The following is a 922,746-nucleotide window of genomic DNA, read 5'->3' as shown; positions in this document are numbered from 1 at the left end:
TTCCCCTACCCATCGGGTAGCCTACACATGGGCCACGTTCGTAATTATACAATTACTGATGTGATCGCCCGCCTCAAGCGAATGCAAGGTTATCGGGTACTGCACCCAATGGGTTGGGATGCCTTCGGCTTACCAGCAGAAAACGCCGCCATTGACCGTGGTGTACCACCAGCCAAGTGGACTTATCAAAATATTTCCCAGATGCGGCAGCAATTGCAGCGCTTGGGGTTATCTATTGATTGGGACTGTGAAGTTGCCACCTGTTCGCCAGACTATTACAAGTGGACACAATGGATTTTCTTGCAATTTTTGCAAGCGGGGTTAGCTTATCAAAAAGAAGCCGCAGTGAACTGGGATCCCATTGATCAAACTGTATTGGCTAACGAACAAGTTGATAATGAAGGGCGTTCCTGGCGCAGTGGGGCAAAAGTTGAGCGGAAATTATTACGGCAGTGGTTTTTTAAGATTACTGACTATGCCGAAGAATTACTCAATGACCTGGATAAATTAACAGGTTGGCCAGAACGCGTCAAGTTAATGCAGGCCAATTGGATTGGCAAATCCACAGGGGCCTACTTGGAATTTCCCATCGTCGGCTTAGATGAGAAAATTAGCGTCTACACTACACGCCCAGATACAGTTTATGGTGTGAGCTATTTGGTGTTAGCACCAGAGCATCCTTTAACCAAGCGCGTTACCAAAAAAGAGCAGCAAGCAGCTGTAGATGCTTTTGTGCAAGAAGTTGCCAATCAAAGCGAATTGGAACGGACTGCAGAAGACAAACCTAAGCGCGGTATCCCCACAGGCGGTAAGGCAATCAATCCCTTTACTGGGGAAGAACTGCCGATATGGATTGCTGACTATGTACTGTATGAGTATGGTACAGGTGCAGTCATGGGTGTACCTGCCCACGATGCCCGAGATTTTAAGTTTGCCAATAAATATAATTTGCCCATTGAGTTTGTGATTGTCGAACCGGAGGCAGTTGCAGATAAAGATTTTAGTTCCACAATTCCCGATGAAAATGGCGAAGTCTCTAATATTATTCAGGTTGAATATAACGAGGCCTATACCGAACCAGGAATTTTAATTAATTCTGGTCAATTTAGTGGCATGGCTTCTACAGATGCCAAGCAAGCAATCGTGGAATATGCCGAACAGCAAGGTTTTGGCAAAGCCCGGGTACAATATCGCCTACGTGATTGGCTAATTTCGCGGCAACGGTATTGGGGTGCGCCAATTCCTATGATTCACTGTCCCAACTGTGGGATAGTGCCAGTCCCAGAAAAAGATTTACCCGTCCAGTTACCAGAAGAAGTGGAATTTACTGGACGTGGTGGTTCGCCTTTGACTCAGTTAGAAAGCTGGGTAAATGTGCCTTGTCCCACTTGCGGCACTCCCGCAAGGCGAGAAACTGACACGATGGATACCTTTATTGATTCCTCGTGGTATTTCTTGCGGTTTACTGACGCAAAGAACGAACAACAGGTGTTTGATTCCAGTAAAACTAACGACTGGATGCCAGTGGATCAGTATGTGGGTGGAATTGAACATGCGATTTTACATTTGTTGTATTCGCGGTTCTTTACTAAAGTGCTGCGAGATAGAGGCTTGTTGAACTTTGATGAACCGTTCCAACGTCTGTTGACTCAAGGGATGGTGCAGGGTTTAACATACATGAATCCCAATAAGGGTGGCAAAGATAAATGGATTGCTTCTCATTTAGTAGATCCTGCTAACCCGCGAGATCCTCAGACAGGGGAACCTTTACAACGCCTGTATGCCACCATGTCTAAATCTAAAGGTAATGGTGTCGCACCAGAAGATGTGATTAACAAATATGGTATAGACACAGCGCGAATGTTCATCTTGTTCAAAGCGCCACCAGAAAAAGATTTGGAATGGGATGAAGCTGATGTTGAAGGGCAATTCCGCTTTTTGAATCGGGTTTGGCGGTTGGTAACAGATTATATTGCTGCTGGAGTATCGAAAAAGAAAGCTGATATCTCTAATTTGACGAAGCCGGAAAAAGAGCTGCGGCGAGCAATTCATACTGCTATCCAAGCAGTCACAGAAGATGTGGAGGACGAATATCAATTCAACACGGCTATTTCGGAATTGATGAAGTTGAGTAATGCCCTAACTGATAGCAGCAGCAAAACTTCACCAATATATGCTGAAGGAATTGAGACTTTAGTGGTATTGCTTGCTCCCTTTGCGCCACATATTGCTGATGAATTGTGGCATTTATTGGGTAACAGAGGTTCTGTCCATACTCAGGATTGGCCAGCTTTTGATGCAGCAGCTTTGGTAGCTGATGAGATTACTTTGGTCATTCAAATCATGGGCAAAACTCGCGGTGCAATTCAAGTGCCATCGCAAGCTGATAAAGCTGCTTTAGAGAAATATGCCAGAGAATCAGAAGTTGCCCAGCGTTACATTGAAGGCAAAGAAATTAAAAAGGTAATTGTTGTACCTGGAAAGTTGGTGAATTTTGTCATCGGCTAAGAATTACAACCATTCCAGCTATGAATTTTGTAGGGTGTGTTATGCCGTAGGCTAACGCACCTTATATTTTTGAAGGTATAAGGTAAAGCTGTAGTCGCCAAGATACCTACTCCTGGTGTGCGTTTAAGTTGCACATTCTCTGTTTAAGACTGTCATCTGTCCCAATACTGGTCGGTTAAGGGCAAAAGGGGAAGGGGAAAAGGAGTAAGAAAACACCTTCAACCCTTACCCTTTAACCTTATTCCCCAAACCAAATTCCGAGTTGAAAATCCTTAACCGAGCAGTATTGTCATCTGTCCTCTCTGACAAAGTTCTGAGCGGAGGAAACCTCGCAAGAGACTTTGCGCTTTGTCTCTTGTTCTTTGTAAAAACAAATGACAAAAGACTAATAACGAAGGTGTTTTAGCTTATCTGCAATTTGCTGTAAAACAGAATCTTTGATGTTGCATCGGTGCGTTGCGCTACACGACAACACACCCTACATTTATTGATACTTCTAGAGTGATATCTATCTGCAATTATCTACAAAAAAAGACCTTTAGGTCTGAGGTTGCCCGATTTTAGTGGATAGAAAGCTAAAACTATACTGCTAAATAACTAAATATAAATATTATTGTTGGTAATGGGATTGCATCTCAGCAAAAACCCTGAAATTGCGAATCTCCGTGAGAATTACTAGAGAGTTGTTTGCAATTGAAACGGACAGGAGGAATCTCTAGGAGTAGTTTTATAATTATGACTTTTGACGATTATGTGCTTTTAAAAACTTACTTATTCTGTATTAGAGGAAAATTTTGTTATTTATACACGAAAAAGCGCTTGAGATTTTTGCTAGCTCAAGCGCTTCCCCGTATAACTTTATACCAACCCACTTGTTTGATGCAACATTTGAAATCCGCAACAACCCCCAAAGGAGGGGCATTACGAGGATAACTAGTGACAAACATGTTGTGAAGTGGTATCACTCCTTGCACTAACTTAGAATATCTTTTCTCGGACAAAACCAGGAATGTGGTGAGTGACACTTTTTCAACTGACACTAGTTAAAAACGACTCACTTAGGAACGGTATCCACTCAGGCGCAGTCAGAAAGTTACTACTTTGGGTATGTAGTATAAAAACGTCGAGTAGCTTGGCGATCGCTTGGACATTGTTGCAAATACAGCACTTACATAAAATACACGGCTGTGTATCATAAGTTCTCTAACTATCTCAGCACCACCAAAAATCATCAGCTGATGGGAGTTTAGTTACCTGAAAAATGCCGTATTCAGCTAAGTTTGCTTGATATTTCCTAGAGCATAATCATGAAAGTTTTACCCACATTATTTAAGGGAGTTTGAGTTTATAAATACTTTGCATAAAGTTGAGCTTATGGTTTGATGGTAACTCTATAAATAAATATTTGGTTAGTATTCTAAATTAATGTCTACTTACAAATGAAAATTGGCTCAATATATTGTCGCTGCTGGCAATTGGCCGTTTAGAGAAAAGTTTAAGCTTGCGATCGCAAGCTGAAATTTCTGCCTCATAGAGGATTGCCATTATTGACAATTTGACTATTGGATAAATCATTCAGGAATGAACCTGAAGACTGGTAATTTTGCAAGGGTGTTTTTATCTGATTTTAGATGCTTTTAAAATAGATTTCTCTTCACATCAGGAGCAAAGTCATTTGCTTGATAAAGCATACATGAAGAAGTGCTCTTACAACATGAAATTATCTTTAAAGTATTGCTTTTGCTTTCAGGGAAAAGTATCCTAGCTAGTGTTTCTACTGAGTCCAAGCACCGGCAAACCGCAATTACAGCTGAAAATTTTAACAATGAAAGTACTTGTAACTGGAACTGAAGGTTATATCGGCTCGTTATTAGCACCTCTGTTAATACAACAAGGTTATGAAGTTATTGCCGTGGATACGGGCTTTTATAAGGTTGGTTGGTTGTACAATGGCACAGAACTAACTGCCAAAACCTTAAATAAAGACATCCGTAATATTACGGCTTCCGACCTGGAGGGAGTTGATGCGATCGTTCACATGGCAGAACTATCTAACGATCCTTTAGGTCAGTTAGCCCCGACCATCACTTACGATATCAACCACAAAGGTTCAGTACATTTAGCAAAGCTGGCTAAGGAAGCAGGGGTGCGACGTTTTGTCTACACTTCTTCATGTAGCGTTTATGGCTTTGCAACTGAAGATTATGTAGACGAAGAGTCTACTATTAATCCTCAAACCGCCTATGCCAAATGCAAGGGTTTGGTAGAACAAGATGTAAAGCATCTGGCTGATGACAGCTTTTCTCCGACATTTTTGCGGAATGCTACAGCCTATGGAGCTTCTCCGAGGATGCGTTTTGATATTGTCTTGAATAATCTTTCAGGTTGGGCATGGACAATTAAAGAAATTAAGATGAATAGCGATGGCACACCTTGGCGGCCGCTAGTGCATATATTGGATATCTGTAAAGCCATTATTTGTACCTTAGAAGCACCACGAGATGTGATTCACAACCAAATTTTTAATGTTGGGGATACAAATGGCAACTATCAAGTTAAACAAATTGCTGAGATAGTTGCAGATGTATTTACAGGTTGTCAATTAAGCTTTGGTAAACACGATCCTGACAACCGCAGTTATCGGGTTTCTTTCGATAAAATCAATAAAAATTTGCCGGGATTTAAGTGTGAGTGGGATGCCCGACGTGGTGCCCAACAACTCTATAATGTCTTCAAACAGATTGACATGACTAGAGAAGAGTTTGAGTCTAGAGGTTTTACTCGTCTCAAACAACTAGAATATCTGATTCGCACTCAGCAAATCGATCAAGATTTCTTCTGGCGGACTGTTTAAATTGGAAATCTGATTGCCAAAACAATATAAATCATGAATCTACCAAAAATAACCGATAATCAACTCATCACGGGTGAGTGTCTTTTTTGTGGAACGGGTTTGCGCCATACCTTCGTAGATTTAGGTATGTCTCCTCCCTGCGAAAGCTATCGCAGCCTCAAGCAGCTGAATGAAGTGGAGCCTTTTTATCCATTACACGCCTATGTCTGCGAGAATTGTCTTTTAGTTCAATTGCAAGAATACGTTAGTCCAGAAAATATTTTTAGTGACTACGCATATTTCTCTTCCTATTCTGATAGTTGGTTGAAACATGCCAAGAACTATGTTGATTTGGTAGTAGAGCGTTTCCAGTTAAATCAGCAAAGTCAGGTAATAGAAATTGCTAGTAATGATGGCTATTTACTGCAATACTTCGTTGAGAAAAATATTCCAGCATTGGGAATTGAACCAGCAGCTAATGTGGCTGAAGTAGCTATTAAAAAAGGCATTCCTACAGTTGTTAAATTTTTTGGGCAAGAAACAGCCAAAGAACAAGTTGCTAAAGGTGTCAAGGCAGATTTGTTACTGGGTAATAATGTTCTAGCTCATACACCCTATCTTAATGACTTTGTCAAAGGGATGAAAATCATCCTCAAACCGCAAGGTGTAATTACAATGGAATTCCCTCACCTGATGCGGCTAATTGATGAAAATCAGTTTGATACTATTTATCACGAGCATTTCTCTTATTTCTCTTTCCTCACAGTAGAAAAGATTTTTGCAACTCATGGGTTAACAATTTTTGATGTGCAAGAATTGAAGAGTCATGGCGGTTCTTTAAGAATTTACGCTCGCCATACTGAAGATGATTCTCAACCTGTGAGCGAGCAAGTAATAGAACTGAAAGCCAGAGAAGAAGCTGCTGGATTTCATAAGCTAGAGTACTATTTTTCTTTTGGCGAAAAAGTCAAAGAAACTAAACGCAAGTTATTGGATTTCTTAATTCAAGCGAAGCGAGAAGGTAAATCAATTGCAGGTTACGGTGCGCCAGGGAAGGGTAATACTCTGTTAAACTATTGTGGTATCCGTACAGATTTTCTGGATTATACAGTAGACCGTAGCCCTTACAAACAAGGTCAATTTTTACCGGGTACTCATATTCCCATTTTTCATCCTGACAAGATTCAAGAAACTAAACCAGATTATGTGCTGATTTTACCTTGGAATCTCAAGGATGAAATTATGTCACAAATTGCCTACATTCGGGATTGGGGCGGTAAATTTGTGGTGCCAATTCCAGAGGTGCAAATCTACTCTTAAATATTTAGTCAACCCTCTGAGACAGTCAGAGGGCTAAATAAGATTCAAAATAAATATACCAGCATTACTTGCAATTTTTTTAGTTAAAGAGCAGAAGATAGATGCAAACTTGCATAAAGCCAGCAAAAATTCATGACTTTTATGTAGTTCCATAATTCTGCAAAAAATTTAAATTTTTTCTGGCAAAGCGTAAACATTAGCCAAGACGAGGTGCATAATGAAAGTAGTTTTATTTTGTGGCGGTTTAGGGACAAGAATGAGAGATTATTCGGAAAGTATTCCTAAGCCAATGGTGAATATCGGATATAGACCGATATTATGGCATGTGATGAAATATTATGCCCATTATGGACATAAAGATTTTATTTTATGTCTAGGTTATAAAGCTGACTTAATTAAGAGCTATTTCTTAAACTATAATGAGTGGCTTTCTAATAACTTCACTTTATCTGGTGGTAGCAAAATTCAACTATTCAATCATGATATTCAAGATTGGAATATCACCTTTGTAGATACAGGTTTAACTGCGAATATTGGTCAAAGATTCAAGGCTGTGGAAGAATATTTAGAAGGCGAAGAAGTTTTCTTAGCCAACTACAGCGATGGTCTCACAGATTTGCATCTTCCTACATATATTGATAATTTTTATCGTCGCGATAAAATCGGTAGCTTTTTGTGTGTGAGACCTAGCCAAAGCTTCCATTTGGTTGACATTGGTGAGAACGATTTGGTGCAGGATCTTAAAGATGTCAAACAGCGGGAAATTTGGATTAATGGTGGATATTTTATCTTTAAGAAAGATATCTTCAAGTATATTAATTACGGTGAAGAGCTGGTGCTTGAGCCTTTCCAAAGGCTAATTGCTCAAGAACAGCTAATTGCTTACAAGTACACTGGCTTCTTTGGAGTAATGGATACTTTTAAAGAGAAGCAAGTGTTAGATGATATGTATACTCAAGGTCATCGTCCTTGGGAAGTTTGGAGAGATAAGCAATTGGAAGTTAGCAATGCCTAACATTACTAAATTTTTCGGCTAGCAGTTAAGAGTTCAGTATGAGTTTTGGGTGAGAAATTCTCACCCAAAATATCTAACAATCCAGGCAAGAATCATAATATGTTGGCAATGACTACCAAATATAAGTTTCCTAAGTTTTTACAAATTAGATAGGGTTAATATATGCTCAAAATTAGCTTTGATAAAACAGCCGAATCTGAGTATAAAATTCTCTGTCTGGGTGCTCATTGCGATGATATTGAAATTGGGTGTGGCGGCACAATTTTAAAGCTGATAGAAAATTACAAAAATGTGGTTATCTATTGGGTAGTATTTAGTTCTAATGAACAAAGAGCCACAGAAGCCAAGAAAAGTGCTAGTATATTTTTAAAAGAAGTACAGTCCCAGAAAATTATTATTAAAGAGTTCCGAGATGGGTTTTTGCCTTTTCACGGAATAGAAGTGAAAGAATGCTTTGAGCAGTTAAAGCAAGAATTTTCACCAGATTTAATTTTTACGCATTATAGAGACGATCGCCATCAAGATCATCGCTTAATTTCTGATTTAACTTGGAATACCTTTAGAAATCATTTGATTTTGGAATATGAAATCCCCAAGTATGATGGTGACTTGGGAATTCCTAATTTCTTTGTGCATTTAGATGAAGGTATCTGTCGGCGCAAAATTCAGTATCTTCAGGATGCATTTGCTACGCAGAATAATAAACAATGGTTTACCGATGAAACTTTCCGTTCCATCTTAAGAATCCGAGGAATTGAATCTAATTCACCGGGTAATTATGCTGAAGCTTTCTACTGTCGCAAAATATTTCTTTAATCTCACTTTTTATAAAAATATTTGTAACCAAATACATGATTTTCACTGAAACGAAGCTACAAGGGGCATTCATTATTGACTTAGAGTTAAAACAAGATAGTCGTGGTTTTTTTGCTCGGACTTTTTGCATCAATGAATTTGAGGCTCATGGTCTAAAAGCCACAATTGCTCAATGCAATGTATCTTTTAACCATAAGCAAGGGACACTGCGGGGAATGCATTATCAAACTCCTCCTTCCCAGGAAACCAAATTAGTCCGTTGTATCCACGGCGCTATCTATGATGTGATTATCGATTTACGCCCAGAATCTCCGACCTATTTATCGCATATTGGTGTGGAGTTAACTGCAGAAAATCGGCGTGGGTTATACATCCCAGATAGATTTGCTCACGGTTTTCAAACCTTAACTGATGATACAGAAGTGATGTATCAGATGGGCGATTTTTATGCGCCAGAATATTCCACAGGCTACCGCTACGATGACCCAGCTTTTGGAATTGTCTGGCCTTTACCGATTAGTGAAATTTCCGAAAAGGATCTTGCTTGGAATTTATTTGAGCAGAAAAATATCGGGACACTGGCGGGAAGATAAAGCTTTTCAGCTGCAATGCTGAGATGTGTGGCTATTTGCAACCAGCATTAGGTAGCAATAGTTACAAGATAAAAGCAGGGATACTTTACCCTGCAAAAATTCATCAATCAACGGGTGCAAGCTTGGGAGTATGCAAACATTTTTCACTGTTTGCATAGCTGGTGACGCTGACTACTTATCTGGATAGCAATTTAATGTAAGGCTGCATATTCATGGCCTCATACTGTTTCACTTGAAGCGTGAGACGAGTAGGTGGGTAGAGGGTTGAGCAATGCTCAACCCCTACCAACAATCTATCAGTCTCAGGATTTTTGTGAATGGGTATCAGATTGGCAAGCACTGGCGCTATCTATGATGCGTCTACTGTTTAGCCTACCTATCTAAGGGTCACGAGCTGCATCTTTATATCAAGTTCCCATAGGTAAGTAATTTTTTAGAGAACTTGGTGTGAACATAAGGAACATAAAATGAACACAATCTATTTCGATTCACATATCAATGATGATATTAGAAGGGCACATCTCTACAACGGACAAATCTTTGTCTATTCTCCTTCTAAAAGCGCGATCGCTCTTTGTGAGTTTGCGCGGGAAATGGCGGAAGCAGCCTTTGCACCTTTAGATCCAATCACAGCACAGCATAGTTTACCTGTGGAGAAGTACGTTGAGATTTTGGCAAAACTCAAACCCGCTTTTATCCATCACCCAAAATCCAAAGAACTCATCCAAGGGATTTTGGAGGAAAATGGCTGCGATTTGAGTAAAACCTATTTTGATGTACCACGCTTAAGGACAGCAACCAGCGATGGTTATCTAACTGCTGGAATTGCTTACGCTTTCCATCCCCATCGTGATACTTGGTACTCTGCACCGCAATCCCAAATCAACTGGTGGTTACCTGTATATGATGTGACAGCAGAAAATGTCATGGCATTTCATCCGCGCTACTGGAACGAGCCAGTGAAAAATAGTTCTCGAGACTATAACTACGCAAAGTGGAATCGAGAAAGCCGCAAAAATGCTGCCCAGCATATTAAAAAAGATACACGCAAGCAACCCCACGCCGAAGAACTTTTAGAAATAGAACCACAATTACGGGTGGTTACCAAAGTTGGCGGAATGATTCTCTTTTCTGGCGCGCAGATGCATTCAACTGTACCAAATACATCCGGTTACACCCGCTTTAGCATTGATTTTAGAACTGTGCATCTAGATGATGCGATCGCCAGAAGGGGTGCGCCAAATATCGATTCCGACTGTACAGGTACTTCTTTAGGAGACTTTTTAAGAGGTACTGACTTTTCGCGGATTTCTGAAGATTTAGTGGCTCGCTATGACACCCCAGTAAGAGAAGAGTGCTTGGTTTCGTAGTTTCGTGGTGCGATCGCCTATTCAAATTAAATCCCCATTAAGGAAAAACCGATGACCTTAGCTGATTTTAAACCCTCAACTACTCAGTCTTTTGCACAGTCCAAAGTTTTACAAAAAAAGAGCCACGCGTTAATTCCTGGTGGCGCTCATACTTACGCTAAAGGTGATGACCAATTTCCCGAAGATGCACCAGGCTTTATTGTAAAAGGTAATGGGTGTCATGTCTGGGATGTTGATGGTAATGAATTTATTGAATATGGCATGGGTTTGCGTGCCATTACTTTAGGACACGCTTATCCGGCTGTGGTAGAAGCAGCGTATCAGCAAATGCTGTTGGGTAATAACTTTACCCGTCCGGCAACCATTGAAGTAGAATGTGCTGAACAGCTTCTGAGTTGGGTTCCTGGCGCAGAAATGGTGAAATTTGCCAAGGATGGCTCAACGGTAACTACAGCCGCAATTACTCTGGCTAGAGCATATACAGGAAGGGATATGGTGGCTATTTGTGGCGATCATCCCTTCTTTTCCTATAATGACTGGTTTATTGGCAGCACTCCCATGTCTGCGGGGATTCCCCAAGTGGTTCAAGATTTGACAGTGAAATTCACTTTTAATGATATTGAAAGTGTCAAAACTCTGTTTGCAAATCATCCCGGAAAGATTGCTTGTGTCATTTTAGAACCCGCTAAATATGAACATCCAGCCAACGGTTTTCTTTATGAGTTACAAAAACTCTGTCAGGAAAATGGCGCAATTTTCATCTTAGATGAGATGATTACTGGCTTCCGTTGGGCTGGTGGGAATGCCCAAAACTGCTACAATATCGTTCCCGACTTATCGACATTTGGTAAAAGCATGGGTAATGGTTTTGCGGTTTCCGCACTGGCTGGGAAACGCGAAATCATGGAATTAGGCGGAATTTATCACGATAAAGAGCGCGTATTTCTGCTATCTACTACCCACGGAGCCGAAAACCACGCCTTAGCTGCAGCGATCGCGACTATGAACACTTTCCGGACAGAAGGTGTAATAGAGTATCTGTATCAGCAAGGAGAAAGATTATCTAAGGGGATTAAGCAAGCGATCGCAGCTTATGGAGTGGAAGATTACTTCCAAATTGCGGGGCTTCCTTGCAATTTAGTTTATGGCACTCGCGACCAAAATCAACAACCATCCCAAGCATTTAGAACTCTCTTTATGCAAGAAACTATTAAACGCGGGTTGATTTTACCTTCTTTGGTTGTGAGTTTCTCCCATAGTAATGAAGATATTGATTTCACAATTGATGCAATTGGCGAAGCTTTAAAGGTTTACCGCCAAGCTCTAGAATATGGAATTGATGAGTATCTAATTGGCCGTCCAGTTAAACCTGTGTTTAGAAAATATTGTTAGGGAGTTCCAAGGAAAAAATATTCCATTGATATTGTTGACTGTTGACTGTTGACTGTTGACTGTTGACTGTTGACTGTGAACCGTCAACGAATTGAACAGTTTAAACGCTAAATTATGTAAGGGCACAACATTGTTGTGCCTCTACTGTGTTGATTAAAAATGAGATTATCCCAGGGAAATTATCATGGTAAATCTTCAAGAACCTGTAGAAACCAAGCTAGAAACGGCTGTAAACAGCAGTGATATAGCTCAAGAAATATATCAATTAATTACTGAACTTTATCCTATCTGCCGCAGTATTACAGGTGATGGGTTTAGAAAAACTCTCAAGATTCTGCAACAGCATATTCCGCTATCGGTGCATGAAGTACCAACGGGAACTGAGGTTTTTGATTGGAAAGTGCCTAAAGAATGGAATATTAAAGATGCTTATATTAAAAACTCTCAAGGTGAAAAGATTGTAGATTTTGCAAATTTAAATTTACACGTTGTTAATTACAGTATTCCGGTACATCAAAAGATATCCCTTGATGAATTAAAATCACATTTATTTACACTTCCAGATTATCCGGATTGGGTTCCTTATCGGACTTCCTATTACAAAGAAAGTTGGGGATTTTGTCTCAGTCATAATCAGTTTTTACAACTGCAAGATGAAGAATATGAAGTATGTATTGATTCATCTTTAGAACCGGGACATCTTACCTATGGTGAGTATTTTATTCCCGGAGCCAGCAGCGAGGAAGTGTTAATTTCTTGTCACGCCTGTCATCCTTCGCTGTGCAATGATAATCTTTCGGGAATTGCGATCGCAATTTTTCTCGCTAAACAACTCAGCCAAACTAAAAATCACTATTCTTATCGGTTTGTTTTTATACCGGGAACTATTGGTTCAATTACTTGGCTGTCTGTAAATGAAGCAAATGTGCATCGCATCAAACATGGTTTAGTTTTAACTTGTTTGGGAGATGCGGGTAACTTTACTTACAAAAAAAGCCGTAGAGGTAATACCGAAATTGATGAGATTGTCGGTTATGTGCTGAAAAATTCTGGTCACGATTATAAAATTATTGACTTCTTTCCCTATGGTTATGATGAGCGACAATATTGCTCACCAGGCTTTAATTTAGCTGTAGGTTGCTTTATGCGATCGCCTCATGGTAGCTTCCCGGAATATCACACTTCAGCCGATAATTTGGACTTTGTGAAACCGCAATCTCTGGCTGATTCATTTGCTCAATGTGTTTCGATATTAAATATTCTTGATAGTAATCAAGTTTACGTTAATCAGAAACCCAAATGTGAGCCACAGTTAGGGAAAAGAGGTTTATATCGGTCAGTTGGTGGGCAAAAAGATAGCGGATTAAATGAAATGGCTATTTTGTGGGTTTTGAATTTAGCTGATGGCGAGCATACTCTGCTAGATATTGCTAAAAGGTCGGGAATGCCGTTTGATGATGTTAAAACTGCGGCGGATAGATTATCGCAAACTGATTTATTAAAACTCGCGGCTAGTGATTGATAGGATAGGGTGTCAAGGGTCAAAAGTCAAAAGTCAAAATATGGGCTTTTGATACATTAATTTTTTCACTTCTAATACAACTAATTAGAGGGCAAGGAAGTGCCCAGTTGTGTCAACTTTACGTGAAACCCGCTCTTGTTCAAGGTTTCGCCCTCACCCCCAGCCCCTCTCCCACGGGGAGAAGGGAGCAAGAGATTTAGTTCCCCTTCTCCTGCGGGAGAAGGGGTTAGGGGATGAGGGCGCGAGGTATTTGTACAACGCCTGCCCTATATAGCTTTTAGCTGAAGTTGACACCAATGGGCAGTGCCTTGCCCCTACAATTTGTCGCATGATTTTTTTTAAAATTGGTATTAAATTACGGCTGATTCTAACATTTGAATTGTGCCTAAATTGGCATCAATTTCTACTGACAAACCTACTGGCACGGTAAATTTATTTTTAATGTGACCAATCATTGAACCGTACCAAGCAGGAATATTTAACGGGCGGATGTGGTCTTGTAAGACTTGCATTAAAGTAAAATTTGGGGCATCACCAAGACTACAATCGGTGCATTGGGCAAAAATAAAACCAGCAATTTGATTAAGTATGCCAGCATTTTTTAATTGTGTAAGCATTCGGTCTACACGATAAATATCTTCGCTGATTTCTTCAATAAATAAAATGCTGTTGTGCCAAGCCGGAAGGTACATTGAACCGATCATTGCTGAGAGGACAGATAGGTTACCGCCGACAAGTTTACCTCTGGCTTTTCCTGGGGTAATTATTTCTATTTTCACTTCCCCAGGGGTGGGATTTTGCATGGTGACGGCTTCTTGATTAAAGAGAATGCGCCGAAAGTAATCTACAGTAAACTGATTCCAGGTAGAGGTGGCAACTGGGCCATGAAAAGTAATTAAGCGACTGCGGGCATTAATTGCTAATAATAAAGATGTAATATCACTGTATCCCAGCAAGATTTTGGGATGATTGCGAATATTAGTGTAATTCAGCCAAGGTAAGAGACGATTGCAACCCCAACCGCCACGCATAGCAATAATAGCTTTTACCGATGGATCGGCAAACATCGAGTTTAAATCAAAAGCGCGATCGCGATCCTTCCCGGCTAAGTAACCATAACGATCCAAAATATGCTTTCCTAACTTCACTTTCAGCCCTAAATCTGCAAGGTTACGCTGTGCAGTGGCTATATCTTCGCTGTCAACGGTACTGGCTGGGGCGATTAATCCCACAGTATCGCCAATTTGCAGATGAGGTGGTTTCAGGGTGCTATTGCGAGATAATTGACCTTGGGCTGTAAACAGTGGTACCTGGGTGGCTAAAGTGGCTAACCCAACGCTGGTAAGAAATTTTCGGCGGTTGATGTGCATAAATTAGGGATGGGAGAAAGTTGTGGCTAAAAAACGCTTTATTATTGAGATGGGCATGGGAGTTGACCAACATGGACAAGAACCCACAGTAGCAGCAGCCAGGGCGGTAAGAAATGCGATCGCACATAATGCGTTACCTGGTGTTTGGGAAGTTGCTGGTTTAAATGACCCCAATGAGATGATTGTGGAAGTTCAAGTAGCAGTACCATACCCAGAACAGGTAAGACAAGAGGAAGTATTAGCAGTATTACCATTTGGGCGTAAAACTCTCACCGTTGAAGCTGGGGGGATGGTAGTTCAAGGGCGCGCAATTGCTTCTCTCAACGATAAAAATGACGAGATGTTAATAGCTGTGGCGGCTGTTCATGTGTTGATTGAAACTGAATAATATTAAGTGTTGGGATTGCTGAAATTAGTCGCTGAGACAGGAAACAGGAAATAAGGGCTAAAGGTAGAACGAGTTTTTTCAAAAATCAATTCAAATAATGTTTGCAAGCAATGAAAAACTCCACCCACAAGGGGATGGAGTTTTTGGGCATGGGGAATCGGGCATGGGGCATGGCGAAGAAATTACCAATGCCCAATGACGGCAGTTGCTTTAAGCCGGGAAACCCGTCCAACGCACTGCCTCCCCAATGCCCCAAGCGGCGGGGCGGCTGTCCCTCTCCACCCACAAGGGGATGGAGTTTCCCGCCGCTTTCAATAAATTCCTTGTAGGGGCACGGCATCCACAATTTTGTGGTATATCAAATTATCTTACTGGTGCCGTGCCCTAGCCATCTGTCGCGTTCTTTTTTGAAAATGGTAGCTGCATAAATAATGTAAATTCTGATGAGAATTTATAAAATCACGCTCAATTTTAGGGTTTCATATCATGAATGCACAAGAGCGAAACTGGTCAACTTTGTTTGGTAATCATACTCAAGAAGGTATTAGCTGGTATGGAACATGGACTAGTTATTCTTTCAATAAAGAAGTGGTTAATTCTTTAAAATGTGTAAGAAGTTTTCGGGCTAACGAAGATAACACAATTATTTATCACACTAACAGTTACACCTATGCCGATGGCAGAGAAGAAGAAAAAACCTGGCAAATTGATCAGCAAACTTGTAATCAAGATGATGGCATTATTCATCCTGCATTACCTTCTATGAGAGTACTAGGAATTACTCCTGAAATTTATGGTTTTGTAGGCAAAAAATTTGAGCCAGGTACAAGATTTGGCATGGAGTTATTCTTTATAAATAAAGATTGGCGAACTAGTGTAGTAGTGATGTGTGGAGAAAATAGTGCTATAGAAAGATTTACTCAGATTCGTGAATATTTAGGTAGCTTCCCTGTAAAATTACCTGATGCAGAAGTAACTAACATCGATGGTAAATGGATAGGAGAAAAACAATATATCAATGCTGATTTAACTGTTTCAGATGTGGAATCTATTGAAAATCTAACTTTGGTTCCACTGAAAGACGAGAATATATATCAAAAAGTATTTTTACCTGATGGCATAGTGATTAATACACCTAAAATTTTGCAATCTGGTCAAGAATTTAGCATTATAGCTGGTAAGTTTGTCTCTCCAAGTGAATTTAAACGACTAACTGCACAATATGATAGTGCAGGTAATTTCCAGCGCTTAACTTCAGAAATATTTTATCGGCAATAATTCCAAATTCAAGACTTGTAGAGACGCGATTAATTGCGTCTTTATTCAACATTAATCGCGTCTGTATTCAAGACTCAACAATCAACAGCTAAAACCGATATTTTGCACAACTGAAATAGGACTTTTATATGTCAAATGCAACCATTGAAACCGTAGTTGCTGCTTACTTTGCTAATATGGCTAGTATGAACCCTGAAGGCTGGGTAGAAAACTTTGCTGAAGATGCATTAAGCTACGATCCAGTAGGAGAAGCACCAGCAAAAGTGCATGAAGGATTCCGTCAGTTTATTGGGCAATTGCAAGCCGTTTTTACCAAACTAGAAGCCACTACTGAGCATATTTTTGTAAGTGGGAATGAAGCAGCAGTAAAGTGGACAATGCAAGGAATTAGCAAAAGTGGTAAATCAGTAACTTTTGCCGGAATTACTATTATTGAAATTAACACCGCCGGTAAAATTCAAACTACTCGCGCTTACTGGAATCCAGCCGCAATGATAGCACAACTGCGTTCTTAAAAAGGACGGTGCGCTAAAATAGGAGAATTGGGATAAAAATCTCTGGCAGTAAATTCAATCAACAAATCATCTTTACCACTCCAGCGACAATGTCTCAAGAGCATAATCAATCACTACCAATTCAGCAAATAACCGGACTAAAAGCAAATCATTTTGCTGATTTAGTTAGGGCTGCACAATTAATTTTTGACCCCGCAGGTGGGCTTTCTGGAAGATATGTGAAAGTTGACTGGCGAGAGTTTGGTATTCCCGTTGATGTAGCGGAAAATCTGAAATTACTCGGTGAACAGTATCGCTATGCTTCTCCCCACATTCCTGTAGAAAATATTTGGAGTCAATTAACTCCAGAAACTCGGATTTGGTTCATGGAACATAAAGATGAGTTATGGCAATTTGAGGAAGCTTTCCCCGCACTTGATGAAGATTAAAGAGTGCTGAGTGCTGAGTGCTGAGTGCTGAGTAAAAAGTCCAGTAACACACTGAGTCAGGAGTTGCAGAGACGCGATTAATCGCGTCTGTACAAGAGTCCAGTAGTGGACTGACAAGACTAAAATGTGGCAATATAATTTTCTTGTGGGGTGGACATCTTGTCCGCCCAGGACGGGCAAGATGCCCATCCCACAAGAGTTTGAGTAATACACTATTTTAGTCTAGACACGCCAGTAGGGTGCGTTACTTCGTTAACGCACCTCTTTCAAAGCTTTTGGTGCTACATAGTGCGATCGCATGATCTGTTGTGCGTATTAAACTAAGAAAAAAGCGCACATCGATGAATCATAGCTTTAGTGTTGCTCCTATTGGTGAGGAATCAACTGCTGCAAATCCTATTGATGCTCAACAACATCTCTTTGTCAAGCAGTTAGCTGTCTTGATTTTAGAAATGCTGCTGGCGTTACCTTTAGGTTTCAGCCTCGCTAGGTTGAATATTGGGGGAATAGTTTGGATATTTGGGGGTATTGCGGCTGGCGCTATAGTTTTGCAGGTTTGTCGCATTTTTTTTCAATATTATCCCAAACCAAACCGGACTGCGAGAAAAGCTGGTATGGCGCTTGTGGGGCTAACAGTGGGTGCTTCTAGTAGTCATAGTGATTTAGCTGGTGTTGCGTCTGGGATGCCGATATTTATTTTATTAACAGTTTTTCTGTTAGTTTGTGGCATCTGTATTGGCTATATTTATTCACGCCTCAGTAAAACTAATTTGTTAACAGCAATGCTGGCGACAGTTCCCGGTGGGGTGGGAATTATGGCTGCGATCGCAGCCGATTATAATAAAAATGTCACCTTAGTGGCGCTAGTTCAAGCCTTGCGGGTAACAAGCGTAGTTTTTCTGATTCCTTTGATTGCGAGAACCACATTTAGCAGTTCTTGGAATCAACAAGCTATTTCCATGCAAAGCAATTTACTCAATTTTGAGCCATCTCAATTAGGATTACTTTTATTAGCGCTGGGGGTAACCGCCTTAGTAGTTTATCTGGCGATATTCTTGAAGATTCCCGCAGGTGATTTTTTTGGTGCTTTGCTGATGGGGATAGCCTTTAACCCATTGCTAAATTTACTACCTATCGCATCTGGTATGCATTTTACTGCACCACCACTAATTAATTTAGTTGGTCAAATGCTGTTAGGAATTACCATTGGGGAATATTGGGGAGATAAACCCAGCTTCAATCCCAAAACTATCGGCTATGCAGTCATGTCTGTAGCCATGACTTTAATTGCAGGTGCGATCGCTGCTATGCTGGCAATGCAATTAACTGCTTGGGATTGGTTAACTTGTCTATTGGTGACAGCCCCAGGAGGTTCCGCAGAAATGATTCTCGTTGCTTTGGTATTAAATCATAATGTGGAAGTGGTTACCGCAGGGCATTTAGTCAGGCTGATTGCCATCAACAGTTCCCTACCCCTTTGGTTATTTCTGTTTCGCCGTCTTAAAAGCCAATCATCGTAGGATGCGTTGTCGCGCATCCCCAGCCAAGCAGAGGAGGCGGAGGAAGCAGAGGAGGAAGAATACAATTATGGTCTTCTCTGCGAAAAATGGATAATGTAATTTCAAGAAGTCCCTAATACCATTTGACTTTCAGCATGATTCTTATACATAGGTAGGGGCACGGCACCAGTAAGATAATTGAATATACCAAAAGATTGTGGATGCCCAGTGGTGTCAACTTAACGTGAAACCCGCTCTTGTGCAAGGTTTTGCCCTCACCCCCAGCCCCTCTCCCACAGGGAGAAGGGAGCAAGAGATTTAGTTCCCCTTCTCCTGCGGGAGAAGGGGTTAGGGGATGAGGGCGTGAGGTATTTGTACAACGCCCGCCCTATATCGCTTTTAGCTTAAGTTGACACCAATGGTGGATGTTCCCTACATAGAATTTATCTGTCGCAAACATTCTTGAAATTGGTATAAGGGGAAGAAAGAAAAATATTCTTGGGGGAATATTAAGATTATCGCGAAACCCTGAAGCTTCTACCACTTGCGCGGAATACGGAAACGTTAAAGCGGAAGTTCCTACAACTTGCGCGTAACACGGAAACGTTAAAGCAGAAGTTGATTCTGGGAAAGCAGAAGTTGCTACAGCTTGCGCGTAACACGGAAACGTTAAAGCGGAAGTTGATTTTGGGAAAGCAGAAGTTGCTACAGCTTGCGCGTAACACGGAAACGTTAAAGCGGAAGTTGATTTTGGGAAAGCAAAAGTTAATTCCGGGAAAGCAGAAGTTGATTTTGGGAAAGCAGAAGTTAATTCTGAGAAAGCAAAAGTTAATTCTGAGAAAGCAAAAAGATAAGGTGCGTTAGCCTGCGGCGTAACACACCCTACCAAAATAATTACGAATTACGAATTACGAATTACGAATTACGAATTACCTATAGTCTTGACGTTGAACATCCCGTAAACGTGCAGCATCGCGCATATTGTAATCAGCACGGGTAAAGCGGTTTAACTGGGCTTCAAAAAATTCCCGGTTTGCTTGTAAATGCTTGGGATTGGTGTCATCTAAAGGATATAACAATGCCGTGCGTAATGCTTGAATTACCGCCGAAGTTACATTGTACATGGAACGTTGGAAACTAACTCCCAACTGAATCAACATATCTTCTTCGCCACGGCAATATTTTTGGTAATAGTCAACCAAATATTGCGGCAAGAAGTGTAGCATATCTTGCATTAATAATGTGGGTGGGATACCAGCAGTACCTACTGGAAACACATCAGCGTAGAGAATGCCATAGTGGAAGTCTTTTTGGTCATCAGGTACTTGCCCTGCTTGAGCATTATAAGATTTTGTCCCCCTAAAAGGTGCTGTACGGTAGAAAACTGCTTCTACGTAAGGTAATGCTGCTTCGTATAGCCAGGTGAAACCCTTAGATTTGGGAATGATTTCATAGCATTCGCCATCTATATATACATGATGGTAAATTGGACGACCTGCGATCGCAAAAATCCCATTTACTAAAAAGTTCATTGCATCGGGGACACCTTTAAACCCGCCTTCGTCGTAAATATCCGACATTTCAAAGAACACGGGTGCCATAACTTCCCAGAATAAACCCAGGTTAGAGTAATATGACATCTGGCGACACTGTTCAATGAACATATCAGGAAACATTTTGTGCAGCGCCAACATTACCGGGTTGCCTTTGAAGTAAGCTTTAATTGCCCGATCGGCGTTAGCTCTATATTCGTCTGAATCCAGGTAAGCGTCAAACTGGTTTACTGGCGCGTACATTTGACGATGCCAAAGCATAGCCCGCATACAAGCTTCAGCAAACTCCATGTTAATGCGATCGTGGAATAAATGGTGAAATAATTTTGGCATATTGCCAGTTTCACCTTTCTCGATAAATGCTAATAACTCAGGATGGGCTGTAGCTTGTCCCCGCCAAATTCTTAAATCGGCATCATCACCAGCATAATGATTATGACGGTCTAAATACTCTTTAGGTAAAAAGTATTTAAAGAAGGGAAAGGGGTTTAAAAATTCCCGTTCAGCAATATAAAGTAAATCCCGCCAGTAGAAATCCATCGGCACTGCATAAGCCTTATACAAACCGATAATTTGCATTAAGTTTTCTGGGGTATCTGGCAACATTGAACCGCCAGCTTCTAAGCGGTGAATTACTTCGGCAAATTCATGCTTAGAAGGAGGTAATTTAGTGGTTTTATCAACAGTTGCTGTCATATATAAATCTCGTGGGAGTTGTAAGGTTTTTTTATTTTGTAGAGACGCGATTCATCGCGTCTTGAAAATGTCATTTGTGATGACTATGATGCAATTTCGTCTTTTTGTATTAATAGTTGTTCGCGTAATTTTAGGGCGTGAAAAATGCTTAAAACATCATGTGTCCACACAGGCAGAATCATTGTCATGGCAATTTCTTCGATACTGTAGACTACCCCAGCAATACAAGTTAGCCAAAGAAAAATTCCTGCATAGTTAAAGCCGAATAAAGAAATAATGGCAATGGCTAGAGTGATACCCCAAAATTTAGCTGAGTAGGTGTGATAGCTAGCAGGCTTACCATATTTCACTAAATTCACTATCCACCATATCAACTGAGCAAATACAACTGTGAGTAAAGGCAATTGATAAGCAATTAAAACATCTTGATGTACTAGCCAAGCACTCACAAATATGCAACTAAAAAGGCACACATCAGCCCAGCTATCAGCTTGTCTTAATTCGGCAGTACTCACACCAAGTCTCCGGGCAATAATGCCATCAAAAATATCTGAGAGGAAGGCGGCGACAAAGCCAACGATGAACCAAATACTAGTTTTACCATCAAGGGCATCCCAGAGGAGCAAAGGTGCAATTAAAAAGCGAAATAACACTAGTCCACTGGGAATTAATTTCAGGTTCATCCTTCCTCCTAATCTTGGTGCATAGCTCCTTATAAAAATCCTAAATCAATATGAGAAAGCTTCTTCTTAGCTTTCTTCCTTTGTGTACTTCGCGCCTTCGCGGTTCGTTTATAAATTATTAATCTCACGCATTCGACGCAGTCGTTCCCGCAGGGTAGGCGCAAAGGCGCAAAGGAAGATTCATTATGGTTTTACAGCAATTTCCGAGTTAACGGTTTTTTCTATTGCAGGAATAGCAGCCACCATTGCGGTAGTTGTGGGTTCACTCCAACGTACTAACCAAGTTGGTTGCACTCCCAAAAAGATGATTAAAGCTGCCAAAATTAACGCAGGTGTTTTCTCAAACCATTCGACTTTGGGATAGTAAGCTGAATTATCGAGTCTACCAAAACAGGTACGGTTGAGAAGAATCACAAAATAAACCGCAGTTAAACCACTCGCAACTACACACAAGATTGTGGAGATGGGAAACGCTGAGAAACTTCCTTGGAATACAATAAATTCTGCAATAAATCCTGTTAAACCGGGAATACCAGCACTCGCCATTCCACTTAATACAAGCAAAGCACTAATTAAAGGTAAACCCCGAATCGGACTCATTAAACCATTGAGTTTATCTAACTCCCTTGTTCCTACTTTGGTTTCAACAACTCCCACCAAATGGAACAAAATAGCGAGAATTAAACCGTGGCTAAACATTTGGGCAACAGCACCAACTAGCGCTAGGGAAGTACTAGCAGCACCAGCTAGCAGAATGTAACCCATGTGACCAATAGAACTGTATGCTACCATGCGCTTGATATCTTTTTGCGCGATCGCTACTACAGCCCCGTATATTGCACTCACTGCACCCCAAATTGCCAATGTTGGTGCAAAGGTACTCCAAGCTTCGGGAAACATTCCCATTCCAAACCTTAACAGCCCGTAGGTTCCTAGCTTTGCTAACACACCACCCAACAAAATCGCAATTGGTGCAGAAGCTTCGACATAAGCATCAGGTAACCAAGTATGGAAAGGAACCAAGGGAATTTTGATGCCAAAACCTAAGATAATTCCGGCTAACAACAGGAATTGTAATACAGGCGCTAGAGTTTGCGTAGAAACCGCATCAAAGGCAAAGCTGGTAGAACCAGTTAGCCACACCATACCCAAGAAAGTTGCTAAGATTAATGCCCCAGAAACAGCAGTGTAAATCAGGAATTTAATCCCTGCATAACCGCGTTTTTCCCCTCCCCAAATGGAAATTAGTAGATAGAAGGGAATTAATTCTAGTTCGTAGAACAAGAAGAATAGCAGTAAATTCTCTGCTAAAAATGCACCTGCTACCCCACCACTCACTAATAAAATTAGCGAGTAAAATAACCTTGGTCTTTGAGTTTCTTTGCTGCTGCTGTAAATAGCAATCCAAGTAAGTAGGCTATTTAAAACCAGCATCAATATCGAAAGCCCATCAACACCTAATTGATAGCTCAAACCGAGAGTTTCATTCCAAGGTAGATTCTCTTGAAATTGCATCCCTGGGTTGCTGATATCAAATTTAAACAGAATAAAAATATTCCAAAGTAGAACTATAGCAGCGAAATATAAGGCGCTTAACCTTACAGTATTGGCAGGTAATTTTTTAGGTATGACTGCGATAATCGCCGCCGCCAAAATCGGGAGCCAAATCAGAACACTTAACATGGCAATTTGGGTAAATTAGTAAACAGGAGAAATTTCAATATTCAAAAGATATCAGGGGTATGGGAGCACAGGGGAGACAATAAAGCAGATAAGAAATAGCTATTGCCCAATGCCCCATGCCCCATGCCCCATGCCCAAAACCTAACTAACTAAACTAACTTTGCCAGTGTCTAAATCGTAATAACCACCGACTATTTTCAGTTTGTTTTCTTTGATTAAACCAGCAAGCACTGGAGATGATTTCAACTTCTCAACTTGCAATAAAATGTTAGCCTTGCAAGCATTTTCTAATTTATCCCCAGGTTTATCTTGAGATTGATCTACAGCGGGTTTAATAGCAGCTAATAAACTCCCAATTTCTCCTGGCACTGCGGCACCTTTAATCGTGGCAGCTACAGCCCCGCATCTTTCATGACCTACTACTAAAATTAGTTTGGCACCTAAAACTAAGCTACCAAATTCGAGGCTACCAGTTTCTTCTGGTGTAGCAATATTACCAGCTACACGACAAACAAATAAATCACCTAATCCCTGGTCAAAAACTATTTCTGAAGGTACTCGGGAATCTGCACAACCAAGAATTGATGCAAAGGGATTTTGCCCTTTTGCAACTTCCTGCAAGCGTTTCAAGTTTTGATGGGGATTACGTTTTTTGGCTTTGACAAACCGATCATTGCCATCTAGCAATTCTTTGAGTGCAGCATCAGGTGTAATATCTTTTTTATCTTGCGCCGAGACTCTTTCTGGTGCAGCCAAATTGGAACCTAATCCGGCTGCTAATACTCCGCTACCAACTGCACCTGCACCTATTTTCAGTAAATTTCTACGAGAAAAATTAGTTTGGTTATATTGCTTTTTCATGATCTTTCCTCCCAACACAACACAAGGTTTCAAAAATTAAATGGTCTTCAAAAATTGATTAGTATTAAATCTCCCTTCCCAGTCCCCAATCCCCAATCCCCAATCCCCAATCCCCAATCCCCAGTCCCCAATCCCTAAAACATTAAATCCAAAAACTGTACTCCCCAAAATGGCCAAGTTACCCACATACCAAATACACCAACGCCTAATAGCACAGTGAAGGCATAAAATTGGGTTTGACCAGATGTACTATATTTCAAACCTTCGCCAGTTAATAGCGAGAACAAACCAACCAAATTTACAATACCATCCACGACAAAACGGTCGAGCATATCGGCAAATTTAGAAAGTTGGGCGACGCTGAAAATAATCGTCATCCGATAGATTTTTGGGGTGTAAAAATCGTAAGCCAACAAGTCTTGTAAAGGTTTCCAAGGTAGGCGAATTGGTTTAGGAATATTCCCGAGATAAATTACGCCAGTTACACCACAGCCAAACACACTTGACCAAATTAATAACAGTGCAACATCCTTATTCAGAATTACCCAACTTGGTAGTAATGATAAGCTTTGCAACACTAATGGCAGATGCAAGACAAAGCCTAGTAAAATCACCATTGGCAACACCATAGGCCAATGTACTTCAGGCGATCGCTCACTCATCTGTTTGGGTTTACCAGCAAAAATCAAACCGAATTCTCTGGTTAAACTCACAGCCGTTAAAGCGTTGACAGTTATCACCACACCCACCAATAAAGGTTGAGTTCCCCACAGTCCATCGATTAATTCCATCAACGCCCAAAAGCCGCCTAGGGGTGGAAAGCCAATTAATCCCAATGTTCCCACAATAAAAGCGATCGCAGATATGGGACGACGTGACCATAACCCACCCAACTGGGTAACATTTTGGGTAATGCTGTTCCAGATAATGCCGCCAGTACTCATTACTAGTAGTGCAGATGATACCGCATTAGCTAGTACTAACAACAATGCTGCTTCATCTTGTCTTGTACCTACCGCGATAAACACCAAGCCCATGTAAGCGCTGACAGAATAGGATTGACAGCGTTTAATATCAATTTGGGCGATCGCAATTAAGGAAGCACCAATGGCTGTAACTGCACCAATTGCGACCAAAGCGGAGGAAACGAAAGGTGACAAAGTTAACACTGGTTGCAGTTTAATTAATACCCACGCACCACTTGCAACCACCACCGAGTTCCGCAAAATTGTACTGGGAACAGGGCCTTCCATCGCCTCATCCAACCACAAATGCAGGGGGAATTGGGCGCATTTACCCATTGGCCCGGCAATCAAGGCTAAACCTACTAATGTAATCACAGTGGGGTCAACATTTGCAGTTGTCGCCCATTCAGCTAATTCTGTGTAATTCCAAGTTCCAGCTAAAGGCCATAACCCCAGTACACCCATCAGGAGGAACAAGTCACCCACCCGTTTGGTCAGGAAAGCATCTCTAGCACCGCTAACTACCAACGGCTGACTAAACCATAACCCGACTAGCAAGTAAGTTCCTAAAGTCAGAACTTCCAGAATTACATAACTAAAGAACAGGCTATTACACAAAACCAGGGCGCACAATCCCGCTTCAAATAATCCTAAGAGAGAATAGAAGCGTCCCCAGCCCCAATCCATTTCCATGTAACCAATGGCATAAATTTGCGCTAAACAATTTAAGCCAGTGATGACAGTCAATGCTCCCACACTAATAGAAGAAATTTCTAAAGCGATGGTAAGATTTAATCCAGCAGTAGACAGCCAAGGAATAAATACCTCTACAGGTGGTTGATTCCAAGTAGCAATAAATGCGATCGCACTATGCAAAAACGCCAGAGATGTCATGACCAAATTGACATAACCAGCCGGTCTTGGGCCAGTACGGCGAATGATCCCCGGTGACCAAGGAACGGCTAAAAGCCCACCTATTAAGGCATAGCACGGAACTAGCCATACAGTCTCTAAGAGAAACTGAGCCATGAAATTACCTCTATAACTTGCAGCAAAAGTTCGGGGCTATGAATCAAAAGGCTTTGATTGCACCTAACCCGACCAACTCAAATAATTCGATTTTATTTTTGCTTAATTTTGTTAGAAATAGCTTACCTTTATCTATGGCAAAAAGGAAATACTTTAATTAAATAAATCATCGATACTTTGTCTAACTAATTCTTATATGATGGCAGTATTCAATTAATGGATACTAACCATCAAGTTATATCTATGAATAAATTATGGGGATCAACCAATATTTACCATAGATTTTTACTTATTGACATAAATCACAAGAGACGCAATGAATTGCGCCTCTACAAAATCGTTGCAAACTTAGATCCCCGACTTTTTTGAAAAGTCGGGGATCTGGATAACACGAATGGTCACAAATTATGATAAGTGGTGAACTTGACCTTGCCAAACAGTAGCGACAATTGCAGGTGGTTGGTTGATTTGGCTGATGGGGGCGGGTTTCATGTCGCGGTAGTCGAGAATTTGAACAATAATAAGGTAGGCGATCGCTAAAATAATCGATATCGCACCTGTAATAATGGCAATAATTTTCGAGCGTTCCATTAAGCTTTCCGGTAAATGAATGTTTATGTTGTGCCTATATCCACATTGCCACAGACCACTAATTTACTGATAGACATCACTGCGATGGGCTATAAGCAGAATAGTGATGAGTGACTGCGCCTCATCTACTTGATAAACAACCCGCCAATCACCTACTCTGTAGCGCAATAAGCCGGAGAATTTACCTTTGAGGCGTTTAATGTTGGGATGCTCATAAGGATTTTCTCGCAGTTGATCAAAGCAACGATTCAGACGTTCTACTAACGATATATCTACTTCCTCATAAAACTTCTGAGCTTTGCGAGTTAACGCTAGTTCATACATGACGACGAATACTGTCAAATGATACCACTTCCCCAGCTTCAACTTCCTGCATAGCTTCTTGTAAAGCTTGCTCAAAACTAGGGATGTTCAACAGTTCTGCGGTGGCTTCGTTTTCTTCTCGTTCTTCTAAATACGCGATAAAATCGCTGACAACTCGCAGCTTTTCTGGGGAAAGACGCAGCAGACGCTTTTGTGCTTCCTCAAGAAGAAGAATGTTATCTGGCGCTGATTCCATAGATATTTCCATACTCAATATTCTCTATATGCTATCTAAATTCAGTAGGGTGAGCACTGCCCACAAGCAGTAAATCGCAAGGGTTTGGGCTTTTCGCAATTGCAATTATATAAATATTTTTGCGTACCCACTTATCGTAAGGGCACGGCATCCAAAGACTTTCGGTAAAACAGACAATTTATCGGTGCCGTGCCCCTACAATTTGGGTAATTTTGAAATTGGCAATCTCTAAAATCTCAAATTTGCACCTATTATCTTCAACGATGAGCTTGTTATCCTCAACGTTGCACCTTTTACCCTCAACGATGAGCCTTTTATCCTCGAAGTTGCACCTTTTATCCTCGAAATTGCGACTTTGGCGAGTTTATCAAGCCAATTTTTGATACCCTCGACCTTTACCACAATCAAAGCGTAGACCCCCGCGCTATTGCAATTGCATTCAAAAACCTGGCAGAAAATCACCCAGAAGCTGAGTTAGAAATTGTGGCAATGGAGAAACGCGGCGATGATAAATTCTTACTCAGAGCCAAAACCGCACCAGGGAGTGATAAATCCCAACTGAGTGCGGAATATTTTGATGACTATAATCAACTCAAAGCTTTATCCCAAAGTCAGCAATTATTACTTATAGAAAAAGATAGTCGCATTCTGAGCTTAGAAAATATGCTCACAACTGCGCTTCAGCAATCGAAATACTATATACAAGGAGATAACAAAGTGTCTGATATTAGCGGCATCAATATTCAAAATAGTACCAATGTTAGCGGAATTGCTGGCGGTGGTTCTGTCGCCAACCTGGGAACCATTAGCGGTAATGTGAATATTGCCCTCAATCAGTTACCCGATTCCCCCGAAGCAGATAAACCCGGAATCAAAGAATTGTTGACGCAATTACAAGAATCAATTTCTCAGTCATCAGAGTTATCAGATGACGATAAAGCTGAGGCGTTAGAACAGGTGCAAAGTTTAGCAGAAGCCGCGAAAACTCCCCAAGAGAATGGAAGTAAAAAGACTGCAAAGACTGCAATCACTATGTTGAAGGGAATATTTACAGGCTTACCTGCTGTGGCTTCTCTGGTGGAAGCGGGGAATAAATTATTGCCGCTAATTGCTAAGTTATTCGGTTTGGGATAAAGACGTAATTTTGGATTTACTTATCATCAAAATCCGCGTTATATGATGTCGGGCAAATTATAATATGTCACTGCGGACACTTCATTCTATTCGCAATGACGGGTATTTGAATGGACATGATATCAAATAATGTTGGCGACACATCAATATATTCTAGAGGGCAAGGCACTGCCCATAGGTGTCAACTTAACGTGAAACCCGCTTCGTTGCAAGGTTTTGCCCTCACCCCCAGCCCCTCTCCCACGGGGAGAAGGGAGCAAGAGATTTATTTAGTTCCCCTTCTCCTGCGGGAGAAGGGGTTAGGGGATGAGGGCGCGAGGTATTTGTACAACGCCCACCCTATATCGCTTTTAGCTTAAGTTGACACCTATGTACCTTGCCCCTACAATCTGTCGCATTCTTTTTGTAAATTGGTACTACTTAATCAATAGCCTCTTACCCATTACCCATTACCCCTTCCCCCTTCCCCATTACCCATTACCCATTCCCACTAACAATCCCAGACCACTGCACTTTTTTCTGCTGTTCTCGGCGATAAGAGAAAAAGTGTTCTGGGGTTTGGTAAGTGCAATAAGGAGCGATCGCAATTTGTTCGCCGCTAATTCCTAAGCTTTCTATTTGTAAGGTATTTACCCGCCGTACATCTACCCGCACTTTCCCTGGATCGCGATCGGGAATTAATGGGGAATTGGGTAGTTCATGTAAAGCATCAACTATTTTTTGTTCGTCTTCATGGCTGATAATGCTAGATCCAATTTCCGCAGCCACTTCAACAGAGACTTGGTAAACTTCACCTGCGATCGCAGGCCCCATTGCTATTCGCAAATTTTCTAGCTTGCTACCTTGTGCTTTTAATCTTGCGATCGCTTGGGGAACAATTTTTTTCGCAGTCCCCCGCCAGCCTGCATGAATGGCTGCGACTTGTCCGGTTTTGATATCACCAATTAGCACTGGCGTACAATCAGCGCTGGCTACCCACACCGCTTGCAAAGGTTGTTCGCTAACTAAACCATCTGCTGATGCTAATGCTGAATCGCCTTCACCATCCACATCATCCCCGCCATTGCTTAACTTATGATCAATTTCTTGCGGAGTCAAAACGGTATTGCCATGAACCTGTTTTAAGCGATAAACTGATGCGTCAGGTTGCAGTACCTGTGTTAATTCTTGTGGTGAACGTGGCCAAAACGGCTGGGTAAAGAAGCCGTGTTGCCAAGGTTCTAGGATACTACAAGTCAGGTAAGGCATTCCTTCCCAATTGCGCCAGTGCCAAGTGTGCATCGTCAACCAAACCTAAACAGAAACATCAAAATTAGCCAGTCAATTAATGCTAACTTGTACAACGGGATTTGGGTTAACTGCGTGAAATTAGATCGGCAATATTTAGAAGCAGCCCTCAAAGCAGGGCGACAGTATTCCTATTTACCATTTTCTCTACACATTTTTGATAGTGTAGCTTCTACTAACCAAACTCTCTGGGGCTTACTAGCAGAGGGCGCTAAACCAGGATGTGTCGTTATCGCTACTCAGCAAACTGCTGGACGTGGACAATGGGGTCGCCAGTGGAGTTCTCCTTCTGGAGGATTATATCTTTCGGTAGCGATTCAGCCTAAACTAGATGCTGTTAATAGTTACCAATTAACTTTAGCAAGTGCTTGGGGAATAGCTTCACAATTACAAAAATCTGGTGTCACTGTGGGGATTAAATGGCCTAATGATTTAGTTTTAGACGGCCGCAAACTAGGCGGAATTTTAACGGAAACGAAAATCAATCAAGGACAAATTACCCAAGCTGTAATTGGTGTGGGCATTAACTGGGCAAACCCTGTACCGGAAACTGGAATTAACTTGGAATTATGGCAAGCCTCACAGCTTAACAAAGCAATTCCTTCTCTAGAAATGTTAACTTCTCAAGTTTTATTAGGGATAGAATCCGGTCTGAAGTGCTTATTTGAAGAAGGAGTAAACATACTCTTGTCTGACTATCTGAATTTACTGATCAATATGGGCGATCGCATACACGTCAATCAACTTGCGGGTACTGTAATTGGGGTAACCCCTCAAGGTAATTTACGTGTAAATCTCGAAACTTATAATACAAAGGAAGTTATCTCATCAGAAATTTACATTGAACCCGGTACAATCAGTCTGGGTTACAAAAAATCTTCTGTTTAACTTTTAGGTTTGTTTACAATTCAGCTCTTTGGGCAAGACAAACCACAGCATCATCTGTTTACTTTTATTTACAAAAAACCGAGACAACAAATGACGCAGCTCCATAACTCTGCCCATAAACGTTTGCCAAAAACAACCAAACGCTTTGCCGCAACGCTACCAGCACAGAGTCTCTGTTGGCTGAGTAGCGTTAGCCTTTTAGGTAACGGTTTAGTCTTGGCGCAAACGGAAACATCTATAGATAACATCGTTCCTACTATTGAAAATACTCAACCTAGCGCTGCCACAGTTCCTGTTAAAAAAGATACTGTAACTCCAGAAGCTACTCGCCCACAAGTAGAATTTTCTGAACGGCGAGTCAGGCTGAAAAAGAGATTAAATCGGGAAAATGTTTCTCAATCATCACAACCAGTCACACCTGCAAAACCAAAAGTAGAAGCGGCTGAACCTGTGATTATTAGACGCGCACAACCCCAAGTTGAAACCAGCGTTAGAGAAGAAAAACCCAAAACCACAATCGCCACACCTAAGCCTTTACGAACTGTACCGGAAAAACTACCAGAAGTTGCCACACCAGCTAACACTCCTAAAAGCCCAGTTGGTAGCACGGAAGTTGAACCAAAACAAGATTACAATAACGCCTACATTGACCCCACCGATTACAAAGTAGGCGGTTCTAACTACCAAGCACCCAATTCTGTAATCATCACAGAACGTTCTAGTGGTTGCCGTACTACTTTACCTACAGGACAAGCTATATCAGGTAGTTTTTGTGCGAAACCTAGCAATCAGCCTGTAGCTGATGGTAGTAGCAAAGCCGCACCTTCTTGGCTCAGAAGAAGTCAAAGCACTAAATTAGCCAACTCTCCTGTTGTCAGACCAATTGCCAATACAGCTACCAGCAGCAGATGGCGCAGTCCTCAAGTAGCAACAGAGAATACTGTCGCCAATCGCATTGCGGCTAGCGTCACCAAGACTGCTTATCGTCCCAATCGCTTTATTCCTAACCCCAGCGAATTTGCTCCCACCAAAGTGAGCGAAACTGCGATCGCACCCAGTGGCGGTACTTTACCACCGCCAATGGCAGATGGGAATATTGCACCCCGTCCTAGCATGGTGGCTTACGACTTTCCTTTAGCTTCCACACTACCGCAAGTTCCCTTCGCCCCCAGAGTCGCCTATAACGGTCAGGGAATGATGTTCCCCTTAACCATCCCCGCACCAATTACCTCATTATTTGGCTGGCGGATTCACCCCATCACAGGCGATCGCCGCTTCCACGCGGGTACAGACTTAGGTGCGCCTATGGGTACACCAGTGTTAGCCGCAGCCTCTGGTCAAGTAGAAAGCGCTGATTGGATGGGTGGCTACGGTTTAGCTGTCACCATCAACCACCCTTCTGCTCAACAAACTCTCTACGGTCACTTATCACAAATCTTTGTCCGACCCGGTCAAATGGTGGAACCAGGAACCGTAATTGGGCAAGTTGGTAGCACTGGTAACTCTACAGGCCCCCACCTGCACTTTGAAGTCCGCCACCTGACACAAAATGGTTGGGTAGCCACCGACCCCGGGGTATACTTAAACACAGCTTTAAGTCAAATGATTCAACCAGCGCAAACAGCCCAGCTGAACAAGGAACCGGGTAGTTAGGTTGGGGATTGGGGACTGGGGACTGGGGACTGGGGAACTCGGGGCCCCCTCTGGGGATAAGGGGTAATGGGGACTGGGGACTGGGGACTGGGGACTGGAGATGAGGAAGATGAGGGAGATGAGGGAGAAATCCCCATTACCAATTACCCATTACCAATTACCCAATGCCCTATGCCCTATGCCCTATGCCCCATGCCCCATGCCCAATGCCCAATGCCCCATGCCCTATTACAAATACCCATGTTCTGCTAGAAATGCGGGTGTAATCCCATCTGAATTGGAGTCTTCGACACTATTAGGGTTTGGTTTGCCGGAGTAAAGGAATTTTTCGACATATTTGCCGAGAATATCTCCCTCAAGATTCACTAAACTGCCAGGGACTAAATAGCGAAGATTGGTTTCGGCGTAGGTGAGAGGTATGACCGCCACGGTGAACTGAGAGAGTTCTGGTTCGTATGCGGCAACAGTGAGACTAATTCCATTCACGGCAATGCTACCTTTGGGCACAATGTACCGCGCGATCGCCTCAGATGCAATAAAGGTCATTTCCCAAGAAGTCGCTGTTTGTTCTGCTGTCACCAACCGACCTGTACCGTCTACATGACCCATGACAAAATGACCGCCTACTTTGCTTCCTACCCGCAACGACGCTTCTAGGTTGACATATTTCTGTGGCGTGTCTTCACTTCCTAAAGTCGTGCGGCGCAGGGTTTCTGGTGATGCAGTGGCGATAAAACCATCTTTTAAAATTTCTTCTACTGTCAAGCAAACGCCATCAACAGCTATACTGTCGCCGTAAGCTATATCCTGCATAATTAAATCAGATGACTGACTTACACAAGTAATTTGCCAAGAATCTCCCCCTAAGGGTTTCATCGTTCCCAATGCTTGAATTAATCCTGTAAACACGGCTTTTTTGTGAAACTAACTCTATTTATTGCCTAATCTTGCCGAAAATCCACTGGTAATTATCTGTATAAATGTAGCAAAATCTGAGTATATTTTCTGACGGTATTTAGGATAGGGATATTATCACATTAGCATCCAGAACAAGGCATACTTGGGTAAGAAGGATATTGTCGAAATAGACAACTTTGACTTACTCTGGTGTTCACATCAAGTTCGGAGTTTAATAGAAGCAATTATAAAAAACAAATGCCTATGTTTATTCCTGTCCTTAATTTAAACCCTCGAGGGTATTATTTGCTACTAATTAACCAAGTTGTTCAAGGAGTGTAGAGGCTGAGCCAATGATTGAAATGAGAGTCGCTGGCATAGCATTAGATGCCATAACCCGCAGCCCCATTGTACTTTTAAAAGATGCATCCGATCGCCGTGCTTTGCCAATTTATATTGGTCAAGAACAAGCTAGGGCAATTGCGGGAGCTATCGAGAGTCAAAAGCCGCCACGGCCTTTAACTCACGATTTAATGGTGAATATTCTAGAAACCTGGAACTTAACTCTAGATAAAGTTATTATTCACTCCTTGCAAAAAGATACATTTTATGCAGCGTTAGTGGTCAAGCAAGGTGAAACCACCAAAGAAATTGACGCGCGTCCTAGCGATGCGATCGCCATTGCTTTGCGGACAAATGCCCCCATTTGGGTAATGGAAGAAGTAATCGCTGATGCTTCTATCCCCGTTGACCGTGATGCTGATGAAGCAGAACAACAAGCCTTCCGGGAATTTATTTCTAATCTCCGTCCTGAAGATTTAATCAAGCGCTTTGGTAATAGCGAAAGTTAGCACAACTGAAGAGCTACAATTTCAAACAGTCACAAGCCTTGATGTATTAACCTTTTGACTTTTGACTTTTGACTGACTCGGCAAGCGGTACTAGGGGCTAGGGAGTAGATAAGAGAGATTTTTATGTTTAGGTGTGAGATGTGTTCGTCAAGAGTTCGCTGGAAAATAGGATTTGGTGTTTGGTATTTGGCGTTTGGGTTTTAGAAGACAAATGCCAAATGGCAAATAACAAATGACAAACGACAAATAAAAAATGCAATATAGACGCTTTGGCAAAACTAATTTGCGCTTGTCCGTGTTTTCTTTAGGAACAATGCGCTACCTAGCTGATGCAGAAACAGCTCGGCAAACTATTGAAAAAGCCCTAGCATTAGGCATTAATCATATAGAAACTGCTAGAGGTTATGGCAAAAGTGAGGAGTATTTAGGTAAAGCGCTCCAAGCTGGTTTGTCAGTCCCCCGTTCTCAACTTCACATCACTACTAAAATTCCGCCTACAGCTGATGCTGACACCATGCGTCGCTATATCGATGAATCTCTAGAAAAATTGCACCTAGATTATTTAGATTGCTTGGGGATTCATGGGTTAAATACTTGGGAACATCTAGAGATGGTGCAAGCTGGTTGTATACAAGCTGTGCAAGAAGCGATCGCAGATGGTAGGGTCAAGCACGTTGGTTTTTCTACCCACGGATCGTTAGATGTTATTTTAGCGGCAATTAATACAGATTTATTTGAATTTGTCAATCTGCACTATTACTATTTTTTCCAGCGTCATGCAGCAGCAATACAGCTAGCAGCCGCCAAGGATATGGGGATATTTATCATTTCTCCTGCGGATAAAGGAGGAAGACTTTACACACCACCCCCAAAATTAAAAGAATTGTGTGATCCATTTTCGCCCTTAGAGTTAAATTATCGATTTTTATTGAGCGACTCCCGCATTACTACCCTCAGTGTCGGGCCAGCAAATCCAGAGGAATTAATCGAACCTTTGCGAGTTGCTGATAGCATTAATGAACTTACACCAGCAGAAATTTCAGCTTTTCAAGCTTTAGAAAATCAAACCAAAATTGCCTTAGCAACTGATAAATGTAGCCAGTGTTTTGCTTGTTTACCTTGCCCAGAAAATATTAATATTCCAGAGGTATTACGGTTACGCAACCTGGCAGTAGCATACGATATGACAGACTATGGCAAATATCGTTATGGAATGTTTGAAAATGCCGGTCATTGGTTTCCGGGAATGAAAGCCAACCGTTGTACAGAATGCGGTGACTGTTTACCAAGATGTCCCGAAGAGTTAAATATTCCCGCTTTATTAACAGATACCCACGAAAGATTAAGCGGCAAAGCTGGTAGAAGATTGTGGGGGTGAGCGCGTTACACTATTCGTTGAGAGCGATCGCTATCCCCTAAAATTATGCAAGTTACACAACAGCGATACTACACCCCCGAGGAATATCTCGAACTAGAAGCAACTGCTGACTACAAAAGTGAATATATTGATGGGTATATCATTCCGATGGCTGGTGGTACAGTAAATCACAATCGAATTGCAGGTAACTTTTATGCTGTGTTGAACTTTGCCTTCAGACAACAAACATACGAAGTATTTAACAGCGATATGCGGTTATGGATACCGCAAAAACGGATATACACTTACCCAGATGTTACCGTAATCGCAGGTAAACCAGAATTTTTCAACAACCGCACAGATATAATCGTCAATCCACAGGTGATTGTAGAAGTTTTATCACAATCTACCAAAGCATACGATCGCGAAGCTAAATTCCAAGCATACCGCACAATTCCCAGCTTTCAAGAATATCTGTTAATTGACCAAACCCGGATTCATGTAGAACAATTTTCCAAAACGGGCAAGAAACAATGGACATTGCGCGAGTACGATGAAGAAGATGAAGCGATCGCACTTGTAACGGTACCTTTTACTATTTCCTTAAGCGATTTATATAACAAGGTAAATTTTGAGCTTGTGGAGTCGGAAGTTCAAGAACTTAATGTAGAAGAGTGACATAAAGTACGAGCAATACTTTTTATTTTAGATGTGTTTTTTCTCAGATAATCAAGCAACGAATTTAAATTTAATTGATATTATCGCATTTCCCAATTTAGTAAGGTATACCAATTTTAAAAAAGAATGCTACAGATTGTAGGGGCAAGGCAATGCCCACCTGTGTCAACTTAACGTGAAACCCGCTTGGTTGAAAGGTTTCCGCCCTCACCCCCAGCCCCTCTCCCACAGGGCTACGGTGTACACAGAAGTCTTGAAATCCTACCTGGAAGGGAGTTTTAAACTCAGATAAAAATCGCTCAAAACCTGTCATTGCGAGCGAAGCGTTCGCGTAGCGTCTCGCAGAGAAGCAATAAGAGCACCAAGCGATTGCTTCGTCGTTCCTCCTCGCAATGACAATTTAAGGGGGTTGAAATCCCTGAAACGTATGCGGAGAGTACTTGTGTGTACACCGTAGCTCCCACAGGGAGAAGGGAGCAAGAGATTTAGTTCCCCTTCTCCTGCGGGAGAAGGGGTTAGGGGATGAGGGCGCGAGGTATTTGTACCACGCCCGCCCTATATCGCTTTTAGCTTAAGTTGACACCACTGGGCATTGCCTTGCCCTGTAGAATATATTGATGTGTCGCAAACATTATTTGAATCGTTATAATTTTAGGGAATTGGTGGAACCCTAAATCTGTACATCCTGTTTGAATGATAAAAGTAGTGAAATCAATCAGAAATCTCTAACTTTTACAGGAGAAGGAGGCGCAGAAAATACGATGATATTTCTCACATTACTAACATAACGACCGCCTGCTTTATCTCCTGGAACAACTAACCGAGCGAATCCTTCATCTATTAAAGGTACGACTGTACCATCACTAGCTTTTTTTTCAAAGGCAACTAGCACTGTTTTGGCTTCAAAGTTAGGGTGAATTTCGCCAATAGCGACAACTGCACCATAGCAATCTGTAGCGTCAACTAAAACAGATTGTCTGAGAAAAGAGTTTTTAGAATTTACCCCAGGATTTCCAGATTTTAGACCACCTGCAGCTTGTGGATTATTAATTAATTCCCATAGGGGAACTCCATAGTATGTTTCTGTACGCGCGCCTGAACCAGTTTGAAAGCTGACAGTAACTTCTGTAACTAATGCAGGGTTTTGGGTTTTTAAATTATCTCGTAAAGTTCTCAGCTTGTGTAAGTTATAGGTATTAGGATTATTGATTTCTCCACCCAAGCGAAAATTCTGAGAAGTACCTCCAGCACACTTATTTTTATTCCAAATGGATGGTGTTTCTTCTCGATTCCAAGGAGCATCATTCCTAGAATCAGCTAAACTAGGTTGTGATAAAACTAGTACCGATAGTATTAAAGATGTAATAGGAAAATTGCGACTCAAATGCATAAAACATTTCTCCATTAACTATTGAATATTGAAGATTGAAAAAATTAGATGCATAACAACTCCTCTCCAGATTGTTGGTACTCGAATTGGAGTTGTTGCATATTGGTGAAGAATTTAAAACCTAAATGTAGTCCTCAGAACACCTGTATAGATGGTGTCGTTATTACTGTTATGTTCTGGATTAAATATCACAATTAATCCAGGTGTAATCGAAAGATTACTATTTACCTGATAACGATATAAAGCCTCTACATGGAAAGATGTACCAGTATCTATACGTCTATCGGGAACAAGATTAGTAGCGCTAACGCTATTGTTGCCAAAGTCGTTACCAGTTACTTTCGGTGGTTGTCCAAAGATAATACCTGCGAGATTACCCTTTTTACCAAAGTCAGGGAAAGCTAAAGTTACAGCCCAGTTCCAAATGTCTGCTTTATCGCCGCGATTGACATTCGCACCTGAACTATTTTCTGCGATCGCCTGAGTATATCCCACCCAACCGCCAAGGGTAAATTGGGGACTGAAACGATAATTAGCTTGCAAACCATAGTTGTTGGTTGTGGTGTTCACCGGAGTAGTAGCACTAGAGTTGAAGGGATTATTCGCAAATGCACTCCCATAGGAACCGGAAACTACCACATCACCATCATTATTAGAGCCTCTGAGGTAGGAATGTGCATAAGTTAAACCCAAAGTAAAGTCTTTGTTGGGCTGAAATGCTAATTGTGCTAAAGCGCCATAACTACCGTCAAATAAACCTTTACCGTCACTTGGTTCGCTACCTCTGCGCGCTAAATAACCGCCAGATAAGGTGATGGTGTCGCTTAACTTGAAAATTGCACTCACACCCGAACCTGTATTGCTGGCTGAGGAGGTATTACTAGTACGGTAAATTGGAGAGAAACGACCAAAGCGGGATAAGGAACCAACGGGAGTGGAAGACAACAAGGGGTTAAAGGTGTTGAAATTGTCGTAGAACTCGCCTCCAATCGCATCAACGATGATGTTGAGTTTTTCACCCACAGGAAAACGATAATACAACTTGCCCATCTGAACACTGTTATCAGCATTATTGGTGGTGTCCCAGGATGTGCGCGTCATGTTTGTACCTGTGACTGCACCACTAAAAGCTGTAGTGTTATTGGCTTCTAAACGAGTAAATAGTTGATCTTTACCTGTGAAGCTAGTAATTAAGTTGAGGCGGATGCGATCGCTAAATGTAGCTCTATCTTGTAATCTCCTTCCACCTGATGCTGCATATTGATTGTTGGCAAAAGTGTTTCTAGTTGCGCCTGCGGGTCTAGCATTGATTTCGTTCCACACATCCGAGTTCAACGCGCGATCGCCACCAAACACACTACCAAGACTGAAAATTACTTCTCCACTCAACTTGGTAGTAGCAGAAAACTGTTGACTTTCTAAGGTAGCTGTCCGTCCCTCCAAGCCATCTAACCTACCTCTGAGTTCTGTTAATCCATCAGCAAACTCTTGTTGCAATTTCTGCAAGGTTTCTAAATCTTGCTTTGTGACTAAATCTGCTGTACCAGTGGCTATCAGTTCATTAACTCGATTCAAACAAGCATTCAAACCTGCTGCAAATTCATAGCGAGTCATAGCCCGACTTCCGCGAAAGCTGCTATCTGGATATCCCGCAATGCAACCATAGCGCTCTACCAAAGACTGCAAAGCTTGAAAGGCCCAATCTGTTGGCTGTACATCAGACAGTTGCGATACTGATGTTACCTGCTCCATTGCAGCGTTTGGCTGTGCATTTTCATCTACAACCGACTGGCTTTGTGGCGATATTTCTGTTTGTGATTGATTGATTTGGCTATCAGCCTGTAATTGGTTGGTATTTTCTGCAACAGGAGTTGCTGATGCAGTTTTACCTAGCATCATACTAGCTAGCACTAGTAACAATGAAGACTTTATAAAAGTGGACATTACCCTCACACCTCAAATCTATATTAAACCGACATTGTCGGTATTAATCCAACTATGTTGGTATATATTAGCAAGAATAATGGAATTTTAGAACTAATTATTCTAGTGCTACAAAATCACTGAACTATACAGCTAACGCCAGCATCACACTACTTTTCTTGGAATATTAAACTTTTTCTGCAAACAAATAATTGCCAAAAATTCCTGATCAAAGCCGATTTGGTTGGTATATAATTTATACCAATTAAGTTGGAAAAATTGTAGCATTAGTTACAAATTTTCCAATACTAAGAACATAAAATACCAAACTAATCGGATAAATTACCAATTTGCTTGGTAATATTTTTGGTAATCTTAATAAGATTCAACCAAGCATCAATTTTAAAAAAATTCTTCGGCGTGCAGTTTTCCTATGAACAGAAGACAAATTCTTAAATTAGTTGGTACAGCAGTTGCTAGCTTTTTGGTAACCGCTAGTTTACCAGCAGTTGCGCCCTCACCTGTACTAGCACAGTCACAAAGCACCCTCCTTGTATCTGCCGCCGCCAGTTTAAAAGAAGCACTGGAAGAGATTAAGCCTCTTTACCAGCAAACTAATCCAAATACGAACATTAATTATAACTTTGGGGCTTCTGGTGCTTTGCAGCAACAGATTGAACAAGGTGCGCCCGCAGATATCTTTATTTCGGCTGGTAAAAAGCAAGTAGATGCTTTAGAGCAAAAAGGACTATTCCTATCAGGAACTCGTTCTGTTCTGGCAAAGAATCGTCTGGTTTTGATCGTACCTAAAAATGTTGTAGGAATTACCAGCTTTTACAATCTTAAAGATAGCAAAATTAAAAAAATCGCCATTGGTGAGCCTAGAAGCGTACCCGCAGGACAATATGCAGAGCAAGTCTTGCAGAAATTGAAAATTTTGCCGCAAGTCAAATCTAAACTGGTTTACGCTAACAATGTGCGTCAAGTACTAGCATCTGTAGAAAGCGGTAACGCTGATGCAGGTTTAGTTTACGTCACTGATGCCAAAATCTCTGATAAAGTCAAAATTGTGGTAGCGGCTGACGAAAAATATCATTCTCCGATTGTTTATCCATTTGCAGTCCTCAAAAGCAGTAAAAATGCTGATACTGCTAAGGAATTTGCCAAATTCTTAACTAGTAATCAAGCTAAAGCTGTACTGCAAAAATACGGCTTTATTCTGCCTTAATTTCTCATCAAGATTTGGAAATTTACATTGTTAAGAAACCCGACTTATTGAATAAGTCGGGTTTCTTAATTTTGACGAATGATTTATTGCTGCTACTGCTATTTAATCCGATACCAAAAATGCATTTTGGGCGTGAGATAAACAAGAGCGATCGCTAGCATAAATTCAAGTGGTATCAAAGAAAAAAACAGACTGGAACAAAACCAAAACATTGCAAATAATAGAGCTATTATTTGCAAATAATGATTGGTAGCTTTTGTGGTGATACTCAAACAAAGTAAAGCTAGACCAAGCGCAATCGATGAATAGAAAAACGTTAGCATTGTGCGTGAGTAATAATGTACAGAAACCCAGATGCTTGATGAAGCAGACCTAATCCATTAACGCCACAATTCCTCCAGAGCATTGTAGAATCAGACCATCAGTTCATCAAACCATTGGTTCACCCACTGATGGGATTTTTGACCTCACCAGAGTTAGACGAACATTAACCAACAGATTGTTCGTGGCTAACAATAGTGCTTACAACTGCAACTAATTTGATCACTTTTTTGTTGCGGTTTGGGTTGCTCACCTAGCCTCAGAATCATTGATTCCAAATCTCAATATTTATCAATATTTCCCTATCAGCTAAAGCTTCGTACACCAAGGGAAGATGATAATATCTCATTTTGGGTTGATACAGGGGCATCCCAATTATTGGTTACAAAATGCTACATTAAATTTAATTTGATTTGCTTACACAAAAGCAAAATTTTTCACTTTGGGTTCTACCTAATCCCTGTTGAAGAGTTCTTGCTTTTGCTGTTGTGATTCCCTATAGGTAAATCATAGCATACCATATTGCCAAATAATTTGCTTATAGACAGAATTCTTGCTGCAGAAGAGATAGATAGGAATACTCAAATTCCCATCGTTCTGGCTCTAAAAAAAGTTGGCTAATATTACATCAAAACTGGATGTTTGTTTTTAGCTAACTTTGGTGCGTATGCTATGAATTCAACAGCTATAAATGGAGATTCTTTGATGATAGATGGGAATGTTTAGACTTATAGAAAAGTTTATTATTTATTAAAGGTATATGTAGGTAGGCGTAATTATATATAACTGTCTAGGGCTGTCATTATTTATTGCTAAGGGTTTCAATTCTCTATAAGTTTCGTAGTCTGGTTTGGTTGATTTATACCCACTTACTGATAAATAAATCAGATTGTTCTGCATCTTTATTACTCTCTAGAATACCGTAATCAATCAACAAGGCTTCTAGCTTTTCCTATATTTTTTGTGAATGGGTATAACTCCGGCGATAGCAATGCAGACATCAAAACTGCAAATGCCTTGTGATGATATTGATATCCAGATAAGTAAAATTTACTTGTGAAGGCAATAATTACCAACAGGTTATGGATAAAAAGCCTCTAGTTATCAGCGATTTAGGCACTTTGGTGATGCAATTTAATGATTTTTTTACCAATAAAACTGGTAGAAGAGTACATATGATACAGTTTTCACTGCTGAACTTAGTCTTTGATAGATGATAGGCAATCCGTATCAGCTGTAGGAAATACCTAAAGCGATCGCACCAGACAGGTAGATGCCATGAACATGAATGAAATTGACTGCATAGGAAATTCATATCTTGCGAACACAGCTACGCATCCAGAGCACAGCTATCTCTCAGGTTAGTGGATGTTTGCCTGATATGTTCATCCAGCTGTGAATAAATAAACAAAATTGCATATATTCACCCCAGCCCAAGTAGTATTGGAGAAAATTGTGATTACCGAAGAAGCTCTAGCCTCTCAGTTTACGGCAATTGTCGAGCAAAATCACCCACAAGTATGGGAGTTGTTGCGTCACTGTTATATCCGAGTAATTAATCCTTACGTAACACGCGCAAGAATTCCCCATCCGCCATATATTGGCATTTATTGCCCCGATCAAATTATTACTGCTGTAGCTGCTGAGAAACATATCCTTAAAGATGTAGCTAGGTTGATCGGACTGGTTGATGTGGTTTGCTTAAATGCCACACATTTAATGAGCGATCCGCTATCAAAACTCAAAGAAAATCATCCTCAATTGTGGTTAGACTTGCTTTGGATTTCTACAAAATCAGAATAAAAAAAATCACCCCTAAATTTATAGGTATCAGCTAGTGCATCCTGATGATTTCCCTTCAGAACTGACAATAAAACTGAGTGTAATACTGCTCAGACAACTTGAAGCTAAAATCAAGCAGAGCTTTTATCAAAGCTGCATTCACATAACACAAATTGTTTTATCCAATTGTCATTGGTATTTCCGAATTAACTCTGGGATTTTGATGTTAATTTTGGTTTGCTATGACAGAGAAAGCTATCAGAATATTACTAGCATTATTCCCCAGCTTGCCGAGCAATTAAAACAATTTGCGAACAAAGCTATTATTAGCGTTAGTCCTCCCATTGCTAATGGTATTCCGTTGATAATTAACGTCGAGCATCTATTATCTGAAGAAGATTACCCTAGTAATTAACGGTGTTGCTGATTGATGGGATGATTTTGTCTTACGCATTCGACGTAGTCGTTCTCGCTTAAAAGGGAGTAGGATGAGCTTAAACCTTCGGTTTAATTTCACAAAACTTGCCTATACCAAATCAAATAATCTTTGCGACACATCAATAATGTTCTAGAAGGCACGGCAGTGCCGTACCCCTAAAATCTGGCGCATTCTTGTTTCAAATTGGTATTAGTTACAATGTGTTTTGCTCAACAATTTCTTCGGTGACACTGGTAAAAGTATCACCTTGCAACTTCACCCAGAGGAAGAAAGGAATAGCTAGTAGCTGTGTAGCACTAGAAAATACCACGAGTGAGGTCATAGAATTGTCGTAGAGAATCCCCATGACAGCGCTACCGATAAACCAGGATAAACCATAGCCTGTGCTAAAAATCCCATAAGCTGTGGCACGTTTGTGCTTAGGAACCATCCCAGCGATCGCAGCCTTGAGGATTGATTCTTGCGCTCCCATACCTATACCCCAAAATGCCATTCCTAAAAGTGCCAGATTGGTATCACCAAAAAAGACTAAGGGCGCAAAGAAAGCTGAAAATAAAGCTGCAATCATCAGCATAGAAATACCAATACGGTCAAATAAATAGCCAAAAATAAAAGCAGCGATCGCATCTACTCCCATTGCTACAGCATAAAATATAGGGATTGTCTGTCCGGAAGCAATTCCCACCTTTTGAAAGTGAAAAGCTATCAGGGGAAAATCAGCATAGCCAGCCGCAATAATCGCTACAGCACCGAGATAAATCCAAAAAATTCGGGGTAGTTTTTCTCCTTGATTTTCTACAGTTTCTACTTCCAAATCGCTGGGATTTGGGTAAATAATTTGCAAAATTACTAATACAAGTAATCCCAACACCGCAGGTACAACCAAAATAGCAAAGCTGTTGCGATACTCTCCCTGAAAATAAAGCATTGCGGCTACAGCCAAAGGCCCCATGACTGCACCTGTTTGATCCATTGCTTCATGCAGTCCGAAGCCAAAACCCCTACCGATTTGGCTTGCACCATGAGAAAGTAGCGCATCTCGTGGTGGAGTCCGAATAGCTTTACCTGTACGTTCTGCCATCATCAAACCTGCGGCGGCTTCCCATCTCCCAGTTAAGGCTAAAAGTGGTACAACTGCGGTGTTTAAAATGTAACCTAAAGTTGTGATTCCCCAGTATTTGCCTGTATGGTCGCTGATATAGCCAATAGCCAGACGCAAACCATAACCAATCAACTCACCAAAACCAGCTACAAGACCAACTACAGTGCCGCTAGCTCCCAAAACTTCTAAGTAAGCCCCTGTAATACTACGCGCACCTTCATAAGTGGCATCAGCACAGAGGCTAACCAATCCCAATAAAATCACAAACTTCAAAGCGCCTGTTTTCTGGGGCATCATCTGTCAATCTATAAATTTATGTTGTGCTATTAATACATAGATTTATAGAAAAAATCAGTAGGCTTTGAAATTGGAATTATAAAATCTCAGCAATTACAAACAGATTAAAACTCGCGAATCCTTGTAATATCTGGCTTTTATAATTTGGCAGTGGGATTACTCCATCAAAATTAAGCGCAATGGATCTAGACACAAATACCAAGGAAAAGGTTGGTCTTTCATGGTTGCCCATTTTTCTTTAAAAACTTCTGCTTGCAAATGGTAGTCTTGGGGATTATTGGCAGCAGAATGTAGTTTTAAAAATAAGGTCATGCGGTGAGGTGTTTCACTAGTTCTGGCTAACCAACAAGGAAAGGTATTTTCCTGGTTGGGGACGTTGGTAAAGCTGATTTGATGGGCACGAATACCAACATGGGTGATGTTGTCAGGAATTGCATCCATAACTTGGAGATGACAACCCCAATCACTAGCTTCAATCAAACCAGCTCCCGGCAGCTGCGCCACAGAAAAGTTCTTGCAACCAGTAATTCGAGCCACACCCACAGTTATAGGATGCTCAAAAATATCGTGTTTAGAACCATATTGAACAGCACTACCATGTTCTAAAACCAATAAATTTGGGCAAACTCGATAAGCTTCTTCCATATTATGGGTGACAAACAAAGATACACCGTTGTAATCAGCTAGAGTCTCAGTCATTTGCTGTTCTAGTTGACTCCGCAGGTGAGTATCGAGTGCAGAGAAAGGTTCATCTAAAAGTAAGGCTTCTGGTTGAGAGGCTAATGCTCTAGCTAAAGCTACTCGTTGTTGCTGTCCCCCAGAGAGTTGATGTGGATAGCGATCGCCTAATCCTTGCAACTGCATTGCTAATAATTGCTGTTCTACTTGTACCCGGATACTGCCTTTAGATAATCCTTTAGGTAAGCCAAACGCAATATTTTGTGCCACAGTCATGTGGGGGAACAAAGCATAATTTTGTACTAAAAAACCGATGCGGCGATCGCGGCTGGGTAAATTTATTCTTTGTTCAGAATCAAACAGTACTTTACCATTCAGGACAATGCGTCCTTGGGTTGGTGTTTCTATCCCAGCAATGCAGCGCAGAATCATGCTTTTACCTGCTCCCGAACCTCCCAACAATCCCAAGGTTTGCTCATCGCTATTGAAAGCAACTTTGAGATGAAAACTCGGCAGTTGTTTTTCAATATCTATAATTAGCCCCACGGTTGAGGATAGTTTAGGTAACACAGATGATTCTTCTGCTGGTATATTTTGTCCCCGTCCCCTTTTTTCTCGATTTCCTCGCCTCCCTTTCTCTCGTGATTCTTGCCAGAAATTCACAGCAATAATCCCTGATAGGGAAATTGCCATAATTACAATCGACCAAAACCAGGCTTCATCCATTGCTCCGGCTTCCACAGCAAAATAAATCGCCATTGGAATCGTTTGCGTTTGTCCAGGAATGTTACCAGCCAGCATCAAGGTTGCACCGAACTCACCCAAAGCCCGGGCAAAGGCTAGAGTAGTCGCCGCTAAAATTCCTGGTAGTGCTAAAGGTAAACTGATACGCCAAAAAATTGTAGACTCCGTTGCGCCTAGAGTTCTCGCTACCCGCAGCAGATTACTATCAATTTGCTCAAAAGCTCCTAGTGCAGTTTTATACATTAAAGGGAAAGACACCACTGTAGCTGCGATCGCTGCACCGTACCAAGTAAACACAATGCTGAAGTCAAATGGCTGCATGAGTTTTCCTACAGGCCCATTCTTCCCGAAAAATATTAATAACAAAAAGCCCACAACCGTAGGCGGTAAAATTAATGGTGCAACAAAGAGACCTTCAATCAGTGATTTTGCTTTACCCCGATATCCCAGCATCCAGTAGGCAGCAGCAATACCTAAAAAGAAGGTAATAAATGTAGCTAATAAGGAAGTTTTTAGCGATATCCAAAGGGGCGATAAATCCGGTGCCATAGTTTTTTGGTAAAAAAGTTACTGATACTGCGCGCAAGTCAAATTTTGTAGAGACGCGATTCATCGCGTCTTTAAGCTACCAGCTAATGTAAATCCTTGTTTTTCAAACACAGATTTAGCTTCATTGCTCGCTAAAAATTGCACAAAATCCTGAGCAGCAGCGACATTTTTACTACTTTTAAGTACCGCTATGGGATAGACAATCGGAGAATGGGTTTTTTCAGATGCAGTGGCGACAATTTTGACTTTTGGCGTACTTTTAGCATCGGAGAAATAGACTAGCCCCGCATCTGCGTTACCTGATTCTACGTAATTAAGAGCTTGACGAACATCTTTCGCGTAGACAGTCTTACCTTTAACTTGGTTAAGAAGATTTAATGAAGTTAAAACCTGTTGTGCATATTGTCCAGCCGGGACACTTTTGGGTTCACCAAGAGCGATTCTTTTAATGCTGGGTGAAGCTAAGTCTTTAAAATCAGTGACAACTTGAGAATTTTGGGGTGCAATCAACACTATTTGATTTTTCAGCAAATCCCTGCGAGTACCATCAACCAACAAACCTTTTTGCGCTAAAGCATCTATCTGTTTAGTTGCAGCCGAAATAAAAACGTCAACACCTGCACCTTGTTCAATCTGTTGTTGCAAAGCACCCGATGAACCAAAATTGTATGTCAAATTGACATTTGGCTTTTCTTTGCTGTACAAAGGCTTGATTTCATCCATTGCATCCTTGAGGCTAGCAGCAGCTGATATCGTCAACCTTGCTGTTGGCGCTTCTGGACTAGCAGTTATTGAAGCTGAGTTCTGTGTCTTCGTTGGGCTACAACCCACAATGAGTAAGAACGAAATAAATACCCAACTCCAAAAAGTCACAATGGGTTTATTAATCATTAGCACTCTCTCAAGCATTTTTGCGGAATTAATTCATAATTTACCAACCTATTCACCTAGAAACTAAAAAAAGTTGGTAAAAGAATCAAAGATTGTTAGAGTTCTATGACCAAATTAGGCAAAAGAATAATGGTCAGCAAGAGGAAAAGGGGCAAAGAGCAAGGGGGAAGACTGGAGTGGAGCTTGTATCTATGTTCCGCTATATTTCAGTAATTGCCGTAAAATAATTGACATTGTTAACCAAGGTTGTTAAACAAAATCGTTAGCTTGTTAAACAAACTCGTTACTTTGCCAGGGATTTCCAGAAAATCAGTGGATGGGAAAATTTATAACTATAGTCATTGCGTTGGCGGAACACCTTGCCACAGGTTACATAGCCAGGGAAACTGCGATCGCACACAACCTAATTCTGTCTGAAATCAAAAAAGGCGTAGAAGCTGTGCTTCTTGTCTCAGACATCGCTTCATCTATATCAAATTGACTAAACTGAGTTACTAGGATTTACCCCAGTTTTACCCCAGAAGTCTTTAATTGCTTGTAATTCTAAAGGCGGCACCCGGATTTGAACCGGGGAGTGGAGGTTTTGCAGACCTCTGCCTTACCACTTGGCTATGCCGCCGCAGTTGCGCTTATTTATATTAACACTTTTGCTTTCTTTAGACCAGTAGCCAAAGGAGTAGCTATCAAGCACTATTTTGGTTATGGTAGCACACTTTAGCACGACGTTCTGCAAACTTGTGAGTAAGCAGGGGCTAGCATTCTCCTCACCAGGGCTACTAACCATGCCCAATCTAGCTACCCATCTACCTCAGGCTCCATACTTCATAGTGAAAGGTGTGATACAGTTACTAGTTAAATTGACCACCCACATTCCTATAGGTATTATAATTATTCATACTAAAAGGCTGTAACCCTTATCGCATAAAGATTACAGCTTACTTATAAATTCGTAAGAATTTCATGCTCCTTCACAAGTTAGGAGAACCTCGTGCCTACAAAATTACTTCGTTTTAACGCATTAAAATTTTATTCTAGCATTAATAAATTAGCTGGGTAATTGAGTTTATTTAGAGCTATTTATAGAAGTTCAAAACAATAAAATAAAGACAAATAAACATAATGAGATAATTATATTTCCCTAAAATTAGGGACATGATTCCCGCAATAATCATGGCAGTTAGGAGAAGCTGTCTGAATTTCATAACCTCCTTTCTTTCTATACTTTCACGAATCATCGACATCATGTAAGTATATTCTTCTTTCGTAAAGTCATATCCCATTTGTGACGCTAATAATACTATCTCATCCCTCGACATTGGTTTGATTTTTTCAAGTAAACTGTTATCTTTACTTATCAGCTTAAGAAATTTCATTGCATTTTCCTCAGACATAAGAACCCACCTTAGTTATTACTTCTCTTTCCTAACCTATGTAGGAAAATTTTGATAACAGGGTAGCTATCTACTCAGTTTCTTTATTTATAGTCAGGGTCAGGTTGAGTTAGACCCACAGCAGTAAATATAAAGGATGATACATTAAGTAGGAAACTAACCCAGCCTTTGGTAGTACAGGTTTCAGAACTATAAGAACCGACAGCGAAAGTAGAGCAATCATAGAGAAAACTTTTCATGCCATCATTCCTATAGCTGAGAAGCACGACAAACACAAACCAGAATAGAAAGGCGATTATTACCCACATAAATAAGAAAAAGCAGCAGGAGTAGATAACTCTAAATACGGGATTATTTCTCAATTCTGCTGGTAAATTATCTAAAGCAGCTTCTAGTATACTTTTGGGTTGAGGAGGTTGCATGAAACACCCTATGGATTACCGTTATTTATAGAGTAATCTCCTCTAATAAAGGGCTTGTAGGGGGATAATACTGAAATTTAGCCCTTTATAGACCTAGAAGGCATAAATTTATGACTTTGTTATTCCAAGCTTGAATCTGGGTAATTTAAGGTTAGGTATCTCAGTAGGCTGATACAAATGAAACTCAGTAAAACAGTCTTAGCCCTAACCCTAGCTTGTTCAATGACCATTTCAGTATTGATAGAGAGCGCTGCATTAGCCCAAAAGAAAAAATTTATTGTCTGTGATACTCCTGAGGAAACTGCTTCTGAAATTAAGAAGACAGTAAGCTTACCTAATATGGGGATAAGGGTAGAAGTCCCAGCTAACTACAGAGCAGTAGGTAGAAAGGACGATTCTACATTGTTTGTAGATAATGGAACTTATAAATATCTGCAATGTGTAGCTAATAATCCAGGAGCAGGGGGAAGAGGAATATTTGGATTTATGGTAGAGAGATCCAAGGCTAATTACTTGTATAGTAATGTCCAAGATGAGGTTCCGGGAAAACCAAACTTCTTTATTGTTTGGGAAAAGCAGCCTTTAGGTGAAGAGACTTCGCATCTTCTGAGTCTTAGAATTAAGACTCAGAAGGGAATTATAGAAGTTACAGAAGTAGATGGTAACGGGCCTATAACTACTGAAACCGAAGCTATACAGCAAAGAAATAACCTGGTTGAATTAGCTAGCATTATAGAAATAATTTAGATTATTTAAATCTTGTTCTATCAAGTTTCTATTTCTTCTTCTATTACCTTCTGATTCTGGTGTCTTTTAATTATCTCTTCTATTATCTTAGAACGATTATCACGTTGAATGTTTTGACACTTCCTAGCTGAAGCTGTCGATATAAACGCAGGAATCTACTCTCTAGTTCCTCTATCTGCTCTATCTTCTGTGTCGATAGAGATGGGATCTCTATATCAACGTTTTGATATACCTCAACACATTTCATCCAAATATCAGATAATTCCACAACTATATTTAGGTCGCTTATCTGCTGACTATTTATCCTGTAGTTATTCTCATCTAGTGTGCCTCTCGTAAAGTCTTTGAAAATGTGAACTTCTAGAATCAATCTATACATCCTTGCCAGTTTTTTTACTTAGCGCGATCGCATGACTTCAGAGAAACCCTGCTAGGAGCGATCGCGTCTCACTATCAAATTTTTACTTCATCAGCGAAACTATTCCATCGCACAAAGTGAAATGGCCCAGCCACTGATCCCCAAAGATGCTCATCAGTTTCTAGATCTCTTCCTCTGTCAAGGCTCAGAAGTCTCTCTTCGTTAATGTCAAATTCATTATCAAGATAGGTTTTTTGCCCGTTGCGAACGACTATACAGCCTTTTCCGGGTTGTATCCTACCTTTAAAGCTGTTGCCAGTCCATTCTACAATCATGTCACACCCTGCCATCTTTTCTACGTCATCAGTAGTTAAGGTAGCGAGTTTTTCGAGATTGCGGGAAGCACCGTAAAATTTTTCTTCTTCTTTAACTGTGTAGTTTTCTAGTTGAATGCGATCGCCTTCAGTGACAAACTTCAATACTCGCAAACGATAAGGTTGATTAAGTGCATAGTCATAGGCTTGCTCTAAAAACAAACTCACCCCTGATAAAAGTTCTAAGGGTAAGGGACGCATACACACACGAATATGTGCATAAAAAGGCGGGTTTTCAAAAGCTTGTTCTTGATTGCTAAAATCAGCTGCCATCCAACGAGCTAAGGTAGCAATGTCTGTAGAGTGAGTCATTACAGATAAATAAAGTCCACTGGAAGTATTTTATGTTATTTGGGGAAGGGGGAAGGGGTAATGAGTAATGAGTAATGGGTAATGAGTAATGAGTAATGAGTAATGGCTCTTCTCCCCTGCACCACTGCTCTTCTGCACCCCTGCTTCCTCTGCTTCCTCATCCCCAGTCCCTAGTCCCCAGTCCCCAGTCCCCAGTCCCCAATCCCCAATCGGGAGAATTACGATCGCTTTATGCGTCCATCAAACTGGTAGTTTAGGTTAGGGGTTGGGAGATTAACAGTTGAAAATGAAAGAAGCTAACTATAGCAAGCATTTTGGTTGGGGTAAAAGCTTAATGACTCATTATGTAAATTACTCTAAGCCAAGTAAAGTATCTATGCTACGTCTCTTCAGTGTAATTGTGACTGCGGCTATAATTTGGCAGTTTAGCGGTTCGTTGACTTTGGCGCAGAACAAAAAGCCGAAACAGCCAGAGCAATTTCCGCCTAGTCCATTAGAAAATATTCTCCCCGATCCCTTACTATCACCTTTGGGCGATCCGAAAAATTTGACTCCTACACAACTACAACAGCTAGAACCGCAACTTGATCAATTAAATCAGGAAGCGGCGGCTAAGTTGCAAGCTGGAGATACGGTAGCGGCGTTTGAACTGTGGAACCGAGAATTACGTTTACGCCGCTTGTATGGTTCATTAACAGAAGTGCAAGCATTGTCACGGGTGGGAGCAATAGCGTTTAATCAAAATAATCGCGAAGAAGTGCAATTTATTACCCAACGCTTGCAAGCTATCCAACAGCAAGCCCTATCTCAGCCATTACTAGATTTACAATTATTGCGATCGCTTGGTGGTGCTTATGAACAAGTGCGATCGCCTAAACAAGCTCTAGAAGTTTACAATCGGCTTTTGGCTGTAGTTTTAGAACAAAAAAATACTACTGCGATTATTGATACGCTCAAAAATATTGGCGAAGTACATCTAGCTTGGTTCGATTATCCTCAAGCCGCAACTACTTACCAACAACTATTAAGTTTAGCGACGGCTCAAGGTGATAAATTAAACGAAGTTGCATACCTGCAACAGCTAGCTTATATATATGAACAGGGCAAAGACTTCCAAGAATCCATAAATACACTTAACAAGCTGGCACAAGTTTACACTGCAGAAAATAATACTGCTGCATTACCTAAATTAAAATTGGCGATCGCTTCTAATTATCAAGTATTAGCCAAGGATAATCCTGCCTTACTACCAGAAGCATTTAAAAACTATCAACAAGCATACTCTACGGCTTGGGAATTAGAGCAATATGTCGATGCTGGTGAAGCTTTGCAGCAATTAATTGCGTTATATCGTTCTCAAGGACAAATTAACGATGCTTTGCAAACTAGCCAAATTTTAGTAGAAGCCCAGACAAAAGCCAGTAACTTTTACGGCATGATGCAAGCATACGACCAAATAGGGCAAATGTATGTTGAAAGTAAACAGTATCCTCAAGCACTAGCCGCTTTTCAAAAAGGCTTAGAATTAGCCCAACAACTTAAGTATGATGAAACATACTTTACTCAGCAAATTGATAAGCTACCGAAGGCAAATTAAGTTTGTCATTTGTCATTTGTCATTGGTCATTGGTCATTGGTCATTTGTCATTGGTCATTGGTCATTGGTCATTGGTCATTTGTCATTTGTCAAAATAGATATTTCCCCATTACCCATTACCCATTACCCATTACCCATTACCCATTACCCATTACCCATTACCCATTACCCATTACCCATTACCCATTACCCATTACCCATTACCCATTACCCATTACCCATTACCCATTACCCATTACCCAGTCCCCAGTCCCCAATCCCCATTCCCTACTTCACCCGCAATTTCAATGTTGCGGTTGTATTCGCATCAACTTTTTGCTTTTCCCAAAGCATGGGGTGGTATTCAATTTTGCGCCAGGGGTCAATCATGTCTGTGTAGTGGGTGTGGAAGGCGTGGCCTGATTGACCGGGGGTGTGAATGGCTACGGAGTTGTCGAGATTTTTTAAGTCTACAACCATGCGGAGGGAGGGAATATCAGTTACCTCGAAGGATTTATTGGCTTTCCAGCGATTAGCATTGACGCTTTCCCCGTTCCCAGCAGTGGGAAATGCACCACGATTCAATAAAGCTTCAATGGGTGCTAACCCAGATTTGCCTAAGGTAGCATTCCGAAAAGTCACGGTATGTAAATCACCCCAGTTCCAGGATTTGGGGTCTTTACCTTGAAGGCGTTCGAGTTCATCTACAGCTTTGGTGAAGGACTGGCGGAGAATTTCGTCGCGGTTTTCCACTTTGCGAGTATTGCGGTTATCCCACCAGCTACTATTGGGCTTTTTGACGAGATTTTTCACCACAGCATACCAGCGATCGCCTCCATCAGGATAATATTCTGGGGGTAATTGATCGTGGAAGGTGTCGGCTAGTAAGTGTTTCCAGAATACTTCAAATAAAGCTGCTGCGGGCGATCGCATTTCTAGCTGTAAGTTCCAATCTAGTAGCAGCTGTTTGGCGGCTTCGTGTCGTGGGTTATCGAGGGCAATATTATTGAATAAAGGTACTAGGGTTTGGGCATTTAAATTCTGGTTGTCACCCTGAATCAACTCTACTTCTAGTAAGGAGAGAATTTGCTGTGATTTGGCAATCATCTCCACAATCCGTTGGGCGCGGTAGCCATAAACCCAGTCTGTAGTAATTAAATAAGGATAATTATTTTGTACTAAGTTATTGGCGGTAGCAATGTAACCTTGGGGAGGATTAAAACTTGTGGGTAGTTGCTCATAGTCAATATAACCTTGCCATTCATATTCATCAGTCCAGCCAGGAACCGGATAGCGCCCCTTACCTTTAGCTCTAATAGGGAATTTACCAGGCATTTGGTAGCCAATATTGCCATCAACATCAGCATAAACAAAGTTCTGGGCTGGAACATCAAAGTTCTCTACGGCTTGGCGAAACTCTTGCCAATTTTGGGCGCGATTAATTAGGGGAATGGCGTATCCTAAAGTGGAAGGCTCTAAAGCTGTCCACCGTAAGGCTACAGCATATTTTGGCGGAACTTCTACGCCGCCTTTTGCGGGAAACTGTTGGAGTTTAGCTGAAACATCCGAAAGAATGGGGCCATGTCTGGTGTAGCGTACTGTTTGGACAATTGGCTTACTTCCCGCAACTTGAATTGTCTCTTGTACGAGTTGCATATCTACCCATTTGCCATTTACCTCATATTGGTTGGGGTTTGCAGGGTTGATTTTCTCGATGTACAAATCCATCACATCTGGTTCCACATTGGTGACACCCCAAGCAATGCGATCGCTATGACCGATAATTACTCCTAGCATCCCCGCAAAAGAAAAACCAGTGACGTTGTAGGGACATTCACTATTTTTCGGTGTACAGTGCAAACCAACTTCATACCAAATCGAAGGCATTTGTACTGCTAAGTGGGGGTCATTTGCTAATATGGGCTTGCCTGTAGTGGTGCGAGAACCAGATATTACCCAATTATTAGAACCTATACCTATTGCTCTGGAGCCAATTAACTCTTCTAAAGCCTTCATGGGTTGGGTAATTGTGGCTAAGGCTTGGGTAATGGGTAATTGAGAGTCTGTAAGATGAGCAGCAATTAGTTGTGTTTCGTCAAAATCATCCTGTTCGCCTGTTTTGCGTTTTTGCGAATCGGGTAAGATGACTGGTAAATCTTGGGGGTATGGGGGAAATAGTTCTTCAACCTGAGCCAAATTTAAGTTTTTCAGCAGAATGGTACGTTCCATTTCGCGCTCAAAGTTTCGCCCCAAGTCGTAAGCCATGACTTTACCCCAAGTCAGGGAGTGGAGCAGTTGCCAAGGTTCTGGCTTATACCCAGGATTAAGCAATTTCAACATGGCATATTCTAAACTGATAGCACTGCCTTGATGCTCTGCTAAATAAGCGTTTACCCCTTGAGCATAAGCTTCCAGATATGCCTTCATCTCTGCATTCACTTGTTGGATTTCTTGCTGCGCTATCCTCGCCCAACCCATTGTCCGCAGATATTTGTCAGTAGCTATTTGAGAAGGGCCAAACATCTCTGCTAGCCGCCCGGAACCAATGTGTCGCCAAAAGTCCATTTGCCAAAAGCGATCTTGAGCGTGGATATACCCTTGCGCCATAAATAAATCGTGGGAGTTGGTAGCATAAATATGCGGTACACCCCATTGATCGCGTTGGACTGTCACCTCAGCCTTTAACCCGGCAAGTGCGATCGCTCCATTTTCTTGGGGAAAGGATTGCCTTACAGTATAGGTGGCAAATCCTACTATTAATAAACCCAATAATAATAGTAAGATAATTGTCTTTTTGAGTAACTTTTGCAACCAAATCTTCTTGGCTCTTCTCATTGCGCGGGCCGTGGCATATTTTATGAAACCATCGGACATTGTACTGCTTAGAGCGCTCTATTTATTCTCTCGACACAAGATTTAGATTTAATCGTTCAAAAGCGAGTATTTTCCAGCAGATTTTTCTATCTCATCCCTTTTAAAGCTGTCACCGATTCTTGCACCCTGAAAACGCAACCCCGAAACTCAATCCTGATTTGCTCACCTCGACTCATAATTTCTGGTGATATAGCGTTTACCAGACAATTTTTAGCTTTTTATGAGATTCCTATAAGTTGGAGTCGATGAGTAGCAAAATATCACTTCTACCATTAACCAATATCTTCTTGTAATCTCACCTTGGCATTCACTATGTTGAGATCAGCAATTGATGGTACTGGTTGGATAGCAGTGAGATGTGATGATATCTGTGCTCCTAATTTACGCAAACAAGTAAGTTTATCCATTGTGGTGAAATTGAGATTGTTGAAAATCTCTTTAGCGGCTCGCACAGAAATTAAGTTGATGGGGATAGATTTTTTGATGTTGGAGTCTAATTTTTGGACGAAACCATTAAATACAACCCAATCTAGGTGTTGACCTAAATCTGCGGCAAAAACTTCGCTAATTGTTCTTAAAGTGATAGACGCGATGATATTTTCATATAATTCCTCAATTTGTCGTAGCGTTCTGGGAATTCCGTAAATTTCATCTTTGCCGCCATCGTACCTCAACTCTGTAATTGTCGGAATAATTTTCCATACAGGGAGTTGATAATCAATTACTAATTGTTTCGCTTCGGATACATAAGCTACTTTAAATTGCTGTGGAAACGCCACCTTGTTTTCATCCGTATAGGATATGTATTGCAAATCTTCTAAGGTTGGATATTCTGAACGTTCTAATACCATTTCATTGTAAAGAACTACAGCCGCTTCAACTCTGGCGTAGTAAGCTTCTTCTAATTCATCTACTTCTGCATTGCGCTTTTTAGTTTCTAAAATTGCCGTGTGTTTATGCCATTCATAATTGGCTTTTAAGCGCTCTATTGATAATTGGCGACTAGTTTCTTTTTCTTCATATTCCTGCTTGGCAAGTTGATAATTTAATTCTGCATTTTGCAAAGCTTGCTGATATATTTGTTCTAAAAAAGGTAGCCTTTGCATTAACCAATGAGGTAACGCCATCGGTTTGCGAAATTTTGGTTTTGGTAATCCAATTGATAATTGCTTAGGAGTTTCCATTGCAGGAAATGTATCACGAATTCGCAATTTATCAAATGAAACTATATCTTCTACTGCCAGAGTATGCTCTAGGATAGTCCGCAACTCAATTATCCAATCTGCTATTTCTACATTAATCTCATCAACATCGCCCAATCTTTGTTCTAAATAATTTGGCTGATGCAGTTTTTTCTTTTGCTGTAATAATTTTTTCGCTTTATTGGCAGCTTGTTTTCTTTCTATCTCCTTCTGTCTATGAGAGCGGGCACACTCTCTGGCAGTATCTTTAACCAGACTAGATGGTATATTTTTTTTCATCTTTAACAGCTCCTAATGTCTGGGGTCATAAAAACTTTTATGGTAGCAAGATACATTTTATTTGCCCTCATAGTACCTAACTATTTATTTTGGCTGTGATTGTAAATAATCATGCTAGCGTGACGAAAAGAAACCAACAATCATATATTCAAGAATTCTTTTCAGTGAAAATACTGAAAATTTAACTATTGAACTACTGAGCAAAAAAATTGTAGAAGCTAGTCTATAGATCATAAACGCTGGTTGATATTGCTACCTGAATTTCACAATTTTTTTACTGTAAAAATCGCATAATTTTATGTAATATTTCTAACTTCATCAACATAAAAAAACCTCCTACAAAAATTTATCTGATGTCTAGCTCAATACAAGTTCATTACCAGTAAAGGATAAATCATGACCATAACCCTTCTGAAGCTTATACTATTGACTGACAGTGAGCTATTCAACTTATTCTATAAACATATAGCTATATACAGTTATAAAGAATAAACATCTTATTATTGCTGTAATATTTCTTTGAACTTAACTAAATATTTACTCAGATACTTGTTGAGACTCTGATTGGAAAATAGTTAAATTTCATACTAAATTTCCACCTTTGTGTGTCCGTGCTCATGCTTGAGCAAAAGAATTGATCAGTCATAGAGGATTTTTTGTCAAAAAAAATACTAATCTTACCAAGATGATGCGATCGCTATCCCAATAAAACACCTCCCAGTTTAGATGTAACTTTCTTAACGTTACTAATGCCAAAGATGGAACTTCGCTGTAGATAAAGCCTCCGAGAATATACTGCAACTTTCTCACTACTTTGCGTCTAAGCGGAACTGCGTAACGCTGTCCCTGACTTTTGATCGGTAGCCTATAGAACATGATATTAGACTGATATTAGATATTCACTACAAAAATTACGCCATCCGCCAAAATCGCGAAAATAATTTCTAGGAGAATCTTCCGCAAAAGGTAAAATAACGAGAATTACTTGATTTAGCTGGGATAGCGGGAGGCAAAAAATGGGATTAGCTGGGGTGAGAATTGTGTTGGTAGAACCAGCTGGCCCCATGAATGTCGGTTCAATCGCCAGGGTAATGAAAAATTTTGGCTTGCATCAGCTGGTAATCGTCAATCCTCAATGCGATCGCCTGTCGATGGAAGCTATGAAAATGGCAGTTCATGCCAAAGAAATTTTAGAATCTGCTGTGGTGGTAGAGACTCTACCAGCCGCCTTACAAGGATGTGTGCGGGTAATAGCCACAACGGGAAGAGTTAGCAGTTGGGAAACCCCTTTAGAAAATCCCCGTACTGCACTTCCTTGGTTACTTGAAGAAGTAGAAAAACCAGTGGCGCTGGTTTTTGGTCGGGAAGATAGGGGATTAAGTAATGAAGAATTAAATTATGCTCAAAGGTTCGTCACAATTCCCAGTAATAAAAATTATCAATCCTTGAACTTGGCAACGGCGGTAGCTATTTGTTGTTATGAGATGGCTCAATTTATCGAGCAACCAGAAGCTCAACCCACATTAGCCACACAAATTGCTCCCTGGGAGATGAGGGAAGCATATTACCAAGAATTAGAAGCTTTATTGCTGAAAATTGGTTATCTTTACCCCCATACCGCAGCCAGCCGTATGGAAAAATTTCGCCAATTATATAATCGTACACACCTGCAAACTACAGAAGTAGCTATGTTGCGGGGGATTTTACGGCAGGTAGAATGGGCACTAACCAATGCTCGCGATCGCGAAAACTGCGATTCGTAGATTAACATATACCCATTACTCCCCCCAAAATAGATAATATGGCCTAAACTAAACACAAAAATGCTACTTAGTGGCAAAAAGTGATGTCTGTATTTCAGTGCTTGAGAAGAAATTTTTGGTTTGGGAGTTGGCATAAACAAGTGCATTGGGTCGCAAGGAGTAGCCGTGTCAGAATCGATTGACAAACAAATACCTTTCTCGCGGCGTGAACCCAGAAACCGCCGCCAACGTCCACGCAAAGTCCAAAAGGTGGAACAAAAGAAGACGAAAGTACCCGCGCAGAAACGTGGAGGCGCAAAAGAAGCGCCACTGACGCGTGTAACAAATAGTAACAGTTATACACCAATGGTGGTTGGCGGCTCTAGATCCAAGGCAGGATTAGTCATGCCAGCAGCAGTCAAACCCATACCTCGAAACAAGGTAGCGACTCCACAAGTACAATCCAACACTGTGAAGTTAAAAACAGTGCGGGTAAATCAGCATGGGGTGGCAAAAACTGTGGTGCGATCGCGCAAGACGCGTTTAAAGCCAATGGCTAGAACCCTGCTATATACCTTACGGTTGTTAATCGTAGGTGTTGGGATTGGTGCCATTATGGGTACGGTGTTATCTATATTAGATCCAGCTTCGCGGATGACTCCCACATCTTCATCCTCATCTAATACCAACGCCGGACAAACCCAGCCTACCCCCAATGCTGCAACACCCTCCGGCTTATCTTTATCACAAGAAATTCCCTCATTAAAATCTGCCGTGCAAAACCTGGCGGCTGCAAACCCTAGTCTGACACCAGGGGTTTTATTAGTTGATTTAGATACAGGTTCTTATGTAGATATTAATAGTGCCGCCAGTTTTCCCGCCGCTAGTACAATTAAAGTTCCTATCTTAGTAGCCTTTTTCCAAGATTTAGATGCAGGAAAAATCCGGTTAGATGAAATGCTGACCATGCAGCAAAGTATGATTGCTGGTGGTTCCGGAAATATGCAATACAAGCCTGCGGGAACCCAGTATTCAGCTTTAGAAGTCGCCACAAAAATGATTACGATCAGCGACAATACAGCTACAAATATGCTGATTGCGCGCTTGGGAGGAATAGAAGCACTTAACCAAAGATTCCGCAGTTGGGGTTTGACAACCACAGCCATTCGTAATCAACTCCCCGATTTACAAGGAACAAATACCACCAGTCCCAAGGAATTAGCCACATTGATGGCGATGGTAAATCAGGGGAACTTGGTGAATATGCGATCGCGCGATCGCTTACTCGATATCATGCGCCAAACTGAAAGAGACAATTTGCTCCCATCCGGTTTAGGCACAGGCGCGACTATTGCCCATAAAACAGGCGATATTGGTACAATGCTGGCAGATGCAGGTTTAGTTGATATCCCCACAGGTAAGCGCTACATAGCCGCAGTCATGGTACAGCGTCCCAACAACGATGCGCGCGCCGAAAAACTGATTAGCGGTATTTCGCGTGCAGCTTACCAACAATTTAGCCAAAATGGTGCCATCCCCAATGTGACAAGTAGTCCTATACCAACCACTGGTTATCAGACTCCAGTCATGTCACCCTCTGTACCCAACAGTGGTGTTAATACTGTACCAGTAATGCCCAATAATGGGGTTAACAATGTACCCATGATGCCCAACAATGGGGGTAATGCATTACCAATGAATGGTTATCCTGCCCCAGTGATGGCTCCTTACCCAAATGGTATGGTAAATCCTATGCCGAATACTGGTTATCCATATCCAGTCATGAATCCCCAATATTACCCACCAAGGTAATATAGCGCTTCCCATGCTGGTGAGGTACAGCAATAAAAAATTAACCGCCGATGAAAAAGGATAAACGCAGATAAACGCCGATAAATTTGTACTTCACTAGACTAGGAAACGCTATACCATTTTGGATTTTGGATTTTGCGGAAAGTTGCGTGCGGGGGTTCCCCCCGTTGAGCAAACTTTCCAAGACAGGTTTTGGATTGTGAAAGATTGATTGACTAAGCTTTTCGGCAATTCATTTGTCCCAATCATTATTCAAATTGGTATAAACTAAGGAGCCATAAAAGTTTTCCTTGGACATTTGGTGTTTGTAAGTTTTTATACTAAAAATTGTGAATTCGGCAGAATATTTAAACCTGCAAACCCAGATAATACCTAACGTTCTTAATTACGAATTACGAATTACGAATTACTGAACACCTCTGAAGACTGAAAATAAATGAAGAATACTCATCAAAAGGATGAAGTGTGAAAGCTGATGCTTTCTAAGCTTCATCCTTTATCCTTCATACTTTTTAATTCTTCATTTAAATATGGAATCAACAACACCTTCTATCCAATTTTTTTCAGGACTTTTTGAAGAACTGAGTAATGTCAGCTTGCGGCGTGAAGTTCGCACTGGTAAACGTATAGTAGTAATGTTTTTTGAAAAACTCCAAGCTTTGGAAGGGTTTAATAGCTTTACTAAACCATCTTTAAATTCATTACGTTTAACTGATGAAGAAGGCGAAATTAATGTGACTCCTTCTTCTACTCGCTTCATTTTTGGTGGTGATGAAGGTGATGAATTACAGCGAGTTGAATGTAAATTTGAAATTGAGCAAGATGATCATTGGGAAAGATTTATGCGTTTTATGCACCGCTACGCTGAAGCAAATGGCATGGAATATGGCGAACGGTAAATAATCCAATAAAGTAAGTAGGGTGTGTTACGGCTGTGAAAGGATTTGGGACACAGAGACAATGAAATTTAGCCGTAACGCACCATCAATGCGACTTTATAAATAACCTCTTCGCTTACAAAATGACGCAACCCAACTTTGCGGATATGACGGATGCCGAATTACGAGTTTACGTGTTGCATAATCCTAACAATACTGAAGCTTTTTATGCATACGTTGACCGCTTACACGCAGCGAACCCCAACCCAAAGCTAATGTCAATTGAAGAGGCTGAAGCTGAATTGGAAAAGAGAGTTAATCAAGGACAAAGATAGCCGTTCACGTAGGATGCGTTACGCTATCGCTAACGCATCAGCGCGATCAAACTTTTTGATATCGCATTCCTGGGAGTTGCGATACTAAACCCATCAATTCTAACTGTAATAAAGCGCTGGAAACTGAACCAGCATCCATACCAGTTTTTTGAATAATAAAATCAAATGGTAAAGCATCAGAAGCGATCGCATTAATTACCTGTTGCAATTCTGGTGCTAAATCTGGCAAACTCAATTGCTGGGGTGCTGAAGAATCTTGTACTACGTCGATTTGTGGTATTGCTCCCAGGGTTTTTAATAGTTCGTCTAATTCTTTGAGAATTATGGAAGCGCCTTGACTAATTAATTTTAAACAACCTTGAGATGGATAATCGTCAATTCTCCCAGGTAAAGCGTATACATCTCTACCAAAATCATTAGCGTAGGTAGCTGTAATTAACGCACCCGATTTGATTGGTGCTTCGATAACTAAAATGGCGCGACTCAAACCTGCAATAATCCGATTGCGACGTGGGAAGTGATTGCGATCAGGTGGGGTTTTGGCGGGATACTCACTGACGACTAATCCCGCAGTCAAAATCTGCTTGTAGAGTTCCCGGTTTTTGGGTGGATAAATAATATCAACACCTGTACCTAAAACTGCGATCGTTCTCCCACCAGCTTTCATTGTAGCGGCATGGCTTTCGGTATCGATGCCCTCAGCCATTCCCGAAACTACTGTAAAGCCGTTTTTTGCTAAAGCTGTGCTAATTTGGCGAGTCCAACGGATGCCATAATCTGAAGGTTGACGAGTTCCAACAATTCCCACTAAAGGTTTATTTCCCAAATTTTCTTGTAGTTCAACTTCACCGCGATAGTACAAACAAGCAGGTGGACTGGGGGTTTCTAATAGCAAGCGGGGATAATCTACATCTGCTGGTGTCCAAAAATGGGGGTTTTCTTCCTGGTGCTTGATCAATAATTGTTCTGGATGCAAACGCGATCGCTGTTTGACTACTTTTTCTAAAGTCTGAAAACCAAAACCCTCTACCTGCGACAATTCCGCCTTTGTTGCTTTCCAAGCTATAGACAGCGTACCAAAATGCTGCTGCAAACGCCGCAGAAATACAGGGCCAATCCCAGAAATTTGCGACCAAGCTAACCAATACGCGCGTTCTTCTCCCACTTTCTCATCCTCACAGCCATTGGTTTGAGTATTCCCAATTTTGGCTTAGTTGTTAATGGGGATTGGGGATTGGGGATTGGGGATTGGGGACTGGGGATTGGGGACTGGGGAATGGGGAAAAGGGGACTGGGGAATGGGGACTGGGGAACTCGGGGCCCCCTCTGGGGATAAGGGGTAATGGGGACTGGGGAAAGGGGAAAGGAGAATAACAAACACCAAATGACAAATGACAAATGACAAATGACAAATGACAAACCCCAACTTAAGCCTTCCAATTAAAAAATTGTGCATAAATATATGCGATCACTTCATCTAAGACTGTTCGCACACCTTGGCTGTAACGCCACCATTGCTGGGGATTGTAGTCTCTGTTGGTAGATGCGATCGCGCCTACTTGAATATGAGAGGCTAATACTTTTTTAAATAGCAGCCAGCTTCTACGAGTATGAGCATCCCAAGAGAATAGATTGATGGATTCTCCGCTAAACTCTGAATTGGCTAACCAGCGACTAAATTCGTTAGCAGATGCATAGCTACGATCCTTAATTACATAAGGTGCTGGAACAGCTATCACTTTCTCTGGTGCTACACCTAGTTTTTTTAATGTGATTGCGGCTACGTCTGCAAAGCTTTTATATGCGCTTAAATAACTTCCTTGCTCTAATGTTCCGCCTGTGGTGATAATTTGGCGATAATTCCCGCGTTTAAATTCACTAATCGCCTCTTGGAGTGCATAATCTGGTACCCATCCTTCCACTACCAAGATTTTTGCTGATTTGATAGGAGTATTGACGGCTAGAAATGGATGTATATGAGTAATTGCGAAAAATAGTAAAGCCGCAACTAGCGTGATCGCAATTATCCATCCCTGAACCGTCAAAACCCACAATTCTTGGCGTTTAATTAATCGAATTTTGGGTAGTTTTAGCTGCTGGCGATTGTTTCTCTTCTGCATTAACCCTTATTTGAACGCTGCTGTTTCAAATAAGTAAACACAGACTTATCGCCAATATCCGCAGGAATTGCTTGCACTGTTTTTCGCAATGCAAAGACTAAAAACAAAATTGCCCAAATTCCTAGTAAAACCTGTTCTGCTGGAATTGGTAAAATTCCTACCAAATGCCCTAACAACAATATTGGTACTGTAAAAGTTAATATCTTAGTTTCCAAGCGATTAAAGCAAAAAGCTTCTTTGAAATAAATACCTGTCAGCGCTACAAAGGTAAATCCAACACCGAATAAGGTAAGAGGATGATTGTAAACGGTAACAGCTAAAGGTTCGCTGCTATAAAACGCCAATCCCACTGCTGCAATGCTACCAATTGCCCAAAAAGCCTGTAACAGTCGGTGCAATGCCAGCATATAAATATGGATGGTGAATAAACTTACACCAAGAGCCAGTGTAAAACAAGCATATAGCGGAGTTAGCGCTGCTAAAGTTGCTGGTTGATTGTTGAACACCACTAAAGCGCTAGCGATCGCCAAGCTAAGTGCAGCTACCATTAACCCAGCGCGATAGATAATTACCCCAGTGCGATCGCTTTGAGTAATTGTAAATTCCCCAAACTGACCTTGATAAACTTCTGGTGCTGATAATGTTTGTGTAGTCATAGATTAGTTATGAGTCTGGATTTGGTATCTCTACAATAAATCTTTCACCATCCAAAATCTAAAATTGTAGAACTTCTAGCCTCAATAGTTGTCAGTTCAGAGGGAAAGGATAAAGAAAAAACCTTTCACCCTTACCCTTTCCCCTTTTACCCTAACCACATTCAAAGGTGAAAATCTTTAACCGAGCCGTATTACCTCTAAACTATCTTGCCAGTTAATCTGCAATTGTGACTGTGCATTACCACTATTGATGGCAATTTCTACCCAGCCATGACTTCCTACTAATGCAATGGCTTCTCTAACTTTGACATCGCTGTAAGTTTCACACCCCGGTATTGTCAAGCTTCCCACTTGTACGCGCCAGGTTTTACCCTGCACATAACTCCCCGGAATGTTGCTCACTAGGTTACCAAAATGGTCAATATATTGAATACAACCTGTGATAACATTTCCTCTCTGTTGGCATTCTGTGATCTCTAGCTGTACCAAACTAGCGGGATCAATTTCTCGCCCCAGTTCTTGGATTGGTACACCGCTTGCTAAATTAGCTCCAACTGGTGCGAAAATATCTCTACCGTGAAAAGTGTGGCTAATTTCGGTGCTCCGCCAATAATTACGATTTGTTAACTCAACTGCTGCGATCGCCTGTTGTTGACTGAGTATGCCACTGAAAATGCCATTATCCGGCCCTACTAAAAATCCTTGGGCAAACTCTACTGCGATCGCCCTGCGTTTGCTACCCACTCCCGGATCTACCACAGCTATATGCACCGTCCCCTCTGGGAAGTAAGGATAAGCATCCATTAAGCAAAACCTAGCTGCTGCTAGATTTTGCGGTGTAATTTGGTGATTTAAGTCGATAACCCTTAGCTGAGGGTTGATTTGAGCAATTACGCCCTTCATTACAGCTACATAAACATCGCGATCGCCAAAATCGCTTAACAGCGTCACTACGCTGGCTTTGCCATCAAGGATTTGAGATTTATCCATTGGTAGATACGATGTTCATCTATAAATATATAATAAAGCAGAAAAATCTGTAACAAAGGCTACGAAATTTGTGCTATATTATGAATACAAAACAAAAAAGCCGAGAGATAACCAGGTAATCATATGAATAAAAATAGATTACAAGCCGCCAACCAAGCCAGAGAAGCCCACAGAGAAAATATTCAAAGAAATATCGAACGTCGCCTGCAAGTAGCGAGAGCCAACGGCGACGAGAGACTAGTTCGTCAATTAGAAGACGAAATGAATTATTGTCGTTAAATCAACAACTCCTTGTTTATAGTTTTGTGACATTTAACCCTGCTCACGCAGGGTTTTGTCTTTTGAGATGTTTTGTCCAGATGCTTTGGTCAAATTTGCTTAATTTTGAATTTTGAATTTTGGATTCCCCGCAGGGGTTGACGTTTCATCCACAAACCAAAACCGAGAGCAAGCAATGAGCCACCAATAGTCAATGGTTCGGGAACCTCTTGAAAAGCATGGTTAGGGACTTCCAACTAAAAAAATATCCCGTCGCTGAGTAGGTAGGGGGGGAAAGAAAAATATTAGTACAAACTTTTTTATTAAATAGCTACTTCATAGAAAATTGATAACATCAAGCTAAACTAACAAACTGGCGATTAAAAACTTGCCATTGCTTTGATTGCAAGATATTTGAGGAGCAAAGGTAGATGAATTGTCTCAAAATTTTTGTGCAATGATGTGCGTTATGTGTTTATCAAGTTGGATAATTAGTGACAGCTTTGACATAGCTAACTGCCAAAGGTGTAAGTAGGCTTTCTAGTTGCGTGACAAAAGCGCGATCGCTCTTTGACCAAATCCGCTTTTGACCAAACACACAAGGCTGCAAAATTCCCCATAATTGCTGATTTTGGCACAAATGAGCATGAATCAGCGCTCTATGTCCAAAATTCTGACGCTCAAATTCTTTATTTACTACTTCTGGACTTTCAGTCTCTATATCTTCAACATAAACAGAAGGCTGATTCTGTAATGCAGCCGCAAATAAAGGATCTTCTTGGGGTAACGACTCTGGATCTAATCTCCACTCAGAGTCAGTAATATCGGGTATTTCTGAATTTCGCCGCCAGCAATAGGCGACTTTAGCAAACTTAGTTTGAGGATTTCTCAGATAGAGAAAACAGCGATCGCACTGCAAAACTTCTCCAATGATAGGCAGTATTGCAGTAAAAATCTCATCCGGCTCGCTGTATTTGTCTAAAACACTTTGTATGGATGCTGGCAAAACTAGCTTACTCATCAAAATTTGGGTGATGTTCTTGGATATTTTCTCAATGCCTGACCATCCAAAACATCACCCTCTGGCAATACTTATGGGTGAAGGGGAAACAGGGGAATGGAAAAGAAAAAACCTTTAACCTTTAACCTTTCACCTTTTCCCCAAAACCAAAAACGAGCAGTATCGCATTCACCGATACAAATCACGACTTAATACCGACTTGCAGAAATTTTCAAACCTAGTCTCTAAACCACTGTCACCGCTTCCAAGCTGCTTTCCAGTCCAGAGACTATCAGAGATGTCATTTGTAAAATTGCAGCGCGATCGCCCATCTGACAACGATCAAACAAAACATCGCCATCTAATTCTGGATAGTTCGCTAAGGTCTGAAGTATATTCTCTCTAGCGTGAAGGTTATTGTTCGCACATGCGGTATACAGTACTAGTCCTGCCATCGTGTACAAATCTAACATTGGCTCATCGCTACCTTCCATTTGGACAATGTTAGGAAACTCAGACAAAGGATGGACGAATTGCTCAAAGGTTAATTGGGTCATAGTTATTGTTGATTCGATACCGTGAATGAGTTTAAACCCAGGTAATCAGGCATTACGGCAACTTGATGCTGTTAAAACCAAAAATGAGATTGACCTTTGTTACTCTGAAAAACATCATTTGTGCAGTGAATTTTATTTTTCGTAACAGAGTGTAGATGTCCATCCAAATTAGCCAAGTACAACATGAGAATTCAGTAGGCAAATTTAGGCTCTATTGTTGTACAATGGGCACAAGCATATATACTTAATAACAATGGGTCGTCAAAAACCCTCAATTTGCACATTAAGGTGAGAAGCTAGCTACAAAAAATCGCAGCTAGCCCCAGGTGTTGTCTACCGTTTCTTAGTCTTCAGCCGCTTACTGCTCCATGTAAACCATACTAGTCTTGTCATTTTTTTTTGTCAAGTTGTCATTTAAATGTGACACATGAAAATGTCTTGCATTTCCGACTTCATGAGAGAAAATAGGAACAAGTACTAAATTCACCATTTGAGATATATGACTGACAGAAGGCGTTCTGATGATTACAAGCAAATTAGCGGCTATATTCCCCGGGATTTAGCCTTAGAATTCAAGAGCATCTGTGCGCGCTTGGGCATTTCTCAAAGCGACGCAATAGAGGAAATGACTCAGGAGTGGATCACTAAAAAAATTGGTTCTCGCTCCGAAACCCCACAAAAGCCCGAAACAATTGCTGATGTAGTACAAGCCAACATGACAAAACTCAAGCGCTGTGGAGTTAAAAACCTACAAGCGCTGGCAAAAGGTGAAGTACTCCCAACACCAGGAGACTTCGCAATCATCACATCGGCTTTAGGTATTCCAGAGGAGGAAAGAAAAAAGATTTGGCAAGAAACATTTAAAGTTTCTGTATATCAGGATAAAGTTTCCGTGTATCGGGACATTAAGGGTGTAAAAGTATATAGAGATTCTGGAGGTGTCGAAAAAGATGAGTGTGAGTATTCTTAGAATCCTCAACTTACCGGGGTGGAATTATAAAATGTCTCATGAAGGGGTTTCAATTTTTGCCCCTACCAAGCGCGATGCCACGCATTTAGCGCAAAGCTACGGAGACGCTCTGAGCGAAACTGCATACAAAATAAATGGGAAAGTGCGGATACGCTGGCGAGGCTGTAAACAACCAATTGAATTTTTTGGCTGGATGGCGACTAAAGAACCGCCAACATTGCCAGAAACTGCGGAACGGATATTGCAATATCAGGGTGCTGTGTTTTGCAGCCAGTTACAAGTTCCATCGGAGTTGTTGTACCGCATGGTTGCTGCAGCAGAAAACGAGCGCCCAGTGAGCATCGTTAGACAAGATACTCGCAAGCAGATTATTGTGAATCAGCCAATGGCTGAAATGTTACAAACGCCGCCAGAAATTGCTACTCAACGGGTAATGACCCAATTTTGGCTACCCGAGGATTTGGCGGAACTAGAGCAAAAATTATATAACGATCGCCGATTTACCTGGACATATTCTGCTGGGTTAAATGAAAAAGCTTGGGCAATTCTCACGACTCAGTTCGAGGCTTTTGAGGTGGAAGGCATTTGGTACAGACAAGGAACTTGTTTGTCAACGCCTCAACTCGTGCCCATTCCACCTGGAGTGTTTGAACCGGCTTAAATACATCATTTAGCTTTTTCTGAAATTTAACCAACAGTTATCAGGTGCTTGCATTCCATTAAGGTGTGCTTTATTACAGGTTTCTACCACTAGTACAACAAGGTGCTTGCTATTACAATTCAATAATGAAATGAAACAAACCGATGTAATTAGCCTTTGCAGCATTTGTCATCGGTATTTTCCGCCCTTGTTGAATATTTTGATTTGGAATATTTTGATCCCGTAAACCGAAACATTAGATTCAAGCTGCAATAAATTACAGCAGATTGCAGTTTCATAACAGTAGAAAAATTAATCCCAATTCAAATAATCTTTGCAACACATCAATATATTCTGGAGGGCATAGCATTGTCGTGCCCTCTACCTACCTAAGTACCTAAACAAAAATATTTACAGTCATTGCGAGCGAAGCGAAGCAATCCCAGCCCTTGCGATTGCTTCATTTCGCTTCGCTACATTCGCAATGACATTGTGTAATTAATTTTGTGTAACTACTTATCTGTCGCATTCTTTTTCCAAAATGGTATGGTCTCTAGTTCCTGTTCCTGTTGAAAAACTTCTATTCTCAAAATAGATGGGGTTTATGTATTCAAATTTGCCAAAATCAGGGAAAAAACTATACCAAGTATGAGAATTTGTGGGATAAACTGATGCCATCATTTGAGGAGTGAATGATGGTTAATCAGAAGCTGAGACATTTATTCTCAGTAGGTTTTATCAGTTGTTGTTTTTGCCTAGGTATTGGTATAGGAATTTTCATTCGTTTTGGGCAGATGCAGCGTTCAGATGCAGCTACAACACCTACAGAACCCCTGCAACTTCCCTTTGTTGTCCCTGAAAATCAGGCAAATCCTTCAGACACGATTACGATTAAAGCTGTTGGTGATGTAATTCCTGGTACGAATTATCCTAACTACAGACTACCTCGCTTTCGCGATGAACTCTTGCCAAAGTCTGTGAGAGGTTATCTACAGGGAGCTGATATTTTATTTGGTAATTTTGAAAGTAGCTTAACTAACTATCCCTACAGTGCTAAAGATGTCAGTCAAGGGCAAACTTTTGCTTTTCGTTCTCCACCTGATTATGCTCAATTATTTGCTGATGTTGGTTTTGATGTGATGAATGTAGCCAACAATCATGCAATGGATTTTGGCCCTATAGGATTTCGTGATACAGTCAAAAACCTTGCTGCTGTAGGTATTGACACATTAGGTCATAAAAATCAGATTCTCTACTTACAAGCTAATAATATTCCGGTCGCAATGATCGGATTTACTACTTATGACTTGTATAATTCTGTTAACGATTTAGAAGCTGCTAAAGCCTTAGTTTTAGAAGCTAAAAATAATGCCAATATTGTAGTTGTTTCGATGCAAGTAGGAGCTGAAGGTACAGGGGCGCTACGAGTTAAAAATGAGACAGAATATTTCTATGGAGAAAATAGAGGCAATTCGCTAAAGTTTGCCCGCACAATGGTTGATATGGGCGCAGACTTAGTTATTGGGCATGGGCCTCATGTACCCAGAGCCATCGAAATTTATAAAGGTAAATTAATTGCCTATTCTTTGGGTAACTTTTTAGGTTATCGGACTTTATCAACAGCAGCCGAGACTGGTTACTCAATGATATTAGAAGCTAAACTCAACTCTAAAGGAGATTTATTGTTTAGTAAAATTATCCCTGTTCATCTAGATAAGCAGGGAATTCCTCGAATAGATCAGAGGTTTAGAACTGTAGGATTGCTGCGTTATTTGAACAAAAAAGATTTTCCCGATAATCAAGTAAAGATTAATAAAAGGGGTGAAATAGTGGTGATGAATACCCAATAGTCAGGGCTTGATTTTTGAATTTTGAAGCACTATCAACGCAGATTAACTTAACGCAGGTAGTGCTTTTTTAGAACCTGTCAAAATCATTGAAAAATAAGCAGTTCAAGTATAGATTTGAACTGCTTATTATATAAGCAAGCAGTTCAGTAAATTACTGAATCTGCGAATAATGGGATATTTTTGTTAGCTAAGGCTTGTTATAGTTTGCCTTCATGAATAGACTCAGGACTTAATAACCTCGTGAGTATCCACTAGCATTTCTTTCCCAATTGCCACCACCAGAGCGAGCACCTCTGTCCTCCCGTGGTTTAGCTTTATTAACTTTCATTACACGCCCCATCCATTCGGCACCATCTAGAGCTTCGATAGCTGCATCTTCTGCGGCTGATGATTCCATTTCCACGAAACCAAAGCCACGTAAGCGACCAGTTTCCCGATCTGTGGGTAATTGAACTCGCTTTACAGTACCGTACTCAGAAAATACCTTGCTGAGGTCATCTTGTGTGACGCTGTAGGATAGGTTCCCTACGTAAATAGACATGAAACTCTCCAGAATCCATTGATGCAGAGATGCTTATCCGGGGAGGCGCTTGCAATTATAACTAAAAACAAGATTTGTATCACCGAATCTAACTTCTCCAATTTTATGCTATCACAACTTTTAGCTAGCGCGGCTATAAATCTTATCCATTTATGGTAATGTGTGATACAATAAAAAACTTTCTTGATTTCGGCTAATTTATTGATTAGGTAAATATCAAATTTATAATTCAGGTTTGAACTGCAAATTCTTCGGGAGCAATTCCCCAATTTATCCAGCAAATAGCCTCATGTGCTGATTTCATATCTGGTGGAACTCGCAAGGCGTGGATAAACCCAGTGCTAGGACAAGTCATTTTTAATAAATAAACTGGCTCTTCATCAACATCAGCATCAATCTTTAAAAGCGTATATTCTGCCCATGTATCTAATTCAAGAGCTTGTAATTCTTGGCAAATTCGGGCATAACCAATACCTTGAATTAACACTCGCCGCAACTCGGCATTATTTTCTGTTAATAACCATTGCGCTTGCCATTGCTGCGGGTGAACTTTTCCGTATTTTTCAGGTAAAGTTACACCGTGATAAAAGTAGAGGCTAAATCCATCAGCGTACTCGATAGCTGGTTCGCCTTCTGCATGGAGACGATTTTGATGATCGAAACGAATATGAAGCGGGCGATCGCAGATAATTACAGCTTTATCAAAAGCAAAAATCCATCCGCACTCTTTAATTAAAGATTGATATATTAACAATTCTGGGAAAATTTCATAAACCCATACACAAGTAATAATAAAATCCCTGAAGCTGTTAATTTTACACTCTTCTTCTGGGTGAAAACATAGCCTAAAGAAATTATTGATGTAAGAGTATAAACTGGCTTGGAGAGAAGATGATAACCGACTTCCGAGTTGCAGGTTTATTTGTTGCCAATCTTCACTTTGTAGTTGTTCATTCAGATAGATTCTGATGTAATTTTCTAGTACAAAACTTAGCCGAAAACCTAAAATATCGGAGAAATTGTTATTTAATTTACTATAGACCAGTTTATCGAATAGGTCTTCATCGATTTTGATATCCTGAAAAACTTGAGGATATATTGAATAACTCAGATCGCTGAAGAACGAAGTTTGTCTTCCTAATGGCTCTAGTGGCTTTTCTAGCAAATCCCTTTGCAGCCTTTTTAGGTTACTAATTGATGAATTATTTAATTGGCTAACAACTTTGTTATTTAATTCCTGCTTCAAGTAATCAAGCTTGTCAAAGATAGTAGATTTGAGAGCTAGATAAGGACTTTCAGAAAAAATAATGTTAGGAGCATTCTTACCACTTGCTAAGTAGGCTGCTTTTACTGCTTCTGCAGCTTTTTCACGATCAATTCGTTCAGTGGAAAGCGCAATTTTTCGCCACTTATCCCGATAAACTGGAATTAAAGCTTCTTGCTCAGACGTTAACTTTTCAATCAGCGACATAGCGCCACCCTTCAGGCTCGTATTCTCGTTGAATTTTCACCATCCAATGACCTTGCGGAACTGCGATCGCCTGATGTTCTTCGTGAGCTAACAAAGCAGTCTGAGAATACACACGTAAGTACAAAGTATCATTTTTGAAAAATAATTTTGCCTCACCCTCAGTAATACGGTGCTTATGCCCAGTTACCTCGCCTTCTGCCAAGGTCAAGTGAGGTATCTTTTCTCCTTCAACTTGTGGCACAGGTAGTAGAATGACATCACCTTGACGGATTGGCTGCATAGTTCAAACTCCAAGATAGGTACAAACCCCACTTCGTTTTTGCTCTCAAGTTTGATTTAATTTTGGCACAACCTTTGTGGGAATAGGGATGGGAAAGATGAGGTCACAAGGTGAAAAGGTAAAACGGAAAAAGGGAACAAATAACGAACACCCATTACCCATTACCCATTACCCAGTCCCCAAACACACGACGTATCACTCTATTACACTTTGGGGGTATTTTGAAAACTGTAGTCGCCAATTTTGCTGATATAAGTTAAAGATTGAAATAGCTGGAAATTCTAAGCCAGTGTTTTCCTACCTTATTATCTGGAAAGGACAGTGCCCAAACTTTAGCGGATTTTCACCCTAATGGGCAGTTTGTGTGAAGATAAACTCACATCAATAAGCGCGACGTTCCATTTTGACATCACGCCCAATCGTCTAAATTTCTCTGTTTAGCTTCGCAGCTATTCTTTTTTTTGAAATTTCCATGTCAACTCTCGTCATTGTCGAATCTCCAACCAAAGCTCGTACCATTCGCAACTACCTCCCATCAGGCTATCGGGTGGAAGCGTCTATGGGTCATGTACGTGACCTACCCCAGTCGGCTAGCGAAATTCCCACCGCTGTCAAAGCAGAAAAATGGGCACAGCTTGGGGTGAATGTAGATGCCGACTTTGAGCCAGTGTATGTTGTCCCCAAGGATAAAAAGAAAGTTGTCACTCAGCTCAAAGATGCTCTCAAAGAGGCTGATGAGTTGATTCTGGCGACGGACGAAGACCGGGAAGGTGAAAGTATTAGTTGGCATTTATACCAGTTGCTCAAGCCAAAAGTGCCGACAAAGCGGATGGTGTTTCACGAGATTACCCAAGAGGCGATTAAAAAGGCTTTGAAAAACTGCCGCAATATTGATGAGCAGTTAGTTCGCGCCCAAGAAACGCGCCGGATTTTGGATCGGCTGGTGGGTTATACTCTGTCTCCTCTGCTTTGGAAAAAAATTGCCTGGGGGTTATCTGCTGGACGCGTACAATCTGTAGCGGTCAGGCTTTTGGTGACAAAGGAACGCCAACGCCGCGCTTTCCATGAAGGTACTTACTGGGATTTAAAGGCTTACCTGGAAAAGGAAAAAGCTCCATTTACAGCCCAGTTGGTGACGTTGGGAGGCACGAAAATAGCAAATGGCAGCGATTTTGACCCCACAACCGGACAAATATCGGCTGGTCGCAATGTAGTTTTGCTGACAGAAGCAGATGCATTAGCACTGCAAGAACGCCTGAGCGGTAAAACCTGGAATGTCAGAGAAGTAGAAGAACGTCCTGTAACGCGTAAACCAGCGCCTCCTTTTACTACCTCGACACTGCAACAGGAATCTAACCGAAAATTGCGCCTCTCAGCCAGAGACACAATGCGAATTGCCCAGAATTTGTACGAGCAAGGGTACATTACCTATATGCGGACAGATTCGGTGCATTTGTCAGACCAGGCGATCGCAGCTGCACGCAGTTGTGTAGAAAGTCTTTACGGCAAACAATATCTCAGCCCTCAACCCAGACAATACACCACTAAATCTAAAGGCGCACAAGAAGCACACGAAGCCATTCGTCCTGCGGGTAGTACTTTCCGCACTCCCCAAGAAACTGGTTTAAGCGGTCGAGAACTAGCTGTTTATGACTTAATTTGGAAGCGTACTGTCGCCAGCCAAATGGCTGACTCAAGACAAACCCAAGTTAGTATCCAGTTGCAAGTCGAAGATGCAGGGTTCCGTGCTTCTGGGAAGCGGATTGACTTCCCCGGCTATTTACGCGCTTACGTCGAAGGTTCCGACGATCCCGATGCTGCATTGGAAGACCAAGAAGTAATTTTGCCGAGTTTGCAAGTGGGAGATCATCCAGATTGCAAAAACTTGGAAGCGATCGCCCATGAAACTCAACCACCAGCTAGGTACACTGAAGCTACTCTGGTAAAAACCTTAGAAAGTGAAGGGATTGGTCGTCCCAGTACCTACGCCAGTATTATTGGCACGATTATTGATAAAGGTTATGCCCAATTAGTTAATAATGCTCTGATTCCCACCTTCACGGCGTTTGCTGTGACTGACCTATTGGAAAAACATTTCCCTGATGTAGTCGATCCCAGCTTTACCTCCAAGATGGAGCAAACCCTGGATGACATCGCTACAGGGGAAGCTAAGTGGTTACCCTACTTAAAGGAATTTTATCTGGGAGACAAAGGTTTAGAAACCTTAGTCAAAGAACGGGAAAATCAAATTGATGCTACTAAAGCCAGAACAGTAGAACTAGAAAATTTAGCGGCTAAAGTTCGTATAGGTAAATACGGCCCTTACATCGAAGTAGAAAACGGTGAAGGTGTAGTTACAGCTTCGATTCCTAAAGATTTAACCCCAGCAGACCTTGACCCCAAACAAGTTGAGGTATTGCTACGACAAAAAACCTCTGGCCCCGACCAACTCGGTCGCCATCCCGAAACTGGGGAACCAATTTATGTCAAAATTGGCGCTTACGGGCCTTATGTACAATTGGGCGATAAGTCTGATGAAAATCCCAAACCTAAACAAGCTTCCTTACCTAAAGGTGTAACACCAGAAACAGTTACCCTGGATATGGCTGTTGGTCTTTTAGCCTTACCCCGGACATTAGGAGTTCATCCCGAAACAGGTGGGAAAATTCAAGCGAGTTTAGGACGCTTTGGCCCTTACATTGTTCATGACCAAGGTAAAGAAGGCAAAGACTACCGTTCTTTAAAAGCGGCGGATAATGTCTTAACCGTTACTTTAGAACGTGCTTTAGATTTATTAGCCGAACCGAAAAAGGGACGTAGTTCCAGCAGTAGCAAATCCAAAGCTGCCTTACGTGAGTTGGGTACCCATCCCGATGATGATACACCAATCAACATCTATGATGGCCCCTATGGCCCTTACATTAAAAATGGCAAAACTAATGTCAGTCTTCCAGAAGGCCAATCTGTAGAAGATATGACTTTGGAGAAAGCATTAGAATTGTTGGCTAGCAAAGCATCCTCTGGAAAATCGACTCGCAAATCGAGTAAATCTACAACTGCTAAAACTAAGTCAACAACTACTAAAACTAAGTCAACCACTAAATCAACTTCTAAGGCTTCGGCTAGTAGTGCTAAAAAAAATGATGCTGAGGACTAGTAGTACGCCAAGGCAACTTGGCGGGGTAAAGGGGAAAGGGTAAAGGTGAAAGGTTTTTGTCCCTTACCCTTTTCCCTTTAACCTTTACCCAACCTCCACCTAACATTTTTGGGTTGGCAGACTACTAGTAGACAAAGGCTGAATTCCTCAAACTGCTAGTGTGAAATTAAAAAACCTATATAGTCTTGCTGGAGACGGGTTTTTTCTCGGTGCTTGATTTACCTGTGGCGTAATAGTAGTCTTCCCGATTAATTCTCAGGTGGGAATAAATTTAGTAGTCAGCGCTCAAGTTCTGGTAGCCAAGAATTTAGCCCTAGTTATCAGAACTTAAGTCCTGACTACATAACCAGCACATTAATTGCAGTGAACTACAATCAATAGACCAACAGCAAATTAAAAGTCTCTATAAGGATTAGTCAACCATCGCCAATACCTCATATCAAGCAAAGCGATAGTTTCATAGCCGTGGGATTCTTCAGAATGTGATAATCTAGTAGGTAAGGCAGATCACAACACAAAAATTTTATAATGTGGCTCTTTCTTTAAGTTGGAAAGTGCGATCGCCTAATCAAAGGCCAGAGGTGCAAGAGTACGCCAGTTCTGCGTAGCTGTAAGTCAACATTGAGGTAGTATCTCAGGAGCAGTCAGTTAAATGGACTATATAGAAAAGGTACTGGAAAAGCTGAAAGAATTGGCGCGGAAGCTAATTGAAGCTCTGCTCGGGCCAGAAGGTGAGCCGGAACCGGAACTGATTCCGATTCCTGTAAATGAGCGTTCGCGTCGTTAATAGCCTGAAAGTGCCAGACTTGACGTTGCAGCCTTTAAGTATTTTGGTGCTGCATGGGCCAAACCTGAATTTGCTAGGACAGCGAGAGCCGGGAATTTACGGTTCGTTGACACTGGCTGAAATTAACCGCTTGTTAGTAGAAGAGGGAAAGAAACTACAGGTGGAAGTTTTCCCCATGCAGTCTAATCATGAAGGAGTTTTAGTTGATACTATTCATCAAGCCCTAGGAAAACACCAGGGTATTTTAATTAATGCTGGAGCATACACCCATACTAGTGTGGCGTTGCGAGATGCGCTTGCGGGTGTAAATTTACCAACAGTAGAAGTACATTTGAGTAATATTTATCGTCGAGAAGAATTCCGTCATCATTCTTATATAGCACCTATAGCAATTGGGCAGATAAGTGGATTTGGTGTGCAAAGTTATTTATTAGGCTTACAAGCGTTAGTACATCATTTAAGAAAGGATAAAGGATGAAGTATGAAGGCTGAAGGCTGATGAAAATCTTGATACTCTTGTTAGCTTGCGAGAATGTCAAGGAAGAACGTCCTTCGTACTTAACACTTCTTATTTTATATTTGATGTATGCGCTACTCGGTTGTGAGTCGATTTCGCGGGACTTTACTTGGAGCATTAGTAGGAGGAAATGTAGCCTCTGCTAGTGACAAAAAACTGTCGGAACACTATGACATAGATAAAATAGCGGTTTTAGGGACTGAAAGTTTAATTAAACTGGGCAGATTAGATGTAGATGATTGGCGCTCAAAATCTTCACCAGCATCTGCTTATTTAAGTGTCAGTGATCATATTTCCGGCAGAGTGATACTAGCGACACTACCAGTATCACTTTTTTTTCATGAAAATACATTTAAATTGCGACAAAACTTGCTACGTGTGTTAGAAATCTGGGAGGATAACCCAGTGGTACGGGATGGAACACTCGCAGTTGGGTATGCGATCGCTCAAGCCTTGACTGAAAAACTCCATATCCGCACCCTCATTCCCGAAACAATCGCCTTTATTGGTGAAACGCCAACATCTCTACCACAACAATTATTAAAAGTTCAGGCTTTGTTAGATCGGGGTGCAGGATTAGCCAGGGCGCAAGCTGAGTTGAGTAAAGAAGACAAGCTAAGTAACGCGATCGCTATGGCATTTTATTGTTTTCTGACTACTTTAGAAGACTATCGCTTGGCAATTTTACGAGCTACTCAACATGCCGAGATTTGGCAGCAAGACTCTAAGCGTTTACACTTACCTACTGTAAGTGCAATTACTGGTGCTTTATCAGGAGCATACAATAGCACTGCTGGTATTCCTGTGCCTTGGCAAATATTATATTCACCAGCTAACTCCACAACTATGGGAGGGAGCAATTTTTCTTTGATGGTGGGATTAGCTGATGCACTTGTGGCTGTGTGGTCAGGATTGTATAATTTTGCCCTGGATTCTAGCCAATTAACAGCAGAGAGAGATACTATGTCTGAGGAAGCAGCATCGCTACCTTTACAGGTATGCGTCTACTGTGCGCCTCGCGTCATCCGATCGCGTTAATGTTATTTATACTGAATAACATTGTAGGCGTGGAACAAAAATCCCATCCTAGCAATCATCCAACAAAGACAAAATTTAGTAGTTGTTTATACTACAATTTCCAAAGAAACTCTTAACCTGACTCTGTAGGTAGGTATTGTGGCAAAACGGCCCTAGCACCCTCCTCCGAAGTTCCCTATTAATCAGGTTGGTGAATGTCAGCCTTTATCCTTAAAGGTGCGGCTACAAGAACCAAGCCTGCAAAATCAGACTGTGGGCTAATATGAACCAAATTCAGTTACAAGCAGCTGCGGTTGCTTTTGCGGGGACTTCCCCTAGGTTTGTCTTGTTTTGAGGTATCAAAGTAAGCAACTGTAGGCAGAGGTAATGAAACATCAGCGATTTTTGAAGTCCCTAACCCAGCAATTTACTCAATGGCGGCGACAGTACAAAGTATTACGTCGCAAAGGAAAATTGTTGAGATCTGTAAGCGAACTAAATAGCCAAAGCCGCTTGGGAAACATTCCCAAAACTTTGTTGAAGAACATACGTTTGTATGTATCAACAACCAGTGACGGCATTCAAAAACCAGTAATAGCACTCAGATTAATCACTAAATCGGTGCAAGAACACCGATTGGTAAATAACATCGGTGTCAAATGGGTGCATGAAAACCGTTCCTCGGTGATTTTAGCGATCGCAATTGTATCGTTGACGGGTGTGATTGGGTACAAATCTTATGATCAACCGAAGCTAAAAGTTGATACTGTGGCACCCGAAACCATTAAAGCCCCCTACACAGCCCAAATTGAAGACATCGAAAAAACCACAGAGCGACGCAATGCTGTGGTGAACACATCCCCGCCTATATTCAAGGTGGATCAGCAAATTACTGAACAAATTAACCGTAATTTGCAGCAAATTCTCGAGCAAGGTGATGACATTCGTGATGTGGTTGGTGATTTTCCTTTTGCTGAAACTTTACAGTTGTCTATTACTAGCCAAAGTTATCTACGCGCTTGTAGTGAGTCAGAGTGGAAAAATATCTTACTAACCTTAGAAAAAACTAAAAAACAGCCAGTTGGATTTTTGTTACCTAACCAAAACAGCAGTTCTGCGACTGCACAGGAAGCGAAAAAAACCAATGAAACAAACCAGTTACAATCTACATCCCCTCAAGCTGGTTCCCCCAAGCAAGAAGAATTAGCCCAGCCTGGGAAAGCATCTATTAGCCTCAGCCCTGAATATACAAAACTAGTTAATGTCTCTGCCAACGCCGATTTATTTAAAGCCGTGACGGATCTAGAAATTTTTCGAGTCACAAATTCGGCACAAAAATATTCTTTACTGATATCCCAAATTTCGCAAGTCAGGAAAAAATACCAGCTAGCCAAGGAACAGCTATTAAGTATCGAAGCTAGCAGATCCAAAAACATATATCAAGAAAATATTCTTCTAGAGTTATCAGATCAAGATTGGGTAACCACAAAAACATTAATCCGCGATATTTCTGAGCGAATTCTGGCTCAAGGTATTCCTGATGGGCTACCAGAAGATGCTTTAAAGAATACAGTCAACTTGCAAGTGGAGAAATCAGAACCGCCAGCAGCGCAACCTTTAGTTACGAAAGTATTGTTAACTGTGCTGCAACCGAATTTGAAGAAAGATGAAACAAAAACACAACTACAGGCACAACAGGCAGCAGAGAGTGTAGCACCAATCATGGTTGAGGTGCGAAAGGATGACGAAATTGTTAACAAAGGAAAAAAGATTACCCCGTGGCAATTGCACGTATTAGATCATTATCAATTAATTGATAGCGAGACTAACTGGGCAGAGTTAATCAAGGTGACAGGTATTGTCACTACAGCAATTGGCATTTTTGTAATTGTTGAACGTCGGTTAAAAATTAAATTGCGACAACGCGATCGCCTGTTGATTTTACTGCTTACCCTCAGTACTCCAGGGATGCTGACGTTTGGTATATTTACTACCTGGAGTGCGATTGGTTTATTGTTAGGTAGCTTTTATGGCCCATCTTTGGGTGTCACAATTGTAGGGCTATTGTTAGGAGTGCTACCAATTGGCATGGAAGTGAGTAAAATTGCTCTGGTTTCTGGTGCTGCTGGGGGAATAGTAGGCAGTTTAATGGCCAAAAGATTGCGATCGCGTGAGGAACTGGCATTATTAGGACTGGCTATTGCCTCAACCCAGGGAGGAATTTACTTAATTCTCTTAATTCTAGGAAGTCCAGCTTCTTGGTATCTCATCCTTAAAGATGCAGGTTTATTTGCTTTATCCGGTTTAGCATGGATTATTGTAGCTTTAGGCTTGAGTCCTTATTTAGAAAAACTGTTTGATTTAGTCACCCCGATCCGGTTAGCAGAATTAGCGAATCCTAACCGCCCCTTATTAAAGCGACTAGCAACAGAAGCGCCCGGAACCTTTCAACATACGTTATTTGTAGCCACATTAGCAGAAGCCGCTGCTAAACACCTCAAATGCGATGTGGAACTAGTGCGCGCCGGTACGCTTTACCACGACATCGGTAAAATGCACGACCCCTCTGGTTTTATCGAAAACCAAATGGGAGGGCCGAATAAACATGAAACAGAAATTAAAGACCCCTGGAAGAGTGCAGCGATTATTAAAAAGCACGTTAGTGAAGGGTTAGCGATGGCACAGGAACATCTTTTACCCACCGCAATTCAAGCTTTCATTCCAGAACATCAGGGAACCATGCTGATTGCTTATTTCCATCACCAAGCGCAGCAAATGGCAAAAGAAAATCCCAGTATTCAAGTAGACGACGCTGATTTTCGCTACGATGGACCAATTCCTCAATCGCGGGAAACAGCAATTGTCATGTTAGCCGATTCCTGTGAAGCCGCATTGCGATCGCTCAAAGATGCAACACCAGAACAAGCTTTAAATATGCTGAATAATATCTTGCGGGCGAGATGGCAAGACAATCAACTAATAGATTCTGGACTCACACGTGAAGAAGTGTCCGACATCGCCCAAATCTTCGTAGAAGTTTGGCAGCAATTCCATCACAAACGCATTGCTTATCCTAAATACAAAACCAATAACGAGAAAGTAGCTAAGGGGTAGGGAATGGGTGAATGGGGAATGGGTAATGGGGAAGGGGGAAGGGAGAATGGGGAATGGGTGTTTGTTATAAGTTTTGGAAAAGTATTTTGAATTTGTGATGAGTAAATTTGATGAGCAGTGAAATTCTATCCTAAGAATAGACGCGATCGCTTCACCGCATTTTGCAAATCTTCGGATAACCAATTATCAAACTGCGGATAAATTGGCAATCGCGGCACTAACTCCCACCCCGCAGGTTGTAAAATCTCTCTCAATCTCTGTTCCTGAACATGGGGATAATCGGGATTCACTTCGTCTTTTGGCCCAATTCCGCCTAAATCTCTCGCCCCAGCTTCTATACAAGCAAGTAACCACTGCTCATCTTTAACTAAGTTGGGCGGAATTTGAATTGTCATCTCTGATGGTAAAATTTGGCGTGCTTGGGCAATTACTTCTGGTAATTGATCAGGGTCAAAAGGTGGCGCATCAAAGCTTTGCTGATTTCCTGGACTGTGAGGTTGTAAAATCACTTCTTGAATGTGATGATATCGCTGATGTATTTGAGATATAGCAGCTAAAGTTTCTTCGCAATCGGCAATTGTTTCACCAATTCCTAATAATAATCCTGTAGTAAAGGGTATTTGTAATTCCCCTGCCCATGCTAATTGTTGTAACCGCACTTGGGGTAATTTACTCGGTGCGTGTTTATGAACTGTATTTAATAATTTTGGCGTTAATTGCTCTAACATTAGCCCCATTGAAACATTAACATTCTTCAGTTTTTGCATTTCTGCAAAACTCAATGGGCCAGCATTAGTGTGAGGTAAAAATCCCATTGCTAATGCTAAATTGCACAAATCATAAATCCGTTGTAACCATTCTTGGCGTTGTGGTGAATGCGGATGTACTTCACCGCTAAGAATTAAAATCTCATAAATATTTTGGTTTTGTAGTTGTTTTAAAATGCTTTCGGCAGTTGCTAAATTTAGCCAAGGACTTTTACCTGGGTCAGTACGAAAGTTACAGTATGTACATCGATTAAAGCATTCGTAAGTAGGAACAATTGTATAAGCTGGGCTATAGGTTACAGTCCGAGAATTATTGATTTTCATAAAGTTAACAAAAGAAAGCGCCGACACCCCAGAGGGTGTCAGCTATAAGCTAAACAGCATTGAACTTGGACAATCGGAGCAAGCTTTCCATCTCACCCCAAAAGATTTTGATGAATTTAAGTACAAATTGGATATTTTTTAGCTGATACCCATTAATTAAATTATCCAATTTGAACGCCAAGATTCTCTATTATTCTCTCCCTCTTTAATTCCATTTAAAATAATGTGAGGATGAATCTGCAAAGGTAATATGCTCCTTTTCTTGCTGTTTTGCATGAATATTCTTTATGTGCTTTTTGACTGTATTGATTGTAATGTATAGCTGATTGGCAATTTCCTTATAAGAAAGGTTCGCGCGACGTAACTGCCAAACTTGTCTTTCACGGTCTGTTAAGTTGTATTTTTTAGCGTCCGCAATTGCAATACTCTGACTATATAGATTGCAATCTTCTAAAGTCACTAATAAAAAATTGTGTTTGTTTACACATAACTGTAACCATCTAGCCCGCAGGCGTAATTTAATTGTGGGAGTGGGTTCAATTTCTGATTCGATGATAATTTTTTTGTCTGGAAAAAACTCTTGACTATCAATCAAAGATTGACAAATACGCCATATTTCCTCTGGAATTGGATGAACAACAGCTTCTTTGCGCGCTAATTGACGACAAATTGCACGCGCATACTCATTAGCGTGAACTAAATTACCTTCAGTGGTGGCGATTAAAATGCCATCCACAAAGCTTTCAATCATCGCTTGTAGTAAATCAACTTTAGAAACAGACTCTAAATTTTCATCTTTTAGTGATTTTTTAAATAAATTCTTCCCTAAGATAGATGCGAAATTTAGCTTACTATCTTCATCTTCACAAGGAAATAACATTGTCAATCTCCTCCAAAACTCAGCACGAAAGTCATACTTAATAGGTGTTGTACTGAATTTTGCGATTTGAGCTTCTATTTCTACAATGAGTGGGTTGTAAGCCTGACAATGCGGCTGAGGTAAAAACTTGTGAGATGAAGTTTGCGTAATTTACCTGAAGCAAGGTGAAGTTTTTATTAAGTTGATTAGTGCAGCAGTTAGCAGCAAACTATTTTGACTGACGTACACTCTGGCGAAGATAATTCGCGCGCCAGTTGCTACCCTAGAGGCGGCTACTAGTCTGGCGACCCGGCTATATAAATAAAGTCTGATGAAGACTAATGAATTTGAACTGCTTTGCTGCTGCACAAGCTGGGAAAAGTCAGGAGTCTAGCTATATGCAACCACATACTATTGAACAATGGTTTCCAATTGAGCAACAGCGTAAGTACGTTAATCTATTGCAAGGGCGGATTGGGATTACACGCCGTCGTGCAGAATATTTCGTGAAGCTATGGGCTTATTTACTGCTAAAACAACAGCAAGAATTAGGTAAACGCTTACAGCAACCTTTAACAGAACTAGATTTACCAGTTGGGTTTATTCCTTGTACCCATCGCGAAGCCCAAGAAGTTTTCTATGGCGAACAAGAGCGGGGAAGCGATCGCTCTGCGGGTATGATGCTTGATAAGCTAGTGGCTTTGGGGCTAATTGAAAAAGATTTTGATGGTAGTACTACTTGTATTCGCATTCGGTCTTTAATTTCCAATCAGCAAGACTCTACGTTACCTCCAGATGAGATCCAACTTATACCTGATTACTTCAACCCCCGAACTGATGCTATCCCCGTAGCAACCTTTTTAGCCCGTAACTACAATTGGATGAATAAAAAAGCTACAGCGCTTCCCCATAGAATAGCGAGAATTATTCGGGGTTGGGCAGAACAATATCCTAAAGGAATGCGGGTACTACGCCGCAGTGATACCCAAGATGCTGTAGGGTTTTATGTCTTATATCCTGTAGCGCCGGAATCGGAAGCAAATTTCTTTATCCCACCACGCCATAGCTTACACTTGAGTGCAACTTGGGAGCATGACCCATTTCAAATTGCCAATATAGGCGATCGCAATTGTACTTCGGTGTTTGTCCGTAGTTGGCAAATCGATCTACCTTACAAACAGCTAAATACCGCCAGTGAATTTTTACAAGATGTCCAAAAAGCATTTGTGCGGATGCAAGCTGATTTTCCTGAGCTATGCGATATATATTGTTTAGCAATTCATCCCAATGATGAAGAACTATTATCATCATTAGGCTTTCAAAAAACCAATTCAGACTCCCAAATTTATCTCCATTGGATGTATTTGCCATTAGATAAATATTTGAGTTTGGATATTGACCAAGCAATCTCAAAATTGAAATTTGATTAACATTTCCCAAAACAATAGGGACACAAACAATGTTGTGCCCCTATTATGTGTTTTATTTCAACAAAAAATGCGATCGCGCAGTAGCTTGTAAAATCAAGGCTATCTATCAACAGAACCCATAATTACGTCGATACTACCCAGAATGACCACAATATCTGCCACTTTCATACCTCGGAGTAAGTGAGGCAGAATTTGCAGGTTGTTGAAATCGGCGGCGCGAATTTTCCAACGTGCAGGGAACACGTTATCATCACCTACCATATAAATTCCCAGCTCACCTTTACCGCTTTCAACACGGGCATAAATTTCACCCTTGGGAATCTTAAAGGATGGAGAAACTTTTTTACCAATGTACTGATAATCAAAAGCATCCCATTCCGATTTTTTCCCAGCAGCTAAACGCTTGGCTTCCAAGTTTTCATAAGGGCCACCAGGAAGTCCTTTAATAGCTTGGCGAATAATCTTCACAGATTCGCGCATTTCCCGCATCCGCACGACGTAACGCGCAAAGCAATCGCCGGCGGTTTCCCACTGTACATCCCAATCAAAATCGTCATAGCATTCATAGTGGTCTACCTTCCGTAAATCCCACTTCACCCCAGAAGCACGTAACATAGGGCCAGAAAGTCCCCAGTTAATCGCTTCTTCACGGGTGATAGTACCAATTCCCTCAATCCGACGGCGGAAGATGGGGTTATTGGTAACTAACTTTTCGTATTCATCAACTTTGGGGATGAAGTAGTCACAGAATTCTAAGCACTTATCGACCCAACCATAAGGTAAGTCAACTGCTACGCCACCAACACGGAAATAATTGTTATTTACCATCCGGTAACCGGTGGCTGCTTCCCATAAATCATAAATCATCTCCCGTTCGCGGAATTGATAGAAGAAGGGAGTTTGAGCGCCTACGTCAGCTAGAAAGGGGCCAAACCACAGCAAATGGTTAGCAATGCGGTTCAATTCCAGCATAATGACGCGAATGTAGCTGGCGCGTTTGGGGACAGCTACACCTGCCAATTTTTCGGGGGCGTTAACGGTAACTGCTTCGTTAAACATCCCTGCTGCGTAGTCCCACCGACTAACGTAGGGGACATACATAATAGTGGTGCGGTTTTCCGCAATTTTTTCCATTCCCCGGTGCAGGTAGCCAATCACTGGTTCACAATCAATGACATCCTCGCCATCCAAGGTCACAATTAACCGCAAAACCCCGTGCATTGAGGGATGGTGCGGCCCCATATTCAGCACCATTGGTTCTGTGCGGGTTTCTATTCTTGCCATAGCTTACAGTGTTCTCCCGTTCATGAAAATTTAGAATTGGATCGCGTAGATGCCAACCAGACCCAAGTTATCGTGTCTGCCAAAAAAGGCTCTTCCGGGCAATACAAGAATTGCGCTTACAGGGTTAGGTTGGAGAGAAGATGGCAGCCGAGGGATTTTGGTTGATGTTTATTTTTGTTGCACTTCTTCAATTATTATATGGAGCTTGAGATGCATAGAATTGAAGTGCAAGAATTTTTTCACCAGACTCGACAGTCAAAAGAAGGCTGAAGGCTAAAATATCAAGGTTGTTTGCATAGCATCTTTGACAAGAGAAGTATAAAATTGTACAGCTTGCGGCAAGCTACTCTGTGTCTAAGACTTCAGTTGACTTTTTTCACACTTTACCACCATAGCGTTTTAGTAGTTGAATCATCGAACTATCACCCTTTGCTAAGGCTAGCTGTAGCGGTGTTTTACCTTCGCGGTCTCGCAGATTGACTTTAGCTTTTTTCGTCAGCAGAAATTCGATAAAATCCAGCGTATAGTAATTTTCTGCCATGACTGCAGTATGCAAAGGCGTTTTCCCAGAATTGTCTTTAGCGTTAATATTCGCACCTTGAGCTACCAAGAGTTTTCCTGATTCTTTCATGGCGTAATGTAGGGGTGTTCTGCCTAAATTATCTTTTGCTCTTACATTTGCCCCTTTCGCGAGCAGAATTTTCATCAACTCAGGATTAGTCACATGGTAATGCAATGGTGTTTTACCCTCGGCACTTTTTAAATTGACATTTACCCGCTTCGCCAATAGTAATTGTAATGTTTCTTTACTCAAATCTGAGTAATGGATAACTGCTAAACCTCTATTGTTGAGAATATCTAACTTAGCACCACGCTCGATGAGTAATTTAGCGAAATCCGGGCGAGCGATCGCATAATGTAGGGGTGTAAAATTTTGATTGCTTCTAGCGTTAATATCTGCACCCTTAGCTAGCAAAACTTGACCTACTTCTAACTTTCCGTGGTCTGCAGTCAGATGTAAAGCTGTGAGTAGTTCATTGTCTTTAGCGTTAACATTTGCACCTTTAGCAATGAATAATTCTGCAACTTCCTTCGTTAATTTACCATAGAGATTATGCAGGGGCGTGATATTAGAATTATTCTTAGTATTAACATTCACACCCCCATCAATTAATAGCTGTGCTAATTCCAGCGAACCACCTACATAATGTAATGCGGAATTTCCCTGAGAATCTTTTGCTTTAATATCTGCGCCTTTAGAGATTAATAATTTAACTAAATTAACATCACCTTGCTCAATTAAAGGATGTAGTAAAGGAATTACAGCATCGCCAAAATTACATGATTCATTGGGATTACTACCAGATTCTATAATTTTTTGAACTTCTGCCAATTGTCCTAACATTAATTGTTGGCATATTGGCGAAATATTTCTTGATTGCGATAAAGCAATTTTAGGTGTAGATAAAATAAAAACAGCCGAGAGCGATGATAGAACAACACCTGATAAAAATTGCCCCATAAAATTTCAACGGCAAAGCCATATAATATAAATTGATTTTTGAGTTATCAATTTATCATAAAATGAGCTGCGTCTTGCCTCAGCAAATACTTATGGTTGCTATAGGAATCTGCTTTGATTCGGAGAAATTATTTGCGTAGGGAGGGAACAGGGAACAGGGAACTCTTAACAGGGAAGAAGAAATAAAAGTGTACTTAGTTTTTTTCAAAAATCAAATATGAGTCCTATATAAAAATCCTTGCAGGAGTTGCAAAATTACTTGTTAAGGTAGGGAAAAGGGAACAGACCTCGCAAAATAACTATCCTAGCGCCTAATGCACCGCCGCATATATAGTGCCTTACTGACTCATCAAAATATCATTAAGCTGATACGCGCCTAGATTAAATATTCTGGCGTTAGGGCTGTCAAGGGTCAAGAGTCAAAAGTCCAAGCTAGCCTTTGACCCTGGACTCTTGACTTTTTGACCTCTTGAGCGCGAAATATACAATTTAAATGCGTAACAGCTTATTCACTGCGAAACTCTAACGCAAGGTGAAGCACTTTTAGAAGTATTATCAGGATAAATCGCTAAAGTATGATATTCAGGATTACTATCTCCATATAAAATGCGGAAAGTATATAACTTAGTGCCTTGACCCTCAGTAATCACCGTTAAAAGTGTATTACTAGCATTGGGTAAACCCGGAATTGCTAATTTTTTAATTCGTCTTAATTGAATTACATTTGCGGAAGAGTTTTGGCAATCTCCTGTACTAGCTTGTTCGCCAAACTGCATACACATCGGCCCATCAAAATCTACAGTTACCTGTGATGGGTCATTTAACCAAACTTTTTTAATCTTCTCTCCCGATGGAATAAAACTTAAGTTTGTACCTTGTTGATACCAAACTGTAATAGTAGGTACTACTCCACTTAAACCTTGTGCTTGACAAGAAAAAATTGAACGGAGAACAGCATTTTGCGCTACCGCACGTCCTGCTAATAATAAAACTACCGCAGCAAAACTTACAGAAGCCAGAGGTAAGAAATAGGGATTCTTGAGGAGGTTTGCTAATTTCATGGCTCTACTGGGGACTGGGGATTGGGATGAGGGAGAAAATGACCTTTAAATGTTGGCTCTTGTAGAGACGCGATTCATCGCGTCTCTACAAGTATTAACGAAGAATGAAGCATTTTCATACTTCATTCCCCACCACTAATATTTAAAACTCAATTGGTTGATTGACGTAAATTTCTACTTCTGTACCTGCTGGTAAAAACCAAACATTAGTGCGCTGCATCATTTCAGTAGCGGCTTGTTGATTGCGTTGAGCAATTTGGGGAACTACGGTGTTCATCCCACCTTCTAATATGCCTGCTAAGAGGTTGCTTTGAGGATTGGTACTGCTAACAACAGTACCGCCAGCATTGGTTGTCACTACTTGAGATTCACTCCGATTCATTAATTCGGCGGCTTTACCCAAACCACCTAAGACAAACATACCTAAATCCATACCAGCAATGGATGAGCCACGATTGGGGAATTGTTGCGCTAGCAAAGGTTTACCGTGGGCACCGCGAATAATCATGGCATTGGAAGGTAGACTATGTTCTGTAATTCCATCACCATCTTTTGCGATCGCTTTCACTACATCTAGTTGTAGTAAGCCTTGTTCGGAAAGAGAGCGAATTTCTGTTAATAACTCTGTACCCGCAGGTATGGCGACTTTACCATCTGCACTTTTTATGGGTTGTTGTAGCTGCACTACGAAGGTGTTTTTGGGTTTTTCAGCATCGCTGTTACCACCTGCATTCATGGTTTCTCCAAATACAGCCGTCGCTAAGACACCTTTGATACTACTCCCAACTGCGATCGCTTTGTCACTCTGCTTTCCTTCTTTGCTAGCAAGTAGGGTTGACTCTGCTGCTGGGTTTGTAGTGGTAGTTTCTGGTGTTGGCGTGGCTTCTGGCTGGGAATTATTTGCCTGTTGCGCCATCTCTGGAGTGTTGGTATTAGGAGTACTGGCTGTTTCGGAATTATTGCTACTAATTTGACCATAACTCCCTAACTTAGCTAAAGTTGTCCACATTTGATATGGGTCTAGCTTAGGTTTGGGAGTAGCATTAACGGCTGGCTTAATCTCTGGTTGAATCTCTGGTTGTCTAGCAACTATTTGGGGTGGTGGAAAAGGTTGGGAGTTGACGGGTGTTTGTGGCGGCTGGGGTACGTCAACAATACGTTCAACTGTCACTATCCGAGGCGCGTGGCTTTTAATTGCAGTCCTAGATGCGATTTGCTGTGGAGGTATTTTTATCCCTCTAAGTTGTTGTTGTGCTAGTTTCACAGCCTCGGCTTGTTCTGTCAGCGCTAATTTAGTTTTGAGAGACTCTATTTCTAATTCTGGCTGTGGAGATTCACTCACTACCGGCGATTTCACATCTGGAGAGAGATTCTTCTTTTTTGACTTTTGACTGCTACCACTCATCATCTGCGTTAAAAAGCCGCCAGCAACCAAAACTACAGCCAAGGTTGTCGTACCAACTAACCCTAACTTCGCAAAGGGATTAGAAGAGAGAGATTGCTCTGTTTTCACTGCTTCTGGTTGAGCAATTGGCGGTTCAAAGATGATTAATTCTTCTGCTTCTTCATCACTTGTTAAGGGGAAATCTTCATTTTCCAAGCCAACTAATTTGGCCATTCTTACTTCCCAATCTAGAGACTCTAGTTCTAGTGGGTAATTGTAATTTGTGGAACTTTTTGCTGAACTTGAATAGGGAGTCATAGGGAACCTTATGGTGATTTTTCAGAACAACTTTTATCCTGGAGATCACAGATTTTATAAATTTTCAGTTTCGCCTCACCAATGCGGTAAGCTGCCAATTGTAATGGTACTGGTGCATTAGGTAAGGAAGCGACTTCTTCATCTGTGGCTTGGACAAAAATTTGTTTATTAATTGGTTTTGATTCACCCAGTCTATCGGAGCCATTGAAAACTAATTGATTAGCCAACATTTCAACTTTCCATTTCCCGTCAGCTATTTGTGTAGGTTGGGAAATTCTTTGAATTACTAATATCTGCTCAGTTGCTCGATTAAAATTTTCTAATTGTTGATTAGCAGTTAAATTAGTAATTTCTGTTTGGAATTTAGGTTGAAATTCTGGCATTACTAATTCGGAACTAATATCCCACACTGTTTTTGGCGGTTGTTTTTCTGACCAAGTCAGCATCAAAGTCATGGCTTCACCCACGAAGCGCCGGATTGTTTCTGGATACCGTTCGATATTTTCTTGGGGGTCTACTGTAATCGCTTGACCATCAATTAGTTGCACTAGGCTTTGCAATGTAGTTTGCTTATTTAATTGTTGCAAAATTGACCAGTGAAACATCAATATCAGTAAAGTTAACAGATGCAAGCCCAATGTGGCAACTGCAAATAATGGTAAGATGCTATTTTTTTTATTTTCGGTTTTAAGTATTTGCATTGCTGCTGAATTTAAATTAAATAAAATTTCTTATCTAGTAAATGAGCCAGTATTTGGTGATTGTAGACATTGGTTAGATGTAGCACCATTGACGTTATCATAGGCATCTAGCAAACATAAATTCCGCATTTCATAGATTTCTAATCTATCTGTTCTGGTGCTGTATATTGCTTTTTGCATATCCGTCATTTTCTCAGTTTGGGGATAATCAAAATAATCAATAGCCCGCACTAATAAATCTTTATTAAAAGGTACAATTAATCTTTGATTTTCAGACTGTTTAGTTTGAATCAAATCCGCTACCATCCCCACTTCCCACTTCCCTGGTGCAATTTGTTTGGGGGGGTAAATTCTTTTAATGACTAATTTTCCCGAAATAATTTGATTGGAACTATTGGCGAATACCTCTGGTGGTGTCATATCCGCAATTTGACTCAAGAAACCTTTGCGGAAATCTTCAGAAAAGGCAAAACTCGCTATCCAACTACTAGTAGTGACTTTTTGGCTACCACCGGAGGGAGTTCTAATCAGAATTCCTCTGTCTATTTGCGGTTTACTAAATTCTTCAATACTTTGTGGCGGTAATGTTCCCGACCAGTTAAAGACTGCTATCATCGTTTTACTGACGAATTGCCGAATCGCTTCTGGATCCCTGGCTAAATCATCAGTAGCCGTAACAGCTTTACCATCAACCATTTGCACGAAATTTGGCTGTTTGCGGACACTGAGTTTTTGGATATTCAGCCCTTGCAAGATTAAGAATAGTAAAACAAACAGATGCAATCCAAAAGTTGCGATCGCAAATGTTGTCAAAATACTTCCTGTGCGTTGTTTTTTCTCTAATAGCCTGACCATCTATATCCTCTGCTTTACCCATGAAGTTGCATTACTAATGGCGTTAAAGACTGCAAAACCGCCAGCCGCAGCCACCAATAAAGATAAAATTGGTGCCAAAATTCCCAAAAAAATCATGAACCACATTAAATCTGGGTCAGCATTCGCATCTTGCGCCGGGCCGTTAACAATTACGGCAGCTGTTAAAACAGCAGTAATATTAAATGAAATCTTGGCAATTCCTACAGCAATAAACCCAGTCAGCCAAGCAAAAATTGGTTTACCTGCTACAGGTAGTAAGGAACCACCTACCGCTAATGGCCCTAAAGCTGCTATCAGCAACATGGTAGCCTCCATCAAATTTTGGAAGGCATATTGTAAGGAAACTAAAAAGTTCTTAATACTTGTTTGAACTGTAGAACCTAATAAAGCATTAAAGGAAGTTTCCGAAATATTCCCTGTACCATAAGCAATTTGATTGACTTTATTTTCTAACCGTTCAATCCAGGTTTTATTGCCATATAAATTTTTATATTCTTGCCAAAGATTATTAATTTTTTCTGTCGCTTTCGTAAAACATTGTGATTGTTGTTCGCCCTGTAGTGATTGACAAGGACGCAGTAAAGCACCAGCAACTTCTTCTGCAACACTCATATTCAGTGCTTGCTGATAAACAGAGTTAGCATCTGCGGTGGTGACTACTTGCTGGTTAACAGAATTAATAAAGTTGCGAACCCCTAAAGTTAAATTAGCGAGTATACTGCCATTCCCAGCATTATTTAAGAGAATCACCACCACAAACGGCCAAATCATTGATGAAATGGGACGAGAAAATTCGCTCTCCAATACATCCTTTAACCATTGCAATAGAAAAAACAATAAAGTTCCTACCGCAAAAAATATCCCTAAATTAGTTAAAGCCCCATATATATTTTCATTGGGATTACTCTGCAATAAATCTAGCCATTGCTTATCCCAACTTTCGGCAATACTTCTGGCAGTTGTTGCACCATTGCCGATAATATCATCAATCCCTGTTGACGCAGAGATTTGTAAAATATAAAACTGCATAGACCTATCAATCGGCGTTAATCGGCGTTAATCGGCGGTTAATTCTCTTCTTCATCTACATTTATTTTTGAGAAACTTACCCAAAAAAACGGTATTTACTTCTCTTTTCTGCCTAACAAATCTATTTGAGAAGTTGTGCGTAATAGCCGCGCTGCTTCCGCCGCCGAATCAACTCGGCGAGAGCGATTATTTTCATCCATTTGCTGCGAAATATTCGCTAAATTTAAATTAGAATATTGCAAGAAATGGTTGACCTGCATTGTCTGAGCCAGGTTTTCCCCGACTATTTTTGATTGCTCATTTTGAATTCTAATACTTTGCATCTGTAAATTAGATTGACCAGCACTTAAGAGGGCGCTTAAACCAGGGATACCCGCCGCAGCTATTTGGCTAGCCTTTTGCTGCAAATCGTTAATAAAAGTTTGGTTAGTTTCATCTGCTTGCTGGGCGATTTTGGCAATATTTTCGAGGGTATCTTCTGTATTTTGCAATTTGACTTTAGTTCTAATTTGCCCATTCTTACCCAAATTACTTGCTACCGAACTGCGAGTAATTAAGCGGTTGAGTTCATTATTCACTGCTTCAGATTTCAAGACTGGATTATTATCAAATCTATCGGATATCGAGTAGAGAACAATATCATCACCCACCTTTTCGCCTGCAGCAATGGGGTTGGGTAAATTCAGTTGTCCTGTAGAGTTAGTAATGGCATTTTGCGACTGAATTTCTACAGGCTTTAATGTGCCACTCAAGTTATTTTGGAGATATCTTTGTAAATCTCCTGAGTAGGACTGAAAATCAGTTAACACTTGGCCTAATTGCCCCATAGCTGGTAGGGTTACCAGCAATCCTAAACCCAAAGTCAATAAAAGAGTTTTTCGCATAGTTTTTTCCAAGAAATTTTTTAACTTCCACGTAATGAAGCTACTAATTGCCGTGCAAATGCCGAAATTGCTTCATATTTATCGTGGTATTGTTGCATCGCCTGTTGACGTGCAGTTTGTTCGTGGGGGTTGTTAGCCACAACTGCTAATTGTTCGTAACCGGGATAATAGCGACAGAAAGTATAAATGCCGTTATCATCTAGCAACCACTGGCTATAAATTCCTTCTTTACGGGGGAAAAAGCTTTCCGAAGCATTCCGCGCAATAATTTCGCGGGGATATTTCAAAATATTGACAAAACTATCCACTGCAACTGGCTGAATCCGACCAATTAATCTTGTAGTCAAGTTTTGCAAGATTTTAGATGCAGCTGGCGATTTAGCAATTGTATCGGGGTCTTGTGCCGATAAAATCACCCGAATCCCCGCTTTTGCACCGTTAGCGCAAATTCTGCCGACTAAGTTGGCAATTTGGTCAAATTCAAATAAAATTGGGGCTTCGTCAATAAAGAAAATCGAAGCCGGACTGCTGAGTGCGCGTCTTAAGGCGGCAGAATATGCACTTAAGGAAAGTACCGCCGCATCTTCGCTATCAGATAAATTTCGCAGTGCAAATACTAAGAGTTTGGCATCAGTGCGGAAGCTAGAGGGTGTAGAAATCGATTGTCCGACACGACTAGAAAGCCAAAACCGCAAGCGCAGTTGAATTTGACTTAATGCATCCTCAACCCTTCCACTGAGAGAATCAATTTCTAAATGTTCAGGAGAACAGAAAGTGAGAAAATCTTTGAGAGTTGGAGTTCTTTGCCAAGCTGGACTCCCAAACCCGCCAATCATGGCTTCCCGATAACGCTGTTGAATAGTGCGATCGCTAAAGAAGGCTGTTAGTGCTAAGTTAATCAGGGAACGGACAGTTTGTCCGAGTAGCTGGTTTTCTGTAGATGAACCCAACACCATCGTCATCAGGGCCGATTCCAAAAAGGCAGTATAATCGAGCATTCGGTCTCGCTGTTCTTCTGCACTCAAAAAACGCAAGTCTGGTTGCTCAAATAAATTATTTGATTGTTTAGAAATATCGAAATACGCACCATTTTCCTCCATAAACTGGGTGTAATCTGTGAAGGTAGATGTCCCATCTGGTTTAGGAAAGTCTAATGCCACAACGGGGATGTCATGGGCTAAAGCTTGGGTTAAAATCCCTGAGACTAACACTGATTTACCCGCCCGCGTGGTGGCAAATAAAGCTAAATTTTTATGTTGGGTAAATAAATCTAAATGTATAGGGGTACCGCCTTCGGCGGCAATTAATTCAAACCCTTGATTATCTCCTTGTCTTGTGAGTACCAAAGGCATTAATCCCGGTACTTCACTGGTTAAATATAATTGTCTGCGATTGAAGGGTTTAACTAATAACCCTTCCCAAACTATCGGTAAAGATTGCAGCCAAATCTTCCAAGCATATTCTGTTTCGCGAATTACCCTGGCGGGACGTTGAAAACAGTTTTCAATATATCTAGTAGCTTCATCCAACTGTTCGACAGTCGGACGATGCACAAAAATTGCAATCCCCGTATATATGGGGACAGCACCTTCATACAATTGTTCTTGGGCTGCTACAGATTTCTTTAATTTTAATTGGGCATTAACATCAATGGTTCTACTCTTTTCTTGAGCCATGAGTGCCGTCATATTTGACTGTTTCAAGACTCGTTGTAAGGTAGTTTTGACCAATGCCGGATTGGCTGCGGTTAACTGACAAAAAATCTCAGTATCAACTACTGTTTCTCGAGAAAGTAATTCCCATAAATAGCGTAACTGCGAAGTCTTATTTGCCCAGCCACCGGGTTTTTCTAAAAATGTCAGCGCTCCAATATATTTATTATTAACATTCACCCAACGACGGTCTGCACAAGGAACTCCAGACTCCATCAATAGAGTTGTGCTGTGAATATTATCGACTAAAAGTTTAGTGCTGGCTAAATCTGAATAAACTTGCTCATGTAGTCCATTTTCATCCAATATCAGCAATTGGGGAATATCTATCGGTGAAGTATCATTAAATCTCCGCCAAACTTCTCCCCAAAGTTGTTCAGCATTTAAAGGCTTAATATCCAAGCCCATTTTGTTAGATAAAATTTGTTCCCAACGCCCAAAACCTTGTTTATAAGCATTAGTAATTACAGTTTCTAGGCGTTGGTTTTGCACTTCCGCCATATCGCCTTTAAATTTCAACCACCAAGCTTCTGATCTCGCTAACAGTTTTTCAATTAAATCATCAGCTTCTGATGCATTTGGTTCTACAGTATAAGTGACATAAATCCGCAGAAACTTCGGCTTGCGAATCCCCGCATTATTTAATTCTTTGGTTCTGGCTCGTTCTGCCATCAATAAATATTTGATATCTTTTGATGGACTCTTTTTAGCTAAATTGGCTAATTCTTGTTGTCGCTGTTTGTCGTTAATAAATGACCCTAAATGCAGAGTCATTTTTTCACCATTAGGAATATCTTTTAACCCAGCTTCAATATTATCAAAAATCGTATCTATTTGTTCGGATCTTAAAGTCGTATGAATCCCACGACATTCAAACCCAAAAACAAAGCAAAACCTATCTTTTTGCGTTCCTTTAGTTAAAATATAAGCGCCAATATCACGTCGATTGAAACTGACGCGCAGCATAGTTGCTAAATGTAATGCATCTTCAAATGGTGTTAACCGAGTTGCGTTTTCGGCGATACCGATGCTTTGTTTTCCGATTTTTTGCTTCATGATTCACTTCTAACAAGCTTTGATAACGAGCAAAGCCTCTAGTCCAAGCCGGAACACCAACAAATTTACTTAAAAAACTCCAACTCCTCCCACCAGTTAATATCCACCAAGTAGCCATTCCCCAGCCAGCAATTAACACTGTCCATAACCATTTTTGAAATTCGTCTTGGAACAGTCCCCCAAAAATACCATTGATAATAAAGTAAGCAGCTAGTGCAATTACTGTCCAAGGAAAAATTTGGTCTGCGGGTAGCGGCCCTAATGATGGTTGGCTTCCTAAAATTTGATTAACTGGACGAAAGTCTTTATCTGGCTCTTGAGACATCACTAGGTAAAATTAAAGCTAATTTGTTATTTGGTATTTGGAGAGACGCGATGAATCGTGTCTGTACAAGAGTCAAGAGCTAAATATTAATTTGGTAATTTGAATTTTTAACCTCTTGTCTCTATGCTCTAGCTTTTAGCCTCTTTACTTATTAGTATTGCCAATAACAAAGCCTGTTAATACATCCGCAATTGTGACAGCAACTACCACTAACAAAGGAGTTCTAGCAATATTTTGCCAATCTTCGTCTTTACGGACGGCGTTCACTACACCAATCAAAGCAACAGCAATATACAGTAAGTAAAGTGCCCGTAAAACGTTAAATACTAAACTGACTGCGGTCTGAGTACCACTACCGTTACTAGAACCTTGGGTGAGGGTATTTTGAAAAAAGTCCTCAGCTTTCTTAAAAAATTGTGCTTGTGCTGGTGCAGCAAAATAGTCTAGCCAGAATAAACTCAACACAATGACCACAGCTAAGATTTGCAGTGGTATTAAAGATTTAACTGGTAAATCACAGTACTGTCCAATTTTGTGAGTAATGACGGCAATTAAACTTCCTACTAATAAACTAAAAAGTAATATAGGACTCTTCAGGCTAATCACACTTAAAAATACAGCGCAAGCTAGTAAAAAGGGTACTGATTCAACTAGGATCAACCACCAGTATCTAAGTGTCCCTCGGAATTTCGTTCCTACTGTTACTATGCTGCTTGTTAATCTTACAAATAATTCCCTTTGAGGAGCGCTTTGCTTAGACATTTGACTCTTTTCCCAATTGATTATTTACCTCAGATCTGTCTGTCATCCAGAACTTATCATCTCATATATGAGCGATCGCCAGATTTATCGTAAATTTACAGTTGTCAGTTTTGTCAGGCGTGCAAAGCAACACATCATCTGCGTGATAATTTTTGTTCACTATTATAAGTGTAGAAGTGCGATTTCTCATCGCCAGGTATTTTTTGCTGCAAATGTCCATGAAAACCTACATCTCCAAATAGCTGATGAATTTGGTCTCCGCTTCCACACTATTTTTTGTCATCGTTATTGACAAATTCAGTCATGCAAATCCGATCAACAGCAATTTGACTGAACTTAATAGTGAATTCACGGTGGTAAATGCCAAATATCAGGGGAAGTACTTGATAAAAATTAAACTTAAATCTCTTCCCGTACCCTGGAGCTTTAATTCAAGCCTAGTTTAATACCTGGTACTAGTATTTCAAATGAGTACTAATACTCACTAGTATATATGAACATATTGTAAACTGCTACTTATCAAGGCAAATAAAAATCCGCAAATCCCGTGATTGGCAATATGTTACCCCGCTACAGGAGTAATGAAAAAACTTTATCAAATCCTCAAAATTGCAATTTGTTAAGTTTTGTCATTTGTCATTGGTCATTTGTCATTGGTCATTTGTCATTGGTCATTTGTCATTGGTCATTTGTCATTGGTCATTTGTCATTGGTCATTTGCTATTGTCTACCTTATCCCTATAACCCATTACCTATTCCCCATTCCCCATTCCCCATTACCCCTTATCCCCAGAGGGGGCCCCGAGTTCCCCATTCCCCATTCCCCATTCCCCATTCCCCTTTTCCACCATGAACCTAGATTCACAGACACCGCAAGATGCAGAAGAACCGATGTTTTCACATATTCCCGTATTAAGCCGGGAAATTATTGAGGGTTTGGCGGTGCGTCCTGGTGGTCATTATTTAGATGCAACACTAGGCGGTGGTGGCCATAGCCGCTTAATTCTAGAAGCTGCTGAGAACGTACAACTAATAGCAATTGATCAAGATGCGGATGCTTTAGCCGCAGCACAGAAGTATTTAAATGAATATCAAGACCGTGTTAACTTTATTCGCAGCAACTTTGCGGCTTATGATTTTACACAAAGTACCTTTGATGGTATAATAGCCGACTTAGGCGTTAGCTCTTACCATTTAGATACACCAGAGCGCGGTTTTAGCTTTCGTCACGCTGCTAGCTTAGATATGCGAATGGATCAAAGACAGTCATTAACTGCAGCAGATGTAATTAATGATTGGGATGAAGCAGAATTAGCAGATATCTTTTTTAAATACGGTGAGGAAAGATTATCGCGGCGCATTGCCAGACGCATTATCGAAAGGCGACCGTTGCATAATACTGTGGAATTAGCCGATGCGATCGCATCTTGTGTGCCGGCTAAATATCGTTATGGCAGAATTCACCCAGCTACTCGTGTTTTTCAAGCGCTGCGAATTGTTGTCAACGACGAGCTGAAATCCCTAGAAACCTTCTTAGATAAAGCACCAAACGCCCTTGTTCCTGGTGGACGGATTGCAATCATCAGCTTTCATAGCCTAGAAGACCGTTTGGTGAAGCATAGCCTACGCAATTCACCATTATTGCGAGTTTTGACCAAAAAGCCCATCACCGCCCAAGAAGACGAACTCAATCAAAATCCGCGATCGCGATCAGCTAAATTGAGAATAGCGGAGCGGAGGGAGTGAGTGGGATTGGGGACTGGGGATTGGGGAACTCGGGGCCCCCACGACCGGAGGGAGTGGGGATAAGGGGTAATGGGGATTGGGGACTGGGGATGAGGGAGCAGAGGAAGCATGGGAAAAATTTCCATTTCCATGCCCTATGCCCTATGCCCCATGCCCCATGCCCTACTTTTTAAAATATCTCGGTAATTCGATGCGAAATGTGGAACCTTCACCGAGGGTGCTGGTGACGCTGATGGTACCTTGCATCATTTGCACTAATGATTTAGTGATGGCTAACCCTAAACCCATACCTTCATAAAGACGGGTATTACTTTGATCGACTTGTCGGAAACGCTCAAAAATATACTCAATGTCAGCAGGAGCGATTCCAATACCTGTATCTTCAACTGCGATCGCAATTTTATCAGCAGTGATTTCCCAGACTTTTAGTTTAATGCTACCTGCAGCAGTGAATTTAATAGCGTTTAACAACAGCTTGACTAAAACTTGTCTGAGGCGATCGCTGTCGTTGACGATTAAGGGAGAATTGAGATTAATCTCTACTTGCAGATTTAGTGACTTTTCCTCAGCTAGATAACTGTGTTCAGCTAGGGTAGTTAACACCAAAGTCTCTAAATTAAATTCTTCTGTATGAAACGATAGATTACCTGCTTCCGCATGAGCAAAGTAAAGCATATCATCAATAATGGACAATAAATGATTCCCATTATTGAAAATGCGTTGGATCATCTCCGTTTGTAACTCAGATAAGGTAGAGTTACGCTGACGTAACAACACCTGTGATAATCCCAAAATCACGTTCAGGGGTGTGCGGAGTTCATGGGAAGTGATAGCTAAAAATTGGGACTTTAACTCGCCTGTTTCTACAAGTTGTTGGTTTTTTAGCTGAATTTGCTGGTGAATTTTTTCCAGTTCGAGATTTTGCGCTAAGAGAATCTCGTTTTGTCTGGCTAAACGTTCTTCTCTTTCTTCTAAAACTTGGAGCATGATCGTATTATTGATTGCGATCGCTGCTACCTCAGCTATTACATCTAAAAGGTGTTGTGCAGCAGTATTAAATGCATAGGGATTTTTCCAGTTACCAATTGCCAGAACTCCCAATTTGCCAGCTTGTACCGACTTAATTGGTACAGCATACATTGATGCAGGTGTGACAGATGGTAAGACTGGGACGCAAGGAAAAAATGGACATGAGGAAAAGCCGTCAATTACACAGTCTTTATGTACCTGGCTTGCTTGATATATCTGGGATATACCTGTAGCAAATACTTGAGCTAGTAACCCTGACTTAGTATTGAAAGGTTGATCGTAGGAGATTGATTCTTGTTGCTCACCCCACAACTTATCACCAATATCTAAAGAGTTATTGAGTTTGAGAATATGTAGATTTTCTGCACTAATGCCTGTTGTGGTGATTAATTCTAATTGTTGCGATTGGGCATTATATAGGGCTATCAAACAAAATTGAGCAATATCAACGATATTACATGCTTCCCTAGCTATCACCTCTAAGAGGTCGGGTAAATGTGTGATTTGCTGGTTGGTGATATTAGTTAGCATCTGAAGTATCCCCAGTTGTTGAGGTAATTGGGGAGAGATGGGTTTATTCCCTATATCGGTGTGCTGTCCAGTTAAAATCATAATTGCCTAATGGCTATTTATTTCCATATATGTTGCATCTGGCTCTCTCTCAGCGATTTTTATTGAAAAATCTGCTTCCAAAATGACATTTTTTCCACCTAGGCTTTAATTAATTTTGGGTTGAGGATAATTTCAACAATATTCACTTCGCAGACGCATAAAGGCTCATCCTAAATATAGCTTTTCCCAACTTAAGGAGGTAGCTTTTTAAAGCTAGTAACTTTGTGAAACAAGATTTTATTAACCTCAGTATGCTTAAGAAAAACTACCAATTTTTTCTTGGAATTATCTGGGTATTGATGATCGCATTTTGCGCCAGCTTGCTTGCATTCGCAATCAGTTACTATCTCTTTATTGCATAAGCGTTCTCCAAGATGTTCTCTAATCGGCTCATTAATTTTTCGTAGATGCCGATTATTTTATCAATTTCTTGCGATTATTACCTTATCTTTTTATCAGTGGTTATACTGATTTTTTAATTTAATTTTCTTTATCTATTATTCCAAAAATATAGATTTTTATGTAAATCAACTAAAATTTATCTGATAATTTTTGCTGTTCAATATAGACAAAGCTTTAATTTTGAAATATATTGGAATAATTTTTATATAAAAACTGTATTTATTAATCAATAACTATTGTTATCTATTTCAAAACTATATAGTTATAGCAGCTATATATGATTTGTGAAAATAGAGATGCTTAGATACTCTAATTATTGAAAATTGTGGGTATCTTGTGATTCACAGATTATTAATTATTGCTGTTATTGATCAGCATTGACATGAAAAATTTGCTAATTAATTCGCTGTTCACAGATAGGAATCACATTTTATTTTTGCGGAGCGAGTCTGTTCTCTCTTACCTGTTAAGACTTTCTTGCCTATCGCACAGGCGCTGCGCGAAACGCACCATGTAAATAATTTCTCTCAATCAAATCAGAGCAGAAAGAATAACTAATGGCAGAGGATATAGGAACGTGGCTCTTTTGACATAGGCAGTAGCATCCATTAAACTACCCCTTGCAAATCAAAACAGAATTTCTGCTAATGCATTCCACTGAACAAACTGCTGTGCCCACTCGCGTTATTGGTCTAATCAGTGGCACGTCTGTAGATGGTATAGACGCTGCCTTGGTAGAGATTACTGGTAAGGATTTAGATCTCAAAGTCGAGTTATTAGCCGGAGAAACATATCCTTACCCCCCCAATCTCAGAGAAAAAATTTTAGCAGTTTGTGCTGGGGAAGCTATCTCAATGGCAGAATTGGCAGAAATAGATGATGCGATCGCCTTTGCTTTTGCTCAAGCTGCCCAAAATATTCAAATTGGTCATCAAAGCGCTACTTTAATCGGCTCTCATGGTCAAACAGTTTACCATCGGCCACCCGTGGATTGGGGACTGGGGACTGGGAAGACAAGGGGACAAGGAGACGAGACAGAAATCACAAATTACCAATTACCCATTACCCAATCCAAATCTCTAGGTTATACCTTACAAATTGGTCGTGGTGCTTTAATTGCTCATCTTACGGGAATTACTACTGTGAGTAATTTCCGTGTTGCGGATATTGCGATTGGTGGACATGGTGCGCCTCTGGTTCCTAGAGTTGACGCTTATTTACTCAGCCATCCCCAGGAGGCGCGTTGTGTTCAAAATATTGGTGGTATTGGTAATGTTGCTTATCTACCCCCTCGCCGTGATGATTGGCTGGAGAAAATTCGCGGCTGGGATACTGGCCCAGGAAATAGCCTGTTAGATTTGGCTGTACAGCATCTAACTAACGGTGCTAAAACATACGATGAAAACGGACAGTGGGCAGCAAGCGGTAATCCTTGTCAGCCCTTAATAGAACAATGGTTGACCCAAAATTACTTTCATCTCCCACCCCCAAAATCTACAGGTAGAGAGTTATTTGGTGTAGCTTATTTGCAACAGTGTTTACAAGATGCTGAAGCCTATCAACTTAGCCCAGCAGATTTACTAGCCACCCTTACAGAACTGACAGCCGCAACTATCGCTGAAAGTTACCGGAATTTTTTACCGCAATTACCCGATCGCATCCTATTATGTGGTGGTGGTAGTCACAATCTTTATTTAAAGCAGCGTTTACAGTCATTATTGCCATCTGTACCAGTCATGACTACCGATGAAGTTGGTTTAAATGCAGATTTTAAAGAAGCGATCGCCTTCGCAGTTTTAGCCTATTGGCGACAATTAGGTATTCCTGGTAACCTACCTAGCGCTACTGGCGCACCTCACGAAGTCCTTCTAGGAGAAATTTCCCCTACTTAATAATGTTTCAGTTTAAAGTTTATAAATTTAAGCAAGCTGGTAATTAAATAACTTATAGGTTAAAGGCAAAAGGTTAAAAGGAGAAAGGGAAACAAAAAAAACCTTTTCCCCGTTACCCAATTTTCCAAAGTTATACTTTAACTTATTTACCACCTGACATTTTGGCGTTTCAAATATATCTTTAAGTCTCGGTGGTATTCGAGCAAGACAAGGAACATCCAAAGTGGCTCATACTTTTTTAATGCAACCCGGGCGCTGGACATTACAAGGTAGTTGGCTAGAACGTAATAGTATGCCCATTAATGTCAAGGGTATGATCTTGGTGGCTTGGAATCGGGATAACTGGTTTACTATGGCGACAAAGCTGATATTTCCAGGTAGCGATCGCACAGAAATTGCGTTGCAATACAAAGGACGCTTAGATGATGGAGAACGCCAATATACTTTTTTGCTCCAACATAATCTTTTAGGACAGGTTGAAGGCGAAGGTTTGATTGGAGTATCAACAATTGTGCAACGTTACTGGGCATTAAACGATCGCCAACGTCGTAGTGGTTTTGAAACTTTACATCAATTATCAGAAGATAACTACTACTTAAGTAGCGCTGTTTTAACTGGACATTTTTTAAATAGCACTATAGAAGCCAACCTTGAACGTCAATCAAAATAATATTTGGTGTTTGGTAATTGGTAATTGGTAATTGGTAATAGTTATTTCCCCTTGTCCCCTTGTCCCCCCATCTCTCCCTCATCTCCCTCATCTCCCCAATCCCCAATCCCCAATCCCCATTACCCCTTATCCCCAGAGGGGGCCCCGAGTTCCCCAATCCCCAGTCCCCAATCCCTACCCCCTAACCAAAATCCGATTGAGATACTGCAAAATTCCTACCGTAATGAAAAGACTTAAAGCAAAACAGAGCCAGTAATTATTGACGATAATTCTTGATTGATCGAGCGCCCACCCACCTAGCAGAGAACCCATAAAATTGCCCATAGCCCAGCAAAGGGCGTTGATAGAGAAATACACCCCTCGTTGCGATTCAGGGGCTAAATCGGTCACTAGAGAGGCAGCAAAAGGGGTATAAGAAGTCATAGCTAGGGCAAATACTGCTAGGGCTAAAGTTACCCAAAGCAGATGATGAGATGTGGTGATAGTAGTTACCCAAATGAGGCTAAAGCCTATTGCCCAGAGAATAGCCGAAATTGTCAGTGCCAGGGTATGAGAGTAGTTCTTTAAGGCAGCTGCAATAGGAAATTGGCAGACAATAGCCAAGGCTAGATACCCAGAAAATAGCGTGCTGATGGTGGTTGCTGCAAATCCTGGAGTATCGCCACCGACGTTGACAAAATTTTTAAAGTAAATCGGTAGGGTGCTATTTATTTGAGACAGGTAGGTAGTGAAAATAATGTTGACAGCCACGTAGATCAGGAGACGGCGATCGCGTAATGCTGTCATCCAAGAGGTGAAATGTTGCTTTTTGGGATACTCATCCACCTGGGGTTGATAAGTTTCATTAATTGCCCCATAGACAATCATCAAAAACACCATGAACGAAATAGCATCAATGACAAATAGCCCCCGATAAAAGCCAGTCGTCGCCACCCACAATCCTGCTAGCGCACTACCAATCGCTAACCCCAGATGATCTGCTACTTTGGTGAGGGCAAAAGTTTCGCGGCGATTGCCAACTTCACTGGCATCAGCCACAATCGCTTCACTCGCAGGCCAATAGAAACCCATCCCTAAACCACAAATCAGCCGCCCAATTACCAAGGTGGCAAAGTTGTTGGTTGCAGCTAACACCAGAGAACCAATTACCGAAATTGCTGCTGCTAGCAGTAAGGTGCGACGACGGCCCCAATTAGGAGAATCTGCTAGAGAACCACCAACAATTTTTCCCACAATACCCAAAATTGAAGCGCTAGCCAAAGCAATACCAACAGAGGTTGCGGATAAGCCAACTTGATTGACGAAAAATATGGGGGCGTAAAACATGGTAAAGCCAGTCCCTACTTCCGATAGGAACCTCGCGATCGCAAAAATCCCTACTTGGGAATTAATTTGGGGTAACCACGAGAATAACTCCGATTCAAGCGCTGGCTGTCTGGATGGGAATTTCATTGAAAAATTATGTTTTTGTAATTCTTATTATTGGCGGGGATTTTCCTCACAGATTCCACAGGATTTCCACAGGCATTTTACATGTTTTCCACAGATGCTCTACGAGTTCATAGGCGGTTGCCACCTTATTGGGGATTGTTTGCTTTTTGGTTTCGGTAGTCTCAGTGACTGAGTTTTTGTTAACATTAGTAACAAAAAACAGGTTCAAACCCTGATTTTATCGTCGTAATTTACTTTTTATACCACCGTTTTTAACATTTCGCAGCATTGACAAACCTACCCCCTCTTAGCGCACAATGATTCGGCTTGCTGTTGTAGTTCGTTCAACCGTTAACATCTATATGGGTAAAATTACCTCAGGTGTTGACGTAGATTGTCGAGTAAGCAAAGGGTTGTGTTTTCGCCCTCAGCTGTCACTGCAAGCAACTAGTCCCTCTTGATTGACCTCAGAGGAGGAAATCTCATGAACGCAACAGTTAACATTTTTACAGAAATCCCAGAAGCACTTCACGAATCCCTAAAAACCTACTTAGAAACACATCCTGATTGGGATCAAAACCGAGTATTAACGGCGGCTTTGTCACTGTTTTTACTGCAAAATGGAGATAGTGATCGCCGTGCTGCTCGTGTTTATTTAGAAACCTTGTTTCATCACAGCTAACTATAAAAATAAATAGCCACAACGCTCTATGCTATCAAGCATACTCCGTTGTGGTGGTCATCACGGTGCTATTCTGGTTCATATTCAACTGTAAGCAAACTTAGTAATTTATCCTAGAGAAATAAGTGCGCTCTTGGGCTGCAAAGCATTCAATATTTGGCACTAATGATTAAATTTATCAGGTGCGATCGCAAAATTTGAGGATGGATGTTCTATTTTGTGACATCCATCCTCTATAATTTAGGACTTACGCCAGCAAAATTTGTCATTGCGGCCGGAACGTAGTTTAGGGAAGCAATCCCATAATTTTAGGCGATTACGTCGCTACGCTCGTAATGACGTAATTCCGTAACTTTCGCGTAAGTCCTATAATTTTTTATTTGATTTAATTTCTCACAATACACAATAATATTAAAAATCTCTTCTGAAAGGTAAATATTTTCTAACTAATATGCACCATCTTACATAACCAGCATTTTTATCTGAATGGTTTAACGATTCTCAAATAAATTACTGGTATGTATTGGTGCATCGTCCACATTCGTAGAATGACTTTGAGGACTATATAAACTTTGTTGTTAGTCACATTAAAGAAGTTCACCAATTCTGACAACTGAAGTCGTCATCATTAACTGCTGACACAGGATGGATAGACAAACTTCTCCAACCTCCTCAGTACTCAGCAATATTTTCAAGTTAGCTATCATAAGTCAGGATTTGGTACAAGCAAGGATGAAAATATCAATCCTTCCTTCTGCCTACTGCCTGATTTTCAATACAACATTCAGGCTAGGTTTTGGCACAAACCTTGCCCTGAAAATTTGTCTTTCCCATGCCCCATGCCCAATTCCCCATGCCCAGAACCGTTGCGAGTACGTCATTGCCAATGGAGCTGGGCTAAATTTAGACACACCAGCTTTGCAAAGAACAGAATCGCTAGTATTGTAGCGACTGTAGACTTCGTTGCATGTTTTAGATTGATTTGTGCTTACTGAAGTTACTTTCGTGACTTAAGTCAAAAGTCAAGAGTTAAAAACTCTGGACTATAGACTAAACATTTAGGAACTAACTTCTAATTGTGGGGAGTGAGTAGGACATTCAAATTTATATCCCACGCCACGTACTGTCTGAATTAACGCCGGCTGGCTGGCATCAATTTCAATTTTTTTGCGAATTTGACCAATATGTACATCTACAACCCGCTGGTCGCCTACATATTCATAGTCCCAGACCTCTTGAATGAGTTCTGCGCGCCGCCAAACTCTACCAGGATGGCTAGCTAAGAAATGTAACAAGTCAAATTCCAAAGCGGTTAAGGGTACTGGTTGGTTGTTCAGCGCTACTTCCCGCCGGACTGGATCGATCATCAACTTCTCAAAAACGAGGCGTTTTTGTTCAGCTGTGGTGACTACACGTTGCCGTCGCAAAATAGCTGCTACTCTGACTTCTAATTCTCCCAAACCGAAGGGTTTGGTGAGATAGTCATCAGCACCTTTAGCAAAGCCGCGAATTTTGTCAGCTTCGTCTGCGCGGCTCGTGAGCATCAATACAAAAACACCATTGCGACTTTGCATCTCTTGGCAGAGGTTAAACCCAATTACATCTGGTAAATTTACATCTAAAATCACCAAATCGGGGTTAAATTGCTCAAATAGCGCTAAGGCTGTCTTACCATCCTCAGCAGCTTCTACTTGATAACTCTGCTTAATTAAAAAGCGTTGGATTAAATTCCGAACCGCTGGGTCGTCATCAACTACAAGAATCTTGGCAGGAGCCATGACCATCACTTTGCACAAAAATTCATAGGATTAACAGGAGAATTGCGTATAAACGCTGTTTCCACTTAGGGAATTCGTTAAAAATCTACAAGGCTAAGAGATGCATTTCCTGACTATCTAAAATAATAGTGTAATCATGTTTTGGATAATTCAACCAGTTAACAGACAAGCATATCAGTGCAAATACTGTAATTTTGGCTAACTTTGTATCCATAAACTAGAAATTTCCCTCTCAGCCACAGCAGTTTAGTAACCTAGAAGACTTTCCGATCCCAAGTAAGTGGTAATTGAAATTGTTTCAATATTAAATCGATATGCGGATCGATACCACCTACAATGCTTAAACTGAGTGATTAAAACTCCAGATTGCAGGAGTCAGTGACTAAAAAGGAAATGGAAAGTTTAATTTTTTCATAAATATTGTATTTTAAGTATTCTGAGTTCAAATTCTAGAGTAGAGCGAGAACTATTCAACGACATGGGGGGATACACGGAGTTATGGCAATATGTTAAAGTGACTTATAGTTAAAATTCCCAAGTCGATCAAACTAACCCATGCTAGTATCCAAGTATGGCAACAATTTTGATGGGCATGAGGATTACAATCAAAATAAAAGCTAAATTTGTATTTCTGTCAACAAAAGACTGCCGCTGACCGAGGCTGAAATATAAACTCCCATGAGCGATCAAAATCCCTACGAAAAACTTGGGGTATCAGAAGATGCTAGCTTCGACGAAATTCAAGATGCTCGCAATCGCCTATTGGAGCAACACAGTGGCGATGCCAAGCATCTAGAAGTTATTGAAGTTGCCTACGACGCGATTTTAATGGAACGCTTGCGGATGCGCCAGGAAGGTAAAATTAAAGTTCCTGAGCGCATTCGGTTTCCTGAAGTTCGAGTGCAATCGCTTCCCAAAGAAAGCCCAACTAAGAATGAGCAGTCGCCAGCGTGGCTGCAACGTATGCTTGATCAGCCAACAAAAGCTGATGTGCTGTTACCTGGAGCTTGGTATGCGGGTTTGAGTGCCGCTAGCTTATTCTACCCAGCAGCAGGCGATCAGGTTTTGCAGCTAGTTTTAGTAGTTGGAGTGGGAATTAGTATTTACTTTCTCAATCGTAAAGAAGGTAAATTTGGTCGAGCAGTTTTATTCACGCTAGTTGGGCTAATTATTGGTTTAATCCTTGGAGGGTTAGTCGCTAACTGGCTTTTACCGCAAGTACCATTCATTAGTCTCACATCAAATCAGTTTTCTACGGTATTAACGTTTATTTTGTTATGGTTGGTTAGCAGCTTTTTACGTTAATTTCGGGACTATGTTGACTCGATTTTGTTTATGGCAAAGCTGCCCAAATAAATTTTCTGAATATTTCAGATTTTGGCTGACTAATGGGTAATAGACTATACAGTTTCAGGTCTATTACCCATTACTATTGCCAAGTCCTGCAATATTGTGCCATTACAAGCTACTAACCGATAGAAAGCGATCGCTGATTTTTAAGTCCAGTTTCTAAAATGAAATCAACTGCTGCACTTAAATTCGGCACAATAAACTCAGGGTGGTAAGGTTCTAATTGAGTGCGATCACGGATACCAGACTCCACAGCGATCGCCTTAATATTATGTTTTTTCGCCGCCGCAATATCAGCTTCCGTGTCTCCCACCATCCAGCTATCAGCCACAGCAGGGAGTTCCTCAATTGCCCTTGTCATCAGTAAAGGCTTATCTTCAATATCACGGGTTTTCACATAGTCGTTAGCTAGGCAATAACAGCGATTCTCTGGGAAAAATCTACCTAGCTGGAATTTTTGGAAAGCATAGTCTAATTCCCAAACTCGGCGCATTGTCATCACCGCCAAATCGATTCCCGCAGCTTGAATCTTGACGAGCGCTTCTACTGCACCAGGGACTAGAGTATCGTATTGAAAATAATTCTCAGTATGTACTGTTTGCCGCCGCAATTGTGCAAATTCTAATGCCTGTGTTTCATCTAGTCCCGAGTTGATCGCAATTTGTTTTTCTGGAACTCGCGATCGCTTCAGTTGCCAAAATTCTGCCTTGGAAAGTTCTCGTACAGATTGATCGGAACGTCGGGTTTTTTCTAAACAAAATTGATAAACACGGTAATATCTTTCAGAGACATCAACAATAGGGCCGTCGAAGTCAGTAATTAGTCTTAGCATCGGCGGAAAAGCAAATATTAATTTTTATTAAATTATCTCATATATTGTTACCTTTTGGGAGTTTGGGCTTAGGTGTTATCCCAATTACCAATTACCCATTACCAATTACCCATTACCCATTACCCATTCCCCACATCCGACTTCATTACTTCATACTCCCGACCACTGGGCTTTAAACTAAATTGGGGAGATGATTGCAAGAATTTGGTGAAATTAGCACCTAACTTGAGCTTTTTGACAATCGCATTCGGAGATTGTCCAGATATTTTCTGTAACTCTGTTCCTAGTTTGGATACAGTTAAGTTTACTTGAGGAGACTTAGCTTGCATATTGCTAAGAATTTCTCCTAGTAACTTTTCCAAGTCTTCCTTTGAGCCAATTTCCTTAACTTCTAATGTATTCGTCTGTGTGGCTAAATCCTCTTTGTCTGAAGATGGATTGGATTTGTCTTCTAAGTTTTGCGGGTTACTGTTAGAATCTAGTTCGCAACGCTCTTGAAATAGATTAGTGATCGCATTCAAATTGCTCAGTCTTGAATTAATAGATTCCTGTTCAGCTTTAATCAAATCCTGGATTTTATCTACAACCCCTTCTAAGGAGGGAATTTCGATTGCTTGTGATAGAGAATAAAAGATAAATTTTCCGGTAGTTTTATTCTCGATATGTAAAGTTTGAGATTTTCTCCGCACCCAATATACTGTTAAGCCTTGGTTTTGTAGTTCATTGCATAGGTGGGTTAAAATACCATCTCCTGAACAAACAAATATTGCTTTAACTGTGGGATAACAATTTAATAGACTAGCACCAACAGCAATCATTTTCGCATCAGCGCTGTCTTTACCTCCAGGGACATGAAAAAGTTGATAGCCACGTTCATATAATTCTGTATCTTGCTTTCCATTACTGGGAGTTTTCCAGTTAGCAAATGCAATTTTTACTTGTAGCGGATAATTGCAGATACTAGCTAAAAACTCTTCAGCCGCAATATCTATTTTTAAGTTTTCTGCATCTAATAGCAATAGAGAAATTCCTGTATCTTGCAGTGTTTGACTCTCAACTTGAGGTTTGATTTTTTGAATAAATTGGTCTAATGCAGGAGATTCTAAAAATTCTGGTGATAATAGAGTTTGCAACAGTTCTTGCGCTAAAGTTAAACCTCGAGCTTCAGAATTTTTCTCTTGTTCTATCTCTGTTGGCAAATTTTCTATTAAAGAAAGTTCTTTGACATCAACTAAAGGTATTTGAGAATGTCCATTGCTATCCCCAATCCACTCATTTTCTACAGAATGCAGTAATACAGGCTCAATGAATTGTTTACGGCAATTTTTGCACAAATAATACTGCTTACCATTCCTATGGCCGTTTTTACGATATGAAGTAGAGGCGCATCGGGGACATTTCATCTTGTTATTTAGCTTGTCTTGTGCTGATATTTACCTCTAATTTTGCAATCTGAAAAGTCAAGTTTACAAAGTTTAATAAATTTACTAGTCCCTGCTTGAGAATGTTTTCTAGCTCAGATTAGTCATGAACTTTGCATGATCAATGTAGGAAATGCTTTAGTTTATCCGTGGTAAAACATATTCGCGGGTGCGGTAATCGGAAGGATTAGTAAAGATTTTCGTAGTGGAGCCAAATTCAACTACGCTGCAAACCCGATTTTCGTTGGTTTGAAAGAAAGCAGTAAAATCTGATACACGAGTGACTTGCCGCATATTATGGCTGACAATCACAATCGTTAACTCAGAGCGTAAACTTTGGATTAATTCTTCAATTTTGCCGCTAGCGATGGGGTCTAGTCCAAAACAAGGCTCATCCATTAAAATAACTCTGGGCTTAACGGCTAAAGCACGAGCAATACAGAGCCGTTGTTGTTGACCTCCAGAAAGTTCCAAAGCAGATTTATGCAGCTTATTTTTCACTTCATCCCAGAGGTCAGCAGCTTTAATGGCAGATTCGATAATAGCGTCTAATTCTGATTTCGGATACCAGCCGACGAGTTTGACCCCATAGGCGACATTATCATAAACGCTCATGGGAAAGAGATTTGGTTTAGGTAAAACCATACTAATTTGGCGACGCACCCGATTTAAATTCACGCGCCGCTCATAGATATTTTGACCAAAAAATTCTACTCTCCCTTCAACTTTTATTTCTCCTTCTAATTCACTCATGCGATTGAGCGATTTGAGAAAAGTAGATTTACCACAACCGCTAGGGCCAATAATGGCAGTAACTTTGTCTTGGTAAAAATCTAATGATATATCTTCAAGGATCTTCTTATTTTCGTAATAAAAGCTAAAATTGCTGACTTTTATAGCCGTAACTAATTTACTCATGGTCGCAAAATATTTGATATCAAGACCGAGTTATCAGAACGCTGAAACTCCTATTCCGTAGTACGTTATTTCTCTAACCTGATTTATGAAGTATTTGTGAATTTTTACTATACCTAAAGGTTGGAGAAAAGTGATTATACAAGTAAAAATCTCCAAAAAACACCAATTAATATGCTTAATTAATGACATTTGATGACATTTGAGCTTTGCATCAAGCATGAAGAGCTTGACAAAAAGACATTACTTGCATGTGTTACAAATTAGCCTTCATATAACCAGGAGTTAACTTTTATATTACCTGAGCCAGTCAAATTTCAGGTAGTGAACAGTTAACTGATATGTTCACTAACTCTGAACTTCAGAAGAACAGTCTGTTTTTACACTGATTGGGCGACAATTGTACGCCCGACAAATTAGGAGTATCCTGGTGAACAAGATGAACTTTAAGCTTAACAGCTTGACGGTATTAGGTGTAACTTCATTTGTAGCTGCTACTTTTGGGTTAACAATGTCTGCGGTTCAGTCCCAAAGTGTCAGCACAATCACAGTAGATGGTTCTAGTACTGTATTTCCCATTACGGAAGCAGCAGCGGAGGATTTTCAAAAGGCTCAAGGCGGTAGAGTAAGAGTTACCGTAGGTGTTTCCGGTACTGGCGGCGGCTTTAAAAAGTTCTGTCGCGGTGAAACAGATATTTCTAATGCTTCCCGTCCGATTCTGCAAAAAGAAATCAGCGATTGTAAAGCTAATGGTGTTCGTTATGTAGAATTACCAATAGCTTATGATGCTTTAACAGTTGTAGTTAATCCACAAAATAACTGGGCAAAAAGCCTTACAGTAGCTGAACTCAAGAAAATTTGGGAACCAGGGGCGCAAGGTAAGGTTAGTAACTGGAGTCAAGTCCGTTCTGGGTTCCCCAATGCACCATTGAAGTTATTTGGCCCTGGGACTAATTCTGGAACCTTTGACTACTTTACCGAAGCTGTAGTTGGTAAAGCTAAATCTAGCCGGGGTGATTTTACCGCTAGTGAAGATGATAACGTTTTGGTACAGGGTATTTCCCGTGATAAAAATGCCTTGGGCTACTTTGGTTATGCTTATTATGCAGAAAATAGCAAAAAGCTGAAAGCTGTAGCAGTTAATGGGGTATCACCTTCAGAAGCTACTGTCAAAAATGGCAGTTATACTCCTCTATCTAGACCACTGTTTATTTATGTCAGTTCAAAATCAATTGATAAACCAGAAGTAAAGCAATTTGTGAAATTTTACTTGCAAAATGCTGCTAAATTCTCCAAAGAAGTCAGATATGTAGCGCTGCCAAGTTCAGCTTACACTACAGCTCAAAGCCACTTCAACAAAAAGAGATTTGGCAGTGTATTTGGTGGTCAAGAAGCAGTTGGTTTAAAGATTGACGAATTAATGCGCCGCGACGCTAAAGAATAAACTCATTTCTAAAGTTTGAATTGGGTTTAATTGAGTTTGCGAAACATCAATATATTCTAGAGGGCACGGCGTGTCGTGCCCCTACAATCTGTCGCCTTCTTTTTTCAAATTGGTATTAGATTCTAAGTTTTGGATTGTATTTGTCAATCTAAAATCTCAAATCAAAACTTATTTGATGATTTATCCAAGGGAGGTTTTTACCTCTCTTTATCTTAATTGAAGTAAATTTTTTCAAGAGCGATCGCTATTCAGTTAATATGATTGGTGCTAAACCAACTCGACTTTCTCCCAAACTATTGCGTAATCTGCGTGAACGGGCCATTGAGTTTGTCTTGTTTCTCGCAGCATTGTCTTCTGTGGCGACTACCATAGCGATTGTCGCCATTTTGGTCTATGAATCCATACTATTTTTTCAGAAAGTATCTATTTGGGAATTTCTCACAGATACCCAATGGACACCTTTATTTGACGACAAACACTATGGTATTTGGCCTTTGGTGTCAGGAACTTTAGTAACTACTGTAGTTGCTTTATTAGTAGCAATTCCACTCGGGACAATTATTGCTATTTACCTCAGTGAATTTGCACCACCGATAGTCCGAGAGGTAATCAAACCGATTTTAGAATTATTGGCAGGGATTCCTACAGTAGTTTACGGATATTTTGCCTTACTGTTTGTTACGCCTTTATTGCAGGTAATATTGCCAGAATTACCTGGTTTTAATATGTTGAGTGCGGGTTTAGTCATTGGAATTATGATTATTCCCTATGTAAGTTCCCTGAGTGAAGATGCAATGCGCGCCGTACCTGCACATCTGCGCGAAGGTTCTTATGCAACTGGTGCGACTCGCTTGCAAACAGCCTTACGAGTTGTAGTCCCAGCATCGATTTCTGGGATATCAGCCGCTTACATTTTGGGAATTTCCCGTGCAGTTGGTGAAACGATGATAGTCGCGATCGCAGCTGGCGGTCAACCTAACCTTACTTGGAACCCGATGGAACCAGCCGCAACTATGACAGCTTACATTGTTGCAGTCAGTCTTGGCGATTTACCACATGGCACTTTGGAATACGAAACTATCTTTGCTGTAGGGCTAACTCTAGTATTAATGACTTTGGTATTTAATATCATTGGTCATTTTCTAACTAAGCGCTATCGAGAGATTTATTAGTTTGGTATTGGTCATTTGTCAGTTAATTACGAATTAGAAATTACGAATTCCATGACCACCACTCGTAGTATGCGGCAAATCCGCGCTATTATTAACCGCAACAAGCTTTCTGAATATATTTTTAGTATTGTTGGTTTGTTGTCAATGTTGATTGGAATTGTGACTTTACTAGCACTAATATTTGACTTAGTTAGTGATGGTGCGCCACGTCTTTCTTGGGATTTTTTTACATCCTTTCCTAGCCGTAGAGCAGCAAATGCAGGTATTCTTTCGGCTTGGGTAGGTTCTCTTTTAGTCATGCTAGTAACGGCATCGGTTGCAATTCCGATTGGTATAGCATCAGGAATTTACTTAGAAGAATATGCCCAGAAAAATTGGCTAGCTGATTTGATTGAGATTAATGTCACTAATTTGGCTGGTGTTCCATCCATTATTTATGGACTGTTAGCCTTGGGTTTATTTGTCTATGGCTTCAATTTAGGCCCTAGCGTGGTAACAGCAGGATTGACATTAGCCCTATTAGTTTTACCTGTGGTAATTGTCACCACTCGGGAAGCTTTGCGCGCTATTCCTAATAGTATTCGCGAAGCTGCTTACGCTACTGGTGCGTCTAAATGGCAAATGATTTGGGATCATGTTTTACCTTATGCAACTGGTAGCATTCTCACAGGAATTATTGTGGCTTTAGCACGCGCTATTGGCGAAACTGCACCTTTAATTACCATAGGCGCGCTGACATTTATTGCCTTTCTTCCAGATTCTCCAATTAAAGGAGAATTTCCTTTTATATCCTTTTCCTGGCTATTAGCACCTTTCACAGTTATACCCATTCAAATGTTTGATTGGGTGTCTCGTCCTCAAGAAGCATTTCAAGTGAACGCCGCCGCCGCAGGTATTGTACTAATTGCCATGACTTTGGCTATGAATGCTATAGCTATTTATCTCCGTTATCGTTTACGTAAAACAATCAAATGGTAGAAAAAAAATCTTCAATTTTAGAAAGACCGATTAAAGCTGCGGTTAATTATCTCAATTTTTACTATGGTGGCAAAGTCCACGCTTTAAAAGATATTAATATGCCCATTGGTGATCAACAGGTAACAGCACTGATTGGGCCTTCTGGATGTGGCAAAACTACTCTCTTGCGTTGTTTCAACCGAATGCATGACCTTTATCCGGGGAATCGTTATCGCGGAGAAATTAGTTTAGAACCAGATGGAATTAATTTGTTGAGTAATAAGGTTGACCCCATTGAAGTCCGGATGCGGATTAGTATGGTGTTTCAAAGACCTAATCCTTTTCCTAAGTCTATTTACGAAAATGTAGCTTATGGTTTGAGAGTGCGAGGTGAAACAAAACGCGCAGTTATTGATGAGAAAGTAGAGAAAGCTTTGCGTGGTGCAGCATTGTGGGATGAAGTTAAAGATAGATTGCGTGATTTAGCTTCTAACCTTTCTGGTGGTCAACAACAACGGCTTTGTATTGCCCGTGCTTTAGCAACTGACCCAGAAATTGTACTATTTGATGAGCCGACATCTGCTTTAGATCCCATCGCTACTTCTAGTATTGAAGAGTTAATTACTCAACTCAAGGAAACAGTCACAATTTTGATTGTTACTCACAATATGCAGCAAGCAGCCCGTGTTTCTGACTATACGGCGTTTATGTATTTGGGTGAATTGGTGGAGTTTGACAAGACACAAACGATTTTTAATCATCCTGCGAATAAAAGAACGGCTGATTATGTAAGTGGGTTGTTTGGGTAATAGGGAATGGGGAACTCGGGGCCCCCTCTGGGGATAAGGGGCAATGGGGAAGGGGGAAGGGGTAATGGGGAATTGCTTGTGATTAAAAATTCCTGTCCTCAAAAATGAAGACAGGATGAGGGAATTCAATTATTAGGGAACTCTAAAAAATAAATTATTCCGTTCAAGTCATTGACTGTTGACCGTTAACTGTGAACCGTCAACAGTCAACAATAGCAATGGAATGTTTTTTACTTGGAAGTCCCTAATTGATTATTCGTCAATTTGCCAAGAATCTTTGGTGATTTCTTCATCAAGGATTTTCTTGGGACGCAGGATGATAATAATTTTTCCTAACAGGGGAATTTCTGGGTCATTCTCAAACCACTGGATGTCTAATTCACCGGAATTTTCTAATATAAAATAGCTGGAAGCATCCCATTGCCGTTGGGCACGATCTACTACTACTAAAACTTGTCCTGGTTGATTTTGGCTTTGGTTTGGCAGGCGATCGCTATTCGCTATAATCACTACTGGGTCTTCGGCACTCAATAGTACTTGCCAACCTGGTAATGGTACCCAAGCTTGTTCGCCAGTAAATTTAACCATACGAAATGGTTGAATTTCTGTCACTAATGGCACCGCTTTTAAGTCATTTGGTGTCAATGGCAACTCACCAGCTACAGGGATAATTCTCGGTAACTCTTCTTCAGACTCTAGGCGATAAAAGGGTAAAAGTGGAGCCGGACGTTTAGGAACGACAGTAAAATCTGTGAGTAATTGTTCAATTTGTTTCCTAGCCGATGCTGTGTGTGCAAACCGTAAGCCTTTAGCAATTAAACGCGATCGCTCTTGAAAATCGCTGTTTTGCCGTGCTAATTTCCAGGCAGTATAAGCTACAGCATCTCCGGGATGATTGGAAAATCCTTCTGGAAAGATGCGGAAGCGGCAAAACTCTTTATAGGCTTTGGCTACTTCCCTGGCTTCATCCATGTCGAGTTTGTGCTGGAAAGTCAATTCAGCAGCTGCGGCGCGTTCTTCATGGGTGAGTAAACGTAACTCATATAAAATATCACTACCACGTGAGGCGTAATGCGATCGCGTTGCCTCCGATGCACCGCCTTTTTCTAAAGAATTATAAACTTGAGAACCAACAACTACCTGATTTTGTTGAATTGGCTCAAATCCAGTAGCCTCAAAAATCTCTTGAGGATTGTAACCATTTTTTTGCAAATAAGCGATCGCTTGACCCCATTCCACCCAGTTACCTTGCTTTTGCCGTAACTTTATTAGCAACTCCTGGGCGGTATCTGAATCAGCGTTGTCAGGATTTTGAGGGTTGGGTGGTAGGTCAGTCATACGTTAATAATTAATACCGGCTCGGCAAATCTTATTCTATAGGAAAAAAGCCGGAAAACCCTGTACTCAAATGCAGGTGTAAAAGATGGGGATGAGGGAGATGAGGGAGATGAGGGGGATGAGGAGGATGAGGGGGATGAGGGGGATGAGGAAGATGAGGGAGAAATTTCCATTACTCATTACTCATTACTCATTACCCATTACTCATTACCCATTACCCATTACCCATTACCCATTACTCATTACTCATTACCCATTACCCATTACCCATTACCCATTACCCATTACTCATTACCCATTACCCATTACTCATTACTCATTACTCATTCCCCAATCCCCAATCCCCAATCCCTAGTTCCCTATTATTTAACGACATCCGCAATTCTTCGCAAGGCTGGGTAATGTATTATCAACTAGACTTGGTATGGAATATAACAAGATAGTAAATATTTTAAGGCATTTATGGATAATCTCAGTTTGGAAACTAATACAGATCGTCGTCAATTAAGAACTTTAGATAGGCCGAAAAAACTCAAAATCCTGGTGGTTGATGATGAACCAGATAATCTAGATCTGTTGTATCGCACCTTTCGCCGGGATTTTCAAGTTCTCAAGGCTGATAGCGGGATGAACGCCTTACAAATGCTGGCAGCAGAGGGAGAGGTGGCGGTAATTATCTCTGATCAACGAATGCCAGAAATGAAGGGAACTGAGTTTCTCAGTAAGACTGTACCTCAGTTTCCAGATACCGTGAGAATTATCCTTACAGGTTTTACTGATATTGAAGATTTGGTGGAAGCAATTAATGCTGGGCAAGTCTACAAATATATTACTAAGCCTTGGGACCCAGGGGAATTGAAGGCGGTAGTCCAACGGGCAGCCGAAACCTACGATTTACTGAAGCAACGTACAGAAGAATTACGCTGTGCTAATGCTCAAATGGCACTGTTAACTGTTTTAGTGGAAGTAACACAAGCAGCTAATAGTTTAGAAGAAATACTGAAACCAATTGCTACTGCATTTAGTCAAAGTTTTGGCTCAGATGCCTGCATTTTGCAACTGATTGAAGATCATAGTTTAATTGCAACTCAAGGGTCTTACTGTGAAGGCGGTACTGTAGAAAACTGGCTAACCCAAGACCCCTTAACCAGCGAGGCGATCGCTACTGGCAATATTCAAGTTTCACTAAATATACTTAAAGATCCAAAATTATCCAGTGTTGCTCATTACCAAAATTCTGGTGTACAAGCACACTTAATTATCCCCATTAACTACCGCAACAAAGTTATGGGGGTATTATCGCTACAGTGGAAACAACCACACACTTTGCGAGATGATGAGTTAAAGCTAATCAATTTATCAGCACAATTGGTGGCGATCGCTCTCACGAGCAGTTTTTATCACCAAACACAAATTTAGTCAAGTGTCAATAGTCTAGGGTCTAAACTTCAACTCGCGACTTTTGGCCCTTGACTACAGACGCGAGGAATCGCGTCTCTCCTACTCTTGACACTTTGACTAATGACTCAGGAAATTCGCGTTATTTTTGATCGTATTGCTCCTATTTATGACCAACTGAATAATTGGTTAAGTTTGGGACAACACCGAATTTGGAAGGAAATGACCATCAAATGGAGTAACCCGCAACCGGGAGATACTTGTTTAGATTTGTGTTGCGGGAGTGGGGATATCGCTTTTGGTTTAGCCAGGCGTGTAGGCGCTACAGGTCATGTATATGCAGTAGATTTTTCCCATAACCTGCTAGCAATGGCTCAAGAACGCTCGCAAAATCAGTATACCCAACCTCCAATTACCTGGGTTGAAGCGGATGTCCTAGATTTACCCTTTGAGGACAACAAATTTGATGCCGCCACAATGGGCTATGGTTTAAGAAATGTTAAAGATATTCCCCGCAGCCTTAAAGAGTTGTACCGCGTTCTCAAACCTGGTGCAAAAGCTGCCATATTAGATTTTCATCGCCCAGATAATCCGCAGCTGCGATCGTTCCAGCAATGGTATTTGGATAATCTTGTTGTCCCTATAGCGACCCAGTTAGGTGTTAAGGAAGAATACGCCTACATCAGTCCCAGCCTAGATCGCTTTCCTATTGGCAAAGAACAGGTAGAATTAGCTTATCAAGTTGGTTTTGCTGAAGTCACACACTACCCCATTGTGAACGGTATGATGGGAGTGCTGGTAGTCAGTAAACTTTAGATTTTGTATTGCATATTTTGCCTTAAGGTCTACTGGGAAAAACACAGAGACTCTTAAATGCAAAAGTCAATATTTAATCTAAAAACCAATATCTAATACCCAAAATTGCTAATTCCAAAATCCTGTGGATTGGTCTCATTTGTGGCTTTATGTATCACCACCGATATTAGGTGGAATTATCGGCTATTTCACGAATGATATAGCCATCAAAATGTTATTTCGCCCCTACCGAGCAATTTATATCGGTAAGCAAAGATTGCCATTCACACCTGGCTTAATTCCCCGTAACCAGGAAAGGCTAGCTCTGAAGATTTCTAATACAATCATGGGGTCACTTTTGACACCAGAGGAGTTGCAAAATCTCGCTCGCCGTCTGTTACAAACAGAAAGAGTAGAAGGAGCAATTCTGTGGTTGTTAAAACTAGCACTTGACCAAATCAATTCCGAGGATAAAAATCAAAAAAGTGCTAAAATTGTCGGCGGAATTTTGCGTGATTTATTAGGTGAATCTTTGCCACGTCTCCTCAAAGTTTTAGCGCGGCGAGAAGACTTCTTGGAAGTACAAATCAATCAGATTTTTGACCAAATACTCCTAGAATTTCAACTGAGTGAAGAACAGTCAACTAGGCTGGCTGATTGGCTTTTGCAAGTAGTTGTGCCGCCAGATGTGCTGCGACAAACAATAGTTGATTTTTTAACCGATCGCACAATTCAAACCATTGACGAAACCTTTCGGGAAAAGACCAGCGGTACCTATTGGGTAGTAGCGAATTTGTTTGGTTTACGCAATACTCTTACTAGACTGAGAGCTTTTTGCTTAGATGAAAAAGAGGCTACTAACGATCGGTTGAAAGAATTAATTCAAGAATTGCAAATCCGCGATCGCATCAGAAAACTCTTGCAAAATTTATCATTGCAAAACTTACCCATAGGGACAGTACGCCAACTGCGTAAAACTACCAGAGAAAGCGTCCGTCATTACTTGCAAACTAGCGGTAGCGATTTACTACAAGGTTTAACTGACTCCGTAGATTGGGAGAATATCGCTTCTTTGTTGCTCAATCGTCTGAGTACATCACCCGTAGTTAGTAGTTCTCTAGAAGTTGTCAGCCAAGAATTGGCTTTAATTTTGGAACGCTATTTAGAGAAAGATTTGGAAGCAATTGTCGCGCAAGTAATTCCAATTCTATCTATCGATCAGGTAATTGTTGACCGCGTCAAATCAACTTCTCCTGCTGATTTAGAAGCTGCAATTGAAGGAATTGTTAAAAGTGAATTGCAGGCAATTGTAACCTTGGGTGGTGTCTTAGGTGTAATTGTGGGTTTAGGTCAAACGGTGTTTTTACTGTTGAATCAACAATAATGGGTAATTGGTAATTGGTAATTGATGATTTTTCAGGGCTGCTTTGTGCTTTGGGAATACAACTAAAGCAAACATTAAAACTAGCGATTCAAGAAGCGTGACGCGCCAGCCCCTGTTTTCTAAACATGGGGATAAGCGTCTACGCTATTTTAATTGCCGTCATCCAATTTTGGATTATACCAATTTAAAAAAATAATGCGACAGATTGTAGGGGCAAGGCAGTGCCCATTGGTGTCAACTGAAGCTAAATGCTCTATAGGGCGGGCGTTGTACAAATACCTCGCGCCCTCATCCCCTAACCCCTTCTCCCGCAGGAGAAGGGGAACTAAATCTCTGGCTCCCTTCTCCCTGTGGGAGAGGGGCTGGGGGTGAGGGCAAAAACCTTGCTACAAAGCAGGTTTCACGTTAAGTTGACACAGGTGGGCAGTGCCTTGTCCTCTAGAGTATATTGATGTGTCGCAAACATTATTTGATTTGGTATGAGATTTTAGATTCTGGATGCGGAATAGCCTTTCTCAGTCGTGAATAAATTCTTGATCAGGCTTCACCTGAATTGTTTAGCACTTTAGTGCTGTCTATGAAGTTATAAAAATTTTGGTAATTCACCACTAGTACAAATCGACGCAAATAAACAGACTATCTGTAATTGCTAAAAGGCTTGTGGTATAAGTATTCTTTCTTTTGACTTTTGACTCCTGCGGAGTTCGCCAGTTGCTTTATGCCGACGGCACTTCCTTCAAGTCGGCAAAGCCGCCCAACTGAGTGCCTTGGGAACCCGTCCACCGCACTGGCTCACTTTTTACTTTTGCCGTGCTAGCCTATTCACTAACAGGAGAGTCGGATGAAAAAAGTAGCAGTATTTGGCAACGCTGGAGGTGGTAAATCTACTCTCAGCAAGAAATTATCCCAAATCACGGGTTTACCGCTTCATGTCTTGGACAAAATTAAATATCAATCAGGCGGTGTTGAGCTTTCAGATGAAGATTATAAACGCGCCCATGAGCAAATTTTAGTTAGTGAACAATGGATTATTGATGGGTTTGGTTCTATGGAAACCCTTTGGCCTAGACTAGATGAGGCAGATAGCTTAGTTTTTATCGATTTACCGCTATATGTACATTTCTGGTGGGTAACTAAACGACTAATCACAGGTTACTTTAACCCACCAGACGGCTGGCCAAAAAACAGTCCTATATTTAAAAGTTCGCTAAATAGCTACCGCGTGCTTTTTTTATGCGACAAATATTTGACTCCTAGATATCGTGAGTATATCAAGCAGGCAAAAAGCCAGAAAAATGTTTATCATCTTCAATCGACTCAAGATATTTCGCAATTTTGGGAATCAATTGAAAATAATGGGCATAGGGCATAGGGCATGGGGCAAATAAATAGGCACGGCAGTAGTAAGATAATTTGATATACAACAAGATTGTGGATGTTCCCTACCTACAATTTGTCGCCTTCTCTTTTCAAATTGGTATCAGCAATAAAGATGAGAAAAAAGGAGGTACGCTTGGTTGTACCTCCTTTATTATTAGGAGCTAATATCTGATTTAAGGTGCGTTGAAGTTAAACCAATTGTTTAGCAGGTTTCACCCTATCTTAATCTGCTGAAAATCAAAAAGTACTCAAGCTAGAGATAGATAACTTTATAAGTTCTTATCTATTTTATTTGTAGTATCTGATACGCTTATTCTTTACATTATCAAGTATTGATCAAAAAAGAGCATTCTTGAGATAAATGAAGTATAGAAAAATCAGTTTTAATTACTGAAATTATTGGCGTAGAGAGCGAACAGGTAACGGTGAAGAGTCAGAAGAAATAAAATTTGTATTTCTTAATCACTTTATGTAGGATGGAATGTCACTTACTTTAGCGATAGCGTAACGCATCAATGACCGACCATTAAAAATTTTAGGTGCGTTAGCCTCCGGCATAACACACCCTACTGGACTGACACGCCTAAAATAGTGCATAAAAAAACTCTTGTGGGATGGGTGTCTCACCCGTCCAGGGCGGACAAGATGTCCACCCCACAAGAAAAATTATTGCAACATTTTAGCCTTGCCACGCTACTACCTCAAAAATGCGATCGCAAATGATATCATGTCCGTTCAAATGCCCGTCATTGCGAACGAAGTGAAGCAATCGCAGAGTCCTTGTGATTGCTTCGCTCCACTTCGTTCTGCTCGCAATGACATATTAAGGGTAATTTGCCGGACATGATATGAATTAATAATTCGTAGTACCCTACGGGAAGCGTAAAGCGCTACGTAATTAAATCGAGGTTGGGATTAGCATTTATCTTCATTGCGATTTGGCAAAAAGGAAAAGTTTTAAATTTCCCCTTTCCCCTTTCACCTTTACCCTTTCTCCTTTCACCCAAGTTAAATATGAATTTGCGTTGCCTTGAGCATATGGTAAGTAATAATCAACTGAGTCAGCGCTAAGGGATAACTTTGTAGTACCTCGCCAGTTGTACCAGCGATTTTGCCAAGTTCTGGGTTACTTTCGCGATCGCAAATATTTTTTAAATGTGGCATATCCGAACAGATAATCTGCTCTAATTTATTCACTTGTTCTAAAGTTGCGTGACCATCAACTGCTAGCACATCTACAGGTTTACTCATATCCCTGTCTAATCCCAAACGAATTGCTGAATCGGAACTACTATCAGTTAAGTGCAGAAGTGAAGTAAAATCTGGATGCGGAATTGTGGGACGTAGTACCAACCTCACATTCAGATGTCCATTAGTTTCTTCTTTGGCATCTTCAGGTGGGTAGAAACTAACAACTATATCAGACCATTGTCGTTGCGGACGGATAAATTGCTCTGAATCTGGTTCGCGCTTTTCTAATTCTGATAGTACTTGTTCGGGAGTATAACCGCGTTTTTGAGTATCTCGTTTAACTTTCCACTGGGCGCGTATCTCTTCGGGAGGTGCAAGATAAACTTTCACATCATAAGCTTCACGGGCAGCGCGTGTAGAATAACCCAGTAATCCTTCAATAATGACGAATTTATTCGGTTTAATATACTGTGGTGGTTCAAAAGTCCCAGTTTTATGACTGTAAACTGGTTTGAGAATTGACTGTCCCGTGCGAAGCAGCGATAAATGCTGCTGCATAATATCTAGATAGTTGCAATCTGGGTGGAGGGCAGTGATCCCAATTTCTGCACGTTGTTTGCGATCATAACGGTGATAATCATCTGTGCAGATGATCGTGACATTTTCGGGCCCGAGTACCTGAGCAATCCCTCTAGTTAGTGTTGTTTTGCCAGCAGCACTGTCACCGACAATACCAAGAATAATTGGACGGCTCATCATACCCCCCCACAAAGAGTTTAGTAAGTCTGTTAATGATTAATTGAGAATATTCCTAATTTTAAAGGGGATTTTGTTCAGTAACTTAAGTTACTGCTTCTATGCAACATCTCTACACAATATAGCAATTCAATTTTTGATTTTTGAATTAATTTATGCAGAGAGGGTAATGGGTAATTGGTCATTGGTCATAAGTAAAGTTATTTCCCCTTGTCCCCTTGTCCCCTTCCAGTTCCTAACCTCTGGCTGCATCTATACCCAAACGCAAATACTCGATTTTGATACAAGCATCCATAATTACATTCAGCCCACCACTTAAAGCAGTTTGGGCGGCTGCTTGATTCCAGATACCTTGTTGTGCCCACACCGTTGGGGCTTTAATTGCGATCGCCTCTTCGATAATTTCTGGCAAATACTCAGCACGCCGAAAGATATTCACTATATCTACACTCGCAGGAATTTCTCTCAAGGAAGGATAACAAGGCTGCCCATCAATTTCTGTAACTAATGGGTTGACGGGATAGACTGTGTAACCTGCACGCTGCAAAAACTGAGCAATTTGATAACTGATACGATTGGGTTTATCCGAATGACCAACAACTGCGATCGCTTTTGCTTGAATTAACACATCACGCAGAGCGTTATCATCATCTTTCAGGTTTGGCATAGTCCGTGAATAGTTAACTACAAGGTAAATGGTAGAGGGGAATGGGTAATGGGGAATGGGTAATGGGGAATGGGTAATGGGGAATGGGTAATGGAAGGGGAGAAATCCCATTACCAAACACCAAATGACGAATGACCAATGACAAATCAAACACAGGGACTTGAACCAAATCTTTATAATTATTTACTCTCTGTTTCTTTGCGAGAACCAGAAATATTAGCTCAGTTACGGCAAGAAACAGCCCAGCATCCAATGGCGAGAATGCAAATTGCACCTGAACAAGGGCAATTTATGGCATTGTTGGTACAGCTAATAGGTGCTAAAAAAACTTTAGAATTAGGTGTATTTACGGGATACAGTACGTTAGTAGTAGCTTTAGCCTTACCAAGCGACGGAAAAATAGTAGCCTGTGATGTTAGTGAAGAGTTTACAGCGATCGCGCGTCATTATTGGCAGCAAGCTGGGGTGGCAGAGAAAATAGACCTGCACATTGCCCCAGCGTTAGAAACTTTAGATAAGTTGCTGCAAGCAGGGGAAGCCGAAACCTTTGATTTTGCGTTCATTGATGCTGATAAAAGCAACTATGATGCCTATTATGAGCGATCGCTACAATTAATCCGTCCAGGTGGCGTGATTGCGATCGATAATGTCCTGTGGTCAGGAAGAGTTGCAGATCCCCAAGTACAAGACAATAGAACCAAAAGAATTCGCGCTTTTAATCAAAAACTGCATCAAGATCAGCGCATAAATCTTAGTTTATTACCCATTGCGGATGGTTTAACCTTGGTGCGGAAGAATGGGGATTAGGGATTGGGGATTAGGGACTGGGGATTAGGGACTGGGGACTGGGAGATGAGGAAGCAGAGAAAGCAGAGGAAGCAGGGGTGCAGGGGAGAATAGCCATTACTCATTACTCATTACCCATTACTCATTACTCATTACCCATTACTCATTACTCATTACCCATTACCAAACACCAATGCCCAATGCCCAATGCCCCATGCCCCATTCCCTAAAAGTTGTCATTATTCATGATTTACAGTTACCCTTGAAAAGAAACTGTCGCCTTTTTTCTTGCTGACGTACTCTTTTTTCCTCGGTGAGGTCATCAAAACAGTAGGGGCAAGTAACACCTTCCTCGTACTTAGGTGAAGCCTTATCTGCTTCAGAAATTGGGCGACCACAACTTTGACACATATCATAAGTGCCTTCTTCCAGTCCATGACGGACGGCGATGCGTTCGTCAAAAACGAAGCATTCTCCTTGCCATAAGCTTTCTTCGGCGGGAACTTCTTCTAAATATTTGAGAATGCCACCTTTGAGATGATAGACTTCTGCAAAACCTTGGGACAGCATGAAGGATGAGGCTTTTTCACACCGAATCCCGCCAGTACAAAACAAAGCGACTTTTTTATGTTTTTCGGGGTCGAGGTTTTGGCGTACATACTCAGGAAACTCTCGGAATATATGAGTTTGAGGATTTTGCGCCCTTGTGAAAGTGCCAATATTCACCTCGTAATCGTTACGGGTATCAATCACGGTAACTTCCGGATCGGAAATTAGTTGATTCCATTCTTGAGGCTCGACATAAATTCCTACCTGTTGATTAGGATCGACTTCTGGCAATCCTAAAGTCACAATTTCGGACTTTAAACGCACCTTCATCCGCTCAAATGGTAGTGTACTAGCGTAGGATTCTTTGGATTCGATGTCTGCTAACCGCGAATCGGAACGCAGAAATTCTAAAACTGCGTCAATAGCTTGGCGTGAACCTGCGATGGTGCCGTTAATACCTTCTTGTGCTAACAGGATGGTTCCCTTGATACCTTGCTGCTGGCAGTAAGATAATAAAGGTTCTCGCTTCTCGGCAAAATCCGGCAAACTCACGAATTTATAAAGTGCTACAACAACTTGAAGATTTTCTTGCTTCATCCCTTTAGAAATGAACCGGTTTCAGGTACAATAACAAAGACAGCTTTAAATAAGCTACCTAATCTCATTCTATGGGGGTTTAGCTCAGTTGGTAGAGCGCCTGCTTTGCAAGCAGGATGTCAGCGGTTCGAGTCCGCTAACCTCCATTCAGTAGTTAAATCAATCAAAAATGGTAGCTTTTCTTTAATGGTGGCGTAGACGTGAAGCGGCTTGTCGTAGACATCGCTTGCAACAAGTCATTTCTATCTGATTGCTTGAGTGTGGCACTAATTGGGCTTGTGGACATGGAAATTAGTCTCCGGTATGTTTCGTACAGCAGTTTTCACCCCTTGGAACCACGCTGTCACGGCACAGTATTGCTGTGCGCTGTAGGCAAATTTGGTCTATTTCCCAGAAAATAGCTGTAATTTTAGATTGCCCACAGATACAATCAGAATTTCCATGCCATTTAAGGCCTTTTAAATAAAAAATATCCTTATTGTAAGGGCACGGCTGCCATAGACTTTCGCTCAAGCAGAGATTTGATCGGTGCCGTGTCCCTACTTGGTGGATAATTTATTTCTGAGACTCCGACAAACGACTTGAGAAAAATTGCACATCGCGCTAGTCTTCATTAGCGTAACCGCACGCTGTATAATCAGGCGATGACAAATCCGCTCTCTTCCGTAATTCCCTCCTACAGTTGGAATCGTCCCATTGGTCTTGGTTGGGATCAGCCCTACACTGTCCGCTACGCTAGCAACATTGATGATGGCCCTTGGCATGGTATGCCTTTAGGTGGCTTTGGTGCTGGTTGTATTGGTCGTTCTTCTCGGGGAGACTTTAATTTATGGCATATTGACGGGGGAGAGCATACATTTCAGAATATCCCCGCCTGTCAATTCAGTGTGTTTGAGTCTCACGGCTCATCTTCCCAAGCTTATGCTTTATGCACCCAAGCACCAGAGGATAAGAGTTTAGCTGCTTGGCGCTGGTATCCAGAAAGCAGGGGAGCAGGGGAGAAGTTTAACACGGGGAATTATCATGCGCTCTATCCCCGTAGTTGGTTTGTTTACGAAAATGTCTTTAAAGCACAGCTAAGTTGTGAGCAGTTTTCCCCCATTTGGGCAAATAACTACAAAGAAACTAGTTATCCGGTGGCGATATTCCTTTGGAAAGCCCATAATCCCACGAATGCACCTATTACTCTCAGCATTATGCTCACCTGGCAAAATATGGTGGGTTGGTTTACCAATGCTTTGAAGTCGCCGGAAGTGAAGATTCGGGATGATGGTAGCCCAGTTTATGAATATCAGCCGCGTTTGGGCGAGAGTCAAGGTAATTACAATCAATTAGTGGAAAATGAGCAGCACTTTGGTTGCTTTTTATCCCGGGTTGCTGGTAATGCACCTGTGCAAGAAGGTGATGGTAGCTGGTGTATTGCAACTGTGAAGCATCCCCAGGTGGAAATGTTTGATCACACGCGCTGGAATCCAAGCGGTACAGGTGATGAGTTGTGGCAAAGCTTTGCAATAGATGGTTCTTTGCCCAATCATGTTGATGATACGCCAGCAGCAGATAATACACAAATCGGGGCTGCGATCGCACTGCGTTTTACGCTGCAACCAGGACAATCTCTAGAACTCCCCTTTGTTTTAACTTGGGATTTCCCAGTAACAGAATTTGCTGCAGGAATTAACTATTACCGCAGATATACAGATTTTTTTGGCAGAGATGGTCAAAATGCTTGGGCGATCGCATCTACTGCCTTAACAGAATATCAGAATTGGCGATCGCAGATTCAAAGTTGGCAACAACCCATCCTTGACCGGGAAGATTTACCAGCTTGGTTGAAAATGGCTCTATTTAATGAGCTTTATGACCTTACTAGTGGTGGTACTCTCTGGAGTACAGCTTCAGAAAACGATCCTATCGGTCAGTTTGCGGTGCTGGAGTGCTTAGATTATCGCTGGTATGAAAGTTTAGATGTGCGCTTGTATGGTTCTTTCGCCCTATTAATATTATTCCCCGAACTGGAAAAGTCAGTAATGCGGGCTTTTGCCAGGGCGATTCCCCACAGTGACGACCACCAACGTATAATTGGCTATTACTATACAATTGGCGCAGACACGACAACTGCAACCCGCAAAATCGCAGGCGCAACACCCCACGATTTAGGCGCACCTAATGAGCACGTTTGGGAGAAAACTAACTACACCTGTTACCAAGACTGCAATTTATGGAAAGATTTAGGCAGTGATTTTGTGTTGCAAGTATACCGAGATTTTCTACTCACAGGTGCTGATGATGTGCAGTTCCTTGCAGATTGTTGGGATGCAATTGTGCAAACTCTCGACTATCTGAAAACTTTTGATTTAGATGGTGATGGCATTCCCGAGAACTCCAGTGCGCCAGATCAGACTTTTGATGATTGGCGACTGCAAGGTGTGAGTGCATATTGCGGGGGTTTATGGTTAGCGGCGTTAGAAGCTGCGATCGCCATTAGTGATATCTTATTAACGAACCGCAGAGGCGCAGAGAACACAGAGGAGTTAGCAGCGCAAAAATCTATCTATGAAACTTGGTTAAACCAATCTCGTCCCATCTACGAAGAAAAACTTTGGAATGGGCAATATTACCGCCTGGATAGCGAGAGTGGTTCGGAAGTAGTGATGGCGGATCAACTATGCGGACAATTCTACGCCCGATTGTTGAGATTACCGGATATTGTAGCGAGCGATCGCGCCTTATCTGCACTCAAAACTGTATATGATGCTTGCTTCCTCAAATTCCAAAATGGTCAATTCGGTGCTGCAAACGGTGTGCTCATTGATGGTTCCCCAGAAAATCCCAAAGCCACCCATCCTCTAGAAGTCTGGACAGGTATCAACTTTGGGCTAGCAGCTTTCCTCGTACAGATGGGAATGAAAGATGAAGCATTGCGCTTAACACAAGCCGTAGTCCAGCAAATTTACGACAACGGACTACAATTCCGCACACCCGAAGCCATCACCGCATCTGGTACCTTCCGCGCCAGCACCTACCTACGCGCAATGGCTATCTGGGCAATTTACTTAGTTTATTAGGGCATGGGGCATTGGGCATTGGGCATTGGGCATTGGTGTTTGGTAATGAGTAATGAGTAATGAGTAATGAGTAATGAGTAATGAGTAATGGGTAATGAGTAATGGGTAATGGCTATTCTCCCCTGCACCCCTGCTTCCTCTGCTTCCCCTGCTACCTCATCCCCCTCATCTCCCTCATCCTCCTAGTCCCCAGCCCCCAATCCCTAATCCCTAATCCCCAATCCCCAATGCCCCATGCCCCATGCCCAATCTTTATTTTTGATTAACTAATTTCAATTTTGCAATCAAATATACATACAGAAAAATATCTACGTTTTATTATTTACGTTTTCAAACCTACTTCGTTTGTAGCTGATTTCGTAAGTATTTTTATCTGTTGTTTTATTTTCCGGGTGTTTCTTAAACCAATAGAAAAGAGTAAGTAATAGTAACAGGGTTGTAACTTCTTGAAGACTCAGGAGTGTTGCTTTCAATGGATTCTAGATTTTCAGCTTAAATTATTGAGGATATTAATCTCTAAAAATTTATGTTCATGGTTAACATTTTTTACCGGAAAATAAATTTATTATTAATTATTTTTTGTAGCAAAAGCTACTATGAATTTAACTGCCTGTTGTAAAAAATCTCTACAGATAAGGTAAAATAAATTTTTTACATTCATTCTACGTATTCTTATATACAGTAATAAGGCAATTAAATCAATGAATATTGATTAAAGAGTAGTTAAAATTTTGATAAAGTAGGGAGTATATATTGGCGATCGCAGCCAAAACCTCAGAAGCAAACATTAGCCATTGATTTAGACTTGACTCAAAATCTCACAGTCATAAATCATTTGTAAATCTTTCCTATTCCCCGTTCTAAACCTCCAGAAGTAATTTCACAACTCCCAGAGGAATTACTATACATCAGTATTTGTAAGTACTTTTTGAAACTTTCTCTTAGGATAAGCCACTGAAAAATGATAGCTCTGCAATTGGTGATTGATAACACAAATAATTGCGTTTTCCAGAGGCTGTTGGAATGAAGCAATCCAAACAGTGAAAAATTTCACGTCTTTTTTTGTACTGAAGGTACTCGTCTATTTAAAGTTAACAAGCTTACCCAAAACCCAAAATTTAGCCATGAACTTCTATTTGTCGTTTAGAGTTCAGGGAGATGGAGAATTTCAAACTAACCAGCAGTCTCCCACTCCAAAAGCGTCTATTCTCAGTTTTTTGGGGGTAATTGTCAATTAATTAGAAACTGAGCAAGAGAGATTGGAGACTACTTAATTCTCTATCTTCTCTGATTTTCCCAAGCTTGCTGCATATATCTGTATCTTGCTTTGAAACAGAAGTATCATTTTGAGAAACCACACTGATGAAAAACTGATAGTAATTATAGGTTTTTATCGCTACTAGTAATAATTACATTTTCTCATGTAACCATACTTAACTACATCAGTTAGATATTAATTCTACAGTCAGGCTATTTAGAACTATTACTATCATCTGCTGTAGATAATATACCTATATACTGCTTATTTTACTAGCATTTTATAGGCTAATTCTGATACATTATAGTTGACTTAGATATGAATCGGTGGTGAATTTGCCAGAGTCATTTGACACTGGTTACCAAAGTTTATATATCATATCATATTCTAAAATTTTTTGCATATTATCTGCAGCAAAGTATGGTTTATCTTGATGCAATATTATCAACAAACATATTCTAATTGCTCAGGTATGAAAACGCTAAAATCTTTGTATAGCAAGAAATAGCAAAAAAATAAACAAAGATAAAAGTCAGATAAATTCTAAAAAACTTTTTCAATAATTATGGCTTTTTTAGATTTTTTTAAAATGTCTATATTCCTTGTTACTTGGCTGTTAAACCACATATCTAGTGCTAAAATTTCTTAGTAATGCGAGGTAAATAAAATTTCGATATGTATCTTATATGAGGGGTTTAACCCCTCAGTGTTTATAAAAAAGCTGACAAAATGCTAAGTTACACAATACATAGGTAGATATCATGTGAAAATCACTAAATTTAACTTATAAAGACATCAATTTAGGAGATGACATTAGCGCAAAAAAATAGTATAAATAGAAATGTTGTTCTTGAACTTCAAGAAAATAGAACTTTGAGTTCCCACCCTAAAACTTATGAAGTTTTACTGAGTAACTCCTAATCTCGTAGCAATATATAATACGCCAGCTATATCAGGGACAAGTAATTAAATTAGGAGTTGGGAAATTTAAAGAGGACGAAACTGCATCTACCAAGAGCCAAACCGAGACTTTTTTCTGCCATTCGTCTGAACATAACAAAAGGTAAATTTTTACCAAGTGTTAATTACTCAGCAAGAGCGATAGCCGAACACTAACTAACGGCCGAGTTCAGTTCTTCAGTACTTCTTACCACTAAGTAAAGGCTGTAGAACTTGGCAGAGGATGTAAATCATGACGATAAATCCACAGGCTTGATTTTAAACAGTCAAGTTTCCCAAACAGGTAAGCTCATGGAAAGAATCATCAAGTTAAATGCAGTGGAAACCGCAAGTCAAAGGAGTAGTTATAGGATGAAGGTTGATTATTTGCATCCTTACTACGATCCAACTCCTGAGAAAATATCGATTTATAACAGTGCGCTCAGTATAACTAGAGCGACTGTACCAGAAACATCTACCTGCGATCGCTACATAAAATGCCAAGAATGGAGCCAGCAGTCTCAATTCAGCGGCTTTGGTCTTCAGGAATAGCAAAATTAACTCAGAACTTTTGGTATTTCTGCTTGTACCTGTCAAGAGGGTAGTGTTCTACCTAAATAGTCGTTAATACCGCATTGCTGATTTTTGTTTTGGAAGCTAATTCAGCAAATGTAAATAGGCTAGAGCAGTTTGTTAACTTCAATTTAAATCCCAACAACCGCAGAACCAGACTGGTTTACTTAAATTAAGACAACTAACACTATGAACCACGATATTTCTGACATTAGTAGCAAGTTAAAGAACTCTATTCCTCCTGAACAGTTTGATCAAGTCGTGGAAGCGATTCTTTCTGGAAAATATTCCTGGGCCTGTGTATTAATGTTACGTTTTGCTGGTTACAATCCTTTACATTACATTCCTTATCGGACTTACAATCGATTGCTCAAAGAAAACTCCCTGATGAATCGGTCTAACAACCAGCAAAATCCCACTCTGAATATAGCCAAACCATCCTCTGAGAAAAGGTCTGATACAAATGTCTCACCAACTAACTTAAGCAAGATTAAGGAATTTCCTTATCTTGAGGTCGTTGGAAAGTAAAAAGTAGAAATTTGTGGTGCTAGTTAGGATATGTGGCTGACAGAGTAAGTTCGATAACATAAATCAAATACTAATTCAGGCCAGAAAGTACTCAAGATACTTCTGGAAAATTCTGTTGATTAATTAATGTATCCATCAATTAACTACAGATTTCCAGTCATTGAGTAACTATCTAATTGCCATGCAGATTAAAGATTTATAGCATGACTGCTTTGTAATGGTATTTGTTGCTTAAATAGACTGCTTGTAAAAATCCAGCCAACAAATTCGCTTTGTGATTGCGACCTCCAAAACTCTTACCTTATATAGTCCTCCTCCTTTAGGGGGACTACCCTTTATTTATGAGGTGATTGTTTTCCAGGCTAAACTTGCAATCTCTAGCAATCGAGTTTGATTGCTGAAATTGCTTGCCTAAAAAGGTAAGAATAATCAGACAGAATTAATCAGTATATACCAAGTTCGTTTTAATTAAAGAGGAGTTTTATATGTGTTGATTATCCTAGTAGTAGGACTAACAATAATAACGGATCGAAAAATATAATCAAACCGTATATAGTCTATCAAAAGCAATATAAAATGCGACATATTTGCATTAATTGCTGAGGAGATAATTCGGAAAATCCTCTTATAGTTAAGTTTTTTTAAAATCGACACAACATTATTGATACAATCTGCCAATTTGGCAAATATTAGCAGAAAAAATTTTATAAATTATAGATGCCAACTGAAACATCAAAGCTTGACTCGCAGATTTCATGGTGCGGTACGAAATCAATGATCAGTGCCAAACATGAAATGCATCAACTCGATTGGTGAAGTAGTCAACATCTTATAGAGTAGATAAATCCAAGACCAAAATAGACAATTCAACTGTTGCTACTGGTGGTTCTGTTTCCCAGGAAGTTGGAAACAATCAAATTGGGAGTGGTAAATTTTTCCATGCCAAATTTGAATTGTTCCCACCTAGTTTAGAGATGGTGGTAACAATAGTGAGATAACTTCCTTGACTGTGGTGAATGTGAATTTAGCCCAAAAAGTTCACATTTCATATTATTAACAGCAGTGGAAATAGAAAAAGCGACAGTTAAATTAAAGTCAAGGCTGGTGGAATACATAACTCTTACGCTTCTATAAACGACTATCGTAATCCTTGTCCTCCCAAACAGGATTATGGCTGTTTTAGAAATTAGCAATTTATACAGGAAATTTTGGAAGCTACAAACTTGAATAGCTTCCAATTTTTTATGTTTCCAAGAGAGGAAACAGGGAAGAGAAAATAAAAATGTAGGCGGTTTGATTCACAAATCCAAGAGGAATATTCTGCCCTAAAATGAACAATTTAATGGTAAATTTCGGAATCTGTATCAGTTGTCCTGGTCTTGCAGAGATTATCAGGGTCTGATTTTGTATATATGAGTAACTTTTCTTCTCAGGGACTTTTACGACAGAGAATATTTTTTCTCTCCTTGCTTGTAAAGACGCGATCAATCGCGTCTCTACCCTGCCCCCCTGCCAAGAAAGCGATAGTATATTTTTTAAGTTGAAAATTCCTAAAACTTAGTTGCTGACTGATAGTAGCGCTAGCCGAGAATGTATATTGGGCTTAATAGCCTATTATTTTTGAAACATGAAAATGCTAGCAAATGGATAAAGAAGACGTAAGCGACGAACAAAGCAATTATGACCAACGCCTAGATAACTGCTATGCAGAAAAACGCTATGGTGCGAACATAGAACTGATATCAGTATTTGGGCTATTTGTCAATCTAGCCGTAAATTCTCCTGTTAACTAGCAGCAAAGTACTGCATCTGCTGCTAAACTTCATTTTTTATGATTCTTTACATATTGCAACTGTCAACTCGATTTTAGAGTTCATTGTAATTTGTACAATGCAGCTGTGACGTGGATTTTTCCAGATTGGGCTTCCTTAACGATATTCATGAGCATTTCGACTTCCGTGCTGAGTGATCTGCTACAGTTCCTCCCCTACCTGCGCCCCCAGCTATATTTCAAGGCTTCACTAACGGCGCTCTCCCATGCGATGGAAGACCAGGTTTTGGCGGCGACTTTAGTTGAGCCTTTGGTAATTGCTAGCTTCCAACGCGAGCGGTTCTACCGCCAAGAAGCTCATCGCTACCAACGGCTATCCGAGCGTAGTAGTCATGTATACGTGCTATCTGCACCAGAAACTGATTTTACTAATAGCTCGCAATACTACGAAAAAATAGCTTTTGAACCAGATGACGCTTTAAGCCAAGAATGGCATTTAGTGGTAATTGCAGATAATTATGCTACTTGCTTGGTGTGCCGAGAAAACTTAGGCTCCATTGCCAAAAATAAGCAGGTTCCCGATCTAGTACCTAGTCTGGATATGGATACAGCACGTAGGTTTGAAGGCGTTTGGACATCAGAAAGGGGAGTCAGCCTAAAAGCAGCCCAATTGCTATTAGAAAGGATTGTAGTTTACAGACCAGATTTGCTAGATAAAGTCGAGGAAGCACGCCAGAGGTTTGGTATAGGGAAACCGCGCAGCGCCTCTGGAATAGCGCAGACTAACGAGTATGCTTGTGACATAGATACTGATCCTTTTGTGCAACGCTTAGTAACTTATCTCCAAGCAAGTCAGTATAAATTACATAAAGCCTATCGTTCGATTACAGCCCAAGCACGCAAAGAACGCTTAATTAACTCCATCAGCACCGCCATTAGGCGATCGCTCGACCCTCATGAAGTCCTGCAAATAGCTGCACAAGAATTAGGGCAACACATGGGTGCTGGTCGTTGTTTAATTTACCGCGTGCAAGCTACAGAAGCCAAAGCCATCATTGAACATGAATTTTTAACTCCAGGGGTGACATCTGTGAAGGGGCAAACCTGGGAGTTAGATAAAAATCCTCTATTTCGGGAAATTATTCAACGGGGTGAGGGAGTTTGTGTCAGCGACACCTTAACCGAACCTTGGGTGAATAGTTCCACCATGTTGTCTGCGATCGCCAAAAAGTTTGCTATCCGTTCTTGGCTGATGGAACCAGTGTTTTATCAAGGCCGATTGTTAGGTGTCGTAGAGTTACACTATTGCACCATGCCCGTTCATGAGTGCCAACCTGCAGAATTGGATTTAGTAAAAGCGATCGCTATCCAAGTAGGAGCCGCTTTAATTCAAGCAGAAGCCTACGCTAACCTCGAAGTTCTCAATCAGCAGTTAGAAGCCCTTGATCGCACCCGCAGCAACCTGATAGCCATTACTGGACACGAACTCCGCACGCCCCTATCTACCATCCAAGTTTGCCTGGAAAGTCTCGCCAGCGAACCAGATATGCCGCAAGATTTACAGCAAGTCATGCTAAGTACAGCGCTATCTGATTCCGAACGGATGCGGAAATTAGTGCAAGATTTCTTAACACTTTCTAACCTAGAAAGTGGGCGTGTAGAATGGCACCCAGAATCTTTAACTGTACAAGAGTGTGTCGATTTAGCCCTCAGCCGGATGCGGACACGCTCAGTCACTGAAAAACTTCCCCAAATTACCACTGAAATACCCCAACAACTGCCTTTAGTCAAAGCTGATGGTGATTGGCTAGTGGAGGTGATAGCAAAACTGGTAGATAACGCCTATAAATTTACCCCTGTACAAGGAGAAATCAGCATTAGTGCCACTAGTAATGGACAAAAGATGGTTGAGGTCACCGTGGCTGATACAGGCAGGGGTATCGAGCCAAATCGCCTAGAAATAGTTTTTGACAGGTTTTATCAAGAAGAAGGCGCACTACGACGCAGCGCCGGCGGCACAGGTCTGGGATTAGCAATTTGTCGTCTCATTGTCAATGGTTGGGGCGGTGAAATTTGGGCAGAATCCAAAGGAAAAGACCAGGGCAGTCAATTTCGTTTTACGATCCCTATTGTTCAGGTTATCCAAGAGGAGAAGCGGACGAGGAAGGGGAGGTGAGGGATTGGGGATTGGGGACTGGGGATTGGGGATTGGGGACTGGGGATGAGAGGGATGAGGGGGATGAGGGGATGAGGGGGAACAAACACCCAATGCCCAATGCCCAATGCCCCATGCCCAATGCCCAATGCCCCATTCCCAATTAAAAACTGTTACAGTCTATAACGCGATCGCAATATGATCCGGTCGGCGGTGTTAGGATGCCCTAAAAACGTTGAGAGACTACTTTATGGCAGAAACACTTTCTGGACAAACTCCACTGTTTGCTGGCAGCACTGGCGGCCTCCTCAAAAAAGCAGAAGTGGAAGAAAAGTACGCTATCACCTGGACTAGCCCTAAGGCGCAAGTTTTTGAACTACCAACAGGTGGTGCAGCCACTATGCAACAAGGTCAAAACCTGCTGTACTTGGCTCGGAAAGAATATGGTATAGCTTTGGGTGGTCAACTCCGGAAATTTAAAATCACAGACTACAAAATTTACCGGATTTTACCCGGCGGAGAAACCACTTTGATTCACCCAGCTGATGGCGTATTCCCTGAAAAGGTGAATGCAGGTCGTGAAAAAGTACGTTTTGTACCACGCAGAATTGGCGAAAATCCCAATCCATCAGCGATCAAGTTCAGTGGTAAATATACCTATGATGCATAGGTACTAGTAGTACGCCAAGGTAACTTGGCGGGGAAAAGGGGAAAGGAAAAAGGGGAAAGGTTTTTGTCCCTTACCCTTTTCCCTTTAACCTTTACCCAACCTCCACCTAACATTTTTGGGTTGGCAGACTACTAGGTACTAGGTATTGGGGACTGGGAATTAGGGAATAGGGATTAGGGACTAGGGACTAGGGAATGGAGAAGAGAAAAACTTTGATCCAATCTCAATACCTGATACCCTATGCCCTATGCTCTATAACCCAATCCCCAATACCCTATACCCAATCCCTTACTGTGTTTATGATTTTTCCCGATTTTTCTGATTTTTCTCAATTAGCTTCACAAGGTAACTTCGTTCCCGTTTATCAGGAATGGGTGGCAGATCTGGATACGCCTGTATCAGCTTGGTATAAGGTCTGTGCTGGTCAACCCTACAGCTTTTTGTTGGAATCTGTGGAAGGCGGGGAAAAGCTAGGTCGTTATAGTTTATTGGGTTGCGATCCTCTGTGGATATTAGAAGCTAGGGGTGATAGTACAACCCAAACACACCGTGATGGTTCGCAAGTGGTGTTTGCTGGTGACCCTTTTACGGCTTTAGCCAATTGTTTAGCACCTTATAAACCAGTTAAGTTACCACAACTGCCACCAGGAATCGGTGGGTTGTTTGGCTTTTGGGGCTATGAATTAATTAATTGGATAGAACCCCGGGTGCCAATTTATCCCCAGGATGAAAGAAATATTCCTGATGGGTTGTGGATGCAGGTAGACCACCTGTTAATTTTTGATCAAGTCAAGCGGAAAATTTGGGCGATCGCTTATGCTGATTTACGCGATCCAAATGTGGATTTACAAGGAGCTTATCAACAAGCCTGCGATCGCGTCTCCCAAATGGTCAGTAAGTTATCTTTGCCGTTGTCACCAGAGAAAACTATCTTTGAATGGACACCCCCAGCGAGTAGAAGTAAAGTTTCCTCTATAGAAGAATATACGAGTAACTTTACGCGCAAAGACTTCTGCGCCAGTGTCGAAAAAGCTAAACAATACATCAAAGCTGGAGATATTTTTCAAGTCGTTATTTCTCAGAGGTTATCAACAGAATATACAGGCGATCCTTTTGCCCTTTACCGTTCGCTGCGGCAAATTAATCCCTCGCCTTACATGGCGTATTTTAACTTTCAGGATTGGCAAATTATTGGCTCTAGCCCCGAAGTGATGGTGAAAGCAGAACGCGATCGCGATGGTGATATTATCGCCACAGTCCGTCCGATTGCGGGAACGCGCCCTAGGGGTAAAACTAGCAAGGAAGATGCAGCCTATGCCGAAGATTTGCTGCAAGACCCCAAAGAAATTGCCGAACACGTGATGTTGGTAGATTTGGGAAGAAATGATTTAGGACGCGTTTGTCAAAGCGGTAGCGTCAGAGTTGATGAATTAATGGTGGTGGAACGTTACTCTCATGTGATGCACATTGTGAGTAATGTTGTGGGTAAGTTAGCAGATGATAAAACCGCATGGGATTTACTCAAAGCTTGCTTCCCGGCTGGTACAGTTAGCGGCGCACCCAAAATTCGGGCGATGGAAATTATTCACGAATTAGAACCCAGTCGTCGCGGTGTTTATTCTGGTGTTTATGGTTATTACGATTTTGAAGGGCAATTAAATAGTGCGATCGCAATTCGCACTATGGTATTTAATAACCATCAAGTTACTGTGCAAGCTGGTGCTGGCTTAGTAGCTGATTCTGAACCAGAAAAAGAATATGAAGAAACACTGAATAAAGCCAGAGGTTTGTTAGAAGCAATTCGTTGTTTAAGATAAATCAATTAACACCAAGGCGCAAACTTCTAGTAGGATGCGTTAGCGGCGAGAGTACGGCATCAAATTTCAACTTCTTCAAAATGTTCAACGGTGGGAAAAGGCTCATAAAAATGATGTAGTAACTTTTTCCACTCTTGATAATCAGCAGAACTTCTAAATTCTACAGTATGAGATTCTAAGGTTTCCCATCTGACGAGTAAGAGATATTTACCCTTAACTTCAATGCAGCGATGGAGTTCATGAGATAAATATCCCTTAATGGAAGAGATAATCTTGGAAGCTGTTTTGAATGCAGATTCAAATTCTGATTCCATCCCTGGTTTGACATGAAGCATAACTGCCTCAAGAATCATAAAATATGACCTGAAAACTGAAGATGATGCCGTTTAGTATAATGCGATCGCATACATATAAAGCTAGATATTTTCAAATATATTACTGGAGTATATAAGTTATCGCAGCACAAAACTCTTCATTTTCTCCATTTTCATTGGGTTGACAGAAGCTTTGAAACAATATTTGTCTTTCGTTTTCAGTGAGATCTTCAAGACCTTCCAATATAGCTTCTATTGCTCCAATACGCATTTTTTGTAGCTTATCAATATTCAGACCTAGTTTATCAATTGTGGTGTCGGCAGCATACTTTTTATTTAGATCTGATGTTATTGATAGAATCTGTCCATCTTCTGTATATCTAAAAAAATCAGCACAGTTAATATTTAAAGGTGAAACCATTAGGTTATCATCATACCATTTATCTTTTTTCTTACCACAATGTAGAGGTTCATTTGGTACCGTATCTTTTTGGCATGATGCCAGTAAATTTGTGTATTCTAGTGCTAATTCAGGATAAGTTGTTCTTGGTTTTAAATGTTCAATATGACTGTTAGCAATAGTAATCCGACTTCCACAATAACAGCAAATAAAATATTGTTCTTGTAGCAATGAGTGATGTACATCAGTTTTCTGCGGCTTACTGAAGTTGCTCCAGCTTGGTGTCCAGTCATCATTTGCTAGTTCCTTCCAATTTGAAAAACTCTGTGGCTCCTCACTCTTTCTAATGTACTTCACCGCTTCAAAATCTCTTTTCGTCTAATAGATACACGTGCTTTTATTAATTCTGGATCATCTTCTCCGATATCATCGCTAATTTGTTGACACAATTGCCTTGCACTATCAAGATTACCTTCGTCAATGAGTTGAAACAAGTCGTGTAAACTCTTTTTAAACTCTTCTGGACGTTTTATATCATCCATAACATCTTCTAAAATTTGATTACTATCTCTACCATACGAACTTTGCGGACGATTAGCAACAATACCTTGATCTGTATTTTTTAAAATATAAATATTATCAGGTTTAACATAACTAATTACCTGAGGTGAATGAGTAGTAACAATAAATTGACAATTTGGAAAAGTTTTTATTAAAGATGTAATAATTCTCCTCTGCCAATTTGGGTGTAGATGCAGTTCAATTTCATCAATAAGAACTACACCGCTACCTTGAAGCGGATTTTGTAACCCAGGGTTAGCGATTGCTAAACGTCTTGCCAAATCTCCTACCATTGCCAACAGGCATTTTTCGCCATCAGATAGCTGATTCACAATGAGTTCTTCACCTTGTTTTTGTAACGTCATTTTTAAAGGAGAACGACGAACCCTTAAGTTAGAAAAACTGGGTATCAATGAAGATATAGCTTGCCTCACTGCTTGTAATTGCTTGTCCCGATAAGCGGCATTATCTTCTAGACGTAATTCATTCTCTAAATCTTCTTGCTTTCTAAACCATTCAAAAAATATCCTGAATTCACTACCTACTCCTGTAAGCGAATTTTCATAAGCATCTATTTGTTCAAATGAGTGCTTTGTGCGAATCTTCAAGGGAATATCCAATACAGCACGATTCGTAGAATAATAAACTGCTAGAGGAATATTGAATTGATGAGATGTATATAAATTTTGTTTGATATGTTCGACAATTTTTGACAGTGTAGATAAGTTACTGCTAGTATCTTTCTTGCGTCCTTTCTTAACTTTTGTTAAAGACCATATTGCTTCTTCATAATCAAATGAAATGACAATCTCGTTATGAGTCTCCTTTTTTCCATTAGAAATATCTTCTTCTGTAAATAGCCTTCCAGAAGGTGTCGAGTGTTGAATTGAGCTAGTAAAACGCGACAGAAGAATAGCGAGACAATCCAGAATACTCGATTTACCTACACCATTAATACCAATCAGTACTGTTGGCTCGGTTTCATCGAAATCTAGTGTCAAATCACCGATTCCACGGAATGATTGCATTATCAAGCGTTTGACTTTCATAGTTTTAAGTACGATGTATGTAATTCATTGGGTGAGAAACGCCCACCCAATATTTCTTATAAAGCCAGGTATTAGGCTGATTTTAACTTAATTACTCCTCTATCAAACACTTGGTTATCAGTACCAATACCACTGATTTCTATTCTATCGGCATAGACTTCATAGGCAGCAAAACTTAAATTGCTAGTCGAGTATTCTGTCCATTCATTTTTCCCGACAGGACGATTACCTGCACCTGCGCCACATATTAAATAAGTTGTGCCATTAATTGAGCGGGTACGTTCATAATGGTGTTCATGACCATTGATATAAAGTTGTACGCCGTATTTTTGAAATAGCGGAGTAAAAGTCTTAATAAAATCGGGATTACTTCCATAGGCTCCCGATGCATAAATAGGATGATGTCCAAATACTACTTTCCAAGTAGCTTTGCTGAGGCTTAATTCTTTTTCTAACCAAGTTAGCTGATTTTTCCAGTCAGCATTACCGTTAGTATCTAGCGCAAAAAATTGTACATTTCCTTGGCTAAATGTATAGTAGCGTCCCTTCATATTAAAGCCGGGATATTTAACTTGTGGATCGCCGTTAGCAGTGCGGATATCATGATTGCCTAAACAAGCTTGAAATTTCACACCTTGCTTGAGTAAATCTTTATAAGGACGCTCAAATACATCTGCAATCTTTTCAATTTCACCGTTGTTATAAATATTATCTCCGGCTAAAACGACTAAATTATAAGGATTTTTTTTGTGATAATTAGTCATTGCCCTAGCTACAGCATACTGTCCTTTTGCACCTGTACCTGTATCTGCAACTGAGACAAAACGGAGTAGCAAGTCTTTTGTGGGTGGATTAGCTGCGATCGCAGTATCTTTTTGAGCTAAATCAGCACTTTGACTATTTTGCCGAGTTAATATCCAAGTTAATCCTGTACCAACAAAACCAAGGCTACTTAAAAATAAAAATTGGCGGCGTTTTAGGTTCATAAATGATTCAATTCCACAACTAGTCAGTTTAGCCAGAGCAATGGACAATGAAGTGATACATTAAGGCAGAAGAAGCTGCATTGCTCAATAATGTATTTGATTTTTATTTGATTCGTTGCTCTTGGTGAAAGTTCCATGTCGCAAGACAATCCGAAATCACAACGTCCCCAAAGACCTTATCAGAGAAACCAGCCATTTTGGAAGTCTGCTATTATCCAATTTCTCAGGGGGACAATTAGGCTGTTAGAGTCGGCGGTGGTGAAGCTAGAAACAGCACCGCCACCGGGAACTGCGGAAACTCCTGGTTTTTGGGGTGGATTGCTGGCTAAAGTCCGCAATTTTTTACCAGCGAATTTGTCTGCAAAGTTGTCTGATACGGCTTTGAGCGGGATTATTGCTAGTATTGCTGTGGTTTTAGTGTGGACAACTAGTAGCTTGTTTACGAATAAACCTGCTGAAGTTGCGATCGCACCTCCTGCTGAAGAAGTTCCAACACCAACGCCAACGATAACTACTCCGCCTTCCCCAGAGTCTACCACCCCAGAAACTCCAGCACCGGAAGAAGTAACACCGTCGCCATCAGCAGAAGTTTCGCCACCGGAACTAGAAATAGAACCAACACCGACACCGGAAGCCACACCAACACCAGAAGTAACTCCAACACCGGAAGCAACATCAACACCGGAACCGACACCAACGCCAACGCCAGCTGTGCAATTAACACCAGAACAGATTTTAATTGCAGCTATCGAAAATCAAGTAGCCCAAATTAGCGATCGCGTTGCTTCTGGACTCATCAAATCAATTCAAGCCAATTTTCGGACTAGTAATTTAACTGTCAAAATTAGTGATGATTGGTATACTCTCAGCGAAACTCAACAGGATCAACTTGCAGCTGATATTTTACAACGCTCTCAAGAACTCGATTTCACTCATTTAGAGGTGGTTGATTTTCAAGATAGGCTGATAGCGCGGAATCCAGTGGTGGGAAATGAGATGATTATTTTTAAACGGCGTGTGAGCGAGCATAAAATCAGCGCAAAATAAAGCATTCGTCAGCTTTGATGGTTGATTCCCTATATTTCATTAATTTGCTGATTACCAATTTAAATAATGTTTGGGACAGATAAATGCTTTGTAGGGGCAAGGCATCCACAATCTTTTGGTATATTCAATTATCTTACTGGTGCCGTGCCCTACTTATCTGTCTACACAATTAACGAAAAACCCGGCTTTTTTAAACCGGGTTTGAGAGTCAACTATTAAGTTTCAAAGTGCTAATCAATGGGTGAATCTCTAAGCAACTTCCAAGTAAAAGAATATTCCATTGCTATTATTGACGATTGACTGTTAACTGTGAACCGTCAACCGTCAACGACTTGAACGGAATAATTTATTTTTTGGAATACCCTAAGCTACAGGAGTTGCAGATTTAGCTTCTAGAGTAGCCAGTCTGTCAGCTAACAGTTTTTCTAGGTCTTCTAAGGCTTTGGTGAAACCTTGAATACCTTCTGCTAGTTTGTCAGTAGCCATGCGATCGCTAGCGTGCATTTTGTCAAAGGTGGCTTTGTCGATGGAGATTTTTTCAATTTCCAAGCTGGCTGCATTAGCGGGGTCGAGTTTGCGTGGTAGTTCGCCAATGGTTGCTTGCAGTTCAGCTAGCAATGATGGGGAAATGGTGAGCAAATCGCTACCAGCTAATTCAGTGATTTCGCCAATGTTACGGAAGCTAGCTCCCATAACTTCAGTTTTGTAGCCGAATTTCTTGTAGTAGTTGTAAATCTTGGTTACTGATAATACACCTGGATCTTCTGCTGGTGCATAGCTATCCCGTCCAGAATCTTTCTTGTACCAGTCGAGGATGCGACCGACGAAGGGAGAAATGAGGGTAACGCCAGCTTCCGCACAGGCGATCGCTTGGTGCAATCCAAACAATAGTGTTAAGTTACAATGAATGCCTTCTTTTTCCAGGATTTCCGCAGCCCGGATACCTTCCCAGGTGGTAGCAATTTTAATCAATACGCGATCGCGAGAAACACCCGCAGCTTTGTATTGAGCAATTAATTCTCTGGCTTTGGTAAGAGTAGCTTCGGTATCGAAGGACAAGCGCGCATCTACTTCTGTAGACACCCGACCAGGGATAATTTGTAAAATCTTCAGCCCAAAAGCTACCGCCAAACGGTCAAAAGCAATGGTGACAATTTGCGCTTGGCTAGCATCAGCGCCCGCATCTTTCTTAGCTTGGAGTAGAGTTTGATCGACAATTTCCTGATACTCAGGCATTTTCGCCGCAGCAGTAATCAGCGAAGGATTGGTAGTTGCGTCTTGGGGTGTAAACTTTTCAATTGCTTGGATATCACCTGTATCCGCAACCACTACAGTCATAGTGCGTAACTGTTCGAGTAGGTTTTTAGACATAAATTGCTCCGTTTTGTTTGCTTGTTTAGGATTTACTGCATAAAGGCATCAAGTGCTGAGTTGTACAGACGCGATTAATCGCGTCTGTACAAGAGTGCTGAGTCAAAATACTAGTCCCTAATCCCCAGTCCCTAGTCCCCATTCCCCATTCCCTATTCCCTCGTTCATGCATAGTATCGGGATTACCTTTATTGATTACCCTCTTATTTACACTTGTTGCTGTTCCTTCTATTCTGATTCTGGCAACTTTTCTTAATTGTTGCCCAAGTATACTGATCACCTTCAGCTTCAGCCCCATTTTAGAGACCCTATGCCAAGATTGGCTGTCCAATAGAATGCACTTTAATTAAGCTAGTTGTTCCTGATTTACCAATTGGTACGCCGGAGGTAATCACGACTTTATCGCCATCTTTGGCTAAACCCATATCTACGACGCTGTTGACTACGTTCAAAAACATTTCTTCGGCGCTGTGGACTGGGGGAACTAGTAAAGCCTCTACACCCCAGGAAAGTGCTAACTGGCGGTAGGAGACTTCTTCAGAGGTGAGGGCAATAATTGGCGTTGATGGACGATATTTAGAAACTAGCTGTGCTGTACTCCCCGAAGAAGTATTACAAAGAATTGCCCTTGCGCCTGTTTCATAGGCAATTCGACATACTGCTTCAGCTACAGATTCGGTGACACTCAAAGTCCCGGCTTCACGACACCAAGAATGTTTGCTACCTTCTTGTAAAGACTGTTCTGTGCGAATGGCAATATTGTGCATCATTTCCACCGTGGCTATAGGATATTGACCTACAGCAGTTTCCCCAGAAAGCATGACAGCATCTGTACCATCCCAGATTGAGTTAGCAACGTCTGTGGCTTCGGCGCGGGTGGGATCGGGCGAACTAATCATCGATTCCAGCATTTGGGTGGCAGTAATCACAGGTTTACCTGCCTGATTACAACGGCGAATGATATCTTTTTGAATCAGGGGAACTTCGTGAATGGGCATTTCCACCCCTAAGTCACCACGGGCAATCATAATCCCGTCAGCAGCTTCGAGAATGCTGTCAAAATCTTTAACGGCTTCTGGGCGTTCAATTTTGGCAATTACCCGAATTTTGCCCCCAGCAGATTCAATCATTCGTTGTGCTGGTTCTAAATCGCGGGGTGATTGTACAAAAGAAACTGCTACCCAATCAACACCTAACTGGATGCCAAACCGTAAATCCTGCAAGTCCTTTTCGGTGATGGAACTCATTGGTAAACGAGTTTGTGGCAGGTTTACCCCTTTATGAGTAGAAATTAAACCGCCAATTTTCACATAAGCCCGAATGTGATCAGCATCGCGATCGCTCACCACTAATTTGACACGACCGTCATTAATCGAAATCGGTTCGCCTTGTCTTACCATTGCAAACAAAGTTGGCAACGGCAAAGGCAGTTCATCAACACTCTCGCCCTTTTCTTGTAAAACAAAAGTGACTTCGGTACCAGCTTCCACCATTAGCCCTTCTGGTGGTAAAGTCCCCAAGCGGATTTTCGGGCCACACAAGTCTTGCATAATTGCTATTGACTTGTGCTTTTTGCTACTAATTTGTCTAATGTAGTGGGCAGTTTGACCGTGGGCTTCATAAGCACCATGAGAGAAATTCAACCGCGCCACATTCATCCCCGCATCAATCAAAGCTTCTAGCCGTTCAGGAGAAGATGTAGCAGGCCCTACAGTACAGATAATTTTGGTTCGACGCATAAAAATTGGGTGTTTAGGAATATCCTGGGATGAAATCCCAGAACCTACAACATAGATAGCTAAACTATCCAAAATTGCAAGTGCTTCATATAACTTTTATGCCCGTAAAAGTACTTTTTATTTTCTTTTGTTGTCAAGGTATGGATGGGGGATTGGGGATTGGGGACTGGGGACTGGGGATGAGGGGGAAAAGGGGAAAGGGGAAAGGGGAAAAGGAAAAAAGGGAAATTATTATTACCCATTACTCATTACTCATTACCCATTACCCATTACCCAATGCCCCATGCCCCATGCCCCATGCCCCATGCCCTTATACAAGCGCCAATTGTTCTTTCTGCGCCATTGATAACATGAGGTCAACTACACGATTTGAGTAACCCCATTCGTTGTCATACCAAGCAACTATTTTAAAGAAGTTGGCGTTGAGTTCAATGCCAGCACCAGCATCGAAGATACTGGAGTGCATATCGCCCTGAAAATCGGTGGAAACTACTTCTTCGTCACTGTAGCCAAGGATTCCTTTGAGTTCTCCTTCAGAAGCAGCTTTCATGGCTGCACAAATTTCTTTGTAACTGGTGGCTTTGGCTGTCTTGAAAGTTAAATCAACTACAGAAACATCAGGAGTGGGAACTCGGAACGCCATTCCGGTTAACTTACCCTTCAATTCTGGTAAAACCAGTGCTACGGCTTTAGCTGCACCTGTGGAAGAAGGAATGATATTTTGGGCTGCACCTCTACCACCGCGCCAATCTTTTTTGCTAGGGCCATCTACAGTTGGTTGGGTAGCAGTCATGGCGTGAACTGTGGTCATCAAACCTTCGGTCAAGCCGAAATTATCATTGATTACCTTAGCTACGGGAGCTAAACAGTTGGTGGTACAGCTAGCATTAGAAACAATCGTATGCTTGCTGGGATCAAATAGCTGATGATTAACACCCATCAGCAAAGTAGGAACTAGGTCAGGATCTTTAGTAGGAGCAGAGATGACTACACGCTTGGCACCAGCTTTGAGGTGATTTGTGGCTCCCTCTTGTCCGGTAAATAGCCCTGTAGCTTCCACAACGTAATCTACACCTAATTTTCCCCAAGGTAACTCAGCTGGATTGCGAACTGATACGCAGGGAATAAAATGCCCATCAATAACGATGCCATCTTCCCTTGCTTCTACCTTACCTTTAAATTTACCGTGGGTGGAATCATATTTAAATAGATAAGCCAGGTTATCTGATGGTACTAGATCGTTGATCCCCACAAATTCAATATTGGGGTTATTAATGCCAGCGCGAAGCACAAGCCGCCCGATCCGACCAAATCCATTAATACCTACTTTTAACTTAGCCAAAATAAAACCTCCCGTTTCGACAATTGCCATTTAGGGCTATTACCCTATCTTCAACGCTGCATTCAGCTTGCATGATTTGGGTCTGACTTAGCTGATCGTTACAGTCAAAAGTTGTGAAGAGTGTATTTTCTTGGCATATTTTAAGGTTTTGGGCATGGGGCATGGGGCATGGGTAAGGGGGAATGGGGATTGGGGAAGGGGGAAGGGGGAAGGGAGAATGGGGAAGGGGGAATGGGAAGATAAAGGATTCTTGAGGCTTGTTATAACCAATGGGATGGTGTTGGTCACCAACGGGATGGTGTTGGTCACCAACGGGATGATGTTGGTCACCAAGGTGATGGTGTTGGTCACCAATGGGATGATGTTGGTCACCAACGGGATGGTGTTGGTCACCAATGGGATGGTGTTGGTCACCAACGGGATGATGTTGGTGACCAACGGGATGATGTTGGTCACCAACATCACGATTTTTGTTAAGGGACTTCCAAATAAAAAAATATACCAGTATTTATTGTGGGGTGGACATCTTGTCCGCCCAGTTTATGTGGCGGGCAAGATGCCCGCCCCACAAGATGGAATAATTTATTTCTTGGAAGTCCTTAAGTTATGGAATTTTCCTCCCCTCATCCCCCTGCCCCCTTGCCCCTTACCCCTTGCCCCTTACCCCTTCCCTTGCCCCTTGCCCCTTGCCCTTTGCCTATTAGAACTTTAGTAAGGCCATTGCCAATCGCGAATTTCTGGCATATCTTCGCCGTAGCGTCGAATGTAGTGTTTATGCTCAATCAGCTTATCTTGCACCATTTGCTTGACGTAAGCTGCTTTGTATCCTAATTGGGGTACGCGATCGCATACGTCCATGACTAAGTGGAAGCGATCGAGATCGTTGAGAACAACCATATCAAAGGGTGTGGTGGTGGTTCCTTCTTCTTTGTAGCCCCGGACGTGGATGTTGTTATGGTTTGTATGGCGATAGGTTAAGCGATGGATTAGCCAAGGATAGCCATGAAATGCAAAGATTACTGGTTTGTTAGTAGTGAAAATGGTGTCGAAATCTTTGGGGCTTAAACCGTGGGGATGTTCGCTGTTTGGCTGTAGTGTCATTAAATCGACTACGTTGACTACCCGGACTTTTAAGTCTGGGAAATGCTGACGCAAAATATCCACTGCCGCTAAGGTTTCTAAGGTGGGAATATCCCCAGCACAAGCCATAACTACATCAGGTTCGCTGTTTTGATCGTTGCTAGCCCATTCCCAAATGCCAATACCTTTGGTGCAGTGTTTGATAGCAGCATCCATATCTAGATATTGTAGGGCTGGTTGCTTACCAGCCACAATCACGTTGACATAGTTGCGGCTTCTCAAACAATGGTCTGTTACCGATAACAAAGTATTGGCATCGGGGGGAAGATAAACGCGGATGATTTCTGATTTTTTATTAACTACATGGTCGATAAAACCAGGGTCTTGGTGAGAGAAACCGTTATGGTCTTGTCGCCAAACGTGGGAGGTTAGCAGGTAGTTCAAGGATGCAACAGGTCTGCGCCAAGGGATGTGACGAGTAGTTTTCAGCCACTTGGCGTGTTGGTTGAACATGGAATCAATAATGTGGATGAACGCCTCATAGCAGGAGAAGAATCCATGACGACCTGTGAGTAGGTAGCCTTCTAACCATCCTTGGCAAGTAGTTTCACTGAGAATCTCCATCACCCGCCCATCAGGGGAGAGGTGTTCGTCTTCTGGGAGAGTTTTAGCAACCCATGTCCGGTCTGTAACTTCAAATACCGCATCTAAGCGATTTGATTGGGTTTCATCTGGGCCGACGATGCGGAAATTGCGGCTTTCCTGGTTCAGTTTGAGGACATCACGTAGAAACTGTCCGGAAACTTTGGTAGCTTCAGCAATTACCTTTCCTGGTTGGGGAACATTAACAGCATAGTTTTCAAAATCGGGTAGCTTCAGGTCACGCAATAAAATACCGCCGTTAGCGTGGGGATTATCACCCATGCGCCGATGTCCCTTTGGTGCGAGTTCTGCAAGTTCGGGAATTAAGCTACCGTTAGCGTCGAAGAGTTCTTCAGGTTTGTAACTCTTCATCCAGTCTTCGAGTAATCTCAAGTGTTCTGGCTTGTTGGCGATTTCTCCAAAGGGAACTTGATGCGATCGCCAAAAATCTTCAGTCTTTTTCCCGTCTACCTCTTTCGGCCCTGTCCAGCCTTTAGGCGTTCTTAAAATAATCATCGGCCACTGCGGACGGTCTTTAAAACCATGCACGCGGGCTTCTCGTTGAATACTTTGAATTTCCGTGACTATTGTATCCAGTGTAGCGGCAAATAACTGATGCACGGTTGCTGGGTCGGAACCTTCGACAAAGTAAGGCTTATAGCCATAGCCCAAAAACAGGTTCTCGATTTCTTCGTTGCTTAACCGTGATAGTAACGTGGGGTTAGCAATTTTATAACCATTGAGGTGCAGAATTGGTAATACAGCACCATCATTTACAGGATTAAGAAACTTATTTGAGTGCCAACTAGCGGCTAAGGCTGCGGTTTCCGCTTCCCCATCCCCAATTACACAAGCAACTAGCAAATCGGGGTTATCAAAAGCAGCACCATATGCGTGAGATAAAGCATAGCCTAATTCCCCGCCTTCGTGAATTGAACCTGGGGTTTCTGGTGCAACGTGGCTAGGAATCCCACCAGGAAAAGAGAATTGTTTAAACAGGCGCTTCATCCCCTCTGCATCTTGGGAGATGTTCGGGTAGAACTTGCTGTATGTGCCTTCTAGGTAAGTATTAGCCACCAATCCAGGGCCACCATGACCGGGGCCAGCAATGTAGATGGTGTTGAGGTCGTATTTTGCGATCGCGCGATTGAGATGAACGTAAATAAAGTTCAGTCCCGGCGTTGTTCCCCAGTGACCCAAAAGTCTGGGTTTGACATGTTCTAGCTTCAGTGGTTCTCGTAGCAGCGGATTGTCCAGAAGATATATTTGTCCTACTGAAAGATAATTAGCGGCGCGCCAGTAGGCGTTAATCTTCCGCAATTCTTCATCCGTTAAAGGCTTGGATTGAGTCGGACTTGCTAAAGTCATATCAAACTCCATTTCTATGAGGATTTTGACGAATTCATTCAGTCAGTATGCAAGTTTACTGATCTAGAGGCTGTGTGTCATCCTACCCATGACAAAGTTTTCCAGTATTTATCTGGAAATGTGGCAAGTAATCCTTGTCACATAAAGTTATTTGCTCAAATCTAAAATAAATCTGAAGAAATACAAACGAATAATCCTTTGTCAGAGTAACAAATTTAGCAGGTTATCTAAGCATTTTTAAGCTTAATTTAAAATTAAATTAATGTTTTATTTAAAAGCTTAAAACATCATGAATTAGTGTTTTCAGAGACATTTATTACTGTTTTGATGGTCTTAATAGATAAAAAAGCCAAATATTAACAGGGATCAAAAATATTACCTCTGTTCAATTGCCTAGCCGCAAATTTTGATGTTTATATAGGACTCATATTTGATTTCTGAGATACACGTAGGGGAGCCAGTGCGTTGCGGAGGTTCCCTCCGTTATAGCAACTGGCGTTGTGTTGTCGCCAAGCGCCGCACCAAAGCCCAGAATACGGTGCGTTACACTTCGTGATAACGCACCCTACACATACTTAGATTTTTTCAATAATCAAATCGGATTCCTATAGTGAAATACAGTTCAGTTAAGAAAATTAATTTATAACAAAACCAAAAAACTAGTTACTCAACAAAAAACCGAACAATCATTTTGGAGGGGGTTTGGGGGACGCAACCGTCCCCCAATCGGGGGTTTGGGGGAGAATCCCCCAATTGATGGCTTTTTTAATAAGTGACAAATCAATTACTAATGAGCTTAACCCAAGCCTATTGGTTTATAGTGCTGAAAAATGCGATATAAAGTCCTGAGTAAAAATTATTCTGCTTCAGAACTATGGCGTAATTTTTAAATAAAGTCTTCTGGGTTAACACCCATTTGTCGCAACCTTTCGGCTAAAATTTGCGATCGCCTTTTTTCTGCTTCTAATGCTGCTTCTGCTTGTTCAGCACGTTGTCGTTCTTGTTCAGTGCGTTGTTGTTCTTGTTCTAGTAATTGGCAAATTTCTATATAAGAGAAAAACTTTGTATCATCAGGACGATAAATCTGTAACTCATCGCCAGAAAAATCAAAGCGGATTCCTAACCTAGGACTCAGCCAATTTGCGATCGCAGGAATCACATCTAACCCAACTTCACCCCGCAGCCAACCCCTTAACTGATTTTTCTCAGGATTGTAAATGTAATACTCCTCAACACCGTAGCGATCGTAAAAGAGGAGTTTTCGATCCATCTCATCTTGGGAATTACTAGGAGAAAGAATTTCAAACACCACCTGTGGCGCAACTCCTGATTCATTCCATTGCTGATAAGAACCGCGTTTACCTTTTGGTCTACCAAACACCACCATCACATCTGGTGCGTTAACAATATTATTGCGTCCTTCAACGGGATACCAAAATAAATCTCCCGCCACAAATATATTTGCATCATCAGCGTATAACCAATCCAAATTTTGCTGGATCACCAAAATCCAGCGAAACTGTTCAGTATTATTTGCCATTGGCTGTCCGTCACTATCTGGGTAGATGACTTCTGTTGGGGTTAATGATTCGGCGTGAGAAACCATAAGCAGAAGGAAGCCATATCTAACGCTGCTTGGATTCTAGCACCGCACCGCTACGCGGAATTCAAAATTCAAAATTCAAAATTCAAAATTTTGAACAATTACGAATTACGAATTACGAATTACGAATTCACCATTAGATTTCCAATAGCCCAGGTGGTGGTGTCACTTCAATGCGACGGGCTGGTAAATCTACAACAGGTGCGATCGCTTCCACAAAGGGAATTAAAACAGTCTTTTGTTTTTTATCTGGTGCAAATGTGGGATCTAACTCCACTTCTAATAAATCATTACCAGCAGGAATAATATCTACAACTTTACCCACCAATTCACCCGATGCTTGCAAAAATACTTCCAAGCCCAGCAAATCGGGAACATAAAATTCATCTTCAGCCAATTGCGGGCGATCGCTTTCTGGCACCATAATCTTACAACCACGTAATTCCTCTACTTGGTTGCGATTTTCCACACCAGCTAATTTAATTACATACAAATTTTTGCCTTCGATGTAACGCCCAGCCACTAATTCTATTGGTTGCGGTTCCATATCACCAGGACGCAATAACCAGCGTTTCCCCGGTACCTCAAACCGTTCGGGAAAGTCGGTATTCGGATACACCCGCATCTCTCCCGCCAAACCTTGAGGTGCAACAATCTTCCCAATCTCTAGCCAATCATCCAATTTTGGATTTGGGATTTTGGATTTGGGATTATTCTCTTTTTTCCTTTCTGGCTTCGTGTTCTTTGCGCCTTCTCGGTTCATTCTCACTATTTAATTTAAAAAACCAAAAATCTTGGATGGTGCGTTAGCCTGCGGCATAAAACACCCTACCGGACTGACAAGGCTAAAATGTGGCAATATAATTTTCTTGTGGGGTGGACATCTTGTCCGCCCAGGACGGGCAAGATGCCCATCCCACAAGAGTTTGAATAATGCATATTTTAGTCTAGACACACCCTACCGAATATACTAAGCACTTACAACCGCGCCTTGATAGGCTTGTTCTGCAACCTTCGCCAGTCGCCGCATTCCGGTAACTAATTCCTCATCGCTACCGGTGAGGCTGATGCGGAGACATTGCTGCTTGTGAGGCCATTCTTCTTTTAAGCCGGGGAAGAAAGTACTACCAGGGACAACAATTACACCTACTTTCTTCAACTCTTGGTAGAATTCCCAATCGCTAATAGGTAAATCTTTTAACCACAACCAAGCAAAGATAGCACCTTCACCACGATGCAAGAACCAAGGTAAATCCTTGGGCATTGATGCATCTAATGTATTTTCTAATACGCTGAACTTGTTTTGATAGAACGGGCGGATCACTTGTTCGGCAATTTCAGCTAACGCACCTGAATTAATAGCACGGGCTGCGATCGCTTGTCCATAGCGCGAAGAATGCAGCAGCGCATTTGTTTGGAATGACTCTAAAACTTGAATAGTCCTTTCATTCCCAATTGCAATTCCAATTCTTTCCCCAGGTAAACCCGCCTTGGATAAGCTGGTGCAATGAATGATATTTTCCTCAAATATCAAGGACATATCCGTAAAATTCAGCGCTGGGAAAGGAGGCGCGTAAGCCGAGTCAATTAATACTGGCACATCATAAGGCGCAGCGAGGGCGGCAATTTTTCTCACTTCCTCATCGGTAAGCACATTCCCTGTCGGATTACAAGGACGAGAGAAAATCACGCAGCCCGTACTTTCAGAAATTGATAGCTGGCTAAAATCGGGACGATATTTAAATCTGTGGGCAGACTCATCAATATCTAAAGCTGGTTTATAAGCAATTAAAGCTTCTGGAACCAAGCAAATTCCACCGTAACCTGTGTAGTCGGGGCTGAGAGGTAAGACAATTTGCTTCAGTTCACCAGTAGTAGTGTAACCACCGAAAGCATTAGCAGCGTAAAAATAGAGAGTTTGGCTACCGGGAGTAATTAAAATATTGCGATCGCTTAACTTTAACCCATAGCGGCGATTAAAATCATTGGCGATCGCTTCAATTAATGGTGCATAACCTTGGCTGGAACCATATCGGCAAACCACCTCACCATATTCTGAACTAGCGAGTAAATCTGCTGTACAATCCCGCCATAATCGTTCTACTGCAGGCAAAATCAACGGATTACCCGCACTCAAATTAATTAATTCCTGCCCTGCATTAGCTTTTAACGTTTCCACAATATCTTTCATAATTGCGCGAACGCCAGTCAGGTTGGACATTTGAGCGCCAATTTTAGTAAGGGCAGGATTCATAGGCTGTAAAGAAAATAGATTTATTGAGAAAGTGACAAAATTCTTATGAGGGGATCGCTGCTAGCACAAATTTTACGCTGTTGCTCCAACAGCTATTTCCACCTTTAATTAATCTAACTAGAGAATGACATTTTAACAAAGTCACAATATTTTTATAATTTTTTTGTGTTTGTCATTGGTCATTAGTCATTTGTCATTCGTCATTTGTCATTCGTCATTAGTTATCCCCCTTATCTCCCTCATCCCCCTCATCCCCCTCATCCCCCTCATCTCCCAATCCCCATTCCCCATTCCCCCAAACTTTCTGTAAACTCAGATCAGCATACAGGAGGGCTGAAGTTTGGAAGTTAAAGCCGCAGTCGCTTACGGCGCGGGTAAGCCGTTAACTATTGAAACCGTTCAATTATCCGGGCCTCAAGCTGGGGAAGTATTGGTGGAGATTAAAGCTAGTGGTGTTTGTCATACCGATGCTTACACTCTTTCTGGTAAAGATCCAGAAGGCTTATTTCCCGCAATTTTGGGACATGAAGGCGCAGGAGTAGTCGTAGAAGTAGGCGCTGGGGTAACTAGCGTCAAGCCTGGAGATCATGTAATTCCCCTTTACACTCCAGAATGCCGCCAGTGTGAATATTGTCTCAGCCAGAAAACAAATCTCTGTCAAGCTATTCGCAGCACCCAAGGACGGGGTTTAATGCCGGATGGGACAAGTCGCTTTAGTATTGGTGGAGAAATGATTCACCATTACATGGGTACTTCTACTTTTGCGAACTATACAGTGTTACCAGAAATTGCTGTAGCCAAAATTCGCGAAGATGCCCCATTTGATAAAGTTTGTTATATCGGCTGTGGTGTCACCACAGGAATTGGCGCAGTTATTTATACAGCCAAAGTAGAAGCAGGTGCAAAAGTCATAGTTTTTGGCTTAGGTGGTATTGGCTTAAATGTCATCCAAGGGGCGAGCTTAGTAGGAGCCGATATGATTGTTGGGGTGGATTTAAATCCCAAAAAACGCGCTTTAGCCGAAAAATTTGGCATGACGCACTTTGTTAATCCCCAAGAAGTTGAGGGTGATTTAGTTCCTTATTTAGTTGACTTAACCAAAGGCGGCGCTGATTACACTTTTGAATGTATTGGCAATGTCAATGTCATGCGCCAAGCATTAGAGTGTTGCCATAAAGGTTGGGGTGTTAGCGTCATTATTGGTGTTGCTGGTGCAGGACAAGAAATTAGCACTCGTCCGTTTCAATTAGTAACTGGACGTGTTTGGAAAGGTTCCGCATTTGGTGGCGCTAGGGGACGTACAGATGTGCCGAAAATTGTTGATTGGTATATGGATGGCAAGATAAATATTGATGATTTAATTACTCATGTCATGCCAATTGAACAGATAAATCATGCTTTAGAATTAATGCATGAAGGTGAATCAATTCGTAGCGTTGTCACATTTTAATTGTTAGCTTTTAATTAAGGTGTGTATTGATTTTATATCAAGCATATTCGTAGGGTGTGTTATGCCGTAGGCTAACGCACCTTATACCAATTTCAAACAAGAACGCGACAGATACACATCCCCAAACCCTCGTCATATTTGGATTGTGAATGGTATGAGATTGTTGGCGGTGCGTTGCGCTACGCGACAACACACCCTACAAAAATATTATTTATGTAGAGATTAAGAACGATTTTCATAATTACCAATTACCACTCAAACCAAGTTAGGAGAGTTACATGGTTACTACCAATGAAGCGATAAACATTACTCCTAAAGAAAAACCACTTGCAGAAAAGCGTGTGACCTTGAATAATATCAGTTGGGATGCTTATGAGCAGATTCTTGAGGCTTTAGGTAATAATCGAGCCGCCAGACTTACATATTACCAGGGTATGTTGGAGATTATGACTCCTTTAGAAGAACATGAAAGTGCTAACAGTTTAATAGGGCAATTGATTGAATTATTAGCAGAAGAACTCTATTTGAATCTTAAGAGTATGGGTTCAACTACCCTCAAGATTCCCATTCTCAAATCTAGCCCAGAACCTGATAGATGTTATTACATTCAAAATGAACCTACTGTTAGAGGTAAAACAGTAGATTTAGCAGTAGATCCACCTCCCGATTTGATTTTAGAAGTTGATATAACTCATACAGATATCAATAAAAAGCAACTTTATCAGGAAATGAAGGTTCCTGAATTTTGGCGTTATAACGGTAGCAGATTAACTATTTATTTGTTGACGCAAGGTGAATATCAAGAATCAGCGACTAGCGCCACATTCCCGATATTAACTAAGTCAATGGTGTATGATTTCCTAGCACAATGCAAAACTCAGGGTGAAACCCAAACTAAGCGAGCTTTCCGTAAAATGTTGCGCGAACAAATCCAGCAGTAATTGTTTTTAAGTTTTCCAAAATAGCTTTAGACGAGTGCATAGACTTGTCAACAAAGCAATTGGTAGAGTGTAGACTACTCCTTTAATTACTCCCATCACAGGCGTTGTAGTATTGGCAATAATCCAATCTTCTATTCCTGTAAGTTGTAATATTGGCCAGAGAAGATTTGCAAAAGCTACATAAGCAATCATGGGATTTTGCCCATTATCAATTAAAAATTGCAGCCATTTCTTCTGCCCAAAGATATTAATTATTATAGTAAAAACTATCAATAAAAAAATTGCGATCGCACTGGTGACAAAATAATAGCTATAGGTAGAAGGATCTTTATGAATCCCTCCCTGGAAAGGCTCGAAAAATAAGCCTAGTAACAACCAGTAAACTCCCCATTGATAAAATTGCTTGAGTAAATAGTCTATCTCTGTTTCTGGCTGCTTAAATAATAGCCAGCTTGCGCCATAAATCGCAGCGCTTACTAGAGTGGTTTGCCAAATCCAACGCGCTTGCAAGCCTACCAATAATACTAAGCAAATCATCAGCATAGATACAATAATCAACCATAAACGCTGACTATAGCGAGAGCCTAAACTCTGCTGATTAGCTGATATTTCTTGAGATTGAGTATTTTTTTGTATCCAGTTTAATATCAAATCACCAACAATAGTTCCAGGAATGATGATGAACAAGTACTTCAAATAATAAAACTGAAAAATCCAAGAAAACTTTAAATCATTCCCTAGAATTGATATAGATGATGCTGTCCATAAGTTTTTTACCCAACCATCAGCACTAGCAGATAATTGCAAAGCAATCAAATATCCCAGTAATCCCAAACGTAAAAGCAAATTAGAGCTTGTAAATAACCAAGCTAGCGAACCAAAAACTGCCATATTTGCTAGTACCATTAATATTGGATCGCTACGTTCCAGTAAAAAGCCTTTACCACCATATTGTAATTGAGAAATAATAGCGATCGCAGCGATAAAGCCTGCTATATTTAGCCACAAACCATATTTACTCCACCTCCCTAAAATCGACCAACTCCCAAACATTAAAAACAGCAATACGAAACCCAGCATTGCTAAATACCATGTTTCATCAGTTGGGTTGTTATTGATGGTAAAGGGACGGAGATGTTGCAGAATAATTGCAAAGGCTCCTAGCATGAAGCCTCGCTTCAAAATATATAAAATAATTCTAGAAATACTCACTCCTTGAGCAATACGGCGAGATAGTGCTAAGGGGATGGCAGCACCCATTGCAAACAAAAATAAGGGGAAAACGACATCTACCCAAGTTAAGCCAGCAATCTGAGAATTAAAGGCATGAGTTGGGGGTGGCTCTTGAGCATGATACATCCAAGCTGGCAAAATTTTATATCGAATTGTGCCAGAAAAGACCATTGCTAAGATTGCCAATCCCCGCAGTGCATCTAACGCATCGGCGCGTTTTATATTTTTGGTAGTAATGTTACTTTCCTGAGTCAATGGGATTACCTGAATTCAGGAAATTTAGTATAGCAGTCTTAAATTATTTGTGAAAGTAATTTACCTGAAAAGTAAACTATATTTTGCTCTCATCAAAATGAATGCTTAAGGGTTGAGCAGTGCTAAACCCCTACAATAAATGTATATGTAAGAGTTTGCATAAATTTTGCTGGAGTCTAACATACTCTAATTTAAGCAAATAACAAATGACAAATGACAAATAACTATTTAGAGATAATAAAAGACCGAGTAGCCATTTGAATCAATCGTTCAGGTGATTTTGCTCGATTTACTGTGAGGCGCGAAATCCGATATTTATCCTGTAACCAACGGAAGCGTAAAATAGTGCTGTTATACAGATAGCCTGATTGATAATACTTCGCAGCGTAGGTTTCTACCTGGTGATTCATAGAACCATAAGGATATGCAATGTGCCTAGCAATCTCTTGCGGTGCTGCTAATCCAGTCAGACATTCTCTAAGTTCAATTTGAGCTTGAGCTAGTTCCTGATTTAAATCAGAAACAGTAATTTTAGCTAAATCTTTGTGGTTTTCTCCATGAGATTGAATATCATAAAATCCCTTAGCAAATCCTGTTCTCAAATCCTCACAACTCAGGTATGTGGTTGAGGGATGATGAATTTTAGCTAACGTACCAGGATTCACAAATAAAACTATTTTGATTTTTTGCTTAAATTCTTTTTCTAACCTTTCCAAAACTGGGACAATGTTAGTATATACAGTTTTATAACTATCATCAAAGCTTAACATTATGGGCTTTTTACCAACATATTCTTGCGGAATATCTCGGTTGCGATCAATAAAGTAATCATATAATTCTTGAGTTGATAAAAACCAATAATTATTATGAGCTAAGTATTCTAGAAACTTTTCTAAATCTTGCATTGCATAAGACATTTTTGCAGCTATTGGATTCTGAATAAGTCCGAAATTAGGATTATTCAGATCAACAATGCCGTGAAATCCCAAAAGAGGAATTCTGGGAGCGTTTATATAAGAAAGAAGTAGTGTAATTGTCAAAAAGAATACAATAATATATAAAGAAATAAACTGTAAATTAAATTTATTTTTTAGCTTGAATTTATGCCTTCTAGATATCAAAGCCATTGTTCTGTAATGTAAGTAATAATAGATTCGCTGTACTCAAGTAATGATGTGTAAACTGAGTAGTGGAATTGAGGGTATTACCCCTACCACTAGTAAGTGAGTTTTTAGATTATGCAAATAGAATGTCTTAGAGTTTACTTATCTGTCTGATTACCAATTTCTGTATATCTCATGGCATTCAGAACTCTTGGGTTTCCATCCAAGACCAAACTATTTAGACATTTTTTGCAGGTTATTTAGTCTGCTATCCAACTAAAGACTAAACTGGTGCAAATGGTATTTGGCAAACCTAGCAAGGATTCTGGCTCAAGAAATCCATTTTGTCAAATTCATAGGACTTACGCAAAAATGCTTTAGTGCATTACACTAGCCTAAGACATACTCAAAAGATAATTGAACAAGCTATTTTTACTATTAATACTAATTCAAATAATTTTGGCGACATATCAATATATTCTAGAGGGCAAGGCAATTCCCAACTGTGTCAACTTAATTTCTTACAACATTAAGCCTTAAACCTTGACCATTAAGGGTTAAACCTTGAGCATTAAGCCTTAAACCTTGAGCATTAAGCCTTAAACCTTGAGCATTAAGCCTTAAACCTTGAGCATTAAGCCTTAAACCTTGAGCATTAAGCCTTAAACCTTGAGCATTAAGCCTTAAACCTTGAGCATTAAGGGTTAAACCTTGACCATTAAGGGTTAAACCTTGAGCATTAAGGGTTAAACCTTGAGCATTAAGGGTTAAACCTTGAGCATTAAGGGTTAATTTTTAAGCGATCGCCTATGCAGGCAGTGTTATTGTATGCAGCAGATTGCAAGTTGGTACAGATAATTCTAAGGGCAAGGCAATGCCCATTGGTGTCAACGTAAGCTAAAAGCTATATAGGGTGGGCGTTGTACAAATACCTTGTGCCCTCATCCCCTAACCCCTTCTCCCGCAGGAGAAGGGGAACTAAATCTCTTGCTCCCCTCTCCCTGTGGGAGAGGGGCTGGGGGTGAGGGCAAAACCTTGCACAAGAGCGGGTTTCACGTTAAGTTGACACCAATACCTCTACAATCTGTCGCATTCTTTTTCAAATTGGTATAACTTATTGCGGGGAATGTATCTTTTATTAACTCTAAAAATGCAGACAACAAAGAGAAAGAAGTTCCATTTTAAAATTAGGTTTAATCTGTTTCTTTATTAAATACTTCTAAGATTTGACGACAAATTTGTTTGAGCTTGTCTTCAATGTGAGGGGAAGGGATAGAAGCACCTACAATACTCCATTTGTCTATTGTTGAAAGTCGCCATGCTTCTCCTCGATGATCGAATGCAGCAATTTCTACACCGATCGCACGCCGCAAATTACTTACTGGGTCTTGATAAAATCGGATTTGAATTAAGACGCTGCGACTGCGCCAAGATTTGCTGATTCCAGGAAAGTGAAAACCTATGTCTATAGAGTCTGGATCGACTAACTCCCGTGTCTCTGGATCGTTTTTCCAAGGTTTAAGATCCGATTTGGCATCAGGGAACTCAAATTTAAACAAATTGACTACTGTAGCAATCTTGCTGGCGAGTTCAAGGTTAGTTGCTTGTTCAGATGCGTTCACAAAAAAACACTCCTATATTGCATCGGCTTAAGGGAAATCTGAAGTTAAAAAAACCGCCAGAAGGTTTATGTTATTAGTGTTTCAGCTTATCAATGTCTTTTGGTATTTCGCAACTCTAAATTATGTTTTCCTAACAATCATTGTGAATAAAAGCTGTCAAAAAGTGCTGATTGAAGTTTAGAGCTAAATCAAGATACATTGGGTAATTATACTTAAGTTTCCCAAAAATTACCCAGTCAAACGGTGATTTTTAGAAAATAAAAGCTGGGATAAAAAATTTTGCCAAAATCCTTTTATGGTAAGAACTATAACTGACACTTGCGATCTAAAATTACACTGTTAGTCGGCAAACAAACAGCAAATTATTTCAGTATATGTCGCGTCAACGCTCTCTTTTGTCATTGGTTTTCGTATTATTGGCAACCCTACTGATCAGTTGTGGCAGTCCTACTGTCGCCAAAGCACCACCTACTTATACAACAGCACAACTGACGAAAATTCAGACATATGTGCCAGAGATTCAGGCTGTGCGCGATCGCTTAGACGAACTAAAAGACCTCATCCAACGCAAAGATTGGATATTTGTGGGTAATTTTATACATGGGCCTCTGGCAGAAGCTCGGTTAGACATGACTTATGTAATTCCTAACCTCTTACCCCAGGATGAAGCTGTAGCACGTCAAACAGCACGTGATTTGTTTAACCACTTGGTGAAAATCGACCAAGCTGCAACATCTGGCAATAGTATACTTGCTTTAAATAATACTCAAGCAGTGGTTGCAGATCTAGATAAATTCCTCAATCTGCTTCCCAAGACAAGCGCTGAAGCTGAGTCATAAGTAAGGAGTTGTGGGCAGTTCCAAATAAAAATATTCCCCTATGATTGTTGACGGTTGATGGTTGACTGTGAACCGTCAACAACCTTAAGGGGGATAATTGATTTTTTGGAGTTCCTTTAAGCTATGAGTTAGGAGTTAGGAACCAAAAATTTCTAACTCCTAACTTTTTGGATCAAGTCATGAGTCATGTAGTTATTATCGGTTGCGGTGTAGTTGGCGCAGCGATCGCCTATGAACTAAGTCAAGTTAAAGGTCTGAGTATCACTGTTTTAGATAGCCAGCCACCCGCACAAGCATCCACTGGCGCTGCACTTGGCGTTTTAATGGGTATCATTAGCCAAAAACTCAAAGGAAAAGCTTGGCAGTTACGACAAACTAGCGTCCAACGCTATGAAACTCTGATTCCCGAATTAGAAGCAATCACAGGGCGAAAAATCCCTTTTAACCGTCAGGGAATCGTCAGCCTTTGCTTAGAAGGGGAAGATTTAGCAGATAAACAAAAATTACTAGAAATTCGCCAATCCCAAGGCTGGAATTTAGAAATTTGGGACAAGGCGAAACTGCAAAATCTCTGTCCGCAGATAGTTAACGAACAAGTTACAGGTGCTGTCTATTCTCCGCAAGACCGCCAACTTGACCCCACAGCTTTAACATTAGCTTTAGTTGCAGCTGCTCAACACAACGGCGTTAGCTGTAAATTTGGCGTGACGGTGTTAAATGCCCAATCTTCACCGCAATTAACACCAAGCGAAAACTCTCCCCAAGTTTGTCACCAGCTAGAAACCACAGCTGGAACAATTACGGCTGACTGGGTTGTTGTTGCTGCTGGGTTGGGTTCCACACCCTTAACATCGCAACTCAATCAAAAAATTGATATTCGTCCTGTGCTAGGACAAGCAATACAAGTTAGTTTAGGGCATCCATTAGGAAATCCTGATTTCCAGCCAGCAATTACGGGGAATGATGTGCATATTGTTCCCGTTGGCGGTGGCGATTATTGGATTGGTGCAACTGTCGAATTTCCTAGCGATCGCAATGAAATTCCCCCCAATCAAGAACTACTCGAATCTGTCAGACAACAAGCGATCGCATTTTGTCCAGAATTAGCCAGCGCAACTATTGTCCGTACTTGGTCAGGTTTACGCCCCCGCCCCGAAGGTCGCCCAGCCCCAATTATCGGTAACTTACCAGGGTTTAGTAATGTCCTCTTAGCCACCGGACATTATCGCAACGGCGTTTTACTCGCACCTGCCACAGCTTATGCAATTCGTGAGATGATTATTCCTAGTAATTCTCAATAAAAACTGATTTTTTTATCATTTTGCTTTGGCATTTCATACCAAGGGTTTTTGCATCAAAAATTGATACTTAGGGATTTCCAAGAAATAAATTATTCCATCTTGTGGGGCGGGCATCTTGCCCGCCACATAAGCTGGGCGGACAAGATGTCCACCCCACAATAAATACTGGGATATTTTTTTATTTGGAAGTCCCTTAGTTATTAGTCATTAAACAACAAATGACTAATGACAAAGCGCAAAGTCTGAGCGGAGGAAACCTCCGCTCAGAACTTTGTAAGAATAACAAATGACAAATTGATTTAATAGGAACCTAGCGTGTCAATATCAGAAAATAAAATCACCGTAAATTCATTAGATTGGTTCTATCGCGAAGCTGCACCAATCGGTAGAACTGACTTAATACCTGTAGTATTACTACACGGTATAGTTTCACAAAGTTACAGTTGGCGCAATATTTTACCAGCTTTAGCCAGCCAAGGAACAAGAGCGATCGCCCCCGATTGGATCGGTTATGGCTTTTCCGCAACTCCCGAAAAAAGAGATTTTGCCTACACTCCAGAAGCTTTTATTACAGCTTTAGCAGGATTTATTCAAGCCTTAGAAATTGAAAAATTTTCTTTAGTTGTCCAGGGTTTTTTAGGTTCTGTGGGATTACAATATGCCTTGCGTCACCCAGAACAAATAGCTAACTTAGCTATTTTAAATGCCCCCATTTCCACTGCTGCCAAATTGCCTTGGAAAATTAAACAAATGGGCTTACCTTTAGCAGGTGAAATGATGACACAAGACCCCCTTTTAGTTGATAGAACCCTAGAAGGAGGGAGTCGTTATCGCATAGGAGATAAAGATTTAGATGTTTATCGCCGTCCATTTTTGAAAAGTTCTGCACCAGGGCGGAGTTTGCTTGCAACTATTCGTAATTCGCAACTAGATTCAGCCATGCAAGAAGTTGAATCTGGTTTTAAACAATGGCAACAACCAATTTTAATTCAATGGGGAATGATTGACCCTTGGTTACCTGTAGAAATAGCACAAAGTTTTGTCGATGCTGTACCCAATGCAGAATTAGTCAAACTAAATAACGTTGGTCATTACCCACAAGAACATTATCACGAAACGATTCTCGAAGACCTTTTGCCCTTCATGCGGCGTGCAGAATCAAAGTAATTGGGGTTTGGGGTTTGGTGTTTGGCGTTGAGTGCTTGGTATTTGTTCCGCTTACTTCTTCCCTCTGTGCTTTTCCCCACTACCCCTAATCCGCAATCCGTTACACTTCTTAATTGATTATGCTCATGAGCAATCAGCCTTCGCATAGGGTTTTACCGTAACCTGATAAAGGGAGTACTTGCGGCCATTCAGGCGATGGCTTTGCCAACACCTTTGGCGATCGCTACTCTACAACAACTTGAGAAAGGCAGGTTATAATTCATGGCTTATTCTTGGTTTAAAGCTTTTCATATTATTGGCTTCGTAGTTTGGTTTGCTGGGTTATTTTACCTAGTGCGTCTTTTTATCTATCACGTTGAAGCGAACCAAGAACCAGAACCAGCACGCACGATACTGAAAAATCAGTATCAAATTATGGAAAAACGCCTCTACAATATCATCACTACCCCAGGAATGTTAGTGACGGTAGCAATGGCAATTGGTTTAATCTCAACTGAACCAGATGTATTAAAAGAGGGTTGGTTACATATCAAACTGTTGTTTGTTACTCTCTTAATTGGCTATCATCATTACTGCTCTCGCCTCATGAAAAAATTAGCAGTAGATGAATGCCGTTGGAATAGTCAACAGTTACGTGCTTTAAATGAAGCGCCTACAGTGATGTTGATGGTGATTGTATTACTGGCTGTGTTCAAAAATAATCTGCCTACTGATATCACCGCTTGGGTTATTTTTGCATCGATTATTTTAATGGCAGTGACTATTCAGCTTTACGCTAAAAAACGCAAACGCGATAAAGAAAAGCTAGAAGCACAAATAGGCCAGGTTGTACAAGAACAAAGCTAATACCGCCCAGCATATAATCCCAATCCCTAATCCCCAATCCCTAATCCCCAATCCCCAATCCCCAATCCCTTTTATCATTGGCAGGTTTAGTTTGTTAGATAAAATAAACTAAACTTGCCAAAATTTATAGGAAGTAAACCCCCGATGAATTATCAGCAATTTTTTCATAATCGTGTGGCAATACTAGCAACCATGCATCAAAAAGAGCAAGCTATTGCCCCTATATTGGAAGAATTAAACATTCAAATTATCGTACCGCAGGATTTTAATACTGATATTTTTGGCACATTTACAAGAGAGATAGAACGCCCAGGAAACCAAATTGCAGCAGCTAGATTAAAAGCAGAAAAAGCACTAGAATTAACAGGTAAAAATTTAGCGATCGCTAGTGAAGGTAGCTTTGCACCTCATCCTTATATACCTTATCTTTACTCTAATCGGGAAATCGTCATTTTATTAGATCAAGAAAAAGACTTAGAAATTATTGGCGAAGAATTATCATTAGAAACTAATTTTAATCATCAGATAGCAGAGAATTTTACCGCAGCCTATGATTTTGCCTTAAAAGTTGGGTTTCCTGAACATGGTTTAGTTGTTAGTTATCAGGAATCACCCAAAGATAGCAATGAGATAATTAAAGGTATTACTACTAAAGAAAAACTTACTGAAGCGGTGAATTGGGCATTAAATAATTCTCCCGATGGAAAAGTGCATCTGGAAACCGATATGCGCGCACTTTATAACCCCACCCGCATGAAAAATATTGCCAAAGCCACCCAGAACTTATTAAACAAGATAAAAAGCCAATGTCCACAATGTTATACGCCTGGATTTGAGATTACAGAACGCATCCAAGGCTTACCCTGTGAAATGTGCGCTACACCCACAAATTTATTGCTTGCAGTTGTTTATCAATGCAAAAAATGTGGTTTCAGCCAAGAAAAATTGTTCCCTGAAGATAGAGAATTTGCCGATCCGGCGCAATGTATGTATTGCAACCCCTAGCTGAGATTTCACCTCATAATTTTACCAATGGAAAGATTAAAGGTCTTGTTCCCTTTCCCCCTTCCCCTTTTTCCCCTTAACCCACAAATATTGGTATATTTCTTCCCCACGATAACAAGAAAAAACCCCCTTGCCATTGACAAACAAGAGGGTAACGGTATGGTGTGAGGAGCAAACTCAATGTTTGCTTAAAACTAGTTTAACAACTATCTAGGGAAATTACATAAACATCGTATGAAAATCATGCGAACTATGTATGAAGATAGGTAAATTTCATGAGTTTTTACTTAATGTACTTTTACTAAATTTCATAGATAAGTAAGTAACAAAATTGGCAGTACTTTTTCTATATAATTCAGGTTTACTTACTTAAATCTAGGCAAAAATTGTGACGCACATCAGATTGTCACCCTCTTGGCAAACAGTACTAGCTGAAGAGTTTGATAAACCATATTTCAGTAAGCTACAAAATTTTTTATTAGCGGAACGCCAATCTTATACTATCTACCCACCAGAAGAGCAGATTTTTTCAGCTTTTGAATTGACACCTTATGAGAACGTGAATGTTTTTTTACTAGGTCAAGATCCTTACCATGACCAAAACCAGGCACATGGATTATGCTTTTCTGTACAACCTGGTATCAAGCCGCCACCATCACTAATTAATATATTTAAAGAACTCAAAGATGATGTAGGGTTTGAAATTCCCAATCATGGGTATTTAGTATCATGGGCGAAACAAGGTATTTTGATGCTAAATGCAGTACTAACAGTCAGGGCGCATACACCAAATTCTCATAAAAATCAGGGTTGGGAAACTTTCACAGATGCAGTAATTAGCAAAGTTAACCAAAAGCTAGATCCGGTTGTGTTTGTGTTGTGGGGAGGATACGCCCAAAAAAAGCTGAAATTAATAGATACAAAGCGACATACAGTGATTCAATCTGCCCACCCTTCACCTCTTTCTGCGCGTAATGGCTTTTTTGGTAGCAAACCTTTTTCAGCTATTAATTCAGCTTTGCGTTCCTTTGGTAAGCCAGAGATTGATTGGCAAATTCCAGATTTATAGATTAGGGTCTAGAGGCTAGAGACTTTTTTTAAGCCCAAACTATACTAATTCAAATAATGTTTGCAACAGATAAATTACCTATAAGGGCACGGCATACACAATCTTTTGGTATATTCAATTATCCTACTGGTGCCGTGCCCCTACTCATCTGTGGCATTCTTTTTTCAAAATGGTATTAGTTGGAAGTCCCTTAGCCGCCTTCGCTAAATTCACCAGTAACTAATAGCCAAATTCTTGAGGGAAAATAGCCCTGCACAGGATTTTTTTGCAATGATTTCGCCAAAATTGCACCTAATAATCCCCTGCGTACTTCTGAATCTGTTACCCCTGATATTGCTTGCGCCCTAGAAAAATTGATAAATGCTGTATCGAAATCATCTTTATTAGCCGCCGCTTTGATAGCGATACGCATTAACCGTGCATATTCTGTACCATAGCTGGGGTTGATCCAAAGTCCATTAGGTATGCATTCTCCTGAGAAGAGATTACCTGCTTTCCCGGTAATTTGGCTGATGCATTTGGGCTTATCCTGGGCAGATACACCTGGTATGTTGATTGCTGTAATAGTAGTCATAGCAATTACTACTCCCAGCAAACCCTGATTAACTACTTGTCTCACTGACGTTTATCGAAGATAGATTTACTATTTTTAATTTTTATTAGTCGTTTTACTGTTATTTTCTAGCTTTTAGAGCGTATTTTTTATTTTCAAGGCAATTTGTCACAAAAAGCAAGTGAATACTTGTCGGTTAAGGGCAAAAGGGGAAAGGAAAAAGGGCAAGAAAAACCTTTAACCCTTACCCTTTCACCTTTTCCCCAAACCAAATTCCGAGTTGAAAATCCTTAACTGAGCAGTATAGGGACAAATGACAGCCCTAACTAGTGAGTCGGTGCGTTGCGCTTGGCGACAACACACCCTAAATCTCAAATAATTAGTCACCTTTAGATACAGTAGGCGGTGAACCAGCTGTGACAATGACTACATTTTCTGGTTTAATTAGCTCCTGAATTACCTCCTGCACATCTGACATTTTGACTGACTCAATGCGCTGAGGATATTCGCGAATTTCTTTTGGTGAAAGTCCAAAGACGGAATTGCTCAAAATTGTAGATACTAAATCGCCGGGATTAGCTAACTCTACAGGGTAGCTGTTGGTAAGAGAACGTTTGGCGGTGTTAAATTCTGCTTCAGTTACGCCTTGTTCGCGTACCTGTTTAAGTAACGCCAAAGTGCTGGCGATCGCTTTGTCAGCATCTTGGGGCGCTGTCTGCATCTGGATAAAGAAGGGGCCCGGATTAATTCCCGCAGTGAAGTAGCTATAAATCCCGTAGGTGAAACCTTGGCGATCGCGCACTTCTGTACCCAAGCGGCTAGATAAGGTATCGCCACCTAAAATTTGATTCAGCACCATTGCTGCGTAAAAACGCGGGTCTTTGCGCGAGATGCTGTTGTAACCAATATAAGTAATGGCTTCGGCTTTGCCGGGAATTGCCTTGTTCAAGCGTGTCAAAGTCGTAGGTAAATCTACTTTGGGTAGATTGAGAGTTGGCGGCTTACCTTTGACTTGCCATTTGCCAAAAGTCTGATTGAGTAAAGCTTTTACTTGAGTGGGGTTAAAATCACCCACGAGTGCGATCGTGGTGGTGTCCGGTCGGTAATGTTCTTGGTAGAAGCGAACCAAATCATCACGAGTAATACTCTTGAAAGTATCAGCTGTGGGAAAGCTGTGGAAGGGATGATTTTTTGGGTAAATTGTTTGCTGGAATACTCTTCTAGCGAGAGTTTGAGGGTCATCAAGTTGCACTTTCAAACTCGTCAGCGCCCGTTGTCTTGTCAGTTCTAACTGGTCGGCGGGGAAGGTAGCATTTTGTACTACATCACCCAAAGTTTGAATTAATACGGGCAGATTTGTTGAGATTCCTTGACCGCTAATAATAACTCCTTCACGACTGGCACTAAAATCTAAATCGGCTCCTCTATCTTCTAAGGTTTTCGCCAAAGCCAGAGCATTTTGAGTTTTTGTGCCATTCATTAAGTTTCTAGCAGTTAAATTCGCTAGTCCAGATTTTTGATTACCATCAAATTCCGTACCAGCATCAATTTGTCCATTGAGATTAATTGTGGGGACACTATGGTCAGGTAACAGCAGCACCCGCAAGCCATTTGCCAAGGTAAACTGTTCTGGTAAAGCTTGTTTGCTGGAACTGGTAGCTGAGGTAGCAGGAGGTAAGTATTTCGCCAGTTCTGCTGGATCTACAGGTTTACCAGGGCTAAAGTTTTCCACAGTACGTCCAGAACCTCCACCAGCAGAGGCTTGTTGACCATCTGGTTGAGTTGGTTCAAAGAAACCAATAGTTTGTTTTGCCGGACTGAGGTAAGTTTTCGCCACTCGTTGCACATCTTGTGGCGTAACTTTAGCGATCGCAGCTAAATACTTTTCAACAAAATGGTAATCTCCGGCAATAGTTTGGTTATATCCCAGTTGGTTGGCTTGACTGGTGATGTCTTGGTTACTGAGAATAAATGAAGCTTGTAGTTGAGTTTTGGCGCGATTTAGTTCTTCAGTAGTAACTGGCTGTTGTTGCAGTTTTGCCAAAGATTGTTGCAATACTTGGTAAATTTTCGTTAACTCTTTACCAGGAGCCGCAGTAGCATTAATTTCATACCATCCCGGTTCGAGCAGTTCGGCGGCGCTACCATTAACTGAACTAGCAAGTCCAGATTCTACTAAAGCCTGATAAAGCCGAGAACTACGTCCACCTGTGAGGATAGCATCCATGACATCAATTGCTGGCACATCAGGATGCTTGATATCTGGTAAAGGATACACAACTTGTAGTAATGCTGTACTTCCAGGTTGTTTCAAAACAATCGGTGCTTTGTTCGCCACTGGAGTATTAGCAGGATTCGCTACCTGCTTTGGTTCTGGTAAACTTGTAGCTTGTTTTGGTCGTGGCGTAACCTTGCCAAAAGTTTCTTTTACAGCCTTAAGCGTCGGTTCTGTGGCAAAATCTCCTGTAATTACCAAGGTGGCATTTTCTGGGCTGTAATATCTTTGGTAATAATTTCGTACCTGATCTACAGTAAATTGCTCCACATCAGCTTTTGTTCCTCCCACAGATAAACCATAAGCACGATTGGGAAATGCAGCTTGCATCACTGCTTTACTCAAACGATAGCTGGGGGAATTTTCATATCCTTGCAACTCGGATATTACTACCCGCTTCTCACTCGTTAGTTGCTCAGGCCCAACTAACGAATTTTCCATGCGATCGGCTTCTAAAGTCAGCAGTGCTTCCAGCTTGTCTCGCTGCACCGTGCCAAAATACACTGTTTCGTCATAGCTAGTATAAGCATTAAACTGACTACCTAAAGCACTAAATAACCGCCCAAACTGCACAGGACGTTCTTTAGTACCTTTAAACATTAAATGCTCTAATTGGTGGGAGATACCATTTTCGCCTTTACCTTCATTGCGAGAGCCGACTTTATACCATACCTGCACGCTGACCACAGGTGCAGTATGCACTTCTTTAGTAAGTACTGTTAAACCATTGTCCAATACAGTTTTTTGCACACCCTGGGAAAGTGCAAGACTGGATACAGGCGTGACAGTTGTGGGTGTTGCTGCATTAGTCAGATTGCCAGAAATCGGCGCAGTACTAAGCAGCAAACTCAGTAATAAACCTATAAGCATGTATGAGCGTAGCTTCATAAACAAGTCAAAATGGAAATTCTTAATTTAACTGAGAGTAAAAATAAATGGTAGCAATCTTGAGATAGGAGTTTGGGGATTGGAGAAAAAAGGCGATCGCGAGAATAATGCTTTTTCTTCCTAGTGTAATGAGCGATCGCTTTTTTCGAGACCTCACCACTAAATCTATGACAGAATAATTTTGTTGTCCTACAAGTAATGCGATCGCCTACGACTTATGATTTCTACCGAGCGCCGCTACACTTTGGATGAATATCACGCCATCGAAGAAAAAGCAGAAGGACGCAGCGAATATCGAGATGGAGAAATTGTAGACATTCCCGGACGAACGCTCAAACACAGCCGCATTGGCCGGAATATCTTAGCTTATCTTACCTTTTTGCTACGAGATACTCAATTTGAGCCAATAAACAGCGATTTGCGGCTGTGGATTCCAGAATATAGACGTGGGGTATATCCAGACGTAATGGTTTTTGATGGTGAACCGCAATTAAATGATGGTCGCTTAAATGAAGTCTTGAATCCTTTGCTGATTGTTGAAGTACTCTCTCCTTCCACCGCAGATTACAACCACCAAAACAAATTCCGTATATATCGCTCAATTGTGAGTTTTAGCGAATATTTATTAGTCGAGCAAGATGAACCATTTGTTGAACTTTATAGTAAGCAAACTCAAGGTTGGTTGCTCAGTGAATTTAAAGGTTTAGAAGTAGCTATTTCCCTAGATTCAGTTGGTCTTAAATTACCAATGTCATAAATTTATCGTGGTGTTACTTTTGAATAAAATGGATTTGCTGGAAAAAGGCGATCGCTGCTAATTTAAAAAGTGGTAATCTCTCAATTCTCGGTTTATGAAAATACGATTATTTCAACAGCAAGATGCTGAACAAATAGCACAATTATTTCACGAAACAGTACGTGAAGTTAATATTGGTGACTATTCAGAAAATCAAGTTCAAGCTTGGGCACCAGATAATATTAATTTTAGAAACTGGGCAACAATCTGTGCAGAAAGATTCACTTACGTTGCTGATGACCGAGGTGTAATTGCAGGTTTTGGCGAATTAGAAACCAACGGACATATAGACTGCTTTTACTGCCATAAAAATTATCAGCGCATGGGTGTGGGTAGTAAAATTTATGCGGCAATTGAAGCCAAAACTTATGAATTAGGAATTAATCGCTTATACGTTGAAGCTAGTATTACTGCCAAACGTTTTTTCTTAAGTATGGGGTTTTCCACCATCGCTGAACAACAGGTAGAACGTCGGGGAGAAATTTTTGTAAATTATGCAATGCAGAAGTTTTTAATTTCTCGCTGATTGATTGGCAATGATATAACGCTAATAGGAGCCTGATGATTCTGTCTTGATAATAAGCAAATTGCTATCATCAAACTGAAGGTTGCTGCAATTTGGTGCTCACTTTATATAAAAATAAAAATATCTGCTGGAAGCGTAAGTTCTCAGTTTGCTAAAATAAAGATTCTGCTAGACTTATTTCATACATAACTTTGTCAAAGCTATAGGACTCATATTTGATTTTTGAAAAAACCTAAGTACACTTTTATTTCTTCTTCCCTGTTCCCCGTTCCCTGTTCCCTGTTCCCTCCCTACGCAAATAATTTCAGGAATCAAAGCGGATTCCTATAGTACAACTGTATATTATTAAATAATTGAACGAACTAGGAAGATTTACTAATGCAGTTAGTCAGTCGGGAGCATATTGAGATCGCTTCTGATGTGCGGAGTGGAAAGCCTCGTATTGTTGGTACCCGCATTGCTGTAGAAGATGTGGCAGTAATGCATTTAAAGTTAGGATATTCCTTAGTAGAGATTGCTGGTAAGTATGACTTGTCACTGGCATCTGTTTATGCAGCAATGGCTTATTACTTCGATCACCGCGAGGAAATTGATCGCCGCACAGACCAAGAAGATGAGTTAGTTGAGGTGATGAAGCAAAATCATCCCTCACGGCTTCAAGACAAACTCAGACAGTTACGAAATGAGTGAACGAATTCGCTTCCATCTTGATGAAAATGTCGATCCGGCTATTGCGCTTGGCTTGCGTCGTTATGGAATAGATGTCACAACAACTAATGATGTAAAATTACGCACTAAAAGCGATGAAGTTCAGTTAGCGTTTATTCAGGAAACACAGCGAGTATTGTTTACCCAAGATACTGATTTTTTAATTATTGCAAGTTCTAGACTCGATCATCCTGGTATTACCTACTGTAGGAAAGGAACTCGTTCAATTGGTGAAATTATTCAAACCTTGGTTTTGATTTATGAAGTAATGACACCTGAAGAGATGGTGGGACATGTCGAGTTTTTGTGAAATAAAAGCAGCACCAAAGTTTTGCGATCGCTGAAGTAAAGTTGTAAGCGATCGCTTATTTTTGGGGATTTAGGCAAGAAAAAAAGGTTTATCTTAACTGTATTACACAATAGATAAGACATTTCATCAAAAACCGGAAAGCAGAAACTTTCCGGTTCTTGAGTATTGATTATTCGTATAGCGTAGCAATTTCAAATAATTGCGATCGCTACTTTGTAACAGCAACTTTCATATCCAAAGTCCGTACCAAAAACGCCCACTTATCTGTTAGTTCGTCAATAGTTTTAGTTGTGGGTTTACCTGCACCATGTCCGGCTTTAGTCTCAATTCTAATGAGTACAGGCGCATTACCAGCTTGAGCAGCTTGCAAAGTCGCCGCAAATTTGAAACTATGAGCAGGAACCACGCGATCGTCATGATCGGCTGTAGTAATCAAGGTTGCTGGGTAAGCTGTCCCTGGTTTAATGTTGTGCAATGGTGAATAGGCATATAGTGCTTTAAATTCTTCTGGGTTATCTGGCGAACCATATTCCGAAGTCCAAGCCCAACCGATGGTAAATTTGTGGAATCGCAACATATCCATTACCCCAACTGCTGCTAAAGCTGCACCAAACAAATCGGGACGCTGAGTCATACAAGCACCCACCAATAAACCGCCATTACTACCACCTGCGATCGCTAGTTTTGCAGATTTGGTATAACCATTGGCGATTAGCCACTCAGCCGCAGCAATAAAGTCATCAAAGACATTTTGCTTTTTAAACTTCATTCCGGCTTCGTGCCATTCTTCACCATACTCCCCACCACCGCGGATATTAGGCATTGCATGGATACCACCCATTTCCATCCAAACCAAAAGGCTTACAGAAAAACTCGGTGTCATTGAGGCATTAAAACCACCATAACCATAAAGATATGTAGGATTATTCCCGTCTAACTTAATGCCTTTTTTATGAGTGATAAACATTGGCACTTTGGTGCCATCTTTGCTTTGATAAAATACTTGTTTAGTTTCGTAATTTTCGGGATTAAAATCTACCTTTGGTTCCCGAAAAACCTCACTTTTACCCGTCACCATATCATAGCGATAGATGGTGCCTGGTGTCGTAAAGCTCGTGAAACTATAAAAAGTTTCGGTATCATAGCGCTTGCCATAAAAGCCATCTACTGAGCCAATTCCTGGTAGTTCTACTTCCCGGACTAATGCACCTTTCAGGTCAAAAATTTTAATTTGGCTGCGCGCATCTTTAAGATAATCAGCAACAAACTGATTATTTAAAATACTGACACCTTCTAAAGTTTCTGCTGACTGGGAAATAATTTCTTGCCAGTTTTCCTTTGCTGGCTTTTCAATATCAATCGCAACAACTCTGCCCCGTGGAGCTTTTAAATTGGTACGAAAATAAAAAACACTATCATCATGCTCAATAAAACTGTAATCTGCCTCAAATTGGTTAATCAGTTCTACAACTGCCGATTTAGGATTAGTTAAATCTTTATAAAAAACTAAATTTTTAGAATCAGTTCCTAACCAAACTGATATGATTAAAAATTTGCCATCTTCTGTAACTCCACCATTAAAACCCCATTCTTTCTGGTCAAGACGTTGATAAATTAACAAATCATCTGATTGTGGAGTACCTAAGCGATGATAATAAAGCTTTTGATAATAGTTGGTATCTGCTAATTTAGTTTTATTATTTGGTTCGTCATAGCGGCTATAAAAAAATCCTTGATTATCATTTGTCCAAGAAACATCAGAAAATTTTATCCATTTCAGATGGTCTGGTAAATCTTTACCTGTTTCAATATCGCGAACTTTCCACTCTTGCCAATCAGAACCAGATGTAGATAAACTGTAAGCTAATAATTGAGCATTGTTACTAATAGATAATCCAGAAAGAGCCACTGTCCCATCTTCGGAAAGTTTGTTGGGGTCAAGTAAAACTTTTGGTTCAGAATCAAGAGTTTTTAGAGTGTAGAGAACGCTTTGATTTTGCAGCCCATCATTTTTGAAATAAAAATAACGTTCGGTAGAATTATCTCCCAGAGATTTGCCTTCTTTAAATGGAATACTGTATCTTTCGTAATTCCATAATTTAGTGAGGCGCTGTCTAATTTTTTCTTTATCAGGAACTTGATTTATATAGGCGGACGTAACTTGATTTTGCGCCTCAATCCAACTTCTGGTTTCTGCCGAGTCGGGATTTTCTAACCAACGGTAAGGATCTGCTACTACAGTACCGTGATAGTTATCAACTTGATTGCTTTTGCGGCTAGGTGGGTAAGTCAGCATTTTTTTTGATGGAACTCGTTGCTGTGCATATTGTTTGAGGAAGTAACTCCTCTGCAAATTTTCCCCATCTGTGAATTTCTCAACTAATACTTGTGGAGAGAACTTGCTGGAAATTTTAGCATTAGCGACAGCAGCAGGTAGCAACCATTGGCAAAATATCATTGTTGCCAAAAAGGTTGCTAAAAGCCGAGTCCATTTGGCTTTTAGCATTGTGAATGATGAATGATGAATATAAATTATTAATCTCAGCGCCAACTTGCCTACAACGCTGGCTCTCCTTGATTTTTGCCAGCCAGTTCACTTCACAAAGGCAACCTCTGCAAGTGACTGGCTCTTCTTGACTGTTGAATTTTGGCCTCCGTAACAGAATATTTGTGTGTCCTTTGCAGAAATACTGGAATCGTTTAGGCAGTAGTATTCAGAATCAGTTTTTCTCCTTTGAGCATCCGTACTGCAGCTTCTAGTAAAGCTTCTTCTAGGTAAGGCTTGGTAAAGTAACCGCTAGCACCTAGTTGGATTGCCATTTGTCTGTGCTTATCTGCACCGCGCGAGGTGAGCATAGCGATGGGGAGGTGGTTGAGGTTGTGATCTTTCTGAATACGAGAGAGCAACTCCAGCCCGTCACAGCGAGGCATTTCAATATCGCAGAATACGATATCACAAGGCAACCCAGAGCGGAGTTTATCCCAAGCTTCTTGACCATCTCTTGCTTGTTCTACGCGGTAACCTGCCTTATTAAAGGTGAGAGAAAGTAATTCTCTTACTGTAATTGAGTCATCAACAATCAGTACTGTTGGATCAATTTTCTCAATTGTGACTTCCGGTAGAGTCGGAGCAGATTTTTGCTGCCAAAGGCCACTACTTTGTTTAGACATCCGTCCTTGGAAGATGTCCATAATTTCTAGCACGTCAGCAATCGGCATAATCCGACCATCCCCTAAGACGGTAGCACCTGCTACACCTAAAGGTTTGGGTGCTGGCCCTTCAAATTGCTTAATTACAATTTCTTGCTCACTCAGTACTAAGTCTATTTGTAAGGCGAGTAGGTTATTTGCTGATCGCACTACGACCACAGAAACCATATCATCATCGCGAGTTCCACCGTAAACACTACCGCGACTGATTTGGCGATTGACGGCTAAAAGCTCTTTCAGTGGACGGAATGGCAATATTGTGTCTCGCCAAGCAATAAATGTTTGGCCATCGGCATTGTGCTGAATACTCTTGACAGGGATATCTAAAGTATCTTCTACTCCGTCCATTGGGAAGGCAATTCTGGCTTTATCAGAAACACAACAAAGGGCTTTACAAATACTCAAGGTAAGTGGTAGACGAATTGTAAAGGTAGTTCCTTTACTGATCACAGAATCAGTGCTAACTGTTCCGCGCACTTCGCTAATTTCCGAGCGTACGATGTCCATTCCCACGCCACGCCCAGAAATCTCATCAGCTTCGTCTTTAATACTAAAGCCAGAGTGAAACAGCAAGTTGTAGATTTCTATGCGCGTGATGGTTTTTGCTTCTTCTGCTGTCAGCATTCCCAACTTCAACGCTTTGGCTTTGATTTTTTCGGTATCTATACCTGCACCATCATCGCCCACAGAGATCACAGTTTGGTTACCTTGGTGGAAAGCGCGAATCTTGATTTCTCCCACAGGATTTTTACCTGCAGCTTGTCGCACCTCTGGGGTTTCAATACCGTGAGCGATCGCATTATTGAGCATATGAGTTAGTGGATCGGTCAGGTGATCCAAAATCATTTTGTCAATTAAGGTATCTCCACCCTCAATCATTAACTCCACTTGCTTACCATATTTAATGGCATTATCCCGTACTCCTCGCCGCAAGCGATCGATAGCTTGGGAGAAAGGCACCATTCGGGCGCGTGTTAATCCCTCTTGGAGTTGAGTTGTGGCTTGTCGAAACTGTCGCGCTACTCTCTCGGTTTCTTCCGTCACAAAGTCAATGTCACTCGCTGACTCACGTACCCTGACGATCATTTCAATCATTTCTTGGGACAGTGTATGGAAAGGCGTAAACCGATCCATTTCCAATTCACTGAAACCCCTGTCAGAATTGGAATCACTTGATGAGGCACCAGATTCTCTATGTTTGCGGGTAGCTAACAAAGAAGCTTCCAAAAGCGATCGCTCGTATAATTCTTGCATCCGCGCGCCAACATCAGATAGCTGTTGTACCTGAATCAACAAGTTATCTAGTGACTGTCGCAGACGTTCGTGATCCTGTTCCAAGGTATTGCGATTAACTACCAGTTCCCCAACTAGATTGCTCATATCATCTAGTTGCTTCACTGGAACTTTCATGGTTTCTTCAAATCTTGCACCCCTACGCGTAGCGGGACGTGCGGCTTTACCTGGGGTTGATTTGATTGATGGTGAATGAGATATTGTTTGATCTGCTTCCGCCAACAATTTTTCTAAGTCACCAAATTCATCTTCTAATTCTGGTGATGTAGCAGCAGTGCTGGCATTATTGTAAGCGGTAGGTGGTTGCGATTGTTGTGGGTAAACAGGTAAAGGTGCTGCTGATGGCTCCTCATTGAGATCCGTATCCAACAATGCTTCCAGAGCAGCAAAATCTTCTTCTGGTAAGGGTGACGCTAATTCCTCTTCTAGTAATGTTTCTAATTCAGCAAATTCATCTTCTGGAGTTGATGGTGGCACATCCAATTCGGCTTCTGCTGCTGTAATTGTTGCCACTTCATCGGTTTGGGTTATGTTCTCCAAAGATGCAGACAAATTATTTGCTGCATCTAATACATCTAATTCAACTATACTGTTTGCGTAGGCGTAGCCCGTCGTAGACATCGCAGCATCAGTGTCTTGGGTATTCGCTGTGTCCTCCAGCTTTGTTTCGGCTTGCAGTATAGTTTCTGTTGTTAATAAATCATCTAGTAAGTTTAATTCTGCGCTATCAGCAACAGTCGTTTCTGCAGTATCCAAAATCTCTGAATTTATTTCAGGCTGTGCTAATTCTGCTACTTCGCCGAAATTCAGTTCTAAATCTGCTGATGTTGCTAGTAAATCATCACCTAAATCTAATGTTGCAAATTCATCATTAGTTGTTTCTGCAGTTTCAACATTTGCCAATAAATCTAGATTATTTTCCGGCTGTGCTAATTCTGCTACTTCGCCAAAGTTCAGTTCTAAATCTGCTGATGTTGCCAGTAAATCATCACCTAAATCTAATGTTGCAAATTCATCATTAGTTGTTTCTGCAGTTTCAACATTTGCCAATAAATCTAGATTATTTTCCGGCTGTGCTAATTCTGCTACTTCGCCGAAGTTCAGTTCTAAATCTGCTGTTGCTAGTAAATCATCACCTAAATCTAATGTTTCAACACCATCATTAGTTGTTTCTGCGGTTTCAACATTTGTAAATAAATCTAGATTTGCTTCCGGCTGTGCTAATTCTGCCGCTTCATTAACATTCAGTTCTAAATCTGCTGATGTTGCCAGTAAATCATCACCTAAATCTAATGCTGCAACACCATCATTAGTTGTTTCTGCAGTTTCAACATTTGCCAATAAATCTAGATTATTTTCCGGCTGTGATAATTCTGCTACTTCGCCGAAGTTCAGTTCTAAATCTGCTGTTGCTAGTAAATCATCACCTAAATCTAATGTTTCAACACCATCATTAGTTGTTTCTGCGGTTTCAACATTTGTAAATAAATCTAGATTTGCTTCCGGCTGTGCTAATTCTGCCGCTTCATTAACATTCAGTTCTAAATCTGCTGATGTTGCCAGTAAATCATCACCTAAATCTAATGCTGCAACACCATCATTAGTTGTTTCTGCAGTTTCAACATTTGCCAATAAATCTAGATTATTTTCCGGCTGTGATAATTCTGCCGCTTCATTAAAATTCAGTTCTAAATCTGCTGTTGCTAGTAAATCATCACCTAAATCTAATGTTTCAACACCATCATTAGTTGTTTCTGCAGTTTCAACATTTGCCAATAAATCTAGATTATTTTCCGGCTGTGCTAATTCTGCTACTTCGCCAAAATTCAGTTCTAAATCTGCTGATGTTGCCAGTAAATCATCACCTAAATCTAATGCTGCAACACCATCATTAGTTGTTTCTGCAGTTTCAACATTTGCCAATAAATCTAGATTATTTTCCGGCTGTGCTAATTCTGCCGCTTCATTAAAATTCAGTTCTAAATCTGCTGTTGCTAGTAAATCATCACCTAAATCTAATGTTGCAAACTCATCATTAGTTGTTTCTGCAGTTTCAACATTTGCCAATAAATCTAGATTATTTTCCGGCTGTGCTAATTCTGCTACTTCGCCAAAATTCAGTTCTAAATCTGCTGATGTTGCCAGTAAATCATCACCTAAATCTAATGCTGCAACACCATCATTAGTTGTTTCTGCAGTTTCAACATTTGCCAATAAATCTAGATTTATTTCAGGCTGTGCTAATTCTGCTACTTCGCCAAAGTTCAGTTCTAAATCTGCTGATGTTGCTAGTAAATCATCACCTAAATCTAATGTTGCAAACTCATCATTAGTTGTTTCTGCAGTTTCAACATTTGCCAATAAATCTAGATTTGCTTCCGGTTGTGATAATTCTGCTACTTCGCCGAAGTTCAGTTCTAAATCTGCTGATGTTGCTAGTAACTCATCACCTAAATCTAATGTTGTAACAGCATCATTAGTTGTTTCTCCAATTTCAACATTTGCCAATAAATCTAGATTTGCTTCCGGTTGTGATAATTCTGCTACTTCGTCGAAGTTCAGTTCTAAATCTGCTGATGTTGCTAGTAACTCATCACCTAAATCTAAGTCTAACGCCGAAACATCTTCATTAGTGGTTTCTGCGATTTCGACATTTGATAATAAATCGAGGTTTTGTGGACGTTGTTGTACTTCTGTGGATTCGTTGAAATCCAAGCCTAAATTATCTGCTGTTGATAATAAATCGAGGTTGTGTGGACGCTGTTGTACCTCTGTGGATTCGTTGAAATCCAATTTTAAATCATCTGCTGTTGTTAGTAAGTCATCGCCTAAATCTAATTCGGGAGTCTCAGAAATCCTGATTGCTAAAGGATCAAGCTGAATATACGTTGATTGAGAGGTGTTGATATTCTCAAATAACAATTGTGGATTATCACTGCTATTGTCGTTGATGACATTAAACAAATCATTATCTGCAGAACTACTAAATGTATTATCTATTGATGGCTGATTGGTAAATTCTGGGGTGAAATCTAATTCGGGAGGTAATGTAGTTGATGGGAGTGAAGAGTGTAGGCTCAGTCCTTCATAGATATCGCTTTCCTCTGGTATCAAGCTGCGAATTTCTGTCACAGGTAATTCGTTAGCATCAGTAGAAGAAATAGCTGTGTTGTCTGATGTCAAATCTGCAAATAAATCATCTCCAGTATCAGCTTCAAACATCAGATCGATTTGCTCATCATCTGACTGAAAAGTCAGATTAAAATCTTCTACGTCAAAAAGAGGTACTGAGGATTGAGCTAACTGGCTATCATCCAAAAAGTCATGAGATGCTGTAAACAAACTCTCCTCTAATGCTTTGGCGACATCTTGCTCAACCCGAGAACCCAATTCTAGCTGCGGTTCTGCGCCAGATTCCTCATTCCAGAAGTTGCTTAAATCTTCTGCAGAAAGATCGTAATCTCTGGCTACTGTTGCTTGCGGATCGAATAAATCGTCAACTGTTGATTCGCTAGTAGAAAGTAGAGAGTTTTCTCCCAAGTCAGTAAATGGATTATCCAAAGATAAGCTTTCTGGCTGTGGGAAGTTAATTGGAGAAATTTCTTCTAGCAGACTTTCATTTGCAGTTTCTGAGAATAAGTCATCAAAACTCGCTTCTGGTTGATTTAATTCGCCTAGCGACAGTAGATTGTTATCATCTAGCTCTAGACCTAATAAATCTTGTACTACATCCTGTGGGGCAATATCGCCAGGATATTCTTGCAGAATTTTTGTAAATTCTCTGAGACTTTCATTAGTAGATGAGTTTAAATTGATATCGTTTTGAGAGCTATTGCTGATATCAGAGTTTCTCGCTGATGTTTGTGCAGGTTGCTGTGTAGGAGTTTCTTTGTCTAAGAAGTTTTCACCGAATAATAGACTGAAATCTTCTGTTTGAATAATAGTTTGTTTAGACTCATCAACACTCGTAGGTTCATCAAAAGACAGTAAGTCAGCTAAATCGCTATCAGCATCTTCAGTATTACTAGTACTGATCTCAATGCCCAATTTGTTGGCAGCATTAATGTCTAATATTTCTTCTTGTTGCCAAGTTTCATCTAGTTCGGGAGCTTCACCTTCAAATAAATCAGCAAGTGTATTTAACTCAGCAATTCCAACTTCTGGCCCTTTGGGGTCAAGATTATGATTGGTTAGTACTGTTTCATCTTCATTATTTGGCAACAAGTTAAATAACTCAGAAGTCTCAGGCTTATAATTTTCTTTATTGGTAAAAATATTTTTCTCTTGTTGAACTGCTGCTGTTAGATCAGGTAAGCTAGCTATATTGTTATTAGTTGTATTAACAAAATTATCCAGCCTTGGAGCAGCTAACTCATTAGCGATCGCTTCAGTATTAGCTTTAGCAAATGGAGTTGTCCCAGTTGCAGATTCATCTGGTAAATCGGTAGAGATTTCAAATAACTCAACTTCAGGGAAACTCAAGATAACTTCTAGTTGCTGGCTAATGACAATCTCAGATTCTTTACCTTTAAGAACTAATTCCTGAGCTTTTTTTATTTCTGTAATGACAATTTTTGCCAGAGTTAGATAACTATTATCTGGATTGGCGATCGCATTTTCTGCAGCTTCGCATAACTTACACCAGTTGGGCAAATTAAATGTTTCACCCAATATGACTAATTGGTGACAAGTTTGCTGGAGATTTTGCCGACTTTCCTGGGTTGTCCCTTGTTTAAATAGCTGCAACATTTCTCGTAGCGTTTGCAGCACTTGCGCTTGAAACTCACCCCAATTATCATTTGCTTTAGTAACAACTGGCGTAGGCTTTTGGAGTGGTGATTCTTCTTCCGGGACAGGGAAATCCCGTTGCATGAAAATTTCTGTCAGTGTGTGGGAGTTATCAGCAAAAGCTGGCTGCATTGCTGGTGCAACGCGACTGTCTACACCACCGCTTGCTTGTTGTACAAGTAGTTCCAAATGCTCGTTCAGCCATTGAAAGACTGGCTCAGTTTCTGACATCAATGTATTAGCTGTCTCTTCTGACAAACCAAATGGCCCGCTCAAATTCTCAAGCAGCGCTTTGAGTGTATCAGAAACCCCGAGAAATAAGGACTCTAACTTTTGGTCAACCTGAATCGGATTTTCTTTGAGAACCTTGAAACAATCTTCTAGGCGGTGAGATGTATGCTGGATGCTACTCAAACCAAGCATCGCCGCTCCTCCTTTAATGGAGTGAGCCGCCCGGAAGACTTCGTTGATCATTTCTGGATCGTTCAGGGTACTCTGAAGATTTAACAACCCCTGCTCAATGGTATTCAGGTGGTCTCTTGCTTCTTCAATAAAGTAACCTAAAATGCGCTGTTGTTGTTCCGGCAGCATAGGACATGATGAAGGATAAAGGATGAAAGAAAAAGATGAAAGATCAAGGTTAAAGGTTAAAGGGACTGAAGCATGAGTAATAGTTCATACTTAATAGTTCATACTTCATCCTTTATCTAGATTCGAGAGTATCTACCCGGAAACGTTCCACAGAAGCAATTAAATCTCTTGATACGCCCACTAAGTGTTGTAGCGCACCAGATACTCTTTGTGCTTCCTGGGAGGTTTCTTGTGCTGTTAGTTCTACGGATTGCATCACGTGAGCTACCGCACGGGAGGTTTCGGTCTGTTCTACAGTATCCGAGGTAATTGAGCGCACCAAGATATCAATACGATTTGCTACTTGAATAATATTTTCTAGCGATCGCTTGGCTTCTTCAGCTAATTTAGTACCTTTAATTACCTGTTGTGTCCCTTCCTCCATTGCAGTCATTACAGAGCCTGTTTCACTCTGGATTTGCATCACGATTTGTTCAATTTCTTTTAAAGACTTGGCAGATTTGTCTGCTAGCTGGCGGACTTCATCAGCTACTATTGCAAACCCACGTCCGGCTTCACCTGCCCTTGCTGCCTCAATACTAGCGTTGAGCGCTAATAAATTGGTGCGGGAGGCAATTTGTGAAATTAATGCCACAATCTTAGAAATTTCTTGCGAAGATTCAGCTAGCCGTTTCACTTTGCGAGTAGTTTCTGCCACAGTTTCTCTGATTTCTAAAATACCTGCCACGGTATTTTCCACGGCTTCACCACCTTTTAAGGCGATGGTGCTGGCATCACGGGCAACAGTTTCCGCTTCTCGCGCGGCTTCCGCTACCCGTTGAATGGAGTCAGTCATTACCTGTACAGAATTAAGTGTGACTGCTAACTCTTCTGCTTGCCTTAAAGCATCACTAGATAAGGCTCTAGCAAATGTTTCGGAGTTCGTTGCACCCTTGGTTACATCTCTTGCAGCTACTTTTACCTGTTGCACAATATCCCGCAAGTTTTGAATTGTCAGGTTAAAGGCATCAGCTACGGCTCCTAGTACGTCAGCTGTTACCTCAGCCTGTACTGTTAAATCGCCTCTGGCTGCTCCTTCTACATCATCCAACAGGCGAATTACTTGGCGTTGTAGATTTTCTTTGGCTTCTTCCTGTTCATCAGCTTTTCTTTGGGCTTCATTGGTAGTAGTAAAAATTACCCTTGCCATTTCATTAAAGCCAGTAGCCAGCAGTCCTAATTCATCTTCAGAATAGACTGTGGCTTGAACATTGAGATTACCCTGACGCACAGCATCAAACTGAGCTTGTAAGTTCTGCGTAGTGCGGCGAACTTGCTTAATGGTGAAATTACCCATAAAGGCTGCGGTAGCAAAACCAGCCAGTCCTGCTGCTAGTGACATGGCCCAGCCAGTGTTCCGCACTGATTCCCTCTGTTGTGGTGGTGAAAAGGTCGTAGCGCCAAAGCTGACTGTTGCTACCACTAGTGCCGATACTACACCTACAGTTCCCGCAATCAGCCATTGTTTCTTTTCTAGGGAAGCATTTTCTAAAGGCGCTAACCAACCTTGCTCAACGCTGACATTGGCTTCTAATTTAGCGACATCTACTTGGGTAAATACTGGAACTACTTCTTGTGAACCAGTGATTGAAAACAGTTCATCTTCGCGATCGCCTGTTTCATCAATAGCAGGTGGTTGTCCTGTTTGACTGTGAGGGAGATTACCTATTTCCAATGGGCCAGAATCCATACTTACATCTCGGAAGTTGGCTTCTGCATCTGTCAAATCAAATCCAGGAATGTTACCCAGGTCGTCAAATTCATCAAAGTCATCTAAAAAATCTATATTAGTTTTAGAAGTCTCGTGATGAATTTCTCCTCTACTGATATTGCTTGGTTGAATATTACTTGGTTCTTCATCGGGACTAAAATCATCTGTGCCAAAGGCAGATTCAAAAGCCTCAAAATCAAAACTATCATCAATATCAGAAAAGCTTTGTTCTATCTTGCTACTCTGGTTTTCCGGCTGTTCTTCTTGGTAAAAATTGTTGTCAGCAGCACTAACTACCTCTTTTAATGTATCTTCAGCTTCTATGGGCCCCAACCAATTTTTAGGTGTAGTTGGGGATAAATTCTCTTGAGGCTGTAATGGTAAATTGTTAGTCTGTGGGACACTTTCCTGGAGAAGTGTTTGGTTTTTGACTAAAGTTTCATTTTCCAGGCTATTACTCTTCCACTCGAAATCAGCTTCGCTAGGTTCTGGATAGGTTTCTGAGGTTAAGAATTCAGTAGGTATTTCCCAATTATTACTACTTGAAGCATCAATTTCTTCAACTTCTGTAAACGGTGAATCGCTATAATTTTCCGAATTAGTGAAACCTTTATTATTTGAATCTGTAGTAGCTTCTACAAAAGGATTATTTATCCCTGAATCTTCAATAAGATTTTGATTGTTGTCTTCTTGCCAGAAAGCAGGTAACTCTAATTCTCCTTGTTTTTCCCAAATGTTAGCATTGGCATCGCGATCGCTAGCTTGCTCTGTAGAACTAAAAGGATCGTTACTCAAAGGTGCTGAAGAATCTGGTAATCCATTAAATGCACTACTACTATATGCAGAGATATCAAATGAACTGTCTAAAGAACTATCCAAGGATAGCTCTTCTATTTCATCTCCAGATTCCTGGTATTCGCCAAAGGGATTGTCGCCAAAGCTGCTGCTAGCAAAATTATTATTCTGTGGCAAATTCTGTAATTCTTCTGTATCAGCGAACCGACCATTAGATATTTCTGATGAAGAAATAGCTTCATTATTTTCACTGATAGCAAACTCATCTGGTAGTAATTGTTGATATTGAGCAATACTTTCCAGACCATGCTGGGCAAAATCAATTAATTCTCGATCGTTGGTTAACTGTAAAACTTGTTGATATTCAGCTTTGGCTATATCGTACTGCTGTAAAACGTAGTATATGTGACCCCGTAACAAATGGGAGTTAGGGTCATTTGGCAAATTTTGTACCACTCGATCCACTAAAGTGGCGGCAACATCATAGTTCTGTTGCGCGTAAGCTGTACAAGCCTGCTTATATATTTCTAAGTAATCATCTATACTTGCTGCCATGTCCACCCTCCCAATATCATCCTGCCCACCTCGCACTCCGCAAAATTGCCATTTGATCCAGTAGTCTTAAAGACTTATTTGTTTTGGCATCTATTAACCACTCACCGCGCAGAAAGGGAGCCATCGTATCCGGTACATGAGTTGTTAGCATCAGATGCTGCACGTCAAGCCAGTCCATACCACCTATTTCTTCTACCGCTAAACCCACTATTGTGTCTTGTTCTTCGATAGCGATTACCGGAATTTCTGCTCTATCTGTATTTAATGCGGTTGCTTCTCCTAAAAATTGACCTAAATCAGCTACCCAAATGACTCGACCTCGTAAATTTAGAGTACCCAAAAGTAAAGGAGAAGCATTAGGAATCGGAGTGATTCTATCAGGACTCAATTCCATTACCTCTCGAATTCCAGTTGCTGGTAGTGCAAACTCTTGGCGCGAGGGGATGTAAAACCGCAAATGTAATTCACCTTCAGGGCTTTCTACTTGTAATTCAGGACGGAAGTGGTCTTGACTACCACCACTTAAAAAGTCCGGTTTACTGACCATTTTCTTTTCATCCTTATCCTCGCAGCAATTGTTTGACTGTTCCCACCAACTCAGTTGGTTGAAACGGTTTGGCTATATAAGCGTCTGCACCCTGTTTCATACCCCAGTAGCGATCAAATTCTTCACCTTTGGAAGAACACATCACAACGGGGACATTTTGGGTTTTCGGATCGGATTTTAACCGACGGCAAACTTCGTAGCCGTTCATCCGGGGCATGACAATATCCAAGACCACTAAATCCGGAGGTGTGCTTTGAATGGCCTCCAAAGCTTCAACTCCATCACTGGCATGGGTGACCGTTAAGCCACTTGCTTTCAGGAGGTCTGTAATCATCTCCCTTTGTGCGATACTGTCTTCCACAATCAGAACTGTACTCATAAATGCCTATCTACCTCCTGATGTAGACGTTCCTACTTGGAACATTCCCTGATTCCCCCGCAAGTATTTAGTGTATAAATTAAGTCTATTCCTTAACTGATTTACTAGATAATAACTTTATACTGGTTGTACTGGGGCTGGCTGATTCTGTGATAACATTTTTTACCTCATCTTTTATACAATCAACAACAGTTGTATCTCTTATGTATGTCAATGTAAGGCTGTTTATTGATATATTTTGCTACGAGCGTGAGTAACTCAGTTTCTTGCACAGGCTTAGTCAAATAATCGGTAGCCCCGACCATACTAGCCCTGACTCGATCGATAAACCTATCTTGGCTACTCAGCATAATAATCGGCACCAGCCGAAATGCTGTAGATTGGCGCAGCATGGCACAAATCTCATATCCATCTAATTCCGGCATGGTAATATTGCAAAAAATCATCTGCGGCTTGAGTTGAAAAACGAGACTGAGCGACTCTAAGGGATTAGTTAAAGTTAACACTTCATAACCTTGTTGCTGTAAAATTGCCTCTATAGTCTCACCAATCGTTGTTACTTCGTCAATACATAATATCCGTGGTTTGTAGTTGACCTCCACTACCATGTTCTCTGTATTAATACTGAATATATTAGTACTGGGATATACCAATTTCAGCCATCCCTGTTGGACGTACGGATATATTACCTTGGCAATTGTCAATATGTCTCGGTTGAGATAACGAGCAAGTTGCCGTAAAGATGTTTTGCCATCTGCCCAATGCTTAAGTTTATTGACTGTTTCTGCTGATAAAGATGAATTCAATTGAACCATCTCAGAAAGTATGGGCACTTGATCGGCAGACTGAATGTGAGGATATAACTGCTGCCAATTTTGCAGTTGCTTGGCAATTTTACTGACTAGGGGAGCTATCTCCCAAGTGGTTAGTTGTGGAGTTAGAGCCGGACTTTGATGGAAGATAAAACTACCTGTGTGCAAACCCAGTAAATCAAAGAGCGTTTCATACACCAGACTATGCATAATATTACGCGCTACTTTGGGGTTAATCATATTTTGCTCTAACAGTGCCCAAAGATAGCTATATTCTTTTATATTCAGTGGATCTATGGAGGCTAGCTGGATTTCGGTGAGCGGAGTCTCCACACGGTAATGTCTTAAGTAATCGTTAATCCTTGATGAAGTACCATCCCCTTCTTGGCAATAGAGAATCTGGCCATTTAAGAAAAAGACGAACCAGTACTGTTGTGGTTGGTAGCAAAAGGAATGGTGATGTCTGTTCACCTCTTCTCTAATTTGGTTGCTATTGCGAAAGTTATGAGTTTTCACCAACAGTTGGCCAGTTCGCTGGCCCAACTCAATCAATTGCAGGATACTACGAAGATCTATTTCATTTAAATTTCCCTGCATTTAGCTCAAAGGTGCTCCTTGCGATCCTGTTGATATTCTTTAATTAATTTTGCCCAGTAATTTTTTGATGTTTTAACTAGCACCATCGATCTACACTAAATTGATAATTTCTGCTTAATGTGAATTTGGTGTAAATTATCCCATCAGGGTTTCTAGCCTAGCCCAAAATTACAGTTTTGTGAGGATCTACGAAATTACAAGGGTTTTCCAGCTGGATTTACATTTTATGTAATTTGTTATATACAAATAAAATTACTGCCTATAAAAACATCTTTAGCAATAGAATACGTTCAGCAATATTCCTTAATTTTTTGTAATAAACTTTGATGAAGCTAGTAATCACACGGTAGCCATCATTATTACCATCAGCACACAATATAAAAGCGCGATCCAGAGTAAGCGCATCTAGATTTATATATATCAAGGCGTGATATGTCATGTCTATAAATAGTTTTGCCTGATTTGATTTTCCCTAACTGCGGTTAAATCAAACAGGTTAACAGAATTATCAATGGTATAAACCAAATCACGGACATCAAGTACACAAAAGGACTAACGGTGTGCTGTATTTAGCAGAAGTACAAAAGCAAAAAGGCGGCTTACTTAGTGGTAGTGCCAAAACTGAATTGAAACTGCTGGCTTGTCAGCGAACCGACCAGATTTGGAGTACTGTGTCGGAAGAAGTGATTGCGGCAGAGGAAGCAAGTAAATTAAATGATGGTGCATTAGTACTAGTAGAAGTGAATCCCAACCGCCAAGTGCAACGGATTCAAGAAGCTGGACGGCCACTGGTTAATATATTGCAGAATTTTTCTCGGCAGTTAGAAAAATTTAAACTCAAGGAAGACGAGATCGATCAGTGGAAACAATCACTGACATTTCAGGCGCAAGAATTAAATCGCCGTGAATTGGACATGGAAGTCCGTATGGAGCAGTTGCAACAAATGGAGGATGAGTTTCAACGACTGGAGGCGCAAAAGCAGGAATTTGAAGCCTCCCGTCAAGAAATTGAAAAGTTGCAACAACAAATTGAACGCGATCGCACAGAATTAGCTGGTGCTTGGGAGCATCTCCGAGGTGAGCAGCGTCGGCTGGAAGAATTTCAAGCAGATGCCACACAGAGTAAGGTTTTAGACGAAGAGCAAAGTCGAGTATTAAGTGAGTTACTCGATCGCTTGTCTAGTCGTGTAGCTCCGACAGAGACAGTCAGGGAACACCTGAATTTTGCTTTTGAATTAGTCGAAAAGCAGCAAGCTACTCTCAATGAACACTGGCAAAACCTAGAGCAGCAAAAAACTGTAGCGACTCAACAGCAACAAGAAGTAGATAGCTTGGCCCAAACCTTGAGCGATCGCCAAAATGGTGTGCAAGAAGCACAAGATTCGATACAGCAACAAACAGCAGAATTAAAAGTTAACAGCGCAATTCTGACAAGCAAGCAAGAATACGCGCAAATTTTGAAAGCACAATTGCAAAGCCAAGAAAATTTATATCAGCAGATTCAGTCCTTGGCTGCAAGTTCTAGCGATATGATTCTTTGCGAAGTAGATGTCAAAGCTTTAGAGAATATGCCTTTAGAAGAACTGCAAAGATTAGTGCAAGATTTGCAGGAGAAATTTGATATTGATTCTAGCTTTGTCCACGATCAGGAACAAGAACTGGAATATAAAGAAAAAGCTATAGAAGATTTGCAAAATAAGATTCACCAGGCATCCGATCAAGACGTAATCAACTTGGAAATGGAACTAGCAGATGAAAAAGACCTCTACCAAATGCTCAATGAAAGTTTGGTAGGGCAACGTCGTAATTTGCTACAACGCCAGAATTTACTCAAGCAACACAAAACTGTACTCTTACAAAAGCAAGGACAGACAGTTGTTAATGAACCAGAAGCAGCCAAAATTGATTTAGGGCCAATTCTATTGCAAACTGAAAACCTGCGACAAATACAAGCTCAAGATTTGCAAAACTTGGAACGTGAGATTGAGCAGATGCATTCTGGTATTGAGCTAACCCAAGGGATGATTGATAATCAAAGCCATAACTTGGAACAGCAGCAGCAAGAATTGAAAGCAATGGAGGAAAACTTACTCAAATTGAGAACTGCAACTAGTGAATGCTGGGGTAGGGTGAATCTTTATCAAGAAACACTACAACCAATTCAGGATAGTCTTGACGATTTACGACAGAAGTTGCAAGCAATGATGGAAGCTTTGTCTCAAATTCAAGAAACGGGCGATTATCAACTGCAAGCTATTGCCCAAATGCGCCATACTCTTCTGGATTTACTTTCTCAGCCAGAATTACTAGCATCCTGAAAGGGATAAAGTATGAAGTATCAAGAATAAAAAACTCCAACCACAAAGGGATGGAGTTTTTGGGCATATGAGAGGAATTATATTCAGCCTTCATTGTTGATATCTATCCAATCACCTGCGACTTGAGCGATCGCACCTCCCGGAAATGGATCGGTTTGGGAACGATTGGGTGCTGTAATTAAAGCAGTTAATTTTTCAATATGTTCAAAACTCGGAGCATCAGGAAGTATTTGCTGTAAGACTTGACGCATGACTCGACGCTGCAACGCTACTGGTGCTGTCTGCAACACCCGACGATTGAGCCGTAGGGGAAAATTATCTAGATTCTCTGCTGTTAGCGCTTCAGCTTTCAACTTTTGGGCGGCTGTTTCTAAATATTCCACTTCTGCTTGCAACAGTTCTGCAGTTTGGGCTAAAGCTGATTCGACTTTGGGATTGAAGTGCGCTTGTAAATAAGGTAGCAACTCATTGCGGATGCGATTGCGGGTGTATTTTAAATCTTGATTTGTGGAATCTTCCCAGACTGGGAGATGGAAATCATCACAAAATTGTTTGGTTTGTGTACGAGTAATTTCTAAGAGTGGGCGTACTAAAGTAATCTCTAGAGTTAAGGGACGTTGCCAAATTAAGGCTTGTAAACCATCTGCCCCCGTACCGCGCATTAAATTATAGAGAAGAGTTTCTGCGCGATCGCTGGCTGTATGTCCTGTGACAATATAGTGGTAATTATGCTCCTGGGCGATCGCACTTAAAGCCTGATATCGCCAATCGCGGGCAGCAGCTTCACTAGTTAAAGGCTCTTTTGCCGTTTCTAAATAAAATAATGTTTCCCAGTTTTTTGCTAGCTGTTCTACATGAAGGGCATTAGCTTGGGAGTCAGCACGCCAGCGATGATCGCAATGAGCAATACCTAAATGCCATCCCCATTTTGATTGTAAATCTAATAGTAATTTTATTAAGCATAAAGAATCTTGCCCGCCGGAAACTGCGATTAATAGGCGTTGATTGCGCTGAAATAGATGGCGCATTCGGATAGTTCGATGAATTTTTGCATGAAGGGGAGTCCATACCATTGTGAATTTTGCACGCCAAATGAACGCAGGACATTATATATTTTTTCTACATCATTCTGGGGTTCCCTAACCATCAAAACCAAAAAGCTGCGTCAATATATTTGGCGCAGCTTTTAATTTAGTATTTATTAAAAACCTAAAAAGTCGGGCTATGTTGCTCGTCCCAACACTTATTATCATGCCAACTCCTGTCAGTATATTGGCATTCTGAGGGATTATCAATCCAAGGAATAGATGTCTCGTGCGCTGAGGTGTTTTGCGAGGTAAATAATGATGAGACTGAAGAGTATGTGGATGAAGAGGACAAGAAACGGAAAGTTGCAAAACTAGCAATTGGTAGAATTATGAGACCTGCGACGCAAAATATAGTGTTGTTTAAAGTCCAAGTTTTTTTGCCGTTTCTTTGCTGAATATTTTTTTTGGTTTGTTTGGAATTTAATAACACGCTCTCAATCCTTAAAATATAAACTTGCTGGTATAGATTCATCGCCTTTCAAATTCATTCTATAGACGGATGTTGAAATCAACCATGAGGATATTACGGTTTTTGATTTTTTTGGTTGTAGATAGTTAGTAGGATTAACTAAAAAATATGCCTAGATAAATTAAGTTTTTCTGCCTAAAATATTTAAAATTTATATATGTATTTAATAAATATTTCATATATTTGGATATTGATTAACATCGGTCAAAATTGTTTGAACTTAGATGATTAGTACAGGCTTCCCGCCTTGATAAGAGAGGGATTTGATGAAATGGGTGAGCCATGATCAGCCAGATTTAGATGTAAATTTAAATCAAATCTAAATATTAAAAATAACCTTCTAATAGCTAATTTTCTGTGAAATAGCAATTTTTAAAATTAAATTTTCTACAGGTTGCTGACATCTCACTTCCGTGAAAATTACTAAGGTATTTTTACTGATATGGGGTGGATAACTTGGGTATGATATTTAGGATCTCAATAATTCAATAACTGCAAAGATGCTGAGGTCACAGAGGAATCCCAGATGTACCCATAGCGTTTTTAGGTGTACACAAAGCATTGTTTCAGGCTAGGCCAAGTTTCACTAAAAAAACCTCCCACAGGGGGAGGCTCATACAGGAAAGCGGAGACAATTTGTCAAACTACAGCCGAACGACAGCGATCGCGCCTCCTAATGCGGAGAAAATAGCAGAGACAACTGCTGTCGCAAATAACCACCAAGCTGCTGAAGCTGCGGCTTTGCGGGTTTCTTCGGCTTGGCGCTGTGCTTGATGCTTGACTTGTTCGAGGCGGCGTTGGGCTTCTTGCTGTAAGCGTTCTGCTCGTTGTAAAACTGTGTTGCGCGCCCCTTCAATTTGGTCGATAATCCGGTTGGCATCTTCTTCGGAGATATCCTCACGGGAACTGATGAGCGCTACTAGGGTATCGCGGTTAAAGGAAGATAGGCGATCGCGTAAAGCGTCAAATCCAGCTTGGGGATCGTCAAATAATTGGCGCACATCGCGCTTAATACTATCGTAGTTGAGTTCGGGGCGCTCCAAGGAGTTGAGGTAGTTGCGGATGCGGGCAAATACGCCATCAATCACATCTTGGATACGGCGTTGAATACCCCGTACTTGTTCTACAAATTGTTCTTGCAACGAGACGATATTATCTGCAATTTTCGCTGCTTCTTCATCGGAAATATCTTCGCGGATTTTCAGCAGGGCGATAATTGTGGAACGGTCAAAATGCGCCAGGCGATCGCTAAAGGTTTCAATCCCCACCCGTGGATCATGCAGTAACAGTTGTAAGTCGCGCTTGATACCTTCGGGGTTAAGTTCTTCTTTACCAGTCTGCCGTAAATACTCTTCTAAATAAGCTTGGAAGGTTTCTACTCTTTGCTGGGTTCTGCTAGCCAGGCGACGCGGCGCACGCACAAAATCGCGAATCGAATGTTGTACGGAATCAATGACTTCATTGACTTGCTGTTCGCTCAAGTCTTGACGCTGACTAAGTAATTTTACCAGGGTGTCTCTATCTAACTGAGACAAGCGCCTGCGGAGTGCTAAGGCTCCTTCTTTGGGGTTTTCAAACAGTCTATTTAAATCGCGTTGAATACCTTCGGGATTGAGTTCGCTTTTGCCGGTATTACGCAAGTAATCAGCGATGGTGGTGCTAACAGAGTCATATTGCTCTTTAGCTTTATCTGCTACCGCCTGGGGTGCGTGGCGGATACTATGCCAAGACTGTTCGACAGTATCAATGATTTGATTTGCTTGGTCTTGGCTAATATCTTGGCGCTGACTCAACAGTTGTACCAAGGTATCGCGGTCAAAACGAGATAAACGTGCCTGAATTGCAGCCACACCCGCTTGCGGATCTTCCAGCAATCTTTTGAGATCGGCTCGAATTGCATCGGGGTTGAGTTCGCCTTTGCCGGTATTACGCAGATATGATTCTAAATTCAGCCACAGGGTTTCTGCTTGATATTTTGCCTGATCTGCCAGATTTTTAGATTCGATTAACACGCGATCGCGTTGTTTTTCTAAATCCTCGAGAATTGCGTCTAGTTCGTATGGCTGAATGTCGTTGCGTTGATACAGAATTTGCTGCATTTGTTGGCGATCAATTGCCGCTAACCGCCGGGAGAGGGTTTCATAATCGGCATCTGGATCAGACAATAGAGGTCTAAAATCCCGTTCAATGCCTTCAGAAGTTAAATCAGACTTACTAGTAACGAGGAGGTAGCTGGAGACTCGACGCTGCAAATCTTCTACTATCTCTCTTTCTTCTGCAGCCGTTACAGTTATTAATACTTCTCGGCGGACAGCTTCTAATTGATCTGCAATCCGTTGAATTTGTCCTTGAGTAAGTAGTCCCCGCTGTTGCAAGATGTTGACGAAATCGTTGCGGGAAAGGCGATCTAATTCTCGCCGTACTACTCCAGGATCAGCGGCTGGATCGTGGATGACATCGCGGAATTCTTGGGCGATTCTTTCGCGGCTGAGTTGCCAAGCAAAGGTATTGGAAAGGTAATTTTCTACATCAGCCCGAATGGGACTATAGGGTTGGGAAGCTGCAGGTAAACCTAACTTATCGGCTTGTTCGCTGATTTTGTCTTTAGCGGTGGATAGGGATTCCCAAATTTTTTCTACATCTAAATCTGATAAGTCTGTTCTGCCCAAAACAATACCCGTCAAAGCCGAAAGTCCTTGCTGGAGTGTGTTCTGGATTGGCCCAGGGGTGGCTTTTTGGTCAGCTACTTTAGCGTCACGAGTTTCTGCAATTAATCTTTCTAATTTGGCATTGAGTTCATCTGTTTTGGTTTGCCCTGGTGGTAAGGATTTCAGATAATCAACTAACTCCCCGAGGCGGTCTTGGGCTGGTGCTTGCTGACTAACTACCTGCTGCCAGATTTTATATAATGTGTCAGCGATGCGTTTGACATCGCGTTTAGATAAGTCTGTGCGACTGCTGACTAAATCAATAAACTTTTGACGGTCGATGTTGCGGAGGTCAGGACTACCTGCGATCGCTTGAAATTGGGGGTCTTTGAGTAAGTTTTCAAACTCGCTGCGGATTTTGCCTAGATCCAACTCTGGCGGACGCAACCTGTCTAAGTAATCCTCTACATTTTCTCGAATGCTTGTGGGGTCGATCCCGCTTCCTAGTTCGCGGCGCATGGCGGCGGCGGCGGCTTCGGCTGTGGCTACAACTTGGTTATTGACAGCTTTGGCACCCAGTGCAGCTGTCGCTGTTCCCATAATTGCTTGAAAGCCAGAGGTTGCTGTGTTGACTACTGAACCAATTAAGGAACCGACGGTGGTAGAACTCACCCACATCAGTAATAAGAAGTAAGCACCCCAAATTACTAACCCCAGAATTGCGCCCAGGGCTGGATCTAAAACCAGGAGACTGAGTTTAACTGCTAAGTAACTAGCAATTAAAAGGGCCACTGTCACCGTGACTAAAGTCCAAATCCCTACAGCGGTACCAATTTTGCGAATTGTGCCGCCAAAACTTCCTGCTTCATTATCGGAATCTGAGTCAGATGAATGTCCCAGGTAGGAAATCCCAGCAGCCAGGGAGAGGTTTGTTAATACTAGTTGAAAAGCAAAGGCTAGAATTACACCGGAGATTAAAGCAATAAAAAAGCGCGGCCCAGAAGTGAGAACCGATGCTTGTGCTGGTGAAATGTCTGAAGTGGGGTTGACTGGAATCTGTGCCAACCTAAAAAGCGACTGGTAGAGTCCCAGGATAATTTCTGTACTTTGAAACATTGTATTTCCTTTCTCTAAGCTTAAATTTGGGGAATTTAGAATTACGTTTGCAGAAACTCTGTATTTATGGTGATACCTAACTCTTGTAAGTCTCAGAATCGTGGAAATTGGGTATGAAGAGCATCTCTCCACAGTTTGAACAACATATCTAGCGCTAGATAGAAATTTCACTAGCCAAAGGGAAAATCTTCATTAGATAGGTTGCAAAATTCGGATTTATTAGTTGTCAAGGCAGATAAATAGCGATATTCATGCATATTTTTTTATCTGCATTAATTTTGTAGAGAATTTGTTAATTGATGAGTAACATTTCTCTAGTAAATCTCGCAATATAAACTGATTTATGTTGTCTGCGTTACATTTATTTACAAATAGTTTTTTATCACCATCTGCAGGTGGATATCTTAGTTGCGATCGCGTTTTAAGCTTCATCCATAAGAAGTGGCTATTCTTTGTACCTCCAGACAGAAAGCAACTTGTTTGTAAATCGTTACATTTAAGGTACGAAACAAATTGTTAAGGCAAAAAATGGAAACTCGCTCTTCCACTGATTTACCAACAATTACTAAAGAATATAACGGCATAGATCGCAATGCTTTTGTATTCGGCTGGACTCCACAAGCTGAACTCTGGAATGGTCGTTTAGCCGCTATTGGATTTTTAGCTTATTTACTTTGGGATTTGGCAGGTTATAGCGTGCTACGCGACGTATTACACCTGGTTGGTTACTAAAAATTAAATACAAAAAAATGTAATTTGGGAGTAAAAAAATGACAAATCGTTCTTCTACTGATTTACCACCTGTTGCTACAGAATATAACGGCGTAGATCGTAATGCTTTTCTGTTTGGTTGGACACCACAAGCTGAACTTTGGAATGGTCGTTTAGCCGCTATTGGTTTCTTGGCTTATTTACTTTGGGATTTAGCAGGTTATAGCGTGCTGCGTGACGTATTACACCTGATTGGTTACTAAAGATTAAATACAAAAAACGCGTAATTTAGGAGTAAAAAAATGGAAACTCGTCCTTCTACTGATTTACCACCTGTTGCTACAGAATATAACGGCGTAGATCGTAATGCTTTTCTGTTTGGTTGGACACCACAAGCTGAATTGTGGAATGGTCGTTTAGCAGCGATTGGATTTTTGGCTTATTTACTTTGGGATTTAGCAGGTTATAGTGTTCTGCATGATGTATTACGGATCATTGGCTATTAGATTATAGACAGTTAGTAGAAAATTAAAATTCCCGATTTTTATTGCAAAAATCGGGAATTTTTTCATATTGAAATTGAATTAGCTACAAGTTAACGGCCGCCTAAAATTTCTGATATTGCCGATACAATATCAAGATAAAAATTGCCGCCTACTGCGCGAAATAATTCAAATTTAGAGCCAGGGGAACCAAAAAATGGTCGTAAAAACCAGCCTAACTGTACACCTACAAAACCATACAAGAAAAGCCAAGAACGTAAAATAGTAGTGCGTGTTTTTTTACCGACCTCATCTTGTTGAGAAAGTAACTGCATCCCTTCATAGAGGAATTTCACACCAAATATACCTGTGATGCCAAAAATTAACACATTCAACAGTTTAAAAAATTGGTAAGAATTAGGCGCAGTGATCATAAAAAATAGGGTCACTGGTGCCAAGCTGAATAACAGCACGCTGATTACAGATACAGCTGTAAGCAAAACCACAAAATGCTGTTGCAGAGTGCTACGGGAACCAAATAAAACATTAAAAAAGAATAGAGTTGGGAAACAAATAATCAGTGTGAGCAGATAAAATGCTGGGAGTTTGATAGCACCAGATAATGCTTGTCCCCAACTATGAGATGCACCGATAATTGCACCATAGATGGCGAAACAGATGGAACTGGAAACAAAGAGAGCGCTGATTTTACTTTGTAATCTTATTCCCTGGCTAATTTCTTCTAAAAAACCCTGGCGATCGCGTAGTAAACTGATGAGAATGTTAAACTGTTTATTTTTGTAAGAAGGCTTATCAAGCATAGTGGTGTAGTAAGTAAATTATGGGTAATTCGTAGTTCGTAATTCGTAATTCGTAATTCGTAATTGGGAACTAATTTGTGGATGTTTTATGAGGCTGCTGAATTGTAGGGAAATTGTAGAATTACAAAATCTATGGCTGTATTAACGCAATCCTAAAAGATAGCCGATGGCTTGCAGTACACTTAGATAAAAACTACCTTCTCTATCTCTAAATAGTTGGAATATAGAACCAGGGTTACCAAAAAATGGTCTGAGAGTCCAGCCAAGCTGACTACCTACAAAAGCATAGAGAAACAACCAAGATAAGATAATTTTGCGGCGTGTCTTACTACCTTCATTGTCTTGTTCTAACACTACACTTGTGGCTTGATAGAGAGAAGAAATACCAATAAATCCTGTAAAGCTAAATATGACAACATTGAGCAGGATTAAAAATTGATAATTATTGGTAGTAATTAAGAAAAATAGCGTAATGGGTGCAAAGCTAAATAATAATACACTAGTTACAGAAACTGCCGTTAGTACCAGTGCAAAATGTTGCCCAAAAGTCCGCTTGGAACCGAAAATAATATTAGAAAAGTACAATGTGGGTAGACAAATTATCAAGGTAATTAAATAGAGCGCTGGAAGCTTAATGGCAGAAGATAAAGCTTGCATCCAGCTATGATATGCGCCAATAATCCCGCCATAAATAGCCAGAAATAGAGAACTGCAAACTAACAGCGAAATAATTTTACTTGGTAGTCTAATACCTTGGGTAATTTCTTCTAAAAAAGCTTGGCGATCGCGCAGTAAGCCAATCAGTACTTTAAAATATTTTATTCCTGAAGATTGTCGTTCAATCATCCTCATCCTCACACAAATTTGAAAAAAATTACTAATTCGTAATTCGTAATTCGTAATTCGTAATTAAGAGCCTAGTGAAACCTAGTCGCTTGATTCGAGATTGCCAGAGTCAAAAGTCAAAATTTAAAAAGTTGAAAGAACAAGTTTTAACTCTTGACATTTGACTATGAAATCTTAGTAAGCATAATAATTTTTATTAAGTTACTCATCTAGATAATCGCTACCAGAACCAAACTTCCATGCATCAAACAAACGATGCCAATAATATTGTTGTTGGCTTGGTAAATACTTAACTAATGTTTCTAACATTGGACTTAGCCAAAATAAGGCGGTATAAATACTTAAATTTACATAATGCAATATCCAATCTAGTAAATTGATAAAACCTACTTGAGGAATTATTTTGGCAATTAATCCCGGATTTGCCAAACCTGTTTTTACAAGTGTTAGCGTTAATGCAGGAAACTTTACTATATCTTGTAAAAATGGCTTAAGTACTTTATTTCCTAACTTTTGCATTCCCTGAAAAACAACGGCAAGCAATTGATTAATTTGCTCTGATGAAATATTTTGATTTATGCCCACACTCATGGCTTTTTGAAACAACCAAGTAACAGCTAAACTTGGCTGATAAGGCTGTAGTAAAGCCAGTGCTGTTGTAGATAATTGTTCGGTTTGTAGTGCTTCTTGAATACCAAATGTTAACCGCTTGAGATGTCGTATCATTGCACCAAAACCGCCGAAACTTAAAGGCGATTGACTTCCGCTACTATCTCCGACTGGCAAAATGCGATTCCAAGGGGTTTTGAGGGGACTTTGGCGATAGGTAGGAAAGAAGCCAAAAAGTGCCCGTTGAAATTTTAGCTGGCTCAATTCCACACCCTGATATTGTGGTAGAAGGCGCAAATATTCCTCAAATAAAGCTTCTAAACCTAAGCGTTGGGGGTGTGCATCCATGTATGTAAATAAGTAGGTTGTTCTACCATCCCTAGCTGGGAAAGCTTCCCAAAAATACTGACATTGATTTTGCAAGGGTGTAAAAGATAATAACAAGTCCCCACTGTGATTTTCCGGAAATCCTTGGGCACAACTTCCCACTACTAAGCATAGTGCATCTGGCTTTTGTCCTTGGCGCGCTTGTTGAGCGATAGGAGAGAGGTGTCCCATTGCATCAATTAATAACCGTGTTTTTAGCTGGTTGTTTACCATCACCCCATCAGGATGAACTACAGCTTCACTTAGGGGTGTGTTTTCCCATAACACACCACCAGCAGATAAAAATCGGGTTTTTAATGTTTCTAAAAGATAGACTGGATCGATACCAATGTTGAGAACATCTTCTACCCATACCTCTGTACCGCCTTGAAAGCTAACACGAGCTGGGTTATATTCAGTGGCGATCGCTTGCTCTAATTCTGCATTGGTAAGTAAATTTAATTCCAAAAATACTTCTAACTCTTTGCGAGAAATATTCCATTCTTGTTCTCTACCACGCAAAATTCCCCGTTCAATCAAGCCAACCTTGAGACCTTGCACTGCTAGGGCGCAACCAATTAAAATCCCCAAGGTTCCACCGCAAATAATTACATCCCAGTCCACATTTTCTAACGGTTGTGGGTTTTCTTTCACTAGCATTGGGATTGGTGTACGATCTGCCCTCAGTGATGCTAAAGTGCGATCGGCATTACGTAAGCCTTCCATGACATTGCCTGGTAGTTGGGAGAGAATATCTTCGGTGATGCTCATAGCATTTTGGATTTTGGATTTTAGATTTTGGATTTTAGATTGGGAATTACTGTCTCTGTCGGGATTCTGTTAATCCATAATCATTGTGCTGACTCGGTTAGGAATTACGCAACTAGCGCTGACTATGCAAACAAGCGATCGCCTAAAATCAGCATGACTACCGTAAAATTATGTAACTGTTATTTGGTGTAACTTTGTATATCTTTGTACTCTTTTGAGAAAGTATAGGGTATAACGTATCTGGACGAATACTAACTAAGTATTTTCCTGCATATAGTTAGAAAAAATTAAACAGATACAACGCATGTTTAAACAAACCACCATACTTTCAGCAACGGCTGCGATCGCACTACTGTTTACTGGTTGTGGAGAGAGTAAGGTCGCTCAATGTAACAAAATAGTTAAGGTAGCAAATCAAGCAGTCACAATAGGTCAAGATTTTGGTAAAAATCCCAATAATGCCAAAACAGGTTCTAAAGCCTTAAATGAAATCGCTGGTAAGATAGACACAATTACTACAGAGATGAAAGCGCTGGAAATCAAGGATGAAAAGTTGCAAGGCTTTCAGCAGCGTTTTACCAGTCTTTATCAGAGTACGAGTCAGGGGTTGAAGGATGAAGCTAAAGCTTTAGATAAAAAAGATTTAGCTGGTGCAAAACGTTCTTTGGTATCTCTGAAAAAGAATAGTACTGAGGAAAGTACTTTAGTAAAAGAAATTAATACTTACTGTTCTGGACAATGAGGAATTAGTTATCAGAGTCACAATATTGTGTAGGGGAAGGGGGAAAGGGGAAAGGTTAAAGGGTAAGGTTTTTTCCTTTTCACTTTGCCCTGTTCCCTTTTTAGTATAGTTATGTTGATTTCTGCTGACCTATTTATTGCATTCAAATTAGAATTGGTATAGTTGAGTTCTGCGCTACGAGGACAACAAAAAATGGAACTCAAAGCAGTTGCAATGCAAATTCCTGAAGGTTGTAACCTGATATTGGGACAAAGCCACTTTATTAAAACAGTGGAAGACTTATATGAAATTATGGTCAATATATCTTCACAGGTAAAGTTTGGTATTGCTTTTTGTGAAGCTTCCGGGCCATGTTTACTCAGAACTACAGGCAACGATCGCACTTTAGAAGACACAGCAATTAAAAATGCTCTTGCTATTGGTGCAGGGCATAGTTTTATTATTTTACTTAAAGAAGCTTATCCAATTAATTTTTTAAATTCTATCAAGCAGTGTCCCGAAGTTTGCTCAATTTTCTGTGCAACCGCAAATCCTGTCGAGGTAATTGTAGCTGAAACCGAGCAAGGGAGAGGTATTCTTGGTGTTGTTGATGGCTTTTCACCTAAAGGCTTAGAAACGCCTGAAGATGTCAAAATACGTCAGGGATTTTTACGGCAAATTGGTTACAAGCTTTGAAGGGGGATGAGGGAGAAATAACTAATAACTTTTGACCTTTGACTAAAGACGCGATGAATCGCGTCTCTACAATTATTGGTTTTTTACCTAAGCCAAACTCGCTTTTTATTGAAATATTTTCAATATTAAAAAATAAGGGGGAAAAATGGCTATTAATTATCGAGAAAAAATTATCGCTTTGTGGACAGTATTTTTGTTAGGCACACTGTTTCATACCCAACTTGGGTTAATGCCTTTGTTCCACGGTTTATCGGTTGCGGAGTCACAAAAAGCCACAACAATGAATGAAATTTCAGGGATTATGTGGTTAATGTTGGGTTTTTTTGTGTTACCGATGTTAGCAATTATTGCTACGGCTTTTACTGATGCTAAACGCTATAGAGTCATTCATTTTAGCTTGACTATAGTTTACAGCGTGCTGAATTTGCTGCATCTGATTCTTGACTTAATGGTGACACCAGTTTTTTGGTATCAAATTGCTTTGATGGTGCTGTTATTTGGTGTTGGTTTACTATTAAATTTTGTAGCTTACCAATGGCTGCGATCGCCCCACGAAAAGGGTAGACAATGGACAGAACCATTGACACAATCACATTCGTAATTAAGTATTACGAACTGTTAATTTATCTTTGATATCTGCCCATTTAATGCGTGCTAAACTGGGTAGCACGACATGGGCAGCACCAACTCGTTCAACAGGGCCGAGTCCTACAGCCCACATTCCACCAGCTAAAGCGGCTTCCACACCTGCGGCTGCATCTTCGACAACTACACATTGTGCTGGCGGGAGTCCTAGCAGTTTGGCGGCGAAGAGAAATAAGTCCGGTGCTGGCTTGGGTTTTTCGACACTATAACCATCTGCGATCGCATCTACTTTATCAGCAATGCCCAATTTATCGACAACTGTTTGGGCATTTTTGCTAGCGGAACCAATGGCGATTTTAATCCCAGCTTGTCGTAGTTCATCAAGAAGTGCGATCGCACCTGGTAATAAATCGGCGGGTGAAATATTCTCAATAGATTCCACATAATAGCGATTCTTACGCGCCATCATCTCTTGAATTTGCTCTTCTGAATACTGTCTATCACCAATAATCAGCATCAGAGATTCACGCCGCGAGACACCGCGCAATGCTTCGTTAGCTTGGCGATTAAAAGGTATACCTTCTTCATCGGCTAACCTTTGCCAAGCCCGATAATGATATTCTGCGGTATCTGTAAGCACACCATCTAAATCAAAAATTACTCCCCGAATATCTGGAGAATTGGATTTTTCCATAGTCCCTATTCCTGGCTGTAAATCAAAATCGTGCCACTTACCACGCCAATGTAATTTAAATTTCAAACGCGTCCAACCTGGGGGTAAATGCGGCTGGGCTACGGGGCCATTTTCCCGCATTTGGATGCCACCAAAGCCAAAAATTACAGCTTGCCAAACGCCACCAGCACTTGCACCGTGGATTCCGTCGTTAGTATTGCCCCGCACATCTTGCAAATCTACCATTGCGGCTTGCATAAACCGTTCGTAAGCTATGTCTGATTTCCCTAAATCTGAGGCTAAGATGCCATGAATTGCCGGGCCAAGGGAAGAACCATAGGTAATATCTGTACGGGGTGCATAGTAGTCCCAGTTAATCTGCAATGTTTTTTGATTGTAGGGCGATTCCTCTGATTGCCGCATCAAATACAGCAGCATTAAAACATCTGGTTGCTTGAGTACTTGCCGCTTATTTGCACCATCAATACCTAAGATAGCTTGCATGGAACGGGTGCGGGGTTCATACTTACTCAAGTCGATATCTTCTAACTGGAAAAATCCCTCGTACTGTTCAATTAGCCCTGTGTCTGGATAACTGAGAATCCAGATATTAGCGATGATATCTTCCCAGCGCGATCGCTGTTTACTACCCAGATGCAATTTTTCTTCTAGTTCCTTGGCTTGTTCTGGGAAGTTGGCGCGCAGCCAATCATCAATGATGATTGCTTTTTCCAGATGCCATTGCACCATGCGGTTGGTGAAGGTATTATTATGGACAAATTCGTGATATTCGTCTGCACCAATTACACCGCGAATCTCATAACGTTCGTATTTGGGGTTAAATTCCACCCGGCTACCCCAGAATATCGCCGTATCTAATACAATCTCTGCCCCACAGTCTCGCATCCACTCATCATCACCAGTGGCTTGCCAGTAGTACCATACAGCATAAACGATATCTGCACTTATATGAATTTCGCGATCGCGGCACCAAATCCGCACGTCTTCGCCGTAAGGATCGTTAGGTAACGCCCAACGCGGTGTGACTTCATCGCCTGTATCTGCACTTTCCCAGGCAAACATTGCCCCTTTATAACCATCATGGGCGGCTTTGCGTCGTGCGCCTTTTAAAGTATGGTAGCGATAGCTGAGAAGGTTACGAGCGAGTTCTGGTTGAGTATATATAAAGAATGGCAGTATAAAAATTTCCGTGTCCCAGAAGACGTGACCGTGATAACCGAAGCCTGAAAGGGTTTTAGCGGGGATACTTACCTGATCATCATTTCGTCTGGCTGCAATTAATAGCTGAAATAGGTTGTAGCGGACAGCAAAAGCGGCTGTAATATCTCCTTCAATCGCAATATCGCTTTTTTCCCATAACTCATTCCAGGCTTGTTGTTGGGCTTGGAGGAGGGTTACATAGTTAGGAAGAACAGCGAGTTTTTCCCGTGCGGCTTTATAAGGTGATTCTATATCCCGTGATGTAAAAACTGTAACAATCTTTTCTGCCGTTACTGTCTGGTTTGCTGTCGCTGAGAATGACGCACTCAAAGTAGGATAACCAGGCGCACTGTTCACCTGTAAAGTTGTCTCAGCGCCAAAAATTTGCAACCGCGTCGCCATCCCAATATCAATACATGAGTTGCGAGTACGACGATGTAACCACACACCTTGATCAGTTTTACCTTGATCTAACCATTCCCAGTGATTAAAACCAGGGTTTTCAGGATAGCCGTTGATGCTAGCTTGAATTTCAATTAAGCCATCAAAATCGAGGGGAGTAATTTGGCAGCGTTGCCCTAAAATATGCTCATCTGCCATACTAGCGAAACGCTCAAATTGTAGGTCTACGGTACTTCCGGTAGGACTACGCCAACGCACAGAACGACTAATTAAACCCCGACGCACATCAAGCTGACGTTCGTATTGTAATATTTCTCCTTGATCCATACGGAAGCGATCGCCATTAATCGTGATCGCCAATGGTAACCAATCAGGACAGTTGACAAGTTCTGTATAGACAACCGGAACCTCATCATAAACACCGTGGATAAATGTCGCCGGTAATGCACGTATATACCCTTCTTCAAAGCTACCGCGTGTCCCCAAATAACCATTACCGATTGTGAAAATGGTTTCTCTGGCGTGTAATTGATCGGGGTTAAACTGGGTTTCAATTAAAATCCAGTCTTTATAAATAAAATCGTGATAATTACCTGTTATATCCATCGTAAATGTCTTGAATTAGTTCAATTTGGCATTTGTCATTTGTTATTTGTCATTTGTCATTTGTCATTTGTTATTGTCTACTTGATCTCCCTCATCATCCTCATCCCCCTAATCTTCCTAAACTATCGTCTTGTATGATTTTCTAAAATTTTATCGGCTCTTGGTTTATAAACTAGATGGAATAATGTTTCCATATAGCGAACTCTAGCTTCGGTGTTTTCTGGCGCGACAAAGTTCCAGAAACTATAAATTTTCGCTAGCAAAAGTAATTGATTGGTATGTATATTCCAGTTATATTTACTGCGAACTCTTCTGATCATCCAATTGGAAGTTTCCTCCCAATTTTCAGGATGAATATCACATTGATTGCAGAATTCTACAATTTTATTGGCTGACCCTTCTAAATCTGTAGGATTAAGCGTAAATTTATGTTCTCGTTCATCAATAATTTCTAAAGCACCGCCAAATTGTGTGGCGAAGGTTGGTAAACCAGAAATCATTGCTTCTAAAATGCTTCTACCAAAAGCTTCAAAGCTGGCAAAATGGACATAGATTCCCTTTTGATCAGCTATGACTCGATAAGCTTCGCTAATATCACGCCCAGGGAGACGCGTTCCCAACCAACGAATATGACTGTGCAGATTATATTGGTTGATAATCTCATAGAGTTTTTGGATTTCTTCGGCTTCTTCCGGGTTAGAAGCTTCTGATGGATGCAATTTGCCTGTTAAGATAAATAAGTTGCAATGGTCTTGCAAAGCCTGACTTTTACCAAAGCATTCAGCCAACCCCGCCAAATTTTTAATAGATATCATCGGCGCTAAAGTTAAAATTGGTCGCTTATCAGGGTTTTCTAAATGACCGAGAATTTGCTCACCTGCTTGATAAAAAAGTAATTCTTTGAGATGTTGACGGAGATTGTCATCTCTTTTCTCTACTTCGTTGTTGGGAAAGAAAATACTCTCGTTTACCCCTGGCGGAACAACGTTAAATTTAGCACTGAATAAATCAATACCATCAATTACATGGTAAAGTTCCGGCATGGTAAAACATTTGTATGACTCATACTGTCCCATGCTTTCTGGCGTACCGACAATTTCTTGATAAGAAGATGTGACGATAAAGTCGGACGCGTTCATGTTAATCAAATCAGCGCTATATTGCACTGAAAGATGGTATTGTTCTTCGAGATTTTGCCAATACAGATTACTGAAGAGACGTTTTGGCTTCTCTAAAGAATGAGCAATATGACAATGAGTAACTTTTAGCTTTTGGGATAGCAGAAAAGCCACTAAATTACCATCTGTATAGTTACCAATTAAAAGATGTGGTTTACTACCTTGAAATTCAGCTAATATTTCTTGTTCTGCATCTTGGGCAAATGTTTCTAAATAAGGCCAAATTTCATATTTAGAAATCCAATTATTCGTAACTTCGGGATTAAATTCTCGGAAAGGTACGCGCAAAATCCAAGCATTTTCTGTTTCTTCAATTTTTTCTCGGCGGAGGTTACAAAATGTACCTTCGCAGTTAGGAATTAGACGAGTAAGAATAATTACTTGCGGCTTAATTCCTACCACATCCAGACCAGCCAGTTGAATTTCTTCCCACAGTTTGTTTTCTATGCTACGTGCTTGTTCTAAAACATAGGCGACTTGACCGAGGGTTTCATCTCTACCTAAAGCACCTTCTTGACTCACCCAGCCATGTATAGAAATCAGAACCACACGAAATACCGCCGGAATCCTCGCCACAAATGCTTCTAAAATTGCAGGTTGTGGGTTTTCAATCAGTCTTTGGAATAGTTCTAGAGTTTCTCTAACTCGAGAGACAGTATTACCCCAGCCTGGTTCAAAACCCAGTTCTTGTAAATCAACGCGAAATTTCTCGTAAGGTGCGTCAGGGTGTTGCTGGCTGAGGAATTTCAGAACTTGCTGCATTTGTTGGGCTAGATGATTACCCGATTGAATGCGATCGTTAATTAGCAAGCCAATACCATCATAGTTGAGCCGATGGAGAACTTTAAATAGTACATCTAAACAGTATTGCGGGTCTGTTAATACTTGGCTGCACAAATAACGGTTGAGAAATGCTAGACCTTGACCAATATTTCTGGGATCGCTAATCGTGGGAGAATTTGCATAAAAAGGGTGCAAATCTATATTTAAAATGTGAGGTTGGTAGCGATTTACTAGACGGTCTCTTACGCCTAGCAAGTCCTGGGAAGTCATTAGCTCAAATTGAGCCAAATCAGCTGTTAATCGCCAAACTTCCTGACTAGCAATTCTCGGTCGGACAACAAACCAAATACTGTCATCTTCCAATATAATTTCATGACAATAATGAATTAATTGACCAATAGAGGAAGAATGATAAAAATATGTAGGCTTTTGGAATAGTTGGCAATAGTCAGCAAAAGCTTGTAAAATCTCGTTTCTAAGAAAGTAACGCTTATCTGTAGAACCCAGAGTCAGAATTAACTGATGCAGCGCACTTTTATCGTCACTATTTAAAGCAGCCTGAACTAGTTCATGCATAGATGAATCCCAGAACTCTAATTAGGTCACGACCTCATTTATTTCTCTCCTCAACAAAGATAGTTGTAACAACTGCTATTTAGAGGTACATTTCCTTTTTAATAATAGTTAGGGGCAATCCCTGGGGCTTCTAGCTGAGGGCAGAGATGTATAAATTTTTTGCAAGAATCCAGCTACGCTAATAGATAGTAATAAGATTTAATTCGCGGATATTACTTGCGTAGTTAGGTACAGGGCAATTGAAACAGAGAATATCAATTAGAGTATACCTAGCTTGGCAATAATCAAATATAGGAATCCGCTTTGATTATTGAAAAATCTAAGTATGTGTAGGGTGTGTTATCACGAAGTGTAACGCACCGTATTCTCAGCTTTGGTGCGTTGCGCTACGCGACAACACACCCTACATCTAGTTCAGAAATCAAATATGAATCCTATATAAGTTCTATACAAAATTTACGTCTGACTTTTCACGGGAAGTCCTCAAGCCTCCAAAAAGCGTGGCTTTTTCCACAGGTTGATTCTCAATAACTCTAAGTTAATGAAAATAGCTAACGGAGAAATCAGGGCTTGGGAAACCATCAAAATGACCTTTTCCACATGCCGTGAAAAGTCAGAATTTACGTAAGTGCGATTAAACGTAATTAAGTCAAATGTTGTAGTTCAAAAGCATAAAGGGTAAAGGTTTTGCTACTTACCCTTTACCCTTCTTTATGTATTTTTGTTTAGCTATGAAAGCTTTGGTGCTGATGCCGTACTCTCGCCGTTAACGCATCCTACTACTTGAACTTCAAAATTAAATAGTAGTCTTAATAATATGCAACCAATTTAAATCAATAATCCCAATAATATAAGACTTTCTTAACTACGAATTAGGAATTACGAATTGCCAATTACTTGGTAGACCCTGATAACAACACCCTTGAAGTCGTTTATCTTCTACACTTTAACTAGAATAATTTCTCATTGGTTGCCATTTTGGCAATTTATTAAACAATACCAATTTAAGTAATGTTGAGACAGATAAATAATTTAGACGTTACACAGCATTGCTGTGCCTCTACCCATCTGTCAAACTCTTTTTCAAATTGGTATCAACATAAAAATAAGGGCATGGTTACCCATACCCTTATTGACAAAATTGTAATTAAACTGATTTTTACGTAAAGAGATATTAATACTTGCGTAAAATGGTAGAGAGAGAACTTTGTTTACGAAGATCCAATAAATCCGCCAAAGACTCTTTGCTTTTCTCCATACCGTATTTGGGTTCTGGTGGTAAAACTGTCGCCAGAGGTTTTGTTTGAGATTTCATGGAAGCAAGAGGCGCAAGTGATGGGGGTGGGACAAATACTTGCGGACTTCGAGAAGGTTGTGGCTTTACTTGAGGTAACTGGCTGGGTACAGAACGAGTGGGATAGCGTTTAATTTGCTTTTGCCCTTTTTGCCCCTTCGCTGGACGGTTGAGGACGCGTAAAATGATTAAGCAACCGCTAGCACAGCTAAAAGCGATCGCCATTATCAGCCATAAAGGTGTAGGATTGCTAGTCTCAGAGGGCGTATCGATGGCTGCTTCCGCTACAGTGGCTACTTCTTGATTGTTCTCTGGTTCTGCTTGTGGCTGATTGAAATAGCCAACAGAACCGAGATTATATAAGGCCAGCACAGCACTGGCAAAAAATGTTGCTGTTAACCCAATCAATAACAGCCAAGGATGGCGCACCAGGATCTGTATCAGAACTTTTGAATTACTGATGACGTTCGATTTACTCTTTGTCAGCTCTGGAGTGGCCCCAGTAGATTGGGTTACCTCTTGCTGTACACTCTGACTATTTTCCATAGATTACTTTCAGATTTGTACCCCTCTCGATCCAAGATCATACTGGAGGATTCAGGTATCAGTAGCACAATTTTACAACAAAGTAACTTTTGCGAGTTGCTGAGGGGAATAAATCTGATGATTTCTGAAAAAAACTCTACTTTGGTAGGATTAACTCTGTCTTTCGGTCACAGTATCTCTTTCTAAAGCTAGTTGAATTAATCTATCTACTAGTTCTGGGAAAGGAACACCACTATACCCCCATAATTGGGGATACATACTAGTTGCGGTAAAACCTGGCAAGGTATTGATTTCATTGATCAAAACTTCCCCTGTAGCTTCTACATAGAAAAAGTCTACTCTTGCCAAACCAGCAGCATCAACAGCAGCAAAAGCTTGTAAAGCCATGTCTTGAATTTGACGCGCGATCGCATCTGGTAATTGGGCGGGGATAAATAAATCTGCTAAACCTGCGGTATACTTTGTTTCGTAATCGTAAAAATCGCTCTTGTAGGTAATTTCCCCAATTACCGAGGCTTGGGGTTGATCGTTGCCTAAAACAGCACATTCTACTTCTCTAGCGACCACTCCAGCTTCGATAATAATCCGGCGATCATAACTAGCAGCATTATCTAACGCCGCTTCTAATTCTTGGCGCGATCGCACTTTCGCTATCCCCACCGATGAACCCAAATTTGCAGGTTTGACAAAACTAGGATAGCCAAGCTCAGACTCAATTTCGTCACATAGTTTCGGAAATACGCAAGGATTTGACCAAACTTGCGCTCTGGTTACGGCTTTGTACTTAACTTGGGGTAATCCAGCTTGAGAAAAAGCCACTTTCATACCAATTTTATCCATCCCCGTTGCCGAACCTAACACCCCAGAACCCACAAATGGGACTTGCATCAAGCTGAGTAACCCTTGAATTGTGCCATCCTCACCATTAGGCCCGTGCAGAATTGGAAACCAAACATCTACCGTTTGTGCTGCGGGTGGGAATTGCCAAAGATTCGGACTAGCCGCAGGATTTGGGATAGCAGCGCCAGAAGCTAAAACTTGCTGTGCTACTTCCGCAGCCTGCCAAAAACCATCTTTTTGGATATAAAAAGGCAGAATTTCGTACTTACTACTATTTTGCTCTGCACTTAAAGCATTAGCGATCGCCCTTGCGGAACTAATCGAAACTTCATGTTCCCCAGAACGTCCCCCAAACAGCAACCCTACCCGCAGCTTAGTCATATTCAGTACCTAATAACGCTTTATCTCGCAGATAGCGTATCACAGGTTTGTTGTTTGTCATTTGTTATTTGTCATTTGTCATTGGTCATTGGTCATTTGTCATTTGGTGTTTTTCCCCATTACTCATTACTCATTACTCATTACTCATTACTCATTCCCCAGTCCCCAGTCCCCATTGCCCCTTATCCCCAGAGGGGGCCCCGAGTTCCCCAATCCCCAGTCCCCAGTCCCAAAAATTATCCTGAAATCAATACACTACTCATTGTCTGTACTTTATCAAGTTTGTTAATATGCCTGGATGTCAGAAACACAACATCACCTGCACAAAAAACTCGGATGGTCTTTGGATGAGCGCGATCCAGGATTCATCAAATCAATCATGCCAATCATGGGATGGTTCTATGACCACTATTTTCGAGTTCAAACTAGTGGTTGGGAGCATATACCGCCCCAAGAACAAGTTTTATTTGTTGGTTCTCACAATGGGGGACTAGCTGCTCCAGATATGCTGATGATGATGTATGACTGGTTCCGCAAATTTGGTGTAGAGCAGCCAGTCTATGGTTTAATGCATCCCAAAGTTTGGGAAGTTACTCCGCCAATAGCACAACTGGTAGCTAAGTGTGGTGCAATTATGGCTCATCCTAAAATGGCCTATGCAGCTTTGCGCTCTGGAGCGAGTGTACTTGTATATCCTGGTGGCGCAGAAGATGTGTTTCGACCTTATGCTTTACGGAACCAAATTTATTTTGCGGGAAGACAAGGGTTTATCAAGGTAGCACTGCGGGAACGAGTACCGATTGTACCTGTGATTTCTGCGGGTGCTCATGAAACGCTGATTGTATTGACTGAATGTTATGACATTATCGCCCAACTTCACAAATTGGGAATGCCTTGGTTATTTGGTATTGATCCGGTAGTTTTTCCCATTTATTTAGGCTTACCTTGGGGTTTATCACTCGGCCCATTGCCTAATATTCCCTTTCCTCTGACTATTCATACAAGGGTTTGCCCACCGATTAAATTTGAGCATTATGGTAGAGAAGCGGCGTGCGATCGCCAGTATGTTAATCAATGTTATGAATTAGTTCGCAGTCAAATGCAGCATGAATTAGACCAATTAGTCAAGCTCAGTGCCCAGTCTTAAATTTAATTGAGGTTAGGGACTTCTAGAAAATCAATTATTTAATGTCTCAGTTGCTTAGATATGGGGCAACAAGCTTTTATTTATACTTTAGCTGTTCTAAATGATAGAATTAGATACTTTTTTTTGTCAAAATGATAAAAAGAAGTAATTAAAATTTTGACATACATAATTAGGGACAGTTCACATGGCAGGGATGACGCTCGATCAGCTACGCATCTTTCTCGCTGTGGCGGAGCATCTACACTTTACTCGTGCAGCGGAAGAGCTATATATTACTCAACCGGCTGTTAGTGCTGCAATTCAAAGCTTAGAGCAGGAATACCGAGTCAAGCTGTTCCATCGCATTGGCCGTCACATTGAGATTGCGGAGGCGGGTAAATTACTCCAAGAGGAGGCGCGAAAAATTCTCGATCAGGTGAGTTTGACAGAACGAGGATTACGGGAACTCAATAATCTCCAACGGGGAGAATTAAAATTGGGATCGAGTTTGACAATCGGTAACTATTGGCTTCCGAGTAAGATTAGCGAGTTTAAAAGCCAGTATCCAGGAATTTCCGTTAACTGTACCCTGGCGAATGCAGAGACGATTTGTGCCGGAACAGTCATGGGACAATTTGATTTGGGTTTGGTGGAAGGAGATGTGAAGCCAGAACTGCAAACAACAATGGACTATGAAATTATCGGGAGCGATCGCTTACAAATTGTGGTCGGCCAAACGCACCCTTGGTTTGAACGTGGCGAAATTGTACTGACAGAACTGACTCAAACTCCTTGGGTGATGCGGGAACCAGGTTCAGGAACACAGCAGAGATTTGAGGAAGCTTTACAAAACTGGGGAATAAACCTTAGCCAACTTGATGTCATGTTAGTTTTTAATAGCGGCGAGATGGCAAAAGCCGCAGTAGAAAGCGGTGTTGGTGCTACAGGAATTTCTGAGTTAATGGTAAAAAAAGAAATCCAACTGGGGACTTTACGTGCCATCCAAGTTATCGATAATAGAAATAGCTCTAGCGTCAATGCAGAGATTATTCGACCTTTCTTTAAACTCAAACATCGACAGCGTTTCCAAACAGCTCTCTCGAAAGCCTTTGAAGAAATGCTAATAACATCACATTTGCATAATTCATCACGTAGTTCATCAATATTGGCGCTGGAAAGGCAAGTCTCTTAGCTGGCTCCCCTGTTTTACTTGGTGTTATTTGATATACGAGAATAGACAATATAGTTATTAAGCATAAAACCCTTGAGAGCTTATATTAAGAGGGTTTTGTGTATATTCTCGTATATCAATTAAGTGTAAAAAATTTAAATTTACACAATAAATAAATAAAATTGTCAATCAATAAGGTTCAGTTAATAAATTTCTGGATGCCGTAAGAATACAGGTAACAAACAACTAGGGATAGTGCGGAGGAAAAAACCAGCTAATCCCAACAGTATTGCATCATAAATTACATTTTTTCTGCTAATACATCGACGAAATCGTTAGCTAGCAAGATTAGAATATTTTCCGCAAGTATTGAGAATACCTGATGAGTTACATATATATAATCTGATTTTTATCACTTACCTTTCGGTAGATTATAGATAACTACAAAAGTAGTATATTTGAGAAGGATTGTCAGAAAACTTGCCAGCAATCCTCATGCTAAATCAGTAAATTTAAAATAGTTAATGGTAAAACTTCAGGAGTCAAGGGTTACGGGTTAAAAGTCCTCATTGAAAAATCTTGGACTAGTTGGCATTGCACCTTTATAGTCACTGCAACGAGGAGGTAAGGGAAAATTCTATGAGCTTAAATTCAAATTAATTTTTAGTTAACTTGTTTTGAGGTTCCTTATATACCATGACATCCCCTAATTCACCTACTGATTTTGAAGAAAGCCTTCCCGAATCATCATTTGAGCCACCACCAAAACAAAGGCGGTGGCTTCAGTTATTGTTAGCTGCACTATTATTACTAGGTGGTGGTGCTATAGTTTGGCGTTTATTAACACCGCAACAACAAACAGCACAGAACGCTCAACCTCCTGGCGTAAGAGTCAAGATAGCCCCCGTACAAACAGGCACAATTCAAGAAAGTTCAGATTTTATTGCCAACCTAGAGTCCCGGCGTTCAGTTAGCTTACAACCGAGAATCCAAGGACAAGTTACTCAGATATTTGTGCGATCGGGAGATCGGGTAGCTGAAGGTACGCCAATTATCCAGGTAGATCCCAGACAGCAACAAGCAGCAGTTAGCGGGTTAAATGCAGGTGCCCAAGGAGCGAGAGCACAATTACAAAATGCTTTGGCTACACTGAAATCCTTACAAGCCGATCGCCTATCGAACGTTGCTGATGTCCAATTAAACCAGCAAGATTACAACAGGTATGTCACCCTGGCTGCGGAAGGCGCTGTCTCCCGACAAGTCAGAGATCAGTACGCCAATCGCCTAGCGACATCTAAAGCCCAACTCAACGCCATAGATTCCAAAATCCAAGCACAGCAAGCTACTATATCCCAGGCAGAAAAAGCTTTGCAGCAAGCTGAGGCTAATACTAAGCAACAAGTAGTTGAGCTGCAATACTACAAAATTACTGCACCATTCGCAGGCACCGTTGGTAATATTCCCGTGAAAGTGGGAGATTTCGTGAATAATTCCACGCAATTAGCTACTATCACCCAAAATCAACCTCTAGAAGTCAATGTTTCCATCCCACTAGAGCGAGGGGCACAATTACGTCAAGGATTACCTGTGGAAGTCATGGATGCTCAAGGACAACCCATAGGTAAAAGCAAAATATTCTTTATTTCTCCCAGCGTGGGTAATGGCACACAAGCCATACAAGTTAAAGCCCTATTGAACAACTCGCAAGGTAAATTGCGAGCCGATCAATTAGTCAGAGCAAAAGTGATTTGGAATCAAAAGCCAGGAGTCTTGATTCCCACAACAGCAGTATCTCGTGTAGCTGGAGAAACCTTTGCTTATGTAGCGCAAACAGAAAACGATCCCCAAGGTAAACCGCAATTAATTGCGCGGCAAAAGCGGATCAAGCTAGGCAACATTCAAGGTAATAATTACCAAGTTCTCGAAGGATTGCAGCCAGAAGAACAAATTATCGTCTCTGGTTTGCTGAATTTGAGAGATGGCGTGCCTGTGATTGCAGAGTAGGGATGGGGGATGAGGGACTGGGTACTGGGGACTAGGGACTAGGAAGCAGACAGGGCATATAGATGATAAATGCCCCATGCCCCATGCCCCATGCCCAATACCCAATACCCCATTACCCATTACCCATTACCCATTACCCATTCCCCATTTCATGTTTGTCGATTTTTTTATCAGGCGACCTGTATTTACTAGTGTCTGCTCTATCATCATCCTTTTGGTAGGCGCAATCAGCATTCCCACGCTACCTACAGCACAGTATCCAGAAATTAGTCCGACTCAAATTACTGTGACTGCAAACTATGTTGGTGCTAGTGCAGAAGTTGTGGAAAATACCGTAACGACGGTATTAGAACGTCAAATTAATGGCGTTGAAGGCTTGAAGTACATGACTTCGAGCAGTAGTAACAATGGCAATAGTACGATTACAGTCACATTCGACCCATCCAGAAACAAAGATATTGCCGCAGTTGATGTGCAAAATCGCGTTTCGCTGGCGGAACCATTTTTACCAGAAGTGGTGCAGCAAACTGGAGTGACTGTCACCAAACAATCGAACAATATTCTGTTAGCGATCGGGTTGTACTCTGATAACCAAGAGTTCGACAATGTCTTTTTAAGTAATTACGCTGACTTGTATATTGTCGATGCCGTCAAAAGAATCAATGGTGTGGGCGAGGCACAGATTTTTGGGGAACGACGTTACGCAATGCGGTTGTGGCTTGACCCCAACCGCCTGGCTAGTCGCAACCTCACCGCCCAGGATGTGATTGATGCCCTCAATGAACAAAACGTGCAGGTGGGTGCAGGACAAATTGGTCAGCAGCCCACATTGCCCGATCAAATGTATCAAGTAGATTTGCAAGCTATCGGTAGATTAACGGATGTCACGGAATTTGACGATATCGTGATCAAGACTGCTACAGATGGGACGCTGATCAAACTTAAAGATGTGGGTCGGGCGGAATTGGGAGCAGAAAATTACAATTCTTTTCTGCGATTTAGAGGTAACGAAGGTGTAGGTATAGGGATATTTGCCACCCCTGGCAGTAATGCCCTAGATGTGGCTCATGCCGTCAAAACAGAAATTGTCCGACTGGCACAAAGCTTTCCCCCAGGGATGAAATATCAAGTAGCTTTTGATACAACATCATTTGTGGAAGCTTCCTTGGCAGAGGTGGTTAAGACGCTGATAGAAGCGATCGCGCTTGTGGTCTTGGTAATTTTCCTGTTCTTACAAGACTGGCGCACTACCTTGATTCCGGTGATTGTGATTCCTCTGACTTTGGTAGGGACATTTGCCTTTATCAAAGCCTTTGGATTTTCTATCAACACCCTGACCATGTTTGGTTTAACCCTCGCCACAGGTTTGGTGGTGGATGACGCAATTATCGTGGTAGAGAATATCTCTCGGTTAATCGAGGATGAGGGGATGTCACCTCGTCAGGCTGCGTCTGAATCCATGAGGGAGCTATTTGGGGCAGTAATTGCCACTTCTTTAGTACTCATGGCTGTATTTGTCCCCGTTGCCTTTTTCCCAGGCTCCACAGGACAGATATATAAACAATTTGCGCTGACGATCGCCTTTTCAATGGCGATTTCTACCTTTTTAGCCTTAACTCTGACTCCTGCACTTTCGGCTTTGTTGCTGCGTCGCGGACAAAGACCCCGTGGCTGGTTAGGTTGGATTTTTGAGCGGATTAACCGCTTGATTGATTGGATGCGCCGCGGCTATGAGCGATCGCTATTTCGGTTGAATAAGTTAAAAGCGATCGTCGTTCTGTTATTTGTTATTTCCTTGGGTTTGACAGCTTGGCTTTACACCCGCGTACCCACAGCATTTATCCCCGACGATGACCAAGGCTATTTCATCACCATCATTCAAGGGCCAGAAGGCGTTTCCCTGAACTACACAAGTAAAGTGATGGCTCAGGTAGAAAAAGAAATTCTCAAATTACCAGAAGTTACAGGTACGTTTGCGATCGGTGGTTTTGGTTTTAGCGGGAACTCTGCTAATAGTGGGGCGATTTTCACTACCCTTAAACCTTGGGAAGAACGTCACGAACCAGGACAGTCAGCAGAAGCAATCATTGGTAAGTTAGCAGGAGTTTTATCCGCCATTCCAGAAGCCCGAATCTTCCCTGTGAATCCCCCATCTATTCAAGGTTTAGGCAGTTTTGGGGGCTTCCAATTCCAGCTACAAGATAGAGCCGGGAACAGTGGTTTAAATACTCTGTTGGAAGTCATGGGTCAGTTACTTCAACGTGGTAATCAGACACCAGGATTACAAGCCGTATTTAGCACATTTAACGCGAATACGCCGCAAATGCTGATTGAAGTCAACCGCAACAAAGCTAAAGCTTTGCAAGTTCCCGTAGACGAGGTTTTTAATACCTTGCAAAGTTACTTGGGTTCGCGGTATGTCAATGACTTTAATTTGCTCCAACGAACTTATCGAGTCTATGTGCAAGCAGACGCGCAATTTCGCTCCAATCCTGAAGATATTGGCAAGTTGTATGTTCGCTCTGACAACAATCAGATGATTGCTTTGAGTAATTTAGTGAAGCTCACTTCTACTACTGGCGCGCAAACAATCAACCACTATAACTTGTTCCGTTCAATTGAAATTAACGGTTCAGCCGCCCCCGGTTATAGTTCTGGACAAGCAACCACAGCAATGGAACAACTAGCAAAGCAGGTTCTACCAGCGAGTATGGGCTACGAATGGTCAGGAATCGCGGCTGAAGAACAAGAATCTGGCGGTCAAGCACCGATCATCTTTATCTTGGGCTTGGTGTTTGTCTTCTTAGTATTGGCTGCTCAATACGAGAACTACGTTGATCCGTTGATTATTATGCTGGCAGTACCCCTAGCTATTTTAGGCGCACTGTTAGCACAGTCAATGCGTGGTCTACCCAACGATGTATTCTGCCAAGTTGGGTTAGTGATGCTGATTGGTTTAGCCAGTAAAAACGCGATTTTGATTGTAGAATTTGCCAACCAGCTACGAGAACAGGGTCTTTCGCTCACTAAAGCAGCTATTCAAGCATCACAAGAACGCTTACGACCAATTTTGATGACTTCCTTATCCTTTATTTTAGGGATTTGGCCGTTAGTCAACCCTGTAGGCGCAGGTGCAGCCAGCCGAAAATCACTCGGTACTGCGGTAGCTGGTGGAATGATTGTTTCTACTCTGTTGAGTTTGTTCGTGGTGCCAATTTTATACATCGTCATTGGCAAAATTCGCGATCGCTTCCGTCGCCATCCTGAGCACCCACAATTGCCAGACTCTACCCAGGATGACAAAGTAACTTACACAAGTCACCACTGAGGCTAAACAAGGGGAGCAGGGGGAGAAAGAGTTTCTCAATGTCATACCAATTCGCCAATAAAACCTAGATTTTGCCCAATACTACTCGGGTGAGCATTTTGAACTCAAAATAGCTTTTGGGAAAAAGGTTAAGGGTGAAGGGTTGTTTCTTTCCCTTTTCCCATTCCCCTTTTTCCCCTTAACCGAAAAGTAGCGATGAAGCCCGGTGGATTACAGGGCAAAATATTCGCGTCAATGGCGGAATTGCATAAGTAGGTAGGCGTTGAAATTTATCGTTAAGGCAAGGCAAGAGGCAAGAGGCAAAAGGCAAAAGGGAAGAGACTTTAAGGGATTTTACATTTTGTAACATACCTCGGTTTTTTCAAGCCGACTTACTTAATCTAACAATTATTTACTTAGCTAATGAGAAAAGAAAAAATCATTTTGCCTGAGACTCTTAACAAATAACTAATGCCAAACGCCAAACAGCAAACACCCAATATAATGTCTATGGCAGCTAACCAAATAGGTGATTGAATATGAGCTAAAAAACGTTGTATGAAAACGTTGACAACGCTTATGTATATCAGTTAATTCACTGACTTTTGGCTTCTGTTTTACCCACGAAATCTCATTCCGCAACATCCTACAATTATGGATTTATCCAACTTTACTACACTTCAAAACTTAGAAGCTGCCTTCGGTGGCGAATCGATGGCAAATAGAAAGTATCTGTTTTTTGCTGATGTGGCGCATAAACTTGGGTTTACAGACATAGCGAAACTTTTTAAAGAAACAGCACATCAAGAAACAGAACACGCTTTTGCACATTTTGTTTTGCTACATCCAGAACTAGTTGTTCAAGATCCGGCGGCTTTAACTGACGAACAAAAGCGAGAAATTATCTCTCGTTGTTTATCTTTAGCAATTGAAGGCGAAACCTATGAATACACTACAATGTATCCAGAATTCGCCTCCGCTGCTCAACGCGATCGCGACAATCCTGCAGCCGAAGAATTTCTGAAACAAGCAAAAGAATCTAGCGAACACGCTACCACATTTCGTGAAGCCGCTCATCGTTTTGGTTTGCTGAAATTCATCGAAAATTACCACGCAGATCGCTACGCTGAAGCTTTAGAAGTATTAAATGGTGGACAAGCCGCAACCAGAGTTGCAGGTGAAGATCCAAAAACTCGGAAATGGATTTGCAGACAATGCAGCATGATTTACGATCCTGTTGCTGGCGATCCTGATTCCGGAATTGCTCCTGGTACAGCTTTTGAAGATATCCCTGATGATTGGCGTTGTCCAATTTGTGGCGCAACCAAAAAGACCTTTAAACCACTTGAGGAAAAACTCGCTGCCTAAAATTGTAAGATAGCAGTTATCTTGGCGATACCAAACTTCGTAGGGCACAACAATGTTGTGCCCTTATTGCTATTAATAACAAGCAAGGTGCTGATACACAATATATGGTTATCAATCAAAGCCAGTTACAATCAATATTAGCTCAACATAGTATTAAATCAGATACTCTAGAATTACTCTGGAAGGTTGACTCACAGCAAATATATGGCTTGACAGTTGCTGGTGCTGAAGCGATAAAGTATTGGCAACAACTTCGTCAGCTTGTGGATGAGACAGAACATTATCCTTTATTGCTAGGAAATCGAGATGAAGTTGAATCTCATCTAGAAACACTTAAATTCAACAACCAAGATTCCTCAATCTATCAATCCTTAACTGTTACTGAAATCATCACCCAAGCAGATGCTTTTAATGTAGATGAATGGCTGAATAATAAAGCGCAACAGCAAAGAGAAGAAAGAGCAACTTTATGGGCAGATGATAGTAACACTATAGAAATGCAGAATACTTTAGATCCACTTACCCAAATAGAAATTGGTGAATGGGACGATCTAATTTCTGAACAGCCACAAAGATATACAATTCCCTATAATATTTTGACTCGTCTACCACATCCAAATATAGTATTAGCAATGATTCCCACTAAATTGAGTTGGCAAGTTCCAGCTTTTCTGAAATTTGGTAATTGGAATGATTGCCCTCTACCAACAATACACGTGGGACTGATGAGATACTGGCAGCAGAAATATGGTGCAGAAGTCGTTGGGATTACCCATGATGTAGTAGAAATGTGCGTTAATCATCCTCCTCAAAATCGCGAAGATGCATTCCACCTAGCTCAAGAACAGTATATGTATTGTGCTGATATTGTAGACCAAAGCGTAGAAACGCTAAATAATTTAGCAGCTATGTTACTTAACAGAAAAGTTTGGTATTTCTGGTGGGATTAAGCCAGTAGTAAAACAAAGTGCGATCGCAGCCAGAATATCGGTTGAAAAAATCTCAGCTAACTGATGCCGTACTCTCGCTGCCAATACATCCTACGTGAACTGCAAAAATCAAATATGAGTTCTATAGAGGAATCCGATTTGATTTTTGAAAAAATCTAAGTATGTGTAGGGTGCGTTATCACGAAGTGTAACGCACCGTATTCTGGACTTTGGTGCGTTGCGCTGCGCGACAACACACCCTACGTGTATTTCAGAAATCAAATATGAGTTCTATAGAGTCTCTCTATTTATTTAAGTATACAGATATCTTTTTTTACAAAAATTATTGATTTTATTAATGTAAATTACCAGTGCAGGAAGCGATATCAGCCTAAACAAGGCGTTATCGGGCGGTATATCTACAAAAATGCGCGCTAAAGTATATAATCTCCTTATTGTATAAAATAAATTCCAAATACCACAATACTGAAAATAATGAGCAACTGGAAAACCAAACTCCTGACTAGTGGTTCTTTGTGCCTATTTTTGTTGTCTGCAACACTTCCAGTATTAGCTAAACCAGCCACGCAAAAAAAACCTGCGCCCACATCCTCTTCCAACTACGAACAAGCTAGAAAGCAACTACCTGAAGATTTTTATGCTCTTTATCGAGTGATAGATAGAATTGCACGTGCCAATGAATTGGATAATCGACCTTGGCGAGTTGTGACTATTGCTAAATATGATGTGAATGCATTTGCAACGGATGTCAATCTCATTGCTATCTATGATGGTATTCTTGACCAATTAGCTGGTGATTCTTCAGCATTAGCTTGTGTAGTTGCTCACGAAATGGGTCACCATGCTAAACGTCACATTGCAGTTGGTGTAGCTCAAAAAAATGAGTTAATTGCCAAAATAGAAGAAGAAGCCAAAAGAGAAGTTTTAGGAGAACAAAAAGCAGCAAATGAAGAGTCCACAGCGGCTGTTGTGGGTGGTGCTGTAGTGAATCGTGTAGTAGGAGGAACGGTTGGTGGCCTCTTAGGTTCGGTATTGGGTAATCAAGGCGTGCAACGCCAAGCAGATTCACAAAAACGCATTAATGAAATTATTGAAAGAAAGAAAAAAGAACTAGAAGAACGTATAGCTGAACAAGACAGACAACAAGAATTTGAAGCGGATGAAATTGGCTATATAGCTTCTGCAAAAGCTGGCTTTGATCCAGAAGGATGTCTGCGAGTTATGCAAGTTCTATCTCAAATTCCTGGTTCTGAAGCTGATTCTGGGCATCCAGCAGTACCTAAAAGAATTGAGGCTATTAAAGCTTTAATGATTAAATATCCACCTCAAACTTTAGCCAAAGAAGGTGAAGCTAGAATCTCTAAAACTAAGCCTTTAACTTATAACCTTTCTAAAGATAAAGCTTCTTTAAGAATTAACTCTATTCGTGGTGGTTCTCAAGCAGATGATATAGACCATAGATTTGGTAAATAGCAGGGATGAGGGGGGATGAGTGGGGATGAGTGGGATGGGAGATGAGGGGGATGAGGGAGAAATAATCAATGCCCCATGCCCTATGCCCCATGCCCCATCCCCAATTTAATATTGACTACCAGATTTCCGATGTTGAATAGCAGTGAAGCCATCATTTTCTAACACTTCTCCGCTATTAACTACGGCATAAATTAAATATCTGTCGCCGCATTCCAGTTGATTTTGGACTGTACATTCTAAATAAGCTAAAGCTTCATTCAAAATTAAGCAGCCATTTTCAGCAGTTTGAGTAGGAATATTTGCAAAGGGATTTTCGCCTAAACTGCTATTACGAGAAAAATAGCGCCGGACATTTCTACCTTCTTTAAGGATGTTCAGCACAAATTTGTCACCAGGATGACGCATTAAATCAGCATTTTGCTCTTGGGCGATCGCAATCATAATTCCTGGTGGGTTAAAAGTTGCCTGGGATACCCAAGAAGTTAAGATACCTTTGTGATTTTCTCCATCGTGAGTGGTGACGACGCACAAAGAACCGATAATTCTGCCTACTGCTTGTTCGGTGCGGTCCACTTGTGCTTCTGTGGCTACGAGGCGAGAAGCCCGCAGTTTCTTAGTTTTCTTCAAGTTTTGGGCAAAGGTTGCACCTGCATCTTGACACTGCTGTAATACATAGGGAGTTGGACTGAAGCGGACGCGAATTGTCTCAAACCCTAAACCATAATTGGCATCTTTGAGCTTACTTTCGATTAAATCAATCGCCTCGCCACTCCAACCGTAGGAACCAAACACCCCAGCTAACTTAGTTTTCGCACCTGAAGCTAGGACTATCCCTAAAGCAGTTTGAATTTGCGTCGGTGCGTGACCGCCTAAAGTCGGCGAACCAATAATTAAGCCGTCGCAAGCTTCAACAACGCGGGTAATTTCCGCCGCATCTGCGAGTTCACAGTTGATGGATTCGACATTAATCCCATTTTCAATTAAACCTTGAGCGATCGCCTGAGCTAAAATCGCTGTATTCCCATAAGCAGAGGCGTAAAGTAAGGCAACGCTTAACTCCTGAGACTTTTGACCTTGACACCATTGCCGATAATCATAGGTAAAACGGCTGAGGCTGTAACGCACAACCGGGCCATGTGCAGGTGCGTAAGATTTGGCGCTGAAAATTGCCAGTTTATCTAAAGCAGCTTCTACTTGTTTAGCTTGGGGAGCATGAAGACAATCAAAATAGTAACGACGTTCTGCATCTAAAGCTTTCCAATCTTCATCAAATAAGGCATCCTCACAAATATGAGCGCCAAAAAACTTGTCAGTGTAGAGAATTTTGGTTGCAGCATCGTAAGTACAAAGCCCATCAACCCAGTGTGGAGTAGGAACACTAATAAATGAGAGAAGATGTCCCTGACCTAAATCGAGAGTATCTTCTGAGCGCACAGCTTGAATCCGGGATTCCCATTCCGGAAAAGCGGTTTTGAGCGCATTCGCAGCTGCACGAGAGCAAATTAATGTAACTTGCGGCGCTAGGGATAGTAAAACCTTTAAAGTGGCTCGGCGGTTAGGATTGACATGACCCAGAACAATGTAATCAAGGGTGGTCAAATCTAATTGTTGTGCTAGTTGTGCTAAAAAAATCTCCGTAAAAGACTCACCGGGAGGGTCAATTAAAACCTTTTTATCAGCTTGAATCAAATAAGAATTTGCCGTAGTTCCCTTTTGGCGAGAATACTCAACTTCAAATTTGAGACGTTCCCAAGTACGCGATCGCAATATCAGCGTATTGGTACCAATTTCAGCTAACTGAACATCTCGAGAACGGTTGGGGGTTAGGGTTGCGGTTGACATAGTTGGGATTGGGGATTGGGGAACTCGGGGCCCCCTCTGGGGATAAGGGGTAATGGGGATTAGGGATTGGGCATTGGGCATGGGGCATGGGGCATTGGGTAATTGGTGTTGAGTATTTCTCCCTCATCTACCTCATCACCCTCATCCCCCTCTGCTTGCTATCGTCCGTTACTGTTTGCTAATTCTGTTTTATGGAGGCGTTGATAGCGTTTAGATACTTCTTGTTCTGGATCTATGCCTTCAAATGTTGGGGGTAGCCAAACTCGTAAGAAAAGTAGTACTCCCAAAACGAGTAAGAATGCACAAGTGGCTAAAACTTGGCTGGAACTAATTTCTAGTACGCCTTTGACAATCACTTCTCTTAACGCTGAGACAATGGAAACTTCGACGGCTACACCAATCGAAATGCGTTGTTCTTGGAGGTAAATTATGAGGAGCCGAAATAACTCAACTAAGATCAGTAAAAACAGAATATCGGCTGTGACTACATGGAAATCTAATGGAGGGAGCAAGGAGAAAAACATATCTCTCACTTGAATCACCATGAAACTAAATAAACCCATGCACAAGGAAATCACAATCATGTCTTGGATAAATTCCAAGGTTCGCAGAATGCGCCCCCGATTGATTTCATAAGCGGGGATTGAGTTCTTTTCAACAGGCTGATACATATTGGGGGGATTGGGGATTGGGGACAAGATAAATTGAAGAAGGCAGAGGGCAGATGGCAGAAGAGAATTCTGCCTTCTTCCATATAAAAAGTCGAGCATTTATAAGTTTGAGTCGAATTTTTACATCTTTGTCTGCTTTTTTCTCGTGAAAAGTCGAGCATTTATAAGTTTGGGTCGAATTTTTACAGCTTTGTCTGCTTTTTTTCTCGTGAAAAGTCGAGCATTTATAAGTTTGAGTCGAATTTTTACAGCTTTGTCTGCTTTTTTCTCGTAAAAAATGGTGTCTTCACAAGTTTTGTGGCATTTTTTGCCATAAACTTCTGCAAAAATTTGCGAATAGGGAACAGGGAAAAATAAATCATGCCCTATGCCCCATGCCCCATGCCCAAATTTAGTAATGATTGCCAATTTTGCGGTGGTGGACGGCGGTGAGGGCGTTGACTTTGGCAACTCGTCCGGTTTGGACTGTGCTGTAAATAATCCAATGATCGCCACAATCTATGCGGCTGGTGATTTCGCATTCCATGTAGGCTAAGGCTTCGGCTAAAATGGGGGAGCCATTGTTGGCTGGATAGGTTTTGATTCCGGCAAAGCGATCGCCACCAGGGGGGAAGCGCTTGAGGAAATGTTTCATTAAGCCTTGGTAATTGCCTTCTTCTAAAACATTAAGAACAAAGCGATCGCCTACGTGCATTAATGATTCAATAGCGCGGTCTTTGGAGACTGCGATCGCTACTCCTAAAGGATTTAAGCTGGCTTGAGTTACCCAAGAAGCGAACATTGCGCTTTGAACTTCTCCTTTTTTGGCAGTAATAATGTAGAGTCCGTTGCTAATTCTGCCTAAGGCTTTTTCTAAATTGGTGTTGATGGATTTGATTTGTTTGATAGTGCGATCGCGGGTTAACCATTGACCCATATCTGTACCCGCTTCATCACACAATTGTTCTAGGGAAGCAGTGGGACTTTCTTTAACTAAAATTGGGGGGAAGGCTTCTGTTAATCCTAATTCCTGAAATTTGTTGCGTAGGGGATAAACTGGTTCATCTTCGCCACCACCAGATTCTAATAAACCAATGCTTTGTTTATTATGAGCCGCCGCTAAAATTGTGCTAATTGCCGCTTGAGCATTAACTGCATTTTGGGCAGGCATACTAATAATTAACCCAGCAGCTTGTCCTACTAATTCCCGGACTTCTTGTGGTTCGGCGCTGTTGATATCAACTAATTCTACTGCTACACCTGTTCTTGTACAGCCATGCGCGATGGTTCTTACTAAATGTTCGCTATAGCCGTAATCTTCGGCATAAAATAGCGCCACTAATTTCTCAGTTTTTGCTTGTTCTAAGCTCCAGTTTTGATACCGTCCCAGCCATTCGGGAATATAGTTTTTCAGTAAAGGCCCGTGTCCGGTAGCAACTGTACCAATCTCTAAATTTTCAATCCGCTTTAAAGCTGCTAATACAGAGCGGGCATTCGGCCCCATTAAACAATCATAGTAATATTTAAAATCATCTTCGATCACATTAAAATTCTCATCATAGGTGTGATCGTCGCAGTAGTGCATTCCAAATACATCGCAGGTGTAGAGAATGCCTGTTTTATGGTCGTAAGTCAAAATTGTGTCAGGCCAATGTAAGTTAGGCGCAGAGATAAATTCTAATTCGTGCCCATCTCCTAATGCTAAACGCTGTCCACTCTTCACCTGGATAGATTTAAATGGCTGGTGAATCATGTTTTCCAGAAATTGAATTGCCACCTTCGCTGCCACAATGGTGATATTGGGAGCTAATTGTAAGATGTCTTTAACTAAAGCACTATGATCGGGTTCGGTGTGGCTGACAATTAAGTAATCTATTTTTGTGGGGTCAATGATTCCTGTTAGCAATTCTAGATATAATTGCTCAAATTTGCGATGGGAAGTATCAACCAAAGCAATTTTTTCATCCTGAATTAAAAAAGAATTATAGGTTGTTCCATTACGTAAGCCAAATTCAATATCAAAGCGTTCTCTATCCCAGTCCAGACAACGAATAGCGGTTGTTTGTGGTGCAATTTCTACAGTTTCAATTGTCAATAGTCCGGGAGAAGCAAGCGTTTGTGGGGCTTTTGTAAGTAAGTTCATGTGATTTATCTAAAAATATTTTCTTTAGTTAATGTGCTTATTTCTATAATTGCTACAAAATAGTGAATTAGTAAAATGTTTATTTCTAAAGTAAGCCATCAGAAACATTTATTGTTGATGAGCGTGTAATTACCATTGATTAATATCAATGTTTATCATCAAGGCTTTAAATAATAAATTTAAGAGATGGAAGTGACAAATATTTTTAGATTTCATTTACTTGATTTAGATACCCGACTTCTTCAAGAAGTCGGGTATCTAGGCACTACAGTTTGATTCATCAATTAGAAACCTGACTGCCATCTTTCATAGTGAAAATACTGAGAAATAGTCAAACATCGCTAAATAAATAACTCTTGTAGAGCCTAATTGCATCTGCGATCGCCAACCTTTGATGCGCTTAAATGTAGCTCTAAATACAATTTTTGGGCATTTTTTGCTTTTTAATACAATAGACTGTTGCAAAAAACCTATATCTTTAGGTTGGAATTCCTATCTATCTAAAGAAGTAAATACTTGCTATCTCAGCAGTTTCATCTTATAAATGGATAACTCGTACAAAGTTAAAAAGACAAACTAGCTATTCTGCTTTTAAGTTGCACAATCCATCGTGAGGGCTGTTGACAGTTGACAGTTGACAGTTGACCGTTAACTGTTAACTGTTAACAGCCCTGATTAGTAGTTATGCAATTTTAGACGCGCATTAGCTTACTTTTCGGTTCGTGGAGTTGTTTTACTTTGGGACAAACAATAGTTTGTCTAATGATGGTGGATTTACATAGTGCGTAGTTGCAATTAGTTGGGAAGTATTGGCAAGGCTGACAGAAGACGCATAAATCCACATTTTTTCCTCAATATCAGAACCGCTTCAGCTGGAAAACTCAAGGATGAAATACTGGATTAGGAAATTAGTAATCTGTATCTTTTTTGTCTATCACTGGTTATTAGGAACTAATTACGCAGCCGCCAATCAACTTGCCAATATAGATGTGCCGCAATTCCATGCAGTGACAGCAGTGGAAAATATCGCCAGTGCGGACAATATTTTTATTGATAGTAGAAGAGAAGATTTGCGGCGATTTCGTGAGATAGTTAAAGCCACAGAGAAATTAGAGGGATTGTTTACCCTTTACCGCAGCCATGAAGAGGGCAGAACTTATTGGGAAATTAAGCCAGAACAACTCAATAAAAATTACTTAGCGACAGTCACATTAGAATCGGGATTAGGGGAAAGTGGGATTTATAGTGGATTACCCATAACTGATTTTCTCTTCTATTTCCGACGAGTCAATCACAATTTGCACTTTGTAGTGCGGAATGTGAAATTTCGTACAGAAGAAGGTGAACCAGAACAGCGATCGCTTGCTCGTTCTTTTAGCGATTCGGTTCTCTATGCATTGCCAATCGACACTATAGATCCGCGTAGTAAAAATATTCTGATTAACCTGGATGACTTACTCATGCAGGATTTCCCAGGTTTAACTCCTATATTGAAATACTCTTTACAGGCTGATTACCGCTTAGAACCCAGCAAGTCTTATTTTGGCGATATTAACAGCTTACCGGAAAATCTAGAGATTGATTCTATTTACGGTTTTTACTCACCAGAAGGTGCAAATTTAGTTACTTTACCCGATAGCCGCGCACTTTCTTTAAAAGTACATTATAGTTTTTCCCAACTGCCAGAAAACAACGGTTATATTCCTAGACTCGCTGATGATAGAGTGGGATATTTTATTACCGCATTCCAAGATTTTTCTCATCACAAGAGTCACGATCCATTTGTACGTTATATTAATCGTTGGCATCTAGAACCATCCGACCCCAACGCACCTTTATCGCCACCGAAACAGCCGATTGTATTTTGGATTGAAAATGCTGTACCCCTAGAATACCGTGACGCAATCCGCGAAGGTGTGCTGATGTGGAATAAAGCATTCACCAAAGCCGGATTCCAAAACGCCATTGAAGTGCGACAAATGCCAGATGATGCTGATTGGTATCCCGCAGATGTGCGTTACAACACTATTCGTTGGTTTAATTCTTTAGATGCAGGTTTTGCCAAAGGGCCGACACGTGTTAACCCATTTACCGGGGAAATACTGGACGCAGATATTATTGTTGATGCGAATATGGTGCGCTCAATTCAGCAAGAATATCGCGCCTACGCAGAGTCAGGGAATAGCAAAAATAAATTAGATGGTTGTGATGTCGCAGGTTTTCAGAGAGATTCGGAACTCTGTTATGGAAGGGAAGCGACAAATCAAGCCGCTATTGGGGCGTTGGCGTTGTCATTGTTGCCTGACACGACACCAACTAGCGCAGCTATGCAGGAATATGTGCAGCAATATTTGCGTTCTTTAATTGCCCATGAAGTCGGGCATACTTTGGGCTTACGTCATAATTTTCACGGCAGCACCATGTTAGCGCCCCAAGAATTAAATAACACCGAAATCACCCACAGCAAAGGTTTAGCGGGTTCGGTGATGGATTATTTACCCGTGAATATCGCACCGATGGGTGTAGAACAAGGTGATTATTTCCCTGGGATGATTGGCCCTTATGATGAATGGGCAATTGAGTATGGTTATAAAATCAACCCAGAAGCCACAACTGATGCGATGCTACCAGAAGCCGAAAAAAGCTTCTTAGAAAAGATTGCCCTAGCATCACCACAGCCAGAATTATCCTACGCTACAGATGAAGATATTTGGGATATTAACCCCCTAGCAAACCTCTGGGATATGAGTAGTGATGTACTAATATATTCCCAATGGCAAATGGATAACGCCCGTGTGATGTGGGAACGCCTCGATCAGCGTTATTTATCGCCTGGAGAAAGCTATAGTAATCTGCGCGCCTTATTTAATCGCGTCCTCAGATATTATTTTCGTAACGCTACCTTAGTTTCTCAATATATTGGTGGACAATCATTTCGGCGTGTTCATGCTGGTGATGAAACTTCCTGGGCTTTTGTACCAGTTTCTTTGGAAAAACAACGTCAAGCTTTAGCAAAGTTGCAAGAATATGTATTTGCTGAGGATGCTTTTAACTTCTCACCGCAATTACTCAATCAACTAGCACCATCACGCTGGCAACATTGGGGAAATCCTATCCCAAATGATCGCCTAGATTATCCCCTACATGATCGCATTTTAAAATTCCAAAGTCGAGTATTGCGATCGCTCCTCAATAGCGATCGCCTCAGTCGCCTGCAAGATATAGAATTAAAAACACAGCCTGGAGAAGCTCTTTCCATCCCGGAACTATTTGAAACCTTACAACAAGGTATCTGGACAGAAGTTTTCACTTCTACAGAACCAAAACCCATTTCTAGCCTGCGCCGTTCCTTACAACGCGAATATCTCAATATCTTGCTAGAAATGATGTTGCGAAATACCAACACACCAGAAGACGGACGCACATTAGCTTGGTACGAATTGCGTCAACTGCAAACCGCAGTTGACAACAGGCTCAAAGACTTGGGCGAAAACATTGATATTTCCACATTAGCCCATTTGCAAGTCACGAGCGATCGCATCACTAAAGCATTAGGGGGGGACTAGGGATTAGGGATTGGGGACTGGGTATTGGGGACTATTGTGGAATCGATGTTTGTTTGGTATTTTGAAATTGTATAATCAATAACCCCTAGCGCTGAATTTGTCAAGCTTTGTTGCAACTTCCTTGTCAGCAAATAAAATGCCGTTACATTGAAGATAACTCTCCACTAAAATCAAGTTGGGGGAAATATTAGCCATGACCGGAATAATTTTATTGTCAGTTTTCTGCTTCCTTTGGTTGCTTGGCTTCTCTCTTTTAGCAGAAGCTTGGTTTTACGAAGAAGAACAACAATAACAACTCAAAATTCAAAACATTTTAGTTAATTTGCATATTTCCAGTGCATAAAAATTCTATGGGGTGGGCATCTTGCTCACCCCGATTATGTAATACCAATTTAAATAATGTTGGCGACACATGAATGATATTCTAGAGGACAAGGCATTGCCTTACCCTCAGAATAAATATTAAGACTTACGCAAAAGTAACGGAATTACGTCATTACGAGCGCAGCGACGTAATCGCCTGAGATTCTGGGATTGCTTCCCTACACTTCGTTCCGGTCGCAATGACAAATTTTGCTTGCGTAAGTCCTGAATATATATAACGCGTCGAATTATGGCTTCTTCTGCGCCAAATTATACTTAACTTCGATTTCAAAATTACTTTCCGCCGAACCCTCAGTTAAAAACGGAATCCCCGTTTTCCCACCCAACTTGATACCAAATTTAACAGTGACCTCTTCTGCGTCAGGTATATTCTTAAAAGCCCCAACAGCTAACTTGGCATAATTACGAATCTTACTCTGAAACTCTTGAATTTTTACTGTAGGTAAAATATCACGGTATCCAGGTTCCTCATCTTCTGGAACCTCAGCAGCTTCCTTAGATTCCACATAGATTTCGTACTCTTGATCATCATCTTTGACAATCAGCCTTTGTACTTCTGACATTTGGTAGCCTCAGTTAGTTTTTTGGTTGTTATTCTAGTACTATTACGTAAAAATGACTGCCACAGAGATATGGCTCGATATGCCCTAGTAATTGGCATTGCCAAGTATGACAACTTCACAAATCTACCAAAAGCTGTTGATGATGCAGAAAAAATCGCACAGCTATTAAAAGAACACGGTCGCTTTGATGTGCAGCCGTTACCTGGTAAATTAATCGAGACTGAAAATTGCTCTTCAGTCACTGCTGATAAAAAATTACTGGGTAAAGAACTCGGTCAAGTGCTGAGGATGTTTTTACTGGAGAAAGCCAAGGGTAGCGAAGCACTGATTTATTTCGCCGGACATGGATTTGAAGCACCCAGCCTGACAGGTGAACCGAAGGGGTATTTGGCTACTTCAGATTGTCATAAAGACGGGCAAAATGCGATCGCCACTCTATTGAAGCTTTTAACTTCAGTTTCCGCCATCAGAACTTGGGGTGAACGAAAAAAAGGTGTGGGAGAGTAGTTAGCGGAGAAGTTACGAAATCTCTCTATCAATTGCTTGCTCTATCTCTGCTGAAAAAAGGGGGGATGACCACCTGTATGCTGATACAACAGCGCTTCCATACCTGAAACATTGTAACGATGTACCCACTCCATTACTGTCTGAGGGTTGCGTCCTGTTTCCTCACCTACCCGCGTCGCGCTTTTTCCATTACATATCTCATATAGTGCCATTAAACGCTCACGGGTACGACTATGATCTGCTTTTAACGCTTCTTCTCTCAATATTGAGGCACTTTGATTCCAGCGATCGCATTCCACTTTGAGCATCCCTGTTTCGTTCTCCACTACACCCACTGATTAAGAGTAATATTTTTTGTGTCAAAACTCCAGTTCTCAACATGGATGAGGTTTAAATATTAAATATTTCTTGTTTCCCGGTTTCCTAGAAAAATTTTTGATGATATATTTATATCTTCTTTGCCGTATCAGGATACTTATACTAATTAGTAAAGAGAGGGTAACATATTCAAAAACTAAAACCTAGATGATGTCGAAGTTTCTTAAATTTTCATTTTGAATTGGTATTAGTAGTATTCATTCTTGATATTGTGAATTGTCCCTGTCTATTATTATTCGTGGGTTGATTTGTGAAAGTTCTTGTTTACTGTAAGTACTTTAGTTTCAAGAATCCACTAGACAAGCCAAAGATGGAGACGTTTGTTGTGGATTTGCCACAAATTCCTAGGATTGGTGAAACCATTATGGTTGAGAGAATGTCGCCAACTAAACAATGTGTCATTATTTTTGAATATATTGTAACTGCAGTACAGTTTAATGCCTCCAACGAATCAGTCGATACACCAAATGCTAGGGTAAACGCCTGTTTAAATCACTGTTGGGAAGGGACTTCAAATTTCAAAGTAACAAACTTTTTAGAGAAATAATTGCAGTATTTATACAACTGCTAAATATATGAATTTGATTTGATTTATGAAAAATATCACTTAATAAAGGTGCGTTACGCTGAAGCTAACGCACCCTACTAGACTGACACGACTAAAATAGTGCATAAAAAAACTCTTGTGGGATGGGTGTCTCACCCGTCCAGGGCGGACAAGATGTCCACCCCACAAGAAAAATTATTGCAACATTTTAGCTGTGTCAATCCACTACTAGTGTGAATTTCAACAATCTAATACAAGTCATATATCTAAGTTGATATTGTCTGCTATATAGGGGTTTTTGAGAGTATTTCTTAGTCATAACTGCAGCCTGAATGGTAAATGATTTCTTCAAACATCCAATCAGAAATTGCCGAGAAATATTCAACAATAAACTCTAAAATTAGTTACAGTTCTTATGATACTGTCTATCTCTAGATTAGAGAAATATACTTTTTTGCCAACAAGGTGAGGAGATAAAATTTAGCCTTATGTACGATTGTATCATCGTTGGAGCCGGGCCATCTGGTGGAACAGCCGCGTATCATTTAGCCAAGCGGGGTCACTCAGTATTAATTTTAGAAAAAGAATCCTTGCCAAGATACAAACCCTGTGGTGGTGGGGTATCCCCAATAATTGCTCAATGGTTTGACTTTGATTTTAGCCCAGCAATTTCGGTGAAAGTAGACTCTTTACGCTTTACCTGGAACTTGGAAGACCCTGTAGAAGCGAAAATACCCAATAAAGAACCGATTTGGATGGTGCGGCGAGATGTTTTTGATCATTTTTTAGTTCAGCAAGCCCAGAAGCAAGGGGCAGAACTCAAAGATAAAACTGAGGTAACTGGTATTGAGTTTCAAGGTGATGCTTGGCAGGTGAACACCGCCAACGGCCCAGTTACAGGTCGTTACTTAATCGCGGCTGACGGTGCTAAAGGGCCAATGGCAAAATGGCTAGGTTTTAAAGACCGCAAACGTCACTTAGCAGGCGCTTTAGAGGCAGAAGTTCCCGCCGATGTTGAGAATACATCAATAGCTCATTTTGAGTTTGGGATGGTCAAAAATGGCTATATTTGGAACTTTCCCAAGGCTGATGGTTATTCTCTTGGTGTTGGTACTTTTATTGGTGGCGCACCCCAAGATTTTAAGAAAATTTTGGATGATTACTCTCAATCTTTTAATGTAGATGTCAAAATTTGCAAGCAATATGGTCATCCTATTTGCTTGTGGAATGGTAATCAAAAGCTACATACTCAAAATGCAATTTTGGCTGGGGAAGCAGCTTGTGTAGTTGACCCAATGACAGCAGAGGGTATTCGTCCTTCGATTTTTAGCGGATTGCTAGCAGCCAACGCTATTAATGAGGCACTTGCAGGCGATATCAATTCTTTAGAAGCATATACCAATGCTATTAACGAACAATGGGGTACAGAAATGGCATGGGCACAAAAATTAGCTAATGCATTTTATCGGTTCCCCAAAATTGGTTACAAAGTAGGCGTTAAAAGCCCCACTGGTGCCCAAACTATGGGTAGAATTCTATGCGGCGAATTGCGCTATGCCGATGTTGCAAGCCGGGCGCTGAAGCGGCTGATTCCGGGGTTTGGGGGGTAGGGGATTGGGGAACTCGGGGCCCCCTCTGGGGATAAGGGGTAATGGGGATTAGGGACTGGGGACTGGGGACTGGGGACTGGGGACTGGGGACTGGGGACTGGGGACAAGGGGAAAAGGAGATAAATACGATTACCAATTACCAATTACCAATGCCCAATGCCCAATGCCCAATGCCCATGATCAGAAATATTGTTTCAGGAACTTGTAGTTACATGAAGTCATCGTGAAAACTACGAGTTTCTTGAAAAATCAATATATATGCCAGCTAATAAGCCTCAATATCAACTGACTGCACCTATATGCTTATTTTTATTAGGAACTGCGTTGTCTCAAACTTTGACATATGCAACCTTAAACTCAAAACCTAACAGTCATAATTCCGCAGTCGTCGCCCAAAATTCTCCCAAGCCAGCACCTCAAGAAGTTGTACAAGAGGGAGAAGTACGGGCTTTACCTGGCAAACTCGATAATATTCCTGTATTTAATAGCAATAGCCCAGAATGGATTAAAAATGAGGGTATTTTGCTGTCTACGTTTCCCCCACAAGGGAAAAAAGTCTCGGCGGCGCATCTAAATTTTCCCTTTTCGGGACGCTTTGATTTATTTGCTCATCACTATACCCACACTCCCAAGGATTTACAGACGCTATACCTGGGTGTAATTGTGAATAATCCCGGTAAGCAAGCTGTAACAGTAGATGTATTGCAAGCGGCGAGTTATTTGATGCAGGATGCGCCGTTTGTAACGTTGGGGCCTTATATCGACAATAACGATGGTAAAGCTTTCTCAGGGCCAGGCGATCGCGCGGCTGGTGATGTATTGCGCGGGGTTCGCCAAGCTGATTTTCCGGCGAAGTTGGTAATTCCACCAGGACAAAGCCGAATGCTGCTGAATCATCCAATTCCGGTGAAAAATCTGGAAAAGCCTGTAAATGGTCGCTCTAGCTTTATGCGGCTGCGTAGTAGTGGCAAAGTCTATACAGCTAGTTTAGCAATGTTTGCGAAGAAAAACGCTGATGGAAGCGATCGCGCTCCTACCCTCACAGAATGGCAAGCTTTACTTAATAATGGTAACTTTGCCGGGCCACGAGACAAAACCCCTACTCCCCCAAATGCTACTGGTGGTGTGCTGATTTATGGGCGTGTAGCTGGTGTATCGCAGGGTTCGCAATGGCAAGCATCTCTTACAGATAACCCTAAAGCCCAAACTCTCACAATTCCGCAACCAGGTAAAGCGATTTCTTATCCTATTGCTACTCTTAAAGGCGGACGTTTAGGTAGCGAACAAAACCAAACTGCAAAAATGTTAGTCCGCTATCCAGATACCGCCTATGAAGCGCACGGTAATTATGGCGTGGAATATAACCTCAGCTTACCTTTGAGCAATACAACTAACCAAACCCAGAAAGTTGCTATTACCCTAGAAACACCATTAAAGGAAGATAAATTAGCCAAAGGAAATCTCCGTTTTCGCAAACCATCCTTAGATTTTCCCTTCTTCCGTGGTACAGTGCGGCTAAATTATACCGATGACCAAGGGCAAAAACAAACGCGTTATGTACATTTATGGCATAGAACCGCACAGGTTTTAGAACCCTTACTACAGGTGACGCTACCACCTGGAAGTAAAAAAATGGTACAGATAGATTTGATTTATCCCCCAGATTCAACACCACCACAGGTATTGAGTGTGAAAACGCTGGCGAAATAAATACAGCAAAGCCAAGTACAATAGACCTGCAAGCAGTGGGTAAAGGGAAAAGGTGAAGGGCTAAACCTTTTCCCGACTGCTGCAAGCAGTCTAATGCAAAAATGCGATCGCGTTGTGCTTGGTTAATTGATGAATTAGTCCTAAATTAACGTATTATCTTTGAGGCTCTAAAACTTCTACCTCATGAGCAATGTTTGCAGGATGGGGAACAGGTAAACCCTCTTCTAGCATTCCCTCGATATGAAATTCAATGGCTTCTGCAATTATCCGCTTAACTTCTTCTAAAGTTTCACCCACAGCTACACAACCAGGTAAATCGGGGACATAAGCGCCGTAGCTAGTTTCTCCCTTTTCAATCAAGACTGTATAACGCATTATTCTTGTTATTTAACCAATTGGACGATTTCCGGGATTTACTGCGTGAATATATTCACTACCAGAATGCGGTCTACCACGTTTATATTGAGCTTCTTCTGGTTTACCCCATCCTAACTGCAAAATAATTTCTAGGAAGTTGGAATTTTCCCATTTCCATAAACTTGCCCATTCTGTGATTTGAGCAATTCTTTCAACATCTAGTTTATTAATTTGCTGGTATTGTTTGCTATTATTAAAACTCAAATATAAGTCCATTGCTGCTGTGACTTCATACCAAAATTCTAAGATAGAATTTTTTGCAGTATGTAATATTGCCAAGTCACTTGTGATAGCTATTAACTCATGATCTATTTTAGGATATTTCAATGTTTTGCCTTTAACATTCACTTCATGCCAGATAATTCCTGAAACATGATTTTCTTTTTGATAATCGTGAATGGCGGCTTTAAAATCTTGATAGGCAGTGAATTTTTGCAATCCATCGCTTCTGATAAATTGGTCAATTAAAGGATTGCCAGAGACCGTTACTTCTAACTTCAAGCGTTCACCTTTCAGGCAAGCTTGACGCTCATCTGCCAAAATTTTTATAAGTTCCTCGGTAGTGTAAACCTTTGACATCAGAACACACTCTAAATTAGTCAATTGTCATTTGTCATTGGTCATTGGTCATTGGTCATTTGTCGTTAGTTATTTGTCATTTGTTATTTACTGTTGCTTATTTATTATGGGTTAAGTTTCTTAATGGCTAAGGTAAATTCTTACAGTATTATGCTTTAAGCTTATGGTAAATGCAGTATCAGGTATAGCAGTCTTAATTGTTTGAAATCATAAAAACTTAGGGCAGACCATTTGGTCTACCCTGAAAGTTATTTACTTAACTCACTACTGAACTCATTGAAAGAACGCCGTTTTAACTGCACTGATTCGGTACGTGGTAATAAATCAAACACTTCACGAAAGCGATCGTCGATTTCCTCAAAGGGAACTTGACCCTGCTTATTTAAAAGTACTTTACCTGATTTATCTAACACCACCACTTGAGGAACAGCACCAGAGTAGTAATATCCTACTTCCGTAGGTTCATAAGTTTTTTGAGCAGGGATAGTATCTACACTAATGGGGATAATCTCTGCGACTTTACCATAGAATTCTTGCACTCGTGAAATTGTAATGGCATATTCCTTACAATCTTTGCTGTCGTCAACATAATAAGCCAAAAATGCTGGTTTATGCTCTGCTAAAGTCTGTGCTAGTGTTTGTCTCGGTGGAACCAGTGAACCATTACCAGCATAAACCACGAAAATATTGCCATCATAAATGTCATCTTTAAGACCAGCAGAGGCTGCTTGCATATTGATAATGAACAGGCAAACAAGCATCACTAAAGCTTTGGAAACCCATCGTTGCCAACTAGATTTTTTATGTAAAAACCGATACTTTATGCCATTCATTAAATGAACCTTGAGAACTACAATTTGTCAGTTTGTGCTGAATTCAGCAAACAGCGCTGGATAGATGATTTACGTCTATGCACTATTTTTTAAGATAACGCCTATGGGGACGGGGGAGTAGTGGGGATGAGGGGGATGAGGGAGATGTAGACGCTTTGCGGCTACTCTACGAGAACGCCTAAAGGCGAACCCGCAGGGTGGGGGATGAGGGGGATGAGGGAGATGGGGGAGAAGAAATTTTGAATTTTGAATTTTGAATTCCCTTTAGGGGTTGACTGGCTTTTTGTGCGAGGATTCGCTAAACTCTCAAGATTAATTTAAAACTTAAGCTATTAACTACTGTGGCGAACAAAATACAACTTATAGATAGGCTCAAACTGGGTTTGGCGGTGTCAGTCGCAAAGGGTGTGACATTTATGGTGCGATCGCTCCGCCTGGGTGCTGCTAGTGTATTACCAGGCTCAATTGCTCGACGGATTGAACCTAAGCTGTTGCAGTTATTGAGTCAGCAGGTGAAAAAAGGCGCGATTCTGATTGCGGGTACTAATGGGAAAACTACTACATCGCTGCTGTTACGGGAAATTTTAGAACGTCAAGGCTACCGTGTTGCTCATAATTCCACAGGCGCAAATTTAGAAAATGGTTTGATGACTGCGCTGATGGATAACACTAACATCCTGGGTAGCTTGGATGTTGACTATGCGATTTTAGAAGTTGATGAAAATATTTTACCTAGGGTTTTAGCACCAATTCAGCCAAAGCTAATTTTGTGTTTAAACTTGTTCCGCGACCAACTCGACAGGTATGGGGAAGTTGATACTATTAGTAAACGCTGGGGAAAAGCGATCGCAACTTTATCACCTGATACTATCGTAGTGGCAAATGCCGACGACCCCACAATTTGCTATCTCGGTCAACAATTAACTCAACAGCGTGTCTCGTTTTTCGGTTTGAGTGAACCGGAACATTATTTAGAAGCAATTCCCCATGCTGTAGATTCGATTTATTGTCCCAGATGCGGCAAGGCTTTAGACTACAAGGGCGTTTATTTATCCCACATGGGTGAATATAGCTGTGGTAATTGCGGTTTTAGTAGAAGTCAACCGAGCCTCAATAGTAGCGAATGGCCGCAAATTTTGGTGGGTTTATATAACAAATACAATACCTTAGCTGCTGCTACTGCTGCCCAAGAATTAGGAGTTGAAGCAGCCACTATCCGCGAGACAATTCCCAATTTCCAAGCAGCCTTTGGACGTGCGGAAGAGTTAGAAATTAACGGGAAAAAGGTACGGATTCTATTATCAAAAAATCCTGTGGGGACGAATGAAACGATTCGCGTAGTTACAGAAAGTGCTGATAAAACTACTTTGCTAGTATTAAACGACAGAGTGCAAGATGGCGAAGATGTTTCTTGGATTTGGGATGTAGATACAGAGAAATTAGTTCAGCGTGGTGGTACTTTAGTTGTGAGTGGCGATCGCGCTTATGATATGGCCTTACGTCTGCGCTACAGTGACCCCAATCCTGCCCAAAATTTTAACCTGATTGTAGAAGAAGACTTACGTCAGGCTATTAACACCGCCTTAGAGCGTACACCCAACAACGAAACCCTGCATATTTTACCCACATATACAGCAATGTTGAGCGTCCGTGAAGTATTAACAGGACGCAAGATTTTATAAATTTGGTGTTTGGTGTTGGGTGTTTGGTGTTTTTTACCTTCTTCATCCCCAATTACCAATTACCCATTACCCATTACCCATTACCCTTTCCCCATTCCCCCTTCCCCAATCCTATGAATTATCAAATTACAATCGGTTGGTTATATCCGACGCTGATGAGTACCTATGGCGATCGCGGTAATGTAATTACTATAGAACGCCGCGCTCAATGGCGGGGATTTGGCGTTAAGGTTGTATCTTTAGATCAAAATGCGACAGCAGAGGATATTAAAGCTGTTGATTTAATTGTCGGTGGTGGCGCACAAGACCGCCAGCAGGAAATTGTTATGCGCGATTTGCAAGGTGCGAAAGCCGATGCGATGCGTGAAAAAATCGAAAATGGCACACCGGGAGTATTTACCTGTGGTTCTCCGCAGTTGCTAGGACATTATTACGAACCTGGACTAGGACAACGCATTGAAGGTTTAGGAATTTTAGATTTAGTCTCTGTGCATCCTGGTGAAAATACTAAACGCTGCATCGGTAACTTAGTCATTGAAGTGACAGCTTCTCGCCTAGCGCAGGATTTAAAAGCGATGACAGGTAGCACACCGTATTTAGTCGGCTTTGAAAATCACGGTGGACGTACCAAGCTAGGGAAAGTGGAAGCCTTGGGAAAAGTCGTGTACGGCTTAGGCAATAACGGTGAAGATGGTACAGAAGGAGCATTTTATCAGAATGCGATCGCAACCTATTCTCACGGCCCCTTGTTACCCAAAAATCCCTTTGTTGCAGATTGGTTAATTCAAACAGCGTTGCGGCTGAAGTATCAACAGCCAATCACACTAGAACCTTTAGATGATACCTTAGCAATGCAAGCACGGGAAGCCATGTTTAAGCGGTTGAAAGTGAGTTTACCAACACCTGCTGCAGCTAACGTTTAAGTACTTAGGGCCTTCCAAGTAAAAAAATATTCCTAACATTATTGTTGACTGTTAACTGTTGACTGTTAACTGTGAACAATCAACGGTCAACAACGTTAATACGGAATAATTTATTTTTTGGAGTTCCCTTACTTAAACAAACGTGGCTGTCCAGATCCCCGACTTTCTCAAAAATTCGGGGATCTAAATCTCGCTAAAATCTGTCAGTTCGCGTAGGATGCGTTATACCGTTTCACTAAAAGTGTGATACATTAACGCCTGTTGCCAACCTTGTTCCCATGCTTCCCGTAAATTTTGAGATCTAATTGCTTTGGTCATGCATCATTATCTGTTGCAGGCGCTTCAATAATACCTTGAATATAGCGCTTCTATTTACGCTGATGAATGATGGTGAATAAAGTCTGTAGGCTTCACCCATCAGAGAAAGCAGTTATCCTGAGAATATGGAACTTCAACTTCCGAACTGCAACATCCGACATCCACAGGAAACTGCACCCCTATTAATTCCCTAGAATTGTTTGCAAACCTTGAACTAATCTCTCCATCCCTGCTTTTACCGTCTCTTGTTGCAGCGCACCGTAAGCAACACGCAGATAGCATCCATCTTCCATCCCAAAGGTTGTACCAGGAATCACTGCTACTTGATGTTCCTGTATGAGTTTTTTGACTAACTCAAAAGCATTCATCTGGGTATGAACTTTCAAGAAGAAATAAAATGCGCCATCCGCAGGGGTAATAGTACACAAACCTTGTAGGTGATTGAGCGATTCCAAAACTACTTCTCTGACTTGGGAAATTGCACCAATATTTTCCTTTAAATACTCTTCTTTAGCTTGCAATGCTCCTAAAGCTGCATACTGAGAAATGACTGGCGCACAAATCAAAATAGTATCTTGGACTTTTTTCACAGGAACCAGCAGATGTTGCGGAATCACCATATAACCGATGCGCCAACTCGCAAAACCGTAGGCTTTAGAAAGGCTATACAAGGAAATGGTGTAATCGCTACTATTGGCAAAGGCAGCCGGGGAAATATGTTTTACGCCGTTATAAGTAAAGTATTCATAGGCTTCATCGCTAATGTGATAAATTCCGTTATTGCCACATAATTGATTAACTTGCCGCAATGCTGCTTCTGAATACACTACCCCTGTAGGATTATTGGGGGAAATCGTAACAACTGCCCTGGTTTTAGGTGTAATTGCTTGGGCGATCGCATCTGGACGCAGTTGATAATTTTCATCGGTATCTACTAACACCGGACAACAACCCGCCATTGTAATGGCCATTTCATGATTGAAATAGTAGGGTTTATTGAGAATAATCTCATCACCAGGGCTAGTAATCGCTAGAATGGCGTTCATAAACCCCATGTTGCTGCCGGCGGTGACAACTATGCAGTTATTTTGATTAATTTCAATGCCATTAAAGGCTTGTAATTTTGCTGCTAAGGCTGCTATTAATGGCGGAATTCCCTCAACTGCTTTGTATAAATTATTCGTGGGTTCTGCCAGAAACTTAGCTAAAAACTCCTGTGCTTGTGGTGGTGGATTGTAGGAAACCACACCTTGTCCTAAAGAAATAGTTCCTGGCGAATTTGTAATCAATTCCCCAACAACAGGAATGATTGGCGTTTGCACCGCCTGCATACGAGATGTTAGGGATTCCATATCAAATTAAGCTGAAAGGGGCGGAGGAAAGCGGATATCGGCATTAAATTGCTCAACATTGGCGCTGCGATGAATCGGTAACACATATTCTAAATTTTCATGGGGGCGGGGAATTATATGATGGGAAAGCACTTCACCCCCATTCACTCGTCCTACTGCTTCTAATCCTGCACCTACTGCAACAGTTACCTCGCCTACTTCCCCCCGAATCAGCACCGTAATTCGCCCCAAATCAGTATTTTCATACCCTACAAGCGTGATCCGCGCCGCCTTACACATCGCATCCCCAACTTCCACGGCTGCGGGTACGCCATAAACTTCAATCATGCCGAGTGATAGTGTCATAGGTTAGGGACTGGGGACTGGGGACTGGGGACTGGGGACTGGGGACTGGGTAATGATCATTTCTCCCTCATCCTCCTCATCCCCCTCATCCTCCTCATCCCCCTCATCCTCCTCATCCTCCTCATCCTCCTCATCCCCCTCATCCCCCTCATCTCCTCCATCAATTACTTGCCAGACTTAACTGCGACTCTTGACGCGCACGCTTACCTGTAATCATCATTTTGACACCATTCGCAGGCGCAAGGGTAAGACCCCGACGGCGAGCTACTTCTGGTTTATGATCAGCTAAAGCGAGTTGATAGCGCGAAAGAATTGTTGCCAATACTATTTTCATTTCAAATATGGCTAAAGCTTCACCTAAACAGCGACGGACACCGCCACCAAAGGGTATAAATTCATAGGGGGAAAATTGGCGTTCGAGAAATCTTTCTGGCTTAAATTGCTGATGTTCTGGATACAAATCCTCTCGTTGATGGGTGAGAAACATACAGCCAATGACTACTGTATTTGGTTGTAGAGAATATCCTATGAGCTCAACAGGTTCTTGTACTACCCTGGGAAATGTCAACATAGCAACTGGCCGAATCCGCAAAGTTTCATTACAGACAGCAGTAAGATAGGGCAGTCGGAAAATGCTCATAGGGTCAGGAGCATCGCCCAAATTGTCTAGTTCTTGTAATAATTTGGTGTAGACTTCTGGTTTTTGGTGTATCCAATATAATCCCCAAGCCATCGCCGTTGCGGTCGTTTCGTATCCAGCAACTAACAGAGTAATCAACTCATCTCGCAACTCTTGATCGGTCATTTGATTACCCGCTTCATCTGTTGCGGACATCAGTAAAGAGAGAATATCTATGCGTTCAGGATTTGGTTTCTGGCGACGTTCGGCAATTTCTGCATAAAGTAATTGATCGAGTTTCTTTTGATCTCGGAGAAATTTTCCCCAGGGACTCCAAGCACCTAAATCTTTTTGTAAAGCAGGGAAAAACAGAAAGCTAGAAGTTAAAGGAGAGCGAAACAGATCCCCCATCAACTTTAATTGTTGCTTCAGTTGTTCGCAACGTTCTCCCTCATAAACACCAAACACTGTTTGTAAAATGACTTGCAGAGAAATCTCTTGGGTGGTGTTACGAGCCGAAAATATCTGATTAGTCGGTAATTGATTAAGTAATTTTTCAGTCAAATCACGTATTAGCTGACCATATGCTCGCATCCGATCGCCATGAAAGGAAGGCATAACTAATTGTCGTCGCTTTCTGTGGCGATCGCCATCTAGCATGACAATTGAATAGTCTCCTAATAAAGGCTGTAAAAGTTTATTTTCTTTACCAATGGCTAAAAACTTTTTGCGATCATTGGTTAATATTTCTTGTAAACCCTGGGGATGGTTCACAAAAACGATGTTGTTCCCAAAACCAATGATCCGGGCAGTGAAAAGATCGGGATATTGCTGGGCTGCACTTTCCATATATCCTACAGGATCAGCCACCCATTGGATTCTTTGCAGAAAAGGAGGCTTTTTCAGCTGATTGGGTAGTTGCATATCAAAAAAAGTGAATTCATGCCTGTGCTAAATATGCAGTGTAACTTTTTCTCCGCACCTTGACAAAGTAATTTCCGATTCGGTATTTGCTATTAAATAGCACCACTCATGAATACAATAAAACCCACCTACTTAGATTTATTGAAATCAAATACGCTTTTGGGTCAGCATATATCTATAGATGGTTGCAATATTGCGCGCATCGTCAATACCACGGTGGTGTGTACCCTTCAGTTCCATTCCTAAATGTTCCAGAGCCTGCGCCATACCAAATCTTTTAGATACGCTAAGATATTTGGAAAATTCCTCTTTAATATTTATATGTTCTGCACCGAAAGGATAAGGAACATGATGATATTTACAGTCTTGAATAAACTGACTTTTATCGTAATTCCCCCAAGAACAAAAAATATTATTAGGAAATGAACTCATCCATGCTTTGAGATTAGCGATCGCCTCGGTAAATTTAGGCGCTGTCTCAATATCTTGTTGCTGTATGCTAGTTAAATTTGTGCAGAAAGGTGTTAATTGCGGATTTCTCACAGGTTGGATAAACTGTTGAAACTCCGAATCAATTTCCCAAGTATTCCCATTGAGCATCACCGCACCAATTTCGATGATCTCCATTTCTTGACGCGGAACAGTCCCGCGATCGCAACAGGTAGCTTCTAAATCGATGATCAGATAATAGGGATAATTTTGATTGTTCATTTTAATAAATAAAAATATTTAATTTGATTTTTTGACCACTTGGCAATATTGTCTTTTGTACAGCCTGATAATACATATACTACATAGTGTAATGTATGAAATCAGGACTCTGCAAGCAACGCCGAGCAATTAATTTGAGGAAAAAGGTTTCAGCCAACCAAGTTGCATAGCAGCATCGAGTGCGATCGCAGCGATCGCAAACCACAATATACTCTCAAGCGCTAGGACAAGATGAGGTAAGAGAGAAACTGTAATATTCCCATCGGCTTCTATTTGAGTTAATCCTCTGACTAAACCAAAAGCAAACACACCACCTGCTTTTAGGTGAGGATTGTGATCTGTACGGATGATATAGCGGTAAGTAACACCAAATAGCAAGCCAGAGAAAGACGCGATCGCACCACTCAGCAAAAAATGTAAAGTTAGCGGCTCAATTAAGAGAGTTGCGAATAAGGAAAAATACTTTGCCAGCACTAAAGTGTTCACAAGACTAGTGGCAATAAAAGCTAAACCCAGCGATAAACCGCCAATTATCCCAGCTTTTAAGGATTCCAGGCGTTCCACCATCAATTGAGCATCTAAAATTCTATTCACAATTGTCCCACGCTTCCTTGCAAATCAACCAATAATACCAATTCGTAATTCGTAATACCCTACGGGAAGCGCAAAGCGCTACGTAATTCGTAATTAAGAAAGCTAGATTTCCCAAAGCTTTGGGAGGAAAGCATCTGTTGCCGAATTTTGGTGAATTCGTATAAGAGTTGCATTCCCCATTGCCCATTGCCCATTCCCCATTGCCCATTCCCCGTTCCCCATTGCCCATTCCCCATTCCCCATTCCCCATTCCCCGTTCCCCATTCCCCATTCCCCATTGCCCCTTTCCCAGTATGATGAATAGAAGAACTGTTTTGTAATCATTTTAAAAGTGGAACTATGGCGATTTTGACATTGGGATGGGTATCACTGTTGGTCGTATTCACTTGGTCAATTGCAATGGTAGTTTGGGGCCGTAACGGACTATAGAAGCATCGTGGAAAGTCCATTTCTGAGTATTTTGGCATTATTTGCTGTAGCGCTGCTAGTCGCAGTCACAGGAGGCGTTGGTTATTTAACTCTGGCAGATTGGCGCGATCGCCGTCTTCGAGAAAATGAAAAACGCGAAACCAAACGCAGTACTCCCAAGCGGAAGTAATTTCTGCTTGGTATACTACAGCCTAATTTTCTAGAGGCAAAAATTTTGTCTGAGGGGTAGCGATCGCTGCCTCTCAATCGTATTAATTTATACTAAATTTAATAAATTTGAGTTATTATACTTATTTCTAAAGATATAGATGTATAATTTGTATGTTATTATACGTATGTCTTTAGACACAAAACTTAAAAAATCTGTTACCTTCAGGGTATTTATGGGCATCTTAAATATAGAAGACTCGTAAGTATTTAAAGCCCTATTTGGCATGGAAAACTCCTTTTCGCTACAATCTTCAAACCCAAATACTGAGCAAGAAGCATATCAGCCAGATCAGAGATTTTCCCTCTATCAAGGCGATCAACATAGAGCTTTGTCTAAAGTAATTGCCCGTATCCGCGAATCTTTAGATATAGAAACTATCTTTAAAACTACAGTCAAAGAAGTGCGTCAGCTGCTCAATAGTGACAGGGTGGGAGTTTTCCGTTTTTACCCTGATTCGGGATGGGAAGGAGAATTTATCTATGAAGATGTGGCTACAGAATGGAGTTCAGCGCTAAAAGCAAAACTGCGCGATCAATGTTTTGCTACAGAATTTGCTGGGTTGTATCAGCAAGGGCGAATTAATGTCTTACATGATATCTATCAAGCTAATATTAGCGATTGTCATATCAAGCTCTTAGAAAGGTTCCAAGTCCGTGCTAATATTGCTGTCCCCCTGATGAAAGGTAAAGATTTATGGGGATTGCTATGTATTCATCAATGTAGTCAACCTCGGCAATGGCAAGCATCAGAAGTTGAATTTGCCCAACTCATTGCTGAACATTTAGGAGTTGCATTACTACAGGCAGATTATCTCGAACAAGTAAAAATACAATCAGCACAATTAGCGCAAGCAACAGCCAGAACCAAAGTAGCAGAATGGCAAAAAACTATAGCCAAAACTGTAGAAAAAATTCGTCAGTTTCTCGATTTAAAAAGCATTTTCCATGCTACCACAGAGGAACTGAGAAAATTGCTGAATGCCGATCGAGTTGCTATTTACCGTTTCAATCCAGATTGGAGTGGTGAATTTGTCTTTGAATCAGTAGCAGCAGGTTGGACTTCTTTAATTGAGGAACAGTCACAGCGTCCTGAATTAGGTGAAAATGTTAGCGAATGTAGTGTTAAAGATTTAGCCGAAATTCCCTTAGTTGATACTTACTTACAAGATACAGAAGGCGGACGTTTTACTAGAGGCGAAGTCTATCGAATTTGTAATGATATTTATCAAGCTGATTTTAGTGAATGTTACATTAACGTCTTAGAAAGTTATCAAGCAAAAGCTTATGTCATTATTGCTATTTACCACGGACAAAAACTTTGGGGTTTGCTAGCTGTTTATCAAAACGATAGCAGCCGTGATTGGCAAGAAGATGAAGTTTATTTACTGACTCAAGTTGGTACTCAACTAGGTGTTGCGTTACAGCAAGCAGAGTTTTTAGAGCAATCACAAAATCAAGCAGCAGAACTCACCAAAGCTGCTGAAAGACAAAGGGCGCTGGCGAATACCGTTGAAAAAATTCGGCAATCATTAGATATTGACATTATATTTAAGACTACTACTCAAGAAGTACGAGGATTATTACAAGTAGAAAGAGTCTCAATTTATCGTTTTAATCCTGACTGGAGTGGTGAATTTGTTGCAGATTCTATTGTTGATGGCTGGACAAGAATCATTCAACCACAATCTGTCACAGAACAGGCGCTTTTACCAGGAACACCACCAGGTAAATATGCGCGTCATGAAATATTTGTACCTATTTCTCAAGGCGAGAAACTTTGGGGTTTATTAGTAGCTTATCAAAACTCCCAAGCACGTTATTGGCAAAATGAAGAAATCAATTTGTTAGCGCAAGTAGGCGTACAATTAGGAGTAGCAATACAGCAAGCAGAAACCTTGAAGCAGGTGCAAATACAGGCGCAGCAATTGGCTCAAGCTGCTGAAAGAGAACGGAAAGCTACTGAAAGAGAGAAAGCTTTAGCTGCAACCGTGAAAAAAATGCGCCAATCGCTCAATCTTGATACTATATTTGCCACCACTACTCAAGAAGTGCAAAGACTATTAGAACTTGATAGAGCCACAATTTACCGTTTTCAAGAAGACCATAATGTTGAATTTGTAGCTGAATCATTAGTAAATAATGGGACAGTGAATCGGCAAGTTGTGCCTTTAATTATTAGAGATTATTTCCAACAAATTCAAGGCAGAGATTACCATAACAGTAAAATTCTGGCTATTAAAGATATTTACAATACAGAAGATTATACCAATCATATTTCTTTGCTACATCCTATAGTAGCTAGAGCCTATATGATTGTGCCAATTTTCCAAGGTGAAGAAATTTGGGGATTGCTGGCGGTATATCAAAATAGTAAATCTCGAGATTGGCAAGAAGATGAGATTGATTTACTAGTGCATATTGCCAATCAATTAGGCGTAGGAATTCAACAAGCAGAATTACTAGAACAAACGCAGCGCCAAAAAGAAGAATTGACACAAACACTGACAGAGTTGCAACGCACGCAAACTCAGTTAATTCAAAGTGAAAAAATGGCTGGGTTAGGACAAGTAGTTGCTGGCGTAGCTCATGAAATTAATAATCCAATTAGTTTTATTTACGGCAATATTTCCCATGTCACCGAATATACTGAAAACTTGCTGAACCTGCTGCGAATTTATCAGAAAAATTATCCTAATCCGAAAGCAGAAGTTAAACAGCAATCAGCAGAAATAGATATAGAATTTATCGCTAAAGACTTACCTAAGATTCTGACTTCTATGAATACTGGTGCAGAACGCATCAGCGAATTAGTACTTTCATTACGTACTTTTTCACGCCTGGATGAAGCAGATATGAAACCTGTGAACATCCATGAAGGTATTGACAGTACATTAATGATTTTACAACATCGCCTGAAACTGCAGGCTGATGGGAGTGGTATTGAAGTAGTGAAGAAATACTCTCCATTACCTCCAGTTGAGTGCTATGCAGCCGAGATGAATCAGGTATTTATGAATATTCTCAGTAATGCAATTGATGCAATAGAGAATGGAGTAAAAGTGAAAAAAACCATTGAGCAGCCTGAAATTTATATTTATACAGAACTGGTAGATGAAAATTCCATCCAGATTCGGATTTTGGACAATGGTTGTGGTATTCCAGAAAATATGCGATCGCGAATTTTTGATCCGTTCTTTACCACCAAGGAGCCAGGTAAAGGTACGGGTGTGGGATTATATATTAGCTATCAGATTGTTGTGGAAAAACATGGTGGTCAAATTCAGTGCTTTTCCGAGCCTGATAAAGGTTCTGAGTTCTTAATTCAAATTCCGATTAAACGGGCAGTCAGCTAAAAATATTACAATAGATAATAAACAGAGAACAGGGAATAGGCAGCAAGAATATGCCCTCTGCCTCATGCCCTGTTTTTCATATTGCTTGCCCCGGAAATGTTAAACTCGTAAACACTGGGGTTAAAGTGCCTGGGCTAAGTTTGACTTTCAGACAATGGTATTTGGCAATCGCTTCAATTACTCGTAAGCTGTTACGCATTTAAATTGTATATTTCGCACTCAGGTTGTCAAAAGTCCAGAGTCCATAGTCAAAGGCTAGCTTGGACTTTGGACTCTTGACCCTTGACATTCCTAACGCCAGAATATTTGATTTATGTGCGTATCAGCTTACATTCAAGCTCTAATTATCTTAATGAAAAAGTATCATTAATATTGCATTTTGAATTATTTATATGGTTACTCTATCTCCTAGCCTCAAAGCTAGACTCTCTCAACCCTTAAAAATCGGTGCTTTTGCAGTCAACAGCCGGGTTTTACAGTCACCTTTATCTGGTGTCACTGATTTGGTATTTCGCCGTCTGGTACGTCGCTATGCACCAGATTCGATGATGTATACCGAAATGGTGAACGCTACGGGGTTGCACTATGTGAAAGAGTTGCCAAAAATCATGGAGGTAGATCCCAATGAGCGACCAATTAGTATCCAGCTATTTGATTGTCGTCCAGATTTTTTAGCAGAAGCAGCAGTCAAAGCGGTAGAAGAAGGCGCTGATACTGTTGATATTAATATGGGCTGTCCTGTAAATAAAATCACTAAAAATGGTGGTGGTTCGTCGCTATTAAGACAGCCAGAAGTAGCAGAGGCAATAGTTAGAGAGGTAGTAAAGGCTGTTAATGTACCTGTAACAGTCAAAACCCGTATTGGTTGGAATGACAAAGAAATTACTATTCTCGATTTTGCCAAACGGATGGAAGATGCAGGCGCACAAATGATCACCGTGCATGGACGTACTCGCGCCCAAGGGTATAATGGCAATGCGCGTTGGGAATGGATTGCGCGTGTGAAGGAAATCTTATCTATCCCAGTGATTGGGAATGGCGATATCTTCTCAGTGGAAGCGGCGGTGAAATGCTTAGAGCAAACTGGTGCTGATGGGGTGATGTGTTCCCGTGGGACTTTAGGTTATCCGTTTTTGGTGGGAGAAGTAGATTACTTCTTAAAAACTGGAGAACTGTTACCGCCACCTACACCAATTCAGCGTTTGGAATGCGCTAGAGAACATTTACAAGCTTTATGGGAATATAAAGGCGATCGCGGTGTACGTCAAGCCCGCAAGCACATGACTTGGTACGCTAAAGGCTTTGTCGGTGCTGCTGATTTGCGCGGACAGCTAAGTTGTGTAGAAACTGTCAATCAAGGTTTAGATTTGATTGATCGCGCCATTGAACAATTGACTAAGGGTTATGAACCAGAATTAGATGCAGAATCTAATTTTGCTTTTGTTTCATAAGTTGTGATGCATTTAAATTGAGGCTACGCCAACAAGCCAAAATTTAAAATCTAATATCAATGACAAATGGGGAGGGCACAGCATTGCTGTGCCCTCCGAATAATTAATAGGTTGTAAATATTGTTTGAATTTAAATTGACTTAACTTGATGACGTTTATTCAAAGACAACCCTAACAATGTAGCAATTAATCCTAATCCTACCAAAGGTGTTGGTTCAGGAACACGTTTTGGTTGAGATGGAGTAGTTGGGGGTGTATATAAATTGCCATTAAATAAGTAATTATGAGACTCTCCATTTCCAGTTAAAGAACCTACAATTACGTTACCATTAACTTGACCGTTATTGAAATTGAAATTCGCTAAAGGTGCCAGAATACTACCTTGAATGCCAATTCCACTAGCAGTTAAGTTGGTGGCTTCATAGAAGTTGTAAATCACCTTTTGCTTATCTGTACCAATGATATTAAATCCAAAGTTTTGCATTGACACATTTGTACCACTAATATTTATAACGACAGTGGCATTTGCATCAGCTTTAATTTCAAAATAGTTGGTTTTGGAAACATCTGCACCTGAAAGATTAAACACATTAAAAGCACTACCGCTAGCAGCGAGGTTAATCGCACCCCAAGATTGAACTGTAGTTTTACCAGTGGGAGTCAAGCTTGCCAAAGATTGCGAGAGTGATCGCAGTTCTGCTGCTGCGGCATTAAAATCTATGGGATTGCCTTTGCTGAGAGTACCATTAGGGAAGCCAACATTGCTGGCAACATTGGCAACGCCTCCATAAACAGCATTACCGTGGTTTACTTGACTGTTACTTAAAGTCAAGTTCTGCCCAGCTACTACTACATTTCCGCTATTATTAGCCAGTTTACTTCCCAATCCACCCACAAAATTGATATTACCGCCAGCAGCTAGCTTACCTTCAATATCTGTATATTGCTGAGTTACATTTCCTAAAGAAAATACGTTGTAACTAGAGGCGATTCCTAATCCGGCTGCATTCGCTTTTTGTGATATACCCACAGATAGAGTTACAAGCATCGGTGCTGCTATCCCAGCACATAAATAGCTTTTGAATTTCATAATCTATTGTCTAGTAGATTTATTGATGTTCATAATCATCCTATGAGACAAACAATATCCGACATTCTTTGTTAGGAGAAATTTATTGCATTTTTTATGTGTGTTGGATTTAAATGTTATTCTTTTGAAGATTTTAATTTGTCAGTAAGCTTACTGTTGACTTGATTAACTAAAATTTTTAAATAAAATTTTCCGTAATTACCGATTGATTGAGTCACGCAATATTTTTCTTGTTTACTAACAAATACTATAATTTTCTATTTGATAACTTTGAGATTGGATAAGCTGAAATCTTCGCAACCAGTTATAAATCCGCCTGTTGCTTGGATTTGTTGCAGGTATTCAATGGCAGATTTAGTAATTAATTCTCCCGGCATTAATACGGGTATTCCCGGGGGATAGGGACAGATAATTTCGGCACAGATGCGATCGCAGGTTTTTTGCAGAGGTAAAGTTTCTGTAAAGGCAAAAAAAGCGGCGCGGGGAGAAATTTGCATAGAATTACCCAGCTTAAAAATATCATCCCATAAAATTAACGTCTTTTTTTCTGGTTGTGCTGGGTGCATCTGAGACAGAGTAGTAAAACCCTCAATCAATTTTTCAATATCAGCTTGGGTGTTGCCGTGACTAATAATAAAGGTGAGATGCTGTAATGAAGCGAATTCCGGCGTTACACCGAGCTTTGCGTCTAAAATTTCCTCAGCTTCAAAGCCAGTGAAACCCAAGCCGGAAACGGTGACGGTGAGGCGGGTTTGATCTAAAGCTACAAAGCCTGGTGACCTTACTCCCAACCCCTCTCCGCCAGCAGAGAGGGAAGTAGGTGCTGATAAAACCGATAAACCTGGAATTTGGCTAATACTTGTTCTAGCTGTATCTGCAAGTTGCAAAGTCCGAAACAGCAGTTGTTTGCCAGATAATGCCATTTGCTGACGTGCGGCATCGAGGGAGGCTAAAAGTACATAGCTGGGGCTGGTAGATTGAACTAATTGCAAAGCTTTACTGATGCGTTCGCTATCTATGCGATTGCCTTGAATGTGCAGCATAGAAGCTTGTGTCATCGCTCCCAGGGTTTTGTGGATGGATTGTACAGTTAAATCTGCACCTGCGGCTAAAGCTGGGGTAGGTAATTGGGGATGAAAGGTAAAATGTGCGCCGTGGGCTTCATCAACCAGTAAAGGGATATTGTATTGCTGGGTAATTTGGGCGATCGCTTTTATATCCCCACAAACGCCATAATATGTGGGGTAAACTATCATCACTGCTTTGGCATCAGGATGCTGTTGCAGCGCAGATTTCACAGTATGGGGTGTAACACTGTGGGCAATATCTAAAATTGGGTCATATTCTGGATTGAGGAAAATGGGAATTGCACCCGAGAGAATTAAACCCGCGATCGCAGAGGAATGTACATTGCGCGGCAAAATAATTTTATCGCCAGGATTACAGGTAGCAAGAATTGCCGCCTCAATCCCACAGGTGGAACCATTAACCAGAAACCATGTTTGGGATGCACCAAAGGCTGCTGCTGCTAGTTGTTGCGCCTGTTGGATTGCGCCTTGGGGTGCAAACAAATTATCTAAATCTGCTAATTCTGTTAAATCTGTGCGAAATACAGCTTTACCCAGCAAATCTGCTAAGGGTGCTGCTATTCCCTCCCCCTGTTTATGTCCTGGTGTGTAAAAAGGAGCATGAGGACGTGATGCCCAGATTTTTATAGCATCTAATAATGGTGTTTGGTTTTGATTCAGCATAAAAATTACAGAGGAGTCAAGGAGCAAATCAATTCAGAATTTCCAGTCAAACTGCAAAATCTGAATTTTCTGCCCCTCATCTCCTCTGTTATGAGCCAAGAGTATAATTACGTGCAATTATTATGGAGCTAAAGCGTTACCACGCAACAGACTACCAAGGGTTTTGGCAGTAATTTTCAGTTGAGTGATGGGGTTGGCAGGAACAACAGTCTTATACAGATAGCTGTCGAATGTGAGCTTTTGCACATCTAAGTCAGCACACATTTCTACAAACGCCTCGCGGGTAGCATCGGAGCGATAAAATACGGTTTGCAGAATATCCAACACCTTATAGGTGAGTCCGTATTTTTTATCCCAACGCTTCAGGTACAGCTTGAGGTCTTTTTCTGTGGGGATGATTTGGCCATTGTTGGATATTTCCACAATTGTTTCCGCACACATCCGTCCAGACTTAGCCGCAAAGTAAATACCTTCGCCAGAAGATTTGGTAACGTAACCAGCCGCATCTCCTACCAAAGCGACTCTACCCACAACCCGACGAGGACGGGGATGTTCGGGAATGGGGTGTGCTTCCACCTTGATGATTTTACCGCCTGCCAATTTTTCAATAGCACGGGCGCGAATACCTGCTTGTAACTGTTTAATGCTGGCTTTATGTACCTGCATTGTGCCAGTACCAACAGCTACGTGGTCATATTTGGGGAAAACCCAAGCATAGAAGTCAGTAGAAACGTCATTGCCAACATACATTTCGGCAAGGTCGTTATAGTAAGCCATTTTGTCTTCGGGGAGACGAATCCGCTCTTGGAAAGCGATCGCATAATTATAATCCCCTGCATCGATTTCTTTGGCAATCCGGGAATTTGCCCCATCTGCCCCAATTACTAAATCCACTTTTAAGGTTTTGGCAATCCCTTGTGCCGCACCTTCTGTATGGTCAACGTAATGGATAGTATAAGGGTCAGTATTGTTGGTGGGTATATCCAGTTTATGAACGGTGGCGTTTATTAAAGTTGCACCGAGTTTAGCTGCACGATCCCGCAAGAAACCGTCCAACACTTCCCGGCGGCACATTCCTATATATTCATCTTCATTTATCAGATTGATATCAACCTCACGATTTGAGGGTGAGATCATTTTCATCTTCCGCACTCGGCGATCGATAATCTCTGGTGGTAGGTCAAATTCACCCACCATACACAGGGGAATCGCACCCCCGCATGGCTTCGCATTATCTAGCTTCCGCTCAATCAGGTAAGTCTCAATTCCAGCTTTTGCCAGTGTTTCAGCGGCAGATGAACCAGCTGGGCCTGAACCAACAACAGCAACCCGTAGTGTCAAAGGTTTTCTCCCAATCTTGACATTTACCGAAAGCATCCTACCATGTACATTTGGCTCATTTCTCGCTCTGGCTTCTGGTTTTAAAGTAAATGCAATATTCCTTAATATTTCGATACGAATAGCCAGAAGGGATGAGGGATGAAGTATGAAAGATGAAATTGAATTTTTTATACTTCATCTTATAAGTTATGGAAATTTCTCCGTTAGATTTGCTGGGCAGAAGACTCGGTGTGATAGCAATTACTGGATATCAAAAGCACATTTCTCCCCGGAAAGGCTTTGTTTGCGCTCATCGAGTATTATATGGTGGTGAATCTTGCTCGCAATACATCAAGCGGGTAATTGCCGAAGATGGATTTGCAGCATTACCTGCCAAGTCCCGTCAGCGATTTCAAGCTTGTAAGGAAGCCAACCGCATTTTAAGGTCACAAGCTGAGGAATCAGAACCAATAGCCGAAGGGGAAGAGCAAGAGGAGAAATCACCCATACCAGGTAGAAAAGCTCAACAATCTTCCTCAACTAACAATACCTGTGGAGACACTACTGATTGTGCTAACATCACCGATGCTAGTTGCGACTGTGCTGAACTGCTGAATATGGCTCCTGATTGTAGTCCCTCAGATTGCAGCACCCCAGATTGCAGCGCTGCTGATTGTAATTCCTTGGATTGTAGTTCCCTAGATTGCAGCGCGGCTGATTGCAGTGTCCTTGATTGCGGTAGCTGCGGTAGTTAAAATCTTTGCCATGCAATCTAGCCCACAACCCATGCTCTATGGTATATATAAAACACGGTAAACCTAGCAATTAGCCGTAGATCAGATGCAAAGGGAAGGCAGCAGTGGGCATATTAGTTGAGAATGTATCCAAAAACTTTGGAAGTTTCAAAGCTATCGAGCAGGTAAATTTAGAGGTAAAGACTGGTTCTCTGGTTGCCTTGCTGGGGCCATCGGGATCTGGTAAATCTACGCTGCTCAGGCTAATTGCCGGGTTAGAATTACCAGATACAGGGAAAATCTACCTAACGGGTAAAGATGCAACTTACCAAAGCGTACAAGACCGGAACATTGGCTTTGTGTTTCAGCACTATGCCTTATTTAAGCATAGGACTGTTAGAGAAAATATCGCTTTTGGCTTAGAAATTCGCAAAGTCCCAGCAAAGAAAATTCAAGGGCGAGTAGAACAATTATTAGAACTAGTGCAATTAACTGGACTAGGCGATCGCTATCCATCGCAACTTTCTGGTGGTCAAAGACAAAGAGTAGCCTTAGCGAGAGCTTTAGCAGTAGAACCAGAGGTATTGCTACTCGATGAACCCTTTGGCGCGCTGGATGCGAAAGTTCGCAAAGATTTACGCGCATGGTTACGCCGCCTCCATGATGAAGTTCATGTTACCACTGTTTTCGTGACCCATGACCAAGAAGAGGCGATGGAAGTCTCTGACGAAATTGTGGTGATGAATAAAGGACGCGTCGAACAAGTAGGCACCCCCGCAGAAATTTACGATCATCCTGCTAGTGCCTTTGTCATGAGTTTTATCGGGCCAGTTAACGTTTTGCCTAGCTCTTCGAGTATTTTTCAAGAACAAAGGTTTGAAGCACCAAACCCTGAAGTCTTTTTGCGCCCGCAAGATGTCGTTGTCGAAAGAGTGGCTAACGGCACGACTACACCTGCAACAGTCAGCCGCGTCATCCATTTGGGTTGGGAAATTCAAGTGGAATTGAATTTAGATGAAGGGCAAGTAGTGATGGCACATTTAACACGCGATCGCTTTAAGGAATTAGAATTAGAACCTGAACAACGGGTGTATGTGAAGCCGAAAGATGCGAAATCATTCCCCTTGTATTATTCAATTTGAAGCCACTCACTCAATCTAGTAGTCTGCCAACCCAAAAATGTTAGGTGGAGGTTGGGTAAAGGTTAAAGGGAAAAGGGTAAGGGACAAAAACCTTTCCCCTTTACCCCACTGGCGTTGCCTTGGCATACTAGTTCGTTGGGGAAAGAGAAAGGGAGAAAGTTGAAATTAACCCCTTATCCCTTTCCCCACAATCTTTTGAGGGCATAGTCAGGGTAAGATTTCCAACTGAAATTTGATTTGGTTAAGCGTTTTGAAATCAAAATTGGTTTTGGGGAAAAGGTTAATGGTTAATGGTTAAGGGTTAAAGGTTTTTTATTTCCCTTTTCCCATTCCCCTTTTTCCCCTTAACCAACAAATATTGCTCAAGGTTATTGCTTGAGCTTTTTTGCCATTGCATCCCTTCACCCTTTCCCCTTTCCCCCTTCCCCCGTATTTCTTATTGCCTGACAAACATTGTGGATATTAATACGCTGTATATTAGTTTTTGATGACTGCTGTGTGTTGATGGGAGCAAACAGCTATCAGCTGCCAGTAAATGGTTAATAGTTCCAACTATTAGCTGTTGAGTATGGACTGTTGGGTGCTGAATGCTCTTGGCTTAAATTTTTATGTCAATTTGATGGAAAGAGGTAGAAAATCGTGAAAGGATTGGTGCGTTTATTAACAGTGTTTAGTTTGTTGCTTGGTTGCTGGGGATGGCTGGGAACAACTCAAGTTGCCCAAGCTGCCAATTTTAACAGTCTGACTATTCCCCAAGTCCCAGTTCTAGCAGTTGGGCAGAATAAGGCAGACGCTAAGTTAGGAACGGAATTTGGTAAAAAAATTGATTTGAACAATACCAACGTCCGCGCTTTTCAACAATATCCAGGGTTGTATCCTACTCTAGCTAAGAAAATTATCAAAAACGCTCCTTACCAAAAGGTAGAGGATGTGTTGCAACTAGAAGGATTGAGCGATCGCCAAAAACAAACTCTGCAAGCCAATTTAGATAAATTTACAGTTACAGAACTAGAACCTGCCTTCAACGAAGGCGACGATCGCTTTAACAACGGCATCTATAGATAACTGTTTTTGCAGTTAACTTGAGAAAATCACAGCCTATCTCTGCTATCAGGGTATGGCATTTCAACTGGGAGATGTACAGAGACAGGAGATTAATCTCTCCTAACTCTTACCTCTCCTGTTCTCATATAAAATCTTGAGCGCAAAAAATCAGGATACTAGCCCCTAGATATCTGGGGTTATTTATTTTGAATTTTGAATTCCCCAAAGGGGTTAACCTTGCCTGCAACAAATATTCCTAGCCAGTTTGATGTTTTAGTAGTTGGTGCAGGTGCCGCAGGGCTGTATACGGCACTTTGTCTCCCACAATCTTTGCGAGTGGGATTAATTACTAAAGAAACAGTTTCCCTCTCAGCCAGTGATTGGGCACAAGGTGGTATTGCCGCTGCGATCGCCCCGGAAGATTCCCCGACTCTACATATTGAAGATACAATCCGGGCTGGGGCTGGTTTGTGTGACACAGAGGCTGTGCAATTCCTCGCCGAACATGCCCCTAGCTGTATTCAATCTCTCGTTGATTTGGGCGTAGCTTTTGACCGTCATGGTAATGCTTTAGCCTTAACTTTAGAAGCTGCCCATTCCCGCAACCGCGTGCTTCATGCCGCCGACACCACAGGTAGGGAAGTCACCACCACCCTCACTGCCCAAGTACTGCGACGACCAAATATTTTAGTGATCCAGCAAGCTTTGGCTTTGAGTTTATGGATGACACCAGAGGGCGATGTCTCCGACGGGCTACGCCAACGCACTCAAGGCATTAGCTTGTTTTATCAAGGCGAAATTCAATGGATTCAGGCACGTGCAGTCGTACTGGCAACAGGTGGTGGGGGACAGGTATTTGCCCAAACCACCAACCCAGCTGTCAGTACAGGTGATGGAGTTGCGATCGCCTACCGTGCTGGGGCAATTCTCCGCGACTTGGAATTTATCCAATTTCACCCCACAGCCTTAACCAAACCAGGTGCCGATCGTTTCCTCATTAGTGAGGCTGTACGCGGCGAGGGGGCGCACCTCGTCGATGATGAAGGGCGACGTTTTGCTTTTGATTACCACCCGGCTGGCGAACTTGCACCGCGAGATGTTGTGAGTAGAGCCATTTTTAGCCATTTGCAACGGACAGCCGCAGATCCCGCCACTGCCCATGTCTGGTTAGATATGCGCCCCATCCCCCCAGACAAAATTCGGCATCGCTTCCCCAACATCATCAAAGTTTGTCAACATTGGGGCATAGATGTCTTTACAGAACCCATACCTGTAGCCCCAGCTGCCCATTATTGGATGGGTGGAATTGTCACAGATGTGATGAATCGCACCAATATTTCCGGTTTGTATGCCGTAGGCGAAACCGCCAGCACTGGAGTACATGGGGCAAATCGCTTGGCAAGTAACTCACTGCTAGAATGCATAGTTTTTGGCGCACAGATGGCTAATCTTGATTTGGCAGATGTAGAGTTGCAATCAGAAATACCCATGCTACCATTGCGAGAATTTCAGACTACTGAAAGTGAATGGCACAGACAGCAAGCAAGTATAGCAGCACTGCGGCAGAAATTACCCCGTCTAGTTTGGCAAAGCGCTGGTATTTGTCGTTCACAATCAGGATTAGAAGCCGCAATTACCACAATAGAATCTTGGCAACAAGATTTTGCTAATTTACCTGTGAGTCAATTTCTGCTATCTTTAAAAGCCACAGAACCAGCCAATTTACAACTACCAGATATAGAAAGACAACTGCGGTTGTGGGCAGAGACTCGTAATTTATTAGATGTAGCTGACTTAATTCTGAAAAGTGCAGTGTTTAGAACCGAAAGCCGGGGTGGACACTACCGATTAGATTATCCAGAACCAGAATTTGATTGGCAAGCTCACACACTTGTCCAACAAAACCATTGGTGGAAATCTCCGATTTTAAACTCTTAGCGAAATACTTGCTCAATCTCATAAGAAATCATTTTGACTTTCTTAGCGAGTACCGCTACCATGCTCACTGTCAGGGCCACCATAGTTAGGCGGAATATAAATATCTTTTGTTTCCTGGGAATTAGCTTTAGTGCTAGTTAAGCTTTCAGTACTATTCGTACTGAAGTGATTGGCATTCAAACTATTTAAGGCTGTAGTCGTATCAATATTCTTGAAAATTACCAAGTAACCACTGATTAACAAGATAGCAATACTTGTAACTCTTAGATGAAAACTAATAACTCTCGGTAAACTTTCGGTGTAGGATTTCATAGAATTTCTTAATGTTATTTTCAGTAGATATACGCATTTGGCTAGAGAATATTAAATTTTGATTAAACGTTTTTTAAATGAAAATAAATGAATTTTAAGCAGTAACTGATAGTAAAAACCTGCAGTGCTTAGGAAAAAGTAGACAAAAGAGCATAAAGCTTGTAAATGCTAAATTTTAGATTTTTTCAACTGAATGTTGACTTGGGATTTGCTGTACTACTAACTAGCAGACTGTGAGCGGAGTTGTGCATGAAATAACCTTGACATTTAATAAATACTAATTAGTTGTGTTTATAACATCGGTCAAAAGTAAGAGATTATTAGGGGCCTCCGAAGCACGTGTTTTTCTTAAATCTAAAATACTTAATACAATCTTAATATTGACGTATGTAATTTCTATGTTAACTGGAACACAAATCAAAAAAATAATGTGAATAATCTCCTAATTCACTAATGTTAAGAAATATATACATCAGTACAATCCCTAAATTCGAGGCTCAAAATACCTATGTTTTACTCTTGGCTACAATAGGCAAGCCAGAATTACAGTTAAAATACTGACAAGTATAAATATCACCTAAGTATAAATGCTGAAAAATCTTGGGAGATGAGGGAGGAGGGACAAGGAGAAATTATTATTCCCCAATCCCCATTACCCCTTATCCCCAGAGGGGGCCCCGAGTTCCCCAATCCCCAGTCCCCAGTCCCCAATCCCCAATCCCCAATCCCCAGTCCCCATTACCCCTTATCCCCAGAGGGGGCCCCGAGTTCCCCAATCCCTATTTATATTAAGTATTTAGAATAACTGTAAAAAATTGCTGCAAATTCAGCTTGCTTTCTTGAATTTTGTTGGCAAATATTCAGATCATATTTTAATAATCAACAAGTTTTAGGAGCGAATCAGTTGCTTACTTCGACCTTACTTGCCGCTACCACTGTGCCCACCACTCTACAATGGAGTCCCTCCATTGGGATCATCATGATTTTGGCGAATATCGCTGCCATTGCCTTTGGTAAGTCAAGCATCAAATATCCTAATGTAGGGCCGGCTCTACCTTCACCCAATTTGTTTGGTGGTTTTGGTTTACCTGCACTATTAGCAACTACCGCCTTTGGTCATATCTTAGGAACAGGTATTATTTTAGGCCTGCATAATCTGGGAAGATTTTAGGCTGGGATATATTTGATAACTCTTTTGTCTCCAATCATTAAGCCAGAGAATTGAATCTCTGGCTTTTCTTTGTTCATTACCAAGTTGCATAAAATTGTCACAACTACTTTGTTTACAGTAGTTTTTTAGTATTAATAAATACTCAGTTTTTGGGATTTTAACTTATTAAGTTGCTATACAGGCATTGGAGCCAAACCATGCAACTGACGTACAGCATTAATACAGATTGAACAATCACAGCCAAACAATTTTATGGCTTCATCACTTTCTGCATCCGTAAATTCCAATTCCGCAGGCTGATTTGGTGATTGTAGTTGCGCTACTTTCACCTCTGAGTTAGCAGGAGTCGCAGAAGCATTGCTAACCTGGATACATACCTGTTTTGCTGTTGCTGAGTGCGGGGAACGTACACAAGATAGATGAGTACCCACTGGGGTAACTGTTTGTCCATGAGCTGGTTTAGTCATCATGACCATAGACAGCATAGACATAAACACTGCTGGGGTGGAAAGCAAGGATAGGACAAATTTTTTGTTCATTAGTTCTCCAACATTGGTAATGAAAGATGAATTTTATCTTTTCACACAATTGGTGAGCGATCAGTCTATCTTATACAGATTCTTCAGAAATGGCTTGAGGCTTATTGTAAAAATCGAGTCAGAAGCAAATCGGTTTTAGTTGAGGATAATCTGATGCTTCCTGAGCCACTTATACTACTTGAAAATTCAAAATACCCTGCGGGTTCGCTGTTCGACGAAAATGTTCCCGTAACCTATGGAGAAGTCAGCTACGCGTAGCGTCTTTGAAAGCAAAAGAGTAAGCAGTTTGTTGATTGTAAATGCTCTGTTGATTTAAGCGGTGCTATACTATAGCACTCATATTTGATTTTGAAGTTTACGTAGGATGCGTTAGCGATAGCGTAACGCATCACTGCCAAAGCTTTTAGCACGTTACTAATTACCATAAAAGTTTTAACGAAAAATATCGTATTTTCTACCCTAAGCTTTTCTACTGTACAACATAGATTTTTACGGCTATCAGCAATTGAGCCAGTTGCGAGCTTTTGATTTTAAATTAGCTGTACTGCCATAGATGATTATTTTTGCACAATTTGAAATTATCTATTTCTGTAAATTTCATTAATCACGATATCTTTGATACTGAAGTAAATAATTAATGAAGTTAATAAAAATTGGGCTAATTGTAAAATTGGATCTAATCGCCAGCCTTGAAAGACAAAAATAAATCCACAGAGCAACATGATACTAGGAATTAATAATGCTTGTAGCAGGTAAATTATAAAAGCTATACTTCCTAGTCTGTTAGCACGTTTAAATAATAAAAAAACCATAAATCCCATGTAAAATATAGCAAAAATAATATAGATAAAACCTAGTAAGCTAGCTATATTTAAACCAGAATAAATCTGCATAACAAATTCCTAAAGTCGTAACGCACAAAAACCAGTGCTATAGGTGCGTTAACGATAGCGTAACGCAGCCTACATAAGTTTCAAAAATCAAATATCAGTTCTATAGATGTTGAAATCTATAATTAATTGTTTACTCATTTTATTGCTGCTTTTCTACATTATTTTTAAATTATGCTGTCAGTTTTTTGCTAGAAGCTATCTATTTTTTAATTTAGTAACCAAATTAGATATCACAGTTTTTATCTGTCGCTACATTAGTAGGAAAAAAATTACTGTGAATAAGCTAGTAAAACAAGGCAAAAGTAAAAAGTAAAAAGTAAAAAGAAAGAATAGTTATAGTACAAGCCTTTTGGCAATTACAGAGGGTCTGTTTATTTACGCCGACTTGTACTAGTTAATTTTGAATTTTGAATTTTGAATTTCCAATAAGCAAGTAAATTTTTTATGTTTTCTCATCATTTTAAATGTGTAAAATACTTCAGCAAGCTTACCTCTTTTTAGGTTGTGAAGGATTTCGCTGGGAAGACATATCTGCTTGTAGTTCTTGTCTACCATTGTTGACAATTCGCAACATATCTTTAAGATCCTGTTCAATGCCTTCTAAGACGCTATCAGCATATTGATCGGCCCCGTTTTCAATTTCTTGAGCTTGTGCGATCGCAGTTTGTCGCATTTCCTCTAACTCTTGCATACAAGCACGCTGTTTTTGCTCAATTTCAGCCAAAGTTTCTTGCATCAGAGCATCACACTCTTGCTGTACTTGCCGTCTTAGCTGTTCAGCTTCTCGCTCTGCCTGTCTGATAATATCGCTTTCAGCTAAGATTTGCGCCCGTTTAGCTTGGGCGGCTTCTACAACTTGCTGGCCATACTCTTCTGCTTCTAGCAGAATTTCTTCTTTTTGGTCGAGGATTGTGGCTGCTTCTTGAAACACAGCTGGTAAAGAAACTCTGATGAAATCTAGCTGTTCTAGTAGCTTTTCTTCATCTACTAGGGTGCGTCCAGTTAGGGGAATTCGCAAGCTAGAAAGAATAATTTCTTCTAGTCGATTCAGTTCCTGGAGAATATCTATATTTCCCGCTCCTTCGGTATATTCTTGAGGGGCGTGATTGTTTCCGTTGTGATTGGGTTCAACATTTGAGAGTTGTGGTTGTAGCATTGGTATATTTCTAGGGCAATGTGTGGGGGAACGAGATGATCGACAGAGCCACCAAACCTTGCAATCTCTTTTACCACACTACTACTTAAAAAACTATACTCATTTGAGGTTGCTAGAAAAACAGTCTCTATTTGAGTTGACAGTGTTTTATTAGTATGAGCCATCTGAAGTTCAATTTCAAAGTCTGAAACGGCCCGTAAACCCCTTAATAACACTTGTGCTTGGCGCATTTGGACGTAATTGACCGTTAAACCATCAAAGCTGTCTACATCCACATTAGGTAAATGTTGTGTAGATAGCCGAATTTGTTCTAGCCGTTGCTGCACACTAAACAATGGTGTTTTATTAGGGTTACGCAAAACAGCTACAATTACTCGCTCAAACAGCCGACTACCGCGCTGAATGATATCCAGATGTCCTAATGTTATGGGGTCAAAGCTACCAGGGTAAATAGCAATCACAATCGTAGATACATCAAAGTTATGTAGGTGATTATATCGGAACCTGCCTCCAAACCTTTGAGTATGAGGAAACTACTAATTTTCAATAGCAAAATTGCTACTCAGTGTTTATTATAAACTGCCTATATCAGCATATTAGTAAACTTTTATTTTATTTATAGAAATCCTCTGTGAGTGCAGAAATTATTTGCGTAAGGAGGAAATCAGCAACAAAAAATCTATTGATAGTGAATTTTTCATAAATCAAATATTAGCAATGTATAGCTTAATATTTTGCTAAACTAGCCCTCTCCACTTGTTATTTACTACAAAAGTCAGATGCATATTTCATTTAAATCAGTATCTTTTAGGACTGGAGTATTTTTGATCACAGACAATCTTTACTTTATATAGTTCTAATGAAGTATTTTAATCTCTCTAAATGAACGGTATAAATGGAATATGAAAACACGAAATATTTTAATTTTATTTTTAATATTCAAAAACAGTTTTTATGAATATGTTTACTGTAAAGATGTTTGTCACATTTAATTTGTATTCAAGTAGATTTTTCATATTCACAAGATGATAGGGAGTGACCTGATGACAGATATTAATCGAGACGAACTTCGCAAATTTATTTATCCTCACAGTCGTTATTACGGTTCTTTTAAGGCAGAAACCTTAGTTTTTAATGCTAACTTGCAAGAATTTGCTCAAAGAGTAGGCTATATAAGTGTTTTAGAAACATCTGGAAAACTCTCAACAGAAGAAGCCTACAGACAGATTCAATCACTTTGGAAGGAGTTGAAGCGCAGCAAAAAAGAGTTGGGGGTTGGAGAAGAAAATTCAGATGCTAGTTAAAGTTAGAAGCTAATCAGCATCGAATGTGTATAATTAGGGAGGGCAAGATGCCCACCCCACAAAATTGTGATGCCATTAAAATATGCAAATTATAGATAGGGGAGATAAAAGTGGTGTGGATGTTACTCCCACTTCATTGCCACATCTAAGTTAATTGAAATCTTTTAATATGATGTGTTTCTTGGTATCAAAGCTAATGATACCTTCTTTGCGTAATTTACTCATCAATCTTGTAATTGTGACTCGGTTAGCACAGCAAGCACTAGCAATATCTTCATGAGTCAAACGAACTTTCAGACGAGTTCCTTCTGCGACAGGTTCGCCAATTTCTTGTTTGAGAAATTCCAAAAGATAATGCAAGCGTTCTTGCACTTGCCGCCTTCCAGAAATAGCTAAAAAAGATTCTGTCTGCTGTAGGCGTTGATTAATTTTTGGTACAATCGTGGAACTGAGAGTAGAAGAAACTGGTATCTCTGTGGCGTATATTGACACTAACTCAACATTAGATAGAGCGATCGCCTGGTAAATATTTAAAGATGTCATACTCGCGCCAAAAACCATTCCAGGCCCAGCTAATCCTATGAGTATCTCTTCACCAGTTTCGCAAAAAGTACTAAGTTTCACCCAACCCTGATTCACATAAAAAATTTCTAGCGGGTTGAGTGTTATATTTTCTCCTTTAGAATATTTAGACAATTGCCGATTCTGAAGAATATCATTGATGCTATTGTCTTCTGATGATTGCCATTGTTGGCGCTCAGTTATATTGCGTATTAACCAGTGGAAAGATACGACTTTAGCATCTTGATTGCGGACAACCGCTACAGTTAAAGCCGCATTGAGAGTTTTACCATGACGTTGCTGCAAACGTACTAGTAACTCTTTGGTTCTATCTGCTTGAACTAATCGGTTGAGTTCGGTACGAATCTGCTGACGTTCTTCGAGAGGAACAAAGTTTACCAGTGGCTTACCTACTAAAAAATTTTTGGAAACATTAAATAAATTAGCGGCCATTGGGTTGGCTTCGTAGATTCTGCCTTCTGTATTCGTGACTATATAGGCATCTGGTGCAAACTCGAATAAATCTTGGTAGCGTTGGCGTTCTGCTTCTAAAAAATTTTGTGTTTGTATCAGTTCCTCGTTTTGTTGATACAGTTCCTCTACTGCTAACTGTACCGTTCTGGAGGTGCTATGCAGTTCCTCAAAGGCTTGGGGTAGCATATCTTGTGGTACCCAAGGTAAGACAGTAGCCGTTTGATATAAATCTGCTAACCGTTTATGCAATGCTTCTGTGCGTTGGAAAAATAATTCTATGTTCACCTGAAATTCTCCCTATCGGCTTGCAGAGGTTAACCAAAAAATCCTATCTGTCAAGATATTGGCCTTCTGAAACTACCAATGATAAAAACGGTTAATTTAATGTTTCGTATGACTTTCTTAAGAGGTGCTAATCTTGATATCTACCTCTTGAGTTAAGTCAGTTTATTGAATCATTTCTTAAAATACCTAAGCTGATACGCACATAAATCAAATATTCTGGCGTTAGGACTGTCAAGGGTCCAGAGTCCAAAGTCCAAGCTAGCCTTTGACTCTGGACTCTGGACTTTTGACAACCTGAGTGCGAAATATACAATTTAAATGCGTAACAGCTTATCATAAAGCTGAATATTGAATGCTTAACAATAACCTAACTACTAAAAGAGATAAAAAACTTCTATCCTAGGAATGGGATAGCCACAGTTGTGATAAAAATAAAAAGTCTGGTTAAGATTTATAAAGCAAAAATTTATAGTTCTGCAATTTATAAATAAAAAATAAATTATCACTAAATTTCCATTTGTAGCTAGAAACTAATGCAATATGCAATTTCCTAGGAAAAATTAGGTACATTTATATGCAAAATAATAATTTTTAATATTAATAAATATACTAAATTATTACCATGTAGCGTACGTTACAGCTCACGCCTAACGCACAAAAAGCTGTTAGCGTTAGCGTCAAGCACTACATGAATTTTAAAAATCGAATAGGAGTCCTATAGTTTTTGCTACGCTTAAAATTGTTGAACCGCATCCATATCAATTATCCAGCAAATTCATAACGATTTTTACCTAGGTGTTTTGCGCGGTACATAGCGCTGTCTGCTTGTTTGATTAAGGTTTCACTATCGTTACTATTAATAGGGTAAATACTTATACCAATACTAGCAGAGACGTTGGTAGTATATCCATCTAAAACTATTGGCTCCTTAATTGTACTGAGAATTTTTTCAGCTACTTTAGATGCGACTTGCACTTGCGGAATTGCCCGTAAAATCACTGTAAATTCATCACCACCCAAGCGAGAAACTGTATCGCTACCCCGCAAACAATTACTGAGCCTTTGAGAGACAGTCACCAATAAGCGATCGCCAATTTCATGTCCTAGAGTATCATTCACCCTTTTAAACCCATCCAAGTCAATAAACAATAGCCCTAGCAATAAATTATTATTTTGTGCCCAAGCTAAAGATTCTTGCAGTTTTTCATTGAAGAATTTGCGATTAGACAAACCAGTCAGCGGATCGTGATACGCCAAATAACGCAGATGGTCTTCTTTGCGTTTTAATTCATTATTAGATTTATATAGTTGCGCTGCTTTGCGTTTAAGTTTCTCTTCCATCAGCTTGCGTTCTGTAATATCGTGGATCACCCCCACTAAAAAGCAATTACCAGCCGCATCTTTATGGAGCGATCGCTTCGTCGCAATCAGATGAGTTGAGCCATAAGCATCAGTAAATTGTTCTTCGCTTTCATGAGACTGCTGTGTCTGAAAAACCATCTCATCTCTGCGGCGAAATACATCAGCTTGATGCTTGGGAAAAAAGTCATAGTCTGACTTTTCTAGTAATAATTGATAGGGATAACCAATCAGTTCGCAATAAGCCTCATTTAACACAATCCACTGATGCTGTTGATTTTTGACAAAAATCGGGTCAGGAATTGTATTAATTACTTGATATAAAAATTCTTTAGAGCGTTTAAACTCTTCTTGCATATAGGCAAAATAACAGGTAACCCCAATAGCGGCGCTAGCAAATGTCAGCAATGAGGGAATAAAAGGTATCCACCAACCAAATAAAAAAGCTACATAGACAGATAGAGTTAACAACAAGCAAAAAAGTAAAATACTGATAGATATTTTAATGGGGTGTCGAATTCGCCATGCTGTAACTGCACCTAAATAAGACCAGCCAAAAATCCACAAGTATTCCCATACTTTTGACCAAACTTGCAATAGTGGTCGTCCTTCTACAGCAGCAGCGATTAACTCATTGATCAAATAGGCTTGCAATTCAATTCCCGCGATCGGCTTGCGTGAGTGGGGGACAAACACAAAATCTTGCAGGCTGGGTGCAGTGGAACCAATTAACACAACGCGATCGCTAATCCAGCTTTTTTCGACTCTCCCAACTAGCACATCCCGCATCGATACTTGGCGATAACTACAAGATTTCGATGCATCTGCACAAAGTGGTTTGGGAAAGTTAGACAAAATTTGGTAGCCTCTAGCATCAGCGCGCACGTAAGCTCCATCATTAGCCTGAAATCTAGTAAAAACAGCCTTACCTAACTGTAAATACTCAGAGTTACTACTGGCGTTTTTAGGATTTATGCCTTCTGATTTTAAATATAGTAAAGCCAACTTCAAAGCAAAACTTTCGTGGGCCTGATTATCAATGTGCCAATACAACAAGCTGCGACGGATTTTGCCATCAGGGTCATATAAAACATTATTAAAACCCACTTGGTCAAGTTGATTGAGTACTGGTGGTGGTAAAACACTGGCATTTTTATTATTAGCTAGTTGTTCAATGCCGATCACATTTGGCATTGACTTATATGTTTTTACCAATTTTTTATATCCCGGCTCCACAGGTAAATCCCGGTAGATATCCAAGCCAATAGCACGGGGCTTAAAAGCATTTAATTTTTGCAGCAATTCGGCAATTACGCCATCTGGAATCGGCCAAGAACCAACTTGGCGTAAGGAAGCCTCATCAATCGCTACAATAGTGATACGCTCTTCTGGTAGGTCTTGTGGGCGGAGACGAAATAATTGATCCAGAGCACCTAACTCTAAGGATTGCAGTAATCCCAAAGAGCGTATAAGCAAGATGCAAACTGCAACGCTGGAAGCGGTAATTAATTCCCTCTTTCCTTGACTAAGCGGTTTTTTTAGTCCTGATATAAACCGCATAAAATGCTTGCCTACCTGCTTACTCATTCCCATTACCTAGTGGGGAGAAATATTCTTGATTTGCAATCTCTATCAACTACATGGCGAAATTAGCTCATAAAATGTTGATTGAATAGAAATGCGATCGCAGCCGTTGAATTCCTCAAGACGAGCTTGGGTAGTTGAGATCTATTTCTATACATAACCACTCATCATGCAATGAAATGGTAACTTGAACTGTCGCGCCTTATATCACAAATTCAGCCTAAATATTGTTGCTTAATTACAGAAGTATGTTTATAAAAGATTTTAGCAGTCAAAGCTGAATCTTATATAGTTGCATAATTGCGGTTTAAATTTTTTTTAACTGGTGTAAATTAAAAATATTTTGCGTAATTTTACTGTCTATCTAGTTATTAAATAACATTGATTTTTTGGTTGATGATAACTACCTGTAGAGTTATGGTAGAAAAAAATTGTATCTATTTACTCAATATTCGCCAACCACCACTGGATAGATTAGTATAAATTGCTTCTATATCTAATAGTATATTTATTGTCTTAATTTGCGAAAAATAAGAATATATATGTGATGTAATATTTGGAATGAATATTATTTATACTAAGGCTAAAAATTTGGCACCACATAAATCATTTTTAGCAGCGTCAAAGTTTGTATATCCCTACTTTCTTGCAAAGGTATTAAAAGTCACAAATTAAAAACTCCAGCTACAAGAGGTTAGAGTTTTTGGGTATGGCGTATAAGGCATTGGTAAATTCCTCCCCCATCCCCTCATGCATAGAGTTTCCAGTCACTTTCAATAAAAAAGTCAACTGGAATGTGCTTTATGCAACCAGTTGACTTACAATAAATTGCTAATTTTTTACTCAAAAAGCTAATTCTAGCTACCTATCTGAAATATTGGAAGTTACGAGTGCCTGTATAATTAGAAACTTTGGCTAGTTCCTCTAAGTTTTGCACTCCGCTATAGCTTTTCCCGTTAATAATCCATGTGGGGAAACCTTCTATTTTGGCAGCTTTACATGAATCTGGTTGAGCTTTTAGCCCACCAGGAGCGCATTCTACTTTCACGCCGCTGTTATCGATAATCTTGTAAGCCTCTTGACCAAAGAGTAACTTCTGTTCGTGGCAGTGCGGACACCAATAAGCCACATATTCCTTAGCGCCTATTTTCGCCAGATGATTGGCTAGACCAATTTCTGCTTCACCAGAGGTAGTAGTAATTTTCCAACCGAACTCTGGGTTAGGATCTACTGTCGGTGAGAATGGCAGAATTTTCTGGGGTTGTCCAGGGGTAGAAGTAGCTGTATTGGCTGATGGATTGACACCTGAGTATACTCCCAATGTACCAATCAGTGTCACCATACCGACAATTAGGGCAGTAAAGAGGATTTGTCCGACATCTTCCCAAGCTCGACCCAGAATAGTGAGTACTAACATACTCATCGAGAAAATAGCCGAGCCTATGCAATAAGGACATACGGCTTTGATTTGAGATGCTAGTACATACATCAAGTAGCCGCTGAAAACGGACATTGCGATCGCGCCTACTAACAGCAGCCACCAAGTCCAATTTTCTATTTGCTTGCGGTTATTATCTCCCTGTTTCAGGGCTAAAGGAGCCAAAGCCAATATCAACATACTGATATAAGCTAATAACCCAAATAAGGCTAATGGCTGACCAAAAACCGTTGCCCACGGGCTGGAAAGCACATCACCACAGCCTTTAAAACCAGCTTGTTGGGCCGGACAAGCTGCACTACCTCCGGTTAATTTCTCGTAAGTCAAATAACCTGTAACTAGGATACCAAGTCCAGCGATCGCGGCAATCAAAGGACGCGACCATTTATGAATCCAAGGAGTAGAACGACGACGAATCATAAACTTGATTGGGGGTTGGGGTTGGGGATTGGGTACTGGGGATTGGGGGTTGGGGTTGGGGATTGGGTACTGGGAATTGGGGGTTGGGGTTGGGGATTGGTTGCTTCCCCTTCTCCTTTTTACCTTCTCCTGCTTTCCCTAGTCCCTAGTCCCTAATCCCTAGTCCCCAGTCCCCAGTCCCCAGTCCCTAGTCCCTAGGAACGGATAGTTACTGAGGAAACTGATTTAGTTTCACCCTTAGAGTTCCAACTCCGGTGTGCGGCTTCTACAAATTGACTGACACGTATCGGGTCAATTGGTTGGTCGATTCTACCGTGACGTTTTAGGGAACTGGAAACGATGACACCATCTGCGGCCTGCATTAGTGTAGCAATGTTTTCCCAATTCGCCCCACTGCCAATAAAGACTGGCGTGCCATTGGCCGCACCACAAGCTAGTTCCAAATCTTCTATGTTAGGCGGGCTACCTGTAGCCCAACCTGACAAAATCACTGCATCTGCCAAACCCCTTTCAATTGTGTCTTTGACAGCAACCGTGAGATTTGGAGAACTTAAAGGGCGAGCGTGTTTCACCAATACATCGGCCAGAATTTTAACATCACTGCCTAACTCTCGCCGATAGCGGAGTAGTTGATGGGCTTCTCCCTCAATTAATCCTTGGTCGGTTGCCATTACCCCAGTAAGAACATTGACGCGAATAAATTGCGCCCGCACACAACTGGCGATCGCAATTGCACTTTTCGCATCGTTCCGCAACACATTTAAACCAATCGGCAATGTCACTAAATTCTGTATTTGCTGCACCACTACAGTCATGGCACTCACGACCGCCGGATCGACCTGATTTTTGGTAAAGGGCGCATCAAAAAAGTTTTCGACAATAATCCCGTCAACCCCACCACTTGCTAGGGCTGTGGCTTCTTGTTCGGCCCGGTCAATCACGGTTTTGAGGTTTCCTCCCCAGCGGGGCGAGGTTGGCAGTGGTAATAGGTGAACCACGCCAATAATTGGTGTTCGAGTTTTAAATAGCTGATCTAAGTCCACGTCTTTAACCGCTTCGCGGAGTCCACAGTACATCAGTCTAGAGTCTAGAATTGTTTGACCATGACTAATGACTAAATGACTAATGAATAATTGATTTTATTATGGACGGTTTCCCGCCTCCTCCCTAGGATGGAAATTAGCGTAAAACCTTCCATAAGATATGTTAAGATAAAACCTGACTGTAAGAGGAGTTTGCAACTCACAAGACGCGAGGCAGCTTCCCACGGTTTAGGTCTATCACCTGCGGACTTCGTAGGCAAAGCCTGATCTGAAGGGTAGCATTACAGCTTGATTAGGCGTAGTCGCGAGTGTGCGCGATTTCCCTGAGGGTAGCGACTTCTCACAACCAGCCCTTTGGGCGGCTTCCCGATGGGTAAATTAACAACGCACGCGCCACGGTAATGTAAAATACCAATAGGCGAATTGTTAAAAAACATAACAGGTGTCAAAGGAATTCTAAGACACTGAGTCTTACCCTGGGAAAACAGATTAATAAAAGCATCATAACATGACCTAAACATTGATACGGGTCATAGGTTTGCGGACGGGGACAGGCAATGCTAACCTTCCACTTTAGTACTGTCACTTCGGGGTGCAGAAAAAACAAGAGCGTCGCAAACGCTCGACTGTGTTTGAAGACAAGAAAAAAAGTGAAAATTTTTTCAAAATATGGGTGACAAGCCAACAATTGCAATTTCTCACCTAGGCTGCGAGAAAAATAGAGTTGATACAGAACATATGCTAGGGCTGCTGGTCAAAGCAGGCTATGGCGTAGATAGTAATGAAGAATTAGCCGATTACGTTATTGTCAATACCTGTAGTTTTATTGAAGCAGCCCGAGCAGAATCTGTTAAAACTTTGGTAGAGTTGGCAGAGGCGAACAAAAAAATCGTGATCACAGGCTGTATGGCCCAGCACTTCCAAGAACAATTATTGGAAGAGTTACCAGAAGCCGTGGCCGTAGTAGGTACAGGCGATTATCACAAAATTGTAAATGTAATTGAGCGGGTAGAACAAGGAGAACGGGTAAAGCAGGTTAGTATTGAACCAACCTATATTGCCGATGAAACTACACCGCGCTACCGCACTACAACCGAAGGCGTAGCTTATCTGCGAGTGGCCGAAGGATGTGATTATCGTTGTGCGTTTTGTATTATTCCTTTTTTGAGAGGAAACCAGCGATCGCGGACGATTGAATCCATTGTTGCTGAAGCCCAGCAGTTAGCTAGTCAAGGGGTACAAGAAATTATTCTGATTTCCCAAATCACTACTAATTATGGTTTGGATATTTACGGCAAGCCCAAGTTAGCCGAATTATTGCGCGCCTTGGGAGAAGTAGATGTACCGTGGATCAGAATGCATTATGCTTATCCCACGGGGTTGACACCAGATGTCATAGCAGCGATCCAAGAAACACCAAATGTTTTACCTTACTTAGATTTGCCTTTACAACATTCTCATCCTGACATTCTCCGCGCCATGAACCGTCCCTGGCAAGGGCGAGTCAACGATGGGATTATTGAACGCATTAAAAAAGAGCTACCATCAGCGGTACTAAGGACAACATTTATTGTTGGTTTCCCTGGAGAGACAGAAGAGCATTTTGAGCATTTACTTCAGTTTGTCCAGCGACATGAATTTGACCATGTAGGCGTGTTTACTTTTTCTCCCGAAGAAGAAACCCCAGCCTACAAGCTGCCAAATCAGTTACCTCAAGAAGTGATGGACGATCGCCGAAACCGCCTCATGGAACTCCAACAGCCGATTGCTTGGCAGAAGAATCAACAGGAAGTAGGCAAAATTGTTGATGTCCTGATTGAGCAAGAAAATCCGGAAACTGGAGAATTAATTGGTCGTTCTGGGCGATTTGCCCCAGAGATTGATGGACAAATCTATGTCGTTGGCCAAGCGAAGTTAGGAACAATCGTGCCAGTAGAGATCCAAAGTGCGGATACATACGACCTCTACGGTCAAATTGTCAAGAGCTAATTTGTCATTTGTCCTTTGTCATTTGTCAATAACTCAAGACCAATGACTAAAGACCAATGACTAAATCCCAAAAAATCAAAAATAAAATCTAGGAGAGTTAATGAATCTTTCGTTTCAAGAACTAGGCATTTCACAAGAACGTGTTGAACAACTAGAAAAAATTGGTTTCACCACACCAACCAATATTCAAACTCAAGCAATTCCCCAACTGCTAGCTGGACGCGATGTGGTTGGACAATCTCAAACCGGAACTGGTAAAACCGCAGCTTTTTCATTGCCAATTCTAGAACGGCTAGATGTGAATCAAAGAGCCGTGCAAGCACTGGTGTTAACACCAACTCGTGAATTAGCCATGCAAGTTCACGATGCGATCGCCCAATTTATTGGTGATGAAGGATTGCGGGTATTAGCAATCTACGGTGGTCAATCAATTGATCGCCAAATTTTACAACTGCGACGTGGTGTCCACATGGTTGTGGGTACTCCCGGACGAGTAATTGACTTGCTAGATCGTGGTTGTTTGAAGCTCGATCAAGTGAAGTGGTTTGTGTTGGATGAAGCCGATGAAATGTTGAGCATGGGCTTTATCGATGACGTAATTAAAATCTTGTCCCAAGCGCCAGAAGAACGGCAAACAGCCCTATTCTCAGCGACTATGCCGCCATCAATTCGGCAATTGGTCAACAAATTTTTGCGATCGCCTGCGACAGTTACCGTCGAACAGCCAAAAGCTGCTCCCACCAAAATTAATCAGGTAGCTTACCTAATTCCTCGCCACTGGACAAAAGCCAAAGCTTTACAGCCAATTCTGGAAATGGAAGATCCAGAATCAGCATTGATCTTTGTCCGTACCAGACGCACCGCAGCCGAACTTACCAGTCAGCTGCAAGCAGCAGGTCACAGTGTCGATGAATACCACGGTGATTTATCTCAACAAGCGAGAGAACGCTTACTCAGCCGCTTCCGCAATCGCCAAGTCCGCTGGGTAGTAGCAACCGATATTGCAGCTCGGGGGTTAGATGTAGATCAACTATCTCATGTGATCAACTACGACTTACCCGATAGCGTAGAAACCTACGTCCACCGTATTGGTCGTACTGGTCGTGCTGGTAAAGAAGGAACAGCCATTTCACTAGTACAACCATTTGAGCGCCGCAAGCAGCAAGTCTTTGAACGCCATAACCGTCAAAGTTGGCAATTGCTTTCAATCCCCACCAGGGCACAAATTGAAGCGCGGCACATCAATAAACTACAAGAGCAAGTTAGAGAAGCTTTAGCTGGCGAACGCCTAGCTTCATTCTTGCCCATAGTCAGCGAACTGATCGAAAAATACGATGCTCAAGCGATCGCAGCTGCAGCATTGCAAATTGCTTACGATCAAACTCGTCCAGCTTGGTTAAGTTCAGACATTGAAATTCCCCAAGAAGACAACCTCCCAACTCCTAAACCCAAGTTGGTAAAACAGCGTCGTGATGGTTCTGGCGAGCGTTCCCGTTCCAATTGGAGCAAATCAGATAACATTGGCGAAGACGAAAGACGTTCTACTCCCAAGCCAAAATTGCGCGCAGGCCGTCGTGATGCTTCCCCAGTTAATCACAAGCTAGGTTCATCTGCAGCTAGAGAATCTGCTTCATAAGTCAACAGTCAAGAGTCAATAGTGATAATTATTGTTTGGCGGTGTGTACTTCACAGTTTTGACTTTTGACTTTGAACTTGTTGATGATTTGTTCAGAACATCATCAAAGATGGATTAGCTATAACCTGATAGTAAGTCTTTCAGGTTTAGAGCATTGGTATTACTGAAGATTTTGGGTAAATCGTAGGCTGGGCAACCTTCATGATGAAGTTGCAAATCAGATATTTGTAAATGCCCACCCTACAAAAATTTCCCGTGTTTTATTTATGAATCGGCATTGTAATACCAGTTAAAAAACCAAATGAGACGAATATATAAAGTAGGGACGCAAAGCTTTGCGCCCCTACAACTGCTGAATTAAAAAAATTATGTGCAGCCGAATTTTAGAGAATTATTATTACTCTTTAAAAAGTCAGGTGATTTTATTACTTGCTCGTATTTTCCTTTGCCTATGCTGTTCACCCTGAGTGCGCGGTCGCACCTAGGTTTGCACACCTCCAGCTTGAAAAATCTGTTCGGCGGTTAAATTCAATTCCGGGAAAGTGGGCGAGATGATGCGTTCCCCGCAGGGGTTGCCGCAGGCATCGCTGCCTCTAAATTGAGTAACTTGGTATTCACCATCGATTAATTGATAAATGGATATAGTAGGCAGTTTAGGATTGCCAATAAACTTTCTAGCGCCACAAGCTGCGTAATCTATAATCCAATATTCAGGAATACCTATAGCTTCATAATCAGCTAATTTTTTGTAGTAATCATCCCGCCAATTAGTACTAACAACTTCAACAACCAATGGAATAGATGCAGCTTGAGATACAGTCGATTCCTTTTTCCATAAAGGCTCATTCACTAAATTTGGTCGATTGATTATTAATATGTCTGGTGAATAAGCCGATTCACCTTCAAGTGACTTGACTAATACAGTTTTTGGGATGTAATAAGGTGAATTTAGGCGCTTGATATCAAAAGATATTTCTAGTGCCAAAAAACCAATAATATCTTCATGGTCTCCGACTGGTTGCGCCATTTCAACAATCACGCCATCATGTAATTCGTATCTTCCACCCTCGGGCCGCCAAGCTGCAAAATCTTCAAAGGTTACTAGTTTGGGTATGGCTTGAGTCATAAATTGTTACCTTCTATATCGCTTCACGGAAAATTTCTAATCAGTTGCAGCAATATCCCCTCAAGGCTTTGTAGAGCAGCATTGGTAGTTTTTGATGCTCCTCAAAATTGCGTTGATGAGCTTCTTGAGTGTCCTGTAATTCCATCAGCACATCGTTTAAAATTGTGTCCCTAGCAAATACACCATTAGCTGTTGAAATCAGGTCATCTAGTAACTGTCTAGTATTGTCTTGTCTTCTAGCTAATTGGTCTATTTCCTGTTGTGTGTTAGCGATCGCTTGGGTGTTGAAAGCTTGCTGAGTAGCCAAAGTAGCCAAAATCGCTTCTATACGGTCTAGTCGGCTCGGTTGCTCCCATTAGAATTTCCTGGTATGTCCGTCATTTGTCCGCCTCAATCATTTTGGCTAATGATTTATGGTCAAAGCAGTCTAAGTAGCTTACCAGTTCTCGAAACTGCTGATATTTTTCTTCTGCATAGCTATCTGGTGTAAAACCAAGAACTTCGCAGAAGTTTATATAGTCGGCATTCCAAGCAAAGGTGTTAATAGCAGTTGCAAAGCTTTTGACCGCCTCCAGCGTTTCGGGCTTGGGTGATTCAGTTATGCAGCCCCCTTACCTTGATCAGGTGAAGGGGATTTTTGCAGTAACTTCCTTGACTCCAGGGCTTCCTCAATTAAAATTGCTGCCATTTGGCTCTGAGAGCGCCTTTCTGTCCCTGCCAAGTTTTTGACAGTTTCATAAACCTCATCGGGCAGCACTACATTAATCCTTCCGCTCATAGTGTTATCTGTGTTCATCTCTCTACCTCATGATACGCTTTGTGATTTCAAAATTGTTTAACACATCTTGCGTTAGACGCATAACTAGAGTTATCATGACACATATTGACACAGATATCACATCGAATCGAACCGCAACAACTTCTTCACTAACCTACTTAGTAACTGTTAATGAAAAACTCCACCCACAAGGGGATGGAGTTTTTGGGCATGGGGAATAGGGGATGGGGCATGGGAAAGAACATACCAATGCCCAATGCCCAATGCCCCAAGCGGCGGGGCGGCTATCCCTCTCCACCCACAAGGGGATGGAGTTTCCCGCCGCTTTCAATAAAAATAATCAAATGGCACGTCAAAGCGATGCCAAAACGTTGAGAATTTTACTCAAGCCAAACAGAATTTAAACGCCAGAATGCAGATCTGGCGTATATTAGGCGCGTCTTTAGCCGCCAAGGTAAGCAAGGAAATTAAAGCTGGCTTTGCAGAACAATTCAACTCTGAAATGCAAGATTTAGGTGTACAAGCTCAAGAGGTTTCCAACCTGGAATAAAACCATGAGACTCACTATTAAAAAACACCATGAGCAGTACTTGCAATTGATCGCTTCCCAGAATCAACGACTCATCAGAAGCGCTCAATATGTTGCTTTGGGAACTCCGCAGCAAGTAATCCGCGAGTATGAAGAACTGGCAGAAGAGATTGACCCTGTAAAAATTTTGAGTTGAGAATGGAAATTGCAACTCAAACTTAGCTATTTGTCAAAAAGATTCTACAACCAAGGGCGACTAACTCTTTCTAATTCGTTCACTTCATCATCACTCAGTCTCCAGCCTAAAGCGCCTGCATTTTGTTTGACTTGTTGCGCTGTTTTTACTCCAGCGATAGGAATCACATTACCTTGAGCAATTAACCAATTCAGCGCAACTTGAGCAGGAGTACGCTCATATTTTTCTCCAAATTCTTGTAGTAAAGAAATCACAGGTGAAATTTTTTGTAGCCCTTCTTTACTAAATCGTGAGTCTAATTTTCTCGCACCTGTAGGGGTTTCACCACTATTGGCTGTGTATTTACCTGTGAGCAATCCCTGGGCTAAAGGACTATAAGCCAAAATTGTCACACCTAATTCACGCGCTGTGGAAAGAATACCTTGGCTTTCAATTTGACGAGATAGCAAAGAGTAGCGGACTTGGTTAACTGCTAAAGGTACTCCTCTAGCCGCTAAAATTTGCTGTGCTTCTCGCATTTGCGTTGCGGAATAATTACTTACACCAATTGCGCCAATTCTACCCCGCTGCACTTCATCAGCGAGGGCGTTCATCAGTGTTTCTTGGCTTAAAAAGAAGGTAAATGGCCAATGCACTTGATAAAGTTCAATTCGCTCTAATTGTAGGCGCTTCAGACTCTCCGTTAAGGCATCAGAGACAGATTGTCCTGTAAAGCGCCAAGGTAGAGGCCCAAATTTTGTAGCAATTTGCACAGGTTGCTGAGTTTCTTGCAAAAATTGCCCCAGCAGAGTTTCGCTGATTCCCAATCCGTAGACTTCTGCTGTGTCAAAGAAAGTCACGCCAGCTTCTAGGGCAGCTGTAAATGCTTCTTTTAATTGTTCTGGCCCGTAGCCATCCCCATAATTCCAAAAAAGTTTATCACCCCATGCCCAAGTTCCAAGGCAAAGAGGTGTAACAACCGGGCCATTTTTCCCCAATGTGATGGTTTCCGTGTTTGTAAACATTTAGTTTTGTTACATTTATTTACATTTTTAGTCTAGCGTCACTTACTCAGAGCGTAATCAATCGACGGATGGGGATAGGGGAGATGAGGAAGATGAGGGAGAGATAACAAACACCCAATGACCAATAACAAATGACCAATGACCAAACACAAAATGCCATGTAGTCCATTATAAAGACGGCAAACCCCACTCTGGTGTTACGGTTCACCCCAATTCCTGAAAGTATTAATTCTCATACATTAGTACACAGTGAAAGCAAATCAATTCATGAGCCAACTAAATAGATCCTTAAATTTAACCGTCCCAATAAAGGTTCGGGAAACCCCCCTTAATGGACTGGCTATATAAGCTCAGTATATATATCAGCATATTATGGGGTCTTAACTCCGAAAACCAAACCAAAGGTATTCATGCTGAACTGGCTGCTTCTCTCAGCACAGTTGGTTCAAAAATTTAGTCCTTAATAATCCCATTCATTTGTAGTTATACGGAGCCAGCGCTTAAAATGGCAAAAGTAGTTGGAATTGACTTAGGTACAACGAACTCCTGCGTCGCAGTCATGGAAGGTGGTAAACCCACGGTTATTGCTAATGCAGAGGGTTTTCGGACAACACCATCGGTTGTAGCATTTGCAAAAAATGGCGATAATTTGGTAGGGCAAATTGCCAAACGCCAAGCGGTGATGAACCCAGAAAATACTTTTTATTCAGTGAAGCGCTTTATTGGTCGCCGCTTTGATGAAGTTACAAACGAAGCTACAGAAGTCTCCTATAAGGTATTAAGCAGTAGCGGTAACGTTAAACTAGATTCTCCTGGTGCTGGTAAGCAATTTGCTCCTGAAGAAATTTCTGCGAAAGTTCTACGTAAATTAGTTGAAGACGCTAGCAAATATCTTGGTGAAACAGTTACTCAAGCTGTAATTACCGTACCTGCTTACTTTAACGACTCCCAACGTCAAGCGACCAAAGACGCTGGTAAAATTGCTGGTATTGAAGTATTGCGGATTATCAACGAGCCGACTGCTGCATCTCTAGCATACGGATTTGATAAGAAGAGTAACGAAACTATCCTGGTATTTGACCTTGGTGGTGGTACATTCGACGTATCTGTACTAGAAGTTGGTGATGGCGTATTTGAAGTACTAGCTACTTCTGGTGACACCCACTTAGGTGGTGACGACTTCGATAAGAAAATTGTTGATTTCTTAGCTGAACAGTTTAAAAAAGACGAAGGCATTGATCTCCGCAAAGATAGACAAGCCTTACAACGTTTGACCGAAGCCGCAGAAAAAGCCAAGATTGAGCTTTCTAGCGTTACTCAAGCAGAAATTAACCTACCCTTTATCACTGCTACCCAGGATGGGCCAAAGCACCTGGATACAACCCTCACCCGCGCTAAATTTGAAGAACTTTGTTCTGACTTAATCGACCGTTCCCGCATCCCTGTAGAAAATGCGCTTAGAGATGCCAAATTAACTAAAGACAATATCGATGAAGTTGTCTTGGTTGGTGGTTCTACCCGGATTCCTGCAGTCCAAGAGTTGGTGAAGCGGTTGTTAGGTAAAGATCCTAACCAAACTGTGAACCCTGATGAAGTGGTAGCTGTTGGTGCAGCAATTCAAGCAGGGGTACTAGCTGGTGATGTTACTGGTATCTTGTTGTTAGACGTAACACCACTATCTTTAGGTGTTGAAACCTTGGGTGGTGTGATGACCAAGATTATTCCTCGCAACACTACAATTCCCACCAAGAAATCGGAAGTATTCTCCACAGCAGTGGATGGTCAAAGCAATGTAGAAATTCACGTTCTCCAAGGTGAACGGGAATTTGCTAACGACAACAAGAGTTTGGGAACCTTCCGCCTTGATGGTATTCCCTCAGCACCACGTGGTGTACCTCAAATTGAAGTAATCTTTGACATCGACGCTAACGGTATCCTCAACGTAACTGCTAAGGATAAAGGTACTGGCAAGGAACAATCTATCAGCATTACAGGTGCTTCCACTTTGGATAAATCTGATGTTGACCGGATGGTGAGAGAAGCTGAACAAAACGCTTCTTCTGACAAGGAACGTCGTGAGAAGATTGAACGTAAGAACCAAGCTGATTCCTTGGCTTACCAAGCAGAGAAGCAACTGCAAGAATTAGGTGATAAAGTTCCTGAAGCTGACAAAACCAAAGTTGAAGGTTTAGTCAAAGAACTGCGCGAAGCAGTAGCTAAGGAAGACGATGAGCAAATTAAGAAGCTGACACCAGAATTGCAACAAGCACTATTTGCAGTTGGTAGCAACATCTATCAACAAGCTGGTGGTGGTGCAGCACCTGGTGGCCCTGGCCCTTCTGATGGTGGCCCCACTCCTCCTCCTTCCGGCGGTGGTGATGATGTAATTGATGCTGACTTCACTGAAAGCAAGTAATTAATCTGGTGGTTAAGGATGCCTAGGCATAGCCTGTTGTAGACATTGCATCCTTAACTCTTCTTACCCACTCAAGCATTAGCCTGGGTGGGGATTTTTTTTATGTAATAAATTGCTACCTATTAATAAAGGGGTAAATTATACCAATTCAAATAATGTTTGCGACAGATGAATTCTTTGTAAGGGCACGGCATCCTCAATCTTTTAGCATATCAAATATCTTACTGGTGCCGTGCCCCTACTCATCTGTCGCGTTCTTTTTTCAAAATGGTATTACCTTCACCCTAATTAATTTTGAATTTTGAATTTTGAATTACTATGTCCTATCCACAAGCACCTTGGATACTGCAAGGCGACGCTGTGCAAACTCTGCATTTAGTGAATGTTGAGCAAGTGCGTTCTTTAGTTCCTTTAGAGTTAGATATTATCTCTGTCTGGCCAGGGAAAACTGTTGCTAGTGTCTATTTATCCTATTACGGTTCTAACTCAGTGCTGGAGTACAGCGAGTTAATTATTGTCCCTGCCGTGGTTAGTTATCAGGGTAAAATAGGCAGTTGGATTTCCCATATTTATGTAGACCATGTTGATTCCGTGGCTGGTGGTCGGGAAATTTGGGGATTACCAAAAGAATTAGCTGATTTTGAATGGCAAGAAAAAAATATAACTGTTCGCCAAGGAAACCGCAAGTTGTGTACTATTGATTACACTCAACAAAGTTTGGCGTGGCGACAATGGTTAGGTGCTTCTAGTTTCAGTGCTATGGGTGCTGATTTATTAGTATTTTCAGCCGAAATGGAATCTCGCTTGGGTTTGATTAGTTCAAAGCTAGAGGTTCCCCCAGAAAGTCCTTTTGCGGGAATAGGTTTAGGTCAGCCATTTTTAACTACAAGTTATCAAGAAATGAGCTTAAAAGTAAGTGCGCCAGAAGTTGTGGGACAGCGCAAAGTTGAAGTAATTGTATAGATAAAATTGCTGAAAAGCGATCGCACTTCCAGGTAGTTTTAGCTATATCAGTTTGATGAGTCTGTTGTTTCACATCAACGCCATACCTCTGCAACAGAACTGTCAAAAACAATTTTTATAATTAGTAGTAAATCTAACTATCGCTGCGATCGCTGTTTAGAGTTGCAATTAAAGCTAAATGTGAATATTTAGTTCTAGCAACGGCATAAAAACACGGAAATAATTTCTACTATCAAGAACTATTTCACACCAGAGTAATATCCGTGCAACAAAAGCGTCAAAAACGATATCTATAATTAGTAGTACATCTAAATATCCTTCCAGACGGCAATGCAAAACCAACCACGCGACGGAGACAATTTCTCAAATAGTAATTCATCGAATACATCTGGTACTAAACACCGTAATCATGCACCCTGGACTAAGGCAGCTGCCTCTCTTTCGCTGGTGCTGCTGGGATCTGGGATGACATTGGCAGGTGGCTATTTAGCTGGACACCCTCAAAAGCTATCTCAGAGTGCATCGAATTTGGCAGTTAGTCCAGTAAATGCTGCACCTCCAATTACAGCAGGTACAGACCCCAACTTTGTCACAGAGGTAGTGCAAAGAGTAGGCCCGGCTGTGGTGCGAATTAACTCTTCACGCACAGTCAAAACTCAGTTACCAGAAGAATTTAACGATCCATTTTTCCGCCGTTTCTTTGGTTCTCAACTACCACAAGGAAACCAAGTACAAAGGGGTACTGGTTCTGGCTTTATCATTGGTAAAGATGGTCGAATTTTAACTAATGCCCACGTAGTAGACGGTGCTGATACTGTGACAGTCATCCTCAAAGATGGTCGCAGTTTTCAAGGTAAGGTATTAGGCAAAGACGAGTTAACAGATGTTGCTGTGGTGAAAATTCAAGCAGATAATTTACCAACAGTCAGCCTTGGTAACTCTGACCAATTGCAACCAGGACAATGGGCGATCGCGATCGGTAATCCTCTGGGGTTAGATAATACTGTCACAACCGGGATTATCAGCGCTACCGGACGGAGTGGCAATCAAATTGGTGCGTCTGATAAACGAGTTGAATTTATTCAAACCGACGCAGCAATTAACCCTGGTAACTCTGGCGGGCCTTTGCTGAATTCCCGTGGTGAAGTCATTGGTATGAATACCGCCATTATTCAAGGCGCGCAAGGCTTGGGCTTTTCTATCCCCATCAATACAGCACAACGTATTTCTAATCAACTGATAGCTACAGGTAAAGCACAACACCCATATTTGGGAATTCAAATGGTGGGTTTGACACCGGAATTAAAGCAAAACATCAACTCAGATCCTAATAGTGGTTTGAGTGTGGCAGAAGATAAAGGTGTTTTAGTTGTAAAAGTCGTGCCGAATTCACCAGCAGCTAAAGCCGGAATTCGTGCAGGTGACGTTATCCAAAAGCTTAATGGTCAAACAGTAACAGACGCTAGCAGTATCCAAAAAGCTGTAGATAATAGCGAAATTGGTGGCGATGTACGCTTAGAGTTGCGACGCAATGGGCAAAATGTCAGTGTTGCGGTGCGGCCTGGTGCTTTCCCAACTAATTTAGTGCAATAGTACTGAGTTGGCATGATCCGAGAATCAGATATTTAAGGGAAAGCGATCGCAAACGAGCGATCGCTTTTTTTATATGATCGGTGTCTATGCAATAACTTTTACTTAGTCAAGAGTCAAAAGTCTATGCAAACAACTGTTGACCCTTGACCCTTGACTCTTGACAACACCTTAAGACCCCAAAGCGGCTGCTGTCTTCTCCTTATCCAACTTGAGAATTAATATTCCCAAAGGTGGTAAACACAAGTCTAAGGAATAAGGACGATTGTGCAATGACCAATCATCTGTCCATTTACCGCCTAAGTTACCCATGTTACTACCGCCATATTGACGGGAATCACTATTAAATAACTCGGTATAAAAACCCTTTTCTGGTACACCTATACGGTAATGAGAATGGGGTTGAGGTGTGAAATTACAAACCACAACCACAAAATTTTCTGAATCTTTGTCACGACGGATAAAGGAAACCACGCTATGACGGTTATCGCTACAGTCAATCCACTCAAAACCTGGTTCGGCAAAATCTTGGGTGTATAAGGTTGGTTCGCTGCGGTAGAGGTGGTTCAACTCTTGGAAAAATTGTTTTAACTGTTGGTGTGGCTCATATTGCAGCAAGTGCCATTCTAAATCACCCCACACATTCCACTCGCTCCATTGCCCAAATTCCATGCTCATAAACATGGTTTTCTTACCTGGGTGAGCGAACATATAACTAAATAAACAACGTATATTAGCTAACTTCTGCCATGTATCCCCTGGCATTTTGCCAATCATATTGCTCTTACCATGCACGATTTCATCGTGGGACAGAGCCAGCATGAAGTTTTCGCTGTGGTTGTACCACATACTAAAAGTGATGTTGTTTTGGTGGAACTGGCGGAACCAAGGATCCATGCTGAAGTAGTCCAGCATATCATGCATCCAACCCATGTTCCACTTTAAGTTAAAGCCCAGACCACCTGTGTAGGTAGGCCAAGATACCATCGGCCAAGAAGTGGATTCCTCAGCAATGGACAGTGCACCAGGAAAATAGCTGAAAATTAGATAATTTACCTGACGCAGAAAATCGGCTGCTTCCAGATTTTCCCTACCACCGTACTGATTAGGTAGCCATTCTCCTGGTTTACGGCAATAGTCGAGGTAAAGCATCGAAGCTACAGCATCGACGCGGATACCATCAATGTGATATTTGTCAAACCAGAAGAGGGCATTTGCAACTAGGAAATTACGCACTTCATGGCGCGCATAATTAAATACCAGCGTTCCCCATTCTTTATGTTCGCCTTTACGGGGGTCAGCGTGTTCGTAAAGGTGGCTACCATCGAAGAAAGCTAAACCATGTCCATCTTTAGGGAAGTGGCCGGGAACCCAATCTACAATCACACCAATGCCATTTTGATGACATTGGTCAACAAAATACATGAAATCTTCAGGAGTACCAAACCGAGAGGTGGGGGCAAAGTAGCCAGTCACCTGATAACCCCAAGAGCCATCAAAGGGATGTTCTGCAATTGGTAAAAGCTCTACATGGGTATAACCGAGTTCTTTAACGTAGGGAATAAGTCTCTCGGCTAGTTCGCGATAGGTGAGGAAACGTGCGCCGGGTTTAAGTTCGGAAACTATAACTACAGGTTCGGTTTCACCATTGGGTAATTTCGCAGGTTCCGCACTAGAAGCATGTAACCAAGAACCTATATGAACTTCATAAACTGACACAGGCTGAGTTAGAGGATCGGTATGTCGGCGTTTTTCTAACCAGTCGCGATCGCTCCAATTGTAACTATCTAAGTTAGTAACAATTGATGCAGTTTTTGGTCGAGGTTCCTGTTGGAAACCGTATGGATCGGATTTTTCGTAAATGTGACCTTCAAAATTTTTGATTTCATATTTATAATGTTCTCCCACTCCTAATTCAGGAATAAACAATTCCCAAACGCCAGTGGGGCCTTTTCGCATTTGGTGTTTGCGTCCATCCCAGTTATTAAAATCCCCCAACAAAGAAACGTTACGAGCATTGGGTGCCCAAACTGCAAAATAAACACCCTTTACGCCATCTACTTCTGTGACATGCGCTCCCAACTTTTCATAAATTCGGTGGTGATTACCTTCACCAAACAAATGTAAATCAAAGTCTGTTAAGCGCGGAGATTTAAAAGCATAAGGATCGTAGGTGACACGCTCATGTTCCCCTTCTTTTATCCGTAACTGGTAATTTGCTAGTTCTCCTGTCTCAATAATGCATTCAAAAAAATTGGGATGGTGGGCTGTTTGCATTGGGTACTCTTTGCGTTCCTGTGGAATCACAACCCAAGCTGCACTTGCATTTGGTAAGTAGGCTCGCACCGCCCAGACATTTTTTCCATTCTGCTCTATGAGATGAGAACCCAGCACTTCAAAGGGGTCTTGATGTTGATTCCAAACGATGCGGTTAACCTGTTCAGGAGCGATCGTGGTCATGGACATTAAAGCTACCTACTTGAAATAAAGTGATTGACTAAAAAGGCTTTTGTAAAATATATATATATTCTTTACATTTATTTGCAATTTTGTCGCCACCGTTATCGTACATCAGAAATGGGTAATGGGTAATGGGAGATTGGGGACTGGAGATTGGGGACTGGGGATTGGGGACTAGGGAAAATAATTGAATAACTTTTGACTTTTGGCAAACCCCAAACACCAAACACCGAAAACCAAACCTATTAAATCCCTAAAAAGGGGAAAAGTTGGAGCAAGCCTTTACGTATTCTGAGTAAGAAGATTTGATCCCGAATTTTGGGATCTAGCTGTCGGGGTGGGATGACTTGTAGTTGCTCTTGCAATTGAGCGTATTCGGCGGCAGTTAGAGGTTTACCATCAACAGGCGATCGCGCTTCTACAATTATCTGTGTGCGTAATATCTCTTCTGGTATGTCTTCTGCTGGTGGTAATGCCATTGCTTTTATCCCCCAATGACTACCAAAACCCACCAGAATGGTGATGCTAATGCTCAAAAGGAAAAATTTGATCCGCTTCATAAAACCTCGCAGCGGGACTAGAGGAAAAACAATAGAGACGAAATTAATTCCATCCCCATTAGGTTTGGCAATCAAATCCTGTAACTGAGATTAGGGTTGCTTGATTCTATCTACTTTGATATTTTCAAACCCTATCGAGCGCGATATCTAGTAGTCTGCCAACCCAAAAATATTAGGTGGAGGTTGGGTAAAGGTTAAAGGGGAAAGGGTAAGGGACAAAAACCTTTCCCCTTTTCCCCTCCAAGTGGCCTTGGCGTACTACTAGCAATTTATATATTTTTGACAAATTTTGAATGCAATTTGAATATTTAATTTACTTATAGTTGAGAGGAAGTTGGACTGGAAAATAATGCTCAACGATTGACAATACCGTTGCCAAAATAAGAGGGTAAAAAAATTTTGGCAAAAATGACAAAATGACCTGTACATAAGCGTTCAGCTTACAAGGGAGGTTGTCAGCCCAAACCCTTTATACTGGGACAATACGCCAAAAAAATCCTTGTGGGAAACCTGGAAGGAATTTTTAGGACTTATTGTTTTTGCCAAACATTAGAGAACAGCGAGTTAATAGTGAAAGCATCATCAACCCACCCTCGTAAATTGGCAACGGTATTGGATTGAATGATATATTTTCTTCTATCTTGCAGGATTCAGAATAAATATAGGGGAGCTAGCTGCTAGCTTATTGAGAATTTCCAATTTCGTGCAAGGTAAACGCTATCCAGGCTAGAGAAATTGCGCCCACTCTAATAATCAAAGCTCTGAATTACCTAAATAATAGAATAGAAGGGCATTGGCTCAAAGTAATACACCTCTTCACCAATGCCCTCTATGTTGGTAATTTAGTTAACAAATACTTGAGCTAACTCAAGTTTTCATTGAGCAACACGAGATTACTTAGTTATTAATCTCCACTACATAGCGCAAGCGATGCAGTGAACATCGTAGTTACTAACTTGCTTTGAGCTTGAGTAAGACCGAGCTACTAGGGGGTCTTAGTTGGAGTAGCTGCAGGAGTAGTTGCAGTAGTTGGGGCCTTGGTTGCAGTTCCAGAATCAGTGGGTTCGCCTGTAGCTGCTGGACTAGTTGTGGCAGTACCACCGGTACCACCTTCGCCACCACCGCCACCACCTTCACAAGCACCAAGAAATGCCGCCAGACTTAACATTAGAGCCAAACCAAAGATTTTTGTTTTCATAACTCCTCGTTCACCATTTATGGCAAGATAAAATTTTCGCCTGATGAATACGATACCCTATTTGTTGCTTTTTTTTAAAATCCTTTGAGGTACATATTTTGCAGGCAATACAATCAAAGATTTTTTCTTGAGGGTAACATTATCAGCAGGCTTGGGTAATTAGTTTCTCTTAACTAAGCAAGAACATAACTTCATCACTCCAGCTCAGATTTGGATAATTATGTAGCAATTCGAGATATCATACCAAAAATTGTGATGTTGTCGCAGACACTTGCCGCTTGCTGCCCAGCATTGCCATACTTTAGAGGCGATGCCCAAAGGTTTCAGTTGTCCTGGTGCAGTTCGCTGATTGCTAGTATTGCAATACTCAAGTGATGCAAACCTTGGTGCAGCTACCTGTCAAAACACTGAAAAGGGTTTAGGGTGTTATTTGTGCTGATTGCATAAGGGAGATTGGAACCTTAGCAAAAACAGACAACCAAATCTAAAATACAGTTTTTTCACCTCTAGAAAAAGTTATGGCTGCTGTTCGCAAATCAGCTGTTTCTGCAACGGGTAATTGGTTTCGACGAAATTCTACTCCTTCTGGAGTGAAGAGGCGTTCAGCATATCGAACCTCAGCTGCGCCTAGAATGTCTCAACCTGCTGTTGAACCTTCACCAGTACCCTCGACAAGACAACGGCATTCCTCAAAAAATGTATCTGTTGCTTCCACAAATGGCTTAGTTATGCCAACTACCATGCCGTCTGGGAAACAACAAACTGCTAATCTCAAAGGGCAATTAAGTACTGCGAGTACTGTAAATAAAAATTCCCGGTTGGGTTTCCTGAAGCTGCCGGGAATGAACAACTCTAGCAATTTACCTGTGTGGTTGTTGCGCTTTTATACATTACATCGCTATTCCTCTGTGCTGACATTTTTGTTAGTAGCAACAACACTAATGGTTTATGGTTGGACAGTTTATTCACAAGAGCTTTGGAGTCAGGGATACCGGAGATTGCAAAGCCTACAACGCCATGAACGGCAGTTGACGACAACTAACGCCACCTTAACTAATAAAATGGCGCAAGAAGCAGAACAACCCACAGCAGGATTTGTCTCCCCAACTCCAGCACGTACAATTTTCTTGCCGCCTGCCAATAATAATCCTAATTCCACACCTACTGAGACCACACCTAATTTGCCAACGCAGCCGCAAACTTCCTCGCAGCTGGGATATTAAATTTAAAAGTCATGGTCATTAGTCGTTGGTCATTAGGATTAATATCAATTCGTAATTTGTAATTTGTAGCTCGTAGTTTGTAATTCGTAGTTTGTAATTATGAAAGTCAGATTTAATCTAGTAGTCTGCCAACCCAAAAATGTTAGGTGGAGGTTGGGGAAAGGTTAAAGGGAAAAGGGTAAGGGACAAAAACCTTTCCCCTTTACCCCGCTTGCGTTGCCTTGGCGTACTACTAGGTTTGGGGGGTTTAATCTGTTGCTCTATTAGAGAGAATTGGTGTAAAACTTGTGGCTCATGACTAATGGCAAAGGACATGGATAAATCTAAATGCGTAAGTCACCAAGTAGAAGTAAATTCCAAAATTTTCGGACTGCCAATTTTACCCGGCAGAGGAAGGGTACTCAACGAGGGTTACTAGAAAAGCCTTCTCCTATCAGCCAAGAACCAATACCCAATACGAGAACGCGACTCTTGATCGCATGGGGTGTACTTATAGCTGCAGGGTTAGGTTTAGCAATTAATTTGTATCAACTACAAATAGTTAACGGAGCAAAACTCACAGAAAAGGCGCGCAAGCAACAAATGGTGAATTTGCGACCTTTTATGCCCCGTCGTCCAGTTATAGATCGTGATAATAATTTGTTAGCAATTGACCGTCCTGTATATACTGTCTTTGCTCATCCCAAGTTATTTGATAAACCTAATCAAGAAATAGCACAGCTTCTGGCACCGATCTTAAATAAAGATGCTGCTGAGTTGGTGAAAATATTTGAAAGTAAAAAAAGTGGTATTACACTAGTTCCGGCATTACCCGAAGAACTTGCCGATCGCTTTATGCGGTTAAATTTAAATGGGTTTGAATTTGTGCAAAAATACGCCAGATTTTACCCGCAAGAAGATTTAGCTGCTGATATCGTAGGCTATGTTAATCTTGACCGTCGTGGTCAAGCAGGGGTGGAATATAGTCAGGAGAAGTTACTCGAACGTTCTGTGCAAACGGTGCGCTTAAGTCGCGCTGGAAATGGTGCATTAATGCCAGATCATGCACCAGAAGGATTTTTGCATTTTGATGACTTGCAATTACAACTAACTATAGATAGTAGGCTGCAAAGGGCAGCTCGTTCTGCACTCAAACAACAGATGGAAAAGTTTGGTGCAAAACGAGGTGGGGTAATTGTCATGGATGCAGCCGATGGTTCCCTATTAGCTTTGGTTTCCCAACCTAGCTATAATCCCAATCAATATTCTAAAGCCGATATTTCACTGTTTAAAAACTGGACAGTAGCAGATCTATACGAACCAGGCTCAACTTTTAAACCCTTAAATGTCGCGATCGCTCTCGAAAATGGTGTAATTAGACCAGACGATACATTTAACGATCCTGGATCGATTCAAGTAGCTGACCGCATTATTAAAAATGCTCAAAATAAAAGCTACGGAAGGATTAATATTGCTCAAATTCTGCAACATTCCAGCAATATTGGCATGGTGCAAATTATCCAAAGATTACAGCCCAATATTTACTACAACTGGCTAGAACGCTTGGGTTTAGGTCAAAGCGTCGATACAGATTTGCCTTTTGAAGTTGGTAGTCGCCTGAAAAGCCAAGAAGAATTTATTTCTTCACCCATTGAACCTGCAACCACTTCCTTTGGTCAAGGCTTTTCCTTAACACCATTACAGTTAGTACAAATGCATGGTGCTTTAGCTAATGGCGGTAAATTAGTCACGCCTCATGTCGTCAAAGGACTAGTTGATAGCAAAGGGCAGATGCATTATTTACCAAATCGTCCCATGCCAAGGCAAATTTTCTCACCTGCAACCACCCAACGGGTAGTAGAAATGATGGAAACTGTGGTTTCGGAAGGGACTGGTAAAGTAGCACAAATTCCTGGCTATCGCATCGCAGGTAAAACAGGTACAGCCCAAAAAGCAAGTGCTTCTGGTGGTTACCAAGTAGGTGCAAGAATCACGAGTTTTGTGGGAATTTTACCTGTAGAAGCTCCCCGTTATGTGGTTTTAGCCTTGGTAGACGAACCGAAAGGAGAAAATGCCTATGGTTCCACCGTTGCAGCACCAATTGTCAAAGCTGTCATGGAAGCCTTGATTCCCATTGAACAAATTCCCCCAAGTTCACCAGTGAATCCAGTACCAGCTGATACGGGGAATTGATTGGGGGGTAATGGGTAATGGGTAATGGGTAATGGAAATTTCTGCTCTGCTTCCTCTACTTCCTCTGCACCCCTGCTTCCTTATCCCCCTGCTTCCCCAGTCCCTAATCCCCAGTCCCCGATCCCCACATTATATGGAGTAATTTCGGCAAGGCGATCGCCTTCATTGCCATAAGTTAAATAAATGCTCAAATAACTATCTGGTTGGTAAGGCATTCTTTCTGACCACTCAATGGCGACAATTCCCGGTGTCACCTCCAAGCCTTCCCAGTATGTTTCTAAGTTTAAGGCGGCAACTTCTTGTGGTTCTAAACGATAGAGATCCAAGTGATAAAGGGGTAGCCGTCCTTCTATATATTCATTAATAATTGTAAAAGTAGGACTGACAATAGACTCAGTAATTCCCAAACCCTGGCCTATTCCTTGCACTAAGGTAGTTTTGCCAGCGCCTAAATCACCTTCTAGTAAAATTACACTGCCAGCATGAAGAGATTGTCCTAAAGCAATACCCAAATTTCGGGTTGCTTCTGCATTGGCCAGGATAATTTTGATTTTATCTGCCATGATGCGCTCCACTGTACCACCGCAATAAAACTCGTGCTAGTTTCTGGGGATTGTGTCGCACACAACCTGTTTCATCTTCAAATAAAATGTTAGCTGGGACAATTCTACGTCCTAGTTCGGTAACAGCTTCGCGATCAAGGAAGACAGGATGGGAATTTTGTTGAGCGTAGCGAATGAGTGACTTAGCTGAGGGGGATTTTTTATGTACCAGCACAGCATCGAAGAGCCGTCTTCCTCCTGTAGATGCATCAATAGCTCTGATATGGTCAGAAACAGTATAGCCTTCAGTTTCTCCAGGTTGAGTCATAATATTGCAGACATAGATGCGGAGGGCATTTGTTTGTGCGATCGCATCTGCAATTTCTGGTACTAATAAATTCGGAATCAAGCTTGTATAAAGGCTACCCGGGCCAATAATAATATAGTCGGCTTCTTTAATTGCTCGGATTGCGGCAGGTAAGGCTGGCGGGTTAGCTGGAATACAGCCAAGTTTCACAATGCGTCCCCCAGCCTTGGGAATGCTAGATTCCCCTTCAATACGGCGACCATCGGCTAATTCTGCCCACAAACGCACATCACTGAGAGTAGCTGGTAAAACTTGTCCTCTGACTGCCAGGACTTTAGAACTAGCTGCCACAGCCCGTTCTAAATCCCCAGTAATATCACTCATTGCGGTTAAAAATAAGTTACCAAAACTATGGCCATTTAAACCATCTCCAGCCCGAAAGCGATATTGAAATAATTCTGTGAGTAATTTTTCTTCATCTGCTAACGCTGCTAAACAGTTGCGAATATCCCCTGGTGGTAGAACGCCAAATTCTTGGCGCAAGCGTCCAGAAGATCCACCATCATCAGCAACAGTTACAATGGCCGTAATATTAGCGCTGTAAGTTTTTAAGCCCCGTAGCAAAGTAGAAAGACCTGTACCACCACCAATTACCACCATTTTTGGCCCCCGGTATAAGCGGTGATGTGCCAACAGCACATCAATTAATTCTTCTTCACCTTCTGGTCTTAATACCTTAGTAATTGAGCCGACAGTGCGGGTTTGTCCCCAAAGCAGCAATAGCAAGCCACACAGTAGTACCAAAGGGCCACTAATATAGTTGGGTAAGAGGTCAGAAAGAAAGCTCAGAAACCCCTTAAGTAACTCTATAGTCCAAAAAATTGGGGTCAGCTTAATCCAAATAGCTAACCCCAAACTCGCCAGCAATACCCCTCCAACACTGATAAGTAACCAACGTTTAACCGATAAACCTGGGGATAACCACTTAAACCATTGGTTGACGCGATGGGAAGTGCGGCCGCGTGACTGCTGTTGCAGAGAATTAATTGCTTGTCTAAAAAAACCGATTGACATAGCTAGTTGGGAGCAGTGGGACAAATAATAATTAACAGAAAATGTAACTAAGTGGTTTAAATACCAAGTATAGACTTATGAAAAATTTTCATCTCTATAGACTTTGAGTAAATCATCAAAGTTGCCAGCATTTACCCTCAGATCACAGTTTATTGAGTAAAAGCGAATTTAATGGAAAAACGGATTTTAGGATTAGATCCCGGATTAGCGATTTTAGGATTTGGGGTAATTAACTGCAAAAAAAATGAAGCCAAGATTCAAGACACAACCGTCCAGATGGTTGATTTTGGCGTAATCAGTACACCCGCAAATGCGGAGATGGGACAACGGCTGTGTACCTTATTTGACGATTTGCACACCCTGATGGAAGAGTTGCAACCTGACTTAGTTGCGATCGAGAAGTTATTCTTCTATCGTATGTCAAGTACTATTCTGGTTGCACAAGCACGGGGTGTAATCATGTTAGCTTTGGCACAGCGTCGTCTCCCGTATGTAGAGTTTACCCCGGCCCAAATTAAACTAGCGTTAACGGGATATGGTAATGCTGAAAAGTATGAAGTGCAAGAGGCAGTGGCAAGAGAGTTAAATTTGGAGGATATACCTAAGCCAGACGATGCCTCAGATGCCCTAGCTGTAGCCTTAACCGCGTGGTTTCAAGTTTAACTTTGTATAAAAATAATATAGTTGGAAACTAATTCGTATATTGTAAACTAACACAATATTTACGTAAAAATCTTATACTTAAAATTTTAAATTTTCAGTAGGAATTTAACAAATAAATTTTAGTTTCCAACTTTATTATTGTTTACAACTGAATAAGTTCAGAGTTAAGGCTTTAATCCTCAATTGTGAACCACTGTAAATGCAAAATTGTTTCAAAAAAAATTACTCAAGATTGAGAATAATTAGAGATTGAGTTACTTTTCAGATAACCCAATCTCCGTTTAGAGCGCGAAACTAAGCCCTCAAGACTAAATTTCTAAGCGCTAAAGTACTTCGCTACTGGATGGTAAGTAATAATCGCCGTTGTAGACTGCTCGGGATAAAGCTGCTCACTTTCATCCATATACAATTTAATCCTGTTAGTCTCCAACAATGATAGTTGCTTGTACTGATCCTGAATATTCGGACAAGCAGGGTAGCCGAAACTATACCGGGAACCACGATAACGCTGTGCAAGGATATCTCGAATATTATCCGGTTCCTCAGCCGCAAAACCCAATTCCCTACGAATGCGGGCGTGTGTCCATTCTGCCAAGGCTTCTGCTACTTGCACCGCTAAACCATGAAAATACAAATAATCAGTATATTGATTATCTGCAAATAACTTTTGGGCGTATTCTGTTGCAATTTCACCTACAGTTACAGCCTGCATGGGGAAGACATCAATAATTCCCGAATCTTTTGGTGCAAAGAAATCTGCAATACACAGCCGCTTCAAAGATTTCTGCCGAGGAAATTCAAAACTTGCTTTTACCTCTGCATTCTCTGCGCCTCTAGAATTCGGATTGTAAACATACAAAGTATTACCCTCAGATTGACAAGGAAAATACCCATAAATTATTTGAGGATGCAGCAGATTTTCATTAATAATTAGCTGTTTCCAATGTTCTAAAATGGGGTAAACTTTCTCAGCTAAGAAAGCTTGATATTCTTCCTTAGTTTGCTCTTTTGGTTTACGGAATTGCCATTGTCCCGCAATTAATGCTTGCAAATCCATATACCAGAATATTTCCTCTAAAGAAATATCTTCAGACTGTAACAACTTGGTTCCCCAAAAAGGTGGAGTCGGACGTTCAATATCCACTGCCACAGCTTCAGAACGTCTAGTATCAATTTCAGTGCTGAGTGTTGAATGCTGAGTTTTGAGTTTTGAGGTTTGAGTTTTGGCAGAGGATTCTTGAACAACAGATTCATTAGTGACGACTTCATCTAAAAATCCTTGCAAATCATCCCAATTAGCAGCAGCTTTGGCTGGCATTAGTTTATCCATGAAATGCAAATCAGAGAATGCATCTTTGCCATAAACTACTTTACCTTTGTAAGTATTTTGGCAATCTTCATGCACAAATTTTGGAGTCAGCGCTGCACCACCTAAAATTACGGGGACTGTAATTCCTTTTTCGTTGAAAACCTCTAAGTTTTCTTTCATGAAGGCGGTAGATTTTACTAGCAAACCACTCATGGCAATACAATCAGGTTTGTGCTGTTCGTAGGCTTGAATGATGCTTTCTACTGCTTGTTTAATACCTAAGTTAATGACTTTGTAACCGTTATTAGAAAGAATGATATCCACTAAGTTCTTACCAATGTCGTGAACATCACCTTTAACTGTGGCAATAATGACGGTTCCTTTGGCATTATTTCCAGCTTCCGATTTTTCCATGAAAGGTTCGAGGTAAGCTACTGCGGATTTCATGGTTTCGGCTGACTGCAAGACAAAGGGTAGCTGCATTTGTCCGGAACCGAACAACTCACCTACCACTTTCATCCCATCCAAGAGAAAGGTGTTGATAATTTCTAAAGGCGGATAGCTTTCTAAGGCTTTTTTCAGTTGTGTTTCTAAACCAATGCGTTCGCCGTCAATAATATGACGCTTCAAGCGTTCTTCAATGGGGAGATTTTGATCAACGCCTTTATCGCGTTTTGTCGTCACTCCCGCAAACACGGTGGTAAGTTCTCCCAAAGGATCGTAAACGCAGACATCACCCTCAAACCGCCGTTCATCATAAATTAACTGCTGACAAATTTCTTGATGGCGTGGTTCAATCTTGGCGAGTGGTAAAATCTTGCTAGCACTGACAATGGCTGCATCCATACCCACGCTCATCGCTTCGTGTAAAAACATCGAATTGAGCACAATCCGGGCGGCAGGGCTAAGACCAAAGGAGATATTAGAAACACCTAAAATTACATGACATCCTGGCAATTCTTGGCGAATGCGGCGAATTGCTTCAATTGTAGCTTTACCATTGGCTCTATCTTCCTCAATCCCTGTAGAGATAGGTAAAGCTAAGGTATCAAAGAAAATTTCCTCGGGAGCAATACCATATTCTACAGCTTGACGATAGGCACGTTGAGCGATCGCAAATTTTTTCTCGGCGGTGCGTGCCATGCCTTCTTCGTCAATTGTGCCAATTACTACCCCAGCACCATATTTCTTCGCTAATTCCAACACCTTAAAGAAACGCGGTTCGCCATCTTCGTAGTTGGTGGAGTTAAGTAAACATTTACCACCAGCGACTTTTAACCCCGCTTCCATCTTTTCCCATTCGGTGGAATCAAGCATTAAAGGTAATGTCACATTATTGACAATGCGCGAAACTAGTTCGTGCATATCTCGGACACCATCACGTCCGACATAATCGACGTTCACATCAAGGACATGAGCGCCTTCTTTAACCTGCGCCCTCGCCATTGAAACGAGTCCATCCCAATCTTCAGCGTTCAACAACTCGCGGCATTTTTTGGAACCACTGGCGTTGAGGCGTTCGCCCACAATTAAGAAAGAGTTATCTTGCTCGTAGGGCTGAGTGGTGTAAATTGATGCTGCTGCTGGTTCTAAGCTAGGCTGTCTAACTTTCGGCTTTAGTTCTTTGGCAATTTCTGCTAATTGTTGAATGTGTTCTGGACGTGTCCCACAGCAACCCCCAATCACTTGGACACCCAAATCTTCAACAAAATGCATCAAAGACATCCGTAATTCCATCGGTGTCAAACGGTAGTGTGCTTTACCACCAACGTTTTCAGGTAACCCCGCATTAGGAATACAAGAAACGGTAAAAGGTGAATGTTCTGCCAGATATTTAATATGTGGCTTCATCAAATCTGGGCCAGTAGCACAGTTGAGACCAAGAACATCAATGGCGTAAGGTGCCAAAATTGTCAGGACAGCACTGATTTCAGTTCCTACCAGCATCGTCCCCATACTTTCCATTGTCACCGATACCATCAACGGACGGCGATCGCCTTTTTTGGCAAATACTTCTTCAATCCCGTTGAGTGCGGCTTTAATTTGCAGCACATCTTGGCAAGTCTCGACAAGAAATAAATCAACTCCGCCATCCCACAGCGCTTCTGCTTGTTCTGCAAAGGCTGTTTTTAAGGTGTCAAAGTCGATATGTCCCAAAGTGGGGAGTTTAGTTGTGGGGCCAATAGAACCAGCCACGAACCGGGGTTTTTCTGGCGTAGAAAATTCGGCTGCTACACTCTTGGCTAATTCTGCGGCTTTCTTGTTCAGGTAATATGTCTGATCCGCCAAGTCATATTCTGCCAAAACAATCGAAGTCGCACCAAAGGTATCCGTTTCAATGACATCTGCACCCGCAGCCAGAAAATCACGGTGAACTTTAGCGACAGCTTCGGGTTTAGTATGAATGAGGTATTCGTTACAACCTTCATACTGCGGCCCACCGAAATCTTCAGCCGTCAGGTTTTGGGTTTGCAGATTAGTACCCATTGCACCATCAAAGACAATCACCGGCGCATCTGGACTATGCAAGCGTTCAAGAAAAGACTGAGTAATATTTGCCATGCGGAAATTAATTAGTCCTGTATTATTTAGACCTAACTTAATTATTTTCTAAAATTTACAAATTTTCGGCAGGCTGGAATAAAATCAGACTTTGTTGGGCATGGGGCATGGCGCATGGGGCATTGGGCATGATAATAGGTAATAGGTAATGGGTAATAGGTAATTGGATTTGTCATCTCCCCAGTCCCCAGTCCCCAGTCCCCAGTCCCTAATCCCCAGTCCCCAATCCCCAGTCCCCAATCCCCAGTCCCCAGTCCCTAATTCTCCTCATACTGCGATCGCTCCCGTATCCAATCTAATAAAATCGGATTGACTAATTCTGGTGCTTCGTCTTGGGGACAATGTCCTACGCCTTCGAGGGGAATGAACTTTTGAACTTGGGGGTAGTTGGCTAATTCTCTACCTAAAGCTATTGGTTCCCAAGGGTCGGCTGTTCCCCAAATCATAATTGCTGGACAGGGTAGTACAGGTAAAAGGTCTTCTGGTAAGGGGCCTGTAGAATAACTGGTAAAAGCTAAAAATACTGCTACTGCACCCGGATCTCTGGCGGGTGCGGTTAAAATATCTACTAACTCGTCTGTTACCGCCTCAGAGTTAGCGTAGGCTTGTAAGAGAATTTTCCTGACGGTTTTTGGTTGAGCAACTTGATTAAAAAAGAATTCGCCAATTGGTTTGATAGATAATAAGCGCTGAAGCAAGGGTGCGCCAACACGACGCGACCAAGGTAAAGTTGCCCGTTTGCGATCGTGTAATAATCTCAATGAGCAGTTGAGCAATGCTACCCCTAGGGCTATTTCTGGGTTGCTAACTGCTGCTTGCATAGCCACAATACAGCCAATAGAATTTCCTACCAAAAACGCGGGCCCACCTACCACCTCGCGACAAAAATCTGCTACTTGCTGTCCCCAATTTTCCAGAGTATAAGCAATTTTTTCACCTGGTTTGGGTTTAGCGGAACCACCAAAGCCAATTAAATCAATGGCATAAACACGGCAATTTGCAGCTAATACGGGAATATTGTGCCGCCAGTGCCACCAAGAGGCTCCAAAGCCATGTATCATCACAACTGCTGGCCCAGCACTTCCTTGAGTTTGATAGGAAATGGAGAATTCTTGCCAAATCCAAGTTTTAGTTGCGGTAAATCCATTGATAGAAGTCTTCATGAGCAGTTTGTGAAATAGAACTTACTAAATGCTGGAACCAGACCTAGTAGTACGCCAAGTTGCCTTGCCGGGGGAAAGGAGAAAGGTTTTTGTCCCTTACCCTTTTCCCTTTAACCTTTACCCAACCTCCACCTAACATTTTTGGGTTAGCAGACTACTACATTGTTTTGCCATTGCCATCTTTGTTGAATTTTGATAAAAATCTTGAAGTTTTGAAAATAATTAGATTCTATATGCAGGAGCAGAGAAAACACTGTGAAACCTTTAACAGACAGCATATTTTGCTGGTGACGGTGTACTGTTGCTATTGATGATACTTTATATTTCTTCATACTATAGATTGTTTGCCAGATAAATATTTCCTCTTGTCTGGTCTATCAAAATTCTCCAGTTTGATATCGAAGGCGCTACTTTGAGTGTTAGAGCTAATTTTTATTTAATCTAGTATTTACACTTAAGTAACAAGTGCCTAGAAATACTGATTTTGATGTATATTCTGATTGAAGAGTATCAGTAGATTTTCATAATTCAAATCAGGTTATTTTCATTTCTTGATAAATAAAGATAATTATAGGCTTATACTTTCCTCAAAGCTTGGTTTAGTGAGGTCAGATAAATAATTGCTTTTATGGTTGTACGCAGTATAATGATCAGAAATTGCTATTTAAAGTCACTACAGCTATGAGTATTGACGCTAAATTTATATTCTTAGCAAGTTTAATTGAGAAAATAGCAGATAGAAGTTAATTGACCAGCAAGATGATTATTTAAGTGTTTTGTGAACTCAAAGCCAGCAATCAGTTATAGCAAATAACTAAAATAATTGAGTAAATTCTAAGAATATTGCTTTCACAACGAATTTTAGCAATAAGTAGTTACACAAAATTAATTACACAATGTCATTGCGAATGTAGCGTTCGCGTAGCGTCCCGTTCGCGTAGCGTCTCCGTCAGGAGAAGGGAAGCGAAATGAAGCAATCGCAAGGGCTGGGATTGCTTCTCTTCGAGACGCTACGCGAACGCTTCGCTCGCAATGACTGTAAATATTTTTGTTTAGGTACTTACCAATCAAAGCTTGAATTGCAGGTTATGCCTTGATTTTCAGCCTTTAGGGGTTTAAACCGATATCCAATGATTAGATTTATTGAGTAATTGCGTGAAAATTCTCATGCCATTAGCAAGAATTTATGGGAATTCTTACCCGTAGTAGATTCAGTAGTTTCCCAATTTACGATAACTAAATTCATTTATAAAATTATTGCATATTAAGCATCTGCCAAGGAGTCGTTTGCAACTAGGAAAGTGACGCGAAATTTGACGAATTTTTTTTGTTGCTATTACCTCCGTTCTAGAAAAAAATGACTATACTTGAATCAATTGATACTCCTGTTGGAAGTTATGCACCGGACTTTGAGTTGCCAGGGATTGACAATCAGGTACACCATCTGAGCCGTTATCTCAACAAGTTCCGTGCAGTTGCTGTAATTTCAATGTCTAACCATTGCCCTTATGTAAGCTTATATTTAGGTAGACTAAAAAAGATGCAGGCAGAATTTGCCAACATCGGTTTTACACTGATAGGTATGAACGGTAGTGCAACTTTTGGGCATCCAACAGAAAGTTTTGAAAATATGAAAGTTTTTGCCCAGCGTCACCAATTAAACTTTCCTTATCTGTGGGACCCTACCCAAGATGTGACTCGCAGCTTTGGTGCCAATAAAACACCGATGGCTTTTTTAATAGATAATACAGGTATTGTTTGCTACAAGGGGCTAATTGACGATCACCCCGAAAGCCCCCTAGATGTCGGACAAGATTATTTAAAAAAAGCGATCGCATCGCTACTGAAAGGCCATAAAATATATCCACCAGAAACTGAGGCAGTAGGTACTTCAATAATGTGGCGTAACTAGACACAGATAGTCCCTGTACTGTTATCTTAAGTTGGAGGCAATTGCAACTTTTTCGACAAAGCGTAACTTCATGGGAACGAATTACCGACGGGTTTTACTTAAACTGAGCGGTGAAGCTTTAATGGGCAATATGGGCTATGGCATTGATCCAGAAGTGGTCAAGGAAATAGCGCAAGAAGTAGGAGAGGTGGTAGCCACTGGCGTTCAGATCGCGATCGTCGTTGGCGGCGGCAATATTTTTCGAGGCGTGAAAGCGGCTTCGGCGGGGATGGATCGGGCAACCGCTGACTACATCGGAATGATTGCCACGGTAATGAATGCCATGACGCTGCAAGATTCGTTAGAACGAATGGGGATACAGACTCGCGTGCAAACAGCGATCGCTATGCAAGAATTAGCTGAACCTTATATTCGTCGTCGTGCCATCCGTCATCTTGAAAAAGGGCGGGTGGTTATTTTTGGCGCTGGTTCTGGAAATCCCTTCTTTACGACTGATACTACTGCCGCATTAAGAGCCGCAGAAATCGACGCAGAAGTGATTTTTAAAGCCACCAAGGTAGACGGAGTCTATGATGCTGACCCCCATATCTATCCTGATGCCAAACGTTACACCAGCCTCACCTACGCCCATGTTTTGGCTCAAGATTTGCGGGTAATGGATACTACCGCGATTGCCTTGTGTAAAGAAAATAATATCCCGATTCTTGTATTTGACTTAACGATGCGAGGTAATATCCATCGGGCGGTCATGGGAGAATCGATCGGCACCCTTGTGGGAGGTTCTTGTGAAATTAGCTGAAGCTGAGAGTACTATGCAAAAGACTGTTGAGGCAACTCAACGGGCTTTTAACACGATTCGTACTGGCCGTGCCAATGCCAGCCTATTAGATAAGGTATTAGTAGAGTATTACGGTACGCCTACTCCCTTAAAATCACTGGCAAATATCAGTACACCTGATGCCTCAACCATTCTCATTCAACCTTACGATCGCAGTAGCTTGAATATTGTGGAAAAGGCAATTTCCCTGTCAGACGTGGGTTTAACCCCCAGCAACGACGGTTCTGTAATTCGGCTGAATATACCGCCCTTGACAAGCGATCGCCGTAAAGAACTAGTCAAAATTGCTGCCAAGTATGCAGAAGAAGGTCGTGTTGGTATTCGCAACATCCGCCGCGATGCTTTAGATTCTATTCGCAAACAGGAAAAAAGTGCAGAAATTTCTGAGGATGAAGCTAGAGACCAACAAGATAAACTGCAAAAAATAACTAACAAATATACTGCCAAAATCGACGAATTATTGGCAGAAAAAGAAAAGGACATTTCGACTGTCTAGGGAAATGGTAATGGGTAATGGGTAATGGGTAATGGGTAATGGGTAATGGGTAATGGGTAATGGGTAATCAAGAAAATAACTCTTGACCCTTGACTCTTAACTATTAAAAACATCCAACCACAGATATTCATCGATTTTCATTGATTTATATCTGTGGTTTTAATTTGATATGTTTTGATTATTAATAACCTGGGAAAATTTAGTATCTCTGAAGTTTGCCCCAGTAGTTATGGCATCATTGAGAATTGCACCATCCATCTTGGATAAATATAGATTTGCCCTCTGCAAATTAGCTCCAGAAAGATTAGCCCCAGATAAATTAGCTGCGCTGAGGATGGCTTCTTTAAGATTAGCACCGGATAGGTTAGCCCCGGATAAATTGGCTGCGCTGAGGATTGCTCCTTGCAAATTGGCACTACACAAATCAGCGCCAGAAAGATTAGTTTGGTAAAGGTTTGTTTGTGCTAAATTTGCTTGAGCTAGTTTCGCCCCACTGATGTTGGTGTGGCTCAAATCTAGTTGCTCATTTTCCCAATCTTGTTCAGCATTTCTGCTAGCAATAACTGTTAAAGCTGCTTGAATATCTGCACGTATTGTAGTGGTATTGCTTTTAATTTCTGTTTTAGGCAAACTAGAAGCATTATTTCGCACAAAATTAGTTAGAGCTTTCATTATTTGCCAGTGAAGTTTTGGATCTGCTTGGGCAATTTTGGCTAAATTATCAAATACAGTTAAACTAATTTCTAAGTCTTCTTGCTCAAGTTGTGCGATTGCTAATTTGAAACTCTCCTTATTAGAAATATTATTATTTGTTAAGATGTTTTTTTGATTATTACTGAGCGCTATAAAAATTCTCTCTAAAAAATTTATATTTTTAGTATTCCAATTTTTGGCACTTTGGTAAGCAGTTACAAATACTTTTAACATACCCAAGATAATTTTGAATAATTGAATATTCAGATAAAAAACAATATAACTGCTATGAGATTATATCATGAATTATGCAAAAGGCTATTAATTGCTTTAATTTAGCAATAATCAGTAATATATATTAGGAATTATATGTATTTTTTGCAAATTTAGGTATACCGTTATTCCTACTTCTATTTTCATCGTTTCCTTTCTAAACAAGTCTTTTTAGGAATCTAGTTAGATGGCTATACGTAGTAGACTTAGTAAATTATTTCCACTGAATAAATTTAATTTAGAGCAACAATATTGGTCGTTAAATAGCTTAATGCCCCGTCAATCAATTTGGGATTTTGGATTTTAGATTAGACAAATACGAAACTAACCAAATGCAGCTAAATAAACAGCCCATATTGAAAAAGTTAGTATTGATTGGTGGTGGTCACAGCCATGCAATTGTGTTGAAGATGTTTGGCATGAAACCTCTCCCTGGTGTGCATTTGAGTTTGATTACTATGAACTCAGATACACCATATTCAGGAATGTTACCAGGACATATTGCTGGTTTCTACACCCACAATCAATGCCATATTGACTTACAACAATTAGCTAAATTTACTCAAGCACAATTATATATTGACCAAGTTGTGGGTTTAGATTTGCAAAACAATCTAGTAATTTGTGCTAATCACTCGCCGATAGAATTTGATATTTTATCTGTTGATATTGGCAGCACGCCAGCCAAAATATCTGTATCAGATGGAGCAGAATATGTAATACCAGCTAAACCAGTGGCGAAACTCTTAGAACATTGGGATGAATTACTCAAAAATGTCAGAGAAAATCCCCAACAAGCCTTCAAGATTGCGATCGCAGGTGGTGGTGCTGGGGGTGTAGAGTTGGCGCTGGCGATGCAAGCACATTTACAGCAGATTGTCGCACAGTCGGGGATGCTGGAGGTTCATTTATTCCAACGCGATCGCGAACTTATGCCTAAGCATCATTACTCAGTGCGGCAGCTAGTTGAGCAAATTCTCACCCAACGGGGGATAAAACTACATTTAGGAGAAACTGTCACTCAAGTTGCGCCTTTAACAGAGAAGAGAAATCCAGATATTTTGCAAATTAAATGTACATCTGGGTTGACAGTAGAGTGCAACAAAATATTCTGGGTAACCCAAGCATCTGCACCACAGTGGTTAAAAACAACCGGATTGGGAACTGATGAGCAAGGCTTTATTTTAGTAGATGATACATTGCGATCGCTCACCCACCCTCATGTATTTGCAGCAGGTGACATTGCCACAATGGTGAATCATCCTCGTCCTAAAGCTGGGGTATTTGCTGTACGTCAAGGTAAGCCTTTGTTTAAGAATTTGCGGCGGTTTTTACAAGGTAAGCCTCTGCAACCCTATATACCCCAGAAACAATATTTGAGTTTAATTGGTACAGGCGATGGAAAAGCTATCGCTACTAGAGGCGCATTTACCTTACCACCGCATCAACTATTGTGGTTTTGGAAAGATTGCCTTGACCGTCGCTTCATGGAAAAATTATTGGTTTAGCACTAAGGGACTTCCAAGTAAACAAATATTCCCGAACTGACTGAGAACAGTCAACAGTCAACAGTCAACAGTCAACCGTCAACGACTTCAACGGAATAATTTATTTTTTGGAGTTCCCTAACAGGTAATTCTTTACCAGAATTTCTAGCAGATGCAGCACGTGGAGTTCCCGTGTGGCTAAAAAGTTATGCTGTTTTAGGAATAACCTTGAGTGTTTTAGTCTTGGCAATTACATCCTTACGTCAATTGAAAGCTGTGGGAGTAGCGTCTTTGCAGGAGAAGTATGAAAGATGAACTGTGGAATATTAGGATTAGTTGATTGATGCTCAATTTTAAAACTAGCTTTATTTTATTGTTTGTTATTTGTTTGGTGGCTACAGGCGCAACAGCCTATTATTTAGGGGGAATTAATCCTGCCATAATTCAGTCTTGGTTGAAAAACTCTGGAATTTGGGCACCTGTGACTTATGTGGTGATTTATGTAGTTGCCACAATTCTAGTTTTGCCTTCCACAGCACTGAATTTAACTGGGGGAGCAATTTTCGGCCCTTGGTTAGGGACATTTTGGACAAGTGTAGCAGCAATTGTGGCCGCGATCGCTTCTTTTGTATTTGCCCGGACAATTGGGCATGATCTGGTTGCTAAAAGACTGGCTGGACGTTGGCAAGCAATTGATGCAGAAGTGCGCGCAGGCGGAATTTATTATATGTTTGCCATTCGCCTAGTGCCAATTATGCCCTATGGTTTGGTGAATTTTGCTGCGGGTTTGACTTCAGTTAGCTTTAAAGATTATCTAATTGGCACAGCTTTAGGAACCGTACCAGGGATATTACCATTTGTTTTACTAGGTAGTTCTGGCATTAAAGCAATCCGCACCGGAGAAGTGCTACCACTGATTGGTGCTTTGGCATTGCTGGGAATCCTCGTTGCGGGATCTACTTGGTATCGCCGTCGTCGTAGTTTTCCATCTCAGAAGTTTAATTTCCCCTTTCGTCGCAAACGTTAAGTGAACTATGCTACCTAAGTATTCTTTTATAGTGCCGATTTATAACGAAGAAGACAACATAGAAGAAATGTATCGCCGCATTTCCCAGGTGATGAATCGGATGGACGGTGAGGTAGAGTTATGTTTGGTGAATGATGGTAGTCGCGATCGCTCTTTACAAATGATGCGCGATTTACATCAAAAAGATCCGCGTGTGGTTTACTTAAGTTTGGCGCGAAATTTTGGTCATCAAATTGCTGTGACAGCCGGGCTAAATTTTGTGCGGGGACAAGTTGTTATCATTCTCGATGCCGATTTACAAGATCCACCAGAGTTAATTCCAGATATGGTGGAAAAATGGCGGCAAGGATATCAAATTGTTTATGCCCAACGCATCCAACGCCGTCAGGAAGGGTGGTTTAAGCGCTTCACGGCCTATGCTTTTTACCGCATTCTCAAACAACTTGCAGATGTAGATATTCCTACAGATACCGGGGATTTTTGTTTATTAGATCGTAAAGTTGTAGACTTGTTGAATTCCATGCCAGAACGCAATCGCTACATTCGCGGCTTGCGTGCTTGGGTTGGTTTTAATCAAATTGCTATTAAGTTTGAGCGAGATCCTAGGTTTGCAGGTGATGTGAAATATACATTTCGCAAGTCTCTGGCATTGGCTATTAATGGACTCGTTTCTTTTTCTAAAGTACCTCTGCGGCTGTCAACTTATATGGGCTTTTTCGCGGCGCTAGTTTCACTTTTTATGAGTGTAATGGTTTTATACTGGCGACTTATTGAACCCCATTCTCCCCTAACAGGAATGGCGATTATATTAATGGCTATTTTCTTTTTAGGCGCAGTGCAATTGGTTAGTATTGGAATCTTAGGTGAATATATTGGGCGGATTTATGAAGAGGTAAAAGAAAGACCACTTTATACCTTGGCAGAAGTAGCAGGTTTTCATGAAGACAAATAATCATCAAGGTTGTCATTTGTCATGTGTTATTGGTCATTTGTATTAATAAAGGACAAATGACAGTCTCAACCAAAAAATCTGTAACGCTGAATGCATATTAGCTTACCAAAAAATATCATCGCTATATCGCTATACACGCAAACTTGATGTCAGTAAGCTGAGGCTTTTCGCCGATAGCTGAGTAGGGTATTGGCAAAACTGAACATATTACTATTGGAATCTGCATCTCCCTGTGGTCAAATAAAGAGGATTCCAAAAGACATAATTTTTCATCCATGAAAAAACCTGGTGCTTTAACAACTACATTTTTAGCCAGCGTTACCATACTCCTAACAGCCTGTGGTGGTGGTAATAATGGTACAAATGTAGGCAATACTTCCCCAACTCAAACTGCAAATAATACTGGCTCAACAACGAATTCATCAGGTGCAATTCCAATAGGAATTGCTTTTGCTCAAACTAGCAATGTAGCGTTACTTGGCCAAGAACAAGTCGCCGGGGCTAAAATTGCTGAAAAGTATTTTAATAATAAAGGTGGTATTAACGGCACTCCAATTAAATTGGTGTTTCAAGATACTAGCGGTGATGAAGCAGGAGCAATTAACGCCTTTCAAACTTTAATTAATAAAGACAAAGTTGTCGGTATTGTTGGGCCTACTTTATCACAGCAAGCTTTTAGTGCTGACCCTGTTGCCGAGCGTGCAAAAGTACCAGTGCTAGCAGCCTCGAATACTGCTAATAAAATTCCCGAAATTGGTGATTATATTGCTCGTGTATCGGCACCTAGTTCTATTGTCGCTCCTAATTCGATTAAAGCTGCACTCAAGCAAAATCCCAACATTAAAAAAGTTGCAGTTTTTTATGCTCAAAATGATTCTTATAGTAAATCAGAAACAGATATTTTTCAGAATACTGTGAAGGCTCAGGGCTTGGAATTGGTAACAGTACAAAAGTTTCAAACCAGCGATACAGATTTTCAAAGCCAAGCTACAAATGCGTTGAACCTCAAACCAGATTTAATCATTATTTCTGGTTTGGCTGCTGATGGTGGTAATTTGGTGAGACAATTGCGGGAACTAGGTTACAAAGGTTTGATTGTTGGTGGTAATGGACTTAATACTTCCAATATTTTTCCAGTATGTAAAGCACTTTGTGACGGTATATTAATTGCCCAAGCATACAGCCCAGAACATCCCGGTGAAATTAATTCGACATTTCGTAAAGCCTATACAGAACAATTTAAGAAAGAACCACCGCAATTTACTGCTCAAGCTTTTGCCGCAGTTCAGGTTTATGTAGAAGCACTGCAAGCTTTAGATAAAAAAAGCAAAGTGAATAACTTAGCTTTGCCACAACTGCGGAATGAATTAAATAAACAGATACTAGCTGGAAAATACAATACCCCACTCGGAGAAATTGCTTTTACTCCTGTAGGTGAGGTTGTGCAGAAAGATTTTTATGTAGCCCAAATCAAAATGGATAAAGATGGTAGTCAGGGTAAATTTGCATTTCTGAAATAGTTAATTTATGACTTTGACTCTGTTTCTGCAACAATTTTTAAATGGGTTATCCATTGGCAGCGTTTATGCAATTTTCGCCTTGGGATATACCCTGGTTTATTCCATTTTGGGCATCATCAATTTAGCGCATGGTGCAATATTTACTCTGGGTGCATATTTCACTTATGCACTCATGGGTGGTACCTTTGGATTTAATGGCTTACTCGCTAATGCTACCCTACCAATCAAATTACCATTTGCGATCGCCTTAATTTTAGGCAGTAGTTTAGCTGGTTTGGTGGGGATAGCGATGGAACGTATCGCTTTCCAACCCTTGCGCCGTAAAGGTTCTGACCCCTTACTGACGGTAGTTTCTAGCTTGGGTGTGGCGGTGGTAATCGTTAACCTCATCCAATATTTAGTAGGTGCGGAAAGCTACACATTTCCTGCAGATGCTTACGGTAATCTACCTGCTTCGATTAACTTTGGTAGTCCTGAAAACCCGATTCCTATTCGTAGCGTGCAGATAGTGATTTTTGCGGTATCTGTAGTGATTGTGGCAATTCTTACCTATTTTATCAACAGTACTAAATATGGTAAGGCAATGCAGGCGATCGCAGAAGATGCAACCACCGCCAGTTTATTAGGAATTAATACCGATGGCTTTATTGTGCTGACATTTTTTATCAGCAGTTTCTTAGCCGGTTTGGCGGGAACTTTAGTCGCTTCTAGTGTGAGTATTGCGGGGCCTTACTTTGGTATTGCTTTTGGTTTAAGAGGTTTAGCAGTGATTGTCTTGGGTGGTTTAGGTAGTATTCCCGGTGCAGTGCTAGGCGGTTTAGTTATTGGCTTAGTGGAAGCATTTGTTCCTGGTGAATATTCTGGTTATAAAGATGCTGTCGCATTTGCAATTTTGTTTGTCATGCTATTAGTTAGACCCCAAGGTTTACTCGGAAGGCGATTTATTCAGAAGGTTTAAATACTGTATGACAACATTTACTAAACAGAAATTAACTTTTGAGCAATTTCTTGAACAATGCCCAGAAGAGGGTTTTTATGAACTGGTGAATGGAGAAATTGTAGAAGTGCGTTCAACTAGAAATCATGATGATGTAGCCAACTTCCTTTTATTTGCATTTAATGATGAAATCAGGCGAATCAATCTAAATTATGTTGTTAATAACACAGCAGTATTTAAAACTAGAACTGCTGAAGGTATAGAACAAGGACATAAACCTGATGTCAGCGTCATCAATAAAGATATATGGCGCGCAAATCGCAATGCTTATTCAGCACTGGAAGAACCTATTCAGTTGGCTGTAGAAGTAACATCAACAAATTGGGAAGATGATTACATTGATAAATTGGATGAATATCAACGTTTAGGCATCAAAGAATATTGGATTGTTGATTATTTAGCAATTGGGCTAAGAGAATATTTAGGTAATCCTAAAGTTCCGACTGTGTTTATTTTTCTCTTAGATGCTAATGGCAAATACCAACGTACTCAATTTAGAGGTGCTGAAATAATCGTATCAGCGACTTTTCCCGAACTCACCTTGACAGCAGAGCAAGTACTAACAGCATAATTACAATGTTTCCCAATGAATTTCTCTCAACCTACGCTTCGTTAATTGTCTCTATGGTACTAGGGGCATTATTAGGGCTATCACTTTATCTCCCTTTGATGACTGGACAATTATCCTTAGCTAGCCCTGGATTTTATGCTTTAGGTGGATATATTGCTGCTATTTTATCTACCACAGTTTTTGCATCTAATAATAGTTCATTTCCTATTCCTCTACTATTATTAGAAATGTTAATTGCTGGTGTAGTGTCCGGTTTATTGGGCGTAGCTGTGGGAATTCCGGCGTTACGATTGCGAGGAATTTATTTAGCGATCGCTACAATTGCCTTTGTAGAAGTTCTGCGAGTTATTTCCCTTAATTTGGAGATTACAGGCGGTGCTGTAGGAATTTTTGGGATTCCTCAACCCTTCCAAAGCCAAATCGAATATTTATGGATAGCTTTGCCATTACTAATAATTGCAATGGTAATGTTTTACCGTCTGGAACGGATTAAGGTAGGTAGGGCATTTACTGCAATTAGAGAGGATGAACTAGCAGCCGGATCGATGGGAATTAACCCCACATACTACAAGGTTTTAGCATTTACATTAGGTGCAATTCTCGCAGGTGTCGTTGGTGCAATTAGCGCCCATTTTCTCAATACTTGGAATTCTCGTCAAGGGACTTTTGATGCTAGTATTATCTACTTAACTTTTGTATTAATTGGTGGTTCCAGAACTTTTTTAGGTTCGGTTGTAGGAGGAATGGTATTTACAGCTTTACCGGAAATTCTCCGAGGACTAGCTGATACAGGAGGATTACCAAATTGGTTAGCGCAATTCCTCAGAGACGGGAGATTAATTATTTTTGGTTTACTGATTGTAGTGGGAACAATCTTTTTCCCTCAAGGTTTAGTAACTCCTGATATTTTTAAAAAAGGCAAGTTGAAAAAAAAAGCAAAAAATTGATGCATAAATATGCAATAAAATATGCTTAAAATACCAGATATTTTTAATTTTCCTAACTAGTTCATAGCTCCTAATCTCTAATATGCAAACAGCCGATAACAATAGTATTGTCCTAGAAGCCAAATCTTTAACTCGCCGATTTGGTGGTTTAGTGGCTGTCAATAATGTATCTTTTGCAGTCAGAAAATATGAGATTTTTGGATTAATTGGCCCTAATGGTGCAGGTAAAACTACATTATTCAATCTGATTACTGCTTTAATTCCGCCTTCGAGTGGAGAATTAATTTATCAAAATCAAAATATTTCTCAACTACGTCCGTACAAAATAGCAGGTTTAGGGATTGCGCGGACTTTTCAAAATATTCGCTTGTTTGGTGAATTGTCGGCTTTAGAAAATGTGATTGTCGGCAGGCATTTACATACCAACAGTAGTATGATTAAAGGGGTTTTAGGATTACCACCTGCACCGAGTGAAGAATCTAAAAGTAGAAAACAAGCTTTAGAATTATTGGAGATGGTGGGATTAAGCGATCGCGCCCAAGAAAAAGCCAAAAACTTTGCTTATGGCGATCAACGTCGCTTGGAAATCGCCCGCGCTTTAGCTTTAGAACCGCAAATCTTACTCCTCGATGAACCAGCAGCGGGAATGAACCCCAGCGAAAAGCAGCAACTCAGCGAATTTATCCGCAATCTCAGGGAACGCTTCAACTTAACGATTGTGCTGATTGAGCATCATGTACCCTTAGTGATGGGATTGTGCGATCGCATTGCTGTTTTAGATTTTGGACAATTAATTGCTTTGGGTGAACCAGCTACAGTGCGGGATGATCCAGCAGTAATTGAAGCTTATTTGGGAAATGCATGAGGATTTTAACCGCAGATGAACGCAGATGAACGCCGATATGTAAATGATAAAGAAGATTTTACGATTTTAGATGTTAAAGACCTTGATGTTAATTATGCTGGTATTCAAGCTCTTAAAAATATCAATTTGACAATTAAAAAAGGTGAAGTAGTTACCTTAATTGGTGCAAATGGTGCAGGTAAAACAACCACTCTCCGCGCTATATCGAAAATTGTCAATCCTAAAAGTGGTCAAATTATTTATAGTGGCAGAAATATTACTCGCCGCCAAGCTTATGAGGTGGTGAAATTAGGTGTCGCCCATTGTCCGGAAGGACGGAGGGTGTTAGCACGGCAAACAGTTTTCGATAATTTATTATTAGGTGCTTATATTCGTAACGATCAAGCAGCTATTAAAGCCGATATTCAGCGTCAATATGAGTTATTTCCTCGGTTAGCCCAAAGACGCAATCAACTAGCAGGAACTCTTAGCGGTGGCGAACAACAAATGTTAGCGATCGCCCGTGCTTTAATGAGTAAACCACAACTCCTGCTTTTAGATGAGCCTAGCTTGGGTTTAGCCCCCGCAATTGTTAGAGAAATTTTTACTATTATTGAAAATCTCCGCGCTACTGGCGTGACAATTTTGTTAGTTGAACAAAACGCTAATTTAGCTTTGCAAATTGCTGATAGGGGCTATGTTTTAGAAGCTGGTGCTATTACTTTAACAGGTGCAGCTTCAGAATTATTGACCGATGAGCGTGTTAAAAAAGCTTATTTAGGGTAAAGATTTGGGAGACATAAGTATATGGTACATTCACCAACTAAAACCCTGACTTTGGAGGAGTTTTTACAACTCCCGGAAACGAAGCCAGCTAGTGAATATATTAATGGGCAAGTAATTCCAAAACCAATGCCACAAGGCAAACATAGTAGACTTCAGGGTGAACTAATTAGTTCTATCAATTCTTTAGTTACGCCTCAAAAAATTGCCCTAGCCTTTCCAGAATTGCGGTGTACATTTGGCGGACGTTCCATTGTTCCAGATGTCGCTGTGTTTGCTTGGGAAAGAATTCCTTTGGATGCAAGTGGAGATGTAGCTAATGTTTTTGAAACACATCCAGATTGGACAATTGAAATTTTATCACCTGACCAAAGTCAAACGAAAGTAACAGGCAATATTTTACATTGCCTCAAGTATGGTAGTAGTTTAGGTTGGCTACTAGATCCAGATGAAAAATCTGTTTTAGTCTATCCCCCAAAACAGCAACCAATACTTTTACAAGAAGAAGATGAAATATTACCAGTTCCAGATTTAATTAAGAATTTACAATTGACTGTAGGGCAATTATTTGGTTGGTTAAAGTTATAGAATATTTTAGGTGAATTAGTTCTAACCAGCTTCTAGAACGATATAATAAGCGCTGGAATAACAGTGCAAAAATTGACTACTTAACTTTTATATAACTAATAAAATTGGCATCAGTTCATATTAATACTGACGGTAGCGCTGACCTTTTTTATGATGATGGTGAGCTATTTGGCGGTCATAAAATTATTGTCTCTATTGATTGTAACGGAGTTTGTGAAGATGCTCAAATCGCAGGCTAATACTGCGTCAATAGAAATTAAAATGTATTCTTGGCTCTAAGAGATTATTTATTAAGTAAAAATAAGATTACTGTAGGGTGTGTTAGGCGCTGATTTCCAATATGATTTGTCACGTAATAACTATCTTAGCGCCTAACGCACCATCCACGCGGCGGTGCGTTACGGCTAAATTTCATTGTCTCTAAGTCTCAAATACTTTCATAGCCGTAACACACCCTACTTAAGATTTACTTTAGAAAGTCTCTCTTACTGTTAAACACTTCCGATGGCTAATTATTGAGCCGACAGTAATTAATTTATCTTGTGATTTTCTTATCTCTATTATCCCTTTGCTATACATAAGGGTAACAATTTTTCATTTAAACTATTTTCTGTTCTTGCTTTTAAGAAAAATTGATACATCTTTAATCTTCTGGAAGTGAATTAAGTTTTTACAAAAGATTACAATATTTATCATATATTTAGATTGTTAGCCCTATTGTTAAGTATCTATCTTTGTATAGATGCGAATTTTATTAGCATAAATTACTAAATCTATGAGCCAAATTATCTGGATTGCAAGACACGCTAACCGCCTCGACTTCGTTAACCCTGATTGGTTCCTCACTGCTGAACGACGCTACGATCCACCTTTATCTGACGATGGTTTTATTCAAGCCAAGCAGCTAGCTAACCGCCTCCAGAAAGAGAAAATCAGCCATATTTTCGCTTCGCCTTTTCTGCGAACAGTGCAAACAGCCAATGCGGTTGCTCAAGCGCTAGATTTACCGATTAAATTAGAAACTGGTTTGAGTGAATGGTTAAATCCGGCTTGGATGACAGAAGAACCACAAAGGCTGTCAACGTCAGCATTAGCAGAATTATTCCCCAGAATTGATGTGAGTTATACGCCGCGCATTGCTGCCAAATATCCCGAAACAAAAGAACAAGTAAGGGCACGTTCGGGACAAACGGCTAGATGTTTAGCAGTGGAAAATTACCCACAGAACATTTTATTAGTAGGGCATGGTGCTTCTGTGCTAGGGGCAGCTATGGGTTTAGTAGGAGAAATTGCTCAAGCTGAAGTTAAAGCTTCTTTATGTTCTTTAGTAAAAGTAGTGCTGCAAGACTCAGAATGGTTGTTAGAGCTGAAGGGGGATACTTCTCATTTAATGGAAGTAGAGGAAGTAATTCGATTTGTTTAAATCCCTAAGAGGATTTAAAAATCCTCGCTTCCGCTAATCTAGATACATTGCCATTTACTGAGAAAGTTACTCATTTACTTATAAGTTTTATGACATTATTACTAGCAGGAGATATCGGCGGCACAAAAACTATTCTGCGATTGAGTGAAATAGCAGACTCACCAGGAATCACGGAATCATCAGACGCACAGGCTTTACGCAATATTTATGAGGAAACTTTTCACAGTCAGGATTTTCCTGATTTAGTGCCGATAGTTCAGCAGTTCCTCGTTAAAGCCAAGTCCGCGACACCACAAAAGGCTTGCTTTGCGATCGCAGGGCCAGTGGTTCATAATACTGCCAAGCTGACAAATTTAGCTTGGTATTTGGATAGCGAACGTCTACAACAAGAACTGGGAATTGCTTCTGTTTCGCTAATTAATGACTTTGCAGCCGTTGGTTACGGCATTTTTGGCTTAAACAGCAAACATTTGGTGACTTTACAAGCTGGGAAGCCAAAACACGATGCACCGATTGCCATTATTGGCGCTGGTACGGGATTAGGACAAGGCTTTTTAATTAAGCAGGGAGAACATTATCAAGTTTTTCCCTCAGAAGGTGGACACGCCGACTTTGCGGCGCGCAACGAGTTAGAATTTCGGCTGATGAAATACTTGCTGGATAAACATGATATCCAGCGCGTTTCTGTAGAACGGGTAGTTTCTGGGATGGGAATCATCTCGATTTACCAATTTTTGCGCGATCAAAAGGTGGCTGTGGAATCACCAGATATCGCTCACATTGTGAGAACCTGGGAAGAAGAGGCAGGAAAATTAGAGAAAAGTGTCGATCCAGCTGCAACTATTGGTATTGCTGCCTTACAAAAACGCGATCGCCTTTCGGAACAAACTATACAATTATTTGTAGAAATTTATGGTGCAGAAGCCGGAAATCTCGCCATTAAACTTCTACCTTATGGCGGATTGTATATTGCTGGTGGTATTGCTCCCAAAATTCTGCCTTTAATGCAAGAGGGTAGTTTCCTATTAAACTTCACCCAAAAAGGTAGGATGCGTTCTCTCCTCGAAGAAATACCGGTATATATTATTCTCAACCAACAAGTAGGGCTAATTGGTGCTGCTTTATATGCAGCTAGGTTATAACAGCTAGTACCACTAGGCGGAATTTAAAATTCTTTCATTCAAAATTCAAATTTCCTAAGGCTTGCTTTATCAGCTTTTGTTGTCTTTTGAATCTGAACTTTATTTCCGCTTTGCTGTACTAGCAGCATCAGTGATATCCGCATCTCTGAAGCAAAAACTATGACAATCAAATTTTTATTGCCCCTATTTGCCGCCACACTTGTGTGTAGCGGATCTTTGTTGGTAGATGCACGTCAACCCAAGCCAAAGGTTACTCCCGCCAAAACCACAGTTACTCAACCTGTGCAGCCACAATGGAAGGTGTATACAGTCCCAGATGGACGCTTTAGCGTGTTAATGCCAGGAATCCCCAAAAGAGATACGCAATCGCAAAAAACCTATATGGGGGAAATCAACCTAGAAATATTTATCGCTCAACCACCAAAACAGGAAGTAGCTTATGTAGTTACTTATAATGATTTCCCCTATAGTTATGGTGAATTGGCAAACCCGCAAGCAGTCCTGAATAACGCTAGAGATTTGGCTTTAAAAACTACGAAAAGCAATTTAATTAGCCAGCGGGATATTCGTAGTACAAATGGTCATCCAGGAAAAGAAATTGAGTATATCAATTCTGGTGGTAAAGTCACTAAAAGTAGAATGTATTTTGCTCAAGGGCGCTTGTATCAAGTCATGGCAATAACTACCAGAAAACAACGCCGCAGTTTAGCTAAAACCATTAATGGTTATTTAAATTCCTTCAATGTGGTTTTAAAAGCTTGATTTTCATGTTCACAAACTCATTAATTAGTATTTGATACCCTCACGGGTATCAATACATGAGTAAAGCTTAATCGGCAGATATTAGTTATACCAATTTGAAAAAAGAACGCGACAGATTGTAGGGGCACGGCATCCATAATTTTGTCGCATATCAAATTATCTTACTGGTGCCGTGCCCCTACGGGTAATACCTTATATTTGTAGCTTTTTAATCAACCTTAACTCGTTGGTTGTGAATGCGATCGCTTTTTCTATGAATGCTCATTGATAAACAACCTTAACTCCTTGGTCACGAATGGGTTAAGGTTCTCTATGGATGAGGTAGTGTTGATAAGCAACCTTAACTCCTTGGTCACGAATGGGTTAAGGTTCTCTATGGATGAGGTAGCGTTGATAAACAACCTTAACTCCTTGGTCACGAATGGGTTAAGGTTCTCTATGGATGAGGTAGCGTTGATAAACAACCTTAACTCCTTGGTCACGAATGGGTTAAACCATGTTGGATTTTAGGTAGATAAATCCTATGTAGGGAACATCCACAATCTTTTGCTATTTTCAGTTATCTGACTATTGCCGTACCCCCATTCAATGGCATTCTTTTTTCAAAAAAGTACTAAACTGAAAACAACAAGTCCATAGCATTTGAATGTATGACGAATCGTGAAGAACTGATTCAGGAAATAGAAGAAGCTCCCGATGATATAGTTCAGTCAGTGCTAGATTTTTTAAATAGAGTAAAAGCCACACGCAAAATTCATCCCCTCGCTAAATTTGCAGGCATTTTAAGTGATGTTGAAGCAGAAGAAATAAGACAGTCAATAGTAGCAGAATGTCGGCAGGTTGATATAAATGAGTGGTGAGATTGCCCTGGATACTTCTGTGGCTGTGCGTTTTTTGAATGGAGATAGAGTGGTTGTTTCTCGGGTACTAGCATTACCAGAAGTAGTTCTCCCTACAGTCGTAGTTGGAGAGTTGCTTTTTGGTGCAGAAAATTCAACTCGTCCATTACAAAATTTACCTCGTTATCTAGAATTTATTCAGACTTGTGTAGTTGTACCATTAAGCCAAGAAACTGCAACAGTATATGCAAAAACGAGAATGGCACTGAAGCGTAAAGGAAGACCAATTCCCATGAATGATGTTTGGATTGCAGCACAGTGCTTAGAGCAGGCTTGGGTTTTAGTTACAGATGATACAGACTTTGATTATGTGGATAACTTGGTGTTAGAGCGTTGGTAATTGGTAGTATACAAATACTAAAATGCGATCGCACTCTCTTCACTACAACCAAAATGCGATCGCTATTGAGATAGTGGAAAAATTCATCAGAGGTGGGTGACCTGAGATTCGAACTCAGAACCAGCGGATTAAGAGTCCGATGCTCTACCGTTGAGCTAGTCACCCACACGAATAATGATTATAGCAAATTGCTGACGGCTTTACTAGTGCAGTCTGGGAGCAGGTTTTAAGCTCTAGGGAGTTTTACTATAAATGTAGTTTTTCCGGCTACACTTTCTACCTGAATTTTACCGCCTAAATTGGTGACCATTTTTTGCACTAATGCTAGTTCTAGTCCGGTGCCGCTATGTTTCCAGGGGTCATTTTTAGCGATGTGATAAAATGGCTCAAAAATTCTTGCTCGTTGTTGGGCAGATATTTCTAAGCCGGAGTTTTGGAAACTAATCTGCATCATATCTGCTATCAGTCGCACTGATACTGTGATGGTTTCACCAGTAGGCGTGTATTTGCAGATATGGTTAAGCAATTCTGTCACAATTCGCTCTAATTCTGTAATCTCTGTTGCTAAAGTTGGTAGTGCAGTATCAATCTTCAGCTTTAATTGTTGTTTCTGACAAGCGGTGACTTCCCGAAAAGACTCGACAATTGGGGGTAACCAGGTTTGTAAGTCGATGGGAATGAGGGTTTGGGGATCGGGTGGGGTTTGATGCTGGGTAAGTGTGAGCAAGTCTTGAATTAAGTTACTACCTCTACCACATTCGCTATGGAGTATCTGCAATAGTTGCGGCACTATGTCTTTATCTGATAGCCCTTCTAGATTAAGCATACTTTCAAGGGTTTGGGCTGCGAGATTAATGCTGGTAATGGGCGTGCGGAGTTCTTGCGCCAAAGCGCGGAGAAATTGGTGATTGAGGCGTTCAATGCTTGCTATTTCTTGCCCTTGGGTTTGGATTGTTAGATTGAGCCGCGAATTGCGAATTGCGATCGCACATTGACTGGCGATTTGCTGCACTACGCCATTTTCCCATTCATCAAATGGTTGTTGGGAAGCGCGGATCAGCCATAGATTGCCCAGCATTCCTTGGCGATCAAAAATTGGATAAGCTAGCTGAGTAATTACCTGCAATGTTGGTTGCCATCCGGGAAGAATTTCTACAGAATGCAGGGATTGTTTTTGCAATAAGCGTTGATAAACTTCCGGGAAGTCTGCAACTTGCTTGCTTACACCTTGATACAAAGGTGAACTATGGGTGTATTCATAGGCAATGGTTGCTAGGGTGCAGTCAATATCATAGAGTTCGATATGACAGCGATCGCTTTTGAGTAACTGTGCTAAATCTTGAACTACTGTTTCTAGTATTTGGCTGATATCAAGATTGTCGCGGATTTGTTCTGTGATGCGTTGCCACAGTGCTTGAAAGTCTTGAATCTTCTGTACTTGCTCTGCATACTCTTGGCGTTGCAACTCCATTTCCGCTTGCAGATTTTCTAACTGTTGCTGCAGTTCAGCTTGCTGGCTAGCAATGCCAATTTGTGCTGCTAACTGCTTGAGTAAGTCAATTTCTGCATCTCGCCATTGATGGGGTTTATCACAATACTGGGCAATTAATAACCCCCATAACTCTTGGTGTAAGAGAATTGGTACAACTAAATTCGCCCTAACTTGCAAAGAGGCGAGAAAATCTATTTGGCAAGGATGTAACCCTGCTGCATAAATGTCTTCAATAACTTGAATCCCGCCTTTTCTGTAGCGTTCTTGATGTTTAGTAGTAAAGCAAGGATCTTGGATATTTTTCCCCATTAGCGGGCCATGAGCAACTATAGTTGCTTCCGCTGCGATCGCACCAGTACCATCAGCCTGGAAGCGGTAAACTAAAACGCGATCGCAACTTAATAAATTCCGCGCTTCCTTAACTATTTGTGGCAGAATTGTCTCTAAATCTTGAGATTGGCAAATTTTTTGGTCTATATCTGCCAATAGTTGCGCTTTTTCTGCTTGCAGTTTTCCTTTGCGTTCTATCTGCTTGATTGGACTGATACTGCTACTAGTACCAATCAAGCGATAAATCCTTGAATTCGCATCTCGCAACGGTGTCAGCGTCGTACTCCACCATGTAGGAACACCTTGGAATTGCAAGCATTGTTCGTAGGAAATCGTTTTGCCAAAGCGCACGCAATCATTGTAATGCTGACGTACTTTCGCCGCATCCATAGGCGATAGTATATCCTCTGGCCTTTTGCCTTGGAGTTCTTCAGAGCTCATTCCCAGCCAGCGTTCATGAGTTGGGTTTAGTGCCACATAGCGAAAATCCCCATCTTCCAGCACATCTACTACAAAAATCGATGCCTGTCCAGAATCGTAGATGCTGAGTAGAAACTGATCGCTACTACTTTTGTCCGCATCTTTGCCGAAGAGAAAGTAAGGCGGAGATAGTGGTTTGAGTTCTACAGTTGATTCCGATTGGTTAATATTCATGCGAGAGTCCCTGTCTGGTATTACTGACTCATCTAGGCGCTCTCTCGTATAGTTACGGTCGTAAAAATTATCCTTAGCGCCTAAAGCAAAGGATTGTCAGCTTGGATCTATTGATATTTGCGTCTTTCTCTATTTCTCTTCAGAAATTACGGAAAGCCCATAAAAGTAAGCTTAACAAATCCTGCTGGTTGAAGAATAAAACATATGGGCAGGTTAGTGAAAAGTTACTCGATATTGATTTGTTAATAATTTCTTAAAGATTTTTGCATGTATTTTAAGTAAAATCAAGGACTATTGTGAATTATTGTGATTATTCTTAATAGGTGGGGCATGGGGCATGGGGCATTGGGCATTGGGCATTGGTAATGAGTAATGAGTAATGAGTAATGAGTAATGGCTATTCTCCCCTGCTTCCTCTGCTCCCTTATCTCCAGTCCCCAGTCCCCAGTCACCAGTCCCCAATCCCCAACCCCCAATCACTTCAACAACTTATAAGCATTCATCCCCGTCAAAATAGCAACCAGCAGCCAAGCGATCGCTAAACCGATAACTTCGCCTAGAAAAAACTGTGTGAGTTGACGTAAAATCAAGCCAATAGCTGAACCGATGGGCATGGCAATTGCCCAGCTAAATGCACTAATAAATATCCAGCGCCAAGCTAAAGGAACAGATTGGTAAATAGCCCACCATTGAGCGAATCCAATGACGAAACCGCCAATTAACCCAGAAAGCGCCTCATAAAGCATCCTCGTAGGGAGTAAGTCAGTTGTGGGTACAATCCAACCTATAGCACCTACACCAATAATTGCGATCGCACCCCAACCCCCCATTGTGAACAATACCCACTTCAGGTAAAAGCTGGTATTGGTGAGCATGATAGTCTGAGCTAGTGCGATCGCTAATCCGCCAATCATCGCCTGTAATATACCTAAATCTGGCTTTTCGCCAATTTCAATGAATAGCAGACTCACTAAAAAACCACTCAAAGTGGCTATTGTCCATTGCAAAGTAAAGCTAAATTGAGTTTTGACAGGTACAAATAACATCAAATTTTCTTTGGTAGGAGAATTGGTGTCGCAGCTTTGGTGTTAAACATCTCTAGAAACGCCCTGCGTCGCCTTTGGGGGGACTCTGGAGAGATATAACCCCATAAACTTTCCCAGTAGAAAAATGAGATACCATTAAATTTGCGATCGCGCGCTATCTTAACCTGTTCTTTGATTTGGGCAATCTCTACGGAATCGCGCAATGTGCCCGTTGATATCCCAATAGCTACAGGTATTTGACTGCGAGCAAATTCCACTGCTGGCTGTTCTATTTCTCTAATAAAACTATTTTTGTTATCTCGATATACCTGTAAAATCAACTCATCTATTAAACCTTTTTTTACCCAATCTTCCCAATTTTGTAAATAATATTTGTAAGCAAAAGCTTGAGAGTTGGGAGACAAAGAAATTTTTACATAAGGTTTAACTGCTTTCACAGATTGATAAATTGCTGCCATGAAATCAGTCAGTTTTTCTGATCGCCAACGCATCCATTCTGGGTTAAAAGGATTTTTTGGTGGACTTTTACCTTGGTGTTCTTGTTGGTAAAGTTCTATAGTAAAAGCATCGTAACCAAACTGTACTGGCATCCCAAAATGGTCATCAAGCTGAATTCCATCCACATCATATTTACTGACAACTTCTACAATTAGTTCTTGAATAAATTCTTGAACTTGTGGATGTAGAGGATTCAGCCAAGCTAATTTACTAACATGATTATTGCCAACTTCTTCTGGAGGAATCTCATTAATTGATTTAATACCTTCCTGCCCATTTGTTAGCCATTCCGGGTAACGTAGTGCTAATTGAGAATATGGTGGTGTCATAAACCCATATTCAAACCAAGGAACAATATTTATACCTTTAGGTTTAGCAAGTTGAATTAACTTGTCTAAAACATCTTGTCCCCCATGCATAATTTTGAGTAAAGGTTGAGTATCTGCACCTGTTACTCTTTTCGCAACTGTACTATTGTAAAAAGTATGACCTCTGTTCCAAACTACAGGATAAATAGTATTAAAGTTAAGCGCCGAAAGTTGGTTGACAGCGCGGTTAATACCCCAAGGGACAAAGAATACACCACTGGCAACATTAGTTAGCCAAACACCACGAATTTCGGTTGTAGTTGGAGGACTGGCTTTTTGGTAATAAACTGAATGAGAAGGAAGGGAAAATGCTATAAAGCATAATAATAATTCCAAACACAGCCAGTAACAAAAATAACGGCGGGCAAACCGATTCATTTATGGGCTTGACTTCGTTTTGAAGAGATAGAAGGGATAGAAGGGAAATATATAACTACAAAGTCAATCTCCAGCTTCCGGATTATGTAGTTATAGCATCAACTTTAGCAAATATCTTAAAATCAAATTTGCTCAAATTTAACTATTTTAATCTTTGAGAATAACAAACATACTCATCCTTATCAAACAGTAAATATATGCAAAAAAAGCCTGGATCAGCAGGCTTTTATACTATAGCAGTCCTCAAAGTTATTCGTCATTATTTACCAACACTAGAGTGACAAATTGCAGCATCAACTGAGATTTACATCTGCTAAAAATCATACAAATTCAAATATTTTTTGCGTTACGTAAATTATGCGGGCGCAAAGCTGCAAGTACAGATAATTGTAAGGGCAAGGCACTGCCCCTTACCCATGTACCTCATCGTAATTTCTACTAAAAATCTAGATTGACTACAACACACTTTTAATTATTAGTGCATCATGCAAAACTTTCTAAATGCTCAGTTTGCTTCATCAATCGTAATTTTCTTATAGGAATCTGATTTGATTTCTGAAAAATTTCAGTAACGCATAAAAAGCTTTGGCACTGATGCGTTACGCTATCGCTAACGCATCTTACTAGACTGACACGACTAAAATAGTGCATAAAAAAACTCTTGTGGGATGGGTGTCTCACCCGTCCAGGGCGGACAAGATGTCCACCCCACAAGAAAAATTATTGCAACATTTTAGCTGTGTCAATCCACTACCTGAACTCGGGTTGCTTTATAACTCGTAATTCTCCGGGTTTAATTACGAATTACGAATTACGAATTACGAATTACGAATTATTAAAATCTCTCAATTCCTTCAAACTTTTTAGCACTTACTGCATTTGCAGCTTCTCCACAAGTGCGTGGTGTAGGAAATATCTTATCTGGATTGGCTAAACCTTTAGGATTAAAAACTTGCCTTACCCATTGCATAGTTTCTAAATCTGCTGGGCTAAACATATCTGGCATATAGCATTTTTTATCTGCACCAATACCATGTTCACCCGAAATACTACCGCCGACTTTCACGCAAAGTTTGAGAATTTCTCCGCCTAATTCTTCAACTTTTTCTAATGCCCCATGCACAGCATTATCGTAAAGAATTAGTGGGTGCAGATTACCATCGCCAGCATGAAATACATTGGCAACTCGATAACCAAATTTTTGACTTAATGCCTCAATTTCTTGCAATACATAGGGTAACTGAGTCCGAGGAATTACACCATCTTGCACATAATAATCTGGGCTTAAATGTCCCGCAGCTGCAAAAGCAGCTTTTCGCCCTTTCCAAAGTTTTAATCGCGTTTCCGGATCGCTAGCAGAAGTGACACTACGCGCCCCATTTTGTTTGCAAATTTCTATTACCCGTTGTTTATTACCTGCAACTTCTACTTCTAAACCATCGATTTCAATTAGTAAAATTGCTGTAGCATCGCGGGGATAACAATTAGTAGCTACCACATCTTCTACAGCATTAATACTAAAGTTATCCATCATTTCCATACCACCAGGAATAATCCCCGCACTGATGATATCGGAAACAGCAGCCCCAGCCGCCTCAACACTTGTAAAGTCTGCCAATAATACACAAATTGATTCTGCAGTTTTGAGAATTTTAAGGGTAATTTCTGTAGCAATCCCCAAAGTACCTTCTGAACCGACAAATATACCTGTTAAATCATAACCAGGCATTTCGGGAATTTGTCCGCCTACATCTACAATCTCACCATCAGGCAGCACTAATTTTAATCCCAAAACATGGTTAGTAGTTACACCATATTTCAGACAATGCACGCCCCCAGAATTTTCCGCAATATTGCCACCAATGGAACAGATAATTTGGCTGGAGGGGTCTGGTGCATAATAAAAACCTGCACCACTTACCGCTTGTGTTACCCAGCTATTAATTACTCCTGGCTGCACAACAGCGCGTTGATTTTCTAAATCAATGCTAAGTATTTGCCGCATTAAAGAAGTAACAATTAAAACTGAATCTTCCCCAGGCAAAGCTCCACCAGATAAACCAGTCCCAGAACCCCGTGCAATGAAGGGAAGAGAATATTGGTTGCATATCTTTACCGCTGCTGCAACCTGTTCTGTAGTTCTGGGAAGTACAACTACCGCCGGACGCTGGCGATAGCCTGTTAAACCATCGCATTCATAAGTAATCAGTTCCTCACGGCGTTGCACTACACCATTTTTACCCAGAACAGCCTCAAATGCTTGAATAATGGGTTTCCAGTTACGTTGTTGTTTGTCTTGGGTGAGCATAACTTGTTTGGGATAGGGGTAAGATGCAGTTCAGGTTAAGCACCTGAGCCTGCAAATGCATGGCTCATACTAAAGAATATTGTGACAGGAGTTACAAGAGTGCGATCGCCTTTTTTGGATTTATTGCGTACCAGATCACAACAATAGGCTTGGGTTAAGCTCATTTATTAAAGAAGCCAGAAGAATTGGGGGATTCTCCCCCAAACCCCCGATTGGGTGACGGTTGCGTCCCCCAAACCCCCTCCAAAATTATTGTTCTGTTTTTTTGTTGAGTAACTAGTACAACACGGCGGAAATAAGCCACCCATTTAAAACAAGCGAAAAGCTTACAAAATCATCATTCTTTCTTTTTACTTTTGACTCCTTTGGAGTTCGCCAGTTGCTTTATGCCGGGAAACCCGTCCACCGCACTGGCTCACTTTTTACTTTTGCCTTGTTGTACTAGTTTTTTGATTTTGTGATCAATTCATTTTCTTCACTGAATTGTATTTGCTTTTAAACTACTTCATTATCGCTATTGATTAGAGAAAACTTTTTTAATCGTAATTGCACTTGTCTTGTGTGTTTTTGATTATCAAATTATGATTATCATGATTTGATAATCAAGCTAATATCATTTATTCAATTTTTAATTACTAAGAAAATTTGCAAATCAATACTTTTATTAAACTTCTCTCATCTACATTTTTAAATTCCATAAACATGTTGGATAAACAGTATTAAAAACTACATTTTAAGGTTGGTTTATTAAATTCGTCATGAAAGTGATTACTTAACATTAATCACTTGATAACTGCTAGATAACTCTTCACCGATTAACTGTTTGTAAATATTCTTTAGCGCTATTGCAAAAGCTTTCCCAACATAAACTCTCTTTCATGAGTGTTCTTAAAGCTTGCAAGCGTTAAGATGAAAAATTTTCCAATCATCTGCCTAAATGGTTGATGTTCCAATATTGAGGAATCACAATAAATTTCTCAATATTGAAAATCAAAAAATAGGTAATACTTATTGGGAGTGAAGAATACAGCTATGATTACAGTTTCAGGGCATCAAATAATAGAAACTATTTATGTAGGTTCAAAAACAGTTATTTATCGGGGCTTGAGAATTGGGGATCAACAACCAATAATTGTAAAGGTGGTTAACAACGAATATCCCACTCTTAGTGATATCGCCAGATTGAAGCATGAATATGACATCACTCAATTTCTTAATATGCCAGGAATTGTCAAGTCTTATTGCTTGAAAAATACTAATGGTTCTCTAGCATTGGTATTAGAAGATTTTGGCGGAGAATCGCTATATCAATATATTCAAGTAAAAACCCTAAAAATCACCGAATTTTTGATAATTGCTATTAAATTAGCTGATATTTTAGGTGAATTATCCAAAAACCAGATTATTCATCAGGATATTAAACCCCACAATATTATTATTAACTCGCAAACTGGCGAGATAAAAATTACAGATTTTGCGATCGCTTCCCGAGTGTCTAGAGAAACCCAATTCATCTGTAATCTTAATCGCTTGGAAGGGACATTAGCTTATATGTCGCCAGAGCAAACAGGGAGAATGAATAGATCCATAGACTATCGCACTGACTTTTACTCTTTAGGTGTCACCTTTTATGAAATGCTCACCCAGCATTTGCCATTTGAAACTAACGATGCAATGGAGTTGGTTCATTGTCATATTGCAAAACAGCCGCTACCACCTCATGAATTGAATTCGGATATTCCTGAAACAATTTCAGATATTATCTTAAAGTTGTTAGCAAAAACGCCGGAAGAAAGATATCAAAGTAGCTATGGATTGAGGGCAGATTTACAAAAATGCCTTACTCAATTATGCGAAACTAACCAAATTTTATACTTTCCATTAGGACAGCAAGATATTTCACCAATCTTTCAAATCCCACAAAAATTGTATGGCAGAGATAGAGAAATTTCTACATTAGTAAATGCTTGCGAACGAGTAATAGGGAGAAATCAAGAAAGCTTACGCTTGTCTTCCCCATCTGGCTATTCGGAAATGATGCTTATATCTGGTTATTCTGGTATCGGCAAATCAGCATTAGTACAAGAAGTTTATCAACCAATTACTAAGCACAAAGGATACTTTATTGCTGGGAAATGTAATCTGTTACAGAGGAATATTCCCTATGGTTCGATAATTCCAGCCTTTCAGAAATTAATTCGCCAGTTGTTGACAGAATCTGATGCCCAAATTGCAGTCTGGCGGGCAGAGTTTTTAGCTGCTTTATCGACTAATTGCCAGGTGATTATTAATGTAATTCCTGAAATTGAACTAATTGTAGGTCAACAGCCTACTATACCAGAACTAGGGGTAGTAGAATCACAAAATCGCTTTAATAAAGTCTTGCAAAACTTCATCCATATATTTAGTAAACCTGAACACCCCTTAGTAATTTTTTTGGATGATTTGCAATGGGCGGATTCTGCTTCCCTAAAATTGATCCAATCGTTAATGACAGAAGCAGATAGTCATTATTTATTTCTCATAGGTGCTTATAGAGATAAAGAAGTTAATGCAACTCATCCATTAATGTTGACATTCAAAGAAATTCAAAAGCACAATCATAAAATCAATTGTAGTAACAATCTTTTTCCTAAAGTTAATCATCTCTCTCTTTCTCCGTTAAATTTAGCTCATGTTACGCAGTTAATTAAAGATACTCTACATTGCGAGCAATTGAAAGCTATACCATTAGCGGAACTTGTTGTTGAAAAAACTCATGGTAATCCTTTTTTTGTGAATGAATTCTTGAAATCCTTATATACACAAGAATTATTAGAATTTGATTTTGTTCAGGGAGTATGGCAGTGGAATATAGTAGATATTCAAGCCACACCAATTACAAATAATGTTGTTGATTTAATGGCAGATAAAATTCAAAGACTCTCTACTCAGACTCAACAAATTTTAAAGCTAGCCGCTTGTATTGGGTATCAATTTGATTTGCAAACCCTATCAATTGTCTATAAAAAAACTGCGATCGCAACTGCTAGTGATTTATGGGAAGCAATTGAGTCAGGACTAATTCTGCCCTTGGGGAATGAGGATCAACTGCTGAGGGCTGAAGATTGGATCAAGCAAGAGACAGGAACTGAGTCGAAATTTGCTGTTTCTCATCTTCCGGCTTTGATATCTTACAAATTCTTGCACGATCGCGTACAACAAGCTGCTTATTGCTTAATTCCCGAAGACCAAAAACAAATAGTACATCTACAACTAGGGCAACTACTGCTCAAAAATAATCAATGTAGGCGAGAAGAAAAAATCTTTGATATTGTCAATCAACTCAATTTTGGAATGCAACTGATTACTAATCAATCAGAAAAGTATGAATTGGCAGAATTAAATCTCTGTGCTGGTAAAAAATCTAAACTATCCGCTGCCTATAATTCAGCAATAAATTACTTGCGAAATGGCATTAAATTGTTAAGTAATTGTAGCTGGGAGGAGCAATATGAACTGACACTAGCACTTTATCAAGAAGCCGTAGAAGCAGCCTACATCAATGGTGAGTTTACAGAGATGGAGCGTTATCTGCAAATAGTTCTACAACAAGCAAAGACTGTGCTTGACAAAGTAAAAGTCTATGAAATTAAAATCCAATTTTGTGCTGCTCGTAATAAGATGCAGGGCACAATAGAAACAACCTTAGAAATTCTAGATTTATTAGAAATTAGGTTTCCGCAAAATCCCAGTAAATTAGATGTTCAACAGAGTTATACAGAAACAAAATATGCATTAGCAGGCAAAGAACCTCTGGATTTACTTGACTTACCAGTAATGACAGATCCCTATACAATAGCTGCTCTCCGACTAATGTCAAATGTAACTATTAGTGCTTACAATACAGCACCTATTATCTTTCAATTGATGACTCTGCAACAAGTGAAACTGTTAGTTCAGTATGGTAATTCTGCTGTTGCTGCCTCATCTTATGCTTGGTATGGCTTATTTTTGTCGGGTATTGTCGATGATATTGATACAGGTTATAAGTTTGGTCAATTGGCATTAAAAATTTTAGATAAATTCGATGCCAAAGAATTTCAAGCTAAAACTTTTTTTGCATTTAATATCTTTATTATGCCGTGGAAAATGCATATTAAAAAAACACTAAAGCCCTTATTTAAAAGTTATCAAATTGGTATAGAAATGGCAGATTTTGAATATGCTGCCCGAGCTGCTTTACATTATGGTTGTCATTCTTATCTTGCAGGTAATCCATTGTTGGAAACTGAACAGGAGATGTCAAAATACAGTCATTTAATGCTGGAATTAAAACAGGAGTCAGTACTTTGTAAGAATGAGATAATTCGTCGCTCTATTTTGAAATTACTGGATAGATTTGAACCCACAGTTGGTTGTAACTGTGGGGATTTTAATGATGAGAAACTCCTGAAATTTTTGCTAGATGCGAATCTATGCCACACAATTTTTGTCTTAGCCATTAACAGACTGATAGTTAGTTACTTACTGCAAGATTTTCCGCTAGTAAATAAGTATGCTGTGCTAGCAGAAACATACCTAGATAGTGGATGTGCATTTAGTCTTGGAGCCATATTTAATTTTTATGATTCTTTATACCAACTAGCTATATATACAGAGGCTGAGAGCGATGAAAAAATCCAGATATTAGAAAAAGTACATACTAACCAACAAAAAATGCAAATCTGGTCACACTATGCACCAATGAATTTCTTACAGAAGTATCATTTAGTAGCAGCAGAAAGGCATCGAGTTCTGGGTGAAGATATTCAGGCAATAGACAATTATAATCGCGCCATAGAATTGTCTAGAGAACATGAATATTTACAAGAAGAAGCTTTAGCAAACGAACTAGCAGCCAAATTTTATTTAACAAAAGGCATGACCAAAATTGCTCAGGTTTACATGGTGGATGCCCATTATTGTTATCAGCGATGGGGAGCGATCGCTAAAGTTAGACAGCTAGAAGAAACCTATCCCCAGCTACTTATATGGCAATCTAGTAGCTTTGAAAAAGCGCGTACCAGCATCAGTCAAACCCTCAATCGCCTGACAACTTCCTCAACTTCTTCTAGCAGTGATAGTGGTGTTGCTGAAGTGCTAGATTTGGCAACTGTGATCAAAGCTTCCCAAGCGATCGCAGGTGAAATTGTCTTAGAGAATTTGCTGGCAAAATTGATGGCGATCGTGATTGAAAATGCAGGAGCAACTAAAGGTGTTTTAATCCTCTGCCAAAACGGGGAACTGTGGATTAAAGCTGTCAAAGAAGTGGGTAGCGATACTGTCAAAGTTCTGCAATCATTACCAGTGGATCACAGCGATGTGCTACCAAAAGTCATCGTCAATTATGTAGCTAGAACCCAGTCGGATGTCGTTCTTACCAATGCTACTTGTGAAGGGCTATTTATTAAAGATATTTTTATTAAAGAAAATCAACCCCAATCAGTTCTTTGTACTCCCATCCTGAATCAAGGCAAACTTCTGGGTGTGTTGTATTTGGAAAATCACCTAACAACAGGTGCATTTACAGACAATCACCTAGAAGTTTTGAAAATTTTATCTTCTCAAGCCGCTATTTCTATTGAAAATGCACTACTTTACCAAACTCTAGAACAAAAAGTACAGGAACGCACTACCCAACTGGCTCAAGCCAATATGGACTTAAAAAAACGGAATTTACTGATTCGTCAGGTGTTTGGACGTTATTTAAGTGATGATATTGTCGCCAATTTGCTAGAAAGCCCAGAAAGATTGCAACTTGGCGGCGATAGAAGAAAAATGACGATCCTGACTTCTGATTTAAGAGGATTTACAGCCATCTCAGAGCGATCGCAACCAGAAGAAGTAATTAGTATCCTCAACATCTATTTTGAATTTATGGCAGATGTCATTACCAAGTATCAGGGAAGTATTAATGAGTTCATGGGTGATGGGATTTTGGTGCTATTTGGTGCTCCTACACCCAGAGAAGATGACGCGCTAAGAGCTGTAGCTTGTGCTTGTGCTATGCAGTTGGCGATGGATGCTGTGAATGAAAAATTGCAAGATTTAAATTTCCCTCAACTAGACATGGGTATTGGTATCAACACGGGTTTGGTAATTTTGGGAAATATTGGCTCAGAGAAACGAACTAAGTACGGTATTGTTGGTAGCCAAGTAAATCTAGCTTACCGGATTGAATCTTACAGTCTAGGGGGTGAGATTCTGATTTCAGAACAAACATTACAAGAAGTCGGCTCTATTGTCAGAATCAACGGGCAAAAGCAGGTACATCCTAAAGGAGTGAAACAACTAATTACTATTTACTGTGTTGACGGTATTGGCAAACCATACAACCTTTTTCTATCCACAGAAGAAGAGATATTCTTCACTCTGACTGAAATCATCCCCATCCAGTACGCCATGATTGAGGAAAAGCATATTAATGAAATTATGTTTCAGGGAAGTGTAATCCAAATCTCAGAAAAGGGAGCTAAAGTCTACTGTGATCATTTGCCAGAAGGTTGTTTACCACCTGCACAAACAAACATTAAACTCAACTTATTAGTACCGAATATTCCAGCAGAACTGCAAGAAGATATATATGCTAAAGTATCGGAGAATTTAGCAGATTCTAGGAGTTTTTATCTTCATTTTTCGAGAAAATCTCTAGCTTTAGAGATGATGCGTTGGGCGAAATTAAGTCAAAAAATACGCTTGTTCCCAAGCTCAGTTAACTAAACTATCAATAACGCTTTCAATAATCAGCTTTGCAGATATTTATCAAAGAATAGAAAAGTTCACATTCATAGATATTGCCAGAAAAAAATAAAAATACAGCAGTTAGCAGTTTTAGCAAGTAAATGTAGATAAATTACATATAACTTATCTACAATGTTTATTGAGATATATTAATAGTTTGTGAAAAAATAAAGTAATAATATAGTACTCAAATTGGGCGATGAATAGCTTTATTTCTCGCGTAAGGCGCTTTTGCCTCAGTCTGCTTTTTAAACAAACTGTGTTAATTCTTCTGCTCTTATTCTCTATTGGAGTAGGTGTAGCTTTAGCAAATATGTCTAGTCTTTCGACTAGCCTCATAAAATCCCAAGCACTGATGAATGCCGAATTGCAAGCAAAATCAATAATTGATGCTTGGAACCTTTATAGTAGTGCAGGTGCCGATCGCGCCAGAAAAGTTAAGGGAATTAGCATTATCCACAACTACCTGATCAAAGAAGGTGCAATTCCTCCCCCTGCAACTTACGCCATTGAACTTGGCAAAAACATCAGCGAACAAAAGGCTGGGATGGCAGTCCGATTATACAGTGATTACCCCTATCCTTGGCGAAAAGCTGAAGGTGGGCCCAGAGATGATTTTGAGAAACAGGCACTTACCTACTTAAGACAACATCCTGAAGAGAACAATTTTTCTCGTCTGGAGAAAAAAGATGGTCGTAGCTTATGGCGATATGGGCAATCTGTACGCATGGAGGCTAGCTGCGTTGCTTGTCACGACAGCGATCCTAATAGTCCAAAACGCGACTGGCAAGTAGGAGACGTGCGGGGAGTTTTGGCGATTACTCAATCTCTAGACAGTTTTACAGAAAAAACTAATAAAAGTTTGCAAACAACATTTGTGATGTTGGGAGGATTATCTGTACTGGGACTGACTGGGTTAACCTTGGTTATTAGTAGGTTACGTCAAACAACTAGAGAATTAGAAGTACGTGTTACAGAACGCACGGCTGATTTAGCTCAAGCTAATACAGATTTAGAAAAAAGAAATTCCTTAATTCGTCAAGTGTTTGGCCGTTATCTCAGTGATGAAATTGTCGCCAATTTGTTAGATAGCCCCGAAGGGTTGAAACTTGGAGGTGAGAGGCGGAAAATTACAATCCTGACTTCTGATTTAAGAGGATTCACAGCCATCTCAGAGCGATCGCAACCAGAAGAAGTCATCACAATCCTTAACATCTATCTAGAATACATGGCTGATGTCATTACCCAATACCAGGGAACTATTAATGAATTCATGGGTGATGGCATTTTGGTGCTATTTGGTGCACCCATGCCCAAAGAAGATGATGCTGCTAAAGCTGTAGCTTGTGCTTGTGCCATGCAATTAGCTATGAGTGCTGTCAATGAAAGGCTGCAAAATTTAGGTTTTCCTCAACTAGATATGGGAATTGGGATTAATACTGGACTAGTTATTTTGGGAAACATCGGCTCACAAAAACGTACTAAATATGGTGTCGTTGGTAGTCAGGTAAACCTTACTTATCGCATTGAATCTTACACCACAGGTGGCGAAGTTTTAATATCCGATGAGACATTAAAAGCTGCTGGCTCAATTGTGCAATTAAGTGGACATAGACAAGTACAACCGAAAGGAGTAAAACAGCCAATTACTGTACACCAAGTTTATGGAATTAGCGGAGATTACAATCTTTTTCTACCCATAGAAGCAGAAGATTTTCTACCACTTTCAGGCATCATCCCTATACAATATGCGTTGTTAGAAGAAAAGCATATTAGCACAACTATATATCAAGGAAGTATCGTTGAACTCTCAGCTAAGGGCGCTAAAATTCGCATGGAAAATGCAGCAGAAGTTTCTCCACCACCTGCACAGACTAATATCAGACTTAAATTATTAGTACCAAACATCCCCACAGAACTTCAAGAAGATATCTATGCTAAGGTGTTTGACAAACCAGCAGACAATGGCAGTTTTTATCTTCATTTCACTGCTAAACCGCCAGCTATCCAAGCGAGATTAGACGCTATATACCAATCTCTAAAAGGAGCAGCCGAATCATGAATAAATTTATTTTTTTCATTAATAAATGACATTGTTCTGTTCATAAATTAATTAGCAGTTGATTTTTAATTACGAACTACGAACTACGAATTAGTAAATCCTTTTTCATTTACTAATAAACTCTTCCACACGCTGCAAAACCTTAGCAAATAAATCAGCATCGTTGGCATCAAACCATTCAATTTGGGGATAGGCTCGAAACCAAGTCCTTTGTCGCTTGGCAAATTGCCGCGTATGTAAAACTATTAATTCTTGAGCTTCCTCTAAAGAAATTTTCCCAGCTAAATATTGCTTAATTTCTTGATACCCTAAAGTGTTTAATAAAGGTAAATCAGCACCATATTTCTGACAAAGATCATCGACCTCAGCCACCAATCCCTCTTTGATCATCTGCTCAGTACGCTGGTGAATGCGTAGGCGTAACGCATCAGTAGCGCAATCTAAACCAATTTGTAAAATCGGGTAATTTGGCGGATTCTCCCCTTGTAGGTCGGAAATGGGGATTCCCGTTACATAATATACTTCTAAAGCCCTTAAAGTCCGTACAGGGTCATGAGGATGAATTTTTTGAGCAGCAACAGGATCAACTTGTTGTAACATAGCGTAAAGTTGATTTTGACCAAGTTCTGTGAGTTGCGATCGCAATTCTAATTGCGGTGCTACTCGCGGAATTTTCATGCCTTGAACAATAGAACGTATGTATAAACCAGTGCCTCCAACCATTAATAGGGGAGAATTAGCAACAGCAGTAATTAAAGCTTGTGCTTGTTCTTGGTAATCTGCTACCGTCATCGTGTTTGTTGGCGCGCAGATATCTATTAAATAATGTTGCACCAATTTTTGTTCCGCTAATGTCGGTTTAGCTGTGCCAATATTAAACTCGCGGTACACTTGGCGGGAATCAGCACTGAGAATTACAGTCTCTAAGTGCATAGCTAAAGCCAAACCCAAACCCGACTTCCCCGTCGCCGTCGCTCCACAAATTACAACTAATTTAGTCATTTGTTATTTGTCATTTGTCCTTTGTCATTTGTCATTTGGTAATTGGTAATCGGTAATTGGTAATTGTTCCCCTTTTATCCCTTTCTCCTTTCCCCCTTCCCCTTTCCCCCTTATCTCCCTCATCCCCCCATCCCCAATCCCCAGTCCCCAATCCCCAATCCCAGGGGTGCAGCCCCTGTATAAACCTCCCACAAAATTGCCCTACAGACGCTAGCAAGGCTGATGTGTTAGAATTTTGGAGTGATTTGACTTTTTTAGCCTTTTGGCGATTTTCAACCCCACGCATCAGGAGAATTTTCATGACGAGCAGTTACAGTGCCGATCAGATTCAAGTTCTGGAAGGTCTGGAAGCCGTCCGCAAACGACCAGGTATGTACATCGGTTCCACTGGCCCGCGGGGACTCCATCATTTAGTTTACGAGGTGGTGGATAACTCGGTTGATGAGGCTTTAGCTGGTTATTGCACTCATGTGGAAGTGGATATCAACGCTGACGGCTCTGTTACTGTAACAGATGATGGGCGGGGTATTCCTACTGATATTCACCCAAAAACCGGAAAATCAGCTTTGGAAACTGTGTTGACAGTGTTACACGCCGGGGGTAAGTTTGGCGGTGGCGGCTACAAAGTTTCTGGAGGTTTGCACGGGGTAGGGATTTCTGTAGTTAACGCCCTGTCTGAGTTTGTTGAGGTGACAGTTTGGCGGGATAAAAAGGTTCATCTCCAGCGTTATGAACGAGGTGTTCCAGCTTCTGAACTGCAAACCAAGGCTTACAAGGAAGCGAGAACCGGAACTTCTGTTACCTTCAAGCCTGATACTCAAATCTTCACTACAGGCATTGAGTTTGATTACATTACTTTAGCGGGTCGCTTGCGGGAGCTAGCTTATTTAAATGCAGGTGTCAAAATTACATTTACTGACAACCGCCTGGAATTACTCAAAAGCGATACTCCCAAGGTAGAAACCTACGAATATAAGGGCGGGATCAAAGAATATATTGCCTACATGAACCGCGAGAAGCAGCCTCTGCATGAAGAAATTATTTATGTGCAGGGTGAACGCAATAATGTTCAAGTAGAAGTAGCTTTGCAGTGGTGTACTGATGCTTATACAGATAATGTTCTAGGGTTTGCTAATAATATTCGTACAGTTGATGGTGGTACGCATTTAGAAGGCTTAAAGGCAGTTCTGACACGGACACTCAATGCGATCGCGCGCAAGCGTAACAAAATTAAAGAAAATGAAGCCAATCTGAGTGGTGAACATGTGCGGGAAGGACTGACAGCAGTAATTTCCGTCAAAGTCCCCGATCCTGAATTTGAAGGACAAACCAAAACTAAGCTGGGTAATACGGAAGTTCGCGGGATTGTGGATTCTTTGGTTGGGGAAGTCCTCACCGAATATCTCGAATTTCACCCTGGTGTAGCTGATGCAGTTTTAGATAAAGCTATCCAAGCCTTTAAAGCCGCCGAAGCTGCTCGTCATGCGCGGGAGTTAGTGCGCCGCAAATCGGTGCTAGAATCCTCTCCGTTGCCTGGTAAATTGGCAGATTGCAGTTCTCGCGACCCCAGCGAATCGGAAATTTATATTGTAGAAGGCGATTCTGCAGGTGGTAGTGCTAAACAAGGACGCGATCGCCGTACCCAAGCTATCCTTCCCCTACGCGGTAAAATCCTCAATATTGAGAAAACTGACGACTCCAAAATTTATAAAAATAATGAAGTCCAAGCATTAATTACAGCACTAGGTTTAGGTGTCAAAGGTGAAGAATTCGATGCTTCGCAATTGCGCTATCATCGCATAGTAATTATGACTGACGCTGACGTGGATGGAGCGCATATCCGTACACTATTGTTAACATTTTTCTATCGGTATCAGCGAGCGTTAATTGAGCAGGGCTTCATTTATATTGCTTGTCCTCCGCTTTATAAATTAGAAAGAGGACGTAATCACGAGTATTGCTATAGCGATCGCGAATTACAACAAAAGATTGCTGCCTTTCCTAGCAATGCCAACTACACTATCCAACGGTTTAAAGGGTTGGGAGAAATGATGCCAGAACAACTCTGGACAACCACTATGAACCCAGAAACCCGCAAAATGAAACAAGTCGAGATTGAGGATGCGGCTGAAGCCGATCGCATTTTCACAATTTTAATGGGCGATCGCGTCGCACCCCGACGAGAATTTATCGAAACCTATGGTTCTAAACTGAATTTAACGGATCTAGATATCTAATAAGTTGTGACGTGAATCAGCTATTCAAGAGTTAAAGTTGCCGGAAATTTGAACTCTTGAGTACCAAGCAGGAAAAATCAAGTGCAATTTTGTTTATTAACTTATTGCACTTTTTCAGTCTTATAGGTTAATAAACCACATTGCCAGGCGCGTTGATCGCGCCTTTATAGTTACTCTCAGGTTTTTTCCGTATAGTACGCATCCAAAAGCTATATAGTTAATGATGAGAATAGTTGATAAAATACATAAACTTTAATCACAAAAATAATAAAATTCACGGAAACTTTACATTACATGGAAAGTTTTGTTTGTCAAGCTATATCTTTTATTCTCAGTAGTTAAGCATTGGCAAGTTTGTTAACTTCATCAATATTTCAAATAAGGAAGGTACAAATGTCTTGCTTTATTGAGTATCAGTAAATTTTGCCCCACTCAGAAATGTATTTGCTATCCTTGAATAGCAAAGCGCTATTTCATATCCGCTAAGGGATTTGTTCAGCAGCTGCAATATTCCTGGTTAACAAGAGAACTTCTAAACTACTGTAGTAATGAGTATTAAAAATTACAAATATTTTACTTAAGCGGTTTTCCAAGTAGGTGTATAACCCCTTCTTTAAACTATTTAGTTTCAGTAGGAAAATTAATGTTCATCAGTAATGTCAAATCCTTTATGAATTGATTAAAATATCGTTGTATACAATAGGAAAAGTTTGTCAAGTTTCATAGGGCTGAAATCTTCGGAGTGCGCTAACGTGTGAATAAGACCAACTTTATTTCAATTTCATTTGAAACATCAGGTTGGTTCTGTCATTACCTCAACTCCTCAGTTTAGGTAATTAGCACACAAAATAAAGATTCCCTACAGACAAACACCAGCATATTAGCTGTATCTACCTAGCGGGAATTTCCGCCTTAGCTTCACGGATTTACTGCTTTATGAAGGAAATGTAAAAATACGTGCGCTAAAGCTACTCGCTTGAGTTAATATAAAATGCGCTGTTTCTAAGTAATAAATGTTGTGCATTGTACTTGGAATCGTGCATGGGCAGGGATACTTAAGTCTTAATCTAATGACAATGCCACTGCAATTGGAAAAAGTTTCAAAAAAGATTTAAGGGCATGACTACCGTTTGGAAGTTGTTTTTGATAATAGTGGCTTTACCTGCCTTAAGGACTACAAGATTAACACACAAAAAGAGTGCAATTTCTGTGAAACAGGCTACAATCGGAACAGTCTTTACGGAAAAAATCTATCAACAGTTATGTTTATTTAACTGTAGTGGTAAATTTTTTTATCAAGACATGTCTTTTTTTAGACAAGTTAGTTAAAAGTAATATGCGCTAATAATTACGCATAGCCTTTACTTGTGTGAGTAAGTTAGCTACAACAGCGATTTCCACACTTAGTAATAAACTCTCCAATAGGAGATCTAAAATTTCCGAAAATATCTCAGGCAACTTGGCCAAAAAAATATTTTCGGTGGCAACTAGCTCTTAATATCTTAATAAAAGAGCAATACACACATCTTGAGTAATTGATTCTGCAAGGAGCATGAGGAACGCGGCATGAACCAGGCTAACAACGTACTCGAAAGCATATATCAGCCTGACCTAGAAATAATGAATCAGCCTGAGCTCGAGTTAGAAGAACTCTTAATAGAAGATGAAGAGGACTTGCTGATAACTGATGATGGCGACATTGATGATTTTTTAGAGCCTCAGTCTGATGAGGACGACGCAAAGTCTGGAAAAGCCGCTAAATCGCGTCGTCGGACACAAAGCAAGAAAAAGCACTATACCGAAGATTCTATTCGCCTTTACTTGCAAGAAATTGGTCGCATTCGTCTGTTGCGGGCAGATGAAGAAATTGAATTGGCACGTAAAATTGCTGATTTACTGGAATTAGAAAGAATACGGGAAAGGCTTTCGGAACAGTTGGAACGCGATCCTCGCGATAGCGAATGGGCAGAAGCTGTACAACTACCCTTGCCAGCATTTCGCTACCGTTTGCATGTTGGTCGCAGGGCAAAAGATAAGATGGTGCAATCTAACCTCCGCCTTGTAGTTTCAATTGCTAAGAAATACATGAATCGTGGTTTATCCTTCCAAGATTTAATTCAAGAAGGTAGCCTAGGCTTGATTCGCGCCGCAGAAAAATTTGACCATGAAAAAGGTTATAAGTTTTCTACCTACGCTACATGGTGGATTCGTCAAGCAATTACCAGAGCGATCGCCGATCAATCCCGCACTATTCGTCTTCCAGTTCACCTCTACGAAACCATCTCCCGCATCAAGAAAACCACTAAGCTACTTTCTCAAGAAATGGGTCGCAAACCAACTGAAGAAGAAATTGCGACTCGTATGGAAATGACAATTGAGAAGCTAAGGTTTATTGCTAAATCTGCCCAATTGCCTATTTCTTTAGAAACACCTATTGGGAAAGAAGAAGATTCTCGCTTAGGTGATTTTATTGAATCTGATGGCGAAACTCCAGAAGACCAAGTTTCTAAAAATCTGCTGCGTGAAGATTTAGAAAAAGTCCTCGACAGCCTCAGCCCTCGCGAAAGAGATGTTCTCAGATTACGTTACGGTTTGGATGATGGCCGGATGAAAACCTTAGAGGAAATTGGCCAAATTTTCAATGTGACTCGCGAACGCATTCGTCAAATTGAAGCCAAAGCACTCCGCAAGTTACGCCACCCAAATCGCAACAGTGTTCTTAAAGAATATATCCGTTAGTGATTAATCTTGAGTTCTTAGTCATTAGCTATTAGCAAATGACTGATGACCAAGGACAAGGAACAAAAATTAAAAAACCTGGGAATTTATAAATTCCCAGGTTTTTTATTTATACCTAATTTTGTATTTTAAGATTGATAGCAAATAAAAGATTGGTATTAGAGAATACCCCAGAAGTGCAGAAAGCCTTTCCCAGATAACAGCTCAATTAAAGCTGCTGCTAAGAAGCCGATCATTGCTAAACGACCGTTCCAAATTTCTGCTTGGGGGGTAAAGCCCCAACGCCAAGAGTTGCGATCTTCTACTACAGGTGCAGATAGGGTTTTGGTTGCGTTTGTCATGGTAGGTACTCCAAAGAGACTATAAAAAGATTTATGTGGTTATGTAAACTAATATAACAATGATTTTCATAATTGCAAGGATATGTTTGTAGTTTTATTGCTAAAACTTGACGCAGAAAACACTGACTAATATTTAGAGACTAAAATCTCTATCTTTAGAGGTAGAAGCAGGTTTGAACTCCTAGCGAGATGAGAGAGTAATTATACTCAGATAAAGTTCAAAAATTGCTTTTCCTCAAGCTAGAGGCTGAATTCTCATGAATTTACTGCGAATAAAGTGATAATTTATTGAAATAGTTTTGCAACTATTCTACCTGGATTGCAGAAATTGCTCAATTTGAAAAAATTATGACAATTCAGGTACTATCGATAAAGACTTTATATTTTACGTCTCTATCAAGTACCTGGCACATTTTTTTGCCAATTTACTATTAGTCTGATTCTCAGAAATGTTAATATTTATTCATATTTATAGTCTCAGAAATGCGAACAAATCAGGACTAAAGTCCTGACTACCTGCGATCGCACAATAAGATTTTGCTTTGTTGACTAACGCACTTCCACAACACTGATGATTTTCTCATCGCGGTTGAGTTGCAGGACGCTTTGGCCTTTGCTATCTCGATCAGCAAAAGGTACGGTTTCTAGAGGTAGTCGCACTATCCGTTCTTTATTGGTGAGTAACGCTACTTCCCCAGAGGCGATCGCCACCAGCATTGCGGCTAAGTTATCGGTTTTGTTAGTGAATTTCAAGGCTTGCGTGCCTAAATCGCCGCGATTAGCAGCTTTTAACTGATTAGCAGTGAGACGTTTAGCGTATCCTTCTTGAGTCACTAGTAATAACTCTTCTTGGCCGCTGACAACACCACAGCCCACCATCTGCTGTTGTCTTAACATCCGTAATGCTTGTAATCCCATAGCCGCACGTCCCATAATGGGCAGTTGTTCGTCATTAACAGCGAATCGCAACAGCCGTCCGCTGGAACTAGCAACAATCAGATGTTTGCCTGTAGTAATTAATTGGCTATATATCAGTTCATCATCGTCTTTCAGTTTTAAAATTGTGACTCGACGAGTCAGGTTGCTCAATTCTTCTAACGCCAGGCGCTTAATTCGCCCCTGCTTTGTGAGGAGAATCATCTGAGTGTTTTCCACATTGTCTGGTAACAACAAGCGATTAATTACCCCTTCTTGAGTACCTTGGGCTGTATTAGAGAGCAGGGTAATCAGTGGTGTACCCTTGGGGGAACGCCCTGTAATTGCAGGGATATCGCCTACTCTAACTGGGTAAACTTTCGCGCCGCTAGTAAGTACCAACAACTCTTTATCTGTATCAGTTGTTTGAGTTTGGATAATAAAGTCGTTATCATTCAGACCATTGTCTGTTTTTGGTTTTTTACCGTTAACTGCAATGCGGCGGACATATCCCCGGTGAGTGAACTCTAAAATTGCTTCTTCGGCGGGAACTTCTGATTTAAGAATTTCCGAGCTAACTTTAAGATTTTCCGAGTCGCGATCGCCTGATTTTTTGCTCTGAGTTTCTCCTTGTTTTTTGATTTCCTCAGCACTCAAGTTGACTAGCTTAGTTCGACGGGGATCGCTGTATTTACGCTTGAGCGATCGCAAATCTTTTTTTAACGCCTTGAGTAATTCTTTGCGATCGCTCAGTAAGATGCGTAATAAATTTATTTGTTGTGTGAGTTGCTCAAACTCCTGTTGTAAATTCTGCTGTTCTAAACTTGTTAAGCGACGCAATGGCATAGCTAAAATTGCATCTGCTTGGACTTCACTTAAATTTAGTTGGCTACATAAAGTAATTTTTGCGGTGCTACCGTCGGGTGCTTGGCGCAAAATTTCAATTACCGTATCAACATTGGATAAAGCTAAGAGTAAACCTTCCACTAAATGCAACCGATTTTCCGCTTTCCCCAACTCGTAGCTATAGCGGCGGGAAAGTGTCTGCTCGCGGAAACTTAAGAATTCTAGTAATAACTGACGCAGGCTTAATTGGCGGGGTTGTCCATCTACTAAAGCCAAGAGAATCGCCCCAAAATTGGTTTGTAAGGCAGTTTGGTGATACAAATGCTGGAGGATTTCTTGGGGATTAATATCGCGTTTGAGTTCAATTACCACGCGCATACCTTCGCGATCGCTTTCGTCGCGAATATCCGAAATTCCTTGCAAGCGTCCTTGATTCACCAATTCTGCAACTTTTTCAATCCAGGCGGCTTTATTTACCTGATAAGGTAGTTCTGTGATGATAATTGCTGTTCGCCTTTTGCTTCCCCTTGCGGGTGCGATTTCTTCTAATTGCGCTACACCCCGCAACACAATCCCACCTTTACCTGTGGTGTAGGCTTCCCGAATTCCGGTTGAACCAATAATTTCTCCACCTGTGGGAAAATCTGGCCCGGGAATTAACTCGAATAATTTTTCATCCGATAAATCTGGCTGATCGATTAAGGCGATTAATCCATCAACTACTTCCCCTAAATTGTGTGGTGGAATATTTGTCGCCATCCCTACCGCAATTCCAGAGCAGCCATTCAGGAGTAGGAAGGGTAACTGTGCAGGTAATACTGTGGGTTCTTGTTGAGAATTATCGAAATTGCCGATAAATTCGACAGTTTCATCGCCAATTTCCGTCAGCATTCCCTCATGGCCAATGGCTGCGAGGCGGGTTTCTGTATAACGCATCGCTGCTGGCGGGTCATTGTCAACGCTGCCAAAGTTACCATGTCCTGCTAGTAAGGGATAGCGGCTGGAAAAATCCTGCACTAACCTAACTAAGGCATCATAAACTGATTGGTCACCGTGGGGATGGTATTTACCAAGCACATCCCCCACCACACGGGCACATTTCCGATATGGCCTATCTGGTGTCAAACCCAGTTCGTGCATCGCATACAAAATCCGGCGATGTACTGGCTTTAAGCCATCACGCACATCAGGTAACGCTCTCCCGACAATTACGCTCATGGCATATTCTAGGTAAGACCGTTGCATCTCTGTGTGCAGGGCTGTTGTGATTACCTGTCCCGTGGAGAGAAGGTTTAACTGTTTTGCCATGAGCTTTTTCCCTGAAATTTAATTACACAAAAGTCGCTGGAAACTAACGCTGCAACAACCACAGCATAACGGATGAAAAGCAATTTCTAACTAAATATTGTTAGTCAAATGATAAGAAGCAGTAGTATTATCCTTGATGACAGGGATACACACTGAAGATTAAAAAGGAGGCAGACAACTGTTTTCCAGATGTTCATCCCCCAAATTCCTATAAGTTAAGTTCTCATGAAAACTGTTCTGATTGTAGAAGACGATCTCATTAATGCTCGCGTTTTTTCCAAAATTTTGACCAAGCGCGGTGGCTTAGATGTTAAGCATACAGAAAATGTGGAAGAGGTAATACAAATTGCCCAATCTGGAGATGCAGACCTGATTTTAATGGATGTATCTTTGTCTCGGAGTGTTTACCAGGGCAAATCTGTTGACGGTATCAAGATTACACAAATGTTGAAATCCGATCCGCAAACAGCAAATTTACCTGTAATTCTGGTAACTGCTCACGCTATGGAAGGCGATCGCGAAAACTTTTTGAAACAAAGCGGTGCTGATGGCTACATTTCTAAGCCTGTGGTTGACCATCAACTTTTTGTTGACCAGATACTGGCACTTCTACCCAAAGACTAGCACGACTACACAGCAGTCAAAAGACTCTGATTACAGGCTGTTGAACTGTTGTTAATAGATGTACTAGTACTCTAGAATTGGTGACTTTTTCAGGAATGCGCTACCTGCTATTAAACAGTATATATGTACTATAAAATGGCATCATTAGGCAAGTAGTAAGAGGTAATGGGTAAAAGCGGCTCCAATTACTAATTGCCCATTAGTCCTTTTCTATTGCGGTTCTTGGCTGGAATTGAATGGGCTTTGCCGCTGCTGTAGGGCTGCTTGAATCCTCGGTAATTCGAGGAACTTTTTGGTATCAGATAGTAGACGTTCACCCCAAAGATTTTGCTTGAGAAAATCCAAATCACCATAGCGTTGATCAATGCGGAGTGCAGCTTCTCCCATTGCTAAACCTTGTTGGCGATCGCCTTTAGTATATAGGGCTACAGCTAGCGCTAGTAAGGGTTCTGCGGCTTGTTTATCTAAAGATACAGCCTTTTGCCATTGTTTGATGGCATTTTGGGTATCGCCCTGTTCGTATTGAATTAAGCCAGTGTTGTTAATTGCTGGCCAGAATTTTTGATCGTAGGAGACGGCTTTATTATATTGGGCGATCGCATCTGGTAAGCGACCCATCATGTAATAAGCATTCCCCAAATCAAACAAAGCGTCTGCATCTTGAGGTTTTAGCTTCAAACCAGCTTGGTAATTAGCAACAGCTAACTGATATTTTTTCTGCTGAAAATTAGCCGAACCCATTGCAAATAAAACGTCGGCATTTTTGGGATTGAGAGTTTGGGCCTTTTTCAAGGCTGCGAGTGCCGCGTCAAACTCTTTATTTTGCAGATGCAAACCACCTAATAGAAACCAAACTTTATCATTTTTCGGAGCTAGTTGACTAGCCAAACGAGCGCGTGGCAAAGCTAACTCAAACTGTTGAAACTGACTCAGTTGTGCTGCTTCTTGTGCCAAGCTCAAACCTTGTTTTTCTAATTTGCTGGCATCTAATTGCAGTGTATGAGGTAGTAGAGCCTGTGCTTGCGCTGCTTTTGGCATACCCCACAAACTACAGACTACCAGGAGAGACATTAATCCAAAATTTTTACGCACACTCTTACCGCCTTTTACCCATAAATCCAAAGAATCTTTCAGCTAGCTTAAACGATCTGCGCTCTAGACGAAAAGCAAATTTTGTCGTTAAAGTCAACGAGGCTTTGACTGTTGGTAGATATTCATAGCCTCAGACGAGAAACTAGACAATCTTTCAAAGGTATATCTAGTGGTTCATCGCATTAGTTATGAGGGCTGATAGATCCCCGACTTCTTGAAGAAGTCGGGGATCTGAACACCCACAACCTAACAAAATTAATGAGACAGACCACTAGTAGTCTGCCAACCCAAAAATGTTAGGTGGAGGTTGGGTAAAGGTTAAAGGGAAAAGGGTAAGGGACAAAAACCTTTCCCCTTTTCCCCGCCAAGGCAACTTGGCGTACTACTAGGGAGAATTCCACCTGAATTTGAGCATATATTAACAAGGGAACAGAAAATAGGAAATCCTGTTCCCTAGTTTCTGTTCCCTTGTTGATGAGGGAAGATATTCTAATATACCTATTTTTCTAACAGAGATAAGATGCGATCGCTCAATGCCCAACGATTAGAGTTAGGTCTAATCCAGCACTTTTGGGCTTCATTGAAATTGCGTTGATGTATCAGTGCTGACAACAAGTCTTGTTCCTGTTGTTCGTTGAGACGGGATACCATCTTTTCTACTGCGCGCAATGCACAAGTCTGCTCAAATGCTGTTTCTGAGTTATTAATAATACTCAGCACTGCATAAAAATAATTTGCATCTCCCGACCATTCAGTGATTGAAAGTCCTAGCAAGCGCTTACCTTGGTCGTTAGATTTGAGTAAATTATTTACTTCTGCGGCAGAAAAATTCACTTCCGGAGCCAGCGCCCGCATTCGTCCTGCAATCGACTCCATTTCAAATGTGCGTTTTGCTCCCGATGGTAGGGAACTCCTGAGTTCCTTATAACGTTGACTTAAACGCTCAATTTGTTGCCTGGCTTCTGATACAGGAACCGTTGATGCGTAGGCTTTCTGCCATTCATGACGGATTTGCCGCATTTCTAGCTGCTGTTGAGGTGGTGCAACATCTTCTGCTAGCTTGGTCTGCTCAATTAAATATCCTAAGGTATCTCCAGTTAATGACTGTAACATTGGCATCATGCTAGAGCCAGTAATTTCCCCTGCAGGTGTCTTCACGGCTCCGCCAGTTAATGCAAATATCTTGAGGATAGAAGGTAACCAAGTTAGAGCTAAAAAAATAGCTGTTGTATTTGTGACTTGAAATTTAAAAGTTAATTTTTCGCCACCATTGACTTGAAAAGTGCTGAGGAGAATAAAAATACTACTAATAATTAACCAGTTTTTCGGGATGTGAATAATTCGCTTTAGCAGCCAATCGACCGCTTCCCGAGAAATCTGGTTGTTACCAGGTTCTTTATCTGATTTGCTATTCATATTTTTATCAGAAAAATGGGTTTAAAACCCCGTAGTCCTACGACGGCTTTTCTTGATTCTCGATGTATTTCTTAAGGATTTCAAGTGGCGCACCCCCAACAGAAGACACAAAATAACTAGGACTCCATAGAGCCTGTTTGCCATAGGGTTTAGGAAATCCAGCTTGACCATATCTACGACTAGATACACCTTTTAACGCATTAACAATTTGAGATATTGAAAGTTTAGGCGGAAACTCAATTACAGTGTGAATATGGTCTGATTCTCCGTTAAACTCAAGTATTTGAAAATCCATCTTTTTCGCTACTTCTACAAATGATTTGTGGATTAGTTCAAGACTTTCATTGGTAAAAATCTTTCTTCTATATTTAGAAACGCAGACCAAATGTATTTTTAGGTCTGAAACGCTATGTCTCTCATGTCTTAACCCACTTGTCATCTTTGAGCGACCCTTCGGGTGAGCAGTCGCTACAAGTCGGGGAACCCGCCCAACGCGCTGCTCACCAATGTAGAATATTTTAACAGACCAATTTTAACATAAAGATGAAAGCTAGGTATCAATATAGATTCTATCCAACAGACCAACAGCGACAGAGTTTGCGATCATTGTTTGGTTGTGTCCGGGTTGTCTGGAATGATGCTTTAGCTATCTGTAAGCAATCTGAAAAATTGCCAGGATACAATAAACTCTCGGCAATGCTTACCCAGTCTAAAAAGACTGACGAAAGAAAGTGGCTATCTGATGTTTCTTCAGTACCATTACAACAGTCTCTTAGACACTTAGATGTAGCTTACAAAAACTTTTTCAATTCCCTTAAGAGTAAGAGAAAGGGCAAAAAGGTTGGTGTTCCTAGATTTAAGAAGAAAACCAACTCGCAATCAGCAGAGTTTACTAAAGCAGGGTTTTCTATAAAAGACGGGATGGTTTACATAGCTAAAATTGGGACAATTAAACCAATTTGGTCGAGAGAATTACCGTCTGAACCTAGTTCGGTTACTGTAATCAAGGATTGTGCTAACCGCTATTTTCTTAGCTTTGTTGTAGAAGTCGAACCCAATATTACTATTGCCAAAAACCAAAGCATAGGTATTGATTTGGGCGTGAAGACTTTTGCTGTAATGAGCAATGGAGAAAAAGTTTTAAGCCCTAACTACTCAAAACATGACCGCAAGATTCGCAAACTACAGAGAAAGTTAGCGCGACAACAAAAGGACTCAAAAAGGAGAAACAATACTCGCATAAGAATTGCGAAACAACACAATCAAATTGCGGATACCCGTAAAGATTTTTTACATAAACTATCAACCAAAATAGTTAGTGAGAACCAAACAATCTTTTTGGAAGATTTAAACGTGTCAGGAATGGTCAAAAACCGTAGGCTATCTAGGGTAATTAGTCTGCAAGGGTGGCGGGAATTTAGAACTCTTTGTGAGGCTAAGTCCGAGAAATTTGACCGGGATTTCAGAGTAATTAGTAGATGGGAACCTACTAGCCAAACTTGTTCTTGCTGTGGGTATCGTTGGGGCAAGATTGATTTGTCTGTTCGTTCAGTACTTTGCTTGAGTTGTGGTACTGAGCAGGATAGGGATGAAAACGCATCCCGAAATATAGAAAAGGTCGGCATGGGGCATCGGCACGACCTAAAACGGACGGGGAGCGACTGTAAGACCACTTCGGTGGCTAGTTGCTGTGAGCCGTCAAGAATCACCGACGTTCTACGTCGGTGAGTATGTCAAAGGGCAGTGCAATTAAACATAATTGGCAAGGGGTGGCATTTGTTACTTGTCCTCTCTTACAAAGTTCTGAGCGGAGGAAACCTCCGCTCAGACTTTGCGCTTTGTCATTGGTAAGCATTGAGTTAATGATAGCGACATATAACTTTTCGTAAAGGGCAAGTTTTCCCGCCCAATGATATTTTGCGCTGACTTCCTTAATTACCAATACGGAATTACTTCTAAATTATTCTCATCTGCCGCTTTTAATATTGGCCCGCGTAATAACTCGTGTTTTAGCGGCAATACATTGTCTGGACTACAACTGAAGAAATGCTCTGCACGCTCATAAATAGCGATCGCATCTTCGTTATTATGGGCATTGCAATAAATTAACCCGTGAATTTGGGAGTAAATTTCTGGCTGCTCATAAAAATAACGTGACCAAGCTTGGCTAAGACCACGCTTTTCTGTCTTGGCGAGAGTAGCTTCATTTGCACCAGCGCGCATGGCACCATTTCCGCGCAAATCGAGTAATTTTAAATCTCGTGTCGCAGTCACAATCGCAATCAGCTGGTCAGTAATTTCAATACAACCAATATCACCAAAAACTTCCACTAGACAACTCGAAAGTTTTGGGGCAATGTAGTATATACCGCGTTCCTGGTCATTGGCTGGTTGGTAATCCAATGGCTCGTAGGAAAAACTGGGATAGTTAGCGCGATGGTGATCGAAGCGAAAAAGTGGCCCCCACTCCCGAAAAGTCAGCGCAGTCGTGCCAAATTCTGTGCGAAAAATCCGAAAAAATTCCGTGCCCTTTTTTAAAATATGAAATTTTGGTTTTGGCCTGCCAAAGCGAGGTGGCGGGACAATGAGTTTGACCACCTTGATTACTCCTCATCTGGTTAACTGACAAAATGGGAATACTTGACCGCAGAAGTATAAAGGATGAAAGATGAAACAACAATAAAAGTTTGCTCTGATTCGCTGGGATTTATCCATTAAGAAAATCAAAGCAAACCTATCGCCGTTCTGAGTTGCCTCATATTTATTTCTAGGGTTTACTTCATCTTTTATGCTTTATGCTTCTCCTGTCGGAGACACTGCGAGAACAGCCTTCAATTGAAGTTGCAGATTTTGACTGCCTTTGTAAACTAGTACATTAAAACTACATCTACACAAAAATTCAAAAGTTGGCTACGTATTTCCGGACATTTTTATCTATTCAAGTGTAGTCTCTGTAACTTTTGTCAGCCACTCAGATGATTTTTAGGCAAGATTTATACTTAAAGGCTGAGAAAGCAGACGCGGAGGTAGAGATAGCGAAGGTGCGGAAAAAGGAGAAAGGTTAAAGGGGAAAGGGAAAATGCCAAACCTTTCCCCCTTTCCCCTTGACCTTTTCCCGACTTCTGCAAGAAGTCTATTCTCCACGTCAAAGCGTCTCAACTGCTCCGCATTGATTCTGATGCTCATTTTTTGATTGCAAGATGACTATAAAACTCCGACAGTCCTAGCAGCAGAAATTACATCGTCTATCTGCCCAAACTTCAAAGCTTCGATGGGGGTTAGCCCGTTTAAAGCACTGTTGGGTTTAGTTAGCCAACTAATTTTTGATAAAGCAGGAACATTGAGAGCCTTTAAAACATCAGGTAGCCCAGCGATTACTCCATCTGGCCCCTCCGGATCGAATTGCCAGGTGGGAAATTTCCAAACTCCGTTATCTTGAACGGCAATTAGACTATTCTTTTTTAAGCGATCGTGTGGTGTCTGACGGGTCGTGTTCAACAAATCGGCTACTTGTGGAGCCGTTAATGAAGATTTAAGTAGTTCTTGTCTCCATTTAAAATTTCTCGTCAGAGCAGCCAGTTCTAATTTACTATGCTCCTCATTGCTGATTTGATCAGCACCAAGCTTGGCAGCAAAGTTGATTTCAGCTTGAGAATACTTTGGCTTGATATTAGTAGGCGTTAAACGTTCAGCTAAACATTTTATTTCCTCAGGTTGTAAGGAATTGAGATAATCCTGAAATTCTCTAGCGATGCGCTCTAGTGCTTGTTTCACATATTTTCCGGTAGGAGCGTCAATCGTGACGTTAATGCCGCTCATAATCCCTCCTTCGCCGACCACATAACATAATATTCACTTCTTCATGTAAGAGATGTCAAATACCTAGATCTCTAGATTCGCACTCTCATGTATGATTTACAATCATTCTTGAGCATGATTTAGGTATGACTTATGAATGACTTATGTATGATTTTACTTAAAAGTAGTAATATAGTTAACAAAATCATTTGAGATAGAGGTAATGACTAGGCGATCGCTCCAAGCATCGGCTAAGGGAATTAGTAAGGCCGAAGCTGCTTTAATTCGTAATTCCTTGACGCAGCAGGGGTTAGCCGGAGAACTGGGAATTAGCCGCCAGCCAGTTACCAAGTTTTTTCAAGGTAAACCAGTTGATCGCTATATCTTCGTGACAATTTGCGAAAAGCTGAATCTCAATTGGGAGGAAATTATCATCTCCTCATCCTTCCCGGAGGTAGAACAGCCAGCCAGCGTTAGTCAGATGCAAAGTTTGGTACAGATCCTCCGCGAAAAAGTCCACGACAGTATTCAAAGGCGTTGTGGGGTGATGCGGGTGCTAGATATGGAACAACCAAGAAGGTTGGATACTATCTACACTCAAGTCAATATTTGGCAGAGGGTAAGTGCATACAGGCGGCTAGATATTGCGGAGATATCGCGAAATTTTGAGCCAGGGAAGTATAACTGCTTTAACTTAGGTAGTTTACAACAACCGCGCCGACCAGCCTTAGAAGCCGTAGAAAGCCACGATAAATTGATGATTTTGGGGAAACCGGGAAGCGGGAAAACGATATTTTTAAAGTGGTTAGCCATTCAGTGTAACTTAGGCGAGTATAGAGGCGATCGCGTCCCGATTTTTATTCATCTCAAAGACTTTGCAGAGGCGAGGGAGCAACCAAACTTATTAGAGTACATCACAGAACAGTTTGAAGAATGCGGGGTTACCATATCTAACGCAGTGCTAAATCTGTTAACAGAGGGTTTAGCATTTGTTTTATTGGATGGGTTAGATGAAATTCAGGATGCAGATTTTGAACGAGTTGTAAGAGATATTCACAGGTTTACAACCAGATTTTATACCAATCGCTTTGTAATTACTTGTAGAGTTGCGGCACGCAAATATATTTTTGAACAGTTTACAGAAGTAGAAATTGCTGATTTTGATGAGCAGCAGATGTCTGAGTTTGTCACCAAGTGGTTTCAGGAAGAAGCATCAACAAAAGCAGAATATGTTTTACACAAGCTGCAAGAAAATCAATCTCTGCAAGAGTTAGCGAATAATCCTTTATTGCTTACATTTTTATGCTTATTTTTTACAGAAGTCACAGATTTTGAACAATCAGAAATTTATCAAGAAGCCTTGAATATATTAATTAAACAATGGAATGAGCAGCGTTATATTCAACAAAATGGAAGTAATCAGCAAATTTCTACACAGCTAATCGAAGAATTATTAAGTGTAGTTGCCCAAAATACTTGGGACAGAAGAGAGTATTTTTTTAAACAAGAAGCGATTGAGAAGCAGATTTGTGAATATATTCAGAATTTATCTGATAGTAAAAGAAATTTGAATTTAGCGGAAATTGATAGCGAAGCACTTCTCAAGTATATTCAAGCTCAGAATGGGTTATTAGTAGAGAGAGCAAAAAGAATTTACTCTTTTTCTCATATTACATTTCAGCAGTTTTTAGCCGGTAAACACAGAAGATACTTTTGATGTAGTTTTAACTTTTGACTTGTTGGTGAGCGATCGCAATCTCATCAAATATTATCTGGATCGATTCCCAATTCTCTGAGCTTGGCTGCTAATCGTTCTTTTTGTTGACGTTCGGCTTGCGCCTGTTGTTGAGCTAGTTCTCGCTGTTGACGTTCGGCTTGAGCAACTTCCTCTGCAGTTGGGTAACGAGTACCTGTTTCGTCATACCAATACAACGCCTCTCGTTGAATTGTGCCAGAAGTGTAACGCGATCGCCCAATTCCCAATCCAATTTCTGCCATCCAAAAGGGTTCGCCTATTTGCAGTTGATATTCGCCATCAATCAATTTATACATTTCAAAGGGTTGATGTTGGTCGCGTCGCCAGTACTGCGGATTGTAGATAATGTAGTACAGGACACCTAATTTGGCATAGATATTGAGCTTATTATCATATTCATCACCGGGTGTTTTGGAAACTACTTCCAAAACCAACTTAGGTACAATGTTTTCTTCTTCCCAAACTACATAGCTTGAGCGCGATGTATTTGCTTTTCGCCGTTGCACTCCTAAGCTCAAAAAACCATCGGGAACTACTGGTACTAGATGGCTCACTCCGGTTGTGTGGTAAATACCCATATCTACCCCAAAAAACCAGTCATTCCTGTTTGCCCAAATTGACTCTAGGAGAAACAGTAGTAAATTAGGAATAAAATTTTGATCCTCGTTATCCACTGGCATATCGTCCGAACAAGGCAGTTCAGCGCTGGTTGGCAGAGCATGATATGGTTGAGACTTTACCATAGGTCATTAATTATGGTCGTTTGCCCAATAGTTCAATTTTAGGCGATCGCATTTCACTGTATTCAATTTTCGTATTCAATTGCCCCAAAATACCAGCGATGCCGCTATACAATCAACAATAAGTCAGATAGCGGACATCATTTAGTTCTTTATATTTAATTTTTAATTCCCCTCAGAGTTTTGGCTCAATTACTACTCCCAACGTCCTTCTTCCCAGGCTTTGATAGCGTAAAAAACAGCGGAATAATCATCATTAGCAAATGACATTTTCATTGCTGAGTGTAAGATTTGCCGCACACCTTTAATACTGCTAACATCCAATTCAACTGTTTTAGCTTCATTGATAAATAAGTCTGTATCTTTCAACAAATGTTTAGTGGGGAAATTGGGATTGGCAAAATTTCCATCTAACATTCGTGCCAGCTTTTTATCAAAAGTAGGAGCGTAAAGTACACTTTCCCGCAGGATTTCCATGAATTTTTCTACGTCAATACCCTGACGCTGCACAAAAGCTAAACTCAACGCAAAGCTAGTTGTCAGCGAAGCAATTAGTTGATTAAGTGCCAATTTGACAGACGCAGCAGCGCCTACAGGGCCTACTAATCGAGGTTCCGGGCCAAAATTCTGTAGTAAATTTAAGTAGCGCTGAAATTGATCTTCACGAGCGCCTACCATGACAATGAGTTTGCCTGTTTGTGCTTCTGGAATACTACCTAAAACAGGTGCCTCTAGATATTCGCCACCAGCAGCCACTACCGCATCTCGAATTTCTTGGCTTTCTGTGGGTGTAATTGTCCCCATTTGGATAACAGTACGTCCTGAAAGAGTCCGCCAGGAAGTGTCAGAAAGCAAGACACTATAAATAGCAGCAGCATTAGTGAGCATGAGAATTATGCAATCAGCAGCACGAATTGCATAGCGGGGATGTGTCGCAATTTCTGCACCAGCTGCTTGTAGTGGTGCTAATTTTTCTGGGGTGCGGTTATAGGCAACTAACTCTATATTTGCAGCTAATAGCCTTTGGGCCATCGGTAGTCCCATTAGTCCAGTTCCCAGAAATGCCACCTTCATTGTTTACGTTCCTTTGGTACAGCAATCGCGTTTCCATTATCAGTTAATAGTTAACAGCTAACAGTTACCAGTTAACAGTGTTGACTGATAACTGGTAACTGAATACTGATTCCCGGATGGTGATTAGCCACCTGCGGCAAAAGTTGCCATAATCACAACCGACAGTAAAATACCGGGAGTCAGTAGTGTTATTAGCATTAACAAGTCATGAGTACTCATAATTTTTAATTCCTGATGCTCTAGTTCTCACTGTAACAGTGTTACTTAGTCTCTGAAGACTAGTACGGGATTACATAGAGTTTTAAGTTTTCAGCGTAGGGTGACAAGAATTGGAGAGACGCGATAAATCGCGTCTGTACAAGAATCAAAATTTATTTGTATAGTTCTCTTCTTCCATTACCCATTCTCCAACCTACTTTCACTCTGGCACAGTTAATCCTTTGAGTGATTGCGATATGGCTTTGTCTTTTAATCCTTTGCTTTGAACTAAGACTCCAAAGCCACCGAGTCCTAAAGGGTTAAGAAGTTCATGTAGAGATTCTCGCCGCCGCAACAATTGTGAAATTGATTGTTCTTGATGCGAAAGGGCAGCTATGCGAGTGCCTAACCCTAAAGCCATCAAAAATAATCCTTGCTGGGTAAAACCGACTTTATCTAAACCACAGCGATCGCCCCATCGCTCCAAAGCAGTAAAATCAACATGAGCTGTAATGTCTTGTTGCCCAATGTTGACATAAGGATTGTCATGGTGCCGATGGTGATAATAGCACTGTAACGTTCCTTGCGATCGCCTGGGGTTATAGTAACGACTAGCGGGGTAGCCATAATCAATTGTTAACACATAGCCACACTGCAAGCGGTCTGCCACTATACTCAACCAATCTAGAGCAGCTAAATTAATCTCACTACGGTAGCCATCTGTATAAGCACCTTTGGTAATTTCGATTTCCACTAAATCGAAATATTCTGCTAACCGAGGCGTAGAAGGTTCCCCGGAAATTTCTACAAATGATGATGGAAAAGATAGGTTAGCAGCCGCAGATGAGAAAGTTGGTAGAGGTGAAACATCAATATCTCCCTTTCCCCTGGTTGTCACATAAATTTCTCGCAGTTCCCCTACTTCTAGAATAAACTGATGTACTGGCAATGCATCCACCAATTCATTAGAAAAAAAACAACCTGTAATGGAATTTGGTGTTATTTCCTCTAAATCGCACCACTGTACAGAGAAATCTTGTAAAGTTTGCTGCTGTTCTTGCTTAAGTGATGGCGATTTCTCCACAATGATATATTCCAAGGCGGCAAAAAACTTGGAATAGTTTTGCTGACAGTAATTAAGGATATGTGACGCTAACAGTCCTTGCCCTGCTCCCATTTCTACCAGAGAAAAGGTATCAGGTTGCCCTAAAATTTCCCACATCTGCAGAAATTGTTCTGCTAGTAATTCCCCAAAGTCATTGCCAAGATGGACAGAAGTAAAAAAATCACCACCCTCAAACCCAATTTTGACTGCATTGCTGGAATAATAACCATGTTCAGGATGATATAACACCATATCCATGTATTCAGCAAAAGTAATTCGCCGTTGGGGACTAGTTTGAATACGATTAGCAATAGCTTTACAAAGTGCCTGATTAGAATCCATAAAATTTTGTGTGGAGTGAGACTATCATTATTAATTTGATTATCAATTTTTAATTTAAAACCAACTTGGCTTGATAGTCTGCAAAGTTTCAGACTTAATTTGAATATACTGATTTAAATTACACTGGATTTCAGGCTAATGAAGTCAATGTAGGATGCGTTAGCGACAGCGTAACGCATCCACATTTATTAGAAAATTCATTTTTTAGTATTTTCTAGGAACACAACATATTGTGACGTTACAATTATCTGTAACTGTTTTTTATGTGTGTTTTGAATTAGGGAAGCAAAACTCAAGATAATTCTAGTCAAAGATTGGCTATTTTAAATAGTATTGTCATTTTTATTATCCACTGACTAATGACACCAGTACACCATTAATATCGCGGACACGAGCCAGCATTTGTCCACCAGCTTGACGTTTTGGTGCATCTAATGATTTTGCACCTGCTCCCAAGGCTCTCATATAAGCAGTAGCAACGTCAGGTGTGATCAATGAGATTTGGATTAAGGAAGGCGCTTGTATAATATCGTTAGCATAGAAGCCATTAGGAAATAAAGTTTGGGCTTCATTAGTTGAGGAAAAAGCTAGTGTAGTTTCCCCAGTTTCCATTTCTGCCCAAGTAACTTGATTCTGCTCCCGAATCTTGCGACGAACAAGACCAAAAGCTTTTTCGTAAAACTCAACGGTCTTCATCACATCATCTACCCAAATAACTGTATAACCAAATTTCATCTTTGTTTCTCCTAAGCTATAGTTGCTCTAAATGCAAAGATATGTGGAAAAATCAAAAACTTATATTATTAATACCTTTATTCTTAGTTTCTGGTTGTTTAAAGTTTGGTAATAACTACAGTTCTAAGAATGGGCAAGAACCCCCTTTAGAGGTAATAGAAAAGTGGTTGGGTGCGCCTTTACCTAGTAATTATTCAGATTTAAAGTATGAAATTATTAGTGATACTCCCGATCCACAAGTCAGAATAGCTGTCAATGTCCCAAAGGAATATTTTCAAACTTTAATTAATGAGAAAAATTTAGTCAAATATGACGACTTGAAAAACAAACTACCTGATGACTTGAAGCCAAGAGAATGGCAGGAAAGCAATCAAACTAAAGATTTCATTAAAAAACCGATGCCCAGCACCACAATATGGATAACGAAAAATGAGTTTTATCCTAAATATCTTTGGTATCAACAACAAAGATTATATCTAGTTTATGTATCAAGATAAGCAAGCAACCTATTTAACTTTCGACGATACAAGGTGCAGTTGCTAAAGTATTTGCTGCTGTTTGCATCTGTTCAATATCTGATAGCGACCAAACATGAGGCGCTTGACAGTGATGGGCTACTAATAATCCCCATAACCCTTTAGGTATCAAAACTGGTACTACTAAATTGGCGCGCACCTGCAAACTGCGGAGAAAATCTTTGTGGCAATCATGCAATGATTCTAATTCAATATCCGCGATCGCTCTGACTCGTCCTGCTAAATACAAATTGGCATAGTCTTGGTTAAAACAATTATCTGGCCCTTTGGAACCAAAAATCGAGTATTCACTAGAGGCTACAGATTCCGCAGTTACCTGCCCATGCCATTTGCCGTAAAAGTAATATAAAACTACGCGGTCAACCTGAAGCGCATCTCTCAGTTGGTTAATCGTTTCTCTAACTAATGCATCTCGCTGCATTGTGATGACTAGACGGTCTAGCACCCTTTGCAAACCCTGCTCATAATTACTTTGTGGGCTGGGGTCAAATTCTGAGAAAGAATGAATTTGCACAGACCTAAAATTATAGGTGGTTCAGTAAGTTTTGCTGTTAATCAAGAATTATCAGCTGATGATTACAGAATTATAGTCATTCATTTGACAAAATAATACCATTGCAGGCCAGTGGTAAATCCTAAAGGAAAAATTAACTTTGATCAGAACTATAGGTAAAATACATAAGCCTGGTCTATTTTTTTCAATATCATGGGCAATACTTTTGGTCATCTATTTCGCGTTACTACTTTTGGAGAATCCCACGGCGGCGGTGTGGGAGTTGTGATTGATGGTTGTCCACCGCGACTGGAAATTTCGGCTGAGGAAATTCAAGTAGAGCTAGATAGAAGACGGCCAGGACAAAGTAAAATTACCACACCTCGTAAAGAAGCCGATATCTGCGAGATATTATCTGGAGTGTTTGAAGGTAAAACTCTAGGAACTCCGATCTCAATTTTGGTGCGAAATAAAGATACTCGTCCCCAAGACTATGATGAGATGGCTCAGAAGTATCGCCCTTCCCACGCTGATGCAACTTATGATGCCAAATATGGGATTCGTAACTGGCAAGGTGGCGGTAGGTCGTCAGCACGTGAGACAATTGGCAGAGTCGCTGCAGGTGCGATCGCTAAAAAAATTCTCCGTCAACTTGCAAATGTAGAAATTATCGGTTACGTCAAGCGCATCAAAGACTTAGAAGGCGTAATTGATCCCAACACTGTCACTTTAGAACAAGTTGAAAGCAACATCGTTCGCTGTCCCGATGGAGAGTTGGCAGAACGCATGATTGAATTAATTGAGCAAACTGGTAGACAAGGCGATTCCATCGGTGGTGTAGTCGAATGTGTAGCGCGGAATGTACCCAAAGGTTTAGGCGAACCAGTCTTTGATAAATTAGAAGCAGATATTGCCAAAGCTGTAATGTCTCTTCCTGCTAGCAAAGGTTTTGAAATTGGTTCTGGTTTTGCAGGAACGCTGTTAACAGGAATTGAACATAACGACGAATTTTATATTGATGAAAACGGTGAAATTCGCACTGTAACAAACCGTTCTGGCGGGATTCAGGGAGGAATTTCTAACGGAGAAAATATAATTTTGCGAGTTGCATTTAAGCCGACAGCGACAATTAGAAAAGAGCAAAAAACAGTAACCCGTGAAGGCGAAGAAACTGTATTAGCAGCTAAAGGAAGACACGATCCTTGCGTGTTACCTCGTGCAGTTCCAATGGTAGAAGCAATGGTGGCCTTGGTTCTGTGCGACCATTTATTACGAAATCATGGACAGTGTCATGTGTTGAGTCCTGAGTCCTGAGTTCTGAGTCTTGAGTTAAAGTCATAACTCAAGACTCAAGAATCAAATCGAAGTACAGTAATTACAACTGAATCAGCTGCAATATTTCTCCTATATAAATTTGAATGTTCTGACATAATGCAGTTTTAGCCATAAAAATACGCATTAAATTTGAATATTACTGCATAAAATACGTCATTATTTAAACTAGGTTGCATTGCCAAAATAACAACGCATGACCAATACAGTTCAGTTAAGAAAATTAATTGAAAACAAAACCAAAAAACTAGTTACTCCACAAAAAACTCAACAATAAGTTTGGAGGGGGTTTGGGGGACGCAACCGTCACCCAATCGGGGGTTTGGGGGAGAATCCCCCAAATGAGCTAGCTTTTTAGACAACTAATAAATCAATCACTAATATTGGTAGGGGAAATGTGCAAAAACAAGCAATTGATGAACTCCTCCTACTAATCCTTTCAGAAAAGCCGCGTTAGAATTACTGTACAACTTGCAACAAAACTTACAATTTACTCAAAGTCAAGATGAAGATGACAGGGAATTGGTTATGCGATTAGCACTACTTTATCAACAAGACCGCGAACAAGCTACACAACAAGGAATTGAACAAGGAGAACGTCTAGTAGTAGAAAACTTACTTAAAGTTCGCTTTGGTGAATTAGATAACAAACTGCAAGCTATCATTTCACCTTTATTAACGTTACCTCCAGAAGAGTTTACTCCCTTACTCTTGCAGTTATCTCGTGAAGAATTAATTTCTCGATTTAGCTAAAAAACTACCAATTTTAAATATATCTAATTATAGTAGGGTGTGTTAGTGCCGAAAGTATAGCACTGCAACACATCATGCCATTATTTCATAGGGTTGCATTAATGGATTTTATTACAGTTTTAGGACTAGTAGCCGCTACATTAACTACAGTGGCTTTCTTACCACAAATGTTTCAAACATGGAGAACAAAGTCAGCAAAAGATGTTTCTTACATAATGCTAATTACATTTAGCAGTGGTTTATTTTTATGGTTAATCTATGGCATTTATCTCCAAGCTTTGCCCATTATTCTTGCTAATACCGTATCTTTATTTTTTAACCTGATAATTCTATCGCTTAAAATTAAATATAGATAACCCTACTGCACCCTGAGACTCAAAGTCTAGGGCTAGAAAACAAAATCCACCTGTGCAGACTTCTATTGAACCCTACTGAGGTGGTTTTTGATTGTGTAGGTATGAATTATGACAAATCTCCCCAAGCGATCGCCTGTGACATCATCTGTATTTTCTGCTGAACGACTTTTATTTACCCCCAGTACCCCCAACACTGACGCTATCCCGCTAATTTTTGCTTTTCCCAATGAGTACACCGTGGGGATCACTAGCCTGGGATATCAGGTGGTGTGGGCAAATTTGGCAATGCGTGATGATGTGCAGGTGAGTCGCCTGTTTACTGATATTCACGAACAACTGCCAATAAATCCCGAAATTGTCGGATTTTCTATTTCTTGGGAATTAGATTATGTAAATATCTTAAATTTACTAGAATCTTTAGAAATTCCGATTCGCGCATCTTTGCGGGAGGATAGTCATCCGCTAATATTTGGTGGTGGCCCAGTTCTCACTGCTAACCCGGAACCTTTCGCAGATTTTTTTGATGTAATTTTGCTAGGAGATGGGGAAAATCTGCTGGGAGATTTTATTACAGCTTACAAAGAAGTTAGGAATGCTTCTAGAATAATTCAACTGAAAACTCTGGCACAAATCCCAGGAATTTATGTTCCGAGTTTGTATGCGGTAGAATATCACGCCAAAGATGGTGAAATAAAGTCAATTACACCAATTGATGCAGAAATTCCTGCCATAGTGCAAAAGCAAACTTATCGGGGAAATATTCTCTCAGCCTCAACTGTGGTGACAGAAAAGGCAGCATGGGAAAATATTTATATGGTGGAAGTGGTGCGGAGTTGTCCAGAAATGTGCCGCTTCTGTTTGGCTAGTTATCTGACGTTACCATTTAGAACTGCAAGCCTTGAAGGTTCTTTAATTCCTGCCATTGAAAGAGGCTTAAAAGTTACCAAGCGGTTAGGTTTATTAGGTGCTTCTGTAACTCAGCATCCAGAATTTGAGACGTTGTTAGATTATATCAGTCAGCCCAAGTATGATGATGTCCGTCTTAGCATTGCCTCAGTACGCACCAATACAGTTACTGTACAGCTAGCAAAAACTCTGGCACAACGAGACACGCGATCGCTTACCATTGCTGTAGAAAGTGGTTCGGAAAAATTACGCCGTATTATCAACAAAAAGCTGCATAATGACGAAATTATTCAAGCCGCAGTCAACGCCAAAGCCGGTGGCTTATCGAGTTTGAAACTCTATGGAATGGTTGGGATTCCTGGCGAAGAACCAGAAGATTTAGAGCAAACTGTGGCAATGATGCGTAATGTTAAAAAAATAGCACCAGGATTGCGGTTAACACTAGGATGTAGCACCTTTGTACCCAAGTCCCATACACCATTTCAATGGTTTGGTGTAAATAAACAAGCCGAGAAGCGGTTGCAGATGTTACAGAAACAGCTAAAACCCCAAGGCATAGACTTTCGCCCAGAAAGCTATAATTGGTCTATTATCCAAGCTTTGTTATCGAGAGGCGATCGCAGACTCTCTCACTTATTAGAACTTACTCGTAACTTTGGCGATTCTTTAGGCAGTTACAAACGCGCTTTTAAACAACTTAAAGGACTGCCCACCCTACAAAAATTCCTGATATTGAGGAATCGGTGTTTTAGAAGGTGAAAGTGGTTCTCAAAGTACCAATGATGGCATTATCGCTATTAGCAACTTGACCAGGACTGGTTAACCAAATTAACCCAGGGGTAATGGAGATATTATCGCTGACACGATATTTATAGAAACCTTCAATATGATAAGGGCGATCGCCTCCAAGACGACCTAAGTAGGGTTGAGCACCCGCAAAAATTCCTAAAACGTTGCCTTGTCTGCCGAAATCTGGTAAAGCTACACCAAGACCATAGCTCCAAACTTCATCATTGTTGTTGCCTACGACGCTGCTAATATCGCTGTAAAGCACAAAGCCACTAATCGAGAGTTTGTTACTAGGTTTGAAAGCGGCTTCAAAACCATAGGAATTACTGTTATATGGGTTACCACCACCAACTAAATTGGCCTGTGCAGTACCCACTACACCAACATTTCCGGCTCCGCCTAGGTCAAATAAAGCAGTTCCAGCATTATGATAACCGTGGACGTAGGTAGCAGCAAAAGACAGGCGATCGCCTACGTTTAAGTTCAATTGCGCTAGAGCTGCATAGTTACCTTCAAATAAACCAGCGCGTGCTCCTGGGTTGTTTCCTTGGGATGCCAAATAACCTACAGTTAATGAAGGTTGGAAAGCAGCATTACTCTTACCAAAAACAAAATTAACGCCACCACCTACACCACCGCCAATCCGGTAAATTGGGCTTTCAGATGCAAAGGTAGATAAAGCACCGTTACCACCATCAAAACCTTCAAAATAAGGATTGAGGGTAGGAGCGTAATCGCTGTGAATACCACCACTGGCTGCTATATATACTTGGGAGTTACCCAGTGGGAAGTAATAAGACAACCAATCTATAAACGCACTATTATTGGTACTAGGGCTAAGATTAAAGGTTTGAGTACCTTCAAATGTGCCATTTGGCAAAGTTAATCCAGTGGAGTTACCAGCCGCAATCCGGGTGTGTAAGGTATCTTTACCCGTGAAGCTACTTTGTAAATCTAAACGTACCCTATTTTGAAATACAGTGTTGTTATTGTCGTTATCACCAAAGTTATCGGTAACTGCAAAAACTGCCTCACCTACTAACTTGGTTGTAGTAGAAAATTGATTGGCTTCTAGTTCTGCAGTCCGTGCTTCTAAAGAATCTACTCGACCACGTAAAGTTGCTAATTCTGCAGAGAATTCTTCTTGTAAACGCTGCAGGGTAGCTAAATCTTGTTTTGTTACCAAGTCAGCTGTTGCTGTGGCAATTAGTTCATTAACTCTATCTAAACAAGCATTCAAACCTGCAGCAAATTCATAACGAGTTAAAGCCCGATTGCCTCGGTAAGTTCCATTAGGATAACCCGCAATACAACCGTAGCGTTCAACTAAAGATTGCAAAGCTTGAAATGCCCAATCTGTTGGCTGTACGTCAGAAAATTGAGAAACTGACGTAACTTGAGACATTGAATCTTGGCTACTAACTTCACTTACTAAAACTCTATTCTCATCAGTTTTAGCTTGAGCAAGTAATTGCTGATTAACGTTTGCTTGCTCTGTGGCAATTCCTGCTGCTTTTGAGTCAGAAGCGTTTAATATTTCTGCTGCCATCACACTGGATGAAGCCAACGCATTCGCACCTAAAAATACTGGAAGTAATACCAGATTTTTCCACAATCTATTAGACATATTTCCGTTTTCCTCTCCACGAAATGCGCCTAACTAATTGCTATAAACAGCAATTAATTAAGTTCTTTCTGCACACCTATAAAGTAAGATACGTTACATTGTTTCGCTGTATAAAGTCAAGTCCTAGCTTATGGAATCTAGACAAATGACTTGCACTTTCATAGCCTTTATGCAACGGCTATTTATCTGTAATTTCTACAACTTTGACCAAATGCAACATTTATCAAGGGTTATTAAGAGCTATTTGCATTTAGATGAGCAATAAAGAGCAATTTACTCTTGCTATCTAATGTAAAACCCAGATTTTTTGCCCATGATATTTGTATCTATTATGCATAAAACTTAGTGATTTTATACACAAATTTAAACTTTTTTATGCAAAAAATTCATTTTAATGATGCAGAAGTATCAACGGCAATATTTTGTAGCGAAATTTACAGAAACTTAAATTTTAAAATATGAAAATATCACTCACTTGTATCGATTATAAAGAGTAAAAATTTTCAATAAATAATAATACCTAAATCTAGCCAGAAAATATTGTTTGATATTGATGTAAATACTGCTTCTATAAGGCTGGACTAAAATCAAATTTTTACAACCTTGGTTTATTGCAGTCATATTTGATATAGGGAATTGGTGTTTGGTCATTTGTCATTGGTCATTGGTCATTTGTCCCCTGCTCCCAGCCCCTTTGCTTTTCCCAATCCCCCTCATCTTCCTCGTCCCCCTCTGCTCCCCCTACTTCCCCCAGAAATCCCTTAGTCAAGTGGATCGAAACGCTGCAAGATGAGCGCTATCAATATGACTGGCAAACCTACAGCTACACAAATTAGAGCTTGGGTAAATGTTAAAGGTGTGGTGCCAAAAATTTGATTCATGATGCTCCACTGACTGAACAGACATTGTAAAGTGACTACAACCACAATGCCAATTACAGGGGCGTAGGCTATGGGTTTGCGTTTACCTTGAATTTTGGCAATTACAGATGGTACAAACTGGCTAATGCTGAGTAGATAAAATACTTCTGCTGCTACTAACCCATTAATCGCCATTGTGCGGGCTAAGGCTTCATTATCTGTAGTTTGCAGTATCCATTGAAAAACGCCAAAAATTACCAGCCAGTTGAAGAGAGAAATTGCCAAGATACGCTGGAGTAAGCTACCCGATAACAGCCTTTCTCTGGGGTTGCGTGGTGGTTGTTGCATCACCCGTCGAGATTTTGGCTCAAAGGCGAGGGGAACAATCAAACCTACTGAACTCACCATATTTAGCCAGAGAATTTGAATTGGTAAGATAGGAAGCGCGATCGCTAGGAAAATGGCAATCAAAATTGTCATAGATTCGCCAATGTTGATGGGTAGCAAGAAGGCGATCGCTTTGCGTAAGTTGCGATATACTCCCCGCCCTTCTTCTACAGCGGCTTCAATGGCGGCGAAGTTATCGTCTGTTAACAGCATATCTGCAGATTCTTTAGCAACTTCTGCCCCAGCTAAACCCATCGCTACACCAATATCTGCTTGCTTGAGGGCTGGCGCATCATTGACACCATCTCCAGTCATCGCCACAATTTCACCTTGATGTTGCAAGGCTTTGACTAAACGCAACTTTTGTTCTGGCGCAACTCGCGCAAATACCCTACCTTGCTCCGCTGCTTGGCTGAATTCGGCTTCATCCATCTGAGCTAATTGCTTTCCTGTAAAAACCTGTGCTTCAGCCGAGCAAATTTCCATTTGGCGAGCGATCGCTCCAGCTGTGAGTGCATGATCGCCGGTGATCATTTTCACTTGGATGCCAGCAGATTGACAAGCAGCAACAGCCGCGATCGCTTCTTCACGAGGCGGATCGATGATGCCTTGAAGTCCTAAAAATACTAGTCCGGTATCGATATCATGACGCTCTAAGGAACGCTGACCAGCAACTTTTTTGCTGGCGAAGGCTAGCACTCGTAAACCTTGCTTTGCCATCTGCGCTACTTCCTGTTCTATAAGCGCAGGATTGAGTGCAGTTTGTTGTCCTTGAGCATCGAGCTGGCGATCGCAGCGTTGGAGAATCGCCTCTACCGAACCTTTGACATAAATCACATTTTGTCTTTGCTGATTATCTAATTTATGCAAAGTCGCCATGTATTGGAATTGAGACTCAAAGGGAATAGTATCGATTCTCGGCAATTCTTCTGGGGTTAATCCCGCTTTATTAGCCGCCGTAATCAATGCTCCCTCGGTGGGAGTTCCTACTAAACTCCACTGTTCGTCTTTCCATTCAATGTGAGAATCGTTGCACAGCAATCCAGCAGCTAGGGTTTCTCCAAGAGCAATCTGTCCCTCTGTATAGACATCAACAGGCTGGCGATTCAGCAAAATTTCACCATCGGGAGCATAACCAATACCGCTAACGGTGTAGTGTTGTTCACCTGCGTAAATCTGCTGCACTGTCATCTGATTTTCGGTTAACGTGCCAGTTTTGTCAGAGCAGATAACGGTTGTACTTCCCAATGTTTCCACAGCAGGTAACTTGCGAATAATCGCGTTACGTCGCGCCATACGGGAAACACCAATGGACAAAATCACTGTGACAATTGCAGGTAAACCCTCGGGAATGGCGCTAACAACGAGCGCTACAGCAGCTTTGAACACATCAATCCAAGATTCGCCTTGTCCTAATCCAACTGCAAAGGTGAGGGCAGCTAAACCTAAAATGGCATACAGTAAAGTTTTGCTTAACTTGTCAATATTCCTGGTGAGTGGTGTTTTCAACCCCGTGCTACTTTCAATTAACTGCGAGATGCGTCCTGTTTCAGTAGCATCTGCGATCGCTACTACCATCCCTTCGGCTTGACCAAAGCTGACAAAACTGCCAGCGTAAGCCATATTGTTGCGTTCGGCTAAGGGTGTGTCTACAGCCAGCGATGCAGTTGTTTTTTCTACTGGAACCGATTCTCCAGTTAAAGCCGACTCATCAACTTGTAACTCACGCACAGTTAATAGCCGCAAATCTGCAGGTACTTTATCCCCAGAGGCTAACAGTACCAAATCCCCTACCACAAGTTCAGTGGAAGCCAAACGAGTTTTTTGACCATCGCGAATCACAGTAGCTTCTGTAGTCACAGCTTGAGATAGAGCTGCGATCGCATCTTCTGCTTTGGATTCTTGAATGTAGCTAATAATGACATTAATCAGGGTGACGCTAAAAATCACTCCTGCATCTATCCAATCTCGTAATAGTAAAGTCACCACTCCCGCCGCTATTAATATATAGAGTAGTGGTTGATGAAATTGCTCGATAAATTTTAACCAAGGGCTTTTTCTCGCTTGAATATTCAGTTGATTGGCACCCATCTGTTGATGCCGCTTGGTTGCTTCTTGATGGCTCAAGCCGGCTTCTGAATGACTAACTAAGGTTTGCACAACCTCTATTTCTGGTAGAGTATGCCATTCATAATTGATTACATCTTTTGTTAGATGGGAAGAATTATTTGTATTGATGGTATTCGCTGGCATTTCTACATCCTGATTTAACTATCTATTGCAGTAATTTATCCTTCAAATTCCTCAGCTTTAATTTCTGTTAAAATCTGTATTTTTTAGTTCAAATCGCTGTATCTACAGTAATCTTTTGCTTAGTTCATAAATATGCCACTCTCGCACACCCCAATAGCGAAGAATATATTCTGCTTGCTGAATTTCGTCTGCTGTCCCCTCTACCTTCACCAAAAAATCTTCCCTAGGCTGCCAAAGTTTAACTTGCTTTTCGGGAGCAACCCAACCTTGAAATGCACCGCATAAACTACCAAATATTGCACTTGCTCCACCCGCCAGTAGTGTAGTTAAAACAGATTCAACTGCTAATACAGGGCCAAAACCGGGAATCATTAAAATACCAAGTCCGGTGGTAACTGCTAACACTCCTCCTGCTGTCCCGCCTGTAATTGCACCTACTTTAGCTCCTTCAATAGGAGTCACAATTTGATTACCAGAATGAGTATTGTGCAACTTTTTTTGTTTTGATTCCGTAGCAAACATAGAAATTTTTTGCATAGGAAAGTCAATCGCTATCAGTTCATCAAGCACTTGTGTTACAGCCTGACGGTTAGAAATAATGCCTATAGCATTTTTTATGGAATTGGCATTCATCATAACTTCTACCCCTGAAAATAATTAATTTAAAAAATTAGCGTTATTTAAATATAAATAGGTAAAATAATATTGATTTGTTCAAAACTCTCTTTTATTCCTGATTCGCTTCATCAGTGATGATTTTAAGGAATTGAATAGGAATGCTATAATTTCCCAACTGCAGAAAGAACTGTAGAGTTAAGCATGAGTTTTAACCCTCAGTTCGATTATTTTTACTCACATCCTTTTTTTAGGATTACAGACAAATGTGAATGAAAAGTGAGCGCGGATGCTCTTGAAAAGAATATCTATGAGTTAAGTAACGCATCCAGGCTGAGAATGCGGTGCGTTACTAAAATACTGCATAAAAAAACTCTTGTGGGATGGATGTCTCACCCGTCCAGGGCGGACAAGATGTCCACCCCACAAGAAAAAAACATTTTAGCTGTGTCAATGCGTTACGAGACTAAAAAGATTTTGGCTACACATGAACTATTGGTAGGAACGCACAAATTTACGCCCCTACCAATGATGTTGTATTCTATTTTCAAAACGCTCTACTTCAATAAATCCAAATCTGTGACAGCACCAACACTGCTGGAGGAAACTAACTTAGCATATTTGGCTAAGGTACCTTTTGTATAACGAGGTGGACGAGGTTGCCATTTAGCGCGACGATTGGCTAATTCTGCATCGGAAATATTGATTTGCAGTAAGCGAGAATGAGCATCGATAGTGATGCGATCGCCTTCTTCAACTAAAGCGATCGCACCACCAACAGCGGCTTCGGGAGCAACATGACCAACTACCATCCCGTAAGTCCCGCCGGAAAAGCGTCCATCGGTAATTAACCCAACTGCATCACCTAACCCTGCACCAATAATTGCGGAGGTGGGTGCTAGCATTTCCCGCATTCCTGGGCCGCCTTTGGGGCCTTCATAGCGAACAATAATCACATCGCCAGCTTGGATTTTATTTGCCAAGATAGCATCTAAGCATTCTTCCTCGGAGTCAAATACCCGCGCTGGCCCGGTAATACAGGGATTTTTAACTCCGGTAATTTTAGCTACTGCTCCCTCAGTAGCGAGATTGCCTTTGAGGATGGCTAAGTGACCTTGAGCATACATCGGGTGATTCCACGGACGAATCACATCTTGATTGCTGAGTGGTTCATCGGGGATATCTGCTAAAACTTCAGCGATAGTTTTACCTGTAATGGTGATACAGTCGCCGTGGAGTAAACCATGCACAAGTAACATCTTCATGACTTGGGGAATACCGCCTACTTTGTGTAAGTCTGTAGCCACATATCTACCGCTAGGTTTCAAATCGCACAACACAGGGACGCGACCACGGATAGTTTCAAAGTCATCTAGACTCAGTTCTATACCAGTTGCGTGAGCGATCGCGAGAAAATGTAATACAGAATTTGTGGAACCACCCACAGCCATAATTACAGAGATGGCGTTTTCTATAGATTTGCGGGTGATAATTTGTCTGGGTAAAATTTGATTGCGAATCGCTTCTACCAATACTTTGGCTGATTTTTCCGTACTATCAGCGATTTCATCATCTTCAGCTGCCATTGTAGAAGAATAAGGCAAACTCATTCCCATCGCTTCAAAAGCAGAAGACATGGTGTTGGCTGTATACATCCCTCCACAGGAACCAGAACCCGGACAAGCTTGGCGTTCAATGGCTAATAGTTCATCTTCGTCAATTTTATTGGCGCTATATTCACCGACAGCCTCAAAAGAACTGACAATAGTCAAATCTTTACCCTTGTGCTGTCCGGGTTTGATGGTGCCACCATAAACAAAAATAGCAGGGATATTCATCCGAGCGATCGCAATCATTGCCCCTGGCATATTCTTATCACAACCGCCGATGGCAATCACACCATCCATACTTTGACCATTACAGGCGGTTTCAATGGAATCAGCAATGACTTCTCGTGACACTAGGGAATATTTCATCCCCTCGGTTCCCATAGATATGCCATCACTAATTGTAATTGTGCCGAACATTTGCGGCATTGCCCCAGCTAGTTTAATTCCCTCTTCGGCTCTTTGTGCGAGGCGATTAATTCCCATGTTGCAGGGAGTAATGGTGCTGTAGGAATTCGCCACACCCACAATAGCTTTATTAAAATCCCTATCTTGGAAGCCGACTGCACGCAGCATCGCTCGATTTGGCGATCGTTGTACCCCTTGCGTGACTGCTTGACTGCGAAAATTTTCGGTAATTGTTTTCTCAGACATTGCTTTAGCCTCGTTCAACATGGTTGTACGAGTATGATATGTAGACTTTTTTGAGATGTCCAATATATATTTATTTAAAATTGATATCTTTTAAATATAAAAAAATGGAACTACGACACCTGCGTTACTTTATTGCTGTAGCTGAAGAACTACATTTCAGTAAAGCCGCAGAAAGGCTGCATATAGCGCAACCGCCTCTCAGCCAACAAATTCAGCAGCTAGAAGCAGAACTAGGAGTAGAACTTTTTCATCGCAAAACCAAGCGACAGGTACAGCTAACAGAAGCAGGTAAGGTTTTTTTACAAGAAGCTTATGGATTACTACTACAACTAGAAACTGCGATCGCACTAACTCAAAGGATTGGTAGAGGCCAAACTGGTCAACTACGAATAGGATTTACGAGTTTGGTAATCTATGAATTATTACCCTCAATTTTGCGCCAATTTCGCGAGCAATTTCCCGAAGTAGAACTAGTATTACGAGAGTTAACTACAAGTCAACAAGAGCAAGCGCTTCGAGATTCTCTAATTCATGTAGGTTTTGCTCATCCACCTTTAGAAGATGAGAAGCTATCTTATCAATCTATTCACCAGCAAACTTTAGTTGTAGCTTTACCGTCAAATCATTCCTTAGCTCAAACAGAACATATTCAGGTGCAGGAATTAGAGGATGAGCCTTTGATTATGTTTCCTCGTTATCTAGCACCCGGACTTTACGATTTGATTATGAGTCTTTTTAGGCAGAGAAATATCAAACCTCAAGTTACTCAGGAAGCGGTTCAAATGCAAACTATTATTGGTTTAGTATCGGCGGGAATGGGTGTGGCAATTACACCATCTGTTCTACAAAATCTGCAACGTTCTGGTGTTATTTATCGCCCTTTACTAGAAGCAGCACCCGTCATAGAAACTGCTATCATCTGGCAGAAAAATAGTCTCACACCTCTTGTAGAGAATTTTTTAAAATTCACCCAGCAGTTTATCTAATACAAATTCAAATCATGTTTGCGACACATCAATATATTCTAGAGGGCAAGGCAATGCCTTGCCCCTACAATCTGTCGCATTTTTTTCAAATTGATATGAGTAAATTAGTTGTGTTTTAATTTGAATTTTGAATTCGGAGCGTAGCGGCGCTACGCGCTTCTCAAGGCGACAATTGGGTCAAGTTTAGCGGCGCGACGTGCGGGTACGACACCAAAGAATAAGCCAATTCCGCCAGAGATACCAACAGCCATTGTAATTGCTACGGGAGAAATGCCAGCTTGTAACGGTGTTAAGGCTGCAACTAACAAAATTCCACTCACACCTACACCAGTACCTACCAAGCCACCAATTGCAGAAACAATTACCGCTTCAATCATGAACTGTAGCAAAATATCTTGCTCTGTTGCACCAATCGCTTTTCTCAATCCAATTTCTTGGGTGCGTTCGGTGACGGATACTAGCATGATGTTCATGATCCCAATACCACCGACAAACAAAGATATGCCTGCGATCGCAGCTAGCATAATTGTGAGTGCGCCTGTAATTTGTCCGACTGTTTGCAAAGCATCTTTTTGAGAACGGATGGTAAAGTCATCTTCCCCAGTAATTTTGTGGCGTTGGCGTAGTAAATTGGTAATTTGAAACTCTGCTGCATCAACGCTATCGGCATTTTTCGCAGAAACAACAATATAGCTTAACTCCAAACCGTAGGGAGAAGTCCGCCCAATTAAGCGATTAGCTGTGGTGATAATCGGTACTAAAGCTGCATCGTCGTAATTCACGCCTAAGTTAGAACCTTTGGCGGTGAGTACGCCTATCACTTGAAAGCTAGTATTTTTAATTCTTAATTGCTGTCCCACAGGATTAGCACTACCAAACAGTCTTTGGGCTAAATCTGCACCCAATACCGCAACTTGGTTGCTGCGCTTCATATCGATGTCAGTAAAAAATCGCCCTTTGGCGGTTTCAAAATCCCTAACTGTCAAGAACGTGGGAGTGGTGCCAATGATATTAACATCGGTATTGCGATTGCGGTAAGTAACAACTTGGCGGCTATTTAATTCCGCCGTCACATTTGCAACTGTGGGTACTTGAGTGGCGATCGCTTTTGCATCTTCCAAAACCAAAGTTTTTGGTACATCCCTAGAGATGCGTTGCGTTTCTTGGTTACCGGGAATCACAAATAAGATATTAGGCCCCAAAGACTCCAGTTGTTGCGAAACATACTTTTGTCCACCTTCGCCAATCCCAATCATCGCAATCACCGAAGCGTTACCAATGACAATTCCCAGCATGGTAAGCGCGCTGCGTAACTTATTCGCCAGCAGGGTTTTCCCCGCCATTTGGATACTTTCTAACAGGTTCATGGTTATTTGTCATTTGTCATTTGTCATTTGTCATTTGTCATTGGTCATTGGTCATTGGTAATGGGTAATTGGTGTTTGTTTCCCTTTCCCCTTTCCCCTTTCCCCTTTTCCCCTTTCCCCTTTTCCCCAGTCCCCAGTCCCCAGTCCCCAGTCCCCTACTTACCCTTTGCCTTTTCGATTTTGTAATCCTTCGGTGGGTTTACAAAAATGCGATCGCCTGTTTGTACGCCTTCTAAAACCTGGGTTTGGTCTTGGATTTGTGCGCCGACGGTGACTTGGCGGAATTGGGGTTTATTGTTTTCGTCAGGGATGAGTACGCCAGTTTGCCCTTTTTCGGTGACAATGGCGACGGTGGGTATAACTAAAGCATTGTTGACGCGATCGCCTAAAAAGGTCAAATCTACATTTAAGCCAGAACGCAGTTTATCTATCCCTGTATCTAATGCAACTCGCACTTGGAAGGAAGTTACACCTTGTTCCACTACTGCTTCTGGTGCAATGAGGCGGACACGACCTTTAAATACTTGGTCGGGATAAGCATCAGCAACAATTTCTACCTGTTGTCCTGGTTTAATTCTGCCAATGTCGGTTTCAGGAACCTGCGCTAAAACTTCTAAACCGCGCGCCACGGCGACAATAGAGCTAGATGTGGCTGATGCACTACTAGAAGCGGAAGTTGTGGGTGTGACAAATGAACCCACATTAGCGTATTTTTGCGTAACAATACCGTTAAAAGGTGCGCGAATTTCTGTATCTGCAAGCCTGACTTGGGCGGCTTTTAATTGCGCTTGGGCGGCTTTGACTGCGGCTTGGCGTTGAGCAATTTCCTCAGGACGGCTACCATTTTGTAACAGTACTAAAGCGGCGCTGGCTTCGGTAACGGCTGCTTCTTTCGCGTCGATTTCTTCGCTACGAGTTCCACTTTGCAACAGAGATAGGCGTTTTTGCGCTTCTTCTAAAGCAGCTTTGGCGCGGCTATTTTCGCTAACGTACTGATCGAGCTGATCTTGAGAAGTTGCTCCTTGTCTAGTTAATTCCTGATAGCGCACTACCCGCGCTTGCGTTAAATTAACCTGGGCTTTTGCAGATTCTACTTGCGCTTGCGCCTGTCCAATTTCTTGAGCGCGATTACCCGCACGGGCTGCGGCTAGTTGTGCTTGGGCTTGCGCTAAACGTGCTTTTGCTTGGGCGATTTCTTGGGGACGACTTCCCGCCCGCGCTTCATCGAGTTGGGCTTGGGCTTGGGCGATATTAGCCTGGTACTGCAGGATTTGCGCTTGAATTTCGCCAACATCCATGCGGGCGATTACTTGCCCTTTTTGCACGCGATCGCCTTGTTCAACATATAATTCACCCAATACCCCAGGATTTTTGGGACTGATATTTACACTTTGAACTGGTACTACCTTCCCACTCGCTGTAATCCGCAGCGTCACAGTTTGGGTTTCTACAGGAACAGTTAGTTGAGATATATCTTGTTTAGTATTTCCCCGATTCACCAAATTATAAGTAGTAGTAGTGCCCACAACCAAAGCACCAGCTGTTATTAACCCTATCAGCCAGCGCATGGGATACTTAATTTTTTTGCCAATTACGGGGATTTCTATGTGCGTATTCATGATACCAGCCGATAAAGATTGTTTTGCTGGAATAGCTGTTATTTAATGAGCTATTACTGCAATTTAGAAGGAAATAAAGTTCAGAATAAAGGTTATATATTAATCAACGACCTCAAGATTCATTTGCTCAGTTATTACATATTAAGATACCTTCATATTAGCTATTCACTTCTTTGCGTGGCTTCACCTGACTGGGTGACTCAAAATCAGGCTGAAGTATGAATTGTGAAGTCTGAAGTAATATAAAAATTCTGCCCTAAGCTTAATTATCCTAGACTCTATCGGACTCATATTTGATTTTTGAAGTTCACGTATTTCAAGTGCGAAAGCTGAGATTTTTTCAGAAATCAAATCGGATTCCTATATTTCTGGTTTTTATCCGCGTTTATCGGCGTATATTAGCGGTTAATTGCTCTTAAATTAGATTTTAGCCACAAAATTCTCATGCTCATGAATGAAAACATAAATATGCTTTCATCCCTAATTGAAATATTGCTTTTTTATTCAAATTTTGCTGCAATATTTCATAGAAAATAAAATTAGCACAGCCTATCCTACAAACAACATTCAGAATTAGGGGCATGACATTCAGACAATTTCTGTAGAGAGCGAAAGTATTTTCATGCCTTACCCCTAAATTATCTGCCTTAGCAGCATTCCTAGTACAGCAATTTAGTAAATCTCTCAAAAAGCTCGATTTCTCACCTTTTTGACTTGTGATTTCTGTGCTAACGTGAAGCTCTAGAGGTGACAGAACGCTGTAAACTAGCTAGAGCGCGATTGTAATCCAAAATAGCTGTAACTCGATTACCTTCCGCCCTTGTTAAGTCGTTCTCCGCCGCAATTACCTCTGTTTGCGTACCGACACCTGCTTGAAATCGCAGCCTAGCTATCTGCAAAGCTTCCCTAGCTTGACTTAAAGCCAAAGTGGAAGTTTGCACATTCTCTAAATTAGACTGCAACTGAAAATAAAATTGTTCGACATCAAAACGAATTTGATCACGCTGATTAGCAAATTGAGTCTCTGCGATCGCAATATTAGCGCGTGACTGAGCTGCTCTAGCTCTAGCTGCACCACCATCAAATAAAGTTAAACTGCTTTGTAACCCCACGGAATAGCCATCAACAACGCTAATCCCATCGTTATAAATATCTCGAAAACTATAAGTTCCAGTTACACCCAGTTGCGGCCCTAATTGTGAAAGTGCTTGTCGCCTTTGTTGTTCGGATTGATTGCGTTGCGCTAAAAATTGCGGCAATTCGGGGCGGTTTTGAAAAGCTTGTACAATAGTTTGTTCTAGTGTTTGTTGCCATAAACCAGCTAATTGCACAGGATCGGCCGCAGTAATACCAACCGATTGTGGCAAATTTAAAAGAGTACCAAACTGACGACGGGCAATTTGCTGATTTGCAATAGAATTAGTCAGTTCTTGTTGAAAATTAGCTAAATTTACCTGAGCTTGCAGAACATCAAACTGCGTACCCACTCCTGCTTGCAATCGTGCTTGCGTATCTCGTAAACTAGCTTGGGCATTCTCTACCGCAGAGCGATTAATTCTAACTTGTTCGTCTGCACCTTGTAAATTGTAGTACTGGGTAGCAACATTTAAACCAACTACTAAAGATTGATTTTCTAAATTTAATTCATCTATACGTATCTGTTCTTCAGCAGAACGAATATTAGCTTGTCGGTTACCAGAAGTATAGAGATTATAATTGATTTGTGCTTGACCATTAAAAGCAGTGCTAGATTGAGTTGAACCCCCAGTAAATAAATCACTACCACTATTAGCTAAGTTCCCACTCACATTAGCATTAGGAAGTAAAGCCGCCTGAGCTTCTCGTAATACACTGCGGCTGCGTTCTAACTGAAATTGCGCTGCTTGTAAAGTTGGATTGTTGCGTCTAGCTAATTCTAAAGCTTGAGCTAAACTTAAGGGTACAGTTCCCTGAATCCTCACTTCTTCGGGTTTGGTAGGAAACAGTAAAGGGTTAGGATTAGGGCTGAGATTATCAATAATTGACCGAGAATTATTAACTGTAGGACTCGGAGATTGTAGCGTTTGTGCTGTAGTTTCTGCATTGACGCTTTTGGCTAAAGTCGTCATGAGAACTGCAACTAATAATGTAACCCAGGTAGAATGCACGCGGAATAAAATAAAATTCATGGCTGATGTAGTAAATAGGTTTGATAGGATAGTAAATCTTGAATTTTTATTGGTAATGTGGAATTATATCTAAAACTCTGCAGAGCAGCTTTTAAATATAAATTATTCTTACGCACCCTAAATACACTTAAACATCTTATCTTATTCTTTTGTGTAGTTTGCGATTCGTTTTCCTGCTTGTGTCCTAATTACTTATTTGATGTTGTAAACTATTATTCAACAATAAAATTTAATTTAAAATATAAAATTCAACTCACAGCCATACAATATTCAGCCCACAATTAACCCATCTTGTACGCGGATAATTCTTTTAGTTTGGGCTGCAATATCAGGTTCATGGGTAACAATGATAATTGTGATACCTTGTTCATTTAATTCTGTTAATAAATTCATTACCTCGTAAGAAGTTTCTGTATCTAATGCTCCTGTAGGTTCGTCTGCCAAAACTAATGCAGGTCGATTCACCAAAGCCCGCGCGATCGCTACCCGTTGTTGTTGTCCTCCAGAAAGTTGACTCGGACGGTTAGCCACACGGTCTTTTAATCCTACTCTTTCTAATGCATCCAATGCTCTTTGGCGGCGTTTCGGCTTAGGTAAATTAGCGTAAACCATTGGTAGCATGACATTATCTAGCGCTGTTGCTCTTGCCAAGAGATTAAATTGCTGGAACACAAAACCTATTCTTTGATTGCGAATATAAGCCAACTCATCATCATCAAAAGTGGTGAGGTTTCTGCCTTCAAAAATATAATGTCCTGCACTGGGACGATCCAAACACCCCAAAATATTCATCAGCGTAGACTTACCCGAACCTGATGCACCCATAATCGCCACATATTCCCCTTCCTCAATAGAAAGTTGAATTCCCTTCAAAATCGGAACCTCAACTTCTCCTAGGTGATAGGTTTTGGTAATCGATTCCATCCAAATCATTGTTGGCATAATGATGTTTGTCCTTTGTCATTTGTCATTTGTCATTTGTCATTTGGTAATTGGTAATTGGTAATTGGTAATTGGTAATTGGTAATTGGTGTTCGTTTCCCTGCTACCCTTTTCCCTTTCCCCTTTCCCCTTTCCCCTTTTTCCCCAATCCCTAATCCCCAGTCCCTCTAGTCACTACGTAAAGCTGTAATCGGATCTAATTTGGCAGCATTTCTGGCGGGAATTACGCCAGCGACTAAGCCGACACCTAATGAGAGTGCAAAGCCGACGATGATGGAGAGAACGGAAATCACAAAGGGGAACTTAAAAATATTTGCTGCACCAAATGCGATCGCAATTCCGCTTACCATGCCAATAACGCCACCGACAATAGAAATGACGATCGCTTCGGCTAAAAATTGATTCAATATCGCTGAATTGGTTGCACCAACGGCTTTACGAATGCCAATTTCTCTGGTACGTTCCACCACAGACACCAGCATGATATTAGCAATCCCAATACCGCCTACTACTAGCGAAATGCCTGCGATCGCAACTACCATAACGGTAAACAATCCCACGACATTGGTAAAGGTGCTGACAATATCAGCTTGATTAGTCAGCCGAAAATCATCAGCTTGCGGTGGATAAATATTGTGACGTAAACGTAAGAGATTGGTAACCTGAAACTGCGCTGCTTCTAACTGTTCTTGATTGGCACCTTTAACTAAAATGCCACTCACAGAAACACCTGCTAGAGCATTGTTACCAACTAATCTGGCGGACATACTTGTTAGCGGAATGAAAACTTGGTCATCTCGATCCATTGGCCCTTGAGAACCTTTTGGTTCCATCACCCCAATTACTTTATAAGCTTCTCCTCGAATCCGGATTGTCTCATCTATGGGATTAGCACCTTGACCAAACAGAGTATTTAATACTGTCGGCCCCAGTACAGCTACCTGTGCAGCCGTGTTGAGTTCTTCCTCAGTAAAATACCTCCCTTGTTGCGGGTGCGTGTTTCTGATATCTGGGTAACTTAAATCAGTGCCGTAAATGGTGGTTGATGTATTTTGCCCTCCATAAACTACTTGTGCATTGCGCTGTAAATAAGCTGACACCATCTGAGCCGATGGAGCTTGTTGTGCGATCGCTTTTGCATCTTCCCACGTCAAAGTACTACTAGAACCTATCCCTTGGCTGATATTTCCGCTTCTCGCCGCACCTGCCAAGATTTGGATGACATCTGTACCTAATGCTTGGATTTGCTGCTCAACACCCTTTTGCACGCCCTGTCCCACAGAGGTAATGGCAATCACAGAAGAAATGCCAATAATTACACCCAGCATCGTCAATCCCGTGCGTAATTTATTACTCCACAGCGTTTCCGCTGCCATTATCAAAATTTCTAAAAACGGAACAGTCCGGGTATTTTTAGGTTTGTAAAACCCCTTAAATAGCTTAAACATTGTTTGAGGAACAGGAGAGGGATTGGGGAACTCGGGGCCCCCTCTGGGGATAAGGGGTAATGGGGATTGGGGACTGGGGACAAGGGTAAAAGGGGAAACACCAATTACCAGATGACAAATGACAAATGACAAAGGACAATTCTTTAAGGCGCACCGCCACCAGAACGACCGCCGCCAGAACCACCACCTTGGCGACCGCCGCCACCGCCACCGCCGCCTCCCACGCCAGGGAAAACTCCGCCTCGTGGTGTAGATTGTGGTCGTGAACCTGGTGGGAAACTGAGCAATACTCTCTCGTCACCAGTCAAGCCTGATTTCACTTCCGTAAATTTACTAACAGTTACGCCAGTTTCAATACGTGTAAATATAGGTTTGTTATCTGTCCCGGCGACAAACACACCTGTGCTATTTTCTCGGCGCACAACAGATGCGGTTGGCACTACCAGGGCATTCTCTACTTGACCAACTTGGAAATCTGTAGCCACATTCATCCCAGACCGCAATAATCTTTGGGGATCTGTAAGCGATATTCTGACTTCAAAACTCGTGACATTTTGCGTCACTACAGATTGAGCAGCGATTTGCTTGACTTGACCTTCAAAAACTTTTCCTGGGTAAGCATCTGCCTTGATTGTCACTGGTAAACCCAGGCGAATTTTGGAAATATTGGTTTCTGCTAAATTGGCGACAACTTCATTCGTAGAAGCTAACGCCAAAATCGAGGAAGAAGTAGCAGAAGAGACATCGCTACTGGCTGTTGTGGGAGTCACAAACGCACCGGGATCAGCGTATTTCTTGGTGACAACGCCATCAAAAGGTGCGCGAATTATGGTGTCATTTATTTGAGCTTGAGTATTTTGCAGTGAACCGCGAGCAGATGTAACTTGAGCACGTGCTACCTCAATATCTTCTGGGCGGCTTCCGGCTTTTAATAGAGCTAAAGCTTGTTGTCTTTGGTTAACTGTAGCCCTGGCTTGGGCAATATCTTCTGGACGCGAACCGGCTTTTTGTAGAGCTAAGGCTTGCTGCGCTTCATTAACAGCAGCTTGGGCGCTGTCCCTATCTGCCCGTTTTTGGTTAACAACCTGTAGGGCAATACCACCAGAATTGTACAGTTGTTGATTACGGCGATAATCATCTTCCGCTTTACTTAAGGTAGCTTGAGCGCTTTGTAAGCGGGCTTGTGCTTGACCTATATCCTGGGGGCGATTTCCAGCTTGCGCCTTTTGCAGGTTCGCCTCGGCTTCGTCTAATGCTGCTTGTGCTTGAGCAATATCCTGAGGGCGATTTCCAGCTTGCGCCTTTTGCAGATTCGCCTCGGCTTGCGCTAACTGTCCTTGAGCAGAAGTAAGTTGTCCGCGCAGATTGGAATCATCCATGTAGGCAACAATCTGTCCTGCTTTGACAATATCTCCTTCCTTTGCTAATAGTCTTTTGAGGATGCCAGAATTTTTCGGGCTGAGGTTAATTGAGCGCTCAGGTTTGACTGTACCATTCGCTGAGACTGTAATTGCTAAAGTCTGTCTTTCGAGAGGCTGCATCAGCACCCTTCGTCTAGCTTGCTGAGTGGGAACGACAGCTACCTGGTAATAAATTGCAGAGCCAATTCCACCCAAAAGCCCAACGGCAAGTAGCCACGACAGCCAACGAATTTTGAACTTTCTTTTGCTTTTGGGAAGCAATGCCGATGAATCAACAGATGGTGATGAATCGATAGATTGTGATGAATCAATAGTCATTTGCACTCTGGAATAGGAAAAAGCTAGTTTTTTTAGTCTGCAAGTATCACCTGGGAGCTTTTATCGTATAAATTCATGCTAGTAATTATCGACCAAAATTAGTGAATTGAGTGCATGACTAAAGTCACTAATAATTGAAAACTCATTTGTGACCTAAGTCATCAATTTGGCATTGGTCATTTGTTATTTGTCATTTGTCATTTGTCATTTGTCATTTGGTAATGGGTAATGGGTAATGGGTGTTTGGTATTTGCTGTTTGTCAAAAGTCAAGAGTCAAATCTTGATAACCAATTACCAATTACCAATTACCCAATCCCCATTACCCCTTATCCCCAGAGGGGGCCCCGAGTTCCCCAATCCCCAGTCGCTAAATCTTCGGCAAAATTTCTGGTAACAAATGAGAAGGCACTTTTGATAAAGCTTGATTTTGTCCTTGAATTCCTAGCTCACTGTGGAAGGCACGTACTGTTTTAACGACATAAGAAAAAGTGGTTTGATAAGCTTCTGATTGTTTACTTAATCCATTTAAGGCGTGCAAATGATTTTCTAATGCTGCTTCTAAATGTTGTGAACGGACTTTTTTATCAGCATTAAAATATTGATCTGTGGCAATTTGATAATGAGCTAATCCTAAGTTATTGTGCGTAGATAGGACATCAAAACTTAAAACAGCAGGGTTAAGTGAGTGAGCTAATGCTAATGCTTCGTCATAAGCAGCAATGCACAATTGCAAATATTTATGCCGTTGTTCTTTAGTGGTTTGCGAAAGATTTGCTAAATGCCAATATGCCGTTCCCAAATTATTTTCTGTAGCTGCACAGCCACTAGGAACAGCCGCAGGTGTGCGATATTTTAAAGCGTCGGTATAAACATCAATAGCCATCTTCAGATGGTGCGCTGGTTGCTCGTATTGGGCTAGATTCCAGTAGGCTGTACCGATGTTGTTTTGAATCATGCCATATTTAAGCGGCTCATATTCAGGGCTATAGTGAGCCAGTGCTAAATTATAAGCTGCGATCGCTTTTTTTAAATTGAATACAGGTTGATTGTATTGCCCTAAATGCCAGTAAGCAGTACCCAAGTTATTCTGGCAAGCTGCGTACTTTAATGGCTCCATTGCGGTTGTACGATAGCGTAGTGCTTCGTTATACGCTATCACTGCTTGCTGCCAACTTTCGGCTGGGTTACCAAACCGCGCTAAATCACCGTAAGCTGTGCCTAAATTATTTTGCACCCGCGCGTAAGTTTCTGGGTTGGTTTGGGGTGATATTAGTTTTAAAGCTAATTTATAAAATTCAATTCCCTGCTCAATATAAGTTTGTCCTTCCTCAGAATTGGGTGGTGTGCGATATAGCATCCAGTAGAGTGTACCCAAGTCATTCAAAATATCAGGTAGCTGGGGTGAGGTTTCATCAAAGGTAACTGCCTCTTGGTAGGCGAGAATTGCTACCATGATGTTTTCTAAATTTGATTGCCCTTGTTCAATGCGGAGGCGATAGTAGTTGCCTAAGCGATGATAAGCTGCTGATAATGCTTCCCCAGATGCTTCCTGTGAATGCAATTTCTCAATTTCAACTAGCATTTGCTGCGCTAGAGAAACATCCTCGTCATCTTGAATAATCTTAGAATTAATGGTTTCTAGTACTAGCTCAGTTAAATCCTTACTAATATGAGCTAGCGATGGCAATTGTGGAAGCTTATTGCCATTATTCGATATTGCTAGGGGTGCTTCTGGCTTACCCTGAATTTGTAAGATTTCTGATGTGGAAATTGGTACAGCAGGCAGTGGTGTGGTATCTACTGGTGCTTCTGGCTCAAAATCTAATTCATCTTCAAACTTCAGCTCATTACTTTCTACAGCTTTGAGTTCCGCCTGAGCCACTGCTTCTTCTAACAGGGATGGTTCAAAATCATCAAAATCTAAACTTCTCGAGCCTGCAAAACGTTCTGGATAGCCACCATTATGAGATGTTGGCGTTGGTTCGCCAGCAAACATAAATACACCAGTACGATAACGCCAAAACTGTGGTGCTGACTGCTGAATTGCAGATAACCAAGGACGCGGTACCCACAACAGCAAACTAGATTCGAGGAAACTGTTGGACTCTTGGTTAGCTAAATACTCTTCGCTTAAGCGTAGGTAATGTAAGAATAATCGCTGTACTGCTACTGGTTGCTTAGTCAGTAACTCGACACCAACAATTTGAAACGCTGGTATCGGTAAAGGTCGTCCGGGGGTATCTTTTGATGCGCCAATAATTGGCGGTGGATAACTAGTGAGCCATTGATTTATCTGCGCGATGGGATTGGGATCGTTTAAATTTAAACGCAAAGTCGCTAAACGCGGATAAGCTGGCGTACTACTTTCAAGGCTATCTTCTGGTTGATAAAGTATTTGTCCAACAGGATAAGCCAAAGTAGAATGCAAACGGGCGGCTACTTGATTTCTTAAGTGTAAATCATCACAAACTGCCAAGAACAATTGCCTTCGCAAATTCAGGCTTAAAGCAAGTTTTAATCGGTGATATACTTGCCGATTCCAAGAGAAATTATCTGTGTGTGCAGTATCATTCACGCTCATAGTGGCTACAAGGCCAAAACACCGTTTACATTCTTTTTCCGGGTATATCTCAGCAGTTAAACCCTGGGGAAATTTTAAAATTTAACATGACAATCTCCCTAAATATAATGATAATGCCGATTAATGAATGCGGGGTATAACCCTACACCTGTTCATTGCCAAGCTTCCGTCTAGGAATGCTATTCCAGAGGTTCTGCCTTGAATTAATTATCGGGCTTTGCCTTCTGATACAGCTTTGAAAATCAAAGCTAGGCATGAATCATGGAGGGTAAAACCTGACATTAATTCGCCAACAATATCAATAAATTTAGGAACTTGTAGCCTTCTATCTGTTGTCAAAAATATAACCATAAAGATGGTCTTCGTATGGATTTTGTTCCACTCAGGATTAATCCCAGTTTTTAGATTTGAAGAAGGCTAAAGCCTATATTTATACTGCAACAAATATAATAATCTTAACAAAAATTGACACTATTATGTCCGAAAAAATTTTCGGTAAGTTAATAGGTATTTAAATTGCATCATCAGGGCAGGCAAGATGCCTACCCCACAAGAGATTGATAAAATTTATCTGCTAATTAGATTTGTTTTAGCTTAACAGCCAAAGCTTTGTGTCAGTATCTATCAAAGGTACTCAAGAACAGTGAAATTATCTGACAAAATTAGGGGCGTACAATTAGCTGTACGCCCCTACAGTGGCTTATGTTTCAGTGCTAATTACGAAGCATTTTGTAACTCAGCAGTGCGGACTGATAGTTGTTGTGTTTGATTACCTCGTTGCACTTTTACCTGCAACACTTGACCGAGTCGACTATTTTCGACAACATTCTGCAACTGTTCCGCAGTGGTAATTGCTTGTCCATCAATTTGGACAATTACATCCCCGCGTCGAATACCAGCAGATGCAGCTGGGGAATTGGGTACAACTCGCATCACTAAAACTCCGTTAACTTCTGGTATTTGAATAGGAGAGTTAGGATCTGTGTTGTTCTGCTTGGCTAACTCGGGTGTTAAAGATACCATTTGCACACCTAAATAGGGGTGAGCAACTTTACCAGTACGTTGCAGTTGTTCTGCGATCGCCTTTGCTTTATCTATGGGAATAGCAAAGCCAATCCCCATAGCATCAGCACGAATGGCGGTATTAATCCCAATTACTTCACCTGTACCATTTAATAACGGCCCGCCAGAGTTACCAGGGTTAATCGCTGCGTCAGTTTGAATAAACTCTAGACGTTTATCTGTAATCCCCACTTGGGCGCTAGAACGCTTGAGGGTGCTGACAATTCCCAAAGTGACGGTATTATCAAATCCTAAAGGATTACCAACTGCGATCGCCCAGTCTCCCACCTGTACATTACTAGAAGAACCTAGGGGAGCAACTGGTAAATCATTCCCGGCATTAATTTTAACTACCGCCAAATCTGTAACTTCATCAATACCTTGAACTTTGCCATCAAAGGTGCGACCATCTTTAAGTCGAACTGTGACGCGATCGGCTTTATCAACTACATGGGCATTGGTAAGAACTAATCCACTCTTATCCAAAATGAAGCCAGAACCCAAACCGCGCAATTGTTCTCTCGATGGCTGTTGAGAGAAACCATCACCGAAAAACTGGCGGAAAAATGGGTCTTCAAAGAACGGATCGTTGCGACGGGTAATTGTGCGTTCTGTGTCAATCCGCACCACTGCTGGCCCCACACGATTAACGGCGGCTGTGACAAAGCTGCTGCTACCTATAACCGATGAAGCTGGTGATTGACGTTGCGCCAGCAATTCTGATGGATTTGCAGTTGTAGCCTTGGGTGCTGGTTCAGCTTCCGAAGGTAACACCCGCAGAGTGGTAAAAGTTAGCACAACTCCTAGAAATATGGCTAAAACATGGGAACTGAGTTGGCGTATAGACCGGGTTAGTTTGGGAAATCTCATAATCACAACCTAAATCTAGAAGCGTAATTTTTACTTAGTCGTGACAACTCTATCTAAATTTATTTTTACAGAATCGATGAGAATGCTTGCGTATAGACGCTTGCACTCTACTTCATGTTTCACCATTTCAGAAACTAGAGTCTAGGAGCTAAGTAACAAATATGTCCTTGCTCTCCCTGACAATGCCCAGACATAGAGTGAACACCTGTAATCAAATTAATTGTATATTTACCTCAAAAGCTATTATGGACATTTCCCCTAACAAAGTTCGGATTTCACGCCACAATTAAAGATTGGTGGTTGTAATTGGTAATTGGTAATTGGAATTTATCTCCCAATCCCCAATCCCCAGTCCCCAGTCCCCAATCCCCAGTCCCCAGTCCCCAGTCCCCAGTCCCCAGTCCCCAGTCCCCAGTCCCCAGTCCCCAATCCCCAGTCCCCAATCCCCAGTCCCCAATCCCCAGTCCCCAGTCCCCAATCCCCAGTCCCCAATCCCCAATCCCCAATCCCCAATCCCCAGTCCCTCATCCCCACTACGCTACTATCTTAGTTAGCCAACACTTCGATAACCCATGAATGGAAACCGATCGCCTGAAGAATCCTTGAGTACATCTCAACCAGCAGAACACTCGCACAATCACAGTAAAGATCACGAACATTCCGATCATCATTCTGTGCATGGAGACTCGGTACATCCTCACGTGCATAGCGAAGAGTCTTTAAAGCGAATTGTAAATCGGCTTTCGCGTATAGAGGGTCACATTCGTGGTATTAAAACAATGGTGCAGCAAAATAGCCCTTGTCCGGATGTTTTATTGCAAATAGCCGCAGTCAGGGGTGCATTGGATCGGGTAGCGCGAATTGTGCTCGATGAACATTTAACTGAGTGTATTGCTAGAGCTGCCCAAGAAGGTAATATTGATACGGAAATTGCCGAACTTAAGGCAGCTTTAGATAGGTTTTTGCCTTAGAAAATAGCTATTATCAATCAATAATTATCTTCAGAATTTTTATTCATTAGGGTGACTGACTATCTATAAAAAATGCCTTTAACAAATTATAAATTTAACTACTCTTTCATTAAAAACTACAATAAGCCGGTAATTCTTTTTTTGCATGGCTTTATGGGAAAAATTGATGAATTTGATGAAGCCATCACCTTATTATTTGATGAATTCTCTTATTTGACTATTGACCTCCCTGGGCATGGCAGAACGCAAGTTTTAGGAACTGATGAATGCTATACAATGCCATACATCGCTCATGCATTAATTAACTTGTTAGATGAACTGCAAATTAGCAGATGCTTTTTAGTTGGCTATTCAATGGGTGGGCGATTAGCTTTATATCTTACCCTGCATTTCCCAGAACGTTTTTTTAAAGTGGTACTAGAATCTGCTTCTCCAGGTTTAGCAACAGAAGCAGAAAGGTTAGCGCGTATTCAATATGATTATCATATAGGCAGAAAATTAATCAGAAGTCTTGAGACAAGTGATTTTGAAAATTTCTTATCAAATTGGTATAGTCAACCGATTTTTGGTGATATCAAAAATCATCCCAAATACGAATTGATGCTCGAGAGTCGCTTGCAAAATCATCCTCTAGAATTAGATAAATCCCTACGTTTTATGGGTACGGGATATCAACCTTCTTTATGGGAAGAACTCAAACAAAGTAAGAATCCTCTGCTGCTATTGGTTGGGGAATATGATGAAAAGTTTATAGATATTAATCAGAAAATAGCTGATATCTGTAAAAATGCTCAATTAAAGGTAATTAAAAATGCTGGGCACAATACTCACTTTGAAAATACCAGCGAATTTGTACAAAATCTCCGCACATTTTTAGCGTAGATTGTTGAATTCACGTAGGAAAGCCAGTCGCGTGGGCGGTGAGTGCAGCCACACATGCGGCTATACGCTGAGTAGACTGCCGTGGAGGTTGGGTAAAGGTTAAAGGGAAAGGGGTAAGGGACAAAAACCTTTCTCCTTTACCCCTTCTCCTTTACCCCACCAAGTTGCCTTAGCGTACTACTAGAGAGAAGTTAAATCAGCACTGTTTACAGGCTAGAAAGTACTTCCCTTGCTACGGCTAAAGTTTGGTCAATATCTTCATCGGTGTGAGCAAAAGAAGTAAACCCAGCCTCAAATTGAGATGGTGCTAGGTAAATACCACGCTCTAACATACCGCGATGGAAACGTCCGAATTTAGCTGTATCCGCACTTTTCGCATCTTCGTAGTTATGCACTGGGCCTGCTGTGAAGAATAAGCCAAACATGGCGCTGATATGACCGCCACAAGCTGCATGACCAGTTTCTTGAGCAATTTGCAGTAAGCCATCTGCTAGCTTTTTGGTAATGCGCTCTAGGTAGTCATAAGTACCAGGTTTTTGCAGCAATTCTAGAGTTTTAATCCCTGCTGTCATCGCTAGGGGGTTACCAGAAAGTGTCCCAGCTTGATATACAGGGCCAGCAGGGGCAACCATTGACATAATATCGCGACGACCGCCATAAGCTCCCACAGGTAAGCCACCACCGATAACTTTACCCAAGGTGGTCAAATCGGGGGTAACGCCAAATTTTTGTTGCGCGCCACCATAAGCGATGCGGAAGCCTGTCATGACTTCGTCAAAGACTAATAATGCGCCATGTTCATGGGTAAGTTCCCGTAAGCCTTCCAAGAATCCTGCGTCGGGAGGAATAAACCCAGCATTGCCCACCACTGGCTCTAAAATCACACCAGCAATTTCATCACGGTTTTCTTCAAACAAAGCCTTCACAGCTTCCAAATCATTGAAAGGAGCTGTGAGAGTACTAGCAGTTGCCGATTTTGGTACTCCTGGGGAGTCGGGTAAGCCGAGTGTCGCCACACCAGAACCAGCTTTTACCAAGAACATATCAGCGTGTCCGTGGTAGCAGCCTTCAAACTTGATGATTTTTTCCCGATTGGTAAACGCCCGCATGAGCCGTAACACAGCCATACAAGCTTCAGTTCCAGAATTCACGAATCTGACCATTTCGATGCTGGGAACGGCATCAATGACCATTTCTGCTAAAACATTTTCCAGTGCAGAAGGCGCACCGAAACTGGTGCCTTTTTCCAAGGCTTCATGTAGCGCGGCAATTACTTCTGGATGAGCATGACCACAAATAGCAGGGCCCCAAGTACCTACATAGTCGATGTATTGATTACCATCAACATCCCAAATGTATGCGCCTTTGACGCGATCAAACACAATTGGCTGTCCACCGACAGATTTGAAGGCACGGACTGGGGAACTAACTCCTCCAGGCATGAGATTTTGGGCAGCGGCGAAAATCTCTTGTGATTTTGTGGTTTTAATCGACGTATTTACCAAGGTTCTCTCCTACGTGAGGGGCAAATTAAAAGCTCTATCTTAGGATAGGGTTAAAAACTGTTCAGAATTTCTATCCTATAAAATTACCAGAACTAAAAAAATAACAATATGTTATACCAGTCGAATCAAGATTTGCCTGTAGAAATTCGCTCGCGATTATCTGAGGCATACCAGGATCTTTATCGGGCGGCTTTTAACTCGGCAGTTCACTGGTATGGTGAAGCCGCAAAAGCGCATAAGGTGGCATTGAGTGCGGTAAAGATGCAATCTGCTATGGATAAGAATGCTCTAGTTTAAGATTATATAATTGGCTGACTATTAAAAAAATCGTGCGAGTTGACCTATTGAGAATGGTATCGTGAATCAAGGAATCGTTCTCACGCAAAAAATTAGCTGGTATGTTCTCTAAAGAACCGCATTCACTACACAACGCCATCCCCGTTGAAAAAATTCGTTATGACGAACAAGGTCTAGTACCGGCAATAGTTCAAGATTATCTTGATGGCACTGTCTTGATGATGGCGTGGATGAATCGGGAGTCTTTACAAAAAACTTTAGAAACCGGAGAAACTTGGTTTTGGAGTCGATCGCGTCAAGAATTGTGGCATAAAGGGGCGACTTCTGGTCATCTGCAAAAAGTGCAAAGTATCCGTTATGACTGCGATAGTGATGCACTCCTCATTGGCATAGAACAGATAGGAGATATTGCTTGCCATACAGGAGAGCGCAGTTGCTTCCATCAAATAGATGGGCAAATAGTAGCCCCACCAGGCGATACATTGTCACAATTATTTCAAGTAATCTGCGATCGCCGTGACAATCCTACGGAGAGTTCCTACACCTGCAAGTTATTTGCTGGCGGTGATAACAAGATTTTGAAAAAAATAGGTGAAGAAACTGCTGAGGTTGTCATGGCATTTAAGGATGATGATGCCGATGCGATCGCAGGTGAAGTTGCAGATTTGCTCTATCATACTTTGGTCGCTTTAGCACATCATAAAGTTGATGTCAAAGCCGTTTATCGGAAGTTGCAAGAACGGCGGAAATGAAGGGGTAAAGCAGTTGAAAACCTCCTACCTGGATTTGTAGAACTGACATGGTTGCTCAACCTGAGACAAAACACTACACCGTTGAAGAGTACCTGGAACTCGAAGTTGCCTCCGACATCCGCAACGAATATCGCTATGGAGAGATTACCCCTATGACGTGTGGAACCCCAGACCATAATGATATTGCCAGCAACCTTGTGGCTATCCTGAAAGGAGGATTGCGGGGAAAGCCATACCGTGTATTTATCCTGGATCAGCGACTCTGGATTCCCGGTACAAATCTCTATACTTACCCTGATGCGATGGTTCTGCCCAAACCCTTAGAACTTCAAACTGGACGCAAAGATACTGTCGTAAATCCCTGCTTTATCGCTGAAGTGTTGTCTAAATCTACCCAAAACTATGACCGTGGCGAGAAATTCGTTGCCTATCGTAAAATTCCTACCTTCCAAGAATACCTGCTGATCGATCAATATTGCATACACGTTGAGCATCATGTCAAAACAGGCGCTCATCAGTGGCTATTTTCAGAATACGATGACCCAAATGTCACCCTTTCTTTAAGTACCTTTGAGTTGCAAATTCAAATTGCAGAACTTTACGAAAATATTGATTTTTCAAACGTTTAAGTTGAAAGGCTAAAACATAAATAGAACAAGTGATTGAAGCTGAAGCAGCGATCGCAAAAACTTGAATAAACCAGCAACTTGAAGCATTAGGCATCACCCTAACTGCTACGACTTAAATTATCTGGGAGTAATTATGAAAGCACTTAAAGTCATGGCAACGATTAACGATCAGGGACAACTAACTTTAGATCACCCGCTTTTAACTGATAAAAATAGCCGAGTAGAAGTCATTGTGCTAATCCCTGATGAAGAAGTTGTTCTGGATGATCAATCTCAAGCAGAAGTTTTAGCAGATTTTCGGCAAGCGTGGCACGAAGCCATGACTGGGCAAACTATCCCGGTGGCTCAAATGTGGGAAGGGCTAGAAGATGGTTGATCGGCCTTTGATTCAAGTTGACGCTTCGCTAACATTCAACCGAAATATACGCACTCTTGCTAAGAAATATCGCAGTATTAGAAATGATATACAACCTGTTATCGAACAACTTCAGCAGGGAGAGTTACCAGGAGATCAAATACCTGGTGTTGGTTATACAGTCTTCAAGTTGAGAGTCCGAAATAGCGACACTCAAAAAGGTAAAAGTGGTGGCTATCGTTTAATTTACTACGTCAAAACAGCAACAGGAATCATTTTACTGACCATTTACACAAAATCTGAACAAGTCGATATCGCCGCAGATGACATTCAGAGCATCATTACAGACTATGAGCAACGGACTCTCACCGAGCAAGATGATATCTCAGACAATAGCTAGAAATTGCTAAAACAAGAGTAGAACTGTCGATTGAAGCTGAAGAAGCGATCGCAACAGCTTTATTGATCCGAGACTTTTAAGGTTGATAGCGGATACTAAAGTAAAACCCATCATCTTGAGCATTATTACCGCGATCGCTTAAATCTACAAAGGGGATGCCATAATCTAGGCGCATGGTTAATTTATCAATGCCCAAGGCTTGATTCCACAATAGCCCTAAGCCGGCACTGGCTAAAAATGTTTGATTGGGTAGCTTATTGGGATTGTCTGATTGATTCCAAACAGCGCCTAAATCAACAAACGGTATCACCTGTAGGGTGGATAATCCGGCTTTATTGCGTTGCACTGTAATTCTGTCTTCAATTGCAAAACGGAATCCATTATCGCCAGAACGGACATTTTGCCGATAGCCGCGCACAGATTGTCCGCCACCAATGACGAATTGCTGGGAAGGTAACAAACTATCTGGTGTGAGTTGCAAGTCTGCTTGGACAATTAATAGATGATCGTTATTTAGCTGCTGTACGCGCTGGATTTGACCTAGCCAACTGAAAAAACGACTATCAGGAATGGGATCACTATTAATCGTGGCATCAAATAAACCAGTGCCTAAACTAAACTGCGATTGTAACAGCCAAGCGCCGCGCGGGTCGCGTCGGACATAATCTTGGCTAAACTTAAATACACTGGTACGACTAACGCCATTAGCATCAGGGCCGATACCAAAGGGAGTGGGAAGTTGATCGAAGAGAAAAGTTTGCCCATCTTCATAAGTAAAGCCGAAAGACAAGGCAAATTCTTCTTTAGGTGATCGCATTAACGGCTGACGATAACTAATTTCATAAACATCTTGATCGCCTTTGATCCCAAACTGGTCAAAAGGTGGCTGGGTAATTTCGTTGCGATTGGGTGCAACTCGCAGGCGTAACTTCCCATCCATCGCATTTAGGGGAATTTGATAGCTAAAATCAAAGCGATCGGAACCACCTGTCAGGGTGCGATAATAAGCACCTGCGATTTCATCTCCTATCCCAGTTAAGTTGCGGTGAAGTAGTTGGATTCCTAACCTTTCTGAACCAATACTAGGCGGTGAATAGTTATCGATACTGAAGCTGCTGACAAAAGGATTGGCTTCATCAACCCTGACGATAAGAATACTTTCACCAACTTTTCCCGTAGGGCGCAGGCTGGCTTCTACATTATTAAATAGTGGATCGAGTCGCAGTAACTTGAGCTTTTCTTCTAGCTTAATTGTATTTAAGGGAATCTCTGCACCTAATTGAATGCGATCGCGCACATATCCAGGATTTAAGCGCTTTGTTCCTTGCACCTCAATTTCTGACAACCGCCCTTCAATAATGCGAATTACCGCCACACCATCTGTATTTCCAGCCTGTTGCGTTACGGGAATCGCCCGGGAATTTATATAGTTATTGTTCAGATAAAGCTGAGTCACAGCATCAGCAGCTTTCCGCAATTCCTCTACTGTTAATTCCCGCCCTTCAAATGGCTGAACAACCTGATTTAATTGTTGTTCTGTAAATACGGTGCTATCTACAACATTAATTTTGCGGACGAAAAATCTCTCAGGAGTTGTTGGTGTGACTGCTGGTGGCGGGTTGGGGGGGCTAAATTCCGGCGGGGTAGTTTCTGGCGGTTGGGGGGTTGGGGATTGGGTAATTGGTAATTGGTAATTGGTAATTGGTAATTGGTAATTGGGTTTTGACTCAGGACTCAGGACTTTTGACTCAGCACTGTTTTGAAACTCAGGACTCAGGACTTTTAACTCAGCACTGCTTTGAGACTCAGGACTGTTTTGCGACTCGGAACTCAGTACTTTTAACTCAGTACTGGTTTGGTTGGCTGTGGCTTTCAAGCCTGTGATGGCAAGTATTCCAATTAAATGCAGAATGAATAAACTGCTTTTAAAACCAAAACTTTGATACAAGAATGATATAAAAAATTTCCTATTAACAATATAGTTAAAAGCTTGATGGACGGTAGCTAAAAACTGCCGTTGATATCGACATTTTATTGATTTCTTGCGGATACTTCCCAAAGCATCAATTTTTTGATATATTTTCTTACTTTGCGGAATTAAAATTTCAGAATTAAGATTATTTTTTATACTTTTTTTCATTTCACTATACTGAAATGGATGATGTATAAAGTTCTCAGTTATTAGGTATAAGCTATCAGTTTCATTGGCAATATAACGCCTTCTCAAACAAACTGCAGAAGGCGCTATAGCTTTGTAAAACTGCACTATACGCTTAATTACTGTTTACTTAGTTAAACACCTGGCTAGTTGAGATTCCGGAAAATTGTTTTAGCCACAGTAATATTTAAATATCATATTTTTGCCAGTCATATTCAAAAAAATTAATATATTTAATTACATTTAACACTGCAAAATTCTCAGTGATATCCGATAGGATAAATATGCTGGTCAGAGATTAGAAATTGCGTTGGAGAACTTCCATGTCACTGCCGATTTCCATTGTCATTACGAATTACAATCGGGAGCATTTTCTAGGAGAGGCGATCGCCAGCGTCCTGAGGCAGACATGGCGAGATTTTGAGTTACTCGTGTGGGATGATGGCTCTACAGATAATTCCCTTGCGATCGCGCAAAAATATGCGGGGCAAGATAGGCGAGTGCGGGTAGTAGCAGCACCCCATCAGGGAGTAACTGCGGCACGACGAGATGCGATCGCTCAAACTACAGGAACCTACATCGGCTGGGTAGATAGTGACGACTATTTAGCACCAACCGCCTTGGAAAAAACCGTTACTATCCTCAACCGTCAGCCAGAAGTCGGCTTTGTATACACCGATTATCTAGATGTTGACGACAAGAGTAAAGTTATTAGATATGGTCGGCGCAGTTTGATTCCCTACTCTCAAGAACGACTGCTAGTCGATTTCATGACTTTTCAATTCCGCCTAATTCGTCGTTCTATTTATGACTTAGTAGATGGGTTCAATGGTTCCCCGGATTACGCGGAAGACTACGATTTATGTTTGCGGCTTTCGGAAGTTACTCAAGTTGCACATATTCAGCAGCCACTTTACTATTACCGCCACCACGCTGGGAATATCACCAAACAAGCCCAGCTAGAACTGCTGTTATGTTCTCAACAAGTTATTGCCCAAGCATTGCAACGGCGAGGACTAGCTGATAAATATCAAATCGATGTCGAACTTTCCACAGGGCACTTTTTCTTGCGTCACAAGCAAGTAGAGGGCAGGAGGCAGGGGGCAGAAGGCAGGAGGCAGAAGGTAAGAGAACATAATTCCTCTCAAGTCCGCAAACATTTACTCAAAGCCCAGCCGCTTTGCGCCGGGATTCTTCCCTTATTTGCAACTCTCTCTGCTATTACAGCCCAAGCTCAACAAATTATACCTGCTAATGATGGTACAAATACCATCGTTACCCCTAATGGTAACAGGCTAGATATTACTGGTGGTCAGACTTCAAGTGATGGTGCTAACCTATTCCACAGCTTTCAACAGTTTGGTTTAACACCAGAACAAATTGCGAACTTCCAAGCCAATCCTAATCTGCAAAACATTTTAGGTAGGGTGACAGGTGGTAATGCTTCCATTATCAATGGCTTAATTCAGGTAACAGGGGGAACTGCTAACCTTTACTTGATGAATCCCGCCGGATTTGTTTTTGGGCCGAATGCTAGCTTAAATGTTCCTGGTGCGTTCACCGCCACCACCGCCAACGGAATTGCTTTTGGTGATAGTTGGTTTAATGCTAGTGGTGCGACGAATAACTACTCCGTTTTAGTTGGTAATCCCACAGGTTTTGCCTTTACCATGAGCCAGCCAGGAGCTATATTAAATGCTGGTAATTTGGCTGTGGCTGATGGGCAAAGTTTGAGCCTTTTGGGTGGAACAGTGGTAAATACCGGCACTCTTACAGCACCATCTGGGCAAATTTTGGTGACATCTGTACCAGGGGAAAATTGGGTACGCCTTAGCCAGCCTGGTAATTTGTTAAGTCTGGAAATTCAACCTTCAGCGGCTAATAGTAATCAACCAAATAACTGGACAATCCCCATTCCCTCTCTACCGGAATTACTCACTGTTGGGAATACAGGTTTAACGGCTAACCCTGATGGAACAGTGAAACTTTCAGCTTCTAACACAACTATCCCCACAACACCCGGTACAACCATTGTGTCTGGGAAAGTTGATGCTTCTGGTTCCACAGGCGGGAAGGTGAATATTTTAGGTCAACAAGTCGGTTTAGTTGATGCCAATATTAACGCCTCTGGAAATAATGGTGGCGGTACAGTCTTGATTGGTGGAGATTATCAAGGTCAGGGTACTGTACCAACTGCGACTAACACTTATGTTGATAGTAAATCGGTAATCGCTGCCGATAGTAACCTCAATGGCGATGGGGGAAGGGTAATTGTTTGGGGTAATGACACCACCCAATTCCTCGGTAAAATTACAGCGCGTGGTGGGGCGAATAGTGGTAATGGTGGTTTTGTGGAAGTATCGGGTAAAAATTTCCTCACCTACAATGGTCAGGTAGATACTTCCGCAACTAATGGTACATTGGGGACTTTGTTACTCGACCCCAGCACCTTAAGAATTATTGATGCCGCCGCAGGTGGTACTTTTGATGGGACACCGAGTAGTATTCCTTTTGGATTGGCTGATAATGGTGCGAATACTATTTCTTGGGGTGCGTTAAGTACTGCTGGTGCCAATATTGATTTACAGGCGACAGGAAATATTACTATTGACCCCATTACAGGGAATACACCTGGAGTCACAACTGCTGCTGGTGTAGCGACACTAAATTTAGGCGGTGCAGGTAGTTTCCGGCTAACTTCACAAAATGGTGCTGTTACCTTTGCCAATACCAGCAACACCATCAATACTACTGGAGGCGATATCTTTATCTCCGGCGCGAGTTTATCACTAGGGAATCTCAACACTACAGGTAACTTTGCTCCTAGCGGTGATGTGAATTTATCTGCAACAGGTAACATTACTGCGGGCAATATTAACACTAGTGGCTTTGTGTTTGGGGGTGAAGGCTACGGTGGTGGCTATAACGGAGGTAATATTACTGCTACTAGTAGCGGGGGTGCGATTACCCTGGGAAATCTTAGCACCAATATCAGTGCCGTGACTGGGGGTCAGGCGGGGACTTTAAATTTAACTGCTGTTGGTAATATCAATACAGGTAATATTAATACCTCCGCAACTGGAGGTTTCCAGTCAGGTACAGGTGGAACCGTTCAAGCAACTAGTAGTGGAGGTAGTATCACGACAGGCGCAATTAACTCATCTGTAACCAAAACCGGGCAGAGTGGCAATTATACGGCGACATCTGGTGCAGTGAACTTAACTGCTGCGGCTAATATTACGACTGGTGCAATTAATTCCTCAGCTACCGCATTGAATGTTGATGGTGATGCAACGGCTACAGGTGGAAACGTCACTCTCAGGACAACCAATCCTTTTGGTAGCACAATTACCTTTACTACAATCAACAGCCAAGCGACGACGGAACCAGGAGGTACTGTAACTGGCGGTGATGTCCAAGTCCTAACTAATGGGCTGGTGCGAGGAACAGGTACTCTACTAGGAAATACCATCGCAACTGGTGGCATTATTAATGCTGGAGAAGGCGGTACTAGTAGCTCTGCACCACCTATCGGCGGTAATATTACAATTCAACATGATGGCGGCCCTGATAATGTGCCGTTTACCGTAGGGAATGCTAGCGTCAACGGTACAGCAGGCGCACTCAACGCCGGGGGAACTTCCATCATTAATGCAGGTAGCTTGAGTGCGCCTGTATTACCCAACGGCGGCGCAGCTAGCGGCACTCCCGCCGGGATTACAATTAATTCTGTCAACACTCCCCCAACATTAACAGCCAACACCACATTACCTAATACCCAAATTAATCAATCGGTAGCTGTTAATTTTGGTAGTTTAGGCGCAGTAGTTACCGATGCTAACAACGACAACACCACCATTCGCATTGATGCAGTCAATTCTGGTACTTTAACCGTTAATGGTGCTGCTGTTGTTCCTGGTGTGACTACAGTATCAAGCGGTTCTAACTTAGTTTACACACCCCCAACAGATACTACTGGTTCGCTCAATGCCTTTACCATTCGCGCCAGTGATGGTGTTTCTACTTCCACACCTGTACAGATAGGTATCAACGTCACCCAGACAAATAAGCCAGATATTCCTGTGTGTAATTTCAATTGTCTACCAACAAAAGTTGATGAGCCTGTCAATAATAATGGTGGTGGCAAAGATCCAAAAGTTGGCGAAGAACTTCCAGAAGATAAATTCACTGGGGAATTTGAGCAACGTTTAGGTGTCGGTGGTACTACACTCAAATCACCCGATGATGCCAAAGAAATAGCTATTGAAATTGAAAAAGCCACTGGTGTAAAGCCGGCATTTATTTACCTCAGTTTTGTACCTGTAGAAATTGCACCTGCTTCAGCTAATAAACAGCTAAATACTACAGCCGAAACAGATAATGAACAACTGGAAATAGTAGTAATTACAGGCAAGGGTAATCCCATCCGCAAACGCATTCCTGAAGCGACAAAAACCAAAGTTCTCAAAACAGCTAATCAATTCCGCCAAGAAATTATTAATCCAAGCAATAACCTTTATTTGCGGCCATCTCACCAACTTTATAATTGGATAATTGCCCCAATCAATGCAGAATTGCAAACACAAGGAATCACAAATTTAGTATTTCTCCCAGACATTGGTTTACGTTCTGCACCAATGGCAGCGCTTCACGATGGTAAAAGCTTTTTGGTAGAAAAATATAGTGTGGGTTTAATGCCCAGTCTCAGTTTAACTAACACTCTGTATACAGATATTAAAAAATCCCAAGTTTTAGCTTTAGGTGTTTCCCAAAGTACCCAAGGACAAGAACCTTTGCCAGCAGTTCCAGTGGAAATATCAACATTAGTGACGAAACTATGGCAAGGTAAGTTACTGTTAGATAAACAAGCAACTTTAGCTAATCTCAAAGCAGTTCGTCGTCAAGAACCTTTTGGGATTATCCACATGGCTACCCATGCAGACTTTGAGCCAGGTACTTTGAATAAATCCTATATTCAATTGTGGGAAGATAAACTACGTTTAGACCAAATCCGGCAATTACGCTTAAACGACCCCCAAGTTGAGATGATGGTATTAAGTGCTTGTCGCACTGCGATAGGAAACGAAGAAGCAGAGATTGGGTTTGCTGGTTTAGCTGTACTGGCTGGTGTCAAAACTAGTGTTGCGAGTCTGTGGTACGTCAGCGATTTAGGTACAGCCGCCTTAATGACGAAGTTCTACGAAAGCTTGAAAACCGCACCTATTCGCGCCGAAGCTTTAAGACAAGCACAAGTAGCGATGGCTACAGGCAAAGTTTTCGTCAAAAATGGTCAAATTCAAGGTTTAGAACCTGTGACAAGTTTGCCTTTACCTGCTGAAAGTATCGATGAACAAGATAAATCCCTGTCTCATCCTTATTATTGGGCAGCATTTACAATGGTGGGTAATCCCTGGTAAGGGTGATTATTAGGCAATACAGTTCAGATAAGTTCATTAGTGATTGATTTGTCAGTTGTGGAAACAGCTAGCTCAATTGGGGGATTCTCCCCCAAACCCCCTCCAAAATTATTGTTGAGTTTTTTGTTGAATAATACCAATTCCAATAATGTTTGCAACAGATACATTCTTTGTAGGGGCACGGCATCTACAATCTTTTGGTATATGAAATATCTTACAGGTGCCGTGCCCCCACCCATCTGTCGCGTTCTTTTTTCAAAATGGTATAACTAGTTTTTTGGTTTTGTTGTCAATTATTTTTCTTAACTGAACTGTATTACATGATTAGGTGTAATTTCACTGAACTTTATAGAGATTTAGATACCCAAATTTTTTAAAAAGTCGGGTATCTGGGCATTTTTATATTGTTGGCGGTGCGTTAGGCTGAAGCCGTAACGCACCCTACTGGCATGGCAAGCCTTAAATGTTGCAATAAAGATTAATTTTATCCGCGTTTATCAGCGTTTATCTGCGGTTAATTTTTTCTAATCTAACGCACTATTTTAGTCTAGACACGCCACTACTGGCGTGGCAAGGCTAAAATGTTGCAATAATTTTTCTTGTGGGGTGGACATCTTGTCCGCCCCGGACGGGTAAGATGTCCACCCCACAAGAGTTTTTTTCATGGACTATTTTAGTCTTGTCAGTCCACTACTAGATTGAAACTATCCCAACAAGAAGATGTGCAATTTAGATGTGCACCAGAGGATTACAATTTGCAGCTTAATTCGCCGGCTTTTTGGGTGAAGCGGCGATTTTCACGATAGTCTACAGGACAATCGATAACTGCGGGGACATCTTGGGCTAAAGCTTCTTTAAGAACAGGAATTAAATCTGTCGCAGCTTCAACTCTGTAACCTTTTAAACCCATGCTTTCGGCTAATTTGACAAAGTCAGGATTACCAAAGCGGATAAAAGCTGACTGTCCTGGGCCAAAATGATTTTCTTGCTTCCACTCAATTAACCCATAGCCACCATCATTAAATATTAAGGTGACGAAGGGAGTACCGACGCGCAAAGCTGTTTCTAATTCCTGGCAATTCATCATAAAGCCTCCATCGCCAGTTGCAGCCACTACTTTGCGGTTGGGATAAACGAGTTTTGCAGCTAAAGCGCCAGGAATAGCAATTCCCATTGCTGCAAAGCCGTTGGAAATAATGCAAGTATTGGGGCTATGACAATGATAATGGCGGGCAATCCACATTTTATGTGCCCCTACATCCGAGATGACAATATCATCAGGGCCCATCACTTGCCGCAAGTCATAAATTAATTTTTGCGGTTTGATAGGAAAGCCATCATCATGGGCGTGTTCTTCGTAGTCGGCACGAATATTTGGTTTTAAGCTGATAGCGTAGGGATTGGGTTTATTTTGTCTATCGGCTAACTTTAAAATTTCAACCAGAGAATCAGAAATATCACCAATTACTTCTGCCTGGGGAATATAACTGCTATCAATTTCTGCGGAACTGAGGGCAATATGAATAACGGGAATTTGTCCGTCGGGATTCCATTTTTTTGGTGAAAATTCGATTAAATCGTAGCCAATAGCAATTACTAAATCTGTGTTATCAAAGCCGCAGGTAATAAAATCACGTTGCTGCAATCCCACTGACCATAAGGCTAAGTTATGAGTATAAGGAATCACGCCTTTACCCATAAAAGTATTAGCAACGGGAATATTTAGTTGGGTAGCAAATTGGGTAACTGCATCACTTGCTTGGGCGCGAATCGCTCCATTACCTACTAAGATTAATGGGTTTACTGCTTGGGAAATTGCCGCAGCAGCAGCGCGAATACTAGCAAACGATGCATAGGTTTTTTCAATTTTATCTTTACGCAAGGGTTTGCCTTCTACAGCCATAGCGGCAATATTTTCTGGTAAATCGATATGTACTGCACCTGGTTTTTCCGATTGCGATCGCTTAAAGGCTTTCCGGACGACTTCGGGTGTAATACTAGGGCGAACAATTTGCTTATTCCACTTAGTAACCGGGGCAAACATTGCCACTAAATCTAAATATTGATGGGATTCGATATGCATTCTATCGGTTCCCACTTGTCCGGTAATTGCTACTAGTGGCGCACCATCAAGGTTAGCATCTGCTACCCCAGTCATTAAATTAGTCGCCCCAGGGCCAAGGGTAGAAAGACAAACCCCAGCTTTCCCAGTTAAGCGTCCATAGACATCTGCCATGAATGCTGCACCCTGTTCGTGACGGGTAGTAATAAATTTAATGGAAGATGTTTTTAAAGCCTCTAAAACATGGAGGTTTTCTTCACCAGGAAGCCCAAAAAGATATTCTACACCTTCATTTTCTAAACACTTTACTAATAACTCTGCTGTATTCATTTTGTTTCCTCAATATTGTTGTTTGCCATTTGTCATTCGTCATTCGTCAAAAAACAAATGACAAATGACAAATGACCAATGACTAATGACTAACTATTTAACCCACACAGTTTTAACATTGACAAACTCATGTATTCCCTGAATGCTCAATTCTCTACCATACCCAGAACGTTTGATACCGCCGAAAGGTAGGCGGGGGTCGGATTTCACCATTCCGTTAATAAATACTGCGCCAGCGTCAATTTCTGTAACTAAGCGATCGCGTTCTTGGGCGTTGGTTGTCCAAGCGCTTGCGCCTAAGCCAAAGGGTGTGGCGTTAGCAAGTTTAATGGCTGCGTCAATATCGGGAACACGGAATAATAAGGCTACTGGCCCAAAAAATTCTTCTTGGGCGATCGCACTATCTTGGGGAATATCTATGATGATGGTGGGTGGATAAAAGTTACCAGGACGATCGGCTAAAAGTTGTCCGCCTGTGAGGACTTTACCGCCGCTTTTAACGGCAGTTTGGACTTGTTGGTCTAATTCCTGGAGAATATCAGGAGTTGCCAATGGGCCTAAGTCGGTGTCTAGTTGCATGGGATCGCCAACTTTTAAAGCCAGAAATTTATCTAACAACAGTTTTTCAAATTTATCAGCGATCGCTTCTGCAACAATGAAACGTTTCGCTGCTATACATGATTGCCCGCTATTCAACATTCGTGCTGTAGTAGCTGTGACAACTGCTGTCTCTATATCAGCACTCTCTAACACGATGAATGGATCGCTTCCACCCAATTCTAGGACTGTTTTTTTAATTTGTTTACCTGCCGCAGCTGCTAAGGATGCACCAGCAGGTTCACTTCCGGTTAAGGTAGCAGCTTTGACTCTCTCATCAGCCATCAAATCGGCTACTTTCGCTGCACCGATTAATAGTGTTTGAAAAGCACCTTCAGGAAACCCAGCGCGGCGAATAATATCTTCAATTGCTAAGGCACATTGCGGTACATTAGATGCGTGTTTAAGTAAACCAACATTACCCGCCATTAGTGCTGGCGCAGCAAAGCGAAACACTTGCCAGAAAGGGAAATTCCACGGCATCACGGCGAGAATTACACCTAATGGCTGGTAACGCACAAAACTCTGACTGGCATCGGTTTTTACAGAAACATCAGCTAAGAAATCAGCCGCATTTTCTGCATAGTAGCGACAGACAGCCGCACATTTTTCCGCTTCTGCGATCGCAGCTTTTAAAGGCTTACCCATTTCCAGGGTCATTAACTTGCCAAATTCTGCCTTCTCTTGTTCTAAAATCTCAGCAGCTTTGATCAGCCATTGCGATCGCTCTCTAAAACTAGTTTTGCGGTAATGCTCAAAAGCCTCACCAGCTAAATCTAGCTTCGCAGCAATTTCTGTATCATTCAGCGCCTCAAAAGTCTTGATTGTCTCCCCAGTGGCAGGATTAATGGTGGCGATAGCCATTGCCTGACCTCCGTTTAAAATTAGCTTGAAGTAGCTCCTTAGTGTTACACATATCTTTTGAGGAAGCTACCATCTAAATTGTAGACTTTTAGCCAATATTTACTTTTGTAATGTTAAAGATTTGCAACTTAAAATGTCGCTAAATATACAGCTTAATTTAGTATTTATACTTGTTTAAAACCTAAATTTAACCGCATCACCAAAGTCTATCCCCCTCATCTCCCTCATCTCCCTCATCCCCCTCATCCCCCATCATCTTGCTTTAACGCCCTGCGCGCCAACTTAACGTAAGTTTTCACGGTAGTATAGGGCATTTCTAAATCTTCGGCTATTACTTGCAAAGATTCTCCCATTTCGCGCCTTGCCAAGATTGTCGCCCAGGTTGCAGCAATTTTATCAGTGCGATCGCCTCCTGTGCGTTTCCTTTGGGCGGTGAATATTTCTGTTAATTCTGCAATCCTCTCCCCCAGCAGATTTGTCAGTAACTGCGTGGGTGTAGTTGGTTCTGGTTCCAACCAATCTAAGCGCGTTTGTCCGAGTCCAAAGGTGGTTTTGTGTCCTGTACCGCAGTAAGGCGCAAGTCTCACTAAGGCATAAAACAAGCGGGTAAATTCTGTATTAGCTAAAGCAGCTTTACTCAAACCACAGGAAATCGCCCCTGTAAAGCCAGTCACGGAACCGCGTTTACCAGCCGCCACTTTTACCGATTCCAACCGATGCTGATGAATAATCACCCCTTCATCTATCCAATCGAGGAAAGCTTCTGTTTCTATGGGAATTCCCGAAAAGTCATTCCAACGGCGCAAATAGCTGTGGAAGAGATTTACAGGCACAGGAAGGGGGAAATGATGACCTTTGCGGCGGAAACTGGTAGGGGAAACAAAGCTGAGACTGACGTTAGTTTGTTTCTCCACAGATGACTGCAACAATTGGGCGTAGGTTGTGGGTGGATGAGCAATACTCACCTGTTTAATTTGCAAGGGCGCATCCCTTAAAGCTAAAGTTTGTGGCAGTTGGGTTAACCATTGACCCAGAAACTGCGCTACCCTCGGAGATAGGGCGTTAACGTGCCAGTGATAAGTCTGCTTTGCTTCTAGATGCAGCTGTCTACCAGTAGGAACGAGTTGACCTTCCAACGCTGAGATATTGAAAGGCTTTTCCGATTCGCCATCATGGAGATAAGCCGAGAGTTCCGGGTTGAATTGTCGTACTTGGTCAAGAAACCAAGCATGAAGCCCAATTGTATACTGCGAATATAGGGAAGTAGAACTAATAGCTTCAAGGTCAAACACCAATCCCAACAATTCTGTATCATCAGCCCACGTAGGAACAGAGGACTTAGTCACAGATTTGGACTTGGCTTTGCGAGTGGTAGATATTGCTGCTCTTGCCATCGCTGCTTGCTATGCAAATAATGTGGAATATTTTACTGTGGTTTCATCCCCTGTGGGGGACTAGGAACTGGGGATTGGGGATTGGGGTAATGGGTAATGGGTAATGGGTAATGGGTAATGGGAAGGAAAACTTGGCCCCTTAGCTGTTGACTATTATCCGTTAACCAAATTCTGATACCAATTATCCTTTCTGTGAAGCTGCACATATTTTAGATCCCCCAAAATCCCCCTTTTTAAGGGGGATTTTGATGATTGATTCCGGTTCCACCCTTAAAAAGGGGGGCTAGGGGGGATCTGATTCTATGCAGATCCATCAAGAATTGATATGAGTTTAAAATGTTATCTCTTGTGGTATTGATATTTATGTAATTTCCAGGCATTGGACATTGAATTAAAAATAAATAGGGATCAATTTCAACATAATTCGTAATTAGTTATTAACTCTACAATTGTTGAGTTATGTAAAGCAAAAATTAGGTTTTTACGCAGTCTGTAATTGCTGAAATTGTTTATTTTCAAGGGAATCAGCAAAATATTACAGATTGTAAAACAATCGCTCAATATTAGTGGTGATTATTTTTCTGTTTCAAAGAGAATTTATTTATGAATTAAAAATAAATTAGTTTTTTTGACTTTTTAGTGTAAAATTTATCCTTCCAATTCATGTTAGTTGCAAACTTTGCCGAATCGCATTGTTGCAGTCTGGTTGGCTGAATCTTTGATGCGAAAAATAATCATTCTCAGAAAAAGCGATCGCTCTTTTCAAACCTGAGTGTATGGGTGAATAATTCTCATAATCCCCTTACGGGGGAAGTGTAAGCGTAACAGTACAGATAAAACTAAAGTAATTGGTCATACTGCTGGGTTTCCATCCCCTTGCGGGGTAGGTGTAAGCATAACTAAGTCCGATACCGCTTGTTGGATATACAGCGATATGTTTCCATCCCCTTGTGGGGTAAGTGTAAGCGTAACCGTTCAAGCTTGGAAGGAAGCTGTTCATGCACAAATCGGGTTTCCATCCCCTTGCGGGGTAGGTGTAAGCGTAACTACTTGAAGAAACCGAAGGCTTCGACGGTGATATCCAGTTTCCATCCCCTTGCGGGGTAGGTGTAAGCGTAACAATCTTAGACCAGTGTTTAGCAATACCCCAGTCACCGTTTCCATCCCCTTGCGGGGTAGGTGTAAGCGTAACCCAGCACCCTATGCTCTGCAAATGGGATTGGGACGTAGGTTTCCATCCCCTTGCGGGGTAGGTGTAAGCGTAACCTGCCGACTATAACAGGATAAAGAGAGTCTGCCTAGGTAGCTATGTTGTTTCCATCCCCTTGCGGGGTAGGTGTAAGCGTAACCCCTCGATTTGAAACCCTTATCCTATATAGCTTCTAGAGGCGGTTTGCGGCCGATACTAATTTTATTGCTTTTCCGCCAGCAAAATATCCAGAAAAAATCTCTGAAAGCCTTACAGGATAAGCGAACGGCCGATTCCACGAAAAAATTAGGGTTTCAGCGATTTGGCGGATCGGCCGCAAAACCGCTTTTTCCTGTCCAGGGTAGTATGGAAATCTACCCCAGAAACACAATATATTTATTGAATTTTCAAGGTTCTGTGGTCTAAAAAAGCTAGAGAAAGCACTGAGGACTTTACAGTAACTTTGCAATGTAAATAACTTAATTCAATAACTTATCTTCGTCAAGCTTTACCTATAAAAAACTTTAAGCTCAAATACTGAGTTAACTTACACACTTTACACTTTTAATGCTGCCATCTTCTTTGAGAGACACAATTTTTACCTTAACCATCTGTCCTTCTTGCAAAGAACTGGCTTTTTTCGGTTCCTTCTCTGTTAACCTAATCGTCCCCAAAATTTCATAGGTGACTTTATTACTATTGATTTTGGTAACTTGAGCCTCGATAATTTGCTCAACTTGAAAGTCTTGCGCTTGAACCACTTTGGCAATTTCCACTTGACGCGCTGACTCAAGCACAGTGGTTTGAGGTGTAGCAATTTCCCCAATCGGGACACCAGCATCTTTGTAATAACGCATCAAGCGCGCTACCCAACCTAAAATTTGCAGCATGGTATGAGCATCGCTCACAGTTTTGAGATAATCGCTACAGGCTTTCTCGATACTGCGGTAATAATCGGTAGTTTTGCTGCTATGTCCAATGTGTTTACCGTTACTAACAAGGGTTTTCAGGTATTGGAAAAACCTAGAAGTTGCATTTTGCTGATTTACAGAAGCGCGCAGGTAAGCAACAGCTTTACCCAATTCGTTGATATCTGTATTATCTCTCACTAAAGTTTGAGCGATCGCATGGGCAATTTCCCACTGTGCATCCGTGAGAGATTCGGAAGATAATTCAGCTATTGTCATAATTTAGTACATTCCCGATGGTGGTTCGCGATCGGTGGGATAGCGTAAAATTGCAGCCAGTTCTTCTAATTGCGGTTTTTGAATCAAGCGTGAATGTGCTGCTTGAATTTTTTCTTTGATAAATTGTTGTAATTTTTCCCCAGTCAACTCATCAGATTGATTGAGATTATAAGCTGAATAACGCTGTTTCAGGTTTTGCGGTTGGTGGATTTTATCGATATTCACAGTCATTGTTCCCATCCCTATCGGTTTACCACCGCCAACTTTTAAAGCCATCGGATATTTAGCATCTTGTCCTAAGACAATTAATAAAGTACCTAATTCTTCGGCTGTCAGATTTTTAAAATGTAATTGAGTGGTGAAAATATATTCTCTACCAGCTTGTTGTACAGGAATTCCTGAATTTTGACCTTTATCAATTGCCTTGAAAGTATTATAATAAAACTTGCGTCCAGCAACTTTTCCTCTAATAAAATATGCCCCACGTTCATCAGGACGAGGACGATATAATGAGGGCATAAATCCTGTAGAAAAGCTGATATTTTCACACTTAGCATCGTTAAAATCTAGCAAACCTTGCCAATCTAAAGCACCAAAAACTCTACTCGCAGGACAAAGTTGTTCTTTGTGGCGACAAGGTAAGCGTTCTGGGGGGATTTTATCTCTATATCTATTAGTAATTACTGCTAAAGTACTATTAGTAATCGCCTCATAGACAGAGCGGATACAACCTTTCAGTGAACTACCTTGAATTGATAGCTTCTGGTCTACACCCTGTACCATTGTTTTAATCAGGGGAATTTTTTGACCGATATCGCTACCCATAACCACCACCCCTGTAGAGACATGAAGAGGAGTCTGCACTTTGAGGGTAAGATACAAAGTACCATGCAGGCGATCGCTAAAATATTTATGATGTCCAATTGGACGCTGTAAATTAGGGCGTTCAGTTGGAAAGGAAACGAATTCGTAAGGTTTTGGCGGAAGTTCTGGCGATGAACCCCCACCGCTAGAACGGTTAGGTGGTTGAGGTCTTGAGGGGCGATTTACTGTCATAATTATTGTTTAATTGTCAAAGCGACAAAGTGAACTGTAGAAGTTTGTTTATCGATAAAATAGCGTTGAGCAATATTTGATGCTTTCTCAGGAAATCCTTTCGGAAAACGGGTTTCTGTAGATGCATATAAATGAGCATTTCTGTCTTGCGTTTCCCATTTTTCACCCACAGGGCTAAAATCAGCATACTCACCAGCAACAGTTAAAAGCAGCACTTCATAACTATTTTTGCGCTTATACTTCCATCTCAATTCACAATTTTGATTAAACATTTGTCCTTCCAGCATCGGGAAGTCATCTTCTGTGGGTGCTTGTCTCCAATTATCGCTAACTTTATGAGTCCATCTCAGGAAGTAGTAACTAGGTTCAATTGCAAATTCTTGAATTAAATCGAGCAATTCTGCAACTGATAAAAGTTTTTCTTTTACACCAACAAAAGCCGTCATCTTGATACCCCTAATAAACCACTCCAAGATTTAACAGCACGTTCAAATAAATCTGTTACTGTACCATCTCGCCAAGTAAGTTGCACACCAAAACCTAAATCCATTGATGTTGCTGCTACTGGTGTATCTTGTCTATCTTCTGTACTATTTTCTTTTAGAAAACCATAGGTTCTTGCTTCATGGATTTCTAAAAATTCTCCCGCACCTAAGAGATAAGTATGGTTCCATTGTTTTTGACTACCAATAGCCTGAATTTGGCGTTTATCTTCCGATAAAACACAACCAGGATATTGCACAGTTGCTTGATTCAATTTCACCTGTACAGTACCCAAACCGCGAGATTTCGCAAACCCTAAACCAAACCAACCGTCATCTAAATCGCGCAAGACTAAACCAATTAAACCTAATTGGGAGAGAGTAAAGTTTTTAAGGTGAATTTTTGTTTTAAATTCCCCAGCCGTACAAACTTGATAATTAAAAGGCCCCACAGCTACTGAACCAAAAACCCTATCAATTGCGACACCATTCCGTTCTTCAATTTTCAGAGGCTGAGACTTATCTGGATAAGCATCTTCAATTCTCAATCTACTAGCAATGGAAGTATTACCAAATATTTGGTCAGTAAAACTAGATAATTTGTAAATATCTGGTGCTGATTTATTCTCCAGATAATTGTACTTATCGCTTAACGGATCGTTAGCCCAAGGTAATTTTTTAGAGTTAGGTTTATCTTCGCCTACAGTCCTAACAATTCTTTCAGCATGGGCGCGAATTGCACCTTTTAAACTACTTCCAGGTAAATATATAGAACGCCCACCAGCATGATATGTTTCCACAAATTCCATATCCGGCTTAGTCGGATCGGCTCCTTCCTTACCCGATTTAATCAACATCGGCCCGTCAGGAATTAGGGTTAAATCAATAGTACAATGGTTAACAAATCTTTTGTGCATAGGTATATTTAGTTGAAAAAATATTGCAAATTAAGCCGCTACTAAATTATTTAACTGTATTTCACATTGTTGAAATACAAAATTAACAGTAGCAAAAAGTTTATCTAGCTCTTGAATAGTATAGAAGGTGCTATTCCTGGTAAAAATTTCTCCTTCCAGCTTACCAAATTGCCAGCGGTCGCCATTAGAAACGATACCAAAAATCACTATTTGATATTCTCCATTCAGTCTTTGGGCTGCAATCATTTCTGCTAAACATTGCGCCCAACCAGTTTCAAAGTTATCTTGCTTGGCTTCTACTAAAATGAAATATGGCTTATCAAAAACAACTTTACCCAATGGGGAACGTTTAGCCAAAATATATTCAGGAAATCCAGATAATTTTTCGTCATAATTCAAGGATTGATGACTCCATAAAATAAACTTACTGCGGTAAGTCTTCCAAACTTCTTTGAGTATGGGATAAATCAGATTTTCACAGATAGCAAACTCTGAATTATCAACAACAGCATCCCGCATCATCAGTTCTAAATCTTCACGGAAATAGTCAGGAATAGTAAAAGCAAGTTCACTGACAAAATTAGCTTCGGTATAAGTGATTTGAAATGCTTTGAGAACTTCCCCAATAGTTTTGAAACTGCTGAAAGCCATATTTACCCTCCTGAAGGAATTGATTGGGTGGAATTTTCAGCTAACTTGTCACTCAAATGATTTATCAAATCCTGTGTCCAAGTATTTTTAAACGGCTTCCCATCTTCATAGATTGATGTATCACTAGTATCTTCATTTACCAATGTTTGCAAATATTTCAACAACTTTTCTGGGTTGTTGTCAACATCAATCCATGTCATTTTGTCAATATCTAGTTTAACCACACCCAAGCCACGCGATCGCCCTCCACCCAGAGGTATTTGTTCTGTCTCAAACTGATGTAACCCAATCATCAACAGTCCCAGTTCATAATCCTCAGCGTTTTCTACCACCGCTTTAAACTCAAACTGCGTTCCTGCTGGTACAACTTGAAAATCGTAGAGTTTCCCATCTGCTGCGGTTTCGGTGTCTCTATCAATAGCTACCCCATCTCTTTCTTGGTATTGTCCAAACCAAGTATCAGGGACTACAGTTAAATCTCTGACTTGGAATTTGCTAGCAATCCAGGGTGAACCAAATACCAGAGAAGTTAAATCTGTTTGCGCGATCAGTTCTTGAGTGAAAGCCTCATCGTTATAATAATCCTCTTTTAATTGTTTTATTGCCTGGGAAGTAATTGACCATTCGGCTTCTATAGCGGGATTTGCGGCTAAATTAGGATTGATACCTCTGAGAAAACTTTCGAGACGCGATCGCATTGCACCCTTAAAGCTAGAACCTGGTATTAATGGATTACCCAAGCTATCTTTAATTACAGGTAAATCTGAACCTATGGGTTCACTCGAACGACCTGCGCTAATGCGTAGTGCTGTAATTGTTGTGAGTTTACCTGTAATTTCTAAGCGATTTTTGAATGTGTCAAACATAATAATTTATCTGCTTTTAATTCCTTCACTTCGTTCAACATGAGCATGAGTACCGTAATATCGCAATGACAAATTACTCCCTACGATTTTGCAACTAACTCGGAGGCTGAGAGTAACGCGAAAATGGTCAATGACGGTATTTGTGTAAGTTTCTAGTTGTACACCACCATCACCTTTAAGCGGAGCTATATCACCATTATATTTAACAAGAAGATATGATACTTTAGCGATAGTTTCCTGCAATTTCAATCTTTCTTTTTTATCTGTTATCTTCTTGTAGTCTTTTTCAAAAGAAGTCTCATACTTTATTTTGGGGAAAATTAACAAATCTTCAGATAGAAAATCTTCTTTACTACGATTCCAAATTAATCTACCCCAGCTAGTTAATATTACTTTCTCATCAACTGCAAATATCAGAGTTTCTGGGATTCCCTGAAGTTCAGATATATTAATCCATGCTCCTTCTGCCATTAGTGCAAATTGAATAGGTTTAATCACTGAAATATCAATTTTGATAGGCAAACGAGGAATAGTAATAATTTCATTACTCCCTTCAAATATGTAAATAATACTATCGGAATAAAACATGCCAATAGTATTAACAAATCCTTGTATAGCCTTGAAACCACCTACTAAATTAAAGCAAATTTCATAGCCACTTTCTTTATAACCAGTAATTGTTTCTTCAAACCAATTTAAAAGTTCGTCAATTCCTTGTGTAAATGCCTCATCACTAGCGGTTGTAAAACCTGCTGGTGTGGTTATAGAAATATTTATTCCTTGTTTAATTAGAAATAGTTGTAAGATTTCTGAGGTCATTTTACTTTGATAAGTATCGCTAGAAATCAAAAAATGTACATCTTGCTTTCCTTGGTTTATTTGTTCTTGATACAATCCATAAATGCCGTTTAGCTCTGCACTAGCTTCTCTAATATTTAATATATTACCATCATATAATTTCTCCTCTGCTCTATTTTTTAGTTCTACAATAATATCAATAACATCCGGCTCATATTTTTGAATTTTATCCTCAGTCCAGTTAGCAGTCTTATCAATCATTACCTGCCAATTTTTTGGGTCTTTCAGGCGAATCTGGTTAGACAGTAAACTTGTGCCAACAGTTGATACAACGAAGCGGTGCATATTTAAACACTCCTAGTAAATTTATAGATGTCTTATTTCTTTAACTTCATTTCACCGACTGAAGCTGTATGTTCCCTGGCTAAATATCCTAAGAAAAGTTGTACCAGTTTCAGATGAATATTTTTGCGTAATTGAGTTTGGTTATTAATGTCATTTAAATAGGGTTCTAGATTATGACTCTTAGGAACACTTTTTCTTAATTTTGTTACTATTAATTGTGCATCTTTATCTAATTCATCCAGTACATTTACTAGAGCCTTAGCAAATATATCTTTACCTTTTTGTGTTTTCCAAATTGGGCTTGAACCACTTCTCCCTACCTGATAACGAATGTAATTTTTAATAATTTCAATTGAAGAGCTTGCATCAACAGCAACAGCTAATACATTTCTAAAAGGAGATTTTTCATCTTTATTGGCTATGGCAAAATTTTCTGATAAATCTTTCAGTTTTAGGATGATTTCATCCATTTGGTTACTAATACCTTTTTCAACTCTCAAAGCCAGTTGTTCTTGTAAAAAATTATCTAGTTCTGCCATGACTAAACAGCCTCCTCTCTTAATATGAAATGAAATTCATTGCAAATTTGCACTTGTCCGAAGCCTTCACAAGTGCGATCACCTACTCCATAAATCTCTAAATCTTCCCAAGCCTGTAACCAAAGATTCTGATTTTCTGTACTAAATAAATATACACTTCCCTTATTCGTCACTAACTCAACATCTTTCATTAAACCCCAAGCAGAATTCCAACCAGAACGGTAGTCATAGCTACTGTAAGCAGCGTGAATATCCAGAGATGAATCATTCACACCAGTATATTGCTGTAGCATTTCTCGAGAAATTACCGTTGTGCGTTGCCAGTTTTCAGTTAAAATTGCATCTGCTTGTAAATCCAAGGTGAAATAAGTACGATTTTCTGCTAATTCCTCTAAAGGATTACCAAATATATCGCCCCATTTACTCCAACGTTGGCGTAATTTTTGATTAAAATCATATATTCGTTTAATTACTTTTAATTTAATATCACTAGGTGCTTTTGCTGTAATTTTTACCTTACCTAATCCTCGTGAACCTGCGCCACCTAAACGTAAATCATGTTGATGATTTTGAATAAATTGTTGTAAAGCTACAGCTAAATCATCCTTAACAAAAACTGCACCTGTGTATGTGACAGGTCGTTTTTTATTTTCTTGAGATTCATTTAAAACTGCAATACTGTATAAAACCCTTTCTTCAGAAGTAGCACGGCGGCGATTAATCCCTACTCTGGTTAATAGACGAGTATTTGCAGAAGAACTGTAGTAATCGTCATTATGTTCGCTATAAAAACTGCTATAGTTATCAACTCTTTCTCCATAAGTTGACTTTTCTGTTGGGCAATTAGGATCGTATAGTTGTCCATATTTTTCGGCGCAAAATCTGTCGATTAAAATATCAAATGCACCATTTTTATTCTGCTCATCTGTTGTAAATCCTGATTTATTTTTGGAACTGACTACAGTAGCAGGTAATACTTTCACATCATCTTTCAAAACACAATCACTATCAATAGTTATTATTCCTGGGTAGGCGTTTTGAAAAATAGCTGGATTCTCACTCAAAAATAATTTATAAAAATCATCATTTTCACTAATTGTGGATGAATTAGACTGTTTTAATATTTGACTAGCAACTGCACCGCGAATCACAGAACCAGGAATATATTTTTCTACCTCACTCACATTTCCACCGGGTTTTTGTCTACCAATTGCTAAAGGAGACAGTGCTTTAATTTGTAGATTAATCTTTTTCATCGTTTTTAAATCCTTTAGCTAGAAACTCCCATGTTGTTTCTTCTATAGATAAATTAGGTAATTCCCAAGATAGCCAACCTAACCCGGCTGATTTACTACCTCCTAAAGCATTAATATGACGCAATCCCACTAAAATTAATGGTGCTGCATAAATTGGTGCGTTAGATAAATAAATATTCCCTGTAAATCTTAATTGCACATTCGCTGGTGATGTTTCTAAAAAGAAAAGTTTGTCTTCTTCAGCAGTCCGCCGCCGACGGTTAATTGTAACTCCAGGACGTATGACTTCTGGTAAGTTATCTGGTTCTTCTTCACAAATTAAGTCATCTACAATTATCCGAGAAGGTAAAACAGGATTACCGAAGATTTGACAAATTAAACAATGATGATGTTTCTCTGCTGCTGATGTTGATATTTTATATTCTATTCTGGAAAAATTTTCTGTTAAACCTGCTCTTTGTGGACACATAGTTTGTGGGTTAGGAGAATAGCAAATAGTCCACTTTAAACCTCTAGCAATTTTCTCGCATTCATGACGTAAACGTCCTTTCAGTTGGGAACCAGGAATTAGTAAGTTATCTTCAGCGTTACGGACTATTGGTTTATCTGCAAGCGAACCAGAAGCACCTCCAGCACCAATACATAACGCTGTATCAATGACTGCTGTAATCGGGTAAGTTTGCAGTGAATTAGATAATTTTTGGAGTTCAATCATGACTCAATCCCCGTAGATACAATTTCTGATGTCTCGTTATCTGGTACTTCTACAAAATCGTAGACATCTACCATATCTCGCCAAATAGTTTCATAAAATGGATCTTCAGGATGTTTAGGGTCAAGTTTACCGTTATCATACATCCAAGGTGCTAAATTACCTTTATTTACTTTATCTTTGGGTAGACACCAAGCTTCTTCAAAGTCTCTCAGCAATGCTTCTTTACCTTGTTTCAATCTGACTCGAAAGTAGCGATAGTTCAGGATGGCTGTATGTTTACCTCGTTCTAGTAAACTACGAATTTGATAAATTTGAGATTTAGGAAATTTAGCTTTTTTCAAAGCTGAAATAGAGGTAATTAATCCTCCTAATTCATGCAGAGTGTATGGTGTGGCGTATAATTTGAGATTTTGTAGGCTCTTTTGAGTTAATGCTTCTTTACGAAATTCTTTCACATTGGATGAAATCATTGTCACTGATTTGAGACTTAAAAAATCGACTGTTCCGCCATGATATCCGGCTTTTTTAAGTTTTTTTGCGCGTTCTTTAGCTGATTTAAGTAATTGCTCTACTAAATCTCTGGCGTAGTATATGGGTGTGTTGACAGCCGTAATTAATACGCCGATTGATGTACTCAGTTCACAATCAGAACGGTTTGCGGTTGAGGGTTTATAACGTTGATATTTATGCGGTTCAAATGGTTTGGTGTGATTTAGGCGATAATCCCCAATAATTTTTTTAAGTTCTCCATTTTTTGATTCATTCTCAATAGCTGGAATTTCCTTAAGCAGAATTTTTTCAAATTTTTCGCCTATCATTTGGGATATTTGTAATGCTTTATTAGCAGGAACAATCAATAAAATATCATCGCCACCAATCGTAATAATTTCAAAAGGATGGATAAATTGACCATTTGCTAAATGTGATTCTTCATCATTAAATCTACGTAGTTGATGAGGATGTAAGTTTTCAGCTATTGCTTGGTAAACTGCGGATATTGTTGCTAAATCTACATCTCTACTAAATTGTTGGTATTTTTCTGGTGTGAGGATTTTTTGAATATAACCACCCATATTATTACCATCAGCATAAATATAGGCAACATAACCATTACTAGCATTAGAAACTTCGGTGAGAGTTTCAGCAGTTTCTACTGAATATTCAGAAACACTACCGTAATATCTCATTTTTAAACTTGGATTCTCTTCTAGAAAGAGTTTAAATCTATTTACCCAACTTTCAATTACGCCTCTTTGCCAGGTTAACCCAGATTCTACATACCAAGAGGGATTATGACTGACACTATCTTTGGCTCTATCACCTACTAAATATTTGCGTACAGATGCCTCTGAAAAATAGGTTTCTCTGGGGAGTTTGTCTACTCGCATCATAGCAGAACGGCGATCGCTACCATCACGCATCAAATAAGGATGAGTTTCAAACATTGGTGGATAGCGACGACTAGGACGATTAGCAGTATCATTACCACTACGACGCTGATTAAACAAAATGTTTAATTTAGTTGTTAATTCATTAAAACTCTTACGTCTTTTGAATGCTTCAATTCTCTCGGATTCATTACTGGGATATCCAAAATAAGCTTGAACTAATTTCTGATTAAATTGCTGATGATACCAATCTAACCATAATGTATCTTTTATTGACTCTCGTAATAAACCAAAGCGCAATTCTAACAATCTAAATGTCTCACTTACTGCACAGGAATTAGCTGTTAAAGTCTCTTCTGTGTAGCGCTTTTCAATCGCATTGGCTAAGTCATCGACATAAGCAGCAGGACAGAAAGCTAAGATATTACCACCTGTAGAATAGATAATTAACTCTGGAATCAGCGCTTCAGATAATTTCAAATTATCTGATTGGGAATCTCCCAGAAAATTATCATTTAACCATGTTCTAATTTGATTAAATTGTATGTTGTAACGATTTTTATCTTCTTCAACAATTTCTTGGGGATTTTTTTGATTAAAAAAAGCAGGTAAATCAATGATATTTATTCTATCTAGTAAGCCAGATGCACCACGGATTTCTTGAATTTTTGCTGATTCAAATACATATTGCTTAATTTTAGTTGCACCACCATAAACCAAACCAATGCGAGTATTCTGATTCCACAACTCAGGATAATCATTCTTTAAGGTATCAAGATTTGGGGGAAAATATTTTTCATCTATACCTTGTAATTGTTCTACCTGTCTTAGCAAATCTTGCACATCATTTGGTAGCTCTTTCCCTATAATCAAAGCCTCGCGCATTTGTTGCGGTGTTAAATCGAATTTTGGTTCGCGCTGATCGCCCCAAGCCAAACACCAAGCAATAGCAGTTGTTATCGAATTAGTCTTGTGCATCTGTGTTGTCATTTGTACATACTCCAAAAATTCCGCATCGTACCTTACAAAGGAACTTAACCATATATCTGCTAAGTGAATTTGCTTAAATAAAATTACTTCCCCTGTATCATCACCCGCAATTCCCAAATTTATGCAACAGCAGAGAGTGAAATTGGCTACTCAATCAACCAAGTCGCCTAATTTATACGCAGGATTATGTGTGATAGAAATCACATATTTACCTATTTTGGGATCGAAAAAACCAACTGCACCGTAAATATGAGCTAGTTTATGTGCTAAAACAAACGCCACAGGTATAGAAATAGGCCCGTTAATCTTCAACAGTGGGCCTCCTGCAAGTTCTCCTGACTCAGCCATTTCTTCCAATCGGGCGGCTGCATCTTTGACAATCTGGTCATTTTGGGCAGGTTCACCAAAGTTAACTCGCAAAATCCCATTTTTGAACTCGATTTTGTAAGTAGTCATATTCTTCTCACTTCTACAGATTGCTTTGATCATACAGGTAGCCTGGAAGACCCTGCTTCTAGTTTTTGTTGCAGTCACCAAGTACCTAAGTCGATTATGCTCAAAGCCCAATACGGTTCAGTTAAGGATAATCGTAGGTTGGGTTGAACGAAGTGAAACCCAACAAAACCCCCGGAAATGTTGGGTTTCGTTCCTCAACCCAACCTACACAGTTTAAGGTTTTCAACGCTAACTGAACTGTATTGGCTCAAAGCAAGTATAAGCGATCGCTCTTTTACCCTCTTTACCCTCAACGCCACTAGCTATATATGCGATCGCAGTTCTCTAGACTTCCCTATTATTGCTAAATAATCCTATTGCAGGATATATTATTCCTCTGAAGATTGCTCAAAACATCAGCAGCATTTTTGTATCAACCTGGTCTTGGCAGCATTCACACCAAAACAATCAGTAATTCGATAGATTTTACTATAGTGAGATTGAGCATATATTTTTTATTAATTGCAGCGAATTAATTTAGATAATTAGCACTATTAGACAGCTTTAGTAATTAAAATCACAAATTAATATTTAAAAATTGTCAGCTAAATAACTAAAAATTGGTAGGTTACATTTACGTTTTTTTAAGCTGCTAAATTAGCTACCTTTCAAAAAACACTTTTTTGCTAAAAAAAATACTCCAAACTTTTTTATTTTGACTCTTTTGACAAGTACTAAAAAAATCCTTAAGCTAAAAGATAGCTTTAAGAAAGCAATGAGCAAACGGCAATTTTCTGGTTAAACATTAAGAGCCGTTATCTCAAGATGCCACGAGGAATCAATGAGTAGAAACTAAACTTCTGAACTTGTAATTGCACCCAACTCGCTCAAATTGTCTACCACAACCTTGATATTTAAACAACCGGATATCGCCCCAATTATATGTACTTCTATATTCCGGTGATGGGTAGATAATTTTTGGTGAAATTTCTTGGGTGTTAATTACAGAAGTTTGTTTGAGGTAAAGCCGATATGCCTAGGAGAATGCCGTGTTTAATTATCTCACAAATTTGAACGACCACAATCTACCCTATCCAGATACGATTCATCCCATTGTGGTTCACTTCGTAATTGCAATGGTGTTGTTTGCCTTTTGCTGTGATGTAATTGGCTATTTTACCCGCAATTCTCGCTTGTTTGAGGTAAGTTGGTGGAATATGTTAATTGCGACAATTTCTATCTTTGTCGCCATCATTTTTGGTCAATTTGAAGCAGGTTTAGCCAAACCATACGAAGTTGCTAAATCTGTGTTGAACGTACATACACTCATTGGCTGGTCGCTATCAGGAATTATTGCCGCGATTACAGCTTGGCGTTATGTAATTCGCGCCCGCGATCCCAAGCGCATCACATTTTATTATCTGGGAGCCGGGCTAATTTTGGTAGCAATAGTTGGCTTGCAAGTATACCTAGGTGATGAACTGGTTTGGGTATATGGATTGCACACAGTACCAGTTGTAGAAGCACTCAAGGATAATATCTTGCCATGAACGCAGAATTAATTAACCAATTAAGCGACCAACTAGGCCCAAACGGCTTACCTTACAGTATTCCGCTTCATCCCAACTTAGTTCATCTCACCCTAGGCTTATTCATCATTGGGATTACCTTTGATATTGTTGGGGCATTGTTCCCCTTCCAAAAATGGGTGTTCAAATTTTTCGCAATTTCTGTGGAACGTGACAACCTATTTGATGTTGGCTGGTACAACATGGTAGGGTCATCAGTAATTACCTGTTTTACAGTTGCCGCTGGCTTTTATGAAATGCTGCTAGCGCAACCACCAGCCGATGTCAAAAGTGCTTGGGGACTCCCAGCAATGGATACGATGATTTGGCATGGTGTTGGTGGGGTGCTGCTATTAACCATCATCATCGGTATGACTGTCTGGAGAGGATATCAGCGCTTTGTTACTCGCCGCGATGAAGAAAAACAAGTGCAATGGCGCTACCTCATCGCAGGTGTGACAGTCATGTTCATTATGTATCTCCACGGCACCTTAGGCGCACAATTAGCTGCTGAATTTGGTGTCCACAACACCGCAGATAGTTTGCTGCGATTGGGCAAAGACCTCAATACTCTGTTCAATTAATCAGTATTAGTCATTGGTCATTTGTCCCTTGTCATTTGTGCAATGACACATGACTGATACCAATCCCCCATGCCCAACAATTACCACTGACTATGACAATCCAGAAGATTTTTAATATTGTGGCACTGATTATCAGTGCGATCGCCGTGACTGTTATGAGTCTCTGGATAGGTAAACAGTCCTATTCTTGGCTTCCTCCACAGGCGGCGGCTGAATCCTTACTCATTGATGATCTGATTAGTTTCTTAGTAACCCTGGGTGCGTTTATTTTTCTAGGTGTTACTGGCGTTTTGTTGTATTCTGTCCTCTTCCATCGTGCTGGCAAGAATGATTATAGTGATGGCCCTGCAATTGAGGGCAATATCACCCTAGAAGTTGTGTGGACAGCCATCCCCATTTTGCTAGTCTTTTGGATTGCATCTTACAGCTACCAAATTTACGAACAAATGGGCATTCAAGGCCCAATGGCATTAGTGCACCTGCATAATCCAATGGGAATGGAATCGGCTTATGCAGCACCCAAAGATGAATCAGTTGAGGCTTTAGCTGAACCAGTAGAAAACATCGATGTCATTGCCAAGCAATGGGCTTGGGTATTTCATTACCCCGAACGAGATGTTACTAGTACCGAACTACATCTACCAAGCGATCGCCGCATCCGGTTGGCACTAAAATCAGAAGATGTACTACATGGCTTCTATATCCCTGCATTCCGACTGAAGCAAGATATCATTCCCAACCACAATATTGACTTTGAGTTCACTCCCATTCGTCCCGGCAAATACCAACTGACCGACTCTCAATATAGCGGTACATACTTTGCTACTATGCACGCCAATGTAGTGGTTGAATCTCCCGAAGCATACCACCAATGGCTAGCCCAAGCTGCAACCCAAACACCCACTCCCGCATACAATCAAGCAGCTGATGAGTATGCCCAAGCAAGCAGTCAGTCAGGCAAAACCGGATGGGCTACAGTCGCACCTGAATCAGCACCTCTAGTCAATTATCCTGGTTGAAAGGAAACTCACCGATGACAAACATCTCTGTAAAAAACGTTAATCTCCCTAGTGAGGAACCTCACCACGAATCACCAGGGAATTGGAAGGAATACTTCAGCTTCAGCACTGACCACAAGGTCATTGGTATCCAATACCTCGTTACAGCATTCATCTTCTTTTTAGTCGGCGGTATCTTTGCAATGGTGATTCGGGGAGAACTGATTACACCCGAATCAGACCTAGTAGACCGCACCTTCTATAACGGGATGTTCACCATGCACGGCACTGTGATGCTGTTTTTATGGACATTCCCTTCTTTAGTTGAACTAACAACGGACATTTTGTGCTAAACTGCTCTGACATTGAGTTTCAGAGCTTTATGCGGGTCGGTTACGTTAGAGTATCGAAATTTGAACAGAGCGACGCGCTGACTCAGCAGACCGCCAGAATTGAAAAAGCTGGCTGTAGCTTGATTTTTTCTGACATCGAATCTGGGCGAAGCGACAGCCGGAAAAACTTCAACAAAATGCTCGCGATGTGCCGCGAAGGACAAATAACAGAAATCGTTATCACTCGAATCGATAGACTCGGTAGGTCTGTGATGACCATCGCTAAAACAATAGCACTACTCGAAAAGTTGAATATCAAACTTGTTATCTTAGATGCCCCCGTAGAAGATGCGTCAAGCCCATTTGGGTGGTTTTCCCTCAATCAAATGGCAGGACTAGCCGAGTTTGAATCTCGGTTGTTACAGAGCAGAGTAAACCACGGATTAGAGCATTTTCGCGAACAAAACAAAGCTTATCAGCCACCGTTCGGGTTCGCTAGAGTTGACGGGAAATATGTTGCTGATCTGACTATACATCAGCCCAGTGGAAAAACTAATTGGGCAATAGCCCAGGAAATTATTCAATATTTTTTATCTGAAAAAACTTCGCTGCGAAATACTATTCAACACTTTATAAAAGAATTCAATATTCAGTTTTCCCCTCCAGGGCTACGCTCTTGGTTGTTGAACCCAGTGCTGCGAGGTCACACTAGGTATAACGTAAAATTCAATCGCGTTAACCCCGAAAAATGGGATATTCGAGAAAATACCCATCAGCCTTTGATCTCAAAAGAAGTTTACCAACAGATTGAAACTCGGCTTAGAGACAATCAACGCCTGTGGGGTAGGAACTTTGAGGGTGCCACACAAACAGATATTGGCGGGCGTTTATTGTCTGGGCAAATTATCTGCGGTTCCTGCGGAGGGAAGTGTTATGTCCATGATGCTAAGAGATCGATGGGATTGCGATGCAAACGTCGCAGGGTTTACGGCGAAACTGCTTGTAGCAATAGAACCGCAGTTTCACTCAGAAAGGTTGTCGATGCTGTTGACGCTGCCCTAACAACAAGAGCGATCAAACTCAGGGACTATGTTGTCAGCAACCAGCCATCGAACGAAGATACTCCGGAAATTATCGAGCTTAAATCTCGTCTTGAGGTACTGCGAAAACTTCCCAGAGATTCGATCATTGAAGAAGCAATTGACCGAACAGTAGTCAAGATTCAGCAACTTCAGCAACAAAACATTCAATTCGCTTTTGTTGGGGCAAGTTTGCAAAAAGAATTGATAGACACTTTCGGTGATGTTGAATTCCTTGAGGTTATGCCAGATGAAACTAAAAAGGATTTGTACAAAAAATTTGTAAAGGAAGTAAAAGTTTTAAACGGCAATGTCATCGCCGTGTTGTTGGTTGAGATACTGCGGTAGCAACTCTGGGTTTGTCATGATCATTTTTTTTGTTGCTTTATCTACATTCAACGGCTTCACCAAACGAAATAATATAGCTAGCCTAAGCAGTTCTTCGGATAGAGTTTCGTTCTTCCTTGGAATGTAGCGAGACACATCAAATTCGGTTTTTCTTTGAGACATGATTTCTCTGTGGCGTTCTATTTTTAGATTAGTTTGTCGGCTGAAAATTTCTGTTACGAGCGATGCCAAAGGCTGGCTACGCCTACGCATTTGGCAAACGGTGGGTTGATCGCAATTGCTGAAAAGATACGCACGCTTATTGAAGACGGATAGATTCCAATACTTGTCGGTTAAGGGCAAAAGGGGAAGGGGAAAAGGGGGAAGAAAAAACCTTTAACCCTAGGGGAAACGCATCTTATTTCCTAATAAAAACTAAGAGAGATTTCAAAATGACATAGATAATTGTAAAAATTCCGGAAATGATAAATAAAATGAATCAATATTTTCGGAAAAATATGAATTAGCTTATCTGAAGCTGAAGAATTATTTATTAATACTAAAACAACTCAAAATTCAAGTTTATAAAGGTATGTTTATCTGGAAAATAATGAGATTTATCCTAAAGATTTAAATTCAATTTCTGATAGATTAGTTTATGCTAATGCTAAAACTCTTAATAAATAATTGTTATCCAACCCAGCGAGAAACTGTTTATTTTTTATTCCCCGTTTGACACGCTTCTCTTGACCTAAAAGATTGACTGCAATATGTCTAAGAATTGCAAAATTCTGTGGAGCATTATCTTTTCTAATCCGACAGTCATCTTCTCTCAAAGCAACATCCAAGATCCAATGCAATGAATTCTCAATTCCCCAATGACTGCGAATAGAACTACCAAACTGTTTAGCATTTGACTCAAGACTACTGATGAAATAATGGGTTTCAACCGTCGTTTCACCATTTATTGAGCGAACAGATTCTACCATTCCAACACTATTAAAGTTTGACCAAACTGAATCTGGGTTAAGCTGAGACTGAATTTGAGATAACATCACATAGTGGCGGATTTCATGACGACCATGCCCTGCTTCTTCTGTTTTATATGTGCTATGCTCAATCCCTTCAAAACCTGTACTTATACCTGACTTAAATAGTTTTTCTACCTCATCATAAAGATTTCCTTGGTTCTTTTTTAATGTAATTACATAATCTGCATTTTGTTGTGTAATTAACTTGATAATCTCTTTTTGACAACCGATTGCATCAATTGTCACGATACACCCAGACAGTTCTAATATTTTTAACAACTCTGGAATTGCTGTAATTTCATTCGATTTTTCATCCACCTTCACTTGTCCCAACACCAATCTATTTGTCGTTGCCCAGGCGCTTACCCTTCGGGTTCGCCAGTCGCTACAACGGGGGGAACCCCCGCAACGCGCTGGCTCACCATTTGAATTGCGCTTTGGTCACTACTTTTATCGTAAGAACCACGTAAGGTTTTTCCGTCAATTGCTACCACTTCACCTTCGGTTATCTTCTGTATTGATTTCATCCAATCAATAAAACATGATTGAAACTGTTGGGGATTTATTTGTGCAAATACTCGCGCAAAAGTGAGCCAGTCCGTTGCGGGGGTTCCCCCCGTTGAAGGAACTGGCGTATCATGAGACGGAATGCCATTTGGTAACTCGCGCAAATGTTTGTAACCATTCATACTTCGCGCTCCCAACTGCCGGAGTTTTAAATCCCAAGCAGATTATGGCTTTTGTGCTGCCAAGAAACAGACATACTATGGGTTTCATGGGCATTTAATCATTAGTGGTACAGGAGTTATTAGTGGGTTTACCCTCACTCCAGCAAATGGCAGTGAACGAGAAGCACTTTGGGATTTAATCACACGAGTTAAAGGTTTATTAATCGGAGATAAGGGTTATTTAAGTCAGTTTTTGTCAGGAGAACTGGAAAGAGTGGGTATTAATTTACAAACCCCTCTGCGTTCTAATATGTCTGACTCTCGTAGTCAATCTTTAGTTCGATTAATGCAACGCTTTCGTCGCCTAATTGAAACAGTAATTGGTCAATTAGTTGAGAGATTTCATATAGAGAAGATTCGAGCTAGAGATATGTGGCATCTTACCAGTCGTCTCAATCGCAAGATTATTGGTTTGCAATGCCTAAGCTGGAAAATCATTCTGGCTATGACCGCGATTCTAGGAGTTTTCTTGAAGGATTTCAGCCACCCACACCAGGAGAATTTCTTAGTTCTGATATCGACACTATTAATACGGATGTATTCTGTTCGATAAAAAGCAACCCGAAGCATTTTTAACTTGGGTTGCTTACATTGTTTTTGAGGAGTTAGAAGGAACTGAATCCAAAATTCATTAACCGTGAATGGCAGGAGCAACTAAAGCTACAGGTTGAATATCTCCAGCCGCTAAATCTAAGGGGAAGTTGTGAACATTGCGTTCGTGCATGGTTTCCATTCCCAAGTTAGCGCGGTTTAAAACATCAGCCCAAGTATTAATTACACGACCTTGAGCATCAAGAACAGAGTTATTAAAGTTTAAACCATTGAGGTTAAAAGCGAAAGAAGATACGCCTAAGGCAGCACACCAGATACCAATTACTGGCCAAGCACCTAAGAAGAAGTGTAAAGCACGACTATTATTAAAAGATGCGTACTGGAAGATTAACCTGCCGAAATAACCGTGAGCCGCAACAATATTGTAAGTTTCTTCTTCTTGACCGAATTTGTAACCGTAGTTTTGGGATTCAATTTCAGAAGTTTCCCTAACTAAAGACGAAGTGACTAAAGAACCGTGCATGGCAGCAAATAAAGCACCACCGAAAACACCAGCTACTCCCAACATATGTAATGGGTGCATGAGAACGTTATGTTCTGCTTGTAGCACAAACATGAAGTTGAAAGTACCACTAATCCCTAAAGGCAAACCATCAGAGAAGGAACCTTGACCCAAAGAGTAGACTAATAGTACCGCAGTAGCAGCAGCAACAGGCGCGCTGTAAGCGATAGAAATCCAAGGACGCATCCCTAAGCGGTAAGATAATTCCCACTGCCGACCCATGTAGCAGAAAATACCAATCAGGAAGTGGAAAATAATTAACTGGTAAGGGCCGCCATTATATAACCACTCATCTAAGCTAGCTGCTCCCCAAATGGGGTAAAAGTGCAGACCAATAGCATTGGAACTAGGTACAACCGCAGCAGTAATGATGTTATTGCCATAAAGTAAAGCACCAGCGACAGGTTCGCGAATACCATCTATGTCTACAGGTGGTGCAGCAATGAAAGCGATGATGAAACAAATGGTTGCTGTTAAAAGTGTGGGAATCATCAGTACACCAAACCAACCAATGTACATACGGTTGTCAGTACTGGTAACCCAATTGCAGAATTTCTCCCAAAGATTGTTACTACTTTGGCGTTGTTGCAGAGAAATAGTCATAATGTTTAATTCCGAGGTTAATCGTTGTTCAAGGCAAGTTAACCTTATTTATATAATAACCATATGGTTATATAGCTTGTCAACAAAAGTGGTGAAGTGACTAGCGATCGCTTAACATCCTTAACACCAGGATTGTTCTCCCGGAGGATTGTGCAGTAACTCCCGAATATTGGCTTCAATCACCCGGTAGCCTACATTGCCGTTGAGTTTCTGCCGTCCTTCATTAAAAATCAGGGTGGGGCTAACTGTAACCGTATGCTCTTTGACTAATTCAAAATCTTTGGATAGCTCGGCATAAGCTTCACCGCTATCGATCTGAGCTTGGATAGCTGCGATCGCTTTCCAATTTGTAACCCAGCATAAACCATTGCACCTGTGGAGATCCCACTGAGAATGCCTTCTGCTTGGGCTAATTGTCGTCCTGTCTCGTAAGCTTGCGTCTCGCTGACTGTAAAAATTTCATCGATGAAATCGACTCGCAAAACATCGGGAATGAACCCTGCACCAATACCCTGTAAATTATGTTCCCCTGCGGATTTACCACTTAGCACTGCACTATTAGCAGGTTCAACGGCAATTATTTGGAGGTGGGGATTTTGCTGTTTGAGATAGCTACCAGCACCGGTGAGAGTTCCGCCTGTTCCTACACCGACAATTAACACGGCAATGTCACCATCAGTATCCTGCCAAATTTCTGGCCCAGTGGTATCGTAATGGATTTTGGGATTGGCGGGATTGCTGAATTGATGGGGTGAGAAAGCATTGGGAATGGTGGTGAGAAGTTGATTAGCATGAGCGATCGCATGAGTCAAATAAGTCAAGATTGTGGGAATAGCCAAAAATACTAGGGCGATAGGTAAATGAACGGTAGCTCAAGCGAACTATAACTGACCCTTTTCATAGAAAGGATGGATTATAGATAAAAGTCGGCTGGGGAATGGAATCTAACATCTGCGATCGCGTACTCAAAGAAGTCTCAACAACAGACTGCCGATAATGATTGCCTAGCGACTTCAAGCACGGAAGAATAACGCCGTAGTTTAACATCTATTAGGATGCATCTATCCAATAGGGGGTAAGACCCCTCATTTGAACGAGCAAACAAGGCATTCAAAAGGCGATCGCATTATGAGGATTGCGTCTTCAAGCCTATAAAATCCTAAGGGTGAGGCGTGTCACCTACCATTACCATCTGTATCCTATTAAGAGATGGGTGCTAATCCCTACGTCCTGATCAACCCAATCGGATGATTACTTTGAGCATTACGGTATTTCTTCGAGTTTCCAATGTGGTTGCATTATTGGAGCGCCAACATTGAAAAATGACAGGTGGGTTTTGCCTCTGAACTTTTGAACATGATGCGAAACTTGGGCGGTTCGATGGGGATGACAGCATTGTCAACAGTTTTGACTCGACGCGAACAATTTCAGTTCAGAAAAATAGTAAATGCTCAATTTAACATTTCACCATTGATCTTTCCCTAAGTTAATATTTCGGACAAGTCTATTAGCGCTGCACTATTACTTACTCACTAGGCTGTCTCTGTTGTTCTGTAAAAAGTTAAGACAACTAATGCTGCAGTTTATTTGCTCGCATTTAATAAAAGTTTAAATTTTACTGAGAACCCCATAAGAATTTTCTTAGCCAAATCTGAGTATTGTCCAATTTTATATTTAGATAATTCTAATTTATTAATTATTTTCTGAAGTGATAATTGATAATAGTTTTTGTATTAAATACTCTTAAATTATTCAATAGCTAAAAAATGGTTACACTATTAACAAATATTCCTCTTGGTCGCTTGGGTAAAACTCAAGATGTCAATTATTTAGTAACATTCAAGGATGAAAATATGGCTCTTTCGTACCTGCCATGCTAAAAAGTTCTGCAAATAAGTTTGAAACCCTGATTTGGCAATAATAACAAGCGTTATCCCTACCCTTTAGGTTTTGGCGCTGAAATTGAGTCATTAATCGCCTGTAAGCATTGATTTAAAAAGGAAAAATTCATTTTTAAGGATTCTTTTCAGCATCATACCTACCGAAGAACCGAAAATATTAATCTTTCCTTCCGCTTACTGCTTTATTTTCAAGCTATCCCCTCATTAAAAAATGCTACAACCAAACATTAAAATTGCTCTTACCCTGTTAAGAGTTACCTGTTTTTAAGTTAGAAATAACCAAGATTAAACGCAAAAGCAGAATAATCATTATATGAGAGTAAATCATGCAGACGCTAAGAAAACATTATCCCGAATATTTGATTGAAGCTGCCGGTTTGGGCATTTTCATGATTTCTGCCGCAGTAGTGACTGCACTCTTAGAGCATCCAGTTTCACCAATTCGACAGGCAATTACTGACCCAATTTTACGGCGATTTATTATTGGTATAGCAATGGGATTGACTGCTATTTGTATTATTTATTCGCCTTGGGGTAAGCAATCAGGTGCACATATCAATCCAGTTGTCACTTTAACTTTCTTACGTCTGGGCAAAATTAAACCTTGGGATGCGATGTTTTACATTTTGGCCCAGTTTATTGGTGGATTGTTGGGATTGCTATTAGCAGTGAGGATATTGAAAGATGCGATCGCAGATCCATCTGTCAATTACGTTGTCACCATACCTGGTACGCATGGAGCAGGATATGCATTTTTGGCTGAATTAATTATTTCCTTTGGTGTGATGCTGATGATACTGTTTGTATCGAATAACCCCAAACTAGCCCCATTTACGGGAATGTTTGCAGGGGTGCTGATTGCAACTTACATTACTGTAGAAGCACCTTTGTCAGGTATGAGCATGAACCCAGCCCGTACCTTAGCATCGGCAATTCCGTCTCAAAATTGGACAGCTATCTGGGTTTATTTCACCGCACCACTGTTAGGAATGCTTTTGGCAGCTGAAGTTTATGTGAAGCTAAAAGGCAAAGAGGCTGTGCGTTGTGCAAAACTACATCATCACAATAACAAACGCTGTATTTTTCGATGTGGCTATCGATATCTAGAAGCAGATCAAAAATGGTTGTTGAGTGATAAGTTACCTAAACCTTGAGAAGGCAGGAGGCAGTCTCAATGAAAAAATTTCCGCCTAGTCTTCTGCACAACAATGAGGCTGCAGCAAGTTTTTATCATAGAGTTGGTTATCAACCCTATGAACTTGTATATCAGAAAAGATTGCGAATGTTAATTTAATTAATTTAACATAGTACTACTATGGCTACAAAATTCAGCAAAAAGATAACTGGGGCAATTCTATCGACGGTTGTTTTCGCCACAATAGCTCTAGCTCAAAATCAAGTTTTATCTAATATTAACCAATATAAAGATAGCGATGATGTACAAATAGTCCAGAGCCAAATATTAGCATCGCAGTCTGTAGTGACCGCAGTAGAATCTGTAGGTATGACGGTTTCTGATATGGATCGTGCAGTTGAATTTTACTCTCAGGTGCTTTCATTTAAGAAAATCTCAGATGTAGAAGTTTTGGGTACAGAATACGAACAACTGCAAGGATTATTTGGCGTACGGTTACGTGTAGTGCGTATGCAATTAGGTAATGAGACAATTGAGTTAACTGAGTATCTGACACCCAAAGGTAAACCAATTCCAATAGACTCGCGCAGTAACGATCATTGGTTTCAACATATTGCAATCGCTGTTAGCGATATGGATAAAGCTTATCAGCATTTGCGCTCATTTAAGGTGCAATATGCTTCTACTGCACCCCAACGCATTCCCGACACTAATAAAGCCGCAGCTGGTATCCGCGCTTTCTATTTTAAAGACCCCGATGGGCACAATCTAGAGATTATCTACTTCCCCACAGACAAAGGCGATCCTAAATGGCACAAACCAACTAACCAGCTATTTTTGGGAATTGACCATACTGCGATCGTTGTAGCCAACACCGCAGCTAGTTTGAAATTCTATCGTGATTTGCTGGGTTTGAAACTAGCGGGAGAAAGCATGAATTATGGTACAGAGCAGGAGCATCTGAATAATGTCCAAGGAGCGAGATTGCATATCAGTAGTTTACGCTCTCCTAGTGGGCCTGGAATTGAATTTTTAGAATACTTGACACCAAAAGACGGACGACCTTTACCAGCTGATGCGCGTCCTAATGATGTATTGCATTGGCATACAACTCTAGTAGTCAAGGATGCAGAAGCAATTGCTCAACGGTTACGAATTAATAAATCTGCGTTTGTTTCTCCTAGTGTTGTGGCTATTCCTGGGCAGACATTGGGGTTTAAAAAGGGGTTTTTGGTTAGAGATCCAGATGGTCACACAATGCGGATTGTAGAGAAGTAATCAAATGAGTAACCAACAGAAAAATATTGTTACTTTTAATGACCTTGTAACCAAGATTTTGAACAAGTGGTTGCAAGTTCAACCAGATAAAAGCTTAATGAATTTCTTAGCGACTTGATTCCAGATGGAGAATTCAGCATTGAGTCATCGGCAGTTACAGGAACCATCGTCAAAGTGCAATTACCCTTAGCACCTGGATTCCGATCTCAATCAGGTAAAAATTGGTGTTAGATATTTAATAAATTCCTCTGATAATCAAGTAATATCAAGCATGTTATCTATCAGGCTTAATATCGGTAGAAAATTTTATTAGAGGAGATATGAAATTGTGCAAGTTATCTCAGTCAACGTAGGACTTCCCCGTGAAGTGCTTTGGAAGGGCAAAACAGTTACCACTGGGATTTTTAAAGAACCAGTTGCGGGACGGGTAATGATGCGATCGCTTAACTTAGAGGGAGATAGACAAGCTGATTTGAGTGTCCACGGAGGGAAAGACAAAGCAGTTTATGCTTATCCATTAGAGCATTACGACTATTGGCGGCGCAAGTTACCTGATATGGATTTGCCCTGGGGAATGTTTGGTGAAAACCTGACGACAGTTGGGCTGTTAGAGAATGAGATTAATATTGGTGTTCACGAAGTGTGCGCGATAGCGCTCTCGCTTTGGGATTGGTAGTGCAGAGGTAATGGTGACTCAACCCCGAATGCCTTGTTATAAACTGGGGATCAAGTTTGGACGGGCTGATATAGTTAAACAGTTTTTAGATAGCCGCCTAACTGGGTTCTACTTTTCGGTGCTGCAAGAGGGTAAAGTAGAAAATGGTGATACTTTGTCGTTAATCGCTCGAGACTCAAACAATGTTACTGTTGCTGATATCACCCGACTTTATGCACGGGAAATACATGACTTAGAACTGTTACACCGCGCTGTACAAGTTGAGGCTTTACCTACAGGTTGGCGAGACTATTTTCAGCAACAAATCGAGAAGTTTAAAAAATGAATTTTATTTAAAATAATAATTGAAACAATTCAAAAATTGATCTTTCATCAACTCTTAATACCACTCTCAGCACACTATAAGATTCATAATCCATAATCCAAATATTGATCGCCAGTAAGATTGTTGACTTATGGGTATTGAATTTGGACGGGAAATCTGCGGTAATCTCGACACCGCAGAGTCACGGGAATGGTTAGTTACTAATGGTATTGGTGGTTACGCTTCTGGAACGGTGGCAGGTTTATTAACCCGCCGCTATCACGGCTTATTAGTAGCAGCCTTACAACCTCCGCTGGGTCGCACCTTAATGCTGGTAAAACTAGATGAAACTGTTCTGTATGATACTTGCTCTTATTCCCTCAACACTAACCGTTGGGTAGATGGTATCGTCAGTCCTCACGGTTATCAACACATAGAACGTTTTTCTTTAGAAGGTACAATTCCCGTATGGCGTTTTGCTATTGCTGATGCCTTGTTAGAAAAACGGGTATGGATGCAGCAAGGAGTTAACACAACTTATGTCCAGTATACTTTGCGTCGTGCTACCAAACCTCTAAAGTTGGCGCTTAAAGCAATAGTCAACTACCGCGATTATCACGGCGATACCCAAAGCAACGGCTGGCAGATGTCTGTTGAGCAGATAGAACAGGGAATTTGTGTAACTGCTTATCCCGGTGCCGTACCACTGTATCTGTTGAGTGACTGTGGCAGTGCATCACCTGTTCACAATTGGTATTATGGCTTTGACTTAGCAGTTGAACGTGATCGCGGATTGAGCGACAAAGAAGACCACCTCCACGCTGCTACCTTTGAAGTTACACTCAATCCTGGGGAAGCAATCACATTTGTTGCCAGTACTCAGAAGCAATTAGACTTAAATGCTGAAGCAGCACTCGAACATCGTCAAGCTCTTGAACAAAAGTTAATTGGACTATGGAAATCATCCAGTTCTCTCAATAATCCTGATTCTCCTGCTTGGGTTAATCGTTTAGTTTTGGCTGCTGACCAGTTTATCGTTGATCGCTCCATACCAGAAAATCTTAATGGTAAGACTATCATTGCTGGTTATCACTGGTTTGGTGACTGGGGACGCGATACAATGATTAGCCTACCTGGTTTGACTCTTGCCACTAATCGCCCAGAAATAGCACGCTACATTCTTCGCACGTTTGCTAGGTATGTAGACCAGGGTATGTTACCCAATCGTTTCCCAGATGCAGGTGAAATACCAGAATACAATACAGTTGATGCAACTCTCTGGTATTTTGAAGCCATTCGAGCTTACTACAATGTGACTGAGGATGATGATTTGCTGATGGAACTGTTTCCCGTGCTGGCGGATATCATCAATTGGCACTGTCGCGGCACACGCTACAACATTCATCTCGATTCAACTGATGGTTTACTTTATGCAGGGCAGAAGGGTGTGCAACTCACTTGGATGGATGCAAAAGTGGGAGATTGGGTAGTAACGCCTCGAATTGGTAAACCAATTGAAGTCAATGCCCTTTGGTATAATGCTTTGCGGACAATGACAAACTTTGCCCGCTATCTGAGTAAACCACACCAAGAATATGAGGCGATCGCAGACCGTATCCAAGTCAGATTTTCTCGCTTTTGGAATCAGGATACAGGTTACTGCTACGATGTGCTAGATAGTCCCGATGGAAATGACCCATCTCTGCGTCCGAACCAAATTTTTGCTGTTTCCTTGCCCGAAACTCCCCTCACTCCAGCCCAACAAAGAGGAGTAGTAGACATTTGTGGGCAGATACTACTAACCTCACATGGCTTGCGTTCCCTCAACCCAGACCATTCCAAATATCAAGGTAAATATGGAGGAAATCAGTATCAACGTGATGGTGCTTATCACCAAGGTACTGTTTGGGGTTGGTTATTAGGGCCGTTTGTCCTTGCACACCTGCGCGTCTATAAAAATCCTCAGCAGGCACGTCAATTTCTCCAACCAATAGCTAATCATCTCACCGCACATGGTCTTGGTAGTCTCAGCGAAATTTTTGATGGTGATGCGCCGATGACTCCACGGGGATGTATTGCCCAGGCGTGGACTGTTGCAGAAGTTTTACGTGCTTGGTTGGCAACTGAGGGTTGATCAAGATTTGGTTAAAGGTGTTTAAAGTGCAACTTTAAACGGAAGCTAAATATCCAAGACCACCCTAGAACTTCCCGGTTGAGAAATACAAATCAACACCGAACCCCGATCAATTGTAGCCGTTGGTTCCTCCTGATAAGCAACCTCACCAGAACTGATTTTACACATACAAGTCCCACAAATACCCGCCCGACAACTAAAGGGAGGATTAATATCATTCGCTTCGGCAAATTCCAAAATACTGCCATCTCCTCGCTGCCAATTTAGGGTTTGACCAGATTTTGCGAAAACAATCTCGGCTTGTTGCACTCCCTCACCTGTAGTTATAGTAGGGGGTTGACTGTCGGATGCAACTTTCATCGGTTTACCAAAAGACTCAAAGAAGACTCTACTATCAGGTACTCCAAATTCCTTCAATCCTGCCATAATTGACATCATAAAAGATGGAGAACCACATAGGAAATACTCAGCTTCTTGTTGTACTAACTCTTTAATTAAAGTAGCATCAACATAACCAACACTGTGGTAATGTCCCTCATCTTCAGTTGTAGGACGGCTGTAGCGAAAATGCACATTTAGATGAGAATTTTGTTGGGCTAACTCTGTTACTTCATCATAAAAAGCATGGAATTTGCCATCTCTAGAACCATGTATAAACCAAATTGGGCGGTTAGGGTGCAAACGAGTTACGGCTTTTGCCATACTCATCATCGGAGTAATCCCGACACCATTGCTAATCAGCACCGCAAGAATGGATTTTTGCATATCTAAAACAAACTTACCATTTGGTGGTTTCGCCGAAATTATCGAACCTTCGTGAATGTGATCATGCATAAAATTAGACGCTATACCAGGCGGTAAATTTAATCCCTTTGGGGCAGGTTCACGTTTAATCGAAAGACGATAATATGTACAAGGTTCAGGATAATCAGAAAGAGAATAAGTACGAATTACAGGTTTGTCTTGTCCGGGGATATCCAGTTTGATAGTTAAAAATTGACCTGCTTGAAAGTTGTAAATTTCGCCTTTGTCCTCTGGTTGCAAGTAGAATGAGGTAATTTCTTCGCTTTCTTTTACCTTGCGAACAACCACAAAATTTCGCCAATCTTTCCAATTCTTGCTATTGGATTTTAACTTTGCAGATACTGATATATCCTGACTGGCTTTGCTTGTTAAGACTAAGCCAAAGATAGCACCACAACCTGTTCCTAATAGTGAGGAATAAACGCCAAATTGAGCAGCAGATTTATCTTTTGGATTAATTAATCCAATAGCCACACCAGAAACTATGGTAACTACTGAAAATGCAATACTTGCAGTCGTAACACTTCTGGTAATGGGATTCTGAATTCGTCGAATATTTTCTAACATTTCCTGTTCCTGTTTATCTTTTATCAATAGTTAGGGACGGGGTAGGTGAGCCCTGACTGGTGTAGGTATTTTACCCTAAGGCTAAAACCCTGATGATTGCGTGGTCAATATGTAGGATTATGAATTTTAAAAAGATGTGTTGAGCATGAATCCATAATTTTTGACCGACTTCTCAAACGAGAACTCAAGTCTTCCAATCATTGGACAGTAGTTCACCTGCATCATCATTAGCGAGCGCTATATTTCTAGTATCGATCAGTTCGGTTTCTAAACGATCGCGTGCTGCAACCTGCTCAACGATAAATTTAGCAACTTGTTCACTCTGGCGACCTTGACGAGAAGTACCAAGGATAAGGATGAATCTGACATAGTTTTTCTGCCTACTGTTCTTGATAGTTCCAAAGTAGTCCACCATCCACAAAGAAAGTACTACCTGTAATGTAGTCAGCATCATCAGAAGCCAGAAACGCCACTAAAGAAGCAACATCTTGTGGTTGATCCAAGCGATAGCGCACCCAACTTTTCTGGGTCATTCAACAGCTTAGTATTGATCGGAGTTTCTATTGCTCTTACCCTGGAAGATATAAAAGATAACAAAATACTCCCTTAGTGAGAGAGCGCGGTTGTCTGCAATGCGAGATGGTTAATAATAAAAGGGTGCTATGCGTCAGATCCTTATCCAAGTACCACACGGCTGCGGCAAACAAGTTCTCAATATTGCAAAGTCTCATAATGGTACAAACCTGGCACAAATTGAGGCAAAAAGCAGTGACGAAGTAATCGAGCTGGTGATGGTTAATTTGTCTAATCACCAGGTTGGGCAGTTTATAGAGGAGTTGCAAGATTTACCGAAAGTACACATCACCCTAATCCCTACAGGAGTTTTGGCTTTAAAACCGCCGCCAGAAGAAGCAGCACAGCAAGTAAAAGATGTACAAGAACGTAGCCCGATTGAAGTTTTTCTCTCTAGTTTGCAAAGTGTTGGTTCTTGGCGAGGTTTTCTTGGTTATGCAGCATTGGCAGGGGTAGTAGTCTGGATTGGTTTGTATACCAATACTACTTATTTACTGGTAGCAGCAATGCTGATTGCACCATTCGCCGGGCCAGCAATGAATACTGCGATCGCTACCGCACGAGGCGATCGCCAATTGCTCTGGCGGAGTCTATTACGTTATTTTGCCGCATTAGCAGTCACGATTGGGATCGCCTGGTTACTGAGTCTAGTTCTGCGCCAGCAAATCGCTACCAGCTTGATGATTGAACGTAGTCAGCTTTCAGCTGTAGCAGTACTGTTACCCCTAGCGGCTGGTGCAGCAGGCGCGCTCAACCTCATGCAATCTGAGCGTAGTAGTTTAGTATCAGGTGCAGCAACAGGAATGTTAGTAGCTGCTTCCTTAGCTCCACCTGCGGGAATTGTGGGTATGGCTAGTGCAATTGGTCGCTGGGAGATGGTAACTGCTGGGCTATTCTTGCTCTTACTGCAACTATGCGGCATCAATTTATCAGCTTCCCTTTTATTCCGCATCTTCGGACTATCTGCTCAAGCAACTCGCTATCAGCGTGGTAACAAAAGAGTATTTCGCTTTGCTTTAGTAATTACAGTCATAGCGCTTGTAGGTCTATTAACTTGGCAATTTTCCAATTCTCCCAATTTAGAACGCTCTAGTCGCGCCCAACGTGCAAATGCTGAAGTCCAAAAAGCGGTGGAGCAAGTTGGTTTAGCAAAATTAGTCGAATCAAATGTTCGCTTCACCCGTGCCAACATTTCTGGACAAAATACGCTGTTATCTGTTGTTTATGTTCAACGTCAACCTGGAGTTAGTCAGTCATCTGAGGAAATTCGTTCTCTCCTTACCCAAGCAATTCAAACTCATTTATTAAACCAAGGCTTTAATATTACACCATTAGTTGATGTTAGTGTCTTAGAATTACCTACTAATAAGAAATAAGTAGTTTTTCCCTATTATGAATACCTCATGAGGCACCTAAATTTTTCCAATCAACAAGCCCTAAAAAAAGAGCGCAACGAAGTTTTACAACAACTTAAAGATTAGCTAGAATTGCCGATGTTTATATTAGCATTCGGCTGGCTAGCACTATTTATTATCGAGTTGACTTGCTCCCTGCCCCCGTGCTGCCTATGTGTAGCGATACTTTGGAGAATTGGTATAACTTATGCAGTAGTCACAATAATTTGCAGAACATTTTTAGTGTCTGCGATCGCACAGCAAACAAAGAAATCAAGAATGATAAAATTGACTACTCAGATCCGGGACACATCGCAGAACTACTAGTAGCCGCAGGTGTTGCTGTTGGCGCTTCGGCAACCAGCATCATCTTACCGTCAGCAGTGATCACCAAACCTTGCGCCTCAATAATTGGCTGACTTTCCGACACATTTACTTGTGAAGATGCATTCGATACTTTGTTGACACTTTCCCCATCCAAACTAGCTAAGGGACTGAGGCTAGTTGTCAAAGCCAGCGGTTCTAAAACATTGGGTGGTAAACTACCGCGTCCAGTCACGACAAAGCTACCCAAGGGTTTTGCATTGTAGTCTCTAGGGCAAGTTTGAGCAAATTGAGTACTAGCGTCAATTATTCCTGTAGGGAGTTCCAGCAGTTTTTGTGGCGGTTGGATTTGTGGTTGGGTGATGGTGATTTGTCCCTGTATTCCTAATTGAGAACTAGCAGTGATATCACTTTGATTTGTCAGTTTAGGGCGTGCTTCAATGCCAAAAATATTTTGCACATTGATATTAACGTTACCGCCTTTACCAGTGAAAGCATTAGCCGTAACATCGCTGTTTTCGTTAGTTACAGCTACAAAGAACGGTGAATTAATCGCAATATTACCGCCATTACCACCAGCTTGGGCAGTACCTGCGGTAGTGGAGATAAAACCGCCATTACGTAGCAATAACAAATCACCGATATCAAGACTTATATTGCCGCCATCACCAGCAAAAGTTGCTGCTGCAATACCTGCTTGATTAGAAATGCGAAGTTCAGCCGCATTGATTTTCGTATTTCCAGCTTTACCTGTACCCCGATTCGTGACAGAACTAAAAACCCCGCTAAAAGTACTGGGATTCTCTACACTGTCAAGGTTGATAATATTACCACGACCCGCACCATCAAGAGTTATGGTATCGCGGGCGTTAATTGTAATATTGCCAGCATCGCCTTTAGCTAGGCTAGTGCTACTAATTAGCCCCCCACGTACAGAAAGCGAACCAGTTATCAGGTTAATATCGCCGCCCTTACCTTCACCTTGATTTTCGACTGTAGTAAACGCACCACTGGGAATGCCATTACTACTAACACCATCAAAGCTAACAGTATCAAGAGCATTAATGGTAATGTTACCCGCATCACCCTTACCGAAAGTACTTGCACTGATGCTTCCGCCTTGACTGGCGCTAAAGGAGTTAGTTGTTATGTAAATTTCTCCTCCTTTACCTTCAGCTTGATTTTCAACTGTAGTAAATGCACTACTGGGAATGCCATTACTACTAACACCATCAAAGGTGACAGTATCACGGGCATTAATGGTAATGTTACCCGCATCACCTTTACCAAAGGTGCTGGATATGAGTTGTCCGCCATTACGTGCTGTGAAGGAGTTGGTTGTTATCTGGATGTCACCACCCTTTCCCTCACCTCCGTTAATTAGATAACTCAAGACACCACTGGGACTGTTATTGTTAGTTACACCATCAAAAATCACAGCATCACGGGCATTGATAGTGATATTTCCTGCATTTCTCTGGGCAAAAGTTGAAAAATTCCCACCATTGCTTAATGACAGCGTTCCTGTATTTACTTGGATTTCTCCACCGTTACCGCTGTTAGTGGCAAAGGAATATGCGCCACTAACAAGCCGTTGATTACCAACTCCATCTACAAAAACGCGATCGCGGGTATCAATAAAGATACTACCAGCGTTACCCTGTCCAGCACTAAACGTATTGACTGTACCACCATTAGTTAAAAATAATATTCCGGTATTGATGCGAATATTGCCACCGTTCCCGATCGCATTATCTAAAGCTACACTACCAGCATTGCCTACATGATCAAAAGTTACTGTATCGCGGGCGTTGATAGTAATGTTACCTGCATTCCCCTTACCACTAGTACTGCTAGATAGAATTCCACGATTACTAACTGTCAGCGATCCAGTTGTAATTTCAATGTCTCCGCCTTTACCTTCACCCCTGAGTAAACTGGTTGACAAGCTACTTTCAGCATCAACAACGCTACCATTATATAAACCTACATCACGGATAACACCATCAACTTTCACACTGTTGCGGGCATCAATTTTAATGTCACCTGCTTTTCCTAGCCCAAATCCCACAGCAGACATATATCCGCCATTGGTTAAAAATAGCGCGCCAGTTTTTGCTTGAATACTACCAGCATCACCGTTATATGCATAAGTAGAGGCATTACTTGGTAAACCGCTTTTACCTATACCGTCAAAAGTAATGGTATTTGCCGCATCAACAAAAATATTCCCACCATTACCTTGCCCATTATTAAACGCCTGCAAGCTACCGCCATTTTGGAACAACAGTGTACCTGTGCTAATACTAATGTCACCACCGTTACCAATACTCCGCTCATCTCCTGTGCTGGATGCTTGACTATTATATAGACTCTTACCGCTAAAACCTGCAAAGGTAACGCGATCGCTGGCGTTAATGGTGATGTTACCTGCATCTCCCTTGCCACTTGTACTAGTAGTTAAACTAGCACCATTAGTAACGAACAGCGATTGAGTTTTTACTTGAATATCTCCAGCTTTACCCACACCTCCAATGAGTAAACTGCTGGTTAATCCACTTGTAACATCACCTACATCACCATTAAATTCACGAGTTATAAAACCATCAAGCTGAATAGTATCGCTAGCCTCGACATTAATATTGCCTGCATTACCTTGCCCTAATACATTAGTGGATATTTGACTGCCATTAGTTAACAGCAGCGTTCCGGTTTTGACTTGGATATCTCCGCCATTACCCACTGCTTTAGCACCTATCAAACTATAGGCATCAGCATCTGTATCAAAGCTGATAGTATCACGGGCATTAATGATGATATTCCCTGCGTCTCCTTGTCCTAAGGTGCTACTACTGACATAAGCACTGTTAGTAAGTGAAAGATTATTAGTTGTTAGCTCGATATCTCCAGCATTACCAACAGCTGAATTACCAACAGCACTAATTATTCGGGTAAATAGATTGCTATCGTTACCAAATCCGTCTAAAGAAATTCCTTCACGGGCGTTGACAGCAATATTACCACCATTACCTTTTCCAAAAGTTCTGGTGTCAATTTCTGAGTCTTCGATGAGTGACAAGGAACCAGCTTGAATTTTGATGCTACCACCGTTACCTAGACCACCTTCGTCTACATAACTATAAATACCAGAATTATTTGTTAGTGAAACAGCGGTCTGTGCTTGGATTAAAATATTACCAGCATTACCTTGTCCAGAGGTACTAGCGTTGATAATACCCTGATTTAAGGAAAGCGAACCAACATTAATATTGATATCGCCTCCGTTTCCCTGCCCAACGGGAAATTCTTGATAAGCTGCTAAGACATTCGTTTCTATCTTCGCATTATCGCTGAGATTTAATGAATTTGCTTTGATATTAACGCTACCACCATTACCGATAGCACCATAGGTTACGCTGCTGAAAATACCTGTATTACTGTTTAGAGAAACGGTATCAGCTGCTTGGATAAATATATTGCCTGCATCACCTTGCCCAATAGTGCTGACATTAATTAACGCATCTTTATCTAAGTTCAATGAACCTGTGGAGATATTAACATCACCTGATTTGCCAAAAGCTCTTTGTTGGATCACATTAGCAATCAAGCTGCTATCAGTTAAAGTTGTTGTACCTGTGGCATTAATTAGAATATCTCCGCCTTGACTATTTGCTGTACCTAAACCCGTTTCTATCCCCGCGCGGAGTTTACTTTCCCCTGTTAAGTTGACATTGCGTCCATAAATTTTTATTCCTCCGCCATCTGCACCTCTAACATTAACTTCTGTACCATTACTCAGAGAAATATCTCCCCGTTCGACATCATCACCAATTGTGACACTGGGCAAATTGTTGGCAATATTCAATCCCACTGTTGCGGGTGCATTTATAGCTGCTAATTCAATATTGCCGCCATAAGCCCGCAGTCCCCCACCATCAAGATTAATATTTCCGCCAATCAGCAATAGATTCTGATTATCTGCGACTCTTAACCCTGTGACATTTTCACCCGCAGGACTGATACCTGCTGCGGCTTGGGATTGATTGGTAATTGGTTGGGAATTAATTTGATGAAACAGCAATGCACTGGGATTAATCGTTAACAAAGGTGCAGCTTGGGGATTTGTAGCACTAAAAATTCCTTGATTACCAAATTGCACAGCATTGGCGGTAGTTCCCACAAATGAACTACGTATATCTAAGCGCGCATTTTGCCCAAATAAAATACCATTAGGATTAATTAAAAATAAATTGGCATTACCATCTACTCCCAATGTGCCGAGAATATTTGAAGCTTGTCCACCCGTCACCCGCGTGAGAATATTTTGCACACCAGCAGGGTTGCCAAAATATACTCTTTGCCCATCATTAATATTAAACTCGCTAAAACTGTGAAACAGATTGCTTCCACGTACAGCGCCACCGTCAATTTTGTCGGCGTTTGCACCATTAATTACAACATTGGGTGTGATACGAGAACTTTCTGCACCTAAAGTATTATCGGGATTGATTTGACTATAAGCTGGGGCGTTGCTGAAGAAGATAAAACTGCATAATATGAGCTTTGGTTGCAGATTGATGGTTGTTAATATTCGCCCCAAGCCCTCTGGAAAGGTAGTGCGATCGCAAGAGCAAGATTTTGCAGATGGCTTCGTTTTATGTTGTTTTACTACCAATTGCTTATCGTTAGTATTTTGGAGCCAGTTCTGTATCTGATTCATCCCTGATTCTTCTTAAGTCTTATAGGTTTATTAAACTTACTCCTATAAGTATTTCTGGGCAGGTGTAACATATGCAAGATTGTCTGAAATACTTGTAGGTGTTGCTTTTAGCGCTTCACAAGCTAACATAATATTACATTTATTAATGACTCAAGCAAATGTTGCTATCCAGATTACCGACTTTTTGAAAAAGTCGGTAATCTAATAGCGAGTGGGAGAATGATTGCTACAAATGTAGCGGAGTGAAGGCGTGCGGGCTTTGACTATCTAGACTATAAGCCACAAGTCTTGTAGCCGCGTACCAGACACAGCCGAATCTAGCGTAGATTTATGCATAGTGGTTTGTACTCGCTAACTCTCGGATTACAGAGCCAGCGAGCATTTACAATTACTTATGCAGTGGCCATTGACATTTGCCGACAAGATTCAGCACAGCGACGGCACATATCAGCGCAAGCTTTCATTTGAGCATCATTACCCATGCGATGCCTGTCGGCAAGCCGCTGTGCGTCTACGCAATTTTCCGCGCAGCGCTGACATACTTCTGCACACACCCCACAGGTATGAGCGTGTAACTGGGAAGTCCGCAACATAAAATTAGCACTAGTTTCACAAATTTCAGCGCAATCAAGCAGTAAGCGAATATGAGCTTGTTCCGCATGATTACCACCCTTTTGTAAGCAGTAAGTTACAGTATTCAAGCAAATACTATGACAATCCAAGCAGTTTTGAATGCACTGCTGCATTTCTTGGTTAACTTGATTCAAGGTCAGTTGTTGTATAGCCAAGATTTTTACCTCCGTATTTATTTAGTTACAGGCATAATTGCCTTTAGCCTTACCTTATAAATGCAAAGATGCAAATGCGTCTACCATTAGGAATAAGGAGTATTTATTACTAGTGAATTATCAATATTTCATGCAAATTTTATCTATATATGTATTCATGTTTATCTGCTGTATTTCCATAATTTAGATTAAATATGAAGACTCTCATAATTTTTGAAAATAGCTTGACTATAGTCCGTTGTAGACATCACATTTTGAATATTTTGCCAGTTTTGAGCCGGGAACGCTATATAATTTATTCCAGCAAATACCTGCTTTGTAAATAAATACCCGATTTCTGCCCAAATTTTGCTCGTTATTTTCACAACAGATTGTTAGACTTATACTTACAAAATCACTATCTTCATATAGAAGGCAAACTCACCTTAGTTTCTGGCGTTGCTACCTCATAGGATAATTATGTAGAGATTGGAACTAATAATTAATGGTTTCATCTGCTAATTTATCCCACATCAGTGCAACGCCTGATTTCTTAATCAGCCAGTTTTGGTCTGCTGATGTTTATGAAACCTTGTCCAAGTTGGGAAAGGGAGTTTTTTAAAAGATAACAGGGTAACGAGTAAAACTGCTACTTAGCAGAGGCTTTTGAAGATGCACCCTATTGAATCAGTAAGATTTGTAATATCAGCGATCGCTGATTTATGACTATCATCAGAGTTAATTAGAAATGGGTAGCGATCGCCAGCTATTAGGAAATGGCAAAATATTAAAATAAACTAGCCCTTCAATAATACCAGCAGTATTAGGAGAATCAGTTAAATAGTGCCAAGGGTAATGAGTTTTAAAGTGCCATTGGAGCAGTTCGGTCTGAGCATTACTAACGATAATTCCTGGCGATAGCAATTGAAATAGGCTAATGTCATTTCCTGAACCTCCAGAGATAATTGTTACCTCCGGTTCTACTTGCAGTAGTTTTTGCAGATATGCAGTAGCTTTACCCTTATTACAATTTTTGGGTACTATATCAACATCGCACCCATTGCTGAAAATAACCTGAGCCGATAGTCCTGAAAAGTTTAATAAATCTTGTAAATCATTAATTACATGAAGTGAAGCATCTGTATCTAATTTAAAACTAATTTTCCAGCGGGTTTGTTCACTTTTGCAGCGAAGTTGCAATCCCGAAAATTGACTGGCAATTGCCCAAATTGTATCTCTATTCCAGCCTTTGGCGATATAATTAGCCCAATCCCGATCTAAAATCAAACCCTGTTGATAAATCTCACTACCTAGACTAGCAATTAAGTAATCTGGTTTTAATATATTTGCTTGTGCTATAAATTTACGAATAGCAGTTTCACTGTGATCTGTAATATATACTAAATAAATATACTTGCGGAAGTCTGCTAATCGCTGGGTTAAAACATTATTACCTTTATCTTTCTCAACCAGAGTATTATCTAAATCAATCACTAAAAGTAGTTTCATCTTTAATTCCTGAAAATTACAAAGTGTTGGTAATAATAAAAGAATATGAATATCTTGATAAAATACAGGGATATTGCTACATCAAGACTTGGAAATTTTGAATTATATTCGTCACTCCCAAATTTAAAATCTTTTCACCCCTGTATTCATCAATTAATCTTAGCGTTGCATATGCTGCGCTAATAGTTGTTGTGCTCTTGGCTTGAATACTAAATAAAATAGTATTTCTAAGTAGCGGAGCATATCTTCACGATTTTCTTGGGAAGTATAATTCCAAAAACCATAAATTCTGGCAAGGGAAAGTAAGCGTGTAGTGTGAATTTTCCAAGTGTAATTTGTCAAAACCCTCTTAATTGATTGTTGAGAAACTTTCAACCAATATTCTGTATTTTTGTCGCATTTATGAACAAACTCCAGAATTACTTGTGCCATTTCTTCTAGACGAGTAGGGTTGATATAAAATCCATTTACCCCGTTTTGAATAATTTCTAATGGGCCACCAAACTGAGTAGCAAAAGTAGGTAAACCGCTAATCATTGCTTCTAAAACTGTAAGACCAAAAGCTTCAAATAAAGCAGGTTGGACAAAAACTCCTTGATGATCAGCAATCAAGCGATAAATTTCTCCCGAATCATTTTTAGATAAGCGAACACCTAACCAGCGAATTTTTCCGTGGAGATTGTATTGGTCAATGATTCTGTAGAGTTTTTCAATTTCCGTAGCTTCTTCGTAATCGCTGCTGTCTTCAACTCGTAATTTACCCGCTACCAAAATCAAGTTACAGTGTTGTTGTAATTCCTCACTTTTGCCAAAACACTCTGCTAAACCTGTGAGGTTTTTAATTCTATCTAAACGCGCCATTGAAAATATAGGTCGCTTGTTGGGGTCATCTAATTTGCCATATACCAGATTGGAATCTTCGAGATTAAATAGCAAATTCTCCAAGCGATCGCGTTCTGAGTGAAATCGTCTATCTGTATCTGTATAAGGAAAGAAATAACTTTCGTTCACCCCAGGCGGCACTAAATTAAACTTAGGACTGAATAACTCTATGCCATCTACAACATGATATAATTCAGGCATAGTAAAACTCTTATAAGATTCGTACTGCCCTACACTATCTGGCGTACCGACAATTTCTTGATAGGTACTGCTAATAATAAAATTAGCCGCATTCATGGCAATTAAGTCAGCAGTAAACTGGAGTGAAAAATGATACTTATCTTCTAAGTCTTGCCAGTAGAGATTACTAAATAGATATTTAGATTTTTCTAAAGCATGGGCAATATTACACTGGGTAACTTTTAAACGACGCGCCAGTAAAAAAGCAACTAAATTCCCATCAGAATAGTTACCAACAATTAAATCTGGTTTCCCGTGAAATTCAGCTAAGACTTCTTTTTCGGCATCAATTGCATAAGTTTCTAAGTAGGGCCAAATTTCAAACCGAGAAATCCAATTTTGTGTCACATTAGGATTAAATTCCCGGAAAGGAACTCGCAAAATCCAGACATTTGTAGTGCCATAAACTTTCTCTAAACGCTGATTGCAGCGAGTACCATCACAATTGGAAATCAATCGAGAAAGAATGATAACTTTTGGCTGGACATGAATCAAATCCAATCCTGCCAAAGTTATATCTTCTTGGAGTTGTTGTTCTAAACTTCTAGCTTGGTCTAAAACATAAACTACTTGTCCACCTGTGTCAGGTCTTCCCAAAACTCCTTCCTGTCCAAACCAGCCGTGAACTGATACCAAAACGATGCGAAACATCATTGGTATGCGAGACAACAAGTTTTCTAAAGCCTGGTGGTCAGGTGAATCAATTAATCCATCTAAAAGTTCTAAGCTTTCTTGAATGCGACCTGCGGTGTTACCCCATCCCGGCTCAAATCCCATCTCTTGCAGTTCAAAACACAATTGGCTGTAGGGAGTCGTAGCAGGATATTGGTTAACAAAACCCAGTGCTAATTTGACCTGTTGTGATAGTTGCTGCTGATTTTGAATCCGGGGGTTAATTAGCAGTTGTGTACCGTTATAGTTATGCAGACTTAGGAATTGAAACAGCCTTTCTTGCAACTGTTGCGACTCCTGAAGTTTGCTGGATAAGTAGCGGTTGAGAAACTGTACACCTTTACCAATGTTTTTGGGATCGCGAATTGTCGGTGAATAATCATACAATGGATGAAAATCCAGTTCTAAGAGATTACCTTGGTGAGGGTGAAAGCGATTGACAAAGCGATCGCGCAAGTCTAACAATTCTTCTACGGTCATTGGTTCAACTTGCAGGTCTTCCGTAATGTGAAATACCTGTTGATTTGCAATCTTTGGTCTCACTACTAAGCAATAATTGCCATTGTCAAGGATAATTTCTTGGGTGAAGTAGATGAGTTTTCCCAATTGAGAAGTACTACAAAAAAATTCTGACTTTTCCTGGCTTTTACAGTAATCACTAAAAGCGGTCAGAATATCATTTCTTAGGAGATATTGTTGATTTTGCTGGCGTAATTGATGTAAAAATTGACGAAAATCAATGCTTTCTTCACTTTGCAAAATATCATTAATTAGTTCCAGCATAACAAATCCTTATGAATATCAAAGTTGTCAGTTATAAATAAGCTGGCAAGAATTTTTTTAAAGCTTCTTCTTCAGTGTCAAAAATTTCCAACATTGTATCCATCATGGTGACTTCAAAAATTAATTTGGCTGTAGGCAGCAGACTACAAATGCAGAATCTACCTTTAAATTGTTGAACAATCCGCTTTCCAGCCACTAAAGAAGATAAACCAGCACTATCAATGAAAGTTACTTGAGCGAGATTGACTATTACATAGCAACTGATTTGAGAAATACACTCTTGTAATTTCATCTTTAGCTGCCAAGATGTGCTAATATCTAGCCGAACCTTAGGTTGCAATATAATTACTGTATTTCCATCTTTGGTTATATGTTTCCTATCCTCAATTTCCATCTCTATATCTGCCTCTTCTCGGCATAACGTTAAATTTTACATTCACAATACCCAACTTAAATTGAATTAAAAAATTGCCAATTTGGGCTTAATTATTGACCCACTGCACAGTACCATTAGAAAAGGAGTCAACTAATTTTTCTAGAGCTTTGATGTCACTAGGTTTTAAGGCTTTTGACTTTAACAAAGTTTGAATTTGCCTTTCTACATTCGGAGTTAAATTATGAGTTTTAATGATTTCTTGAACGCAGGTAGAAAGGGTTAATAATTGATAGAGTTCGTAGATGTGGTTGGCAACTGCTTGCGTACTAAAACGAGACTGAACCCAATGATGTGCAGCATTGCTATAAAACTGTGTCAGACTAGGGTTGTCTAATAAATTACTAATAGCTCTGGTTAAATCATGATGATTGCCAGGAGGAACTAACAGCCCAGTTTTACCATGCACAACTGTATGCTGTAATCCTCCGACGTTACTAGCAATTACAGGTGTTCCTGCTGCCATGGCTTCAATTGCCACTAAACCAAAAGGTTCATAATAACTGGGAACAACACAAACATTGGCAGCGGCATAATAAGCAGGTAACTGTGCTTGTAAAATCCGTCCTGTAAATACTGTAACTGCTTCTAAACCAAGCTTCTTGACTAAGGCTTGAATACGTTGTTGTTCTTGAAAGTCTGCACCATCTTCACGACTACCACCGACCAAATAAAGTTGAAAGGAATAAGGTAAAGCAGCGCAAGCCCTAACTAAAGTTTCAATTCCCTTGCGACGGTCAAAGCGTCCTACATACAAAATTACTCGAGCATCTGGACTAATTCCCAATTCTTGACGAGCAATATTTTGGCTGACAGAACTAAAATGTTCAGTATTAATGCCGCAAGGAATGACTTTAATCCTTCCTTTTTGGGAAATGAATTGACGCAGGTCGTCAACTTCTTGGGGACTGGTAGAAATTACACAATCTGTTTGCTCTAAAATTGCTTTTTCTACACAATGGCGAATCTGAGCAATTGGCGGCGGATTTTGCTCATCACGGTATTTAACTGCGCCAATGGAATGATAGGTATGAACTTGGGGTAATCCCAGTTGAGATTTGAGTTGTAATCCTACCCAACCAGAAAGCCAATAATTCGTATGAATTAGTGCATAGTTCCGCCCTGTTCGCTGTTGAAAATCCAGCCAAGATGTCACAAATTCTGGTAAATACTCAAATAACTCGGTTCTAGGAATAAAGTTTGCTGGCCCTGCACTTAGACGAATGGTGCGACACCCTGGCGCTAGCTCCACAATTTCTTCTTGGTTGAGATGTTCGCGTCGGGTAAAAATATCCACCTGACATCCTTTTTTTGCTAATGCTAATCCCAATTCCCGCACGTAGATATTTTGGCCACCGGCTCCTTCTTTTCCAATTTCAGCCGTGGGATCTCCATGAACTGAAATTAATGCATAAGTGGGTTGAGAATGTGTTTCTGGCTGAGAATTTTCCACAGACCCGACTAAATTCAAAGGAACAAGATTATTCATGGTCAAATTTCTACCTACAAAAGATTTTTAATTAACTACTGGTGTTAGGAGTTAAATTACTGAGCATTAAAAAAAGTTTGCAGCAACTTTCTAGATAATACAAAAGGATGAAATTTATCGATTTTTTTGCTGTTTTTAGAGGGTTCTGGTAGAGAATCAACGAGTAATCGCATTGCCTCATGAACTGATATATGATTAGTTTCTGCATAAATTCTGAGCTTTAAGTATTGCTCACTAGTGAGCAGGATGTTGGCAATATTTACTGAGAATTGAGACATAGTAATTTACTCAAACCGGAAACAATATTGCAAAATCTGGGTCTTTTGAGATGTTACTTCTTAGAAGTTCAAATATCGGGTATTAATCGGGTAAAAATCGGTGATTCATCAAATTTAATAGCTCTAGTATGACTATTTCATACCATTTGGGAACTTTAAATTTGAGATTTTGGCTGGTTAAATATTTAGTGACAGTCAACCGTCAACCGTCAACCATCAACAGTCAACCATCAACAGTCAACCATCAACGATAGGTTTAAAAATAAAGCCCACTTACCCTTCAGTAACGTCAAGGATAGGTGGGCTTTATTTATCTAGATGCACCCTGAAACTTTTCAGGTATCAAACTGGGATGCTCCCATTATGCTTGTGAGCATAACTTTTGAGGTTCCTTGTGGTTTAGGAAAAGGATAAAAGAAAAGGGTGAACTCAAACCTTTCCTTTTTTCCCATTAACCAAACTGCACTGGGATGCTCCCATTCCTGAATAATCTAGTACAATACGGCTGAAATAAGCCACCCATTGAAAACAAGCGAAAAGCTTACAAAATCATCATTCTTTCTTTTGACTTTTGACTCCTTTGGAGTTCGCCAGTTGCTTTATGCCGACGGCACTTCCTTCAAGTCGGCAAAGCCGCCCAACGGAGTGCCTTGGGAACCCGTCCACCGCACTGGCTCACTTTTTACTTTTGCCGTGTTGTACTAGCCTGATTGATGAATAATTAAATCTCCAAACGAAATAATTAAGATGTTTGGAGAAAATGTGGTGTTCCAGAGGAGTTATTCTTTGTAGAACTTTAACAATTAATAGTGAAGTTAACGGGTAAATATCGGTGAGAAATCGGGTATTTGCTAAAGCTGCTTTAAGCGATAGCCTAATCCATGAACTGTTTCAATAAAATCATCAGGAGCACCTATTTCTCGGAGTTTATTTCTGAGACTCTTAATGTGAGATTTCACAGTTTCTTCGCTGGGTGGATCGTTCAGTGACCAGATGCGTTCAATGATTCCAGTGCGGCTGAGTACCCGCCGACCGCTAGAAACCAAGAGTTCTAAAAGGGCAAATTCTTTGGGTGTCAGATGTAGAGGATGTTCAGCATAGGTGACTTCATAAGTGCTGGAATTTAAATGCAAATCGCCCCAACTCAAGCCACCGAAAGAAGTAGCGCTTTGATTGCGGCGTAACAATGCACGAATGCGCGCCATGAGTTCTGGCATTTCAAAAGGCTTTACCATATAGTCATCTGCTCCGGCATCTAAGCCAGTAACTTTATCAGCCAGGGTATCGCGTGCTGTTAACATCAGGACTGGTAGACTGCGGTTACGCGATCGCAAGCGTTGACAAAAACTGACACCGTCTAATTTAGGTAAAGTTATGTCTAGTACCACTAAGTCATATTCCAACCCCTTGATAAAATCCCATGCTTCTTCACCGTCTTGGGCTATATCTACTACATATTGACGGTCAGTCAGGGCTTCCACTAGCATTTCTGCTAGCTGCACATCATCTTCAACTACCAAAATCCGCATTTCTTAAATATTTATTATCGTACATTCACAGGTTTAAGACCCATTCGTTTACAGGTAGCATATTATTAGTGGGGGTTTAAATCCACGACTGAAAATGTCTTTAATTTTGAATTTTGAATTTTGAATTTTGAATTGTTAATGATACCTCATCTCACCTTAATATTTTCAATTGGATTTAGGCCGAGGAAACTTAGAAGGTGGCTGGAATCTTTCTACTGGTACATTCTTAAGTGCCTTCTGCATAAAATCACGCCAGACAGGGGCCACTGTCCCACCACCCGTTGCACTATGAGCTAATTGTCGGTTGTCGTCCCTCCCTACCCAAATAGCAGTCGTTAACTGTGGTACAGTGCCAATAAACCAAATATCCTTTTCTGAAGAAGTTGTACCAGTTTTGCCGGCGACTGGACGACCGATAGCAGCACCTCTACCAGTTCCTTCATTTACTACCGATTGCATCACATCTAAAGTGGCAGCTGATGCCCAAGGGTCAAGAACTAGTTGCGGTTTTGGAGTATTATCGAGCAACACATTGCCACTACTATCAGTCACACGAGCAATAATCGTCGCTGGTGATTGCCAGCCATAATTAGCAAAAGTTGCATAAGCACTAGCCATTTCCAGTGGTGTGACACCAATTGCCCCTAGTGGTAAAGAACTTACCGGCACCATTGGACTCATAATGCCTAAGGTACGGCAAGTTTCAATGACTTTATCCATCCCTACAGCTTTACCAAGCTTGATTGCGGGAATATTACGGGACAGGGACAGAGCAGTACGAATCGATATTGCTCCCATAAAGCTATTATCATAGTTGCGTGGATAATACCAACCGCTACCATCGCGATAACTAACTGGGGTATCTAGTATCGTGGAATTGGGTGTAAATTTACCACTGGCAAAAGCCGTATAGTAAACAAACGGCTTAAAAGAAGATCCAGGCTGACGCTGTGCTTGTGTGGCGCGGTTGAATTCGCTAGTTTTGGCATCAATACCACCCACTAGTGCTTTGACAAAATGTGTGCGCGGATCGATAGCGACTAAAGCCATTTGATTTTTATATATCCCTTCACTCTCAAGGGTTCGATGCCATTTCTTAATAGTGTCTTCTGCCATCAGTTGAAAGTCTGTATCTACTGTGGTTTGTACCCGCATTCCGGCTTTGAGTAATGCTTCACGCCCAAATTTTTTAATTAGTTCTTGAGCCACAGTATTGGTAACGTAAGGCAAAGCACTACCTTGAAAAGATTTGATTTTACCAAGTTTGATTTTTTGGTTGAGGGCATCATTATATTCTTGCTGACTAATCCAATTTAATTCCAACATTCGCCCCAGTACTTCTTTCTGTTTTTGTTGAGCCAATTTCATATTCACAAACGGGCTATATTCTTCTGGGGCGGGAATTAAACCTGCCATCATTGCAGATTCAGCTAGAGTCAAATTTGCAGCTGATTTATTAAAGTAAGTACGTGCGGCTGTTTGCACACCATAATTATTGTGCCCCCAATAAACTTGGTTGAGGTACATCTCTAAAATTTGGTCTTTAGTAATAACTTGCTCTAACCTAATTGCTAATACTGCTTCGGCAATTTTTCGGGTAATAGCACGCTTTTGAGATAAAAACAGATTTTTCACTAACTGCATGGTGATTGTCGAACCACCTTCTCGCACACCCCCAGCTAACCAGTTTGCGATCGCAGCACGTCCAATCCCCACAGGATTAATACCGTGATGCCCAAAGAAATTACTATCTTCGCTAGCTAATACGGCTCGTTTTAAATTGGGAGAAATTGCATCTAAAGACACTACTTGTCGATTAGCTTCACCATGTATCCTGGCTAAAAGCTTGCCTTTTATATCATAGATATAAGTTGTTTCTGATGGGAAAAAGTTGCGTAATTGTCTCACATCTGGCAAATCTCGAAAACTAATAGCTAAACCAACTAAACCGCCAGATATTACAGAAGTTGATAACATAATGATGGATAGCAGTGTCCCACCAGTTACTTGACCAACTCCTTGCCAAAATTCAAACCTAGGTAAAGTCTGAATTTTTGATTGTTGCGTATCAATAATTTTAGATGAAGACACGGCAATTATACCTTTTAATTTGTAAAATTAATTGAAATAAAATCGGAGAAAATGCCAAATTGACTTATAAATAGTTGAATTGGTAAATTAATTTCTGATAAATCTCATTTACCTACTGCTATGGTAGTAACGCTTAAGAAGAATTTAGCACCCTAAGTCTTAAGATAAATAAGAGCGATCGCTCTTGCAATATTCCTCATGTCATATATCTAATGGAATAGGTGGCTAGGCGGAATCTGCTTAATTGGAATTAATGCTTTGATTACAGATTGTACAATTGGTGCAGCAACAGTACCACCATAAGCATTTGCGCCTTTTGGTTCGTCTACCAATGCTAAAACTACATAATGGGGTGATTGTGCTGGTAATATCCCCAAGAAACTGGTGATATAAGCGCCTCTTTGATAACCACCAGTAGAACTAAATTTTTGTGCCGTACCAGTTTTACCAGCTATGCGATAACCAGCAATCTTTGATGCTTTTCCAGTTCCTTGGTCAACTACAGTTTCCATCATTTTAATTACCTGTTGAGTTGTCATACTGGAGAAAATTGGGCGTGCTGTGGGGAGAGTTGGTGAATAATGCATCTGTCCTTGACTATCAATCAGTCCTTGAACTACGTGAGGTGTAACTAATTTCCCTCCGTTAGCTAAAGCACCGTGCAATTGCACTAACTGTAGTGCTGTCAGAGAAAAGCCTTGTCCAAAAGAAGCTGTCGCCTTCTCAATGGGTGAAGCCATAAATTTTTCTTGGCTTTTTAATTGACTACTAACTACAAATGGCAAATCTGTCTTGATAGATTGTCCTATTCCTAAGCGCTGCAGCCATTGGTAATAGATGGAAGTTGGCAATCGCTGCATAATTTTCACCATACCAACATTGCTGGAGTGTTGTAGAATTTGAGCAATGTTAATCATGCGATCGCTGTTTTGCTCCGCATTTTTGATGGTGCGATCGGCCACCCTAATAAAACCAGGATCGTCAAATACATCATCTGGTTTAATGACACCAGTCTCCAATGCGATCGCCACATTTAAAGGCTTGAAAGTCGATCCTGGTTCATATAGATCTGCTATTGTCCAATTTTTAAATAGGGAAATATCAGCTTTGGAATATTCATTGGGGTTATAGCTAGGTACAGAGACTAAAGCTAGCAACGAACCATCCCATGCATCCATCACAATTACAGCACCACGTTTTGCCCTAAACTTTTCTATTTGCTGTTTGAGTGCAGCCCGCGCTATTCTTTGGATACGGCTATCAATAGTTAGTTGTAGTCGCAAGTCATCAACACTGAGAAATCCTGTTGGCGTACCATCTGGGAGTAATGCGCCGTTTCCTTCTCGCCTGAGTTTGAGAGTTTGTGCAGAACGCGCTAGTAAATTTTCTTGGCTGTACTCTACACCAGCTTGACCCTGACGTTCTGTATTGATGTAACCCACCACATCTGCAGTTAAATCTGCTTCTGGATAAAATCGCAAGTATTTCTGAGTTAGTTCCAAGCCATTCAGATGTAATGCAAATATCTGAGTAGCAATTTCTTCTGGGACAGCAGAGTCCAGCAAAATCCCAGTTTTTTGACGTTGAAATATTTTGACTAATTCATCAGCATTTTTATTAAGTATGATAGCTAGGCGTTGTGCTATTTCCTCTGGCGATTTTTGAAACAATTGAGGATGGGCATATAAAGTATACACAATCCGGTCAAAAGCTAAGAGATCATTATTGCGATCTACAACCATTCGCCGAGGTGTAAAAGGTCGCAACGTTACCATTTGCTGTTCTCTAGCTTTTTTGGTCAGTTTTTCTCCCTGCACAATTTGCAATTGATACAAATTAATAGCCAAACCTAACCCAGATAACATTAATATGCACCAAGTTACAAACAGCCTGTCTCTAGTGTTTGGTATTTGCTTGTTGGTATTTATAGATAGCCTATTGCTGATATATCGTCTGAAATTATGCCGCTTTTTGAATCCAGTATTATCAGAAATCTGGGATTTTGTTCTACCATGAAACTTACCCATAGCTAATTTAGAATTTCATAAAAGCTTTGCAGAAACTTTCTAGAAGACAAAATTGAATATCTATTATTTAAAATTTGGCAACTTTGAGAAGGCTTAGGTAGAGAATCAATTAGCAATATAATTGATTCCTGAAGGGAGATATGCTGACTATCTGCATAGAATTTGAGCTTATGATACTGTTCCTTGGTTAGTACAAGGTTAGCAATATTAACTGGAAAATGAGACATAAAAGTGTAGCAAAAAACAAAATAGTCTGGTGAGTTTTTCTTTATGTTTAACTTTACAGCTTATATATTAAAAAAATGGGTAGAAATCGGTTAGAAATCGGGTAATTATCGAATAGATATTAAATCCACAAGTTTTGTCAGAAATCGCTACAATCTGTAATATTGTATAACTCTAAGCTAATACAGCTTTAAATTGCATAACTACTATTGGTAATGGTTGACTGTTAACTGTTGACTGTCAACGGTCAATGTGCAAAACCAGTAAGTTGACAAATTAAATCCGACTACTAAGTAAGTGGGCAGGAAAATTTATAACTATGTCATTGCGTTCGTCGAAGACGTTCCCGAAGGGTACGTAGCAAAGCGAAGTGTTCGCGTTCGCGTAGCGTCTCCGCAGGAGAAGCGTTCCCGTTCGACGTTCGCGCAGCGTCTCGTAGAGAAGTCGTTCCCGCAGGCTAGGGTAGCAATCGCAAGAGTTTTGAGTAATTTACATTCTTTTACATCGTTAAGTTTATTCGTGTCTACCTACTTACAATCAGCTTTTTATTGAGGATATAGAAAAATTAAAATTCTCCAAACTAAATAATTAAAATAGTTTGAAGAATGTATAGTGTAAAAGAGGTTAATTCAATTATTAGCCTAACAATAAATTGTAGAAATAAGGGGCATATATCGGGTACAAATAGGGGAATTTAAAGGTAGCACTATGAAATGGTCACTGGAAAGAAAATGGATTGCTTCTGGTTTTGGTTTATCTTTGATACTCATGGGTATAGTTAGTTTAATTTCTTACCAAAATGCCACTCAGTTAATTGCAAGTAGCAATAAAGTAAAGCATACACATGAAGTAATGAAAAGCCTGATCGATATCTTTGCTACCTTGACAGATGCGGAAGCAGGACGTAGAGGGTATATTCTGTTTGGAGAGCGATCGGAACTCAAACGTTATGAACAGGCAATGCAAAGTCTAAATGCCAAAGTCAAAAATTTGCAACAACAACTTGCTGATGATACTTCTCAACAGCAACAACTCATGAAGCTGAAAGTTTTAATTGCTCAAAGAGTTGAACTTTCTCAACAGTCGCTCAAACTTCAGGAATTAGGCAAATCAACCGTTGCACTGCAAGCTACAAAAATTAACCAAACTCGTGGTGAAATTCGCCAAATTCTGGCTCAGTTGCAAGCAAGAGAAGAACAGTTATTAGAAATTTCGGTGAAACATTCCCAGCAAAATATTCACAACCGGATGTTAATTGAATTCCTAGGTACAGTGCTGAGTTTTGCTATTTTGTTGGCTGTTTACGCTTTGCTTTATCAACAATTGGTGAAGCGTCAGCAAGCAGAAGCTTTGCAACGGACATTAGCTCAAGAAAAAGAACTCAGTGAATTAAAACTGCGCTTTTTTTCGATGGTTTCCCATGAATTTCGCACCCCTTTGAGTATTATTTTAGGTTCAGCTCAATTATTAGCTCAAAGCAATCAGCAGTGGACAGAAGAAAAGAAAGTTAAAAATTTACATCGGATTCAATCTTCAGCTCGGTCAATGAACCAATTGTTAACCGATATTTTGACTCTGACTAGAGCAGAAGCTGGGAAGCTAGAATTTAATCCAGAACTTTTAGATTTAGAAGCATTTTGTCTTAACTTAATTGAAGATATTCAATTTTGTAATCAACCGCAACATCCAATTAAATTTATTACAAAAAATAACTGTACCCATGCTCAATTAGATGAAAATTTGCTATACTCAATTCTCAGTAATTTGCTTGCCAATGCCATTAAATACTCGCCAGCAGATGCAGATATATTGTTGATTCTCAGTTGTGAAGCAGACACAATTATTTTGCAAGTTAAAGATTCAGGCATAGGTATACCATCAGAATTTCAGCAGCATTTATTTGAGCCTTTTCATCGTGCAGAGAATGTAGGTAAAATTGTTGGGACTGGACTAGGATTAGCTGTAGTTAAAAAGTGTGTGGAATTGCATCAAGGCGAAATTTACGTAGAAAGTGAGGTAGATATTGGCACTACTTTCACAGTAAAAATTTCCCAATCTCACAGCCAAATCAAGAAGTAACATAGAATGAATTTTCAGATGATATGAATCAGAATTACCAATATTTATTTGATGGTAAAATTCCCTAGATTTATCTGTAGAATCAATCTAAAATCCGCTTTTATGTGTAAAGTAATATATTTGTGACTTAAAGGAAATGTTTGCCGCAATGGCAAGCTTTTACTTTAATTTGATTGCGGCTTCTTGATACTTTAAACAGTATCTAGTAGTCTATGAGACAAAAATTGCTGTAACTCTGATAAAATTTTCAATCATTAAGTATAATTATTTACAATATGGTCAATGAACAAGCGGCTTACTTTTAGTTCAATTCTGAACTAGGGGCAGAATTTTACTTTAAATAGTGGAGAAAACTCACTGTCTCCCTCGATGGCGATAGCGAAGCGCCGACCTGTCGGTTCGCAACCGAAATAGTTCAGTTTTAACTAAAATGTTGCCATGAGTTCAAAACTTAGGTAAAAGCTTGCCGTTTGTTCTGAACACTTTTTAAGTAAATATGCTTGGTTTAAGGAAGTTTGATAATAATTCCAGCCATTTTTACCCTATAAACCAACAGGCTACTGTCTAAAGTATGAGATTACCGGAGTGAAATTAAAGTAAAAGCTTGCCGTTGCGGCAAACAATTCCTTTAAGTCACATAAAATTCCAGTGATGATTGTTTCTGGTAATAATGATACCGTAGCTCCAGCTTTACCAGAACAAATTAAACCATTTACTTGGTTGACTATTCCCAATAAATATTTAGTATTAATTAATGGTGACACCCACTTTTCAACTATCGTAGAATCATCAAATGCAGTTGTGCCAGTGCCTACACAAGTAATCGGTTCTAGTCCTGAATTAGCTCGTAGTTATGTTAAAGCTTTAAGCATTCCTTTTTTTTAAACTTATGTAGCCCAACAACCAAGCTATATTTCTTACCTCAGCGCAGATTATACTAATACTATTAGTCAGCAACCACTACCTTTAAGTTTAGTGAAATCTTTGAATTCTGAGCAATTACAACAAGCTTTTAAATAGTCTAATTGCTGGGGTTAATCAAGGCAGATACAAAGTGCCTACTCTAAATATCAAGTCTCTAGATAAATCCTCAAGCCAATCCAGTTTCATTTTAAAAGTAATACAACTAAACTATAGTAATCCTCAATGATTTGTGAAATCTGATCTGAAGGGTTGTTAACTGTTAACTGTTGACAGTCAGCAGTCAACCGTCAACCGTCAACAGCCAAAACCGATATTTTTCACAACTTAAATAGGATTGCTATAGCAAGATTCAATCTTGAATTTTAATAAAATCCTAGAAAATTTATTTCAATATCGCCAGAGTATTTAAACCCAGAGACTGAGGAAAAAGTCCGGGAAGATTATTAATCTGGAACGTAAGGGTAGCAATTTGCAATGATTATGAATCTCACAAATCGTCAACAGCCGATTTATGTATTCCAGGTAACTCCGGAAATCTCACTTATTTGGACTACTTTGGGTTCATTATTGTTAATAATAGCAGCCGCAGGTGCCAGTTGGTATTACGCAACCATTCACGGAGAAACACTGATTTTCAGTGTAGAAAGTTCTGAAGGTGGAGTTTGGCGCGGAATTATCCCCTTTATCTTTTTATTTGTGGTTACTTTTGGTACTATCATTGTTCATGAATTAGTGCATGGAATTGCATTTGCTGCTTTTGGTGGTTCGCCACGCTATGGATTGAAAATTAAATATTTATTACCTTTAGCTTATGCAACTTCACCTGGGAATTTTTTCCGCCGCAATAATTTTCTTGTCATTGGTCTAGCACCATTAGTAGTCATTGATATTTTATGTTTGCTCCTATTAGCAATTTTTCCTCAAGCACCTTGGTTAATTTGGGTAATTGCAATCAATACAGGTGGTGCGATTGGTGATATCTGGATGGCGGTGCAATTAATACGTTGTCCGCAGTCAATTCGAGTCGAAGATAGGGAAGAAGGGATGGCTATTTATGCTCCTCTTCATGTAACTCGTCGAGAACTGCCTTTTGGTAGAACTGATAAAAGTAGACCTCGTTCAGTAGCATCATCTTTATTAAATTTTGCTTTGATGGCTTTGTGCCTATTATTGATATCTACATTTTTGCTGATACCAATATTAAAAATATTAGCAGTGCCTTCATTTATTATTGGTAATAACTATTTCTGGATTTTACGTTGGGAAAATACCACAGCAGGATTTAGTCTAGGTTTTAACTGGATATCAATTTTATTAATGGTTTTGACTTTAGTTATTATAGGATTATTAGTTAAGATGTTTCAACGCCACTTCACTAATACTTAATATCAAAATCTTAAATCATTACAGGTTTTATATATCACACACATCAATTGCAAGGAAATAAATTATGATTACTGGAACTGAACAAATTGGGATTCTCAAAACAAATAACCCGAATAACCAGAACTTGCAAATTAATATCCGTTCTGGCCCTTCGTTGAGCAACAATGTGAAACTCACCAAACCATCTGGTACTCGTGTGACTATTTTGGAGAAAAGTCAGCCTGCTGGTGATAGATATTCTTGGTATCGTATCCGATATGCAGAGGGTAATAATGATATCGGTTGGGTACGTGAAGATGTAATTAATGTTTTAGCAAATCCCAATCCTTCACAATCAGATACGCGGCTGTTGTTTGAAACCCAAAGCCGACAAGTACGTGTTTATGGTAGAGAACAGCCATATATGAATATTTACGTTAAAGCAACTGATAGTACGGATTTACTGCGTGTGGCTGCGGTGCGAATTCCTAAAAGCGATGATTACCAACCTTGGATTAGCTATATAGCAATCAAAGGTACAACTGTTTATCAAGTAAGATTTATTCCTGTAACTCAAACTCGGTCGGGTCAAGCAGAATTGATCATTGGTGAAAGCAATAGTGGTCAAATTTATTTACAGGAAAAAGGCTTTGGGATTCAGGGTTACGAATATAACCAATTATAAAAAACTTTGAAGTAAAAAAAAGGCGATCGCAGCATTGCGATCGCTTTTTGTACTGCTCAAAATTATAGCTCTTCTCTATTTATTATGCCTATTACTCTTATCTACAACTGGAATTCCTTCACTATCCACATCTAACTCTTCGCGCCTAACTGTATCACTAGCCTCAACTGTATCTGTATCTACAACCTTATTCACTCGAACTTCTTCACGCAAAACAGCTTCTTTGGAAATATCAGGCGTTTCTTCATAAATTTCCATACGAGCGAATTCGCTGTCTTGAAAGGCGTGTTGAGGATTGCTTGGTGTTGTCTGTGTGGGATTAACACGCTCAATTACTACACGCTCTTTTTCTACGGGAACTGCTACACGAGCCGTTTCTGTTTCTACGTGTTTACCAATTTTGACTTCCCCAGCTTTGCGACGTTGTTTGTTGGCTATTAATCGTTCTTCGTACAGTTTTAGGCTTTGTTGATCCTGGTCATTAATGTTGTAAAGTGAAGGTTCTTGCTCGTAGTTGTAATTGTTGTGATCGTACATGGCAGGCTGTGTTACATCAGAAGTAGTCAGAGAACCTCGATACACGCCGCGTACTCTCTCCTCATAGTCGTAATCAACCTTCTCTAAATCATCGAAATTAGGCAGATTTTCTACTTGCTCCCTGGTTAAGCCTTTGGCATAAATGTGCTTTTCAGTGTAATGGATGTCAGCTAGTCCAACAGGTAACAGGACTTTTTTACCAAAAATCCAGAAACCTGTATCTACCACAAAATAGCGGAAGTTACCTGTTTGCTCATCAACTAAAATATCCGATAATAAGCCTACTCTTTCATTACGGTTAGCATAAACATCAAATTTTTTGATGTCATCTAGTTCAAAGGAATCTTCTCGGTAGTTGGGATAAAACTCTTCAAGCTTTACGATTGCCATATTATTTGCCTCCAAGTTAAACATTTTGACGGATAAATATTGTAAGCATTACCGACTTAAACCTGTATAGGTTGTTTATTTACAAGTTTAATAAAAACCTTAAACCATCAATTCTGACTAAGATTGCTCAGATGAATATAATTGGTGTTCAATATAGGCCATAAGAAATGTTTTATCGGAGATGAACTCCGATAAAAGCTGTGGGGACAATCTTCCACAAAAATCCAGACCAAATATCACAATTGTGATGTGATTTTGATAGTTTCATAGTTTAGAAGCGAAAAGTGGAAAACTAGTGGAGAAAGCAATTTTATTTTTGATTCCTGATGTTAAACATATAAGTTCACAGTCTTTATAATCATTTTTTTTAAATTTGAATATACCAAGAGGTAGAAAAAAATCGAGATAATTGAGGTTAAGCTTAGAGATAAAAAGATTCTTAGTAATTAGGAGAATTATTGTGTCTGACTGTATTAATAAATCATCGATAACTACAACTTCACTCTTTTTAGGGCTGATAGCTTTAACCTGTATCGTAGAGCCTTTGATTTTTGCCAATCCGCAAGCAGCCGTGGCTCAAAACTCAGGAGCTAACTTTCCCGACACCAAAAATCACTGGGCACAACCGTTCATTGAAAGGCTAGCAGAACGCAACATTATTACCGGATATCCAGATGGGACTTATAGACCCAATGAGTCCGTGGATCGCGATGAATTTGCGGCAATTATTCGTCAAGCGTTCAACCAAAATCAAGAGCGAAAAATAGCCAGTGGTAGTGTTTATAAAGATGTTCCTACTGGCAATTGGGCAGCGCCAGCGATTGAAGAAGCTTATGAAATGGGATTTATGCATGGTTTTCCGGGAGGATATTTTCGCCCTAGACAGCCAGTTTCCAGGGTGGAAGCATTAGTTGCTTTGGCGCAAAACTTGAATTTGACAACGCCAGTTGCAACTCAACCTAATAACCCTCAACCTGCTAGAAAACAGTTGTTATTTCCTATAGGAATGACTAATTTAATGCAGCCACTGATGACTGCTCAAGCTGTATATAAAACTGCTGCTGCTTCTTCCCCAGCAGTTCCGGCTTCTACTTTAGTTAGTAACTATTATACAGATGCTCAAAATATTCCTCAGTATGCGGTTGATGAAGTCGCCGAAGCAACGAAAGCAGGTATAGTTGTCAATCATCCCAATACTAAAGTTCTCAATCCTACTCAACCAGCTACTCGTGGCGCGATCGCAGCTTTTATCTATCAAGCATTGGTAAATCAAGGAAGACTTCAACCATTACCTAGCAATATACAGGCTGCTAACTATATTGTTCGTCCGACTGAAATTAGTAGTAATACTCGCTGAAAACCCCAACAGGAAAAACCTCGCTGGAAAATAAATATGCGATCGCATATGTTGCAATTTAGCTAACCCGAAGTCAAGAAAGATAATCCCAGCACTTAGTTGAGCGTTAAAAGGGGCCAGGTAGAGGCGCTGCATTAGTGCGATCGCGTAATGCTTGCCAGGTTAGCGCACCTACTCTACCGTCACCAACCAATCTCTGCGATCGCTGAAATGCTGTAACAGCCCTAGCGGTTCTCAGTCCATAAATACCGTCAATTGCTCCTTGATAAAATCCTAAATTTTGGAGAACAGCTTGCACATCTGTTACAGCCTGTCCACGAGATCCAACCCTAAGAAAGGGAGCATTCAGGGGATTGTATCTAGAAAGCCTACCTGTAATTGAGCTATTACTATTTACTTGTGCTTGAGCAGGTGCCAAATTAAAGGGTAGCATCCCAATAAATAATACATAAATCAAGCCAAATCGGAAAATTTTTGAGCTGATAAATTGAGGATTCATACACTTATATTCCTCCAAAAATAAATCCAAATAACAAATTGTTTATTAAGCTCATCTCACTCTCCGGAGATGGGATTTCACGTTGACAGTCATCAGTCATCAGTCATCAGTTTCAGGATGTGTTTCATCCCATCCCTAAAAAGAATGATTTTTCCCTACACATTTTTATAAATATCCAATCTGTTTTATATTTTTGTTCTGTTAAAATTCCTCCTATTTTTCATGTTTTCTTCATAGGTTCTGAAGTAAGCTGATACGCACCTAAATCAAATATTCTGGCGTTAGGACTGTCAAGGGTCAAGAGTCCAGAGTCAAAGGCTAGTTTGGACTTTAGACTCTTGACTTTTGACAACCTGAGTGCAAAATATACAATTTAAATGCTTAACAGCTTAGAGATCGGTTAGTTCATAAAAGTAAGGTTCCATTGTGTAATTGTAGGGAGCAGGAGCGCCAATCATACCGAACATACCCGGCATTGCTAAAGGTACTAAAGGGCGATAAACTCCTCTAACTCGCTCTTCGTAATCATGATCAATTGCTAAACCTTCGGTAAATTCCGGGAGATTTGCTACTTGTTCTTTGGTTAATCCAGGCACAAATAAATGTTTATTTTCATAGTTCAAACGAGCTAAATTTTTTCAAAATATCCATAAAAACACCATGACCAACTGAGAATTCCTAAGAAGGGTATACAGTTTCTGCAACTAAAACAGGTTGATTAGCATACTCAGCATCTAACTTTCTTTTCGTATCAAGACTCCAAGTAAAGTTGTAGTCTCGCTCAATTTCAGCAGCAACAAACCGACGAACTTCACCCATTGCTGATACTGTCTGACCTTGATTTATTGCTACTTGTGGTGGTGCTGTTAATAACACTAGTAAATCTTGCCCACCAAACAATTGATTTTCATCTAATGTTAATAAAATCGCACTGCGGATATTTGCCACTTTTCCCGTTACTGCAACCTTACGACCATAGTATTTTTCAGGACTTTGAATTATTTGAGCGGGTTCGGGTGAGAGCGCAAGATATTGAGCAATAATTGCAGGTTTATTAACGTACTCTTTGTAATATTCATCCTTTAGGTTTAGATTGAACTCTTGCTCAATGTTGTCAATTGCTAAATTGCGAACCTGACAAGTAACTTGAACTTCTATGTTTTGGTCAACTGGTAGATCAAAAGGCACACCTGAAGCATTGACAACTAAAATAGGTTCGCCATTGAAGAATCTTGCATCTTTGACAGTGAAGGAACTCAAACCGATTTTCTGAATTGCTTTGCTTCTAATAGTTACAGACTTTCCAAGAAATGTATCTGTAACTTGAGCAACTTCAGATGTATTAGTGAAAGTTGTTTTGGAATTAAAAAAGCTACCTCCTCTCACTAGCAAAGCCAACAACAGCAAGAAAATTAACACTGATGCATTACCAAGCCATTCTAATAAACTTCGCCTTTGGGAGTTGTCCTTGCTTTTATTTTGGTTGGTCTTCAGGCTCTTCATATTAAAAAAGCTGTCTCTATTTACGGTTATTCAAGTTTCGATTGTTGTGAAAAGCCTAATTTTTGTCAACACTCAACACACCTCTTTTTCTTCTTTCTTTTTTATTCTCTATTGCGGAATTGCTGAAGGATAAACTTCATTTGCAACTAACACAGGTTTATTACTGTATTCGGCTTCCAGTTGCTTCTGCAAAGTCAAATCCCAGTTCAAATCATAATCCCGTTCCAGTTCAGCGACCACAAATGGACGTAATACACCCGTGACTGCAACTTTTTCACCTTCGTTTACAGTTCCTTGGGGAGTACTAGCGCGGATCACTAACAAGTCTTGTCCACCAAATAACTTGTCTTCATCTAAGGTAAACGAATTGGCATTTCTAATATCTTCTACTTCACCTGTTACTGCTAGATTCTTGCCGTAGTATAGATTGGTCTGACACCTGGACGAATAGGAACAACTATAATAGTTGGTTGACCTAATGTTTGTCTTTGCTGTTGCATTCTTAAAGTTGCAGCATTCGGCGGACATCCGGCGGGAACCATAACGCGATCGCGGTGTGGTACTTCATAAAATATACTCGGACAAGGGTTAATTTTAGAGTTTTGTTGTTGTGCTAATGCTGATGGAGTTATGCTAGAAAAACTAATTAATAAACTCCCAAAAGCTGTACCTGCTAATCCAATTTTCCGCCAATTAAAATGATTTAATTTGTACATAAATACCTCCTGAACATTTGATTAATTATTTGATTTTGGTCAATTATCATATTTGTGGCTAGAATCAACTGTTAACTATGATTTGTCCAAGAATCTCAATATTCAATTCAACATCTAAATTCAGATAAGATTGAGCTGCTCAACCAAAAGAGGAGACATGAAAACAGACTGTATTTTGAGACTAAATCTCAATAGTGGAAAAATCGAGGAGAATTCGAGTTGATTTAGAGAATATGACTTGAGTATGAGGTTTAGTATGTCAATAGTAGTAGCTATAGCAATCCTATTTCAGTTGTGAAAAATATCGGTTTTGACTGTTGACTGTTGACTGTTGACTGTTGATTGTTGATTGTTAACAACCCTACTTGTAATATTTCACAAATCATTTAGGATTGCTATAAATTCTTTAATCTTCTACCCAATAGAGGAGTCCTAGAGAAGTAACTCCACCAAAAAAGTGAGCGCCAATCAAATTCACGTTAGCTAACATGACAAAAACATCTAGTGAACGAATCACGTTTTCTGGTTGGTAAATTGCCACACCTTGAGGTTGTGCTAAGGCTTTACCTAAAATGATTGCAACTGTTTCTTCCGAAGCAATAAAAGCTATTAATATTCCTACCAAACTCACGATAAATCCAATGCGTAAATTTTGAATTACATCTTCTTTCTTGGGATGGTTTTGAGGATTTGGTGTTTGTAAAAGTTGTGCTAATTTTCTGTAACGGAAAGCCCAATATACCCGAAAGCACAGTAATAAAATACCAACAATAGCTAAAAATATGCCAAATCCTATACCTGCATTGTTTGTTTGGGTAGTAATGTTACGGCTAAAGTAAGCCAATAACACAGCAATACCAGAAATTAAGCCAAGAACTAACTGTACCCAAAAACTAATTTTGCTTACTAAACGAAAGGTAGTAGCAAATTCTTGTTTGCTTGGTGTATTTGAAAAAGATTCTAAATTATTTAACATTTGCACCTCATAATGTGTGTTTCATAAATAGCTCAGAGTAGGAATTTTCAAAATCTTGCTGAATTTAATTGCTGATTTTTGTGATTTTTATAGTCAAAAATATTTTATTAATTCAGCTTCAAGCCAAAAATGAACTATTTATAAATTAAATATTAAAAGTGGAAAACTAGTGGAGAATATATATATTCATCTGAAATTACTACTTGAGAAAGACTTTACCTAACTAAAGATAGATTATTTTTTAGCAAATCTGCCATAAATTTCACGCCAGATTATTCATAATTTCAGGCTAAGAATGGCTAAATATTGAATAATGTCTCTGATTAATGATGTATCTATTGCAAAGCTGCTGCTACTTGAACAGCTAATTTCTGAGGATTGAATGGCTTACTGATGATGCCTTTAATGCCCATTTGAATAAATAAATGCTGCTCAGATGTACGTCCTTTAGCTGTTAATAAAATTACCGGGATATGTTTAGTTAGTTGATTAGCTTGTAGCTTTTGAAAAGTTGTCAAACCATCCATCTCAGGCATCATTAAATCCAACAGGATGGCATCGGGTTGAGATGACTGAGCTAAGAGTAATCCTTGACTACCTGAAGTAGCTGTCAAAACATTCCAGCCCCCCATGATTTCTAGACAAGTCTGAATCAATTGACGGATGTCATCTTCATCATCAATGACTAAAATTTGTTGAGTTTTCATCGTTAAGATTTTCGTTGCTGTTAGAATTTATTATTTCTGACTACTTTGATTCTGAAGAGCGACTATTAAGAATTACCATACTCTTAAGATTGATTTCTAAGGTAAAACTTGAAAGTGGAAAACTCGTGTAGAAGCAAAATCTATCTAAGGGTACAACTTGAAATAATCAAAAATGCAGAGATTGACGCGGCGATCGCAAATTCTAGGCTATAGCATTGCCTGCTTCAGCGTTCTACTGGCTTTACTGCTGACACTGCTTCTATGGCAGCTACACAGGCTGAATTCTATTTATCCGTTATTTTTAGCTGCTGTGATGGTGAGTTCCTGGTATGGTGGCTTCCAGCCAGGATTGGTGGCTACTTTTTTGTCTGCAATCGTCTGCGCCTACTTCCTCTTACCGCCTTTCGATTCTCTGGCTGTTAGTGGGTTTACTGTAGTGGGGTTGGTTCAGTTTGCGTTAGTAGGATTGTTGATTAGCTCACTCAACTCTGCACTGCGCCAAGCGCGATCGCAAGCGCAGCAAAATTACGAGCATCTACGTCAAAGCCAGTATAAATTAAAACAAAGTGAAGAACGTTATCGCTTACTAGTAGAAGGAGTAACTAATTATGCAATTTTCATGCTAGATCCAAATGGTAACTTTACCACTTGGAATATTGGCGCAGAACGTATATTAGGTTATCAAGAAGCAGAAATTATTGGTCAATCTTTTGAGCAAATTTTTTCACCCGCAGCAATTGAGCAAGGAGTACCACAACAAATATTAAGCACAGCTATAACAGCAGGTTTTTATAGGGATAATCGCTGGCACGTTCGTAAAGATGGTACATTTTTCTATGCTCAGTGTATCATCACACCTTTACGAGATGAAAATGGCAATTTGCGCGGCTTCTCGAAAATTATGCAAGATATTACTGAGCGCAAACAAGCTGAAGAAGAACGAGAACAATTACTGTTAAGAGAACAAGCCGCACGCACCGAAGCAGAAGCCGCCAACCGTTCTAAGGATGATTTTTTAGCGATAGTTTCCCATGAATTACGTACCCCCATGACTGCAATTATTGGTTGGGTGGGGATGTTGCAAACAGGTGCATTAGATGAGGCTAGAGCTAATCTGGCACTGGAAACAATTGAGCGCAATGCTAACTTACAAATGCAACTGATTGAAGACTTACTTGATATTTCGCGGATTGTCAGAGGAGAACTTTCACTTTATATTGATTTGGTTGATTTAGTAGAAGTAATTACAGATGCAATAGAAGTTGTTCAAACATTAGCAGATGCTAAAAATATTCAAATTGAAACTATACTTGATACTTCTATCGCTAAAATTAGCGGTGATTCAGACCGCTTGCAACAAGTTGTATTAAATTTACTCACCAATGCCATTAAATTTACACCTAAGGGCGGTAGAGTTGAAGTGAGATTATCATTAATTGCTGAGTTAAATTCTTCTGACTCAGCACTCATTGAAGTGAAAGATACAGGCCAAGGTATTAGTGCTGAGTTTCTACCTCACGTATTTGAACGCTTTCGCCAAGCAGATAGTACTCATACTCGCTCAAATAAAGGATTAGGTTTAGGACTGGCGATCGCACATCATGTAGTAGAGGTGCATGGTGGTACAATTACCGCTCAAAGTCCAGGAATAGGACAAGGAGCGACATTTACAGTCAAGTTACCTATTCAATCTGAGCAATTTTGAAAATATCGCTGATATCCACGACTTTTCCACTTTTGCCAGCTAACTTCAAAGGTGTAACTCAGGCATTTAATGATGCGATCCATGTGGTTCATGAAATTGCCTGATACTATAGCAATCCTAAACTATTGATGAAATATCGCATGAAGAGTAGTTGACAGTCAACAGTCAACAATCAACAGTCAACAATCAACAGTCAACAGTCAACAGTCAACAGAAAAAATTGAACAATGAATAATATTTGGTCACAACGATTTTCTGCGTTGCTTATTTGCTCCACAGTGACAATATTTGGTAGTGAATTATCTGCTCAAGTACAAACTCCACCAACTCCCGGTAAAACCTCAACAACAGCAGCCGATTTAATTCCTCAGCCAACACAACCTGCTGCTGAAACTGCTGCTGAGGTGGCGCAAGTAGATATTAATCCTGGTCGAACTACCCGTGGTGGCTCCAGCTATATTGGCGTGGCTGGGAACATTGGTTTAGGTGGTGACTCGGCGTTAAGTGAAGGTGGCTTTATGGTCATCAGTAAAATTGGCCTGACACGTAGCATATCTGTGCGTCCATCTGTGGCTATTGAGGACGATCCTGTTGTTCTGGTTCCTCTAACTTATGACTTTAACTTCCGCACAGCAGATGCTTTTGAAGATACATTCTCTGTAGCACCTTATGTTGGAGCTGGCGTAGCAATTGAAACTAGTGATGATCCAGACGTTGGCTTGCTTTTAACTGGTGGCGTAGATGTGCCTTTAAATACTAACTTTACGGCAACAGCAGGAGTGAATGCCGCATTTTTAGATGATACGGATGTGGGTTTGATGCTAGGAGTTGGTTACAATTTTACTGGTTTCTAACAGCGTAGAGCTAGGGAATTAGATCGAGGGCAACATTTACAGTCAGGCTACCATACCTTTGATACTTGCCTTTGATAGATGTTTAGCGTGTGAGAATAGGCATAATCTATCTCTGGAGATTGTTATTGACAAAATATTTGCATGAGAATTCTCATAGTTGAAGATGATTGTTCCCTGGCTCAAGCTGTTGCAGTAGTTCTTACTCAACAACATTATGTAGTTGATATTGCTGCTGATGGACAAGAGGCTTGGGAGTTTGTAAATGTCTGTAACTATGATTTAATTTTGCTCGATATAGTTCTGCCTAAGCTAGATGGTATTAGCCTTTGTCAACAATTACGACAACAAGGCTATCAAATGCTGATTCTGCTTTTAACTGCAAAAGATACCAAGACTGATAAAGTTATGGGTTTAGATGCAGGAGCAGATGATTATGTTGTTAAACCTTTCGATTTTCAAGAGTTATCGGCTCGGATTCGCGCTTTACTTCGTCGGGGAAATTCTTCTTTACCTCCGGTTTTAGAATGGGGAGGTTTACGTCTAGATCCGAGTAGTTTTGAAGTAACTTATGATAGTCAAACTCTACATTTAACTGCAAAAGAATTTAGTATTTTAGAACTTTTTTTACGCAACAATCAGCGCGTATATAGTCGGAGTGCAATTGTAGACTTACTGTGGGGTGCGGAAGAAGATCCACCAGCAGCAAATACTATTAAGTCTCATATTAAAAGTCTGCGGCAAAAACTCAAAGCAGCAGGCGCTAACTATGATTTTATTGAAACGGTTTATGGTATGGGTTATCGCTTAAAACCCTCATGCCAGGAAATCGAGACGGAAGCAACACAAGAGCAGCAGCAAACTTTGTTAGCAGCGGTTGCTCAGGCGCGAGAGGCTTTCAAAGCTAAAGTTGGCTCGCGCATTGCTGTATTAGAGCAAGTAGTCGATAGTTACAGACAAGGTATCCTTGACAGTCAAATGCTTCAGCAAGCAGAACAAGAAGCTCATAAGCTAGTTGGTTCTTTGGGAAGTTTTGGCTTTATTGAGGGTTCACAATTAGCCGAGGAAATAGAAGATTTACTTGCAGGTAAAGCATTTATCTCTGTATCACAGTGTTTACGTTTAGATCAACTCGTGATGCAGTTACAACAGGAGTTTTATCTAACTCCTGTTGAGGTAGTACATAGTGAAGCTCGTCAAAATCTGCTATTGATAGTGAGCAAGGATGCAGAAGTAGTAGAACCTTTGGTTAAAGAAGCTGCAACTGAGGGAATGGCAGTGAAGATTGTGAATCATCTTGGTGCTTTAGATGATGCGATCGCATTTTCAAACCCCAATGCAATTTTACTTGACTTGAATGTTAGCGATAGCACTCAAGATAGTTTAAATTTTGTCAAGGAGTTGTCTAGGCGATCGCCTGCAATACCTACATTAGTAATTACAGACAAGAATAATTTTCTTGAGCGTGTCGAAGTAGCGCGTGCTGGCGGATGCTCTTTTTTGCAGAAATCGGTGTCACCCCAGCAAATTTTACAGGCGATTACTCAAGTCATACAACCAACTCAGATTACTGGCGCGAGAATCATGGTTGTTGATGATGAACCAAAAGTTTTAACTGATATCCAAAAACATTTGGCACCTTGGGGAGTGAACTTAAATACCTTGAAAGATTCCCGACGCTTTTGGGAAATTTTCTTAGAATTTGCTCCCGATTTATTGATTTTAGATGTAGATATGCCTGATATTAATGGCATCGACATTTGTCAGGTAGTCCGTAATGAACCTGACTTTAACTCATTACCAGTATTGTTTTTAGTTGATACTTTTGCAGCAGATATTGTTGAGCAGTTATTTGTAGTTGGTGCTGATGATTGTCTGAGTAAGCCTATCGTAGGTTCAAAACTCATCAACCGCATTTTTAACCATCTAAAACGGACTTAACTTTAGGTGGATTAATATCAATATTTTGGTAATTTCTTCGCCATGCCCTATGCCCTTTGCCCCATGCCCAAAAACTCCATCCCCTTGTGGGTGGAGTTTTTGATGATTCCTAATTCTTACTTAGCTTTCAATTAATTTATTACCTACCTCCACTAGTAAGTGAATACTCAGATTTTGTTTGGGGATTTGTCCATTCTTGTAATCCCCAAAGACTAATTAAAGCTGCTAAACCAGCCCCTAAAGAGTCCATAATTAAATCGATGATGGTATCATCTAAGCTGACAATCACTTCAGTACTCAAAATTTTGCCAGCCGACCATTCTATAACCTCCCATACAGCACCAATGGCAATACCAAAACTGGCAATAGTTAGCAAATATAAAAGTGTATGATTCCGAAAAATATTCAACATAGAACTATACACTAAAAAACTCAATGCTAAGGTAATCGAAAAAGTTGTATAACAATGAACAATTTCGTCATAGGGCCCCGGCATATTAAATAAACCCCAAACCCAACCGAGCGCATTTAGCAAAGCTGCTACTACAAATAAACAATCAAATAAAGTTGGTAATTTGTCATCTCGAATCACAAATACCAAAGATGCTATCAAAAAAAATCCTAAAGCTAAGGCATTCAACCAATTACCCTGAACTGATGCAAAAATTACAAAGATTGCCAATAGTGCTTGTCCTAACCAAGCTAATGCTCGATATCCTCGCCAATTTATACTTTTCATCTTTTGCTCTTATGTTCTATAAAATTCCAATTTTTAATCGCTTTGTTGTAGTCTAAAGCTTTAATTACTGCATGATACTGTCGCTCTACATCTTGGCGGTCTTGCTCTTGTAAAAGTCCTTCTCGACTATCTTGCAAAATCATGTCAGCATGACGCTTGAGGGATGTACAATATTGGCGATTGTTTGTATAGTTAGCAATAGTTTCTATAGCTTCTAACAACCTAATAGTTACTCCTACATCCGATTTACCATACTGCCGAATTTGGTTAAAGGCACGATCGAGTAATCCTGTAAAATTAGTTCCTGGAGCAATAATGCGTAGTTTTTGGTTTTGATCGTAGCGGTAAGGTGATGGAAAATCCCTTTGAACTAAATGACAAAAACCTGCACTGAGTCTGTCAATACAACGAATTGCTGTAAATGGATCGTTGATGCCAGGAGAGATGGCACGCAAGGCAATTTCTACTAATTGAACGATGGGAAATTCTATATCTTGTTGCTCTGTACGTTCTATACCTAAAATAAAAGCATCATTGATTTGTTTGACAAGTTTGGCCTTCACTCTTTCTTCTGGAAAAACTCTAACTAAATCGCTACCTCTAACTACAAATTTTCCTGGTCGAGTTTCCAAGCGAATCAGCAGATTATACTTGCAAGCAATATTCATAATTTCTGCATCATCTATAGCTTGCAGATAACCTGTTTTTATCCCTGGAATAGGGTATGATTCCTCTTCAAAAGAAGTGGGAATTGATTCAGTAGCATCTTGTTCGGTTTGACCTTCTCCAACTTTTTCTGGAAACAGGCGCTCGATTGTTTTATCTAAATCATCACTGACATTGATAATGATGTGAGATGCCTGAATAATAGTTGAAGCATGATGGATAAAATAAATCAGGACACCAATGCTAATAATTGCTAGTAAAATACCGACTGTCACAGATAGTTGCGGCACAAATAGACTGTATCCGTCCCCTTCTCCATGAATTGTCCGCAGTACCAGCAAGCAGTAAATAAACGTACTAATAAATGTGCCTAGCGCCAATTGATTACCCGTATCTTGCATAAAATTACGTAGTAATCGGGGGCCAAAATTTGACGCAGCCAGCTGCAGGGCAACGATTGTAATTGAAAAGGCTGTAGCCGCAACACTTACCATCGAACCTGCTACAGCTTCCAAAAGCGATCGCGCTCCATCTGCACCACCAGTATAAATCCACCAGTAATTAATATCTGCATTGCCAGAACGGTCAAGACTGAGCATAATGAACGCCAAAGCTGTAGCCGCCACCGCCATGACTGCGGGAATAAACCAGTAGCTTGAGTGCAGTTGATCCCAAAGCTTGCTTAACTTAACGTTTTTCATTGTTCGTCAAATTGAGAATCTATGTTGCCATTACCGTCATTAGAAGAACGTTTTTGTGCCAGTAACCTCAGAGAATAACTGATGCGGCGAGGCTTTGGTACTTCCCGATTACCAGCCGGCCACCCTTCACGCTGACTTTGGCGATCGCCATCTGTCTCTTCGGTTTGGTCGTGAAATAAAATTTGTTGGGTGGGGAAAGGTAAATCTATACCATTGGCGGTGAGGGTTTTCTTGATTGCAGTGAGGACGCGATCGCGTGAAGTCAGATCGTCGGCTCTTCTGGGTGGTTTAATCCACCAACGGGCGCGGATATTCACAGTACTTTCAGCTAATTCCATCACCAATACATCAGGTGCAGGATCTGACAACACCTCATCAACACTCTGCATTGCTTGGAAAATTAATTGCTTGGCTCGGTCAATATCATCACCATAACCAATGCCGACATCATACTCTAAACGACGGCTTTCAAAGGCAGTATTTACAGTCACAGAATTGGTGAACAATTCGGAGTTAGGAATCACAATCCGCCGACCATCATAAGTTCTAATTGTGGTGGCGCGGGTCTCAATATTTTCTACAGTTCCTTCAAAGTTTTTAAAGACTATTTGGTCATTAATTTGAAAAGGTTCAGTGAGTAAAATTAAAATTCCTGCTAAAAAGTTCTGCAAAATATCGCGGAAGGCAAAACCAATTGCTACCCCACTGATTCCTAAAAGTTGCACTAAATCACCGGCTCTAAATGTAGGTATGACAATTGATAGAGCGATGAATAGTCCTATTAGAATTGTTGTCCCCTGTGCTAAACGCCCCAGTACTAATCCTAAGTTGCGAGCTTGACGACGGTTTCTTGTTACTCGTTTGACAACTTTCTTAATTGACCTAGCAATCAGAAAGAAGATGACAAAGACAATTAATGCCAACACCATATTTGGAAGCAGTGCAATAAATCCATTGAGCATCTCTTGAATTTGCTTCCAAACTACGGATATTTCTGCATTCATGTTACTTGCTGTGACTGATAAACTAAAGATGAAAATTCCAGCGTTGATGAGTGAAACTGGTAAGCTAATGCGCGCCTAAATTGCATAACTACTCAAGAAGGCTGTTAACTGTTAACGGTTGACTGTCAACGGTCAACGGTCAACAGCCCTCATGAGGGATTGTGCAACTTAAAAGCAGAATAGCTTAGTAAATAGCCAAAAAAAAAGGCTAGTACAGAGCCTACCAGCAATAAAAGACTATTTATTGCTGGTTGACATCCATAACTTTCTTAATCAATGCATTTGCGATCTGCAAAATTGCACTGAAATTAGCGCATCTGTTGACGCTTATCAACAATTTCTACTGGGGAATCATTGCTGGTAGCGGGAGTATCTACAGTTCTTTGGCGATCACCATACATCTGGTCGGCTCTCGAAGGAGTGCGATCGGGAGCATTAGAGATGTTATATGTTCTCCAATCACGAACCCCACGACTTCTGAGAATTGAACCAGCACGCTCAATTTCATCACCAAAGCCTTCCACCATTACCAAATAGTCACCTTGGGAAACGCGATCGCCATAACTTCTGGCTTCTTCCTCAGGAATCCCTAAACCAGTTAGCGCTCCGATAATACCGCCTGCTGCTGCGCCAATCCCAGCACCAGCCAAAGTAGTTGCAAAGGTTCCGGCTGCTAAAAATGGCCCTGCGCCTGGAACCACTAAACTTCCAAGACCGACAAGTAAACCGCCAACACCCCCCAAAACTGTACCTGTGACTGCACCAGCACCAGCACCTTCTCGTGCCTCATTATCACTTGTATCTCTCACCTGAGTACCAGCAATTTGCTCGTTCTGCTCTGTATCTTTCGCCAATACAGAAACTCGATCCATTGAAAAACCTGAGTTTCGCAGTTCATTTAAAGCTTCTTCGGCTGCTTGTCGGCTAGGAAATGTACCAACTGCACGTTTATATTGTTGAGTTGTCATTTTTCCTCCTCAGACTATGACAAATGTATTCACATTTGTTCAATTACTGTTACAGTTTCTCTCCTCAAATCAGAATTTTCATCAGCCAAGAGGTTTACTTGTTATCTATCCAAAGTTAGTATTGCACCAGACAGCAAGGCATAAAATCGCAATCATATAAAGTTGTGAAAATGCGAATTATAGAAAAATTTTGACTATCATCTCTGACCTATGACTGAAGTTAATGAAAAAATAATTAATTATTATCAAATTAATAGTCAAACAAGTAAACCTTTGTAAAAAGTAATTGACAAATAATGCTTTGCTGAGATTTTGAGATATCCAAATTGTTTGTCAAATCCAGCAAAATCAATTACTTGTAAGCGAACATTTACAGCGCATTGAGATAATTGCTGCCAAAACTTTTTTTAATTAGTTTTGTATTTGTGAGCCTTGGTAGATACTTGAGGCTAAAAAATTTTGTTGTCGTTTTTCCAAGGAGTATTAATTTATGAATACTCAATTTATGCGTTCAAAAATTCTTAGAGTTAGCTTGTTCTCAGCATTGGTGTTAGGAGTGCTACCTGTTAGTATGACACCAGCTAGAGGACAAACAAGCTCTACACTTACCAACATCATAGCTGATGGTAAACTCACTGAATATTCACCATCAACTGCACCTATACTTGTTCGTGGTACTGTGACACCGGCGCTCAGAGATGTACAAATCTTCCTGAAGCAGCAAGGATTTTACAATGGAGCGATTGATGGGATATATGGGCCTAATACATATTCTGCCGTAATCACATTTCAGCGATCGCGTAATTTAACTGCCGATGGTCGAATTGGCCAAAACACTTGGGAGGCATTGCTGGATGCCTATAATCGCAACACTCCTGTCAATTCTAATAACCTCAGCCAATACTCGCCAAACACTGCACCTATTCTGACGATTGGTAGCCAGGGTCAAGCTGTTAAGGATATCCAAGCATTTCTGAAACAGCAAGGGTATTATACAGGTGCAGTTGATGGCATATATGGTTCTGCAACTGCTGCATCTGTAGAAGCATTCCAGCAACGTGATGCCAATTTACAAAATGATGGCATTGTTGGTCGAAATACTTGGAGTACCATCCTAGATACTGTAAGTTAGTCTCAACAGTAGCGATCGCACCATTCTCATAACAATCATATGGCGATCGCTATTACCGCCATAGCAAAAAAGCCAGATTGTTTCATTGCCTGTGCGTAAGGCAAATTTCAAAACTTACGTATAGTCACCCGATATTTCAGCATCGGATCTGTAGGTGTCCCTTGTAAACTCATCTTTAGTAGGTTTTGCTAACTATTTAGTGCCCTTGATGATTGGGGCACGAGACATGGCCTTTCCCCGCCTCAACGCCGTTGCTTTTTGGATGGTGCCGGTAGTCGGGATTCTTTTGATGGCTAGCTTCTTTGTTCCTGGCGGCCCTGCCCAAGCTGGTTGGTGGGCTTATCCCCCAGTTAGTTTGCAAAACCCCACAGGTAACTTAATTAATGGTCAAGTTGTCTGGTTATTAGCGGTAGCAATATCTGGTGTCTCCTCAATTATGGGGGCAGTTAACTTTGTCACCACCATCGTTAAGATGCGGGCACCAGGTATGGGCTTTTTTAAAATGCCCCTATTCGTTTGGGCAGTATTTAGTGCCCAAATTATCCAACTTTTTGGTCTACCTGCCTTGACAGCTGGTGCCGTCATGTTGCTACTAGACCTCACTGCTGGCACAGCCTTTTTTGACCCCAGCAAAGGCGGGAACCCAGTCATGTTTCAACACTACTTCTGGTTCTATTCCCACCCTGCCGTTTATGTGATCATTCTGCCCATCTTCGGCATCTTCTCCGAAATCTTCCCTGTTTATAGCCGCAAACCTTTATTTGGTTACAAAGTAGTTGCAATTTCCTCTTTGTTAATTGCAGTCGTTAGCGCCATTGTTTGGGTACACCATTTGTATGTCAGTGGTACACCAGCTTGGATGCGGATGCTGTTCATGGTAACCACAATGTTGGTATCTGTACCGACTGGCATTAAGGTGTTTGCTTGGGTAGCAACAATTTGGGGTGGAAAGATGCGCTTAACTACACCCATGCTATTTGCCTTGGGTGCATTAATCATGTTCGTCTTCGCAGGTATCGTTGGCATTATGCTTTCCTCAGTACCTGTGGATGTGCATGTCAATAACACCTATTTCGTAGTTGGTCACTTCCACTATGTCCTATTCGGAACAGTGACAATGGGCTTGTATGCAGCCATCTACCACTGGTTCCCCAAAATGACCGGACGGATGTACTACGAAAGCTGGGGCAAATTGCACTTCTGGTTAACATTCATTGGTACTAACCTCAACTTCTTACCCATGCACCCATTAGGATTGCAAGGGATGTTACGCCGGATTTCTTCCTACGCACCAGAGTATGAATTCTGGAATATCATTGCTAGTCTTGGCTCATTCCTCTTAGGAATGTCTACCTTGCCCTTCATTTTCAATATGGTAGTTTCCTGGATGCATGGTCAAAAAGCACCTGCTAATCCTTGGCGCGCTATTGGTTTGGAATGGTTGGTTGCTTCTCCACCACCAGTAGAAAACTTTGAAGAAATCCCTATCGTCATCAGCGAACCCTACGGCTACGGTAAGTCTGAACCATTGACTGCTAACATTCAGGCCCCGTCTGATTCCGCCTACAAGCCGTTCGCTTGAGGCAAGTAATTTTTAACCGCAGAGGAAGCAGGGTTAACGCTGAGTAACGCGGAGTTTCATATCTGTTAGTCCTCCGCGTCCTCTGCGGTTCGTTTATTACCCTCTGCAATCAAGGTGCTGACTACGTTGTCTTCTCTCAGCACTCATTACTGAATTTGGTTAAGGAGAATTTCCGCAATGGACAGTTATCTCACTTCTGGGGAGTCTCATCACATAAGTGGTGAACATACCCACGACGAAGAAGGCAATAAGATGTTTGGCTTCATCGTCTTCTTGCTATCAGAAAGTGTTATTTTCCTGAGCTTTTTCGCTGGATATATTGTTTACAAAATCACGACTCCTAACTGGCTACCGGCTGGTGTCTCTGGATTAGAAATTAAAGACCCCGCAATCAATACAGTGATTCTGGTTTCCAGTAGTTTCGTGATTTACTTGGCCGAACGTGCTTTGCAACGTCACGACTTACTGAAATTTCGTCTGTTTCTTGCAGCTACAATGGCTATGGGTAGCTACTTTTTATTAGGACAGGCACTTGAATGGCACAGCCTCGCCTTTGGTTTTACTTCTGGCGTTTTCGGTGGGATGTTCTATTTGCTTACAGGCTTTCACGGTTTGCACGTACTTACCGGGATTTTGCTACAGTCGATTATTCTGGTACGCTCTTTTAATCCAGGTAATTATGATACTGGTCACTTTGGTGTCAATGCAACTTCATTGTTTTGGCACTTTGTTGATGTGATCTGGATTGTGTTGTTTATTCTGATTTACATTTGGCAGTAAACTGCAATTTCAATAAGTTTCCTGCCAGAGGTAAAGCCCTCTTGATTTAATTCCCAGGCTGAACCATATTTAACCATAGCAAGTAGTGAATTAGTGAGATATACAAGTAAGGGTACAACAATGTTGTACCCTTACAAATTTAATAGATTTAATATTAATGGTGGTAAACAAGCACCTACATTTTTGCGTTTGTAACTCAAGTCTATAAAACAGATTATTTCAACCAGTGATGGCTAATTTAATTTTATCCAGGGCTGCTGTTGACTTTTGAGGCGTAAGATTTGAATGTTGTAGAGACAATTATCAATAAGACTTTGATTATGCAAATTTTCTTCGATTGTTTTTAAATAATGTTCAATTTCTGCAGCCAATAATTTATTAGGCAGATATTTCAGTCTTTCACGCATTAAATCTATCCAGACTTCTGTTTCTTGTTGTTCTGGACTTGTAAAATGATGTTGCTCGTTCACCATTATCTAATATTGAATCGATGAATAATCCGATAAATTCAATCATATCCTTTGCATTATTAAAATGTGTAAGTATTTCCACTATAAATTTTTGATAAAGTAGTTTGATTGTTTTTAATCAAGTCTTGTCTAATCAGGCTTTTACAACTATATGAAATTTTTAGCCTAGTATTTTTTAAAATATTTCTGTCAAATTTTATACAAAATTTATATATTTTAACCAGAATAGTACAAGAATTTTGTTGCTTGTATTCATCTGTTTCATCCTGTTTTAGATTTATATTAGATGGAAAATCAGATTGGAATTTTCAAAAAATATAAGATTACTTCCATTTAAAAAAAGAATGCGACAGATTGTAGGGGCAAGGCACTGCCCATTGGTGTCAACTTAACGTGAAACCCGCTTTTTAGCTAGGTTTTCGCCCTCACCCCCAACCCCTCTCCCGCCGGGAGAGGGGAGCAAGAGATTTAATTCCCCTTCTCCCCCAGGAGAAGGGGTTAGGGGATGAGGGCGCGAGGTATTTGTACAACGCCCGCCCTATATAGCTTTTAGCTTAAGTTGACACAGGTGGGCACTGCCTTGCCCTCTAGAATATTATTGATGTGTCGCAAACATCATTTGACTTCGTGTAAGCATTACAAGTGCTATAGGAATCTGATTTGATTTCTGAAAAAATCTCAGCTTTGGTACGGATGCGTTACGCTATTGCTAACGCATCCTACATTATTGCAACAATCAAATCTGAGTAATATTTAATTGACAATTGCAGAGGGGATAGGGATAGCTTTTGGTTTTGATTTTTTACCTCGCCAGACTTTGTAATATAAAATTGGTACGGCTGACCGCGATAATAATAAAGAAGCGACTTCACCAGCCATTAAGGAAATTGCTAATCCTTGGAAAATTGGGTCAGTTAAAATAATTGCGGAACCAACTATCACGGCTGCTGCTGTGAGCAACATCGGGCGAAATCGCACTGCACCTGCATCTATTACTGCCTCTTCTAGAGGTATTCCTTCTTTCAGACGCAATTCAATAAAATCTACTAAAATAATTGAGTTTCGCACTACAATTCCGGCTCCAGCGATAAAGCCAATCATGGAGGTTGCGCTGAAAAATGCTCCCATTAGCCAGTGGGCTGGCATAATTCCTACTAAAGAAAAGGGAATTGCTGCCATAATTACTAAGGGAGTTACAAAGGACTGGAACCAGCCAACTACTAAGGCATAAATTAACACCAACACTACAGCAAAAGCAATTCCTAAATCGCGGAATACTTCAAAGGTAACGTGCCATTCACCATCCCATTTAATGCCAAATTTTTCTGTAGTTGGGGGTTGTTCGGTGAAGTGGGTAGTAATGTTATAGCCTTTAGTATGGGAGAGTTTATCTATTTGAGATTGCACATTGAGCATGGCATACACTGCACTCTCGACTTTCCCGGCAACATCAGCCGTAACATAAACTACAGGCTTTAAGTTTTTGTGATAAATACTGTGATTGGCTGTGGTCTTTTCCGTTTGAATTAAGTCACTGACAGCGACTAAATTACCATTTACTCCCTTCATCTTTAAAGATTTCAGGTCTGCTAAACTGGTGCGATTTGCTTGATTTAGCCGTAAGTTAATGGCGATATCTTCACGAGAGTTGGCATCATGGAGTAAACCCACATTTTGACCAGAAAGAGCAATTTGTAACACTTGAGAAATTTGCGCTGGACTAATACCATTGAGGGCGGCTTTTTCTCGGTCAATTACTAATTGATATTCTGTTTGTGGTGATTCCATATACCAATCTACATCCACAATATCAGCAGTATTCTTGTAAATTTGGCGAATTTGTTGGGCTAGTTCAATTTGTTTCTCATAATCTGCACCGTAGACTTCGGTAACCAAAGTTTGCAACACTGGCGGCCCTGGGGGTATTTCTGCTACTTGCACACGACCGTTATACTTATCAGCAATTTGCTTTAAGTTAGGGCGGATAGCTTTAGCAATATCATGGCTTTGCCGACTGCGTTCCCCCTTCGGTAAAAAGTTCACCTGCATATCTGCGATATTCGCACCGGAACGCAAAAAGTAATGTCGCACCAAGCCATTGAAGTTGTAAGGCGACGCAGTACCAACATAGCTTTGATAGTTCGTGACTTCTGGTACTGTGGTGAGATATTGCCCCATTTCTTTCGTTACCCTAGCCGTTTGTTCTAGGGTTGTCCCTTCCGGCATATTGAGGACAATCTGTAATTCGCTTTTGTTGTCGTAGGGTAACATTTTCAGGATTACTAACCGAAATCCCGCTAATCCCAAGGCTGCGATTAATAACGCCAGTGTCACCGCAATAAAGGCGTTTCCCCATTGACGACGCGCAATTAACGGCCCCATGAAGCGGCGATAAAGGCGGCTGAGAAAATCTTCCTCTTCATGTCCGTGATTGTGACTATTGTAATTGCCAAAAAAGCGCATCGTTGCCCAAGGCACAACAATAAACGCCACTAAAGCGGAGAATATCATCGCTGCAGAAGCACCCAAAGGAATTGGGCGCATATAAGGCCCCATCAATCCACCGACAAATGCCATTGGCAAAATTGCCGCAATTACGGTTAAAGTCGCCAAAATTGTCGGATTTCCTACTTCGTCTACAGCTTCGAGGACAATTTTTTGTAGTGTCTTTTGGCGGTTGCACGATAACTGCATTCGGGTTTTGTTTTCGGGAAGTTGCAAATGACGACCGACGTTTTCAACAACCACGATCGCATCATCAACTAAAATACCAATGGAAAAAATTAGCGCAAAAAATGTTACGCGGTTCAGGGTAAAGCCATAAAATACAAAGCTGGCGAGAGTCAGGGCTAAGGTTACAGGGATGGAAACTGCCACCACCATCGCCTCTTTTTTACCTAGTGCAAACCACATAAGGAATGTTACAGAAATTACTGCAATACCCATGTGGACTAACAACTCGTTAGAACGTTCGGCGGCGGTTTCGCCATAATCCCGCGTGACTGTTAGCTGTACATAGTTGGGGATGTAATTATGCTGAATTTCCTTTAACTTTTGCAATACATGATGGGAAACTTGAATTGCATTTGCACCTGGACGTTTTGCGATCGCAATTGTCACTGCATCTGCTTCACCCTGAGTTACTTTTTTACCTTGTCCGAAAAATACATAACTAGTTGCTTCTTCTGCACCATCGCTAACAGTAGCGACATCCCGCAAATATACAGGTTGATTATTCGCCACACTCACAACTAAATTTTGTGCATCTTCTGCCGAGCGAATAAAGCTTTGAGTTCTAATTAAGAATGATTGATTATTTTGGCTTAATGCACCGCTTGCTAGTTCGGTATTTTGTAACTGTAATGCTTGGGAAATATCTAAGGGAGTTAATCCAAAGGCATTCAATCTTGTAGGGTCAACTTCGATGCGTAACTGTCGTTTTTGACCACCAATTAAAGTGGTTTCCGATACATCTGGCACCTGCTTGATTTGCTCATCTAATTGAGCAGCAATTTGCCGTAAATCGGTAGAGTTAGCTTGATTACTCCACAGAGTCAGCGTTAGAATCGGTACATCATCAATGGCGCGAGATTTAATTAATGGCTGAGAAACACCAGCCGGAATTTTATCGAAGTTAGCGTATAGCTTGTTATAAAGTTGAACAATAGCATCTTCGGTTTTTTGCCCTACATAAAACCGGACAATGGCAACAGATGAACCAGGGCTAGAAGTTGAATAAACATACTCGACACCAGGTAATTCTTTAATTAACTTCTCCATAGGGAAGGTAATGCGCTGTTCTACTTCCTTGGCAGTTGCACCTGGCATTTGTACGAATACATCCGCCATTGGAACTGTAATTTGCGGTTCTTCTTCGCGGGGTAGAATTATCGTTGCCCCAATGCCTAATAATAATGAAACTAAAATAATTAGGGGAGTTAATTTAGAGTCGATAAATTTTTTGGCTAGTTTGCCAACAAAACCAAGTTTAGATTGATTTTGGATTTTTGGTTCTGAACTTTTACCGTTCATAATACCATTTTGGATTTTAGATTTTGGATTTTGGATTTTGAATTTTCTTCCTCATTCACATAAGATGGGGAAGAAGATAAAGGAACCGCAGATAAACACAGATGAACGCCGATAAATACAGATAGGTCTAGATGAGAAGTATTTAGTTAAGAGGTCTTTTCTCTTTGCGCCTTTGCGCCTACTCTGCGAGAACGACTTCGTCGAATGCGTGAGACAAAACTATTTATTGATTAGCAACAACCTGCTGTCCATCACGCAGTTCTTCAACATTGCTAGTAATAACGCGATCGCCTGCTTCTAACCCGGAGACAATTTCTACTTTGTTCTCTTGCACTTTCCCGGTTTTTACCCAGCGTAATTGAGCAATATCATTAGCCACAATTACATATACTCCTTCTAATTGACCACGCTTAAACACAGCATTTTGCGGAATCATCATCACTGTGCGAGTTTCCCTCGGTAATTCTAAGCGTCCGAACATTCCCGGCATTAATTTATAGGAATTATCTAAGGCGACTTTCACGGTAAAACTACGAGAATTTAAGTTAGCAGAAGGTACAATTTGCCGCACGTGACCAGTAACGGAACGGTTAACACTATCTAGCTGTACTTTCACCTCGTCTCCCAATCTAACTAAGGAAATTAAGGATTCGGGAACTGCAACACTTAAACGTAGTCGATTAGTGCTTTCTAATGTCACTATCGGCTGTCCTGGCCCGGCGATCGCACCGACTTCTGTATGTTTTTTGGTAATCACACCTGCGAAGGGTGCGGTGACAGTGCCATAGTTTAAGTTAGCGAGGGTTTGCTGTTGTCCGGCTTTGGCTTGTTGGACTTGGGAACGTGCTTGTTCTACTCCAGCTTCGGCTTGTTTGACTTGGGAACTGGCTTGTTGTACACCAGCTTTGGCGCGATCAATTCCCCGGTTGGCTTGCTCAATTCCCGCCTTGGCTTGTTTAATCCGCGCTTGAATTAATGCTACCTGTGTATTTGCCTGATCCAACTGTGATTGACTAACTGCACCATCTTTTTGCAGCATTGTCATGCGGCGTTGATTTAATTGGGCATCAGCTAATTGTGCTTGGGCTTCTTGTAATTGAGCTTCGGCTTGTTGTTGTCCGGCTTCGGCTTGATTTAACTGGGCTTCTGCCTGAGTTTTGCTAGCCATTGCTTGGGTTTGCGCCGCCGCCGCCACTGTCACACCCGCTTGCGCTTGGGCGATCGCAGCTAATGCCTGATTCCCTTGGGCTTGGATATCTTTAACATCAATAATAGCCAAGACTTGACCGGCTTTGACTCTGTCGCCTTCTGCCACTGGGAGACTTTTAATTTGTCCTTGAATCCGGCTGGTAGTGGTGACAGTTTCCACAGATTCGATAGTACCAGTGAGGCTGCTGTCACCCGCTATAGATTCTTGAGCAGCCGTTGTAGTTTCCACCTCTAGAGGTTCAAGATGCACCGTTGCAGTTTCCGTTGATTCGGAAGGATGACGCAATAACCAGAACCAAGCCACACCCCCAAATGCAATCGCAAAAACAGTAATCAAAGCAATCATCCCCAGCCGCTTGGGTTTTTTGGGTTGTAGTTCTGGGGCTGGTTCTGGGGTAGTGTCTATATGAGTTGGTTCCAAGTTGAGGGACGATTGATCGTTAAACATAAGATTGATTCTGCTCTTCTATAAATTCAGCATCAAATAGCTAGGGATTGTTTCCCCGTTGCAGAGAATAGCCTAACTGTTGCCATGTCATGATGCCGCCTTGTAAGTTGTAAACCTTACTGTAGCCTTGCTCAATTAACCAATTTGCTGTGGCTAAACTGCGGTGTCCTGACAGGCAAGTGACTACTATGAGTTGGTCTTTAGGAATCTCCTTCAGGATACTGCTTTGAGCGAGGTAACGTGCTCCGGGAATATGCCCAAGAACGTACTCCATCCAACTGCGAGCATCAATAATTATGAATTGTGCTTGCCGCGATCGCAGTTGTCTAGCGCTTAAGCTGAAAGGTTGAGTTTGATTTGGTTGGTTATCTTTGAGAGTACGTTTCATGACAATTTTGGATTTTAGATTGGGAGTAATTTTTGGCGTTGCATAAATGCGGGATAATTTATCTCACGCAGAGGCGCAGAGTGAGAGTAGAGTTTATCTCATGAGGCATTCACAGCAGGTTTTGGCACAACCAAGCATGAAAATCTGTCTTTCTCATGCCCTATGCCCTATGCCCCATGCCCCATGCCCTTTTCATACCCTACCCATAACTGAGAAAGACTTAATAAATGGCCCTGCCATACGTGGATCTTTAATCATGGCAAGATAATCTCCTACACGGAATTGCAACTTGCGTGACATATAAGCCATGCTCAAACCCATCATGTTTAAGCCTTTAGCTACCCACTGTTGCCAATGATCCTTGTCAGCGCGCAGATCCCAGTTGAGTTTTTGCCCATTGTAGATATCTGCATAAACCGCTTTGCCATCCACAATGGTGAGTACACCTCTAGGTTCGGATTCATTTTCAAAGCCATAACCAATTACTGAACTAAAATGAATTTGTTTGAGTGCATCTGCTAACTCAGGCTCTTGATTCCATTTCTCTGCGTAAGCTTGCATCCATGCTTGGGAAAATAATTCTGTCATGTTTTTAACTCCAAGGGATTAGGGATTGGGAACTGGGGACTGGGTAATTGGGACAAACACCAAATGACAAATGACAAATAACAATTCACCTCATAACGTTGCGGAAAAGATGTTTGCACATGGCTAAAAGTTCGGTATCGATCACACGGTAGTAGCGCCATGAACCCTCACGGCGACAAGTTAAGACCCCTGCATCTTTCATTAATTGCAAATGTCTAGAAACATTTCCTTGTTTAAGACCAGTGCGATCGCATATTTCCTGTACGGTCTGCTCTTGATTACATAATGCCCCTAAAATCTGCAATCTTGTGGGTTCTGCAAGAACTTTAAAGCGGCGTGCTAGTAGTTCTAATTCATTGGGGTTGAGTGCAATTTTCATACATCTTTAATAAAGATTATTCCCATAAATTGTGACGATGATCCAAACTTTGTAAAACTTTTTGAGAAATTACAAGATGAATCGTTGTGATACACAAAGCAATTACACCCATGAATAAATGAAGTTTGCCCCATTCATGTTTTAATAAACCGAAAAACCAAGCGATATCCACATCTTTTTCTATAGGGGCAAACCACAATAACAACCCTGTCAAAAATGCCAAACTCCAGCCAGTAATTAGTGCTAAAACATCTACTAAACGAAAGTAAATTTTTAGCTGACTATTGCGCTCGTCGCTGTTCATTGGCTCTCCTCTGGTATCTTTTCGATTGGTGCGTTGCTCTATGCGACAGACAACACACCCTACATCTCTAATTACGATTTATAAATTCATTTTCACAGGTTGAGAATTTGTTGTTAAATCCAACTCTTCAATTGGTTTTACTAGGTCTAAACCCATCATATTCAATCCCCAATGCTCGAACCAAGGCACTGCTAAACCCCAACGCATTTTAGCTAGGAAAAACTTCTCAAAAGCAGTCTTAGCCCAACTTACCCAAAGTCCTTCTTTAGCGATGGCTCTGCGTCTTTGTTTAGTAATTGGATCTGGTAAAACTTGGTCTGCTAAAAATGCAATTCCTGTGTCGCCAAAATCTGCTAAACACAGTGCTTCTAAGGTGGGAGTTACCAAAGGTGGAGAAATTACCTTTAGTTGTACAGCAATGTTATGAGCTACAGCTACTCCCATTGCTTCGGTCATTTGGCCTGTCTTGGGTACACCAATGGGAATGGGAGTTTGTTCTGGTGGTTTGAGTTGGGTAATCACCCCAACACTATAAATTGAAGAAAATTGAGGATGTTGATAAGTGGCTAATACAGGTAAAAATCCTTTTGAATCAGTTAAATTAGGCGCTTCTCTTAAAAAACGCGGCCCTCGGAATGGCGGTAGCAACATACTAAAAGCAAAAGGTAGAGAACGCCCATCAGCTAAGTAAATTGTGTCTTTTCCAATATGGCTAATAGCGGTGTTCTCGAGTACTGTAATTTCTTTTTGTTTGAGTAATTTGGTCACCAATTCCGCAGAATTTGCCATTCCACCAATTCCCAAATGTCCAACATAGGGTTCTGGTGTGACGAAAGTAATGGGGGCGCGACTCCGTATCCCATATCGCCGCAATAGCCAGTCTGTAAGTAATGCAAACTCGTAAGCTGGGCCAAAACAACTAGCTCCAGGTACTGCACCTACTACTATCGGCCCTGGATTTTTCAGAAACTCTTTCCAGCATTCTGCGGCTTTGAGTGCATGAGCTGGATTACACACCGATTGCACATATCCTTGATCCAATCCGGGAATTGCGTCTAGTGCTAATTCTGCACCTGTAGCAATCACCGCATAATCATAAGAAATTACAGTATCGTTGACAACGAGTTGCTGTAACTCTGGCTGAATTTGGCTAACTCCTCCTAATATCCAATCTATTCCTCGATTTACTAACAGCTTTTCTACATCTAATTGAATACTCTCAAGTTCTTTAATATCCAACCCTACCCAAGGTAAGGAAGGAATAAAAGTAAACTTAGGGGTATTGGAAATCAGTGTAATTTGGTGCTCTTTTGGCAGTAGTCGTCGCAGTTCGTAGGTAATGGGTAACCCGCCGATTCCCGCACCAATCACTACAATTCGAGCCATACAATTCCCCCCTGGTAACTATTTAATAAAGCTAGAGTCAACCAGCTCCTCATACTAGTTACAAGGTTCACCTACTGATACCACCATGAGGCGGTTTGCGACTGACATCCTACAGCAGTTTTACCTTATAACTATCATTATATGATATAACTATATAGTAATATAAGTTTTTAGTAAATTAAAATGATAAAAATCTTTACTGGGGATTGGGGCTTGGTGTTTGGTAATGGGTAATTGGGGTTTGGTGTTTGTCATTAATTATTTCTCCCCTTACACCCTTGCGACTCTTCACAGTGCGTTTTTATGTATACATCCTTGCTCTTAGCGTTTAGCGTGTCACTGTTCGCCATCTTTGCCAGATTCTACTTTCGCAAAGAAGAAATAGTAGTTGTGTTGTCCAGCACTATTGCTGTAGTTAGTCTGTTTATCAGTTTTGTTTTAAGTCCTTTGATCTTAAAAATTCTGGTTTTGCTGAGTTCTTTGTGGGGATTGCGGTATTACTGCCGTCAGCGTTCGTGTCAGGATGTAGACTAGGGGCGGGGTAAAGACACGACGAATCGGATAAAGACGCGATGAATCGCGTCTCTACAAGCAATTGCATAATTTATTTTCTGGAAGTTCCTGATGGGTGTCTTAATTTTGAATTTTGTAGGCGTAAGCCTTCCCGCAGGGTATTTTGAATTTTGAATTCGGAGCGAAGCGACGTGTGGATTGTTGGGCATCTATTAGCTGCTTGTATTGGGTTAAGCTTGGGCTTAATTGGCGGTGGTGGTTCGGTGCTAGCGCTGCCAATCTTAGTTTATGTCATGGGTGTACCGCCAAAATCTGCGTTCGTCGAAGACGTTGGCGCAGCCATCGCTATGACGTTGGTAATTGTCGGTACAGTTAGCATACTGGGATTGATTCCCCACTGGCGAGCTAAGAATGTCAGCTTCAAAACGGCATTAATTTTTGGTTCCGCCACAATGTTGGGTGCATTTATTGGGGCGAAAATTGCTACGCTTCCAGTAGTCACCGAAAGCTTTCAAATGTTGCTGTTTGCAATCATGATGTTGCTTGCAGCAGTATTTATGATTCGCCGTAGTTCTAAACCTATCCCCGCAGATCCACAACTAGCATTTTATCCCCGACCTGTTTGTAAATATTGCTGGTTGTGGTTAATGACTGAAGGCTTAGGCGTAGGAGTATTAACTGGCTTAGTGGGTGTCGGTGGTAGATTTGCTATTGTCCCCGCTTTGGTACTCTTAGGAAATGTACCCATGAAAAAAGCGATTGGTACATCACTGCTGATTATTATTTTTAATTCAGTTACAGGCTTTTTGGGCTATCTAGGCCATATTGATCTTAATTGGAATTTGATGTTTTCCTTTATTATTGCTGCGAGTGCAGGAAGCGTACCTGGGGCGTATTTGGCTCAGTATGTACCAGCGCAAAGATTGCAAAAATTCTTTGGCTATTTTCTTCTCACAATTGGGGCTTTAGTTTTACTACAAAATCGCCATACCCCGCAATCATCTCACGTACCACAACATTATTCTGCAAGGATAATGCAGAGGTAAGAGGCTGGGTGCAAAGTTACGATAGCCGTTATGTTCGTCCGCCAATTATTTACAGTGATGTGGTTCGCACTACACCAATGACGTTACTGAAATTGGTCTTACCCAAACGGATTATTGGTGTGCTTCCATATACGCTCGTAGCAATTGATTGATTTGTGTTTGATAGCCTCGCCCTTGGGACTTAAACCACTCCAATACATCGCTATCGATGCGAAGTGTAACTTGAGACTTGGTTTTTGTAGCAGGTAAACCCCGTCTCACAATTGCCTTAGCAAACATTTCCGGTGTAATCTCTGGGCATTCTGATAAATCAATATCTTCATCGCTCATTGCATCCAGTCGTTGCCAATCAGTTTGAGAGTTGCTCGAAGTAGGTTCGTTGTTCATATTTCGTCGCCTTTCTTGCAGAAATAATACGGGTACAATCCTCACGTTCTGTATGGACAACGGCAATAACTCGCCCTTGCAACAAACCGAATGTGACAAAACGCTGCTCTCCATAATTGTAGCGATCGTCCTCAACTGTTATGATATCGCCATCAAATACAGATGGAACATCGGTAAAATCGATGCCGTGTTTATGAAGATTAGCAAGACGTTTTGCTTCATCCCATTTATATTCCATAACTGAACGACAGCTACAATATCCTATTGTAGTTACAAATTGTCGTTACCGTTCCAATACTTATCGGTTAAGGGCAAAAGGGGAAGGGGAAAAGGGGCAAGAAAAAACCTCCATAACAAAGATAAAGGGAAAAGTCAGTATAATATATATCCAAACTGAAGATAATTGCTAAACAGTGGGAAAAAGCATCTATCAGCCCAGGAAAGATATTAGCGCTCATCGCGATCGCCGTTTAAAGGCAACTCTAGTATTATTACTGGTGTGGGGTTTTGTCATTTTGTTGCATTGGCTACCACAAGCGCAATGGTTGATGGTAGGTTTAACAGCAACTTTGGCTGTGCAAACTCTGCGAATGCTGATAGTAAAACCTGCGCCTTTGGTAATTGAGAGTGATGCTGATTTACCGCAGGTATCAATTTTAATTCCGGCTAAAAATGAAAGTGCTGTCTTAGCTGATTTAGTTTACAGTTTATATGAATTAAATTATCCGCGCGATCGCCTGGATATTTGGGTGATTGATGACGGTAGTACAGACGCAACACCCCAGATTTTGCAGCAATTACAAGCTGAATTCCCAACGCTACAAGTTCATCAACGGGAATCAAAAGGTGGTAAATCGGGGGCGCTAAATGCGGTTTTTCCTTTGACGCGAGGAGAAATTATCTTAGTTTGCGATGCGGATGCGCTGCTTCCTGCTAATTTTCTCATGGCAACTGTACCTGTGTTTCAGAAACCTGGTGTTGGTGCTGTACAGGTGCGAAAAGCAATTATGAATGCAGAGGCTAATTTCTTAACTCGTTGTCAGCAAATGGAGATGAATTGCGATAGCTTTTTGCAAACTCATCGCATTGCTATTGGAGGAATGTCGGAACTGCGGGGTAATGGAATGTTAGTGCGGCGAGAATTACTCGCAAGGTGTCAAGGTTGGAGTGAAGACACTGTTACTGATGATTTGGATCTCTGTTTTAAATTGTATTTATTAGGTACAGAAATTGAGTTTGTTACCTTTGCCACAATTCAAGAAGAAGCGGTAACAACTTGGCAAAACTTATGGCCGCAACATTGTCGCTGGGCGGAAGGTGGCTATCAGCGTTACCTCGATTATTTTCCGCAAATTCTAACTTTGGGCTGGAATAAATCTATTGATTTACTCTTATTTTTTCTCTTGCAATTTTTACTTCCTATTGGGCTGATACCTGATTTATTGTGGACAATTTTAAAAAGCGATCGCCCTGTTTTATTACCCCTACAAACCTTACTCAGCATTATTCTCACAGTGGCTTTTATCGCCGGAATTTATCAATATCAAAATTTACGCGGATGGTCTTTACTTTGGGCAACTATCCAAGGTTCAATTTACATGATGCATTGGATTCCCGCGATGATTGTTACCACCTTCAAGTTATGTTTCCAAAAACCGCGATCGCACTGGATTAAAACTGAGCATCAGAGAAAAACTTAGCAGAGGAAGTATAAACCTTGTAGAGACGCGATTCATCGCGTCTTTTAATTGCATCTCTTCATCGCGTCTGTTCATCGCGCTTCTTCATCGCTTCTGTTGCAACGCTGCAAAGTTCTGCCTAACGAGGGAATCAATTAATTTATGGATTCAAGTAATATTTACTAAATGTACATAAACAACATTTTACATACATATTTAACTCATATTTGATTTCTCAAAAAAATCAGTAGAGTTTAATTATTTATTTTTGGTTCCCTGTTAAAAGTTACCTGCTTAGATAAATAGTTTTATAAATTAAATCGCATTGCTATATTATCGCTGGTACACTCAAATTTTGGCTAGTTGTTCGGGCTAATCTCTGATAACGCGAAACAAAATCTATTGTTGTGATTGCTTAAAACTAAAGCTTATTCCACTTGTGGGAGCAGTAGGCAAGCAAGCGCTAACTTTATGTAACATCCCAACGTACACTGCTCACATAATGAACTCTAAGCGGTCTGCTAAAAAATCTCCAGCCAAGTCCCCATCTGCTCAATCTTCAAATAATGAGCAGGAGAATAATCAAGATGAATTATTTCCGATTGTGGGGATGGGTGCTTCTGCGGGTGGAATAGAAGCTTTCACAGAATTGCTGAATCATTTACCCAATGATACTGGGATGGCATTTGTCATAGTGCAGCACTTGAGTCCTAACCAAAAAAGTCTGTTAAGCGAGATTCTCTCACGCTCAACCGAAATGCCTGTAGTAGAAGTGCAGAATGGCATGGTTGTGGAACCGAATCATGTGTACGTGATTCCGCCTAATGCCAAGATGACTATTGCTCAGGGAGTGCTGAACTTGGCCCCTCGGGGTAGAATCTATGGGTTGTTTATGTCAGTAGATGCTTTCTTAATTTCCTTAGCAGAGGAGCGGGGAAGTAAAGCAATTGGCGTAGTACTATCGGGGAGTGATGGCGATGGTGCACGGGGGCTAGAACATATCAAAGATGCTGGTGGTATTACTTTTGCCCAGTGCCAAAGCTCGGCAAAAGTCGGTGGGATGCCAAGTACTGCTGTGGCTTCGGGTAATGTAGATCTACAGTGCTGCTATTTGTATCTGTTACCTGTTGTGTATTAACTTGGTTTTGGTTATCCATTTTGCTTGCCCTCGCAATTAACTCTACAATCTATTGAAATTGGTCAATAGACGAGAACTTAGCTGAGAGATAGTTGACTTTTAGCGGATTTATCAGGTGATTTGTAGTCTTGGTTGAGTTTAGCCCATGATGCTGTCGCACTTGCTACTCTACAATTAACTGTGAATTGGTATGAACAGATGAGGCGTAATGGCGCGATCGCTTCGGGTAGCTCCAGAGTATATTAAAACAGTTAAGTCAGCACCTTTGCGGAATGGCTATCCCAGCCAGCAGTCATTGGCTGCTGATTCAGGAATTTCTCTATCCACCGTTAAAAACTTTCTGAGCGGTAAACCTGTCGATTATCTCAATTTTGTAGAACTTAGCGACAAGTTGGGATTAAATTGGCAAGAAATTGCATCCAAAGAACTAGAAACTCAACCATCTACACCCCAGCCAACCAACGGCGAAGCCTCACCCTTCATTACTGGCTCACCCATTACTCAACCACGTCACTTTTTTGGACGCGAGAAAGAACTAAAACGCCTCTTCCACTTACTCAAACGCCATCCCCTGCAAAACGCCGCCATCATCGGTAAAAAGCGCAGTGGTAAAACATCTCTGCTACATTACCTCAAAAATATCACCACCACCCCAGCATCACAGCTACGTCTTAATCAAAAGTCTGATTGGCTACCAAATCCAGAAAGTTATCAGTGGATTTTCATAGACTTGCAAGACGCAAGAATGCAGAATCGCGAAGGATTGCTCAAGTACATTTTAGAATCCTTGAAACTGCAAATACCAAACCCTTGCGACTTAGATTATTTTATGGATGTAGTCAGCAGTAACTTGCATCAACCCACAGTCATTTTATTAGATGAAATTGGCGTGGGATTGCAACGCTGTCCAGAATTAGATGATGGATTTTGGGAAAGCTTGCGTTCCTTAGCGACTAACCACACAGGCGGAAATCTGGCGTTTATCTTAGCTACTCCAGAATCACCAATTGAACTGGCGTACAGTACCGGACATAGTTCACCCTTCTTTAATATTTTTGGCTACACCGCATATTTAGGAGCATTGACAGAAGCAGAAGCGCGAGAATTAATAGCCAGTTCCCCCATTCCTTTTGATGCTGAGGATGTAGAGTGGATTTTCAATCAAAGTCAGCGTTTGCCAATTTTATTACAAATTCTCTGTAGGGAAAGATTATTTACTTTAGAAGAAGGTGAGGAAGATGAAAATTGGCGAGAAGAAGCTTTAATACAGCTTCAGCCATTTGCTAATTTGCTAGATAAAGAAAAGGAGGGCTGAAAATGCTTTTTCGTAATTATCAAGAGTAAATAATTAAACATAATTAATTACACAATGTTATTGCGATCGCATGAGAGGAGATTGCTTCATTCCGCTATCGCTACATTCGCAATGACGGACTCTTTGTTATTGCGAGCGCAGCGAAGCAATCCCAGGGCGATCGCATGGGAGGAGATTGCTTTATTCCGCTATCGCTCCATTCGCAATGACAGACTCTTTGTCATTGCGAGCGCAGCGAAGCAATCCCAAGGCGATCGCATCAAGGAGATTGTGTTATTCTGCTGATGCTACATTCACAATAACTCACGTTGTCATTGCGAGCGCAGCGAAGCAATCCCAAGGTGATCGCATCGAGGCGATTGCTTCATTCCGCTGACGCTCCATTCGCAATGACAATACATTATCTACGCAGTTAATATTGTGAAAATTATTAGATATTTTGCACAAATAAATGAATCAACAATATTATCTGTACATTATGACAAATAAATATAATAATGTGCTTTATACAGGAGTAACCAACGATTTACAAAGAAGAGTTTACGAACATAAATCGAAATTGATAGAGGGATTTACTAAAAAATACAATATTACCAAATTAGTTTATTACGAAATTTTTGACGATGCCTATACAGCGATTAGTAGAGAAAAGCAGATTAAAGCTGGCTCTAGGCAAAAGAAGATTGATTTAGTTAATGGTGTAAATAATGAATGGAAAGATTTATATGAGGAATTGTAGATTATAGGTTAGGCGATCGCACTGAGAGGAGGTTGCTTCATTGCGCTGTCGCTCCATTCGCAATGACGGACTCTTTGTCATTGCGATCGCAGTGCAGCTATCTCAAGGCGATCACATAGAGGAGATTGCTTCATTGCGCTGTCGCTCCATTCGCAATGACAAAAAATCTGTCATTGCGAGCGGAACGAAGTGAAGCGAAGCAATCTCAGTCTTTGCACTTGACTGCGCTAATGCTACATTCACAATGACATAGTTAATTACAGCGTCAACCCGAACCGGGAAACTATGGCATCGCCAAACATACCCCACAACGCCTACACCAATGCACCGCAACAGCACCCTAACTTGATACTGGGTAGCCTACAACTGCTGTTTTGGCTCTTCTTCCGTCCTGCAGCCTGGCGTAACCACCTCAAACGCATTGACTCAACGTTAGACACCGATATCTCTTTAATTACCTTTATAGGACAAGGAAGATGGCGAAATCTTGCTCTGTGGAGACTTTTTATCCAGGGATATATCATCTTACCTATCCTGGTTAACTTACTGCTGGGTTTGGTGCTGTGGGCATTAGGTACACCAACTGCAACTATATTTATTAGCGTACCGTTCGGCTTGGCGGTAGGCTTGGTAGTGGGCTTGGTGTTCGGCTTGGCGGTAGGCTTGGCGTTTGTCTTGGCGTTCGGCTTGGCGTTTATCTTGGCATTTGCTTGGACGTTTGGCTTGGTGTTTGTCTTAGCGTTTGGCTTAGCGTTCGGCTTGACGTTTGGCTTGGCGTTCGGTTGGACGTTTGGCTTGGCGGTAGGCTGGGCGGTAAGCTTGGTGACAGGCTTGACGTTTGGCTTGGGGGTAGGCTTGGCATTCGGCTTGGCGGTAGGCTTGGTGGGAGGCTTGGCGGTAGGTTTGGTATTCGGCTTGGCAGTAGGCTTGGGTTTAACTATTCACTCATGGCGACCTTTCTTATCCTTTCCATTTCTCACAGTATGGAATTATCGACTCTTCAGATTAGACAAAATACGTAATGCTAAAAGTCCTTGTGTATTTCGCTATCACTCTGCATTCTGGGATGAATGGCAGCGTTTACATCTATTGGGCTTAGATGAGTATCTGCTTTTTGTCATCGAAAATAACCCAGTTGAAGGAAAAGCAGCCTTAGAATACTTGAGTACCAGTCATCAACGCTGGGCAGTTCAAGCAGTCCAAATTGAACTGGATGCTAGAAGTTTAGAAAACTGCGGCGATGTAGATGCTATCCGTCAAGTTCATCATAGATTGGCAAATGGCGAACTTGAAAGCCCAGTTCGCACTCTACTTAACATTTTCAGTCGTATCAGCGAAGATGTGAATGCTGCACTGAATCAAACAACTACTTACAACAAACGCCTAGCCCTCAGTCCTATCATTGACCGTTTAGACGTAAACTTGCAGGAATTTACTCGCAGTAGCGACAAATACACAATCCGTTTCCGTCCCATTGCCAAAAGTTGGCGTGAAATCATAGCCAAGCATACAGAAGAACTGGCAAAAGCTACCGAACTCCTTCAAGAAATTGACTCACCTTACATTACTGGTAATCCCATTACACTAGAGCAAGGAATTTTCACAGGTCGTAATGACATTGGTACACGCATTGAGCAATTACTTCTAGACCGCCGTCGTCCACCTTTGCTACTCTACGGTCAGCGGCGTATGGGTAAAACTTCTCTACTCAATAACTTAGGAAAGCTGCTACCTAATACCATCATCCCCATGTTTGTAGACTTGCAAGGCGCACCCTCATCAGCTAGCAACCACGCAGGTTTTCTCTACAATCTGACAAGAGAAATGGTGAAATCAGCAAAACAGCAAGGTGTTACCCTACCACCCCTCACCCGCGAAGAGCTAACCTCTGACCCCTTTACCAGCTTTGACGAATGGCTAGATACAGTAGAACAGGTACTTGAAGAAAATACCGCCTTGCTAATGCTAGATGAGTTCGAGGTGCTAGACAGTGCCATAACCAAAGGACGCTTTGATGAGCAAGATATTCTAGGAATGCTGCGTCACCTCATCCAACATCGTCCCCGATTTAAGGTGTTGCTAGCTGGTTCCCATACAATTGAAGAATATCAACGCTGGGCTAGTTATCTCATTAATGTGCAGGTAGTGCATATCTCATACCTGAAAGAAGCAGAAGCGCGACAACTCATTGAACGCCCTGTAAAAGATTTTACCCTACGCTATGAACCTGACGCGGTTGAGCGAGTTTTGCAACTTACCCGTTGTCACCCGTTTTTGATACAACTACTTTGTGCAGAAATTATCGCCCTCAAAAATGAGCAAGACCCCTCTGTTCGCAGGTTGGCGACTTTAGCTGATGTAGAAGCAGCAATTCCCGAAGCTTTTAAAAGTGGCGGTTTCTTCTTCGCTGATATTCAAAATAACCAAGTAGATGATCATGGTAGGGGAATTTTACGCTTCATTGCAGCCCAAGGGGAAGGGGCGATGGTGAATATTCAAGCTATATCGCAACTGTTTCCTAATGCTGATCAGACTCTCAAGTTGCTGCTGCAAAGGGAGTTGATTGAGGAAATTGGGCAAGATTATGGCTTTAGTGTGGAGTTGATTCGCCGTTGGTTTACTCTGTAACAACTTGCGCGGAACACGGAAATGTTAAAGCTGAAGTTCCTACAACTTGCGCGGAACACGGAAACGTTAAAGCTGAAGTTTCTACAGCTTGCGCGAAACACGGAAATGTTAAAGCTGAAGTTCCTACAGCTTGCGCGGAACACGGAAATGTTAAAGCTGAAGTTCCTACAGCTTGCGCGGAACACGGAAATGTTAAAGCTGAAGTTCCTACAGCTTTAACGGAAGTTTCTACAACTCAAGCAGAACCTGAAAACGTTGAGGCGCAAGTTTCTACAGTAACGCACCGCCAACGATCAGCTAATACCAAATCAAATAATGTTGGCGACAGATAAATTCTTTGTAGGGGCATGGCATCCACAATCTTTTGGCATATCAAATATCTTACTGGTGCCGTGCCCTACCCATTAGTCGCGTTCTTTTTTCAAAACTGTACAATATCAAATAATGTTGGCGACCTATCAATATATTCTAGAGGACATGGCAGTGCCCAGTGGTGCCAACTTCAGCTAAAAGCGATATAGGGCGGGCATTGTACAAATACCTCACACCCTCATCCCCTAACCCCTTCTCCCCCAGGAGAAGGGGAATTAAATCTCTTGCTCCCCTCTCCCGGCGGGAGAGGGGCTGGGGGTGAGGGCGAAACCTTGCAACAAAGAGGGTTTTACGTTAAGTTGACACCACTGGGCGACAACACACCCTACGCATCCCCTGCTATTACCAATTACCAATTACCCAATAACCAATGACAAATGCCAACTACTCAATTTTGAGGTTAAATGGTAAACGTGCGTAGACTCCTTGGGGATCGTTCATTTTTTGCATAACTGATAATTCCTCTTGGAGTTTGGCAAATTCGGCGGTGAGGGGATTGGATTGTTTTACCTGCGCCTTGGGAATTCCTAAAACACTGCGCGCTTCTTGGGTGGATATGCCAAAAAAGCGTTCTTCAAAGCTGCTATTTTGGGGATATTCTTTGACTTGCCAATCTTTGCCGAGTTTTGCTTGTTTGGCTGCATATTCTATCGCTGCACTCAATCCGCCAATTTCATCGACTAAACCAATTTCTTTGGCGGCTGTACCAGACCAAACTCTACCTTGGGCAATTTCTGCTACTCTGGTTCCTGGGAGTTTGCGACCTTGAGATACTTTATTGAGGAACATATTGTAAATGCGGTTAACACTGCGCTGATAAAGTGCTAACTCTTCGGGTGATTTGGGACGCGAAACCGTTTGACTATCAGCATAACGTCCAGTTTTCACAGAATCCCAGGTAACACCATGATCATTGGCTAATTTTTGTCCGTTGAATAGTAAACCAAATACGCCAATGGAACCTGTAATAGTATTGGGTTCAGCAAAAATCCGGTTAGAATCGCTAGCTATCCAGTAACCACCAGAGGCGGCGACATCTCCCATAGAAACTACTACTGGTTTGACTTGACGAGTTAATCGCACTTCGCGTTGCATGACTTCGGCGGCTGTAGCGCTACCACCAGGACTATTAACTCGCAAAATCACAGCTTTGATATCATCGTCTTGGCGGAGTTTGTTGAAGATTTTCGCATAGCGATCGCCTCCTACTTCACCATCGCCACCTTTACCATCAACTATCTCGCCTTCTGCATAGACTACAGCAATTTTATTTTTGGATTTGCGTTCTACACCCAATGTTTTCCCAGGAACTTGGGCGTATTCACTGAGGCTAATTTGGCGGAAGGTTTTATCATCTTTATCGCTATCGGTTAATTTTTTCAAATCGCTTACCACTTCATCAAGATAAGCTACCCGATCTACTAAACCATTAGACTTGGCTTGTGGTGCTTCTAATACTGCTTGATTATCTGCGATCGCCTGTAATTTGTCTGCGCCCATTTTGCGACTTCCACCCACAGCAACGCGCCATTCTCGCCAAACATCATCTAACAATTTCTGCGTTTGTTCGCGGTTTTCTGGACTCAGTTGTTTCAAAATAAAGGGTTCGACTGCGCCTTTAAATTTCCCGACGCGCACCACCTGTACCCCAATCCCATATTTCTCTAATGCACCAGCCAGAAACATCGGCTGAGAACTTAAACCGTTAACTTCCATCATCCCCAAGGGATTCAGCACAACAGTATCGGCTACGGAACTGAGATAATAATCTTTTTCGTCCCAGTCTTTACCATAAGCTATTACCTTTTTCCCCGCCGCACGGAACTGCTGCAATTCTTGGCGAATTTCCTTTAAGGATGCATAACCTGCACCATTACTTCCCGCCTGGCTTGCATCTAGATAAATACCTACAATTCTTGGATCGCGTCGCGCCTTTTCTAAGGTATCCAAAACGCTGCGAAGTCCCATTCTGTTTTCTTCTACACCTGAGACTACCTTCTCAATAAAGCCATCAGTTTTTGGTTCGCCATCGGTGATGTTCATTGATAAGTCAAAAACAATCATAGATTTATCTTTGACTTCCGGCCCCGTATCTTTAGAACTAGCAGCAGCAAATAGCAATAAAAATAGTCCAGTAGTACCAATACCACTAAAAATAATAAGTCCTAATAAGCTGCCAACCAAGCTGGCAAAGGTTTGTTGAACAAAAGTACGCATAGAGTATGAAGGCTGAAGTATGAAGTATGAAATATGAATGATGAACTATAAATAACGCAAAACTTGTTAAGATAGACCCTCATGGAAAAACCAAGGGCTAAAAATTCCTTTCCCCAGTCCCCAATCCCCAGTCCCCAGTCCCTAATCCCCAATCCCCATTACCCCTTATCCCCAGAGGGGGCCCCGAGTTCCCCAATCCCCAGTCCCCAATCCCCAGTCCCCAATCCCCAGTCCCTAATCCCCAGTCCCCTACAATTCACCCTGAAAATTTCCATCTGTGTGTTACATACGTGGTTACTATTGTATCCGTTGTAAACTTCCAGAAAGCTTTAATTGTTCTAAAGTTGCGTTACCAGTACAGAATAAAACTGTTGTAATTTCAGCAATTAATACCTCAACTAAATCCTTCACTGCGGCTTCGGATAAAGCTGCTGCTTGCAAAAATGGCATTGCTAAACCAGCGATATCTGCTCCCAGTGCGATCGCTTTTGCGACATCCAAGCCATGACGCAACCCACCCGAAGCGATTAATGGTACATCTGGTGCGATCGCACGAATTGCTGTAATACAATCGGCCGTTGGTAAACCCCAATCAGCAAAAGTCTTACCTAAACGACGTTGCAAAGCATTATCCGCCCGTTCGCTTTCCACCTTAGCCCAAGATGTACCCCCTGCACCCGCCACATCAATCGCCTTAACTCCCGCCGCTAGCAATTTTTCCGCCATAACTGCAGAAATTCCATTACCTACTTCCTTGACAATCACTGGCACTGGCAGTTCATTGCACAATATACATATCTTGTCAAGCAGTCCGCGAAAATTCGTATCTCCCTTGGATTGAATGCATTCTTGTAGAGGGTTGAGGTGCAAAATCAAAGCATCAGCTTCTAAAATCTCGATGACGCGCAGACATTCAGCCAAACCATATTTATAGTTAAGTTGCACAGCCCCCAAATTCGCCAGTAACAACACATCAGGAGCATACTTGCGAACCGCAAAAGTATCAGCCACCTGGGGTTTCTCCACCGCTACACGCTGAGAACCCACACCCATAGCAATTTTGTACTCTTGAGCCACTTCTGCCAAGCGGCGGTTAATAATTCCCGCTTCTTCAGTTCCCCCTGTCATAGAAGAAATTAACAGAGGCGCGCCTAGCTGTTTTCCCAAGAAATTAGTACTGATATCAATATCATTGCGGTCTAATTCTGGTAAACAAGAATGGCTGAAACGATAGCGTTCCAATCCACTAGTTATTTCGTGACATTGAACATCTTCTTCTAAACAGATACGAATATGTTCAGCTTTCCGAGACTGAGTTTGTGCCGAGATGCTGGTAGGAACGTTCACTGGTAGATCATAATCCAAGCTGTTGCCATCACTATTGTTACAGCCTCAGGGATTATAGGGAATGGTAATTGGTAATTGGTAATTGGTAATTGTAATTTCTTTCCTGCTTCCTCATCTCCCTCATCTCCCTCATCTCCCTCATCCCCCTCATCCCCCTCATCCCCCTCATCTCCCTCATCTCCCTCATCCCCCTCATCCCCCTCATCCCCCTCATCCCCCTCATCCCCCTCATCTCCCTCATCCCCCACCCCCTAACTCCTGGCGTAAGCGATAAACAATCGTGTTCGGCTCGACTTGGGAAAGAATTTCTTGAATGACGGTGTTAGCGCCTAATTGTCCCCAGGTGCAGCCGTTTTCTAGGTACACTTGTGCGGCTTTTCCTACAGCATAGGCTCCATAACCGGCGATTCCGGCTTGGGCGATCGCACTGCCGGCGGAGGCGGTAATATTGATGGGATTGTCACCGCTAGCTAGGGCTGCAGTACTTTTGCCTAAACCGAATAAAAAGCTACTGCCTAATTCACTCAGCAATAAGCCCCCAGAACTTAATAAAATCGTTTTTAAGATTTTCCCAGCTTCATAGCTAGTGATGGGTAAACCATACAACCGCGCTAGGGAACGAATTAATAGTAAATCGGCAATAGCACCGCCTAAAATATCTAACACGGCGATGGGGTTGAGTCCGACTACCAAAGCCTTGTATTTGGTAAACTGCCAAATAATCTCTTCGGCTTCTCGTTGGCGTAAGTCGATAGTTTTTTGAGCGATCGCGGCTTCTGCTTCCCTTGCTTGGATGAGTGCATTTAACGCTAACAGCGATCGCCCTTCACGGTTGAGAATATTTAATATTGTCTGTTTGAGTTCATCTACTTGGGTGGGTGGTGTCTCCCATTCATAAGTTACACTTCCATCAGGCCACTCAACCCGCACTTCCATTGGTGCTGGTTCCGCCGCTACCATGACAATCTCATCGGGTAACAAAGGCTCGGCTTCAGGATGTCCAGCACCCAACTGTTGCAAATTCTGGTAAATCTTGGCTCTATCTGTATCTGGGTATAGGTCGATTTTGTTAAATACTAAAATTAGGGGCTTTTGGGCTTGGCGTAAATCTAGTAGCGCTTCATACTCTGTGCGCGTAATATCACCAGAGACTACAAACAAAATTAAATCGGCTTGGCGCGCTACTTCTGTTGCCATTTGCGCTCGTGATTCGCCTTCAATTTCATCCAATCCAGGTGTATCAATTAATTCTACCTGTACCTTACCTCCTGGTTGCCAGCGCACAGAACGGGGCCATTGCGTCACGCCATTTAAAGGGCCAGTTTGTAGAACCTTGTCCCCTAATAAAGCATTCAACACCGCCGACTTTCCCCGACTCACCAAACCAAAAGCCGCAATTTTAATCACATTTGAGTCTAGTTTGTTGAGTGTGGTACTCAAAGCCTCCAATTCTGGCTTTACCAAACCCGCCAATTCTGGATTAGATGCAAGCTGTCCTGACTTGCGAAGATATCCATACCAAGACAACGCTTGTCGGAGACTAGCACGCGCACGGTTTAAATGAGTTTCTTGCAAATTACGCACTGGATTGGCTTCAGTCAAGGTGAAATTGAGAACAAATTACATCTCTATTTTGCGCTAAATTCTCATCGCTCCTTGTTATGAAAGTTCACAAAGCTGGTTTGGTTTTTGGGGAGAAGTGCTTTTGCCGGAGGCGTTGGCAGAGCGATCGCTTAAAATTAAAACTACTCCCAATACTGCTCGGTTAAGGATTTTCAACTCGGAATTGGGTTTGGGGAAAAGGTTAAAGGGTAAGGGTTAAAGGTTTTTTCTTGCCCTTTTTCCCCTTCCCCTTTTACCCTTAACCGACAAGTATTGAAACTACTCCTACTCCTAAAAAATCCATGCAAATCTTTTTGCCACCTGAAGTAGAAGCCTTGGTACAACGCCAAATTACTAGCGGGAAGTATCAAAACGCCATCGAAGTGATTCTTGCAGGGATAAAACTTCTAGAACAACAAGAAGATATCTATCAAGGACGACTACAAGAGCTGCAACAAGCAGCACAGATTGGGTTAGAAGCATCTCAACGGGGTGAAGTTGTTGAAGGCTCAACTGCAATGGCTCAAATTCGAGCCAATTTGCGTTAGCTTTCGTGCAGCGTCCATATTCTCAACTACGCACATCAAGCGCAGTCAGACGCTTGAGTTCTGCTGTAAAAGTTTCCGTTCCAACCATCCGCGAATTTGCGAGTGCGGTTTGGGCTTGTTGACCTAAAATTAAATCTTCTAATTGAGTAAGTCGGTTCATTAATTGCTCGTAGTTTTCCACCGACATAATTACATAGCTAGGCTGCGACTCTTCTGTGAGTAAAACAGGCTCAACAGCAGCTTGATTTAATACTTCACTATGGATAGTTTGGATTTCTTTAATCGAAAATTGTTGCATCTTAACAACTTAAGCACAATTTCTTAACTCTATTTTACTGTTTTACCCACTAATCACCTAATAAAGACATAATTGATTGTCTTCTTCCTCCTCTGCTTCCTCTGCTCCCCTGCTCCCTCTGCTCACCAAGGCGATTAATTATTTTTGTATTTAGTCGAGTAAAATCGCCAAAGCTTGTTGTGCGTTACTAATATTCACGAAATTTGGTACTCCCAAAAAATAAAATACATAAGCATATAGCGATAAACCAATGTAACCTCAGGCGATCGCAGTTTTCAGGTTGCTCAGTTTTATTTAATGACCATAGGCAACTGATAAACCTGATAATTATCTTGGTTTCCACCTGTCTACTTAGTTATCTTGCCTCTATTTTTGCAAGCCGATGAACAACAAGCTAAAACCAGACTGGGCGGGAGAAGATACACTCTCCAAGTTTGTCAATCTCTTGATCCAAACAAAACCCATCTATCAATTGATGAAGCAGCAAGCCAGGAAAGTACTCATCAAAACTGCTGAGAAAAATGGTGTTCCCTGGCGCAAAAACTACGAGGCGCTCAAATCATCGGGAGTCAAACAGCAAATGGCGGAGGTGACTAACCCCAATGTTGTTTATCCTGACTACTATCAAGTACCTTTCCACGCCTACAATGAAGGTAATCTTTGCTGGGATGCTGCTTTTGAAACAGAACCAGCTACCTACGCAATGGCGTTGCGGGTTTGGCCGAAAGAAAACTTAACATGGGAAGTAGCTCATGCAAGGCTCAGAGGTAGTTTTCACGAAGTTCTCGCCAAATATGGGCCGCAAGAAGTAAGAGATATTCTCGATATAGGTTGCTCAGTGGGTATTTCCACTCAAGCCTTACACCGCTACTACCAACAAAAGCAGAGTCATCCAGTGCGGACAGTGGGGCTGGATTTATCACCTTATATGCTCACCGTCGCCCGCAAACGCGATGTCAATCATGAGATATCCGAGTGGATACACGCCCAAGCTGAAAATACAGGGCTACCAGATAACTCTTTTGATTTAGTCACGCTCCAGTTTGTGACTCATGAACTTCCTGGGTATGCTAGTCAAGCAATTTTCGCAGAAGCTTTGCGACTACTGCGACCTGGTGGTGCGATCGCACTGGTAGATAATAACCCAAAATCCAGCGTCATTCAAAACCTGCCACCAGTTCTATTTACATTAATGAAAAGCACCGAACCCTGGAGCGATGAATACTACACTTTTAATATTGAAGCCACATTGCAGTCAGTCGGCTTTGCTCAACCAATTACCGTAGCCAGCGATCCTCGCCATCGCACCATCGTAGCCAAAAAACCCGCTTAGGGATTCCACATAAAAAAATAACCAATCGCTTTGGTAAGCTATGGGAGCAGAGGAAGCAGAGGAAGCAGAGGAAGAATAATACAATGATGGTCTTCGCTGCCAAAAAGGGGTAATTTAATTTCTGGAAGTTCCCTAACCCTCTGAATTTCCCCAATCCCCAATTACCCCTTATCCCCAGAGGGGGCCCCGAGTTCCCCAATCCCCAATCCCCAATCCCCAGTCCCCAATCCCCAATCCCCAATCCCCAATCCCCAATCCCCAGTCCCCAGTCCCCAGTCCCCAGTCCCCAATCCCCAGTCCCCAATCCCCAATCCCCAAAACTTTTTCCAATTTTGCATAAACTTGCCAACATGGGCTGATGGGTAAATAAGTAAAGACCTCCTAGAGTTGATTTCTCCCCTGCTTACCAGGGGTTTTTTGGTCTATAACGCTGGAAATTCATCATTATTGGATTTGGTATGAGTTTTGCGATGCGATCGCAACATCAATACACAGAAAAAGCGCCCTCCCAATTGGGAGGGCGCTTTCAATTCACAGAGAAGCTATTACTTTTGTCTCAGAAATTAGCCGTTGATAGCAGGAGCAGTTAGTGCAACAGGTGCTTGCTCACCAGCAGCCAAGTCTAAGGGGAAGTTGTGAGCGTTACGCTCGTGCATAACTTCCATACCCAAGTTAGCGCGGTTGATGATATCAGCCCAGGTGTTAACTACACGACCTTGAGAATCAATCACTGATTGGTTGAAGTTGAAACCGTTCAAGTTGAACGCCATTGTGCTTACGCCCAACGCGGTGAACCAGATACCGACTACAGGCCATGCAGCCAAGAAGAAGTGTAGAGATCGGCTGTTGTTGAAGGATGCGTATTGGAAGATTAGACGACCAAAGTAACCGTGTGCAGCTACGATGTTGTAGGTTTCTTCCTCTTGACCGAACTTGTAACCGTAGTTTTGAGATTCGTTCTCGGTGGTTTCACGAACCAAGGAGGAGGTTACCAAAGAACCGTGCATTGCGGAGAACAAGCTACCGCCGAATACACCAGCCACACCTAACATGTGGAAGGGGTGCATGAGGATGTTGTGTTCTGCTTGGAACACGATCATGAAGTTGAAGGTACCAGAGATACCCAAAGGCATACCATCGGAGAATGAACCTTGACCAATGGGGTAGATCAAGAATACTGCTGTTGCTGCTGCTACTGGTGCAGAGAATGCTAGGCAGATCCAAGGACGCATACCCAAGCGGTAAGACAATTCCCACTCACGACCGAGGTAGCAGAATACGCCGATTAAGAAGTGGAAAATTACCAATTGGTAAGGGCCGCCGTTGTACAACCACTCATCTAAGGAAGCTGCTTCCCAGATGGGGTAGAAGTGCAAACCAATAGCGTTGGAAGAAGGAACAACTGCACCAGAGACGATGTTGTTTCCGTAGATTAAGGAACCTGCAACAGGTTCACGGATACCATCGATGTCTACTGGAGGCGCTGCGATGAAGGCGATTACGAAGCAAGCGGTTGCAGCTAGTAGGGTTGGGATCATGAGGACACCGAACCAACCGATGTATAAACGGTTATTGGTGCTGGTAATCCATTCGCAGAAGCGATCCCATACGTTAGCGCTCTTGCGCTGTTGTAAGGTTGCTGTCATTGTTTTATGAATGCGATTAGTGATTTATGAATCAGACGGGTTTGCGTCTGTAACAATACTTTATACTCATTTACAAAAGTTAATCAAGTACTACTAGTTTTGTAAAACTTATATAACTAATTAGTTTTACTTATATTAAAGTTAAAATTATTACTAGTTAACTAATTAGTAATTCAAAGTTTAATACCAATTTGAAAAAAAATGCGACAGATTGTTAGGGGTAAGGCAGGGGACATTGGTGTGAACTTAACGTGAAACCCGCTCTTGTGCAAGGTTTCGCCCTCACCCCCAGCCCTTCTCCCTGTGGGAGAAGGGCGCAAGAGATTTAGTTCCCCTTCTCCTCGGGGAGAAGGGGTTAGGGGATGAGGGCGCAAGGTATTTGTACAACGCCCGCCCTATATCGCTTTTAGCTTAAGTTGACACGTATGGGCAGGGGAGCATCCCAAATGTGTAAAAACATATTTTGTCATTGCACAGCGTAATGTAATGAAGAGAGCAATCCCAGCAGCTAGACTTTGTGATTGCTACCCTTCTTCCAAGAGAGGAGAAGGCTTTACACTCCATTCGCAATGACTAGTTTTAATTTGATGAATTTGCAAAATTGGGATGCTCCTCAAGGCACTGCCATGCCCATACCTGCGTAACTTATTGACCTGAAATAGACTGTGTTTTTCACATTATTTTTGAAATCGGCATCAGTATAAATTTGATTGATAAAAATTGAGAATTTAATTTTGTGAAAAAAGTCATGGTTATATTCATTACTATTGTCATGATTATTTTTTAAATAAATAAGCGTTAATAAGTAATTGAATTTATTATTTGAGTCTAAATCTGTTAGTAATCACAGAGCTTCAACAGGTGTAAATATTCTTGGTAAATAATTTGAAATTATTTATGCGTCTTTTGGAGCTATCTATCTGTCTATAAACGCACAAATAAGCATCAGGTTTGATTTTTGAGACAAGCCTATATACTGGCTCATGAAATATAGAGTATCTGTTGTTTGCTCTAGGGGGATTTAGTAAATAATACCAAGTCAAATAATGTTGGCGACACATCAATATATTCTAGAAGGCGGCACCCTACAATCTGTTAGAGGATGTTTTAAAATTAGTATAAGTATGCAGAGAAGTTTATGGCAGAAATCGAATATAGTCTTATAAGAATTACGTTGCTTTAATTTATTTCCATTTCTAAAGGAGATATATTTATGGAGTATAAATTTAATTTCAAGCTGTTATTAGGTGCAGTGACGATCGCGATTTTAACTGCGGGTTGTCAATTATCATCACCAAGTAACTCGGTGGCTCCAAATAATTCTACTGAAAATACAAGTGATGGGGCTGCAACAAACGTATCTACACCCTTAGAGAGAATAGCTGACCTAAATTTAACTGACGCACAAAAAGCCCAAGCGAAACAGATAGGTGAGCAAACCCAAGCCAAAATACTGGCTGTTTTAACTCCTGAACAGCAAGAAAAATTTAAATCTGCTAGTCAGGGTCAGCAATTCAGAGTACTGCGATCGCTCAATTTATCAGCAGAGCAAAAACAAAAGATTCGCGAAATTCAACGGAATCAAAGACAACAATTTCAAGCGATTCTTACCCCAGAGCAAAAAGCCAAATTGCAACAACATCGCGGTTCTAGGAGGCAAGGCTCATCCAATTGAACTCTAAAACTTTAATTTGATATGTGAGGTGTTATTGGTGGGCATTGATTTGCTCACCTTTTTTTATTTAATTAGACATTAAATATGACTTTTATAATGGGATAAATATGACTTTCTTCCTAAAAAACCAGATATTTAATATTCTAGAATTAAAGCATACAGGAAAACTAAATAAATTTGAATACAGCTAAATTACTTTGAAAACTAAGTTGTTGCTTTGAGATATTTTTAGGAAATTAAATGATTGATACTGTTAATTTCCTGAAAATATTATTCAAGATTATTTAGCAGAACTGTAGAACATCAAATTCAAATCAATTGACAGGAGATTCAATTATGAAACGTATTATTTTGGGTTCACTACTAGCTTTACCATTTGCAATTGCGTCTTTACCTTCGCAAGCTTCTGCGGCACAAATTATTGTGAGACCAACTGTTCGTCACAATAATGTTGTTGTTCGCCCACGTCCAGTTGTTCACCAAAAGTTAATTCCTGGACATTGGGAACAAACAAGATATGGCCGCAAATGGGTTCCGGCTCACTATGTCAGAATTTAATCTTGCTGAAGTGAGAAAAATTTAAAGCAAGTTACCTGTATTTTGCTTTATTCCCATTACTCTGATAACTCATAGTCTAAACAACAATTGCGTGCGTTTAAACTCTCACTTTTATAGTGAGAGTTTTTCTGGTTTTTGCGGTGAAATTGAGGTGTGTGTCGCAACTGATGTTAGTGATAAGCCGTTCCACATTTAATTTGCATATATTGGGCGGGCAAGATGCCCACCCGACAAAAAATATACAGTTTCAGATGATGACACTAGATTTGGTTTAGCTTACTTAAGAGACCTAGGAGCAAACGCTCAACCAACAATTTGACGATGGGTATGCAGTTATTGTGCTATTGGACACTTTTCTGGTAAGTTGTATATCAGTCAATTCTAATACTAATTTTATAAACATCAAGCGATCGCGTACCTGCGCGATGCGTTGTTGTCGCATGTTTTTAGAGGTGATATGTAAAACAAAGAAGTATTTAATAAGACTTACGGCCAGTAGACATGATACTCAAGGTTGATGCGAACTCAAGAGTATTTTGAGCATTATAAAAATAAATTTAAATTGAATTTTTTGAATCTTTTGGGGTAAAGATGGTTAAAAAAGCCGAGTGGAAAACCTTGAGAGAAGAAAGCACAATTCTCGCAGCTAAAAATTTTTTAGTTGAGATGAATAATGGTGCGACAACGGAGAAATTACAGTTTATTGCCAATGCTGCAGGAGATATTACGCTGTTTTGGCATCTAATTGGCAATCCCGAGGAGATTCCTTTAGAAGTGATTGGTGGTGAAATGTAGCTCAAAGCCGACATTTTTCTGTTGAAAGTTCGGCTTGTTCGGTGTTGAGTGCGATCGCCAACTCTAAATTACTCAACACGAACAAGCAAGTTTGGTATTCGGTGTTCAGCATTTGTCCCCAATCCCCAGTCGCCAATCCCTAGTCCCTCAAATCTTAAAATTCTTCCAAACCCAGTTTCAGAAAGCGTTCTATTACTGGATCGACTTCCGATCTAACTTCTATAACTTCTGTACTCGGCTCAAGTTCAATAATCTCACTATGCTGCTCAACACTTTGTTCTATGGGCTGAAAAAGTGGTTGCATGAGCTGTGGCTGTGGTTCATCATGCACAGGAATTGATGAAGCAGCCGGTAATAATAGTAACCTTGGTGTTGGCGGTTTAGATTTGGGCTTGAGTTGCCGAATTTGTACTGTTGCACCCAGTCCCATCATGGCACCAGCAACAGTATACATTGTGTTTTGATTCAAATATTGTGTGCCTAAATATCCCAGCCCAATTGCGGATACTGTAGCGGTGATGCTTCCCAGGATGATTTGCTCTTGTTTCAATGTTTTGCCCCTGATTTTTTGGTAGTTTTTACTTGATTACTCACTGGGTAGATGTAAGGTTAATCACAGCGATCGCTGTTGAAACACTACCTTAATTGCAAATAATCCTAGCAGTCAAGCAGTCTTCAAGGGGTGGGGGGAATGGGGAAGGGGGAAGGGGGAAAGGGGAAAGAGGGGGTTAATTTATAGTTGCAAATATGCGTTCAAAGAAAGTGGTGATTGCTGACCAAGCGGAGGTTGCGGCGGCGGAATCATAGCGATAACCGTCGTCACGCATGAAAGTATGTTCTGCTTCATATAAGAGAACTTGATGCGGGATACCAGCGTTGGTAATTGCTGTGATTAAAGTGTGACGGTCATTTTCTGGAATATGAGGGTCAAGGGTGCCAAATATCATGAGCATTTCGCCTGTGATTTCTGCTACGCGTGAGATTGTATCAGCGACTCCCTGACCTAATTTACCACTAGGAATGCCTGTAGGGTAACAACAAGCTACTGCTTTCATTTCACTTTCAAAGGCGGCGCGAAAGGCTAAGTGACCGCCAATACAAAAGCCGAGAGTGCCGATTTTTGTGGGAGCAACAGCACTGTCAGCTTTCAGAAAATCAATCACAGCACGAGTATCTGCATCATAAGCTGCGATCGCAGTGCGGCGTGCATTGTCATTACCCCGCATTCTCCCTAAATCATCTGGCTCAATCACATGACCAATGACTTCAGTGCGGTGAAAAATTTCTGGTGCTGCAACTACATAGCCAAAACCAGCCAGGTAGTTGACAAGACGAATCATTGCACCGCCTAACTGATAAATATCACTATAAAATACAATCCCTGGATAGGTTCCGCTGGGTTTGGGAGATGCGACATAAACGCGCATTAAACTGTCATCAACTCTTAACTCAACATTGCGTTTAACTATTTGCACTGGTTATCTCCACCATCAAAAATGCCTGGGTCACGCTAATTGTGGCAAACAAATTACCATGATTCTGTATTCAGGAAACCGCAATCACAGCATGGAAAATTAAGGCAATAATAGGGAAAAACTCTGTGATGCTCAAGCTGGTATCTTGATTTGTCATTTTTGCCGTAATTCTCTTAATTTGACAAAATGAGTGTTTCTATTGATACATATACTTTTAGTGCAAGCTTTATAAACTTATGCACATCCAAATCAAATACAAATACAAAAAATGTAAATTTGTGCCTCTTCTAATTCTGTAAAAGAGAATAGAAGGTACAATTAAGTTCACAAAGCCAATGGCTATAGGACTCAATAACCATGAGAATTAAGCAAATTTCCGTCAATGGCTTATTTGGAATTTTTGACCATGTGATTCCATTGAACATGGATGAAAGAATTACAATCATTCATGGGCCAAATGGTTTTGGTAAAACAGCAATATTGAGAATTTTAAATAGTTTTTTAAACTCGCAGTACTCTGACTTGATAGATATCCCTTTTATAAAATTTCAAGTTGAATTTGATGATAGTAGTAGTGTTGAAATTATAAAAAATGTCGATGATGGAGAAGATTATGATAATAATATTGTGTTTACTCTGTGCAAACCTAATTATGAGCAAGTATCTTATCAGGTAAAAACCCAAAAACCTAATAACTATAAACTCTCTAAAATAATTTATTCTGTTGGTTCAATATCGCAAAGAGAACAAGCCTATCCTCAAAAATATTCTGAAGAAATATGGTCTGCTTATAATGAGTTATTGCCTACAAAACTCAAATCAAAGGAAGAGCCTGATTGGCTGGATAATTTGAAGAAAAACATTCATATTCGTCTCATTGAATCACAACGGTTGCTTAACTTAGTTACTAATTCTTATTCCAAAGAAGAGCGTGAAACGCTACCAATATTGTCTACTGTGTCTGTCTACTCTGATGAACTTGCTAAACTAATGCAAGATAAATTTAAAGAATACGGTATAATATCTCAATCTCTTGATAGAACTTTTCCTTTGAGAGTGGTGAAGCACCAGCCATCTGCCGAGTTAACAGATGAACAACTTCGTCATCAACTAAACAAGCTTGAAGCAACACGTTCTCGCCTGATCGAAGTTGGTCTTTTGGATAAAGATGAAGATACAGAATTTCAAATCCAGCCTCAAGATATAGATGAAAGCACTAAAAATGCTTTGTCTGTATATGTTGGAGATGTAGAAAAAAAGCTGAGTGTTTTTGCTGAAATAGCCAACAAAATTGAGTTATTAAGGAAAATTATTAATAATAAGTTTGCTTACTCTTACAAAGAGATAAATTTTAGTAAAGACAAGGGATTTATTATCACAACAAGTTATAACTCTCATGTATCTAATTCAAAATTGCTTTCACCAACAGATTTGTCATCTGGTGAGCAACATGAACTAGTTCTTTTATATGAACTACTATTTAAAGTGCAGCCTAATTCTTTGGTCTTAATTGATGAGCCTGAATTATCTCTTCATGTAGGTTGGCAAATTCAATTTTTAAAGGATTTACAAGAAATCACAAAACTGGCAGATTTAGATATTATGATGGCTACTCATTCACCAGATATCATTCAGGATCGCTGGGATTTGACAGTTGAACTGAAAGGGCCAGAAAAGTGAGAGATTTTCTTTCAGTTGACCGTGATGCCAATAAAATTAGATTACTCAGAAGTACTCATTCAGGAACTTTTTTATTAGTAGAAGGTGGTTCAGATAAAACTTTTTACGAGCGCTTTGTTGATCCATTAGCTTGTAAGCTAATCACCGTTTCGGGAAAGCCATCGAGTAAACTGCGTGTGATTGCTGTGCTGGAAATTTTAGAGAAATCCAGTTTTCTTGGAGTTCTAGCAATTGTGGATGCAGACTTTGATCGTCTTAGTTCTTCGCCACACAGCAGTTCTAATCTACTTCGCACCGATACCCATGATCTGGAAACTATGCTAATTCAGTCACCAGCATTGGACAAAGTAGTTGCTGAGTTTGGTTCGGAAGAGAAAATCAGTCAATTTAAACGAGACATCAGATTAACATTACTCGAAACTGCGATACCGTTGGGTTATTTACTTTGGATATCTCAGTGTGATAGTTTAAACCTTGCTTTTGACGGTATTATATTTAGCAGATTCATTAACGAGCAGACGCTGCAAATTGATGAACTTAAACTAATTCGAGAAGTGAAAAATAAATCACAAGCTTTCTCGTTGAAAGATGAAGAGCTACAACAACGGCTAAGTATAGAGAAGAACAAGAGCTATGATCCTTGGCAAGTTTGCTGTGGACATGACCTGGTAGAACTATTGTCACTCAGTTTACGCAAAACAATTGGCTCAAATAAAGCTGCTGATGTTGAACCAATCAGCCTTGAGCGTAATTTGCGTCTGGCTTATGAAGCAGTATATTTTCGTCAAACAAATCTCTATGTAGAGATTCGGTTATGGGAAAGTAACAATCAGCCATTTAAAGTTTTGCAAAATAATATATAGCGATCGCACTTTATACCGCCTGTTACACAATGTCATTATGAGCGATTGAGCGCATGGACTGACATTGTTAATGTATCGCCCTACATTGTTAATGTATCGGCTGAAAACAATATATGTAGTAGGGTGGCAAGGCTAAAATATTACAATAATTTTTCTTGTGGGGTGGACATCTTGTCCGCCCAGGACGGGCAAGATGCCATAGGTATCAACTTAACGTGAAACCCGCTCTTGTGCAAGGTTTCGCCCTCACCCCCAGCCCCTCTCCCACCAGGAGAGGGGAGCAAGAGATTCAATTCCCCTTCTCCCTGAGGGAGAAGGGGTTAGGGGATGAGGGCGCGAGCTATTTGTACAACGCCCAACACCCGCCCCGGACGGGCAAGATGCCCATCCCACAAGAGTTTTTTTCATGCGCTATTTTAGTCTTGTCGCGCCAGTAGCGTGCGTTACCGACGAAATATTATGCGTGAAAATTCAAGATGATGCCATCTTTTGCACGCATATAAAGTACTGGTGTAGCAAAGTCGCGTTGATTTAATCCGATTTCTTGAGAGATGGCGTTGCGGGTTGTTTGGATAGCAGCGTCTACGGGATAGCCGAGAGCCAGGGTGCGGTAAAATTCATCAGCAAAAATCTTGGCGGTGGTGTCAAAGATAGAATATTGCATCGCAACTACCGCAGGTATTCCCCGTTGTACAAGATTGGGTGCGATTCCGGCAAAGATTTGCTGTTCTGACACCTCTGCGCCTTTACAGGAATTGAGTACAGCTAACCCCAAGCTACGGTAGCCTAAGAAGAAGTTGGAGAAACTCTCTTCATCCATCAATTTAGCTTGCTTATTGTCATCTTCTAGGGCAATGTAGCCTTTGTTGTCTTTAAAAACACCATGCCCGATGAAGTGGAATATATTGTAGGGTTTTTCGCGCAGCTTTTGATTAATGTTGCGGGTGGTAGCTTCTTTGATAATATCTAATTCTATTTGACCTGCTTTGATGTGTGTTTCCAGCGCTGAGTTAATCAGCGTTGCTTCGCCAGTTGCGTCTAATGGAGCTAAGTCGGTAGGAGATGAAATGACGAGTAGCACTTTTAGGGGTAACTTAGCGGTTATGATATCGCGTTTTTGCAGGGGAACATCAATGTAGCGAGAAAGCACTGTTTGGATGTTGTTTCCTAAAAAGATATTGGTTTCTGCGTCATAAAGAAATTCCCAGGGGAGTGCGGCTAATTGCGGAGATTGAAATATTAAGCGCAAACGAACGCTTTCTTGATTTGCTTGTGCCCCTGCCATTGTGGCATGGAAGCGAGCGTTAATTTGGTTGGGAAACAGCGCTTGGTAAAGTTGGTTGCCTAATCTTTTGAGTAATTTATCATTTGTTTTGTTTAACTCAATCAGTTCTAAGGCTAGTTCAATTTCGTTCATGTCTAAGCGGAATTCACTCAAAGCCTCACCTTCTTTTGTTGAAGAGGCGCGAATTTGGTTATTTTTATCAACTAATATTTGAAAATCTTGGTATTTCATCGGCTTTGATTCTGTTTGAGTTGCGGTTTCGATTGAGGGGGAATGAAAAATTTCATGGTTATAAAATTTGTAACGCTCTTGAATCTTTGAAATTACATACTTTGCATCGTCTACCCCAGTTAATCGTAACTTCCACATTTCAGGAAGTATTTCAGAGCTACAGTTTTCTCCTAATGCTTGTGTGGCAGGAATACTCACCCAAAAATCTTGATCGTGCAAAGCCTGAATCAATGCTGTTAACGCTTGGCTATCTTTGATTTCTCCTAATGCTTGTGCGGCACTGCTACGCATCTGATAATCTTGATCGTGCAAAGCCTGAATCAATGGTGCTACCGCCTGGCTATCTTTAATTTTTCCTAATGCTTGCGCGGCAATTCTACGCACAGAAGAATTTTGGTCGTGCAAAGCCTGAATCAATGGTGCTACCGCCTGGCTATCTTTGATTTCTCCTAATGCTTGTGCGGCAATCCTACGCACATCAGAATTTTGGTCGTGCAAAGCTTGAATCAATGGTGCTACCGCCTGGCTATCTTTGATTTCTCCTAATGCTTGTGCGGCAATCCTACGCACATCAGAATTTTGGTCGTGCAAAGCCTGAATCAATGGTGCTACCGCCTGGCTATCTTTGATTTCTCCTAATGCTTGTGCAGCAATCCTACGCACATCAGAATCTTGATCGTGTAAAGCTTGAATCAATGGTGCTACCGCCTGGCTATCTTTGATTTCTCCTAATGCTTGTGCAGCAATCCTACGCACCCAAGAATCTTGATCATTCCAAGCCTGAATCAATGGTGCTACCGCCTGGCTATCTTTGATTTCTTTTAATGCTTGTGCGGCACTGCTACGTACATCAAAATCTCGATCGTGTAAAGCCTGAATTAATGGTGCTACCGCCTGGCTATCTTTGATTTCTCCTAATGCTTGTGCAGCAATCCTACGCACAGAAGAATCTCGATCTTGCAAAGCTTGAATCAACAGTGCTACTGCCTGGCTATCTTTGATTTTCCCTAATGCTTGTGCGGCAATGCTACGCACCCAAGAATCTTGATGATTCAAAGCCTGGATCAATGGTGCTACCGCCTGGCTATCTTTGATTTCTCCTAATGCTTGTGCGGCAATGCTACGCACCCAAGAATCTTGATGATTCAAAGCCTGAATCAATGGTGCTACCGCCTGGCTATCTTTGATTTCTTTTAATGCTTGTGCGGCAATGCTACGCACCCAAGAATCTTGATCGTGCAAAGCTTGAATTAATGCTACTACCGCCTGGCTATTTTTGATTTCTCTCAGGGCTTCTGCCACACGACTACGCACATCAGAGTCTTGATCATGCAAAGCTTGAATCAATGCTGCTACCACCTGGCTATCTTTGATTTTTGCTAATGCTTCTGCCACACGACTACGCACCCAAGAATCTCGATCTTGCAAAGCTTGAATCAATGGTGCTACCGCTTGTCTATCTTTGATTTTTCCTAATGCTTCTGCCGCACGACTACGCACCCAAGAATCTCGATCTTGCAAAGCTTGAATCAATGGTGCTACCGCTTGACTATCTTTGATTTCTCCTAATGCCCATGCGGCAGTTATACGCACATTAGCATCTTGATTTTGTAGTCCATTAGTTACAAATGCAAATCCGTGCCCAGAGCGCGTGCTGCCTAAAAACTCCATTTTGATCGCTTCAGAAACTTCTAACTCTAGAATTAAATCAACAGTTTTCTTCTGAAACTCTGGCTTTACCTCTCCTGCTAACCTTGCTCCTAACTCTAAATCCACCTCTAGAGCTAACTTCACCACGCCTACTGCTTGCGCTTCTTTCTCCACTAAAGCCAACATTAGCGCTAAAGGTTCTGTCCACTTTAAATAATTTAGATAATCCCGCTTCAACTTTTCATTACTAATATGGGGAAGCTTCTGAAGTAGGCATTCCGCAGCGTAGTATTCCTGAAGCAGCTGGTGGCGAAACTCTATTTTTTCATTGCTACTAATTTGAATTAAATGATGCTTGAGTAAATCTTTCAGCAATTCTTTGGCGCGAGTAGGCGGATAATCAACTTTCCCTTCCAGAAACTTTGTCAAAATTTCTTCCGCCTCAAGCCTATCAATGATGACTCGCAATTCTGTTGGCGTTTCTCCTTGCATCATGGTGAAAGCCAATGCTTCCAATGACTGCTTCCACCAGCCGCGCAACTCCTCAACTAATCCAACATCATCTTTAATTTTGCCGACATAAAATTGCGTAAACTGTCGAAACACCAAACCTAAATTCGGCGGTATATTGTTTGTTTGTTGAAATAACTCACACAGCATCCACAGCAGCAAGGGCGTTTCCCCAAAGGAACGCAATCTTTCACCTAAACGCTGTAGCATTTCCTCACCTGTTTCCGGCAAATAGGCGCGGATAAACTGCTGCATCTGTTCTTCGGTTAGGGGTTGCATTTCCAGCTTTTGCTCAATTCCCAAATCGCCACCTACGCCCAAATCTCGCGTAGTAAAAATCATGGGGGTTTTGGGGTGATTTTCCCGAAAAGTTTTTAAATCTCGCCTTGCTTCTTTATTGGGTAACTCGTTTACCCCATCCACAAGCAGCAAAAATTGCCGGTTACGCAACAAGGTTTTGATTTCTACATCTAGATATAATCCATGTCGGTGCAAAAAATTTTGGATCAAATCCATCACTGAAGTTGTGTATTGTCGCAACTCCAACAGCACGGGTATGCACCCCGAATCGCCTAAATATTTTGCTTTCTCTGCTTCTTCCAACAATAGCCGCGCTAACGCCGTTGATTTGCCTGAACCTGGTTTACCTACAAGTAATACATGATTCTCTGCATATTTACGTAACCCTTCCTGCACTGGTAAGCGTTCTGTTTTCTCCTGGGTGTCATCTCGTTTGTCTTGCTTTGGCGACACTGTTGCTACCATCAAGCCCTCAAACGGTGAGTTTTGTCTACGCCCTTCTACATCTGTAATGGTGTACTTTTCCCACCAACATTGGTAAGTGTGGCAGACAGATTGTAGGTATTGTTGAAAATCAGCGTTCATGCAGGAAGTTGACCGAGCAAGGGCTAAAATTGTTGCTTAGGCTGTATGAATAATTAGTATAAGGTCAAATTTTAGTCTGTCCGAAAGCAGCGTAAGGGCATGGCAATGGCAGTTGGTGTCAACTTAACGCGAAACCCGCCTTGTTGCAAGGTTTTTGCCCTCACCCCCAACCCCTCTCCCGGTGGGAGAGGGGAGCAAGAGATTTAATTCCCCTTCTCCTGGGGGAGAAGGGGTTAGGGGATGAGGGCGCGAGGTATTTGTATAACGCCTGCCCTATATAGCTTTTAGCTTAATGTCATAATTAACGCGAAACGGTATTACACCAAAGCTAATGCAGTCTAAAAAATGAGCGATCGCACTTTATACCGCCTGTTGCACAATGTCATTATGAGCGATCGCATCACTTCATGCATTACACAATTAGATCCCCCAAACTTTGACAGCGATAATTAATACATCGGTCAGTAATGCGATTACGTCGCTCAGTAATGTGATTACGTCGGTCGGTAATGCGATTACGTCGCTTAGTAATGTGATTACGTCGGTCGGGAATGCGATTACGTTGGTCAGTAATGTGATTACGTCGGTCAGTAATGCCATTACATGAACTTGCAATCATGATCTCGCTGTTTCTTCGCTGATTTTATGAACAAATTTTATCTTATTGTTAAGTTTTTTAGAGAAATGGGCAGATTAAATATATAGTTCATCAGGTATGTATCTATGCCTCTTCCAGACACTACAAATCGGTTACGTCCTCAACAAATTAGTCAAGATGTTACCTCTTGGCACGGATTGCAAACAGTTAGCACCTACGATACAACTCGTACTGATGCAACTACTGCAAATATCCAGAAAGCTTATAAAGCTATGCTGGCGCAGCAACAAACAGAAACCGAGAATTTAACTATCTATCGGGCTGCGGCTGATGCTGCAAGATTGGCGGAATGGGAATTTCACAATGCCATCTTAGCAATGAAAGAAGTTATACGTGGACAATATGGCTCGGATAGCGATCAAGCACAAGCAGTGGGATTGAAGAAAAAATCAGACCGCAAGCGTCCCAGCCGCAAAAAGCCAGTTGCTACTAGTTAATTAATGAGAGCGATCGCATTTTGAGCAAGGATGCGATCGCCCTTATACATATCAATTGCAAAGGGTGGGGAAAGGGGAAAGGTTAAAGATACCAAACCTTTCTCCATTTCACCCTTCCCCCTTCTCCATATCAATTGCCAAGGGTGGGGAAAGGAGAAAGGTAAAAGGGGAAAGAGAAAATAAGTAACCACGCAAAATTAATTACAGTCATTGCGAGCGCAGCGTAAAGCTTTCGGCATAGCTTCGCTTAACGCGTAGCGTCTCGAAGAGAAGCAATCTCAACCCTTGCGATTGCTTCATTCCGCTCCGCTCCATTCGCAATGACATTGTGTAATTAATTTTGTTTAACTACTTACCAAACCTTTCCCCCTTCCCCCTTCCCCCTTCACCCACTTCCGGAGCAAGTCTAATCAATCCAAGCTTGCAGGTAATCGCGCAGAGATTTGTCCTGAACTTTTGCGACTACTTGTTGAGCTTGATCTGGTAGTTCTAAGGCAACATACTGCTTCACTAAGCGCGTGTATTGGCTACGGCGATCGTTATAATCAGGTTCTGGTGAATTCTCGTAACGATTAATTGTGCGGCTTTCTGGATCAGCGATTTGTTGCGCTACTACAAAGGCGCGATTGAGGTATGCAAGAGCATCTTGACGACGTTGCTGTAAAGCATAAATTCTGGCTAGTTCTAGTAGTGTTGTAGCTTGTCTATCTGGTAGCGATTCTGCTTCCACCACTGGCAATGCAATCTCAATGTTGTTGTTAACATTGATTTCATAGTAGATCGTATTGTAGACATATTCTAATAGCTGAGAAGTTGAATGAGCTTGAGCGATTTTGAAAGCAGCTAGATATTGTTTTTGGCTCATCAAATACTCTACAGTTTGAGCAAATAGACGAGAGCGATTTTCATCATCTTGTACTTGCTGGAGAATTTTGATTGCTTGTTGCAAGAAAGATTGTGTCTGTTCTGTTTCTCCTATACGCAAATAAGCTTGTGCGATCGCAGCTAGTGATAAGGCTTGATGCTCAATCACTGTGAGGGTTTGTGCTTGTGCAATTGCAGGTTGAATTAAGCTGGTGAATTCTGGGATTGTCGGTGCTTTCGCTGCGAGTTCTGCTTGGGTTAATATCTGATATGGTTTGATTAGGGTATTTTTAACTTGTTTAGCTACTGCAATTGCTTGACTCCATTGTTGATTATCGGCATAGGCGAGCGCAATTTCTTTCAACATCAGATTGCGTTCTTCTGTCCACAAATCACGATTGGCTTGTTTAGCTACTTCCAGCGCTTGAGCGAGATTTTGCGATCGCAGAAGTCCTTGAATTAGTTGTTGATACAAACCAGATTGATAGACAAAGTTGCTGGGGTTCTTCAGCTTCTTGAATAGCGCGATCGCTAAATTATATTCTTGTGCATTGATAGCAGCATTTAATAGTATGCCTTCCCCATCATTTAAACGCTGAATTTGTGCTAAAACCTGTTTTAACTGCTGGGGTTGTTTGGCTTTGGCGTAAACAATAGCAAGTGCAGCTAATACTGAAGCCTTTAGCCCATCATGAGTTAGTCGTTGAATTGCATTCAGCAGAATGGTTAGCTGACCTGATGTGTTGTAAATTTGAATCAGGGTTGCTTGATGGCTTTCAGCAGCCTCTTGTTTGGCTACCTGCTTCAGTGCTTTAGCAAACAGGCGATTACCCAGCCGGGGTTGATTATGAGTTGCCCAATAAACTGCTATTTCTCCTAAGCAAAAAGCTTGAAATTCTAATGTTTGAATTTTAGGGATGACAGCCTGGGCTAAATGCAAATCTTTTCGTTTAATTGCATCGCGTACCACTTCTATAATAATTGACTCAGGAGAATAGTCCTTGGCAACTTTTTCGGCTAATGCTATGGCGCGTTTTGGTTCACCCATTTGAAGATATAGCATGGCAATTGAACTCAGGGAATTACTGCGGCTAAAGGGTTCTTCAGCCGAAATTTGTTCCACAGAGGTTAAAGCTTGAGTGAGTAATTCTTGGGCTTCGGCTTTTTGTTGGGATGCTAGCCAAATTGATACTAATTGAATTAATTGTTCGGTGCGAGTTGTGGGATCGGGAATTTGTAGCGCTGCTGTAGTGGCTTTTTGCATGGCGATCGCTACTAGCTCACTGCGTCCCAAATTTTGATAAACTTTTGCCAGTTGCTTTAAATCTTGAACAATTACTCTAGGATCTTCATGAAAATTCAGTACAGATTGCTGAACTTTTTCTAGCCACTCAATCCACTTATCCTGCTCTTGGGGCGTTAATTTACCTAAAGGTTGAAGTATATAAACAATATCTGCATAACCCAAGAGATAAGAAAGCCAATATGAGCGTTGTTCGCTGTTGCTGAGGAGTGTAATATGATTAAGAATTTGATGATATTTTTTCAGTGCTTGGTCATAAATCTGGGTACGCACTAAATAACTGGCTTGCAGGATAGCTTCATTAATTTTCTCAGTAAGAACTCTTTGGTAAACTTCTGGGGAAATTTGAATATTAGATGTCATATTGCTTTGCTCCAAATTCAAAATTAATCCTGATATAGGAATCAGATTTGATTATTGAAAAAAATTCAGTAAACCTTAAATTGTAGGATGCGTTAGCAGAGAGTACGGCATCGACAAAGATGGTGCGTTACGGCTAAATTTCATTGTCTCTAAGCCCGAAATCCTTGCACAGCCGTAACACAATGCCACTTGCTACAACGCGGGGAACCCGCGCAACGCAGTGCATTGGTGTCAACTTAAGCTAAAAGCTATATAGGGTGGGCGTTGTACAAATACCTCGCGCCCTCATCCCCTAACCCCTTCTCCCGCAGGAGAAGGGGAACTAAATCTCTGGCTCCCTTCTCCCTGTGGGAGAGGGGCTGGGGGTGAGGGCGAAACCTTGCACAAGAGCGGGTTTCACGTTAAGTTGACACAGGTGAACGCAGTGGCTCCCCTACTTAATATTTACTCAATGGGATTGTTACTCAGCACTCAGCACTTAACAATCAATCCAAGCTTGCAAGTAATCTCGCAAAGATGCTTCCTGAACTTTTGCTACTACTTGTTGAGCTTTATCGAGTTGTTCTAAAGCAACATATTGCCTTACCAAGCGGGTGTATTGACTACGGCGATCGCTTTCATCATTTACCTCTATATATTCGTTAATTTGGATAACGCGACTTTCTGGATCGGCAATTTTTTGAGCTACTGCAAAAGCGCGATCGAGTAATGTAATTGCATCTTCATTGCGCCCCAGTTGCATATAAATTTTCGCGATCGCTAATAATTTTGTGGCTTGGATCTCGGGTACTGTTTCTAATTCCACTACTTGCAACGCCACATCAAAAGCGTAGGATGGAAGCGCCTGCTGGAAAATATTATGGTAAGCTAACCCTTGCCCATAAGAAACAGGATGAGCTTGCGCTATCGTTAAAGCAGCAGTGTATTGTCTTTGTTGAATTAGATAATTGACCATTTGGTCGAACAAACGACCCCGCATTTCATTATCTTCTACCTGCTGCGCTGTTTGAATCGCTTGTTCTAAGAAAGATTGTGTTTGTTCTGCATATCCTGCACGTAGATAAGCTTGAGCGATCGCAGCCAGCGCCCAGGCTTTTAGTTCAAGCTGTTTTAAGGCTTGTGTTTGTGCAATTACTTTTTGAATCAAGCTTGTGAATTGTTGCGGTGTCGTTGCTGTCGCTGCTAATTCTGCTCCTGTTAATACCTGATAGGGAGTAAAAGCGGAATTTTCAATTTCTGTCAGCACATCAATAGCTCGATTCCATTGTTGAGCATTAGCATAAGCGATGGCAATTTCTTGCAGACTAGAATTGCGTTGTTCTGGCCAAAACTTACCAGGAATCTGCTTTGCTAATTGTAGTGCTTTATCTATATCTGGCAATGCTAATTGTGCTGAGACAACTTGCCGATACCAATAAGGCTTTGAGTCAAAGTTGGCGTTATTCTTCACCGCATTTAAAATTGCGATCGCCAAATTATACTGTCTTGCATCTACAGCAAATTGCAATATATTGTTGACGTAACCAACATTATTAACAGCGGCTGCCGATTGAATCAAATCGGTGAGTTGGGCAAGAATTTTTTGTACCTGCTGCGGTTGTTTAGCTTTTGCATAAGCCACAGCAACTGCACCCAAAGCCAGCGCCTTCGATTCATCCTGAGTCAGTCTTTGAGCCGCATTCAAGCTAATAGTTAATTGCCCTGATGTCCTGTAAATTTGAATTAGTCTTGATTGGATATTTTGGGCATATTCTTCTTTAGCTACTCGTTTTAAAGCTTGGGCAAACAGACGATTACCCAATCGAGGTTGATTGTTAGTTGCCCAATAAACTGCCATATCTACTAAGGCGAGTGCTTGGCTTTCAGCTTCTTGAATTTTTGCTGTAACAGCTTGAGCTAAATGTAAATCTCTTCGTTTAATAGCATCCCGTACAACTTCTTGGCGAATGTAATTAGGATAAAATTCATTAATAATTTTGTCAGCTAATGACAAAGCGCGTCTGGCTTCACCCAATTGAATATATAGTGTAGCAATCGAGTATAAATGATCCCCTTGAGCGTAGGGATTATCACTCGGCATTTGTTCCACAGTCGCCAAAGCTTGAGATAATGCTTGTTGAGCTTGGGCTTGTTGTTGGAATTGCAGGCAAAATCTGGCTATTTGAATAAATTCAGTAGCGCGAAAGCCAGGATCGGAGATTTGCAGCGCTGCTGTGGTGGCTTGTTGCATAGCGATCGCCACCTGTTCGTTTCTCCCTAGAATGTAATAAGCTTCCGCCAATTGGTATAACTGTTGAGAAATGGCGGAACTACCAGTTTCAGCTAAACTCAGCAAATATTCCTGTACTTTCCCCAGCCACTCAACCCACTTATCTTGTTCTGCACGTGGGAGTTGAGTTAAGGGTTGAAAAATAGTCTGTTCATCTGCAATCAGACTGACAATTACATACTCCCGTTGTTCGTGGCTGGAGAGAAGTGGAATCTGACTGAGTATTTGATTGTATATATTCAGCGCTTGCTCATACTGCTGAACCTTGATTAATTGCTGTGCATCATTACTAGCATCATTAATTTTCTCGTAAATAACTGTCTGGCAAAGTTCTGAGCCAATTTGCACCGTAGATGTCATAGTTTGAGGTATTTGGTTTACTGCTTCAGGACTTACTACAACAAGCTCATCCACTTTTCCTCAAAAGTTCATCTGTGCAAATTATTAGATTTCTCGATGGGAATGATTAAGGGGAAGGGGGAAGGGGTAATGGGGAAGGGGTAATGAGTAATGAGTAATGGGTAATGAGTAATGGGGAAATTCACGGTAGGATGCGTTAGCGGTAGCGTAACGCATCCGCGAGGGGATTGGGGTTGGTGAAAAATTGTGCGATCGCATCTGCGAAACCTGCAAATGAGCTATAGTCTTGTGACAATATGGCAACTTCTAAACCTAATTTTTTCGCATTAGCAGCAGTATAAGGGCCAAAACAAGCAATTACAGAATGCTGATAATCAAATTTTGAGTTGACCATTGTTAAAAAGCTTTCTATTTCTACCGTACTGCTAAAAGCAATTACATCGATCATTCCTTGACGCAGTAAGTCTAATTCCACAGCATAAATATTTTTATCTAAACCAGCAGTTTGATAACTAGGTACACGAGTTACTTGCATACCTAACTTTTGCAACCCTGCAATAAAATTAGGCACAACATCCGGTTCTGGCATTCCCACTACTTCTGGAACTGGTGCTAGAATTTTTTTCTGGTGAATATCAGCAATTTTCGCTAATTCATTAACAATTCCTACTGGGCTAGATTCTGCCGGAATTACATCAACTCTGCGACAAAGAGATAATAATAATTCTGCATCTTTACCAATCGCACAAAGTTTGCAATTTTGCAACGCTGATAGAGAAATATTCAAAACATTCAAGCGTTGAAAAAATGCATTAATTCCATTTCTACTGGTAAATGCAATCCAATCAAATTCATCTATCCGCCTCAAAACAGCATCTAACTCAACATAATCTGTGAGTGAAGTAGTTTCGATAGTTGGCATCAAAAAAGGTAATCCACCTTTTTTGATGATTACCTCCGACAACCTAAAAGCATAACTTCTCGGCGCTGTCACCAGTATTCTTTTGCCATATAAAGGCAATTTTTTGTCATTTGTCATTTGTTATTTGTTATTTGTCATTTGTCATTTGTCATTTGTTATTGGTCATTTGTCATTTGTTATTTGTCATTTGTTATTGGTCATTTGTCATTTGTCATTTGTTATTTGTCATTTGTTATTTGTCATTTGTTATTTGTCATTTGTTATTGGTCATTTGTCATTTGTCATTTGTTATTGGTCATTTGTCATTTGTCATTTGTTATTGGTAATTGGTAATGGAAATTTCTCCCCTGCTTCCCCTGCTTCCTCATCTCCTTCATCCCCCATTACCCCTTCCCCCTTCCCCATTCCCCCAGTCCCCAATCCCCAATCCCTATTGCCAATTCCCCACCAAAACATAAGGTGCCCAATAATAAGGATGCGGTGGTAAATTCTTTAACTGAGGGAACGGTGGATTTTGCTTCAAAGATTCTAACAGCGATCGCTGGGCGTTTCTGAGTGCGTCTGCTTGTTTGACTCCTGGTTGTTTAAGGTCTTGGTAAAATTGACCCATGAGTTTGGTGGTGGAAGCATCGCCTACAGGCCAAAGAGTTGCTAGTGTACTACGGGCTCCAGAACGCACCGCCATTCCAGCTAAACCTAAAACTGCTCGCTCATCGCCAGTCGCAGTTTCACAAGCACTCAGCACAAGTAATTCTATAGCTCTATCTTGTCCCCTCAACAAAGTACTCAACTCATTAATACTGATACTTTTCGCATCCCCTGTAATAATAAAATTCCGTTGGGGATTAGAACTAAACAAACCATGAGTTGCGAGGTGAACTACAGGGAAATTTGATTGCAATTGCTTTTGAATAGTTTTGGCGGTGAATTCTTGATTTAGCAGTTTTTTAGAACTAGGAAAGGTTTGTTTAATTTGGTCTAATTCCTTGGGGACGTTCACCAATGCTGCAAAATATTCTCCTTGGACTTTCAGTTGCTCGCTCACTCCTGCGGCTAATACTTTTAGCGGTCTCCTTTGCAATTGTTTCGGATTAATTAATTGCAAACTAGGAACCAAGGCTACACTATATTTCTCAATTAAATAATTCTGTCCGTTGTAAAGAGCAGCTATTGGTACTCGCTGCAATCTGCCATTTAAGACAAATACTAAAGTTTGAATTTGGTTTCTATCTAATTCTGCCTCAAAAGGTTTAATCAGCCAGTTATAAACTTCGCCAAATATTGGTAATAATGTTTGCAGATTATCTTGGAATTCCTTGGGGTCGGGGTTAGAAGTAAAGACAATATTTCGCGCCGAAGTATTGATACTCGCGTTATCTAAATTATCGTAAAGCTTATCGAGAGTTTCATTAACTTTTTGTTCGCTGATGGGAATTTTGACTTCCTGCAAAGATTTACCCGGTATCGAAGCGATTACTTCTAAGCGGTCAGGCAAAACTATGGGATAGATAACAGCTGCGTGGGGGTCAATATTATCAATTTGTACCGCGACATTTGTAGTTTCAGAGCAGGGGTCTTGAAAGAAGTTATCGAGTTCTGCTAGTTGCAAAGATTCTATGACTCTGCGGGCTAATTCTAAACGTTCTTGGGGTTGTTTAGTGGTTGATTTTTGCTCTTTAAGTCCTGCATTAGAGACGATGAGAGAATTTAATTCTTCAGCGCTGAGATTAGATTGCAAAAGCAAATCTACTAATTCCACATAAACAGGTTTGACTTCTTGGATAAAGTCAAACTGTACATCTTGGTTATTAGCATTTAAATCGCTACGCAGAGATTGCAAAGTACTAAAAGCGGCGGTGTAAGCTGCGATCGCACCTTTGGGATCTCCTTGGCTGCGTAATAATCTCCCTAACTGAGATTGCCAAAGATAAGTAACTTCCCGCGCATCACCGTTAATATTTTGTTCTTGGGCTAACATCAGCGCTTGTTGGGTAAGTGTTGTAGCCTGGCTGAATTTTCCTTGCTTTTGATACAGTTTACCCAAGTAGCCCAAAGCGTAACTTTCAGCTTGCCGATCCTGGAGATTACGCGCTTGTTGCAGTGCAGCATTTAATACTGGTTCAACTTTGTCTAATTGTTCGCTTTGCATCAAAGATTCGGCAAAGTTGATTTGGGCATAAATTGCAGCGCGACTGGGAGGAAGATTACCCAATTGCGATGCAATTTCACCTTGCAAAGCTTGTGCATCTTGGTTTAACGGTAACCGCAACTGCGAGAGAAAATCTTGCGCCCGTTGAATTAAATCAGCTTCATTAAATCTCGTCCAAGAACCGATACGGCGTTGCGTCTGTTCGCCCCACCATTTTTGAATATCTAGTAATAATTGAAGGTGATTTAGTTGAGCTTGAATTTTAGGAATTGCTGGGGCTGATGCTAATTTTGCTCCTTGGCTATAGTAGTTAAAAGCTTGCTGATAAGGTGCTAGTGCATCCGCCAGAGATTTGCGATCGATAATTTCCGTAACTGCATCATAATCCCAGCGATCGCGGCTTTGGTTTCCTAATAGGCGTTGAGTATTTCCTAAACTCAGCAGCACCCCACTTTTAGCAGGTGATTCTCCCATTGCGGATAGACTCAACTGCAAAATTTCTTGTGACTGTTGTAAGAATCCCTGCTTGCGGAGAATATCACCCAGGCTATGTAAACCAATTCCTTGAGTAAGAGACAAAGAACCTTGTTGTTGAGCAAAGGTTTTTTGAACTTCGTCGATTTGATTGGGACGACAATCTGGGTTTTTAATTGCTAAAGCTTGCAATACAGTCTTACAAGCGGTGGGATAAAGCCCCAAATCTTGCAAAGCCTGAGACTTATTGATCAGACTCTTACTCATCCCCTCGCGATCGCCCACTTTTTGATAAGCCTCAGCCGCCCTTTGCCATAACTTCGCTGCTGCTTCTAATTGTCCCGCATTGTAGCGCTGTTGCCCTTCTCGAGCTAGGTCTAGGGCTGGGGATTGGGGGGACTGGGGACTGGGGACTGGGGATTGGGTAATGGGTAATTGGTAATTGGTAATTGGTAATTGGGTAGTCGATAATTTTTCTAGTTCTTGGGAGTTCCTAAGTTGTTGACTACCAGAATTTGACCAAGCAGGAATACTCAAACTAGATAACAAGCCCAATAAAGCCGAAAGTATAAAAACTAATAAACGACGATATTTTTTATAAAACATAGTTTTGTTATTTGGTATTTATTATTGGTTATTTCCCCTTTCCCCTTTCACCCTTCACCCTTCACCCTTTCCCCCTTCCCCCTTTCCCCCTTCCCCCTTTAAAACGCTTTATACTCCAATTGAAAATACAACCCATTGTCTTGCCATGTGCGCTTGTCGGTATCAATACTCACTAAAGGAATCCCCCAATCGAGGCGGGCTGTAAATTTATCGCCCATTTGCCAGAGTAAGCCTAATCCTAAGCCTGCGAGTGTGTTGGGGCTGGAGTTTTCTCTGCCTGTATTCCATACAGTACCGACATCGATAAATGGGGCTACTTGTAAAGTTCCTTGCACTTGTGGGAAACGGGCGACGGGTAAACGCAATTCGGCGGATGCGAAAATGCCGTTATCGCTGAGTAATGTATCTTGGCGATAACCGCGCACTGTTCCTTGTCCACCTAAACTAAATTGTTCAATGGAAAGTAGAGAGTCACTGGCTAATTGCACATTAGAACGTAACAATAATGTGGGTGCGATCGCACCTTGGGTTGAGGGTGTACCAAGGAGGCGTAAATATATCAGCTGTCCCCGCCAGAGAAAATATCTACTATCTGGTTCGTTATTATTAATCGTGGCATCAAAAGCCCCAATCCCAACGTTAAACTCGGAACGCGCGGCTAATACTTCTTTCCGGCTGCGTTGTAGCCATTCTTGAGCAAAACTCAATTCGCTGATTCGCGTTTCTCCTTGATCGTTAGCACCAGGAAATAGGGGAAACTTTACACCTTGAATCGAAGAAAAACTTTCCCTTCTGGCGGCTGAGAAACTAAGTGTCAGTTCTTGACTGAATTCTGGTGTCGCCCTTTGGATGACGGGTTGACGATAAGTTAGTTCAAATTCCCGCGAATTCACCTCAATATCCAAATCATTGAATGGCGGTTCCACGATGCGGTTGTCTGTGATGCGGTAGTTAAAGCCAATGGTGCCATTGCGAGCATTTATAGGTATAGTGTAGCCACCTTCATATTGATTGCTACCATCGGTATTACTGTAGGAGACACTCAACTTATCTCCTATTCCCAGCAGGTTAGCTTCTGATAAGGTGATACCACGCTCAAAACTACCGACGCTGGGGTTGCGATTATTATTGAGGTTGACTTGGGCATTAAATGTTCTGGCACCTTTGACATTTACCGCCAAAGAATTCACACCAGGCCTAGTACCAGCAGTTAATTCCGCATCCAAACTCTCAATTAAAGGATTGAGTTGCAATATTTGCAAAGCTTCCTGTAACTGATTGATATTCAGAGGTTTTTTTGCGCCTAAAGCAATTCGACTGCGAATATAATTTGGGTTCAACCGTCCTTTCGTAACGTTGACTTGAATATCTTCTAAACTGCCTTCCACCACCTGAATTTTGATGATTCCAGAACGGAATTCTTGACTCGGTATGTAAGCACCAGAGGTAATGTAACCCTTTTGGACATACAGTTGAGTGATTTGATTCGCCGCTTGCAGAAGTTGGGCAAAGGCGATGGGTTTATTGGTAAAATCTGCGATCGCCTGACTTAATTCTGCTTGGCTAAATGCTGTATTCCCCACAAACTCAAACTGCTTCACTGTGATATTCCCCGGAATATCACGCACTTCATCGGGTGATGGTGGCGCTGTGGGTGGTATTTGAATCGGTGCAGGTTTTGGTGTTGGCGGTAGAGGCTGAGGTGGTGGTAGTTCTGGCGGCTTTGGCGTTACAGGCTGTGGCGTTACAGGATTAGTTGTTTGTCCCAGCACAGAGGTTGTCTGATGTAGTAGAGTCACCAGCACCATTAAGGAAAGATACGGAGATAAAGAAAATTTCGGTTTCCTCACACTCGCACTCAATGGCAGTTTTTGACAACGGTTAACAGATGACGTACCACCTGAGATCAATGGAAACAACATTGGTAATTCAATCCCTTTCCCCTTTTTCCCTTCTCCTTTTCCCCCTATTTCTCCCCAATTCTGTTTAATTTGCATGGCAGTTAGATGAAGGTAATCCAGAACTATAGGGACTAGCAGATGGTGCTTGACTGGCGAGAACTAATACTCCTTGGCTATTGACATACCAACCGCGTGCTGGCTCTGGCAGTTGTGCAGTACGATTAACTTCTGTAGCAGCGCTAGGAACAGCAGGTTCAAAACTGACTAAAGCTCCACTACTGAGGGCTTCACTGGGACGGGGTGGTAATCCCCCACGTCCAGTAATCGTAAATTCACTCCGCGCTTGTCTGGCTGTGGCTCGACAAGCTTGTGCTACCACCTGTTCTGGTTGCGCTACTTCTTGGGGAATATCCACAATTTCAAAGTTACTTTCTGCTTCTGGTGTAATAATTGTGATTTCACCAGCTACCCCCAGTGCAGAACTGGCACTAATCTGGCATTCTGGACAGGCAAATAACCCTCTGGTGTTGATGCTAATGTTTCCCCCCCTACCCTGAAAAGCATCGGCGGTAATTTTACTACCTTCTAGTAGCGCCACGAAGTTAGCCGGACTAAAACCAGTAATGGTAATGTTACCCCCATTACCACTGCCACCTGCGGTAGCAGATATCTGGCTGTTATGGCGCATCAGCAAAGTTCTCGTTTGCAGGTTGATGTTGCCACCTTCACCAGATGTAGTGGTTGCAGAGATGGTGCCTTGATTATCTAAAAAGATGGAGTTAGCGACAACTTGCATATTACCTGCATTGCCAGGGCCTAAACTTTGTACGTCAATTTTGGCACCATCTCTCACAATCAGTTTTCCGGTAGATATGCTGACATCACCAGACGCACCTGTCGCTGGTAGTTCGGGTAAGTTAGCACGTCCCGCCGCCGCTGAGATACCACCCAGCACTAAATCGCCAACTTTGGTGCCGCTAAGTTCAATTGACTCTGAGGCGTTGACAGTTAATGTTCCCCCTTTCCCTGCACCCAAGGTAGCAGTTGATGCATCTGCCCCATCACGCAGAATCAGTTTCTTAGTAGAAATCGTTAAGTCGCCGGAGCGAGATGCGCTAAACCCTGTAGTACCCAAACCGCTAGGAAATCTCGCATCAGGTAAAATACCAGCAATTTCTACAGACTCAGTGGCATTAACTATGACATTCCCCCCAGTACCACCAAAGGGAATCACACCAAATGGCAGGGAACTGCCTGTATTACTACCAATTACTCCATCTTCTACAAATAGTTTGCCTGTATCAATTCGCAAATCGCCGCCCTGTCCTGTACCAAAGGTAGTGTTAGTGTAGATCCCTGTTAACAATGCCGCACCGGGTGGCGTTCTCTCTATTTGCACAGAATCACTGGCTTTGATCAATACATCCCCACCTGCACCATTGCCTAAGGTGGGACTAACAATTGTACCGCCATCTTGCAATCTTAACTGCTTGGTATCAATGATAATGTCACTAGCTGTACCAGTACTGCCACGGACATTTCCGGTTTGAATAGCAGAACCATTCACATCTACAACATCGCTGGCGCGGATATTGACGGTTCCTCCTATTCCTGAGGTGAATGTGGGACTAAAGATAATCCCGCCATTCTGCATCTTGAGGGAGCGAGTCTCTAGATTGAGGTTACCAGAAGTACCTGCACCCACAGAGCCAATAAATATGCCAGTGCCTCTATCGGTGGGTTTCAGCGTTCCTAATAAAGCTCCCACCTGAAAAGTACCTTGGAACTCAGCAAATCCAGTACCTACTATGTCGATAGAGTCAGCAGCGCGGATATTGAGGTCTCCACCTTTACCTTCACCATAGGTAAGTGCAGAGAAAAACGAGCGATCGCTCATTTTTAATTTACCTGTATCAATCGTTAAGTTACCGGCTGCTCCTGCACCTAAATTGTCACTAGATATCTGGCTGCTACCAGACATCTCTAAGGTATCTTTGACTTTTAAATCAATGGTGCCACCTTTACCCCCAGTAGTTACTGCGGTAATGCCACCTTGATTATTCAGCGAAATTGAGTCAGCATTGACTCGCAGCGTCCCTGCATCCCCTGAACCATCATTCCTCACAGTCGCTTGTGCCCCATCTGTAACTGTGAATCTTCCTGTGTTAATTGTTACGTCTCCCGATGCCCCACTGGGTACAGGCGGCACCCTTAATAACTGTTGCAAAGTGGGATCGACAATATTTGCAGAGGAGATAATCAAACTAGGATTGACAGAGCCGGAGACTTTACCACTCAAATCTACTGACTCTTTCGCATTAATGGTAATGCTGCCAGCTGGGCCACTTGCTAAGGTCGAAGCATCAATTCTGCCGCCATCTTTGATGACTACACGCTCGGTATTAATTGCCACACTACCTGCCTTGCCTGGGCCAGCAGTGCCAGCAGAAATGGCGCTGGGTGTAAAAACACCTGGTGCAACACCAATTAACTCCACTAATTTATCAGCATTTATATTGACATTCCCACCAGAACCAGTACCACCAACTGTTACTGATGTAATCGTCCCTCCAGATAAGGCACTCAATTGTGTGGTTGAGATTGTGAGTCTGCCAGCATCACCAGCACCAAAAGTTGCCGCAGTAATATTAGTAAACCGACTAAGGTTAAAAGGTGAAAAGCCAATTACCTGCACAGATTGATCGGCATTGATATTAATATTGCCACCGGGAGCTGCCGTGTAGGTAACCGCAGAAATAGCAGCACCATCTTGAATGACTAGGCGCGGAGTGAAAACATTAATATCTCCGCTTTTACCAGCGCCCAGAGTTTCGGTAAATAAGTTGCTAGAGATTTGCCCATTGGTGGTAGTACCCACTAATGTTAAGGAATCAGTAGCTTTCACATTGATGCTACCAGCTGATTGCGTTCCTTGGGTTTGAATTAATACTACCGAACCGTCGCGAATACCAATGTTGCGTCCCTGCAACTGAATTGAGCCGCTACCAGGGCCGCTAGTATCAGCTAATGCTTTTTGAGATAAAGAAATATCCCCAAAATTGCTCACACCTTGATAACCTAAATTCCAGCCTTGAGCATTAGGATTGAGGCTGACTAGACCACCTGCGACGCTACCTAAATCAATGCGTCCGCCTTCAGCTGTCAGTGTACCACCCTCGGAAATAATTCCTCCGCCTACCAAAGCTAATGTATTACCAGGTTTCACTTTTAAGCCATTAGTAGCGCCCCTAGTGAAGGGCGAGAAAATGGGACTTTGCAGTGAGATATTATGTCCCTGTCCTTGCAGTCTAATAGCTGCCGGATTTTGCCCAAATTGCAAACCCACTGGCACGCTAATTGTTAGTAACGGGGGAGTGGCAATATTTTTAGCACCAAATTCTGCACCATCAGCAAATTTGACACTCTCCGCCGTACTTGCCAAAAATGAACCCCCAATATTCAGTTGGGCATTGGCACCAAAATTAATCCCACTGGGGTTAATCAGGATAAAATTTGCACCATAATTTTCTCTGATTAAACCATCAATATTAGAAATTGAACCACCTGTGACGCGGTTGATGATGTTAGTAATGTTATTTAAATTTGTGTTGTTATTGAAAAAAGCCTCGCCGCCAGTGGGTACAGAAAATTCCCGAAAGCTATGGAAAAGGTTGCTACCTACTTGCGAACCACCAGTAATTTCATAGATGTTACTAGCAGAACCAGAAATATTCACCTGAGTACCAACGCTGCTATCTGCAGAAATTTGTGCAGAGGCATAGTCAGCAGCAAATACGCAGCACAGGTAAACACTACAGGTAATCAAAATTTGGCGAGGAACTTGTTTCATTTTCTACAGAGGAGAATAAACCCCACGTAAACTTTACTTAAAATTTACTTAAAGCTTTTTTTAGGTTGAATTTCAGTAAATTCAACTAAAAAAATAATAATATTGAGTCTATATGCAACTGTAATTTTCGGTCAAGAAAGGAAGTCAGTAAAAATGAGCAAAAACCACTCTTGGTTGACAATGGGAACAGTTCCGCTTTGGGCTTTAGGAGCAGTAGCGGCCTTCTCTGTACCCAGTACAGCCACCAGCACAGTAGAAGTTAGCTGTCGGAATGATGGTAGTACTCCTACGGTAGTTGTTACTTTACTTCAAGAAAACACTACTAAAGAACACACTCTTTTTAAATTTCTGCCCCAATATTTCTCTGACGAAGATGCTCTAAAAACCTGTCAGAACGCAGCTACAAATTTACAGGCTGTTTATGACAAAGGCACTTCTCAATATTTGACAACTGACAAGCTCAATGGTCAATCTACCGTGTGTGCCGTAGCCCGTAGAGGTGTTGGTTGCGATCACTATAGTGCCCAGCTTTTATTTACTTTCCAACCTACAGATAACCCCTCTCAAGCTCTGTACGCCATTTTAGGTAATGATTTCAAGCAAGTACAAGCTCCTGATGTGCGGACTATTAGCCGTATATATACGGATACCAAACCTTCTTGGTGGCCATTTAAATAATTTCCCTGTGGCTTGGATAATTTGCAGTCAAAAATAATACTAGTCTTTGTTTTTACAGGTTCGCACAACTATCACTACAGGGAACTTCCAAATAAAAAATAATCAATTGCTGCCTTGAGCAGGGGGAACAGAGGATGCAGAGGAGGAAGAAGACTATATTATGGCTTTCGCTCTGAACACTGGATAATTTAATTTCTGGAAGCCCCTTGGGAGAAGATTCAAACTCCTTCCAATTGTAAGTGCTGTAGGTGTAAACCCTTGTTCTCTTCTGCCTCCTGCCTCCTGCCTTCAGCTTGTCAAACCACCAAGCTATCGGCAATTTCTCTTGCCTTGCTCTGCGGCTTCGTAATTTGGTTGCAGCTTTAAAGCTTGATCAAAAGCCGCGATCGCTTTTGTTGGTTGGTTAAATTCACAAAGGCTCAAGCCTAAGTAATACCAAGTTTCGGCTTTTTGGGAATTGCTCAGTTGCGGACGCTCTAGCATTAAATAAAATTGCCCGATCGCTTGATCGTCCCGTTTTAATCCTTGTAGCGCGATGCCTTTACCCCGCAAAGCTGTAAAGTATTGGGAATTATACTTTAATGCTTGGTCGTAAGCATTCAACGCTGCTTGGTGGTCTTGTTTTTGAGAAAAAGCCTTGCCTTGATAACTAAAGGCTACTGATAACTCTTTAGCATGGGATTCTTGTCCTTCGGCTTCTTGCAGCTTTTTCAACATCTCAATTGCTTGGCTAATGGCGGTAATTGCTGCGTCTGGCTGCTTGAGTGCGAGGAGTGAGTCAGTTTTATTTACCCAGAAAACCGGATCTCTGGGGTTAAGGGCAATAGCTTTATCAAAAGCTGCGATCGCTTGTTCGTATTGCTTGAGATTATATAGGGCTTCGCCACGGCAATTCCAAGCATAAACAGCGCTTGGTTGAATAATCGTAGCTGTGGTGCAGGATTCTAGCATTTGCTTGTAATCTTTCATCCCTGCTAAGGCATAGCCCCGATTAGTCCAAGATTGATAGTAGTTACTATCGATTTTTAACAGCTTGTTGTATTTGGCGATCGCTTCTTGATATTCTCCTTGATGCAATAAATCATTACCGCGTTTAAAAATCGTTTCTACTTCTAGCCACTTAAACACATTTAACCCAAACAACATCAAGCCGGAACCACATACCATCAAGGCAGCTATTCCTAGTAAAGCCCATAATTTTTTCTCTCCCCGATTCTCAGAAGCAATGGTAGTTTTAGCAGCACTAAAAGCCGTAACTGAGGCGGTAGAGTTGGATGTGGAATTGGATAGAGCTGTTTTTGCCATTGCGGGATGGAGAATGTTCTCTAATTCCCTTTCTATCCACTGGCGGTCAAATACTAATTGATAAATTCGATTCGCCACTCTTAACTTATCTTGCTGTTGCACTATTAACCCCAAATTCAGGAGTTCGGCTTCTTCTGGACTGCTATTAGCCAGGATTTCTCCCTGTTGCCAAATTTGTTGGTATAGCTCCAATAAAGATAAGGGATCGAATTCCTGATTAGCAATAATGCTGTCACGAATTGTTTGTAAATGCTCAGATGCTATCTGATTTTCCCAATTATTAATCAAGTGGGTTTGGACTAACTGCTGCACCTTGGTAGCTTCTGCACCAGCCGGAATAAAAGTTTCGGTTTCTGACAGTAATCGGCACAGTTTTTCAGTCAGAATTTGTTGAGCATCTGTCCAGTACAGGACTTCTGAAAGCAAATCTGTTGGCGAACTGGCTTTAGCATCTAAATTAAATAATTTAATGGTATTGAGGCTAAACAGTCTTAACTTAGCTGATTCTTTTTTAATCCAATAGGCATCAAACACGGATTTGTAAATGCGGTTAGCAACTTTCAGCTTGCTATGTTGTTTCGCGATCAATCCCAAATTTAACAGTTCTGTTTGTTCTGGACTGTCTATGGTGGCTACCTCGCCCTGCTGCCAAATTTGTAAGTAAAATTCCAGCAGTGCTAAGGGGCTGCATTGCTGATTTTTGATGATGCTGTCACGAATTTTCTGTAAATGTTCCGCAGCTATTTTTGTTTCCCAATTATTAATTAAGCGGCTTTGTACTAGCTGTTGCACTTGTTCGGCTTCTGCACCTTGGGCAATAAATTCCTGGGAATCAGACAGCAATTGACAAACTTTTTGTGTGAGTAATGGCTGACCCTCTGTCCAAGATAAGACTTCTCCTAAAACAATATCAGGACAGCTAGCTCTTTCTGCTAATTTAAATAATTTGATCGTGCTGCGGCTAAACAGTTTTAATTTAGCTAATTCTTGCTGAATCCAGTTATCATCAAAAACCAACTGGTAAATGCGATTAGCAACTCTGAGTTTGTGATTTTGCTTAACTACTAATCGCAACTGCAAAAGCTCAGTTTGTTCTGGAGTGTTATTCGCCTCAACTTCACCCTGCTGCCAGATTTGTTGGTACAGTTGCAACAGCAATGAAGGTTTGCATTGCTGATTTTTGAGAATGCTGTTGCGAATTGTCTGTAAATGTTCAGCTGCTACTTGCGTTTCCCAGTTGTTAATCAAGCGGGTTTCTACTAGCTGTTGTACTTTTGCCGCTTCTTTTCCTGTTGCAATAAAATCGTCGGACTCGGCAATTAATCGACACAGCTTTTGGGTAAGAATGGGCTGGCCATTAGTCCAATAAAGCACTTCTGTCAGCACTGCTTCTGGAGAAGCAGCTTTTTCTTCTAATTTGAATAATTTAATTGTGCTGCGATTAAACAGTCTTAATCTTGTGAATTCCGATTCTGCCGAATGCGGATCTAAACCTGATTGAGAAACGTAATTCGAGGTGTTCAGGTTATTTTGTGCCTCCCCTCCTGGCAAATGCGATCGCTCTATTTGCTCTGGAGAGCTATTTGTGGATTCTTCTCCCTGTTGTTGTGCTTCCAAAACCAGATGCTCCAGAAAAAATTTGATTGTATTTGGTTTCAGCCAACCCTTAAATATAGCTAATTCGCCAAAGCGCAATCCTTTATGTGGTTGTTCTGCAAGGATAGTGACGATTTGCTGCTCATTTAACAACCCAGCGTCTTTTAAGTACACTCCCAACGGCTGTTTTGCTTGCTGTTGCAATACAGCAGGCCATTGCTCAGAGAAAAAATCAGCTGTTTCTTGTTTGAGCCATCCATGTGAGACGAGAATATCACCGATCCTCACGCCAGCATACTGCGTCTGCTCTTGAAGAGCGATCTCTATCTGTGCCGATGAGATGAGGTCAGCCTGTTGTAGAACTTTACCAAGGGGCTTCATAAAAAAGAGCGGATATTTAAGCTAAGTCATGAAAATAGGGAAATAGAATAACTTTTTATTTGATTACTTGATATTGTAGGGACATTTTACCATTCGAGTAGCAATTATGACTATATATCAATGATTAGCTAATACCAATTCTTTATAATCCGCTACTGTCTGTGCACGGTAATTTCATGAGGATAGTACTGCTATCTCAGTGTTGCTTGCGTGATGTAGGGAAATGTTTGCATTGGGTAGTACTGCTTCATAAAAATTTTAATTGGTGCAGGAGGCAGGACAAGACAGTTCGGTTAAGGGGGAAAGGGAAACGGGAAAAAGGATTGAATTCACCCTTACCCTTTTCCCAAATCACGAGGGAGATGCAAAATACTGATCCGAACCGTATTGGGAGGTAGGGGGCAGGAGGTAATTCCTATATAGATTCAGAGGATTTGATGAGGATAGTTTTTTTGCGGTGGGTGCGTCTTGAAAAGAATTTTTCTCCTCTTTTTCCTGAATAGGCATGGAATATTTTTTATACCAAAATAGTAAAAGGTCATCTCTTAACTAGGGATGACCTGTTGACAAGCCAAAATCAGGGTGAAGTAGATTAATTCACTTTAAACATCTCTACAGTGGCTTGTAATTCTTGGGAAATTTCCACAGTCTGTTGTAGAGATTGGCACACTTTACGCGAGTCATTGCTAGTCAGTACGGATACTTTGGAAATGTCTTGCATCAATTTGCTGACTGCTTGCGATGTTTCAACCTGAGATGCTGTGGCTGCAGAAATTGACTGGACTAACTCATCAATTTGTGCAGATACATTGAGAATTTCATTCAGGGAGGTTTTGGCATTTTCCACAATGTGAGTACCTTCTACTACCTGCTGAGTTCCCTGTTCCATCGCTTTCACTACTTCAGTGGTTTCCCGTTGAATTTTCTTGACTATCTGCTCAATTTCTTGGGTAGCATCAGCGCAACGGGCTGCTAGGGAAGCAACTTCTTCAGCAATAATTGCAAAACCTTCTCCTTCTGTACCGGATCTGGTGGCTTCCAAACCAGCATTGATGGCTAAAAAGTTGGTTTGCATAGCGATTTGATTAATCAAGGCGACTACATGGGAAATTTGTTGTGAAGATTCGCCCAAACGCTTAACTTTTTTCGCTGTATCACCAATTGTAGAACGCAATTTTAAGGTGTTTTGTACAGCTAAATCCATCGCCTCGCCATTGTGTTGAGCCGTAGAAGATGCTCTGTGAGCCACAAGCGCAGCTTGTCTGGCATTTTCGGCTACAGCTTCAATAGAAACTTTCATTTGGTGAATACTATTTAAGCCGAGGCTGATATCATCTGTTTGTTTGAGGGCTTTATCTGCCAGTTGACGGATGGCTACTTCGTTGTCACCTAGGGCTGTATTTACCTGGATAGCCGAGGCTTTCACTTTTGTCACAATCACACGCAAACTTTCTACAATGGAGTTGAAAAAGTCTGCAACTGTTCCCAATTCTCCGTATGTGACTTCCGATCGCACTGTCAAGTCACCTTGGAATGCGCCTTCGATATCGCTGAGGAGTGTGAGGATTTGCTGTTGTAAAGCCTCGTTGTGTTGGCGTTGTTCTAGTGCAGTTAATTCGGCGCGGGAACGTGATGTGTCGATTTGTTCTAAGAGAGATGATTGCTCTAGTGCATAGCCGATAGGAATCGCCACCTGCTTTAACAAATTAATTTCTATATCATCCCACTCACGGAAACCAGAACATTGGTGAGCAATCAACAAACCATAGAGTTTGTTGTCAATCAAAATTGGAGCTACTAAATTGGCTTTAACTGCAAATCTTTCTAGTTGGACAAGGTGACAGTCACTCAAGCTAGCTGCATAGATATTTTCTAGTACTTGTACCCGGCCTCTTTGATATTTTTGAACATAATCCCTGGCAAAACAAGGATCAGTAATTTGTTCTCCTAAAGAGGATGGCCAATCAGCTCCCACGGATTCGGCAATAATTGTGCCTTCCCAATTTTCGTTGAAGCGATAGACAATAACGCGATCAGCTTTGATGGCTTCTCTAGTGCTGCTGACTGCTACATTGAGGATTTTTTTAGCGTTGAGCGTACCCCGGAAGCGAGCGGTAATTTCATTGACTATTTGTGATAGTTTGGCTTCATTTTCTTGGCGAATTGCTTGTTCTGTGAGCTTATCTGCCATTTGATTAAAGGTATTAGCCAATTGCCCGACTTCATCACTGGCAAAAATCTCCGCCCGAGCAGTGCGATCGCCTGTGGCAAATTTTTGAGCTGTTTGCTCTAGATGCTGAATTGGTTTAACAATGCCGCGCCGAAATACCAGTGCCCAAAATGATATGATTAATAATGCTAAAACTATGGTTAGAACTTCTACCCAAAAGCTATTTTCTAGTAATTGATTGAGGGCAGTTTCTGGAGTTCCTCGCACTAACACTGCTACCGAGTTTTCATCTACTACAGTAGCTAAACCATCATTGGTTTCAATGATTTTATTCGGCACTGCTTTCGCTGCCATTGTGTAAGTTTGGTTACCTACTTTTATCCTGCCGGTAACTGGATTCCCATTGGCTGATATTGCTGCTGCCAATAAATTTTTCCCGGTTGCGGGTAATGGCACATTTGTTTGTGCTTGATTAATATCTTTAGATGAGCCTTGATCCAAAGCTGTTGCTAAAGAAAATTCGCCTGTTGGTTGGCTGAGGTAAACCGCACTATAGCCACCACCAGTGGCTTTTAATGTTCCTTTGACAATGGGTTCTTTCCCATTCACAATGTCTCCAGAAATTAAAGCCCCAACTACTTCTTGAGTTTTGGAGTTTTTGACAGGTGTGACTGTATAACGAATCAGGGCATTTTGGTTACTAAAACCTTCTGGTAAGACAGGTGATTCTTTGCTGATTTCTGACCAAGTGACTATTCTTGTAGCTTTGATTTGTTGCGGATTATTTAATACCTCACTCACCAAATTATCGGGGTTAAAAATCTCGCCTTCCCGATTAGTATTGCCATTAACAATAATTTTAAAATCTTTACCAACTAAGGTGGCGTATTCAATTTTTCTGGCTTTAAGTTCGTTGGTGAGAATTTGCTTAACTTCTTGCTTTAATGTTGGCGTTAATACTTGCCCTGAGCTATGCAAAACCGCAGCTTGAATAATTGCCGGATTATCAGATTGACCCCGGAAACCAAAGCCCATCTGATTAATTTTGATATTGTAATTAATATCTGTAACAGCTAACTCTGACTTGGCTTGCTCAAGTGAGAGAGTCTGCAAATTACTCGTAATTAAGTATCGACCAACTAAGCTAATACCCACAATCGATACTAATTCTGACGCTATTAAAGCAATCAGTTGTTTGCGTCCAATAGAAAGATTATAAAATCGCTGGAATAAAGACTTAATTAATCCTTGCTGTGCCTGTTGGTGTTGAGGAATTGGCGCTCCTAATCCTAGGGAGTAATTACTCTGCTGCTCAAGGTTTACGGGTGGGTTTAAAGATGATGGCTGATACTCTGATGTCAAAGTAGTGTTGCCATGAAGCCTATTATTCATAAAAAATCTTCACCTGTCAGTCACTGAAAATACCCTAAATACGGAAGTATCAATATCCAGTCAGATTAATACTTAATATTTAATACTGAACTTCAAGCCAGGTTTTAAACTCGTGACTGGAAACTAATAAATTTCATCTATTTTATGGAAAAGATAGCTATAAAAGTAGATACGATATCACCCCTGATATTGAGTAGTAGATAGGTGAAAATTACCTGGCACCATTGGGATAATAAAATATATTTTGCTAATATTTATTACCCATCTCTTCGTAACTACTTTAGGCGCTCTATCTGCGATTCCCGGATTTTAATTTTGAGTGTCAATATCTCATAATTGCCATTTTCGGGATACTTGCTGATAGATATTCCTAGAGCTAACTTTCATTTGTGTTACTGACTTCCAAGCAAGTAGCTTGATTTTGGTAAACACATAGTAATTAATAGGGAACAGGTAAAAGCTCAAACAATTGGTACGAGTTGCTAAATCATGAATATGTTGTAAAAAATTTTTAACTCATAATCTGGCAACCCTTGTTGATTTCAGTACAATAGCTACATGAATTTTCTCTGCCTCAGTAATGCACCTAGTGGTTTTTACGTAAAGAAAATTTCCTAAATAAAAACCTATGCTGATAACAAAGAATGGCAATAATACCATGAAATCTTTTCACTATTAAAGTGTTAATATCAGGCTGATGTATGGTTAAATCAGTGTTTACCATAATTGCTGTGAAGCAAAGCAAATTTTGATGAAATTGATATTGTTTTGACTTCAACCTTGTAAGTAACTAATTATGCCATATATTGAGCATTATTTTGTAGTTATTTAAGTGACTTTATAAAAATAATACCTTTGTTAGATTTTAACTTTACAATTCTCCCAGTATTTCTGTCAAGCAAATTTAACAGGTATTGTTTGCTACAAAAATATATACTTAAGTTTGTGTGTCTTAGTATTACCAAGCAGTCCCAGAATATAAATTATTACTGGGTAGGTGAGAATCAAATATTAAATTTTTATATAGCTATCTGGTTGAATTGCAGAAATAATTTACACAAAAAGAAAAGGAATAGGGAACAGAGGATAGGGGAGAAGAATCCAGGTATGTTCAGTTATTTTCCAAATTAAATATGAGTTTCCTAGCAGCTATTTGATGCATGAACTTACTCGTTGCTTCAAAGCTAACGTCTCACAGAGAACCGGGAGTAGAAAAAATATCTTTGAGTTGTATCTAGCGGCACCAAATAGCAACTAAAAACCTGTATATCTGCCTAATTAAAAACTCAACACCAAAACCTATCAGCTCTTTGCTGGCTAAAGTACAGCTAACAACACTAGCCATTTGTCTAGGATGAATTCTCCCCAATTTTCTGATGTCGCCTAGAAGTAAAGCAGTACAAGATATTGAGTATATCAGAATGTTTGTGGAGAAATTAGATGTCTTCATTACTAGCTTTGTCCAATAGTTTAGCTGATACCGTAGAACAAGTCGGGAGTTCTGTAGTTGCAGTTAACGCTGGTAGACGGGTTTCCTCAAGTGGAATTCACTGGCGGAATGGCATCATTGTCACTTCCGATGAATCGCTGCAACGTTATGAGGAAATTACTATTACTCTGGCAGATGGCCGTACTGTTGGAGCTACACATTTAGGACATGATTCTAGTACAGATGTCGCTGTGTTTCAAATTTCAGATGCAGCCGTACCTGTGGCGACAATTGGCGATACTACAACACTTAAAGTAGGCAATTTAGTATTAGGAATAGCCAGAAGTAACGAAGGAGAATTGCGCGCGGCTTTAGGCGCAGTAAGTGTCGTGAGTGGTGCGTGGCGGAGTATGAACGGTGGGAATATTGACCAATATATCCGCCCAGATATTACCCTATATCCAGGCTTTGCTGGCGGCCCGTTGGTAGATGCGGCTGGTAATGTAGTAGGCATGAATACATCGGGAAGGCGTAGTACAGCATTAACTATCCCTGTGGCTACAGTTAACCGTGTAGTTGAGCAATTATTAGCTAAAGGTCATATTGCCCGGGGTTATTTAGGTGTAGGAATGCAACCTGTACGCTTACCCAATAACCTCACAACTACCTTAAATTTACTTACTGATACTGGTGTAATTGTTGTCAATGTTGAGCCAGCTGGGCCTGCAGATAAAGCCGGGGTATTGCTGGGGGATGTATTAGTGAAATTGGATGGTACAACGGTGAGTGATACCGGTGATGTGATGGCGTTACTTAATAGTAGCGATCGCGTGGGTAAAACTGTACCATTGCAAGTGGTTCGTGGTGGGGTGTTAGTCGAGTTAGCGATCGCAATTGGCGAACGTCCAGCTGAGTAATGCAAAATTCACAATTCACGATGGCAAAACTATGACTAACACAAGCTTTCCCAACATTGCTGATGAATTGGCAGCCTTAGCTGCTAAATTACGCCACAACACCGTTAAAGTCAGAAGCGGTTCCCAAGGAGTTGGTTCTGGTGTGATTTGGCAAGCCGATGGCTTAATTATTACCAATGCCCATGTCGCTACTAGCCGCAGAGCTACGGTAGAATTAGCTGATGGGCGGATATTTGAAGCTGTACGTACTAAGTTTGACCCACAACAAGATTTAGCTGCACTGAAAATTAATGCTACTAACTTACAGACTGCAACTATTGGTGATTCGGATGCGCTGCGAGTCGGGGAATTAGTTATAGCGGTGGGGAATCCCTTTGCTGATACTGGCGCTGTGACTACAGGAATTATTCACGGACAGCATCAACGAGCAGTGATGGCAGATATTCAATTGTATCCTGGGAATTCTGGCGGGCCTTTGGCTGATTGTCTCGGTCGCGTTGTGGGAATTAATACAATGGTTGTCAACGGTTTAGCTGTCGCCGTCCCTAGTTTAGCAGTCAACCGCTTTTTACTAGGTGCCAGCCGTCCGCAACTAGGAGTAACTTTGCAACCTGTGCTGATAGGTAACCGCAACCTGGGATTATTAGTTTTATCTGTGCTTCCTGATAGCGCAGCCGCCACAGCTGGCGTACAAATTGGCGATGTGTTGATTGGCGTGTCGGGGCGATCGCTCTCTAGATATGATGATTTAAGCAAATATCTGCAACAAAGCAAAGATGGCGAAGCCTTACCCCTACAAATTTGGCGTGGCAGTCAGCAATTTGTAGTTTATGTAGTATTGCAGAGTGGGAAAACTGCGGTGGAGTCGAGATGATTCGGGTAATGGTAGTTGCAACTTCCCCTGTGGTGCGGGCGGGTTTAGCGGCGGTTGTAACTAGCAATTCCCAGTTAACGGTGGTGGGGAGTGCATCCGATTTGGATGTGTTAACTAGGGAAGTAGAACAATTAGAACCTGATGTAGTGCTACTAGATTTAGGTGCGAATCTGCAACCAACAATCTGGGAAAAATTGCTTTTAATTCAACAGCAACAATATCCTCTAGGATTTTTGGTAATTGTAGAGGAACTAGAAAGCATTGATTTAGAAGCCGCCATTCATGCTGGCGTTCGGGGTTTATTACCCAGTACCAGTACAGAATCAGAAATTATCGCGGCGACAATTGCGATCGCAGATAATTTAGTAGTGCTACATCCGGATTTTTTAGAGTTACTACCCCTGCGGGAAAAAGTCACCACTACTCCCGTACAAACCCTAACACCCAGAGAAATTGAAGTTTTAGGAATGCTTGGTTCTGGTTTAGGTAATCGAGCGATCGCTAAACACCTGCATATTTCTGAGCATACTGTAAAGTTTCACATCTCATCGATTTTTCAAAAGCTAGGTGTGTCTTCCCGCACTGAGGCTGTAACTGTTGGTGTACGTCTGGGTTTGATTATGCTCTAAATCAACAGCTTCAGATTTGTAGATAAGTAGCTAAGTCTGTCATTGGAAATAAACCCAACTATTTATCCCAATTTAAAACAATAATGCGACAGATTGTAGGGGCATGGGCAATGCCCTGCCCTCTAGAATATATTGATGTGTCGCAAACATTATTTGATTTGGTATTAATAAACGTAAATAGTTTTAAAATCCTCACCAATGACTAATGACCAATGACAGCCTCAGCCAGTTATCTTTAATTTCGCCGATACACACATATTTTTTCTATTCGCTGTTAAGAATTCCCTGTCCCCTCCCTTTGTCCTATAACTTATCTACCCAACCGTTGTTAGTTAGATACAAATTAATTTGAATCTCAGGTGGATTATCTTTACTTTCTAGTATTTTATGAAGTGCACCATTTCCATCATTTAAAGGTTGATTGGCAAATATTCCTCTTTTCCACATAGTCCCAACTGTTGCTTGCACTTCTGGATCTTCAAACCATTTACCCAGATTTTTAAATTTGTAGGTGAATTTCACATTAGACACTTGGGGAGATCCAGGATAACTCTGCGGTTCAGTGAAGTTAAGAATTTTGTCAACTTCTGCTTCCCCAATACAAAAACCTCCTGTGGGTTGTGATTGTGGAGATCTGGGATAAACATTAGATGTGTAAAACTTTTCTCCCTCGGCTGTAACAGAATATTCAATTCCCGGAATACTTTTTCCTGAATAATCTTTTTTTTCCCCTTCTTTGCTAGATAAAAAGCCAACTTTTACCAAAGAATTAAGTTGGTTTATTTGTTCTGTTGCTAGCTTGGATATTGTAATCGGAAATGACTCCATATTTCCCAAAACAGGAACACACCCAACTCTGTGTTTAGTTAGGATTGTGTTGAGAGCTTGTTTAAAATTAGCCTCGCTAGCTTCTTTAGGATTACTACAACTAGCCAGAATTAAATTAAAGCTGATAAAAGTCAAGAAAATTATGCTGGTACTCTTTGTTTTCATGGGAAATCTCAAATCATTAATAGACTCATTCTTGTGTAATCTAGGAAAGCAGAAATAATTGCAATTGTGAGATTTATTAGTTGCAATTTCTCGGCATATTTTGCAAATAACCTCCTTAGAATATCGATTCATTAATCAAAAATGAACGATTTTTGGAGATTTTGCTGGGGTGGGCACTTTGAGATCATTAGTTTAAATACTGATGATCTCTAGTGCTCACCCTATGGTTTACTCAGGTTTACCGAATACTAAATCGGTGTTTTAGTAATCAAATTCTTAAACAGATGTTTTGGTAGCAAATCAGTACAAAGTTAATGTAACTTTACATACATATATTTGCCATATTGTGGTATTAATTTTTTTGTAAACTACTGAAGTCTCCCTATGCAGTTATTTTGCTATTGGTGGCTATATGGTCAATTTCTTATGTATTATAAAAATTTATAAAATAACGAAAAACCTATACAGATTTGATTACGGTATCAGCTAGATGCACTTCAGATATTACAAAATTACCTTTTTTTCAAGCTGACCAGTATGTCAACTTTAGTCAAGTATGAAATAATCAACTGGAACCCAACGGTATCAAAAATTATATGCTACATAAAAATATATATATTCATGCAGTTGTGATTATTATTACAACCATACTTAATCCCTTTGTAGGCAATTTATCTCCTTTTTTCAATGCACCTCAAGCAGTAGCACAAACTGCACAAGAAAGGAAAAGACAAGCTGATATTTTGCGACAAAAAAAAGATATAGAATCTTTGCAAGCAGCTTTAACTATTTATCAAGAAATTGGAGACAAAGAAGGAATAGTTGCGGCACTGCAGATGCTAGCAAAGAGGCATCGATATCAAAAGGAATATGTAAAAGAAATTGCCTATTTGCAACAAGCTTTAGTGATAGTAAAGCAACTGCAGCAACCAGAAAAAGAATTGGAAGTTTTGGAAGCGATCGCTAATTATTATAGAGGACAAGATAACTATGCTAAAACTATTGAATCTCTTCAGCAAATGTTAGCATTAGTACGCCAAATTAATCACCCTGAAAGAGAGTTTAATTACCTAGCTCGTATTAGCCGTACTTACAGTTTGCTCAAAGATGATGCTAAAACTATTGAATCTCTTCAGCAAATGTTGGTGTTAGCGCGTCGCATTAATAACCAGGATAAAGAGTTAACAGTTCTCCAGGAATTAGCTGCGGCTTACGGTCAGAACAACTATACTCAAGCAATGGCTTACTATCAGCAAGTTTTAGTACTAGCAAAAAAATTGCAAAAACCAGATATAGAGTTGCAAGTTCTCACAAGGCTAGTTAATATTCATGGTTATATTGGTGATGAAGCTAAAGTTGGTAAATACGCACAACAAAGTCTAGCCTTAGCAAGGCAACTACCAAATAAAGAGCGGGAATTAGAAGTTCTTAAAGATGTAGCTTTTGCCTACCAAATCATTAAAAATTATCCCAAAGCTATTGATTACTATAAGCAAACTTTAGCTTTAGCAAAACAACTAAATAAAGAAATTATAGAGAGTCAAACCCTACAAAAATTAGTACGGTTATTTGTAAAGATTGAAGACACAAATCAAGCAGATATATATGCACGTGCTGTTCTCATGTTAGCACAAAACAAATCACAAACAAATCAGACTTTAGAGGTTTTGAATGAACTAGCCTGGGCTTACTATTCTGGAGGAAATTATCACAAAGGGCTGGAATATCTTCAGCAAATGCTTTCTCTAGCACAAAAGTCACAAAATCAAAAACAAGAATTAGAAGCGCTTAACGATTTAGGTAAATTTTCTGATTCTTTAGAAGACTATGCCAAAGTTATTTACTACTATCAGCAAAGGCTAAAAATCGCCCGAAATACACAAAATCAGGAGATAGAGTTGGAGACTTTAAAATCTCTAACTAATGCTTATTTGATTTTAGGAGATTATGTCAAAGCAATTGATTACGAACAGCAAATTTTAACTGTAGGCAGGAAGTCCCAAGACCGGAAAATAGAATTGGAATCGCTGAGGTCTCTAGGTAGTATTTACAGCAATTTTGAAGATTATTATCAAGCAATTAACTACTATCAGCAAAGTTTAGCTGTAGCACGACAACTGAAAAATCGTGAAGCCGAAAGAATGCTGGTTGCAGATATAGCATCTGGATATTTTTCATTAAAAAACTATACCAAGGCACTGGAATATTTTCAGCAAAGTTTAACATTAGCGCGGCAAGAGAAGTTTAAGGGATTAGAAGTATCTCAATTAAGAGAGCTAGGTGATTTTTATTTAGCTAGAAAAGACTCCGTTAAAGCCATTAGCTACTTTCAACAAGCTTTAGAGGTAGCGCGACTAGATAAAGAATCCAAAGGACTTAATGAACAGTCTGCCCTCGAAACACTAGGTTATGCTTATCTTGAACTTGGAGACTATACTAAAGCAATTAGCTATGCCCAACAAAGTTTAGAAGTCGCGCAGAAAATCACTAAAATATATAGTGAAGATGTAGTATCTAGCAGCTTAATTCTCTTAGGAACTATCTACTACGAACAGGGGAACTACAACCAATCCCTTAAATATGCTCAAAAACTTTTAGAAATCGAAAATCTCACAGAAAAATTAACTACTAATTCTCAGTGGCAATCTTTAAGAAATTTAGGAATTTCTCTAGCTGAATCTGGTCATTTCACAGCAGCAGAGAAAAAACTACGTGCGAGTATTCAACAATATGAATCTGGCAGAAAAAAGCTAAACAATAATCAAGCCTATAATGATACATACAAAGTATCTTCTTTTGAGGATATCATTGATTCTTACCGGACTTTACAAAAAGTACTCATTGCTCAGAATCAGCCGCAATCAGCTTTAGAAATTGCCGAACAGGGACGTAGCCGCGTGTTTGTTGATTTATTAGCCAAGCGGTTATTGTCTAAGCAAGCTACTCCAGTAAGTCTTCAGCCATTAAATATCTCTCAAATTCAGCGAGTTGCTCAACACCAAAAAGCCACAATAGTTGAATATTCAATTACTAGGAGATATTGGTCAGATACTTGGAATCCACAACAATCAGAATTATATATTTGGGTTGTCAAACCTACAGGAGAAATTATATTTCGGCAAGTTGACCTTAAATCTCTGAAAACTCCTCTTAAAGATTTGATTCGCCAAACTCGTCAACTAATTAACCAAGGTAGAGGTAGTAACAAAAATAATCTGACAATCAAACAACTAGATAATCCCGAAGCACCGCCAATCAAAGATGTGGTTTCTCCAGTTGAGTCTTTGCGTATCAATCACCGCAGCTTACAGCAACTCCATCAACTACTCATTGCACCTATTGCTGATTTACTACCAAATGATCCTGATTCCCATGTAATTTTCATTCCTCAAGATGAACTCTTTCTTGTACCTTTTCCTGCGTTGCAAGATGCACAAAGCAAATTCTTAATAGAAAAGCATACGATACTGACCGCCCCAGCCATTCAAATTCTTGACCTAACCCATCAACGGCGTAAGCTGAATCGTAGAGATAAAAGTGCCTTGGTGGTAGGTAATCCTACGATGCCAAAAGTATCTTTTGTGCCGGGGCAATCTCCAGAACAATTATCACCTTTACCAGAAGCAGAAACAGAAGCGCAGTTAATTGCTCAGATGCTAGGTACTAAGGCTTTGATTGGCAATCAACCTACTAAAGCAACTGTGATATCAAAGTTACCAAAAGTCAACATCATTCATCTAGCTACTCACGGCTTACTGGATGATAGACGTGGCTTAGGAAGTAGTATTGCTCTAGCGCCTGATGTCGAAAAGCAGGAGGGTAACGGTAATGGTTTACTGACTGCTGATGAAATTCTCAATTTACAGCTAAATGCTGAATTAGTCGTTCTCAGTGCTTGCGACACTGGCGCGGGTAAGATTACAGGTGATGGGGTAATTGGTTTATCTCGCTCGTTTATTTCTGCTGGTGTTGCTAGTGTGTTGGTTTCTCTCTGGGCTGTACCGGATGCGCCGACAGCATCGTTAATGACTGAATTTTATCGCAGTTGGCAACAGCAACCAGATAAAGCTGCTGCACTGCGTCAGGCAATGTTGGTAACGATGAAACAACACCCTCATCCTAAAAATTGGGCGGCTTTCACTATTATTGGTGAGGCAGAGTAGACCTCAATACTCCGCGATTAAGGGTTTTCAATTGGTAATTTGGTTTGGGGAAAAGGTTAAAGGGTAAGGGTTAAAGGTTTTTTCTTGCCCCTTTTGCCCTTAACCGAAAAGTATAGGAATAGACTTTGTTGTTTCTGCAATAATTAGCCTCAACAACGTGCAGAACGGGGAAGGGTAAATTTTTCCTTTTCTGCGGCAAATTTACCACGCACCATTAATTTAGTTTCTTCAATTTCATAGATAAATGCTTCCACATCTTCAACATTCAGCAAGTCGGGACTGAAGTAAATCACGACTTCTTTAATGAGTTGAGGTATCCTATCCAAGATTTTTTGCAAGGGATACATTTGAGTAGTCACTAAATCGTAAAGATGAAGTGTGGTATTTTCTATCTCCATGCAGGCGATCGCATCTAAATCTGGGAAATAATGTAAAGGACGGCTACCTTCGTCAACGCAGAATACAGCCTTTTCGTTGACTACCCCAACTATATTAGAGACAGGTACACGGGTTTCTAGCAGTCTGTGCAACAATGCAATATCTTTGACATCTGCAAAATCCAGTGTTCTCAAGCCGTTGATGCTACCTGTGGAATTACACTTGAGTTTAAAGCTGTGTTCTGGAACAACGCGAAAGCCAAAAGGTAAATAATACTCTGGTTCCAACGTCGTCAATACTAGAGTTTCATAACGTTGGTCGCAATATTCCATTACTTCATTCATGACTTGGCGATAATAGCCTCTTCTGCGAAATCCCTCGCGGGTACATACGCCATGAACTCCGCCAACGGTTACCTTTTCACCCATGATGTACATCGGAATTTCTAAAACTCCGATATGGGTAATGGCGACATCATCATCAAAGAGAATGAAGGGAGTTGAAGCGTCTTCCCATGATGCACCTAGTTCTCGTGCGCGTTCAGCTAGGCTAGTAAGTCCCGGAAAGGTGGCTTCTACTAAGTCAAACAGCTTACTGCTTAAGGTAGGATCGGCAGAGAAGGATTTTTGGAAGCGATCGCAGCTCATAAATAAAATCTGGCTATCAATTCACTTATTCATACTACACATAATACAAAATTGATTCCAGATTTATTTCATGTCAAATAAAACTAAACCAAATTCCTCACCAGTCGTCCGAAAACCAATACTCCGATAAGCGGCTTGTGCTGCTAAGTTAGTTTGCTGTGTAAATAAGATAGCGCGTTCTACACCATGCGATCGCGCTTCTAACAATGAGCCTGCAACTACGCTTCTGGCATAGCCTTTACCTCTGAAAGCCGGCGGTGTCCACACTCCACCGATTTGGACAATATCTGGCAAGCGGGCGTTAAAGGTAGTATAAGCAACAGGTGTATCTTCTACTACTAAAATCCAATGTCTCGCTGTAGCTTGACGCGCTTCTATTGCATGGCGACAAGATAAACTTAAATCAGTATTTCCACTTTGTTTTAATGCTTCCACATTATAGGCAACACACCATTCAGTGAGTAAATCAAATTCTTCTTGGTGTGGCAATCGACACTTTACTTCACCGGATGCTAAGGCAGGGGGAATTTGTAAATCTGATAGTGCTAAGGAAAATAATAATTCACGCTCATCTATATTAGTGGGATGATGAGCCAGCCCTAAAACTTGCTTGGTAACTTCCACTTGTGCAGCCGGGCCAGCAATTCCAGAAATAGTGCGATGAGACTGGGCTACTGCTATTTGCACCACCTCTGGTAAATACACTGGCGCTTGTACCACCACCATGCCATTCCAATAATGGGCGGCGACTGCAACTATATTGTTATCTAACAACGCTGCAATATAAGTTCCCTGAAACCTTTCACCCACATCCACCAACCCCGCCTCTCGCCAATTAGAACGCAAAAACATCGAAGTATCGATATGTTGCAACAGAAAATTCTCTAGCAACATTTCATCACCTGGTTGTAGGGTTCTGATGGTGGGCATGGGTGGGGATGAGGGGGATGAGGGGGATGAGGGGAAAAGGGGAAGGGGACAAGGGGAAATAATTATGCCAATTACCAATTACCAATTCTCCATGCCCCATGCCCCATGCCCCATGCCCCATGCCCATCCCCTAATATCCCGCTATTCCAACCTTTCGCCAAGGGGCGAAGCCGTTGTTAATACCAAATAAGGCGGGTGCTAGGGTGGGATAGTGGCGGCGGAGGACGGATAACAGTCCATTGCTGTCGATCCAGTCTAGACCGAATTGGGTGTAAATTTCGGCGCGGTAGTCTTTGGTGAAGAAGCGATCGCTCTTGAGGCGGCGGGAAGCCATTAAAATAAATACTCGAAAGGCTGTGTCGCTAAAGCCAAAGCCGTCTGGTAAGTCTTCGGCAAACATGCCAACAACTAAATCAACGCTATTGATATCGTTGTTGTAGACTTCCCGTAGTTCTTTCGCCCAGACAGGCTTGCTGGTAATCTCTTCAAAGGATTTGACTCGTCCACGACCGATGATTTCGCGAAATTCGTTATAGCGGGGTACGCCACGTTCGCGATCGCGCAAAATATCAATGGCGGCTAAATCTAAGGTTTCGCCGTTGTCACGAATTAATTTCTGTAAGGCTTTGGGGTAATTGTGTAAGGTAATTGCCCCGGGGTGAGCGATTCCTAAGGAATAAAATAAATCTGGAATGCCGATTTCTTCTACTACTCCCCTAGCGCGTTTACCTGCTACTTCAAAGAAGTCACCTGTGCGCCGCAATTGACCGTTTTTGTGGGAATAGAATTCAAATTCGTCGGGAATTAGGGGATGTAAGCGATATACGCTCACAAATTCTTCGGTAATGTAGTAAGGTGCTGCATGGTGATCCGTTGGCGAACCAATAATTCCACTCAGGGTCTCACCTTCGCCAACACGTCCCCAGAGATTCTTGACGTGTTGACCTAGTAACCCCCACCAGTTAGCACTCATAGCAATTTGCAAGGCGGGATGGGCGAGAATACCGGGAGTCCATTCCACTGTATGAATTTTCGCCATTAATGCCGCGTTAATCAATCGCGCATGGTCGTAGAGGTCGTCATCTCGCCAATCTGGGTATTGTTGTTTGAGGCGATCGCAGATGGTGTTATGCTCTTTGACAAATAGGGTATGCATTAAACTTAAGCCAATCCACCAGTTGTCATTAAAGCCAGTGCGATCAATTCCAATTGCTGGATCTACAGGTAATAGCCCATCATCACCAATAATCAGTTTGCCATCAACATGAGAACGCAATTCATGCACCTGTGTGGCATTATTCCCGTAGATTTGCGAACCATCCCACCAATGAGTCACCTTGTTAATAAAAGTTGGGGGTTCTGCTTTATCTCCTTCTGGGCGGCTTTGATCAACTAAGGTTTCTTTAATCGCCATTGGTCGATGTTCTTGCGGCCAAGTATCATCCTCTGCAAGGGGAATAACTATTTTTTTATCTGGCTGATTGTTTCCATGAGAAAACCAGTCATGGTTTTGAAACTGAATCCAAGCAGCCGCTAAGATATTCAACGATGTCGCTGGGATAAATTCATCTCGCGTCATCAATCTCTGGCTAACAACACGGGGATTAGGATTGAGAATATTTTTCTGATCTACATTAGCTTTTGTCAGGGGAACATTTCGCCCTAAACGAGTCTCCACCATTCCCATTGTTGGATTTTTCAGGTCATTAAAACTACCATCTGGGGTACGCGCTACCAAATGACGGCCATCGGGACTTGCTTGAGGATGAGGAAGTTTATTTGTATCAGGTAATTGAGCAGTATCGTGGAGATTTTCTTGTCTTAATTTGTTGCGAAACCCAACTAGTTTTAACAATGCTAATGGTGTAGGTAGGCGATGCCAAGGAATTCCAAACATTTGACCAATTCCTCTAATATTTTTTGAGACAATGACTCAGTTTTTTCCGCTTATATTACCAGGACTTACGCAAGCAAAATTTGTCATTGCGACCGGAACGTAGTGTAGGGAAGCAATCCCATAGTTTTAGGGGATTACGTCGCTACGCTCGTAATGACGTAATTCCGTGACTTTTGCGTAAGTCCTAATTACTTACACCTAATTTTCGGTAATTGCTGAAGGTGTAAGTATTTTTTTAGATATCGATAATTGAAAAAAGTAATGAGTAATAAGTAGTGAGTAATAAGTAAACTTCCTACTCATTATTCATTACTCATTACTCATGATGTACCTCACTTACTTCAAATGGTGGTGTTTTATGCCATAGGCGAAGGCACCGAAAATCGCTGATAATTTAGTCGTAGGATGAGTTAGTAACGCATCTTATCCAGTACAGGCGGGAGTGCCGTACTTATTTGTTCAATAATCAATGAGACATTTTCTATCTATCAATCTAACTTACAAAATTTATGCGCGATCGCCCACTTGCATTTTTTAGTTCATTAGTATTAATGTTTGTCCAAGCTTATTCATAGTAAGCCTTTGAGAGATTTTCTGTACTTCACAAAATTACAAAACAGTCGAAATCAGCATATAAAAAAATTAAATGATTGCAGCAGTTGTAAACAAATACTAAGTTGCTGATCGCGCTATGTTGGACAATTTATAATACCTATTTAAATGTAATTCAATGCTTCAGAGAAAAATAGTACCCTCAAGGGTACTGTAAGATTAGTTATATTAATTGAGAATAAATAATAGACAAAGTTTTTAGCATTAGTTCGCGCTCATTATTACTCAATAGTTATAAATTTTGAGTAAGCAGGTATCTCACAAGATTTTTGATGCACCGTCTAATTAAATACCAATTATTGCTGTAGTTCCTGTCATAACGCTAGCCATTATGGAAACCTATCCTTCAACGAATGTGCTTGATATCGTGCGGCTTTTAGGAAGTGCGATCGCAAAATTCCTCAGTAGCCCTCATCGCTTCAACTTTCAGGAGGTACTGACTAATTGGCTCAAAGGTGTCACTATTAACTACAAAAGCGAGAACGTAATTCTCAATTTTTTAGTGAAAAAAGTCTTATTAGTATCTGGGCGGGACTTATCAGCACATATCCTCAAAGGGACACCATCTAGCGCAGGTTATCTAGAAGGAACTCTGAAAAAACAGGGGATGTCTTATCTTGCACCTAACGCTTTGACTATCAGCCATGATCAGCAATGGCAACGCCTACGCCCTTATAATGAAAAAGTGCTTTGCACAGGTGCTCAACACCACTATCAACAAGCTTTTTTGCATCAGATACAGCGTGGTTTTGCTCAACCAGTCTCCAGCATTGAGGATATTCGCCAAGGTATGGGGATAGCGATGTTGGGGATTGTATTTGGCGACAATGTTGCGCCTGTAGAGTTAATCGAAGATATTCAGGTTTTATTTAGTTTGGTAGGTAATCCCATCAAAAGGTTGCTGTTTGGGAATCGTGAACAAGTACGACGGGCAAAGTTATATGATTACCTACGACAGCTATGGAAACAAAGTGAATTATCCCATCAACCCTCATTGCTGTCGATGGCGCATCAGATGAAACCAGAAGCGTCAGAAGCGGAGTTATTACAGCAAATTCCCCACTGGATGTTTACCTTCACCGGATCTGGTACAGATTTGTTGGTGCGTTCTTTAGCGTTGATTAGTTCTCGCCCAGAAGTTTTACAGCGAGTGCAATCAGAAATTAACCAGCACAACCTAGCAGAAGCTGCGACAATTAGCCAATTAACCTATCTAGAAGCCTGTGTGTTAGAAACCGGTCGCCTTTATCCTCCGGTAACACTCACATTTCACCTGACACCAACAGGAGATAGTTTTAACAACCATTATATTCCCGAAGGGATGGACATTCTGCACTTTTTTCCGATGATGCAACGACATCTAGAATTTGAGCCGAGTGCAGATTTATTTCAACCAGAACGCTGGCTAGATAAAAATTATGAAGTTGACGCACCTTATTCTAACCTATTTTTGCGAGGTTCCCGTACCTGTCCGGGAAAAGACCTAATTCTGTTTGTATGTAAAAGTGCGATCGCAATTTTAATCGCACAACAGAAAATCACGATCAACAGCACCCTACTCGCTCACGATCCTTTACCACTCTATTTTCCCGGAAAAGATATTCGCTGGCAAAACTATCAATGAGGTAACAAGAATGGCGATTACCACAGCAGACATGATGAAAATGTCGCCTGCTGAATTAGATCAACTTTACCAAAACAGTCCCGTCGGAGAAATACCCAGTGGACAAGGTAGAGGTACAGTTGTTTTTGTCACTGGACTCCCGGAACGTAATTTTTTAGCTGCTTTGGTAAGGTTACTTGCTTGGCAAGGAAAGATATTTTATCGTAATCAAAATTTCTTACTGAATAGCATTACTATTTTAGGTTTGAAGTTAGTAAAAGCCAAAGTTTACCGTGGGGAAAGTTGGTTTAGTCAAGGTGAAGCGATAATTTTAGACTATTCTCAAACCTCATTTATCGCTCAAAAAATTAGAGATGAAATCCGCGAGGTTGCACCTGGGGTTTTTCTAGGTCAAGCTTATTGGAGTAAGACGCGGGTGTTGTGTTTTGCATTGGAATTTTAAATTGCGATCGCTAATTGCAAAAATCAACAATTAACCACCAATAAAAGCGCGTAGAATGCGTTAGCGTCAGCGTAACGCATCTTTCTTCGCCAACAATTTTGATGTGTTACGGCTTTGCCTAACACATCCTACATAAATTTATTAACTAAACAAATAGACTGCGATACATCAACATCAATAACCTTAATTTTTAACAGATTCTCAGCTTCTATTAATTTTATCAACAGCTAAAACCCTTAAATTGTAGGTATAAAGGCATTTGAGGGAGATAAAAGCTATGAAGTTTAAGCATTTAGCTATTGTAGGTATGATGGCGCTAATAACTGTAGGTTGTGCCAACGAAAGCGCCTCTAATAAAACAGATACACCAAAAGCAGCGACGGAAAACGTAGCAAGTTCAGGTGCAGGTTTGGGTGCATTTAAAGCTGGGGAACATCCTACTCAAGGGAAAGTGAAAGTCATTACCGAACAAGGAAAACGCTTTCTCGAGTTTGATGGAGATTTTAAAACTGATCAAGGCCCAGATTTATATGTAATTTTATATCGTACTGATAAACCACCTATATCTGGCATTAAAGAAAAAGATTATTTCAGCATTGCACCATTACAAAAAACTAGCGGTACTCAACGCTATGCTTTACCAGAAACTGTCAAGTTAGGTGAATTTAAATCTGTAGCAGTATGGTGTCGTAAATTCAATGCTACTTTCGGCTATGCACCTTTAGCAAATAGCTAACACTAAATCTTACCCATTACCTTTATATGGAAATAGAAATGTAGTAGCGTGTCTAGACTAAAATATTGCATTATTCAAACTCTTGTGGGATGGGCATCTTGCCCGTCCTGGGCGGACAAGATGTCCACCCCACAAGAAAATTATATTGCCACATTTTAACCTTGTCGCGCCAGTAGGGTGTGTTGTCGCGTAGCGCAACGCACCAAGTTACCATCAAAAATTCTAGGTGCGTTAACGCTGAGAGTACAACACCCTACGAATTACTAAATCTTACCCATTACCCATTACCCATTACCCATTTATTATATGGAAATAGCCGATTTTCTTAGCCTAATACATCCCGCGATCGCAGTAATTTTTGTCTTCCCTCTGATTGGGAATGTGGTAAATTTTGCTTGGCAAACACGCCAACGCAGGTTACAAAGTTTAGGGGGAGGTAAAAGCAAAATTCCCCCGGTAGTTGGTTCAGAACATAAAAAGTTAGGCGAGTGGTTAACTAGTGCAGTTGTTGGCTTAACTTTAATTGGTCTAGCTTATGCAATTGGCAAAGATATCGTCAAACATCAACTTTGGAACACTGCAACTTTTCAATTCATTTTCATTATCTTGATGTTTGTGGCAACGATTATCTCTTTAGTTTTACTCTATCAAGCCAAGCAAAAGTTATGGCGGGGAATATTTGCCACTTTAACTGGTGCGGGGTTAGTGATTCTTGGCTGTCAGGATGGAGTGTATCGCCTGACTAAAGAATGGTACTGGTCACATTATTATATTGGCATTACCGCAGCCTTGCTGATGATTTTTTCTTTAGCAATTGTGCAAGATATTTATCAAGATAGATCCAATCGCTGGCGGCTAGTGCATACAATTTTAAATTGCGTAGCTTTATTATTGTTTATCGGGCAAGGTTTAACAGGTACAAGAGATTTACTGCAAATTCCCCTAAGTTGGCAAGAACCATACATTTATCAGTGTGATTATGTGAATAAGGTTTGTGGAACGATAAAGCCGTAGGGGAATGGAATAATTGGGGAAGGGGGAAAGGGGAAGGGGGAAAGGGGAAAGGGGAAAGGGGGAAGAGAAATATTTATTGTTATACCAATTCCTTATGAACCTTTATATAATTAGATTCCCCCTAACCCCCTTAATAAGAAGGGGAAAGGGGAAAGGGGAAATCGGGAACGGGAATAAATCTTTCAAAGTCACCCTGATTAAGGGGGATTTAGGGGGATCTAAATATGTGCAACATCACATGAAATTGATATTAAAAATGCGGATATGAGTATTATTAAAAGTGCAAAAAACCATCAACATCTTACAAAAATTAGATCCAGGTTCATTACGGTTAAGGTTAACGGCTGGGATTGCAGCATTTTCGGCGGTGGGTTTGGGTAGCCTCTCGGTTTGGACTAGCTTGAAAATGCAAGATATTTTAATAGATAATCATAAACGCCATGTTGAGAAAATTGCCGATCGCCTACCGCGTGATGTGCAACTTTATATTCAAATGATGCCACAAGCCAGTGGTTTAGATAAGTCGATAAATAATTTAATTGATAACGATACTTTTATCTGGATTAAAAACCCAAAAAATCAAATTATTGCCACATCTACTAATTGGAATCAGCTACCAGCACCAACGACATCACAGTTAATGTCTTTAACCGAGATGTCGGTAAAACCAGAAGTTACTCAAGTGCAGCAGCGCTACTATGTTTTATGTGGTGCGGCTTTGCAAGTACAGAATCAACCACTGGGGAAGCTATTTGTAGTTAAGGATATTACCCGCGAACAAACAATGTTTTTGGCGCTGGTGCGGAGTTTAGGGATTGCGAGTCTGTTAATAATTATTGTAATTTCCTTGGCGATCGCAATTTATATTCGGCGTTCTCTCCAACCTCTGCGTCAACTGAGTCAAATGGCGGAGGTAATTTCTGCTGCTGATTTACCAGAGGCGCAGTTATCGCTTCAGCAAGCACCCAGCGAGGTGAAAGAATTAGCCCAAACCTTTAATATGCTATTATCCCGGCTGGCGGAATCTTGGGAACAGGAACGACAGTTTGTCAGCAACGTTTCTCACGAATTACGCACGCCATTAACCATTGTGCATGGTTACTTACAAAGCGTACTCCGGCGACCCAGTAATTTAACACCCACCCAAATTGAAGCTTTAGAAACTGCGGCTGTGGAAGCCGAACATACTATCAGGCTACTGCAAGACTTACTAGATTTAGCCAGGGCTGATAGCGGTCATTTGCATTTTCGCATGAATCCCTGCGTGCTGAATGACTTAGTTGCCGAAGTTGTCGGGATGGCGCAGAAATATAGCGATCGCACTATCATGATCGAAGCACCAAATCATCCCATTGAAGTGAAAGCCGACTATAATCGCCTCAAGCAGGTATTGTTGAACTTAGTTGATAACGCCGTCAAGTATTCCGAAGCTGAGACTCCCGTAATTGTCAGGTTACATCAGCAAGATAAAGCAGCGATCATTCAAGTAGACGATAAAGGTTATGGCATACCCTTGCAACACCAAGCCCGCATCTTCGAGCGATTTTACCGCATAGACGAAGCCCGCACCCGTTCTACAGGCGGTTCTGGTTTAGGCTTATCAATAGTCAAAACCTTAATAGAAGGTATGGGTGGTAGCGTCACCGTGCGATCGCGCTTAGGCAAAGGCAGTATATTTACGATTAGTTTGCCAATTTCGCCAAAATAGTAGGGGGGAGGGGGAAGGCTAAAAGGGGGAAGGGGAAAGGTTTTACAGGTATTTTGCTATTAACGTGAAACCCTCTTGGTTGCAAGGTTTCGCCCTCACCCCCAGCCCCTCTCCCACAGGGAGAAGGGAGCAAGAGATTTAGTCCCCCTTCTCCTGCGGGAGAAGGGGTTAGGGGATGAGGGCGCGTATTTGTACAACGCCCGCCCTATATCGCTTGTAGCTTAAGTTGACACCAATGGGCATCAACAATTTACGCTACCTCACCAAAAACCTTTCAGTGCCGTGCCCAACCACAGCGATAATTTATATTGTGCTATTTTCTGCAACCAAAAGCGCGATACCTGCGGCGATACACCACGCAGCTTTGGCGATGATGATTTAAGATAAGCGATCGCACAATTCATCACATCCAGCAAATGCACAAGCTGTATGCAGTAAAATCATAACTTTTGTAACGAAAAAAACCACCTTGGTCACCAACAAGACGACCTTGGTCACCAACATTGCGACCTTGGTCACCAACATTGCGACCTTGGTCACCAACATTGCGACCTTGGTCACCAACATCACGACCTTGGTCACCAACATTGCGACCTTGGTCACCAACATCACGACCTTGGTCACCAACATTGCGACCTTGGTCACCAACATTGCGACCTTGGTCACCAACACCCAAATTTTGGTAACTCCCCCAGCCAGCAGCTCAAATTATACTAATGCTTGAAACCAGAAAATGCGCCACCCTTTCCCCCTTCCCCTTTCCCCCCTTCCCCCTTCATCTCTCACACACCCCCCTCTCCCCCTTCCCATTCGGGTTATTCTGCAAATAATCCCGCACCCAAGCGCAACCCTTCACCATTAAGTCATCCAAATCCAGATTCCACAACTTCACCGTGTCGTCAGCACTGGCAGAAGCAATGGTTTTGCCGTCGGGGCTGAATGCCACGCCAAAGACCACACGGCTATGACCTTGAAGAGTTTGCAACACCTGCCCCTGGAGATTCCACAACTTCACCGTGTTGTCAGCACTGGCAGAAGCAATGGTTTTGCCGTCGGGGCTGAATGCCACGCCAAAGACCACACTGCTATGACTTTGAAGAGTTTGCAACACCTGCCCCTGGAGATTCCACAACCTCACCGTCTTGTCAGAACTTGCAGAGGCAATAGTTTTGCCGTCGGGGCTGAATGCCACGCTCATTACTCCACCGCTATGACCTTGAAGAGTTTGCAACACCTGCCCCTGGAGATTCCACAACTTCACCGTGTTGTCAGAACTTGCAGAGGCAATGGTTTTGCCGTCGGGGCTGAATGCCACGCTCATTACTCCACCGCTATGACCTTGAAGAGTTTGCAACACCTGCCCCTGGAGATTCCACAACTTCACCGTGTTGTCAGAACTTGCAGAGGCAATGGTTTTGCCGTCGGGGCTGAATACCACGCCCCAGACCCCATCGCTATGACCTTGAAGAGTTTGCAACACCTGCCCCTGGAGATTCCACAACTTCACCGTGTTGTCAGAACTTGCAGAGGCAATGGTTTTGCCGTCGGGGCTGAATGCCACGCCAAAGACCCAATCGCTATGACCTTGAAGAGTTTGCAACACCTGCCCCTGAAGATTCTGCAACTTCACCGTCTTGTCATCACTGGCAGAGGCAATGGTTTTGCCATCGGGGCTGAATGCCACATACCAGACCTCACTGCTATGACTTTGAAGAGTTTGCAACACCTGCCCCTGGAGATTCCACAACTTTACCGTCCCGTCAAGACTGGCAGAGGCAATGGTTTTGCCGTTGGGGCTGAATGCCACGCCAAAGACCCAATCGCTATGACCTTGAAGAGTTTGCAACACCTGCCCCTGAAGATTCCACAACTTCACCGTCTTGTCAGAACTTGCAGAGGCAATGGTTTTGCCGTCGGGGCTGAATACCACGCCCCAGACCCCATCGCTATGACCTTGAAGAGTTTGCAACACCTGCCCCTGGAGATTCCACAACTTCACCGTCTTGTCAGAACTTGCAGAGGCAATGGTTTTGCCGTCGGGGCTGAATACCACGCCCCAGACCCCATCGCTATGACCTTGAAGAGTTTGCAACACCTGCCCCTGGAAATTCCACAACTTCACCGTCTTGTCAGCATTGGCAGAAGCAATGGTTTTGCCGTCGGGGCTGAATGCCACGCTAATTACTCCACCGCTATGACCTTGAAGAGTTTGCAACACCTGCCCCTGGAGATTCCACAACTTCACCGTGTTGTCAGAACTTGCAGAAGCAATGGTTTTGCCGTCGGGGCTAAATGCCACGCCAAAGACCACACTGCGACGACCTTGAAGAGTTTGCAACACCTGCCCCTGGAGATTCCACAACTTTACCGTCCCGTCAAGACTGGCAGAGGCAATTGTTTTGCCGTCGGGGCTGAATGCCACATACCAGACCTCACTGCTATGACCTTTAAAGGTTTGCAACACCTGCCCCTGGAGATTCCACAACTTCACCGTGTTATCATAACTTGCAGAGGCAATGGTTTTGCTGTCGGGGCTGAATGCTACGCCCAAGACCAGACTGCTATGGTCTTCTAGTCGGTTTTGTTCCCTAACTCCATAAACTACCTGTTGGAGAGTAGCTACCGCCAAAACGCGGGTATCTGCTTCAACATTTTTATCTGGTTTTTGCAGTCGCTTACCTAACTTCAAGCCTGCTATTAAAGCCTCAAGCTCTAAATTTGATGCCAGCAGATTTTGTGATTTAAGACTCTCAGCGATAATTTCGGCATTAACACGGCGTTTATCTGCATCTGCTTTGGCAGCGTTTGCTTGCTGTGTTTGCTTTTGGGCAATGTTTCGTTGCTTGTTAGCTTCTTGTAAATTTTCCTCTGCTTGTCTTTTACGCTCATCTGCTACCTGACGCTGTTCGGCTTCGGCATTTTTAGCCGCGTTGGCATTATCAAGAGCAACTTTTAAGTCTGCTCCCCGTTCTTCAGCTAACTTTTGTGCAGCCTTTGCTTCCGCCTCTCCTGTTTCCGCCCTTTCCCGTTGGTCTTGAGCAAGTTTTTTTTGCTTGTCCGCCTCCCGGCGTTGTTGTTCTGCGCTTCGCTGCTGTTGTCGAGCATTATCGGCTTGCAACTTTGCCTCAGTGCCTTTATTTTCTGCTTCTGTGCGGGCATCTTGAGCAATTAACCTTTGCTCATTCACATACACAGCCACTCCCGTCATTAAACCCGAAAATATCAGCAATCCCACCACATAAGGCAGCGCAGGTTTCAGCTGCTCCCACCTATCCCGTAAGTTAAACGGCAAATGTTCATTCAGCCACTTGCGGTCAAATACTTGCCGATAAATTTGATTTCTCACCTTTAAAACATTCTGCTCTCGCCTCACCACCCCCGACAACTTCAGGTGAGACTTAACTATTGACTGTTCCTCATCCACAACCGGACGCTTACCTAACCGAATTTCCCGGTATGTAGTCAAAACCTCTGGGTCAGGCGAGCGTTTAGTCAACATATCCCGCACAAACTGCAAGTTATTATCTTGCTCACTCATCGCACCCAAAAAAGTATTACTCACCACGCGGTTAACAAAGGCTGCGCCAGGGGAAAGGCTTCGCCTGGGGGAAAGGGTAAAAGGTAAAAGGGTAAAAGGGAAAAGGCTTCGCCTGGGGGAAAGGGTAAAAGGTAAAAAGGTAAAAGGGAAAGAAGAAACCCCTTCCCCCTTAACCCTTCCCCCTTCCCCATTCCCCCTTTCCCCTTCCCCCTTCCCCTCCCTCACCAAAGCCGCACACAAGCGCTGCGTTAAATACGGATGTCCCCCTGTCCAATTCAGCACCCATCGCAATAATTGTTGTGCGTCATCAGTTACCTGTTCCAATCCCTCAGCCAGGGGTAAAGCTTCCTCAAAGGTAAAATCAGTCAAATCCACACGCTGACCAATATTAAACGGTGTGCGCTTGGCATCGCGGATTAAATCCCCCGGAGTTGCTACCCCCATCAACACCAAAGAAAGACGCACAAACTCAGCATTAGTCGCACGGGCTACATAGAGATAACGAATCGCCGTATAAAAATCATCAGTAAAATCTAAGCTGAGGGTGGAATCAATTTCATCCACAAAAATCACCACCCGTGCTTCTACCTCAGCCAGTAACACCTCCTGAAAAAACAGCGTCAGCCGTTGCGAAACTCCCAAATATTCATGTTCTTGCCACCAACTCACCACATCAGTCTCAAACTCAAGTTGCTCATCCAGCTTCACCAAAAAGCCAAAATACCATTGTTCGGCTGTCACCTGCGCCCCCAATTCCTGAAGGTCAACAATAACAGCCCGTATCCCCTCCTCTGCCAACGTTTGCGCCGTGCGTACCATCAAACTCGACTTCCCCATTTGGCGCGGAGTGAGGACATAAGCAAAAGTTCCATCCCGGCACAAATTCAACAATTCCTCATCAGCTTGGCGGGGAATATAAATCCCACCACCAGCCTGCACCGTCCCGCCGACTGTGTAAATGGTTGGGTTAGACATAATTATTCCCCCCAGGTCTCAATCTGTCATTGCAAGTCTTAGAGTGTGTTACGCCGTAGGCTAAGGGATTTCCAAGAAATAAATTATTCCATCTTGTGGGGCGGGCATCTTGCCCGCCACATAAACTGGGCGGACAAGATGTCCACCCCACAATAAATACTGGGATATTTTTTGATTTGGAAGTCCCTAACGCACCATCCGAGATTTTCGGTGCGTTACACTTCGTGATAACACACCCTACCAAAGCTGATTTACCCACGCTAGTAGGGTGTGTTACGCCGCAGGCTAACGCACCGCCCGAGATTGTCGGTGCGTTACACTTCGTGATCACGCACCCTACCAAAGCTTCCCCTTTACCCACGCAAGTTCTCCCGGAAATAATCAGCATAAAGTTGACAACGCGGGATTACCGTTCTCCCCTCCCTTCGCACCAACCCCGCACCCCGCAGCCGGAAGAAAACGCGCTCATCATCGCAGGTGTTATGGCGAATTACCTGCAGCATACTTGACACTAATTCCGCTTTACTATGCAGTCGAAACAAATGGTTCCGCAAATGATTACCAAAGGGGCCATTATCTGCGGTAGCTTTGGCAAATAATTCCGCAGTCGTGAAGCGCTGACTGGCGATTAAATACAGCGCCACCCTGACTAAATAAGGATGTCCATTCAGCAACGCCATTAACTGCTGTTCTGCATTAGCATTAAGCGGTGAACCATGACGGTAATTCAAATCAGCAACTTGCGTGGCGGTAAAATCTTCTAAGTCAATTACCTCGCCTACATTAAACGGTGATTGGTTGAGATTATCAATTAATTGGTAGGGTTCGGTGGAAGTCACCAAGGCTAAATCGAGTTGCTTCCAAATCGGTGTAGTAGCGCGGTTATTGTGCCAACTGCGAAGCATTCCAAAGAAATCGGAACGGAATTCAGTATCAAAAGCCCTTTCTACTTCATCCATTGCTAATACTAAGGGCTGACCAAATTCTTTTAACAAATAGCGCCCAATATAGCGGGTGCAACGCTGACTATTACCCAAGGGAGAGTTCCAATATTCAGCAACTTTATCTGCCATTTCTATTTCATCAGTTAGCCAAGTGCAAAATTGCCGAAAGAATAATTCAGCATTGCTTAAAGCTGCTTGATCAAATAATTGAAAATCCAAGAAAGCCACCCGCTTACCTGCATTCATCGCCGCATTACAGGTGCGAATTAACAAGGAACTCTTGCCCATTTGTCGGGGGCCTTTAATGGTGATTGTCACACCTTGACGCTGAATCGCATTCAAAGCCAGAACATCACAAGCGCGTTCCACATAAAAGCGAGACTCGCCATCCATTGTTCCTTCTGGCATTTCCAGCGATATCGGCTGTGCGGAAGGAAAAGGCTGAGGTAAAGCTGAGGCTTCCCGTGGCTGCAGCAAACTGGCTTGATTCGCTTCCCCAATTGTTAATTCACCCCCAGAAATCGCCTGCAGCAATTCTGCAATTAGGCGGGGTGTATCTTCCCCATCTCGCCAAACAGCCCAGTTAATCCCATTGAGATAAACACTCAAAGGATACTGAAACGGCTCTCGATATGCCAACCGCACCGGGAGAATCATCGGCTTTCCGCCTTGTTCCTTAGCCAGGCGACTGGCGGTAGCAATTTCCGCCTCCACCATCTCACTGTGGACAGAATGCTCAGAAAGGAAAACAATTAAAAAATCAGCTTGGCGAAGTTCCGCTTCAATACGTTCCGCCCAGCGTGTGCCTACGGTGATAATTTGGTCAATGAAAACTGTGTGATGTTGAGCCAGCGCTTGCTGGACTTGCAATGCAATCGGCTCATCGGGGGTGACATGGCGTTTGTAGCTGATGAAGATGCGTTTGGGGGGGAAGGGGGAATGGGTAAAGGGGAAGGGGGAAGGGGGAAGGGGGAAGGGGAGGGAATTACAGATGGGGTTGGGGGGAGGTTGCGGCTTTTGAGGACTGGGGTGGCAGATTCGGGGATGTTTTCTAAATCAATGGCGATGCGCCCAAATTCGTATGCATCTTCGTAGGTTCTACCTGCGCCAAGGGCATCATAAAACCCGACTGCAAATTTAATTGCGGCGCGATCGCCTACTGCTTTATTCATTCCTACTACATAATTAATATGTTGGAATATCGCCTCAGCTTGCGCTTCGCTATAACAGGCGTTTAACAGCACACACTCTATCTTGTCTTGAAATAACCTAAACAGTCTGCCCAGTGACTCTGTACTTACCAGTTGCAACTGTCCGTGATCATCTTCCAAAACTAAACCTTGCTCACCTTCCCCATGTCCAGAGAAATGCACAATCTCTGGTTGATGATCCAAAAGCGCACGTCGCAAATCTGCCGGACGCACAGCCCATTTAGTAATTATCTCAAACTGTTCACGAATTTTCGCACGTTCCAACCCCGCCTGAATTTCCCGCACTTCTTCATCCAAGCGCAACTTCACCGTATTCTTGGGATTTGCCGATAAAACCAGGATTTTTTTCACACTATCATCAATTATTGCACCAGGCGTTGTCTCTAGATGCAGTTTACTACAGCAGAGTTACGGAGAATTACGGGCAGTGTAAAGAAATTTGGGGAAAGGGGGAAGGGTGAAGGGGGAAAGGGTAGTGGCGTGACCAGGCTAAAATGTTGCAATAATTTTTCTTGTGGGGTGGACATCTTGTCCGCCCCGGACGGGTGAGACACCCATCCCACAAGAGTTTTTTTCATGCACTATTTTAGTCTAGACACGCCAGTAGTGGACTGACACAGCTAATTTAGTGCAATAGCAAAAATTCATTTTATCGGCGTATATCGGCGGTTAATTTCATCAAATCTAATGCCTCATTTTAGCCGTAACGCACCATCCATGCTTAAGCAAAAGCTGCTGCCCAGATCCCCGACTTTTTGAAAAAGTCGGGGATCTAAATCTCGCTCAAGTAAGTGACATTCCACTCTACAATAAGTTGATTTTTACTTTATAAATAAGCTCTAAGAATTACGAATTACGAATTACGAACTACGAATTATTATTCCCCAAATATTTACTTTTCAACTCTTCCAACTCATCATCTATAATGCTTTTATTAGTAGGCTGAGGAGTTTGAGGTTGGGGTTGACTTTGCTGCTTTGGCGGTTTATTTCCACCTAAAAATAGAGTCTTCATTTCCTCTAATTCCAGGTCAATTTGGCTTTGCGATTTGGGAGATACAGCAGGTTTGGGGTTAGATGGTGCAACGTTAACAGGCTTTATTGATGTTGCTGGTGTAGCAACTATCGGCACATTTTTATTCAGGTCAATTAAAACTTCATCTGCTGTTTGATAACGCCGCCTCGGGATACTTTCTAACATTTTGTTGAGAATGTTAGTTAACTCTTGACTTACAGGATTTGTTAAATACTGCTGCCAAATCCAACTATCATTATTAATATCATAGGAATCAAAGGGCGATCGCTCGGTAAGTAAGCGAATACAAGTAGCACCCAAGCTGTAGATATCGCTAGCGAAAATCGCTCGTCCTCGGATTTGTTCTGGTGCAACATACTCGGGACTACCGATACTTGTACCAGTGCGGTTGAGAGAAGTGCTAGTGGCAGATTTAGAAGCGCCGAAATCTACTAAAACTAGTTTGCGATCGCTTGCCCGTAAAATAATATTTTCGGGTTTAATATCACGGTGAATGACGTGCCTAGCATGGCAAAATTGCAGTACTGGCAATAAATCATTGAGCAACTGCCGAATTTGCTCTTCGTTAAAAGCCCCTTGTTCTACTGATTCCTGAGCTAAATTTTTCCCATCAATAAATTCTTGGACAAGATACTGCCTATCATCTTGGGTAAAATATGCCAGTAATGCCGGAATTTGGGGATGTTGCCCTAATTCATCTAACTGTACAGCTTCTTGGTTAAATAACTCCACAGCCTTTTGCACAGTATTTGTGCCTTGGGCTTGGGGGTAAAATTGCTTAATTACACAGCGTGGTTTTGAGGGTTTATCTTCATCCACCGCTAAAAAAGTACGCCCAAAACCCCCTTGTCCTATGGGTTTAATTGCACGGTAGCGTTCTTTAAGCAGTAGCTTATAACCACAACTTAGACAAAACTTCACATCATCAGAATTTTCCGGTTTGGGACAACGGGGGTTAAGGCAGTAGCTCATAGTGGCGCTAAAAATCGCTCTTATTGTATTTATTTTGCCCTGCGATCGCCACAAGGGTATTCAGATTCGCCAATTATCTAGCTTCAGACTGTAACCCAGTGCTTGAATGCGCTGATAGTGCGCTAAATTACCAGTGACTAATATCAAATTTTGCTGTATCGCAATAGCTGCAATCATGCTATCAGCAAGTCCTATCGGTTGTCCTATGCGTTCCAAATCTGCATAAATACGCCCAGCTAATTCAGCATCCCTCAGTTGCAGTGTTAACACCTCTGCTACGGCAATTTGAGCAAAAAACTGCTGAATTCTATCTTCTCTTTGCAACCGATGCCAGCCTTTGACAATTTCTAAGACTGTGATAGTGCAGATAGTGTAGCGACCAAAAACTGCTAAATAACTAATAGCTCTTGATACTACACGCTGATCTCTACGCTTGAGACTCTCGGAAAGAATGTCTGTGTCAAGTAATACCTTTTCCAAAGCGTTGATTTAATGGGTGTGCTGCCCGATCCTTCATTACCTCTTCTAGCATCTCATCTACTGACTCAGGATCATCAGCAAATAGTCCCAATAATGGATACTTTTCTGGTTCTGCTTTTGGTAATTGATCAATTGCGTATGCAATTAACTCTGACAAGTCACAATGGCGTGATTTTGCCAAAGCTTGCGCTTTCTCCAGGGTTTTCTCGTCGAGTTGCAATTCTATGTTTTTCACGCCGCCTCATCTAAAAGCTGATGTGACAAGGCAATTCTAGCATTTTTGATATCTTGATGAGCCTTGAGGAAATGCGATCGCAATGTAAGTAGTTAAACAAAATTAATTACAAAATGTCATTGCGAATGGAGCGGAGCGGAATGAAGCAATCGCAAGGGTTGAGATTGCTTCTCTTCGAGACGCTGCGCGTTAAGCGAAGCTATGCCGAAGGCTTTACGCTGCGCTCGCAATGACTGTAATTAATTTTGCGTGGTTACTTACCATCAGGAAAAAGTGTCCCTGTTTTGTGAAATGATCTAAACAGAAATCAAAATTTTCTCAGTATTTTCTGGGTTGTCTTCTTACCACTTAAGTGGATTTTTTACAAGAAGATTCCAGTTATTATGCTGATAAATTCTGCTAAATTGGGCACCAATAACAATTAGCTGCGTCAATAATTTTAGTTAAATTGCTGAGTCTGTTTCTGTGGCTCTTACGCCAAGTTTGTCCAGCACAGGGAATGCCTAACTACCATTGAACCAATTTTCTAGTAAGCATAAATGCTTGTAGACTATATGGCGAGTAGATTACTAAAAAAAAGCCTGCTATGGCGCGTATGTGTAGCTAACGCATCAATAAAACCGATGAAATCAATTTTGAAATCAATGTTTGCTGTTCAAAGTTGGCGACAAAGACGCGCGGCGACTTTTGCCCAAAGATTACGCAAGTATCTTTACTTGATAGTTGCCTTAATATCTTGCCTGACGGTATTCGTTGTCGATAATTTTACCCCTGCGATCGCTCAGGTTTCGCAGTTACCCCGTGAGGAAATTCGCGGAGTGTGGATGACGAACAACGATATGGACATCCTCAAGGAACGCCCCAAGGTGCTGGAAGCTGTGAGCCAACTGCGGCGGCTCAACTTTAACACTATCTATCCTGTCATCTGGAATTCTGGCTATGTCATGTATCCCAGCGCTGTAGCCAAGCGTACAGGTATCCAACCCTTTGTTTTACGAGGCTCAGATGGACATGATATCTTAGCAGACTTAATTAACCAAGCCCATCGTCAAGGCCTGTTGGTAATTCCCTGGTTTGAGTTTGGGTTTATGGCTCCACCAACATCAGAATTAGTTATGGAGCATCCCAATTGGTTCACACGCAAGCGAGACGGAAGTCAAACTTCCATTAGTGCGGCTGGTGAAGTGATGTGGCTCAATCCCTTCCATCCAGAAGTACAACAATTTATTACTAGCCTAGTGCTGGAAAACGTCACCCAATATGATGTTGATGGCATTCAGTTTGACGATCACATGAGTTTGCCCCACGAATTTGGCTATGATCCATATACAGTGGCGTTGTACACTCAAGAAACTAAGAAAAGCCCTCCTCGTAATGCTGAAGATCAAGATTGGGTACGTTGGCGCGCAGATAAAATTACAAGCTTCATGGTGAAACTTAACCAAGCTGTCAAAGCGCAAAAGCCCCGCTCGATTTTCTCTGTATCGCCGAATTACTACGACTTTGCATATAAATTTCAACTCCAAGACTGGCTCAATTGGATTAAGTTGAATATTGTCGATGAGCTAATTGTGCAAATTTATCGCCCCAATCTTCAAAGCTTTGTTACTAATATTTCCCGCGCTGAAATCCAACAAGCACAAAAAGTAATTCCTACTGGTGTGGGGGTTATGGCAGGATTACGAAATAACCCAGTTCCCATACAGCAAATTAAGGCTCAAGTCCGAGCAGCTCAAGAACGTGGCTTAGGTGTCGCCTTCTTTTATTATGAGAGCCTTTGGGAATATGCCCCAGAAACAGCCGCAGAAAGAAAGGCAGGATTCCAAGCCCTCTTCCGCGCTCCGGCTTTGCGTGCCAGGATTGAGTAGTGGAGGAAGGGATGAGGGGGATGAGGGGGATGAGGGAGATGAGGGGGATGAGGGAGATGAGGGAGATGAGGGGGATGAGGGAGATGAGGGGGATGAGGGAGATGAGGGGGGATGAGGGGGATGAGGGGGATGAGGGGGGATGAGGGAAATGAGGGAGAGGAGGGGGATGAGGGAGACAAATAATTAAAAATTACGTCTTCAATCCCGTTCCCTATCTTCTATTTTCCTTCATCCCTGTTCCCAGTTCCCTGTTCCCTGTTCCCTCTTTTAGCCTAATTTTGCCTTGGGAATCAAACTGACATCCCAGGTATACAATCCGACGGTGTCAGGGACTCTGGCGAACCTTCCTGTACGATAGCCTCGTGATAATTCATTGAGAACCTTACTTTTAACCTCTCTCAAGTCTTCAGCATCTATTTCTCCATAAAGTCCATTGATGACTTCCGCAACTGTCATAATTTTCCCGGCGTTTTCCTCTAACAAAGAGGTAAGAGCATCAATTAAAAATTGACCCTCATATTGTGTGAGCATGGGTACGACTTTGTTTTTGGGAAGTATCAGCGGTTTCTTCTTTTTCGATGTGAGAGTTTTAGTAGAATTACCATTTCTACTTGAGCTGAGTAGACTTAAATCTAAGGTATAACAACCAGGTTCGTCAGGAATTGCCACCCAACTACTACCTTTACCTTGTGTCAACGAGGATTGAACTCTACCTTTCACTACTTTGAAGACTGTAGGCTCTAACTCTCCATATAGCGATCGCACAATGAAATCAATATGGCACACTGTACCGCGATGTTTTTGCAAGAGCTTTCTAATAGCTTCAATCCGATTCACTGAGTTTTGATACTCCGGTAGCATCGGATAGTCTTGTACCTTGGATGTTTGCTCTTTAGGCTCAGGCGGAGGAGCTATTTCTGGTTGTGGACTAGGAGATTGATACTCGTTGGTATCGGTAGTAGTGGCTGACGAATTATCTACCTCTAAATTGTCTGAATCTAGAAGTTCCGAAGCAGTAGACTCTTCTAAATTGTGATCAGACTCAGAAATATCATTGGGTGAAAATTTCTGTGCAGGAGGAAGAGAGGGAGTAACATCAGCCGATTCTAACTTGGCAATGTGGTTTTCTTGTGATGGTGACCAGGTAGATAACAAAGCTTCTACATGATCGAGATGCGATCGCGCCTGTGTATATAAGCGTTCGTACTCTTCTACCATCCCCGCATAGTAGTCTCTTAATTCCAACAGAGGCGTGAGGAAAGTTTCAGGAGGTGGTTCCAATTGTCCCTTAAAAGTCATAAAACCTTAATCAATCCAAATCAGTGTTGCTTTTGTAAGTCATTGGTCTTGGTTTAGCTTTTGCAGCTGGCTTGAGCTGCTGTCTCTTCGGTGGTTGAGGAGGGCGACAGCGTTCGCAATATAAAGGCCTAGGGCCATAAGTCTCGCGGTTTGTCGTCTCATTACACTGCTTACAAATAAAGTTAAAAACACGAGTGTGAATTTCTCTTTGATGCGCTCTAACAGTGTATTCTCTAACGCTGATTAACTTACTTGCCATAATAACGAGTGGTAATTTCCGTTCTAATCAATATAGCTATTCAAGCAAATCAAATAACATCAGTATGTATCCAGTTGCCAGTTTTAGCTATTTTTTTGCTGACTCTATAGGTTGTGTGATAGCAGCAATCTCATTGAGTATGAAGAAAAATTTCCTACTATTCTTTCTGAGTTTGTCTAAAAAGTCTTAGTTGATACACTCAGCCTTTAGACATCCTCTTCACTCACCCTCAACAAGGAAGAGTTTGAGCTGGAAATTTACCCTCTTTTATAAGTTAGCCTGGAGGTGAGCCATAACCAAATATCTGCACTTGTATGCTAAATACTCTCTGGCGGATGCTGGTTTTCAACTGATTCATGTCCTATAGGTCTTTTGTACTGGATGAAGAATTGACTGATTAAACGTTATTTTTTCATAGCAACCTCCCATGATGCTAGCTCAATTCATCATCAATTATGTATTACTAGCTATAGACAATAGATGATTTAGCTTAGTGTACAAAAAGCCTATCCTTCAACCCATCCCTTTTTAGGGGGAATGGTTCAAGGGAAAAGGTAAAGGAGAAAAGTTCAAACATCATTAGTTATTTCCTCTATGTCCTTGTGCTGAATATTTATCTGACTACCTCCTATGACTTGGGATAGATATAGGCATAGAGAGCGTATCTGCTATAGTCCAATATCCGAGAAAAAAGTGAAAATTACAATTCCCTGATGCGAGCGATCGCACTTTTAAGAATTGTACATTTGGCAATGCCTATCTTTTATTGTTGAAATTGGCACAGATACCGGGAATTGAATTGCACAAAGACCAGAAGCTTCTACAGCACTTAGCACTTACAAGTCAGATATTCACGCCAAGTTTTGCCACAAACCTTGCCATGAAAATTAGTCTTTCCTATGCCCTATACCCTTTTTCAAGTTAGAAATTGAACAGGGTTAAAATCAGATTGGTAATGCTTTTGTGAAGTAGGATTGTAATTACTGCTACAGTTAAGTTAATAACAAAGCCTAGGAATGATAAATAATATCTTGTTCGGTTAAAGACTCATCATAAATACCAGAGGGGTCAAGCGGGCAGGTAATACTAATTCACGAAAATTCTAATCCAGATGATTTTTCGTAGGGGTTTAGCAATGCTAAACCCTCTACCTAAGTATGTGTATCATGATTAAAGCGATACAAATTTGGTCAGAAAAGCATGAAGAATTGGATAATTCGGGGATGAGGGGCAATAGGGATTGGGTAATTGGTATTTATCCCCCTCATCTCCCTAATTACCTCAACAATTAACACGGCATCAACGCATCCACTCTTCCCAAAACTGCCATATCTTCTGCGTCTAATTCTATGCGTGTGCCGCTACGAATTAATTCGGAAAAGTCTTCATTTGGCACCATAATTGTTAACGTATACAAGCGAGAATTACCTGTATTTTTAATTAAATGAGTGCCTGTTGGCGGTACTAATAAACTATCACCAGTTTTAATTGCGACTTTCTTCCCATCGCAAATAGCTACCCCTTCTCCTTTAAGAACAAAAAACATTTCTACTGCCCATTGATGACGATTTGGAGGTGTATGTCCACCGACATCAAAAATTTCAACACAACAAGTTAAGGAAGTATTGGCATTGGCTGTATCAAAAATAATTGCTAACCGATTAGAATCATTGGGACTAATGCGGTAAACTTGGTAATCTTTGGGAGATTTAATGAGAGGAATTACACAACGAGTAGCGTGCATTTATGTATCTCCTTGGTTGGGGATTGGGGATTGGGGATTGGGGAACTCGGGGCCCCCTCTGGGGATAAGGGGGATTGGGGATTGGGGAACTCGGGGCCCCCTCTGGGGATAAGGGGTATTGGGGATTGGGGATTGGGGAACTCGGGGCCCCCTCTGGGGATAAGGGGTAATGGGGACTGGGGAAAAGGAACAAAGAATATAATAATGACTATTGACTCTTGTACAGATGCGATTAATCGCGTCTCTGCAACTTTTGACTCAGCACTCAGCACTCATTACTCAGCACTGTTTTCCAGGGCTGTTAAAATTGCTGGGGAATCTGTGACAAAACCAAAGCATTGTTTGACGTTATATAGAGTTGCTAGCCAACAATAATCGGGGGATGTTGTGGCTGTACAATCTTTGACTAAAATGCAGTCATATCCTAGAAAATTCGCATCACATAGGGTAGTCATGACACATTGATCGGCATTGACACCAGCGAAGAATAATGTAGTCTTTCCTAGGTTCCGCAAGATACTATCTAAGGGTGTGTCCCAAAATCCACTCATGCGGTATTTATCCACAAGAATATCTTCTGGTAACTGTTGCAGTTCTTCTACTACTGCGGCTGCCCAACTCCCAGCCATGAGGACTTTAGCACCGTTGGTAGGTAAGGGATGACCTAAGCCTACACCTTCGCCTGTGGGATTGTAGACGTGATGTAAACCAGCACTAATATTTAGTAGATCGGGGCGATTTCCCCAATTCAGCCAAATCACTGGGACACCTGCAACGCGCAGTTGGGGAAGTAAATTTTGTAAAGGTGCAATTGGCTGGCGGGCTGGGGTAACATCTACACCAATATGCGCTAACCAACCATCGGGGTGGCAAAAGTCATTTTGCATATCAATGATGATGATGGCAGCTTTTGCTAAATCCAGGCGCAGAGTTTTAGTTTCTGTTGATAAGATAGCGGGTTGTGGGGTCTTTTGCGGGCGTGTAATATCTGCGATCGCATGGTTGACTGTCCAAGCGTTTGGTGCAACTCCCAGGGAGTGAAAAGGCTGATTCATAAAATTGCAAAACCCAACACCATTTTCTATTTTGTAACCTGAAATTCACTTAGGCGTTCGATTACTTAATTAAGGTTAAAATCATGAAGTTTACTATCCAGAATGTTTTGACTGTCACAGATGATGCTTATGCAACTGTTGATGTCCAAATTGTGGACGGTAAAATAGCTGCTATTGGTTCTAATTTAGATGTTATTGGTACGGTAATTGATGGCACACATCAAATGTTGCTGCCTGGGTTTATTAACGCCCATACCCATTCTTCGGAAATGTGGCAACGTGGGGCGATTCGTCCCTTACCTTTAGAATTATGGCTGGCGGAACTGTATGAATTTTCGCAACTAAATTTAGAAAAGGTTTATCTCAGCGCTTTGGGAACGGCGGTAGAAACTTTACTTTCTGGTGGTACGAGTGTAGTAGATCATTTAGTATTAATTCCTGGGCAAGAATTTGAAACGATCGCAGCGGCGATTCGCGCTTACACAGAAGTGGGAATTCGGGCTTTTATCGCCCCGTTAATTCAAGATGAATCTTTGACAGCCGGGATACCATCGGGAGAAACCCAACAAAACCATGAACCTTATTTTCGCTCTACTGCTGGGACTTTAGAAATTATCGCAGCAGTTGTACAGCAGTTTCATCGCCCAGATGAAGGGGTGAGTATTTTAGTTGCACCTACAGGGATTCAATTGTGTAGTGATGCTTTATTCACCGGATGCATTGAATTAAGCGATCGCTATAATCTGAGTCGTCACTCGCATTTGCTGGAAACCAGGGCGCAGGAAAAACTCGCCCAAGAGAAATATGGCTGTTCGGCTGTAGAACATTTGAAGCGGATTGGCTATTTAAGCGATCGCACTTCTTTGGCGCATTGTGTCTGGCTAAGTGAAGCTGATATTGATATCCTCGCAGAAACGCAATCTACAGTTGTTCACAATCCCCTCAGCAACTTGCGTTTAGGTAGCGGTATTGCCCCTATTTTGAAATATCAACAAGCAGGAGTTAATGTTACTTTTGGGTGTGATGGTGCCTCTAGTAATGATTCTCAAGATTTACTAGAAGCTATTAAAATTGGCTCTATTTTGCATAACGTTACAGACTTAGATTATCAACAATGGATTACACCCCGGCAAGCTGTCGAAATGGCATCTTTAGGCGGAGCTAAAGGAGTAAATTTTGCCGATAAAATTGGCTCTTTAGAGGTGGGTAAACAAGCCGATTTAGTACTTTATGATCTTACCAATTTATCACTTTTACCTCGTACAGATCCTATAGGTTTATTAGTGTTAGGCAGACCCAGCAATGTAGTCCATAGTGTCTGGGTAAATGGTAAACAAATTGTTGCTGATGGCAGAGTTACCACTATAAATGTTGATGATTTACGACAACAAATCTTCCATCAAAGCCAGTGGGATACTCAGCGTCAGTCGCAAACTGTAGCCCAACTTGCAGCACATTATCGTTCAGTTATGGGTTTGAAGCAATAATTATGAATTCGTAATTCGTAATTCGTAATTACTATAAGACTCATATTTGATTTTTGAAGTTCACGTAGTGGCACGACAAGGCTAAAATGTGGCAATATAATTTTCTTGTGGGGTGGACATCTTGTCCGCCCAGGACGGGCAAGATGCCCATCCCACAAGAGTTTGAATAATGCACCATTTTAGTCTAGACACGCCAGTAGGATGCGTTAGCGCTAGCGTAACGCATCAGCGCCAAATCTTTTTGTGCTTTAGAGATTCTGCTTTCTGCATCAACACCAGCCAATTTTTACCTCATCCAAATGAAACCTACTGTAAATAAAAAGCTGCAAGATTTAAATAACCTTGCAGCTTTCTTATATTAATGAAATCAGATAATACACAATAATCTCTGGCAGTAAAGCAGAGATTATTTAGATGCCATTTAGGAAGCTAATGCAACTTCCACTAATTGCTGTAATTCACCTTTTTGGTACAGTTCAATTAAAATATCTGAACCGCCAATAAATTCACCATCAATAAAAACTTGGGGAATGGTTGGCCAGTTAGAATATTCTTTAATTCCTTGACGAATTTCGGCATCTGAAAGCACGTCATAAGTCTCGAAAGGTACACCCAAAGTATTAAGAATCTGCACAACGTTGTTAGAAAAACCACATTGGGGCATTAACTTATTTCCCTTCATGAAAACAAAAATTTTGTTTTCTTTAATCAGGTTATCAATTTTCTCTTGAGTTTCTGGTGACATGGTTTTGATGTTTCCTACTTTTGCTTATAGTCGAGAATCAACAGTCAGTATCTAAACTGCTAAGAAGCGGCTGTTGTCTGCCAAGCTTCAGGAGTATAAGTTTTTAATGCTAGGGCGTGAATTGCTTCAGTTGACATAGCTTGCCGCAAAGCACCGTAAACTAACTGGTGTTGTTGTACCAGTCTCTTACCTGCAAACTGCGATGAAACTACTGTTACCTGATAATGGTCACCACCACCAGTCAAATCTTGCACTTGAATCTGAGCATCTGGCAGTTCCGCTTTGATCATTTCCTCAACCTGCTGCGGACTAATCATCGCAATTCCTGAAAAAACTTCTTTTCTATTATTAACAGATAGAGAGCGATCGCCTTTACCAGTTGCAAGTTTTGGCAGGTTTACGGCTGAATTCGCTCTAGGCAAGGGTTTTTGACAATACCTTAAGGGCTGGCAGTTAATTCTATCCTACCATTAGGTTATTGAGAAGCTACTATTGTCACAAAAGAGAAAATTGCTAAATTTTGATTATTTTTGAGAAGATGACGAACTTCCACCTTGGCGGGGATAGGGAGTATCGACAAAACCTAACTCAAATAACTGTTGGTAGGCTTTCTTGCCTAAATCTCTGGTGGGGTTTTGACTTTTGATAATTTGAATGAGCAATGGTACGGCTAATTCTGACTGATTTTGTGCCCGATGTACTAACGCTAGTCTATAGGTGGCTTCATCTCGCTTCTGGGCGCTCTCTAGGGCTTTTTTGCGCTGAGAATCAGAAACTCTGGTGTCAATTCCCGAAAAACTAGAGTTGAGATCTTGGTAAAAATTAGATAGCTGGTTAAAAACCTGACGTGCTTCTTGGAGTTTCTTCGCAGCTACGTCATATTTTTGGGAATCAACAGCGGCTTGTGCTTCGCTCATCAAACGCTCACCGCTTTCAATGCTCAACAGGGTATTATTTGGCGCTACAGGACGTAGGTTATTGGGATTGTTAGGATCAATTGGTTGTGCTTGGTTATTGCTTGGTAAATTAATTACCTGAGCATTCACTGGTGCTAGCAGACAGAGGGCTGCTATGAGTGATAAAGAACTGAAGCGCATCCAGGGAACAGCAGCGGCTAGGTTCATGGGATCAAATCGTGCGACAAAGTATATAAAAAGTAACGGAAACTTCGGGTATCTTAACTCTGTTTTTGTCTTTGACCAAGCAAAGTAACATACTAAGTTTCTTTGTTTTAGACTGAAAAACAGCTTCATTGTGTTCCTTCAGCCCATAATCATAGTATCTAAAATTGCTCCTATGAATGATCCCAACAATTTAACAAATTCTGGCAACACAGGTGTACCAGCCAGCAATCTGGGTATGGTATTACAACGCGGTGGTGAAGAATTAATTTTAGAAAAGGTTTTGGATCGTTTCAGTGTCCGTCTTTCTACCAATATTCCTCGTGAACAATTATCTCAATTTAGTTGGGGAACTTGGCACCGGAGTATTCCTCAAGCCAGGCTAGAAGTTTTTACGGTAGCACCTAACCAGTTAGATACGGCAATGTCTCAAGCACGTGCTGACCAAAATGTGGCTTTTGCCAGCCATATTTACAAACTCAAAGATAATCCTGGGACTTTTGTTTATCTCAATGACCAAATTACAATTCAATTTGCCGATGGAGTTGATGCAGCTAAAATCAATGCTCTCGCTACTGCCTTTAACTTAGTGCAAGATAAACCAGTCCTGGGTTTACCTAACACTTTTGTCTTTCTTGTCAGCAAACAAGCCCAAGAAAATCCCATTAAAATTGCTAATCAATTGCAAGGAATCAAAGAAGTATTAGTAGCTGAACCAAATATTTTAGTACGCCAAGAAACTCATTACAAACCCCGCGATCCGCTTTATCCCAAGCAATGGTATCTCAACCACAATGGCAGCAACCAATTAGCCGCGGGTTCTCATATTTCTGTGGAATCGGCTTGGGATATTACTCGCGGTGTGCGTTCTGTAGTGGTGGCGGTGGTTGATGATTCTTTTGACTTGAACCATCCCGATTTCCAAGGTAGCGGTAAAATTGTTGCCCCCAGAGACTTGAAAGAAAATGACTTTTTACCTTTACCAGATGTAGAGGAAACTAGCCACGGTACAGCTTGTGCAGGTTTGGCTGTAGCTGAAGAGAATGGTAAAGGCATTGTCGGAGTTGCCCCCGGTTGTGCTTTAATGCCCATTCGCACCACTGGTTTTTTAGATGATGAATCGATTGAAGATATTTTCAATTGGGCAATTGAAAAGGGCGCTAGTGTGATTTCTTGCAGTTGGGGAGCATCGGCTGTTTATTTCCCCTTATCTTTGCGCCAAAGTGCAGCTATTACCCGTGCCGCTACCAAAGGACGCAATGGTAAAGGTTGCGTGATTTTGTTTGCAGCTGGTAACGCCAACCGCCCGATTAGCGGTACTGTGTTTGAGCGCAATTGGCCAAAAAATTTACTGTCAGGTGATACAGATTGGCTCAGTGGTTTTGCGGTACATGCCGATGTGCTAGCTATCTCAGCAGCTAACAGTTTGGCTAAGAAATCTGCCTATAGCAATTGGGGTGAAAACATTGCCGTATGTGCCCCAAGTAACAACGCTCCTCCTGGGATGTGGTTTCAGGATCAAGGGTTTATGGAAACACAACCTGCGATCGCCACTACACTATCAGGATTAGGAATGCTAACTACCGATCAATTAGGTGCGGCTGGTTATGATGCTGGGGATTTTACCAGCAACTTTGGTGGTACTTCTGCCGCAACTCCTGTGGTTGCAGGTGTAGCAGCCCTAATTCTCTCCGCAAATCCCGATTTAACTGCTAAACAAGTTAGGCGGATCTTGCAAGAAAGTGCTGATAAAATTGTGGACAGCAACCCCGATCCGCAATTGGGTTTCAAGGAAGGAACCTATGATAGTAACGGTCATTCCCAATGGTTCGGCTATGGTAAAGTCAACGCCGCTAAAGCAGTACAAGCTGCACAGCAAATGCGTGCAGGTACATCAACTGCTACTAAGCAAGTCAAGGGCAGAAATGATAGTAAATTAGGAATTCCAGATAACAATAAACAGGGAATCAAAAGTGCGATCGCCATCTCTGAGGCGAACCTGGTTCAAGATATTCAAATATCAGTTAATATTACCCACGATTTCTTAGGAGATTTAGAAATCTATGTAATTGCTCCCAATAAGGAGCCAGTCTTATTACAAAACCGCACCCTAGGTCGCCGTACCAACTTACAAGCAACTTATACAGTGCGATCGCATCCAGCCCTCAAACAGCTACTATCAATATCAGCTAAAGGTAACTGGCAATTGCAAATTATTGATTATGTACCCCAAGATATCGGTCAGCTTAATAGTTGGGAATTAATTTTAAGTGTTTAGGGCATGGGGCATGGGGCATGGGGCATTGGAAATAATAAGTTGTGTATGAGGTATTAGCTATTAAATAGGGCTTGCTGAAAAAGTCATTCCAAGGCAAGAGAAAAATTGACTCAGTAGTCAGGGAAGAGCAAATATAAGTTTTTGTTGTCTGCAATCAAACGGAACATCACTTTTGCTAATAAAAGAAGTGAAAAAAGATGTAATGTTGAAAAATTGGCATAAAAATTCCCAAAAAAGCCGTGAAACAAGGGTAGAAAGATTCATGACTAAAAAAGTAATAGCAATAGCAGTGACAGAGGTATGAGGAAGTTTAGCCATGACTCTACCCAAGCTAAATCTTCGTTTACCTTGTCCGAATTTACCCTCAATAGAGTTACGAATTAGCTCATCTTCTCGTGCTTGTTTCTTTTTTTCAGGACTGACATTTTTTAGGTGGTCTCCCTAAAGGTGGCCCACTAATTCTAATTCCTCTTTCTTGACACCAAGAGCGGTTGTCTCTAGTGCGATAAATTTTATCAACATGAACTGATTGAGGATAATACCCGGTGTAGTTTTTTGTAGGCTTCTACTTGTGATTTTAAGTCGCCTGATTCGTTAAAATTATCCCAACTAATATGGTCTAAAAATACATAGCCATCATAGCAACTAGCTGAAAGCTTTGCCCCAAACTCTACTTTTTTTCCAGCTTTACCACGGACTATCGGACGAATGTGTGGTTGATTTAAACTGACAATACGGTCTTCTATACTAATTTTTTTATTTTCATATAACCAAAGTTGTTGACGATAAATTTCTGCTACTACCAGTAATTTCTTATATTGCCTATTACTCAGGTTGAAGAGTGACGCACCTAACTCCATTAGCTGCTGAATGTGAACTAAATTTCTTTTGATATATTGTAGTTGCCGTTTAATGGCTTTCCTTCTTTCTTTAATGGTCGGTTTTCTTTTTTTGGCTACCAATAAGTAATTCTTTCTAGCTATATTTCTATAGGTTCTCGGTTTTTTTGATACTCTTTAACAAGAGGGAGTTATATAAAATATCTATAATTGTTTCTGTATGCTTTCTGGCTTGATTTAATAATCCTAAGTCTGTGGGATAACTGATATCCGCTGGCGCACAACTCGCATCTAATATTAATTTTCCCCGATTGGTCGGCTCATTTTTTAAATCCTCGGTTTCTGACTTTTTTGATTTTACTTCTACCTCCTCTTTACTTTCTAACACTTGCTTGACTATTTCTCGATTCAGTTTGTTAACTAATTTTATATCTATTCTTTCTCTAAAGTGAACTAACATTGACGCATCAAATGGGGCATTATTGCTATAGCAAGACATTCCTATAAAGTATTGCAGATAGGGATTCTCCCTAATTTGCTCTACTGTCTCCCTATCACTTATGCCTAGTTTTTCTTTAATTATTAATGCCCCTAATGCCATCCTAAATGTTTTGGCTGGCGCGCCCATTTCTGCTGAAAATATTGCTGCGTACTCTGCTTCAAATTCTGACCAAGGTATCATCTCCGCCATGATTACCCAACGGTTATCTGAGGCTAGTTTTCCCCCAAAGGGTAGTTCAAAGTCTTCTGCTGCTGTTTCTTGCTTTTGCGCTTTTCGATACATATCAACGCAACTTGCTACAAGGGTTTTTACTTACTTTATCCTTTTTCCTTGCACTTTATTCTCTTTTGTCCCCCCAAATCTCTTGATTTATCTAGGTTTTTTGTTTATTCTGCAAGCCCTAAATAAATGCCACATAACAAATGCCAAAATTAAGAATTAGGCATTTCGACAAATGTCGGATTAGTAATTTCTGCTTCTTGGTGACTTAATTGTTGCAAAGCTTTAGCTAAATCAGCAGTTAAGCGTTTAGCATTTTGTTTGACACAATCGTTACTATAATCGGCAACTTTGATAGCTGGGGCAATGTTAATCATCACATCTGTACCCCAATTGGGATAAGGCTGGCTGTAATTAATACTAATAGGTAGAATTTTAATTCCCAAGTCTGGCTGACTGGCTTCCGCACTTAAAGCTAACCGCGCAATTCCGGATTTGAGGGGGTGAACTTCCCCATCCCGATAAATCCCGCCTTCTGGGAAAATAACTAAAGTTTTTTTCTGCTCAAGTAGCTCAATACCATGACGCAGGGTGCTAATTGCTGGACGTTTAAGATCGATAGGGAAACCGCCCAAGTGACGCACAAACCAGCCTTGGATTCCTGTACATTCGCTGCTAGTCACCATAAAGCGTATGTCTTTTTTTGACCGACAAGCGATCGCAGCATAGGGTACGAGTAACGCATCCCAACGGGAACGGTGGGTAGGTGCAAGAATTATCGGCCCGGTGGTGGGGAGATTTTCTTGTCCGGTAATTTGAATGTGACCAAAGAACGCTGGTAACAGGACGTGACGACCTAAAAGATACGCAACAGGCGCTAGCCAAGAAGAAACCCCTGAGGTAGTATGAGCCACCTTGTGATTTGTGGCGGTAGTTGCTATTGTTTCTTGACAGGTAGGATGAGCAGAGTAAAATTCCATCATCGTGGTGGCTGCTGATTTTGTGATAGATTGTGACGAAACCTTGATTAATTACACCGTAATTTTTCTTTTGTTACTTGTGTCCTACCTATTGGACAGTTTCATCTCTGTCTGCTAGTTTCTTCGATGTCGTCGGGTAGCAAACCAAGCTTGCAACTGCTGACGGCAGGTAGACTCTAAAATGCCTCCAATGACTTTGAGACGGTGATTTGAAGCAGCACTATCGGGGATGTTGATAACAGTACGAATGGCACCAGTTTTGGTATCGTCTACTCCATACACCAACAATTTCAGGCGAGAGTGTATAATGGCACCGGCACACATCGGGCAAGGTTCTAAGGTGACATAGAGCGTACATTCATTCAGATGCCAATTTTGTAAAATTTTTGCAGCAGTCCTTAAAGCAATAATTTCTGCGTGAGCTGTGGGGTCTTTGTCGCGTTCTTTCCTGTTTTCACCCTCCGCCAGCGCATTACCCCCAGCATCGACGATTACAGCCCCTACAGGTACTTCTCCGGCATCACCGGCAGCTTGTGCCAATTTTAAGGCATGGGTCATCCATCCTCTGTGAAGAAGATATTCTGGGTCTGCAATAGACATTTTAAAAGTGGTAATTGGTAATTGGTAATGGGTGATTGGTATTTAATTAAATCAAATTTTACCTGGGTTTTAAGATTTTAATCTGTGCCAATTTTAAAGAATTGGTAATAGGGCAAATTAAGGCTGATTATGTCAAGTTTTCTAGATAAAAGGAAAGTAATATTAGTGCAAGAAAGCTAAAAGTATGAAAGTAAGAGCTAGATTTACTCTGTTAAGTGTTTTGAACCCAAAATTGGTTTTGGGTTAAAGGTTTTTTCTTTTCCTTTTCCCATTCCCCTTTTTCCCCTTCACCGACAAGTATTGCTAAGTAGTTAAACAAAATTAATTACACAATGTCATTGCGAATGGAGCGGAGCGGAATGAAGCAATCGCAAGGGTTGAGATTGCTTCTCTTCGAGACGCTACGCGTTAAGCGAAGCTATGCCGAAGGCTTTACGCTGCGCTCGCAATGACTGTAATTAATTTTGCGTGGTTACTTATATGATGTAGACCTTTGAGGTGTTGAAAATTTTAGCTTTATTTCCGCCATGTCGTTTTAGGTTCATTATTTAGATAACATACAGCAAATTGCTGTTTCATGAAATAGAAAAAATTATTATCCAACTCTTGTGGAGCAGACATATTACCAGCTACAGGCTGATATCATTAGATGAAATTTGCGCTAATTTTATCAATAGTTGCTTGATGGTACAAGCCCCCAGATTTATCTGTGGGATCAATCGAAAATCTAAAATTGTTTGGCTGGAGTAAAAGGTAAAAGGTCAGGATTGATTACCCTTTCCCCTTTCACCTTTTCCCCCTTCCCCTCTATTAAGGTTTAAGCTTTAAAAATACGCCACCTTTGAGCAATCCCGGATCGTTACCGTAACTGCTAACCGTGAGCGATCGCAGATTTTCAAAAAAGGGTTTACCGACTACTTCTACTAGTTTAAGAATCGGTAGCTGGCGTTCTACAAGTTTTTGGCTTTTTGTCCAGTCAAGATATATGTAACCTTGATTAGGCTGGGGAATAGCTGCAATACTATCTTGGAAATCGCGATTTTTAATTAAAGAGTTGTCTTTAACGTTGAGAATTTCCGCCATTGTCTCTAAATCGGAAGCGAAAATTTCGTAATTCCCTAAAGTTGTATGTACTCCCTGCACTTTTGTCTCTACTGTAAAAGCGGAAGGCTTAACATCAGCTTTATTGCTATTAGCGATTAATTCAGTCCAAGCGGAGATTTTTTGTTGATTGAGGCTGAGAGAATTCACATTCAGCCCTTTAGCTGCGGCGATCGCATCTAAACGCGCAATTCCTTGGGCTACTTGCGGTGATTGTTCCACCACAAACACCCAACTGTTACTTGCTGGCTGCTTTTGGGGTAAGAGTGCGATCGCATATTCGCCTTCTACCCAGCTAAAGATATCTTCAGTTAGATTTATCCCCCAACGGTTTTGCAAATCCTTCAATGGTTTCGCCATCTTCGATTTCATACCTTCCTGAGAAACCGCTAGGGTTGCTGTAACCTGTTTCCAGAGTTTGGCTAAATCGGTGTCACCCAAATTGCTTAAATTAGTACCAGAGATAGCTAAACCTGCTGATGTGGGGATATATTGCAATGCGCCTACAGGTTGAGATAATGATGGCGCAGGAGAACCAGCAATACTTTCTGGGGAATTTGCACTTAAAAAGCTAGTTTCTGCGATTAATCCTTTGGAATTCAATACAAAGGAAATAATTTCGCTGTCATAAGTTGATTCTTGCAGTTCTAACCCTTGCCATTTTGCTAAGGAAGGGAAATTTAAGAAAGCTGCAGCCACAGCACCTTTAGGTAATTGTTCTTTAGCTTTTTGATATTGCACATAGCTGTTTAAATTTAAATCGGGAGCTTGGACATTATTAATCGCATCTTTGAGTACTTTCAAATCGTTAGCGAATAAGACAAACTCATTCCCAACAACCGCACCAGCGATAAAATCTTGCTTGGGTGGTGGATTGTCGTAAATTAGTTTTACCCCTTCATATTCTTCAGTTGCTAAATTTCCCCCAGCTAATACCCGCTTAGAAAACAGCAAATCTACAAACTCACGACTTTTTTGTGATTGCGTAGTTGCTAGCGCCAGCAAATATCCAGATTGCTGTCCATTTTCTGGTTCGCGATCAATATCTAAGCTAGTAACAGCGAGAGTAATTTCATTACCTAACCAAGGTTGAATATCTTCTTGGTAATCGATATTACTCTTCGCCAATAAACTAGTTTTGAGCTTCGATAATTCACCTTCACGCTCTAACGCCTGTAATTTGTCTGGATTTACTAATAGAGAAACTGTAATCGGAGAAAATTTCGATACAAATATAGCTGCGCTAGATTGCGGAGAACTAGAAGCCACAAGGTTAACTGGACTTTTCACGAAAAACCAGTAATAACCACCAATCACAAACAATATGAATGCGATCGCACCTGCTACAAGGAAGGTGAAAAACGAGCTTTGCCTGTTCACATTTAACATACTAAAGTTAACAATTTAGGAATCGATGCTCATGCTACGGTTACGATCTTCATGTCAACATAAATAATATAGGATTGTTTACAAAACCTCATGACAGGCAATTCTCCTAATCAACCCATTGCCCACATTAGCGTTGAGGAACTTGCACAACGTCTCTCAACCAAGGATTCCAGTATTCAGCTAGTGGATGTGCGCGAACCTCAAGAACTCGCGATCGCTAGCATTGAGGGTTTTGTTAACTTCCCTCTCAGTGAATTTGCAGAATGGGGCGAGCAAGTCCCCACCCTCTTAAATCCTCATACTGAAACCCTAGTACTCTGCCACCACGGTATGCGCTCTGCTCAAATGTGCCAGTGGTTACTCGCTCAGGGTTTTACCAATGTTAAAAATATTACAGGTGGCATCGCTGCTTATTCTCAGCTAGTTGACCCTTCAGTGCCGCAGTATTAGGGATTGGGGACTGGGGATTGGGGACTGGGGATTGGGGACTGGGGAAAAACTATTACTCATTACTCATTACTCATTACTCATTACCCCATGCCCCATGCCCAATGCCCCATGCCCCATGCCCAATGCCCCATTCCCTTTTCCGCAATTACTCTGTAGGTATATATCTAAAGTGAAAAAAAATCCGTGCTAACACATACATTTTTTCCTAAAAGTTTGTGGAAAAATATGCTTATGTAAGCCACAATGTAGATGACTACAACCAGCTTTGATGATAATAGTCAAGCTCTTTTCCAGAGCGGCTGAAGAATAAATTAAAATATAAATTAATATTAATTAATTTCTGCTAGATAAATAGCTAGCAATGTTAACTCACAATTAGCTATAGTAGTTTACTATTAATAATTTTTTTTCATTTGCGGGGAAACCCAGACAATTTTTGCAAAGTTTCATTAAAATTTTTTGCCTCAGCCAAGAATACCTTATGCAAGTCCAGTTGACAAATCGACAACAGCATATACTTTGGGCAACAGTACGTCATTATATTGCTACGGCAGAACCTGTAGGGTCAAAAGCGTTAATTGAAGAGTATGACCTAGGGGTGAGTTCAGCCACAATTCGCAATGTGATGGGTGTCCTAGAAAAATCTGGTTTACTATTCCAACCACACACATCTGCTGGACGAGTACCTTCGGACTCTGGATATCGCATTTATGTAGATCAGCTAATTACACCATCAGAAGCTTTGGCTAAAGAGGTAGAACAAGCGCTGCAAAAACGCCTACATTGGGAAGATTGGAGTTTAGAAGCTCTATTGCATGGTGCAGCGCAGATTTTAGCTAGCTTGAGTGGTTGTATTAGCTTGATTACTATGCCGCAAACTAACACAGCATTGTTACGCCATTTGCAATTAATGCAAATTGAAACGGGGCGAATCATGCTGATTGTGGTTACAGACAACTATGAAACGCATTCGCGGTTAATGGATTTATCGCCAACGCGAGAAGAAACCAAACTTGATGCAGAAGTAATCGATCGCGAATTGCAAATCGTCTCTAACTTTTTGAATAGCCACCTGCGAGGACGCAGTTTGTTGGAATTAGCCACCCTAGATTGGAGCGAATTAGATCAAGAGTTCCAACGCTATGGCGAATTTCTCAAAACTTCTGTTGCAGAATTAGCCCGTAAGACTGTTACGCCCACAGCCACACAAATTATGATTCGGGGTGTGGGTGAAGTTTTGCGCCAGCCAGAATTTTCTCAAGTCCAACAAGTGCAAACAATTATCCATCTGTTGGAAGAAGAACAAGACCAGCTGTGGCGATTAATCTTTGAACAGCCAGAGGTTGAAGATCAGAGCAAGCCACGGGTAAATGTTCGCATTGGTGCAGAAAACCCACTCGAACCAATACGCACCTGTACCTTGATTAGTTCTACCTATCGTCGGGGTAGCATTCCCGTTGGGAGTGTGGGAGTTTTAGGCCCCACACGCCTAGATTACGAAAGTGCGATCGCTGTTGTAGCTGCGGCTGCTGATTACCTATCGGAGGCTTTCAGTTAATCAGATGACATTATGACGAGAAAAATAGGCTTTGGGTTGTTGTGGCTAGGATTTATTGTTTATGCATTTTTTCTCGCCCCACCCGATCGCCCTAATACATTCGAGTTAATCAAGAATTTGAGCATTGGGCAATGGCAAGGTATTAACCCTTTAGTCATTGCTCTGTTTTACATCATGGGTATTTGGCCTTTAATTTACAGTGCTTTAGCACTGTTTGATGAGAGAGGACAAAAAATCCGAGCTTGGCCATTTGCGAGTGCATCTTTTGCAGTCGGAGCATTTGCACTTTTACCCTACTTAGCTCTACGCCACCCAAATCCACAGTTTCAAGGACAAAAAAACGCTGTTCTCAAACTGTTAGATTCTCGTGTAACTGGAATTGGTTTAACTATAGCCACAACTATTTTAGTTGCCTATGGTTTACAAGGTAATTGGAGTGATTTTGCACAACAATGGCAAACTAGCCGCTTCATCCATGTGATGAGCCTAGATTTCGCTTTACTGTGCCTATTATTCCCTGCATTACTAACAGATGATATGGCACGTCGCGGCTGGAAAAATCCTGCATTATTCTGGTTAATCACTTTAATTCCCTTGTTCGGGCCTCTCATGTATTTATGTGTGCGTCCATCTCTACCAGAAAGGGGATTAGACACAGTATCTAGTTCGCAACAAACATTGACAAATTAAATTCACGCCTCCAGATTCATCCAGGGTACACATTGGATTTTAGATTTTGGATTTTAGATTTTGGATTAAATAGGACTTACGCAATAACTCTTCCAAACTCTCTTTACTTCGTGTTCTTTGCGTACTTCGTGGTTCGTTTTTTCATGATTTTGCGTAAGTCCTGTTAAATAATTAACCAAGCCAAAATATAATATCAATTTCAGAGGAACGTATTCTTTCTCCTCTGCTCCCTCTGCTGACATAGCGATTGATTATTTTTTTATTTGTCAGTCCCTAACCAATACTGCTAAGTTAAAGATTTTCAACTCTTAATTTGGTTTGGGGAAAAGGTAAAAGGGTAAGAGTTAAAGGTTTTTTCTTGCCCCTTTTCCCCTTCAGCGTTTTGCCCTTAACCGACAAGTATTGAGTCTCTAACTTGGTGATGCTTCTTCTACAGGACGAATAATCGCTGGTGCTGGGGTTACTTCTGGTTTAAAGATGGCTTGTAATGCTTGTTCTAAAGTTTGTGCCATAACAATTCGGTTTTCGTAAGCTACAACTACCCTAACTAAAGTGGGTAAACTATTTTTTGTAGCTTCTAAATAAATTGGCTCGACATAAAGCAGAGATTGTTCTATTGGTATTACCAAGAGATTGCCTTGTATAGCTCTAGAACCTTGGCGATTCCATAAAGAAATTTGCTGAGAAATTACAGGATCTTGGTTAATCCTAGCTTCGATTTGTTCTGGCCCGTACACCAAACGTTCTTTAGGAAAAACATACAGTAACAACTTACCGTAATTTTGACCATCCGATCGCGCTGCTAACCAAGCGATTAAATTCGTTCTTTGCTTGGGAGTATAAGGTAAAAGCAAGAGAAATTCTTCAAAGGGGTTGGTAGGTAAGCTGGTAATTAAATAGTACGGTTCTACTGGACGCGCTTGATTACCATAGATTTCGTTAGGAATTTGCCATTGGTCTTCCCGGTTGTAAAATACCTGAGTATCTGTCATGTGGTAGGTCATCAACCGTTCAGCCTGAATGTTGAAATAATCAACAGGATAGCGGATATGCTTGCTGAGTGTTTTCGGCATTGCACTCAGGGGTTTAAATAGTTTGGGAAATATTTTTCTCCAAGTAGTAATTATTGGGTCATGGCGATCGGCAACATAAAAGTTAACAGTGCCGTTATAAGCATCTACTACGACTTTGACGGAGTTGCGAATATAGTTAATGCCATCTTGATTAGGATCGGAATAGGGATAGTGATGACTCGTTGTGTAGGCATCCACAATCCAGTAAAGATAATTTTGGTTTGTTGAGTAATCTTGATTTTTCTGATCGAGATTGGCATCAGCGACAACTAAATAAGGATCGCTGTCATATTTTAGAAAAGGTGCGATCGCTTGAATTCTTTGTTTAACATTTCGGCGTAATAAAACCTTTGTTTCTGGGAGAAAATCCCTAGTTATCGCCATTTGCCAGTCTTTCAAATAAGCAGCAAATAACCACCGTCGCCAAATTGCTCCGATAGAGATACCACCTCGTCCATCGTAAGTATGGTAAACATTATCACTACCACTGGGATAGTCGAGTTCTCTAACCTTAGTTCCAGTTATTACATAGTTATTTGTAATTTCACCGTAATAAATCCGGGGTTGCCCAATGGGAATACTGTTGCGAATGGCTTGATTGGCAGTGGTGAGGGCAGTGCTATTACCGCTAATGTCTTTAACGAAATATTCTGGTAGTCCACCAGGGCCAACTACGTTTACAGGACTGAGAGTAAAACCAAAACCGTGGGTATAAATTAGATGGCGGTTTACCCATGTTTGAGCTTCCTGGGGAACTGCACTGTAGTCTAATTCCCTAGCTGCAATTAATACTTGTCGCCGTTCTGTAATTTCCTGAGGTGGGGATGATGATTCCTGCTGCGGTGCGGCGGGACGGCTACTGGTGGCTTCTGTTTCTAGGGTATAGCGGTCAATATCTGCATCGGGAAACCGATAATAGGGTCGAATTTGCTGCAATTGACGGTTGGTTTCTAAAAGCGGCCGCTGATCCCACAAACGAATATTCCGAATTGTTAAGTCGTTGGCTTTGATATCAGCTTCCGTCAATTGACCTTGGGGGTTGAAATTTCTGGTATCAATTGGTTCCAAATCAAAGGCTTGGCGAGTTGAGGCAATAGTACGCCGAATGTAAGGTTGTTCTCGTTGCAATTCATTAGGCTGAACTACTAAATATTGCACTGCATTCGGTACTAGCAAACCACCTACCAGCGCCAACAAGAAATAAACTCCTAAACCATAGAACGCCAACTGACGATGGGGGGATTTTGGCCGCCAAAAGATTGTTCGCCACAAGAAGTAAAAGGCGATCGCTACTGCTAGGGCGCATAAAGTATTGTAAGCTGGCAACTGTGCTACTACGTCGGTATAGCTGGCACCGTAACTCACCCCACGCTTGGAATATAGCAATTCATAACGACTTAACAAATAACTGAGAGCCACAGCTACCATCAATGCACCACCCAAGCCGTATAAATGGCGTTGCTGTGGTGGCGAAAACCCTGGAAAAAATCCTTGGCTGAGACTATCGCCGGATAGGAGGTAGGTAAGAGTAACGGCGATTAAACCATAAAAAAATAATCCCACCAACCACAGTCCTAGCAATTCCAAGACAGGGAGAGAAAATATATAAAAGCTGGTATCTTTAATAAATAAAGGGTCGGTGTCGTTAAAGGCAGTACGAAACAAATATTGCAGTATCTTCGCCCAATTTTGGTAAATTATCTGCCCAAAGAGCAGACTCATGACAATAGCGATCGCCCTGAGCGACAATCGGGGATAAATTAAAATAGCGATCGCAATTCCCAAAACCAAGCTCAAATACCAAACTTGGGAAAATATTTGCCTTGCCAGCTGCCAAATTGTCTGTAGTTGAAAGCGATCGCTGACAAGTAAACTAGTCTTACTAAATGCTGGATTCCAATAGGAAATGGCAATTTCACCGTAGTAAGCCAGCATTAATCCCACCAACAAGCTGAAGCCCAAAGCTAGAGGTAGCAGCCAATGCAATCTGATGGCGGGAAAGCGTCGGGGATCGAAACTACGGGCTAAATTGCGAGGATCGGACTGAGGACTGAGAAGCCTTGTAAACTCACTGCTGAGTGGCTGACTCGTCACTGGCGGGGGATACTTGAGCCGTTCTGCAAAAAAGAGGTTTACCAGCAGATAGACAGCAGTTATCCCAACTACAAATACCCATATAGTAGTCTTAGTAACCAGCCTGAGCAGAAATACTTGGAGGTAGCCGACTTCCTGAAACCAGAAAATTTCGACTGGTAAACGGGAACCCAGAACTACGAGTAGCCATAGCCCTAGGAAGAATATTAATAGGCGAAAGCCCCATTTCCGCAACATTCCTTAGCAGCCAACCTTTTCTAAATTACAGTTATCAATGACTTTCCGCTGATGAAGCAAAACTTACTAGTCAGCCAGTTCATTGATGCCTTTAACTGATCCTAGTACTTCGTTAGATGAATTATGATTGCTACGTAAGTAATTAGGCGCGATCGCACTGATAATATGTAAACTTTTGTGGGGGAAAAGGTTAAAGGGTAAGGGTTAAAGGTTTTTTCTTACCCCTTTTCCCCTTCCCCTTTTGCCCTTAACCGACCAGTATTGTAAAGGGTACAGGTTTTCTCTTTTACCTGCCTCTTGAGCATTCTTAGATATAGTTATGCCGGAATTAAGCAGATTTATGCTGGCAAGCTTTGGCAAGTGTTATCCTACTACCTAACGGTAAAAGATGACCTACAATAATGTTTGATTTTTAACTCGCAATCATGCTAACCAGCGTTGACCGTTTATTGTTTGTGCGGCGAGTCCCGATTTTTAAAGAATTGCGGGATGATTTTATCGTGCGTCTTGCTTCCGTGATGAACGAGCTAACCTTTCCCTCAAATCACGCCATCTTTAGGCAAGGAGAAGAAGGGCGATCGCTCTATATTGTAGTATCTGGCCGTGTTAAAGTTCACATTGGCGAAAAAAAGTTGGCAGAGGTAGACAAAGGCAAGTACTTTGGCGAAATGGCAGTTTTTGATACACAACCCCGTTCCGCCTCAGCCACCACTTTAGAACCCTGCGAGTGTTTGGAACTCACCCAAGAACAACTCTATGATGCTATTGAAGAAACTCCCGAAATTGCTGTGAATATCATTCGTGAATTATCGCGTCTGATTCGCAGACTCAATGAAAAGTGAAAATATTACTATTAGTTATTGGGTGTTTGGTGTTTGTTAGAGGTGATTTTTAATATAGAACAGAAAATAATTTTAAATTTTTAATTAGTTATGATTTTCACAATTCAGCTTTTATACTTCTTCTAATAGACAAGAGTGTATTTTCTGCTTTCAGCGTCACGCAGCATCTAGAGCTTAACATACAGAATTTACAGAAAAGTAAAAAATTCATGCCAACAGATGCGGTAATTTTGCGCTTAGAAAAAGTAACGGAACAGCACGCTGATAGCCTTTACTCTTTTATCAGCAATCCACTTCTGTATGAATATCTTGAAGATTCAGTTCCTAGCCTCATAGAAATTAGGAGAAAATTTCAGTTTGCAGCGCTAGAAAAATCACCCGATAACCCAACTATGATTTGGCTCAAATGGGTTGCTATTAATGCTCAAAACCAATATGTAGGTATTGTGGAAATAGGGATTTTTGAAGATAAATATGCAGAAATTGGCTTTATGACGTTTGTGGGTTATCAAAACCAAGGCTACGCCCATGATTACTGTTCTTTAGCTATTGCAGAAACACAACGACGCTTTCACCTTTTATCACTGCACGCATCAGTCAATCAGCACAACCTTGCCTCTCGTAAAGTACTTGAGAGGCTGGGGTTTAAATTGTACAAAGTCAATCACAACGCAGAATTTATCAAAGGTAAACTTTCTGATGAATTAATTTACCGCTTGAATTTCTCAGAATAAATTGACGTTTATGATGATGCTAATTTCAGACATTCTTTAATAAAAGACTGCGGAATTTCCCAACTGGCACCCCAGTGTAAATGAACATAAGAAGCATAAACATTGATAGGTGAAATCCATCCTTCATAACCCATATTTTCATCACAATCATAGCGATAAGTTTCCCATAAAGGCTGAGGATTAATTGCAGTTAAATGAGAACGATGAAACTCATGTCCGTAAACAGTTTTCCCTGTCTTTACTAACAGATTATCTTGCAAAGCTACAGCACGACGATATCCTAAAGTTAAACGTTTATCCATCGTTGCAGATGTTGGTAAAATTCCTACCATTGGCCAAGATTCACCTGCAAAATCAATAATTTGCTCGCACAAATACATTAATCCCCCACATTCAGCAATTACAGGTATTCCTTGCATAATTGCTGTTTTGACAGCATCGCGAGTGCTAATATTTTCTGCTAATTGCTGGGCAAAAACCTCAGGGAAACCGCCACCAAAATAAATTCCCTGCACATCTTTTGGTAATTCAGAATCTGCTAACGGACTCCAAAAAACCAGTTCTGCACCCAACTCTTGCAACAAATCGAGATTATCTTGATAGTAAAAATTAAAAGCGCGATCGCGTGCTACTGCAATCCTTATTGAGGGAGATGAGGAAGAAATGTCTTGTCCCCTTGTCCCCTTGTTATCAGTCCCCAGTCCCCATTGCCCCTTATCCCCAGAGGGGGCCCCGAGTTCCCCAGTCCCCAGTCCCCATTGCCCTTTATCCCCAGAGGGGGCCCCGAGTTCCCCAGTCCCCAACATAGGCAATAACCTTTCCCAGTCAAAGCAAGTATCCCCTAAATCAGCAAGCCGACTGATCACAGCATCTAATTCTGGGAGTTCTGCTGTAGGCACTAAACCTAAATGGCGATCGGGAATGGTGATATTATCTTGACGACGCAGTACCCCAAGAATGGGTAAATGTAATGATTCTAGAGCGTCCTTGAGTAGAGAAATATGGCGATCGCTGCCTACGCGATTGAGTATTAAACCAGCTATTTTAATTCTCTGATCAAAAGAACAATAACCATGAGCGATCGCAGCCACAGAACCCGATAAGCGACTGCAATCAATTACCAACACCACAGGTAAATTCAGCAGCCTTGCAATATGTGCAGTACTGGCAAAATCAGTTATGAATTGGGCATGGGGGATGGGGCATGGGGCATTGGGCAATTGGTAATTGGTAATTGGTAATTGGCTATTTCTCCCCTTGTCCCCAGTCCCCTTAATCCCATCAAACAGCCCCATTACGCCTTCTACCAAAGCATATTCACTATTTTGGGTGTGACGGGCAAAACATTGCTGAATATAAGCTTCAGAAGTCAAAACTGGATCTAAATTCCGACAAGCACGACCAGTTACATGCTGATGAAACATCGGATCGATATAGTCCGGGCCGACCTTAAAGGATTGTACTGCTATACCCCGACGACATAATGATGCTAAAAGCGTCAGTGTAACTGTTGTCTTACCTACTCCACTACGTTCTCCAGCAATCACTAAAGCCATAAACCGCCTTTTGATTGGATTTCCACAAAAATTTTAGGTGCGATCGCCAAAGCTTAAATTAATTTAACAATAAAATGAGTGCGATCGCCCCATTACCCCACATCCTCTCTTCTGGTAACTCCTGATAGACTAACCAGACTCCCACGCTTCAGCACTTCTAAATATGACTAAAAACTTAGCATTTCTCACCATTCACGGTATGGGAGAAACGGAACTAGAATATTACCAAAGTCTTAAACAATCTTTAGAAAAAACTTTAGGTAAAGATATTTGGCAAAAAGTTCATTTTGAGCCAATCTATTATCAATGTGAATTGCAAGATTACCAATATAGTGTTTGGGAAAATATGCACCAAAGTGCATCTCTAGCTTGGCAAGATTTACGAAAATTTATGCTCTTTGGTTTTAGTGATGCATCTACCTTAGAACACCGAGCCACAGATGATGGCAGCGTGTATAAAAAAATTCAAAAATCTATTATTTCTTCCCTAAAACTTGCCAGGAAAGCATTTTCTTCTAATGATATTTCTATAATCATCTTGGCTCATTCTTTAGGTTGCCAAGTTATCTCTAATTATCTTTGGGATGCTCAAAATAATAAGGGAATTTGGCAGATAAATAGTCTAGATTATCCAGTATTTCAACCAGAGCATGAAGATTTCTTGAGATTGAAATCTCTGCAATATCTTATTACTACTGGTTGCAATATCCCGTTATTTGTAGCTGGCTTTGCCAAAATCATAGCAATTAATAAACCCAATCCTAATTTTAAATGGTTTAATTACTACGACAAAGATGATGTTTTAGGATGGCCTTTAAAACCCTTATCGCCTTCCTATAATTTAATAGTTGAGCAAGATATAGAAATTGATTCTGGTAACATTTGGCAATCATGGAATCCGCAAAGCCATGATGGTTATTGGACTGATGAGGACTTTATTACACATTTGTCAAACATAATTAAGAGTTTAAGTACATAGTCAAACAATTTTGAATTTTGATAGATTTTGAATTTTCGATAGATTCCACAGCAAAGCGGGGGCTTTTACCATCAAGGAACTATTGGTCACATTTTCTAGACAGGCATTTACGTAAAAAACCCCAACAAAACATCAAAATCTATCTTTACCTATGCTCAATGCCCAATGCCCCACGCCCCATGCCCCATGCCTCATTTTTAACATACAGCTTTTTTATATGCTCAAGCGGCTGTAATATTAGCATCAGAAGATTCTGGTGGCAATTACCATGAAAGGCAGTCTATCACTAAGTATCTTGAGCTACTTAGATTCACTCAAAGTATTTCGCTTTCACAGCTCCAATAAGTTGGATTGGTTACTGATGTTGTCTTCTGTGCCTGTGTTGATTGCTGCTTCTGCGGTAGTCTCAATTGCTGCACCACAGAAAATCTCCCAAGCCACTCCGGGAGTTAATTTTAACCGCCCTACCCTGAACATTGGTAGTCAAGGAGAACGGGTATCTGAACTGCAAGCAGCTCTCAAACTATTGGGTTTTTATACGGGTAACGTTGACGGTATTTATAGCACTAATACTGCAACCGCCGTTTCTAGATTTAAGCAAGCAGCTGGCTTAAATCCAGACGGGATTGTTGATGCTGTGACTTGGCAAAAGTTGTTCCCCAACCAAGCAATAGCACCATCAACAGTAACTTCACCTCAGCCTAGCCCTACATCTACACCAGCATTAATTGCTCCTGCTTCCACGAACACCCCAACTAGAATTATTCCGAAACCAGAGCCAAAACCAGCTCAACCCAGACAAAATACAACTCCCAAACCCCAAAAACCACCCACCCGTACATCTCCAAGGACTAAGCCAGCTCCTACCACGCAAATCCCGCGTTTTGTTGAACGTACCCCTGGTATTCAATACACCACAGATGGATTACCAATTTTGCGTTTAGGGAACCGTGGCTATGAAGTAGGCAAATTGCAAGAAGTTTTGAAAAAGCTGGGATTCTTGGAAGGTGGCGCAGATGGAGACTTTGGCCCTTCAACAGATGCAGCAGTCAAAGCTGCACAAAGCCGCTATGGACTAGAACCTGACGGCGTAGCTGGTGGGGAAACCTGGCAAGTACTGTTAGGAAGATTGCAGCGACAGCGTTAAATAAATAAGAAAATGGGTATGGGGTGTTTGGTAATGGGTAATGGGTAATGGGTAATGGGTAATTGCTAATTGGTAATGGATATTTCTCCCTTATCTTCCTCATCTCCCTCATCTCCCTTATCTTCCTTATCTCCTCTCCTCCCTGCTCTAGCCCCTATTCCCTCACAACTTGCGTATGAAACACTTTTTATTAACTTGGTTGGCTACTGCGGTGGCTTTGTTAATTACCTCGAGAGTTGTTTATGGCTTCGAGGTCAAGAGTTTTGTGGCGGCGTTGATTGCTGCTGTGGTTATTGGACTGGTTAATGGGTTTATTCGCCCAATTTTGCGGTTTTTCGCGTTTCCAATTACTTTACTGACTTTTGGTTTATTTTCCTTTGTCATCAATGCTCTAACTTTGTGGTTAGCCAGTGGACTGACTCCTGGTTCGGGTTTTGAGATTAAGGGTTTTATACCAGCTTTGTTAGGATCAATTGTGTTAGCGATTGTTTCTAGCGTGCTAAATTATTTTCTGAGAGTGGTGGAATAAGAGCTGCCACGGCTATCGTCACTGCCTTTGGTTCATCGTTTAACCGAAAAATTTGTTTAGGTACTAAGCACCTGACTCCAATATCAATCAAATACGGAGTGAGGTTCGCTAAATGTGCATTCAACTGTAGAGACTGATGGGTTGAAAATTGCTCCTCATTTTTCCCTACCTGTAAGCCTATCGTTGATTGCCAATCGATATTCCCTGCTGCAAGCATAGCCGCTGCTTCCGCTACGCTAGGAGTTCCCATTACTTGAGCCGTAATTTCCCCTGGGTTGGGAACAGAAACCAGCCGGAGAATTTCTGCGGGATATGTTTTCAAACTAATATTGTGTAGCTGGCAAAATTCTACTAAACCGACTTCTGAAGCTTTATTGTTGATGGTAGCAAGACCTGCGATCGCTCCGCCAAAGCCTTTAGCTAACCCACTTTGGTGAAGTTGATTTTCTCTCAACACTTGCTCAATTGCCGTCTCAATCAACTTTCTCGATACACCTTGTTGGCAGCCCAATCCTACCCAGAAGTGTTGTGACAGCCTTTGCAATTTGGGTATTTTATCACTCACTGCTAAATTTATCCTCAATTAAATTGAAAATATTTATTGCATCTGGAAGGCTAAAAATACCCGTGTCTACAACCTTTTGTATGAGTTGTATACTTTCTGGTTCAGTATGATACATCAAAACTGATCGTTACAATACTTTTCCTGAAAACGAAAAACTATATATTGTGTACATCTAGCACAGTAGGAAACGCCGAGGCAGAGAACAGGTAAAAGGTAAGAAGAAAAAATAAATTTTCTGATTGATTTTTACTTCTCTAATAAGCTTGAGGCGCAAGCGTTTTGCCTCCTCTATCTTGGTGTTTCAATTTCTTCCTTACTCTTGTGCAGCAAAGCTTTCAGAGCCAGAAATATATTCTTACTCTCTTCAATATCTATAGATTATTGATAGATAAAATTTGTTCCTTTATATCGTAGTTAAAATCAAGGTAAAGCTTTATTAAGCTAAATTTTAATTACTCAAAAACATACAAAATTTGTTGCAAAAGCTGGCTTGATATTTTTGTTTTTTGTTGATATAATATCAATCCAAAGTAAATACAAATAGAAAATTTTATCGACTTAGCCTAAACCATAAAAATTCACCATAAATAAATAAAAGTTGCTAGTAATTAAGAAACTACTGTTTATTGATGAAGAAGAAGATAATTAATCATGAATATTGTGTGCCATGAAACAGCGATCGCGCTTAAGTTGCGATCCCAGCAATAAAGTTTTCTGCTTGTAAACTAATCAAGGAATCATAGCTCAATTAACCAGCCAAAAGATGACAAATTGGCACAAAAATATGGGGATGGGGCATTGGGCATTGGGGATTGGGCATTGGGTAATTGGTAATTGGTAATTGGTAATTGATAATTGATAATTGGTAATTGGTAATTGGTAATTGGTCATTGGTAATAGAGATTTTTCCTAGTCCCCAGTCCCCAGTCCCCAATCCCTAGTCCCTAGTCCCTAGTCCCTAGTCCCCAGTCCCCAGTCCCCAGTCCCCAGTCCCCATTGCCCCTTATCCCCAGAGGGGGCCCCGAGTTCCCCAGTCCCCAGTCCCCAATCCCTAGTCCCCAATTCACTCCTGCGCCCCTGCTTGTTGCAGACTCCGCACTATCTCTCTAAACCCGTTAAATTCGGCAATCATCAAAGCTGTATAACCACCACGGTTTTTTAAGTTCAAATCTGCACCGCCTTGAATTAATACCTTGACAGATTTAGGAAAACCACCGGAAGCTGCCCACATTAACGCTGTTGCGCCAGCTGAGTCTTGAAAATTGACATCAGCGCCCTTGGCTATCAGTAACTGCAAAACTCCTGGGTGGTTGCGTTGCGTGGCTTTCAGTAAAGCTGTTTTACCATCCTCTGCAGGGATATTGGCATCAGCGCCATAGTTGAGTAATACCTTCACTGTTTCAACATGGCCTTGGAATGCGGCTAAAGTCAAAGGGATCTCACCGAGATTTTTATCATGAATATCTGCCCCACTACGCAGTAGCGCCTCGACAATTTGGCTATGTCCCTGCAAGGCGGCTACAAGTATTGGTGTATCACCCAGGTTGTTTCTAATATGGACATTTGCATCACGGTTGAGTAATGCTTGCACTACATCTAGATAACCTTCCACAACTGCAAGGTGTAGGGCTGTTTCTCCATCACTATCTTGGAGATTAATATCGATATCTCTATCGAGTAAAGCCGTCACAATCTCAATGTTGCCAGCAGCGGCTGCGGCGGATAGTGCTGTACCACCATCCTGATTTTTGACATTCACATCAACTCCAGCCGCTAGCAGTGTTTTCACAACTGCGAAATGTCCTAAATCAACCGCATTCATTAACAGCGTCTCACCGTCCTCATCGGGGATATTGACATCTGCACCGCTTTGAATAAAGGCTTCTACAACTGTTGCGTGTCCTTGCTTGACTGCTAGCTTTAAGGCTGTGTCATCATCTTTATCGGTGATTTCCAACTTAGCACCAGCAGCTATTAAAGCTTTTAGCACATCCACATGACCTTTGAGTGCCGCTGCCATTAACGCGGTGCTGCCATCTTCATTTGTGGCGTTGACATCCGCACCTCTAGATATTAATAGCTGCACAATATCAAGTTGATTGGCACTAGCTGCCAGCATCAAGGCTGTAAGGTGATAACGCTTTCTAGGGAGGTTAATATTTGCCCCAGCATCTAAAAGCGATCGCACAATTTCGGTGTAGCCTAAATTAGCCGCAAACATTAATGGCGTGGTACCATCGCGATCGCAAACGTCCGCTTTAGCACCAGCAGCCAGCAGCGCCCCCAGCCGCTTGATATCACCGCTTTTGGCAGTTCCTAGCAGCAACATATCAGTGTTTTCAGTCATGGAAGAGATTTTGCTCTAGCAGTTTTGATTGATCTAGTCCCAGAATTCAGTCTGAGATTGTTTATCCACTTTTGCAAGGGGGTTGATTCACTATTCTGGGTTGAGATTTCGGTATACTGGCATCTTTTTATTCTCTGCCGCCAATACAGAGAAATAGAGTTATGCTAATTTTTATGAAGATTTAAGAATCGGGCGGGAACACTATGAATTTGGAACTTTCTCCATCTTTGAAATATTGGCTGAACTTCTTTCACCCCATCATGATGTGGGCATTATTGGCAATCTCTATCTATGCTGCCTATTTGGGGCTAAAAGTACAGCGTACTAGAAATGCTCAGGGTGAAGAGAAGAAAGAATTGATTAAAGGTAGATATAACATCAGACATTATCAAATTGGCTCTATACTCTTGGCTTTGATGGTAGCGGGCGCGGTTGGAGGGATGGCTGTCACCTACATCAATAATGGCAAATTATTTGTAGGCCCTCACCTGCTAGCAGGCCTGGGTATGACTAGTTTGATTGCATTTTCCGCAGCCCTTTCTCCTTATATGCAAAAGGGAGCAAATTGGGCGCGGATGACTCATATTTTATTAAATTTCACACTCTTAGGGCTGTTTGCTTGGCAGGCTATCACTGGTGTGCAAATTGTTCAGAAAATTTTGACGAATGCATAGTTAAGGGTCAAGGGTCAAGGGTCACCCAATTTTAGATTTTGGATTTACGATTTTGGATTGACCTCTCCTTATAAAGAAGAGGCTTAAGTATTGAATGATTTTTTTGCTCCTTCTCCGTAAACGGAGAGGCTTGAAACCGTTTTTTGGATTTTATTTTTAGATTTAATCTAAAATCTAAAATCTAAAATCCAAAATTGTCTCGGTCAAGGGTCAAGGGTCAAAGATTAGCCTTTCAAGGTAACTTGCTCAATCTCTTTTTCTTTACCTGCACTTGACCTTTGTACAGACGCGATTAATCGCCTCTCTGCAACTCAAGTAGAGACGCGATTCATCGCGTCTCTAATTACCGCTTTTTCTTAGCAGCATTAAAGGGTATACCCAAAGATTGGTGGAAATCTTCTTGGACTTTGCGGGTTAAACGACGAGACACTTGACGGACGATTTGATTCAGTACGCGATCGCCTGTAGATTGAATTAAAGACTTGGGCAGTCGTTGTATGAACTTAGGGAAGTGAAGTTCCACAACCAAATCTAATTCCCATTCTACTTTTGTCACCTTGGCAAAATTTTCAGTAGCTTCCGATACATTTTCTACCAACTGTAGGGATGCTCGATAATCTACATCATAACCAGGCGATTGATAATCAGGAATTGGAATAGTACGAATACGATATACACCTTCATCAGCAGGTAATAATTCTAACCCTATTTTTGGTTCAACTTCATAACCAAAGGAGCCAAAACGACCAATGATTAAAGCGTAGCCATTTTCTCCCAATGGTTGAACTTTCATCGGTTCAGCGCAACGCGAAAACCAGGAAGAGTGAGTATTAAGATACTCTGCAACCATTGCCGAGGGCGCATACATCTCCATACAATCACTGTAGCTACCATAAAACTTTGTAGGCATTGCTACAGGAACTCCTGTTAATGCGTCCTCCGCTTCTGTGGCACTGGACGCTACAGGTAAAACAGTTTCTGTTATTTCTAATGATTTATATTCGCCGTTTCTTGAAAGCATAAATGCGTTCCTGCATCCTTTGGCGTTGGTCTATATTAATCGTTCCCAGCTAACGTGGGGTATTTCGCACTTAGATTCCATTTTGACGGAATCCTCATGAATCTGTCATGGACTTCGTAGAATTACTACAATAAAGAACTGAACAATCACATATTAGTTTCCCAGGATAGCGTTTCTCATGAAAGCATTTGTAGCAGGGGCAACAGGTGAAACAGGCCGCCGGATTGTACAAGAACTCATAGCGCACAAAATTCCCGTCCGTGCTTTAGTCAGGGATACTGAGAAAGCTAGGGAAATATTGCCTGCAGAGGCACAGTTGGTAGTGGGTGATGTGTTAAAACCCGAAACCCTGACAGAAGCTTTGGGTGATAGTACAGTCTTACTGTGTGCCACCGGTGCCAAACCCAGCTTCGATCCTACTGGGCCCTATAAGGTAGATTTTGAAGGTAGTAAAAATTTAGTAGATGCCGCTCAAGCAAAGGGAATTGAGCATTTTGTTTTTGTTTCTTCCTTGTGTACTTCTCAGTTGTTCCATCCCCTAAATTTGTTTTGGCTAATTTTAGTTTGGAAAAAGCAAGCTGAGGAATACCTTCAAAAAAGCGGCTTAATCTATACGATTGTGCGGCCTGGTGGATTGAAGAATGAAGATAACTCTAATCCGATAGTGATGCAGGGTGCTGATACGTTGTTCGATGGTAGCATTCCTCGGCAAAAAGTTGCCCAGGTTTGCGTAGAAGCCCTTTTTGAACCCACTGCACGCAATAAGGTTCTAGAGATTATTTCTAAACCTGAAGCTACTGCCAAAAACTTTAGGGAGTTATTTACTAACGTTGCTTGATTTGGGGTTTGGTAATGGGTAATTGGTAATGGAAATTTCTTCCCTGCTCCCACAGTCCCCAGTCCCCAGTCCCCATTGCCCCTTATATCCCCAGAGGGGGCCCCGAGTTCCCCAGTCCCCAGTCCCCAGTCCCCAGTCCCCAATCCCCAGTGTAGAAAGTTTTAATTTAAGAAGTTAAAACAGAACACAGTACTGCTGTGCTAAATTCTGCCGAAATTAGTGCATAAACCATTGTTGTTAGATAAAAGATAAAGATTAAGGAGTCAAACTCTGAAAAGCTTTAAATTTAAAGGCGTAGAAAAACTAATTGGGCCAATAGCTGCGCTGCTTGGCTTCGTCTGCTTATTGCAGTGGTATATTACTGGAGATTTGCGATCGCCTTCTGACCCTACCTTTGAAGGTCAACAACCACCTTTAGTCATGAAGGGGGGCGATCCTTACATCCGTGCTTTAATGCGAACTATCTCAGCTAGTGAGGCTAATGGTAAACGCCCTTACTCGCTGTTATATGGTGGTCAACAGTTTAATGACCTCAGCCGTCATCCTCAAATATGTGTCACCATTGTAACTGGCCCTAACACCGGTAATTGCTCCACTGCTGCGGGTAGATATCAAATTATTAACACTACTTGGTTTCAAATTGCCCCCCGCTATCATCCCAAGCCGACGCAGTTTATGTTTTGGGTTTCTTATAGTTTTGAGGCTGAATATCAAGATGTAGTGGTTTACCGTTGGTTAAGCGACTCTCAATTTTGGGGAATTAATATTTCGCAACTGCTGCACCAAGGTAAACTGAATGATGTTTTACGGCGATTGTCTTCTACTTGGACAAGCTTAGGATACGGCATAGAAACCAATTCTATTAGTGGCTCCTTGCCAAGAATTTATAAGAAAATATTGCAAGAAGAATTAGCAACTATCAATCTGCCATCATCACAAAATTTACTGCCTACTCCGATCCAAAAGTCAACACCTAAACCTTTAGAAAGCTTAAGAGAAAGGAATAATTCAACGCTTCCCCCATATAGAGGTAGTAGCGGCACTTTAGAACTCAGATTAGATAGCCTCTAATATCAAAGAAAATAGTTAAGCTTGCTCCTGCCTCACAAAATACTGTTGTATATTGCTATTTAAAAGACACTTGATTTCGCTATTAAAATGTCATTATTTCAAGTAGGATGCGTTAATAACGCATCCTACTTGTTCATCTGAGTGCTATATGGAGTAAAAGCATGATCCAGTTAGAACAACCACCTAATACAGACAAGAACTTTATTCCAGCATTCAGAAGTAAATCTCAATTTGAGGGACTTTTAGTTGCTATTTTAATTATTACTTTATGGGCAATAAGCCAGATTTTCCTATTTTGGATGGATTTTTCTCAGTGTAATGTTTGGATATTATTAGCTTTTATAATTTGGCAAACATTTTTATATACAGGATTATTTATTACTGCTCATGATGCTATACATGGGGTGGTATTGCCTAATTATCCAAAAATCAATCATGTTATTGGGTCTTTGTGTTTAACGCTATATGGATTTTTACCTTATCAAAAATTATCACAAAAGCATTGGTTACACCATCATCATCCTGCCAGTGAGTTAGACCCTGATTTTCACGATGGTAAACACGAGAATTTCTTTGCTTGGTATTTCCATTTCATGAAAAATTATTTGAGTTGGCGGCAGATAATTTCTATAACTATTATTTATAGAGTTTTGCTGCATCTACTGCATATACCTGCTGCTCATCTAAATTGCTGTTGGGCACTGCCAGCACTTTTAAGTTCATTACAATTATTTTATTTTGGTACTTTTCTACCACACAAGCAGCCAATTGGGGGTTATATTCCGCCTCACAATACTCAAACTATCGACCGTCCAATTTGGTTGTCATTGATCACTTGCTATCATTTTGGCTACCACAAAGAACATCACGAATATCCCCATATTCCTTGGTGGCAGCTACCCGAAGTTTATACAATGTCTAAAAATGAATTTTGATTTGGGATTAATTATTCACGAAATGTCCAAACTTGGGGAGAGGAACAGTGCTAGCGTCACAGTTGTCCTATTCTGGAGATGGGTAATAGTGTTGTGGGTGAGAATGTGTTTTTCAGTGTTGTTATACCAACGTACAATCGCAAACTAATTTTAGAAAAGTGTCTGCGCGCCTTGGAAGTGCAGGATTTGGGTGATTCAACCCCGATTACAGGTTATGAAGTCGTTTTGGTAGATGATGGTTCTACTGATGGCACTTTAGAATGGTTAGCTGCATATAAAGAAGATTTTCCCCATGTGCGATGCTTTGAGCAAAACCACCAAGGGCCTGCTGCGGCGCGGAATTTGGGCGTAGAAAAAGCACAGGGAGACACAATTATCTTTATTGACAGCGATTTAGTGGTGCTTTCCAACTTCTTACAGGCTCATGCTGAGGCGCTGTTACAAGGACAAAAGAGATTAGGAAGCGATCGCTTTTTTACCTACGGTGCAGTGATTAATACTGCTAATTTTGAGCATCCTACCTCTGAACCTTATAAAGTAACAGATTTTTCTGCAGCTTTTTTTGCTACAGGTAATGTAGCAATTCCTAAACATTGGTTAGAAAAATCTGGGCTTTTTGACACTAGATTTCAACTCTACGGATGGGAAGATTTAGAACTTGGTGTTAGGTTAAAAAATCTCGGTTTACAACTAATTAAATGTCCAGCAGCAGTCGGCTATCATTGGCATCCAGCATTTAGATTAGAGCAAATTCCTAACTTAATTGATAAAGAAATTCAACGCGGACGCATGGGAGTTTTGTTTTATCAAAAGCACCCCACTTGGGAAGTGCGAATGATGATTCAAATGACTTGGATACATCGTTTGCTGTGGGGTATTCTTTCCATCAATGGCGCGCTAAATGAACGGACAATGGCACCATTTTTACAATGGCTAATTAACTTAGGTAAACCCCAATTAGCTTTAGAAGTTGCCCGGATTTTTCTCAACTGGTACAACGTTAAGGGTGTTTACGAAGCCTACGCGCAAACTCAGAAGGCATTGTAAAATTATTAAGGATGAAGGTTAATTGCAATTTCATCTTCATCCTTAATCAAAAAAGCAACAATTATGAGCCAATCGACTGCAACTAAAAGTAAAAAAAAAGAAATAGCAAAAGGCATAACTAGTATTTCTGTAAATGGTTACAAGTCATTATATGAAGAATGCTGTATAGAAGTACGTCCTTTAACTATTCTTGCTGGTGCTAATAGTTCTGGAAAATCGAGCATTATGCAGCCTTTATTGATGCTGAAACAAACTTTAGAGGCTACCTATGATCCTGGCGCTCTATTATTAAATGGGCCAAATGTTAAGTTTACTTCAGCAACACAATTATTTTCTAAAGTATTTGGTAGAGAACGTATTACGGAATTTACGATTTATATTGAAGTAGAAAATAATGAATCTATTAAAAATACTTTTATCAAGTATCCACGCAAGGCAATAGATGTGCTCAAGATGGAATATGAAGCAGGTGGTAAGAAATTAGTAATCTCACCTGATATGCTGCCAGGCGATGTTATAAAAATTCTGCCTGAGCCATATTTAGCATTTTATGAATTAGCAAAAGAGGTAGAAGCATTACAAAATCAAAGTAGATGGATTATTGAGCGGAATCGTTGTTTTTTGGAATTCGCATTGTTGATGGGTAAAAAAACAATGACACCTTCATTTCTTCAATCTTTAAATCCTACTAGCCCTTCTGAAACCTTTGGACGTTATATTAGTCAAACAATACATGTACCAGGTCTGAGAGGTAACCCCGAGCGTAATTATAAGACTACAGCAATAGGCAGCGAATTTCCTGGTACATTTGAGAACTATGTTGCCAGTGTTATCAATCACTGGCAAAAAAATAAAGATAAACGGCTTCAAGATTTAGGTGACATATTGGAAGCCTTAGGACTAACTTGGAAAGTTGAGGCTAAACAAGTCGATGATACACAAGTTGAGCTTAGAGTAGGTCGCTTACCACGTCATTCTAGTACCAAAAGCGATGTAGTAAGTATTGCTGATGTTGGATTTGGAGTTTCACAAACTTTACCTGTTATAGTTGCCTTGCTGGTGGCAGAACCAGGACAATTAGTCTATATCGAACAACCAGAAATTCACCTTCATCCTCGTGCCCAAGCAGCCTTAGCAGAAGTATTTGCTTATGCAGCTAATCGGGGAGTGAAAGTAGTTATAGAAACTCATAGCGCGTTGTTACTTTTAGCAGTGCAATCACTAGTAGCAGAGGGTAAGCTATCACCACAATTAGTCAAACTTCACTGGTTTACCCGGAAAGAAGATGGGATCACAAAAGTTAGTAGTACCGATTTAGATGATACTGGTGCTTTTGGAGATTGGCCAGAAGATTTTGGTGATGTATCTTTAAGTCTCGAAAGTCGTTATTTAAATGCGGCTGAGGCTCGTTTATTCAATAATTCACATGGCAATTAAAGTAGTTTCTAAGCGATTGGTAATAGATGCGTCAGTTGCACGTTCATCTGGTGGAGAAGAAGCTACTTATCCAACATCAGTACACTGCCGCGATTTTTTAAAAGCAGTTTTAGATATCTGTCACCAGGTTGTAATGACACCAGATATAAGAGAAGAATGGGACAAACATCAATCAAATTTTGCCCGTAAATGGCGAATTCAAATGGTAGCCAGGAAAAAGTTTAAATTTGTAAATATTAAACTTAATAGTGATTTATGGAAACGAATAGAAAGTATTGCATCTAATGATAAAGAATGTTGGGAAATGACTAAAGATCTGCGGTTAATAGAAGCAGCATTGGCAACAGATAGAATTGTTATATCTTTGGATGATAAAACTGCCAGAACTCTTTTTAGCAGTGCATCCAAGAAAGTAGAAGAGCTTCAAGATATTGTGTGGGTAAATCCAGATAAAATAGAAGTAGAAAAACCCATTGAGTGGCTAAAAAATGGTGCAGAATTAGAAAGCGATCGCCTATTGGGGAATTTTTGCATTGACTCAAATCTAGACTCCGATTCACGCTAGCACAGCAGCACAAATGTGCTACCCTAGTAGGGTTCATTAATCTCGCACATCCAGGAATTCGGGTGTTTCCCTATTGGGAGATACGCCTGGGTGGAGGTTTAACCCGAATCGGAGTTAGAAATATATGCCAGTCGTTTCATTGGCTCAAATGATGGAGTCAGGGGTTCACTTTGGTCATCAGACCCGGCGTTGGAACCCTAAAATGTCTCCTTACATTTATACTTCCCGCAATGGTGTACATATTATCGACTTGGTGCAAACTGCCCAGTTGATGGAAGATGCATATACTTATATGCGTACACAAGCTGAACAAGGGAAGAAATTCTTGTTTGTCGGCACTAAGCGGCAAGCTGCGGGTATTATTGCCCAAGAAGCCAGCCGTTGCGGTTCCCACTACATTAACCAACGTTGGTTGGGTGGGATGCTGACCAACTGGACAACTATTAAAACCAGAGTAGACCGCCTCAAAGATTTAGAGCGCCGCGAAGAAACCGGAGCATTGGACTTGTTGCCCAAAAAAGAAGCTTCAATGTTGCGCCGTGAAATGGCGAAGCTACAAAAATATTTGGGCGGGATTAAAACCATGCGGAAAGTTCCCGATGTCGTGGTGATTGTAGACCAACGGCGGGAATATAACGCAGTTCAAGAGTGCCAAAAATTGGGAATTCCAATTGTATCAATGTTAGATACAAACTGTGACCCCGATGTCGTAGATATTCCCATCCCTGCAAATGACGACGCTATCAGATCCATTAAGCTGATCGTCGGCAAATTGGCGGATGCGATTTATGAAGGTCGTCATGGTCAGCTTGATGCAGAAGATGACTATGAAGATTACGAAGGTGGTGAGGAAGATTACGACTATGAAGAAACTGAGCTAACAGGCTCATATGCTAGCGAAGAAGACGAAGAAGAATAGGTAAAGGTAAAGGTAAAGGATGAAGTATGAAGGATAAAATTTCAGACTTCATACTTCAAACTTCATACTTTCTTCAGCGCTGAGTAAGATAGAAATACTCAACACCAGTTAGCGATTACAACTCGAGGTCAAGTAGGAATTGAGGGCAACATGGCGGAAATATCTGCAAAACTAGTCCAAGAGCTACGCCAAAAAACCAACGCTGGCATGATGGACTGCAAAAAAGCACTAAAAGAAAATGATGGTGACATTGACAAAGCCATAGATTGGTTACGTCAAAAGGGCATCACTTCAGCTGGTAAAAAAAGCGATCGCGTTGCAGCAGAAGGTCTAGTAGACACCTTCATCCAGCCTGGATCTCAGGTAGGTGTACTGATAGAAGTTAACTGCCAAACCGACTTCGTTGCCCGTAACGAGTCTTTTAAGGCTTTAGTTAAAAATCTGGCAAAGCAAGCAGCATCAGCTGATAGCGTTGAAGCTTTATTGGCTCAACCCTATATTGAAAATACAAGTGCAACTGTAGATGAATCCATCAAGCAATTGATTGCCCAGCTTGGTGAAAATATCCAGGTGCGCCGCTTTGTAAATTTTTCATTAGCAGCAGGCAAAGCAGGTATAGTAGACAGCTATATTCACACTGGCGGTCGAGTTGGTGTGTTAGTTGAGATAGAATCTGAAACTGATGCAGCCGTGGGCAATGAAGATTTCCAAGCTTTAGCACGGAATAGCGCTATGCAAGTAGCAGCTTGCCCCAATGTCGAGTATGTCAGTGTAGACGAAATACCGGCTGAAGTTGCTGATAAAGAAAAAGAAGTGGAAATGGGGCGGGATGATTTATCCAGCAAGCCACAGAACATCAAAGAAAAGATTGTTCAAGGACGGATTGAAAAACGTCTGAAGGAATTGGCTTTGCTGGATCAGCCTTTTATTCGCGATCAGAGCATTTCAGTAGAAGACTTGGTGAAACAAGTTAAGTCTAAAGTCGGCCAAGACATCACAATCAAACGCTTTGTGCGCTATGTCTTAGGTGAAGGCATTGAAAAGCAAGAAAGCAACTTTGCTGAAGAAGTCGCTGCACAAATGGGCGTTAAGTCATAATTTTGTCATTTGTCATTTGTTATTTGTCATTTGACTCATGATGAATGACAAATGATTTGTTATCAAGACAGGTCAAGCAAAGTTTGCTGGCCTGTATTTTATTTTTTATACCTGTTTGGCTTGGGGAAAGGTAAAAGGGTTATACCAATTCAAAATTCAAAATTCAAAATTCAAAATTAAGAAAGCCATATGTAGCACGGGTTTTTGAGTTTGGATCTGTTGCTGAATTTTGGAGAATTGGTATTAAAGGTATTTTATTTCCCTTTCCCGCTTCCCCTTTTCCCCTTTAACCGAGAATTTTATTTACAGCAGATTTGCTATACTTTCGAGAAAATCTTAAATCCTAGAAATATTTCATTTAAAATATATTCGTACATTTGTACCATAATCGGGATTAGATGGGTAATTAAGAGAAGATATGGCTAGAGCAATCGAGCGAATTGATCGGGATCTTGCATTGCTGAAAGAAGCGATCGCAGCGATCGCCACAGAACTGCAAAAATCTTATGCTATTTACTTAAGCCTGTTAGGGCAAGCTGTTCGTCAGCAGTTGATTCTGGCAACTTATCATCTGTGTACCCAGGGTTATCCCGAAAAGTTCTTGAGCTTGTCATTGAATCAACGGTACAATTTGCAACAAGCCATCCGCAAGCTAGGTAAGCAAGCTGATGAGCAATTACTGGCTATTGTTAGTAATGAAGAAAATCAGAATGCGGTAGCGGAAGATGAAGTAGATGAGGGGGATGAGGTAGATGAGGGGGATGAGGCGGATGAGGGGGATGAGGTAGATGAGGGGGATGAGGCGGATGAGGTAGGGAAAAAGGATGCGGGTGGTCATCGCAATCCTAAATCCCAAATCTCTACTTTGAAATTGACCGACACTTCTAATCCGATGCAGTTACTAGTATGGCAACAAAGCCTAGAGAAGCTAACTCAACATACACTCAAAAAAGTTTCTCATGATGCTAATGCTGCCCTGCAAAAAGTCAATATTTTACCCAAAAAGATACCTGAACCGATTTTAGAAGTAGCTGCTGCGGCATCAGAAGCATCTGCCGAAGTTATGCCAGGGCCACCTAACTTATTAAACGTGGTCATTGAAATCCCCAATGAGCAAGATGCAGAAGAATCTAGCCTGACAAAAGTTATGGCGATTAACCTCCGACTAGGAGAAATTGAATTTGCTGATGCTAAACTCTCATCTGCACGCCGACAAATTCGCAACACATTAATTCAGCTAAAGAAACTAGGGCAGGATTATCAAAAAAAGCAGAGAGAACGCTCAATTGCCGAAGCAGAAGCCGCATGGCGTGCAATTTGGGATGATGATTAGTTGGTCATTTGTCGTTTGTCATTTGTCATTTGTGAATAACTAGTACAGAACGGCGTAAATAGCGCAAAGTTGGCGGTGTCGGTTTCCGTCCCGCCAAACTTTGTAAGAGAAACAGACCATACCCTACGGGAAGCCTCTTTGCGTCTACAAAATCAACAAAAAGCTTACTCTGTCTTAATTTTGAATTTTGAATTTTGAATTCACGGCGGTACTAGTGTCTTGCCCGATGCCCAATGCCCAATGCCCAATGCCCCATGCCCAATGCCCCATGACTAATGAAACACCCGATTGGATAAGATTGCAAAAAGCCTTAGCTGTAGAGGCGGAACACGGTTTTACAGATTTGATGGGTAGGCAATATCGCTTTAGTGAATTTCTCAGTCTGACTCTGGGCAAGTTTCCTATAGGGTTACCCACAACTGAACGCCGTCGCTGGCAAGAATTAGCGGTGCAATTTGTAAATTATTCTCATTTGGGCTTGGAAGATAGGCAACATTTAGTGGCAGAAACTCGCAGGTATCTGTATCAATTACAGCAAGATAGCGGCAAGCCACAAGAAAATAATGGGGTAGCTGAGGCGCAGCAGAGAAATTATCAATCGAAAAAACAACAGCCTACAACCCCGATTGTGGCTGAAGTGAGTCGGAGACTCGCGCCTAAAATTGACCAAAAACTCAGCGATTTACCAGAAATCGGCATTAGAAAAGCTGACAATTTGGCGCGTCTGGGTGTGTATACTGTACGTGACTTACTTTATTACTATCCCCGCGACCATATTGACTATGCACGTCAAGTAAATATCCGCGAGTTACAAGCGGGTGAGACGGTGACAATAGTCGCAACGGTGAAGCGCTGCAATTGTTTTAATAGTCCGAAAAATCAGAAATTATCCATTTTAGAACTGATACTGAAGGATAACACCGGACAAATCAAAGTCAGTCGCTTTTCGGCGGGTGCAAGGTTTACTAGTCGTGCTTGGCAAGAAAGTTTAAAACGGCGCTATCCGGTGGGTAGTGTGATTGCAGCTTGCGGGTTGGTGAAAGCCAGTAAATATGGCTTGACGCTGGATAACCCGGAATTAGAAGTGTTAGGAAATCCTGGCGATACGATTGATTCTTTGACAATTGGTCGCGTTGTGCCAATTTATGCTTTAACTGAGGGTATAGCGGCAAATATGGTCAGACAAGCAGTTATAGCTGCTTTACCCGCCGCTGCGAATCTCAAAGACCCCTTACCCAGTGGTTTGCGAGATAAATACGGTTTGATGGAATTGAAAGATGCGATCGCTAATATTCACTTTCCCCCAGATAGTGCTTCTCTACAAGTAGCCCGTCGTCGTCTGGTTTTTGACGAGTTTTTCTATTTGCAGTTGAGTTTATTGCAACGACAACACCAAGCAAGGCAAGTCCAAACTAGCGCGATTCTGGCTCCCAAAGGTCAACTATTAGAAAAATTCTACGAAATACTGCCATTTAAACTCACTGGCGCGCAGCAGCGAGTAATTAACGATATTCTCAACGACTTACAACAACCTGCACCGATGAATCGGTTGGTACAAGGTGATGTGGGTTCTGGGAAAACTGTGGTGGCTGTGGTGGCTATTTTAGCGGCGATTCAATCTGGCTATCAAGCAGCGCTAATGGCTCCCACTGAGGTGTTAGCAGAACAGCATTACCGGAAGTTAGTAAGTTGGTTTAACCTGCTGCATTTACCAGTAGAATTACTGACAGGTTCGACAAAAACTGTTAAACGGCGACAAATCCATGCCCAGCTTGAAACAGGAGAATTACCCCTATTAGTTGGCACTCACGCCTTGATTCAAGACCCGGTAAATTTCAGGCAACTGGGGTTAGCGGTAATTGACGAACAGCATCGCTTTGGGGTGCAGCAAAGGGCAAGGTTGCAGCAAAAAGGCGAACAACCTCATGTATTAACAATGACAGCCACCCCCATTCCCCGGACATTGGCATTGACCATACACGGGGATATGAATGTTAGCCAAATTGATGAGTTACCACCAGGACGGCAAAAGATTCAAACTACAATGCTTACAGGTCAGCAACGCAGCCATGCTTACGACCTGATGCGGCGAGAAATTGCCCAAGGAAGGCAAATTTACGTGGTTTTGCCTTTGGTGGAAGAATCAGAAAAGTTAGATTTGCGTTCAGCTGTTGATGAGCATCAAAAGCTACAAGAAAGCGTTTTTCCAGAGTTTCAAGTCGGGTTGCTGCATGGGCGCATGACTTCCGCCGAGAAGGACGAAGCAATTACCAAATTCCGCGAGAACAAAACGCAAATTTTGGTTTCAACTACCGTTGTGGAAGTAGGTGTAGATGTACCTAATGCTACAGTAATGCTCATCGAAAATGCAGAGCGATTTGGTTTATCGCAACTGCATCAATTGCGGGGACGGGTTGGGCGTGGTGCGGCACAATCTTACTGTTTGTTAATGAGTAGTTCTAGAAGCCCTGATGCACAACAAAGGCTGAAAGTGATGGAACAGTCTCAGGATGGCTTTTTTATCTCGGAAATGGATATGCGTTTTCGCGGCCCTGGGGAAGTTTTAGGAACACGTCAATCGGGTGTGCCTGATTTTACCCTGGCGAGTTTAGTGGAAGATGAGGAAGTTTTGATATTAGCGCGACAAGCAGCAGAGAAAGTGATTGAGATAGATGCAACTTTAGAGCGTTGGTATTTGATGAAGGAAGAGTTGAAATATCGATATGAAAGGTTAATGGGTGGGGCGATAATGACTTGATTTTTAACCGCAGATAAACGCCGATTAACGCTGATAAGATGATTGATTAACTCAATTGGCGACGGAATTGGTTGATGCTGATGGATAAGAGTAAGGTGGCAAAAAGAAAAAGTGCGATCGCATTCCACCAAAGTACTTCTAATCCTACACCTTTGAGCAGTATACCTCGCACAATTTCTATATAATGGCGCAAGGGATCTAGTAGAGATACATACTTAAAAAAGATGGGCATACTTTCTATCGGAGAAATTGCACCAGAAAGTTGAATCAAGGGTAAATTGATAAAAAATGATGTCAGCACAACTTGCTGCTGAGTACGGCAAACTGTAGCTAACATTATTCCAATACCAATTCCGACAAATAAATATAGTCCTGATAGGGTTAAAAATAGGAAAAGATTACCACGAAAAGGGACACTAAATACTAATCTGCCTATACTTAAGGCTAAAATTACATCGCCCATTAGCAACACAAATAAAGGCACAATTTTAGCCAATAAAATTTCCCAGGCTTCTGCGGGAGTCATTAATAATTGTTCTAATGTGCCTGTATCTTTTTCTCTGACAACTGTGATGGACGAGACTAAAGAACTAATTAGGGTTAAAACTAATCCTAAAACTCCTGGGATGAAAAACCAACTACTTTTTAATCCCGGATTATAAAGAAAAGTGGTTTGGGGAGTAATTAATGGCGGGGCTTGATTAGATGATAAACGACGGCTAAATTGATTGATCATCTGATTGAGATAACCTTGGGCGATACCTGCTGTATTTGCATCAACTGCGTCAATTAAAATCTGCACTTCTCCAGATTTGTCTTCTGATAAATTACGTTTAAAATCTGGTGGAATAATTAAACCTGCGGTGATTTTTCCTTGGCGTACTTGTTCGCCTAAATCTTGAGCATTGTATAGATATTCTTCTAGGGTAAAAACTTTATTGACTGTTAAAACAGAAACTAATTCTCTACTTTCATAAGTATTGGCATAATCAACTACTCCTAACTTCAAATAATGCACATCTGGATTGAGAGCAAAGCCATACAGTAGCATTTGGATTGTCGGAGGGATAATTAATAATACTAATGTTTCTCGACTCCGTAAGATTTGGCGAAATTCTTTAGTTGCTAAACTCCAGAATCGGCTATTAAATAAGGTTTGAATCCAGTTCATAGTTAGATAGTAGATTTGATTATTTAAACGCAAAGGAGCGCAAAGGTTGACGCAAAGGGTCGCAGAGGTTTTAGATAAGGATTATGAGAATAAGGTATTACGGAGAATTTAATCTTTCCTCTGCGTTACTTTGCGCTTTCCTCTGCGATACTCTGCGTTAAAAATTCTTAAGTTTTAAGTAGTTAGTATACCAATCAAAATATTAATTAATTCGGGTAACTCTTCTGGTACTCGATATAATTTGAAGTCTTCTGTTATCTGTTTTGCTTGAGGATTGTAGATAGCAAAGCGCCAATCTTCACCAGTAGTTACTGCACCATAAAGAATTGGTGTATCTGAGTTGATCCACTGGTCTAGTGCTATTAATTCAACTGCTAATTGTGTGAATCCTCGACTTAAATCTGCTTGCTTGGCTTCAACTACTAATAAGCCTTTACCTTTATTAACGTAATAATCTAGGTAACCTTTTAATTGCTCGCTAACATTAATAGGATACTCAATATTTAATTGCGTTTGAGCAATTTCGCAAACTTCTAAAAGTATAGGTGCAATTATCGCTTGTTTACGCGCATCTTCACTGAGTAGCTTGACGCGTCGGAGATTACGTTCAATTATTCGCTGTAATTCTTCGATGTGGTTGGGTGTAGATTGTGCGATTGGTAATTGTAAGCGATCGCGTTCATAGTTACAACCTAATTCAGCTAAAATATCTTCTGGAGAAAAGGGTAGTTCAAAATATTTGCTGAAGGTATAACTCTGTCCGGGTTGAATAATTCGAGGGCGACTCATAATCATACAAAAATCTGAGTTTTTCAGGCATAATCGGCAGTGTGAGCTAATCTGGAAGTTGCATTCGCTTTAAAATGCGACGTGCAATATTAAATAATAATAATCCTAAAATAATTAGCATTACTATAGAAAACCAAACACCTACCCAGCCAGTACCGCGCACGTAGGCATCACGGGTAATTGTAATATAGTACCTAGCGGGAATGATTGCAGAAAATAGTGAGAGGGGAAATGGTATATTACTGAGAGGATAAATAAAGCCCGATAGTAATAAGGCTGTCAGGAATCCCAATAAGGCTACAGCTTGAACTGCAGCATTTTGGTTAGGGACTCGCACGCCAATAAATAAACCAAACATCACACTATCTATTAAAAATAGTAGCGTTCCTATTAATAAAGAAGTTGGTTCTACTACCCAAGATAATTGCCAAATTATGGCACTAATCAGCATAATAACTATGGCTATACAGATGCCAATTAGTAGGAAAGCTAAACCCTTCCCTAATAGCAATTCTTCGGCAGTGAGACTGGAGGCGTAAACTTGTAAGATTGTGCCTTTTTCTTTTTCGCGTACCATAGCAACTGCTGTTAATAATGAGGGATAAATCCACAAAATAACAGCATAAATACCAGGTACGATGTACAAAGATTCTTTTCTCCCAGGATTGAACCACAGGCGGATATGAGTAATGATTTTATCAAATGCAGGTTGCAAACCAGAATCTCTTAAGAAAAATATTGTGGTGGCTTGAATACTATTTTTAATAATTCGGGCATTATTCACATCGGTGCCGTCTACTATAACTTGGACATCGGTACTTAAACCGGATTTGATGCGACGGCTAAAATCTGGAGGAATGACGATAGAAGCTTTCGCCAATCCTTGATCAATGGCTGTTTGAGGATTGCGAATTTCTGGACTTTCCTTTGCAGGGAAAAAAGGAAATCTAGAATTATGAATATGTTCAAATTGATTAGTAGCAAATAAGCGCTCAATATAGCTACGACTGAGAGGACTATTATCAAAATCTTGAATAAATAACGGAATATTTTTCGATTCCAGCCGAATCACAAAACCAAAAATAATTAAGGTAATTAATGGTAAGAGAAACGCCAGCGCTAAAGAAAGGCGATCGCGCCTAAATTGTGCTAATTCTTTGCGACATTGGGAGAGGATTCTTTTCATGGGTCATTTGTCATTTGTCATTTGGTAATTGGTAATGGGTAATTGGAATTTCTCCCCTTGTCTCCCTCATCTCCCTCATCTTCCTCATCTCCCTCATCTTCCTCATCTTCCCAGTACCCCAGTCCCCAGTCACTAATCCCCAGTCCCCCCTATACGCTGTACTATGCCAATGAAAGCATCTTCGAGGGAGAAGGGGATAGAGCGTAGGGAATGAATATTGATACTATTATTTTCGAGAGTTGAGCGAATATCGGGAATTTCGGAGTCGGGATAGTCGAGAACTAGGTGGAGGCGATCGCCAAAAATTGAGACTCGCCATGCTGCTAATTGTGTTTTCAGTAAATTAGAGGCTGTTTGCGTTTTATCTGTGACTATCTCGATTAATTGTCCTGGTTGCGCGGCTTTAATTTCGCTGGGTGAACCTTGAACTACTACTTCACCTGCTACCATAAACCCCATGCGGTTACATTGTTCGGCTTCTTCTAAATAATGGGTTGTCACTAGTATTGCTGTACCGGATCTGGCAAACTCATTAATTAAGCGCCAAAATTGACGACGCGCTAAGGGGTCTACTCCTGATGTGGGTTCGTCTAAAAATAAAATTTCTGGTTCATGCATTACGGAAGCACCAAAGGCGACGCGTTGCTTCCATCCTCCTGGGAGTTGTCCGGTGAGCATATTTTCTCTACCGACTAAGCCACAAGTCGCCAATACCCAATCAATTTTTCTGCGGCGTAATCTTCGAGGTACGCCGTAAACTCCACAATAAAATTCGAGATTTTGGATAATACTTAAATCATCGTAGAGTGTAAATTTTTGGCTCATGTAACCAATGCGTTGTCGTAAAGCACTACTACGTAAATTTTGAGTTTGTCCCGCTAAGGTAATATTTCCTGATGTTGGTTCTAATAAGCCACAGAGAATTTTAATTGTAGTTGTTTTACCTGCGCCATTTGCGCCTAATAATCCATAAATTTCGCCATAGCGAATTTCTAAATCTACACCTTTAACTGCGACAAAATCCCCAAAGAATTTTCTTAAATTATTCGCACCAATCGCCACATAATCAAAATTATTTACCCTATCACCTATCCCCAGTCCCCAGTCCCCAGTCACTTTTTTAGTACGTGGAAAAGGAATAAATTCAGGGTCGTTTCCAGATGCACGTAACCGGGTGACAAAAACGTTTTCTAGGGTTGCATCTGCAGCTTGAATATTGTCTAGTTGTAATTTGTTTTGTGTAAAAATTTTCTCGACTGTGGCTTGTGCTTTAACTATGTCTTTTGCTAAGACATCTAACCTATCGCCAAAAGTTTGGATATCGACAATTGAGGTTTGAGTATTATTGCTGGCTTCATGTAATACTTTCTCTGCGGCTTCTATGTGATTGGTGCGAACTTCTAAACGTTGTAAACCTAAGCTTTCACGCAACTGCGAAAGCGTACCAACTTGCTGAATTTCCCCCTCATACATTAAAGCAATGCGATCGCATCTCTCGGCTTCATCAAGATAAGGTGTCGCAACCACTACAGTCACACCTTCCGCAGCAATCGCCGCTAAAACATCCCAAAATTCCCGCCGTGATACGGGATCAACACCTGTCGTCGGTTCATCTAGCAACAAAATTTCTGGTTGAGAAATCAACGCACAACATAACGCCAACTTCTGCTTCATCCCACCGGAGAGACGACCCGCCAAGCGATCGCCAAATTTCTCCAAACTCATTAATCGCAGGTATTTATTGCGACGCTGTACAAAAACATTCTCAGGAACTTCACGCAAGCCAGCGCTATAACGGAGATTTTCATCAATGCTGAGGTCAAGATACAAAGAAAATTGCTGTGTCAGGTAACCAATAGATAAACGTGCATCCCGGGGAAGCTTACCTAAAATCTGGATATTCCCACCTGATGCTTCCATCACCCCACCCAAAATGTGAAATGTCGTAGTTTTTCCCGCACCATCAGGGCCAATTAAGCCAAAAATCTCACCCTGCTTGACAGCAAAATCAATCCCCCTAACAGCAACTAATTTGCCGTAGCGTTTTTGTAAAGCCTCCACTTGAATTACGACACATTTGTCATTTGTCATTTGTCATTTGTCATTTGTCATTTGTCATTTGTCATTGGTCATTTGTCATTTGTCATTGGTAATTAGAGTCCAGAATTGTAGAGACGCGATTCATCGCGTCTTTACTCAAGCGAAAAGGTGCAACTGTTAGGTTCAAAGCCGCAACTTCCAAGCAAAAAGCTGCAAGTTCCAAGCAAAAAGGTGCAACTGTCGGGTTCAAAGCCGCAACTTCCAAGCAAAAAGCTGCAACTTCCAAGCAAAAAGCCGCAAGTTCCAAGTAAAAAGGTGTAACTGTCACGCTCAAAGGTACAACCTCCGAGCAAAAAGCCGCAATTGCCAGGCTCAAAGCCGCAAGTTCTAAGCAAAAAGCCGCAACTGTCAGCCTCAAAAGCTCAATTGTCAAGCTCAAAGGCTCAAACTACATCCTCCCTACCTCACAAATTCTCTTACTTTTGTCTTTCTTCTCCCCTATCCTCTTCATTTCTCTACCTCCGATGAAATATCAATCTCCCCATCTGCCGGCATTCCTGGTTTAGCAAATCCTTCGGGGTTGTCGATGGTAATTTTCACACCAAAGACTTGTTTAACTCGGTCTTGTTGGAAATAAATATTCTCTGGGGTAAAAGAAGCTTGGGTATCAATAGCAGCAACTTTAGCACTCAGGGGTTTTTTGGCTGCTGAGTCTAGAAATATCTTAGCTTCTTGACCGACACGCACTTTCCCAATATCGCCCTGGGGAATAAAACCACGGAGATAGACTGTTTGGGGATCAATTATTGTCAGGAGAGTTTTGCCAGTGGTTACAACTGCACCGGGTTCTACATTCCGGCTGACAACTACGCCGTTAATTGGACTAATGACGTTGAGGTCGGCAATTTTGGCTTTCATTTCCTGCTGAGAGGCTTTAGCATTGGCGACATCAGCTTGGGCGGCGGCGAGTTTCAAGCGAGTTTGCTGCAATTGCGTGTTTAAGCTATTGAGTTGAGTACTGCGAATGGAGGGGTTTAATCCGGTACTTTGAGCTTGGGTTAATTGTCCTTGCGCTGAATTGACTAATTTGCGGAAAGAATCGACAGCTGCTTGACGGGATCTGAGGTTAGCTAAAGCTGTTTCCCAACTGGTTTGTGCTTGATCATATTGTTGCCTAGTTACAGCTCCCTGATTTACCAATCTAGCGTAGCGATCGCGGTTCATTTGCGCCAATTTCAACTCAGATTTGGCTTGTTCTACATTAGCGATCGCTTGATTTAGCTGTGCTTCACTGGAAGCTACTGATGATTCCGCCTGAAAAATCCGACCTTTCGCATCTCCCAAAGCTTGTTTTAAGACCAATTGATTTTCTAAAATTTGACTTTCTAAAATACTAATTTGCAAGCGTGCTTGTTCTTCTTGCTTTTGCATCACATCCACACGCGCCAATGCACCTTTAAGTTGAGCTTGGATCTCTGCGTCGTCTAGCTTGACAATAACTTGATTCTTTTGCACAGTATCGCCTTCGCGTACCGCTACAGACTCAATTCTTCCCGCTACTTTAGCGCCAATATCAGTTTCATAACCTTCAATCCGACCAGTTACCCGCAGCGTATTGGCTTGTGAGTTCGAGGAAATCACATAGGAGGTGAAGATCCCAATACCTGTGAGTAATAAACCTAAAGGTATCAACAAACGAGGAGAAAGTTTGTGTTTGCCTTTAGTTGCTGTCCCAGTGTCAAAAGGTTCTTGAGGAGGTGAGAGTGGCTGCGCCATATATTTTAGGGTTCACAATGAGATTCAACGAGAATGACGATTCTGTCTGCACACAGGTTATAGCAAGTTTTTATCAGATCCGGCTAATACACGTGCCGATGATAGTTTGACATATTACCAACTCAACCACCCAAATTATTCATCATTTGACATCTGAGATATTTTCTTCTATTGAGAAAAGAGCTAATTTCAGCTTACAGAAGAACTTGCTCGTTCCACGCATTTTTAGACTATTGGATAATGCGATCGCTCTTGGCACATTGTCAACCACTTTCAATACTTGTCGGTTAAGGGGAAAAAGGGGAAAGGGGAAAGGGAAATAAAAAACCTTTAATCTTTAAAAAGCAATCAAAATCTGTTTTTTTAAAGAAATATTAGTAGTCCCCACCCTAAAAAATTGACCAATTACCCCTTCCCCCTTCTCCCTTCCCCCTTCCCCCTTCTCCCTTCTCCCTTCCCCCTTCCCCCTTCTCCCTTCCCCCTTCCCCAAATACTTATCCCCCTGCTTTCACTACAGAGGGATGACTATAATTTTGCTAATTAAACTCGATACTTTCTACAAAATCTAAAATCTGTTCTTTAATGTTCTCGATTTCTTCTTCTAAAGGTGCAGGTTTGTCGCCATTTAAAAAGCTGCGCTGACTGCTGACTATATATAAAAAATCCGAATTCATAAAGGTAATTAACCCTCGGTAGGCATCTAATCTTTTAGCATTGCCGTTACTTTCTTGCTTAGAAATTGTTGACCCTTGTGGCATATCAACTAATACGTAGTAAGCACCATCTAAGGCATCTTCTAAATATTCAGCATACTTGATTTCCGAATTGGGTACATTCGCATAAATTGCTTGAGGTACATATTTTTCTACTAAAATTGATTGGAGATATTCTTCCTGTCCGACAGTTTCTATATCCTCCAGGTATTCCGGGAGAAGTGGATAATAATCAATTCGCAATAAAGTCCCTATGTCATCAGAAAAGCCAACTACTCCTTCCTGGCTTTGAATTCTCCCTCCATCCTCTGATTTCACGGGAATGGGAACTGTAAAATTTCCTAAAGGCGATTCATACACCGAGTTAATATAGTCTTCTGGTAAAGTAATTTCCGCTTCGTCATCTGCAAACTCAGCATTTTCTCCTTCTTCAACAGCAGCAATTACCTCTTGAATAATTTCCTGTGCTTCTTCATCTTCTAGATCCAACGCTGCTTGTAATTCTTTAAGATAAGCCTGTTTTGCTGGCGGAATCGTCAATTCTTCGTCTATAAGTACTATGACACCAGCAGCAAACCCATCCAGTACAATATCATCCCCCAAGGCGGCGCTGGCGATATTATACAAAGCGCCGAGTCCATCTGTTTCGGCGATGTCAATTAATCTATAGACGATTTCGGTGATTTCCTCTTCTGCATATTCGTCAAAAACCTCGAAATCCCAGAGGACGCTGGCTAAACTTTCCGCATCCACATCTTCTAGTGAAGAATCTGCGATCGCAGTGATCACCGCGATCGCGGCTACGGCTTCTTCTGGATTCAATACATCTTCTGTGGTTTCTTTTGAGTTAAAAATCTTATCATAACGAGTCATTATTGCTACCTCCAAAAAATAGCTTTCTATTCATCACTGATTAAAAGAGAGAATGGCAAGTTTCGCAATAAAGCGAATCTTCCTTCACGAAGATTCGCCATTGTAGCCATAATTTACTTAAGGTTTATTTAACAACCAACGAATAACTTTTAGTATAAAGTCAGATTTTCTGCTGCCTTATTTTTTTGAGACATATAAAAAGCGATTGGTAATGCTCTCATAGAACTTCATACTAGTCCAGTAAATTAAGTGACCATCAGTTCCCCACTTTGTTTTATCGGTCATTTCCTCATTTTCTAAATTTTCGTAGTAATCTAGATTACCGCTAATTGGGTCTTGCAAGTGAAAATAATTCACCCATTTGAGTTGCTCAAGCTTACAAGTTACTGGATTTTTCGATAAATAGGAAATCTTGCGCGTAAATTCTGGCTTGACGCGGAAAGAATTAAGGTGTTCTAAAATACGTTGTCTAATATATTGCTGTTCTTCTGCAGTTTCGCGGAAGAAAAAAGCAATTTTATCTAAAGGTGAACCAAAAGTAATTAATCCTTTCAGCTTATCAATACCCATATTTGCACTAGATTCCTTATCCAGGCTGGCCTCAATACAGAGAAGATTTAAGGTATCGTAAGCAATACAGCTACCAAGAGAATGTCCCGCAATAATCACTTGATCGTATCTTGCGTGCGGGTCTTGGCTAATTTGTTGCAACAAAGTTAGACAATCTGTAATTACTTGCTGACGAATTCTTTGGTAAGGTGATTTGGGATTAGTTTTAGTGTAGATAGAAACATCACCCACAAAATTAACTAAAGGTGGAGTAATTAGTTGTTTACTAAGTTTCCATGCTGATTGTAAAAAACGTCCTTTGAGCATGGGCCCAGTTAATAACAAAACTAACAAAATTGCTAATCGTAATGCAGGGTAAAGGAAGTTAAATAAACGCAAGAATAAAGTCAGCGATCGCAGTCGGAATTTAAATACACTTTGGCGATGTTGATTATCCAGTAATTTATCTAATAAATCTTTATTTTCTTTACGATTGTAAAACTTAATTGTCCCATCTAATGTTTGTTCCGCCCATTGCAATATCTCAGGTACAGTGGTTTTATTTTCTGTATCAGGTGCCCAATAATATTCATGAACATCAATTAAATCTTGTTCATTGTTAGGAGGACTTAACCTAACAAAGCTTTCTGTCCACGCACCGCCATTAGCTAGTTTACGCCTAGCAATTAAATGTTCTAATTCAGTTGGTAAATTCTGCCCTTGAAAATATTTGAGGAAGTTCTGAGCAAAATAGTCTACAGTTTCATAAGGATTTTGTTCGCCAATCCCATGAATCAGCAAAAAAGCTGTGCGTCCTTGAGGAAACCTCACATTCATCGGTGTTTCAGTCATGCCAATCACCAGTTTTTAGAGAAAAGTTTTACCCTGAGTAGTTGACTTGGATTGGCTATCCACGCCCACTACTGCTTGTATACAGTCTTGAGCAGCAAGGCAGCTGCTATTTATAGTGTCACGAGCCTGAAGCCCAATTCCTTAAATAGTTGTTAATAAATTTATATTTCATTTACTATTTGTAGGTACTCTGGTGTTTTCGGCATATTATCTATAATTCAGCAATCCGTATCCTGAAAAATTCGCAATTCTTAATTAAGAGTTACGAATTACGAATTACGAAATACGAATTAGAAATTATTATGTTAAATACACTAGATTTAAGCCTGACTTTAGAAAAAGCAACTTATAAGTCTGAGATTGACAGACTCATGCATCAACTGCGGGTGTTGCAAACTGCTTGTTGGGAAAAAAAATTACCTGTGATTGTCGTCTTGGAAGGTTGGGCTGCTTCTGGTAAAGGTGGGTTAGTCAAGCAAATGGTATCTTATATTGACCCCCGTGGATTTAAAGTTCATCCCATTTGGGCGGCTACACCCGAAGAACGCCAGTATCCTTTTCTCTGGAGGTTTTGGGAAAAACTACCGCCCCAAGGCGCAATCAGCATTTTTTACCATAGTTGGTATACCCATGTTTTAGAAGACCGTTTATTTGAGCGCGTGTCAAACACTCAAATCCCCACTTTAATGGGGCAAATTAATTCTTTTGAGCGGCAGATGGTAGATGATGGAGTTGCGATCGCTAAATTTTGGATACATCTCAGCCGTAAAGAATTAAAAAGCCGCTTGAAAGAATATGCCAAAGATCCCCTGACAGCTTGGCGGGTACGTAAAGAAGATTGGCAGCAAGAAAAACATTACGAGCGCTATACGGCTTTTGCTGAAGAAATGCTAGTGCAAACGAGTACTGGTAGTTCTCCTTGGACTTTAGTAGAAGGTGATTCCCAACGCTGGGCTAGGGTAAAAGTGCTAACTCATTTAGTAGCTACTTTAACAACTGCCCTAGATCGACTAGAAATTAAGCTTCCTGCGCCGATAATACCGCCACAAGCGCATTTAGAACCCACAGAACCGAATTTACTCGCTCAGGTTGATTTAAACCAAAGTCTTTCCGAAGTAGACTACGAAGAACAATTAGCTAGAGAACAGATACAACTGCGTCAGTTACAGTTAAGCATCCACAAACATCAAATTCCTGTATTAGTGCTGTTTGAAGGTTGGGATGCAGCTGGTAAAGGCGGGGCTATTAAGCGTCTAACAGATATCCTCGATCCCCGGAGTTACTTTGTCCATCCCTTTGCTGCACCTTCAGATGAAGAAAAAGCCCATCATTACCTCTGGCGATTTTGGCGGCGATTACCCACAGTGGGCACAATTGGTATTTTTGATCGTTCTTGGTATGGGCGTGTTTTAGTCGAGCGCGTTGAAGGATTTGCCCTAGAAACCGAGTGGCGCAGAGCCTATCAAGAAATTAACGAATTTGAAGCCCAATTAACTAGTGCAGGTTATGTTGTAGTTAAGTTATGGCTACACATTAGCCCAGAGGAACAACTAAAGCGCTTTACTGAACGCCAAAATGATGTTTTTAAACAGTACAAACTCACCGATGAAGATTGGCGCAATCGCGAAAAATGGCCTTATTACGAAGTAGCAGTTAATCAAGCAATTCAACGTACCACTACCCCAAATGCTCCTTGGACAATCGTTGCTGCTAATGATAAATACTATGCCAGAGTTAAAGTAGTTGAAACTGTGGTGAATGCCATTCAAGCAGAAATAAAACGCCGCAAACGAGCAAATCGTTTTAGTTAAATAGTCCTAGTGTAGGGTTAAGGGGGAAAGGTAAAAGGGTAAAGGGTAATAATACCAATTCAAATAATCTTTGCCACATATAAATTCTTTGTAGGGGCACGGCACCAGTAAGATAATTGAATATACCAAAAGATTTTGGATGCCGTGCCCTAACCATCTGTTGCATAATTTTTTCAAATTGGTAATAATACCAAATCAAATAATGTTTGCGACAAATCAATAATATTCTAGAGGGCAAGGCAATGCCCACCTGTTTTAACTTAAGCTAAAAGCTATATAGGGCGGGCGTTGTACAAATACCTCGCGCCCTCATCCCCTAACCCCTTCTCCCCCGGGAGAAGGGGAATTGAATTTCTTGCTCCCTTCTCCCTGAGGGAGCTACGGTGTACACACAAGTACTATCTACAAAGGTTTCAGGCGTTATAGTCCCCTTAAAATGTCATTACGAGCGCAGCGAAGTAATCACATAATCCCGTGGTTTTTGCGATTGCTTCGTCGTTCCTCCTCGCAATGACTGGCTTCGGGAGCGATCGCACAACCATTAGTTAGATGACGAAACCAAGTACTAGGGGGAATTTCAAGACTTCTGTGTACACCGTAGCCCTGAGGGAGAGGGGCTGGGGGTGAGGGCGAAACCTTGCACAAGTGCGGGTTTTACGTTAAGTTGACACGTATGGGCATTGCCTTACCCCCACAATCTGTCGCATTCTTGTTTCAAATTGGTATTAACTACACAATCTGTCTTATAGCAACCCTAAAGCTTTGAGACTACGCCGAGTAATTTCAATACGAACCGGAGCATCATTCTCATTGCGAATATCAATATTTGTGGCAAAGAAATAAATATTATTATTTTGTTCTAAATATCCTACAAACCAGCCAAAATTAGGAGTAACACTTGTAGCCAAGCCTGTTTTTCCGCGTAGTATATAGTCGGGGGTACTTTCGTAAATCATAATATCTTTGACTAAATCAAAAGTCCGTTGTGAGAAAGGTAAATCTTGGCGCTGGAGACTTTCTAAAAACTCAATTTGTTGTCGGGCTGTAATTTTTAGTGGCCCTTCTAACCAAAATTTATCAATTTGCTCTGGTGTACCAATTTGACGATTTCCATAGCCAACTTGCTGGATAAATTTATTCATCCGTTCGTAACCAATTCTGCGCGCTAGCACTTGATAAAACCAGACTGTAGAATTTTTAAATGCTTGGCGGATATTGGTATCTTGATTCCATCTGGGAAATTGGCGCTGAATACCATCCCAAGTCAACACAGCTACATCATTGGGAATTACCCCAGTTTCTAAGGCGACAAGCGAGTTAAAAATTTTGAAAGTCGAAGCGGGAAGGAACGCTTGTGAATTGCGCGCCGCATTGTGTTCGTAGAATTTTTTGTTGTTGCGATCGTAAATTAAAATAGAACCTTGAATACCCAACTGATTAAATGAGCGTCCCAAGTCAACAGTTGCTGTAAGGGTAGGTTTGGGAATTTCCTGAGAATTTGCAGGTATACTTTGGAAACTGCTAAATCCTAAAAATGTCACTAAGATACCAATAATGATAAGCGGTGCTAGAAAAATTCGGCGCTTGGGAAACATAAATATCTAAACTACGAAACTGATTGACAAACTAGTGTTAGATAATAAAGCAACAGTATTTGTAATTCCAGAAATCGACACTAAGCGCAATTAAACAGCCAAAATGAGTGCATTATGGGAGACAATGAATATCAGAAATCTCAATTGGCTAAAGTCAAATTCAAAAAGTCGGGGATCTAGACAGCACTATATTGCTTGAGTAGGTGCGATCGCACTGGCTATCTTCACTTTTTCTATGACGTTGCAGTGGTGATGCGATCGCCAAGGAAAGCACCATCAAAAATTCTTAACATCCAGCGTACCTCACCAACTTGCCATCTGCTGTATTTATGCTGCGATTTCTGGAAGGAAATACGCAAATGAGAAAGCAATATCTACTTTTATTTGCTAAATATACTGAAATAAGAAAGTAAAAGCTGCGTTTGAATAAGCAATATCTGCTTTTGCTTACTAAATACACTGCAATGAGTAAGCAAAAGCTGTGTTTGAATAAGCAATATCTACTTTTGCTTACTAAATACACTGCAATGAGTAAGCAAAAGCTGCTTTTGAATAAGCAATATCTGCTTTTACTTGCTCAATACACTGCAATGAGAAAGCAATATCTGCTTTTGCTGATTAAATTGTTGTGAGGTGAGGAAAAAAACATGTACTTGGGGTAGGGTGTGTTACGCCGCAGGCTAAAGCACCACCGAAGATTGACGCGGGATTCAATACTGCTCGGTTAAGGATTTTCAACTCGGAATTGGGTTTGGGGAAAAGGTTAAAGGGTAAGGGTTAAAGGTTTTTTCTTGCCCTTTTTCCCCTTCCCCTTTTACCCTTAACCGACAAGTATTGACACGGGATTTAGATACCCAACTTTTTGAAAAGTCGGGTATCTGATCCAGTAAGCCTTATTAAATTTTAAGTTTTCACCTATTAATGTTGTGCTGAATCTGCAAGCAGAATAGAGGTAATAAAAATGCGTTACGCTATCGCTAACCCATCCTACTTAAGTTTCAAAAATCAAATATAAGTTCTATAATAATTCTCCGAACCATAAAAAATATTGAAAAGCGCTCATTTAAATATGAAAGCTTTCTGATTGTATTAATGATTTTTTTTATAAATTTATACATACCTTGGTAAGGGCATAATAATGTTGCATTGCCCATAGGATAATTGATGTTGTCGTGAATTGATATTACGCATTTCAAGAATAATCAAAATCAGCGTTTGCTTCTATACAGCGATCGCTCTCATAAAATGCCTGCTCTGTAGCTATTGATATCCCGAGATATAGAGATTATTCATTTAAGTCATACCAAAGGCATAAGCTGTTAGTAACTGGGGATAGATGCCTAAAGCAGAAATATGATTAGATAATACCCATGTTAGCAGTTACATGAATAAGTTCACCACGACATCTTCTGAAGGCTGCAAACTTTTATTCTCTATAACTTTGATTATTTTTATGGTACAGACTCCCCCATCTCAATTCTCTCCAGAGCAATACAAAGTAGATGCACCCAATCAAGAAGTAGAAAATATTATTCAATCGCCGCCAACAGAGACAGAAATTAATTTAGAATTTCTCTACACCAGGGATATTGAATTTCGCCAAGAAACTATTTACTTTCTCGTAGTTGATCGCTTTCATGATGGCGATCCAGATAATAGCGAAGGAATCAACTCAGAACTCTACGACCCCACAGGGCAAGACTGGGGTAAATACTGGGGTGGCGATTTACAAGGTGTCATTGATAAATTAGACTATTTGAAAAATATGGGAGTAACAGCTATTTGGCTAACTCCTTTATTTGAGCAAGTTGAAGAGTTATTTGTTGGTAATGCTGCCATACATGGCTACTGGACAAAAGACTTTAAGCGGCTTAATCCTCGATTCATTGCTAAAGATGAAAACCCTTCTTTAAACGCTACCCAAGAGACAAAAGATACCACTTTTGACCGCTTAATTGCAGAAATGCATAAGCGCAACATGAAATTAATACTAGATATTGTTTGCAACCATAGCACTCCAGATACTAGTGGCAGTAAAGGTGAATTATATGATGATGGCGTGAAAATTGCTGACTTTAATGATGATGTAAATAATTGGTATCATCACTACGGGGAAGTGCAAAACTGGGAAGATGATTGGCAAGTACAGAATTGCGAATTAGCTGGTCTAGCAACCTTTAATGAAAATAATAGCGAATACCGTGAGTATATCAAGTCATCTATTAAACAATGGCTAGATAGGGGTGTAGATGCTTTACGGGTGGATACTGTTAAGCATATGCCCATTTGGTTTTGGCAAGAATTCACTGGTGATATGTGCAATCACAAGCCAGATGTCTTTATTTTTGGCGAATGGATTTATAGTAGTCCCAGTGACGATCGCTCTGTGGAATTTGCCAATAACTCAGGGATGACAATGCTAGACTTTGGGTTGTGTGTAGCAATTAGAGCTGCATTAGCTCAAGGTTCAGAAAATGGTTTCCATACCATTCAATATATCTTTGACCAAGACCATCGCTATAACGGGGCTACCGAGTTAATTACCTTTATCGATAACCATGATATGTCTCGCTTCCAATCGCTGAACCCAGATCCAGCGATGTTAAAGGTAGCGATCGCTCTCATTATGACTTGTCGTGGTATTCCCTGCATTTATTACGGTACAGAACAATATCTGCATAACGATACCGATGGCGGTAACGATCCCTACAATCGCCCAATGATGGAGAATTGGGATACTGATACAGAAATTTACCGTTACCTCAGATTATTATCTGGTTTGCGGCGATTAAACCCAGCCATATCAATGGGTAGCCACTGGCAAAAATACTTAACTGAAGATGTTTATTGCTACGTGCGCCGTTATCGTGATTCTTTGTGCTTTGTTGCATTGAATCGCGGGGGAGAAGTCACTCTAGAGGAAGTCGAAACAGAATTACCAGATGGCGAACATACTTGTGTGGTTACTCGTAACAAGTATGAAGTCAAAGACGGCAAAATTCACAACTTAGTACTTGCAGAACGGGGAGTGATTGTTTTCAGTCACGTTGGGGAGAGAATCAAAGGACAGACAATTGTCCGCGTACAATTAAACGGCGTACAAACTCAACCCGGTGAAACCATCGTGGTGACTGGCGACTGTCCAGAGTTGGGTAACTGGGATATCAGCAAAGCCTATCCCCTAGAGTACATCAACACCAATACCTGGTTTGCAGAGATTCCCTTTGATGAAAGTACAGGTAAGTTGATTAGCTATAAATATGCTTTATGGCGCGAAGGGCGATCGCCCCTGCGCGAGAATACCGTTCCTCGTCGCTGGGTAATTGCCAAAGAAGGTACTGTGAAGTGGCGTGATACCTGGACTTCAGGAAGAGAATCTTAGGAAAGTTGAGAATGTCCAAGCGATGCCTGCGGCGGGCTGCGCCAACGCACTGTGGATAGTTACAAAGCCAAGGCGATCGCTTTTACTTATCCTCAATTTTCATGAGCAATCAACCAGTTTTCTAAGTCGGCGATCGCACTAAAATCTAACAAGGCTTCACCCAAATCTTCTAACTGAGGGGTTGATAGCTGTTGAATCCGTTCCTGTAACAGGGGAGTTAACGCACCGACACGACGATTGAGTTGTCGCAAAACCATCGTTACAGCTTCTCTCTGACTTGCTCTACGTTCCCAACTTGTGACAATCTCCATAACTTCTTCCTCCTGTGCTGGTTCAATGGTAGCAAGTTGAGATTGGAAAATGGCTTCTTCCTGAGTGTTTAATTCCAGGTAAACATCGACAAATTGGGAAATTAGCTCAATTTGTGCGGGATTGAGTCCCAAACTCACAAGTAACTGTAATGACAATAATTTCACGGTGGGACGTTCTTGTTTGTCCATCCGCATTTTTGAGATTAAAGCACTTGCAACTGGATTGGGTGTATTGACAAAATCGCGCCAATTGAGTTGGTTTAATTGAATTACCCTATAGTTAAATTCTAGGACTTTCCAACCAGGAAACTCAACGGTGTAAATGTTTGGTTCGCGGGTTAGGGGTGAGTCGTGAGAATATAAGACAATCGGGTAAATTGGCAAGGCATATTTTTCGTGTAGACGTGCAAAATAAGTGAACATCCGCGCATTAAAATCAGATTCACTAGATGATTGATGTTCGGTATGGATGATAAATAATGAATCTTGATTGCGAAAAGATGCGCGGACAAGTAAATCAACGATTTTCTTCGTCCCCACAGTGATATCTGTAAACACCTCTTGGGGTAGAAATTCGATGCTGTCACGTTCCCAGTAGTTAGTAATATCGGGGAAAAATAGCTCTATGAACTCAGGAAAGAAGTTTTCTAAGAGCTTTTTGAATAATTGGTCATGGTCAATCATAAAATGATATTACAGGATTGTGGAAAAAAGCGAGAGCGCTCTTTCATCCACAATCACACAAAGGCGAATACCTGCGGCGGGCTGCGTCTACGAACTCAATTATGCATGAGAATGCCCAAGAGTTATGTTTAATTCTGTTGGTCTACTTAGGTTGAGCAATCCGCGCTTCAATATCTTCAAATGTTTGCAGTAATAGGCGTTTTGCTTGTAATTGCCAACCCCATTTTTGAATTCTAAAAGCAGCGACACTACCAGCGATAGCTGCTAATAATCCTATCGGTTGATTTAGAGAAATTCCTAATAATAAGCCTAAACCTGCAATTCCCCAAAATGGTAAAGCGACAACTTGTCTTTGTTCTTCGACAATTTGGGCAATCTGATTTGATTGCATGGTAGCTAATAAGGCAGCTTTGATTTGCCTTTGTTCTGCTAAAGATGCTGATAAGCCAATTTTACGGCGCAGTTTTTCGATTTTGCGAGCATCAGTACTGTACTCAGTTAGCTCGTCTTCTGCCATTTTCAGTAATTGTTCTAATTGCGCCATCTTATATTATATCCCTAATTCTCAATAGAGATATTATCGCCAATTATTGTTAACTTTTCTTGACTAAATCCTGGCAATTTATAGCACAATCCCAAATTTAATATCTAAAATTAAACATGGGCAAAAAATACTAGCACACCACGGCGGAAATAAAGATTCTAGACAAACGAAGATAATTCCTGAGTAATAGCTGCTTCTTATTGATCCCTGACTATTTCTGCTTGAGTCTTATTCGATTCCGCGTAGCAGTACTAGCGATTTCGCACTTACAACCAGAGCATTTACTTGTGAGGTAATACTGATGGTAACAGTAGCTAAAAATACTTTGTCTGTTGATACCAAAGAGCGATCGCTGATTCTTTGGTTTGATGAGGTGGGGATTGCGGATATTCCCTTAGTGGGTGGTAAAAATGCCTCACTCGGGGAGATGATTCAACAGTTGACACCCAAAGGCGTTAATGTTCCTATGGGGTTTGCTACTACTGCTTATGCGTATCGTTATTTCATCGAGTCTGCGGGGTTAGAAGCCAAGCTACGAGAACTATTTGCAGATTTGGATGTGGAGGATGTCAAAAATTTACAAGAACGGGGTAAAAAAGCGCGATCGCTATTAATGCACACACCATTTCCCCCAGAATTGCGGAGTGCGATCGCCAATGCCTATGCAAGTTTGTGTGAGTCGTACAATGCAGATACAGATGTCGCTGTTCGTTCTAGCGCTACGGCGGAAGACTTACCCGATGCGAGTTTTGCGGGACAACAGGAAACTTACCTCAACGTTGTAGGTGCGGCGGGGGTTTTAGGCGCTTGTCATCGGTGCTTTGCTTCCTTATTTACCGATCGCGCTATTTCCTATCGTCATACTAAGGGCTTTGACCATTTTAGTGTGGCGTTGGCTGTGGGTGTGCAGAAAATGGTGCGATCGGATTTAGCATCTGCTGGGGTGATGTTCTCTATTGAAACGGAATCTGGATTTAAGGATGCGGCGTTAATTACTGCTGCTTACGGCTTAGGTGAAAATGTTGTTCAGGGAACAGTCAATCCTGATGAATATTATGTGTTTAAACCGACTTTAAAAGCAGGTTTTAGCCCAATTGTTGATAAAAAATTGGGTAGTAAAGAATTAAAAATGGTCTATGATGACGGCTCAAAATTTACGAAAAATGTCCTAGTTCCTCCTGGCGAAAGGAGTCAATTTGTCCTCACCGATGAGGAGATTTTACAACTAGCGCGTTGGGCTTGTGCGATTGAAGACCATTATTCTCAAGTTCACGGCCATTACACCCCAATGGATATAGAGTGGGCAAAAGATGGCATTACTAATCAATTATTTATCGTGCAAGCACGTCCGGAAACTGTGCAATCGCAGAAGCAGGGTAACTTATTGCGGAGTTATCGTTTGTTGTTGGGGACGGGAGAATGGGGACTGGGGACTGGGGAAAAATCATTCCAATCCCTCATCCATAATCCCGAATTACCTGTACCTCTGGTAACCGGACGGGCGATTGGGGAAGCGATTAGCCAAGGAAAAGTCAGCCTAATTCTTGATGTGCATAAAATCGACCAGTTCCAAGCTGGGGATGTTTTAGTTACCGATAGAACTGATCCCGACTGGGAACCGATTATGAAACGTGCTAGTGCAATTATCACTAATTCTGGGGGTCGCACCTGTCATGCGGCGATTATTGCGCGAGAATTGGGTGTACCTGCAATTGTCGGTTGCGGGAATGCGACGGAAATCTTAAAAACTGGGCAAGAAGTGACAATTTCTTGTGCGGAAGGTGAAGAAGGAAGGGTTTACCCTGGATTATTACCCTTTGAAGTCAAAGAAGTTCCCCTAGAAAACTTACCCCGCACCCGCACCCAAATTTTAATGAATGTGGGTAATCCTCAAGAAGCATTTAGCTTATCTGCTATTCCTAATGATGGTGTAGGTTTAGCTAGAACAGAATTTATTATCGCCAATCAAATTCAAATTCATCCTATGGCCTTAGTCCATTATGACAATTTAAAAGATGAATTTGTCAAAGCTAAAATTGGCGAAATCACCGCACTTTATGAGAATAAACCCCAATATTTTGTCGATAAATTAGGACAAGGTATTGGCAGAATTGCTGCCGCATTTTATCCGAAAACCGTCATCGTGCGGATGTCAGATTTTAAAAGTAATGAATACGCCAATCTGTTAGGTGGTCAACAATTTGAACCCCATGAAGAAAACCCCATGTTAGGCTGGCGAGGGGCAGCACGTTACTATGATCAAGGTTATAGAGACGCGTTTGCTTTAGAATGTTACGCCATTAAACGCGTCAGGGAAGAGATGGGTTTAACCAATGTCATCCCGATGATTCCCTTCTGTCGTACTCCCCAAGAAGGACGTTTAGTATTAGAGGAAATGGCAAAAAATGGCTTACAGCAAGGTGTCAACGGCTTGCAAGTTTATGTGATGTGCGAGTTACCGAATAACGTGATTATGGCGGAAGAATTCGCAGAGGTTTTTGATGGCTTTTCGATTGGTTCCAATGATTTAACTCAGTTAACACTAGGATTAGATAGAGATTCCGCCTTAGTCGCCAAATTATTTGATGAGCGTATTCCTGGTGTCAAACGCATGGTTAAAATGGCCATCCAAGCTGCAAAACAGCATAATCGCAAAATAGGCATTTGTGGACAAGCACCCAGTGATTACCCAGAATTTGCTCAGTTTTTAGTAGAACAAGGCATAGATTCCATCAGTTTGAATCCAGATTCAGTATTAAAAACAATGTTAGAAATTGCCAAAGTTGAGGATAATCAGCGTTAAATTCATTCTTTCCTAGGATGTATAGACAAAGCAGGTAATTCTACTTAAAAATTACAATAGACCTTGTTTATTTGGCAGAATTACCCATAGGGGTTGAGCAATTCATCTTTGAGATAAATTGACTAGCAACCCCCTCCCCTTTAACAATGAACCTAATTCACAAACTCAAGCCACCCTGTTCATCTGACCCCGCCTCTCAAAAAAGCGAATTTCCTTCGTAACCCTGAGTTTTTATGAAATACTTTTCCAGAGCGAAGTAAAGATTGTGGGCACTAAGCAAAAATCAGCAGGATGTGAAAATATTGTGACAAGTGGAGGCGAGATGGCGGTACTGATGCCGTTGGTTGACTGGTCAACTACTGCTGTTGGTGCTGTGGAAACTTGGCCACAATGCTTAAAAACTGCCGTTCGCATCATGTTAGGGTCGCGCTACCCCATGTTTGTGTGGTGGGGAGAGTCGCTGACCAAGTTTTATAACGATGCTTACATTCCAGTTTTGGGTCAACGCCATCCGCAAGCGCTAGGTCAGCCAGCATCCCAAGTCTGGGCGGAGATTTGGGACACTCTGGGGCCACAAGCGGAAGCTGTGATGCAAAAAGGGCAATCTTCGTGGAATGAGGAATTGCTCTTAGTGATGCAGCGCAATGGTTACACAGAAGAAACCTACTTTACCTTTTCCTATAGTCCCATTATTCAGGACGACGGGACTGTAGGTGGAGTCTTCTGCGCCTGTACTGAAGAAACCCGTCGTGTCGTGGGCGATCGCAGGTTGCGGAGTTTGCGAGAATTAGCAGCGAATACAGCAGAGGCGAAAACTGTTGAAGATGCTTGTGAGATTTCCGCCCAAACGTTAGATAATAATCCTTATGATGTGCCTTTTGCCTTGCTTTATTTGCTCGATGAGAAAGCAACCCAGGCGCAACTAGTAGGCGCAACCAGATTAGACGCAGGAACTACCGCCAGTCCGCAATTCATAGATATCAACGCTGATAGTCAAATATGCGATCGCTGGTTACTTCCGGCTGTGCTGGCTGATGGGAAAAGTCAGCTAGTGGATTTAGTAAAATCAGGTTTTGGCGATTTACCCGGTGGTGCTTGGCCGGAATCACCCACAACAGCTGTAGTCCTACCCCTCACCACCCCCACACAAGAGAGACTGAGCGGATTTTTAATTGCAGGTATCAGTCCCCGCCGTCAGTTTGATGATGATTACCAAGGCTTTTGGGATTTAGTAGCAGGACAGATTAGCACTGCGATCGCTAATGCACGCGCCTACGAAGCGGAACGTCTGCGGGCGGAAGCACTCGCAGAAATCGACCGCGCCAAAACCGAGTTTTTTAGTAACGTCTCCCACGAATTCCGCACGCCATTAACTTTAATGTTGGGGCCATTGGAAGATGCGTTAACAGATAACACTGCTTCCTTACCTGCGATTCAACGAGAAAGAATTGAAATTGTTCAGCGCAATGGATTGCGTTTATTAAAATTAGTCAACACCTTACTAGATTTTTCTCGCATCGAAGCTGGAAGAATTCAAGCAGTATATGAACCGACGGATTTAGCTACCTTCACCGCTGAACTTGCAAGTGCATTTCGCTCCACCATTGAACAGGCAGGAATGCAGTTAATTGTTGATTGTCCCGCCTTACCCGCAGAAATTTATGTGGATCGGGAAATGTGGGAAAAAATTGTCTTTAACCTCTTATCTAATGCGTTTAAATTTACCTTTTCTGGCACAATTACCGTTAAATTAGAGTATTTTAAAAACCACGTTAATTTATTAGTTCAAGATACAGGCATAGGCATTCCCAGCGAAGAAATTCCTAATTTATTTAAGCGATTTCATCGGATTAAAGGTTCCCACGGGCGAAGTTTTGAAGGTTCAGGAATTGGATTATCGCTAGTGCGGGAAATTGTAGAACTTCATGGCGGTAAGGTGAGTGTTACCAGTGTTTGGGGAGGGGGAAGCTGTTTTACAGTGACAATTCCTACAGGCTGCGCTCATTTACCCGCAGAATCTCTCCGCGCTATTCGCACATCAACTTCTACAGCATCAGGCGCAATTGCTTACGTAGAGGAAGCACGGCGTTGGGGAACGGCAGAGAGCAGGGGGGATGAGGGAGATGAGGGGGATAAGGGAGATGAGGGAGATGTAGACGCGAAGCGGCTTCCCGATAAGGTGGGAGATGTAATTACTTACTCATTTGTAGATAAAACTGCTCGGATTCTCTTGGCTGATGATAATGCGGATATGCGCGATTATTTGCGGCGATTTTTGAGCAATTACTATCAGGTGGAAACCGTCGGGGATGGGATTGCAGCGTTGAATACAGTGCGGCAAAATCCGCCAAATTTGGTGTTAACTGATGTGATGATGCCAGGAATTGATGGCTTTGAATTATTGCGATCGCTACGTAACGATCCCAAAACTCAATATATCCCGATAATTTTATTGTCAGCCAGAGCCGGAGAAGAATCGCGGATTGAAGGACTAGCAGCCGGAGCCGATGATTATATCGTCAAGCCATTTTCAGCCAAAGAATTACTGGCACGTATAGAAGCTAGCCTAAAATTATCTCAATTACGGCAAGAAGCACAATTGCGCGAAAAAGACTTACGAATGCAAGCCGAAGCAGCATTGAGCGATCGCCAACAAATCGAAGCATCTCTGCGTGAAAGCGAAGAACGCTTTCGGCAAATGGCAGAAACAATTGAAAATGTCTTTTGGTTATGCGATGCAAGCGCACAAAAATTACTTTATGTCAGCCCTGCTTATCAGCAAGTTTGGGGGCGTTCCCCAGAACTTCTTTATCACGACTTAAGCAGTTGGATAGAGACGATTCACCCAGATGATCAAGATTTAGTGATAAAAGCTACAGAGAAATGCATAACTAACGGTAATCATTCAGAAGAATACCGCATTATCCGCCCTGATGGGACGATTCGCTGGATACGCGATCGCGGTTTTTTGGTTCAGGATGGAGAGAGAAAACCATATCGTATTGCTGGCGTAGCTGAAGATATTAGCGATCGCAAACAAGTAGAGCAAGAGCGAGAACTATTACTACTCCGGGAACGCGCCGCCCGTGAAGAAGCCGAAAGAGCCAGCCGTATTAAAGATGAATTTCTCGCCGTCCTCTCTCACGAATTACGCTCCCCCCTCAACCCGATTCTTGGTTGGTCGAAGTTGTTGCAAAATGGTAAACTCAGCCCCAGCGCCACCGCCGCAGCACTAGCGACAATTGAGCGCAACGCCAAGTTACAAGTACAACTAATTGACGATTTGCTGGATGTTTCGCGGATTCTCCGGGGTAAATTGGTCTTAAATGCCATCCCCCTAGATTTATGTAGCATCATTTCATCAGCCTTAGAAACAGTGCGATTAGCAGCTGAGGCAAAGTCCTTAGAAATTCACACCCATATCACCCCAAAGGTCAGCGTCATCGGCGATCCTACAAGATTACAACAGGTGGTGTGGAATATCTTATCCAACGCCGTGAAATTTACACCATCAGGTGGAAAAATAGAAGTTGGTTTAACCTGTGTGGGCACAAATGCCCAGATTCAGGTACGAGACACAGGTAAAGGTATTAGTGCTGAGTTTTTGCCCTATGTATTTGAACATTTCCAACAAGAAGACGGCTCTACCACTCGTCAATTTGGGGGTTTGGGTTTGGGACTGGCGATTGTCCGCCAGCTAGTAGAACTGCATGGTGGTACTGTAGCAGTGGATAGTGCTGGTGAAGGACAAGGCGCAACGTTTACAGTGTATATACCCTTAGCAAAAAATCCGGTGCCGACACCTGCATTACCAGCATCAGAGCCACAAAATGTCAATCTCGAGGGTATCAATATTTTAGTAGTGGATGACGAGCCAGACTCCCGGGAATTTCTCACCTTTGTGCTGACACAACAACAAGCAACAGTGACAACCGTAGCCTCCGGCGCAGAAGCACTCCAAGTTTTAGCACAAGCAGTCCCAGATTTATTAATTAGCGATATTGGTATGCCGGAGATGGATGGTTATATGCTTATGCAAACTATTCGCGCCTCACAGCCAGATAAATTTCTGCCCGCGATCGCCTTAACTGCTTATGCGGGAGAATTAAACCAGCAAAAAGCGATCGCCGCAGGTTTTCAAAAGCACATCGTTAAGCCAATTGATCCAAACACAGTAGTTGCGATCGCCATTGAGTTATTGCAACCACAAATAATAAACCGCCGATGAACGTAAGGGAGATGAGGAGAAAGAGAGCAGAGGAAGCAGAGGAAGCAGAGGAAGAATTTTCAATTACCAATTACCAATTACCAATTACCCAATGACAAATGACAAACACCAAATACCAAATGACAAATGACAAATGACAAATAAAAAATGACTAAAAAATGGTTCCAAATTGGATTATTCGGTATATTTCTCTTCTCATTCGCTTTGCGTTTTTGGGGATTGAATAGATTCAATACTCTTGTATTTGATGAAGTTTATTTCGCCACATTTGGTAATAACTATCTCATCAATAAGCCGTTTTTCAATGCTCATCCACCATTAAGTCAATATATTATTGGTATCGGCATTTGGCTTGGTAGTCATTTTCATTTTGGGCAAGAACCAGTTAATGGGCTAGCAGGTTCTTTATTGTCGCCTTGGAACTATCGTTGGGTAAATGCTCTCACTGGTTCATTTATTCCTGTATTTGTTGCTGCTATTGCTTATCAAATTAGTCATCGCCGCAGCTTTGCTTTACTAGCAGGTTTCTTTACTGCTTGTGATGGACTATTTTTGGTTGAATCTCGTTATGCACTCAATAATATTTATATTGTTATCTTTGGTCTTTTAGGAAAATGGTTTTTATTATTAGCCTTAGAAAATCAAAAACAACGTCGTGCTTTATGGTTAATTGCATCTGGTATTGCCTTTGGTGCTTCAACTGGTACTAAATGGAATGGTTTATGGTTTTTGTTAGGTGCTTATTTAATTTGGATAACAGCTTGGTTAATTCGGTTTTTAAATTCTTTAACTAACCAAAAACGCCTTTTTGAGAGCATTGATACAGCAGCTACAGAACCCTTATTAACCAAAGTTCAAACACCGCTACAAAATTTGACTCAGCTAAACATTTTTCAGATGATCTCTTATTTAGGAATCATCCCGGCTATAGTCTATAGCTTAATTTGGATTCCTCACCTACGCTTAGATACAAGATTCGATTTTATTGAAGTACATCGGCAAATTTTAAACTTTCACTTGCACATGGACGGAAATATTCCAGCCGTCCATCCATATTGTGCAGCTTGGTATAAATGGCCTTTCATGACGCGACCGATGGCTTATTATTATCAAACTACTCGTAATTTCAGTGATCCGTTACCTGTGATGGGGCCGAATTTACCCGCTGCAGATGGACGGGTAATATATGATGTCCATGCTATGGGTAATCCCTTTTTATGGTGGTTTGGGATGGCTGCCATATTATTTATAGCCGCAATGCTGTTGTCAAAATTAGTAATTCCTTTGTTTAAAAAGCAACATTTAGCTATACCCAGCAATCTTGCTGTTGATACTTGGATTGCGTTGTACATAGTAATAAATTATGCAGCTAATTTATTACCCTGGGTAAAAGTCACGAGATGTGTGTTTATTTACCATTATATCTGTGCATTAGTCTTTGTATTTTTAGCGATCGCCTGGTTTGTCGATCAATGTCTTCGCAGCTATCACCGCGAACTCCGAGCATTAGGTGTCACAATTACTTTTATGATTTTGGCTGCTTTTATCTTCTGGCTACCAATTTATTTAGGCTTACCTCTCACTTCTGAGGCTTATAAACTCCGGATGTTGTTCAATTCTTGGATTTAATCATGTTTGGTGCGTTATGGTGCGCTGTCCAGATCCCCGACTTTTTCAAAAAGTCGGGGATCTAAATATCGCTACAGTTAGCGATATTCAAGGGGTACAGATATCAAAATACAGTTCAGTTAAAAAAATAAATTGACAACAAAAACAATAATTTTGGAGGGGGTTTGGGGGACGCAACCGTCACCCAATCGGGGGTTTGGGGGAGAATCCCCCAATTGAGCTAACTGTTTCCACGACTGACAAATAAATCACTAATGATCTTATCTGAACTGTCTTGATATATAGCAGTAACTCCAATATAAAATTGCTGAGTTTGCTGCTATTGATCACCGATTTTCTCAATTAATCTATATAAATAATTAACCAGCCATTATCTGCCTTGAACAACATTTATCACTTACTTTCTGCGTGAATGTAGTAATATTTAACAATGATTTAACGATATCAAATACGTAACACAACTACATACAAACGAATCAATTAATCACCTGTTATTCATATAACTTATCTCTACAAAACTTGACTGCCTGTTACACTGTGAATGCAAGAAGATAAGGGAGATACTACGTGATGCCACGTAAAAGTAAAAGATTAACAACATCAGAATGAATCAAGTAGTGCAGCTTCAGAGAATTAGCTATATAGTCGATAAATGACCAATTTTTGTTAATTTGTGAATTTATTAAGGTTTTTATAATTTGTGTTTCTTTATTCTCTGCCCGTGGCAACTGGTGTATTGCGAGCATTCCTTCCCAACATCTGCAATTAAATTTCCACATCTAAGTAGGGTGCAAACTTCAGTAAATGGTTAACATTTATTGATACTCTGCTTTTGATGCTCCGGTAAAATAGAGGAGAATCTTAATGGTATCCGAATTCCAAGCACAAAGTATTAATGTGAATAGCTTAAAAGAAGCAGCTATTCACGTTTGTAGTCAAATTCAACCTCATGGTGTCCTCTTGGTATTGGGGGAACCAGAACTGAACATATTACAAATTAGTAGTAATACTTGGAGTGTTTTCGGCATATTGCCCGAAGATGTATTGCAAAAAAAACTCGAAGATTTACTCGACCCCTTCCAAATCGAAAGAATTAAAGCAGGCATATTAGAAGGCAACCTGGATTATATTAACCCAACAAAAATTTGGGTGAGAAAGAAAGGCGATGAATATGTAGTATTTGATGCGGTATTTCATCGCAACCCAGAAGGATTGTTGATTTTAGAATTAGAACCAGCAATTTCTCAAGAAAATATCCCATTTCTAAGCTTTTACCACCTAGCAAGAGCTTCTATTAATCAGTTAGAAAAAACCACAAACCTGCGCGATTTCTGTCAAATTATCGTCCAAGAAGTCCGCAAAGTGACTGGGTTTGATAGAGTAATGCTCTATAAATTTGATGATGATGGGCATGGCTCAGTCATAGCTGAAGAAAAGCTAGACAGCATGGAACCTTATTTAGGTTTACATTACCCAGAGTCAGATATTCCTAAACCAGCAAGAAAGCTATTTGCTTCTAACTTCATCAGATTAATTCCCGATGCTCATGCAGAACCCGTACAAATTCTGCCAATTAATCATCCGCAAAGTCAACAACCAATTGATTTAACTAACTCAATTTTGAGAACCGCAGCAAATTGCCATTTAGAGTATTTACACAACATGGGTGTAGGTGCTTCTTTAACTATTTCCTTGATTAAAGATGGCAAACTTTGGGGATTAATTGCTTGTCATCACCAAACACCGAAATATGTTTCCTATGAATTCCGGAAAGCCTGCGAATTCTTAGGTAGAGTGATATTTACAGAAATTTCCACCAGAGAAGAAACAGAAGATTACGACTATCGAATGAATTTGGCATATATTCAAACAGTATTAGTTGAATATATGTCCCAGGAAGAAAACTTCATTGATGGATTAGTAAAACATCAGCCGAATTTGCTGAATTTAACTAGCGCTCAAGGTGCGGCTGTTTGTTTTGGCGATCGCTGTACAGTCATTGGGCAAACTCCCAAAGAAGAAGACCTCAACTTTTTACTGCAATGGCTGAAGAATAACGTCCGTGAGGAAGTATTCTACACAGATTCCCTACCCCGGATTTATCCAGATGCCGAAAAATTTAAAAACGTCGCTAGTGGTTTATTAGCGATTCCCATATCTAAGCGCAACTATGTTTTATGGTTTCGACCGGAAGTGATTCAAACAGTAAATTGGGGTGGTAATCCCAATGAAGCGTTTGAAGTCAGCCAAACAGAAGGAAATCTGCGCTTAGTTCCGCGTAAATCCTTTGAATTGTGGAAAGAAAATGTTCAGTTAACATCTTTACGCTGGAAAGCTGTTGAAATCAAAGCTGCACTAGAATTACGCAAAGCCATTATTAATATTGTGCTGCGTCAAGCCGATGAACTAGCGCAGTTAGCGCACGACTTAGAACGCTCGAATGCGGAATTGAAAAAGTTTGCTTATGTCGCCTCCCATGATTTACAAGAACCCTTAAATCAAGTAGCAAACTATGTGCAGCTATTAGAGATGCGCTATGAAAACGAACTTGACGAAGACGCGAAGGAATTTATTAACTTCGCCGTTGAGGGAGTCAGCTTGATGCAAACCCTGATTGATGACGTACTTGCATATTCCAAGGTAGATATGCAAGCGAGCGCCTTTCAACTAACTGAGGTAGAAACGCCGCTAAATCGCAGCCTCAGTAATTTGCGCGGGCGCATTCATGAAACTGGGGCTATGATTACCCATGACCCCTTACCAACTGTGATGGCTGATAGTACACAATTAATGCAGCTATTTCAAAATCTCATCGCCAATGCAATCAAATTCCGCAGCGAACAACCACCAAAAATTCACATCGGAGCCGAAAGGTTAGAAGATGAGTGGTTATTCTCCGTCCAAGATAACGGTATTGGCTTAGAACCAAGATTTAGCGATCGCATTTTCGTCATCTTTCAGCGCCTACACACCAGAGAAGAGTATCCCGGTACAGGTATGGGTCTAGCCATCTGTAAGAAAATTATTGAATGCCATCGGGGACGAATTTGGGTAGAGTCACAACTGGGCGAAGGTGCTACCTTCTACTTTACGATTCCAGTCGGAGGCCGCGAGCGTGAGCGTAGAAACGGAAGACAAACACAAAAAGATCTTTTTGGTCGAGGATAACAAAGCTGATATCCGCTTAATCCAAGAAGCACTCAAAAACAGCACCGTACCACACGAGGTAGTGACGGTCAGAGATGGTATGGAAGCAATGGCTTATTTACGCCAAGAAGGTGAATATGCTAACGCCTCACGTCCTGACCTCATCCTCTTGGATTTGAACTTGCCCAAAAAAGATGGTCGTGAAGTCTTGGCTGAAATTAAAAGCGACCCCACACTCAAGCGCATTCCTGTAGTCGTGCTCACCACCTCCAGAAACGAGGATGATATTTTTCATAGCTACGACTTACACGTCAATTGCTACATCACCAAATCTCGCAACCTGAGCCAGCTGTTTCAAATCGTCAAAGGTATTGAGGAATTTTGGCTCTCTACGGCGACATTGCCGTCGGAGTAGGGATTGGGAATGGGGAATGGGGAATGGGTAATGGGTAACTCGGGGCACCACGATTGCAGCGTGTGAGGATTTGGGAATGGGGATTGGGAATAATGAGGGAGATGAGAGAAACTAGCTAATAAACTTTGACCTTTGACCCTTGACCCTTGACCTTTGACCTTTGACCTTTGACCCTTGACCCTTGACCTTTGACCCTTGACCTTTGACCTTTGACCTTTGACCCTTAACAAATCAGGAGGTGACACCAGAAAATGACGGCGACAAGCTCCGTAAAAATCTTGTTGATTGAGGACAACTTGGCAGAAGCGAGATTGTTACAAGAGTTTCTCAAGCAAGCCCAATCTAAATATTTTAGTGTTGTTCATGTTCAGCGCTTACAAGATGGAGTTAAGGAATTAAGTAAGGACGAGTTATTTGGCGCTTACGATGTCATTTTGTTGGATCTCACTTTACCTGATAGTGAGGGATTATCATCCTTACCAACGTTAATTAACTGTTTGCCTAGTATCCCGATTGTGGTATTAACAAATACCAATGACGACACACTGGCAATTGAAGCTGTGCGTCAAGGCGCACAAGATTATTTAGTCAAGCGTCAAGTAAATGTAGATGTGTTAGTGCGCTCGATACATTATGCGATCGAGCGTAAACAGGTTTTGGAATCATTACGCACCACCAATCAAACATTAGAACACTGCGTTGAAGAACGTACCGCCGAACTGGTAAGAGCCAAAGAAATTAACCAGTTCAAATCGGAGTTTGTCTCAATGCTCTCCCATGACATCCGCAATCCTCTCAACACGATTCTCCTAGCCGCAGGATTGCTGCAAGACAACGATAATAAATTAACCATAGAAAAAAAACACTCTCACTTCCAAATGATTCGCGCTGCTATCAAAAACATGGCGCAGCTCTTGGATGAAGTTTCGTTCATCGGTCAAGCTGATTCTGGGAGATTACAATGCGATTTAGTCTGCCTGAATTTAGAAGCTTTCTGCCGTCAACTAGTTGATGAAGTTCAACTTGCTAGCGCGGAAAAACAGATTACTGTAGTTTTTCACAGTGCTGGAAAATTAGAAGATGCTCTCTGGGATGAGAGTCTACTGCGCCACATCTTAGGCAATTTAATCACTAATGCAATTAAATATTCACCACCAGGTAGCACAGTCAATTTTGACCTCATTGGGCAAAATCATGCGATCGCTTTTCGGATTCAAGATTATGGCATTGGCATTCCTGAATTAGACCAACCACGATTGTTTCAGCCTTTTCAACGTGCTGAAAATGTCGGCTCGATTCCGGGTACAGGCTTAGGTTTAGCGATTGTGAAAAAATGTGTTGATGCTCATGGGGGCGAGATTTTCGTCGATAGCAAAGTTGGCATTGGTACAACCTTTACTGTCATACTGCCATTGCTAAACTAGTAATCCCAATTCGTAATTTGTATTACTTTTGCTTTCATACCTAGTGTGGCTTAACTGGATATATTACCATTAGCATCAAAATACACTTATTTTTCCAGGTATTGGAAGCTGACGTTCATGAGCCGAGAGCAGTTATTGCAACGAATTCTGCTAATCGATGCTAATCCAGTTGAGCGCGCTCTCACAATCCAAGCACTAACTCAAGATTTACCAGGACTTCAGATTGAAGAAATTGTGAATGCTGATCAGTTAGCACAGGCGATTGCAGAGCGTAATTTTGATTTGGCGATCGCTGATTATCAGTTACCGTGGACAAACGGACTGGATGTTTTGCAGACTCTCAAAGCCTACAGCAGCAATTGTCCTGTAATTATGTTGACAAATGCTGGTAGCGAGGAAATTGCTGTTGCAGCTATGAAAGCAGGGTTGGAGGATTATCTGATCAAGTCACCCGCAAACCTCAGTCGATTGGCGCAAGCAGTGATCAGTGTTTGGGAGAAAACTCAAACTCAGTTGCTAGCAAATCGAGCTTTACAAAATAGCGAACGTCGCTTAGATACTTTGATTAGCAACCTACCTGGTTATGTGTACCGGGTGGCTAACGATCGCAATTACACTGCTGAATTTATTAGTGAAGGTGTGTTCAATATTACTGGTTATGAGCAGGGAGAATACTTAATAGAACGCACCATTTCTTGTGGGCAGACAATTCATCCAGATGACTGCGATCGCGTATGGGAAATGGTTCAGCAAGCAGTTGCACTCCAGCAACCCTACGAGTTTGAGTTTCGGATGATTACGAAATCAGGAGTTGAGAAATGGGTTTGGGAACGGGGGCGGGGTATATTTTCCGATAGTGGTGAACTCCTTTGTTTAGAGGGCTTTGTCACGGATATTACATCTCGCAAAGCCATCAAAACAGCACTGCAAGAGTCACGACAGCTATACCAAACTTTGGTAGAACATTCTCCTGATATTATTGAACGCTTCGATACCCAGCTGCGACATCTTTACACTAGTCCAGTCCTGACAGAACTCACAGGAATTCCAGCAGAAGTATTTTTAGGTAAAACCTGCCGCGAATTGGAATTGCCACAGACAATGGTTAATGCTTGGGAAACGGCTGCCCAAGCACTACTACAAACCGGGCAAAAGCAGATCATTGAATTTGATACTCCAACAGTTAACGGAGTACGTTTCTTTGAAATGGTAATCGCACCCGAACTGACTCGTGACAACGTCATTGAGTCCATATTATGTATTTCACGAGATATTACCGAGCGCAAAGCCGCTCAAATTGCTTTACAACTTCAGGCGCAGCAAGAGCAAACTTTAAATAGAGTAGTCCAAAGAATTCGTAGTTCCTTAGATTTATCGACGATTTTTTCGACCACAATAGCTGAAGTCACGGAATTATTGGGAGTGATTCGCACTTCCATTGTGCAGTATGTGCCAGAGCGTCAATGTTGGCAAACTCTGGCAGTTTATTGCCAATATCCATTGCTGACAGATACAACAGGTTTAGAAATTCCTGATACGGGCAATCCCTATGCAGCAAAATTAAAGCAACTCCAGGTAGTGCAGGTCAATGGCATCGATAGCATTCAAGACCCGATTAACAAAAAAATTGCAGAGAGTTTTCCTCCAGCTTGGTTGTTAACACCCATCGTTGTTAACGGTAAAATTTGGGGCAGCTTATCGCTATCTAAGCTGGTCACAGAAGCACCTTGGAAACAACAGGAAATAGAACTCGCAACTAGAGTAGCAGATCAGTTAGCGATCGCAATTCAGCAAGCACAACTCTATCAACAAGCACAACAAGAACTGCGCGATCGCCAGCGTGCGGAAGCTGCATTACAACAACTCAACCAAGAGCTAGAACAGCGAGTTCAAGAACGGACTGAGAAACTGCAAATGGCGCTTTCTGCTGCCAAAATGGGAACTTGGGACTTGAATCCACAGACAAATATCGTCCATTGGTCGCCGGAAGAATATGCGCTATTTGGTTTTAAAACCGATGCTCAAGGACGAGTTCTGGATCAAAATGGTCAAGAAATTAGCCCTCATCCGACCTTCGAGCTGTTCTTGAGTTGCGTTCATCCTGATGATCGAGACTATGTTGTACAAAAAACCCAGCAAGGATTACAACAAGGTTCTGCCTTTGAAGTAGAGTACCGCTTGCTCCGAGACGGCAATATTTATTGGGTATACGCCAGAGGCGCTTGTTTGCTGGACAAAGAGGGAAAACCTGCGCGGTTGATGGGAATTGCGATGGATATCACCAATCGCAAACAAGCAGAAGCCGCTTTGCGACGCAGCGAAAGGTGGTTACAGAACTTTGGCCAAAAAATTTCCGTAGTGGTTTACACTATGGTTCAAGAAGCCAATGGCCAAATTTGGTTTGAATACATCAGCCCAGCCTGTAAATCCATCTTTGAGGTGACAGCAGAGCAAGCAATGCAAAATGCTTACTCGATCATCAACCAGATTCATCCAGACGATCTACCGCCTCGCGCTATCTTAATGACCCGTTGCACCCAGAACTTAGAACCTTTTTTCATGGAATATCGCATCATTCCGCCCTCTGGAAAACTCAAATGGGTGCAAGTCAATTCGCAAGTAGAACCACGGGAGAATGGGGCTTTTGCTTGGCATGGAGTTTTACTAGATGTGAGCGATCGCAAAGAAGCAGAAACAGCTATTAGGCAGCAAGCCAAGCAGGAAAAAGCACTCCGACTGGTTACCCATGAAATTCGCCAGTCTCTAGATTTGGATGCCATCCTCACAACTGCTGTCAATGAAGTACGACATACATTGCAAGCCGATCGAGCAGTAGTGTATCGTTTTAATGCCGATTGGAGCGGCAACTTTATTGTTGAATCAGTTGCTCCCGGTTGGGTGAAACTAGTGAAACCCAACGTTAAAAGAGTTTGGGAAGATACTTATTTGCAAGCAACTGAAGGAGGACGCTACAAAAATTACGAAACCTTTGCGGTTACAGATATTTACACAGTTGGACATCAAGAATGTCATATTGCACTGCTAGAACAATTTCAAGCTAGAGCTTATGCGATCGCACCGATTTTCTTCGGAGAAAATCTTTGGGGCTTGTTGGCAGTTTACCAAAATTCGACTCCCCGCTCTTGGCAAGCTTGGGAAATAGATCTACTGCAACAAATAGCCAACCAATTAGCGATCGCCATTCAACAGTCTGAACTTTACAAACAACTACAAACAGAACTGCAAGAACGCCGACAAATTGAACAAAAAATCCGCGCATCCCTGAAAGAAAAAGAAGTTTTATTGCGGGAGGTGTATCACCGAGTTAAGAATAATATGCAAATGGTTTCTAGTCTGTTAAGTCTGCAAGCCAGTAGTATTGATGACCCTGCTGTACTAAAATTGCTGACTGAAAGCCAGCGCCGAGTCAAAACAATGGCACTCGTCCACGAACGTCTCTACCGTTCTGAAAACCTTGCCCGGATTAACTTCGCAACTTATGTAGAACACCTTGTCAGTGATTTAGTACGTTCCTATACTTCCAACAAATCGGCTATCCGTTTTGTGATTGAAGTGAGCGAACTAGAACTAGACCTAGATACGGCTGTTCCCTGCGGATTAATCATTAATGAGCTAATTTCAAATGCTTTAAAATACGCTTTCCCGAACCAAAAAGGTGAAATCACACTGCAATTTTGGCTGCATACTCCTGAGTATTATTGTTTAGTTGTCAAAGATAATGGAATTGGGATACCTGCCGATATTGATCCACAGTGTACTACTTCATTGGGAATGCAACTCATACAAGGTTTAGTAGAGCAACTTGGAGGTACACTGCAACTATCTAGACAAGGAGGCAGCCAATTTAAGATTCTCTTGAAAAAAAGGTTGTAATATGATATGGCACAACAATCTTCTAAACCCAGTATCTTGATTGTTGAAGATGAATGGGTGATTGCTTTAGACATCAAACAGCATTTGAAAAAGTTAGGCTACAACGTCTCTGGAACTGCTAATTCTGCCGAAAAAGCGTTGGAACTGGTTGCAGCCCACAAACCAGATTTAGTGTTGATGGATATTTATCTGCAAGGTGACAAAAGCGGAATTGAAGCAGCAGATCAAATTCGCCAACAGTTTGAGATACCTGTCGTGTTTCTCACTGCCCATGCTGATGAGTCAACTTTAACAGAAGCGATCGCCACCCATCCCTACGGCTATATCGTTAAACCCTTTGAAGAACAGGATCTAATTATTGCGATTCAGGTAGCTTTAGCTAACCATATTGCCGAACAAGCTATTCGACAAGCACTACAAAAAGAAAAACGCTTGAATGAACTGAAATCTCAATTTGTTTCTATTGTTTCCCATGAATTTCGCAATCCCTTAAGTTCCATACTCTTAACACTGGAACTTTTGGAACAGCCTGACATAGTCAATCCCCAAAAACGACAAGCTCATATCGAACGGGGGAAAGCAGCTATCCAGCACATGGCGCAATTAATTACAGATGTGTTAGTTCTCGGTCAAGTAGAACAAGAGCAGTTTCACTATCAACCAACACCAATTAATATTTACCAGTTTTGCTCTTTCTTGGTTGAAGATTTACAATCCCGTGCTCAAAATCCAGAGAGATTTATTTTCAACTTTTCAGGATGTGACGAACCAGAAAATCTGTTTTATGAACTTGATCCCAATTTATTGCAACATATCCTGAACAACTTGTTAGAAAATGCCCTGAAATATTCTCCCGATGGCACCCCAGTCATCTTTAACTTACACTGCGAGTCAGATTACATTCAATTTCAAGTTCAAGACCAAGGAATTGGTCTAACAGAAAAAGATTTAGAAAAGCTATTTACACCATTTCATCGTGGAATTAACGTCAACAAAATTCCCGGTACAGGATTGGGGTTATCAATTACGAAAAAGTGTGTTGATGCACATGGAGGTCAAATATTAGTTGATAGCACTGTTGGAGTTGGCACAACCTTTACTGTTACCCTTCCCGCATTAAAACTGGAAAACTCCAACTCTAACCTCTACCAGCCCAACCATGATTAACTTTACAAATTCATAGTTTTTGTGTAAGCAAATGTTAGTTTGACATCAACCATAGTTAAAAAGAGCAATAAATTCACCCAGTTGTTTCAATCAAAACTTATAGCAATTTGCAACATTATCGCTACAAATGTAGGTTGGGTTGAGCAAAGCGAAACCCAACACTATAACAATTTTAGATTCTAGCTTGAAACCCTTGAGATTAATCACCAAATACAGGCGCAATAGTTAACATATCCTACATTCTCAAATAAACAAACTAGGTGCAACTTGAAAATACTCACTCAAAGCTTTAGCTTGCGCTTTACTAATCGAACGCTTACCATTGACAACCTCAGAAACTACGCCACTTGAACCAATAATTCCCACTAAATCAGCTTGACGAGTTCCACTTTCTTCCATAATATGCTGGAGAATTTCATGAGGTGCAGATTCTTCCATCGGATAATGTTCTGTCTCATAAGCTTCAATCAAGATGATCAGTAGCTTGTATAAAGCTTGCTCTTCCTGAGTGCGATTCTTATTAAAAGTTAGCTGTTCTACTAACTTGAGAATACGTTCGTACTCTGCTTCTGTTTCTATTGCGACAGGAACAACTTCTGCTAAGAGATGACGATAGTTATTTTGGTCAAAAGTAAGGGTCATTTTTCCATTTATCTTTATCGTATTCAGCGTGTGTGAGAAAATACTTGTAATAGACGACCTGGTTTTCGTAATCAATACCAACAATTAGACGATAATCATTGCCTTTAATATTAAAAATAGTAAAATTTCCTACTGCTTCTGCATCACGATAAATTTTTCTTACATCTTCAAGGTTTTGCCAATCCGCCTTCTTAACAGTAGTGTACCAGTACTCTATTTGCTTTTTGACATCAGGAAACTGAGTAGTATCAATGCGGAGATTACGAATTGAAATTAAATGCATTCGTCTTTGCTAGTCTGAGCATATTTATTCATAAAATTCCACAACTCAATTTATCCTCTCATTTTGAGAGTTAACTGTCAATAATTAAGCGAGGATGCGTTATAACGCATCCTACTTGTGATTTTGATTATCTATTCTTCAATTCGTGCATACTTTTTACAACTTTTGTCACCAGGTTTCTTGGCGTAAACCTTACACTTTCAGTGAGGATTCTATTTCTTAAGCCAGGAATCACAACTGTTTTATTTGCCATTAAACTACGATAACCAATTTTGGCAACTTTTTCTGTATTCATCATCCGATTCACACTGGCAATTTTTGAGTCTTCCATTGCAGCAGTTTTTTGAAATTCCGTTGCTGTGGGGCCGGGACAAAGTACAGTCACACTCACACCTGTACCTTCTAATTCCTGTGCGATCGCTTCCGAAAATGATAAAACATAGGCTTTAGTTGCAAAATAAACCGCCATCAAAGGCCCTGGTTGAAAAGCAGCAACAGAGGCAACATTTAAAATTTTGCCATAGCCTTGCTCTACCATATCTTTGAGGAACAATTTTGTTAAATGAGTGAGACTCACTATATTGACCTGTAGCATATCTAGTTCAGTAGTGAGGTCTGTTTCTGCAAAGACTCCATAAGTACCAAAGCCTGCATTGTTCACCAACACATCAACTTTAATAGATGATTGTTGTAAATCTGCAAAAATTTCTGTGGGAGATGTTGGGATCGATAAGTCTTTTGCAAAATTTTTGACAACAATGTTGAATTTTTGAGTAAAGTCTGCAGCAATTTCTGTAAGTTTTTGTTCGTTCTTATCTACTAACACCAAATTGTAATTATTCCGACCAAAAATGTATGCTAATTGGTAACCAATGCCACTAGCGGCTCCGGTAATCAAAGCAGTTTTTTGACGCTGACTTTTTGGGGTGTTATTCATCTCAAGAATGTGGTAATTTAGTGAGTATGCATAAATACTCACTAAGGATTTAGAGAGTTTTATAAAAGAATTGAAATTGATCGCTGCTAATATATGTTGCCAATTTGGCAACAATTAATGTTTTGAATATAGAAGCAATTTATAGAATTGATATTCAATTATGTAAGGTAGTTTACACTACTGTTTATTTCTAGTATCTAATCAGAAATTACATAATCTGCTGTAATTTAATACCAATTCAAATAATGTTTGCAGCAGATAAATTATTCGTAGGGGCACGGCATCCACAATCTTTGGGCATATCAAATATCTTATTGGTGCCGTGCCCCTACCTACCCATCTGTCGCATTCTTTTTTCCAAATGGTATCTAATTCTTATCTTTTAACCTATCGCTAGCTATTTCTTAACGTTACTAGGATAACTTGAACTACTGAAATAAACACCAATAATATGTATTTCTAAATGCTCATGCTCTAGTTCTTGCCATGAGGCTAATTCATGTTGGCATCAGCGAAACTCATAACTGATTATGAGGCTCTAATTTTAAATTTAATTTAAGCATTGTTGATGATTTTTAACTTTAAATAATCTCTCTTAATTCTCTCAAGCAAAATTTACCTACTTGCAAGCTAATCTATGGTAACTACCAACGCAATCCGCTTTTCTCAATTCAACGCTTCCCTCAATCGTAATGCTGATGGTCAGTTAATTACTGATTTATCTACACCTAATAATGCTCAAGCAAAAACAGTTGCAGAAATTATTCAACGCAACAATCCAGATATATTATTAGTCAACGAGTTCGATTACGTCCAAGGAAATCCCCTACAGGCGGTGCAATTATTCCAGCAAAATTATCTTGCTGTCAGCCAAAAAGGTGCAACTCCTGTTAACTATCCTTACTTTTATATTGCTCCCAGTAATACAGGAATTGCTTCGGGGTTCGACTTAAATAATAACGGTCAGGTTGTCACTACACCAGGTGCAACTGGATATGGTGATGATGCTTTGGGATTTGGTAATTTCCCTGGTCAGTTTGGGATGTTGCTACTTTCTAAATACCCTATTGATACCGCTAATGTTCGCACCTTCCAAAATTTTCTGTGGAAGGATATGCCAGATTCTTTGCTATCTACAATCTCAACACCTAATTCTAATACTCCTTGGTATTCTCCAGAGGAACAAAATGTTTTACGGCTTTCTTCTAAAAGTCATTGGGATGTACCAATTAAAGTTAATGGTGAGACAATTCACGTTTTGGTAAGTCATCCTACACCGCCAACCTTTGATGGAACCGAAGACCGCAACGGTAAGCGCAATCATGATGAGATTCGCTTTTGGGCAGATTATATCACCCCAGGTAAGAGTGATTACATTTATGATGATGCAGGTAAAAAAGGCGGGATTGCAGCTGGTTCGCGGTTTGTAATTATGGGCGACCAAAACGCTGACCCTGTAGATGGTGATAGTTTTGATAATGCTATTCGCCAACTATTACAGAATCCTGGTATCAATAATAATTTCATCCCCACCAGTCCCGGCGCACCACAACAAGCAGCATTACAGGGTGGTGCAAATGTCAACCAAAAAGGCAATGCTAATTTTGATACCGCAGACTTTGCTGATACTGCACCCGGTAATTTGCGGACTGACTATGTATTACCATCGGCTGATTTGACTATTACCAATTCCGCAGTGTTTTGGCCGTTAAATACTGACCCCAATTTTCCCTTAGTAGGTACTTTTAACGCCAGTCTTCCCGGTGGGTTCCCCAGTTCCGACCATCGTTTAGTATATGCAGATGTGCAAGCAGGGCCAACAACACCAGGAAAAACGATTCCTGAAGTGGGATTTTTAGGACAAACTATTTTACCTACAGGCTTTATTCCCTCTGGTGTGGCGGGAACGGTAAATGGGGTACAAACTCCATTGGGTGGGTTGTCTGGGGTCGCTTATGATGCAGATCAAAAACAATTTTACGCAATTTCTGACGATCGCTCTCAATTTGCACCCGCCCGCTTTTATACTTTTACTACTGACCCGGCGAAAATTGCTACAACTGGGGCGACTTTTACTAATGTTACGCCGCTAAAAGATGCTAACGGTAATTTCTTTGCACTCAATAGCCTTGACCCGGAAGGAATCGCGTTAACTAACAATGGTACGGTCTTTATTTCCTCAGAAGGTGAGGTAAATCCTAGCGCAGGTCGTGTTACCAATCCCTTTATTAAAGAATTTTCCCTGACTACGGGGCAAGAAGTTCGCAGTTTAGCTGTCCCCAAAAAGTTTTTACCAGTTGTTCAGGATACTAACAATAACGGTGTTGTGGATGCTGGCGATACCCAAACTGCAGGGGTTTACAATAATTTGGCTTTTGAAAGTCTCACCATCACACCCGACCAAAAAACTTTATTCACCGCCACAGAAAACGCTTTATTTCAAGATGGGCCAAGGGTTTCCACCACAACTGGTAGCCGATCGCGAATTTTACAATACAATTTGGTAACGGGACAGCCAGAAAAAGAATATCTCTATGTTACAGACCCATCCGTCACCCCCAACCCAACCACAGGTGCTAGTGATAACGGCTTGGTGGATTTATTAGCAATTGATAATCGCGGTACATTACTGGCGTTAGAACGTTCTTTTGCACAGGGTGTAGGGAACACAATTAAAATCTATGAAATTTCTCTACAAGATGCAACGGATATCAGTAGTATCGACTCACTCAGTAGTTTAAGCACCAGTCAATTAGCTGCGATTCAACCAACGCAAAAGCGACTACTGTTGAATTTAAATGACCTGAATTTACCAACAGACCCCAATCATCCAATTACTGGTACAGATAATATTGAGGGTATAGCCTTTGGGCCGAAATTAGCTGATGGTCGCCAATCGATTGTTTTAGTCAGCGATAATAATTTTGGTACTACCCAATATACGCAAATTTTGACTTTAGGTGCAGATGTAGTTACTACCGCAGCGCCAAGAGTCGAAACTCGTCCTGATTTATTGGATGATGACACATTACCGACAGACCAACGTGCTGATGCTGATGACCCAGCTATCTATATTAATGCTAACAATGCGGCTGAGAGCTTAGTTCTCACCTCAGTCAAAAACGCTGGACTGCGGGTGTATGACTTGTCTGGTAAACTGTTGCAGAAAGTCAACCCTGGCGGTATTCGCTACAACAACATTGATTTGCAATATGGTTTTAAATTAGGTAATGAAAAAATCGATATTGCCGTAGCGAGCGACCGCGGTAACGATAAACTAGCAATATTCAAGATTAACCCCAATCCCAGCACTCCCGGTAAATACCTGGAAAATATTACCGACAGCAGTATTGGCACAATTTTCCAAACACTACCCTTTCTTGCGCCTTATTCTTCATCTTCTCGCAGTTCCTACGGACTCGCTTTATATCGCAGTCCCATCACCAATGATTACTACGTCTTTACTAGTCGCCGGGAAACTGGAGATATCGCCCAGTTTAAACTAATTGATCAAGGTAATGGCAAAATTGGCGCGGAACGAGTCCGAGAGTTTACTATTCCATCCTCCTCTGATAGCGAACGTTCTGCACAAACAGAGGGAATGGTAGTAGACCAAGAAACTGGATTCCTTTACATTGGACAAGAAGATGTCGGTATTTGGAAATTTCAAGCCGAACCCAATGGCGGTACAACTGGGAAATTAATTGATCAAGTTAAAGGCTTGGGTGGTAAATACCTTACCGATGATGTGGAAGGATTAACTATCTACTACGGTAAGAATGGTACAGGCTATTTATTAGCATCCAGCCAAGGCGATAATACTTTTGTTGCTTATACTCGTGAAGGCAATAATGATTATTTAGGTAACTTTGCGGTTGGTAACAATGGCGCAATTGATAGCGTACAAGAATCAGATGGTGCAGATGTAATTAATGTACCCCTTGGCCCTAACTTCCCCAAAGGTTTATTTGTCACCCAAGATGGAAATAATGAACCGGCAAAATTAGTTAGCGATGGCGATGAAATAGAGAATATCAACTCTAATTTTAAATTAGTACCTTGGGAAAATATCGCTAACGCTTTCTCTAATCCTTTAAATATTGACACCACTAGTTACGATCCGCGCAATCCTATTGCTCAACCCAAACTCACTATTTACGACTTTAAAAACCTACCCAAATTAGGCACAACTTCCAAAGGTGAAGATATTTTGTTGGGTGGTTTTTCTGGGTTGTATTTCCTAGGAACAGCACCTAATGGTAACCTGCGATTTGTTACCCACACAGACAGAGGCCCCAATGGTGAACCTGTGGGTGCAAATCGACCATTTTACCTACCCAACTTCCAGCCAGAAATTGTCAGTTTTGAACTCAACCGCACCACAGGCGAAATTAAAATTACTAACCGTACTGGCTTATTTCGCCAAGATGGGAAAACCCCATTAACCGGATTACCAAATTTACAAGCTGGGGCGAATGGTACAGCTTATACTGATGAAATTGGCGTTGATTTAGATAATAAGCCTCTACCTAATGACCCATTAGGTGCAGATTTAGAAGGAATTGTGGTTGCGGAAAATGGTGATTATTGGATGGTAGATGAATACCGTCCTGCAATTTACCATTTTGATAGTCAGGGTAAATTAATTGAGAGATTTATCCCCAAAGGAACTGCAACCGCACCTAATCCAGACCAACCTACGGGTACTTTTGGAACTGAGATATTCCCAGAAGTTTACGCCCAACGCCGCAACAATCGCGGATTTGAAGCTGTGGCTTTGGAAGGTTCTAAGTTGTACGCTTTTATTCAAAGCCCAATTGATAATCCTGATAATGGTAGTGACACAGTTTCTAAAGCTTCTCGTAACCTGAGAATTTTAGAATTTGATATCAACAGCAAACAAGTAACAGGGGAGTATTTATATCTTCTGGAAGGTCTACCAGCCACAGATAAAATTGGTGATGCAGTTTCTTTAAGTAACGGTAAATTTGCAGTTGTAGAACGCGATGATAATGGTACATCTGCTGGCAATAAACTCATCTACCAAATTAATTTATCAGGGGCGACAAACATTAATAATCCTGCTAACTTTACATTGCCCAGTGGTAAGACCATTGAACAACTAACTGCTGCAGAATTAGCCACAGCTAAAATTACGCCCGTCAGCAAAAGCTTAATCGCCAATGCTGCACAGTTAGGTTACACCGGAGTTGAAAAATTAGAGGGTTTAGCTTTAGTTGCACCCAATACGTTGGCGTTAATTAATGACAACGATTTCAACGTTACTGGTAAGACTCCGGCGGAAAGATTGGGACTTTTGGAACTACCTAATAACATTGCAGTTACTAAACCCAAAACATCCCTGAATATCCTCTTAGTCAATGATGATGGTTATCAGGCGAAGGGAATTAATGTCCTCTACAACAAATTAGTTGCGGCTGGTCATAAAGTAACATTAATTGCACCTAAACAACAGCAAAGCGGTCAAGGTACAGCCCTGGATACCGATAAATTTGGCAAACAATTAGAAGTTGTCAATTATGAACCAAATAAATGGTATGTCGATGGCAAACCTGTTGTAACTACCTGGGCGGGAATCGATTACATTTTAAAAGATAATCCCCCAGATTTAGTTATTTCTGGGATTAACGAAGGGGAAAACCTCGGTTTAGAAGGGATCATTTCCGGTACTCTTAGCGCCGCAGTTTCCGCATTAAATCGTGGCGTACCTGCGATCGCAGTCAGTGCGGGTGTTAAATTAGATGAACGTAGCGCAGGTTACCCCAGTACTGATAAAGCCTACGAAGTTGGAGCTAATTACGTTGTTGATTTAATTGCCCAATTACAAGCAAAACAAGGTAATAACCCGGCTATATTACCCAAAGGCATTGGTTTAAACGTCAATATCCCTGCAACTGACAAAATTCAAGGAGTAGCCTTTACAGAGTTTGACAGTGCAGGTAGTTTTGATTTCAAATTTGGGGAGTTACCGCCTAACTTTGGCACAGGTCAAGGTATACTTTATACCCAAAATACCTTACCTGCTGGAACTACACCCAAACCATTCTCAGAAGGTGAACAATTCTTAGCAGGTAAGGTGACAGTAACTCCTTTTGATGGTGATTGGGGTACAACTCCAGACCAACGTCAAGCACTGAGTTCTCGTCTTAACCTAGCAGTCCCTGGTTTAACGGATGAAATTAAACCTGCTAGTAAGCCATTAAATATTCTTTTGGTGAATGATGATGGTTATCAAGCAAAGGGTATTGATGTTATCTACAAAGCTTTAACCGCTGCTGGTCATAACGTTATTTTAGTCGCACCCAAAGACCAGCAAAGCGGAAAAGGTACTTCCATCAACACCAACAAAATTTTCCAAAATACTGAAGTTACAGAATTTGATACCAGCAAAAATAAATGGTATGTCGATGGTACTCCAGTTGTCACCACTTGGGCGGGACTTGATTATATCTTCCCCAACAAAGAGAAGATTGCTAAACCCGATTTAGTTATCTCCGGTATTAACGAAGGTGAAAACATTGGTTTAGATGCCATTTCTTCTGGTACACTTAGCGCTGCGGTTGCTGCATTACAAAATGGTATTCCTGCGATCGCAGTTAGTGCTGGAATAGATTTAGCTGGGTTACAAACAGGCGATAAATCCAGTACAGAGAAAGCTTACGAAATCGGTGCTAGGTTGGTTGTTGATGCAATTAACAAACTCCAAGCCAGTCAAGGTAGTAATGCAGATTTACTCCCGAAAGGAGTAGGGTTAAATATCAATATTCCAGCTTATAATCCTGATATTGCTAAATTCAGCACAATTACAGGGGTTGCAGTTACCAAATTTGACCAAGCCAGCAGTTTGGGTTTACAGGTTGCGGAAATTCAACCGGGTGTTCCTGGTCTAGCTTTAGGGGCTTCCAGCAATACAGGTACAGGAGATTTATCATCGGAAGGGGGTAGATTCTTAGCCAGAAATATTACCATTACCCCAATTGATGGTAATTGGAGTGCTACCGCAACTAGTCGTCAGCAAATCGCCAATGCTGCGGGGGGATTGACTATCAATACAGGTAGTAGTCAGCCGATATTCACAGGTGATGGCGCAGATATTGTAGAACCTATCAATGGTAGCACTGTGTTTACAGGTAACGGTGATGACACAGTAATTGCAGGTAGCAATTCTTCTATCTCAACAGGCGATGGTAATGATCAAGTCTTTGTGGGTGCTAATGGCCCTGCGAAAAATACTAATGTTGATGGTGGTGCGGGTAACGATGAACTGACTGTAGTAGAAGCTAGCGGTAGCAATAATTTATTTGGGGCTGCTGGGGCTGATAATCTGCAAGTAGTTGAAGGTTCTCGTCAAGTTCTCTTCGGTGGTTCTGGTAATGATACTCTCACGAGTAAGGGGAATAATAACCGACTGTATGGTGGTTCTGGTGATGACAAACTCTTCTCTAATACCAATGACACTCTAGTAGGTGGTGATGGTGATGATGTGTTATTTGCTGGTTCTGGAGGTGGTAATCGCCTGACTGGTGGTGCTGGTGGGGATCAGTTTTGGATTGCAAATGCTAGCCTTCCTACTAGCAAGAATATTGTCACGGACTTTACCCCAGGAGTTGATGTGATTGGTATTGGTGGGATTGGTGTAAATCAGTTCAGTGAACTGACGCTGTTGCAACAGGGTGGTGATACTTTAGTTAAAAAGGGAAGCTTAGAGTTAGCTTCATTGTTGGGGATTACTGCAAATAACCTCGCTGCTGATAACTTTAGCTTTATAGGTTAAAGTATCGATTTGTTATTTGTTTAAAAAGCCAAAGATTGGGGGATTCTCCCCCAAACCCCCGATTGGGTGACGGTTGCGTCCCCCAAACCCCCTCCAAAATTAGTCTTCGGTTTTTTGAGTTACTAATTTTTTGGGTTTTTTCGATTGATTTTATGGACTGTATTGAAATCTACAGGATTTACGCAAGCAAAATTTGTCATTGCGATCGGAAGGTATTGTAGGGAAGCAATCCCATAATTTTAGGCGATTACGTCGCTACGCTTGTAATGACGTAATTCTGTGAATTTTGCGTAATACCAAATCCGGCTTCTTTACCCCTTTATCTTCTTATACCATTTTGAAAAAAGAACGCGACAGATGGGTTGGTAAGGGCACGGCACCAGTAAGATAATTTGATATACCAAAAGATTGTGGATGCCGTGCCCCTACAAAGAATTGATCTGCCGCAAACATTATTTAAATTGGTATTACTCCTCTTTTCTTTGCGTTCTTTGTGTCTTCTCTGCGAGACGCTACGCGAATGCGGTTCGATAAAAAATGGGTTATTTAAGCGGATTTGGTATAAGTACTAATCTAATCAATCCAAAATCCGTCTTGAAAAGTTTGCTCAACGGGGGGAACCCCCGCACGCAACTTTCCGCAAAATCTAAAATTCCTGTGAGTTTTATTCTGCGTTTAAAAATTCTAAATAGTTGTTGCTGAGTTCTTTGACGGCTAATTCATAAAATTGCTTACCATGTTCTGGGGTGGCTAGGGCGGGATTTGAACCCATGCGTCCATCGGGGTAATGTAATCGAAAGTCGGCTGCACTATAAATTCTATGTCCCGAGGCTACTTCTGGGGAGAGGGGTGCTTGCTTAATTGCTTCTGGATAAACATATTGAGTAACGGCTACTTCGCTAGGGGTAGCATGGGAACCTTCTTGATTGCCGTATAATTCTTTGGCAAGTTTATAGACGGAACTGCACATAAACCAATTACCTACTTGGCATTGTACCCGTTGGGCATTGGCAATCTGTAAATCTTCTAGGTGGGCGTAAGTTTCTGAGAAGGCTGCTTTGAGGGTGGCAATGTTACCGCCATGTCCGTTGATAAAGTAGAACTTGGTAAAACCTGCTTTGACTAAACAAGTTATATAATCTCGCACTACCTGAATTAGGGTGCTGGGACGCAGACTTATAGTACCGGGAAAAGCGGTATGATGTAGCGCCATACCAACATTGATTGTAGGGCCTACCATTGCTTGAGTTGCTTCACCCACACCACGGGCGATCGCTTCTGCACAAATAGCATCAGTACCAATTAAGCCGGTGGGGCCATGCTGTTCTGTGGAACCTATCGGAAAAATCAGCCCTCTAGATTGCTGTAGATAAGCTTCAACCTCAGGCCAGGTACTTAAATGTAGTAACATTTTTAGTCAATTTCCTATTCAATAATTGCGGTGGGAAGAAACATTGTGCTATGAAATAGCATCTTTATTAATCAGCCTCCCACTAACACGATTATGAACTCCCAGGCTGTGAGGTGGAGGTAAGAACTATGAAATCTCGTGATGTTTGGCTAGGTTTGACTGGGTTGACTGTGGGATTGATACTAGTCAATAGTGCGATCGCACCTCCAGCTTTGGCGGGACGCTATGTGTTAAATCAAACACCTCAAACTATTGAGCGCTATTTTGGACGTTACATTACCAAAAAAACTAATGGTGAGCAAGTTACTTATACTTATGCTCCCAAAAGTTTCCGACAGCTATTTAAGCAGTTTCCTAAAAGTGATTTTTCTATCACTTTTGTTAAAAGTCAAGCAAAGTATATAACCTTAAACTTCAACGGCGATTTTTTCCAATACCCAGGCAGCTATAATTACGATAAAGCTGAGGCTACAAAGTTCTATAACTATATATTTGGCTATCAGCCACCTATTTGGAAGGAACTCTCTGCCAAATTTAGCGGTAATGAAACCATTTATTTTTACGAATATTGTCTTGGTGATGGAGTTGCAACGAATTTTGAAAGATATGGATATAAGCAATTTACAGATTCTGCAACTTTATCCTATAACAATCGTTGCGAACCCCCATACAATTTAAATGAGAATTGAGATATTAGATATTTACTTTCCCAATAAGATGAGAATATATTGGGGATCAAGTTCTATTTTGATTAATCAAAGGAATAATGTTTTTTCACGTCACTGGTGATTTCCCATGTACAGGACATTCCGGCCGGGAAGACTACTAAATCACCTTTACCCATTTGCACTGGCTGTCCACCATCTGGCGTAACAATTACATCTCCTGCCAAAAAGTAGCAAGTTTCTTGAGAATCATAAGTCCAAGGGAATTTTGAAACTTCTTTTTGCCAAATTCCCCATTTTTTGACACCCAACTGTTCGAGGCGTTCTTGACTGGGTTGATGCTCAATTTTAATTTCCATGCCGCACTTGATCTAATTTTATTCAGCAGTAGGATTGGATATCCTCTCCACATTTATCTACTAAATAGCATAGTGCGCGAAAACGCAAGCCAACAAATTGATCGTAAAGGGGATTAAGCTTGCACATTGGGGGAATATGGGCGATTTTGCGTCCAAACAGCATGATATCGCGCTCAAAGGGGCATTGTGCAGGGATGAGTTTGGCAATAAATTTTGCAACTTTCCGATTTTGAATTTCGAGATTGTCAAGCCATTGGCGTAATGGTTGTAATAAATCAAATTGAGGATTGTCTTTTTCGCTAAGAGGGCTAATAAAAGCGGAGAAAACAATAGGTTGGTTTGCAGTTTTAATCATAGTCTTAAGTAAGCTTTTTGCTAGAAATGAACTATTTACCAATTTGCAATCTAACTCGCATCTAGATTTAGGCAATTTACATTGCACTTGTCAATATAAATTAGCCTAGGTCAACCAATTAAATATGTTTGAGAATTTACTGCCTATGGTGCAACTAATAGATATTTAAACGCACCACCTGCTGCAGAACTGTCCAGTTAAATACAAAATAACAAAGAAATTATAAAGATGGTATAGCGAAAAGTTATTAATTCCTTATATTCCACATACCAATCTTATATATTAAATTTAAATCCGAGTTAGGAAAATGCACAGTATCCTGAGATGTACTTTTGTTTGTATAAGCGCGGTTTTACTCTGACTCTAGCCAGATTTCGCTAGGATTATACTCTAAGAAATTTGATTTTAAGGGTATCAATATCCAGCAAATTGTTATTTATGTTACAAAACTATATAAAAAATTTATCTAAATAACTAGAAAATCAAATTTTACCCAGTACAGCCTCATATAAGCTCTGATGATACTTCTAATAATTCTCTTTAAAACTGGGTTTAATTTTAATTAAAGTCTCAGGCGAAAAGTTAAATTCTAGCTTCAACATCATATTAGATGTTTAATACGAGCTAAACAATAAAAGTAAGTTGCAGACATTAGCACAGTTCTCTTCCTATATGCAATAGACATTTCCGCAAATTAATTCTGTATTCTCAGAAGTTCTTTGTAGTAACTGGAGTTGCTACAATACTGCTCGGTTAAGGATTTTCAACTCGGAATTTGGTTTGGGGAAAAGGTGAAAGGGTAAGGGTTAAAGGTTTTTTCTTGCCCCTTTTACCCTTCTCCTTTTCCCCTTAACCGACAAGTATTGGGAGTTGCTAACTATTGCAATATCAAGCATATTGATAGCTACAAGCACCCATCAGAAATTGGGCATAAAGTGTTTGTCTCTTTGCAACCCTGCTTCCTCTCAACATGGTTCGGTTAAAAATTTTTCGTCAGGATTTTACGGTTATGGAGACGCGATAAATCGCGTCTCTACAAGATTTAAACGTCAATTGATTTATATTATCCAAGCTATATTGTGCGGACTCTACTAAAAACTAGAGCAATCTTATAAATAATTGAAAAATTCCGTCGGTACCAGGGTTAATTCGCCTGATTTGAACCGCTCGATATTAATCCAAAGTGCCCGATGTTTATGGTTTGGGGACTCAGAAAAGATGAGGCTCTCTAATTGATAAAATTTAGAATCGGCAAAATCACATTGATAAAGTTGAATAATTTCGTGTCCTTGCCTGCCATTAAATATAAATAGGTTCTCTATACAGCCTAAATAGCGAATATTGGTTAATTCTGCTTGAATTTCTTCTTGAAATTCCCTTTGTAGGGCAATTAGGCTGGTTTCGCCAAAATCTACTCCACCTCCTAAAGCTCGGTAAAATGTAGATTGCTTGGCGGGATCGTAGCCTTCGGAAACAAAGATGCGTTCACCATCACGAATTAATCCCAAGGCTATTACCCGAATTTCTCCTGCTTTGCTCATTTTTGTAACTTAAGTCACTAATTATCGTACATAGAGTAAGAGTTGTTTTCGTTCTCCTCTATGGGCCAATCTTCGTTTTCGCCACCGATATATAATTCCTCAATAGTGACATATTCTTCACTAAGCTGAGTGAGAGCATTAATTAAGATATCTAAGGCGATCGCATCACTGGTTCCTAAATCAAACCAGCAGCGTCCCCACTCCCCTTCATACTCGAACTCACCCATATTATGCATCAGCGCCAGCAAGCTTTTGTCATAACCTTGCTCGTCATAATTCATGTAGCTAATATCCAGTCCTGTATCTTGCACCTGAAGATTTTCGGCGTTAAAAGCACCCAATTTACCTAAATAAAACCAGGAATTAAAAACCTCTTCTACATATTGCCTTTCACGCGCCGAAGGAATCGTGCTGAACCTCAGCCAAATCCACACATCAAAAGGATTAACCTCACGAAACTGGATATACATTGCGGTTATATTTCTCCGTTACAGTTTTCTGAAAATAAGCATATCAGGATTGGGGATTGGGAACTGGGGATTGGGGATTGGGGACTGAGGATTAGGGATTGGGGATTGGGGAGATGAGGGAGATGAGGGGGATGAGGTAGACAATACCAAATACCAAACACCCAACTAGCAATGCCCAATGCCCAATGCCCAATGCCCAATGCCCATTTCCTAACTAAAACTCTTCAACCGATTATTCGCATTGTTGCGTTCGGATTCGATTTGTTGGACTAAGCTGGCTGGGAGTTGGGATTTTTTGCTTAAGGCGGTGTCGAAGTTGGCGATCGCTTCTTTAATTAATTCTCGGTTGTTGTCTCTTTTACCTTGGGCGTGGAGGATTTGGGCTTTGAGATAATATAATTCTGGGTTTTCAGATGTGCTTTTTAAGGCACGATTGGCGTACTCTAGGGCTTGAGAGTAATTTTTTAAATCTCGGTAGCCAAGGGCAATCCCCCGATCTGCTAAATATTTAGGAGCAGCATTGTTTTCTAGCCGTTGAATCGCTTCGTCTGGGTTAGAAAAAGGCAGGTTTACGGCGAGTAGCAAATCCATATAGCCTCTAATGAGGTTTACTTCTGGATCGTTGGCTGAAACTGCTTCTGCTTTATCTAAATATTGGTAAACTTGCCGCAAGCGACTTAAGGCTTGTGCTGCACCACCTGCACCTTCACGGGTGATCATCGTTGCTCCCTCTAGGAAATTCCCTACTGCTGTGTATAAATTACCGCGCAGTGGGTCTTTCTCAATTAATTTTTGTCCGGTTTCGAGGGTTTTTTTACTGTATGTGTCTAATGAAGTGAAATCTTTGTTGGCATAGGCTAGAGATGCCTTCATCGCATAGGCTAGAGGTTCATTCGGTTCGCTGGATATCGCTTGATTTAAGTAACGTTCTGCTTCTTGATAGTTGCCTTTTTGAAAAACCGCTTTAAAAGCCGCTTCGGTTTTATCCCCAATTTCATGAGGTTTGTCAGGACGGAAAGGATCGCCAGCCAGCGTTGGGTTCATTCCCAAATTGAATGCGATCGCAGCAGCAAAAGTTGTCTGAGCAATCTTAGTGACTCTCGCAAACACAATTGCTTGAGGAGCAGAAAACCATTTTGTCATTGTAACCCTCAGAATAATTGCGGTTGAAATAGTTGTTTATGTTACCTAAAATGCAAAAAAATGATTAATCTGTACTTAGGTTGATTTTTGCCAGCATTTTCTACATAGTTCGACCTCTCTAATTTTTGCAGGTTCCCATCAAGCTTGTAGCCATTCTTCAGGGGGAAGTTTGCCACAATGGAGAAAAGTAGAAGGTTGGCTTTTGTTTTAGTGTTAAAACTTGAGCTAGATAGGCTTGTAACTCCTAGTTACAAGTACATGACTCTAGCAGTGAAATTAGGTTTTTAGGCAGGTTATGCGTTATGAATGTTTTGGGAAATTTTTAATTGCTCTGCGTGTAGTTAAGCGTCATCGATTCAGTTATTCGCCAACTTTTTGGTAATCTTAACAAATGCTCTATCTTAGAAATCTGGTTTATCACCCAACAGCCAGCCCCACAGCGATTCTCAAAGGAATTAACTTGGAATTAGCACCGCAACAGCTGGGTTTGATTATTGGCCCTAGCGGTTCTGGTAAAAGTACTTTATTGGAAATTTTATCTGGACTAGCTGAACCTACATCCGGCGCAGTGTTCTGGCGCGAACAAGAACTGATTTCCGAACAGCTACAACAATTAGCTGGGTTAGTATTTCAGTTCCCAGAACGGCACTTCTGCGGCGGTACAATTTTAGAAGAATTACGCTTAGGGCATCCAGAACTAGGGTCAGAGCGAGTTAGGCAAGCATTAAGCGAAGTAGGATTAGAGCATTTATCACTATCAGCATCACCCCATGCATTGAGTGGTGGACAACAGCGACGTTTAGCTTTGGCGGTACAGTTAATTCGCCAGCCAAATTTATTATTATTAGACGAACCAACAGCCGGGTTAGACTGGTCAATGCGTCGGCAGTTAGTCAGTTTATTGGCAAAGCTGAAGAAAGATTGGACATTGTTTGTCGTTACACACGACGCTGGAGATATGTTAGCGATCGCAGATTCCTGTTGGACACTCAACCACGGTGAACTCAAATCTGTCGATCCCGAGGTATTGAAAGCTAAAGTTCAAGAACCCCAGCCGGCGGTGTGATTGGGGACTGGGTACTGGGGACTGGGGAACTCGGGGCCCCCTCTGGGGATAAGGGGTAATGGGGACTGGGAGATGAGGGGGATGAGGAAGATGAGGGAGATGAGGGAGCAGGGGTGTAGGGGAGAATAGCCATTACTCATGACTCATGACTCATGACTCACTACTCATGACTCACTACTCATTACCAATTACCCATGCCCAATGCCCAATGCCCAATGCCTAATGACAAATGACAAATGACAAATGACTAACATATTGCCTGAAATGGCAGAAATCTGGCAAAAAACTCTCAATTGGCAACCAAATACTCAACAGCAGTTACAATTCCAGCAGCTTTATGAATTAATTCTGGAAGGGAACAGTCAGTTTAATTTAACTCGCATTACTGAACCTGAAGAATTTTGGGAGAAGCATCTTTGGGATTCGCTGCGGGGAATTGCGCCACAGCAGCAATTTATTGATTCTCTAGCAGCGGGTGCATCTGTGATTGATATTGGTACGGGTGCTGGTTTTCCAGGGATTCCTATCGCGATCGCATCTGCTAATTGTAAAATTACGCTGCTCGATTCAACTCGCAAAAAAGTTACTTTTATTGAAAAAATCTTGACTACACTGGGTTTGAGTAATATCAAAACTCTTGTCGGTAGAGTTGAAGAAATCGGCCAGCAACGCCAGCATCGACAAAGTTATGATGTGGCGACAATCCGCGCTGTTGGATCTGCTTCTGTCTGTGCAGAATATGCCCTACCATTACTGAAGGTTGGAGGTTTAGCAGTTATTTACCGAGGGAATTGGACTGAAGAAGAAACAACAGATCTGCAAAATGCTGTTGCTCAGTTAGGTGGGATAATTGCAGCGATAGAACAATTTACTACTCCTCTGAGTGACAGTATTCGTCACTGTTTATACCTGCGTAAGGTAGCAGCTACGCCAGCTAACTTTCCCCGTGCTGTGGGTATACCAACTCAAAAACCGCTTTAGGTCAGTACTTTACATGGTAAGCCTTGATGGGGCTTTAAATCCCCATCACAAGCAATTTCTTTGCCTTTTTCCCCGTTGTTAATCAAATATAAGTCCTATATAACAATCCTATTTCAGTTGTGAAAAATATCGGTTTTGGCTGTTGACTGTTGACTGTCAACGGTTAACAGTCAACAACCATGCATGTAATATTTCACAAATCATTTAGGATTGCTATATATCCGGCGTATTCCAGGTTGCCAACCTCTAGCCCCAGTGTGTAACCTTCACGCAAGAGGGTTAATGTTTCTTTGAGGTGAGATGTACGGTGGAGAATAAAACAACCTAGTAGAAAAAAGACTTCTGGTTTAGTTGTTTTATCATCAAATTTTGATACCACATTCAATGACAATTGCCCAAATTGTGCCGCCAAATCTATATTTTGTTGCATATTACAAACAACCAAACTATAGCAAGCATAGTTAGTTGCAGAAATAGATATATTGCCGTATTGGAGGAATAATTTGACTAAAAAAGTAGCTAGTAATGGATATAAAGGAGATCCACTAGTGAACGCTGCTGACATAATGCTGCTAGCAATCTGGGCAATGGCAATTTTGTTTGCATCTGTCATCACCTGGAGGTTCACAAAATCTGCAACTTGGCGATCGCCAATCAGGTCAATAATTTCTTGAATTGACTGTTGAATATCTGCTGGTGTGGGTGATTCGTTGATTTGTGCACCCAAATTTTGCAGAAGCTCAATCCCAATTTCCAGCACTTCAATGAGTTGGCGATGGGAAGTTTTGGCTTGAATTCTAAAACGGTAAACATTAACTTTCTCTAGTAAAGAATGTGTCTATTGGATCACAGTATCAATCAACTGTTCCATCACCTCAAACTCACCACTCAGCATGGCGAATTCCACTGCTATTTCATGGTATGCAAGACTCATTTCATACTGCTGCTGCCAGTTTGATGATTTCTTGTGTTGATGACGGCAGTTTCCGTAATTGCAAGCTCATAAAAGCCACAACATCATCTGTCACCGCTTGCATTGTTACTTGGGAAATATCACATTGCCAACAGCCTAAGCCAAAATCAAATTGAATCAGTCCATCTTGATATAATGTTTTAATAAATTGGCTAGTAAAAAATGGATTACCTGCTGTTTTTTGATAGATTAATACAGAAATATTCCATGCTACTTCTTCTGGACATTTAAGTGTGTCAGCTACTAATTTATTTACTTGTACATTACTTAATGGTGCTAAAGTAATTGTGTTAATTGTGGCTTGCGTCTTTTGAATTTCACTCAATGTCATCAATAATGGATGTCCGTGACTGACTTCGTTATCACGGTAGGCTCCAATAATGAAAAGATGCTTGGTATCAGCCATTAATAGCTGCATTAACTTAAGTGATGCAGAATCAGCCCACTGTAAGTCATCCAAAAACATCACTAAGGGATGTTCTTTGCTGGTAAAGACTTGGGTGAATTTTTGAAATAATAAATTAAAGCGATTTTGGGCGGCTGTTCCTGATAGTTCTGTAGCTGGGGGTTGTATACCAATAATGTTTTCTAGTTCGGGAATTACTTCAATAATGACTTGTCCATTGTCTCCAACAGCCTCTAATATTTTATTTCGCCATTGCTGAATTTGTACATCACTTTCAGTCAATAATTGCCCCATTAAATCGCGGAATGCTTGGACAAAGGCACTGAAAGGAATATTCCTTTGAAACTGGTCATATTTACCTTTAATAAAATAGCCGCGCTGTCTGACAATGGGTTTATGCACTTCGTTGACGACGGCGGTTTTCCCAATTCCCGAAAAGCCAGCCACCAGAATCATTTCGGTTACACCCTGACTTACTCTCTCAAATGCTTCTAGTAGGGTTTTAACTTCCTTGTCTCTGCCATACAGTTTATCGGGAATGATGAAGCGATCGCACACATCCCGACTCGCAATTTCAAAGTCTCTAATCTCACCAGTTTCTCTGAGATGAAAGAGACATTCTTCTAAATCAAATTTTAATCCCAAGGCACTTTGATATCTATCTTCAGCATTTTTCGCCATCAACTTGCTGACAATTTTTGAGATAGCAGTAGGGATGTGCGGATTAATTGTATGTATTAATGGCAGAATTTTCGCAAGATGGGAATGTACCAATTCCATTGGGTCATTTGATGCAAATGGTAATTCTCCTGTGAGCAATTCATAAAAAGTTACACCCAAGGAATAAAAATCTGTGCGATAGTCAATACCCCGATTCATTCTCCCGGTTTGTTCTGGAGAAATGTAAGCGAGTGTCCCTTCTAAAACGTTGGGGTTAACTAGGGTTTGGGTTTCTCTGGGTAATAGTGATGCGATACTAAAGTCGATTAATTTAACTTGTTTGGTTTGGGGGTTAATTAAGATAGCTGGGTTTGATATCTTTATGAATAATTCGCTCATGGTAGAGTAAGTCGAGGATGTCACAGAGTGCGATCGCTAAAACTAAAAACTCCTCTAAAGATGTAACACTCTGATTTTTTGTAAAATAATCCTTGAGAGAAATTCCCCCAAAGTCTTCCATAACTAACATATAGCCATTTTGCAAAGCTTCCAGGCTATAGGTTTGGATAATTAGAGGTGAGTGGAGATTTTTACCAATGGTGTATTGATTACGAAATAGTAACAATTCGCTAAAGCTGGGATAGGGATTTTTTAGTAGTTTTATGACTACTGCTACTGAGTCGCTTTCCCGAACTGCGCGATAAACTATTGTTCTCGAACCATTGTAAATTTTTTCACTAATGCGATATCCAGGAATACTGACAAGAGTGCTAACCATATTACGCTCATTTGTTATTTTCTCAATCTAGTATTCCCAGATAGACGAATTTATTTATAAATTGAATGTACAATTTACACAGGGATTTCAATAATAAATGCAGTACCTTTACTGAGGGTAGATTGGCAAGACAACTTCCCACCGTGGGTTTCTTCGACAATTTTTTTAGCTATAGCCAGCCCTAAGCCTGTACCTTTACCGACAGCTTTAGTAGTAAATAAATGGTCAAAGATTTTGTGTTTTACTTCTTCGCTCATCCCCTTACCATTATCTGCAATTGAAATTTTGACGTATTTATCTACTATTGATGTGGTAATTGTAATGGAGTTAGAATTAACTTTAATGTCCTCAAAACTCCGTCCGTGATTCGATTCATCTAAAGCATCAATGGCATTGGCAAGAATATTCATAAATACCTGATTTAATTGCCCAGGAAAACATTCAACTTGGGGTAAATCACCATACTCAGTCAAGACTTTTATCGCTGGACGTTGTTCATTAGCTTTGAGACGATGTTTGAGAATTAAAATTGTACTGTCGATGCCTTCATGAATATTAAACAGGACTTTGTAATCTTTATCTGCCCTTGAGAAAGTACGAAGACTGGTGCTGATATTTTTTAGGCGATCGCAAGCCATGACCATTGCATCAAGCATCTGAGGTAAATCTTCTAAGCTATAATCTAAATCAATTTCCTGAGCATGGTTTCTAATTTTATCACTGGGATTTGGTAGAGTTTCTTGATATAGTTGCAGATGTTGGACAATATCTGTCAACGCAGGTTTAGTTTGTTGTAGTGTGGCATAAATAAAACCCAGAGGATTATTCATTTCATGAGCAACCCCCGCAACAAGATTACCCAATGCAGACATTTTTTCACTTTGGACAATTTGTAAATTTGCTTGTTGTAAATTCTGCAAAGCTTTAGTTAATTCTTGTGACTTTTGGAGAATTTCAGCTTCGGCTTGCTTGCGTTCACTAATATCTTTAGTAAACACAAAATTGTATTCCTTGTCTTTAAATTTTACATAGTTAACAGTGACTTCAACAGGATAAATATTGCCAGATTTATGGCGATGGTAGCTTTCAATAGTAAACGAACCTTGTTGACAAATATCTTGCCAATGCTCCGGCCATGATTCTTTCGGAAAAACAGGATCGAAGTCAAAAATGTATTTACTAATCATCTCTTCTTTACGATATCCCAAACCTTTGCAAGTAGCATCATTTACATAAAAAATCCGACCATCTGGCTCAATCCACCAGACAGAAACATTTGTTTGATCAATTGAAATTTGATTGAGTAATGCTTTTTCCATCGCTTCTTGCATTTGTTGGTAAAGCCGAGCATTTTCTAATGCTATGGCTGCTTGAGCAGAAAGTATCTGAATAACTTGTAAACGTTCTTTAGTAAATACTCCTGCTGCTGCACGACTTTCAAGATAGAGTATGCCTACCAAATTACCTTGATTAATAATGGGTGTACATAAGACACTCTGGGGTTGATATGTGAGCATATATTCTGCAATTAGCCCAGGGAAATCTGTTTGGCAATTATCTATAACGATTGTTTGTTGAGTATTTTTGACATAATTAATCATCTTGACAGGGACATCTCGACAATCATCAAGTAATTGTGTGGCAATTGTTGTTTGTAGAGAATTTATTTGCTCATTAATTGAGGTAATGGCACGAATTTGTAAAACATCATCCTGATTGAGAATTAATGCAGACTTATCAGCCCCAGAATTTTGGAGAATAATTTGGGTGAGGTTAGTAATTAACTCATCTAATTCGATTTTGCTAGAAATAGTTTGAGCTGCTTTGAGTATACTGTTAAAATCTAGGACATCGGCAATACTAGTACCAGTTTTGTCACTTTGATCAGATACAAATTTTACAGGAAGGGTAACAGAGGTAATAGTTTCCCAAGGATTAAGGTTAATCTGTCTTTGTTCGATGATCGTTTTGAGTAGCTGGGGATAACGTTTTTCTAAATCCTCTACTTTCGCTTTTGCTCCCCAATGACTATAACAATAATAAGCTTCCTGCATATACAAAAGGGCAAATTTTTCTCTACTCCAATCGAGATAAAATTTGGCAGCCAGTTCGTTAGCTAAAGCTTCATCCTGAATAAATTTGTTTTCTTTGGCTAAGAAAATAGCGCGATCGTAACATTCAATCGCCTCAATTTTGTTACCTAATACCCGGTAATGTTCGGCTGCAACTAATTCCCAGCGATGGCGATGATTACAAGCAGCCAAAGTTGCCCAATGTTGTAATTTGTCTTGATGTTGTTGTACTCGTAGCAAGATTGTCTGACGCTCTTTTGTGGATGCTGCTGCATACTGGGTTAATTGAATCAGCGCATCATAAAAAGAGTAAAGGGGAATGACAAACATTGCTACCCCACCGTCTATGTATTGGGCAGCTTGGGCAGATGACTCAATAGCTTCCGCTTCCTTCCCAAACAAATAATAGAGAAACATTTGGTTGAGGTGCGCCATCAGCAAAGCACTGCGTTGATTAGTCGCTTGCAGTTCGGGAAGAGATTTGTGCAAATCAAATATTGTCCCAATCAGGTGATATGGTACTTCTGCGCGTCCCAATAAATTGAATACAGTTTGTTGATAAATTTCTAGCCAATAGCCTGTTCCTGTTTGCTTGTATTGATGAATAGTATGAAGATAGGTATTCATCTTCTGGGCAAGTTCGGTTAATTCCTGCCCTGTGTGATAGCTGTAATAACAATATGCTGCTGCATTAAAACAAGCCGTTTCTACCTCTCCAGTTTCTAACCCACTGCTATAAGCTTCTTGCAATGGCAGTAAAATTTCAGCTAAGGGAGTTTTCCAATGTTTGATGAAGTGATAAACCACATACCAACTTCTCGATTTAAAGCGACTCAGTTGAATTCGCTCTAAGAGGCTCAAAGCTAACTCACCAAATAAATAACCGTTGTCAATATCGCCAACAATACCACACAGCACTAAGCCATAATCGACATAAGAAAATATAGAACTAGGGCAATTACCAGACTGGATAGATAATTCGATTTGCTTACCAATCATTAATGGCATGAAGTTAGGAGAACCCATATAAGCAGCAGGGACAAGAACTGTCAAAAGCTCCATCGCCGCTAACAGATGTGGATTGCTCATAGTTGGTAGATCGAGCAATTCTAGAGGTGATTTATCTGCCCAGAGCGATCGCGTTAGAGCAAAAGCCTGTCCAATATCTGCCTCATTGGGTTGTTCGGGAAATTCAATTCCCAAAGAGCGTAACACCTGTAATCCAATCTCAACGGCATATAAGAATTGCCCCTGAGCTTTAGCACCTAAAATCCTAGCTTGTTGGACTTTGATCGTATCCAGCAACGTATGAGCTTGTTGCAATACCACACTAGCCCACTGTTCCATCTGCTCAAAATCGGTTTTGACATAGCTGGCTTCCGCAATTTCTTCATACAGTGCCAGAGTCAGGGGATAATGACTTTCCCAAGCAGTTGCAGGTAACAGTTCTATCCCTATACCTAAATAGTTAATGGCTGCACTATGGGCGTTGGCTGTTTTAGCTTTGCGTCCCGCCGCAAGATTTAATTCAGCTAAATGTTCTCGCTCTGGAAGTGTGGTAACTAGAGCAATACCGAAATTTAAATGATTGACAATATCAAATAATCGTTCTTCCCTTTCGCTGGGGGGAGAATTTTGTAATAATAGTTGACCTATTTGCAGGTGAGTGCTTTGTTTTTCCTCATCAGCAATTAGTGAATAAGCTGCTTGTTGTACGCGGTCATGTAAAAATTTGTAGGTGACAGTTTCTTGATTTTCTAATGTCTGTGATTGGGTTGCTTGTCCGACATAAAACTTATAAACATCATTCACAGGTAAAATCAAACCTTCTTGTAATGCTTTCCACAAAGCAGATGCTGTTTCAATTTGAGATTGTTGTGAAACAATGGCTAAAGTATTTAAATCAAAGGAGTTGCCAATACAAGCGGCTAACTGCAATACAGATTGAGTTGATAAAGGTAGTTTTTGTAGTTGCAAACTCATAAAAGCAACCACATCATCTGTCACTGCTTGAGTTTTTACCTGGGCAATATCACATTGCCAACAGCCTAACTCAAAGTTAAATTGAATTAATCCATCTTCATGTAATGCTTTGAGAAACTGTGTGGCAAAAAATGGATTTCCTTTAGTCTTTTGATAGATTAATTCTGAAAGATGTTCTGCTAGTTCTTCTGCACACTTGAGTGTATCAGCCACTAACTGATTTACTTTTTTTTGAGTTAGTGCTGCTAAAGTAATTGTATTAATCTTGGCCTGTTTTTTTTGAATATCACTCAAAGTCAACATTAATGGATGTCCTGGTGGGACTTCGTTATCTCGGTATGCAGCAATTAATAATAGATGACTGGTATCAGTTATTAATAACTGCATTAACTTCAGTGATGCTGAATCTGCCCATTGCAAATCATCTAAAAACATCACTAAGGGATGTTCAACACTGGTAAATACTTGGGTAAATTTTTGAAATAATAAGTTAAAGCGATTTTCGGCCTCTGTTCCTGATAATTCTACTGCTGGGGGTTGTTCGCCAATAATTCTAGCTAGTTCGGGTATAACTTCAATGATTACTTGACCATTGTCACCCACAGCCTCTAATATTTTGTGTTTCCATTGCTGAATTTTAGCTTCACTTTCGGTTAATAATTGCCCCATTAAATCGCGGAATGCTTGCACAAATGCACTTAAAGGAATATTGCGATTAAATTGGTCGTATTTACCTTTAATAAAATAACCGCGTTGTCTAACAATTGGTTTATGCACTTCATTAACAACGGCTGTTTTTCCAATTCCCGAAAAACCAGCCACCAGCATCATTTCTGTTGTGCCTTGACTGACACGCTCAAAGGCTAGCAGTAAGGTTTGTACTTCCGTGTCTCGTCCATAGAGTTTATCAGGAATGATGAAGCGATCGCACACATCCCTAGTAGCAATTGCAAAGTCCTCTATCTCACCAGTTTCTTGGAGTTGCGATAAACAATTTTCTAAATCATATTTTAATCCCAATGCACTTTGATATCTATCTTCAGCATTTTTCGCCATCAATTTGCTGACAATTGCTGACAGTATAGAAGGAATTTGTGGGTTAATTTTATGTACTAATGGTGCTGTTTTGGCGATATGACAATGCACTAATTCCATCGGGTCACTAGATGCAAAGGGTAACTCCCCTGTGAGTAATTCATAAAGATTTACACCCAGTGAATAGAAGTCTGTTCGGTAATCAATTACTCGGTTCATTCTCCCTGTTTGTTCTGGAGAAATGTAAGCTAATGTTCCTTCTAAGACATTAGTTTTAATGAGGGTTTGGGTTTCTCTGGGTAGAAGAGAAGCAATACTAAAGTCAATTAATTTAATTTGTTTGGTTTCGGGATTGATTAAGATATTGCTGGGTTTAATATCTTTATGAATAATGCGCTCATGATAGAGTAAGTTGAGGGTGTCGCAGAGTGCGATCGCAATCGCTAAAAATTCCGCTAAAGATGGGAGACTCTGATTTTTAGTAAAATAATCCTTGAGAGAAATTCCGCCAAAGTCTTCCATGACTAACATATAGCCATTATTGATTGCGTCAAGGCTATAGGTTTGAATAATCAGGGGTGAGTTGAGATTTTTACCAATGGTGTATTGATTGCGAAATAATAAGAGTTCGCTAAAGCTGGGATAGGGATTTTTCAGCAGTTTAATGACTACTGGTACTGAGTCAGTTTCTCGAACTGCGCGATAAACTATTGTTCTCGAACCATTGTAGAGTTCTTCAATAATGCGATATCCGGGAATACTGACAAGAGTGCTAACCATAATTGCGCTTATTCTGATGATTTCTCAATCTAGTATTCCCAGATAGCTGAATTTATCTAAACGTGAAAGCTAAGATTTACACTGGTATTTCAATGATAAATTCAGTACCTTCACCGATAATAGATTGGCAAGATAACTGACCTCCGTGTTTTTCTTCGACAATTTGTTTAGCTATAACCAAACCTAAACCTGTGCCTTTACCGACAGCTTTAGTAGTAAATAAATGGTCAAAGATTTTGTGTTTTATTTCTTCGCTCATACCTTTACCATTATCTAAAATCGAGATTTTTACGTATTTATCTACTATCGATGTAGTAATTGTAATGGAGTTAGGATGAGCTTTAATTTCTTCAAGATTGCGTCCGTGATTCGATTCCTCTAATGCATCAATGGCATTAGCTAAAATATTCATAAATACCTGATTTAATTGCCCAGGAAAACATTCAATTTGTGGTAAATCACTGTAATTAGTAATTACCTCAATCGCGGGACATTGTTCGTTAGCTTTGAGACGATGTTTGAGAATTAAAATTGTGCTATTAATGCCTTCATGAAGATTAAATGGTACTTTATAGTCTCTATCAGCACGGGAAAAAGTCCGTAGAGAAGTGCTAATGTTTTTGAGCCGATCGCAAGCCATTGTCATGGAATCGAGCATTTTAGGCAAGTCTTCTAAGCTGTATTCCAAGTCAATTTCTGACTCGTGGTCGAGGATTTCTTCAGTTTTATCGCTTAGAGTTTGTTGATAGATTTTCAAATGTTCAATAATATCAGCAAAGGTGGGTTTAGCTTGTTTGAGAGTAGCAGCAAGAAAACCCAAAGGATTATTCATTTCGTGAGCGACACCAGCAACTAAGTTACCCAATGCAGACATTTTTTCACTTTGGACGATTTGTAATTGGGCTTGTTGTAAATTATGTAATGCTTGTTCTAATTCTTGGGCATATTCCTGAGAACGTTGATAAAGTTGGGCATTTTCTAGGGAAATTGCGGCTTGGGCGCAGATGAGGTTGAGTAGTTCGATGCGTTCGCCCTTGGCGTTGGCGGAGCCATCGCTCTTAAACGCCCCCGTCACTAAATTATTTTCTAGATATAAAATCCCCAGCAATTTACCTTGATTTAAAATCGGGCTGCACAAAACACTCTGAGGCTGCTGACGGATAATATAAGGATCGTTGGCGAAATTCATATCTGCGGTTGCATCCAACAATACTACAGTTTGTTGACTATGCTTGACTTTGTAAATGAGTTTGTGGGGAATATCCGGGCTGTCTGCAATGGCAAGACTTTGCAACACAATTGGCTCAGAACCCTGAGTAATTGAACCTTGAATTAGTAAATGATTGTCTTGCAAGAGCATTAACACACATTTATCAGCCCCGGCATTTTCAATCACGATGGAAAGCAATGATGACAGCAGTTTGTCTAGTTCGATTTCACCGGATATAGTTTGAGATGCTTTCAGAATTGCTGTTAAATCTAAGGTATCTGAGACACTGCTGCTAGAACTGGAAGAACTTGTGGATGTCACAGTCCCCAAGAGAAAGAGAGTTTCGTTCGCAGAAAAAGCCCCACGAGTTTGCTGTAATATAGGCGCGAGTAATTGGGGATGGCGTTGTTCTAAGTCGGCAACTTTGGCTTTTGTTCCCCAACGGGCATAGGCATAGTAAGCTTCTATCATATATTCTTGTGCTATGCGCTGTTTGTCCCAACTTAAGTAGAACTTTGCGGCGATTTCGTTAGCTAGTGCTTCTTCTTGGATGTATTCGTTGGCTTTTGCCCCAGAAATTGCCTGATCGTACAGTTCACCTGCTTCGGCTTTTTGTCCTAAAACACGACATTTTTCTGCCTCCACCAAATCAAATTTATGCTGGTGATTCATGGGTGCATAGTGCGCCCATAGCTGTAATTGAGTTTGATTTTTTTCCACCCGTTCTAATACTGTTGATACCTCATCTGAGAGTTGACTTAACTCTGCTATGGCAATCAAAGAATCATAAAAATAAAATACAGGTGTACCGACTGTTCCTCCAGCCGCCATTAAATAGTTCCTGCACTCCAGGGTATAGTTGTTAGCTTGCTCAAATTCCCCAAACAAAAAGCAAAGCATTAGCTTATACAAATAGAAGTAATACAACCCAAACAGGTCATTTGCAGATCGCAGCAGTGGCTGAAATTCTGTCTCTTGCAGTGCTGAACCAGATAAAATGGTAGGGTAATTCGCAAAGCCAAGCAAATTTAACACAGATTGCCAATAGATGCGGCAGTAATTGGCAGTTGTTAATTGGTTAGATTGCATCAAACCCTTGTAGTAATTTTGTGTATCCTGTTCTACAGTGGTAAGGGGCTGACCGCACCAAAAAGCATTCAGGCAGAAACAATGTCCAGCATTTCCAAGAAATTGCAGGTTTCCTACTTCTAGAGCAGTTGTATAGCTCTCGCTCAAGAGTGGTAACGTTTCTCTGATGTGAGATTTGCGGTGGAGAATAAACCCTCCCTGCAACATTAACACTTCAGGTTTAGTCACTTTGGCATCAAATTTTAAGACCATATCCAATGCTAACTGGCCAAATTCTGTCGCCAAATCTATATCTTGTAAAAGATTACAGATAACAATGCCATAGCCAGCATAGTATTTGGGTGAATCAGATATGTTTCCATAGGTCAGGGATAATTTAACTGAGAGGGCAGTCAATAATGGGAACAAGGGAGATCCACAGATGTAAGCTGCTGAAATAATGCTACTGGTAATCTGGAAAATAGCAATAATGTTATCATCTATCATCCTGGGGAGATGAATGAAATCTTTGATTTTCCTATCTCCAATCAGATTATTAATTTCTTGAATTGACTGTTGAATATCTTCTGGTGTAGATGATTCGTTGATTGTTATGCCCAACTTTTGTAGAAGCTCAATCCCAATTGCCAGTGCTTCAATAAGTTGATGCTGGGAAATTTTGGCTTGAATTCTCAAACAGTAAACACTAACTTGCTCTAGCAAAGAATGTGTCTGGTGGATGACAGCATCAATCAATTCTTCCATTACCTCAAAGTCACCGCATAACATTGCTACCTCCGCCGCTAGTTCATGGAAGGTGAGACTCATTTCATATTGCTGTTGCCAAGTCTGTTCTCCCAAAAAAGATAATCCCACTGTGGCATATTCACGGGCTGCTTTATAAGCGGTAGAATTTTTGGCTTTGCGACAGGCGATGAGGTTCAGTTGTGCTAGTTCTATTCGTTGTGTTTGTTCGCTAATTAAAGAAGTTCCATAATTTAATTGATTGACGATTTCAAAAATGCGTTCAACTCTTGCATCTGGATGAATCTGTTGCCGTAGCAGTTGACCAATTTGATAGTGAGTTTTCTGTTTTTGCTCATCAGGAATTAGGGAATAAGCAGCTTGTTGAATGCGATCGTGTAGAAATTTGTAGGCAACATTCTGTTGATTTGCTGAAGGAGGTAGTAGAGTTTCTTGCCCAACATAAAATTTATAAACATCACCAATTGGTACAATCAACCCTTCTTGTAATGCTTTCCATAAACAGGCTGCTGCTTCAATTTCCGATTGTTCGGAAACAATCGCTAAAGTTGCTAAATCAAAAGAATTGCCAATACAAGCTGCTAACTGCAATATTTCTTGAGTTGATGAGGGCAGTTTCCGCAATTGCAAACTCATAAAAGCCACAACATCATCTGTAACTGCTTGCATTGTCACTTGGTAAATATCACATTGCCAACAGCCCAATTCAAAATCAAAATAAATGATATTTTCCTGATATAATGCTTTAATAAACTGGGTAGCAAAAAACGGATTGCCTTGAGTTTTTTGAAATATTAATCCTGAAAGATTACCTGCGATATATTCTGAACATTTTAGTGTGTCAGCGACAAGGTAATTTACTTGTTTTTTACTCAAGGGCGCTAAAGTAATTTTATTAAAAATAGCTGATGTTTTTTGAATTTCACTCAATGTCAATAATAATGGATGTCCTGGATGAACTTCGTTATCACGATATGCACCAATAATGAAAAGATGACCTGTATCAGCCATTAATAGCTGCATTAACTTTAATGATGCTGAATCAGCCCATTGTAAATCATCGAGAAACATCACTAAAGGATGTTCTTTAGTTGTAAAGACTTGGGTGAATTTTTGAAATAATAAATTAAAGCGATTCTCGGCGGCTGTTCCTGATAATTCTTGAGATGGTGGCTGTGTGCCAATAATATTTTCTAATTCGGGAATTACTTCAACGATTACTTGTCCATTTTCACCAAGAGCATCTAATATTTTATGTTTCCATTGCTGAATTTGAATATCACTTTCAGTCAATAATTGCCCCATTAAATCACGAAAAGCTTGCACAAATGCAGAGAAGGGAATATTGCGGTTGAATTGGTCATATTTACCTTTGATAAAGTAGCCGCGTTGTCTCAGGATTGGTTTATGCACTTCGTTAACAACGGCTGTTTTCCCAATTCCTGAAAAACCCGCTACTAGCATCATTTCTGTTGCGCCTTGGCTGACTCTCTCAAATGCTTCTAGTAGAGTTTGAACTTCCGCTTCTCTACCATAAAGTTTGTCGGGAATGATGAAGCGATCGCACAAGTCACGCTGTGCAATTTCAAAGCTTGGAATTTCACCAGTTTCTCTTAGCTGATTGAGACATTTTTCTAAATCAAATTTCAATCCCCGCGCACTTTGATATCTATCTTCAGCATTTTTCGCCATCAATTTGTTGACAATTACTGATAATGCTGGTGGAATTTGTGAGTTAATTTCATGTACTAAAGGTGCAGTTTTAGCAATATGAGAATGTACTAACTCCATCGCATCATGAGATACAAAGGGTAACTCACCTATGAGTAATTCATAGAATGTCACACCCAGAGAATAAAAATCTGTGCGATAATCAATTCCCCGATTCATTCTCCCTGTTTGTTCGGGAGATATATAAGCGATTGTTCCTTCTAAAACATTGGGATTAACTAGGGTTTGAGTTTCTCTGGGTAGAAGAGAAGCAATACTAAAGTCAATTAATTTAACTTGTTTGGTGTCGGGGTTAATTAAGATATTGCTGGGTTTAATATCTTTATGAATAATGCGCTCGTGGTAGAGTAAGTCTAAGGTGTCGCAGAGTGCGATCGCTATTTCTAAAAACTCCTCTAAAGATGGGACACGCTGATTTTTACTGAAATAATCCTTGAGAGAAATCCCGCCAAAGTCTTCCATGACTAACATATAGCCGTTTTGAAACGGTTCTAGGCTATAGGTTTGAATAATCAGGGGTGAGTCGAGATTTTTGCCAATGGTGTATTGATTGCGAAATAACAACAGTTCGCTAAAGCTGGGATAAGGATTTTTTAGTAGTTTGATGACTACTGGTAGTGAGTCGCTTTCTCTAACTGCGCGATAAACTATTGTTCTTGAACCATTGTAGAGTTCTTCACTAATGCGATATCCAGGAATACTAACAAGGTTGCTTAACATATTGCGCTTATCTGATGATTTCTGGATCTAGTATTCCCAGATAGATAAATAAAGTTATGATTATAATTTAACCTGAATTCGGTATACGCTCAAACCCTGATTTTGTCGTTAGTTTTGACAGCCTGAAAAACTTATACTTTCGTACCAGTCTTCAAATTTAAGCCCTGAACCCAAACTGAAGTTAATTTACACGGTATTTCAATAATAAATTCAGTACCTTCGCCTATAGTAGATTGACAAGATAACTTACCTCCATGAGTTTCTTCGACAATTTGTTTAGCTATAGCCAACCCTAAACCTGTGCCTTTACCGACAGCTTTGGTAGTAAATAAATGGTCAAAGATTTTTTGTTTTACCTCTTCGCTCATACCTTTACCATTATCTACAATAGAGATTTTTACAGATTGATCTGCTATTGATGTGGTAATTGTAATGGAGTTAGGATGAGCTTGAATTTCCTCCAGATTACGTCCGTAATTCGATTCCTCTAATGCATCGATCGCATTGGCAATTATATTCATAAACACCTGATTTAATTGACCCGGAAAACAATCGATCAATGGTATGTCACCGTAATTGCGGATTACCTCGATCGCCGGACGGTGTTCATTAGCCTTGAGGCGATATTTCAACATCAGCAGGGTACTATCAATTCCCTCATGCAGGTTCGCACTAACTTTGTATTCCGTATCAGCACGGGAGAAGGTGCGGAGACTGGTGCTGATGGATTTGATCCGATCAGTTGCCCCTTGCATTGAGTTGAGCAACTGGGGTAAATCTTCGCAGATATATTCCAAATCAATATCTTCAGCATGAGCTTGAATCGGGGTGACTGGATGCGGATAATGCTGTTTGTAGAGGGTCAAATGTTCGAGTAAGTCTTGCACATAGTCTCTGCCGTTATTAATGCTGCCATTGAGGAACCCGATCGGGTTATTGATTTCGTGAGCAATACCCGCAACCAAATTGCCCAAAGCCGACATTTTTTCGCTCTTTACCAGTTGTATTTGAATACTCTGAAGTTCAGATACATGTTTATTCACTTCCTGCTCTAGCTTTTGGGTTAAGCGATGTAACTTTAAATGGGTTCTGACTCGTGCTAGTACTTCTCGTGCTTCAAATGGTTTAGTGACATAATCAACGGCACCCAGTTCCAAAGCCTTCACTTTATTTTCCGCATCTGAGAGAGCAGTCATAAAAATAACTGGAACATTTTGGATGAGGGGAAGGGATTTTAGACGTTGACAGGTTTCAAATCCGTCAATCCCTGGCATCATAACGTCCAGCAAAATCAGGTCAGGGATTTCTTGTACAACTTGTTGGATCGCTCGCTCACCACTGGTTGCTATCGCTACCTCAAAACCTTGATTTTCAAGAGTTTCACGGATGACATCAATATTCGTTGGAACATCATCAACGATGAGAATTAATCCTGCGTCAGTACTGCTCATTGAAGTTTACGCCTCAAAAATTGGATTATACATTTAGATAGATTTGTAGCTGTTCTTCAATTTTCTCGAACTGATACTGTTGAGCCAATTGCAGAATTTTCTCAGCAAATACTTGGAAGCGAGGATCTTGCTGCTTCATGTCTGTGACTAGATCGGTAAATTTTTTGAAGCGTCCCTTTTGTGCCAGGGAAAGCAGTTCCTCTAGCACTGAGGAGGGAGGGGGAATCACCTCGGCAGGGTCTGAGGGAGCAATGTCTTCATGGCAATCCTCTGATGATGTTTCATACAACCAATTCAGATGTAAATATTTCTCTAATAGTTCAAGCAGCATACTTGCGGGAACTGGTTTGGGTAAAAAATCGTCACCGCCTGCTTGAAGTGCCATTTGTCGATCGGTGTGGGCAACAGAAGCGGAGGAGACTAGGACTTTTAAATGCTTGAATGACTCTGATTGCCTAATTTGCTTTAACAGCTCATACCCATCCATGACGGGCATCGTAATATCTGTAATGATCAAGTCAGGCTGATTTTTCTGAATTCGATCGAGACATTCCTTGCCATTATCGGCTTCTAGGATATTGAAACCAAGAGGTTCTAGCAGATTGAGTAACACAGCACGGTTTTCCCAGCGATCGTCTACGACAAGAATATGGCGTTGCCTACCTTCATAACCGATGGGGTTGCCTAAAGCTTTCGTCTGCTGTTGCTGCCAGTTGTTGATCACAGGGACAGCGATCGTAAAGGAGAAATCACTGCCAACGCCTTGTTGGCTCTTGACTTCAATCTGTCCACCCATTAAATTGACGATCTGCTGACTAATCGCAAGTCCTAAACCCGTACCTTCAACTTTGCGATTCTGTTCACCCACCTGTTCAAATGCTTGAAACAGTTTGCTAATATCTTCGGAGGCAATCCCAACGCCTGTATCCGCCACAGTAAAGTTCAACTTGACCATTTGTTCAACAGCCTCAGTCTGGCAACTGACTCGTAGCATCACCCTGCCTCGATCTGTGAACTTAATTGCATTGCCCAACAGATTAATCAAAACTTGACGCAGTCGTTTTTCATCGGCGGAAATCCCCTCCGGCAAGTTAGCATCCGGTTCATAGTGAAACTCAATCTTTTTTTGCTCGGCTCGAATCTGACAGATTTCAACCACCCCTTGCAGAAATGAGGGCAGGTGAATTGCTTGTGGAGTTAGGTCTAATTTACGAGCTTCAATTTTGGAGAGATCGAGGATATCATTGATCAAAGTCAGTAGGTGAGTGCCACACTGATGAATAATACTAACTCCGTGGCGCTCTTTGTCTGGGAGCATTGTAGAGCGATCGAGGATTTGAGCATAGCCAAGAATGCCATTGAGCGGCGTGCGAAGTTCATGGCTCATGTTAGTGAGAAATTCGCTCTTTGCCTGGTTGGCAGCATCGGCGAGAGCCTTGGCCGTTTCCAGTTCCTCTGTGCGCTGCACCACCTGTTGCTCAAGGGAGGAATTTAAGTCTTGTAATTTGAGTTTTGTCTCTCTTAGCTCCTGCAAATCGTTTTGGTTTCTATACCCTTCTCGCCGCAGCCAAATTGATAGGTAAAGAATCATGCCCACAAAAGGTAAAAAGTAGCTCACATGGACAAAAAACATTTGCCGGAAGTGTGGGCTAGCAAACACATAGATTGGCAAACCAAGGGTTTGAGCATAGCCCAGTACCAGATGGTGTGAAGAAAAAACAATTGTGGCTACAAAAATAGTTCGCCAGTCACGATAGTACAAAAGAATGCCAATCAGCCCAAAGGATGCAAAATGCGCCTCTGTAACTCCACCATTTTGGTGGATGATTAGCCCTGTGTAAATCATAAAGCTAGTAGCGATAAATAACCGAGTGATTAATGCTCCGGTATATCGATGCACCAACGCAATAGATGCGATTAGTGTGGGCAATCCAATGCCACAGGCTGCTAGCCAAGTATCTCGGAGTGGTGAAATAGCCAAGCAAACTAAGGTGAGGAAAATGCTCACACCCACCATGATCCGATCGGCATTTTCTCGATATCCTTGTAGAGTGGAATCAAACGCAGCTTCGTTGACAAAAATGTTGATCCCTGAAGGATCAAGATTGATAGGTTGGTTCATCGCTTTCATAATCTCCTTATATAGCGGATTTCAACTCAATCTAGTATTCCCGGATAGATGAATTTATCTATAAGTAAAATCTCTAATTTACAAGGGAATTTCAATGATAAATTCAGTACCTCCTCCTAATGCTGAGTGACATTTCAACTTACCACCGTGAGTTTCTTCAACAATTTGTTTAGCTATAGCCAAACCTAAACCTGTACCTTTACCGACTCCTTTAGTAGTGAATAAATGGTCAAATATTTTTTGTTTCACTTCCTCGCTCATCCCCTTACCATTATCAGCAATAGCAATTTTGACAAGATTATTTTCCCTAGAAGTTGTCACAGTAATGCAGTTGGGATGAGCTTGAATTTCCTCAAAAATTCGTCTGTGATTCGATTCATCTAAAGCATCAATCGCATTGGCTAAGATATTCATAAATACCTGATTTAATTGCCCAGGGAAACATTCAATTTGGGGTAAATCACCGTAGTTAGTGATTACTTCAATGGCGGGACGTTGTTCATTAGCTTTGAGACGGTGTTTGAGAATTAAGATTGTACTATCAATGCCTTCATGAAGATTAAATGGCACTTTGTAATCTCTGTCAGCACGAGAGAAAGTGCGTAAGGAAATGCTGATATTTTTTAATCTGTCACAAGCCATTGTCATAGAATCGAGCATTTTAGGCAGGTCTTCTAAGGTATAGTCCAAGTCAATTTCTGACTCATGGTTGAGGATTTCTTCAGTTTTATCGCTTAAAGTTTCTTGATAGATTTTCAAATGTTCAACAATATCAGCAAAGGTGGGTTTAGCTTGTTTGAGAGTAGCCGCAATAAAGCCCAAGGGATTATTCATTTCGTGGGCGACACCAGCAACTAAGTTACCTAATGCAGACATCTTTTCACTTTGTACGATTTGTAATTGGGCGTTTTGCAAAGCTAGTTCAGCTTGTTTGCGTTCACTGATATCCAACAACAGTCCATCCCAGACTAACGTGCCATCGACAAGTTTTTCTATGCGTGCTTCCCCGTGAATCCACTTGGTAATTCCAGAGGGGGTAACAATTCGCCCCTCCCACCGCCAAGGAGTCAAGGTTTGAACTGAATCTGCAATCGACTGACGCTGAGATTCAGCATCCTCTGGATGCGCCATATCCAAGATGATCTGCACATTGGCGATCGCTTGTTCGGCGGTGACTTCATAGAGGTCATAACAGTCGTTACTAATGTATGACATTGACACCGAACCATCAGTAGTCATCAAAAATTGATACACCACCCCAGGAACGTTATCTACTAGATTATGGAAACGAGATTGAGCAGTTTTTAACTCATGGAGCGATCGCTTGTTGGGCAGATTCTAAGGAATGTTGATAAAGTTGGGCATTTTCTAGGGAAATGGCGGCTTGGGCGCAGAGTAGGTTGAGGAGTTCGACGCGCTCTTTTGTAAACGCCCCGGTTGCTAAACTATTTTCTAGATATAAAATCCCCAGTAATTTTCCTTGATGCAAAATCGGGCTGCACAAAATACTCTGAGGTTGCTGGCGGATAATATAGGGTTCATTAGCTAAGGTGGTATCTACGGTTGCATCCAATAAGACAACAGTTTGTTGACTGTGCTTAACTTTGTAAATCAGCTTGTGGGGAATCTCTTGACTATCTTCCACAGGAATTTGCTGCAATACCACTGGGTTTGTTCCTTGGATAATTGAGCCTTTAATTACCAGACGCTCATCTCGCAACAGCATTAACACACACTTATCAGCCCCAGCAGTTTCGATGATGATAGACAGTAACGATGAAAGTAGTTTGTCTAGTTCGATTTCAGAGGAGATAGTCTGAGAAGCTTTGAGAATTGCTTTTAAATCGAGAGTAGCTGAGACACTGCTACTGCTGGATGTACCAGAACTGGTAGATGTCACAGTCCCCAAGCTGATGATAGTTTCGTTAGTAGAAACAACAGAACGACTTTGCTGTAATATAGGGGCGAGTAATTGGGGATAGCGTTTTTCTAAGTCGGCGACTTTGGCTTTTGCTCCCCAACGAGCATAACAATAATATGCTTCCTGCATATAACCTGCGGCGACTTTCTCTTTCCCCCAAGCCAGGTAAAATTTTGCTGCTAATTCGTTAGCTAAACCCTCTTCTTGAATATAGCCATTGGCTTTAGCACCTACAATAGCGCGATCGTAGCAGTCTCCTGCTTCATAGTTATGTCCTAATACCTGATATTGTTCAGCTTTGACCAAATCAAACTTATGCTGATGATTCATGGGAGCATATTTAACCCATTGTTGTTGCAATTTTGTTTGATTTTCTTCTACCTGTTGCAGTAGTTGCGATCGCTCCTCTAATCCTTGACGCAAAGTAGCCAACGCCGTCAAAGAATCGTAGAAATAAAATTCCGCTTCTCCCAAACTTCCCGCTCCACCGTTGAAATAGCGTTTTACCTCAACGGTATAAATCCGAGCAGTTTCTACATAGTCAAATAAACAACACAACATCAGTTTAAGCACATAAAATGCGTACAAGCACAGCACGTCACGCACTGAGATGAGTTGGGGGAGAAACTCTGTCTCTTCAATGGCTTCCCCCGCAAAAATATGGGGAGATTCTGAATCTCCTAACAAATTTAAAGTACCTTGCCAATAGACTCGACACCAATTTGCTGGGGTTAATTGACTCATTTGGACTAACGCCTGATGATAGGCGCGAATTTCTGGCTCTAAGATATCGAGAGGACGACCGCACCAGAAGGAATTAGCACAGAAAGCATGGGCATTATATCCGGCATACTCTATGTTTCCCACTTCCAATCCTGTAGTGTATCCTTCTTGTATCAAAGGTAGAACGTCTCGAATGTGGAATTTGCGATGTGATGTAAACAGCCCAGCCACATGAAATACCTCTGGTTTAATCACTTTTGCGTCTAAGGTTGAGGTAAGTTGTATAGCCAACTGATTGAATTTCACTGCTACATCCACATCTTGTAAAAAATTAGCAGCAATAATGCTGTAGCAAGAATAAGCAGCTATAGAAGCGGGTGTATTACCATATTCAATGGATAGCTTTACGGGTATCGTCACCAGCGCAACATACAACGAAGAACCCGATATATAGGCAGATGAGAACAAACGAGTTACGATTTCAATGATCGCTATAATTCGGCGATCGCTCATTCTCGGTAGGTGTACCAAATCCTCAATGTCACGCTCTCCTATCAGTTGATTTACCTCAGCGATAATCGGCAGAAAATCATCCTCCGTCATGGTTTCGGGCAGTGGTAAGCCCAGCAAAGCTAAAACATTTCGGGCTACCTCAATCGATTCCAGTAATTTGTTTTGAGAGATCAGAGAAACAATGCGAATCCGGTAGACGTTGACTTTTTCTAGTACAGAGTGTACTTGCTCAATTACTGTTTCAATCATAGATTCCATCGCCGCATAATCTCCGCATAAAGATGCTAATTCTGCGGCTAACTCGTAGAAAGCCAAGGTGATTTCATACTGTCTTTGCCAAGCTGTTTCTCCCAACAAAGATAAGCCGATGCGAACATATTCGCGCCCCCCTTGATAAGCTGTTGTCGTCCTCGCTTTACGAGCTGCAATCAGATTGAGACGAGCGAGATCATCCCGTTGGTGTTGCTCGCTCATTAATGTCTGGCCATGATTTAATTGACCGACTAACTCAAATATGCGTTCTTCTGTGTCTTCTGAGGATATTTGGGATAATAGTAATTGTCCAATTTTGTAGTGAGTTGCCTGTTTTTGTTCATCAGGAATCAGAGAATAAGCTGCTTGCTGTACTCGGTCATGTAAAAATTTGTAATTAACAGTCTGTTGATTTTCTGAGGTATGTTTTAAAGTTTCTGACCCAATATAAAATTTATAAACATCGCTAATTGGTAAAATCAAACCTTCTTGTAATGCTTTCCACAAAATAGCAGCAGTTTCAATTTGAGATTGTTGTGAAACAATTGCTAAAGTAGCTAAGTCAAAAGAGTTGCCAATACAAGCCGCTAACTGCAATCCCTGTTGAGTTGATTGCGGTAGTTTTTGCAATTGCAAACTCATAAAAGCTACAATGTCATCTGTAATTGCTTGCAGTTTGACTTCAGCAATATCACATTGCCAACAGTTTAATTCAAAATCAAAGCTAATCAGTCCATCTTGATGCAATGCTTTAAGAAACTGGGTGGTAAAAAATGGATTACCTTTGGTTTTTTGATAAATTAATTTAGAAAGACTCCAGACCAATTCTTCTGCACATTTGAGTGTTTCAGCTACTAATTGATTGACTTTGATTTGACTCAGTGGTGCTAAAGTAATTGTGTTAATGGTGGCTTGTGTCTTGTGGATTTCGCTCAAGGTTATCAATAAGGGATGTCCTGGATTAACTTCGTTATCACGATAGGCACCAATAATGAAAAGATGACCGGTATCAGCCATTAATAGCTGCATTAACTTGAGTGATGCGGAATCAGCCCATTGTAAATCATCCAGGAATATGACTAAGGGATGTTCTTTAGTTGTAAAAACTTGGGTGAATTTTTGAAATAATAGATTAAAGCGATTTTCTGCGGCTACACCTGATAGTTCTACTGCGGGAGGTTGAGTACCAATAATGTTTTCTAATTCGGGAATGACTTCAATAATTACCTGACCATTTTCGCCTACAGCCTCTAATATTTTGTGCTTCCATTCCTGAATTTGGGCATCGCTTTCGGTTAACAATTGCCCCATTAAATCGCGGAATGCTTGCACAAAAGCCGAAAAGGGAATATTGCGTTGAAACTGGTCATATTTACCTTTAATAAAATAGCCCCGTTGTCTAACGATTGGTTTATGCACTTCATTAACAACCGCAGTCTTACCAATTCCAGAGAAACCAGCTACCAGCATCATTTCGGTTGCACCAAGGCTGACTCTATCGAAGGCTTCTAGTAGAGTTTGAACTTCGGATTCTCTGCCATATAATTTATCAGGAATAATGAAGCGATCGCACAAATCCCGACTCGCAATTTTAAAGTCTCCAATCTCACCAGTTTCTTTTAGCTGAATTAAACATTTTTCTAAATCAAACTTCAAACCTAACGCACTCTGATATCTATCTTCAGCATTCTTTGACATCAATTTACTGACGATTTTTGAGATAACCAAGGGAATATCTGGATTAATTTCATGTATGAGGGGCGGAATTTTCGCCAGATGAGAATGTACCAATTCCATTGCATCATGAGATGAGAATGGTAACTCATCTGTAAGTAATTCATAGAATGTCACACCCAAAGAATAAAAATCTGTACGATAATCAATTCCCCGATTCATTCTCCCTGTTTGTTCAGGAGATATATAAGCGAGTGTTCCTTCTAAAACATTCGGGTTAACTAGGGTTTGGGTTTCTCTGGGTAATAGTGATGCGATACTAAAGTCAATTAATTTAACCTGTTTCGTTTCAGGATTAATTAAGATATTGCCGGGTTTAATATCTTTATGAATAATTCTTTCATGGTAGAGTAAGTCTAGGATGTCACAAAGTGCGATCGCTATTACTAAAAACTCTTGTAGAGATGGTAAGGTTTTCCCCATTCTCCACTCCTTGAGAGAAATACCGCCAAAGTCTTCCATGACTAACATATAGCCATTATTGATTGCGTCAAGGCTATAGGTTTGAATAATTAGAGGTGAGTTGAGATTTTTCCCTATGGTATATTGATTGCGAAATAATAAGAGTTCGCTAAAGCTGGGATAGGGATTTTTTAGTAGTTTAATAACTACTGGTACTGAGTCACTTTCTCGAAGTGCGCGATAAACCAGCGTTCTCGAACCATTGTAGAGTTCTTCACTAATGCGATATCCGGGAATACTGACAAGAGTGCTAACCATAATTGCGCTCATTCTGATGATTTCTCAATCTAGTATTCCCAGATAGCTGAATTGATCTCAAAGTGAAAGCTAAGATTTACACTGGTATTTCAATAATAAATTCAGTACCTTCGCCTAGACTAGATTGGCAAGATAACTTACCTCCGTGTTTTTCTTCAACGATTTGTTTAGCTATAGCCAAGCCTAAACCTGTGCCTTTACCAACTCCTTTAGTAGTAAATAAATGGTCAAAGATTTTGTGTTTTACCTCTTCGCTCATGCCCTTAGCATTATCTGCAATCGAGATTTTTACGGATTGCTCCGCTATTGATGTAGTAACTTTAATTTGGTTAGGATGAGCCTTAATTTCCTCCAGATTACGTCCGTAGTTTGATTCCTCTAATGCATCAATTGCATTCGCTAGAATATTCATAAATACCTGATTTAATTGCCCAGGAAAACATTCAACCAGGGGTAAATCACCGTAGTTAGTGATTATTTCAATCGCTGGACGTTGTTCGTTAGCCTTGAGACGATGTTTGAGAATTAAGATTGTGCTATCAATGCCTTCATGAATATTAAATGGTACTTTGTAATCTCTATCAGCACGGGAGAAAGTGCGTAGGGAAGTACTAATGTTTTTTAATCTATCGCAAGCCATTGTCATGGAATCGAGCATTTTAGGCAAGTCTTCTAAGCTATATTCCAAATCGATTTCCGACTCGTGGTCGAGGATTGCTTCAGTTTTATCGCTTAAGGTTTCTTGATAAATTTTCAAGTGTTCAATAATATCGGCAAAGGTCGGTTTAGCTTGTTTGAGAGTTGCCGCAATAAAGCCCAAAGGATTATTCATTTCGTGAGCGACACCAGCGACTAAGTTACCCAATGCAGACATTTTTTCACTTTGGATAATTTGTAATTGGGCTTGTTGTAAATCTTGCAGTGCTTGTTGAGCTTGTTGGTAAAGTCGGGCATTTTCTAGGGAAATGGCGGCTTGGGCGCAGATGAGGTTGAGTAGTTCGATGCGTTCGCCCTTGGCGTTGGCGGAGCCATCGCTTGTAAACGCTCCTTTTGCTAAATTATTTTCTAGATATAAAATCCCCAGCAACTTACCTTTATGTAAAATTGGCATACACAAGATACTTTGAGGTTGCTGACGGATGATATAGGGATCGTTAGCAAAGGTGATATCTGCGGCTGCATCCAACAAGACAACAGTTTGTTGGTTGTTTTTGACTTTGTAAATCAGCTTGTGGGGAATATCTTGGCTGTCTGCAATGGCAAGACTTTGCAACACAATGGGTTGTGTTATTTGGGTAATTGAGCCTTGAATTAGCAGATGATTGTCTTGCAACAGCATTAACACACATTTATCAGCCCCAGCATTTTCGATGACGATGGTAAGTAACGATGAAAGTAGCTTGTCTAGTTCGATTTCACCGGAGATAGCCTGAGATGCTTTGAGAATTGCTGTTAAATCTAGGGTATCTGAAACACTGGTGCTGTTGGATATAGCAGAACTGATGGAGGTGACAGTCGCCAAAGGAAAAATAGTTTCGTGAGTAGAAACAACCGAACGGCTTTGCTGTAATATAGGTGCGAGTAATTGGGAATAGCGTTTTTCTAAATCAGCGACTTTGGCTTTGGCTCCCCAACGGGCATAACAATAATATGCTTCTTGCATATAGCTGACAGCGATTTTTTCTTTACCCCAATCAAGATAAAATTTGGCAGCCAGTTCGTTAGCTAAAGCTTCATCTTGAATAAAGTTGTTTTCTTTAGCTAGAAAAATAGCACAGTCATAACATTCAATGGCATCAATTTTGTTACCCAATACTCGATGATGTTCTGCGGCGACTAATTCCCAGCGATGGCGATGATTACAAGCAGCTAAATTTGCCCAATGCTGTAATTTATCTTGATGGTGTTGTACTGTTAGTAAGATTGACTCACGCTCTTGTGTGGATGCTGTTGCATACTGAGTTAATTGAATCAGCGCATCATAAAATGAGTAGAGGGGAATCATAAATTGCCCCACGCAACCATCTAGATATTGTCCAGTTTGAGCAGATGTTTTATATGCCTCACTATTTTGCCCGAAGAGATAATAGAGAAAGGCTTGGTTGAGATACCACATACACAACGCTGTTCTTTGATTGACAGCTTGTAGTTTAGGGAGAGACAATTCTTTACTAAAAATATTTCCACTCAGGCAATGTGGCACTTCTGCTTGCCCTAATAAATTTAGTACAGTTTGTTGATAAACTTCTTGACAATCTAGAACGATTTCTTGTTTGTAGCGATGAGTAATTTGACGATAAACATCCATTGTCTGTGCCAGTTCTGTTAGTTCTTGACCTGTATGGTAAGCGTAATAACAGTATGACATAGCACCCCGGCAAGCCATCTCAATTTCTCCAGTTTCTAACCCACTGTGGTAGGTTTCTTCTAATCCAGAAAGCACTTGAGAAAGAGGAATTTTCCAATGTTTAGTGAAGAGATAAACTATATACAAATTGCGAGTTTTTAATGATATTAATTGGAATTTTTCTCGAAGGTTTAATGCTAATTCTCCAAACTGATAACCGTTTTCGATATCGCCAATAATGCCACATAAAATTAACCCATAATCACCGTAAGCAAATACAGAAACAGGACAGTTACCAAATTTGATAGATAATTCTACCTGCTTGAAAATGAGTAATGGCATAAGATTGGGAGCCACCATATATGCAGGAGGTACTAAAGCTGTCAAGATTTCCATTGCTGCTATCAGATGGGGATCTGTCATTATTGGTAGATATAAGAAACTACTGGAGTCTTTGTCTGCCCAAAGTAGTTGCGTTATACTAAAAGCTTGGCCAATATCTTCCTGAGTAGGTTGTTCGGGAAATTCAATACCAAAGGAATTTAACAAATTTAACCCCATTTGCACAGAATTTAGGAGTTTTCCTTGAGCGTTAGAACCTAAAATCCGAGTTTGTTGAACTTTGATCGTATCAAGTAAGGTTTTTGCTTGTTGCAATACCACACTTGCCCATTCTTCCATCTGCTCAAAATTGGTGTTGAGATAGCTGGCTTCGGCGATTTCTTCATGAAGTGCCAGAGTCAAGGGATAATGGCTTTCCCAAGCAGTTGCAGGTAACAGTTCTATACCTATGCTTAGATAATTAATGGCTGCATTATAGGCAGTAGAAACCTTAGCTTTGCGTCCAGCCGCAAGATTTAAGTCAGCTAAATTTTCTCGCTCTTGGGGTGTTGTAATTAGGGCAATACCAACATTGCAATGATTGACGATATCAAATAATCGTTCTTCCCTTTCGCTGGGGTCAGAATTTTGCAATAATAGCCGACCAATTTGCAGGTGAGTAGTTTGTTTTTGCTCGTCAGCAATCAGTGAATAAGCTGCTTGTTGTACTCGGTCATGTAAAAATTTGTAGGTAACAGTTGCTTGATTTTCTAATGTCTGTGACTGGGTTGCTTGTCCGACATAAAACTTATAAACATCATTAATTGGTAAAATCAAACCTTCTTGTAATGCTTTCCACAAAGCAGATGCTGTCTCAATTTCTGATTGTTGTGAAACAAGGGCCAAAGTATTTAAATCAAAGGAGTTGCCAATACAAGCAGCTAACTGCAATACTTCTTGAGTTGATAAAGGTAGTTTTTGCAGTTGCAGACTCATAAAAACAACAACATCATCTGTAACTGCTTGTGTTTTTACCTGGGCAATATCACATTGCCAACAGCCTAATTCAAAATCAAATTGAATTAATCCTTCTTGATGTAGTGCTTTGATAAACTGCGTGGCAAAAAACGGATTACCTTGAGTTTTTTGATAGATTAATACTGAAATATTCCAGGCTAATTCTTCTGGACATTTGAGGGTATCAGCTACTAAATGGTTGACTATATTTTGAATTAAGGGTTTTAAAGTAATTGTATGAATCTGAGCTTGTTTTTTTTGGAGATCGCCCAAAGTCAACATTAATGGATGTGCTGGTGGAACTTCGTTATCGCGGTATGCACCAATTAATAATAGATGGCATGTATCAGCCATTAATAACTGTATTAATTTTAATGATGCCGAATCTGCCCATTGCAAATCATCTAAAAATATGACTAAGGGATGTTCTTTAGTGGTAAAGACTTGGGTGAATTTTTGAAATAATAAGTTAAAGCGATTTTCGGCGGCGGTTCCTGATAATTCTACTGCTGGGGGTTGTTCGCCAATAATGTTTTCTAATTCTGGGATGACTTCAATTATTACCTGTCCGTTTTCACCTACAGCCTCCAATATTTTATTTTTCCATTGCTGAATTTGCTCATCGTTTTCTGTTAATAATTGCCCCATTAAATCTTTAAAGGCTTGCACAAAGGCAGAAAAGGGAATATTGCGATTAAACTGGTCAAATTTGCCCTTAATAAAATAGCCGCGCTGTCTGACAATGGGTTTATGCACTTCGTTGACAACCGCAGTTTTCCCAATTCCCGAAAACCCAGCCACTAGCATCATTTCTGTTGCACCAAGGCTGACTCTCTCAAATGCTGCTAATAGGGTTTTAACTTCCTTGTCTCTGCCATAAAGTTTATCGGGAATAATGAAGCGATCGCACAAATCCCGACTAGCAATTTCAAAGTCTCCAATCTCACCAGTTTCTCTTACCTGAGTTAAACATTTTTCTAAATCAAATTTCAATCCCAATGCACTCTGATATCTATCTTCGGCATTTTTCGCCATCAATTTGCTGACAATTCCTGAGAGGACTGAAGGGATATTGGGATTAATTTCATGTAATAACGGTGCAGTTTTAGCAAGATGAGAATGTACCAATTCCATCGCATCATTTGATACAAAGGGTAATTCTCCTGTCAGTAATTCATAGAAAGTTACACCCAGGGAATAAAAATCTGTGCGATAATCAATAGAGCGATTCATTCTCCCTGTCTGTTCTGGAGAGATATAAGCAAGTGTACCTTCTAAAACATTGGGGTTAACTAGAGTTTGGGTTTCTCTGGGTAATAGGGAAGCAATACTAAAGTCGATTAATTTAACTTGTTTGGTTTGAGGATTAATTAAGATATTGCTGGGTTTAATATCTTTATGAATAATTCTCTCATGGTAGAGTATATCTAAGGTGTCGCAGAGTGCGATCGCTATTTCTAAAAACTCCTCAACAGATGCGACACTCTGATTTTTAGTGAAATAATCCTTAAGGGAAATACCGCCAAAATCCTCCATGACTAACATATAGCCATTATTGATTGCATCAAGGCTATAGGTTTGAATAATCAGAGGTGAGTTGAGATTTTTACCAATAGTGTATTGATTGCGAAATAACAACAGTTCGCTAAAACTGGGATAAGGATTTTTCAGCAGTTTAATAACTACTGGTACTGAGTCAGTTTCTCTAACTGCACGATAAACCAGCGTTCTCGAACCATTGTAGAGTTCTTCACTAATGCGATATCCGGGAATACTGACAAGAGTGCTAACCATATTGCGCTCACCCTAATGATTTCTCAATCTAGTATTCCCAGATAGCCGAATTTATCTGTAAGGTAAAGCTAGAATTTACACAGGAATTTTAATGATAAATTCAGTACCTTCTCCTGGTGCGGAAATGCAACTTAATTGACCGCAATGTTTTTCTACGACAATTGAATAGCTAGTTGATAGCCCCAAGCCAGTACCGCTACCTACTGGTTTTGTCGTAAAAAATGGATTAAATATCTGATTTTGCACCGATTGATTCATTCCTATACCGTTATCGGCAATCCGAATAATTACATTTTTAGTTTCAGTTAATTCGGTTTTAATCATAATAGTTGGTTGGCGATTGTTATCTGATGTTTCTAAAGCATCAATGGCATTATTGATGATATTCATAAACACTTGGTTGAGAGCCGAAGCATAACAATTAACTAAAGGTAAGACTCCATATTGTTTACTGAGTATAATTTCTGGACGTTTACTATTACTTTGAAGTCGATGCTGCAAAATTAACAACGTACTTTCAAGACCAGAGTGAATGTCTACTTCTTTGATTTCTGATTCATCCAAGCGGGAAAAATTTCGTAGGGACAGCACTATTTGACGGATGCGTTCTGCTCCCACTTTCATCGAAGATAGGAGATTAGGTAAATCATTTAAGATAAATTCTAGGTCAATATCTGCAATCTTTTGGGCAATTTCTGGCAATGTTTGCGGATAAATTGACTGATATAAATGATTTAACTCAATTAAGGAGGTCACATATTCATTGGCTGCTGATAAGTTGCCATAGATAAAATTAATCGGATTATTAATTTCATGAGCAATTCCCGCAACTAATTGTCCTAAACTGGACATTTTCTCAGCTTGAATTAGTTGGGCTTGAGTTGAGTACAGTTGATTGAGTGTTGACTCTAGCTGAGTGGCTTTTGTTGTTAATTCCTGAGTACGTTCTGCTACTTTTTGTTCAAGATTATGGGAATAGTTCTCTAATTGATGATACAGTTTGGCATTCTCTAGAGAAATTGCCGCTTGGGTGCAGAGTAAGTTGAGTATTTCAATGCGTTCGCTGGTAAATGCTCCCAATGTTAAATTATTTTCTAAGTATAAAATGCCCATCAATTTGCCCTGATTAAGAATTGGCGCACAGAAAATACTCTTGGGTGCATGGTGCAGAATATAAGGATCAGCCAGCAAAGTTGGCTCGACTACGGCATTTTCTACAACAGCCGCAACCAGAGTATTTTTAACTCGATTAATTAAGCTAACAGATACGATTTCTTCACAGGGTAGAGATTGTAAAATTATGGCTCTTTGTTGGAATTGAGATAATGCTTCAATTACCCAACAATCACCTTTTGGCATCAGTAATGCACATTTATCGGCTCCAGCATTTTCCAAAATTACTTGAAGTAAGGTTGAGAGTAATTTCTCTAACTCAATTTCGCACGAAAGTGATTGAAAGGCTTTAATAATAGTTGCTAAATCAAGGGCTTGTGAAAGGCTAGTATTGCTCAGGGAGGAACTTTGAATTGTGTGAGAGGAGATAGACAGGATTGTTTCTGTTGGTTTGAAAGTCGGTTGTTGTTTGTGCAGAATTGGTAGCAGTAATTGGGGATAGCGGCGTTCTAAATCGATGACTTTGGCTTTTGCACCCCAACGGGCATAACAGTAATAAGCCTCCATCATGTAGGTTTGAGCAATTTTTTCTTTGTCCCAATCAAGATAGAATTTGGCAGCCAATTCGTTAGCTAAGGCTTCTTCGTTGAGGAATTGGTGAGTTTTAGCCAGGGTAATGGCTTGCTCGTAATGCTCCATTGCTGCTAATTTATCGCCACAAACTCGACACTTTTCTGCTTCCACCAAATGCCATTTATGTAAATGATTCATGGGTGCATTTTCCGCCCACTGATGCAGAGTTTTTTGATGGGTTTCTACTTCGGCGAAAATTTTCTCTGGTTCTGTGGAAACAAGTGCTAAGTGGGTCAGGGCTGCATAGAAATGGAACAAGGGAACTAAAAACATTCCTGACACTGCCATTAAATAAGATTTAAATTGGGTGATATATTCGAGGGCAGCGTGATAATTGCCAAAAGAGTAGGCAAGTAACAGTTTGTAGTTATAGGTAAAAGCGAACGCAGTGAGATCCCTATCCTGTTCATGCTTCGGGAACATCACCGTTTCATCATAGAAAGTGCCAATTAAGCGATCGCTTTGGCTGACTGTTTCTCTAAATTGCGCCACTGTTTGCTGCACCATATCCAAATAAATCCGCGCCGAATCTTGTTTAAATTGAGCCAGAGCAGTACTGTAAGTATGTAATTCATCTGCCAAAGCGTTCAGTTCTGCACCTGTGAACAACCTCCCAAAGGCATACCCTTGTATGCTATAGCCAGCGTAGAGAAAATCACCGTTTTCCATCCCCGCCCGATAGCTTTCTTTCTGGATGATTAGTGTTGTTAACAGTGCTTGTCGGTGATGGTGGATGAAAGCCCCAAAAAGGTTGAGAGTGATGCACTTCATACCTGGAACATTCAATTTTTCCAGTAATGAGAGAGCTAATTTACCAAACTCATAGCCAATTTCGACTTCGCCAAAAAAAGCACACATCACCATCCCATGAATTGCATAGCCAGGGATTGAGGCGGGAGTATTACCAAATTCCAGCGATAAGCGTACCATCGTCGCACCGAGAATAGGCATTAAACCAGGTATTCCCAGTAATACTGGTGGAAACAACATACTTAATATCTGGATTGCAGCTTGAGCTTGAGGTTCGCTCATTAGGGGTAAATCTATCAGTGCAGCAATTTCTCGGCTTTGGAGTTGCTGATTCACTGCTGCTAAGGCTTTCCTAATCTGCGTTTCGTCTACTTGGCTGGGTAATTCTACTCCCAGTTGAGCTAGAGCTTCTCTACCTACTGCGATCGCTGCTAATATTTGGCTACTAGCGGTGAGTGCGGCAATTTGAATTTCGTAGATTTTAACTTTGTCAATAATGCTCTGTGCCTGCTGCAACACCAAGAAAGCAAGTTGTTCCATAGCGTCAAAATCACCATTCAAATAACTGGCTTCTGTTGCTGCTATATACAAATTCAAAGCTAATTCATACTGACTTTGCCAACAATTAATCTCTAATAACTCAATTCCCGTCTGAAAATACTCTCTAGCGGCGGTGTATGCAGTGGAATTTCGAGCTTTATTTCCAGCTTTTAAGTTGAGTTTTGCTAAGGCTTTTCGTTCTTGTGGTTGATGAATTAATACTTGTCCTTGATTCAAATGTCCCACAATATCAAACAGTTTTTCTTCTCGTTCTATTTCAGCAGAATTTTGCAGAAGTAACTGTCCTATTTTCAGATGCGTTACTTGCTTTTTTTCATCAGGAATCAGGGAATAAGCTGCTTGTTGAACGCGGTCGTGTAAAAATCGATAAACTGGATTAGCTGCTGCATAATCACTAGATATATGTTCAAATTTAACAAAGAATTTATAGATTTTCGTGTTCGGAATAATCAGCCCTTCTTGCAATGCTTTCCATAAATCTGCCGCAGTCGCTTCTAGTACTTGTTCTGAAATAATCGCCAATGTTTGCAAATCAAACTGTGCCCCTATGCAAGCTGCTAACTTGAGAATATTTTGAGTGTGTTGTGGGAATTTCTGCAATTGTAGGGACATAAATTCAACCACATCATCAGTAATTGCTAAAGCTTTGATTCGAGCGATATCGCACTGCCAATTGCGAGATGCGAAGTCAAAGGTAATTAGCTGTTCATTATTTAATGCTTTAAGAAACTGGGTAGAGAAAAAAGGATTACCTTTGGTTTTTTGATAAATTAATGTTGTCAAAGATTGTGCTGGCAATAATTCACAATTTAGTGTATCTGCGACTAACTGGTTGAGCTTGGCTTCACTTAATGGTTGGAGAATGATTTTATTAACTAATACTTCAGATTTTTTCAGTTCATCTATCGTCATGATAAATGAGTGAGTTGATGATACTTCATTATCCCGGTATGCTCCCAATAACAATAAATATTTTGTATCTTGCATCAACAGTTGTAACAATTTTAGCGATGCAGAATCCGCCCATTGCAAATCATCTAAAAACATCACTAAAGGATGTTCTTGATTAGTAAAAACTTGTACAAACTTTTGCAAGAGCAAATTAAATCTATTTTCGGCAGCAGTTCCTGATAGTTCTGTAGCTGGTGGTTGTGCGCCAATAATATGTTCCAATTCGGGAATTACATCAATTAAAACTTGTCCATTTTCACCCACAACTTCCAGAATTTTGGTTTTCCAAATTTGCAATTGTGCATCAAATTCTGAGAGTAATTGCCCCATTAAATCGCGGAATGCTTGCACAAATGCCGAAAACGGAATATTTTGTTGAAATTGGTCATATTTACCTTTAATAAAGTAGCCGCGTTGTCTGACAATGGGTTTATGCACTTCGTTGACAACCGCAGTTTTCCCAATTCCAGAAAACCCTGCTACCAGCATTATTTCTGTTGCGCCTTGACTGACACGTTCAAAGGCTTCTAGTAGGGTTTGAACTTCGGTTTCTCTACCATAAAGTGTATCAGGAATGATGAAGCGATCGCACACATCCCTTTGTCCAATCTCAAAGCTTTGAATTTCTCCAGTTTCTTTTAGCTGAATTAAACATTTTTCTAAGTCAAATTTTAATCCCAATGCACTCTGATACCTATCTTCGGCATTTTTCGCCATCAATTTACCGACTATTTCTGAGATAACTGAGGGGATATCTGGATTAATTTCATGTATTAATGGGGGATGTTTAGCGATATGACAATGTACCAATTCCATCGCATCATTAGATGCAAAGGGTAATTCTCCTGTCAATAATTCATAGAATGTCACACCCAGAGAATAAAAATCTGTGCGATAGTCAATCCCCCGATTCATTCTCCCTGTTTGCTCTGGAGATATATAAGCGAGTGTACCTTCTAAAACATTGGGGTTAACTAGAGTTTGGGTTTCTCTGGGTAATAATGATGCAATACTAAAGTCGATTAATTTAACTTGTTTAGTTTCAGGATTGATTAAGATATTGCTGGGTTTGATATCTTTGTGGATAATCCGCTCATGGTAGAGTAAATCTAGGATGTCGCAGAGTGCGATCGCTATTACTAAAAATTCCTCTCTAGATGTAACACGCTGATTTTTAGAAAAATAATCCTTGAGGGAAATACCGCCAAAATCTTCCATGACTAACATATAGCCATTGTGCAGAGATTCAAGGCTATAGGTTTGAATAATCAGGGGTGAGTTGAGATTTTTGCCAATGGTGTATTGGTTGCGAAATAATAACAGTTCGCTAAAGCTGGGATAAGGATTTTTCAGCAGTTTAATGACTACTGGTACTGAGTCAGTTTCTCTAACTGCGCGATAAACTATTGTTCTCGAACCATTGTAGAGTTCTTCACTAATGCGATATCCGGGAATACTAATAAGAGTGCTAACCATATTACGCTCATCTGATATTTTCTCAATCTAGTATTCCCAGATGGATAAGTAGAGCTACAATTTATACGGCATATTAATGATAAATTCAGTGCCTTCACCAATAATAGATTGGCAAGACAATTTTCCACCGTGGGTTTCTTCAACAATTTGTTTAGCTATAGCCAAACCTAAACCTGTGCCTTTACCGACAGCTTTGGTAGTAAATAAATGGTCAAATATTTTTTGTTTTACCTCTTCGCTCATGCCCTTACCATTATCTGCAATAGCAATTTTGATAAGATGGTTCTCCCTAGAAGTTGTTACGTTAATACAGTTGGGATGAGCTTTGATTTCTGCAAAACTCCGGACGTTGTTTGATTCTTCTAATGCATCAATTGCATTAGCTAGAATATTCATAAATACCTGATTTAATTGCCCAGGGAAACATTCTATTTGGGGTAAATTACCGTAGTTAGTGATTATTTCAATCGCTGGACGTTGTTCGTTAGCCTTGAGACGATGTTTGAGAATTAAGATTGTGCTATCAATGCCTTCATGAATATTAAATGGTACTTTGTAATCTCTATCAGCACGGGAGAAAGTGCGTAGAGAAGTGCTGATATTTTTTAATCTATCGCAAGCCATTGTCATGGAATCGAGCATTTTGGGCAAGTCTTCTATGGTATAATCCAAATCAATTTCTGACTCGTGGTCGAGGATTTCTTCAGTTTTATCGCTTAAAGTTGCTTGATAGATTTTCAAATGTTCAACAATATCAGTAAGTGTGGGTTTAGCTTGTTTAAGACTGGCAGAAATAAAACCTAAAGGATTATTCATTTCATGGGCGACACCAGCAACTAAGTTACCCAAGGCAGACATTTTTTCACTTTGAATGATTTGTAATTGGGCTTGTTGCAAAGCCAGTTCAGCTTGTTTACGCTCGCTAATATCCAACAACAGTCCATCCCAAATTAATGTGCCATCAACCAGTTTTTCTATTCTTGCTTCTCCGTGAATCCATTTAATAATTCCAGAAGGTGTAATAATTCTTCCCTCCCACAGCCAGGGAGTTAAGGTTTGAATTGAATCTGCAACCGACTGATAATAAGATTCAATATCTTCTGGATGTCCCATATCTATGAGGATCTGCACATTGGCGATCGCTTCCTCAACACTGATTTCATAGAGGTTATAACAGTCACTACTCATGTATGACATTGACACCGAACCATCGGTAGCCATCAGGAATTGATACACCACCCCAGGAACGTTATCTACTAGATTATGGAAGCGGGATTGGGCAGTTTGTAACTCATGGAGCGATCGCTTTAATTCTTGAGCAGATTCCTGAGAACGTTGATAAAGTTGGGCATTTTCTAGGGAAATGGCGGCTTGAGCGCAGATGAGGTTGAGTAGTTCGATGCGTTCGCTCGTAAACGCCCCCTGTGCTAAATTATTTTCTAGATATAAAATGCCCAACAACTTACCTTGATGCAAAATCGGGCTGCACAAGATACTTTGAGGCTGTTGACGGATAATATAGGGGTCGTGAGTTAAGCTGATATCTGCGGTTGCATCCAATAAAACAACAGTTTGTTGACTATGCTTGACTTTGTAAATTAGCTTGTGGGGAATATCTTCGCTATCTTCAATAGAAAGACTTTGCAACAAGACTGGTTTTGTTCCTTGGGTAATTGCACCTTGAATTAATAGATGATTGTCTTGCAACAGCATTAACACGCATTTATCTGCGCCAGCATTTTCGATGATGATGGAAAGTAACGATACAAGCAGTTTTTCTAGTTTGATTTCACCAGAAATTGTCTGAAATGCTTGGAGAATTGCTTTTAAATCTAGAGTATCGGAGACACTGCTGCTAGAGGCTGAAGCACTGCTTTTTGTGAAAGTCCCCAAGGGTAAAATAGTTTCGTTAGTGGAAAAAGGCGAACGGTTTTGTTGTAATATGGGGGCGAGTAATTGGGGATAGCGTTTTTCTAAATCGGCGACTTTGGTTTTTGCTCCCCAACGAGCATAACAATAGTAGGCTTCAATCATGTATTCTTGAGCTATACGCTGTTTGCCCCAATCAAGATAGAATTTTGCAGCTAGTTCGTTAGCTAGTGCTTCTTCTTGTATGTATTTGTTAGCTTTCGCCCCAGAAATTGCCTTGTCATAACATTCAGTTGCTGCGATTTTTTCACCCAAAACCCGATGACGTTCAGCCTCTACTAAATACCATTTATGCAGGTGATTCATGGGGGCTTGTTGCGCCCATTGATGCAGAATAGTTTGATGGCTTTGCATCTCAACTAGAATGTCTGCTGAATCGGTTGGCGACTGACTGGGTAAAAGTGCTAGATGTGTGAGGGCAGCATAAAAGTGGAAAATGGCAATATGCACAGATCCGGCTGCTGCCATAAAATAGGGCTGGATTTGGTGAATATAGTCAAGGGCAGCCTGATAATTGCTAAACCAGTAAGCAAGCATCAGTTTGTAGATATATGCAAAAGCGATAGGCACAAGATCGTTGTCTTGCTGATGCTTCGGCCACATTAGTGTTTCATCGTAAAAAGTGCCAATTAAGCTATCGGGTTGACTGACTGTTTCTTGCAAATTCTCCAATACTTGACGCACTAAGTTTACTAGAATACAAGTCGCATCTTGTTTCACTTGGGTCAAAAACAGACTGAAAGCAGGTAATTCGGCAGACAAAGTATCTAAGTTTACATTAGCGAACAGTGCCATATAGGCATAACCCTGCATATCATAGCCAGCATAGAGAAAATTGCCAGTTTCCATACAACCTGTATAGGCTTCTTTCATGGTCAATAGCGTTGCTAACAGCGATTGTTGGCGATGTTGGATAAAACCGCCAAAAATACCAGCAACAAAGCCCTTTATCGCTTGGTTGTTGAATCTTTCCTGTAAGGAGATAGCTAAATAACCAAACTCGTAGCCAGTTTCCACCTCGTTAAAAAAAGAACATAACATCATGCCATGAGTTACATATCCTATGATTGAGGCGGGATTATTACCAAATTGCAGCGATAAGCGTACCATTGTTGCACTCAGCAGGGGTAATAGACTCGGATTGCCAACCAATATGGGTGCAAACAAAATTTTCAACAATTGCATTGCGGCGATCGCTTTGGGTTCACTCATTATGGGTAAGTCTATGAGTGAAGCAATTTCCCTACCGTTGAGTTGGGCTTGCAAGTCTTGTAAGGCTTTGCCAATCTGAGTTTCGTCTGCTTGTGTGGGTAAGTCTATGCCAAATTCTTTTAGTGCGTCTCTGGCGATGGCGATCGCTTCTAACATCTGGCCGCGAGCTGTTTGGGCGGCGATTTGAATTTCAAAAATCTTTACTTTGTCAAAAATCGTCTGCGCCTGCTGCAATACTAGTGCAGCCTGGTGTTCCATGCTTTCAAAGTCACCATTCAAATAACTGGCTTCGGCAGCTGCTACATACAAATTTAGGGCTAATTCATATTGTGTTTGCCAGCAGTTGGACTCTAAAAGGGCGATCGCCGTTTGGAAATACTCGGTAGCGGCACTATAAGCAGTAGCAGTTTTAGCTTTTACCCCTGCTTGAAAGTTTAATTGGGCTAGGGTTTGGCGATCGTTTGGTTGAGTGATCAATCCCAAACCTTGATTTAGATGACCAACAATATCAAATAGTCTTTCTTCTTGCTCATGTTCTAACAATCGTTGCTGAAGTAATCGTCCAATTTGTAGATGAGTTACCTGTTTTTGGTCATCAGGAATTAGAGAATAAGCCGCTTGTTGGACTCGGTCATGTAAAAATTTGTAATTAACAGTTTGTTGCTTTTCTGAAGTAGATACTTGAGTTTCTTGCCCAACATAAAACTTATAAACATCACCAATTGGTACAATCAAACCTTCTTGTAATGCTTTCCATAAACAAGCTGCTGTTTCAATTTCGGATTGTTCGGCAACAATTGCTAAAGTGGCTAAATCAAAAGAGTTACCAATACAAGCAGCTAACTGCAATACCTGTTGAGTTGATGGCGGTAATTTTTGCAATTGCGAACTCATAAAAGCCACAACATTATCTGTGACTGCTTGGATTGCCACTTGGGAAATATCACATTGCCAACAGCCCAATTCAAAATCAAAGTAAATGATATTTTCCTGGTATAATGCCTTCAGAAAATGGGTAGTAAAAAATGGATTGCCTAAAGTTTTTTGATAGATTAATTTAGAAAGATTCCATGCCAAATCTTCTGAGCATTTGAGTGTATCAGCCACTAATTTATTTACTTTTCCTTGACTCAGAGGTGCTAAAGTAATCTTGTTAATTGTGGCTTGTGTCTTTTGGATATCACTCAAGGTCATCAATAATGAATGTCCAGGGGTGACTTCGTTATCACGATAAGCTCCAATAATGAAAAGATGACCTGTATCAGCCGTTAATAGCTGCATTAACTTTAATGAAGCAGAATCAGCCCATTGCAAATCATCTAAAAATATGACTAAGGGATGTTCTTTAGTTGTAAAAATTTGAGTGAATTTTTGAAATAATAAATTAAAGCGATTTTGTGCGGCTGTTCCTGATAGTTCTGTAGCTGGTGGTTGTTTGCCAATAATGTTGTCTAATTCGGGTATAACGTCAATAATGACTTGTCCATTTTCCCCAACAGCCTCTAATATTTTATGTTTCCATATTTGAACTTGCACATCACTTTCTGTTAACAATTGCCCCATTAAATCGCGAAATGCTTGCACAAAGGCACTGAAGGGAATATTCCGTTGAAATTGGTCATATTTACCTTTAATAAAATAGCCGCGTTGTCTGACAATTGGTTTATGCACTTCGTTGACAACGGCTGTTTTTCCAATTCCAGAAAACCCAGCAACAAGCATCATTTCTGTTGTGCCAAGGCTAACTCTATCAAATGCTTTTAGTAGGGTTTGAACTTCTTTGTCTCGTCCATAAAGTGTATCAGGAATGATGAAGCGATCGCACACATCTCGACTAGCAATTTCAAAGCTTTGAATTTCGCCAGTTTCTTTTACCTGAGTTAAACATTTTTCTAAATCAAATTTCAATCCTAATGCACTCTGATACCTATCTTCGGCATTTTTCGCCATCAGTTTATTAACGACTTCTGAAATAACCGAAGAGATATCTGGATTAATTTCATGTATTAATGGGGGATTTTTAGCAAGATGAGAATGTACCAATTCCATCGCATCATTAGATGCAAATGGTAATTCTCCTGTCAGTAATTCAAAAAATGTTACACCCAAAGAATAAAAATCTGTGCGATAATCAATTCCTCGATTCATTCTCCCTGTTTGCTCTGGAGATATATAAGCCAGTGTTCCTTCCAAGACATTGGGATTAACTAGGGTTTGGGTTTCTCTGGGTAATAGGGAAGCAATACTAAAATCGATTAATTTAACTTGTTTAGTTTCAGGATTAATTAAGATATTGCTGGGTTTAATATCTTTGTGGATAATCCGCTCATGATAGAGTAAGTCTAAGGTGTCGCAGAGTGCGATCGCTAAAACTAAAAACTCCTCTCTAGATGTGACACGCTGATTTTTTGTAAAATAATCCTTGAGAGAAATTCCCCCAAAGTCTTCCATAATTAACATATAGCCATTATTGATTGCTTCCAGGCTATAGGTTTGGATAATTAGGGGGGATTTGAGATTTTTGCCAATGGTGTATTGGTTGCGAAATAACAACAGTTCGCTAAAACTGGGATAAGGATTTTTCAGCAGTTTAATGACTACTGGTGCTGAGTCAGTTTCTCGAACTGCGCGATAAACTATTGTTCTCGAACCATTGTAGAGTTCTTCACTAATGCGATATCCGGGAATACTGACAAGAGTGCTAACCATATTGCGTTCATCCTAATGATTTCTCAATCTAGTATTCCCAGATAGCTGAATTTATCTGTAAGGTCAAGCTAGAATTTACACTGGTATTTCAATGATAAATTCAGTACCTTTACCGAGGATAGATTGGCAATTCAACTTACCACCGTGGGTTTCTTCCACGATTTGTTGAGCGATAGCCAAGCCTAAACCTGTACCTTTTCCTACAGCTTTGGTAGTAAATAAATGGTCAAAGATTTTGTGTTTTACCTCTTCGCTCATACCTTTACCATTATCAGCAATAGTAATTTTTACAAGATTATTATCCCTAGAAGTTGTGAGGGTAATGCGGTTAGGATTGGTTTGAATATCCTGAAAACTCCGGCCGTTGTTTGACTCATCTAAAGCGTCAATTGCATTAGCTAAGATATTCATAAATACCTGATTTAATTGCCCAGGAAAACATTCAACTAGGGGTAAATCACCGTAGTTAGTGATTACTTCAATTGCGGGACGTTGTTCGTTGGCTTTGAGACGATGTTTGAGAATTAAGATGGTACTATCAATGCCTTCGTGAAGATTAAATGGTACTTTATAGTCTCTATCAGCACGGGAAAAAGTCCGTAGAGAAGTGCTAATGTTTTTGAGCCGATCGCAAGCCATTGTCATGGAATCGAGCATTTTGGGTAAGTCTTCTAAGCTATATTCCAAATCAATTTCTGCCTCGTGGTCGAGGATTTCTTCAGTTTTATCGCTGAAAGTTGCTTGATAGAGTTGCAAATGTTCAACAATATCAGTAAGTGTGGGTTTAGCTTGTTGGAGACTAGCAGCAATAAATCCTAAAGGATTATTCATTTCGTGAGCGACACCAGCGACTAAGTTACCCAAGGCAGACATTTTTTCACTTTGGACGATTTGTAATTGGGCTTGTTGTAAATTATGTAGTGCTTGTTCTAATTCTTGGGCATATTGCTGAGAACGTTGATAAAGTTGGGCATTTTCTAGGGAAATGGCGGCTTGGGCGCAGATGAGGTTGAGTAGTTCCACGCGATCGCTGGTAAACGCTCCCTTTGCTAAACTATTTTCCAGATATAAAATGCCCAGTAATTTACCTTGATGTAAAATCGGGCTGCACAAAATACTTTGAGGCTGCTGACGGATAATATAAGGATCGTTGGCTAAGGTGGTATCTGTGGTTGCATCCAGCAATACCAAAGTTTGTTGATTGTGCTTGACTTTGTATATTAACTTGTGGGGAATGTCTTGGCTGTCTTCAATTGCAAGACTTTGCAACACAACGGGTTTTGTTCCTTGGGTAATTGCGCCTTGAATTAGCAGATGATTGTCTTGCAGGAGCATTAACACGCATTTATCAGCCCCAGCATTTTCGATGATGATGGAAAGTAAGGATAAAAGTAGTTTGTCTAGTTCGATTTCACCAGAGATAGCTTGAGATGCTTTGAGAATTGCTTTTAAATCTAAGGTATCTGAGATACTGGTACTACTGGATGTAGCAGCACTGCTAGATGTCACATTCCCCAAAGGAAAAATAGTTTCGTTAGTAGAAAGAACAGAACGGCTTGGTTGTAATATGGGTGAAAGTAATTGGGGATAACGGGTTTCTAAGTCAACGACTTTGGCTTTTGCTCCCCAACGGGCATAACAATAATATGCTTCTTGCATATAGCCTGCGGCAACTTTCTCTTTCTCCCAGTTGAGATAGAATTTAGCAGCTAGTTCGTTAGCCAGGGCTTCTTCTTGGATGTAGCCATTGGCTTTGGCACAAGAAATCGCTCGGTCGTAAAATTCTATTGCTGTAGTTTTATCACCTAAAACTTGATGTTTTTCTGCCTCCACTAAATAGAATCGATGCAACTGATTCATGGGTGCATAATTTGCCCACTGTTGCATGATTTGTTGATTTTCTGCTACCTGCTGTAAAATCTGCTGTTGTTCTGTGGATGATGCGGTAGGATATAAAGCAAGTTGCACTAAAGAATCATAAAAGTTGAGCAATGAAATATTAGTCATTGCATATCCTAAACCGGAAGATTGACATTGTTTAGCTTTAATCGCATATTCCACTGCCAAATCTAGGACTTGAAACAGATAGCAAAGCATCAATTTATTGACACAAAAATGCCATAAACTATTAGGATCTCTAGCTTGCCCATTTAATAGCAGCATTGAATTTTCATCGTAGGCTGTACCAACTAATTCCCAAGGTGTAGTTGTTGGCTCGATTAAATTCAAGACTATTTGGTGATAAATATTGTGATAATTTAGTGTGGCTTGTTTGTGAATTTTAGCTAAAGCTGCACCATAAATCGCCAACTCATTCGCTAGTGTAGTTAATTCTTGACCAGCAACATAAGCGTGGTAGCAATAAACAGATGCACCGTGGCAGGCAAAAGCTAAGTCTCCAATCTCTAAACCTCTGGCATAAGCTTGCAGTAGCGGCTTGAGGGTAGCGGTGAGAGGTTCTTTCCAGTGGGTGATAAAACCATGAACAACCACCAGGACTCTCGCTTCATATTCACTATCTGAAAACTTGGAAAGCAGTTGCAAAGCTAACTGACCAAATTCATAACCTGGGAGGATACTGTTTGACTGACCACTCAGCATCAGTCCATACCCTGAGTAAACAAAGGAACTAGCGGAGGTGTTGCCGTATTTGATGGATAGAGACAGTTCCTTCGGCACTAGCAAGCGGTGGAGTAGCGGTTTTCCTAGATAAGCAGGGGTATCTACTTTAACTAAGACACGTAAGGCAGTGCGTAATTCCGGTTGCTGCATTTCTGGTAAATCAGCTAACTCAGCTACTGTTTTATCACTGAGGAGAGCTTGAATTTCCTGTAAACCCAGAAAAAAATCTAGATCTGTCGGTTCTGAGGGAAACTCAATGCCAATCGGCTGCAAAAATTGCATGGCTGTATCAATAGCTGCCAAGAACTGACTTTGGATTGTGTAGGATTCAATTTTGATTTCGTAGACTTTGGCTGTATCAATGATTGCTTTAGCTTGTTGTAAAACTTCCTGGGCAAAGTTTTCCATTAAGTCCAGTTCGCCACTGAGATAACTGGCTTCGGTAGCTTCGTTATATAAGCTTAAGGTGAAATCATAGTTAGATTGCCAAGGGTTGAGAGGGAGTAACTCAATACTGATTTTTAGGTAAGCCAATGCAGCATTGTATGCGGTTGAGGCTTTGGCTTTTTTCCCGGCGATGAAATTTAAGCGGGATAGTTGATGGCGTTCTGTAGGTTCATGGAATTGTTCAATGCCAATATTTAATTGATTCGCGATCGCAAAAACCTGTTCCTCTATTTCTGCTTCTGGGGTATTTTCCCACAGTAAACGACCGATTTTGACATGGGTTGTCTGTTTTTGGTCATTGGGAATTAGGGAATAGGCGGCTTGTTGGACGCGATCGTGTAGAAACTTGTATTGTAGGGTTGCTTGTGAGGTATCCTGCGTTGCTTGAGTTTCCGACAAATAAAATTTGTACAAATCGCTTTGGGGCAGAATCAACCCTTCCTGTAATGCTTTCCACAATGTTGTTGCGACTTCTGTTTGGGATTGCTGGGAAACAATCGCCAGGGTGATTAAATCAAAATTTGCGCCAATACAAGCCGCCAGTTTTAATATCTCTTGGGTGGCTGGTGGTAGCTTTTGCAATTGCTGCGCCATCAATTCGACCACATCATCGGTCAACGCTGCATCTCGCACTTGCACAATATCACATTGCCAATGCCCTGCACCCCAGTCAAAGGTAATTAACTGATCTTGATGTAATGCCTTGAGGAACTGAGTGGCAAAGAAGGGATTTCCCTGAGTTTTCTGTATCACCAGTTCTGTCAGTGGTTGCACTACAGATGTGGGAGCATGAAGGGTATCGGCAATCAAATGATTGAGACTGCTGAAATTCAGGGGTTGTAGGGTGATGGTGTCGATTTTTGCCCCGGTTTTCTCCATCTCATTCAGGCTCAATATCAAGGGATGGGCGGCAAATACCTCATTATCCCGATACGCGCCTAACAGTAATAAACAACCCGTTTGCGACTCAGACATTAACACCTGAATCAAATTCAAGGAAGCAGAATCTGCCCATTGCAAATCATCCACAAACATCACCAACGGATGTAAAGGGGTGGTAAAGACTTGAATGAACCTTTGAAACAACAAATTAAACCGATTTTGGGCGGCGGTTCCTGATAATTCTGCTGCTGGGGGTTGTGCGCCAATAATCTGTTCCAATTCAGGAATCAGTTCGACAATCACTTGGGCATTTTCTCCCAGTGCTGCTGAAATCTGCGTTTTCCACTGTTGTAATTGGGTATCACTTTCGGTCAATAATTGCCCTATTAAATCTCGAAAGGCTTGCACAAAGGCACTGAAGGGAATATTGCGATTAAATTGGTCGAATTTGCCCTTAATAAAATAACCGCGTTGTCTGACTATGGGTTTATGCACTTCATTGACAACCGCAGTTTTCCCAATTCCTGAAAACCCAGCCACCAGCATCATTTCTGTTGTGCCTTGACTGACTCGCTCAAATGCTTCTAGTAGGGTTTGAACTTCGGCTTCTCTACCGTAAAGTTTATCTGGGATGATGAAGCGATCGCACACATCCCGACTAGCAATTTCAAAGCTTGAAATTTCACCAGTTTCTCTTAACTGAGTTAGACATTTTTCTAAATCTAATTTCAATCCCAATGCACTCTGATACCTATCTTCAGCATTTTTCGCCATTAATTTCCTGATGATTTCTAAGATAACCGATGGGATATCTGGATTCATTTCATGTATTAATGGGGGCATTTTAGCAATATGAGAATGCACCAATTCCATCGCATCATTAGATGAGAATGGTAACTCACCTGTGAGTAATTCATAGAAAGTTACACCCAGGGAATAAAAATCTGTGCGATAATCAATTCCTCGATTCATTCTCCCTGTCTGTTCTGGAGATATATAAGCGAGTGTACCTTCTAAAACATTGGGGTTAACTAGGGTTTGGGTTTCTCTGGGTAATAATGATGCAATGCTAAAGTCGATTAACTTAACTTGTTTAGTCTCAGGATTAATTAAGATATTGCTGGGTTTGATATCTTTATGAATAATTCTCTCATGGTAGAGTAAGTTGAGAATGTCGCAGAGGGCGATCGCGATTGCTAAAAATTCCTCAACAGATATGAAACTCTGATTTTTGCTGAAATATTCCTTGAGAGAAATACCGCCAAAATCCTCCATGATTAACATATAGCCATTATTGATTGCGTCAAGGCTATAGGTTTGGATAATCAGAGGTGAGTTAAGATTTTTGCCGATGGTGTATTGATTGCGAAATAATAACAGTTCGCTAAAACTGGGATAAGGATTTTTCAGTAGTTTAATAACTACTGGTACTGAGTCAGTTTCTCTAACTGCACGATAAACCAGCGTTCTCGAACCATTGTAGAGTTCTTCACTAATGCGATATCCGGGAATACTGACAAGATTGCTAACCATATTGCGCTCATCCTAATGATTTCTCAATCTAGTATTCCCAGATAGCTGAATTTATCTGTAAGGTCAAGCTAGAATTTACACAGGAATTTTAATGATAAATTCAGTACCTTCTCCTAGTGCGGAAATGCAACTTAACTTACCTCGATGTTTTTCTACGACAATTGAATAGCTAGTTGACAGCCCTAAGCCAGTACCGCTACCTACTGGTTTTGTCGTAAAAAATGGATTAAATATCTGATTTTGCACCGACTGACTCATTCCTATACCGTTATCGGCAATCCGAATAATTACATTTTTGTTTTCAGTTAATTCGGTTTTAATTATAATAGTTGGTTGGCGATTGTTATCTGATGTTTCTAAGGCATCAATGGCATTATTGATGATATTCATAAACACTTGGTTGAGAGCCGAAGCATAACAATTAACTAAAGGTAATACTCCATATTGTTTCCTGAGTATAATTTCTGGACGTTTACTATTACTTTGAAGTCGATGCTGCAAAATTAACAACGTACTTTCAAGACCAGAGTGAATGTCTACTTCTTTGATTTCTGATTCATCCAAGCGAGAAAAATTTCGTAGGGACAGCACTATTTGACGAATACGTTCTGCTCCCACTTTCATCGAAGATAGGAGATTAGGTAAATCATCTAAGATAAATTCTAGGTCAATATCTGCAATTTTTTGGGCAATTTCTGGCAGTGTTTGCGGATACATTAACTGGTATAAATCATTTAATTCAATTAAGGATGTGACATATTCATTTGCTGCTACTAAGTTGCCATAGATGAAATTAATCGGATTATTAATTTCATGGGCAATTCCCGCAACTAATTGTCCTAAACTGGACATTTTCTCAGCTTGAATTAGTTGGGCTTGAGTTGAGTAAAGTTGATTGAGTGTTGATTCTATCTGAGTAGCTTTTGTTGTTAATTCCTGGGTGCGTTCTGCTACTTTTTGTTCAAGATTGTGGGAATAATCCTCTAATTGATGATACAGTTTGGCATTCTCTAGAGAAATTGCCGCTTGGGTGCAGAGTAAGTTGAGTATTTCAATGCGATCGCTGGTAAATGCTCCCAATGTTAAATTATTTTCTAAGTATAAAATGCCCATCAATTTGCCCTGATTAAGAATTGGCGCACAGAAAATACTCTTGGGTGCATGGTGCAAAATATAAGGATCAGCCAGCAAAGTTGGCTCGACTACGGCATTTTCCACAACAGCCGCAACCAGAGTATTTTTAACTCGATTAATTAAGCTAACAGATACGATTTCTTCACAGGGTAGAGATTGTAAAATTATGGCTCTTTGTTGCAATTGAGATAATGCTTCAATTACCCAACAATCACCTTTTGGCATCAGTAATGCACATTTATCGGCTCCAGCATTTTCCAAAATTACTTGAAGTAAGGTTGAGAGTAATTTCTCTAACTCAATTTCGCGGGAAAGTGATTGAAAGGCTTTGAGAATAGTTGCTAAATCGAGGGCTTGTGAGATGCTAGTATTGCTCAGGGAGGAACTTTGAATTGTGTGAGAGGAGATAGAAAGGATTGTTTCTGTTGGTTTAAAAGTTGGTTGTTGTTTGTGCAAAATTGGTAGCAGTAATTGGGGATAACGGCGTTCTAAATCGATGATTTTGGCTTTTGCACCCCAACGGGAATAACAGTAATAAGCCTCCATCATGTAGGTTTGAGCAATTTTTTCTTTGTCCCAATCAAGATAAAATTTGGCTGCCAATTCGTTAGCTAAGGCTTCTTCGTTGAGGAATTGGTTGGTTTTAGCTAGGGTAATTGCTTGTTGATAATTTTCTATGGCGGCTACTTTATCACCACAAACTCGACACTTTTCTGCTTCTATTAAATGCCATTTATGCAAATGATTCATGGGGGCATTTTGCGCCCACTGGTAGAGAATTTGTTGATGGTTTTCGACTTGGGCGAGTAGTTCCTCTGGCGCTGTGGAAATAACTGCTAAATGGGTGAGGGCTGCATACAAATGGAAAATGGGAACAATAATTAATCCTGACAATGCCATTAAACAGGACTGACCTTGGGTAATATAGTCGAGAGCAGCGTGATAATTGCCAAAAGAATAGGCAAGTAGCAGTTTATAGATATAAGCACAGGCAAATGCAGCCAGATCCTGATCTTGTGTGTGCTTGGGAAACATTGCTGTCTCATTGTAGAAAATGCCAGTTAAGCAATCAGGTTGGCTGACAGGTTCTCGCAATTGCTCTACTGTTTGCTGTACCATCGCCAAATAAGTTCGCGCCGAATCTTGTTTTACCTGAACGAGACCAGCATTATAAGCAGATAATTCAGCAGCTACAGCATTCAGTTCTACACCAGAGAACAATAGGGTAGTAGCATAACTTAGTATGATGTAGCCAGCGTAGAAAAAATCACCAGTCTCCATCCCCGCCACATAGCCTTCTTTCAGGATGAGTCGGGTTTTTGATAGTGCTTGTCGGCGATGATGGATGAAAGGCGCAAACAAGGTGAGAACGATGCACTTCATTCTCTGAGCATTCAATTTTTCCAGTAATGAGAGAGCTAATTTACCAAACTCATAACCAATTTCAACTTCGCCAAAAAAGGCACACATCACCATCCCATGAATTGCATAGCCAGGGATTGAGGTGGGAGTATTACCAAACTCCAGGGATAAGCGTACCATCGTCGTACCGAGAATGGGCATTAAACCAGGCATTCCCAGTAACACTGGTGGGAACAACATACTTAATATCTGCATTGCAGCTTGAGTTTGAGGTTCACTCATCGGAGGTAAGTCAATCAGGGAAGCAATTTCTCGGCCGCTAAGTTGCTGATTTAGTGTTTGAAAGGCTTTCCCAATCTGAGTTTCATCTACTTGGGTGGGTAATTCGACTCCCAATTGGGCGAGAGCTTCTCTACCCACTGCGATCGCTGCTAATATTTGGCTACTAGCTGTGAGTGCGGCAATTTGAATTTCGTAGATTTTAACTTTGTCAACAATGCTCTGGGCCTGCTGTAACACCAAGAAAGCAAGTTGTTCCATAGCATCGAAATCACCATTCAAATAACTGGCTTCTGTTGCTGCTATATACAAATTCAAAGCTAATTTATACTGACTTTGCCAACAATTAATCTCTAATAACTCAATTCCTGTCTGAAAATACTCTCTAGCGGCGGTGTATGCAGTAGAATTTCGAGCTTTATTCCCAGCTTTTAAGTTGAGTTTTGCTAAGGCTTCTCGTTCCTGTGGTTGATGAATTAATGCTTGTCCTTGATTCAAATGCCCCACAATATCAAACAGTTTTTCTTCTCGTTCTATTTCAGCAGAAATTTGCAGAAGTAACTGTCCTATTTTCAGGTGAGCCACTTGCTTTTGGTCATCAGAAATCAGGAAATAAGCTGCTTGTTGAACGCGGTCATGTAAAAAGCGATAAACTGGATTAGCTGCTGCATAATCACTAGATATATCTTCAGATTGAACAAAGAATTTATAAATTTCTGTACTCGGAATAATCAGTCCCGCTTGCAATGCTTTCCATAAATCTGCTGCTGTGACTTCTGCTGTTTGTTCAGAAATAATCGCCAATGTCTGTAAATCAAACTGCGCCCCTATGCAAGCTGCTAGCTTGAGAATATTTTGAGTTAGCTGGGGGAATTTCTGCAGTTGGAGGGACATAAATTCCACTACATCATCGGTAATTGCTAAAGCTTTGATTTGAGCAATATCACACTGCCAATGGCGAGATACTAAATCAAAATTGATTAGTTGTTCATTATTTAATGCTTTAAGAAATTGGGTAGCAAAAAAAGGATTACCTTTAGTTTTTTGATAAATTAATGTTGTCAAAGGTCGGGCAAGTAATGATTCACAATTTAGTGTATCTGCGACTAACTGATTGAGGTTGATGTCGCTTAATGCTTGGAGGATGATTTGATTGATGACTGCTTCAGTTTTTTTTAGCTCATTTACCGCCAGGATGAATGGGTGAGTTGGTGATACTTCATTATCTCGATATGCACCCAAGAGAAACAAATATTTTGTATCTTGCATTAACAGTTGTAACAATTTCAGAGATGCGGCATCTGCCCATTGCAAATCATCTAAAAATATGACTAAGGGATGTTCTTGATTAGTGAAAATTTGTACAAACTTTTGCAAGAGTAAATTAAATCTATTTTCGGCAGCAGTCCCCGATAGCTCTATAACTGGTGGTTGTGCGCCAATAATACTTTCCAATTCGGGAATTACATCAATTAAAACTTGCCCATTTTCACCCACAACTGCCAGAATTCTGCTTTTCCAATTGTTGATTTGATGATCAGATTCTGAGAGTAATTGCCCCATTAAATCGCGAAATGCTTGCACAAAGGCACTGAAGGGAATATTCCGTTGAAATTGGTCATATTTGCCTTTAATAAAATAGCCACGTTGTCTGAGGATTGGTTTATGGACTTCGTTGATAACGGCTGTTTTTCCAATTCCCGAAAACCCAGCTACTAGCATCATTTCTGTTGTGCCTTGGCTGACTCTCTCGAATGCTTGTAGTAAAGTTACAACCTCTGCTTCTCTGCCATAGAGTTTATCAGGAATAATGAAGCGATCGCACAAATCCCTAGTAGCAATTTCAAAGCTTTGAATTTCACCAGTTTCCTTTAGCTGAGTTAAACATTTTTCTAAGTCAAATTTTAATCCCAATGCACTCTGATATCTGTCTTCAGAATTTTTCGCCATCAACTTACTGACAATTTCTGAGATAACTGAGGGGATATCTGGATTAATTTCATGTATGAATAGGGGAATTTTCGCAAGATGAGAATGTACCAATTCCATCGCCTCATCAGACTGGAATGGTAACTCATCTGTGAGTAATTCATAAAAAGTTACACCCAGGGAATAAAAATCTGTGCGATAATCAATCCCCCGATTCATTCTCCCTGTCTGTTCGGGAGAGATATAAGCCAGTGTCCCTTCTAAAACATTGGGATTGACTAATGTTTGGGTTTCTCTGGGTAATAATGATGCAATACTAAAGTCGATTAATTTAACTTGTTTAGTTTCGGGATTAATTAAGATATTGCTAGGTTTGATATCTTTATGAATGATCCGCTCATGGTAGAGTAAGTCTAGGATGTCACAGAGTGCGATCGCGATCACTAAAAATTCCTCTAGAGGTGTGACATTTTGATTTTTAGTGAAATAATCCTTGAGGGAAATCCCCCCAAAGTCTTCCATGACTAACATATAGCCATTTTGGAATGATTCGAGGCTATAGGTTTGAATAATTAGAGGTGAGTCGAGATTTTTGCCAATGGTATACTGATTGCGAAATAACAACAATTCGCTAAAGCTGGGATAAGGATTTTTCAGTATTTTGATCACTACTGATAGTGAATCACTGTCTCTAACTGCGCGATAAACCAGTGTTCTCGAACCATTGTAGAGTTCTTCACTAATGCGATATCCGGGAATATTGACAAGATTGCTCACTATATTGCCCTAATTCTAGTAATTTCTAAATCTAGTATTCCCAAATATCTGAAGTTATTTGTAATTTTGAAGTTCAAATCTACACAGGTAGTTCAATAATAAATTCTGCTCCTTCTCCTAAAGCTGACTCACATTTCAACTTTCCACCGTGGGTTTCTTCGACAATCTGACGCGCGATAGCTAATCCTAATCCGGTACCTTTACCAACTGCTTTGGTGGTAAATAAATGGTCAAAAATCTTGTCTTTTACGGATGTAGTCATACCTTTACCGTTATCTGCGATCGCAATTTTCACTTTTTTATCTACAATTGAGGTGGTAATTGTAATTAGGTTGGGATTGGCTGTAATTTCTGTAAATTTTCGCCCCTGATTGAACTCCTCCAAGGCATCAATAGCATTAGCCAGGATATTCATAAATACCTGATTTAATTGCCCAGGAAAACATTCAACTTGGGGTAAATTACCGTAGTTAGTGATTACTTCAATCGCAGGACGTTGTTCGTTAGCTTTCAGGCGATGTTTGAGAATTAAAATCGTGCTATCTATGCCTTCATGAATATTAAATGGTACTTTGTAATCTTTATCAGCACGGGAGAATGTTCTTAAACTAGTGCTGATATTTTTTAACCTGTCGCACGCCAACATCATTGATGTCATCATTTTTGGCAAGTCTTCTAAGCTATATTCCAAATCAATATCCTCAGCATGATTCAGAATTTCTGCACCTGGCTCAGTAAAGTTTTCCTGATATAAATTTAAGTGGTTAACAATATCATTTAAAGTGGGTTTTGCTTGTGCCAAACTAGCAGCAATAAAGCCCAAAGGATTATTCATTTCGTGAGCGACACCAGCGACTAAATTACCCAAAGCTGACATTTTCTCACTTTGAACAATTTGTAATTGTGCCTGTTGTAAATCTTGTAATGCTTGCTGTGCTTGTTGATAAAGCCGCGCATTTTCAATTGATATTGCAGCTTGGGAGGAAAGTAGTTTGATTACTTGTAGGCGTTCGTTAGTAAATACTCCAGTTGTTAACTTATTTTCGAGATAGATAATTCCTAACAAATGCCCTTGGTTGATAATTGGGGTACATAATACACTATGTGGTTGATGTTGCAGCATATATTCCCCAAGTAAACCAGGAATATTTGTTTGGCAATTATTGATCACCACAGTTTCTTGAGTATTTTTAACGTAATTGATTAGGCTTGTGGGAATATGTTGACAAGTATCTAAGGGTTGTGGTTCAAGAACAGTTTTTATATCTGTTTGGGAAGTTGATTTGTGATCGATAAAGGTGAACGCCTGGACTTGCCATTGATTTTCTTGGGGAAGTATGATGACAGATTTTTTTGCCCCAGAGTTTTCGAGGATAATTAGAGTGAGTTGGGCAATCAATTCGTCTAATTCTAAAGTACTAGAAATGGCTAGCGCTGCTTTGAAAACTGAATTTAAATCTAGGACATCAGAAATACTAGTTTTAGCTGTACAACTAGAAGAAGATGTGGAAGTACTAATAATAGTGGCAATAGTTTCTAGGGGATTTAAACCAAATTTTTGTTGTTGCAGGATGGGTTGTAGTAGTTGCGGATAGCGTTTTTCTAAGTCATCAGTTTTGGCTTTTGCACCCCAACGGGCATAGCAGTAATATGCTTCTTGCATATAGCCTGCGGCAACTTTTGGTTTACCCCAATCTAAATAAAATTTAGCCGCTAGTTCATTGGCTAATGCTTCTTCATAGCCATATTCATTTGCTTGAGCTTGGGTAATTGCTTGCTCATAAAGTTCAATTGCTTCAGTTTTTTCTTGATTGATCCGTGCTTTTTCAGCTTGAATTAGTAGAGATTTGTGTAGGATATTTTCAGGACAAGCTTTTGCCCAAAGATTTAACTTTTCTTCTAAAGGAATCAGTGCTTGCCAGTGGTGTTGTTTTACTGCATATTCACTAGCAGTTTTAGCTAATGCTAAATGCATTAATGCCACATAAAAAACGCTAGAAGGAACTTTAGCATGGCTAGAAATTGTATTTTCAATGATGCTGAGTTGCAAAATTAAATGAGGATAGGCGATTTGGTCATCAAATAAATAAGCATGGCGAATTTTCACAGAATATAACCAAGCCAAGTTATAAGGAGAATTCTGGTATTTTTGCAAATATTGGGCTTCACTAAAACTGTCATCATCAAAAGTAAATCTTGTTTTTGTTAATCCCAGAAGATTGCGAATTGGTTGAATCACCCCTGCGATTAAAGCATCCAAATTATCTAAGCTTTTGATATGCGCCATAAAAGCGGCGTGATTTTGCGCGATCGCATACAAATCTTCTAAGTTCTTTCCGTAAGTCAGGCGATCGGAACCACTCTGCATCATCATAAAGCCGACTGTGAGCCAGTTTCCGGCTTCCATGCCATATTTATAGGCGTTGTTATAGTATTGATCCGCTTCTCTAATTGGGCGACTCCAGCTATGAACATCAGCTGCAAACAAAAAGTTAGTCATACCGCGCACATCAGCATTGTCAAACTGTTCGCACAGTTGTACCGCCATTTCGCCAAATTGATAAGCTGTAGCACAGTCTTTCAGTACGCCATTGGCGATTAAGCCATAACCGACATAACCAAAGGGAGACATATCGCTGTTACCATACTGCAAAGACAGTGTGGTCATTTTGGCGAGTGCTAATAATGCTAAGGTACTTTGACCATCCAGCCATGCCGCATAGAAGAGAATTTGTAAAATTCGCAGGATTTCTGCAATGTTGGCATCTTGCATTTTAGGAGCTGCAAGCATGGATTCAATGCTATGCTGCTCTAAAAACTGCTGAACTGTGGCGATTTCTGCATCTAGGCTAGCTTGGATCTTCTCCTGTGCTTGTGGCATTGTCCACCCAAGCAGCTGTAAACTTTGACGTTGAATAGCGATCGCCTCAGCATTTCTTCCCTGAAGTTGGTACTGAGTCATTTGCACGCGATAAATGATCGCTTGATCCAGGGGAGTTTGAGCATAGGTAAGTGCTTCTTTGTATAAGGCTTCGGCTTGATCAAAGTTACTACAAAGATAAGTGGCTTCGGAACCATCACGATGTAAACTATACATAAGTGTATAGTTCTGATGCCAAGTATTTTCAGATAATAAAGCGATACCAAGGGTGCAATAATCCTGGGCAGCTTGATAAGCGGCTGAAAGTTTGGCTTTTTGACCAGCTTTTAAATTGAGAGTAGCCAATTCTTGTTTTTGCTCATCTGTGGTGATCACAGCTTTTCCCATATTCAGCTGGTTCACCAGGTCAAAAATCCGCTCTTCTTGTTCCTGGGGGGATAAGCCTTGTAACAACAATTGACCAATGCGGAAATGAGTATACTGCTTTTGCTCCTCGGGAATCAATGAGTATGCTGCTTGCTGAACGCGATCGTGGAGGAATTTGTAGGTAACAATCTCGGAACCTTTCACCCCATCCTGCGATTCCCGCCCGACATAGAATTTATAAACTTCACTCTGGGGTAAAATTAGCCCTTCTTGTAAGGCTTTCCATAAAGCTGTAGCAGTTTCAGTTGCCGATTTTTCCCAAATAATCGCCAATGTCACCAAATCAAAAGAGTTACCAATACAAGCCGCAAATTTGAGAATTTCCTGTGTTGTTTCAGGCAATTTTTGTAACTGCAATGCCATGAATTCGACAACATCATCAGAAAGCGATAAGGCCTTGACTTCTGCAATGTCGCATTGCCAATTTCCCTCATGCCAATTAAATTTAATCAATCCATCTTCATATAGTGCTTTGATAAATTGGGTGCTAAAAAATGGATTTCCTCGAGTTTTTTGATAAATTAATTGTGTTAATGGCTGGGCAATTTCCGATGAGCAACTTAAGGTGTCAGCCACCAATTGATTTAAACTAGAGAGGCTCAAAGCTGCCAGGGTAATAGTATTGATAGTAGCTTGAGCTTTGCTAATTTCGTCTAAAGTAAATATTAAAGGATGGGCGGCGGAAACTTCATTATCTCGATAAGCACCAATTAATAATAAGTATCCCCCGTCCGATTCACCCATCAGTAATTCCATCAACTTTAGTGATGCCGAATCTGCCCATTGTAAATCATCTAAAAACATCACTAAAGGATGTTCTTTAGTAGTGAAGACCTGGACAAATTTCTGAAATAATAAATTAAAGCGGTTTTGGGCAGCAGTTCCCGGTAATTTGGTTGCTGGTGGTTGATGTCCAATAATTCTTTCTAATTCGGGAATAACTTCAATAATTACCTGACCATTTTCCCCTAAAGCCGCTAAAATCTTGTTTTTCCAACTTTTAATTTGAGCATCGCTTTCTGTAATTAATTGTCTCATTAAATCACGGAAGGCTTGCACAAATGCAGAAAAAGGAATATTGCGATTAAATTGGTCGTATTTACCTTTAATAAAATAACCGCATTGACGAACAATCGGTTTATGTACTTCCTTAACAACCGCAGTTTTGCCAATCCCAGAAAACCCTGCTACTAGCATCATTTCTGTTGTACCGTGACTAACACGCTCAAATGCTTGCAGCAAGTTTTCTACTTCGCTTTCTCTGCCATATAATTTATCAGGAATAATAAAGCGATCGCATACATCTCTTTGTGCAATTGGGAAACTCTCAATTTTGCCAGTTTCCTGCAGTTGAATTAAGCATTTTTCTAAATCAAATTTCAGCCCTAATGCACTCTGATAGCGGTTTTCAGCATTTTTCGCCATCAATTTGTGCACAATTTCTGAGAGTACAGGAGGAATTTTTGGGTTAATTGTATCTGCTAAAGGTGCAGTTTTCGCAATGTGACAATGTACCAACTCCATTGCATCTGGCGTTGTAAAAGGTAATTCTCCAGTTAGTAATTCATAAAAACTGACACCTAAGGAATAAAAATCAGTGCGATAGTCAATCCCCCGATTCATCCGTCCAGTTTGTTCTGGAGAAATATAACCTAATGTCCCTTCTAAGACATTGGGACTAATTAAAGTTTGCGTTTCTCTTGGTAGTAAAGATGCAATACTAAAGTCAATTAATTTTACCTGTTGCGTTTCTGGGTTAATCAGGATATTGGCAGGTTTAATATCTTTATGAATAATCCGCTCGTGATATAAAATGTCTAAGGTGTCACAGAGTGCGATCGCAATCTTTAAAAATTCCTCTAGACAAATCCCACCTAAAGCCTCTACCCTAGCAAAATCCTTGAGGGAAATCCCCCCAAAGTCTTCCATTACGAACGCATAGCCATTTTGGTAAGCTTCCAAGCTGTAGGTTTGGATAATACTGGGGTAGTTGAGATTTTTGGCGATTGTATATTGATTGCGAAACTGCACTATTTCGCCAAAACTGGGATAAGCATTTTTAAGCAGCTTGATGACTACACCCAAAGAGTCAGCCTCTCGAACTGCGCGATAAACTATAGTTCTGGAACCATTGTAGAGTTCTGCCGCAATCTGATATCCAGGAATACTAACTACTGTGTTAAGCATACTGTCGCATTTTTAAGACTTCAGCATTTATTATTCCCAGTTAGTGACAGTAAATAATTGATTGTTGACTAAATAGTTATTGTCAAACACTTCATTAATGCAGGACTAAAAATACTGTAGCGTTCTTTTATTTTCCTAAAAAAACTAATGATGAGACTATAGTTTTATAAAAATTTATTAATAGTTTTTACGTAATATTTGAATCTAGAAAAAGTAAACTATTTCTCTCAGTGAAAGTAATTATAACTGGGTTGCATAATTGGTAAAACCGGGGAGATATTCAGTAATTCTCATGTCTCCCCGTTGCCTTTATCTAAGCGAACTTACTAGCGGCAGCAAATCGCTGATTAATTTCATCCCAATTTACCACATTCCACCAAGCTTCTAAATAATCAGCACGGCGATTTTGGTAGTTGAGATAATAGGCATGTTCCCAAACATCATTACCTAAAATCGGGTATTTACCTTGGCTTAAAGGCGTGTCTTGATTGGCTGTAGTAGTTACTTCCAACTTGCCATTTTTATTGCGAACCAGCCAAACCCAACCACTACCAAATTGACCTGCACCTGCTTCATTAAATTGTTTTTTGAAAGCTGCAAAATTACCGAAATTCTGATTTATAGCAGTTGCGATCGCCCCTGTAGGTTCACCACCACCTTTAGGCTTCATAATTTGCCAAAACATTGAGTGATTGACATGACCTCCGCCATTATTGCGTACAGTTTTACGAATATCTGCGGGAACTTTGTCAAGTTGACGTAACAGTTCTTCAACAGTTCTGCCTTTAAGTTGTGGATGTTTCTCCAATGCTGCATTCAAGTTTTTCACATAAGCTGCATGATGCTTATCGTGATGAAACTGCATAGTTTTAGCATCAATATGTGGTTCCAGCGCATCATAGGCATAAGGTAGAGGCGGTAATTGAATTGCCCCTTTAGTTGTATCGGATTTTGGTTCGGGACTGCTTGGGTTTTCACTGGGAGATTTCTCCGCCAAAGCGCAAGCTTCCAGTGCAAAAGTACCCACACCCGCACCAACTAAAAACAAGAAATGTCGTCGATCTATACTCATAAAAAATTTTGCAGCCAATGAATAAAATTACTAGACAGCTTTTATTGTCGTAGATTCAGGCTGCAAAAGGATGAGAATTGGGTATGGGGCATGGGGCATGGGGCATGGGGCATGGGGCATGGGGTAATGGGTAATGGGTAATGGGTAATGAGTAATGGGTAATGAGTAATGGGTAATGAGTAATGGGTAATGAGTAATGAGTAATGAGTAATGAGTAATGGGTAATGAGTAATAGTTTTTCCCCAATCCCCAGTCCCCAGTCCCCAATCCCCAATCCCCAGTCCCCAGTCCCCAATCCCTAATTACCCAAAATGCTGAATAATTGCTTCGGCAAATTCAGAACACTTTAACGGCTGTACTTGTGGTTCTAGTAAACGGGCTAAATCGTAGGTGACTTGACGATTGGCGATCGCACTTCCTAAGCCTTTCTTGATCAGATCTGCGGCTTCTTGCCAACCCATAAACTCTAGCATCATCACCCCAGACAAGATTACCGAACCGGGATTGATCCGATCTAAGCCGGCGTGTTTGGGGGCGGTACCGTGGGTTGCTTCAAAGACGGCGCAGGAATCGCCAATATTTGCCCCTGGCCCCATTCCTAAGCCGCCAACAATAGCAGCTGCTGCATCGGATAGGTAATCGCCGTTTAAATTCATGGTCGCCAGAATCGAATATTCATCGGGTCTGGTTTGGATTTGTTGAAAAATACTGTCAGCAATCCGGTCATTGACCATGATTTTATCTTTCCACTTGCCGTTGCCGTGGCTGTCCCAAATTGTGTTAAGAACAGTTTCAACTTCCTTGACAATTTGCGCTTGTTTCTCTGGAGTTAGGGCATCAAATCCAGGGTCAACTTGACGGGCGTTGTCTTCTAAGGAAAGATTGGGGTTTTTCTCCTTATTACTTAAAATCCAAGATTCCCTTTCGGTGACCGTTTCTTGGCGAAATTCGGTGGTTGCTAGTTCATAGCCCCAATCACGGAAAGCACCTTCGGTGTACTTCATGATGTTGCCCTTATGCACCAAAGTCACCTGTTGCTTGTTTTTGGGCAATAACAAGGCGTGTTTGATGGCACGGCGGACTAAACGCTGGGAACCCTTTTTACTAATGGGTTTGATGCCAATCCCAGCATCGAGGGGGATCTGCTTTTTTCCATGTTCTGGGGTGGCGGGGATCAATTCTTCATTGAGAATTTTAATTAAGCGATCGCCTATTTCGCTGCCTTGTCGCCACTCAATCCCCAAATAAATATCTTCTGTGTTTTCCCGATAAACAATTACATCTAGCTTTTCGGGATTTTTGTGAGGTGAAGGTGTACCTGCATAGTAGCGGCAAGGACGCACGCAAGCATACAAGTCAAAAATTTGTCTAAGAGCCACATTTAAAGACCGAATACCGCCCCCGACAGGAGTGGTCAAAGGGCCTTTAATAGCAACGCCATATTCTTCAATAGCTGTGAGAGTATCCTGAGGTAAATACTGATATGTGCCGTATAAATCGCAAGCTTCATCCCCAGCGTAAACCTTAAACCAGCTAATTTGGCGCTTACCGTTATATGCCTTTGCTACCGCTGCATCAATCACTTTTTCGGTAGCAGGCCAGATATCTATACCCGTTCCATCGCCCCGGATAAAGGGGATAATTGGGTTATCAGGAACAACAGGCTCACCATTCTTAAAGGTAATTTTTTCACCCTTTGTTGGGGGGGTAATCTTGTCGTACATACATACACTCCTAATTGATAAATATTTTGGGCATAGGGTATAGGGCATGGGGCATGGGGCATTGCTAATTCTTTCTCGTTCCTAATCCCTAGTACCCAATCCCCAGTCCCTAGTCCCCATTACCCCTAATCCCCACTCCCTGCGGTCGTGGGGGCCCCGAGTTCCCCAGTCCCAGCCTTTGCAGCGCAGATTTCCCCTACTTTCCTTGTACAGTATTTAGGGCTAAGGTGTGGGATTGAGTGAAATCAACGCTATTTTGTACGATCAAAAATAGTAAACTACTTTTCGCTATCAGTGTTTAATCTTTAAGAACACCCGATAGCCGATCGCATTTTCACACTCCCACTACAACGAGTAATTGGCATGACAGACCCAATGATTGTATCAGGCACTGCTAATGACATCGACTCCCTCCGAAGAACGCTAATCGCTGGGTCTCTTCAAGTCCAACAGCAAACAATCCCAAAGTTAGCTGAGTTGGGTGATGCGGGATTAGATGTCTTGATGGAATTTTTACAGAAACGTAGTGATACCCCAGCGACTTGGATTGATGGCAAGGCCTATCAAGTACTCTACAACTCTGATGCACCTAAAGCCAAAGAATTTTTGCTTTCCCATTTTCCTGAGGGAATTGTACCTCTAAAATCAGAGTGCGGGATTAATTACAATTCCTTGCAACAACTACTAGCCGCCCAAGACTTCCAAGCAGCCGATCGCGTAACCATCGAAAAAATGTGTGAACTAGCAGGGCCAACGGCATTACAAAGAAAATGGTTGTATTTTACCGAAGTAGAAAATTTTCCTGCGGTTGACTTACATACTATTAATAATCTGTGGTTAGTTCACTCTGAAGGCAAGTTTGGGTTTTCCGTTCAGCGAGAAATCTGGTTAGGTTTAGGTAAAAATTGGGACAATTTCTGGTCAAAAATCCATTGGAAAAATGGTAATAATTGGACTAGATACCCTAATGAATTTACCTGGGATTTAAGCGCACCAAGAGGTCACTTACCCCTTTCTAATCAACTACGCGGCGTTCGAGTCATTGCTTCGTTATTTGCTCATCCTGCTTGGAAGTAGTAATCAGGCCAATTTTGGATTAATGGATTTTAGATTTTGGATTTTGGATTAAAACAATGATCATGAGAAAATTCCAGAAATACCAAATAATACTCAATAATCCAATTTGGTATCAGTCATCAGTCCTCAATTATCAAAATCAAGGACAAATGACCAATGACAAACTACAAATGACAAACTACAAACAATGGCAAACGTCCGTTTAGAAGACATCAAACGTAGATTTAACAACGTAACTGCTATCGAGGATATTTCTTTTGAAATTCCCGATGGCGAGTTTTGGGTTTTAGTAGGGCCTTCTGGTTGTGGAAAATCTACAATTTTGCGAACGATCGCCGGTTTAGAAACAGCCACTTCCGGTAAACTCTTTATTGGCGATCGCTTGATGAATGATATCCCAGCTAGACAGAGAGATGTAGCGATGGTTTTCCAAAACTATGCCTTATATCCCCACATGACGGTGGCGGAAAACATCGCTTTTGGGATGCAGATGCGGAAGGTTGACCGCAAGGTAATTCAAGATAGAGTTTTGAATGTAGCGCGATCGCTTTCCTTGGAACATTTGCTAGATCGCAAACCCAAACAACTTTCTGGGGGACAACAACAACGGGTAGCATTAGGAAGAGCGATCGCACGTCAACCGCAAGTTTTTTTACTCGATGAACCTTTGTCTAATTTAGATGCCCAATTACGAGATGATACTAGAGCAGAGTTAAAGCAGCTGCATCAAAATGTGGGAATTACCACGGTATATGTAACTCACGATCAAGTTGAGGCGATGACTTTAGCCGATCAAATTGTGGTACTAAATCGTGGACGCATCCAACAAATTGGCGATCCCCAAAGCATTTATGCCAATCCCGCTAATCAAATGGTGGCAGCTTTTTTAGGCAATCCACCCATGAATATTTTGCCTGCAGTTGCTCAATATGAAGGTTTTAATGTTAGCGGACAGTTATTAGCAATTCCCACAAATTTACAAGCTAAATTACAAATACGTCAAGGACAAAGTGTGGATTTGGGTATTCGTCCCGAGCATATCACCATCAACACAGATTCAGCAGTTACCAGCGAAAACTCCGCACTATTATCTGTGGAAGTCAAGGTGGTAGAACCATTGGGAAGAGAAACTTTAATTCGGGCCAGTGTACCTGATTCATCAGTACTGCTGAATGTCCAGGTGGGTGGTGCGGTGCGTTTACATCCAGGCGATCGCCTTTCCCTACAACTCGATTTGAATCACTTATTTGTGTTTGATTCTACTACTGGTGACAGAATATTTCCTTGAAAACCCTGTGATTTTACTGAAAATACCAGGTTCAAAATCGAATTAATTTCTTGGCTATGGCTAGAGAAGGCTATTGGACAGTATATCCTTTATAAAAACATTCTTGAAGAAACTGAAAAAGATAGATTATTGTATTTAGCTGTTACCAACATAGCCTATAAAGATATTTTTGCTGAACCTATTGGAAAATTGGTTATGCAAAAAAACCATTTAAGGTTAATGATATTTAATTCTCATCGACAGGAAATAGAAGAATGGATAAATTAGAAAGATATCAAGCAATTATTGTAAAATTACTACAAGAATACGCTAGTATCCCTTATTCTTATGGTGATTTGGAAAGAAGATTTATCATTAGCGAAGACCACAATAATTATTTATTAATAACATTGGGCTGGCAAAATTACCAGAGAGTTCATGGCTGCCTAATTCATCTAGAAATCATCAATGATAAAGTTTGGATTCATCGAGATGGTACAGAAGACGGTATCGCTAATGATTTAGTAGCCTCTGGTATTCCTAAAGCAGATATTGTTTTAGCATTTCATCACCCAGAAGTTAGACAATATACAGAATATGCCATTAATTAAGCATTATGTAGGATGTGTTACGGCTTCAGCCGTAACACATCAAAGCTTTGGGTAAATGTATTATGCTAGCGCTACGTGAATTTCAAAAATAAAATATGAATCATATAAATTATTTTTGAATCTCCATTTGAGAAATTAGAGATTCTTTTTTGGTTTTCCCGCAAGGTTCAGCACTTTGGCAATCACTGACTGACTCAATTTTATAAGTTAAACTGACTTTTTTATTTAAAAAAGTTTCGGGTTTTTCGCATACTTCAAAGGTAGCGCCCAAATTATGTTCAGTTCCCTTGTCATCAACTAAGGTTACGTAGCATTTTAAATCGCCATTTACCATTTCTTTAATAGTGCCAACTTGCGGTTGTGCTGTTGCATTTGTCTCAGGTTCATCACTTTTGGCTTGGCTATGAGATTTTTTATTTGTAGCTTCTATTTTATTTTCTGTGGTTGTAGAAGTTGTTTTTACAGTTTCCGTTTTTGTCGGCGCTTTTTCTGAAGTTTCTTTTGCACTATCACTGGCTGCATTACTGCAACTAGTAATCCAGATAGAGCAAAGAACTACCGCAATTGTTGTGGCTAGCTTTTTCATTAGTGTAAATTGAAAGTACTGCAGTTAGGCTGATTTCACACCATAAAAAACTCCAGGTAAAATTTTTAATAGTGTGAAATCTTATACCTAGATTAACTAAAGCTTTTTAGCAGAACTTTCGCAATAACACAGCTATAGTACATAAAAATTTAATGTTTAAAAATTTACACTGCTTGCTTGACTTGAGATTGTGCTAAGTCGCTAGGAGCAAAGGCACCATTTTCTGTAATGATGGCTGTAATTAACTCTGCTGGGGTAACATCAAAAGCCGGATTATAAAAATCCACCCCTGAAGGCGTGAGAATAGTATCACCTACTTGATAAATTTCTGTGGGATTTCGTTCCTCAATGGGAATTTGACTACCATCAGATAATGCAAAATCAACAGTAGATAAAGGCGCAGCGACAAAGAAGGGAATATTATGTGCTTTAGCTGCGATCGCCACACTATATGTACCTATTTTATTGGCAGTATCACCATTCGCCGCAATTCTATCAGCACCAACAACCACAGCATGAATTAAACCCTGTTTCATGCAATGGGCTGCCATGTTATCAGTAATTACTGTCACGGGAATTCGTTCTTGCACGCACTCCCAAGCTGTGAGTTTGGCACCTTGCAAGCGGGGACGGGTTTCGTCAGCAAACACTCGCGCTAAACGCCCTTCCCGCCAAGCGGAACGCACCACACCCAAAGCTGTACCGTAACCAGCAGTAGCCAACGCCCCCGCATTACAATGAGTCAAAATTGTCAACTTTTCGGGATTTTTGGGCAATACTGCTAACCCATTGTCACCAATCGCCTGACAAGTTTGTAAATCTTCACCATGAATAGCTTGAGCCGTTTCCAAGAGATTTTGTTTAAGTTCTGCTACGCTTCCCAAGTTTTCATAAGCAGTTTTCATCATGCGGCTAATTGCCCAAAATAAATTTACTGCTGTGGGGCGAGTAGAACGCAACAGTTGAGCAACCTGTTCTAAACGCTGCAAAAATTCCTGACGATTACTGGTTTCAATTTCCCTCGCACCCAGATAGATACCGTATGCAGCCGCAACACCAATTGCTGGCGCACCGCGAACAATCATAGTTTTAATTGCCCACGCCATATCTTCGCTGCGGTGAATTTCTACAAAAGCATACTCATTCGGCAAGCGGGTTTGATCGATTAATGATACTGTGTCGTCATGCCAAATAATTGGATAAACCTGGTTTTGAGAATTTGTCACGTTGCTTTGCTCCGAAGTCAAAATAAAAAATTCGTCTTGAAAAGTTTGCTCAAGTCGGGAAACCCCTTCGGGTTCGGCAGTCCACTCGGCGGCATAGCCGCACGTGTGGCTGCACTCACCGCCCACGCAACTTTTCGCAAAAATCAAAATTAACAATTCCCTGATGCACAAAATGAGTCCACAAAATTGGGCAGCAATTTTTGCAGGGGGACATTGGTAGATATTTCGTCGCAACCCTGATACTAACTGTTGCTTAACCCAGTTAATGGAAAAAGGAAAGACAATACCTTTAACCCTTCCCCTTTACCCAAACCAAATTATGAGTGCAAAATACTCAACGAGTTGTATTGCTACTCACCCTACTATGCATATTTGAAAAATTAGGTACTAATTTTATCTCAATTCAGCCACTCAATACCCTCCTTGGTGAAGAGAAACCGCCCTCAGCAATCCAGATAATAGCCCAATTACCAATTACCAATTACCAATTACCCATTACCCATTTTCATCTAAGTTAATTTTTCTAACACTCTGCCCCTACTATGTATCCGGTGTAAATAAAAACTGCTGTAATAATGCTGAAATCCTATCGCTTAATTCTCAAAATTAAGTGCAGGAAATTTGTTTGCATGTTGAATTAGTAGATCAAGGATACTCGGACTCTATTTATGCAGTTATTCAAAATGTTCTGGAAAAGAACTAGCAAGAGGTATTATTACCCTCTACTATCTCTAGTCCTAGCGGTCATCTTAATATTTACTTCAGTCAGCTTTAGCCAAGCGCAAGAAGATAGCAGTACTAGCCAGCCACCTAATACCAACTCTACACCAATAGAGAATACATATACTCCTCAGCAAACTAGCAATGAAATGTGGAATGCGCCACGTGTGACCACAATTAGAAGCGTTAGCCCCAAGGAATTGTATATCAGTATTCCTCAATCACTTGTACCGGAAAATATTAATAACTACAAACAAGAAAGGGTGAATTTAGTTATTACAGGTGATAATTTTCCCAAAATAGATAATTCACAGAATAATAAAATTGCAGTCAAAATTGGTAATCCGCCGGATATTGCTACGACAACTAATATTAGAGTTGCAGATGATAGAAGGGCAATTTATGCAACTTTTAATAACGAGCAACTAAAGAAATTAAGCCGGGGACTACGCCCTGTAATTGTAGAAGTGGAAGGAAATGCCACTAATATAGACCCCTTAGTAGCTGGAGAGCAACTTCAGGTTACAGTCAAGCGTCCTGTGAGTGGGTTAACTACTTTCATTGTGTTTGCGATCGCAGCTCTGTTCACGTTCCTAATTATAGTCATCATCTATATGCTGGCTACAGAGTCGAAAAAAACCGACTTACCGCAACCAGTCAAAGAAAGCAATACAAGAAAGTTTAGTTCTTTAGAGTGGTTAATTCTTGATCGCCAAAGCAATACCTTTAGTTTGGCACGCACCCAGTTTGTTTGGTGGCTGACTATTATTGTGTTTGGCTATTTATTTCTCTTCATCGGGCGGGGACTAATTCAAGATATTTGGGAGTTTATTCCCCTATCAGGATTTGCCTATACCTTTTTAATTAGTTTAGTAACATTAGTTACAGCACAGGCAACTGCTGCCGTACGTGGTAGTAAAGGTTCCGGGCAAGTAAATCCTGCATGGTCAGATTTAGTAGTACATGGTGGTGTAGTCGCCTTAGAACGTGTACAGCAGGTAGTTTGGAACCTAATTATTGGTGTTGCTTTTATTGTAATTCTTTTAGTCACCTATACCACTGCATCTTCCTTACCAAGCATCCCCTCGGAAATTTTGGTACTGATGGGTATCAGTGCTGGTGGTTACATCGGTGGTAAAGCAGTCCGCAAAGCTGGCCCCAATATCACTCAAGTAGTGCTGTGGGGTGAACCAATAGACTGGAACACAAATCCTCAACTTACCGTAGCCGGAGAGCATTTTTCTCAAGCAGGGGGTGTAATTCTGCAAATGGTTTACTTAGACGAATCTTTGAATGAAAAACCAGAAACAAGAATTGAAATTAAACAAGACAATGTTTATACCCTAGAACCAGATCCGTTGAATCCTACGGAGTTTTGCAAAAAATTGCAAATCAATTTTAATAATTTGAATGCACTGCCAGAGTATGAATGGTCAGCATGGCTACAAGAATTTGCTAGTAATTTTACAGATAAAAAAGTCAAAATTACTTTAATTAATGCTGATGGGCAGCGGGCTGTTTGGGATGGTTCCAATCCTGTACCTGAAAGAAGAGATGCTCCAGCACTCCAAGCACCATAGGCATTGGGTTTGGGGAAAAGGTAAAAGGGTAAGGGTTCAAGGTATTTTCTTGCCCCTTTCCCCTTCCGCCTTTTCACCCTTAACCCAATACGGTTCAGTTCAGAAAATTAATTGATCACAAAACCAAAAAACTAGTTACTCAACAAAAAAACCAAACAATAATTTTGGAGGGGGTTTGGGGGACGCAACCGTCACCCAATCGGGGGTTTGGGGGAGAATCCCCCAATTTATCTGGCTTTTTTAATTAAGTGACAAATTAATCACTAATGAGCTTAACCCAAGCTTATTACCCCTTAACCCATCAGTAACAATAAATTCCAAATAATATTTGATACCCTTACAATACCCGTAATAAGCTAGGGATGCTATCGATAGCTGACAATTCCCGAATTTCTGCCAAAGCTTGGCGAAAGTCCCCTTCTTTCACATCGTGGGTAACCACCACAATCTCAGCTAGTTCTCCCTGAAACCCAGTTTGCACAACTGACTCTAAGCTAACGCCGTAATTGCCAAAGCAGGTGCCTAATTTACCAATTACTCCGGATTGATCTCTAGTTAGAAACCTGGTATAAAAACGAGTTACTAATTCGGAAATCGGGGCAATTTCACAGTAGTCTTGATGCCGACAAGCTAAGAGAGGATTCGGGTTAGCTGTACTAGTTTTCAGCGTTGCTACTAAATGTAAGATATCTGATGCTACAGCACTAGCAGTTGCGCCAGCACCAGCACCAGGCCCAAACAACATGACTTGCCCAATGGGTTCGCCTTCTACCAGAATGGCATTATACACGCCGTTGATGCTGGCTAAGGGGTGTGTTTTGGGTACTAAAGTCGGATGAACTCTTACAGATAGCTTCGAGCGATCGCTAGCATGAAGCTTGGCGATCGCTAACAATTTAATCACAAATCCTAATTTCTCAGCATAGGCGATATCGGTCTTACTAACTTGGCGAATCCCTTCTGCATAGACATCTTCTAGGTGAATGCGTCCGCCAAAAGCTAAGGATGCCAAAATCGCAATTTTATCGCCTGCATCTAAACCATCGACATCGGCGGTAGGATCGGCTTCTGCATAACCCAATCTTTGAGCATCAACCAATACATCCTCAAAGTTGCTGCCTTCTTGCTGCATCCTTGTGAGGATGTAGTTGGTAGTACCGTTAACAATACCTGTAACGGCGTGAATGCGGTTCACACTTAAAGACTGTTTGAGTGGTTGAATTACAGGTATACCACCACCAACTGCGGCTTCTAGCAAGACATAGACTCCAGCTTCATTAGCAGTGGTGAAGATTTCATCACCAAAGCGCGCGATCGCAGCTTTATTGGCGGTAACTATATGTTTACCATTTTTTAAAGCTGTCAGAATTAGCGATCGCGCCGGTTCCAATCCACCCATGACTTCCACAACAATATCTACCGCAGGATCGTTGACGATAGATTCTAGGTCTGTAGTCACTACTCCCTCTGGTAGTTGTACCTCACGCGGTTTATCAAGCGATCGTACTCCCACTCGGTGGATTTCTACTTCCTGCAACAATGGGTTACGGTCAGTTGTATCTTGTAACAACTGTACTGTACCCGTCCCAACAGTTCCTAATCCCAGTATTCCTAGCTTCACACCCACAAATTTTGTACCAAATTTCACCAATAACAATTGTAGGGTGAGCTGTTCGCCCACCCTACAAGTTATGTTTTGTCATTTGTCATTTGTCCTCTCTTACAAAGTTCTGATCGGAGGAAACCTCCGCTCAGACTTTGCGCTTCGTCCTTTGTCTAAAACCAATGACTAATGACTAATGACTAATGACCAAATTTAGTAAGTTTCTACGTGCCAGCGGCCAGCTTTCTTAATTTCCTTCTGGTAAGTACTCCAGGTTACGCCTTCTTTCGCAGCCGCCGCAGTTAACGCTGCATCAATACCATCTTCCATACCACGTAAACCGCAGATGTAGGTGTGGGTTTTTTCATCTTTAATCAATTGCCACAGTTCATCTGCATGTTCTGCAACTCGGTCTTGGATGTACATTCTGCCACCTTGGGGATTCTTTTGTTCCCGGCTGATAGCATAGGTGAGACGGAAGTTGTCTGGATACTTTTGCTGCATTTCTTCCAGTTCTTCCTTGTACAGGATGTTAGGACTTGTAGGTACACCAAAGATTAACCAGGCAAATCCATTGAATTGGTATTCTGGATTAGCTGCTCTCTCAGCATCCTTAAACATCCGCCACAGGTAAGCACGCATGGGCGCAATACCAGTTCCGGTCGCCATCATGATTACTTTGGCATCGGGGTCGCTGGGTAATAACATTTCCTTACCCACGGGCCCAGTAATTTTTACTTCTGCCCCTGGTTCTAAGAAACACAGGTGAGTTGAGCAAACACCGTAGACTGTTTCGCCACTTTCTGGGTGTTTATACTCTAACTGACGCACACACAGCGATACTGTTTTGTCATCCACATCATCTCCATGACGAGTTGAGGCGATGGAATACAGTCTTAGCTTTTCTGGCTTACCGTTTTTGTCTACTCCGGGTGGGATAATACCAATACTTTGACCTTCTATGTATTTCAAATTGCTACCAGAAAGGTCAAATTTTAGGTGCTGAACAATACCAATGCCACCTTCTTTGACTAAAGGTTCGTTAGATATACACTTACCAATAAAAGGTGCATTGGGACGGTAAATGTTTACAGGAACATCAGCATGAGAGTCTTTTTTAGCTTTCGCTTGAGTCATGGTGTTGCCTTTTTGATCCTTATTCTGAAGCTGTGTTTCAGCTGGTGGTTTTGCATTCGCAGGTGTGGCTTGACCATTCCCCTCACTGTTAGCAACCCCTAATGAGGCTTTACCATTTAATTGCTGTAGAGCGCTTGCGGGTTGAATGCTCACAATTTTTCCGCCTAGGCGAGTGATACGTCGCATTTCTTGATTCATGCGGTTGTAAGGCACTCTGATGAACACACTGCCACTGTTACGAATTGGGTAGTTTGTGTTATCAGTCTCTTCGTTCTGATGCAGACCAACCACTTCGTAAACGAAGACGCGGCTACCTGATTCTGTGTTGGCAGCACCCTCAACAGCACCTTGGTTATACATTCGTTCTACCACTCCGATGTTTACTTAACCGTTTTTCAAAAAAAACTTTTCCTATCACAAGTCAGCTTTAGTTTACCGGATTTTCGCTTCACTAAACTGGCGTTCTAGGAAAGACGGCATCATCAATGTAATGCCTTGCTAAGTACACTCACCAAAGACATCCAGGCGGCGCAAAAACACACCTGTTCACCTTCTAAGTTAAAGGATTAGTCTTGTGGAGAATGTTAATAATGAATCAATTTAATGTTTTCTTCCTGAACTAAAACATCCCAATAGGGAGATAGTGAGCTATTACCCAAAGGGCACGTCGCCATAGCAAACTCAGTATAAAGACAGTTTTGATAGGTAGAAGCCACCACTCATTTTGCCCTTAAAAGCCGCTACTACGCTTGCCTGTTTGCGGCAGATATCTCCAGTAACACCAATCGCGGAAGCTTTGTTCCTTGTAGTTGGATTTCCCGGATTGCACCTTTTTTCTTCCATTCGACAGAAAACTTTTGTGCAACTTGCATAGAAAATGTTTTTGGTTGCATTGCTCACCTGATCGGGAATAATTTCCCAACTAGGGTAAGTCTATCTGTAAAATCGAATGATACACGAAGAAATGAGTTAAGCATCTATATTAAGTTTTACGTGATGTGATCCATCTGTCAACCTCTATCAATAGAGTTTCGGAGGCTCTGATTTGTATTTGATGATGTTTACAAAGCTACAACAATAATTTTTTGATGTAATTTAGTTGACTCATTCTTGAGATAGATATTAGCTATGAATATGTAGAGTCTTGCTCGCTCGCCAACAAAAATTACCCAATCTCAAAAAATTTCCGGCCGCAGAAAATTATACCTTATACACTTGAATAATAAAGTTACAAACTTCTAGCAGCCTTTGCTAGATAGCTTGATGGTGATGAATAGGTGGCTTTTCAAATTAGTTACTAAATCATCAACATGATTGATGAACCACTAGATTCTTCTTGACAGTAAACTTGTATAGAATAACCCCTTCTGTTAAAATCAAATATACCACTAGGATTAAATACTTACCAGCAACGAATTCATTTTAGACAGACGAGTAACAACTATTACTGTGTTGAATACCCGTCTGACTTCTTTATGGCGCTGTGGGTAGCAAGAACGCGGGATGAACCAATGGGGTAAACTCCTAGCTTCAAAATCTGCTGTGTGAAAAAATTTATTGAATTGACACATCTTTAGTATCTAGAGGAGATTTATGACAAGTAAGCCGGAACGCGTGGTACTAATTGGAGTAGCTGGAGACTCTGGTTGCGGTAAATCTACGTTTTTGCGTCGTTTGATAGATTTGTTTGGTGAAGAATTAATGACAGTTATCTGTTTGGATGACTATCATTCCCTAGATCGCAAACAGCGCAAAGAAACAGGAATCACCGCTCTTGATCCTAGGGCAAACAACTTTGATCTGATGTATGAGCAAATTAAAGCGCTCAAAAATGGTCAAGCAATTGATAAGCCGATTTATAACCACGAAACCGGCATGATCGATCCGCCAGAACGGATTGAGCCGAATCACATTGTAGTGGTGGAAGGGCTGCATCCTTTATACGACGAACGGGTGCGCGAGTTAATTGATTTCAGCGTTTATTTTGATATCAGCGACGAAGTCAAAATTGCTTGGAAAATTCAGCGCGATATGGCAGAAAGGGGCCATCGCTATGAAGATGTCTTAGCGCAAATCAATTCCCGTAAGCCTGACTTTGAAAAGTTCATTGAGCCACAAAGAGAATTTGCTGATGTGGTTCTTCAAGTATTACCAACTAACTTAATCAAAAACGACACAGAGCGCAAAGTTCTGCGAGTCCGGATGCTTCAGCGCGAAGGTAAGGATGGCTTTGAGCCAACTTACCTGTTTGATGAAGGATCTACAATTCAATGGACTCCTTGCGGACGCAAGCTTACTTGTTCCTACCCTGGTATGCAACTGTACTACGGTTCAGATGTTTACTATGGTCGTTACGTCTCAGTATTAGAAGTAGACGGTCAATTCGACAATTTAGAAGAAGTTATTTACATCGAAACCCATTTGAGTAACACATCCACCAAATACCAAGGTGAGATGACTCACTTGTTACTCCAGCACCGTGAGTATCCAGGTTCCAACAATGGAACTGGTTTATTCCAAGTGCTAACAGGCTTGAAAATGCGTGACGAGTACGAGCGTTTAACAGCAAAGGAAGCCAAATTAGCAGTTCAAGTTTAAAACAGCAGTGTTTGTGTCAAAGCTTTGGGGGATGCTTGAGGGTATCCCCCTTTTTTTGTGTTGCTCAAAACATTTTAGCCACAAGAAATTATATTTTTTCTTCGCCCAACATTTAATACCAGTATAGTTTTTTATAACTTAAGAAGACACTAACTATTTAATGTGTAAATATTGTTATGATTTCAGAAATTAGAGTAACTGAACTAAATCACTTGATTTAGTCAGCGAAGCACTCTTAAAAGGAGGAATGCCTTTGTCTCGTCGATATTTATTTACCTCCGAGTCAGTTACCGAAGGACATCCAGATAAAATCTGCGATCAGATTTCTGATACGATTCTGGATGCATTACTGGCACAAGACCCCACTAGTCGTGTGGCGGCTGAGGTAGTTGTTAATACTGGCTTAGTGCTGATTACTGGAGAAATCACCACTAAAGCCAATGTCAATTATGTCAATCTGGCTCGCCAAAAAATTGCGGAAATTGGTTATACCAATGCCGATAATGGCTTTTCAGCAAATAGTACCAGTGTATTGGTAGCATTAGACGAGCAATCACCTGACATTGCCCAAGGTGTGAACACTGCTCACGAAACCCGCGAACAGGATAGTGAAGAACTATTCGACAGCATCGGTGCAGGTGATCAAGGAATCATGTTTGGTTTTGCTTGTAACGAAACACCAGAACTGGTGCCTTTACCGATTTGTCTTGCTCATCGCATTGCTCGCCGCCTAGCAGCAGTTCGCAAAACAGGTGATTTATCTTACCTACGTCCCGACGGTAAAACCCAAGTTACTGTAATTTATGAAGATGGACGACCAGTAGGTATAGATACGATCCTGATTTCCACCCAACATACAGCCACTATTGGGGAAATCACTGATGAAGAAGCAGTCCAAGCCAAGATTAAACAAGACCTCTGGACAGCGGTAGTGGAACCTGTGTTTGGTGACATTGACATCAAGCCAGATTCACAGACACGCTTTTTAGTCAACCCCACCGGCAAATTTGTGATTGGTGGCCCTCAAGGCGACTCCGGTTTGACAGGACGGAAAATCATCGTTGACACCTACGGTGGTTATTCTCGACATGGAGGCGGTGCTTTCTCTGGTAAAGACCCCACCAAAGTAGACCGTTCTGCAGCTTATGCAGCTCGCTATGTAGCGAAAAACATTGTTGCTGCTGAGTTAGCAGAAAAATGTGAGGTACAGCTCAGTTATGCCATTGGCGTAGCTCGTCCTGTGAGCATTTTTCTAGACACCTTTGGGACTGGCAAAGTCGATGACAGTATCTTGTTGGAATTAGTCAAAAAGCATTTTGAACTACGTCCTGCAGGAATTATCCATGCCTTTAATTTACGCAACCTACCAAATGAAAGAGGCGGACGTTTTTATCAGGACGTCGCGGCTTACGGTCATTTTGGGCGGAATGATTTAGACCTACCTTGGGAACGTACCGACAAGTCCGACTTGTTAAAGCAAGCTGTTAATGAGTCACTGACAGCCGCGATCGCCCAAGCACTGAAGTAAACTGGTGTAATATTCCAGAAAATTACTGAATTGAGGGGTATGAGTAAATTTTACGGGTTTACTCATACCCCTTTGTTGTTGGGGATTGGGGATTGGGGATTGGGGATTGGGGATTGGGGAACTCGGGGCCCCCTCTGGGGATAAGGGGTAATGGGGATTGGGGAGATGAGGAGATAAGGAGATAAGGGGATTGGGGAACTCAGGGGCCCCCTCTGGGGATAAGGGGTAATGGGGATTGGGGAACTCGGGGCCCCCTCTGGGGATAAGGGGTAATGGGGATTGGGGAGATGAGGAGATAAGGGGATAAGGAAAATAACTTTTAACTCCTGACTCAGCACTCAGCACTTCCCCATGCCCCATCTTGGAGAATCCATAAAATTGATGATAAGATTGGAAAACAGTTAGCCTGCCAAAAAAGAGCAGTGGTTTTGATACTTTTTGGTGTAGGAAGCTGGTTTAAAATGCTTTATCCATGTTGATGGAAGCTAATTGAACGCAGAAGCAGGGTAAATTAGTTGCTGATATGCCGACTCAAGATAGCTGTAATCAACTCTTGTCGCAGTCAATCAATGGCAAAAATACGCTTAGAGGAGTGGATTTTCTTGAGGGAAACGCTTTTGGTAGTAAAAGCGATTTTTGATGACGTTATTTTTGATATCTATAAGTCATAGAAAAATAACTTAAATATAATAAAGGTCATGCCGATTATCTAATGAGCTATAATTTGCTCTTGTCATAAAAAAAAGATAATTAAAGTGTTAATCACTAGTCAAATTGCTAGGAAAAATAGAGCTAATGTGATGATTTTTACAGGAGGGTAAGGAGATTTGAGTGATGCAAACTCAAAAGCCAGCCCCTGTTGAGAGCAGTAAAGAAAGCAAAACAGTGCCAGGTGAAGAGTCATATACAGACGAACTCCCGACTATTGAATTTCCTTCAAGAGGGAAACTCAAGGCTAGTTCCTGGCGCATACATCAAAAAATTGGCTACGGATATTTTGTAGCGATTGGGATTGGCTTTTTTGGCTCACTCACAGGTTTAGTAATCGCTAATCATTATCGGGGAAGAGAAATTAGGCAACTTAACCAAGCTCATGAGCAAGGACAACTACTGACCAATTATAAAGATGCAGTCATTGGGGCACAATTATATAGTTCTAACTTAGTTGCAGTTTTGGAAGATCCCCACAGGCTGCAAACGAAAAAAGCTGAATTTCTCAGAAGTGTAGAGAAAGCCAAGCACTTAGAACCACAAATTACTGGTTTTATTGAGAAAAAGCCGAAAACATTAGCAGCAACAAGTTCTACTCTAGAGACTTTATTGCAGAATTACGCCATTAATTTAGAGTCTTATGTTAACCAGATAGAGCCTGTATTGCGGGAAATTGACAGGAAAAACGTGCAGAAGCAGGAGCTGGACTCAGTCAGAGAGCGATTGCTAGCAATTATGCGCGGTGACACTGCAATACAGCTAGAGCAGTTGTCCCAAACACTGACTAACATTTTAGAAAATGCTGAAATCAAAGAAGATGAAAGGACACTAGCTGTAGAGCAAGCAAAAGGAGTTGAGAGACTGATCGTGATTGTGAGTATGCTGGTTTCAGTGGCGATCGCAGCTATTGTAGCTTGGCGGACTAGCCGCGCGATCGCAGAACCAGTCATTACTGTCACTCAAGTTGCTGAACAGGTAGCTCGTAAATCGAATTTCGATTTACGAGCGCCAATAACCACAGAAGATGAAATTGGCTTATTAGCTAAATCTTTAAATCGTCTAATTGAGCGCGTATCTGAGCGAACGAAAGAACTGCAACAAGCCAAAGAATTAGCTGAAGCGGCTAGTAAGGCAAAAAGCATTTTTCTTGCGAATGTGAGTCATGAATTGCGTACACCATTAAATGCAGTAATTGGCTTAAGTCAACTGCTACAAGATGATGCTACAGATTTAAGTTTATCGGGAGACTTTATCACCGACCTAGAAACAATTAATGCTGCTGGTAGACATTTATTAGAACTAATAAATGACATCCTCGACTTATCTAAAATTGAAGCGGGGAAAATGACTCTTTACCCAGAGACATTTGAAATTGCCACACTAATTAATAATGTCGTGCTGACAGTTAGACCTGCTGTTGAGAAAAACGGCAATATTCTAGAAGTAGATTATGACGATAAACTGGGTACCATGTATGCCGATCAAACTAGGATGCGGCAAGTGTTGTTAAATTTGTTGAGTAATGCTGCCAAATTTACCACCAATGGTAAGGTCACATTAACAGTTAAAAGTGAAAAAGATGACTTTGTCCCCGAAGCTCCTTTTGGTTTCATTACTTTTACTGTGAGCGACACAGGAATTGGGATGTCCCAAACTCAACAAAAGCAGTTATTTCAACCCTTTATTCAAGGTGATACATCAACTACGAAAAAGTATGGTGGTACTGGTTTAGGGTTAGCAATTAGCCGCCATTTTTGCCAAATGATGGGCGGAGAAATTACTGTTAAAAGTCAGTTAGGGATGGGTTCTACTTTTACTGTACGCTTACCTTTAACTGTACAAGACTAAGTGAAATTGAGATGGGTAAATGCGTAGTGGATTATCTTAGAAATCGCCTCAATCATCATTAGATTCCGAAAAAAGCGATTTCAAATTGCGATATCCGCTTACTGCACGCACGATTTCTATTCCGTCAGTAATCACACGGTAAAGAATAATATAATGGTTCTATATCAGCATAACTGCGTCCCATATTGGGATATTTGGCTAAATTTTTGCACTTTTCTGCAAAAGAATTGACAAAGCGATCGCCTGCATCTAAATTACGACTAGCAAAATAATCAGCAATCTCATCTAAATCTTGAATAGCTGCAGGAGAAATTATATAGTTACTCATGCTTGGCGATCGCGAGCTTGATGAAGTTTCTTCCGCAATCTAGCAATCGCAATTTCCCCGTCTATTCCTTCTCCTTGATCAAGCTGTGCTATGCCAATTGCTACTTTTTGACGGGTTTCTTCTACCCATTTTTCATAATGCTTGTCTCTTGCTTCTAGCAGTTGTAACGCTTCAACAATTACCTCATATGCAGTTGCATATTTACCTGTTTCTAACTTACCTTGAATAAATTTTTCTTCTTCTGGTTTTAGGTTGATATTCATAAGTGGAAATTTTACTTTTTCTGTTATTATATCTATCTCTCTACTTCCCTGTGACACCATAGATGTAAACTGGATTCTGGCAGTTAAACCCCAGTATTAAAATTCCCCAAAGCTTTGGAGCCAGTTACGAGCAGTTTCAAGCACTTGCAAGTGTAAATCGTGACTTAAGGCGGGAAAGAATAGCAGAGTAAGATTTTTATACGGAAATTCAGCAAAGTCAAATTGAGATATTTGAATAGCCTAGAATAATATGCGTTGAGTACGATACTCTCAAAATAAGCAATTCTCTGCCCAGTCGCTTTGGCTTATCCATGACCACAACTATTGACTTTCTCAGCCATCTTAACCCCAGCCAACGTCAAGCCGTAGAACATTACTGCGGCCCGCTGCTAGTTGTGGCTGGTGCAGGTTCCGGTAAAACACGCGCGTTGACTTATCGGATTGCTAACCTGATTCTGAAACATCGTGTAGCTCCCGAAAATATTTTAGCGGTGACTTTTACGAATAAAGCCGCTAGGGAGATGAAAGAAAGGATTCAAAAGCTGTTTGCGGAAGAAGAAGCAATTAAACAACACGGAACTAGGTTTGATTTATTGACGGAATATCAACAGACGCAACTGCGATCGCAAGTTTACCGTGAAACCATTAAAGATTTATGGTGCGGTACTTTTCACAGTCTGTTTTCTCGCATTCTCCGATTTGATATTGAGAAGTACCAAGACGAAAAAGGTCGGCGATGGAATAAAAATTTCTCTATTTTTGATGAATCTGACGCTCAAAGTTTAGTTAAAGATATTGTTACAAAACAGCTAAATTTAGACGATAAGAAATTTGACCATCGTTCGGTACGCTATGCAATTAGTAACGCGAAGAACCAAGGGTTATCACCACAACAATTTGAACAGGAACAACCAAATTATCGCGGAAGGGTAATTGCTCAAGTTTATAATTCCTATCAAGATAGGTTGGCACAAAATAACGCCCTTGATTTTGATGACTTAATTCTGATTCCTACCAGGCTATTTCAGCAAAACGAACAGGTATTAGGTTATTGGCATCGTAAATTCTGCCATATTTTAGTTGATGAATATCAAGATACCAACCGCACTCAGTATGACTTAATTCGCTTGTTGGTTACTAATGGCGAAGATAGAAAGAGTGAATGGAATTGGCAAAATCGCTCAGTGTTTGTTGTCGGTGATGCTGACCAGTCAATTTACTCTTTTAGAATGGCAGACTTTACCATATTGCTAGAGTTTCAGAATGATTTTGGTGATGGGTTACCAGATGCAGATACCAGAACAATGGTGAAATTAGAAGAAAACTATCGCTCTTGTGAAAATATTCTGCAAGCGGCTAATGAACTGATTGAGAATAATACTCAACGGATTGATAAAGTTCTGAGACCGACGCGGGGCGCAGGTGAGCAAATTTATTGTCACAAAGCAGATAATGAACTAGATGAAGCCGCGTTTATCATCGATCAAATTCGCTCTTTAGAATATCAAAACCCCGAAATAAACTGGGGCAGTTTTGCCATACTTTATCGGACAAACGCCCAATCGCGACCTTTTGAAGAACTTTTAGTGAAATATCAAATCCCTTACACAGTTGTGGGGGGAATGAGATTTTACGATCGCAAAGAAATTAAAGATGTTATAGCTTATTTAAGAGCGATCGCAAATCCTGCAGATACTGTGAGTTTGTTACGAGTTATCAATACTCCCCGGCGTGGTATCGGTAAAACCACAATTGATGCTTTGATTAACGCCTCCCAGCAATTAGGGACAACTCTCTGGGAAATATTGTCAGACGATACTTCAGTTAATACCTTAGCGGGACGAGGTGCGAAATCGGTCAAAGGCTTTGCCGAAATGATTAGCCGTTGGCAAGGCGAAATCGGTACCATGCCAGCAGCAGAGATTGTTCAAGGTATATTAGAAGACTCTGGTTATGTGCAAGACTTGCTCAGTCAGGGTACAGACGAATCCCAAGATAGAATCCAAAACGTCCAAGAACTTTACAACGCTGTATTGCAATTCCAAGAAGAAAACGAAGATGCTACCCTACAAGGATTTTTGCAAAGTACTGCCCTGAGTTCCGATTTAGATAATTTAAAAGAAGGCAAAACAGCAGTTTCTTTGATGACTTTGCACGCTTCTAAAGGGTTAGAATTTCCCGTAGTCTTTTTGGTGGGATTGGAACAGGGACTATTCCCTGGCTACCGTTCCCTCAGCGATCCTGCATCTTTAGAAGAAGAACGCCGCCTGTGTTATGTGGGAATTACCCGCGCCCAAGAGAGGTTATATTTATCACACGCTCGTGAACGCAGGCTTTACGGTTCGCGTGAACCTGCAGTGCGATCGCAATTTTTGGACGAATTACCAGAAGAATTATTAGCTAATGGTCGCAGAGGTCGTCAAAACTATACTAAACCCTCTGTTGCTACCAATGGTAATGGTAAACAGAATTGGCAAGTAGGCGATCGCGTTTTACATAAATCTTTTGGAGTGGGTGAAATCACCCATGTATTTGGGGATGGGCACAAGCTTTCTGTAGCTATTAAATTTGCGAATTTGGGACAAAAAATTATTGACCCCAGAGTAGCGCAGTTACAAAAAGTAGATGATTGATCCTCTCTGAACTAAAACCTACAGAGATTCTTGGTTTCACAAATCTAATTAGATTTACTTAATGAATAGTCTCTAAAGTAATGTGACGAATGAGGCCAAGACAGCTTATAGATATGCTTTTAGCGCGCATATCTAGAGTAAGGTTATACCAAATCAAATGATGTTTGATTTGGTGTAAAATTGCTGCTCCCGAAATCGCTAATAGACACCGATGTGTCCTTTTATAGCCATTAGTTGAACCCACAATGAACCCGTTTTTACTAAGACACGGTAGTGGACTGACACAGCTAATTTGGTGCAATAGCAAAAATTCATTTCATCCGCATACCCTGCGGGTTCGCTGAAAGCGTTCTCGTAAGAGTAGCCGATGCGCGTCTATGAGACCTCCACAAAAAGAAATGCCCAATTGTCATTGCGAATGTAGCGTTCGCGTAGCGTCCCGTTCGCGTAGCGTCTCCGTCAGGAGAAGGGAAGCGAAATGAAGCAACCGCAAAATATTGGGATTGCTTCACTACACTCCGTTTCGCTCGCAATGACAGCTTTTGGATCAATCATTCTGTGGAGTTCTCTATATCGGCGTTTATCTGCGGTTCATTTCATCAAATCTAATGCCTCATTTTAAGCGTGTCAGTCCAGTAGGCGACAATCTGTTTAGTGCAGATATCTCTTAAACTTGTTCTTCCTCACTGATGAGCCGATCTAAGCGATCATTAGCATCTTTTGCTAATCGTAACCAAGGCACACTAGAGACAATCCCTTCTACGATTGTGATTGATCCCTCTGGCAAATTTCCTGAAAGTGACAATCCAACACCAACTAAGCTCACAATACCGCACATTGCACTCATCACCCAGGCTAAGTTAAAGCTCCATCTAGCCTGCCGCAAACGCTCTTGAGTCACATTCATTTTAGTTTTGATTTGCTGGCTGGAGTTGGAATCAGTCAAAGAAACTGAAATTTGAGTACTGCTTGACAATTGTTTTTGGTTGTTGTTCGATATCATGGTGTTAATTCCTTGAAATGAGATTCATGACAAAATTTGCTAGTACTGACCGTGAATCAGTACTAGCGGATATGAGTGAGTCCAAGTGTTACCCAGTACTGACCGTGAATCAGTACTGGGTAACACTTATATCACTTTGAAGTAGGGAACAACTTTTAAAGTGAGGAGTACTGTTAGCTATCAATTGACCAAAAACTAGATGAAGCGTGGTTTCTAAGATAACAGTACAATCTTTACCTGTTGGCAATACCTATGCATTGCGTTGTGAGGCGAGTTTGTCGGGGCGTGAAATGGAACTCGTAATATCTTAACGGACATAGCTTAAACCCTGAATACTAGGTAGAAATGATGTCTGATGCTGCTGATGAGTTGGGTAGATGTGTTTTTAAGCTAATTTGACGATTTTTGGCTAAGGATTTGACCTCCATAAAAGTACATTTGTTCCAAGGTTCTAATTAGAACATCATACGTCTCACAATTCCTCAACCTCATATTGTCATCATTTTACACGCTTATTCAGTAAAATCATCTAGTTTAGGAATTAAAATGAAATATATAAAAACTTTGCGTGGTAGCCATAAAATCTTCTCATACAAAGGTTTTTGGCTAAATTGGCTGTAATTCAAATAGTTTAGAGTACTAACTATCTTCCGCGAAATTACTTAATTTCGCAAAATTTTTTAATTCTAGTTAATCACTTGTAAAAGTGATTTTTAATAAATATTGCAAGTACTTCATCTAAATTAAGCTGCTCATCTCAATTAACCTCAACACTAACTATGGTGACTTTTGCCTTAGCTGATGTCGTGTCGTCACCCATGAAAATTAAATTAGGTGTGGTGTAAGGATTGGGATAGCCAGCAGGTGGTGTAAAGCCTGTGTATTGTCGTAAATTACCTTTGAGAATTGGTGTGGTACTTCCGTCAACAAATAGTTGATAACTAGCATCTTTGACGGATAGCTTATATGTTTTCGCTGCAGCTTTAGTGTCATACAACACATTTTCCCCACGAGTAAAGCCAACATTTTGCGCCCAAATACTATCTTGCCAGAAGCCCAGTTCTAAACCATAGGGTTGTGATTCACCACCTAGCTTGTTGCTAATGACAATGATGCTGAAGCCAGCGCGATTTGTGGAACTGTGGCTTTCAGAGTTAATTTGTACCTTAAACGTCAGAGTGTAGCCTTTGCTACGATCCAAAATAATTGGTGATGAGCGGAAATAACCAGCATAATTGGCGTTAGTGCCGATGCTATCGAGAATCGTACCTTGTTTAGTGGCGATCGCAGAAGGAATAGGGATGGCAAAACTGTTGAGATATAACCATCCTTGTTGAGCAGGTGTTTGGTTAGGAATAGATAAGCCATTGTATAGAACAGCAGCACTGGCAGAATTCGCGCCTATCAGCAAAGCAAAACCAGTACTTAAAGTAGCGACTAAAGGAGTTTTGATCATAGGGACTAGAGGCTAGAGATTAGAGAATATAGATTCTTATGATGTACCTTGTCAGCAAGAGAGGCTAGATAGAAGGGGTGAACGAAATTTTGTGTGGGATTTCTGGCTAAGTATCCAAAAAATGACTCTCCACACTCCCCACACTCCCCACACCTCCCACACCTCCCACACCTTTTTTCGCTCACCCAGATAGAAGAGCTAGAATCATGCTTATAAAGGTATTAATACTGTAGTGCTGTCCCAATACTGCTCAGTTAAAGATTTTCAACTCTTAATTTGGTTTTGGGAAAAGGTGTACCCCTGCGCTTAAGCAAGCTACGCGTAGCGTCTGTGCAGGAGAAAGGGTAAAGGTTAAAGGTTTTTTCTTGCCCCTTTTCCCCTTTTCCCCTTTTCCCCTTCCCCTTTTGCCCTTAACCGACAAGTATTAAGTGCTGTCCCTGAGAACCTTGTTTAAATTATACAAGTATAAATTTAACTGGTTGTGGCTTTAGTATTTACTTAAGCAAAAGTTGCTGACTAAATCCGGGACTTTTTGAAAAAGTCCCAGATTAAATTTCCCTAAAGTCAAGTCATATTCACGCTTACAGATGATTTATATGTTCCAGAGAGTTTTTTGAGTTGATATGAGCAGCTAATGTAAGAGAATTACAAATCCTGGAAAATCTGCTGAGGCTTGTTAGGACTTGATTAGAGTAGGATTTCAGTTAAGTACTCATGCTGGGTCTTATGTCTAAACTATTGCCATGCGCCTTAGCCGCAGTTGCCTTTCTCATCACATCTACTAATCAACCTAGCACCACACTGGCCGGAACCTGCGCCTCTAAATGTGGCCCGCATCCCATTCAATTTACTCCCGGCCAAAATATCCGATTAGAAGTTGTAAATAGAACATCCGGTTTCGTAAAACTCGAAAGAATTCAAGGAACCGAGCCAATTCCTCTACGACCAGGACAAGAACTGCAATTTATGCAGGAAGAAGATAGACAAGCAATTATGTCTCTCGTATTTTGGCATGAAATGGGATTGCCACTACAAGCAGTAGTTTCTAAACCGAACTTTGGGACATTACGCTTAGAACTCCGCCCTGGTAAGCTTAACCCAGGCGATCGCTCTCTCTATCTGCTGAACGATGGTCATGTCAGCGTCTATTGATTAAAAAACAGTTGGTTAAATTTACGTATAAAATTTAACCAATTTTAATTATTTTATTGTAGAGCTTGCTGAACAGAAAATATTTTCGCTACCCTACCTCTAAGCTGTATTACATTCAACCGAGAACTGCTATATTTGTAGCGGCTTGAAAGGGATAATGATCTTAGTTCACCCAACTTTGCCTCTAAAAGCCAAAATAAAGTATGAAGGTAATGTTCACCGCGAATGTATCCGATCAGGTTACGATCTTGTCACACTTCCCTGTTTGAAAAGTCATATCCAGAATTTTCTGGTTAAAATAGTATATCTGTTCTACTCAACTCCAATCTTATACAATCCTGAAATCCATATATTTTAGAGGCAGGAATGGCTATCAATACCGATACTTCTGGCAAGCAAAAAGCGCTGAATATTGTACTCAACCAGATTGAGCGCAGCTTTGGTAAGGGAGCAATCATGCGCCTCGGGGATGCTACTCGGATGCGAGTAGAGACCATTTCCACTGGTGCACTCACCTTAGATCTCGCATTGGGTGGTGGTTTACCCAAGGGACGGGTGATTGAGATTTACGGGCCGGAAAGTTCCGGTAAAACAACAGTAGCGCTACATGCGATCGCTGAAGTGCAACGAGAAGGTGGTATTGCTGCCTTTGTGGATGCTGAACACGCCCTCGATCCTACCTATGCTGCGGCTTTAGGCGTAGATATTGAAAATCTTCTGGTTTCCCAACCCGACACTGGTGAAGCCGCATTAGAAATTGTCGATCAGCTTGTGCGCTCTGCTGCTGTTGACATTGTAGTCATTGACTCTGTAGCCGCATTAGTTCCTCGGGCAGAAATAGAAGGCGATATGGGTGATGCTCACGTTGGTCTTCAAGCTCGACTCATGAGCCAAGCTTTACGTAAAATTACTGGAAATATTGGTAAATCTGGTTGCACAGTAATTTTTATTAACCAACTACGGCAAAAAATCGGTGTTACCTACGGTAGCCCAGAAACTACCACTGGTGGTAATGCCTTAAAATTCTATGCTTCTGTACGCTTAGATATTCGCCGAATTCAAACCTTGAAAAAAGGTACAGATGAATTTGGTAACCGCGTTAAAGTGAAGGTAGCAAAAAATAAAGTAGCACCACCCTTTAGAATTGCAGAATTTGACATTATTTTTGGTAAGGGAGTTTCTACTATAGGTTGTCTTGTTGACCTTGCGGAAGAAACAGGCATCTTGCTCCGCAAAGGAGCTTGGTATAGCTACAATGGCGAAAATATTTCCCAAGGTAGAGACAACGCCATCAAATACTTAGAAGAAAAACCAGAATTTGCTGCACAAATTAAGCAGTTGGTACGTGAAAAGCTAGACAAAGGAGCTGTTGTTTCTGCTAACTCTGTAACCAAAGTCAGCGACGACGAGGAAGAGGAAGAAGTCGATTCAGACGAAGAATAACCATCTCAACAGGGCAGAAATGGGCAGGGCTAGAGGACAGAATCCCATACTAGGTTATTGTCGATTTTGAGCCAATTGCCAGGTATTTTCAAAATCTCTATCCCTGATCCCTTACCTGTTCTGCCAAGAAGATAACATTGCTGGCGATAGCCTGAAAATTAGCAATTTTCATCTCTGCTGTTATTAAGAAAAATTGTCAGGGTGCACAAATGTGCGCCCTTAACTGTGTAATTACAGCAGATTGCAAGTTGGTGATGTACAGATAATTGTAAGGGCATGGCAGTGCCATGCCCCGAAGCGTGTGCCTTATTTATCTGAAATACGCTGTAATTTATTAAAAACCTAATTTTATGGAAAATTAAAATGATATTAACTATCCATAAAGCAAGAATTTGGAATTTTCGAGATTTGATGATGAGCCAATTGTTGGCTGAAAAAACGCTCTAAGATTTCAGACTTATCTTCTAGAGTGACGTGAGTATGCTGATATTTAAAATTATTCATTAAGCTTGAATCGTCACTTATATGGAAAGCATGATTCAATTTTTGAATAGGAAATTCTTGTTGCTCACTGGCTGGGCTAAAGATTTTTTTAGGATTGTCATCTACACCTTGAACAAGGTGCATCAATAATTCCACAGCGACTGTTGGTAGAGTACGGCAAGAATGATTAATAAAAAAATCAAAAGTAATCAGCCCTAGACGAATGCGATCGCCATCATGAAGTTTCCTAGCCTGAAAAACTTGTTCTCCATTTACAAATGAGCCATTGCTGCTTTTAAAATCAATTAAATAGAAGCCTCGATCGTGAATATATTGAATTGCTGCATGGCGTTCAGATAGATATTGGTCATCAATCGTGATACCACTACTACTATCTCGACCTATAGTCCAAATTTGCTGTGACTGGTGTAAACTTTGTGTTTGATTATCACAAAGATTAGTAACGATATAAACAACCGAATCATTCACTACGCCTTGTATATAAAGAGGTTGCATTGCTAGAAACGATTCTTGAGCAATGTTCTCGATCTGGATAATTTCATCTAAAAGACTGCTATGTTGTTCATATAACTTGAGGAATACCTGAAACAGATTTAATCGTCTTTCTAATTCTTTATCTTGTAACTCAACTCTCATAGATGAGCCTTTTGCTTTCCAGAAATGTAAATTACTGATTTCGGTCATTAATTTGAATTTTCAGCCTAATATCAGGAATAATGGTTAAATTATAGCAAAACCTGAATCTAGTCTATTTTATTCGACAAACACACAACTTTTCATCTGTTTTTATCTGATCTATGCCGATAAAACAGAATTTTGCTATTAATATGCTGCAGTTTTATTGCAGATATCTGCTAAAACGCTTAAGCAGCAAGAACTATCAAATTTTGCATCTCAATGTAAAAATTCCCTTCATCTAAGCATTCATAAATTTTAGTAAAAGTGTTGAGTACAAATATTGTAACTGTTTATTTTTTATTGTAAATTATTTTTCTTTATTTGTCATATATAGGAATAAAATTTGCTTCATTAGCTGACTCATTCAGGTTATAAATTGTTAATAGACAGTAGAGAATCCAAAAAATAAGGAGGTGTGTTAAGCATTTTCAAAAAATCAATGCTAATCCACTCTCAGACATATATATATGTTGTTATAAAAATCCTAAATAACAAAATTACGCTATTGACATAATGCGTTAAAATGCATATATAACGCAATACATGAACGCTTTATTATATTACTTTCAACTAGAATACCTACGTAATCCCAAAATAAATTGGAAAATATAGAGTAATTATTGCTATTAGTTTTATTTCTAATTATTGAACTATATAGGCATAGAGATATTTAATTTTAGAAATACTTTTTGTATGATGCTTGATGGCTGTGGCATCACATAGCAATCTCAGCATTTACCGCTATATTCTCAGGAGTAATACCAATTTTTATCATGAATTCCGCAAGAATTGCGGCTTGAGATGTTGAAGCTATTGCTATATTTTAGCTAATTAGTATGGCACACCTTAAATATACTTAAATTTTCTCACTTATCGACAGAGATATAGCTTGCGATTACATTTATGAAAGTTAAATTACATTTGCAATTTAAGCTGTAAGTCAGTTAATCAATCATTATTCCTGCTATATATCTGCATATTTGTAGTGCTACAGATAATTCAAAATAAGTAAATTTACTAATACTAGTATTCCCACTAGACTACTAGATGGTTAGCTACTAACACCTAAAAATTTTCAACTTTATATATAGCAATAATTCCGAGAAGTGTTTTTAAGTAGTTAACAATCAAAAACACTTGCCATAGTTAACATTACAGCAAACCTCTTTTCCCATTGGGACGTACAGTCATCCAGTTCGTCTTGGCTAGTATCAACTGCTCATCAGTAATTTTGGCACCAGTGAGAATAGCTCCACAAAGGTTAGCGCCTCTAAGATTAGCATTACTGAGATAAGCATGGCTGAGATCGGCACCTCGCAGATCTGCTCCTTCTAAATCAGCATTACTAAAGTAAGCTTTAGTCAAGTTAGCATCCCTAAGATTAGCATCAGTCAGACTAGCTCTACCAAAGTCGCTATTGTTGAGGTTAGCGCCTTGAAGATTAGTTTTCTGCAATTGAGCCGAATTAAAATTTGTCCCCGATAAATCAGCGCCTTGCAGGTTGAGCATACTTAAATTGTGGAGAGCAAAATCCCGCCTTCCCTTCAGATAGGCGGTGAGTAAATTCTGGGTAGTTAACTTACGTACCCCATTGGGATTGTGGTTTTGCGAACCATAACTGTTGTGGCTTTCAAAGTTGGTTGACTTAGCCATCATCGCTTTTGGACGCATTACCCCAGCATTGGCTGCATTTTCAGCTGTTTTAGCGCGTCTAGCTCGGATGGCTGCGGCTACCTGTGCTACTCCTGCACTACTAGCACTACCAGGTGGAGTACTACATAAAATAGCAGAATTTGCTATTTGGTTATGTACATGCTCTTTTGCTCCTACATCAGATTTAGCCAGCATTCCTTTCGCTAAACTTTCAATGTAGGGTTCCATTTGCAACCCTCTGAGGACTTCTTGCGCTGTTTTGTAGCGGTTGCGTACTGATACCTCTAACATTTTCCGCAAAACGCTTGTTAAATGGTCACTTACCTGTACAATTGACTCCCAGATCATTTCGCCAGTAGTGGGATTGTATTCTAAATCTTTAGGAGTTTTACCGCTCAGTAGATAAATACAAGTGACTCCCAATGCGTAGATATCACTGGCGTAGACAGGACGCATTGCCATTTGCTCTGGTGGCGCAAAACCAGGAGTACCAATTGCATAAGCAGTTAAGGCTGTTTGTTCTGATTGACCGCTTACGCCTTGGGTGACTTGGTTTTTAACTGCACCAAAGTCGATCAGTACCATTCGAGCATCTTCGGTGCGGCGAATCAAATTTGCTGGTTTGATATCACGGTGAATTACCTTTTGCTCATGAATATATTGCAGCAATGGCAAAATTTCACTTAAGAACTGCTTGACTCCAGCTTCGCTAAAATTGCCGTTACGCTGAACTTCTTGTTGTAAAGTAGCGCCGCTAATGTATTCCTGAACTAAGTAAAATTGCTGATTATCTTCAAAATAGTCTAATAGCCTTGGTAACTGAGGATGATTGCCAATCTTACCTAAGGTTTTGGCTTCTCGCTCAAACAGTTCTCGCGCCATCTGCAAAACATGTGGTGCAGTGGCTGTGGGACGCAGCTGCTTGATTACACAACTCGGTTCTCCTGGTAAGCCTTCATCGTAGGCTAAGAAAGTTGCGCCAAAGCCACCTTGACCTAATGGTTTAAGTACTCGATAGCGATCGCATAAAAGTAACTTTGAGCCACAAGACTGACACCTTTGGCTATAGGCCAGATTTTCTGGATGGGGACAGGTAGGATTTAAGCAGTAGCTCATGCATTCTCAACTCGCTGCACGAATAATAATAAATAGCGTTACACTCTGACCCCATTATGGTGATGGAAATTTCACTTATGCCAGGTAATTTTCGCGGGAAATGCCTTGAAGACTTCCTAAAGTTTAGGGAAAGCAGACTGCATCCCATCGTAAATACACTGTCATGGATTTTACGGAAAGTTAAATGCAGTGGATGAGCTATCTTTTTAGCTAATTTACCAATCTAAAAATCTGCTTTTTGTTTAACTTGCTATAAAATTCAAGATTTTTCAGCAATTAGAAAAGATTCCTATACCATACCTTGCAGCTGATTGATTTGCATTTGCATTTTTTCGCGTAATGTTTGCGCTTGTTGATAAACTATTGCTCGCTCTTTGTTTTCACCATCAATAACATTTTGCTCGACAGGTTGAATAAAATAACGCAGACGAGTTTTTACTGCCCAAACACCCATTGAAGGAAATAGTAGCAATAGCAGCATTAAAGGTGATAAAGGCAAAAATGGTAATTTGAATAGGCTTTGTAATTTTTTGAGATTCCTTGTCCAAGGATGCAAAGATTCATTGCCAATGCAAATAACTGGGACAATGGGAACTTGATAGCGATCGCTCAACTGCATAAAACTCACATCAAATTTTTCCAGTTGATAACGTCTATGCCAACCCTTCTGCGGCCCGCGTAAACCTTCAGGTGCGTATAAAATGATTTTACGCTGCTGTATAGCCCCTTCAAAATCATTTAACTTGGCACGTACACCACCTAACACTCTTGACCATCCAGGCGGTAACCACCAAATTACCCAAGGATGTTCAAATAATGATAGTCCTGCTAAAGGTTGTACTGTCCATCCTTTTTCCTGACTTAATAAATAAGCCAAAGTGATAAAGTCCCAAGGAAAAGACATACCTGCATGATTCATTGCCACAATTAACGGCTCTGTTGATGGCAAATTTTCTAATTGTTGCAATTCGCCTTGAAAGTAATATTTAACAATAGGAGCCAGGATTTCGTCACGAAAAGCTTGTTGATATTTTGGTTCAAATTCACCAATTTCTTTACGTGGTGCTCGAAAACCAAGACGCAGCCAACGACTCAGCATTGCTAAATAAAATCCACCAGGCAATAAAAATAATAAATATTCCCACCAATTCCAACCATCTGGATCGGTATGGTAGTGTTGCCAGTGGCGATTAAATAAAATTAACCAACCAGGGGGATACCATAAACAAAACCAGTCAAACCAGCTAAATTTATAGCTCTCTAATGATGGTGTTTCTATATCAATATTGAGGATGCTTTCACAGTCTTGATTGCTCACAACTGTTGTGTAAATTCTCTAATAATTGGTTAACATATAGCAATCCGTTTAGGAGTCGTGAAATAAAGGAGTTGAGGTAGAAAACAGGGAATCGGAAATGGGGATCAGGAAAGAAAGATTTACAAATGTACTTTGTTCTTTCACGAATAATTTAGGACTTGCTATACATTATTTTAGCTTTTAATATTTTTGATTCGCATCCTACCACAGGCGGAAAATATCGTAAACTGATAATTGATTTTTTAGCTGAAACTTTGTTAAGTGACTGGACGTACCACACGAATTAGTTTTCCTTGCAAAGATTCTTCTGCTATCACAGCCTTATGTATCCGTGTGGCAAACTGCTCCCAATGACGATTGTTGGTACAAACAATAATGCCGAAGTGTTGATCATCACGACGATGCAACCGGATGAAATCATCTCTATTTATAGTTAATATCGAGCGTTCTTGACTTATGGCAAATGCCAAAACTTCCTCATCAGGTATACCTTGATCTGCATTTCCTGCTTCTTGAACTGTCAAAACATCATGCCCTAAACTACGTAATAATTCGACAACTGGAAACGGAAATTGCTCATCTGCGTAAAACCGTGCCATCGACTAGGCTACCTCATTACGCTCAATAGCCAAGTCAATTTCATCGGAGTGAGTTTCTGCATACGCCCAAGCATTAGCTAAATCTGTAGCTGTAATAGTTGGATAGCTACTCAAAAGGTCAGCATCACTATATCCAAGATGACGAGCTTCTACAAGTACCCAGACGGGAATACGAGTTTTCGCAATGCGTGCTTCTCCACCACAGACTCTAGGAGTTTTCTCAATTCCTAGCCAATTACTTCCAAGACTTTGAGCAAGTAACTGTATAGCCTGCACTTTTTCACCAGCACTGAGGGCAAGAAGTTGTTGTTCTAACTCTTTGAGTTTCACGAATGTCAATCCTCTGATGTTTGATCAAGCTACATTTATAATTTTATTCCACCCATAGCGATGAGAGAGACAAACCCAAACACCAATCAGATTCAATCAACGGTAATCTTAGAATACATATTCTGAAGCTAGATTTCGCGGTGACTACTACACGCACTCAGGCTCAGGCTAGGAAATGAGAGGGGAATTTTCACGTCTAATCCACTCATCCACTAATCTAAAATTCAAAATTGATATGGCTCCTTTACCAGACTACCGTCCTAAACAATTGTCCGTAGGCCCTTTAGAAGCAGAAATTTTGCAGATCATCTGGGAACTGGGTTCAGCTACAGTGAAGGATGTACACGATCGCATTCTCTCTGACCCGAACCGGGAGTTAGCTTATACCTCTGTCACCACCGTTCTCCGCCGCCTAACTGATAAAGGTTGGCTAGCCTGCGACAAAAAAGGACGGGCATTTTATTGGCGACCATTGCTGACAAAGCAACAAGCTGAGATGATTAAAGCCCATGAACAATTACAGCGATTTTTGGCAGTGGGTAATCCCGATGTTATTGCTGCTTTTGCCGATAGTCTTGATGAAGCCAGCAGCAATCAAATAGAAGCGATCGCAAAACGCATTCAAGCCGCACGTCAAGCCAGGGAGGGGAAATGATACATTTAATCATGATTTTGACTGCTTTGGCAGTTGCTTGGTGGTTAAGATGCTCATGGAATCAACCCCAAGATAATTGGAGTTTGCGGTGGCGGCGATCGCTATTTTTATTCCTCTTCCCGCCTTTGCTACTATTTATGACTGCGATCGCTGTGCTATGCATGGGGCCTCAAGGCAAAATGGGGGGAATGTATACAGGTTGGGGCAGTTATATCTTAGCGTTTAGCTATCTTGCAATTTTTAGTGTTTTATGCATTAAACACGCCTACCAAGGATGGCAGTCTGTAAAATCTGCCCGTAATTATCCTTTAGTACCTTTGGGTGACAGAAACCTCCGACTGCTCAACACAGAGGCACTCTTCGCAGGTCAAATTGGTTTTTGGCACCCCGAATTAGTTATCAGTGAAGGATTACTGCAAACGCTATCACCAGAGCATTTAGAAACAGTATTGGCACATGAGCAAGGGCATTACCATTACCGAGACACCTTCTGGTTTTTCTGGTTGGGTTGGGTACGTTCCTGCACCGCTTGGTTGCCTAATACAGAAGCATTGTGGGAAGAACTGCTAGTTTTGCGTGAACTCCGGGCTGATGGTTACGCCGCATCCCAAGTTGACCCCTTGCTGCTAGCAGAATCACTGTTGTTAGTAGTCAGTAGTACTCCAGTATTATCAGAAGTATGCTGTGCGGCTTTAGGTTCACCAGGAACAGGCGATCGCTTAGAACAAAGAATCGAAGCACTATTAGCACCACCGGAGCCAATCCCAACAGCGCAATTGTGGATCTGCCCTAGCTTACTCCTAGCATTTCTACCATTAGTTACTGTAATATTTCATACTTAATGCAGTTAATGGGTCAAGAGTACCCGAAAACGATATTCGGGTACTGAAAATACAAAGGCGCGGAGAATGATATAACTAACACAGCCGACAAACTCGCTAAATACCAGCAACTTAAAAAACCTCAGTAAAATTTTAGCGACTTCCAGAAATTAAATTACCCAATTTTGAGAGCGAAGATCATTATCATAGTTTTCCTCTCTGTTTCTCTGCTTACACAGCTATAAAATATTTGTTGATTTGGAAGCCCTTATTCATCTTCCTAGTCCCCAACCCCCAATCCCTAATCCCTAATCCCTAATCCCTAATCCCTAATCCCCAATCTCCAATCCTGATACCAAAACTACGAAATCTCAAACCATGCCACTATAGATAAAAGAGCGTCAAATTGAGTAAGCAAGAGGAAGACTAAAGAACGCTGTGCAGATCACATTTTTAGGGACAAGTTCTGGTGTACCCACAAGAGCGCGTAATGTTTCTAGTGTTGCCCTCAGATTACCCCAAAGGGCAGAACTGTGGTTATTCGATTGTGGTGAAGGTACTCAGCATCAGCTTTTGCGGAGTGAACTGAAAATTAGCCAACTATCCCGAATTTTTATTACCCATATGCACGGCGACCACATCTTTGGTTTGATGGGACTGCTTGCTAGTTGTGGTTTGGCTGGAAACGTGCAACGAGTTGATCTCTATGGCCCGCCAGGGTTAAATGAATATATCCAAGCATCCTTACGTTACTCTTACACGCACTTTTCCTACCCTGTCAAAGTTCACGCCATCCGTCCAGGGGTAATTTATGAAGATGATGAGTTCACAGTTACCTGTGGCCCTTTGCATCATCGCATTACAAGTTTTGGCTACCGAGTTGCAGAAAAAGACCGCGCCGGACGCTTTGATGTTGATAAAGCCAAGGAATTACAAATACCGCCAGGACGAGTTTATGGTCAACTCAAGCGCGGTGAAGTAGTAACTCTCAACGATGGGCGAGTAATAGATGGTAAAGACCTGTGCGGCCCTACCGAAATTGGACGCAAAATTGCTTATTGTACAGACACAGTTTTTTGTGAAGGTGCAGTGGAATTAGCGCAGGATGCAGATGTGTTAATTCACGAAGCAACTTTTGCTCATCAAGATGCAGACATGGCTTTTCAAAGGTTGCATTCCACCACCACAATGGCAGCACAAACCGCTTTAGCTGCTCAAGCACATCGCCTGATCATGACTCATTTTAGCCCCCGTTATGCACCAGGTAATGTTATAGAGTTGAAAGATTTACTGAAAGAAGCTAGAGCAATTTTCCCCAATACAGATATGGCTCATGATTTCATGATTTATGACGTACCTAGACGACGGGAGTTAGAGTTAACCGAAGCCAGCGTATAAGTAAAAGTAGGGTGTGTTACGCCGCAGGCTAACGCACCATCAAGATTTCTGCACATTGTAACTAATAAGGGGAAAAAGGGGAATGGGAAAAGGGAAAGAAAAAACCTTTAACCTTTAACCTTTTCCCCAATTTTACTTTGCCTCGCATAACTGATTAATTAATCTCACCCAATCATTAAAATTATCATTTACTATTAAATTCTTATTTGTAGAATCCACTCCTTCAGCGCCTATAGTAGTAGCAATTACAGGTAACCCAGCCGCCAGCATTTCCAGTGTCTTCAGCTTAATTCCAGCACCCTCAAGTAAAGGTACAATACCAATTTTAGCTTGCTCAAAATATGGCGTAGGGTCTTCTACAAATCCAGTTACAATAATTTGCTTGCTTGCTAATGCTAAAACTTTTGCTGAAGGTTTAGCACCAACAATATAAAGTTTAAAATTTGTGTCTTTTTCTAGCAAATAGCCAAAACACTTATTTACAAAATTTAGAATAGCTTGTTCATTTTCCGGTCTATCCATTGCTGCCCAAAAAAGCAGACTTTTATGCTCAATTTTTGCATTATCACGCTTAATTTGGGAGAAAAATTTATTAATTTTTGGCTGATTAATAAGAATTTTTGTTTCATGAATAGCAAATAAAGAAGTTAAAATATCACGGTCTTTTTTAGATAAAACCCAGATTTCCTTAGCTGCGGAATATAGATTTTTTTCATATTGGAATAATTTTGCAGCTTCTATCCCTAAAATATAATTCTTTTCAGCCTTACGTAAAAATGATTGAAAAATTAAATCATGTACGCTAATGATAGTTTTTGTAGCTGGTGAATTAATAAATGGCTGCATATATTGCAGATAAACTGCTGCATGAGGATATTCAAAATGAACTACATCATAAGTGTAAGTTTGCAACAATTGCAGGAGTTGTTTTGCTACTATATTTCGCCATCGCGTAGAAAATTTTAAAGGGATATGCAAATGAGTTAAACAACTAATCACTTTATCCCATCGTTTTAAAGAATAAGCATAAAGATTATTACCAACAAGCGAAGCTAAGTCAGTAGCAGCAGTAATTTCAGCTTGATTAGCAATAACTACAACATCCACAGTTGCGCCAGCATGAATATAGTCTTCTAAATGTCTCAAAGCTATTTTTTGCCCAGCTTGAGGATAGTAATTTGTAGGTGCATGGGCAGAAATAAATAAAATTCTAGTCATAAATTAACTACCATTGACCATATTCATCGGAAATAGGATTTTTAATAAATTTATTGAGTATTTTTTTGAGTTTTCTAGCTAACGGTGGTTTCAAAAAATATCGCGCCGGAATTGCAAAAATCTCATTAAAAATCCATGCTATATACGCTAGTAGACGTTGCTTGTTGAAAGTGCTATCTAAATTAACAGATGCTTTTTGACTAATTATCCAAGACTCTTTAATTAATTTCGCTCTATCCCAATGTTTAGTAGAAGAACTCATCCCATTCAGTGAATAAGCAGCCAAGGGAATATTGATAAAATGAAACTTGAGTTTGGCTAAATATAACCGTAAAATTAAATCATAATCTGCTGTAATTTTGTATTGCAAATCGTATAAACCTACTAAATCGTAGGCTGTCTTTTTAATAAAACAGCTAGGATGGTTTAAAGTAAACCTAATGGGTAATTTATCTAAACTGCCAGGCATAAAGGTAGCAATAAAATTACCAGAGAAATAATTATCTACAGGCGCATAAATTATATCAATATCTGGATTTTGCAAAAATTCTGATTCTACTAACTTAATAGCCTTGTCGTGATACCAATCATCAGAGTTAATAATGCCAATAATATCGCCTGTCGCTAGACTCACTCCCTTATTCATAGCATCATAAGGGCCATTATCAGATTCAGAAATAAATATATCTATAGAATCTGCATATTTTTGAATAAATTCGCAGGTTTTATCTGTAGAACCACCATCAATAATGATATATTCAATTGCTGAGTCATGTTTTTGAGAAATTACGCTTAAAATTGTTTTTTCGATAGTTTTTTCTGAATTAAAACTGGGCGTGATAATAGAAAATTTCAGCGACATTGTAATTTATCAATACTCAAGATTGTTGAATAAGATAATTTTATTAGATTTTTGAGTTTCTACTGACATCGCCAAGATACTGATAAATAGTAATGGTGCGACTCCCTGCAGTCCAGTATGTAGAAATAAGCAGAAGAATAGGTAAGAGAAAATAAATTTTAAATTTTCTTGAGTACAGTAGCCACTGATAACTTTTAACAAAACGAAGAAATAAAGTATTCCCAGGGGAATACCAGTATATGCAATTACTTCTAAAAATGAGTTATGGATAATCGCCCCTATCGGTCTAAATACAGATTCGTAGTTTTCTCCGTAGCCTTTTAAGGCTAAATTTAAATCGTTAACATAAGAATTAATTAAAAACCGATTCGCCTCAAATCTCACTAAATTAGATTTGTCATTAAAAGACAAGAGACGACTTGCACCTGTGTCATAAATAAAGCCAACTTCTACTTGGTTTAAAAAGAATTCTCCGACCAGTAAACCAAATAAATTAGCCAAGAGAAAAATCAGAGAAAAATGAATTTTACTAAATATCTTAAATAAAGGCTTTTCTAAAAGAGCTAGTAGGAAAAATATACACAATGTCAGAAAATAATTGCGGCTCAGGAACAATACTGTAGAAACTAAAGCTAAAATTATTCCTGGTTTAAATTTAATTTTGACACATAAATAGAAAAACAAGAGCATGAATAAGCCAGAAACATTCGGGTCGCCATTGCTTAAAGCAACTCTTTGGCTATTATCAAACTCTAAACGCCTATAGCTTAACATTTGGTAAATCATCGATGCTAGGGACACCCAAGATAAACCTACTAAATAGCTTCTTTTGATAGGAATATAAGGGCTACCACTAAAGCAAATTGCCGTGAGGCAGATAGGTAAACTATATCGAAATAGCTGATAGCTAGAAAAATTGAAGATAGTTACTACTAAAACCAAACAGACAACGATAATATCACCAATGAGTAACTTACTTTTGTAATAACCTAGTTGTAAAATTAAAATAATTGTGAGTATAGGTAAACAAAACCTAGCGTATGGCAGTTTTAGGTCATAGGGAATGAGATATAAGACTGCTATGCTGTAAAGAATCAAGCTGTAGAAAAAATAATTTGTTTCTCCTTTGGAGACGTTGGTGTTGATATTCAAGGTTTCCTCTTCAGTATTTGAGTTCAACATAGCGTTTCCTAATCTGCTGAGGTAGAAATTTATCTGTGTTTATCCTCCTATTCTTCACGAATTTAGAAATCGCTAATAGCAGTCAGCCCTAAATTCCTGACTCCGAATTTATGAGTATTTCTCTAAACAAATTAGAATAGCGTTGTGCTTGCAAATCTTGGGAAAATTCTTGTTCAACTTTTTCACGGGCGCGTTGTCTGAGTTTTTGTAAGCGATCGCCATCTGACAATACCCAAACAATACCACGTGCCAAGCTCTCTATTTCCAGGGGTTGAGCTAAGTAGCCATTTTGTTGGTGTTCTATCATATCGGACATCCCGCCGATGTTAAAAGCAATGCAAGGAGTACCACAACTGAGAGACTCCATCACTGTATTTGGTAAGTTATCTTGCACAGATGGGGCAATAAATACATCTGCGGCGGCATAAACTAGCGCCAAGGTAATATCATCGTTGAGATTGCCTAAATCATGGCATTTAAAGCCGATATTTTTCGCGTTATCGGGTGAAGAGGAACCAAAAATTACCAGTTCTATATTGTCTTGATATCCAGCTTGTACCAACTTTTCTAATGCTGACAACAACAAATTAAATCCTTTTCTGGGATGATTAGTTGCAGCTGCACCAAATAGCACTAATTGCTTATCTTGGGGTAGATTCAGCCATTCTCGTGCTATTTCTCGGTTTAACGGTTTATATCTTTGAATATCTAAACCATTGGGAATCACTTCTATACGAAAGTCCCGCAATAGAGAACTTTTCTTAGCACAATCAGCTAGCCACATACTTGGTGTGACAATTGTACAATTTTGCGGCTGCCAAGTTTTAGCTTTGCGTTGCCATACCCACCGCGATAAATCCTGCTGTTTCTGACTTTGCAGTTGTACGCAAGCACCACAAGAGTTGAGGTAGCGATCGCAATCCAAGCTATAATAACAGCCGCCTGTAAATACAGACATATCATGCAAAGTCCAAACTACAGGCTGAGTAAATCTCGCCACACTTTCAATTTGCAGATAACCACAAGCCCAATGGATATTAATAATATCAGGAGATAGAGATTTAAGCTTAGGCTGAATTAAGTCAGGAAACCATTGTGGAGAAAAGCTTTCATCATGATTACCTGCATAAAACTTTAGGGGTAAGTTATCTAAAGTCGGCCGCATTTGGTTAAGCAATTTTTCTAGCTTATTCTGATAACTCATCACTGTGCGATCGCTGCTAGTTTTGTACTGTACTAGCATTTGAGAATCTATATTGATTTGTCTTAGCCCCTGATGCAGACGATACGCCGCGCGCGCCGCACCGCCATTAATATCAAAAGTGCTAAGAATTAAAGATTTCATTGGTATTTTAAGGGAACATATATAGAGTATTCAAATCCTGTTGCAACTATTAGATTTTTTGAGAGCAGAAAATGTAACTGTCGAAGATACCATGCTTTTGGTCGAGATAATTAGAAAAATCTACTTTCGTGGTAAATCCCATATTTTCTAATAATTCATAAATATCAATACCAAAAGTTCTATATGCCAAAATCTTGCCGCGAATTCTGTCCCCGTGATACTCTGGCGGCAGTAAATGAATATCTTCTTTACCAGAAGTATCGACTCTCACGATAGTTGCACAATCAAAGTTACAGGGGACGGTAAAAATATGGTAGCCACCTACTTTTAAAATTCGGTGTACTTCCCGCAAACCTCGTTCATGATTTCTGACATGTTCAAAGACATCTTCAGTAATCACAACATCAAAACTTTCATTATCAAAAGTTAAATTTTCTAAATCTTGACAAAATACCCCTGGACGGATTTCGGTTCCCGGTTTAACTTCGGGAGAGAACGTAGAACAAATATATGAATTTTGATGATTTAATATTTGATAAAATGCATCATCAACATCAGTGTTATATATAGTTAATGACTGGTTTTTAGCAACATCAGTTATTGTCGAGTTTGTTGGCAGCACTTCATTAATCAATATTTTAGCAACGTGCCTTTTCCGTGAGGAACTACGGCAGAAAGGGCAGTACATATTATTACGAACACTGAAAACATCAATACAGAGAAAAACTGTGGGACTACCACATATATTACATTTCCCAAATCTGTGGTTGCCTAAGTTTTGCATCACTTTTGCAACTGCATTGATAAATTTCATGTTGCTACCCCTAGTTATTGGGCTACGGCAGAAAGCATATTTTACACTATTCGCCTAATGACAATTTTCACGTTGAGGGCATACCCAACTTTAGATGCTTCTCCATTTATTGAGAATGTTAGCACAGAGACTGTTCAGCAAATTCCTCATCTTTTAATTAATAGATAAACTACACTGCCTAATAATTATTAAGTAAAAAATTTTACTTAGCAACTATCTTAATTTAGTAATAGACCAACTTATTTATACAGCTAAACTCAGTAAATTACGTTGTTAACTGGCATGATTTCGGGAGTAATGATATTGACATCTCTAATAGCAACCCAACATTTTGCTACAACAGTATTTGTGTAAAATAAAGTACACAAAATCTTACATTTTCAGAAAATTTGCGATTTTTCTCTCGTACAATTACGGCTGAAATAGTATAAAATCGTCATGCTACCTAATTTGATAAATACTAAATTAGTGAGAAAACGATCAAAATTACCAGGAATAGTTTACTGTAGAAATACTATAATTCTTGTGTCAATATTCCCAGTTGGTTGAAATTATACTCTCCATGAGTAAAATTATATGTATGTTGCATAACTGCTTGACAAAATTGAATACATATAATTTTTTACAATTTTTCAATTAACTATATAGCCAGATAGCGATATAAAAGAAACCAAATCTAGTTTTGCAATTAGATGCTAATTTATCTGCAAAAACTTTTCCAATTTAGCTTTAGGAGGGATGAAACAAAATAACCAATTATGGACATGAATTGTTAATTTATTCAGTGTTGATGGCGAGGTAATCGTCTTCACACACATAAAGGTGTTTATGGGAGTGTGTAGCTCATGACAGTTATCAACGAGCTTTCTTTTATCATTGTTTCTTGGAACTCGTCTCAGACCTTACGAGGTTCAATAGAGTCATGCCTGTCCACTATTCAAAAGTATTATCCACATACAGGCAAAATAGTAGTTTATGACAATGCTTCTGTTGATAATTGTCCGCAAATCCTCGATGAATTCAGTAGAAAATATCCCAAAAATTTTATCGGCATCAAAGGTCAGCAAAACTTAGGTTTCGCAAAAGGTAATAATAAAGCCGTTGAAGCTTCCCCCAGCAAAATCTATGTCTTAGTGAATCCAGATGTGACATTTAAGCCAGAGGTAATTACCCAATTAGCTGGAACCTTAAACTCAGCCAAAGATATTGCGATCGTTTGTCCACAGCTAGTTTATTTAGACCGTTCTGTGCAACCATCAATTCGCAGATTTCCCACCTTTACCTATTTATTTCTCAAGCAGTTATTGGGTGAAACTCTGCAAAGTATCTTACATCCATTTGATTATTATTATTCCCAGATGCCTCGTCCACAAAAACCAGTTGAAATTAACTGGGCAATAGGAGCATTTATGATGGTATCTGGAGAGTATATTGCCAAGTATGGTTTATTCGATGAACGTTTTTTCTTATATTTTGAAGATGTGAGTTTATGTTTAGATGCTTGGCAAAACGGGTATCGAGTTTTATTCCAACCAAAAGCATCTGCACTACATCTGTATCAACGTTCTAGTACTAGTTCTTTCTTTAACTATCTGAGGGTTGTACATATAATTTCAGCCCTCAAATTTTTTGCCAAATACAACCATTATCAAAAAAGATGGAAATTGGTGATTTGGCTGTTAAATATCAATGCCAAAATCAAGAATTATTTCAGGTTACTCATTGCAGTATTGACCCAAAGGCTGCAAAAAAAAGATTTTATATGTTAGGTAACCTAAGGTCAACAGGGGTGATTGTTGAGTTGTCAGCAATAAATTCTCGTCCCTAGCCCCGCAACCAAGAATAATTTATGCATGAGCTACCTAATTTATTTCAGAGAATGCTCGTAAAAACAAAATTTTGGCAGGAACATTATCTGATTCTCCAGTTGTTTCAGCCTTTGCGGTTAACTGCTGCGATCGCAGTACTATTCACTTTAATAGGAGCAGTACTTGAGGCTACTGGAATTGGTTTAGTAGCAGTTTTATTGCAAGGTTTAACTAATGCTAACCAGCCACCTTTACAAACGGGAATTGGTTGGTTTGATATTTGGTTTTTGGGAACCCAGGCTAGTGCATCTGAGCGTATCTATCGGATATCTGGCTTAATTTTATTTAATGTTTGGTTGCGGGGTGGATTCAGCTACTTGGGGCGTTATTACGCAAAATTTTGCGAAGTAAATTTAATAGATAGTTTGCGAAAAAAAATCTTTGAACAGTTTCAAAGTCTGAGCTTAAGTTACTATACAGAAAAACGCTCCGGAGAACTTTTTCAGACATTTTCTACTGAAGTGGGTGAAATTAGCTATGCCTTTAATGAAGTAATTAATTTTGTGAGCAAAAGCTGCATAATTTTGGCATATACTCTTGCCATGTTTATGATTTCATGGCAACTAACCTTAGCTACAGTCTTGTTATTTAGTTTACTAGCCGCAGGCGCAGCCAATTTAATTAAGCGAGTGCGTGCAGCTAGCGTAGAAATGACTGCGGCTGGTAGTGAGTTAGCATCCACAGCAGTGGAATTTGTCAGTGGGGTGCGAACTGTGCAAGCATTTTGGACTCAAGATTTTGAACGCAAACGCTTTGATCAAGTGGCTGGAAAAGTTACGAAAGCCTGGATGAAAACAACCTCAATTAGTGCAATGGTACAACCATTAGTTGAGGCATTGGCGACCACAATTTTAATTGCCATGATTATAGTAGCAGTCACGACACTCGTAGCTAGTGGAAAGCTCCATGTCGTCTTGTTACTAGCTTTTTTATTTGCTCTGTTTCGACTGTTACCAATTATTGCTCACATGAACAGTTCCTGGGGCATAATTGCTACTTATTATGGGTCATTGCGGAGTGTCAACGAGCTGTTAAGAACTGATAACAAGACTTACCAGAAAGATGGAGAATTGGAGTTTGCTGGTTTAAAACAAGCGATCGCATTTAACTGCGTAGATTTTAGCTATGACGATCGCAAGTTAGTTTTAGAAGATATCACGCTGACCATCAAACGCAATCAGATGTTGGCATTGGTGGGGGCTTCTGGTTCTGGGAAAACCACCCTAGCCGACTTACTGATGCGCTTTTACGATCCCACCAGAGGCAAGATTTTCATAGATGGCATCGACTTGCGGCAATTTCGCCTACAATCACTGCGATCGCGCATGGCGGTAGTCAGCCAAGATACTTTTATTTTTAATACCACCGTCAAAAATAACATCGCCTATGGTTTAGAAGCGGTAGACGAGGCAGAAATTGAAGAAGTAGCCAGACAAGCCAATGCCCTAGAATTTATTTTAGATTTGCCCCAAGGCTTTCAAACTAAACTAGGCGATCGCGGAGTTCGCTTATCGGGGGGACAACGCCAACGAATTGCGATCGCCCGCGCCCTCCTACGCAACCCCGAAATTTTGATTCTTGATGAGGCTACCAGCGCCCTAGATTCTGTTTCGGAACGCTTAATCCAAGACTCTCTAGAAAAGTTAGCAGTAGGTAGAACAGTAATTGCGATCGCTCATCGATTATCTACTATTTTTCGAGCTGACAAAATAGTCGTCCTCGAACAAGGTCATATCATCGAACAAGGTGGATACCAAGAACTTTTGCAACAGCGGGGCAAATTCTGGCAATACCATCAAATGCAATATGAGTTAGGTGTGAAGGATTAGGTGCTAAAGACTAGGAATAGTATTTTCATTTAACAAACACCAAACCCCAAACACCAAATGCCAGTCAATTTATGAATACTGCTGTTACCTTAATTATCTTTAATAAACCAGATACTACCGCCCAAGTTTTTGAGGTAATTCGGCAGATTAAACCTCTCAAGCTATTAGTAATTGCGGATGGCCCTCGTCAGCACCATCCTGAAGATATAGAAAATTGTGCTGCTGCTAGAAAAATTATTGAGCGCATTGATTGGGATTGTGAATTACTTCAGAAAATATCTGATATTAATTTGGGATGTAAAGAATCTATCTCCACAGGTTTAGACTGGGTTTTTCAGCAAGTAGAAACAGCAATTATTCTGGAGGATGATTGTTTACCTCATCCGACATTCTTTCCATATTGTGAAGAATTATTAGATAAATATCGTCATGATCAACGCATTATGACGATTTCTGGAAACAATTTTCAGTTTGGTCGCCGACGCACTGAAAATAGCTATTACTTTTCTCGCTATCCACTAATTTGGGGTTGGGCAACTTGGCGACGTGCATGGCAAAAGTACGACCGAGAAATGAAGAATTGGGTAGAAGTTAGAGATAATAATTGGCTGCAAGATATACTCAATGATGCCACTGCAGTAAAATACTGGAATCGACTTTTTGAAAAGTGTTACAAAGGCAATATTGATTCCTGGGCTTTTCGTTGGACTCTCACTTCTTGGCTAGAAAATGCTTTAACTATTTTGCCAAATGTCAATTTAGTTTCTAATATTGGATTTAGTCGCACAGCATCTAATACAAGAGATATTTATAGTCCATTTGCTAATCATCCTAGGGAAGCAATAAAATTTCCGCTCAAGCATCCAGAATTTATGATTCGTGATGTACAGGCCGATCAATTTACACAGCAAACTCAGTTTCGGACTAGTTTAATATCGACGCTGAAAAGCAAAATTAAAAAAAAACTGCCAAATTTCCGTTAATCTATTCGTCACAATCCCTTGCCAAAGCTCATCAAATAATTGGCAATCTTTGATGACTAAATAAGATTCTATTTCAATACTGCTCGGTTAAGGATTTTCAACTGGGAGTTTGGTTTGGGGAAAAGGTGACTGGGTAAGGGTTAAAGGTTTTTTCTTGCCCCTTTTCCCCTTCCCCTTTTGCCCTTAACCGACAAGTATTGGATTCTATTTTATATTCTTTGTTGTTGCCTTTCTCAGTAATCTATCCAGATGAGGAGGTGAGTTATTTCACAAATCAAATAGCATTGCAATGACAACAGAATTATCAGCATAAGTGATTTATGAATACTGCTGTTGCATTAACCATCTTTAATCAACCAGAAATTACAGCACAAGTTTTTGAGGTAATTCGTCAGGTTAAACCGCCAATTTTATTAGTGATTGCTGATGCACCTCGTCCCCAATATCAGGATGATTTCCATAAATGTGCCGCTTGTAAAAAACTGATTGAGCAAGTTGATTGGGATTGTAGAGTACTCACAAATTACTCCGAAGAAAATTTAGGCCCTAAAATACGTATTGCTACTGGTCTTAATTGGGTTTTTCAACAAGTAGAAGCTGCAATTATTCTGGAACATGATTGTTTACCTCACCCCACATTCTTCAGATTTTGTGAGGAACTATTAGATAAGTATCGTCATGATCAACGCATTATGACTATTTCCGGTAATAATTTTCAGTTTGGTGAACAACGTACTGAAAATAGCTATTACTTTTCTCGCTATCCCTTAATTTGGGGTTGGGCTACTTGGCAACGTGCATGGCAAAAGTACGATTTAGAAATGCAGCACTGGGTAGAAGCCAGAGATAGCAACTTACTAGAAAATATACTTGATGATTCTACCGCAGTGAAATATTGGACGAGAATTTTTCAAAGTTATTACCAAGGCAATATAGATACTTGGGATTATCCTTGGACATTTACATCTTGGCTACAAAATGGGTTAACTATTCTGCCCAATGTCAATTTAGTTTCTAATATTGGCTTTAGTCCTGAAGCTGCTAACACAAAAGATATTTACAGCCCTTTTGCAAACTATCCCACACAAGCAATGGAATTTCCGCTCAAACATCCGCATTTTATAGTTCGTCATACAAAAGCTGACCAATTTACCCAGCGAACTCAGTTTCATACTAGTCTTTCATTTAGACTGAAAAACAAATTTAAAAACCTGTTTTATAGAAACTTTCATATATTCGCCAAAAATTAATAAGTAGCTCAATATCTAAAAACATAAAATAGACTATTTGCGATTACGTCGCTTCTCCCCTTGGGAGACGCTGCGCTAACACTGCATTCCTCCTTACCATAGAGGAAAGCGTTCCGCCTACATAATGACATTTTTATGTTTAAAAGTGCTGAGTGCTAAGTAAAAATTACCTTGATACATTTAAGCTGCTTAATTGCTGGCTATTTGTCTACTGAAAATAATTATACTTTGAAATATTAATGTATCAAATTTAGCATTAAAAATATGGCAATAATTTTAATTTTTAGTGAGATAGAAATTATTAATCACAATCTTAATACGTACAATTATGGAAAATAATTTCTTTTGTCAATCAGGAATCATTTATCATAAGATTGCGTCTATACTGTCATAAAAATTCACTCCTAATAGATTTTCTGGCAATCTTCCTGATTTATTATTACGAGATTAGAGGACTTTTATAGTGGCTAACACTAGTCTGAATCAAGGACAAATGCTCATTAACTCTCCACAAAACGCGGTTGACATCAAACAACTTACGACAATTCTGTTTCACCGACGTTATCTGATATTGGGTATTTCCTGTGCAGTGATGTCAGTTGCGAGTATCCTTGCTCTCATTGCCAAACCAACTTACCAAAGCTCTATGCAAATACTGGTAAGTTCCAACCTATATGAAGGAGTACGCTCAAGTAATGTTCAGGGAAATCCAGAAAGCGAGTTTACAGATCCCAATTTTCAAGTAGTTGACTATACCGCTCAACTGAAACTGATGATGAGTACTAAGCTCATCCAAAAAGCTGTAGACTTGCTGCGTCCAACTTATCGAGATATTACCTTAGAAGATATTAAAGGCAAAAAAGAAAAAGGTGAAAAACCTCCTTTAGAAGTAGCGCAAATCGAGGGTGGTTCGGGTATTAATAAAATCCCTAGTCAGGTATTTGAAGTAACTTTCAAAGATAAAGATCCAATTAAAGCCCAAAAAGTTTTACAAGCACTACAAAATGTTTATCAAGATTACAACATAGAACAACAAAATGAGCGATTACACAAAGGACTTTCTTTTGTGAATGCGCGCCTCCCAGAAATTAAAAAAGAAGTCAGCCAATCAGAAAAAAATTTAGAAGCATTTCGTCGGCAGCATAATTTATTAGATCCAGAAGTTCAAAGCAAAATTCTTTTGGAATCTCTAGCTGATATTCAAAAACAGTTAGAAACTACTCGTGCTCAACTTCAAGATAATAGAGCGCGTCAAGCTAACCTAGAGCGAAAAATGGCTGCTTCCTCTCAAAATGCCATTATTTCCTCACGATTAAGCCAATCAACACGCTACCAAGGGCTACTAAATGAGATTCAAAAGACTGAATTGGCTCTAGCGCAGCAGCGACTACGTTATACAGAAAATTCTCCCGTTATCCAAAATCTGACACAGCAACGTCAAAGTCTACTAGCACTCTTACGCCAAGAAGCGGGAAGATCGGTAGGAGAAAAAGGGCAAAATGTAGCAAATACCCGCCAACCGCTATTAACTCAAGGGCAAATGGTAGGCGTTGACTTGAAGCTAGTAGAAGAGGTGATTCAGGTACAAACAACTTCATTAGGGCTAATTGCCAATGAAAAAAGTTTAGTTGAATCCGAACAACGGCTACGTTCTGAACTGAGTAAATACCCTGCCCTCATAGCCCAGTACAATCGTCTCCTACCAGAGGTGGAAACAAATCGCAAAACACTTGAGCAACTACTGCAAGCACAACAATCTTTAGGCTTAAAAATTGCTCAAGGCGGATTTGATTGGCAAGTTTTAGAAGCGCCCGATAAAGGCATGTATATGGGTAGCGGCAGAGTATTTCTCTTAGGTGGAGGAATAATTATTGGGCCGATTTTAGGGATAGTAGCAGCCCTCATTTGGGAAATGTTTCATGATGTCATCTATTCTGCCAGAGAATTACAACGCTTAACAAATTTAAGACTATTAGGAACAGTGCCAGGGCTAGGGGGACGTGCGAGAAAACGTTTAGCTAAACTACCTTGGGATAAGCAAGATAGAGCAGTTCCTTTAGTATTAGAAAGTAATCCCAGATTGCCATATCATGAAAATTTAGATATGGTCTATCAAAACATTCAAATAGCAAGATATCCCCAGCTTTTCCAATCGCTAATGTTGACTTCAACACTAGCAGGTGAAGGCAAAACAACTTTGTCTTTAGGGTTAGCTGTTAGTGCTGCTCATATGCATCGTCGGGTATTATTAATTGATGCTAACTTGCATAATCCTAGCTTGCACAAGATTTTAGAATTGCCAAATGATTGGGGCTTATCTCTATTATTAGAGGAAGAAGCTAATACCCCAGTCGCTGATTATATCCAACCAATTCATCCTGATATTGATGTTTTGACTGCTGGCCCCACACCAGAGGATACAGTCAAACTACTCAGTTCAGACCGGATGAAAGAGTTAATAGAATTGTTTGAGCAAACTTACGATTTAGTTTTAATAGATGCTCCAGCAATTTTAGACAATGTTGATGCCAGAATCGTTGCATCTGTATGCAGTGGAATTGTATTAGTAGGGCGTATTGGTCAGATTACCCAAAGTGAACTCATTCAAGCTAGAGAAATTTTGAGTAGGTTGAATTTGATTGGGATTATTGCTAATGATGCGAAGGATGCGCCAAGGGTTTAGGAATTGGGGATGGGGTAATGGGGAAAACACCAAACCCCTATGCTGCGGTAAACCTAGATTCTGTACACACCGCTTTTAAAGGTTTATCCCAATGTTCAATGGGTATTTGGGGTAAATAGGCGAAATCAAATAAAATGCCGATAGTTGGCTTGTTTTGCCATGCTGGTGAACTGAGGAGGCGATCATAATATCCGCCGCCATAGCCTAAACGGTAACCTTGATAATCGCAAGCAACGCTGGGGACAAGTATTAAATCTACCTCATCTGGATCTATTGGGGGTGTATCCGGGCGGGGTTCAATAATGCCATAGGTGCCAATTGCTACAGCATCTTTGGGAGTCCAACTATGCCAAAACATAGATTTACCAACGCAGCGCGGAAATCCCCAACGGTATTGCGGATGAGCAAATAGCAAACTAATATCGGGTTCTTGGCGAAAACTAAAATATGCCAGTATAGTTTTTGCTTGCGTAAAGAGGACAGAGGTTTGGAGTTGCTGACAGATGCGATCGCTTTTTTCTCTCCATTCTGTCATTGACATTGATTGACGTTTTTTTAAGAGAGTCCGACGTAGTTCCGTTTTTGCTGGAATGTCCACACTTTGAAGTTGTTGCTGGATTTGGGAAAATTGAGATGATGTCACAAAACAAACACGTAGGGCATACGCCCTACGTTCTAGATAGTTTTGGATATTGGGTTTCAACCCCTTACCCACAATAAATTGCTGGTATATTTTGGGTTAGTGTGGGTAATTATAGATTCATTATTTACTAAATGCTGCTAATTAAGTTATGCAGCATGTTGGCGGTACCATGCAATGGTATTCTTTAACCCTTGCTCAAAGCTAACTTGGGCTGTGAAATTAAAAGCTTGCTTTGCCCTTTCGGTATCCAAACAACGACGAGGTTGACCGTTGGGTTTGTCTGTTTCCCAAACAATTTCCCCGTCAAACTCCATCAATTCGCAAATCAGATTAATTAAATCCCGAATGGAGATTTCATAACCTGTGCCCAGGTTAACTGGTTCCGAGTCATTGTAGAATTGAGTACCCATAACAATGCCCCGTGCAGCATCTTCAGAATAGAGAAACTCACGGGTAGGACTACCATCACCCCAAACAGGTAGTTGCTTGTCGCCTTTGATTTGGGCTTCGTGGACTTTGCGAATTAAGGCTGGAATCACATGAGAACTTCCGGGGTCAAAGTTATCTTCTGGCCCGTATAAATTTACAGGTAGCAGGTAAACACCATTAAAGTTGTACTGCTGGCGGTAAGATTGCAGTTGAACTAAAAGGGCTTTCTTGGCTACTCCGTAGGGAGCATTGGTTTCTTCAGGATAGCCATTCCAAAGGTCATCTTCTTTAAAAGGCACTGGGGTAAATTTGGGATAAGCGCAGATCGTGCCAACACAGACGAATTTTTCTACTCCAGCTTGATAGGCTGCATGAATTAACTGGGTTCCCATAATCAAGTTGTCGTAGAACAACTCGGCGGGTTTTTCGCGGTTGAGGCCGATACCACCGACGTGCGCTGCTAAGTGGATGACGATATCTTGCTGATCGACTACACGTTGGTTGTTTTCCCAGACCCGTAGATCGCAATCACGCGATCGCGGTACTGTAATTTTTTGAAGATCTGCTCCTGCTTGACACAGCTGATCTACCACCTGACGACCTAGGAAACCCGACCCACCAGTGACGAGAATCCGTTTATTTTTTAATTCTAAGGCAGCCATATTTTTATCCTCAGCGACAGTTGAAATCAAAAGTGGAGCGCACCCAGTTGTTGACGAACAGTCGCAATATCATGGGGTACTGACGAACCATTGCCATTGGGAGAAGTGATACCTAATGCTTGGAGGTCTGCTTCTACCATTAATGCTACAAGTCCCTCAAAGGTAACTGATGGTGTCCAACCCAACTTTTGCCGTGCTTTGGTAGCATCACCAATTAATAACTCTACTTCCGCAGGGCGAAGATAGCGCTCATCAAACTCTACATAATCTTCCCATCGGAGATTTACATAACGAAATGCTAGCTCTAAAAATTCACGTACTGAGTGGGTTTCACCAGTAGCAATTACATAATCATCTGGTTGCTCTTTCTGCAACATTAGCCACATGGCTTTTACATAATCCTTGGCATAGCCCCAATCCCGTTTGGCATCAAGGTTACCCATATAAAGTTTTTTCTGTTTACCTGCAACAATTTGAGCAACGGCTCTGGTAATTTTACGGGTTACAAAAGTTTCGCCCCGCCGAGGTGATTCGTGGTTAAAAAGTATGCCATTACAAGCAAACAAAGAGTAAGATTCACGATAATTTACTGTTTGCCAGTGGGCATAAACTTTAGCACAAGCATAAGGACTACGGGGATAAAAAGGTGTGGTCTCGCTCTGAGGTACAGCTTGTACTAAACCATACATCTCCGAAGAACCAGCTTGGTAAAAGCGCACCTCAATTCCAGTACGCTGTTGGTAATCCCGAATGGCTTCCAACAAACGCAGTGTTCCCATACCTACTGCATCTACTGTGTATTCTGGTGAATCAAAGCTGACTCTGACATGGGATTGCGCGCCAAGGTTATAAATTTCTACTGGCTGTACTTCTTCTAAAATTCGGCGTAGGGTTGTCCCATCTGTCAAATCACCATAGTGAAGAAACAACCGCACCCCTTCTTTGTGAGGGTCTTCGTAAATGTGATCGATGCGGTCTGTGTTAAAGGTAGAAGTCCGGCGAATAATACCATGTACCTCGTAACCTTGCTCTAGCAAAAACTCACTCAGATATGAACCATCTTGACCAGTAATACCGGTAATTAATGCTCTTTTCTGCTGCGTCATGCTTAGGGATTCCTTTGTATATTTTGAGTAAAATAGTTACAGACTAACTGATACAAGCTAGCAGTTAATTGCTAAATTGCCTAATGGGAAACTACTAAATTCTGATTTAGCACGTAAATTTGTCTGTAAATGTATGTACTTAATTTATTAAGAATGTTAAGTAGTTTTACTAATTGAAGCTGAAAATTTTTACTTTTGTGTCTAAAGTTGCAAAAAATCTTTACCAAAACTTTATATAAACGAGAATTTTATTAAATATAAGTAAATTTCCTCTGGGGGCAGGAGCTGCCCCACAGAATATACTCTTAAGTATCGTTTCAGTAAGCCCCGTTATTTTTAGGCATAATGACAACATCAACTGTTTTCAAAATTATCCAGAGGTCGAGCCAAAAATTTCTAAATTTTACATAGTGTAAGTCTATTTGAACTCGCCTTGGATAAGGAATGTCATTGCGCCCAGAGACTTGCCATAACCCAGTGATTCCCGGTCGGATAGTTAAAATCTGATCGATATGACAACCGTATTTAGGAAGTTCTTCCGCTACTAAGGGTCGCGGCCCGACAACACTCATATCCCCTTTTAAGACATTCCAGAATTGGGGAAATTCATCTAAGCTAGTAATTCGCAAAAACCGCCCAATTTTTGTAATGCGGGGGTCTTGTTTTAGCTTAAAACTGCTCTCAAATTCTTGCCGCATCTGGGGGGATGTCTCCATCATTTGTACGAGCATTTCATCGGCATTGCTTACCATCGTGCGGAACTTAATACAATTAAAGGGTTTGTAGTTTTTACCAACCCTTTCCTGGACATAAAAAATCGGGCCTTCTGAACTCAAAGCGATCAGTAAGGCCAAGATTAAGTAAACCGGGAAAAATAAAATCAAAACCAACAACGAAAACACAATATCAAACAGTCGCTTGGCAAACTCTCCGTTTAAACCTTGAAAAGACAAACCTTTAGGTTTTAACCTAGGAGCCTTTTTCTGTTGACCACGTTTTGAGAAAGTACGACCAGACGCATTAGCATCTTGCCGTAGGCCTCGCTTGCCGGAGAGGAGTGAGCTCTGGGCAGTCATCATACTCCTTAACAATCCACACCACACATAGTCCCAATCTTAAAGCTAAAAGTAGGTGCTTCTGGGTTTAAATTTCCAAAAGCCTACAAAACAATTCAAAAAATCCTGACCATCACTCCCATGAAGGCGTTTTTTTGCTGCATCGCTCTACAAAATCTAGATAGCGATCGCCAAAAACCCGCCGAGAAAATTTACTAGCATGTGTTCGCAAATACTCAGGATTAAATTTGCCTTGATACATTTCAAACTTTTCTACTGCTGCTACTAAAGCAGCTTCTGTTTGTTCGTTAAATAAGATACCTGTTCCTGTATCGACCCAGGAATGAATATCTCTGACAGTTTCTAGTGCTCCCCCAGCACCGTAGGCAATGACTGGAGTCCCACAAGCTTGTGCTTCAACTAAGGCAATACCAAAATCTTCACAAGCTGCATACACAAATGCCTTGGCTTTGGCCATATATTTTGTTACTACATCATTCGGTTGCCATCCTAGTATTTGAATATTAGAATTTGCTATCTGGCGAAGATATTTCATTTGTGGCCCTGTACCAATTACTACCAATGGTTTTTTGAGCTGATTAAAAGCTTTGACAATTAAGGATACTTGTTTGTAACTCACTAAACGGGAAACTATTAGATAAAAATCTTCTTTGTCAGCCACAAATGGTAATTCTTCTACATTAACTGGCGGATAAATCACAGTTGATGTTCGCCGATAGCAGCGCCAAATTCGCCTGGCTGTATGCTGTGAATTGGCAATAAAATAATCAACGCGATTAGCTGTCAATACATCCCACTGACGCAAACGATGTAGTAAATATCGCGTTATCCATCCAGCTATACCATTCCCGACTTTGCTTTGTTGCAGATAATCAAAAGTTAAGTCCCAAGCATAACGCATGGGGCTGTGGCAATAACAAATATGTAATTGGTCGGGAGCAGTAATTACTCCTTTGGCGACAGCGTGGGATGAAGATAGAATTACGTCATATTGCCGCAAATCTAATTGTTCAATAGCCAGCGGTAACAAAGGTAAATATTTTTGTACACCATTGCGGGCATAGGGAAAGTTTTGCAGGAAAGTTGTGCCAATCTGACGTTGGTATAAATAACTTTCAGGATTTGTGGATTCAAAATTGATTAGCGCATATAAATCAGCATCTATATGCTCCAGAATTGCTTTTACAACTAATTCTGAACCGCCAGTGGCTTTAGGTGTCAGCCATTCATGAATCAGAGCATATTTTAAGGGCACAGCTAACGTGAATAAGTGGAAAATACTGAGGTAAATTAGTCAGATTAACCAAAAGGTTTTTCCTTGGGATTAAGGAAGAGAAAGCAATCCAGATGAAGTCGAAGACGCGATTCTCCAAAAACAGGTTCCAGAGCGATACTGTAACCTGATAACCTCAAATAGGGACTGGGGATTGGGGACTAGAGATTGGGGACTAGGGATTGGGGACTGGGGACTGGGACAACAGATTAAAGATGAGTTTTATAGTAGCCTCTAGCCCCTAAGCTTTAGCTCCTAAGTTCTAGCCTCTAACCCTTAGCTAGCCCCTGCATTATTAAAAGAGCTAAGAGGGGAATTCATGCGGATTTTGATTATAGGTGGTACTCGGTTCATTGGTGTTTATCTCACCCAACTGCTAGTAGAACAAGGACATGAGGTGGTGCTGTTCAATCGTGGTAATCGTCCTGCACCATCTTTACAGGGAGTAGGACAAATTATAGGCGATCGCACTGACGCTACGCAGTTAAAGGCGAAGTTATCACAGGAAAATTTTGATGTCATTTTTGACAATAATGGGCGGGAACTTGCTGATACTCAACCATTGGCAGAAATTTTTCAAGGCCGTGTACAACATTTTGTGTATATGAGTTCTGCTGGAGTATATCTCAAATCTGACCAAATGCCTCATGTGGAAGGTGATGCTGTAGATCCCAAAAGCCGTCATCGGGGTAAGCATGAAACAGAGGCTTACTTAGCTGAATTGGGAATACCTTTTACCTCAATTCGCCCCACCTATATTTATGGGCCGCGTAACTATAACGATTTGGAAAGCTGGTTTTTTGATAGAATTGTCCGCGATCGCCCTATTCCCATTCCGGGAAATGGCTTGTATATTACGCAGCTAGGTCACGTAAAGGATTTAGCAAGGGCTATGACTCAGGTTGTGGGTAATCAGCAGGCCATAGGGCAAATTTACAATGTATCAGGCGATCGCTTTGTCACTTTTGATGGTTTAGCCCGTGCTTGTGCACAAGCGGCTGGTAAATCCCCTGATGCAGTCAAAATTGTCCATTACGACCCGAAAAAGTTTGATTTTGGCAAGCGCAAAGCTTTTCCCATGCGGGGACAACATTTTTTTGCCTCGGTAAATAAGGCTCAGAGTGAATTAGGTTGGAAACCTGAATATGATTTAATTTCTGGGCTAAATGATTCATTGGAAAATGATTATTTAGTATCTGGACGAGACAAAGCAGAAATTGATTTTTCTGTAGATGAAGAAATTTTACAAGCTTTGTGACCCAGAGATAAACTACAAATCACATCAATAGTGCTGAGTGAAAAGTTCTGAGTTATCAGTTAAAAGATTGTACAATGTAAACTTTTAAAGTGCTGATTTCCTTTACTGAATGCGGTTTCCCACTTTTAACTCAGGACTCAGCACTTAGTACTCAACCTACGCGTCTTCTGATGCGAATTATTACAATATTGATGACATAAATATTTTCTACAATTATGCCTACTTTATTAGTTACCGGAGGAGCCGGATTTATTGGAGCGAATTTTATTCTCCAAGCAATCAAGTCACAATGGGCTAATGTAGTTAATTTAGATAAATTAACTTACGCTAGTAACCTTCAAACTTTAGCCGAAATAGCAATTAATCCTAACTATCATTTTATTCAAGGTGATATTGGTAATGTTGAGTTAGTCAGTTACCTTTTAGAAGAATATCAACCAGATGCAATTATTAATTTTGCAGCAGAAAGTCATGTTGATCGCTCAATACTTAGTCCTCATGACTTTATCCAAACTAATGTAGTCGGGACGTTTCAATTATTAGAAGCGAGTAGACTGTACTGGCAAAAACTTTCATCAACAAAACAACAGCAATTTCGATTTTTGCACGTCTCTACAGATGAAGTATACGGCTCTCTCCAGCCTCAAGATCCAGCTTTTCGGGAAGATACTCCCTATGCGCCTAATAGTCCCTATGCTGCATCAAAAGCTGCTTCTGACCATTTTGTGCGGGCTTATTATCACACCTATGGACTACCAACTTTAACAACTAATTGCTCAAATAATTACGGCCCGCGTCAGTTCCCAGAAAAACTGATTCCTTTAACTATCTTGAATGCTTTAGATAGTAAACCACTCCCTATATATGGAGATGGTCAAAATGTTCGTGACTGGCTTTATGTGATAGACCACTGTGAAGCTATTTATCTTGTATTACAGCAAGGTAAAGTAGGTGAAACTTATAATATTGGTGGTTTAAATGAACAAGCTAATTTAACAGTTGTAGAAAAAATTTGTGCAATTTTGGATGAGTTAGCGCCCAAATCTAACTTTCATCATTCTTCTCTAATTACTTTTGTTAAAGACCGTCCTGGACATGACCGGAGATATGCAATTGATTGTAGTAAAATCAGCCGTGATTTAGGTTGGCAACCTCAAGAAAACTTTGATAGTGGTTTATTAAAAACAGTCCAATGGTATCTCAATAACTGTGATTGGGTAAATCAAGTGCGTTCTGGTGATTACCAAAACTGGTTAAAACAAAACTATGAAAATAGAAAATTATAATTAGGTCGGCGAAATTAAATATAACTGGCGGAGGCTGTCATTAGTTATTTGTCATTTGTCATTAGTAACATCAGTTCAGTTTGGATAAAACCACAATCCAACATCTAAAATCTAAAATTATTATGAAAGGTATTATCTTAGCAGGTGGCTCTGGTACACGTCTTTATCCTCTGACATATGCTGTTAGTAAACAACTGATGCCAGTGTACGATAAGCCCATGATTTACTATCCCTTATCTGTATTAATGCTGGCAGGGATTCGGGAGATTTTAATTATTTCTACACCTAATGATTTACCATTATTTGAGAAAATCTTAAAAGATGGTAGCCAGTGGGGTCTGCAGTTTAGTTATGTCGCACAACCTCGTCCCGAAGGATTAGCTCAAGCGTTTATTTTAGGCAAAGATTTTATTGCTAACGAGCCAGTATGCTTAATTTTAGGTGATAACATTTTTTATGGGCATGGTTTAACAGAAGTTTTAGCTAGAGCTGCTAACCTGCAAGCAGGCGGATTAGTATTTGGGTATCAAGTAAAAGACCCCAGTCAATATGGAGTAATTGAATTTGATAGCAATGGACGGGCAATTAGTATAGAAGAAAAACCCTTAAGTCCCAAGTCTAAATATGCTGTTCCTGGGATATATTTTTATGATTCACAAGTAGGAGAAATTGCTGCTAATCTCAAACCTTCAGCCCGTAATGAATTAGAAATTACTGATTTGAATACAGTTTATTTGCAACAAAATCAACTGCAAGTAGAACTTTTGGGACGTGGATATGCTTGGCTAGATACAGGAACTCATGAATCACTACATCAGGCTGGTAACTTTATCCAAACACTAGAAGAAAGACAAGGTCTAAAAATAGCTTGTATTGAAGAAATTGCCTATCTTAAAGGATATATTGACTCAAACCAACTGCAACATTTAGCTGAACCGATGGCGAAGAGTAGTTATGGACGTTACTTGATGTCAATTTTAGAAAATGACCAAATTTATCCCACTATGGAGCAGCAAAATCAATTAGACAAATTAGATGATAGTATACCTATTGCTTCATACTATACGCCTTTATCTTTCAATAAATTTTCTGGTTAACTGAGGTGACGATAATGCAAATTACCAAGACAGAAATTCCTGATTTACTAGTCATAGAACCGCAATTATTTGGAGATGAGCGCGGTTTTTTTTATGAAAGCTATAACGAGAAAGTTTGGCGAGAAAAAGTAGGAATTAATGAGCATTTTGTCCAAGACAATCATTCTCGTTCTGGCAAAAATATCTTGCGTGGTTTGCATTATCAAATTCAGCAGCCTCAAGGTAAATTGGTGCGAGTAGTTCTAGGAAAAGTATTTGATGTAGCAGTAGATTTAAGAAAAAGCTCTAAAACTTTTGGTCAATGGGTAGCTACAGATTTAACAGCCGAAAATAAACGTCTGCTTTGGATACCACCAGGTTTTGCTCATGGCTTTTTAGTACTTTCTGAATATGCAGAATTTTTGTATAAAACTACAGAATATTACGCACCTCAACATGAACGCACTATTTTGTGGAATGACCCTGATTTAGCGATCGCCTGGCCAATTGCAGCCGAGCCAATTTTATCGGCTAAAGATAAAGCTGGTAAGTTGTTTCGAGACGCAGAGGTATATGCATGAGAATCTTATTGACGGGGGTAACTGGACAAGTCGGTTGGGAATTGCAACGCACCCTCATGACTTTAGGTGAAATCATAGCTGTAGAACGTAGCGCCAGTCATCCCAGTTTACAAATAGATTTAGCACAACCTGAAACGATTCGCCGCCTCATTAGAGATATCAAACCAGATTTAATTATCAATCCAGCAGCTTACACAGCAGTAGATAAAGCAGAATCAGAACCAGATTTAGCAATGGCAATTAATGGAATTGCACCAGGTATCATCGCTGAAGAAGCAAAGCGAATAGGTGCAGTTGTAATTCACTATTCCACAGATTATGTATTTGATGGCAATAAAACTACTGCATATACTGAGCAAGACCGACCAAATCCCCAAAATATATACGGTAAAACAAAACTAGTCGGAGAACAGGCGATCGCATCTGTTGGCGTACCGCATTTAATTTTACGTACAAGTTGGGTTTATAGCCGACGCGGAAAGAATTTTTTACTCACGATGTTAAGGCTAGCTCAAGAACGAGAAGAAATTCGAGTTGTGGAAGACCAAATTGGCGCACCTACATGGAGTCGCATGATTGCTGAAGCTACATCTCAAATTATTTCTCAAGGTTCACAAAATATATCTGAATTTTTAGCAGCTAAAGGTGGAATATATCATTTAACTGCCAGTGGTAAAACTAGCTGGTATGGATTTGCCAAAGCAATTTTTGAACTTGAGGATAAAAAAAGCGATCGCAAACTGCAAAGGTTGATTCCAATTCCCTCCCAAGAATATCCCACACCAGCCACCAGACCAGCTTATTCTTTATTAGATAGTCAAAAATTATCTGATAATTTTGGATTGGTTTTACCAGATTGGCAAAGGAGTTTAGAGTTAGTAATGGTTAAAAATAACAGCTAAATAGAGTTTTAGAATAATCATCAAGCAATTTGAAGCGTGCTAGGTTCAGGGATAGACTCACCTTCTGCTTGCCAACCTTCCAAGTACATTTCTATTACTTCCTCGCCATTACGAATTGCTTCCTCACGAGTTTTGCCGTGAGTACAAGGCATAATCACGCGATCAGCAAACTCTGGGATTGTTACTAGAAAAAGCTGATCTTCATCAGACCATTGAATAATCATGCTGTATCGACTCATCATAACTACTGGCTGAAATGCGATCGCAACTTACACAATAGTACAAGAACAGGCGATCGCTCTCACTTTAGTTATGCAACGCAAGCATTTTAAACGCTACCTACTGATATTCTGGGCGACAGTTTTAGCTGTCTGGGTAACTATCATTCCTGCTAGGATAGCGATCGCTTCTTACCAAGCTCCCATACCACAGGCAATTTTTGTCCTGGGAGGTAATTTAGAGCGGATGGAGTTTGCAGCTAAGTTTTGGCAGGTTCACCAGAATTTAAATATTTGGGTTTCTGATTTTGAATCTGGTCTTGATTTAAATCGCAGCATTTTAGAAAAATTTGGGGTTCCCAAAGAACGCTTACGTTTGGATGGCCGCGCTACAGATACAGTAACTAATTTCACGACACTGGTCGGAGATTTTGCTCGCCAGAAGTTACAGCATCTTTATCTGGTTACATCGGATTATCACATGAGACGAGCCAGAGCGATCGCAACTATTGTTTTAGGTAGCCGGGGAATTACAGTCACCCCAATCGCAGTACCTTCAAAATTATACCGAGCAGAATCACTGCAGCGAGTCTTGCGAGATTGCGCGCGATCGCTCTTGTGGATTTTTACTGGCAAAAGTGGGTCAAGTTTAAATCCTCACCTTGATAGGTAAAGTTTGGTAATGAGTAATGAGTAATGGGTAATGAGTAATGAGTAATGAGTAATGAGTAATGAGTAATGAGTAATGAGTAATGAGTAATGGGAATTTCTCCCTCATCTCCCTTGTCTCCCCAGTACCCAATCCCCAGTCCCCAATCCCCAACCTCACGATTTCACAGCCTGAACAGGTGGCATATTCAAATCTTTAGCTAAACCAACTGTTTTTAAACACCAAATAGCCCACCAAGTGATGTCAATTTCCCACCAGCGCCAGCCACACTTAACGACATGGGGATATGCATGATGATTGTTGTGCCATCCCTCGCCGTAGGTGAGAATAGCTGCCCACCAGAGATTACGGGAGTTATCGTTGATTTCAAAGGTGCGGTATCCCCACATATGGGTGACTGAGTTAATCAGCCAGGTTGTGTGCCAGAGAACAACGGCTCTGACAAATACGCCATACACGACAAAAGACCAACCACCCAATGCATACAGCAACAACGCTACTGGTAGTTGTAGTAATAAAAAGTTGCGATTTAGCCAGCGATAAAAGGAATCGCGTACTAAATCAGGTGCAAATCGCTGGTAGTAGTCATAATTGAAGAACTCTGCACGGGGATAGAAAATCCACATCATATGACTCCACCAAAAGCCTTTGCGGGCGGAGTAAGGATCTTTTTCCTCGTCTTCAGTATGAGCATGGTGCAAACGGTGTCCAGCCGCCCAAAAGATAGGCCCACCTTGTAATGATAGGGCACCTAAAATTGCGATCGCATATTCTAAAAATCTCGGCACTTTAAAGCTGCGATGGCTTAAAAGCCGATGATAGCCTAAGCAAACGCCAATACTACCAAATAACCAGTGTAGGAAAAGAGCAACGCCTACAGCAGACCAAGAAAAAAACCAGGGAGCCAAAAAAGCCAATGCATGAATAGCTCCAAAAAATAGCACACTCAGCCAATCAAGACGCAAAGGTTGGTCTTTCTCCGGCAAATTTTGTAAATTTAATCTCACGAATACTTTCCTCAACCACGAAATATAGGGGACTGGGGACTGGGGACTGGGGACTGGGGAGATAAGGGAGATGAGGGAGATGAGGGAGATGAGGGAGATGAGGGAGATGAGGGAGAAATTCCCATTACTCATTACTCATTACTCATTACTCATTACTCATTACCTATTACCCATTACCAATTACCAAATTTCTAAATACTGTAATCCAGCACTACCTCTTGTACTGCATCACTACGATGAGTATGTTCTGTGCTACCAACTTTATTTTGGCGAGTAATTAAATCGAAAATATGCTCGCCAACTACTGCTTTAACATCTGCTTCTAGCTCATGAACAAGATTTGCATTTAAAGTAAAAGCATGGTTTGCTTCGTCTACAATTTTAAGAATCATCGACTCATCTACAGGCAAAGAATTTAAAGCTTGACGGTATTGTTCTTTAAATATCCGCTTAGTTTCAGGGGTAGGAATTTGGTCAAATTCATAAATAGCAGTACCCTGAACCGTAGGTAAATCCATTGCTGAACGAGCAATTTTTCTCAATGCTTGCCCACCTGATAAATCTCCCAAATAGCGGGTATAGGAATGGGCAATCAACAACTCTGGTTGGGTATTTGCTACTTCATGAATGCAATCAACATATTCTTGAGTAGCCCTAGAAGGAACTATCAGCTTCCGCCAGTTTTCACCATAATAGAAAGCTAAATCTTTCTCTAAATTTGCTTGACGATTCAGTTCTGGGAAATACATTAAACCCACAAGTGGATGGTACTGATGGCGTTTTAATTCTGCTTCTAAAGCGCTGTAAATGAAGTAGAGATTCGCTAGGAATTTGCGAAAAAAGCTCTTTTCTACAATTCCTTGGAGAAAGCATTTCATAAACGCGGTATTTTCTGCACTGGTGTGAGAATGTTTAGTACCTTCTCGCAAGCGCATATCTAAATAGCTGCTCATAATAAATGCCCATGAAGAGAAAATTAGGACTTATATAAATTCGTAATTCGTAATACCCTGCGGGAAGCGCAAAGCGCTACGTAATTCGTAATTTGCAATTTAAAAAGTCCGATTTTATTGGGGAAATATTTTTCTTTCTTCCCCTGCTCCCTGCCCCTCTGCTTTTTTAGTTACAATTCCCTTAGCTAACAGTTTTACTCGCCCAATCTTGAGGTTGCAAAAAGATTTCGGTGAGTTGTGCTTCTGGTGAATCGGGTTCTGGTTGGTAGCAATATTCCCAGCGTGTGAGTGGTGGTAGGGACATTAATATAGATTCGGCCCTACCATCGGTTTGCAGCCCGAAAACGGTTCCTCTGTCGTACACCAAGTTAAATTCTACGTAACGACCGCGACGGTATAGTTGGAATTGGCGTTGGCGATCGCTATATTCAGTGTCTTGTCGTCGATTTACAATTGGCAAATAAGCAGGTAAAAATGCTTTACCGCAGCTTTGCACAAAGGCAAATAAATCTTCCCAATTACGTGTAACTTTTCCTACTTGCTGACTGTAGAGTGCGGCTGGAGTGTCTGTCTGGGAGGTCACATACAGGTTACCGCTACCATCTTGATAGTCAAAGAATATACCACCAATCCCTCTTTGTTCTTGGCGATGGCGCAAGTGGAAGTATTCATCACACCAGAGTTTGAAGACTGGATAATACTCTGGATGGTGTCGATCGCAAGCAGCTTTGTATGTTTGGTGAAAATGAATCGCATCCTCTGCAAAGGGATAGTAAGGTGTTAAATCTGCGCCGCCACCAAACCACCAAATTGGGCCTGCTTCAAAGTAGCGATAGTTGAGGTGTACCGTTGGTACGTAAGGATTGCGAGGATGCAGCACCATCGAGGTTCCAGTGGCAAAAAACTGATGTCCGGCTGCTTCTGGGCGTTGAGTCAAAATCGAAGGAGGTAAGGTATCGCCCCAAACTTCCGAAAAGTTGACACCACCTTGTTCAAACACTCGCCCTTCCCGAATCACACGGGTACGTCCTTCACCACCAGCTTTGCGTTCCCACCTGTCTTCATGAAATTTGGCTTCGCCATCCAGTTGTTCTAAGCCTCTGCAAATTTCATCTTGGATGTTTTGCATAAACTGCTTCACCCGTTCGCGTGAATCTGCGGGTGGTACGTTCGCTGCATTAACAGCAGGTGTTAGCACTACTGTGTGATTGATGGTTTCCTGAGAACGATTGTCTGAATGACGACCCATACTGAATCTCTCTTCAACTCTTAGTAAGCCTGATTACTTTCTTGAATTACTTTATAGTTATTGAGTTATTTTATTACAGGTCGGTTGAAAAACTTAACAAATGGAATGGGGAATGGGGAATTGGGCATTGGGCATTGGGCATTGGGCATTGGGCATTGGGTGTTTGCTATTTCCCCTCATCTCCCAGTACGGTGTGTTATGCCGTAGGCTAACGCACCGAGAGGTTTTGGCGGTGTTGGGTTACAGTGTGGTGCGTTGCGCTGCGCGACAACACACCCTACCAATTTCGAGTCCCCAGTCCCCAATCCCTAATCCCCAAATAAAGGATTGTAAATCTTTTACCCCCGGGGCTAGTCAAACAATTACACTTATCATAACTTGATAGTTATGTGATTGTTAAGCTAACTACCGGAGAACTCATGGTTAATACCTTATCCCAGTCTGCACCTAAAGAACCAAAGCAGGGAATTAAAACACCAAGCAAAGAAACCGTATTGACTCCCCGGTTTTACACTACAGATTTTGAAAAAGCCGCTAGTCTGGATCTCTCTGCTCAGGACACGGAGTTGCAGGCGATGCTAGCAGAAATGCGGGCAGATTACAATCGTCACCATTTTGTTAGGGATGAGACGTTTGCACAGTCTTGGGAACATATTGAACCAGAAGCACGCCAGTCGTTTATTGAGTATTTAGAACGTTCTTGTATTTCTGAGTTCTCTGGATTTTTGCTGTTTAAAGAACTTTCACGCAAGCTGAAAAATCGCAATCCTCTGTTGTCGGAAATGTTTAATTTGATGGCGCGTGATGAAGCGCGTCATGCGGGATTTTTGAATAAAGCTATGGGCGATTTTAAATTGTCGCTGGATTTGGCTGATATTACTAAAAGACGCACTTATACCTTTTTCCCAATTGAGTGGGTAATTTACACAGTTTATCTATCAGAAAAAATTGGCTATTGGCGTTACATTATTATTTATCGTCATTTGCAGAAGCACCCAGAAAACCAGTTTTATCCAATTTTCCGCTACTTTGAAAGTTGGTGTCAGGACGAAAACCGTCATGGGGATATATTCAAAGCTTTATTACGTTCCCAACCCCAATTATGGAAAACCTGGAAATCTAGATTGTGGAGTCGCTTTTTCTTGTTATCGGTATTTGCTACCCACACTTTAACAGTTCACGAACGGACAGGATTTTATCATTCATTAGGGCTTGATGCGAGAGAATTTGACCGCCAAGTTGTTTGCGAAACTAATGAAACTGCTGGACGTGCTTTTCCGGTGATGCTAAATACCGAACATCCCAAGTTTTTCTCGCGTTTGCATCGCTGCTCAGATTACAACTTAAAATTGGTGGAAATTGACCGCAGTTCTCAACCTAAATTTGTGAAATTAATTCGGAAAATCCCCTTTGTGACGGCTATTGTTTGGAATCTATTGCTGCTTTACTTGATTAAACCTATCGATACCGAAGCTTTGCGGGGACAAGTTTGTTAGATATAGCGGTTATCGGTTGAGTGCTATACATTCCGGAGGGCATGGCAGTGCCTATGCCCCTACAAGGGACGATATAATTTTGTATTGCATTTAAACCAGAAGCACTATATTTGAGGCGATCGCGCTTCCTCATTTCGGTAAAACAAGTTTACTCGTGCAACCCTATACTATGTAGAGATTGTTCCGCAGTCTCTACATTTTTTTACCTCTGAGCGATCGCACTTTCCCATCGTATTGAACTGCGATCGCGCTTCCTCATTTCGGTAAAACAAGTTTACTCGTGCAACCCTTTTTTACGTCTGAGCGATCGCACTTTCCCATCGTATTGAACTGCGATCGCAGTTTAGCATTTTCTAAAAGTAAGGTAGTAGGTAAATTATGAAGCGTTGGCAGCAATAGAGTTGTCATAGTAATTCTATGAAATCTTGTGAGTGACTATAGCGTATATCTTTTTCACCCCCGAAACCAACCACGAACCCAACGCCACAACCGCCGCCACCACCCCCAAAACCCACGCCGAGAAACTACAGGTGCTTTTGGTTGCGAAAGACGCTCAATTGCATTGTTGCAATCTTGCACATCAGCATCAAGTTTCATTGTCTGATATAGGTTACGCGCATTGCGATAAGCACCCAGCGCGTCTGCTTCTCGATTGGCGTTTTCCAAAGATAAACCTAAATTAAACCAGGTGTTTGCTTCCCCTTGAATATCGCCGATCTCCCTTTTGATATCCATTGACTGCTGGTAAAAATCAATCGCCTGTTGGTACTTTCCCAGGGACTTGTAAGCAATGCCCAAATTGCTTAAGGAATTACCTTCGCCATTGCGATCGCCAATTTCCCTAGCGATGGCTAAAGACTGTTGGTAAAACTCAATCACTCGTTGGTATTCTCCCAGAGAGTCGTAAGCATTACCCAAATTAGCTAAGGATTTGCCTTCAGTATTGCGATCGCCAATTTCCCTAGCAATGGCTAAAGACTGCTGATAGAACTCAATCGCCTGTTGGTACTGTGCCAAATAATTGTAAGCATTACCTAAATTCATTAAGGATAAGCCTTCAGTATTGCGATCGCCAATTTCCCTAGCAATGGCTAAAGACTGCTGGTAGAACTCAATCGCCTGTTGGTACTGTGCCAAATAGTTGTAAGCATTACCTAAATTCATTAAGGATAAGCCTTCAGTATTGCGATCGCTTATCTCCCTAGAAATTTCTAAAGACTGCTGCAAAAACTCAATTGCTCGTTGGTACTGCCCCAAGTAGTTGTAAGCATTACCCAAATTAGCTAAGGATTTGCCTTCAGTATTGCGATCGCTTATCTCCCTAGCAATGGTTAAAGACTGCTGGTAAAGATCAATCGCCTGTTGGTATTGTCCCAAATAGTTGTAAGCATTACCTAAATTCATTAAGGATAAGCCTTCAGTATTGCGATCGCTTATCTCCCTAGAAATTTCTAAAGACTGCTGCAAAAACTCAATCGCTCGTTGGTACTGCCCCAAGTAGTTGTAAGCGTTACCCAAATTAGCTAGGGATTTGCTTTGTAAATTATAATCGCCTATCTCCCCAGAAATTTCCAAAGACTGTTGGTAGAGCTCAATTGCCTGTTGGTGCTTTCCTAAATATAAGTAAGCATTACCTAAATTCATTAGTGATAAGCCTTCAGTATTGCGATCACCTATCTCCCCAGAAATTTTCCAACCCTGCTGGAAGAACTCAATCGCCCGTTGGTACTGCCCTAAGTAATTGTAAGCATTACCCAAATTTATTAAGGATAAGCCTTGTGTATTACGATTGCCAATCTCTGCAGAAATTTCCAAGGACTGCTGCAAAAACTCAATTGCTCGTTGGTAATGTCCCAGGGATAAGTAAGCATTACCTAAATTACCTAAGCATAAGCCTTGTGTCTTACGATCACCAATTTCCCTAGCGATGACTAAAGAATTGTGGGAAAACTCAATCGCCTGTTGGTACTGCCCCAAATAATTGTAAACATTACCCAAATTCATTCCCAAATTCATTAAGGATAAGCCTTCTACATAGTGATCGCCAATTTCTTTAGCGATATTCAAAGACTGCTCGAAAAACTCAATAGCCTGTAGGTGCTGCCCCAAGTCATTGTAAGCATTACCCAAATTCATTAAGGATTTGCCTTCGGTATAGCGATCGCCAATCTCCCTAGATATCGCCAAAGACTGCTGCAACAATTCAATCGCCTGTTGATATTCTTCCAGGGAGTAGTAAGCAAGACCCAAATTGTTTAAGGATTTGCCTTCAGTATTGCGATCGCCAATCTCCCTAGATATCGCCAAAGACTGCTGCAACAATTCAATCGCTTGTGAGTATTGTCCCTGGTACAAGTCAGCAAAACCCAAACTAGCTAAGGATTTGCCTTGTGAATTGCGATCACCAGTCTCCCTAGATATATTCAAAGACTGCTCAAAGAAATTTATCGCCCGTTGGTACTCTCCCAGGGATAAGTAAGCATTACCCAAATTCATTAAAGATAAGCCTTCAGTATAGCGATCGCCAATTTCCCTACCAATTTCCAAACCCTGCTGCAAAAACTCTATTGCCTGTTTGTACTGTCCCAGGTATAAGGAAGCATTACCTAAATTAGCTAAGGATTTGCCTTGTAAATTGAGATCGCCAGTCTCTCTAGCAATAACTAAAGACTGCTGAAAGAACTCAATCGCCTGTTGGTATTCTCCTAAGCATAAGTAAGTATTACCTAAATTGCCTAAGCATAAGCCTTCGTTATAGCGATCACCAATATCCCTAGCAATGGCTAAAGACTGCTGCAACAATTCAATCGCCTGTTTGTACTCTCCCAAGTAGTTATAAGCATTACCTAAATTCATTAGTGATAAGCCTTGTGAATTGCGATCACTCATCTCCTTTTTGATTTCCAAAGACTGCTGATAGAATTTAATCGCCTGATTGTAGTGTCCCAGGGAAGAGTAAGCATTACCTAAATTGTTTAGAGAATAACTTTCGCGATTGCGATCGCCAATTTCCTTCAATATCTCCAAAGACTGCTGGTAGTACTCAATGGCCCGTTGGTACTGTCCTAGACAAACATAAGCATTGCCTAAATTCCCCAAAGAAACAGCTTCGTCATTGCGATCGCCTATCTCCTTAGATATTTCCAAAGACTGCTGGTGGAACTCAATCGCCCGTTGGTACTGTCCCAGGGAGTTGTAAGCATTGCCTAATGAAGTGAGAGAAGCATCATATTTCCAATTTTTTCTATCGCCAATTTCTTCCCATTTACTTATCAACTGCCCATATAATTCTACTTTCTCTACATAATGACCCCGCAAAGTTAAAAAATCATCGCAAACTTGAAGTGCATCAAAGGCAGAGTTATAATTTTGCAACTGATAAAAGTGATGAACGATTTCTAAGTATTCTTTTACATCATCTTTTGTTGTCCAAGGCGGTTGTTTAGCAATTAAGCGATAATAATCAATGACTCGTTGATGCGCCTCTGTCTGATCGCCAGCTTTATACCGCACATAGTCTAACACCACAGGCTGAAACTCAAACCGCCGCTTACCATTGAGTTTTTCTACCAATAAAGAACGCTTAACAATATTCCTTAATTCTCCCTCAATCTCTGCTGCTGAATTTCCTGGCAACAACGCCACGGCTGCTGTACTATCAACTGCACCACGATAAACACTAATATTCAGCAGTAAAGCCTTTTGTAACTCATTCAATCTATTAAAACTGGCATCTAATACCAACACCATCCCCACATTTGTCCGATGATGCACACCTACTACTTGGGAATCTGTCAACAACTGCCGCAAATTCCCTAAACCTAAATCTGCTAATCTGCTTAAATCTGGGTCTTGGGGATATTCTTCTTTTAATAAATCAGCTACCAATCGCAACAGCAGGGGATGTCCATCTACTAATTCAACAAACTCGGCTAAATCTCCCCGAATTCCTAATGCTGTTAACAGTGCTACCCCTTCATCTACTTGCAAACCTTTCAAAGGTAGCCACTCAAAGCCTTTTAATTCTGGTCTTTCTCTAGTGGTGACTATTACCTTACTATTACCGCCAAATTCCATCCAAGCGTTGAAAAATTCGCCGTAGAATAGACTTCCCCATTGTCTATTCGGTTGTAATAAACTCTCCAGGTTGTCAATAATCAGTAAAAATTCACCACTGCGTAAACACCTCACCAGCGCTTCTACTAACTGCGCTTCTTCTTCTGGAACTGTAAAGCCAAATTCACGGAGTACTTGACGGGCTAAATCGCTAAAACTTGCCCCATTACTCACATCAGCCCAAAATCGTTTGGGGAAAGCTGCAATTTCCTCATAAATTTTCGCTGCCAGCATCGATTTACCCGCGCCACCGATGCCTTCTATGCCAATTAAAAAGGTATTGTTATCAGTTAACCACTGCTGTATTTGGGCAATTTCTGTTTTGCGTCCTTGCCAATAAGCCAAACTTTTCTGCGGGTTCCCAGCTTTGAGAACCCCAGGCGATTCTGCTTTGGTACTGCTTTCTAGCTGAACCAGAATTTGAACTTGTTCTGCTGTGAGATGAAAATTCTCAGTATCAACATGACCAATTTGAGTTAATTTACTCTCATCTTGGGCAGTTCCCTCTAAATTGATGATTTTTGCCTGATTGGGGTTTGGTTCTTCCACCATAGGGAATTGGCGCTGTTAAATAAAAAGATTAATCTCACGCATTCGACGCAGTCGTTCCTGCAGGGTAGACGCAAAGACGCAAAGTCAGGTGAAACTCCCCGTACCTTTGCGTTACCTTGCGCCTCTGTGCGTTTAAAAACTCACTTCGTTAGCTTCAATCTTCCCTACTTGCTTGACGCTGCTGTTGTCGTAAGCATTAGCACTGATGGCAATATTATCACCAGGTTTATCAGAAGATGCTTGCAAAATCTTGGCGATTTCCTCCGCCAGTGCTGTATCTGCATCCAAAATCTTCTTGATTTGCACTCGCAAGCTGGCTTGTAAATCCTCATCATCTGGATTTTGCGCCACATCCGCCGCCGCTTCTTTGGCTGCTTCCTTCGCCTCTACTTTGGGATGTAACTTAGCCCAAATAGCTTTCGCTTTATTCCACCCATCCTCACCAACTTTCTGCGATGCGCCTTCTATGGCTTTATTACCCACATTCAACAGAAATGGCAGACAAGGCGCGAGAAATTTAACAATTAAAGCTATATCCATACATTTACGCGGTTTAACCACTGTTATTTATACAATGGTATGTTAGCGCATTACGAAATAGGCATTTGTCATTTGTCATTGGTTACAGCAATGCTAGAAGCGCTACCAAAAGTGTTACCGCCAACTGGCAATCAAAACGATGGACTATACAGTTAATAGCAAGTCAAACCAGAAACCCTTAAAGGCAAGTCAAGAACTTGTCTCAAAAAAGAGCTAAGTTAAACACGCAAAATTAATTAAAGTCATTGGTTGCGTTCCTACCAATGCCCAATGCCCAATGCCCCATGCCCTTACTAATTAGCTTTCTGCTCGTTAGTTTGAGGAGATTTCAATTGCGGATATATATAGATAGCTGTCACTAAAGCAAACCCAACAGCAAAAGCCACTCCTAAAATTAACCAAAAATTGCGCGCAGGTTTCTGTGTAGCTGAATTAGTGGTGCGGCGTTGAAAAATTGTACTGCCATGTAGCACTGGTTCGCCATTAGGCGAAGATACAGGACGGGATTGAATTGTCCCTTCTGGCTCAGGCTGGGGTACAGGACGGTTTTGAAACATTGTCCGCTCTGGTGTAGGCGGGGTTACAGGCCTTGTTTGAAAAATTGTACCTTCTGGTTGATTGGATGCGATCGCTGTTTGTGGCGGCGTATTTGACTCTGCTTCACCGGGATGCTGCACCGGTTGCGGACGCAGAATGGTTTCTTCTTGTCCCCAGCTTGGTTCTGTGGGCTTTAGGGGACGCAGAATAGTTGGTTGATCTGCACCGGGATGTTGTACGGGTTGCGATCGCAAAATAGTCTCTTCTTGCCCCCAGATTGGTTCTGTTGGTTGCAAAGGACGCAGAATTGTCGGTTCTTCTCCACCCGGATGCTGCACGGGTTGCGGACGCAGAATGGTTTCTTCTTGTTCCCAGATTGGTTCTGTGGGTTGCAAAGGACGCAGAATTGTCGGTTCCTCTCCACCAGGATGTTGCACGGGTTGAAAGCGGAGAATGGTTTCTTCTTGGTCTTGCCCAGACAAAGGCACAGTCGGAGGTAAAGTATCTTCAAGTCGAGTTGGTTCTACAGGCTGGTGCGATCGCTCTATTGTTTTGTGCTTCACCACTGATTTTGGTACAGTAGGATGTAGCCCAATCTCTTCTTGATACTCGGCACTCACATACCCCACTACTGATTTAGCAACGGTTTGTAAAGCCTGACTAAGTTCTTCAACAGTACTAAAGCGGTTATCTGGATTTTTGTGTAAACACTTGAGAATGACAGCTTCTAGCTGTATAGAAAAATACTCACAACCTGGTTGCGATCGCAATGACTTTGGTGGTTCATAAGCATGAGCTAGCACCCAAGATGCTTCGCTAATATTATTGGCATTCTCGCTTAAACCAAAGGGGTCTGCACCACTCAACATTTCATAGAGGATCAGTCCCAAGCTGTAAATATCTGCCCGCGCATCTAGGTTTTCATCGCTTTGGATTTGTTCTGGTGCAGCGTAACGGAATGTACCAATAAATGTATTTGTGATATTGGTTTGTTCTGAAGATTCATGGCGAATTTTCGCCACCCCAAAATCTAAAATCTTTACCCACTCTCCCAAATCTGTGGGCACAAGAAAGATATTGTCGGGTTTTAAATCCCGATGGATAACTTGAATATGTTCGGAGGTTTTGCCACCTTCCCGTTGTAAAGTCACTCCCGCATGAGCTAGCTGTAGTCCCTTGCAAACTTGAGCCATAATACTCACAGTTCGCTCTACAGATAACCGCTTTTCTTTGAGCAGCACGTGGCGTAAGGTTTGCCCGCGCAGATACTCCATCACATAGAATGGATAGCCTTCTTCTGTAACTCCACAATCACTGATTTTGACAATATGGTCACTTTGCAGCGCTGCACAAACAGATATTTCTCGCTCAAAGCGCTTTCTCATCTCAGTTGAAGCTACCAGCGTATCTTTGAGTAACTTCAAGGCTACCTGCTGACCGACACGCGTATCTGTTGCTAGGAATACTTCTCCCATGCCACCACCAGCTAACCGTTTGTCTAAACGGTATCGCTGGTTATCACCTATAAAGCGCCCATGCCAGGAGTTTGATGATGGTAGGGATGTCATCTGATGGAACCCATCCTACTTACTTTAATGTTTTAGTTGGCAACCAAAATAAACCTTTCTCTTATGGCAAATTTCTTTACCTAAGAATCATCAGATACGAGTATGTTTTATTACTGATGTGTATCTACTGATTTACGTTCAGCTTAACATAATCATAACTTCAAGCTCTGAGAGTTGTTTTCGCCAAATGCTTAATAAAACCTTACAAGCAAGACTAATGTGAGTATCAATTAGTTCCCCCTGTGAGGCTTTAGGGATGAGGGATAGCAAGTTTAACGAGCGATCGCTTTTGATTGTGCCCCTAAGTTATTGCTTTTGGTCAATATTGAGTGCGATCGCTCCAACCCTTAGGGTAGGCTTAGACAGCGATAATACCGACTAAAATTTTTACCAGTGTTAATAAATCTTCTGGCGCTTGATAGCGTTTTTGGTCTTGCATAACTTGACGATTTGCGCGATCGTAGATGCCAAAACGCCAATCTTCCCCAGTAGTCACGGCTCCATATAGAAACTGAGATGTAGATTTAGTCCATTGATCCAGCGCAATTAATTCAATAGCAAGTTGAGTAAATCCTCTAACTAAATCTGATTGTTTGGCTTCAATAACTAATAAATTTTGATGTGCTGCAATATAGTAGTCGAGAGTTCCTTTAAGATATTCATTGACAGCAATAGAATATTCTATATTCAACCGCTGATTCGTTAATGTACATACCTCAAATAAAATTGGGCCAATTAACGCTTCCCTTCTAGTAGTTTCATTCACCAGGTCAATGTGGGATAAATTCCGTTGCAGTTGCTGTTGTAAAAATTGTATGTCTAAATTTTCTGAATATTGAGGTAAAATCAGATTTTCTCGTGCAATATTACAGTTTAATTCAGCCAAAATATCATCAATAGTAAATGGTAATTCAAAATATTTACTAAAAGTATAAGATTCACCTGCTTTTAAAATCCTGCGGAAACTCATAACAACTCTCAACCAAACTTATTTTACTTATCTATATATTTTTTATATTATTAGTCCCTGGCTCTGAGAATTACTCTGCATTCATTTGCTTGGGCTGCAAGATACCCGAATTCTTCAAGAAGTCGAGTATCTGAATATTCCCAAATTCTCCTAATTTTTACGATGAACCACTAGGATACAGAATAATATTACTCAGGTAATTCACCAAACCTTTCTCGATAACGAGCCAGTATAGCTTCCATTTCTGCAAGTTGCTGTTCGGCTTTTTGGCGTTGTTCTTGCTCTTGCTGTGCTGCTTCTGCTGGCGTGGGTATCAGTTTTCCATCAGCCGAGAAAAAGCGCAATTTTGATTCATGAATTCCCAAATATAACCCTAATTGCTGACTCCATAACAAACCATCTGCATTTGTTTGCAGTGGTTGATAATGTCCATCTAATAAATGAAAACCTTGAAATTCTAAACTTTCAGGGTCAAACCAAAAATAGTCAGGAGTCCGCCAAATATCTTGATAAATTTCTTTTTTCAAACCTCTATCAGTCGCGGCTGTTTTGTCAGAAAGAATCTCGACAATCACATTAGGATATTTACCATCTTCTTCCCAAACTACCCAGCTTTTGCGTATTTTCCGCTCGGTATTTAACACTACAAAAAAATCAGGGCCGCGAAATTGCTCAGACTTGCGCTGACGGGGACTGTAATAAACTGTCATATTTCCACAAGCATAGAAATCTTGACGTTCTTTCCAGCACCATTCCAAACACTCAATTAGTAGCAGTATTTGCCGCAAATGTAGTTCTGTTTCCAAAGGCGGTTCATCACTGTATAAGTCACCAGGAGGAAATATAACATCTTCTGGTGCGTCTTCTGAAATTATGACTAAATCTTGAGCAGAAGACATAATAATTTTTGATTCACGACTATCAATAACAGATAAATTTTAGTTTAACGCAATTAATTGGTATCACTTTAATTGCTGGCTGTAAATATTTGATTTGTTGTCAGTTCAAGTTCTCCAAATAAGGGCGAACAGATGCGGTTTTCACCTGTAAAAGTATTGAATTCTGTGTAAACATTACCAGTAAGTTCTAAGATTAAAACTGTTTCCAGTTGGGGATCTACTATCCAGTATTCAGGAATTTCTCTATCCTGGTATTGTATGCGTTTGGCTATGTAGTCTCGGTCACGCTGTAACTCACCAGGGCTGACGATTTCAATCACAAGTAAAGGGGGAGCCATTGACAGTCTAAGAGTATTACGTTGCTCTAACTGCTGAATATGTTCAGTGCGGATAATAGTTAAATCAGGGTAACGATTTCGCGGTTCTCCTCGTACTTCTAGTTCTAGCCCGTGGGGTCTTACTCTCAGATGACCGACTATGGCAGCAAATTTTAGCAGCAAGAAAACCGCGATCGCAATATTTTTTCCCGATTCTGGCGGCACTTCGATCAACTCTCCGTTAAATAGCTCATACAGCTTCTCCGTTCCATCATCGTAGGTCAGGTACTCTTCAAAGCTTTGAAACTGTTGTTTGGCTTGGGTCATAGTGTGAGTCCAATCTGCCCATTCACGTTTATATTATTCCACGCTCCACCCAGAATCTATTGGCGTTAGTCATCTAATTAAACAAGCCCCAAAAAAAACCCTGGTATTGCTACCAGAGTTTTAAAGAGCTATTACCATTTCACTACATTTTTGTCAAGAATACTCCTCTCTTGCTTTCTCTGCGGCAGGCAGGATTGCAATAGTTCTCCTATCTTACCGCAAAAGTGACATGGTATAAATATTAGCCAACATTTGCTAAGAGTAATTCGCGTTGTTCAGATTTACGAACTTGCACTTGACCGTCATCGTCAACATCTACAATCGCTGTGTCGCCATTGGTGATTTGACCAGACAGTAGCGCTTCTGCAAGAGAATCTTCCAACAGGCGCATAATGGCTCGACGTAAAGGTCTGGCACCGTAGCTGGGGTTGTAGCCTTCTTGTACTACCCTTTCTTTGAAGCGATCGCTCACTTCTAAAGTAATGCCTTTTTCTGTCAAGCGGCCTGCAACTTCGCGTAATAAGATATCGGCAATTTGTGTAACTTCACCCTTAGAAAGCTGGGTAAAGACGATAATCTCATCAAGACGGTTGAGGAACTCTGGACGGAAGTATGCTTTGAGTTCTTCGTTCACCAAGCTACGGATGCGGTTGTAACTAGCATCGGCTGCATTGTCGAAGTCGAAGCCTAATCCACCGCCACCTTTTTCAATTACCTTAGAACCAATATTAGAGGTCAAGATAATTAAGGTGTTCTTGAAGTCCACTTTCCGACCTTTAGCATCGGTAAGGTGTCCATCATCCAAGAGTTGCAGCAGCATATTGAATACATCGGGGTGCGCTTTTTCGATTTCGTCGAATAGCAGCACTGTGTATGGTTTGCGCCGCACGGCTTCTGTTAGCTGTCCGCCTTCGTCGTAACCTACATAACCTGGAGGTGAACCAATCAGCTTAGATACTGTATGGCTTTCCATGTATTCGGACATATCAAGGCGAATCATGGCTTCTTCGGAGCCGAAGAAGTAAGCTGCCAAGGCTTTAGCTAATTCTGTCTTACCAACACCTGTGGGGCCGGAGAAGATAAAGCTAGCTATGGGGCGATTGGGGTTCTTTAAGCCAACTCTGGCGCGACGGATGGCGCGAGATACGGCGGTAACTGCTTGTTCTTGACCGATGAGTCTTTGGTGCAGTGTGTCTTCTAAGTGCAACAGTAGCTCGGATTCTGATTCTGTGAGCTTGTTGACTGGTACACCAGTCCAGGAAGCGACGATTTGGGCAATATCTTCTTCATCGACAACGGGACTTTTTCCTGGTGTTCCTGCTTCTGTCTCAGCGTAGAGTTTGTTTTGCAGTTCCAACTCTTGATCGCGTAGGTTACCTGCTTTGTCAAAATCTTGGACTCTGACAGCTTCTTCTTTGGCTTTGGTCACGCCAGCGAGTTCACGCTTCAGTTCTTTGTTAGAAGATAACTGAGAGTTCCTCAAGCGGACGCGAGAACCTGCTTCATCGATCAAGTCTATGGCTTTATCAGGTAAGAAGCGATCGCTAATATAGCGGTCTGACAATTCGGCTGCGGCTACTACAGCTGCGTCGGAAATTGTCACTTTATGGTGTTGCTCATAAGCTCCCCGCAAGCCGTAGAGAATTTCGATAGTTTCTTCTACAGTGGGTTCGCCAACCATAATCGGTTGGAAACGCCGCTCAAGGGCTGCATCTCGTTCAATGTGCTGACGATATTCATCCAAGGTGGTTGCGCCCACACATTGCAGTTCGCCTCTAGCTAAAGCAGGTTTGAGGATATTGGCTGCATCTAAGCCGCCTTCTGTACCCCCAGCACCAACTAGAGTGTGAATTTCATCAATTACCAGGATGATATTGCCGACAGAGCGAATTTCATCAACAATTTTCTTGATGCGTTCTTCAAAGTCGCCACGGAAGCGAGTTCCCGCAACTAGCAAGCCCATATCTAGGCTAATAACTTGCTTGTCTTGCAGAACTTCCGGCACATCTTGATTGATAATACGTTGAGCTAGACCTTCGGCGATCGCAGTTTTACCAACGCCGGGTTCACCAATTAAGACAGGATTGCTTTTAGTTCTACGTCCGAGAATTTGAATAGCACGTTCAATTTCTTTATCGCGGCCGACAATTGGGTCGAGTCTGCCTTCTTGTGCTAATTTTGTAAGATTTCTACCAAATTCTTCCAGGCTGAGAGTTTGGGTACGCTTTTGACCACCATTACCTGCGGCGAAAACTGTGGTGTTGTCACCTAAGTGGCGAACTACAGCAGCGCGGACGCTTTTGAGGTCAACCCCCAGATTTTGCAGTACTTTGGCGGCTACACCTTCACCAGCCTCGGTTAAACCTAAAAGTAAGTGTTCTGTATTAATGTAGTTGTGCCCCAAACTATGGGCTTCTTTAAATGATTGCTCAAAGAGGCTTTTTACTTTAGGAGTAAAAGGAATTTCTGGTGGTACAAACCCAGAACCCCTACCAATAATTTTTTCAACCTCTCGACGTGCTTCTTTAAGAGTAACGCCCAATTCGGTCAGCACTTTAGCAGCAACCCCAGTTCCTTCTCCCATCAGCCCGAGGAGAATTTGCTCTGTTCCTACAAAGTTGTGTCCCAGGCGACGTGCCTCCTCCTGAGCTAGCATAATTACTTTAATTGCTTCGGAAGTGAAGTGTTCAAACATAGCGGGTTATTGCTCCCTTGCTGCTTGGACTTTGGGTGAAATAATATATCACCCTCATCTAAAGTTTCATGTATTTTCTTAATGACAATGTATCTTTATTTAAAGTTGAATGACAGTAGTGAGAGCCGTAAGAGTTCAGGTGTGGTAGCCGTCAGTAAGAATAGTGAGTTTCGTCAGCTTTCCAGCATTAGTAACAAATTTGACAGAGGTTGCTGATTTTTCAGTGGTCTTTGATGTACCTTTGCTCTTAGATAGACTTAAAACGCAGGAATCAGAACATAGGATTTACCATGACTGAAGCATCTGGCGGTAAAGACCAACAGCATCCCCTACAAAACCGCGATCGCCCTACTATTGATATTTTACTTGCTCAAGAGGCGACAGACTATAATTTAGCAGAACTGGCTCGGTTGTGGATACGGTATCAAGGCTTTCCCGGTGCTAGAGACATCCAGCAAGGCTTAAATAAAGTCTTACAGCACTGGGGTTTGAGCGAAGCTGAATTATTTGCTAAGACTCGCCAACTTCATGATGTCGGCGGAATTTATAAAAGTCGCGGTAAGAAAGAAGAGCAAGATTGGAATTAAATATTGGGCATGGGGCATTGGGCATGGGGCATGGGGCATTGGTAATTGGTAATTGGTAATTGGTAATTGGTAATTGGTAATTGGTAATTGGTAATTGGGGGCTTGGTGTTTGTCATTAATTATTTCTCCCCCTGCTCCCTCATCTCCAATCCCTAATCCCCAGTCCCCATTACCCCTTATCCCCAGAGGGGGCCCCGAGTTCCCCAATCCCCAGTCCCAACCGTATGTGCTAAAACAACTGAGACTACTAAAACCAATACATGAATTTTAGGAAAACACATAGACGTGGAGAAAAAAATGAGACACGAAAAACTCTCTCCGGGGCTGCTGTTGGCTTATGAAGACTATGAACATGAAGGAGAGCAAGCTTTAACTACACACAAGCGATCGCTTGGTATCATTGCTCCAAAAAGTTCTGTTAAGCCAACTAAAAGTATCGTTTTTCTCTACTGCGAACCTGATGCAGACTTGAGCCATTTAGAACAATATGGCATTCGTGTTAATCAGACTTCTGGCAGTGTGCGAACGGCGTTTTTACCGCTACAAGCTTTAGATCCTTTATCGGAAGAAGATGTAATTCAGCGCATCAAACCTTCGCGCAAACTACATCTGCGGATGGATGCGGCACCTGGAAAGGTGAAATTACCAGAGTTTAAAAACAAAACTGGATTGACTGGCAAAGGAGTATTAATTGGTATTGTCGATAGTGGCATTGATCCAAAACACCCTGCCTTTGCTGGGCGGATTTTACGCATTTGGGATCAAACACTCCCAGGGCCAGGAGTTAAAGAAGGTGACTATGGGGCCGAATTTACAGGCGAACAAATCACCGTTTCTCAAGATACTGATGGTCATGGTACCCATGTTGCTGGAATTGCAGCTGGTGCAGATGAAAATTTTTCAGGTGTCGCACCAGAGGCAGAATTAGTCATTGTGAAATCAGACTTACAAGATGCCCACATTGCCGATGCTGTGCGCTACGTTTTCCGTGTAGCCAGTGATTTGAAACGCCCAGTAGTGTTAAATCTCAGCTTGGGTGGACACGCTGATTCCCATGATGGTAGTGATTCTCTCTCTCGCATTATCGATGCTGAAACTGGCCCTGGCAGAATTGTTTGCTGTGCAGCTGGGAATGAAGGGAACGACAACATTCACGGTCAAACCAAGATAGCTGCTAAAAAGTCAGCCAGTATGCGCTTTAATGTGCCTTTAAATCAAGTAGGCATAGTCTGGTTAAACGGTTGGTATGATGGCGATACAGAGTTAGAGGTATCGTTGCGAAGTCCTAACGGTTTCGTTACCCCTTATCAAAAAATCATTAAAGATGGTAATCCCACCCAAGATTATCAATTACCAGATTCGCGGGTGCAAATCGTCACCCCAGCCCCAGATAAAGGCAACGGTGACCACAATTTCTTTGTGCAAATTCGCGGTAATGGCCCTTCTGCAGTCATGGGTGGTATTTGGCAGTTGCGTTTACGTAACACCACTGATAGCGACACTCGTCTTGATGTGTGGGCAGTTGACGATCACTCATCAGTGTTTTTTACAGGTAAAAGTGTTAAAGATGCTGTAAAAATAGGCTCTCCGGGAGCAGCTAGCAGTGCGATTACAGTTGCCGCTTATACCACAAAAAACCAGTACACAGATATTGACAATCAGCTGCGAGACATGGGCTTAGAATTAGATACCATGTCTGAGTTCAGCAGTGAAGGGCCATTACGGAATGATGCTCAGAAGCCGGATATAGCGGCACCAGGAGCAATGATTGTTTCCACCCTGTCTGCAAATGCTAGTCTCGATCGCTCGATGATGCTCAATTCTAAATTTGTGGTGATGGCTGGTACCAGTATGGCAACACCATTTGTCACTGGTTTAGTCGCCTTACTCTTACAACGTGACCCTAAACTTGATCCAGCAACAGTAAAAGATTTACTACGTAAAAATAGTTCTATCCCTGGTAAACCCCCAGGAACATTTGATAGTAAATGGGGTTTTGGTGTAATTAATGCCGCAAATTTATAGTTGAATAATTCTTTTTTCCAATCGAGTTTATCTAAATGAATAACTCGATTTTCTTTCAGCAAATACTTTTTGGATGACACTGGTTTTCAATGACAGCCAAAAAGTATTTTTTATACTGATAGGCTGACTGAAAATTGCTGAGTTCTGATTTGGAGAGAGGCGATTAATCGCGTCTGTACAAGAGTAAAACCCCATTGAGACTGCTCCCTCTGCCACCCCTAGCGATAGAATATTTTTCTAGTTGGAAGTCTCTAAAATTAGGGAGCTGTATCAACGCGATCGCTTCACTTCTCACTACTCCACTACAATATAGATAGACTTTGTTGAGATTTGTATCGTTGGGGATTAGCTGTCATGGCTCCCGCTGTTTTAATTCAAAATCTGCAAAAGCGCTATGGCACGGTGGAAGCCGTCAAAGATGTCTCATTTCAGGTAGAACCTGGAGAAATCTTTGGCTTACTCGGCCCCAATGGCGCTGGCAAAACAACTACTCTGCGTGCTTTGTGTACCCTCACCACGCCGGATGCTGGCAAAATCGAAGTATCTGGAATTTCGGTGTTGGATAACCCCAGAGTAGCCAGACAAAAGTTAGGTTATGTGGCTCAAGAAGTCGCTTTAGATAAGGTACTAACTGGTAAAGAACTGCTGCAACTGCAAGCAGCGCTTTATCACCTCCCTAGCGCGGTAGGGAAACAGCGAATTGAGACAGTATTAGATTTACTCAATTTGCAAGAATACGCTGATAAAAAAACTGGAACTTATTCAGGCGGTTTACGCAAGCGCCTGGATTTGGCGGCTGGATTACTCCATGCACCAGATGTTTTAGTATTGGATGAACCAACTGTAGGGCTTGATATCGAAAGCCGCTTTATTGTGTGGGAATTCTTGCGGAAGTTACGCGCCTCTGGAACCACGGTAGTAATTACCAGCCATTATTTAGAAGAAGTTGACGCGCTAGCCGATCGCGTGGCGATTATCGATCGCGGCGTTGTCATTGCATCTGGCACACCTTCACAATTAAAAGACCAAGTAGGAGGCGATCGCATTACTCTGCGAATTCGCGAATTCTCCCCCATTGAAGAAGCCGAAAAAGCGAAACATCTCCTGCAAGCTTTGCCCTTGGTGCAGGAAGTAATTATCAACAGTGCCCAAGGTAATTCTCTGAACTTGGTAGTCACCCCCCAGAATGACGCGTTGATTACCATTCAGCAAGCCTTAAATACAGCCGGCTTACCCATTTTCGGCATCGCCCAATCTCGCCCCAGCCTAGATGACGTTTACCTCGCTGCCACCGGACGCACCCTCATGGATGCAGAACTCGCAGCCGCAGCCAATCGCGATCCGAAAGCCGAGAAGAAGCAGAATATGAGGTAGGGAGTGGGGACTGGGGACTAGGGACTGGGGATAAGGGAGATAAGGGAGATGAGGGAGATGAGGGAGATGAGGGAGACAATACCAAATGACAAATGACAAATGACAAATGACAAATGACAAATTACAAATTACAAATTACAAACCCCAATTACCCATTACCGATGCCCAATGCCCCATGCCCCATGCCCAATTTCCAATCCAAAATCTAAAATCCAAAATCCAAAATTGTTATGAGTGTTACTCCAAAATCTGATATCAATTGGCAACCAGCAACATCGCCGCAAGGATATGTTGATGCTACTCCTAATTTTTTTGGTGACTTAGTACAGGAGACTTTAGCTTTAACTCGTCGCTTGTTTATTCAGTTGCAACGCCGTCCTTCAACTTTGGTAGCGGGAATTATTCAGCCTGTAATGTGGCTGGTGCTGTTTGGTGCTTTGTTCCAAAATGCTCCTAAAGGTCTTTTTGGCAGTACGACAAATTACGGTCAATTCTTGGCTGCTGGTGTGATTGTTTTTACAGCATTTGCTGGGGCTTTGAATGCTGGACTTCCTGTAATGTTTGACCGGGAGTTTGGCTTTTTAAATCGCTTACTGGTAGCACCTTTAGCTTCGCGGTTCTCGATTGTCTTTGCTTCGGCAATTTTTATTATCAGTCAAAGTTTACTGCAAGCGGCGGTAATTGTGGGCGCAGCAGCATTTTTAGGCGCGGGCTTACCAGATATAGCTGGGCTGGGTGCGATCGCTTTAATTGTCTTCCTTTTGGCTTTGGGTGTCACAGCTATTTCTTTGGGTTTGGCTTTTGCTCTCCCTGGGCACATTGAACTCATCGCCGTAATTTTCGTCACCAACCTACCGCTATTGTTTGCCAGTACAGCCTTGGCACCTTTATCTTTTATGCCCCAGTGGTTACAGATAGTAGCTACTCTGAACCCTCTCAGCTACGCCATTGAACCAATCCGCTATCTTTATCTCCACAGTAATTGGGGATTGGGTAGTGTCGTGATGCAGGCTCCTTGGGGTGCTGTTACCTTTGGCGAAGCATTATTAATATTACTGGGCTTTGCTGTTGTGGCTTTATTAAGTATTCAACCCCAACTTCGACGAACTCTTGCTTAAGATATAAGCATAATTTCATTGCAAAATTTAGGGTAAGATTCCTATGAAAAAAATATTCCTACCCCTGACTAAACTCGCAGCGATTACCGTCGCCGGAATTAGCTTTGCTTCTTTACTGGCTCAACCTAGCCTGGCTCAATTAGGTACAGTTGATTCTGGTAATAGTGGCGATCTCAACCAAAATAATGCCAATCCCTTTCCTGGTGCTGGTAGTTCAGATTTTAATATGTTCAACCTGATTCACCAGGCAAATTTTGGCGCTCTCAACTGGAATGTAGATCAGCAAAATCAGCAACTAGACGAAGCTACCCTGGAGTTTAAAAGAAGACAACAACAAGCAATTCAAAATCGGGGTCAACTAGGAACAGCTCCCCAAAGTTCACCGCTGATTATACTCCCACAAAATCCAACAGCAGGGCAGACAGCACCAGCAAAAAACTAAAGGATTACCAGAAATCGATTGTCTATATAATTAGGGGCACAGCGTAGAAAAACTTCGTTGTGCCCCTATAATTTAGTTGATTTTAAATGGGAAATTCTATAGCCCTAGAGCAGCTAAAACATCACTGGCGTGAGTAGTTGTATTCACGGTGGCATCAACATGGGTAATTTTGCCACTGGGGTCGATGACGTAGGTAACACGCTTGGCGTAACCACCACCATCAACATCGTATGCTTTGATTAGGCTGTGGTCGGTGTCAGCCAGTAAAGGAAAATTCAGATTATATTTTGCTGTGAATGCCTGATGGGAAGCTTCATCATCTGCACTCACACCCAGTACGACAATATCTTTACCTTGATAGTCGCTTTGAGCATCCCGGAAGCTACAAGCTTGTTTTGTGCAGCCTGGGGTGTCATCTTTGGGGTAAAAATATAAAACTACTGTCTTACCTGCAAAATCAGATAAAGACACAGTGTTACCGTTAGTATCTTTGACGGTAAATTGAGGTGCATCGGTACCGACTGCTAGAGCCATAATGAACCCTTCTTATTTGGTGATTATTGGGGCATTTGAAATTTTACAATAATTTACAATAATTAAATTAATTACCTCAAGGAATAAAATTCCCCAGATTCAAATGACCAACAGTTCATTGATGGTACAAGCCCCCCGTTTCGCTGTGTAATCAATCGAAAATCCAAAATCCTCAAACCCCCTGTTAGCTATGCTGGGGTCAATCCAAAATCCGTCTTGAAAAGTTTGCCACGGAGGGAAACCCTCCTTACAACTTTCCGCAAAATCTAAAATCCAAAATTGTATGACTGTTGTTAATTCTTCCAACCCCAAAGCTTTTTCCTATTCTCCAAGCACTATAGAACGTGCGGAGCGATCGCTAATTTGTTCTCCCTTCAATCCGGCTTTATTAGAGGCGATGCGTCAGCAGAGTGTCTCAGTGAGTGCGATCGCACAAGATAATGGTATCAAGTCTGGCTACACCAAGCAGCCGTTATCAGAATTAGCTTGCGATCAAGCTTTAGACTGGCTAATTCAAGTTGGTGTATTGCGGCGCGAAGTTGATGGTCAAGGAATTACCGATAGTTTCCGCCTCACACCCTTGGGTCAAAAATTAGCAGAACAATACCAAAATAAAAATTGGCCTCAGCCTTCATGGAGCGATCGCATTCAAAACGCTTTGACTCGTTGGTTTCGACTACCTTTTTAGAATTTGAAACTAATAAGGTTAGGATGAGGGAGAAAAAGGGAACAATATATACGCAAGCATCGACCGCATTTATAAAATCTTTATCATCAGCATTAGACTGAGTTTGTGTGGTGATGGTAAAAAGTACAACAAAAATGTGGGAAAGCTAGAGGCAAAATCGCGCTTCTAACTACTTCCTAGCTTGTTACCTGTTGAAGAGCGGATTACCAGCTTACCGTTCAACCCTCAAATTCCGCCCCTTATGTCGAACAACCGATAGTCATTATGAAATCAATTATGGTGGTGGGGACAACATCCCACGCGGGGAAATCACTAATAACTACAGCTATTTGTCGCATTTTATCGCGCCGTGGCTGGCGAGTGGCTCCCTTTAAAGGTCAAAATATGGCTTTAAATGCGTATGTAACCTCTAGCGGGGGAGAAATTGGCTACGCCCAAGCAGTGCAAGCCTGGGCGGCGGGAGTTGTACCTTGGGTAGAAATGAACCCCATTTTACTGAAGCCCCAAGGTGATATGACCTCGCAAGTCATTCTTAAAGGCAGACCTGTAGGTAAGGTGAGTGCGGTAGATTACTACGAGCAGTATTTTGAACTGGGTTGGCGGACAATTGAAGAATCCCTACAACATTTAGGTACAGAATTTGACTTGTTGGTTTGTGAAGGCGCTGGTAGTCCTGCGGAGATTAATCTCAAGCATCGCGACTTGACAAATATGCGAGTTGCTAAGTATTTAAATGCACCAACCATATTGGTAGTAGATATAGATAGAGGTGGTGCATTTGCCCATGTTATAGGCACTTTAGAGCTATTAGACCAAGACGAACGCGATTTAATCAAGGGTATTGTAATTAACAAGTTCCGTGGACAGCGCTCCATCTTAGAACCAGGTATCAAATGGTTAGAAGCGCGGACTGGTATCCCTGTGATTGGTGTTATCCCCTACTTGGAACATATGTTCCCGGCGGAAGATTCCCTAGATTTATTGGAGAGGAAAGCCCATAAATCCCAAGCTGACCTAGATATTGCAGTTCTGCGCTTACCGAGAATTTCTAACTTTACCGACTTCGATCCATTAGAATCAGAACCGTCGGTATCTGTAAGATATCTCAATCCTAAGCAAGAATTAGGTCATCCAGATGCAGTAATTCTACCAGGTACTAAAACCACAATTCCTGACTTGTTACTGCTACAAAAAAGCGGCATGGCAGAAGCCATACAACATTATGCGGCTTCTGGTGGCACAGTATTAGGGATTTGTGGCGGCTATCAAATGCTGGGTCAAATCATCGCTGACCCAGAGGGCATAGAAGGACAAGCTGGCAGATATCAAGGGCTAAATTTATTACCAATTAGAACTGTAATTACCGGACAGAAAATTGCCCGCCAGCGCCAAGTCAGCTCAAACTTCCCGCAAATGGGCTTACCAGTTTATGGATTTGAAATTCATCAAGGGCGATCGCGGATTGAACAGCAACCTGATAACCAAGCCTACCAGCCTCTATTTGATGATATTAATCTAGGCTTAGTAGATAGTTGTCAATCAGTTTGGGGTACATATCTTCATGGTATCTTTGACAACGGCCCTTGGAGAAGGGCTTGGTTAAACCGCCTCCGTCAACAACGGGGTCTCAAATCTCTGCCTACTGGTGTTGCTAACTACCGAGAACAGCGAGAGCAAACTTTAGACTCCCTAGCCACTGAAATTGAAAACCATTTAGACTTAACGCCGTTTTTGTCTTAGAGAGGTTGGTATTTGATGAATGTTCGCGTCCACTTTTTACCAGATGATGTCACAGTAGAAGCTGAAGTGGGAGAACCCCTATTAGATGTAGCAGAACGGGCGGGGATATTTATCCCTACTGGCTGTCTCATGGGGACTTGTCACGCTTGCACTGTGGAATTAGAAGATGGCGAAACCATCCGCGCTTGTATCACAGCCGTACCCCCAGGACGCGAACAATTAACCATTAATCTCTTTAGTGACCCAACATGGTGATCAGACAGCTATCACCAAGCTGACAGATTGCTTTCAAATATGTTGATGAGGGCGGTATTTTGCGGTGGAATCAGCCCATTGATGGCTAATGCGCCTCATACTACATTTTTTTCCCAAATAATCCCCTCATTACACCACTGAATCAGCAGCCATCGACTAGAGTCTTTATCCAATGCTGGTAAGACTCGAAAGTTGAATACTTCTTGCCAAACTTCTACCCCATGCTGGCTAATAAAATCTGCTTCTAAATCTTTAAATTTCTGCCACTGACGATCGCCTATAGCAGTAAATACAGGAATGATTGTATTTACTGGAATTTCAGTAGCTAATGTCTTCATTCTGGATAATCCTCGAAAATACAAATAAATTGCATAGGTGGTTTTTTAGTATTAATAATTTTTACCAATCGCTTACCCTTACTTCTTGCTACTGCAAAACAAGCCAATTCTGTTGCAGCAGCTGACCAGTCTCTAGGATCTGTCACCGGGTTAAATTTCTCATCCTCTGGATTTTCAGGTTGATTTTCCTCTATCATTCTTGACCTATCTACTCAGTCATGATCTAATTCATCAAACCTGAAAAAATCCAATTTTCAGATTGAGACATCAAGAAATTGATTACCCTTATTTACCCAGCTTTTGCATTCAAAGCATATTCTCTAAACCTTTCCAAATCCGCTTGAATTGTAGACTCCACCGCCCGTCCTAAAAATAGGTTATCCATGATTTTGCCAATGATTCCGGGAATAGCATAGGAAACGGTGAGTTTCACAATACTACTATCGTGGCGATCGTAAAAGCGAATCGCCCCTTGATTTGGCAAGCCATCAATCGATTTCCATTGAATAATCTGATTGGGTACAACTTTGAGAATCTGAGATTTCCAGGTAAAATCCAGACCGCCAGTACTTAGCTTCCAAATAGATATCTCTGGATTATCGGGTGGAATCTTTACCGAATCAATCCACTTCATCCATTTGGGCATTTGTTCTAAATCAGACCAGAGACTCCAGACAAAATCTATAGGAGCCTCTACTTCTACCTGTACACTATGCTCTAGCCAGTCTGACATTTTTCTGTCTTCCTCTGCGGTTCGTTATTGCTTGACATTCTCTAAAATTGCTTTTGCTGCCCGCCTGCCGGAAATTGTGGCTCCTTCCATACTATCGATATAATCTTGCTGAGTGTAACTACCTGCCAAGAAGAAATTCGGCACAGGTGTCTTTTGGTTAGGACGATATACATCCATACCTGGTGCTTCGCGGTAGAGAGATTGGGCAAGTTTGACTACGTTGTACCAAGTCATATTTAACTCCCGCGATGAGGGGAAGAGTTCATGCACTTGCCCAAGGACGTGCTGGGCGATCGCTTCGTTGCTTTGTTTAATAAATGGATCTCCCGGTGTCAGTACTAACTGCAATAATGAACCCTGTCCTGGGCGATAATAATCCGCAGGGCTACTCAGTGCTAAATCAGAAAAGCAAGAAAAGTCAGCATCGGCAGTGTAAAGTAAGTTATCTATGCCAGCCGCATGATTTAGCTGTTTGCGTTTTTCCTCATCTTGCAGTTCTGTTACCCAGCCATCAAATCTCAGTTGTACTGTTGCTACAGGCACCGCATCTAGTTTGTAGATATTGTCAAATTCTGACCACTTACGCCACTGCTGCGGTAATATCCGCTGAATCCCTGGCACATCACAGGCAAAGACATAAGCATCAGCAGTAATTACTTCCTCTGTATCACCTTGGGCAACTACTATCCCAGTTACACGGGTTTCTGTATCTGATTCTGCAAACTGAATTTCCCTCACTTGCCGACGGGTATGAACTTGTGTGCCTCTAGTAGCCAAGTATTCCAATATAGGCTTGTGCAAATATTCATGAGGCGAACCTTCCAACATCCGCAATATGGAAGCCTCTGTTCTCACCGCAAAAAACTGAAAGATTGTCAGCATACAGCGGGCGGAAATGTTTTCGCAATCAATAAATCCTAAGGCGTAAGCGATGGGGTTCCACATCCGCTTAATGCTACCTTGGCTACCACCGTGACTGCGAAACCAGTCAGCAAAGCTAATTTTATCTAAATCGCGGATAGTTTGCATCGCCCCTTCAAAGTCCACTAAACCCCGAACTATTGGGCTAGTACCTAGAGCGATCGCATTTTGCAATTTATCTTGTAATGATAGTTGAGAGGTGGTGAAAAATGCCTTTAAACCATTAAAAGGCGCACCTGTGAAGAACCGAAAATCTAAAGCACCTGTATGCCCACCTTTGTTGATAAAAGTATGGGTATGTTCTTTCAGGCGTAAATTATCTATCGCCCCTACCTTTTTCATCAAGTCAAAAAGCTGATAGTAGCAGCCGAAAAACACGTGCAACCCCATTTCAATATGGTTGCCATCGCTATCTACCCAACTGCCAACTTTACCGCCAACAAATGGACGGGATTCAAAAATTTGGATTTCACAGCCAGCATCAGCTAAATCTACGGCAGTGGCTAGTCCTGCCAGTCCCGCACCTACGATTGCAACGCGCATTCCGTCGTTCCTTTTCAGTTTCTTTACAGATTGTAACTGTCTTGGTGTCGTAATTTGCTATTTATTGAAAGCGACGATAAACCCCATCCCCTTTTGGGCGCAGAAGGATAGTTGTACTGTCAATACTGCTCGGTTAAGGATTTTCAACTCGGAATTTAGTTTGGGGAAAAGGTGAAAGGGTAAGGGTTAAAGGTTTTTTCTTCCCCCTTTTCCCCTTCCCCTTTTGCCCTTAACCGACAAGTATTGGTTGTACTGTCGCTTTAGGGCATAGGGCATTGGTTGCTTATCCCTTATGCCTAAAAACTCTATCTCCTGATCGGTGGAGTTTTTGATATGCAGCTGATTACTAGATATGAAAAAAAGAGACTCTGTTTACACAGAGTCTCTTGTTTATGAGACTAGAGGATTAGGTAAAAAGGGATTTACAACTGAAAAATATCCCCTTTCTGCGAGGTGCTATCCGTGCTTGCTTCCCCGGAGGGGTACGCTATCTCAGCAACGGAAGCATAGAGAAAGAATTCCTTCATCGCCTATGCTGGCAAATTTGGATAATTTAATTTTTGGAATTCCTCAAATCGAAAATTAAGAAATTTTAGTTAAGCTTCATATTCCTAAAGATTTGATCATGCTACTTGGCATCAGTTGCTACATTGAGCCAGATCTAAAATACACATATTTTAAATCTGCAACACTACCCAATGTGGTAAACTCTCCCACCCACTGTTTTTTCAACTTTAGTCTTCTACTTTTGGAAGAAGACCAAAGTGATTCCTCTTTGATTTATTGCCTATTTGGAGGGCAATGAAATAAAAACAAGTATTTAAAGTATTGTTGACAAATACCTGTCTACCTGCTTACTTCTTTAGCATCATCAGCAATGGATAAGCCTCTAATCAATTCGCGAATTACATCAGTTGCAGGTCTACCAGTTTGCTGACAGTATTGTTCGAGTTTTTCAGCTTCCTGTGCAGCGAGATTGACAGTTATACGTTTTACAGCCCACTTCTTATTTGTCATTATCATGTTAGTTGCTATATATTAACATCATCAAAGACAGCTAATTAAAGATGAAAAGGGTAAAATTCTTAGAATTAGTGTCAGTAAACAAGCAATGCCATTAACACTAAAAATGCTAGTTTTCTCAAAGATTGTTCATTTTCCAATAAAATATAAAAGGTATATTTGCTTTAATACTGTTGTGACAGGAAAAATACCGCACACTTGCCTTTGAAAGGTCTTGCATCGGTACGAGTATCTTGGTAGAAGCAAAAAAATGAAGTTTTATAAATCAAGGGTTGTCCATACTGTTAAGTAAATCAAGATAGTTGAATTTTTTCTTTAGCAAAAGCATTTGTTTTGCGCCTAAGACTCAATTGGTTAAAAAATTCTGGAAAAAACATAATATCATAAGATCTAACAATCAAGTTTTAGAACATTAACATTGTTAAACGCTTTCTGGGAAAGGTGTTTTAGCAATATATCTAGTTGGCTATTAATCAGTATTCAGTTCAGATAAACTAACCCTCTCTGTTCTGAAGTGGTTACCATTCATAGCATCTAGCTGCTGACATAAAACGTTATACTCATAAATGAAGATGCCATGAGAGTGAAGGTTGAGGTAATTTCTGTGTACACCTCATCTGCACAGTTTGACGCAAAAATTTAGTAGATTGTCATGAACTCCTAATTAAGTAGATTGCGTTTATCAATTCTGGTTCTTATAGGCAATAGCAAATGATGGTGTTATTCACTGCTATCAATTAAGAGAAAATTGCTACCAAATTAACAGCTTTACATTTGTATCTTTGGTAAATTGTGTTATTCATAGTTCTGGCAATTTACCACTATTTTTTCTGGAAGAAGTGAATTTTTAGGTTCTCAGGTACTTGCTAAATTATTTAACAACTATAAACATTTGGCATCTTTCAGTATTCATATAACTAGAGTTATAACTATCAAGATAAATCCTGAATAGCTTGCCTGGCTAGTGATGAATATGCAAGGAATTGCCACAAGACCTTATTTGTCTTCAATCATTATTTTGTGACATCAGGTTACTGTATAAAAAATATTGTACACTTCAATATTTTTTGGGTGTATTTATTATAGCGATTCCGTATAAACTTTAAGTAATCTTTATTCAAGCCTTAAATCATAGTAATTATTTACTTTGTAAAAAAATTACATAAGAAAATAGAACTGTCTAAAGTTTCAGTGAATAAGATTCATAAATAAAAAAAGACTAATATGTAATTTAAAACTTAGACAAATGTCTGTACAAGTTTGGTAATTTTAAAAGCCTGAAATAAGCGGCGAATCCTGTCGTTAGAGTGCTAATTAATACATATATAAATATCAGAATCAGTAAGGATATAACAGCAAACTATAGTTTCTTCATAAAGTTTTGAGCAAGTAAATCATCAGCCTATCCTGAGTCAAAATACTGAGGCCAACATGGGATTTTGGTTTGGTGGCAAGTTCCATCGCAGAAAAGCACCACTGTCGAAATAAAGCAGTAAGATCAGCACTTGGACAAAAATATTTACAGTCATTGCTAGCGAAGATTCCGCTTCCCTTCTCCTGACCTACGGTGTACACACAAGTCGTGAAATTCCACCTGAAGCTTGGTTTTGCCCTTTAACTCTGGGCTGTTGGAACGCTCCCGAAGCCTGTCATTGCGTTCGCGTAGCGTCTCGTAGAGAGGAGGAACGACGTTCGCGGAGCGTTCTCGAAGAGTAGCAATCGCAAAAACTACGGGATTATGCGATTACTTCGCTCCGCTATCGCTGCGCTCGTAATGACAATTTAAGGGGTCTATAACGCCTGAAACCCTTACAGCTACAACTTGTGTGTACACCGTAGCTTCTCCTGACGGAGACGCTGCACGAACGGGACGCTCCATTCGCAATGACTTTGTTAGGACTTACGCAAAAGTCACGTAACTACGTCATTACGAGCGCAGCGACGTAATCGCCTGAGATTCTGGGATTGCTTCCCTACACTTCGTTCCGGTCGCAATGACAAATTTTGCTTGTGTAAATCCTGTTTGTGTAATTAATTCTGTCTGACTACTTATTGCTTCAGTTAGATGCTGGGAAAGCAAACATCAAGAAACAAGGGGCGTGAATAAATATATCCATCCCCAATGAAATATAAGGGATTTCCAAGAAATAAATTATTCCATCTTGTGGGGCGGGTATCTTGCCCGCCACATAAGCTGGGCGGACAAGATGTCCACCCCACAATAAATACTGAGATATTTTTTTATTTGGAAGTGCCTAACAATCCTTTAATAGGGAGGCATTTATCCTCCTTCTAGTAAAAACTATTCAAATTGAAGTTCCGGTACGAGTTGCAGAGTACCAATACCTAAATCTTTCGGTGAAAGCGATCGCGCTTCAAATAAAGCCATCATATCTCGTAATTGCGGGTTGCCACGAGCCGCTCCTGTCAATCCTTTGGCAATAATTAAACCACAGTAGCCTTTAGTATTTTTACACCGTTGATTCCATTTTCTGCGCGCTTCTACGTGGATGGGGTCGTCATCTAAAAATTCCCCGAAGAGAAATAATTCACCATTTTGGGTTTGTAATAAGCCTAAGTCGTATTGATTGCCATCAAAGGGATCGGCACCCGGATTAAAGCAAATTGCTTTTAATCCCCCAGCGGCTTCTAAATTTTCAATTACTGTCTTCGCTCTGGGGCGGGAAGTTTGAATTAAAATTACCGGTAAACCATCACCTACTTTGGCAATTTCACCCACAGGATGATAGGTAACGCCTTGGCGCAAATACTCCAGCATTTCCCAAGAGACTACTCCCAAACTTAAGAACGAGTCTTCGGGGATCAAATCATCTCGTAATGAATGAAACATCATGGAGGAGTCTGACATTTCGTCATCAATATCTAAGCCTGCCATTTCCTCCAGTTCTGTTGCCAATTCTGGCATGGTAGAGACAGTTACAGATACAGTTTTCGTTGCTTCATCGGCATGAGGAAGTGTAATCCGATAGCGATGGCTGAGGCTGGGGAAGGAATCTGCATATAGTTGACGACGGTGATCGCGGATAAAGCGGTTGAGGCTTTCTAAAGCGACAAAGACAACTAATGCTTCTTCGTCATATAAAACCGATCGCAATCCTTCTAAAGGGTGGATATTACCGAAGGTAGGGTCAACTTCTGATAATGGTAGATTTCCTAAATCACCGTCATCTTCTTCATCTTCATCGTTACGCTCAAAGGTGAGAAACAGGCAATCTTGCTTGAGAAAAGCTTCTTCTAAACGTCCTTGTGATTCTTCATCTTGTAAAACAGCCGCACGAAATTGCTTCAGGGATTCTTCGGAACGGTAGAACAAAATGCCATATTCCATCCCTAGCATCCCCATTACAGAGGCGTAGAGTTTACCTACATCCCATCTATTGATTTCTATGGATAAAATTTGCTGTTCTTCCAAAAATTGCCAAGGAGATGCTTGCCAAATCGTGAAAGCCTTTTCTTGTAACGCTTGGGCATACTGAGGAGGTAAATCAGGGATTTGACTATCAAGAATTTCCCCAAAAGAGCGAAAAAGTTCATCAATTAAAGGCAATTCTGGTGCGTAGTCAATGGCGATGTCTAAATCTTGTAATACTCCACGCAGATAAAATTGGATTTCGCGATCGCGCACGACTATTCTTTGGGGACGAGCTGGTTTTGCTGGACTATGGGGATGTTCCATCGCCCGCATTAAAGTCCGAACAACCGCCTCCGGCCCTGTTTCTGTGGCAACTACATCCATGCCTCTGACAATACCTTGGGAACCGTCCACCCAAAGAATACAATCGCCCTTTCCTTCTGGATCTCTGGGCTGGGTTTGGGAAGATGACAACGGACGGCGATCGCCCTCCCATACAGAAGGAATTTGGGTTAATTTCTTCAACCGACGACTGGTAGAGCGATTAAAACTTGTCATAGAGTAAGTTAATTAAAAGAAGCAGTTTATCCGTCAATTTTTGGGAGTAGTTAGCCTGAGATGCAATTTTCCTAGCCTTTACCTAAATATTTACTGGCAATTTAGGCTACCGCAAGGCTAAATCTCCCAAAATAGCGAATCTTAAAACGCACCGAATCTATCAATTCTAGAATAAAAATATTTAGCCGCTTTTGACGCAGTCTTTACAATTTACCAATCAGGGACATCAATGTCGCTAGAATGGATACAAAAACACTAACTACAACCCCAGCATACTGGTTAAAGCAATTCAGGAGTTGAAACAGCATATGACACAAGCCACTCAGCCACAACAACGTGGAATTCAGTTAAGCGAAACCGCATTACGTCAAGTAAAATCTCTCCGTGACAGACAAACTCAAGATTTATGCTTACGGGTAGGCGTAAGACAAGGCGGCTGTTCTGGGATGTCCTACATGATGGACTTTGAAGATGCCAGCAAGATTACCCCCCAGGATGAGATTTTTGACTATGATGGCTTCAAAATTGTTTGCGATCGCAAAAGCCTATTATACCTCTATGGCTTGATGCTGGATTACAGCGATGCCATGATTGGTGGCGGCTTCCAATTCACTAACCCCAATGCCAACCAAACTTGTGGTTGCGGTAAGTCATTTGGTGTCTAGTCCACTGTCAAAAGTCAACAGTCAACAGCTTAAATTATTGATCCTTCACTATATGATCCTTTACTATTGACCCTTGACCCTTGACAACTGACCAATGACTAATACTGTTGACTCCCTGTTTGATACAGGTTTAGAACGCTATAAAGCAGGAGAAAGCGCCGCTTCTTTAATTCCTGTTTTTAAAGAAGTTTGCGATCGCTCTCCTAAAAGTAGTTCTGCTTGGACTTGTTTGGCTTGGTTATATATGCTAGACAACAAAGCCAACTTAGCTTACAAAGCTGCACTCAAGGCAGTCAAGCTTAATCCTCAAGACCCACAAGCCAGAATTAATCTCGCCGTGGCGATGTTAGAAACCGGTCAAAAAGGTTTGCGGCAACATATTGATTTTGCCCAACAGTTAATTTTTGTAAATCAAGAATGGGAACAGGAAGTTAGAAACAGCATCGAAGATGGTTTAACTAGAAAACCAGATTGGCAGAGTTTGGCAAAAGTCAAAGGCTGGCTGTTTGATCAATAAAGGTTCTGAAGCTAGGGGCTAGGGTCTAGATAGTAGAATTATTGAGACTATAAAAATCAAGCTGAGTTTCTCATCCTTAGCTCCTAGTCCCTCACCTTCAATCACTATTTCTGTATGAAAGATAAATTGTTAAGCTGGCTCAACTACATTTTAGTCGCAGATGTATTTCTGGTTTTGTTGGGCTTTGCCTGGTTTGCGATCGCAGTTATTGGAGAAGCTTCTGGTATCAATTTAGGGCTAGATTTGTGGCATCAACTCTGGCAACCTTTATTTAACCCCGCGCTGGGGATTCTTATGGGAGGCGCGTTACTCAGCGGTTTAATCAATTGGGTGTCGCGCAAATTCCAGGCTGATTAGTTTAATTATTGACTGTTGACGTTATTGCAAAATTTCCCTAAGTGCTGCTGGTAATTCAGGATACTGATACTCAAAGCCTGATGCCACAGTGCGCTTAGGTAGCACGTTTTGACCTTCTAATACTACTTTTGCGCCATCTCCTAAAAGCGCTTCTAAAGCCAAAGCTGGTACAGGTAACCAAGAAGGACGATGCATTACTTGTCCCAGAGTTTGGCTTAACTCTGTCATCCGGACTGGATTTGGTGCAGTAGCATTATATACACCTTCTATCTCTGGTTTGGCGATCGCTTGCAGAATCAGATTAACTCCGTCATCTAGATGAATCCACGAAAACCATTGCCTACCACTACCAATAGGGCCACCAGCAAAGAGTTTGAAGGGAGTAATCATTTTACCCAAAGCGCCACCCATTCCCAGAACAATACCAAACCGGAGAATTACTAAGCGTACACCAGCATCTTTAACTTTGTTTGCTTCTGCTTCCCAAGCGAGACAGACTTCCGAGAGAAAATCATTTCCAGATTGGCTGGTTTCGTCAAAGGTAGCAGTTTCGCTAGTCCCATAGAACCCAATAGCTGAGGCGTTGACTAACACCTGTGGTTTGGGGTTAGCTTTAGCTATTGCTTCCACAATTTTTTGTGTTCCTAGCTGACGACTATTCAGAATCTCTTGTTTGTGTTCTGGTGTCCAGCGTTCTTCAGCGATGGGTTCCCCTGCTAGGTTCACCACAGCATCACAGCCTGCGATCGCATCCTGCCAAGGGCCGGATACAGTGGGTGTATAGGCAATAATCTCTACATTGGAGAACGCTTGAGAGGGAAAAACTTTTCTGGCAAAGGTTGTATTACGAGTTAACACTAACACGCTATGACCTTCCTGATGGAGTCGTGTTACCAAACGACTACCGATAAATCCTGATGCTCCCGCAATTGCTATTTTCATAATCCTCTACCTCCGCCAAAACCTATTTTAAAGTTTTTTATCAAATTTTCAGCTTGTAACGTTTTTCTTTTTGGGTAAAAAGACTTGGTTTGAGATTTTGGATGAGATTTCTTTAATGAATCTGTAATCACTTGCTGTTTACATGCTTCGATATTATAGGATGGACGGAGTGTTGCAAGGCGTGGGGCTATTATGGCTCGCTATACCTGTTCATTTATTGTTTCTGTTGCTGTTGAGCATCTCCAGCCGTTGCTTGTAGATTTGCTACAAGACTGTGAATTTGATATTCAATACTACACAGGCGATTACATTATGGCTCGAGAGATACCTGGGACTGTTCCATTTTCTAAAATGGTTAAAGTGGAAGTACTGATTGATAAATCGACAGCCACCGAAACAGAAACCCGGATGAGTATTGTGGTTAAAAATGAGGAACTGCCACTCCAACTAGATAATCACTGCCGACAAATGTTTGAATTTATCAAGCAGGCGATTGAACATAGTCGCCATTGGCATTTGATTGAAAGTTTAGCAGGGTAATTTTTGCTACATATTATTTTAGGCATCGGCTGCGGCTAGCTTCAGGCAAAGCTAGCTCAAGCGACGCGCCAAAAATTATACTCATACCAATTTTAGATTGTGAATTTAGCTCAAAATTCCTCACAACAGACTTTTCGAGCCAACTCCGTTGTATAGCAGGACTTACGCAAGCAAAATTTGTCATTGCGACCGGAACGAAGTGTAGGGAAGCAATCCCAGAATCTCAGGCGATTACGTCGCTGCGCTCGTAATGACGTAATTACGTGACTTTTGCGTAAGTCCTATATAGGTCTGATTATGTCCAACTGATCATGACAAACAGTAGCTTACAGCTTTTGTATCTGTAAGCAGTTAAAAGATTGGCAGCTTGAAATTTTTTTGAGCAAGCGCCTCTGATTTGATAATTTTATGGGTTTTAGATTTCCTCTAAATCATCAGTCATACCCGGATTTATTAGTGTAATATCATACTCACTAGCATCCGTCATACCTGAGCGATGAGTATTTCTTAACAAGTAATAAATGGCACGTACTTGTGGGCCAAAAACAATCTCGTCTTCATTTCTCAGATCGTGGGATTGCATCTTTCGCCCATTAATCATGAGACCGTTAGAACTGAGTTTGCCTTTAGCATCGCCATCAACAATTCGGTAATAATAGCTATGGCCATCCAGTTCGCGTGGTAACCTTACCAAGGTGGCATGGCGGCGAGAGACAAACTGCGACACCAATCGGATATTGCAATCGCGGTCTCTACCGATAGAGTAGATGGGATTTTCTAGCGAAAATTCCTTACGACCTTGATCATCCTCCAGAATCAGAAGATGGCTTTCGTTGGTTTCTGCGGCCATTGATGCGTCGTTGCTAAAATCGCTTGAAATTTGATTGCTGAAGATGTGTTTAATATAGTTTCCTGCCATTATTACGCATTACAGTCTGTGGTACTGCTTTAATAAGCATTTAAGTGCATTTTGACTCAATAGAGTAGAATATTGCTCTTCTACTCCTGCTATTTTCATTTTAGGAAGATTCTCAACAGATGTGGTAGATGCATCAATCCTGATGATTAGTAAATCTGCCGAGAAAGGCAGAATTGCGATTGAGTTGAGAGTATTATCTCCTAAAAGAAATTTACGGTCGATGAGCCAAACGCCGTAATAAAACTGAGTTACTAACAACACTAACTGAGCTGAATGCCATTAATGCGGCGGCACCAGATGGGCTAAGGAGAAAACCCAAACTTGGTAACAAAACACCTGCTGCTAAGGGAATACCAATTGTATTATATGCAAAAGCCCAGAATAAATTCTGACGGATTTTGTTGAATGTGGCACGGCTGAGGTGAATTGATTCCACAACATCGCTGAGGCGATCGCGCATTAATACAATAGCAGCAGTTTCCATTGCCACATCGGAACCTGAATACAATGCAATTCCCACATCTGCTTGCGATAAAGCAGGCGCATCATTAATTCCATCTCCCACCATTGCCACAATAGCTTGTGGTTTGGAGTTGTTTGTCATTTCGCCAGCTTGCAGGGATTGGATGGCTGCGGCTTTTTTACTGGGGGGAACACCAGCTATGACATCATCGCTACTTAGTCCCAGTTGTTTACCGATCGCACTCGCGGCTTCTTGGCGATCGCCACTGAGTAACATTACCCGTAAACCCATCTGGCGCAATTTATCGACTGTAGCTTTGGCATCTGGCCTGAGAGTATCGGCAACGCCAATAATTCCGGTTAAAATCCCGCCTACTGCTACACAAACAACTGTTTTCCCCTCTGCGGCTAACTTTTGGCTTAACTGTTGTGCAGTCTCGCTAATGGCAATTCCGTGCCAACTCAACCATTCCCAATTTCCCAATAAGACATTTTTACCTTGGACTACAGCCGATACTCCTAGTCCTGGTTCTGTATGAAACTCTACAGCCTCAGGGATAGTTAATTCTTGTCGCTGTGCTTCCTGCTGAATGGCTTTAGCAAGAGGGTGGAATGTGCCGCTTTCTACAGCCGCAGCAAATTGGAGAAGAGACTGAGGGTTAGGAACTAGAGAAAATTCGCCCTCAGAGGCTAATTCTTCAATTAGCAGACAATCTGTAACGGTGGGATTACCTGTAGTTAACGTGCCAGTTTTATCAAAGACTACTGTATCTAGCTGGTGAACTCGTTCCAAAACGTCACCGCCTTTGATTAACAAACCCCGTTCTGCACCTAAGCCAGTCCCAACGAGAATGGCTGTAGGTGTAGCCAAACCTAAAGCACAAGGACAAGCCACCACCATAACTGCGATCGCTAATTTTAAGCTGATCAGGAGTGGAGAATAATGAGCGGTAAGTGCTGAGTGCTGAGTGCTGAGTGGCGAGTGGTGGGCCATTTCCATGCTGGTTGACATGGCAATATCTGGCCAGATGTGAACACCAAAGAAATACCAAAAGACAAAGGTTAATGAAGCGGCTGCTAATACACCATAGGTAAAGTAACCAGCTACTGTATCAGCTAATTTCTGAACAGGTGCTTTGCGGGTTTGGGCATCTTCCACCAGGGCGACAATGTGGGCTAATGTGGTATCGCTACCTGTACGGGTGGCTTGAATTGCGATCGCCCCTGATTGATTAATAGTACCGGCTGTAACAAAATCTCCAGGTTGCTTAATTACTGGTACAGCTTCCCCTGTCAGCATGGATTCATCAACTGTGGTTTGTCCCCACCGCACCTCACCATCAACGGGGATTTTATCACCAGGCAATATCTGTAACCATTCACCTACTCGCACTTGTTCGGCAGGAATCTCGATGCTAGCAGAACCGATAACAGCATCTCGACCTGCACCATTACTTTCTTGCCCAATTTTCTCCGGGTTAGCAATCAACCGCGCTATTTGTGGCTGCAATGCTAGCAGTTGCCGAAACGCTGCCGCAGCGCGACCTCTAGCTTGTTGTTCTAATGTCCGCCCCAAAAGAATGAAGCCTAACATCATCACTGGTTCGTCAAAGAAGCATTCCCAACCCATTTGGGGGAAGAGTAGCGCCACCAAACTGGCTGTATAGGCTGTTAAGGTTCCCAAGCCGATCAAAGTATTCATGTTGGGCGCATTTCGCCGCCAGCCTAGCCAGCCATCAACTAAAATCGGGCGACCAGGAAATAGTATCGCCACTGTTGCCAGGCCACAATGGAACCAGATGTTATTTAAAATTGGCAGATTTGAGCCGCTAATCGTACCAAAATGCCCAATTGCTGAAAAAACTAAGAGCAAGCCAGCAACTACTAATTGCTTGAGTGCAGAGTGCATTTCTCGGTGCTGACGTGCTTCTGGATCTTCTCTAGTTGATGCGCTGGCGGCCGTTCGAGGCTGAGTAGGGAAGCCATTGGCACTCAAATGCTTTGCCAATTGTTCAGCATCCACTACACCCACTTCTGACTCTACAACTGCGACCTCAGTTGCCAGGTTTACACAGGCACTCTTGACTCCTGGATGTTGAGTTAGCTGCCTTTCTACTGCTTTCACACACCCAGCACACTTCATGCCCCCAACATCCAGAATTATTTTCTCTGTAATGGGCATCATTTCTGGGGTGAGATTCGTTTTGGGAACAAGTTGCATGGCAAGAGTTTAGTTAAATTCGCTGCAATTTTCAACGCTCATTACAAGCGTCCTAATTTGAGGGTAGGCGAAATTTTGAACTAAGACTGCTTGTCGCAGATAAATTTAAATAAGGGATTGGGGAACTCGGGGCCCCCTCTGGGGATAAGGGGTAATGGGGATTGGGGAGATGAGGGAGATGAGGGAGATGAGGGAGATGAGGGAGATGAGGGAGATGAGGGAGATGAGGGAGATGAGGGGGATGAGGGGGATGAGGGAGAATCCTAAACGAATTTCTTAATTACGAATTACGAATTACGAATTACGAATTACGAATTACGAATTCTTATAAGATACATAGACTAATGCTGCAATTTGGATAGGCAGAAAAGCAATTATGCTTTTTAGAAAATAGTTTATTTCTAGATTAGACATTGTGATGAAATATGCCGCACCAACTAGCAAGAAAAAGGCTAAGGAAAGTTTTTGATGTTTGATGTTGAGCATAATGGTAGATATAAAATGTCAATATATAGAGTTGCTTGCAGAAAGTTTATTTTATTGATGATATCGATTGTTTTCAGATAACCGACTTTTTATAAAAGTCGGTTATCTCAATATTTATGCATGATTTAGGATTTGTATATGCATTTAGCTTACATAGCCTGAAATATCAGTGAGATTGTGAGCTATAAATCTAAAACCAGCCCTGCTTATTGACAAAATAAGTGTCTACAAATTCTTCTTGAGACTTGTTTAAGTAGATCATGCCTTCAATCAAACCTATAAGTTGCATAATTAACAAAGTAAAACCGTAGGTAAAAGTACCGCCGACTACGGTGATAACTAGCATAATGAAGCCTTCTGGAGCATAACCAAGAATAAACTTATGTACTCCAAAACCACCGAAAATAATGCCACAGTAACCAGCGATTAGTTGTTTGTTCGCTTGGCTGGAGTTGAGATTTGCCATATTGACTGCTGCTCCTGGAGAAATAGGGGGTAATTTTAAATGATTCTTTCAGAAAAGTAGTAAATATATTCACTGAGGAAATATATTTTTACTTTCCCTAACGAAAAAGCTCTAATTTAGATAAATAAGCATAACCAAATTGTCACGATACCTGAGGAATCGTCAGCATAATGGTTAAGGGTTAAAGATAAGGATAGAAAGGAAAAGGAAAACCTTTAACCATCACCCATAAATTTTTTACCCAAATTAAACTTTCTGTTCAAAATGTTGAATCGAGTACTTTTGAAACAGAGGTTATTTGATATTGTTTGGAACTATATCGTGCTTCGATACCTGAGTGACTTTTGTATCTTTAGGCTACAAATTTCAACAGATGAGTTTTGCCAAATCTTAGGTGAATTTTTCTCTTGAGGAGAATTCACTTTCAATTATCAGCAAATACCCCTATGTTGGAATACCCCTATTTACAAGTTCATCAGTTTTATGTCCGGAATTTTTTGGATATGGCTGCAATGATGAGGATATATTTAATGGAAACTTTATAGAAAGTACCAGTATAGGCATCTTCCCACACAAAAGAAACAATTTTTCCACTACCAAAATACATGGAAGTAGATTGTGCAAAAACTCATCAATCACTGCTAGCTGCTTTCCCAAGCATTCTGAAACAGAATTTTTGGGAAGCTAATCCCTATCTCTACAAGGACTGATATGGCTTAGAGGTGACTCAATGTCACTCTAGAAATTTACTATGTATTTTTTGGTATTGCTGAAGAGGTTTGTACCACCAGCAATATTGACCCTAAAAATAGCATTTATTGATGGTAAGTACTGACTGAGAAAAGTGCTAAGTATCGAGTAAAAAAATACTCCTACTTAGTCTCTAGCCTCTCAATACTTTTCGGTTAAGGGGAAAAAGGGGAATGGGAAAAGGGAAAGAAACAACCTTTCACCCTTACCCTTTAACCTTTTTCCCAAAAGCTATTTTGAGTTCAAAACGCTATCCCTTGTAGTATTGTCTCGCTCTAGCTTCTCTTCTCTACTTTGTGGCTGGCTTTATAGCTGCAATGATTGTCATATATTATTGCCATATATGGAGATGAAAGCAAATATTTTTCTGCTTCGGCAACCGTGAATTTACGTATAATTAATTACCGCTACCTAGAATAAACAAACTGAGTAGAGTGCCACTATTCCAAAGACTGTGGAGCAGCATCGGTGCGAGGAGGTTACGCGATCGCGTGTAGACTACACCTAAGACGATCCCCAAAGCTGTGAGGGGGAGAATTTCCGATAAGCTGAGGTGAGCAGCCGCAAATAGTAAGCTACTTAACAGAATTGATCCCCACACAGGAAGGTAACGAGTCAGGGAAGGTAACAAGAAACCTCGGAAAAGAATTTCTTCAAAAACAGGAGCTGCGATCGCAGCTGTGATAAAAAATATTCCTAGTGCGACAGTATCTTGACTTTCTAATGCCAGTTGTAACAAGGGATTACTACCGCCTTGTCCTTGCCATAGCTGTTGATTAATCAAAGACACGACTACTACTATTGGTAAAGCGGCGCAATAGCCACCTAATCCCCATAAAAACCATTTACTGCGGAGATTGAAGCGAAACCAGTATTCTGGTAGTGGGAAAAAGCGCTTAATCGATAAATATAGTACTGCTAGCGCCCCTGATGCGACGATAATATAACGCAGCAAAACCGAGAAAGCCTGAAAGCGCACATCACCACCACTCAAGGAGAAGGGGAGCAGGGATAATATTAAAGGTACAAAAACTTGCCCCATCAAGAAAAAGCCGATAACAAAAACTTGGAGAATCGTTTCACCACCCCAAGGAGTTGACCAAGCTACATCAGCATTTTGAGCTAATAAAGCGGCTTTTCCCTTCACCAAATATTGCACTAAGACTGCAATTAGCAGTACTATCCCAATGACAGCTGCCAAGGTGGGGATGATCCCAATTACCGCTAACTTCACGACAGCTTGAGCAGCAGTTTCTTGTTGTGCTGCTTTTACTGTCGCCAGTGCATCGGGACGTTGCTGAAGTTGGTATAGTTGCACTAAGGCTGTAGCACGAAACCAACCATCTAAATTCTTTTGAATCAACTGTTGAGCATTGGGGAGCAGACGGGGAGGATTACTCCATAACCCTGTTAATACAGCAGAGGTTTCGGGAAATTCTGGACTAATATCTGAGCGTTGCTGGACATCATCCCAAGTCTTAATTGCTGTCTCAGTCTTTCCCTGCTGTGCTTGTAAAATTCCCAAACGTAAATCTAATTCCGCCGATAATTTTTGCAGTTGCTTGAGAGACTGCTGCAACTGTTGCTCTTGTGGATTAGCCGGATTTTCTCCGGGACGAGTTTCTGGTAAAGGTTTAGACGGTGCGGGAGTGTTAACTGCAGGAGAACGCAATTTTTCCAGTTGAGTTTTAGCTTTCTCCAAATTGGTTTGTACCGATTTCCGCGCATCTTGATATTGCTTGGCAGCATTTTCCAGAGGTTCCTCACCCAGTATGGTTTCGCGAACCACTTGTAAATTTTCTTTGCTGCTCTCTTCTGGTTGCCAAGCTTGTGCTTGTAGCGCCAAATTTGTTTGGTACAACTCCAAGCGGCTTTGAAACTGAGGTTCCTGCCAACTGCCAAATAAAGACAAGCCAGACAACGCCAAGGAAATCAGCGTTAATCCAATTAAACCCAACCGTTTGATAGTCATTATCTCCCCTTGACTAACCTTTTTAAAGCGCGTGCCCCTTGGAATTATCGCAAGAAAAAGGGGGAATGGGGAATGGGGAATGGGGAATGGGGATTGGGGAATGGGGAATGGGGATTGGGGAATGGGGAATGGGGAATGGGGAATGGGGAATGGGAAATGGGGAATGGGGAATGGGGAATGGGGAATTGTTTTTTTTCTGAGCAGTAGGGGTATTGGCGGCGTAAAACCTACTATTAGGGACTTCCAAATAAAAAAATATCCCAGTATTTATTGTGGGGTGGACATCTTGTCCGCCCAGTTTATGTGGCGGGCAAGATGCCCGCCCCACAAGATGGAATAATTTATTTCTTGGAAGTCCCTTAAGTGACACTAAGTCATTTAATTCCTTTTCCCCTTTACCTTTGACCCCTGGTGTTAGTAGCAGATGAACAGCAAAAAATAGCAGGACTTACGCAAGCAAAATTTGTCATTGCGACCGGAACGAAGTGTAGGGAAGCAATCCCAGAATCTCAGGCAATTACGTCGCTGCGCTCGTAATGACGTAATTCCGTGACTTTTGCGTAAGTCCTAAATAGATTAAATTAATTTTTATATATAGTTATTATTACTGAGTATATGGAACCTGTGACGCTGACGGCTGTGGTAACTGCGATCGCGACTATACTTTTGACTAAACCACTAGAGAAAGTAGGCGAAAACATTGGTGATGTGGTTTGGACGCAAAGTGGCAAGTTAATTGAAAAGCTCCGCACTAAGCATAAATTGCCATTGCTGACTGCGGCTGTAGAAGCCAAAGAACCCCAACGATTAGATTATGGTCAAGCAGTGCTGGAACTGCAAGCAGCAGCAGCACAAGACCCGGAAATTGCTCAAGCAGTTGTGGATGTCGAAACAGCCGCTAAAAATAGTCAGTCTGAGACGGGCAAAGAAATTCAAAAACTAGTAGAACAAATCAACTCACACCCGTCAGTTGTTAACAATGCAAAGTTAGCGGATGAGATTAAGAATGTCTTCCAAGGAAATCAATTTAACGCCCCTGTCACGTTTAACAACTGACTAAAGTCGTCCGATAGGGAGGATGGGACAAAGTTAACTCCCGATGACTGGCGTGAAATCTGTCGTGAAATATTGGCAGAACGGCGCAAGCTGACTACAAATCCTCTGTCATCAACTGAAGGGGTCGCCCTGCAAGTTGATGATGTTTACGTACCACTAGGATTAGTTGAGCGCAAAAAACCATCTAAACGTCAGGGTGATGTTTCTCCAGAACAGGGTTCAGAACTTTACAAGGAGACAGAAATCACCAAAACATTTGAGCATGATGCTTTTCTGGAAGAAGTTTTAAAACACAAGAACACACCTAAAAGTAAAGGTAAGCGAATTGCAGTTATTGGTGAACCAGGAGCAGGAAAGACAACACTATTACAGCAGATTGCTGATTGGGTATCGCGTGAGATTCACCAGTCGATTGTCATTTGGGTATCTTTAGCAGATTTGCGAGGAAAGGAATTAAAAACTTATCTGTTTGAGACTTGGTTGACTCAAGTGTCTGAGAAAATAGGGAAAGCTGAAGCCACTAAGCAACTAAAGGATGATTTTGTTGCTCTGTTTAATCGAAATAATGTGTGGCTGCTGCTAGATGGGTTAGATGAAATGTCCACATCTTCAGGTAATCCTCTCACAGAAATTGCACGACAATTCCGTGAAGCAGGGTTAATTTCTCAAGCGCGAATTGTGCTAACCTGTCGGGTTAATCTGTGGGATGGCAGCATTAATGCACTTGATGATTTTGATACCTATCGCACTTTAGATTTTTCTTATCCAGAACAGGTAGAGAGATTTATTCATAAATGGTTCAGTGCTATTCCGGAAAAGGGAAATCAGTTATGCAGTGATTTGCAAGAACCGGGTAAAGAACGGATTCAGGATTTAGTCAAAAATCCTCTGCGGTTGACCCTGCTGTGTTTGAATTGGCAATCGGGAGATGGCAAATTACCAGATACTCAAGCGGGACTCTATCAGCAATTTGTTGATGACTTTTACAAGTGGAAGAAAGACGAATTTGCTACAACATCTGGCCAGCGTCAGAAACTCAATATCAAATTAGGGGAATTGGCTAAAGCCGCAATAGACAAAGAAGCAACGCGGTTTCGCTTGCGGCAAGATTTTGTTAATCAATTCTTAGGGGATGTTGATGATGAAAATTCGTTGCTGAAATTGGCACTAAATCGCGGCTGGCTGAACAGTATAGGGATAGATGAACAGAGAAAACCTGTTTACGCTTTCTTTCATGCCTCATTTCAAGAATACTTTGCTGCTAAAGCAATTGATGATTGGCATTTCTTTCTTAATCACGTTCCCAAAAATCCTAGTCAAGGAACTTATCGCATCTTTGAACTCCAATGGAAGCAAACAATATTACTTTGGTTAGGGCGAGAAGAAGAAAAGCTCAAACAGCAAAAGCAAGAGTTGATCGATGCTTTAGTGAACTTTAAAGACGGATGTGGTAAGTGGAATAGAAAAAGATTTTATGAATATCAGGCTTACTTTTTAGCTGCCGCAGGTATTGCAGAGTTTAGAGCTTATTCTAGATCACCTGAAATAGTAGAACAAATTGTCAACTGGGCAACTGGTTATTTAAAAATTGTTTTTTTTAATAAAAAAATATATTTACCATTTCACTATCCTATTGCCGAGGAAGCCAATTTAGCACTACAACAGACAGACCGGACAGAAGCAATCGCAGCCTTGGTACGAATGCTGCAATCAAATAATCTGGATGACGATACCCGTTGGCTGAATCTGGATGACTTCACCCGTAGGGAAGCAGCATCAAGCTTAGGGGAAATCGGCACTGGCAATGAAATTGCGATCGCAGCCTTGGTACAACTGCTGCAATCAAATCATCTGAATAACAGCACCCGTAAGCAGGCAGTATCAAGCGTAGAGAAAATCGGCACTGGCAATGAAATTGCGATCGCAGCTTTGGTGCAACTGCTGCAATCAACTAATCTAGATGACGATACCCGTAGGGAAGCAGCATTAAGCGTAGAGAAAATCGGCACTGGCAATAAAATTGCGATCGCAGCCTTGATGCAACTGCTGAAATCAACTAATTTGGATGACGATACCCGTTGGCGAGCAGCATCAAGCTTAGAGAAAATCGGCACTGGCAATGAAATTGCGATCACCGCCTTGGTGCAACTGCTGCAATCAACTAATTTGGATGACTTCACCCGTTGGCGAGCAGCATCAAGCTTAGGGAAAATCGACCCAGGCAATGAAATTGCGATCCTAGCCTTGGTGCAACTGCTGCAATCAACTAATCTGGGTGACGATACCCGTTGGCGAGCAGCATCAAGCTTAGAGAAAATCGGCACTGGCAATGAAATTGCGATCCTAGCCTTGGTGCAACTGCTGCAATCAACTAATCTGGATGACTTCACCCGTAGGGAAGCAGCATCAAGCTTAGGGAAAATCGGCACTGGCAATGAAATTGCGATCCTAGCCTTGGTGCAACTGCTGCAATCAACTAATCTGGATGACTTCACCCGTAGGGAAGCAGCATCAAGCTTAGGAGAAATCGACCCAGGCAATGAAATTGCGATCCTAGCCTTGGTGCAACTGCTGCAATCAACTAATCTGGATGACTTCACCCGTTGGCGAGCAGCATCAAGCTTAGGGAAAATCGGCACTGGCAATGAAATTGCGATCCTAGCCTTGGTGCAACTGCTGCAATCAACTAATCTGGGTGACGATACCCGTAGGGAAGCAGCATCAAGCTTAGGGAAAATCGGCACTGGCAATGAAATTGCGATCCTAGCCTTGGTGCAACTGCTGCAATCAACTAATCTGGATGACTTCACCCGTAGGGAAGCAGCATCAAGCTTAGGAGAAATCGGCACTGGCAATGAAATTGCGATCCTAGCCTTGGTGCAACTGCTGCAATCAACTAATCTGGGTGACGATACCCGTTGGCGAGCAGCATCAAGCTTAGAGAAAATCGGCACTGGCAATGAAATTGCGATCCTAGCCTTGGTGCAACTGCTGCAATCAACTAATCTGGATGACTTCACCCGTAGGGAAGCAGCATCAAGCTTAGGAGAAATCGGCACTGGCAATGAAATTGCGATCCTAGCCTTGGTGCAACTGCTGCAATCAACTAATCTGGGTGACGATACCCGTTGGCGAGCAGCATCAAGCTTAGAGAAAATCGGCACTGGCAATGAAATTGCGATCACCGCCTTGGTGCAACTGCTGCAATCAACTAATTTGGATGACGATACCCGTTGGCGAGCAGCATCAAGCTTAGAGAAAATCGACCCAGGCAATGAAATTGCGATCCTAGCCTTGGTGCAACTGCTGCAATCAACTAATCTGGGTGACGATACCCGTTGGCGAGCAGCATCAAGCTTAGAGAAAATCGGCACTGGCAATGAAATTGCGATTGCCGCTTTGGTGCAACTGCTATTAACTAATCTATATGACTACACCAGTTGGCTGGCAGCATATAGCTTAGGGAGAATCGGCACAGGCAATAAATTTGCGATCGCTGCTTTGGTGCAATTGCTGCTATCAAATCATCTGCATGACTACATCCGTCAGGTGGCAGCAATTAGCTTAGGGGAAATCGACCCAGGCAATGAAATTGCGATCGCCGCTTTGGTGCAACTGCTGCAATCAACTACTGTGGATGACGACATCCGTTTGCAGGCAGCAAATAGCTTAGGGGAAATTATAAATAATCAGCATCGCGTTGATGTAGTCAAAGCTTTAAGTGGTTATTGGCAATTAAATGATCAATACTACGATTTAGCCTGGAAATGCGCCCAGAATATGCCTTACCCCGACTTCTATCAAGCTTGGCATCAGCATAATTTTGTTACTCGTGCGCTGCAAACCTTAAAGAAAATCCTCTTAACAAGAATTTAAGTACTTTTACCGCAGCCACGTTACAAATGTCGTGCGTTAAGTAACAACAACTTGCCTATTCTTTACGAATGTCGTGATGTTGGTGACGAACATCGTGATGTTGGTGACGAACATCGTAAGGTTGGTGACGAACATCGTGATGTTGGTGATGAACATCGTGATGTTGGTGATGAATGTCGTGAGGTTGGTGACGAACATCGTGATGTTGGTGACGAACATCGTCATGTTGGTGACGAATGCTTATGTTGTGGTCACCACAGCTTAAGCAAAACTTATCAATCAACGCTATTCTAGTTTTGCTTGTGCGTCAACTTAGAGAGTCAAGCCTTTCGTGAGAAAAACGGATTCATAATACAAAGGCGATCGCTTCCTAAAATCCAAGGTTAGGAAATGCTAATCAATCAAATTTGCACTACTACTTATCTAAGAAATCGCAAATTCTGTGTGTTTTCGCTGTTCCAGGGGTCGAAAAGCCAGAACAATCTGCTTTTTGGGAATTCCCTCGGCTACTAAGTCATTCGCGATACCTTCTTCTGTCCCATCGTGTTGAATCCAAAGTTTATGATCAATCACATCAATGTGCAGCAAAGTGCCATAGATGCGATAACCGTCTTGCCAGCCTGTTTCAACTAACAGATAGCGATCGCGTTCTCTATCTAACACTAACTCAACTTTTACCCCATCATCACTCTGGAGAAAGTCGGCATAGTCTTGGAATACTTTTTCAATTGTCTGACGATATTGGGTTAGTGAATCCATCGGCTAATTGCCTCCTGACTCGGATCAAAGGTTACTAAACGAATGATGCCATCTTCAATCAAGGTTTGTCCGGCTTCTTCTTCAAAGACAGTCTTGCAAGTTGCTTCAGTAACAGCAAGATACAGGATATGCTCTGGATAGTACCGCTTCAATAATTGCGCGTACAAAACAAATTGACCTAACGCCTCTTCAAGATCCTTCATATCCGAAGGACGGGTAAAGCTTTTAACTTCGACAGCAATCTTTTCGGTGCCACGTTCAGCTGCCAGCAATCGTTCTGCCCCCAAATCGACAAATAGGTTTTTACCTCGCGCCAGACGAATTCGTAGGGGATCATGAGTGATGATCCAGCCATCTTTAATCAGGGCATTTTTAACGTTATCGTGATACAGGTCTCTGGCAGGCATATTTTTTTGATTGTATCGTGCCTGTTATCAAGATTATATGAGCAGGCGATCGCACTTCGTTGAGAAGCTATCATTACTCACATCTGTGAGGCTTTCGTAACTCGTAATTAATAATTTGTAATTACGAATTACCATTAAACCTTTATTTCCATACAGTTTGGATAGCCAATACTGAAACAATGGAAGTATACACAAAAGTAAAATGCCGACAATGAGTGAACTTCCCAAGAGTCTTGAAGAAGCGATCGCCCAATCTCGCATAGCTACCCAAGCAGCTTTAGCTGATGGTTGTACTCGCTTACAAGTTGAGTATTTGTTTCCCGAACTTAAAATGATGCTGGTGGCGGCAGACTTTTTACCAATGTTTGCCGAATATGGTTCTGGCTTGAAGATTTTCTTTGCTGATGCTGGTGCTGCTGCCCTTGCTCGTCGTGAATGGGCAGATACGCCATATAAAATTGAGGATATTGGTACAGGTAGGGCAACTCCTGTCGGATCAAAAGTGAAGCCAGAGGATGAAATTTTTCTCTTTATTACCCCAACATCTGTGGAAGTCCCGCAGATGGAAAAACTTTGTCAAGAAATAGGCGATCGCCCCATAGTTCTTTTAAATCCCCGCCTCGAAGATTTTGGGATTGTCGGTATTGGTTATGCAGGAAGACAAACCCGTCAACGTTTTATTAGCACCATAGAATCTTCCTACTACCTCCGCCCTGTAGACGACGAAACAGCCGTTTTCCGGTGCTACCCTGGGTTATGGGAAGTTTGGGTAGAAAAAGACGGCGATTATCAAAAAATCACAGAATTACCCAACAGACCTTCAGGTGATGAGTTAGATCTCATTCTAATGAAACAATCCCAAACAGCAACAGACGGTACACCTGCCAAAAAACCAAGTGTGTTTAAGAGTTTGCAACGATTCATCAAAGCGTTGAGTAGTTAGAAGGGGGACTGGGGACTGGGGGACTGGGGGATGAGGGGGATGAGGGAGATGAGGGAGATGAGGGAGCAGAGGGAGATGAGGGAGCAGGGGTGCAGGGGAGAATAGCCATTACCACCTGTGTCAACTTAACGTGAAACCCGCTTGGTTGAAAGGTTTCCGCCCTCACCCCCAGCCCCTCTCCCACAGGGAGAAGGGAGCAAGAGATTTAGTTCCCCTTCTCCTCGGGGAGAAGGGGTTAGGGGATGAGGGCGTGGGGTATTTGTACAACGCCCGCCCTATATCGCTTTTAGCTTAAGTTGACACCAATGAGCCATTACTCATTACTCATTACTCATTACTCATTACTCATTACTCATTACTCATTACTCATTACTCATTACTCATTACTCATTACTCATTACTCATTACTCATTACCCATGCCCCATGCCCCATGCCCCATCCCAATTAATTACTTCTTATCGGCGCATTCAAGACTTTCTCAATGCGATCGCGTGTTTCTAAGATGTGCGCTTTTGTATATTCATCGTCAGAATTGACTCCTGCTAGTTTTTCGTTAAGTTGCTTGATTTTATACCATGCCAAAGTACGTGCATCTTCAGGTACATATTCTTTGCGTAACACCATATCGCTCAAAATATTCACATATTCCCTCTGCAAGCCTCGCCGCAGGCTGGAAATCTTCAGGGGTTTGCTTTGAGGTTTGATGATTTCTGTCCAAATATCTGTTTGCAGAGTATCTAATAGCTCTGGAATAGTAAGTGTTTTTTCGGTAGGATTTTTGAGTTCAATGTCCTTGAGGCGGGTAAGGCGATCGCCTGAAAGTAAATCCATTAATACCGCACTCTGCAAGATTAACACCAAGTCATGAATTGGGTAATCTAAACGCCCAATCATTGGATAGCTACCCCAGTGATACCAGCGAGAAGGTGCTAATTTATTCAGCAATTCTGGCGAGAAGTTAAACGCATCTTCAGCAAAGACATATTTATTTAACGTCGCTAATGCTTGGCGTTGTTCTTCTACTGGTACGGCTTGGAATGGTAATCGCTTTTGTCCACTTAGTTTGGTAGATGAGGCGCTAGCACGAATGCGATAAAAGGACTGTCCGCCAATATATTTTGTGGTGTAAAAAATATTTTGGAAGTAGTTACCTAAGACAGTACCAAAGCGATCGCTCAAATCGCTAAAACTTTCTCCGGCAATGGGATAACGTTTGGTGAGACGATCCCACATCACCCGAGAATTATCTAGCTGCCATTGGGAATACCGCAGTACATTACCGCTATTATCCCAAGCATTCGCAGTCGGGTCGAGGTCATATCTATCTTCATCTGTAGAGTAACTCAACTCTGGGCGATCGGATTGGCTAGCAATTTCTTCTAAAAATGATTTCTCGGCGATGGGGGTTGAGGCTTGTGTAGGTGTGTAACCGTATTGAATTGCCCAATCATCATAAGGGCCAACCATACTGGGGAAATAATCACCCTGTTTGGTACCTTGGGGGGCAATATTTGGCGGAATGTAATCCATCACCGAAGCTGTTAAACCTTTGTGATTCGTAATCTGCTGATCGTTGAGTTCTTCCGGTGGGAGTAGATTGCTACCCCGGAAATTGTGACGTAACCCCAAGGTGTGACCAACTTCGTGGGCAATAATTAAGCGTAAGTATTGATTGATATATGCTTTTAATTGCTCTTGGCTAGTGGTGTTATCTTCTAGAAGTGTCATTGCCAAGGAACCCAAGGCAAACTGCTGCGAGGCTTCCATACCGTAGCATAAGTCTGACTCACCAGCGATTTTCGCTAAACGACCTAACCAAGGCTTTTGCTTTGCTTCTTGCTGGGGATTAGTCTTAGATTTGCCACCTAAGCCATTGACGCAAAGCATATTATTTTGCATCAACGCCGATAAAGAAGTACGTGAAGATGAGACATTGGGTTGTACTATTTGACGATACTCATTCTTCAGTACACGGACAAAGCTGCCATCTACTAAAATATCTGCATCTAAAATCTCTCCAGTTAAGGGATTAACACGGGATGGCCCCCTAGCAAAAAAACCATCAATGGTGTTAATCCAACGGATAGTGTTGTAGCGAATATCCGCAGGGTCCCATGTGGCATTATCTGGCATTTGCCGCACTTCAATTGCGTCCTTAAAGCCTGCCTTGATAAAGGCTTTATTCCACATTAATATCCCTTCTTTAATGGCATCGCGATACTCAAAAGGTACAGCGTTATCAATCCAGAAAACAACTGGTTTTTTCGGTCGAGATATTGCTGCTTGTGGGTCGGCTTTTTCTAAGTTCCAACGATTGATATAACGTACAAATGGGTCGCCGCGATCGTCTTTAGATAAGTCTTGATAAGCAGTGATAAAATAGCCCACACGCTCGTCAGCTAAACGAGGTTGATATTTATTGTTGGGCAACTGGGAAATACTATAGTGCAGGCGCAGAGTAAAGCCACGGCTGTCAGCTAAAGACTCAAAGTTAAGCATTTCACTATCTTTACTGCTACCGCCACCACCAGAAAAATTTAAAACTGTTTCTACTTCTATGTTTTCTGGAAAGACTTTGGCTTCACCAAAATATGATTGGTCTGTACCACCAGGTAGCCCCAAACTTAGAGATAAGCCTGCTAAATCTGTCAGTAACAAATCGCCCAAGTCAATCAGCAGAGTTTTGCGTTCTGGATGAATGCTTTTAATGGGAATAGTGTACAGTACAGAGTCACTAAAAGACCGAGCTAGCGATCGCGCTTGCGGATCTCCTTCACGAGTCCGAAAATTAACATTACGAACAGCAAATTGCAGGTTATTATCCACTCGTTTAAAGTAAAATAAAAAGTCCTGCAAAGGCATACCGCTATAAATACCCTGCTCCCCAATCCCAGATTCCAAGGTAGAAGTGGCTAGATAATTTTTATTTAGTTGCTCTGGCTGAATTTCTAAATAAATTTTATTCTTTTCTTTCTGGCGATAAAGCGTGAACACTCCCGCTGACTTTTCAGTATCTTTAGTAACTTCATCAAATGGCTCTAAGTCATCCTTTTTTGGTGGCTTACTCGATGAGTTAGGTTTTTCGCTAGGCTTGTCTGGGGTTTTGACCGCTTGTAAAAAAGGTTGTTTCCCAACTTCTTTCGGACTTTGAACTATCCAGTTAAAAGGTTGCTGCTGTACTTGTTGATTTTGATTAAGCACCCAGACTTGATCCGTCTTTTGCCCTAAAGAATGGGGTAACTGTGATGCTTCTAAGGCTCGTTTGAGAGCATTATTGTCTAGCTTTTTTACAGCTTTCAGGTTTTGTAGGCTACTCTCTGACTTTTCTGTACCCTTGACTGTGACTGGTTTTACACTAACTTTATCTACCTTTTGGAGATTGTGTAACTCAGTATTTACTCTGTTATTAGGTACAGACTTAGCACTAGCGGTTGTTAATCCTAAAAACAAACCGTGCAACAAAATTACATAAAAAGTTAATCTATTCATTTAATCAATCCCCGATAACAATCAATAGCTAATTTCTCATTGTTGTAAAGTTAAGCTACTTGGCGCTGATCTAACTGAAGCTTATTCTAAAAATATTATTAGCTGGCTAATATCCAGCAGTGAACTTTTTCGTTAAGTTATCATTATTTTTTTGAATCTGATTGGACAGTTTTACTGTAGTATTTTTGCTAACAATTGTGTCTGTAGCATACAGTACGTATTATTTTGACACCAGACTAGTAAACTTGCTGGGAAGAAAGTATAACAATTTATGCCAAATCGATGACATTACTGGAAAAGGCACAACTTCTCAAGCTGTTGATTTCGATTTACACAAAGAAAAATTGTCAGGTGCTGATTGGTTACCTACCACCAAAACATCTCTAATAGTTACTAGTTATAAATTATACGAATTTATTTTTTGCCCGATTAGCTTCTCAGTCAATCTCAATCTTTAAATCATCTCTAACTAACCAGTAATCAGATAGTAATCCAAGATACCAAATGTCCTATTTATTGCAAATTTGGAAGCGTTTAAGCAATTACGCCAGAGGTACAAAGTTACCAGAGTTCTCGCAGACAGAATCTCCGGAAGCTGAAGCAGTGTCTTCTAGGGGAAAAACAACTCCAGATTTTGAGCTAGGCTTTAAATTTGCTCAAGATACTTTACCAGACTCTTTACTACCCCAACAATTACAAAAAAGGTTGGAAGAATGGTCAAACCCCGGTAGTGGGTTGCCAGAGTTCGCGAGCGAGATATCATCCGCTACACTCCGCATAGACGCGCAGCGACTCACCGCCAGATATCGCCAATTATATGCACAAATTTATGATTTATTAGGTCAGAGCGCCTTGACCTCAGACATAGTTGAACAAGGCATGAACTTGTTAATTGCGGGGAAAAAATTTCGTCCAGTAGTCTTATGCCAACGCCTAGAAGAATTTTATCGTCGCTGGTGTCGAGGGGAATTTATCGATGCAGCACCGAATGATAACTTGCCTCAGAAAAAAATGCTACAGATGCTCGCGAAAAATCGCGAAATTGGACTAAGGCAAGTAGATATATATACAGGACTTAATGTACTCATATTACTTTTGGAGTTACACCGCTACGCTCAAGGGCGAGCTGAACTTCAGCAGCATATTACGTTTTATCCTTCCAGCCAACCGGATACAGAAAGTTTTTTCACATCGCAACTCCTACGTATTATTAACTATAGCGATGCCATAGAAATTGGGAATTTTACTAGTATCGTTGGGGAATTCTTAAGAGGCGGCAACTTTCGTGGTGCTTATTTAGGAAATGCTAACTTGGCAGGTGCTAACTTTAGCGGCGCTAACCTTACTGGTGCATACCTAGGAGATGCCAACTTAACAGGTGCAAACTTTAGCAATGCCAACCTCAGTGGTGCCAACTTTGGTGATGCCAACCTCAGTGGTGCCAACTTCAGCAATGCTAACCTCAGCCGCACCGACCTCAGCAGCGCCAATTTCAGCGGTGCCAATCTTCACCATGCCGACCTCAGCCGCGCTAACCTTAGCCACGCCGACCTCAGCAGTGCCAATCTCAAAAATGCCAATCTTACTAGTGCTGACCTCAGCAGTGCCAATCTCAAAGATGCTAACCTTAACAGTGGCGACCTCAGCCATGCAATACTTTTCGGTGCCAACCTCAGCGAAGCTAACTTGACTGGTCTCAACCTCAGTCATGCTGACCTCTGCCGTGCCGACCTCAGTGGCGCAGACCTCAGCCGTGCCATCCTCAACGGTGCCAACCTCAGCGACACAATTCTTTTCAGTACCAAACTTCATGATGCCATTCTTGTAGCTGCTGATCTGAGCTACGCCAAACTAAATGGCGCAAAACTCAACGGCGCAAAGCTCAACGGTGCAATGTTTTTAGGTGCAGATCTCAGCGGTGTAGATTTGAGTGGTGTAATTCTCCACGATGCCGACCTCAGCGGCGTAATACTTAATGATGCTGACCTGAGTGGTGCCGACCTGAGTGATACCATGCTTTTTGGTACCGACCTCAGCTATGCCAACCTCAACCAAGCCAACCTCAGTGGTAGTAACCTCAGTGGTGCTTTACTCAATGGCGCGGATCTCAGCCACACTAACCTTAGCTACGCCATACTCAGCAATGCTGATGTCAGCGAAGCCAACCTAGAAGAAATGACCTGGGGAGAAAAGCAGCAATGGGAAACTGTGCGCGGGTTAGAAACCGCAGTCAATGTGCCAGAAGGATTGAAGCAGCAGCTTGGGTTAGGGGGATGAGGGAGATGAGGGGGGATGAGGGGGGATGAGGGAGATGAGGGAGATGAGGGAGCAGAGGGAGCAGAGGGAGCAGAGGAAGCAGGGGTGCAGGGGAGAATAGCCATTACTCATTACTCATTACTCATTACCAATTACCAATTACCTATTACCCCATGCCCAATGCCCCATGCCCAATGCCCCATGCCCCATGCCCAATTAAACTTATTAATTTGCCTTAAGATTAATTTCTTGCAAATCAAGAGCGTAATTTAATCGCAAAACATTTACTCCTGGCTCACCAAAAACCCATAAAAATCTATCGTCAGTGTATTTATTAATTAGAGGTAATATTTCTTCTGCTTTGACGTTACGGGCACTAGCGACTCTCTCCAATTGCTGCCTAGCAGATTTCACAGAAATATGAGGATCTAAGCCAGATGCAGAGGTGTAAATTAAATCTGCAGTTGGTTGAACATTTTCGTCTCGAAATTGATTAGCTTGCTCAACAATACGATTGAGTAATTCTGGATTAGTAGGAGCAAGATTACTCGCGCCAGAGATGCCAGTTGCTTTGGCTTTTTTACCTTGGCTATATCTGACTGTACTGGGACGACCATGAAAATATTTCTCTGATGTAAATACTTGACCAATTAAGGCAGAACCAATTGGTGGGGCATCTGGTTGACCATCTATATTTTGCATGATGCTGCCATTAGCTTGCAAAGGGAAAAACACCTGACCGACTACTAAAATTAACAGAGGATAGATGAGTGCTGTTAGTAACCAAAGTACTAAAGTTATACGAATTGATTTGATGATTTCTCGAATAATAGACATACAATAATCTGTGCGATCGCTCTTTTGAATTTAATCTTGAATAATAATTTTGAACTGTTAGAAGCGTTCTGGCTGAAAAACGACAACAAACAAGTATATAACAAGCGATATTGTGACAAGTCCCAAAATGCCAATTGCCCAAGTGGTGCGACTTTCTAAACTGACATCTGAGGCGGCATAAACTACAGGGGCAATTGCTAAGGTGAATCCTAGCGCCATCAAAGTTGGCAGTAGTAACTGTTGTTTACGCAATTTTGTCCAGACAATATTTTTTGTCTGTCTTGCATTTTTATCCTGATTTTTGTTCATTTTACTTGATTTTTTGCACCCTTATACCATTTTGGATTTTAGATTTGGGATTGGGAGTTACTCTTTATACAAGAGTTATAACAATCAATCCATCTGTCGAATTCATTTTGCAAATTTGTCTAAGTATTTCCGTTTAAATAGGAAATAATCTAATTAAACGCAGAGTACTGCGGAGGTTCCCGCCAAGTAACGCAGAATAAGTAGGTATGTGGAAATTAACCCAACTATGTTAGTACACATAAATAGACTCTAAATCCTTACTAATGACAAATAGCTAAGGACAAATGACAGCCTCCGCCAATTATCTTTAATTAAACACGAATTCCTGAAATACTGTACTAAGTTAAACCTGCTAGTGTAATTAGAATATCGATTATTTTAATGGCTATAAATGGTGTAATGATTCCACCTAAACCATAAATCAAAATATTACGTTGCAGTAGTTGATTAGCTGTTAAGGGTCGAAAATTTACGCCCTTTAAAGCTAAAGGAATTAAGGCAGGAATAATCAAAGCGTTATAAATTAATGCCGATAATACTGCTGAATTAGTACTAGTCAATTTCATAATATTTAGGCTTTGCAAATTAGCAGAGGCAAAGATTATGGGAATGATTGCAAAGTATTTAGCAATATCATTAGCTAAGGAAAATGTTGTCAACGCCCCACGGGTAATGAGCAATTGTTTACCAACACTGACGATATCAATCAATTTTGTGGGGTCTGAGTCTAAATCCACCATGTTTGCTGCTTCTTTTGCTGCCTGAGTCCCCGTATTCATGGCTAATCCCACATTAGCTTGTGCTAAGGCTGGGGCATCATTGGTGCCATCTCCGGTCATGGCGACTAGTTTGCCTTTCGCCTGTTCTTGCTTAATGACAGTAATTTTATCTTCGGGGGTGGCTTCGGCAATGAAATCATCAACGCCAGCTTCTTTGGCAATCACCGCCGCCGTAATATGGTTGTCTCCAGTCAGCATAATGGTACGTACTCCCATGCGGCGTAACTGGTCAAAGCGTTCGCGAATGCCAGGTTTGACAATATCTTTGAGATAAATTACGCCGTAGATTTCATGGTCTAAGCACACAGCTAAGGGTGTACCGCCCTGCTGGGAAACTCGCTCGTAAGCTGCATCAAGTTCTGGGGTTTCGCGGCCATTACGGGAACGTACAAACCCTTTAATTGCTCCCACGGCTCCCTTGCGTACCTCTCTCCCACCGGGTAAGTTGGTGCCACTCATGCGGGTTTTAGCAGAAAACTCTACTGCTTGTGCCTGATTGTAGTCAAAATCTACCCTTGCGCCTAATTTTTCTGCTAGTCGCACAATCGATTTCCCTTCAGGCGTATCATCAAATACGCTAGCTACCCAAGCAACATTGGCGATGTCTTCAAGTGTATGACCGTTAATCGGAATAAATTCTTCTGCCAAGCGGTTACCAAGGGTAATTGTCCCTGTTTTATCGAGAACTAGGGTATTAACATCACCGCAGGCTTCGACAGCTTTACCAGATGTAGCAATCACGTTAAATTGGGCGACTCGATCCATCCCGGCGATGCCAATAGCACTTAGCAATCCGCCAATAGTGGTGGGGATCAATGCAACTAATAAGGCAATTAAAACCGGGATGCTGACTGGATTTTTAACGGTGTAAGCAAATGCAGGCAGAGTTACGACTACAAATAAAAACACTAAGCTGAGAACTGCCAACAATACAGTCAAAGCAATTTCATTGGGTGTTTTGCTGCGTTCTGCCCCTTCCACCAAGGCAATCATCCGGTCGATGAACCCTTTGCCTGATTCGGCTGTAATGCGGATAATCAATTCATCAGAGATAATCCGCGTACCACCAGTCACAGAACTAGCAACATCCGAGCCAGATTCCTTCAGTACTGGTGCAGATTCTCCAGTAATTGCCGATTCATCTACAGAAGCCACACCCATAATCACTTCCCCATCGGCGGGAATGAAATCACCTGCTACTACGTAGACGGTATCACCCTGTTTGAGGCTGCTGGATGGGACTTCGGTAATAGTGCCATCGGTGGCAAGTTGTTTGGCAGTTGTTTCTGATTTTGTCGATCGCAAAGCATCGGCTTGGGCTTTACCTCGTCCTTCGGCTACAGCTTCGGCAAAATTGGCAAACCAGACTGTGAAAAACAAAATCCCAGTTAATATGCCGTTGAAGAGTTGCGGATTATTCTGTTGTACTGGGCCAAATAAGCTGGGATCGATGGTAACCACTAAAGTAATGAGCGTACCAACCCACACCAAAAACATTACTGGGTTTTTGATGGCGTGTTGCGGATTGAGCTTGACAAAAGCATCTTTAATGGCTCGCAAGTAGATGCCTGTAGCACTGATTTTGGTCTTTTTGCGTGGTTGACGGCGATCGCCTGAACGAGAACGCGGAGGTCTAGCTTTGGAGGTAGCTGCAGCTTGATTCATAGATTTTAGTGAGTGAGGGTGATGAGGGAGATGAGGGGGATGAGGGGGATGAGGGGGATGAGGGAGATTTGCTATATTGTCTTCCTTATGTATTTAACTGCCAGAGGATAATTTAATACCCTCGGCTATGGGGCCTAAGGCTAAAACTGGGAAAAAGGTGAGTACGCCTAGAATGAGGCTTACGCCAGCTGTGACACAAGTAAATAGCAGAGAATCGGTTCTGAGGGTACCAGGAGTTTCTGGTACTGGTTTCTTACGAGACATACTATCAGCTAGTAACAATATGGCAATAGTTGGTATGTAGCGTCCTGCTAACAGGGGAAATAAGCAACTCAAATTCCACCACAAAGCTGTAGGTGCAGGTTGAGTAGTAGCTAACCCTGCCAACCCGGAACCATTGTTAGCTGCGGCTGAGGCATATTCATAAACTACTTGGGAAATGCCATGAAAGCCAGGGTTGGTAATTCCCGCAAAGGAAATTGGGTAGGCTAAGGCGATCGCACTGGGGATTAATACGGCAATCGGATGTATCAGTAATACTATACTGGCGAGCACAATTTCCCGTTTTTCGATTTTGCGTCCTAAAAATTCTGGGGTACGCCCTACCATTAAGCCAGTGAGAAAGACGGTAAGAATTACGTAAATTAATAGATAAGCTATTCCAGTACCTTGACCACCCCAAATAATTTGGAGAAATAAGTTAAATAAAGTTGAAAATATTCCTTGGGGCATTAAGGAATCATGCATTCCGTTGACAGCACCAGACATAGTGGCGGTAGTCATGACAGCCCATAGCGCTGTTTGTGCCCAACCAAAACGCTGTTCTTTACCTTCTAAATTCGGAAATTCTAATCCCAGAGTGCCATTAATCAAGGGATTTCCCTGTAGTTCGGCGGTGGATGTGATGCCCACTAAAACCACGAAAATTACAAACACCATCCAAAACAGCAGCCATGCTTGTTTGAGGTTATTGGCAAAAACCCCATAGGTGTAAATTAAAGCTGCGGGGATAGAAATCATGGCAATGAGTTCTATTAAATTAGAAGCGCCATTAGGATTTTCAAAGGGATGGGCAGAGTTCACACCAAAAAAGCCACCACCGTTTTCACCCAGCATTTTAATCATCTCGAAAGATGCAACTGGGCCTCTAGCGATATACTGTGTACCTCCTTCCAAGGTTCTCACTACTACAGGTGCGCCTAATGTTTGCGGTACACCTGAGATGAGGAGTGCGATCGCACCCACTATTGATATTGGTAGTAGGATGCGGGTAATGGCACGGGTAAGGTCAATATAAAAATTCCCTAATTTCCTACCTGTGAGGCCACGAATGAAGGCAATTCCTACCGCCAACCCTGTAGCCGCGGAGGTGAACATCAAAAACCCCAAAGCTGCTACCTGACTAAAATAGCTTAAGGTCGTCTCACCTGCGTAGTGTTGCTGGTCGGTATTCGTGACAAAAGAAACTGTAGTGTGCAGTAGTGTATCCCAGGTTGGCGCACCAAAGCCATTGGGATTCCAGGGTAAAAATCTCTGAAAAAATATTAATAAATACACTACAATGCCCATGACGAGGTTACTGTATACTACAGCCCTGGCATATTGCCCGCCTGTCATACTATCTTTCGGTCTTACACCCGCTAGGACGAAGATACTTCGTTCTATGGGATTCATGAAGGAATCAAGCAGGGTTCTTTCTCCCATGAAGACACGTGCTATGTATCTTCCGAACACTGATGTAATTGCTATCACAATACATAGTGTTAACCCAATTTGTAAAAAACCTTGTCCCATGTATTTTGTACTCAATTAAATTTAAGTTCTAGACAGTTACTCATGCAAATTAATACATCAACTGCCTGACAATATCTCATATAAACTCGATTCATTAATCTGGATTAAGTATTTGGATAACTTTCTATTTTCCAGATACTTCTTGAAGTTTCTGCTAAGAATACTTAAATTTTAGTTTTAGTCATTAATCTATCTCCTGTGTACTATTTGTTTATACAATACATTTTCTGATGTTGCTACTTACATATATGCTTCTATATCAGGGAGGATGATATTTTTATTACATATACTTTAGCGGATATCGTATCAGCCGACACACTTCAGGGAGAAGGCTCTCAGCCTAACTGAAGTTAGCAAAAAATTATATTGCATATTCCTAAAATTTGGCGACAATAATTACAAAAATCTGGTAGTAAAACTAATTCCTGGTCAGCAATGCAGGAAAGTGAATCTGCCGTTATATATATGTGCTTATTAGTAAAAACAAATTTTGAAATTTTAAATAAACCAATGCAAATAATGTTGGCGACACAGCAATATATTCTAGAGGGCACGGCAATGCCGTACCCCTACAATCTGTCGCATTCTTTTTTCAATTTGGTATTAGAGATTGGGCATGAATGATTCAATATCCGGCAGAAATTAGCAACCAATCTCATTGCTAAAATCAGATAGATGCGCTTCATGTTACACCAGTTTAAAAACAGTAGGACTTACGCGAGTGTCACATTTTTTTCGTTGAGGCTGTCAAGAGGAGCCAGTCACGTGCGGAGGTTCCCTCCGTTGAGTGAACTTGTGTTCAAGAGTCAAAAGTCCAAAAGACCTGAATTTTTGACCCTTGACTCTTGACTCTTAAATCAGAAGATGTGTGTACCAGTTGCTTAAGTCCTGAACAGAATCGAGTTAATACATGAGTCAAGGTAGTTCAGTTAAGAAAATAAATTGACAACAAAACAAATAATTTTGGAGGGGGTTTGGGGGACGCAACCGTCACCCAATCGGGGGTTTGGGGGAGAATCCCCCAAGTTTGCTAGCTGTTTCCACAACTAACAAATCAATCACTAATGATCTGAACCGTATTGATACATGAGTGGGACGCATAGCTATATTTTCAATTGGTATTATTTACATCAACAAACATTACAAAACTTTATATAATTCGGATTAATCGCACCTACCTACTTAATCAAACCCAGGGATGATGAGAAATCTGGGCTAAATTGCCATGATTGCACTTGAATAAGTGATATTTCAATATTTACTAGCGATCGCAAAGGATAGGGCGGCATGATTAAATCTTGGATGGTGATAGGGGCTGTAGCTTTTGTCGTCGCTTTAGGCGCTAATTTCATTACGCCTAGCGATCGCAAGTGGTTCCAGCGATTGCAAAGACCTCGATGGCTAACTTTTGAGGCAGCAATTCCAATTATTTGGACTGTAATTTTTATTTGTGGTGCTTGGTCTGCTTACATTGTCTGGGAAAGAAACCCAGGAACTAACAATACTTGGCTATTGATGGGTATATATCTACTTTTAGAAATTGTGACTATTGCTTACACACCTGTAATGTTCCGCCTGCGTAGCCTTAAAGTAGGTACGATTTTAGGCGGTACAGGCTTTATTATTGGTTTACTATTAGCACTTGCAGTTTTAACTACTTCTAATTGGGCTGCACTTTTATTAGTTCCTTATTTACTTTGGAGTCCCATCGGGACATATACCACTTGGCAGATGCTTCACCTTAATCCTCAAGAAGCATAAATCAGTATCCAGATCCCACCCGCGACTGATTTAACTCATGCCTGTAATTGCCAAACTTGCATTGTATGGCTTAACAAAATGTACAGGCAAAGGTGAACACCATGATTGAATCTTGGATGGTGATTGGTGCTATCACATTCTTGATTGCACTCGGTAGTTTCTTCATCACACCCCGTGATGTTAAATGGTTCGCGCTGTTAAGTCGCCCTCGCTGGCTAGTTTTTGAACCACTTATTCCATTTATTTGGACAACGATTTTTATTTGTGGTGCAGCTTCCGCAAATATTGTTTGGCAAAAAAATCCTGGTAGTTTAATTACCTGGATACTAATGGGTTTGTACCTAGCGCTAGAAATTATTACTGTTGCCTATATTCCTGTAATGTTGAGATTTCATAGCCTCAACATCGGGGAAAGTTTAGGGCTTAGTGGATTAATTTTAAGTGTGATTCTCGCAATTTCTGTTTTGCCAATTTCTTGGGTAGCAGCGCTTTTACTCGTTCCTTATCTAGTTTGGAGTCCTATCGGCACATACACTACTGATGAGTTAAAACATCTCAATCCTGAAGATGCGTAGACTATCAAAAAGCGATAATTTGTGAAAATGCACGATGTCCAAATTCCCGACTTCTTTGAGAAGTCGGGAATTTAATTTTTCACTAATAATTTAGAATATCTCAGCTTTGTTGCTGATGCGTTACGCTATCGCTAACGCATCCTACGAATGTTTATGCTTGGGGAAATTCTTTAATAAATACCAAAATACTCCTAAGTTGACTATTAAAACAATTAATTTTATCGGAGATAGCCCCCGAATTAATTCATATATTTCTGGCGGTATACTAATACCGACTAGTATCAGCACTAAAATATGTGCCCAACGTTTTTCGTACCATAACCCAATAGCTTCAATGGCAGTCACAATAGAATATATTCCTGAAGCAGTACCGCTAAATACAAGGGTTTTACGATTATAATTTAGAATTTTTTCCACAAGCCAATTAATAATGCTTGATTTACCTTCTAATACGTAATTATCAGAAAATTCTTCTAGATATTGATGATTTTTTAATGCCAATAATAAAGCTATAGAAGTAACCATTAAAAGTGAAGCAACAAATGCTTTGTAACAAACAATTGTTACCAATCCCGCCGAACGCTTTGCCAAGCAACCTCCTGAGTAGGATAGATATGATATTGAGTTTCCTACATTATTTATAATAATTTTTCCCTGAATCTACCTCAAAATATTTAATATTTGCCTAGGATGGACAAATTTAATCAGTATCTAACTGCTGGGAAATACTAGATTTATTGAAGAGTAATTAAGACTAATTACAATAACTTAATTTATGTGAAAACGCCCATAGCGAGCTGTAAAAGAATTATGGGGATGAGATTGATTATTTAACCAAGCCCACATTTGATCACCATAAGAAAAATGCCACCACTCTCTAGGATTGCGGCAAAATCCAGCTTTTAACATCACATCTCTCAATAACTCACGGTGACTATGATACTGTGTTGCCTGTGGGGACTCACTATTGGCATAGTAATCGGGAAGCGATCGCTCTGACAATTCATCAATCGGTGAACCCATATCCACGATTTTCCCAGTATCATCTACCAAGGTGACATCTACTGCTGCACCTGTACTATGAGGCGGTGGCGTTTTTTCATCTAAGCTAGGTGCAGCCCAAATCTGATAAACAGCTTCCCAAATTTCTTGGTGTTGATTAGGCGATAACTCCGCCTCACTCAGTCCTCTTTGCTTTAATGCTTCGGCAAAGCTGTAATCTACCATAAACTGCTGCACAGCTACAGGGCGATAAGCATCAAAAATTTGAATGTACCAATTAGGATATTGCGATCGCAGATAATTTTGCGCTTGGATTAAACATTCAATGACGCTTTGCCGTAAATAATAAGGAGAATGTTCCCCATAAGGCGCACCCAGTTTTTCATAAGGATGGGGAGATTCCACAGCAAATAGTTGTAAGGGAATCGCTATTAAAGGTTCACCACATTCTAAAATCGGGATTTGGTGATATGGTCTCATTGTTGCAGCAGCTAGAGGCTCAAAATATATACGGTAAAAATTATTAATCTTCAGTTACTTTTTCTACAACTTCCGGTACTGGATCGTAACCACCGGGATGGAAGGGGTGACAACGCAAAATCCGGCGAATACCCATCCACGTACCACGCAATGCACCGAATTTTTCAATTGCTTCGATAGTATACATTGAACAAGTAGGCTGAAACCGACAAGTGGGCGGAAACAGCGGCGAAATAAACATGCGGTAGCCCCGAATCAGCCAAATCAATAATAGTTTCATCGCAATAACCTAAATCTAATAAAGTAGTAAATAAGAGCCAAGTTTTCTACTAGCATTTTTGGTGATTACAATTCCTGGTTTAGAGTCAATTCCCCCTTTATGGCTACAAATTGCGATCGCAGCAGTTTGGGTGTTATTTATTTTAGCGATCGCTTGGGGTGTAAATCGCTTCGCCCATAAAGAACCAGAAATCATCCGCAAGATAGTTCACATTGGCACTGGTAATGTGATTTTACTAGCGTGGTGGTTAAATATTCCCGCAAGTATTGGTATTACAGCTTCAATTGTAGCCAGTGCCGTTACTTTATTGTCTTATCGCTTGCCAATTCTCCCCGGTATTAATAGTGTCGGTCGTCAAAGTTTAGGGACATTTTTTTACTCTTTGAGTTTCGGCATTTTAATTGCTTGCTTCTGGCATTTGCAACAACCCCAATACGCAGCTTTAGGAATTTTAGTGATGACATGGGGTGATGGATTCGCAGCCTTAATTGGTCAGCGCTTTGGTAAACATAAGTATAAAATTTTGGGGTCACAAAAAAGCTGGGAAGGCTCATTAACAATGACGCTGGTGAGTTACCTAGTTAGCAGTTTAGTTTTGCTTGGTAGTCAAGGTAATATCTGGCAAACTTGGGTCTTATCCTTGGTAGTAGCGATTTTAGCAACAGCTTTAGAAGCTTTTTCGTTTCTGGGAATTGATAATCTCACAGTTCCTTTAGGTAGTGCAGCTTTAGCATTTATGTTAATGCAGCTTTTTCCTATCTAGAAATCTGATTACCATGTAGGATGCGTTACGCTGAAGCTAACGCATCCCACGTGAATTTCAAAAATCAAAAATAATAGCAATTTGAAAAAAGAATGCAACAAATTGTAGGGGCAAGGCACTGCCCATTGGTGTCAACTTAACGTGAAACCCGCTTTGTAGCAAGGTTTTTGCCCTCACCCCCAGCCCCTCTCCCCCAGGGAGAAGGGAGCAAGAGATTTAGTTCCCCTTCTCCTGCGGGAGAAGGGGTTAGGGGATGAGGGCGCGAGGTATTTGTACAACGCCCGCCCTATATCGCTTTAAGCTTAAGTTGACACGTATGGGCACTGCCTTGCCCTCTAGAATATATTGATATGTCGCTAACATTATTTAATTTGGTAGAAGTTCTATAAGTTGCATAGTTATTAGCCAATAGCACAGTTAAACACTAAAAAATTAGCTGTAATTTATTAACCCAATTACTATTAAAAAATCTTAATTCCGACCCCTACGCAGTCGGAATTATTGTCATGAAATCATAATAATTCAGCCATTGGATAAATTTTTTGGCTTGAGGTTTATTTATCCATCTAGATTTCTGTAAAAACAATAACAAAAGTATAACTAAATACAGAATATAACAGAGCTAAATTTATCACCCAAGAGAGATTAGATTAAAACTCAAATAATTTTATATATAACAAAAAAGATTATATAGACTTGGTAAAAAATTTCCATAATGAGTTTTTTTAATTATTCGCAACCTCTTTTAGTACGGAAACTATTAACTCTAGAAGTTCAAAAGCAGCTTGGAATCAGGTATATTAACTGGCAAATCGGCAGTGTTAAACTTCATTCCACTTTTTACACCTGCGTCGATCAAGCTTGCATATTTTGGAGTTTGCTACTACTAACAATATTTATCAATGCTCAGTTTCTTCCTATTAGTTGGAGTTTGCAAGCTACGTTATGGACTATCCTCAGTTGTATCGGCACAGTAGCAATGGTAAGTTGGGCTACTTACTGGGTAAGCGAAAGAAAAGTGAAATGGGTGCTGTATTCCTGGGTAATACGTAAGGATTCAGGTCTAAAATTGAGGAACTAGAGAAGGGCGAGACTGAGAATTAATAGAGTCAGCAATTAGTGCTTGTACAAAAAAATCAATAACAGACAGACTTTGACGACGACAGGTTTGAACCACCGTCAACAAATTGGCAGTATGTTGAAACCGCTCCATCGAACGGGAACCACCACTAACTTTACGTTTTGTCACAGCCAAACGCAGCGATCGCTCGGCTTGATTGTTATCAGGAGGAACTTCAGGGTTGTCAAGGAAATACCACCATTGGGAGGCTTTATCGCGCAAGGAACGTAAAAGGTTTCCTGCTGTAGCTCCGGCTAAGTTAATCCAGTCATCAAGTGTTTGTTGCAATTTAGATTTGAATTGATTGACCCAATCGTTATAACTGGCGCAGTCAAGAGTCTCAAACCATTGGGCATAATTTCCAAAAGCTTCATCAATTAAATCCACAAATGCTTCACCAATAGCTTGGTTGTGAAGACCTGGAAGTTGAATTAGTTTTTTGAAGTGACGGCGTAGATGAGCCAAACATTTCTGCTGCTCAGGCACCGCATAGCCATTGTAAACACTAAAATCATCGCTGCTGATTACCCCTGTATATTTAGCCCCTAAAATGGCTTCTAGTTCTGCTCTGGAACGAGTGTCAGCAGCAGTAAACAGGCAAAACTCAGAATTGGCAACTACCCACAACCATTCTTTAACTCCCTTGACAGACCAAGGTGTTTCATCCACATGAATGTTAGGTTGTGTCTGTTTTACCCAATTACTTAACTCAGTAATGCTTGGTTGAATCGCTGTTTGAATTCGTTCATTTGTGGTGACTAAAGTTCCCAGCCCAATTTCAATTTGACCTAACTCCCACAACATTTCTTGCTGTTTTTCATAGGGCATATGTGCATAATTATTTGCCCATCCTAAAAATGCCTGTAAAGAAATCCCTAAATCCTGTCCTGGGATGATATCTTGTGACCAGGAGGCTGTTTGTATATTGCCACAGTACTCACACTGGCACGTATGGCGTTGATACTCAACTATTTCAATGGGACGCTCCACTAGTTGCGCTACAGACTGTTTTTCTACTTTTACTGCCACAGCCGCAAACGCTTTTTGACCACAACAGACACAATCACTTGGACGTAAGATTTCACAACGATCTACTCTACCAAAACCCTTACGGGTCTTACCTTGATGCCCTGGTTGCCCACCTGGCTTTCTTTTGGGATGATTTGATTCTTCTTGCGGTGCTGCTTTTTTTGTTTTCACTCTTTTTGAGGATGTCCCCTGATGGCGGCTTAGATGAGGTTTTGCTGTCTAAATCTCTGCTGACTTTTAAACGTTCTATTTCTTGCTGTAGTTCTAATACTGTTTTCTGTAATTCACCTATTACCTTGCTCTGCTCAATGATTATCTCTACCAGTTCTTGTTTCGATAACTGGTTCAAGCTTTCCCGGTCTAAATCTTGAGGCAGGTTTTGGTTCATATCTGTGATACTCCTCCTCAAGCGATCCCTTTGTCAATACTCTGCCACCTGAATCCTTACGGTAATACTAATGCTGTTGGGGGTGGTTTTAACAGATTTGAGTATTTATTTGGGTTGGGTTGAGATACTATCAAATCTCTGTGGATTGTGGTTAGGGTTAAGCACTATCGGATACATTTGTACTGGTTTGGGAGTGCGATCGCGTGCCCTAATCTTCACAGGTATACTGCACCTATTGTTAATCTTTTTATTACCTTATATTGCCCCTTGGCAGTTTCTCATTACTGGCGCTTTTATGGCTTTTTGCTTATTAATGTTAGCTGAATTCCAGTGGGATGGTTTATAGAGTAATAGCTAAACCTGCATTTCTCTTAAATAGCAAATGTAGGTTGGGTTAAGCGCAGCGCAACCCAACATTAATCTTCAAAGCTTAACCTATATTTATGCATGAAAAGATTTATAGCCTAACAGAAATACTTAGCCCAGACAAGTATACTAATAGTCTATTTTTCTGTAATATTTAGATATTAAAATTAGTAGTAAGTATTTTATTAGTATAAAAAAATGAGATTTAGAGAATGGGCGACTAAAATAATGCTTATTTTCTTATTGTTCGCCACTCTAATTTTGGCGGTTTTTGCTGGTAAATCAGCAAAAATTGAGAACAATAATGCAATATCTAATCCAGAGGTTATAGCTTGGAGTGAGTATCCCCAGGCGCAATTACAATCAGCGAAAAATCCCGAGGCTAAACCTCAAATTCCAATCAAACCACCTGCCAAAAAGCAAAAGGTTGTAGGATTGTATCGCACTACTCAAGCATTTGCTAGCTATAAACCGCGATATCTCATCACTCATGTAAACCCAACCAACTATGGAGAACGTTACGCCAAAGATATTAATGGTGTCACTCTCCACAATCAGCCAATTATAGTCATACATGAAACTGGTAATTCTGCTTCTAGCGCGGTTAATTTTTTTCAAACACCCCATGATAATGAAAATATTCAAGCCAGTTATCACGCCTTAATTACCCAAGATGGGACAGTCGTTTATCTTATTCCTCCAGAAAAACGCGCCTTTGGTGCAGGTAATTCGGTGTTTAATGGCCCTAATGGCGAAGAAACAGTGAAAACAAATCCGAATTTACCACCTTCTGTAAATAACTTTGCTTATCACGTTTCTTTAGAAACACCGCCAGAAGCTTGGGGGAATGACAAAGCAGAATATCACAGTGGTTATACAGAAGCTCAATATCAATCTTTAGCTTGGTTAATCGCTCAAAGTCAAGTTCCCGATGAGCGGATTACTACCCATAAAGCCGTAGACCGTTCACGCCAAAAAATTGACCCGATAAATTTTGATTTTGACAAATTCTTTAATTTGCTTCATAGCTATCGCCAGCGCCTGAGTTAAATACCACTAAAGTTCAGTAATAAAATTTTGATGCAATATCAAAGTAAAACTTCAAAAAGGAATAGACATGATTTGATTTACCCATTTCTCAGCGATAGAAGTTTCCCAAACCAAAATAAGTGATTCAATTGCATCACTAATGGGTAGATTTTGAGAGAGAATCAATACTCCAGAACTGGTTTGTGACATGATAAATGTACCAAACTCTGTAGGCATTGTTTTACGGTCGTGAGTTACCAAAACTCTGCCATCTTGTGCAGCTATTTGCAACACTTCTGAGTCTTTTTTCCCCTCTAGTCCGGCTGCGTTGGCTGATTGAAAGTCAAGATGTGGTTGTCTGCGAACTGCACCAGTAAGTAACGACGCAAAATTAACCCTCTTTTGTCACTCTAGGCAGAGGAAAAGTAGAAATCAGGGTGAATCAGGGATATAAAAATTGAACTGGTGAGGCTATAAATAATAGATTGAAGTTTAAAAAAACCCAAAGCTAATTGAGGAATAGGAAAAACCGTTAACCAGGGATATATCAGATTAAATAAAGTAAAAGGTTGAATAATCAAACGAAGATTGTTAAGAATGTTCTTCCAGCCATTTCCATTATCCCACCAAGGATGTGAAACAAATTTTGACTCTCGTTGTGATGGAGACTGAAACAGTTGCTCCGAATGCAGACTAACCATTAAATAAGCACTGCAAATAATTTCCCACCATCGCTCAATATCTGGGTAGTGAGTCAGGCGAAAATCTGACCAACCTAATTCATTCTTACTTTGTTTTAACCCGTACTCGACCCAAGTTCTTAAACCGTAAAAATTTCCAACTTCTCTTGGCGTAATGTCTGGATATTTACTCATCACATACCAAGTAGTGTTATCAGGCAAATTTTCTGGATCTGTAGTAATTTGCCAATATCTAAGTTCTCCACGTTTTCCCGGAATAATTTCTCTAATAAATCGATTTTCCCGACTCAAGTCAGAGAATACCCTTTGAAACTTCTGCCACTTTAAATATTGAATATGTTGTCGTGGAAGTATTTCTACATAATGATTTGACCGAATCGCTACTATATAGTTCAAGTTTAGTTCATCTAATACAGATATGAAATTCTTACCACTCTCTCCATATAAGCTATCTGCAAGTACTAAGTTGAATTTAAAACCCATTGATTGTAGCTTTTTTATCAGTATTGCTGCTATTTCTGGTTTAGTGCGGTACTTATCTCCTGCCTGTAATCTTTCCCTGGGTTTATACACTTCAAACAGTAATGGAAATGTCATCCCACAGAAAACACCATATACTGTCACTGCCACAATTCCATTATCTGTTTTTCCCAAATTTCCTATATACTGCCGTTTCACATAATCTGTCTTGCTCCCTTTCTTTTTATCCCCTGTCTCATCAATAATTAAAATGATTGGTCTACCTTTTAGCACTTGTAAAATTAACTCTAACCTTAAGGTTCTTAACTTTTCTATATCCCAAGGTGATGTAGTTAGAAAATGATGCAACCCTTGCTGGTTATCTAATCCTACGATTTTTGCTATTTCTGGCAATGTTTTACGTTTTAGATCAGAAATGCAGCCTACATGGAGATATTTAAAAGCCTCGAAACTCCTAACATCTGGAAACAGACTTTTATACCACTGGCAATATTCGTCCACAAATTTGACTGTTGGTGCGGCTGGACGGGGCTGTACCATGCTCTGTGTCTTGGTTCTAGCATTTTTACCTTATTATACTACTGCCAGAGTGACAAAACAGGGTTAATTACAGTCATTGCGAGCGCAGCGAAGCAATCCCAGCCCTTGCGATTGCTTCATTTCGCTTCGCTACATTCGCAATGACATTGTGTAATTAATTATGTTTAACTACTTAACAATTGTTTGCTTGAGATCTGCGTCTGCTTGAAATCGCACTACCGTCATATTTTGTTTTTCTGGCTTTCAGCAGCTTTCAATTTTTGATACAGAAGTGGATTCTTTTCTCTAAATGAATTTTGTAGTTGTTCAAACTCCGCTTCTCCTGCTTTTAAGTACGCATCAATTAACTCTTTGTTAGCAAGGTAGAAGGCTATAGCACCATATACTTGTTCTAATGAGAGTAACGGGAAGTTTTGGGCAATACTTTCTGGTGATTCTCCATTTAAAAAAGAGTAGACAATCGAATCAAGAGAAATGCGTGTTCCTGCGATCCAATAACCTTGCTCTCGTTGTTCGATATATTGCTTTACTAGAGTCGCTGCTCCTGTCATATAACTATTAGCTACTATTTATCTAAATATTAATTTAATGTAGGGTGTGTTGTCGCGCAGCGCAACGCACCGAAACATTTTCCATAATAAAAGGTGCCTTAGCCTGCGGCATAACACACCCTACTTTTTAATTACGAATTACGAATTAGCGATTGTTTGAATTAGAACTTTCTAAAATTAGATGAATCGGACAACTGTTCGACCATATAGCCTACCAAGCTATCCGACTCGGTTTGATATTCGGAGGGAGATTTTAATCAACCTCACTGGATTAAGCCTGGACTCTTTTTTGGTACGCCTGATGAATTCCCATTCACTAGTTCTGACACAAAAGAGTACTGCGCCGCACCATCACAACCCGAAAACCCACGTTGTTGTTCCTATTGTCACGCGCGTTCCTGTTGCGATTCGCCGAACGGCAATTCCTGGGATTGTTGTTCCATGAACCACCACGCAGCAGTCGGTTTCGCCTAACCCATTGTTTAGATTAACATGATTACCAATTACTCAATATTTGCTGGCGCAGTTGCCATGTATCACCATGCTTTAAGTGAGCAAGCCAACTCTGCATTGATTGGGAGAGTTTTTGATATTCAATTTTTCCTTGATGATAGTCTTGCAACATTTTCCGTAATCTTTTTCTTGCTAGACGCAGATTATCACTGCGTACACGAATGCGATTTGGAAAAATGCGAAACCCAACAAAGTTAGCTCCGTATTTTGTAGCAAATAATTGGCTTTTAACTGGATGAATTTTTAATCTTAGATTAGCAAGATATTTCTCGATTTCGATTCTTGCGTCTGCTAAAAATTCTTGATTATCTGAAAATAAAGCAAAATCATCAACATAACGAATATAACGAACAGCTTTGATTTGTTCTTTCACAAAATGGTCAAAATTGTTTAAATATACATTTGCAAAAAACTGACTAGTGAGATTGCCGATTGGTAAGCCATGTCTTCGTTCTAGAGGTGTGAGTAAATCATCTCCAGAGAAATAATTTAATACTTGTTCTTGATGGTTACTATAATCAATAATTTTATTGATTAGCCAAAGCGTATCAGGACATTTAATTTTACGTCTAATTAATGACTTTAAAATTTCATGGTCGATGCTAGGGAAATATTTACGAATATCAGCTTGCAGCACATAACGGCTTAAACGAGCAAATTGAGTAAAGCGGCGCAAGGCACGATGAGAGCCATAACCAATACGGTTGGCGTAAGAATCACTAATAAATGTGGGTTCAAATATGGGGACAATGATGTTACAGAGAGCATGATGTACTACCCTATCACGATAGGGAGCCGCTGAAATTATGCGCGGTTTAGGTTCAAAAATTTCAAATGTTTTATAGCTTCCAGGGCAGTACGTTTTTGATTGTAATTCTGCTTGTAATTCAAATAAATTTTGTTCTAAATTGTAATTAAACTCTAAAACATTTTCTCTAAAACGTTTACCTCGTTGTGCTTGCTGGGCAGCTGATAGCAAATTATTAAAAGCTATAATTTCCTGCCAGAGATTACCGTATGCTTTCATTTATAGGACTCATATTTGATTTTTGGAAAGATATGTAGGGTGTGTTGTCGCGAAGCGCAACGCACCGACGCACCATCAATAATTAACGGTGCGTTAGCCTACGGCATAACACACCCTACGTTATTAATTACGAATTATCTTGTTTTTTGTTGTTTAATCCATCCGCCCAAATCAATGCCAATATCATTTAACAGTTTGTGAGCATATTCGTAACGCTCAATTTTAATTAAGTTAAAATCTAAAAGTAGGCGAGTTTGATAACGTAAAATATCTAATTTACTATTCAAAGATTCTAATTGAGCTAATTTTTCTTTGGCATATCGGGCTATAATTAAAGCATCTAACAAATCATATAGCTGTGTAATCATCCGATCGCCTAACAAAAATTTATGATCTCTGGGAAGACGATTTAAAATAGGCACGTACCACTTGATTAAATCGTAGGTTTTCTGTATTATTGGTAAATCACTCATCCAAAAAAATTAAATAAAAAATTTGATCGCGCTTTGCGCGAGACAAAAAGAAGGGTAAAGAAAAAAGCGTAAAGTTCTAAAGGGCAAGAGTATAAAGGGCTACTAAGTCCTGCGCCGCACCATCACAACCCGAAAACCCACGCCGTCGCTCCTATCGTCACGCGCGCGCCTGACGCGAATCGCCGAACGGCAATTCCTGGGATCGTTGAACCACGAACCACCACGCAGCAGCCGATTTTTATTATCATTGCCAACTAACCAAGCACTACCATCTGTTGGCGCATTATTATAATTTTCGTGCCACTCATCCTGACACCATTCCCATACATTACCACACATATCAAATAAACCAAAGGGGTTTGCAGGAAATTTTCCTACATCTGTTGTTTCTCCCCCAATCGCCCCATGATTAGCTACATCTTTTGTAATCGTTTCCCCAAAATAAAACGGGGTAGTTGTTCCTGCACGACAAGCATATTCCCATTCGGCTTCACTGGGTAAGCGATAGGTTTTACCTGTCTTGTGAGATAATCTGGCACAAAACTCAATTGCATCATCCCAAGAAACACGTTCTACGGGTCGATTAGCACCTTTAAAATTTGATGGGTCGGGATTTAAATCAATATTTACCTTATCAAGAGCAGCAACAGCTTGCCATTGGTTTTGAGTAATAGGAAACTTCCCCATGAAAAATGGTTGAACGGTGACGTTATGCTGTGGACTTTCTGAGTCATATCGTCCTTCCTCATTCTCTGGCGAACCCATGAGAAATTTACCACCAGGAATTGCTACCATTTCCAAAACTATGCCATTACCCAGGTTTTCTGTAAAAAACTCAGCGTGTCCCTGACTGCTATCAATGATTTTTCCGCTAGCATTCACCTTTACTATTTCAAACTCAAACTGATTCGTAGTTTGTACTTCCTCTGTGACTCCCTTGTTCACGTGCAAAGAGAGATTGGGGGTGATATCTTTTGGTTTACCAATAATCCGTGCTTCAATTGGCGCAACATCTTCATCTCTCAGCCCTAAATGCTGCTGATAGTCTCTCAAATCATTGAGAGTAGTTTCGCTCAGTTTTGGCTCATCTTTAATTGTCTCAACTAGTGTTGCCTCATACTCTGCTAATTTCCGCTGATACTCTCGGTATGGTTGTAGAACTTCGGCTTCAATAGCATCAGCAATCTCAGCCTCCAGCTTTAATTGGAGGCGTAATGAATTTAACAAGCGACGGGCGGGGATAGTAAATTTGCCATTATTGAGGCGGCGTTCTACTTCCTTGCGATACTTCAGCTTCGGATCATCCTTGGGTGACTTAGCCAAGAAAATCCGATAACCTTCCTTAATGGGATAAAACTCTGGTGTCATCGCAGGGGATGCTTCTTGGACTTTGCTTTTCGCATACCCATGCAACTCATCTACTGCAATCCAGCCATCACCATCTACATCGGCTGCACCTTTTTCTATTCCTTCTACTAAATAATGGGTGTAAATTGAAAGTTCCAAGCCATCAGATTCAAAAGCATATTGTGTGGAAGTGGAAGCTGTGAGAATTGCTCTCCCTTCACCGCCTAAATGCTGTTGTAAATCAATATTCCCGCCATCTTTAGCCGTCAAACCCTTCGCAAAAGCACCACTAAAACAGCAATCTAAAATCACCACCAGTCGTTTAGATTTGCTGTCGTTCATCCAACTATGTACATTTGTAGCTGCGACAGCTGAAGTTGGGATCAGCTTTCCCTGATTTTTCTTGGTGTAGCGAGTTGAGAAATAAAAATTACCATCCTCTACTTTCACACCATGACCAGAAAAATAGAACAGTAGCAAGTCATCTTTTTGACGATTAGCATACAAATGATAAATAGCATCTTCCATTTCTTGGCGTGGAGGATTTTTTAGCACTGTGACATCTGCCTCAGCAAAACCCCCCATTTCTGGGTTGACTAAAACTCGCCGCACCGCCTCTACATCTTTGACAGCGCTTGGTAGGGGATCTAATCCTGGCTCATATTCACTAATCCCTATTAGCAGTGCTACCTTCGCCATCTTTGCTATCTTGCGCCTTATTGGTACTATTCAAAAAATCCTGTGCTTTTTGGAATGCAAATTCAAACTCTTCCCGACTGCTGGCTTCAAGGTTGAGTTCTCTACCATCAGTACCTTTGACTACCAGTTTAATGGGTTTGTTGCCGAAGCGATCGCCCAAAAAGCTAAACAATGTCTTGATATTCGCCGGATTAATTTCTAAATTTAACAAATTCCACAAAAAACCCCCGAAAGCTTTTGAGCCTTTGGGTGCATTGTCTTCAGGTACTAAAGCTGCTTCTTCTACACCATCTACTTCTCTTAGCTGCGGGAGCAAATTTTGCACTTCTGCTTGCAAATCTTCGTCATCTAAATCCAGCCCAGCCAGAGAAATCGTCACCTGAACGTTAGATATCGTTGTCATGGAATGCCTAAGTATTTTTCATAGTATTTTTTAAAGATTGTAACGGTTATTATCCAAAATCTAGTTAATATCCGCTAGGCTAGCAACTCGCTTTTGAAGTGATTAGCGGTGCGCTGAGTAAAAGGCTGCCATGACCTCAGCTTAGGGACTTCCAAATAAAAAATATCCCAATATTTATTGTGGGGTGGACATCTTGTCCGCCCAGTTTATGTGGCGGGCAAGATGCCCGCCCCACAAGATGGAATAATTTATTTCTTGGAAGTCCCTTAGCTAAAGCTGTAAATTTTCTGAGTTTCTAAGCGATCGCAAATTGTTGAGGGTAGTGTACCAGCTTCAAAGGTCTGACGATCTACCTGCACTTGCAAATTCGTTAGAGGATCGCTACCAGGAGAAATCAAGAATTCCAGCTTTTCGATATAAGGCAAAGTTGCGAGATGATCGAGAATTTGGCAGATAGCTTGCAAATAAGGATGACCTTTCTGCTGATACCAATCGCCATCTGCAACTTTCGGTTGGTCAAAACCTAAGTGTACTGTTAATGATGGCTTGTCGAAGAGTGCGATCGCTAGTGGTCGCGCTTCTTCTTGTAGTAACAGGTGATGATTTTTCGCTAAATGCCGAATTTTTTCTAGGCGTTCATAGCGTTGTGTTACCGATTGGGGGTCATCTTGCCAGTGAATAGCTACTGTGACTAAATAAGTTTGCAGCAGCATATGTCCTAACTTCTTAGCTTTGGTTGCTAAGTAATAGGAATTGTAATCGTTGGCTTCAATCAATAACGGTACGCGATCGACTACTTCTAAGCCATAGCCTTTCACCCCCGCAATTTTACGGGGATTGTTGGTAATCAAACGAATTTGCTTGACTCCTAAATCCATGAGCATTTGTGCGCCCATACCGTAGTCTCGCAAATCGGCGGCGAATCCTAAGCGCTCGTTGGCTTCTACTGTATCCAAGCCCATATCCTGTAAGGAATAGGCTTTGAGTTTATTAATTAAGCCAATTCCCCGCCCTTCTTGACGCAGGTAAACTACGACACCTTGTCCGGCCGCTTCAATCATTTTGAGTGCAGCTTGCAACTGCATCCGACAATCGCAACGCAAAGAACCCAAAGCGTCACCAGTCAGACATTCTGAGTGCATCCGCACCATAACTGGCTCATCTTTAAAGGTAGCGGGATCGCCCTTAACAATGGCTACGTGTTCGCAATTATCTAAAGTATGGCGGTAAGCGTAGATTTTGAAATGACCAAACTGAGTGGGTAAATCGGCAATACTTTCGCGAATCACTAAGCGATCGTGTTGCAGACGATAACTAATTAAATCCGCAATACTAATAATTTTCAGATGATGACTACGAGCATACTCAATGAGCTGGGGCAACCTTGCCATCGAACCATCGGAGTTTTGAATTTCACAAATTACTCCGGCTGGGTATAACCCTGCTAATCGAGATAAGTCTACAGCCGCTTCTGTATGTCCCGCCCGTTTGAGTACGCCGCCAGCTTTAGCGCGCAGGGGGAAAATATGCCCAGGACGGCGTAAATCTGAGGGTTTTGTGGCTGGGTTGAGAGTTACTTGGATAGTCCGCGCGCGGTCTTCGGCGGAGATCCCCGTGCTGACACCCAAATGCGGCCCCGCATCAATGCTGACTGTAAAAGCAGTTTGGTTGGTGTCGGTAATATTGCTCACCATTAAAGGTAAGTCTAGTTCATCGAGGCGATCGCCACTCATCGCTAGACAAATCAGTCCTCTTGCTTCCACCGCCATAAAATTAATCATGTCGGGTGTAGCAAATTGGGCAGCACAAATCAAGTCACCCTCATTTTCGCGATTTTCGTCATCTACCACGACGATGACACGCCCAGCTTTTAAATCTGCCAAAGCTGCGTCAATGGAATCAAACTTGAAGGATGAAATTGCAGTGCTAGCACCATCAGCCGACTCAGGCGACTGCTGAAAGGCTTGCTCTACTTGCGGAGCCACCCCAGTACTCTGCTCACTAGAGTTGAGGGGAGTGGCTTGCGACTGCCGTTTAGTCTTAGGCTTTGACACAGAGGAATTCCAGGTACCAAAAGTAAATTTTTTTAACAATTTCTTCTTTTAGATTGTAACTCCTTTATAAGGCAGAGAAGTACACTAGCAATGATTTGATAACATGACAAAAAATTTCTGCCCTAAAATTGAGGTTTAATACTCATGTGTGGCAGTAAGACGCTCAAAGCGAGAGTATTTTTTCTAGCTCGTTCCTGACCCAAAAGGTCTGGAATTGCGTGAATATGGTATTTTCCCAATGTCTAATTCCCTCTTCACTAAAGAATGTAAACAGCTGTTTCTGCCCCCTTGGGAGGAAACAGCTAAAAAATTGACTTTCGGTGAGAGCATAAAATCTCGCCGCTAGTAAGTGCAGAGCCACTAACACCCCGGCTTCAATCCGTGGCTGATTGTGCGTTGCGCCTCTGGTCGCTGATATGTTGATAGCTAATAACTCAATTAAACAAAAACTGATAAGGATTTCATCATCATGGGCAAAAATGGACGCGTACAAGTTGGGATTGTTGGCGCGTCAGGCTATGGCGGAGTGCAGTTAGTTCGGCTACTCATGGATCATCCAGAAGTCGAATTAGTTTATTTAGGCGGTGAGAGTAGTGCCGGAAAACCCTTTGCGGATCTCTACCCTCATCTGGCTCATGCAGTTAACCTGCCAATTGAGGCGGTAGATGCAGAAGTCATCGCCCAACGCTGTGAAGCAGTGTTTCTCTCTCTCCCAAATGGTCTGGCTTGCCAAATTACACCAATACTGATTGAAAAAGGCTGTAAGGTACTAGATCTGAGTGCCGATTATCGATTTAGTGATTTGGCAACCTATACCACTTGGTACGGAACTGAGCGCAGCGATCAATCAACTGCAGCTACAGCAATATATGGATTACCAGAACTTTATCGCGATCGCATCAGTGAAGCCCAGCTTGTCGGCTGTCCTGGCTGCTACCCTACCGCCAGTCTGCTGGCACTCTCTCCTCTGTTGAAGCAAGGCTTAATTGTCCCCGAAACCGCCATTATTGACGCTAAATCTGGCACATCTGGCGGTGGCAGACAAGCCAAAATTAATATGCTCTTAGCTGAAGCAGATAACTCTCTCTCCCCCTACGGAGTTGGTCGCCATCGTCACACCCCAGAAATTGAACAAATTTGCAGCGAACTTGCAGGACATGAAGTCAAAGTTCAATTTACACCGCATTTAATCCCAATGGTGCGGGGGATTTTAGCGACAGTTTATGCCACACTGCGCGATCCCGGTTTAGTCAGGGATGATATGGTAACTATTTACAACGCCTTTTACCGTAATTGCCCTTGGGTAAGAGTTTGCGATAGTGGAGTTTACCCGCAAACAAAATGGGCTAGCGGCAGCAATCTTTGCTACATAGGTATAGAAGTTGACCCGCGCACCGGACGCGTGATTGTGATGTCAGCAATCGATAACCTGATTAAAGGACAAGCGGGTCAAGCTATTCAATGTTTAAACATCATGATGGGTTGGGATGAAAGTTTGGGATTGCCCAAACTTGGGTTTTATCCGTAATTGGGCATGGGGCATTGGGCATGGGGCATTGTAATATCTTCCCCCTTGCTTCCTGCTCCCTGCCCCCCTGCCTCATCAATGCCCCAATCCCTACTTCGGCCCTAAACCCACTGCACCTGCATAAATGGCGCGATCGCCTAGTTCATCCTCGATGCGAAGCAGGCGGTTGTATTTGGCAACCCGTTCGCTACGGCAGAGGGAACCGGTTTTGATTTGACCTGCACGGGTGGCTACGGCTAAATCCGCGATCGTGGTGTCTTCGGTTTCACCAGAACGATGGCTAATAACTGACCGGAAACCGTTGCGAGTGCCCAGGTCAATGGTTTCTAAAGTTTCGGTCAAAGAACCAATTTGATTGAGTTTAATCAAAATGGCGTTGGCAGCTTTTTGTTCAATGCCTTTTTGTAAGCGGGTGGCGTTGGTTACAAACAAGTCATCACCTACTAACTGTACTTTTGAACCAATCTTTTGGGTGAGCAATTGCCAACTCTGCCAATCTTCTTCATGCAAGCCATCTTCAATGGAGACAATTGGGTATTGGTCAACTAATTGGGCTAGATAATCAATAAATTCTGTAGGCGCGTGGGGTTTACCGTCGTAGACATATTGTCCATTTTTGTAAAATTCGCTAGCTGCCACATCTAAAGCTAACGCTACTTGTTCACCTGGTTTATAACCAGCTTTCTGAATGGCAGCAACTAGCAATTCCAAAGCTACCTGATTGGACTCCAAGTTAGGGGCAAAACCGCCTTCATCGCCCACACCAGTTAATAAACCCTTGTCAGCTAATACTTCGCTCAGGGTAGCAAACACCTCTGCCCCCCAGCGCAAAGCTTCCCGGAAGGAAGATGCGCCAATGGGGACAATCATAAACTCTTGAAAATCCACATTGTTAGCTGCGTGGGCACCGCCGTTAATTACGTTCATCAACGGTACTGGCAGCAAATTCGCTAAAGGCCCACCTAAGTAGCGATATAGGGGGATACCTAGCGACTCAGCACCAGCTTTAGCTGCAGCCAAGGAAACTGCCAAAATTGCATTCGCACCTAAATTGGATTTGTTGGCAGAACCATCGGCAGCGATCATCGTCCGGTCGATCAATTCTTGGTTGAGGGCATCCAGGTTTAATAACTTCGGCGCAAGTGCATCGTGAACGTTTTGTACTGCCTTCAGTACGCCTTTACCCCCATAACGGCTTTTATCCTGATCTCGCAGTTCGTGTGCTTCAAAAGTGCCAGTAGAGGCACCACTGGGAACCTGTGCCAATCCCACTGCACCGTTAAGCAAATGTACTTCTGCTTCAATAGTTGGTCTACCCCGCGAGTCTAGAATTTCACGGGCAACAATCGCCTCAATGGCAGTATCTACAGTTGTACTCATGTGCGCTTTATCCTTTGTTTCCTTTGTAAGAGTACCTTTTTCCGGTTTGCAAGCGATCGCCTAATGACTGACTTCACCCCATCGCTAGCATAGGCTTTTAAAGGACTTTATAGGCTGAGATTAAACAAGATTTCCAATCATTGCGTCAACTCATTTGCAATTTTGAATTTTATGCTGCGCCTGAGTCTATTTAATAAAGATTTTTTGTATCAGAATTTACAAAGTGCCAAAGTCTAATCTTTCTCATTGTCAGTATTTGTTGTTAAGCGAGGGGATAAACCTAGCTGTTCACAGAAATTCTTACTGTACTCTGCTGTTTCCCAATTTTGAGCAGACTTAACTTGTTCTATAGTTAAACCTTTAGCATTCCAGAAATTAGCTCCTTGGATATTGGCATTATTCAGTTTTGCTCCTGCAAGATTAGCATTGCCAAACTTTGCTCCTTTTAAATTCGCTCTTTGGAAGTTAGCATTTTTAAGCATTGCTCCGCGAAAACTAGCCTCTGTAAAATCAGATTCCTCAAGATTAGCTTCTTGAAGATTAACACTCCAAAGAATTGCGTTTGAGAGTTTAACTTTTTGAAGAGAAACATGAGGAGCAATCAAGTATGCTCCTACCGCAGTCGCATTGAAACCTATGGGAAACTTGGTATATTCATCATATAAAACTTCTCTAAGGTCGGTACTTTCTAATTGTGCTTTTAGAAGAGATGTACCATAAAGTCTAGCTCTATAAAGTTTAGCTTTATTGAGATTAGCATCATCAAGTATTGCTTCTGTAAAATCAGCTCCTGTGAAATTAGCCCCTACTAAATCTGCTCCAGTTAAATCAACCCGTTTTAAATCAACATTAGGAGCATCTATATTCCGCAGAGAAACCCTGTCATTGGCTAATTCTTCTAGAGCAATTTTTCTAGCATAGCTAGTAACTGTACCAGAAGCAGCGGCCGCATCGATTGCTTTCCAGTATTCAAAATGTGACCTCTTTCTTTCAGAAACAATTCTTTCTTCTCGTTTTGGAAGTTCAAGTAAGAAAACCGTTACACCTATCAGCACCCCCAGTTTACTAAGAGCATCAAGTATCTTGATAAAAGCTAAATTTGAAAGCCAGCTAGCAATGGAGTCGGAAAAAAATAAAGTGACTGTTAAAACTGTCAAAGCACTAAGCCAAACAGTCCAAAGTAAAAGTCGCGTTAGCCATAATGATTTGATTTTCTGCTTTAATGGATTTATTTTCAAGATTACTTATCCTGCTGTTATCTACGTGCTTAATATAACAAGATGTAAGACTCTAAAATCTTTTTGAGATCTTAGAGTCTTATTGGTGGGTTTTTATACTTCCCATTTTGTTTTGGAAATAATTTCGTAGTAAGGTATGAAGTCTTTATTTTAAAGCATTTTCAGTACTAAATTTCTTACTGCGAACGCATCACCATTTATATGGTAGAGGTAGTAGTTAATTTCAGCGTGAACTATAGCTATAAGCTTTGAAAAAACTACGTCCAGTTGAATGAGATGGATCTAATCCTTCGTTGCGAGAACGACGACGTAAATCACCGATATCTGGTGTGTTGTTGAAGGCATCTTCAATACTGATTTGACCAGTTAACATCAATTCGCAAAGGGCATCATTCATTACTTGCATACCTTCTTTGCGGCTAGCTTCTATCAGTTGATATGCTTCTGTGTCTTCACCCTTTAATAGATAATCTTGCATAGTGGGTGTGTTAATCAAGATTTCCATAGGTGCTGTGCGACCACCATCTGTTGTGCTGAGTAAACGTTGGGCCACAACAGCAACTAAGGAATCAACAATTTGTACCCGCATAATTGCCTGCTCATCAGGATTATAGAGATTGAGGAGGCGATTAATTGCACCAATTGAATCTTTAGAGTGGAGAGTACCTAATACTAAGTGACCAGTTTGTGCAGCTTTAATGGCAGTATCAACAGTGATGCGATCGCGCATTTCTCCTACTACAATCACATCGGGGTCTTCCCGTAATGCTGACCGCAAAGCATCATGAAATTCGTGGGTGTGTAAACCTACTTCCCTTTGACTAACTAAGCTATTTTGGGAAGTATGCACATATTCAATTGGGTCTTCAATTGTGATGATATGTTTTTGTTGAGTTTCATTTAAATAGCGGATCATTGCCGCTATGGTGGTAGATTTACCTGAGCCAGTTGATCCAGCAACTAAAATTAATCCTTGTTTTTTATTAACAATGTTTTTGAGAATTGGTGGCAATCCCAAACTATCAATACTGGGAACATGTAATGTAATTAATCGCAGCACCATTGCACCACCAGTTAAGGTTTCAAAACAGTTGATACGACAGCGTACAAGCCCAGGATAAACAATTGCTGTATCTAATTCTTTAGTTTGAGTAAATTGCTGCTTGGCAGATGGGGAGAGAATCTCGTTTAAATAATTCTCAAATATTTTTGGTGTGACTACACCTGCTAATTCGTAAACTTCCATCTGTCCACGAATGCGAAAGCGTGGCAATTCTCCGACACGAATATGTATATCAGTAGCTTGCAGATTGTACGCATCATGTACCATTTGTTGAATAGAAACTGGCTTTTTCTGAATTGCAAATGGTGGTGGTGGCGGTGCGGGGAGAGTAGGGATTTGAGGAATTAAATATTGTGAGCTAGATTCGCCGTTCATTATTATTTCCTATAGTAAATATTTGATTAAACCAAAGGTTAAAGCTTAATTTTGAGCCTCAAAGTATGCAGTTGACATAACTTGTAGATTTATCAATTCTTCTGAGGTCAACCGTGGAGTTACTTAGATTTTCAATCTACAACATACTTAGGTAATATTTTCGTTTTTACGATGGTCTTTACCAATTCTTTAGTGAAACCATGAATTTCTATGAATTTCATTTATGGTTGGGCTAAAAAGGAGATTATGAAAATCATTAAACGTACCATCAACTGGTTAGAAACCCGCGCTTGTGCCCCTGCATATAGCGGTTGGGTTTTAGCAGGAATTGCTATCTGCTTCTTTGGCGCTGCTGTGAATACAATGGCGGGTTGGCTTTATGCCATTAGTGGAGTGAGTTTTGCTCTGTTAGCCATAGCTGCTATTTTGCCGCCGCGATCGCTTGTGGGTTTAACTGTGAAACGCCGTACCATTAGGCCTGTCACAGCCGGAGATGAATTAACGGTTGAAATCGAAATTCACAATCAAACAAAGCAAGCTGTAAACTTGCTACAAGTTGAAGATATGTTGCCTTTTGTGTTGGGGAAACCAGTAACCAAGGCCATAGAAACCATTCCCCCCCAAGAGCATTACCGTTGGGTATATTACCAACCAACCCCACGCCGGGGTGTTTATCGCTGGCATTCAGTTGAACTTGTTAGCGGTGCGCCTTTAGGCTTGTTTTGGTGTCGCCGTCAGCGTGAATGTGCAGCCACAGCGATTGTATATCCGAGTGTGTTACCGCTAACTTACTGCCCACTAGTAGATGAAATGGGGCAAGACGAAAGCGACATGAGTAACTTTCAGGGCAAAACCTTGCAAACAGAGACAACCGGACTAGTGCGATCGCTTCGTCCTTATCGTCTAGGCGATCCTACTCGCCTAATTCACTGGCGCACCAGCGCGCGCTACGGGGAATTACGGGTACGGGAATTAGAAATAGTTACTAGCGGGCAAGAAATTATTATTGCGCTTGACAGTGCAGTGAATTGGGCAGAAGAGAACTTTGAACAAGCTGTCATTGCTGCTGCATCACTTTATTTTTATGCCCAGAGGCAAAATATCCAAGTCCAACTGTGGACAGCATTCACGGGATTAATTAAAGGCGATCGCATAGTTCAAGAAGCCTTAGCAGCTACTACCCCCCAGGAAGATGCTAATGCACCTATTCCAGAAGGCTATCCCTTAATTTGGCTAACTTCCAATCCTCAAACCCTGACTTCCTTACCTTTAGGTAGTCGTTGGATTTTATGGGAAAATCATCCTGCTGCCACAGAACCAGTAATAGCTAATCGAGATTATCCGGGTATTGTTATACAAACTGAGCAAGGACTACAACCACAACTACAAAAATCCTTACACTCATAAATTACTGACAATTTCATGTATTGAAAATTTCAATATCTGCTTTCAAGTTAAGCTTTTCTGATGACTCCAAGATTTTTTGATCCCAGTAACCCAGGTATATCAGCCTTTGGACAAACACTATTGCAATTTAGTAACAAAGGTTGGGGAAATCTCCCCAGGATTACCGCATTCAGGCTGAGGTACAATGCAAAGAAATGTTTAAATTATGAGCGGCTGATCTAATGATCTCATCAGAAGTGAATACAAAATCCAGCGATAAAAGCCTAGAAGCAATGCGGCATTTTTCCGAACAATACGCCAAGCGTACTGGAACCTACTTCTGTTCTGAACCTTCGGTTACCGCAGTCGTGATTGAAGGGCTAGCTAAACATAAAGACGAACTTGGTGCGCCTTTATGCCCTTGCCGCCACTACGAAGATAAAGAAGCCGAAGTCCACGCCACATATTGGAACTGTCCCTGTGTGCCGATGCGGGAACGTAAAGAGTGCCATTGTATGCTGTTTCTCACTACAGACAACGAGTTTGCGGGAGAACAACAAGAAATCACTCTCGAAACCATCAAAGAAGTGCGAGACAGTATGGCATGAGTGAAACCATGCCCCAAGAGTTTTGGCAAGGCGTAGAACAGTTTAATACTGGACAGTTCTATGCCTGTCATGACACTTTAGAAGCTTTGTGGATTGAAGCCAGCGAACCAGAAAAAACCTTTTATCAAGGGATTCTCCAAATTGCAGTAGCACTTTATCATTTGAGTAATCACAACTGGCGGGGTGCAGCTATTCTACTAGGAGAAGGCAGTAATCGTCTGCGACGGTACCCATCCAGTTACGGTGGCATCGATTTAGAAGCTTTATTAATTCAGAGTGTGGCATTGTTGCAAGCATTACAAAAAACTAGCCCAGATCAAACTGCTACTGATGATTTGGGTGAATTTGACACATTGCCTTTGCCTAGGATTGAGCTAGTACAAGAAGGCTGAAGTATCAAGGCTAATACTAATCAAAATTAAGAATCCAGTTTACGTAGGATGCGTTACGCTATCGCTAACGCATCTGTGCTAAGTACTCACGCAAAATTATTTATGTCATTGCGAGCGAAGCGAAGCAACCCCAAAACCCTTGTGATTGCTTCACTCCACTTCGTTACGTTCGCAATGACAAATGTATATTTAATTTTGCATCACTACTTAGCTTTTCACTCAGCACTCGGCACTTTCAACTTAGCAGGGATGTATAGAATTGAGGCGTTGCATATTTGCGGGATGAATTCAGGCTTCTAGACAAAACTGAAAGTCGATTCTTTGCGCCTTTGCGCCTACTCTGCGAGAACGACTTCGTCGAATGCGTGAGACAAAAATCATCCCATCAATCAGCAACACCAGAATTGAAATTATTTGATGGACAAAAAGTGTCCGATTAAATAAAGAGAACCACATAAAACAACTAAGTCCTCGGGAGAAGCAAAAGCTGCTTCTAAGGCGGAAGTTAAATCGGGGTAAGATTGACAAAAACTCAATCCTGGACAAATTTCCGCAGCTAGTTTGGCTAAGTCATCGGGAATCGCCGAAGAAGTATCTGGTATAGGTACGAGACATAACTTGTCTCCTTCTCGTAATAAAGCCTGGAAAATATCGGCATGGTCTTTATTTGCCATCATTCCCATCACCCAAGTTATTTTTGGGTTAGCCAATGTATCAACATAATCACGTAAAACTTGAGCACCTGCTGGATTATGGGCACCATCTAGCAATAATTTATGCTTTTTCCAAGTTACCCATTGAATACGTCCAGGCCATTTAGTATTCGCCATGCCATTAATTATGGCTGTTTGAGAAATGTGCCAGTCTTGTTTTTGCAGAATTTCGATTGCAGCTAAAGCTAAGGCAGAATTTGTTAACTGAATTTGCCCTTGTAAAGCTAGCGGATATTGAATTAATTTGCCATCTAGAGTTTGATATTCCGCCCATCCTGAAGAGACAGAACGCGCAGGTTGGGGTGTAAATATCGGGCATTCTAATTCTTGAATACGCGATCGCACAACTGCTTCTGCTTCTTTAGGTAATGGCCCCACCACAGCCGGACATCCAGGCTTAAGAATTCCGGCTTTTTCGCCAGCAATATGGGCAACAGTCGGCCCTAGCTGCTGCCAATGTTCGCGACTGATGGAAGTAATGACTGTTACTAAAGGCTGTGAGCAAACGTTGGTAGCATCCAAGCGTCCGCCCAATCCTACTTCTACCACTGCTATATCTACCTGCTGCTGGGCAAAATATAACCATGCAGCGGCGGTAATCACTTCAAATTGAGTGGGAGATTCTTCATCAGGTGCATTTGCATCTTTAACCTTTTGTAGTAATTTATATAATTCCTCTGAAGCAATTGGCTGTTGATTAACAGAAATACGTTCTGTCCAATCAACTAAATGTGGAGAGGTGTAAAGTCCTGTCCGATAACCAGCTTGAGTGAGAACTGATGATAGATAGGCACAGACAGAACCTTTACCATTAGTACCAGCAACATGAATTACAGGCACTTGCTGATGGGGATTACCAAGCTTGTCCAAAAGTTTGACAATGCGTGACAGTCCTAAATTAATACCGAAGTGTTGAAAGGATTGTAATAGAGAGTCGATATCCAAGATTGGGGAATGGGGATTGGGGATTGGGGAACTCGGGGCCCCCTCTGGGGATAAGGGGTAATGGGGATTGGGGATTGGGGAACTCGGGGCCCCCTCTGGGGATAAGGGGTAATGGGGATTGGGGATGTCTATTCCTTTCTGGTGAACGTTTGACTCGTGACTAACACCAAATACCAAACACCAAACACCAAAGATCTAAATACAAATTAACCGACTGCCCTTGTGACGGGAAACAGCCGGCTAAAAAATGTTAATTATGCTTAAAATTTAAGCTTCTCTGTTTAAAAAGTTTTGCACTTGTCGTAAAGCAGCTGCACCAATATTAAATACAGCCCAACCAGCAGCAATGGCTATTGGTGCTAGAACAACGGCTACACGAAAATCAATGTCCATTTTAGAACCCCTCTGTTAAATAAATTAAACTTTTGTCAACTGCTCTCATTTTTTATTGTTAGCTGAAGTGGACAAATTTTCCAGCCCCATGTGTAAAGAATGTTTACAATTTTGGGGTTTGGGGTTCGATGTTTGGTGCTTGTCAGTAAAAAGGGACAGACATTCCCAGTCCCCAGTCCCCAGTCCCCAGTCCCATTACTTCTGACTAAACCCGAGATCAGTTCCCTTCCCAGCATGAACTAAAGCTAACTTTTGGTAGCGTTCGGCGTGTTCTAATAGTTCTGCAGTTTCAGTGTCTGATAATTGGCGCAAGACTTTTCCGGGAACGCCAACTACTAATGACAATGGTGGTACATCCTTGGTGACTACTGAGCCAGCACCAATAATACTACCAGCACCAACGCGTACCCCATTCAGCACGATCGCACCGATCCCAATTAAACTGCCGCGCTCAATGTAAGCAGAATGTATCACAGCACGATGTCCTACGGTCACATGATCTTCTAATATGGTAGGAAAACCAGGATCGCCATGTAGAATAGCTCCATCTTGTATATTCGTGCATTCGCCAATATCGATGCGTTCTACATCGCCTCTGACTACTGCCCCATACCAAATGCTCACACCTGCCCTTATGTTTACGGAACCGATCACGCTCGCATTGGCTGCAACAAAGGCAGCTTGAGAAAAATCAGGAGATGGCCAGTAAGAAGCGATAGACACGATAGAATATGGATATGGTACCCAGGAACACTGGAACAACTCCAACATTTCGGGCTGGTTGCAAAAACCAGAATATCACAGGGTCAAGCTTCTATGCTGAATTAAGACACTAGTGAATGCTGTTCCTGCATCAGTCAGTGACTTTTTAGCAGTGAGCGGGTAAACCAAAGTGGTGGAGCCGAAGTGTAATATCCAACCCACTGGCGCTGGTGAAGACTAAATTATGTTTCTACGCACTTCATGATGAATCCAGGCTTGCAGTACCCAATATTTGGCCCTGAAATACAGTGTCCCCACTGTCGTCAAACAATTCCGGCGCTGACACTGACAGATACTTATTTGTGTCCGCGTCATGGGGCGTTCGAGGCTAATCCCAAAACGGGAGAATTAATTCATTTACAGTCGGGGCGACATTGGCGTAAGTGGAATAGTGAATGGTATAGGCAACATACCCATCCCGATGGTATTCGGTTTGAAATTCACGAAGCACTAGACAAACTCTATACCCAAGGTTTCCGAGCCACGCGAGTGATTATCGCTCGTCGTTATCAGGAATTAATGAGTGGTTATTTAGAACGCAGCACTCCTTGGCGTTCTGGACAGCCAGAAAATTCCTCAGCACGGCTGTACGGTTTACCTGTGGACTTTAGCCCCGAAGCAACAGAAGATCCTTGCTGGGAAGTCATTAATTTTGATTTGGAAAAAGAGCCTGGTGTCCCTGTGCGCTACCCTTATTTCCGATTATTTGAGTAAATTGTCATTAGTCATTAGTCATTAGTTATTTAGTCATTGCTGAAAAGCAAATGCCCAAGGACAAATGACTAATGACAACGGACAAATGACTAATGACATAATTATGCATCACGCTTCTATTCGGACTGCGAATATTCATCGAGCGATCGCCTTTTATGAACAACTGGGGTTTACAGTTTGTGAACGCTTCACTACAGGCTATACCCTAGCTTGTTGGATGGAAGGATTAGGTGGCAGAATTGAACTCATCCAAATTCCCGAACCAAAACCAGCCCCAGATGCTTTTGGAGATGAGCATTATGTGGGCTACTATCATCTTTCATTTGATTTAACAGAAATTACTGCCGACTTACCTAGTTGGCTGAATAATTTACAAGAACAATTAAAAATAGCGGCTCAAAGCCAGCCAGAACAATTTCAACCTCTCAAAATACTTTTAGAACCGACACAGCAGCAGATAGGCGATCGCATTTATGAGGTCGCTTTTATTGCGGATTATGACGGACTACCCCTGGAATTCATTCGGATTTTAGCAAAACTCAACTAATTTCGCTTTTATATCGATTATTTTTGCTGATAAAATATCACATCTCTGTAGTTTTGCGTAGGTGTCCAATGGAACGCAAAGATTAGACTATAGTCATCAATGCCAAAAATGTAGCTCAGTTTACAGGGTATCTACAAAATCAATGTCTGTGTTTTCCACCTTGTATAGATATCGTCTTCCTTTATTACTGTTGTGCTTTGCGATGATTGCAGTATTGTCATTTAGTGGTAAACCTGCTGAAAGTCAACACGTGCTTGCGTCACAACAGCCACATTATCAATCAATGGTAAATGAACAAGAACCCACACCTATAAAAGTGACAGACAACGTCCGCAAAACTTTGCTAGAAAATGGCTTGACGGTGCTGACAAAAGAAGTACATACAGCACCCGTAGTGACTGTGCAGGTTTGGTACAAGGTGGGTTCGCGCAATGAAGAACCAGGTGTCAATGGCATTGCTCACCAATTAGAACACATGATGTTTAAAGGTACTAAAAATCGTCCTATTCAATTTGGGCGATTGTTTAGTGCTTTAGGTAGCGACTCCAACGCCTTTACTAGCTACGATCAAACAGCGTATTACGGCACTGCAGAACGAAATAAGCTGAAATCGCTCTTATTTCTAGAAGCGGATCGGATGCAAAATGCTGTCATTGATACCGAACAACTAGCAAGTGAAAAGCGCGTAGTCATTTCTGAGTTACAAGGCTATGAAAATAGTCCTGAATACCGTCTCAATCGCGCCGTCATGGGAGCAGCCTTTCCCAATCATGCATATGGTTTACCTGTAGGCGGTACAAAAGCTGATGTAGAAAAATTTACAGTCGAGCAGGTACAGCAGTATTACCGCGAATTTTACACCCCCGAAAATGCCATTTTGGTGATTGTGGGAGATTTTCAAACTGAGTCAACTCTAGAAACAGTAAAAGAAATATTTGGTAAATTACCCAAGAGTCAAGAGTCAAGAGTCACAGAGACGCGATTAATCGCGCCTGTACAAGAGTTAACAGTCAACAGTCAACAGTCAACAGTCAACAGTCCCATTGTGCTGCGAGAACCGGGTGCAGGAAAACTCTTGCAAGTGGTTTATCAGCTACCCGATGTGAATCACCCAGATGTACCAGCGCTGGAAGTGATGGATTATATTTTGACTGAAGGACGGAATTCTCACCTTTATCAAGCATTGGTAGAATCAGGCCTAGCTAACGATATTACTGCTTATGTTTCTAGCTTACGGGAGTCTGGCTGGTATGAATTGTTAGTCACTGCTGCTCCTAAGCAAAATTTGGCAAAAATTGACTCAGTTTTAAATAAAACGATCGCAAATCTAGTAAAAACTGGAGTGACAGCAGAGGAAGTCAATCGCGCTAAAAACCAAGTTGAAGCATCTGTAATTTTAAGCAACCGCGATCTCACAAACCTAGCAATCCAATTAGGTAATGATGAGACAACTACGAGTGATTATCGCTATACAGAAAGGTACTTGGCTGGTGTCCGCAAAGTCAAACCAGCTGATGTTATCGCTGTAGTGAATAAATATCTCAAACCAGAATTACGTACAGTTGGCTGGTTTGAACCCAGTCAAAAGCAGACAAAAGCACTGACTACTAAAATTCAGTACGCGCAAACTACAGAAAAATTTTCCCCTGGTTCTCCTGTAGCACCACAAGAGGTAATCAAGTACTTACCACCTGTGGATGAAGCCACATCTCTTATCACTCGCGAACTACCGCAACAATTTACCTTGGCTAATGGTTTGCAGTTATTATTACTACCTGATAAAAGTACCCCCACAATTACCCTCAGTGGCTACATTAATGCAGGGATGGAATTTGATCCAAAAGATAAAGCTGGATTAGCATCACTGGTAGCAGATAATTTGATGAATGGTACGAAAACCCAGGACTTTTTAGCAATTGCCAAAGCTTTAGAAGAACGAGGTGCAGGTCTAGATTTTGAAGCTTATCGCGAAGGTGTGCGAATTGGAGGCGAAAGTTTAGCTAGCGACTTGCCTATACTTGTGAAAACTTTAGCAGATGTTGTGAAAAATAGTACATTTCCTGCAACAGAGCTAGAATTAGACCGCCAGCAAGCTTTGACGAATCTCAAACTAGATTTAGATGACCCTGACGAAGTAGCAATTAGAACTTTTGTTCAGTCTATTTATCCTAAAAACCATCCATTGCATACTTACCCTACAGAAAAAAGCCTACAGAGGATTAAGCGTCAGGATGTGATTGCATTTAAGGCAAAATATTATCGTCCCGATACTACGGTGTTAGCACTGGTAGGAGATTTTGATCCGATAAAAGTGCGATCGCTCATTGAAGCTGAGTTTGGTGGTTGGAAAGTTAGCGGTGAACCACCAAAATTAACATATCCGCCAGTACCAATGCCAGAAAAAATAGTGCGTGTCAACTCATTCCTCCCTGGTAAGGCTCAGGCTATCACTTATATGGGTTACACAGGCATTAACCGTCAAGATCCCCGCTTCTATGCAGCCTCAGTATTGAATCAGATTTTGGGAGGCGACACCTTATCTAGTAGGCTGGGAGCAGAAGTACGCGATCGCCAAGGTTTAACCTATGGGATTTATAGCTATTTCAAAGTAGGCAAGAATGCTGGAACATTTTGGATTGAAATGCAAACCAGCCCAGAAGATACTAGTAAAGCGATCGCTAGTACTCACGAGCAACTAAAGCAAATCCATCAGCATGGTGTCAGCGCATCCGAAGTGGAAGCCGCAAAGCAGACTCTCATCAGCAACTACAATGTTTCACTGGCAAACCCAGAGGAATTAGCAAAAAAAATTCTCATGAATCAAGTCTATGGACTCGATGAAGTGGAACTGCGCTCTTTTAGTAATAAAATTCAGCAAGTTACCCTATCTCAAGTTAATCAAGCTGCTCGTGAATTACTCCACCCCGATAAAATTGTCGTGGTAACAGCTGGGCCTGCTGTGTTGGCAGATCATACTATTCAGTAAGGAATGGGTCAATGGGGAAAAGGGGAAAGGGTAAAGGCAACTTTGAGCAAGTTACAAAAATTATTCAAAATTTTCAGTAGATTGTGATTAAGATGCAGAATTAATATCAACAATTTGCCTGAGATGCAAGTAATCAAGCGCATTTACTTCATATTAGTATTAATACTAAGCTTTGCTGTTGTAAATACAACTCCAGTCTTGGCAGCAAATGTCTCTGGCGATGTCCTTAAACAAGCTGCTATGGAAACTCCTGTGAGTTTAGGAAATGCAGCTAACGAACTAAAATTTGAACCAAATACCTTAGAATTTACAGCCGGGAAACGCTACAATCTCCGGCTGACAAATCCTAGCCAGCTAAAGCACTACTTTACTGCCAAAGACTTTGCCGATGGCATCTGGACGCAAAAAGTTGAAGCAGGCAAAGTAGAAATAAAAGGCGCTATCCACGAAGTAGAACTCAAACCTAGTGCAATAGCAGAATGGGTATTTGTGCCTCTTAAGCCAGGGAAATATAGCCTCCGATGCACTGTTCCAGGGCACGCAGAAGCGGGAATGACTGGTGTGATTACTGTTAGCAATTGATACTTTTTCAGCTAATGGAATTTGAGTGACTTTAGTGTGATTTAGCTCCCCGACTTTTTGAAAAAGTCGGGGAGCTAGGTATTGGCATTTGCCTCACCACGAGCGATCGCATCCATAACTAAGGGATGATCATAAGCTAATGCGCGTCTCAATTGCATAACTACTAATAAGGGCTGTTGACTGTTAACTGTTAACGGTCAACTGTCAACAGCCCTCACGATGGATTGTGAAACCTAAAAGCAGAATAGCTTATTTCTTTCCCTGAGTCCCTAGTAGCAAGCTCACTTTTTCTAGGTAGCAAATTCTCAAGAAAAAAATAAGTTAATTTAAATATAGATATTATTTCTCAATTAAGCTAGAACAAAATTCACCTCCAGCTACAGAGCATCAAACATTATTTAATCCCACATGAACATTTTCAGTAACTTACTTTCGCAAACAGTACAGCCGAATCCTCCCAAACAACGCCGAGGTATTGAAATTAAATCGCCGCGTGAAATAGATATTATGCGGCAATCAGCAAAAATAGTGGCAACTGTACTTAAAGAAATTTCTGAGCTAGTAGAGCCAGGAATGACTACGGCTGATTTAGATGCTCATGCGGAAAAACGCATTCGTGAAATGGGTGCTACACCAAGCTTTAAAGGATATCACGGGTTCCCTGCTTCTATTTGCTCGAGTATCAACAATGAAGTTGTACATGGAATTCCTAGTGCTAAGAAAGTTATCCGTACAGGCGATGTCTTAAAGGTAGATACGGGTGCTTATTACCAAGGTTTTCATGGCGACTCTTGCATTACAATTGCCGTTGGTGAAGTTACTCCAGAAGCAGCTAAATTGATTTGCGTAGCTGAGGAAGCTCTTTATAAAGGTATTGAACAAGTTAAAGCTGGTGTTTACTTGATGGATATTGCTGGTGCAATTGAAGATCATGTCAAAATGAACGGCTTTACTGTAGTTGAAGAATTCACTGGGCACGGTGTAGGACGTAACCTACATGAAGAACCATCAGTGTTCAACTACCGCACCCGCGAAATGCCAAATGTCAAACTACGCGCTGGTATGACATTGGCAATTGAACCAATTTTAAATGCAGGTTCTAAACATACACGTACTTTAGCCGATCGCTGGACAGCCGTAACTGTAGATAACGCCCTATCAGCTCAGTTTGAGCATACAGTATTAGTCACAGAAACAGGCTATGAAATTTTGACCGATCGCACAAATGTTTAAGTTAGGGGTTTGGTAATTGGTAATGGGTAATTGGTGTTTGCAATTTTCCTTTCCCCAGTCCCCAATCCCCAGTCCCCATTACCCCTTATCCCCAGAGGGGGCCCCGAGTTCCCCAGTCCCCAATCCCCAACCTCAACCCTGCGACTTAGGCAAATAGCGAATCACTTCTGCAACTGACCAAGCTTGTGCGATCGCCCCTTTGGGTATGTGGGGTTCATCGCCATCAAAAATTTCGGAAATGGAGCCTAGACAAGCATCAGAGGAGAAGTGTTTCAATAGGGGTTGCCAATCAAAAGGCGGTGCGGTTTCTGGGTAAAAACGTTGCCAAGAACGGATAAACGGGCCAATGAGCCAACTCCAAACAGTACCTTGATGGTAAGCGCGATCGCGTTGTTCTGGAGTTCCTTGATATTTGCCAATATATTGCGGATCGCTAGGAGCGAGACTCCGCAATCCATAGGGAGTGAGTAAACTGGAAGCTGCTAGCGCCAATACCTCACGCCCTTGTTGTTGTGAAAACCCACAATGATGTAAAGACAGCGCTAAAACGGCGTTTGGTCTAATTTGAGAATTACGGCCATCGTCTAGTTCTATAGTGTCGTATAAATAGCTGAGTTTGGGATTCCAAAACTTTTGCAGAGAATTTTTTACTTGTTGCGCTTGCTGGGCGTAACGTTGCGCTTGCTTTGCTAAACGTTCGGAAGAATTGCCATTGGGGATTTGGCTCAAGCGTTCTGCCCACTTACTCAACCAACATAAAGCAGAGTACCACAGAGCATTAATTTCCACAGGTTTACCTAGCCGGGGAGTCACAGGTTCGCCGCCTACTACCGCATCCATCCAAGTCAAGGCGACACCACAGGCTTCCCAACCCACTAGCCCATCAGTAGCATCAACATGGATATTGTAGCGAGTGCCACCGACAAATGCTTTGTGAATTTGCTGCACTACAGGAAATTGTTCTGCCAAAAACTCCCAATCTTCAGTAGCTTCTAAATATAAACCTAGAGTTTCAATCCACAACAGTGCCGCATCAATACTGTTGTAAAAAGGCTCACCACCAACATCGGGAAAGGCATTAGGAATTAAACCTTGGTGACAATAATAACCAAAAGTCCGTAATAGTCCCTTCGCTAGTTCAAAGCGTTTGGGAACTAGTGCCAACCCTGGTAAAGCCAGCAAAGTATCCCGCCCCCAGTCATTGAACCAGTGATAACCTGCAATCACCGTAGGGCCAGCTATGGAAGCGCGATAGACAATAAATTGATCGCTGGCTTTTAATAGTTGTTGCAGAATGGGGCATGGGGCATGGGGCATTGGGCATTGGTAATTGGTAATTGGTAATGGGTGATGGGTAATTGATACGTCCTCATCTCCCTCATCTCCCTCATCCCAGCCGAAAATCTGGGAAAGTCTTTCTTGTTCTGCCTCAATCGCTTCTATAAAAGTCTCGTCAGTGAGAGGGGCTAATTTTAAATCGGGGAAGCCTAATCTTACTTCTAAGGTGACACAATCTCCGGGTTGGAGAGTCACTGTTAAGTAACCAGGGCTATAAAGGTCTTCGCGATCGCCTAATCCGCGTTTGGTTTCTTCTAACAGGCGGTAATTCCAGTACCACACCGCGTCAGCTTGATACTCTCCTTGTGTCCAACGCAAATGCCAAGGTGTACCAAATTTTCCAGCCACGATTGCTTGCAAGCAAACTTGTTGGGGTAACAAGATTTGTGAGAAGTGTAATTCTGGAGAAGCAGTTTGCTGATAATGAAAGTCGCGATCGCCTATCAGCAAGCGTAGCCTTAAAAGACCTTCTTCCCGGCCTTCATAGCGATACTGGATTAACAGACGATGGCATAAGGTGGGGGATGAGGCGGATTGAAGAGAATTTTCCCCCATGCTTGTAGAGACGCGATTCATCGCGTCTTTAATCGCGTCTCTACCCTGCTCCCCTGCTCTTGCCTCTAACCCATAGGGCATGATTAACTGTCTACTGAGTTGCCAATTATCTTGGCCCCAAACCCATTTTGGTACTGGGTTAAGCTCAAAGGCACGCAGCAGTTGGTAGCCTGTTGGTTCAATTCGTCCACTGTCCCAGTAATTTGTCCCTAAGGGTACAACTTTCCCTTCGACTTCCAAACTAGCTTCGAGGTGCGAAAGTAGCAGGGTACGACCGGAAGGGGGATTTGTCGCGGCAAAAAACCAACCATGATAGGTACGTGTACGGATATCCGAAACCGTTCCACTAGCAAAACTACCCAAACCATTAGTCAGTAACCATTCTCTTGTATCTAAATTAGCCATTTGCTACTCAAAATCGTTATGACTATGATATAGTCGTAACAGATCGTAATTAAACTGTGAGAGCGTGGATGGGTGAGTTTTACCTGACCCGAATTCCAACGCTAGTAAATAAATATAAGTTGAAGGAGAATTAGGTTCATGTCCCTCACTTACGGAACAGAAGGATGGCTTCGCGTTGGTCAACAGGCTCCAGACTTTACAGCAACAGCTGTAGTGGATCAAGAATTTAAGACAATCAAGCTTTCCGACTATCGCGGTAAGTATGTAGTTTTATTCTTTTATCCCTTAGACTTTACCTTTGTTTGCCCCACTGAAATCACAGCATTTAGCGATCGCTACGAAGAATTCAAGAAACTTAACACCGAAATTTTGGGTGTTTCCGTTGATAGCGAATTCTCTCACTTGGCTTGGATTCAGACTGACCGCAAATCTGGTGGTGTAGGCGACTTAAATTATCCTTTAGTTGCTGACATCAAAAAAGAGGTAAGCGCTGCTTATAACGTACTCGACCCAGCAGCAGGTATTGCTTTACGCGGTTTATTCATCATTGATAAAGATGGTGTGATCCAGCACGCTACCATTAACAACCTAGCTTTTGGTCGTAGCGTTGATGAAACCTTACGGACATTGCAAGCGATTCAGTATGTCCAATCTCACCCCGATGAAGTTTGCCCTGCTGGTTGGCAACCTGGTGACAAGACTATGAATCCCGACCCCGTGAAATCTAAAGTTTACTTCTCTGCTGTCTAGTAGTTTGCCAAGGAAGCCGGGGGAAAGGGTAAGGGGAAAAAAGGAAAAAATTTTCACCCCCTTTTACTCACCTAAACCCAGCAAATTAGGCTTGCCATCTGACTAGATTTCTCTTGCCAGAAAACTGCAAAGCAGTATACTGGATTTAAGAGCAGTATCAATTATTACCACAGATAACCACAGATGAACACAGATAAACATTAATCCGTGTCAACTTCAGTGCCAATCTGTGGTTTTTTCATGTTTTAGGATGGAATTAGAGTATTGGGCATGGGGGATTGGGCATAGGGCATGGACTATTTTTATATTTAACTCTCTCATCCCTTTTGACCTTTGACCCTTGACTTTTGACTCTGGACTCTGGACTTTAAATTATCAAAGATAAAATATGCTAACTTCAACAGATTTTAGCGGCTTATTCAATGAGCGCTTCTTCCACAATTTTCTGCCAATTCCTGCTATCTATGAACTACGATTAGATGTGGGAACGCCAGATTTTCAACTGCCAGATATTACAAATGGTACTTTGCTGAAGCTTTCAAATTACAGAGGCAAACAACCAGTTTTATTGGCGTTTACCAGAATATTTACAGAAAAACAATATTGTCCTTTTTGCTATCCTCACATCAAATCTTTGAATGAAAACTACGAAGAATTTCAAAAGCGTGGGATAGAAGTTTTGATGATTACGAGTACAGATGAAAGGCAGAGTCAAATTGTTGTCAGAGATTTAGGCTTAAAAATGCCGTTATTGAGTGACCCTGCTTGTAAAGTATTTCGGCGCTATCGAGTAGGACAAGCTCTAGGAGCACCTTTACCTGCACAGTTTGTATTAGATAAAGACGGAAAACTCCGTTATTATCATTTATTTTCTTTTTTGGATCATAATGCCAGTGTAGAAACACTATTAGCTAAATTTTAGCTGTTTAGTAGTTTGATAAACTTTACCAAAAAATTCCCAGGTGACAGTTTAGATAAACTCTAATTGTCTTAATTACGAATTACGAATTGCTTTAATGTAGAAAATTGGCATTGATTAATTTATCAAAAGTCATGAGGTTTGCTTATGTTGACACTTTATCATGCACCGCTTTCTCCTAACTCGCGCCGAGTTTGGATTACATTGATAGAAAAAGGGCTAGAGTTTGAACTAGTAGAAATCAAACTCAATGGAGAGCAATTTAAACCAGATTTTTTAGAAATTAGCCCTTTTCACCATATTCCAGCTTTAGTAGATGGCGACTTTAAAGTAATCGAATCATTGGCGATTCTAGATTATTTAGAAGCAAAATATCCCAATCCGGTGATGCTACCTGAAGATCCAAAAGATTTAGCGATCGCACGGATGGTACAACTGGTAACTGTCAATGAACTTTTGCCACCAACTACCACGTTTTTACCTCAGTTTCTAGGCTTACCCCCAGGAGATCCAGAAAAAATCCGGCAGTCAGAGGAAAAAATTTCTGTAGTACTTAAGTTCTTTGAGAGTTTATTAGACGATCGCCCTTACTTTGGTAGTAACAACCTGACCTTAGCAGAGGTTGTGGCTGGAACTGTAGTATATGTATTGCCTAAAGTGGGCATATCTTTAATTGATTATCCCAAATTAAGTGCTTGGAGCGATCGCTTAATAGCACGTCCATCGTGGCAAGCTACTCAAATTACTCCAGAGATGATCAAAGATTTTCGAGCTGTTTTAGAGGCAAGAAAGGCACAGCAAGCTACAAGCTAGCACTGCTACCTTATAATTTAAAATTCAAAATTACGTTTAATGTGAATTAAGCGGTCAGGATTTCAAGCCTATTTATGTTTCTTAACATATGTTTGCTTTCATTCCACCGACTTATACCAATTCAAATACTGTTTGCGACACATCAATATATTTTAGAGGTCACGGCATTGCCGTGCCCCTACAACCTGTCGCATTCTTGTTTCCAATTGGTATTACTTATTTTTTTGCTTTTTTCAACTCAGCTTCTCTGAGTCTTTTTGTGCTTTTAATCTAAAGTTCAGTATATATTCGTGTCTGAATATTTAAAGCCTCTATCAATGCGTTGAGCGAAATTCCACGCAGATTTGCTAATTCTATTAAATTATTGAGATATTCGGCTTGGAGTGTTTCTATCTGTTCAGTCAAGCCTAATAACTCTCCATATTCATAGCTTGTCAGCGTAGCAGCATCTTTTTTAGCTATTAATCTCTCATGAGATTTTTGAATATCTAAAGGGATGGGTTCACTAATCTCTGCTAATAATTCAGCTTCGTATTCTAGCTGCTGTTTAATTTGGCGTTGTCTTTGCAGTGCTAGAACTTGAGATACAAAGTTATCTAAATCTTGCTGGTTTAATTGCTCAACAGCTTTGAGCAATTGTGCTAATGATAGTTGGATTTCAACTTTCACTGTTGACATTTGATGTATTTTGCCACCTAATTTCTAGGTATTCTACCAAGCGAGCTATGAAATAGGGTGTTAACAAACTATGAAAAAGCACAACTCCAACCTTTCATGCAAATCTCAGCTGGAGTGTGAGCAAATAATAGCGATCGCTTGGTAGTTAATTACTTTCCATCTAACCTGATCATGAGCCAGATAAATTAAGGTCATTTCACTACTGCAATCAACAACAACAAGACCTAGTATCAATCTTAACCAAACCAGTGAGATGGTTCAAAACCAGGTTGGATTTTTTCGCAAAGGTGATGACTAATCCAATCTGATTTATCTTTAAAAATGGTGTAAATACCTTGATGAATCAAATTTTGTACATATAGTTGTTGTTCTAAAGGACTACGCGGCAACTTAGACTTAATTAAGTATTCTTTGTCATCTTCAGAAAATGGAATATGTCCCTCAAAATTAGAGTAGTAAAGGCAAGGAATACGGTTAAGGACAAATTTAATTAATTCTTGGCGTAAATCAGGAATAGCAAAAGCTTGTTGGTAAGGGTTGTATGGATAGGTATCCAACACACTTTCAATCTCGCCTTGTACTGATTGCTGTGTTAATTTAACAACTGTTTGCATAACTATTCATCTCCTTTTTTATCTAGTCAATAACTTGTCAGGAATAAAGTTTCTAGGTGGCAAAATTGACAAAATAACCAGCTAGAACTGATTGACATTAAGAGATGCTCTAACCCTGAATAGCAAATTTTATCTCGGTACAATTATCAAAGCTCTATCCTGTCTATTTTTAGTTAAAACTTATACTCAATGCTGGTATAAATCGTAGAAACAGCATTCAATAAAATGGATAAGTACCGTGTTTTATCTCTCTAATGTTAATTATCCAAAATTTTTTAGTCTGTATCTGTAAACTACACAAAACGCAGCAAAAGTTCTTGGGGATCAATTATTTTAGTAACGAAACAGAATTAATTGTTGCTAAAGATTAATCCGTGTAAATGCATGATGGTGTTTACATTACTTATAAATGTTTGCTACAGTTCTAGCTGAATTATTGCGATAGTTGAAATAGATGATTGAGAAAATTCCTTGTATTTATTACATAAATTGCCTCTATTAGCTTAAAAAAGTAACATAAGATACTTAAGTAACCAGTGTATTCATAGATAAAATTATTCGGGAGAAAAGTTGAAAAAATTAACATTAGGTAAAGACCTTAGCTGTTGATTAATTTTCACAGCAGCAGTTATTCCAGACAGCATTGCACCTTCTACAAAATTGCCACCACACCAATCGCCACAACAGATTAAAGGTAGAGGAGTGTTAGCAGATAAAATCGTTTCCTTCCAAGGACGACTAACAAAGGCATAGCGCCAGCGATGTACTTGCATCCAGTCAGGAGTTGCTAACCAAGGAATTGTTAAGGTTTGGGCTGTATGTTGCAACATATACTCTCCAACTGCATTTAAATCTGCGGATTCTAGATGCTGTTGGGCAAAAACTGCACTACTTTGCACGACAAAGTGTGGCTGTTGAGGATTGGGACGCTTGCTACTGTCTAAACCAATCCATGCAATATCAGGATCGTCTACAAAAGTTAAAGCTTTCCATTCAGGAAGGGGTTGAGATGTAGAAGGATAACCTGCGATCGCACTAATACATGGCTGAAATTCTACAGAACTGAGATGCTCAATAAAGGTAGCATCTAATAAACTGCCACTTAAAGGCGCTAAAAGAGCTAATGCTTGGGGTGCAGGAATTGCCACCACTAAGGCATTAGCTGTAATTTCCTCGTTACTCGATTCCAGAGTTAACCGCCAGCTATTTTCCGTATAATTTAGGGCAATTACACGCTGATTTAGTACAATATCCAACCCTGGAGCAATAAACTTGGCAATAGCGCTCATTCCCTGAGGTGCAACATAACGAGGACTACGGCTTTCGGGTGGAATAATGCCAATATCACTTTTGAATTCGTAAACTGTATCTGTCCAAATTTGCAACACATTAGCATTGCATAATAAATCGACAAAACCTTGCAGCAATTCACCTTTGGGTTTGAGGTAACAAGCACCATGATCTGCTGAAGTTCCTTGTAAGCGACGTGTTGCGAGTCTTCCGCCTAAACCACGAGATTTTTCGACAACTATTACCGAATATCCGGCTTTTCTTAACTGCTGGGCGCAGACTAAACCTGCCATCCCTGCACCAATTACTGCAACATCAGTCATTAATTAATCGTCCTTGGTGAGAAGCCTCATTGGTTATTATCAGATGACAAAGCTATAAAGACTACTAATTGACTGCTGAAAGCTGGTAGTAGAATAAGGTACAGAAAGCAGCACGGAAGGGAGGAAGGGAAGTTGGATGAACTGAGGGCGGCTTTAGAGCTAGCAACTGAAGATGAATTGCAAGACTTAACGGCAATTCTGTTTAGTCGTAAGTTCAATCCTTTAGACTACGTTCACACACCTGAACCGATTGAAGTTCAAAGCCAAGATAGACAAGCGTGGTTAGATACATTAGAAAATCGTTTTCGCTTTTTGGCTGCAGATGGGATGACAGTATTACGGGGACGCACCAGCCAGGTAACTTATCGACAAGCGCTAATTCAAGTATGTAAGTATTTAAAAATTCCTTATTCTAGTCAGCTAGCAACTGTTGATTTAGAAGCAGAAGTATTTTTGCATCTATTAGGGCAAGTATGGAAAAAATTGCCCGAACAGGAAAAGCAAAAATTAACTGTTCGGGTACAGCGTCAGCTGATGAAATCGGAATTGAAACAACCCCTACCACTTTTATTACAAAAAGACCCCTTAGGATTAATTTTTAAAGGTGGTAGTGCTTTAGCCGTGACTTCTGTAATTCAACCATTGGTGCTAAAACAAATTGCTCGCCAATTTGCTACACATTTTGCTACTTATCAAGTAGCCAAAGAAGCAGCAGTGCAAGGTTCAACAGTAGCAACAGCGCAGTTTCAAAACTATGTTGCTTTGCAAATGGCAAAGCGAGGTATGACTGTGAATGCGGCTCGTTATGGCGCAGTACGTAGTATCTTCTCGTTTATTGGGCCAGTTATGTGGGCTTGGTTTTTTGCAGATTTAGGATGGAGAGCGATCGCTACTAATTACGGTAGAATCATTCCCACCATCTTTGCCTTAGCGCAAATTCGTCTCACCCGTACTGAATGTTGGGAGTTAGCTTGAAGCAAGCTGTTTATCATCCCAATCCGGCTTTGCAATTACCTTGGAATTTAACTCAATTGGGATTGATTTTCTTCCCATTGAGTCCCTTCCTGGGGGCTGTATTGATAGTTTTGGCATCCTTAATTACTGTGGCACGCCAATGGAGCAAAATTATCCGTCGCCCTCTTAATTGGGGATTTGCACTGCTAAGTTTATTGCTCATCATTACGGCTGGGTTTGCCTATGACAAAACCACAGCTTACGTTGGTTTATTTAATTTCATTCCCTACTTTATTATTTTTGCGGGATTGAGTGCGCTGTTTCAAAAAACCGCCCAATTGCGACAAATAGCTTGGATTTTGGTAGTTGCTTCCGTGCCAATCACAATTTTGGGCTTTGGGCAGTTATTTTTAGGCTGGAATTTAGATTTAAAGTTTGTGTGGATTGTTTTAGAGTGGACGATCGCACCAGGAGGAACTCCACCAGGGCGCATGGCTTCTATCTTAATGCACGCTAACACCTTAGCGGCTTACCTGGTAATCATGTTCACTCTGGGGTTAGCTTTAGCGCTAGAACAGTGGCAATTAATCAAAAAGAAAACTCAAAATTCCCCAATCCCCAATCCCCAATCCCTCAACCCCCTCATCTTTCTCACTATCGCCGGAATTCTCAACTTCATTGCCTTAATTTTTACTAACTCACGCAATGGATGGGCGATCGCAATTTTTGTGTGTTTAGCTTATGCACTATACCAAGGTTGGCGGATTTTAGTTGGTGGTGTAGCTGCTATCGTCACTACTGTAATGCTAGCAGCGTTTGCACCTTCTCCAGTCGCCCAGTTCTTTCGCAACTTCGTTCCAGCTTTCTTTTGGGCGCGTTTAAATGATGATATGTATCCCAATCGGCCAGTGGCTTTAATGCGAAAAACCCAATGGCATTTTGCTTGGAATTTAACTCAACAACATCCTTGGACTGGCTGGGGGTTACGCAATTTTTTAAAACTTTATAAAGCCGAAACGCACCTCGGTTTAGGTCATCCACACAACTTATTTTTGATGTTATCTGCGGAAACTGGAATACCTGCTACCCTATTATTTTGTGGTTTAATCGCCTGGGTTGTGATTGCAGCTATCAAAGTTTTGCAAAAGCCACAATTTTTAGCTCAAGAAGACAGATTGATATTTTTTAGTTATGTCTTAGTTTTGTTGGGATGGGTACTCTTTAATATGGTTGATGTTACTATCTATGATTTCCGTCTAAATACTCTATTTTGGTTAATATTATCTGCAGTTTGTGGATTAGTTTATCGCTACAATCAAGATGGTAGAATTCAATCGCAACAAGATGAGAGAATCGGTTAAGCGATTGTATATTTCTTATACCAATTCAAATAATGTTTGCAAAACACCAAATATATTCTAGAGGGCATAGCAATGCCCATACGTGTCAACTTAAGCTAAAAACTATATAGGGCGGGCGTTGTAAAAATACCTCGCGCCCTCATCCCCTAACCCCTTCTCCCCCTGGAGAAGGAGAACTAAATCTCTGGCTCCCTTCTCCCTGTGGGAGAGGGGTTGGGGGAGAGGGCCAACCCTTGCAACCAAGCGGTTTTCACGTTAAGTTGACACCAATGGGCAATGCCTTGCCCCTACAATCTGTCACATTTTTTTCAAACTGGTATTAGTTGGAAGTCCCTCAATACAGTTCGGATAAGACAAATCAATTGAGTTGCATTTGATATTAGCTGCAAAATAAATATTTTCTGTATTTAACACCATTAGGTACGTTAGCATTCGATTAACGCACCTAAAATTTTGTTTAGCTAAGTGGAGAGTGCAAATTTACTTTTAATAGTTTGATTATCATATTAATTAATTTAGCTGGCTCAATTGGCTTAGAAGCATACATATGAAAGCCGGCTGCTATGGCTTCTGTAGAATCTTCTTCTCTAGCATAGGCTGTTAACGCAATGGCTGGAATTTGCCCGCCTCGTTCTGCTTCCAGCATTTTGACTTTACGGATGAGTGTGTAGCCATCTTCTTCAGGCATACCAATATCGCTAATTAATATCTCTGGTGGATATTCTTGAATTGCTAACATTGCTTCGTTAACTGAGCTAACAGATCTGACTGTAGCTCCGGATTGCTGTAGTGCGGCTGACAGAAAAAGGCGTGTATCAGTATCATCATCTACAACTAGCAATTGCACATTATTTAGAGGTAATTGCGGTGAAGATACAGATTCTACAATTGCTGTTTTTTCTGGATTTTGTGGCTGTTTTGCTGCTAAAAGCGGCAATTTTACAGTAAAAGTTGCGCCTTGTCCTTCACCAGGGCTATCTGCATAAATCTTTCCGTGGTGTAATTCTACCAAGTGGCGGGCGATCGCTAATCCTAATCCTAGTCCTGTGTGGCTGCGGGTGGTACTACCGTCGGCTTGGCGGAAGCGATCAAAAACATATCTGAGAAAGTCTGGTTGAATACCAATTCCGGTATCACTGACTTGAATTTGAGCGTAGTTGTTGTCAGTGGAAAGGGTAATATCCACACGTCCGTTTTCTGGTGTGAACTTGATGGCATTACTAAGTAGATTCCAGACGACTTGCTGCAAGCGATCCGGATCGCCAGAAACCATAAAGGGTGAGGCTAGATGCTTTGCTAGAGAGAAATGACCGTTATTTTCTTTATTTGGGGCAATGTTTGCTTTCTCTGTGGCAGGTATCGCAAATTCAAAGGCAATATTTTTAGCTTCAGCTTGTAACCGGACTGTCTCTACTGCGGTTTCAATCACTGAAACGAGGTTAACAGGGCAAATATTTAACACCAACTTGCCGCGAATAATTCTGGAGACATCTAAAATATCTTCAATGAGTTGCTCTTGCAAACGTGCATTGCGTTCAATAGTTTCTAAAGCACGGGCTGTAGCTTTCTCATCGAGTTTGCGATTGCGGAGCAGTTTAGCCCAACCGAGAATCGAGTTGAGAGGTGTCCGCAGTTCGTGAGACAGAGTAGCCAGGAACTCATCCTTCATGCGGTTTGTGGCTTCCGCTTCCTTGAGGGCTGCTTGTTCGCGAATTAATTTAGCGCGTTCTTCCTCAGCTTGTTTGCGATCGCTAATATCTTCTACTGTCCCCACATAACCGATGACTGTGCCTTCATTAGAAAGCATAGGTGAGGAACGCAAGGTTAACCAGCGCACAGTTCCAGTGGCAGTAACAATACTAAATTCACTATAGTATTCTTTTCCCTGTTGAGCCGCCGCCGACCAATCGGCAAATATCCTGTCTCTATCTTCAGGACGAAGCGATCGCAACCAACCTGTGCCTAAACAATCCTCATCAGAAATGTCCAAAATACTTTGGTAGCGGGGATTAGTATAAGTGCAATTACTGTCAATATCTGTAAGAAAAATGCCTACGGGTGAGCAAGCCGATAACGAGCGAAACTGTTCTTCGCTTTTTCTCAAATCGGCGTTTAAGGCGGCGAGTTGGTTAGCTTGTCTTTCTATCTTTGCCGTTTTCTGAAATAAATCAACAAACGCCGCGACTTTCGATTTTAAGATTTCCGGTTCGATGGGTTTAAATAAATAGTCTACTGCGCCTAGAGAATAGCCTTTAAATACCATTGAATCGTTGGTACTAAATGCAGTTAAAAAGATGATGGGTGTGTGACGCGATCGCTCTCGTTGGCGAATTAGCGTAGCCGTCTCAAAGCCATCCATTTCTGGCATTTGTACATCGAGCAAAATTACTGCAAAATCTTGATTGAGTAAACACCTCAAAGCTTGGGCCCCTGATGTCGCCCTGACCAAATTTTGACCTAAACCTTGCAGTATTGCTTCTAAGGCCAACAAGTTTTCCGAGTGGTCATCAACCAGGAGAATATTTACTGGTAATTCGGACGGCATTATAGGTATAGACTCCTAGGTAGACTAAAAACAAATTTCTACGCTATTTTATAGACTTTCAACCTTGGAAGAGGTATTTTACAACTGTCGTAGGTTACAAATTTTGTGAACTGAGGGAATAGGGATTGGGAACTAGACTAGATATATATGCCAGTTAAATGCGGAACCAAATATGACACATATATCCCAGCAACGACGCACCCGCATCTTACCTCCATCTCCTATCGTGCCAGAGCAAAAGCGTCATCAGCGAGAACAACGTGATGCCCTTGCAGCAAAGTGCCGTGAGATTTTTGAGCGCTTGCGTCCGCAACTGATAGAGACAAATTACAACTGGCATATTGCCATTGACCCAGAGACAGAAGATTACCTCCTTGACTTAACTTTAAAAGGGATAACGCAAAAAATTCGTGATACTTACGGTAATACTAATCAAGTAAAACTGACTATCTTTCGACTTAACGATACAGGAACCTGTGGCAGGCTATGGCTGTAGGTTCATTTGGAGATAACGGCGAGCTATTTTTTGAAATTCAGCTTGTTAGTGTTAACGGTGAAGAATTTATCATTGAAGCCTTATTTGATACAGGGTTTACAGATGGCTGGTTAGCTATCAATACTCAAGACCTGGATGCTTTGGGGTGGTCATTGCTAGCCGCACAAGTTGAAATGACCACAGCACGCGGGAACGCAAGGTTAGACATCCATGAAGGCAAAATTATCATTGATGGAATTGAAGCCATAATCCCCGTCCATGTCGGTGATGAGATTCCCGATACCATTATGGGTTCTTTGTGGCTGGATACTATGCAGCTAATCGTGAATAAACCAAGAAACATATTGACTTTAGAGATGGTGGACGAATAAAAGACTCAAATAATTTTGGATTGGGGACTGGGGAACTCGGGGCCCCCTTTGGGGATAAGGGGTAATGGGGACTGGGGACTGGGAAAAGGAAGAGGTAGGGAGCAGGGAAAGAAATAATTAATGACAAACACCAATTACCCATTACCAATTACCTATGACTAATGCCCCATGCCCAATGCCCAATGCCCCATGCCCAATGCCCCATTACCTATACAACCAAACCCGCAATAGCGAAAGCAACTGTTCTGTATCTACGGGTTTGGTGATGTAGTCGGATGCACCTGCTTCAATACATTTTTCGCGATCGCCTTGCATGGCTTTGGCGGTGAGGGCAATGATTGGTAAAGCTCTAAATTGATGGTTTTGGCGAATCAGGCGAGTGGTTTCGTAACCATCCATTTCTGGCATCATGACATCCATTAATACAACATCAATATCCGGGGTAGTTTCCAAGGTGCGAATGCCTTCTCTACCGTTTTCTGCATATAAGACCTGCATTTGATAACGCTCTAGCATACTGGTGAGGGCGAAGATGTTACGCACATCGTCGTCTACTATGAGTACTTTTTTACCTGTTAGCAAGTAGTCTCTCGCATGGAGTTGTTCGAGAATTTCCCGCTTGGGTGCAGGCAAATTGGCTTGGACTCGGTGCAAGAATAAGGCTGTTTCGTCTAAGAGACGTTCGGGCGATCGCACGTCTTTAACAATAATCGTGTCTGCTATCCGTCTCAATTCTGTTTCTTGTACTCGGTTTAGTTCTTGACCTGTATAAACAATTACAGGCAGATTTTCACCATGAGGTAGCTGCTTGATTTGTTCAATTAGTTCAAAACCAGTCATATCTGGTAGCCCTAAGTCGAGAACCAAGCAATCAAAATGCTGGGTGCGAATGGCTTCTAGGGCATCTGCACCTGTACCTACGGCGGTGGTAGTTACGTCGCTGTTACCAATTAATTCCACAATACTGTGGCGTTGATTTTCGTCATCTTCGACTACTAGTAGGCTTTTCACCCGACGTTCGATAAAACCTTTGATTTTGGTTAAGGCTTCGGAGATGATTTCGCTGGTTAAGGGCTTTTGCAGATATGCGATCGCGCCTAATTGTAAACCGCGTTGTCGTCCTTCTTCCACTGTCATAATATGTACGGGAATGTGACGGGTGCGGGGGTTATGTTTGAGGCGATCTAATACTGTCCAACCATCGATTTCTGGCAAGCGGATATCTAGCAAGATAGCTGAGGGTAGATATTGCTGTGCTAGAGTTAGCCCTATTCTGCCGTTTTGGGCGGTAATCGCCTTAAATCCTTGCTGGCGTGCCATATCTAGCAGGATACGGGCAAAATTAATGTCATCTTCCACAATCAGCAGTACGCGATCGTCTTCTGCGAGAATAGAGCGATCGTCCATGAGGGATTGGGGATTGGGTACTGGGTACTGGGGATTGGGTTGTGTCCTGACTGATAAAGGTTCAGTACTCAGCACTCTCGACTCTGGAGAGAGTTGGGGGAGGTAGAAAGTAAAGGTACTACCTTGATTGGGATGGCTGACAAGTTTAATTTCACCACCAAATAGGCGGGCGATTTCGCGGCTAATGGATAAGCCTAAGCCTGTACCGCCATATTTGCGGCTGGTGCTACCATCAGCTTGTTGAAAGGCTTCAAAAATTACTTTTTGTTTTTCTGGTGCAATCCCGATACCTGTATCGCTAACAGAGAAAGCAATCACAGCTTGGGCGCGATTTAAAGTTTCTTGAGATTGACTCCAGCCTTGTTTTGCCACTTCTACCCGCAAACGGACTTCCCCAGTTTCGGTAAATTTAAAGGCATTGGAAAGGAGATTTTTCAGGACTTGTTGTAAACGTTTGGCATCAGTGTAGATGGTTTGTGGTAATTCGGGAGCAAATTCCACGTTAAAGGCGAGTCCTTTATTTTGGGCAATTTGCCCGAATGTGCGCTCAAGTTGTTCGCCTAACTCCGAAAATAACATTTGGTTCATGTCAATTGACATGGTTCCCGATTCGATTTTGGCTAAATCTAAAATGTCATTAATTAAGGTCAACAAGTCAGTACCAGCTGAGTAAATTGTCTGGCTATATTCCACTTGCTTGGTAGTGAGATTACCTTCAACGTTATCTGTTAACAGCTTCGCCAAAATCAGCAAGCTGTTGAGTGGTGTCCGCAATTCATGGGACATATTCGCCAGAAATTCGGATTTATATTTAGATGAAAGGGCTAATTGTTCGGCTTTCTCTTCTAAAGAACGTCTAGCTTGTTCAATCTCTAGGTTTTTCCGTTCCACTTCTTTCTTTTGCAGCGCCAACAACTCAGCTTTTTCTTCTAATTCGGCGTTGGTTTGTTGTAGTTCTTCTTGTTGTCCTTTGAGCAAATCTTCGGAAGCTTTGAGTGATTGGGCTTGCTGTTCTAGTCGCTTGTTAGTTTCCCTCAGTTCGTTTTGCTGGGTTTGTAGTTCTTCTGCTAAAGATTGGGATTGTTTGAGCAATTCTTCCGTCCGCATGGAAGCTGCAATTGTATTTAAGACGATCGCAATACTTTCTGTGAGTTGATCGAAGAATGTTAAATGTATTTCACTAAAGCGCCGGAAGGAAGCTAATTCAATTACGGCTGTGACTTGTCCTTCAAACAATACAGGTAAGACAACAGCATTCAAGGGCGCAGCTTCCCCTAAACCAGAGCTAATTTTGACATAATCACCAGGTACTTCTGTTAACAGAATCCGTTCTTTTTCCAAAGCACATTGTCCTACCAAACCTTCACCCATGTAGAAGCGGTTGGCTAAATGGCGGCGTTCCCGGTAAGCATAGCTACTCAATAATTTGAGGAATGCTTGATTATCTGCGGCTTCCATCATGTAGAATACGCCATGCTGCGCGCCTACTAACGGCGCTAGTTCTGAGAGGATGAGTTTAGAAACTGTTTCTAAATCGCGCTGACCTTGCAGCATTCGCGTAAACTTCGCCAGGTTAGTTTTTAACCAATCCTGCTCAGTATTTTTCTGGGTGGTCTCTCGCAGGTTGGCAATCATTTGGTTGATGTTGTCTTTCAGGATAGCGACTTCCCCTAAAGCTTCCACCGCAATCGACCGAGTTAAATCGCCCTTAGTTACGGCTGTAGCTACTTCTGCGATCGCCCTTAGCTGTGTAGTTAAAGTTGCAGCCAGTTCATTCACATTATCAGTCAAATCTTTCCATGTACCCGCCGCCCCTGGTACTCTGGCTTGACCGCCTAATTTTCCTTCGATTCCTACTTCCCGCGCTACTGTGGTTACCTGATTGGCGAAGGTGGCTAGGGTATCAATCATTTCATTGATTGTCTCAGCTAGGGTTTCAATTTCGCCCTTCGCATCTAACATTAATTTGCGTTTCAAGTCCCCATTTGCCACCGCCGTTACCACTCGGGCGATACCGCGCACCTGGGCTGTTAAATTACCCGCCATCGAGTTGACATTATCAGTCAAATCCTTCCAAGTCCCCGCCACACCTTGGACTTGCGCTTGACCGCCTAATTTTCCTTCCGTTCCCACTTCTCGCGCTACCCGCGTTACTTCCGAAGCAAAGGAACTGAGTTGATCCACCATTGTATTGATAGTGTCTTTCAACTCCAAAATTTCCCCGCGCACATCTACGGTGATTTTCTTGGATAAATCACCATTCGCCACCGCTTTGGTAACTTCTGCAATGTTCCGTACTTGGGCTGTCAGGTTACCCGCCATTGAGTTCACATTGTCGGTCAAGTCTTTCCACGTTCCCGCTACCCCTCGGACGTAGGCTTGTACACCTAATTTACCTTCCGTTCCCACCTCCCTTGCTACCCGCGTTACTTCCGAAGCAAAGGAGTTGAGTTGATCCACCATCGTATTGATGGTATTTTTCAACTCTAAAATTTCGCCCTTCACATCCACAGTAATTTTCTTGGAAAGGTCGCCATTCGCCACCGCCGTTGTTACTTCCGCGATGTTCCGCACTTGGGCTGTCAAGCTTCCCGCCATGAAGTTAACGCTGTCGGTGAGGTCTTTCCAGGTTCCCGCGACTCCTTTTACCTCAGCTTGTACGCCGAGTTTTCCTTCCGTTCCCACCTCTCGCGCTACTCTGGTTACCTCAGAAGCAAAGGAGTTGAGTTGATCCACCATTGTATTAACGGTGTTTTTCAACTCCAAAATTTCTCCTTTGACATCCACAGAAATTTTCTTCGAGAGGTCGCCATTCGCCACCGCTGTGGTAACTGCGGCGATGTTCCGCACTTGGGCTGTCAAACTTCCCGCCATGAAATTCACGCTGTCGGTGAGGTCTTTCCAGGTTCCCGCGACACCGCGCACATCAGCTTGTACGCCCAGTTTCCCTTCACTTCCCACCTCTCGGGCTACTCTGGTTACCTCAGATGCAAAGGAGTTTAACTGATCCACCATGATATTGATGGTGTTTTTCAACTCCAGAATTTCGCCTTTAACTTGCACAGTAATTTTCTTCGATAAGTCACCATTTGCGATCGCAGTTGCAACTTCTGCAATGTTCCTTACTTGATCGGTGAGGTTCCCTGCCATCATATTCACCGCACCTGTTAAGTCTTTCCAGGTTCCAGCAACACCGCGTACTTCCGCTTGTACGCCGAGTTTCCCTTCTGTTCCCACCTCTCGCGCTACCCTGGTTACCTCAGATGCGAAGGAACTGAGTTGATCTACCATCGTGTTGATAGTGTTTTTCAACTCCAAAATTTCACCCTTCACATCCACGGTAATCTTCTTGGATAAGTCGCCAGTCGCCACCGCCGTTGTCACTTCCGCAATATTCCGCACTTGGGCTGTCAAACTTCCTGCCATGAAGTTCACACTGTCTGTGAGGTCTTTCCACGTCCCCGCCACACCGCGCACATCTGCTTGTACACCCAGCTTTCCTTCGCTTCCCACCTCTCGCGCTACCCGCGTTACCTCCGAAGCAAAGGAGTTTAATTGATCTACCATCGTGTTGATAGTGTTTTTCAACTCCAAAATTTCACCCTTCACATCCACCGTGATTTTCTTGGATAAGTCGCCAGTCGCTACCGCCGTCGTTACTTCCGCGATGTTCCGCACCTGGGCTGTCAAACTTCCCGCCATGAAATTCACGCTGTCGGTGAGGTCTTTCCACGTACCCGCCACACCTCGCACTTCTGCTTGACCGCCTAGTTTTCCTTCTGCACCCACTTCCCGCGCTACCCGCGTTACTTCCGATGCAAAGGAGTTGAGTTGATCCACCATGATGTTGACGGTGTTTTTCAACTCCAAAATTTCGCCCTTCACATCCACAGTGATTTTCTTGGAAAGGTCACCATTCGCCACCGCCGTGGTCACTTCCGCAATATTACGCACCTGGGCTGTCAAATTACCTGCCATCAAGTTGACGTTGTCGGTGAGGTCTTTCCAGGTACCCGCCACACCGCGCACTTCCGCTTGTACGCCCAACTTACCTTCCGTTCCCACCTCTCGCGCTACCCTGGTTACCTCGGACGCAAAGGAGTTTAACTGATCCACCATCGTGTTAATGGTGTTTTTCAACTCCAAAATTTCGCCCTTCACATCCACGGTGATTTTTTTGGATAAGTCGCCATTCGCCACCGCCGTTGTCACTTCTGCAATATTCCGCACCTGGGCTGTCAAACTACCCGCCATAAAATTCACGCTGTCGGTGAGGTCTTTCCAGGTACCCGCCACACCGCGCACTTCTGCTTGACCGCCTAATTTTCCTTCCGCGCCTACTTCTCGCGCTACCCTGGTTACTTCTGATGCAAAAGAGTTGAGTTGATCCACCATGATGTTGACGGTGTTTTTCAACTCTAAAATCTCGCCTTTGACATTTACAGTAATTTTCTTGGAAAGGTCGCCATTTGCTACCGCCGTTGTTACTTCTGCAATATTCCGCACCTGCGCTGTCAAATTACCCGCCATCAAATTGACGTTATCGGTCAAATCTTTCCATGTACCCGCCACACCGCGCACTTCTGCTTGTACGCCCAGTTTCCCTTCTGTTCCTACCTCCCGCGCTACCCTGGTTACCTCAGACGCAAAGGAATTGAGCTGATCTACCATCGTGTTGACGGTGTTTTTCAACTCCAAAATTTCGCCTTTCACATTGACAGTAATTTTCTTCGACAGGTCACCATTTGCGATCGCAGTTGCAACTTCCGCAATATTACGTACTTGAGCAGTTAAATTCCCCGCCATCAAATTGACGTTATCGGTCAAATCTTTCCAGGTACCCGCCACACCCCTGACTTCGGCTTGTACTCCTAACTTACCTTCGGTTCCCACCTCTCGCGCTACCCTGGTAACTTCTGATGCAAAGGAACCCAGCCTGTCTACCATTGTGTTGACGATATTGGCAGTTTGCAGAAACTCTCCCTTCAGAGGTCTACCTTCAATTTCTGGGGCAATGGTTTGAGATAAATCGCCATTAGCTACAGCCCTAATTACCCTTGTAGTTTCTGCTGTTGGCTGCACTAAATCTGTAATTAGTGTGTTCACAGAATTAACGCAACTTAACCACGAACCACGAACATTTCCTAAAGAAGCACGTTCCGAGACTTTGCCATCTTTACCAACTACATTACCGATGCGCTGTAACTCTGCCGCCATGCGCTCATTTTGGTCAATAATATCGTTGAGTGTATCGGCTATTTTTCCGGCAATTCCTGTTTGGTCAATTGGCATTCTCGCAGAGAAATCACCTTTTTTAACAGCATTTAATGTTCTTAATAGTTGTTTTAAATCTAAACTGTCGCTTTCTCTGGTTAATTGTTCAGTAGCCATAGCCTTATCCTTAAGGAATTTATATATATTTGATCCCCCGTTTGTTTGGCGGGGCTAGTGTTAAGTTCATCATTGGCGCTCTTTGCTTTGGGGAAACTTAACCCTATGCTGAAACCCATTAAATAAGGCTGCTGCCAACACTTCTTGGAACACCATTTAGCCAATCATAACTTTTTCATAATCCTTAAGGTAGCTGCTAAAAGCAGATTTTTTACGGCATATATATCAATAGTTTGATTGCCTATTTCTTTAGACATATTTCTAAAGGAATATTATTCAGCGAGAACCGGTTAATATTTCTTTGCAAATAACAATACTTAGAACAAAAAATGCACTGGCAATGCAATCAGTACGGATAAATGTAATTTCATCCTAGATAGAGGGATGTAATTACATCAGATCAACTTTTAATGTTACCTTTATAAACTGAGATTTTTATATATTAGTTTCATAAACTCCAGGTGATTTACTGAGATAATAAATTCCGAATAATTACCCTATTAGTTTTTTGATTATTCCCATAAAAATGAATTATCCCTAATAGGGATTCGACAGAAATCTATTACTTCTCTTCAGAAATGAAAGTTAAAAAAATATCCAGCTTTTTAAAAGTTGCTATCACCACAGTTGGTATTCTTTCTGTAGCTCAAGGAGCTTATGCTGGTAGTTTAACGGGATCAGCATTTAGCATATCTTTAGAATGTTTAAACGATAGTACTGGTCTTCTCTTGGGATCAAATCCTACTGATGCTAACGGTTGGCAGTATGCATTTGATTCCAATGCAGATGGGATGAATGGTAACTACTGGGTTGGTGCAGCACCTGGACAAGTAAATCCCTATGATATTTCCGGTATGGCTGTCAAAGAAACTGCTGACAGCGTAATTATTGCTATCAATGGCAATATGAAGTTAACCGGAGAAGCCGAAGCTGGAGCTGCTGGTGGTCAGATTGGTTATGGCGACTTATTCTTTAATACGTCTGGCAAAACCTTTCTAAATGCGATGAATAGCGGAGATTTATATGGTATCCGCTTCGCTTCTGCGAATGCTTCTGGTGTACAACAACTTGGTGTTTATAGCGGGGTTCAAGCAAAAACTGTTACTGACATTAAAGAAGGCTATACTGTCCAAACTTATGGAGGTTTAGCAGGTGGTAGCAATTCCTATGAATCTCAAGTTAAGACAGGTGGTGGTACTGTAGGTTACGGCGATTTAACTAGCGCTTACTTTACTAATAACGGACAGAATAACAGCTTTAACCTGAATGAAATAGCTTCTGGAAATTATTTAACTGGAATCTCATTCCTATCCCAAGGAGCGATTACACAACAACTTCTGAGTACTGGCTACGATAGCAGCAAATTCCAAGGTACCCAGACTATAGCTTTCCAATTTAGCAAATCTGCTATCTCTCAAGCCGTTCCCGAATCTTCTACTGCTGCTGGACTAACAATTTTTGGATTAGCTTTCGCTGGTAGCCAAATCCGTAAAAAATATAAACTTAGTGCAAATCAAAAACTAGCATAATCCCAATATGCTAAATCAAGCAGCAGATTCAAAGCTTGAAATTACCATTCACTATCACTTTCTCAACTGATATAGCAATCCAGTTTGATTTCTGAAATTACTTGCATAAAAACGGGACAAGGGACGGGGAATAGGGGACAGGGAATCAAGGTATACCTAGCTTTTAAAAAATCAAAGACGATTCCTATCCATACCTGATGTTGTTGTGATGACAATATCAGGTATTTTTTTCTCAATTATCCCTAGGTTAGCCAGGTGAATTGAACAAAAAAACCTATATTAGAGGATAAGCGATCGCCCATCAAAATTTTTTGTCAATCATTGTTGACTATTTGTAACAATACTGTTAAATTTAGTTACATAAGTTAAACCAAAAGCAAGCACAGCAGATATAACACCAACGACACAATATTTTTATTTGTGGTAGTCCTTGTTTTGCCTGCTTCAACTGTTAACTCAAAGTTTTCCTTTTCAATCGCTGTATCTAATCGTCATTTTGACTTCTCCATAGCCTCGGTGCTTAACCGAGGTTTTTTATTGTTCGATGAGGGAGATGAGGGAGATGAGGGAGATGAGGGAGATTAGGGAGATTAGGGAGATTAGGGAGATTAGGGGGACAAAGAGGGGATTACCATTACCCATTACCCATTACCCATTACCCATTACCCATTACCCATTACCCATTACCCATTACCCATTACCCATTACCCATTCCCCATTACCCATTCCCCATTCCCCATTCCCCATTCCCCATTCCCCATTAACAAACACCAATTAACTATTTTTCGGTTTACGCACTTTTTTAGAAACAATAGGCCCGAGAATTTGGTTAAGACTTTGCAATTGTTCTGCTGTACCCATACAGATCAGGGTATCTCCAGGCATTAAAACAGTATCACCGGTAGGGCCGCCGATTAAATTACCATCAAGGCGACGGATGGCGAGAACTAACGCCCCTGTTTGCGATCGCAATTTAGCTTTTTGCAAACTTTGTCCCACAAAAGGACAAAAAGCTGGGTCTAGCAAAAATTCTTCCATGTACAGCTGGCGGTCTGTACCTGTAAGAATACCATCAACAAAGTCTAAAATTTGGGGTCTGAGGGCGGCTGCGGCCATACGTTTACCGCCAGTGATATAGGGCGAAATCACCGCATCTGCACCAGCGCGTTGTAACTTCTGCAAAGCTTCTTCTGTACTTGCTCTTGCGATCGCTCGAATTGCTGGATTAAGTGTTTTAGCAGATAGTACAGTGTATAAATTTTCAGCATCTGAAGGTAGAGCAGCAACAATACACATCGCTCTTTCTATGCCGACCTTCAAAAGTGTGTCATCTAATGTGGCATCACCTTGGAATACTACATAACCTTCTGTTTGCGCTCTTTGAACAGATTCAACCTCAGAATCAATGACGACAAAATTTACACCTTCAGCCCGAAATTCTTTGGCGATTTGGCGACCTGTGCGACTAAACCCACAAATAATGTAATGTCCTGATAACGATTCCATTATGCGCCTCTGTTGCCGTAGTCGAATTCCTTCTTGAAAGTAGCCTTCAATCACAGCTTCTGTAAATCTATTGACAATGTAACCGATATTGATGACACCCATCAAAATTAAGGCAATGGTAAATAACCTACCGCGATTACCTAGCGGGTGTGTTTCGCCATATCCCACAGTCGCCAGGGTAATTACCGTCATATAAGCAGCATCTTCCCATGACCACCCCTCCACCAGGCTGTACCACAAAGTCCCAATCATGAAAACACAACCAAGAGCGATTGCTCCTGCCATCAACTCCTTTTGGATACGTTGATATTTTTGCTCAGGCATTGAGTACACAATTCTTTCACCTCTGCCAATGGTTAGGGAATAAAGGGACTGGGGACTGGGGGCTAGGGACTGGGAAAAGCAACGGGGCCGGGAGCAGGGGGAGAAATAATTAATGACAAACACCAATTACCAATTACCAATTACCAATTACCAAACCCCAGATGACAAATGACAAATGACAAAATCCCAAGAAAATAGTCGATATTTTGGAAGGTTTCTAGGACACTAGTAGATAACTATACGATCGCAGATTTTCACAAGGAGCGGTAGTGAGCATAGAAACTCTGGTTGACGCAGCCACCATGCCCCCACAGTCAAATACTTTACCATCTAGTCCGTTTGACCCCAACAGCTTTGATGAAGCAGTTATGTCCACCTATGGGCGATTTCCTATCGCCCTAGAACGGGGCGCAGGATGTAAGGTGTGGGATACTGAGGGGCGGGAATATTTGGATTTTGTGGCTGGAATTGCTACTTGTACTTTGGGACACGCCCATCCAGCAATGGTAGAAGCGGTTACACGGCAAATTCAAAAGCTGCATCACGTTTCTAATTTGTATTACATTCCCGAACAAGGTGAATTGGCAAAATGGATTATTCAACATTCCTGTGCTGATCGCGTATTTTTCTGTAACTCTGGTGCGGAAGCTAACGAAGCAGCAATTAAATTAGCACGAAAATACGCCCATACTGTATTAGAAATTGAAAGACCAATCATTTTAACTGCTAATGCTAGTTTCCACGGGCGGACTTTAGCGACAATTACCGCAACTGGACAACCCAAGTATCAAAAATACTTTGATCCCTTGGTTCCTGGTTTCCACTATGTGCCATACAACGATATTGCTGCGGTAGAGGCGGCGATTAGCGAACTTGATGAAGGTGATTACCGTGTAGCCGCGATTCTTTTAGAACCGTTGCAAGGGGAAGGTGGCGTTCGTCCTGGCGATGTGGCTTACTTTAAAAAGCTACGGCAGATTTGCGATGAAACTGGCATTTTATTGATTTTCGATGAAGTGCAAGTGGGAATGGGACGCAGTGGGAAGTTATGGGGTTACGAACATCTCGGTGTGGAACCGGATATTTTCACCAGTGCAAAAGGACTGGGCGGTGGTATCCCTATCGGCGCAATGATGAGTAAAAAATTCTGCGATGTTTTTCAACCAGGGGAACACGCCAGCACATTTGGAGGTAATCCTTTTGTTTGTGGCGTGGCGCTAACTGTCTGTCAAACCATCGAAAAAGAAAATATTTTACAGAACGTGCAAGATAGAGGTGAACAACTGCGAAATGGCTTAAAAGCGATCGCAGCTAAATATCCCAATCACATTGCTGACGTTCGCGGCTGGGGTTTAATCAACGGACTCGAATTGCAAGCAGATATCACGCTAACAGCAGCTGATATTGTCAAAACTGCGATCGCAGAGGGTGTATTGCTAGTCCCAGCCGGGCCAAAAGTTGTCCGCTTTGTACCGCCATTGATTGTCACAGAACAAGAAATCAACACAGCCTTACAAGCCGTTGACAAAGCTCTGGCTAATGTTAACGCGTAGGTCATGGTATAACAAACACAATTAATCTAGGGTGGGCACTACTGGCAATCTAGCTGAGAAGCAAATATCTGGGCAGTGCCCATCTTATTTTTTATATGGGAGTAATGGCATAACACTACTCAGTTAAGCGTTTTGAACTCAAGATTGGTTTTGGGGAAAAGGTTAAAGGTTAAGGGTTAAAGGTTTTTTCTTTCCCTTGAACCATTCCCCTTTTCCCCTTCACCGACAAGCTTAGTACTATTGTACTATAAACTCAAGCAAGATACTAAGTACTCAATGTTATAAATTGTTACCCATATTCAGCCAAGAGCGTACTGAAAAGCACCCAAATGAAGTTCCAACTACAAATTGATTGGGGTTGTATTCATTACACCTTGCAAAAGATAATTTGATAATTCACAAAATCCTTCGCCTTCCGCAGTGCTAGTTACATAAGCAGGCTGATACTGTAGCTGATTAGCATATTCCAATACATTCGCTACGCCTACAGAGATGGGAAAATAACACCGATCAAATAAACTTTCATCATTAGGACTATCACCCACTGTCACAATTTGTTCTGAAGAATATTGCGGCCAATTTTTCTGTAATACTTGCAACAAACCTACAGCTTTATCTTGAGTTTGCGGTTTAATATGACACTGTACATTACTGTAAGTAAATCCCCATCCCATTTCTTGACATAAATGACTCAGGGTTTGTAATTCTGTGGTATTTAAGGATGCGACATCAAAAGTCCAATCGGTGATGCGAAATCGATTGTCAGTAGATTCTCGGATTTGCGGAAACTGATTTTGTAATTGCTCAAAAGCCGCAGCTAAATTTTGACGATGGCTGACTAAGTCAGAAATGGCTGTTAGTGCTACTGGCTGATCGCTCCCCGCAGGATAAAATAAACCGCCATTTTCTGCGATCGCACCTGCTACAGGCATTAAGCTACTGAGTCCACTCACCCACCCAGCAGAGCGCCCAGTCACAATTAGCACTTTAATATTGGCTGCTGCTAAATTTTCTAAAGCTTGCAAAAGGTTACTGGTAAATTTACCTTTTCTGGTTAAGGTGCCATCCATATCCGTAGCCACCAGTTGAATCTTTTGCCAACAACTTGAGTTCGCTTCAGACAAGGGTAAGAGATTTATGAAACCTTTATCATCAGGGCTAAGGTGTGTGTACATATACGATTTAGTCAAAGTAATAAAAAATAGTAATAATACCGCAAATTAGCATACAAAATTTGGGCACTCTAGCATCAGGAATTAAGTTTAGCAGTTTGTCAATCATGTACAATTTGATTTTTGCAGCCCAAACTTCAGCGGGAAAAGCTAAAAAGACAACCCAAGAAGTACCATCAAAAGCACCACAAAACGCTCCACCGCCGATATTCATGTTTACCTCTGGAGGGTTGTTGTTAGCAGTGATTGCTTTAGTTGCCTATGGCAAATACCTGAAGACTCAACTAGATAAAAAACTCAAGTTTGAACAATTCCGCACCCGAGAACTAGAAAAGAAGTTTAAGCTGGCGCTAGAAACCATTCGCAAAATGGAAACAAATCCCGATTTGGTTAACTCCCGGGATTTCAACTTAGATTATCTGCGGATGCGGATGGCAGAAGAGGTATTTCACTTTGCGATCGTTAATCAAATTAAAATTCAAGTAAAAGAAAAAATTTCTCAAGCTCTACGTCCCAATCAATCCCAGCAAGGATCTGTAGGGATTGCTACTAATACCGGACGACAAGTTGATGAAACTTTTGATGTTGAATATGAAACTGGTACTCCACCAAACATGGCGAAGCGAGTACTATTTCGCGTCCAAGTTCGCTTAATGAAGTTACCAACACAAGCGACTTCTGCCACTATTAGCCAAATTATTGATTGTATCGAAACTTACCTTAGCCCCACAGACGATGAAGATACTTGGCAACCCACAATTCAAGGACGGATTGCTAATATGCATTGGGATCAGAAAGCTAAACCTACTCCTTTGTTAGTGCTAGAGCAATCAAACGATGGTGTCAATGTCTCTTTCCGTACTAGCCGTCAAGCTACTCCTGGTAAGAATGCGCCGCAGCAGCCTGTAGCTAAACAATCAGGCCACGCTAATAATCATTGATTCTTGTAGGGTGCAGCTCTTTCTACTTTATGAGTTCTGATTTCTCAAGCCAGAATCGTAATGGCTGACTACACTTTGAGAATCGCGAGCTAAAAGCCCATCTTCCATTTCTACAATGCGATCGGCTATATCTAAAATGCGGTTGTCATGTGTTACCAACAAAATAGACGTTCCTTGGTCTTTGGCAAGGCGTTGCATGATTTCTACAACATCCCGTCCGGATTGTTTGTCTAAAGCTGCTGTTGGTTCGTCTGCTAGTACAAGGGGAGGATGATTCACCAAGGCGCGAGCGATCGCAATTCTTTGTTTTTGACCACCAGAAAGATTGTCTGGATAGTAATTAATTCTCTCTTGTAACCCAACTGCTGTCAGCATTGCTTCTGATTTAGCAATTGCTTCGCTTTGGGCAATTTCGTCATTTAACTCTACCGCCATCTGTACATTTTGTCTGGCAGTTAAGAATCCTAGTAAATTATGAGCTTGGAAAATATAACCTATTTTCCGGCGGACTTGCACTAACTGATTTTGACTGGCACCTAATAATTCTTCACTGAGAAATTTTAAGCTACCTTCTTGTACAGAACGTAGCCCACCAATCAAGCTCAGTAATGTAGTTTTACCTGAACCTGATGGCCCGGTCATAATTACAATTTCCCCAGCATAAATCTCTAGATTAATGTCAAATAAAATCTGTCTTTTCAGTGCGCCTCTACCATAGTAATGATTGAGATTTTTAATAGCAATTACAGGTTCTTGTCGCATCATAAAGTGGGTAGCTGGATGTTAAGAGTTTACGAAGGTAACTGTAGGTAACAAAATAAGTTATTAATCATCGATTATAAAATAGTATTTTTGATAAGTATTGAGCATTTATAATGATTTTAGTATTGAAAACTTTCTAAATTTATACAGCTAATATTTAATTACTTAAAAGATATCAGCAGGGTCGGCTGAACGTAGCTTACGTACTGCGATCGCACCAGAAACAAAGCACATTACTATTGTTAAAAATAGTACTAAAATAGCACGATCAATGCTCATAAAGACTGGTAGTAATGTAGCATTTCTAGCAGTAGAATACATAAACAATGCAAAAGCAAATCCAGGTATATAACCAATCACAGCTAATAAGAAAGCTTCTTGTAGAATAACTGTTAATAAATAGTTTTGGGTATAACCTATTGCTTTTAAAGTCGCGTACTCAGCCAAGTGATCGGCAACTTCAGTATAGAGAATTTGGTAAACAATTACGGTTCCTACAATGAAGCCCATAATTGTCCCTAAAGTAAAAATAAAACCAATCGCAGTACTACTTGCCCAGTAATTACGCTCAAAATCGATAAATTGTTGCTTGGTTAAAACATTAACATCTTGAGGTAAATAATTTCTTAATTCTTGAGTAACTGCGTTCACATCTGCACCAGGCTTGAGCTTAATTACCCCAATATCAATTAAACCGCGCTGGCGATTATTAAATATTCGCAAAAAGTTAACATCACTAGTAATTAAATTACCATCCGCACCGAAAGATGCGCCTAAAGTAAATAAACCTACTACCTTTATCCGTCGTCTTCTCACTTCTGCTGTGACATTTTTACCTTGCTCAAAATCAGCAGCAATTGGCCCATACTCTACCCGAGAAGAACGGTCATATAAAACTACATCAGGGAGTTTAAGTTTATCTAAATTTTCTACCATTCCGGGTAAGTTAAAAATATTAACTTCCGGGTTAAAACCAAATATCAGAATACTCCGAGGGCGACCTGTTTCTGGATTTCTCCAGGCTGTGTAATCTAAATAGATAGGATGTACTGATTTAACTGCTGGTAAATCTAAAGCTTTATACAAACGTCGTTGAGAAAAACTCCTCATCGACAAGATAGCATTAGACTGACTATTAATTAAAATAATGTCGCCTTCCAAGCTGCTATGTAAACGGACGTTACTATAGTACAAAGCATCTCGGAAACCAAGCTGCATAAACATTAAAATATCAGCAAAGCCAATCCCTGCCAAAGCTACAGCCAAACGGGTTTTTTCCCGTGTCAATTGTAGCCATGATAAAGGAATTTTTTTGTTCATTAAATAGGTAGATAAGAAGTTAGCAATTTTTTCAGCAATCATTAGCCATATAAGATGAATTTTTCAATTAGGAAATAGACCTAAGTCTTTTCCAGCAAACTCAGGATATGGTAGGCATTCGCCACCATAGAGTAATTAAATGAGATAATATTTAACTCAAAAAATATGGGCAATCCAGCACATTATGATTAGCTGATTCAGCTAATAACTAACAGCAACCCTTGACAATTACAACTATTTAATTGTTAATTTCTACAACAACCTTAGCGTAGGTTAAACCTGCAACTTTGGTACTATCTTCTGGCGCGATCGCAATTTTCACTTCTACCACTCTGGCATCTACATCGGCGGCTGGATCTGTATTCAAAACATCTTTCTTACCGATTTTTCTGCCAATTTCCGCCACAGTTCCCTTAAGTTCGCCAACAAAGGCCCCATTATCACTAGATATAGTTGCAGTTTGTCCAAGACGCACTCTACCAATACTGTCTTCTGCTACTTCAGCAATGACAAACATTTGATCGGTTTGTCCAATTTCCGCAATTCCCATTTGGGTGATGGCTTCTCCTGATTTGGTGTGAACTTTTAAAATTTCACCATCAATAGGCGCTCTCACATAGCTCAATTTCAGTTCGGCTTCAGCTTTTCTCACCATTGCGATCGCATTACTCACTTGAGCCTGCGCCATTTGCACATCAGTAGGACTCACTTCTACCAATCGCTTGAATTTGGCTCGTTCTTCATCGATTTGTCTTTGCAAAGTAGCTACAGTTTTATCGCGGTTAACTTTTGCTTCCACAAGTTGCTGTTGCAAAGTCGATAAAGTTTTTACTTGATTTGCTCTCGCTTCTGCAATCTGTTGTTTGATTGTGGCGATCGCTTGTCTGAGACTTGCTTGGCTTTCCACTACCTGCTGATTGCTAGTAATCGCACTCAAGCGTCTTCTATCTCGCTCTTGCTGCGAAATAGCACCTTCTTTATACAACATCTCATAACGTTGAGCATCAACTTGAGCATTCTGCTGTTCAGCTTTAATGCGTGTAAGGGTGGCTCTTAAAGTATCTTTTTGTCCGCTTAGTTCAGCTTCTAGGCGATTAACCATTGCTTGTTGGGCAATTTTTTCGCCACTTAACTGAGCTGCAATGCGTGCGATCGTTGCTTGCTGTGCATCTCTTTCACCACGTAACTGAGCTTCTAAACGAGCAATTACAGAATTTTGGGCTTGAATATCTCTGGGTGAACCTGCTCTAACTTGCGCTAAATTAGCACGGGATTCTTGCAATTTTGCTTTTGCTTCTTCTAATGCAGCTAGTTGGGTATCGTGATTATCCAAAACTGCTAATACTTGACCTTGTTTTACTTTGTCGCCTTCTTTAATGAGCAGTTTTTGGACTCGCGACGAAGCTTGCATTCCCCCCATTGGCGCAGATAGCTTAATTACATCTCCGCGTGGTTCAATATGACCGACAGCAGTAACAGTATTCGCCATCGGTCTAATGGGTACAGATGAAGCTAACTTTCTCAACTGTTCAACTTTAGCTGTACCTAATACACCAGCAGCGATTACTATCGGTAGGGCCACAGCTATGCTCCATAAAACCTTAGGTTGATCGAGCGGCTGTTCCCTTGACTTTGGCTTCTCAGTCACCCTTGACATGATATATTGCCCGTTTATCTGAATTTTGCTGATAGAAGTGAAAAGCGAGTTATACCAATTCGTAATTCGTAGTTCGTAATGAACAACACCAAATTGTATTTACAGCCTATTTCAGGTAAATGAGGTTCGCGCTTCGGATCACGGCACTGCTCATACGTGTCAACTTAAGCTAAAAGCTATATACGGCGCGTGTTGTACAAAAACCCTCGCCCTCATCCCCTCACCCCTTCTCCTGGGGGAGAAGGGGAATTAAATCTCTTGCTCCCCTCTCCTGGTGGGAGAGGGGCTGGGGGTAAGGGGAGAACGTTGTCGCCAAGCGGGTTTCACGTTAAGTTGACACCAATGGGCACTGCTGTGTCCTGACAATTATCTGTACCTCACCAAATTGTGCTGTATTTGATGCCGAATTTTTGAGAATTGGTATTAAGCGCCATTAAATTTGTGCTTTATAACGTTAATTTTGATGATTGAATAACTTGATAGACAGTACTTTTGCTTTGAAGTTTTAAACAGGTCAGTACTGAATACAAAATCATCAAAAACAAGGCGATAAAGAACGATATTTTGTCAGATGAATTATGCTGGTTAAAATTCTGTTTTAAGAAGCGATTTCTAAATTTAAGAAAATAACCAACATAATTAATGAGGTAGACAACTAATTAAAGCGGGTTTTTAGTAGGCAGCTAACTTGTCTTTCAGTAATTTAGTCTATTTACTGATCAATGATAGCTTTACCTTTACTAAAGAGAGCACAAGCCTGGAATAGAATGTTGTCGAAATTTGAATTTTGAAGGAGCGACTTGCTTGCCGCGATTTAAGTGGATGCGGTGAAGTGTGATGGTTATAAAGTAGAAAATCACTCAAGCTAAGACAAAATTACTGGCATGATGCTGCTCAATATAATTAATTAAACCTAACCAGTAATTTACCTTACCTTTCATGAATAATTGAGATTTATGTGATCTGAACTCTTCCAGCTAGTTGATTAACTTTGCAGCAGATTTCAATTATGAATCATAACTGCTATATCAAAGTAGGGTGTTCCTAACATCACATTTTCCTTAATGTTTCTAGTTAACTATTGAGCAGATTTTGTTGCTATCTTTACCAAGAAAACCAACTTTCTTTTGATGTCTATTCCCAAAACTTAGCTGTTCTCTCTGCTGCTGTTTTTACTCCATCAAACTTTGGTTAAATGAATTCTACCTTTATCACTTGGCGGAAAACGTAACAGAACCTACAGATGGGGGATTGGGGATTGGGGATTGGGGATTGGGAAAAGTAGGGATAGTTGCATTTGTGATGGAAAGGGAGGAGATGCGATCGCTTGTGTGCAATCGATGTCTCAAAACTCCTGTAGCAGCAGTTGCACCGTTGCTGATTTTAGAGAACTGGAACGTTCCGCTTTGCAACAGCAGCACAAACTCACGTACAACGTAAAGTTATAAGAAGTTTACTTTTCAAGAGTAATATTGATTTTGTATTGTTAGATACAGAATTAATTTGCCACTAGCCCATTAGTCATGAAACTAGATTTTGATAGACCAGGTTTTGCAGTGCCTTTCAAAAGGCAGAATTTGAATTGTATCAGTAAAGCTTGTACTCTAGAGCAGTCACAGCAGGTTTCTGCATCTCGCTGGGTAAAGCTGTTACAACTTCCTAATCCATATAGTTTTGACGAAGCACTGTTATTGTGTGCGGTTTCTAAACATGAGTGGTTAGCGTGGATTCCAGATCATGGCGAAGTGGTACTGCATATTAGCGAGTTTACCGCTAAGTAGCCAAGGCTTGAGCCTGAGCAAGGCATTTATGACACTGAGTTGTTCTCTAAGATTTGAATTAGTTGAAATTTACTAAAATTGCTCAATTTTTCCAAAATTTTGGAGTTATTTAAGCCCTCAAGAAAGGCTGGCTTGTAATTCAAACTACTTTACATAATGCAAGTAAAAACTTCTATACAAGTAAACATTAGTTGCAATCGTAATTTCCTTAAGCTAAGAGTGATAACTTATTAATTGAAGCGAAAGAAGCTTCCCTGGCAGATCCAACAGTTAAACAAAGAAAGAGGTAAAACCACTGTTTAAATATCTGTCTCGTCAACGGACAACAACACCCAAATCGAACGCTTACATTTCCTCAAATTATTCTAAAAGAGGGCTATGTAACTGATTTTTAGAATATCACGGTGAGCGTGAGTTAAATCGGTACAACCCTGAATGTTTCTGAGAAAAGAGAGGAAATAACTAAGTTAGTAAGAGCTTGGGTGTTGTTGTTTTAAGTATGTAATTTTAAGAAAATATTGTCAGCAGATTTTAGGCGATCGCAGTATTAATTCTCATAAAAAATTAGTCCCCCAATTCTCTACAAATAGGGGGAAATGATGAAGGTTTTATTCTGCTTCCAAAGCCAAATTAGAGGTCTATTCATCAATGATAGCCTCTATTAAACCTCTGGGTTTTTGATAGTAACAGACTCAATAAGTAGTTACACAAAATTAATTACACAATGTCATTGCGAATGTAGCGTTCGCGTAGCGTCCCGTTCGCGTAGCGTCTCCGTCAGGAGAAGGGAAGCGAAATGAAGCAATCGCAAGGGCTGGGATTGCTTCGCTTCGCTCGCAATGACTGTAAATATTTTTGTTTAGGTACTTAATATTGAATATTTAGAACCATAGATACACACAAGAAAACACCGATAAATCTAGTGAATTTATCAGTGCAAATCTGTGTTGATCTGAGGTTAAATTTTTATGAAAGAAGATAGAGTACAGTGCTGAGTGAAAATACTATTTCCAAATACCTAGTCCCCAGTCTCCAGTCCCCAATCCCTAATTCTCATCCCGTCCATGAACTTGGGCAGGTGGGCTAGTCGCTTCAACGGCGGTAAATGGTTCTAAAATTTTGTAAGTGTGGCTTGAGCCTTTAGGAACCACCCAAGAATTGCCTGGTTCTAATAAAATTGTTTGCCCTTCAATGTGTAACTCGGCACGACCGTTAATTACATAACCAACTGTTTCATATTCGCGGGATGCTGGTGGTTTTCCTTCGCTGGGTTGTTCGTTTTCCCACATCCGCATAGCCACAGTCTTGCCAGATGCAAGATATTTTTGGCCGAGTTTACCTTTAGGAGAATGAGTTGAGTCTACTTTTTTAACACTGGTATCACTCATATTCCATTAATTCCTTATGGTTTGAGTACAACTTTGATACAGTTATCTTTTTTATGTTTGAAAATTTCGTAGGCGTGGGGTGCTTGGTCGAGAGGTAGGCGGTGGGTAATGATAAACGACGGATCGATATCACCTTTTTGGATATGTTCTAGCAGTGGTTTGACATATCTATGAACGTGAGTCTGTCCCATTTTGAAAGTCAAACCCTTATTCATGGCAGCACCCATAGGTATTTTGTCTAAAAAGCCACCGTAGACTCCGGGTATAGATAGGTGTCCGCCTTTACCACAAGCGACAATTGCTTGCCTTAAAGCTGTGGGACGGTCTGTTTCTAGACGTACTGCTTGCTTGACTTTGTCGTAAACCGCCATTGCATCTGTACCATGTGCTTCCATTCCCACAGCATCAATACAAGCGTCAGGGCCACGACCACCGGTCATTTCTTTGAGTGCTTCGCCTACATCCATTTCTTCGTAATTTAAAATCTCGGCTTTGCCATAGTCTTTAGCCATTTGGAGGCGTTCGGGGATGCGGTCAATGGCGATCACTCTTTCTGCACCCAACATGAATGCGCTTCTGATGGCGAATTGCCCAACTGGGCCACAACCCCACACAGCGACAACATCACCTGGTTTGATGTTGCAGTTTTCTGCTGCCATGTAACCAGTCGGGAAAATGTCGGTTAAAAATAGTACTTGCTCATCGGTTAAACCATCGGGAATTTTGAACAAGCCGACATCCGCAAAAGGTACTCTGGCATACTCTGCTTGACCACCAGCGTAACCGCCCAACAAATGAGAGTAGCCAAATAGACCTGATGGTGAATAGCCCATCTGCTTTTCTGCTAACCAAGCATTAGGGTTAGAGTTATCGCATAAAGACCATAAATCGCGCTGACAGAAGAAACAAGAACCACAGGAAATAGTGAAAGGAACAACGACGCGATCGCCTACTTTCACATGAGTTACACGACTCCCCAATTCAACGACTTCCCCCATAAATTCATGGCCCAGGATATCGCCCTTTTGCATTGTGGGAATATAGCCGTTGTAAAGATGCAAATCTGACCCACAGATTGCTGTGGAGGTAATTTTGATAATGGCATCACGGGGGTTAATCAGTGTGGGGTCAGGAACTGTATCCACCCGCACATCGTTTGCTCCATGCCAGCAAACTGCTTTCATAATTATTAATCCTTAGCTTTTAAACTTTGTGCTTTGTCAGAATTGGAGACATGATTAATCTTGGAGATGCAATTAATCTTTGAGACGCGATTAATCGCGTCTCTACAATTGCTGACAATCTCTTATTTTGTGGGTATATTGCCCGACCTAACTATACAATTTGAATGCTATCTAGCTGATTGTTATGGTGGGCAATACCTAAAATTTAAGAGAGATAATTTAGTCTCTAGAACCGGAATTGATTACTTCTCCAACTTTGTTGTTGATGGAACCAACAAAGTCTTTTGTAGCTTGAGGAGTATCTTCATCTAGGTTGAGCTTTTCGCGGATACTATTAGCAGCTTTACCTAGTTTATTTTGGCTATTTTCAATGAGGTTATTGTCGGGGGTGCCTTTGTAGTAGGTACCTTCTGGTGTTTTTACTGTCTCACCAATGTTGCCTCGATTGGAACTATTGCT

At 41.0% G+C, this 922,746-nt stretch carries 705 protein-coding genes, 3 tRNA genes, 15 pseudogenes and 1 CRISPR repeat array (2 of these 724 only partly in view); of the genes and pseudogenes, 333 read left to right on the top strand and 390 right to left on the bottom strand.

Annotation, left to right across the window (positions count from 1 at the left end; translation table 11 throughout):
* The 9 genes from leuS to HG267_RS20090 all read left to right on the top strand — a co-directional run.
* Positions 1–2,508 carry the 3' portion of a leucine--tRNA ligase gene (gene leuS, locus HG267_RS20130; protein ID WP_045873430.1) on the top strand. It extends 120 nt beyond the left edge of the window, so only the last 2,508 of its 2,628 coding nucleotides appear in the window; its start codon lies off the left edge, out of view; it ends in the stop codon at positions 2,506–2,508.
* Positions 2,509–4,333: 1,825 nt separating this feature from the next.
* Complete coding sequence (locus HG267_RS20125) at positions 4,334–5,362, top strand: NAD-dependent epimerase/dehydratase family protein (protein ID WP_045873463.1); 1,029 nt, start codon at positions 4,334–4,336, stop codon at positions 5,360–5,362.
* A gap of 33 nt (positions 5,363–5,395) precedes the next feature.
* Entirely contained in the window at positions 5,396–6,661 is a 1,266-nt protein-coding gene (locus HG267_RS20120; protein WP_045873431.1) for a class I SAM-dependent methyltransferase, read from the top strand.
* Positions 6,662–6,878: 217 nt separating this feature from the next.
* Entirely contained in the window at positions 6,879–7,676 is a 798-nt protein-coding gene (locus HG267_RS20115; protein WP_045873432.1) for a sugar phosphate nucleotidyltransferase, read from the top strand.
* A gap of 162 nt (positions 7,677–7,838) precedes the next feature.
* The gene (locus tag HG267_RS20110; RefSeq protein WP_045873433.1) at positions 7,839–8,492 is read left to right on the top strand and encodes a PIG-L deacetylase family protein; all 654 of its coding nucleotides are present in this window, start codon (positions 7,839–7,841) and stop codon (positions 8,490–8,492) included.
* A 35-nt stretch (positions 8,493–8,527) separates the two neighbouring features.
* Positions 8,528–9,085, top strand: a complete 558-nt coding sequence (gene rfbC / locus HG267_RS20105) for a dTDP-4-dehydrorhamnose 3,5-epimerase (protein ID WP_045873434.1) — start codon at positions 8,528–8,530, stop codon at positions 9,083–9,085.
* A 467-nt stretch (positions 9,086–9,552) separates the two neighbouring features.
* Entirely contained in the window at positions 9,553–10,455 is a 903-nt protein-coding gene (locus HG267_RS20100) for a hypothetical protein (protein WP_045873435.1), read from the top strand.
* Positions 10,456–10,506: 51 nt separating this feature from the next.
* Positions 10,507–11,847 (top strand): glutamate-1-semialdehyde 2,1-aminomutase, encoded by a 1,341-nt coding sequence (locus HG267_RS20095; RefSeq protein WP_045873436.1) that lies wholly within the window; start codon positions 10,507–10,509, stop codon positions 11,845–11,847.
* Positions 11,848–12,031: 184 nt separating this feature from the next.
* Complete coding sequence (locus tag HG267_RS20090; protein WP_045873437.1) at positions 12,032–13,369, top strand: DUF4910 domain-containing protein; 1,338 nt, start codon at positions 12,032–12,034, stop codon at positions 13,367–13,369.
* Positions 13,370–13,719: 350 nt separating this feature from the next.
* On the opposite strand, the gene HG267_RS20085 is transcribed toward HG267_RS20090, so the two are convergent.
* Positions 13,720–14,739, bottom strand: a complete 1,020-nt coding sequence (locus HG267_RS20085; RefSeq protein WP_045867511.1) for an LD-carboxypeptidase — start codon at positions 14,737–14,739, stop codon at positions 13,720–13,722.
* 22 nt (positions 14,740–14,761) lie between these two features.
* Here HG267_RS20085 and HG267_RS20080 point away from each other — a divergent pair, with 22 nt between their 5' ends.
* The 7 genes from HG267_RS20080 (at position 14,762) to HG267_RS20050 (ending at position 19,711) form a co-directional block, all read left to right on the top strand.
* Complete coding sequence (locus HG267_RS20080) at positions 14,762–15,127, top strand: Lin0512 family protein (protein ID WP_045867512.1); 366 nt, start codon at positions 14,762–14,764, stop codon at positions 15,125–15,127.
* 149 nt (positions 15,128–15,276) lie between these two features.
* Positions 15,277–15,456 (top strand): hypothetical protein, encoded by a 180-nt coding sequence (locus HG267_RS20075; RefSeq protein WP_155538899.1) that lies wholly within the window; start codon positions 15,277–15,279, stop codon positions 15,454–15,456.
* 157 nt (positions 15,457–15,613) lie between these two features.
* A complete protein-coding gene (locus HG267_RS20070) occupies positions 15,614–16,405 on the top strand; it encodes a DUF3598 family protein (RefSeq protein ID WP_045867513.1) in 792 nt (263 codons plus the stop codon).
* 128 nt (positions 16,406–16,533) lie between these two features.
* Entirely contained in the window at positions 16,534–16,920 is a 387-nt protein-coding gene (locus tag HG267_RS20065; protein ID WP_045867514.1) for a nuclear transport factor 2 family protein, read from the top strand.
* Positions 16,921–17,009: 89 nt separating this feature from the next.
* Entirely contained in the window at positions 17,010–17,348 is a 339-nt protein-coding gene (locus tag HG267_RS20060) for a hypothetical protein (RefSeq protein WP_045867515.1), read from the top strand.
* 341 nt (positions 17,349–17,689) lie between these two features.
* Positions 17,690–18,868, top strand: coding sequence for an AbrB family transcriptional regulator (locus tag HG267_RS20055; protein WP_045867516.1), 1,179 nt, complete (start codon positions 17,690–17,692; stop codon positions 18,866–18,868).
* 618 nt (positions 18,869–19,486) lie between these two features.
* Positions 19,487–19,711, top strand: a complete 225-nt coding sequence (locus tag HG267_RS20050; RefSeq protein WP_155538901.1) for a hypothetical protein — start codon at positions 19,487–19,489, stop codon at positions 19,709–19,711.
* A 65-nt stretch (positions 19,712–19,776) separates the two neighbouring features.
* On the opposite strand, the gene HG267_RS20045 is transcribed toward HG267_RS20050, so the two are convergent.
* From HG267_RS20045 to HG267_RS20010, 8 genes are all read right to left on the bottom strand, one after another.
* The gene (locus HG267_RS20045) at positions 19,777–21,096 is read right to left on the bottom strand and encodes a CO2 hydration protein (protein WP_045867518.1); all 1,320 of its coding nucleotides are present in this window, start codon (positions 21,094–21,096) and stop codon (positions 19,777–19,779) included.
* A gap of 83 nt (positions 21,097–21,179) precedes the next feature.
* Positions 21,180–21,779: a CDP-alcohol phosphatidyltransferase family protein gene (locus tag HG267_RS20040; RefSeq protein ID WP_045867519.1), complete on the bottom strand. Its 600-nt coding sequence runs from the start codon at positions 21,777–21,779 to the stop codon at positions 21,180–21,182.
* Positions 21,780–21,962: 183 nt separating this feature from the next.
* Positions 21,963–23,462, bottom strand: a complete 1,500-nt coding sequence (locus HG267_RS20035) for an NADH-quinone oxidoreductase subunit M (protein ID WP_045867520.1) — start codon at positions 23,460–23,462, stop codon at positions 21,963–21,965.
* Between the two features lie 141 nt (positions 23,463–23,603).
* Positions 23,604–24,323 (bottom strand): carbonic anhydrase, encoded by a 720-nt coding sequence (locus HG267_RS20030; RefSeq protein WP_045867521.1) that lies wholly within the window; start codon positions 24,321–24,323, stop codon positions 23,604–23,606.
* A 134-nt stretch (positions 24,324–24,457) separates the two neighbouring features.
* Entirely contained in the window at positions 24,458–26,317 is a 1,860-nt protein-coding gene (locus tag HG267_RS20025) for an NAD(P)H-quinone oxidoreductase subunit F (protein WP_045867522.1), read from the bottom strand.
* 405 nt (positions 26,318–26,722) lie between these two features.
* Positions 26,723–26,908, bottom strand: coding sequence for a hypothetical protein (locus HG267_RS20020; protein WP_045867523.1), 186 nt, complete (start codon positions 26,906–26,908; stop codon positions 26,723–26,725).
* A gap of 63 nt (positions 26,909–26,971) precedes the next feature.
* Positions 26,972–27,250, bottom strand: coding sequence for a type II toxin-antitoxin system RelE family toxin (locus tag HG267_RS20015; RefSeq protein ID WP_228045778.1), 279 nt, complete (start codon positions 27,248–27,250; stop codon positions 26,972–26,974).
* Positions 27,225–27,467, bottom strand: coding sequence for a hypothetical protein (locus tag HG267_RS20010; RefSeq protein ID WP_045867525.1), 243 nt, complete (start codon positions 27,465–27,467; stop codon positions 27,225–27,227). The genes HG267_RS20015 and HG267_RS20010 overlap by 26 nt, the downstream gene beginning before the upstream one ends.
* Positions 27,468–27,956: 489 nt before the next feature.
* On the opposite strand from HG267_RS20010, the gene HG267_RS20005 reads away from it, so the two are divergent.
* Positions 27,957–28,601 (top strand): hypothetical protein, encoded by a 645-nt coding sequence (locus tag HG267_RS20005; protein WP_263419958.1) that lies wholly within the window; start codon positions 27,957–27,959, stop codon positions 28,599–28,601.
* Between the two features lie 477 nt (positions 28,602–29,078).
* Here the strand turns inward: HG267_RS20005 and pgeF are convergent, their stop codons facing one another.
* Positions 29,079–29,882, bottom strand: coding sequence for a peptidoglycan editing factor PgeF (gene pgeF, locus HG267_RS20000; RefSeq protein ID WP_045867527.1), 804 nt, complete (start codon positions 29,880–29,882; stop codon positions 29,079–29,081).
* A gap of 81 nt (positions 29,883–29,963) precedes the next feature.
* Between pgeF and HG267_RS19995 the strand changes: the two genes are divergently transcribed.
* The 3 genes from HG267_RS19995 to HG267_RS19985 all read left to right on the top strand — a co-directional run bounded on the left by HG267_RS19995 (position 29,964) and on the right by HG267_RS19985 (position 32,681).
* Positions 29,964–30,776 carry a biotin--[acetyl-CoA-carboxylase] ligase gene (locus HG267_RS19995; protein ID WP_045868778.1) on the top strand — a complete coding sequence of 271 codons (813 nt, stop codon included), beginning with the start codon at positions 29,964–29,966 and terminating at the stop codon, positions 30,774–30,776.
* Between the two features lie 90 nt (positions 30,777–30,866).
* Entirely contained in the window at positions 30,867–32,429 is a 1,563-nt protein-coding gene (locus HG267_RS19990; RefSeq protein ID WP_045868779.1) for a M23 family metallopeptidase, read from the top strand.
* 66 nt (positions 32,430–32,495) lie between these two features.
* On the top strand, positions 32,496–32,681 hold the full coding sequence (locus HG267_RS19985) for a hypothetical protein (RefSeq protein WP_155538903.1): 186 nt from the start codon (positions 32,496–32,498) through the stop codon (positions 32,679–32,681).
* On the opposite strand, the gene HG267_RS19980 is transcribed toward HG267_RS19985, so the two are convergent.
* Entirely contained in the window at positions 32,658–33,338 is a 681-nt protein-coding gene (locus HG267_RS19980) for a riboflavin synthase (RefSeq protein WP_045867528.1), read from the bottom strand. The two genes, HG267_RS19985 and HG267_RS19980, sit on opposite strands and share 24 nt — an antisense overlap.
* Before the next feature lie 341 nt (positions 33,339–33,679).
* Between HG267_RS19980 and HG267_RS19975 the strand changes: the two genes are divergently transcribed.
* From HG267_RS19975 to HG267_RS19965, 3 genes are all read left to right on the top strand, one after another.
* Positions 33,680–34,177: a bifunctional nuclease family protein gene (locus tag HG267_RS19975; protein WP_045867529.1), complete on the top strand. Its 498-nt coding sequence runs from the start codon at positions 33,680–33,682 to the stop codon at positions 34,175–34,177.
* Positions 34,178–34,430: 253 nt separating this feature from the next.
* On the top strand, positions 34,431–35,555 hold the full coding sequence (locus HG267_RS19970; RefSeq protein WP_045867530.1) for an aldo/keto reductase: 1,125 nt from the start codon (positions 34,431–34,433) through the stop codon (positions 35,553–35,555).
* A 45-nt stretch (positions 35,556–35,600) separates the two neighbouring features.
* Entirely contained in the window at positions 35,601–36,212 is a 612-nt protein-coding gene (locus tag HG267_RS19965) for a Uma2 family endonuclease (RefSeq protein ID WP_045867531.1), read from the top strand.
* 715 nt (positions 36,213–36,927) lie between these two features.
* On the opposite strand, the gene HG267_RS19960 is transcribed toward HG267_RS19965, so the two are convergent.
* Together HG267_RS19960 and HG267_RS19955 are read right to left on the bottom strand one after the other, a co-directional pair.
* Positions 36,928–37,602: a hypothetical protein gene (locus HG267_RS19960; protein WP_045867533.1), complete on the bottom strand. Its 675-nt coding sequence runs from the start codon at positions 37,600–37,602 to the stop codon at positions 36,928–36,930.
* A 114-nt stretch (positions 37,603–37,716) separates the two neighbouring features.
* The gene (locus HG267_RS19955; protein ID WP_052335026.1) at positions 37,717–39,546 is read right to left on the bottom strand and encodes an iron uptake porin; all 1,830 of its coding nucleotides are present in this window, start codon (positions 39,544–39,546) and stop codon (positions 37,717–37,719) included.
* Between the two features lie 412 nt (positions 39,547–39,958).
* Here HG267_RS19955 and modA (HG267_RS19950) point away from each other — a divergent pair, with 412 nt between their 5' ends.
* The 3 genes from modA (HG267_RS19950) to HG267_RS41750 all read left to right on the top strand — a co-directional run bounded on the left by modA (HG267_RS19950) (position 39,959) and on the right by HG267_RS41750 (position 43,271).
* Entirely contained in the window at positions 39,959–40,753 is a 795-nt protein-coding gene (gene modA, locus HG267_RS19950) for a molybdate ABC transporter substrate-binding protein (RefSeq protein WP_045867535.1), read from the top strand.
* A 1,776-nt stretch (positions 40,754–42,529) separates the two neighbouring features.
* A complete protein-coding gene (locus HG267_RS19945) occupies positions 42,530–42,877 on the top strand; it encodes a hypothetical protein (protein WP_045867536.1) in 348 nt (115 codons plus the stop codon).
* 202 nt (positions 42,878–43,079) lie between these two features.
* A complete protein-coding gene (locus HG267_RS41750; protein ID WP_317891618.1) occupies positions 43,080–43,271 on the top strand; it encodes a hypothetical protein in 192 nt (63 codons plus the stop codon).
* A gap of 217 nt (positions 43,272–43,488) precedes the next feature.
* Here the strand turns inward: HG267_RS41750 and HG267_RS19935 are convergent, their stop codons facing one another.
* From HG267_RS19935 to modA (HG267_RS19925), 3 genes are all read right to left on the bottom strand, one after another.
* Complete coding sequence (locus HG267_RS19935; RefSeq protein ID WP_045867538.1) at positions 43,489–44,691, bottom strand: MFS transporter; 1,203 nt, start codon at positions 44,689–44,691, stop codon at positions 43,489–43,491.
* Between the two features lie 159 nt (positions 44,692–44,850).
* Positions 44,851–46,665 carry a molybdate ABC transporter permease subunit gene (modB, locus tag HG267_RS19930; protein WP_045867539.1) on the bottom strand — a complete coding sequence of 605 codons (1,815 nt, stop codon included), beginning with the start codon at positions 46,663–46,665 and terminating at the stop codon, positions 44,851–44,853.
* Between the two features lie 60 nt (positions 46,666–46,725).
* Complete coding sequence (gene modA, locus HG267_RS19925) at positions 46,726–47,556, bottom strand: molybdate ABC transporter substrate-binding protein (RefSeq protein WP_045867540.1); 831 nt, start codon at positions 47,554–47,556, stop codon at positions 46,726–46,728.
* Between the two features lie 316 nt (positions 47,557–47,872).
* Here modA (HG267_RS19925) and HG267_RS19920 point away from each other — a divergent pair, with 316 nt between their 5' ends.
* Positions 47,873–48,037 (top strand): hypothetical protein, encoded by a 165-nt coding sequence (locus HG267_RS19920; RefSeq protein ID WP_155538905.1) that lies wholly within the window; start codon positions 47,873–47,875, stop codon positions 48,035–48,037.
* A 66-nt stretch (positions 48,038–48,103) separates the two neighbouring features.
* Here HG267_RS19920 and HG267_RS19915 read toward each other — a convergent pair.
* Together HG267_RS19915 and HG267_RS19910 are read right to left on the bottom strand one after the other, a co-directional pair.
* A tRNA-Cys gene (locus HG267_RS19915) sits at positions 48,104–48,175 on the bottom strand.
* 454 nt (positions 48,176–48,629) lie between these two features.
* On the bottom strand, positions 48,630–48,947 hold the full coding sequence (locus HG267_RS19910; protein ID WP_045867541.1) for a Nif11-like leader peptide family natural product precursor: 318 nt from the start codon (positions 48,945–48,947) through the stop codon (positions 48,630–48,632).
* Between the two features lie 599 nt (positions 48,948–49,546).
* Here HG267_RS19910 and HG267_RS19905 point away from each other — a divergent pair.
* Positions 49,547–50,116 (top strand): hypothetical protein, encoded by a 570-nt coding sequence (locus HG267_RS19905; protein ID WP_045867542.1) that lies wholly within the window; start codon positions 49,547–49,549, stop codon positions 50,114–50,116.
* 453 nt (positions 50,117–50,569) lie between these two features.
* On the opposite strand, the gene HG267_RS19900 is transcribed toward HG267_RS19905, so the two are convergent.
* Positions 50,570–51,160, bottom strand: coding sequence for a chromophore lyase CpcT/CpeT (locus tag HG267_RS19900; RefSeq protein ID WP_045867544.1), 591 nt, complete (start codon positions 51,158–51,160; stop codon positions 50,570–50,572).
* A 376-nt stretch (positions 51,161–51,536) separates the two neighbouring features.
* Here HG267_RS19900 and HG267_RS19895 point away from each other — a divergent pair, with 376 nt between their 5' ends.
* A complete protein-coding gene (locus HG267_RS19895) occupies positions 51,537–52,757 on the top strand; it encodes a tetratricopeptide repeat protein (RefSeq protein WP_045868780.1) in 1,221 nt (406 codons plus the stop codon).
* A 267-nt stretch (positions 52,758–53,024) separates the two neighbouring features.
* Here the strand turns inward: HG267_RS19895 and HG267_RS19890 are convergent, their stop codons facing one another.
* The 3 genes from HG267_RS19890 to HG267_RS19880 form a co-directional block, all read right to left on the bottom strand.
* Positions 53,025–55,571, bottom strand: coding sequence for a penicillin acylase family protein (locus tag HG267_RS19890; protein ID WP_045868781.1), 2,547 nt, complete (start codon positions 55,569–55,571; stop codon positions 53,025–53,027).
* A gap of 311 nt (positions 55,572–55,882) precedes the next feature.
* A complete protein-coding gene (locus HG267_RS19885) occupies positions 55,883–57,091 on the bottom strand; it encodes a hypothetical protein (protein WP_052335027.1) in 1,209 nt (402 codons plus the stop codon).
* Between the two features lie 642 nt (positions 57,092–57,733).
* Positions 57,734–57,967 carry a hypothetical protein gene (locus HG267_RS19880; RefSeq protein WP_155538907.1) on the bottom strand — a complete coding sequence of 78 codons (234 nt, stop codon included), beginning with the start codon at positions 57,965–57,967 and terminating at the stop codon, positions 57,734–57,736.
* 140 nt (positions 57,968–58,107) lie between these two features.
* Here HG267_RS19880 and HG267_RS19875 point away from each other — a divergent pair, with 140 nt between their 5' ends.
* The 4 genes from HG267_RS19875 (at position 58,108) to HG267_RS19860 (ending at position 61,858) form a co-directional block, all read left to right on the top strand.
* Positions 58,108–58,854 (top strand): RNA methyltransferase, encoded by a 747-nt coding sequence (locus tag HG267_RS19875; RefSeq protein WP_045867545.1) that lies wholly within the window; start codon positions 58,108–58,110, stop codon positions 58,852–58,854.
* A gap of 165 nt (positions 58,855–59,019) precedes the next feature.
* Positions 59,020–60,645 (top strand): serine hydrolase, encoded by a 1,626-nt coding sequence (locus HG267_RS19870; protein ID WP_045867546.1) that lies wholly within the window; start codon positions 59,020–59,022, stop codon positions 60,643–60,645.
* A 530-nt stretch (positions 60,646–61,175) separates the two neighbouring features.
* The gene (psb28, locus tag HG267_RS19865; protein WP_045867547.1) at positions 61,176–61,544 is read left to right on the top strand and encodes a photosystem II reaction center protein Psb28; all 369 of its coding nucleotides are present in this window, start codon (positions 61,176–61,178) and stop codon (positions 61,542–61,544) included.
* Between the two features lie 122 nt (positions 61,545–61,666).
* A complete protein-coding gene (locus tag HG267_RS19860) occupies positions 61,667–61,858 on the top strand; it encodes a DUF6887 family protein (protein WP_045867548.1) in 192 nt (63 codons plus the stop codon).
* A 46-nt stretch (positions 61,859–61,904) separates the two neighbouring features.
* Here the strand turns inward: HG267_RS19860 and dprA are convergent, their stop codons facing one another.
* From dprA to HG267_RS19840, 4 genes are all read right to left on the bottom strand, one after another.
* Entirely contained in the window at positions 61,905–63,023 is a 1,119-nt protein-coding gene (gene dprA / locus HG267_RS19855) for a DNA-processing protein DprA (RefSeq protein ID WP_045867549.1), read from the bottom strand.
* A gap of 262 nt (positions 63,024–63,285) precedes the next feature.
* Positions 63,286–63,978, bottom strand: a complete 693-nt coding sequence (locus HG267_RS19850; RefSeq protein WP_045867550.1) for an ElyC/SanA/YdcF family protein — start codon at positions 63,976–63,978, stop codon at positions 63,286–63,288.
* Entirely contained in the window at positions 63,978–64,634 is a 657-nt protein-coding gene (locus tag HG267_RS19845) for a DUF2301 domain-containing membrane protein (protein ID WP_045867551.1), read from the bottom strand. Before HG267_RS19845 ends, HG267_RS19850 begins: the two co-directional genes overlap by 1 nt.
* 177 nt (positions 64,635–64,811) lie before the next feature.
* A complete protein-coding gene (locus HG267_RS19840) occupies positions 64,812–65,624 on the bottom strand; it encodes an S-adenosyl-l-methionine hydroxide adenosyltransferase family protein (RefSeq protein ID WP_045867552.1) in 813 nt (270 codons plus the stop codon).
* A 123-nt stretch (positions 65,625–65,747) separates the two neighbouring features.
* On the opposite strand from HG267_RS19840, the gene HG267_RS19835 reads away from it, so the two are divergent.
* The gene (locus HG267_RS19835; RefSeq protein WP_168160923.1) at positions 65,748–65,903 is read left to right on the top strand and encodes a hypothetical protein; all 156 of its coding nucleotides are present in this window, start codon (positions 65,748–65,750) and stop codon (positions 65,901–65,903) included.
* Between the two features lie 89 nt (positions 65,904–65,992).
* Here the strand turns inward: HG267_RS19835 and HG267_RS41950 are convergent, their stop codons facing one another.
* The 3 genes from HG267_RS41950 to HG267_RS19825 form a co-directional block, all read right to left on the bottom strand.
* Positions 65,993–66,139: a PEP-CTERM sorting domain-containing protein gene (locus HG267_RS41950; RefSeq protein WP_081583866.1), complete on the bottom strand. Its 147-nt coding sequence runs from the start codon at positions 66,137–66,139 to the stop codon at positions 65,993–65,995.
* Between the two features lie 221 nt (positions 66,140–66,360).
* Positions 66,361–66,903: a GAF domain-containing protein gene (locus HG267_RS19830; RefSeq protein ID WP_045867553.1), complete on the bottom strand. Its 543-nt coding sequence runs from the start codon at positions 66,901–66,903 to the stop codon at positions 66,361–66,363.
* A 224-nt stretch (positions 66,904–67,127) separates the two neighbouring features.
* On the bottom strand, positions 67,128–67,439 hold the full coding sequence (locus HG267_RS19825; RefSeq protein ID WP_045867554.1) for a hypothetical protein: 312 nt from the start codon (positions 67,437–67,439) through the stop codon (positions 67,128–67,130).
* A 499-nt stretch (positions 67,440–67,938) separates the two neighbouring features.
* Here HG267_RS19825 and HG267_RS19820 point away from each other — a divergent pair, with 499 nt between their 5' ends.
* The 3 genes from HG267_RS19820 (at position 67,939) to HG267_RS19810 (ending at position 70,899) form a co-directional block, all read left to right on the top strand.
* On the top strand, positions 67,939–68,409 hold the full coding sequence (locus HG267_RS19820) for a hypothetical protein (RefSeq protein ID WP_045867555.1): 471 nt from the start codon (positions 67,939–67,941) through the stop codon (positions 68,407–68,409).
* Complete coding sequence (locus HG267_RS19815) at positions 68,390–69,070, top strand: PAS domain-containing protein (RefSeq protein ID WP_045867556.1); 681 nt, start codon at positions 68,390–68,392, stop codon at positions 69,068–69,070. Before HG267_RS19820 ends, HG267_RS19815 begins: the two co-directional genes overlap by 20 nt.
* A gap of 674 nt (positions 69,071–69,744) precedes the next feature.
* Positions 69,745–70,899 carry a CapA family protein gene (locus HG267_RS19810; RefSeq protein ID WP_045867557.1) on the top strand — a complete coding sequence of 385 codons (1,155 nt, stop codon included), beginning with the start codon at positions 69,745–69,747 and terminating at the stop codon, positions 70,897–70,899.
* 229 nt (positions 70,900–71,128) lie between these two features.
* On the opposite strand, the gene HG267_RS19805 is transcribed toward HG267_RS19810, so the two are convergent.
* The 3 genes from HG267_RS19805 to HG267_RS19795 form a co-directional block, all read right to left on the bottom strand.
* Positions 71,129–71,440 (bottom strand): RNA recognition motif domain-containing protein, encoded by a 312-nt coding sequence (locus HG267_RS19805; protein WP_045867558.1) that lies wholly within the window; start codon positions 71,438–71,440, stop codon positions 71,129–71,131.
* Positions 71,441–71,669: 229 nt separating this feature from the next.
* Positions 71,670–72,911, bottom strand: coding sequence for a DUF6745 domain-containing protein (locus tag HG267_RS19800; protein WP_045867559.1), 1,242 nt, complete (start codon positions 72,909–72,911; stop codon positions 71,670–71,672).
* A complete protein-coding gene (locus HG267_RS19795; protein ID WP_045867560.1) occupies positions 72,898–73,191 on the bottom strand; it encodes a hypothetical protein in 294 nt (97 codons plus the stop codon). Before HG267_RS19795 ends, HG267_RS19800 begins: the two co-directional genes overlap by 14 nt.
* Before the next feature lie 472 nt (positions 73,192–73,663).
* Between HG267_RS19795 and topA the strand changes: the two genes are divergently transcribed.
* From topA to HG267_RS19770, 5 genes are all read left to right on the top strand, one after another.
* A complete protein-coding gene (gene topA, locus HG267_RS19790; protein WP_096621943.1) occupies positions 73,664–76,348 on the top strand; it encodes a type I DNA topoisomerase in 2,685 nt (894 codons plus the stop codon).
* Between the two features lie 652 nt (positions 76,349–77,000).
* Positions 77,001–77,135, top strand: a complete 135-nt coding sequence (locus tag HG267_RS19785; RefSeq protein ID WP_045867562.1) for a hypothetical protein — start codon at positions 77,001–77,003, stop codon at positions 77,133–77,135.
* Complete coding sequence (aroQ, locus tag HG267_RS19780) at positions 77,116–77,613, top strand: type II 3-dehydroquinate dehydratase (RefSeq protein WP_045867563.1); 498 nt, start codon at positions 77,116–77,118, stop codon at positions 77,611–77,613. Before HG267_RS19785 ends, aroQ begins: the two co-directional genes overlap by 20 nt.
* A gap of 123 nt (positions 77,614–77,736) precedes the next feature.
* The gene (locus HG267_RS19775; RefSeq protein ID WP_309227678.1) at positions 77,737–78,690 is read left to right on the top strand and encodes an ADP-ribosylglycohydrolase family protein; all 954 of its coding nucleotides are present in this window, start codon (positions 77,737–77,739) and stop codon (positions 78,688–78,690) included.
* A 366-nt stretch (positions 78,691–79,056) separates the two neighbouring features.
* A complete protein-coding gene (locus HG267_RS19770) occupies positions 79,057–81,783 on the top strand; it encodes an HD family phosphohydrolase (protein ID WP_052335028.1) in 2,727 nt (908 codons plus the stop codon).
* A 125-nt stretch (positions 81,784–81,908) separates the two neighbouring features.
* Here the strand turns inward: HG267_RS19770 and cofG are convergent, their stop codons facing one another.
* Positions 81,909–82,874 carry a 7,8-didemethyl-8-hydroxy-5-deazariboflavin synthase subunit CofG gene (gene cofG, locus HG267_RS19765; protein ID WP_045867565.1) on the bottom strand — a complete coding sequence of 322 codons (966 nt, stop codon included), beginning with the start codon at positions 82,872–82,874 and terminating at the stop codon, positions 81,909–81,911.
* A gap of 205 nt (positions 82,875–83,079) precedes the next feature.
* Positions 83,080–83,754 carry a helix-turn-helix transcriptional regulator gene (locus HG267_RS19760; RefSeq protein WP_045867566.1) on the bottom strand — a complete coding sequence of 225 codons (675 nt, stop codon included), beginning with the start codon at positions 83,752–83,754 and terminating at the stop codon, positions 83,080–83,082.
* Between the two features lie 320 nt (positions 83,755–84,074).
* On the opposite strand from HG267_RS19760, the gene HG267_RS19755 reads away from it, so the two are divergent.
* Positions 84,075–85,163 (top strand): hypothetical protein, encoded by a 1,089-nt coding sequence (locus tag HG267_RS19755; RefSeq protein ID WP_309227677.1) that lies wholly within the window; start codon positions 84,075–84,077, stop codon positions 85,161–85,163.
* Between the two features lie 99 nt (positions 85,164–85,262).
* Here HG267_RS19755 and HG267_RS19750 read toward each other — a convergent pair whose 3' ends face one another.
* The 11 genes from HG267_RS19750 to HG267_RS19700 form a co-directional block, all read right to left on the bottom strand.
* Positions 85,263–86,447, bottom strand: coding sequence for an NAD(P)H-quinone oxidoreductase subunit H (locus tag HG267_RS19750; protein WP_045867567.1), 1,185 nt, complete (start codon positions 86,445–86,447; stop codon positions 85,263–85,265).
* A 376-nt stretch (positions 86,448–86,823) separates the two neighbouring features.
* Positions 86,824–87,969: an ankyrin repeat domain-containing protein gene (locus HG267_RS19745; RefSeq protein ID WP_052335029.1), complete on the bottom strand. Its 1,146-nt coding sequence runs from the start codon at positions 87,967–87,969 to the stop codon at positions 86,824–86,826.
* 509 nt (positions 87,970–88,478) lie between these two features.
* On the bottom strand, positions 88,479–89,030 hold the full coding sequence (locus tag HG267_RS19740; RefSeq protein ID WP_045867568.1) for a hypothetical protein: 552 nt from the start codon (positions 89,028–89,030) through the stop codon (positions 88,479–88,481).
* Positions 89,031–89,172: 142 nt separating this feature from the next.
* A complete protein-coding gene (locus HG267_RS19735; protein ID WP_045867569.1) occupies positions 89,173–90,732 on the bottom strand; it encodes a TrbI/VirB10 family protein in 1,560 nt (519 codons plus the stop codon).
* 8 nt (positions 90,733–90,740) lie between these two features.
* Positions 90,741–91,433: a hypothetical protein gene (locus HG267_RS19730; protein ID WP_045867570.1), complete on the bottom strand. Its 693-nt coding sequence runs from the start codon at positions 91,431–91,433 to the stop codon at positions 90,741–90,743.
* A gap of 30 nt (positions 91,434–91,463) precedes the next feature.
* A complete protein-coding gene (locus HG267_RS19725; RefSeq protein ID WP_045867571.1) occupies positions 91,464–92,288 on the bottom strand; it encodes a hypothetical protein in 825 nt (274 codons plus the stop codon).
* The gene (locus HG267_RS19720; RefSeq protein WP_045867572.1) at positions 92,289–93,338 is read right to left on the bottom strand and encodes a hypothetical protein; all 1,050 of its coding nucleotides are present in this window, start codon (positions 93,336–93,338) and stop codon (positions 92,289–92,291) included.
* 95 nt (positions 93,339–93,433) lie between these two features.
* Positions 93,434–94,222: a hypothetical protein gene (locus HG267_RS19715; protein ID WP_045867573.1), complete on the bottom strand. Its 789-nt coding sequence runs from the start codon at positions 94,220–94,222 to the stop codon at positions 93,434–93,436.
* A gap of 20 nt (positions 94,223–94,242) precedes the next feature.
* Positions 94,243–96,990, bottom strand: coding sequence for a hypothetical protein (locus HG267_RS19710; protein ID WP_045867574.1), 2,748 nt, complete (start codon positions 96,988–96,990; stop codon positions 94,243–94,245).
* Positions 96,923–97,315, bottom strand: a complete 393-nt coding sequence (locus HG267_RS19705) for a hypothetical protein (protein ID WP_045867575.1) — start codon at positions 97,313–97,315, stop codon at positions 96,923–96,925. Before HG267_RS19705 ends, HG267_RS19710 begins: the two co-directional genes overlap by 68 nt.
* A gap of 144 nt (positions 97,316–97,459) precedes the next feature.
* Positions 97,460–98,077 carry a hypothetical protein gene (locus HG267_RS19700; protein WP_194007826.1) on the bottom strand — a complete coding sequence of 206 codons (618 nt, stop codon included), beginning with the start codon at positions 98,075–98,077 and terminating at the stop codon, positions 97,460–97,462.
* Between the two features lie 849 nt (positions 98,078–98,926).
* Here HG267_RS19700 and rsmH point away from each other — a divergent pair.
* Complete coding sequence (gene rsmH / locus HG267_RS19695) at positions 98,927–99,823, top strand: 16S rRNA (cytosine(1402)-N(4))-methyltransferase RsmH (RefSeq protein ID WP_045867576.1); 897 nt, start codon at positions 98,927–98,929, stop codon at positions 99,821–99,823.
* A 162-nt stretch (positions 99,824–99,985) separates the two neighbouring features.
* Here rsmH and HG267_RS19690 read toward each other — a convergent pair whose 3' ends face one another.
* Positions 99,986–101,464 carry a GAF domain-containing sensor histidine kinase gene (locus HG267_RS19690; RefSeq protein WP_052335030.1) on the bottom strand — a complete coding sequence of 493 codons (1,479 nt, stop codon included), beginning with the start codon at positions 101,462–101,464 and terminating at the stop codon, positions 99,986–99,988.
* A gap of 1,049 nt (positions 101,465–102,513) precedes the next feature.
* On the opposite strand from HG267_RS19690, the gene HG267_RS19685 reads away from it, so the two are divergent.
* Entirely contained in the window at positions 102,514–103,758 is a 1,245-nt protein-coding gene (locus HG267_RS19685; RefSeq protein WP_045867577.1) for an anhydro-N-acetylmuramic acid kinase, read from the top strand.
* A 223-nt stretch (positions 103,759–103,981) separates the two neighbouring features.
* Complete coding sequence (locus HG267_RS19680) at positions 103,982–104,428, top strand: hypothetical protein (RefSeq protein ID WP_045867578.1); 447 nt, start codon at positions 103,982–103,984, stop codon at positions 104,426–104,428.
* Positions 104,429–104,602: 174 nt separating this feature from the next.
* Here the strand turns inward: HG267_RS19680 and HG267_RS19675 are convergent, their stop codons facing one another.
* Positions 104,603–105,880 (bottom strand): MFS transporter, encoded by a 1,278-nt coding sequence (locus HG267_RS19675; protein WP_045867579.1) that lies wholly within the window; start codon positions 105,878–105,880, stop codon positions 104,603–104,605.
* 463 nt (positions 105,881–106,343) lie between these two features.
* Here HG267_RS19675 and HG267_RS19670 point away from each other — a divergent pair, with 463 nt between their 5' ends.
* Complete coding sequence (locus HG267_RS19670; protein ID WP_045867580.1) at positions 106,344–106,541, top strand: DUF2811 domain-containing protein; 198 nt, start codon at positions 106,344–106,346, stop codon at positions 106,539–106,541.
* Positions 106,542–107,273: 732 nt separating this feature from the next.
* Complete coding sequence (locus HG267_RS19665) at positions 107,274–107,489, top strand: hypothetical protein (RefSeq protein ID WP_155538909.1); 216 nt, start codon at positions 107,274–107,276, stop codon at positions 107,487–107,489.
* Positions 107,490–107,599: 110 nt separating this feature from the next.
* On the opposite strand, the gene HG267_RS19660 is transcribed toward HG267_RS19665, so the two are convergent.
* Positions 107,600–108,319 (bottom strand): response regulator transcription factor, encoded by a 720-nt coding sequence (locus HG267_RS19660; RefSeq protein ID WP_045867582.1) that lies wholly within the window; start codon positions 108,317–108,319, stop codon positions 107,600–107,602.
* A gap of 678 nt (positions 108,320–108,997) precedes the next feature.
* Between HG267_RS19660 and HG267_RS19655 the strand changes: the two genes are divergently transcribed.
* Complete coding sequence (locus HG267_RS19655; RefSeq protein WP_045867583.1) at positions 108,998–109,624, top strand: CPP1-like family protein; 627 nt, start codon at positions 108,998–109,000, stop codon at positions 109,622–109,624.
* A gap of 163 nt (positions 109,625–109,787) precedes the next feature.
* Here the strand turns inward: HG267_RS19655 and HG267_RS19650 are convergent, their stop codons facing one another.
* The 3 genes from HG267_RS19650 to HG267_RS19640 all read right to left on the bottom strand — a co-directional run bounded on the left by HG267_RS19650 (position 109,788) and on the right by HG267_RS19640 (position 112,840).
* Positions 109,788–110,501 (bottom strand): HAD family hydrolase, encoded by a 714-nt coding sequence (locus tag HG267_RS19650; protein WP_045867584.1) that lies wholly within the window; start codon positions 110,499–110,501, stop codon positions 109,788–109,790.
* A gap of 119 nt (positions 110,502–110,620) precedes the next feature.
* Positions 110,621–111,835, bottom strand: coding sequence for an NYN domain-containing protein (locus tag HG267_RS19645; RefSeq protein WP_228045724.1), 1,215 nt, complete (start codon positions 111,833–111,835; stop codon positions 110,621–110,623).
* Positions 111,836–112,060: 225 nt separating this feature from the next.
* The gene (locus HG267_RS19640; protein WP_045867586.1) at positions 112,061–112,840 is read right to left on the bottom strand and encodes a phosphate ABC transporter ATP-binding protein; all 780 of its coding nucleotides are present in this window, start codon (positions 112,838–112,840) and stop codon (positions 112,061–112,063) included.
* A 436-nt stretch (positions 112,841–113,276) separates the two neighbouring features.
* Between HG267_RS19640 and HG267_RS19635 the strand changes: the two genes are divergently transcribed.
* The 4 genes from HG267_RS19635 to pstB all read left to right on the top strand — a co-directional run bounded on the left by HG267_RS19635 (position 113,277) and on the right by pstB (position 117,219).
* On the top strand, positions 113,277–114,281 hold the full coding sequence (locus tag HG267_RS19635; RefSeq protein WP_045867587.1) for a PstS family phosphate ABC transporter substrate-binding protein: 1,005 nt from the start codon (positions 113,277–113,279) through the stop codon (positions 114,279–114,281).
* Between the two features lie 257 nt (positions 114,282–114,538).
* Positions 114,539–115,453 carry a phosphate ABC transporter permease subunit PstC gene (gene pstC / locus HG267_RS19630; RefSeq protein WP_045867588.1) on the top strand — a complete coding sequence of 305 codons (915 nt, stop codon included), beginning with the start codon at positions 114,539–114,541 and terminating at the stop codon, positions 115,451–115,453.
* Positions 115,454–115,504: 51 nt separating this feature from the next.
* A complete protein-coding gene (pstA, locus tag HG267_RS19625; protein WP_045867589.1) occupies positions 115,505–116,431 on the top strand; it encodes a phosphate ABC transporter permease PstA in 927 nt (308 codons plus the stop codon).
* Entirely contained in the window at positions 116,425–117,219 is a 795-nt protein-coding gene (gene pstB / locus HG267_RS19620; RefSeq protein WP_045867590.1) for a phosphate ABC transporter ATP-binding protein PstB, read from the top strand. The genes pstA and pstB overlap by 7 nt, the downstream gene beginning before the upstream one ends.
* Positions 117,220–117,471: 252 nt before the next feature.
* On the opposite strand, the gene HG267_RS19615 is transcribed toward pstB, so the two are convergent.
* Positions 117,472–118,557, bottom strand: a complete 1,086-nt coding sequence (locus HG267_RS19615) for a RuBisCO accumulation factor 1 (RefSeq protein ID WP_045867591.1) — start codon at positions 118,555–118,557, stop codon at positions 117,472–117,474.
* Between the two features lie 154 nt (positions 118,558–118,711).
* Here HG267_RS19615 and HG267_RS19610 point away from each other — a divergent pair, with 154 nt between their 5' ends.
* The 5 genes from HG267_RS19610 (at position 118,712) to HG267_RS19590 (ending at position 123,506) form a co-directional block, all read left to right on the top strand.
* Complete coding sequence (locus HG267_RS19610) at positions 118,712–118,912, top strand: hypothetical protein (RefSeq protein WP_096621947.1); 201 nt, start codon at positions 118,712–118,714, stop codon at positions 118,910–118,912.
* A 107-nt stretch (positions 118,913–119,019) separates the two neighbouring features.
* Positions 119,020–119,976, top strand: coding sequence for a response regulator (locus HG267_RS19605; protein ID WP_045867592.1), 957 nt, complete (start codon positions 119,020–119,022; stop codon positions 119,974–119,976).
* 102 nt (positions 119,977–120,078) lie between these two features.
* On the top strand, positions 120,079–120,771 hold the full coding sequence (ubiE, locus tag HG267_RS19600; RefSeq protein WP_045867593.1) for a bifunctional demethylmenaquinone methyltransferase/2-methoxy-6-polyprenyl-1,4-benzoquinol methylase UbiE: 693 nt from the start codon (positions 120,079–120,081) through the stop codon (positions 120,769–120,771).
* 124 nt (positions 120,772–120,895) lie between these two features.
* Positions 120,896–122,134 carry a DUF445 domain-containing protein gene (locus HG267_RS19595; protein ID WP_045867594.1) on the top strand — a complete coding sequence of 413 codons (1,239 nt, stop codon included), beginning with the start codon at positions 120,896–120,898 and terminating at the stop codon, positions 122,132–122,134.
* An 841-nt stretch (positions 122,135–122,975) separates the two neighbouring features.
* A complete protein-coding gene (locus HG267_RS19590; protein ID WP_045867595.1) occupies positions 122,976–123,506 on the top strand; it encodes an adenylate kinase in 531 nt (176 codons plus the stop codon).
* Positions 123,507–124,522: 1,016 nt separating this feature from the next.
* On the opposite strand, the gene HG267_RS19585 is transcribed toward HG267_RS19590, so the two are convergent.
* Together HG267_RS19585 and HG267_RS19580 are read right to left on the bottom strand one after the other, a co-directional pair.
* Complete coding sequence (locus tag HG267_RS19585) at positions 124,523–125,461, bottom strand: phosphoribulokinase (RefSeq protein ID WP_045867596.1); 939 nt, start codon at positions 125,459–125,461, stop codon at positions 124,523–124,525.
* A gap of 235 nt (positions 125,462–125,696) precedes the next feature.
* Positions 125,697–126,239, bottom strand: coding sequence for a CoA-binding protein (locus HG267_RS19580; RefSeq protein ID WP_317891617.1), 543 nt, complete (start codon positions 126,237–126,239; stop codon positions 125,697–125,699).
* A gap of 27 nt (positions 126,240–126,266) precedes the next feature.
* Here HG267_RS19580 and HG267_RS19575 point away from each other — a divergent pair, with 27 nt between their 5' ends.
* Together HG267_RS19575 and HG267_RS19570 are read left to right on the top strand one after the other, a co-directional pair.
* The gene (locus tag HG267_RS19575; protein ID WP_045867598.1) at positions 126,267–126,935 is read left to right on the top strand and encodes a class I SAM-dependent methyltransferase; all 669 of its coding nucleotides are present in this window, start codon (positions 126,267–126,269) and stop codon (positions 126,933–126,935) included.
* A 77-nt stretch (positions 126,936–127,012) separates the two neighbouring features.
* Positions 127,013–127,144, top strand: coding sequence for an alpha/beta hydrolase (locus tag HG267_RS19570; protein ID WP_155538910.1), 132 nt, complete (start codon positions 127,013–127,015; stop codon positions 127,142–127,144).
* Between the two features lie 13 nt (positions 127,145–127,157).
* Here HG267_RS19570 and HG267_RS19565 read toward each other — a convergent pair whose 3' ends face one another.
* Positions 127,158–128,060 carry a rhodanese-related sulfurtransferase gene (locus HG267_RS19565; RefSeq protein ID WP_045867599.1) on the bottom strand — a complete coding sequence of 301 codons (903 nt, stop codon included), beginning with the start codon at positions 128,058–128,060 and terminating at the stop codon, positions 127,158–127,160.
* Positions 128,061–128,133: 73 nt separating this feature from the next.
* Here HG267_RS19565 and HG267_RS19560 point away from each other — a divergent pair.
* Positions 128,134–128,206 (top strand) — tRNA-Ala (locus HG267_RS19560).
* A 498-nt stretch (positions 128,207–128,704) separates the two neighbouring features.
* Positions 128,705–131,125 (top strand): GH116 family glycosyl hydrolase, encoded by a 2,421-nt coding sequence (locus HG267_RS19555; protein WP_045867600.1) that lies wholly within the window; start codon positions 128,705–128,707, stop codon positions 131,123–131,125.
* Here HG267_RS19555 and HG267_RS19550 read toward each other — a convergent pair.
* Positions 131,122–131,253, bottom strand: a complete 132-nt coding sequence (locus tag HG267_RS19550; protein ID WP_155538911.1) for an alpha/beta hydrolase — start codon at positions 131,251–131,253, stop codon at positions 131,122–131,124. The two genes, HG267_RS19555 and HG267_RS19550, sit on opposite strands and share 4 nt — an antisense overlap.
* Positions 131,254–133,556: 2,303 nt before the next feature.
* On the opposite strand from HG267_RS19550, the gene HG267_RS19545 reads away from it, so the two are divergent.
* The 7 genes from HG267_RS19545 to trpE all read left to right on the top strand — a co-directional run bounded on the left by HG267_RS19545 (position 133,557) and on the right by trpE (position 140,836).
* The gene (locus HG267_RS19545; RefSeq protein ID WP_045867602.1) at positions 133,557–133,874 is read left to right on the top strand and encodes a hypothetical protein; all 318 of its coding nucleotides are present in this window, start codon (positions 133,557–133,559) and stop codon (positions 133,872–133,874) included.
* Positions 133,875–134,084: 210 nt separating this feature from the next.
* On the top strand, positions 134,085–134,423 hold the full coding sequence (locus HG267_RS19540) for a HetP family heterocyst commitment protein (protein ID WP_045867603.1): 339 nt from the start codon (positions 134,085–134,087) through the stop codon (positions 134,421–134,423).
* Positions 134,424–136,066: 1,643 nt separating this feature from the next.
* Positions 136,067–136,216 (top strand): hypothetical protein, encoded by a 150-nt coding sequence (locus tag HG267_RS19535; RefSeq protein ID WP_155538912.1) that lies wholly within the window; start codon positions 136,067–136,069, stop codon positions 136,214–136,216.
* Positions 136,217–136,363: 147 nt separating this feature from the next.
* Complete coding sequence (locus HG267_RS19530; RefSeq protein ID WP_045867604.1) at positions 136,364–138,370, top strand: DICT sensory domain-containing protein; 2,007 nt, start codon at positions 136,364–136,366, stop codon at positions 138,368–138,370.
* 11 nt (positions 138,371–138,381) lie between these two features.
* Positions 138,382–138,516 (top strand): histidine kinase, encoded by a 135-nt coding sequence (locus tag HG267_RS19525; protein ID WP_155538913.1) that lies wholly within the window; start codon positions 138,382–138,384, stop codon positions 138,514–138,516.
* A gap of 83 nt (positions 138,517–138,599) precedes the next feature.
* Positions 138,600–139,019: a photosystem I reaction center subunit II PsaD gene (locus HG267_RS19520; protein WP_045867605.1), complete on the top strand. Its 420-nt coding sequence runs from the start codon at positions 138,600–138,602 to the stop codon at positions 139,017–139,019.
* 299 nt (positions 139,020–139,318) lie between these two features.
* The gene (gene trpE, locus HG267_RS19515) at positions 139,319–140,836 is read left to right on the top strand and encodes an anthranilate synthase component I (RefSeq protein ID WP_045867606.1); all 1,518 of its coding nucleotides are present in this window, start codon (positions 139,319–139,321) and stop codon (positions 140,834–140,836) included.
* 59 nt (positions 140,837–140,895) lie between these two features.
* On the opposite strand, the gene HG267_RS19510 is transcribed toward trpE, so the two are convergent.
* From HG267_RS19510 to HG267_RS19495, 4 genes are all read right to left on the bottom strand, one after another.
* Positions 140,896–141,189, bottom strand: a complete 294-nt coding sequence (locus HG267_RS19510) for an antibiotic biosynthesis monooxygenase family protein (protein WP_045867607.1) — start codon at positions 141,187–141,189, stop codon at positions 140,896–140,898.
* Between the two features lie 82 nt (positions 141,190–141,271).
* Complete coding sequence (locus HG267_RS19505) at positions 141,272–141,907, bottom strand: retron system putative HNH endonuclease (RefSeq protein WP_045867608.1); 636 nt, start codon at positions 141,905–141,907, stop codon at positions 141,272–141,274.
* Entirely contained in the window at positions 141,904–143,160 is a 1,257-nt protein-coding gene (locus tag HG267_RS19500) for an AAA family ATPase (protein ID WP_045867609.1), read from the bottom strand. The genes HG267_RS19505 and HG267_RS19500 overlap by 4 nt, the downstream gene beginning before the upstream one ends.
* A gap of 71 nt (positions 143,161–143,231) precedes the next feature.
* Positions 143,232–144,146, bottom strand: a complete 915-nt coding sequence (locus HG267_RS19495) for a metallophosphoesterase family protein (RefSeq protein ID WP_045867610.1) — start codon at positions 144,144–144,146, stop codon at positions 143,232–143,234.
* 135 nt (positions 144,147–144,281) lie between these two features.
* Between HG267_RS19495 and HG267_RS19490 the strand changes: the two genes are divergently transcribed.
* Entirely contained in the window at positions 144,282–145,193 is a 912-nt protein-coding gene (locus HG267_RS19490) for a hypothetical protein (RefSeq protein WP_045867611.1), read from the top strand.
* A gap of 363 nt (positions 145,194–145,556) precedes the next feature.
* On the opposite strand, the gene HG267_RS19485 is transcribed toward HG267_RS19490, so the two are convergent.
* From HG267_RS19485 to gap, 3 genes are all read right to left on the bottom strand, one after another.
* Positions 145,557–146,564, bottom strand: coding sequence for a transaldolase (locus HG267_RS19485; protein WP_045867612.1), 1,008 nt, complete (start codon positions 146,562–146,564; stop codon positions 145,557–145,559).
* A 308-nt stretch (positions 146,565–146,872) separates the two neighbouring features.
* Complete coding sequence (gene pyk, locus HG267_RS19480) at positions 146,873–148,303, bottom strand: pyruvate kinase (RefSeq protein WP_045868788.1); 1,431 nt, start codon at positions 148,301–148,303, stop codon at positions 146,873–146,875.
* Positions 148,304–148,613: 310 nt separating this feature from the next.
* The gene (gap, locus tag HG267_RS19475; protein ID WP_045868789.1) at positions 148,614–149,645 is read right to left on the bottom strand and encodes a type I glyceraldehyde-3-phosphate dehydrogenase; all 1,032 of its coding nucleotides are present in this window, start codon (positions 149,643–149,645) and stop codon (positions 148,614–148,616) included.
* 217 nt (positions 149,646–149,862) lie between these two features.
* Here gap and HG267_RS19470 point away from each other — a divergent pair, with 217 nt between their 5' ends.
* Positions 149,863–150,357 (top strand): hypothetical protein, encoded by a 495-nt coding sequence (locus HG267_RS19470; RefSeq protein ID WP_155538914.1) that lies wholly within the window; start codon positions 149,863–149,865, stop codon positions 150,355–150,357.
* Here HG267_RS19470 and HG267_RS19465 read toward each other — a convergent pair.
* The 4 genes from HG267_RS19465 to HG267_RS19450 all read right to left on the bottom strand — a co-directional run bounded on the left by HG267_RS19465 (position 150,354) and on the right by HG267_RS19450 (position 156,592).
* Positions 150,354–152,735, bottom strand: a complete 2,382-nt coding sequence (locus HG267_RS19465) for a phosphoketolase (RefSeq protein WP_045868791.1) — start codon at positions 152,733–152,735, stop codon at positions 150,354–150,356. The two genes, HG267_RS19470 and HG267_RS19465, sit on opposite strands and share 4 nt — an antisense overlap.
* 886 nt (positions 152,736–153,621) lie before the next feature.
* Positions 153,622–154,341 carry a Uma2 family endonuclease gene (locus HG267_RS19460; protein ID WP_045867614.1) on the bottom strand — a complete coding sequence of 240 codons (720 nt, stop codon included), beginning with the start codon at positions 154,339–154,341 and terminating at the stop codon, positions 153,622–153,624.
* A 133-nt stretch (positions 154,342–154,474) separates the two neighbouring features.
* Entirely contained in the window at positions 154,475–155,101 is a 627-nt protein-coding gene (rimM, locus tag HG267_RS19455; RefSeq protein WP_045867615.1) for a ribosome maturation factor RimM, read from the bottom strand.
* A 207-nt stretch (positions 155,102–155,308) separates the two neighbouring features.
* Entirely contained in the window at positions 155,309–156,592 is a 1,284-nt protein-coding gene (locus HG267_RS19450; RefSeq protein ID WP_045867616.1) for a valine--pyruvate transaminase, read from the bottom strand.
* A gap of 340 nt (positions 156,593–156,932) precedes the next feature.
* On the opposite strand from HG267_RS19450, the gene HG267_RS19445 reads away from it, so the two are divergent.
* Together HG267_RS19445 and HG267_RS19440 are read left to right on the top strand one after the other, a co-directional pair.
* A complete protein-coding gene (locus tag HG267_RS19445) occupies positions 156,933–158,042 on the top strand; it encodes an S-(hydroxymethyl)glutathione dehydrogenase/class III alcohol dehydrogenase (RefSeq protein WP_045867617.1) in 1,110 nt (369 codons plus the stop codon).
* A gap of 278 nt (positions 158,043–158,320) precedes the next feature.
* Positions 158,321–158,983, top strand: coding sequence for a Uma2 family endonuclease (locus HG267_RS19440; RefSeq protein WP_045867618.1), 663 nt, complete (start codon positions 158,321–158,323; stop codon positions 158,981–158,983).
* Positions 158,984–158,989: 6 nt separating this feature from the next.
* On the opposite strand, the gene HG267_RS19435 is transcribed toward HG267_RS19440, so the two are convergent.
* From HG267_RS19435 to HG267_RS19425, 3 genes are all read right to left on the bottom strand, one after another.
* Complete coding sequence (locus tag HG267_RS19435) at positions 158,990–160,471, bottom strand: DUF5009 domain-containing protein (RefSeq protein ID WP_081583869.1); 1,482 nt, start codon at positions 160,469–160,471, stop codon at positions 158,990–158,992.
* A 224-nt stretch (positions 160,472–160,695) separates the two neighbouring features.
* Complete coding sequence (locus HG267_RS19430) at positions 160,696–161,388, bottom strand: polysaccharide deacetylase family protein (RefSeq protein ID WP_168160924.1); 693 nt, start codon at positions 161,386–161,388, stop codon at positions 160,696–160,698.
* Positions 161,389–162,767: 1,379 nt separating this feature from the next.
* Positions 162,768–163,196, bottom strand: a complete 429-nt coding sequence (locus HG267_RS19425) for a hypothetical protein (RefSeq protein WP_045867622.1) — start codon at positions 163,194–163,196, stop codon at positions 162,768–162,770.
* A 350-nt stretch (positions 163,197–163,546) separates the two neighbouring features.
* Between HG267_RS19425 and psbQ the strand changes: the two are divergent.
* The 6 genes and pseudogenes from psbQ to ung form a co-directional block, all read left to right on the top strand.
* Positions 163,547–164,035: pseudogene (psbQ, locus tag HG267_RS19420) on the top strand (photosystem II protein PsbQ); the annotation flags it as partial.
* Positions 164,036–164,214: 179 nt separating this feature from the next.
* A complete protein-coding gene (locus tag HG267_RS19415; protein WP_045867624.1) occupies positions 164,215–165,336 on the top strand; it encodes an NAD(P)/FAD-dependent oxidoreductase in 1,122 nt (373 codons plus the stop codon).
* Positions 165,337–165,651: 315 nt separating this feature from the next.
* The gene (locus HG267_RS19410; protein ID WP_045867625.1) at positions 165,652–166,503 is read left to right on the top strand and encodes an alpha/beta fold hydrolase; all 852 of its coding nucleotides are present in this window, start codon (positions 165,652–165,654) and stop codon (positions 166,501–166,503) included.
* Positions 166,504–166,764: 261 nt separating this feature from the next.
* On the top strand, positions 166,765–167,349 hold the full coding sequence (gene hemJ / locus HG267_RS19405) for a protoporphyrinogen oxidase HemJ (RefSeq protein WP_045867626.1): 585 nt from the start codon (positions 166,765–166,767) through the stop codon (positions 167,347–167,349).
* Positions 167,350–167,493: 144 nt separating this feature from the next.
* Positions 167,494–168,354 (top strand): DUF6671 family protein, encoded by an 861-nt coding sequence (locus tag HG267_RS19400; protein ID WP_045867627.1) that lies wholly within the window; start codon positions 167,494–167,496, stop codon positions 168,352–168,354.
* Positions 168,355–168,742: 388 nt separating this feature from the next.
* Positions 168,743–169,423, top strand: a complete 681-nt coding sequence (ung, locus tag HG267_RS19395) for a uracil-DNA glycosylase (protein WP_045867628.1) — start codon at positions 168,743–168,745, stop codon at positions 169,421–169,423.
* Between the two features lie 190 nt (positions 169,424–169,613).
* On the opposite strand, the gene HG267_RS19390 is transcribed toward ung, so the two are convergent.
* Both HG267_RS19390 and HG267_RS19385 read right to left on the bottom strand, forming a co-directional pair.
* The gene (locus HG267_RS19390; RefSeq protein ID WP_045867629.1) at positions 169,614–169,997 is read right to left on the bottom strand and encodes a hypothetical protein; all 384 of its coding nucleotides are present in this window, start codon (positions 169,995–169,997) and stop codon (positions 169,614–169,616) included.
* Between the two features lie 358 nt (positions 169,998–170,355).
* Positions 170,356–173,121 (bottom strand): M16 family metallopeptidase, encoded by a 2,766-nt coding sequence (locus HG267_RS19385; RefSeq protein ID WP_045867630.1) that lies wholly within the window; start codon positions 173,119–173,121, stop codon positions 170,356–170,358.
* A gap of 235 nt (positions 173,122–173,356) precedes the next feature.
* On the opposite strand from HG267_RS19385, the gene HG267_RS19380 reads away from it, so the two are divergent.
* The 4 genes from HG267_RS19380 to HG267_RS19365 all read left to right on the top strand — a co-directional run bounded on the left by HG267_RS19380 (position 173,357) and on the right by HG267_RS19365 (position 175,479).
* Positions 173,357–173,896, top strand: coding sequence for a Uma2 family endonuclease (locus HG267_RS19380; RefSeq protein WP_045867631.1), 540 nt, complete (start codon positions 173,357–173,359; stop codon positions 173,894–173,896).
* Between the two features lie 94 nt (positions 173,897–173,990).
* On the top strand, positions 173,991–174,461 hold the full coding sequence (locus tag HG267_RS19375) for a GNAT family N-acetyltransferase (protein WP_045867632.1): 471 nt from the start codon (positions 173,991–173,993) through the stop codon (positions 174,459–174,461).
* Between the two features lie 378 nt (positions 174,462–174,839).
* Positions 174,840–175,151 carry a DUF433 domain-containing protein gene (locus tag HG267_RS19370; RefSeq protein ID WP_045867633.1) on the top strand — a complete coding sequence of 104 codons (312 nt, stop codon included), beginning with the start codon at positions 174,840–174,842 and terminating at the stop codon, positions 175,149–175,151.
* A complete protein-coding gene (locus HG267_RS19365; protein ID WP_045867634.1) occupies positions 175,144–175,479 on the top strand; it encodes a DUF5615 family PIN-like protein in 336 nt (111 codons plus the stop codon). Before HG267_RS19370 ends, HG267_RS19365 begins: the two co-directional genes overlap by 8 nt.
* 208 nt (positions 175,480–175,687) lie before the next feature.
* Here HG267_RS19365 and HG267_RS19360 read toward each other — a convergent pair whose 3' ends face one another.
* From HG267_RS19360 to HG267_RS19335, 6 genes are all read right to left on the bottom strand, one after another.
* Positions 175,688–177,775: a prolyl oligopeptidase family serine peptidase gene (locus HG267_RS19360; protein ID WP_045868792.1), complete on the bottom strand. Its 2,088-nt coding sequence runs from the start codon at positions 177,773–177,775 to the stop codon at positions 175,688–175,690.
* 404 nt (positions 177,776–178,179) lie between these two features.
* A complete protein-coding gene (locus tag HG267_RS19355; protein WP_045867635.1) occupies positions 178,180–185,361 on the bottom strand; it encodes a response regulator in 7,182 nt (2,393 codons plus the stop codon).
* A 112-nt stretch (positions 185,362–185,473) separates the two neighbouring features.
* Positions 185,474–188,461: a methyl-accepting chemotaxis protein gene (locus tag HG267_RS19350; protein ID WP_045867636.1), complete on the bottom strand. Its 2,988-nt coding sequence runs from the start codon at positions 188,459–188,461 to the stop codon at positions 185,474–185,476.
* A 16-nt stretch (positions 188,462–188,477) separates the two neighbouring features.
* A complete protein-coding gene (locus tag HG267_RS19345; protein ID WP_045867637.1) occupies positions 188,478–189,008 on the bottom strand; it encodes a chemotaxis protein CheW in 531 nt (176 codons plus the stop codon).
* Positions 189,009–189,021: 13 nt separating this feature from the next.
* Positions 189,022–189,387 (bottom strand): response regulator transcription factor, encoded by a 366-nt coding sequence (locus HG267_RS19340; protein WP_045867638.1) that lies wholly within the window; start codon positions 189,385–189,387, stop codon positions 189,022–189,024.
* 182 nt (positions 189,388–189,569) lie between these two features.
* The gene (locus tag HG267_RS19335; RefSeq protein ID WP_045867639.1) at positions 189,570–190,796 is read right to left on the bottom strand and encodes a response regulator; all 1,227 of its coding nucleotides are present in this window, start codon (positions 190,794–190,796) and stop codon (positions 189,570–189,572) included.
* Positions 190,797–191,356: 560 nt separating this feature from the next.
* Between HG267_RS19335 and hmpF the strand changes: the two genes are divergently transcribed.
* Positions 191,357–193,114: a pilus motility taxis protein HmpF gene (gene hmpF / locus HG267_RS19330; RefSeq protein WP_045867641.1), complete on the top strand. Its 1,758-nt coding sequence runs from the start codon at positions 191,357–191,359 to the stop codon at positions 193,112–193,114.
* A gap of 83 nt (positions 193,115–193,197) precedes the next feature.
* On the opposite strand, the gene tilS is transcribed toward hmpF, so the two are convergent.
* Both tilS and HG267_RS19320 read right to left on the bottom strand, forming a co-directional pair.
* A complete protein-coding gene (tilS, locus tag HG267_RS19325) occupies positions 193,198–194,187 on the bottom strand; it encodes a tRNA lysidine(34) synthetase TilS (RefSeq protein WP_045867642.1) in 990 nt (329 codons plus the stop codon).
* A gap of 1,128 nt (positions 194,188–195,315) precedes the next feature.
* Entirely contained in the window at positions 195,316–198,435 is a 3,120-nt protein-coding gene (locus tag HG267_RS19320) for a hypothetical protein (RefSeq protein ID WP_045867643.1), read from the bottom strand.
* Between the two features lie 528 nt (positions 198,436–198,963).
* Between HG267_RS19320 and HG267_RS19315 the strand changes: the two genes are divergently transcribed.
* From HG267_RS19315 to HG267_RS19305, 3 genes are read left to right on the top strand one after another with little or no spacing between them, the layout of a single operon-like run.
* Positions 198,964–199,167 carry a high light inducible protein gene (locus HG267_RS19315; RefSeq protein ID WP_045867645.1) on the top strand — a complete coding sequence of 68 codons (204 nt, stop codon included), beginning with the start codon at positions 198,964–198,966 and terminating at the stop codon, positions 199,165–199,167.
* Positions 199,168–199,205: 38 nt separating this feature from the next.
* Positions 199,206–199,409, top strand: a complete 204-nt coding sequence (locus tag HG267_RS19310) for a high light inducible protein (RefSeq protein WP_045867646.1) — start codon at positions 199,206–199,208, stop codon at positions 199,407–199,409.
* Between the two features lie 39 nt (positions 199,410–199,448).
* A complete protein-coding gene (locus HG267_RS19305; protein ID WP_045867647.1) occupies positions 199,449–199,652 on the top strand; it encodes a high light inducible protein in 204 nt (67 codons plus the stop codon).
* A gap of 89 nt (positions 199,653–199,741) precedes the next feature.
* Here HG267_RS19305 and HG267_RS19300 read toward each other — a convergent pair whose 3' ends face one another.
* The 3 genes from HG267_RS19300 to HG267_RS19290 form a co-directional block, all read right to left on the bottom strand.
* Positions 199,742–200,449, bottom strand: coding sequence for a hypothetical protein (locus HG267_RS19300; protein ID WP_045867648.1), 708 nt, complete (start codon positions 200,447–200,449; stop codon positions 199,742–199,744).
* Between the two features lie 141 nt (positions 200,450–200,590).
* Positions 200,591–201,295 carry a hypothetical protein gene (locus HG267_RS19295; protein WP_045867649.1) on the bottom strand — a complete coding sequence of 235 codons (705 nt, stop codon included), beginning with the start codon at positions 201,293–201,295 and terminating at the stop codon, positions 200,591–200,593.
* 201 nt (positions 201,296–201,496) lie between these two features.
* The gene (locus tag HG267_RS19290) at positions 201,497–203,041 is read right to left on the bottom strand and encodes an FAD-dependent oxidoreductase (protein ID WP_045867650.1); all 1,545 of its coding nucleotides are present in this window, start codon (positions 203,039–203,041) and stop codon (positions 201,497–201,499) included.
* Between the two features lie 304 nt (positions 203,042–203,345).
* On the opposite strand from HG267_RS19290, the gene HG267_RS19285 reads away from it, so the two are divergent.
* From HG267_RS19285 to HG267_RS19275, 3 genes are all read left to right on the top strand, one after another.
* Positions 203,346–203,783: a hypothetical protein gene (locus HG267_RS19285; protein ID WP_045867651.1), complete on the top strand. Its 438-nt coding sequence runs from the start codon at positions 203,346–203,348 to the stop codon at positions 203,781–203,783.
* Between the two features lie 192 nt (positions 203,784–203,975).
* The gene (locus HG267_RS19280; protein ID WP_045867652.1) at positions 203,976–204,458 is read left to right on the top strand and encodes an adenosine-specific kinase; all 483 of its coding nucleotides are present in this window, start codon (positions 203,976–203,978) and stop codon (positions 204,456–204,458) included.
* A 145-nt stretch (positions 204,459–204,603) separates the two neighbouring features.
* Positions 204,604–205,059, top strand: a complete 456-nt coding sequence (locus tag HG267_RS19275; protein ID WP_045867653.1) for a hypothetical protein — start codon at positions 204,604–204,606, stop codon at positions 205,057–205,059.
* Here the strand turns inward: HG267_RS19275 and pgmB are convergent, their stop codons facing one another.
* From pgmB to HG267_RS19255, 4 genes are all read right to left on the bottom strand, one after another.
* On the bottom strand, positions 205,060–207,945 hold the full coding sequence (pgmB, locus tag HG267_RS19270) for a beta-phosphoglucomutase (RefSeq protein WP_045867654.1): 2,886 nt from the start codon (positions 207,943–207,945) through the stop codon (positions 205,060–205,062).
* Between the two features lie 122 nt (positions 207,946–208,067).
* A complete protein-coding gene (locus tag HG267_RS19265; RefSeq protein WP_045867655.1) occupies positions 208,068–210,482 on the bottom strand; it encodes a sucrose synthase in 2,415 nt (804 codons plus the stop codon).
* A 1,174-nt stretch (positions 210,483–211,656) separates the two neighbouring features.
* A complete protein-coding gene (locus HG267_RS19260; RefSeq protein WP_045867656.1) occupies positions 211,657–212,322 on the bottom strand; it encodes a hypothetical protein in 666 nt (221 codons plus the stop codon).
* A 150-nt stretch (positions 212,323–212,472) separates the two neighbouring features.
* Positions 212,473–213,543, bottom strand: coding sequence for a D-alanine--D-alanine ligase family protein (locus HG267_RS19255; RefSeq protein WP_045867657.1), 1,071 nt, complete (start codon positions 213,541–213,543; stop codon positions 212,473–212,475).
* A 298-nt stretch (positions 213,544–213,841) separates the two neighbouring features.
* Between HG267_RS19255 and HG267_RS19250 the strand changes: the two genes are divergently transcribed.
* From HG267_RS19250 to HG267_RS19215, 7 genes are all read left to right on the top strand, one after another.
* Positions 213,842–214,690: a lysophospholipid acyltransferase family protein gene (locus tag HG267_RS19250; protein ID WP_045867658.1), complete on the top strand. Its 849-nt coding sequence runs from the start codon at positions 213,842–213,844 to the stop codon at positions 214,688–214,690.
* A 184-nt stretch (positions 214,691–214,874) separates the two neighbouring features.
* The gene (locus HG267_RS19245; protein ID WP_045867659.1) at positions 214,875–215,861 is read left to right on the top strand and encodes a LysR substrate-binding domain-containing protein; all 987 of its coding nucleotides are present in this window, start codon (positions 214,875–214,877) and stop codon (positions 215,859–215,861) included.
* 675 nt (positions 215,862–216,536) lie between these two features.
* A complete protein-coding gene (locus HG267_RS19240; RefSeq protein WP_045867660.1) occupies positions 216,537–217,844 on the top strand; it encodes an efflux RND transporter periplasmic adaptor subunit in 1,308 nt (435 codons plus the stop codon).
* 151 nt (positions 217,845–217,995) lie between these two features.
* Positions 217,996–221,172, top strand: coding sequence for an efflux RND transporter permease subunit (locus HG267_RS19235; RefSeq protein WP_045868793.1), 3,177 nt, complete (start codon positions 217,996–217,998; stop codon positions 221,170–221,172).
* A gap of 633 nt (positions 221,173–221,805) precedes the next feature.
* Positions 221,806–222,519, top strand: coding sequence for a rubredoxin (gene rd / locus HG267_RS41745; RefSeq protein ID WP_045867661.1), 714 nt, complete (start codon positions 221,806–221,808; stop codon positions 222,517–222,519).
* A 104-nt stretch (positions 222,520–222,623) separates the two neighbouring features.
* Positions 222,624–223,469 carry a DUF4253 domain-containing protein gene (locus tag HG267_RS19220; RefSeq protein WP_052335032.1) on the top strand — a complete coding sequence of 282 codons (846 nt, stop codon included), beginning with the start codon at positions 222,624–222,626 and terminating at the stop codon, positions 223,467–223,469.
* Positions 223,470–223,943: 474 nt separating this feature from the next.
* A complete protein-coding gene (locus HG267_RS19215; protein ID WP_045867662.1) occupies positions 223,944–224,942 on the top strand; it encodes a M48 family metallopeptidase in 999 nt (332 codons plus the stop codon).
* 105 nt (positions 224,943–225,047) lie between these two features.
* Here HG267_RS19215 and HG267_RS19210 read toward each other — a convergent pair whose 3' ends face one another.
* The 4 genes from HG267_RS19210 to HG267_RS19195 all read right to left on the bottom strand — a co-directional run bounded on the left by HG267_RS19210 (position 225,048) and on the right by HG267_RS19195 (position 229,577).
* Complete coding sequence (locus HG267_RS19210; protein WP_096622198.1) at positions 225,048–226,784, bottom strand: diflavin flavoprotein; 1,737 nt, start codon at positions 226,782–226,784, stop codon at positions 225,048–225,050.
* Positions 226,785–226,942: 158 nt separating this feature from the next.
* Entirely contained in the window at positions 226,943–227,455 is a 513-nt protein-coding gene (locus tag HG267_RS19205; protein WP_045867663.1) for a phosphate-starvation-inducible PsiE family protein, read from the bottom strand.
* Between the two features lie 120 nt (positions 227,456–227,575).
* Positions 227,576–227,863 (bottom strand): hypothetical protein, encoded by a 288-nt coding sequence (locus HG267_RS19200; protein ID WP_045867664.1) that lies wholly within the window; start codon positions 227,861–227,863, stop codon positions 227,576–227,578.
* Complete coding sequence (locus HG267_RS19195; RefSeq protein WP_045867665.1) at positions 227,847–229,577, bottom strand: diflavin flavoprotein; 1,731 nt, start codon at positions 229,575–229,577, stop codon at positions 227,847–227,849. Before HG267_RS19195 ends, HG267_RS19200 begins: the two co-directional genes overlap by 17 nt.
* 887 nt (positions 229,578–230,464) lie before the next feature.
* On the opposite strand from HG267_RS19195, the gene HG267_RS19190 reads away from it, so the two are divergent.
* Entirely contained in the window at positions 230,465–233,143 is a 2,679-nt protein-coding gene (locus HG267_RS19190; protein WP_045867666.1) for a zinc-dependent metalloprotease, read from the top strand.
* 611 nt (positions 233,144–233,754) lie between these two features.
* Here HG267_RS19190 and HG267_RS19185 read toward each other — a convergent pair.
* Entirely contained in the window at positions 233,755–234,090 is a 336-nt protein-coding gene (locus HG267_RS19185) for a CU044_2847 family protein (protein WP_045867667.1), read from the bottom strand.
* 69 nt (positions 234,091–234,159) lie between these two features.
* Here HG267_RS19185 and HG267_RS19180 point away from each other — a divergent pair, with 69 nt between their 5' ends.
* Positions 234,160–234,597: a caspase family protein gene (locus tag HG267_RS19180; RefSeq protein ID WP_045867668.1), complete on the top strand. Its 438-nt coding sequence runs from the start codon at positions 234,160–234,162 to the stop codon at positions 234,595–234,597.
* Between the two features lie 41 nt (positions 234,598–234,638).
* Here the strand turns inward: HG267_RS19180 and HG267_RS19175 are convergent, their stop codons facing one another.
* Positions 234,639–234,923 carry a helix-turn-helix domain-containing protein gene (locus HG267_RS19175; RefSeq protein WP_155538915.1) on the bottom strand — a complete coding sequence of 95 codons (285 nt, stop codon included), beginning with the start codon at positions 234,921–234,923 and terminating at the stop codon, positions 234,639–234,641.
* A gap of 377 nt (positions 234,924–235,300) precedes the next feature.
* On the opposite strand from HG267_RS19175, the gene HG267_RS19170 reads away from it, so the two are divergent.
* From HG267_RS19170 to HG267_RS19155, 4 genes are all read left to right on the top strand, one after another.
* Positions 235,301–235,522: a hypothetical protein gene (locus tag HG267_RS19170; protein ID WP_228045591.1), complete on the top strand. Its 222-nt coding sequence runs from the start codon at positions 235,301–235,303 to the stop codon at positions 235,520–235,522.
* 488 nt (positions 235,523–236,010) lie between these two features.
* Entirely contained in the window at positions 236,011–237,132 is a 1,122-nt protein-coding gene (locus HG267_RS19165; RefSeq protein WP_045867671.1) for a geranylgeranyl reductase family protein, read from the top strand.
* A gap of 41 nt (positions 237,133–237,173) precedes the next feature.
* On the top strand, positions 237,174–237,359 hold the full coding sequence (locus HG267_RS19160; RefSeq protein WP_045867672.1) for a hypothetical protein: 186 nt from the start codon (positions 237,174–237,176) through the stop codon (positions 237,357–237,359).
* Positions 237,360–237,390: 31 nt separating this feature from the next.
* Positions 237,391–238,842 carry a DUF3370 domain-containing protein gene (locus HG267_RS19155; RefSeq protein ID WP_045867673.1) on the top strand — a complete coding sequence of 484 codons (1,452 nt, stop codon included), beginning with the start codon at positions 237,391–237,393 and terminating at the stop codon, positions 238,840–238,842.
* A 153-nt stretch (positions 238,843–238,995) separates the two neighbouring features.
* Here the strand turns inward: HG267_RS19155 and HG267_RS19150 are convergent, their stop codons facing one another.
* The 3 genes from HG267_RS19150 to HG267_RS19140 form a co-directional block, all read right to left on the bottom strand.
* On the bottom strand, positions 238,996–239,217 hold the full coding sequence (locus HG267_RS19150) for a type II toxin-antitoxin system HicB family antitoxin (protein WP_045867674.1): 222 nt from the start codon (positions 239,215–239,217) through the stop codon (positions 238,996–238,998).
* A gap of 12 nt (positions 239,218–239,229) precedes the next feature.
* Entirely contained in the window at positions 239,230–239,838 is a 609-nt protein-coding gene (locus tag HG267_RS19145) for a hypothetical protein (protein ID WP_045867675.1), read from the bottom strand.
* A 248-nt stretch (positions 239,839–240,086) separates the two neighbouring features.
* On the bottom strand, positions 240,087–240,671 hold the full coding sequence (locus HG267_RS19140) for a thylakoid membrane photosystem I accumulation factor (RefSeq protein WP_045867676.1): 585 nt from the start codon (positions 240,669–240,671) through the stop codon (positions 240,087–240,089).
* Positions 240,672–241,012: 341 nt separating this feature from the next.
* Between HG267_RS19140 and HG267_RS19135 the strand changes: the two genes are divergently transcribed.
* Positions 241,013–242,353, top strand: a complete 1,341-nt coding sequence (locus HG267_RS19135; RefSeq protein ID WP_045867677.1) for a Mur ligase family protein — start codon at positions 241,013–241,015, stop codon at positions 242,351–242,353.
* A 113-nt stretch (positions 242,354–242,466) separates the two neighbouring features.
* On the top strand, positions 242,467–243,276 hold the full coding sequence (locus HG267_RS19130) for a type 1 glutamine amidotransferase (RefSeq protein WP_045868796.1): 810 nt from the start codon (positions 242,467–242,469) through the stop codon (positions 243,274–243,276).
* 500 nt (positions 243,277–243,776) lie between these two features.
* Here the strand turns inward: HG267_RS19130 and HG267_RS19125 are convergent, their stop codons facing one another.
* The 6 genes from HG267_RS19125 to HG267_RS19100 form a co-directional block, all read right to left on the bottom strand.
* On the bottom strand, positions 243,777–244,946 hold the full coding sequence (locus HG267_RS19125) for a pyridoxal phosphate-dependent aminotransferase (protein WP_045867678.1): 1,170 nt from the start codon (positions 244,944–244,946) through the stop codon (positions 243,777–243,779).
* A 6-nt stretch (positions 244,947–244,952) separates the two neighbouring features.
* Positions 244,953–245,291, bottom strand: coding sequence for a carbon dioxide-concentrating mechanism protein CcmK (locus HG267_RS19120; RefSeq protein ID WP_045867679.1), 339 nt, complete (start codon positions 245,289–245,291; stop codon positions 244,953–244,955).
* Between the two features lie 160 nt (positions 245,292–245,451).
* A complete protein-coding gene (locus HG267_RS19115) occupies positions 245,452–246,834 on the bottom strand; it encodes a cytochrome P450 (RefSeq protein ID WP_045867680.1) in 1,383 nt (460 codons plus the stop codon).
* Positions 246,835–246,981: 147 nt separating this feature from the next.
* Positions 246,982–247,545, bottom strand: coding sequence for a 3'-5' exonuclease (locus HG267_RS19110; RefSeq protein ID WP_045867681.1), 564 nt, complete (start codon positions 247,543–247,545; stop codon positions 246,982–246,984).
* Positions 247,546–247,674: 129 nt separating this feature from the next.
* Positions 247,675–248,112, bottom strand: coding sequence for a hypothetical protein (locus HG267_RS19105; RefSeq protein WP_045868797.1), 438 nt, complete (start codon positions 248,110–248,112; stop codon positions 247,675–247,677).
* 86 nt (positions 248,113–248,198) lie between these two features.
* On the bottom strand, positions 248,199–248,417 hold the full coding sequence (locus tag HG267_RS19100) for a hypothetical protein (RefSeq protein WP_155538917.1): 219 nt from the start codon (positions 248,415–248,417) through the stop codon (positions 248,199–248,201).
* Positions 248,418–248,478: 61 nt separating this feature from the next.
* On the opposite strand from HG267_RS19100, the gene petN reads away from it, so the two are divergent.
* The 4 genes from petN (at position 248,479) to dusB (ending at position 253,582) form a co-directional block, all read left to right on the top strand.
* Positions 248,479–248,568 (top strand): cytochrome b6-f complex subunit PetN, encoded by a 90-nt coding sequence (gene petN / locus HG267_RS19095; RefSeq protein ID WP_010998401.1) that lies wholly within the window; start codon positions 248,479–248,481, stop codon positions 248,566–248,568.
* A gap of 7 nt (positions 248,569–248,575) precedes the next feature.
* Positions 248,576–248,737, top strand: a complete 162-nt coding sequence (locus HG267_RS19090) for a hypothetical protein (RefSeq protein ID WP_096621953.1) — start codon at positions 248,576–248,578, stop codon at positions 248,735–248,737.
* A gap of 265 nt (positions 248,738–249,002) precedes the next feature.
* The gene (locus HG267_RS19085; RefSeq protein ID WP_045867683.1) at positions 249,003–252,131 is read left to right on the top strand and encodes a GAF domain-containing protein; all 3,129 of its coding nucleotides are present in this window, start codon (positions 249,003–249,005) and stop codon (positions 252,129–252,131) included.
* 392 nt (positions 252,132–252,523) lie between these two features.
* Positions 252,524–253,582, top strand: coding sequence for a tRNA dihydrouridine synthase DusB (dusB, locus tag HG267_RS19080; protein WP_045867684.1), 1,059 nt, complete (start codon positions 252,524–252,526; stop codon positions 253,580–253,582).
* Positions 253,583–253,712: 130 nt separating this feature from the next.
* Here dusB and HG267_RS19075 read toward each other — a convergent pair whose 3' ends face one another.
* The 3 genes from HG267_RS19075 to chlP all read right to left on the bottom strand — a co-directional run bounded on the left by HG267_RS19075 (position 253,713) and on the right by chlP (position 257,764).
* Entirely contained in the window at positions 253,713–254,672 is a 960-nt protein-coding gene (locus HG267_RS19075; RefSeq protein ID WP_052335033.1) for a choice-of-anchor A family protein, read from the bottom strand.
* A 257-nt stretch (positions 254,673–254,929) separates the two neighbouring features.
* Entirely contained in the window at positions 254,930–256,423 is a 1,494-nt protein-coding gene (locus HG267_RS19070; RefSeq protein WP_045867685.1) for an aminotransferase class I/II-fold pyridoxal phosphate-dependent enzyme, read from the bottom strand.
* 120 nt (positions 256,424–256,543) lie between these two features.
* Positions 256,544–257,764: a geranylgeranyl reductase gene (gene chlP, locus HG267_RS19065; RefSeq protein ID WP_045868799.1), complete on the bottom strand. Its 1,221-nt coding sequence runs from the start codon at positions 257,762–257,764 to the stop codon at positions 256,544–256,546.
* Positions 257,765–257,952: 188 nt separating this feature from the next.
* Between chlP and yidD (HG267_RS19060) the strand changes: the two genes are divergently transcribed.
* From yidD (HG267_RS19060) to nadB, 4 genes are all read left to right on the top strand, one after another.
* A complete protein-coding gene (gene yidD, locus HG267_RS19060) occupies positions 257,953–258,498 on the top strand; it encodes a membrane protein insertion efficiency factor YidD (protein ID WP_045867686.1) in 546 nt (181 codons plus the stop codon).
* A gap of 104 nt (positions 258,499–258,602) precedes the next feature.
* On the top strand, positions 258,603–259,619 hold the full coding sequence (locus HG267_RS19055; protein WP_045867687.1) for a sulfate/molybdate ABC transporter ATP-binding protein: 1,017 nt from the start codon (positions 258,603–258,605) through the stop codon (positions 259,617–259,619).
* A 639-nt stretch (positions 259,620–260,258) separates the two neighbouring features.
* Positions 260,259–260,684: a photosystem II complex extrinsic protein PsbU gene (psbU, locus tag HG267_RS19050; protein ID WP_045867688.1), complete on the top strand. Its 426-nt coding sequence runs from the start codon at positions 260,259–260,261 to the stop codon at positions 260,682–260,684.
* A 216-nt stretch (positions 260,685–260,900) separates the two neighbouring features.
* Positions 260,901–262,601: an L-aspartate oxidase gene (gene nadB, locus HG267_RS19045; protein ID WP_045867689.1), complete on the top strand. Its 1,701-nt coding sequence runs from the start codon at positions 260,901–260,903 to the stop codon at positions 262,599–262,601.
* A gap of 42 nt (positions 262,602–262,643) precedes the next feature.
* Here nadB and HG267_RS19040 read toward each other — a convergent pair whose 3' ends face one another.
* Positions 262,644–262,913 carry a hypothetical protein gene (locus HG267_RS19040; RefSeq protein WP_052335035.1) on the bottom strand — a complete coding sequence of 90 codons (270 nt, stop codon included), beginning with the start codon at positions 262,911–262,913 and terminating at the stop codon, positions 262,644–262,646.
* A 904-nt stretch (positions 262,914–263,817) separates the two neighbouring features.
* Between HG267_RS19040 and psaK the strand changes: the two genes are divergently transcribed.
* Positions 263,818–264,084: a photosystem I reaction center subunit PsaK gene (gene psaK / locus HG267_RS19035; RefSeq protein WP_045867691.1), complete on the top strand. Its 267-nt coding sequence runs from the start codon at positions 263,818–263,820 to the stop codon at positions 264,082–264,084.
* A gap of 173 nt (positions 264,085–264,257) precedes the next feature.
* On the opposite strand, the gene HG267_RS19030 is transcribed toward psaK, so the two are convergent.
* The 4 genes from HG267_RS19030 to coaD form a co-directional block, all read right to left on the bottom strand.
* Positions 264,258–264,623, bottom strand: coding sequence for a hypothetical protein (locus tag HG267_RS19030; RefSeq protein ID WP_071989330.1), 366 nt, complete (start codon positions 264,621–264,623; stop codon positions 264,258–264,260).
* A 578-nt stretch (positions 264,624–265,201) separates the two neighbouring features.
* A complete protein-coding gene (locus tag HG267_RS19025) occupies positions 265,202–265,516 on the bottom strand; it encodes a Ycf66 family protein (protein ID WP_045867694.1) in 315 nt (104 codons plus the stop codon).
* 487 nt (positions 265,517–266,003) lie between these two features.
* Positions 266,004–266,672: a hypothetical protein gene (locus HG267_RS19020; RefSeq protein ID WP_071989331.1), complete on the bottom strand. Its 669-nt coding sequence runs from the start codon at positions 266,670–266,672 to the stop codon at positions 266,004–266,006.
* On the bottom strand, positions 266,582–267,133 hold the full coding sequence (coaD, locus tag HG267_RS19015) for a pantetheine-phosphate adenylyltransferase (protein WP_045867695.1): 552 nt from the start codon (positions 267,131–267,133) through the stop codon (positions 266,582–266,584). The genes HG267_RS19020 and coaD overlap by 91 nt, the downstream gene beginning before the upstream one ends.
* Positions 267,134–267,715: 582 nt before the next feature.
* Between coaD and HG267_RS19010 the strand changes: the two genes are divergently transcribed.
* The gene (locus HG267_RS19010; RefSeq protein WP_045867696.1) at positions 267,716–267,976 is read left to right on the top strand and encodes a hypothetical protein; all 261 of its coding nucleotides are present in this window, start codon (positions 267,716–267,718) and stop codon (positions 267,974–267,976) included.
* A gap of 150 nt (positions 267,977–268,126) precedes the next feature.
* Here HG267_RS19010 and HG267_RS19005 read toward each other — a convergent pair whose 3' ends face one another.
* The 4 genes from HG267_RS19005 to btpA form a co-directional block, all read right to left on the bottom strand.
* Positions 268,127–269,296, bottom strand: a complete 1,170-nt coding sequence (locus HG267_RS19005; RefSeq protein WP_045867697.1) for a PAS domain S-box protein — start codon at positions 269,294–269,296, stop codon at positions 268,127–268,129.
* A gap of 762 nt (positions 269,297–270,058) precedes the next feature.
* The gene (locus HG267_RS19000; RefSeq protein WP_045868802.1) at positions 270,059–272,242 is read right to left on the bottom strand and encodes a CHASE2 domain-containing protein; all 2,184 of its coding nucleotides are present in this window, start codon (positions 272,240–272,242) and stop codon (positions 270,059–270,061) included.
* An 862-nt stretch (positions 272,243–273,104) separates the two neighbouring features.
* Complete coding sequence (locus HG267_RS18995) at positions 273,105–274,097, bottom strand: vitamin K epoxide reductase family protein (RefSeq protein WP_045867698.1); 993 nt, start codon at positions 274,095–274,097, stop codon at positions 273,105–273,107.
* A gap of 194 nt (positions 274,098–274,291) precedes the next feature.
* Positions 274,292–275,140, bottom strand: a complete 849-nt coding sequence (btpA, locus tag HG267_RS18990) for a photosystem I biogenesis protein BtpA (protein ID WP_045868803.1) — start codon at positions 275,138–275,140, stop codon at positions 274,292–274,294.
* 669 nt (positions 275,141–275,809) lie between these two features.
* On the opposite strand from btpA, the gene rimO reads away from it, so the two are divergent.
* Together rimO and HG267_RS18980 are read left to right on the top strand one after the other, a co-directional pair.
* Positions 275,810–277,129, top strand: a complete 1,320-nt coding sequence (gene rimO / locus HG267_RS18985) for a 30S ribosomal protein S12 methylthiotransferase RimO (RefSeq protein WP_045867699.1) — start codon at positions 275,810–275,812, stop codon at positions 277,127–277,129.
* Positions 277,130–277,229: 100 nt separating this feature from the next.
* A complete protein-coding gene (locus tag HG267_RS18980; protein WP_045867700.1) occupies positions 277,230–278,765 on the top strand; it encodes a DEAD/DEAH box helicase in 1,536 nt (511 codons plus the stop codon).
* Between the two features lie 481 nt (positions 278,766–279,246).
* On the opposite strand, the gene HG267_RS18975 is transcribed toward HG267_RS18980, so the two are convergent.
* The 3 genes from HG267_RS18975 to HG267_RS18965 all read right to left on the bottom strand — a co-directional run bounded on the left by HG267_RS18975 (position 279,247) and on the right by HG267_RS18965 (position 280,687).
* Positions 279,247–279,891, bottom strand: a complete 645-nt coding sequence (locus HG267_RS18975; RefSeq protein ID WP_045867701.1) for a Uma2 family endonuclease — start codon at positions 279,889–279,891, stop codon at positions 279,247–279,249.
* A 40-nt stretch (positions 279,892–279,931) separates the two neighbouring features.
* Positions 279,932–280,207 carry a hypothetical protein gene (locus HG267_RS18970; protein ID WP_228045499.1) on the bottom strand — a complete coding sequence of 92 codons (276 nt, stop codon included), beginning with the start codon at positions 280,205–280,207 and terminating at the stop codon, positions 279,932–279,934.
* A gap of 282 nt (positions 280,208–280,489) precedes the next feature.
* On the bottom strand, positions 280,490–280,687 hold the full coding sequence (locus HG267_RS18965; RefSeq protein ID WP_045867702.1) for a ribbon-helix-helix domain-containing protein: 198 nt from the start codon (positions 280,685–280,687) through the stop codon (positions 280,490–280,492).
* 77 nt (positions 280,688–280,764) lie between these two features.
* On the opposite strand from HG267_RS18965, the gene HG267_RS18960 reads away from it, so the two are divergent.
* The 4 genes from HG267_RS18960 to HG267_RS18945 are packed head-to-tail and all read left to right on the top strand — an operon-like array spanning position 280,765 to position 281,394.
* Positions 280,765–280,890, top strand: coding sequence for a hypothetical protein (locus HG267_RS18960; protein WP_255325130.1), 126 nt, complete (start codon positions 280,765–280,767; stop codon positions 280,888–280,890).
* Positions 280,891–280,893: 3 nt separating this feature from the next.
* The gene (locus tag HG267_RS18955; protein WP_045867703.1) at positions 280,894–281,073 is read left to right on the top strand and encodes a hypothetical protein; all 180 of its coding nucleotides are present in this window, start codon (positions 280,894–280,896) and stop codon (positions 281,071–281,073) included.
* Between the two features lie 8 nt (positions 281,074–281,081).
* The gene (locus HG267_RS18950) at positions 281,082–281,219 is read left to right on the top strand and encodes a hypothetical protein (RefSeq protein WP_155538920.1); all 138 of its coding nucleotides are present in this window, start codon (positions 281,082–281,084) and stop codon (positions 281,217–281,219) included.
* A 4-nt stretch (positions 281,220–281,223) separates the two neighbouring features.
* Positions 281,224–281,394, top strand: a complete 171-nt coding sequence (locus HG267_RS18945; RefSeq protein ID WP_155538922.1) for a hypothetical protein — start codon at positions 281,224–281,226, stop codon at positions 281,392–281,394.
* Positions 281,395–281,438: 44 nt separating this feature from the next.
* Here HG267_RS18945 and HG267_RS18940 read toward each other — a convergent pair whose 3' ends face one another.
* Positions 281,439–282,398 (bottom strand): aldo/keto reductase, encoded by a 960-nt coding sequence (locus HG267_RS18940; RefSeq protein ID WP_045867704.1) that lies wholly within the window; start codon positions 282,396–282,398, stop codon positions 281,439–281,441.
* Positions 282,399–282,903: 505 nt separating this feature from the next.
* Between HG267_RS18940 and dnaK the strand changes: the two genes are divergently transcribed.
* The 3 genes from dnaK (at position 282,904) to HG267_RS18925 (ending at position 287,370) form a co-directional block, all read left to right on the top strand.
* The gene (gene dnaK, locus HG267_RS18935) at positions 282,904–284,814 is read left to right on the top strand and encodes a molecular chaperone DnaK (RefSeq protein WP_045867705.1); all 1,911 of its coding nucleotides are present in this window, start codon (positions 282,904–282,906) and stop codon (positions 284,812–284,814) included.
* A gap of 318 nt (positions 284,815–285,132) precedes the next feature.
* Positions 285,133–285,777: an acetoacetate decarboxylase family protein gene (locus HG267_RS18930; RefSeq protein ID WP_045867706.1), complete on the top strand. Its 645-nt coding sequence runs from the start codon at positions 285,133–285,135 to the stop codon at positions 285,775–285,777.
* A 330-nt stretch (positions 285,778–286,107) separates the two neighbouring features.
* Entirely contained in the window at positions 286,108–287,370 is a 1,263-nt protein-coding gene (locus HG267_RS18925) for an HhoA/HhoB/HtrA family serine endopeptidase (RefSeq protein ID WP_045867707.1), read from the top strand.
* A 168-nt stretch (positions 287,371–287,538) separates the two neighbouring features.
* Here HG267_RS18925 and glgB read toward each other — a convergent pair whose 3' ends face one another.
* The 3 genes from glgB to HG267_RS18910 all read right to left on the bottom strand — a co-directional run bounded on the left by glgB (position 287,539) and on the right by HG267_RS18910 (position 291,585).
* Positions 287,539–289,833, bottom strand: coding sequence for a 1,4-alpha-glucan branching enzyme (gene glgB, locus HG267_RS18920; RefSeq protein WP_071989332.1), 2,295 nt, complete (start codon positions 289,831–289,833; stop codon positions 287,539–287,541).
* Positions 289,834–290,072: 239 nt separating this feature from the next.
* Positions 290,073–290,387 (bottom strand): hypothetical protein, encoded by a 315-nt coding sequence (locus HG267_RS18915; protein WP_045868804.1) that lies wholly within the window; start codon positions 290,385–290,387, stop codon positions 290,073–290,075.
* Between the two features lie 985 nt (positions 290,388–291,372).
* Positions 291,373–291,585 carry a hypothetical protein gene (locus HG267_RS18910; protein ID WP_045867709.1) on the bottom strand — a complete coding sequence of 71 codons (213 nt, stop codon included), beginning with the start codon at positions 291,583–291,585 and terminating at the stop codon, positions 291,373–291,375.
* 518 nt (positions 291,586–292,103) lie between these two features.
* On the opposite strand from HG267_RS18910, the gene HG267_RS18905 reads away from it, so the two are divergent.
* Both HG267_RS18905 and HG267_RS18900 read left to right on the top strand, forming a co-directional pair.
* On the top strand, positions 292,104–292,808 hold the full coding sequence (locus HG267_RS18905) for a hypothetical protein (protein ID WP_045867710.1): 705 nt from the start codon (positions 292,104–292,106) through the stop codon (positions 292,806–292,808).
* Positions 292,809–293,135: 327 nt separating this feature from the next.
* The gene (locus HG267_RS18900) at positions 293,136–294,980 is read left to right on the top strand and encodes a peptidoglycan D,D-transpeptidase FtsI family protein (protein WP_045867711.1); all 1,845 of its coding nucleotides are present in this window, start codon (positions 293,136–293,138) and stop codon (positions 294,978–294,980) included.
* Positions 294,981–295,060: 80 nt separating this feature from the next.
* Here the strand turns inward: HG267_RS18900 and tsaE are convergent, their stop codons facing one another.
* Positions 295,061–295,543, bottom strand: coding sequence for a tRNA (adenosine(37)-N6)-threonylcarbamoyltransferase complex ATPase subunit type 1 TsaE (gene tsaE / locus HG267_RS18895; RefSeq protein ID WP_228045500.1), 483 nt, complete (start codon positions 295,541–295,543; stop codon positions 295,061–295,063).
* Positions 295,533–296,903, bottom strand: a complete 1,371-nt coding sequence (locus tag HG267_RS18890; protein WP_045867712.1) for a uridine diphosphate-N-acetylglucosamine-binding protein YvcK — start codon at positions 296,901–296,903, stop codon at positions 295,533–295,535. Before HG267_RS18890 ends, tsaE begins: the two co-directional genes overlap by 11 nt.
* A 171-nt stretch (positions 296,904–297,074) precedes the next feature.
* Here HG267_RS18890 and ruvC point away from each other — a divergent pair, with 171 nt between their 5' ends.
* Positions 297,075–297,566, top strand: a complete 492-nt coding sequence (gene ruvC / locus HG267_RS18885; protein ID WP_045867713.1) for a crossover junction endodeoxyribonuclease RuvC — start codon at positions 297,075–297,077, stop codon at positions 297,564–297,566.
* 316 nt (positions 297,567–297,882) lie between these two features.
* Here the strand turns inward: ruvC and metH are convergent, their stop codons facing one another.
* The 3 genes from metH to HG267_RS18870 form a co-directional block, all read right to left on the bottom strand.
* Positions 297,883–301,428, bottom strand: a complete 3,546-nt coding sequence (gene metH, locus HG267_RS18880; RefSeq protein WP_045868806.1) for a methionine synthase — start codon at positions 301,426–301,428, stop codon at positions 297,883–297,885.
* A gap of 93 nt (positions 301,429–301,521) precedes the next feature.
* Complete coding sequence (locus HG267_RS18875) at positions 301,522–301,677, bottom strand: hypothetical protein (RefSeq protein WP_155538924.1); 156 nt, start codon at positions 301,675–301,677, stop codon at positions 301,522–301,524.
* A 17-nt stretch (positions 301,678–301,694) separates the two neighbouring features.
* Positions 301,695–302,600, bottom strand: a complete 906-nt coding sequence (locus HG267_RS18870) for an alpha/beta fold hydrolase (protein WP_045867714.1) — start codon at positions 302,598–302,600, stop codon at positions 301,695–301,697.
* A gap of 1,357 nt (positions 302,601–303,957) precedes the next feature.
* On the opposite strand from HG267_RS18870, the gene HG267_RS18865 reads away from it, so the two are divergent.
* The 3 genes from HG267_RS18865 (at position 303,958) to frr (ending at position 305,846) form a co-directional block, all read left to right on the top strand.
* Positions 303,958–304,512: a thioredoxin family protein gene (locus HG267_RS18865; RefSeq protein WP_045867716.1), complete on the top strand. Its 555-nt coding sequence runs from the start codon at positions 303,958–303,960 to the stop codon at positions 304,510–304,512.
* Positions 304,513–304,582: 70 nt separating this feature from the next.
* Positions 304,583–305,311, top strand: a complete 729-nt coding sequence (gene pyrH / locus HG267_RS18860; RefSeq protein WP_045867717.1) for a UMP kinase — start codon at positions 304,583–304,585, stop codon at positions 305,309–305,311.
* Entirely contained in the window at positions 305,298–305,846 is a 549-nt protein-coding gene (gene frr / locus HG267_RS18855; protein WP_045867718.1) for a ribosome recycling factor, read from the top strand. Before pyrH ends, frr begins: the two co-directional genes overlap by 14 nt.
* Before the next feature lie 159 nt (positions 305,847–306,005).
* Here the strand turns inward: frr and HG267_RS18850 are convergent, their stop codons facing one another.
* Positions 306,006–306,773, bottom strand: coding sequence for a pentapeptide repeat-containing protein (locus HG267_RS18850; RefSeq protein ID WP_052335036.1), 768 nt, complete (start codon positions 306,771–306,773; stop codon positions 306,006–306,008).
* 371 nt (positions 306,774–307,144) lie between these two features.
* Here HG267_RS18850 and HG267_RS18845 point away from each other — a divergent pair, with 371 nt between their 5' ends.
* The 16 genes from HG267_RS18845 (at position 307,145) to HG267_RS18775 (ending at position 321,094) form a co-directional block, all read left to right on the top strand.
* The gene (locus HG267_RS18845; protein ID WP_045868808.1) at positions 307,145–308,320 is read left to right on the top strand and encodes an FAD-dependent oxidoreductase; all 1,176 of its coding nucleotides are present in this window, start codon (positions 307,145–307,147) and stop codon (positions 308,318–308,320) included.
* 322 nt (positions 308,321–308,642) lie between these two features.
* Positions 308,643–309,326, top strand: coding sequence for a TVP38/TMEM64 family protein (locus HG267_RS18840; RefSeq protein ID WP_045867719.1), 684 nt, complete (start codon positions 308,643–308,645; stop codon positions 309,324–309,326).
* A gap of 7 nt (positions 309,327–309,333) precedes the next feature.
* Positions 309,334–310,278 carry a glycosyltransferase family 2 protein gene (locus HG267_RS18835; protein WP_045867720.1) on the top strand — a complete coding sequence of 315 codons (945 nt, stop codon included), beginning with the start codon at positions 309,334–309,336 and terminating at the stop codon, positions 310,276–310,278.
* Positions 310,279–310,553: 275 nt separating this feature from the next.
* On the top strand, positions 310,554–311,798 hold the full coding sequence (locus HG267_RS18830; RefSeq protein ID WP_045867721.1) for an ABC transporter substrate-binding protein: 1,245 nt from the start codon (positions 310,554–310,556) through the stop codon (positions 311,796–311,798).
* 7 nt (positions 311,799–311,805) lie between these two features.
* Positions 311,806–312,756, top strand: coding sequence for a branched-chain amino acid ABC transporter permease (locus HG267_RS18825; RefSeq protein ID WP_045867722.1), 951 nt, complete (start codon positions 311,806–311,808; stop codon positions 312,754–312,756).
* Between the two features lie 7 nt (positions 312,757–312,763).
* Positions 312,764–313,366 (top strand): Uma2 family endonuclease, encoded by a 603-nt coding sequence (locus HG267_RS18820; RefSeq protein WP_045867723.1) that lies wholly within the window; start codon positions 312,764–312,766, stop codon positions 313,364–313,366.
* Positions 313,367–313,371: 5 nt separating this feature from the next.
* Positions 313,372–314,313 (top strand): branched-chain amino acid ABC transporter permease, encoded by a 942-nt coding sequence (locus HG267_RS18815; protein ID WP_045867724.1) that lies wholly within the window; start codon positions 313,372–313,374, stop codon positions 314,311–314,313.
* A gap of 82 nt (positions 314,314–314,395) precedes the next feature.
* Entirely contained in the window at positions 314,396–315,178 is a 783-nt protein-coding gene (locus tag HG267_RS18810) for an ABC transporter ATP-binding protein (protein ID WP_045867725.1), read from the top strand.
* Between the two features lie 15 nt (positions 315,179–315,193).
* Positions 315,194–315,943: an ABC transporter ATP-binding protein gene (locus tag HG267_RS18805; RefSeq protein ID WP_045867726.1), complete on the top strand. Its 750-nt coding sequence runs from the start codon at positions 315,194–315,196 to the stop codon at positions 315,941–315,943.
* A gap of 21 nt (positions 315,944–315,964) precedes the next feature.
* Positions 315,965–316,528 (top strand): Uma2 family endonuclease, encoded by a 564-nt coding sequence (locus HG267_RS18800; RefSeq protein WP_045867727.1) that lies wholly within the window; start codon positions 315,965–315,967, stop codon positions 316,526–316,528.
* A 104-nt stretch (positions 316,529–316,632) separates the two neighbouring features.
* Positions 316,633–316,767 (top strand): DUF2262 domain-containing protein, encoded by a 135-nt coding sequence (locus HG267_RS41945; protein WP_210403054.1) that lies wholly within the window; start codon positions 316,633–316,635, stop codon positions 316,765–316,767.
* Positions 316,768–317,303: 536 nt separating this feature from the next.
* Positions 317,304–317,951 (top strand): histidine phosphatase family protein, encoded by a 648-nt coding sequence (locus HG267_RS18795; RefSeq protein ID WP_045867728.1) that lies wholly within the window; start codon positions 317,304–317,306, stop codon positions 317,949–317,951.
* Positions 317,952–318,040: 89 nt separating this feature from the next.
* Complete coding sequence (locus HG267_RS18790) at positions 318,041–319,093, top strand: glucokinase (protein ID WP_045867729.1); 1,053 nt, start codon at positions 318,041–318,043, stop codon at positions 319,091–319,093.
* A gap of 159 nt (positions 319,094–319,252) precedes the next feature.
* Positions 319,253–319,855 (top strand): hypothetical protein, encoded by a 603-nt coding sequence (locus tag HG267_RS18785; RefSeq protein ID WP_045867730.1) that lies wholly within the window; start codon positions 319,253–319,255, stop codon positions 319,853–319,855.
* 650 nt (positions 319,856–320,505) lie between these two features.
* Entirely contained in the window at positions 320,506–320,715 is a 210-nt protein-coding gene (locus HG267_RS18780; protein ID WP_045867731.1) for a hypothetical protein, read from the top strand.
* The gene (locus HG267_RS18775; protein WP_045867732.1) at positions 320,705–321,094 is read left to right on the top strand and encodes a type II toxin-antitoxin system VapC family toxin; all 390 of its coding nucleotides are present in this window, start codon (positions 320,705–320,707) and stop codon (positions 321,092–321,094) included. The genes HG267_RS18780 and HG267_RS18775 overlap by 11 nt, the downstream gene beginning before the upstream one ends.
* Positions 321,095–321,187: 93 nt before the next feature.
* Here the strand turns inward: HG267_RS18775 and HG267_RS18770 are convergent.
* From HG267_RS18770 to glcD, 6 genes are all read right to left on the bottom strand, one after another.
* Positions 321,188–321,259, bottom strand: a tRNA-Lys gene (locus tag HG267_RS18770).
* A 61-nt stretch (positions 321,260–321,320) separates the two neighbouring features.
* The gene (locus HG267_RS18765; RefSeq protein ID WP_045867733.1) at positions 321,321–323,570 is read right to left on the bottom strand and encodes a GAF domain-containing protein; all 2,250 of its coding nucleotides are present in this window, start codon (positions 323,568–323,570) and stop codon (positions 321,321–321,323) included.
* A 291-nt stretch (positions 323,571–323,861) separates the two neighbouring features.
* Positions 323,862–324,032 carry a hypothetical protein gene (locus HG267_RS18760; protein ID WP_155538926.1) on the bottom strand — a complete coding sequence of 57 codons (171 nt, stop codon included), beginning with the start codon at positions 324,030–324,032 and terminating at the stop codon, positions 323,862–323,864.
* A gap of 14 nt (positions 324,033–324,046) precedes the next feature.
* A complete protein-coding gene (locus HG267_RS18755) occupies positions 324,047–324,616 on the bottom strand; it encodes a hypothetical protein (RefSeq protein WP_045867735.1) in 570 nt (189 codons plus the stop codon).
* The gene (locus HG267_RS18750; protein ID WP_045867736.1) at positions 324,616–325,860 is read right to left on the bottom strand and encodes a glycoside hydrolase family 10 protein; all 1,245 of its coding nucleotides are present in this window, start codon (positions 325,858–325,860) and stop codon (positions 324,616–324,618) included. The genes HG267_RS18755 and HG267_RS18750 overlap by 1 nt, the downstream gene beginning before the upstream one ends.
* Positions 325,861–326,695: 835 nt before the next feature.
* Complete coding sequence (glcD, locus tag HG267_RS18745; RefSeq protein ID WP_045867737.1) at positions 326,696–328,168, bottom strand: glycolate oxidase subunit GlcD; 1,473 nt, start codon at positions 328,166–328,168, stop codon at positions 326,696–326,698.
* A 1,032-nt stretch (positions 328,169–329,200) separates the two neighbouring features.
* Between glcD and HG267_RS18740 the strand changes: the two genes are divergently transcribed.
* Together HG267_RS18740 and HG267_RS18735 are read left to right on the top strand one after the other, a co-directional pair.
* The gene (locus HG267_RS18740) at positions 329,201–334,909 is read left to right on the top strand and encodes an AAA family ATPase (protein ID WP_052335037.1); all 5,709 of its coding nucleotides are present in this window, start codon (positions 329,201–329,203) and stop codon (positions 334,907–334,909) included.
* A gap of 334 nt (positions 334,910–335,243) precedes the next feature.
* Positions 335,244–336,992: an adenylate/guanylate cyclase domain-containing protein gene (locus HG267_RS18735; protein WP_228045509.1), complete on the top strand. Its 1,749-nt coding sequence runs from the start codon at positions 335,244–335,246 to the stop codon at positions 336,990–336,992.
* 105 nt (positions 336,993–337,097) lie between these two features.
* On the opposite strand, the gene miaA is transcribed toward HG267_RS18735, so the two are convergent.
* Entirely contained in the window at positions 337,098–337,994 is an 897-nt protein-coding gene (miaA, locus tag HG267_RS18730) for a tRNA (adenosine(37)-N6)-dimethylallyltransferase MiaA (RefSeq protein ID WP_045867739.1), read from the bottom strand.
* Between the two features lie 299 nt (positions 337,995–338,293).
* Here miaA and gyrB point away from each other — a divergent pair, with 299 nt between their 5' ends.
* A complete protein-coding gene (gene gyrB, locus HG267_RS18725; protein WP_045867741.1) occupies positions 338,294–340,231 on the top strand; it encodes a DNA topoisomerase (ATP-hydrolyzing) subunit B in 1,938 nt (645 codons plus the stop codon).
* Between the two features lie 1,566 nt (positions 340,232–341,797).
* Complete coding sequence (rpoD, locus tag HG267_RS18720; RefSeq protein ID WP_045867742.1) at positions 341,798–342,970, top strand: RNA polymerase sigma factor RpoD; 1,173 nt, start codon at positions 341,798–341,800, stop codon at positions 342,968–342,970.
* A 158-nt stretch (positions 342,971–343,128) separates the two neighbouring features.
* Here the strand turns inward: rpoD and HG267_RS18715 are convergent, their stop codons facing one another.
* The gene (locus tag HG267_RS18715; RefSeq protein WP_045867743.1) at positions 343,129–343,311 is read right to left on the bottom strand and encodes a chlorophyll a/b-binding protein; all 183 of its coding nucleotides are present in this window, start codon (positions 343,309–343,311) and stop codon (positions 343,129–343,131) included.
* 549 nt (positions 343,312–343,860) lie between these two features.
* Positions 343,861–346,380 carry a DNA topoisomerase (ATP-hydrolyzing) subunit A gene (gene gyrA, locus HG267_RS18710; protein ID WP_045867744.1) on the bottom strand — a complete coding sequence of 840 codons (2,520 nt, stop codon included), beginning with the start codon at positions 346,378–346,380 and terminating at the stop codon, positions 343,861–343,863.
* Between the two features lie 225 nt (positions 346,381–346,605).
* Here gyrA and HG267_RS18705 point away from each other — a divergent pair, with 225 nt between their 5' ends.
* Positions 346,606–347,004: a response regulator gene (locus HG267_RS18705; protein WP_045867745.1), complete on the top strand. Its 399-nt coding sequence runs from the start codon at positions 346,606–346,608 to the stop codon at positions 347,002–347,004.
* Positions 347,005–347,214: 210 nt separating this feature from the next.
* On the opposite strand, the gene HG267_RS18700 is transcribed toward HG267_RS18705, so the two are convergent.
* The 3 genes from HG267_RS18700 to tnpA form a co-directional block, all read right to left on the bottom strand.
* Entirely contained in the window at positions 347,215–348,075 is an 861-nt protein-coding gene (locus tag HG267_RS18700) for a tetratricopeptide repeat protein (protein WP_228045496.1), read from the bottom strand.
* A gap of 519 nt (positions 348,076–348,594) precedes the next feature.
* Complete coding sequence (locus HG267_RS18695; protein ID WP_045867746.1) at positions 348,595–349,512, bottom strand: hypothetical protein; 918 nt, start codon at positions 349,510–349,512, stop codon at positions 348,595–348,597.
* A 37-nt stretch (positions 349,513–349,549) separates the two neighbouring features.
* Positions 349,550–349,951 (bottom strand): IS200/IS605 family transposase, encoded by a 402-nt coding sequence (gene tnpA / locus HG267_RS18690; RefSeq protein WP_045867747.1) that lies wholly within the window; start codon positions 349,949–349,951, stop codon positions 349,550–349,552.
* A gap of 104 nt (positions 349,952–350,055) precedes the next feature.
* Between tnpA and HG267_RS18685 the strand changes: the two genes are divergently transcribed.
* Positions 350,056–351,240 carry an RNA-guided endonuclease InsQ/TnpB family protein gene (locus tag HG267_RS18685; protein WP_045867748.1) on the top strand — a complete coding sequence of 395 codons (1,185 nt, stop codon included), beginning with the start codon at positions 350,056–350,058 and terminating at the stop codon, positions 351,238–351,240.
* A 207-nt stretch (positions 351,241–351,447) separates the two neighbouring features.
* Here HG267_RS18685 and HG267_RS18680 read toward each other — a convergent pair whose 3' ends face one another.
* Positions 351,448–352,110, bottom strand: a complete 663-nt coding sequence (locus HG267_RS18680) for an RES family NAD+ phosphorylase (RefSeq protein WP_045867749.1) — start codon at positions 352,108–352,110, stop codon at positions 351,448–351,450.
* A 606-nt stretch (positions 352,111–352,716) separates the two neighbouring features.
* Entirely contained in the window at positions 352,717–353,331 is a 615-nt protein-coding gene (locus tag HG267_RS18675) for a hypothetical protein (protein WP_045867750.1), read from the bottom strand.
* Between the two features lie 202 nt (positions 353,332–353,533).
* On the opposite strand from HG267_RS18675, the gene HG267_RS18670 reads away from it, so the two are divergent.
* Complete coding sequence (locus HG267_RS18670; RefSeq protein WP_045867751.1) at positions 353,534–355,027, top strand: NACHT domain-containing protein; 1,494 nt, start codon at positions 353,534–353,536, stop codon at positions 355,025–355,027.
* Positions 355,028–355,071: 44 nt separating this feature from the next.
* Here HG267_RS18670 and HG267_RS18665 read toward each other — a convergent pair whose 3' ends face one another.
* The 4 genes from HG267_RS18665 to HG267_RS18650 form a co-directional block, all read right to left on the bottom strand.
* Positions 355,072–355,809 (bottom strand): Uma2 family endonuclease, encoded by a 738-nt coding sequence (locus HG267_RS18665; protein WP_045867752.1) that lies wholly within the window; start codon positions 355,807–355,809, stop codon positions 355,072–355,074.
* Between the two features lie 192 nt (positions 355,810–356,001).
* On the bottom strand, positions 356,002–356,880 hold the full coding sequence (locus tag HG267_RS18660) for an NAD(P)-dependent oxidoreductase (RefSeq protein WP_045867753.1): 879 nt from the start codon (positions 356,878–356,880) through the stop codon (positions 356,002–356,004).
* Between the two features lie 418 nt (positions 356,881–357,298).
* Positions 357,299–358,525 carry a class I SAM-dependent methyltransferase gene (locus HG267_RS18655; protein WP_045867754.1) on the bottom strand — a complete coding sequence of 409 codons (1,227 nt, stop codon included), beginning with the start codon at positions 358,523–358,525 and terminating at the stop codon, positions 357,299–357,301.
* A gap of 345 nt (positions 358,526–358,870) precedes the next feature.
* Positions 358,871–359,260 carry a VOC family protein gene (locus HG267_RS18650; protein WP_045867755.1) on the bottom strand — a complete coding sequence of 130 codons (390 nt, stop codon included), beginning with the start codon at positions 359,258–359,260 and terminating at the stop codon, positions 358,871–358,873.
* Positions 359,261–359,301: 41 nt separating this feature from the next.
* Here HG267_RS18650 and HG267_RS18645 point away from each other — a divergent pair, with 41 nt between their 5' ends.
* Complete coding sequence (locus tag HG267_RS18645; RefSeq protein WP_045867756.1) at positions 359,302–359,757, top strand: hypothetical protein; 456 nt, start codon at positions 359,302–359,304, stop codon at positions 359,755–359,757.
* Positions 359,758–359,770: 13 nt separating this feature from the next.
* Here the strand turns inward: HG267_RS18645 and HG267_RS18640 are convergent, their stop codons facing one another.
* Complete coding sequence (locus HG267_RS18640) at positions 359,771–360,310, bottom strand: GAF domain-containing protein (RefSeq protein WP_045867757.1); 540 nt, start codon at positions 360,308–360,310, stop codon at positions 359,771–359,773.
* A gap of 192 nt (positions 360,311–360,502) precedes the next feature.
* Here HG267_RS18640 and aroC point away from each other — a divergent pair, with 192 nt between their 5' ends.
* The 4 genes and pseudogenes from aroC to HG267_RS18620 form a co-directional block, all read left to right on the top strand.
* Positions 360,503–361,603 (top strand): chorismate synthase, encoded by a 1,101-nt coding sequence (aroC, locus tag HG267_RS18635; RefSeq protein WP_045867758.1) that lies wholly within the window; start codon positions 360,503–360,505, stop codon positions 361,601–361,603.
* 546 nt (positions 361,604–362,149) lie between these two features.
* Complete coding sequence (locus tag HG267_RS18630; RefSeq protein WP_194007821.1) at positions 362,150–362,374, top strand: hypothetical protein; 225 nt, start codon at positions 362,150–362,152, stop codon at positions 362,372–362,374.
* A 101-nt stretch (positions 362,375–362,475) separates the two neighbouring features.
* On the top strand, positions 362,476–362,730 hold the full coding sequence (locus HG267_RS18625; protein WP_045867759.1) for a SemiSWEET transporter: 255 nt from the start codon (positions 362,476–362,478) through the stop codon (positions 362,728–362,730).
* Between the two features lie 135 nt (positions 362,731–362,865).
* A pseudogene (locus HG267_RS18620) lies at positions 362,866–364,365 on the top strand (B12-binding domain-containing radical SAM protein); the annotation flags it as partial.
* 19 nt (positions 364,366–364,384) lie between these two features.
* On the opposite strand, the gene HG267_RS18615 reads toward HG267_RS18620, so the two are convergent.
* From HG267_RS18615 to ilvD, 4 genes are all read right to left on the bottom strand, one after another.
* Positions 364,385–366,052 carry an iron uptake porin gene (locus HG267_RS18615; protein ID WP_045867762.1) on the bottom strand — a complete coding sequence of 556 codons (1,668 nt, stop codon included), beginning with the start codon at positions 366,050–366,052 and terminating at the stop codon, positions 364,385–364,387.
* A gap of 761 nt (positions 366,053–366,813) precedes the next feature.
* On the bottom strand, positions 366,814–369,552 hold the full coding sequence (locus HG267_RS18610; RefSeq protein ID WP_045867763.1) for a cation-translocating P-type ATPase: 2,739 nt from the start codon (positions 369,550–369,552) through the stop codon (positions 366,814–366,816).
* A gap of 102 nt (positions 369,553–369,654) precedes the next feature.
* Complete coding sequence (locus HG267_RS18605) at positions 369,655–370,188, bottom strand: hypothetical protein (RefSeq protein ID WP_155538928.1); 534 nt, start codon at positions 370,186–370,188, stop codon at positions 369,655–369,657.
* 536 nt (positions 370,189–370,724) lie between these two features.
* Positions 370,725–372,428, bottom strand: coding sequence for a dihydroxy-acid dehydratase (gene ilvD / locus HG267_RS18600; protein ID WP_045868812.1), 1,704 nt, complete (start codon positions 372,426–372,428; stop codon positions 370,725–370,727).
* A gap of 104 nt (positions 372,429–372,532) precedes the next feature.
* On the opposite strand from ilvD, the gene HG267_RS18595 reads away from it, so the two are divergent.
* On the top strand, positions 372,533–373,414 hold the full coding sequence (locus HG267_RS18595) for a LysR family transcriptional regulator (RefSeq protein ID WP_045867765.1): 882 nt from the start codon (positions 372,533–372,535) through the stop codon (positions 373,412–373,414).
* A 149-nt stretch (positions 373,415–373,563) separates the two neighbouring features.
* Here HG267_RS18595 and HG267_RS18590 read toward each other — a convergent pair whose 3' ends face one another.
* From HG267_RS18590 to HG267_RS18545, 10 genes are all read right to left on the bottom strand, one after another.
* Complete coding sequence (locus tag HG267_RS18590; RefSeq protein ID WP_045867766.1) at positions 373,564–374,781, bottom strand: ABC transporter permease; 1,218 nt, start codon at positions 374,779–374,781, stop codon at positions 373,564–373,566.
* Between the two features lie 155 nt (positions 374,782–374,936).
* Positions 374,937–376,400 (bottom strand): efflux RND transporter periplasmic adaptor subunit, encoded by a 1,464-nt coding sequence (locus HG267_RS18585; protein WP_045867767.1) that lies wholly within the window; start codon positions 376,398–376,400, stop codon positions 374,937–374,939.
* Between the two features lie 728 nt (positions 376,401–377,128).
* Complete coding sequence (locus HG267_RS18580; protein ID WP_045867768.1) at positions 377,129–378,568, bottom strand: TolC family protein; 1,440 nt, start codon at positions 378,566–378,568, stop codon at positions 377,129–377,131.
* 270 nt (positions 378,569–378,838) lie between these two features.
* Positions 378,839–379,510 carry an ABC transporter ATP-binding protein gene (locus HG267_RS18575; RefSeq protein WP_045867769.1) on the bottom strand — a complete coding sequence of 224 codons (672 nt, stop codon included), beginning with the start codon at positions 379,508–379,510 and terminating at the stop codon, positions 378,839–378,841.
* 167 nt (positions 379,511–379,677) lie between these two features.
* Positions 379,678–380,958, bottom strand: a complete 1,281-nt coding sequence (locus tag HG267_RS18570) for an ABC transporter permease (protein ID WP_045867770.1) — start codon at positions 380,956–380,958, stop codon at positions 379,678–379,680.
* 143 nt (positions 380,959–381,101) lie between these two features.
* Complete coding sequence (locus HG267_RS18565; protein WP_045867771.1) at positions 381,102–382,697, bottom strand: efflux RND transporter periplasmic adaptor subunit; 1,596 nt, start codon at positions 382,695–382,697, stop codon at positions 381,102–381,104.
* A 368-nt stretch (positions 382,698–383,065) separates the two neighbouring features.
* Positions 383,066–385,279 (bottom strand): tetratricopeptide repeat protein, encoded by a 2,214-nt coding sequence (locus HG267_RS18560; protein ID WP_045867772.1) that lies wholly within the window; start codon positions 385,277–385,279, stop codon positions 383,066–383,068.
* Positions 385,280–385,486: 207 nt separating this feature from the next.
* Positions 385,487–385,630: a hypothetical protein gene (locus tag HG267_RS18555; protein ID WP_155538930.1), complete on the bottom strand. Its 144-nt coding sequence runs from the start codon at positions 385,628–385,630 to the stop codon at positions 385,487–385,489.
* Between the two features lie 366 nt (positions 385,631–385,996).
* Complete coding sequence (locus tag HG267_RS18550) at positions 385,997–387,211, bottom strand: HhoA/HhoB/HtrA family serine endopeptidase (protein ID WP_045867773.1); 1,215 nt, start codon at positions 387,209–387,211, stop codon at positions 385,997–385,999.
* Between the two features lie 275 nt (positions 387,212–387,486).
* Complete coding sequence (locus HG267_RS18545; RefSeq protein WP_045867774.1) at positions 387,487–387,717, bottom strand: hypothetical protein; 231 nt, start codon at positions 387,715–387,717, stop codon at positions 387,487–387,489.
* 66 nt (positions 387,718–387,783) lie between these two features.
* Between HG267_RS18545 and HG267_RS18540 the strand changes: the two genes are divergently transcribed.
* A complete protein-coding gene (locus HG267_RS18540) occupies positions 387,784–388,182 on the top strand; it encodes a metal-sensing transcriptional repressor (protein ID WP_045867775.1) in 399 nt (132 codons plus the stop codon).
* Between the two features lie 72 nt (positions 388,183–388,254).
* A complete protein-coding gene (menH, locus tag HG267_RS18535; protein ID WP_045867776.1) occupies positions 388,255–389,064 on the top strand; it encodes a 2-succinyl-6-hydroxy-2,4-cyclohexadiene-1-carboxylate synthase in 810 nt (269 codons plus the stop codon).
* A gap of 206 nt (positions 389,065–389,270) precedes the next feature.
* Here menH and hemL read toward each other — a convergent pair whose 3' ends face one another.
* Positions 389,271–390,569, bottom strand: a complete 1,299-nt coding sequence (gene hemL, locus HG267_RS18530; protein WP_045867777.1) for a glutamate-1-semialdehyde 2,1-aminomutase — start codon at positions 390,567–390,569, stop codon at positions 389,271–389,273.
* Positions 390,570–390,677: 108 nt separating this feature from the next.
* Between hemL and HG267_RS18525 the strand changes: the two genes are divergently transcribed.
* The 5 genes from HG267_RS18525 (at position 390,678) to HG267_RS18505 (ending at position 393,002) form a co-directional block, all read left to right on the top strand.
* Positions 390,678–390,866 (top strand): ChaB family protein, encoded by a 189-nt coding sequence (locus tag HG267_RS18525; protein ID WP_045867778.1) that lies wholly within the window; start codon positions 390,678–390,680, stop codon positions 390,864–390,866.
* A 101-nt stretch (positions 390,867–390,967) separates the two neighbouring features.
* Complete coding sequence (gene hisIE / locus HG267_RS18520; protein ID WP_045867779.1) at positions 390,968–391,618, top strand: bifunctional phosphoribosyl-AMP cyclohydrolase/phosphoribosyl-ATP diphosphatase HisIE; 651 nt, start codon at positions 390,968–390,970, stop codon at positions 391,616–391,618.
* A gap of 47 nt (positions 391,619–391,665) precedes the next feature.
* On the top strand, positions 391,666–392,247 hold the full coding sequence (locus tag HG267_RS18515) for a Uma2 family endonuclease (protein WP_045867780.1): 582 nt from the start codon (positions 391,666–391,668) through the stop codon (positions 392,245–392,247).
* Between the two features lie 133 nt (positions 392,248–392,380).
* Positions 392,381–392,623, top strand: a complete 243-nt coding sequence (locus HG267_RS18510) for a hypothetical protein (RefSeq protein ID WP_045867781.1) — start codon at positions 392,381–392,383, stop codon at positions 392,621–392,623.
* Entirely contained in the window at positions 392,616–393,002 is a 387-nt protein-coding gene (locus HG267_RS18505) for a type II toxin-antitoxin system RelE family toxin (protein ID WP_045867782.1), read from the top strand. Before HG267_RS18510 ends, HG267_RS18505 begins: the two co-directional genes overlap by 8 nt.
* Positions 393,003–393,078: 76 nt before the next feature.
* Here the strand turns inward: HG267_RS18505 and HG267_RS18500 are convergent, their stop codons facing one another.
* Positions 393,079–395,142 (bottom strand): ShlB/FhaC/HecB family hemolysin secretion/activation protein, encoded by a 2,064-nt coding sequence (locus HG267_RS18500; protein ID WP_081583873.1) that lies wholly within the window; start codon positions 395,140–395,142, stop codon positions 393,079–393,081.
* Between the two features lie 341 nt (positions 395,143–395,483).
* Here HG267_RS18500 and HG267_RS18495 point away from each other — a divergent pair, with 341 nt between their 5' ends.
* Complete coding sequence (locus tag HG267_RS18495; protein WP_045867783.1) at positions 395,484–400,577, top strand: CHAT domain-containing protein; 5,094 nt, start codon at positions 395,484–395,486, stop codon at positions 400,575–400,577.
* Between the two features lie 748 nt (positions 400,578–401,325).
* On the opposite strand, the gene HG267_RS18490 is transcribed toward HG267_RS18495, so the two are convergent.
* The 15 genes from HG267_RS18490 to HG267_RS18420 all read right to left on the bottom strand — a co-directional run bounded on the left by HG267_RS18490 (position 401,326) and on the right by HG267_RS18420 (position 418,659).
* Complete coding sequence (locus HG267_RS18490) at positions 401,326–402,969, bottom strand: acetolactate synthase large subunit (protein WP_045867784.1); 1,644 nt, start codon at positions 402,967–402,969, stop codon at positions 401,326–401,328.
* 93 nt (positions 402,970–403,062) lie between these two features.
* Positions 403,063–404,430, bottom strand: a complete 1,368-nt coding sequence (locus tag HG267_RS18485) for an NAD-dependent succinate-semialdehyde dehydrogenase (protein WP_045867785.1) — start codon at positions 404,428–404,430, stop codon at positions 403,063–403,065.
* A 242-nt stretch (positions 404,431–404,672) separates the two neighbouring features.
* Positions 404,673–405,824 (bottom strand): CRISPR-associated endoribonuclease Cas6, encoded by a 1,152-nt coding sequence (cas6, locus tag HG267_RS18480; RefSeq protein ID WP_045867786.1) that lies wholly within the window; start codon positions 405,822–405,824, stop codon positions 404,673–404,675.
* 864 nt (positions 405,825–406,688) lie between these two features.
* Positions 406,689–407,173: direct repeats of the CRISPR family, unit length 36 nt; unit sequence GTTTCCATCCCCTTGCGGGGTAGGTGTAAGCGTAAC.
* A 382-nt stretch (positions 407,174–407,555) separates the two neighbouring features.
* Complete coding sequence (locus tag HG267_RS18475; RefSeq protein ID WP_045867787.1) at positions 407,556–408,200, bottom strand: hypothetical protein; 645 nt, start codon at positions 408,198–408,200, stop codon at positions 407,556–407,558.
* A gap of 3 nt (positions 408,201–408,203) precedes the next feature.
* Complete coding sequence (locus HG267_RS18470) at positions 408,204–409,256, bottom strand: RAMP superfamily CRISPR-associated protein (protein WP_045867788.1); 1,053 nt, start codon at positions 409,254–409,256, stop codon at positions 408,204–408,206.
* Positions 409,257–409,258: 2 nt separating this feature from the next.
* On the bottom strand, positions 409,259–409,702 hold the full coding sequence (locus tag HG267_RS18465) for a hypothetical protein (protein WP_045867789.1): 444 nt from the start codon (positions 409,700–409,702) through the stop codon (positions 409,259–409,261).
* Complete coding sequence (locus HG267_RS18460; RefSeq protein WP_045867790.1) at positions 409,699–410,655, bottom strand: RAMP superfamily CRISPR-associated protein; 957 nt, start codon at positions 410,653–410,655, stop codon at positions 409,699–409,701. The genes HG267_RS18465 and HG267_RS18460 overlap by 4 nt, the downstream gene beginning before the upstream one ends.
* A gap of 30 nt (positions 410,656–410,685) precedes the next feature.
* Positions 410,686–411,306, bottom strand: coding sequence for a hypothetical protein (locus tag HG267_RS18455; protein WP_045867791.1), 621 nt, complete (start codon positions 411,304–411,306; stop codon positions 410,686–410,688).
* A gap of 2 nt (positions 411,307–411,308) precedes the next feature.
* Positions 411,309–412,172, bottom strand: a complete 864-nt coding sequence (gene csx7 / locus HG267_RS18450) for a CRISPR-associated RAMP protein Csx7 (RefSeq protein ID WP_045867792.1) — start codon at positions 412,170–412,172, stop codon at positions 411,309–411,311.
* Between the two features lie 6 nt (positions 412,173–412,178).
* Positions 412,179–413,315, bottom strand: coding sequence for a putative CRISPR-associated protein (locus tag HG267_RS18445; protein WP_045867793.1), 1,137 nt, complete (start codon positions 413,313–413,315; stop codon positions 412,179–412,181).
* Between the two features lie 32 nt (positions 413,316–413,347).
* Positions 413,348–413,854: a hypothetical protein gene (locus tag HG267_RS18440; RefSeq protein WP_045867794.1), complete on the bottom strand. Its 507-nt coding sequence runs from the start codon at positions 413,852–413,854 to the stop codon at positions 413,348–413,350.
* 2 nt (positions 413,855–413,856) lie between these two features.
* Positions 413,857–415,110 carry a CRISPR-associated RAMP protein Csx10 gene (csx10, locus tag HG267_RS18435; RefSeq protein ID WP_045867795.1) on the bottom strand — a complete coding sequence of 418 codons (1,254 nt, stop codon included), beginning with the start codon at positions 415,108–415,110 and terminating at the stop codon, positions 413,857–413,859.
* Positions 415,097–415,825, bottom strand: a complete 729-nt coding sequence (locus tag HG267_RS18430) for an RAMP superfamily CRISPR-associated protein (protein ID WP_045867796.1) — start codon at positions 415,823–415,825, stop codon at positions 415,097–415,099. The genes csx10 and HG267_RS18430 overlap by 14 nt, the downstream gene beginning before the upstream one ends.
* The gene (gene cas10, locus HG267_RS18425) at positions 415,822–418,203 is read right to left on the bottom strand and encodes a type III-B CRISPR-associated protein Cas10/Cmr2 (protein WP_228045232.1); all 2,382 of its coding nucleotides are present in this window, start codon (positions 418,201–418,203) and stop codon (positions 415,822–415,824) included. The genes HG267_RS18430 and cas10 overlap by 4 nt, the downstream gene beginning before the upstream one ends.
* A gap of 150 nt (positions 418,204–418,353) precedes the next feature.
* Entirely contained in the window at positions 418,354–418,659 is a 306-nt protein-coding gene (locus tag HG267_RS18420; RefSeq protein ID WP_045867797.1) for a CRISPR-associated protein, read from the bottom strand.
* Between the two features lie 177 nt (positions 418,660–418,836).
* On the opposite strand from HG267_RS18420, the gene HG267_RS18415 reads away from it, so the two are divergent.
* From HG267_RS18415 to xisF, 6 genes and pseudogenes are all read left to right on the top strand, one after another.
* Positions 418,837–419,010, top strand: coding sequence for a hypothetical protein (locus HG267_RS18415; protein ID WP_155538934.1), 174 nt, complete (start codon positions 418,837–418,839; stop codon positions 419,008–419,010).
* A 677-nt stretch (positions 419,011–419,687) separates the two neighbouring features.
* Positions 419,688–420,188 (top strand): DUF2231 domain-containing protein, encoded by a 501-nt coding sequence (locus HG267_RS18410; RefSeq protein ID WP_045867798.1) that lies wholly within the window; start codon positions 419,688–419,690, stop codon positions 420,186–420,188.
* The gene (locus HG267_RS18405) at positions 420,185–420,790 is read left to right on the top strand and encodes a DUF2231 domain-containing protein (protein WP_045867799.1); all 606 of its coding nucleotides are present in this window, start codon (positions 420,185–420,187) and stop codon (positions 420,788–420,790) included. Before HG267_RS18410 ends, HG267_RS18405 begins: the two co-directional genes overlap by 4 nt.
* Before the next feature lie 92 nt (positions 420,791–420,882).
* Positions 420,883–421,809: a cytochrome c oxidase subunit II gene (locus HG267_RS18400; protein WP_045867800.1), complete on the top strand. Its 927-nt coding sequence runs from the start codon at positions 420,883–420,885 to the stop codon at positions 421,807–421,809.
* A 14-nt stretch (positions 421,810–421,823) separates the two neighbouring features.
* Positions 421,824–422,114 (top strand): annotated as a pseudogene (locus tag HG267_RS18395) (cbb3-type cytochrome c oxidase subunit I); the annotation flags it as partial.
* Positions 422,115–422,170: 56 nt separating this feature from the next.
* Entirely contained in the window at positions 422,171–423,547 is a 1,377-nt protein-coding gene (xisF, locus tag HG267_RS18390; RefSeq protein ID WP_045867802.1) for a fdxN element excision recombinase XisF, read from the top strand.
* On the opposite strand, the gene HG267_RS18385 is transcribed toward xisF, so the two are convergent.
* Together HG267_RS18385 and HG267_RS18380 are read right to left on the bottom strand one after the other, a co-directional pair.
* Positions 423,500–423,799, bottom strand: a complete 300-nt coding sequence (locus tag HG267_RS18385; protein WP_155538936.1) for a hypothetical protein — start codon at positions 423,797–423,799, stop codon at positions 423,500–423,502. The genes xisF and HG267_RS18385 overlap by 48 nt on opposite strands.
* Positions 423,800–424,182: 383 nt before the next feature.
* Positions 424,183–425,265 (bottom strand): annotated as a pseudogene (locus HG267_RS18380) (ISAs1 family transposase); the annotation flags it as partial.
* On the opposite strand from HG267_RS18380, the pseudogene HG267_RS18375 reads away from it, so the two are divergent.
* Positions 425,251–425,715 (top strand): annotated as a pseudogene (locus tag HG267_RS18375) (IS982 family transposase); the annotation flags it as partial. The pseudogenes HG267_RS18380 and HG267_RS18375 sit on opposite strands and share 15 nt — an antisense overlap.
* A 201-nt stretch (positions 425,716–425,916) precedes the next feature.
* Here HG267_RS18375 and psbA (HG267_RS18370) read toward each other — a convergent pair.
* Both psbA (HG267_RS18370) and HG267_RS18365 read right to left on the bottom strand, forming a co-directional pair.
* Positions 425,917–427,002 carry a photosystem II q(b) protein gene (psbA, locus tag HG267_RS18370; RefSeq protein WP_045867803.1) on the bottom strand — a complete coding sequence of 362 codons (1,086 nt, stop codon included), beginning with the start codon at positions 427,000–427,002 and terminating at the stop codon, positions 425,917–425,919.
* 266 nt (positions 427,003–427,268) lie between these two features.
* Positions 427,269–427,841: a pyridoxal-phosphate dependent enzyme gene (locus HG267_RS18365; RefSeq protein WP_228045233.1), complete on the bottom strand. Its 573-nt coding sequence runs from the start codon at positions 427,839–427,841 to the stop codon at positions 427,269–427,271.
* A 1,388-nt stretch (positions 427,842–429,229) separates the two neighbouring features.
* Between HG267_RS18365 and HG267_RS18360 the strand changes: the two genes are divergently transcribed.
* From HG267_RS18360 to HG267_RS18340, 5 genes are all read left to right on the top strand, one after another.
* Positions 429,230–430,057: an MIP/aquaporin family protein gene (locus HG267_RS18360; RefSeq protein WP_045867804.1), complete on the top strand. Its 828-nt coding sequence runs from the start codon at positions 429,230–429,232 to the stop codon at positions 430,055–430,057.
* A 161-nt stretch (positions 430,058–430,218) separates the two neighbouring features.
* Positions 430,219–431,316, top strand: coding sequence for a VOC family protein (locus HG267_RS18355; protein WP_045867805.1), 1,098 nt, complete (start codon positions 430,219–430,221; stop codon positions 431,314–431,316).
* A gap of 328 nt (positions 431,317–431,644) precedes the next feature.
* Entirely contained in the window at positions 431,645–431,992 is a 348-nt protein-coding gene (locus HG267_RS18350; protein WP_255325134.1) for an MOSC domain-containing protein, read from the top strand.
* A 10-nt stretch (positions 431,993–432,002) separates the two neighbouring features.
* On the top strand, positions 432,003–432,317 hold the full coding sequence (locus HG267_RS18345; protein ID WP_255325135.1) for an MOSC domain-containing protein: 315 nt from the start codon (positions 432,003–432,005) through the stop codon (positions 432,315–432,317).
* Between the two features lie 130 nt (positions 432,318–432,447).
* Entirely contained in the window at positions 432,448–434,430 is a 1,983-nt protein-coding gene (locus HG267_RS18340) for an amylo-alpha-1,6-glucosidase (protein ID WP_045867806.1), read from the top strand.
* Positions 434,431–434,475: 45 nt separating this feature from the next.
* Here HG267_RS18340 and HG267_RS18335 read toward each other — a convergent pair whose 3' ends face one another.
* The 3 genes and pseudogenes from HG267_RS18335 to HG267_RS41940 form a co-directional block, all read right to left on the bottom strand.
* Positions 434,476–435,801: a 2Fe-2S iron-sulfur cluster-binding protein gene (locus HG267_RS18335; protein WP_045867807.1), complete on the bottom strand. Its 1,326-nt coding sequence runs from the start codon at positions 435,799–435,801 to the stop codon at positions 434,476–434,478.
* Between the two features lie 184 nt (positions 435,802–435,985).
* On the bottom strand, positions 435,986–436,216 hold the full coding sequence (locus HG267_RS18330; protein ID WP_045867808.1) for a hypothetical protein: 231 nt from the start codon (positions 436,214–436,216) through the stop codon (positions 435,986–435,988).
* Positions 436,182–436,368: pseudogene (locus tag HG267_RS41940) on the bottom strand (SDR family oxidoreductase); the annotation flags it as partial. The pseudogene HG267_RS41940 and the gene HG267_RS18330, both read right to left, overlap by 35 nt.
* 95 nt (positions 436,369–436,463) lie before the next feature.
* Here HG267_RS41940 and HG267_RS18320 point away from each other — a divergent pair.
* Positions 436,464–437,750, top strand: coding sequence for a DUF389 domain-containing protein (locus HG267_RS18320; RefSeq protein WP_045867809.1), 1,287 nt, complete (start codon positions 436,464–436,466; stop codon positions 437,748–437,750).
* Positions 437,751–438,060: 310 nt separating this feature from the next.
* Here the strand turns inward: HG267_RS18320 and HG267_RS18315 are convergent, their stop codons facing one another.
* From HG267_RS18315 to HG267_RS18285, 7 genes are all read right to left on the bottom strand, one after another.
* Positions 438,061–442,812 (bottom strand): beta strand repeat-containing protein, encoded by a 4,752-nt coding sequence (locus HG267_RS18315; RefSeq protein ID WP_045867810.1) that lies wholly within the window; start codon positions 442,810–442,812, stop codon positions 438,061–438,063.
* Between the two features lie 392 nt (positions 442,813–443,204).
* Complete coding sequence (locus tag HG267_RS18310; RefSeq protein ID WP_045867811.1) at positions 443,205–443,600, bottom strand: four-helix bundle copper-binding protein; 396 nt, start codon at positions 443,598–443,600, stop codon at positions 443,205–443,207.
* Positions 443,601–444,317: 717 nt separating this feature from the next.
* On the bottom strand, positions 444,318–445,088 hold the full coding sequence (locus HG267_RS18305; RefSeq protein ID WP_045867812.1) for a sucrose-phosphate phosphatase: 771 nt from the start codon (positions 445,086–445,088) through the stop codon (positions 444,318–444,320).
* Between the two features lie 159 nt (positions 445,089–445,247).
* Positions 445,248–447,665 carry a sucrose synthase gene (locus HG267_RS18300; RefSeq protein WP_045867813.1) on the bottom strand — a complete coding sequence of 806 codons (2,418 nt, stop codon included), beginning with the start codon at positions 447,663–447,665 and terminating at the stop codon, positions 445,248–445,250.
* A 31-nt stretch (positions 447,666–447,696) separates the two neighbouring features.
* Complete coding sequence (locus HG267_RS18295) at positions 447,697–448,059, bottom strand: STAS domain-containing protein (RefSeq protein WP_045867814.1); 363 nt, start codon at positions 448,057–448,059, stop codon at positions 447,697–447,699.
* 88 nt (positions 448,060–448,147) lie between these two features.
* Positions 448,148–449,587, bottom strand: coding sequence for a glycosyltransferase (locus HG267_RS18290; protein ID WP_045867815.1), 1,440 nt, complete (start codon positions 449,585–449,587; stop codon positions 448,148–448,150).
* Between the two features lie 56 nt (positions 449,588–449,643).
* A complete protein-coding gene (locus tag HG267_RS18285) occupies positions 449,644–449,865 on the bottom strand; it encodes a hypothetical protein (protein ID WP_045867816.1) in 222 nt (73 codons plus the stop codon).
* Between the two features lie 128 nt (positions 449,866–449,993).
* On the opposite strand from HG267_RS18285, the gene HG267_RS18280 reads away from it, so the two are divergent.
* Positions 449,994–450,119 carry a hypothetical protein gene (locus tag HG267_RS18280; RefSeq protein WP_255325136.1) on the top strand — a complete coding sequence of 42 codons (126 nt, stop codon included), beginning with the start codon at positions 449,994–449,996 and terminating at the stop codon, positions 450,117–450,119.
* A gap of 597 nt (positions 450,120–450,716) precedes the next feature.
* Here HG267_RS18280 and HG267_RS18275 read toward each other — a convergent pair.
* The 3 genes from HG267_RS18275 to HG267_RS18265 all read right to left on the bottom strand — a co-directional run bounded on the left by HG267_RS18275 (position 450,717) and on the right by HG267_RS18265 (position 455,512).
* Positions 450,717–451,394, bottom strand: a complete 678-nt coding sequence (locus HG267_RS18275) for a response regulator transcription factor (RefSeq protein WP_045867817.1) — start codon at positions 451,392–451,394, stop codon at positions 450,717–450,719.
* A gap of 165 nt (positions 451,395–451,559) precedes the next feature.
* Complete coding sequence (locus HG267_RS18270; protein WP_045867818.1) at positions 451,560–453,485, bottom strand: transglycosylase domain-containing protein; 1,926 nt, start codon at positions 453,483–453,485, stop codon at positions 451,560–451,562.
* 209 nt (positions 453,486–453,694) lie between these two features.
* Positions 453,695–455,512 (bottom strand): peptidoglycan D,D-transpeptidase FtsI family protein, encoded by a 1,818-nt coding sequence (locus tag HG267_RS18265; RefSeq protein ID WP_052335039.1) that lies wholly within the window; start codon positions 455,510–455,512, stop codon positions 453,695–453,697.
* A gap of 933 nt (positions 455,513–456,445) precedes the next feature.
* Here HG267_RS18265 and HG267_RS18260 point away from each other — a divergent pair.
* From HG267_RS18260 to HG267_RS18245, 4 genes and pseudogenes are all read left to right on the top strand, one after another.
* On the top strand, positions 456,446–457,816 hold the full coding sequence (locus HG267_RS18260; RefSeq protein ID WP_045867820.1) for an ATP-binding protein: 1,371 nt from the start codon (positions 456,446–456,448) through the stop codon (positions 457,814–457,816).
* 633 nt (positions 457,817–458,449) lie between these two features.
* Positions 458,450–458,836, top strand: a pseudogene (locus tag HG267_RS18255) (alpha/beta hydrolase family protein); the annotation flags it as partial.
* Between the two features lie 384 nt (positions 458,837–459,220).
* Complete coding sequence (locus tag HG267_RS18250; RefSeq protein WP_045867822.1) at positions 459,221–460,126, top strand: DUF3267 domain-containing protein; 906 nt, start codon at positions 459,221–459,223, stop codon at positions 460,124–460,126.
* Between the two features lie 64 nt (positions 460,127–460,190).
* On the top strand, positions 460,191–460,790 hold the full coding sequence (locus HG267_RS18245) for an SH3 domain-containing protein (RefSeq protein ID WP_045867823.1): 600 nt from the start codon (positions 460,191–460,193) through the stop codon (positions 460,788–460,790).
* Between the two features lie 75 nt (positions 460,791–460,865).
* Here HG267_RS18245 and HG267_RS18240 read toward each other — a convergent pair whose 3' ends face one another.
* Positions 460,866–461,717, bottom strand: coding sequence for a DUF2382 domain-containing protein (locus HG267_RS18240; protein WP_045867824.1), 852 nt, complete (start codon positions 461,715–461,717; stop codon positions 460,866–460,868).
* A gap of 460 nt (positions 461,718–462,177) precedes the next feature.
* On the opposite strand from HG267_RS18240, the gene HG267_RS18235 reads away from it, so the two are divergent.
* Complete coding sequence (locus HG267_RS18235; RefSeq protein ID WP_235623000.1) at positions 462,178–463,074, top strand: S-layer homology domain-containing protein; 897 nt, start codon at positions 462,178–462,180, stop codon at positions 463,072–463,074.
* 106 nt (positions 463,075–463,180) lie between these two features.
* On the opposite strand, the gene HG267_RS18230 is transcribed toward HG267_RS18235, so the two are convergent.
* From HG267_RS18230 to HG267_RS18200, 7 genes and pseudogenes are all read right to left on the bottom strand, one after another.
* A complete protein-coding gene (locus HG267_RS18230; protein ID WP_045867825.1) occupies positions 463,181–463,573 on the bottom strand; it encodes a peptidoglycan-binding domain-containing protein in 393 nt (130 codons plus the stop codon).
* Positions 463,574–463,962: 389 nt separating this feature from the next.
* Complete coding sequence (locus HG267_RS18225; protein WP_263420074.1) at positions 463,963–464,196, bottom strand: hypothetical protein; 234 nt, start codon at positions 464,194–464,196, stop codon at positions 463,963–463,965.
* Between the two features lie 55 nt (positions 464,197–464,251).
* Positions 464,252–465,076, bottom strand: coding sequence for a hypothetical protein (locus HG267_RS18220; protein WP_045867826.1), 825 nt, complete (start codon positions 465,074–465,076; stop codon positions 464,252–464,254).
* Between the two features lie 108 nt (positions 465,077–465,184).
* Positions 465,185–465,499, bottom strand: a pseudogene (locus HG267_RS18215) (hypothetical protein); the annotation flags it as partial.
* Positions 465,481–465,792 (bottom strand): hypothetical protein, encoded by a 312-nt coding sequence (locus tag HG267_RS18210; RefSeq protein WP_194007711.1) that lies wholly within the window; start codon positions 465,790–465,792, stop codon positions 465,481–465,483. The pseudogene HG267_RS18215 and the gene HG267_RS18210, both read right to left, overlap by 19 nt.
* Before the next feature lie 406 nt (positions 465,793–466,198).
* Positions 466,199–466,768: a DUF3611 family protein gene (locus HG267_RS18205; protein WP_045867827.1), complete on the bottom strand. Its 570-nt coding sequence runs from the start codon at positions 466,766–466,768 to the stop codon at positions 466,199–466,201.
* A 335-nt stretch (positions 466,769–467,103) separates the two neighbouring features.
* Positions 467,104–467,475: a response regulator gene (locus HG267_RS18200; protein WP_045867828.1), complete on the bottom strand. Its 372-nt coding sequence runs from the start codon at positions 467,473–467,475 to the stop codon at positions 467,104–467,106.
* Between the two features lie 172 nt (positions 467,476–467,647).
* Here HG267_RS18200 and HG267_RS18195 point away from each other — a divergent pair, with 172 nt between their 5' ends.
* The 3 genes from HG267_RS18195 to HG267_RS18185 all read left to right on the top strand — a co-directional run bounded on the left by HG267_RS18195 (position 467,648) and on the right by HG267_RS18185 (position 471,972).
* On the top strand, positions 467,648–469,180 hold the full coding sequence (locus HG267_RS18195) for an ATP-binding protein (protein ID WP_045867829.1): 1,533 nt from the start codon (positions 467,648–467,650) through the stop codon (positions 469,178–469,180).
* A 227-nt stretch (positions 469,181–469,407) separates the two neighbouring features.
* Positions 469,408–470,034 (top strand): hypothetical protein, encoded by a 627-nt coding sequence (locus HG267_RS18190; protein ID WP_045867830.1) that lies wholly within the window; start codon positions 469,408–469,410, stop codon positions 470,032–470,034.
* 141 nt (positions 470,035–470,175) lie between these two features.
* The gene (locus HG267_RS18185; RefSeq protein WP_045867831.1) at positions 470,176–471,972 is read left to right on the top strand and encodes a response regulator; all 1,797 of its coding nucleotides are present in this window, start codon (positions 470,176–470,178) and stop codon (positions 471,970–471,972) included.
* A gap of 139 nt (positions 471,973–472,111) precedes the next feature.
* On the opposite strand, the gene HG267_RS18180 is transcribed toward HG267_RS18185, so the two are convergent.
* The 4 genes from HG267_RS18180 to HG267_RS18165 form a co-directional block, all read right to left on the bottom strand.
* On the bottom strand, positions 472,112–472,711 hold the full coding sequence (locus tag HG267_RS18180; RefSeq protein ID WP_045867832.1) for a hypothetical protein: 600 nt from the start codon (positions 472,709–472,711) through the stop codon (positions 472,112–472,114).
* On the bottom strand, positions 472,708–474,078 hold the full coding sequence (locus HG267_RS18175) for a DUF2254 domain-containing protein (protein ID WP_045867833.1): 1,371 nt from the start codon (positions 474,076–474,078) through the stop codon (positions 472,708–472,710). The genes HG267_RS18180 and HG267_RS18175 overlap by 4 nt, the downstream gene beginning before the upstream one ends.
* Positions 474,075–475,082, bottom strand: a complete 1,008-nt coding sequence (locus HG267_RS18170) for a mechanosensitive ion channel family protein (protein ID WP_045867834.1) — start codon at positions 475,080–475,082, stop codon at positions 474,075–474,077. The genes HG267_RS18175 and HG267_RS18170 overlap by 4 nt, the downstream gene beginning before the upstream one ends.
* A 308-nt stretch (positions 475,083–475,390) precedes the next feature.
* Positions 475,391–476,050 carry a general stress protein gene (locus HG267_RS18165; RefSeq protein WP_045867835.1) on the bottom strand — a complete coding sequence of 220 codons (660 nt, stop codon included), beginning with the start codon at positions 476,048–476,050 and terminating at the stop codon, positions 475,391–475,393.
* A 490-nt stretch (positions 476,051–476,540) separates the two neighbouring features.
* Here HG267_RS18165 and HG267_RS18160 point away from each other — a divergent pair, with 490 nt between their 5' ends.
* From HG267_RS18160 to HG267_RS18150, 3 genes are all read left to right on the top strand, one after another.
* Positions 476,541–477,182 (top strand): peptidoglycan-binding domain-containing protein, encoded by a 642-nt coding sequence (locus tag HG267_RS18160; protein WP_045867836.1) that lies wholly within the window; start codon positions 476,541–476,543, stop codon positions 477,180–477,182.
* A gap of 154 nt (positions 477,183–477,336) precedes the next feature.
* Positions 477,337–478,764 (top strand): cbb3-type cytochrome c oxidase subunit I, encoded by a 1,428-nt coding sequence (locus HG267_RS18155; RefSeq protein WP_255325139.1) that lies wholly within the window; start codon positions 477,337–477,339, stop codon positions 478,762–478,764.
* Positions 478,765–478,941: 177 nt separating this feature from the next.
* Entirely contained in the window at positions 478,942–479,544 is a 603-nt protein-coding gene (locus HG267_RS18150; protein WP_045867837.1) for a heme-copper oxidase subunit III, read from the top strand.
* Between the two features lie 233 nt (positions 479,545–479,777).
* Here the strand turns inward: HG267_RS18150 and HG267_RS18145 are convergent, their stop codons facing one another.
* The 8 genes from HG267_RS18145 to HG267_RS18110 all read right to left on the bottom strand — a co-directional run bounded on the left by HG267_RS18145 (position 479,778) and on the right by HG267_RS18110 (position 488,748).
* On the bottom strand, positions 479,778–480,017 hold the full coding sequence (locus HG267_RS18145; RefSeq protein WP_045867838.1) for a hypothetical protein: 240 nt from the start codon (positions 480,015–480,017) through the stop codon (positions 479,778–479,780).
* A 750-nt stretch (positions 480,018–480,767) separates the two neighbouring features.
* Positions 480,768–484,046, bottom strand: coding sequence for an efflux RND transporter permease subunit (locus HG267_RS18140; RefSeq protein ID WP_045867839.1), 3,279 nt, complete (start codon positions 484,044–484,046; stop codon positions 480,768–480,770).
* Between the two features lie 223 nt (positions 484,047–484,269).
* Positions 484,270–485,703 carry an efflux RND transporter periplasmic adaptor subunit gene (locus HG267_RS18135; RefSeq protein ID WP_210403057.1) on the bottom strand — a complete coding sequence of 478 codons (1,434 nt, stop codon included), beginning with the start codon at positions 485,701–485,703 and terminating at the stop codon, positions 484,270–484,272.
* 40 nt (positions 485,704–485,743) lie between these two features.
* Positions 485,744–486,091, bottom strand: a complete 348-nt coding sequence (locus HG267_RS18130; RefSeq protein ID WP_052335040.1) for a rhodanese-like domain-containing protein — start codon at positions 486,089–486,091, stop codon at positions 485,744–485,746.
* Between the two features lie 192 nt (positions 486,092–486,283).
* Entirely contained in the window at positions 486,284–486,679 is a 396-nt protein-coding gene (locus HG267_RS18125; RefSeq protein WP_045867840.1) for a hypothetical protein, read from the bottom strand.
* A gap of 85 nt (positions 486,680–486,764) precedes the next feature.
* Entirely contained in the window at positions 486,765–487,058 is a 294-nt protein-coding gene (locus HG267_RS18120; protein ID WP_045867841.1) for an ArsR/SmtB family transcription factor, read from the bottom strand.
* Between the two features lie 16 nt (positions 487,059–487,074).
* Complete coding sequence (locus HG267_RS18115; RefSeq protein ID WP_045867842.1) at positions 487,075–487,362, bottom strand: DUF4405 domain-containing protein; 288 nt, start codon at positions 487,360–487,362, stop codon at positions 487,075–487,077.
* Positions 487,363–487,440: 78 nt separating this feature from the next.
* Positions 487,441–488,748 carry an NAD(P)/FAD-dependent oxidoreductase gene (locus HG267_RS18110; RefSeq protein ID WP_045867843.1) on the bottom strand — a complete coding sequence of 436 codons (1,308 nt, stop codon included), beginning with the start codon at positions 488,746–488,748 and terminating at the stop codon, positions 487,441–487,443.
* Between the two features lie 683 nt (positions 488,749–489,431).
* Between HG267_RS18110 and HG267_RS18105 the strand changes: the two genes are divergently transcribed.
* On the top strand, positions 489,432–490,307 hold the full coding sequence (locus HG267_RS18105; protein WP_235623001.1) for a sulfite exporter TauE/SafE family protein: 876 nt from the start codon (positions 489,432–489,434) through the stop codon (positions 490,305–490,307).
* An 8-nt stretch (positions 490,308–490,315) separates the two neighbouring features.
* Complete coding sequence (locus tag HG267_RS41935; RefSeq protein ID WP_168160926.1) at positions 490,316–490,459, top strand: hypothetical protein; 144 nt, start codon at positions 490,316–490,318, stop codon at positions 490,457–490,459.
* Here the strand turns inward: HG267_RS41935 and HG267_RS18100 are convergent.
* Together HG267_RS18100 and HG267_RS18095 are read right to left on the bottom strand one after the other, a co-directional pair.
* On the bottom strand, positions 490,419–490,694 hold the full coding sequence (locus HG267_RS18100) for a BrnA antitoxin family protein (protein WP_045867845.1): 276 nt from the start codon (positions 490,692–490,694) through the stop codon (positions 490,419–490,421). The two genes, HG267_RS41935 and HG267_RS18100, sit on opposite strands and share 41 nt — an antisense overlap.
* Positions 490,657–490,932: a BrnT family toxin gene (locus HG267_RS18095; protein WP_045867846.1), complete on the bottom strand. Its 276-nt coding sequence runs from the start codon at positions 490,930–490,932 to the stop codon at positions 490,657–490,659. The genes HG267_RS18100 and HG267_RS18095 overlap by 38 nt, the downstream gene beginning before the upstream one ends.
* Before the next feature lie 175 nt (positions 490,933–491,107).
* Between HG267_RS18095 and HG267_RS18090 the strand changes: the two genes are divergently transcribed.
* From HG267_RS18090 to HG267_RS18055, 8 genes are all read left to right on the top strand, one after another.
* Positions 491,108–492,394 (top strand): glycosyltransferase, encoded by a 1,287-nt coding sequence (locus tag HG267_RS18090; protein WP_045867847.1) that lies wholly within the window; start codon positions 491,108–491,110, stop codon positions 492,392–492,394.
* Between the two features lie 481 nt (positions 492,395–492,875).
* Complete coding sequence (locus HG267_RS18085) at positions 492,876–493,511, top strand: chemotaxis protein CheB (protein WP_045867848.1); 636 nt, start codon at positions 492,876–492,878, stop codon at positions 493,509–493,511.
* 208 nt (positions 493,512–493,719) lie between these two features.
* A complete protein-coding gene (locus HG267_RS18080; RefSeq protein ID WP_045867849.1) occupies positions 493,720–494,826 on the top strand; it encodes an ATP-binding protein in 1,107 nt (368 codons plus the stop codon).
* 111 nt (positions 494,827–494,937) lie between these two features.
* Positions 494,938–495,111 carry a hypothetical protein gene (locus HG267_RS18075; RefSeq protein WP_155538940.1) on the top strand — a complete coding sequence of 58 codons (174 nt, stop codon included), beginning with the start codon at positions 494,938–494,940 and terminating at the stop codon, positions 495,109–495,111.
* Between the two features lie 166 nt (positions 495,112–495,277).
* On the top strand, positions 495,278–495,565 hold the full coding sequence (locus HG267_RS18070; RefSeq protein WP_045867850.1) for a GIY-YIG nuclease family protein: 288 nt from the start codon (positions 495,278–495,280) through the stop codon (positions 495,563–495,565).
* 40 nt (positions 495,566–495,605) lie between these two features.
* Entirely contained in the window at positions 495,606–495,758 is a 153-nt protein-coding gene (locus HG267_RS18065; RefSeq protein WP_155538942.1) for a hypothetical protein, read from the top strand.
* 92 nt (positions 495,759–495,850) lie between these two features.
* The gene (locus HG267_RS18060; protein ID WP_045867851.1) at positions 495,851–498,193 is read left to right on the top strand and encodes an AAA family ATPase; all 2,343 of its coding nucleotides are present in this window, start codon (positions 495,851–495,853) and stop codon (positions 498,191–498,193) included.
* A complete protein-coding gene (locus HG267_RS18055) occupies positions 498,178–498,525 on the top strand; it encodes a hypothetical protein (RefSeq protein ID WP_063749805.1) in 348 nt (115 codons plus the stop codon). The genes HG267_RS18060 and HG267_RS18055 overlap by 16 nt, the downstream gene beginning before the upstream one ends.
* Positions 498,526–498,949: 424 nt before the next feature.
* On the opposite strand, the gene sppA is transcribed toward HG267_RS18055, so the two are convergent.
* From sppA to HG267_RS18035, 4 genes are all read right to left on the bottom strand, one after another.
* On the bottom strand, positions 498,950–500,782 hold the full coding sequence (gene sppA, locus HG267_RS18050) for a signal peptide peptidase SppA (protein WP_045867852.1): 1,833 nt from the start codon (positions 500,780–500,782) through the stop codon (positions 498,950–498,952).
* 297 nt (positions 500,783–501,079) lie between these two features.
* A complete protein-coding gene (gene fni / locus HG267_RS18045) occupies positions 501,080–502,129 on the bottom strand; it encodes a type 2 isopentenyl-diphosphate Delta-isomerase (protein WP_045867853.1) in 1,050 nt (349 codons plus the stop codon).
* The gene (locus tag HG267_RS18040) at positions 502,126–502,377 is read right to left on the bottom strand and encodes a hypothetical protein (protein ID WP_052335041.1); all 252 of its coding nucleotides are present in this window, start codon (positions 502,375–502,377) and stop codon (positions 502,126–502,128) included. The genes fni and HG267_RS18040 overlap by 4 nt, the downstream gene beginning before the upstream one ends.
* Positions 502,367–503,713, bottom strand: a complete 1,347-nt coding sequence (locus HG267_RS18035; protein WP_194007958.1) for a GTP-binding protein — start codon at positions 503,711–503,713, stop codon at positions 502,367–502,369. Before HG267_RS18035 ends, HG267_RS18040 begins: the two co-directional genes overlap by 11 nt.
* A gap of 320 nt (positions 503,714–504,033) precedes the next feature.
* On the opposite strand from HG267_RS18035, the gene HG267_RS18030 reads away from it, so the two are divergent.
* Positions 504,034–504,279: a type II toxin-antitoxin system ParD family antitoxin gene (locus HG267_RS18030; protein ID WP_045867855.1), complete on the top strand. Its 246-nt coding sequence runs from the start codon at positions 504,034–504,036 to the stop codon at positions 504,277–504,279.
* Positions 504,280–504,301: 22 nt separating this feature from the next.
* On the opposite strand, the gene HG267_RS18025 is transcribed toward HG267_RS18030, so the two are convergent.
* Positions 504,302–504,577, bottom strand: coding sequence for a type II toxin-antitoxin system prevent-host-death family antitoxin (locus tag HG267_RS18025; RefSeq protein WP_045867856.1), 276 nt, complete (start codon positions 504,575–504,577; stop codon positions 504,302–504,304).
* A gap of 382 nt (positions 504,578–504,959) precedes the next feature.
* Between HG267_RS18025 and HG267_RS18020 the strand changes: the two genes are divergently transcribed.
* Positions 504,960–505,910 (top strand): class I SAM-dependent methyltransferase, encoded by a 951-nt coding sequence (locus HG267_RS18020; protein WP_045867857.1) that lies wholly within the window; start codon positions 504,960–504,962, stop codon positions 505,908–505,910.
* A 168-nt stretch (positions 505,911–506,078) separates the two neighbouring features.
* On the opposite strand, the gene HG267_RS18015 is transcribed toward HG267_RS18020, so the two are convergent.
* Both HG267_RS18015 and psbA (HG267_RS18010) read right to left on the bottom strand, forming a co-directional pair.
* Positions 506,079–506,228, bottom strand: a complete 150-nt coding sequence (locus tag HG267_RS18015) for a hypothetical protein (protein WP_155538944.1) — start codon at positions 506,226–506,228, stop codon at positions 506,079–506,081.
* Positions 506,229–506,473: 245 nt separating this feature from the next.
* Positions 506,474–507,556 carry a photosystem II q(b) protein gene (psbA, locus tag HG267_RS18010; protein ID WP_194007948.1) on the bottom strand — a complete coding sequence of 361 codons (1,083 nt, stop codon included), beginning with the start codon at positions 507,554–507,556 and terminating at the stop codon, positions 506,474–506,476.
* 1,213 nt (positions 507,557–508,769) lie between these two features.
* Between psbA (HG267_RS18010) and HG267_RS18005 the strand changes: the two genes are divergently transcribed.
* The 3 genes from HG267_RS18005 (at position 508,770) to HG267_RS17995 (ending at position 510,584) form a co-directional block, all read left to right on the top strand.
* Positions 508,770–509,231, top strand: coding sequence for a Spy/CpxP family protein refolding chaperone (locus HG267_RS18005; protein WP_052335114.1), 462 nt, complete (start codon positions 508,770–508,772; stop codon positions 509,229–509,231).
* A 336-nt stretch (positions 509,232–509,567) separates the two neighbouring features.
* On the top strand, positions 509,568–509,789 hold the full coding sequence (locus HG267_RS18000; RefSeq protein ID WP_045868990.1) for a hypothetical protein: 222 nt from the start codon (positions 509,568–509,570) through the stop codon (positions 509,787–509,789).
* 591 nt (positions 509,790–510,380) lie between these two features.
* A complete protein-coding gene (locus HG267_RS17995) occupies positions 510,381–510,584 on the top strand; it encodes a hypothetical protein (RefSeq protein WP_045868991.1) in 204 nt (67 codons plus the stop codon).
* Position 510,585: 1 nt separating this feature from the next.
* Here HG267_RS17995 and HG267_RS17990 read toward each other — a convergent pair whose 3' ends face one another.
* The 3 genes from HG267_RS17990 to HG267_RS17980 all read right to left on the bottom strand — a co-directional run bounded on the left by HG267_RS17990 (position 510,586) and on the right by HG267_RS17980 (position 512,059).
* Complete coding sequence (locus HG267_RS17990; RefSeq protein ID WP_255325169.1) at positions 510,586–510,720, bottom strand: hypothetical protein; 135 nt, start codon at positions 510,718–510,720, stop codon at positions 510,586–510,588.
* Between the two features lie 18 nt (positions 510,721–510,738).
* On the bottom strand, positions 510,739–511,134 hold the full coding sequence (locus tag HG267_RS17985; RefSeq protein ID WP_045868992.1) for a hypothetical protein: 396 nt from the start codon (positions 511,132–511,134) through the stop codon (positions 510,739–510,741).
* Between the two features lie 178 nt (positions 511,135–511,312).
* Entirely contained in the window at positions 511,313–512,059 is a 747-nt protein-coding gene (locus tag HG267_RS17980; RefSeq protein WP_045868993.1) for a dienelactone hydrolase family protein, read from the bottom strand.
* Between the two features lie 357 nt (positions 512,060–512,416).
* Here HG267_RS17980 and HG267_RS17975 point away from each other — a divergent pair, with 357 nt between their 5' ends.
* Entirely contained in the window at positions 512,417–513,739 is a 1,323-nt protein-coding gene (locus tag HG267_RS17975; RefSeq protein ID WP_045868994.1) for an AAA family ATPase, read from the top strand.
* Positions 513,736–514,602 (top strand): DUF4435 domain-containing protein, encoded by an 867-nt coding sequence (locus HG267_RS17970; RefSeq protein WP_045868995.1) that lies wholly within the window; start codon positions 513,736–513,738, stop codon positions 514,600–514,602. Before HG267_RS17975 ends, HG267_RS17970 begins: the two co-directional genes overlap by 4 nt.
* Positions 514,603–515,059: 457 nt before the next feature.
* On the opposite strand, the gene HG267_RS17965 is transcribed toward HG267_RS17970, so the two are convergent.
* Positions 515,060–519,163 carry a HEAT repeat domain-containing protein gene (locus tag HG267_RS17965; RefSeq protein WP_052335115.1) on the bottom strand — a complete coding sequence of 1,368 codons (4,104 nt, stop codon included), beginning with the start codon at positions 519,161–519,163 and terminating at the stop codon, positions 515,060–515,062.
* A gap of 412 nt (positions 519,164–519,575) precedes the next feature.
* The gene (locus HG267_RS17960) at positions 519,576–519,782 is read right to left on the bottom strand and encodes a hypothetical protein (protein ID WP_155539073.1); all 207 of its coding nucleotides are present in this window, start codon (positions 519,780–519,782) and stop codon (positions 519,576–519,578) included.
* Positions 519,783–519,886: 104 nt separating this feature from the next.
* Here HG267_RS17960 and HG267_RS17955 point away from each other — a divergent pair, with 104 nt between their 5' ends.
* Positions 519,887–520,258: a hypothetical protein gene (locus tag HG267_RS17955; RefSeq protein WP_045868998.1), complete on the top strand. Its 372-nt coding sequence runs from the start codon at positions 519,887–519,889 to the stop codon at positions 520,256–520,258.
* Between the two features lie 406 nt (positions 520,259–520,664).
* Here the strand turns inward: HG267_RS17955 and HG267_RS17950 are convergent, their stop codons facing one another.
* From HG267_RS17950 to HG267_RS17925, 6 genes are all read right to left on the bottom strand, one after another.
* A complete protein-coding gene (locus HG267_RS17950; protein ID WP_045868999.1) occupies positions 520,665–522,788 on the bottom strand; it encodes a tetratricopeptide repeat protein in 2,124 nt (707 codons plus the stop codon).
* Between the two features lie 478 nt (positions 522,789–523,266).
* Positions 523,267–525,471 carry a hypothetical protein gene (locus HG267_RS17945; protein ID WP_045869404.1) on the bottom strand — a complete coding sequence of 735 codons (2,205 nt, stop codon included), beginning with the start codon at positions 525,469–525,471 and terminating at the stop codon, positions 523,267–523,269.
* A gap of 142 nt (positions 525,472–525,613) precedes the next feature.
* Entirely contained in the window at positions 525,614–526,456 is an 843-nt protein-coding gene (locus tag HG267_RS17940) for a uroporphyrinogen-III synthase (protein WP_045869405.1), read from the bottom strand.
* 313 nt (positions 526,457–526,769) lie between these two features.
* Positions 526,770–529,568 (bottom strand): CHAT domain-containing protein, encoded by a 2,799-nt coding sequence (locus HG267_RS17935; protein WP_045869406.1) that lies wholly within the window; start codon positions 529,566–529,568, stop codon positions 526,770–526,772.
* A gap of 98 nt (positions 529,569–529,666) precedes the next feature.
* Complete coding sequence (locus HG267_RS17930) at positions 529,667–531,490, bottom strand: ShlB/FhaC/HecB family hemolysin secretion/activation protein (protein WP_081583975.1); 1,824 nt, start codon at positions 531,488–531,490, stop codon at positions 529,667–529,669.
* A 64-nt stretch (positions 531,491–531,554) separates the two neighbouring features.
* Positions 531,555–535,319: a filamentous hemagglutinin N-terminal domain-containing protein gene (locus HG267_RS17925; protein WP_045869407.1), complete on the bottom strand. Its 3,765-nt coding sequence runs from the start codon at positions 535,317–535,319 to the stop codon at positions 531,555–531,557.
* Positions 535,320–535,472: 153 nt separating this feature from the next.
* Here HG267_RS17925 and HG267_RS17920 point away from each other — a divergent pair, with 153 nt between their 5' ends.
* Positions 535,473–535,997: a COP23 domain-containing protein gene (locus tag HG267_RS17920; protein ID WP_045869408.1), complete on the top strand. Its 525-nt coding sequence runs from the start codon at positions 535,473–535,475 to the stop codon at positions 535,995–535,997.
* A 309-nt stretch (positions 535,998–536,306) separates the two neighbouring features.
* Here HG267_RS17920 and HG267_RS17915 read toward each other — a convergent pair whose 3' ends face one another.
* On the bottom strand, positions 536,307–539,279 hold the full coding sequence (locus HG267_RS17915) for a tetratricopeptide repeat protein (RefSeq protein WP_081583957.1): 2,973 nt from the start codon (positions 539,277–539,279) through the stop codon (positions 536,307–536,309).
* Between the two features lie 592 nt (positions 539,280–539,871).
* Positions 539,872–542,841, bottom strand: a complete 2,970-nt coding sequence (locus HG267_RS17910; protein WP_081583958.1) for a methyl-accepting chemotaxis protein — start codon at positions 542,839–542,841, stop codon at positions 539,872–539,874.
* 1,440 nt (positions 542,842–544,281) lie between these two features.
* Here HG267_RS17910 and HG267_RS17905 point away from each other — a divergent pair.
* The 3 genes from HG267_RS17905 to HG267_RS17895 are packed head-to-tail and all read left to right on the top strand — an operon-like array spanning position 544,282 to position 546,690.
* A complete protein-coding gene (locus HG267_RS17905; protein ID WP_045869409.1) occupies positions 544,282–545,187 on the top strand; it encodes a S1C family serine protease in 906 nt (301 codons plus the stop codon).
* Positions 545,188–545,218: 31 nt separating this feature from the next.
* A complete protein-coding gene (locus tag HG267_RS17900) occupies positions 545,219–546,061 on the top strand; it encodes a S1C family serine protease (RefSeq protein ID WP_045869410.1) in 843 nt (280 codons plus the stop codon).
* Positions 546,058–546,690, top strand: coding sequence for a response regulator transcription factor (locus HG267_RS17895; protein ID WP_045869411.1), 633 nt, complete (start codon positions 546,058–546,060; stop codon positions 546,688–546,690). The genes HG267_RS17900 and HG267_RS17895 overlap by 4 nt, the downstream gene beginning before the upstream one ends.
* 303 nt (positions 546,691–546,993) lie before the next feature.
* On the opposite strand, the gene HG267_RS17890 is transcribed toward HG267_RS17895, so the two are convergent.
* Positions 546,994–547,683, bottom strand: coding sequence for a hypothetical protein (locus tag HG267_RS17890; RefSeq protein ID WP_045869412.1), 690 nt, complete (start codon positions 547,681–547,683; stop codon positions 546,994–546,996).
* A gap of 596 nt (positions 547,684–548,279) precedes the next feature.
* Between HG267_RS17890 and HG267_RS17885 the strand changes: the two genes are divergently transcribed.
* On the top strand, positions 548,280–551,846 hold the full coding sequence (locus tag HG267_RS17885) for a CHAT domain-containing protein (protein ID WP_045869413.1): 3,567 nt from the start codon (positions 548,280–548,282) through the stop codon (positions 551,844–551,846).
* Positions 551,847–551,995: 149 nt separating this feature from the next.
* Here the strand turns inward: HG267_RS17885 and HG267_RS17880 are convergent, their stop codons facing one another.
* The 3 genes from HG267_RS17880 to HG267_RS17870 form a co-directional block, all read right to left on the bottom strand.
* The gene (locus HG267_RS17880) at positions 551,996–552,871 is read right to left on the bottom strand and encodes a GNAT family N-acetyltransferase (RefSeq protein WP_081583959.1); all 876 of its coding nucleotides are present in this window, start codon (positions 552,869–552,871) and stop codon (positions 551,996–551,998) included.
* Positions 552,872–552,934: 63 nt separating this feature from the next.
* On the bottom strand, positions 552,935–553,801 hold the full coding sequence (locus HG267_RS17875) for a GNAT family N-acetyltransferase (RefSeq protein ID WP_045869414.1): 867 nt from the start codon (positions 553,799–553,801) through the stop codon (positions 552,935–552,937).
* A 130-nt stretch (positions 553,802–553,931) separates the two neighbouring features.
* Entirely contained in the window at positions 553,932–555,698 is a 1,767-nt protein-coding gene (locus HG267_RS17870) for a peroxidase family protein (RefSeq protein WP_045869415.1), read from the bottom strand.
* Between the two features lie 943 nt (positions 555,699–556,641).
* On the opposite strand from HG267_RS17870, the gene HG267_RS17865 reads away from it, so the two are divergent.
* The 5 genes from HG267_RS17865 to HG267_RS17845 all read left to right on the top strand — a co-directional run bounded on the left by HG267_RS17865 (position 556,642) and on the right by HG267_RS17845 (position 561,834).
* On the top strand, positions 556,642–557,934 hold the full coding sequence (locus HG267_RS17865; protein WP_045869416.1) for a cytochrome P450: 1,293 nt from the start codon (positions 556,642–556,644) through the stop codon (positions 557,932–557,934).
* 10 nt (positions 557,935–557,944) lie between these two features.
* On the top strand, positions 557,945–558,376 hold the full coding sequence (locus tag HG267_RS17860; RefSeq protein WP_045869417.1) for a hypothetical protein: 432 nt from the start codon (positions 557,945–557,947) through the stop codon (positions 558,374–558,376).
* Between the two features lie 277 nt (positions 558,377–558,653).
* Complete coding sequence (locus HG267_RS17855; protein ID WP_045869418.1) at positions 558,654–559,112, top strand: DM13 domain-containing protein; 459 nt, start codon at positions 558,654–558,656, stop codon at positions 559,110–559,112.
* Between the two features lie 306 nt (positions 559,113–559,418).
* A complete protein-coding gene (locus tag HG267_RS17850) occupies positions 559,419–560,126 on the top strand; it encodes a DUF4079 domain-containing protein (protein ID WP_045869419.1) in 708 nt (235 codons plus the stop codon).
* A 280-nt stretch (positions 560,127–560,406) separates the two neighbouring features.
* Entirely contained in the window at positions 560,407–561,834 is a 1,428-nt protein-coding gene (locus HG267_RS17845; protein ID WP_194007981.1) for a sensor histidine kinase, read from the top strand.
* Positions 561,835–562,094: 260 nt separating this feature from the next.
* Here the strand turns inward: HG267_RS17845 and HG267_RS17840 are convergent, their stop codons facing one another.
* The 7 genes and pseudogenes from HG267_RS17840 to HG267_RS17810 all read right to left on the bottom strand — a co-directional run bounded on the left by HG267_RS17840 (position 562,095) and on the right by HG267_RS17810 (position 571,224).
* A complete protein-coding gene (locus HG267_RS17840; RefSeq protein ID WP_155539121.1) occupies positions 562,095–562,256 on the bottom strand; it encodes a hypothetical protein in 162 nt (53 codons plus the stop codon).
* Positions 562,238–562,510: a hypothetical protein gene (locus HG267_RS17835; protein ID WP_045869422.1), complete on the bottom strand. Its 273-nt coding sequence runs from the start codon at positions 562,508–562,510 to the stop codon at positions 562,238–562,240. Before HG267_RS17835 ends, HG267_RS17840 begins: the two co-directional genes overlap by 19 nt.
* Positions 562,511–562,609: 99 nt before the next feature.
* Positions 562,610–566,347 (bottom strand): AAA-like domain-containing protein, encoded by a 3,738-nt coding sequence (locus HG267_RS17830; RefSeq protein WP_263420073.1) that lies wholly within the window; start codon positions 566,345–566,347, stop codon positions 562,610–562,612.
* 353 nt (positions 566,348–566,700) lie between these two features.
* Positions 566,701–568,853: pseudogene (locus HG267_RS17825) on the bottom strand (AAA-like domain-containing protein).
* Positions 568,854–569,369: 516 nt separating this feature from the next.
* Entirely contained in the window at positions 569,370–570,509 is a 1,140-nt protein-coding gene (locus tag HG267_RS17820) for a serine/threonine-protein kinase (protein ID WP_045869425.1), read from the bottom strand.
* A 60-nt stretch (positions 570,510–570,569) separates the two neighbouring features.
* The gene (locus tag HG267_RS17815) at positions 570,570–570,989 is read right to left on the bottom strand and encodes a PIN domain-containing protein (RefSeq protein ID WP_045869426.1); all 420 of its coding nucleotides are present in this window, start codon (positions 570,987–570,989) and stop codon (positions 570,570–570,572) included.
* A complete protein-coding gene (locus HG267_RS17810) occupies positions 570,970–571,224 on the bottom strand; it encodes a hypothetical protein (protein WP_045869427.1) in 255 nt (84 codons plus the stop codon). The genes HG267_RS17815 and HG267_RS17810 overlap by 20 nt, the downstream gene beginning before the upstream one ends.
* Positions 571,225–571,778: 554 nt before the next feature.
* Between HG267_RS17810 and HG267_RS17805 the strand changes: the two genes are divergently transcribed.
* The gene (locus tag HG267_RS17805) at positions 571,779–573,092 is read left to right on the top strand and encodes a glycoside hydrolase family 10 protein (protein ID WP_045869428.1); all 1,314 of its coding nucleotides are present in this window, start codon (positions 571,779–571,781) and stop codon (positions 573,090–573,092) included.
* Positions 573,076–573,207 (top strand): hypothetical protein, encoded by a 132-nt coding sequence (locus HG267_RS17800; RefSeq protein WP_263420072.1) that lies wholly within the window; start codon positions 573,076–573,078, stop codon positions 573,205–573,207. Before HG267_RS17805 ends, HG267_RS17800 begins: the two co-directional genes overlap by 17 nt.
* Before the next feature lie 152 nt (positions 573,208–573,359).
* Here HG267_RS17800 and HG267_RS17795 read toward each other — a convergent pair whose 3' ends face one another.
* From HG267_RS17795 to HG267_RS17780, 4 genes are all read right to left on the bottom strand, one after another.
* Complete coding sequence (locus HG267_RS17795; RefSeq protein WP_045869429.1) at positions 573,360–574,391, bottom strand: hypothetical protein; 1,032 nt, start codon at positions 574,389–574,391, stop codon at positions 573,360–573,362.
* A 10-nt stretch (positions 574,392–574,401) separates the two neighbouring features.
* On the bottom strand, positions 574,402–574,650 hold the full coding sequence (locus HG267_RS17790) for a hypothetical protein (protein WP_045869430.1): 249 nt from the start codon (positions 574,648–574,650) through the stop codon (positions 574,402–574,404).
* A gap of 1,288 nt (positions 574,651–575,938) precedes the next feature.
* Entirely contained in the window at positions 575,939–576,394 is a 456-nt protein-coding gene (locus tag HG267_RS17785; protein WP_045869431.1) for a cupin domain-containing protein, read from the bottom strand.
* A gap of 275 nt (positions 576,395–576,669) precedes the next feature.
* Positions 576,670–577,449, bottom strand: coding sequence for a cysteine hydrolase family protein (locus HG267_RS17780; RefSeq protein WP_045869432.1), 780 nt, complete (start codon positions 577,447–577,449; stop codon positions 576,670–576,672).
* A gap of 83 nt (positions 577,450–577,532) precedes the next feature.
* Between HG267_RS17780 and HG267_RS17775 the strand changes: the two genes are divergently transcribed.
* The gene (locus tag HG267_RS17775) at positions 577,533–578,936 is read left to right on the top strand and encodes an amidohydrolase (RefSeq protein WP_045869433.1); all 1,404 of its coding nucleotides are present in this window, start codon (positions 577,533–577,535) and stop codon (positions 578,934–578,936) included.
* A gap of 421 nt (positions 578,937–579,357) precedes the next feature.
* On the opposite strand, the gene grxD is transcribed toward HG267_RS17775, so the two are convergent.
* From grxD to HG267_RS17760, 3 genes are all read right to left on the bottom strand, one after another.
* On the bottom strand, positions 579,358–579,681 hold the full coding sequence (gene grxD / locus HG267_RS17770) for a Grx4 family monothiol glutaredoxin (protein ID WP_045869434.1): 324 nt from the start codon (positions 579,679–579,681) through the stop codon (positions 579,358–579,360).
* Between the two features lie 59 nt (positions 579,682–579,740).
* Positions 579,741–579,998, bottom strand: a complete 258-nt coding sequence (locus tag HG267_RS17765) for a BolA family protein (RefSeq protein ID WP_045869685.1) — start codon at positions 579,996–579,998, stop codon at positions 579,741–579,743.
* Between the two features lie 207 nt (positions 579,999–580,205).
* The gene (locus tag HG267_RS17760; RefSeq protein ID WP_045869686.1) at positions 580,206–580,805 is read right to left on the bottom strand and encodes a hypothetical protein; all 600 of its coding nucleotides are present in this window, start codon (positions 580,803–580,805) and stop codon (positions 580,206–580,208) included.
* A 172-nt stretch (positions 580,806–580,977) separates the two neighbouring features.
* On the opposite strand from HG267_RS17760, the gene HG267_RS17755 reads away from it, so the two are divergent.
* On the top strand, positions 580,978–583,080 hold the full coding sequence (locus HG267_RS17755) for a S8 family serine peptidase (protein ID WP_045869435.1): 2,103 nt from the start codon (positions 580,978–580,980) through the stop codon (positions 583,078–583,080).
* A 117-nt stretch (positions 583,081–583,197) separates the two neighbouring features.
* On the opposite strand, the pseudogene HG267_RS17750 reads toward HG267_RS17755, so the two are convergent.
* The 4 genes and pseudogenes from HG267_RS17750 to HG267_RS17735 form a co-directional block, all read right to left on the bottom strand.
* Positions 583,198–584,703 (bottom strand): annotated as a pseudogene (locus HG267_RS17750) (IS5 family transposase).
* 149 nt (positions 584,704–584,852) lie between these two features.
* Entirely contained in the window at positions 584,853–585,620 is a 768-nt protein-coding gene (locus tag HG267_RS17745; RefSeq protein ID WP_045869910.1) for a lysophospholipid acyltransferase family protein, read from the bottom strand.
* A 114-nt stretch (positions 585,621–585,734) separates the two neighbouring features.
* A complete protein-coding gene (tadA, locus tag HG267_RS17740; protein WP_071989380.1) occupies positions 585,735–586,220 on the bottom strand; it encodes a tRNA adenosine(34) deaminase TadA in 486 nt (161 codons plus the stop codon).
* An 810-nt stretch (positions 586,221–587,030) separates the two neighbouring features.
* Positions 587,031–588,710, bottom strand: a complete 1,680-nt coding sequence (locus HG267_RS17735) for a DUF3352 domain-containing protein (protein WP_045869912.1) — start codon at positions 588,708–588,710, stop codon at positions 587,031–587,033.
* A 90-nt stretch (positions 588,711–588,800) separates the two neighbouring features.
* Between HG267_RS17735 and HG267_RS17730 the strand changes: the two genes are divergently transcribed.
* From HG267_RS17730 to HG267_RS17715, 4 genes are all read left to right on the top strand, one after another.
* Entirely contained in the window at positions 588,801–589,160 is a 360-nt protein-coding gene (locus tag HG267_RS17730; protein WP_045869913.1) for a rhodanese-like domain-containing protein, read from the top strand.
* Positions 589,161–589,163: 3 nt separating this feature from the next.
* Positions 589,164–589,316 carry a hypothetical protein gene (locus tag HG267_RS17725; protein WP_155539177.1) on the top strand — a complete coding sequence of 51 codons (153 nt, stop codon included), beginning with the start codon at positions 589,164–589,166 and terminating at the stop codon, positions 589,314–589,316.
* A gap of 325 nt (positions 589,317–589,641) precedes the next feature.
* Positions 589,642–590,718: a heat-inducible transcriptional repressor HrcA gene (gene hrcA / locus HG267_RS17720; protein ID WP_045869914.1), complete on the top strand. Its 1,077-nt coding sequence runs from the start codon at positions 589,642–589,644 to the stop codon at positions 590,716–590,718.
* 12 nt (positions 590,719–590,730) lie between these two features.
* The gene (locus HG267_RS17715) at positions 590,731–591,408 is read left to right on the top strand and encodes a hypothetical protein (RefSeq protein ID WP_045869915.1); all 678 of its coding nucleotides are present in this window, start codon (positions 590,731–590,733) and stop codon (positions 591,406–591,408) included.
* 410 nt (positions 591,409–591,818) lie between these two features.
* On the opposite strand, the gene HG267_RS17710 is transcribed toward HG267_RS17715, so the two are convergent.
* Positions 591,819–594,812, bottom strand: coding sequence for a UPF0182 family protein (locus HG267_RS17710; protein ID WP_045869916.1), 2,994 nt, complete (start codon positions 594,810–594,812; stop codon positions 591,819–591,821).
* 425 nt (positions 594,813–595,237) lie between these two features.
* Between HG267_RS17710 and HG267_RS17705 the strand changes: the two genes are divergently transcribed.
* Both HG267_RS17705 and HG267_RS17700 read left to right on the top strand, forming a co-directional pair.
* Positions 595,238–595,654 (top strand): cyclic nucleotide-binding domain-containing protein, encoded by a 417-nt coding sequence (locus HG267_RS17705; protein ID WP_045869917.1) that lies wholly within the window; start codon positions 595,238–595,240, stop codon positions 595,652–595,654.
* Between the two features lie 209 nt (positions 595,655–595,863).
* The gene (locus HG267_RS17700; RefSeq protein WP_045869918.1) at positions 595,864–596,388 is read left to right on the top strand and encodes a GNAT family N-acetyltransferase; all 525 of its coding nucleotides are present in this window, start codon (positions 595,864–595,866) and stop codon (positions 596,386–596,388) included.
* An 8-nt stretch (positions 596,389–596,396) separates the two neighbouring features.
* On the opposite strand, the gene HG267_RS17695 is transcribed toward HG267_RS17700, so the two are convergent.
* Positions 596,397–597,944: a cobyrinate a,c-diamide synthase gene (locus tag HG267_RS17695; RefSeq protein WP_263420071.1), complete on the bottom strand. Its 1,548-nt coding sequence runs from the start codon at positions 597,942–597,944 to the stop codon at positions 596,397–596,399.
* A gap of 163 nt (positions 597,945–598,107) precedes the next feature.
* On the opposite strand from HG267_RS17695, the gene HG267_RS17690 reads away from it, so the two are divergent.
* The 3 genes from HG267_RS17690 to HG267_RS17680 all read left to right on the top strand — a co-directional run bounded on the left by HG267_RS17690 (position 598,108) and on the right by HG267_RS17680 (position 600,599).
* The gene (locus tag HG267_RS17690; protein WP_045869920.1) at positions 598,108–598,923 is read left to right on the top strand and encodes a hypothetical protein; all 816 of its coding nucleotides are present in this window, start codon (positions 598,108–598,110) and stop codon (positions 598,921–598,923) included.
* Between the two features lie 268 nt (positions 598,924–599,191).
* Positions 599,192–600,070: a peptidoglycan-binding domain-containing protein gene (locus tag HG267_RS17685; protein ID WP_045869921.1), complete on the top strand. Its 879-nt coding sequence runs from the start codon at positions 599,192–599,194 to the stop codon at positions 600,068–600,070.
* Between the two features lie 175 nt (positions 600,071–600,245).
* Positions 600,246–600,599, top strand: a complete 354-nt coding sequence (locus HG267_RS17680; RefSeq protein ID WP_045869922.1) for a phage holin family protein — start codon at positions 600,246–600,248, stop codon at positions 600,597–600,599.
* Here the strand turns inward: HG267_RS17680 and HG267_RS17675 are convergent.
* The 3 genes from HG267_RS17675 to HG267_RS17665 all read right to left on the bottom strand — a co-directional run bounded on the left by HG267_RS17675 (position 600,562) and on the right by HG267_RS17665 (position 603,511).
* Positions 600,562–601,164, bottom strand: a complete 603-nt coding sequence (locus HG267_RS17675; RefSeq protein WP_063749823.1) for a cobalamin biosynthesis protein — start codon at positions 601,162–601,164, stop codon at positions 600,562–600,564. The genes HG267_RS17680 and HG267_RS17675 overlap by 38 nt on opposite strands.
* Positions 601,165–601,912: 748 nt before the next feature.
* Positions 601,913–602,098, bottom strand: a complete 186-nt coding sequence (locus HG267_RS17670) for an alpha/beta hydrolase (protein ID WP_194007949.1) — start codon at positions 602,096–602,098, stop codon at positions 601,913–601,915.
* 129 nt (positions 602,099–602,227) lie between these two features.
* Positions 602,228–603,511, bottom strand: coding sequence for an ankyrin repeat domain-containing protein (locus tag HG267_RS17665; protein ID WP_045869923.1), 1,284 nt, complete (start codon positions 603,509–603,511; stop codon positions 602,228–602,230).
* A gap of 203 nt (positions 603,512–603,714) precedes the next feature.
* Here HG267_RS17665 and HG267_RS17660 point away from each other — a divergent pair, with 203 nt between their 5' ends.
* The gene (locus tag HG267_RS17660; RefSeq protein ID WP_071989381.1) at positions 603,715–604,185 is read left to right on the top strand and encodes a DUF4079 domain-containing protein; all 471 of its coding nucleotides are present in this window, start codon (positions 603,715–603,717) and stop codon (positions 604,183–604,185) included.
* 343 nt (positions 604,186–604,528) lie between these two features.
* Here HG267_RS17660 and HG267_RS17655 read toward each other — a convergent pair whose 3' ends face one another.
* Positions 604,529–605,206, bottom strand: coding sequence for a DUF1997 domain-containing protein (locus HG267_RS17655; protein WP_045869925.1), 678 nt, complete (start codon positions 605,204–605,206; stop codon positions 604,529–604,531).
* Between the two features lie 178 nt (positions 605,207–605,384).
* Here HG267_RS17655 and HG267_RS17650 point away from each other — a divergent pair, with 178 nt between their 5' ends.
* From HG267_RS17650 to recG, 10 genes and pseudogenes are all read left to right on the top strand, one after another.
* Positions 605,385–606,044 carry an SDR family oxidoreductase gene (locus HG267_RS17650; RefSeq protein ID WP_045869926.1) on the top strand — a complete coding sequence of 220 codons (660 nt, stop codon included), beginning with the start codon at positions 605,385–605,387 and terminating at the stop codon, positions 606,042–606,044.
* A 306-nt stretch (positions 606,045–606,350) separates the two neighbouring features.
* Positions 606,351–606,956: pseudogene (locus tag HG267_RS17645) on the top strand (glycoside hydrolase); the annotation flags it as partial.
* A 320-nt stretch (positions 606,957–607,276) separates the two neighbouring features.
* Positions 607,277–608,050 (top strand): beta-carotene ketolase CrtW, encoded by a 774-nt coding sequence (gene crtW, locus HG267_RS17640; protein WP_045869927.1) that lies wholly within the window; start codon positions 607,277–607,279, stop codon positions 608,048–608,050.
* 78 nt (positions 608,051–608,128) lie between these two features.
* Positions 608,129–609,097: a glycosyltransferase family 2 protein gene (locus tag HG267_RS17635; protein ID WP_045869928.1), complete on the top strand. Its 969-nt coding sequence runs from the start codon at positions 608,129–608,131 to the stop codon at positions 609,095–609,097.
* Positions 609,098–609,160: 63 nt separating this feature from the next.
* On the top strand, positions 609,161–610,534 hold the full coding sequence (locus HG267_RS17630) for an AAA family ATPase (protein WP_096621971.1): 1,374 nt from the start codon (positions 609,161–609,163) through the stop codon (positions 610,532–610,534).
* Positions 610,524–611,099 (top strand): hypothetical protein, encoded by a 576-nt coding sequence (locus HG267_RS17625; RefSeq protein WP_045869930.1) that lies wholly within the window; start codon positions 610,524–610,526, stop codon positions 611,097–611,099. Before HG267_RS17630 ends, HG267_RS17625 begins: the two co-directional genes overlap by 11 nt.
* Positions 611,100–611,223: 124 nt before the next feature.
* The gene (gene rpsB / locus HG267_RS17620; protein ID WP_045869931.1) at positions 611,224–612,018 is read left to right on the top strand and encodes a 30S ribosomal protein S2; all 795 of its coding nucleotides are present in this window, start codon (positions 611,224–611,226) and stop codon (positions 612,016–612,018) included.
* Positions 612,019–612,168: 150 nt separating this feature from the next.
* Positions 612,169–613,116, top strand: a complete 948-nt coding sequence (gene tsf, locus HG267_RS17615) for a translation elongation factor Ts (RefSeq protein WP_045869932.1) — start codon at positions 612,169–612,171, stop codon at positions 613,114–613,116.
* 418 nt (positions 613,117–613,534) lie between these two features.
* Positions 613,535–614,449: a hypothetical protein gene (locus HG267_RS17610; RefSeq protein ID WP_045869933.1), complete on the top strand. Its 915-nt coding sequence runs from the start codon at positions 613,535–613,537 to the stop codon at positions 614,447–614,449.
* 268 nt (positions 614,450–614,717) lie between these two features.
* Positions 614,718–617,207, top strand: coding sequence for an ATP-dependent DNA helicase RecG (gene recG, locus HG267_RS17605; RefSeq protein WP_045869934.1), 2,490 nt, complete (start codon positions 614,718–614,720; stop codon positions 617,205–617,207).
* Between the two features lie 46 nt (positions 617,208–617,253).
* Here the strand turns inward: recG and HG267_RS17600 are convergent, their stop codons facing one another.
* The 8 genes from HG267_RS17600 to HG267_RS17565 all read right to left on the bottom strand — a co-directional run bounded on the left by HG267_RS17600 (position 617,254) and on the right by HG267_RS17565 (position 627,156).
* On the bottom strand, positions 617,254–618,378 hold the full coding sequence (locus HG267_RS17600) for an ABC transporter permease (protein WP_045869935.1): 1,125 nt from the start codon (positions 618,376–618,378) through the stop codon (positions 617,254–617,256).
* A gap of 174 nt (positions 618,379–618,552) precedes the next feature.
* Positions 618,553–619,167, bottom strand: a complete 615-nt coding sequence (locus HG267_RS17595; protein ID WP_045870124.1) for a hypothetical protein — start codon at positions 619,165–619,167, stop codon at positions 618,553–618,555.
* Between the two features lie 46 nt (positions 619,168–619,213).
* Positions 619,214–620,353, bottom strand: coding sequence for an ABC transporter permease (locus tag HG267_RS17590; protein WP_045869936.1), 1,140 nt, complete (start codon positions 620,351–620,353; stop codon positions 619,214–619,216).
* Between the two features lie 132 nt (positions 620,354–620,485).
* The gene (locus HG267_RS17585; RefSeq protein ID WP_045869937.1) at positions 620,486–622,444 is read right to left on the bottom strand and encodes an ATP-binding cassette domain-containing protein; all 1,959 of its coding nucleotides are present in this window, start codon (positions 622,442–622,444) and stop codon (positions 620,486–620,488) included.
* 52 nt (positions 622,445–622,496) lie between these two features.
* Entirely contained in the window at positions 622,497–622,826 is a 330-nt protein-coding gene (locus HG267_RS17580) for a hypothetical protein (protein WP_052335159.1), read from the bottom strand.
* 74 nt (positions 622,827–622,900) lie between these two features.
* On the bottom strand, positions 622,901–624,169 hold the full coding sequence (locus HG267_RS17575; RefSeq protein ID WP_045869938.1) for an HlyD family secretion protein: 1,269 nt from the start codon (positions 624,167–624,169) through the stop codon (positions 622,901–622,903).
* A gap of 536 nt (positions 624,170–624,705) precedes the next feature.
* The gene (locus tag HG267_RS17570; RefSeq protein WP_045869939.1) at positions 624,706–625,755 is read right to left on the bottom strand and encodes a hypothetical protein; all 1,050 of its coding nucleotides are present in this window, start codon (positions 625,753–625,755) and stop codon (positions 624,706–624,708) included.
* 177 nt (positions 625,756–625,932) lie between these two features.
* Entirely contained in the window at positions 625,933–627,156 is a 1,224-nt protein-coding gene (locus tag HG267_RS17565; protein WP_045869940.1) for a P2 GpE family protein, read from the bottom strand.
* Between the two features lie 302 nt (positions 627,157–627,458).
* On the opposite strand from HG267_RS17565, the gene pap reads away from it, so the two are divergent.
* A complete protein-coding gene (pap, locus tag HG267_RS17560) occupies positions 627,459–628,967 on the top strand; it encodes a polyphosphate:AMP phosphotransferase (RefSeq protein ID WP_045869941.1) in 1,509 nt (502 codons plus the stop codon).
* 743 nt (positions 628,968–629,710) lie between these two features.
* On the opposite strand, the gene blaOXA is transcribed toward pap, so the two are convergent.
* Positions 629,711–630,562, bottom strand: a complete 852-nt coding sequence (blaOXA, locus tag HG267_RS17555; RefSeq protein ID WP_045869943.1) for a class D beta-lactamase — start codon at positions 630,560–630,562, stop codon at positions 629,711–629,713.
* A 1,453-nt stretch (positions 630,563–632,015) separates the two neighbouring features.
* Between blaOXA and HG267_RS17550 the strand changes: the two genes are divergently transcribed.
* Positions 632,016–633,944, top strand: a complete 1,929-nt coding sequence (locus HG267_RS17550) for an alpha-amylase family glycosyl hydrolase (protein WP_045869944.1) — start codon at positions 632,016–632,018, stop codon at positions 633,942–633,944.
* Between the two features lie 92 nt (positions 633,945–634,036).
* Here HG267_RS17550 and HG267_RS17545 read toward each other — a convergent pair whose 3' ends face one another.
* Both HG267_RS17545 and HG267_RS17540 read right to left on the bottom strand, forming a co-directional pair.
* Positions 634,037–634,939 carry a DUF4351 domain-containing protein gene (locus HG267_RS17545; protein ID WP_045869945.1) on the bottom strand — a complete coding sequence of 301 codons (903 nt, stop codon included), beginning with the start codon at positions 634,937–634,939 and terminating at the stop codon, positions 634,037–634,039.
* A 142-nt stretch (positions 634,940–635,081) separates the two neighbouring features.
* Entirely contained in the window at positions 635,082–635,483 is a 402-nt protein-coding gene (locus HG267_RS17540) for a hypothetical protein (protein WP_045869946.1), read from the bottom strand.
* Between the two features lie 301 nt (positions 635,484–635,784).
* On the opposite strand from HG267_RS17540, the gene ppsA reads away from it, so the two are divergent.
* The 8 genes from ppsA to HG267_RS17500 all read left to right on the top strand — a co-directional run bounded on the left by ppsA (position 635,785) and on the right by HG267_RS17500 (position 654,190).
* Positions 635,785–638,286, top strand: a complete 2,502-nt coding sequence (gene ppsA / locus HG267_RS17535) for a phosphoenolpyruvate synthase (protein WP_045869947.1) — start codon at positions 635,785–635,787, stop codon at positions 638,284–638,286.
* A gap of 265 nt (positions 638,287–638,551) precedes the next feature.
* Complete coding sequence (locus HG267_RS17530; RefSeq protein ID WP_309227657.1) at positions 638,552–642,514, top strand: ATP-binding protein; 3,963 nt, start codon at positions 638,552–638,554, stop codon at positions 642,512–642,514.
* A 147-nt stretch (positions 642,515–642,661) separates the two neighbouring features.
* On the top strand, positions 642,662–644,143 hold the full coding sequence (locus HG267_RS17525) for a dolichyl-phosphate-mannose--protein mannosyltransferase (RefSeq protein WP_045869948.1): 1,482 nt from the start codon (positions 642,662–642,664) through the stop codon (positions 644,141–644,143).
* Between the two features lie 864 nt (positions 644,144–645,007).
* Positions 645,008–647,311, top strand: coding sequence for a sensor histidine kinase (locus tag HG267_RS17520; protein WP_045869950.1), 2,304 nt, complete (start codon positions 645,008–645,010; stop codon positions 647,309–647,311).
* Positions 647,259–647,705, top strand: a complete 447-nt coding sequence (locus HG267_RS17515) for a response regulator (protein WP_045869951.1) — start codon at positions 647,259–647,261, stop codon at positions 647,703–647,705. Before HG267_RS17520 ends, HG267_RS17515 begins: the two co-directional genes overlap by 53 nt.
* 251 nt (positions 647,706–647,956) lie before the next feature.
* On the top strand, positions 647,957–649,129 hold the full coding sequence (locus HG267_RS17510; protein ID WP_045869952.1) for an ATP-binding protein: 1,173 nt from the start codon (positions 647,957–647,959) through the stop codon (positions 649,127–649,129).
* A 117-nt stretch (positions 649,130–649,246) separates the two neighbouring features.
* Complete coding sequence (locus tag HG267_RS17505; RefSeq protein WP_045869953.1) at positions 649,247–653,023, top strand: PAS domain-containing protein; 3,777 nt, start codon at positions 649,247–649,249, stop codon at positions 653,021–653,023.
* A 6-nt stretch (positions 653,024–653,029) separates the two neighbouring features.
* Positions 653,030–654,190, top strand: coding sequence for an ATP-binding protein (locus HG267_RS17500; RefSeq protein WP_045869954.1), 1,161 nt, complete (start codon positions 653,030–653,032; stop codon positions 654,188–654,190).
* Positions 654,191–654,433: 243 nt separating this feature from the next.
* Here HG267_RS17500 and HG267_RS17495 read toward each other — a convergent pair whose 3' ends face one another.
* From HG267_RS17495 to HG267_RS17485, 3 genes are all read right to left on the bottom strand, one after another.
* A complete protein-coding gene (locus HG267_RS17495; protein WP_045869955.1) occupies positions 654,434–654,832 on the bottom strand; it encodes a type II toxin-antitoxin system HigA family antitoxin in 399 nt (132 codons plus the stop codon).
* A complete protein-coding gene (locus HG267_RS17490) occupies positions 654,816–655,115 on the bottom strand; it encodes a type II toxin-antitoxin system HigB family toxin (protein WP_045869956.1) in 300 nt (99 codons plus the stop codon). Before HG267_RS17490 ends, HG267_RS17495 begins: the two co-directional genes overlap by 17 nt.
* A 127-nt stretch (positions 655,116–655,242) precedes the next feature.
* A complete protein-coding gene (locus tag HG267_RS17485) occupies positions 655,243–656,052 on the bottom strand; it encodes an SDR family NAD(P)-dependent oxidoreductase (RefSeq protein ID WP_045869957.1) in 810 nt (269 codons plus the stop codon).
* A gap of 637 nt (positions 656,053–656,689) precedes the next feature.
* On the opposite strand from HG267_RS17485, the gene surE reads away from it, so the two are divergent.
* Positions 656,690–663,847, top strand: a complete 7,158-nt coding sequence (surE, locus tag HG267_RS17480) for a 5'/3'-nucleotidase SurE (RefSeq protein WP_081583984.1) — start codon at positions 656,690–656,692, stop codon at positions 663,845–663,847.
* 664 nt (positions 663,848–664,511) lie between these two features.
* Here the strand turns inward: surE and HG267_RS17475 are convergent.
* A complete protein-coding gene (locus tag HG267_RS17475; protein WP_045869958.1) occupies positions 664,512–665,258 on the bottom strand; it encodes a creatininase family protein in 747 nt (248 codons plus the stop codon).
* A 128-nt stretch (positions 665,259–665,386) separates the two neighbouring features.
* Between HG267_RS17475 and HG267_RS17470 the strand changes: the two genes are divergently transcribed.
* Positions 665,387–665,947: a hypothetical protein gene (locus tag HG267_RS17470; RefSeq protein WP_045869959.1), complete on the top strand. Its 561-nt coding sequence runs from the start codon at positions 665,387–665,389 to the stop codon at positions 665,945–665,947.
* A gap of 62 nt (positions 665,948–666,009) precedes the next feature.
* Here HG267_RS17470 and HG267_RS17465 read toward each other — a convergent pair whose 3' ends face one another.
* The 5 genes from HG267_RS17465 to HG267_RS17445 form a co-directional block, all read right to left on the bottom strand.
* On the bottom strand, positions 666,010–666,282 hold the full coding sequence (locus HG267_RS17465) for a cupin domain-containing protein (protein ID WP_045869960.1): 273 nt from the start codon (positions 666,280–666,282) through the stop codon (positions 666,010–666,012).
* Between the two features lie 22 nt (positions 666,283–666,304).
* Positions 666,305–666,637, bottom strand: a complete 333-nt coding sequence (locus HG267_RS17460) for a Mo-dependent nitrogenase C-terminal domain-containing protein (protein WP_045869961.1) — start codon at positions 666,635–666,637, stop codon at positions 666,305–666,307.
* A 1,109-nt stretch (positions 666,638–667,746) separates the two neighbouring features.
* A complete protein-coding gene (locus tag HG267_RS17455; protein ID WP_045869962.1) occupies positions 667,747–668,178 on the bottom strand; it encodes an NUDIX hydrolase in 432 nt (143 codons plus the stop codon).
* Between the two features lie 17 nt (positions 668,179–668,195).
* Positions 668,196–668,648: a DUF3531 family protein gene (locus HG267_RS17450; RefSeq protein ID WP_045869963.1), complete on the bottom strand. Its 453-nt coding sequence runs from the start codon at positions 668,646–668,648 to the stop codon at positions 668,196–668,198.
* A 210-nt stretch (positions 668,649–668,858) separates the two neighbouring features.
* Entirely contained in the window at positions 668,859–669,791 is a 933-nt protein-coding gene (locus HG267_RS17445) for a Sll0314/Alr1548 family TPR repeat-containing protein (protein WP_045869964.1), read from the bottom strand.
* Between the two features lie 391 nt (positions 669,792–670,182).
* On the opposite strand from HG267_RS17445, the gene HG267_RS17440 reads away from it, so the two are divergent.
* Both HG267_RS17440 and rsmG read left to right on the top strand, forming a co-directional pair.
* Positions 670,183–670,857, top strand: a complete 675-nt coding sequence (locus HG267_RS17440) for an ABC transporter ATP-binding protein (RefSeq protein WP_045869965.1) — start codon at positions 670,183–670,185, stop codon at positions 670,855–670,857.
* A 243-nt stretch (positions 670,858–671,100) separates the two neighbouring features.
* Complete coding sequence (gene rsmG / locus HG267_RS17435; RefSeq protein ID WP_045869966.1) at positions 671,101–671,838, top strand: 16S rRNA (guanine(527)-N(7))-methyltransferase RsmG; 738 nt, start codon at positions 671,101–671,103, stop codon at positions 671,836–671,838.
* Between the two features lie 193 nt (positions 671,839–672,031).
* Here rsmG and HG267_RS41930 read toward each other — a convergent pair whose 3' ends face one another.
* From HG267_RS41930 to HG267_RS17360, 18 genes and pseudogenes are all read right to left on the bottom strand, one after another.
* Positions 672,032–672,565 carry a hypothetical protein gene (locus HG267_RS41930; RefSeq protein WP_375539726.1) on the bottom strand — a complete coding sequence of 178 codons (534 nt, stop codon included), beginning with the start codon at positions 672,563–672,565 and terminating at the stop codon, positions 672,032–672,034.
* Between the two features lie 208 nt (positions 672,566–672,773).
* Positions 672,774–673,898 (bottom strand): ATP-binding protein, encoded by a 1,125-nt coding sequence (locus HG267_RS41925; RefSeq protein ID WP_375539727.1) that lies wholly within the window; start codon positions 673,896–673,898, stop codon positions 672,774–672,776.
* A 30-nt stretch (positions 673,899–673,928) separates the two neighbouring features.
* Positions 673,929–674,655: pseudogene (locus tag HG267_RS41920) on the bottom strand (serine/threonine protein kinase); the annotation flags it as partial.
* Between the two features lie 74 nt (positions 674,656–674,729).
* Positions 674,730–680,525, bottom strand: a complete 5,796-nt coding sequence (locus HG267_RS17425) for an ATP-binding sensor histidine kinase (RefSeq protein WP_045869967.1) — start codon at positions 680,523–680,525, stop codon at positions 674,730–674,732.
* A 76-nt stretch (positions 680,526–680,601) separates the two neighbouring features.
* Positions 680,602–686,019, bottom strand: coding sequence for an ATP-binding sensor histidine kinase (locus HG267_RS17420; RefSeq protein WP_045869968.1), 5,418 nt, complete (start codon positions 686,017–686,019; stop codon positions 680,602–680,604).
* A 131-nt stretch (positions 686,020–686,150) separates the two neighbouring features.
* Positions 686,151–687,470 (bottom strand): sensor histidine kinase, encoded by a 1,320-nt coding sequence (locus HG267_RS17415; protein WP_045869969.1) that lies wholly within the window; start codon positions 687,468–687,470, stop codon positions 686,151–686,153.
* A gap of 25 nt (positions 687,471–687,495) precedes the next feature.
* Positions 687,496–689,592, bottom strand: coding sequence for an ATP-binding protein (locus HG267_RS17410; protein WP_228045359.1), 2,097 nt, complete (start codon positions 689,590–689,592; stop codon positions 687,496–687,498).
* A gap of 87 nt (positions 689,593–689,679) precedes the next feature.
* Positions 689,680–690,816: a sensor histidine kinase gene (locus HG267_RS41915; RefSeq protein ID WP_375539725.1), complete on the bottom strand. Its 1,137-nt coding sequence runs from the start codon at positions 690,814–690,816 to the stop codon at positions 689,680–689,682.
* 94 nt (positions 690,817–690,910) lie between these two features.
* Positions 690,911–695,464: an ATP-binding protein gene (locus tag HG267_RS17405; protein WP_369792176.1), complete on the bottom strand. Its 4,554-nt coding sequence runs from the start codon at positions 695,462–695,464 to the stop codon at positions 690,911–690,913.
* Positions 695,465–695,540: 76 nt separating this feature from the next.
* Positions 695,541–700,943 carry an ATP-binding sensor histidine kinase gene (locus HG267_RS17400; protein ID WP_045869971.1) on the bottom strand — a complete coding sequence of 1,801 codons (5,403 nt, stop codon included), beginning with the start codon at positions 700,941–700,943 and terminating at the stop codon, positions 695,541–695,543.
* Between the two features lie 75 nt (positions 700,944–701,018).
* Positions 701,019–706,427, bottom strand: a complete 5,409-nt coding sequence (locus tag HG267_RS17395) for an ATP-binding sensor histidine kinase (protein ID WP_045869972.1) — start codon at positions 706,425–706,427, stop codon at positions 701,019–701,021.
* A gap of 54 nt (positions 706,428–706,481) precedes the next feature.
* Entirely contained in the window at positions 706,482–712,277 is a 5,796-nt protein-coding gene (locus tag HG267_RS17390) for an ATP-binding sensor histidine kinase (RefSeq protein ID WP_045869973.1), read from the bottom strand.
* 75 nt (positions 712,278–712,352) lie between these two features.
* Positions 712,353–717,761, bottom strand: a complete 5,409-nt coding sequence (locus HG267_RS17385; protein WP_045869974.1) for an ATP-binding sensor histidine kinase — start codon at positions 717,759–717,761, stop codon at positions 712,353–712,355.
* A gap of 75 nt (positions 717,762–717,836) precedes the next feature.
* Positions 717,837–723,245 (bottom strand): ATP-binding sensor histidine kinase, encoded by a 5,409-nt coding sequence (locus HG267_RS17380; protein WP_045869975.1) that lies wholly within the window; start codon positions 723,243–723,245, stop codon positions 717,837–717,839.
* Between the two features lie 76 nt (positions 723,246–723,321).
* Entirely contained in the window at positions 723,322–728,736 is a 5,415-nt protein-coding gene (locus HG267_RS17375) for an ATP-binding sensor histidine kinase (RefSeq protein WP_045869976.1), read from the bottom strand.
* Between the two features lie 313 nt (positions 728,737–729,049).
* A complete protein-coding gene (locus HG267_RS17370; protein WP_045869977.1) occupies positions 729,050–729,808 on the bottom strand; it encodes a superoxide dismutase in 759 nt (252 codons plus the stop codon).
* A gap of 55 nt (positions 729,809–729,863) precedes the next feature.
* Entirely contained in the window at positions 729,864–730,103 is a 240-nt protein-coding gene (locus HG267_RS17365; protein ID WP_155539179.1) for a hypothetical protein, read from the bottom strand.
* 7 nt (positions 730,104–730,110) lie between these two features.
* Positions 730,111–731,532, bottom strand: coding sequence for an NADP-dependent isocitrate dehydrogenase (locus HG267_RS17360; protein WP_045869978.1), 1,422 nt, complete (start codon positions 731,530–731,532; stop codon positions 730,111–730,113).
* A gap of 363 nt (positions 731,533–731,895) precedes the next feature.
* Here HG267_RS17360 and HG267_RS17355 point away from each other — a divergent pair, with 363 nt between their 5' ends.
* From HG267_RS17355 to HG267_RS17345, 4 genes are all read left to right on the top strand, one after another.
* Entirely contained in the window at positions 731,896–732,609 is a 714-nt protein-coding gene (locus tag HG267_RS17355; protein WP_045869979.1) for a GUN4 domain-containing protein, read from the top strand.
* Between the two features lie 187 nt (positions 732,610–732,796).
* Entirely contained in the window at positions 732,797–733,897 is a 1,101-nt protein-coding gene (locus HG267_RS17350) for an ABC transporter ATP-binding protein (RefSeq protein WP_045869980.1), read from the top strand.
* A 36-nt stretch (positions 733,898–733,933) separates the two neighbouring features.
* The gene (locus tag HG267_RS41910) at positions 733,934–734,164 is read left to right on the top strand and encodes an element excision factor XisH family protein (RefSeq protein ID WP_081583985.1); all 231 of its coding nucleotides are present in this window, start codon (positions 733,934–733,936) and stop codon (positions 734,162–734,164) included.
* Positions 734,152–734,487 carry a XisI protein gene (locus tag HG267_RS17345; protein WP_045869981.1) on the top strand — a complete coding sequence of 112 codons (336 nt, stop codon included), beginning with the start codon at positions 734,152–734,154 and terminating at the stop codon, positions 734,485–734,487. The genes HG267_RS41910 and HG267_RS17345 overlap by 13 nt, the downstream gene beginning before the upstream one ends.
* Before the next feature lie 109 nt (positions 734,488–734,596).
* Here the strand turns inward: HG267_RS17345 and HG267_RS17340 are convergent, their stop codons facing one another.
* Positions 734,597–735,073, bottom strand: coding sequence for a hypothetical protein (locus HG267_RS17340; RefSeq protein ID WP_045869982.1), 477 nt, complete (start codon positions 735,071–735,073; stop codon positions 734,597–734,599).
* 164 nt (positions 735,074–735,237) lie between these two features.
* On the bottom strand, positions 735,238–736,299 hold the full coding sequence (gene mtnA, locus HG267_RS17335) for an S-methyl-5-thioribose-1-phosphate isomerase (RefSeq protein WP_045870128.1): 1,062 nt from the start codon (positions 736,297–736,299) through the stop codon (positions 735,238–735,240).
* A 683-nt stretch (positions 736,300–736,982) separates the two neighbouring features.
* Here mtnA and HG267_RS17330 point away from each other — a divergent pair.
* Positions 736,983–738,599 (top strand): hypothetical protein, encoded by a 1,617-nt coding sequence (locus tag HG267_RS17330; RefSeq protein WP_045869984.1) that lies wholly within the window; start codon positions 736,983–736,985, stop codon positions 738,597–738,599.
* A 337-nt stretch (positions 738,600–738,936) separates the two neighbouring features.
* Here the strand turns inward: HG267_RS17330 and HG267_RS17325 are convergent, their stop codons facing one another.
* The 3 genes from HG267_RS17325 to HG267_RS17315 all read right to left on the bottom strand — a co-directional run bounded on the left by HG267_RS17325 (position 738,937) and on the right by HG267_RS17315 (position 742,232).
* Positions 738,937–740,226, bottom strand: coding sequence for a homoserine dehydrogenase (locus tag HG267_RS17325; protein ID WP_045870129.1), 1,290 nt, complete (start codon positions 740,224–740,226; stop codon positions 738,937–738,939).
* Positions 740,227–740,415: 189 nt separating this feature from the next.
* A complete protein-coding gene (gene petH, locus HG267_RS17320) occupies positions 740,416–741,699 on the bottom strand; it encodes a ferredoxin--NADP reductase (RefSeq protein ID WP_045869985.1) in 1,284 nt (427 codons plus the stop codon).
* A 383-nt stretch (positions 741,700–742,082) separates the two neighbouring features.
* A complete protein-coding gene (locus tag HG267_RS17315; protein WP_155539181.1) occupies positions 742,083–742,232 on the bottom strand; it encodes a hypothetical protein in 150 nt (49 codons plus the stop codon).
* A gap of 700 nt (positions 742,233–742,932) precedes the next feature.
* Here HG267_RS17315 and HG267_RS17310 point away from each other — a divergent pair.
* From HG267_RS17310 to HG267_RS17300, 3 genes are all read left to right on the top strand, one after another.
* Complete coding sequence (locus tag HG267_RS17310; protein ID WP_045869986.1) at positions 742,933–743,937, top strand: phosphoribulokinase; 1,005 nt, start codon at positions 742,933–742,935, stop codon at positions 743,935–743,937.
* Positions 743,938–744,190: 253 nt separating this feature from the next.
* Positions 744,191–745,465, top strand: a complete 1,275-nt coding sequence (metK, locus tag HG267_RS17305; protein ID WP_045870130.1) for a methionine adenosyltransferase — start codon at positions 744,191–744,193, stop codon at positions 745,463–745,465.
* An 834-nt stretch (positions 745,466–746,299) separates the two neighbouring features.
* Positions 746,300–748,024 carry an ATP-binding protein gene (locus tag HG267_RS17300; RefSeq protein ID WP_045869987.1) on the top strand — a complete coding sequence of 575 codons (1,725 nt, stop codon included), beginning with the start codon at positions 746,300–746,302 and terminating at the stop codon, positions 748,022–748,024.
* 124 nt (positions 748,025–748,148) lie between these two features.
* Here HG267_RS17300 and HG267_RS17295 read toward each other — a convergent pair whose 3' ends face one another.
* Positions 748,149–748,352, bottom strand: coding sequence for a type II toxin-antitoxin system RelE/ParE family toxin (locus tag HG267_RS17295; protein ID WP_228045424.1), 204 nt, complete (start codon positions 748,350–748,352; stop codon positions 748,149–748,151).
* Positions 748,349–748,615 carry a type II toxin-antitoxin system ParD family antitoxin gene (locus tag HG267_RS17290; protein ID WP_045869988.1) on the bottom strand — a complete coding sequence of 89 codons (267 nt, stop codon included), beginning with the start codon at positions 748,613–748,615 and terminating at the stop codon, positions 748,349–748,351. The genes HG267_RS17295 and HG267_RS17290 overlap by 4 nt, the downstream gene beginning before the upstream one ends.
* A gap of 311 nt (positions 748,616–748,926) precedes the next feature.
* On the opposite strand from HG267_RS17290, the gene pcrA reads away from it, so the two are divergent.
* A complete protein-coding gene (pcrA, locus tag HG267_RS17285; protein WP_045869989.1) occupies positions 748,927–751,248 on the top strand; it encodes a DNA helicase PcrA in 2,322 nt (773 codons plus the stop codon).
* A gap of 667 nt (positions 751,249–751,915) precedes the next feature.
* Here pcrA and HG267_RS17280 read toward each other — a convergent pair.
* Both HG267_RS17280 and HG267_RS17275 read right to left on the bottom strand, forming a co-directional pair.
* Entirely contained in the window at positions 751,916–752,251 is a 336-nt protein-coding gene (locus HG267_RS17280; protein ID WP_228045425.1) for a TRADD-N-associated membrane domain-containing protein, read from the bottom strand.
* A gap of 757 nt (positions 752,252–753,008) precedes the next feature.
* Entirely contained in the window at positions 753,009–753,707 is a 699-nt protein-coding gene (locus HG267_RS17275; protein ID WP_052335163.1) for a hypothetical protein, read from the bottom strand.
* A gap of 726 nt (positions 753,708–754,433) precedes the next feature.
* Here HG267_RS17275 and HG267_RS17270 point away from each other — a divergent pair.
* Positions 754,434–754,859: a hypothetical protein gene (locus tag HG267_RS17270; RefSeq protein WP_045869990.1), complete on the top strand. Its 426-nt coding sequence runs from the start codon at positions 754,434–754,436 to the stop codon at positions 754,857–754,859.
* A gap of 366 nt (positions 754,860–755,225) precedes the next feature.
* Positions 755,226–756,302 (top strand): recombinase RecA, encoded by a 1,077-nt coding sequence (recA, locus tag HG267_RS17265; RefSeq protein WP_045869991.1) that lies wholly within the window; start codon positions 755,226–755,228, stop codon positions 756,300–756,302.
* A gap of 369 nt (positions 756,303–756,671) precedes the next feature.
* On the opposite strand, the gene HG267_RS17260 is transcribed toward recA, so the two are convergent.
* The 5 genes from HG267_RS17260 to HG267_RS17240 all read right to left on the bottom strand — a co-directional run bounded on the left by HG267_RS17260 (position 756,672) and on the right by HG267_RS17240 (position 762,500).
* Entirely contained in the window at positions 756,672–757,490 is an 819-nt protein-coding gene (locus tag HG267_RS17260) for an FHA domain-containing protein (RefSeq protein WP_045869992.1), read from the bottom strand.
* Positions 757,491–758,636: 1,146 nt separating this feature from the next.
* Positions 758,637–760,253 (bottom strand): serine/threonine-protein kinase, encoded by a 1,617-nt coding sequence (locus HG267_RS17255; protein ID WP_045869993.1) that lies wholly within the window; start codon positions 760,251–760,253, stop codon positions 758,637–758,639.
* 289 nt (positions 760,254–760,542) lie between these two features.
* Positions 760,543–761,571, bottom strand: a complete 1,029-nt coding sequence (locus HG267_RS17250) for a 1-acyl-sn-glycerol-3-phosphate acyltransferase (protein ID WP_045869994.1) — start codon at positions 761,569–761,571, stop codon at positions 760,543–760,545.
* A 257-nt stretch (positions 761,572–761,828) separates the two neighbouring features.
* Complete coding sequence (locus tag HG267_RS17245) at positions 761,829–762,170, bottom strand: DUF5615 family PIN-like protein (protein ID WP_045869995.1); 342 nt, start codon at positions 762,168–762,170, stop codon at positions 761,829–761,831.
* Positions 762,171–762,173: 3 nt separating this feature from the next.
* Positions 762,174–762,500, bottom strand: a complete 327-nt coding sequence (locus HG267_RS17240) for a DUF433 domain-containing protein (protein ID WP_045869996.1) — start codon at positions 762,498–762,500, stop codon at positions 762,174–762,176.
* Between the two features lie 235 nt (positions 762,501–762,735).
* Here HG267_RS17240 and HG267_RS17235 point away from each other — a divergent pair, with 235 nt between their 5' ends.
* The 3 genes from HG267_RS17235 to HG267_RS17225 all read left to right on the top strand — a co-directional run bounded on the left by HG267_RS17235 (position 762,736) and on the right by HG267_RS17225 (position 765,374).
* Entirely contained in the window at positions 762,736–763,155 is a 420-nt protein-coding gene (locus tag HG267_RS17235) for a BlaI/MecI/CopY family transcriptional regulator (protein WP_045869997.1), read from the top strand.
* Positions 763,155–763,997 carry a M56 family metallopeptidase gene (locus HG267_RS17230; RefSeq protein ID WP_045870133.1) on the top strand — a complete coding sequence of 281 codons (843 nt, stop codon included), beginning with the start codon at positions 763,155–763,157 and terminating at the stop codon, positions 763,995–763,997. Before HG267_RS17235 ends, HG267_RS17230 begins: the two co-directional genes overlap by 1 nt.
* Positions 763,998–764,414: 417 nt before the next feature.
* Positions 764,415–765,374, top strand: a complete 960-nt coding sequence (locus HG267_RS17225) for a ribonuclease Z (RefSeq protein WP_045869998.1) — start codon at positions 764,415–764,417, stop codon at positions 765,372–765,374.
* A gap of 132 nt (positions 765,375–765,506) precedes the next feature.
* Here the strand turns inward: HG267_RS17225 and HG267_RS17220 are convergent, their stop codons facing one another.
* From HG267_RS17220 to HG267_RS17200, 5 genes are all read right to left on the bottom strand, one after another.
* Entirely contained in the window at positions 765,507–766,592 is a 1,086-nt protein-coding gene (locus HG267_RS17220) for a glycosyltransferase (RefSeq protein WP_045869999.1), read from the bottom strand.
* A gap of 7 nt (positions 766,593–766,599) precedes the next feature.
* A complete protein-coding gene (locus tag HG267_RS17215; RefSeq protein WP_096621977.1) occupies positions 766,600–767,454 on the bottom strand; it encodes a glycosyltransferase family 2 protein in 855 nt (284 codons plus the stop codon).
* A 9-nt stretch (positions 767,455–767,463) separates the two neighbouring features.
* Positions 767,464–768,636: a hypothetical protein gene (locus HG267_RS17210; protein ID WP_045870000.1), complete on the bottom strand. Its 1,173-nt coding sequence runs from the start codon at positions 768,634–768,636 to the stop codon at positions 767,464–767,466.
* 88 nt (positions 768,637–768,724) lie between these two features.
* Positions 768,725–769,981: a glycosyltransferase family 4 protein gene (locus tag HG267_RS17205; protein WP_045870001.1), complete on the bottom strand. Its 1,257-nt coding sequence runs from the start codon at positions 769,979–769,981 to the stop codon at positions 768,725–768,727.
* Between the two features lie 49 nt (positions 769,982–770,030).
* Positions 770,031–770,795 carry a class I SAM-dependent methyltransferase gene (locus HG267_RS17200; protein ID WP_045870002.1) on the bottom strand — a complete coding sequence of 255 codons (765 nt, stop codon included), beginning with the start codon at positions 770,793–770,795 and terminating at the stop codon, positions 770,031–770,033.
* Between the two features lie 845 nt (positions 770,796–771,640).
* Between HG267_RS17200 and HG267_RS17195 the strand changes: the two genes are divergently transcribed.
* From HG267_RS17195 to HG267_RS17175, 5 genes are all read left to right on the top strand, one after another.
* Positions 771,641–772,564: a glycosyltransferase gene (locus tag HG267_RS17195; RefSeq protein ID WP_045870003.1), complete on the top strand. Its 924-nt coding sequence runs from the start codon at positions 771,641–771,643 to the stop codon at positions 772,562–772,564.
* Between the two features lie 80 nt (positions 772,565–772,644).
* A complete protein-coding gene (hepA, locus tag HG267_RS17190; protein ID WP_045870004.1) occupies positions 772,645–774,492 on the top strand; it encodes a heterocyst formation ABC transporter subunit HepA in 1,848 nt (615 codons plus the stop codon).
* A 71-nt stretch (positions 774,493–774,563) separates the two neighbouring features.
* On the top strand, positions 774,564–775,475 hold the full coding sequence (locus HG267_RS17185; RefSeq protein ID WP_045870005.1) for a hypothetical protein: 912 nt from the start codon (positions 774,564–774,566) through the stop codon (positions 775,473–775,475).
* Between the two features lie 320 nt (positions 775,476–775,795).
* A complete protein-coding gene (locus HG267_RS17180; protein WP_045870006.1) occupies positions 775,796–776,725 on the top strand; it encodes a hypothetical protein in 930 nt (309 codons plus the stop codon).
* A 463-nt stretch (positions 776,726–777,188) separates the two neighbouring features.
* On the top strand, positions 777,189–779,408 hold the full coding sequence (locus HG267_RS17175; RefSeq protein ID WP_194007794.1) for a GumC family protein: 2,220 nt from the start codon (positions 777,189–777,191) through the stop codon (positions 779,406–779,408).
* 37 nt (positions 779,409–779,445) lie between these two features.
* Here HG267_RS17175 and HG267_RS17170 read toward each other — a convergent pair whose 3' ends face one another.
* The 5 genes from HG267_RS17170 to HG267_RS17150 all read right to left on the bottom strand — a co-directional run bounded on the left by HG267_RS17170 (position 779,446) and on the right by HG267_RS17150 (position 784,579).
* Positions 779,446–780,051 (bottom strand): 5-formyltetrahydrofolate cyclo-ligase, encoded by a 606-nt coding sequence (locus tag HG267_RS17170; protein ID WP_071989387.1) that lies wholly within the window; start codon positions 780,049–780,051, stop codon positions 779,446–779,448.
* 146 nt (positions 780,052–780,197) lie between these two features.
* A complete protein-coding gene (locus tag HG267_RS17165; RefSeq protein ID WP_045870007.1) occupies positions 780,198–781,142 on the bottom strand; it encodes a GDP-L-fucose synthase family protein in 945 nt (314 codons plus the stop codon).
* Between the two features lie 26 nt (positions 781,143–781,168).
* Positions 781,169–782,248, bottom strand: coding sequence for a GDP-mannose 4,6-dehydratase (gene gmd, locus HG267_RS17160; RefSeq protein ID WP_045870008.1), 1,080 nt, complete (start codon positions 782,246–782,248; stop codon positions 781,169–781,171).
* Positions 782,249–782,565: 317 nt separating this feature from the next.
* Positions 782,566–783,324 (bottom strand): sugar transferase, encoded by a 759-nt coding sequence (locus HG267_RS17155; protein ID WP_045870009.1) that lies wholly within the window; start codon positions 783,322–783,324, stop codon positions 782,566–782,568.
* 112 nt (positions 783,325–783,436) lie between these two features.
* On the bottom strand, positions 783,437–784,579 hold the full coding sequence (locus tag HG267_RS17150) for a glycosyltransferase (protein WP_045870010.1): 1,143 nt from the start codon (positions 784,577–784,579) through the stop codon (positions 783,437–783,439).
* Between the two features lie 337 nt (positions 784,580–784,916).
* Between HG267_RS17150 and HG267_RS17145 the strand changes: the two genes are divergently transcribed.
* The 5 genes from HG267_RS17145 to rfbD all read left to right on the top strand — a co-directional run bounded on the left by HG267_RS17145 (position 784,917) and on the right by rfbD (position 789,700).
* Positions 784,917–785,855 (top strand): NAD-dependent epimerase/dehydratase family protein, encoded by a 939-nt coding sequence (locus HG267_RS17145; protein WP_045870011.1) that lies wholly within the window; start codon positions 784,917–784,919, stop codon positions 785,853–785,855.
* Between the two features lie 215 nt (positions 785,856–786,070).
* Entirely contained in the window at positions 786,071–787,141 is a 1,071-nt protein-coding gene (gene rfbB / locus HG267_RS17140) for a dTDP-glucose 4,6-dehydratase (protein WP_045870012.1), read from the top strand.
* Positions 787,142–787,263: 122 nt separating this feature from the next.
* Complete coding sequence (gene rfbA, locus HG267_RS17135; RefSeq protein ID WP_045870013.1) at positions 787,264–788,238, top strand: glucose-1-phosphate thymidylyltransferase RfbA; 975 nt, start codon at positions 787,264–787,266, stop codon at positions 788,236–788,238.
* A gap of 14 nt (positions 788,239–788,252) precedes the next feature.
* Positions 788,253–788,798: a dTDP-4-dehydrorhamnose 3,5-epimerase gene (gene rfbC / locus HG267_RS17130; RefSeq protein WP_045870014.1), complete on the top strand. Its 546-nt coding sequence runs from the start codon at positions 788,253–788,255 to the stop codon at positions 788,796–788,798.
* On the top strand, positions 788,795–789,700 hold the full coding sequence (gene rfbD / locus HG267_RS17125; RefSeq protein ID WP_045870015.1) for a dTDP-4-dehydrorhamnose reductase: 906 nt from the start codon (positions 788,795–788,797) through the stop codon (positions 789,698–789,700). Before rfbC (HG267_RS17130) ends, rfbD begins: the two co-directional genes overlap by 4 nt.
* 20 nt (positions 789,701–789,720) lie before the next feature.
* Here the strand turns inward: rfbD and HG267_RS17120 are convergent, their stop codons facing one another.
* Positions 789,721–789,939: a type II toxin-antitoxin system HicB family antitoxin gene (locus tag HG267_RS17120; RefSeq protein ID WP_045870016.1), complete on the bottom strand. Its 219-nt coding sequence runs from the start codon at positions 789,937–789,939 to the stop codon at positions 789,721–789,723.
* 73 nt (positions 789,940–790,012) lie between these two features.
* On the opposite strand from HG267_RS17120, the gene HG267_RS17115 reads away from it, so the two are divergent.
* Complete coding sequence (locus tag HG267_RS17115) at positions 790,013–790,591, top strand: YdcF family protein (protein ID WP_045870017.1); 579 nt, start codon at positions 790,013–790,015, stop codon at positions 790,589–790,591.
* Between the two features lie 152 nt (positions 790,592–790,743).
* On the opposite strand, the gene HG267_RS17110 is transcribed toward HG267_RS17115, so the two are convergent.
* The 3 genes from HG267_RS17110 to hemF all read right to left on the bottom strand — a co-directional run bounded on the left by HG267_RS17110 (position 790,744) and on the right by hemF (position 793,797).
* On the bottom strand, positions 790,744–791,595 hold the full coding sequence (locus HG267_RS17110) for an acyl-CoA desaturase (protein WP_045870018.1): 852 nt from the start codon (positions 791,593–791,595) through the stop codon (positions 790,744–790,746).
* A gap of 191 nt (positions 791,596–791,786) precedes the next feature.
* Positions 791,787–792,548, bottom strand: coding sequence for a heme oxygenase (biliverdin-producing) (locus HG267_RS17105; RefSeq protein WP_045870019.1), 762 nt, complete (start codon positions 792,546–792,548; stop codon positions 791,787–791,789).
* Between the two features lie 181 nt (positions 792,549–792,729).
* Positions 792,730–793,797, bottom strand: a complete 1,068-nt coding sequence (gene hemF, locus HG267_RS17100; protein WP_045870020.1) for an oxygen-dependent coproporphyrinogen oxidase — start codon at positions 793,795–793,797, stop codon at positions 792,730–792,732.
* 419 nt (positions 793,798–794,216) lie between these two features.
* Here hemF and acsF point away from each other — a divergent pair, with 419 nt between their 5' ends.
* Positions 794,217–795,293 (top strand): magnesium-protoporphyrin IX monomethyl ester (oxidative) cyclase, encoded by a 1,077-nt coding sequence (acsF, locus tag HG267_RS17095; RefSeq protein ID WP_045870021.1) that lies wholly within the window; start codon positions 794,217–794,219, stop codon positions 795,291–795,293.
* A gap of 255 nt (positions 795,294–795,548) precedes the next feature.
* On the opposite strand, the gene HG267_RS17090 is transcribed toward acsF, so the two are convergent.
* The 8 genes from HG267_RS17090 to HG267_RS17055 form a co-directional block, all read right to left on the bottom strand.
* Positions 795,549–795,701 (bottom strand): hypothetical protein, encoded by a 153-nt coding sequence (locus HG267_RS17090; protein WP_155539183.1) that lies wholly within the window; start codon positions 795,699–795,701, stop codon positions 795,549–795,551.
* Positions 795,702–795,746: 45 nt separating this feature from the next.
* Positions 795,747–799,961, bottom strand: a complete 4,215-nt coding sequence (locus HG267_RS17085; RefSeq protein WP_045870022.1) for a tetratricopeptide repeat protein — start codon at positions 799,959–799,961, stop codon at positions 795,747–795,749.
* Positions 799,962–800,093: 132 nt separating this feature from the next.
* Positions 800,094–800,501, bottom strand: a complete 408-nt coding sequence (locus HG267_RS17080; RefSeq protein WP_045870023.1) for a hypothetical protein — start codon at positions 800,499–800,501, stop codon at positions 800,094–800,096.
* A 293-nt stretch (positions 800,502–800,794) separates the two neighbouring features.
* Entirely contained in the window at positions 800,795–802,606 is a 1,812-nt protein-coding gene (locus HG267_RS17075; protein WP_045870024.1) for a serine/threonine protein kinase, read from the bottom strand.
* A gap of 358 nt (positions 802,607–802,964) precedes the next feature.
* Entirely contained in the window at positions 802,965–803,576 is a 612-nt protein-coding gene (locus HG267_RS17070; RefSeq protein WP_045870025.1) for a hypothetical protein, read from the bottom strand.
* A 188-nt stretch (positions 803,577–803,764) separates the two neighbouring features.
* Positions 803,765–804,475, bottom strand: a complete 711-nt coding sequence (locus HG267_RS17065) for a Uma2 family endonuclease (protein ID WP_045870026.1) — start codon at positions 804,473–804,475, stop codon at positions 803,765–803,767.
* A 68-nt stretch (positions 804,476–804,543) separates the two neighbouring features.
* Positions 804,544–805,119 carry a Uma2 family endonuclease gene (locus HG267_RS17060; protein ID WP_045870027.1) on the bottom strand — a complete coding sequence of 192 codons (576 nt, stop codon included), beginning with the start codon at positions 805,117–805,119 and terminating at the stop codon, positions 804,544–804,546.
* A gap of 241 nt (positions 805,120–805,360) precedes the next feature.
* The gene (locus tag HG267_RS17055; protein WP_045870028.1) at positions 805,361–807,814 is read right to left on the bottom strand and encodes an ATP-dependent Clp protease ATP-binding subunit; all 2,454 of its coding nucleotides are present in this window, start codon (positions 807,812–807,814) and stop codon (positions 805,361–805,363) included.
* Between the two features lie 290 nt (positions 807,815–808,104).
* Here HG267_RS17055 and HG267_RS17050 point away from each other — a divergent pair, with 290 nt between their 5' ends.
* The 5 genes from HG267_RS17050 (at position 808,105) to HG267_RS17030 (ending at position 813,360) form a co-directional block, all read left to right on the top strand.
* On the top strand, positions 808,105–808,401 hold the full coding sequence (locus tag HG267_RS17050; protein ID WP_045870029.1) for a DUF3288 family protein: 297 nt from the start codon (positions 808,105–808,107) through the stop codon (positions 808,399–808,401).
* Between the two features lie 297 nt (positions 808,402–808,698).
* Positions 808,699–810,426 (top strand): S8 family peptidase, encoded by a 1,728-nt coding sequence (locus HG267_RS17045; RefSeq protein WP_045870030.1) that lies wholly within the window; start codon positions 808,699–808,701, stop codon positions 810,424–810,426.
* A gap of 354 nt (positions 810,427–810,780) precedes the next feature.
* Positions 810,781–811,800: a daunorubicin resistance protein DrrA family ABC transporter ATP-binding protein gene (locus HG267_RS17040; protein WP_045870031.1), complete on the top strand. Its 1,020-nt coding sequence runs from the start codon at positions 810,781–810,783 to the stop codon at positions 811,798–811,800.
* A 230-nt stretch (positions 811,801–812,030) separates the two neighbouring features.
* The gene (locus HG267_RS17035; RefSeq protein ID WP_045870032.1) at positions 812,031–812,918 is read left to right on the top strand and encodes an ABC transporter permease; all 888 of its coding nucleotides are present in this window, start codon (positions 812,031–812,033) and stop codon (positions 812,916–812,918) included.
* A 43-nt stretch (positions 812,919–812,961) separates the two neighbouring features.
* Positions 812,962–813,360, top strand: a complete 399-nt coding sequence (locus HG267_RS17030; protein ID WP_045870033.1) for a hypothetical protein — start codon at positions 812,962–812,964, stop codon at positions 813,358–813,360.
* Between the two features lie 96 nt (positions 813,361–813,456).
* Here HG267_RS17030 and HG267_RS17025 read toward each other — a convergent pair whose 3' ends face one another.
* On the bottom strand, positions 813,457–813,894 hold the full coding sequence (locus tag HG267_RS17025) for a peroxiredoxin (RefSeq protein ID WP_045870034.1): 438 nt from the start codon (positions 813,892–813,894) through the stop codon (positions 813,457–813,459).
* Between the two features lie 283 nt (positions 813,895–814,177).
* On the opposite strand from HG267_RS17025, the gene HG267_RS17020 reads away from it, so the two are divergent.
* The 3 genes from HG267_RS17020 to HG267_RS17010 all read left to right on the top strand — a co-directional run bounded on the left by HG267_RS17020 (position 814,178) and on the right by HG267_RS17010 (position 816,577).
* Positions 814,178–814,582 (top strand): Npun_F0494 family protein, encoded by a 405-nt coding sequence (locus tag HG267_RS17020; protein ID WP_045870036.1) that lies wholly within the window; start codon positions 814,178–814,180, stop codon positions 814,580–814,582.
* 264 nt (positions 814,583–814,846) lie between these two features.
* Positions 814,847–816,322, top strand: coding sequence for a cobyric acid synthase CobQ (gene cobQ / locus HG267_RS17015; RefSeq protein WP_045870037.1), 1,476 nt, complete (start codon positions 814,847–814,849; stop codon positions 816,320–816,322).
* A 15-nt stretch (positions 816,323–816,337) separates the two neighbouring features.
* Entirely contained in the window at positions 816,338–816,577 is a 240-nt protein-coding gene (locus HG267_RS17010; protein ID WP_045870038.1) for a 2Fe-2S iron-sulfur cluster-binding protein, read from the top strand.
* Between the two features lie 95 nt (positions 816,578–816,672).
* On the opposite strand, the gene HG267_RS17005 is transcribed toward HG267_RS17010, so the two are convergent.
* The 6 genes from HG267_RS17005 to HG267_RS16980 all read right to left on the bottom strand — a co-directional run bounded on the left by HG267_RS17005 (position 816,673) and on the right by HG267_RS16980 (position 824,066).
* Positions 816,673–816,915 carry a hypothetical protein gene (locus tag HG267_RS17005; protein ID WP_045870039.1) on the bottom strand — a complete coding sequence of 81 codons (243 nt, stop codon included), beginning with the start codon at positions 816,913–816,915 and terminating at the stop codon, positions 816,673–816,675.
* The gene (locus tag HG267_RS17000; protein ID WP_045870040.1) at positions 816,912–817,112 is read right to left on the bottom strand and encodes a hypothetical protein; all 201 of its coding nucleotides are present in this window, start codon (positions 817,110–817,112) and stop codon (positions 816,912–816,914) included. The genes HG267_RS17005 and HG267_RS17000 overlap by 4 nt, the downstream gene beginning before the upstream one ends.
* Positions 817,113–817,204: 92 nt before the next feature.
* Entirely contained in the window at positions 817,205–817,648 is a 444-nt protein-coding gene (locus tag HG267_RS16995; protein WP_045870041.1) for an SRPBCC family protein, read from the bottom strand.
* A gap of 24 nt (positions 817,649–817,672) precedes the next feature.
* Complete coding sequence (gene zds / locus HG267_RS16990) at positions 817,673–819,112, bottom strand: 9,9'-di-cis-zeta-carotene desaturase (protein WP_045870042.1); 1,440 nt, start codon at positions 819,110–819,112, stop codon at positions 817,673–817,675.
* A gap of 846 nt (positions 819,113–819,958) precedes the next feature.
* Positions 819,959–820,135, bottom strand: coding sequence for a CopG family transcriptional regulator (locus tag HG267_RS16985; protein ID WP_194007814.1), 177 nt, complete (start codon positions 820,133–820,135; stop codon positions 819,959–819,961).
* A gap of 2,302 nt (positions 820,136–822,437) precedes the next feature.
* Positions 822,438–824,066 carry a DUF6930 domain-containing protein gene (locus tag HG267_RS16980; RefSeq protein ID WP_045870044.1) on the bottom strand — a complete coding sequence of 543 codons (1,629 nt, stop codon included), beginning with the start codon at positions 824,064–824,066 and terminating at the stop codon, positions 822,438–822,440.
* Positions 824,067–824,374: 308 nt separating this feature from the next.
* On the opposite strand from HG267_RS16980, the gene HG267_RS16975 reads away from it, so the two are divergent.
* From HG267_RS16975 to HG267_RS16965, 3 genes are all read left to right on the top strand, one after another.
* Positions 824,375–824,731, top strand: coding sequence for a HesB/IscA family protein (locus tag HG267_RS16975; protein ID WP_045870045.1), 357 nt, complete (start codon positions 824,375–824,377; stop codon positions 824,729–824,731).
* A gap of 94 nt (positions 824,732–824,825) precedes the next feature.
* Positions 824,826–825,248: a tetratricopeptide repeat protein gene (locus tag HG267_RS16970; RefSeq protein WP_045870046.1), complete on the top strand. Its 423-nt coding sequence runs from the start codon at positions 824,826–824,828 to the stop codon at positions 825,246–825,248.
* 114 nt (positions 825,249–825,362) lie between these two features.
* Positions 825,363–825,605: a hypothetical protein gene (locus tag HG267_RS16965; protein WP_045870047.1), complete on the top strand. Its 243-nt coding sequence runs from the start codon at positions 825,363–825,365 to the stop codon at positions 825,603–825,605.
* A gap of 21 nt (positions 825,606–825,626) precedes the next feature.
* Here HG267_RS16965 and HG267_RS16960 read toward each other — a convergent pair whose 3' ends face one another.
* Entirely contained in the window at positions 825,627–826,547 is a 921-nt protein-coding gene (locus HG267_RS16960) for a TIGR01777 family oxidoreductase (RefSeq protein ID WP_045870048.1), read from the bottom strand.
* A 192-nt stretch (positions 826,548–826,739) separates the two neighbouring features.
* Between HG267_RS16960 and HG267_RS16955 the strand changes: the two genes are divergently transcribed.
* Positions 826,740–827,087: a hypothetical protein gene (locus tag HG267_RS16955; RefSeq protein WP_045870049.1), complete on the top strand. Its 348-nt coding sequence runs from the start codon at positions 826,740–826,742 to the stop codon at positions 827,085–827,087.
* Positions 827,088–827,502: 415 nt separating this feature from the next.
* Here the strand turns inward: HG267_RS16955 and HG267_RS16950 are convergent, their stop codons facing one another.
* Positions 827,503–828,006, bottom strand: a complete 504-nt coding sequence (locus tag HG267_RS16950; protein ID WP_045870050.1) for an FHA domain-containing protein — start codon at positions 828,004–828,006, stop codon at positions 827,503–827,505.
* 211 nt (positions 828,007–828,217) lie between these two features.
* The gene (locus HG267_RS16945; RefSeq protein ID WP_045870051.1) at positions 828,218–830,689 is read right to left on the bottom strand and encodes a heavy metal translocating P-type ATPase; all 2,472 of its coding nucleotides are present in this window, start codon (positions 830,687–830,689) and stop codon (positions 828,218–828,220) included.
* Between the two features lie 117 nt (positions 830,690–830,806).
* Between HG267_RS16945 and HG267_RS16940 the strand changes: the two genes are divergently transcribed.
* Positions 830,807–830,956, top strand: a complete 150-nt coding sequence (locus HG267_RS16940; RefSeq protein WP_155539187.1) for a hypothetical protein — start codon at positions 830,807–830,809, stop codon at positions 830,954–830,956.
* Positions 830,957–831,365: 409 nt separating this feature from the next.
* Here HG267_RS16940 and HG267_RS16935 read toward each other — a convergent pair whose 3' ends face one another.
* Both HG267_RS16935 and HG267_RS16930 read right to left on the bottom strand, forming a co-directional pair.
* Positions 831,366–831,641: a TM2 domain-containing protein gene (locus tag HG267_RS16935; RefSeq protein WP_045870052.1), complete on the bottom strand. Its 276-nt coding sequence runs from the start codon at positions 831,639–831,641 to the stop codon at positions 831,366–831,368.
* A 1,147-nt stretch (positions 831,642–832,788) separates the two neighbouring features.
* Complete coding sequence (locus HG267_RS16930) at positions 832,789–834,363, bottom strand: CPBP family intramembrane glutamic endopeptidase (protein ID WP_045870053.1); 1,575 nt, start codon at positions 834,361–834,363, stop codon at positions 832,789–832,791.
* A gap of 65 nt (positions 834,364–834,428) precedes the next feature.
* On the opposite strand from HG267_RS16930, the gene HG267_RS16925 reads away from it, so the two are divergent.
* From HG267_RS16925 to HG267_RS16910, 4 genes are all read left to right on the top strand, one after another.
* Complete coding sequence (locus tag HG267_RS16925) at positions 834,429–834,563, top strand: hypothetical protein (protein ID WP_255325198.1); 135 nt, start codon at positions 834,429–834,431, stop codon at positions 834,561–834,563.
* A gap of 415 nt (positions 834,564–834,978) precedes the next feature.
* Positions 834,979–835,419: a hypothetical protein gene (locus HG267_RS16920; RefSeq protein WP_045870054.1), complete on the top strand. Its 441-nt coding sequence runs from the start codon at positions 834,979–834,981 to the stop codon at positions 835,417–835,419.
* A 72-nt stretch (positions 835,420–835,491) separates the two neighbouring features.
* Complete coding sequence (locus HG267_RS16915) at positions 835,492–839,295, top strand: HEAT repeat domain-containing protein (protein WP_263420070.1); 3,804 nt, start codon at positions 835,492–835,494, stop codon at positions 839,293–839,295.
* 51 nt (positions 839,296–839,346) lie between these two features.
* On the top strand, positions 839,347–839,589 hold the full coding sequence (locus HG267_RS16910) for a hypothetical protein (protein ID WP_155539189.1): 243 nt from the start codon (positions 839,347–839,349) through the stop codon (positions 839,587–839,589).
* A 129-nt stretch (positions 839,590–839,718) separates the two neighbouring features.
* On the opposite strand, the gene HG267_RS16905 is transcribed toward HG267_RS16910, so the two are convergent.
* Together HG267_RS16905 and HG267_RS16900 are read right to left on the bottom strand one after the other, a co-directional pair.
* Positions 839,719–840,054 (bottom strand): XisI protein, encoded by a 336-nt coding sequence (locus HG267_RS16905; protein ID WP_045870055.1) that lies wholly within the window; start codon positions 840,052–840,054, stop codon positions 839,719–839,721.
* The gene (locus HG267_RS16900) at positions 840,042–840,461 is read right to left on the bottom strand and encodes a XisH family protein (protein WP_045870056.1); all 420 of its coding nucleotides are present in this window, start codon (positions 840,459–840,461) and stop codon (positions 840,042–840,044) included. Before HG267_RS16900 ends, HG267_RS16905 begins: the two co-directional genes overlap by 13 nt.
* A 211-nt stretch (positions 840,462–840,672) precedes the next feature.
* Here HG267_RS16900 and HG267_RS16895 point away from each other — a divergent pair, with 211 nt between their 5' ends.
* Both HG267_RS16895 and HG267_RS16890 read left to right on the top strand, forming a co-directional pair.
* The gene (locus HG267_RS16895; RefSeq protein WP_045870057.1) at positions 840,673–841,404 is read left to right on the top strand and encodes a DUF1995 family protein; all 732 of its coding nucleotides are present in this window, start codon (positions 840,673–840,675) and stop codon (positions 841,402–841,404) included.
* Between the two features lie 305 nt (positions 841,405–841,709).
* On the top strand, positions 841,710–841,853 hold the full coding sequence (locus tag HG267_RS16890; protein ID WP_155539193.1) for an alpha/beta hydrolase: 144 nt from the start codon (positions 841,710–841,712) through the stop codon (positions 841,851–841,853).
* Here the strand turns inward: HG267_RS16890 and HG267_RS16885 are convergent.
* A complete protein-coding gene (locus tag HG267_RS16885) occupies positions 841,850–844,894 on the bottom strand; it encodes a zinc-dependent metalloprotease (RefSeq protein WP_045870058.1) in 3,045 nt (1,014 codons plus the stop codon). The two genes, HG267_RS16890 and HG267_RS16885, sit on opposite strands and share 4 nt — an antisense overlap.
* A 504-nt stretch (positions 844,895–845,398) precedes the next feature.
* Between HG267_RS16885 and HG267_RS16880 the strand changes: the two genes are divergently transcribed.
* The gene (locus HG267_RS16880; protein ID WP_045870059.1) at positions 845,399–847,171 is read left to right on the top strand and encodes a pentapeptide repeat-containing protein; all 1,773 of its coding nucleotides are present in this window, start codon (positions 845,399–845,401) and stop codon (positions 847,169–847,171) included.
* A gap of 15 nt (positions 847,172–847,186) precedes the next feature.
* On the top strand, positions 847,187–847,423 hold the full coding sequence (locus tag HG267_RS16875; RefSeq protein ID WP_263420069.1) for a hypothetical protein: 237 nt from the start codon (positions 847,187–847,189) through the stop codon (positions 847,421–847,423).
* Here HG267_RS16875 and kdpC read toward each other — a convergent pair.
* The 4 genes from kdpC to kdpA all read right to left on the bottom strand — a co-directional run bounded on the left by kdpC (position 847,376) and on the right by kdpA (position 852,534).
* Positions 847,376–847,987 (bottom strand): K(+)-transporting ATPase subunit C, encoded by a 612-nt coding sequence (kdpC, locus tag HG267_RS16870; protein WP_045870060.1) that lies wholly within the window; start codon positions 847,985–847,987, stop codon positions 847,376–847,378. The two genes, HG267_RS16875 and kdpC, sit on opposite strands and share 48 nt — an antisense overlap.
* Before the next feature lie 57 nt (positions 847,988–848,044).
* Positions 848,045–848,296, bottom strand: a complete 252-nt coding sequence (gene kdpF / locus HG267_RS16865) for a K(+)-transporting ATPase subunit F (RefSeq protein ID WP_045870061.1) — start codon at positions 848,294–848,296, stop codon at positions 848,045–848,047.
* Between the two features lie 338 nt (positions 848,297–848,634).
* Positions 848,635–850,740, bottom strand: a complete 2,106-nt coding sequence (kdpB, locus tag HG267_RS16860; protein WP_045870062.1) for a potassium-transporting ATPase subunit KdpB — start codon at positions 850,738–850,740, stop codon at positions 848,635–848,637.
* A gap of 93 nt (positions 850,741–850,833) precedes the next feature.
* Positions 850,834–852,534, bottom strand: a complete 1,701-nt coding sequence (gene kdpA / locus HG267_RS16855) for a potassium-transporting ATPase subunit KdpA (RefSeq protein ID WP_045870063.1) — start codon at positions 852,532–852,534, stop codon at positions 850,834–850,836.
* A gap of 1,287 nt (positions 852,535–853,821) precedes the next feature.
* Between kdpA and HG267_RS16850 the strand changes: the two genes are divergently transcribed.
* A complete protein-coding gene (locus HG267_RS16850) occupies positions 853,822–854,295 on the top strand; it encodes a TspO/MBR family protein (RefSeq protein WP_045870064.1) in 474 nt (157 codons plus the stop codon).
* A gap of 101 nt (positions 854,296–854,396) precedes the next feature.
* Positions 854,397–854,870 carry a TspO/MBR family protein gene (locus HG267_RS16845; protein ID WP_045870065.1) on the top strand — a complete coding sequence of 158 codons (474 nt, stop codon included), beginning with the start codon at positions 854,397–854,399 and terminating at the stop codon, positions 854,868–854,870.
* A 141-nt stretch (positions 854,871–855,011) separates the two neighbouring features.
* Here HG267_RS16845 and HG267_RS16840 read toward each other — a convergent pair whose 3' ends face one another.
* From HG267_RS16840 to yidD (HG267_RS16830), 3 genes are all read right to left on the bottom strand, one after another.
* Entirely contained in the window at positions 855,012–855,461 is a 450-nt protein-coding gene (locus tag HG267_RS16840; RefSeq protein WP_045870066.1) for a DUF2127 domain-containing protein, read from the bottom strand.
* 177 nt (positions 855,462–855,638) lie between these two features.
* Complete coding sequence (locus HG267_RS16835) at positions 855,639–856,352, bottom strand: M15 family metallopeptidase (protein WP_045870067.1); 714 nt, start codon at positions 856,350–856,352, stop codon at positions 855,639–855,641.
* Between the two features lie 43 nt (positions 856,353–856,395).
* Positions 856,396–856,632 (bottom strand): membrane protein insertion efficiency factor YidD, encoded by a 237-nt coding sequence (yidD, locus tag HG267_RS16830; protein ID WP_045870068.1) that lies wholly within the window; start codon positions 856,630–856,632, stop codon positions 856,396–856,398.
* Between the two features lie 64 nt (positions 856,633–856,696).
* Between yidD (HG267_RS16830) and HG267_RS16825 the strand changes: the two genes are divergently transcribed.
* Positions 856,697–857,395, top strand: coding sequence for a diacylglycerol/polyprenol kinase family protein (locus HG267_RS16825; protein ID WP_096622207.1), 699 nt, complete (start codon positions 856,697–856,699; stop codon positions 857,393–857,395).
* Between the two features lie 1,063 nt (positions 857,396–858,458).
* On the opposite strand, the pseudogene tnpC reads toward HG267_RS16825, so the two are convergent.
* Positions 858,459–859,932 (bottom strand): annotated as a pseudogene (gene tnpC, locus HG267_RS16820) (IS66 family transposase).
* A gap of 61 nt (positions 859,933–859,993) precedes the next feature.
* On the opposite strand from tnpC, the pseudogene HG267_RS16815 reads away from it, so the two are divergent.
* Together HG267_RS16815 and HG267_RS16810 are read left to right on the top strand one after the other, a co-directional pair.
* Positions 859,994–860,278, top strand: a pseudogene (locus tag HG267_RS16815) (hypothetical protein); the annotation flags it as partial.
* A gap of 218 nt (positions 860,279–860,496) precedes the next feature.
* Positions 860,497–861,348, top strand: coding sequence for an N-acetylmuramoyl-L-alanine amidase (locus HG267_RS16810; RefSeq protein WP_045870071.1), 852 nt, complete (start codon positions 860,497–860,499; stop codon positions 861,346–861,348).
* Positions 861,349–861,399: 51 nt separating this feature from the next.
* Here HG267_RS16810 and HG267_RS16805 read toward each other — a convergent pair.
* The 9 genes and pseudogenes from HG267_RS16805 to ribBA form a co-directional block, all read right to left on the bottom strand.
* A pseudogene (locus tag HG267_RS16805) lies at positions 861,400–861,672 on the bottom strand (DUF5615 family PIN-like protein); the annotation flags it as partial.
* 65 nt (positions 861,673–861,737) lie between these two features.
* A complete protein-coding gene (locus tag HG267_RS16800; protein WP_096621593.1) occupies positions 861,738–863,048 on the bottom strand; it encodes an IS701 family transposase in 1,311 nt (436 codons plus the stop codon).
* Positions 863,049–863,269: 221 nt separating this feature from the next.
* Positions 863,270–863,599, bottom strand: a complete 330-nt coding sequence (locus tag HG267_RS16795; RefSeq protein WP_045870072.1) for a DUF433 domain-containing protein — start codon at positions 863,597–863,599, stop codon at positions 863,270–863,272.
* A gap of 316 nt (positions 863,600–863,915) precedes the next feature.
* On the bottom strand, positions 863,916–864,056 hold the full coding sequence (locus HG267_RS16790; RefSeq protein WP_235623045.1) for an SUMF1/EgtB/PvdO family nonheme iron enzyme: 141 nt from the start codon (positions 864,054–864,056) through the stop codon (positions 863,916–863,918).
* 39 nt (positions 864,057–864,095) lie between these two features.
* Positions 864,096–865,139 (bottom strand): RNA-directed DNA polymerase, encoded by a 1,044-nt coding sequence (locus HG267_RS16785; protein ID WP_045870073.1) that lies wholly within the window; start codon positions 865,137–865,139, stop codon positions 864,096–864,098.
* A gap of 134 nt (positions 865,140–865,273) precedes the next feature.
* The gene (gene avd, locus HG267_RS16780; protein WP_045870074.1) at positions 865,274–865,612 is read right to left on the bottom strand and encodes a diversity-generating retroelement protein Avd; all 339 of its coding nucleotides are present in this window, start codon (positions 865,610–865,612) and stop codon (positions 865,274–865,276) included.
* Between the two features lie 102 nt (positions 865,613–865,714).
* Positions 865,715–867,658 carry a caspase, EACC1-associated type gene (locus tag HG267_RS16775; RefSeq protein ID WP_045870075.1) on the bottom strand — a complete coding sequence of 648 codons (1,944 nt, stop codon included), beginning with the start codon at positions 867,656–867,658 and terminating at the stop codon, positions 865,715–865,717.
* Entirely contained in the window at positions 867,627–868,061 is a 435-nt protein-coding gene (locus HG267_RS16770) for a hypothetical protein (protein ID WP_045870076.1), read from the bottom strand. The genes HG267_RS16775 and HG267_RS16770 overlap by 32 nt, the downstream gene beginning before the upstream one ends.
* 266 nt (positions 868,062–868,327) lie before the next feature.
* Positions 868,328–870,115 carry a bifunctional 3,4-dihydroxy-2-butanone-4-phosphate synthase/GTP cyclohydrolase II gene (gene ribBA / locus HG267_RS16765; RefSeq protein WP_081583994.1) on the bottom strand — a complete coding sequence of 596 codons (1,788 nt, stop codon included), beginning with the start codon at positions 870,113–870,115 and terminating at the stop codon, positions 868,328–868,330.
* 469 nt (positions 870,116–870,584) lie between these two features.
* Here ribBA and argC point away from each other — a divergent pair, with 469 nt between their 5' ends.
* A complete protein-coding gene (argC, locus tag HG267_RS16760; RefSeq protein ID WP_045870077.1) occupies positions 870,585–871,643 on the top strand; it encodes an N-acetyl-gamma-glutamyl-phosphate reductase in 1,059 nt (352 codons plus the stop codon).
* A 90-nt stretch (positions 871,644–871,733) separates the two neighbouring features.
* Here argC and eno read toward each other — a convergent pair whose 3' ends face one another.
* The 3 genes from eno to HG267_RS16745 all read right to left on the bottom strand — a co-directional run bounded on the left by eno (position 871,734) and on the right by HG267_RS16745 (position 875,699).
* A complete protein-coding gene (gene eno / locus HG267_RS16755) occupies positions 871,734–873,023 on the bottom strand; it encodes a phosphopyruvate hydratase (protein ID WP_045870078.1) in 1,290 nt (429 codons plus the stop codon).
* A gap of 233 nt (positions 873,024–873,256) precedes the next feature.
* Complete coding sequence (locus tag HG267_RS16750) at positions 873,257–874,180, bottom strand: pentapeptide repeat-containing protein (protein ID WP_194007887.1); 924 nt, start codon at positions 874,178–874,180, stop codon at positions 873,257–873,259.
* Between the two features lie 304 nt (positions 874,181–874,484).
* Entirely contained in the window at positions 874,485–875,699 is a 1,215-nt protein-coding gene (locus HG267_RS16745) for a type IV pilus twitching motility protein PilT (protein WP_045870080.1), read from the bottom strand.
* Between the two features lie 246 nt (positions 875,700–875,945).
* Here HG267_RS16745 and HG267_RS16740 point away from each other — a divergent pair, with 246 nt between their 5' ends.
* The 3 genes from HG267_RS16740 to HG267_RS16730 all read left to right on the top strand — a co-directional run bounded on the left by HG267_RS16740 (position 875,946) and on the right by HG267_RS16730 (position 878,085).
* The gene (locus HG267_RS16740) at positions 875,946–877,106 is read left to right on the top strand and encodes a DUF58 domain-containing protein (RefSeq protein ID WP_045870142.1); all 1,161 of its coding nucleotides are present in this window, start codon (positions 875,946–875,948) and stop codon (positions 877,104–877,106) included.
* A gap of 221 nt (positions 877,107–877,327) precedes the next feature.
* Positions 877,328–877,693 (top strand): ferredoxin thioredoxin reductase catalytic beta subunit, encoded by a 366-nt coding sequence (locus HG267_RS16735; RefSeq protein WP_045870081.1) that lies wholly within the window; start codon positions 877,328–877,330, stop codon positions 877,691–877,693.
* The gene (locus tag HG267_RS16730) at positions 877,690–878,085 is read left to right on the top strand and encodes a DUF309 domain-containing protein (protein WP_045870082.1); all 396 of its coding nucleotides are present in this window, start codon (positions 877,690–877,692) and stop codon (positions 878,083–878,085) included. The genes HG267_RS16735 and HG267_RS16730 overlap by 4 nt, the downstream gene beginning before the upstream one ends.
* Before the next feature lie 410 nt (positions 878,086–878,495).
* Here HG267_RS16730 and HG267_RS16725 read toward each other — a convergent pair whose 3' ends face one another.
* The 3 genes from HG267_RS16725 to HG267_RS16715 form a co-directional block, all read right to left on the bottom strand.
* On the bottom strand, positions 878,496–879,743 hold the full coding sequence (locus HG267_RS16725) for a bifunctional folylpolyglutamate synthase/dihydrofolate synthase (protein WP_045870143.1): 1,248 nt from the start codon (positions 879,741–879,743) through the stop codon (positions 878,496–878,498).
* 267 nt (positions 879,744–880,010) lie between these two features.
* A complete protein-coding gene (locus HG267_RS16720) occupies positions 880,011–880,136 on the bottom strand; it encodes a photosystem II protein Y (protein ID WP_045870083.1) in 126 nt (41 codons plus the stop codon).
* A gap of 195 nt (positions 880,137–880,331) precedes the next feature.
* On the bottom strand, positions 880,332–880,859 hold the full coding sequence (locus HG267_RS16715; protein WP_096622209.1) for a gamma carbonic anhydrase family protein: 528 nt from the start codon (positions 880,857–880,859) through the stop codon (positions 880,332–880,334).
* Positions 880,860–881,099: 240 nt separating this feature from the next.
* Between HG267_RS16715 and HG267_RS16710 the strand changes: the two genes are divergently transcribed.
* From HG267_RS16710 to map, 5 genes are all read left to right on the top strand, one after another.
* Entirely contained in the window at positions 881,100–881,612 is a 513-nt protein-coding gene (locus HG267_RS16710) for a TIGR02652 family protein (RefSeq protein ID WP_045870084.1), read from the top strand.
* Positions 881,613–881,715: 103 nt separating this feature from the next.
* Positions 881,716–882,159 (top strand): VOC family protein, encoded by a 444-nt coding sequence (locus HG267_RS16705; RefSeq protein ID WP_045870145.1) that lies wholly within the window; start codon positions 881,716–881,718, stop codon positions 882,157–882,159.
* Between the two features lie 142 nt (positions 882,160–882,301).
* On the top strand, positions 882,302–885,145 hold the full coding sequence (locus HG267_RS16700; protein ID WP_045870085.1) for a M16 family metallopeptidase: 2,844 nt from the start codon (positions 882,302–882,304) through the stop codon (positions 885,143–885,145).
* A 123-nt stretch (positions 885,146–885,268) separates the two neighbouring features.
* Positions 885,269–885,727, top strand: coding sequence for a plastocyanin/azurin family copper-binding protein (locus HG267_RS16695; RefSeq protein WP_045870086.1), 459 nt, complete (start codon positions 885,269–885,271; stop codon positions 885,725–885,727).
* A 408-nt stretch (positions 885,728–886,135) separates the two neighbouring features.
* The gene (gene map / locus HG267_RS16690) at positions 886,136–886,960 is read left to right on the top strand and encodes a type I methionyl aminopeptidase (protein WP_045870087.1); all 825 of its coding nucleotides are present in this window, start codon (positions 886,136–886,138) and stop codon (positions 886,958–886,960) included.
* 132 nt (positions 886,961–887,092) lie between these two features.
* Here map and HG267_RS16685 read toward each other — a convergent pair whose 3' ends face one another.
* On the bottom strand, positions 887,093–889,258 hold the full coding sequence (locus HG267_RS16685) for an amylo-alpha-1,6-glucosidase (RefSeq protein ID WP_045870088.1): 2,166 nt from the start codon (positions 889,256–889,258) through the stop codon (positions 887,093–887,095).
* A gap of 138 nt (positions 889,259–889,396) precedes the next feature.
* Between HG267_RS16685 and HG267_RS16680 the strand changes: the two genes are divergently transcribed.
* From HG267_RS16680 to HG267_RS16670, 3 genes are all read left to right on the top strand, one after another.
* Positions 889,397–890,008, top strand: coding sequence for a peroxiredoxin (locus HG267_RS16680; RefSeq protein WP_045870089.1), 612 nt, complete (start codon positions 889,397–889,399; stop codon positions 890,006–890,008).
* A 388-nt stretch (positions 890,009–890,396) separates the two neighbouring features.
* The gene (locus tag HG267_RS16675; protein ID WP_045870090.1) at positions 890,397–890,930 is read left to right on the top strand and encodes a peroxiredoxin family protein; all 534 of its coding nucleotides are present in this window, start codon (positions 890,397–890,399) and stop codon (positions 890,928–890,930) included.
* 144 nt (positions 890,931–891,074) lie between these two features.
* Positions 891,075–891,740, top strand: a complete 666-nt coding sequence (locus HG267_RS16670; RefSeq protein ID WP_045870091.1) for a glutathione S-transferase family protein — start codon at positions 891,075–891,077, stop codon at positions 891,738–891,740.
* Between the two features lie 270 nt (positions 891,741–892,010).
* Here the strand turns inward: HG267_RS16670 and HG267_RS16665 are convergent, their stop codons facing one another.
* From HG267_RS16665 to HG267_RS16655, 3 genes are all read right to left on the bottom strand, one after another.
* On the bottom strand, positions 892,011–892,418 hold the full coding sequence (locus HG267_RS16665) for an STAS/SEC14 domain-containing protein (RefSeq protein ID WP_194007858.1): 408 nt from the start codon (positions 892,416–892,418) through the stop codon (positions 892,011–892,013).
* A 236-nt stretch (positions 892,419–892,654) separates the two neighbouring features.
* Positions 892,655–893,032 carry a hypothetical protein gene (locus HG267_RS16660; RefSeq protein WP_045870092.1) on the bottom strand — a complete coding sequence of 126 codons (378 nt, stop codon included), beginning with the start codon at positions 893,030–893,032 and terminating at the stop codon, positions 892,655–892,657.
* Between the two features lie 554 nt (positions 893,033–893,586).
* Positions 893,587–894,645 carry an NAD(P)/FAD-dependent oxidoreductase gene (locus tag HG267_RS16655; protein ID WP_045870093.1) on the bottom strand — a complete coding sequence of 353 codons (1,059 nt, stop codon included), beginning with the start codon at positions 894,643–894,645 and terminating at the stop codon, positions 893,587–893,589.
* A 132-nt stretch (positions 894,646–894,777) separates the two neighbouring features.
* Between HG267_RS16655 and HG267_RS16650 the strand changes: the two genes are divergently transcribed.
* Positions 894,778–895,620, top strand: coding sequence for a YaaW family protein (locus tag HG267_RS16650; RefSeq protein ID WP_045870094.1), 843 nt, complete (start codon positions 894,778–894,780; stop codon positions 895,618–895,620).
* Positions 895,602–896,960 carry an O-antigen ligase family protein gene (locus HG267_RS16645; protein WP_045870095.1) on the top strand — a complete coding sequence of 453 codons (1,359 nt, stop codon included), beginning with the start codon at positions 895,602–895,604 and terminating at the stop codon, positions 896,958–896,960. The genes HG267_RS16650 and HG267_RS16645 overlap by 19 nt, the downstream gene beginning before the upstream one ends.
* A gap of 457 nt (positions 896,961–897,417) precedes the next feature.
* On the opposite strand, the gene HG267_RS16640 is transcribed toward HG267_RS16645, so the two are convergent.
* Positions 897,418–899,505, bottom strand: coding sequence for a response regulator (locus tag HG267_RS16640; protein WP_045871840.1), 2,088 nt, complete (start codon positions 899,503–899,505; stop codon positions 897,418–897,420).
* A 172-nt stretch (positions 899,506–899,677) separates the two neighbouring features.
* Here HG267_RS16640 and HG267_RS16635 point away from each other — a divergent pair, with 172 nt between their 5' ends.
* Complete coding sequence (locus HG267_RS16635; protein ID WP_045871841.1) at positions 899,678–900,001, top strand: hypothetical protein; 324 nt, start codon at positions 899,678–899,680, stop codon at positions 899,999–900,001.
* On the top strand, positions 899,992–900,372 hold the full coding sequence (locus tag HG267_RS16630) for an aspartyl protease (protein WP_045871842.1): 381 nt from the start codon (positions 899,992–899,994) through the stop codon (positions 900,370–900,372). Before HG267_RS16635 ends, HG267_RS16630 begins: the two co-directional genes overlap by 10 nt.
* A gap of 204 nt (positions 900,373–900,576) precedes the next feature.
* Here HG267_RS16630 and HG267_RS16625 read toward each other — a convergent pair whose 3' ends face one another.
* Entirely contained in the window at positions 900,577–907,170 is a 6,594-nt protein-coding gene (locus tag HG267_RS16625; RefSeq protein WP_045871843.1) for a HAMP domain-containing protein, read from the bottom strand.
* A 578-nt stretch (positions 907,171–907,748) separates the two neighbouring features.
* On the opposite strand from HG267_RS16625, the gene HG267_RS16620 reads away from it, so the two are divergent.
* From HG267_RS16620 to HG267_RS16610, 3 genes are all read left to right on the top strand, one after another.
* The gene (locus HG267_RS16620) at positions 907,749–908,699 is read left to right on the top strand and encodes an XDD3 family exosortase-dependent surface protein (protein WP_052335276.1); all 951 of its coding nucleotides are present in this window, start codon (positions 907,749–907,751) and stop codon (positions 908,697–908,699) included.
* Positions 908,700–909,134: 435 nt separating this feature from the next.
* Positions 909,135–909,284 (top strand): hypothetical protein, encoded by a 150-nt coding sequence (locus tag HG267_RS16615; RefSeq protein WP_155539400.1) that lies wholly within the window; start codon positions 909,135–909,137, stop codon positions 909,282–909,284.
* Complete coding sequence (locus HG267_RS16610; RefSeq protein ID WP_071989437.1) at positions 909,271–909,477, top strand: hypothetical protein; 207 nt, start codon at positions 909,271–909,273, stop codon at positions 909,475–909,477. Before HG267_RS16615 ends, HG267_RS16610 begins: the two co-directional genes overlap by 14 nt.
* On the opposite strand, the gene HG267_RS16605 is transcribed toward HG267_RS16610, so the two are convergent.
* Positions 909,474–910,538 carry a potassium channel family protein gene (locus tag HG267_RS16605; protein ID WP_045871844.1) on the bottom strand — a complete coding sequence of 355 codons (1,065 nt, stop codon included), beginning with the start codon at positions 910,536–910,538 and terminating at the stop codon, positions 909,474–909,476. The two genes, HG267_RS16610 and HG267_RS16605, sit on opposite strands and share 4 nt — an antisense overlap.
* Before the next feature lie 293 nt (positions 910,539–910,831).
* Between HG267_RS16605 and HG267_RS16600 the strand changes: the two genes are divergently transcribed.
* A complete protein-coding gene (locus HG267_RS16600) occupies positions 910,832–912,082 on the top strand; it encodes an aspartate aminotransferase family protein (RefSeq protein WP_228045632.1) in 1,251 nt (416 codons plus the stop codon).
* A 341-nt stretch (positions 912,083–912,423) separates the two neighbouring features.
* Here HG267_RS16600 and HG267_RS16595 read toward each other — a convergent pair whose 3' ends face one another.
* Entirely contained in the window at positions 912,424–913,257 is an 834-nt protein-coding gene (locus HG267_RS16595; RefSeq protein ID WP_045871846.1) for an HAD-IIB family hydrolase, read from the bottom strand.
* A 104-nt stretch (positions 913,258–913,361) separates the two neighbouring features.
* Between HG267_RS16595 and HG267_RS16590 the strand changes: the two genes are divergently transcribed.
* The gene (locus HG267_RS16590) at positions 913,362–914,195 is read left to right on the top strand and encodes a hypothetical protein (RefSeq protein ID WP_096621984.1); all 834 of its coding nucleotides are present in this window, start codon (positions 913,362–913,364) and stop codon (positions 914,193–914,195) included.
* Positions 914,196–914,222: 27 nt separating this feature from the next.
* Here the strand turns inward: HG267_RS16590 and HG267_RS16585 are convergent, their stop codons facing one another.
* From HG267_RS16585 to HG267_RS16575, 3 genes are all read right to left on the bottom strand, one after another.
* Complete coding sequence (locus HG267_RS16585; protein ID WP_045872115.1) at positions 914,223–914,957, bottom strand: DevA family ABC transporter ATP-binding protein; 735 nt, start codon at positions 914,955–914,957, stop codon at positions 914,223–914,225.
* Positions 914,958–915,122: 165 nt separating this feature from the next.
* Positions 915,123–916,277: an ABC transporter permease DevC gene (devC, locus tag HG267_RS16580; protein ID WP_045872116.1), complete on the bottom strand. Its 1,155-nt coding sequence runs from the start codon at positions 916,275–916,277 to the stop codon at positions 915,123–915,125.
* 238 nt (positions 916,278–916,515) lie between these two features.
* Complete coding sequence (locus tag HG267_RS16575; protein ID WP_045871847.1) at positions 916,516–917,934, bottom strand: HlyD family efflux transporter periplasmic adaptor subunit; 1,419 nt, start codon at positions 917,932–917,934, stop codon at positions 916,516–916,518.
* A 1,251-nt stretch (positions 917,935–919,185) separates the two neighbouring features.
* Between HG267_RS16575 and HG267_RS16570 the strand changes: the two genes are divergently transcribed.
* Both HG267_RS16570 and HG267_RS16565 read left to right on the top strand, forming a co-directional pair.
* The gene (locus HG267_RS16570; protein ID WP_168161001.1) at positions 919,186–919,374 is read left to right on the top strand and encodes a hypothetical protein; all 189 of its coding nucleotides are present in this window, start codon (positions 919,186–919,188) and stop codon (positions 919,372–919,374) included.
* Positions 919,375–919,457: 83 nt separating this feature from the next.
* Positions 919,458–919,715, top strand: coding sequence for a hypothetical protein (locus tag HG267_RS16565; protein WP_045871848.1), 258 nt, complete (start codon positions 919,458–919,460; stop codon positions 919,713–919,715).
* Between the two features lie 1,046 nt (positions 919,716–920,761).
* Here the strand turns inward: HG267_RS16565 and HG267_RS16560 are convergent.
* From HG267_RS16560 to HG267_RS16550, 3 genes are all read right to left on the bottom strand, one after another.
* On the bottom strand, positions 920,762–921,103 hold the full coding sequence (locus HG267_RS16560) for a cupin domain-containing protein (RefSeq protein WP_045871849.1): 342 nt from the start codon (positions 921,101–921,103) through the stop codon (positions 920,762–920,764).
* 14 nt (positions 921,104–921,117) lie between these two features.
* Entirely contained in the window at positions 921,118–922,287 is a 1,170-nt protein-coding gene (locus HG267_RS16555) for a zinc-dependent alcohol dehydrogenase (RefSeq protein ID WP_045871850.1), read from the bottom strand.
* Between the two features lie 219 nt (positions 922,288–922,506).
* On the bottom strand, positions 922,507–922,746 hold the end of the coding sequence (locus HG267_RS16550) for a hypothetical protein (RefSeq protein ID WP_045872117.1). 318 nt of this gene lie beyond the right edge of the window; 240 of the gene's 558 nt are visible here — the last part of the coding sequence; its start codon lies beyond the right edge, outside the window; its stop codon occupies positions 922,507–922,509.

Source organism: Tolypothrix sp. PCC 7601 (assembly GCF_025677855.1).
Lineage (GTDB): Bacteria > Cyanobacteriota > Cyanobacteriia > Cyanobacteriales > Nostocaceae > Aulosira > Aulosira diplosiphon.
Note: the sequence above shows the minus strand (reverse complement) of the source record. Positions and strands in the feature narration are given on the sequence as shown.

Coding starts and splice junctions, on each gene's coding strand:
- HG267_RS20125 (WP_045873463.1), top strand. CDS start 4,334: ATGAAAGTACTTGTAACTGGAACTGAAGGTTATATCGGCTCGTTATTA.
- HG267_RS20120 (WP_045873431.1), top strand. CDS start 5,396: ATGAATCTACCAAAAATAACCGATAATCAACTCATCACGGGTGAGTGT.
- HG267_RS20115 (WP_045873432.1), top strand. CDS start 6,879: ATGAAAGTAGTTTTATTTTGTGGCGGTTTAGGGACAAGAATGAGAGAT.
- HG267_RS20110 (WP_045873433.1), top strand. CDS start 7,839: ATGCTCAAAATTAGCTTTGATAAAACAGCCGAATCTGAGTATAAAATT.
- rfbC (WP_045873434.1), top strand. CDS start 8,528: ATGATTTTCACTGAAACGAAGCTACAAGGGGCATTCATTATTGACTTA.
- HG267_RS20100 (WP_045873435.1), top strand. CDS start 9,553: ATGAACACAATCTATTTCGATTCACATATCAATGATGATATTAGAAGG.
- HG267_RS20095 (WP_045873436.1), top strand. CDS start 10,507: ATGACCTTAGCTGATTTTAAACCCTCAACTACTCAGTCTTTTGCACAG.
- HG267_RS20090 (WP_045873437.1), top strand. CDS start 12,032: ATGGTAAATCTTCAAGAACCTGTAGAAACCAAGCTAGAAACGGCTGTA.
- HG267_RS20085 (WP_045867511.1), bottom strand. CDS start 14,739: ATGCACATCAACCGCCGAAAATTTCTTACCAGCGTTGGGTTAGCCACT.
- HG267_RS20075 (WP_155538899.1), top strand. CDS start 15,277: ATGGGGAATCGGGCATGGGGCATGGCGAAGAAATTACCAATGCCCAAT.
- HG267_RS20070 (WP_045867513.1), top strand. CDS start 15,614: ATGAATGCACAAGAGCGAAACTGGTCAACTTTGTTTGGTAATCATACT.
- HG267_RS20065 (WP_045867514.1), top strand. CDS start 16,534: ATGTCAAATGCAACCATTGAAACCGTAGTTGCTGCTTACTTTGCTAAT.
- HG267_RS20060 (WP_045867515.1), top strand. CDS start 17,010: ATGTCTCAAGAGCATAATCAATCACTACCAATTCAGCAAATAACCGGA.
- HG267_RS20055 (WP_045867516.1), top strand. CDS start 17,690: ATGAATCATAGCTTTAGTGTTGCTCCTATTGGTGAGGAATCAACTGCT.
- HG267_RS20045 (WP_045867518.1), bottom strand. CDS start 21,096: ATGACAGCAACTGTTGATAAAACCACTAAATTACCTCCTTCTAAGCAT.
- HG267_RS20040 (WP_045867519.1), bottom strand. CDS start 21,779: ATGAACCTGAAATTAATTCCCAGTGGACTAGTGTTATTTCGCTTTTTA.
- HG267_RS20035 (WP_045867520.1), bottom strand. CDS start 23,462: ATGTTAAGTGTTCTGATTTGGCTCCCGATTTTGGCGGCGGCGATTATC.
- HG267_RS20030 (WP_045867521.1), bottom strand. CDS start 24,323: ATGAAAAAGCAATATAACCAAACTAATTTTTCTCGTAGAAATTTACTG.
- HG267_RS20025 (WP_045867522.1), bottom strand. CDS start 26,317: ATGGCTCAGTTTCTCTTAGAGACTGTATGGCTAGTTCCGTGCTATGCC.
- HG267_RS20020 (WP_045867523.1), bottom strand. CDS start 26,908: ATGGAACGCTCGAAAATTATTGCCATTATTACAGGTGCGATATCGATT.
- HG267_RS20010 (WP_045867525.1), bottom strand. CDS start 27,467: ATGGAATCAGCGCCAGATAACATTCTTCTTCTTGAGGAAGCACAAAAG.
- HG267_RS20005 (WP_263419958.1), top strand. CDS start 27,957: ATGGAGAAACGCGGCGATGATAAATTCTTACTCAGAGCCAAAACCGCA.
- pgeF (WP_045867527.1), bottom strand. CDS start 29,882: ATGCACACTTGGCACTGGCGCAATTGGGAAGGAATGCCTTACCTGACT.
- HG267_RS19990 (WP_045868779.1), top strand. CDS start 30,867: ATGACGCAGCTCCATAACTCTGCCCATAAACGTTTGCCAAAAACAACC.
- HG267_RS19985 (WP_155538903.1), top strand. CDS start 32,496: ATGGGGACTGGGGACTGGGGACTGGGGACTGGAGATGAGGAAGATGAG.
- HG267_RS19975 (WP_045867529.1), top strand. CDS start 33,680: ATGATTGAAATGAGAGTCGCTGGCATAGCATTAGATGCCATAACCCGC.
- HG267_RS19970 (WP_045867530.1), top strand. CDS start 34,431: ATGCAATATAGACGCTTTGGCAAAACTAATTTGCGCTTGTCCGTGTTT.
- HG267_RS19965 (WP_045867531.1), top strand. CDS start 35,601: ATGCAAGTTACACAACAGCGATACTACACCCCCGAGGAATATCTCGAA.
- HG267_RS19960 (WP_045867533.1), bottom strand. CDS start 37,602: ATGCATTTGAGTCGCAATTTTCCTATTACATCTTTAATACTATCGGTA.
- HG267_RS19955 (WP_052335026.1), bottom strand. CDS start 39,546: ATGTCCACTTTTATAAAGTCTTCATTGTTACTAGTGCTAGCTAGTATG.
- modA (WP_045867535.1), top strand. CDS start 39,959: ATGAACAGAAGACAAATTCTTAAATTAGTTGGTACAGCAGTTGCTAGC.
- HG267_RS41750 (WP_317891618.1), top strand. CDS start 43,080: ATGTTAATTTTGGTTTGCTATGACAGAGAAAGCTATCAGAATATTACT.
- HG267_RS19935 (WP_045867538.1), bottom strand. CDS start 44,691: ATGCCCCAGAAAACAGGCGCTTTGAAGTTTGTGATTTTATTGGGATTG.
- modB (WP_045867539.1), bottom strand. CDS start 46,665: ATGGCACCGGATTTATCGCCCCTTTGGATATCGCTAAAAACTTCCTTA.
- modA (WP_045867540.1), bottom strand. CDS start 47,556: ATGATTAATAAACCCATTGTGACTTTTTGGAGTTGGGTATTTATTTCG.
- HG267_RS19920 (WP_155538905.1), top strand. CDS start 47,873: ATGGGAAAATTTATAACTATAGTCATTGCGTTGGCGGAACACCTTGCC.
- HG267_RS19910 (WP_045867541.1), bottom strand. CDS start 48,947: ATGTCTGAGGAAAATGCAATGAAATTTCTTAAGCTGATAAGTAAAGAT.
- HG267_RS19905 (WP_045867542.1), top strand. CDS start 49,547: ATGAAACTCAGTAAAACAGTCTTAGCCCTAACCCTAGCTTGTTCAATG.
- HG267_RS19900 (WP_045867544.1), bottom strand. CDS start 51,160: ATGACTCACTCTACAGACATTGCTACCTTAGCTCGTTGGATGGCAGCT.
- HG267_RS19895 (WP_045868780.1), top strand. CDS start 51,537: ATGCTACGTCTCTTCAGTGTAATTGTGACTGCGGCTATAATTTGGCAG.
- HG267_RS19890 (WP_045868781.1), bottom strand. CDS start 55,571: ATGAGAAGAGCCAAGAAGATTTGGTTGCAAAAGTTACTCAAAAAGACA.
- HG267_RS19885 (WP_052335027.1), bottom strand. CDS start 57,091: ATGAAAAAAAATATACCATCTAGTCTGGTTAAAGATACTGCCAGAGAG.
- HG267_RS19880 (WP_155538907.1), bottom strand. CDS start 57,967: ATGTTCTATAGGCTACCGATCAAAAGTCAGGGACAGCGTTACGCAGTT.
- HG267_RS19875 (WP_045867545.1), top strand. CDS start 58,108: ATGGGATTAGCTGGGGTGAGAATTGTGTTGGTAGAACCAGCTGGCCCC.
- psb28 (WP_045867547.1), top strand. CDS start 61,176: ATGGAATCAACAACACCTTCTATCCAATTTTTTTCAGGACTTTTTGAA.
- HG267_RS19860 (WP_045867548.1), top strand. CDS start 61,667: ATGACGCAACCCAACTTTGCGGATATGACGGATGCCGAATTACGAGTT.
- HG267_RS19850 (WP_045867550.1), bottom strand. CDS start 63,978: ATGCAGAAGAGAAACAATCGCCAGCAGCTAAAACTACCCAAAATTCGA.
- HG267_RS19845 (WP_045867551.1), bottom strand. CDS start 64,634: ATGACTACACAAACATTATCAGCACCAGAAGTTTATCAAGGTCAGTTT.
- HG267_RS19840 (WP_045867552.1), bottom strand. CDS start 65,624: ATGGATAAATCTCAAATCCTTGATGGCAAAGCCAGCGTAGTGACGCTG.
- HG267_RS19835 (WP_168160923.1), top strand. CDS start 65,748: ATGAATAAAAATAGATTACAAGCCGCCAACCAAGCCAGAGAAGCCCAC.
- HG267_RS19830 (WP_045867553.1), bottom strand. CDS start 66,903: ATGAGTAAGCTAGTTTTGCCAGCATCCATACAAAGTGTTTTAGACAAA.
- HG267_RS19825 (WP_045867554.1), bottom strand. CDS start 67,439: ATGACCCAATTAACCTTTGAGCAATTCGTCCATCCTTTGTCTGAGTTT.
- HG267_RS19820 (WP_045867555.1), top strand. CDS start 67,939: ATGACTGACAGAAGGCGTTCTGATGATTACAAGCAAATTAGCGGCTAT.
- HG267_RS19815 (WP_045867556.1), top strand. CDS start 68,390: ATGAGTGTGAGTATTCTTAGAATCCTCAACTTACCGGGGTGGAATTAT.
- HG267_RS19810 (WP_045867557.1), top strand. CDS start 69,745: ATGGTTAATCAGAAGCTGAGACATTTATTCTCAGTAGGTTTTATCAGT.
- HG267_RS19805 (WP_045867558.1), bottom strand. CDS start 71,440: ATGTCTATTTACGTAGGGAACCTATCCTACAGCGTCACACAAGATGAC.
- HG267_RS19800 (WP_045867559.1), bottom strand. CDS start 72,911: ATGTCGCTGATTGAAAAGTTAACGTCTGAGCAAGAAGCTTTAATTCCA.
- HG267_RS19795 (WP_045867560.1), bottom strand. CDS start 73,191: ATGCAGCCAATCCGTCAAGGTGATGTCATTCTACTACCTGTGCCACAA.
- topA (WP_096621943.1), top strand. CDS start 73,664: ATGTCAACTCTCGTCATTGTCGAATCTCCAACCAAAGCTCGTACCATT.
- HG267_RS19785 (WP_045867562.1), top strand. CDS start 77,001: ATGGACTATATAGAAAAGGTACTGGAAAAGCTGAAAGAATTGGCGCGG.
- aroQ (WP_045867563.1), top strand. CDS start 77,116: ATGAGCGTTCGCGTCGTTAATAGCCTGAAAGTGCCAGACTTGACGTTG.
- HG267_RS19770 (WP_052335028.1), top strand. CDS start 79,057: ATGAAACATCAGCGATTTTTGAAGTCCCTAACCCAGCAATTTACTCAA.
- cofG (WP_045867565.1), bottom strand. CDS start 82,874: ATGAAAATCAATAATTCTCGGACTGTAACCTATAGCCCAGCTTATACA.
- HG267_RS19760 (WP_045867566.1), bottom strand. CDS start 83,754: ATGTTATTTCCTTGTGAAGATGAAGATAGTAAGCTAAATTTCGCATCT.
- HG267_RS19755 (WP_309227677.1), top strand. CDS start 84,075: ATGAATTTGAACTGCTTTGCTGCTGCACAAGCTGGGAAAAGTCAGGAG.
- HG267_RS19750 (WP_045867567.1), bottom strand. CDS start 86,447: ATGGCAAGAATAGAAACCCGCACAGAACCAATGGTGCTGAATATGGGG.
- HG267_RS19745 (WP_052335029.1), bottom strand. CDS start 87,969: ATGGGGCAATTTTTATCAGGTGTTGTTCTATCATCGCTCTCGGCTGTT.
- HG267_RS19740 (WP_045867568.1), bottom strand. CDS start 89,030: ATGAAATTAGCAAACCTCCTCAAGAATCCCTATTTCTTACCTCTGGCT.
- HG267_RS19735 (WP_045867569.1), bottom strand. CDS start 90,732: ATGACTCCCTATTCAAGTTCAGCAAAAAGTTCCACAAATTACAATTAC.
- HG267_RS19730 (WP_045867570.1), bottom strand. CDS start 91,433: ATGCAAATACTTAAAACCGAAAATAAAAAAAATAGCATCTTACCATTA.
- HG267_RS19725 (WP_045867571.1), bottom strand. CDS start 92,288: ATGGTCAGGCTATTAGAGAAAAAACAACGCACAGGAAGTATTTTGACA.
- HG267_RS19720 (WP_045867572.1), bottom strand. CDS start 93,338: ATGCAGTTTTATATTTTACAAATCTCTGCGTCAACAGGGATTGATGAT.
- HG267_RS19715 (WP_045867573.1), bottom strand. CDS start 94,222: ATGCGAAAAACTCTTTTATTGACTTTGGGTTTAGGATTGCTGGTAACC.
- HG267_RS19710 (WP_045867574.1), bottom strand. CDS start 96,990: ATGAAGCAAAAAATCGGAAAACAAAGCATCGGTATCGCCGAAAACGCA.
- HG267_RS19705 (WP_045867575.1), bottom strand. CDS start 97,315: ATGTCTCAAGAGCCAGATAAAGACTTTCGTCCAGTTAATCAAATTTTA.
- HG267_RS19700 (WP_194007826.1), bottom strand. CDS start 98,077: ATGTCTAAGCAAAGCGCTCCTCAAAGGGAATTATTTGTAAGATTAACA.
- rsmH (WP_045867576.1), top strand. CDS start 98,927: ATGAACCTAGATTCACAGACACCGCAAGATGCAGAAGAACCGATGTTT.
- HG267_RS19690 (WP_052335030.1), bottom strand. CDS start 101,464: ATGATTTTAACTGGACAGCACACCGATATAGGGAATAAACCCATCTCT.
- HG267_RS19685 (WP_045867577.1), top strand. CDS start 102,514: ATGCATTCCACTGAACAAACTGCTGTGCCCACTCGCGTTATTGGTCTA.
- HG267_RS19675 (WP_045867579.1), bottom strand. CDS start 105,880: ATGAAATTCCCATCCAGACAGCCAGCGCTTGAATCGGAGTTATTCTCG.
- HG267_RS19670 (WP_045867580.1), top strand. CDS start 106,344: ATGAACGCAACAGTTAACATTTTTACAGAAATCCCAGAAGCACTTCAC.
- HG267_RS19665 (WP_155538909.1), top strand. CDS start 107,274: ATGAAAATATCAATCCTTCCTTCTGCCTACTGCCTGATTTTCAATACA.
- HG267_RS19660 (WP_045867582.1), bottom strand. CDS start 108,319: ATGGCTCCTGCCAAGATTCTTGTAGTTGATGACGACCCAGCGGTTCGG.
- HG267_RS19655 (WP_045867583.1), top strand. CDS start 108,998: ATGAGCGATCAAAATCCCTACGAAAAACTTGGGGTATCAGAAGATGCT.
- HG267_RS19650 (WP_045867584.1), bottom strand. CDS start 110,501: ATGCTAAGACTAATTACTGACTTCGACGGCCCTATTGTTGATGTCTCT.
- HG267_RS19640 (WP_045867586.1), bottom strand. CDS start 112,840: ATGAGTAAATTAGTTACGGCTATAAAAGTCAGCAATTTTAGCTTTTAT.
- HG267_RS19635 (WP_045867587.1), top strand. CDS start 113,277: ATGAACTTTAAGCTTAACAGCTTGACGGTATTAGGTGTAACTTCATTT.
- pstC (WP_045867588.1), top strand. CDS start 114,539: ATGATTGGTGCTAAACCAACTCGACTTTCTCCCAAACTATTGCGTAAT.
- pstA (WP_045867589.1), top strand. CDS start 115,505: ATGACCACCACTCGTAGTATGCGGCAAATCCGCGCTATTATTAACCGC.
- pstB (WP_045867590.1), top strand. CDS start 116,425: ATGGTAGAAAAAAAATCTTCAATTTTAGAAAGACCGATTAAAGCTGCG.
- HG267_RS19615 (WP_045867591.1), bottom strand. CDS start 118,557: ATGACTGACCTACCACCCAACCCTCAAAATCCTGACAACGCTGATTCA.
- HG267_RS19610 (WP_096621947.1), top strand. CDS start 118,712: ATGAGGGAGAAATTTCCATTACTCATTACTCATTACTCATTACCCATT.
- HG267_RS19605 (WP_045867592.1), top strand. CDS start 119,020: ATGGATAATCTCAGTTTGGAAACTAATACAGATCGTCGTCAATTAAGA.
- ubiE (WP_045867593.1), top strand. CDS start 120,079: ATGACTCAGGAAATTCGCGTTATTTTTGATCGTATTGCTCCTATTTAT.
- HG267_RS19590 (WP_045867595.1), top strand. CDS start 122,976: ATGAAAAAAGTAGCAGTATTTGGCAACGCTGGAGGTGGTAAATCTACT.
- HG267_RS19585 (WP_045867596.1), bottom strand. CDS start 125,461: ATGAGCCGTCCAATTATTCTTGGTATTGTCGGTGACAGTGCTGCTGGC.
- HG267_RS19580 (WP_317891617.1), bottom strand. CDS start 126,239: ATGGGATTTCTCCCCTTCCATTACCCATTCCCCATTACCCATTCCCCA.
- HG267_RS19575 (WP_045867598.1), top strand. CDS start 126,267: ATGACAAATCAAACACAGGGACTTGAACCAAATCTTTATAATTATTTA.
- HG267_RS19565 (WP_045867599.1), bottom strand. CDS start 128,060: ATGAAGCAAGAAAATCTTCAAGTTGTTGTAGCACTTTATAAATTCGTG.
- HG267_RS19555 (WP_045867600.1), top strand. CDS start 128,705: ATGACAAATCCGCTCTCTTCCGTAATTCCCTCCTACAGTTGGAATCGT.
- HG267_RS19540 (WP_045867603.1), top strand. CDS start 134,085: ATGAACCACGATATTTCTGACATTAGTAGCAAGTTAAAGAACTCTATT.
- HG267_RS19535 (WP_155538912.1), top strand. CDS start 136,067: ATGGATAAAGAAGACGTAAGCGACGAACAAAGCAATTATGACCAACGC.
- HG267_RS19530 (WP_045867604.1), top strand. CDS start 136,364: ATGAGCATTTCGACTTCCGTGCTGAGTGATCTGCTACAGTTCCTCCCC.
- HG267_RS19520 (WP_045867605.1), top strand. CDS start 138,600: ATGGCAGAAACACTTTCTGGACAAACTCCACTGTTTGCTGGCAGCACT.
- trpE (WP_045867606.1), top strand. CDS start 139,319: ATGATTTTTCCCGATTTTTCTGATTTTTCTCAATTAGCTTCACAAGGT.
- HG267_RS19510 (WP_045867607.1), bottom strand. CDS start 141,189: ATGATTCTTGAGGCAGTTATGCTTCATGTCAAACCAGGGATGGAATCA.
- HG267_RS19500 (WP_045867609.1), bottom strand. CDS start 143,160: ATGAAAGTCAAACGCTTGATAATGCAATCATTCCGTGGAATCGGTGAT.
- HG267_RS19495 (WP_045867610.1), bottom strand. CDS start 144,146: ATGAACCTAAAACGCCGCCAATTTTTATTTTTAAGTAGCCTTGGTTTT.
- HG267_RS19490 (WP_045867611.1), top strand. CDS start 144,282: ATGTCGCAAGACAATCCGAAATCACAACGTCCCCAAAGACCTTATCAG.
- HG267_RS19485 (WP_045867612.1), bottom strand. CDS start 146,564: ATGTCTAAAAACCTACTCGAACAGTTACGCACTATGACTGTAGTGGTT.
- pyk (WP_045868788.1), bottom strand. CDS start 148,303: ATGCGTCGAACCAAAATTATCTGTACTGTAGGGCCTGCTACATCTTCT.
- HG267_RS19470 (WP_155538914.1), top strand. CDS start 149,863: ATGGGGAAGGGGGAATGGGAAGATAAAGGATTCTTGAGGCTTGTTATA.
- HG267_RS19465 (WP_045868791.1), bottom strand. CDS start 152,735: ATGACTTTAGCAAGTCCGACTCAATCCAAGCCTTTAACGGATGAAGAA.
- HG267_RS19460 (WP_045867614.1), bottom strand. CDS start 154,341: ATGGTTTCTCACGCCGAATCATTAACCCCAACAGAAGTCATCTACCCA.
- rimM (WP_045867615.1), bottom strand. CDS start 155,101: ATGAACCGAGAAGGCGCAAAGAACACGAAGCCAGAAAGGAAAAAAGAG.
- HG267_RS19450 (WP_045867616.1), bottom strand. CDS start 156,592: ATGAATCCTGCCCTTACTAAAATTGGCGCTCAAATGTCCAACCTGACT.
- HG267_RS19440 (WP_045867618.1), top strand. CDS start 158,321: ATGGTTACTACCAATGAAGCGATAAACATTACTCCTAAAGAAAAACCA.
- HG267_RS19430 (WP_168160924.1), bottom strand. CDS start 161,388: ATGTCTTATGCAATGCAAGATTTAGAAAAGTTTCTAGAATACTTAGCT.
- HG267_RS19415 (WP_045867624.1), top strand. CDS start 164,215: ATGAGTCATGTAGTTATTATCGGTTGCGGTGTAGTTGGCGCAGCGATC.
- hemJ (WP_045867626.1), top strand. CDS start 166,765: ATGGCTTATTCTTGGTTTAAAGCTTTTCATATTATTGGCTTCGTAGTT.
- HG267_RS19400 (WP_045867627.1), top strand. CDS start 167,494: ATGAATTATCAGCAATTTTTTCATAATCGTGTGGCAATACTAGCAACC.
- HG267_RS19390 (WP_045867629.1), bottom strand. CDS start 169,997: ATGACTACTATTACAGCAATCAACATACCAGGTGTATCTGCCCAGGAT.
- HG267_RS19385 (WP_045867630.1), bottom strand. CDS start 173,121: ATGCTTATAGGTTTATTACTGAGTTTGCTGCTTAGTACTGCGCCGATT.
- HG267_RS19380 (WP_045867631.1), top strand. CDS start 173,357: ATGATTTCTACCGAGCGCCGCTACACTTTGGATGAATATCACGCCATC.
- HG267_RS19375 (WP_045867632.1), top strand. CDS start 173,991: ATGAAAATACGATTATTTCAACAGCAAGATGCTGAACAAATAGCACAA.
- HG267_RS19370 (WP_045867633.1), top strand. CDS start 174,840: ATGCAGTTAGTCAGTCGGGAGCATATTGAGATCGCTTCTGATGTGCGG.
- HG267_RS19365 (WP_045867634.1), top strand. CDS start 175,144: ATGAGTGAACGAATTCGCTTCCATCTTGATGAAAATGTCGATCCGGCT.
- HG267_RS19360 (WP_045868792.1), bottom strand. CDS start 177,775: ATGCTGACTTACCCACCTAGCCGCAAAAGCAATCAAGTTGATAACTAT.
- HG267_RS19355 (WP_045867635.1), bottom strand. CDS start 185,361: ATGCTGCCGGAACAACAACAGCGCATTTTAGGTTACTTTATTGAAGAA.
- HG267_RS19350 (WP_045867636.1), bottom strand. CDS start 188,461: ATGGCAGCAAGTATAGATGATTACTTAGAAATATATAAGCAGGCTTGT.
- HG267_RS19345 (WP_045867637.1), bottom strand. CDS start 189,008: ATGGTCAGTAAACCGGACTTTTTAAGTGGTGGTAGTCAAGACCACTTC.
- HG267_RS19340 (WP_045867638.1), bottom strand. CDS start 189,387: ATGAGTACAGTTCTGATTGTGGAAGACAGTATCGCACAAAGGGAGATG.
- HG267_RS19335 (WP_045867639.1), bottom strand. CDS start 190,796: ATGCAGGGAAATTTAAATGAAATAGATCTTCGTAGTATCCTGCAATTG.
- tilS (WP_045867642.1), bottom strand. CDS start 194,187: ATGGTATGGACTCCCCTTCATGCAAAAATTCATCGAACTATCCGAATG.
- HG267_RS19320 (WP_045867643.1), bottom strand. CDS start 198,435: ATGTTTCAAAGTACAGAAATTATCCTGGGACTCTACCAGTCGCTTTTT.
- HG267_RS19315 (WP_045867645.1), top strand. CDS start 198,964: ATGGAAACTCGCTCTTCCACTGATTTACCAACAATTACTAAAGAATAT.
- HG267_RS19310 (WP_045867646.1), top strand. CDS start 199,206: ATGACAAATCGTTCTTCTACTGATTTACCACCTGTTGCTACAGAATAT.
- HG267_RS19305 (WP_045867647.1), top strand. CDS start 199,449: ATGGAAACTCGTCCTTCTACTGATTTACCACCTGTTGCTACAGAATAT.
- HG267_RS19300 (WP_045867648.1), bottom strand. CDS start 200,449: ATGCTTGATAAGCCTTCTTACAAAAATAAACAGTTTAACATTCTCATC.
- HG267_RS19295 (WP_045867649.1), bottom strand. CDS start 201,295: ATGATTGAACGACAATCTTCAGGAATAAAATATTTTAAAGTACTGATT.
- HG267_RS19290 (WP_045867650.1), bottom strand. CDS start 203,041: ATGAGCATCACCGAAGATATTCTCTCCCAACTACCAGGCAATGTCATG.
- HG267_RS19285 (WP_045867651.1), top strand. CDS start 203,346: ATGTTTAAACAAACCACCATACTTTCAGCAACGGCTGCGATCGCACTA.
- HG267_RS19280 (WP_045867652.1), top strand. CDS start 203,976: ATGGAACTCAAAGCAGTTGCAATGCAAATTCCTGAAGGTTGTAACCTG.
- HG267_RS19275 (WP_045867653.1), top strand. CDS start 204,604: ATGGCTATTAATTATCGAGAAAAAATTATCGCTTTGTGGACAGTATTT.
- pgmB (WP_045867654.1), bottom strand. CDS start 207,945: ATGGATATAACAGGTAATTATCACGATTTTATTTATAAAGACTGGATT.
- HG267_RS19265 (WP_045867655.1), bottom strand. CDS start 210,482: ATGCATGAACTAGTTCAGGCTGCTTTAAATAGTGACGATAAAAGTGCG.
- HG267_RS19260 (WP_045867656.1), bottom strand. CDS start 212,322: ATGGAAAATAGTCAGAGTGTACAGCAAGAGGTAACCCAATCTACTGGG.
- HG267_RS19255 (WP_045867657.1), bottom strand. CDS start 213,543: ATGACTAAGCTGCGGGTAGGGTTGCTGTTTGGGGGACGTTCTGGGGAA.
- HG267_RS19250 (WP_045867658.1), top strand. CDS start 213,842: ATGTCAGAAACACAACATCACCTGCACAAAAAACTCGGATGGTCTTTG.
- HG267_RS19245 (WP_045867659.1), top strand. CDS start 214,875: ATGGCAGGGATGACGCTCGATCAGCTACGCATCTTTCTCGCTGTGGCG.
- HG267_RS19240 (WP_045867660.1), top strand. CDS start 216,537: ATGACATCCCCTAATTCACCTACTGATTTTGAAGAAAGCCTTCCCGAA.
- HG267_RS19235 (WP_045868793.1), top strand. CDS start 217,996: ATGTTTGTCGATTTTTTTATCAGGCGACCTGTATTTACTAGTGTCTGC.
- rd (WP_045867661.1), top strand. CDS start 221,806: ATGGATTTATCCAACTTTACTACACTTCAAAACTTAGAAGCTGCCTTC.
- HG267_RS19220 (WP_052335032.1), top strand. CDS start 222,624: ATGGTTATCAATCAAAGCCAGTTACAATCAATATTAGCTCAACATAGT.
- HG267_RS19215 (WP_045867662.1), top strand. CDS start 223,944: ATGAGCAACTGGAAAACCAAACTCCTGACTAGTGGTTCTTTGTGCCTA.
- HG267_RS19210 (WP_096622198.1), bottom strand. CDS start 226,784: ATGTCAACCGCAACCCTAACCCCCAACCGTTCTCGAGATGTTCAGTTA.
- HG267_RS19205 (WP_045867663.1), bottom strand. CDS start 227,455: ATGTATCAGCCTGTTGAAAAGAACTCAATCCCCGCTTATGAAATCAAT.
- HG267_RS19195 (WP_045867665.1), bottom strand. CDS start 229,577: ATGAACTTACTTACAAAAGCCCCACAAACGCTTGCTTCTCCCGGACTA.
- HG267_RS19190 (WP_045867666.1), top strand. CDS start 230,465: ATGAAATACTGGATTAGGAAATTAGTAATCTGTATCTTTTTTGTCTAT.
- HG267_RS19185 (WP_045867667.1), bottom strand. CDS start 234,090: ATGTCAGAAGTACAAAGGCTGATTGTCAAAGATGATGATCAAGAGTAC.
- HG267_RS19180 (WP_045867668.1), top strand. CDS start 234,160: ATGGCTCGATATGCCCTAGTAATTGGCATTGCCAAGTATGACAACTTC.
- HG267_RS19165 (WP_045867671.1), top strand. CDS start 236,011: ATGTACGATTGTATCATCGTTGGAGCCGGGCCATCTGGTGGAACAGCC.
- HG267_RS19160 (WP_045867672.1), top strand. CDS start 237,174: ATGGGGATTAGGGACTGGGGACTGGGGACTGGGGACTGGGGACTGGGG.
- HG267_RS19155 (WP_045867673.1), top strand. CDS start 237,391: ATGCCAGCTAATAAGCCTCAATATCAACTGACTGCACCTATATGCTTA.
- HG267_RS19150 (WP_045867674.1), bottom strand. CDS start 239,217: ATGCGTTATACAGTCTTGATTGAAAAGGGAGAAACTAGCTACGGCGCT.
- HG267_RS19145 (WP_045867675.1), bottom strand. CDS start 239,838: ATGTCAAAGGTTTACACTACCGAGGAACTTATAAAAATTTTGGCAGAT.
- HG267_RS19140 (WP_045867676.1), bottom strand. CDS start 240,671: ATGAATGGCATAAAGTATCGGTTTTTACATAAAAAATCTAGTTGGCAA.
- HG267_RS19130 (WP_045868796.1), top strand. CDS start 242,467: ATGAATTATCAAATTACAATCGGTTGGTTATATCCGACGCTGATGAGT.
- HG267_RS19125 (WP_045867678.1), bottom strand. CDS start 244,946: ATGGAATCCCTAACATCTCGTATGCAGGCGGTGCAAACGCCAATCATT.
- HG267_RS19120 (WP_045867679.1), bottom strand. CDS start 245,291: ATGACACTATCACTCGGCATGATTGAAGTTTATGGCGTACCCGCAGCC.
- HG267_RS19115 (WP_045867680.1), bottom strand. CDS start 246,834: ATGCAACTACCCAATCAGCTGAAAAAGCCTCCTTTTCTGCAAAGAATC.
- HG267_RS19110 (WP_045867681.1), bottom strand. CDS start 247,545: ATGAACAATCAAAATTATCCCTATTATCTGATCATCGATTTAGAAGCT.
- HG267_RS19105 (WP_045868797.1), bottom strand. CDS start 248,112: ATGGTGGAACGCCTGGAATCCTTAAAAGCTGGGATAATTGGCGGTTTA.
- HG267_RS19100 (WP_155538917.1), bottom strand. CDS start 248,417: ATGGGGAATGGGGAATGGGGAACGGGGAATGGGGAATGGGGAATGGGG.
- petN (WP_010998401.1), top strand. CDS start 248,479: ATGGCGATTTTGACATTGGGATGGGTATCACTGTTGGTCGTATTCACT.
- HG267_RS19085 (WP_045867683.1), top strand. CDS start 249,003: ATGGAAAACTCCTTTTCGCTACAATCTTCAAACCCAAATACTGAGCAA.
- dusB (WP_045867684.1), top strand. CDS start 252,524: ATGGTTACTCTATCTCCTAGCCTCAAAGCTAGACTCTCTCAACCCTTA.
- HG267_RS19075 (WP_052335033.1), bottom strand. CDS start 254,672: ATGAAATTCAAAAGCTATTTATGTGCTGGGATAGCAGCACCGATGCTT.
- HG267_RS19070 (WP_045867685.1), bottom strand. CDS start 256,423: ATGCTGAATCAAAACCAAACACCATTATTAGATGCTATAAAAATCTGG.
- yidD (WP_045867686.1), top strand. CDS start 257,953: ATGGAAATTTCTCCGTTAGATTTGCTGGGCAGAAGACTCGGTGTGATA.
- HG267_RS19040 (WP_052335035.1), bottom strand. CDS start 262,913: ATGAAATCCTACACCGAAAGTTTACCGAGAGTTATTAGTTTTCATCTA.
- HG267_RS19030 (WP_071989330.1), bottom strand. CDS start 264,623: ATGAACAAAAAATTTGTCCTATCCTTGCTTTCCACCCCAGCAGTGTTT.
- HG267_RS19025 (WP_045867694.1), bottom strand. CDS start 265,516: ATGCAGATTTATTCTGGTTTAAATATAGCTAGCTTACTAGGTTTTATC.
- HG267_RS19020 (WP_071989331.1), bottom strand. CDS start 266,672: ATGCTACAACCACAACTCTCAAATGTTGAACCCAATCACAACGGAAAC.
- HG267_RS19010 (WP_045867696.1), top strand. CDS start 267,716: ATGACAGATATTAATCGAGACGAACTTCGCAAATTTATTTATCCTCAC.
- HG267_RS19000 (WP_045868802.1), bottom strand. CDS start 272,242: ATGAGTAAGCAGGTAGGCAAGCATTTTATGCGGTTTATATCAGGACTA.
- HG267_RS18995 (WP_045867698.1), bottom strand. CDS start 274,097: ATGATTCGTCGTCGTTCTACTCCTTGGATTCATAAATGGTCGCGTCCT.
- rimO (WP_045867699.1), top strand. CDS start 275,810: ATGGGTGACAAGCCAACAATTGCAATTTCTCACCTAGGCTGCGAGAAA.
- HG267_RS18980 (WP_045867700.1), top strand. CDS start 277,230: ATGAATCTTTCGTTTCAAGAACTAGGCATTTCACAAGAACGTGTTGAA.
- HG267_RS18975 (WP_045867701.1), bottom strand. CDS start 279,891: ATGACTCAAGCCATACCCAAACTAGTAACCTTTGAAGATTTTGCAGCT.
- HG267_RS18965 (WP_045867702.1), bottom strand. CDS start 280,687: ATGAACACAGATAACACTATGAGCGGAAGGATTAATGTAGTGCTGCCC.
- HG267_RS18960 (WP_255325130.1), top strand. CDS start 280,765: ATGACACATATTGACACAGATATCACATCGAATCGAACCGCAACAACT.
- HG267_RS18955 (WP_045867703.1), top strand. CDS start 280,894: ATGGGGCATGGGAAAGAACATACCAATGCCCAATGCCCAATGCCCCAA.
- HG267_RS18950 (WP_155538920.1), top strand. CDS start 281,082: ATGCAGATCTGGCGTATATTAGGCGCGTCTTTAGCCGCCAAGGTAAGC.
- HG267_RS18945 (WP_155538922.1), top strand. CDS start 281,224: ATGAGACTCACTATTAAAAAACACCATGAGCAGTACTTGCAATTGATC.
- HG267_RS18940 (WP_045867704.1), bottom strand. CDS start 282,398: ATGTTTACAAACACGGAAACCATCACATTGGGGAAAAATGGCCCGGTT.
- dnaK (WP_045867705.1), top strand. CDS start 282,904: ATGGCAAAAGTAGTTGGAATTGACTTAGGTACAACGAACTCCTGCGTC.
- HG267_RS18930 (WP_045867706.1), top strand. CDS start 285,133: ATGTCCTATCCACAAGCACCTTGGATACTGCAAGGCGACGCTGTGCAA.
- HG267_RS18925 (WP_045867707.1), top strand. CDS start 286,108: ATGCAAAACCAACCACGCGACGGAGACAATTTCTCAAATAGTAATTCA.
- glgB (WP_071989332.1), bottom strand. CDS start 289,833: ATGTCCATGACCACGATCGCTCCTGAACAGGTTAACCGCATCGTTTGG.
- HG267_RS18915 (WP_045868804.1), bottom strand. CDS start 290,387: ATGAAGCGGATCAAATTTTTCCTTTTGAGCATTAGCATCACCATTCTG.
- HG267_RS18910 (WP_045867709.1), bottom strand. CDS start 291,585: ATGAAAACAAAAATCTTTGGTTTGGCTCTAATGTTAAGTCTGGCGGCA.
- HG267_RS18905 (WP_045867710.1), top strand. CDS start 292,104: ATGGCTGCTGTTCGCAAATCAGCTGTTTCTGCAACGGGTAATTGGTTT.
- HG267_RS18900 (WP_045867711.1), top strand. CDS start 293,136: ATGCGTAAGTCACCAAGTAGAAGTAAATTCCAAAATTTTCGGACTGCC.
- tsaE (WP_228045500.1), bottom strand. CDS start 295,543: ATGGCAGATAAAATCAAAATTATCCTGGCCAATGCAGAAGCAACCCGA.
- HG267_RS18890 (WP_045867712.1), bottom strand. CDS start 296,903: ATGTCAATCGGTTTTTTTAGACAAGCAATTAATTCTCTGCAACAGCAG.
- ruvC (WP_045867713.1), top strand. CDS start 297,075: ATGGAAAAACGGATTTTAGGATTAGATCCCGGATTAGCGATTTTAGGA.
- HG267_RS18870 (WP_045867714.1), bottom strand. CDS start 302,600: ATGAAGACTTCTATCAATGGATTTACCGCAACTAAAACTTGGATTTGG.
- HG267_RS18865 (WP_045867716.1), top strand. CDS start 303,958: ATGACTATACTTGAATCAATTGATACTCCTGTTGGAAGTTATGCACCG.
- pyrH (WP_045867717.1), top strand. CDS start 304,583: ATGGGAACGAATTACCGACGGGTTTTACTTAAACTGAGCGGTGAAGCT.
- HG267_RS18850 (WP_052335036.1), bottom strand. CDS start 306,773: ATGTTAAAAGTATTTGTAACTGCTTACCAAAGTGCCAAAAATTGGAAT.
- HG267_RS18845 (WP_045868808.1), top strand. CDS start 307,145: ATGCAGCTAAATAAACAGCCCATATTGAAAAAGTTAGTATTGATTGGT.
- HG267_RS18840 (WP_045867719.1), top strand. CDS start 308,643: ATGCTCAATTTTAAAACTAGCTTTATTTTATTGTTTGTTATTTGTTTG.
- HG267_RS18835 (WP_045867720.1), top strand. CDS start 309,334: ATGCTACCTAAGTATTCTTTTATAGTGCCGATTTATAACGAAGAAGAC.
- HG267_RS18830 (WP_045867721.1), top strand. CDS start 310,554: ATGAAAAAACCTGGTGCTTTAACAACTACATTTTTAGCCAGCGTTACC.
- HG267_RS18825 (WP_045867722.1), top strand. CDS start 311,806: ATGACTTTGACTCTGTTTCTGCAACAATTTTTAAATGGGTTATCCATT.
- HG267_RS18820 (WP_045867723.1), top strand. CDS start 312,764: ATGACAACATTTACTAAACAGAAATTAACTTTTGAGCAATTTCTTGAA.
- HG267_RS18815 (WP_045867724.1), top strand. CDS start 313,372: ATGTTTCCCAATGAATTTCTCTCAACCTACGCTTCGTTAATTGTCTCT.
- HG267_RS18810 (WP_045867725.1), top strand. CDS start 314,396: ATGCAAACAGCCGATAACAATAGTATTGTCCTAGAAGCCAAATCTTTA.
- HG267_RS18805 (WP_045867726.1), top strand. CDS start 315,194: ATGAACGCAGATGAACGCCGATATGTAAATGATAAAGAAGATTTTACG.
- HG267_RS18800 (WP_045867727.1), top strand. CDS start 315,965: ATGGTACATTCACCAACTAAAACCCTGACTTTGGAGGAGTTTTTACAA.
- HG267_RS18795 (WP_045867728.1), top strand. CDS start 317,304: ATGAGCCAAATTATCTGGATTGCAAGACACGCTAACCGCCTCGACTTC.
- HG267_RS18790 (WP_045867729.1), top strand. CDS start 318,041: ATGACATTATTACTAGCAGGAGATATCGGCGGCACAAAAACTATTCTG.
- HG267_RS18785 (WP_045867730.1), top strand. CDS start 319,253: ATGACAATCAAATTTTTATTGCCCCTATTTGCCGCCACACTTGTGTGT.
- HG267_RS18780 (WP_045867731.1), top strand. CDS start 320,506: ATGACGAATCGTGAAGAACTGATTCAGGAAATAGAAGAAGCTCCCGAT.
- HG267_RS18775 (WP_045867732.1), top strand. CDS start 320,705: ATGAGTGGTGAGATTGCCCTGGATACTTCTGTGGCTGTGCGTTTTTTG.
- HG267_RS18765 (WP_045867733.1), bottom strand. CDS start 323,570: ATGAATATTAACCAATCGGAATCAACTGTAGAACTCAAACCACTATCT.
- HG267_RS18755 (WP_045867735.1), bottom strand. CDS start 324,616: ATGTTATTTGTACCTGTCAAAACTCAATTTAGCTTTACTTTGCAATGG.
- HG267_RS18750 (WP_045867736.1), bottom strand. CDS start 325,860: ATGAATCGGTTTGCCCGCCGTTATTTTTGTTACTGGCTGTGTTTGGAA.
- glcD (WP_045867737.1), bottom strand. CDS start 328,168: ATGCTCACCCAAGACAAACAACAACGTAACTGGAAACCCATTATTCAA.
- HG267_RS18740 (WP_052335037.1), top strand. CDS start 329,201: ATGATTACAGTTTCAGGGCATCAAATAATAGAAACTATTTATGTAGGT.
- HG267_RS18735 (WP_228045509.1), top strand. CDS start 335,244: ATGTCTAGTCTTTCGACTAGCCTCATAAAATCCCAAGCACTGATGAAT.
- miaA (WP_045867739.1), bottom strand. CDS start 337,994: ATGACTAAATTAGTTGTAATTTGTGGAGCGACGGCGACGGGGAAGTCG.
- gyrB (WP_045867741.1), top strand. CDS start 338,294: ATGACGAGCAGTTACAGTGCCGATCAGATTCAAGTTCTGGAAGGTCTG.
- rpoD (WP_045867742.1), top strand. CDS start 341,798: ATGAACCAGGCTAACAACGTACTCGAAAGCATATATCAGCCTGACCTA.
- HG267_RS18715 (WP_045867743.1), bottom strand. CDS start 343,311: ATGACAAACGCAACCAAAACCCTATCTGCACCTGTAGTAGAAGATCGC.
- gyrA (WP_045867744.1), bottom strand. CDS start 346,380: ATGGCAAAACAGTTAAACCTTCTCTCCACGGGACAGGTAATCACAACA.
- HG267_RS18705 (WP_045867745.1), top strand. CDS start 346,606: ATGAAAACTGTTCTGATTGTAGAAGACGATCTCATTAATGCTCGCGTT.
- HG267_RS18700 (WP_228045496.1), bottom strand. CDS start 348,075: ATGTCTCTCCTGGTAGTCTGTAGTTTGTGGGGTATGCCAAAAGCAGCG.
- HG267_RS18695 (WP_045867746.1), bottom strand. CDS start 349,512: ATGAATAGCAAATCAGATAAAGAACCTGGTAACAACCAGATTTCTCGG.
- tnpA (WP_045867747.1), bottom strand. CDS start 349,951: ATGACAAGTGGGTTAAGACATGAGAGACATAGCGTTTCAGACCTAAAA.
- HG267_RS18685 (WP_045867748.1), top strand. CDS start 350,056: ATGAAAGCTAGGTATCAATATAGATTCTATCCAACAGACCAACAGCGA.
- HG267_RS18675 (WP_045867750.1), bottom strand. CDS start 353,331: ATGAGCGGCATTAACGTCACGATTGACGCTCCTACCGGAAAATATGTG.
- HG267_RS18670 (WP_045867751.1), top strand. CDS start 353,534: ATGACTAGGCGATCGCTCCAAGCATCGGCTAAGGGAATTAGTAAGGCC.
- HG267_RS18665 (WP_045867752.1), bottom strand. CDS start 355,809: ATGGTAAAGTCTCAACCATATCATGCTCTGCCAACCAGCGCTGAACTG.
- HG267_RS18660 (WP_045867753.1), bottom strand. CDS start 356,880: ATGAAGGTGGCATTTCTGGGAACTGGACTAATGGGACTACCGATGGCC.
- HG267_RS18655 (WP_045867754.1), bottom strand. CDS start 358,525: ATGGATTCTAATCAGGCACTTTGTAAAGCTATTGCTAATCGTATTCAA.
- HG267_RS18650 (WP_045867755.1), bottom strand. CDS start 359,260: ATGAAATTTGGTTATACAGTTATTTGGGTAGATGATGTGATGAAGACC.
- HG267_RS18645 (WP_045867756.1), top strand. CDS start 359,302: ATGTGGAAAAATCAAAAACTTATATTATTAATACCTTTATTCTTAGTT.
- aroC (WP_045867758.1), top strand. CDS start 360,503: ATGGGCAATACTTTTGGTCATCTATTTCGCGTTACTACTTTTGGAGAA.
- HG267_RS18630 (WP_194007821.1), top strand. CDS start 362,150: ATGCGATTAGCACTACTTTATCAACAAGACCGCGAACAAGCTACACAA.
- HG267_RS18625 (WP_045867759.1), top strand. CDS start 362,476: ATGGATTTTATTACAGTTTTAGGACTAGTAGCCGCTACATTAACTACA.
- HG267_RS18615 (WP_045867762.1), bottom strand. CDS start 366,052: ATGTCTAATAGATTGTGGAAAAATCTGGTATTACTTCCAGTATTTTTA.
- HG267_RS18610 (WP_045867763.1), bottom strand. CDS start 369,552: ATGCCAGCGAATACCATCAATACAAATAATTCTTCCCATCTAACAAAA.
- HG267_RS18605 (WP_155538928.1), bottom strand. CDS start 370,188: ATGATGAATGCCAATTCCATAAAAAATGCTATAGGCATTATTTCTAAC.
- ilvD (WP_045868812.1), bottom strand. CDS start 372,428: ATGTCTGAGAAAACAATTACCGAAAATTTTCGCAGTCAAGCAGTCACG.
- HG267_RS18595 (WP_045867765.1), top strand. CDS start 372,533: ATGGAACTACGACACCTGCGTTACTTTATTGCTGTAGCTGAAGAACTA.
- HG267_RS18590 (WP_045867766.1), bottom strand. CDS start 374,781: ATGAACCTGTTAGAAAGTATCCAAATGGCGGGGAAAACCCTGCTGGCG.
- HG267_RS18585 (WP_045867767.1), bottom strand. CDS start 376,400: ATGAATACGCACATAGAAATCCCCGTAATTGGCAAAAAAATTAAGTAT.
- HG267_RS18580 (WP_045867768.1), bottom strand. CDS start 378,568: ATGAATTTTATTTTATTCCGCGTGCATTCTACCTGGGTTACATTATTA.
- HG267_RS18575 (WP_045867769.1), bottom strand. CDS start 379,510: ATGCCAACAATGATTTGGATGGAATCGATTACCAAAACCTATCACCTA.
- HG267_RS18570 (WP_045867770.1), bottom strand. CDS start 380,958: ATGTTTAAGCTATTTAAGGGGTTTTACAAACCTAAAAATACCCGGACT.
- HG267_RS18565 (WP_045867771.1), bottom strand. CDS start 382,697: ATGACTATTGATTCATCACAATCTATCGATTCATCACCATCTGTTGAT.
- HG267_RS18560 (WP_045867772.1), bottom strand. CDS start 385,279: ATGAGCGTGAATGATACTGCACACACAGATAATTTCTCTTGGAATCGG.
- HG267_RS18555 (WP_155538930.1), bottom strand. CDS start 385,630: ATGGTTATATTTTTGACAACAGATAGAAGGCTACAAGTTCCTAAATTT.
- HG267_RS18550 (WP_045867773.1), bottom strand. CDS start 387,211: ATGAGATTTCCCAAACTAACCCGGTCTATACGCCAACTCAGTTCCCAT.
- HG267_RS18540 (WP_045867775.1), top strand. CDS start 387,784: ATGAATGGAAACCGATCGCCTGAAGAATCCTTGAGTACATCTCAACCA.
- menH (WP_045867776.1), top strand. CDS start 388,255: ATGCCTTTAACAAATTATAAATTTAACTACTCTTTCATTAAAAACTAC.
- HG267_RS18525 (WP_045867778.1), top strand. CDS start 390,678: ATGTTATACCAGTCGAATCAAGATTTGCCTGTAGAAATTCGCTCGCGA.
- hisIE (WP_045867779.1), top strand. CDS start 390,968: ATGTTCTCTAAAGAACCGCATTCACTACACAACGCCATCCCCGTTGAA.
- HG267_RS18515 (WP_045867780.1), top strand. CDS start 391,666: ATGGTTGCTCAACCTGAGACAAAACACTACACCGTTGAAGAGTACCTG.
- HG267_RS18510 (WP_045867781.1), top strand. CDS start 392,381: ATGAAAGCACTTAAAGTCATGGCAACGATTAACGATCAGGGACAACTA.
- HG267_RS18505 (WP_045867782.1), top strand. CDS start 392,616: ATGGTTGATCGGCCTTTGATTCAAGTTGACGCTTCGCTAACATTCAAC.
- HG267_RS18500 (WP_081583873.1), bottom strand. CDS start 395,142: ATGAAAAAAAGTATAAAAAATAATCTTAATTCTGAAATTTTAATTCCG.
- HG267_RS18495 (WP_045867783.1), top strand. CDS start 395,484: ATGTCACTGCCGATTTCCATTGTCATTACGAATTACAATCGGGAGCAT.
- HG267_RS18490 (WP_045867784.1), bottom strand. CDS start 402,969: ATGAATACAGCAGAGTTATTAGTAAAGTGTTTAGAAAATGAAGGTGTA.
- HG267_RS18485 (WP_045867785.1), bottom strand. CDS start 404,430: ATGGCTATCGCCACCATTAATCCTGCCACTGGGGAGACAATCAAGACT.
- cas6 (WP_045867786.1), bottom strand. CDS start 405,824: ATGGCAAGAGCAGCAATATCTACCACTCGCAAAGCCAAGTCCAAATCT.
- HG267_RS18475 (WP_045867787.1), bottom strand. CDS start 408,200: ATGACAATAGCTGAATTATCTTCCGAATCTCTCACGGATGCACAGTGG.
- HG267_RS18470 (WP_045867788.1), bottom strand. CDS start 409,256: ATGACAGTAAATCGCCCCTCAAGACCTCAACCACCTAACCGTTCTAGC.
- HG267_RS18465 (WP_045867789.1), bottom strand. CDS start 409,702: ATGACGGCTTTTGTTGGTGTAAAAGAAAAACTTTTATCAGTTGCAGAA.
- HG267_RS18460 (WP_045867790.1), bottom strand. CDS start 410,655: ATGCACAAAAGATTTGTTAACCATTGTACTATTGATTTAACCCTAATT.
- HG267_RS18455 (WP_045867791.1), bottom strand. CDS start 411,306: ATGGCTTTCAGCAGTTTCAAAACTATTGGGGAAGTTCTCAAAGCATTT.
- csx7 (WP_045867792.1), bottom strand. CDS start 412,172: ATGTTTGACACATTCAAAAATCGCTTAGAAATTACAGGTAAACTCACA.
- HG267_RS18445 (WP_045867793.1), bottom strand. CDS start 413,315: ATGCACCGCTTCGTTGTATCAACTGTTGGCACAAGTTTACTGTCTAAC.
- HG267_RS18440 (WP_045867794.1), bottom strand. CDS start 413,854: ATGGCAGAACTAGATAATTTTTTACAAGAACAACTGGCTTTGAGAGTT.
- csx10 (WP_045867795.1), bottom strand. CDS start 415,110: ATGAAAAAGATTAATCTACAAATTAAAGCACTGTCTCCTTTAGCAATT.
- HG267_RS18430 (WP_045867796.1), bottom strand. CDS start 415,825: ATGATTGAACTCCAAAAATTATCTAATTCACTGCAAACTTACCCGATT.
- cas10 (WP_228045232.1), bottom strand. CDS start 418,203: ATGACAACACAGATGCACAAGACTAATTCGATAACAACTGCTATTGCT.
- HG267_RS18420 (WP_045867797.1), bottom strand. CDS start 418,659: ATGACTACTTACAAAATCGAGTTCAAAAATGGGATTTTGCGAGTTAAC.
- HG267_RS18415 (WP_155538934.1), top strand. CDS start 418,837: ATGTTGGGTTTCGTTCCTCAACCCAACCTACACAGTTTAAGGTTTTCA.
- HG267_RS18405 (WP_045867799.1), top strand. CDS start 420,185: ATGAACGCAGAATTAATTAACCAATTAAGCGACCAACTAGGCCCAAAC.
- HG267_RS18400 (WP_045867800.1), top strand. CDS start 420,883: ATGACAATCCAGAAGATTTTTAATATTGTGGCACTGATTATCAGTGCG.
- xisF (WP_045867802.1), top strand. CDS start 422,171: ATGCGGGTCGGTTACGTTAGAGTATCGAAATTTGAACAGAGCGACGCG.
- HG267_RS18385 (WP_155538936.1), bottom strand. CDS start 423,799: ATGCGTAGGCGTAGCCAGCCTTTGGCATCGCTCGTAACAGAAATTTTC.
- psbA (WP_045867803.1), bottom strand. CDS start 427,002: ATGACTATTTCTCTGCAACAACGCCAAAGTAGTAACAATCTTTGGGAG.
- HG267_RS18360 (WP_045867804.1), top strand. CDS start 429,230: ATGCAGACGCTAAGAAAACATTATCCCGAATATTTGATTGAAGCTGCC.
- HG267_RS18355 (WP_045867805.1), top strand. CDS start 430,219: ATGGCTACAAAATTCAGCAAAAAGATAACTGGGGCAATTCTATCGACG.
- HG267_RS18345 (WP_255325135.1), top strand. CDS start 432,003: ATGGTGACTCAACCCCGAATGCCTTGTTATAAACTGGGGATCAAGTTT.
- HG267_RS18340 (WP_045867806.1), top strand. CDS start 432,448: ATGGGTATTGAATTTGGACGGGAAATCTGCGGTAATCTCGACACCGCA.
- HG267_RS18335 (WP_045867807.1), bottom strand. CDS start 435,801: ATGTTAGAAAATATTCGACGAATTCAGAATCCCATTACCAGAAGTGTT.
- HG267_RS18330 (WP_045867808.1), bottom strand. CDS start 436,216: ATGGTGGACTACTTTGGAACTATCAAGAACAGTAGGCAGAAAAACTAT.
- HG267_RS18320 (WP_045867809.1), top strand. CDS start 436,464: ATGCGTCAGATCCTTATCCAAGTACCACACGGCTGCGGCAAACAAGTT.
- HG267_RS18315 (WP_045867810.1), bottom strand. CDS start 442,812: ATGAATCAGATACAGAACTGGCTCCAAAATACTAACGATAAGCAATTG.
- HG267_RS18305 (WP_045867812.1), bottom strand. CDS start 445,088: ATGAAACTACTTTTAGTGATTGATTTAGATAATACTCTGGTTGAGAAA.
- HG267_RS18300 (WP_045867813.1), bottom strand. CDS start 447,665: ATGCTGGAACTAATTAATGATATTTTGCAAAGTGAAGAAAGCATTGAT.
- HG267_RS18295 (WP_045867814.1), bottom strand. CDS start 448,059: ATGGAAATTGAGGATAGGAAACATATAACCAAAGATGGAAATACAGTA.
- HG267_RS18290 (WP_045867815.1), bottom strand. CDS start 449,587: ATGAATAATCTTGTTCCTTTGAATTTAGTCGGGTCTGTGGAAAATTCT.
- HG267_RS18285 (WP_045867816.1), bottom strand. CDS start 449,865: ATGTCTCAATTCTCAGTAAATATTGCCAACATCCTGCTCACTAGTGAG.
- HG267_RS18280 (WP_255325136.1), top strand. CDS start 449,994: ATGACTATTTCATACCATTTGGGAACTTTAAATTTGAGATTTTGGCTG.
- HG267_RS18275 (WP_045867817.1), bottom strand. CDS start 451,394: ATGCGGATTTTGGTAGTTGAAGATGATGTGCAGCTAGCAGAAATGCTA.
- HG267_RS18265 (WP_052335039.1), bottom strand. CDS start 455,512: ATGGGTAAGTTTCATGGTAGAACAAAATCCCAGATTTCTGATAATACT.
- HG267_RS18260 (WP_045867820.1), top strand. CDS start 456,446: ATGAAATGGTCACTGGAAAGAAAATGGATTGCTTCTGGTTTTGGTTTA.
- HG267_RS18250 (WP_045867822.1), top strand. CDS start 459,221: ATGAATCTCACAAATCGTCAACAGCCGATTTATGTATTCCAGGTAACT.
- HG267_RS18245 (WP_045867823.1), top strand. CDS start 460,191: ATGATTACTGGAACTGAACAAATTGGGATTCTCAAAACAAATAACCCG.
- HG267_RS18240 (WP_045867824.1), bottom strand. CDS start 461,717: ATGGCAATCGTAAAGCTTGAAGAGTTTTATCCCAACTACCGAGAAGAT.
- HG267_RS18230 (WP_045867825.1), bottom strand. CDS start 463,573: ATGAATCCTCAATTTATCAGCTCAAAAATTTTCCGATTTGGCTTGATT.
- HG267_RS18220 (WP_045867826.1), bottom strand. CDS start 465,076: ATGAAGAGCCTGAAGACCAACCAAAATAAAAGCAAGGACAACTCCCAA.
- HG267_RS18210 (WP_194007711.1), bottom strand. CDS start 465,792: ATGTACAAATTAAATCATTTTAATTGGCGGAAAATTGGATTAGCAGGT.
- HG267_RS18205 (WP_045867827.1), bottom strand. CDS start 466,768: ATGTTAAATAATTTAGAATCTTTTTCAAATACACCAAGCAAACAAGAA.
- HG267_RS18200 (WP_045867828.1), bottom strand. CDS start 467,475: ATGAAAACTCAACAAATTTTAGTCATTGATGATGAAGATGACATCCGT.
- HG267_RS18195 (WP_045867829.1), top strand. CDS start 467,648: ATGCAGAGATTGACGCGGCGATCGCAAATTCTAGGCTATAGCATTGCC.
- HG267_RS18190 (WP_045867830.1), top strand. CDS start 469,408: ATGAATAATATTTGGTCACAACGATTTTCTGCGTTGCTTATTTGCTCC.
- HG267_RS18185 (WP_045867831.1), top strand. CDS start 470,176: ATGAGAATTCTCATAGTTGAAGATGATTGTTCCCTGGCTCAAGCTGTT.
- HG267_RS18180 (WP_045867832.1), bottom strand. CDS start 472,711: ATGAAAAGTATAAATTGGCGAGGATATCGAGCATTAGCTTGGTTAGGA.
- HG267_RS18175 (WP_045867833.1), bottom strand. CDS start 474,078: ATGAAAAACGTTAAGTTAAGCAAGCTTTGGGATCAACTGCACTCAAGC.
- HG267_RS18170 (WP_045867834.1), bottom strand. CDS start 475,082: ATGAATGCAGAAATATCCGTAGTTTGGAAGCAAATTCAAGAGATGCTC.
- HG267_RS18165 (WP_045867835.1), bottom strand. CDS start 476,050: ATGACAACTCAACAATATAAACGTGCAGTTGGTACATTTCCTAGCCGA.
- HG267_RS18160 (WP_045867836.1), top strand. CDS start 476,541: ATGAATACTCAATTTATGCGTTCAAAAATTCTTAGAGTTAGCTTGTTC.
- HG267_RS18150 (WP_045867837.1), top strand. CDS start 478,942: ATGGACAGTTATCTCACTTCTGGGGAGTCTCATCACATAAGTGGTGAA.
- HG267_RS18145 (WP_045867838.1), bottom strand. CDS start 480,017: ATGGTGAACGAGCAACATCATTTTACAAGTCCAGAACAACAAGAAACA.
- HG267_RS18140 (WP_045867839.1), bottom strand. CDS start 484,046: ATGAACGGTAAAAGTTCAGAACCAAAAATCCAAAATCAATCTAAACTT.
- HG267_RS18135 (WP_210403057.1), bottom strand. CDS start 485,703: ATGTTTAACGATCAATCGTCCCTCAACTTGGAACCAACTCATATAGAC.
- HG267_RS18130 (WP_052335040.1), bottom strand. CDS start 486,091: ATGAAACGTACTCTCAAAGATAACCAACCAAATCAAACTCAACCTTTC.
- HG267_RS18125 (WP_045867840.1), bottom strand. CDS start 486,679: ATGACAGAATTATTTTCCCAAGCATGGATGCAAGCTTACGCAGAGAAA.
- HG267_RS18120 (WP_045867841.1), bottom strand. CDS start 487,058: ATGAAAATTGCACTCAACCCCAATGAATTAGAACTACTAGCACGCCGC.
- HG267_RS18115 (WP_045867842.1), bottom strand. CDS start 487,362: ATGAACAGCGACGAGCGCAATAGTCAGCTAAAAATTTACTTTCGTTTA.
- HG267_RS18110 (WP_045867843.1), bottom strand. CDS start 488,748: ATGGCTCGAATTGTAGTGATTGGTGCGGGAATCGGCGGGTTACCCATT.
- HG267_RS18100 (WP_045867845.1), bottom strand. CDS start 490,694: ATGAACAACGAACCTACTTCGAGCAACTCTCAAACTGATTGGCAACGA.
- HG267_RS18095 (WP_045867846.1), bottom strand. CDS start 490,932: ATGGAATATAAATGGGATGAAGCAAAACGTCTTGCTAATCTTCATAAA.
- HG267_RS18085 (WP_045867848.1), top strand. CDS start 492,876: ATGAACTCTAAGCGGTCTGCTAAAAAATCTCCAGCCAAGTCCCCATCT.
- HG267_RS18080 (WP_045867849.1), top strand. CDS start 493,720: ATGGCGCGATCGCTTCGGGTAGCTCCAGAGTATATTAAAACAGTTAAG.
- HG267_RS18075 (WP_155538940.1), top strand. CDS start 494,938: ATGACGGACTCTTTGTTATTGCGAGCGCAGCGAAGCAATCCCAGGGCG.
- HG267_RS18070 (WP_045867850.1), top strand. CDS start 495,278: ATGAATCAACAATATTATCTGTACATTATGACAAATAAATATAATAAT.
- HG267_RS18060 (WP_045867851.1), top strand. CDS start 495,851: ATGGCATCGCCAAACATACCCCACAACGCCTACACCAATGCACCGCAA.
- sppA (WP_045867852.1), bottom strand. CDS start 500,782: ATGCGTACTTTTGTTCAACAAACCTTTGCCAGCTTGGTTGGCAGCTTA.
- HG267_RS18030 (WP_045867855.1), top strand. CDS start 504,034: ATGCAAATCTTTTTGCCACCTGAAGTAGAAGCCTTGGTACAACGCCAA.
- HG267_RS18025 (WP_045867856.1), bottom strand. CDS start 504,577: ATGCAACAATTTTCGATTAAAGAAATCCAAACTATCCATAGTGAAGTA.
- HG267_RS18020 (WP_045867857.1), top strand. CDS start 504,960: ATGAACAACAAGCTAAAACCAGACTGGGCGGGAGAAGATACACTCTCC.
- psbA (WP_194007948.1), bottom strand. CDS start 507,556: ATGACAGCAACCTTACAACAGCGCAAGAGCGCTAACGTATGGGATCGC.
- HG267_RS18005 (WP_052335114.1), top strand. CDS start 508,770: ATGGAGTATAAATTTAATTTCAAGCTGTTATTAGGTGCAGTGACGATC.
- HG267_RS18000 (WP_045868990.1), top strand. CDS start 509,568: ATGAAACGTATTATTTTGGGTTCACTACTAGCTTTACCATTTGCAATT.
- HG267_RS17995 (WP_045868991.1), top strand. CDS start 510,381: ATGGTTAAAAAAGCCGAGTGGAAAACCTTGAGAGAAGAAAGCACAATT.
- HG267_RS17975 (WP_045868994.1), top strand. CDS start 512,417: ATGAGAATTAAGCAAATTTCCGTCAATGGCTTATTTGGAATTTTTGAC.
- HG267_RS17965 (WP_052335115.1), bottom strand. CDS start 519,163: ATGAACGCTGATTTTCAACAATACCTACAATCTGTCTGCCACACTTAC.
- HG267_RS17960 (WP_155539073.1), bottom strand. CDS start 519,782: ATGATTGCAAGTTCATGTAATGGCATTACTGACCGACGTAATCACATT.
- HG267_RS17955 (WP_045868998.1), top strand. CDS start 519,887: ATGCCTCTTCCAGACACTACAAATCGGTTACGTCCTCAACAAATTAGT.
- HG267_RS17950 (WP_045868999.1), bottom strand. CDS start 522,788: ATGACATCTAATATTCAAATTTCCCCAGAAGTTTACCAAAGAGTTCTT.
- HG267_RS17940 (WP_045869405.1), bottom strand. CDS start 526,456: ATGACAAATGACAAAAAATTGCCTTTATATGGCAAAAGAATACTGGTG.
- HG267_RS17935 (WP_045869406.1), bottom strand. CDS start 529,568: ATGTTTTATAAAAAATATCGTCGTTTATTAGTTTTTATACTTTCGGCT.
- HG267_RS17930 (WP_081583975.1), bottom strand. CDS start 531,490: ATGTTGTTTCCATTGATCTCAGGTGGTACGTCATCTGTTAACCGTTGT.
- HG267_RS17925 (WP_045869407.1), bottom strand. CDS start 535,319: ATGAAACAAGTTCCTCGCCAAATTTTGATTACCTGTAGTGTTTACCTG.
- HG267_RS17920 (WP_045869408.1), top strand. CDS start 535,473: ATGAGCAAAAACCACTCTTGGTTGACAATGGGAACAGTTCCGCTTTGG.
- HG267_RS17915 (WP_081583957.1), bottom strand. CDS start 539,279: ATGAAGCCCCTTGGTAAAGTTCTACAACAGGCTGACCTCATCTCATCG.
- HG267_RS17910 (WP_081583958.1), bottom strand. CDS start 542,841: ATGAATAATAGGCTTCATGGCAACACTACTTTGACATCAGAGTATCAG.
- HG267_RS17905 (WP_045869409.1), top strand. CDS start 544,282: ATGTCTTCATTACTAGCTTTGTCCAATAGTTTAGCTGATACCGTAGAA.
- HG267_RS17900 (WP_045869410.1), top strand. CDS start 545,219: ATGACTAACACAAGCTTTCCCAACATTGCTGATGAATTGGCAGCCTTA.
- HG267_RS17895 (WP_045869411.1), top strand. CDS start 546,058: ATGATTCGGGTAATGGTAGTTGCAACTTCCCCTGTGGTGCGGGCGGGT.
- HG267_RS17890 (WP_045869412.1), bottom strand. CDS start 547,683: ATGAAAACAAAGAGTACCAGCATAATTTTCTTGACTTTTATCAGCTTT.
- HG267_RS17885 (WP_045869413.1), top strand. CDS start 548,280: ATGCTACATAAAAATATATATATTCATGCAGTTGTGATTATTATTACA.
- HG267_RS17880 (WP_081583959.1), bottom strand. CDS start 552,871: ATGAGCTGCGATCGCTTCCAAAAATCCTTCTCTGCCGATCCTACCTTA.
- HG267_RS17875 (WP_045869414.1), bottom strand. CDS start 553,801: ATGCCCACCATCAGAACCCTACAACCAGGTGATGAAATGTTGCTAGAG.
- HG267_RS17870 (WP_045869415.1), bottom strand. CDS start 555,698: ATGTTTGGAATTCCTTGGCATCGCCTACCTACACCATTAGCATTGTTA.
- HG267_RS17865 (WP_045869416.1), top strand. CDS start 556,642: ATGGAAACCTATCCTTCAACGAATGTGCTTGATATCGTGCGGCTTTTA.
- HG267_RS17860 (WP_045869417.1), top strand. CDS start 557,945: ATGGCGATTACCACAGCAGACATGATGAAAATGTCGCCTGCTGAATTA.
- HG267_RS17855 (WP_045869418.1), top strand. CDS start 558,654: ATGAAGTTTAAGCATTTAGCTATTGTAGGTATGATGGCGCTAATAACT.
- HG267_RS17850 (WP_045869419.1), top strand. CDS start 559,419: ATGGAAATAGCCGATTTTCTTAGCCTAATACATCCCGCGATCGCAGTA.
- HG267_RS17830 (WP_263420073.1), bottom strand. CDS start 566,347: ATGTCTAACCCAACCATTTACACAGTCGGCGGGACGGTGCAGGCTGGT.
- HG267_RS17820 (WP_045869425.1), bottom strand. CDS start 570,509: ATGAGCTACTGCCTTAACCCCCGTTGTCCCAAACCGGAAAATTCTGAT.
- HG267_RS17805 (WP_045869428.1), top strand. CDS start 571,779: ATGGCGAGTAGATTACTAAAAAAAAGCCTGCTATGGCGCGTATGTGTA.
- HG267_RS17795 (WP_045869429.1), bottom strand. CDS start 574,391: ATGACTTTTAAGGGACAATTGGAACCACCTCCTGAAACTTTCCTCACG.
- HG267_RS17790 (WP_045869430.1), bottom strand. CDS start 574,650: ATGGCAAGTAAGTTAATCAGCGTTAGAGAATACACTGTTAGAGCGCAT.
- HG267_RS17785 (WP_045869431.1), bottom strand. CDS start 576,394: ATGCACGCTACTCGTTGTGTAATTCCTCTCATTAAATCTCCCAAAGAT.
- HG267_RS17780 (WP_045869432.1), bottom strand. CDS start 577,449: ATGAATCAGCCTTTTCACTCCCTGGGAGTTGCACCAAACGCTTGGACA.
- HG267_RS17775 (WP_045869433.1), top strand. CDS start 577,533: ATGAAGTTTACTATCCAGAATGTTTTGACTGTCACAGATGATGCTTAT.
- grxD (WP_045869434.1), bottom strand. CDS start 579,681: ATGTCACCAGAAACTCAAGAGAAAATTGATAACCTGATTAAAGAAAAC.
- HG267_RS17765 (WP_045869685.1), bottom strand. CDS start 579,998: ATGATTAGTCCGCAGCAGGTTGAGGAAATGATCAAAGCGGAACTGCCA.
- HG267_RS17760 (WP_045869686.1), bottom strand. CDS start 580,805: ATGAACCTAGCCGCTGCTGTTCCCTGGATGCGCTTCAGTTCTTTATCA.
- HG267_RS17755 (WP_045869435.1), top strand. CDS start 580,978: ATGAATGATCCCAACAATTTAACAAATTCTGGCAACACAGGTGTACCA.
- HG267_RS17745 (WP_045869910.1), bottom strand. CDS start 585,620: ATGGAATTTTACTCTGCTCATCCTACCTGTCAAGAAACAATAGCAACT.
- tadA (WP_071989380.1), bottom strand. CDS start 586,220: ATGTCTATTGCAGACCCAGAATATCTTCTTCACAGAGGATGGATGACC.
- HG267_RS17735 (WP_045869912.1), bottom strand. CDS start 588,710: ATGTTAAATGTGAACAGGCAAAGCTCGTTTTTCACCTTCCTTGTAGCA.
- HG267_RS17730 (WP_045869913.1), top strand. CDS start 588,801: ATGACAGGCAATTCTCCTAATCAACCCATTGCCCACATTAGCGTTGAG.
- hrcA (WP_045869914.1), top strand. CDS start 589,642: ATGCAAGTCCAGTTGACAAATCGACAACAGCATATACTTTGGGCAACA.
- HG267_RS17715 (WP_045869915.1), top strand. CDS start 590,731: ATGACGAGAAAAATAGGCTTTGGGTTGTTGTGGCTAGGATTTATTGTT.
- HG267_RS17710 (WP_045869916.1), bottom strand. CDS start 594,812: ATGTTGCGGAAATGGGGCTTTCGCCTATTAATATTCTTCCTAGGGCTA.
- HG267_RS17705 (WP_045869917.1), top strand. CDS start 595,238: ATGCTAACCAGCGTTGACCGTTTATTGTTTGTGCGGCGAGTCCCGATT.
- HG267_RS17700 (WP_045869918.1), top strand. CDS start 595,864: ATGCCAACAGATGCGGTAATTTTGCGCTTAGAAAAAGTAACGGAACAG.
- HG267_RS17695 (WP_263420071.1), bottom strand. CDS start 597,944: ATGGCTTTAGTGATTGCTGGAGAACGTAGTGGAGTAGGTAAGACAACA.
- HG267_RS17690 (WP_045869920.1), top strand. CDS start 598,108: ATGACTAAAAACTTAGCATTTCTCACCATTCACGGTATGGGAGAAACG.
- HG267_RS17685 (WP_045869921.1), top strand. CDS start 599,192: ATGAAAGGCAGTCTATCACTAAGTATCTTGAGCTACTTAGATTCACTC.
- HG267_RS17680 (WP_045869922.1), top strand. CDS start 600,246: ATGAAACACTTTTTATTAACTTGGTTGGCTACTGCGGTGGCTTTGTTA.
- HG267_RS17665 (WP_045869923.1), bottom strand. CDS start 603,511: ATGACTGAAAACACTGATATGTTGCTGCTAGGAACTGCCAAAAGCGGT.
- HG267_RS17660 (WP_071989381.1), top strand. CDS start 603,715: ATGAATTTGGAACTTTCTCCATCTTTGAAATATTGGCTGAACTTCTTT.
- HG267_RS17655 (WP_045869925.1), bottom strand. CDS start 605,206: ATGCTTTCAAGAAACGGCGAATATAAATCATTAGAAATAACAGAAACT.
- HG267_RS17650 (WP_045869926.1), top strand. CDS start 605,385: ATGAAAGCATTTGTAGCAGGGGCAACAGGTGAAACAGGCCGCCGGATT.
- crtW (WP_045869927.1), top strand. CDS start 607,277: ATGATCCAGTTAGAACAACCACCTAATACAGACAAGAACTTTATTCCA.
- HG267_RS17635 (WP_045869928.1), top strand. CDS start 608,129: ATGGGTAATAGTGTTGTGGGTGAGAATGTGTTTTTCAGTGTTGTTATA.
- HG267_RS17630 (WP_096621971.1), top strand. CDS start 609,161: ATGAGCCAATCGACTGCAACTAAAAGTAAAAAAAAAGAAATAGCAAAA.
- HG267_RS17625 (WP_045869930.1), top strand. CDS start 610,524: ATGGCAATTAAAGTAGTTTCTAAGCGATTGGTAATAGATGCGTCAGTT.
- rpsB (WP_045869931.1), top strand. CDS start 611,224: ATGCCAGTCGTTTCATTGGCTCAAATGATGGAGTCAGGGGTTCACTTT.
- tsf (WP_045869932.1), top strand. CDS start 612,169: ATGGCGGAAATATCTGCAAAACTAGTCCAAGAGCTACGCCAAAAAACC.
- HG267_RS17610 (WP_045869933.1), top strand. CDS start 613,535: ATGGCTAGAGCAATCGAGCGAATTGATCGGGATCTTGCATTGCTGAAA.
- recG (WP_045869934.1), top strand. CDS start 614,718: ATGACTAATGAAACACCCGATTGGATAAGATTGCAAAAAGCCTTAGCT.
- HG267_RS17600 (WP_045869935.1), bottom strand. CDS start 618,378: ATGAACTGGATTCAAACCTTATTTAATAGCCGATTCTGGAGTTTAGCA.
- HG267_RS17595 (WP_045870124.1), bottom strand. CDS start 619,167: ATGAGTCGCCCTCGAATTATTCAACCCGGACAGAGTTATACCTTCAGC.
- HG267_RS17590 (WP_045869936.1), bottom strand. CDS start 620,353: ATGAAAAGAATCCTCTCCCAATGTCGCAAAGAATTAGCACAATTTAGG.
- HG267_RS17585 (WP_045869937.1), bottom strand. CDS start 622,444: ATGACAAATGACAAATGTGTCGTAATTCAAGTGGAGGCTTTACAAAAA.
- HG267_RS17575 (WP_045869938.1), bottom strand. CDS start 624,169: ATGGCGCAGCCACTCTCACCTCCTCAAGAACCTTTTGACACTGGGACA.
- HG267_RS17570 (WP_045869939.1), bottom strand. CDS start 625,755: ATGACTCGTTATGATAAGATTTTTAACTCAAAAGAAACCACAGAAGAT.
- HG267_RS17565 (WP_045869940.1), bottom strand. CDS start 627,156: ATGACTGAAACACCGATGAATGTGAGGTTTCCTCAAGGACGCACAGCT.
- pap (WP_045869941.1), top strand. CDS start 627,459: ATGTTAAATACACTAGATTTAAGCCTGACTTTAGAAAAAGCAACTTAT.
- blaOXA (WP_045869943.1), bottom strand. CDS start 630,562: ATGTTTCCCAAGCGCCGAATTTTTCTAGCACCGCTTATCATTATTGGT.
- HG267_RS17550 (WP_045869944.1), top strand. CDS start 632,016: ATGGTACAGACTCCCCCATCTCAATTCTCTCCAGAGCAATACAAAGTA.
- HG267_RS17545 (WP_045869945.1), bottom strand. CDS start 634,939: ATGATTGACCATGACCAATTATTCAAAAAGCTCTTAGAAAACTTCTTT.
- HG267_RS17540 (WP_045869946.1), bottom strand. CDS start 635,483: ATGGCGCAATTAGAACAATTACTGAAAATGGCAGAAGACGAGCTAACT.
- ppsA (WP_045869947.1), top strand. CDS start 635,785: ATGGTAACAGTAGCTAAAAATACTTTGTCTGTTGATACCAAAGAGCGA.
- HG267_RS17525 (WP_045869948.1), top strand. CDS start 642,662: ATGACTAAAAAATGGTTCCAAATTGGATTATTCGGTATATTTCTCTTC.
- HG267_RS17520 (WP_045869950.1), top strand. CDS start 645,008: ATGGTATCCGAATTCCAAGCACAAAGTATTAATGTGAATAGCTTAAAA.
- HG267_RS17510 (WP_045869952.1), top strand. CDS start 647,957: ATGACGGCGACAAGCTCCGTAAAAATCTTGTTGATTGAGGACAACTTG.
- HG267_RS17505 (WP_045869953.1), top strand. CDS start 649,247: ATGAGCCGAGAGCAGTTATTGCAACGAATTCTGCTAATCGATGCTAAT.
- HG267_RS17500 (WP_045869954.1), top strand. CDS start 653,030: ATGGCACAACAATCTTCTAAACCCAGTATCTTGATTGTTGAAGATGAA.
- HG267_RS17495 (WP_045869955.1), bottom strand. CDS start 654,832: ATGACCCTTACTTTTGACCAAAATAACTATCGTCATCTCTTAGCAGAA.
- HG267_RS17490 (WP_045869956.1), bottom strand. CDS start 655,115: ATGCATTTAATTTCAATTCGTAATCTCCGCATTGATACTACTCAGTTT.
- HG267_RS17485 (WP_045869957.1), bottom strand. CDS start 656,052: ATGAATAACACCCCAAAAAGTCAGCGTCAAAAAACTGCTTTGATTACC.
- surE (WP_081583984.1), top strand. CDS start 656,690: ATGGTAACTACCAACGCAATCCGCTTTTCTCAATTCAACGCTTCCCTC.
- HG267_RS17475 (WP_045869958.1), bottom strand. CDS start 665,258: ATGTTACTACATTTAAGTACCTGGCCTGAGGTTGAAGCTTATCTACAG.
- HG267_RS17470 (WP_045869959.1), top strand. CDS start 665,387: ATGAAATCTCGTGATGTTTGGCTAGGTTTGACTGGGTTGACTGTGGGA.
- HG267_RS17465 (WP_045869960.1), bottom strand. CDS start 666,282: ATGGAAATTAAAATTGAGCATCAACCCAGTCAAGAACGCCTCGAACAG.
- HG267_RS17460 (WP_045869961.1), bottom strand. CDS start 666,637: ATGATTAAAACTGCAAACCAACCTATTGTTTTCTCCGCTTTTATTAGC.
- HG267_RS17455 (WP_045869962.1), bottom strand. CDS start 668,178: ATGAGCAAAGCAGGAGAAATTCGGGTAATAGCCTTGGGATTAATTCGT.
- HG267_RS17450 (WP_045869963.1), bottom strand. CDS start 668,648: ATGTATATCCAGTTTCGTGAGGTTAATCCTTTTGATGTGTGGATTTGG.
- HG267_RS17445 (WP_045869964.1), bottom strand. CDS start 669,791: ATGACAAAATGGTTTTCTGCTCCTCAAGCAATTGTGTTTGCGAGAGTC.
- HG267_RS17440 (WP_045869965.1), top strand. CDS start 670,183: ATGCTCTATCTTAGAAATCTGGTTTATCACCCAACAGCCAGCCCCACA.
- rsmG (WP_045869966.1), top strand. CDS start 671,101: ATGACTAACATATTGCCTGAAATGGCAGAAATCTGGCAAAAAACTCTC.
- HG267_RS41925 (WP_375539727.1), bottom strand. CDS start 673,898: ATGGCGAAAAATGCTGAAGATAGATATCAAAGTGCCTTGGGATTAAAA.
- HG267_RS17425 (WP_045869967.1), bottom strand. CDS start 680,525: ATGGTTAGCACTCTTGTCAGTATTCCCGGATATCGCATTATTGAAGAA.
- HG267_RS17420 (WP_045869968.1), bottom strand. CDS start 686,019: ATGTTAAGCAACCTTGTTAGTATTCCTGGATATCGCATTAGTGAAGAA.
- HG267_RS17415 (WP_045869969.1), bottom strand. CDS start 687,470: ATGAGCAGTACTGACGCAGGATTAATTCTCATCGTTGATGATGTTCCA.
- HG267_RS17410 (WP_228045359.1), bottom strand. CDS start 689,592: ATGAACCAACCTATCAATCTTGATCCTTCAGGGATCAACATTTTTGTC.
- HG267_RS41915 (WP_375539725.1), bottom strand. CDS start 690,816: ATGTCATACATTAGTAACGACTGTTATGACCTCTATGAAGTCACCGCC.
- HG267_RS17405 (WP_369792176.1), bottom strand. CDS start 695,464: ATGGTTAGCACTCTTGTCAGTATTCCCGGATATCGCATTAGTGAAGAA.
- HG267_RS17400 (WP_045869971.1), bottom strand. CDS start 700,943: ATGGTTAGCACTCTTGTCAGTATTCCCGGATATCGCATTAGTGAAGAA.
- HG267_RS17395 (WP_045869972.1), bottom strand. CDS start 706,427: ATGGTTAGCACTCTTATTAGTATTCCCGGATATCGCATTAGTGAAGAA.
- HG267_RS17390 (WP_045869973.1), bottom strand. CDS start 712,277: ATGGTTAGCACTCTTGTCAGTATTCCCGGATATCGCATTAGTGAAGAA.
- HG267_RS17385 (WP_045869974.1), bottom strand. CDS start 717,761: ATGGTTAGCAATCTTGTCAGTATTCCCGGATATCGCATTAGTGAAGAA.
- HG267_RS17375 (WP_045869976.1), bottom strand. CDS start 728,736: ATGCTTAACACAGTAGTTAGTATTCCTGGATATCAGATTGCGGCAGAA.
- HG267_RS17370 (WP_045869977.1), bottom strand. CDS start 729,808: ATGAGTATAGATCGACGACATTTCTTGTTTTTAGTTGGTGCGGGTGTG.
- HG267_RS17360 (WP_045869978.1), bottom strand. CDS start 731,532: ATGTACGACAAGATTACCCCCCCAACAAAGGGTGAAAAAATTACCTTT.
- HG267_RS17355 (WP_045869979.1), top strand. CDS start 731,896: ATGACAGACCCAATGATTGTATCAGGCACTGCTAATGACATCGACTCC.
- HG267_RS17350 (WP_045869980.1), top strand. CDS start 732,797: ATGGCAAACGTCCGTTTAGAAGACATCAAACGTAGATTTAACAACGTA.
- HG267_RS17345 (WP_045869981.1), top strand. CDS start 734,152: ATGGATAAATTAGAAAGATATCAAGCAATTATTGTAAAATTACTACAA.
- HG267_RS17340 (WP_045869982.1), bottom strand. CDS start 735,073: ATGAAAAAGCTAGCCACAACAATTGCGGTAGTTCTTTGCTCTATCTGG.
- HG267_RS17330 (WP_045869984.1), top strand. CDS start 736,983: ATGTTCTGGAAAAGAACTAGCAAGAGGTATTATTACCCTCTACTATCT.
- petH (WP_045869985.1), bottom strand. CDS start 741,699: ATGTATAACCAAGGTGCTGTTGAGGGTGCTGCCAACACAGAATCAGGT.
- HG267_RS17315 (WP_155539181.1), bottom strand. CDS start 742,232: ATGCAACCAAAAACATTTTCTATGCAAGTTGCACAAAAGTTTTCTGTC.
- HG267_RS17310 (WP_045869986.1), top strand. CDS start 742,933: ATGACAAGTAAGCCGGAACGCGTGGTACTAATTGGAGTAGCTGGAGAC.
- HG267_RS17300 (WP_045869987.1), top strand. CDS start 746,300: ATGCAAACTCAAAAGCCAGCCCCTGTTGAGAGCAGTAAAGAAAGCAAA.
- HG267_RS17295 (WP_228045424.1), bottom strand. CDS start 748,352: ATGAGTAACTATATAATTTCTCCTGCAGCTATTCAAGATTTAGATGAG.
- HG267_RS17290 (WP_045869988.1), bottom strand. CDS start 748,615: ATGAATATCAACCTAAAACCAGAAGAAGAAAAATTTATTCAAGGTAAG.
- pcrA (WP_045869989.1), top strand. CDS start 748,927: ATGACCACAACTATTGACTTTCTCAGCCATCTTAACCCCAGCCAACGT.
- HG267_RS17280 (WP_228045425.1), bottom strand. CDS start 752,251: ATGATATCGAACAACAACCAAAAACAATTGTCAAGCAGTACTCAAATT.
- HG267_RS17275 (WP_052335163.1), bottom strand. CDS start 753,707: ATGATCAAAACTCCTTTAGTCGCTACTTTAAGTACTGGTTTTGCTTTG.
- HG267_RS17270 (WP_045869990.1), top strand. CDS start 754,434: ATGTCTAAACTATTGCCATGCGCCTTAGCCGCAGTTGCCTTTCTCATC.
- recA (WP_045869991.1), top strand. CDS start 755,226: ATGGCTATCAATACCGATACTTCTGGCAAGCAAAAAGCGCTGAATATT.
- HG267_RS17260 (WP_045869992.1), bottom strand. CDS start 757,490: ATGACCGAAATCAGTAATTTACATTTCTGGAAAGCAAAAGGCTCATCT.
- HG267_RS17255 (WP_045869993.1), bottom strand. CDS start 760,253: ATGAGCTACTGCTTAAATCCTACCTGTCCCCATCCAGAAAATCTGGCC.
- HG267_RS17245 (WP_045869995.1), bottom strand. CDS start 762,170: ATGGCACGGTTTTACGCAGATGAGCAATTTCCGTTTCCAGTTGTCGAA.
- HG267_RS17235 (WP_045869997.1), top strand. CDS start 762,736: ATGGCTCCTTTACCAGACTACCGTCCTAAACAATTGTCCGTAGGCCCT.
- HG267_RS17220 (WP_045869999.1), bottom strand. CDS start 766,592: ATGACTAGAATTTTATTTATTTCTGCCCATGCACCTACAAATTACTAT.
- HG267_RS17215 (WP_096621977.1), bottom strand. CDS start 767,454: ATGTCGCTGAAATTTTCTATTATCACGCCCAGTTTTAATTCAGAAAAA.
- HG267_RS17210 (WP_045870000.1), bottom strand. CDS start 768,636: ATGTTGAACTCAAATACTGAAGAGGAAACCTTGAATATCAACACCAAC.
- HG267_RS17205 (WP_045870001.1), bottom strand. CDS start 769,981: ATGAAATCTTTAATTCTTAGCACTTTTGATATTAATGGCGGTGCGGCG.
- HG267_RS17200 (WP_045870002.1), bottom strand. CDS start 770,795: ATGAAATTTATCAATGCAGTTGCAAAAGTGATGCAAAACTTAGGCAAC.
- HG267_RS17195 (WP_045870003.1), top strand. CDS start 771,641: ATGACAGTTATCAACGAGCTTTCTTTTATCATTGTTTCTTGGAACTCG.
- hepA (WP_045870004.1), top strand. CDS start 772,645: ATGCATGAGCTACCTAATTTATTTCAGAGAATGCTCGTAAAAACAAAA.
- HG267_RS17185 (WP_045870005.1), top strand. CDS start 774,564: ATGAATACTGCTGTTACCTTAATTATCTTTAATAAACCAGATACTACC.
- HG267_RS17180 (WP_045870006.1), top strand. CDS start 775,796: ATGAATACTGCTGTTGCATTAACCATCTTTAATCAACCAGAAATTACA.
- HG267_RS17165 (WP_045870007.1), bottom strand. CDS start 781,142: ATGGCTGCCTTAGAATTAAAAAATAAACGGATTCTCGTCACTGGTGGG.
- gmd (WP_045870008.1), bottom strand. CDS start 782,248: ATGACGCAGCAGAAAAGAGCATTAATTACCGGTATTACTGGTCAAGAT.
- HG267_RS17155 (WP_045870009.1), bottom strand. CDS start 783,324: ATGACTGCCCAGAGCTCACTCCTCTCCGGCAAGCGAGGCCTACGGCAA.
- HG267_RS17145 (WP_045870011.1), top strand. CDS start 784,917: ATGCGGATTTTGATTATAGGTGGTACTCGGTTCATTGGTGTTTATCTC.
- rfbB (WP_045870012.1), top strand. CDS start 786,071: ATGCCTACTTTATTAGTTACCGGAGGAGCCGGATTTATTGGAGCGAAT.
- rfbA (WP_045870013.1), top strand. CDS start 787,264: ATGAAAGGTATTATCTTAGCAGGTGGCTCTGGTACACGTCTTTATCCT.
- rfbC (WP_045870014.1), top strand. CDS start 788,253: ATGCAAATTACCAAGACAGAAATTCCTGATTTACTAGTCATAGAACCG.
- rfbD (WP_045870015.1), top strand. CDS start 788,795: ATGAGAATCTTATTGACGGGGGTAACTGGACAAGTCGGTTGGGAATTG.
- HG267_RS17120 (WP_045870016.1), bottom strand. CDS start 789,939: ATGAGTCGATACAGCATGATTATTCAATGGTCTGATGAAGATCAGCTT.
- HG267_RS17115 (WP_045870017.1), top strand. CDS start 790,013: ATGCAACGCAAGCATTTTAAACGCTACCTACTGATATTCTGGGCGACA.
- HG267_RS17105 (WP_045870019.1), bottom strand. CDS start 792,548: ATGAGCAGCTATTTAGATATGCGCTTGCGAGAAGGTACTAAACATTCT.
- hemF (WP_045870020.1), bottom strand. CDS start 793,797: ATGGGTCGTCATTCAGACAATCGTTCTCAGGAAACCATCAATCACACA.
- acsF (WP_045870021.1), top strand. CDS start 794,217: ATGGTTAATACCTTATCCCAGTCTGCACCTAAAGAACCAAAGCAGGGA.
- HG267_RS17090 (WP_155539183.1), bottom strand. CDS start 795,701: ATGACAACTCTATTGCTGCCAACGCTTCATAATTTACCTACTACCTTA.
- HG267_RS17085 (WP_045870022.1), bottom strand. CDS start 799,961: ATGGTGGAAGAACCAAACCCCAATCAGGCAAAAATCATCAATTTAGAG.
- HG267_RS17080 (WP_045870023.1), bottom strand. CDS start 800,501: ATGGATATAGCTTTAATTGTTAAATTTCTCGCGCCTTGTCTGCCATTT.
- HG267_RS17075 (WP_045870024.1), bottom strand. CDS start 802,606: ATGACATCCCTACCATCATCAAACTCCTGGCATGGGCGCTTTATAGGT.
- HG267_RS17070 (WP_045870025.1), bottom strand. CDS start 803,576: ATGAGTTTCCGCAGGATTTTAAAAGCAGGTGAATCTTATACTTTTAGT.
- HG267_RS17065 (WP_045870026.1), bottom strand. CDS start 804,475: ATGTCTTCTGCTCAAGATTTAGTCATAATTTCAGAAGACGCACCAGAA.
- HG267_RS17060 (WP_045870027.1), bottom strand. CDS start 805,119: ATGACCCAAGCCAAACAACAGTTTCAAAGCTTTGAAGAGTACCTGACC.
- HG267_RS17055 (WP_045870028.1), bottom strand. CDS start 807,814: ATGTTTGAACACTTCACTTCCGAAGCAATTAAAGTAATTATGCTAGCT.
- HG267_RS17050 (WP_045870029.1), top strand. CDS start 808,105: ATGACTGAAGCATCTGGCGGTAAAGACCAACAGCATCCCCTACAAAAC.
- HG267_RS17045 (WP_045870030.1), top strand. CDS start 808,699: ATGAGACACGAAAAACTCTCTCCGGGGCTGCTGTTGGCTTATGAAGAC.
- HG267_RS17040 (WP_045870031.1), top strand. CDS start 810,781: ATGGCTCCCGCTGTTTTAATTCAAAATCTGCAAAAGCGCTATGGCACG.
- HG267_RS17035 (WP_045870032.1), top strand. CDS start 812,031: ATGAGTGTTACTCCAAAATCTGATATCAATTGGCAACCAGCAACATCG.
- HG267_RS17030 (WP_045870033.1), top strand. CDS start 812,962: ATGAAAAAAATATTCCTACCCCTGACTAAACTCGCAGCGATTACCGTC.
- HG267_RS17025 (WP_045870034.1), bottom strand. CDS start 813,894: ATGGCTCTAGCAGTCGGTACCGATGCACCTCAATTTACCGTCAAAGAT.
- HG267_RS17020 (WP_045870036.1), top strand. CDS start 814,178: ATGACTGTTGTTAATTCTTCCAACCCCAAAGCTTTTTCCTATTCTCCA.
- cobQ (WP_045870037.1), top strand. CDS start 814,847: ATGAAATCAATTATGGTGGTGGGGACAACATCCCACGCGGGGAAATCA.
- HG267_RS17010 (WP_045870038.1), top strand. CDS start 816,338: ATGAATGTTCGCGTCCACTTTTTACCAGATGATGTCACAGTAGAAGCT.
- HG267_RS17005 (WP_045870039.1), bottom strand. CDS start 816,915: ATGAAGACATTAGCTACTGAAATTCCAGTAAATACAATCATTCCTGTA.
- HG267_RS17000 (WP_045870040.1), bottom strand. CDS start 817,112: ATGATAGAGGAAAATCAACCTGAAAATCCAGAGGATGAGAAATTTAAC.
- HG267_RS16995 (WP_045870041.1), bottom strand. CDS start 817,648: ATGTCAGACTGGCTAGAGCATAGTGTACAGGTAGAAGTAGAGGCTCCT.
- zds (WP_045870042.1), bottom strand. CDS start 819,112: ATGCGCGTTGCAATCGTAGGTGCGGGACTGGCAGGACTAGCCACTGCC.
- HG267_RS16985 (WP_194007814.1), bottom strand. CDS start 820,135: ATGATAATGACAAATAAGAAGTGGGCTGTAAAACGTATAACTGTCAAT.
- HG267_RS16980 (WP_045870044.1), bottom strand. CDS start 824,066: ATGACAAGTTTTAATCGCTCTACCAGTCGTCGGTTGAAGAAATTAACC.
- HG267_RS16975 (WP_045870045.1), top strand. CDS start 824,375: ATGACACAAGCCACTCAGCCACAACAACGTGGAATTCAGTTAAGCGAA.
- HG267_RS16970 (WP_045870046.1), top strand. CDS start 824,826: ATGACTAATACTGTTGACTCCCTGTTTGATACAGGTTTAGAACGCTAT.
- HG267_RS16965 (WP_045870047.1), top strand. CDS start 825,363: ATGAAAGATAAATTGTTAAGCTGGCTCAACTACATTTTAGTCGCAGAT.
- HG267_RS16960 (WP_045870048.1), bottom strand. CDS start 826,547: ATGAAAATAGCAATTGCGGGAGCATCAGGATTTATCGGTAGTCGTTTG.
- HG267_RS16955 (WP_045870049.1), top strand. CDS start 826,740: ATGGCTCGCTATACCTGTTCATTTATTGTTTCTGTTGCTGTTGAGCAT.
- HG267_RS16950 (WP_045870050.1), bottom strand. CDS start 828,006: ATGGCAGGAAACTATATTAAACACATCTTCAGCAATCAAATTTCAAGC.
- HG267_RS16945 (WP_045870051.1), bottom strand. CDS start 830,689: ATGCAACTTGTTCCCAAAACGAATCTCACCCCAGAAATGATGCCCATT.
- HG267_RS16935 (WP_045870052.1), bottom strand. CDS start 831,641: ATGGCAAATCTCAACTCCAGCCAAGCGAACAAACAACTAATCGCTGGT.
- HG267_RS16930 (WP_045870053.1), bottom strand. CDS start 834,363: ATGACTATCAAACGGTTGGGTTTAATTGGATTAACGCTGATTTCCTTG.
- HG267_RS16925 (WP_255325198.1), top strand. CDS start 834,429: ATGGGGAATGGGGAATGGGGAATGGGGATTGGGGAATGGGGAATGGGG.
- HG267_RS16920 (WP_045870054.1), top strand. CDS start 834,979: ATGGAACCTGTGACGCTGACGGCTGTGGTAACTGCGATCGCGACTATA.
- HG267_RS16905 (WP_045870055.1), bottom strand. CDS start 840,054: ATGGATTCACTAACCCAATATCGTCAGACAATTGAAAAAGTATTCCAA.
- HG267_RS16900 (WP_045870056.1), bottom strand. CDS start 840,461: ATGCCTGCCAGAGACCTGTATCACGATAACGTTAAAAATGCCCTGATT.
- HG267_RS16895 (WP_045870057.1), top strand. CDS start 840,673: ATGAGTGAACTTCCCAAGAGTCTTGAAGAAGCGATCGCCCAATCTCGC.
- HG267_RS16890 (WP_155539193.1), top strand. CDS start 841,710: ATGAGCCATTACTCATTACTCATTACTCATTACTCATTACTCATTACT.
- HG267_RS16885 (WP_045870058.1), bottom strand. CDS start 844,894: ATGAATAGATTAACTTTTTATGTAATTTTGTTGCACGGTTTGTTTTTA.
- HG267_RS16880 (WP_045870059.1), top strand. CDS start 845,399: ATGTCCTATTTATTGCAAATTTGGAAGCGTTTAAGCAATTACGCCAGA.
- HG267_RS16875 (WP_263420069.1), top strand. CDS start 847,187: ATGAGGGGGGATGAGGGAGATGAGGGAGATGAGGGAGCAGAGGGAGCA.
- kdpC (WP_045870060.1), bottom strand. CDS start 847,987: ATGTCTATTATTCGAGAAATCATCAAATCAATTCGTATAACTTTAGTA.
- kdpF (WP_045870061.1), bottom strand. CDS start 848,296: ATGAACAAAAATCAGGATAAAAATGCAAGACAGACAAAAAATATTGTC.
- kdpB (WP_045870062.1), bottom strand. CDS start 850,740: ATGAATCAAGCTGCAGCTACCTCCAAAGCTAGACCTCCGCGTTCTCGT.
- kdpA (WP_045870063.1), bottom strand. CDS start 852,534: ATGGGACAAGGTTTTTTACAAATTGGGTTAACACTATGTATTGTGATA.
- HG267_RS16850 (WP_045870064.1), top strand. CDS start 853,822: ATGATTAAATCTTGGATGGTGATAGGGGCTGTAGCTTTTGTCGTCGCT.
- HG267_RS16845 (WP_045870065.1), top strand. CDS start 854,397: ATGATTGAATCTTGGATGGTGATTGGTGCTATCACATTCTTGATTGCA.
- HG267_RS16835 (WP_045870067.1), bottom strand. CDS start 856,352: ATGAGACCATATCACCAAATCCCGATTTTAGAATGTGGTGAACCTTTA.
- yidD (WP_045870068.1), bottom strand. CDS start 856,632: ATGAAACTATTATTGATTTGGCTGATTCGGGGCTACCGCATGTTTATT.
- HG267_RS16810 (WP_045870071.1), top strand. CDS start 860,497: ATGAGATTTAGAGAATGGGCGACTAAAATAATGCTTATTTTCTTATTG.
- HG267_RS16800 (WP_096621593.1), bottom strand. CDS start 863,048: ATGGTACAGCCCCGTCCAGCCGCACCAACAGTCAAATTTGTGGACGAA.
- HG267_RS16795 (WP_045870072.1), bottom strand. CDS start 863,599: ATGACAGGAGCAGCGACTCTAGTAAAGCAATATATCGAACAACGAGAG.
- HG267_RS16785 (WP_045870073.1), bottom strand. CDS start 865,139: ATGAAAGCATACGGTAATCTCTGGCAGGAAATTATAGCTTTTAATAAT.
- avd (WP_045870074.1), bottom strand. CDS start 865,612: ATGAGTGATTTACCAATAATACAGAAAACCTACGATTTAATCAAGTGG.
- HG267_RS16775 (WP_045870075.1), bottom strand. CDS start 867,658: ATGGCGAAGGTAGCACTGCTAATAGGGATTAGTGAATATGAGCCAGGA.
- HG267_RS16770 (WP_045870076.1), bottom strand. CDS start 868,061: ATGACAACGATATCTAACGTTCAGGTGACGATTTCTCTGGCTGGGCTG.
- argC (WP_045870077.1), top strand. CDS start 870,585: ATGGGCAAAAATGGACGCGTACAAGTTGGGATTGTTGGCGCGTCAGGC.
- eno (WP_045870078.1), bottom strand. CDS start 873,023: ATGAGTACAACTGTAGATACTGCCATTGAGGCGATTGTTGCCCGTGAA.
- HG267_RS16745 (WP_045870080.1), bottom strand. CDS start 875,699: ATGAACGGCGAATCTAGCTCACAATATTTAATTCCTCAAATCCCTACT.
- HG267_RS16740 (WP_045870142.1), top strand. CDS start 875,946: ATGAAAATCATTAAACGTACCATCAACTGGTTAGAAACCCGCGCTTGT.
- HG267_RS16735 (WP_045870081.1), top strand. CDS start 877,328: ATGATCTCATCAGAAGTGAATACAAAATCCAGCGATAAAAGCCTAGAA.
- HG267_RS16730 (WP_045870082.1), top strand. CDS start 877,690: ATGAGTGAAACCATGCCCCAAGAGTTTTGGCAAGGCGTAGAACAGTTT.
- HG267_RS16720 (WP_045870083.1), bottom strand. CDS start 880,136: ATGGACATTGATTTTCGTGTAGCCGTTGTTCTAGCACCAATAGCCATT.
- HG267_RS16710 (WP_045870084.1), top strand. CDS start 881,100: ATGATGAATCCAGGCTTGCAGTACCCAATATTTGGCCCTGAAATACAG.
- HG267_RS16705 (WP_045870145.1), top strand. CDS start 881,716: ATGCATCACGCTTCTATTCGGACTGCGAATATTCATCGAGCGATCGCC.
- HG267_RS16700 (WP_045870085.1), top strand. CDS start 882,302: ATGTCTGTGTTTTCCACCTTGTATAGATATCGTCTTCCTTTATTACTG.
- HG267_RS16695 (WP_045870086.1), top strand. CDS start 885,269: ATGCAAGTAATCAAGCGCATTTACTTCATATTAGTATTAATACTAAGC.
- map (WP_045870087.1), top strand. CDS start 886,136: ATGAACATTTTCAGTAACTTACTTTCGCAAACAGTACAGCCGAATCCT.
- HG267_RS16685 (WP_045870088.1), bottom strand. CDS start 889,258: ATGGCTAATTTAGATACAAGAGAATGGTTACTGACTAATGGTTTGGGT.
- HG267_RS16680 (WP_045870089.1), top strand. CDS start 889,397: ATGTCCCTCACTTACGGAACAGAAGGATGGCTTCGCGTTGGTCAACAG.
- HG267_RS16675 (WP_045870090.1), top strand. CDS start 890,397: ATGCTAACTTCAACAGATTTTAGCGGCTTATTCAATGAGCGCTTCTTC.
- HG267_RS16670 (WP_045870091.1), top strand. CDS start 891,075: ATGTTGACACTTTATCATGCACCGCTTTCTCCTAACTCGCGCCGAGTT.
- HG267_RS16665 (WP_194007858.1), bottom strand. CDS start 892,418: ATGTCAACAGTGAAAGTTGAAATCCAACTATCATTAGCACAATTGCTC.
- HG267_RS16660 (WP_045870092.1), bottom strand. CDS start 893,032: ATGCAAACAGTTGTTAAATTAACACAGCAATCAGTACAAGGCGAGATT.
- HG267_RS16655 (WP_045870093.1), bottom strand. CDS start 894,645: ATGACTGATGTTGCAGTAATTGGTGCAGGGATGGCAGGTTTAGTCTGC.
- HG267_RS16645 (WP_045870095.1), top strand. CDS start 895,602: ATGTTGGGAGTTAGCTTGAAGCAAGCTGTTTATCATCCCAATCCGGCT.
- HG267_RS16640 (WP_045871840.1), bottom strand. CDS start 899,505: ATGCCGTCCGAATTACCAGTAAATATTCTCCTGGTTGATGACCACTCG.
- HG267_RS16635 (WP_045871841.1), top strand. CDS start 899,678: ATGACACATATATCCCAGCAACGACGCACCCGCATCTTACCTCCATCT.
- HG267_RS16630 (WP_045871842.1), top strand. CDS start 899,992: ATGGCTGTAGGTTCATTTGGAGATAACGGCGAGCTATTTTTTGAAATT.
- HG267_RS16625 (WP_045871843.1), bottom strand. CDS start 907,170: ATGGCTACTGAACAATTAACCAGAGAAAGCGACAGTTTAGATTTAAAA.
- HG267_RS16620 (WP_052335276.1), top strand. CDS start 907,749: ATGAAAGTTAAAAAAATATCCAGCTTTTTAAAAGTTGCTATCACCACA.
- HG267_RS16610 (WP_071989437.1), top strand. CDS start 909,271: ATGAGGGAGATTAGGGAGATTAGGGAGATTAGGGAGATTAGGGGGACA.
- HG267_RS16600 (WP_228045632.1), top strand. CDS start 910,832: ATGCCCCCACAGTCAAATACTTTACCATCTAGTCCGTTTGACCCCAAC.
- HG267_RS16595 (WP_045871846.1), bottom strand. CDS start 913,257: ATGTACACACACCTTAGCCCTGATGATAAAGGTTTCATAAATCTCTTA.
- HG267_RS16590 (WP_096621984.1), top strand. CDS start 913,362: ATGTACAATTTGATTTTTGCAGCCCAAACTTCAGCGGGAAAAGCTAAA.
- HG267_RS16585 (WP_045872115.1), bottom strand. CDS start 914,957: ATGCGACAAGAACCTGTAATTGCTATTAAAAATCTCAATCATTACTAT.
- devC (WP_045872116.1), bottom strand. CDS start 916,277: ATGAACAAAAAAATTCCTTTATCATGGCTACAATTGACACGGGAAAAA.
- HG267_RS16575 (WP_045871847.1), bottom strand. CDS start 917,934: ATGTCAAGGGTGACTGAGAAGCCAAAGTCAAGGGAACAGCCGCTCGAT.
- HG267_RS16565 (WP_045871848.1), top strand. CDS start 919,458: ATGAAACTAGATTTTGATAGACCAGGTTTTGCAGTGCCTTTCAAAAGG.
- HG267_RS16560 (WP_045871849.1), bottom strand. CDS start 921,103: ATGAGTGATACCAGTGTTAAAAAAGTAGACTCAACTCATTCTCCTAAA.
- HG267_RS16555 (WP_045871850.1), bottom strand. CDS start 922,287: ATGAAAGCAGTTTGCTGGCATGGAGCAAACGATGTGCGGGTGGATACA.